Genomic DNA, 863,173 nt, shown 5'->3' with positions numbered 1-863,173 from the left:
CTCGCCGATTTCCACGAGGTCCGAAATCGGATGCTCGGGCGTGAGTTCAATCCCGCGCAAACTCCCACCCCCTGAGGGCTTGGCGCACGAAGTCGCCGTCCACGTCCCGATACAGGTTGTCGCTTCCCTCGTGGTCGCCGAACTCCCAGTCGCGGACGACGGCCACCGGCAGGCCGTCGTCGCCCTCGCCGGTGACGAGGTTCGCCGCGGCCGCGAGTTCGTCCACGACGGCCTCGACCGTGACTTCGAGTTCGTGGCCGTCGCGGTCGGTCTCGCCGCGCCAGTCCCGACTCGCCGGGACGCCCGACCATCCGATGGCGACTCCGCGCTGGCCGTGGCGGAACGGTCGGCCGGAGGTGTCGGTCACGATTACGGCGGGGTCGGATTCGAGGTTCCGGCGAATCCGGTCGGCGCTCTCGGTCGGTCGGTCGGGCAGAAGCAGGAGGTCGCCACCTTCGCCGTCCGCGCCGTCCCTACCGGAACCGACGTTCGAGCGGTCGATGCCCGCGTTGACGCCGACGTGCCCGAACTTGGTGGCGGTGAGAAGGAACGGCGCTTCCATGATAATCTCGGTACTCTCCTCCAAGACGGCCTGCGCGAATCGGGGGTCTTTCTCCTCGCCGGAAATCCCTTCGAGTCGCTCGGCAATCTCTCTCGCTCTGGGTCCGGCCGGGAAGTCGTCGAGGTCGGCGCGCCGACCCTCGGCCTTCGAGACGATTGTGCTGGCGACCAGCAGTACGTCGTCGTCCCGGAGGTCGGCCCGCGAATCGACGAGGGCCGCGAGGTCGTCGCCCTCCGGACCTCGGGCAGTCCCGGCACAGCGAACACGTCCATACCCGAAGATTGACGCGTCGGCGTAAAAACCCGCCCGAAACGGGCAATCGAGACGACAGACCGCGGACGGTGCAGGCGTAGCAGGAGTCGCGCAGAAGATGCAGGCGTAGCTAACCACCCGGCGCGTGCGGGCGCGACCGCGGAGCGTGTCGCGCCCGCCGCGCGAGGTCTTCCGGAGCGACGCGACGGACGGCTCGTCGGAACTCGCTTCCGACGGTGGACGAGGACCGCAGGCCGCAAGGCCGAGGCTTGCGAGACGCTTCGCGTCTCGCTGATTTCGAACGTCGTTCGCAAATCAGCGAGCGACCGGAGGGAGCGAGACGCGCAGTCGGTTGGGGAGGGTGTGGCTGTCGCGGTGCGGTCCGATATGAGTCGGCAGGTAGCAGCTCGCCGACTTCCACCATCGTTCCACGCTTTCGAGTTCCAGAAGTCGCGGAGTCGGAGCGGGCGACGACCTTTTGCCCGGCGCGTCCGTGGATACCCACGGAGGAGTAGTGGGGAATGCTAACACAGGGAAAGAAATCGACAGCGATGCTACTGGTAGTCGCGTTGCTCGCGTCGGGTGTCGCCGGGGGGACCCTCGGCGGAGCGACGGCGACCGAAGAGAAACCAGAGCAGAGCGCACAGGACGGACAGCAGACCGGGCCGACCGGACAGCAGGCCGGGCCGACCGGACAGCAGACCGGGCCGGGCCAATCCGCGACGAGTTGCGCGGCCGCGCCGCCCGAGGACGGAAGCGACCCCGACGCCGACGCGAAAGGGTGGGAGAACGGAATCTGGTACGACGAGTCAATCGACGTGAACCAATCCGACGGGGTGGAGAAGGCCGAAAGCGAATCGTCTCGCGGACGATGGCCCGCGTCGAGGCGGTGCGGTGCATCGAGTTCGACCAGTCGGTGCCCGTGTCGGTCCTCAGCAGAGAGGAGTACCGACGACAACAGGCGAGCGGCGAGACCGACGAAGCACTCCGGAAGTTCGACAACGTGAAGTTCGAAGCCCTGATGCTGGTCAACGAGTCGGCCGACTCCATCGCGGTCCAGAACCGCAACCGCGGGAGCGGCGTTCTCGGTTTCTACAGTCCGCGAAACGACGAAATCGTCGTCATCGCGGAGAGCGCCGAGGACCTGCGAATCGACGAACTCACGCTGGCCCACGAACTGATGCACGCGTGGCAGGACGCCCGGTACGACCTCGCGGGCAGTCCGTTCGACGCGAAACTCCGCGACCAAGTGAACGCGCGGAACGGTCTCGTGGAGGGCGACGCCAGTTACACCGAGGCGCTCTACGAACAGCAGTGCGGCGAAGGGTGGGAGTGTCTCGACGCGAAGCGAGGGGGAGGCGGCGGCGAACTCGCCAACATCGGCGTCTACCTGATGAAGTTCCAACCGTACAGCGACGGCCCGGCGTTCGTCCGGATGGTCCGGCAGGTGGGCGGATGGGACGCGGTGAACGAGATGTACGCGAACCCGCCAGCGAGTACCGAGCAGGTCATCCATCCGCTCAGGTACGAGACCGACCCGCCGACGAACGTGAGTCTGAACGACACGGCGACGGACGGGTGGTCTCGCGTGCGCGCGACCGACCGACCCGGATACGGGCGACTCGGCGAGGCGGCGGTGATGATGACGTTCGTCTATCCGTACTACCACAGTCAGGGCGAGGCCCAAATCGTGCCGCCCGAAGAGTGGTTCGACTACAACGAGTCGGGCGAACTCAGCGACTTCGACCCGCTGAACTACGAGTCGGACTACTCGGCGGGGTGGGACGGCGACCGACTCCACGTCTACGAGAACCCCAGCGGGGAGTTCGGATACGTCTGGCGACTCGCGTGGGACTCGCCCCAGAACGCCGAGCAGTTCGTGGAGGGGTACCGAAACGTCCTCTACTACTGGGGGGCGGAAAAACTCGGGCCGAACGTGTGGCGCATCCCGGACGGCGGGTTCGCCGACGCCTTCTACGTGAGCGTCGATGGCCGGAACGTGACCATCGTGAACGCGCCGACCGTCGAGCAGTTGTCCGAGGTCCGCCCCGACGTGGGACCGATTGCGACGACTGACGCGACCAACGAGACCGACGCGGGCGACGAGACCACGACGGAAGACGAGTCGGTCTCCATCGAGGTGGAGACGAACGCGACCACGACCACGGCCGACGGATAAGTCGCTCGCGCCGGTCCGAACCCGGATTTCAAGCCGTTTCGGGCCGACGGTACGAGTATGGACGAAACCCACGTCGTCACCTGCTTTCTGCGGAATCGCGGCGAAGTGCTGTTGCTCCGGCGCTCGGAGCAAGTCGGGTCCTACCCCGGAAAGTGGGGCGGGGTCGCGGGCCACGCCGAAGGGTCCCCCGACGCCGCGGCCCGCGAGGAAATCGAGGAGGAGACGGGCCTGCTCGACGCCTGCACGCTCGCTCGGAAGGGCGTCACCTTCGAGTTCGAGGACAGCGAGGCGCGGAGCGTCTCGGAAAACCGGGAGTCACCCGGTGACGGGGACCTCGACGCGCGGTGGGTCGTCCACCCCTATCTGTTCGACTGCGAGCGTCGAGACGCCGAGACCGACTGGGAGACCGTCGAGTCGGAGTGGGTACACCCGACCGAAATCCTCCGGCGCGAGACGGTGCCGAAGCTCTGGGCCTCCTACTCCCGAGTCGGTCCGACCGTCCGGCAGGTGGCCGAGGACGCCGACCACGGTTCGGCGTACCTCTCGGTCCGGGCGCTCGAACTCCTGCGCGACCGGGCGGGGAGTTTCGCCGCGCGCGACACCGAGGCGGTCGGGTGGTCGCAACTGACCGCTGTCGCCGAGCAACTCCTCGACGCCCGACCGAGTATGGCCGCGGTCGGCAATCGGGTGAACCGTGCGATGGCCGCCGCCAGCGGCGAGGCCACCGCGGAGGCGGTCGAACGCGCCGCCCGCGAGGGAATCGAGCGCGCGTTTCGGGCGGACGAGCAGGCGGCCGAGAACGCGGCGGCCGAGATTCGAGCGAGAGCGTCCTGACGCTCTCGCGGTCGGGGACCGTGCTGGACGCCCTGCCCGCCGCGAACCGGGTCTTCGTCGCGGAGTCGCGCCCGCGCGGGAGGGCGTCGGCGTCGCCGAGCGACTGGCCGCGAACGCCGACGGGCCGGACGTGGCGCTCCACACCGACGCCGCGACTGCGCACGTACTAGCGACCGAGGACGTGGACGCGGTGGTGGTCGGCGCGGACGCGATTCTGCCCGACGCCCGCGTGGTGAACAAGACCGGAACGCGGGCGGCGGCGAGCGCCGCCGCCCGCGAGGGCCTTCCGGTCTACGTCGTCGCCGCCAGCGACAAAGTGCGGACCGACGACGCGGTGCGTCTGGAGGACGGCGACCCCGAAGCCGTGTACGACGGCGAGACCGACCTCGACGTGCTGAATCCGACCTTCGACGTGACGCCAGCGGATTGGATTTCGGGCGTGATTACCGAGAGCGGGGTGTTGGACGCCGAGGAACTCAGGGACGTAGTTGAGGAACTTCGTGGCTACTCGACGTGGTGACAGTAAGTAGCTGGCCGTTCCACGGCGTGGAGGCGACAGAAGGATGGATGTTAACTCAAACCACGCCTCCACAAGACTAATGAAATAATACTAATTAGTAGTATCCATGAAGGGAGGTGTGACCCGTCGAGACGCACTAGCAAAGATTGGAGGGAGCGTCTTCGGAGCGGGGCTCGGATTCTCGACACTCGGCCAGCAAGTGAGTGCGAGCGGCTTGTTCGAGAGCATCGACCTCCGCGAGGTGAAGGTCGGTGACGATACGCTCTTTCCGGAAGAGGGTGACGAAACCACGTTGACCGTCGAAATCAGGAGTACCTACGACGAGACCAAGTGGGGTCACGTCGTTCCGCATTTGTACCATCAGAACTACATTGACGACCAGCGTGTGTATCTGAATCCGGATACATACGGCGGTAATGCCATCGAAATCCCTCCCAATCAGACGACCGAATACACGTTCGAGTGGGCACCAGGTGTCTTCCTCGAGCCGGGAATCTATCATCTGGAAGTGAACGTAAACGACGAAAACGACGAGGGCGGCTGGAACGACCCGCTATGGGCGAGTTGGTATATCGAAAACGCGGTCGCCGTGGGGTTCGACATCGACCTCGGTTGCTACCAGTCGATACGGAACTACCAGAAGGAGGTTCGGTCTAAAGGCGGCCCATCGGTCAGTTCGGCCGGTAACGGTATCGGCGCGGCGATGTCGCTCATCTCGATAATCTACAGTCAGAATCAGGTTGCGTCGAACTGCGGCGACTAACTAGTACCCCCTGGTCTCTTCTAGCTGGCTCGAACATGCGACCCCTCATTCGAACAGCAGGACACAGGGCAACGTCACGGGATTCTATAACCGAAGCAGGGTGTACGTGACCCCCGAAACGCCGTCGAATTCGGCGTCGTACTCAACTCTGTCCCACTCTATTTTAGTATTTAAATATATTAAAACTGCTATAACTATATTAAAATCTATGACTGAAATATTCTTTTCTCTAAACTTTGGAACAGAGGTGCAGGATAGGCTCCTCTGAGAAGGCCGACTGCGTGACGCTTTTCACCGTGAGCGTCCAACCCCTCGTGGTGGCCGTGACGAGCAGTTACCCCCACCGGCCCCTTGTGACGAGGGATTTACACCGAGCCACCACTTCGGAGACGCTACCCGCCGAGAAATATCTACGAGGTTTTGAACGCGCGCTACGTTGCTTAGAGAACGATTTTTAATGGCGAGAGCAATCTGTAGCGTTCCATAGCGGCCGCGCTCGCCGACCGCCGCCAGTTCTGGCGGCGGTCGGCGACCCGAAGATTCAACCGCCGAGACTCCGGACGTTTCCCCATGCAAGTACGACGCATCGGCGTCCACGAGTCCGTGAGCGCGGTCTTCCCGCCCGAACGACTCCGCGAGGCGCTGTCGGACCTCGGTCCCGCGATTCCGGTGGTCGGCGACGACGAACTCGGCGACTGCGACGCGGTGGTGACGTTCGGCTACTCCGAGACCTTCCTCGACGCCGACCTCAAGTGGGTCCACTCGATTCAGGCCGGGTACGACCGGTTCCCCCTCGACGCCTTCGAGGACGAAGGCGTCGTCCTGACCAACAGCACCGGCATCCACGACGCCAGCGTCGGCGAGTTCGCGGTCGGCCTGATGCTGTCGTTCGCGCGCCGACTCTACGCCTACGTCCGAAGCCAGCAGTCCCACGAGTGGGCTTCCCCCGCGTGGGACGAACCGTTCACGCTCGACGGCGAGCGATTGTGCGTCGTCGGGTTGGGCACCCTCGGGCAGGGCATCGCCGAGCGCGCAGACGCCCTCGGGATGGAAGTCGTCGGCGTCCGACGCTCGGGCGACCCGACCCCGCACACCGAGGAAGTCTTCACGCCCGACGACCTCGGCGAGGCCGTCGCGGACGCCAAGTTCGTCGCGCTGGCGGTCCCGCTGACCGACGAGACCGAAGGGTTGTTCGGTGCCGCGGAGTTCGCGGCGATGCGCGAGGACGCCTACCTCCTCAACGTCGCCCGTGGGTCGGTCGTCGTGCAGGACGAACTCGTCGCCGCGCTCCGCGGCGACGAGATTGCTGGCGCGGGTCTGGACGTATTCGAGGAGGAACCCCTGCCCGAGGACTCGCCGCTGTGGGAGATGGAGGAGGTCATCGTGACTCCTCACCGCGCCGCGGCCGAGCGCGATTACTTCCGACACATCGCGGAGTTAGTCCGGGAGAACGTCGAGCGCGTGGACGCGGGCGAGGAGATGACGAATCGGATTATATAAGGAAGTCTTAAAACCATCCTTAGAGACGTTTTACTTGTCGGAGTCACGGATTATTTCCGCTCTGTATTCAAGAATAATCCAGGTGTATCACTTTTCTAGACGTATTCAAAATGAAATATGTGGTGTGAAAAAGTAGCATCGAAATTAGTGGTGAACCATGGGAGCCTGTCAAAAGCAGATGAATCGGAGAACAGCGTTACGGACATTCGCTGGTGGACTGCTGATACCACGAAATACACTAGTACATAAATTAAAACAGGAGGCAGATACCGAGACCATTGTCATACCAGCTACTCCGGAATACGAGACTGAAATTACTCTTCTCAGTAAATTACCTGGTGTGAGTGTCGAAGAAACGAGAGCCAGATATATCATTACAATTGAGGTATCACAGTTGGAATCGCCACCGACGGAAGAGAAAGAGCAAGCACGGTCGGATATTCGGAAATCTATTCCAAGTGGTGGTATTGTGGCAAAATTTGCCCCACCACAGACGACTACAGAAGAACCACCCAGAGCGCTCACCGACGAGAGGACAGTATTTACCAAAATGAATACAGGAAGCAGTCTATCTCGACGAAGAGGAAATCTACTCGCAACGGGAGGCGCCGATTATGACCAAGAGCGGAACCGCATGACTGCTTCAGTGATAACCGCGATGGGAGCGGGAGACAGAAGCGAGATTTCCCGACTCGGGGTGGATTTTCGAGTAGAAGGTAATGAATCCCGTAGCGCAATCGTCGTAGCGACAGGGGAGTATGAAGGATTATTAACTGCAGTCGGATCAGCGGCGTCAGAACTGTCCCTGAGTTTGAACATCGTAGACCAGTCAACCAACGCGAAACTGAGTACGGAAATCGTCTCTGAGTCGGGGAGCATCAAAGACTGGAAAAAGCGGCAAGGAGATTTCCGAGAGGGAGTACAAACGCTTCTTCGCCCCGACGTTGAGTATACTGCGTACGTCGAGTTAGAGAGTTACGTAGACTGTTACGGGGTCGGAGAGGCCAGTACAGACTTCGGTCCACAAGATAACGATCGGGCTGAACCGCCACACGGCGTTGAATTGGAAAGCATTGAAATCGTTGTCTAAATTCAGAAAAACCCTGATTTCACCCGCAGAACTCGGCCGCCGCCTCCGTCACGATTTCCGCGACTTCGACCACCTCGTCGGTGTAGACGAACTCGCCCGCGCCGTGGATGTTCTCGCCGTCGGGACCGACGATGACCGTCGGCAGGCCCGCCCGGTCGCCCAGATAGTTGAAGTCGCCGACGCTGGCGAAGTAGCCGAGTTCGGGGTCCACGCCCGCGACTTCGCGGGTCGCGTCCTGCAAGGCCCCGACGAGTTCGTGGTCCTCGTCGGTGACGTACGGCCCGTACTTGATGCCGGGGTCGGGGGCCTCGCGGAAGCTGATTTCCACCTCGCTTTCAAGGTCCAACTCCGCGACGACTTCCTCGGCGTCGGCGCGCACGGACTCCGCCGTCTCGCCGACGACGACGTGGCGGTCCACCATCAGGCGGGCGCGCTCGGGCACCGAGAGCGTCTGACTACCGGATTCGAGCATGAGCGGGCAGACCGACCCGTCGCCCAGTTTGTCGTGGCTCCCGACCTCGATTTCGGTCAGGCCCTCCGCGAGTCGTCCGGCGTCCACCAGCGCGCTGACTCCCTTGTGGGGTTGGGAACCGTGGGCGGCCTTCCCCTTGACCGTGATGTCGTAGAGGAATCGCCCGCGCGCGCCGAGCAGGAGCGCCGGGTTGTCGAGGTCCTCTTGGGCGAGGATGGGACCGGGTTCGGTTACGACGGCGGCGTCGCAGTCGTCGGTGAGTCCGTCCCGGATGAGGCGGTCGGTCCCGAGACCGTAGGGACCTTCCTCGTCCACGACGGCGGTCAGAAGCACGTCGCCCCGGAGTTCGCGGTCCGACTCGGCCAGCGCCTCGAACGCCTTCATCACCGCGGCGAGACCGCCCTTCATGTCGCAGGCACCCTGTCCGTAGAGTTTCCCGTCCTCGATGCGGCCCGAGCAGGGGTCTTCCGCCCAGTCCTCAACCAATTTCACCGTGTCCATGTGGGCGTTGAGCAGGAGCGTCGGCGCGTCCGGGTCGCTCCCTCCAGTCGGGCAACCACGTTGTCGCCCTCGTACTCGGTAATCTCGGGTTCGCTGACGTGGTGGTACTCGGGGTCCAAGTCCCGGTCGTCCAACCAGTCGTAGACGAACTCCGCGAGGTCGTGTTCCTCGAAGTACGGACTCGGAATTTTGACCATCTGTTGGAGCAGGTCGATGGTCTCCTCGGGGTCGATAGCGAGACCGGAGGCCGGTCCCGTCTCGGTCTCAGTCATCGCTGGCACCCCCCACGTTTCCGTCGTCCACGCCGCCGACGGTCTCGTCGCTCACGCCGCCGACCTTCGGGTCGTACTCGTCGGAGGCGACCCCCGGAAGCGTGTCGAGGATTGCCTCCACGTCGGTTCCCTTCTGCTCGCCGCGGTACCAGTAGACCGCGAAGACGACGAGTCCGACCGCCAGCCACGGCAGGTAGATGCTCAGCGACCCCTGATACGCCTTCGTCAGCAGGCCGACCGACCCGACCGTAGCGACGACGCCCGTAATCGGGGTGAGCCATCCGAAGTCGAACCCAGCCCGTTTCACGAGGTCCGGGCGCTTCGCTCGGGCGTAGAGCAGGGTTATCGACACCGAGGCGTACGCGATGAGGTAGCTGAACGTGGCGATGGCGAGCGCCTGATTCAGGCCCGCGCTCCAGAAGGTCAGTCCGGCGGCGATGACGTACAGCGTCGCCAGCGACCAGTGGGGCGTGCCGAATCGGTCGCTGACCGCGGAGAACTGCTCGGGGAACACCTCGTCCCACGACCACGAGTAGGGCATCTTGATGCCCGCGGCCATCACCGCGTGGACGCTGGAAGCGGTCGCCAGCAGGCCGCCGAACGAGACGACCGCGATGGCCGAGTCGCCGAGGAACGCTTCTGCGGCGGTCGCAAGCGGCCGGGCCGAGTCCGCGAGGACGGTGTAGTCCGCGACCACGCCGTAGATGACCGCCGAGGTCCAGACGTAGAGAATTACGAGGACGAGCGTCCCGCCAGCCATCGCCAGCGGGAGGTTGCGCTCGGGATTCTTGACTTCGGCCCCCATCTGGCCCGCGACGGCGATGCCGATATAGGCGTAGAACAGCGGCACCGCCGCGCCGACGAACCCGTCGAGACCACCGGTGAAGAACGGTTGGTAGTTCGCGGGGTCGATGTTGAAACTTCCCGGAATCACCAGCACCAGAATCGAGGCCATCAGCACGCCGAAGATGGCGTTCTGCGAGAGGCTGTAGCCTTTCGTGCCGACGAGGTTCACGAGGAACAGGACCGTCAACAGGGCGAAGCCCGCGAGTTTCGGGTCGACCGAGGGGTAGAACACCTGTAGGTAGCTCCCGAACCCGATTGCCAGCACCGCGTCGGCGGCCATGTAGCCGAGCCACTTCGACCACGTGACGACGAATCCGGGCAGTCGGGACCCGAAGGTTCTGGAGACGTAGGCGTAGGACCCGGCGGCCGCCGGGAAGATGGTCGCCATCCAACTGTAGTTGATAGCGATGCTCATCGCCAACAGGCCCGACAGAATCACCACGAGGATGACGCTGGGGCCGGTGGTCGCGCTGGCGGTGCCGAGCGTGACGAACAGACCCGCGCCGAGGGTGCCCGCCACGACGGTACTCATCGCGCCGAGCGGTCCCATGTCCCGCGAGAGGCTTCGGTCGTCCCGTGATTGGGATGTCATAGTATATCATACCAGAACCCGAAGACAAAGCCCCCGTCCCTAGAATGGAAGGGTCCCACGCGAAGTGCAGAGACGTTCCGAAAACGCGACGACGACCGCCGCGACCGTGAATCGGGAAAGCCCACGCGCGCTCTCGGTCGCGCGGGCTATCCGCGGGCGCAGTCCTGCGCCCGCGAGTCCTGCGCCCGCGGATAGCCCATGCGCTCGCGGGTGGCCACGCGAACGCGCCCGGAGTCTGCGCGAGCAATCACACATCCGACGAGCAATCACACCTCCCCGAGGAGTTTCACCTCGGCCTTCCGGAGGTGTTCGAGCAGGGTCGCCTTCGACACGTCCAAGTCCTCGGCGAGTTCGGTCGCCGACACCTCGCGGGGCCACGTGTAGTAGCCCTTCTGACGCGCCAACTCGAACACCTCGCGCTGGCGGGCCGAGAGTTCGTCGGTCCGGAAGATGCCGCTCCCGGCGGCGGGCGCGGTGATGAGTTCGACCACCACGTCGGCGTCCATCTCGTCGCGTATCGCGTCGATGCGGTCGTGGACCGCGGTCCGACTCTCGTTGACGATGACCGTCCAGTACTCCCGGCCGTCGTACATCCGGACCGGTTCGTCCGGGATGAACCCCCGCGAGACCAGCGCATCGTTGATGCTGTTTTCGATGTCGTACCGGACCACGATTCCCCGACTCGCGTTACCCGGAACCTGCGTGTCGGCGTCGGCGTGGGGACTCGCCGTCTCCCACACCGACTCGGTGAGGTCCGAGTCCCGAATCGCCCCGACCAGTTCGTCCACCTCGTCGGTGGCGTCCCCGTAGGCCGTGAACCGACCGTTCGCCATCCCGTCGATGCGGTGGACGCCGTGGCCGAGCAACCCCCCGTCGGTTCGCTCTGTCACGGCAAGGGTCCAACAGTCGGGATGCCAGATGTCGAGCGTTAGCCGTAGTCCACCCGTGGTATCAGTTGCCATGCACCTCGGTCGTACCGATGGAGTCGTCGCCTAAATAGCTGTCTCTCGGTCCCTCTCATGAACGGTGGTAGCGTTTTACGGAGGTCGTTCGTGAGTCATCAGCATGGACCTTCACGGCGCCTTCGACGCGCCGGTCCCCGCCGTCGTCCTCGCGGAGGGCGCGTTCGGGACCACCGAGGGCAAGACCGCGAACGGCGTAGTGATGCACAGCGAACTCTTCGAGGCGAGAGCGGTCGTCGATTCCGCGCGCGCCGGACGGACCGCCGCCGACGTACTCGGACGCGACGACGTTGCCGACGTGCCGGTCGTCGCGTCCGTGGACGCGGCGCTGGAGCGCGCACCCGAGACCGAGGCGCTGGTCATCGGGGTCGCGCCCGCGGGCGGACAACTCCCCGACGCGTGGGTCGAAGACATCGAGCGAGCGATGCGGGCCGGGTGCGACGTGGTGTCGGGGCTGCACACCTTCCTCTCCGAGCGCCCGCGGTGGCAGGAGTTGGCCGCCGAGTCCGGCGTCCGCCTGTTCGACGTGCGCAAACCACCGGCGGGAGACGACCTGCGGGTCGGCGACGGCCGGGTGGACGACGTAGACGCCGACGTGGTGCTGACGATGGGCACCGACTGCGCGGTGGGCAAGCGCACGACCACCTTCGAACTCTACCGGGCCGCGCGGGAGGCCGGTCTGGACGCCGGATGGGTCGCCACCGGTCAGACCGGAATCATGGTCGGGGCGCATCGCGGCGTCGTCGTGGACCGCGTGCCCGCCGACTTCACCGCGGGCGTGGTCGAGGATTTAGTCTGCGCCGTGGCCGAGGACCACGACTTCGTGTTCGTGGAGGGGCAAGCCGCGCTGACCCACCGGGCGTACTCCGGCGTCACCCTCTCGTTGCTCCACGGCGCGAACCCCGACGCCGTGGTGCTGGTGGACGACCCCGACCGGGAGGGGCGCGCGGACTTCGAGCGGTTCTCGGTCGCGGGCGTCGAGCGGGAAGTCGCGGCCATCGAGTCGCTGGCCGGGTCGCCGGACGAGACCGAAACACCGGTCGCGGCACTCTCGACGTGGGGGGACGCCGACGAGCAGTCGGCGGCGTGGGGACTCCCGGCCGGGAACGTCTACGACGACGGCGGACCGGAGCGTCTGCTCGACGCCGTGTTAGACGCGCTCTGAGGCGTCGGCGGTCGAGTGGGGTCAGTCAGCGGTCCGGCGGCGTCATCCCAGCGTGGTCGTCGTCGGCCCGCACGCGCCACATCCGGGCGCGGAGGTCGTCGGGCATCGCGGGCACGCCGAGGTCGTCGAGTCGGTCGAGTTCGTCTGCCGCGACCGGGAACCGCCGCAGGTCCTTGTGGAGCGCGATACCGGCGTACGCGCCGTCACCGACGGCGATGGGCGTCTGGTTCTGGCCGTGGGTCAGGTCGCCGACCGCGTAGGCCCCATCGACGCTGGTCTCGCGGTCGTCGTCCACCGCGACCGACCCGTCGTCGTTGCAGTCGCATCCGAGGTCGGCCGCGAGGTCGTTGTTGAACTCCTTGCCGTGGACCGCGAACCCGCCGCCGTACTCGCGTGCGTGACCGTCGGCGAACTCCAGACCGCCGAGCCATCGCTCGCCGTCGCCGTGGTCGGGGTCCTCGTCGGCGTAGGCGTGGTCCACGCGGTCGGAAACGACTTCGACGGGGTGTTCGCGGACCTGTTCGGACACGTCGTCACTCCACGCCGGTTCCTCGTCGTTCAGCAGGAGGTCAACGTCGTCGGTGAAGTTCAGGAGGGTCATGGCGACGTGGGCCGCGTGGTCGTCGCGGCCGAGGACGAAGACGGGTTCGTCGCCGAGGGTGTAGGCGTCGCAGTGCAGGCAGTAGTGGAGACCGCGGCCGGTGAACTCCCGGAGGTCGCGGACGTTCGGCGGTACGTCGGTGAACCCGGTGGCGAACACCACGCGGTCGGCCCGGAGCGCGACTTTCTCGGCGGTCACGCGGAACTGGGTGCCGTCGCTCTCGTTCTCGAAGTCCGGGGCGTCGTCGGGTCCGACTCGCTCGACTTCCCGCACGTCGTCTTGGTAGTAGTCCGCGCCGTACTCCTCCAACTGGTCGATTGCGAGTGCGGTCACGTCCCGCCCGGAGGTCTCCTCGGAGACGCCGACGAGGTTGTGGACGAACGAGACCGACTCGTAGCGCCCGCCCTCACGGTTGACGACCGCGGTCCGGTGGCCGAGGCGGGTCGCGTAGAGCGCGGTGGTGAGTCCCGCGGGTCCGCCGCCGACGACGACCACCTCGTAGGCCGGAGTCTGAGTCATCACCGACAGTACGAGCGGCGGGGTGTTCGGACTTGGGGCCGCACAAAGAGAGGTATTTAGGTATCTTAGAAGTGACTAAAGAATTGTCTGAGAACTGTATTTCTATCTCCGCGCGCGAAGCTCCGTTCGGCGTTCCACTCCGGCGCGCGCTGGCGCGGCCTCGTGCCGCGCCAGACCGCGCGAGGGCCGAGTAGCGCAACGAAGTGAGCAACGCAGGCGGTTGGGGAGGACGAGGTGCGGGGCGGTGCGGTCTTGATTGGAGTCGGCAATAGCTAGCTCCGTCGAACCAACCGACCGCGAAGCCAATCCCGTCGAACCAACCGACCGCGAAGCCAATCCCGTCGAACCAACCGACCGCGAAGCAAGCCCCGAATCGACCGATTAGGAGAAGAACTTCATCAGGTCGTCGCGCTTGGCCTCGTGGAGATGCTCCTTGACCGCCTCGTTCAGCGCGTCGATGTTCCCGCGCTTGGCGCTAATCGGGGCAATCGTCTCCTGCCACTGCTTCCACGGCGGATGCAGGCCCAGTCGGTCGCACAACTCGTTCAGACGCTCGTCCTCGTCGTCTACCTTGTCCATCTTGTTGACCGCGACGACGACGGGGATGTCCACGTCCCGGAGGAAGTAGAACATCTCCACGTCGTAAGGAATCTCGTCCTCCCCGGAGTGGCGGTCGATGATGTCCACCGCGCTCTTGCCGTCCACGACGAGGACCCCGACCAGAATCTTGTCGGCGTTGTCCTCGACGTAGCGCACGATGTCGGTCTTGATTTGCTCGCGTTGCTCCTCGGGCACGCCCGACATGAACCCGAACCCCGGCAAGTCGGTCAGCACGAAGTCCTCGCTGGCCCAGTCGTAGTGGTTGGGCGAGCGCGTGACGCCGGGTTTGCCCCCGGTTTCGAAGCTGTGGCCCGTAATCTCGCGCATCAGCGTGGACTTACCGACGTTCGACCGGCCGACGAAGATTACCTCGGCGTCTCGGCCCGGACGACTCTCGAACATACCCGGACTTGGGCGCGCGGCGGTTTAACGGGCGTGGTTCTCTGAAACCGGGGTTCCGTGGGTCGCCGGTGTTCGTCGGTCCGAGCGGTGGTACTGGTGATTTGGCGTCGGTCTGACCGGTGGAGGACGACCGGAGCGGCAGCGACAGGCTTGAGCCAATCAGGACCGCACCGCCACCGCACCGCGCCCCCGTTCCTCCCCGCGTGCGACTGCGCTCGCGGGGAACCGCGAGCGCGAGCGCAGTCGCGGCGCGTCCCGTGGTGGGTGAAAATACGCGAGACGACGGCCGGTCGAAATGCGCGAGACGACGGCGGGTGACGACCCGCGGAAGCGTCCCTATCGCGGGTCACGAAACGCGGTCTCGGACCCGCCTTCGTCCCCGTGCCGCGGCTTATTTACACCTCCCGTGCCATTCCCGAACATATGCGGCTCGTGCAGGTTTCGATTCCGGCCGGTAAGCGAGAGATGGTCGCCGACGTACTCGACTCCGAGGGCGTCGATTACATGCTGACCGACGAGACCAGCGGCCGGGAGTACACAGCCATCGCCTACTTTCCGCTTCCGACCGCGGCGGTCCAACCGATTCTGGACAAACTGCAGGACGCGGGACTCGGCGAGGACCCCCACGCGGTCATCATCGACGCCGAGACTGACACCTCCCGCCAGTACGAGGAACTCGAACAGCGCTACGCCGAGGAGAACGGCGACACCGAGACCATCGCCCGCGAGGAGATGCGAACCGAGGCCCGCGAGATGACACCGAAGTTCCCGACGTTCGTGGCGATGACCATCATCAGCGCCGTCGTCGCCACCGCGGGCATGCTGTTGGACTCGCCCGCCGTCGTGGTCGGGTCGATGGTCATCGCGCCGCTCATCGGTCCCGCGATGGGCGCGAGCGTCGGCACCGTTCTCGGCGACCGGCAACTGTTCCGCCGCGGCGTCAAGTACCAGTTCATCGGCGGGTTCGCCGCCATCGCCTCGGCCACCCTGTTCTCACTCGGCGTGCGGTACGGCTTCCTCCTCCCGCCCGGAACCGACGTACTCGGCATCTCGCAGGTCAGCGGCAGACTCACGCCCGACTTCCTCTCGCTGGCGGTCGCACTCGGCGCGGGCACGGCGGGCGCGCTGAGTCTCGCTTCCGGCGTCTCCGTCGCCATCGTCGGCGTGATGATAGCCGCCGCACTCGTACCGCCCGCCGCCGCCGTCGGCATCGCAATCGCGTGGCAACAACCGCTGGCGGCGGTCAGTTCGCTCGTCCTCGTGCTGGTCAACATCTTCTCCATCAACCTCTCGGGACTCGTTGTCTTCTGGTATCTCGACTACGGGCCGAAAAACTGGTTCGAACTCAACCAGACTCGCTCGGTACTGTTCAAGCGCGTCGGCGTTCTCGTGGTCGCTATCGCCCTTCTCTCGCTGTTTCTCGGCGGTGTCACCTACACCACCATCCAGAACGCGACGTTCCAGAATCAGGCCCAACAGGAGGTCAACCGCGTCCTCGACCAGAGCCAGTACGAGGAGGCGACGCTCCTGAACGTCGAGTTCGAACAGAGCGGGACGCTCCCGTTCGACCAGTCCCAGCGCGTCGTCGTCACCGTGGGTCGCCCGCCGGGAGAGGAGTACCCCGACCTCGCAGAGCAGTTGAGCAGACGCGTCAACCGCAACACCGGCCACGACATCGTGGTACAGGTCAGGTATGTCGAAGTCGAGCAGGTCCCGCCGTCAGTTACCCACGACTGAAGTCGTGGGCTTCCTCCTCGATTCTGTGTGAGTCAAATTGGCGTTTCACCCATACGCGCTTTTTTGCCGACCGCCGTCGTATCCGACTCCCGATGCACAGGGGAATACTCGCAACGGTGGGTGTCGCAGTCCTGCTGGCGACGGCCGGATGCGTCGGGAGTCTCGCGCCGACCGACGGTGCCAGCGCACGGACACAGCAACTCGACCGCGAGAGCGGAACTATCGGGGTCTCGGCGACCGGACAGGTCGAGGCCGAACCCGACCAAGCAATCGTGCAGGTCGCGGTCCTCGCGCGCGGCGACGACGCGAACGCGGTCCGGGAGCGAATCGCCGAGAACGCCACGCAGATGCGCGAGGCGCTCCGGCGCGCCGGAATCGGTGACGACCAGATTCGGACCGTCGCGTTCCGCATCGACCAAGAGTACCGCGAGGTCGAGGGCGAGCGCCGACCCGCCGGGTTCGAAGGCGTCCACGCCTTCGAGATTACGCTGTCGAACGTGAGCAGGGCGGGCGCGATACTCGACACCGCAGTTGCGAACGGGGCCGACCGCGTGGACAGCGTGGAACTCACGCTGTCGGACGAACGCAGGCGAGCGGTCCGAAGTGAGGCCCTCCGGGACGCGATGGAGAACGCGCGGGCCGACGCCGACGTTATCGCCGAGAGCGCGAACCTGACGATTTCGGGCGTCCACACCGCCACGACCGGTGACCTGAACTTCAGTCCGGTTCGGGCCGAAGCCCTCAGCGCCGACGCCGGAGGCGGCGGCGGGACGAGTATCGAGTCCGGGCCGGTGACGGTGACGGCGCAGGTGCAGGTGACGTACAACGCCAGCGGATAGCGCCGCCGGGCGCGTCCCCGGGGCCTGAATCCTTTTGCGTCGGTAGGGCGTGACTCTGCTGTGCGCCTGATACACGTCCACGTGCCGGACGAACGGCGCGAGGAGATTCTGCGAACCCTCGACGAGATTGGAATCGACTACGCGGTCCTCGACGCCGACGACCGGGCGGGCGACGGCGCTCTCGTGGAGTTCCCCCTGCCGAGCGACGGCGTTGGCGACGTGATGGCCGCGCTCGAAGACGACGGACTCAGGGCGGACGACTACACGGTCATGGCAACGGCGGAGACGGCTTCGACGCCGAACATGGAGGCGCTGGAGAGTCGCTACTCCGGGGACTTCGACCCGCTGACGAGACAGGAACTCCGGTCGAAGGCCCGCGACATGGCTCACGACCGGACATCGTTCGTCTGGATGATATTCCTGAGCGCCATCATCGCCACGGCGGGTCTGTTGGTCGATTCGCCCGCCGTCGTGGTCGGGTCGATGGTCATCGCGCCGATGGTCGGGCCGGTTCTCACCGCGAGCGTCGGCGCAGTCACCGGCGACGGAGAGATGCTCGTGGACAGCATCAAACTACAGGCGATAGGACTCGGGGTCGCCGTCGTCACGGCGCTGGCGTTCGGCTACCTCCTCAAGGCGTTCTCGTTCGTCCCGCAGTTGCAGATTACCGCGCTCGGCCAGATTAGCTCCCGAGTCGCGCCGAGTCTGCTGACCGTCGCGGTCGGGTTGGCGGCGGGGAGCGCCTCGGCGTTCGGCCTGACGACGAAGGGACCGACTTCCCTCATCGGCGTCATGATTGCCGCGGCGCTGATTCCGGCCGCCGCGACCACCGGCATCGCCACCGTCTGGGGGTTTCCGGTCGTCGCAATCGGGTCGCTGGTCCTCCTGCTGGTCTCGCTCATCTGCATCAACGTCGCGGCGTTCGTCACGCTCTGGTATCTGGACTACCGGCCCGACGGGTTCGACTCGAACCTCTGGCACTTCGATAGCCGCGCCCAAACCGCGGCGATGGGTCTCGCGGCGCTGATAATCGTCCTCGTCGTCGGCGGCGCGACGGTCGCCACCTACCAGCAAATCAGCTACGAGCGAACAATCAACCGACAGGTGAGCGGCGTCCTCGACGACCCCGAGTACGCGAATCTGACCTACGTCGGGACGACGACCCAGTACGGGTTCACGGGCACCTACTTCGAACCGGAGACCATCACCGTCACCATCAGTCGCACGACCGACCGCGAGTACCCGAGTCTGGCGACCCGGCTTCAGCGGCGTCTGAACGACGCGACGGGCCAGAATCCGAAGGTCCGGGTCCGCTTCGTGGACTACCAGACCGCGAACGGGACGGGGCAGTCGTCGGTCGCGGGGACGCCGCTCGTCGGGGAGCGTCAGGGAACGCTCGGGTGAGTTAAAGGACAGGTATAGAAATGTCTAAGAACGCTATAGAAGTGCGTAAGAAACATATCCCTTTTCCACGGACGCGTAGGCCAGTTTCGGCGCGCGCTGGCGTCACCGGCGCGAAACGCCGACTGCTCGGGGGATGCGGGTCGTCCCCGGCGCGGCGCTTGCGCGCAAGCGCCGCGCCGACTCGGGGAAGCCTTCCTGTCGTAGTCAGTTCGACGTACCGGGACGTTACGAACGCTCCCCGTCCTCGAACGGCAGTTCGGGTTCGTACCCCACCGCCTCGACTGCGGCGTCCAGCACGCCCTCGACGTTCTCGCCGCTCTCGACGCTCATGTAGGCGTCGGCGTCCACGTCGGTCGAGAGGTCCGACTTGTTGCAGACGGTCAGCACGTCCACGTCGCCGAATCGGTCGGCGAGGGCGTCCCGGAGTTCGAGTTGCGCGTCGAGGGGTAGCCACAGTAGCCGCTGGCGTCCACGACGAAGACGATTGCGTCAGCGAGGTGCGTCAGCGCCGAGACAGCCTGATTCTCGATGTCGTTTCGCTCGTCCTCCGGGCGGTCGAGCAGGCCGGGCGTGTCCACGATTTGGTAGCGGATGCGCTCGCGCTCGAAGTGGCCGACGCGGACGCCCTTGGTCGTGAATGGGTACTCGGCGATTTCGTTGCGGGCGTTCGTGACCGCGTTGACGAACGACGACTTGCCGACGTTGGGGTAGCCAGCGACGACAATCGTGGGTTCGTCGGGGTCGATGTCGGGGAGTCGCCGGAGGTCCTGATGGGCCTCACCGACCCGCAGGAGGTCGTCTTCGACTTCCTCTACCACGTCCGCGAGGCGGGCGAACCCCTGCTTGCGAATCTTCCGGTCGGCGTCGGCGTCACCCGTGAGTTTGCCCTGATACTCCCGGCCGAGGTTGTGGGTCTTGCGACTCGCCCACTGAATCTCCGAGAGGCTCTGGCGCAACTCGTCCACGTCCACGATGGCGTCCGCCAACTCGTAGTAGAAGGGGTCGATGTCGTCGAAGTCCGGCCATTCCGCGGCGACGTTCTGCAAGTTGTCGCTCAGGATGTTGGAAGCCGTCTGGAGCATCGACTGCTGGGCCTCCGCGCCGCTTTTGGCCCGGCCCGCCCGCGCCGCCCGCGAGAAGGCCTTGTCGATGAGTTCCTCCGACGTTGGGGTCGTCGGCAGGGTCTCGAAAATCATGGACGTAGATAGGGTCTCGCGGCATTAAAAGGGCGTCCATACGAGCGTGAGGAAGTTCGACTACGAAATCCGACTGGCAGTAGTACCGGCTTACTCGGACTGCTTTCTCGGTCTGAGACCACCATCAGGTATTTACGCCGTCTATAACAACGTTACAACCGAGATAAGTGGGTTCTACCAATGGCACTCAAACAAGAAGACGACGAGACGGCCGCTGAGCAACTGAGTCGAGAGACGGGGCGGCCCGTCGAGGAGTTCGAACCGGACTTCGACGAGGAACCCATTCCGGACGCGAGCGAACAGACGTGGGAATCTACCGACGAAGCGTGACCGACCATCGACCGCCGAGGTCGTTGAACTCCTCGTAGCGTTCGAGCAAGAAGTCCAGATTGTCCAAGAGATACTCTTCACACCAGCGCGGCGCTTTCTCCACGGTCACGAACGGGAAGTCGTCCGTAGAGTAGTACTCGTCGTCGCCCCGATATATGTCGAGGTGGAGACCTTCCTCGCGGATGTCGTTGCCGTCCGGCGCGGCGGGATTGTGGTCGAAGCGAGCGACTGGTCGCCAGTCGTCGCACTCACAGGGCCAGTAGAACTCGTCGTCGAGACCGTACTCTAACTCGACGACGAACGCCGCGACTTCGCCTCGTTCGACCTTCACGTACCGGAGAATTCGAGTACATAGATAGTCGGTGTAGACAATATCGGATATTTCAGTCACGGGTTCCTCGTATGCACTGGGTAGAAGTCGATAGTGGAAAATTTCTCGCACGCACGCGAAACACGTCATTTTCCTTATTTCGTGTGCGCCAGTTCCATCCCGCAGCGTACTCGTTTCCCGGAAGCACCGACGCCACCCGACCACCCACCTCTAAGTACCACTTCGTTTTACCACCGAGTAAATGAGCGACGAGAGCCGACCCGTCACCGGCGACACCCGCGTCCCGTCCCCCGTCGAGAAACCCGTGGTGCTGACCGTCGCGGGGAGCGACTCCGGCGGCGGCGCGGGCGTGCAGGCCGACCTCAAGACCATAGAGGCCCACGGCGCTTTCGGGACGAGCGCAGTGACGGCCGTCACCGCACAGCACACCCGCGGCGTCGAATCGACCCACGTCCTGCCCGCCGAAGAGGTCGCGGCCCAAATCGACGCCGTGACAGACGACTTCGACGTGCGGGCCGCCAAGACCGGGATGCTCGCCACCGCCGACATCGTGGAGGCGGTGGCCGACCGCGCCGCGGACGCCGCGTTTCCGGTCGTCGTGGACCCCGTGATGGTGGCCGCCTCTGGCGACCGCTTGCTCGACCCTGCGGCCGAGGACGCCTACGCGAACCTCGTCGCCGAGGCCGCACTGGTGACTCCCAACGCCGACGAAGCGGAAGTGCTGACCGACGTGGCAGTCGCGGACCGCGAGTCCGCAATCGCGGCGGGCGAGCGACTGGTCTCGATGGGTGCCGACGCCGCCCTCCTGAAGGGCGGACACGTCCCCGGCGAGACGGTCCGCGACGTGTTGGTGACGCCCGAGGGGACGCGCACGGCCAGACACTCCCGCATCGACACCGACGCGACTCACGGGTCGGGGTGCGCGCTCTCGGCCGCGGTCGCAAGCAATTTCGCGCGTGGGTACAACCTTAATAATGCAGTCGAGACGAGCGTCGAGTTCGTGACTCGCGCGGTCCGCTACCCCCTCGACGTGGGCGAGGGACCCGGCGCGGTCCACCACGGCGTCGAGCGCCGGAACCGCGCCGCCCGCGAACCCACCGCCGAGGAGGTCCGAGAGGTGGTCAGGGAGTTCGTGGACGCCGACGTGTCCGCGCTCGTCCCCGAAGTCGGTACGAACGTCGTCGGCGCGACCCCCTACGCCGAAGACGCGAGCGAGACTGCCGCCGTGGAGGGCCGGATTACTCGCACGTTCTCGGGAGTCAAGCCGAACCGCGGCGTGCGCTTCGGCGCGTCGAGTCACGTCGCGCGCTTCCTGCTGGCCTGCCGGGAGTTCGACCCCGACCTGCGCTTCGCCGCGAACTGCCGGTTCGACGCCGACGTGGAGGCCGCGCTCGACTCGCTGGACTGGCCGGTCGCGGAGTACGACCGGGGGTCGGAGCCTGAGGGTGTGAAGGAGCGCGAGGAGTCCACGATGCAGTGGGGCGCGCGGCAGGCCTTCGAGTCGGTCGAGGGGACGCCTGTGGCGGTGGTCGATAGGGGCGAGGACGGAAAGGAGGCGATGACGAAGGTGGTAGCGCGCGACGGCGAGAAGTTGGCCGAGCGCGTGCTGGCGTTGTTGGACGCGCTCTAAGGGTCGGTCGGGTCGTCTATCCAGTTGTAGCACCGATACTCGTCGTCGCTCTCCCCAGTCAGCGCCTCGATGGGGACGAACCCCTTCCCGCCGCGCGCGCCGACCTTCTCACCCTCCGGGTCGTCGGCGACGAACATCGCCTTCGCGCGCATCTCGACCGTGACCGCGAACTCGCCGACGCCCGACTCGTCGGGGTCGAACGACATGGACGCTCCCTCGGGCGCGACCCCGAGCGTGACGTAGCCGTCGGGTGATTCGACCGCGATGTCGTGGCTGGCGAGTCCGCCCGCGAGGTCCTCGACCCACGCGCGGAGTTCGTCCCGGTCAAGGTCGGCGTCGAGTTCGAAGCTCCCGTCGTCGGCGATTTCGCCTTCCTCGAAGACGAACTCGGGGTATTGGAGGTCTTCGGGCGGGAGACCGTGGTCTTCGGAGTCGCTCTCGTCGCTCGCGTCGTCTCGCTCGTCGGTCATGTTCCGACGCCCGTACTACGACCGCATTACTGTTACGAGAGCAGAACGAACGCCGAACGTGACCGCCACTGACGACGCAGACCTCCCCTCACTCGTCGCCGACCTCCACGACCACCTCGAAGCCACCGCCGAGTTACCCGTCGAGACGCGGGCGAGCCAGTGGCTCGGAGAAGCGGAGGCCGTCTGCGAGGACGCCACGGGACCGAACGTACCCGAAGCGGTCGTCCAAAAGCGAGTCGAACAGGTCCGGATGCTCCTCTCGAACGTCAAGGAGACCGGGAACGAAGCGGCCGACGAACACGTCGCGGCGGCGCGGGAACTCGTCGCGGAAATCGAGACTCGGCTGTGAACTACCCTACCCTACTCACTCGCCGGTGACACGGCTCGTTCCTTGAGGGTAGGGCGTCCTGCTTCCACGACGCGCTTTGCAGGAACCGTGGTGGTTCCCGTAGGGAGTGCAGTCTCCACAGGCGTTGATTCGGAGCGTCCCGCTCCTACTCGCTTGATACCGCCAGAACGAGTCGTGGTCGATTTGGGTCCGACCCGAGTACCAGTAGCCGACGAGTCCGAACGGGCCGGAGTACAGCACCGTGAACCCCAGACGAACTTCATGAGGCTCTTCAGTTCCGAGTTGTTCTTCCGGCCCCCAGACGAGAACGGCCAGCGAGACGGCGACCAGCGCGCCCCACGCCGCGAGGTACGTCGGATTCGTCAGGACGTTCTGTAGCGCCTGCTGGATTCCCATGCCCGAAGCTACGGTCCGTGGACTTTACGGGATTTTGGCTACGTGCAATTCCGTGCCGACGCCGGAGTCCGGCGTCGGCACGGAATTGCCGCGGCGAAGCCTTAATTTCTTAACCTCGGCTCGTTTCGAGTTCCGAAGCCGAAGGGGAAAGCGCGAAAAGGGACGCGACCCAAGTGTGAGACATGGCAAAGACAATCACCGTCGAAGGGATGAGCTGTGGCGGCTGTGAGGAGAACGTCGAAAACGCGCTTCGGGACGTACCGGGCGTCACCGACGCCGAGGCGGACAACGAGTCCGACAGCGTGACCGTCGAAGGCGACGCCTCGGACGCGGACCTCGTGGCGGCAGTCGAGGACGCGGGTTACACGGCGAAGGCCTAAGCAACAAATAAGCGCGGTAGAGCAACAAAATTAATTTCTTTAGGTGTATTTTAGATTCTTTTAGCAATACATTCACTCGTACCGAAACGCCTGCGCGAGTCGGAGTTTGCCGGTCCGCTCGAAGGGGAACGTCCCGCGTTGGAACGTCGCTCCCGACCGGACGACGACGACGTGGTTGCCGCGCTCGGCGGGTTCGGACGCCGCGACGAGACTTCCGATTTTGAAGTTCTCCGAGTTCCGACTCGGGCGCTTCCACTGCCAGCGCCACTTCGAGGTGTTCGCCGACGAGAGGTTTCGGCGCGTGACGTTCGGTTGGGAGTACGACCACGACGCGCTCGGTCCCGACAGGCCCAGACTCAGACCGACGCTCTGGACCGGGCCGCCGGTGCCGCCGTTGGGTTCGTGTTGGGCGGCCGCGATTATCGGCGCGTACCCGCTTCGCCAGTCGTGGACCGCCTCCGAACTCCGGATTCGCCAACCGGGGTCGCGGTTCGGCACGACGTTGAGGTCCTGCACGACGAGGTGGGACCGGCGTTCGGGCAGAGTGCGGTCGAGTCCGAGTCTCGACCGCGAGACGATTTCACCGGCCTCCGTCCCGACGATGGCGACCCCGAGCGAGACCAGATTCTCGACTTCGACATCCGGTTGGGTCGTCGCGGTCCCGAGCGCCGCCGGACCCGCGGTCATCGCGCGGGCCGCCTCGGTGGTCTCGCCGTCGGTGGTCGCCGCGTCGCCTGCGTCGGCGGCGAGTACGTCCACCGACGCGGCTTCGGAATCGACCGCTCCGCGGTCGCCTGTAAGTTTCTCGTGAGTCGCTCGACGGACTCGATGCGACTCGCAACGTCGGCGTCGGGTTTGGCCGAGGTCGTGGTCTCCTCGGCCGCGGCCGTCGTTTCGAGCGCTTCGGTCGTCGGTTCTCCGGGCGGGCGGTTCAACTCCTCCGGCCCGCCGACCATGAACGAACTCCGGCCCTGCGCGTCGATGGTGAACGCGAACGAGTAGACCGGAAATTCGAGCAGTGGCCCGACCCGGCCGACGCTGATAGCGCGGGCCGAGTCGGTGTGGCGACGGTACGCTCGCAGGACCCTGCGCTGAGCGTCCTCGATGTCGGACGCCGACAGCGGCGGTTCGCTCTCGCGGCGGTATATCTCCGTCTTGCACACGCCGTCGTCGCGGCACACCGGCTCGCGTCCCTGTCCCCCGATACCCCGGACGCCCGAAGCGAGTCCGAACGCGGTCGCTCCGACGCCTTTCAGAAACGTGCGTCGTCGTTCCATAGTTGTTCTCCGTGGGTAGCCCCACCTAACCACATTATTAATCGTCAACTATTCGCGTATTAGCTGTTTCCCTAACGCGCGACCCGTCCGGCGTTTCGCCGACCGCCTCCCGAACCCGCACCGTTTTAGTCGTCGTCGCCCCTCCGACTCGACTATGACTCTGTTCGCTCACTCGTCGCTCGGAGGTGGTCGCCGTGTCCGGACCTGACGGCGAGGTCGGGGGTATCGTCGGCGAGTTCTTCTCGCTCAAGTCCGGGACCGACGCCGACTATCTGGTGATGCAGGTCGGGGACTTCTACGAGTTCTTCGGTGACGACGCCGAGGAAGTCGCCGACCTCCTCGACCTGAAGGTCTCCCAGAAGTCGTCTCACGGGTCGAACTACCCCATGGCCGGGGTCCCAGTGGACAAACTCACTCCGCACCTCAAGCAGTTGGTCGAACGGGGGTACCGGGTCGCGGTGGCCGACCAGCACGAGACCCCCGACGGCCACGCCAGAGAGATTACCCGCGTCGTGACGCCCGGCACCCTGCTCGAAACCTCGGACGCCGACGCCCGGTATCTCGTCGGCGTGGTCCGTGCGGACGCCGACCGCTACGGTCTCGCCTTCGCCGACGTGACCACCGGCCGGTTCCTCGTGACCGAAGTCACCGGCGAGGACGCCGAGACCGCCGCAGACCGCGTGTTCACCGAACTCTACCGATTCGACCCCGCGGAGGTTCTGCCCGGCCCGGAGGTCCGCAACGACGACGCCTTCTTGGAGCGAGTCCGCGAGCGCACGGACGCGACGCTCTCGCTCCACCGCGCGGACGCGTTCGCACCCGGTCGGGCGACCCACGAGACCAAAGAACAGTTCGGACGGGAGACACTCGCTAGCGTCGGTCTCGACGGAGGCAGGGAGGAAAAGCCGCAAGTGCAGGCCGCGGGCGCGCTCCTGTCGTACGTCGAGGAGACCGGCACCGGCGTCAGAGCCTCGATGACGCGCCTCCAGTCGTACGCGGGCGACGACCACGTGTCGCTCGACGCGACGACCCAGCGCAACCTCGAACTCACCGAGACGATGCAGGGCGACCGCGAGGGGTCGCTCTTTTCGACCATCGACCACACCGCGACGAGTCCGGGCAAGCGCCTCCTGAAGGAGTGGCTTCAGCGCCCGCGCAGGGACCTGCCGACGCTCCGGACGCGCGCCGACGGCGTGGCCGCCTTCGCCGACTCCGCGCTGGCCCGCGAGACGGTCCGCGAGACCCTCGGCGAGGCCTACGACCTCGAACGACTGGCGAGCAAGGCGGCCCACGGGAGCGCGGACGCCCGCGACCTCCTGCGCGCCCGCGAGACCCTCGCGCTCCTGCCGGAAGTCGCCGACGCCGTGGCCAGCGACCCGACGCTGGCCGACTCGCCGCTGGCCGAAATCGTCTCGCGGCCCGACCGCGAGGCGGCCGCAGACCTCCGGGAGGAACTCGGCGCAATCGCCGAGGACCCGCCCGGCACCGTCACCGAGGGCGGCCTGTTCCGCCGGGGCCACGACGACGAACTCGACGCACTCATCGACCAACACGAGGAAGCAAAGGAGTGGCTCGCAACGCTGGACGACCGCGAGAAGCGCGAGACCGGCATCACCCACCTCACCGTAGACCGCAACAAGACCGACGGCTACTACATCCAAGTCGGCAACTCGGAGACCGGGAAGGTTCCGGACCGCTACGACCGACTCAAGAGTCTGAAGAACTCCGAGCGCTACACCACCGACGAGTTGGACGAGCGAGAGCGCGAAATCCTCCGCCTCGAAGAGCGCCGCGGCGAACTGGAGTACGAACTCTTCTCGGAGTTGCGCCAGCGGGTCGCAGACCGGGCCGACCTGCTCCAGTCGGTCGGCCGCGCACTCGCGGAACTCGACGCCCTCGCCAGCCTCGCGGTCCACGCCGTCGAGAACGACTGGGTGCGACCCGAGTTGCGTGAGTCGGGCGACATCGACATCAAGGCGGGCCGCCACCCCGTCGTAGAGCGCACCACCGAGTTCGTCCCCAACGACCTCCGGACCGACGACGACCGGCGGTTTCTGGTCGTCACCGGCCCGAACATGTCGGGCAAATCGACCTACATGCGACAGGCCGCGCTCGTGACCCTGCTCGCCCAAATCGGGAGTTTCGTCCCGGCCGACGCCGCCGAGGTCGGTCTCGTTGACGGCATCTACACCCGCGTCGGCGCGCTCGACGAACTCGCGCAGGGTCGCTCTACTTTCATGGTCGAGATGCAGGAACTAAGTAACATCCTCCACTCCGCGACGGAAGACTCGCTGGTGATTCTGGACGAGGTGGGCCGGGGAACCGCGACCTACGACGGGATTTCAATCGCGTGGGCCGCGACGGAGTACCTCGCCAACCGAATCGAGTCCACTACGCTCTTCGCCACCCACTACCACGAACTCACGAGTCTGGCCGACCGACTCTCGGGCGTCCGGAACGTCCACGTCGCCGCGGACGAGTCCGACGGCGACGTGACCTTCCTCCGGACCGTCGAGGACGGGCCGACGAACCGGTCCTACGGCATCCACGTCGCGGAGTTGGCCGGAGTCCCCGAACCCGTGGTAGAGCGGTCGCGCGACGTTCTCCAGCGCCTGCGCGAGGACGAGGCCATCGACGTGCGGGGCGGCGACGGCGGTGACGGGGGCGACGGCGAACCGAAGCAGGTCGTGTTCGACCTCGGGTCGGGACAGTTCCAAGGCGCGGCCGACTCGTCCGACGCGAATGCGTCGGGCGAGTCGGCGGAGGAAGCGGGGACGGCGGGCGAGTCGGCGGCAAAAAAAGAGACCCCGGAGCCGAGAAACCCCGAGACGGAGGCCGTACTGGAGGAACTGGAGAACACCGACCTGAGCGACACCTCGCCAATCGAGTTGATGAATCGCGTGCAGGAGTGGCAAGCGCAGTTGGAGGAGTAACACGACCCGACTCGGGGAGGGCGTCCGGCAAGAGGCGAACGATTTTTCCCTATTTGCGCGAAATTCGAGACGAATGGACGACAGCAGTCCGGACGAAACCGACGGCGGGCACGAGTGGGTGACGCCGCCGGAGTCGTTCGTAGAGCAGGCGAACGTGACGGCGGCCGACCGCGAAGCGTTCCGCGAGGCGGGGTGGCCCGAGTGCTGGCGGCGGCCCGGCGACCTGCTGGACTGGGGCTGCGGGTTCGACGCGGTGCTGGACGAGGACGACGGCGACGAGGGACCGATTCGCTGGTTCCCCGGCGGGCGACTCAACGCCTCGTACAACTGCGTGGACCGCCACGTCGAGGCGGGACGCGGCGACGAGACGGCCCTCGCGTGGGAGGGGAAACTCGGTGAGACCCGGACGTACAGTTACCGAGAACTCGCCGACGAGGTGAACGCGTTCGCGGCGGCCCTGCGGGAGTTGGGCGTCGAAGAGGGCGACGTGGTGACGCTCTACCTGCCGATGATTCCCGAGTTGCCGGTCGCCATGCTCGCGTGCGCTCGCATTGGCGCGCCCCACTCGGTCGTCTTCGCCGGATTCTCCGCGGACGCGCTGGCGACTCGCCTCTCCGGAGCGGACTCGGAGTACCTCGTAACCTGCGACGGCTACTACCGGCGCGGGGCCGCCCTCGACCTGAAGCGGCGGGCCGACAACGCCTGCGTGTCGGTCGGCCACGCGGTCGAACAGGTCGTGGTGAACCGTCTCGACGACGACCGACCGGTGGGCGACCACCGCGCGTACGCCGACCTCGTGGAGACACATGCGGGCGCGGAAGTCGAACCGGTCTCGCGCGCGAGCGACGACCTGCTGTTTCTCATCTACACCTCCGGGACGACCGGCGAACCCACGCTGGTTCGCCACACCACGGGTGGCTACCTGACTCACGTCACGTGGACGAGTCATGCCGTCCTCGACTTGGGTCCCGACGACACCCACTGGTGTTCGGCCGACGTGGGGTGGATTACGGGCCACTCCTACGCGGTGTACGGACCGCTGGCGCTCGGCGCGACCACGGTGTTGTACGAGGGGACGCCCGACCACCCCGAGACCGACCGCCTCTGGGAGATTATCGAGCGCAACGGCGTAGACGTGTTCTACACCGCGCCGACCTCAATCCGGGCGTTCATGAAGTGGGGCGAACAGCACCCCGAGCGCCACGACCTGTCGAGTCTGCGCTTGCTCGGGACCGTCGGCGAACCGATAGACGAGACGGCGTGGCACTGGTACCGCAACCACGTCGGCGACGGCCGGTGTCCGGTGGTGGACACGTGGTGGCAGACCGAGACGGGCGGCATCGTTCTCTCGACGCTCCCCGGCGTAGACCGGATGCGCCCCGGCGCGGTCGGCAAGAGTCTGCCGGGCATCGAGACGGTCGTGGTGGACGAGCGAGGCCACCGCGTCGCCGACGGCGAAGCGGGGCAACTGGTCATCACTCGCCCGTGGCCGGGGATGGCCCGGTCGCTGTGCGAAGGCACCGACTGGGGCGCGCGACGGACTCGGACCGTGGACGGCCAGTGGCAGTACGCCACGGGTGACAACGCGGTCCGCGACGAGGACGGCTATCTCCACCTCCTCGGGCGGGCAGACGACGTGCTGAAGGTCTCGGACAGGCGACTCAGCACGACCGAAATCGAATCGGCCATCGTCGGCGTCGAAGGGGTCGCGGAGGCCGCCGTCGTGGTCGGCGAGGACGACGACGCCGTGCGCCAGTCGGAGATTCACGCCTTCGTCAGTCCCGAGTCGAACGTCGCGGGCGATGACGCCCTCCGCGGGCGCGTTCGGACCGCGGTCGAGGAGGCCATCGGTCCCATCGCGGCACCCGACGCGGTGACGTTCGCGCCCTCGCTCCCGAAAACGCGCTCGGGAAAGGTCGTCCGCCGGTACCTCGCGGCCATCGCCAACGGCGAGGACCTCGGCGACACCAGCGCCCTCCGGAACCCGGAGGTCGTCGGCGAGTTGGAGTCGTTGCTGGACAGGTAGCTGTCCGGGCCGGCGTCATTTCGTGTTTTTCTAAAGAAGAGAAATTTTTCGAGCGGAAGTGTCTCGGTGGCTACTATAAACGTATGGTGGTGTTTAAACAATATATAGAATTCTTAGGACAATTTGAATGTTGCTCCCGCGGGTGGGGACGACGCGAGCGAAGCGAGCGTCGGGGAGAAGGCCGGGACGGGTGAATCTCGGGCGGGACGGACCGCGCGGAGAATCAGGAGGACCCGAAGAGCAGCTACTGTTCAGAATCTATCGGACCGCAACCGCGACGGCGACGGTGAGGAGACCGACTTCAGCCTCGGACCGATGAGGACCGCACAGCATCGCGAACTGCACAGCACCGCCGACGGCAGAAACAACGACAGACGCAGAGTCAACGGAGCTAGTTTCAGGCTCGAACCAATCAGGACCGCACGCCGCAACCGCACCGCGACGACCGGGTGGGGGCTTTCTCCGTCTCGGTTTCCCCGTCGTTTTGGCTGTCGCGGTCCCTGCAGTCGCCGTAACGGTGTGCAGCGACCAACCCGGAGCGGTCTGAACTCCCGACACTCGTTACCGAAGTTTTATTCGGCTTCCTGAGAGAATCCGAAACGAGATGGGTGGCGAGGCACGCGGCGAGTACCTGACGACCGGGGAGTTCGAGCGCCTCCGACGGCGAACCGAGACCTACCGCGAGGACCTCGTGGTGACGTTGGCCGGGCGCGTCGGTCTCCGAGCGTCCGAAATCACGCGGATTCGGCCCGCCGACCTCCGCGAGCGAGAGCGCGCCGGGCGAGTCCACTTCCTGCTCACCGTGCCCGAGGGCGACGGCGACACCCGCGAGGCGTACGTCCCGCCGGAAATCGCACACGACATCCGGAAGTTCGCCACCGTCAACGACGTGGACCGCCACGACCCCGTGGTGGACGTGTCCGCCCGGCGCGTCCAGATGCTGGTCGGCGACGTGGCCGACCGGACCGCCGACCTGCGGGACGTGACCTGCCGTGACCTCCGCCAGCACTTCGCGCGGCGACTCCTCGCCGAGAAAGGGGTCTCCCCGCGGGTCGTGCAGACCGTCGGCGGGTGGTCGAGTCTCCAGAGCCTCGCGCCGTACCTCGACGAACCAACCACCGGCGAGGTCCTCGACGCCTTCGCCGACCGCTCGTCGCCGGACCGATACCGCGCCGACCCGCCGCGAAACGACGCCCGCCCGTCCACCGCGAGAACGTCTCTCTCCGCCGACGCGAGAAGCGATGACCTCTCTCGCGCGGGCGCGTTAGGCGAGGCGCTCGCGGACGCGTCCACGAGCGAGGACGTGGAACGGGCGACCTGCGACTGCCTCGCCGACACGTACCGCGCGGTCTGGATTTGCGACGGCCGCGGCGAGACGCGGGCCAGCGCCGCCCCCGAACGCACCGACGACGTTCCCGGCGAAGTCCTCGCCGCCGCGGACCTGCCCGACGACTTCCACGAGGTGACGGTGGTAAGCGCGCCGACCGGTGGCGCGCTGTCGGGATGTTCGGTCGCAGTCGCGCCGCTTCGGTCGAGCGAGACGGTCCACGGCCTACTCTGCGTGGCCGACGACGCCTTCGGGTCGGCCGACCGGACCCTGCTCGCGGATGCGGGCCGTCGCGTCGGTCGGACGCTCACGGCCATCGCGCGCAAGCAGTTGCTCTTGGCCGACACCGGGGTCGCCCTCTCGCTTCGCACCACCGACCCCGGCGTGTTCCTCGTCGCGGCCTCTTCGGACCTCGGGTGCCAGTTCGAACTCGAAGGCGTCGTCCCGGTCGAAGACCACTCACTGCTCTACTTCGTCACGGCGACCGGGGCCGCGGTCGGCGACGTTCTCGAACGGGTCTCCGGTGCGGACGCCGTGGACGAGGCCCGACTCATTCGCGACTACGGCGACGGCGCGCTCTTGGAGTTCGCCGTCTCGGGCGAGTCCATCGCGCCGATGCTGGTCGAACGCGGCGGCACGGTCCGGGAACTCTCGGTGGAGGGCGGTGTCGCCCACGTCTCGGGCGTCTTCTCACAGCGCGTGGACGTTCGGCAGGTCGTGGAAGCGGTCGAAGACGCGTTCCCCGGACGAACCTACGCTCGAAGCGCGAAGTCGAGGAACCGGTCCGGAGCGCCGCCAGCGTCCAGCAGACGGTCCACGACCGCATCACCGAGCGCCAGCGGGCCGTCCTCCGGGCGGCCTACCTCGCGGGGTACTTCGAGTGGCCCCGCGGGAGTACCGCCGAGGAACTCGCCGCCTCGATGGGCGTCTCGTCGCCGACGCTCCACAACCACCTCCGGAAGGCCCAACAGAAGGTGTTAGACGCCGTGTTCGACGACCCGGACCACCGGGTCGTGAACGACGAACAACACTAACTGTCTAGCGTCGCGGACGAGTTCGAGTCGGTGAACCGTCGCCGAAACGTCGGAAAAATTTACCAATCCGTCCGAGAGCGCCTGAAACCAACTATTTTCCGGGCTTGGGATAGTTAGTTCCCCCACTTATATAGTAGTGATTGGACTGTGAACGTGGCTCATGCAGGAAGAACAAGACGTTGAACTCGAAGCCCGACTCGAAGACCAAGAGCGATTCGAGCCACCCGAATCGTTCGTCGAAGGCGCGAACGTCTCCGACGAGTCCGTCTACGAGACGTTCGAGGAGGAGTGGCCCGAGTGCTGGGAGCAGGCCGCGGACCTGCTCGATTGGAACGAGGAGTACGACACGGTGCTGGACGACTCGAACCCGCCGTTCTACGAGTGGTTCACCGGTGGCGAACTCAACGCCTCGGCGAACTGCCTAGACCGGCATCTGGACGAGCGCGGCGACGAGGCCGCAATCGAGTGGGTCGGCGAGCCGACCGACGAGGAGAACCGGACCTACACCTACGAACAGCTCCACCGCGAGGTCAACGAGTTCGCGGCGGCGCTCCGCGAGATGGGCGTCGGCGAGGACGACGTGGTGACGATGTACATGCCGATGGTACCGGAGCTACCCATCGCCATGCTCGCGTGCGCTCGCATCGGCGCACCTCACTCGGTCGTCTTCGCTGGCTTCTCCGCGGACGCCCTCGCAACCCGGATGAACGCCGCCGACTCGGAGTACCTCGTGACCTGCGACGGCTACTACCGGCGCGGCGACCCCCTCGAACACAAGGCCAAGGCCGACGAGGGTCTGGAAGGCGTCGAACACGAGGTCAGCGACGTGGTTGTCGTGGACCGACTCGGCGAGGCTTACGACCACCCGATGGGCGAGAGCCACCACGGGTACGCCGACCTCGTGGCCGAACAGGAAGGCGCGGAAGTCGAACCGGTGTCGCGTGACGCCGAGGATATGCTGTTCCTGATGTACACGTCGGGGACCACGGGACAACCCAAGGGCGTCAAGCACACGACGGGCGGGTATCTGGCGTGGACTGCGTGGACCTCCCAAGCGGTACTGGACGTGAAACCCGAGGACACGTACTTTTGCTCGGCGGACATCGGGTGGATTACCGGCCACTCCTACATCGTCTACGGTCCCCTCGCCTTGGGGACGACCACGATGATGTACGAGGGCACGCCCGACCACCCCGAGCGCGACCGACTCTGGGAGATTATCGAGGAGTACGAGGCCGACCAACTCTACACCGCGCCGACCGCGATTCGGGCGTTCATGAAGTGGGGGACCGAGTATCCCGACCAGCACGACCTGTCGAGTCTGCGCCTGTTAGGGACGGTCGGCGAACCCATCAACCCGCGGGCGTGGAAGTGGTACTACAAGCACATCGGCGACGAGTCCTGTCCCATCGTGGACACGTGGTGGCAGACCGAGACCGGCGGCATGATGGTCACTACCCTCCCCGGCGTGAAAGACATGAAACCCGGAAGTGCGGGACCGCCCCTGCCGGGCCTCGACGTGCAGGTCATCGACCCGGACGGCGAGGAAGTCGAGGCCGGACGAGCCGGACACCTCACGGTCCAGAAGCCGTGGCCGGGGATGCTCCGGACGCTGTACAACAACGACGAGCGATACATTCAGGAGTACTGGGCGGAGTACTCGGACACCGATTCGGACGACCCCGACGACTGGGTGTACTTCCCCGAAGACGGCGCGAAGATAGACGAGGACGGCTACATCACGGTCCTCGGACGGGTGGACGACGTACTCAACGTCTCGGGCCACCGCCTCGGCACCATGGAAATCGAATCGGCCATCGTCGGCGTCGAAGGCGTGGCAGAGGCCGCAGTCGTCGGCGGCGACCACGACGTGAAAGGCGAGGCGGTCTACGCCTACGTCATCACCGAGGACGGCTACGAGGGCGACGACGAGATGCGCGACCGGATTATCGAGGGCGTCGAGGACGCCATCGGTCCCATCGCTCGGCCCGAGGCGGTCGTGTTCACCCCCGAACTCCCCAAGACTCGCTCGGGCAAAATCATGCGCCGCCTGCTCGAGGACATCGCCAACGACGAGGACCTCGGCGACACCTCCACGCTCCGGAATCCCGACGTGGTTAGCGAGATAGAGGCGAAGGTACGCGACGACTGAGAACTCCCTCGCTTTTCGACGGTCGAAACGAATCCGGACGAGACGCGAACCGAAATACGTGGCAGACAAACACACACGGAAATCTATGTCAGATAATAACTCACGGAAGACAGACAATCCCTCACGAAACCGAGAACCGAATCCGGAGATCGAGACCGACGGCGGGGTAGCGACCGGTCGCCAGACCGCCGACACCGACTACCTCGACGCGCGGGTCAACATCTTCAAGCCCTCGACTCCGTTCATGCGCGACCACCTCCGCATCGTCTGGACGATGTTCGCGGCGTGGGCCGTGTTCGTCTTCGGACCGGTGACGGCGACGTACCTCGCCACCGACTTCATGACGAGTACGACGATGCTGGGCTTTCCACTCCACTACCTCCTGACCGCGATGGGCGCGCCGACGGGCGCGCTCCTCCTCTCGCTGGTCTACGCGCGAAAGCGCGACCAGTTGGACGAGAAGTACGGCATCGACCACTCGTCGGGACGCGCGGAACCGGAGGCCGCCGCGACTGACGGAGGGACCGACAAATGATGTTCACACCACTAGACCTCCTGCCGGACGCGCTCAACGCCTCGTTCAAGCTGATTCCGGCGGTCATGGTCTCCGGAATGCTGTTGCTGTTCCTCGGCATCGGCTACGCCTTCCGCGTGGCCGACACCGAGGACCTGTGGGTCGCTGGTCGGTCCATCGGGAACATCGAGAACGGGATGGCCATCGGTGCCAACTGGATGTCCGCGGCGTCGTACCTCGGCATGGCCGCGCTCATCGCCCTCTCGGGCTACTACGGACTCGCGTTCGTGGTCGGGTGGTCCACGGGCTACTTCATCCTGCTCATCTTCCTCGCGGCCCAGATGCGCCGGTTCGGGAAGTACACCGCGCCCGACTTCGTGGGCGACCGGTTCGACTCCGACACGGCGAGGGCAATCGCCGCGTTGACGACCATCCTCATCGGGTTCGTCTACTCGGTGGGGCAGGCCCGCGGGATGGGTCTGGTCGGCATCTACGTCTTCGGCGGCGACTACGCCACCATGGTCATCCTGTTGATGGCCATCACGGTCGGCTATCTGGCGCTGTCGGGGATGCTCGGGGCGACCAAGAACATGGCGGTCCAGTACGTCATCCTCATCGTGGCGTTCCTCGCGGGCCTCTACGCCGTCGGGTGGACGCAGGGCTACTCCACGTTCCTCCCGCAGGTCGAGTACGGCGCGCTGTTGAGCCAACTCAACACCGAGTTCACCGAACCGTTCTCGACGGGCGGGTTCTACCTCTGGATTGCGACGGCGTTCTCGCTCATCGTCGGCACCTGCGGACTTCCCCACGTGCTGGTGCGGTTCTACACGGTCGAGAGCGAGCGGACCGCCCGGTGGTCCACCGTCTGGGGTCTGTTCTTCATCTGTCTGCTCTACCTGAGCGCCCCGGCGTTCGCCGCGTTCGGCACCGACCTCTACGCGAAGAACGTCGGCGACGTGTACGGCGCGAGCGGAATGAGCGGCGCGGAGGGCGACGTTATCGTCGTGCTGGCCTCGCAACTGGCGAACCTGCCGACGTGGTTCGTCGGACTCGTCGCGGCGGGCGGCATCGCCGCGGCGATTGCGACGACCGCGGGCCTGTTCATCGCGGCGTCCTCGGCGGCGGCACACGACATCTACACGAGCATCATCAACGAGGACGCGACCCAGCGCCAGCAACTCATCATCGGCCGCGCGACCATCATCGTGCTGGGCGCAATCGTGACCGTGACCGCGCTCAACCCGCCCGCGCTGGTCGGCGAGTTGGTCGCGCTGGCGTTCTCGCTGGCGGGTCTCGTGCTGTTCCCGATGTTCTTCCTCGGTCTCTGGTGGGAGAACGCCAACCGACAGGGCGCGCTGGCCGGGATGACGACGGGACTGCTCATCTGGCTCGGCGCGGTGTTCAACGAGCTCATCTTCGCTACCGACGCCGGTCCGGTCGTGCAGGTCTACGCCGACCTGTTCCCGGCGGTCGGTGCCGCACTCCTCGGGACGCCAATCGTCTTCGCCGTCACCATCGGCGTCTCGCTGGTGACCGACGAACCGTCCGAGCGCATCAAGCGCATCGTCCGGCAGTGTCACAGCCCCGAACCGATGGGCCAACAGCAGAGCGCCGAAGACGTGGTTTCGACCGACGGCGGTCTGACGAACGAAGAGAGTCAGACCTCGTCAGACTTCGCGTCTGACGGCAGTCACGTGCAGGGGGACGACTGAGATGTACGAGCGCATCCTCATCCCCACCGACGGGAGCGACACCGCGGCTCAGGCCGTCGGCGAGGCGCTGGAAATCGCCGAGAAGTTCGACGCCGAAGTCCATACGCTCTACGTCGTGGACACCGACGCCGCGGAGTTGAGCCTCGGCACCGAGCAGGTAGAGCGCATCCGACAGGGCCGGTTCGGCGAGATGGACGAACTCGAAGCCCGCGCCCGCGACGCGACCGGAGACGTTGCCGAACGGGGCCGTGAGCGCGGACTCGAAGTCGAGGAACACTTCCGTGGCGGCCGACCCCACAAGGTCATCGCCGACTTCGCCGAGGACCGCGACATGGATTTGGTAGTCATGGGAAGCCACGGCAGGTCCGGCGTCTCTCGGATACTCCTCGGGAGCGTCACCGAGCGCGTCCTGCGTTCGACTCACCGGTCGGTGCTAGTCGTGGACGAACGGGAGGCCGAATCGTGAACGTCGCCGCGGTCCGCGAAGAGGTCCGTAACCACGTCCGCGAACACCGGTCGGGCATGGTCACGGACTTCGTGTTCGCCGTCGTCTGGGTCGCCGTCGTCTCGGTGCTGTTCGACGTGCTACAGGGACCGACGTGGGCCTACCACCTCGCGCTGGCCGGGGGCGTCGTCGCCTACTTCGGCTTCTTCGCGTCGCTGGAGGCGGCCCGCGAAGAAGCGTGACGGCGGCGAGTCGGCCGTAATCGAGCGTGCTTTAGCATCGTTTTCGTTTCCTTCACAATGCTGTAGATTGCCTAAATGCATCTATAGATTACCCTAACGCGGACGCGCCCGTCAGCGCAGTGCGCTGACGGGCGCGTGCAGGCCGTCGGCGGCGCGCCGGTCGGCACAAGCGACGCAGAACGCCCGAAGGCAACGCGGCGTCGTTTCCAACGACGCCGCGTCGTCACTCTACGTCGTCCGGGAGGCGGTCTAACCACGTGAATCGCGTGAGACAGTCGAGCAACGTCGGGAGGGCCAACGGCGCGTAGTCTATCAACTCGACCGAGACGTTGACCCGGCGCTCGTCGGGGTTGACGAACGGGAACCGGTCGGGCCAGTTGTTGTGGTGGTGGCCGTGGAGGACCCACCCGCGCCAGTTGGCCGGGGCGTCGTCGGGGTCGTGGACGCAGTAGAACGGGACGCCCTCGTACTCGAACTGGTAGGTCTCGCGTATCTCTACTCCGTCGAGCGTGGGCATCACCCACTCGTCGTGGTCTCCGAGGACGAACTGAATCGTCCCGTCGAGGCGTTCGACCCACGTCGAGAACGCGCCGAAGTCGTTGGCCATCGTCAGGTCGCCGAGGAAGACCACTTCGTCGTCTTCGCCGACGGCGGCGTTCCAGTTCGCCACCAGCGCCTCGTTCATCTGCTCCACCGAGTCGTAGGGTCGGTCGCAGTAGTCGATGATGTTGCCGTGGTCGAAGTGGGTGTCGGAGACGACGAACTGCATAGCCCCGCTTCCGGCCGGGCGAAGTATAACCTGCCGGTCGGCCGGAGGGTGAGACCGGTCGCGGCGTCGTTGCGAGTCGGCGGCGCGACGGAACCAACAGCAGATTGAAAGGGTCGTGCCGTCTCGTTGGGGGTGATGAGGACTGGCACCGTCGCACTGCGACCGACCGAGACCACCGGCGTCCGACCATGAGCGACCGAATCACCCGTCTCGACGACGCGACCGTCCGCAAAATCGCGGCCGGAGAGGTCGTAGAGCGCCCGGCCTCGGTCGTGAAGGAACTGGTCGAGAACAGCTTAGACGCCGACGCCGACCGCATCGACGTGACCGTCGAGAACGGCGGCACCGAGCGCATCGCGGTCAGCGACGACGGCATCGGCATGAGCGAGGACGACGTGCGCGCCGCGGTCCGGGAACACACCACCAGCAAAATCGAGGACGCCGCGGACCTCCAAGCGGGCGTGACGACGCTGGGCTTTCGCGGCGAGGCGCTCCACACCATCGGCGCGGTGGCCCGGACGACCATCACCACGAAACCCCGCGGCGGCGACAGGGGGACCGAACTCCGGATGGAGGGCGGCGAAGTCGAGTCAGTGGGTCCCGCGGGGTGCCCGGAGGGGACGACGGTCGAAGTCACGGACCTGTTCTACAACACCCCCGCGCGCCGGAAGTACCTCAAGACGACGACCACCGAGTTCTCGCACGTCAACACGGTCGTCACCCGGTACGCGCTGGCAAACCCCGACGTGGCCGTCTCGCTGACTCACGACGGCCGCGAGGTGTTCGCCACGACCGGCCGCGGGGACCTCCAGTCCGCGCTCCTTTCGGTGTACGGCCGGGAAGTCGCCACCGCGATGATTCCAGTCGAAGGCGAGAGTGACGGCGCGGTGTCGGTCTCGGGATACGTCAGCGACCCCGAGACCACCCGAAGCACCCGAGAGTACGTTTCGACCTACGTTAACGGCCGGTACGTGAGTTCGCCTGTCGTCCGGGATGCCGTCCTCTCAGCCTACGGCGGGCAACTCTCGGCGGAACGCTACCCCTTCGCGGTCCTGTTCCTCGACGTGGCCCCCGACGAGGTGGACGTGAACGTCCACCCCCGGAAGATGGAGTGTCGGTGGTCCGACGAGTCCGCGGTGAAAGAGGCAGTCGGGACCGAAGTCGAGGACGCTCTGCTCGACCACGGACTCGTCCGGTCGTCGGCCCCGCGAGGGCGGAGCGCACCCGACGAGACCAGCGTCGAACCCGAGCGCGAGCGGCGAGAAACCCAGTCGAGACTCGTGGACGAGGACGACGGCGACCGAGAGCAGTCCACGCTGGACGCCGCCGAGCGAGGAGACTCGGGTTCGGTGACGCCAGACGATACCGCGACCACCGACGCGGCCCGTGATACCACCGACGAGTCGTCCGCTCGCCCGCGAACGCGTTCGCGGGCGAGCGGCCCCGAGCGCGAGCGTGGGGTCGCGGCCGAGCGCACGTCTGCGAGCGCAGGCGCAGACGAGCGTGGGGACGCAGAACCGCGAGCGGACGAGCGCGGACGGGCGAGCGACCCCGAGCAGACGAGCGAGCGCGAGCGAGCGAACGCGGACGGACGCGCCGCGGACACGAGCGAAGTCGAGACGACCGCCAGCGCGACCACCGACGACGCAAGTGCGACCGACTCCCACGACGAGTCGAGTGCGGAGTCGGCCGCCGGACCGACCGGTCCGGCGGCCGACCGAAAGTTCTCGGCCCCCACCGAGTCCGAGACCTTGGCAGGAGGAACCACCGCCGACCCCGACTTCGAGACCCTTCCCCGGATGCGGATTCTCGGCCAACTGCAGGACACCTACGTCGTGGCCGAGACGCCCGAGGGACTCGTCCTCGTGGACCAGCACGCCGCCGACGAGCGAGTCAACTACGAGCGACTGCGGGCGGAGTTCGAGGACGACGCGACCACGCAGATGCTCGCTCAACCCGTCGAACTCGAACTCACGGCGGGCGAAGCGGCCGTCTTCGAGGAGTACCGCGAGGCACTGGAGCGACTGGGGTTCCGGGCCGAGCGAGCGGAAGGCGGGGACGGCAAACGAGACGACCCGGCGGCCGACCGCCGGGTCGTCGTCCGGACCGCCCCGACCGTACTGGACGAGACGCTCGACCCCGCGCTCCTCCGGGACGCGCTGGGCGAGTTCGTCTCCACCGACCCCGACGACCGGGGAGACACCGTGGAGGCCGTCGCCGACGACCTGCTCGCGGACCTCGCGTGCTACCCCTCCATCACGGGCAACACTTCGCTCCGGGAGGGGTCGGTCGTGGAACTTCTGTCGGCGCTGGACGACTGCGAGAACCCCTACGCCTGCCCGCACGGTCGGCCCGTGATAATCGAGTTCGGCGAGGGCGAAATCGAGGACAGATTCGAGCGCGACTATCCGGGCCACGCGGGACGGCGCGGAGAGTAGGAAAACAGAGTTTTCTGAGGGAAACTATTTTTGCTTTGCCACGTGAAGTACGGGTAAGAGCCACGACGATGACCAACCAGAACCCATCGTCTTCCCCACCGTGGGAAGGCGACGTGAACGAAACCGCAGTTGAAGAGTGGGTCGAGGAGACAACGCCATTCGAGCGCGTCAAAGACATTCTCGACACCACGACCGAACCACAGTTCGCAAAGGAAATCGCCGAGCGCGCACAGGTTAGCGAACCGACCGCACGCAAACACCTCTCGACGTTCGCGGAGGTCGGCCGAGCGGAGGCGGTGCCAGCAGAACAGGGCACGCAGTACAAGCGGTCTGCCCAGAGTGTTGCGATGAGTCGAATCGCCGCGATTCACCGCGAATATTCCAAGCAGGAGCTGACCCATTCCATCCAGCGCCTGCGAGACAAAATCGCCTCGCTTCGAAACGAGTACGGCGCAAACGACCCCGACGACCTCGCCTACGAACTCGAGTCTAGTGACGAGGGATGGCAAGCCGTCGCGCGCTGGCGAACCCTCGAAGAGAACCTCGACGTGGCGAAAGCCGCCCTCTCGCTCTACGACTTCGACCCGGACGACGGGGCGGCCCCGCAAGCGAAGGCGGCACCACACGCAGAAACGGCCGAGTCGAAAGAACGGACGAAAGGCGCATTCGCCGAACGGGGCTCTGGAGTGGACGCATAGATTAAAATACATGCTCCCCAGAGATGATTTAGACGGCGAACTCGGACCACCAGATGTAGTTGCGATGGAGCAAATTTGCGAGGTTTTTCTGAGCCTCGACGGACTAGTGGACGAGTCGAAGACTGGACTGAACGACCTTCTCAATCCACAGGAACTCCACGTTCATCTCGAAGACGGAATCGGAGACGCATCGTGGGCGCGATTCGACGTGACGTGGTATCGGAGTGGTTGCTACAGTTTTCACCACGTCGATTCGGAGACCGTGAACTTTCGCTGGGACTGTCATCCGAAGGAGAGTGCGCCAAAACGTCACTTCCATCCAGCACCGAACGCACCGTCGAAGGACGCCGAAGCGTCCTGTATTCGGGTAGAAGAGCCGAAGACCGTAGCCCGTGCAGTTCACAAACTTTGGCGGCGTGCCTACGACTCGAACACACCGACGAACCTCAACGTCGCCGAAAACCCACCGTAACCGATTAGGCCCGGTCCTGCGCCGCTTCGATAGCCTGCGCCAAGTCGGCGATGATGTCCTCAACGTCTTCGATGCCGACCGACAGGCGCACGAGGTCCGGGGTCGTCCCGCTGGCCAGTTGCTCTTCCTCTGTGAGTTGCTGGTGGGTCGTGCTGGCGGGATGGATGACCAAGGTCTTGGCGTCCCCGACGTTGGCGAGCAGACTGGCGAGTTCGGTCTCCTCGGTGACGGCGCGTCCGGCTTCGTAGCCACCCTCCAAGCCGAAGGTTATCATGCCGCCGTAGCCCCCGTCGAGGTACTTCGTGGCGTTCTCGTGGGTCTCGTGGCTCTCCAATCCGGGGTAGTTGACCCACGCCACGTCGTCGTGGTCTTCGAGGAACTCGGCGACTTCCAGCGCGTTCTCGGCGTGGCGTTCGACCCGGAGGGGCATCGACTCCAGTTTCTGGAGCGTGACCCACGCGTCGAACGGCGACTGCTGGTTGCCCAAGTCGCGGAGACCACGGGCGCGGGCGGCGTAGGCGAACGCGGCGTCACCGAAGGTCTCCCGGAAGTTGATACCGTGGTAGGCCGGGTTCTCGTCGGCGATTTCGGGGTAGTCACCGTCCTCCCACGGGAAAGTTCCGGCGTCTACGAGCGCCCCGCCGATGGTCGAACCGCTCCCGTGGAGCCACTTCGTGGTGGAGTGCCACACGAGGTCCGCGCCGTGGTCGATGGGGTTGCAGAGGTATGGCGTGGCGAAGGTGTTGTCCACGAACAGGGGCACGTCGTGGTCGTGGGCGATGTCGGCGATGCGCTGGATGTCGGGGGTGACGAGCGCGGGGTTGCCGATGGTTTCGAGGTGGACGAACGCGGTGTCGTCGTCTATCGCCTCGTCGTAGGCGTCGTAGTCGAGGGTGTCCACGAACGTCGCTTCGACGCCGCGGCGCGGGGCGGTGTGGGTGAAGTAGGTGTAGGTGCCGCCGTAGAGCGACGACGCCGTGACCACGTTGTCGCCGACCGAAGCCAGCATGAACGTGGCGAGGTCGAGCGCGGCCATGCCGCTCGACGTGGCCAGCGCCGCGACCCCGCCTTCGAGGGTGGCGAGTCGCTCTTCGAGGGTGGCGTTGGTCGGGTTGGTGAGTCTGCTGTAGATGTTGCCCTCCTCTTCGAGGGCGAACAGCGAGGCGGCGTGTTCGGCGTCGTCGAACACGTACGAACTCGTCTGGTAGATTGGCGGTGCGCGCGACCCGGTGGCGGGGTCGGGGTCTTGGCCCGCGTGAACGCTGTCGGTGTGGATGCCGCTGTCGGCGGAGTCGTCGGAGTCGGTCATGCTCGTTTCCGACGATGCGGGCCACGGGCTTAGGGTCGGCGGATAGGTGCAACTTCTGCTCGGCGGCCGCGATTCCGGCAATTTCTACTCGCGGAGGGCGTCCCGGAGCGCCGGAAGCGTCTCGGTCACGTCCGCGCGGAACACGTAGTCCGCCCGCGAGTCCAGCGGCGTCTCGTCCAGATTGACCACGACGAGAGTCGCGCCGCGGTCGGCGGCCTCGGCGGGGAGCGAGGCGGCGGGTTCGACCGTAAGCGACGACCCGGCGACCAGAAACACGTCGCTGTCGGCCGCGAGTCGGCGGGCGCGGGCGAGCGCATCACGGGGGAGTTGCTCGCCGAACAGCACGGCGTCGGGTTTGAGCGCGCCGTCGCAGACATCGCACCGCGGGGGCAGGTCGCCCGACTCGGCGCGTTCTCGGGCGTCGTCGGCGTCAGTCGTCCACCCGCAGTTCCGGCAGACGGCACGGCGGGCGTTACCGTGGAGTTCGATAAGCCCGCCCGAATCGGCGGAGACGCCGCCTCGGGCGGCGTCTCCGCGGGCGTCCTCGCGGTCGGCGAGGGCGGCCGCCTCCTCGTGCAGGCCGTCGATGTTCTGGGTGACGATGGCGTCGAGTCGGCCCGCAGTGGCGAGGTCCGCGAGCGCGCGGTGGGCGGCGTTGGGTTCGAGGTCGGCGTCGAGGAGGTCCGCGCGGAGTTCGAGCCAGTCGGTCCAGAACTCGCCGGGTTCCCGGCGGAAGCGCCACACGTCGAAGGCGTCGGGGTCGTACTCCGACCAGATGCCGTCCTCGCCGCGAAACGGCGGGACGCCGGAGGGCGCGCTGACTCCCGCGCCGGTCAGCGCGAGGGCGGCGTCTGCCTCGCGGAGTTCGCGGGCGGCGGCCTCGATTCGGTCCATGTCCGGAGGGTGGCGTCGGGTGGACAAAAACTACCCGACAGCGCGGGAGATCATCACGGCTTCCCGATAGTTGGCGGCCGCGAGCAGGCCGAGTCCGGCGAGCAGGACGGCCGCTTCGCGCCGCGAGAGGGTCCAGTCGCGCGGCGAGCGCACGCGCTCGAACTCCTCGCGCCACCGGGGACCGGACCGCTGGTGCCACACCATCACGCCGCGGGTGGCGACGGCCACGGCGACGTAGGCGGTGAGTTCGTAGACGCCGCTCCGACCGAGGGCCACGGAGAGCGACGGCGCGAACCGGCCGGTTTCGACGGCGAGCGAACCGGTCGCCCACACCAGCGCGCCCCGCACCCAGTGGACCGCGACGACGAGGTAGCCCAGCGGCGTCCGGACCGACCGGAAGGCGTTGGCGGCGACGACGAGGACGCAGACGCCGAGGTTCCACGCGAAGATGGTCAGGAACTCGGCCCGGACCGACCCGGCGTACTCGGGGAGCGCGCTCGCGGCGCTCGACCCGCGGAGCAGGCCCGCCGGGAGCAGGTAGTAGCCGAGGTACCACGCCGCGACGAAGAGCGCGGCGCAGACCGTCCAGAGCGCCGCGAACCGGACCGCGGGGTCGTCGTGGTTGACCCACGCGCCGAGCGCGCGCCGCCAGCGCGCGCCCGACTCGGCGGAGGTTTCGCTGGACATCGGACCGCTACCGACGGCAAGCAGGGGTAAAAAGGTGGAGGCGGAGGTGACGAAGGCGGCGAGAACGCGCCCGACCGACCGACAGAACGCGCTCGGCCGACCAACCGACAGGACGCGCCCGACCGACCAACCGACGGGAGGGATAAAGGGGCCGCCCGCTCGCGTTCACTTCAGTCGTCTCAGTGACCCCTATCGTCAAGGGAACGCGAGCGAAGCGAGCGTGACCGCCGACGATATGTCACTGAGCGACCGCGAGCGGGCGGGGGCTTTCGAGGAAGAAATCACGGTTCCATCGTCTGCGGTGCTGTCGCGGCGGTGCAGAGACTTCCGAGAAGACGCAACGACTCCGGCGACAGCATCGACCACGGAGACCACAGCAACAACACCGACAACACCGACCACAGCAACAACACCGACAACACCGACCGCAGAAACAGCACGAACGACGAGTCCGAGCGTATCAGCGACCCAAGATTTATCCCGCGAGTCGCGGAAGACCGACCGTGAACGTCCTCGACGGCGCGATGGCGGTCCTCGCCGCGCTCTTGGCGCTCAAGGCGGCCGAAATCCTCGTGGTCTTCGGTCGCCGCCTCGTCCGGTAGACGACGGAATAATGAGTCGAGAGCAACGTTCGTAGCCTTTAGAGAAACAAATTTCGTTGTTTGAGAAAGGTCTGCAGTTCCGAGATTACGAAAGCTATCCGCGACCGAGTAAATTATGCCCCGCGCCCCCGACAGGCGAGGTATGACCGACCTCGTGACCTTCGGCGAGACGATGCTCCGACTCTCGCCGCCCGACGGCGAGCGACTGGAGACCACCGACGACCTCGAATTTCGTGCCGCGGGCGCGGAGAGCAACGTGGCGGTCGCGGCCGCGCGCCTCGGCGCGGACGCGGCGTGGACCTCGAAACTCCCCGACTCGCCGCTCGGACGGCGCGTGGTGTCGGGACTCCGGCGGCACGGCGTCGAGACCGACGTGGTGTGGACCGACGAGGGCCGACAGGGGACCTACTACCTCGAACACGGCGGCAAGCCCCGCGGGTCGAGCGTCATCTACGACCGCGAGGGCGCGGCGGTCACGACCGCCGAGACCGACGAGTTGCCCGTCGCTCGCGTCCGCGAGGCCGAGGCGTTCCACACCTCCGGCATCACGCCCGCGCTCTCCGAAACGCTGGAAGCGACCACCGCGGACCTGCTCGCGGCGGCCAGAAAAGCGGGGACGAAGACCTCCTTCGACGTGAACTACCGGTCGAAGCTCTGGAGTCCCGAGGAGGCCCGCGAGACCCTCGAATCGCTGTTTCCGGACGTTGACCTCCTGTTGGTCGCCGAGCGAGACGCCCGCGACGTACTCGCGCGCGAGGGCGACCCGGAGGACATCGCCGCGGGCCTCGCCGACGAGTTCGACTTCGAGACGGTCGTCGTCACCCGCGGCGAGGAGGGCGCGCTGGCGCTCCACGACGGCGAGACCTACGAGCAACCCGCCATCGAGACCGACACCTTAGACCCCATCGGAACCGGGGACGCCTTCCTCGGGGCGTTCCTCTCGCGGAGACTCGCGGGCGAGGACGTGCCGACCGCGCTCGAATACGGCTCTGCGACCGCCGCGCTCAAGCGCACGATTCCCGGCGACGTGGCGGTAGTGACCCGTGAGGAAGTCGAGTCCGTGCTGGCCGAGGAAGGCGGCGAGATTTCGCGGTGACGGTGAAAGCTATCGCGCGACTTCCACGAAGCCAGAAGACGTATTACCGACTGCTGGCTCACGGCCGACCGTCATGAAGCGATTCGCAATCGCCGTGCTGATACTCGTCGTCACCGCGGGTATCGCCCCCTCTACCGCCGCGGTCGGTGCCAAATCCTCCGCCGCGGTCGGTGCCGACTCCCGCGGAGTCGGCACCGACGCCGCCGTGGTCGGGACGGACTCCGCCGCCGCGAGACAGGCGTCCGGGAAGGCTTACGCCGGAACGTACGTCTCGTTCGACGCCGGGAGTCGCGCCGTGGCCGACTACGCGGTCCGCGGCGAGACGATGCTCGACGCCGTGCGAGTCGAGTCGAAGAAGTCGGTCGAGAGCGGCGGTCTCGTGGACATCGGAACCTCGCTGTCGGCCGTGACCGAAATCGAGGGCGCTGGCCTGACCGTCGGCGCGACGACCGACACCGAGGCCCGCGTCAGCACCGAGACCGGCGCGACCCTCACCGCCCACGACAACGGCCGCGGCGTCCTCGTGGTCGCCGCGGGCGACCAGTCGGAGTACGTCGTCGCGGACCTCGCGGCGGGCGCGAACGCCTCGGCGGAGGCCGACGCGCAGGTGGAAGTCACCACCGGAAACGGCACCGAGGGTACCTTCCTCGTCGTCGGCGAGGGCAACGTCAGCGTCAACGACGAGGGCGACGTGAGCGCCCGACTCGGCGGCGACGGCCGCCTCGTCTTCCGAGCGTACCCCGACGGGAAGGACGACGGCGACGAGAAGCGCGAAGAACTGCTCGCCGACGGCAAAGCGCGGGCGGAAGCCTACGTGATGGTCCAGAGCGGCGAAACCGTCGTGGACGCCGTGAGCTACGGCGAGAACACCACGGTCGAGACCGTACGGACCGCCGCGGGGTCGGTCACGCTCGCGGTGAACCGGACGACTCACGAGGGGACCGTCCTCCTCGCCAGCGTCTCCGGGCGCGCCCTGAACGCGAGCGAGGGCCTCGAAGTCACCGTAGACGGCGAGGCCGCCGCCGAAGCGCGGACTTACACCCAACTCCGGAGCGCGCTCGGGAGCGAAAAGTCCCGCTACGCGGTCGAGAGCGACGGAACCGGGTCGGCAGACGCCAGCGCCGACGTACTGGTCGCGGTCAACCACTTCTCCGAGCGCAGGATTTCGATGCAGTCCGAATCGGCGCGCGAGACGACGACTGCCGAGACGACCGAGGACCGGCGGACGACCGAGGATCGGCGGACGACCGGTGACGAGCAGACGACCGGCGAGCGAACCACCCGCGAGTCGGACGGAGAGACGAGCGCCACGACCGTCGTGGACGACGAGACGGACAACGGCGCGGACATCCCCGGATTTACGCCCGTGACGGCGGTCGTGGCGGTAGTCGCCGCGGGCTTGCTAGCGCGGCGGCGGTAGTCAGAACCGCTCTCTTCTTCCGGCCGTGCGTGCCGCGGGCCGAACCCCTAAACCCTCCGGGCGTCGTCAGTGTGGATATGACAACTCACGTCGTTATCATCGGCGCGTACGGGAGCGCCGGAGTCGCGGTCGCACAGAAGTTAGCCGACGAAAAAGACGTGACGCTCACGCTAATCGACGACGGCGAACCCGGCGGCGGACTCTGCATCTTGAAGGGGTGTATGCCCTCGAAAGAGATTCTGTCGGCCGGAGAACACCGATTTCAGGCGCGACACGACCACCGAATCGAGGGCGTTCCCGACGTGGACCTCGAATCCGTCGTGGCGACCAAAGACGACCACATCGGGAACTTCGCGGAACACCGCCGCGCCGCGGTCCGGGAGTTGGCCGACCGCGAGAACGTCGAGTTCGTCCACCGGACCGCCCGATTCGTGGACGACCACACCGTCGCGGTCGGCGACCGGGAAATCGAGGCCGACTACGTGGTCGTCGCCACCGGGTCGTCGGTCAACGTCCCGGACCTGAACGGGATGGACGAGGTGGACTACACGACCAGCGCGGACGTGTTGGACGCGACCGAATTCCCCGACTCGGGCGTCGTGATGGGGTTTGGCTACGTCGGACTGGAGATGGTCCCCTACCTCTCGGAGGCGGCCGAGATGGACCTCACGGTCATCGAACACGACGACTACCCGCTGGACGAGGCCGACGAGGAGTTTCGGGCGGCGATGCTGGACATCTACCGCGAGGAGTTCGACGTGGACGTGCTGACCGACACCTACGAGCAGTCGGTCGAACCCACCGACGACGGCGGCGTGCGCCTCCACGTCGAACGCGGGGGGAGCGACGGACGGCGCGAGACCGTCGAGGCCGACGAACTCTTCCTGTTCACGGGCCGCAGGCCGACCGTGGACGGTCTCGGACTGGAGAACACCCCGCTGGAACCCGAACACGGATGGGTGGGCGACACGATGCAGGCCCGCGACGACGACCGAATCTTCGTGGCTGGCGACGCCAACGGCCACGAACCCATCCTCCACGTCGCCAAAGAGCAGGGCTTTCTGACGGCCGAGAACGTCCTGCGACACCGCGAGGGCGAGCAGTTGAAGCCCTACCGGAACACCCACCACCACGTCATCTTCTCGGGTCTCGGCGTCTACCCGTTCGCGCGGGTCGGGACCTCCGAGGAGGTGCTGGCGGCCGAGGACCGCGACTACGTGGCGGTCACGCGCGAGGCCAGCGACGACGGCGTGTTCGCGACTAAGGCGGTCCCGCGCGGACTGGCGAAACTCGTCGTGGACGCCGACGACGGGACGGTCCTCGGCTATCAGGGTCTCCACTACCACGCCGACGCGATGGCGAAGACGATGCAGGTAATCGTGGAGACGGGGATGGACGTACGCGAGGTTCCCGACCGGGCGTACCACCCGACGACGCCCGAAATTCTGGACGGTCTGGTTCGAGAGGCGAGCGAGCGACTGGACTAAGCGTACTTTTCGGGGGTCGCCTCGAAGGTGTCGCGGTGTTCCTCGCTACAGAAGACGTACGTCTCGCCCTCGTACTCGACCTGCGCCACCGCGAACTCCTCGTCGCGGTAGTCGGTCTCCTCTAGGCTGTCGGTCTCCACGTCCGCGCCGCAGACAGCGCACTGGGCCATCGACGGCGATACGCGGGCGAGCGCGGAAAGAATTGGGGCCGTAAGCGACTCGCGGGCGAGCGAGAGGAACAGGAAAACAATTGTATGACCGTTATAGAGGCATCTCTAACAAATGTCGAGTTAGTTCCACCGCCTACACTCCCCGGCGCGCGCTGACTCTCACGTTCGACCCGGCGCGTGGGGGCGCGGCCGCGAAGCGTGCCGCGCCTGTCCGCGCGAGGTCGTCGGCGTTGTGCGCCGACTGCTCGGCAGACGCGGGTTGTCTGCCGGTATCTTCCGGAACGAAGTGACCGAAATCCTCGAAGGGGACGAGTGAGGGAGTCGGTTGGGGAGGACGTGGCCGTCGCGGTGCGGGGCGGTGCGGTCCTGATTGGTTTCGGCCTGAAGCTAGCTCTGTCGGTCCTTCGTTTCTGACCCGAAACAGCGATTCCTGTCTCCTCCCTCCGACTGAGATAGCGACTCTCGTCTTTCGCCTCCGACCCCCGTCACGCTAACCGCAAACCGCGTCCGACAAGAAACGAACAACCGACACCGACCCGAGAGAACCGCTAGCTCCGGCGCTTGCGCACCACACCGACGAGACCCACGACGGCGACGGCAAAGCCGAGGATTCCGGCGACTTTGCGCTTCGCGCCGCCGCTCTCGTCGCCGCCGATTTCCGGCTCTGGGCCGTGTTCGTACTCGCCTTCGCCCTCGAACTCGTCGAGGTCGGCTTGTTCGGTGTCGCCGCGGTTCGTGAGTTTCCAGACGAGGAGACCGACCCCGGCCACCACCGCGAGCAAGGCGAGGAGTTTGGCCTTGCCGCCGCTGGAGGGTTCAGTCGCGCCGGAATTCTCGGGGGACTCGCCGCTTTTCGCGGTCGTCTCGCCGGGGTACTGGTACTCTTCGAGGAGTGCTGGTTTTTCGAGATTTATCTCCAGAATTGCCATGTAGGTTACTTCGTCGCTCGAATACGAATAGATTGCGGCTACGCTACTTTTCGGGGTCGCCGTTCTTCGGGAGTCGCTGTTCTTCTGGGGTCGCGGCGACTATCGGCGTCGGAGACGAGAACGACGGACTCGAAGAAACGAACGGGAGGCTGAAACGAACAGGAGAGCTAGCTTCAGGCTTGAACCAATCAGGACCGCACCGCCCCGCACCGCCACCGCGGGCCTCACGCCTCCCCACCCTCGCGGCCGCCTGAACGCGGCCGCTCCCTCGCGCGGGGGCGCGACCCGCAAGCGGTCGCGCGCGCCGGGTCGAACAGTGAGAGTCAGCGCGCGGAAGTCCAAGTGAGAGTCAGCGCGGTGAGAGTCAGCACGAGGAAGTTCAGTTACTCCGCCAATCCGTGGGCAAGAAAGCTTAAATGGTCAGTGTGAGTTAGCCGAACGTACCCGAGTACCATGCCGACGCCGACTGGAGATTACGACCTACGCGAACTGCGTCGTCTCGCGGACCCGAACCGGGAAACTCCCGAGGAGTTCGACGACGGCGAGGCCCTGCCAGCGCCGCCCGACGAGGTGTTGCGCCACACCGAGCGCAACGAACTCGTCCAACTCCAGAGCCAGTTTTCTGCCGCGGGCGCGCTCCCCGAGCGACCGTACCTCGACCGCCTCCCCGACCAGTACAGCACCGAAGTCGTCGTCTTCGAGTGGTTGGACTTCCTCATCAACAAGGCCGGGTTCGAGAACACCGGCAACGCCCTCCAGTACTACGAGGAGGTCGGCTGGATTACCGAACGCGTCCGCGAGGAACTCCGGGAGTACATGCGCGGGTTCTCCGAAGTCGAGAGTTTCGACCCCGACAAGCCCGGCCCGGCGGCCCTCGACGTGGACGACCACGTGCTGAGTCTAGTGTACATCGCGCGCCTCGCGTCGGTGTAGCTACGTCGGCGACCAGTCGAGTCGCGCGTTTCGCTTCCGGAGGTACTCCGGTGACGGGCCGCCGTCGCCGAACCGAATCCGCTCGCCGTCGCTGTCCGCCAGCGTCCGGCGAAGGATGTCGCTTTTCGTCTCGAATGCGGGGTTCACCCGCAACCGATAGTCCGCGTCGAAGGTGAACAGGCCGCGGTCGAACGCGGCGTGGTGGGTCTTGTCGAGCGCCAACACGTTGTCGAACGCCGCACGGAGGTCGGCGAACTCACTCCACGGGAGGACGTGGGCCACGTCGAGCAGTCCGGCACAGTCAACGCCCGAGACGGGACACTGGTCGTCGTACCGTCCGAGGACTGCCTCCCGGAACTCGGGATGAACCCGTCTGCCGGTCGCGGTCGTCTCGTACTCGGTCGCGGTGTAAGTCGGTCCGTCGTCGGTCCGCGAGGCGTCGGGCGCACCGACGCCCGACGGCGACGGGACGAAATCCGTGTCGAGCGAGAGGACGCGGTAGGTCCCCGCCGAGAGGAACGCGATTTCACCCGCGTCGCGAAGTTGCTGTAGCGTCCGACTCAGCGACTGGCCGTGGGTGTTCGACGCCGGAAACTCGGCTTCGAGGCGCTCACGAGACTGGTCTAGCAGGTCCTGCCGTTCGACTACTGCCAGTCCGGTCTGCTCGCGGTAGCGTGCTAGCTCCTCGCGGACGACTTCGCGCCAGCGCGACATCTCGCGTCGGGAGACGAACCGACTGCTAGTAGATCTTTCGCTCGAACGCGACGCGGTAGCCCGGGAACTTCGAGGCGTGGGACTATTTACTCGTGAGCACCTATGACGGACAACAGGTGTCGAACGTAGGGAATGAAGGGCCACAACGAAGAGCCATCGGGAGGCGACCGAGACTCGCCGAGTACTCCCGACTTCGGCGACGACTTCTTCGAGCAGATGGTGGCGGAGGCCGACGACGCGATACTCACGGCCGACGCCGACGGAACTATCGTCTACGCGAACGCCGCCGTCGAGGAGTTGCTCGGCTACGCGCCGTCGGAGGTCCGCGGCCGACAGTTCGGCGAATTCGTCCCGGACCGACTCCGGGACAGGTACGACGGATGGTTCGACCGCTACGCCGACGGTGACGCCGGGACCCCCCTCGACGACGGGAGCTACGAGGTGACGTGGCTGGCCGCCGACGGCGAGGAGATTCGCCTCTCGGTGTCGGGCGTCGTCCACGAGAGCGACGGCCGAGAGTGGTTCACCGGGTTCGTCCGGGAGGTCCGCGGCTCGGACGCGTCGGCCGAGCGACTCCGCGAGGAGGAGGCGCTCATCGAGGAGATGTTCGACACCAGTCCGGTTGCCTTCGCGGTGCGGGACGCCGACGGCGAACTCCTGCGGGCGAACGAGCGTGCGGCCGAACTGGTCGGCGTCGGGTCCGACCAACTCACCTCCGACACCGAAGACGAGTGGACCGTCTACGACACGTCGGGCGAGCGACTGCCGAGAGACGAGTATCCGGTCAGTCAGGTCTTCGAGACGGGTGAACACGTCTACAACGAGGAGGTGGTGGTCGAACAACCGGGCGGCAAGCGCGTCCACCTCTCGGTCAGCGCGGCCCCGATTTGCGACGGCGATGAAGTTGAGAGAGTCGTCAGCGCCGCCGAGGACATCACCGAACTGAAAGAGACCCAGTTCGACCTAGAACGCCGACGCGAGGAACTCGAAACCGAACTCTCGGAGGTGTTCAGCCGAATCGCCGACGCGTTCTTCGCGCTGAACGACGACTGGGAGTTCACCTACGTCAACGACGAAGCCGAAGACCTCTTGCTCCGCAGGGAAGAGGACCTTCTCGGCGAGAACGTCTGGGACGTGTTCACCGAGGCCGAGGGGACGCGGTTCCAGCGCGAGTACGAGCGAGCGATGGAGAGCCAAGAGGCCGTCTCGTTCGTGGAGTACTACCCGCCGCTCTCGACGTGGTTCGAGGTCCGAGCCTACCCCTCCGAGACGGGACTGTCGGTCTACTTCCGGGACGTGACCGAGCGAAAGGAGCGCGAGCAGGAACTCGAACGCTACGAGACCATCGTGGAGACCGTCGAGGACGGCATCTACATCCTCGACGACGACATGAAGTTCTCGATGGTGAACTCGGCGCTGTGCGAGATGACCGGGTTCGACCGCGAGGAACTCCTCGGCGAGTCGGCGTGGGAGTTCGTAGAGAACGACGACGAGGTTCGGGACGTGATAGCCGAGAACACCGACGAGATGGTGGCGGGCGACCGGACCTCCGCGACGGTGGAGATAGACGCCGCGACCGCCGAGGGCGGGACGTTCCCGGCGCAGGTGCTGTTCGTCGTCCGGGACACCGGTGACGGTCTCGAACACGTCGGTATCGTCCGTGACGTGACCGAGCAGAAACACCGCGAGGAGGAACTCCACAATCGCGTCACCCAACAGCAGGTACTCTCGGAGTTCTCCCAGCACGCCCTCGAAGACCGACCGCTCGACGACCTGATGGACGAGGCGGTCGAACTCGTCGCTGAGACGCTCGGGCAGGAGTACAGCAAGGTGTTGAAGCTCCGACCTGACGAGGAAGACCTGTTGCTTCGGGCGGGGTACGGGTGGGACCGAGACGCCGTCGGGTCGGCGACCGTAGACACCGAAACCGGGTCGCAGGCTGGCTACACCCTCATGTCGAAAGAGCCAATCGTCGTCCGGGACTACCGGAACGAAGACCGATTCTCGTACCCCGACCTGTTGGCCTCGCAGAACCTCGTCAGCGGCGTCAGCACCATCATCGGGTCACCCGGAGACCCGTGGGGGATTCTCGAAACCCACACGACCGAGCGGCGGGGGTACGCCGACTACGACGTGCAGTTCGTCCAGAGCATCGCTCACATCCTCTCGACGGCTATCCGGCGTCGGGAACGCGAGCGGGAACTCGAACGCTACGAGACCATCATCGAGACCGTAGACGACGGAGTGTACGCGCTTGACTCCGACGAGCGATTCGTGATGGTCAACGAGGCGTTCTGTCAGATGACGGGCTACGACCGCGAACAACTGCTCGGCGAACCTGCCTCGGTCGTCCACAGCGAGGCGATTAGCGAAACCGCCGCGGAGATGAGCGAGAGTGCGGCCGGGGACAGCGACAGCGCAGTGCTGGAACTCGAACTCCGCACCGCCGACGGCGACACCATCCCGGTCGAGAGTCGGTTCGGCCCGTATCGGTACGGCGAGACGCGATTCGCCCGGACCGGGGTCGTCCGCGACATCACCCAACGCAGGTGGTTCGAACAGACGTTGACCGCCCTCCACGAGTCGAGTCGGGAACTCCTCCAACTCGAAACACAGTCGGCGGTGTGCGAGTCGGTCCTCCGGACCGCGACCGACGTTCTCGGCATCGAGGGCGCGGGAATCTACGTGTGGGACGACGACGAGTCGAACCTCGTCCCGGCCGCCCACACCGAGTACGTCGCTGGCATCTTCGACGACCTGCCGGAGTTCGGTCCCGGCGACACGTCCATCACGTGGCGGGCGTTCGCCGACAGGCGGACTATCGCACTTGACGACGTTCGGGAGACCAATCTCGCGTACAGCGACGACACGCCGCTCCGAAGCGGTATCTGGATTCCGCTCGGCGACCACGGCGTCCTCGCGGTGGTCTCGGAGGAAGTCGGCGGATTCGGGTCCGACGAGAAGCAACTCGCCGACCTGCTGGCCGCCACCGCGGAGGCCGCACTCGACCGGGTGGAGCGCGAGCGAGAACGCCGCCAGCACGAGCGCAGACTACAAGAGCAGAACGAGCGACTCGACGCCTTCGCCAGCATGCTGGCCCACGAACTCCGGAACCCGCTGGAGATAGCCCAAATCTACCTCGACATGGGCATCGAGAACGCGGTCGGCGGCGGCGACGACGGGTCGGCGCTACGGGAGGTCGAGCGCGCCCTAGACCGCATCGAGGAGATGATAGAGACCCTGCTGGTCGTCACCCGGCGCGGCGGGTCGGTGGACACGACCGAACCCGTGGCGCTCGGCGAGGTGGCCCGCAAGTGGTGGGCGGACCTCGACCCCGACGGGACGCTGACGGTCGAGACTCACCGCGAGATTCTGGGCGACCCCTCTCGCCTGCGCCAACTACTTGAGAACCTCTACCGGAACGCCGTGGAACACGGGTCGGCGGATAGCCCGTCGGACGCCGACGATTCGGCCGAACGCGACGGTCCCGGCGTCGCGGTCCGAGTCGGGGACCTCGAAGACGGCTTCTACGTCGAGGACGACGGGCCGGGAATCCCCGAAGGCGAGCGCGAGCAAATCTTCGAACCGGGCTACTCGACCAGCAACGTCGGCATCGGGTTCGGACTCGCAGTGGTCGAGCAGTTGGTGGACGCCCACGGGTGGGACGTGACCGTCACCGAGAGCGAGTCGGGCGGCGCGCGCTTCGAGTTCACGGGCGTCGAGACGCCCGACGAGTGAAGTATCGGTCGCTTTCGGAACGAGCCACGTTTCCTAAACAATTATATTCCTCCTTTAGAGCAATATTTGTAATTGCCCATCCGCGAACGGCGGCGCGAAGTGCGCCGCCGTTCGCGTCCCGCGCCCGACGAGTCACCTCACTCCAGCGACCGCGAGGAGTTGGCGACCACGACCAGACTGCTGGTGCCCATCGCGACCGCGGCGAAGAGGGGATTCAGCAGGCCCAACACCGCCAGCGGGACGGCCACGGCGTTGTAGAGGAACGCCCACCCGAGGTTGTGGCGGATGCGCCGGTTGGTCCCGCGGGCTACGTCGAACACCGACGCCACGGCGTCTAAGCCGCCGTCAACGACCACGGCGTCGGCGGCGTCGCCCGCGAGGTCGGTGCCGCTTCCGAGCGCCACCCCGATGTCCGCGGCGGCCAGCGCGGGGGCGTCGTTGGACCCGTCGCCGACCATCGCCACGGTTCCCCGCGATTGCAGGCGCGTTACGGTCTCGGCCTTGGCCTCGGGCGGCACCCCAGCGAACACCTCCGAAACGTTGGGGTCCGCGCGGAACTGCTCGGCCGCGCGCTCGTCGTCGCCGGTGAGGACCACCACGTCGCGGCCCTCCGCGAGGTCTGCGACCGCCTCCTGCCACCCCGACCGCGGCCTGTCGCCGACGACCACGACGCCCCGCGCCCGGCCGTCCCACCCGACTGCGACCGGGACGTGACCCTCGGCGCGGGCGTCGTCGGCCGCGCGACGGAGGGACGAGGACAGCGAGAGTCCCCGCTGTGCCAGCAGGTCGGGGTGGCCGACCGCGACCGACGCGCCCGCCACCTCGCCGGTCACGCCTCGGTCGTGGGTCTCGACCGACCCGGCGGCGGTCGCGGTTGCGGTCTCTACGGTGCGGTTTGCAGTTTCATCGGTGTCGGCTTCAGTGGCGTTTGCTGTCGTCGCGGTGCGGTCTGCGGTCGCTGTCGCGGCCTCAATGTCGTCGGCTTCAGCGGCGGTATCCGTGGTCTCGGCAGTCGCCGTCACAGTGCGACCCTCGGTCACACCGCCGTCGGCGGTCACAGTTCCGGACGCACCGCCGGAACCACCGGACGCCGCGACGACCGCCTCCGCAATCGGGTGGGCCGAGTAGCGTTCGAGCGCCGCGGCGCGGGCCAACACGTCGTCGGCGTCGGCCGATTCGGGCACCGAATCGGCCGACTCGCCCGCGACTGACTCGTCTCCCACCGACTCGTTCCCGGCCGACTCGTCCACCACAACGTCGCGGACCGCCATCCGGCCGTCGGTCAGCGTCCCGGTCTTGTCGAGGACCACCACGTCGGTCTCCGGCGCGGACTCGAACACGGCGTCGGAAGCAACCACGACGCCGCGGTCGGCCGCCTCTCGGATGCCCGAGGCAACCGCCAGCGGCGTGGCGAGTCCGAGCGCGCAGGGACACGAGACGATGAGGACCGTCAGGCCCGCCAACAGCGCGTCGGCGACGGGCGCGCCCCCGAGGAGGTGCCACCCGGTCGCGCCCGCCGCGAGGACGAGGACCGTCGGCACGAACAGGGTCGCCAGTTTGTCGGCGAGGCGCTGGACGCCCGACCGAGAACTCTGAATCGACCAGAGCAGGTTCACCAGTCTGTCGAGCGTACTCTCGGCGTCCGCACCCACCTCGACCACGAGGGGTTCGTCGGTGACGACGGTCCCCCCGAGAATCGAATCGCCCGGCCGACGGGTCTCGGGGAGCGACTCGCCGGTCACGAGCGATTCGTCCACCGCGGCGGTCCCCTCCGCGACTTCGCCGTCCACGGGCACGCGCTCGCCCGGCCGGACCAGCACGCGCTCGCCCGGCGCGAGGTCCGCGACGGGGACCGACTCGTGGTCTCGCCCGCCGATTCCGCTACTGCCGCCGGTCACGCGGGTCGCCTCGCTGACTCGCGCGCTGGTCAGCTCCGAGAGACCGCTGGCGGCCCGGCGCTTGATTCGGTCCTCGTAGTAGTTGCCCAACGTGACGACCAGCACGATGGCGACGGTCACGTCGAAGTAGACGTGGGTCCGGCCCACGAGGACCGCAACCGAACTGTAGAGGTAGGAGCTCGCCGCCGCGAGCGACACCAGCAGGTCCATGTTGGGTTGGCCCGCCCGGAGGCTGACCACCGCCCCGCGGAGAATCGGGAATCCGGTGTAAAACAACACGATGGAGGACATCAACCAGACGTTACCGAACAGGTAGAGTCCGTCGAAGCCCCCCAAATCGACCAGCGGGTCGTAGCCGAGGTAGGTGGGGTAGAGAAACAGCGCGTACCACACCATCACCATCATGCCGAAGATGCCGCCGCCGAGCAGGAACCGGACGATTTGGGTGTCGGCCCTGTCGTCGTCGGCCCCGCTCTCGCCGGGGTCGGCGACGCCGTAACCGTAGCGGTCGAGTCGCCGCCCGAGGGCGTCGAGTTCGGTCCCTTCGTCGTGGGCGACCCGGAGCATGTCGGTGGCGTAACTCGCCTCCGCGCCGTGGACGCCCTCGGCGTCGGCCGCCGCCGACTCGACGAACGTCTCGCAGGTCGCACAGTGCATCCCCTCGACCGAGAGGTACGTGTGGTCTGCGTCGTCGGGCGCGTCCTCGACGCCAGCGTCGGTCCCGCGCTCGGCCCGCACCTCGTCGGGGTCGGCCGCTTCCGCGTCGTCTAAGGTCCGGGCGATTTCGAGACATCCCCGACAGCAGTACGCGCCGGGGACCTCCTCGGCGGACGCGCCGCCGGAGCCGGCAGACACGCCACCGGAAACGTCCTCGGCCGTCACCGGCGAGTCGCCGGTCGGCAGGCCACAGAGCGTACACTCGTCGCCGTTTCCGTCGTCAGAAAGAGATGCGGTCTCGCTCATCGTAACTACCCCAGTGCCCCGTACTCGGGTGCCGGAAGCGGCAGTTTCACGCGCGGTACCGCGACTCCGAGCAGGTCGAGTCCGTGTGCGACCATCAGGTAGCCCAGCACGACGAACGCGACTCCGAGAACCTGATGGGCGCGCCGGTTGACCGACAGCGACCCGAAGACGGTGCCGTACACCAGCAGAGTCGGGAACGTGCCGACCCCGACCAGCGCGAGCAGGAAGGCCCCGCGCACGGGGTCGGCGAGCGCGAAGGCGTAGACGTACGCCGGGTACGTGATGGGACAGGGGAGCAGGGCGTGAACGACCCCGAGACCCGCGATGCGGGCGTCACCCACGAAGGCGTCCACTCGACGGGTCAGGAACCCGCTGACCCGCCGAAACGCGCCGCCGACCACGGGGAGCGACCCGGACACCGGGAGCGACGGGTGAGACGCCGACCCGCCGACGTACGAGACGCCCGTGACCGCGATGAACGCCCCGGCGAGGAGCGCCGTCGTCGCCTGCACGCCGTTTCCGACCGCGAGAACCGCGTCCAGCGCGCCGACCGTGACCGCGCCGACGAACGCCAGAAGCGCCCCGACCGCGGCGTACCCGGCGGTCCGCCCGAGGTTGAACAGGACGTGCTGGCGAACCTGCCGGAGCGTGAGGGTCTGCTTGCCGTCGGCCTGCCCCTCCTGCATCCGGAGTCGGTCGGCGTAGACGCTCACGAGGGGTCCACACATCCCGATGCAGTGCGCGCTCCCGAGGAACCCGACCGCCAGAAAGACCGCGGCGTCGAGGTTGCCGGTCGGGAGCGGTCCGCCGTGGCCGTGGAGGGGGACGAGCATGTCGAGTTAGACCGCCGACTCGGGGGCGTCGTCGTCGGAGTGCCCGCCCTCCGTCGGCGAGGTGAGCAGGTAGAGGCTTCCGAAGATGAGACCGACGTTGACGAGGGCCACCACCGCGAGGAGGCTTCGGCCGAGTGCGAACAGGGCAACCGGCGCGAGCGCCAGCAGTGCGACGACGGTCAAACTTCGTGGCGAACGGTTCGACAGGGCCTTTTTGAGTCCGGACTGGCTCTGCGATTCCATACAGTCGGGTTGTACTGGCGTACCTAACCCCGTTACGACCGTTTTCAGGGTTTGGGAATCGGCTGTCTCGATTAAATACTCCGTGTTCGTACGACCGCTTATGTCGATGGAACCGGAGACTGAGAGTACGATTCGGGAAGACGTACCCGACCGGCCACGCGGATACGTCGTCGGCTCCGCGCCCGACAGCATCGAGCGCGAACTCGGCCACGACGACTTCGACCCGGTTGGGACGTTGGTACTGATACTCGGCTACTTCGCCATTCTGGTGGTAATGTGGGTGTTCATGTACTTCGTGGAGTTCCTCGGTCGGGGCATGACGGTGATTGGGTAGGAGGTGATTCGAGATGGAGATACACGACTACGAGAAGTTCTGGCTCGGCGCGGCACTGCTACTCATCGTCGGCTTCATCGCCACCGTCTCGTACGGGGCGGTCGGAGCTGGCGTCGAGATGATAGACGACGACGGCGGCACCGTGGACCCCCAAGCGCTCGGCGACCATCCCAAGTTCGGCGACCCCGGCGTCTACCAGTCGGGACCGAACGAGTACGACGTGTACGTCGTCGCCCAGCAGTTCGCGTTCCGGCCGGGCACCGCCGAACCGATTCGGGTCCCGGCCCACAGCACGGTGACGTTCCACGTCACCTCCGCCGACGTGATTCACGGCTTCGAGGTGGTGGGCACCAACGCCAACACGATGGCGATTCCGGGACAGGTCGCTACGTTCACCGTCGAGGTGGACGGCCCGAAGACGTACGGCCTGCTCTGCAACGAGTACTGCGGGTCGGCCCACCACGCGATGGAGGGGTCGATGGAAGTCGTCCCGGAAGACGAGTTCAACGCGACGGGGGGTGCCTGAGATGGCGACGTTCGTAGACCGGTACCCCGAGGAAGCCTCGGTCGTCAAAGCCAGCCTCGTCGTCTCGTTCGTCGCGCTCGGTATCGGGGCCTTGTTCGGTCTGGTGCAGGCGCTCCACCGGACGGGCTACTTCCGGGTCATCGACTCGGTGGACTACTACACCGTCCTGACGGGCCACGGGGTCCTGCTCGCGCTGGTGTTCACCATCTTCTTCCTCGTGGGACTGTTCACGTGGGCGGTCGTCCAGAGTCTGGAACGACCGCTCCCCGACATCAGATTGACGTGGGCGTGGTTCGGCCTGACGACGACCGGCGCGGTGTTCGTGGCGGTCGCAATCCTCGCCGGGTTCGTCCCGAGCATCGACATGAGCGCGGACGTGTTGTACACGTTCTACGCGCCGTTGCAGGCCCACCCACTGTTCTACGTCGGACTGGCGATGTTCATCGTCGGGACGTGGCTGGCGGGGGCCGACTGGTTCCTCGCGTATCGCGACTGGCGCGGTGACAACCCCGACGAGCGCATCCCCCTCCAGACGTTCATGGTGCTGACGACCATGCTGATGTGGTACCTCTCGACCATCGGGGTCGCCGTCTCGACGGTGTTCTTCCTCATCCCGTGGTCGTTCGGCATCGTCGAGACCGTGAATCCGCTTCTCACGCGGACGCTGTTCTGGTTCTTCGGCCACCCCGTGGTGTACTTCTGGCTGATGCCCGCGTACCTGATGTGGTACACCGTGATGCCGAAACTCGCGGGCGGACGCCTGTTCAGCGACCCCCTCGCGCGGGTCGTGTTCGTGCTGTTCCTCCTGCTCTCGACGCCGGTCGGCATCCACCACCAGTATCTGGACCCCGGCATCGCGGAGGGCTTCAAGTTCATCGCCATGACGAACACGATGTTCCTCCTGCTCCCGAGTCTGCTGACCGCGTTCACCGTGGTCGCCAGCGTCGAACACGGCGCGAGACAGCGCGGCGGCGAGGGGTACATCAAGTGGCTCGGCGCGCTCCCGTGGCGCGACCCCGCCTTCACCGGGATGGCGCTCGCAGGCGCGCTGTTCGCGGCTGGCGGGTTCTCCGGCATGATTAACGCCGGGATGAACATCAACTACCTCATCCACAACACGCTGTGGGTGCCCGGACACTTCCACCTGACCGTCGGCACCGCAGTCGCGCTGACGATGATGGCCGGGTCCTACTGGCTGGTCCCGCAGTTGACCGGTAAGCGCCTCTACAGCCGACCTATCGGTCTCCTACAGGTCGTCCTCTGGTTCGTCGGCATGGTGTTCATGTCGAACGCGATGCACCGGGCCGGACTCGTCGGCATCCCGCGCCGGACCGCCGAACCCCAGTACCAGAGCTTCGACTTCTCGGCGGTCATCGGCACGGTCGGGGAACTCCGGGCGCAAATCGCGCTCGGCGGGTTCCTGCTGTTCGTCTCGGTCGTGCTGTTCCTGTTCAACCTCCTGCTGTCGGCGTTCGAGGAACCCATCGAGAACCCGGTTGACGACAGCCTTCCCGCGCCGCTGTCGGGAGCGAGCGGTAGCCCCGTGGTCCTCGACAACCTCCGGCTCTGGACCGCCATCGCAATCGTGCTGGTGATTCTGGCCTACACGCTCCCGCTGGCCAGCATCGTGGGCGACGCCGGACTGTTCGGCAACGTGCCGGGCGTGCCGGTGTGGGTGTCGGCGAACGCCGAAGTCACAATCGAGGCGCTAACGGAGGTGATAGCATGAACATCTCGCGCGCCGGTCTGCTCGTGTTGGTGGCGTTCAGCATCCCGGTCGCCGTCGAACTACGGGTGCTGTTCGGCTTCTTCGGCGTCGATTTGCCGCTGGCGGCGGTCGTCGTCTTCGAGGCCGTCTTCCTGCTCGCCATCGCGGTGGTCTACAACCTCGGCGCGGAACCGAAGTCGGCGACCAAGCACTGAGCGATGTCGGCCAACGCCTCCCCGAAGTCGGACGCGGCGTCGGAGTCCGACGCCGCGCCGGATTCGACCCCCTCGCTCGGCACCGCGGCGCGGGCGGCCCGCGCCTTCGTCGCGCTCACGGTCGGGGAGGCGTTGGTCGTCCTCACCTACCTCGCGGTGGCCGACGCGGGCGTCCTGTCGGTCCGGCACCTCGCGTACCCCTTCGTCTGGACCAACGCCGCGGTTCTCGCGGTGGCCTACGCCCGAATCCCGCGGCCGAGCGACCGATGGACCTACGGCGCGCTCGCGGTCGGCGCGGGCTACTTCGCGGTCCTCTGTGCGGCGGGCGGACTCGCCGCGGCGGGCCACGGCGCGGGTCTCGGGTCGGTGTCGGTCGTCGGGGCGGTCCCCGGGTGGGGACCGCTGGTGGTCGTCTCGGGCGGCGCGGTCCACCTCACGCTCGTCCCGTTCAAACTGGTCGGCTACGCAGGGCTGGCGACCCTCGCGTACGCCGCGCTCGCGCGAGCGAGTCGGGGCCTGCTCGGGGGTGCGCTCGGTCTCGTGACCTGCGTGAGTTGCACCGGGTCGGTGCTGGCCGCCCTCTTCGCTGGCGTCGGCGGGTCGTCGGCCGCGATTTCGGCGGCGACCGCTCGCTCGTACGACCTCTCGACGGCGGTGTTCCTGCTCGCGGTCGGAGCGATGTGGGTCGGTCTCCGGCGGTAGGGCGAGACACCCGATTTTTCGGTTTTCGACGACTCGACTAGCCGCGGGTCGCGCTCGGCCAATCAGCCGACAGGACGCGCTCGACTGACCAACCACCCGCGAACGCTCGACTGACCAAACCACCGTGGGTGGGATAAAGGGGCCGCCCGCTCGCGTTTATCGTGGTCGTCTCTGCGGGCCACTATTCGAGCGAACGAACGGAGTGAGTGAGCGAGAATATCCCGCAGAGCGACCGCGAGCGGGCGGGGGCTTTCGAAGTGTTCTTCGCCGCGACTCCCGCGGTCGCACTCACGTTTCCAACGATACGTAGCGAGCAGGCAGGGGATTTCGAGGAAATTACGACTCCGAACCACCCCACACTAACCACTAAGAAACGCCGACTCACAGTCCGAGTCTCCGCGAGAAAAGCAGTTCAGGCGCTCCGGCGGGGCTTGCGGCGTCCGGTCTGGCGGTTCAGCCACATCGTCAGCACGACGCCGAACGCGACCAAGGAGACGCCCGACAACACCGACACCGCGAGGTCGGTCGAGATGCCCACGGAGACGGACGGGAGCAGGGCGTATCCCGCGACGGCGGTCAGCACGACGCCGAGGACGACGAACAGCCCGATGGCGGCCCGAATCAGGTCGAATCGCTCGGATACTTTGGTGGTCATGGTACACTCTATGCTACGCAGGACGACTTCATCAAGTATGAGCGCGATTCTCAGGTTCTGAAAATCGAGCGGGTCGGCGCGCGGGTCCTCGCCGCGGTGTGACCGGGACGCTACGCGGCGCTCACGAGTTGTCACCGAAAAGTGGGCCCGCTCGGATTCGGAACCGGAGCGAGACGGTCCTGCTCGGTCGCTCGCTCGCGGCTTCGCCGCTCGCAGACCGCTCCCTGCGCGGGCGTGCGGCTCGCAGGGTTCAGATCCTCGAAAGGTCCTTTTCGGTGACGTGGTGGTTCGCACACGCTACGCGGCGCTCACGAGTTGTCACCGAAAAGTGGGCCCGCTCGGATTCGAACCAAGGAATCGCCCGGTGTCCCATGACGCTGGATGTCCCAGTCGCCAGTATGAGCCGGGTGCTTTACCAGACTTAGCTACAGGCCCTCGGATGCAGGTAAAGCGTCGATTCTTTAAATCACTTCGGTTTGTGACGACGACATGGCCGCTCACGGGGACGCTCGCAGACGAGACTGCTCGCGGATTGTGAGCGGCAGAAAAGCGCCGTCGCCAGGACTCGAACCTGGGACCACCACGTTAACAGCGTGGCGCTCTACCAACTGAGCTACGACGGCTTCCTGTTGCATTCATCCCTATGCGAGAGTGATTTGATAGGGCTTTCGTTTTCGCCCGAGGGGAGTGAGTCGTTGACGTGGCGAGACGACACGTTTTCGGCCGGGCGGCGAGAATCGCTACGCGATGACCGGCGAGGACGCGGACGACGAGGACTTCGAGGAGGTGGTCGCCGCGGTGGGCGAGCGAATCGACCCCGGCGAGCGCGAACGCGAGCGGATGCGCGAGGCGGTGGCCGCGCTGACAGAACGAGCCGAGGACGCCATCGCGGACCTACCCGTGGCGGGCGACGTGATTCAGGTCGGGAGTACCGCCCGAGGGACGTGGATAAGCGGCGACCGGGACATCGACCTGTTCGTGCGGTTCCCCGCCGACGTGGACCGCGAGCAGTTGGAATCCTACGGACTCGAAGTCGGCCACGCCGTCCTGCCGGAGGGTCGCGAGGAGTTCGCCGAACACCCCTACGTCACCGGCGAGTTCGACGGCTTCGACGTGGACCTCGTACCGTGCTACCGCCTCGACTCGGCGACCGACATCAAGTCGGCGGTGGACCGGACGCCGTTCCACACCGAGTACCTCGACGCGCGCCTCGACGCGGACCTCGCCGGGGAGGTGCGCCTGTTCAAGCAGTTCCTGAAGGGCATCGGAGCCTACGGCAGTGACCTCCGGACGCGGGGGTTCTCGGGCTACCTGACCGAACTACTCGTGGTCGAGTACGGGAGCTTCCGCGCGGTAGTAGAGGCCGCGGCAGACGACTGGCACCCGCCGGTCCGGTTCGACCCGGAAGACCACGGAACCGTCGAGTTCGACGACCCGCTGGTGGTCATCGACCCGACCGACCCCGAGCGAAACGTCGCCGCCGTCTGCGCCGCCCGGAACGTCGCGCGCCTCCAGCACTACGCCCGCGAGTTGCTCGCCGACCCCCGCGAAGACCTGTTCTTCCCGGACCCGCCCGAACCGCTCGGCGAGGGCGGTGTGCGCGAGCGCGTCGGGTCGCGTGCGACGACCCCCGTCGCGCTCCGGTTCGACGCCCCCGACGTGGTGGAGGACCAACTCTACCCCCAGCTCCGGAAGTCGCTCGCTGGCGTCCGCGACGAGTGCGAGCGCCGCGGGTTCGACGCGCTCCGGACCGCGACGTTCGCCGACGACTCGGCGGTCCTCCTCGTCGAGTTGGAAGTCGCCGAGCGACCGGCCGTCGAGCGCCACGAGGGACCGCCGGTCCACGTCCGCCAGCACGCAGAAGGCTTCTTCGGGAAGTACGCCGACGACCCGTCGGCGTACGGGCCGTTCATCGACGGCGACCGCTATGTCGTGGAGCGCGAACGGGAGTTCGAGACCGCCGCGGCGTTTCTGGAGAGCGACGCGCTGTACGACGTGGCGCTCGGCGTCCACGTCGAGTCGGCGCTACAGGACGGCTACGACGTGCTGGTGGGTTCGGAGGTGGTGCGACTGGCCGACGAGTTCGGTGAGGAACTGGCGACCTACTTCGACCCCGAGCCGTAGACGTGGTTTTCTGTTCGTCTTAGACTCCTTTCTATTTTGTTTGACTATATTCTTATTTGTTAGAGGTGTCTGTAGTTGCGTCCGTCGCGGTGCTGATTGGTCCGACGGTAACCTCCCTGCCGGAATCGTCGTGGAAGTAGCGGCCACGAACGTTCCGGTCTGCACGTTCCGACTCGTCACGGCAACCGCCGGAACCGAGGTTGGGAAGTCCTCGAAAGCCCCCGCCCGCTCGCGGTCGCTCTGCGGGATATTCTCGCGCCTCGCTTCGCTCGGCGCTCGAATAGTGGCCCGCAGAGACGACCACGTAAACGCGAGCGGGCGGCCCCTTTATCCCACCCACCGTGGTTTGGTCGGGCGGGTGTTCGCTGGCGGTTGATTGGCCGAGCGCGTCCTGTCGGCTGGTCAGTCGAGCACGTCCCGTCGGCTGGTCAGTCGAGCGCACCCCGGCGGTTGCTCCCCGGAGCGCCGCGAGACCCAAGACGCCGGAGGTTCTACTTGGTCACGATTCCGATGGCGAGCGAACACGACCACGCGGGCCACGACCACGCCGCCGACGCCAGCCTCCGGGCGCTCGCGCTGGCGCTGGCTATCAACACCGCCTTCCTCGTCGTGGAGTTCGTCGGCGCGCTCTACGCCGACTCGCTGACCCTGCTCGCCGACGCGGTTCACATGCTCACCGACAGCGCCAGCCTCGGACTCGCGCTTCTGGCGGCGTGGGTCGCAACCCGACCCGCCGACGCCAAGCGGACCTACGGCTACCAGCGCGCGGAGGTCCTCGGCGCGTTCCTCAACGGCGTGTTCCTGCTCGCTACCGTCGTCTACATCGTCTACGACGCCGTGCGTCGGTTTCGGGACCCACGCGCGGTCCGACCGCTCGTCGTGGTCGGCGTCGGCCTGCTCGGACTCGGTGCCAACCTCGCGGCGGCGTGGGTCCTCCGGAGGAACCGCGAGATACTCAACGTCGAGGGCGCGTTCGTCCACCTGCTTGCCGACGCCCTCGGCAGTGTCGCGGCCGTCGCCGTCGGAGTCGCGCTGTTCTACACCGACCTGCTGGTGCTGGACCCGCTGTTCGCGGTTCTCGTGGCCGGACTCGTCCTCTACTCCGCGAAGGACCTGCTCGCCGACAGCCTCAACATCCTCCTGCAGGGGACCCCGCGAGAGGTCGAACTCACGGAGGTTCGGCGCTACCTCGAAACCCTCCCCGGCGTGGTCGAAGTCCACGACGTTCACGTCTGGGCGCTGAGTTCGACCGACTACGCGCTCTCGGCCCACGTCGTCGTCGCGGAGGGCACCGACCCGGATTCGGTCCTCGCCCACTGCCGGTCGGAGTTAGGTCGGACGTTCGACATCGACCACGCGACCCTCCAAATCGAGTCGGAGTCGTACTCGCACGTCGCGGACTTCGACTGTTATGAATTCGACGGCAAAGCTTGATACGTAAGAACGTCGTCGTAGCGGTCGATGTGGCGAACACTGTTCGTCGCTGCCCTCCTCGTGCTTGCCGGTTGTGCGACCGACGCGCCCGGCACCGGGGCGGACGCGGACGGTTCGGCAGACCATCGTCACCGGGCGCTCACGTCCGAGGACGCGCCAAACCGCCCGAATCCGTGGGGGGAGAGGGAGCTGACGGTCGCTATCGACAACACTGCGAACGAATCGCGGAACTTCCGGCCGCTGGTCGCCGACGCCCTCGACTTCTGGGCGAACAACAGCACGCGCTTCGCCGGATTTTCCATCGGCTACGAACTCGACCCCGACGCCCCGAACCCCGACGTTGTGGTCGAGTTCGTCGAGGAAATCGAGTCGTGCGCGAACGTCTCGGAACCCGCGGGATGCGCGCCCTACGTCCACGACAGCGGTCAGGTCTCTCGGCCGATTTCCATCGAAGTCGTCGGGTCGTACTCGAACGACTCGACTCGACTCATCCTGAAACACGAACTCGGGCACACCCTCGGTCTGAACCACTCCGCGGGACCCCAGTCGGTCATGGCCCCGTCCTCGCAGTTGAGTACCCTGCCGCGACCGAACGCCACCGACCGGCGACTCCCGTGGGCCGACGCCGACTTCACGGTGTACCTCGCCGGGAACGACACCGAAGACACCCCCGCGGTCCGCGAGCAGGTCCGACGCGGACTCGACTACTACGCCGGGGGTGCCGACGGTACCGTCCCCGAGAACGTCTCGTTCTCGTTCGTGGACAACCGGAGCGAAGCCGAGGTGGTCGTGGTGTTCGGCGACGACCTACCCTGCCGAACCGGTGACACTGGGTCGTGCGGTCGGGTCCGCGGTATCGACCCCGACGGCGACGGCGCGCTCGAACGCTACGACGACCTCCGAATCACGATAAGCGGCATCGACACCCCGGCCGTCGGCTGGCACGTCGGCTACTGGCTCGGCTACGGGTTCGGCTTCGAGGAGGACCCGGAGTGGCCCGCGCCCTTCCGGAACGCGACGTACGAACAGCGCCGGAGCGACTGGTGGACCGAGAGGTAGTTTCCCGGACCGCTGTCGCGGGAGTTACTCTCGGACGACCATCACGTCCACCTCTCCGCCGGGCGCGCTCGCGGCCGCGAGCGCGCCCTCGACCGCGTACAGGCCCCCACGAGCGAGCGCGGCCGCGACCCAAACAGCGCGTCGTAGCGCGCGGCGAATCCCGGCGGGAGCCACGCCGCGCCGGTCGCAAGCAGGAAGTCAAAGCGTAAATCAGTAGAAAAACGTCCCGAAGAGCGTACACTTTTCAGAAACCGACCCGAACGTCGGGGTATGGACGTTCGAGACCAACCGAAACCGGCGCAACTGCTCGGCGCACTCGCCGCCGTGGTCGCGGTCATCGGCTACGTCGCTTTCGGGTGGCGGTTCGGCGGCGACTCGGACCCGGCCGCGGTCGGTCTCGCGCTGGTCGCGGTCGCCGCGGCGGTGTTCTTCACGGTACGAGGGGAGTGACCGCTCGTCGGCGTGATACCGGGTCGGAGATTCGTCCTGCGAGTATCCGCACGAAATGAAATTCAAAATCCGGGAAATTCATCAGCGTCTCGCAGGGCGAGACGCTTCGGCGTTCGCCTACTCCCCGGACCACGGAGATAGATACAAGACGAACGGTTCGTCGTCAAGGCGCTCGTGGCCGTTCTCGACGAGATAAAAGGGCCGACAGCGACCGACTCCGGCAGGTGGTCGCTGACAGCAGACGGCCGAGAGAAAGTCTCGTAGGACGACTCGCTTCCAGCTTTTGAGAGCGAGCGAACGGAGTGAGAGAGCGAGACAAAAGCTGGACCAAAAAGTGAACGCTCACCCCTCGAATCCCTCTTCCCACCGGAAACGGCCGTCCTTCTGGACGACCTCACCGTCGATTTCCATCCGAGAGTTCTCGCTCACGTCGGTTATCATGTCCACGTGGACCGCGCTCTGGTTGCCCTCCTCGCCTTCGGGCAGGCACGACGAGTAGGCCCGACCGACCGCGAGATGAATCGTGTCGCCCATCTTCTCGTCGAAGAGGATGCTGTCGGTGAAGCGGTCGATGCCGCGGTTCATCCCGACGCCGAGTTCGCCGAGTCGCTTCGCGCCCTCGTCGGTCGTCAGGATGTCTTCGAGGGCGTGTTCGCCGACCTCGGCCGACCAGTCCACGACTTCGCCGCCCTCGAAGGTGAGGTGAACGTCCCGGATGCGCGCGCCGTCGTGGGTCATCGGCACGTCGAAGTAGACTTCGCCCTCGGTGGTCTCGGGCGCGGTGAACACCTCGCCGCTCGGGAGGTTGTGGCTGTCGTAAGCGACCGACGCGGCGCTGTTGACCGCGGTTCTGTCCTCGATGGACATCGTGAGGTCGGTCTCGGCTTTGACGAGGCGGACCTCGCTCCCCTCGTCCAGCAGGGCCTTCAAATTCGCCATCTCGTCGGCCAGCGTCTCCCAGTCGCGTAGGATGGCGTCGTACACGAAGTCCTTGTACTCCTCGTAGCCCATGCCCGCGTTCTGGGCGTGTGCGCGCGTGGGGTGCATGGTCGAAACCCAGTCGGTGTCCATCCGTCGGGCCTTGATTGCGGTCCGAGACTTCTTGTACGACGCGCGCTTGTCGCCCGCGACGGCCCCTTTCTCGGCGGTGTTGTTCTTCCCGCGGAGCGACAGCACCGAGTCGGCGCGTTCGAGCATCTCCAACTCGAAGTCGGGGTCTTGGTCGAAGTCGCCGTCGTGCCCCCGGATGAACGCCGCCTCCACCTCGTCGGAGTTGTAGGTGGGCAGGACGTTCGCGCCGCGTTCGCCGAGTTTCTCGGCGACGGCGACCCCGAGTTCGTGTGCGCCCTCGTCTACGCGCATCACCACGTCGTCGCCCGCCTCGATGCGGGCGCTCCAGTCTACGAGTACTTCGGCGTGTTCGTGAATCCGCTGGTCCATGCGTCCGTGGAGGGGTGTCGGCGTGAAAATGGCGACGGTTCTCCGACGGACGGACGAGAGAGCGCGAGTGGGCGCGGCGCGCGAACGCGCCGCGCCCACGAGCCGAACGCTGTCCAATGCTCTTTCCGCCTCTAAGTCACATTTTTGATTCCTTTAAATAGATATTTAATTTCTAAGTAATCGTAGAGTGGTCTCGAAACCCGAGAAGACCTCCAACCGAAGTCGGCGTCGAGAGACGACACAAAACGTCAACGTACTCCGGAACACGCACCGCCGCCCCTCCCACCAGTTCGAAAACGGCGGGGAGTGAGCGGTCAGCGACCGCGAATCCTCAGGGGAAGACCAGCACCGTCGCTCGGTCGGTCTCCAGCACTTCGACCTCCTCGCCGCTCTCGGCGCGGTACTCCTCTTCGATTTCCACGGCGTCACCGTCGATGGTGACTTCCTCGCCGTCCACCGTCAGGGTAATCTCGCCCTCGATTTTCTTCTGGTTCTTGAGTTGGTTGAGGTCCGCCGACTCCAGCGCACCGATGACCTGCCCGGCCTTGTCGCGGAACTGCGGACCTATCTGGCTGTGGTCGGGGTCCACGCCGACCGGGACGAGTTCGACGCTGGGTTGGCCCGCTTCGAGATAGACCGGCGCGTTGACGGCCTCGCTCAGGTCGTAGGTGTCCCACCCGCGACCCTGCTCGGAGTAGACTTCCACGCGGTCGAGGTCGGCGTTGAGCGCCATCCCCTCGTCGGACTTCCACGCGCGAATCTCGCTGGCGACTTCCGCGATGAGGTCGCCCTTCCGTGCGGCGTCGTCGTCCTCGAACTCGACGGCGGGCCACGAGGCGGCGTGGACGCTCCCGTCGGTGCCGGGGAGGTAGTGGTACACCTCGTCGGCGAAGTGCGGCGAGAACGGCGCGAGCATCCGGACCGACGCCGAGACCGCGGTGTAGAGCGCGTGACGGGCGGCATCTCGCTCGCCGGGCCGACCCTCGTAGAGGCGACCCTTCACGAGTTCGAGGTAGTCGTCGGCGAGGTCGTTCCAGACGAACTCCCGGAGCGACCGGAGCGCGGAGTCGAACCGATACGCTTCCATGTCGTCCTCGACGGCTTCGACGGTCCGCGAGAGTCGCGTCAGAATCCACTTGTCGGCGTCGCGGTACGCCGGGGCCTCGATGTCCGGGGTGTCGGCGTCGAAGTGTTCCGAGGAGAACTGGAAGATGTTCCAGAACTTGGTGAGGAACCGGGAGGCCGACTTGACCTCCTTCCACTGGAACTGGATGTCGCTACCGGGTTGGCCCCCGAGGGCGAGGGCTTGGCGAACCGAGTCGGCGCTGTACTCCTCGATGGCCTCCTCGGGACCGACCGCGTTGCCCCGCGACTTGCTCATCTTGTGGCCGTCGTCGCCGAACACCATGCCGTTGACCAGCGACTCCTCCCACGGAATCTCGTCTTCGAGCGCGGTGACTCGCAGGAGGGTGTAGAACGCCCACGTCCGGATGATGTCGTGGCCCTGTTCGCGGAGCGTGGTCGGCGTGAACTCCTCGTCGGGCCAGCCCTGAACGTGCATCGGCGAGATAGACGAGTCCATCCACGTGTCCATCACGTCGGTCTCGCCCTCCCAGTGCGTTTCTCCGGCGGTTTCACCGCCTCCGTCGCGCGGCGTCTCGGACGCCGCGCCCGCACCACACTCGGGACATTCGCCGACCGCGGGGTCGGTGTCGGTGGGGTCCAGCGGCAGTTCCTCGACGCTGGCGATGTGGGCGTGACCGCACTCGCGGCAGAACCACGCCGGGATGGGCGTGGCGAACACGCGCTGACGGGAGATAACCCAGTCCCACTCCATCCCCTCGGTCCAGTCTTCGAGGCGGTCGAACATGTGGTCGGGAATCCACTCGACCTGCTGGGCCTTCTCCAGAATCTCGTCTTGGCGGACCTCCACGAACCACTGTTCTTTCGACAGGATTTCGATGGGGGTGTCACAGCGCCAGCACGCGCCGACCGACTGGTCGGTGGGTTCGGTGTCTTCGAGGTAACCCGCTTCTTCGAGGTCGTCGGCGACGACGCCCTTCGCTTTCTCGATTGTCAGGCCCTCGTACTCGCCCGCGAGTTCTCCGAGGTGGCCGTCTTCGGTGAAGACGGGGCGGAGGTCCAAGTCGTGTTCGGCCCACCAGTCCACGTCCTGCTTGTCGCCGAACGTGCAAATCATGACCGCGCCGGTCCCGAAGTCGCTGTCAACGTCGTCGTCGGCCAGCAGTTCGACCTCCTGACCGAACAGGGGGACCTCGAAGGTGTCGCCGATGCGGTCCTCGTAGCGTTCGTCGCCGGGTTCGACCGCCATGCCGACGCAGGCCGCCAGCAGTTCGGGCCGGGTCGTGGCGATTTGGATGTCGTCGTTGTCCACGCCGGGGAAGGTGACGTAGTGGAGCGTCCCCTCGCGGTCGATATTCTCGACTTCGGCGTCCGCGATGGCGGTCTCACACCGCGGACACCAGTTGACGGGGTGTTCGTCGCGGTAGACGTAGTTGTCTTCTTCCTCCTCGTCGGCCATCTCCACGAACGACCGCTGGGTCTTCTCCCAGTAGTCTTCGTCCATGGTGCGGTACTCGGCCGACCAATCCTGCGAGAACCCGAGCGACTGCATCGTCTCTTTCATCCCGTCGATGCGGTCCTCGGTGTACTCGATACAGAGGTCGCGGAACTCCTCGCGGGGCACGTCGGTCCGGTGGATGTCCTCTTCCTCTTCGACCTTCACCTCGGTCGGGAGTCCGTGACAGTCCCACCCCTGCGGGAACAGCACGTCGTCGCCTAGCAGTCGGTGGAACCGAGCGGCGAAGTCCATGTAACTCCAACCCAGCGCGTGGCCGAGGTGGAGCTGGCCGGTCGGATACGGCGGCGGGGTATCGACCACGTAGTCCGGTTCACCGTCGGGGTTGTAAATCTCGGAGCCTCGCCACTCCTCTTGCCACTTCGGTTCGACTCGCTCGGGGTCGTAGCTGTCGGGGATGTCGGTCATAGTGGAATTATAGCTGACTCTGTCGGTTTGGGGAGAGTCCGCCGAGAAAGACGCGCCGCTGCGCTGGACAGTTCAACGTACTACCGACGCAGTCAGCCTCATACGAAGACGGAATAGACGTGTACTCATAAAGGTTCTCGTCTGCATTCGCGGGTTTCGGGATAATATTTCAGATTAGTTTGGTATCGAATTTTCGATTACGGGACGTGACGTGCATTCTTCCGATATATGGTAATATCAGCCACGGTGCGTTGTAGCACGGAACAGGGGCGACCCGACTGCTCGAACGTCTGTGGCGGTCCGAACCGCAACCCCTACCTGCCACCTTCCCGCACTCTCCCCCATGCAACTGGGCGTCATCGGACTGGGCCGGATGGGTCGCATCGTCGTGGACCGAGTACTCGACGAGGGCCACGACGTGGTGGCCTTCGACTTGGACGAGGAAGCCGTCGCGTCGGCCGCGGACGCGGGCGCGACCCCCGCCGAGTCGGTGGTCGATTTGGCCGAGCGACTGGGCGACGACAAGCGAATCTGGTTGATGGTTCCGGCGGGCGAGGCGGTGGACGCCGCGCTGGACGACCTCGAATCGCACCTGAGCGACGACGACGTGGTGGTAGACGGCGGGAACTCCTACTTCGAGGACTCGACGCGCCGGGCCGACGAGACCCCGGCGGCGTACCTCGACTGCGGGACCTCCGGCGGACCCGCGGGCGCGGAACTCGGCTTCTCGCTGATGGTCGGCGGCCCGGAGTGGGCCTACGAGGAGATGACCCCCGTCTTCGACGCGGTGGCGACCGGACCGGCGGGCCACGACCGGATGGGTCCCGCGGGGTCGGGCCACTACGTCAAGATGGTCCACAACGGCGTCGAGTACGCGCTGATGCAGGCCTACGGCGAGGGCTTCGAGTTGCTCGCGGAGGGCCGGTACGACCTCGACCTCGAAGCGGTCGCCCGGACGTGGAACAACGGCGCGGTCATCCGGTCGTGGCTGTTGGAACTCTGCGAAGAGGCGTTCCGCGAGGAAGGCACGGACCTCGGCGACGTGGACGACTACGTGGCCGGGGGTTCGACGGGGACGTGGACGGTACAGGAGGCCCTCGAACAGGAGGTTCCGGTGCCGCTCATCTATCAGGCGCTCGGCGAGCGATTCGGGTCGCGGGCGCGCGAGGACGGCCGGTTCTCCCGGCGACTGGCGAATCGGCTTCGGTACGGGTTCGGTCGCCACGAAGTCGCTCGGCGCGAGGAGTAGTCACTGCGAGCGGAGCGAGCAGGGCGACGAGCGACCATCGGGAGCGAGGACGCTTTTCATCGACGTTTTGCGAGCGACCGAGCGCAAGCCCACGGCTTGCGCGACCGAGCGTGGCAAAAGGTCGCGGTACGGGTTCGGTCGCCACGAAGTCGCTCGGCGCGAGGAGTAAGCGAAACGGTCGAAACGAAGCTTTCCTTTATTTTCCGGCGCGTGCGGGCGCGGCGCTCGTGAGCGCCGCGCCTCGCACGCGAGGGACGAACGACCGAGCGAAGCGAAGGGAGTGAGGAGGTTGGGGAGGACGAGGTGCGGTGCTGTGCGGTCGCGGTATGATTGGTTCAAGCCTGAAGCTAGTCGCGTTCGGTCCTCAAGATAATCGCGTTCGGTCCTCACAGTAGTCGCGTTCGGTCCTCAAGATAATCGCGTTCGGTCCTCACAGTAGTCGCGTTCAGTCTCCAAAGTAATCACGTTCGCGTTTGCGGTGCTGTGCGGGGCGGTGGAGTGGTGTGCAGTACATGAGACAGGAGAGACAACTCTACCGATTCTAAAAAAATAAAAACATTGCTAAAATCCATCTTCACCAATCCTTAGACAATCGAATCACGTCTCGTACACCTCGCCCCGTCGCTCGTACTCCATCGCCGTCGCCACCTCCTCGGCGACCGACTCCCCGCAGAGCCGACCCACCAGATGCAGGGCCAAGTCCAGCCCCGAAGTAATCCCTCCGGCAGTCACCACGTCGCCGTCGTCCACGACGCGCGCGTCTACGACCTTTGCGTCGGTCTCGCGGAGGTCGCCCAGCGCGCTCGCGTGGGTGACGGCGGGCCGACCGTCCAGAATCCCGGCTTCGGCGAGCAACATCCCGCCGGTACAGACCGCCGCGAGGGTCACGCCTCGCTCGTGGAGGTCGGCGATAGCGTCCGGCAGGTCGCCTCGTTCGGCCTCGGCCCACGCGCTGGCGTCGGCGCGGTCGTTCCACCCGCCGCCGGGGACGACCACGAGGTCCGGGTCCGCGTCGGCGAGTCGGCCGTCCACCGCGACTGTGAGACCGTGGCTCGCGGTAACTCGGTCGGCGGTGTCGAGCGTTCGGACGCTCACGTCGAGGTCGCACCCGCGTTCGCTCGCGTGCGAGAACACTTCGAACGGCCCAACGGCGTCCATCTCGTCGAAACCCTCGTAGATGACGACGGCGATTTCGGTTGCCATGGCGGACGCTCGGACGCCGGGACCAAAAGCGTGGCTTCGCGTCGTCTCCGATTCGATACGGCGGGGAAACCGCTATTTACTCCGAGTCCTTTACTACGGCAATGGCTACAGAGGCCACGTTCCGGGTCGAAGCCGACCAGTTCCCGCTCGGAACGGTGTTCGAGAACCTTCCCGACGTGACCGTCGAGTTGGAGCGGCTGGTGCCCGCGAAAGACGCGGTTATCCCCTACTTCTGGGTTCGCGGGGCGCGAGTAGACGACATCGAGGCGGCCTTCGAGAACCACCCCGGCGTGCGTGACATCGCACTCGTGGACCGCGTAGACGACGAGTATCTCCTGAAAGTCGAGTGGAACCCGGACTACGAGGGGTTTCTCAAGACGCTCGCCGAAGCCGACTCCCTGCTTCTGGGGGCGACCGGAACCGAACGGAGTTGGACGTTCGAGGTCCGGGGCGACGACCGTTCGGACATCGCCCGCTTTCAGGAGGTGTGTCTGGAGCGCGATATTCCGGTGACGCTCACGGCGGTCCACGACCTCACGCCAATGGACAGCGAGACGTACGGACTGACCGACCCACAGCGCGAGGCGCTGGAACTCGCCTACGAACGGGGATACTTCGACTCGCCGCGGAAGGTGACGCTCGCCGAAGTCGCCGCGGAACTCGACATCTCCCAACAGGCGTTCGCGTCTCGCATCCGGCGGGGGACCCACCGACTGCTCGGCGAGACGATAGTCAAGTAGCCGGACGCTACACCCCCGGTGAAAAAAGGGTTGTATAATCAAACGTCACGGTGAATCTCGCAGTCGACGTATCCGAAGTACGCACGATGAGTCGTGGCAACAACCCAACTTCTCAGGCGGCCTCCGAAGAGTCGGCAGTCGGTCCGACCGACCCGGCGACGACCGACGCTTCTCACACTGCACCGACCACTGCACGACCCGAACGAAGCGAGCGCGATTGGAGGGAGTCCCGAAACGATAGCATGGATTCGGAAGACGACGCCTACCGGACGACGTTCGACAGTTCCACGCCGCCGAGTATCGCCGTCGTCGAAGCACTCTCGACGGTCACGGGCGAGGGCCCGACGGAAGTCGGGCCGCTGTACTCGGCTATCGACCCCGACGCTCTCGACGCGCTGTTTCGAGGGGCGGGCGAGACGCCGGGCGACGGGCGGGTCACGTTCGTACTCGACGGGCACGCGGTGACGGTCCGGCGGAGTGGCGTGGTCGAGGTGCGGGACGCCGACGAGTAGCGGGTTCCCGTTTCGGGAGGGCGGCCAGTAATCACAATGCTGTTAAACCACCCTTCCGTAGTCCCGCGCATGGTAGACGCACTGGGTCTGGGACTCGGGCTGACGCTCGTCGTCATCGTGGTGGCGCTCCACTACTCGGAGGGCACCGAGTGGCGAACTCCCGACGACATCTCCCAAGAGGTCCTCGAACGCCGGGCCGAGACCGTGCCGGAAACCGACTTCCCCGAACCGATGAACCGCTCCATCGGCGGCGGTGGCGGTGCGGTCGCGGTCGGCGGTGGTGCCGAAGGCGAACTCGAAGGCGAGGACGAGGAAGAGGCCGGTTTCGACCCCGCCTCCATCTCCGACGACGAGGTGGAGTACTACGAAATCGAGTACGTCAACGAAGGCGAGACCATCGAAGTCGCCAACAACGAGAACCTGTTGGACGCTGGCGAAGACGAGGGATGGGACTTGCCCTACGCCTGTCGGCAGGGGCAGTGTCTCTCCTGCGGTGGGAAGGTCCAAGACGGCAACGCCAACGAATACGTCCAGCACAGCAACAACGAGACGCTCGGCGAAGACGAAGTTGAGAAGGGATACGTCCTGACGTGTACGGCGTACCCGACGGACGACTTCTCGCTCGAAACCAACGAGACACCCTAACAGTTCGCAACCGGGTGAGACTCTTTCACGAGGGACGGACTGCAATTTAAACCCGAAGCATTAAAATCCCAAGCAGTTCTGAGAATGAACAGTGGCATCGACGCAATCCGACGGTATCACTGATGGTGGGTTAGCGCGCCCTCTCTTCCACCTCGCGTGGCCAATCGTCGTCACGCAACTGTTGCAGGTGACGTACAACGTCGCCGATGCGTTCTGGTTGGGCCGGTACTCGGCCCACGCGGTCGGGGCAATTAGCCTCGCGTTCCCGATTATCTTCTTCCTCATCGCGTTCGGCGGCGGGTTTAACGTCGCGGGAAGCACCTTGGTCGCCCAGTACATGGGCGCAGACAGCGACGGGTCGGCGGGGAAAGTAGCGGGCCAGACGCTCGGATTCGTGGTCGCAATCGGCGTCGTCCTGAGCGTGGTCGGTCACTTCGGGTCCGGACCGATGCTCTCGCTGTTCCCCAGCAACGCCGCCACCGCCGCGCAGGTCGTCCCGTTGGCCGAGCAGTACATGGAGATATTCTTCCTCGGCCTGCCGTTCATGTTCGGCTTTCTGGCGTTCTCGGCGCTCCTGCGGGGGTATGGTGACACCCGGACGCCGATGCGCGTGATGGCGCTTTCGGTCGCGCTGAACGTGGTCTTGGACCCCATCCTCGTCTTCGGCGTCGGCCCGTTCGCCGAGATGGGCATCGAGGGTGCGGCCCTCGCAACGCTCATCGCTCGCGCAGTCGGTGGTCTCGTCGGCGTCTACGTGCTGTTTTTCGCGGACGCCGGACCGAACGTCAGACTCGACCACCTCGTCCCCGACCTCGATTACGTCCGGGACATCGTTCGCATCGGGATTCCGGCGGCCGTAGAGCAGTCGGCGGGTGCGCTGGCGATGCTGACGATTACGGTGATGATAGTGACGTTCGACCCGTCGGTCATCGCCGCCTACGGTCTGGGCAACCGCCTCATCTCGCTGGTCTTCCTCCCGGCGGTGGGTTTGGGCAAGGCGACCAACACGATGGTCGGCCAGAACCTCGGCGCGGACAACCCAGACCGGGCCGAGAGTGCGGTCAAACTCGCGGCGAACGTCGGTGCGGGCGTCATGTTCGTGTTGGCCGTCGTCGCCGCGGCGTTCCCCGAACCCATCGTCTCGGTGTTCATGGCGACCGGAACGGCGGAAGCGGCCGAAACCGTCGGACACGCCTCGCAGTACCTCCGGATTCGGACGGTCGAGTTCGCCTTTATCGGGGTCTTCCAAGTGTTAGTCGGGGCCTACCGCGGCGCGGGCAACACCAAGACCGCGATGGCGTTCTCGATGATAACGCTGTGGCTCATCCGCGTGCCGACCGTCTACTTCCTCGCGTTTGAGACGACCCTCGGCCCGACCGGAATCTGGATTGGCGTCGCACTCGGCCACGTCGTCGGGGCTATCGCCGCCGGAGCGTGGTTCACCCGCGGGACGTGGAAGAACGCCGTCATCGACGACGACAAACGGGTGTGCATGCCGACCGACGGCGACTCGACAGTGAGCGAAGACTAAACCTGCGGCTATCACAATCGTTAAGCCCGCGAGCGAAGTACGTCCGTATGAGGGCGGCTAGTTCAGCGGACAGAACGCTTGGTTCCGGACCAAGAGGCCATGGGTTCAAATCCCATGCCGCCCGCGTGAACACTTATATCCGTATTTCTACCGTCTTACGGCCTTATTCTACTGAATTGGCATTTTGTCTCCCTTTCTCTTCGTTCGGGAGTCGAACGGAAGCACCTCTCTCGTGCGGTCAAATCTCTCTGACTTGCCTGAGGATGTCCGACTTCTCGCTCGTTCGATACTCTCACCCCACGGATTTCAGAAACGGAAGGAGGGATCAGCTACGCTCCTTGTTCATGATATTCGCATAAATCGGCGAGCGGACAGTCTGAACACTTCGGGTTCGACGCCGTGCAGACTGCACTCCCGAAATCGATGAGCGCGTGCAGATAATCGCTACATCTCCCCGCCGGAGCGGACCGCTCGGCAAGGTCCCAGTTTTCGGCCGCGCTGGGTTCGTCGGCCGCGTCGAGTCCGAACACCCGCGATAGAACTCGCGCCACGTTCGTATCTACGGCGACGGCGTCTTTCCCGTGGGCGTGAGCGAGTACCGAGGCCGCAGTGTACTCGCCGACGCCGTGCAAGTCGAGTAATTCAGATTGCTCGTCCGGTACATTCCCGCCGTGCTGTTCGATAATGTCGTGCGATGCTTTCCGGAAGTACTTCGTTCGCTTCTGTGAGCCGAGCGGCTCTATCTCCTCGGTAATCTCTTTCTCGGAGACCGCGACTACCGATTCGGGGTCCGGAAACTTCTCGACGAACTCCTCGAATACCTCCTGCACCTGTTCGACGGACGTCTGCTGGAGCATGAGCTCGGCGACGAGTACCTCAAACGGTGACGCATCGTTCTCGCGCCAAGGGAGGTCGTGCCTTCCGTTATCGTCGTACCAAGTGAGTAAATTATCGACAAACGCGTCGTAGTTCTCGTGAGAGAACATGGTCCCCTCTAGTTTCCCCCTCACTTTTGAAATTAAGGGGGCGGCGTATTACCCGCAGAGGCAGTCCTGAGTCCGCGTCAACGCGACGACCTCCTCGTGAAGCGTCTCGGCGAGCGAGAAGACCGTCTCGGCGCGGTACTCGCCAGCGATGCCCGTCCGATAGTACGATTCCGACCGATTCTCGACCCAGAGCTTTTCGAGTCGGTCGGCGACGTCCTGCGTGAACAGTCCTGCACGGACGCCCTCGTCGTAGACCTCGGTGTGTCGCTGACCGGCAACGTCGTATCCCTTTTCCTCGACGTAGAACTGAATCGACCGCTCGATGGCGACGAACGACGCCTCGATGATGACGGTGAAGTGGCCATTACGGTCGAGGAGGAATCCCGCGGCGTCGAGGAGCCGACACGCCTTCCGTAACTGGAGAACCGACGAATCGGAGACGTACTCCAATCCGACCTCCGGATTTTCGGGCCTGCGCTGGAAGGCGTCCTCCGCCTCACCGAGTGCTTCCGCCAGTTCGTTCGAGGTCATTCCTCATCACCCCCGAATACGTCGCGCTTCACTCGGTCGAACGTCTCGGTTTCGTGCAAGGCAATCCCTTCTTTCAGAATCGGTTGGAGGTCATCCCCTCGATTGCGAGCACTTTCCTCCGACTCGACGAACACCTCGAACTCGTATCGCTGGCCGTCGATGGAGTCCGCTTCGAGGTCGCGCTTCACGTCCGAAATCGTCCGGCGCGCGGTCACCAGCTCGTCGTCGTTATCGACCAGCACGAACGCGTCGATGTCGCTCACCCGGTCGGCCTCGCCGCGAGCCACGCTTCCGAAGCAGACAATTCCCGCGACCGACGCCACCTCGTCGGTGACTTGCCCCACGAACGCGCGAAGCGGTTTCCGGAACTCGGCCTGTGGAATCTCCAGAAACGGGTCGTCGGCCTCGCGGAGTCGCGCCTCCTCGATTCGATAGAGGGTCTTCCGGCCGCTGTCGCGGCGGACGATTAGCCCGAGCGTTTCGAGCAGTGAGAGCGCCTTCGAGACGCTCGGTCCGCCGAATCCGGTGAGCTCCTGTAGCTCGCTGTTCGTGAACTCCTCGGTCGGATTCTGCGCCGCTATTTCGAGGATGTCGTCCATCGCCTCGTACCTGAAAATCTGGTCGTCGGGGAGGGGTAGTCGTATCTCGATGCGCATCTTTATTATATCTGATGTAATAGTTTACATCTCATATAATAGTTTACCCTCACTACGAACGGGATGTTGACTGAAAGGCGGTCAGAACTTCGATTGGAATAGGTATTCAGAAGCCCTCTACCACCAGAAATGAACTCGCCGTTCCGGGTCCGAACGAACGTCCATGCCGCCCGTGATTCTGCCGCGAGGGAAACACCGACAACTGACGAGTGGGGCGAAACCGTGGCCGTCGCGGAAGTCGGCGGCGAAAATGTCCTTCGGTAGCACGCCTCGGAAACTGATTTATGCAGGACGTAACTTAAAAGAACGATACGGCACTCGTCGTTTCCGCGAAGTCCACGCCGAATTACCAACCTTCAAAAATACCCGTTTCGTTTCGAAGTACCATGGACTCTACAGCCACCGAGGACACGATAACTCAGGGCGGACTCGTCCGCCCGATGTTCCGGCTCGCGTGGCCCATCGTCGTCATCCAGCTTCTACAGGTGACGTACAACATCGCCGACACGTTCTGGCTCGGACGCCTGTCGGCCGATGCGGTGGGCGCGCTGAGCCTCGCGTTTCCGCTCATCTTCCTCCTGCTCTCCATCGCGGGCGGGTTCACCACCGCGGGGTCCATCCTCGTCGCCCAGTACACCGGTGCAGACAGCGAAGGGTCGGCGGGGACCGTCGCGGGCCAGATTCTGTCGTTCGTCACGATACTAGCGGCGGCGCTCGCACTTCTGGGCTACGTCGTGACCGAACCGATGCTGGCAATACTCCCGAGTCAGAGCGCGACCACCGCCCAAATCATCCCGCTGGCCGAGCAGTACATGGAGGTGTTCTTCCTCGGCCTGCCGTTCCTGTTCGGCTTCTTCGTGTTCTCGGCACTGATGCGTGGCTACGGCGACACCCGGACCCCGATGCGGATAATGCTGGTCTCGGTCGCACTCAACGTCGTCCTCGACCCACTGCTCATCTTCGGCGTCGGCCCGTTCCCGCACCTCGGCATCGAGGGCGCGGCGCTGGCGACCATCTTCTCGCGGGGGGTCGCCAGCGCACTCGGTCTCTACGTCCTGTTCGTGACCCGTGCCGGGCCGAACGTCACCGTCGAGTCGCTGGTGCCCGACCTCGGTTACATCTGGGACATCGTTCGCATCGGCGTCCCCTCCGCGCTCGAACAGTCCACCAGCGCGCTGGCGATGGTGACGCTGACCGCGATGGTGGTCCAGTTCGCGCCGCCGGTCGTCTCGGCCTACGGTCTGGGCAACCGCCTCGTCTCGCTGGTCTTCCTGCCGACGATGGGTCTCGGCCGGGCGACCAACACGATGGTCGGCCAGAATCTCGGCGCGGACAAGGCCGACCGCGCGGAGCGCGCGGTGTGGATAGCCACCAAAGTCGGCGCGGGCGTGATGTTCGGGGTCGCGGTGATTGCCGCGCTCTTCCCGGAACCCATCGTCTCGGTGTTCATGGCAACGGGGACCGACGCCGCCCGCGAGACGGTCCGCCACGGGTCGGAGTACCTCCGGATTCGCTCGGTGGAGTTCACCTTCATGGCGGTCCTACAGGTCATGCTCGGGGCCTACCGCGGCGCGGGCAACACCAAGACCGCGATGGGCTTCTCGATGGTCGCGCTCTGGGTGGGCCGGGTGCCGACGGTCTACTACCTCGCGTTCGTCGCGGGCATGGGCGCGACCGGCATCTGGATAGGGATGGCGCTGGGCAACGTGGTCGGCGGTATCGCCGCCGCGCTCTGGTTCACCCGCGGGACGTGGAAGGAGACGGTCATCGACGAGGGAGAGACCCCCGGAGCGCCGACGCCGGGGGCCGGGTCCGCGGAGTCGGACGCCTCGGCGTCCGACGGGAAGTGACCTACAGCGACACCTCGGTCCCGACTCCCCGCTCTTCTGCCGCCTCGAAGACGTACTCGGCGGTCGCCGCGTCCAACGCCGCGGTCCCGACGCTCTCGACCACCAGAATCTCGTCGTCGGACTCGCGCCCGGACCTCCCCTCGAAGACTTCCGAGAGCGGGACTAACCCTTCCTCCCCGACGCCAGCCCCGCGGAGGTCGCCGATTTCGGCGACCTCCGCGGGCACGTCGGCGAAGACTCTGCTGGCGCGCTCGAACGTCTCGGCGTCCAACTCGCGCATCTCGGCGGTGTAGGCTCCGACCGCGACGACGAGCGTTCCGGGGTCGAGCGCCGCGCCGGGGAAGACCGGTTCGGTCGCCGTCGTCGCCGTGACAACCACGTTCGCGCCCGAGACGGCCTCCTCCGGGGAGTCGGCCGCTTTCGTTGGCACCCCCAACTCCTCGCGGAGGTCGGCGGCGCAGGACTCCTTCGAGTCGCTCGGCGAGTAGACCCGCACGGATTCGAGGTCGGTCGCGGCCGCGATTGCGCGCGCCTGCCAGCGCGCCTGCGTGCCCGCGCCGACGACTGCGAGGATGACGGGCGAGTCGGCCAACTCCGCGGCCGCGAGTCCGCCGATGCATCCGGTGCGCGCGCTGGTGACTCTCGTCCCCGCGAGGAAGGCCGCCGGAAGCCCCGTCTCGGCCTCGGTGAGCGCGATTTGGGCGTTGACGGTCGGCAGGTCCCGGTCGGCGTTGCCCTCGTGGACCCCGACCAACTTCGTCGCGTAGAAGCGCGCGCCGTGGAGGTACGCGGGCATCACGAGTCCGGTTCCGGCGGGGTCGGGTCCGGAGAGACCCGCACCGACCGGGAAGTGCGGCCGGTCGGGACGCTCGACTTCACCGCGGCCCTGCTTCAGGAACGCCTCGCGGACGACCGGAAGGAGGTCGTCGAGGGCGAGGCAGTCGGCGACCTGCGCGTCGGAGAGGATGCGAACCATGCTGGGTGGTTCGCACCCTCTGCGGTTAGGCGTTCCCCTGACGGCAGACCCATTGACAACGAAAGCACCCGACCAACCGCCAGCGAACGCTCGGCCAAACGGCCGACAGTGGCTCGACGGCCAAACAGCCGACAGGGTGGATAAAGGGGCCGCCCGGTCGCACAACGCGTGGTCGTCTCAGCGACCACTATCCGAGACGGTCTGCGGAGCGAAGCGACCCAGACCTCGGCAATCGCACACCCGCGGGGCGAAGCGAGCAGGAACGTCTGCCGATGAGCGAAGCGAGTCGAGGATATGTCGGCCAGCGACCGCGAGCGGGCGGGGGCTTTCTGGACCTTCGTCACTACGATTCTGGCGGTAACAGTGGCGTTGCGTAGCGGGGACTTTCCGAACGTGCTACACCTCTAGAACGACTCGTCCGTGTTCTCACCCTCGTTTCCGGCCCCTCTGTCGGAGTAGCCCCGCCGACCCACGGCCTCGCCGCCGACGCGGTTGAGGACCGTCTGTTTCACCTCGTCGGCGGACTCGAACTCCTCGTCGCCGCCCGTCACCAGCACCTCGCCGAACGACTCCGAGCCGTCCTCGGTGCCGATTTCGCGGTCGCCGTAGCGGTCGAGCAGTTCGTCGGCGGAGATGGGGTAGTCCTCGCTTTCGAGGTCGTCTTCGACGTTGCTGAAGTCGAGACCGAGCGTTCGGTCGTCGTCGCCGGAGTCACTCATGACGGGAGGTACGCCCGGAACCTGAATAAGGCGTGTGGCCCCTCCGTCGCGGACGATAAGCGTCTCGTGAATACTAGCAACAGGCTTGAGCCAATCACGACCGCGACCGCCGCCCCACAGCACCGCCGTCCCACAGCACCGCCGCCCCACAGCACCGCCGTCCCACAGCACCGCCGCCCCACAGCACCGCCGTCCCACAGCACCGCCGCCCCGTGCCTCCCCGCGCCGCGTTCGCGCGGAACCGCGCGAACGCGGCGCACGTCCCGTGGTCGGCGACACTTCACGACTCCGGACGGTCACCGTCTTTCCTTCCGAATCCCCCGGCTACAAGTCCGCGCTCGCCCTCTTTCCCGGCATGGACCTCTTCGACTCGACGTGGACTGACGCCGACGCCGCGGCGACCGACCTCGCGCTCCTGCCGGTCGGAAGCACCGAACAGCACGGCCCGCACGCGCCGCTGGGGACCGACGTGCTGACCGCCGAGGCGGTCGCCGAGGCGGGCGCGGCGGCTTACGACGACGAGGTAGTCGTCGCGCCAGCGATTCCGGTCGGCGTGGCCGAAGAACACCGCCAGTTCACCGGGACGCTGTGGGTCTCCGAATCGACGTTCCGGGACTACGTTCGAGAGACGGTCGCCAGCCTCGCCCACCACGGATGGGACCGAGTGGTTCTCGTGAACGGACACGGCGGCAACGTCGGCGCGCTCCGGGAAGTCGCGGGCACCATCGCGCGCTACGACGCGGCCTACGCCGTCCCGTTCACGTGGTTCGAGGCGGTCGGCGACCACAGCGACGAGATGGGCCACGGCGGACCGCTCGAAACCGCGATGCTCCGGCACGTCGCTCCGGACCTCGTGCGCGAAGAGCGAATCGAACAAGCCCGCGAGGGGGCCAGCGACGGCTGGGGCGAGTGGGTCAGCTACGCGAATCTGGCGTTCGACTCGGCGGAGTTCACGGAGAACGGTGTCGTCGGCGACCCCGCAGAGGGACCGCCCGAACGCGGCGAGGAGTTGCTGTCGTTGGCTGGCGAGGCACTGGTGTCGTTGCTGGAAGCCGTCGCGTCACGGGACGTGACGCTACCACCGCACAAGTAGCGAGCGGCGGTGCGGCGAATCGCGGCGAATCGCGGGTCGGCGGTCGGCCCGAGTCGGCGCGTTACTCCGCGGCCTCGGCTTCCTCGGCGTCGGCCGACTCGTCTTCAGCGTCTTCCTCGGCGTCGTCGGCTTCCGCCTCGTCGGTCTCGGCCCCCTCGTCAGCTTCCTCCGCTTCGGCTTGGATGTCCTCCAGCGCGTTCTTGAGACCGGGAATCGTGCTGGTGAGGTCGCCGACCTGCGCTTTGGCGCTCTCTACGTCCTCGATGGTCTCTTCGACGTGCCGGATTTCGGCTTCGAGGTCGTCGGCATCCTCGAAGGCGTCGGCGCGCTTGCCCATCGTGTACCACTTCTTGGCGTCTCGGAGGGCATCCTCGGCGTCTCCGGTGTCGAGCGCCGACCGAAGCGCGTTGAGCGCACCGAGGGTGTTGTCGGCATCGACGTTCCAGATTTCGTCGGCGTCGGGGAGCGCCGCGGCCGCCTCCCGGAGACTCGCCTCCACGTCCTCGCGGACCTCGCTGGCGGCCTCGCCGAACAGCTCGTCCTCGTCGAGTGTCGATTGGCTCATACGTCCCAGTTTGGCGCGATTCCTTTTAAAACCACGCCCGAAACCGGAAGTGAAACCCGACTACCCGCCGGGGTACCGTCGAGTCGAACCGAAAGCGACGACCCGACTCGTCGGCGGTCCTGTAACGGGGCGAATATTTATCAGCGACCGGAGGAAATGAAACGGTATGGAGGACATTTTTGTCGGACGACTCATGTCGTCTCCGGTCGAGACTGTCACGCCAGACACGCAGGTCCACGTCGCCGCCGAGCGAATGATAGACGAGGGCATCGGGTCGGTCATCGTGACCGACGAGAGCGGCGAGTTGGAAGGTATCCTCACCGCAACCGACTTCGTTCACCTCGCGGCCGAACAGCGAGACATCGACGCGACGGTGGAGAACTACATGACGACCGATGTGACGACGACCGACGCGAACACGGAAGTCCGTGACATCGCCGACCTGATGATAAAGGAGGGATTCCACCACGTCCCCGTCGTGGACGAGACGGAGGGCGTCGTCGGTATCGTCACGACGACGGACATCACCGCCTACATGTCCCACGTCCAGACCCCGAGTCCGTCGTAATCGGACGCGTCGGAGTCGGAACTTCGGACGCTCTGTTTCACCCGAACACCACGCGTACCGCGAATCGCCACCGACCGCGGGCGGTGCCGCGTTCGCGCGGTTCCGCGCGAACGCGGCGCGGTGGCGGTGCGGATGCAGTTGCGGTGCCGTGCGGATGCGGTGCGGTGCAGTGCAGTGCAGATGCGGACTGATTGGTTCAAGACGTAGCTAACCTGTCGTCGTCGTTCCCACCAGTCACCACTGTCACTCTCCCACCGCCGTCGTTTCTACTCCGCCGCCCCCGCCATCGACGTTGCCGACAGTCGGCACGCTCGAACGTCAAGACATATTTTCCGATGTTAAAGAAATAATTCTGATTCCTAAGAAAATATATGGAAGTCCAAGAGGCGGCGCTCTGCCCGACCCGCCAGCAGGTCTAAGGTTTTCGCAGACGAACTACGACGCGTGTCCGACGACAATCCTCACCAGCGAGACCGAGAGATGGCCGAGGAAAAGCGCGCACCCGGCGAGGAGTCCGACGAGGACGAAGCGGAGACCGAGGCCGAGCAAGCCCGCGAGGAGGAACTCGAAGACGAGACGCGCGTCGAAGCGGACGAGGCCCGCGAGGACGCCGCTGGCGAGCAGGAGAACGTAGACAGCCACCGCGACGAAGAACCGTTCGAGAGTTAGACCGCGTTTCCGGTCCGAGAGCGAGACGCGGCCGAAATCGGGACTAAAACACGTCTTCGGCGTCGAGGGTCCCGTCGTGTAACTCGCCGCGCGCCGTCACTTTCTGACCGAGGGTCACGTCGGCGCTCGAATCGACGCTGACCGTCTCTTGGCCGTCGTCCAGAATTATCGGGTCGCCCGCCTGTACGACGGTGCCCGTGAACTCGACGTATTCGCTAGCGTCGTTACTCGCGCCGTCGCTGGCGGACCCGGACGCCGCGGCGTCGGGTCCGCCGTCGTCTCCGTCGCCGCCGAACGCACCGAGACCGGCGCTACTTCCGCCGTCGTCGGCGCTATCGCCGCCGCTGGCGTTCTCGCTACTCCCGGCGTTCACACCGCCTGCGGCGGCGGCCTCGCCGAGGACGGTGACGGTAGACCGCCATCCGGCAGAGCCTTCGATGTCGTCTTGCCACCCGTCCTGAATCTCGATGTCGGCCAGCTGAACTTCGTCGCCGGGCGCGATGTCCTCGTCGGCCTTCTCGCCCCAGAGCGCGACCCGCAGGTCGCCGGTCTCGTCCTGCACCCGGATGTTCCGGACCTGCCCCTCAGAGCCGTCGTCGCGGTCGAACGTACGCTTCTCTTGGGTCTCGCGCACGACGCCGCCAACGTCCACCTCGTCGCCGATTTCGAGGTCCGCGATGTCGGCGGTGTCGGGGACGTACTCCACGTCCTCGTCTATCTCCTCGACCGCGCCGCGGTTGCCGACGTGGAGTTCCAGACTCCCGTCTCGCTCCCGGACGTAGCCGTCCACGACTTCGACGGAGACGCCGGGGGCGAACTCCTCGGCGTGTTCGGTTCGCTCGTCCCAGAGCGTCACCCGGATGCGACCGGTGGAGTCGCCGAGTTTGAGATTGGCGACTTTCCCCTCAGACCCGTCGTCGCGGTCGAACGTGCGCACGTCGTCGGTATCCAGCACCTTCCCGCGGAGGTTCACGTCCGAGAGACCGAGCGAGAGGTCCTCGACGCGGTAGGTGTCCCGAACCTGTACGTCCACGTCGGTCTCGTCGTCGGGTTCGGCCTTGTCCACGTTGACTTCGACGCCGTTGTACCCCTCCTTGGGTCGGCCCGCGACGCGGAGGGTGTCGCCGACTTCGAGTTCGTCGCTCCCGGCGTCGGCCTGCTTGTCCCAGAACGTGATGCGTATCGACCCGGTTTCGTCGGCGACTTCGACGTTGAGAACCCGGCCGTCCTCGCGGTCCTCGTCGTCGCGTTCGAAGGTCCGAACGTCGTCGACGCCGACGACCTTGGCGACGAACTTCACCTCCTCCATGCCCGGTTCGATGTCCGCGACGCTCTCTACCTCGCCACCCTCCTCGTCCATCTCGTGGGCGACGAGCATCGCGGCCGTCTCCTCGTCGGCGAGACCGCCCATCTGCTCGACTTTCTCCTCGACCACCTCGCGGAACTCCTCCAGAGATACGTCGGCGTCGAGGTCGGCGTAAACGTCCTCTATCGCGCCCATAATCGTATTCCACGGAAAGGGTGGCCCGCGCTTAAGCATTGTCTTTGCAGAGCGCGCACGGTCGCCTCGCTCTCGTCGGGCGGGATTCGCGCGCCTCTCGGTCCGGGGTTCGTGGCTGGTCGTCGGTGGGTCACGCCCCGAGTTGGTCGCGTCCCCGGCTATAAACTCTAGGCCGACTCTGCGCTGGCGACGGTCTCGGACTCGCCCATCGCTTCGTGGACGACGTTCACGGTAGCGGGCGGGTCGCCCTCGAACGAGAACGTCGCTTCGTACTCGATTGCCACGATGCACTGGGCGCAGGCGTCCGCGCCTTCCTTCTGCGCGGAGGCGACGGTCACTTCCAGCGTCCCCGTCTCGGGGTCGTAGCTCGCGTCGGCGAGTGTCGCCGTGTAGCACGCGTTCGACCCCGAAACTGTCCCGGTGACGACGGTCGTTCCGTTCCGGAACTCGACGCTCGCCTCGCTCTTCGGTTCGCCGCACCCGGCGCTCGTCACTTCGAAGGCGGTGTCGGTCAGCGTCGATTGGGCGTCCAGCGTGGTCGTGCCTTCGGTAGTGCGCTCGGGGGTAGTGGTCCGTCCGCCGTCGGTCGGTTGCCCGTCGTCGGTGGTCTCCGCTGTGGTCGTCTCACCGCCGTCCCCCGCGATGTCCTCGTACCGACTGAGACAGCCGCCGAGCGAACCGGCACCGAGAACGGCACCGAAACGCGCGAGCATCTCGCGTCGTTCCATACCGAGTACCACGACACGCCCTTTCAAAGACTTCACGGATGGAAAAATAGCGGTTTGAGTTTGGTCAACAGTACCATCCGCGCCGACAGACCGTAACCCCTATTAGTAGAACCGGCCTACGTAGAGATGAGTCCTGATAGGGTAGTGGACTATCCTCTTGGCTTGCGGAGCCAGGGACCGGAGTTCAAATCTCCGTCAGGACGTTTCTGCCGCGACGCAAACCCGCGAGAGTCTTCTCCGTCATCTCGACTCGAATCCCGAAGGAACTTCCCTCGCCGAACTCGAACCTCGAAGGGATGAGAGACCACCTCCGGGCCGGAGTCGCCATCTACAACGACGGCGAGTTTCACGCGGCCCACGACGCGTGGGAGGACCAGTGGCTCGAACTCGACGCCGGGACCGACGACGAGTGTTTCCTCCACGGTCTCATCCAGTTCACGGCCGCGGTCCACCACGCTCACGGCGCGAACTGGCCGGGCGTGAAGGGTCTCGCCGAGAGCGCGGTTCTCTACCTCGCGGACCTGCCCGACGACTACCGCGCGGTCAACGTCGGCGAGGTTCGGGCGTACCTCCGGCGGGTCGCCGCCGACCCCGAACACGTCGAACGCGCCGCGCCGCCCGAACTAACCCACGAGGACGTGGCGCTTCTGCCCGAGGACCTGCGCTTCGAGTCGGCCGCAGTCGCGGCCGACGTGCTGGCCGAGGAGTACGGCTACGACGAGGGCGTGATGGAGTCGGCCATCGCATACGCGCGAGACGACTTGAATAGTGAGCGCGCAACCAGCCAGTTCGTGACGTTCGTGATGGACTTCGCGCGGGACGCGGCGAATCGGGGCATCATCTTCCAGCGACTGGAGGGCGCGGTGGGCAAGCGCCGACACGAGGAAGAGGACGTGGAAGGGTTGTTCGACTGAAAACTTGTCGCTTGGTACTTTCTTTTATCGTCATTTTCCTCGGAGTATTTCTCAAATTCCCCCTGCAAAACCTTGCCGAGAATTAACTTGATCAACAGTTCTACCCCCAAGCAAAAATAAAATGTGATTTAACACGAAACGAAGTTAGGAACTGTAATCATCGTATCTTCCAATAAGGAAGTAAAGATATGCTCCAACTTGATGAATCAGTAGCGTGCAATACGCCCGATCATGGTAGGCGTGTCGCTGTTTTCTGTCGTATCCAACTTTGTTCACCATTTTTTCCAATGAATCAAGGAGGCTACCGAGCTCAGGTGCAGTAATTCCGTTTGCACTATACACATCGTGTTCGTTTAACAAATCGAGATACTTTGCATGACTCATGTCCCGGTCATCGGTCCATCTCTCTAAGTCTACACAAATAGTTTTCAGAACTTCTTCGATACTGTTGTAGAGCTTTTTCGGGATGAGTTCATCAAAGTCTCCAGCAAGGTACCTCTCAAAAGCATCATTGTAACCTTTCAGAGCATCACCCCATGGTTCCTCTTCGGCTAGAGCTTGAACTTTTTTGTCCATGCTTTCCATAGCTTCAGATTCAAGAGGCTGAAAACGAATAGTCCCTCTCCCATTCTCTATTTCCCACAGTAGACCTTCTGTAATCAATACGTCCTCAATTTTATTTCTTATTTCTTTTAAATCGCTTTTACTACAGGGGGAGTGGATACTAGATGTCCGGTTCCACCCTATCCGAAAATAATGTTCAATGTAAGATAAAGCAAGAACGGTGTCGGCATTGAACATGAATTCGTAATGCTCGGCTTTCTCGGAGGCTTCGGCAATAGTAGACATCCCTGCTTCATCAGCTAATTCGCTTAGTGCACTATTTGATAACTTATCTGAGATATTTGTGATGCTAGCTAATCGTTCGCGGCTTCTCTGGGTTAGCTCTGTATGTACCCTTGATTCAAATTCTCGTTCACGGGTGAAGAGAGAACGAAACTGGTCACTCATATCATCTCTGTCTTTTTAGACGGAAGTTAATGTTGTGGTTACTTGGGACATTGTAGGAGAGGTTTAACTCTTCATCAACTAGGGAAACCGAAAACTTCGCTTAGTCGCTCGTTGAACACTCCGCGTTCGGGAACTCCGCGGAGTTGTCCTGCGGGTCGTAGCCCAAGACCTCACGGGCGCGCTCGATGGAGTAGTACTTCCGGTCGTTGTCCGAGATGCCGTAGACGATTTCGAAGTCGTAGTCCGCTCGGATGCATCGGTCGAAGAGGTGGGCGCAGTCCCGGTGAGAGAGCCACATCGCCTGTCCGCGCTCGTAATCCTTCGGCGGGTGGTTCTTCGTCAGGTTGCCGATGCGGACGCAGACGACGCTCAGGTCGTGTTCGTCGTGGTAGTACCGACCCAGAACCTCGCCGGTCGCCTTGCTGACGCCGTAGAGGTTGCCGGGCCGGGGGAACTCGGAGCCGTCGAGTCGATACTCGTCGTGCGGGCGGTAGAGGTCTGGAGTGCGCTCGTCGGTTTCGTACGCGCCGACCGCGTGGTTCGAGGAGGCGAACGCCACCTTCTCGACGCCCTCCTCGACTGCGGCCTCCAAGACGTTGCGCGTGCCGTCGATGTTGTTGGTCAGAACGCTGTTCCACGGCGCTTCGGGACGGGGGTCGCCAGCGAGGTGTACGACCGCGCCGACGCCCTCCATCGCGTCGCGGACGGCCTCCTCGTCGGTGATGTCGGCGACGACGAACTCGTGGTCGGTGTCGCGGGTCGGCGGGTCCCGGTCGAGCAGTCGCCACTCGTACTCCCCCGAGAGGTCCGAGAGGATGGCCTGCCCGACGCGGCCTTCCGCGCCCGTAAGCAGGACTGGTTCGTCCATTCAACTGAACGGAGGGAAGCGGGTGATAAGTAAAGTGCGATTCGTCCGAACCTCACTCGTCGGCCGCGACTCGCGGAAGCAGTTTCTCCCGGCCGAGGTTCACCGCGAACGCCAACGCGACGAGACCCATGACCGCGAACCAACCCGCCAGCAGTCCCTCGCCGCCGAGGAGTCGCTGAAGGCTGTTGTACTCCGCGACGAGACCGAGCAACGACAGTGCGAGCGTTCCGAGCGCGTACGCGACGACGGCGAGGAGTTCGCCACCGAGTTCCGCCAGTAGTTCCTGCATCACGTCGGTAGAGGGATTCAGTATATAAATGCGTTTTGCGAACCGAGAAATTCGGGAACGTTTTTCTCGTCCGACGCAATACCACGAGCGCATGGGACGATACGGAGACCTGAACTACCAGTGGTGGGCCAAGACCGGATTCCTGCTGAGCATCGCGCTGTTCGCAATCGGCGCGGGTGCGGAACTCACCGCCGCGGCGATGCACGTCACGCTTCCCGCGTGGGAGAACGCGCTGTTCGTGGACATGGAGATAGTCGGGACACTCGGCGCGTTGCTCTCGCCGCTGGTGTTCGGCGTCATTCTGCCGCTGACCGAATAGAGAGAGAGTTAGGCCAGTCGCGCGAACGCCAGATTGCCGCTGATGTTCTTGATGTAGACTTGCACCACGTCGCCCTCTTGGGCACCGGGGACGAAGATGGTGTACTTGCCCTTCTCGGCCACGCCGTCACCCTTCCGGCCGGTGCCGGTAATCTTGACCTCGTAGGTGGCGCCCTCTTCGACGGCTTCGCGGTTCTGGTTCTGGGTCGAAGTCGAGCGTTTGGTGACCGGCCGGAACGCACCGCAGGCGTCACATCGGAGCATCAGGTTGCGGTTCTCCCGGACGAGGCGGGTGTCCGGCAGGCCACACTCCGAACAGAGGACGAACTCTTGGACGTAGCTTTCGAGCGCCGCGTCGAAGTCCGACCCGGAGAAGGTCCCGTTGTAGCGTGCGCGGCCGTCTTCGAGTTTCCCGTTGGTCCCGAGTTCGCGCTGGAGCGCGCTATGGATGTGTTCGGGGTCGCGGCTGAGCGCGTCGGCGATGTCGCTCAGGTTCGTGAGTCGCGTGAACGCGCCGTCCTTCTGCGCGGCGGCGTCGGGGTAGCTGAATCGCTCGCTCTGACCCTCGAAGTCGGGTGTGGCGTCCATCGCTCGGTCGAGGTTAGATGCGTAGTCCATAGGCGAATGAGGCGTCGGACACTAAAAGGCGTTCCGTGTTCTCCGGACGCACGACTCCGCGGGCGGACCGTCGGGGGACCGAGTGGACCGGCCCACGGACCGGGCGGCTTTTTTCGTCGGCCCGCGTCGGGTCAGACATGGACGCCAGCGACCCCGACGCCGACGCGACCGAACCCACCGACGGCGAGTTGGCCTGCTTCGAGGCGGGCATCAAGTTCGGCGCGCTCTACCACCAGTTCGCCGGGACGCCCGTCAGTCCCGAGAGCGCGCCGAGTCTCGAAACCGCCATCGAGGAGTCCATCGAGAACCAACCATTCTGCGAGGACGTGAGCGTCGAGATTCTGACCGAGAAGTTGGCCGCGGAAATCGACCACGTTCCCGCGAGCGATAGCGAGGGGGAACTCGGAGGAGGCAGTCTCGCCGAAGGCGAGGAAGCGTCCTCAGGTGGCTACACGGAACTCACGGGCCGGTTCCTCGAAGTCGAAATTCTCGTGGAGTACGAGGGCGTCGAAGTCCTCACCCGGATGGAGATGGAGGACGGCTATCCGCTGATGAAAGTCGAGTCGGTGGACTAATCATATATTTCTTAGAGGCCGAAAAGCCATTCTATAAGACATATTCGTATTGCTCTTCGCGCGTGACCACGGCGACGACGAGACCGACGGGAATCCGACGGCTTCGCGGCGCGGGCGCGGCCCCGAGTGACCGCGCCCGCGCCTGCCCGAACGAAGAGCGGAGAACCGAGCGCATCCGCCGAGACCGGGACCCCATCGAAACCGACGGAGAAGCCCTGACGGGCGCGACGAGCGATAGCCGTGCGACCAAAACGCACGCCGACGAACGCGGGCGTTCGTCGGCGACTTGGACCGGCGCGTCCAAAACGGCCGTAGGTTCCTCGAAAGACGCTTTGGAAAGAACTAAGGGCGCAAGATTCCCGGATTTTGGTATGAGCGTCGAGTTGCCGTTCGCGCCGGTCGATACGATTATCAGACGAAACGCGGGCGAACTCAGGGTCAGCGCGGACGCCGCCGAGGAACTCGCGCGGCGGATTCAGCGCCACGGGGCCGAACTCGCGGTCGACGCCGCCGAACACGCCACCACCGACGGTCGCAAGACCCTGATGAGCGAGGACTTCGGCGTCGGACAGGTCGTGGACAAAGACGACCTCGAACTCCCAGTCGCGCCCGTAGACCGCATCGCGCGACTCGAAATCGACGACAGCTACCGGGTGGCGATGGACGCCCGAATCGCGCTCGCGGACATCTTGGAGGACTACGCGGACAACGTTGCCAAGGCCGCGGCCGTCCTCGCACGCCACGCCGACCGGCGAACTGTTAAGGCCGAGGACATCGATACGTACTTCGAACTCTTCGAATGAACTTCGGCTACAGCGAGGACTGTCTCGCCCACGACACGGGCGAGCGCCACCCCGAAAACCCCGACCGACTTCGCGCCATCAAGGAGCGACTGGCGCGGAAACACGGCGTCAAGTACGTAGACACGAGTCCGGCAACCGACAGTTGCGTGAAGGCGGTTCACGACGCCGACTACGTTGCGGAGTTTCGGGAGTTCTGCGAATCCGGCGGCGGCAACTGGGACCCCGACACCGTGGCGGTCCGAGCGACGTGGGAGGCCGCGCTTCAATCGGCCGGGTTAGCTTGCTGGGCGGCGGAGGCCGCCCTCGACGGCGACGACGGCCGGGACACCCCCCTTCTCGCTCGGCCGACCGCCGGGCCACCACGCGCTCGAAGACGACGCGATGGGCTTCTGTTTCTTCAACAACGTCGCCGTCGCCGCCCGCCACGCCATCGCCGAACGAGACCCCCTCGCGGGTCGCCATCTTCGACTGGGACGTTCACCACGGCAACGGCACGCAGGACATCTTCTACGAGGACGGCGACGTGTTCTACGCCTCGCTCCACGAGGACGGTCTCTACCCCGGCACCGGGGAGAGAGACGAGACCGGCGAGGGCGACGGCGCGGGCACGACGCTCAACTTCCCGCTCCCGGCGGGCGCGGGCGACCCCGAGTACCGCGACGCCTTCGACGAGTTGGTCGCCCCGGCGTTCCGCGAGTTCGACCCGGACCTCCTGCTCGTCAGCGCCGGGTTCGACGCCCACCGACACGACCCCATCTCGCGGATGCGCGTCTCGACGGAGGGCTACGGCATGCTGACCGACCGGGTTCGGGACCTCGCCGCCGAGACGGACGCCGCCCTCGGGTTCGTCCTCGAAGGGGGCTACGGTCTCGACACCCTCTCGGACAGCGTGGCCGAAGTCCACGAGACCTTCGACGGCAAACCGCCGCTGACGCCCGACGAGGACGCTAGCGAGGACGTGACGGAGTTACTCGAAGAGGTTCGGGCGTCGCACCCGGTTTTCGAAGGATAAGTTCGGGGTCGCTCGACCGACGAGAACTACTCCTCCGGGTCCACCCGCGCCAGTCGCATCGCGTTGCCGGTCACGCCGAGGCTCATCCCCATGTCGCCGACGACGATAGCCATCGCCACCGAGACGAGTCCGAGTGGCGCGCCGACCGCAAGCACCGCCTTGACCGCGAGACTCGCCCAGATGTTCTGTCGGATGACGCCGTTGGCTTTCCGCGAGAGTCGGTAGAGATAGGGAACCTTCCGGAGGTCGTCGCCCAGAAGCGCGATGTCGGCCGTCTCGATGGCGGTGTCGGTCCCGGCCGCGCCCATCGCCACGCCGACCGTCGCGGCGGCGAGCGCGGGCGCGTCGTTCACGCCGTCGCCGACCATCGCCACCGAGTCGTGGCGGTCGGTCAGTTCCTCGACGGCTTCGACCTTCTGCTCGGGCAGAAGTTCGGCCCGGAACTCGTCGACGCCGACTTCCTCGGCCACCGCGCGGGCGGTGCCCTCGTTGTCGCCCGTGAGCATGACCGTCTCGATGCCGAACTCCTGCAAGCGCGCGACCGTCTCGCGCGCGGCGGGCCGAACCTCGTCGGCGACGGCGAGGACGCCCTCCAACTCGTCTTCGGTCCCGACCAGCACCACGGTCTTGCCCTCGCGCTGGAACCGGGGCACCACGTCAGCGAGCAGGTCGAGGCAGTCCTCGCGGTCGGCGCACTTGCTGTCGGCCGCCTCCGCGAGTTGTCCACCGTCGGTCGAGAGATGGACGTGTTCGAGGTCGAAGCCCAACTCGGAGAACAGCGCGGGCTTTCCGGCGTAGTGGGTCGTCCCGCCGAGGTCCGCGCGGACGCCCTTGCCGGTCAGACTCTCGAAGTTCTCGATTTCTCGGTCGTGGCCCTCCTCGTCGTGGGGGTCGCCGTGGTCGTGTGCGTATTCCACGATTGCCTCCGCGAGGGGGTGTTCGCTCCGGCGCTCGAGGTCGTGGGCGCACCGAAGCACGTCGGTCTCGTCGTTGCCGTTGAGCGCAACCACGTCGGTCACGGCCAACTCGCCCGCGGTGAGCGTCCCGGTCTTGTCGAACGCGACGGCTTCGACCGACCCCATCGATTCGAGGTGCGGGCCGCCCTTCACGAGGACGCCGTTCCGGGCCGCGCTAGTGACGCCCGAGACGACCGACACCGGCGTCGAGATGACGAACGCACAGGGGCACGCCACCACCAACAGGGTCAGTCCGCGGACGAACCACTCGCGGAAGGCACCGTCGAGCAGGAGCGGCGGCCCGAAGGCGGTCAGCAGGGCCGCGACGACGATTATCGGCGTGTAGTAGGCCGCGAACCGCTCGATGAACTGCTCGCGGTCGGTCCGGTCGCGCTGGGCGTCGCCGACCAACTCGATGACCTGCGAGAGGGTGGTCTCGTCGGCCTCGGCGGTTGCCTCGACTTCGAGGTAGCCCTCCTCGTTGACGGTCCCGGCGTACACCTCCGCGCCGGGCGACTTGTCTACGGGGACGCTCTCGCCCGTGATGGGTGCCTGATTCACCGCGCTGGTGCCCTCAAGCACCTCGCCGTCCACCGGAATCTTCTCGCCGGGCCGGACGACGACAGTCTCGCCGACTGCGACTTCCTCGACGGGGACAGTTTCCTCGGCCGTCCCACCGTCGCCGTCGCTCCGTCTGACCGTCGCGGTGTCGGGCGAGAGGTCCATCAGCTCTCGGACCGAGTTGCGCGCGCGGTCCATCGAGAAGCGTTCGAGCAGTTCCGCGACGCTGTAGAGGACTGCGAGGGTCGCGGCCTCGAAGTAGAGACCGACCGCGACGGCCGCGAGAACGCCGACTCCCATCAGTAAGTCGATGTCGAGGCTCAGATTCTTCGCGGAGTAGTAGCCGTTTCGGAGAATCTCCTGTCCGGCGACTCCCGCCGCCAGCAAGAGCAGGATTGCCGAGACGTGGAATTCGCGGCCCAGCGCCGAGAAGAGAAGGGCGTCGGCACTCACGACGAGGAACTCCAGCACCAGACCAGCGAGCATCAGGACGCCGCCCACCCACGTTTTGACCGCGCGCGGACTCTTCCACACGTCACTCGGTCCCGCCACGTCCGGGCCACCGTCGCCGTCGCTTTCGGAGTCCGCGACTTCGTACCCGGCGCTCTCGACGGACGCGACGACGCTCTCGCGGTCGGCGTCACCGCTCACGAGAACTTCGCCGGTCGCGGGTCGGGTTTCGATGCTCTCGATGCCGTCCACGCCGTCGAGTGACTTCTCGACTTTTCCGGCGCAGGACGGACAGTCCATCTCGGGCACCGAAAGCCGAAGCTCGCCGCCGGTTCCGGTCTCGCCCTCGACCGCGTAGCCTGCGGCTTTCACGCGGTCACGGACCGCCTCCGGGTCGGTCGCCTCGGCGTCGTAGGTGACGGCGAGGGTGCCGGTCGTCGGTGCCGGTTCGATGTCGCGCACGCCGTCGAGTCGCTCGACGCTCGCGGACACCTTCCCAGCGCAGGACGGACAGTCCATCTCGGGTACCGAGAGACGGACGGTCCGTTCGCGCTCGTCGGTGGTCATTACACGACGATAGTCACCGAGGCGTTATTAATTACCCTGTCAGATAGACGGCGTTAGATAGCATTTCTTAATAATCGAGTAGGATTTGATTGTTAAATACGCGAGTAACCTCGGATTCCTTCGGTTTAAGCATAGATTTCCGTCAGCGTGAAACGGTTCACGAGCGTTCATTGCGTTACGAATCGGTCGTAACCGCGAACGATACCGAACCGTGTGTCCGACTTATTGTGAGAGACTCTCAAGTAGAAGTCGATGAGCGCCATCCAGATGGGACTCGAAACGAGCGTCCTGAAGATAGGGGCCGCGGTCACGGTCCTCGCCGTCGAGGTATTCGCCGCACTCGCGCTCTTGGTCGTCGCGTTGGAGTAGGGTACGGAATCGACACACCGGGGGCTGGTCGTGCGAAAACGGCTGAGGGGAGTAAGCCCCCTTCTGTTCGTCCGAGTATTCGGCTGAGCGTCCGCGCGAGCGTCCGGGCTACCGTGCGATGCTGAGCATCGCACAGCGCGGACTTGCACCGGCGAGGATTCACCGTTCCATCCATTCTCTCCCGTCTCCGTGCTGGCGTCGCCAGCACGGAGCGCACGGCGGCAGAGCCGCCGTGCGCGTGGCTTCGCCACGCCCTCGGTGGGTTAACTCCCCGTTCCTTTACTCGGCGTGAGCCTTCGTTCGGTTCGGGTTCGCGCACCTCATGGGTCGGGGAGAGCGGTCTCGTTTCTGTTCCAGAGCCAGCGGTCTCCCGCTCCGGACTTGCGTCCGGTCGCCTGCCCGGACGGTGGGGACTTTCCTCACGCGGGCGCTGGCGTGTGCCAGCGCCCTCGCGGGAACTCGGCTCCCTCTGCCGGTCGAACGTAGCGCCCGGCCGGGTTTAAGGAATTCGGTGCGACCGGTCGATTCGACTGTCGAAAGCGGCTGTTACCCCGACTGAACAGGGTCGTTACCCCGTGACAATCGCTCCCGTGTGAAACGTAGTGGGACGTTTCCGTGTTTAGTATTGAAGGGAAGACTTGAAGGTACTTCCAGCCTAACGAGTTCGTGTATGGCACAGGCTCAGGCAGTGACTCTTTCCTACGAGGATGGTACGCGGGCCGTAGAACTCGCACGCGAATCCGTCGAATCCTACGTCATCAACGGGCAACGCGAACAACCGGGGAGCATGCGCGAGGCGTTCTACGCTCGGACCGGCGTGTTCGTTCGGCTCTCGTCCACGCGAGGACGCGGCCGACTCCGGGGGTGCGACGGTGCCTACGAAGGCACCGACCAACTCGGCCACCTCATCGTGGACTCGGCCATCAGCGCGGCCAGCGACACCTCGTGTGGCTCCGAAGTGGAGGAAGCAGAGCTTCCGAACCTGAAAATCTCGGTGTGCGTCGTCCGGGAGACGGAGTTCACCGAGGACCCCATCGAAGACATCGAACTCGGCACTCACGGCGTCGCAATCGAGGGCCGCGGCGAGCAAGCGTGGATGTACCCGACGCTTCCAATCGAGAACGGGTGGAGCGTTTTCGAGTACCTCGACCGAACCTGCCGGAAAGCCGGACTCCCGAAGGGCGCGTGGGAAGACGACGACGTGATGGTGACGCTGTTCGACGGACAGGTCTTCAGTGAACGCGAACCGGAAGGGACCGTCGAAGAGCTTTAGAAGCGGTACTTTTCCGTAATTTTGACCGATGACCGGCTCCGGTAGCTACGCTTCTTCTCGGAATCCGACCAGCTCGGCGTCCTCGCGGGCGCGCTCGGCCGCCTCGTCCACGTCGAAGTCCCGGACGACTTCGCCGTCTCGAATCAGCGGTTCGAGCAGGGCCTCGCCGCCTTCGGGGTCGGCGCGGTCGGCCAGTCCGACGTGGTGGCCGCCGTCGGGCGTCCGGAACGCCTGCTTCACGCCCGAGAGTTTGCCGCGCTTGGAGACTGGTTCGCCGTCGAGTTCCACGATGTCGAGCGCGAAGTCCAGCGGGTCGGCGTTGCTGACGTAACCGCCGACGCCGAACCCGTCGGCGAGTTCCCGGAGTTCGCGGAGGTTCGCGGGGCCGAGACCGCCGCTGACGAAGATGTCAACGTCTTCGTAGCCCCGAGCGTCGAGTTCCCACCGGACCTCCCGGACGATGTGGCGGAAGTCCCCGCGCCGGGAACTCGTCGTATCGAGGCGCACGCCGTCTAAGGCGTCACCGAGGGTCTCTGCGGCGCGGATGCTCTCGTCTTTCTCGTCGGAGTAGGTGTCGCAGATGGCGATGCGGGGAACCTCGGGCGCGACTGCCTCGTCGAAGGCCTCCCACGCCGTCTCTTGGTCGCCGAAGGCGATGACCAGCGCGTGGGGCATCGTTCCGCTTGCCTCCCGACCGAGAACTTCGCCTGCCGCGACGTGCGAGAAGCCGTCGAGTCCGCCGACCAGCGCCCCGCGTTCGACCATCGGCGCGATTGCGGGGTGGACGTGGCGCGCGCCGAAACTCAGCACCGACGAGTCGGGCGCGGCTCGCCGCGTTTCGAGCGCCGCCGTCGCCACGCCGCTCTGGTGGGAGAGGAACCCGAGCAGGGAGGTCTCGAACCGGGCGAAGTCGAGGTAATCACCCTCGATTCGCATGACTGGACCGCCGTCGAACAGTCGGCCTTCGCGCATGGCGTCCGCGTCGATGGAGAGACCGGAGAGCAGATTGGCGGCGTCTTTCACGCCAGCCAGCAGGTCGAACTCGCCGGTCGGAAACTGGTCTCGGGTCACTTCGGCCACGACGTGCGGGTTGCGGTCGGCCGCCCGAAGGGTCTCTTCGGTCCGCAGGAAGTAGGCGTCGGTCGCCGTCCCGTCGCGGATAGCCGACTCGGATACCACGTCGAACCCGTCGCTCATCGCCACCACCTCGGGTGATGCATGGTCGGACGTACCGCCGCTGGAGCGAAAAAACCCCCGCTTGGCGGCGAACGACGCGCGCCCTCCGGAAATCGGCCGCGAGCGCGCCGACGGCGCGGATTCCCGCGCCGTCGGCGCGCGGTGACGATGGCTCGTGCCGGGTCGGGTGACGCGACTGGTTCGACCATCTATGTATTGCTCTTAGAAATATTTCGGATTCTATAGCAATTATCTGCCAATCTCACCGGTCGGTGCGTGCGGGCGCGGCCCGCAAGTGGCCGCGCCCACCCGCGCGAGGGATGAGCGAACGAGCGGAGCGAGTGAGCGAATCGGTTGGGGAGGCGTGTGGCCCGCGGTGGCGGTGCGGGGCGGTCCTGATTGGTACGAGCCTGAAGCTAGCTCTTCCCGTCTTCTCGTTCTCTCCCATCGCGTCCTCCCGTCGCTCACCTCCATCCCATCGCGTCCTCCCGTCGCTCACCTCCATCCCATCGCGTCCTCCCGTCCCGTTTCCCACGTTCGTCCGACACCTCCGACTCCGACGAGACTCGCGACCGAACACCGGTAGAAGCCAGAAAAACGGAAAAGTCCGAAGAGGTTACTGGACCGGTGCCGCGCCGCGGCGCACGTCCGGCAGGTCCGAGACGGTGGGCGCGTTCACGATGACCACCGTGTCGCCCTGCTTCTGGACGTAGAAGGCGTCGGCGAACCCGTTGCCCTCGATGCGCCACGTGTCGGCGCGGTTATCGACCTGCTTCGCGTCGTTGTACTCCAGCACTTTCCGGTAGCCCTCCACGAACTCCGCGGCGTCTTGGTTGGAGTCCCAGACGGTCTTCCAGACGTAGCCGGTTTCGTTGGTCCGGGCGGCGTCGTTGGTGTAGACGGCCAACTTGTCGCCGTCCCATCCCGTCGAGTAGGTGCTGTTGTAGTTCAGCGGGTCGAAGCTACGGAGTTGGTCGGTCCCCTGTTTCAGGTTGAAGAACTGGCGGGCGGGGACGACCTGCGTCTGACCCTGACTCGGGTAGTAGGGGTACATCAACATGGCGAAGATGCCCGCTTCGCCGACGCTCCCGTAGTTCGGGCGACCCTGCAGTTCGAGGCGCTCCCACCCGTTGGTGGTCCGGTCCTCGATGTCGAACTCGGCGGGGGTGTCCGTGCCGTACTTTTCGGGGTGGATGACCTGCTCGGTACTCGCGGGCGGGTTCTCGTAGAGAGCGTTAACCGCGTCCCATCCGCCGCGCTTCTGGACCCCGCGGACGAACGCCGGGCCGTCGCTGTACGGTTGGAACTTGATGAGGTACGGCCCGATGTTGGCCAGACCGCCGCTCGACCCGGAACCGTCGTCGGGAGTCAGACAGTCGCCGTTCCACTGGTTCTCGCACCGCTTGGAGTAGAGGTGGTCCACGTAGTTGCCGTCGCCCTCGATAACGCCGTCCTTGGCGTTGTGGAGTTCGCGTGTGGACTGGTCGAACTTCGAGAGGTTGAAGTGCTGGTCCTGAAGCGCGTGGAACAGTTCCTGCGAGAGGGTAATCTCGTCGAGTTTCGGCGTCGAGGTGTTCTCCGATACCACGACGATTTCCTCCTTGGACGGACTGTAGTATCCGCCGACCGACGACCCAGAGTTGCGGTTCTGGACCGCGATGGAGTCGGTCGATTCGCCTATCATGAACAGCGACTCGTACTTGGCGTTGTCGAACAGTCGCCGGTCGTCGGGCGTCGAGCGGTTCGACTGGTCCGACCGGAACTCGTCGCGGGTCACGATTTCGACCGGAACCCGTTCCTCGAACTCGAGTTGCCGGACTCGCTCGACGCGGGCCATCGCGCGAGCGACCGTCTGGTCGAGTTCGGTCTCGTTGAGTCCGTCGTCGGGGTTCACGTCGAGCGTCTCGTTGTACCAGTAGCCCGCTTCCCACCCGAGAACGTCCGTCTCGGGGTCGTCGGGTTTGACGACCTGCGACTCGGTGGTCGTCTCGTCGGAGGGGGTCGCCGTGTCCGCCGTCGGAGGTACCGTCGTCTCGTCTGCCGTATCGGTCGTCGTCCCCGCGCCGGGGGCCTGCGAACACCCCGCGACGACGAGCATCAAAGCGACCGCGATTGCGATAGTCGTACGCATTTCCTGTGACCATGACGAAGGTCTACACGGTCAAAAACCTCTTGATAGCGCAGTGAAACAATCGCGGGAGCGAATCCGCGAACGGGGTGCGCCCCGGACCGAATCGTCGGAAAACGTTTTCGACCCCGAGGCACAACTTTCGGACATGCACTTCGACCCAGATTCGACCGCAGTCGTGGTCGTGGACGTGCAGAACGGCTTCTGCCACCCGGACGGGAGTCTCCACGCGCCCGCCAGCGAGGAAGTCGTCGCGGACGTGGCCGATGTCGTGTCGGAGGCCCGCGACGCGGGCGCGTCCGTCGTGTACACCCGCGACGTACACCCTCCCGAGCAGTTCGAGGGCAACCACTACTACGACGAGTTCGACCGATGGGGCGAACACGTCCTCGAAGACTCGTGGGAGGCCCGACTCCACGCCGACCTCGACGTACGCGAGCAAGACCACATCGTGGAGAAACACACCTACGACGCCTTCTACCGGACCGACTTGGAGGGCTACCTCGACGCGCACAAAATCGACGACCTGCTCATCTGTGGAACCTTGGCCAACGTCTGCGTCCTCCACACCGCGGGGAGCGCGGGACTGCGCGACTACCGACCGGCGCTAATCGAGGACGCACTCGGCTACATCGAGGAAGACCACAAGCAGTACGCGGTAGAACACGCTGATTTCCTGTTCGGTGAAGTGACGACGAAAGACGAAATCGAGTTCGAGTAGGGCCGAACCGGTATCGGACGGAGTTGCGGAAGGCGGCGACGGTCGAAACGGTGGCCGCGGACGTGACTACTCGCCGAGGTGGACGTGCTGGAGGGCCTGCCGGACGTGGTAGTCCTTCTCCACGGGGTCTTCGACCGAGAGTGCCTCGGAGAGGTGTCGGGCGACGTTCTCGCTGTCCGCGAGTGCCCCGTCGCTCGGCCCGTCCTCAACACTGTCCAACAGCGAGTCGGCGAACCCTGACCCGACGTACCGGACGGTCTCGCTCCGGGAGTCGTACTCGATGAGACCCGCTTGCGCTAACTTCGGCACGTCTCGGTGGTGTAGCGCGACTGATACCTCCTGAAAGTCGGCGTCGTCCGCCCGGTCGGTCACGTGTTCGGCGAGGTCGGCGACCGTCGCCACGTCGTCCGAGGCGTTCCGAAAGTAGTTCAGGACCGCACGGCGTCGGCCCTCCGACAACGCGGTCAGAATCTGGTCGAGACTGTTTCCGTGGGATTCGTCCGTCGCCGCCCGCTCGTGGTCTTTCCGTTCCCCGCTCATTGTGGAGGTGTGACCGTCGTCTTCCATACTCCAGTAGACGAACAACGGCCGGATGGACCTTCGCCCTCGAAACGTAGGTTACGGGGTTCGATACATCTATTCTCAGTGACGTTTTTATTTCGGGAGACGAACCCTGAAACCGACGGCGAACGTTCAAACTACTTCCCGACGCCGCCGGACAGAGCGTTTTCCGCGTGCTACCACGGAATTCGAGCCCGAGTACGCCGATTTCCGTCAACGGAAATCGGCGGGGTCGCTCCGACCCGGCCGACTACCGAGTGACGCTCACTTCGACTTCCTCGCCCACCTCGAACGACGCGTCCGGACAGACGAGTTTCAGGCCGAGCGCTTCGCGCGCGAAGAAAAAGGAGATGCCGGTAATCGGCGTCTCGTTCGCTACCACCGTCGCGTCGACCCACGCGACGGTTCGGTCCTCGGCGGTGCCGACGCGTTCGCCTGCGAGCGAGACCGGACCTCCCACGCCGCCGACGACGCCGCCGCCGTCGTAGTGGGGGAACCCGCCGTCGAGGACGCCCGAGTCGTCGCGGTCCGGCGCGATTCCCGCGAAGCACTCGCCCGGCGAGGGGTGGTCGGGCGCGTCGAGGACCGCGTAAGTGTCGCCCGCGGCGACGACGGTTCCCCGGCCGTCCCACGGGACGCCAGCGAGTTCGACCTCCGGGGCCAGTTCGAGGGGAAGCGACCCCGAGGCCCGGAAGGGGTCGGCGTCGGGCGAGCGAAAGCCGAGGTGGATGTGGTTGTCCACCCACGGCGCGAAGAACCCCGAGCGAACCATCTCGCCGAGCGAGTCGCCGACGGCCACCTCGTCACCGGGTTCGACCGCGGGCCGGACGTGGAGCATCCGAGCGAGGTGGTCGCCGGTGTCCACCACGATGAGGTGGTCGCGTTCGACGGCGTACTCCTTGGGCGGGGCCGAGACGCTCCGGGTGGCGACGACTTCGCCCGCGACGGGACTCGGCGCGGCGGTTTCGCGCTCGTCGGTCTTCCCGGGTCCGTCGCCGTCGTCACGCCAGTCGCCCTCGTGGGGATAGAGGTCGATGGCACACCCCTCGTCGTGGGCCGTGTACGGCGAGTTGTAGAGAGAAAACCGGGGGAACCGTTCCAGCATCTCCGGGGCGACCGAAATCATCGGTCGCATCTCGGAGACGCGAGGGTTTAGGTACTCCGACTGTGAAGTGTCGGACATGCGCGTACTCCGCGGCCGGGCGGCGGGGCGGAACGCCGACCGCGAAGTCGTCGCCGGGATGCTCGAACGGGCGGCCGAGGACGGCGAGGCGTCGGTCCGGGCGTGGCGACCCCACCGGCAACTCGCGTTCGGGCGGCGCGACTCCCGTGCCGACCACTACGAAGTCGCCAAAAAGGTCGCCGACGCCTGCGACTTCCCGCCCGTCGAGCGGTCCGTCGGCGGCCGAGCAGTCGCCTACACCGGCAACACCGTCGCGTTCGCCAAGGTCGTCCCGTTAGACGACATGCGCGTCGGGATGGACGAACGCTACGAGACGGTGACGCGGGCCATCCAGCGGGCGCTCTGGCGACTCGGCGTCCCGGCGAGTCGCGGCGAACCCGAGGCAAGTTTCTGTCCGGGCGACTACTCGCTCCAGCGAGACGGGAAACTCGTCGGGGTGGCCCAGCGCGTCCGGAAGAACGCGGCGCTAGTCTCGGGAGTCGTCGTGGTGCGCGACCACGAGGAACTCGCGGGCGTCCTCGACCCGGTGTACGCCGCCCTCGACATCCCCTTCGACTCGGACTCGATTGGAAGCATCGACAAGGCGGGCGGCGAGGCCGACCCGGAGACGGTCGCCCGGACCGTCGAGGAGTTGCTCGTCGACGACGAGGAGTCGGAAGTCGAAGCCGTCTCGGACCTCGCCGACCGCGAGACCGACGATTGACGGGGTTCCGCGGACGTTCGCTGGCGACCGCCGCCAGCGAACGCCCGCGCTCAGTGGAACCCTCCACCAGCGAACGCTCAACCCATCAATCCACCAGCGAACGCTCGACCGACCAACCGCCGCGGTTCGGGTGGACGAAAGGGGCCGCCCGGTCGCGTCCACTTCAGTCGTCTGACCGGCCCCTATCCGAAGTGAGCGAAGCGAACGAGGATATGCCGGTCAGCGACCGCGAGCGGGCGGGGGCTTTCTGAGCCTTCACGGTGGCGGTTCCTGGGGCAACGATGCGTAGCGAGCGGGTGGGGGCTTTCTGAGCCTTCACGGTGGCGGTTCCTGGGGCAACGATGCGTAGCGACCGGGCGGGGGCTTTCTGAGGGTTCTTCACCGCGATACCTGCGGGTGGTCTCACCTTCCCGACAAAGTACGGCGAACGAGCCGGGACGCTATCCACGCCGAAAAGGTGAACCGGGACGCTTAGGACGCCCACCCCCGAACTGCCCGACCACGAATGCTCACCATCCGGAACGCGACGCTGGCCGACGGTCGAGAGGTGGACGTGCGAATCGACACGTCCGCGGGCCGCATCACGGGCGTCGGTTCGACGCTCACCGAATCGGGCGACTCCATCGACGCCGCCGGGAAACTCCTCCTGCCGGGGATGATTGACGCCCACGTCCACTTCCGGCAACCCGGATTCGACCACAAGGAGACGTGGGAGACGGGCAGTCGGTCTGCCGCGGCGGGCGGGGTGACGACCGTCGTGGACCAACCGAACACCGACCCGCCGACCGTGGACGGCGAGGCCTTCGACCGGAAGGCCGACGTCGCCGAGGCGTCGTACGTCGATTACGGCATCAACGGCGGCGTGACGCCCGACTGGAACCCAGACGAGTTGTTCGACCGGTCCCTGCTGGCGCTCGGGGAGGTGTTCCTCGCGGACTCGACCGGCGAGATGGGCATCGAGGAAGACCTGTTCCGGGAGGCCGTAGAGCGCGCGACCGACGAGTACCGGGTCGTGACCGTCCACGCCGAGGACGCCGACCTGTTCGCCGAGGAAGCCACGGAGCGCCCCGGCGACGACTACGACGCGTGGAGCGCCTACCGGACCGCCGAAGCGGAGGCCGAAGCGGTCGAGCGCGCGGTCGAAATCGGCGACGAGGCCGACGCGAAGGTCCACGTCGCCCACACCAGCACGCCGGAAGGCGTCGATGCGGCCAAGTCGGGCGGCGCGACCTGCGAGGTCACGCCCCACCACCTGTTCCTCTCGCGCGAGGACTACGACGAGTTGGGCACCTTCGGACGGATGAACCCGCCGCTCCGGAGCGAGGACCGCCGGGAGGCCGTCTTCGAGCGAGTCGCGGACGGCACCGTGGACATCGTGGCGACCGACCACGCCCCCCACACCCGAGAGGAGAAAGACGCCAGCATCTGGGACGCGCCAAGCGGCGTCCCCGGCGTCGAGACGGCCCTGCCGCTCCTGCTCGAAGCGGCCCGGAAGGACGAACTGAGCTACGAGCGCGTCCGGGACCTGACCGCGGCCAACCCCGCCGACGTGTTCGGCCTGACCCGGAAGGGGAAGGTCGAACAGGGCCTGATGGCCGACCTCGTGCTGGTAGACCCCGACGCGAGCCGCGAGATTCGCGGCGAAGACCTCCACTCGAAGTGCGGATGGACGCCGTTCGAGGGCATGCGCGGCGTGTTCCCCGAGTTGACGATGGTCCGCGGAAACGTCGTGTACGACGGACGCGACGGCGAGCCAGAGGATGGCGAGTTCGGCGAAGCGGTCGGCGAGAACGTGCGGGGGTGAGCGTCCACCGGACCGACCCCCGGAAGTAGACGATTCGCAATCGGACGGGCGAGTCGGCGGTTTCGAATTCGCCATACAAAAAAATACAGGCAGTATATCCCGACGTTCGTTTTCTTCTCGCCCTCAGAATGGAAAGAGTTGCCCAAACAGACGCCATTATGTGAAAACCCACCGTAGAGAGTAATGTCGGCGCACACCCGCCGACTGACGCACCGCCACCGAAACTACTCAACCAGAAGGGTACTCGTCCGCCGACGGAACCTAGACGGGACTGCTTGCTCGGCCGTTCCCGTCGTCATTCTCTCAGTCCGAACCGCCGAGTCGTGACCGGCGTGAGACTTACTGTCCCCGACGACGATGACGTAGCCATGCGTGGGGGAGACGTAGAGATACCGACAGATAGCGTGACGCTCGACGGCGAACTGCTCGTTCCCGAGGGCGCACAGGGGGTCGTGGTCTTCGCGCACGGAAGCGGGAGTTCGCGGTTCAGTCCGCGGAACAACTTCGTCGCCGAGCGACTTCGAGAGCGCGGACTCGGGACGCTCCTGTTCGACCTGCTGACCGAGAGCGAGGACCGCGACTACGAGACGCGATTCGACGTTGACCTGCTGGTCGAGCGACTGCTCGCGGCGACCGATTGGCTACGGGAGAGACCCGAGACGGCCGACCTGCGCCTCGGGTACTTCGGGTCCAGCACCGGCGCGGCCGCGGCGCTCCGGGCCGCGGCCGAACGCGACAACGTGGACGCCGTGGTCTCGCGCGGCGGCCGGGTAGACATGGCGTCCGAGGCGAATCCCGAAGTCCGCGCGCCGACGCTGTTCGTCGTCGGCGCGCGAGACGAGGCGGTGCTGTCGCTGAACCGCCGGGAGTGCGACCGACTCCGGTGCGAGAAGGAGTTGGCCGTCGTCGAAGGGGCTTCCCACCTCTTCGAGGAACCCGGAAAACTGGAGGTGGTCGCGGACGCCGCCGCCGACTGGTTCGCCGACCACCTCGGCGACGAGTGACGCCGACGAGTCGGCGTCACTCGTTTCAGGAGCTAGAAGACGTGTCTCCCTACTTCCAAAAGCAATCTTTACCTATACATTAACAACTTCTACAATTCCCATGAAACCCTAAAAGCGTCTCCCGGTCCGGGCGGCCAGCGGCGCATCGACGCGTCGATGCGCCGCTTCGAACCCGCGAGGGAGGTATCGCCGCTCGCTCGCCAGTCACGCCACGCCGTCGCGTATCACCGGCACGAAGGCGTAGGCAAACGCGCTGACCAGCAGAATCGCCGCGAACACGCGGCCAGTCTCTTGGGAGGCCTGCCAGACGACGAACCCGAGTCCGAGGGCGACGGCGACCGCTTGGCGCGTGGTCTCGTTCACCCGCAGGGGTACGACGAGGGTCGGCTAAACTGGAACGGTTGTGTTCACCGCTCGCGCAGAAGCAGAGAACGCCGAGCGGACTCGGCGTCCGCGGCGGTCACGCCACGCTTCCGACGACCAGCGTCGCCAGACTCGCGCCGACCATGCCGCCGACGCCGACGCTCCCGAGGACCGCCATCGCCCGCCGGGAGTCGGCCTCCGACCAGTCCGACCGCCCGCCGATGTGTCGTTGGAAGTTCTCGATGCCCCGGCCCGCGAACACCGACCCCGACCACCCGAGCAACGAGAATCCGAACACGAGCGCACCGACGGCGAAGACCTTCTCGCTGGCGAACTGGACCGACTCGCCCGACGCGACCAGCACCGGGACCGCGAGTCCGGCCAGTACCGCGCCGAACGCGAGCGCCCGACCGAGTTGGCGTGCGCGCTCTCGGCGGGTCGGCGAGTCGTCGCGGATGGTCTCGCCCCGAGTCGAGTCGCCGGAGTCGCCCGAGTCGCCCGAGGACATCGCTAGTCCACGGTCTCGCGCATCCGCGGGTCGAGGGCGTCACGCATCCCGTCGCCGAGGAGGTTGAACCCGAGGACGGTGATGGCGATGAACAGACCGGGGAAGAAAGACCACCACCAGTCGCCGGTCAGCAGGCCCTGATTCACGCCGTTCGACAGCATCAGGCCCCACGAGGGCGTCCCGGCCTCGGCACCGAACCCGAGGAACGAGAGCGCCGCGATGTCGATGATGGCGAGTCCGAAGTTGAGCGTGGACTGGACCGTCATTGGCGCGAGGCAGTTGGGCAGGATGTGGCGGACGATGACCCGCGGGTCTTTGGCCCCGAGCGCCTCCGTCGCCTCGATGTACTCGTCTTCCAGCACCTTCAGCGCGGCACCACGGACGACGCGGGCGAACCGCGGGGTGTAGACCAGCGTCAGCGCGATGACGACCTTCCAGAGACCCGTGCCGAAGATGGAGACAAGCGCCAGCGCCAATAGGAGACTCGGGAACGCCAACAGCACGTCCATCGTCCGCATGATTACGTTGTCCGTGATGTCGCCGTAGTAGGCCGCGAGGATGCCGAGACCGACGCCCAGCACCGTCGAAGCCCCGACCGTGATGGTGCCGTACTTCATCGCAAGCCACGCGCCGTACAGCGTCCGCCGGAAGATGTTCCGCGACTGGATGTCGGTGCCGAACGGGTAGGCCCACGTACCGTACTCGCCGACGATGGCGGTCTTCTTGCTCAACCAACTCGGCGGCGCGAGGTTCGGGTTCGTCCCGATTTGGCTCTGAGTCACCGACCCGATTTCGATGAACAGTCGGGCGTAGAGCGCGATGGCGACCATCGCAAAGATGATGGTGAGTCCGGCGACGGCGAGGCGATTCGACAGGAGTTCGGAGAGGAACGGGGAGGCGCGGAGTCGCTCTACGACGCCGCGCTGACCCACGTCCTCGGTTTGGGTTTCGGTACTCATTGTTCAATCCTCGGGTCGAGATAGGAGTAAGTCACGTCCACGAGCAGGTTCACCAGCGTGAACAGGAACGCGAACATCAGGACGGTACCCTGCACCACCGGGTAGTCGCCGACCTGAATCGCGTCCACCAGTAGGGTGCCGATGCCCGGAATCCCGAAGATGGTTTCGGTCAGAACCGCGCCGCCCAGCAGGGTGCCGAACTGGATACCGATGACCGTCACCACCGGGATGAGCGCGTTCCGGAAGCCGTGTTTCATGACGGTAATCTTCGAGCCTTGGCCCTTGGCGCGGGCGGTCCGCATGTAGTCTTGCCGGATGACCTCCAGCATCGACGACCGCATCATCCGGGAGATGAGCGCCATCGAGTAGATGCCGATGACGACTGCCGGGAGGAACAGGTGCATCGCCGCCGACTGGAACGCCCCGAAGTTGCCCCGGAGGAGCGTGTCGAGCGTGATGATGCCCGTGAGCGGGTTGATGTCGAACTGCGAAGCGATTCGGCCACTCGCCGGGAACCAGCCGAGAACCTGAGCGAACAGCAGGATGACGAGCGGACCGCTCCAGTAAATCGGGACGCTGATACCCGTCAGCGCGCCTATTCGGGTCGCGTGGTCGCTGAACGAGTCCTGCTTGATGGCTCCCAGCAGACCGATTGGGATGCCAAAGAGGATGCCGAGGAACTGGCCGTAGAGGGCCATCTCCAGCGTGACCGGGAGCTTGTAGCGCAGAATCTGCTTGACGGGGGTCCCCTTCTGAATCTGGTAGGAGTTCCCGAAGTCCAACTGGACCGCCTCCAGCAGGAACCGGCCGTACTGTACCCAGATGGGGTCGTTGAGTCCGAGTTCCGTCCGAATCTGTCGGACGAACTCCTCGGACGCTCGCTGACCCGCGATGACCCGCGCGGGGTCGCCCGGCGCGAGGTGCAGGATGGCGAAGACGAACGTCGCCACCCCGAACAGCACCGGGACGAGCAGTAGAAGTCGTTTGATAACGAACCGCTTGGAAATCATTCACTCGCAAAATTGACCGCAGGGGTCAAAAAAGACTCGCTACCGCCCCGCCGTCAGTCGGCGACGGTGGCGAATCGTCGGCGAGACTACTGCTTCAGCGAGACGTGGTTGAGGAACGGGCCGCCGATTGGCGGAACCATGAAGCCTTCCACGCCGCTACTGACGCCGCGGAGGTCCTTCGCGTGGTCCAGCGCGACCCACGGGCACTCCTCGTGGAAGATTTCGCCAGCCTTCTGGTACTTGGGCTTGCGCTCGCTCGTCTTGTAGGAGGCTTGGGCTTCCTCGGTGAGTTTCATGAACTCGGTGTTGGCCCACGCCGCCGCGTCGAGCGTGTTGATGGTGTCCGGGTGGTCGTCCGGGTTGACCCAATTCTGTCCGTCCGGAACGTCGCTCCGGTCCACGCCGGGGTGGAGCAGGGCGTAGTAGAAGTTGTCCGGGTCGCCGTTGTCGGTCATCCATCCGAGGAAACAGGCGTCGTGTTTGTAGTTGTCGGTGTAGTCGAGGAAGGGGTTGAACGGCATCGTCTTGATGTTGACCGTGATGCCGACCTCGTTGAGGTTCGACTTGACGACCTGCGCGGCCTGCTTGGGCGAGGGGTTGTAGGTCCGCGGATTCTTGAACGTCGCCAGCTCGAACTCGAAACCGTCGCTGTATCCGGCCTCTTCGAGGAGCGACTTGGCCTTCTCGAGGTCCTGCGGGTACGGGTCGATGTCCTCGTTGTACCCCATCACGCTCTCGGGGATGGGTTGACTCGCCTGCGACGCGATGCCCTTGAAGATGGTGTCCACGATGTTCTTCGTGTTGATGGCGTAGTTGACGGCTTGCCGAACCTTCTTCTTGCGGAACGGCTCGAACTTCGACATGTTGAACGCCATGTAGCCGACGTTGATGCCGGGTTGTTCGAGGAGGTCGGCCTTGTCGGACTTGTCCACGATTTGGGACGACTGCGCGCCCAGACCGTCGATGATGTCCGCGCCGCCCGAGATGAGCGTCTGGGCGCGGGTCGTGTTCGACCCGATGGCGGTGAACACCACTTCGTCTACCTTGGCCTTGGTCTCGCCCCAGTAGTTCTCGTTTTTGGTGAGGCGGATGCGCTGGTTGCCGGTGTCCCAGTTATCGAACTTGAACGGGCCGGTCCCGACCGGGTTCTTGGCGAGGTCCTTACCGTGTTCCTTGATGGCCTTCAGCGAGTGGACCTTCGAACAGAACATGGCGAGGTTCTTCAGAATCGGCGAGTACGCCTGACCGAGTTTGATGGTGACCTCGTAGGTACCGGCCTTCTCGACCGAATCAATCCAGCGGCCGAGTGCGTAGGGTCCGTACGACGAGGCGTACTCCTGACCGGGGAAGTACTCGTACTCCTTGTCCACGAACCGGCGGTAGGTCGCCACGTAGTCCTCGGCGGTAAACTCGTCGCCGTTGTGGAACTTGACGCCCTCGCGGAGAGTCAGACTGACCGTCTTGCCGTCCACGCTCCAGTCGGTGGCGAGTCCGGCCTTGAGCGAGGTCTTGCCCGGTTCGAACTCGATGAGACCGTCGTAAATCTGGTTCGTGACCTTGGCGTCCTCGCCGCTGGTCGTGTTCTGGAAGTCGAGGGTACCCGAGTCGTTCCCGCGGGCGAACGTGAGCGTCCCGCCCTCGCCCGACGACTCCTCGGTCGTCTCCTCGGTTTCACCGCTCTGGGTCGTCCCGTCGGTCGATTCGGTGGTCTCGGTCGAGTCGCCCTCGCCGTCGCCGCCGGTACACCCGGCGAGCGTCGCCGCCGCCGCCGCACCACCGGCCGCCTTCAAGAAACTACGCCGCTTGACACTGTCATCTGTCGCCATAGGCCACCATGCTCGTACCTCCCATATAAGTATGCCGAACCTGTGAGAAGTTAAAATAAAACAATCACTCGGTATTGAGTTTCCCTTCCGACGGCGGTCGAAAGAGAAGCGACGGCTATCCCGTCAACCGAACCTGCTTGAGGAACGGCCCGCCGATGGGCGCGACGACGAAGTTCTCGACGTTGTTGCCGACGCCGCGGAGTTCCTTGGCGTGGTCCATGAACACCCACGGTGCCTCCTCGTGGGCGATTTGGGCCGCCTGCTTGTACAGGTCGGCGCGCTCCTGTTGGTTGTACGTCTGCTGGGCCTCTTCGGTGACGTTCATGAATTCGGTGTTGGCCCACGCCGCCACGTCGAGCGTGTTGAACCCGTCGGTGTCCCAGCCAACCCAGTCCTGTCCCTGAGGCACTTGGTCCTGCGGGATGCCGGGGTGGAGCAGGGCGTAGTAGAAGTTGTCCGGGTCGGCGTTGTCGGTCATCCACCCGAGGAAACAGGCGTCGTGCTTCCCGGTACTGGTGTAGTTCAGGAAGGGGTTGAACGGTTGCTGGTTGATGTTGACCGTGATGCCGACCTGTTCGAGGTTCGACTTGACCGTCTGGGCCGCCTGAATCGGCGAGGGATTGTACGCCCGCGGGTTCTGGAACGTCGCCAACTCGAAGGTGAAGCCGTCGCCGTACCCGGCGTCGTCGAGCATCTGCTGTGCCCGTTCGGGGTCGTATGGGTACGGGTCGAGTTCCTCGTTGTAGCCGAGGACGTTCGACGGGATGGGTTGACTCGCCTGCACCGCGATGCCCCGGAAGATGGTGTCCACGATGGCCTTCGTGTTGATGGCGTAACTGATGGCCTGCCGGACCTGCTTCTCGCGGAACGCCTCGACGCGAGCCATGTTGAACGCCAGATAGCCGATGTTGATGCCCTGCTTCTCCAGCAGTTGGGCGTTCCGGGAGTTGTCCACGATTTGGGCGGCCTGCGAACCCAAGCCGTCGATGACGTTCGCGCCGCCCGAGACCAGCGTCTGGGCGCGAGTCGTGTTCGACCCGATGGCGGTGAACACCACTTCGTCCACGTTCGGTCCCTCGCCCCAGTAGTCGCCGTAGGCCGACAGGCGGATGCGCTGGTTGCCGGTGTCCCAGTTCTCGAACTGGAAGGGACCGGTCCCCATCGGGTTCCGACTGAGGTCCGTGCCGCGCTCCTGTATCGCCTGTTCGGAGAGGACGCTGGAGGCGAACATGGCGAGGTTCCGGAGGAACGGCGCGTAGCGCTGTTCCAACTGGATGGTCATCTGGTAGTCGCCGTTCTTCTCGATGCCGCTGACCCAGTTACCCAGCGTGAACGGACCGTACGACGAGACGTACTCGTCGCCCGGATAGTACTCGTAGTTCGAGTCGGTGAACCGCCGGTACGTGGCGATGAAGTCGTCTACCGTACACTCGCTACCGTCGTGGAAGGTAGCGCCCTCCCGCATCGTGACCGTCGCCTGCTGGCCTTCGAGGTTCCACTCCGTCGCCAACCCCGCGACCAGCGAGGACTCGCCCGGTTTGAACTCGATGAGTCTGTCGTAAATCTGGTTCGTGACCTTCACGTCCTCGCCGCTGGTCGTGTTCTGCGGGTCGAGCGTACCCGAGTCGTTCCCGCGCGCGTACGTGAGCGTCCCACCGCCCTGTTGCTGTACGTCCTCCGCACTCCCGGTATCGACGTACCCGGCAACCGACGCCGACGCCGCCGCTCCACCGGCCGCCTTCAGCAAGTTCCGTCTTGAAACGGATGTGTCGTTTGAAGTCATCCACTGCTACAAATCAATCATTTTGGATAAAAGCGTACGGGAGGGGATTGGCGGGCGATTCGGTTGGTTCAAATCTCGGTGCAGTGCGGAACCATCGCCGCCGTCGAGTCGCTACTCGGGTTGGTCGTAGAGGTGACAGGCCGCGGGGTGGGCCTCGTCCTGTAGGACCGGTCCCTTCCGCTCGCAGACACTCTCGAAGTTGTCGCGGAGGAGCGACTCGGCGCGCTCCCAGTCGCCGTCGGCGAGGTGGTCGAACGACTCCTCGACGAGGGCGCGGGGTTCGCCCGTCGGTTCCGCGTCGAACAGGCGGTTCCAGAGGACCTGCTTGAACGCCGAGGCGGAGGCACCGGGGCGTCCGCCGTCGGCCGCCGCGGTGGTCTCTGGCCGCGCACCGTCGCCGCCAGCGGCCTTCTCCCACACGGCGTCTAGGTCGATGGCGCGGTCCTCGACGCGTTCGCGGTAGTCCATCACCTCGCGGTAGGCGTCCTGTTCGATGTCGAGACCCTCGGGCGGGATGATTTGGGGACACCGGGTCCGGAAGTGACACCCCGACGGCGGGTCGATGGGCGAGGGCACGTCGCCTTCGAGGATAACCCGGTCGTCGGTGTCGATGCGGGGGTCGGGTTCCGGAATCGCCGAGAGCAACGCCTGCGTGTAGGGGTGTTTGGGGTCGGCGAACAGTTCGTCGGTGTCGGCGACTTCCACGATTTCGCCCAGATACATCACCGCGATGCGGTCGGAGATGTGGCGGACGACGCTCAGGTCGTGAGCGATGAAGAGGTAGGTCAGACCGAACTCCTCCTGCAGGTCCTCCAGTAGGTTGAGAATCTGGGCCTGCACCGACACGTCCAGCGCCGAGACGGGTTCGTCGGCGACGATGAAGTCGGGGTCGACCGCGAGCGCTCGGGCGATGCCGACACGCTGGCGCTGGCCACCGGAGATTTCGTGGGGGTAGCGGTCGTACTGGCCCGGTTCGAGACCCACCGCCTCCATGAGTTCGGCGACCCGATTCCTACGCTGTTGCTTCTTCGACATTCCCTCCGGCGGTGCCTCGTCGGGCAGGGCGTGAATCTTGAGGGGTTCGGCGATAATCTGACCCACCGTCATCCGCGGGTCGAGACTCGACAGCGGGTCTTGGAAAATCATCTGCATGTCCTTGCGCTTGTCGCGCAACTCCTCGCGGTCCAGTTCCGAGAGGTTGGTGTCTTGAAACACGATGCGGCCGTCGGTGGGTTCTTCGAGGTGGAGCAGAGTTCGACCCGCGGTGGACTTCCCGCATCCGGACTCGCCGACGAGTCCGACCGTCTCGCCCTCGTAGATGTCGAAGCTCACGCCGTCTACGGCTTTCACGCTCTCGATTTCGTCGGAGAGCCACTCGTCTAGCAGTCCGTCGGCCCGCGAGAAGTGCTTCTTCATGCCGTCCACTTCGAGGAGTCGGTCGCCGATTTCGTGGTCGCCGGTCGTGATGCTCTCTAGGTCCTCGCCGTACTGACTCGTGTCGAAGTCTTCGAGGACGCACTTGGCGCGGTGGTCCACGTCGTCGGGACCGTGCTGGAGGTTCGGAATCTCGCCCTCGGTACACTCGGGTTGGGCCCACGGACACCGCGGCGCGAAGTGACAGCCCTGAGGCATGTCGATGAGGTCCGGGACGTTGCCCTCGATGGGAGTGAGTCGCTGTTTGTCCTCTTGGGGGATGGACTCCAGTAGCGCGTAGGTGTAGGGGTGACTCGGGTTGTGGAAGATTTCGTCCACGGGACCGAACTCCACGATGTCGCCCGCGTACATCACGGCCACGCGGTCGCAGGTTTCGGCGACGACGCCGAGGTCGTGGGTGATGAACAGGACCGACATGCCGAGTTCGTCCTGCAAGTCGTTGATGAGGTCGAGAATCTGGGCCTGAATCGTCACGTCGAGCGCGGTGGTGGGTTCGTCGGCGACGAGCAGTTTCGGCTGGCAGGCCAGCGCGATGGCGATGAGGACGCGCTGGCGCATCCCGCCGGAGAACTCGTGGGGGTACTCCTCGACTCGCTCGGTGGGTTCGGGGATGCCGACCTCTTCGAGCATGTCGATGGTGTCCTGTAGGACCTCCTCGTCGATGTCCTTCCCGCCGAGACTCGGCGCGATTTCCCGGACCGCGTTCCACCACGAGTCCTTGCGCTGGCCCCCGTACTGGTGGAGGCGGAGGCTCTCGGCGACTTGCTCGCCCACGGTCAGCGCGGGGTTGAGCGAGGTCATCGGGTCTTGGAAAATCATGCTCATCTCGCCGCCGCGAATCTCGCGCATCGCGTTCTCGGGCGCGGCGAGCAGGTCGATGTACCCCTCGTCGGGGAAGACGAACTCGCCAACGCCGGTCGGGTAGCGCTCGGCGAACTCGTCGGTCAACCCTTGGTGGCGGAACGTCGCTTCGCCGCTCACGATTTCGCCGGGGTCCTCGACCAGTTGCATCAGCGACAGGGCGCTGACGCTCTTGCCCGACCCGGACTCGCCCACGAGACCGACCGTCTCACCCTCCCGAATCGACAGGTCGAAGTCGTCTACCGCCTCGACCACACCGCGTTCGGTGTTGAACTGCGTCCGCAGATTCGAGATTGACAGTAAGTCACTCACAATTAGTCGCAAGTGGTAGGCCCGCGGGCAAATACCTTTCCACTTTTCTACCGCCTTCGCCGGTCGAAAGACCTCGTGGACCGCGGTAGTGACCCCAAAAGATACGTCTCGGTGCGTCTCGCAAAATTGGCCACCGCAGTTAGCCTCATGCTGTCGCCGGTTTGTGCGGTGGCTAGAGGGTTCTCCGTTCGAGCGTGCGCTCCGGGGGTTTTCCACGTCGGCGTGCGCTACGTGCTGATTTTCCACGTCGGCGCGTGCGGGCGCGGCCTCTCGTGGCCGCGCCCGTCCGCGCGAGGGACGAGCGAACACAGTGAGCGAGTCGGTTGGGGAGGCGTGTGGCCCGCGGTGGCGGTGCGGTCGCGGTTGCGGTATGATTGGCTCAAGCCTGAAGCTAGCTCCTCTCGTCCTCCACAATTCAAGCCTGAAGCTAGCTCCTCTCATCTTCTACACGGTCTCGTGCGTCGCCCCCGTTTTCCGTACTTCCTCGCGTGTCTCCCCGCCAAACGACGGACGAGAGCAACCCATACAAATGTAAAAGCAATAGAAATAATTCTCAAGCAAATACAAAGAAATGCCAAACCGAAGCAGTCTACCGAACACCTCCCGCGTCCGACACCCGCCGACCCACCGAACTTTAAGAGGCGTCCGACAGTAGCACCTGCCATGATAGATACCGTCGTCATCGCCACGGACGGGTCCGAGAGCGTCACTCGCGCGGTCCGGGTCGCGCTGGACCTCGCCGAGCGGTTCGACGCCGCGGTCCACGCCCTCTACGTCGTGGACACCGGCGAAGTCGATTCCTCGCCCGACGAACTCCGGGACGAACTCCGGGACGCGTTGGAGTCCCAAGGCGAGGACGCGCTCGACGCCGTGCGCGACCACGCCGACCGGGACGTGACGACCGCGGTCCGCGAGGGTCGCCCCGCGGCCGAAATCACCGAGTACGCCCGCGAACGGGACGCCGACATGGTGGCGACCGGGACCCGCGGGCGACACGGCGAGAACCGCTTTCTCATCGGGAGCGTGGCCGAGCGCGTCGTTCGGTCGTGTCCCGTGCCGGTGCTGACGGTTCGCCAGTTGGAGAACGGGGCGTAGCACGGCAAAACTGGTTTTCGACGTTCTCGTGAGTGCAGACCCGTCGGAACCCGTTTCCGACGGCGGACGGGGATTGCGAGACGCGCAGTCGGTCGTGGAGAAGTCGCTGTTTCGCGTCTCGAAACCGGTCCCGAACGTTGGGGCACGTCTTCACCAATCTCCGAACGCGCGGTGCGGAGTTCCCACCACCCGCGGCGCGGATTGAATCCACGTCGCGGCGGCCGAATCCGTCCCGGGAATTGATGCACTCGCTCGCCGTCTCTGCGGGAGAGAATGTCTGGCAAATCGTTCGCGGTACTTCTCGCGGCGCTCGCGGTGGTGGGGTCCGTCGCTGGCGTCGTGGGTGCGGTCGGCGCAGGGATCGGGGGAGAGTCCACGGACGCAACGCAGGCGCGACTCACCGTCGTCTCGTCGTGTACCACCATCACCGAGTCCGGAACCTACATCCTCGGGAGCGACATCGAGAACGCTTCCGACGACGCTTGCATCCGGATTCGGGCGAGCGACGTGGTACTGGACGGCCGCGGCCACGTCGTGGACGGGACGACCGAAGTGGACCCCGAGGAGGCCACAGACCGATTCTTCCGCACCGGGCGACTCCAACCCCGGACGGGCATCGGGGTCTCGGTCGGCGGCGGACTCCCCGTCTCGAACGTCACCGTGCGAGACGTGACCGTGACCGACTGGCGGTGGGGACTGGTCGCCACCGCGGTCCGGGAGAGCGAACTCACCGGCGTTACCGCCGTCGACTCCGCCTTCGGCGTCACGGTACTCCGGTCGCCGACCGTCGAGGTGTCCGACGCCACCGCCTCGGAGAACGCGGTGTTCGGCGTCGGACTCTTGGACGCCAGTCGGAGTCGGGTCGCCGACACCACCGCCGACGGAAACGGCGTCGTGGGCATCTATCTAGCCCGCTCGCAGGCCGCCACCGTCTCGAACGTCACCGCGAGCGACAACGACGTGGCGGGCGTCCTCCTCGACAGGACCCGCGGCGCGTCCGTCCGCGGCGCGTCGGCCGACCGCAACCGGTTCGGCGTCTACCTCTTCGAGACCACCGACAGCGAGGTGACGGGTGCGACCGCAGTACAGAACGACGTGGCGGGCGTCTACGCGGTCAACACCACCGGAACCGCCGTCTCCGAGACCACCGCGACGAACAACAGTCTTGCTGGCGTCCTCTTGCAGGGAGTCGCCGACGGCGCGGTCACGTCCACCAACGCCTCGCGGAGTCGGTACGGCGTCTATCTCTTCCTCTCGGAGAGTACCACCGTCACCGACTCGACTGCGAGCGACGGCGTGATGGGAGTGTACGTCCGGAACACCTCGGGCGGCGCGGTCCTGAACAACACCGTCCTCGGCAACAGTTTCGACGGGGTGTACCTCGAAAACTCGACGGACGTTCGGGTCGCGGACAACCGCGACGGCGCGGTCGTCTTCGAATCGACCGGCAACGAGACCATCGGCGCGGAGGGCGGCTATCGCCACGACGACGCCATCGACGTGAACCAGTCCGACGGTCTCTCGGACGCCGAACTCCGGGCGTACGTCTACCGGGCCATCGCGCGGGCCGAACACCTCCGGCAACTGGAGTATGTCGGGTCGGTGTCGTTCGAGGTGGTGAGCCAAGCGGAACTCGGCCGCCGGAACGAGGCCGAACCCGACCCGACGCGGACCGTCTCGGCGTGGGAGAACCAGCTCTGGGAAGCGACGTTCGTCGTCGGCGAGGGCGAGAACTCGACGCGGGTCGCCCAGAACGAGTCGAGTCGCATCGCGGGGTACTACAACTTCTTCGCCGACAAGATGGTCATCGTCTCGGACGACGACCCGCTGACGGTCAGTAGCACGACACTCGTCCACGAGTTCGTCCACGCGCTACAGGACCAGCACTTCGACCTCAGCGACCGGAGTACCCTCTCGTTGGCCCGGACCGAAGACGGGTCCCGCGCCCGAAGCGGTCTCGTCGAAGGTGACGCCCGGTACGTCGAAGAGCGCTTCGACCGACTCTGCGGCGTCGTCTGGAACTGCGTGCAGGTCGAATCGGAGGAACCCCGCGGCGGCGACATCTCGTCGGCCCGCAACTTCGCCATGCGCCAGATGGTGCTGGCACCCTACTCCGACGGCCCGAACTACGTAGAGACCCTGCGCCAGCAGGGTGACTGGCGGGCTGTCAACGACGACTACGACGACCCGCCCAACACCACCGAGCAGGTTATTCACCCCGAGAAGCGCGACGAACCCCCGGTTCCCATCGACTTCGAGGACGCCGCCCGCGCGGGGTGGCGACCGTTCGACCAGTCGAACCTCTCGTTCAGCGGGAGAAACGGCACCACGACGGTAGGCGAGGTTGGCATCTTCACGATGTTCTGGTATCAGGGCTACGAGTACGGCACCGACATCGTGGACGTGCGCGAACACCTCTACCCGAACGACCCGACCTACGACTGGTTCAACTACACCAGCGTCCCCTCGGAAGGGTGGGGCAACGACGTGCTGGTCCCCTACCGGAAGGCGACCGAGAGCGGGACCGACTTCGGCTACGTCTGGCGGACCGCGTGGGACACCCCGCGGGACGCCCGGCAGTTCCACCGGGCGTATCTGGCGTTGCTCCGCGGACAGGGTGCCGAGCGCGTCGGCCCGAACACGTGGGTCGTGGACTCGGGACCGTTCGCCGACGCCTTCCGCGTCGTCCGAGAGGGCGCGAACGTGACCATCGTGAACGCGCCGACGACCGACGCCCTCGCGGACCTCCGGCCGGGTCTGGCCGAGAGCGAGAACGGGACCGCCGCGAGAGCGGGCTAGTCGGTCCAAGAGTGCCGCGCTCGGCCGAACAGCCGACAAGTCGCACTCGGCCGAACAGCCGACAGGACGTGCCCGGCCGAACAGCCGACAGGGTGGATAAAGGGGCCGCCCGCTCGCGTTCAGTTTAGTCGCCTCAGTGACCCCTATCCGAGACGAGCGAAGCGAGTCGAGGATATGTCACTGAGCGACCGCGAGCGGGCGGGGGCTTTCTGGGCCTTCGTCACTACAGTTCCCGCAGTTGCGGTGCTGAATCGGAGACAGCGGACAGAAGCCGACGACAGCAAAATGACGACGTTCCTCACTTCCCGAACAGACTCGCGTGGACCGGCGCGAACTCCCGTTCGTCGGCGTCACTGACCGCCCGGCCCTCGACGCCCGCCGCGAGGAAGTCCCGGATTGGCGGGCCGACTTCCTCGGGTTCCACGAGGAAGGCGTCGTGGCCGTGGTCGCTCTCCACGACGTGGTTGGCGGTGTCCACGTCCGCCGCCTCGAACGCCGCCGCGAGGCGGTCGGCCTGCTCGACGGTGAAGTGCCAGTCGCCGGTGAAACTCACGACCAGCGCCTCGCCCGAGAACCCCGCGAGGGCGTCGGTGTCAGAGTCGTAGCCCGACGAGAGGTCGTAGTCGTCCATCGCCCGCGTCAGGTAGAGGTAGCTGTTGGCGTCGAATCGCTCGACGAACTTCTCGGCCTGATAGTCGAGGTACGACTCGACTTCGCGGTAGGGGAAGAACTCGCCCGCCGGGTCGTCCGGGGCGAAGGCGTCGGCGAGCATCTCCCGCCCGGCCGACCGGCGGCCGAACTTCCGGTCAATCGACTCCTTCGAGAGGTAGCTGACGTGTCCCAACTGGCGGGCGACCGCCAAGCCCTCGTCCGGTTCTGGGAGGGGGTCCCCGTCGGCGTCGGTTCCGTAGTACCGCCCGCCCTGCCAGTTCTCGTCGGTCGTGATGGCCCGGCGCGCGATGGCTTCGATGGCGAGCATCTGCGGGTCGAGGCGGGCGGCGGTGGCGACCGGGACCACCCTATCGACGCGTTCGGGATACTGCTTGGCCCACTCCAAGACGTTCATGCCGCCGACGCTCCCGCCGACGACGGCGTGGAGCGGACCCACCCCGAGGTGGTCGAGTAGGCGGGCCTGCGCACGGGTCCAGTCGCCGACGGTCACGGCCGGGAAGTCGGTTCCGTAGGGGTCGCCGGTCTCGGGGTCGATGCTCGCGGGGCCTGTCGTCCCGTAGCACGACCCCGGCACGTTCGCGCAGACGACGAAGTACTCGCGGGTGTCGATGGCCTTGCCCGGACCCACCACGTCGCTCCACCACGCCGCGGCCTGTCCGTCGGTCTCGCCTCTGGAGGGGCCGGTGACGTGCGCGCTCCCCGTCAGCGCGTGGCACACCAGAACCGCGTTGTCGCCGTCGTACTCGCCGTAGGTTTCGTAGGCCACGTCGAGGGGAACCGACCGGCCGCACTCGAACTCGAAGCGGCCGAGTTCGGCGGTGTCGCGGGTGCGGTTCATGTGTCGTCCGTCGCCTCCTCGATTGCCTGCTCCACGTCGGCCAGCAGGTCCGCGGGGTCCTCGATGCCGACCGAGACCCGAATCAGGTCGGGCGAGACGCCCGCCGCGCGCTGTTCGTCGGGCGAGAGTTGGGCGTGGGTCGTGCTGGCCGGGTGGATGACCAGCGTCTTGGCGTCCCCGACGTTCGCCAGAAAGCTCGCCAACTCGACGCTCTCGCAGAACGTCTTCCCGGCCTCGAACCCCGATTCGAGACCGAACGCAATCATGCCGCCGTAACCGCCATCGAGGTACTCGCTGGCGTTCTCGTGGGTCTCGTGGCTCTCCAGTCCCGGATACGCCACCCACGCCACCTCGTCGTGGTCGGCGAGGTACTCCGCCAGAATCGCGGCGTTCTCGCAGTGGCGGTCCATCCGGAGCGGGAAGGATTCGAGACCCTGAAGCGTCTGCCACGCGTCGAACGGCGACTGCTGGTTGCCGAGACTTCGGAGCGCCCGCCAGCGCGCAGCGGCCGCCAGCGGCGCGGCGGCGAAGTCCCGCGAGAAGTCGGTGTCGTGGTAGGCCGGGTTGTCGCCAGCGAGTTCGGGATAGCTCTCGGCGTGGGCCTGCCAGTCGAAGCTCCCAGCGTCTACGAGGACGCCGCCGACCGTGGTTCCGCTCCCGTGGAGCCACTTCGTCGTTGACTCCCACACCGCGTCCGCGCCGTGGTCGAGGGGTTTGCAGAGCGCGGGGGTAGCGAAGGTGTTGTCCACGACGAGGGGTGCCCCGATGTCGTGGGCAATATCGGCCACGCGCTCGAAGTCGGGCGTGACCAGCGAGGGGTTTCCGACCGTCTCGACGTGGACGAACGCCGTCGAGTCGTCCACCGCTTGCTCGTACGCCTCGTAGTCCAGCGTGTCCACGAACCGGGGTTCGACCCCGCGCTTGCTCGCGGTGTGGCTGAGGTGGGCGGTGGTCCCGCCGTAGGTGTCGGTCGAACACACCACGTTGTCGCCGTCGCCAGCGAGGACCAGTACCAGCGCGTCGAACGCCGCCATCCCGCTGGCGGTGGCGACTGCGCCCGCGCCGCCCTCCAGCGAGGCGAGTCGCTCTTCGAGCGTGCGGGTCGTCGGGTTGGAGATACGCGAGTAGATGTCGCCCTCGCCGTCGAGGGCGTAGAGGTCCGCGGCGTAGTCGGCGTCCCCGAACTCGTAGGAGGTGGTCTGGTAGATTGGCGGCGCTCGCGCCCCCGTCGCAGGGTCGGCCTCGTGGCCCGCGTGGAGGCTTCGGGTGTCGAAGCGCGGCTGGTCGTCCTCGGAGGTCATGTATCACAAGCATATTTCTACGCGAAGTTATAACCGCCAGTTACGGCAAGGCTTGCGGACGGCGCACCGGGGCGCAGGGGAAGCGTCACCTGCCGAGGTCGTCGCTCGATTAACCGGAGACCGACCGGGCGAGTCCGAGGGCGACGAGCAGGACGAACGCGGCGGCGAGCGCGAGTAGCGCGACCAGACTGAGGTGGACGAGGTTCCCGCCGAAGACGTGGACCACCTGAAGGACGAGCAGAGCGACCAGCAGGTAAGTGATGCGGTCGAGTCGCTTCCCGAGGCGGTCGAGTCCGGTCGGGAGTTCGTCGCTGTCGGCCATGCGCGAGTGCTGGCGGGGTGAGACCCATCAAGGTGTGGGATTCGGTCGCGCACAGTCGTAACCTATAGAAAACGCGACAGCCAATCTCGGGTCATGAGCGAGTTCGTCGTCCCGCCCTCCCTCGAACGCGGGGACGAGGTGGCAATCGTCGCGCCCGGTTCCAACCGAGCGACCGACTACCCGCACGTCTACGACCTCGGACTGGAGCGCCTGCGGGAGGTATTCGACCTCGAACCCGTCGAGTACCCGACCGCGACGAAGGACAGCGACTACCTCTACGACCACCCCGAAGAGCGCGCGCAGGACGTGATGGACGCGTTCGCCGACCCCGACATCTCCGGCGTCGTGACCGTCATCGGGGGCTACGAGCAAGTCCGCATCCTGAAGCATCTCGACCCCGAGGTACTGCGCGAGAACCCGACCAGATTCTACGGTATCAGCGACAACACCAACCTCGCGTGCTACCTCTGGAACCTCGGAATCGTCTCGTTCTACGGCGGGACGGTGATGACCGACCTCGCCATGCAGGGGTCGATGCACGACTACACCGTCGAGTACCTCGAAACGGCGTTCTTCGCCGACGACCTCGACGCGTTCGGCGAGGTTCGCCCGGCCAAGCGGTTCACCGACGATGACTTGGACTGGGACGACCCCGAGAATCTGGACCGCCACCGCGAGATGGAACCCGCGCCGGGGCGGGAGTTTCGCGGGCCGGAGACGACAGTCTCCGGCCGGACGTGGGGCGGGTGTGTGGCCACGCTCGACATGCAGTTGCGGACCGACCGCTACCTCCCGGCCGACGAGGACTTGGACGGGCGAATCCTCCTGCTGGAAACCTCGGAGGAACTCCCCTCGGCGATGGACGTTCGGCAGTTCCTCGTCGGGATGGGCGAACGCGGCCTGCTCGAACGGTTCGCGGGCGTCCTCGTGGGTCGGGCGAAGGCCCGCAACCTCTTCGAGGACCCCGGAACCGAGGGCCGCACCGAGTACCGCGACCGACAGCGAGAGGCGATTGCAGAGGTCGTCGGCGAATACAACCCGGACGCGCCGGTGGTCTTCGACGTGGAGTTCGGTCACACCGCGCCCGCCGTTCCGGTCCCCGTGGGCGGTCGGGTCGAAATTGACCCCGAGCGCGAGCGAATCGCGTTCGAGTAGCTTCTCCGAACTGACGAGCGGTCCGCTCCGGAGCGGTCGGTGACGATTGTATCAATCAAAATACCAGTATATCGTATTTGTGAATTGATGAATAGTTTAATTACTGTCTTCTGTGAATCGTGAGATTCGGTGTCAATCCACAACCAGTTCGACGGTGACGCCGACTCCATCAAGCGAGAGATTCAGACGACCTACGACAGCGGGGGGACCGACACCGAGACCACCGCGGAGATATACTCGATAGTCACGTCGTGCGCCAAACTTTGACATCCTCCGCGCGCTAAAGCGCGAGGATTCCTCCGTTGGGGTTCGGCTACCGACCCACGGAGGCAACTTGCGGGTTTGTGCGCACTTCTTTGGGACTTTCGTGAGGGTGTGATTTCCCCGACCAATCGTGGTCGTCCCACTCGAATCGCACGGGCCGTGCCATCGGCCTGATTTCCGTATCGCTGTTTTCCCGAAGGAACGTCTCTGACGCCGTGAGGTCGGCGTGTCCCTCGAATCCGCATGGACACGTCAGCGTATCTCCGTGGCGAACCGTCTCCTCGTGGTCGCCACACTCGGGACACGTCTGACTCGTCCATGCTTCCGACTCGGCTTCGAGACTGATGCCGTACTCCTCACAGACACACGCGAGACGATGGATGAACTTCTTGAACGCCCAGAAATTGTGCGTCTTCTCGTTCACTCTGACCGACCAGTGCGTTTCCAGTACGTCGGTCAAGTCGCCCACGTACACCGTCGCCACGCCCTCCTCGTACAACCGTTCCTCGAATTTCCCGTAAGGCCCGACCCTCCGTTTTCCGCGCCGCACTCGTTCGGCGACGAAACTTCTTTCACCGATTATAAGACCGAGAGTCCCGCACGTTCGACTGTCCACCGTGACTTCAGTTCGACGCGACCGTTTGGTACTCGCCGCCGTCGTGTTCGCCGTTCTCCTCGCACAGGTGTTGCTCTATCCGGGCGTCACGGACCTCGTGGCCGCCGTCGGCGCGACCACGGCCCTCGACGCGAGCATGTGGTTTCTCGCGGCCGAGTTCGCGGCGTTCGTCGCCTTCGCTGGTCTCTGGGGCGCGCTCAGCGACCGACTCGGCCGACGGGCACCGCTCGTCGTCGCGGGCGCGCTCGGCGGGTCTCTGGGCTACTTCGCGCTCGCGGTTCTGCCCGGCGCGCTCTCGCTGTCGTTCGCGGGCGTGCTGGCGGTTCGGGCGCTTCAGGGCGCGACCACCGTCGGCGCGTTCTCGCTGTCGATGACGATGCTGATGGACTTGGAGGGCGGCCACGGCAAGAACATGGGCGCGGCGGGCATCGCCATCGGTCTCGGAACCGCCGTTGGCGCACCCCTCGGCGGGCGACTCTACGGTCTCGGGCCGTTCGTTCCGCTCTACGCCGCCGGGGGACTGCTGGTCGTCGCCGCGGCGCTGGCCCTCTCGATACCCGACCGCGCGCCCTCCTCGGAGGGCGACCGGGTTCGCCGCGCCGTCGCCACGCTGACCGAGCGTCCGGTCCTCGGACTCCCCTACACCTTCGGGTTCGTGGACCGGTTCACCGCCGGGTTCTTCGCGCTGGTCGGCACCGTCTACTTCCGGGAGGGGTTCGGTCTCGACGCCGCGGCGACCGGCGTGATGCTCGGCCTGTTCTTCGCGCCGTTCGCGCTCCTCCAGTACCCGTTCGGGGTTCTCTCGGACAAAATCGGTCGGACCGCGCCCGTGGTCGCGGGGTCGGCGCTCTACGGGTTCGCCGTCGTCGGCGTCGGACTCTCGCCGACGGTGCCGACGGCGGCGGTGGCGATGGTGGTCGTCGGCGTCGTCGGCGCGGTGATGGCCCCCGCGACGATGGCGCTGGTCTCGGACCTGTCGGCCGACTCGGGCAGAGGGACGGCGATGGCCGGGTTCAACGTCTTCGGGAGCCTCGGGTTTCTGGCGGGCATCGTCGTCGGCGGGACCGTGGCCGACGAGTTCGGCTTTCTCGCGGCGTTCCTGACGGCGGGCGCGCTGGAAATCGCCATCGCGGTGGTGTCGATTCCGACGCTCCTCCGGATGGACCCCGAGGGCGCGAGCGCGTTCGGCGGGTAAGGACGGCGAGTCGGTGGGCCGTCACTCGCTCGTCTCGACCACGTTCGCGCGCTCGACCACGAGGAGTTCGAGCGCGTCGTTCTCGTCGTTCAGTGCGACCGTCGAGTCCGCGGACTCGACGGTCGCACAGTCGTCTATCCACGCCGTCGGGCGCTCTCGTGCGTCGATGCCCCGGTCTCAGCGGAAAGCGACGACCGACCCTCACACGTCGGCGTTGTACAGCGCCGTGACGAACAGGCCGACGACGAGGAACAGGATGAGTCCGGCCGGTCCGAGGCCGAGCAGGTCGGCCGCCTGAAGCACGACGACGCCGACCAACAGGAAGGTGATGCGGTCCAGTCGGGCGGCGAGGTCCTCCGGGTCGGTCATGGCCCGGGGTTCGGAGACCGCGCTGAAAAATGTCCGGACTCGCGCGCCCCGGCGTCGAGCCTTCGGAAAATTGCCGAAGCAACGAAGATTCTGTGTCTAAGACGTATCTACGATTTTCTCGGAACGAGATAGAATCGTCGGACGCCTACCGAAGCACGTCGCGCGCCGCTTCGACGCCCGCCTCGGTGTCTACGTCCTCGCCGGTCTCTTCGAAGGCCTCGCCGATGGTCCGCACGCCGCGGAGAATCTGCTCGGACGAGAGGTTGCCCATGTTGCTCACGCGGAAGATTTCGCCGCCGAGGTGGGCCTGTCCGCCCGAGATGGAGACGCCGCGCGCCTCGATAGCGTCGAAGAAGTCGCCCGGGTTCTCGCGGGTGTGGGCCGGGAGCGACACGCCGGTCAGGGTGTTGGAGTACTCGGTCGCGTCGTTGCGCTCGGCGAACAGTTCCAGTCCCATCGCGGTGAACGCCTCGCGGAACGCCCGCGACTGCTCGCGGTGGCGCTCGATTCGCTCGGGCATGCCCTCCTCGACGATGTTCTCGACGGCGACGGCGAGCGCCCGGAACAGCGGTACGGCGCTCGTGAACGGCGTCTGGTGGGACTCGGCCTTCCGGAGGTGCCAGTCCAAGTCCTCGTAGAACGGCGCGGCGTCGCCGTCGAACGCCTCCTGTGCGGCCTCGGTGGCGTACATCGCCGAGGTGCCCGGCGGCGCGGCCAGACACTTCTGGGCGTCCGTGACCGCCACGTCCACGTTCCAGTCGTCGATTCGGAACTCGTCGCCGCCGATGGAGGTCACGCCGTCCACGACGAAGGTGGCGTCGTGTTCGTCGGCGATTTCGCCGACTTCCTCGACGGGGTTCAGCAGGCCCGTGCTGGTCTCGTTGTGGACCATCGTCACTACGTCGGTGTCGTCGTCCACGGTCTCGGCCACGGCGTCGAGGTCCAGCGACTGGCCCCACGTCGCTTCCACGGAGTCCACCGACGCGTAGCGGTCGGCGATTCGCTTGAATCGCCGACCGAACTTGCCGTTGACGAGGGGGACGACCTTCCCGCCGTCGCCGACGAGATTGGCGACTGCGGCCTCCATCGCCATCGTCGCGGTCCCGTTGAAGACGAGGCTGGTGCCGTCGCTCGCAGTCGTTTCGCCCTCGAGCGTGGACTGGGTGAACACGTAGTCGAGTGCGTCCTGCGCTCGCTCGTAGACGGCCTCGAATTCCGCCGAACGGTGGGAGACCATCGGTTCGTTCATCGCTTGTCGTACGTCACGGGTCACGGGGACCGGTCCGGGGTTCAGGAGGAGAAAGTCCTCGCGCATGGGTACGCTTTGGACCGGATTCGGCTTAAGTACGCGGGGTCTCCGCAATTCCCGCCATCTCCGTCCGGTCGGGCGACCGGCGGCGACTCTCCTGACAGTTCGTGGCCAGAGTACTCATCACGACCATCGGTGTATCACCGTTGCTATGGCACAATTCAGCGAGAGCGACGAGGGCAAACCCGTCGTGATGGGCGACGAGAAGGTCGGGATGGTTTCGGAAGTCGAACACGGGACTGCCTACGTAGACCCGGACCCCGGCATCACCGACAAAATCAAGGCGACGCTCGACTGGGGGGACCGCGGCGAGGACACCTACCCGCTTCAGGAGAACCGGGTCGATGCCATCACCGACGACGAGGTACGACTCCGAAGCGACCTGTAAAAGCGCAGTCGTCGCAACCTCTTTCCCGCGGACAGATTTGTTATATTTTTAACTAAAATTCGTCGTGAGTTATGTCAGCTATCACGTCTGATACTCACATTTAAATATAGGTAAGATATATGTCGCAGCAATGGAGAGTTGTCTTCATGGGTCAATTTGAAGCGTTCGACGAGGGCGTCGAAGTCAACGGACAGACGGTCCGTTCGATGTTAACAGGCGTCGGGGACCTCTCTAGCGTCTTCGAGAAGCGGATGCAGGAGACGCTCGCGGAGAACGGAATCGACGAGCCGGAACCCGACGAGTGGTATCCCCAGCAGGCGTATCTCGACGCGTTCGAGTCGATTGTCGATTCCGTCGGTTCTCGAACCGTCACGAACGTCGGCAAGAAGATTCCCGAGAACGCCGACTGGCCGCCGGGAATCGACTCCGTTGCCGGGGGTCTCGAATCCATCAACGAAGCGTACCAGATGAACCACCGAAACGGCGACATCGGCTACTACGCGTTCGAGAAAGAGGGTGACTCCGAAGGGAAAGTCTTCTGTAAGAATCCGTATCCCTGCGATTTCGACCGAGGCATCGTCACTGCAGTCGTAGAGGAGTTCAGTCCGGAGGACGCACTGGTCGGCGTCGAAGAAGTGAGCGACCAGTGTCGGGCCTCGGGCGGTAACGAGTGTATCTATCAGGTTTCGTGGTAATGAGCCGAAACGACAACTCGCCCGATGCGGGCGACACGACGGAGTTCGAAGGAGAGTTCGTGCCTGCGGAAGTCGAGCGCCCACCGACGCTGGTCTCGGTCTCGGACGACGACGCCGACCGTCTCGAAGCGGTCGATTTCGAGTCCGCGAGCGATGCCGCGGTCGAGGAACTCTACGCGGCCGTGGACGACCCCCAACTGGAAGACGACGACCCTTACACGGTCGCGGAACTCAAGCGGGCACAGAAAGAGCAACTCGCAATGCTCGGTCGCGGCGACACCGACGACGACGAGTTGCTCCGCGACAGAGTTCGCGGCGGCCACCTCGGTCGGATGGCGGACGTGTCGCTAGCCGACCACGTTGGGATGTACGCCTCGCTTCACGAGTCGGCCGCCGACCAACTCGTCTCGCAGGTGGCCGACGAGTTCGGCGGCGACGAGGCGGTCCGGAGCGCCGTCGAAGAGACCGTCACCCGGATGCAGGCGCTGACCCGAGCGACGTTCCGCGACGTGCAACTCGCGGCCGACGCCTACGACGCCGAAGACGCCGACTCGGACGAACCGGACGAGGCCGAAGAGTTGCGGGAAGTCCTCACCGAGGACGTGAAGCCAGCAGTCGACGAGTTGGGCATGGCGACCGCCGACATCTCGGAGAACGCCGACGAGATAAACTCGCTGTCGGCCTCCCAGTCGCGGAACATGCGCGACCTCAACGAGGAAATCGCCGACCTGAGCGCGGCGACCGAGGAAATCGCGGCCAACGCCGAGGAAGTCAACACCGTCAGCGACCGGGCCGAACAACTCGCGGAGGACGGCATCGAACACTCCCGAGAGGCAATCGAGGAGATGCACCGCGTCGAAGACGCCCGTGCGAGCGTCGAGTCGGACTTCGCCGAACTCCGGGACAACGTCGAACGAATCGACGACGTGGTCGCGGTCATCAACGACATCGCCGACCAAACCAACGTGCTAGCACTCAACGCGTCAATCGAAGCGGCGCGCGCCGGTGACGCCGGGTCCGGGTTCGCCGTGGTCGCCGAGGAAGTCAAGGAACTCGCCGAGGAGACCCAGACCCACGCCGACGACATCGAAGAGATGATTGCCGAGATTCAACAGTACACCGACGACACCATCGACAGTCTCGGCACGACGAGCGAACGCGTCGAACTCGGGACCGAACGCGTCGAAGACGCCATGGAGACGCTCCAAGAGGTCGGCGAGGCCATCCAAGAGGTGTCTCACGGCATCGAGGAAGTCGCGGACGCGACCGACCAGCAGGCGGTCAGTTCCGAGGAAGTGGCGACGATGATAGACGAGGCGGCGAGCGACATGGCGGAGGTGTCCAACGGCATGGAGACCATCACGGCCTCGAACGAGGAACTGACGATGCTCATCAGCGGTATCGAGAACGCCGTCAACGCTCAAATCGAGGACTGACCCACTCGGCCGTCAGGCCGTCACTCTTTGTGCGATTCCGTCGAGGTGGTCGAGACCGACGATTGCGACCGTCTCGCCGTCGAGCGACGCGAGGTTGTCGGCCATGCACTCCTCGCGAGTCTCGTCGCGGAGGACCACCGGCTTGGGCGGGTCGAACGCCCGCAGGAGCGACTGGGACCGGCGGGCTTGCGTTCGCTCGTCGCTGGCCTGCACCGCGGGCGGGTCCGACCGGTCGCAGTCGTGTTCCACGGGGTCGTCTACCTCGACGCGGAGCGACGTTCGGTCGGCGACGGCGGCGGCGACCCGGCAGGTCAGCGCGTGGCGCGTCACCGACGCGACGCCGGAGGCGACCCGTCGGAGCGTGGCGACCGACGCGCCGTCGCGCCACCAGTTGCGCGCGAGGCGAGCGAAGAAGTCGCCGGTCGGGGCGTCGATGCCGACGACTTCGGCGTCACAGTCGTCGGCGGCCTGCGCCGCGGCGCTCATCTCGCCGCCGAAGGCGGGCGGGGTCCGGGTGTCGCGGGCGTAGGTCTCGTAGAGGGCACCGCCAGCGGCGGCGCTTCCAGCGCGACGACTTCGGGGTCGCGCTCGCGCACCACCGCGCGAGCGCGGTGGACGCTCGCGGGGTGGTCGTGGACGACGCCGACGAGGGTCACGCCCGCGTCGGGGAGTCGCCGGACGTACTCGTCGTTCATCCGGGGGTCCTCCGGGGAGTCGCCTGCGTGGTCGTCCGGCGATTCGGACTGGTCGTCTGTCGATTCCGGTCGGGAGTGAAGAGGGTCCGAAGGGTCGTTCGAATCCGGGGCGGGCATCGGCTTGGTTGGTGCTTTCACGGACCACTCATAGCCCTTTGGATTCGAAGCCGAGAGCGGAGTCCGGGGACGAAATCCTCGACGGAACACCCACCACGGACGCACTCGGCTAACTTTCTACCACGGACGCGCCCGGCCGACCTTTCACCGCGGGTGGATAAAGGGGCCGCCCGCTCGCGTTTATCGTGGTCGTCTCAGTGACCCCTATTCGAGCGCCGAACGAAGTGAGGCGCGAGAATATGTCACTGAGCGACCGTCTGCGGAGCGAAGCGACGCAGACCTCGGCAGTCGCACGCCCGCGTGGTTCGAGAGCGACGCTCTCGTCATCCCGAAAATCTCCGATTTTCGGCGACAACGCAGTGAGTAGGAACGTCTGCCGGTGGCGAGCGGGCGGGGCTTTCGAGACTGTTGTCTCTCCGACTACGACAACAGAGACCGCAACGACAGCGACGACTACGACAACAGAGACCGCAACGACAGCGATGACAGAGACGACGGAGACCACAGAGACGATAACGACGGAAACGTTGCCAAAAGAAATCTAAAAGTTTCTAAAAGCAATCTATAAAAGTGTTTAACGTAGAAGAAAATACCCGAAAATCACTACGACCGAGAGCCATCACCCGCAAAGACCGGAGTTTTTACGCCGGAACCGACAACTGCCACGCAATGGCTACCGTCAGCGCGGACGAGAACCCCTACGTCGAGGACCCGCCGACCGACTTCGAACCGGTCGAGGAGTTGACCGAGGACGAGGCCGACGAACAGGCCGGTCTGCTCCGGGAGGCGATTCGGTTTCACGACTACCGCTACTACGTCGAGAACGACCCCGTAATCGGCGACCGGACGTACGACGCCCTCTTCACCCGGTTGCAGGACCTCGAAGACGCCTTCGACGTGCGGACCGCCGACAGTCCCACCCGGCGGGTCGGCGGCGAACCGCTGGACGAACTCGGGACGGTCGAACACGTCGCGCCGATGCTCTCCATCGACTCCGGCGGCGAGGCCGAGGACGTGCGGGAGTTCGACGAGCGAATCCGGCGCGAAGTCGGCGAGAGCGTGACCTACGTCTGCGAACCCAAGTTCGACGGTCTGTCGGTCGAAGTCGTCTACGAGGACGGCGAGTACGTCCAAGCCGCGACCCGCGGTGACGGTTACACCGGCGAGGACGTGACCGAGAACGTCCGGACCATCGCCAGCGTGCCCCACCGACTCCGGGGTGACTACCCCGACCGACTGGTTCTCCGGGGCGAGGTCCACATCCCCGAGAGCGCCTTTCAGGACCTCAACCGCGAGCGAGTCGAACGCGGCGAGGACCCCTTCGCCAACCCCCGGAACGCCGCGGCGGGTACCCTCCGCCAACTCGACCCCGCCGTGACCGCCGGGCGACCGCTCGACGTGTTCTTCTTCGACGTGCTGGACTCCACCCACGACTTCGAGACCCACTGGAAGCAACACGAGACTCTACCCGAGTGGGGTCTGAAGGTCAACGACCGGGCCGAGCGCACCGACGACATCGAAGACGCCATCGCGTACCGCAACCGCCTGATGGACGACCGGCCCGACCTCGACTACGAAATCGACGGCGTGGTAATCAAAGTAGACGACTTAGACACCTGCGCCGAACTCGGTACCACCGAGCGACACTATCGGTGGGCGTTCGCCTACAAGTTCCCCGCCCGCTCGGAAGTCACCGAAATCACCGACATCACGGTGCAGGTGGGTCGGACGGGCCGACTCACCCCGGTCGCGCTCCTCGAACCCGTGGATGTGGGCGGCGTCACCGTCTCGCGCGCCAGCCTCCACAACCCCGAGGAAATCGCGGCGATGAACGTCAACGTCGGCGACGAGGTGAGAGTCGAACGCGCGGGCGACGTGATTCCCTACGTCGCCGAGGTGGTCGAGAAACGCGCCGAGGGCCACTACGAGTTCCCCGACCACTGTCCGGTCTGCGACAGTGCGGTCGAGTTCGACGGTCCGATGGCCTACTGTACCGGCGGACTGGCCTGCACCGCCCAACTCCGGCGCGCGGTCGAGTACTACGCCAGCGACGACGGTCTGGACATCGAAGGACTCGGCGGCGAGCGAGTCGACCAACTCATCGACGCCGGACTAATCGAGGAGAGTCTCGCCGACCTCTACCGAATCGAGACGGAGGACCTGACCTCCCTCGAAGGGTGGGGAGAGACCAGCGCCGAGAACCTCCGCCGAGAACTCGACGCCTCCGAAAACCCGCCGCTCCGGGAGTTCCTCTCGGCCATCGGCATCCCGAAGGTCGGCCCGGCGACCGCCGCCGACCTCGCCCGCGAGTTCGGGGACCTCGATAGCATCCGAGACGCCACCCGCGAGCGACTGGAGTCGGTCGAGGGCATCGGCCCGAAGGTCGCCGACCAAATCGCGGAGTTCTTCGGGTCCGACCGGAACGAGGAGGTCATCGACGACTTACTCGACGCAATCGGCCCGCTGGAGACCCCCGACGAGGACGAGACCGGCGACGAACTCGCGGGTCTGACCTTCGTGTTCACGGGGTCGCTTTCCGGCTACACCCGGAGCGAGGCCCAGAAACGGGTCGAGGACCGCGGCGCGAACGCCACGAGTAGCGTCTCCGGGAACACCGATTTCCTCGTCGCGGGCGATAGCCCCGGCCAGACGAAACTCGACGCGGCCGAGGAGAACGACGTGCCGGTGTTGGACGGGCGGGAAGCGTTCGAGAAGAAACTCCGCGAGAAGGGCGTCGAGGTTTAGAGGTCGGCGTCTCGGAACGCCAGATAGCCCAGTGCCACCGGGACGAACAACCACAGCAGGAACTGGGCCAGCACAACCCAGTCCGAGAGATAGAACGGCACGTCACCGATTTGCTGGGTGACGAGTTGCTGTTGCATCCGATTGACGCCGTAGAGTCGCGCGCCCAGAACGCTGTCGGTGTAGAGGCGGGTGACGAGGCTCTCGTAGGCCCGGACCGGGTTGAAGTACTTGACGAACAGGCCGTACTTCACGAGCGTGATGTTCTCCCAGCCGAGACCGAGTTTGTCGTTGACCACGAGCAGACCGCGCCGGACCTGCGTCCAGAGCATCGTGAGGACGACGTAGAGGCTGACCGTGCCGAGCATCGCCCGGCGATTCGTGGACGCCGCCGCCGAGATGCCGACCGCGAGGTTGACGAACACGACGCCCAACAGGAGCGTCAGCGCCACGAACGCCAGATACTTCAGCGGTCCCACGTCGATGCCGTAGATGGCGAGGACCACCGCCGCCAGAAGCATGGCGACGAGTATCGGGAGCGCGAGGACGGTACTCCGTCCGGTGGCTTTCCCGGCCACCACGTCCTGTCGGGAGTGGGGAAGCGAAAGCAGAAGCTTCAGCGACCCCGACTCGCGCTCGCCGATGATGGAACTGTAGGCGACCACGATGGCGACGATGGGGACCACCAGCGCGACGACGCGGTTGCCGAGCGTCGGCACGAACACCTCCGAGGTGAGTGGCTGGTTCCCGCTCGACTGGAGGCCCGACCCGATGAGGTAGGCGCTCCCGACGAACAGGCCGAAGAAGATGGCCGACAGGCCCCAGAGCCACTTCGAGCGCACGGCGTCCCGGAAGTCCTTCCGGGCGATGGCCTGCCACGTCATGCTGTCACCTCCTGTTCGTCGGTGGTGTAGGCCATGAACAGGTCCTCCAGCGAGGCTTCCTCGGTCTCGAAGTCCTGCACGTCGACGCCAGCGTCTTCGAGGGTCGTGAGAACCGTCGTCTTCACGTCGCTCTCGCAGGAGACCGTCAGCGCGTCGCCGGAGCGTTCGACCTCAGACACGCCGTCTATCGCGCGAACGTCGGCAACCGCCTGCTCGGACACGTCGTCGGCCACGATGTCGAGTACCGTGTCCGCGCTGGTCGTCTCGCGCAGGCCCTCGATGGAGTCTTCGGCGACGAGTTGGCCGTCGCGCATGATGCCCACGCGGTCACAGACGGCTTCGACCTGTCCGAGGATGTGGCTGGAGAAGAAGACGGTCGCGCCGCGTTCGGCCTCCTCGCGCACGATGTCACGCATCTGGCGGGCACCCTGCGGGTCCAGACCGGTCGAAGGTTCGTCCAGCACCAACAGGTCGGGGTCGCCGACCAGCGCCATCCCGAGGACGAGGCGCTGGGCCATCCCCTTCGAGTAGCCACCGGCCTTCCGGTCGCCGTCTTCGGCCGAGAGACCGACGCGCTCCAAGATGGCGTCGGGGTCGTCGTCGGCCTCTTTCGACTCGATGGCGAATTCGAGGTGCTGTCTGCCGGTCAGTCGGTCGTACACCGAGAACCCCTCGGGGAGGACGCCGAGGTGGTCCCGGACTGTGACGCTCTCGTCGTGAGTGTCGTGTCCGAGAACTCGGACCGTTCCTTCGGTCGGGCGCACGAAGTCCAACAGCATGTTGATAGTCGTGGACTTGCCCGCACCGTTCGGGCCGAGGAAGCCGAATACCTCGCCTTCCTCGACTTCGAAGGAGAGGTCGCGGACGGCGACTACGTCGCCGTACCGCTTCGTCACTCCGTCTATTTCGATGGCGGCCATAGTCGCGCCTTTTGCGCTCCCCTACGTAAACCCTTGTCTTATCGTGTCGGCCGACGGACCGAAACGATGGCTATCGGACGTGGTTGTATCGTTGTTAAAGCACGAAAATCGTTTTCGAGACGATTGTCCGCCGGTCTCTGTCCGTCACACTGCCTCGTCCGGGTCGTGTTGGTCGGCCATCCGAGTCGCCTCGCTCGCGTATCGCTCGCGGGTCTCGTCGTCGTCCACGGCGTCGAGCGAGTCGGGGTCGGCATCGACGGCCGCGGTCACGTCTACGTGGTTGAGCATGTTCATCGACCGCTGTTTCTGGAGGTATCGCTCGCCGTCGGTCGTCGCGTACACCAGCGAGACGAGTCCCTTGTCCGTGTACGTTCGCTCCACGAGCCAGAGTCGCTCGTCGTCCATGTCGGTGCCTCTCGCGGGAGCGAGTTGAATCCACCGGGTCCGTTCCTCTTCGCTCGCTGATACCGCCAGTAGCGTTAAGACAGAAAACGGCGTAGCAGTCTGTGAATGATGGACCACGGGTGGCAGGACCAGAGGGGACTCCGAGTAGGAGGTATCGGCCGCAACTACCTTCCCTCTCGCCCGGCGACGGCATGACGATGAGTCAGTCCCCGCTGTCTCAGGCGACAGACGACCGCCTCTCCGAGATGCTGTTTCAAGGCGAAGAAGTCGAAGAGGAGTTCACGGTCGAGGGCGCGCGCGTCGCGGTCACGACCCACCGAGTTCTCGTGTTCACCCCCGACGGCGACGGGCGGCGCTTCGACCACGCCGACCGGCCGAACGTCCTCGACGCGAACGTCGAGACCACCGGACAGGGGTCGTACGTCGAGTGGGGCGTCAAAACCGGCGTCTACGGCGCGGTCATGCTCGGTGGTGGCGTCCTCTTGAAGACCAGCGGCATCCTCGACCGACTCGGCACCGTGAACGCGCCCGAGGACGCACCGGGGTCCGGTATCGCCCAACTCGTCTCCCTCCTCCCGAAGGCTCTCGGCACGGTCACGGCCGGTCTCCTCGTCGGCGGCGGCTTGCTGGTGTTCGCCGCCGTCGCGCTGACCGCGCTCTACTTCACCTCCCGCGAGCGCGAACTCGTCATCGAACGCGCCGGACGCGACCCGATGCGGGTTCCGGTCCGCGACGACGACGCCGAAGACGTGGCCCGACGGCTTCGGACCGCGGTAGGAACAAGTTCAAAGCCGCGTAGCGACTAGCCGGGGTCGATGGACGGGGAGGCGGTCCGCGAGCGCGCGGCGGAGCTACCGCGCCAGCCCGGAGTGTACCAGTTTCAGGACGGCGAGACGGTCGTCTACGTCGGCAAGGCCGTGGACCTCCGGGACCGCGTGCGCTCGTACGCCGACCCGCGCGGCGAGCGCATCCGGCGGATGGTCCGGCGGGCCGACCGCATCGACTTCTCGGTCACGGACACCGAGACACAAGCCCTCCTGCTGGAGGCCAATCTCATCAAGCGGTTTCAGCCCCGGTACAACGTCCGCCTGAAGGACGACAAGTCGTATCCACTCGTGCAGTTGACCGACCACGAGTTCCCCCGCATCGAGATTACCCGCGACCCCGACCCGGAGGCCCGCGCCCGGCGCGACGGCGGCAGTTCGATTTCCGGTCCGCGAGTCTTCGGTCCCTTCACGGAGAAGACGAGGGTCGAGACGGTGGTGAAGGCCCTGCGGGAGACCTACGGGGTCCGGGGGTGTTCGGACCACAAGTTCGCCAACCGCGACCGGCCCTGCCTCGACTACGACATCGGTCTCTGCACTGCGCCCTGTACCGCCGAAATCGACCGCGAATCGTACGTCGCCGACGTGGAGTCGGTGGTCCGGTTCTTCGAAGGCGAGACCGGCGTGCTGGCCGACCCGCTCCGACGGGAGATGGAAGACGCCGCCTCGAACAGGGAGTTCGAGCGCGCGGCCAACCTCCGGGACAAACTCGACGCGGTGGAAGGCTTCCACGGCGGCGCGGGCGAGGCAGTCGCTAGTCGGGACGACGAGCGCACGGTAGACGTGCTGGGGGTCGCGCTCGAAGGCGACTCGGCCACCGTCGCGCGCCTCCACAGCGAATCGGGCCAACTCGTCGCCCGCGAGCGCCACGCCGTGACGATTCCCGAGGGAGACACCGAGACCGACCGCGATACGCCCGCGGGAGCGGTCCTCTCGGCGTTCGTCGCCCAGTACTACGCCGAGCGCGACCTGCCCGACGCGCTCCTGTTCTCGGACCGCCCGGACGACGCCGAGGTCCTCGACTGGTTGGAGGCCGAGGGCGTGGCCGCCCGCGTCCCCGGCGCTGGCCGAGAGGCGACGTTGGTGGACCTCGCACTGAAGAACGCCCGGCGCGGCGCGAGCGAACCCGACGCGCTGGCGGCGCTCCGAGACGCCCTCAATCTCGACCGCGTTCCCCGGCGCATCGAGGGTTTCGACGTGAGTCACGCCCAAGGCAAGCACGCCGTCGGAAGCGACGTAGTGTTCGCCGACGGGTCGGCCGACAAGTCGGGCTACCGCCGGAAGAAACTCGCAGACGAGAACGACGACTACGCCAACATGTACGACCTCGCCAACTGGCGGGCTTCTCGCGCGGTCGAAGGCCGGGACGACCGGCCCGACCCCGATTTGCTGCTCATCGACGGCGGCAGGGGCCAACTCGCGGCGGCGCGCGAGGCCCTCGCGGACGCCGGGTGGGACGTTCCCGCCGTCGCCCTCGCTAAGGACGAGGAAATCGTCGTCACGCCCGCCGGAACCTACGACTGGCCGAACGACGCCGACCATCTCCACGTCCTCCAACGCGTCCGCGACGAGGCCCACCGCTTCGCGGTCCAGTACCACCAGACGCTCCGCGACGAGGTTTCGACCGAACTCGACAACGTTCCGGGTGTGGGACCGAAGACCCGAAGGGCGCTCCTCCGGCGGTTCGGAAGCGTCGAGGGGATTCGGTCGGCGTCGGCCGCGGAGTTGCGGGAAGTCGAGGGCGTGGGTGAGAAGACCGCCGAGACTATCGGGACGCGGTTGTAATCGCGGGTTACAGGTGTTTCTAGTCGTAAGATTTCATCTCCGCATTAGGCTTCTCAGCTTCCGCTAATCCCCACCGTCTTCTATACACCCACCACGGAGTTATATGCATTCTCCACAGACAACCACAGATTTATCTACTACGACCACTGTACACATGACGATGTTCGAGCACGGTCAAGACGGGGACGAAAAACAGGCACGTGTCCCTGAGGGCGTCTTAAAGGGCACAGAAGACGTTGCCGAAGGCCGGACTCTGAGCGACGAAGCTCTCGACTTCTAACGTAGTCGTTCCACAGTATTTTAGTCAATCACTCGAATAGCTGTCGGCGAGTACGTGTGCGTACGGTAAGTCTGTCTGACGAAGAGAACTACGCTATCCTTGCCGAGCAATTTGGCGAGGGAATATCGTCGCTGGGGACTACGGACCAGCGACGGGTAGTCAAATGACTCCACACCGTTCTAGATAGTGATAATCCACAGTATTACATCTACGAAACCGTCGAAGGTTGTGACGAACTGGAGGTCATTCGAGAGGGTGATTCACTTCGGATTTACTGTCGGCTCGTGATGGGTATTCCGCAGAACGACAAACGGTACAACGTCCTCTTCGCGTTCTACGTCGATAATCACGACTACGAGTCCGAAACGCTATCTACTCTCGACCAAGCCGCCGAGCAGTGGTTAGAAGAGATTACCGAACTCTCCGCCGTTACGAACGTTGACGCGTATCTCCGGAAGCACGATGCGAAGACGCCGGAGTTTTTCGCCGACCGACTCGACCGATAGCTTCGGCGATGTCGATAGTACCCCTACTCCGCGCTCAGATGCTCGCGCGTCCGCCCCGAGTACCCGACGACTAACGCGACCCCGAGCAGAATCGCCAGTCCGACCACCAGCGCGCCCTGCAACGCCGCGACGACGAGCATCCCGACCGCACCGACGGTTGCGACTTTGTAGCGACCCGCCCAGATTCCGCGCGCGGCGGTCAGCGCGAACGAGAGCGTCAGCAGGTAGACCAGCAGTCCGCTCTCGGAGAAGTCGCCGACGAACAGGAGGACGTACCCCCCGATGACGACGAGGACGGCGACCACCGCCACCGAGAATCCTTTCGCCACCGCGGTTCGCGTGCTTGCCATATCTCCAGTTGTCCGGCCAGCGGCATAAATCTCAAGCGTTAAGCCGCCATAGCATCGTACGACCAACATGAACAACCCCTTCTACGAACTCGGGCGACTCTCCGCCGGTCGCAGTCTCTCGCGGGTGCTGGCGGGCGTCGTCACGGTTCTCGCTCTCCTGTTCGTTCTGCCCTTCTTGGACCCCGTAGCGGTCGCCGGACTGCTCGCGTTCGGTCTCGTCGTCGCGGTTCTCGCCAGCGCCGTCGAAATCGTCGGTCCCTACGAGAAGCGCGCGCTGACGGTGTTCGGCGAGTACCGGAAACTGCTCGGTCCCGGCCTGAACGTCATCCCGCCGCTCGTGAGCGAGACGCACACCTTCGACATGCGGACCCAGACGCTTGACGTGCCCGAACAGGAGGCCATCACCGAGGACAACTCGCCCGTGACCGCCGACGCAGTTATTTACATCCGGGTGATGGACGCCGAGAAAGCGTATCTGGAGGTCGAGAACTACGAGAAGGCGGTTTCGGACCTCGCCCAGACCACGCTCCGGGCGGTGGTGGGCGACATGGAACTCGACGAGACGCTCCGCCAGCAAAAGGAGATAAACTCCCGCATCCACGAGGCACTCGACAGGCCGACCGACGACTGGGGCGTCCGCGTGGAAGCCGTCGAGGTCCAGTCGGTGATGCCCACGCCGACCGTCGTGAGCGCGATGGAACAGCAGACCGCCGCCGAGCGCCGCCGTCGCGCGATGATTTTGGAAGCGCAAGGCGAACGCCGGAGCGCCATCGAGAAGGCCCAAGGCGAGAAGGCGTCGAACGTCATCCGGGCGCAGGGCGAGAAACGGAGCCAGATTCTGGAAGCCCAAGGTGACTCGGTTTCGACCGTCTTGCGCGCCAAATCCGCCGAGTCGATGGGCGAACGCGCGGTCATCGACAAGGGGATGGAGACCCTCGACGCCATCGGACAGGGCGACTCGACCAGTTTCGTCCTGCCCCAAGAACTCACCTCGTTGGTCGGGCGCTACGGCAAGCACCTCACCGGGAGCGACGTGGCCCGAGACGGCGAATCGCTGGAGAGTCTCGACTTCGACGCCGAGACGGAGGAACTGCTCGGACTGGACGACGTAGACGAGATGCTCGCGGAGTTGGACGGGACGGACGCCGAGGAAGTCGGCGAGCGACCGGCGAACGCGCCCGAACCGAACGCCGAGTGAGTTCCGGCGGCCCCGAAGTCGCGGTTCGGGCGTGAGGTCGGGGACGTGTCTCGATAGGTCCGTGAGCGGACGGACTACGCGGGCTAAGCAACGGTTTTTACGTCTTTTAGCAATATTTTTGATTGTTAGAGAATTATAAATCCATCTTCACTCGACGGTAACTCGGTCCGCGTCACGCCCGCGGAACCCTTTTCGGCGCGTACCGCGTATCACGGTACCATGCCGCACAAGAAGCACCACCGATGCAACCGCTGTGGGAAGGACTTCGAGACGGGGCGCGAACTGGAGGAACACGTAGAGCGCAGGCACCCGAAGGAGGACCTCCACTGGTGGGTAGTCGCCGAGGACCCGCGGGACTTGCCGTTCGAAGTCCGGGAGTGACGAAACGTTCGTTGGCGTCGGTTCGTCCTTCAAAATCATCTTTCCATAGATTTATAGTCGTCTGATAGAACAACCTAAATAGGCAATCTCGACTACAGGATGGGTAGTAATAATAAGAAATCTGATGGTGAAAGCAGAGGTTCGGAGCGACATCGTTCGTCCTCTGCACGTCGTGAATGGGCACAAAAAATGCTCAGAACGGTCGCTGAACTCCGGTTGCGTTCGCCTCAGTATCACGCATCGTGGTATAGAAACGGAACGATACGGAAAGAGGCTCATAGAACCGTCGAAGGGCAAATAGAGTGGATACGGGAAATCGACAGTAAGGCGATGAGGACCCTACGATTCAATACGATACTTCTCGGACTCATCGTTCCTGCGTTCTCATTTGCGGTAAAATACGGAGTAGTAGACAGTATCAGCGCGTTTTATACCATACATACAAAAGTCGGAATTATCTCGCTCGTCGCTTCGACCGCGTTTGCTGGCGTTACATACACTTCGTCAAGCATTGAAGCAGGTATTTCGAGTAAAGATATACGAACCGCACATAAAAGAGAGCTAGTCGATAAGGAGGTTCACGACACGGTTATCAATAGCTATAAGAACTGGATTGAGTCAAACCGGGAAACAATCTTTTGGAATACAATCTTAGTAACGATAACTATTTTATTAATGATATACGCACTCGTCTTTCTATCTCTCGGTATTGCTTCTGCATTATCTGGAGACCTCCCCAAGATTATCAAATACGTCGCGTACGGGGGACTACTCTCGTAGTAACGATTTTATCTCAAGCTCTATGATAGGGAATATCGGGTCTATCCGACCACATAACTTAAATACCGAGCGGATGAACTGGCAAACATGAGTTGGAAGCCAGCCGAGTCCGCCGAACGTGTCTCCAAAATGGGAAACTACGTGGACGCTGGTGACGATAACGAAACCCTCGTCTTTGAGGGCGAGACGCTGGCTCACAGTCCGCGACTCGCACGGCGGTTCGCCGGTTGGGTTTCGCGGAAATTCGAGTAACTCTACTTCTCTTATTTTTCGACAAACGACCATCTCAAGTGCCTCCAATCCCTAACTGCGTCCACAATGAGCGACGCCGACAGCGGGCCGCTTTCGCCCGACAGACCCGAGGCCGAGTCCGACTTCCGGGTCGATGCGCCCTTCGACCCGGCGGGCGACCAACCCGAGGCCATCGAGCAGTTGGCCGAGGGGTTCGAATCGGGCATGGACAAACAGACGTTGCTCGGGGTGACGGGTTCCGGGAAAACCAACACCGTCTCGTGGGTGGTCGAGGAAATCGAGCAACCCACGCTGGTCATCGCGCACAACAAGACGCTGGCCGCCCAACTCTACGAGGAGTTTCGGAACCTCTTCCCCGACAACGCCGTCGAGTACTTCGTCTCCTACTACGACTACTACCAACCCGAAGCCTACGTCGAACAGACCGACAAGTACATCGAGAAAGACGCCTCCATCAACGAGGAAATCGACCGACTCAGGCACTCGGCGACTCGCTCGTTGCTCACCCGCGACGACGTAATCGTGGTGGCCTCGGTCTCCGCGATTTACGGTCTGGGCGACCCGCGCAACTACGAGGAGATGAGTCTCCGCCTCGAAGTCGGCGACGAGGTGGGCCGCGACGAACTGCTGGCGCGCCTCGTGGACCTGAACTACGAGCGCAACGACGTGGACTTCACGCAGGGCACCTTCCGGGTCCGGGGCGACACTATCGAAATCTTCCCGATGTACGGTCGGTACGCCGTGCGCGTCGAGTTGTGGGGCGACGAGATAGACCGCATGATGAAGGTGGACCCCTTGGAGGGTGAAGTGGTCTCGCAAGAATCCGCGGTGCTGGTCCACCCCGGCGAACACTACTCCATCCCCGAACGGACGATGGAGGAGGCCATCGCCGAAATCGAGGACGACTTGGACGACCGGATTCGGTACTTCGAGCGCAACGACGACCTCGTGGCCGCCCAGCGAATCGAGGAGCGGACAACCTTCGACTTGGAGATGATGAAGGAGGCCGGATACTGCTCGGGCATCGAGAACTACTCGGTCTACCTCTCGGACCGCGAACCCGGCGACGCCCCCTTCACCCTGCTGGACTACTTCCCCGACGACTTCCTCACGGTCATCGACGAGTCCCACCAGACCGTCCCCCAAATCAAGGGGCAGTTCGCGGGCGACAAGTCCCGAAAGGACTCGCTGGTCGAGAACGGCTTCCGCCTGCCCACGGCCTACGACAACCGGCCGCTCACCTTCGAGGAGTTCGAGGAGAAGACCGACCAGACCCTCTACGTCTCGGCGACGCCCGCCGACTACGAACGCGACGCGAGCGACCAAATCGTGGAGCAAATCGTCCGGCCGACCCACCTCGTGGACCCGAAGGTCGAAGTCGCCGAGGCCGAGGGCCAGATAGACGACCTGATGGACCGCATCGAGAGGCGGACCGAGAACGACGAGCGCGTCCTCGTGACGACGCTGACCAAGCGCATGGCCGAGGACCTGACCGAGTACCTCGAAGAGGCGGGCGTGGCAGTCGAGTACATGCACGACGAGACCGACACCCTCGAACGCCACGAACTCGTCCGGGGCCTGCGCCTCGGCGAGTTCGACGTGCTGGTCGGCATCAACCTCCTGCGCGAGGGTCTCGACATCCCCGAAGTCTCGCTCGTCGCCATCCTCGACGCCGACCAGCAGGGATTCCTGCGCTCGGAGACCTCGCTCGTCCAGACGATGGGTCGCGCCGCCCGGAACGTCAACGGCGAGGTGGTCCTCTACGCCGACGAGACCACCGACGCGATGGAGGCCGCAATCGGCGAGACTCAGCGCCGCCGGGCCATCCAGCAGGAGTTCAACGAGGAACACGGCTTCGAACCGACGACCATCGACAAGGAAGTCTCGGAGGCCAACCTGCCGGGGAGCAAGACCGACACCTCCGGCGTGACCTCGGGCGAACCGGAGACCGACGACGAGGCCGAGCGCCGCATCGAGGAACTCGAAGAGCGCATGCAGGAGGCCGCGAGCAACCTCGAATTCGAACTCGCGGCGGACATCCGCGACCGAATCCGAGAACTCCGCGAGGAGTTCGAGGTTGACGTGGACGTGGAGGGCGGCGTGCCGGAACCGCGCGGCGAGTTCTGACTCCTGCGGACGCCAGTCTCTCGTCTGGTCGTCTCGGCCCCGAGAACGTCATCGTCGCTCAGAACGCTTTCTGGTTCATCAAACCTTTTCCGTGAGCCGTCTTTTAGACCGGGCCACCATGGAACGACAACTTCGATTCGGTCGCCCGTGCCCCGGACACCCGATTCAGCCACCGACAGGGGGATTCGCGTAGATGGCGCTTCCGCTCGGTTTCTCCGCAATCGGTCTCCTGACGTTTCTGCTTCTGACGTTCACCATCGCCACGACGGTCAACACCTTCGCTATGGAGGCGGCGGTGCTGTTCGTCCCCGCGTTCATGTTCGTCTACCCGGAAGTCGTCCCGGCGTTCCCGAGCATCCCGTTGCAGGCCGCTATCGGTCTCGCACTGTTCGTGGAGCTGTTCGGGTACACCAGTAGCGTCTCGGCGTACTACTACCGGGGACACATCGACCTCGACGTTGCGAAAGCCATCCTCGCGGTCAGCATCCCAGTGGCGGTTCTCACGCGGGCGCTCTCGTACTTCGCTCCCTCGACGGTCCTGAAACTGCTGTTCGGCGGGATGCTCGTCCTGCTCTCGGCGGTCCTGTTCAAGGCCCATCAGGGTGGCTCCCACGACGAGAGAGTCGCCGCGGACGGCGGCCAGACTGTCTCTCCGGCCGCGACGTTCGACCGCTACGACCGACTCGTCGCGGGCGTCGGCGGCGCGATGGCCGGGTTCGTCGCCATCGCCATCGGCGAACTCACCCAGACGCTCCTGACGGTTCGCAAGCGCGTGTCCGTCCGCGTCTCCACGGGCACGAGTGCGCTCGTCCTCCACGGGACTATCGTCGGCGCGCTAATCACGAACCTGTTCCTGCTGAAGTTCGCGCCACCCGCGTTCAGCGGCCACGACTTCACCGTGCCGTTCGGGTTCGGTCTCGTCGCCGGACTCGCCTGCGCCTGCGGTGGACAGGCGGGCGCGTTCATCAACAGTCGCGTGCCCGAGGAGATTACCATTCGCGCCATGATGACCGTCTACTCGCTAGTCGGCGCGTTCATGGTCTACCGCGTTCTGTTCCTCTGACGTGCGCCCGAACCGAAACCTACGGTCCTAACACACCGGTTTCGGGTTCACGCCCATCCCTTCGAGCGTCTCGGTGTACTCGTCGTAGGCAGTCCCAATCGCGCCGCTGGCCGCTTCGAGCGCGGCGTCCCAGTCGTCGTCGCCGTCACAGACTTCTGCCAGTAACTCGGTCCCGCGCTCCAGTTGGCCGTCCAAGTCGCCGCCCAAATCGCGGAACAGTTGGGCGGTCTGGGGGTCGGCCTGTCCGACGAAGAAGCCCACCATCTGCTCTTTGGACTTCTCGCTGGCGAGAGTCCGACCGAGGAATCCGCCGACGCGGGCGGCGTCGGCGTCTAACTCCCGAAGGTAGTCGTGGACGGCGGGCACCTCGGTCGGTTCGTGGTCGTCGTCCAACTTGCCGACGACCTGCTCGTAGTGGTCGCTCTCTTGGTCGGCGAAGTCGGCGAACGTCTCGCGGACCGACTCGGCGTCGGCGTCGTCGGCCCACTGCTGGAACGTCTCGCTGGCGGCGTACTCGGCGTCCGCGGCGGCGCGGAACACGGTTTCGGGTTCCATCTCGCCCTCGGTCTCGGCGTACAGCGACTTCGAAGAGCCGAGTCGGGAGAGCGCGGTTTCGTTCTCGTCACGAACGGTGTCGAGGAATTCGTCTGCGTTCATGGCCGGGAGTACGAAAGGAAGGCGCTTGTAAGTAGCGCCTGCGGAAAGTCGGGCCACTACGTCGGCGGCGGGTCGTTGCGCTCGGCCGGTCGAGTCGTCGGAACACCCCGGAACATTTGTCTCGCTCGACTGAAACCCGACTATGACCCCGACTCCCGCCGACCGAACTGTCCTGATAACCGGATGCGGGTCCGGCATCGGTCGCGCGACGGCGCGCGCGTTCGCCGACATTGACGCCTCGCCGGAGTACCGCGACGTGTACGACTTCCACGAGGAGGGACCTTTCCTCAACGGCGGCCCGCTGGCGGTCGAACCCGAGGCGGTCGCCGAGGCGATTCTGTGCGCGGTCTCGTCGTCCAATCCGAAGTCGCGCTATCCCGTCGGCGTGGCTCGATGGCTCGTCTTCCTGCGGTTTCTTCCCGACTCGCTTCAGAACAAGGGTCGCTGGGCGATTGGGAAATTAGGGACGGAGCTTCGACGGTTCGGACTGGTTTAAAAATCGAGGTTCTCTACGACCTGCTCTTCGACTGCTCGTATGCCTCCCCGAGCCAGTCCGGTTGTTCCACCGTCACGTTACCGCCGACCTCGACTCGGTATTCCCGGCGAACTCTCACCGTCTTGTTCCCCTTTGATAAGGTGTATCGGTGGGTGATTCGATGAATGAGTCCTCGCTCGTCGATTACCGCCGTACTGGTGAAGTTCATCGCGTTCACCGGGAACCAAGTGTAGTTATCTTGGCGGAATCGGTACTTAATGAACGTTCGGCCATCCCGGCGGTAGGCTTCTGTTTCCGTGTAGTTCACGGTTCGAAGGAGTTCTATCGCGGAAGTCGGCAAGATGGAGGCGGTGTCGTTAGACCACGTATTTTCCCGGTGCCACTTGCGGTGGCTCGTGTCGTTAAAACCGACTTCCTTCCGAGGTTTGACGATGTACAACGGAGATATCCCGCCCATGTCTCGTTTCCGGACCACGGTCGTTTCGTTGGCAAAGAGGGCGGGTGCGGTCCCATCTCCTCGTTCCATGCGAACTCTGAGCCGTCTCCTATCGAGATTGCTCTCTGTGACCGAACGAATACGGGTAATGTTTCCGCCTCGGTCCCTTCGAATCTCGAACGTCGCTTCGTAGTTCTTGTCAGCGATAAATTCATCGTGAGCGTTGACGAGTGCTTGAGGGTCCGTGACTCCAGACTCGTTCGTCCCGTTTGGGAACGATACCTCTTCGAGAGGGACCGACGTACCGGTGTCCGTCGTTCCGCTCAGTCCTCCGGTACATCCCGACAGGACGAGAGCGGCGAACAGACAAACTGCTAGTGTCGTTTTTCGCATCGTGTCACAAACGAATCAATCGGACTCACAAATATGTGTATATTCCCACACGACGGCCACCGGGTAAAGAAGTAAAGTCGCTACGAAAACGTCCCGACTTACTCGCCGCTACCCGTCTCGATGGGCGCGTCCACGAGGTTGCCCCACTCGGTCCACGACCCGTCGTAGTTGACGGTATCGTCGTAGCCGAGCAGTTCGTGGAGCGCGAACCACGCGACGGAGGAGCGCTCACCGATGCGGCAGTACGCGACGGTCGTACCGTCGCCGTCGATGCCCTCGTCGGCGTAGAGTTCTTCGAGTTCGTCGCGGGTCTTGAAGGTGCCGTCGGCGTTGGTGACGGCGGCCCACGAGATGTTTCGCGCGCCGGGGATGTGGCCGCCGCGCTGGGCGGTCTCTTGGAGTCCCGGCGGGGCCAGCACTTCGCCGCTGTACTCCTCGGGCGAGCGCACGTCCACCAGCGGAACGCCGCGGTCGATGGCCTTCTCCACGTCGTCGCGGTACGCGCGGATGGACTCGCGCGGGCCGCCAGCGTCGTAGGTCTGTTCGGAGAACTCCGGCACCTCGTCGGTGGTCGAGTAGTCGTTTTCGAGCCAGTAGTCTCGGCCGCCGTCGAGCAGTCGCACGTCGTCGTGGCCGTAGTACTTGAACTGCCAGTAGGCGTAGGCGGCGAACCAGTTGGAGTTGTCGCCGTAGAGGACCACGGTGGAGTCCTCGGTGATACCGTGAGAGCCGAGGAGGTCCTCGAAGTCGGCCTTTTCGAGGATGTCGCGCTGAGTCTGGTCCTGCAGTTGGGTCTCCCAGTTGAAGCCGATTGCGCCCGGCGCGTGGGACTCTTCGTATGCTTCGGTGTCTACGTCGACCTCTACCAGTCGGTACTCGGGGTCGTCGCTTTGGAACTCGTCTAGGTGATTCTCCACCCAGTCGGCGGAGACGAGAACGTCGTTGGCGTACTCGGTGTCGCTCATGAGCGTCTAGTGGTTCACGTTCTCTCGTTATATCCCCTTTACTTACGGTAGGTAACGCCTTGTGTCCCCTCTACCGGAAACGATTGCCGGATTCGAACCCCGGCGATATAAGTATACTCGAAGTGACAGTGACCGTGAGTCGGAAATCGGCAATTCTCGCTGATAGCTGTGAGACGTTGCGAGAGACTGCTCGGAACCGGAGGCATTTACCCCCGGCGCGCCTACGCTCGTCCGATGAACGAGAACGTCGTAGTCAGTGCCGAGTGGGTCGCCGACCACCTCGGCGAAGTCGCGGTCGTAGACGTGCGCGAGGCGTGGGAGTACGACGGCATCGGCCACCTCCCCGGCGCGGTCAGCGTCCCGTTCGACGAGTTCCGGAGCGAGGACGGCGACGAAGGCATGTTGCCGGGTGCCGAGGCGTGGGCCGACCTGATGGCCGAAGCGGGCGTCTCGGACGACGACACGCTGGTCGCGTACGACGACACCCACGGCGTGTTCGCCGCGCGATTCCTCGTGACCGCCGAGTGCTACGGCCACGAGGACCTCCGCCTGCTCGACGGCGACTTCAGCGCGTGGATGCAGGAGTTCGAGACGAGTAGCGCCGCGCCGGACACCGAACGCGCGGAGTACGAAGTCGGCGACCCCGACGACTCGCCGCTGGTGGGCCACGAAGAAGTCGAAGAAGCCATCGAGGACCCCGAAACCGTCGTCGTGGACACCCGCGACGACTGGGAGTACGAGGAGGGCCACGTCCCCGGCGCGGTCAACCTCGACTGGCGCGAACTGGTGGACGACGAGACCCGCGGACTGAAACCCCGCGAGGAGTTAGACGAGATTCTGGAGGCTCACGGCGTCACGCCCGACAAGCGCGTGGTTCTCTACTGCAACACCGCCCGGCGAATCAGCCACACCTACGTCGTCCTCTCGTCGCTCGGGTACGACGACTTGGCGTTCTACGAGGGCAGTCTGACCGAGTGGGAGGCGGTCGGCGGTCCCATCGAGACGGGTTCGTGAGCGTCTGATTTCTCGGTTTTTCTCGTTCGAGTCGTCTTCGTCGTGGGTCGGCCGTCTTGGTCGCAGGTTAGTCGTCGGGGTGTTCGTCGTGTTCTGGTTCGTCGGAGTCCTTCGGTCGAGGTAGTTGCCGTGAGAAGCGCGCCGACAGACATATAACTATTCCTTTTGGAATGAAATAGAATTGTATAGCAAATAAAAGCCATTCTTAGAATCGGTCTACCCACCGCCGTCGCCGTTCACCTCGGCCGCGAGCAACTCCGCCGCCTCCACGAGCAACGCGACGACCAGCGGTCCGGCGATGAACCCTATCGGCCCGACGCTGAGCAGGCCGCCGGTAAAGCCCACGAAGTAGAGGCTTCCCGGCAGGTGGGCCGTCTCGCGGGCCAACCGCGTCCGGATAACCGCGTCCGGGAGCCATCCGACGACCACTCCGCCGACCGTGAGGACCAGTAGCGCCGCGACCACCTCGTCGGCCGCCAGTCGGGAGACCGCCAGCAGAGCGACCAGAAACGACGGGCCAACGATGGGGAGGAACTGGAGGAAACCGGCCACGAGCGCGAGCGTGAGGTAGAACTGGTAGTCCAACAGATAGAACACCGGGAGCGCGACGAGGAACGTCGCCGCCGCCGTCGCCGCTTGCAGGACGTAGATGGCGAAGAGAGTCTCTCGCGTGCGCTCGTGGAACGCCGCGGCCACGTCCCGGTAGGCGTGGGGCACCGGCGCGAGCAGAGCGCGGCGGGTCTCGCCCCGCCGAATCAACAGCGCGAACACCAACAGCACGAACAGCGTGCCCTTGAGCGCGAGGACCGGCGCGAGGCGGGCCATAGCTAGCGCGACGACGCCGAGGTACTCGCGCGTGACCTCGGTCACGACTCCGGCATCGACGGTGAACGCCGTCCCGAAGAGTTCGACGGTCACGCTCTCGGGCAGGTCGAGGAGGAACCCCACCAACTCGCTCCGCCGCCGGTAGACCAGAAACCCGAACGACGCGAAGAACAACAGCACGCTGACGAACGCCACCGTCGTCGCGGCGGCGCTGGCCCACCACGACGGAACTCCGCGCCGGACGAACCGCTCGTGAAGCGGCACGAGGACGTACGCCACCGTAACCGCGAAGAAGACGGTGCCGAGTACGTCGAACAGCACCGCGGCCGCGAGCAGACCGAGCAGTGCCAGCACCCCCACCAGCACCCGCTGTCGCGCCGCGGACATACCGTGTCAATCGAACCCGCGGAGCAAAACGTTTCGGTCCACTTAGGCTCTGGGTCGCTACGCGTCGTCACCGTGACCGGAAGAGCGGCGACCGCAGGAACTGCTGTGAAGTGGGTTCAGAACGCCCCCGCCCGCTCGTGGGACCGCGAGCGGGCGGTCTCTTCTTCCGTCGGTTGGTCCGCCGAGCGCGTCCGTGTCGGTTGGTCCGCCGAGCGCGTCCGTGTCGGTTGGTCCGCCGAGCGTTTGCCGGTCCGGTCGGCCTGCTTTCGCATTTCCGAGCGGTCTCGCATCGAGACGCGCGCTCGCACCTCGAATCCCCGGGTCCAGATGACGCAAACTAAGTATCACTGGATGTAACCACCAAGTAATGAGACGACGAACCGTTCTGAAGCACGGCGCGACGGCCACGCTCGTCGGCCTCGCCGGTTGTACCGGCGGCGAGGGCGGGCAGGAGACGACCACCGACGAGACGACGACCGATACCGGAATGCGCACGACCACCGAAGAGACCACCGCCGAAACCACGACCGAAGAAAGCCTCAGCGGGACGCTGAAGGTCGCTACCTACAGTTCGTTCGTGGACGCGCCGAGTTCCTCGCCGGGCGCGTGGCTCAAAAACGAGTTCGAGAAGCGCCACCCCGACGTGACAGTCGAGTGGAAGACGCCCGAGAACGAACTCAACTACTACGTCCAGCGCGCCACGCAGGGCGTGGACGTGGACGCCGACGTGTACGTCGGACTCAACGTGGACCACCTCATCCGAATCGACGAGAAACTCGGCGAGAAGCGCCTGTTCGCGCCGATGGCCGACCAACTCTCGAACTACGGCCACGTCAAAGAGGGTCTCAAGTTCGACCCGAAACGGCGCGCGATTCCCTACGACACGGGCTACATCAGTCTCGTCTACGACGAGAACGAAATCCAGCAGGCCCCCGAGACCTTCCAAGACCTGCTGAAAGACCGCTACGAGGGCAAACTCATCGTCCAGAACGCCAAGACCGCCGCCACCGGCCGGGCGTTCCTTCTGTGGACCGTCAACACCCTCGGCGAGGACCAGTACCTCGACTACTGGACGAAGTTGGAGCAGAACGGCATCAAGATTCTGGGGTCGTGGAGCGACGCCTACACCGCCTACGAGAACGGCGAGGCCCCGATGGTGGTCTCGTACTCCACCGACCAAGTGTATGCCAACCGGCAGGACAAGGACCTCTCGAAGCATCAGGTCGGCTTCCTCAACGACCAAGGCTACGCCAACCCCGAGGGGATGGCGAAGTTCGCCGACACCGACAATCCCGAACTCGCCGCGGCGTTCATGGACTTCCTGCTCAGCAAACAGGCCCAGCAGAAGATAGCCCAACTCAACGTCCAGTTCCCCGCCACCGACTGGGCACCCCTCAGCGCCGAGTTCCAGAAGTACGCCAAGACGCCCGAGAACCCAGTCACGTTCACCTACGAGGAGTTGCAGGGCAACGTGGACGACTGGGTGGACGCGTGGGCGCGCCAGATAGCGGGCGGCAAGTAGACGCGTGGCTCGGCCCGGTGACGACCCGGCCCGAGCGGTGGGCCGATGGCTCGAACGCCACGCAGTCTCGACCCTCGGCGTAGCGACTGCGCTCGTCCTCGCCGTCGTCTTCTACTACCCCGTCCTCACGGTGTTCGCCGACGCGATTCGGGTCGGCGGCGCGTGGACGCTCGAAGTCGTCCGCGAGGTCCTGACCGACCCGTTCTACTTCGGCGTCCTCGCCCCGCTCTTCGGCGGCGACTTCGGCGCAGTCGCCGAAGTCGCCGCGGAGTCGCCGCTGGGCCTGTTCGGGTTCACCGCGTACCAAGCGTTCCTCTCGACCGTCGCCAGCGTCTTGCTCGGCCTGCCGGGGGCCTACGTCCTCTCGCGCTACGAGTTCCCCGGCAGGCGGACCGTGCGCTCGCTGACCATCCTCCCGTTCGTGATGCCGTCCATCATGGTCGCCATCGGCTTCGTCGCCTTCTTCGGGACGAACGGCCCGCTGAACGACCTGCTGGCCGTCTTCGGTCTCGGTCCCGTCAACTTGCTGTTCACGCTCGAAGCCATCGTGGTCGCCCACGCCTTCTACAACGCGCCGCTGGTCGCCCGCGTCACGACGGCGGCGTGGGAGAGCGTGGACGCCCGGATGGTCGAGACCGCTCGGTCGCTCGGCGCGAACCCGTGGCGGGCGTTCCGGGACGTGCTTGCTCCCCAACTCCTCCCGGCGGTGCTGACGGGCGCGCTCCTCACCTTCGTCTTCACCTTCATGTCGTTCCCCATCGTCCTCGCGCTGGGCGGCTTTCAGTTGGCCACCGTCGAGGTGTGGGTCTACTCGCTGGTTCAGGAACTGGAGTACGCCGAGGCCGCGACCCTCGCGGTGGCAGAGACCGCCGTCTCGCTCGCGCTGACCTACGCCTACCTCCGGTACGAGGCCCGCCAGTCCGACGCGGGGCGGGCCGCGAACCCGCCGCCGCGCAAGCGCCTCCTGCCCGAGAGCTTCTCGCCGGTCGCCGCGCTCGAACGCGCGGGCGTGGTCGCCTACGCGCTCGTGGTCGTCGTGGTCTTCGTCGGTCCCGTCGTCAGCATGGTCGCCGAGAGCGTGACCGGACCCAACGGTCTCACCCTCCGGTACTACCAGTTCCTCGTCCAGCGACAGGCCGAGGGAGCTTCCTTCCAGACGAAACCGGGGGTCGCGGTCCGCAACTCGCTGGTCTTCGGCGCGGCGACTCTCCTCGTGGCGCTCCCGATGGGGGTGACGATTTCGGTCCTCACGACCCGCGGGGGCCGGGGTCGCCGACTCGCCGACGCGCTGGCGATGGCTCCGCTCGCGGTCAGCGGCGTCGTCGTCGGTCTCGGGATGCTCCGGGGTCTCGTCTTCGGCGTCGAACTCCTCGGTCACCGCGTGCAGGTGACCGGTCCGGTCGCCATCGCCCTCGCCCACGCCGTCGCGGCCTACCCCTTCGTGGTCCGGAACGTCGCGCCACTGCTCGGCGGCGTGGACCGCTCGGTCGTGGAGTCGGCGCGTGCGCTCGGCGCGACTCGGGTCAGGGCACTCCTCGACGTGGAACTCCCGCTGGTCGCCTCGGGGGTCGCGGCCGGAGCCGCGTTCGCGTTCGCCATCAGCATCGGCGAGTTCGATTCGACGGTGATTTTGGCGACCGGGAGCAGTAGCTACACGATGCCAGTCGCCGTCGAGCGATACATCGGCAACCGCACGCTCGGCCCGGCCACCGCGATGGGGACGGTCCTGCTGGCCGTCACCAGCGTCAGTTTCGTCGTGGTGGACAGACTCGGCGGGAGGTGGGAAGCGTGAGTCGCGCGCGGAACCGCGCGCGACTCGCGCCGCCGTGGAGGTGGGAGGCGTGACCGACCTCTCGCTTCGGGGAATCTCGAAGTCCTTCGAGGGCGTGACCGCCCTAAGCGACGTGACCCTCGACGTGGAAGACGGCGAGTTCTTCACGCTCGTCGGTCCCTCGGGATGCGGGAAGACCACCACGCTCAGGGCCATCGCCGGGTTCGAGTCGCCCGACTCCGGGTCGGTCAGGTTCGGCGACCGGGAGATGGCCGGGGTCGCCCCCGAGGACCGCGACGTGGGCATCGTCTTCCAGAACTACGCACTGTTTCCCCACATGACGGTCGGCGAGAACGTCGCCTACGGTCTCCGGTTCCGCGGGACGCCCGGCGGCCGGTCGAAGGAGGGGCGCGTGGCCGACCTGCTGGACCTCGTTGACCTCTCGGGGTTCGAGGAACGCAGTCCCGACGAACTCTCGGGCGGTCAGCGCCAGCGCGTCGCGCTGGCGCGGGCGCTCGCGCCCGGCCCGGACGTACTCCTGCTAGACGAACCCATGAGCGCCCTCGACGCTCGCCTCCGCCAGAACCTCCGGACGCAGGTCAAGCGGATTCAGTCGGAACTCGGGATTACCACGGTCTACGTCACCCACGACCAAGAGGAAGCCCTCGCGGTCAGCGACCGGGTGGCCGTCATAAACGACGGCCGGGTCGAACAGGTCGGCAAGCCAGAGGACGTGTACCGGCGGCCCGAGACCCGGTTCGTCGCGGAATTCCTCGGCGAGAACAACGTCTTCGAGGGCGAAGTCGATGGCGGGGAGGTCCGCGTCGGCGCGACTTCCTTCAGACTCGCGGGTCTCGACGCGCCCGAGGGGAGCGAAGTCGTCTTCTGTGTCCGCCCGGAGTATCTGGTCCGAGACGGGGGCGAGAACGCCTTCGAAGCGAGCGTCGAGGCAGTCGAGTTTCTCGGCGAGTCGTTCCGCGTGCATCTGGACTGGGACGGCCGGGGCGTGACTCTCCGGGTGCCGGAGCGTCCGGACGCCGAGCGACTGCTGGTCGGGTTCGACCCCGCGGACGCACACGTCGTCGCCACTGGCGGCGAGGGCGGGAAGTAGTTCGTCGCTGACTCGTCGGACCGGTCTATTGCTCGTGCGGTGGCCCGGCACGCTTCGGAAAATAAATAAATTACCATTTTTGGCCGAGGGAATAGGGGAGATTATGTGAAAATTTCGATAACCCATGTATTTTTCAAAGAGCAGTAAACATGTTCAAATATGGATGAATCGGGGGAAGCGTTCGAAAACGGAGTAGAACGCTCCGATAGCGGTGACGAAGCGGAACGAGACGACATCGAATACGCGGGAGAAGTCGAACTGGAGACGGAAGTCGAAGAGATAGAACAGGACATAGACGACGACGCCGACTACGACCGCGAGGCCGCCAGCGAGATACAGACCTCGCTCGCGGAACTACAGGAGTCCTCGGAAGGCATCGCCGACCAAGTTCACGAAATCACCGCGCTCGCACGCGAACAGTCCGACGGGATGTCGCAGGTGTCCGAGGAGGTTTCGGACCTGAGCGCCGCAGTCGAGGAAATCGCCTCGTCGTCGGAAGAAGTCGCGTCGGCCAGCGAGAAAGCCCGCCAAGAGGCCGAACGAGGGCAGGACGCCGCCGAAGAAGCCCAAGAGACGATGACCGAGATACAGGACGCGGCCGATAGCGTCGCCAGCGACGTGCAGACGATTCGTGAGAGCGTTCAGGACATCGACAACATCGTCGGCGTCATCAACGACATCGCCGAACAGACCAACCTGCTCGCGCTCAACGCCAACATCGAGGCCGCACGCGCCAGCGAAGGCGGCGACGGCTTCGCGGTGGTCGCCGACGAAATCAAGACTCTGGCCGAAGAGTCCCAGACGCAGGCGAGCGAAATCGAACAGAAAGTCAGTCGCATCCAAGCCGACACCGAGAACGCCGTCGAGAGTCTCGAAGAGAGCAATTCGCGGATAGACGAGGGGATAAAGACGGTAGACACGGCGGTCGGGAGTTTAGACGACATCGCCGAGTCGGTCCACGAGGTCAATCAGGGCATCGAAGAGGTGGCGTCGGCGACCGACCAACAGGCCGCGAGTACCGAAGAGGTCGCCGCGATGATAGACCAGACGACCGAGAACGCCGACGAAATCGCCGAGCGAACCGACGAAATCTCCGTGGAACTGGACGACCAGACCGACCAGATAACCGACGTGAACCGGGAACTCGACGAGTTAGTTGAGGGCAACGGGACGTAGACCGACTACTCCGTCCCGCGCCAGAATCGCTCTACTCCGAGCGACAGCATGTCCGGACTCACCGGCTGGAACTCCTCGCGTTCGGTCTCGGGGAAGTACTCGCGCACGCTGTCCCACGAGTCGCGGGCGTACCGCGAGTCCACCAGCACGCGGACTCCGACCTCCTCGGGACCGCGAATCACGCGGCCGAGGGCTTGGCGCGCCTTCCGGACCGCGGGGACCGTCAGCGCGTACTCGAAGCCGTCGCCGAACGCTCGCTCGTAGGCGGTCCTGACGGCTTTGGTCCGGGGACTCGCGGTGTTGATGATGGGGACGCCACAGACCACCGCGGCGCTGAGTCGGTCACCCTCGTAATCGACGCCCTCGGTGAGGGTGCCCCGGAGACTGGTCACGAGGACCTTCGAGTCGCCGCCGAAGAACTCGGCTTTCAGGTCCTCGGTCACGTCGTCGGCGCTACTCTCGTCCAGCAGGACCGACTTCCCGACTTTGGGGTTCTCCCGCAGGGTCTCGGCCGCCCACTCCGCCTCGGCGTAGTTGGGCATCCCCACGAGGACGTTGCCGGGCGTCTCGGTCGCAACGTCGCGGAGCGCGTCGGCGTACATCTGCCGTGCTTGGGTCTGCTCGCCCGGCGCACCCCGGTTGTCGTAGGTGAACTTTGGGGCGTCCACGGCGAAGCTCTCGCGGCGCTCCTCGGGGAAGTTCAGGCCGTAGGTCCGTTCCTCGACCGGACGGCCCTGCTCCTCGGCGAGGTGGTTCAGGCCCGTCACCTCCTCGAACACGTCCAACGGTTCGAGAGTCGCGCTCATCAGGACGCCGCCGCCGAACTCCGCGAGTCGCTCGCCGATGGCGTCGCTGGGCACGCAGTTCTGCATGGCGAGGCGGGCGTTGTACGCGCGCCGCCACGAAGTGTCGGGTTCCTTCTCGTTCCACGTCCGTTCGAGTTCTATCTCCCGGAAGTAGTGTTCGTGGTCGTTGCGGTACCACTCGCCGAGGACCCGGCCCGCGGCCGGGGCCGCCCGCTCTTTCTCGTCGTCCTCGGCCTCGTTCAGGATGCGGGCAACGACTGCGCCGACCGCCTCGGACTTGACCCAGATGCCGTCGTGGTAGCCCTCCGACTCGGCCCACTCCGAGATTTCGTCGGGTTGGGGATGGGTCGGGTCCCGCAGGGGAATCTCGTCGTCGGGCAGGTCGTGGAGGTTCGACTTCCATCCGCGGTGTTCGCGTTCGAGGTGGGCCGTGACCCGGCGGTCCAGTTCCTCTCGCAAATCGCGGAAGAAGTCGCGGGTCGCTTCCACGTCCGAGAGGGTCACGTCGCTGTCTTCGAGTTCGCCGCGCACGAGGTCGGCGTCCGCGGTGGTATGGGTCTCCTTGTCGCCGTCGAACTTCAGGGGTTGGACGACGCGGGTGAGTTCCGACTCGGCGTCGCGCAGGGTCTTGTCGCCCACCGCGTCGCTCACGAGGTCACGGACGCGGGGTTCGAGCATGTGTGCCTCGTCGCAGACGACGAAGGTCGAGTCGTCCAGTAGCGCGCCGGTGAACCCGCCGGTCGTCACGGGGTCGAAGGCGTGGTAGTAGTTGCCGACGACGACTTCGGCGTGGGCCAAGATTGCGCCCATCATCGAGTGCGGGCAGGTGCCGTGCTGGACCGACAGCGAGACCAACTCTTCGGGGTCGATGAGACCCATGCTATCGAAGTCGAACGGGACCGCCTCCACGGGGTCGCCGTCCTCCGGTAGTTCCTCCAAGAACTGCGCGTAGAACGGACAGTACTCCACGTCGTCGTACTCGGGCATCTCCGGCGGGTAGGGCGTCGGTTCGTCGGCGGTTTCGAGATAACTCGCGGCGGCCCGGCCTTGGGACCCCGAGTCGGCCAGTCCGGTCTGCTGGCTTCGCGCGCGCGAGACGAGATTTCGACCGGTCGTCGCTCCGGCCTCGCCGGTGATGGCGCGAGTGTCCTCGCGGAGCGACTCGCATCGCTCGTAGACGTTCGAGTCGTCGATGCCACCGGCGTTCTCGCGGTTGTACGGGCACACGTCGGCCTTCCCGACGAGGGTGAGCGCCGTCACGGGGTCCCAGTCGTCGGGGAGATTCGAATTGACGGTCCGGAGGTCTTCTTCGAACTGGCGGAGTTGCTGTTTGACGCTGGTGAGGACGACCACCCGCTCGTAGTGGCTGTCGGGGTCGCGGACGAGGTGGATGCCCGCCGTCAGCGCTAGCATGGTCTTGCCGGTCCCGCAGGCACCCTCGACCACCGCGAATCCGCCGTCTTCGGCGGTGTCGATGGCGGTTTCGATGCCGTCCACCTGCTCGTCGTACGGGTCGGCGTGGCCGAACACCTCGCGCCACGAATCGCTTGCGGTCACTGGGCCGGGGTTGGTCGGCTTCGGGTTTGAACGTTTGGAATCGGGGTATCCGGCGCGAACGCGGCCACCGGCCGTCGCGCCGTCGGACGCCGACGAGGTGCGTGTTCGAACTGGTAAAGATATGCGAAGGAAAGAAAAACAATTCTTAGAGTTAGGATTTTATTTCCCTCTGTCGGCGCGTGCGGGCGCGGCGTCGTCGGGAGCGGTGCGCGCCGCAACGCGGCGCGACTGAGAGCGGTACAACCGCGAACGAGCGACCGACGGCTCGGGGGATGCGGGTTGTCCCCCGGCGCTCGTGCGCCGCGCCCATCCGCGCGAGGGAGGAGTGAGCGACCGCAGGGAGCGAACGACGAGGCTGGGGAGGCGTGAGGCCGTCGCGGTGCTGTGCGGGGCGGTGCGGTGACTCCTCGGAGTCGGCGATAGATTGCCGTCGCGGGACTCCGTTGCTTGACCCTGACGCTACCGGCTCGCCTTCTTCGGAGTGGTTCCTGCTGGCGTCACGACCCCCTCTACTCCCGACAAGAACAACACAGTCACGCCCCCACTCGAAGCGAGGATTTTTGCCCGATGCCCGTCCACGTACGCACATGACCGCGCCGCCGCTCGAAGTTGATACCGTCCTCGTTCCGGTCGATGGGAGCGACGAGTCGGTCGAAGCCGTCGAGTACGCCGTCGCCGTCGCCGAACAGTACGGCGCGTCGGTCCATGCGATGTACGTCCTCGGTGAGGAACTCGTCCGGGGCATCGAACGCGGGGCCGTCGCCAAGGAGGACGTTCTCTCGGACACCGAGACGTTCATCGAGGAGGTGCGCGAACTCGCGTCCGACTACGGCGTGACCGTCTCTACCTCGAACGCCTTCGGCTTCTCGACCACCAGAAAGACCCAACATCCCGGAAGCGCGGTTCTCGACACCGCCGAGGACATCGACGCCGACTTCCTCGTGATTCCGCGCGAACCGCTCAGCGGGGAACCCGGCGAAGTGCTGGAGAAGGCCGCCGAGTACGTCCTTCTGTACGCCAGCCAACCCGTGCTGTCGGTGTGAAGTCGCCTACGCGCTTTTTTCGCCGTCACCCCCCTCGTCCGCGTCGTCGTACCCGTTTCGCCGGAGGAACGACTTCGTGAGCAGTGTCGGACCTTCGTGACTGCGCTGGCCGTTTTCCGCGGGCGTTCGGGACTTTGTTCCCGTCGGCGTCCGCTTCGACCCGATTCAGAGCCTGAGGACCATCTCTATCTCGAAGCTCTCGGTGCCGTGGGTCTCGAACCCGACGGACTCGTAGAGATTCACCGCGGCGTGGTTCCAGCGTTCGACCGTCAGCCACACCTTCTCGACGCCGTTGGCCTGCCCGTGGCCGAGCAACGCCCGGATGAGGTTCGACCCGATGCCCGCGCGCTGGTACTCCTGATGGACGAAGATGGCGAGTTCGTAGGCGTCCTCGTCGGGGACCAGCGTGGCGTGACCGACCGCCCGGTCGTCGTGCCACGCGACCACGTTGAGACCGTCCAGCAGGTTCTCGAACCAATCGCGGACCCGCGACTCGGTGGCCGGAGGGATGCCCTGCGCGCGGTCGGCGGGTTCGAAATCGGCGTACATCTCCACGACGGCTTCGAACTCGTCGTCCTCGTAGGGCCGAATCTCCAGTTCCCGACCTTCCTTGTCGGCGAACGACAGCGGCGGCTTCGGGAACGACCCCGCCGCTTCGTCCGGATAGCTACGCTCGCTTCGACTCATCGTACCAGTTTGACGCTGACCGGGGAGTTGAGGAGGACGAACTCCGCGATGTGGCCGAGTTTGATTTTCCCCATCGGACTGCGCTGGCCGCCGCCGAGAACGATTTGGTCGAACTCTTCGCGTTCGGCGAGGTCCACGAGTCGGCTTCCGGGGTCGCCCGAGAGGTGTCTGACACCGGCCGCGAACTCCGCCGTTTCGAGCGCCTCGAACACCCGCGTCTCGATGTCGCGGGTCTCGCGTTCGCTCTCGGGGTTTTCGAGTATAGCTACCGTGAGGTCGTCGCCTGCGGCCTGCGCGCGTTCGATGGTCTCTTCGAGCGCGCGGAGCGAGTCGTCGCTTCCGCCGATTCCGAGCAGGACGTTCATACCTCACCCAACCGCCGCCTCCGACAAAACAATTGTGTAGCCCGCCACCCTTACCACCAGACGATACGCTTTTCCACCTTCCACCGCTACCCGGATTCATGGCAGACGACCCACCGCGTCCGCCCGAGAACGACAAGCAGGACGCCGAACGGTCCGCCGACGACGCCGACGAACGCGACGAGCGAGCGGTCGAAAGCGAAGAGCAAGCCACCCAAACCGAAGACGTTCCGGCGGACGTGCGGAAGTACGAACGCTTCAAGAAGATGGACGGCGCGCAGTACGAGCGGGTCAACGAGTTTCTGCGCGACCGGACCTACATCACGGCCCGCGAGTGGGCCATCGCGCGGCTCTGTGCCGACTTCCGGACCGAGACCGGGGTCGAGATGACAAAAATCGGCGAGAACCTCCCCGGCCTCGTGCCGTTCATGACCGACACCTACACCCCGCAGGCGGTCAATCAGGCCCGCTCGTCGTTCGAGGATAAGGTCCGACAGTCCGGTGCGACGTTCCTCTACGGCGCGATGTCCGGCTTCTTCACCGCCGAGGAGTTGGACGACATGATGTACGAAGTGACCGAGGTGGCGAAGTTCCTGCTCGAAGTCGAGGGCGTGGACTTGTCGGTCGAAGAGGAGTTGGAGGCCGAAGACCGCATCTCGGGCGTGATGCGCGAGGTCCGGTCGGCCAGCGAGCAGTTGCGCCACGACGAACTGGAGTGTCCGAACTGCGGCCACGAGATGGAGACCGGGGACGCCGCCGAGACCGACGACTGACGGCCGAGGCGGATGTAGTCCGAAATCAGACCGGCGCGGCGGTATCGCCCGCGTCGTGCGCGAACGGACTAATAAAGAGGTCGTCGTACGGAAACACGGGTCGCTTCGACTGACCGTCTTTCTCGAAGCGGATGATTCCGAGAGCTTCCAGTTTCGTCAGTTCTCGATGGACGTTTTTCACGTCCCGTCCGACGAGCCGTGCCGTCTCTCGGATACTGTCGGGAGAGTTCTCTCGAACGACCCGAAGAAGCGCGTAAGTGCGCTCGTCGAAGACGCTTCCGAGTTGTTTCTCGTTCGCAAACGTCACTGTCGTCGGTTTTTCAACCGACTCGCCACGGTCGAGTCGTCGAATCGCTTTCAGTCCCTCTTCGTACGTCTCCTCACCGCGGCCGACTGTAACTAAGAGTATGTTCTTAGGTTCGGTCATGTGTATCACTTATTGTGGTCAGATGGTCCGAATCGCGTTATCGGTATTTCGTCCCAAAACCGTTCGTAGAGTTCCGCCATTCCGGGGAAGTCGACGTGTTCTGGTTCTGGGTCGGGTGCGACGTGTCGTTCGTGACCTTTCGTATCCTCGTGTGCGTTGTCGTACCGCCTGATTGTCCCGTCTTCGAGTGTTTTCGAGTCGGGTGTGAGTGCGCCATAGTGGAGCGTATACCGCCATCCCGAGGGATACGAACCGTCCTCGGTCCGACGAACCGAAATGCGAACCAGCGTCCCGTCGTCGTACACCTTCGTCCGTTCGTATCCGTCGAAATCGTCGTCCGTCACGACCATCCATCGTTCGTTGGTTCTATAGCCAACGCTATAAAACCGTTGGTCGGATAACCAACGCAGGGACTACTCTTCTTCGTGCTGTTCGCTCCCGGCGACGAACGGACCGATGAACAGCGTCGATTGGGAGACGGTCGCCAGCCGCGAGATGTACGAAATGAGCGTGACGAACGGCACCAGCGAGACGGTGGCCGCGCCGCTGACGAACCAGAGGCGGTTCTCGACGCCGAGCGTCTGGCCGGGGAACACGCCGGGGTCGTACGTCTGTGCGGCCCAGAACGCCAGCAGGAGCGACGGGAGACCGACGTAGAGGAGCGCCCGCGAGAAGTTGATGAACTCCGTGCGGATGTAGGTCGTCTTCAGATAGCTTCGGGCGATGACGAACAACTCCAAGGCGTTGACCGTCTCGACCAGCGCCTCGCGCTCGTCGTCGTCCAACTGGTCGGCGTACTCCTTGCGAATCCGGCGCAGGTGGCGTATCTTCCCGGAGGTGTCGAAGTCCATCACGGCCGCGACCGCCTCGAAGTCGCCGAACTTGGCGTCGGCGAGTTCCTCGTTCACGCTCTCGGCGTCGGCCGCGAGGTTCTCGGCGAAGTCGTCCACTTCGCTCTCCAACTCGGGACCGCCCGTCACGTCCGCCCGGAGGTCGGTCGCTCGGTCGCGGAGCGCCGACACGAGGTCGTCGAGATACTGGCCCGGCGAGAGCGGACTCACGGTGTCGTCGAGCAGGCCCTCGCTCCGGCGGCGGAGTTCCATCGTGTCTTCTAACCGACCGCGCTGGTCGCTGACGGGACCGAGTTCCGGCGACAGGACGAGTTGATTGATGGAGAGAACGATGGTGACGACCGAGACGATGGTCTTGAGCAGTTCCACCAGCGTCGTGCCGGGTGAGACGCCTTCCGAGAGGAATCGCTGGACCGACACCGGCCCGAACGTCCCGACGACGACGGTCAGGACGAACGTCGCTCCGGCGAGCAGGCCGACGACGAACCAGCGGTTGGCGTCTATCAGGAACCATCGCTTGAAGTCGAACAGCGCGCGTCGAAGTGCGCCCCGGTCGGGTTGCTCGATGGTGTCGGTGATTTCTGTCGGCGAGTCGATGTCCGCTCCGGTCATCCGACGAGGAGTTCGGCGTCCGCCCGTATCGGTCCGTCGGCCGACCTCGGTCGGTCGCAGTCCGGCGCTACGCTCGGCGACTCACTCGCCGTCGGCTTACTCGCCCTCGTCGCCCTCGCTAGACGGCGGGCCGAAGTTCTCGGGTTCGTCGTGGGTGAACTCGATTTGTTCTTCGGTCAGCGTCCGGACGTAGGTCCGCATCTCCCCGGCGCTCTCGGCGGCCGTGAGCATCGCTTGGGCGTTCTGGGCGTCGTAGTAGGCGGGGTAGAGGACCGCAATCTCCCGGTCGCGGTCCTCCATGGCGACCACGAACAGCACCAGACCGTCGGCCATCGCGCGGAACACCTCGTAGGCGTCGAAGGAGGCGTCACCTTCCAGCAGGCCTTGGAGTTCCTCGAACTCGTCGTCGGGTGCCAGCACGTCGAGACCGAACCGGTCGTCGTGTTCGTCGGGGACGAGCGCGGTCACGTCGCCGGGGTGGAGTTGGAGGGTGTCCCACCCGTCGGTCTCGTACTCCTCGGCGGTCGCCTCCATGTCGGCGAGGATGTCGTCCCAGAACTCCGCGGCCCGGAGGTGCGTGCCGGGAATCTCCCCGACGTGTTCGAAGGCGGCGGCCGGGTCCTCCTCGGCCATCTCTTCGAGTTCCGCTTCGTCCACGTCCTCGGGAATCGTCTCGTCGTCCACCAACTCGTCGCGCTCGGCGTCGTCGCTCATGGTTTCGAACGCGACTTTCCGGGGTAAAAGTCTTGGTACTCGGCCACGGGGTGCGCTCGGCGACACCGACCACGGGATGCGCTCGCCCGACCGACCGCCAGCGAACGCTCGGCCGACTGGACCACGGTCCGGGTGTCCGGGCGAGCGATGCGCGGCGCGGGAGGAAACGAGAGACCGACGAAAATGACGGTGAAAGAGAGACCGACGAAAATGACGGTGAAAGAGAGACCGACGAAAATGACGGTGAAAGAGAGACCGACGAAACGGACGACGAGACGCCAGCGACAGGCGTGAGCCAATCATACCGCGACCGCACGGCACCGCCCTCGTCCCCCCCAACCTCCTCACTCCCGTCGCTTCGCTCGGTCGGTGTCGTCCCTCGCGTGCGAGCCGCGGCGCTCGCGAGCGCCGGGGGACAACCCGCGTCCCCCGAGCCGTCGGTCGCTCCGCTCCCGACGACGCCGTGCCCGCACGCGCCGAGGAGAAACAAAAGACTTTCTCTAACGGATGAAATTATTGCTCAAAGACAGCTATACGATTCTAAACGCCGTCGAGAACTATTCGTCCAGTTGCTCCGCAATGCTCGCCAGACTGTCGTCGGGCGATTCGGTGGCCTCGTAGAAGACGCGCTGGCCGGGTTCGCGCAGGCCGTACTTGAATCCCGCCTCGATTACGTCCACGAGGACCGACTGGCCGAACTCGACGGTGGTGTCGGCCAGCCACGACGAGAGGTGGTTTTCGCCGTCGCCGGGGTTGCGCGCGGCCGAGGGCGTCTCGTAGAGACCCCGAATCTCGCGGCCGTCGCCGGTCAGCGGCGACTCGATGCGGGCGCGGTACTCGTGGTCCCCGGCGACGACGCGCACGACCTCGCCGTCGGGGAATCGGTCGGACTCGTCGGCGGGAATCTCGACTTTCGGGCGGTCGAGACCCCCGCTTCGGGCGAGCGTCGAGCGGACGGTCGTCAGCGAGGAGTGGTCGCTTGAGATGCGGTCGGCCATAGCGGGTGCTGGCCGCCAGTAGGGACGTGAGAGAGAAAACCTCTGTGGTCGCGGCGCTACTCGTCGTCTTCGCCGCCGCCGAGGAGGTCCTCGACGGACTCGTCGCCGCGTTCGCTGATTTTGACGTTGAGTTGGGCGGTGGCCTCGCTGACCTCGCCGCCGCGGACGGTCACGCGCTTGCGCTCGCCGTCGCGGGAGGGCTTGTAGCCCGTGCCGCCGTCGAGGAGGACTTCCTTGAGGTTCGGGCCTGCCACGTCGCCGCGCATCGGGCGACCGGCGTCGTCGGAACCGCCGGTAATCTCGACCGTGTAGCCGTCGAGACCGACCGCACCGCCGTCTGCTTCCTCGCCGATGGATTTGCCGAGGAATCGGTTCGCGTCCTGTCCGTCTACGTCGCGCTGGTGGGTCGCCCCGGATTCGGGGTCCGCGACGACGACCTGAAAGTCTGCCATACGGGTGAGAAAGAGGACGTTCCCTAAAAATACGTCGAAGTACCTCTTACCGGTGCGAGTTCGACGCCGCGTCCCCCGGCGTCTCCGTTCGGTCACACGCTGGCCCGGCGTAGATTTACGCGCCGGTCCCGCTGAATCCGTCGCGCGAACTTTTCACGTCGCCCGGCGTACCCGACCTATGCGCACTCGAACCAAGGCACTACTCGCCGGGGTGGGCGGACTCCTCGCGGCGTGGGTCGGGTGGGGAACCTACGTGGACCGAACGACCGAGACAGTCCCCTACGAGACCGTAGAGACCTTCGACGGCGTGGAACTCCGGCGCTACACCCGGACCGTCCTCGTGGAGACCACCGCAGACGACCAGCGAACCGCCTTCGGCCGCCTCTTCCGGTACATCTCCGGCGAGAACGCCGCCGACGAGGAACTCTCGATGACCGCACCCGTGGCGACCGACGCCGGGGGAACCGAGGTTTCGATGACGACGCCGGTCCGGACCGCGTGGACCGACGGCGAGAGCGTCCCGATGACCGCGCCGGTCCGCACCACGGCCAAGTCCGCCACGCGGGACGGCGGCGTCACCATGGCGTTCTACCTGCCCGAGGAGTACACGCCCGGCACCGCGCCGACGCCGACCGACCCGAGAGTCAGACTCGTGGTCGAACCCCCGCGGACGCTCGCCGTCCAGCGGTTCTCGTGGTACGCGACCGACGACCGAATCGAGCGAAACCTCCGGGACCTGCGAGACGAACTCGAAACGCGGGACCTCGAACCGCTCGGCCGTCCGGTCGTCCTCCAGTACGACGACCCGTGGACGCCGCCGTTCATGCGCCGCAACGAGGTCGCGGTCGAAGTCGAGACCGACGGCCCGAACCGCTCCGACTAGTCCGACCGCGAACGAGGTCACCTCCCGAGTAGCCCTTCGCCGATGTCGCCGTAGGAGACGACTTCGCCGCCGTACTCGTCGGCGAACGACTGGGCGTCGCCCTGCGTCGAGAACGGAACGAAGTCCGGTCCCATCGCGCCTTCTACTTCGCTGTCCACGACGTACTGAACGTCCTTCGCCCGCGCGAACGACTCCGGAGCGGTGTGCGAGGAGATAGTCGTCGTCCCGCCCTGCGTCGAAACGTCGTAGTCCACCGACGAGTAGTCGGTGACGTAGGCCGCGTCGAGGTTCCACCCCATCTGCTCGTGTTCGAGTTTGTACGGGAAGAAACACTGCTTCAGCGAGTCGAATCGCGCGGGGTTGTCGTGGCCCTCGGGACTGTCGCCCTCGTAGAAGAGTTGGCCGTTGGGACCCGGATGCTTCTCGACGACCATCCCGCACGCGTCGCAGTCGAGACCCCCCGCGACCGAAATCGCGGCCGGGACCTCGCCGCCGTCGCCGGTCAAGCCACCGAGACACCCCGCGAGAGACGCCCCAATCCCGAGCGCACCCGCCCGGAGAACCGAGCGCCTGCGCCCGTCGGTCGGGTCACGGCGTCTCCCGGTCGCGTCGCCGCGGTGGTCGCGCGTGCAACGGTGGTGTGAGTCGTGGGACGGGGAACGTTGCTCTCGGTCCGGCGAACACATGATACCTACTCTAGACCGGGAGGATCTATACCTCCTCGTCCGTTTCTCGGAAAGTGAAAACCGGGGAAAGGGGGTAAACGTGAGCGTCGCTTACGATTCCGGCAGTACCCTCCCCGCGGAGGTCCCCGACGAGATGAATCCGAAACACGTCCTCGCGGTCCTGTTCGCCTTCCTGCTGGTGAGTAGCGCCGCGTTCGCGGTGGACGTGGGCGCGCGCCGCCCCGAACCGGTCCCCTTCGAGGACACCATCGACATGGGGATGACCGCCGCCACCACCGTCGAGGCCCGCGAGCGCGGCGTCGAGATTCCGCGCGCCGAAGTGTTCTACTCCCAGTATCGCTACGTCGTGGGCTACCACGGCGTCACCTCGCTGGTTGACGAACTCGCGCGCGAGGGCCACGCCCGACAGTTCGGCGTCCCGCTGACGGTGTACGTCAGCGACTACGCCGACGCCCGGTTGGAAGTCGGCGACGACGGCTACCTCCGGAAACCCGACACCCCATCGGCGTACGTCGGGTGGGTCGCGGCCGAGGACGCCTACTTCGTCGTCGGGAGCAGAGCGCGAACCCCGGCGGGCGAAGCGGTCGTCCCCTTCTCTACCCGGTCGGCCGCCGCGGAGTTCGCCGCCGAGTACGGCGGCGAACTCCGCCGGTGGGAGGCGGTTCGAGCGACCGACTTCGGAACCGGGGCCGCGACCCGCGAGTCGTTCCGGACCGCGGTCCGCGAGCGACATCAGTGGGCCGACCAGCGAGTCGCCGACGCCGACCGACTTCTCGACCGGCCGGTCTCGGTGGTCGTCGGCGAGGACGCGCCGACCCTCGCGGCGGCGGTCGATGCGGCCCCGCCGAACACCGCGGTTCGGGTCCCGCCCGGCACCTACGACGCCGACCGCACGACCGACGACCCCCTCACCATCGACAAGCCCCTGACGCTCCGCGGTGCCGGGAACGCGACCCACCTCCGAGGCGACGGAACCGGGACCGTCGTGACCGCGACAGCGCCGCGCGTGGCAGTCGCGGACCTCCGAATCTCGGGCGTCGGCGGCACGCTCTCGGCCGAGAACGTCTCGACCGACCGGGCCGACCAGTGGGACTACCGGGTCCAACTCGGCTACGGATACGGTGACGCTGGCGTCACACTCGACTCGGCCAACGGGTCGCTGGTCCGGAACGTCTCCGTCGATACCCCCGCGAACGGCGTCGTCGTGCGCTGGAGCCAAAACGCCGTCGTGGAGAACGTCACCGTCGTCGGAAGCGAGGAGTGGACCGACGGCTTCATGGGCGTGATGGTGATGCGCTCGCGGGTCGTCGTGCAGGACTCGACGTTCGTCGGGGGCCGCGACGGGGTGTACACCCACCTCGCGGACGGACTCGTCGTCAGGGACAACCGGATGGTCGGCCGCGACGGGATGCGCTTTGGCGTCCACGAGATGTACACCTCCGGCGCGCTGGTCGCCAACAACACCGCGACGGGAACCGACATGGGCGTGGTCGTGATGACTCGGCCGACCGGTAACCTAATCGTCGGAAACGAGGTCCGCGATAGCTACTCGGGCGTCAACGTCGGCGGTCGGGCGTCCTACGTCGCCGAGAACGTGGTCGTTGACAACCACTACGGTCTCGAAGCGCCCTCGCGGACCTCCCTCTACGAGCGCAACGTCGTGGTCGGCAACGACGTGGGATTCCGCGCGTCGTCGCTCATCTCGACCAACCGGGTCGTGGCGAACGACTTCGTGGACAACGACCGGTACGTCTCGGCGTCGCTCGGTCCGCTCCGGGTCTGGACCGGCGACGGCCGGGGCAACTACTGGGCCGACGCGCCCGGCGCGGACACCGACGACGACGGCGTGCTGGAACGACCCTTCCACCCGAGCGGTCCGGTCGATAGCCGGGTGGACGACGTGGACGGAGCGACGACGCTGGCCGAGTCGCCCGCGCTGGCGTCGCTCCGGGCGCTTCAGGGTCTCGTCCCCGGCCTGCGACCCACGGGCGTCGTGGACGAGGCACCGCTGCCGAGCCAGTTCGACCCGACCGCCTCTGTGAGGCGGTCGAGTCGAACCGGACGGGAGGTATCCCATGACGGACAGAACTCACTCCGAACGACCGAGCGACCGAGAGACCGACGAGTCGGACGACAGAGAGACTGCCGAATCGAGCGAGCGGACGACGGTCCTCGACGTGGCGGGTCTCGGCCACTCGTTCGGCGAGGTAGACGTGTTCTCGGACCTGACGTTCTCGGTCGAGTCGGGCACCGTCACCGCGCTGGTCGGCCCGAACGGGTCTGGGAAGACGACGCTCCTACGGGCCGTTCTCGGCCTGTTGGAACCCGACGAGGGGTCGGTGTCGCTCGCGGCCCCGGCCGCGAGCGACGACGGGACGGGTGGGAAGACGAACGAGACGACCGGCGAGAAGCCGACCGCCGAGACTGGGGGGAAGACGAACGAGACGACCGGCCGCGAGGTCGGCTACCTCCCGCAGAGTCCGACGTTCCGCCCGGCGTTCACCGTCGCCGAGACCCTCCGGTTCTACGCCGACCTGCTGGACCGCGAGGTAGACGTGTCGGCCGTCGTGGAGCGCGTCGGCCTGTCGGAGGCGAGCGACCGCCGGGTAGAAACCCTCTCGGGCGGGATGACGCGGCTTCTCGGAGTCGGACAGGCGATTCTGGGCGACCCGCCGATAGTCGTCTTGGACGAACCCACCGGCGACTTGGACCCCCGGATGACCGAGTACATCTTCGACCTCGTGGCCGACCTCGCAGACGACGGAATGGCGGTCCTGCTTGCGACTCACAACCTCTCGGGGGCCGAGGAAGCAGACACCGTTCTCCTGCTCGACCACGGCGACGTGGTGGCCGACGGGTCGCCCGACGACTTCGTGGCCCGGACCGACGCCGACACCTTTCGGGGGGCGTTCCTCGAACTCACGGGCGGCACGCGCCCCGACGCGGCCGACGAGACGACCGCGCCGACCGTCAGCGTCCGGACGCAGGGTGACGAATGAGCCGCCAGTCGGTCAACCGACTCTTCGCGGTCGTGGGCCGGGAGTTGACGACGGTCGTCCGGACCCGGGCGTTCCTCGCGCTCGCCGGAGGATTCGCCGCAGTCGTGGCGGTGCTGGCGTGGACCGCTGGCGCTGTCGGCTACGTTCCGCTGGTCCTCGACCTGCTCACGCCCGTCGAGGTGCTGGTGCCCGCGCTGGCGCTGGCGTTCGGCTATCGGTCGGTCCTCGGCGACGACGAGCGCGGCGAACTCGACGTGATTCGGACCTACCCCGTCTCGCGGGCGACATTCGTCCTCGGGGTCTACCTCGGGCGCGCGGCGGCGTTGCTGGTCGCACTCGTCGTCCCGCTTCTGGGGGTCGCCCTGCTAGTACCCGCCTTCGGCGGCGTCGGGACGACGGTCATCGCCTCCCACGCCGCGATGGACTCGCCACTGCTCTACCTCCGGTTCGTCGTCCTCACGGCCGCGTTCGCACTGGTTCTGATGGGCGCGGCACTGGCGATTTCCACGACTGCGGGGACGACCCGCGCGGGCATCGTGGTCGCGGTCGCGCTCGGGGTGGCGCTCGTGGTCGGGTTCGACGCGGGCATCGTCGCCGGACTCGCTGGCGGCGTCGTCCCCGAGGGTGCGCTCGAGCTGGTCCTCGCGCTGAGTCCGAACAGCGCCTTCCGGGGTCTCGTGCTGGAGACTGTCGTCGGCGGTGTCGAATCGGGCGCTCCCGCCGCCTCACCCGTGGCGAGCGTCCTCGGCCTCCTGCTGTGGTTGGTCGGGACGCTCGCCGTCGCGGTGGTGACGGTGTGGCCGGAGTCGCGGCGGTAGGTGTTTCTCACTGCAAAAAGACGCCGATTCAACCGTAGTCTGCCATCAGCGTTGTTTCTCGATAGCGAGATGACTCTGCATGAACTGTTCCATCATTCTGACCATCTCGTCGCTTTCGAGCGAACGCATCCCGAAGTCACGTTGGTACAGCGCGTCCCGGCGGCGCTTCCAGTCGGCGACGAACTGCTCGACGATTCCCGACGCCTCGACGCGACCAATCACCCGTTCGGGACTCATCTCTCCAGTTTCGAGTTGTTCGAGCTCTGCCCCGTCGATAATTCCCCGATTGAGTGCTTCCACGATGATACCCGTACTGTAGTCGCCTTCGTATATTTCTAGCTCCCACGTCGTGACCCAGTTGCCGAGTCGCCACATGTGCTGGAGTTCGTAGACGATTTGGCGGAACTCCCGGAAGTCGTCCATCTCGAACGATGGCGAGTACATCAAATCGATAGTCCAGAACAGGAACGACCCGATACCCTGCGTGTCGAAGTACCACATCTCTTCGGAGTTCATAAACGCGGAGTACTCGTCCGACATCTGCGTGTACTCCATGGCTTGGACCGTCTCGCGCAGGTTGAACGTGAACGGGTCCTCGAACTCTTCGAACCGCGGCGCGGATTCGAGATGGTCGATGAGCTCGGTCCACACTCGGCGGATGCTGTCGGCGTAGTTCGAATCGATGTCTTCGCGCTCCCAGTCCGGTTCGGACTCGGGATAGGCCGTCTTAGCGAGTTCCCAGAAGGTCGCCTCGTCGCCCAGTTTCTCGGCAATGTCGTCCATCAACGTCGTGTACAGAGCCATCAGCGTCTTCGCCTCGGCGGCGTCCTGTCTGTGTTTGTCACCGACGCAATCCAACGTCAGCATATCGCCGCAGACGTACCACATCCACTTCCACGTGAACAGCTTTCGGTCCCCGAGAACGCCATCGTCTTGCACAATGTCGTTTATTTTGGGCGGTAACGTCGCCGATTCGACCTCGCCGAGAATCCGCTGTTCGACTTCCTCGTCGTACTCGAGACTGAGGTCGTCTACCGTCGTCGTATCGTTAACGGGTGACATCGTTGGGACGGTGATTCTCCCGGTGTTCCGGCCATGGTTCGCTATCGGCTTGTTGAACTGTGTGTGGGTTTCACCGCTCTTTATCGGCCTAGATGCGTTCTCCGTCATCGTGTCAAATAATTTTGTATATGTTTAATCAATCATTTGGTATCCTATGTTATAATTAGGATATAATTTAAACAATTCAAAATTATGTAATATCCGATTTACGACGGTGGTAAGAGTAATTTACGAATGCTTGAAGGGTGGAGATAGACTTCTGTCTGAATCGGACACGCCCCACTTGCGAGAAGCGTCTCAAAAGTCCCGTAGCGATGCGTTGACTCGATACACCTGCTGGTCGTCGTCTCTCTCCTCGACCCCGAGCTTGGTCGTTTCACCGCCGTTCGCGTCACCGCTGTCCGGTTCGACGGTCCGAACCCACGCCGTGTATCTGTCGGGCAAGTCGTCCAACTCGACGCGAATCTTGAGGACGGACGCTTCGCGTGCTTTCGCCCGCATCGCTTCGCGTTGACTCCGCTCGAACGACCCGTCGCCGGTTTTGACCTCGCACCAGTACTCGGTGAGAACCGGCCGGTCGGGACCCAACCGGACGACTGCACGGCAGTCAGGTTCCCACCGTCTGTCGGACCCGACGACGACCGGGGCCGGGTCGGTGTCGAGTTCGACGCGGAGTTCGTCTCGCTCGCGGTCCGAGAAGTCAACGTCGGGAAGGTCGGCGTCTACCCGCGCGAAGTGGGTCAACAGCGGCGGATTCACCTCTGGCGTGAAGGCGACTGCTTCCCCGAGCGCACCGTACTGGTTGGCCTCGGTGTCGAACGTCAGTCCCTCGGTGGGCGACCCCTCGGGGTTCTGCGTCCGGCGCTCGGGCCACGCCACGAGATAGCCGTCCACGTCGTCGGGGTCCTGCGGTGCCGCTCGCTGGACCTTCACCGGAGTCTCGCCGCCCTCGGAGAGTTCTCTGGCGCGCCGGTGAGCGGCCGTCTCGGAGTCGAACTCGAGACGGTCGCCCTCGGTGATTGCCACCCGTCGCGCCGCCTCGTTGACCTCGCGCGCGCTGTCTTTGACCGCGACGGTGAACGACTCGGCGTCGAAGTTCATTACGGACGACTGGTCGCGCGCGGTATTTCAATCTGAAGATGCAAGCGTATCGGTCTGGAGGGAGTTTCGAAACGGCCCTGACAGCGTCGGGAGAAGGACTTCGTCCGTCGAGCGGTGTAGTTATTTTTATACTTAAGACCAAACTCCGGAGATGTTTCGAAATACTACCCAAAATATAAAACAGTTTATATATTTCAGAATATTTATAACTCATCAGTTGCTTGCAGATAGTATGGCAAAGTACGACGAAAACGCCGAGGTAACTGGTAGATACATTCACGCGTTCATCAACTCTACGGGAGAGATTTCGAGTATCTTCGAAAAGAAGACCCGCGAGATGTTTCAGGAGGTCATTGGCGACGTTGACCCGGAAGGATGGTACAAAACGGGCGAGGTTGCCGAGGTGTTCCAGCGTATCCTAGACGACGTGGGTGCTCAGACGATGAAGGTGGGTGGAGAAGCGTCTGGGAAGGAAGTGCCAATTCCGGACGACGCGACCCTCGAAGAAGCGTACGGGGCAATACTCGGAGCCCACAAAGAGGTGTTCAAAGGTTCGGACATGGAGTACCCCGGTGGTAAGTACCTGTACGAACTCGACGGACGTTCGGCGCGACTCGGAGCAGACGAGGCGTTTCTACTTCCGAAACCGTTCGCAAAGGGCGTCCACACTGCGATGATTGAGGAGTACGGGCCGGAAGACGCCATCCCCGAGTTCGAGGAAGTGGAACCGAAAGACCGCGAGCAGTTCGCGTGGGAAGTGACTTGGTAAGTCGCTTCGAGACGGACTCTACGGAGGAGACGCGCTCCGAACGTTCTCACGTTTAGCGTATCCGTGAGAGCAGTCTGAAGACGCCCTCTTTTATATTACCTATTATATAAAGGTTTTATAATGGCAGAGATAAATTGAGAGGCATGAATTCAAAAAATAAACGGCCTCCCATTGTCGGGACGCTCGCCGAGTACCAGCAAGCCCCATTCGAAACCCGTACCGAATGGGCAAAAGAGGGTGACGTAGTTCGGATTACCGGCCCCGAAAAAGACCATTACATGGTTTCTCACCCGGATTTCGTGGAGGGAGTGTTGATTAAAAACAATGAAGACTACTACAAGTTCGACCCCTACAAACAGATTTTCGGCGGCGGTGTGGTCGCGGTGGAAGGAGAACAGTGGCGAGCGCAACGCGGCGAACTACAACCGTTCTTCCGAGCGTCACAAGTACGTTCGTACTGTGACTCGATTAGCGAAATCGTAACCGAAATCGCAGATGGTTTGACGGACGGCGAGACGTTCGACGCCCACGAGGTGATGACGGACGTAACCCTTCGGGTGATGCTTCGGGCACTGTTCGGCGAGATGGAAGAAGACAGAGCAATCACCGAAGCTACCGATACGATTACCCACTGGTTCAGGGAGTCGGCAAGTGCAGGGGAGATACCGGAAAACGTCGAAAAAGAGTACGAGAGCGGGAGAAAGCAGTTAGTCAATCGGGTCGAGGAGATGATAGAAGACAGAAAACAGAACGGGAGTGGCGACGATTTGTTGTCGACGCTGGTTACGGTTGGGTCAGACAGCGAAGCGGACTACACCGACGAACGAGTTCGTGACGAGATGATAACGTTCCTGTTCGGCGGCCACGAGACGAGCGCAATTCTACTGACGTACGTTCTCTACTTCGTCGCAAACAAACCGAAAGTGGAGGAACGTCTCGTGGCCGAAATCGACGAGGTGCTCAACGGTGACGACCCGCGCGCACGACATTTGGACGACTTGACGTACACAGAGCAGGTGATAGACGAAACGATGCGATACTGTCCACCTGCTCACGCTATCTTCCGAGAAACGGCCACCGACACGACTCTCGGAGATTACTTGATTCCGGAGGGCAACGTGGTCCAACTCCCCGAGTGGGTGATTCACCGAGACGAACGCTGGTGGGACGCACCCGACGAGTTCCGGCCGAGTCGATTTGCAGGAAGCTCCGACCGTCACTCGTTCGCGTATTTCCCGTTCGGAAGCGGACCGCGACAGTGCATCGGCGAGCAGTTCACTAGAACGGAAGTTAAAATGGCGCTCGCCGCGTTTTTCGACCGGTTCACGTTCGACCGCGAAACGGAGCAGTTCGACATGTATCCCAGTCTCACTGCCGCCCCCGACCGACCAATCAATCTGACAGCGTACGCGCGTGAGTGACGCCATTTTAGCCTATCTTATATTTATCTACCGGATTATCTTTCATGATAACGGGTTCAAAATTTCTACTCAAAATGAGATTTTTCCGAGATATATCTGGCCCACACCGCCGATATTCTTTTATATTTGTACCATTTACCTTCTAGAATATATCGGCGATATTTCTACTATCGATTTAAAACAAAGGTATCTTCCCCAATATTTATAGCATGATAGAATTTCTTATCTAATATGTCCCGTTACGACGAAGATGCACTGGCGGACGGACAGTACATTAATGCCGTAATCGAAACCATGGGAGAAGTTTCCCCTATCTTCGAGAAAAAGACGCGCGAGATGTTCAAAGAGGTCCTCGGTGACATCGACGCCGACGAATGGTACCGGCTAGGGGATGTCGCCGAAGCGTACAGCAGACTCACTGACGAAGTAGGTGTCCAGACGATGAAGCAAGGTGGCGAAGCATCGGCACAAACGCTTCCCTACTCCGACGACATCAGTCTCGAAGAAGCATACGATAAACTGGACAAGACGGTTCAGGAGGTCTACCAAGATTCCGACATGAAGTACCCCGGTGGCCGCTACACGTACGACTTAGACACCGCCGCACGTGAGGCCCGACTCGGAGCAGACAAAAACTGGGCGCTTCCGAAGCCATTCGTGAAGGGAGTCCACACTCGGATGATAAACCGCTTTGGACCGACCGATGCGAACCCGCATCTCGAAGAGTCGGAACCGGAGGGAGACGAGAAGTTCGTGTGGGAAGTGACTTGGTAGGTTACTTCGCTATCGCGGACGCTCCTACCGGTACTTCCCGAGGACTACCGCCGAAGCTACTTTTCCGAGAACTACCGTTCCAGAACCGTTTCGTAACTTCCGGTCCCCAGACAGAACAGTCAACCTCACTTGCGTCGCCACTGCAGTGCGAGACGCTCTTTCATGGACCCTCCGGGTCAGAGAACTCTATCACACCGCTTCTAGGATACTGACGGTCATCGGTACTCGCTAGTTGCGAGATGGTTGCGCATCATCCGCTCCATCATCACGACCATCTGGTCGGCGTCGAGCGACTGCATCTCGAAGTCCCGCTCGTGCAACCGGTCACGTCGGCGTTTCCAATCGGCGATGAACTGCTCGACGATTCCCGACGCCTTGATGCGGCCGATGAGTCGCTCGGGGTTCGTCTCCCCGGATTCGAGGCGTTCGATGTCCGTCTCGTCGATAACGCCGTTGTTGAGGGCTTCCACGAAGACTCCGGCCGAGAAGTCCTGTTCGTAGACCTCTTCTTCCCACGTGGTAATCCAGTTGCCGAGTCTCCACATGTGCTGGAGTTCGTGGACGAGTTGGCGGAACTCCCGGAAGTCGTCCATCTCGAACGACGGCGAGTACATCAGGTCCACGGTCCAGTAGAGGAACGACCCGATTCCCTGCGTGTCGAAATGCCACATCTCCTCGGGGTTCATGAACGCGGAGTACTCGTCCGACATCTGTGTGTACTCCATGGCTTGGACCGTCTCGCGCAGGTTGAACATGAACGGGTCTTCGAACTCGTCGAACCGCGGCGCGGACTCGAGTCGGTCCATGAGTTCAGTCCACACTCGGCGGATGCTGTGAGCGTAGTCCGAGTTGATGTCTTCGCGTTCCCAGTCTGGTTCGGCCTCGGGGTATGCGGTCTTGGCCAGTTCCCAGAACGTCGCCTTGTCGTTGAGTTGCTCGCCGATGTCGTCTACCAGCGTAACGTAAATCGCCATCAACGCCTTCGCCTCGTACGCTTCTTGCCGATACTCGTCGCCGACACAATCGAGAGTCAGCAGTTCGGTACAGACGTGCCACACCCACTTCCAGGATAGTTCTTCTCGGTCACCAAGCACGCCGTCGTCGAGAATGATGTCTTCGATGTCCTCGGGAAGTTCCGTCGTTTTGATTTCGTTTAGCACTCGTTTCTCGACCCGGTCGTCGAACAGAATTCCGAGGTCGTCCACAGTCGCCATCTCTTCGACCGTTGACATGGTTGGAACGTTGACTGTACTGGCACTCTGGCTACCGCCAATCTCCGGCGTGCCGGGTTGCGAGCGCGTCTTCTTCATCTGCTCCACTTCGCCTGCGAACTTGTTTGCCATATCTCGCGATATATATCTATCTTTATTTAAGCGTTTTGCTGAATTAAAGGTTAGTTCGATAGAAAGCACGATTGTAACGGAATTATCCCCCCATTCAGTTAATTTATTTAGAATACAGTATAAAAAGGGTAGCTCACAGGGAAATATCGGTTCAATTCGAGGAGGAGTGCTAAATATACAGTACTTCGCGCGAAAATCTGACCGCCGACCGCGACCATCTCGCGCGCGCCGACGCGCGCCGCCCAGAATTGGGTCGGTCGAGAGCGCGCGAGCGACGGTCGCTCGAACTCGGATTCGAGTTCACCACCGGTCGCTCCGCGAGACCACCGGTGGTCCGGTCTGGCGCGGGGTCGTCCCGCACCAGTGAGTCGAACCTCGTAGCGACCGACCGAAAGTAAACATTTTCCATCTTCTAGCAATTATTTATCTGTCTTAGAGCAACATTTCCCGTCTTTGAGGCGTCGAGCGTCGGCCGAAAGCGGGTGCCTCGCGCGCCCGCTTTCGATTATCGCGGTCGCTCGCGTCCGTCTCGTCCCGATTCCGGGTCCAACCCGTCCCGGTTTGCGGGCGCACGCGCGCGCGTTACGCGCGTGACTAACACTTGAGAAAATTAAATAGGAGACTGAAAGAAAGATGGAGACGGAACGGCAACGCGAGCGGTTAGCGAACGCAGTCGCCGCTGGCGACTGCGTTCGCAACGAAAAGAGTACTCGCGGCGGTTAGAAGGGGTACTCGCGCTTCTCGGTCTGGGTCGAAATCCACTTGGTCTGGGTGAACTCGTTCAGAATCTCGTCGCCGTCGTACCGGCCCATGCCCGACTGCTTCATCCCGCCGAACGGAATCGCCGGTTCCTCGTTGACCGGTTGGTCGTTGAGGTGGACCATACCCGCCTCGATTCGGTCGGCGAGGTCCCGCGCGTAATCGAGGTCGCCCGCGTGAATCGCCGCCGCGAGACCGTACTCGGTGTCGTTGGCGAGTTCGACCGCTTCCTCGTCGTCGGCGAACGGAATCACGGGCGCGACCGGGCCGAAGTGTTCGTTGCAGGCCGCGGCCATGTCGTTCGTGGCGTCCGAGAGGACCGTCGGTTCGACGTAGAGGTCGTCGTGGTCGCCGCCGGTTTCGAGGGTCGCACCGGCCTCTACGGTCTGTTCGACGTACTCCAGAATCTGGTCTCGTTGGCCCTCGTCGATGACGGGACCGACGACGTTCTCGCGTTCGCGCGGGTCGCCGATTGGCAGACTCTCTGCGCGGTCGGCCAACTGCTCTACGTACTCGTCGTACACCGATTCGTGGACCAGATGGCGGTTGATGGAGATGCAAATCTGGCCCTGATGGAGGAACGAGCCGAACACCGCGCTATCGACGGCGGCGTCAACGTCGGCGTCCTCGGTCACGACGAACGGGTTGTTGCCGCCGAGTTCCATCGCCGGGAGCGCGAGGTTTTCGGCGGCCGTCGCCGCGACGTGCTTGCCGACCTCGGTCGAACCCGTGAACGCCATCACGTCGAGTTCCGGGTGGGAGGCCATCCGGTCGCCCACGTCGGACCCGCGTCCCGTCACGACGTTCAGGACGCCCTCGGGCAGGCCCGCCTCCTCGAAGAGTCGCGCGATGAGCAGACCGCCCGTGATGGGGGTCGCCGAGGCGGGTTTGAGGACGACGCTGTTCCCGAGCGCGATTGCGGGCGCGACCGCCCGCATCGAGAGGTTGAACGGGAAGTTCCACGGCGAGATGACTCCCACGACGCCCTCGGGCACGCGCTCTACCTCGTTCTCCTTGCCGGGAATCATCGAGTCCGAAGTCTCGCTCCCCAACTTCCCCGCGAGACCGGTCGCGTGGTGACACATCCCTTGGGCGGTCTGCCACTCGGCGAACGCCTTCGCGTTCGCGCTCCCCGATTCGACCGCCAGCGACTCCAGAATCTCGTCGCGGTGGTCGTCTAACAGGTCGATGGCGTTCCCGACGATTTCGGCACGCTCGTCGGCCGACCGGTCGCTCCACGACGCTTGGGCCGCGGCCGCCGCTTCGTAGGCCCGGTCTACGTCCGACTCGGTTGCGGCCGGAACTTCGGCGACCTGCTCGCGCGTCGCCGGGTTCTCGACTCCGATTGTCTCGTCGCCGCTCGCTTCGACCCACTCGCCATCTACGTACAGTGCATTCCACTCGCCGTCGGTGGTGAAGCCTCGGTCAGTCACGACTCGACCTTGGAGTTCGAGCGTGAAAACAGGGTCGGATGACGACGGGACGCCCGCCTCAGCGCCCGACAACCGCTCGAAGCTGGAGTATTGTGATTGCTCGGCCGACCGGCGACGATTGACGAAAATTTATAACCGACGGCGATAAAGCTTCGTTTTAAATGAGCAAGGTAGAACTAAGAAACGAACGCGGCGACGGCCCGCCCGACGACAGTCTGGCGCGATTTCAGTCGAAACTCCGGCAACTCAAGAGCGAGGGCTGTAACCTGCTCGTCGTCGGCGACGCACCGCGAGAGGTGTTCACGCGCGCCAGCGCGAGCATGCTCGGCGACCCCGACGCGCGCCGCTGGCGGGTGTTCGCGCTGACCGACGCGAGTCCCGAGAGCGTCTACGACCGTCTCCCGGCGGCGTCGGCCGCACCGCGCCCCCTCTCGGAGACGACGAAAATCGTCAACCACGCCCTGCCCCCGAGACCGATAGCCGACCTCGCGGACACGCCCGCGTCGTCGGTCCCCGAGGTGTCGGTCGGAGACGCGAACCTCACCGGACTCCGGACCGAACTCGGCGAGGCGATGCGGGAGTTCTGTTCGCAGAGCTACCGACCCGCGGAGGTCCGCGTGACGGTCGATTCGCTCGCGCCGTTGCTAGACCACTACGAGTTCGATGTCGTACGGCGATTCCTCCGGGCGGTCGGCGAACGCGTCTACGACTGCGACGCCATGGCACACTACGTCCTGCCGCGGTCCTACGACAGCGAGTGGTGTCGTCGCCTCCGTCCGGAGTTCGACGCCGTGGTCGAGCTCCGGACCGCACCCGAGGACCCCGCGCCCGAAGAATCGTCTCACGACGAGACCGACCAGTCGAACACCGGAACGCGGTCACACTACGCCGAAGAGCGCTGGCACCTCCCGCAGTCCGATACCACGATGCCGTGGATTCCGCTTTGAGACGCGGCGTTATAGTGCCACAGGTGTTTTGTAGTGTGACCGTTACGCTTCGATAGCAGTCGTACTCGCGGAGGTCGCAGATGGTGCCGAGGTTCGACACGCTCGACGAGACACCCGGATTCGAGGTGGTAGACCCCATCGAGACCCGCAGGTTTCCCCTCTCGACGCCGAGTGCGGTCGAACCGACCCCCGCCGACCCCGACTCGTTTCGGTTCCCGGTCACGTCCGCCTGCACCATCGAGACCAGCGCGCTCACCCTCCCGTACACCGTGCTGGCGTACGTCTGGGACGCCGACGGTGAAGTTCTCTCGGAACTCGCACACGACGAGTCGGCCGAGTTCCCCCGCGACGAGTACCTCATCGAACTCAACGTCCCAATCAAACTCTACCTCCGCGTCGAGTCGGGTGTCCGCATCGAGTCCGACACCGACTCGATGCGCCTCGTGTTCGAATCCGAGACCCCGGTGACGGTCGGCGCGCGGTCGTTCTCCGAGGACCCGACGGGGACGGTCACGACCACCGACGACCCGGTAGACGTGATGGCGGCCGTCTCGACGCTCGGGTCGGCACTGGAGACGACGACCTGCGAGCGGTCGTGGCCCACCCTGCGCGAACATCCGCCGCGAGTCGAACGCGGCGACGAACTGTCGGTTCCCGACGGCATCGAGGTCCCCGACACCGGCGTCACCGTCGAGGTGCCTCCGAACTACGACGCCATCTACTCGGTCGCACCGCTGGCCTACTACTTCGGCGCGGAAGTCGTGTCCGGTGACACCCCGCGACTGACAGTGGGGGAATTCGAACGCCGGTTCGACGGCGCGGAGGGATTCGAAGACGAGGTGGTTCGGACGCTCGAACAGGCGTTCTTCCTCGACTGCGTGACTCGTACCGAGGGCCACTATCAGGTCGAGTTAGCCGACCGAAATCACGTCGAGTCGGTGGTGGACCTCGACTTCGCCGACCTGTATGACGCGCCACTCGACGAGCAACTGTCGGCGTACTTCTCGGTTCCCTACTCGACGCTGGCCGACACGATGCCGACGTGGCACCGGGTCGCCTACGTCCGCCCCGACCCGGAGAACGTCGAGACGCTCCCGTATCTGGTCAACGACCTCACGGTCCTGCGGACGCCGCCCCAACCGTCTTACGAGGAAACCGAAAAGATGCGCGAGACCCGGAGCGCCATCGACGACTTCAAGCGCACCGCTCCCTCGACGGTCAGGTCCTCCCGTCGGCCCGACGAGGCCGACGGGTCCGACTGGACGGACGAGTCCGACTGGGCGGTCGAAAACGGGCGACGGCGGGGCGTGCCGCCCATCGAAGAGTACGTCCACATGCCCGACGCGGACGCACTCGAACTCGCGTGGGTCGGCGACGGGACGCCGATACGCGGGACCAAAGTCCTGCCACAGGCGTTCCGAAACAGCAAGTCCGACACGAGCGAGGACATCATCGACATCACGGTGGTCTGCAACGACGACGAGATGCGCGAGGAGTGGGACGCGGTGGCGGAGGTGTACGCCAACCGCGAGACGGTCAACTTCGACGTGGACGTTCACTTCGACGCGTCGATGGCCGAACTCCAGCGTCTGTTGCAGACGCCGACCGACCTGTTCCACTACATCGGCCACATCGACGGACGCGGGTTCGAGTGTCCCGACGGAATCTTCGACGCCGAGGCGCTGGACGGCGTGGAAATCGAGGCGTTCGTTCTCAACGCCTGTCGGTCCCACGACCAAGGCATCGCGCTGATAGACGCCGGAAGTCGGGCCGGTATCGTGAGTCTCGAAAACGTCGGCAACCGCATCGCAGTGGAGTTCGGCGAGACGCTGGCGAAACTCGTTCACAACGGGTTCAGCGTCGGGAGCGCACTGGAAATCGCTCGGAAGTACACCGCCATCGGGACCCACTACATCTCGCTGGGCGACCCCGGTCTGACCCTCGCCCAGAGCGACGACGTGATTCCGCTCACCTACGTCGTGGACGACGAGAGCGCCAACCAGATGGCGCTGACCATCCACGGCTATCCGACGCGGGAACACTCGATAGGGAGCGTCTCCAAGTCGTATCTCGAAGACGGTCCGCAGTTCCTCTCGACCGGTCCCCACAACGTGCTAACCGAGCGCGAACAGATGCGCGAGATTCTCGCGGACATGCCTCACACGCCGCTCATAATCGACGGAAATCTCGTGTTGGGCCGCGAGTGGACGAACTGTTCGTAGTCCGCTACGGTCCGCTCGACCCACCGTCGGCGACGACGCTCCCGACTTCGATGAGGAGAAGCGTGAGCAACCACGCGGCCTTCATCAGTTTCGGTCTCTCGGCTATCGACTCCGCCGCTTCGTTCCAGAACCCGGACATTCTACGACCTACTTTACTACGTCCCTGTTTCACTTTTTCGATATAATATCGAATATCAATTCGTTCTCCAACTTACTTCCTAAATATAAAAGAAAATATACCTGTTTCGCCTCGCCGTTCGTCGGCGGAGGCACGCGCCCAAAGATGCAGTACGTCCGGATGTGTGGTGTCGGTCGGAACCACGAAAAAAGTTCTCGCAAGCGTCGGTATCGGTAACGCCAGCGTCGATACCGTCCTCTCCTCTACGCGCGTAACGCCCGGTGAGTAGCGGGGCGTCCGCTTGCGGGTCGGTCGCGCGCCCGCGAGTCGGCGGGTGATTGGTACCTGCCGGACACGTCAGGTCTGACCGCTTTACGAACCTCTTTATCGTCGCTCGCGCGTAGCCACTGGCATGTCTCGCTCCGGGTCGTCGCGTCTCTCGTCGGATTCTCGCGCGGCGTTCCGGTCGGGCGTCCGCGACGTACTGCCCGCACTCCCGGCCAACGTCCCGTTCGGCGTCATCGCGGGAGTCGCCACGGTGGGCGCGGGGTTCGACCCGGTGCAGGCCACCGCGTTCGCCGGGATGCTGTTCGCCGGGGCCGCGCAGGTGGCCGCGGTCGAACTGCTCGGCCAGAACGCGCCGATTGCCGTGGTCGTCCTGACCGCGCTCGTCGTCAACTTGCGGTATCTGATGTACAGCGCGTCGCTCGGCGCGCACTTCCGTGACCTCTCGGCGCGGTGGAAGGTGGTGGTCGCGTTCTTCCTGCTGGACGTGACCTACGCGCTCTCGGTGGCCCAGTTCGAGGGCCGCGACCGACTCGACCCCGCGGGCGACGGCCGGTGGTACTACCTCGGGACGGCGATTCCGCTGTGGGCGGCGTGGGTCGGGTCGAGCGTCGTGGGCATCGTCTTCGGCGCGCGCGTCCCCGAGGGATGGCACCTCGATTTCGCCATCCCGCTTCTGTTCATGGGTCTGCTCTTCCCGGCGTTGGACGGTCGGCCGTCGTACCTCGCGGCGGGTGCCGCGGCCGTCCTCGCAGTCGCGGGGTTCGGCCTGCCGTTCAACGTCGGAATTCTGGTGGCCGCGCTCGGGGGTATCGTCGCGGGCGTCCTCGCGGAGGGCGTCGGCGCGCGCCGCGAGGGGGCGGCCGAGCGATGAGCGCCCAGTCGCTGGCCGACACCTCGATTTGGCTGGTCGTCCTCGCGGCGAGCGTCGGCACCTTCGCCATCCGCCTCTCGTTCGTCGCCCTGTTCGGGCGACTCGAAGAGGTGCCGCCGGGTCTGGAGCGCGCGCTGAAGTTCGTGCCCGCGGCGGTGCTGACCGCGCTGGTCGCGCCGCGACTGGTCTACCTCGACGGGACGCTCGCGCTCGGAGTCGGCAACGACCGACTGCTCGCGGGCGCGCTCGCGGCGGTGGTCGCGTGGCGGACCGAGAGCATGCTCTGGACCATCGTGGCGGGGATGGCGGCGCTCTGGACGCTGAAGTGGCTCGCGCTCGGTCTCTGAACCGCCGGGTGCGCTTTTCTCCACGGACTGCGGAACGCGCTTTCCGTCACAGACCACGGGACGCGCCGCGTTCGCGCGGAAGCGCGCGAACGCGGCGGGGAGGCACGGGGCGCGGTGCGGTAGCGGTCTTCATCGGCGTCGGCGACAGTGCGGTCGGCGGTGGCGGTGCTGTGCGGTCTGATTGGCTCAAGCCTGAAGCTACCGTCTCGCCGTCGCAGTCGTCTCGTCCGCCGTCGCAGTCGTCTCGTCCGCCGTCGCAGTCGTCTCCACTGCTGTCGCGGACGAGACGACCCGGACAAACACAGAACTACCTTTATTAAACAAAAACAATGCTCAAACATCACTTATTACGGCCGAAGTCTTACTTCCGCGCGCCGACAACTCCCCGGCATGAAGCAGTACCCGCCCGTCCCGCGTGCCGCGGACGCTCCGCCCGGTCTCTTCGACTCCGGACACCTCTGGATACAGGAGAAGGTGGACGGGTCGCACTTCCGGTTTCGACTCCGCGAGTCGGGCATGCTCCAGTTCGGCGACCGGATGCGGACCTACGACGCCGACCGACTCCCGTCGCCGAACGGTCGTCGGGAGTCCGGCGACGCCGACGCGATTCCCGTCCCGTACCACCACGCGGTCCGGCACGTCCGCGAGCGATTCGACCGCGAGGCGCTTCGGAACTCGGTCGGAGACGTGTCGTCGGTCGTCTTCTTCGGCGTGGCGACCCACCGTCGCGCCATCGACTACGACTGGGACCGACTCCCCCCGTTTCTCGGGTTCGACGTGTGGAACGCCGACGAAAAGGGATTCCTGCCGCCCGACGCCGTGGAGCAGATTTACGACCGCCTCGGACTCCGGTCGGTCAACACCCTCCGGAAGGAGGTCCGCGCCGCCGACTTCGACCCCGAGAGCTACGAGGTGCCCGACTCGGCGTGGTACGACGGTCCCGCCGCGGGCGTCGTCGTCCGGAACAAGACCGGCCAGCGCGCGACGATTCTCCACCCCGACTTCCGGGCGGAAGACGACGCCGCGCCGGTCGAAGCGTCCGCCGACGAACTCGCACGGCGCTACACCACCCGCCAGCGCGTCGAAAATATCGCCCGCGAACTCGAAGACCGTGGACGCCCAGTCACGTTCGACGCGGTGTACGACCGCACGGTCGAAACCCTCGCCCGCGAGGAACACCACCGACTGTTCGACGGCGACCGGTCCATCGACGTGAGCGCGTTCCGGTCGGCGGTCGCGGCGCGGACGCAGGAACTGCTCGAAAACTAAAGCCCCAGCGTTCGCCGAATCCGGTCTACCAACCCGCCGCCCGACCCCGGCAGTTCGCGGGCGAGGGCGTCGAGTTCCTCGTCGTCGAATCGGTCGTCGTGACGGGCCTCCCGCAACCACTGTTCCCACTCCTCGGCCGCCAGCGTCCCGCGGGACTGAGACCCCCACTGCTCGGCCAGCGTCTCCCGGTCGCGGAACGGGATGTCCATCTCGCCGCCGCCCCAGTAGAGCGGCGAGAGCCAGAACTCGTACTCGGCGTCGTCTGGGGTCCCGTCGCTCGCGGACGCTTCGTCGCCCGCCGAAGCCTCCTCGTCCGGGAACACGACGCGGTAGGGGTAGTTGTTGTAGAGAAACACGTCGTCTGGCGTGACGGTTTCGCCGTTGGGGAGTTCGAGAGTCCGGGCCATTCGGTCGGGTCGAACTACGGCGCGTGACCTTTTGAGGGTTCGGTCAGCAAGTGTCACGCCCGCAGAGTGCGGCGGTCGCACGTGTCGGGTTTAGCTTCGGACCTCACGCGCCCGAACCGCTCCCCGAGACTGGCGTCTCGGGGAGCGAGGTTCCGGACGCTCGTCGTCGCCGGAACCGCCGGACGAGCGCAGACGGGACCAGTCCGACCGCGAGGTTCCGCGCCCGAGCGCCGAGCGACGACTCTATCGTGCCGACGGTCCCGAGCCTACGGGACTCGTCCCGGATTCTGTCGGCTCTGGGCTTCCGGTCGGTCTCGTACGCACGGAAGGCCGACGACGAGTCGCCGTGAGTGTCGATGGCGTGGGCCAACGCGAGGGCGTCCTCGACGCCCTGCGCCGCGCCTTGCCCGCCGAACGGGAGCATCGCGTGGGCCGCGTCGCCCGCGAGGACGACCGACCCGCGGTGCCACCGTTCGAGTTCCGGCACGTCGTCCAAGCCGGTGACGAAAACCGCGTCGGGGTCCAGCGCCTCCGCGACGGACGGAATCGGGTCGGGAAAGTCGCCGAACCGCTGGCGGAGCGTCGCGGCGGGTTCCCGCGGGTCCGACGGGTCGTTCTCCAGTCGGTCGGGTGCCGTCCCGAACCAGTAGAACCGGTCGGGACCGAGAGGTGCCCCGCCGGTGTAGGTTCCCTCGCCCCACACCTCGACTCCCCGCGTGCGGTACTGCTCGGGGAGTTCTACGTCGGCGATGGCCCGATAGACGATGGCGTCCATCGCACGCGGTTCGACACTCGGCGCGACGAGATTTCGAACCGTGGAGTCGATGCCGTCCGCGCCGACGAGAACGTCCGGGTGAACCCGCGTGCCGTCCTCGAACCGGACGGTCGGCGTCTCGGCGTCCCTCACCTCGACGCACCGCTTTCCGGTCCGGACTTCGGCGTCGAGTTCGTCCAGCAGTATCCGGAGGAGGTCCGCGCGGTGTATCGAGACGAACCCGTAGCCGAATGCCTCGCGCTCGAAGCTCAGGTCGAGGCGCTTCAGGACTCTCCCGGACGGGGCGTGAATCGCGCTCCCGCCGAGCGCGACCCCCGCCTCCCGGAGTCGGTTTGCGACCCCAAGTCGGTCGAAGACGAGCAGTGCGTTCGTCTGGAGCAGGATTCCGGCACCGACGGGTCGGTACTCCGACGCCGCCTCGAAGACGGTGGGTTCGAAGCCTCGCTGTTCGAGCGCGAGCGCCGTCGTCAGGCCGCAGATTCCGCCGCCGACCACTGCGATGTCGGGCGTCTCTCGTGTGTCTCTCATATCCGTTCGTTCGGATGCGACGACGAATCGTCGTTCGCCGGTCATCCACGCCCTTTGAAGTCCCCTCGGATTTCCATCACGGGTATGAGGTATCTCACGGTTCTCGCGCGTCCGGGCGAGGGCGGTGCGTTCCATCCGCTTGGCAAGCGACTCTCGGCGGAACCGTCGATTACGCGGGAAGCCATTCACCGCGTCGAACTCCTCGCCGACGGGACGGTGCTGTCGTTCGCCGAGGCGAGCGGCGACAGGCACCGCTACGAAGAGATTATGGAGGAGTCGCCGTCGGTCGTCGATTACCTCGTCTCGGGGGGGGACCGCTGGATGGCCGTCAGCCAGTTCGAACCGACGGACACGACCCGGCGGGTACTCGAACGCGCCCGCGAGTCCGACGTGGTGGTAGAGACGCCGATTCGCGTCGAGGGCGACGGGTCGCTTCGCGTGACATACTTGGGGAGCGAGTCGGACCTCCGGAACCTGTTTCGGGACGTGGCCGACGAAACCGCCCTCGCGTTCGAGGTGGTCGAAACCGGCGACTACGACCCCGACGAGAGCGCGTTCGCGCGACTGCTGACCATCCGCCAGCAGGAAGTCCTCGAAGCGGCAGTCGAGGAAGGCTACTACAGCGCGCCGCGGCGAGCGACCCACGAGGACGTGGCCCGAGCCGTCGGCATCGCGCCGACGACGGCGGGCGAACACCTCCGAAAAATCGAGGAACGGGTGTTCGGCGCGCTGGTTCGGTGAGTGCGGACGACTCGGCGGGGTCGGCGGGTCGCGTCGGAGTTCGACGCGACCCGCCGACCTATCGCCGACCCCGACTACTGAATCGACGGACGAAAAGGGCCGAACCGTCTACGGTGAGCTAATGAACGTCGAATTTCTCGGCGGTGCCCGCGAAATCGGGCGGAGCGCCCTTCTCGTGGACGACTCCCTGTTGCTCGACTACGGGATGGCGACGGGCAACCCGCCGTCGTTCCCGGTCGGCGACCCCGACCCCGACGCCGTGGTCGTCAGCCACGGCCACTTAGACCACGTGGGGGCGGTCCCCTCCCTGCTGTCGGGCGACGCCCGGCCGCCCATCCACTGGACGCCCCCGACCCGCGACCTGACCCGCGTGCTGGCCGAGGACACGCTCAAACTCCACGGCGGGAGCTACGACTGCCCCTTCACCCACACCGAGGTCAAACGTATGAGTCAGGTCTCCGAAGCCCACGGCTACGCTGAGACCTTCACCGCGGCAGGCTACGAAGTCACCTTCTACGACGCGGGACACATTCCGGGGAGCGCCCACGTGCTGGTGGACGACGGCGAGACCAAACTGCTCTACACCGGCGACTTCCACACCGAGGACACGCAACTGCTGTCGGGCACCACGGCGCGACCCGAGGCGGACGTGGTGATTACCGAATCGACCTACTCCGACGTGGACCACGACCCCCGCGAGCAGGTCGAGGAGCGATTCGCCGAGAGTGTCCGGACCACCATTTGGGAGGGCGGGACTGTGGTGGTCCCCGCCTTCGCCATCGGTCGAACGCAGGAGATGCTGATGGTCTGTGAGGCCCACGACATCGACTGCTACGTGGACGGAATGGGCCAGAAAGTAACGCAGATTGCGCGCCAGTATCCCGAGTTCGTTCGGGATGCGGACGCGCTCCAGCGAGCGAAGTCCAACGCGCGATTCGTGACCGGACGCGACGGCCAGCGCAGGCGCATCGCCGAGAAGAACACGGTCGTCGTGACGACCTCGGGGATGCTGAGTGGCGGGCCGGTGATGTCGTATATTCCAGAGATTCGGATGAACCCGACGAACAAGATTACGATGACGGGGTATCAGGTGGAGGGGACGCCCGGCAGAGAGTTACTGGATAGAGGCCGTGCTGAGATTGACGGTCGTATCGTGCCTGTGAGCGCGCGAGTAGAGTCGTACGATTTCTCGGCTCACGCTGACCGCGACGGTCTGTTCGAGTTTCTCGATTCGTACCGGGACGCCGAGGTTCTGGTGAACCACGGCGACCGATGTAGAGACTTCGCTGAAGAGTTGCGGGACGAGGGCTTCGATGCAAGTGCCCCCAAACTCGGGGAGCGCGTTACTGCCTGATACTTCGTAGAGCGACTATCCGGGTCCGAAGGCCGCAATATCGGCTCCAACTGTCGCTAGCGCGTCGGCGGGGTTCGGGTCGCTGTCGGCCAGATGCGTATAGCGGTGGTCCGGGATGCTCGACAGTGCCGCCGTGACGCCCTCGCTGTACGTTTCGACGCCCGGCTCGGTGGGGTCGTCGCCACCCCAAACGTCTCGGATGACGGTCATCGAATCGATGCGGACTTCTAGTCCGCGTGGCTCGTAGCGAGCCACCAGTTCTGAAAGTCCGAGTTGGAGAGCGACGTACTCGGCGGTGTTGTTCCCCGTCCGGGAGCCGACGGGTCGGCCGAGACGCGCGAGTTCGTTCTCTTCGGCGTCCATGATGACAGCCCCCGCACCTGCGGGACCGGGATTGCCGCGCGAACTGCCATCGACGTAGAGGACGAACGTGTCGCCCGTCGGCTCGGTGAGGGGTGGCCGAGTGAGTCCCGACGCCAGCAGATTTTCGAGCGCGCGACGCAACTCCTCCGAGGAGGTTGCGGGGTCGAACAGACCGCCGTAGCCGGGGACGGCCTCGTTGATGGCGTCGGTGGCGGCCGCCATCTCGTAGCCGACGCCCGCGAGAACCTCGTCGACGAGCGTGGCGAGCGGCGTGAGGTGTTCTGCCGGGAGAGGGTCGTCGGTCACGCTACTTCCCCCTTCGGGCTTCGATTCCGAGCCCTCACACCCTCGCTCTCGGAGGAACTCGTTGGCTTGTCGCACCACTGCATATAGGTTCTCGGTGGTCGAGCGGGATAACCTCTTCAGGTGACACTGGTGGCGGGCCGTTGTGAATCAGTCGGCAACGGTCGGGGGTGACGAAGTAAAAGAACAAACTTCACTCGACAGCGGTAACACTCACACATATGGATTACGAGTACACCGGTGACGCCCACAGAGAACTCGTAGAGTCGTATCGAGCGGACGAATCGCCGTTCCCGACGGACACCTCACGGGTCTACCCTCGCCGCGATTCACTGCGTGACGAACCGCCCCTCCTCAAACGACTGCTGTTCCCTCGGTGCTGGAACGCGACGGAACTGTTAGACGACCCCGACGAAACTCGGGCACGCCTGACCGAACTCGGCGTCTGTATGCAGAAGGGCATCACGTCCTATTCAGATAGTGACACGGATAATCCGACCGCAATCGTCGACGAGACGCTCGACCGGTTGCCAGCGATTCGACGCGCGCTCAAGAAGGATGTCGAGGCCGCGTACAAGGGCGACCCTGCCGCGAAGAGCTACTGTGAGATTATCCGGTCGTATCCCGGATTTCACGCCATCACGATTCACCGGGTAGCACACATCCTCTACGAGGAGGACTGCTTCGAGTACGCCCGCGAACTCGCCGAGTACTCGAAGGCTGAGACGGGTATCGACATCCATCCCGGTGCAGAGATTGGCGAGTATTTTTTCATCGACCACGGCACCGGAGTCGTCGTCGGCGAGACCTCGACAATCGGCGACTGGGTTCGGGTCTACCAGAACGTCACGCTGGGCGCGCTCCACTTCGAGGAGGAAGAAGGCGAAGACCACATGCTTGCGAAGGAGTACAAGCGCCATCCGGACATCGGCGATAACGTCGTCATCGGCGCTGGAAGCAACGTACTCGGGACGGTCGAAATCGGCGACCACGTAAGCATCGGTGCGAACTCGTGGGTGACCGACGACGTTCCGGACGACACGAGCGTATTCATCAGTGACCACCCCGACCAAGAGCGGAAATCGAACAGATAGGACCTAGACAGCGATTTCGTGGAGGTAGTGGTCGATAGTTTCGCTCGCGACGAACCACGTCCTAGCGGAGTTGTTGGGCGAGCGTGACCGTCGAACTCGCTCCTCGGTGCGGTCCAACGCGGTCGGTCCCGCTCGTACTCGGGTCAGTCGTGGCCGCGATAGAGGTCGTCCCCGTGAGTCGGCGGTTCAGGCGACGTTCCGCTCGACCAACTCGTCGCCCGCCTCGTCGAATCGGCCGCTCGACAGCGCGCTCACGTCCACGAGAGACGCCTCGCCGTCGAGACACAGCTCTGCGACGATTTCCCCGGTCGCCGGGGCGTGCTGGAAGCCGTGGCCCGAGAAGCCCGCCGCGGTGACGAACCCCGGCGCGGTCTCCTCGATGATAGGGTGGTGGTCGGGCGTCACGGCGTAGAGTCCGGCCCATCCGCGCTTGATGCGCGAGTCGGCGTCGAAGTAGGTCGCGCAGTCGGCCGCGCGTTCGACGGCGGTGGCCGCCCACGCCAAGTCCATCGACTCCGAGTAGGCGTCGGGGTCCACGTCGGGGTCCGCCTCGTCGAACTTCCCGCCGACGAGCGCCGCGCCGTCGCGCTCGGGTCGGAAGTACGACCCAGTGTCGAGGTCGATTGTGAGGGGCACGTCCTCGGGGACCGGCGTCGTCGGTTCGACCGTCGCAATCTGGCGTCGACGGGGGTGTATCGGCAGGTCGAGACCCCCCATCTCGGCGACCCGGCCCGCCCACGCTCCGGCGGCGTTCACCACGAAGTCGGCGTCGAGGCGTTCGTCGTCTGTCTCGACGCCAGTGACGGCGAGGTCGGCGCTCTCGTCCGCCGAGTCCGCGGTCTCCGCGGACTCGGCGGTCAGCACGTCCCGTACGGCCGTCTTCGTCCGAATATCGACTCCCGCTTCGCGGGCGCTCTCGGCGTAGCCCTGCACCGCGAGGTTCGGGTCGGCGAAGCCGTCTTCGGCGTTGTACTGGGCGGCGACGAACTGCTCGTCTCGGAGTCCGGGGCAGTGGTCGCGCGCCTCCTCGGGCGAGAGGAACTCGCTTCCGACCCCGAGGTCGTTCTGCATCGCCACGTCCGCCCGGAATCGGTCGGCCGTCTCGTCGCTCCGCGCGAGAAAGAGGTAGCCCGGTCGCCGATGTTCGATGTCCACGCCGAACTCGTCGGCGAAGTCGTCCCAGACTTCCACGCTCGCCAGCGAAAGCCTGACGTTGACTTCCGTCGAGAACTGCATCCTGATGCCGCCCGCCGACCGCGCGGTGCTTCCCATCCCGAGCGACCCCTTCTCGACCAGCGTGACGTTCGCACCAGCTGTTGCGAGCGAGTACGCCGAGGAGAGTCCGACGATTCCGCCGCCGACCACGACAACGTCCATATGAACACACACTCGACGCTACGGCTAAATAAGTGTACTGTTACCACGAAACGAGAAGAGATACGCAGGCAGACGCCGACGGTCGGTTCGAACTCGTCAGCCGCCGAGGAACTGCCTGCGGACTTCCTCGTCGCCCAGTAGTTCGTCGCCCGACCCCTCGTAGCGGTTCTCGCCTTGGGCCAGCACGTAGCCGCGGTCACACCGCCGCAGGGCCTCCTTCGCGTTCTGTTCGACCATCAGGACGGCCGTGCCCGAGTCGTTAACCGCGTCCACGCGGTCGAACATCTCGGTCACGAGGTCGGGCGCGAGTCCGGCCGACGGTTCGTCCAGCAACAGCAAGTCCGGGTCGAGCATCAGCGCCGCGCCCATCGCCAGCATCTGTTGCTGGCCGCCCGAGAGCGTCCCGGCGTTCGCGTCGAGTCGCTCTTCGAGGACCGGGAATCGCTCGAAGACGGCCCGTCGGCGCTCGTCGGGCGTCTCGTCGAGGATGTACGCGCCGAGTCGCAGGTTCTCCGCGACCGTCAGCGACGGGAAAACGTTGTCCACCTGCGGGACGTAGCTCAGTCCCTCGTGGATGACCTCCTCGGGGGGTAAGTCGCCGATGTCGCTCCCGTCGAAGGTGATAGAGCCGCCCAGTCGGTCTGCGATGCCGAACACGGCCTTCATCGCCGTGGACTTGCCAGCCCCGTTCGGGCCGACGATGGTGACGTACTCGCCCGCTTCGACGTGGAGGTCCACGTCCGAGAGGACCTGTAACTCGCCGTAGCCCGCGTCGAGGGCCGACACGTCGAGGAGGCTCACGCGACCACCTCCGTCGGTCGGTCGGCGGTCTCCGGCGACTCGTCGCCGGAGACCGCCAGTCGCTCGCGGGCCGTCTCGTCTCCGTCCAACTGCTCGTAGCTGTGTCCTTGGTCCATGGTCACTCTCCGAGGTACGCCTCGATGACGCGCTCGTCCGCCAGTACCTCCTCTGGGTCGCCCTCCACGAGGAGGCTCCCCTGCTGGAGGACGACGAGGCGGTCCACGAGTTCGGTCAGCGTCTCCAACTCGTGTTCGATGATGACGACCGTCATCCCGTCGTCGTTCAACTCGCGGATGCGCGCGGCGATGTCGCGGGTCAGCGAGGGGTTGACCCCCGCGAACGGTTCGTCCAGCATCAGTAGGTCCGGTTCGAGCATCAGCACCCGCGCGAGTTCCAACAGTTTGCGCTGGCCGCCCGAGAGGTTACTGCTGTACTCGTCTTCGAGGTGGTCCAACTCGAACGCCTCGATGAGTTCGTCCGCGCGCTCGCGGACCTCGCGCTCGGTGGTCTGCATCCCGTCCGTGCGCAGGAGCGCGGGCAGGGTGCGCTCGCCGGGCTGGTCGGGCGCGGCGAGTCTCACGTTGTCCCGGACCGTCATCGTCTCCAGCTCGCGGGTCCGCTGGAACGTCCGGACCAGTCCCGTCCGGGCTAACTCCTCGGGGGAGTCGCCGGTCACGTCGCGGCCGTCGAACCGGACCTGCCCGTCGTCGGGCGTCAGCACGCCGCTGACGCAGTTGAAGAACGTGGACTTACCCGCGCCGTTGGGACCCATCACGCCGACGAGTTCGCCCTTCTCGACCGACATCGAGAGCCTGTCGATGGCCCGGAGACCGCCGAACTCCTTGACGATGCCGTCCACGTCGAGGAGGCTCACGAGTCCACCCCCAGTTCCTTCTCGTCGCCCCAGATTCCCGCCGGTCGGTACCGGATGACGCCGACGAGGACCAGACCGACGAAGATGAGTCGGATGGACGCGAACGCGTCGGCCGAGACCGGTGCGACCCCGAGCGCGAACCGAGACAGGAGTCGCAGGCCCATGATGACCGCGAGACCCGCCAGCACCGCGCGGTGGTTCGACGCGCCGCCGAGCAACATGCCTATCCAGACCGTCACCGTCACCTGAATCGTGAAGTAGCCCGGCGCGACCGCACCGTTGTACAGCGCGAACAGACCGCCAGCGAGTCCGGCGAGCGCCGCGCCGTAGACGAACGCCTGCATCTTGTAGGTGAACGTGGACTTGCCGACCGACCGCGTGACGAGTTCGTCGGCCCGAATCGCCCGCAGGACGCGGCCGTACGGCGAGTCGGTCAGGCGCGTCACGACGGCGAAGGTGATAGCGCAGGCACCGCCGAACAGCAACAGAGTCGCCAGTAGCGTGGTGTCGGTGTCGCCCGCGAGAGCCTTCACCGGCTGTGGCACCCCGAGGATGCCGGTGTTCCCGCCGAAGACGCCGCGGAAGTTGACGAACAGCGAGTGGAAGATTTCGGCGGTCGCCAGCGTAGCGATGGCCAGAAAGTCGTCCCGGAGGCGGAGCGAAGTCGCGCCGACGACCGCACCGAGGACTCCGGCGACGACGATTCCGGCCACGAGCGCCAGCGGCCACGGCAGGCCGAGACCGATACCCGCGAAGGGGTCTTCTGCCGACAGCATCGCCACGGTGTAGCCACCGACGGCGAAGAAGACGACGTGGCCGAAGTTGACCAGCCCGGTGTGGCCGTACTGGAGGTCCAACCCCAACACGAGGATGCCGTAGACGGCGAACAGGATGGCGACTTCGAGGAAGACGTAGAGCGCGCCGGGGAGCGTCGCACTGATGGGAGTCAGCACAAACAGCGCCGCCAGCACGACTAGCACGCCGCCGAGGGCGAGCGCCGAGTCGCCGCTCCGGTCGGGGAGGCGGTCGCCGATGCTCTCCGGGAGGCGGTCGCCGACGCTCACGCCTCACGCACCTCCTGTCCGGCGATACCGCTCGGCTTGACCAGCAGGACGACGACGAGGATGAAAAAGGCCACCGCCGTCGAGATGCCCGTCATCCCCGCGGGGAGGAACGCCGTCGAGAGCGCCAGCACGAGACCGATGACGTAGGCTCCCGCGATGGCCCCGTACGGACTCCCGGCCCCGCCGAGGATGGCGGCGGCGAGAATCTGTAGGATGTGGCTGAAGCCGGTGCTGGAACTGACGTTCGTCTGGATGCCGATGAGGACGCCCGCGAGTCCCGCCAACACGCCAGCCACCACCCAAACGCTGTCGCGGATGAACTGCGTGTCGATGCCCCGGACGCGGGCCAGACTCTCGTCGTCGCCCATCGCGCGCATGGCGATGCCCACGTCGGTCCGGGTCAGCATCGCGTGCAGGACGACGAAGACCGCGACCGCGCTCCCGACGACGACGAGTTGCTCGGAGGTGACGAACAGGTCGCCAAGCAGGTCCACCGGACCGACCGCGAGGTCCGGCAGGCCGTCGAATCGGTAGGTCGCTGTCTCGGTGTCGAAGTAGCGCGCGCTCCGCCCGCCGGTGAGTCGGATGAGGTTCCGGAGTGCTAACCCGAGACCGATGGACGTGAGGAGCATCGGCACGGGACCGGTGTCGTTGATGGGCGTGAAGAACGCCCGCGCGAGGACGAGACTGGCGACGCCGCCCCCGGCCATCGCCACGAGCGCCGCGACCGGCAGAGGCAACGGGAGCATCCCGGCCGAGAGGACGCCGACGAACGCGCCGATGGTGAGATACTCGCCGTACGCGAAGTTTATCATGTTCACGATGCCGTAGATGAGCGTGAACCCGATGGCGGCGATAGCGATGTACGAACCCGTGACGAGACCGAAGACGACGTTCTGAGCCAACCCCATATCTCAGTACTCGTCTTCGCTGACGAACTGGCGCAGTTCCTCGGCCGGGATGGTCTCGATGGTCGAGAACGACCCGCCGTTCGCCTCGTTGATGGTCACGGAACCGAAGACGTTGCCGAAGTTCGTGAACGTCGCCGCCGTCGCCGCGCCTCGGTAGACGATTTCGTCGCCGTCGGCCAGCGCCTCCTTGCCCTCCTCGAACGAGGCGACTTCCGTGCCCTCGCCTCGCGTGACCGGCCCGAGATTCTTCTCGACGGCCTCTCTGCTCGCTTCTCCGGCGCGCTCGATTGCGAGAGCGGCCACCTGCGTCGCGTCCCACGCCGGGGCGGTCCAGCCGTTTATCTCGGCGTCCCCGTCCACGCTGTTGTACTCGCTCTCGAAGGTGTCGTAGCTCGGTCCGGCGTCGCCGGGGCTGGCGGCCCACGCGCCGTCGAGGGCGCTCCCGACCTGCTTGGGGAGTTCGTCCTGCGCGAGGGGGTCAGAGAGGATGGGCTGGCGGCCGTAGCCGCCGTCGGCCCAGTCGCCCAACAGGGTGATGGCGTCTTCGAGCGGGATGCTCACCGCGAACGCGTCGAAGTCTGCCTCGAAGAGGCGGCTGAGCGCCGACTGGTAGCTCGAACTGCCCTGACTGACTTCGACCTGTTCGGCGACGGTGCCGCCGCCCTCCTCGTAGGCGTTGACGAAGCCGTCGGCCCAACTGCGCGCGCCTTCGGTGTTGCCGTTGATGACGCCGACCCTACTGTGGCCTTGGTCGAGCGCGCGCTTGGCCGCGCCCGCGGTGTGAACCGTGTCGCTGATGACGGTCCGCCAGACCCACTCGTCGTCGTCGAGGTTCTCGGGCGTCCCGTGGTCGCCGCCGCGGGTGTCGAGGAAGTTCGACCCCGGCCACGGCGTTACGACGGGCGTCTTCTGTTCCTGCAGGAAGTCGAAGAGGGGGTTGATTTCGCTGGAGAACAGACCCAACAGCGCCAGCGCGTCGTCGTTCTCCACGAGTTGCGTGACGACCGACCGGGCCTCCTGTGGCTTGACGGCGGTGTCGCGTCGGACGACTTCGAAGTCCGCGTCGAGCGGTCCGCCAGCGTCGTTGATGTGCTTGACCGCGGCGTCGGTCGCCTGCGAGACGCCCGGTTGGAGGAAGTCCCACTGGCCGGTCTGGGCCGCTGGCTGGCCGAACACTATCTTGTCGGGACCGTCACCGCCGCCACCGCTACCACCGAGTCCGAGACAGCCAGCAGTTGCCGCCAGTCCACCCGCGCCCGCGAACTTGAGAAACGTCCGCCGATTCGCCTGCTCCTTGCCATCGTGTCGCATTATACTGGGTAGGAGTAACTACCGGCATATAACGTTACTTGTCTATCGCCGCCGAATATCGACCATTATTTGTCTTTTAGCACTATAGAGTAGTTAAAATTAGTCTAATTGCGATATTAATTGACAGAAGTGGAAATTTTAGAGTGCGGGCGACGGTCGCCGCCCGCCCCCGGCGACTCACTCCGGCGCGACCGGCAGGTCGTACTCTCGCGCGCGGCGGCGAATCTCGTCGGCGTCGGCCGTCTGCAACTCGCCGTCCTCGTAGACGACTCGGCCATCGACCATCGTGAAGTCCACGTCGTCGCCGTGCGCGGAGAACACGAGGTGAGAGAACACGTCGTGGAGGGGGACCGCACGGGTCACGTCGGTCGTCAGGCCCACGATGTCGGCCTTCCATCCCGGTCGGAGTCGCCCGACGTTCTCGAACCCCGCGGCCTTCGCGCCGTTCTCGGTCGCCATCTCGAAGACGAGTCGGGCGGGTGTCGTCGTCGGGTCCAAGTGTTCGACCTTCTGGAGGAGACTGGCTTGGCGCATCTCGGTGAAGGGGTCGAGGGTGTTGTTGCACGGCGGGCCGTCGTTGCCGAGTGCGACGTTGATGCCCCGGTCCACGTAGTCCACGATTGGGGCGATACCCGAGGCGAGTTTCATGTTCGAGGAGGGGCAGTAGGTGACGTGCGTGCCGGTCTCTTCGAGGACTTCGCGCTCGTCCTCGTCGGTCCAGATGCAGTGAGCCAGCACCACGTCCTCGCCGGTCAGACCCACCTCGTCCAACCAGTGGATGTTGCGCTGGCCGGTCCGTTCCTCGACGGTGGCCACCTCGTCGCGGTTCTCGCTCGCGTGGGTGTGGATGCGCACGCCCTCGTAGGCGTCCGCGAGTTCGCGCGCACCGCGGAGACACTCCTCGGTGCAACTCACGGCGAATCGGGGCGTCACGGCGTACCGGATGCGCCCGCCGTGAGTGTCGTGGTACTTTTCAATCAGGCGCTCGGTCTCGTCCAAGCCCTCTCGGGTGTCCTCCAGCAAGCCGTCGGGGGATTCGGTGTCCATCAGGACCTTGCCCATCCGGGCGCGGACGCCCAGCTCGCCCGCGGCCTCGAACGCCTCGTCCGCGTGGCGGACCGACAGGTGGTCGATGGCGGTGGTGACGCCGGATTCGAGCAGTTCGAGGTAGCCCAGTTCCGCGGCGATGGCCATCCCTTCGGGGTCGAGCGACGACTCCATCGGCAACACGTAGTCGAACAACCAGTCCAGCAGGGCCGTGTCGTCGGCGATGCCCCGGCCGAGCGACTGGACGGAGTGGACGTGCCCGCCGACCACGCCCGGCGTGAGCAGGTCGTACTCTTTGCGCTCGTGGTCGGGGTAGGACTCGACCAGTTCGGTGCGGTCGCCGACGGCGGCGATTTCCTCGCCCTCCACGACGACCGCGCCGTCTTCGATGACCGTCTCGGAGTCGGCGACGACCGTTCCCTGAAGTAACATCCCGGAGCCTCTAAGTCCGGAGTCGGAAAAATACCTGTTGATTTCCCGACGGTCGCCGTCGTGACGCCGAATCGGGGACCGGTCGCCCGGTGAGACGCGGAGGGGACGCACTCGGCGGAACAGGCCACCGCGAACGCTCGGCCGACCGAACCACCGCGAACGCTCGGCCGACCAATCGCCGGATGGGAGAAAGCCCCCGCCCGCTCTCGGTCCTGCGAGCGGGCGGGGGCTTTCGAGACGCCCGTCGGAGCGACTCCGGTGGTCACCGTCACGGTGCGGAGCGAGCGACGAAGCTTTATCCCGCGTCACGAACCAACGCAGAGTAGATGACCGACGCGAGCGACTACGAACCGGTCGAGTGCCCCGTGAGCGACTGCACCTACCGGGACGCGATTCGCCCGGTCGCCGCCCACGTCGGCCGGTCGGACGACGACGGCCACTCGTGGGACCGACTCGGGTACGGCGGGGCGCGCGACTTCGTGGAGACCGAGAAGCGCCGCCAGCAACAGGCCGACGACGGCGGGCAGTCCGGCAGTTCGACTGTCTCCGACGGCGCGAACCCGACCACTGACACCTCTCCGACCACCCGCGCGAGCGACGACGCGGGCGAGTTCACCCGGCAGTCGGGCGAGTTCGAGGGAAGCGAGGGAGAGACCGACTTCGAACTCGGGTTCGAGCGAGACGCGCTGGTCCTCCTGCGCATCGCCAGCCAGTACGACCTGTCGTCGCTGGAGGACCTCGGCGTCGGCCAGTTGGCCGACCTCTACTCGCTTCTGGCCGACCTGAAGAACTCCGCCGAGGACGCCCGCAAGGAAGTCCGGGACGCGCTCTTGGACGAACTCCAGCGGGACACGACCGTCTCTGCCGACTTGGGGAGCGTCAGCCGTCGAACCTACGAGTACCGACAGTTGCGCGACGAGACGACCGTCGAGCGTGCGCTCGCCGCCGCGGGCGTGGACCCCGAGTCTGTTCGGAGTTTCGACAAGTCGAAACTCCGGGAAGCAGTCGAGGAGACCCACCTCGACGAGGACGCGGTGTTCGACGTGGACGAACGCGCCCAGATACGCATCTCCGACTCGAACGACCAGCGGCGGCGCGAGCAGTTCGAGCGGTTGGACGACGCGATTCGGTCGCTCGCGGAAGACGAGAGATGAACCGGTTATAGACACATTCGAGTTTATCTAAGCAATATAATTATTGCTTCGAGCAATTTTTAGTTGACTCTATTTCGGTGACACTGCTCGCTACGCATCGTGACATCGGCGCTCGTTCGGTCGCGCTCCACGCGCCGGAAATCGGAGGTGTCGCCGGGCGCGTCCCTGCGGTCCGACGGCCCGCCGCGGCGTCCCCATCGCCCCGTCGCACAACCGAGGATTCTTCCCCGACCCACCCCGAGGGAAGGGTATGAAAGATTGGGTCATCGACGACGACAACCTCTCCGTCGAGCGAAAGTCCATCCTCCCCGGAGAGGGATTCTTCGTCCCCGACTCCGTAGAGGAAGCGAAAGAAGAGGCCGAGGCCGAAGCGGAACTGACGGGCGCGGACGTTGCGGTCGTCGCTGACCCCGACGCCGACGGACTCGCCTGCACCGCGCTGGTCCGGGAAGTCTACGGCGAGGCCGCCCTCATCGACGCCGGTCCCCACGACCTCGAAGACGCGCTGGAGCGAGTCGCCGACTACAGCGAACCCGGCGCGACCGTCTTCGTCTGCGACCTCTGTCCCGACACCTACGACGAAGTGGGCGAAGCGCTGGAAGTGCTGGCCGACCAAGCGGGCGACTTCCACTGGTTCGACCACCACCAGTGGACCGACCCCGTGGCCGAGGCGGTCCGGGACGCCGGGGTGAACCTCGTCGTCGGCGACAGCGACGAGGAGTGTACCGCCGACGTTGCGGTCCGGGCCATCGACTACGACTTCCCCGACTACCTCGCGGAACTCGCGGCCGTCACCCGCGACCACGACCTCTGGATACGCGACGACCCGCGGAGCGACGACCTCGCGGACTTCTCCTACTGGGCCGAACCCGAGGAGTACATCGAGGCCGTCGCCGAACACGGCGCGGACCTCCCCGAGGACGTACAGGAGTTCCTCGCCGAGATGCGCGTCGAGAAGGAGGCACTCATCGAGAAGGCGGTCGCCCGCGCCGACATCGAGGAAGTCGGGCCGTGGACCGTCGGCGTGACCTACGGCCGGTGTTCCCAGAACGAGGTCGCCGAAGAACTCCGCCAGCAGGGGACCGACGCCGCAGTCGTCGTCAAGCCCTCCGGAAGCGCGTCCATCCGCGGCACCGACAACTTCGAACGCGCCCACGAGGTCGCCCGGCAGGTCAACGGCGGCGGCCACCCGAAGGCCGCGGGGTGCAAGCCCTGCATCTACGACGACATGCTCGACTACGCCCACCACTGGACGACCCGCGGCGCGACGGCCAAGCAGGTGATTATCGAGGCGTTCTACAATCTGGACTGGGACGAGGAGGCGGGAGAAGACGACGGCGAGACCGAAGACGAGAACTGACTACCGGTCTTCGGACTCTTTCCCTTCTTCCCTCTGCTGGCGGTCGTACTGGGCCGACGTGATTCCGATTTTGGCGAACAGTTTGCGTGCGAGCGGCGTTCCTTTTTGAATGCGTGACGGTTCGAGTTCGTTTCCCGTTTTCCGTGATTTGCCCATGTACCGGTTTTAGTCATTATTACCTAAATAGATTCGGGCGGCAAACACGATGACGAGGGAACCGACGAAAGTACCTAACGGTCGAATTCCGTATGCCCGATGTACTACTATCATCCCTGCAGAAACGAGGAGAGAGACAACTCCAATCGAAAGCAAGAGCTGTACGACTTCGAGATACCGGAGGTTCTTTGCTGTCTCTTCAGCGAGTTCCTCCGACCACTCGTCGTACTCGTCTATCATGTTGACGAACCATTCGTCGTGGCTGTACGCGCCGGTAATCACGTCGTTTCGATGAGTTTCCCCGATTCCCGTCGGATACTGCGTGGCAGAGTACGCACCGACTCCGAAGAGTATCGAGACGACGAGCGAGACGACGCCGAGTGCGCCGAGGACAACCGGAAGTAACGAAAACCCACTAATGGCACCCGGACCACCGACGCTGACCCCCGACACGACCAACCCGACCAGAATCACCGCGGTCCGGACGCTTCGCATCGCCTTGTCGTCGATTTCCTCCATCGTTTCGACCCTCTTGTCGTACTCCCGGCGGGACTCCTCGACCGCGTTCTCCAGCGCCTCGGTCGCCGACGCGTCCGGCGGGAGTGCGTCCGACGTATTCGGACCACCGTTCACGGACCGGGCGTTCTGCCTCATCACGTTTGAATCTCCGCACGACTCGACCATCCCAGCACGAACGAACCGCTTAACCGCCGACCGGCCCATCTCCAACCATGAACGCTATCGACGCCGAGAAACCCGTCGTCGGCATGGTTCACCTCCCGGCCCTGCCCGGCGCGCCGAAGTTCTCGGGTGACCTCGAAGAGGTCCGAGAGACCGCCCTCCGAGACGCCCGGCGACTCGAGGCGGGCGGCGTGGACGCGCTGATGGTCGAAAACTTCGGGGACGCGCCGTTCTACCCCGACGACGTGCCCAAGCACGTCGTCGCGTCGATGACCCGCGTCGTCGCCGAAATCGAGGACGAAGTGGACCTCCCGATAGGCGTCAACGTCCTTCGGAACGACGCCGCGGCCGCGCTCTCGGTCGCGGCCGCGACCGAGAGCGCGTTCGTACGCGTGAACGTTCACGTAGGCGCGCGCGTGACCGACCAAGGAGTCGTGGAGGGGCAGGCCCACGAGACGGTCCGCCTGCGCGACCGTCTCGACTCCGACGCCGCCATCCTCGCGGATTTGGACGTGAAACACTCGGCCGCGCTCGCGGACCGACCGCTCGACGCCGAAGCGGTCGCCGAACCGGTCGAGCGCGGACTGGCCGAGGGCGTCGTCGTCTCCGGCGCGGGAACCGGCCACGAGGTCGGCGGCGACCACCTCCGGGCGGTCGCCTCGGCCCGCGACGAGGCGGGACTCGACGCGCCGATTTTCGTCGGAAGCGGCACGACGCCCGAGAACATCGGCGACCTGCTCGGGGTCGCCGACGGCGTTATCGTGGGGACCGCGCTCAAGGAGGGCGGCGAGACGACGAACCCCGTCTCTGTGGAACGAGTCGAGCGACTGGTTGCGGCCGCCGACGAAGTGCGATGAAGAGATGCCTTTATTATTGATAAGTAAAGATAGTCGATTGTGACAAAGAACCCACTTAGCTCGTTCAATATTTACGACATATTCGCTAATATTGTACCGGGGGTTGTATTTCTAATCGGCTTCACGTTTCCTTTTAAACTACAGAATATACTCGGTGGAAATACAGTCTCAATAACAAATATTCTCCTTTTTATTCTCTTCTCATTCGTTCTGGGCCAGACTCTACAAGCAATAGGAGGATGGGCAGATGGAGATCATGGATTTCCACGCTTCATAAAAGACATTCTGAACGAAGAATCGAAATCAAGGTTTGAAGTATCAAGTATTGATGAGACATTTCTGCTACTCTGCAGTACAACCTTCAGACTTCCGTCAAATTTCAACGACTATTATCGGCTTTTTAAGTTGCTTCTGGCGTATCTTGAATATTCGGGACGCTCACGAGCCCTTCGAATGCAGGCATTATATCTGTTCTCGCGTGGAATATGGGTAAGCTCGTGGCTACTCTTTCTTTGGTTCCTTGTCCTAACGGTCTCTATCCGGTTTGAGTACATTTCTCCACAATCACTTGAGCTTGTTAATCTAAATATGGACGATTTAAGGAGTGAAATAGTAATTTTAGCTTCCGATATTGTTGTTCTGTCTTCCGGATTAATCTTTACAAAGATAAGAAGTGAGATAGAAGAAGATTGGATAACGTATGTAGTCCTTGAGTTTTATTTAGATAGAGTCACAGCGCAACAGGGAGAGCAATTTCGGCAAAACATACAGATATAAATGCTGGCCTTAAGTACAAGACGTTTGAGGTACGATATGCCACTAGGAGGGATATGCACATGAAAAACGCTCTCTTTCGGTTTGTTAGTGCTGTTCGTACTAACACAATAATCGGAGCGTTGTTTGCCCTTCCCGGAATCGGACTAGCCTTCTATTTCTCTCCAAATGATGTCGGGTATCTGTTGATATCCACGGTAGCAATGGTACTATACGTTTCTGCACAGCGTGTGAACCAAGAGGAAGAAGTTGGCTCCGAGATTGAAGAAATACCAGAGAACAAGAGGGGCTTTTTCGTTTCGTTACTGATTCTTTCCACCTTCATAATGGTGACTGCACAACTGAGTACAGTTCTTATATTGGCTCAATTTTTGACGGGTGGCTCTGCACTTTTGGTTATTCCGATAGCTGTGTTTTTCCCGTTAATAGACCGACGGATAGCAGAACATCATCTACTTTTCTCCATCGGAGGAATAACAGCCATGGTTATAGTTCGATTATTTGTATTCGTATCGAATTATATCACGTCTCCATCTAGAGACTCATATATATCAGAAGAAATTAGAGAAGTAGGAACATTATATTGAGTTTGTTTGAAATCCTTATTTTTGTTCGAGGAATCTCTGGACTTTGCTCACGGTCGGCAGACCCCCGCGGGCGTTCTCGGCGGTGCAGTTGAGCGCCGCCGTCGCCGCGGCGAAGCGTCCGGCCTCCTCGGGGGAGCGATTGCCGAGGAGCCACCCGTGGACCAGTCCGGCGGTGAAGGCGTCGCCCGCGCCGGTGGTGTCGGCCGTCTCGACCTCGAACGCCGGAATGTCGAGGATTTCGTCGTCCTCGGTGAGCAGGAGCGCGCCGTCTGTTCCGCGGGTGAGCGCGGCTCTGGTGACGCCTCGCTCGCGGAGTTGTGCGACCGCCTCGCGGGGGTCCGCGCCGAGGTACGACCGGGCCGACACCTCGTTGGCGACGAAGCAGTCGCAGACCGGCAGGAGGGCGTCGATGGTCTCGGGGCGGGTGGCCCGGTCTTCGAGTTCCGAGAGGGGTCCGGCGAGGTCGAACACCAGCGGCGGGAAGTCGCCGGGGTCGCTCGCGGCCGCCACGAGGTCCGAGACCACCGGGTCGGGCGCGTACGCGCTGGTGAACGCGAGGTCCGCCCGCCGGAGGTAGTCGCGGTCGGCGTCGGTCAGTCGGAGGTTCGGGACGCTCTCGCCGCCAGCGACAATCATGCGCTTGCCGTCGGGGTCGCGCAGAATCAGCGAGTAGGAGGTCTGTTCGTCAGGATTTCCGCGTCGGACGCGCCGGGCGTCGATGCCCCGATTTCGGAGGTCGGTCAGAATCCGGTCGGCCGCGTCGTCGTCGCCGACGCGGGAGACGACCCCGGTTTCGCGCCCGAGTCTGGCGAGTGCCGCGGCGACGTTCGCGGCGACCCCGCCGATTGCGGTCGATTCGTCCCGGACGAACGCGCCCCCGTCGGGTTCGGGGAGGTTGGTCAGGCCGTACACGCGGTCCACGACGGCGCTTCCGACCGCGATTGCGTCGAGACGAGTCGGCGCTGGTTCGTCGGCGTCGGTCATCGCCGAGGTGGAGGGACTGCGGGAGGAAACACCTTACGACGGCGTTCGGAACTCGTAAGAGAGGTCGCCACCCTCGACGCGGATGGCACCGGCGTCGTGGTCGAAGTAGAGGGCTTCGACGCCGCCATCCTCGAAGTCGTGGAGGGGCATCCCGGCCGAGACCCGGCCGTCTTTCGTGACGAGGAAGGTCGCGCTCCCGACCGTGATTTCGATGCCCTCGCCGCTCTCGGACACCTCGCCGTCGGCGGCGATTTCCCGGAGGTGGTCCGCGACGGCGTTCCAGTCCTCGACGGGGACGCGCTCGTAGTCTTCCATGACGGCCGTGCAATCGTCACCGGCAAAACGGCTTGGGCCAGCGAACCCCGACGACGACGCGACCCCGGCGGCCGACGGCCGCCGGGACGCGCTCGGTGGAACTTCCACCGGGATGCGCCCGGTGAATCAACCGCCGGAACGCCACGGCCGACCAAACCACCAGTCTGGGTGGATGAAAGGGGCCGCCCGCTCGCGTTTACCGTGGTCGTCTGGCCGACCTCTATCCGGAGTGAGCGAAGCGAACGACGGATATGTCGGCCAGCGACCGCGAGCGGGTGGGGGCTTTCTGAGCGTTCGTCAAAGCAGTTTCTACGTCGCTATCACGAGACGAAGTGAACAAACGAGGTGTTTCCGAGCCTTAGTCGATTCACTCTCCAACGACCCGAAGACCGCCACGCGCGTCAGAAGAACCGTCTACGCCGACCCGTCGGCGACCCATTTCTCGGAGTACGCCGTGCCGCAGTCGCAGTAGGCGTAGGCGTGGATGACTTCGCCCTCGGCGTAGAGACCGCCGACCTCCTCGTTCTGTTCCTCGGCGAACGCGAAGACGAACTCGACGTTGCCACCGTCGCAGTCGGGGCAGTCGCCGCCCGCGAGGTCCCGCGCAATCTCGCCGTCGGTACCCATCGCCTGCTTCGCGAACCCCATCGCGTCCATGCCGGTCGCGGTCTTGAACACGCTCCGGCCTTGGTCGCCCTCGACTACCAACACCACGCCGCCGTCTACTGCTTCGCCGTGCTTGGCCAGTCCGTCGCCCTCGCCCTCGACGAACGAGTCGGCGAGAAACAGCGTCACGTCCTCGGGTCGCTCGCCCGCGAGGAACTGCTCGCGTTTGTCCATATCGCCGGTAGGGACGGCGACGGGAAAAGACCCGCGTTCTCGACGGCACGCGAGCAGACCGGACGAGTGAGAGGGTTGAACAGTCACCCCGGCGCGTGCTGGCGCGTCGCCATGGCGACGCGCCAACCGCGCGGGGTCTGCGCGAACGGACGTGAGCGCAGGCTCGTCAGAGCGTGCCTCTGACGGTGGATGAGTAGCGCAACGGAGTGAGCAACGCAATCGGTTGGGGAGGCGTGAGGCCCTCGCGGTGCCGTGCGGGTGCGGTCTGATAGGCGTCGGCAGTCGTCATCTGCGTTCCGCGTCCCGTCTCGTTCCGCGCTCCTTCCGACGAATTCAGAGAGTGATAAGAAGCGTTACCCGGCGCGAACGAGTACGACCGACCATGACCGACGCCGACGACTTCGACGCCGCGCAGTGGCGCGAGCAACTCCAGTCCCACCGCGCAGAGAAGGACGACTTCTTCGGGGACCACCCCCAGTCGCCGATTCCGCCCGAGGAGCGCGACGACTTCGCGGGTCTCGACTACTTCGACCCCGACGCCGACTACCGCGTGACTGCGACCGTCGAGGTCCACGACCGGCCCGACCCCGTGGAGATGGACGTGAGCGCCGGACGACCACAGCGCTACCTCCGGGTCGCCACGCTCCACTTCGAACTCGACGGCGAGGCGTACGAACTCGCGGGCTACCGCCAGCAGGCCGACGACGACGGCCTGTTCGTCCCGTTCCGCGACAAGACGACCGGACAGCAGAGCTACGAGAACGGCCGGTACATGGAGTTCGAGACCGAGGGCGAACTGGAAGACGGCGACGAGATAACGCTGGACTTCAACCTCGCGTACTCGCCGTTCTGCGCCTACAGCGAGACGTTCGCCTGCCCGCTCCCGCCCGAGGAGAACTGGCTGGAGACCGAGATTCTCGCCGGGGAGAAGGCGTAGGAGCGACTCGTTGGGCGACTCGCGCGCCCTCGGGCCGCGCGAGTCGCCTACCACGCAGTGAGAACTAACTGGCGACCCCGCGTCAGTGCCGACCGTCATGTCCGACGACCCCGAAACCGACGACGACCGGACGAGTGGCGACCGGACCGGCGACCCGCCGATGACGAACTTCCCGGTCCCTGACATCGAGGACCTGCCGGAAGACCTCCGCGAGCGAATCGAAGAAGAGACCGAGCGCGCGGGGTTCACGCCCAACGTCTTCCGCGCGTTCGGCTACAAGCCGAGTCACTTCCGGCCCTTTTTCCAGTACCACGACGCCCTCGTGGAGGACACGCCGCTCGACCGCGAGGAGGTCGAGATGATAGTCGTGACCGTCAGCGGCGTCAACGACTGCCTCTACTGCGTCGTCGCCCACGGCGCGCTCTGTCGGTTCTACAGCGAGCGCCCGAAACTCGCCGACCAACTCGCCACGAACCACCGCGCCGCCGACCTCTCGGAGCGACGCCGGGCGATGCTCGACTTCGCCGTGAAACTGACCGAGAAGCCGGGGCGCGTGACCGACGACGACTTGGCGGCGTTGCGTGACGCCGGTCTCTCCGACGAGGAAATCTGGGACGTGGGGAGCGTGACGGCCTTCTTCAACCTGAGCAACCGGATGGCCTCGATGGCGGACATGCGCCCGAACGACGAGTTTTACGACTTCGCTCGGGAGATGGAGTGAGAAATCAGGCCGGGAGCAGGGTGTTAGGGTGCGACGCCCACCGTCAGTAAGGTGCCGAACTCCCGGTAGCGTTCGACCATCGCCTCCCGCGAGTCCCAACTCTCGGTCGGGAACTCGCTTTCGTCGGGAATCTCGGTCTCTCGGTCGGGCACGTTGTCCTGTTCGGCGACGTAGAGACCGGCGTCCCGGAAGGCCTCGCGGTACTCCGCGGCCGACCACCGAGTCATCTCCACGTCGATGTTGTCCTGCCACGAGTGCGAGTGGACGTTCTCCTCGTAGTAGTTGACCGCGCAGAAGAAGGTGCCGCCGGGCCGCAGGACGCGGGCGACTTCGCGCAGGGTCTCGTGAGGGTCGTTGGCGTAGTAGAACGCCTCCATCGTGAACACGTGGTCCACGCTGTCGTCGGCGAACGGCAGGTGGTCGAAGTCCCCCACGAGGAAGCCAACGTCGCCGTCGCCCGCGCCGTCGTCGGTGTACTCCGTGGCGTTGCGCGCCATCTCCGGCGACCCGTCGAGTCCGTAGGCCCGGCCCGCGTCCTTGGTGTCCCGGAGCGCGCGAGCGGCGTACCCGCTCCCGGTGCCGAGGTCCAGCACGGTGTCGCCCGCCTCGACCGGCATCCGGGCCAGCACGTACTTGGCGGTGTGCCAGTGGCGGTCTTCCATCCCCTTGTCGCGGCCGTCGGCCGCCCAGTCGTCGAACTCCTCGCGTACGCTCATGCGCGGAGGGAGTCGTGCCACGGACAAAACCGATTCGGAACGCCGTCCGACTCCGGGTGGCGTCGCCGGGTGGCGTCTCCGGGCAGGTCCGCGGGCACGGGGCTTTTACCCTCGCGGTGTGTCACGTCGCCTATGGTCGGACCGAAGAAGCGCTTCGCGCTCGCTGACACCGCCCAGCAGGTGGTCGGCGGGTTCCTGCTCGCGGGACCGTTCGTCGTCACCGAGGAGGTGTGGGTGCTGGCGAGTCACATGGAACTCTTTCAGGGGGTGTTGACGGTTCTCATCGTCTTCCTCATCGGTTACGGGGCGCTCTACAAGGCTGACGACGACCGGGACCCCGACCGCGAGTCGGAGGTGGCCGGAGTCCCCTCGCGGTTCATCTCGCTGATGGTGGTCTCGTTCGGGTCCGTGGCGATTCTGGCGCTGGTGTTCGACGCACCGGAGACGTTCCTCGCGGAGACGACGTACGTCGGCGGCGAACCCACGATGGAGACCGTCGCCATCACGCTCCGGGCCATCAGCGTCGGGGCCATCTTCAGCGTGGTCGGGGCGGCCACCGCCGACAGCGTGTTCTGAGTCAGGGGTTCCGCGACGGGTGTGTTTCTCACACGCGTCTGACCCGCATTCTTAAGTCGTCGCCACGTATTACCAGTGGATATGGATTATCGACTTGCCATCGAAAACGCCCCCGAGACGGTACCCGGTGGCACGGGTATCCTGCTGCTGCATCCGAGTACCGGTGAGACAGACCGAATCGACACCGACTTTCTGAAGACCGACACCGACCACTTCCTCGTCATCTCGACCCGAACCACCGCGCGAGAAGTCAAACAGAAACTCAGCCACTACGACGTAGACGAGAGCAAGGCCGAGATTCTGGACACCCTGAGCATCGAACGCGGCTACTCGCGCCGAAGCACCGAGAACGTCCACTACGTCTCCTCGCCCGACGACTTGGAGGGCATTCTGGACGTGACGCGGAACTTCCTCGAAGATACCGACGGCAAGCGCCGAATCAGTCTCGACTCCATCACCGAGATGGCCTACTACGCCGACGAGTCCCGCGTTCGGGACGTGGTGCGCCAGATTCTGGGCCTCCTGCGTGAACACGACGCGGTTGGCCTGTTCCACCTCTCGAAGGGCGTCCACGACGAGGAACACGTCGAGAAGTTCATGGGCCTGTTCGACGCCATCGTCGATTTGGACCGCGACGGCGACGTGAACACCGACTTCGAGAGCGTCTGAGGCGCCCTCCTTCCCGACTCTTCTCCTGAAACCGAGGTGAGAGCCACCTCTTTCGACGGAACAGCGCGCCAGTCTCGACTTTCGACCCGGCGCGCGCGAGCAACGCGCGCGAGGGACGAAGTAGAGCGACCGCAGGGAGCGAACGAGGAGGGTGGGGAGGACGAGGGCCGTGCAGTTGCGGTCCTGATTGGCGTCGGGAGTAGCTAGCTTCGTTGTTCCTTTTCGTCGGCGCAGTAGTGTCCCGAATGGTTCAACTCGTAACTGACGGACTAGAAAACACAGACTCGTCTATCGAGTCGTCGCTTCGCTCCTCACCTTCGTTCGTCGCAGAAGCGGGCTGGAAGGGATTTGAACCGGAGCAAGACGTTCCTGCTCACTTCGTTGTCGCCGAAAATCGGAGATTTTCGGGATGACGAGAGCGTTGCTCTCGAACCACGCGGGCGTGCGACTTGCAGGGTTCGAATCCTTTTAGCATCGTACTTTGCGACTCGCGGAGTGGCGAGCGCACGAGGCGCTCGCCGTGTTGCTCGTCGCAAAAGATAGCGGGCTGGAAGGGATTTGAACCCCTGGCCGTCTGGTGTCTTCCACGACCATCCGGAATCTCCGGGTGTGTCGTGCTAAAAGCCAGACGCTCTGCCTAACTGAGCTACCAGCCCTCGATTCACAGATAGCACCGGGCGTAGTTAAACGTTTACTATTTCTCGGACGGCGTCCCGTCGTTGTGTTCCCGTCGTCGAGGAACAACTCGGTCCGTGTAGAAGAGCTAATACAAATAAAATACCTTGTCTAGAACAATAGAACACTATTTAGGCAAATAATAAGACACGTTTAGAACATCTAATTATGTCTCGACACCACAGCCTACCCCTCGACGAGTGACGCAAGTTTTACCGTCGCGTCCTCAGTCGAAACGGTCATGAACGACTTCGCCAGCGAACGCGACGCCGACCTCCGGGAGTTCGCGGAGGGTCTCCTGCGATTCGACACCACCGAAGAGAACGAAGCGCCCGCCCAAGCCTTCGTCCGGGAGCGATTGGACGAACTCGGCTTCGAGACCTACGAGTGGGTCGCCGACGCCGAGGAGTTGGCCGACCACCCCTCGTTTCCCGACGACCCCGGCGAGATTCCGGTCGAAGACCGGCCGAGCGTCGGCGGCGTCCTCGAATTCGGCGACCCGGACGCCGGGCCGACGCTCGTGTTGAACGGCCACGTAGACGTGGTGCCGGTCGCCCGCGAGTCGTGGTCGAGCGACCCCTTCGACCCGACGTGGCGCGACGAGGGCGACGAGGAGACCCTCACGGCCCGCGGCGCGGCCGACATGAAGTCCGGACTCGCGGCCTGCGTCTTCGCGGCGAAGCACCTCCACGAGAGCGCGGCCGACGGTTCGGTTCCGGAGGTCCGGGGACTCGACGGGCGGGTCGTGGTCGAGAGCGTCGTCGGCGAGGAGGCGGGCGGCGTCGGCGCGGCCGCCGCCGCCCGCTCGAACCCCTACCCGTTCGAGCGAGACGCCGCGATAATCGCCGAACCCACCGAACTCCGGCCAATCACGGCCTCCGAGGGGAGTCTGATGAAGCGCCTGCGACTCACGGGGCGGTCGGCCCACGCCGCCACGCGGTGGCGCGGCGTGGACGTACTCCCCTCCTTCGAGCAGATTCGCCGGGCGTTCAGGGACCTCGAAACCGAGCGCGGCGAGTCGGTGACTCACCCCCTCTACGACCGGTTTCCGGTGCCGTGGCCCGTGGTCGTCGGGCGCGTCGAGGCGGGCGACTGGGCGTCGTCGGTCCCCGCGGAGTTGACCGCGGAGCTTCGAATCGGGGTCGCGCCGGGCGAGACGGTCGCGGAAGTCGAGGAAGTCTTCGACCGGCGACTCGCCCAGCTCGTCGCCGACGACGAGTGGTTGGCCGACCACCCGCCGGAGTTCGAGCGGTTCTCGGTCCAGTTCGAGCCGTCGGAAATCGACGCCGACGAACCGGTCGTGACGGCGGTCCAGCGCGCGATGGAGGCCAACGGACTCGCCGAGACCGACCCCCGCGGCGCGACCTACGGCGCAGACGCCCGCCACTACATCGACGCCGGAGTCCCGACGGTGATGTTCGGGCCGGGGAGCATCGAACAGGCCCACTTCCCGGACGAGACGATTGTGTGGTCGGAGGTGCTGACCGCTGGCGAGGTGCTTTCGGACGCCGCGAGGGAGTTTTTGGCGTAGCGAGCGCGCAGTCGCTCAGGAGAACTGCTCGTCCAGCGCCTCGGTGACGACCTGTTCGGGCGGTTTGCCCTCCATCGCCGCGGTGCGCCGGAGTTCCCGGTACACGTCGGTCGGGAGCGACAGGGTGAGTTCGCCCGGCGTCACGCCGTGGTCGGCCAGCGCCTCCTCGACGGGCGTGCCGCCGTTGACCGTGCTGGCGACCGACCGGACTTCCCGGACCGTCAGGTCGCCGTCCAGCACGGCCCACGCGAGTTGGAACCTGTCCTCCCCGCTGACCCGGGCGATGTGCTTGGCGGCGGTCGGTGCGACGTGACCCATGGCGACGTACCGCCGGATGGACTGGGGCAGGTCGTGGACCCGCGCCCACTTCCGGATGAACGCCACCGTCACGTTCCCTCCCGCACGCTCGGCGGCGGCCTTGTACGAGCCTTCGCCGCGCACGAGCGCCGCGCACGCGGCCGCGCCTCGGAGCATGAACACGTTGTCCTCGCCGCCCGCGGTGTTGTCGGCGAACCGCGCGACGACATCGGCGGCCTCCGCGACGCTCTCGGGGTCGTTCGGGTCGAACGCCTTGGCTTGCTGGGCGTCCTGCCCGGTGACGGTCGCATCGCCGCGAACGACTGGTTGGCCGACCGGCGACTCGCGGTCGGTCGGCGGTGCCTCGTCCCCTCGCTCTTCGCTCATCGGTCGAACGGTGGGTCTCGGTGGTCAAAAAGCCGCGGGTCCGATTTCGGGCGAGTGAGCCGCCGAGAACTCGGCGCTCCGTTCGGGCGAAATCGCCAGACGGCGAATAGGTCAGACCTCGGCGATAACTGCTTTCCACGTCGCCAGCGTCGTGACTCCAGTGAGAATCTTCAGCCGACTCGTCGAGCGGCGCCGAGAGAACGACGGGAAAAAGTACGTCTGCACGCTCTGTGGCGCGACGTTCGACGAGCGTGCGGTGGTCGTGTGTCCGAAGTGCCGCGGGTTCGTCGTGACACAGGACGACTAGACCCGGAACCGCGAGCGGCATTGCGACCGGCGATGGCTTTCAGTGTCTCGCGTGCGAAGGAAGCCCCATGGCTCGAACCCGGACCGGCGAGTGGTCGGCGACGGCGATGCCCGAGATGGACGACCGAACCGTCGTCGTCACGGGCGCGAACAGCGGTCTCGGCTACGAGGCGACCCGCGCGTTCGCCCGGAAAGGCGCGCACGTCGTCATGGCCTGCCGGAGCGACGAGCGCGGCGAGGACGCCAAACGACGAATCCGCAACGAGGAGACTCGCGGGGGCCACCGCGGGTCGCTCGAAGTGGCCGAACTCGACCTCGCTGACCTCGATTCGGTCCGGTCGTTCGCCGACGAGTTCCGAGAGACCCACGACGAACTTCACGTCCTCTGTAACAACGCTGGCGTGATGGCGATTCCCCGGCGCGAGACCGCAGACGGCTTCGAGATGCAGTTCGGCGTCAACCACCTCGGCCACTTCGCGCTGACGGGCCTGCTCCTCGAACCCCTGCGCGAGACGCCGGGCGAGACGCGGGTCGTGACCCAGAGCAGTGGCGTCCACGAGCGAGGAGACATCGACTTCGCGGACCTCCAGCACGAACAGTCCTACGACGAGTGGGAGGCCTACGCCCAGAGCAAACTGGCGAACGTGCTGTTCGCCTACGAACTCCAGCGCCGCCTCGACGCCGCGAGCGCGGACGCCGGGGTTGCGAGCGTGGCGTGTCACCCCGGCTACGCCGCCACGAACCTCCAGCGCCGGGGTCCCGAAATGCGGGGTTCGACCGTCCGGCTCTGGGCGATGAAGGCCGCGAACGCGCTACTCGCTCAGTCGGCCGAGGACGGCGCGCTCCCGATGCTGTACGCCGCGACCGCACCGGAAATCGAGGGCGGGGAGTACGTCGGTCCCGGCGGTCTGTTGAACATGCGTGGGTCTCCGGCGGTCCAGCAGTCGAGCGACTCGTCCTACGACCGGGCGCGCGCCGAGCGACTCTGGTCGGTCTCCGAGGAGTCGACGGGCGTGAGCTACGGCCTCGAAGCGAAGACGACCGCGGAGTGAAGCGCACCGAGTCAGAAGTCCAGAATCTCCTCGCCGCGTTCGCGCTTCTCGGCGTCGGTCATCCCCTCGGCGTCGAACGACCCCTGCGGGACCCACCCGTCGAGTTCGTACAGCAGGACGTGAGCGGTGCCGTCGGTCTGGAGCATCCACGCGTTCACCATGTTGCGCCGCTCCTTCTTGCCGGTTCGGAGGGCGTGGACCCACTCGACGGACTCGCTGTCGCCGAGGTCCTCCATCTCCGACCGCTTCATCGCTCGGTCCGGTAGCGACTCCAAGACGCTCGATTCGGACATGGGAGGCGGTTGACGGGCCGTCACAAAAAGGGTCGCTATTCGGAGCGAGTCGCACCGACAGGCCCCCACTTTCTTGGCCGTTCCGCCCGTTTCGGTGTTCGATGCGCCGACAGACACGCTTGCTCGTGGGAGTGTTGGTACTCGCACTCCTCGGAACGGGACCGGTGGGGGCGGTCCAAGCGGGGCCGACGAAACCGGTCGAAAGCGGAGAACCAAGCGCCGAGACGCCCGCGGCGATGCAGGACGCCTGCGACTACGAGTCGCTGTACGACGAGACGATACGGTCGGTCGTCACGGTGCAGGTGCTGACCGCGAACGGGCAAGGACTCGGGTCGGGGTTCGTCTACGACGACGAGGGCCACGTCGTCACGAACCAACACGTCGTCGCCAACGCCTCGACCGTCGAAATCCAGTTCAACCGCGGCGAGTGGCGCACGGCCGAAGTCGTCGGCCGGGACGCCTACAGTGACCTCGCGGTGCTGGACGTGAACGACACGCCCGACTACGCCGACCCGTTGAACCTCGAACCGGTGGTTCCCGACCCCGGTCAACCGGTCGCGGCGTTCGGGAGTCCGCTGGGCCTGTCTGGGACCATCACGAACGGCATCGTCAGCGGGACGAACCGGTCGCTCCCGGCGGGCGGCCCGCAGGGACCCCAGTTCGCCATCCCGAACTCCATCCAGACGACCGCGGCCATCAATCCGGGCAATAGCGGCGGACCGCTGGTCGATTGCGAGGGACGGGTCGTCGCGGTCAACACCGCGACTCTCTCGGGGAGCGAGAACACCGGGTTCGCGGTCCCGGCGAGTCAGGTCGAGCGCGTGGTCCCGTCGCTGATAGCAAACGGGTCGTTCGCACACTCGTTCCTCGGCATCACGTCGGTCGACGTGTCGCCCATCGTCGCGGACGCCAACGGCCTGAACGTCACCCGCGGCGTCCTCGTCCGGCAGGTCGTCCCGGATTCGCCCGCCGACGGGGTGCTCCGCGGCGACCGGGGGACCGAGCGCGTCCGCGGAATCGAGGTTCCGGTCGGCGGCGACGTGATTCTGGCTATCGACGGCGAGAACGTCAGTTCGGGCGAGGACCTCTCTAGCTACCTCACCCGGACCCGACCCGGCGAGACGGTGACGCTGACGGTTCTCCGGAACGGCGAGCGCAGACGCGTCGAAGTCGAACTCGACGAGCGACCGCCGCCGGGCGAGGAGTTGTAATCCGAGAACCCGTTCTTTTCGGCCGCCGACAGTTATGGTCGCTCGGTCCGAAATAGTGGAAAATGCGCGTGTTGGTAACTGGTGCGACCGGGTTCGTCGGCGGCCACCTCGTCCCGGCACTGGTGGAAGCGGGCCACGAAGTGGTCGCGCTCGTCAGGGACGCGAGCCGGTACGACGCCCCCGACGGCGTGTCCGTCGTGGAGGCCGACCTGTTGGACCGCGAGAGTATGGAGGGAGTCTTCGAGGGCGTGGACGCGGCGTACTACCTCGTCCACTCGATGCAGACCGACGGGGACTTCGCGCAACGCGACCGACTCGCGGCCCGGAACTTCGTGGCGGCGGCACGCGGGTCCGACCTCGGGCGGGTGGTCTACCTCGGCGGACTCGGCGAGACCGGCGACGTGCTGTCCGAACACCTCCAGTCCCGGCGGGAAGTCGAGACGATTCTGACGGAGGGTGCGGAGTTCGAGTTGACGACGCTCCGGGCCGCAATCGTCGTCGGCGACGGGAGTGCGAGTTTCCGGATGGTACGCGAGTTAGTGTCGAAACTCCCCGTGATGGTCGCGCCGCGGTGGGTTGACAACGAGTGCCAGCCAATCGCCATCGCCGACGTGGTTGGCTACCTCGTCGGCGTCCTCGACGTTCCGGAGACGGCGGGCGAGACCTACGAAATCGGCGGTCCCGAGGTGCTGACCTACGCCGAGATGATGCGCCGGACCGGTCGGGTGATGGGGAGCGAGCCGACTATCCTCTCGGTTCCGGTCCTGACGCCGAATCTCTCGGCGTACTGGGTGGATTTGGTGACCGACGTTCCCAAGTCAATCGCGCATCCGCTCATCGCGGGCCTGAAGAATCCCGTCGTCGCCGACGACGAGCGCATCCGCGAGTTAGTGGCGGTCGAGTTGACGCCGTTCGACGTGGCCGTAGAGCGCGCGCTGGCGGGTGAGGAATGACCGGCGGCGACGTGAACCGAGGTGGCTCGCCTCCGGGCGACTCGAAGTACGGCGAGACGTGGGTCTACGAGAGCATCGTCGGCGCGATTCCCGGCCTGTCGCTTTCCCAACCGGTCGCGGTCGGCGTCCAGTTCGCGCTGTTCGAAGGGTTGATTCTGGCGTTCGCGGTGGTGTACGACCTCTGGAGCGCGGTGCCCGCCGGGACCGCCGCGGTGGGGGTCGCGGCCGCCGGAAGCTATCTGATGCTGGCGCTTGGCGAGGAGATTCGACGGCTTCGGACCCCTCGGGCGTACCGGCGACTGCTCTTCTCGTCGAGCATCGAGGTGGTCCTTGGGGTGCTGTCGTTCGTCGCGTTGTTGACCTACCTGTTCGCGGTCGATACCCGGAGCGGCCGGGTGGCACTGCTCGCGCTTCTGCTCGGCGAGTCGCCGCCAGCGCCCGCGGTCTACCTCACCCTGCTGGTGCTGTGGGACCTCTGCTACCGCATCGGCACGGGGTGGTGGGCGAGTCTGACGGGACTCTGGCGGACCCTCCGGTACGGCGACCGGTTCGACGCGCAGGCCCGGGCGCGACTGCTCCGCATCGACCTGCTGACCGTCGGGTTCGCGGTGGTCCAACTCGTGTTGGTGCCGTTCGTCTGGGGTCGGACGCTGTTGGTCGCGGCCATCGTCGGCCACGTCGCGGCGGTGACGCTGGTCTCGGGGGCGTCGATGCTCCTGCTCCGACGGTCCTGAGCCTCAGAGCGCGTCGGCGACTCGCTCGCCGGTCTCTAGCCCCGACCGAAGCGCGGCGTGAATCCGGCCCTCGCCGACCACCCAGTCGCCCGCGAAGAAGAGGTCGGCCTCGGTACCCCTGCGTAGGGTCTCGCGGTCGGCCCCGGCGTCCGGGAGCGCGTCCCGCCAGCGAATCACGTCGGCCCAGTCGAACTGGTAGCGGTCCGGGTCGTCCAGCAGTTCGGCGGCGCGGTCGGCGGCCGCGACTGCGATTTCGTCGTTTCCCTCCTCGTAGCGTTCTCGTGACCAGTCGGGCGAGGGTTGGACGACGAGTAGACTCTCGCCGTCGGGGACGTGGCCGGGCTTGCACTCCTCGCGGGAGACCCACCCGATGTCGTGGTCCTTGTCGGCGTTCACGAGGGCGTAGTAGGGCGGGTCCGCGCGGTAGGGGTAGTGGAGCGCGACCGACAGCAGGGTCCGGTAGGGCACGCTGGCCGCGGCGTCCACGAGGTCCCCGCAGAGCGGGTCGTCCCAGTCGCTCCCGTCGAGGAGGTAGGCCGTCGTCGGCGCGGGCGGCGTCAGGACGAGGGCGTCCGCGTGGAAGTCGTCGGAAGCGGTCCCGACGCGCCACCGAGCGTCTCGGGACTCGGTGGCGCTCTCGCGGGCGAGGGTCTCGACTTCGGCATCGGTCCTGACGGACGCGCCGCTGGCCTCGCGGAGTCGCTGGCCGAGGGTCGCCAGTCCCTCGCGGTAGGTCCATTTGCGCGCGTCGTCGCCTTTGCCCTCCGAAATCTCGCCGTCGGCGTCGAAGGTCCAGACCGGACCCTCGGTGTCTACGAGTCCGTCGGCGAGTTCCTCGCCGACGAGAGCGGCGACTCGCGGGTCGTCGTCCTTGAGGTAGTTCGCGCCCGCGTCGTAGACGCACCCGTCGTGTCGGCGGGTCGCGGCCCGGCCGCCGACCGACTCGCGGCGCTCGAAGACGGTGACTTCGGCGTCTGCCTCGCGGAGCGCGTACGCAGTCCCGAGTCCGGCCACGCCCGCGCCCACGACGGCGATTCGGGTCATGGTGGAACCGTGGGAGTCCGACGGGAAAAGGGTACTTGCCTCGGGACGGCGAGCTTCGCTCCCGGACGCCCGGAAAATCCGCCGGGCGGTGGCGCAGTCGACCGGTCGGCGCGTAGCGAAGTCCTCACAGTCCACGGGACGCGCCGGGGGCGCGCGGAATCGCGCGCCCCCGGCGGGGAGGTTCGGGGCGCGGTGGCGGTGCGGTGGTGGTGGTCGTTGCGGGTGCGGTGGTCGTTGCGGGTACAGTGGTCGTTGTGGGTCCGGTGGTGGTAGTTGCGGGTGCGGTGGTCGTTGCGGGTGCGGTGGTGGTAGTTGTGGGGGCAGTCGGCGAGTTCGGTGGCGGTTACGGGTGCGGTGGCGGCACAGTGGCGCTCCCGTCTCCCGTGACGTAAGCAGTATATAGATGCCCTAAGAATAGAAATACAATTCATAGAAAAATAAAAAGATTGCTTTAGGGCAGGAAATCAGTGTTCTCGGCTACCCGCCGAGCGGAACGCCGCCGAACGCGACCAGCGCGACCACCCAGTAGACGACGTAGCACCCGGCGAGCAGGACGCCGTGCCACCGCTTTAGTCGGCCGCCGTGGAGGAAGTACGCCGCGAGCGCGGTCAGGGCGACCACCGCCGGGAGGTGAAACGCGAGGACCGACCGGGAGATTCGGAGGTCGCTCAGGAACACGATGACCCCGACGTTGCCCGTCAGCGAGAAGAGGACGCTCCCGACGACGTTGCCGACGCCGATTTCGGGGACGCCGCGCCGGACCGGTTCGAGGGTCAACAGCACGTCCTCGAAGGTGAGAATCGCGGTCAGCACCGTCGCGCCGAAGACGGTTCCCCCGATGCCGAACTCCCCGACGGCGACTTCCGCGCCCGCCTCCAGTAACATCGACGCGACGACGACACCGGCCAGCGCGAGGACCGCGAGCGCGACCCAAATCCACCCCGCCGCGCGGCGACCCGCGACGAAGCGGTCCTCGGGGATTTCGCCGACCGTCGCGGGAACGTCGAGGCCGCCGTCCGAGCGCACCGTCGCGCCGAGGTCGGTGTTCCGGAAGACGGGCGTGTCGCGCTGGGATTCGCGGACGAGGAGGTAGCCGAACGAGAGGGCGAACACCCCGACCAGCGCGAGACCGTGGACGAACGTCAGCGTCCCGACGAGGACGAACGGGACCAGCGCGACCGGTGCGAGCGCGAACAACACAACGTAGTCGGTCGGCAAATCGACCGCGAACGGTCGGACGATTGCGGCGAGAGCGAGCGTGACGCCGACGATTGCCAGACTCGTCCCGAGCGCGGTCCCGAGTGCCGCTCCTTCGAGGTCCCCCGCCGAGAGGACCAGCGCGAGAACGGTATCGTCGAACTCGACGCCCGTGAAGAGAATGGCGAGCGCGAACAGCGAGAGGCGGAGACCGAGCGCCGCCCGCGTGAGGTAGCCGACGAGTCGCTCGACGCAAGCCGTCAACAGGAGTCCGCCAGCGACGAGGAGCAGTATCGCGCCGACCATCCCGTGACCCTCTGCGAACCCCGTAATCAGCCCCTCTACACCGCCCTCGCTCGCTTCCTCGCCGCCGTCATCTCCGGCGTGACCGTTCACTACTCCGCGATTCTCGTCGGTCCCCTGCGCAACGACCGGCGCGACGGGTATCGCCGCGACGACCAGCACGACCAACAGGAGACCGACACCGACCCGACGACGTGACACGCGTCTCTCACACGACGCGAAGCCTCATGTACCCTCGAATCCGCGTAGCCGAGTTCGTTGAAGAGTTCTACACGGGAGACGAGAGCAGACGAGGAAGCGACGAGGGACGACCGAGGCGGAACGACCCCCGACCGCTTTTGCCCGTGCCGGTCCTCGCGTCGGACATGCCTGCGGACCTCCGACTGCGCCGGTACGAACCCGGCGACGATGACAGAATACTGACGCTGGAGCGCGAAGCACTCGAAGCAGTGGACGCCCGACCCGACGACGAGGACTGGACCGACGACCTACGCGCCATCGAAACGACGTATCTCGACGCGGGCGGCGAGTTCCTCGTCGGCGAACTCGACGGCGAAATCGTCGCCACGGGCGGCCTGAAGCGCATCGACGCCGACACCGCGGAAATCACCCGGATGCGGGTGGACCCCGACCACCACCGCCGGGGGTTCGGGCAAGCCGTGCTGGTCGAACTCGAAGCGGCCGCCAAGACGCTCGACTACGACGAACTCGCGCTCGAAACCACCGCCCGCCAGCAGGCCGCGCAGGGACTCTACGAGAAACACGGCTACGAGCGCACCGACGCCCGCGAGCGCGGCCGGTTCGAGGTGCTGACCTACCGGAAGTCGCTCGGCGAGTAGCTACTTCAGTTCGAGTTTCCGCACGAAGTCGAGGTTCTTGAGTTCGTTCAGCACGTCGCCGGGCACGTCGTCGTCGGTGACGAGATACAGTCGCGGTTCGTCGGTGAACTCCGGGTCCTCGCTGACGGTCTGGCGAATCGAGATGTCGTTCTCCGCGAGCAGTCCCGTCACCGTCGCCACGATGCCGGGTTGGTCGGCGTCGCTCACGTCGATGGTCAGGACGTTCAAATCGAGGACGGGCGCGAGGTCCATCAGACTCGGAATCGAGGAGATGTTCTGGAAGATGCGCCGGAGGTCCTCGTCGGCGAGGATGGCGTCGGTGGTCGAGTCCACGACCCGGCGGTCAACGTCGATTTCCCGAGCGATTTGGGTGTTCGGAATCTCGATGCCCCCGGAGACGACCCGCCCCTCGTCGCTGACCGAGAAGCCCCGTTCGAGCAGGAGTCTGATGACGGCCTGCTGGGAGGGACTCCCCTCGAACTTCTGCATAATCTCGTCGAACATCTATTGGCTCGGTATGGGACGGCGAAGGGTTTAGTGGTGTTGTTGTTCGGCGTTTGGCCGACGTTACGTGCGTAACAGCTCTCCTCCACCTCGACGTACGCCACAGGAACGGCTCAAGTCTGTCGCCGGTCATAAATGACCCCTCCCTCGGAGCGGTCAACCCGCACCGCACATCACCGCGAACCATCCCCTCCCCAACCGATTGCGCTTCTCGGCCTCCGCTTCGCTCCGGTCTGTGATGCTCATCCCTCGCACGAGGATGGCGCGAGATGAACTCGCGCCAGCGCGCGCCGACTGCGAAGGTAGAGCCTTGCGTTCGCCGGACGAACGTTTAAATCGGATAACGAAGGAACCGACGACCACGAGGAGCGAACGAATGGACCGAGACCCCTCGAACGACGCCCGGCGAGACAGTCCGGAGTGGAACCGGAACCAGTTCCCGGCGTGAGCGTGAGCGAGGAGTACGTGGCGGAGTTCCAACGAGCGTCGTGGACCGAGCGCGAGTGGAACGAATGGATGTTGCGTGAGTACAGCAATTGGCTTTCGGAGGCAAACGAGATGGTCCGCGGTGAAACACGGGTTCTGTTTTACGCGAAAGCTCTGCTCGGAGCGGGACTGGTCCTGCTCATGTTGGGCGTCGCATCGGGAATCGTCGGCTTTACTGACCCTATCACCGCTTTCGGAGTGGCGACACCGACGTAGCGAACGCACTTACGCTTAAGTGAGATAGCGAATCTAGATTAGATATGGGAAAGTCGCCGAAAACGGGTCGGGAGTTGGAACCGCAACGAGGCCGGAAAGGACCGAAAATATTCGCTCGCATCGTTCGTTACTTCGGAAAAGACGACGACTGACCTCGCTATCGCACCGTCAGCCTATAACTGCCCCTTCGTACTCGCAACGTCGCTCCGCCGCTCGTCAATCCGAGTAGCATCATCTAGCGCCCGCGCCAGCGACTTGAACATCGCCTCGATTTCGTGGTGAGCGTTCTCGCCGGAAACCTCGACGTGAAGGGTCAGGCCCGCGTTCGTCGCCAGCGAGCGCATGAAGTGCTTGGCCATGTGGCTGGTCATGTCGCCGACGGTGGCTTGGGAAAACTCGCCGTCGAACTCGAAGAGGGGCCGCCCGCTCACGTCCACGACGACGCCCGCGACTGCCTCGTCCAGCGGAACTTTCCGGTCGGCGAAGCGCACGATGCCCCGCTTGTCGCCCAGCGCCTCTTCGAGGGCCTCGCCGAGGGTGATGGCCACGTCCTCTACGGTGTGGTGGTCGTCGATTTCGAGGTCCCCGTCGCACCGGACCGTCAGGTCGAACAGGCCGTGTTTGGCGAAGCTTTCGAGCATGTGGTCGAAGAATCCCACGCCCGTCTCGACGGTGGCGTCGCCGTCGCCGTCCACGTCGAGGGTCACGTCGATGTCCGTCTCCGCGGTTTCGCGCGTCACCGCGGCGGTTCGGTCGCTCATGTCCGAGGATTGGCCCGGAGATACAAGGCCGTTGTCCTCCCCGAGCGCGGCGTCGGCGGACATCCGACAGTCGTCTGATGAAGTTATATCACCGACTTCGTTGTATCCGAAGTCGGGAGTCATGTCGAAGAAGGACGTTTTGGGTGCGCTCGCCGCACTTACGGGAGGACTGCTGTCGGTCGGTAAGGGAGCGATACTCGGCGTGGCGCTGGTCGCCGTCGGCGCGTACGTGTTCGCGGCGACGAGAACGAGACCGACTCGGGATAATCTGACCGCAGTGGTCGGAAACCTCGCCAACTAAATCGACTTCGCTTCTTCGAGCGTGAACTCGCCTTCGTAGAGCGCGGTGCCGACGACCACCGCCGCGGCCCCCGCCTCGCGGAGCGCGCGCACGTCCGCGAGCGTGGCGACGCCGCCCGACGCCACGACCGGAATATCGACGGCCTTGACCACCTCGCGCACGCGGTCAGTTTGAACGCCCGCGAGTTGGCCCTCCACGTCAACGTCGGTGAACAGAATCGCGCCAGCGCCCAACTCCTCGTAGCGCGCGGCGGCCTCCGCCGGGTCGAGTCCCGTGCCTTCGGTCCATCCCGAGACGACGACTTCGCCGTCCTTGGCGTCGAGACTGACCGTCACGGAACCGGGGTACTCCGCCGAAATCTCTTCGACGATTTCGGGATTCTCGACCGCCGCGGTCCCGAGAATCACGCGGTCCACGCCGCGGTCGAGCAGGTCCGTCGCGTCCGCGACGGTCCGGATGCCTCCCCCTAACTGCACGTCCACGTCCACCGCGTCGAGGATGGCGTCCACGGCCTCGGCGTTGGCGCGTTCGCCCTCGAACGCGCCGTCCAAGTCCACGAGATGGAGAGTCTCGGCGCCCTGTTCGACCCACTGCTCGGCCGCCGCCACGGGGTCGCCGTAGGTCTTCTCGGTGCCGCGTTCGCCCGCGACCAACTGGACGACTTCGCCGTCCTGCATGTCCACCGCGGGGACGACTTCGAACTCGGGGAAGTGTGTCATCGGACGGTCGTAGGACGAGTAGCGTTAAAGGCCCACTCTTTTAGTGCCTTTCCGGCGAACGAACCGACGTGAAACAGTCCCGCTTCCGGTACCTCGGCGCGTTCGACTTGCTCCTCGTCGCGGCGTTCGTCGCCGTCTTCGGCGTCCGTGCGCTCACGGCGAGCGTCGTCGTCCCAGCGATGGCGCTCGCTGGCGTCTCCGCAATCGTCGCGGGAAGCGTCGCTGAAGTGTCGGTCGGTCCGCTGGCGCTCTCGTGGCGTCACTTCGTCGGCGCGACGTACGCGCTCTTCGGCCTGCTCCTGCCCGGTAGCTACCTGTCGAGCGTGGTTTCGGGCACCGCGAGTCGGGCGGAACTCGCGCTGTTCGCCGTCGCGTCGGTCGGTGCGCTCTCGTTACTGTTCTACGGGTACGACGTGGTTCGGGGCGGCGAACACTTCGAGGTCGAACCGGACGTAGAGACCGTCGTAGGTCGGTAGGAATCGTCCGCCCAGTTAGTGGTCGCGGTAGTTCTCTACGTCGAGACCATCGACCTTCTCGAAGTCACCGTCGGCGGTGACGAGCGGTACGTCGAACGCTCTCGCAGTCCCCGCGATGTAGGTGTCGGTCGCGTTGATTTTCTCTCCGCGCGCGCTGAGCGTGGCGCGAATCTCGGCGGTTTCGACCGCGGCCTCGTCGGTGAACGGGACCGCACGGACCCATCCGTACTTCGCTTTCGCTTCTTCGCGGGTCAGGTCCGTCGTCCGAAACAGTCCAGTGTACATCTCCGAGAGAACGACAGTCGGTGCGCCGAAAATCGTGTCATCGTTTCGACCGAGGTAGTCCGCGGCGGCTCGTTCTCCCTGCGCATAGCCGACGAGAACCGAGGCGTCGAGCAGTTTCATCCGTCGGCGTCCCCGTCGAAAGCGTCGAAGATTTCGCGCTGGCGTGCTGTCGCGTCGGCGTCGAACCGCTCGCGTTCGGCTTCGACGGCCTCGGCGAACTCCTCGCCGACTTCGCCGTCGAGGAATCCGAAGTTCGTCCGCCAGTCGCCCTCGGCGTCTTCGAGGAGTCGCTCGATAGTGTCCGAGAAGCTCTCGTCGCCCTGCTTGTGGGCTTTGAGGTGTTTGTAGACCTCTTCTCGGATGCCGATGTTCTTCGTCGCCATTTCGTTTGTGTTTGTGTTTGCGTACGAGATAAGCGTTGTCCCGTCTCGCGCTCGCCCGCACTTGCGCTCTCGCCCGCACTTGCGCTCTCGCTCGCACTCGCTCCCGCAACACCCGCATCTATCGGTCGTTTCAAGCCCCCGGCATCCGAATCCCCTGCCATGACGCTGGTAGCGTTCGACTTCGACGGGACGCTCTCGGACTCGGAGATGACGGTTCTGCTCGGCGAGCGACGGGGAGTCGCCGACGAGATGGCCGACATCACCGAGCGAGCGATGAACGACGAGATTAGCTACGCCAAGAGCCTCCGGGACCGGGCCGCTCTGCTGGAAGGTCTGCCGGACGCGAAGGCCGAGGAAGCCTTCGACGACGTGTACCTCCGACCCGACGCCGCGACGGTGATTCGGGAACTCAACGAGGCGGGCGTGACCACGGCGGTCCTGACCGGCGGGTTCGAGCGCGGCGTCGAGGTGGCGCTGGAACGCGAGGGCGTCTCGGTGGACACCATCGTCGCCAACCGCCTCCCGGTCGAGGACGGCGAACTCACCGGCGAAGTCGAGGGTCCGCTCATCGAGGGGACGAAAGACGACGCGCTCGAACGACTCGCCGGGGAGCGCGAAATCGCCATGAGCGACACCATCGCGGTCGGCGACGGCGCGAACGACCTCCCGATGCTGGAAGTCGCGGGTCTCGCGGTCGGTTTCCTCCCGAAGTCCGCGGTCCGGCCCGCCTGCGACACGGTAGTCGCCACGATGGAGAAACTCCGCGACCTGTTCGAGGAAGAGGGACTGCTGGACTGACGCCGCGCCCGACCCACCAACCGACAGGACGCGCCCGACCCACCAACCGACAGGACGCGCTCGGCCCACCAACCGACAGGGGTGGATAAAGGGGCCGCCCGCTCGCGGCCGCAGGCCTGTGGTCGTCTCAGCGACCCCTATCCGAGACGAGCGAAGCGAGTCGAGGATATGTCGCTGAGCGACCGCGAGCGGGTGGGGGCTTTCGAGAAAGTCATCGTAGTTCTCGTTCCTGCGGTGCGTAGCGAGCGGGCGGGGGCTTTCGAGGAAGTCACCGTAGTTCTAGTTCCTGTGGAGGCTATTCGAAGCGAGCGACCACAGAATCCATCTTCCAAAACGCCCGATTTCGGCCGCGTGATAGCACGTATCCTACTATCTTTATCTCTTCACCGAGCCTATAGGAAGATGGTGAAGTAGAATGGCTCGATACGACCCCTTCGAAGAGATGGACCGAATGTTCGAACAACTCCGCACCCGCGTATGGGCCCCCGAACGGTCGCTCGGCACTGACCGGTCGCTCGGCACTGACCGGTCGCTCAACGCTGGTCGGTCGCTCGGCGGCGAACTCGGGACGCCCGCCCGCGAGCGCGGGGGCGTCAGCATGGACCTCAAGAAGCACGGCGAGAAGTTCGTCTTCGTCGCCGACCTGCCGGGATTCGAACGCGAAGACATCGACCTCACGTTCGAGGAAGGCGTGTTGACCCTCGACGCCGCCAGCGAGATGCGCGAGGAGACCAGCGACGAGGAAGGCGACATCGCCCTCCGCGGCGAAATCGCCCGCTCGCGCCGGGTCGCAGAGCGCGTGACGATTCCCGAGGCAATCGTCGAGGACGAGATTACGGCCTCGTACCGCAACGGCGTGCTGGAGGTCCACCTGCCGCGTGTCGAACCCGAGGCGGACGCCGACGGCGGGAAGAAAATCGACATCGGCAAGTAAGCGTTCTTTTTCGACGCGCGCGTCGTGGACGGACACCCTTGTACGTCTCTCAGACTCTTCTACAATCTTTAAAGACAGTTTTTCGATTGTTTTACGAATGTATTTCGTTGTCACCGACGGATAGCTGTCGCGGTCACCGGTGACAGAACACCGCGACGACCCCGACAGCGAGAAGCGAACGGCAGGCTTGAACCGACGAAGACCGCACTGCACAGCACCGCACGACACCGCGCCCCGTTCCTCCCCGCCGCGTTCGCGCGGTTCCGCGCGAACGCGGCGCGTCCCATGGTCTGTGACGCCGAGCGGAGTCCGTGGACCGAGACCCCCTGCGCGCAACCTCGTGGTCAGTGTCACCGAACGCAATCGACTCTCGTCCGCGACTCGTGACCGACTCGCTCCGGCCCTCACCGCGTCGCGCTTCGGAATAACTTTTGCCCGCGGGTACTGACTCGGGGACATGAAAGTGTTCGGGTCGAGTGGCACTCGCGGGGTCGCCAACGAGGAGTTGACCCCCGAGTTCGCACTCAAAGTCGCCGAGGCCGCGGGGACGGTGTGGCGGGCCGACCGAGTAGCGGTCGCCCGGGACACCCGCGCGACCGGAAAGATGCTCGCCGACGCCGCCGCCAGCGGACTCGCCAGCGTCGGCGCGGACGTGGACCGACTCGGAATCGTCCCCACGCCGGGCGCGCAGGCGTACGCCGAGCGAGAGGGCACCCCGGTCGTGATGATTACCGCCTCGCACAACCCGCCGGAGTACAACGGCGTCAAGCTAATCGGCGACGACGGGGTGGAACTCGCCGTCGAGCAACTGGAGCGCATCGAACAGAAGTTCCTCGCCGAGAAGTTCGAGTCGGTACGCTGGAGCGAGACCGGAGAGACCCGCCGCGTCGAGGGCGCGCGCCGGGCGTACGTCGAGGGACTGCTCGACGCCGTGGACCGCGAGACTATCTCGGACGCCGACCTCACCGTCGCGCTGGACCCCGGCCACGGCGCGGGGTCGCTCACCAGCCCCGAGTTCTTCCGAAAACTCGGCTGTCGCGTCGTCACCGCCAACAGCCAACCCGACGGCCACTTCCCCGGACGGAACCCCGAACCCGTCCCGCAGAACCTCGGCGACTTGGGCCGACTCGTAGAGGCCAGCGACGCCGACGTTGGCATCGCCCACGACGGCGACGCCGACCGAGCCATCTTCTACGACGAGAACGGCGAGTACGTCGAGGGAGACGCCACGCTCGCGGCGCTGGCGGCCGCCCAACTCGAACCCGGCGACTCGGTGGTCTCGGCGGTCAACGTCTCCCAGCGACTCGTGGACGTGGCCGACGACCGGGACGCCTACCTCGAACTCACGCCCATCGGTTCGACCAACATCATCACCCGCATCCGGGAGCTACAGGCCCAAGACAAGTCCGTGCCGGTCGCGGGCGAGGGCAACGGCGGCATCTTCTTCCCCGACTACCGCCTCTCGCGCGACGGCGCGTACACCGCCGCGAAGTTCCTCGAACTGCTCGCGGACCGCCCGGCCAGCGAAGTCGTCGCGCCCTACGACGGCTACCACAACGTCCGCATCAACATCGAGTACGACGACGACGCCGAGCGCGAGGCCCTGTTAGCCGCCGCAGAGCGCGAGGCCGACGAGTCGTCTGCCGACACCACGACCCTCGACGGCTATCGCATCGACTACGGCGATGCGTGGGTGCTGGCCCGACCGAGCGGCACCGAACCGATGGTCCGAATCTACGCCGAGGCCCGCGAGGAGGCCCGCGCCGAGGAGTTGGCCGAGGAGATGGAAGGCCAACTGCGGGCGGCGAAGGCGGAAGTGTAGTCAGATAGCGTTCGAAATAGACGTAACCTTTTAGACGTTTAGTCCGCAATTCACACGTGAGGAAGCGGAACAGACCCTTGCAAACCGCGGGGTGTGTTCCGGTGAGGGGCGCGAGGTAATGGCTCACGCCCCGATGACTTCCGTTCTACCTACGCGAGTTCGGTTAGATACTGCTTTAGCGTTTCAGATTCGAGTCGGGTTTCGACGACCCTCTCGAACCGTCTACCGGACGAAAACCCACTCTTTGGTGGTCGCCGCCCTTCTATCCACGCTATCACCCGTGACTGTTCGGTAGCCGTTTGCTTGGCCCCCGACGTTCGAAGCCAGTACAGCGGTGCTGGTTGAACGTCCTCGCACGTCCAGTCGGAACTCACCCAAATGACTTGTTTCGGTAGCTGTCGAATGCCTATCTCGCCGTCGGCGAGCGTCTTCCGGACGTACCCCGCGATGTAATCTGCGGTAGTCACTTCTGGATACGTCAAGTCCGCGTCTGGAAGTGACGAGACGTAGACCGAACAGATGGCAGACTGAAACGACGCGTTGAACTGGGCACTCGCTTTTTTACGGAGATAGAACTGGTTATCACCGTACGTTTCCGCGTTTCCGTCGTGGAGAAGCACCGCGTCACCCTCGAAGTCGGGCATCCGGTCGTCGTGGGGTGTCGTCAATGCCTTGCTACTCACGGTGCAGGCAATCGCCGCACGCTTGGGGACATTGTAGGCTTCCCAACCGACGGCGGCACACCACGTTACTGGAGTCGAATCGAGCGAAGCGACGAGACGTTTCACGCGCCTGTCCTGAGTCGCTTTGGCCCTATCGGCGACGGACAACGAGTTGGACTTGTTCCTCCACGGGTTCAGACCCGCGTCGATTAGATGCTCGGCGAGTTGCTCTCCGTAACTTCGCGGACACTGAACCGCACAGATAACGAACGGTCCTCCGTTTCCGTCGGGATTTCCGGACTCGTCCACGCCGACTACGTGGTCAAGCCGTTTTCGTTCCCCGGAGTCGTCCCTTACCTGAACAGACCGTAACCCCATTTAAAATGCAATAGCTAATATACGTATTTAAGACCGTCTCTTTCGTCGGTCGTTTATTCGAGGTCTGACTACCGCTCGGGATACTCTTCTCGCACGTCTTCCAACCGCTCTTTCTGCTCGCGCAGGTCGGCCAACTCCGCGGCCACCTCGCCGCTGGCCACTCGCTCTCGCTCGGCGTCGGACAACTCCGCCTTCGCTTCGGCGGCGGTCCGCAGTCGCTCGAACCGCTCGGCGTCCCGGACGACCGCTTGCACGTCCCTCAGGTCGGCGACCACCGCTTCGGGGGCGAACCGCGCGACGACCGAGACCAACTCCTCGACGCGCCACCGCAACTCCGCGGCGGGTTCCGGCGGCCACGCCAGTTGCAGGGGGTCGGCGTCGAGTCGTTCGAGGTAGGTCTCGTTGGTCGCCACCGCGCGCTTCAGGGCGGCGGGGTCCTCGACGTAGTGGTCGAGTTTCGAGTTCGAGTAGCGGGCGTACTCCAGCAGGTCGCCAATCGTCTCGGTCCCGGCCTCGCGGGTCTCGACGTACTCCCGGAGGGTCTCGGGCGGGTCGCGGAACCCGACCAGCGAGTAGTCGTGGGTCGCGGCCACGAACGAAAGCACCTCGCGGGCGCCGGTCTCGGCCTTGAACTCGGCGAACGCCTCGCTCACGGCGTCGTTGTAGGTCTCGATGGGGTCCCGAATCTTCTCGATTGGCGCGTCGAGGTCTGCCTCCCCGAGTTCCACCAGTCGCTCGGCGTCGGCGATGTCCTCGCGGAGGTCCGCGATTGCGTGGCCGACTTCGCGCCGGACTTCCCGGTAGCGTTCGAGCGCGGCTCGTCGCTCGGCGAGCAGTCCGGCGACTTCGCCCGCGGGTTCGAGGTCGGCGCGGGCGCGCTCGAAGTCGTCCTCGCTGAGTCGGCGCTTGTCGAACCGGTCGTTGGCGGCCTCGAACGCGTCTCGCCCGGGCATCTCGTCGGGGAGGTCCTCGACCAGCGAGGCGAAGGCGTCCTGAAACTGGATGAAGTTCTTGAAGTTCTCGCGGCCGGTTCCGGTCGCCTGCCCCTCGTAGCGGTCGAGCAGGTCGGTCGCTCGGTCGTAGGCGTCGGCGACGGTTTCGACCGTCGCCTCGCCGTAGTCGGCGATGTCGGCGTCCACGTCGCGGTAGGCGGCGTCCGCGTCGGCGAGCGACGCTGACAGGTCCGACCGGGCCGCCGCAGTCTGTTGGTCGCTCATCTTACTCGTACACGTCGTCGGGGTCGAAGGCTTTCTCGCCGACGACTTCACCGTCGAGCGTCCGGTAGAAGCACGACTCGTACCCGGTGTGACACGCGCCGCCCTCCTGTTCGACGAGGTAGAGCAGGGAGTCGCCGTCGCAGTCGGCCCGGACCTCCCGGACGCGCTGGACGTGCCCGCTGGTCGCGCCCTTCTGCCAGAGTTCGTCTCTGCTCCGGGAGTAGTAGTGGGCCAGTCCCGTCTCGCGGGTCTGTTCGACGGCCTCGGGGGTGACGTACGCGAGCATCAACACGTCGTCGGTGTCGGCGTCCTGTGCAATCGCGGGGATGCGACCGCTCTCGCCGAAGTCGAGTTCGACGGCGAAGTCGGCGACTTCGCCGTCGGCACCCGCATCGGCGTCGGTCTCGGCGCTGTGGGCGTCGCTCATTGGAGGCAGTTCGGCGTTCCCGGCGATATGTTTTGTGTGTCGCGGGACGGCGGTGTTTCCCGACGAGGACCGACCCCGGTCCCGGCCGAACCTCCAGTCGAACCCAGTTATTTTCCGTTCGGCGTCTATGCAATCGGTATGCAACCGACTTCCAGCAGACGGCGCTTCCTCTCGGTCGCGGCCGTCGGCGCGGCGGCGGGTCTCGCCGGGTGTTCCGAGTCCGCCGACGAACCGGGCGGGCAGGCGACGACCGACTCGTCCGGAACCGAGACGGCAACTACGGGCGACCTCCCCGAATCGGTCGGACTCGAAACGCTGGCGACCGGGTTCGACGTTCCGCTGGACGTGGCGTTCGCGCCCGAGACCGACCGTCGCTACGTCGCCGACCAGCAGGGCCGGGTCTTCGTCCACGAGTCGGGTGGCCTGCGCGAGGAGCCGTTTCTGGACCTGCGCGATACCGTCACCGTCGGGAGCGAGACCGGACTGCTCGGCATCGCGCTCCATCCCGACTTCGCCGAGAATCGCCGGGCGTTCGTCCGGTACAGCGCCCCGCCGCGAGACGGAACGCCCGGCGGCTACAGCCACACCTTCGTCCTCGCGGAGTTCGAGGTCGGCGACGACGGCAGGCGGGCAAAGCGCGACTCCGAGCGGACGATTCTGGAAATCCCCGAACCGCAGGGCAACCACAACGCCGGGTCCGTCGTCTTCGGTCCCGACGGCTACCTCTACGTCGGCGTCGGCGACGGCGGGTCCGGCGGCGACCGAGGCGCGGGCCACGTCGAGGACTGGTACGACGCGGTTGGCGGGGGCAACGGACAGGACGTGACCGAGAACTTGCTCGGGAGCGTCCTCCGCATCGACGTGGACGGCGAGTCGTCGGGCGACCGCAACTACGCGATTCCCGACGACAATCCCTTCGCGGGCGACGGCGCGGGCCTGCCCGAACACTTCGCGTGGGGCTTTCGGAACCCGTGGCGGATGGCGTTCGACCGGGGGCGACTCCTCGTCGCCGACGTGGGCCAGAGCGGGTACGAGGAAGTGAGTCTGGTCGAGAGGGGCGGCAACTACGGATGGAACGTCAGGGAAGGCACCCACTGCTACTCGGCCGACGACTGCCCCGACCGAACCCCCGACGACGTTCGTGGCGGCGAGCGACTCCGCGACCCGGTAATCGAGTACCCACACTCCGGCGAGGGCGTCACCGGCGTCTCGGTCATCGGCGGGCAGGTCTACCGCGGGTCCGCGCTCCCGGACCTCTCGGGAACCTACCTCTTCGCGGACCTCGCGGCCCGCGGGCGACTGTTCGCCGCGATGCCTTCCGGCGGCGACGGCGGCGGTGACGGGGGTCTCTGGACGACCCGCGTCGTGGACGCGGCCGACGACGACGCCGGGAAGGTCGGGCGGGTCTACTCGTTCGGCCGGGACGCCGACGGCGAAATCTACGTCCTCGCCAGCGGCGACGACGGCGGCGGACTCCACCGGGTCGTCCCCGCGGAGTGAGGTCCGGCGCGCGGGTCGGTCCGCGGGTCGTCCAAAGGCCGACCCGCGGACCGACGGAAGGAAGGCCGAGGGGGACGAATCCGGCGACGAGACGAATGGGCGAGGACACCTTCCGAACGGTCGGCGGTCGGGGCCGGGCCGCCTTCGAGGTCCGTGGCTCGGAGTTCGTCGGCCACGCCGCGCCCGCGGCCGACCGCGAAGACGCCGAGGCGTTCGTGGCCGAGATTCGCGCGGAGTACGACGACGCGACCCACAACGTGCCCGCCTACCGGGTCCGGGAGTCGGGCGGCACGGGGTCGGGCGGCGGGATGCTCCGGGAGTACGGCGACGACGACGGCGAACCCTCCGGGTCGGCGGGCAAACCGGCGCTCAACGTCCTCCAGCAGGAGGGCGTCGAGAACGTCGTGGCGGTCGTGACCCGGTACTACGGCGGGACCAACCTCGGGGTCGGCGGACTCGCGCGGTCGTACTCCCGCGGGGTCAAGGAGGCAATCGAGGACGCCGGAGTCGTGGAAGAACGCCCCCACGAACGGTTCTCGGTCGCGGTCGAGTACGACGACTCGGGGACGGTACGCGGGATTTTAGAGAGCGCGAGCGCGGAGTTCGAGGCCGCCTACGAGGAGAACGTCGCCTTCGAGGTCCGGGTGCCGGTCGAGGACGCCGAGGGACTCAGGGACCGCATCCGAAGCGCGACCAGCGGCCGGGCCGACATCGACGGCGAGGCGTGAGGACGCCCGAGAAACCCGACGCGGACCGCGGTTTCGGGGATTGGCACGACCCGCGGGACTGCGCACTCCGCAACTGGCACGGGGTGCGCTCGGCGTCACTGACCACGGGGTGCGCTCGGTGTCACAGACCACGGGACGCGCCGCGTTCGCGCGGTTCCGCGCGAACGCGGCGGGGAGGAACGGGGCGCGGTGCGGTGTGGTCGCGGTGCGGTGCAGTGGCGGTGCTGTGCGGTCTTCATCGGTTCAAGCCTGTAGCTAGCTATCGCTTCTCCTCCCCCTGCAAATCGGAACGTCGAACCTCACTCACTCCGATGACCGTCGAACCCCACTATTCCGAACGTCCCAATCCGAACGTTTTCACTCCCCGGCGACCCTCGTTGAGACATGGGCATCAGCATCGACGAGAAGCGGGTCTACGACGCCAGCGAGGGACCGACGCCGGTGTACGTCGTCGGCGAGTTCGGCGTGGCCCGCGTGGACACCTCAGACGACCTCGTGGGCGAGTTCGGACTGGCCCGCCAGTGTTCGGCCCGCGACGCCGCGGGAGCGGACGGCCGCCTCGTGGTGGCGACCGACGAGGACGTGCTGGTCGGGGTCTTCGGCGGCCAGAGCAACCCAAACGATTCTAAGACAAACGGAAACAATTCCGAAGGAAAGGAAAACGTTTCCGAAGCGGGCGAAGACCCCGCCTTCGAAGCACTCGGCGTCGGCCCGTCCGTGGCGGTCGGATTCGCCCGTTCCGGGCGAATCCTCGCGGCGCGCGAGGACGGGACGGTCGTCAGAGGGGCGGACGGCGACTGGACCGAACTCGGCGAGATTGACGACGTGCGGGCCATCGACGGCGACTTCCTCGTCGCGGCATCGGGCGTCTACCGGGCCACGGCCGACGGTCTCCGGCACGTCGGCCTCGAAGACGCCCGCGACGTGTCGGCGGCGGGGGTTCCGCTGGCGGCGACCGGCGACGGACTCTACCGACTCGCCAACGGGTGGGTAGACGAACTCGACGGCGACTTCGGCGCAGTCAGCGCCGAAGTCGCCAACTCCGGAACGCTCGGCCGGGCGCACGCCGCGAGCGACGAGGGCCTGTTCGCACGCGAAGGCGAGGCGTGGACCGAAGTCGCGTTACCCGTCGAAGAGCGGGTGGTCGCGCTGGACGACGGCGAGGGAACCTACGCCGTCACCGAGAACGGGACCTTCCTGCTGTCGGTCGGCGACGGGTGGAATCACCAGATTCTCGGACTGCGCGGCGTGCGAGCGGTCGCCGCGCCGTAGCAGGTGAAAGCAGTCGAGCGAGAGAGCAGTCGGGCGAGATTCGGGGGCGGTCAGTGCCGAGCGATTGGCAACTGAATCCGGAAGGCCGACCAGTAGAACTCGGCGACGAACTAGACGAGCGCAGTCGCCACCGACCCAGCCAGCGCCGCGAGTTCCACGAATCCGACCCAACTCGGCAGGACGTAGATGAGTCCGTTGACGACGATACCCGGAATCAGGTTCTTGACGGTGAGAATCGCCGAGGCGACGAACGACCCGTTCTTGCCACCGAACTCGGCGCTGGCGGCCGCCGGGCCGCCCTCCGAGGCCGGGATGTAGTCGGGGTTGTGATGTTCGTAGAGGACGCTGTGGTCGTCGTCCGCGCCGAGCGTCCAGTTTTCGAGCATCCCCTTCCGGCGGTCGAGAAACACCACTTGGTCCTGATTCCGGGGACCGACCATGAATCGGCCGTCGGGAAGAGCTTCCACGTCGTTGACGTGCGTCCAGTCTTTGGGCCACGCGCCGCCGCTCGACAGGTCGAACTCCTGTTTCGCCCGCCACGCCCACTCGACGCGACCGTTGGAAACGTTCAGGACGAACACGCGGTCAAGGTAGATGTCGGCGACGACAAAGTGCGTCTCGTTGATGCGGTCAACGGCGTGCCAGCGACTCGACGAGACGCGAGGCGTCACCGTCCGGTAGAACGTCTCGGTGTGTCCCGTCGTGAGATTCGAACGCTGGAGGGCGATTTCCGTACACTTGCGCGTCTGATAGCAGTCCTCGCTCGGAAGTTCCTTGTGCGCGACGTACGTGACCGTCGATTCCCCGCGCGGACTCGGGTCCACGTCGAGATACCCCTCGTACGTGTCGTTGTAGTGGAGTACGGTCCCGTTCGGCGCGAACGCGATGAGTTCCGCTTGCGCGCGCACCGCTCTGGCCCCATCCGTCCGACCCGACGACAGTGACGTTATCTCGGGGGGCCACCACCTGCGGCTTGTCACCGGGGGCGTCCCGACTGGCCGCCTCGTAGCGCGTCGTCTGGTCTCGGACTTCGGACGTGACGAGTCCGCTCGAAACGACCGCCAACTGAACCACCAGAAAGAGTATCAGTATCGCACGAACCGTTCGTCGTCCGCGGATATTCATACGGTATTTAATATATAGTTTGAGTAATTTGTGAATGTGTGTAGCTGTAGTAACGAATCCACCCCAGAACAGGAGTCGGCGTCTCCGAGTCCGAGACGACCCGCGACGACCGAACACCGACCGCGGATTGAAAACCGATTTACCCGCCGACGTACACCCCTCGCACATGATTATCAGCGGGTCAGCCTCGCAGGTTCTGGCGGCCGAACTCGCGGCCGAGATAGACGAACCACTCGCAAGCGTCGAGTACGAGCGATTCCCCGACGGTGAACTGCTGGCGGCCGCGCCCGGATTCGCCGAGACCGACGACGACCGGGCCGTCGTCGTCGCTTCGACCGTCTCGTCGGACGCCCACGTCGAACTCCTCCAGTTGCAGGACGCCGCCCGCGAGTGGGGTGCCCGAGAAGTCGTGACCGTCCTGCCGTATATGGGCTACGCCCGACAGGACGAGGCGTTCGACGCGGGCCACCCCGTCTCGGCCCGCGCAGTCGCCCGCGCAATCTCGTCGGGCACCGACCGCGTGCTGACGGTCAACCCCCACGAAACGGCCGTCTGCGACTTCTTCGAGGTCCCCGCCGAACCCGTAGACGCCGCGGGCCGACTCGCCGACCCGCTCCCCGCCGACCTCCAGAATCCCGTCTTCCTCTCGCCCGACGAGGGCGCGCTGGACATCGCCGCGACGGTCCGGGACGCCTACGGGTCGGGCGAGACCGACTACTTCGAGAAGAAGCGACTCTCGGGCACCGAAGTCGAACTCACCCCGAGCGACACCGACGTTTCGGGCCGCGACGTGATTGTGACCGACGACATCATCGCCACCGGGTCCACGATGTCGGGCGCGGTCGAGATTCTGAACGAGAAGGGCGCGAGTCGCGTGTTCGTGACCTGCGTCCACCCGATGCTGGCCGCCGACGCCGTGACGAAACTCTCGCAGGCGGGCGTCGAGGCGATTTACGGGACCGACACCATCGAGCGTCCGATGAGCGAGGTGTCGGTCGCGTCGGTGATTGCAGACAAGTTGTAATTCTTTTTCAATCTTCTCTCCGCTTCCCTCTACCTATAGATTGAAATAGGCGAGACTGAGACCTTAGGATATTCTACATTCAAGCCAAACTCTGAACCTAAATCATTAGCAACGTGTAGTAACTCACCGAACTCGAAATCATCATTTTCCTGATTTATTTCTTCAGCAGTAGGGTCTTCGTTAGGTTCAGTGGTAATACTCTCAACTCGTGCAAGCATCGTACAGTTGGGGACTTCTTGTGATTGGTGTTTAGAAATCAACTCCACGGGACTAGTTTCCAATTTATCCCGTTTTATTGTGGCCCAGAACCCGAAATCATTGCCTGTATTTGCGAGATCAAGTTCCGTAATTATCATGTCACGGTACTCATCAGGGAGAACAGCCTCAAGTGTCTCAAAAAGGGGTTTTAATGACCTGAATTCAGTAAATTCCAACTGGCTTATTTCGCTCATATCTATATCCTCCGCACTCATACCAGAGAGTTGATTACGGATGGTCTCCGTTTGGAACTCCTCAAGTAGATCAATTGCGTCGAAAAAGCCGTCCATCAAATCAACACTTGTCTGAAAGTCCATGAGGTTGACATCCCCAGATACTCGAATAATATCGCCTTCATTTACCGTATTCCGGAACCGGCTAGGTAAAGCAGATGCACCTCCAACTTCGCTAGACATAGAATCCACATCATGGAACCAATCTCCTTCTGCTTGTTCTAACCAATCTTCGAGGAGATTATAATAATAGTGATGTAGTGCCTTTGTTTCTTGCGAGCGAGAGCCCTGTGCAAAACTACCACTCACTTCAGCACCAGTCTCCGCACTTGGCCCAATTGAACCGAAAATATGTGCTTTGATACTTCCATAAATAGATGCGGCAACTTCCTCACTTTCCTCTTTTTCTTCAACTTGCTCCTTTATATACCCTTGATCGATGCGGGAGGATATCGATTTTACTCGATTCATATCCAAATAAACGAAACCGGGTACTCGTTTCTCTATTTCGGTGGAATTGCTCACATCAACAACAATTAACCGAACGGATATAAAATGAACGGTGGGGCTAAGGCCCTACGCCTCTACTTCCGCCAGCGGAACGACCGCAATCTCCATCGTGACGCCTTCGACTTCCCACTCCTTACGGTGGCCGTCCTCGACTTCACCAACCTCGTCTGCGCGGACTTCCTCTTTCACGAGGTCCATGCGCTCGGACACGAGGTCTGCCACTCGGTCGTCGGCCACGTCGAGTTCGAGGCGGACGCGCTCCTCGATGTCTAAGTCCATCTCCTTGCGCATCTCTTGGACCCGGCGGATGACCTCTCGGGCGTAGCCCTCGCTCTCGATGTCCGCGGTGAGTTCGGTGTCCACGTAGACGACCCCGCGCTGGTCGCCGTCGGTGTCGAACCCGACGCCCGTGACGCCCTCGGGCGTCTGGGTGACGAACTCGACCATCTCGTCGGTGAGGTCCACGTCCATGCCGGTCGATTCCTCGACGGCGGTTTCGAGCGCCGCGAGCGTGGGTTTCTCGACGCGAGCGTCGTTGAGCGCCTGCATGACTCGCCCGGCGTCGTCGCCGAACTCGGGACCGAGGACGCTCATGTCGGCCTCGGCGGAGTAGTGGAGTTCGCCCCAGTCCTCGCCGGGAGCGACGAGTTCGATTTCGCGGGCGTTTAGTCGGTCGGCCAGCAGGTCGCGGTGGCGCTCGACCGCTTCGACCGTTCGCTCGCCGTCGGCAGTGACCACGATGCGCGTGACCGGCCAGCGGAGTTTGCGCTCGGCCTGCTGGCGGGCGTTCGACCCCGCTTCCTCGATGGCGCGCAGGAGCGTCACGTCGGTTTCGAGTTGGGCGTCCTGCCAGTACTCGTCGACCTCGGGCCAGTCGAGCATGTGAACCGTGTCGTAGCCCTCGTCGCCGGTGAGCGTGCCGTAGATGGTCTCGGTGACGAAGGGCGCGTAGGGCGCGAGCAGGGCGACCACCGTGGTCAGCACCTCGTAGAAGGTGGCGTAGGCCGCCAACTTCGAGGCGCTGTCTTCCTCTTCCCACATGCGCTCGCGGACGACCTGAATGTAGAACCGCGACACGTCCTCGACCACGAAGTCGAGGAGCGCGTGGAGCGCCTTGTCCTGCCGGTAGTCCTCCCAGTGGTCGGACATCTCGCCGACGACCGACTGGAGGCACGCGAGGACCCACTCGTCCACGAGTTCGAGGTCCTCGTCCACGTCGTCCAGTGTCGTCTCGTCGGGGTCGAAACCGTCGAGACGCATGTACGGGAGCGGGAACCGGAACACGTTCCAGAGGATGTTGAGGTCCCGTTGCATCTCGGCGGTCTCGTCCCACGAGAAGCGCATGTCCTCGCCCTGCGGGTTGACCGACAGGAGGAACATCCGCATCGGGTCGGTGCCGTGCTTCTCGATGACTTCGTGGGGGTCCACGAAGATGCCCTTCGATTTGGACATGCCGCGGCCGTCGGGCATGTTGGCGTAGCCGTGCATCAGGACCTCTTCGTAGGGAATCTCGCCGACCGCGGCGGTCCCCATGCCGAGTTGCGACCAGAACCAACCGCGGGTCTGGTCGTGGGCCTCCATGATGAGGTCGGCGGGCCACAGTTCCTCGAAGTCGTCTCCCTTCTCGGGGTAGTCGAGGGTGCCCCACGAGGCGACCGAGGAGTCGAGCCACACGTCGAACACGTCGGGGACGCGGGTGTAGGTGGTGCCGTCCTCGGTGATGGTGAGGTCGTCCACCGTGCCCTTGTGGAGGTCAACTTCCTCGGGGTCCACGTCTTGGTCCACCTTCTCGGCGAGTTCCTCGCGGGTGCCGACGACGATGGCGTCGTCCATGTCGCCGGACCAGTCTTCCGGAGTCCAGATGGGGATGGGGATGCCCCAGTAGCGCTGGCGCGAGACGTTCCAGTCGGGCGCTTCCTCCACGAAGTCCCGGAAGCGGTTGTCCCGCGCCCAGTCGGGGTGCCACTCGCTGTCCTCGATGTTGTCGAGGAGGTCGTCTTTCACGTCGGTGATGGTGATGAACCACTGGTCGGTGACGATTTGGATGATGCCGGTGTCACACCGCCAGCAGTGGCCGTAACTGTGGGAAGTGGTGCCCGACGAGAGCATCAGGCCAGCGTCTTCGAGGTCCGCGATGATGTCGTCGTCGGCGTCCTTGACGTACTGTCCGGCGTATTTCCCGGCCGAGTCGTCGTACACGCCGTCGCCGCCGACCGGACAGAAGATGTCGAGACCGAGTTCGCGGCCGCGCTCGAAGTCCTCCTCACCGTGGCCGGGCGCGGAGTGGACGAGTCCGGTGCGGTCCACTTCCACGTAGTCGGCGGTGTAGACCTGTAGCGCGTCGTCGGCGCTGGCGTGGTCGGGGACCTCCTCGTGGAGGGGATGGTCGTACTCCCACCCGACCATCTCCTCGCCGGTGAACTCGCCTTCGACTTCGTAGTCGGAGTACCGGCCCTTCTTCAGGACTTCCTCGATGCATCCGTCGGCGAGGTAGAGGACTTCGCCGTCCTCCGGGCCGTCGTCTCGGTACGCTCGGACCTGCTTGTAGGTCACGTCGCCGTCCACCGCGACGAAGGTGTTGGCCGGGATGGTCCACGGGGTCGTGGTCCAGATGACGAGATAGCCTTCCCGGTCGCGCAGGGGGAACTTGACGTAGATGGAGGGGTCCTCCACGTCCTCGTACTCGACTTCGTTGTTGGCGATGGCGGTCTCACACCGCGGACACTGGGAGATGGACCGCTGGCCCTGCTCGACCAGTCCCTTCTGGTGGGCTTGCTCGAAGCCCCACCACGCCGCCTCCATGTACTCGGGGTTGACCGTCTTGTAGGGGTCGTCCCAGTCCATCCAGACGCCGAACGACTGAAAGTCCTCCTGAAGCCCCTCTAACTGCTCTTCGGCGTACTCCTTGCACTCCTCGATGAAGTTCTCCTCGCCGAACTCCTCGATGTCCTTCTTGTTCTCGAAGCCCAGACGCTCCTCGACGCGAGTCTCGATGGGCAGGCCGTGCATGTCGTAGCCCGGCCGGTCGGTCACGTCGTAGCCCTGCATCCGCAGATAGCGGACGTAGGCGTCCTTCAGCGTCTTGTTCCACGTCGTTCCCATGTGGGCCGCGCCGGAGGTGTACGGTGGGCCGTCCACGAAGAAGAACGTCTCCTCGTCGGCGCGATGCTCCTTGGTCTTTCGGTAGGCGTCAACGTCGTCCCAGTACGAGAACACCCGGTCTTCGACCGCTTCGGGTTCGTACTGGTCGTCTACCTCGTCGAACCTGCTCATATCTGTTCTGTTCTCCTACTGAGTTAAATTGGGTTCGGTTATGCAGTCGGGACTGTACGCGAGGACGCTCGACTGGCGCGCGCGAGCAACGCGCGCGAGGGACGAGGACCGCAACGAAGTGAGGACCGCAGGAGGTTGGGGAGGCGTGAGGTCAGTCGCGGTGCGGTTGCGGTTCGGTCCTGATTGGCGTCGGCAATCGACTGCAGTTCGGTGGCAGTTGTGGTGCAGTGGCGGTGCCGTGCAGTGGTGGTGCCGTACAATGGCGGTGCGGGACGGTCCGCAGTGCGGTGGCAGTCTGATTCGTTCGCGCCTCTCGCTCGCTCCATCTCTTTCCTACACTATCGTAGCAACTTCTACAATTTTCTTAGCAATCTTTTGCTTCTCTAAATAGCTATAGCTATTTCCAAGAACCATCTAAAAACACCTCTACATTCGTCGGTCCCGGTCACCGCCCGCCCGAAGAACGCTCCAGCGACGCCCGAAGCCTCAAACTTGATACGCCGCGCGGTCAAACACACCCATCACAGCCATGAGTCACGACGACTGCATCTTCTGTCAAATCGTGGATGGCGACATCCCGAGTCGGAAGGTCTTCGAGGACGACACCGCGATGGCGTTCCTCGACGCGAACCCCCTCGCGCCGGGCCACACGCTCGTCATCCCGAAAGACCACTACGAGACGCTCGAAGAGACCCCGGAGGACGTTGCGGCCCACGTCTTCGGCGCGCTCCACCGCCTCAACACCGCGGTCGAACACGCCGTAGACGCCGACGGAACCAACGTCGCGTTCAACAACGGCGAGGCCGCCGGACAGGAGGTGCCCCACGTCCACGGCCACATCATTCCGCGCTTCGACGGCGACGGCGGGAATCCCATCCACGCCGTGGCGGGCCAGCGCCCGGACCTGACCGACGAGGAACTGGACGACATCGCCGAGGAGATTCACACGCAACGCGACTGAGCGCGAACGCAGTGAGTGCGACCGCAGGAACCGCCGAAATGAACGTTTCAAAAGCCCCCGCCCGCTCGCGTGACCGCGAGCGGGCGGCCCCTTTATCCCACCCACGACGGTTGGTCGGCCGGGCGCTTTCCCGTGGTCGGTTCCGCCGGGCGACCAAGCGTACCCTTTTATATCAGGCCGGAGCAACCCCGGAGTAATGACCCACTCGACTGCCGCGCTGGTCGGCGCGACCGGCGGCGCGGGCACGACCCGACTCGCGGTCGAAGTCGGCACGACACTCGCCCGCGACGGCCGCGAAGTCGCCGTCCTCGATGCCGCCTTCGCTACCGAGGGACTGGCGCGTCACGTCTCCGGGCGCGTCGAACCAGACCTGACGAGCGTGCTGACCGAGAACCGACCGCTCGCCGACGGCCTGCGCGAGCATTCCGCGACCACGGACCTCGCGGGGCGACTCGAACTCTGCCCGGCGCGCGCGCCCTTCGAGCGGATGGCCCGCGCCAAGACCGCCGACGCCGCCCAGCGGTTCGAGACTCTGCTCGCGGAGGCAGGTGAGTCGTTCGACCACGTACTGGTTGACGCGCCGCCGGTCGCCGCGAACCAAGTCGTCGCGGCCGTGACCGCGGCCGAGCGAGTCGCGGTCGTCGCGCCCGCGAGCGAACGCGGCGTAGACGCGCTCCAGCGCACCCGCGGGCGGGTCGCGGACGTGGGCGCGAGCGCGGACGCCGTGGTCGCCAACCGCGCGAGCGAGGACCAACCGCTCCGGAGCGCCGACGCCGCAGTCCCGGAGAGCGAGGCCACGGGCGTCGAGAACGTGCCCGCGAGCGTCGGCGACGGGAACACGGACCCCGAGTCCGGATTCGCGCCCGCCGTCGCACACGCCGCGGAAGTCGTCTTCGACGCGGAGTTGGAACTGGAGTTCGAGGAATCGGGACTGCTCGAGTTCGACGCCGAGAAGTACCTGCCCGACGCGCTCTCCTGAGTTTCGGTTACAGCAGTTCGCCTCTCCCGCTCATCGTCTCGGCCAGCACCTCGCGCTTCCGGACGGCGGCGTCGCCGTCGGGCGCGAGCGCGCCTTCTACCAGTTCGGTCGCGCCAGCAAGCGGGTCGTGGGTCTCGACGAACGTCGCCAGCGCGAACTCGGTCTCGTTCGCACCCGCGAGTTCGCGGGCCTCGGTCCGCGAGAGGTCGGCCGAGAGCCAGTCGCGCAGAATCTCGTGAGCGCGCGGAGTCAGCGGCGAGACGCCCTCGCACCCGAGCAAGTGGAGCGTCTTGGCCGCGGTCATCGGCGCGACTCCGGCGTCGTGGGCGGTGTCGCCGACCGACTGACCCGAGGCGTGGCCCTCGACTATCGTCGCCGCGGAGGTGGCGTCGCAGGGCAGGTCGTCGGCGAAGTCGGCGAGTCGCTCCCGGAGGTCGGTCTCGTCGTCCGCCGTCGCGTCCACCGACGCAATTCCGCGGTCCCGTTGCTCGGTAGTGACTTCGAGTCCGTCGGCGATGTCCGAGAGCGTCACACGTCGAGGTTGTCGCGTCATCGACTTAAACTTCCTCGACAGGTATCGAATCTGATAATCGCGCGGCGGCAAGAGCCTACCGTTTACCGGTACCTTCCTCGGCGCGCTCTCGGGCGTTTCCCCGCGCCACGGCCTTCCTTTAAATACGATTTCGGGCGAAGTTTCGACTGTGATGAGCAAAGCACACGCTCCCGAACGGACGTGCCCGGAGTGCGACGGACGACTGACTCCCGACGACGCCGAGACGGTCTGTGACGACTGCGGACTCGTCGTCTCCGAAGACAGAATCGACCGCGGTCCCGAGTGGCGGGCGTTCGCGGACGACGAAAACGAGAAGGAACGGACCGGCGCACCCCTCACTCGGTCGCGCCACGACCGGGGCCTGACGACCGAAATCGGCCACGACAGCGACCTGCGACTGACCGGGCGCAAGCGTCGGCGGGTGGCCCGGATGCGGAAACACCACGAGCGCGCCCGCATCAAGTCGAAGACCGAGCGCAATCAGGTGTACGCCTTCACCGAGATTCGGCGGTTGGTGAGCGCGCTCGACCTCTCGAAGAACGTCCGGGACCGGGCGTGCGTGCTGTTCGAGTCGGCCCAGTCCGAGGACCTGCTTCGCGGCCGGTCACTGGAGGGATTCACGGCCGCCGCGGTGTACGCGACCTGTCGGACCGCCTCGGTCTCGCGCACGCTGGACGAGATTCTGGACGTGGCCCGGGCGACCCGGAGCGAACTCAAGACGGCCTACGACGTGATGAACCGCGAACTCGGCCTTCCGACCGGACCCATCGACCCCCGCGAGTACCTGCCGCGGTTCGCCAGCAGACTCGACCTGCCGACCGAAATCGAGCGCGAGGCGGCCCAGTTGGTCGAGCGCGGTCACGACCGAAACCTCGTCGCGGGCCGAAATCCCGGCGGGTTCGCCGCGGCGTGCCTGTACGCCGCGGCGCGCGAGACCCGCCACCGGATGACCCAGAAGGAAGCCGCCGGAGTCGCCGACGTGACCGCGGTGACGCTCCGGTCGGCGTATCAGGACCTACGGGACTGACCTACCGACTTCTTCCGCGAGTACTGCGAATCGGTCGGCCGGTCGGGTCTCCGGCGCGATTGTTGCCACCGGAGCGCCGTGGCGGTGCGCTCGCCGGACCCGCTCGTCGTCGGGAATCGCCACGACCGGGGCACCGAGCGCCCGTCGGACCTCCTCTATCGGTGGATTCTCTCCGGTCCGATTCAGCGTCGCGGCGGCGAGTCCCGCGTCGAGTTCGCGGGCGAGTTCGCGCGTCCGGAGGGCGTCGGCTAGCGCGAACTCGCGGGGCGTCGTGACGAGAACCGAGGCGTCGGCCGCGAGTAGAGGCATCCCGGCGTCGGCGGCCATCCCCGCGGGGCAGTCGATGACGACCGATTCGTAGGCGTCTTCGACCGCTTCGACTGCCGAGACGAGGCGGGTCACGTCGCCAGCGCGCGCTCCGGCGAGCGTGCGCCCACACGGGAGCAAGCGCACGGGTCCGTCCTCGCAGACCGCTTCGAGGGGGTCGGCGCGGTCGGCCAGCACGTCGTGGAGGTCCGGGCCGCGCCGGGCCGAGAGGTCGGCCATCGAGAGGTCGGCGTCCACGACCACGGCGTCGAGCGCCGCGCCGAGTTCGAGCGCGACGGTGGACTTGCCGACGCCGCCCTTCCCGCCCGCGACGGCCAGAATCACCGTGACCTCCGCGAGTCGCGCGGCCCGCGCGACTCGCTCGACGGACGTGGGCGCGACCCCTCGCCTCGGAGTCGCCGGATTCGACGCGCGAGCGAAGCGAGCGCGGGGCGGTCCTCGGGTGCCGCGAGAGGCGACTCGCTCCGCTCGGCCCGGTTCTCGACGTTCGAGAACCACGACTCGACGGATTCCGGAAGCGAGACATCGGAGTCCGAGACGGAGTGCATCGCGTCTGAGGAGGGCACCGCATCGGCGGGCGGCCGGGGGTCGCCGAGCGCACGCACGACGCCCTCCGGGGTCGCGTCACCGGCGAGCGCGTCCGAATCGCGGGTCGCTCCGCGTTCGGACTCGCCCGCGCGCTCGGTCCAGACGAGTTCGGCCGGAGGTTCGGCGGGCGAGGCGGGACTGGCGTACCCGAGCGCGCGCCGACCCCCGGTCCGACGACGCCCTCGAATCCGCCGTCGTCCCACCCGGCGGCGGGGACGCCCTCCCGACGCGGCGGCCGGACCGGACCGTCGAGGCGGTTTCCGACCCTGAACCGGCGGGCGGTGGCGGTCGGGTTACGGACGACGAGTTCCACGAGCGAGACTCCGGCGCGGGATTCGACGTGCCAGTCGAGTTCGACCATGGCCCGGATTCGTCCCGTCTTCGGTGATAAAGTTGGGCGCGGGCGCGTCGTCGCGGCGCTCGCTCCGCTCGCGCCGCGACGTGACGACCGAGAGACTAGAGCCATCTATGCACGTGTTAGAGAAACCTATACAATGCTAAAAGAAATAGATAGTAACTCAGACGCTAATTACGGGTGTGTCCAACCACCGGGCCGCCGCCTCCGCACTCTCGAAGCAATCGACGCCGGAGACCAGCACGACCGGGGCGTCCAGTTCGGCCACGCGCGCGACGGCGAGCGCCGTCCGGACCGACTCGCGGACGGCGTTCGAGGGCGCTCGGGACCGAGCGCCCTCGAACGCCTCGCGCACCTCGTCGGCGAGCGTCTCGCGGACCCGTCTCCGGAGGTTGCTCTCGCGGTCGGCCAACCGGAGTCGCTCCCGGCGGCGCGCGCGGTTCGCGCGCGCCCGGTCGCGGGCGCGAGACAAGGCTTGTTCGGCCGCGATGCGCTCGGTTTCGACCTCCGAGAGGCGACGAGTCGCGTCTTCGAGGTCGGACTCGGCCGCGTCGAGGTCCTCGCCCGCGGGCGTCCCGCGGAGCGCCTGCACCCGGCCCTGTAGCGTGGCGACTCGCTCGCGCAACTCGTCGGCGACATCGCTCGCCTCGGCGACCCGGCGGCGGGCGCGCCGGAGGTCGATTTCCGGCACGTCGAGGGCGTCGAGGCGGTCCCTGACCGCGGCAAGTTCCTCGGCCTGCGGAGCAGTGTGGCCCCGCGAGCGTGCGGCGGCCGCGAGCGCGACCCGGAGAGACACGTCCATTTCGGCGCGAATCACGCCGACGTGAGCGTGGGCAGGGCCGGGGTCCGGGCAGTCGATAACGACGGCGGAACTTTCTCCGGGTCCGGCACGAATCGCGTCGGCGACTGCGCTCGCATCGACGCCAACGCCCTCGAAATCGACGCCCCGGAGGTCGATGGCCCGGCCGGTTCGGGTCGCCTCGCCGACGCGAACCCTCATAGTTCGACGCCGCGCATCGCGTCGAGGTCCGGGTGGTCGGTGCCGACAGCGAACTTCGCGTAGGGGGTACTCGGATGCTCGCGGTCCTCGTAGGCCGCCGCCGCGTCCCGAACCGCCTCGGGAGCGTCCTCGAACTCGTTGAACGGCGCGGTCCGCTCTACTTGCACGTCGCCAGCGTGTTTCGCGCGGAGGCGAAGCGCGAGGAACGCCCCGAGTTCGGTCGCCTCCAGCAGTGCCGCCCGGCCGAATCGCTGGACGACGGTCTCGTCGTGTCCGTTACAGACGTTCCGGAGCGTCTGGCGCGCGGCCTGCGAGTACGTGACGACCAGTAACACGGCAGTAGGTTGCTCCGTCGCCGGATTTAAAAGTACGCTATCTGCTCCGGACCGTCCACTCGCCGTTGTCGAGTTCGATGACGGTATCGAAAAGCGACGTGAGCGTGCTGACGGTCTGCTGGTCGCAGGCGTCGGGGTCGAGGTGGAAGTGAGCGGTCACGTCCGCCGCGTCGAACCGCCCCGTCAGGACGTGGAGGAACTTGTAGACGGTCTGTAAGTCGGCGTACTGAAGCAGGGCGGTCAGCGAGTCGAAGCACGCGACGGTCTGGCCGCCGTCGCCGCTCCACTGCTTGAGAACTTCGCTGAGTTTGATACCGAGACCCGTCAGGTCGCCGGGGTTCGAGAGCGTGTCTACCACGTCGTCGCCCGGCGCGGGCACGTCGTCACCGCTCGCGTTCGCCGACGCCGAACGCGTCGTCTCGCCGACGCTGACGACCCGCATGTTTCGGGATTTCGTCCCCGCACGCGTCAACCAGTCGCGGACACAGGTGTCCGGCGAGCGCGTGTACGTGACCCAGAGAACGTTCTCGTCGGTGGGGTCGTCGAACGTGAGGAGGTCGAGACACGCGTCCTCGGTGGTCGCGTGAATCGACGGCGCGAGTAGCAAGACGCAGGCCCCTCGCTCGACTTCGTTCGTAAGCGACTCGCTTTCGTCGTGACCCTTGGATTGCATCGATAGTGTCGTTCCGTTTCGTCCCGTTTCGACCCCAGATTGGTGATACGTCCGAACGGGTCCTTCTAAGGGAACCTAGCTTATTTATTTTCCCCTCTGAATTACCCAGTCCGTGACTTGTCAACCCATCCGTTCGACCTCGAACTCCAGTTCGTCGGCGTCGAGGAGGTCCGTCACGCGGTCTCTGGCCGCCGATTGGGACTCGGCAACGACGACGATCCCCTCAGCACGCTCTCCGCCGGTCGCTCGATAGGTCGTGAGGTCGCCGTCCTCGAACTCGGTGGCGTAGGTCCGTAGCACGTTCAGGACGCGGCGTTCGGTCGCTTCGAGGTCCGTCTCGCCGGACTCGAAGTCGGCCAGCGCGTCCTCGACGTTCCGGAGGGCGGAGATGCGGTCCATCCTACGTCGTCCTCAGGTGGTCGGTCGAGGGTTCGTACACCTCTCCCTTCTGTTTGAGTTTGTCTATCTCGTGTTCGGCCTTCGACTGCTCCATCCCGATTTCGTCGGCGCGGGCCATCACTTCGTCTACGGGCGCGCCCTCCTCGTAGTCCTCCTCGATGTCGCTGATGAGTTGCTTGAGGTTCTTGATGCGGTCGCGCTGGGACTTCGATTGCCCAGTTTCAACCACGTCGGCGTCGAACTGCCCGGTTTCGGGGTCCACGCCGATGTCTTGGAGACACGAGCGCGTGATTTCGACCGCGCGCTCGGCGTCCTCGGTCTCAACCTCGTCCGAGAGGCGAACGCGGGCGCTGGCCTCCGAGAGACGGACCAGCGCCTCCAGTTTCCGGGCCGTGACGGGCACCGGCGCGTCCTCGTCGGCACCTTTCGTCCGGAGGTCCACGTAGAAGTCTTCGATGGTCCGCTTGGCCTCCTCGGTCATCGTCGGGAAGCAGTTGCGCTTCGAGTAGGCGATGTACTTGCGCAGGAGGTCGGCGTCGATTGCGGGCGCGACTTCCTCGGTCTGGCTACGGACCTCCTCCTCGGAGATGTTCGGCGCGCTCATCTCCGTGCGCTGGGTGTTCAGTTGGCCCGCGTAGTTGGTCTGGATGATGTGTTCGGCCAGTCGCTTGTCGTGTTCCTCGTCGGGTTGGTCGGTGACGGTGAAGATGAGGTCGAACCGGGAGATGAGTGCGGGTTCGAGGTCGATTTGCTCGCCGATGGGTTCGTACTGGTCGAACCGGCCGTACTTGGGGTTTGCCGCGCCGAGCAACGAGCAACGCGACTTGAGGGTGGCGTTGATGCCCGCCTTCGAGACCGAAATCTTCTGCTGTTCGAGACCCTCGTGCATCGCCGAGCGGTCGTCGGGTGCCATCTTGTCCAACTCGTCCACCGCCGCGACGCCCTTGTCGGCGAGGACGAGCGCACCCGCTTCGAGGGTCCACTGCTGGCCGTCGCCGAAGTCGTCTCTAACAGCTGCAGCGGTAAGTCCCGCGCTCGAACTGCCCTTCCCGGAGGTGTAGACCGACCGCGGCGCGATGTTCTGTACGTAGGAGAGCATTTGAGAATTGTGGGAGACGACGTTGTTCGTGAGATAGTTGTGCGTATCCGCGACTTCGAGGTCGTACACCCAGTCGTAGTCCGGTTCGACGGACTCGATGGATTCGATTTGGTCCCACGTAACGTCACTATCAGCAAGTGACCGTAGTGACTGTACGTCGTTCTCGACGCGAAGTGCTTCGTCTATCCGGTCTAGAACTACGCCTTTTGCGTCAGTCACACGGCCACCGTCAGGAGCAACGTCACCCTGTTCGTAGAGGCTGACCGACCGCTGACAGACACCGATACCGTCGGCCAACTCCTGCTGGGAAAGATGCAGTTCTCGGCGCGCCGTTTCGACGGCTTCCCAGTCACCCTCTTCGACCTTCTGACTGAGTTCGCGGAGTCGTTCGAGGCGGTTCTCGAACGCCGTCACGAGAGTTTTTAGGCTCTTCCGACTCGGGTTTCGGTCGCCGCGTTCGTAGTGTTGGTACGTAGAACGGGCGAGTCCACACTCGGACTGGGAAAGCGCGAGCGACTCTCTAAGACGCCGAAGTTCGTCGGACAGGGCAGGGATTACGTCAGCGTTGGTGTTTTTCGTTCCCTCATCTACTGCTTCGGCACTGGCGGACTTACGATTAGATTCGAGACGGACGGCGTTGTGGGACTTCGACCGTCTGTAGTCTACGTTGAGTGTGTCGTCTTCCTCAATCGGGAGCGTTCGGGGTGTTGCGACGAAATCATCTTCCCGAAGGTCTTCTGCCCGAACAGCATCGAAGGTACCGCCAGACTGCACGAACAGCGGATGAGACGGCGTAACTTCGAGTTCAGTTCCGCTCGTCGTCCGAATGAGATACATCTTGTCGGGCGCTTCCCGCTTCCAGACTTTCGTCGCACGCTTCTGGACGAGCGTTCCGTCGTCGTCCATCGACGGGAGCGGAATATCGACCTCTTGGTACACGCCGTCGTCTATCGGTTCGGGGTCGGTGAGGTTCGACTCGACGACTTCGCCGATAGGTCTCTCGGTGCCATCCGCGAGCGTGACTTTCGTGTCACCACGAACGCACTTACCCGTGCCGGGGTCGCCTATCAACAGCATGTGGAGGTCCCCGCGGATTCGGGACTCGTCGGGCAAGTGCTTGGTCACGCCCGAGAACAACTGGAGAATCATCGCCAACTTCTCCTGTTCGTAGCCGTAGATGGCCGGAGCCATCGAATCGACCATCTGCTCGTAGATGTCGTCTTCTTGGGAGAGTTCGACGATTTCCTTCTTGTCCTCGTCGGTGATGTCCATGTCCTCGAACTCCTCGTCCTCTATGGTCACGGACATCCCGTCCATGTACACGTCGAAGACGGCGGACTTGTCCTGTCCGCTTCCCTGCTGTTCAAGGTGGAGAACGCCCGTGACCCGAACGTGGTCGCCGGGCGTCACCTCGCCGGTTATGTCGTCTTCGATGTGAACGTCGATGCTCTGGGGCGTCTCGCCGCCGCGGAGTCCTTCGGGACTCTCCTGAACGCGGATTTTCTGGGAGTCCACGAACTCCGACTGGTCGAAGTTTATCTGGAACGGTCCCTGACGCTCACAGCCCTGACACTCGTGGGGTTCCTGAAAGTCGCCGCCGCTCTGGGGGATGTAGGTCAGCGTGCCACATCGCTGGCACTCGAAGGCGGCCTCCTGAATCTTGGGCCGGACGTTGGTCGCCTTCCGGACGATGCCCTGCACGCTGACGAGGTTGTTGACGTGTCGGGCGCGGATGTCCCGGATGTCGGTCTGCTGGCCCAAGTTCTCGATGCGGACGTGGGCCTGCCCGAGACTCACGTCCACCGGGAGGTCGTAGAGTCGGAGTGCTTCCTCGGCGTACTCCTGTAGCTGTTCGGGTTGGGAGATGAAGTCGTCCGCGAGGTCCGCGTCGTACCGATAGAGGTCGGTCCAATCGACGTAGAGTGACCGCTGTTCGTTCGGGTAGTTCTGGGCGAGTTCCCCGATTTCGTCGCTGTAGTACCGCCGGTAGAACTGCTCGAAATCGTCAATCAGCTCCGTATTCTCCGCGCGAGCCATTCACCCAATTCGTAGTTCCTCCTCCGGTAAGAACCTTCGTAAAGCGTACCGGAAGTAGAGCCGCCGACGAGGGGCTTATAAAGCGGTTTGCGACGAGCGGACGCCTCGCACGCGAGGCGCTCGCGGTGCTGTTTCGAGCGAGCGTCAGCGAGCGATGCGGCTTTTCCCCACGTTTTTGCAAGGGAGGCGCGACGCGCCGACCGCAGGAAAAAGTGGTATGGGACCGCCCGGATTCGAACCGGGGTTATCGGCACCCAAGGCCGAAAGGATACCAAGCTACCCCACGGTCCCGCATCTGTTCATAGCGCGGCAGTGCCTGTAAAGAGTTTCGTTTGTGCCGACCGCCAGCGAGAGAGAAATAGAAATAATTCCTAAAGACGTATTTTTGTTCCTAAAAAGAATCTATACGTATCTGAAGGAATGGGAAATCTACGTCACACCCCAGAACGCCGCGATGCCGAGCGTCGTGACGACGGCAAAGACGATTTGGAGCGGCGTGCCGACTCGCACGTAGTCGGTGAACTTGTAGCCGCCCGGCCCGTAGACGAAGAGGTTCGTCTGGTAGCCCACCGGCGTCATGAACGCCGTCGATGCCGCGAACGTCACCGCCAGCACGAACGCGAAGGGGTTGGCGTCGAGTTGCGCGGCCGCTTCGACGGCGACCGGAATCATCAGCACGACGCTCGCGTTGTTGCTGACGATGTTGGTCAGCACCGCGGTCACGACGTAGAAGGTGCCGAGGACCGCGATTGCGGGCAGGAAGGCCGCGGACATCACCAGCAGGTCGGCGATGAGGTCGGCCGCGCCGGTCTTCTGCATGGCGATGCCGAGCGGAATCACGCCCGCGAGCAGGAAGATAACGTCCCACTCCACCGCGTCGTACACCTCCGGCGGTTCGAGGACGCCCGTCACGACCATCACCAGCGCACCGGCGAGCGCCGAGACCATGATTGGAAGCACGTCGAGTGCGGCCACCGCGACCACTGCCGCGACGATACCCACCGCGAGCGGAATCTTCGACTCCCGGTAGTCCGGACGCTCGATTTCCTGTGCCACGATGAAGTCGCGGTTGACGTTCAACCGCGAGATGCTGTCGGGGGTCGCGTAGACGAGCAGGGTGTCGCCGACCTGCAACCCGGCGTGGTCCATGCGCTTGCGGATGAACTCCGGGCCGCGCCGGAGCGCCAGCACCGTCGCGTCGTAGCGCTCCCGGAAACTCGCCGTCGCCAAGGTCTTGCCGACCAGCGACGACCGGGGAGCGACGACGACCTCCACGAGGTTACGCTCTTGGTCGGCGGTTTCGAGTTCCTCCTCGGTCACGTCCACGTTCGGAACCAGCGCGAGACCCTCGGCGTCGATGAGGTTCAAGAGCGTGTCGCGGTCGGTCCGGACCGCGAAGATGTCGTCGACCTGAATCTGCTTCGGGCCGAGCGGTTCGGCGAACGACTTTTCTCCGCGGATGAGTTGAACGATGTCCACGTCGAAGTCCGTGTCGGCGAGCGCGTCCCTGACGGTCTGGCCGACCAGCGGCGAGTCCTCGCGGACGACCACCTCGGTCAGGTACTCCTCGAGTTCGAACTCCTCGGTGAGGTCGTCCTCCGGCGGGATGCGCGCGGGGGTGAGCCACCTGCCGAGAGTCATCAGGTAGACGGTGCCGACGATAGCGACCACGACGCCGAGTTGGGTGAACTCGAACATCGAGAACGGCGCGCCCGCCACCCCGAGGTCGGCGGCGACCGAACTCGCCAGAATGTTGGTCGAAGTGCCGATGAGTGTGAGCGTGCCGCCGAACATCGAGGCGTACGAGAGAGGAAGCAGCAGTTTCGAGGGGGAGGTGTTGCCCTCGTGAGCGAGGTCCGTCACCATCGGCATGAGGATGGCGACTGCGGCGGTATTGTTGATGAACCCCGAGATAGAGCCGACGACGCCGATGGTCGCACCGAGTTGGCGAGTCTCGTCGTCTCCCGTGAACGCCCCAATCTTCCGGCCGAGAATCTGGACCGCGCCGGTCCGCTGGACGCCGTAGCTGAGGATGAACATCGCCAGCACGGTGATGGTCGCGGAACTGGCGAACCCGGAGACGCCCTCCGCGGCCGAGACCTGCGTCCACGGTTCCAGAATCATCAGCGCCACCATGATGCCGATGGCGGTGATGTCGATGGGGACGGGTTCGGTAGCGAACAGCACCAGCGCAATCAGGATGACGGCGAAGACGACGACGATGCCCGGCGTCAGCGAGAGTGCCACGTTCGGCTACAATTCGCGGCGAACTCAAAAAAGATGCGCTACGACACGGCGTCGTGGCTATCGAGTCTCACACACGGTGACACGGCCGTCGCCCGTGACCGTGACCAGAAACTCGTCGATAGCGAACTCGAAGCGCCAGTGGTCGTCCGCGGACCGCCGGTCGAACAGTGTGTCGAGTGCTTCGAGGTCCACCGCCTCGTACAGACCGAGGTCGCAACTCGTGGGGTCAACGTCCTCGGCCGTTGCGACAGCGTCGATAATCGTCTCGCTGAGCGACGCTTCCCCGCCGGTCTCGTGACGCGTCTCGTAGGCGGGGTCTCGTTCCGTCCGCGACCGATTGCCGTCTGCTGTCGCCATCGATACCGGGAGTTTACCACTATCCCACATTAAAACCCGGCAGACGAGCGTCAGACGCCGGAATTGTAGCTTTTCTCACTCCTCTTCGCCGTGGAGTTCGAGTTCGGCCGCGATGTCGAAGGGATGTTTGTCCTTGCGAACCCCGTCGAGAATCTTGAACGCCTCGTCCGGCGCGAGGAAGTGGGTAGTGACGACCCGGCCGAGGTCGGTGGGTTCGAGTCCGTCGATGAAACCGTACTCCAGCAGTTTGCCGAGGGCGTGCTTGGTCGGAATCTCGCCAATCATCCGGTCGCCGAGGCGCTTGGCCTGCTTGCCCGCGACGGTGATGTTGGCAAGCGTCTCCTCGACGGCGGCGCTCTCGTCGTAGAGCGTCCGGACGTTCTCCATCTCGCCTTTCAGGAGTTTGAAGGCCACTTCGTCCTCGGACATCTCCATGCTGTTGTGGTAGGCGGCGTCGGGTTCCACGAGAACGTACACCTTCCCCCGGTCGTGGTAGTCCGGCCGCCCCGCCCGTCCGAGCATCTGGTGGAACTCCTGAACCGAGAGCCACTCGATACCCATCGCCAAGTTGTCGAAGATGACCTGCGAGGCGGGGAAGTCCACCCCGGCCGCGAGCGCGGCGGTCGTGACGACCGCCGCGAGGTCCTGATTCCCGAACATGCGTTCGACCTTCTTCCGGCGGCCGTAGTCGAGCCCCGCGTGGTAGGGCGCGGAACTGTACTCCAACTGGCGGGAAATCTCGTGACATCGCCGCCGGGAGTTGGTGAAGATGATGGTCTGGCCGCGATAGCCCTGCGAGGACTTGGTGTCGAACTCGCGCTTGACGAGTTTGTTCTCGATGTCGGGTTTCTCCTTGCCGTCGGCGAAGGTGACGTGACGTTCGAGCGGTACCGGCCGCTCCTCGAACTCCACGAGGTTGGCCTCCAGCGACTCGGCGAGACTGGCGGGGTTGCCGACCGTCGCCGAGAGGTAGACCCACTGCGCGCCGCCGTACTCCTCGCGCCTGCTCGCGCGAGTCTCGCAGTAGTGCTTGAGGCGCGCGATGAGTCCGTCGAGGCGGTGGCCTCGCTCCTGTTCTTTGAGGGTGTGAACCTCGTCGATGACGACGGTCCCGATGTCGCCCAAGTCCCGGCCAGTCCGGAGCGCGTGGTCGATGCCCTCGTAGGTGCCGACGATAACGTCGGCGTTCGGGTCGAAGGCGTGGCCGTCGTCCCGAACTCGGCTCGCGCCGACGCGGATGGTCACGTCCACGAGGTCACCGTACTCGTCCTCGAAGTCCTCGTGCTTCTGGTTGGCGAGCGCGACGAGGGGGACCAGAAACAGCATCTTGCCCTGCCCGTTCAGCACGCGGTCGATGCCGGTCATCTCGCCGACGAGGGTCTTGCCGGTCGCGGTGGCGCTCACGACGAGTTGGTCATCGCCGTCGAGCAGACCGTTCTGGACCGCGAGGCTCTGGACCGGGAGCAGTTCCTCGAAGCGCGGTTCGAGCAGGTTCTGGATGCCCGGATGGAGATTGAGCGAATCGACCCGGATGTTGTCCACGTCCTCGACGTTCGCGCTTATCTCGTCGAACTTGGTGAGGTCGGGGTCGAGTTGACCCTTCAGCAGGTTCGTGATGCGCTCCAAGTCCTGCACGTCGAGCAGAAGTTCCTCCAGTCGGTCCTGCGCTTCGCGCGTGAGGTCCCCCCGGAACGAGAGTTCGCGCTCCAACTCCTCTTTCGCGCAGTCGGGGCAGATGTACTCGTCGCCCGCGTCGACGGCCGTCTCGCTCGTGATGGGCGAGTAGTGGCCGCCCGACGCGCAGTAGCGACAGGTCCGGACCGCCTTCGCGTCGAGTTGGTAGGCGTCGAGCATCTCCTGCAGTTCCTCGCGGCCCGCCGCGGAGGTCTGTTGGGAGATGCGGATGCGGTCGGCTCTGCGCGCGATTTCCACGAACTGGTCGGGGCTTCGCGGTTCCTCGCTCGTCCCGCGCTTGACGCGGAACTTGCCGGGCCGCGGCCCGGCGCTGGTCTCCTGTAGTTCGAGTTTGGCGCGGAAGACGCGCTCGCCGTCGCGGTTCACGACCGCGGTGTAGTGACCGGACGACTCGTGGAGGAACAGCGCGTCCACCTGCGGGACCTGCTTCGACACGTTCGCGGGTAATAGCTCGCGGTATTTGAGCGGTTCGGAAAAGAGAACGCGACAGTTCGCGCTCTAACAGCAACCGGACGGGATGCCGTAACAGAAGTTGATGACTCCGGGGGCACCCACGCAACTAGTGTCACTGCAGATGCATCCGACTTGCTGGGGGTCGACGCTACCCTCGGAATCGTACGTTTCGATGCCGTCCGGAGTCGAGAGGACGCCGAGCGACTCGCCGGTTTCGGCCTTGACGAGTACGGTGAGTTTGCCGCGGTCGGTCGTCTCCCGAGCGACGTAAACTTCCTTGCCTTCGTCGTTGTAGGCCCGCGCGACGCCCACGTCGGCGGCGTTTCGTGCGTTAGGCGCGGTCGGCAGTGCGTCGGCGGAGGCGTCCGCCAGCACTCCCTCGTCCGAAAGCGTTCCGAGGAGTTCGCTCGCGTCGGACTCGAACACCTGACGCGCGCGTTCGTCCGCGAGCGGTTCCGTCTTGGCCACTGCGCCGCCCGAGGAACCGAAGAGACCGATGCCGGTCAGGGACGCGGCCGCGGCCCCGCGGAGGACGTTACGTCGATTGATGCTACTCGATTCGGACCGTCCATCGCCATTACTAGTCATGCGTTTTTATTTACCGCCTCCAAGTGTATAAATTTTGGTAATGGCACATATTATATATCCCGCGGCGGTCGTCACGGCAGAGAGAGACGCCGTGTGGGGGACGGCGGGACGAGAAACGGGTCAATACGGGACGGTAAGCTCAGAATAACGGCCGCTACAGGGTGTTATTCCGGCAATACCGCCCGGAAACCGGCAAATAACAAAGGCCGCTTCGTGGTAAGCGCCGAGTGCGCATAGAACGACCAAATATGAGGGGGAGAAACAACACGCGGTTACCCGAGCGGTTCGACGAACAAGTGACGCTTGAGATAGAAGACGACGCGGACGGAACGCCGACAATTCGGATGCAGGACCAGTCGGCCACCGACGCGTGGATTTCCGCTGACATTCAGGCCCTCGTCTCGCTTCCGGAGTACGAGTAGTTCGCGGGTTCTGTTTGCTCTGTTTTCCGTCGCCGTCCTGTCTTTCCGATGTTCGCTACTCTGCGAGTTCTATCTCGTCGTCGCCGTTGGGCACGGCGCAGATGAACGCGCCGGGTTCGTCGCCGTCGTTTCGGTACCAGTGGACGACGCCCGCGGGAATGAGTAGCGAGTCGCCCTCGCTGACGGTGTACTCCTCGTCCTCGATGCCGACGGTGTACTCGCCCGCGAGGACGTACTGTTCGTGTTCGACTTCGTTGGTGTGTTCGGGCACCGACGCGCCGGGGTCGAGTTCGAACCGGCGGATGGCGAAGTTGGGCGCGCCGCGACTCTCGTCTATCAGGACGCCCTTGCGCATCCCGTCTGCCGCGCCCACGTCCTCGTACTCTACGTCGTCGCTTCGGCGAATCAGTGGCTTGGGTTGCTGACTCATGTGCGAAGATAGACCGCCGGAGCAGTAAAAGGTTGAGTCGGGCGCGCGAGCGGAGCGACGAGCGACGAAGGAACGAGATACTGAGTATAAAGAAACATTTTTCTTCTTTTTAGAAATAATCTAATATTCCTAAGAATTGTGTGTATTCCCGTTGCGGTCGGCGCGCGCTGGCGCGGTCCTCGTGACCGCGCCAACCGCGCGAGGGATGACCGAACGAGTACCCGAAGGGTACGAGTGAGGGAGTCGGTTGGGGAGGTGTGTGGTCTGCGGTCGCGGTACGGTTGCGGTGCTGTGCGGTCCTCATTGGTTCAAGCCTGTAGCTAGCTCTCCCCGTTCAAACCAGTAGCCCCTCCGGAACGTTCCAGCACTCTCAAGACAAATCCGTAGACGAGTTCCACTTCGCGTCTCACCGACAGTCCCAAGACGAAACTCCGACGCCTCTAATCCGACCGCGGCGCTTCCGAAAGCTCCGCGTAGGGCATGAATCCGTCGTCGGGCGTCACCAGCCCCGACCGGAGCGCGCACGCCGACGCGCCCAGTCCGCGCGACGACAGGGGACCCCGCCGGACGCACCGGAACGCGATGTTCTTGGCGGCGTTGTAGTCGTCGTGGGCCGACGCCTCGCACTTCAGGCACTCGAAGTGGTTCTCGTCGAGGTTCCGGTTCTGCGGGTGAGTGAACCCACACTCCATGCATCGCTGGCTGGTGTACTCGGGGTTGACCTCCACGACGGCGATGCCTCGCTCGGCGGCGCGGTACTGCACGAACGAGAGCAGTCGGTCGAACAGCCACTCGTGGAGCGGTCCCGCCTCGGGGAGCAAGTCGTGGACCTCGCTCAGTTCGCCGAACGCGATAAGTTCGCAGTCGTACTGCTCGGCCTCCGCGACGATGCCGTTGGCTACCTCGTGGAGGCGCTGGCGGACGAACCGGTCGAGTCGGTTGCCCGTCTGTCTGAGCGTCCGCGCCGCGCTTCTGGTGCCGGTGGCTTCGAGCGACGCCTGCACGCGCTCGAACTCCTCGCGCCGGTGGTTGAGTTCCCCCGCGTCGAAAAAGCGGGCGGTGCTGGTGACCGCGAGGTTCTCGACGCCCAAATCGACGCCGAGGACCGTCGCGCCTTCGGTCGGCGGGTCGATGGCGGGCTTGGGCGTCCGAAAGCCGAGGTGGAAGGTGAACTCGCCGTCGCGGTAGTGGAGGGTACTCTTGGCGGGTTCCCACTTGCCGTCGTCGAGGTACTGGTCCTGATACCCGCCGTCGGCGGCGAGTTCGAGGTCACACCGGACGCGCTCGCCCGTGGTGGTGAGACTCACCGTCCGGTCGTCGAACACGGTCATCGTCCGGGTGTCGAACGCGACGGTAGGACTCGTGAACTCGGGTTTCTCGCCCTCGCGCTGACGGGCGCGCTTGATGGCCTCGGCCGCCCGGTGGGTCGCCAGCACTGCGTGCTGGCTTCCGAGCGCGGTTTCCTCGCGCAGGCGGTCGTACGCTAACTGCTGGACTTCGCTTCTCGTGTGACAGACACCCCACGCCTCGTTGACCGCGAGTTGGCACCCGCGTTTCCACTCCTCGACCAACTCACGAAGCCGTGTGGCGTCCGTCGGAGACACGGAGAGTCCGGTAACTGCCGTCCGTCTGCAATATTCGGTGTCTGCCACGTTGTACGTCTGTGTCTCAGGGGGCCTCTTGAATACTTTGGCTTGGCCGCAAGTGCTAAGTTAATCGCTTTGACTACTTGGGGAATCGACCGACTTTTTTCGGCCGACACGACCGGCGAGAACCCGGCGCGACACCGTACCGGAACCCGGCGTGGCACCCCACTGTTAATAGTCTGCCACGGCTACCCCAAGGTATGAGAAGCTTCACCGTCGGGCGGGCGTTCGGCATTCCCATCAAACTCGACCTGACGTTTCTGCTCATCCTGCCGGTGTTCGCGTGGCTCATCGGCTCACAGGTCGGTCTCTGGGTGGACAACCTCAACCTGCTCTGGGGGGCGGACTTGGACCGCGCGGCGCTCACGGCCGGAAATCTGGAGTGGATACTCGGGGCCGTCGCCGCCGTGGGCCTGTTCGTCGGCGTCGTCCTCCACGAACTCGGCCACTCGCTGGTCGCCATGCGCTTTGGTTTCCCCATCGAGTCAATCACGCTCTGGATTTTCGGCGGCATCGCCCGCCTGACCGAGCAACCGGAGGACTGGAAACAGGAGTTCTCCATCGCCATCGCGGGTCCCGCGGTCAGTATCGCGCTCGGCGTCGTCTCGTATCTCGGACTCCTCGTAGTTCCCGACGGGCTACCGACCGTCAAGTTCCTCTTGGGCTACCTCGCGCTGATGAACCTCACCCTCGCGGCGTTCAACCTCCTGCCGGGGTTCCCGATGGACGGCGGCCGGGTTCTGCGGGCGCTGTTGGCGCGAAACCGACCGTTCTCCGACGCGACTCAGACCGCCGCGGAGGTGGGAAAACTGTTCGCTATCCTGCTCGGTTTGTTCGGCCTGTTCGGAGGCAACCTCATCCTCATCGGTATCGCCTTCTTCATTTACATCGGCGCGACCAGCGAGGCCCAACAGACCGTGATGAACGCGGCGTTTCAGGACGTTCGGGTCCGCGACGTGATGACGGCCGCGGACGACCTCAAGACCGTCGAACCGGACACCTCCGTCGCCGACCTGATGGAGACGATGTTCCGTCAGCGTCACACCGGCTATCCGGTGGTCGAGAACGGCCAACTCGTCGGGATGGTGACGTTAGACGACGCCCGGCAGGTCTCGGAAGTCGAACGTGACGCCTACACCGTCGGTGACGTGATGTCGAGCGACCTGAAGACGATACCCGCCTCCGACGACGCGATGGCGGCGTTCGAGAAACTCCAGCAACACGGTATCGGTCGCCTGTTGGTCATCGACGCCGACGGCGAACTCGCGGGGCTACTCTCCCGGTCCGACCTGATGACGGCCTTCGACATCATCCAGAAGAGCGGCCGGGCCGACCGCATCACCCCCGCCGAACAGCCAGTGACCGAACGCGAACAGGCGTCGAGATAACCATGTGCGGCAGAACCTCCCTCGTCGCTCCGGCGGAACTCGTCGCCGAGCGATTCGACGCCGAACCGGTCCGACCGCTCGAACCGCGGTACAACGTCGCGCCGGGGCAGGAACACCCCGTGGTCCGCAACGACGCCCCCGACGAAATCCGATTCCCGACGTGGGGGTTGGTTCCCCGGTGGACTGACGGGTCGCCCTCGTCGGGCCACATCAACGCCCGCGCCGAGACGCTGGCCGAGAAGCCGAGTTTCCGCGAGGCGTTCGCAGAACGCCGGTGTCTCGTTCTCGCCGACGGCTTCTACGACTGGAAGGAGACGCCCACGGGCAAACAGCCCTACCGCATCGAGCGCGAGGACCGCTCGCCCGTCGCGTTCGCGGGCCTGTGGGAACCGGGACAGAACGGAGCAGGCGCGACGTTCACTATCGTCACCACCGAACCGAACGCCGTGGTCGAGGAAGTCCACCACCGGATGCCGGTCATCTTGGACCGCGGCGAGGAAGCGGCGTGGCTTCGTGAAACCGAGACCGACGAACTCGCCGACCTGCTCGACCCCTACCCCGCCTCGGAGATGCACGCCTATCCCGTCTCGTCGGCGGTCAACGACCCGAAGAACGACTCGCCGGAACTACTCGAAGAAGTCGCCGCCGAGGAGGACGTACAGACGGGTCTCGACGAGTTCTGAAGCTGGTCGAAAGGATAGAAACGGGGACCGTCACGCGGAATCGAAAGGAGATAGCGAGACTGTACGGCGTCCCGGAACGAGAACTTTCGCGGGAGGGTTGGTGACACGACAGCGGGAGGCCAGCCCACCACCAGAGCCTCCGGCATCGCCGGGTCCGGCCGTATACTTGCACGCTCTGCGCCCAAGCCGCCGGGCGCATCTACTGCTAACGGCCGGTTCGGACTTTGTTATGGGCCGTGTTCCCGGCCGCAGGGAGTGGTTGTGCGGTCGTCAGAAGGAGTTTGAAGTGTTTCGGGGAGATTGAAATAGCGTCGAGTCGTCTCAGAGAGCGGCCGACGACGCCGTGCGTGCGGAGTCGATGCGTTCCCTGAGTTCCGATTTCGGTATCTTCCCGAAGTCCGCTTTTCGGTGGCAACCGATGCAGAGCGACACGACGTTGCCGAGAAAGTGGGCGTCCGTCTTGTCGCGGTTCGAGGACTCAACGAAACTTCGGACGGGAACGATGTGATGAATGTCGGGGTTTCGCCCGATTTCGTCCCTTGACTTCGAACAGACGACGCACTCGTAGCCGTCGCGCTCCAAGGCTTTTCGTCGGACCGCGTTCCAACCCTTTCCGTAGGAGCCGTTCCCGCCACCTTTCCAGTTGGGGTGGCCGGACTCGGCGAACGCCTCGGAGAGCCATTCTGTCCGGCACTCCTCGCTACAGACCGTCGTCTCACCGGTGACGTTGCTCGGATAGCGTTCGACCGTCGAATCGCAAACCGCACACTCCAGTTCGATTTTGCCGCCGTTCCACCGGGGATTCTTCGAGCCTTGGATGTCACGAATCGGTCTCCACGACTTCTGTTCGACACAATCAGAACAGTACAAACCCACCTTCGAGGACTCGTAATATTCGAACTCGGTACCACAGAGTGAACACTCGGCGACTTCTTTCTTGTCCTGAAAATTCGGGTTCGATTCCCCTTCGTACGAGACGGCCTCGCCGTGACAGGTTTCAGAACAGTACTTCTTCTCGTACTCGCAGTAGAACTCGTCGCCGCAGTTCGCACACTCCCGGTTCGAGAGTCGCTCGTCGTGGACGTGACTGTGGTGGACCCCGAGTCCCCGCCTCGTGTCGAACTCCTCGTCGCAAGTCGGACAGGTGTGCCGCATACGGGAAATAGTCACAATAGTCATAGAGGTTAGTTTCGAAATACGAATCTTCAGCGTAACCACTGAACCAGCGAAGAATGTAAGTTAATTTATAGGTCCGGGTGCGAGAATCGAACCCGCATCTCAGCCTCCACAAGGCTGAAGGATAGCCACTACCCCAACCCGGACACGCAAGTAGACATAGTTTCCTACGATTAAAATACGTTACGACTCCAAACGATACTGCCAGACTGTCACAGACTCCAGTCGAAACCGGGGTGTCCGCGCGGGCGGCGACATCCTTTTGAGCGCCAGCGCCCAACCAACGCCCAAGCGTGGCCGTCACCGACAAAATCTACGTCAAGAACCACCGCCAAATCGGGTCGCAACTGGAGACTAACATCCCGAAGGGCGCGTTCAAGGGCGCGACCCTCGACATGCTGTTTCAGGGCGACAACCTCGCGCAGTTGGACGACGCGACCCAAGAGCGCGTGCTGGACTTCGCGGAGGACTTTCTGGACTGCGACTGCCAGAGCAACCCCTACTGCGGGTGCGCCGAGCGCAAGTTCATGCGCTACCTGCTCGGCCTGCGCGAGCAGGGGATGGGTCCCGAGGCCATCGTGGACGTGATGACCGACGACTACATGGTGTACGCCTACCCCGGCGACATCCTCTCGTTTCTCGACAACTCGGTCCGGACGCTCGAAGCGGTCGAAGAACTCGCCGACGTGGAGGGCGACGACGAGATGGAGTCGAAGGCTCGACGGAAGAAAGAGCGTCTCTCCGGGTAGTTCGACCGTCGTTTCCCGTCGAATCGGCGACTCGCAGAGTCGCCGATTCGACTCGATTGGGACTCACCCGAGTCGGTACGTCTCGTCGGCGTCGAGTTCGTCGTCGAGTTCCTCCAAGTGGACCACTTCGTCGGCGTCGTCGCTGTCTTTTATCTCCTGTTGGAGTCTGTTGACGTACTGTTTGTACTCCTGCAACTGCTCGCGGAGGTGTTCGGCCTCCAGTTCGAGGCGTTCGTGTTCCCGGACGAAACTCTTCGGGACCTCCACTTTCGGCGGGAACTCGTCGTCCTCGACTTCCTCGCCGAGTTCGCTCTCGGGGACGACTTCCACCCTGCCGTCGTGGGCGACCAGCAGGTCCACGTAGTCGCGGAACACCGCGGACAGAGAGAGGTCGCGTTCCTCGGCTATCTCCCGGAGCGTCTCGAACGAATCTTCGTTGACCCGGAAGGAGATAGTCTTGTTCTTGTTCCCCATCTGGGTGATACGTCCCACGCGTTACCACTTAAGGGTTAGTCAGACGCGCGAGCGACGGGAACCGAAGCCCCGTCCCAAACAGCTCTCTAGGGACTCGACGTACTTGGGTTGCACCCCGATTCCGTTCGGCCGAGAACGGGGTATCCCTTCTTCAACGTTCGGACCGTAGGGAGAGACCATGACCCGAGAGAGACGTGTCGGCCGATTGGACTGGCGCGGCGACTTCCGGCGACGGGGGGTGGGACGGTGGTAGACCCGGCGACTGCGAGTCGCCTCCAGTTCGCGGTGACGACTATCGTTCACATCATCTTCCCCGTGATGAGCATGGGTCTCGCGCCCTTCCTCGTCTACTTTACGTGGAAAGAGATTCGGACCGGTTCGGCTCTCTACGAGCGACTGCGCCGGTTCTGGACCAAGATATTCGCGGTAAGCTTCGCGGTGGGGACGGTGACGGGGTTGGTGCTGGAGTTCGAGTTCGGAACCAACTTCGCGGCGTTCTCGGCCGCGGCCGGAGAGTTGTTCGGGGGTCCGCTCGCGGTAGAGGGGATGATGGCGTTCTTCCTCGAAGCCACCTTCCTCGGCGTGTTCGTCTTCGGGCGCGAGCGAGTGGGCGACCGACTCTACTTCGTGTCGGCGCTGATGGTGGGTCTCGGAACGTGGCTGTCGGCGGTGTGGATTCTGGTCGCCAACTCGTGGATGCAGACGCCGCGGGGGTTCGAAGTCGCCCGCGAGAGCGGCCAGTTGACTATCCTGCTGACCGACCCCATCGCGGCGTACGCCAACCCGCGGTTCCCGTGGATGTTCGTCCACATGCAGAACGCGGCGGTCCTGTCGGTCGCGCTGTTCATGGCCGGGGTCGCGGCCTACCACGTCTACCGTCGCCACCACCTCGGCGTGGTGGACGAGGGGAATCTGGACGCCGAGTTCTGGGAGGCGACCCTGAAAATCGCGCTGGTCGTCCTCGTCGTCACCGCGCCGTTGCAGGTCCTCCACGGTGACGCCTACGGCCGCCACGTCGCCGAGACTCAGCCACAGAAGTTCGCCGCGATGGAGGCGGTGTGGGAGACCGACAGCTACGTCCCCGAGTACATCGTCGCGTTCCCGACCAGCGTGGACGACCTGCTGAACCCGCGGGCGAAAGACATCTTCGGCATCGGGATACCCGGCGGGGCGTCGTGGCTGGCCTCGGGCGGGGACGCACAGGCCGAGATTACCGGCCTGAACGAGTTCGAAGGCTCGCCGCCGGTCGCCATCGTGTTCTGGTCGTTCCGTGCGATGGTCGCCATGGGGTTCTGGTTCATGCTACTGGCGTTCTGGGCGGGGTATCGGTGGTGGACCGGGGAACTGTTCGAGGACCGACTGCTCCAGAAGGCGCTGATGGCGTCGTCGGTACTCGGATTCCTCGGCGTCGAACTCGGGTGGATAGTGACCGAGGTGGGTCGCCAACCGTGGGTGATTCAGGGCGTGATGAAGACCACCGAGGGCGTCTCGCCCGGTCTCACGGCGACGGAGGCGACCCTGACGCTCGCGGGATTCGTCGGGGGCTACCTCGTCCTGCTGTCGCTGTACACCTACGTCGTCGGGCGACTAGTCCGGCGAGGACCGGAAGGCGGGGACGACGAACTGCCCGACGCCGACCGGCCGACCACGCCGACTGCGGCGGGGGCGAGCGAGGATGACTGAACTGCTCGCGCTGGAGGTGGTGTGGTTCGGCGTCGCGCTCTCGGACCTCTGGTTCGTGGTGGTGTTCGGGTTCCTCGCAGTCTTCCTGTTCCTCGACGGGTGGGACTTCGGCGTCGGGGCAATCTTCGCGCTCCGGGAGGACCACCACGAGCGAGAGCAGTGTCTCGCGGCCATCGGGCCGTTCTGGGACGGCAACGAAGTCTGGCTGGTGGTGTTCGGCGGGGGCCTGTTCGCGGCCTTCCCGTCGGTGTACGCCGCGCTGTTCAGTCGCCACTACCTCCTGCTTTTCGGCGTCCTCGCCACGCTCATCCTGCGCGGGATGGCCCCGGAGTTCTTCGAACAGCGCGAGAGCGAGGGATGGCAGAGGTGGTGGGGCCGGGCGTTCGTCGTCGGGAGCGTCGGCGCGCCGTTCCTGCTCGGGGTCTTCACCGGGAACTGGTTGCTCGGCGTCGAAGGAGTCGCGCCCGCCTCGCTGGTGGTCGGTCTCGCGGTGGTCGCGCTCAACGTCGCCGCGGGCGCGGCGTTCCTCCGGTTGAAGACGACCGGGGCGCTCGCCGACGAGATGCCGGGCTACGGCGTCCGCGCGACGGCCGTCTACCTCGCGCTGGTCGTGGTCGCGCTGGTCCTGCTGGCGCTCCGACCCGGCCTGCGGGAGGCGCTCTTATCGCCGGTGGCCATCGCGCTGGTCGTCGGGTCGGTCCTGCTCGGGGTTGTGTACGTCGTCGCCGCCCGCGCCGGGCGGCCCTACCTCGCGCTCGGTGCCTCGGGCGGGATGACGGGCGCGCTCGTGGCGCTGGTCGCGGTGCTGATGTACCCCGTCGTGGAACCGATGACCGGTCTGACCGTCGAGGAGGCCATCATCGGCGCGCCCGCCGTCGAGTTGCTGACAATCGGGGCCGCTATCCTGATTCCGCTGGTGCTGACCTACTTCGGCGTCCTCTACTCGGCGTTCAGCGGTCCCATCGACGTGGAAGAGTCCTACTGAACCGCGACGCCCGGCCAGATTTTATACCGATTCGCGTCGTCGGTCCCGCAGTGACGAGGCAAGCGGTGCAATTCGTTCTACAGGGGGACGACATCTCGGACCTCCCGGTCGGCGATTATCTCGACCTCCTCCGGGACTTCGCGGTGGCTATCGCCGTGTTCGTGGTGGTGTATGCAGTCGGACGGAGAATCCTCCTCCCGGCGGTCGAGCGCGCGCTCTCCACCCAGCGAGTCCAAGAGGCAGTCGCTAGCGCGGTGGTAAAGACCGTCCACGTCGCTGTGTTGCTCGCCGCCTTCCGGCTCGCGATCGACGTGACCGACTACGGCTATCTGCTCTCTATCCCGCCGACAGTGGTCGCCGCGCTCACCGTCGCCGTCGGGTTCGCCAGTCGGGACATCGCGTCGAATCTCGTCGGCGGCGTCTTCATCGTGACGGACCCGAAGTTCAACATCGGCGACTGGATTCGCTGGCAGGACAAGGAGGGCGTCATCGAGGACATCAGCTTTCGGGTGACGCGGGTCCGAACCTTCGACAACGAACTGCTGACCGTGCCCAACTCCCAACTCGCCACCAGCGCCGTGGTCAACGCCGTCGCCAAGTCGCCGCGCCGCATCTCCCACACGTTCCACGTCGGCGACGACACCGACCTCGGCGCGGTGGCGACCATCCTCGTAGAGGAGGCCCAAGCGAGCGGGAACGTCCTCGACCGACCGACCCCGACCGTCCGCGTGGTCGAACTCGACGAGGGACGGGCGGGCGTGCAGGCCCGCTACTGGATAGACCAACCGTCGCGCGAGGCGTTCGTCACCATCCGGTCGGAGTACCTCCAGCGCGTGAACCGGCGGTTCAACGAGGCGGGCATCGAACTCCCGGAGAGCTGGTAGCACCTGTCTGAAAGAACGATATAGGATGCTTTAGAAAATATATACATTTTCGTGAGCAATTTCTACAATGTCTCGGCGAACGACCGCAGGAGTTTGTTCTCGGCGCGTCGGAGGTGTTCCTCGAACGTCCGGCGTTCGACGCCCATCGCCGACGCGAGTTCGGCCGTGGTCGCCTCGCGGGGAATCCGGTAGTAACCCATCTCGGTCGCGGTCAGCAGTGCCTCGCGCTGGCGCACCGAGAGGTCCGGCAGGGCCGAATCGAGCGTGAGCAGTGGTCGGTCGGCCCGGACCGACCGGACCTCGCGCTTGGACTCCACGACCACCGAGAACTCGGCGGCCACGTCGCGGTAGAACGCGGTCAGGTTCGCGGGGTCCAGCGCCAGCACGCGACACCACTTCCTGCCCTCGGCGTACCGAAGCGGCGGCACGAGCAGGCAGTCGTGGGCGGCGAGGGTCGCCTCGATGGGGTCGTCGTCGCGCTCCTTCAGGCAGTCGTCGGTGATGAGCAGTCGCTCGTCGGCGTCCGCGATTCGCTCGCGGACGCCGACCGCTCGCTCGACGTGGGCGACGACCGCCTCGCCGCCCGCGCCGCCGACATGCAGGAGGTCACAGTGGTCGTTGCACCAGAGTTCGACCGTCGTGTCGGTGCCCGCGGTGGCGGCGGCGTACGCGCCGGGGTGTTCGATTCCGAGAACCGCTTCGTGCATCCGAGTCGGGATTTCGAGGCGACAGTATTGAACGCCGCGTTCGAGTTGTGAGATTCGGCGTGGCACAGACCGTAAAGTGACGGAGGGATAACTCGGTGTGCCGACGACGAGACGGCAGAGCCAGCTACTGCTTGAGCCAACGAGGACCGCACAGCACCGCGACCGCACCGCCACCGCGCCCCGGACCTCCCCGACCGTTCGCGCCTGTCGGCGCTCACGGTCGCGTCCCGTGAGTTTCACTCCGAGCGCGTCCCGTGAGTTTCGCTCCGAGCGCGTCCCGTGAGTTTCGCTCCGAGCGCGTCCGAGGACGTGACGGCACACGAGACGCGAGCGACTGCGGAACCGAACGAGATACTTAAAACACCCTCCCTAAGGCGGTATTCAGGTATTTGGCTCTCGCGCCCGAACGTCGTAGTATGAGCGAAGGGCAACCGGAACAGACAGACGAGAACCGAGACGCCGGACACGGCGTCGGCGAACCGAGCGAGCAGTGGAAGGAGTACCGAGGTTCGCCCACCGGCACCGAAATCGAGTGCGAAGGGTGGCGACAGGAGGCCGCCCTCCGGATGTTGAACAACAACTTAGACCCCGAGGTGGCCGAGAAACCCGAGGAACTGGTGGTCTACGGCGGCACCGGGCGGGCCGCCCGGTCGTGGGACGCCTACGACGCGATTCTGGCCGAGTTGCGCGAGTTGGACGACGACGAGACCCTGCTGGTCCAGTCGGGCAAACCCGTCGGGCGCTTCCGGACCCACGAGAAGGCCCCCAGAGTCCTCATCGCCAACTCCAACCTCGTCGGCAAGTGGGACGACTGGGACCACTTCCACGAGTTGGAAGCGAAGGGTCTCATCATGTACGGCCAGATGACCGCGGGGTCGTGGGCGTACATCGGCACGCAGGGCATCATCCAAGGTACCTACGAGACGCTGGCCGAACTCGCCGACCAACACTACCCCGACGACGACGGACTCCGCGGGAAAATCGTCGTCACGGGCGGACTCGGCGGCATGGGCGGTGCCCAACCGCTCGCGGTGACGATGAACCACGGCGTCTGCATCGCCGCGGAGGTGGACGAAGACCGCATCGACCGCCGCATCGAGACGGGATACTGTCAGGAGAAGACCGACGACTTAGACGAGGCAATCGAGAAGGCGAAGGAGGCCGCCGAGAACGGCGAACCCTACTCGGTCGGCGTCCACCTCAACGCCGCCGACATGCTCGAAGGGATGCTCGAACGCGGGTTCGTCCCCGACGTAATCACCGACCAGACCAGCGCACACGACGAACTCGAAGGCTACTACCCCTCTGGCTACACCGTCGCGGAGGCCGACGAACTCCGCGAGGATGACCCCGAAAAGTACGTCGCGGAGAGCCTCGACACGATGGAGCGCCACGTACAGGGCATCCTCGACATGCAGGACGAGGGCGCGATAGCCTTCGAGTACGGCAACAACATCCGCGGGCAGGTGAAAGAACACCGCGGGATGGACGACGCCTTCGACTACCCCGGATTCGTCCCGGCGTACATCCGGCCGCTGTTCTGCCGCGGGAAGGGACCGTTCCGGTGGGCCGCGCTCTCGGGCGACCCCGAGGACATCCACCGGACCGACGAGGCGGTCAAGGAGTTGTTCCCCGAGAAGGACCACCTCCACCGCTGGATAGACCTCGCGCAGGAACAGGTCGAGTTTCAGGGTCTCCCCTCCAGAGTGTGCTGGTTGGGCTATTCGGCCGGGGACGACGCCGACGACGGAGACGGCGACGGTCTCACCGAGCGCGCTCGGTTCGCGCTCCGAATCAACGAACTCGTCGCCGCGGGCGAAATCTCCGCGCCGGTGGTCGTCACCCGCGACCACTTGGACGCCGGGAGCGTGGCGAGTCCGAACCGCGAGACCGAGGCGATGCGCGACGGGTCGGACGCGATTGCGGACTGGCCGATTCTGAACGCCCTGCTCAACTGCGCGGCCGGGGCCGACATCGTGAGCGTCCACGACGGCGGCGGCGTCGGCATCGGGAACGCCCTCCACGCTAACAACCACGTGGTACTCGACGGGTCGGACCTCGCCGCGGAGAAGGCCCGACGGGTCTTCACCACCGACCCCGGAATGGGCGTGATTCGCCACGCCGACGCGGGATACGACGAGGCAGTCGCGGAGGCCGAGGAGTCGAACGTCGCGGTACCGATGCGGGACCGAGAATGACCGACTGCAGACCAACTTTCGACTGGATGGGACCCTCAAACGATTCGAACGACGAACAGTTCGGCCACGTGGTCGAGCTGGCGAGTATAGACGACGCCGACCGCTTCGACGCCGTACTGGTTGGCGAACCCTTCGACCGGGCGGTCATCGGTCGGAAGGGCGCGAGCGAAGGCCCGGCCGCGCTCCGCCAGCACCTCGCGGGCACCAAGACCCACCACTTCGACGCCGGGCCGGTGGGTTCGGTCGCAGACCTCGGCGACGTGACACTCGGGGATAGCGAGGCGCAACGCGCCTCGGACAGTCGAGTAGCGAGGGACGAAGGTCCCTCGGACCATGCGAGCGGCCAAGGCCGCGAGCAGACGGCGGAGCCGCGAGACGGCGAAGACGGTTCGGGGTCGGTCGCCGACCTCCAAGAGCGCGTCCGGACCATCACCGAGAAAGTCCACGACGCCGACGCCTTCCCCGTTTTCCTCGGGGGCGACAATTCGATGACCTTCCCGAACGCCGCGCCCCTGCTGGAGGAGGGGACGCTGGGCGTCGTCAACTTCGACGCCCACCTCGACGTGCGGGAGGTCGGCGACGACGCGACCAGCGGGACGCCCTACCGTCAACTCTACGAGGCGGGTCTCGACGCCTACGCCTGCGTCGGCGCACGCCACTTCGAGACCTCTACGGCCTACGCCGAGTACGTCCGCGAGCAGGGCGGCGAAGTCGTCACGGCCGAAGAGGTCGGCGACGACGAGGTGAAGGCAATCGACCGCGCGCGAGACGCCCTCGGCGACGTGGACCGCCTCTACGTCAGCGTGGACTTGGACGTGCTGGACGCCGCGTTCGCGCCGGGCGTGAGCGCGCCCACGCCCGGCGGCGTCTCGACTCGCGAGTTGTTCCGGATGCTCCGCCTGCTGGGGGCCGAAAATCGCCTCGCCGGGTTCGAGGTCGTGGAGTGTGCGCCCTCGCTGGAGTCCGGGAGCGCGAATCTGACCGCGAAGGCCGGGGCGCGGGCCGTCGCCCACCTGTTGAGCGCCCGGCCGAAGAGCGAGCGAGACGAGAGCGGCGGGACCGCCGGTCCCGCCGCGGGAGGTCGGCGATGACGCTCACGGCAGTCGTCCACGACGCGGCCGAAATCGTCACGCTCGAATCGGGCGAGGACGCCGGAGACGCCGGGGACGAGACCGAACTCGGTATCTACACCGACGCCGCCGTCGCGGTGGAGGACGGTGAAGTCGCGCGGGTCGGACCGACCGGTCCCGTCACCCGCGAGTTCCCGCCCGAGAACGCCGCCCACGCGGTGGACGCCAGCGGGAAGAGCGTGATTCCGGGGTTCGTGGACCCCCACACCCACGCGCTGTTCGCGGGCGACCGCTCCGACGAGTTCGAGGCCAAACTACAGGGCAAGACGTATCAGGAGATTCTGGAGGGAGGCGGCGGCATCCTCCGGACGGTCAGGGCGACCCGCGAGGCGGGCGACGAGCAGTTGCTCGACAACCTGCTGGGCCACCTCGACACGATGCTGGCCCACGGGACGACGACGGTCGAAGTCAAATCGGGGTACGGACTCGACGCCGAGACGGAACTCCGGATGTTGGAGGTCATCGACCGCGCCGACGACCGTCACCCGGTAGACGTGGTTCCGACGTTCATGGGTGCCCACGCCGTGCCAGAAGGCCGAGACGCCGACGAGTACGTCGAGGAAGTCGTCCAAGACCAGATTCCCGAGGTCGAGTCACAGGGCATCGCCGAGTTCTGCGACGTGTTCTGCGAGGAGGGCGTCTTCGACGTGGACCAGTCCCGCCGAGTCTTGGAGGCCGGAAAGGACGCGGGCATGACGCCGAAGGTCCACGCCGAGGAATTGGCCCACATCGGCGGGACCCAGTTGGCCGCGGAAATCGGGGCCGCGAGCGCCGACCACCTGCTCCACTCGACCGAGGAGGACATCGCGGCTCTCGTGGAGGCCGACGTGGTACCGGTCTTGCTCCCCGGGACGGCGTTCGGTCTCGGCGCGGCGTACGCCGACGCCCGCGCGTTCCTCGACGCCGGTGGGGACGTGGCGATTGCGACCGACTTCAACCCCAACTGCTACAGTCAGAGCATGGGCTTCGCGGCCTCGCTCTCGTGCGTCGAGATGGGGATGACGCCCGCCGAAGCGCTCGTCGCTTCGACCACGAACGCCGCGGCCGCCCTCGACCTGCCGGAGAACGTCGGAACGCTACGGGAAGGTGCGCCCGGCGACGTGGCGATTCTGGACGCGCCGACCCACGTCCACGTCCCGTACAACTTCGGCGTGAACGCCGTCGGGACCGTGCTGAAAGACGGGGAGGTGGTCTACCGTGGCTGAGTCGGGACCGGACTCGGAACCGGTTCGGGCCGACGGCGAGACCCTCGCGCCGGAGGACGTTGCGCGGGTCGCGCGAGAGGACGCGCGCGTGGTCGTGCCCGAGGACGCACGCGAGAAGGTTCGGACCGCCCGCGAGCGAGTCGAAGAGGTGGTCGAGAGCGGCGAAGCCGTCTACGGCGTCAACACCGGGTTCGGCGAACTCGTGGACGAGCGCATCCCCCGCGAGGACGTAGAACAGTTGCAGTTGAATCTGGTCCGGAGCCACGCCGCCGGTGCGGGCCGGGAGTTGGACCGCGAGGAGGTTCGGGCGCTCCTGCTCGGGCGACTCAACGCGCTCGTGAAGGGCTACTCCGGCGTCCGAGAGGTCGTCGTGGACCATCTCGTGACGATGCTCGACGCGGGCGTCCACCCAGTGGTGAAGTCCCGCGGGAGTCTGGGCGCGAGCGGCGACCTCGCGCCGCTCGCGCACCTCGCGCTGGTGCTGGTCGGCGAGGGCGAGGCTGAGGTCGAGACTGGCGAGGGGACCGAGCGACTGCCCGGCGACGAGGCGCTCGCTACCGCCGACCTCGAACCGCTGACGCTCCGGGCGAAGGAGGGCATCGCGCTCATCAACGGGACCCAGTTGACCGTCGGTCTGGCGGCGCTCGCCGTCGTGGACGCCGAGCGCGCGGTCCGGGCCGCCGACGTTGCGGGGTCGCTCACGACCGAGGTGACGATGGGGACTACCGCGGCGGCCGACGACTCCATCGCGGGAGTCCGGCCGCATCCCGGCCACGCCGAGAGCGCCCGGAACGTCAAGCGCCTCACGGCCGACTCCAAAATCGTGGAGTCCCATCGCAACTGCGACCGGGTGCAGGACGCCTACTCGATTCGGTGCCTGCCGCAAGTCCACGGCGCGGTCCGAGACGCAATCGACCACCTCCGGGAGGCGGTCGAAGTCGAGTTGAACAGCGCGACGGACAACCCGCTCATCTTCGACGCCGACGAGACCGACGGCCGAGCCTCCGGCACCGAGAACGCCGCGGTCCTCTCGGGCGGGAACTTCCACGGCGACCCGCTGGCGCTTCCGCTTGACTACCTGACGAACGCGATTACCGAGTTGGCGGCCATCTGCGAGCGCCGGGTGGACCGAATGTTGAACCCGAACGTGCAGGAACCGCACCTCCCGCCGTTCCTGACGGAGGGGAGCGGCCTGCGCTCGGGGTACATGATAGCCCAGTACACCGCGGCGGCGCTCGTCAACGAGAACCGCGCGACCGGGCGGCCCTCGATGGACAACACGCCGGTCAGCGGGAATCAGGAGGACCACGTGAGCATGAGCGCCCAGAGCGCCTTCGACGCGCGGTCGGCCGTCGAGAACGCGATTACCGTGGTCGGAATCGAACTGCTCTGTGGCGCGCAGGCCGCCGAATTTTTGGACGACAGTCTGGCCCACGGCGTCGGCACCGGCGCGGCCTACGAAGCGGTCCGGGAAGTCGTCCCGGCGCTGGTCGAGGACCGGCCGATTCACCACGACATCGAGAGCGCCGACGCGCTGGTGTGGTCGGGACTGCTGGAGCAACGAGTCGAGGACGCGCTCGGAGAATCACTCGCCTGAGTCCCCGGTGAGCGGGTCCGACGGGGCGAGTCCCGTCAGCCCATCAGGTACCGGAGCCATCGGTTGTTCTTCACGAACGCCGCGTCTTCGAGGAACTCGTCGAGGCCGAGGATGCGGCCCGCGCCGAACGCCCCGAGACCGAACAACAGCATCGCGTAGACCACGTGGTCGTCGATGACGAGACCGTTTTCGAGCGGGAGGCTCGCCGCCCAGTAGAACAGCATCATCACCGCTCCCCAGAACGCGCTCCACCGGACGAACGCGCCAGCGAGCAGTGCGAGGCCGACCAGCGTCAGACCCCACTGGTTGAGCGGGTCGATGAGCCACAGCCACTCGTTCGCCATCGTCGCCCAGACGCCGCCGAAGGGGTTGCCCTCCGGAATCGCGTGGAGCAGGAAGCCCTCGGCGGACCACTTCGGGTCGAGAACCTTCGTGATACCGGCGTAGAACAGCGTCCAGCCCATCACGACCCGGAGACCGAACAGCGCGTAGCCGACCCACGTCTCGGAGTACTGGAAGTTGGTGCGCCGTCCGAACAGTTCCGCTTCGAGTTCACGAGTGGACATCGGTCTTCACCTCACACGTGATACTGGGACGGCCAATCCCTTCAAACGGGACAGCGAATCTCAGAACCTGAAAACCGGGCGGAGACGACCCGAAAAACGTTACGGTCGTTTTTGGCGCGCGGGAGTCGAAGTGGTGACTTATCGGGCGGAGAGACGTATCCGGAGACATGTACCAGATACTCGCCGCAATCGGCACCGACGAGGACCGCGCGCTCGAACAGGCACAAGCCATCGCCGACCTACCGCGGAACGGGGACGTGTCGGTGACGCTGTTCCACGACTTCGCCGACGGCAACCCCGAGGGCGCGTCGGTCCATCAGGTCGCGGCGGTCCGCCGGGCCGTCGAGTACCTCGAAGACGAGGGCATCGAGGTCGGATACTCCGAGTCGAGCGGGGACGCCGCGCAAGCCATCCTCGACACCGCCGACGAGTTGGACGCAGACCTGCTCTGTCTCGCGCCGCGCGAGCGAACGCCCGCAGGGAAGGCGCTGTTCGGGAGCGTCACTCAGCAGGTCATCTTGGAGGGGTCGCGGCCGACGCTCGTGGTCGGCGCTGGAGAGGCGGGCGAGTAGTCTCCGGAACGGATTTTATTTCTCTTAGATAGCCATGTGATTTTCAAGCAATTCTATTTACACGTTAGACGAAGGGATTTCGTTCTTGCGTCGTGCGCGCCGCGGCGCGCACGACGCTCACGCGCGCCCGGCAGACCCTCGCGTTCGACGCTCTCTGTCGTCGTCCTCTTCTGCGTTCGACCCGCCGCCCTCCTCTGCGTTCGACCTGCCGCCCTCCTCGGCGTCCGACCTGCCGCTCTCGCCACCGTCTCGCTCGCTCCCTCCGGCGCGAGAAGCGTCGCTTCTCGCGCCGGACGCACGGAACACGCCGTGGTCCGGACACTCGTACACGTCCCGGAGAACGTTCCTGCACGTCCGACCGCAGTCGGGACAGGGCCGGGTAGCGTCCTCGGCGTTCGTGGCGGCTTCCATCTCGCGGTACACCTCGCGCCATCCGGCGCTCGGCGACTCGCGTTCGTCAGGCATCCGACCCTCCGGCGTCCGGCGACCGACCGGCGGCGGCCGTTCGGCCGCCGCCGACCGCTCCCCCGCCGCACCGGAAACACCCCTCGCGGAGGCGCGAGTCGGTGGTTTCGAGACCGCACCGCTCGCACCGCCAGTAGCGGTGGTCGAGTTCGCCGTCGCTGTCCCTACCGTCGTGCGGTCCGGTGACGGACCCGGTACTTTCTTGTAAACGTGGCGTATCCGTAGCCATTGGGCTACTCGAACTGTGGGTACGCCCAGCGTTCGGGTGCTGGTCCCACCCGACGCGTTTCGAAGCGTGGTCGCTGGGCTACTCGTACTCCGATTCTCGCGCGTATTCGGTCGTTCCCCGTCCCCCAATCACCCCCGAAAGTCGGTCGCGTGTCGATTCGCCCGCGCGTCGTCGCCGCCTACGCCTGCGGTTCGGGTTCCGCTTCGGCGTCGGCGTCGTCGCCGCCGTCGGTATCGCTCCCCTCGTCTTGGAGGCTTTCGAGCGCCGAGACGACCAGCGTGTGGTAGCGGTCCAGCGGCAGGTCGTACTGCTCTTGGGCCATCCGGGCGTACTCGTTGACTCCGGCGGCGGTGCCGCCTTCGTGAGATGTCTCCGACATCTCTCCACCGTCGAACGCCTCGATTCGGTCGAGCGTCCGCTCTGCCGTCTCGACCACCCACCGGTCGCGGGTGTCGGGACCGACCTTCGTGATTGACTCGGGGCGCACCGAGACGTTGGTCGTGCCGTCGTCGGTCTCGTAGGTCCGGGGCTTGCCGGTGATGGCGACGTACTCGGGCGGTTCGAGTTCCCGGAGCATGCTCGCGGCCTCGGGTTGGTACTGACCGGCGTAGACGAAGAACGGGTCGCCGTTCGGGTCCACGACCCGGCCCTGCCAGTACTCGCTGTCCTCGCCCACGTCTTCGGTCTCGGTCAGCGTACCGACGATGAAGACGCGGTTCGCGCGCTCGCCGGTCGGGAGCAGGACGTACACCGGCGCTCGTTCCTCGTCCGATTCTTTGAACGTGTGGGTCGCGTCGTTGAACTCGCCAGCGAACACGCGGCGGGCGACCTCTCGGGTAGGTGTCTCGCTCATCTCACATCGACCTCGCTTTGATAAGCACGTCCTCGGTGTTCGTCGGCCCGTCGAGTTCCTCCATCTCGTCCACGAGGAGGTACCGGCCCATCGTCGGTCCGGCGACGCGGTAGTACAGACCGAGGGTCTCCTCGCGCATCTCTTCGGCGACGACGGTAGTGTCCAGCGCGTCCATCGCCATGTCCTGTGCTTCCTGCAGGCCGATGCCGGTCAGTTCCTCGGTCGCTTCCTTGTCGAAGATGACTTGATGGACTTCGGTCCCGTCGTCCACGACGCCCTTGATTCGGAGATCGAACTCGCCTTCGACCTCGCCGTGTTCGGAACACCGGCCGTTCTGGAGGACGCGGGTGCAGTCCTCCTCCGGACAGCGTTTGATGAGACCCGACCCGCTCTGGATGTCCACCAGCGCGCCTTCGACCTCGGCGGTGTCGTCGCCGACTTCGATGTCCTCGTCGGACTCCTCGATGGTGGTCGTGCGGTTGAGTTTCACCGAGTAGTCGCCCTGATACTCGTCGGAGACGAGGTTTCCGAGGTGGTAGACCTTCCCTTCCTCCAACTCTTGGAGGTCGGAGTCGGCCCACTTGGTGAACTTGATGGTGCCCGTCTCGTCGCCGAGCAGACCGACCTGACCCACGGCGTCGCTCCGGGGGTCCCAGAGGTCCACGACTTTGGCGGTGAGGCTAAGCCACTGCTCGTCTTCGTTCACGTCTTCGACGTTCACTTGCTCGGAGCCACCGCCGCCGCTCCGGATGTCGTCGCGTTCGAGTCCCGCTTCGTCGAGGTAGTGGCTGACGACGCTCCGGCGGGCCTCTTCGAGGGGAACCCGGTACTCGTTGACGAGGTTGTCGAGGCGGTCCTCGATTTCCTCGGCTGTCAGGTCCAAGTGTTCGGAGAACTGTTCGCGTATCTCTTCGGCGTGCTGGCGCACATCGCTCATGGTGTATCAGTCTCCGCGTCGTTTTCTCCGGGAGACATGCGACGGGTTAGTGCGCTACCCTATAAAAAGCTACGCAACCAGAGTGAAAGTGAAAGAGCGGTCGAAAGCGACTCTCCCGCCCGTTCGCGCTCAGCGAGATTCGAGCGCCAGCGCCGCGCCGAGACCCACCAGAACCGACCCCGAGACCCACCGCAGACCGTCGGCGAGGCGCGGGCGAGTTCGGAACGCGGTCCGGACGCCGCCCGAGAGCAGGCCGACCGTCCCGAGATAGCACGCGGTCAGCACGGCGTAGGTCCCGCCGAGCGCCAGCATCTCCGCGGTCGGCGTGCCAGCACCGCCGCCAGCGCCCGCGCCGACGAACTGCGGCAGGAACGCGAGGAAGAACAGCGCGACCTTCGGGTTGAGGACGTTGACGGTCACGCCCCGGAGGTAACTGCTCCGGAGGTCCGAGTCGGGTGCCGCGACACTGCCAGTGCCGTCCGAGAGTTCGAAGTCATCGCCGCGCCAGAGCGTCTTCGCGCCGAGGTAGAGCAGGTAGGCCGCCCCCGCATACTTGACCGTCGCGTACGCGAGCGCGGACGCGCGCAAGAGCGCGGCGAGTCCGAGCGCGGCCGCGCTCGTGTGGACGAGGACGCCCGTGCTGACCCCGAACGCGGAGGCGAGACCACCGCGTTTGCCCGCCGAAACGCCCTGCGTGAGGACGAACACGGTGTCCGGGCCGGGCGTCAGGACCAGCGCCATCGCCGCCGTGACGAACAGGAGATAGGTGTGGAGGTCGATACTCGAGAGCATGCGATTGACGGAGCGTCGGCCCTGTCGGTGTTAAGTGTGCCGTTTGGCGCAGTTTGCACCCCCGGCCACACGACTGTTGTCGCCGCCCGCGGTAGTGTAGACGATGTTCGGTCCGCTGTCGCCCGAGGACGAGGAGGCCGACCGGGACCTCCGGACGGGTCTCCGGAGCGGCGCGCCCGAGACGTTGCGGGCGTTCGTCCTCCTCGCGGTGTCGGTGCAGGTCGGCCTGTTCGCCCTCGCGCTCGGCGTCATGCTCGTCGCGTTCCGCGGCCAGCGGACCCTCGGCGGCGCGCTGGCAGTCGCCGGACTCCTCGTCCTCGGACTCTCGGCCCTCGCCTACCGGAAGTACCGACCGTAGCCCACGAACAAACCTATCTTCCCCGGACTCCAACACCCGGTCAAATGGACGACCGCCTCGAAAGCTTCCTCCGCTCGAAGATTCGGTCCGCCGGGCGGCAGTACGCCGACGCGAAGCGGGCCTACGCCAGCGCGCGCCGGTCCGCCTTGGCCGACCTGCCCCAAGACGACGAGGGGAAGGCCAAAATCGTCTGTCGCCGGTACGCCGAGCGCCGGGCCGTCGAACTCGACAGGGAGGCCCGGCCCGCCTGCTTCGACCCCGACCACCCCGACTGCGAGGGATGCGTCCGAGACGTGCGCGACGGCCGCATCGAGACGTGGTAAGATGGCAGGGGTATTCGACCGACAGCTCGTCGCCCTCGTGATGGCCGGTGGGACCGGAACCCGACTCTACCCGGCCAGCAGGTCCGACCGACCGAAACAGTTCCTCTCGCTCGGCGGCGGGGACTCGTTGCTCGCTCGGACGGTCTCGCGCGTCGGATTCGCCGACGAAATCTACGTCTCGACTGCGGCGGCCCACGCCGACCGAGTACGCGAACAGACTCCGGAAGCGGGCGTCCTCGTGGAACCCGCGGCCAAGGACACCGGTCCGGCGCTGGTGTACGCCGCCCACCGCGTGCGCGAACAGGTCGGCGAGTGCGTCCTGCTCTGCCTGCCGAGCGACCACCTCGTCGCGGGCGGGTTCGAGTCGGCCGCGAGGACCGCGGCCCGCGCCGCAGTCGAAACGGGGGGGCTGGTCGCGTTCGGCGTCGAACCGACTCGACCGGCGACTGGCTACGGCTACGTCGAACCCGGCGATTCGGACGACGAGTGGGCCGAAATCGAGCAGTTCCGAGAGAAGCCCGACGCCGAGACCGCCGAGCAGTTCGTGGCGGACGGTTTCTACTGGAACGCCGGACTGTTCGCGTGGACGCCCGAGGCGTTGCTCCGAGAGGCCCGCGACTCGCCGCTCGGGTCACTCGTCGCGGCGCTGGACGAAGGGCGTCCCGAGCGCGGATTCCGAGAGGTAGAGTCGGTCAGCATCGACTACGCGGTGATGGAGCGCACCGACGACGCCTACGTCGTGCCCGCCGACTTCGAGTGGGACGACGTGGGCGCGTGGGACGCCGTGGAGCGCGTGGTCGAACCCGACGAGAACGGGAACGCGACTCTCGGGGACGCTCTCACTATCGACGCCGAGAACAACGTCGTGGCGAGCGACGGCGAGACCCACGTCAGCGCCGTCGGCGTCGATGGACTGGTCGTCGCGGCCTACGACGACCGAGTGTTGGTCGCGCCGAAAGACGAGGCCCAGCGCGTGCGGGAAGTCGTCGCGGAACTGCGCGAGCGAGGACGGTTCTGACGGCCGGTCGAACTTTTGCGGTGGGCGACGTACGCCCGCCGCCATGTCCGAGACGCCCGAGGGCGAAATCGTGGAAGAGACCGACGACTACGTTCACGTCCGGTTCCGCGACCCGGACGACTTCGACACCATCCGGACGCCGGACTGGGCCGAGAACGCCGCCAGCGACGTTGCGGAGGGTGCCGAAGTCCGGACCGGAAAGCTGAAAGACAGCGACGACTGGCGAGTCGAGAGCGTGCTGATTCCCGCCGGGACAGACGACGAGGAAGCCAGAGACGAGGCCGAGCGGATAGTCGAGAAGATGGAGTCCTGAAGTCGGTCACTCTGCCGCGAGCAGGTCGCGGTAGTGAATCGTCGCGTCGCCGTGGCCGACTTCCTTCGTGACTCGCTCGCCGAGTTCGACCGGGACCGGCCGGTCGAAAATCGGGCCGTCGTGGACGAAGGTGTGGAACTCCCCGTTCTCGCCGCAGGGGTCCACGTTCTCCGGGCGGTCCGCGAGGAAATCGGCGTCGAACCGGCGACCGGCGAACGAGGCGTCGAGCGCGTCGTCGTCCACTGCGACCACGGTGGCCGCGAACGCGTCGGCGAACTCTCGGGCGACCGTTTCGGTGTCTCGACCCCAGACGGGCCAGTGGCCCTCGATTTCGGCGTCCGCGAGGCGACTCTCGCGGTAGGCCCGCACGTCTTCGAGGTAGAGGTCGGCGAAGGCGACTCGCTCGACGCCGCGGCGCGCGTAGTCGGCCATCGCGTCGGCCATGACTGCCTCGTACTCGTCGTTCGAGGCGTCTCCGGGGAGTTCCACGAACCGAATCGGGAGACCGATTGCGTCGGCCTGTCGCTCGTAGAGACCCCGGCGGACGCCGTGCATGCTGGCGCGGTCGGTGTCGGCCGAGACGGTCGTGAGGAGTTCGCGGACGGAACTGTCTGACTCGCGCATCTTCCAGAGCGCGTACGCGGCGTCCTTGCCGCCGCTCCACGAGAGAACCGTCCCCATCAGCTTCGGAGTCGGCCGCCGTCCACGGGCACGGCCGCGCCGTTGACGAAACTCGCGCGCTCGCTGGAGAGGAACGCCACGGCGTCGCCGAGTTCGCGGGGGTCGCCCACCCGATTCAGCGGGATGTCGTCGGCCCACGCCGCCAGTCCCTCGTCGTAGGTGTCGTACTCGCCGCGTTCGACCGCGGCCTCCACGAGTTCCTGAATCCGAGGCGTCTCGTGCGCGCCCGGAAGGACCGCGTTGACTCGGACTTCGGGAGCGAACTCGCGGGCTTGGGTCTTCATCAGACCGACGACGCCGCGCCGGACCGCGTTCGAGAGGACGAGTCCGTCGATGGCCTCCCGGACGCTGGTGGACGTGACGTTGACGACGGTGCCAGCGTCACTCTCCGCGAGGTGGGGGTGGGCGGCCTTCGTCAACCAGACCGCGCTCATCACGAGAAGGTCGTAGGCCTCGTACCAGTCGCGTTCGGTGGTGTCGAGGAACGGACCGCCCGGCGGGCCGCCAGCGGAGGTGACGAGGTGGTCGAGTCCCCCGAACTCGGAGACGGTGGCGTCCACCAGCGCCTCGATTTCGTCGGGGTCGGTGATGTCGGTCGGCACGGCCACCACGTCGCCGTCGCCCGCCGCGTCGATTTCCTCCTCGGCGTCGGCCAGTTGCTCCTCGCCGCGGGCGCAGATGGCGACGTTCGCGCCTTCCGCCGCGAGCGCCTTCGCAGAGGCGCGGCCCAGACCGCTCGAACTCGCCGTTACCAGTGCGGAGTTACCCGTTAATCCGAGGTCCATGACTCGTGGTTCGGAGGCCGAGGTGAAAGCTCTCGGGGTGGCGGCTATCCGTTCGGTAGCGGAGTGCGGCCGTCGGACTGGCGACGTTACGCGTCGATGCGACCGGTCGTCTCGCCGCGCGGACGGCCGTAGCGCGCCGCGAGTTCGTCCAGTTCGTCGGCGTACCGGGCGTCGAGTCGTTCGACCTCCCGGCGACCCTCGTCGGTGAGTATCCAGTCGGTGACGCGGGCGTCGTCGGACGTGCGGGCGTAGGCCGCGGGGTCGTCGGGGTCGCCGTCGGCGGCGAGCGGTCCCAAGTCGAACCGCTCGGCGCGCAGGTCCGACGCGGCGAGTTCCTCGACGCGCCGGACGAGACCCTTCTCGTGGAGTTGCGTGAACGTCCGACGGACCGCGGACTTCCGGACGGTCGCACCCGCGGCACCCTCCGGGCCGACGTTGGCGTAGTCGCCGCGTTCGACGACCGCCGTGATGTCGTCTAACACGTTGCTGACGGTGGTGGGCGCGTACCGGTCGTAGTCGCCGCCCGCCATGTGGTGGAGTATCGTACGCTCGATGTGACCGCTCGTCCGTAACTGGTCGTCCAGTTCTCCCGGCCCGGCGTTTTCCGTATCTTCCGCCATACCAGACGTTACGTAATTGCGTTGCATTAAACCTAAGGGACGTTACGCACTTCGGGGCGGGCGAGGCGGTCTTTCTGCGGGACCGCCGCCGACGCGAGTCTTCACGGCCGACGCACGCGCCCGCGAGTGCCGTCGGCGCTCGCGGGCCAGTGGCACTCGGGGTATCGGCGGTTTCGGTTCCCCAAGCGACACCGTACGCCGAGTAGCCACTTTAGCACGTTTCAGACACATCTATAGATATTCTAGGAAATCAAAATTAATGCTAAAAGAAACGAGGAATCACGTCTCTCGGCTCACTTCCCGAGACTTGCGGACCGTCACCTCGCCGTCGGTGGTTACGCCGATGAGCAGGTCCTCGTTCACTTCCCGGCCCTCCACGGCGTCTCCGGCCTCGTCGCTCACGCGCTTCATCAGTTCCGGCGCGGCGTGGTTGACCTTCACCCCGGCCTCGTCGCAGGCGTCGTAGACCCGGGAGGGAACGTCGTAGAGGTCGGTCCCTCCGGTCACGACCACCCGGACCGGCGCGCGCAACGCCTCGGCGAAGGCCACCGTCTCGCGGGCCTTCCGGACGTTCTCGCGGGCACTGGACTCGACGCTGGAGACGTTCGCGCGCGAGGTGCCGAGCGACTCGGCGATGGTCGCTTGCGCGACTCCTCGCTCGCGCAGGGCCAGCACCTCGGCCTGTCGGCGGGTCAGGACGCTGGTCTCGGCGTCGAACCCCGCGCGGTCCAAGATGTCGTCTACGTCGTACTCGTCGCTCACGGCCGACCCTCCGCTTCGGTCGTCGCGGGCGTCTCCGACGCCCGCGACCCCTCGTGGCGTGCGCTCATGCACGCCGCTACGCACTCGTCGGAAAAAAACCCGCGGCGGGAGAACCGCGCTCGCGGTGAAACGCCCGGTTCGCGGCGAAGAACGCTGTTGGGACTGTCCACCCCGCCGTGACCGGCTAGTCGTCCGGCGTTAGCTACCCCAGAAGTTGTCGCGGCTTCCGAGTTGCGGCCGCGACGGGCCGTCGTCGTCCGACTCGTCCGCGTCGTCGTCGGCGGCGGGGTCACCGCTTCGCTCGTCGGCGGGGTCGGTCTCGGTCGCGTCTTCGTCGTCGGGCAGGCGTTCGACTTCCTCGCCCTGCGCGTGGTTGCTGTGGACGTTGGTAATCTTGACCTTCGCGCGAGCGTCGGGCAGGACGCCGTCCACGAGGACGATGAATCCGTCGTCGGTTCGACCGACACCGGCACCGCTCTCGTGGATGTCCTCGACATCTACGATTACTTCCTCACCCGGTTGGACGGGAGCGGTCTTGAGGTCCGAAATCGGCTGGTTGTAGTGCTGGCACCACTCCGCGCCGCCGCGGTCGCCGTAGTGTTGGCAACCCATTCCCTCGATGCGCTCCTGAAAACTCGGGCAGTCGTCGGCGAGTGGACAGTCCGACATGGCTGTGGATACTTGCCGGTCGGCCTAAACCTTTACCTTCCACCTTTTGCCGCGGGCGGCGCACGAGCGCGCCGCCCTCGCAAAAGCTGGACCAAAGCCGTCGTCACCCCCACGAGCGCCTTCGGCGCTCGTTCGAGGGTTCCTCGGCCCGCTCGCTCACTCGCTTCGCTCGTTCGCTCGCGGTGGAGTTGCGGGGTGGAGTTATCGGGTAGAGTTGCAGGTGGACCGTCCGCCGAACCGCCGTCCGCAGAGACCGCCGTCCTCAGATGTAGTAGGCCGCGACGTAGGTCAGGACCGCCAGCAGGATTAGCGGGACGAGGTGGAGACCGAGCGCAATCGCCGTCACGAACAGCGACGACGGCCACGGCGAGGTGAGCAGAAGCACCGCGATGAAGAACGCGAGGATGAACAGCGGGACGATGTTCACCGAGATGTCCAGAAGCGTCTCGCGGTTGAACACTGGGTGTGGCATGGGACTTCGAACGGTCCCGTCCGGTTTAACGGCGTCGGCCACCTACCCGTACAGCAGTTGCTCGGCCTGCGTCCGCCGCCGGGAGAGGTCGAACGCGGGTTCGACTCCGGGGTCGGTCGTCAGTCGGTCCAACACCAGCAGTGGGTCGGTGCCCCCGCGCTCGACCCGTTCGAGCAGGGCCGAAATCTCGGACCGGTAGAGCGCCAGCGAGTCGAGCAGTCCGACCGCGAGCGCCATCGCCGCGCCCGTCTCGCCGTCGGGGAACGAGTCGGAAATCGCCGCGAAGTCGGGCGTCTCGTCGGCCGACGAGACGCCCGCGGACGACTCCGACGGGTCGAGTCGGAGACAGCGGGTGCAAATCGCGGCGTAGTCGGTGTCCTCTGGCAGGTACTCGCGCAGGTCGTCCGGAACCCGGAACGCCACCCGCTCGTTACCGCAGTCGGGACAGGTCATACTGGCGAGTCGGTCCGAACGGTGAAAAGCGTCGGTGGAGCGAATCGCAGAGAGAGCGCCTCGGTCAGTCTGCGGTGACGACTTCCTCGCCTTCCGCGGCGGCGGCTTCCGCGGCCTCGCGCTCTTCTTTGGCTTCCTGCTCTTTCTTGGCCTTGATTTTCTTCAGGCGGAAGATTTCCTCGCGCTCCTGCTCTTCGAGTTTCTGCTCGATGTACTCCTGATTCTCCTTGAGTTCGGGCAGAAGCTTGAACTCCAGCGCGTTGACGCGGCGCTTGGTGGTCTCGATTTCGGTCAGCATCTTCTTCATCGCGGTTTCGACTTCCGCGGCGAGGATGATGCTCTCTAGAAGTTCCTCGTAGGCTTCCGCGGCCTCGTCGATTCGCGCGCTGGTTCCGAGGACGCCGTACCCGCGCTCGTCCAGCCCTTTCCGTACCTTGCTGGACTCGATTTGGGGGACGACGACGCCCATGATGTTCTTGGACTCGGTGGTGATTTCGGGGTGTTCTTTCAACGCGGCCGCCGCACCGCGGACCGCCACGTCGCCCTCCATCGCGCGAGCCATGTTTATCTTCTGCTGGGCAGTCTCGTAGTTCTCCTCGAGACCCGAGCGTACGTCTTGGGCTTGGTCGAGGATGTCCATGAACTCCATGATGAGACCGTCACGCTTCTTCTCCAGCGTGTCGTGGCCCCGCTCGGAGAGTTCGATGCGGTCCTCGATTTGCATCAAGTTCTTCCGAGTGGGCTTAACGTCCTTGGCCATCTTAGGGGAAGTTTGTGGCTCAAGGGGGTTAACCTTTTACTGTTCAGCCGAAGTCCCCGCGTTGGGACCGGCGAACCGTTCCGACACCGGAAAAACGAGAGACGCGCCGGGGGCGCTCAGTCGGTACGGTTTATCGCCACGCGGTCGATGGCCATCGACTCGTCGTGGTCGTCTTGTTCGAGACCGTTCGTGAATCGAATCTCGTACAGCGTGCCATCGATGTCGCTAATCGTACCCGAGTACGTCCGCTCGGGCGGGGATTCCCATCTGGAACAATCGACGTTCGGCCACCTGTCGCCGTCCGTGCCGAGGTGCTGGTAGTTATCGGATTCGACGGTGTGCCAACCACTGTCGTCCCGGTACTGGAACCTGAATCTCTCGCCGTCCCAACTGTCGAGCGGAACGACCGTGACGCTGTACGTGAAGCCGTTCACGTCGGCGTCGAGCGTCTTGCTCACGCGGTTCGTCTGTGCCCAATCGCTACAACTCGGCGCGAGAACGTCGATGCCGTCGCCCGACCGCGTTTGGAGGTTGCCGGTCTCGCTGGTGAACCCCGCGGTACCGGACTCGAAGTCGGTGTCCACGAGGGCCGCCGTCGGCGCGTCGTTCGCGTCCGCTCGGTGGATGTCGCCCTCACTGCCGAACACCCAGTAGCCGACCTGCTCGGTGGTGTGGCCAGTTTCCGAGTTCGTGCTCTGTTCTTCGTCAACGAGGACTTGGACCGACCCGGAGCCGAACGACCGATACCGGAGTCCGGCGGTGTCGGGCCCGTCGAAGGTCTGCATGTCCGCGACGAACGTTCGGTCGGAACTGTACGAGTCGGCGAAGTCGATGCGGTGCCAGTGGTGGTCCACAGTGTTGGGCGTGCGACCGACCTCGAACTCGGTCGCGTCGGTCGCCCCCTCGCCGGGTTCGACCGCGACGTAGCCGACGGTCTCGTGGGCGTGGTCGCCGCGCGCCTCGGATTCCTGCAGGAAGGTCTCGAACCCGTCGGCGCTCACGTCCCGGTTGCGAGTCACCACGGGGTCGCCTCCGTTACGGGTTTGGGGTTCCGTGAACACGACCGGCGTCGAGTCGAACGACTGGGCGAACGAGACGCTGGCGGAGTGCTCGTCGGTGGTGACGTGACCGACTTCGACCGTCGTCCCGTCGTCGAGTTCGTACGTGCCCGACTCCAGCACGAGGTAGTGGACCGTCTCGGTCACGTGGCCGCCGTTGAGATACTCCCACTCGTCTATCTGGATTTCCATACTGTCGCCGGTGACGTTCCGAACGCGGGCGTGGGCCGGGTCCGGTCCGGCGTGGCTGAGCGGTTTCGCAATCACGACCGGGTTCTGATACGTGTTGTCGAACTCGACGGTCTGCCACGTCCCTTTGTCGGCAGTGAGCGAGAGTTCGCCCGTCTCGCCCACGACCCCGCTGAGACTACCGCGACCCGGCACCTCGACGGTTTCGCGCGCCCGATTCCCGTCGTCGTCCAACACGACCAGCGACACCTCCACGGGGTCCGAGTCCAGCGGGACCGTCACCGTCGATTCGTACGAATCGACGGTGCCGTCGCCGTCTACGTCCCACGCGTAGCCCGAGACGTTGCCGTCGGGGTCCACCGACTCGCTGGCGTCCAGTCGCACGTGGGTCGCGTTCGGCCGGGTCTCGTCAACGTCCGGAATCGGGGGCTGGTCGGTCGTGGCGTTCTCGGCGACGGTCACCGCGAGCGTGTCGCGGGCGATGCCGCCGTCCGGTCCGGTCGCCGTCACCGTCACCGTGTAGGTGCCCGTCTCGGCGAAGGTATGGGCGACCTGCGTTCCGGTCGCGGTCGCGCCGTCGCCGAACCGCCATTCGACGCTCACCGCTTCTGCCGACTCGTTCTGAATCGTCGCCGCGAACGCCGTGGACGCGTTCACGCTCGCGTTGAAGCTACTCCCGGCGTCAACCGTGAACGAAGCGTTCACCGGTTGGGAGGTCGCCGCCGACTCCAGATACGCCTCCTCGCCCGTGAGCGCGTAGTCCAACACCGCGTTCTCGAACGCGGGCGTGCCCGGTTCGAGTCCGGCGTCGATGGCGGCTTGCTCGGCCGCCGACCGCTCGTCGTCCGGCAGGTCGTCAACCGTCACCAACTCGCTCGGATAGTTCGGGTCGTAGAAGCTCTCGGGCGACTCGCCGTCCTCGTAGTGGAAGTGCGACTCGCTACGGTTCTTCACCCGCCAGTCGTCGCGGAACTCGCCGTACAGCGCGTCGTAGTCCGACGGCGACACCGCCGTCCCGTCCGCCAGTGCGATGTCCGGCGCGTCCTCGGCGGGCGTGCCGAGAATGCCTTCGACCGCGTGCTGGCGGTCGTCGTCCAGCGTCAGCGACACGTCGAGGAACCGCCCGCGGTGTTCGACCGTGAGGCGTTCGTCGCCGTCGTCGACCTCGCCGTCCTCGCCGGGGTAGACCACGACGTAGTTCGACCCGCGCCGGAAGATGGTGCCGTTGCCGACTTCGAGATGGTCGGTCGCGTCGAGCGCGTGACGGGTGCCGTCAACCACCAGCGGGGTGTCGTCGGACGAGTCGATGGTGACGTTGTGGCCGTCGAGCGACGTGGCGGCCGCTTCGATGACGCTCACCGGCCCGTTGGGGTAGGGGTCGAGGCGACCTTGGACCGACAGCGACCCGTTGGGTGCGCGCGCCAGCACGTACTCGCCCGCCGCCTGATAGTCGTAGTTGCGCCCGTCGAACGTCGTCAGGTGGGGGTCGCCCACTCCGTTCCCGCCGTCGGGATTATCCGGTGGGTCCGGTAGACCCGGCTTCGACGGGTCGTCGCCCACCTCCGTCGGCAGGACCGTAATCGTCTCCGTGGCCGTGTCGGTCGCCCCGTCGTCGTCGGTCACCGTCAGCGTGACCGTGTACGTTCCGTCGGCATCGTAGGCATGTTCGGCCGTCGGCCCGGTCGCGTCGGTGGTACCGTCGCCGTCCACGTCCCACGCGTACTCAGAGATGTTGCCGTCGGGGTCGCTCGACTCGCTCGCGTCGAACGCGACCGACTCGCCCGCGCGAATCGTCGTGTTCGAGGCGTCGATGCGCGCGGTCGGCGGCGTGTTCACCCGCACCCGAATCGTATCGGTGTCGGTCAGGTTGCCGCCGTCGGTCACGCGCAGGGTGACGTTGCGCGCGCCCGACGTGTCGTAGACCTGCGAGACGGTCGCGCCCGTCTTCTCGAATGCGCCGTCGCCGTCTACGTCCCAGTCGTAGCGCACGATGTTGCCTTCGGGGTCGGACGACGCCGTGCCGTTCAGCGTGAGCGGTTCACCGACGCTGGCGCGTCGGTCGGACTCGCTGGCGTCGGCGGTCGGCGGCGCGTTGACGTGAACCGTCGTGGTGGTGGTGTTTTCGACGCCGTAGGCGTCGGCGACGGTCAGCGCGACGGTGTGGTCGCCGGGCGTCTCGAAGGCGTGGGTGACGTTCGCGCCGGTGGCGTCGGTGGTGCCGTCGCCGTCGAAGTCCCACTGGTAGGCGCCGATACCGCCGAGGTCGTCGCCGGAGGCGGTGGCGTCGAACGCGACCGTTTCGTTGGGGTTCGGGCGGGTCGGCGCGTACTCGAATAGCGCGTCGGGCCGGTCGTTGACGAACAGTGTCACGCTATCGGTGTCGGTGTTGCCGCCGTCGTCGGTCGCGGTCAGTTCGACCGTCTGGTTGCCCAACTCGGTGAACTGGACGGTCGGGGTCGGACCGGTGGCGTCGGCGGTGCCGTCGCCGTCGGTGTCCCAGTCGTAGCTTTCGACGGTGCCGTCGCGGTCGTACGACTCCGTGCCGTCGAGTTCGGTGTCCTCGCCCGCAATCACCATCCGGCAGTCGCCCGCGTTGGCAACCGGCGGGCTATCGGTCTCCGCGCCGCCGCCTTTCCCGCGCACCAGCACCTCTACCGTGTCGGTCAACGTTCGGCCGTCCGCGAGCGTCACGGTCAACGTAATCGTGTGTTCGCCCGCTTTCAGCGTCGTCTCGAACGACTTCTCGGTGGACAGGAGGTCCCCCGACTGGCCGCCGCCGTTACCGTTCCCGTTGCCCTTCTTGCCGCGGTTGCCCGAACTGTCGCGCCACTCGTAGGACGCGACGGTTACGTCGGCGTCGTCGGGGTCCAAGTCCGCGACGAACCGGACCGTCTCGTCTTTGCTCGTCTCGAAGTCCGCGCCCGCGCTCACCGACAGGTTCTCACCGCTATCGGGGGTCGCGCAGGCAAGGATTGGTTGAGACGTGGTTGTCGTCCGGGGTGCGTGCGTCGCGCCGCCCTCCCCCGGTACGTCGAGGGCGGCTAAACCGGGCGTCGACCCGATTATCAGCATCACTACTGACAAACAGACGAGGGATTTCCTCGGCATATCCGACCGCACAAATGGCTGTAAAATAAAATTAATTATTTTCCATACTTTTATCCTCTAGAAAAGGTCGTGGGGCGGGCGCTAGCGACGAATCTGGTCGCCGGACAGACGCGTCGGTCCGGAAAGCGCTACGAACGAGTGCGCATTCGTCGAGCGCCTGCGTCTGCTCTGCGCGAGAGAGTGAAAAATCGTCGTCCGAAAGCCGAAGTTGGCGAGTCAGTCCGCCGCGACTTCTTCGGCTTCTTCTTCGGGGTAGTACTGCTCGATGAGTTCCTCGTCGATTCGGTTGAGTTCCTCCTTGGGGAGCATCCCGAGGAGGTCCCACCCGATGTCGAGGGTCTCGTCGATGTCGCGGTTCGTGTCGAAGCCTTGGTCTACGAACTCGGACTCGAACCGGTCGGCGAAGTCGAGGTACTTGTTGTCACGCTCGGAGAGGGCCTCACGGCCGACGATGTTCACGAGGTCACGCAGGTCTTCACCCTCCGCGTACGCGGCGTACATCTGGTCGGACACGTCGCCGTGGTCCTCGCGGGTGAGTCCCTCGCCGATACCGTCGTCCATCAGGCGCGAGAGACTCGGCAGGACGTTGATAGGCGGTACGACGCCCTGCGAGTTGAGGTTCCGGTCGATGTAAATCTGACCCTCGGTGATGTACCCGGTCAGGTCCGGAATCGGGTGGGTGTCGTCGTCGCCGGGCATCGTGAGGATGGGAATCTGGGTGACCGAACCCTCTCGACCCTCGATACGACCTGCGCGCTCGTAGAGTTGCGCGAGGTCGGTGTACATGTATCCGGGGTAGCCACGGCGACCCGGCACCTCTTCGCGGGCCGCACCGATTTCGCGCAGGGCCTCACAGTAGTTGGTCATGTCCGTCAGGATGACCAGCACGTGGTAGCCCTTGTCGAACGCGAGGTACTCCGCGGTGGTCAGCGCGAGGCGCGGCGTGACCGTCCGCTCGACTGCGGGGTCGTCCGCGAGGTTCATGAAGACCACGGAGCGTTCGAGTGCGCCCGTGCGCTCGAAGTCCTCCATGAATTCGTTGGCTTCCTCCGCGGTGATGCCCATCGCGCCGAACACCACTGCGAACTCGGAGCCTTCGTCGTCCGCGCTCGCTTCGTCTTCTTCCGGCACGGTCGCCTGTCGCGCAATCTGAAGCGCGAGTTCGTTGTGCGGAAGTCCGGACCCGGAGAAGATGGGAAGCTTCTGACCGCGGACCAGCGTGTTCATGCCGTCGATGGCGGACACGCCGGTCTGGATGAACTCCTCGGGGTACTCGCGGGCGGTCGGGTTGATGGCCGCACCCACGATGTCGTCACGACGGTCCGGGACGATTTCCGGCCCGCCGTCGATGGGGTTGCCGGAACCGTCGAGGACGCGACCGAGGAGGTCCTCGGTCACGGGCATCTTCATCGTCTCGCCGAGGAACCGAACCGAACTCTTGGTGTCGATACCCTCGGTCCCCTCGAACACCTGAATCGAGACGAGTCCATCGCTCGATTCGAGGACCTGTCCGCGCTTGGTGTCGCCGTTGGGCGTCTCGATTTCGACGATTTCGTCGTACCCGATGGGTTCGTCAACCTCTGCGAACACCAGCGGACCGCTGATTTCCGTGATTGTTTGGTACTCTTTCATGGTTTAGTAGAGGTCTCGAAGCTGTTCTTTCATCTCGTCTTCGAGGTCGGCGACGAACTCGTCGGCCTCGTCGTCGGGAGTCGTCGCAATGCGGTTCAGTCGCGGTGCGGCGTCGATGTCCGTGATTTCGTCCACCGGGACGCCAGCGTCGAGGGCGTCGAAGGCCTCGTCGTTGAACGTCCGAATCGCACCCATGATGAGGTAGGACTTCTCGGGCGGACAGTTGGTGTCCACGTCGTGGAGCGCGTTCTGCTGGAGGAACGCCTCGCGGATGTAGCGGGCGACTTCCAGCGTCAACTGCTGGTCCTCCGGCAGGGCGTCCTTACCGACGAGTTGGACGATTTCTTGGAGTTCGTCTTCCTCGTCCAGCACGTCAACCGCCCACTGGCGCTGTTCGGGCCAGTCCTCGGCCACGTTCTCCACGAACCACGGGTCGAGTTGCTCCTTGTAGAGCGAGTACGACTCGTTCCAGTTGATAGACGGGAAGTGGCGACGCTCGGCGAGGTCCGCGTCTAGCGCCCAGAAGGTCTTGACGATGCGCAGGGTGTTCTGGGTGACGGGTTCCGAGAAGTCACCGCCGGGCGGCGAGACTGCGCCGACCACAGTCACCGACCCCTCGGTGTCGTTGATGTTGTCGAAGTAGCCAGCGCGCTCGTAGAACTCCGAGAGGCGCGCGGCGAGGTACGCGGGGTACCCCTCTTCGCCGGGCATCTCTTCGAGACGCGACGAGATTTCGCGCATGGCCTCGGCCCACCGCGAGGTGGAGTCGGCCATCAGCGCCACGTCGTACCCCATGTCGCGGTAGAATTCCGCGATGGTGATACCCGTATACACGCAGGATTCGCGCGCCGCGACCGGCATGTTCGACGTGTTGGCGATGAGGCACGTCCGGGACATCAGCGGCTTCCCGGTGATGGGGTCTTCGAGTTCCGGGAAGTCGTCGATGACCTCGGTCATCTCGTTGCCGCGCTCGCCGCAACCGATGTAGACCACGATGTCGGCGTCGGCCCACTTCGCCAGTTGTTGCTGGGTGACGGTCTTACCGGACCCGAACGGGCCGGGAATCGCGGCGGTACCGCCCTTCGCCAGCGGGAACAGGCCGTCCTGCACGCGCTGACCCGTCACGAGCGGCGTTCGCGGCGTCTTCTTGTCGGCGGCGGGTCGGGCCTCGCGGACCGGCCACTCCTGGCGCATCGAAATCTCTTCGCCGTTGTCGAGTTCCACGACCGTCTGCTCGACGGTGTAGTTGCCGCTCTCGACGGAGACGACTTCGCCGCCCTCGGAGTCGGGCGGAACCATCACTTTGTGGTCGATGCTCTCGGTCTCGGGCACGATGCCGAGGATGTCGCCGGGTTCCACTTCGTCGCCCTCGCTGACCTCGGGGTTGAACTCCCACGTCTTTTCGAGGTCGATACCGGGGGCGTCAACACCCCGGTCGAGGAACGCGCCCATCTTGTCTTCGAGGACCGTCAGGGGACGCTGAACGCCGTCGTAGATGGAGTCTAACATACCGGGACCCAAGTCCACGGACAGGGGTTCGCCGGTGTTCTCGACCGGTTCACCCGGCGCGACGTTCGACGTTTCCTCGTACACCTGAATCGTCGTCAGGTTACCTTCGATTTCGATGACCTCTCCCATCAGCCCTTCTTCGCCGACGTACACCACGTCGTTCATCCGGGCGTCGAGGTCAGTGGCGGTCACGACCGGTCCACTTACGCTCTCGATGACGCCGTCCTCTCGAACGGTGTCGGATTCAGTTGCTTGGCTCATTCGTTGTCACCTTGTTCGTCTTCTTCCATAAGGTCGATACCGATTGCACGCTTGATTTTGTCGCGCAGTCCGCCGCTTCCCGCGCCACCGCCGATGGAGACCATCGTCGGTTCGACGCTCGTCTCGACTTCCTGTCGGACCTGCCGGGACAGGTGGTCTAAGTCCTCGTCGTGCATCACGACGATGCCGACACCGTCGTCTTCGAGAACGCGGGTCACTGCGTCGTCGAGTTCCGTCTCCTTCTCGTCGTCGGGGACGTTCTCGAACTTCCGGACGCCAGCGAGTCGGAACCCGGTAGTGAACTCCGGACTGCCGACGACTGCGATTTCCTGGCTCATAGTATCACCAGTTCGCTCTCGATTTCGCTCTCGCTCAGTCCGGCCTCACGGCCGCGAGCGATGGCACGGATGTTATCGACTTCGCGCTCCTTCGCCAGCACGTAGGCCAGCACCGGACACACCGACAGCGGGAAGACGTGCGAGAGGTGGTCGGAGTACTTCAACAGTGCGGCGTCCAGCGCGTGTTCGAAGCCGATGAGACTCTCCGCACGCTCCAGTTCGTCCAACGCCTCCGAGAGGTCGTCGCCGTACGTGCTGTCGCGGATGAAGGTTGCGAGTTCGTCGACACTCGTGGACAACTGGGACAGTTCCGACGCGCGGAACAACTGTCCGCCCTCGATGAAGTAGTCGGCCGGGTCCAAGTCCGCGCCGGTCCGCGCGATTCGCAGGGCGTTTCGCGCGTTCCGGAAGTCGATTTCGGCCTGCAAGAACTCGACGTACAACTGGGTCGCTCGGTCGTCCGTCTCGGTGACGCCCGACATGAGACCTTCGTAGTACGTGCGGTCTACCGCGTTCTCCAGCGGAATCAGCACGCCCGACTCCTCGTAATCTTCGTACGCCGCGGCGAGCGCATCGCCGTAGCGCGTACGGTCGAGCATCTCGACAACGTCCTCGATGGAACTGGACTCGACCAGTCGGTCGAGGAACTGCCGGTCTAGCTCGCCAGCGTAGATGAGGTCCTCCTCGATGGCCTCACTCTCGGAGTCGGAGTAGATACCCCGGATGACCGTCTTGACGTTCCACGCGTCGAACTTCCGGAGGTATCGAGCGATGAACTCGTACAACTGGCCGTCTGCCCACCGGAGCAGGTCGTTGAAGTGCTTGGCGAGATTGCGGTTCAGGGCGTGTTCGATGAGGTCCACGCCGTCGTAGCGGGAGCCGAGTGCGTTGACTTCCGACTCGTACTCGGTCTCCTCCATGTATCGGGCAATCTCGCTGGGACCCATTCGGACGAGCTTTCGGTAGTCCTCGTCGGAGAACAGCGCCGCTCGCCGGGCCTGAACCCGCGCGGTGACGTACTCGTAGTTCGAGGTTCCGTCCGTCTCTTTCACGCTCATTGCTCGAAGAGGCGTTTGCTAACGTCCTGAAGGTTGTCCTCCCAGACATCCTCCAGCACCGAGTCGAACGTGTTGTTCACGCGCAGTCGGGACTGCTCGCTCTCGACGACGACGCCGCCGAGACAGTCGTACTCGCCCGCGTACTCGTAGCCGTCGTAATCGGCCACGACATCGGTGAGGAGTTCGTCGTCCTCGGGCTTACCGTAGACGTGAACGGTGTCGCCGTCTTCGAACTCCTCGCTGGCGGCGTCGAGCAGTTCGCGCGTCAGTTCCTCGCGCCGGTCGCCTTCGAGGTCGGCGATGCGTTCTTCGACCGAAGCGCGAACGTCCTGCAACACGTCTCGTCGCGCTTCGAGGCGTTTCTGCTTGGCTTCCAGCTTGGCGCTGGAGAGCTTCTGTTCGCGCTCTTGGGCGATTGTCTGCTCGGTCTCCCGTTCTTGCTCCGCGAGAATCTCGTCGGCGTCGCTCTCTGCCTCGGAGATAATTTCCTCTGCGCGCTCGTCGCCCTCCGAACGAATTTCCTTCGCGCGCTCGCGGGCCTCGTTTCGAATATCCTCAACTACTGTGTCCAAACTCATTGATAAGAGGGGGAAAGGGGGTCTATTGCGGGACGAGGAACACAGCGACCAGCGCCAAGATGACGAGCGTCTCGGGCAGGACCGTCAGGATGAGGCCCGTACCGAAGAGGCTCTCGTCTTCCGCGATGGCACCGACCGCGGCGCTACCGATACCGCGCTCCGCGTAGCCAGCACCGAGGGCCGCGAGACCGACTGCGAGTGCGGCGGCGGCCTTGTTCGGGATGGCGGGAGCGGCGGCGGCGCCTTCTTGTGCGAGCAATGCGGCAGCGTCGACGAATGCAGGTGCAAGTTCGAGCATGGTTTTCGTATCTCTCTCGTAACCGGACAGTCGTAATTCCCGCTACAGTGGTCATAAAGCTTCTCAAAAGAGTCGGACAGCGGGCCGTCTCACACCCTACGAACCGGGATTTGTGCTACAGGTTCCCAAACGAAACCGAGTAGAAAGACGGTGCTATCGACGCGTCGAACCGCGAAAGACGAGGGGGTTCAGTCCTGCGTGGTGTACGACCGGTCGTAGCCGAACGGTTCGTACTCCTCGCCGCCGCCCTCGTAGAACTTGCCGAAGAACTCGACGTACTCGAGACGGACCGCCTGCAGACCGGCGCTGGTGATACCGAGCGCCAGCACGAGCAGGTGGCCGATGACGAGTACGAGGAGACCGACGAGCAGTCCGGCGATACCGGAGTGAACCAGTCCGCCGAACATGTGGCTCGTCACCTCGTGGCCGTGGTACATCGTGCCGACTTCGGGCATGTGACCGATGCCGAAGTGCCACTCGGCGTGGGAACCCTCCCCGGTGACGTAGACACCGAAGAACAGGAGGTTGACCGCGAAGGCCATCCCCGCTTTCGCCAGTAGCACGGCCGCAATCCGGGTGTACGACAGGGCGTCCGAGAGGACGCTCAGACTCTCCAGCGCGCCGATGACGACGCCCGGACCGCCGAAGTGCTTGACCTCACCGGCGAGGTAGAGCAGGAACCCGACGCCGCCGATGGCGAGACCGATGGTCCCGACGGCGGGCGAGAAGCCTCCGAAGCCGAACGCGAACGGGTCGCCGTTGAACACGCTGAACAGGAAGTCGGGCTTCGTGCCTTGGGCCTGCGTGCTGAATATCCACGTCCAGATACCGGCGAACAGCAGGACCCACGAACCGCTCTCGAGGACTGCATCGACCGGGTTGTGGCCGACCTCTTCGATGAAGCCGAAGATGTACCCGACGGTCATGTGGAGTAGGCCCGCCAGCACCGAGATGGTCATCCACGACAGCGCGAAGCTAGAGTTGACCGGCTGGAGACCCTTCTTGATTGGCGGGTGGCCGCCCCAGACGACTTCGCCGAGTTGGTGCAAGCCGAAGATTTCGCCGTACAGCACGCCGAACAGCGCGGTGAATCCGCCCGCCCACAGCGCGATGCCGCCGAGACTCTTGAACGCCGGATTGTCGAAGGAACTGTAGAGCCAGTAGCCGACTCCCAAGTAGAGGAGTCCGTACCCGAGGTCCCCAATCATGAACCCGAAGAACGCCGGGAACGTCAGGAACAGGACGACCGTCGGGTCGAACTCGAAGTACTTCGGCCGGTTGATGGTCTCGACCAGCAACTCGAAGGGCTTGACCGCGCCGGGGTTGTCCTGCACGACCGGCGGTTGCTCGTCGTCCATCGTGGTGCCGCCGTCGGCGGCGACCTCACCCGAACCGTGTTCGTCCTGCGAAGCGGGTTCCTCGTGACCGTGGACACCGTGAGCGTCGTACGACGCGCGTTCGAGTTCGTCCACTTCCACTCTGTCGCCGACCGCATCGCCGAGCGCACTGGCGAGTTCGGTGTATCGGTCGGTCGGAATCCAGCCCTCGGCGACGAACGCGTTCTCGGTCGTGGCGAAGTTGAGCGGCGCTTCGGCCTTCTGCACGTCGATGCTCAGCTTCTCCTCGGCCGCCAGCAGGAAGCCCGCGGTGTCGAGTTTGACGTTTTCGAGGTCGTTCTCGACGCTATCGAGTTTGGATTCGAGCTTCTGTCGCTCGTGTTCGAGTCCCTCGACGTACTCCTCGGGACTCCCCTCCGCGTCGGGAACGTCCAGCGAGGCGAAATCGACGCCGACCAGCACTTCGTCCAGCGCGTCGTCGGCGGCGTCCTCGGCGGGGTACGCGAAGACGGCGACGGTGCCGTCGCCCGAGAAGGTGCCGAACTCGCTGATGGAGCGAGCGTCCGAGAGCGCCTGCCGAACGTCTTCTTCCTCGGCCTCGCCGACCGCGACCTGTAGGGTGTCGTAGCCCGAGAGCAGGTCGAGGTCGATGCCGAGGTCCGCGAACGGCTTGACCGAACCGAGTCGCTCCTCCACGTCGCGGAGTTCGTTCTCGAGTTCGTTCCGCCGGTCGTCGAGTTCGTTGACCTCCGTGCGGACGGACTCGAGTTCGTCTTCGAGCGCCTCGTCGGTGACGATGCGGTTCGGTCCGGCGTCCTCCTCGTCCACGTCGAGGATGCTCTCGATGGAGCGGACGGTGACGAGTTTCTCGGACGCGTCGTCGGCACCTTCGACCGGGTCGCCCGGTTCGAAGCCGTCCCACGAGCCGTCGTAATCGGAAAGGTGAACCAGATTCAACTCGTGGACGGTCTCGATAACGTCGTCCATGACGGCGCGCGAACCCGTCACGGACACCTTACTCATTCGTTCAGGTCTGAGCATGCACCGCCTCCTCGAACAGGTCAACCACGTAGTCGGTTACTTCCTCCTCGTTCCCTCGCGCCCGCGATTCGAGTTCCTCACGCTCTTGCTCGCCCTCGGCGAGAATTTCGTCGCGCTCGGTCTCGATTTCCTCGCGGGCCTCGGCGAGACGTTCGTCGTGAAGTTCGGACGCCTCGTCCTCGGCTTCACGGCGGATGTCCTCCGCCTCTTTCCGAGCGTCGGAGATGCGCTGTTCGCGCTCCTCCTCGGCCTCGGCGACGATGTCGTCGGCCTCTTGCTCGGCCTCCTTGATTCGTTCGAGAACCTCTGGCCTCGGCATACTAATCGTCCGAAAGTTGCAGAACCGCGTATATACTACTTGCGAACTTTTCCCCGGTTTTCGGCGTCGTGGTACGTGTTTTCGAGGACCAAGATTGAGCCGCGAACGACCTGCAGACCGAATAGCAGGATTATTTGGCTGGCGGTCCTAACCGTCGGCCAATGGGTATCCTCGAAGACAAGAGTCGCGCTCGACTCTTCTACAAGTACCTCTCGAAGGTGTACGATACCGTCAACCCGTTCATCTGGAACGAGCGGATGCGCGACGACGCGCTGGCGATGCTCGACATTCAGGAGGGCGACCGGGTGCTAGACGTGGGGTGTGGCACTGGCTTCGCAACCGAGGGCATCCTCCAGCACACCGAGAACGTCCACGGACTCGACCAGAGCGTCCACCAACTCCAGAAGGCGTGGGCGAAACTCGGCAAGCACGACCCGGTGAGCTTCTACCGCGGGGACGCCGAGCGCCTGCCGTTCGAGGACGACAGCTTCGACGTGGTGTGGTCGTCGGGGTCAATCGAGTACTGGCCGAACCCGGTCGCTACGCTCCGAGAAATGCGCCGCGTGGTCAAACCCGGCGGGCAGGTGCTTGTGGTCGGGCCGAACAACCCCAAATCGACGGTCATGCAGAAGGTCGCCGACGCAATCATGCTGTTCTACGACGCCGAAGAAGCCGACCGGATGTTCCGCGAGGCGGGGTACACGGACATCCACCACTACGAGATGGGACCGAAGTACGACCCGGACGTGGCGCTCACGACCATCGGGCGCGACCCCGAAGACGAGTAGATAGGAAAAACGGACGAGATTGGAGACGGGCGATTTTCGGTCACGTAGGCTCCGAACCACGCGACGCACGTCCTGCGAAGTCTCACCGTTCGTGTCTTTATACGTGTCATCAGTCGTATCTTTATTGTTTTTTGTTTCCCGCGTCGGCGCGCGTGAGCAACGCGCGCGAGGGACGAGCGAACGGAGTGAGCGAGGAGGTTGGGGAGGTGAGAGGTTCGCGGTCGCGGTGCGGGGCGGTGCCGTGCGGTCTTCATCGGTTCAAGCCTGTAGCTAGCTCCCACGAACACCATCCTGTTCGGACGCGCCGGAACAGATAGCCACGAACCCGAACGGCCGACTCACTCGTTCCCCGGTTCTCACCCGGTCCCCGAAACCTCCGCGACGACCGACTCGCCGACCGAAATCACCACCACGACCTCCGAACCCGGCGAAATCGTCGGCGAGTTCGTCCCCGCGAGTTCGAAGCTCGCCGTCTCGCCCGCCGACCACTCCGGGTCCGTCGCGCTGTTGAACGGCCCGGTGGGACCGGGCCGGAACCCCGTCGCCGAGAAGAAGGGGACCGGCGGCGGCGCGTCGAGCGCGGTGCCGTCGATGCGAACCCGGAGCGTCAGGTCGCGCGCGTCCAGAACGTCGCCGCCGCGGTGGACGAACGTCAGGCGATTCGCGTCGGCATCGACCCGCAGGTCGATGGCGGCGCGGGGCGACTCGGCGGGCGTCGTGGTTCCGAACGCGATGCTGGCGACGGTCCCCGCGAGCGCCGCGGTGACGGCGAGCAAGAGGACGATACCGAGAACCGGGGAGGTGGCGCGGTCCGACACGGGCAGGGTTCGTCCCGGCATCGGACTTGAACCTTCGGACGGAGGTCGAGGGGTGGCTACTAGTTCTCCATCGTCCGCAATTGGAGAAACCGGAACGGAGAAAGCCTGAATAGTAGCGCAACAACAGGAGTAGCCGAAACGAAGTCCTCGAAAGCCCCCGTCCGCTCGCGGTCGCTCCGCGGGATATTCTCGCTCGTTCACTGCGCTCACTCGCTCGAATACTGGCCCGCGGAGGCGACTACAGTGAACGCGAGCGGGCGGCCCCTTTATCCCACCCACGGCGGGTGGTCCCCCGAGCGCACTCCTGTCAGTTGGTCGGCTGTCGCGTTTCAGTGATGTGTGGATTGCTAATGCAATTGTGTATGATGCTCTAGAAATTGTAAAATGAGGTAAGAGAAAGCGTGAGCGTGGTTAGGGTCGTGTCGATTCTACCGGGGTCGTCGTCACGTTGACCGTCGTGAAGTCGTAGGTGGCGCTCACGCGGAACTGGTTTACGGGCGAGAGAGCCCAGAGAACGCCGTCAGCGTTCGTCCGACCCACGGAGTCACCGGCGACCATCACGTCGCCCTGCACCGGGTCGCCCGTCGCGTTCGTGAGTTTCACGCGGAGCGGTCCGCCGGGGTAGGTGCGGTTGACCGCCAGCGTGACGTTCTCGGAGGTGTTTCCGACCGCCGGTCCCGTCGGGAGCGGAGTCTGGCCGTTCAACTGCTTGTACTGGATTTCCTTGAACACCGACCGAGTGCCGCCGTCGTAGTAGGCGACGAGTTCGCCCTGTTCGTGTTCGAGGTTCACCTGATAGATGTGGGTACTGCCGTAGCGGGCGTCCACGCCCGAGAACTTGCTGTGGTTGAACGCCCACGGGTACTGGTTGATGACCGTCTCGCGCGCGGCAATCTTCGATGATTTGGTGGAGGCGGCGGGGTTCCGTCTGTCGGTACGGACGATTTCGCGGACGTACTCGCCGTTCACGATGGCCGAGAGGACGACGCCGTTCTCGCCAGTCGCCACGTAGACGCGCGTCGGCGATTGCTCGCCGCGTATCGTCGCCGCGATTCGGTCACGAATCGGGCCTTCGACGGTGACGAGCTTCCCCTTCAGCGTGTTCGCTTCCGTCTCCATGCCGAACCGCGGGACCGAGTTCGCCCGCGTCCGCATCGTGGAGATGAGTCGCCGGATGTCGGCGACTTCCGCGTCGATGCTCCCGAGCGTGCGGACGTACTCGCTGTTCGAGATAGTGCCGTTCGAGAACGCTTGAGTGGCCTGTTGCTCTTTGGCCTTCAGCGAGATGATTCGGTTCTCGATTCGGTAGCGATACCGGGTCAGAATCTGTTTCTTCTGCTCTGGGCTGTTGGCGGTCTCTAACTGTTGTTCGAGCGACTTCGCGGTGAGTTCCGCGCGGAACTCGCCGTGGCCCATCGTGAGCGCGTTCCCGAGGGCGAGCGACGGTGAGTCGAACGCGACGCGCTTCGGGTCGGTCCCGAGCGTCATGACGTTGGTCGTGTTTCCGTCGTCGAGAGCGCGGACGGCATCGGTCTGGGAGGGGACCGTCTGGCCGTGAGCGGTCGGTGTCGGGGCCGACGCTTGCACCGCGACTGCTCCGGGAGAGAGGGCGAGCAGTAATGCCAGCATAACGGGGGTGAGTCGCATTACGTCCCGTAGTCGGGCATCCACCATTAAAATATTCCCGGAAGTATGAAACGGGTGACGAACAACCGAGAACGGACGAGACGTTTTACGGAGCGCTCTCACGTTTTATCTTCGGATGGAAAGTATTTTCTTGTCGGCGCATTCACGCGATTGTATGCGGTTATCTGTCGCCCTCCTCGTCGTCCTCCTCGCCGTCAGCCCCCTCGTGGGAGCAGGGGCAGGCCACCCGGCCGACGGCCGAGCGCACGCCACGGACACCGCGCGTGCCGTCTCGGGCGTGCCGACGGCCACCGACGCGGCCAACGTTACGGCCGCGAACGCGACGGTCAGCGACGGCACCGAGATGTACGTCTCCCTCCACGAAGACGGAAGCGCTCGGTGGACCGTCACCACGCAGTTCGCCCTCCGTGACGCGAACGAAACCGAGGCGTTTCGACAGTTAGCGACCGACTACGAGAGCGGAGGTGCCGACACCGGACTCAGGAAAGCGACGTTCGAGCGCGTAGTAAAGAGTGCGTCCGAGGACGCCGACCGACCGATGGAACTCCGGGGCGTCAACCGGTCGGCGCGCACGTTCGACAACGCGACTGTCGGGTCCCTCTCGCTGTCGTTCACGTGGACGAACTTCACGCGAGTCGAAGAGAGTCGAATCATCCTCGGCGACGTGTTCAGCACGCAGACGGGGACGTGGCTCCCGACGCTGGCCGACGACCAGACGCTCGTCATCGAGGCCCCGCCGGGGTACGTGGTCTGGAACTCGCCGCAGGGCGTCGTCAACGGGACCATGTTGCGCTACGAAGGCCCGCGGACGTTGGACGCCGACGACCTGTCGGCGACGTACAAGCCCCGCGTACAGGCACCGTCGACCACGAACGAGACTTCGACCGGATTCCCGAACGTCTCGGGGACGTGGGGTCTCGTCGTCGTCTTCCTCCTGTTCGGCGGGTTCGGCGCGTACGCGCTGGCACAGCGCCGCGGTGCCGACCCGGAGGCAGTCGGGGAGTCCGACGACCGACGCCCCGAGTCGTCGCCCGGCGTCTCGGCCACGGCGGACCCCGAGAACGAAGCGCCGCCCGAGACCGACGAGGACGGAGGCGACGAACCCGACACGGAACTGCTGAGCGACGAGGAGCGCGTCCTGCGACTGCTCCGGGACAACGAGGGGCGGATGAAGCAGGGACAAATCGTCAAGGAGACCAACTGGTCGAACGCGAAGGTGTCCCAACTGCTCTCGAAGATGGACGACAACGACGACGTGGACAAACTCCGCATCGGCCGGGAGAACCTCATCACGCTCCCCGACGAGGACGTGACGGACGTGGAGTGAGCGAGTCGAAAACCCGCGACCCGATGTCGCGCGTTTCGTAAACGTTTACCCCGAAGGCGGCAATTCTTCGCGCATGAAGGTCTTGGTGACTGTGAAGGAGGTCGCCGAAGTCGCGGACGACTTCGAGATAGAGGGGACCGAGGTAGGCGAACGCTACCTCGAGTACGACCTGAACGAGTGGGACGACTACGCCGTCGAGGAGGCCGTCCAATTGAAAGAGGACGGCCCGGCCGAAGAGGTCGTGACTGTCACTATCGGTCCCGAACGGTCCGAAGAGACCATTCGGATGGCACTGGCGAAGGGTGCCGACCGCGCGGTTCGAGTGTGGGACGACGCGCTCGAAGAACCCGACCTGCTCGACGTAGAGACCAAGACGAACCTGCTCCAAGCCGTGGTCGAGGAAGAAGACCCCGACCTCGTGCTGACCGGCGTGCAGGCGGGCGACGACGCTTTCGGCGCGACCGGCGTCTCGCTGGCCGACGAACTCGGCTTCCAGTGGGGCGCGGTCGTCAACGCGCTGGACTACGACGCCGACGAGAACGTCGCGCACGTCCACCGCGAACTGGAGGGCGGCGTCGAGGAACTGACCGACATCGAACTGCCCGCGGTTCTCACCATCCAGACGGGTATCAACGAACCCCGGTACGCCAGCCTCCGGGGTATCCGACAGGCCCAGAGTAAGGAAATCTCACCCAAGAGCCTCGGCGACATCGGTCTGGACGCCGATGCGGTCGAGAGCGACCTGACGCTGACTTCGATGTACGAACCCGAAAGCGAGAGCGACGTGGAAATCTTCGACGGTGACGCGAGCGAGACGGCCGGGAAACTTGCGGAAGTCCTCCGAGAGAAGGGGGTGGCAGAATGAGTACCGTCGCACAAACCGCGTGCGACGACCTCATGAGTCTCACCGGAGGTGAGAACGAATGAGTGACGTGCTGGCCGTCGCGGAACACCGCCGCGGCGAACTCCGCGACGTGAGCTTCGAACTCCTCTCGGCCGGGCGCATGCTCGCCGACCAGACCGGCGGCGACCTGCACGTCGCCGTCGTCGGCGGCGACACCGACGGGTTCGCCGACGAACTCGACCGCGAGGGCGTGGACGCCATCCACACCGTCTCGGAGGGCGAGGAGTTCAACCACGACATCTACGCGCAGGCCGTCGAAGCCCTGCACGCGGACCTCGACCCGCAGGTCCTGTTGATGCCCAACAGCGTCAACGGACTCGACTACGCGCCCGCGGTCGCCAACCGACTCGACCTGCCGCTGGCGACCGACGCCGTGGACTTCGAGTACGACGACGGCCTGACCGTCACCCGCGAGATGTACGGGTCGAAGGTCGAGACCACCGTCGAAGTCGGCGGCGACCAGTACGCCGTCACCATCCGCGGCGCGGAGTGGCCCGCCGCGGAGAGCGTCGGCGACGCCGAGATTTCGGAGTTCGACGCCGACATCGACACCGACACCGGGTCGGTCGTCACCGGTTTCGAAGAGGTCGGCGGCGGCGACGTTGACATCAGCGAGGCCGACTTCATCGTCTCCATCGGCCGAGGTATCGAGGAGGAGGACAACCTCCCGCTCATCGAGGACCTCGTGGAAGCGACGGACGCGACCCTCGCGTCCTCGCGGCCCATCGTGGACAACGGATGGCTACCCAAGAACCGGCAGGTCGGCCAGTCCGGGAAAGTCGTCACCCCGACGGTCTACCTCGCAATCGGCATCTCCGGAGCGGTCCAGCACGTCGCTGGCATGAAGGGTGCCGACAACATCATCGCGGTCAACACCGACCCGAACGCGCCCATCTTCGACATCGCCGACTACGGTATCGTCGGCGACCTGTTCGACGTGGTGCCGGAACTCATCGAAGAGTTCGAGTAACTCCGCGGTTCGCAGTTTTGTGGTTTTTTGGTCCAGCTTTTTGCGCGAGCGAACGCAGTGAGCGAGCGGAAACGGGTTGAAACCGCTAAAATACGCGCAATATTTATAAATAATATATACGTTTAGAAGTACGAACACCGATGTCGAGCGATACCTTCGGTGGGTTCGACAAGCCCACCATCACGTGGCGGACGGCAGTCCCGACGGTGGCCCGATGGCTTCGCAACATGCCGCGAGCGATACGCGCCGCGCGGCGCGACGAACTCGACGAGACGCTTCTCGAAAAGGTCGCGCTCGCGGTCACGGCGGTCAACGAGTGCGAGTCCTGCACCCGGTACCACACCGAGCAAGCGCAGGAAGCGGGCATCTCCGAGGAGACGGTCAGACAGATACTCGAACACGACGTGCAGGCCGCCGTCGAGGACGACGAACTTCCCGCACTGAAGTTCGCACAGCGGTTCGCCGAGGCGGACGCGAACCCGGACCCCGAGGTGATTGCGAATCTCCGGGAGGCCTACGACCCGGAGACGGCCAACGACGTGCTGGCGGCCGCCCACGAGATGCACTTTGCGAACCTGATGGGCAACACCACCGACCTGCTGAAACTCCGCGCAGAGGCTCGCGCTCGCCAACTCCGGAACCTGCCGCGGAACGCGCGCGAGGCGATTGGGAACGCGCTCTAATCAGTCGAAACCGTTTCGCACGATTTCGTTCGCGTCGGGTCCGGGAGACGACGGTCCGACTCTCGAATCGTAGTTCCTCGGACTAGTTCGGCCTTCGGAAGTTCCGCGAGTCGTCTCCGACCGGTCGGGAAAACGCCACACTATCGTCACGTACTTGTTTTGGCGGTCCTGAGTCCCGGCCAATGGATTATCCCGAGTCCCGAAGGGCGCTGGTCGAGGAGCGCCTCGAAGTCGTCCTCGACCGCGTCGAACCGACGGAACTCGCCGAGGAGGTCCGCCACGTCGCGCTGTCGGGGGGCAAGCGCGTCCGGCCGACCGTCACGGTGTTGTCGTGCGAGGCCGCAGGTGGCGAGACCGAGGAGGCGGTGGACTTCGCGGTCGGGGTCGAACTCGTTCACGACGCGTCGCTGGTCGTAGACGACATCATCGACCAGTCGGACACCCGCCGCGGGAGCGCGAGCGCGTGGGCCGAATACGGCTACTCACCGGCCATCGTCGCCAGCGACGGTCTCATCGGGGAGGCGTTCGAACTCTTCTCGCCGGACCCCCGAGCGATGGAGGCGGTCGCCGACGCGATGGTCGAACTCGGCGAGGGCGAAGCGACCGAACTCGTCGCCCGACCCACGAACCGGACCGAGTACATGGAACTGGCCCGCCGGAAGACCGGGGCGCTGTTCCGGGCCGCGGCCGAGTTGGGCGCAATCGCGGCCGACGCCGACCCCGCGACCGTAGAAGCGTTCGGCGAGTACGCCGAGAAGGTCGGGGTCGCGTTCCAGATTCGGGACGACGTACTCGACGCGACGGCCGACGCCGCCGAACTCGGCAAGCCCACGGGCCACGACGCCGAGATGGGTCGGCCCTCCATCGTCCGCGTGACCGACTTGGACGCCGAGGAAGCCGATGCGCTCGCTCACGAGAAGTCCGACGCGGCGCTGGCGGCCCTCGACCGGGCCGAGACGCCCGACCTGACGGCGACCGACTACCTGCGTGACCTCGCGGCGTTTGTGGTGACGCGCGAACACTGAGCTAACTCGGGTCGGCCCGCCGCGACTGGCGGGACTCCGCGATGGCGAACGCGAGCGTACTCGTGAGTCCGAGTAGCGTCCCGGCGGTCAGCATCACCGCGAGGTAGGTCAGGGGCACCTCGTCGAGGAAGAAGGCGCTGACCGCGTGCAGAACGACGGCGATGGCGAGGACGTAGAACGGCGCGTTGAGGTAGCGCCACCGGAAGCGGTCGGCCAGATACTCGTCGGTAATCTGTCCGAGACTCGTCGTGACCCCCGCGGCGGTGAACCACGTCACGGCCCCGTTGACCAGCGCCGCCAGCACTTTGAGCGGTCCCATCGGCCCGGCAGTCGTGGTCTCGACCGCGTTCAGGGTTTCGGCACCCCGGACGCCGCCGATGACCAACAGCGCCGCCGCGACGACGTACGTGATGAGCGTGACCCGACCGGCGTAGAGGCTGTTTCTGGCCTTCTCCGCGGCTCTATCGAGGAGTCGCTCGACGCCGAGTCCGCGCCCGAGGACGTAGAGACCGAGCAAACCGGAGGTGACGCCGAACACCGCCGCGCCGGGGAGTCCGAGCAGGTCCGAGACGATGGAAAGCGGGTAGATGAGCAGGAGGATGCCCAGCGGAACGAGGATGGTCCCGCGAGTCTCGGGGTCGTCCAACACCTGCTTGATGGTGTAGTACATCGATTCGAGGTCTTGGGCCTGCCGGACGACGACCCGGCGCACGCCGTCGATGGGCACCCGCGAGCGGATGACCGGGATGACGCTCTCGTCTTGGGCACCGTCGGTGACGATGACCGCTTGGACTTCCTCGCGGGTCGAGAGGCTGGCGAGTACCTCGTCCACCTCGTCGCCGACCGCCCGGTTCGCGGCGATGTCGCCGCCCTCTGTACCCGTGACGACTGCGACCTCGACGGTCTCGTCCTCGATTCGGTCCGCGAGGTGGACGCCCTCGAACATGACGTTCACGTCGCTGTCCTCGGGGTCAGCCGTCGCTAACGACACCGCGGCGGCTTCGACGTTGTTGCGGCCGATGACGGGGGTGTCGAAGTCGGTCTTGCGACCGAGGTCGTCGTCGAGGTCCACACAGAGGACCAACAGCATTACTCGGGGCTATGCGTCCGGGGTTTAACTCTTTTCGGGGATTAGAATACGGTTCGCGCAACTCCTTTGTATTATCGACTATTGTACCAAACTAGATGATAGGTGGAACGGTAACCCATCGAAGAAATATGACCGCAGATGTAGATGGAAGCGGCCCGCCTGAAGAAGGCGAAGAGATGATACTCATCTCCGCAGGCCGTTCAGAAGAGGAAAAGCGTGACGCCTATTCCGTCGAATGGCGCGAACCTGCCAATGCACCGAGCCTCGCCGACCGCATTCGAAGTCTCTTTTGAGATTCCGACGGACGTTATACTTTCCCCGTTCGTCACAGAACGGGTAATTCGCACGCTTTTTCAGCGTCGGACGAATAAACCACCACTAACGAATGATTTCGAAGGGTTGCGAACAGTGCGCCAAGGGAGGCAAGATGGTCCTCTTCGTCTACGGCTACTGCGACCAGCGGGACTGTTTCTACTGCCCCCTCGGTGAAAACCGCAAGAACGTGACCGACGTGTACGCCAACGAGCGGAAGGTCGAGTCCGACGAGGACGTGATTACGGAGGCCAAGCGCATGGACGCGCTGGGCACCTCCATCACCGGCGGGGAACCGCAGGAGGCGATGGCCAAGACCTGTCGGTACCTCTCGTTGTTGAAAGACGAGTTCGGCGAGGACCACCACACGCACCTCTACACCGGCATCACGGGCGGCCGGGAGAACATGCGTCGCCTCTCGGAAGCGGGCTTGGACGAGATTCGGTTCCACCCGCCGCTGGACCTCTGGGGCGACATGCACGGCACCGAGTGGGAAGAGATTCTGTACATCGCCCGCGAGGAGGGACTGACTCCCGCGTTCGAGATTCCGGGTATCCGCGCCGAAGAGGAGTTCATCGAGTTCTTGGACGAGGGCGCGGCCGAGTTCTGCAACATCAACGAGTTCGAGATGAGCCAAGGCAACTTCCGCCGGATGCAGGAGAAAGGCTACGAGTTGCAGGACGGCCACATGAGCGCCGTCGAGGGGTCCAAAGAGATTCTCGACCAAATGGGCGACCACGAGCGAGTCTACTTCTGCACCTCGGTCTTCAAGGACGCCGCCCAGCACCGCAACCGACTGAAGCGGATGGCCGAGAACATCCGCCGGGAGTTCGACGACGTGACCGACGACGGCACGCTGGTCTACGGCAAGACGTGGGCCGACGAACAGCGTCTGAAGGAGTTGGGCGTCCCCGAGGAGTTCTACACGGTCAAGTCCGACCACGTGGAAGTCGCGTGGTGGCTACTCGAAGAGATGATAGCGGAGGGCGACGTGGAGCGCGGCGAAATCGTGGAGCAGTACCCGACGGTGGACGGTCAGGTCGTGGAACGGACGCCGTTAGCCTGAGTGTCTGCGAGCGAACGGAGTGAGCGAGCAGATTTTTGGTCCAGCTTTTGCCAGCGAGGGAGCGAACGGAGTGAGCGACCGAGCGCGGGAAAAGGTGGTCGAGCGGACGTAGCGCAGAAGGGTATCGAGTCCTAAAGCCACCTACGCTAACGTTTTAGCCATGTATTTCTTTTATTCACATATATTTTTGTTTTCTTTGGACAGGTATAGCGTGTCTACGAGCCGAATAAGGACGAAAAAGTAACGAGAAGAAAAGAACGGAGTAAAGTGAGTCGATATAGTCGATATAGTTTCTGGAGGTTGGTGGTCCATTGGCATCGGCTCACCGGAAGAACCTCCAGCGATACGGTAGTGAGAAAATGCCATCCAAACACGACCGAACCAACTCCGAGTCGAAGCCGACTACTAAAACAAGTCGGTATCTGCGAACTATAAACCTCGTAGTTCGGTTCGTAACAAACGTGGTCAAGCTTCTGGTCATGCTAGCCTCGTTGCTGGCTAACTGACCCGGCTTGTAACACGAGCAACTACCGGAGAGGACTAATACTCCTCTATGAAGGTTTGCGTCGTGGGATACACTTCGTCAATTCGAGGACGGTAATGAGAAAATGCCATCCACCACGGAGAGCGGCGTGAGTCAATCCGATTTCCTCGGACGAAGCCATACGGACTGTTCAGAGGCTTTTCTCCTATGGGTGGACCGTTGGCACCATTATCGACTATATCGCCGAGATAAGTAAAACTATCGGTCAGCGAACCGGACGACACGGAAACGAAAGAGAGACTCTACACGCCCGTCGAGTACCGCAGAATCCCGGCGACGCCGCCGAACGCGGACTTCAACTGCTCGCCCTTCTCGAAGTCGGTGGAGATGAACTTCGTCTCGGTGCCGCGCTGTTCGGCGATGTTCATCAGGAACTCGATGGCGTCCTCGCGCTTCTGCATCTCGGCCTCTGCGCCGTCCTCGCAGGTGTGGTCCGGGGTGTTCGCTCGCTGGTCGATGAACTCGTACTCCTCTTTGTCGCCGCACTCGTAGACCACCACGTCCTTGCGGAGGTCCTCCGACAGGAGGAGACGGTCAACCGACCCCATCATGAGGTTCTGGCGGGTGGGTTCGAAGCCGTAAGTGGCCTTGTTACCGTCGTGGAGTTGCTCGAAGAACTCCTCCATCTCCTTCTTGTCCTTCATCACCTCGGCGTCGGCAAGCGCGTCCTCGGCGCTGTCCACGAGGTCGTAGAGACCCGACTCGTCGGTGTAGGCAACGTCGAACTTGCCGAGGACCTGCTGTTGAATCTCGTGGTGGAGGTAGTCGCCGTCGAGGAACTCGTCTTTCGTCGGCGAGGGACCACCGACGAGAACGCCGTCCAAGTCACCACGTTCGGGGACGAACAGGTCGTTCGCCATCTCCGCGACTTCCTGATAGAAGTTGTCGATGGCTTCGAGGCGGAGGCGGGCGAAACGCTGGGCGGACTGACCACCTTTGCGCTGTTTGCCCGGCACCAGCGACGACGCGGACTTGACGGGTTCGATGCGTTTGCCCTTCAGCCACCCGACGTTGGCCTCGCGCCGGTCTAAGACGATGAGACCGTAGAGACCCTTGTCGGCCAGCATGTGTTCGAGCGGTTCGGTGAGGAACGCCGAGTCACAGTGGTAGCGGAACGACTGGACGGGTTCGGGCGGGTTCTCCAGAACCTTCGTCACCATGTCGGTCTGGCCGCCGCCGGTGTCGATTGCGCCGCTGAAGAGGACGACGCCGTTGTCCGGCGGGTAGGTGTCGAAGTAGCGCAGGCGGTCCTTGATGGACGTGAGCGCGTCTTGGACGTTCGTCCGGGTCTGTTTGGACTTGATGTTGCTCGCTTCGCTGTGTTCTTGGGTGACGTGGGCAACCACGTCGCTGATTTGCTTGTCCGGCGGAATGTAGATGGTAACGAGCTGAGTCCCGGAACCTTCGTAGTCCCGCAGGTCTTCGATGACCTTCTGGAACTCGTACTTCTTCCGGTCGGACTGCTCGCCTTCCTGCTCGCTCATTAGTTCCTTCTAGACCCGCCAGAGGGTAAGTAATCTTTGACCTCGGCGTTGCTAGCCGAGACCCACCGGGGCCAGTCGCCGAGTCGAACGTCTCTCCATCCTCGTCTTGCGTCGGAGACGGTCGATTTCGTCGGCCACCCGTCGATTGGGGCGGGAAGTGTCGCTTCTAACGGACTAATTTTATATGCGTGTCATGGTTCGGTTGGGACAACGAGTATCATGTCCGACACGGTATACGCGATAGCGAGCGGCAAAGGAGGTGTCGGGAAGACGACGACTGCCATCAACCTCGGAGCGATGCTGGCCGACCGGGGTCACTCGGTCGTCGTCGTGGACACCGACCTCGGGATGGCGAACCTCGCGGACTTCCTCGATTTCGAAATCGAGACGCCGACCCTCCACGAGGTGCTGGCGGGCGAAGCCGAGTTCGACGACGCCATCTACCGAGCGCCGGGCGACATCGACGTTCTGCCGAGCGCCACCGACATCGAGGCGTTCGTCAAGTCCGACCCCGCGAACCTGCAAACGGTCGTCGAGGACCTCCGCGAGGAGTACGATTACGTCCTGTTGGACACCGGCGCGGGCGTCAGTTACGACACGCTGGTTCCGCTGGCGCTCGCGGACGGCGTTCTACTGGTCGCCACGCCCGACGTTGCCTCGGTCCGGGACACCGCCAAGACCGGCGAACTCGCCGAGCGCGTCGAAAGCGAGGTCACGGGCGCGGTTCTGACCCAGCGCAGTAGCGACATTCTCAACGCCGACGACGTGGAGGCGACCCTCGGCACCGACGTACTCGCGGTCATCCCGCAGGACGAGGCGGTCCCGATGGGCATCGACGCCGGGAGACCCCTCGCGTCGTTCGCGCCGAACGCGCCCGCAGGCCGGGCCTACCGGGACCTCGCCGCGGTGCTGACCGGCGAAGCCGACCCCGACCCCGAACTCGAAGCGGTCGCCGACGCCGAGACCGAAGCCCCAGACCCGAGGGCAGTCGAGACCGAGACACCCGACACCGAGACTCCCCGCGACGAGACGCCCGACGCCGAGACACTCGAGACCGAAAGGCCCGACGCCAACGCATCCGACGCCGAGGCGAGCGAGTCGGAAGCATCCGACGGGGCGGCAGTCGAAGACGAAACCCCTGCCGGGGCCGACGACGAAGCGAACGACGGGGAGATTCCCGGCACCGGGATGCCCGATTCGGAAGGCACCGACGACCCGCTCAGCGCGGACGCGGCCCAGAACGTCCGTGACGCAATCAGCGGCGACTCCGACGGGGAGACCGACGCCCTCTTCGGCGGCGGGAACGCCGCGGAGTCGTCCGAGTCCGGCGCGGACTCGGACGACTCCGCGGCGAGTCCGTCGGACACGTCGAGGTCGAGCGAATCGGCCGACGGGACGGCGGACGACTCGGCCGCGACGAGTAAACTGGGAGGTTCGAGCGAGGCCCGGAGCGTGGACGACCTCATCAACGAACACATCAGCGACGAGCGTCTCGGCGAGACGGGCGGGTCGGCCGACGACGGCGACGACGACCCGCTAGCCCAGATGGGCGGGACCGACGATTCGACCGACGACCTCTTCGCCGACAGAGAGGACGACCCGCTGGCCGCGGGTTCGTTCGACGCGGACGACCGAGCGACGGACGACAGCGCCACGAGCGACCGTACCCCGGACGACAACGCCGCCAGCGACCACACCGCGGACGGGTCGGAGCGGAACGAAGCGAGCGACGACGAAGACGGCGGCGTGAGCGGCGTCCCGTTCGAGGACGACGGCCACTCGTTCGGCAACTCCGGGCCGGACGCCTCGCACGACGAGAACCAGACTGGACCCCACGACCCCGACTCGGACGAATCAGACGCGAGCGACCCGAATGTCAGCGACTCGCCGGACGAATCCGGCGAGTCCGACCGGTCCCTTTCGGAGTCCGATAGTTCGGCGGACGACGAGTCGGACGAAGAGGGCGGCGTTCTGGGTCGTCTCGGCTCGATATTCAAGTAATATCGCCAACTTCTAAAGAGTTCAGTGTTGCATCTATCGCCATGGCAGACGATAGTTCGGTTTCGCTCTGGTGGGTGCTGTTGTTCGTGTTGCTGACGCTCGCCGTCGCCGCGGGTGCGATTCTGTTCATCGGCGGGAATCTCGTCGTCCCGCCGGGATTCGTGCTTCCGGTGTGATTACATCGACCGCGGCGCGGCCACGCCCAGCACTTGGAGGGCGTTACCGACCGCGTGTTTCGACGCCGCGACCAGCGCGAGTCGGGCGTCCCGCAGGTCGTCGTCCACGTCGTCGCCGAGGACGGGACACTCCCGGTAGAAGGTGTTGAACGTCTCGGCGATGTCGCGGGTGTAGGTCGCCACGACGTGGGGTTCGAGGTCCTCGGCGGCCTCCTCGATGACGGCGGGGAAGCGCGCGACGACTTCCAGCAGTTCCCGCTCGGCCTCGGTTTCGAGTAGAGAGGCGTCGAAGTCCGACGCCACCGAGTCGGTGCTGGCCGAGTCGATTCCGGCCTCTTCGAGAATCCCGCAACAGCGAGCGTGGACGTACTGGACGTAGGGCGCGCTCTGGGCCTCGAAGTCGAGCGCGCGGTCCCACTCGAAGGTGATGGCCTTCGTCGGTTGCTTCGACACGATGTCGTAGCGGACCGCGCCGATGCCGACCTGTTCGGCGATGCGCGCTACGTCTTCCTCGGTCAGGTCGTCGTCGCGGATGCGGTCGTCCAGTCGGGTCTCGACCTCCTCGCGGGCGCGGTCGATGGCCTCGTCCAGCAGGTCGTCCAAGTCGATGCCCGTGCCCGCGCGCGTGGACATCTTCCCCTCAGGGAGGTTGACGTAGGAGTAGATGACCTGTCGGAGTTGGTCGGTATCGTTACCGAGCAAGTCGAGCGTGGCGTTCATCTGCCGGGCCTGTAGCTTGTGGTCCTCGCCGAGAACCGTGACGGCCCGGTCGTAGTTGTCGAACTTCCACTCGTGGTGGGCGAGGTCCCGAGTCGCGTAGAGGGTCGTCCCGTCAGAGCGCAGGAACACGAAGTTCTTCTCGATGTCGAACTCCTCCAAGTCGAGTTGCCACGCCTCCTCCTCGTAGACCGCCTCGTCCAGTTCTTTCAGCCGAGTTACCACGTCGTCGGCCGACCCGTCGCGGAGAAAGCGGGTCTCCTTGACGAACTCGTCGAACTCGGCGGGCAGGCGGTCGAGACTCTCGCGCATCCCGCCGAGGACGGTATCGACCACTTCTTGGACGCGCTCGTAGGTCTCCTCGCCGCCCTCTTCGAGACCCTGCATGATAGCCTGAATCTCGGTCTCGGCCTCCTCTACCTCCTCGGGGTCGCCGTTTTCGAGGAAGTCGTTGCCCTTCCGGTAGTAGCGCACGAGGTCGTAGTCGGCCTTGTCGCGTTCGGGGTCCGAATCGAGGTCCGCCTCCTCGAAGGTCTCGTAGGCCCACGTGAAGACGGCCATCTGGCGGCCCGCGTCGTTGACGTAGTAGTGGCGGTCAACGTCGTGGCCAGCGAACGAGAGGACTCGCGCCACGGCGTCGCCAACGATGGGGTTGCGCGCCCGCCCGACGTGGACCGGGCCGGTCGGGTTCGCGGAGGTGTGTTCGACCACGACTTCCTCGCCGGTGGGTTCGAGATGGCCGAAGTCCGCGCGTTGGGCCTCCTCGACGGTTCCCTCGTAGTAGGCGTCGCTCGGCACGAAGTTGACGTAGGGTCCCTGCGCGGTGGCGGCGGCGATGAGGTCGTAGTCGTCGGCGTCGATTTCGCCCGCAATCTGCCCGGCGACCTGTGGCGGGGGTGCGCCGACCTCGCCAGCGAGTCGGAACGCCGCGCTGGAGGCGAGTACGGCGTTTACCCCCTCGGGAGGGTCCTCGACACCGAGGTCGTCGGTCGGGAGGTCGAGCGCTTCGAGTGCGGAGACGAGCGCGTCCTCCACGTCGTCCCGGAACTGGAGATACATGTTACCCGTTGGTTTTCGACCGGCGGGTAAATGGGTTTCTGAAGCGTGTTACTCGTTCCGAGCGAGAGAAGCAACGAGTCCGCACGAATCGGTCACACCTTCCGGTAGCCACTCCTCTATTCGGTGCTCAGTGCCTCTCTGACCGGGCGAGGGAGGTCCGGGCGCGGTGCGTTCTGATGGCGCTCGACTTTCTCGGACTTCCGAGTGTTTTCGTACAGCGCTCGCGCGGCGGGAACTCCTCTGAGATAGTTGTACTCGTAAAGAACCTCCACGCCGTACTCCGTCGGTCCGTAGAACTTCGACGGGTAATCCCGTTTATCCTCGCTCGGTTCGTGACGGTACAGGTCGAGAATTCCGGCCTGAACGAGGTTGTCGAGTTGGTCGCTAATCGCCGCCTTGCTCTTTGGAATCATGTAACTCAGTTCGGCGAGCGACGTGAGATGTTTCGGATGGCCGAGGACGTACTGAACGATGAGATGGCGCGTCTCCTGCGAGAGGAGTTCGAAGATTCGCCGTTGCTCCTCGAACGGCCCGGACGTACCGGCCAGCGCGCTGTCGCTCATACAACGACCTTCGAAGGTGCGACGAATAATACTTCGGGTCAACCAATCTGGTTTTCGAGAGAATAGCCGGATTAGTTGGGAAGACATAAGCGAGTCGAGTAGGTAATCGTGACTAATGGCGGACCCAGCGATACCACCGAACGCGGACGAAATCGAGGCGGCCGTAAACGAAGCCCTCCACGGTCTCGAATTGGAACCGCACGAAACCGCCTCGATTCTCGGGTTCGCAAACGAAGAACTACCACACCTCCAGACGCCCGAGACCACCTACTACGTCCTCGGAAGCTATCGAGACCCCTACGTTCGCCGCTTGCGTCGAGTAGAGAACGAACTGAACAAGCGACTGAGCGCCTACGCCTTCGTCATGGGCGACCTTCGGGAAATCGGTCTCGACAGACTCCCGGAGTTCCGAATCCGGTTCCAGCTCTTGGCGGCGTACGCCGACTACATCGTCGGCGTGTACGAACAGGACGCTGGCGGCGAAGTGACCGAATTGGGAAAAATCAGTGAGACGCCGTACTTCGAGAAGTCGTACGTCCTCCCTCGGGATTACTGCTGGATGACCGGCGAAAACTTCGACGGGAAGGCGGATGTCGTCGCGGCCGCGATGGAGATTTGGCACAGCGAGGACCTGACCGACGAGCAGACGGCGGACGAACTCGAATCGCTGGTCGCAGAGGCCCAAGAGAGCGGAATCGGCGTTTCGAAGGGAGAACTCACCGACGCGGTAGCAGAGCGCGAACACGACAACACCGCGTCGTACAGTTGGGTTCACCTCAACGAGTTCCGACTCTTCGAGTTACACGGTCGGTGTCGGCCGTGGGTCGAAGAGTCCGAACTCCGCGATTCGGTGGATTTCGTGCCGACGCCCGGCCGACATCCCGATTGGGAAGAGTAGGTCGAGTCTATCTCATTTCCCTCCCTTTCCGCCGCGACCGCCCTTCCCGCGACCCTTCCCGCCACCCACGACGCGAACCGAATCGCTCCCCTCGAAGGTCACGTCGCCGACTTCGCCCGAGACGGTGATTTCGGCTTTCCCGCCCGAGTCGAGGGTCGCGGCGACCGCACTCCGCGGGAACTTCACCGCGAGTTCGGGGAAGCCGTCGCCGTCGCGGTCCTCGATTGGCGGGTTCTTCACGAACCCGTACTTCCGGTCGGTGACTGCCGGGACGCCGTTCATCGTCACGGTGTCGAGTGCGATGTCGGAGACTTCGACGCCGAGACTGTTGTCGCCGAGTTCGACGTAGGCAGTGACCCACTTCCCCTTCGCTCTCGGGTTGATGGCGTCGGGGTCGATGTCGATGGAGGCGGGAATCTTCCGGATGGTGAACCCATCGGAACTGCCGCCGTCGCCGCTTCCGCCCGAGGAGCGTTCGAGTTCGAGTTGTTGGCTCTCGCCCTCGGTGACTTCCAGCGTAAGTTCGGTCTCGGTCTCGACTTCCAACTCGCCGTCGTCGCTCTCGGAGACCTGCGCGAGGACGGTGGTGTACTCGCCGTCGTCGGTACCCTCGTAGTCGAGGGTGAGCGACCCCGACTCGGCCCCGTCGGGGACGAAGAGGCTCTCGCGGAGGTCGTAGACGCTCTCGGGGTCGGCGGCGTCGGTGAACCCGGTCGAACCCTTCGGGACGTGGACCGACCCCGGAATGTCGGTCTCGGGGTCGGTCTCGCTCACCTCGGTTCCGGGTCCGTCCGAGAGGGTGGCGTCGATGCCTCGGCCGTCGGCGTCGGTGGCGTCCATCTCGACCGGCGAGTAGTTGGCGACGAGGAGTCCGGACCGGCGCACCGAACTGTTGAAGTCCCACTGGGAGGGCGTCCGGGGGTCGCCCTCGTAGTCGATGCCGAAGTCGTGACCCCAGCGAGTCGTCCCGTCGGGCATCGTGGTCTCTTGGACCCGGTAGTTGGTCTCCCAGAGCTTGTACCCGGTGTAGCCGTCGAGGTAGCGACTGGGGTCGCGCGCGCCCTCCCCGAAAATGTAGAGGTCGTAGAAGTTCCACCGGCCCTCGTAGAACACCTGCGCGGCCGACTCCTGATACCACGAGGTGTAACTGTCGTAACCGTAGGCCCCGCCGGGCGCGGCGAGGGCGGCGGTCATCTCGCGGGTCGGCAGGCCGAGCGTCCGGGTGAACGACGAGAAGAGGTAGGTGTGTTCGATGCAGATGTGGCCGTTCTGGTAGGAGTAGACCGACAGCGGGAGGTACGACCGGTCGGGTCCGAGGAACTTCTTGTCTATCCAGCGCGCGAGGTTGATGTCGCGAGTGAACTCGTCGGGTTCGCCGTCGGGCGACAGCGACATCTTGACGAAGCGCCACGCCCGGTTCGCGGCGATTTCGGGGTCCTCGGGGAGCGGCAGGTCGCTGGCGCGACTGGTGTCGCCGCCGTTCGCGGCGGCGCGGAGCGCCCACTCCCGGACGAGGAGCGACTGGTGGTTGTGGTAGTAGTCGTCGCCGTCGAGGTAGAAGCGGTCCCGACCGCCGAGCGGAATCCCGGTCTGACGGCTGAAGTCGGGGTACTCGACGTAGTTCGGCCCTTCGAGGTTGTTGAGCGTGAGGTCGAACGTGTCGAGTTCGCTCCCCGAACTGTCGTAGGCCGTCACCGTGACCGAGAGGGGACCGTCGGTAGGGAGTCGGCCCGCGCCCTCGGGGTCGATGATGTCACCCCGAATCTTGTCGTGGTCTGGTCCGGCGATGTCGAGGCGGTTGGTGACCGTCTCGGCGTCGGGACTCACGGTCTTCGAGTCGTGGAGTAGGTCGGCGTAGGAACTCGAATTCCGGAATTCGAGGGTCACGTCGTCGCTGACACCGGAGATGGAGACGGAGAACTCGAGCGGGAGTTGGTCGAGGGGTCGAATCTGGAAGCGGTCCACGGTCGGGTCGCCGAGTTCGACGCCTTGGGTCGCGGTGCCGTTTCCGATGAGGTCCGCGAGGGCGCTCCGAGTCTCGGCCGCGCCGAACGTGAGGGTGTAACTGGTGGTGTCGCCGGGTGCGAGCGACCCGAGCGACCACTGGGCGGCGACCACCGCGTCGTCGCCACCGCTGTCGGGCGCGGCGGTGGCGTCGTTGAGCGACCCGTTCAGCACCGCGTCGTAGGCGAATGCCGGGCGCTGGAGCGGGTTGTAGTAGACGCTGACGTGGTGGTGGTCGGGGGCCGACTCGCCGGTGAATCCGGTGTAGAGGTCCAGACCGTCGCCGGTGTCCCGGACGTAGGGCATCTCGGCCGAGGAGTGGTAGCGCGCTTGGTCGGTCATCGAGTACGCCACGTCGTAGTCGCAGTACTGGTAGAGGCGGAGGTCCCCGACCGACGCCGACCCGACGTTGGTGACTTCGTAGGTGACGGTGAATTTGGTCTGGTCGGGCGCGAGGGTCACCTTCCGGACGACTTCGAGCGTGGTGGACCCGACGGCGTACCGGATGGTCGCCGAGTAGGTCGTGCCGGGGTCGCCGCCGGAGGGGAACGAGTCCACGACGGTCTTCGGATTGTACGACGGGACGACGCTCCCGGTCCCGTCCTGAAGCGCGAAGAACTCGTGGTAGAGCGTGCGCTTCTCGCCGACGAACCAGTCGCGGGTGCCGGTCTCGGTCTCGCCGAGTTCGATGCGGTAGGTGCCGTTGTCGATGCCGACGTTGGCGACCGAGAGACCCTCGTCCACGCCGGACCCCGGCGGGAGCGTCTTCCCGTCGCCGCGGGCGCTCGCCTCGCCGAGCGCCGCCGCGCCGGTAATCGCGCCGGTGCCCGCGTACTTCAGGAACCGACGCCGCCCCGAGTCGATTCCGGTGTCGTCCGATTCGTTCTCTTTTTCATTCATATTTTCATAGATATATTACAACGGGTTAACTGTTTGCCAGCGCGCGACCCGACCGGTTCGGCGTCGAACCCGGCGTGAAAGCCGAAACAGTCGGAACTCGTTCGTCGCCGTCGAGTCGCCGACTCGACGGCGACGAGACAGAAATAGATACGTCTTAGATAGGTATAGTTGTGTTAAAGAAAGGTTTTCGTTCGTTGGAGCGGTTCCGTTTTCGGAAGTCGGCGGCTAACTGCTACAGGTCGCAGTTGTAGTCGCCACAGCACGAGTAGTCGATAGTGTAGCAACCGTCGCAACTGGGGTCCGTGCAGGACGTGTGAATGCCGTACTTCACACAACCACAACTGTACGGACCACAGGTAGTGCTACACACTGTACGGTCGTACACCTCGCCACACGCATCACTACAGTTCTGAATCGTCATTCCGCCGTTCCCGTCCGCCGTGGCCGTGTAGTAGACATCCGTCTGCTTCGAGTCGGTTCCCGTGGAGTCGGTCAGCGTGACTTCGGGTTCGGGTTCCCGGAAAATCGCCTGACTCCGTTCCGCCGTCGGGTTGACGACGAGGAGGAACTCGCGCCCGTCGGCGAGTTGGCGTTTCACTTGGATTTTCACGCGTACTCCGTCCTCGGTAGCACTCGCGTCGATGATGACGCCTTCGTCGGCGTGAGTGTACGACTCGACGGAATGGTGTATCTTCTCTATCGGAAGTGCCGAAACCGCGGGTCGGTCGATGTGGCCCTCGCTGGCGACGTGACGGAGGAGGTCGGTGGCGTACGACTGGACGACACCACGAATCGCCTCGGTGGAGTTGTACTCCTTGGCCGCCGCCTTCGCCGCACGTTTCTCTTGGGGCGTCATCGCCGAGGTCCGAGTCGAGAATCCGAACGCGGCACCGACGCTACCGACGAAGGCACCGAGCGCGTTTCTGAGGAAGCCGCGGCGCTTCTGGCTTTCCGGCGAATCGCTAACGGACTGGAGGACAGTTCGTCGCTTTGGCTCGTCGCTCGTGGTCGAATCACGTCTCATAAGTATAAATTAGCTATAACTAACTTATTATATTTTATATTTACTCTCGGCACTGCTTCGCGACCGCATCACTCTATAGGTTGGCGAGTCGCCACTGTTTCCTCGACACTGGTAGCGTAAAACGGAAAACGGGACCGCCCTCAGTCCGCGTCCGACCCGAAGACCCGCGGCATCGTGACCGTGGTGTGTTCCGAGAGTACGTACGCGGCGACGGCGAGGACGACGACGCCCACCGCGAGGAGCGGAGGCGGCGAGACGCCGTATCCGCTGGCGAGGAACAGGCCCGTCGCCACCACTCCACAGAGCAGGGCGTACGGAATCTGGGTGTTCACGTGGTCCACGTGGTCCGCTCCGGCGAACATCGAGGACAGGACCGTCGTGTCGCTGATGGGCGAACAGTGGTCGCCGAACAGCGACCCGGTGAGAATCGCGCCGATAGCGCCCGGAAGCGGTGCCCCGAGGTTGAACGCGAGGGGCACCGCGACGGGGAACATGATGCCCATCGTCCCCCACGAGGTACCGATGCTGAACGAGATGATGGCCGCCGCGAGGAAGACGACGGCGGGCAGGAGTTCCGCGGTGATGACCCCCTCCGCGACGGAGACGACGTAGGGACCGACGCCCAACGCCTCGCTGACCGAGCCGATGGTCCACGCAAGCGAGAGGATGGCGACGGGGAACATCACCATCTTGAACCCCTCGAAGATGGAGTCGCTGATGGCTTCCAACTCGACGCGGGCGTGGCCGACGAGGATGGCGAGCAACAGACCGCAGGCCGAGAAGACGCCCCAGAGGATGGCGTCGGCAGTCGCCGCACCCTTCAGCGCCTCGACCGGTGCCTTGCTCGGCCACCCGCCGGAGGTGAGCAGTCCGAGACCCGTGACGGCCACGAGGACGACGATGGGTGCCGCGAAGTACCACCAGCGCGAGTCCACGTGGTCGGGGGTCACGATGTCCTCCTCGCGGGTCTCCAGCAGGGGGTCGGCGTCGTCGCGGAGGACCTTGCCCGTCTCCTTGGCGCGCTTCTCGGCGCGCTTCATCGGGCCGAAGTTCCACCCGGTAGTGACGGTGACGAAGACCAGCACCACCGCGAGCAGACTGTAGAACCGGAACGGGATGCTCTGGAGGAACACCACGAACGCGCTCTGGTCGATGCCGAGCGCGGTGAACTGCTCTTTGATGAGACCCACCTCGAACCCGACCCACGTCGAGACGACGGCGACGCTGACGACCGGAGATGTGGTGGAGTCTAGCAGGTACGCGAGTTTCTCCCGACTGATGTCGAACTGGTCGGTGATGGGTCGCATGACCGACCCCGTAATCATCGTACTCGCGTACGAGTCCACGAAGATGAGCATCCCGAGGACGCTCGTTCCGAGTTCGGCCTGCCGTCGCGTCCGAATCCGAGAGATGATTCGCTTGGCGAGGGCGTTCATGCCGCCCGAGAGGAATATCATCCCGAGCATCGCCCCGGAGAGGAACGTGAACAACAGGAGTTTGCTGTTGAACGATGCGGTGATGTTGTCGATGACCAACTGGAGGGAGTGTGCCGCCCCGACGACTGGGTTCCAGTCCATCAGGATGGTCGCCCCAATCCAGATGCCCGCGAACAGTGAGAGTAACACCTGCCTGCTCAGTAGCGTCAGCACGATTGCGAACAGTGCTGGAAGCAGACTGATGATACCGTACGTTTCGGATGCCATTACGCGATGGCATTCCTTAGCAAGGGTGTTAAAACTTGTTCAATTATCCCAGCTAAAGTTGGGTAGTTAGCTATAATTAGCTGAGATAGTGGAAGTTATTCTCGTTCGAGTTGTCTTTCTCGGAGAAGCGCGAGCAAAAGCGCCGGACCCCCGACGCAGTTACCCCGGTTCGAGGGGACTCCCCCAGTAGAGCAGTGTGAACTTCGGGGTGCGGAAGAAAGAATGTTTTAGCCTCGGACCCCATCCACCCTACAATGAGCGACTCGTCCGGCCCGAAACAGGTGGACTCACCCGACTACCACCACGAGAACCACACCGCCACCCAGACCTGCGGGTGGACGGCTAACGCCCTTCGAGGAGAAGGAAAATGTTACAAAAATATATTTTACGGCATCGAATCCCACCGATGCATCCAGATGACGCCCGTCGTCAAGTGCAACGAGCGCTGTGTCTTCTGCTGGCGTGACCACGCCGGACACGCATACGAACTCGGCGACGTGGAGTGGGACGACCCCGAGGCCGTCGTGGACGCGAGCATCGAACTCCAGAAGAAGCTCCTGTCGGGGTTCGGCGGGAACGACGAGGTGCCCCGCGAGGTGTTCGAGGAGTCGATGGAACCGCGCCACGTCGCCATCAGTCTCGACGGCGAACCGACGCTCTACCCCTATCTGCCGGAACTCATCGACGCCTTCCACGACCGGGACATCACGACGTTCCTCGTGAGCAACGGAACCCGACCCGACGTACTCCGCGAGTGCGACCCGACCCAACTCTACGTCAGCGTGGACGCCGCCGAGCGCCACACCTTCGACGAGGTGGTGAAGGCGATGGAAGACGACGCGTGGGAGAATCTGGTCGAGACGATGGACGTACTCGCCCAGAAGGACGAGACCCGGACCGTGGTTCGGACCACGCTGGTCGGCGGCGAGAACGTCCACCACCCCGACTGGTACGCGGGGTTCTACCGGCGGGCGGACCCCGACTTCGTGGAACTCAAGTCCTACATGCACGTCGGCGAATCGAGGGACAGGGTTGCGCGTTCCTCAATGCTGGACCACGACGAGGTGATGGCGTTCGCCGAGGACGTGCAAGAACACATGCCCGACCACGAGTACCTGAAGGAGGTTCCCGTCTCGCGGGTCGCGCTCCTGTCGAAGACCGACGACACGTGGGTCCCGAAACTGAAGAAGGACAGCGAGTTTTGGGCGCGCGACCCCGTGACCGGGGACTGAGTGGGTCTCGGAGCTATCGGTGGGACGCGAGAGAGCGAAATCCGAAGGACCGAGCTATCCGTCTAACTGTCTGCCGCCGAGTAAATTTCCCTCTAGCAATATAATATATTAAATAATAATAGCGAAATTGATTTGTGTATAGGTATTCATTTTTTACGACGGAAACATGGGCGGACTAGACACGACCCGAAAAACGTCTGTTAGTCCCGAGGGTCTCCGGGAAGCCGTGGCGAAGCGACACGACGTTCTCGCGGTGCTTCTCGAAGAACCGATGACGAAACCGGAGTTAGTTGACCGACTCACTGCCTCGCGTTCGACCATCGACCGTGCGATACGGGAGCTGGAAGAGGTCGAGACCGTCGAGCGAATCGGTAGCACGTACCACCCCACGACGAGCGGGAAAATCGCGTTCTCCGAGTTTCAAAACTACGTCAAGACCACCGAGACGCTCACGGACGGTATCCCGCTCCTCGAAGTGTGGCCCGACGACTCCCCAATATCGCCCGCCGTCATCCGGGACGCCGAGGTTCACGTCGCGGACTCTCACACGCCGGAGAACGCCCTCACGCCGATTGTGAACGTCCTGAAGTCCGCCTCGAAAGTGCGAGTTCTGATGCCGGTGGTGTTGACCACGTATCTCGACATCCTCGAAACGTTCGTGGAGGAGAACTGCCTCGAAGTCGAACTCGTCGTGGAAGACGAGATTCTCGGGGCGTTCGACGACCCGTACTGGTCGGCGAATCGTGGTCTCGAAACCGCTAGCGAGGTCCGGGTTCACACCTCGGAGGCCGAACTGCCGTTCACCCTGTGGTTGATAGACACCGACGACGAGCGATACGCTGGCGTCACCGTTCACGAACGGGGGGGAATCCGCGGCGTCATCCTGAACGAATCGCCGGACGCCGTGGAGTGGGCGACCGACCACTACGAGACGTATCGAGACGAGGCGCGTCGGGACGAGACCCAGTGCGACGGTACGTGAACGCGTTCGAAGTGAGACGGGGGGTTCGGAACGTGAGCGATTTGCCGGAGGGTGGGGATTCGGCCGGGTATTGCGAATTTCACAGCAGAGAGCTTTAGTGATTTAGTTGGAATTCGAAGGTATGGTCCCTCGAGACGAGCGCAGTCGAAGTTCCTCCCAATCCTCCCACGAGTATCGCTCGACGCGACGAAACTACTTGCGGCGGGCCGCCCAACTCGGTGCGACTGGTTCGTTGGTCGCAACCGCAGGGTGTCTCGACGCCCTCGAATCGTCGTCGGTGGGTCACGCCACCACGCCGATTCAGGAAGGAACGTCCGGACTCGCCGCCGAGGAGTTCGACGAGTACGTCGGGCGGATGCAGGAACGCTACGGCGATAGCGGTCCGTACGGGACGGCAGGGCGAAAAATCGGCCAGACGCTCGACTTCCGACGGGCGTGGACGAAGCAACTCCACGTCACCGAGAACGGACAACCGTACGGCGGCGAGAAGGACAACCTCCTCGTGGCCGCGGACAACGCACTCGTCCTCTACGAGATTCCGGACAAAGTAGACGAGAACGGCAACCAACACTTCCTGATACTGCTCTGGAGCGCTGGCCGGGTCCCCGAGTGGAAGCGAGGCGGGAACGTACTCGACGGCACGCCGGTGTTCCGACGACTACAGACCGGGGTCGAACTCGACGTTCACACCGAGGACTTGCTCCTGTACTCGCCGAGCAGTCGCCACGACAGCAGTTCGGTTCCGTTCTCCTCGCCCTCGCCGAACACGCCCGAGTTCGAGTCGTCGTATCCGCTCCGCGGCGGGAGCGTCGAACCGGTCGCTTCGGAGACGCGCGTCGGCGAGGAAGGGCAGTACGCGATTCGGTGGTCGGGAGAGGTCAGTGAGACCCAAGCCGTCATCGGCGTCTGCGAGGCGCGGTGGCGTCCCGACGAGACGTTCAGTTTCGTCTGGGACGCGGAAATCGAGGGCGGCAAGTCTCGCCTGTCGTAGGTCTCGCGGTGCGGGGGATTAGCCGGAGGGTGGGAAATTTTTCGGAACCCGAGAACCGTTCATCCGCTGAGTAATTTCATCATGAAGTAGCATTAATAATATGGAGCATTCAGCGAATTAATGTGGAAAAGATGCCACGAGAAAATCAACAGTCGAACCAGAAGCGACGTACTTTCCTGAAACGTGCCGGTATCGCCTCCACCAGCCTCGCGCTGGGTTCGGGCGTCGCTAGCGCGCAGGGGAAGAAGAAAGGCAAGCCCGAGGAGACGGCCTCGGCGAGTTCGTCCATCAGCGTCGGTCCCGACACGCCGGGTCTCTCGAAGTCCGAACACGATGACTACGTGGCCCGCATGCGAGAGAAGTACGGCGACCAAGGCGTTTGGGGCAGTCAGGACGACGGCGACCTGTCCACGGAGGCCTCGACGCCCGGCCACATGGACAACCTGACCTACGTCAACGCGTGGACCGAACACCTCGAAGCCACCGACGACGGCGGCACGGTCATCGCCGAGTCCGACAATCAGGTCGCGCTCTACAAGTCCGACGTAAAGGACGAGTACGACCGCGAACACTACTTCTACTGGCACTGGACCTCGGGACAGTCCCGCGACTACTGGGACTTCACGGGGAACCTCTGGAACATGTGGAACCGCGTCAGTCTCGGTAGCGGCTACGACATGCTCGCCTACGACCCGGACCAAGACCTGACCCGAAACGGCAAGACCTACACCGTCGGTCTCTCGGCCGCCTACCGCGGCGTCGGCGTCAGCATCGAGGGCGACTTCACGCTCGGACAGGACAAAGTTCGACCCCACCCCGAGTACACCACGGTCGGTAGCGACGGCATGTACGCCGTCCAGTGGATTGGCGACTACGAGGGCACCCAAGCGTTCAACGGCACCTGCGAGGAGCGCCGCCCCGAGTACGCTGGCCGCGACTTCAGTTGGAAGGTCTACCTGAAGGCTGGCAAGTACGCGAAGGTCTGAGAACGGAACCGCCGTCTCGTCCCGAATCGAACCGTCATTTTTCGCGCGTCGAATCCGACGCCGGATAGCCGAGGCCGCGCGCACCGACCAGAGGCAAACAATTCTGTTACGAGTACCGAATCCGGTATGCTTAAACGAGTTCCGGCTAGAGTTTCGAGTATGTCAGCGACACGGCCGCGCGCAGTCGGGTACGACGAACTCGCGGCGCTCAAACTGCTCGCCCTCGACGGCGGGTTAGACGGCGAGATAAAGGTCTCGTGTTCCGGTCTCGCCGAGCGACTCGACGCCTCGAACCAGACCGCCTCCCGGCGACTCCAAGGACTGGACGACGCGGGTCTCGTGGAGCGCGAGATGGTCAGCGACGGGCAGTGGATTACCATCACCGAAGACGGCGAGTGGGCGCTCAAGCGCGAGTACGAGGACTACCGGCGCATCTTCGAGACGCCCGCCGGAGTTGACCTGACGGGCACCGTCACCAGCGGCATGGGCGAGGGCCGCCACTACATCTCGCTTCCGGGTTACATGGAACAGTTCGAGGACCGACTGGGCTACGAACCGTTCCTCGGGACGCTGAACGTCGAGTTGACCGACGAGAGCATCCGCGCTCGGTCGGCGATGGAGGCGCTGGACCCCGTACCCATCGACGGGTGGGAGGACGACGACCGAACCTACGGCCCGGCGGTGTGCTACCCCGCCGTGGTCGAGACCCAGAGCGGCGAGGTGTACGAACAGGCCCACACCATCGCGCCCGAGCGAACCCACCACGACGAAGACCAGTTGGAGGTCATCGCTCCCGAGAAACTCCGGGAGACGCTCGGACTCGAAGACGGCGACCACGTTACCGTCCACGTCGAGGAGCGAGCATGAGTCAGGCCGCCGCAGGCGTCGAGGCCGCAGTCGAGGCGTTCGGCGAGGGGTCGCCCGTCCTCGTCCACGACGCCGCCGACCGTGAGGGCGAGACCGACCTGATTTACCCCGCGGGCGCGGTCACGCCCGAGGACGTGTCGCGCCTGCGCAACGACGCCGGAGGGCTAGTCTGCATCGCACTCGCCGACGAGGTGGCCGAGGCGTTCGACCTGCCGTTCCTCGGCGAGGCGCTGGACCACCCCGCGAGCGCGGACCACGAGTTGGGCTACGACGAGCGGTCGTCGTTCTCGCTCCCGGTGAACCACCGCGACACCTACACCGGCATCACCGACGAGGACCGCGCGACGACCATCACCGAACTCGCGGCCGCCGCGGAGAATCCGAGCGGGACCGACTTCGCCGACGAGTTCCGCGCGCCGGGCCACGTCCACCTCCTGCGGGCCGCTCCGGACCTGTTGGCCGACCGCGAGGGCCACACCGAACTCGGCATCGCGCTGGCCGCCGCCGCCGACCGGGAACCGGCCGTCGTCGTCTGCGAGATGCTCGACGGCGAGACCGGCGGGGCGCTCTCGCCCGACGACGCGAAGGCCTACGCCGACCGCCACGGCCTGCCGTACCTCGAAGGCTCGGAAATCATCGACCGACTCGGCTAGCAAGCAATCTCCATCGTTCTTTGAGACCCTATTTCGTTTCTTTCAGCCATATCTTCAATCGTTAGAGAACGGTATCGGTTTCCTCGCGGCGTCTGCGATTGCGGCGCTCGAAGCGCCGCAATCGCGGCCCGAACCTCGCGCCATTTCCGCCGACGCTCGCGGTGGCCCTCGCAGTTCGTCACCGTCGGCGGGTTCGTTTCCGTGCGATGCGCCGTCGTCGTTTTCCTGACGGGTGATAATGTTTACAGTCGCACGGTCCCCGCAGATAAACGGCAGACAGATGGTGGACGTGAACCTCGACGAGACCGACTTCGAACTGCTCCGCCGACTCGACCGGGAGGGCGACATCGATGTCGAGGCGACCAGCGAGGAACTCGACGTGAGTCCCTCGACGGTGTACTACCGACTCGAAAACTACCGAGAGATGGGGATACTGAACGGCACGGTGGCCGACCTCGACGCGCGGAAACTGGGACTCGAACTCACCGCTATCACCGAAATCGAGAGTTCCTACGGGCCGGAGTACGAGGAGATAGCCGACGAGTTGACCGACCTCTCGGGCGTCCAGAACGTCTACTTCATGCTGGGCGAGATGTCGTTCTACGTCATCTCGAAGGTGAAAGACCACGACCACCTCCAGCAACTCGTGGACAACATCATCAGCATCGACGGCGTGGAGAACTCGGTGACGAACGTCGTCCTGCGGAGTTTCAAGGACGAACCGCGACTGCTGGTCAACTACGACGACGAGGACCTGACGGAGTTGTTCGGCTAGCGCCGCGAGAGGTCCGCCAACACCGCGTCGGCGTCGTCCAGATACGCCGCGAGGTGGTCGTCGGTGTGGGCCAGCGAGAGGTGGTGGCGCTTGTAGGGGTTCGGCGTGAAGAAGTGACCGCGCTCGCGCATCCCCGCGGCGAACTCGCGGAACCGCTCTTCGTCGAGTTCGGCCACGTCCTCGTAGGTCAGCGGTCGCTCGCTCGCGCCGAACTGGAGACCGAAGATGCTCCGGTAGCCGACGACCCGGCCCTCGACGCCGTGGTCGTCCAACAGGTCGGCGAGACCCGCCCGGTATCGGTCGCCGAGGTCGGTGACGTAGGCGGGAACGTCTTCGGACGCCACGAGGTCGAGCGTCTCTTTCGCGGCCGCGAGACCCACCGGACTGCCCGAGTAGGTACCGCTGATGACGACGCCCGACTTGTTGTCGCCGCCCGCCTGCGAGAGCAGGTCTTCCCGGCCGCCGACCGCCGCGACCGGATAGCCGTTGCCCATCGCCTTCGCCACGCAGGTCAAGTCGGGGGAGACGCCCAACTCCGCCTGCATGCCGTCGGCCGAGTGGCGGAACGCCGTAATCACCTCGTCGAACACGAGGGGCACGTCCCGGTCGTCGGTCTCCGATTCGAGCGCGTCGAGGAACGCCTCGGTGGGTTCGAGACACCCGACCGAGTGAGGCACGGGTTCGAGGATGACGCCCGCGAGTTCGTCGCCGTGGGTCGCCATCGCCTCGCGGAACGCCTCGGGGTCGTTGAACGGCACGACGACGGTGTTGTCCAACGCCGCCGAGAGCATCCCGTCGGACTCGGGGTACGGGTCGATTTCCGGCCCGTCGTCCCGGCCCGCGAGTTCTTCCTCCGGCGGGTAGACGCTCATATCTACGTAGTCGTGCCAGCCGTGGTAACACCCCTCGAACTTCAGCACCTTCTCGTTGCCGGTGTAGGCTCTGGCGAGTCGAATCGCGTGGTAGGTGGCCTCGCTACCGCTGTTGCAGAAGTTGACCATCTCGACGCTCGGCAGGAGGTCCACCAGTCGCTCGGCCACCTCGACTTCGAGTTCGGTCGTCGCGGCCCCGTAGAGGACGCCCGCGTCGATTGCGCGCTTGGCCGCGGCGTCCACCTCCTCGCGGCCGTGCCCGAGGATTATCGGCCCGAACGCCATGTGGTAGTCGGTCAACTCCTCGCCCTCGACGGTCGTGAGGGTCGCGCCCTCGGCGGCCTCGAACGCGATGTCTTCCGGGTAGTACGCCTGTTCTCTGAGTCCCGTCTGCGCGCCGCCGGGAACGACTTCGCGGGCGCGCGAGACTAGTCGGTTCGTCCGGTCTCCTGTCACGAATCTCCCTCCGTCCCGGCCACGTACTCGGTGACGTTGCCGACGTTCATCGCCACCGCGAGGACGACGGCGATGACGAAGACGATGAACGACGAGATGGCGTTCATCTTCGGGGCGGTGCCGTACTTAATCATCGAGAACATCGAGGTGGTCAGCACGTCCATCGTCCCGCGGACGAAAAAGGCCCGGATGAAGTCCTCGAACGACCGAATCCACGCGAACAGGAATCCGGCACCCACCGCTGGCAACACGACGGGAAGCGTTACGTCCCGGAACACGGTAAGTGGGTCGGCCCCCAAGTCGCGGGCCGCCTCCTCCAGCGACTCGTCGAAGGTGTACAACCGCGAGGTCACGATGAGCAACACGAACGGGAATCCGTACACGCTGTGGGTCAGCACCACCGTCACGAATCCGGGCGTCACGCCGAGGAGCGTCCGGAAGTAGATGAGTAGGGCGATGCCCAACACGACGCCCGGAATCACCATCGGCAGGATACCGAAGGTGCGGTACACTTCCTTGTAGGGGAAGTCGTAGCGCGCCAGCGCGAAGCTAGCGAGGACGCCGAGTATCGTGGCGATGGTCGCCGAAATCGTCGCAATCTGGACGCTGTTCCAGAGTGCGGACATCAACGCCTCGTCCGCGAACGTCGCGGTGTAGTGGGCCAGCGTGAACCCGCGGAACGGGAAGAACGTGCTGGCGTTGACCGCGAACGAGAGGACGACCATCACGACCAGCGGTATCCAGAGGAACACCAGCAGTGCGCCCGCGATGGCGTACAGACTGTACTTCAGAATCTTCTCCTTCTGCTCGTCGCCGAAGATAGCGCCGAGCGTCCCGGTATCGACCGCTCCGTCGGTTTCGGTCGCCATCTCAGACACCTCCGAGGTCTTCGATGCTGACGTACCTGAACGCCACCGCGAACGCCAGCGCGATGGAGACGACGATGAACATCGACGCCGCGCTCCCGTAGTCGATGGCGTACAGCGAGTTGATTCGCTCCTCGATGAGTTGTCCAATCATCAGGACGCGGCCCTGACCGAGGAACCGCGGCGTGATGAACGCGCCAAGACTCGGCACGAACACGAACAGACTCCCGCTGATGATGCCCGGCATCACCAGCGGCAGGATAACGTCTTTCAGCGTCTCGGCCCGACTCGCGCCGAGGTCGCGGGCCGCCTCGACCAGCGAGAAGTCGAGTCCGTCGAGGCTGGCGTACAGCGACAGCAACATGTACGGGAAGTAGGCGTGGGTCAACCCGACGATGATGGCGGTCTTCCCGAAGTTGAACGCCGCGACGGGTTCGCTCACCAGTCCGAGTTTTATGAGCGTGCTGTTGATGGCTCCGCTCGGCCCGAACATCAGGAACCACGAGTAGGCCCGCACGAGGTACATCGTGAAGAACGGCAACAACACGAGGAAGATGACGACTTTGAACGTCGTGCCGCCGCGTCGCGCCAGCAGGTACGCGAGCGGGAACGCCAGCACGAGGCTGAGTATCGTCGTCACGAGCGCAATCTCGTAGGACAGCAACAGCGACTGGAAGAACGACGTTTCCCAGAACGGGCCGTCACCCGCGAACAACTGGCCGTAGTTGTCCAGCGTCGGTTCCCAGATGATTTGGTAGGCGTCGTTGACGTTCATGAAACTCATCGTCACCATGAACGTCAGCGGCGCGAGCAAGAGCAGGAGAAGCCAGACGATGCTCGGGGAGAGAGTGAGACCGAGCTTTCGGGACTGTACGCTAAACGTGCGCAACAGTCGTTGGCGAATCGTGAGACCGGTTTCGCTTGACATTGGTGAGAGGGAAACGAGTAGTTACGCCGTCTTGACCTCTTCCCACGCCGAGACCCACGCGTCCTCGTTCTCGACTGCCTTGAACGGGATGAACCCGTCGAGTCGCTCGGGGTCGACAGAGCCGTAGAGTTCGTTCTCGGCGTCGCTGAGGTGTTCCTGCGTGTTGGGGTTGCAACTCGGCGAGTAGCCCACCTTGGCGAGGTCCGCGCCGATTTCCGGCGAGATGTACTCGTTGATGACCTTCCACGCCAGTTCCTTGTTGTCGGACTTCTTCGAGACCGCCGCGCCCTCGAACCACGCCAGCGACCCCTCGTCGGGGACGTAGTAGTCCACCCAGTCGTCGCCGTTGTCCCACATCTCCACGATTTCGTTGCGACCCGACAGGCCGATGGTGTGGTTGCCCTGTCGGAGCGACTTGATGTAGGTCGGGTCCGCGGCGATGTACCCCTGAAGCAGAGACTTCTGTTCAATGAGTTTCTGCTTGACCTTCTCGATTTGGTCCTCCGAGAGCGACACCTTGCTCCCCTCGAAAGCGTCGGTGTACCCGAGCAGGAGGGCCGCCGCGCTCATCGACTTGAAGTGGTTGTCGTACATCACGACGCCGCCCTTGTTCTTCTCGTTCCAGAGTTCGGAGTAACTGGTCTCGGGGTCCGAAATCTCGCGGGTGTCGTAGGAGACGCCGTACCACCCGAACCGAATCGGCACGCCGTAGATGTCGCCGTCTTTGGAGAACTGGGAGTTGGCGAACTCGTCGAACTTCCCGTATATGTCGCCGAAGTTCGACACCACGTCCTCGGGCATCGGCGCAACGAGGTCGGCCTGAACCAGTTTCGGGATGTAGTTGTTGTTGGGAACCACGATGTCGTACTGCTCGTCCTGCCCGGAGTTGAACGCCGAGAACATCTTGGCCGACGACGTGCCCTTCGTAATCTTGAGTTCCACGTCGAGTCGGCTCTCGATTTCGTCCTTGAAGTCGGCGTACTCCTCCCACGTGTAGACGTTGATGGTCGGCGTTCCGCCGCCACCGCCGCCACCGAGACAACCCGCAGAGGCCGCGAGTCCAGCGGCACCGGTCGCTTTCAGAAACGTCCGTCTGTTCGGTCGCCCGCTCTCTTCGTTCGACCCGGATTTGCCATTGCCTGACATAGCCACGTTACTTACCCCCAACCGGCGCGTATTAAATCTTCTCCAAAAAGAGAGTTGACTATTAGTAATTTATCGTGTAAAATCAGAAAAGTTTCGGGCAAATCACAAATTACACCAGTACCTTTATAATGTGAACTTGGGAAAATAACCCATGATGGAAGGTACCAAGGAGCTAATCGAACTCCGAGACGTTCGCAAGGAGTTCGGCGACGTGACGGCCGTGGACGGCATCGACCTGACGGTACGGAGCGGGGAGTTCTTCTCGCTGGTCGGGCCGTCGGGGTGTGGCAAGACCACCACGCTCCGGATGATAAGCGGGTTCGAGACTCCGACTTCGGGGACGGTCAGGCTAGCCGGGTACGACGTGGCGGGCGTCCCGCCGGAGGAACGGGACACCAACCTCGTCTTCCAGCACCTCTCGCTGTTCCCGCACATGTCGGTCGGCGAGAACGTCGGCTACGGTCTCAAGAAGTCAGGAGTCGGCAAGGCCGAGCGGAAGCAGAAGGCGTCGGAGTACCTCGAACTCGTGGACCTCGGCGGGTACGAGGACCGGAACCCGACCGAACTGTCGGGCGGCCAGCAACAGCGGGTCGCGCTCGCTCGCGCACTCGTGAACGAACCCAGCGTGGTGCTACTGGACGAACCGCTATCGAGTCTCGACCGGAAGTTGCGAAAGCAGATGCAGGTCGAGTTGCGGAAAATCCACGAGAAGACCCAAGGCGCGTTCTTCTACGTCACTCACGACCAAGAGGTCGCCATGACCCTCAGCGACCGGATGGCGGTGATGAACGAGGGGCAAATCGAGCAGGTCGGAACGCCCGAGGAGATTTATCGAAATCCCGCGACTCCCTTCGTCGCCGATTTCATCGGCGACACCAACCTGTTCGACGGCCGGGCGCACCGGGAGAACGGCCACGCAGTCGTGGAAGTCGGCGAGACCGGAAGCATCTCGTTCACCACCGACGACGAGGTGGACGACGGCACGGTCACGGTTTCGGTCCGACCCGAGGAGTTCTACCTCGCCGACGGCGCGGACGGCCACTTCGAGGGCGAGGTGGTCGAACGCTACTTCCAAGGCGACCAGACGAACTACGTGGTCGAACCCGACGGCGAGGGCGTCGAAGAAGTGACAGTCGTCGTGCAGGGCCGGGACGCGCCGGTCGAGCGCGGCGAACACGCCCGGTTCGGCATCGAGGAAGACGCGCCGGTCGTGTTCAGTTAACCGACAGAGCGTTTGCCCGTTCTCGACCCGGGTAATCGTCCGTGACGAACCGCGAAGACTCTTAAAGGAGGCCTCCAATTGTTCGGACGTATGAGCTTCGACGAGATGGACGTGGACACGATTTGGATGGACGGCGAGTTCGTCGATTGGGACGAAGCCCAAATCCACGTTCTCACACACGGCCTGCACTACGGAAGCGGCGTCTTCGAGGGCGTGCGCTGTTACGACACCGAGAACGGACCGGCCATCTTCCGCTGGGAAGAGCATCTGGACCGACTGTACGACTCGTGCAAGCCCTACGACCTCGAAATCGACCACGAACCCGAGGAACTCACCGAGGCGACCAAGCGACTCATCCGCGAACAGGACTTGGCGTCGTGTTACGTCCGACCCATCGCGTTCTACGGCTACGAGAGTCTCGGCGTGAGTCCCGGCGACTGCCCGACGAAGACGGCTATCGCGGCGTGGCCGTGGGGCGCGTACCTCGGCGACGAGGCGCTCGAAAACGGCGTCGAAGTGATGGTGTCGTCGTGGCGCAAGCACGCCTCCAGCCAGATTCCGACCAACGCCAAGACCACCGGCCTGTACGTCAACAGCATGCTCGCGGGCGAGGAGGCGCGTCGGAACGGCTACGCCGAGGCCATCGTCCTGAACAAGGAGGGCAACGTCGCGGAAGGTCCCGGCGAGAACCTCTTCATGGTCAAGGACGGCGAAATCTTCACGCCCGGTCTCTCCGAGAGCATCCTCGACGGAATCACCCGCAACTCGGTCATCACCCTCGCCGAGGAGATGGGCTACGAGGTCCACGACAACGTGAGCATCTCGCGGGGCGAACTCAACACCGCCGACGAGTTGTTCTTCACCGGGTCGGCCGCCGAGGTCACGCCCATCCGGAAGGTGGACAACGTGGAAATCGGAAACGGCGGTCGCGGTCCCGTCACCGAGGAGATTCAGTCGCGGTTCTTCGACGTGGTGAACCGCCGGACCGACGAGTACGAAGAGTGGTTCGAATACGTCGGAGAGTAGTCCGAATGCGTCGGAGAGTAGTCCGAATGCGTCGGAGAGTAGTCCGAATGCGTCGGAGAGTAGTCCGAATGCGTCGAAGAGCAGTCGAGTAGCGCGTCGAGGAGTCGGCCGCCGGTCAGCGGGACCCGATTTCGGTTCCGGCTACTGCGGCGGCGGCGACTGTTTCTCCTTCTCGTCCTGCACGTCGATTGGAATCCCGGCCTCGCTGGTCTCGCCGAATCCGGCGCTGAGGATGCGCGTCAGGGCGTCCTCGACGCTCTCGTCGGTCTCCTCGAAGTCGGTGGGTTCGACCTCGACGACGAACCCGGTGGTGATGTTCGGCGCGGTCGGCAGGAAGAGGAGTTCGCGGCCGTCGTCGGTGGTCTTGCCCGTCTTGAACGCGGTCATCCGCATCCCGGACCACACCTGAACTTTGACGGGGGCTTGGAGGTCGGTCGAGTCCGAGAGGGCGGTTTCGGCCGCCATCTTCGAGGCGTTGTAGACGACCCGGAGACCGGGGAGGCGGTTCATCATGCCGTCGATTGCGCCCTCCACGAGCGACCCGACCGCGGTCCGCATCATGTAGCCGACGCTGAGGACGAGCATGGTGAACACGACGATGGTCAGGGCGACTCGGTACACCGGGTCCGCCACGCCGGGAATCGGAATCCTAGCTATCTGCTTGAACAGCCAGTGGACGATGTAGAGCGTGACGAGTATCGGGAGGAGGACGATGAGGCCGCTGGCCGCATCCCGTTTCCACGAGGACATTTGTCGGGAGTATCCGACCGCAGGTCCATAAACTAGGTGTTATCCGACGAGCGCCGCCGCATCCGCGGCGGCGCTCGTCCGAAATCGTCGCGTCCGGTGGTCTCACCGACCGAGAACCGCGCGGGCCGCGAACAGCAGGTTCTCCTTTCGCTCCATCGCGCGCCGGTAGAAGTACGAGAGCCACTTGTCTCCGTAGGGGACGTACTGCCACACCTCGTACTCGTCGGCGAGGTCGTACTGGGCGTCCTCGCGGACGCCCATCAGCATCTGAATCTCGAAGTCGGTGCCGTACTCCTCGTGGAGGTCCTTCGCGTAGGCAATCATCTCGGGGTCGTGGCTCCCGACCGCGATACCCTCCTCGAAGTGCTGGAACATGTATTCGAGTTGGCGCTCGTAGGCGGCGTTGACCGCCGATTTCTCCTTCAGCGCGACTTCGGCGGGCGGGTCGTACGCGCCCTTCACGAGTCGGACCTTGCCGGGGAGGTCCGCGAGGCGTTCGAGGTCGTCGTCGGTGCGCTTGAGGTTCGCCTGCACGCAGACGCCGACGCCGCCCTCGTGTTTCCGGGCGAGTTTCTCGTAGATGTCGAGGGTCGCGTCGGTGGTGTCGTGGTCCTCCATGTCTATCCAGACGAACACGTCGCGGTCGGCGGCGTAGTCGGCGATGCGTTCGACGTTCTCGTGGAACACCTCGGTTCCCACGTCGAGACCCACCTGCGAGGGCTTGACCGAGATGCAGGCGTCGGCGTCCGCGCTCTCGATGTCCTCGACCATGCGGAGGTACGCCTCGGCGTCCTCGTCGGCGGGTGCGCGTTCGTGGTAGTGTTCGCCGAGCAGGTTCAGGATGGCCTTCACGTTCCGGTCGTTCAACTGCCGGGTGTGGTCGATTGCCTCGGCAGATGACTCCCCGGCGACGAATTTGCTGGCGATGGGTGGTATCATTAGCCGTGGCTTTTGAGCGATGCGTCTTTAACTTAGCCCCTTCGGACGCCAGCGAGAGGGCGTAGCGTGACAGCTGACCGGAATTTCCACCCACCGCGGACGCGCTCGTGAGACAGGTGACCGGCGGGGATTTCGAAATTTCGGTCTCTCCGACTCCGACGACTACACCAGGGGCGACAACCACGACGACGACGGTCGCAACAACAACCGCGACGACCGAGACGACGACGGAAAAGACGCCGCTCCGGAGAACCACCCGCGTTAAGACCCCGGCGTCCGCGTGTTGAAATATGGGTGTCTTCGAGACAGTCGCAGTCGCGCTGTGGGCGATGTTGCCCGCGTACGTCCCGAACAACGCCGCGGTGTTGGCCGGGGGAGGCCGACCCATCGACGCCGGGCGGACGTGGAACGGTCGGCGACTGCTCGGCGACGGCAAGACGTGGCGGGGCACCGCGGTCGGAACCCTCGCGGGCGCGGCGCTGGCGCTGGTCCTGAATGCGGTCGAACCGACGGCTTCGGACCTGCTCGGGGTCGGCCTGCCGACGTTCCCGGCCGGGGTCGCCCTCGCGCTCCCGGCGGGCGCGATGCTCGGCGACATCGCGGCGTCGTTCCTGAAGCGACGGACCGGCCGCCAGCGCGGGGCGGCGTTCCCCGGCGTGGACCAACTCGACTTCGTGGTGTTCGCGCTCCTACTCGCGTTTCTGGCCGACCCCGCGTGGTTCGGCGACGTGTTCACCGTGCAGGTGCTGGTGGTCGTCGTCGTGGTGACGCCGTTGTTGCACCTCGTGACGAACGCCATCGCGTACGCGTTGGGACTGAAAGACGAGCCGTGGTAGACGACCTTTTTATTGCGAGCGCAGTCGCCAGCGGCGACTGCGCTCGATAAAAGCTCGACCAAAAAGCCGTCGGCGTCGTCGGCGCGCCGACGATGCCGACGGTAAAATCGGAGTGTGCGACGGCGACCGCACCGTCTCCGCGACAGCACCGCTTCCGCTACCGCTACTGTACGACACCACCACCGAATTGCTTGAGCAATCTCGATGCGTCTTTAGTGAATATTTCTACTCTTCAAAGCAATCTATGTCTGTCCAAAGCGTGAGATGCGCACCGCTCAGAGACCCACGGCGAACGGCCACGACCCGCCGCTGACCGCCAGTAGAACCAGCGCGCCGCCGATTAGCGCGACGTTCTTCAGGAAGTCCGTCATCTCCTGCTGGCGCTGTTGGGGGTCCTCGACCGACCAGAAGTCGTGAAACATCGGCGTGGCAACGACGAGGAACCCGACGAGGGCCGCCGCGCCGACTAACGGAAACGCACCGAGGACGATAGACGCGCCGCCGAGGACGAGCAAGACACCCGAACCGTACACCGACAGCGTGGGCGCTGGCGCGCCCTTCGCCTCGGCGTAGCCAGCCATCTGGTCGGCCTGTAGAAAGTGATTGACGCCCGTGAACGCGAGGACGCCGCCGAACAGCACCCGACCGACGAGGAACGCGACCGAACTGACCGTTTCGACCGCCATCAGGCCGACGCCCCCGCGGTGAGGGTAGTCGTCGCGCGGGACTGTACTGGAGTTTCGACAGTAGATTTCATTACGTAACCTACTTCGTATCGGAACCTATTTGTACGTTTGGCGACAACCGGGTCGGTAGCTATCACCGATGTCGTCCATCCATTCTGAACCTGACACTATCGAGGAACGGAACTCCGGCGTCTGTCCGGTAGTCGAGGCCATCGAGCAAATCGGGTCCCAGTGGCGACTCGTCGTCCTCCACGACCTACACGGCGACGACGAGAAGCGATTCAACGAACTCGAACGTTCGACGGGCGCGAGTTCCCGGACGCTCTCGCGCGTCCTCGACGACTTGGAGGAGGCCGAACTCGTCAACCGGCGCGTCGAGGACAAACCCATCGCCACCTACTACAGTCTGACCGACAAGAGCAGGGAACTCTGCCCCGTCTTCGAGGAACTCGAATCGTGGGCCGACTCGTGGTTGGACATGGCGGCCGACGACTGACCGGCGCGTTCGGCCGCGACACCGGCGGCGACTGACGACCCCGGTCCGCGTCAAACGAAACTGCTTTTCATACCCGCCACCCGATTCTCCACAATGACGAACGACGAACTCATCGCGGCGCTTCGGGACGCGGAGGCGGTCCAGTACGGCGAATTCGAACTCTCTCACGGCGGTACCAGCGACTACTACGTGGACAAGTACCTCTTCGAGACCGACCCCCACTGTCTCGAACTAATCGCGGAAGCGTTCGCACAACGAGTCGGTGACACGAAACTCGCGGGCGTGGCACTCGGCGGCGTCCCCCTCGTGGCCGTCACCAGCGTCGAAACCGGCAACCCCTACGTCATCGCGCGCAAGCAGAAGAAAGACTACGGTACGGCCAACCTCGTGGAGGGCCGACTGGACGACGGCGAGGAAGTCGTCGTCCTCGAAGACATCGCCACGACCGGCCAGAGCGCCGCCGACGCTGTAGAGGCTCTGCGTGACGCTGGCGCGACCGTAAACCGCGTCCTCGTCGTGGTGGACCGCGAGGAGGGTGCGGCCGAGAACCTCGCGGAGTACGACGTGGAACTCGAATCGCTTCTGACCGCGACCGAACTCCTCGACGCCGAGTAGTCGGGACCGCCCGCGGTCGGACCACGATGTCGCGGGCAGTCCACTCTCGGTCGGGTCGCACCGCGTCCGACCGCGAGTGTCCACGATTGCACAACGAAGCACAACCACGATTGCGCACTTCTGCCGAAATCCGTCCGTCCGGCTATCGAGGTATTCAAGTTCGTGGAATACCTCGGGAAGGGATATGAACCGTGCAGAGAAGGCGACCCTGCAACTCCAGTCGGTCGCCGTCCTTCGGATGCTGAAGGAGACCCGGACGTACGACGAACTCGCCGAGGTGACTGGACTCCCGGCGGGCGACCTGAACCGCTACGTCAACGGGCACGTCCTGCCGAGCGTCGAACGAGCGAGAGACATCGTGGGCGGCGTCGGCCGCGACGAACTCGCCGACGAACTGGAGGCCCGGATTCGGGTGGACGACGAGGGGTACGTGGACAACTCCGGCGTCGTCTTCGACCAGTCGTTCCTCGACCTCGTGGCACCCGTCGCGGCCGAAGCCTTCGACTTCGACCGACCCGACGTGGTGCTGACTGCGGCCACCGACGGCATCACCCTCGGTGCGGCGATGGCGGGGTACTTCGACGCTCGGGTCGCCTACGCCAAGAAGTCCAAGGAGACCGCAGTCGAGGAGTTCATCGAGTCGCGCCAGCGCCTCCAGTCGGGCATCGAACTCACCTACTACCTACCCGCCTCGGCCATCGACGCCGGAGAGACCGTACTGGTCGTGGACGACCTCATCCGGTCGGGCGAGACTCAAGAGCTACTGCTCGACATCGTGGACCGCGCGGAGGGCGTCGTCGGCGGCGTGTTCGCGCTCATCGCCGCCGGAGACGAGGGTCTGGACCGAGCGAAGGGCCGGACCGACGCCCCGGTCGGCGCGCTGACGACGTTCGAGGAGTGATGCCGGTCGCGGAGAGTTGCGCACGTCTATGCAAAGTTTTCGGCTTTCTACCCATTTCACCGAGGAATTAATGCATACTTGTGCATCAGTGGTGGGTTTCGATGAGAATACTTAAGTACGTTTTCGAGACTATGCCCAGTCGTGCAACATGGGGATTGAAGAAACAAGCGACTCCCGCTCCGACTCGGGCGAGACCGGCGCGCTCGCGGAGTACTTCGGCTTCGAAGAACACGGAACCGACCTCCGGACCGAGATAGTCGCGGGCATCACGACGTTCCTGACGATGAGTTACATCGTCGTGGTCAACCCGGCTATCCTCTCGAACGCCGTCCAACCGGCGGGCGTCGGGCCGGGCCGGACGTTCCAGATGCTCGCCGTCGTGACGCTCATCTCGGCGGCAGTCGCCACGCTAGTCATGGCGCTGTACGCCAAGCGGCCGTTCGCGCAGGCACCCGGTCTCGGACTCAACGCTTTCTTCGCGTTCACCGTCGTCGGCGCGCTCGGGGTCAGTTGGCAGACCGCGCTCGCCGCGGTGTTCGTCGAGGGTATCGTCTTCATCGCGCTCACCGCAGTCGGTGCGCGCGAGTACATCATCCGTCTGTTTCCCGAACCGGTCAAACTCGCCGTCGGTGCCGGTATCGGTCTCTTCCTCGCCATCATCGGATTGGAGGAGATGCGAGTCGTCGCGGGAGACACTGCGACGTTCCTCACGTTCAATCCGGTGTTCGCGTCCGACCCCGTCGCCGTCATCTCGGTCGTCGGTCTCTTCCTGACGCTCGCGCTCTACGCCCGCGGCGTCACCGGGTCCATCATCGTGGGCATCGTCCTGACGACGGTGATGGGCTACGCCGCGAGCGCGATGGGCTACTCGGCGTTCCCCGCGGACAAGGCCCCGCCGGGCATCACGCTCAAGGGTCCGATGTCGCTCACCTCAACTGCGCCCATCACCTACGACGCCGCGAGTTACAACATCGCACCGCTGGCCGGGGCGTTCGTGACCGGTCTCCAGAACGTCGAGGGTTTCTCGTTCGCGCTCGTCGTCTTCACGTTCTTCTTCGTGGACTTCTTCGACACCGCCGGGACGCTGACCGGCGTCTCGCAGGTCGCCGGATTCTTGGACGAGGACGGCAACCTGCCCGACATCGACAAGCCGCTGATGGCCGACGCCATCGGTACCACCGTCGGCGGTGCGCTCGGCACCTCGACGGTCACGACGTACATCGAATCGGCCACCGGCGTCGAAGAGGGCGGTCGGACCGGAATGACCGCGCTCGTGGTCGGACTCCTGTTTCTGGCCTCGCTCGCGGTGGTTCCGCTGGCCGTCGCCGTGCCGACCTACGCCTCGCACCTCGTGTTGGTCGTCATCGGCGTCGTGATGCTCCGGAACGTCGTGGAAATCGCGTGGGACGACCTGACCTACGCGGTGCCCGCCGGGATGACCATCCTCGTCATGCCGTTCACGTTCTCCATCGCGTACGGCATCGCGGCCGGTATCGTCTCCTACCCCATCGTGAAACTCGCGGTGGGCGAAGTCGAGGACACCCGACCCGGCCACTGGGTACTCGCGGCCATGTTCGTCCTCTACTTCTTCGTCCGGACGAGCGGCCTGCTCCAAGGCAACGTCTGAGTCTCGCTCGGACACCCGCTTTCCGTCGTTCTCCCTGCGAGTCGTTCTCTCGCCTCGGAAACATTTATATCGTTAGCTGACGATTTTATCTTTCGACAATGAACGAATCCGACGCGACGGGACCGGAAGACGAACCGATAGCGAACATCTACTACGCCGACGAGGAAGCGACGAAAGTCGATGCGGCCTTCGTCATCGAGGACTGGGACTGGGTGGTCGGGTTCGACCAAGTGGCGACCGACGAGTACGATTACGTCTCGATTCCGGTGTCGAAGGTCATCGGCGTCATGTCGCCGGAGTACACCACGTTCACGCGAAACGGGCGGCGGGTGACGGGGTACGGCGTCGGCGCGGAGGGCGTCGAATCGTTCGCGGACCGACTGCCGGTCTGACCAGCCGATTCCCCGGTCCGACCAGCCAGTTTTAATCCGCTCGGATTCGTGGCCGGTGACATGAGACTTCCCTCCCGCCCGATTCCCCGCCGGTGGACGGTCCGGGGAGCGACAGCGTTGCTGGTCCTCGCGCTGGTCGCGCCCGCGGGCATCTCGGGCGCGACGTACTTCGCCACGACCGAGGACCCCACGAACCTCCGGGCGTCGGTGGACGAACCCGCGAACGGTACGACGATTATCTCGATTCAGGGCTTTCACTTTCAGGGGATGGCCAACGCCAACAAGCCCGCGCGCCTCGTCGCGGTGGGTCCCCGCGGCGAGGTCCAGTGGGTCCACAACGGGTCCGGGTTCGACGCGCGGTGGTTCTACGACGTGGACCCCCTTGACAACCGGAACCTGCTCGTGACCGCCACGACGCCCAACGCCACGCTGGTCTACGAGTTGGACCCCGAAACGCAGGAGCGCGTCTGGACCGAGCGACTGCCCATCCACGACACCCACGACGTGGACCTCGTCAACGGCGACCAACTGCTGGTCGCCAACATGCGCGCACCCGACCGCAACGACCGCATCTTCGTCTACGACATGGGGACCGACGAGACGGTGTGGGAGTGGCGCTTCGAGAACCACGGCTACGAGGCGTCGGGCGGCGGCGGCGAGGCCGACTGGACCCACGTCAACGACGTGGACAAAATCGGCGAGGGCGAGTATCTGGTCTCGCCGCGGAACTTCGACCAAGTAATCGTGGTGAACCGCTCGACCGGGAACGTCTCGATGCGCCTCGGGAGCGACGACGACCACGACACCCTCTACGAACAGCACAATCCGCAGTACCTCGACGGAGAGGGCGGGACGCCGACGATGCTGGTCGCCGACAGCGAGAACGACCGCCTCGTGGAGTACGCCCGGAACGACTCGGGCGGGTGGAACCGGACGTGGAGCGTCGGCACGCGCGGACTCAACTGGCCGCGGGACGCCGACCGACTGCCCAACGGCAACACGCTGGTCGTGGACACGATGCACCATCGCGTCTTCGAGACGACGCCGACCGGCGAAGTCGTCTGGGAGTTCCACGCGCCGTGGGCACCCTACGACGTGGAGCGCGTCACCTACGGCGACGAACCCGACGGCCCGACGATGCGCGAGGTGGGCGCGACGGGCGACTACAACCTCACCGGGAGCGGACTCAAGGTCTCGGGCGAGGACACCAAGACGGTCTCGTTCTGGCTAGTCGAGGCGTTCGAGGGGACGCCGGTCGCGGCGCAGGCCAGCGACTTCGCCCGAGTGTGGGCGCACGTCACGCCGTGGATTCGCCCGATTTGGATGACGAGTTGGGAGTTCCTCGGCGCGGTGCTGGCGGGCGGTCTCCTGCTCGCGTGGGGTCTCGGCGAGGCGGTGTACCAGCGCGGGCGGATTCGGCGCGGACTCTCGGGGGTCGTAGACCGGGTTCGGCGGCCGGTGGAGTGAGAGAGGGAAGTCGGTGGATTTGCGACGAGTCTGGCGCGCGCTCGCCCGCACTCACACAGGTCGGCGCGCGCGGGTGCGACCGCGCGAGCGTGTCGCACCCGACCGCGCGAGGGACGAGCGAGTGACCGCAGGGAACGAGCGAGTCGGTTGGGGAGGCGTGTGGCCCGCGGTTGCGATGCGGTGCGGTCGCGGTCTGATTGGTTCAAGCCTGAAGTTAGCCGTCCCGCGTCGCCGTCGAGGTAGGCAATCAGGACGAATCGCTAGACAACGAAGTACATTTCTCAAGCCCGTAGAAACACGTCTCAAAGAAACGTTCTGAATGCCGTCGGAGGTCCCGTCACGCGCTTCCGACACCACCACGTTCATACCCGCGAAGTCACTACGACCGGGCATGGCGAACCTCGAACTGTACGACCTGCCGGGTTGTCCGTTCTGCGCGAAAGTCAGAGACAAACTCGACGAACTCGGACTCGACTACGAGCGCCACGAAGTACCGTCGTCGCACGCCGAGCGTACCGAAGTCGAGGCGGTCAGCGGTCAGACCGGCGTGCCGGTGCTGGTGGACGAGGACCACGGCGTCGAAGGTATGCCCGAGAGCGACGACATCGTGGCGTACCTCGAAGAGACGTACGGCGGCGGCGCGGCGTAGACCGGACTTTCAGCCGATTTAGAAGAGACACTGTAACGGAACTATTCTTTGTGTTCTCGGAGTAAGTCGATTAACTCCGCGATTTTATCTTTTTTCTCGGAGTCGAGGTTAGCCCCTTCCAGCCACGAATCGAGTTCTTCGAGGTTCCCAGTCATTGTAAATTCCTGCTCGCAAATATTTCGGTACTCGTTTTCTTCCTCGGCGGTGTCTTCGCCGAGGACGGTTCTGGCAATGAGGTGGAGGAGTGTGCTTGTTGCAGAGTCCATGGTAGACTCGCTCAGTTTTTTCGCTTGGGACGCATCTTGACGTGCTTGCTTAAACTCCCCATTCTCTATTTTTATCTCTGCGCGGTTTTGATATACCCGCGCGTTGTCGGGGTCAAGTTCGATTGCCGTGTCGTAATCTTCAATTGCCGCCTCGTATTCGCCCACCTCCTGCTTCGCAGCTCCTCGACCGTGGTATGCTCTCGCGTTATCGGGGTCAAGTTCGATTGCCGTGTCGTAATCCTCAATTGCCGCCTCGTATTCGCCCGACTGTTGTTTTACAATTCCTCGGTTATAGTATGCTGCTGCGTTACCGGATTTAAGTTCGATTGCCGTATCGTAATCCGCAATCGCCGTCTCGTACTCACCCAACTCCTGTTTCGCAAGTCCTCGGTTGACGTATACCCTCACGTTGTCGGGGTCAAGTTCGATTGCCGTATCGTAATCCGCAATCGCCGCCTCGTACTCACCCAACTCCTGTTTCGCAAGTCCTCGGTAGTGGTATGCCATCGTATAGTCAGGTTCCAGTTCGATGGCCTTGTCGTAATCCACAATCGCTGCCTCGTACTCGTCCAAATCAGCCTTGGCAAACCCACGGTAGCAGTATCCCTGAGCGTAGTCAGGGTCTTCTTCGATAGCCTCAGTAAAGAGTTCAATTGCCTTCTCGAAGTTACCTTCCTCAGCAAAATCCACACCCTTCCACATTTTTTCAGTCTTATCGACGTACTCTTCCTCCTCGTCGCCAGTTGCCGCCTCCTTGCTTTCTTTCAAGGCTCCTTTTAGCATGTCGGCCCGTTCTTCAGCCCTTTCGACAACTTCGTCCGGTTGCGGTGGTTCAAGACCGTCGATTCGATTGCCAAACTTTCGCATCAGACTCCCGAATCCTTCGATTTCTACCAAATACGTATTCGGCTTCTCTAGCAACTCCTCGGCCTTCTTTTCGTCTGAGAACGAATCTACGTCGCGCGTACACCAGTAGATACCGTACTCCGAAATATCAGATTCGATGAGCGGGTCCATAATCGATTCATCTCCACCGCTATAGCCCACAACGATTAGCCCGTACTCTTCTACGGTCTGTTGGAGCGCGTCCCTCATCCCTTCGTCTAATGCTTTCGACCCCGTTTCGGAAGCGGTGTTTCGAAGATTGTCGTAGAGATAGTCCCCGTGAAGTTTCACGATTGCCGACTCGCTGTGTGTGAGTCTAAATTCGGGAGCGACTGCCCGGTGGTCAATTACCTGCGGTTTGTCTTCCAGATATAGGTAGAATGCGTCGAACAGTAAATCGTCGAAATTCGGTGTTAATACGTGCGGAACATAGCCCTCGTCCATCAACGACGCAAGTAGGACATGTCCGAAGGTCGGCGTTGCGTTTTCTACGAGTTCCTGAATGCGCTCACGTCGTTCACCACGAGTAGGATGGCGCTGTTCGAACCAGAACCCGTACTCGTTGTCGCCATCCATCTTTTTCTCTTTGGTCCCAACCCACGTCTCGAAATCCTCATCAGGGTTCTCGTGGTCGTAACACTCCGTTTTCCACATCTCGATAAGTTCGCCGCCTGTCGGAATTTCGGCCGGGGCCGGTCTTGACGAACCAGCACCAACGAGAAATGAGTAGTTTTCACATTCGTCTACGGCCCGAATAAGTTGGGTAACAGACGCTTCCCGGATGTCGCCTTCTGCCATTATGCACTTCTCCGTGCAGTTGATATTTAAAATGTCTGCTAGCTTCTGGCCGAGGAAAATGGCTGTAACAGAATTACGCCGGTTTCTCGCCGCGCTCCCGAATCAGGTCCCGCAACTCGTCGGGGTCGTCGATGTCCTCCAACTCCTCGCGTTCGACCAGTCCGGTCCCGTCCACGCTCTCGCGCTTGGCCTTGTCAACGAAGTAGACCGAACGCGTCTGGGCGACTTCGCCGATGGACGACATGATGCGGGCGCGCTTCTCGGCGGCCTTGGTGAACGCCGAGTGGCCCGTCAGGACGTTCTCCTCGCTGGAGTTATCCTCGCTGACCGTCTTGAACGGGGCGCGGACCGTCGGGTGGACCTCGAACCCGGCGCGGGTCAGCACCGTGACGATGCGTTCGTCGTCGCTCTCGGGTTCGGGGTCCTCTGGCGTCGGGTCGCCCTCGCGGACCTCCTCGGCCCCGTCGAGTACGTCCACGGGACTCGTGAGGTCGCCGTCGAACATCTCTTCGAGTTCGAGCGCAACCTCGACGCTGGCGTTCATGCCGTCCTCGTACTTCGAGACGGTGCGCCGCGAGACGCCCAACTCGGAGGCGAGGCGGCCGAGACTCCAGTCGCGGTCCTCGCGCTCGTCGCGGAGTACGTCGCCGTCGATGTTGACGTAGAGACCGCCCGGCGCGGCGTAGACCAGCGGCGACATCCCCTCTACGAACAGTTCCATCGCGGTGTCGGGACTCAGGACCGGAACGCCGTGGCGGAAGTAGACGACGCCGGGTTCCAAGTCCTCGTCGCGGGTCCGAAGGCCGACGACGACCGGCGTGGCGTTGAGGTAGTCGCCGAGTCGCCGCATCTCCAGTCCGGTCGCGTCGTCGAACGCGTCCACGTTGGCGAGAATCTTCAGTAAGAGCAGGTCGCGGCCGCGTCTCGCCGCCACGTCGAAGCTCTTGGGTCGAATCGCGCACCGGTCGCTAACGGCGAACCCCGCGTCCTCTAACATCGCGGTTACGTTCCCGACCAGTGCAGACCGGGACATATCCGCATGTAAGTGATTCCCCTATATATACATTGTGCTGACTACACCCCGACTACTGCTTGCGATTGGCCGGGTGACGAGCGATAGCTTGATAATGGAAGATGGAGGCGCTCCGAAAGTCGTTAATCCGACACGGCCCAAGCGACGGCAGTGACAGTACTCGGCGTCGACGACACCGATTCCCGCGAGCGCGGGATGTGTACGACTTACCTCGCGGCCGAACTCGCCGACCGACTCCGAGAGCGAGCGAGCGTCGAGCGACTGCTTCTGGTCAGACTCAACCCCGCAGTCGAACACAAGACCCGCGGGAACGCGGCGCTCGCGGTTCACACCGACGCAGACCCCGAGACGGCCTTCGAAATCGCCCGCGAGGAGATTGCCCGAGTCGCCGAGACCGACGACCCGCGGACGAACCCCGGACTCGTCGTCGCGCCGGGCGACCCCGAGGAGGTTCCGGAGACAGTCGCGGACTTCGCCCGTCGAGCGGTCCGGGACCACCTCGCGGTCGAAGACGCCGAGCGAGCAATCGAGACCGCGGGCTACCGGAGCGCCGGGTGGAAGATGGGCCGGGGAAGAATCGGCGCGCTGGCGGCGGTCGGCGCGTGGTCGGCGTTCGGTGGGCAGTCGGCGGTCGGCGGCGATTCCGACGGAATCGCCGCCGATTGGACCTACGAGTGCATCTCCTACCGGGACCCCGAGCGAGTCGGCACGCCCCGCGAGGTGGACGCCGAGTCGGTCTTCGACGCGGCGAACGCGGCCTACCCCGCGGCGTGGGACACCGTGGACCGCGAGACGGGCGAACTCGTCTGCGTCCCGCACACGCCCGGCCCGATTCTCCACGGCATCCGCGGCGACGACCCCGAAACGGTCCGGGAAGTCGCCGAGACCATCGAGAGCGAACCGGTCACCCGGCGCGCGCTCTTCGTGACTAATCAGGGCACCGACGCTCACCTCCGGGACGCCGACCTCGCGGACGCCGAAGACGGCCGGGCCTACCGCGTCGAAGGCACGGTCGCCGAGACCCCCGAAACCCGACGCGGCGGCCACGTCTTCTTCTCGCTCCGCGACGGCGAGGAGACCTTGCGGTGCGCCGCCTTCGAGCCTACCAAGCGATTCCGGGACCGAGTGCGGAACCTCCGGCCCGGCGACCGAATCACGGCCTGCGGCGAGGTGTCGGAAGGTACCTTGAAACTCGAAAAGTTCGCGGTGCGGGAGTTGGACCGGACCGAACTCGTCACGCCCGACTGCCCCGACTGCGGCCGGTCGATGAAGAGCGCCGGGGCCGGGCAGGGCTACCGATGCCGGGACTGCAAGACGACCGCCGACGGGAAGGTCGAGCGCGAGGTGGACCGAGCGTTAGAACTCGGCTGGTACGAGGTACCCCCGGAGGCGCGCAGGCACGTCGCCAAACCGCTGGTTCGCGGCGGGTTCGACGCGCCGACGCACCCCGAGAAGTAGACGACAAAGATGGACCAGCTAAAACGATAGCGTTCGAATTATAGTCGAAATCGCCGATTTAATACGTCGGGTGTTCGGACTCAAGTGTGTCGAATGCACGCGTATGGAGACGAGTCTGGACATCTTCGTAGTTTGCTAAACGAGGATAGCGATGTCTTCGTCTTAGCAGTCGTCGCAGGGGAGAAATACAAGTGCAGTAGCTGTCCAAAACGAGCGGTGCGACGGGCGAGCGACCTACGAGAAGCGAAGTGGAACGACATGTCCGAACAGGAAAAGCGGAGGGTAATCGACTGTTTTAGCGATGAGGCTAGAGATTTACACTTCGTGTGTATCGTTCTCGAATCGAGCAACTTGCGAGCCTTGTCGAACTTGTATCTTCTCTATCAAGACCGGACGTTCGAGATTTCGTGGGATTTGGCCGTTATAGCACTTGGTTACTCACTGGTACTCTCTCCAATCGTCGAAAGCGCGAACACGAATCTCTCATTTACCTTCGACAGACTGTTCGGAACGAAGCAGTCAAATCAAATTGTTCAGCGACTCGGCGACGAACATCCCGAAATAGAAGTTCAGCACGCCACGTCTCACGGAACGACAGGGATTCAAGCCGCAGACTGCATCGCAGGTGCAGTGGCGGATTCGTACCGGAACGGCCGAAATTGGTTCGAGGGAACGAACGTAGACGTGAATTTTCAGACGAGGGAACTGCTGACGCGAATGGACCAGTTGCTACGAGACGAGAACAAAACCGGCCCGTGATTGGCCTTCCACCCACTCGCCCGAAGGCTAGGTGCTTTTAACACCGATGCAGGGGCATCGACCGCTCACGGCGTTATCGGTCCGAGTGCATCTACTATCGGCAAGCTTGAAAGAGTAACGATTTCGTGAATTTCGACTACAGCTCACGACTTCAGTCCGCTCCCCGTCAGCGGCACCACCACCTCGTCTTCGGCGTCGAGAACGCCGCGCTCGCGGAACTCCGCGAGCGCGGCGGGCGCGACTGCGGAGGTGGGTTCGACGTAGAACCCGCCGCGGCGGAGTCGGTCCAGCGCGTCAGCGACCGGTTCGGCGTCGAGCGCGATGGCGTCCCCGCCGGTCTTCTCGATGGCGTCGAGAATTTGGCCCTTCCTCGCGGGGTCGAGAATTTGGATGCCGTCCGCCACGTCGTTGGTTCGGCCGTCCTCGCTCCCGTGGAGTTCCGCCGCAATCGGCGCGTAGCCCGCGGCCTGCGCGCCGAGCAGTCGGGGAATCCGGTCGGTCCACCCCGCCTCCTTCAGCGCGCGGAAGCCCCGGTAGGCCCCGAGAAAGAGCGTGCCGTGACCGAGCGGCGTGACCACGGCGTCGGGGACCGCCCAGTCGCGCTGTGCCGCGACTTCGAAGGCGAAGGTGGCCGTGCCCGCGAAGAACGCCGGGTTCCACGCGTGACTGGCGTACCAGCCTGCTCGCTCGTCCGATTCGACTGCTTCCACGCAGGCGTCGGTCACGTCCTGTCGGGACCCCTCGACTCGGACCGGAGTCGCGCCGACGCGCTCGATTGCCGCAATCTTCGACTGCTTGGCGTCGGCCGGGACGTAGATGTCGGCGTCGATTCCGGCGCGGGCGGCGTACTGGGCGATGGCCGCGCCCGCGTTGCCCGACGAGTCTTCGACTATCTTCTCGACGCCCAACTCGGCGGCGCGCGAGAGGGTCGCAGTCGCGCCTCGGTCCTTGAAACTCCCCGAGGGGAAGACGTACTCCAGTTTGAACTGGACGTTCCGGCCCCAGTCGTCGGCGTCGGGAGTCTGAAGCGGCGTGAATCCCTCGCCGAGCGTCACGCGAGGCGAGACCGGCAGAAAGTCCTCGAAGGCCCACAGGCCAGCGCGGGCGTCCAGTTCGCCGAAGTCGGGCGCTGGACCGTCGGGAGTCGGAGAGTCGGCGAAGTCGAGAGGGTGGCCGCACGCACAGCGCCACGGTTCGTCCGGTCCGGCGTCGTAGGTCCGGCCGCAGTCGGGACAGGTGAGGTCAGATGGGGAAGAGGAAGATTCCGGCATCGCTCAGAACTCGTCTATACCGGTGCCGACCGAACAGACGTACTCGCCGGTCGCCACCTGCGGGAGGCGGCGCGAGCGCCAGAAGATGCCGCCGTCGTCGGCCGTCACCTCGGCCTTCAACTGGCCGAAGGGGTCGGTGACTTCGAAGAGTACCTCGCCAGCATCGACCACTTCGCCGAGGTCCTTCCGGAACCGGACGAGTCCGCCCGCGGGCGACCCGTAGCGGTCGAACCCGGTGGCGCGAATCTGCGAGTCGAGGGTCACGTCGCCGTCGAGGAAGCCGTAGTACTCCAAGACGTTGAACACGCCTTTGACGCCGTAGCGAATGGACTCTTCGTCCCATCCGACGCATCCGCCGAGTTCGGGGTCGATGGTCGGGATGCCCTCGTCGGGACCCGCGCGAGCGAGTTGGCCGTCCGGTCCCTTCTGGTCCAAGACGTGGCCGCAACCGAACACCTTGGCGAGTTCGAGACAGTCGTCGTGGAGTCGGTGGCGCTTGCCACACCGGACCCGGACCTCGTTGAGCATCCGACTCGTGGACCCCTGATGCAGGTCCAAGATGAGGTCCGCGCGGGACGCCGCCCCGAAAGTGGCCGCCGCGATTCGCTCGCTGGAGGTCCCCGACTCGTCGCCGGGGTAGGTGCGATTCATCTTGGTGTCGTCGATTGGGTTGCGGTGTTCGGCCACCTGAAACGCGTGGTAGTTGACGATACCGACCACGAGAATCGTCCCCGAGAGGTCCTCGGGCGGAATCTGCGGGACGACCCGCTGGAGGACGCCGAGTCCGTTCAGTTCGTCGCCGTCGCTGACCGCCTGCACGTACAGCGTCGGCCCGTCTTCTACGCCGTTGATGACCGCGACCGGCAGACCGAACTCGCCGCCGTCGCGCGTTTCGCCGACCTGCAACCGCCCGGTGTCCATCTCGCCGGGGGCCGCACTCGCCGTTCCGAGCGTCTTCATTACCCATAACGGACGCCTACACGCCCTTTAGCGGTTCGGTCTAGACGGACTGTACGAGCGGTGGAACCGCGGCGAACGAGTTCGACGCCCGTAAAAGTAGGAAATTTTTAGTAAATTATTCCAACGTACTCTCGGAACGGAGACGTATGGTCACCGATTGGCTCTCCCGACAGTTGAAGCAACGACCGACAGTGGCCCAAAGCGTGTTCGTACTCGGACTGTACCTCTCGACTATCGTCACGTCGGGATGCGTCAACTGTTCGACCACCGGACCGTAGCCACCTCGAAGCGTTTTAGAGCAACCTTCGTATCGGTCTAAGAAATTTATAGAAGTCTTTGGGACGTGTTTATATTTCTCTAGAGACCGCTCCGTCGAGTCAGACGGTGAGAGCTACTGTCGTCACCGCATCGCTACCGATTCGACTATGGGCGTCTATAGATGCCCGACCCCGGAAGTTTTGACGACCGACTCCGACCACTCCCACATGGCGACCGACCGAGAGCGAGCGGACCCCTTCGCGGCGTTTCGGCAGTTTCTCGCGCTGGAACGCGACGTACTCGTCCTCTCGCTGGCGATGTTCGCGTTCAGCCTCGGCTTTCAGATGACCGGCCGGTACATGGGTCGGTACTTCGAGGTTCTCGGTGCCGGGAGCGTCGTCATCGGTCTCTACGGGAGTCTCGGCAACCTCGTCGGCGCGGTGTACCCCTATCCCGGCGGAGCCATCTCGGACCGAATCGGCTCCCGGTCCGCGCTGACCGCGTTCGGTCTCGCCTCGACGCTCGGGTTCCTGCTGTGGTTTCTCGCGCCGACGCTCTCCGGCTTCCCGGTTCCGGGTTGGACGTGGCTCTTCGTCGGTCTCCCGCTGGCCCAAGCGTGGAAGTCGTTCGGACTCGGCGCGACGTTCGCCATCGTCAAGCAGAGCGTCCCGCCCGAGGAGTTGGCGACGGGGTTCGCCAGCACCGAGACGTTCCGCCGGACCGCGTTCCTGCTCGGTCCCCTGCTCGCGGCGGGCGTTCTCGCGGTCTACGAGTTCGAAGTCGGCTTCCGGTACGTGCTGGCGGTCGCGGCCGGGTTCGGTCTGTTTGCGACCGTCGCTCAGCACGTCCTCTACGACGCGAGCGAGGACTCCTTGGGCAAGTCCTTCGAGGGCGTCAAGCAGATTCTCGCCGACCTCCGGGGAACGCCCGCGGTCCTGCGTCCCCTGCTGGTCGGCGACACGCTGGTCCGATTTGCGAACGGGATGGTGTACGTCTTCGTCGTCCTCGTGGTGACGAACGTGTTGGAGGTGAGCGCGAGGCTTCCGGTCGTCGGGTTCCTCGGACCCGACGCCTTCTTCGGGGTCCTGCTCGCCGTCGAGATGGCCGTCGCGCTGGTCGTGATGATTCCCGTCTCGAAGGCGGCCCGGCGGTTCGGTCTCAAACCGGTCGTCGCGCTCGGGTTCGTCGTCTACGCGGTGTTCCCGGCCCTGCTGGTCAACGCGCCCGACGGCGGCCTGACCGTGGCGGGCGTATCGCTGTCGGAGACTGCGCTAGTCACGCTCCTGTTCGGTCTCTCGGGTCTCCGGTTCGCTGGCCTGCCCGCGCACAAGGCGCTCATCGTCGGCCCGGCCGAGGAGAACGCCGCTGGCCGGGTCGTGGGGTCGTACTACCTCGCGCGGAACGCGGTGGTGATTCCGAGCGCGGCCGTCGGCGGGTGGCTCTACGGCGTCTCGCCGGAGTTGGCGTTCGGGTCGGCGACCGCGGTCGGACTGGTCGGAACTGGGTACTTCCTCGCGTTCGGGAAGGAGTTGCCCGCGTATCGGTGAGTGCTGTCGGTCGAACGTCTAGTCAGTCGGGACCAGAGAAGGAAGTATGTTCCCTGACTCGGACTCCCCACTGGCGTAGCCAGTGAGTTGCCCCTGCCAGATGTGGCGACGTGTGAGTGTAACATTCGGCTCATTATAATAGTAACGGTTAGATGGAGGAATTCCGGAGATATTTTTATTATAGGATATATAGTCATATACGCCGGGGTGGTAGCCTCTGCCAGATAGTGGCGAAGCCCCGGTCGAGGAAGTATGTTCTCGAACGACGAAGACGACACGGCAGTACCCGAATGGCTTCCCAAGTGGATACGCGTATTGGCGTACGCTCTCATGGCGGCCTACTACGGAGGACGACTCGTCCTTCTCGAAGCCGAATAGGGGAACCCACCCCGGACCCTCTCGTTTCGAAGATTCCGACATACGAAATGAGAGGGGTCTCGAATGGTCTTTCGCACGCGCTCCCCCGAATCGACGCGCCTTTCATCCGACCGGCCCAACCGTCGAGCGTGTCCGGAAACGTCCCCGAGCGCCCGCGGGCGAACTTCGTCGCGGCGCTGAACGTCCGGCGGAACGCCGTCCGCGGGTTCGCGTTTAGCCTGCTGTTCACCGTGGCGGTCCTCGCGGTGTTCGTCTTCCTGCCGGGGACTCGTCGGCCGACGCCGTACTATCTGGCGCTCGCGTTCGTCCTCGTCACGTCGCTGGGGGCGCTTGCGACGACGGTGCTGACGCTGATTTCGGCGTATCGGTTGGCCCGCGAGACGGACCCCGACTGAACCCCGCGGCAGAGCCTCCTTCGGAACGGAGTCGGCGAGAACGAAAGTGGAATATTGATAACCGCACTCGGAGTCGAATCGACACATGCGAGAGTACCTCTATTTGGGCGCTGCCATCGTCGCCGAAGTCACCGGAACGACCGCACTCAAGTTCTCGGACGGGTTCGAGAATCTGCTTCCGACGCTCGTCGTCGTCGTCGGCTACGTCGGGTCGTTCTACCTCCTGAGCCTCACCCTGCAAGACCTTCCGATCGGACTCGTGTACGCAACGTGGTCCGCGGTCGGTATCGTGGCGGCCGCAGTCGTCGGCGTCGTGCTGTTCGACGAGTCGGTTGACGTGGCCGGGATGGTCGGCATGGCGCTCATCGTCGGCGGCGTTCTCGTGTTGAACCTCCTGTCGGAAACGTACGCGCCCAACCACTAAGCGCATTCCGCCGCCGCCACACCGACTCTTCGGCCTATCCCGAAAGCGAGTCCCCAGTCGGTCTCACTCCGCCGAGTACGCCGCGCCCGTGAGTTCCGCGAGTCGCTCCGCACCGGAACGGGTCCCCTTGGCGATGAACACGTCGCCAGCGCGCAGTTCCGTCTCCGGTCCGGGTTGAATCACCCAGTCGCGTTCGCCGTCGGCCGAGCGCCGGACTGCGATGACGCGCATCCCCGTCTCGGTCTTGACCTCTCGGTCGCCCAGCGTCACGCGGTCGAACTCGCTGTTCGGGGCGACCGTGAGGCGGACGATTACCTCGTCGCTCTCCTCGACCGCCTGCTCCACGACCGGGTGGGTTCCGAGTCCGCGGAGGACGCCCTCGCTGATTTCGACCGCGGCGTCGCTGACGACTTCGGTGGCGTTGGCGAGGTGGACCAGTCCCCGGAGCGACACGGGGTCGTCCACGCGTGCGGCCGCGCGAAGCGTCCACGCCTCGAAGCGCGACTGGAGGGCGTCCACCTCGGCCTCGAGTTCGACCACCTCCTCGGCGACTTCCGCGCTGTCGAAGAGGACGCTCCCGTAAGCCAAGTCCACCGCGAGTTCGCTGATGTTCTTCATCAGGACGATGGAGTCAACGGCGCGTTCGAGGTCCTCTATGGTGGGTTCGGGGGATTCGGGCGGTCGGTAGTCCTCGCCGGTCGTGCGCCGGTACACGTCGGCGATGCCCTCGTCGGGGCCGCGCAGGAGCAACGAGTCGCCCGCGCGGAGTGCGGTGTCGCGGTCGGGATTCGGTATCCAGTCGTCGGCGCGGTGGATGGCGATGACGCGCACACCGGTCTCCGTCTCGACGTTGAGGTCGCCCAACGTCCGGCCCGTGAGGTCGGAGTCGTCGGCGACTTCGGCGCGGACGAGAGTCTCGACTGCTTCGGGGAGGGCGGCCCGCATCGCGTCGGGCAGGCCGATGTCCTCCAAGACGACTTTGGCGATGTCGCCCGCGGCGTCGCTTATCTTCTCGGCCGCGCCGACGACGCCGAGGACGGGCGCGAGTTGTTCGGCGTCTTCGGGGCTTCTGGCAGCCATCAGGAGGCTCATCCGGGCCTGCATCTGGAGTACGTCCATCCGGGCTTCGAGGTCCAGCACCTCGGCGGCGATGTCGTCGCTCCCGTTGAGGACCGCCGAAAACGAGAGGTCGATGAGCAACTCGGCGGTGTCTTTCATCTCCGCCAGCACCGCTTTGACGCTGACGGGTTCGTACTCCACGTCGCCGCCGGGCGGGTCCATACCTCGGTGTTGTGCGCCATCCGGTAAAAACGTTCGTCGGGTCGCTTCGGGATGGGGTTCGCGCGTCGAGAACGTTTAGGTCTGTCTCGCGCGGGCGCGGCGCACGAGCGCCGCGCCCGTCCACGGGAGGGCGTCGAACGACAGTCGGTACTGCGAGAATAACAACCGCTTCCTATGCTTTCCAAACATAAATACGGCGTAAGCATCAATACACGATGCCCGTCGGGGCGTCCGGCTACGGGTTTCAGTCGCCGCGAAACGGTCGGCGACGCGAACGCCCGTTCGATGGGAACGTCGCAAAAGAGAAACGAAAGATAATGCTTTTCCGGGCTTGCCGAGAAGTATCAGGGTATGTCAGAAGAGGTCAAGAAAGGGCTGGAGGGCGTCGTCGTCGCAGAATCAGGACTCAGCTTTATCAATGGCGACGAGGGTCGCCTGATTTATCGCGGGTACGAAATCGAGGACCTCGCCCGGAACGCGAGTTACGAAGAGGTTCTCTATCTGCTCTGGCACGGCGAACTCCCCACACAGGACGAACTCACTGACTTCACCGAGTCGATGGCCGCCGAGCGACAACTCGACGAGGACGTTCTCGATACGGTGCGCAAACTCGCCGAAGTGGACGAGGAACCGATGGCCGCGCTCCGGACCGCCACGTCGATGCTCTCGGCCAACGACCCCGACGACTCCGAGGCCGACCCCACCGACCGCGAGGTCAACCTCCGGAAGGGCCGTCGCATCACGGCCAAGATTCCGACGGTCGTCGCCGCGTTCAAGCGCATCCGGAACGGCAACGACCCGGTCGAACCCCGCGAGGACCTCGGCCACGCCGAGAACTTCCTCTACATGCTCAACGACGAGGAACCCGACGAGGTGCTGGCCGAGACGTTCGACATGGCGCTGGTCCTCCACGCCGACCACGGCCTGAACGCCTCGACGTTCTCCTCGATGGTGACCTCCTCGACGCTCTCGGACCTCCACAGCGCGGTCACGAGCGCGGTCGGCACGCTCGCCGGACCGCTCCACGGCGGCGCGAACGCCAACGTGATGAAGATGCTCAAGGAGATAGACGAGAGCGGCAAGGACGCCAAGACGTGGGTGGACGACGCCCTCGAACGCGGCGACCGCATCATGGGCTTCGGTCACCGCGTCTACAACGTCAAGGACCCCCGCGCGAAGATTCTCGGCGAGAAGAGCGAGGAACTCGGCGAGGCGGCGGGCGACACCAAGTGGTACGAGATGTCGGTCGAAATCGAGGAGTACATGCAGGAAGAGAAGGGTCTCGCGCCCAACGTGGACTTCTACTCGGCTTCGACCTACTACCAGATGGGCATCCCCATCGACCTCTACACCCCCATCTTCGCCATGTCGCGGGTCGGTGGCTGGATTGGCCACGTCCTCGAACAGTACGACGACAACCGCCTGATTCGGCCCCGCGCCAAGTACACCGGCGCGAAGCAGGCCGACTGGGTACCCATCGACGAGCGGTAAGACCGCGAGCGAACTTATTTCCGAAAGCGGTCGCTTGAACGCGACTCTCGAAAGCTTCGTTCCGCGTGACAGTCGGTTTACGCGGAGTCGTCGTCGGGTTCGCTGTTTGCTACGAAGTGGATTTCGTACCCCTCGTCCGAATCGTCTTCTTCGTCAGTCATGTTTTTAGTTTACTCGTCAGCATACAAGTACCTTCCGCAGATTAGAGCTATTGCGACGACTATGACGACGAGGTAATCACCGTAGTCGGGATAGTCCTGAATTAGCGCCCGAGGAACGAGGGCTGAAAAGAGAAGAATTGCGGCCGAGGAGGACCAGAGTGCGTCCCGAAAATACCGGACTCCATCATCGTAAGATTCTTTGCAATATTTAACCATTTTCTTGAAAGAAATCATGAGATTACGATAGTGTTCTGCCATATCACCGCCATTATCCACTAAATCCCCAATTTGCTCGTCGGCACCCCGGACCAATACCGTTCGTGAACTCACGGGGACGGTAGACTTGGAGGCAGTGCCAAAGAGAAAGCAGTAGGGCCCCCAAGCCAGCGATAATCAATGGAATGCCACGTATCTGTTGGGAGAGACTCGTTCCAGAAACGACGATACTGACCGCGAGAATATCGATTTTCGCTAAATCTATCGCACGTTGGTTGAGTTCGTGATGGTCCGCAAGCTGGTTTTCGACCGTATTCTGAAGTTCCTCGTATCCGGACTTATAAATTTCCGCCTCCTTGTCACTGTTCATGGGTTATCACGGGTTATATTGTGTCCATGGTAGAATTCCGACGACTGTTTCCAAAACCGACTTCTCGGAATTTGACACGTTGGATGAGACTTAGGAAGCACAGTAGTTAAAATTGACTAAGTAGCTACCAGATTTTGTGACAACTGACTGTCCAACGTTCCCGAAACGGTAAGGGAAATGAATATATTCAGTACCGCGTCATATGATTTTACGACGGAATCGGATTGACTACGACCTCCGAACACCCATCAATTTATTTACACTACCGCGCGCGAGATTTTACCCCGGTAAGAGCGCGGATTAATGTGGTCGAGTTTATAAATAGTTCGTCAGATGAAGAAAAACGGCCATTAGCTTTACGTGCCGAAAATCGTGTGCCGTCCGTCAGACAACCGTCTTATCCCGCCGCCTTCTTGCGATTTTACTTTCACCCCGTGGACCGGGGCTTTAAGTATCTGCGTTCATTGGGTCTAACTGCGCGTCACACGCTTCGCGCCCACTTCCCCCTTTCCCCCCTGTTCCACCCACCGAGAGTCGTGACTGTCGAGTCGGACGGTCCGACGGCAGTTGAAAAAGGGTTAAACAGATACCGGGACTACTTCGTGCCATGGTAGCTCTCTCGGACGTTCTCGACGCTCGGGTGCGAGTCGAAGAGACGGCCCGGCGGACGCCGCTGGACTACAGTCACACCTTCTCGGACATGACCGGCGCGGAGGTCCACCTGAAACTGGAGACGCTCCAGCGCACGGGGTCGTTCAAGATTCGGGGCGCGACCAACCGCATCAAGACGCTTACGGACGACGAAAAATCTGCGGGCGTCGTGACCGCGAGCGCGGGCAACCACGCGCAGGGGGTCGCGCTCGCGGCGACGAAAAGCGGCGTGGACTCGAAAATCGTGATGCCCGAGAACGCGCCCATCTCGAAAATCAAGGCGACCCGCGACTACGGCGCGACGGTGGTCCTCCACGGCGACGACTACAACGACGCCCAAGCGAAGGCCCACGAACTCGAAGACGCGGAGGGCCGGACCTACGTCCACGCGTTCGACGACGAGATGGTGATGGCGGGACAGGGAACCATCGGTCTCGAAATCGTCGAGGACCTGCCGGACCTCGACACGGTGGTCGTCCCCATCGGCGGCGGCGGTCTCATCTCGGGCGTCGCCACCGCCGTCAAGGAGCAGAAACCCGAAGCGCGGGTCGTCGGCGTGCAGGCCGACGGCGCGTCGAGCGTCGCCACGTCGCTCGACAAGGGCGAGATTCACGCGCTCGACTCGGTGGACACCATCGCGGACGGCATCGCCACGCGAAGCGTGGGCCAGCGACCCTTCGACGTTATCGAGGAGTACGTGGACGAAGTGGTGACGGTCTCGGACTCGGAAATCGCCGTGGCGGTCACGCACCTGCTCGAACGCGCCAAGACGCTCGTGGAGGGCGCTGGCGCGGTGCCACTGGCGGCACTTCTCGGTGGGGCCATCGACTACGACGACGACGAAATTATCGTCCCGGTTCTCTCGGGTGGTAACATCGACATGAACACGCTCACGACGGTCATCATGCGCGGACTGGTCGAGACCGGCCGGTACGTCAAGATTCGCACGGTCCTCAAGGACCGACCCGGCGCGCTGGGCGACCTACTGGAAATCATCTCGGACATGCGGGCGAACATCTACGGCATCCAGCACGACCGGACCTCGCGGGACATCGCCATGAACGCCACGGAAGTCGAGTTAGACCTCGAAACCCGCGGGCAGGACCACGTGGACGAACTGCTCTCGGCGCTCCGCGAGGAAGGATTCGACGTGGAGATGCTGGCGTAGGACGCTCTTGCCCAAGTTTAAGTTGCAGGGCGAGAAGTGTTCGGTATGAAGCGCATCATCAGCACGCAGGACGCGCCCGAGGCGGTCGGCGCGTACAGTCAGGCGACGACCAACGGCGACATGGTGTTCACCGCGGGCCAGATTCCGATGACGCCGGACGGGGACCTGCTGGACGACGAGGAAATCGCGGTCCAGACCCGCCAGAGTCTGGAGAACGTGAAAGCCATCCTCGAAGAGGAGGGTCTGACGATGCAGGACGTGCTGAAGGTCACGGTGTTCTTGGACGACATCGAGGACTTCGACGAGATGAACGAGGCCTACAAGGAGTACTTCCAAGACAACCCGCCCGCCCGGAGCGCGGTCGAAGCGGGCAACCTCCCGAAGGGCGTCGGCGTCGAAATCGAGGCCATCGCCACCAGCGAGTGACGTGACGCTGGAGTCGGGTCCGATTCGCCCCCGCGTGAAGGCCAGCGTCCTCTGGGGACTCGTCGGCGTCCTCGCCTTTCTGGTCGCCCTGCAGGGGTACGAACTGGCGACGGGGTATCGCTACTCGCTCGCGGTCAAGTTCGGCGCGGCGCTCGCCGTCGGCGTCGGCGCGACGGGCCTGTCGTATCTGGCCGAGGGACGCCTGTTCGGGTGAGAGGGCCGTCCGAACCTACGTCTCGTTCTTCTTTTCCGTTCTTTGAGCAATCTTTTCCATTGGGAAAGAAATCTTTCGGTTGGTTTGGACGACGGTCGCGCCGCACGACGGCCGCGGGCGGGGCCGATGGCCCCGCCCGCCGCTCTGAAGGGAAGGGTTTAAGCGCAGGACGGAACTACCATCGTCCGGGCCGGGATGGCCGAATGGCAAAGCGCACGCCTGGAAAGCGTGTCCCCTTACGGGGTTCTGGGTTCAAATCCCAGTCCCGGCGTATTCTCCTGCGAACCACACGGCGAGCGCCTCGTGCGCTCGCCTCTCCGTGAGCAGGAAATCGGTATCGAACTGGGATTTTAACCCCTGCGAGTCGCACGCCCGGAACGGCCGCAGGCCGCACGCCCGGACCGTCTCGCTCCGGGTTCAAATCCCAGTCCCGGCGTATTTTCCTGCGAACCACACGGCGAGCGCACGAGGCGCTCGCATCGGCGTGAGCGGACCGAGGGCCCGCTCTCGACGGTTCAGTAACTACGGTCCCCGAGGGACCGACCGAAGTCGTGGAAGTCTGTCGGCCGAGACGACTACTCGTTGCCGGTCGGCGTCTCTTCGTTTGCATCCTGCTCATCGAATCGAGGTGTGAAAATCATCCGAGGGACGACGCCGCTGTAGGAATTCGATAGCAGGTCCCCAATCGGCGTGATGACGTGTTGGAGGATGCCCGACTCTAAATGATAGATAAACTCCTCGTCGAGTGCTTCGTAGCCGTTCGCGTCCCACGTCTCGATGTACTCCTCGAAGCGGGAGTACGGTCCGGAGACGAACACGATAGTTTCCATACTCGCCTCGCCGAACTGCTCCGTTTCGTCCTCGCCTTCGACCTGCCACGGGGCGTTCCCCTCGGTGAACAGTTGCATGTCGAGTGACGCTTGACAACGGAATCCGCCCGCGTACTCGTTGTACTCGGGGTCGGACATCTCGAAGTCCATCGCTACCTGACCGGGGATAGTTTCCCCTTCTTTCGGTTCGATGTCGATGTCTACCCCTTCGACGTAGTAGTCCGGGACGGGAAGGTCCTGAATATTTCTTGATTCGAGGGGCAGATATTCGTTTGGATTCCCGGCTGGGAGCCAGTTGTTCGAGGTCGTTCCCTCCAACGTGGTGCGGACAGTTGGAAGCGATACTCAGAGAGTCAAGTTCACTTGACCAACTGTGTTAAAGGTATCGTCCGACTGGGGGGAGACGATAGTCGAGCGATTCCCCGACGGTTTCGACGGTGCAGTAGACCGAGTAAACGACTTTTCGGACAAAGCACTCTACCCGTATCTACACGTTCACATCTTTGGCCCTTACGTCGGCGACAGTCACGCTTACTTGACCGAGCTCAAGTTACGACTTCAGAGTCACGGGTTCGAGTCTGCCAAGCTCTGTACCGACCGGAACGACGAGTGTCCGGACGGATACGACGAGCAAGAGCGGCGCGAGTTCTGGTGGCAAGTGAGTAGAGACTTCCTCGAACACGCAGATGTAGCCGTATTCTTGTTCTTAGACGACGTTCCCCGGCGTTCGGAGTTACCGGAACTGGCGTTCGGCGAGCGCGGGCAATCGGACCGCGACCGACTGCCCCAAGACATCAACATCTCCGTCGATTCGGAGTTGGACTACTGGCTGGACGAAATCGACCGAGAGCGAGAGCGAACGCTCGTACTCTTCGAGGAGTCGTGTTACGAGGAGATGGGAGGTCTCACGTCCGCGAAAGTGAGTACGGAAGGAGTCGATTGGGGAGTCGTACCCTCCGAAGACGTGGAAGAAGCGACACTGGAATCCGTGGGTCGGTGTCAAAACTGGGCGATGAACCAGTGTAAACCGCGGCTACAGGACCGATACTTCGCCGACCGTTCCTGACTTACTCCTCGCGCAGGCCCATCTTGAGCGCCCGCTCCGCGATTCTGCCGCCGTGGTCGGCCGTGCGGTCGAGCGCGTCGAAGAGCAACGCGGCGTAGTAGGAGTCGATTTCGTCGGCGTCGTAGGACGGTCGTTCCAACAGGTCGAAGTCCTCGGCGAGGGTCTCACACCGGTCGAGCGCGTCGTAGGCAGTCTCTGGCTCGCGTCCGTTGATGGTCGCCTCCACCGCGCGTTCGACCACGGTCCGAGAGCGCCGGGCGTAGTCGGCTAACTCCGATTCGGCGGTGCCGGTCGGCGGGTCGTCGAGTTCCAGCGCGACGGCCGCGATTCGCTCGGCGCACGACGCCACGCCTTCGAGTTCGCGGGCGATGGCGTAGTAGTCGAGCGCGGTCCGGCGGTCCACGTTCGGGCGGTTCGGGCCGCGCGGGAGACCGATTCGGCGTTCGACGCACCGACTGACCAGCGCGAACTGGCGGTCCACGTCCTCGGGTTGCTGGAGGACTTCGCGGGCGCGGTCCGAGTCGGCGTCGAAGAGGGCGTTCGTGGCGCTCCGGTGCATCGAGAGCGCGACGTACCGGAGGTTGAGGACCGTCTGGCCGACCGAGAGTCGTTCGGAGCGCCGCATGCTCCGGAACGTCACCGCGTCGGTCGATTCGTCGTCGACTTCCAAGCCCACGAGGTCGTTGCCCGCCGTGGTAATCGCCCGGCGCTCTGCCGACGTGAACCGGTCGGTCGTCCGGAGCGTAAACCGGTCCTCGCCCGCGACGTAGAGGGCGTAGACCACCCACGGGAGGCGGTCTTCGGACAGGTCGTCCACCGAGAGGTCGGGAGCGGTGGTGCCGTCACTCCGTTCGCAGGTCCGGAGTATCAGCGTCCCGTCCTCGTGGGGGTAGAGGAACACCTCGTTGCCCGCTTCGAGACCGTGGTCGGTCGCCCACTCCTTGGGGAGCGACACCGTGAACGACGACCCGCCGACCGACTGGACCTTCCGAGAGATTTCGGTCTCGGTTGTCGAACTGCTCATCGGTATCACCCGAACTTCCCGGTGATGTAGTCTTCGACGCGCTGACTGTTGGGGTTCTCGAAGATTTGGTCGGTGTCGCCGTACTCGACCAGTTCCCCGCCGGTGAGGAAGACGGCGGTCTGGTCGGAGATACGGGCGGCCTGTTGCATGTTGTGGGTCACGATGACGACCGTGTACTCCTCGGCGAGGTCGTGGATGAGGTCCTCGATTTTGGCGGTGGCGATGGGGTCGAGCGCGGAGGCGGGTTCGTCCATCAGGATGACTTCAGGGTCCACCGCGAGACACCGGCCGATGCACAGGCGCTGTTGCTGACCACCGGACAGGCCGAGGGCGTTGTCGTCGAGTCGGTCGCTGACCTCCTTCCAGAGCGCCGCCTGCTTCAGCGAGCGTTCGACCAGTTCGTCCTCCTTCTCGGTGTCTGCTCGGCCGAGCAACCTATCGAGGAGTCCGTCGTCGATGTCGCCGTGCTTACGCGGGCCGTAGGCGATGTTGTCCCGGATGGATTTGGGGAACGGGTTCGGGGCTTGAAACACCATGCCGACGCGCTTGCGCAGTTCCACGAGGTTTACGCCGTCCTGATACACCTCGTCGCCGTCGAGTTCGACCGACCCCTCGACGGTGGCCGAAGTGATGCGGTCGTTCATCCGGTTGAGACACCGCAGGAACGTCGATTTCCCGCATCCCGATGGTCCGACGAGCGCCGTGACGCTCTCTTCGGGGATGTCCATCGAGACGCCTTTGAGCGCGTGGTCGTCGCCGTAGTACACGTCGAGGTCCTCGACGCAGAGTTTGGGCGCGCCGTCGAACTCGTAGTCGGTCCACTCGTCGCGCACCTGCTCTTCGGACTCGCCCGTCGTGGTCGAAGGCGACGTGTCGGTACTGCTGTCGGTTCGGGATTGAATCGTACTCTCTGTCATTGGTGTAGCTTTCTTCGGAAGTAGTACCTCGTGACGATACCGACCGCGTAGAACGACAGCACGACTGCGAGAAGTACCAGCACTAGACCCCACGCGAAGTTGTCGGGGCTATCGAGCGACGGCCCCTGCACGCCCGCCGTGATGAGAGCGTACACCTGATACGGGAGCGCGCTGGTCGCTTGCAGGAGTTCCGGGTTCGAGACGAACGGCGGGGACGCGGTGAACTCGAAGCCGCCGATTACGTCCACCGTCTGGTTTCCGGGGACGAAGGTGCCACCGGCCATCGTCAACAGGATGGGTGCAGTCTCGCCCGCGATGCGGCCGACGCCCAAGATGACGCCCGTGACGACGCCCGGAAGCGCCGCCGGGAGGACGACGCTCCGGATGGTCTGCCACTTCGTGACCCCGAGGGCGGCGCTCGCGTCCCGGTACTCGTCGGGCACCGAGAGCATCGCCTCTCTGGACGTGATGACGACCAGCGGGAGCAACATGAACCCGAGCGTCAGCATGCCCGAGAGGAGCGACTTCTGGCCGCCGAATCGCGGGATGAGGAAGGCGTACCCGAACAGGCCGAAGACGATGCTCGGCGTACTCCACAGGCCGTTAGTCGCGATTTCGATGATTTCGGTGAACCGGCCTTCGTCGGCGTACTCGCTCAGGAATATCGCCGCGCCGACCCCGAGCGGAACCGCGAACAGCACGGACCCGACGACCAACCACACCGTGCCGACGATGGCGGGCAGAACCCCGTCCACCTCGGCCAGCAGTGAAACGCCGTTCATGAGGAACGGCCACGAGACGGGCCAGACGACGGTGTAACTGAAACCGAAGAGACCGATCGTCGTCTCCGGTCCGGCACCCGAGCCAATCGTGATGCCCTCGAAGACGCCCGGAGCGCCCTTCACCGTCACGAACGCCACGAGTCCGACGAGGACGGCGATGATGGCCGAGGCGTTGAGGTAGATGAGGACGTGCGCGCCGACGTGACGCCCGCGAGCCCCGAACCCGCCGTAGGCTTTCGCGGCCGACCACCCAGTCACCAGCGCGCAGAACAGGACCACGGCCGGGACGACGAACCGCGGGAAGAACGTGGCTCGAAGCCCGTTCGGTGCCCACGTCCAGTCCGGGCCGATGGTGCCAGTGAGGAAGACGAGACCCGCGAACACCGCCAGCGCGCCCGCCGGAAGCGTCGAACCGATGTCCTCGCGCGGGACGACAGTCGCCGCGAACGCGACTCCCGCGCCGAGAAGCGCGACGGCGAACCAGCCGACCGACCCGAGACCGAGCGTCTGGGACCCGACCAGTCCGCCGACGACGAACCAGATTCCGGCGAAGGCCGTCGCCGCGACCAGTCCGGCGTCGGCCTGTGGTTCCGTCGAGACGACTCCGAACCGGGAGCCGACGCCAAAGCCGACGACGGCGAGTCCGATGAGCGCGAGAAGCGCCCCGAGTATCGTCGTCATCTGGACGCCCGCGAGCGAGTCGGTGATGGTGAGTATCTCGAACTGGGCCGCCAAGCCGAGCGCGAACAGCAGGGCCGAGAGTCCGACCGTCGCGGCCGCAGTCGCCTCTACCGTCGAGGTCCCCTCTCGAACGAGGTTGCCTCTTTCGTCGTCAGTGATGCTACTCATTACTCGTTGCCCCCGAGTTTCTCGTTCATTCGTTTCTCGATGAGTTGCGAACCCACGCTGAGAAACAGGACCGTGACGAACAGCACGACCCCGGCCGCGAACAGCGCGTTGAACTGGAGTCCGTGAGCGTTACCGTACCGGGCCGCGATGAGCGACGTGAGCGTCTCGTAGCCGTAGAAGACGTTGTAAATCGGGTCGGGGAGCGCCGGACTGTTCCGGAGCATCACCGTCGCGGCCATCGTCTCGCCGATGGCGCGCCCGACGCCCAGCAGGACCGCGGCCGAGACGCCCGAGAACGCCGCCGGGAGCGTTATCGAGGACATCGTTTGCCAGTCGGTCGTCCCGAGCGCGAGCGACCCGCTCTTCATCGACTCAGGCACGCTGTTGAGGGCGTCCTCGGCGACCGAGACGACCGTCGGGAGCGACATCAAGCCGACGACGATGCCGACGAAGACGTAGGTTCCCTGTCCCACGAGGTCGAACTGGTCGCTCGCCCACGGACTCAGGATGGTGAATCCGATGAACCCGTAGACGATGGAGGGGATACCGGCCAGAATCTCGACGCCCGGTTTGACGAGTTCGCGCACCGTCGGCGGCGCGATTTCACTGATGAAGAGGGCGGCCGCGACCCCGAGCGGTCCGGCGACTAACGTCGCAATTATCGTCACGACGACCGTCCCGTGAATCATCGGAACCAGCGAGAAGCGTTTCTGGTTCACGGGGTCCCAGAGCGTCTCCGTGAACAGTCGGAGACCGGGGACTCCCACGCCGAACACTTCGGCGGTGGCGTACTCGAAGGCGGGCCACGCTTCGAGGAAGATGAACACCGTGATGAGTCCCAGAATCAGGATGGTCGAGACGGTCATCGTCAGCGTCAGCGCGTGTGCAGTCAGTTCTTGGTGACGGAACCAGCCGTAGCCGACTGCCACCAGAAACGCGGAGAAGGCGACGACCGTCAGAGGGGACACCACGAGAAATCCGACGAAGGTGCCCAACAGCGCGAGCGAGGCGACCCCACCGGCCGCGAGTGCGCTTTCCTCGGTGTCCTCGACGAATTCACGCGCCTCCGTCAGCTTTCGCTGGAACGCCCCACGTAGTCCAGTCGAGTCAGCTTCAGTCACAGATGCCATTTTGTGTACTAGTATCGAGGTAGTTCGAAAACGGAACGACGAAGTTCACACCGGCGCGCTACCTTACGCTTGGTCGGGTAGCTTGCCCTTCTCCTTCTCGATGTCCTTGTCCGGGAGCGGGATGTAGTTGTTCGCTTCCACGAACACCTTCTGACCGAACGTGGTCAGGAACATGTTGATGAACGCGGCTTCGCGCTTGTCGACACCGTTGGGGTGTTCGTCGGTCTTTTTCGTGTACATGTGGAGGTCCCGGTTGAGCGGGTACGAGCTGTCGAAGATGGTGTTGCTCGCGCTCTTGTCGGGCTTGTAGGTCGTGCCGTCGAACTCGATGGCGATGGGTTTGACTTGCTTGCCCGTGAACGCCAGCGCCATGTACGCGATGGCACCCTCGTTCTGCTGGACGACGGTCTTGACCTGCTGGTTCTGACCCTTCCGGGTGTCGACGCCCGGCATCGGGGCCTCGGCGTCACCGAGCATGTTGAGGCGGAACGCGGTGTCGGTACCCGACCCCTCGGCGCGGCCGATGCAGTAGATTTCCTTGTCGGGACCGCCGACTTCCTTCCAGTTGGTAATCTCGTCCTGATAGATTTTCTTGACTTGCTTGCCGGTGAGCTTCTGGACGCCAGCGTCCCAGATGTCCTTGCTCACGACGACGGGCTGACCGTCGCGGCCGACGACGTGGTCGACGTAGTTCTCGTCGCGCTTCTTTTCGCTGATGCCGAGTTCGGCCGTGATGGGACCCGAGGAGTTACCGATGTCCACGAGACCGTCTCGGACGGACTTACAGCCAGTTCCGGAGTGGCTCAGGCCGACCGTCGTCGGGAACGGCGGGTTGGCCTGCTTACCGGTTGGCTCGAAACCGTAGAGACCGGCGAAGTAGTCGGCGAGACGCTGGTCGGTCTCGATTTCGCTCCATCCCGGAACGGTACTCTCGCTGTTCGACCCCCAGTACTCGCCGTCGCTCGGCGGCGCGTTCGAGTTCCAGTAGGAACTCCCCTTGTTGGAGATGGGGTACACCGTCGAGGACCCCTCGGCGCTGAGCATCGACGTGTCCATGCCGCCGGAGTTCTCCTGAGTCTCCTCGTTTCCGGAGTCGTCCCCAGCGGTCGTGTCTTCGCTGGAGTCGTCCGAGCCACCGGTACAACCGGCGAGCGCGGTCGTCACACCTGCCCCAGACGCGAGTAGGAACATCCGGCGCGATACGTCGTCCGACTGCCGTCCTTTATCGAACGTCATCAGGTAATGAGAACCCGAACTAGATTAAGTACCCTTATAATTCCAGCATATAACGGGCTGATTCGGTAATATCTGGTCTGAGCAGAAGGATGCAAAGGATACCCATGGAGATTCTATATAGAAGGCGACACGTAATCGCGGTTCCGAGCCAGACGGAAATCACGGGAACGTCGTCGTACTTTTTCGTCGTTCTATCTCCGCATCAACCGATTACGGACTCGAAATTAATACTTTCGGCCAGATAATGACATATAAACCCCCGAGCGATTATCGGAGGGTTCGGCGGCGGTTCCGTGTCAACGTTTCCCAGAGAAATGACCGGTACCGAGTTTCTTCGCGTCGATTTCCGGTGTGTCCGTGTAACGTTTCGGCACGTTACCAAGTGTCGTAGAAGAAAAGGTTTATATAGAATCACAATCATATCTTCGGATGTACTATGAGTCAGCGAGGACAGCGAATGCAAGGCCAGCCGATGATAGTAATGTCCGAAGAGTCCCAGCGCGTCAAGGACAAGGACGCTCAGGAACACAACATCACCGCCGCCCGCGCGGTCGCGGACGCGGTGCGTTCGACTCTCGGACCCAAAGGGATGGACAAGATGCTCGTCGACTCGATGGGCGACGTGACCATCACCAACGACGGCGTGACCATCCTCAAGGAGATGGACATCGACAACCCGACGGCCGAGATGATTATCGAGGTCGCCGAGACCCAAGAGGACGAGGCCGGAGACGGCACCACCACGGCCGTCGCCGTCACGGGCGAACTCCTCAAGAACGCCGAGGACCTCCTCGAACAGGACATCCACCCGACGGCCATCATCAAAGGCTTCCACCTCGCCAGCGAGAAGGCCCGCGAGGAAATCGACAACGTTGCCGAGGACGTTGACACCGACGACGAGGAACTCCTCCGCAAGGTCGCCGAGACCTCGATGACCGGCAAGGGCGCGGAACTCAACAAGGAGGCGCTCTCCGAAATCATCGTCAACGCGGTCCAGCAGGTCACCGTCGACAGCACGGTGGACCTCGAATACGTCAAGACCGAGACCCAGACCGGTCGCTCGGCGGGCGAGTCCGAACTCCTCAAGGGCGCGGTCATCAGCAAGGACCCGGTTCACGACAACATGCCCAAGAGCGCGGTCGACGCCGACATCCTCCTGCTCAACGAGGCCGTCGAAATCGAGGAGACCGACGTTGACACCAGCGTCAACATCGAGGACCCCGACCAACTCCAGAGCTTCCTCGACCAAGAGGAAGAACAGCTCAAGGAGAAGGTCGAGAAAATCAAGGCGACCGGTGCCGACGTGGTCTTCTGTCAGAAGGGCATCGACGACATGGCCCAGCACTACCTCGCCAAGGAAGGCATCCTCGCGGTCCGCCGCGTCAAGAAGTCCGACATCGGCTTCCTCAAGGAAGTCCTCGGCGCGAACGTCGTCTCGGACCTCGACAGCGCCTCGGCCGACGACCTCGGCAAGGGCGACGTGAGCCGCGACGACGACGACGAACTCTTCTACGTCGAAGGCGAGGACAGTCACGGCGTCACCCTCCTCCTGCGCGGTTCGACCGACCACGTGGTGGACGAACTCGAACGCGGCGTCACCGACGCCCTCGACGTTGTGGCCCAGACCGTCTCGGACGGCCGCGTCGTCTCCGGCGGCGGTGCCATCGAAGTCGAAGTCGCGGGCCGTCTCCGCGACTACGCCGACTCCGTTTCGGGCCGCGAACAGCTCGCGGTCGAAGCGTTCGCCGACTCGCTCGAACTCGTCCCGCGCGTCCTCGCCGAGAACGCGGGTCTGGACTCCATCGACACGCTCGTCGACCTGCGCTCGGCCCACGAGTCCGACGAGAAGCGCGCGGGCCTGAACGTCCACAGCGGCGACATCGAGGACACCCTCGACGCTGGCGTCGTGGAACCGGCCCACGCCAAGGAGCAGGCCGTCTCCAGTGCTACCGAGGCCGCGAACCTCGTCCTCAAAATCGACGACATCATCTCCGCTGGCGACCTCTCGACCGACAAGGGCGACGACGAGGCTGGCGGACCCGGCGGTGCTGGCGGTATGGGCGGCATGGGCGGCATGGGCGGCGCGATGTAAGCTAGGCCCCGAGTCTAGCTCCGCCGTTTCCGAGCCATCTACTGCACCGACCGACCGCCGCGTCGAATCGAACGCTGTCACCGACACTCCGCGTTTTCTTTCGAGTTCCTGCTTCTTCCGAGTCGAACGTCAGGCGAGTGTTCAGTTCAGTCGGCGAAGGTTGCGCGATTCGCCGGGTTTAGATAGTTTATAGTGGCCACGGAGTCCATCAGCAACGTATGGACACGCTGTTGCTGAATCAGGAAGCCGTAGACGAGAATACCCAGATGCCCGACGTGATTCGGGCAGTCGAAGACGCCTTCGCCGCGTACGCCCGCGGGGACGCCCAGATGCCCGCCAAATCCTACATCGACCTGCCCCAGTACAACGGCGACTTCCGGTCGATGCCCGCCTACCTCGAAGCAGACGACTGGGACGCCGCCGGAATCAAGTGGGTCAACGTCCACCCCGACAACCCCGAGGAGTTCGACCTGCCGACGGTGATGGGGACGATGGTCTACTCGAACCCCGAGAACGCCTTCCCGCTGGCAATCATGGACGGCACCGAACTCACGATGAAGCGGACCGGTGCGGCCGCCGCCGTCGCCACCGACTACCTCGCCGTCGAGGACGCGACGACGATGGGCATCGTCGGCGCGGGCGTCCAGTCGTACACCCAACTCGAAGCAATCTCGGAGATTCGACCAATCGAGGAAGTCGTCGTCAGCGACTTGGACGAACAGCGAGTCGCCGACTTCATCGACTACTTCGAAGGCGAGTTCGAGGTCCGGGCCGGGTCCATCGCGGAGGCCGCCCAGTGCGACGTTCTCTCGACGGTGACGCCCGTCGAGGACCCCATCGTGACGCGCGAGGACATCGGCGAACACACCCACGTCAACGCGATGGGCGCGGACGCCGAAGGCAAGCACGAACTCGCCGACGAGATTCTGCTGGACGCCAAACTGGTCATCGACGACCACGCCCAGACCACCCACTCGGGCGAAATCAACGTTCCCTACCACGAGGGCGTTCTCTCGGACGACGACATCTACGGCGAAGTCGGCGACATCGTGGTCGGCGACTTGGAGGGCCGGACCGACGACGACGGCATCACCGTCTTCGACAGCACCGGTCTCGCCATCCAAGACGTGGCCGCGGCCCACGTCGTCTACGAACACGCCGACGAGAACGACAACGGCTACCCCTTCGACCTCATCGGCACCGGCACGCAGTAGTCCGTTCGCCAAGACTCGACCGTTCTACAGGTCCTCCGTCGGCGCTTTCCGGGCGAAGTAGCCCGTCACCTTCGAGATAACCCAGACGATGGCGATGAACGGCAACATCGGAATCAACAGGACGACTAGCCCGAGGAAGTACACGATTCCGATGGTCGTCATCTCGGTGTCGGGCCGTCCGCGGTAGGGCGGCGTGACCGTCCGCGCGACCTTTTTGACCGGCGCTGGTATCGCGTCGTCGTCTGCTTCGTCGGAACCTCCGGCACTCATGAAGAGACGTATCGACGGCGGGAGAAATAAGCGTTTGTGGCCGGAACGCGGGCGTTCACTAAACGTAGCGGTCGGCGAATCAGGCCGCTTGCGCGTCTTTCACGCGAACTTCCGGCGTCATCTCGTGGGACCGTGACATGAGGTTGAACACCGGGGAGCGAGCCACGCCGTTCCGAAGCGTCTCGGCGTCCGCGTCCGTGAGGTCCGGCCCGGCGACTTCCACGTCGATGGCGAAGTCGTCGTACACGTCGCCAGCGTCGTCTGCGTCCCGGATGCCGAAGAAGGCACGCGGGTCGAGGGTCACGCTGACCTCGGTTTCGAGGTTCTCGAACTCGATTTCGTTCTCCATGGCGACCACGTCGAGGGTGGCGTTGATGCACCCTGTGAGCGCCGCCAGCGCGACTTCGACCGGTTCCGGCCGGTCGTCGGGGTCCACGAACCCCGCGTCCCTCTCGACTTCCTTGAACGCGCCGAGTTGGAAGGTGTACTCCCGAGTCGCCCGGCGTATCTCGTCGCCGCCGTAGCTGTATCCGTCGATTTTCGCCAGCGTGTGCATCGGCCGCCCCTCGTCGATACCCGTCGCGCCGAGTCCGAGCATCACGTCGTCGGGGTTCTCGGTGCCGTGTTCGAGGAACGCCGCGAACTGTTCTAGGTCTACTCCGTGCTTGATGGTCTCTGAGGCCATACGAGAGAGTACGCCGAGCCAGTTCTTAATTATTTTTCATTATGTTCTAGAGGGTCCGCGCGTAACGGTCCCGCGTCTGCACCGCGAACGATTACACGACGGCAAGTAGACGCTTTCGGGCGGGTGGTTGGCAACCGACAGGTCGAGGAGAAGTCCCGACACCGGTAGGTCCGGCCAGTCGAAACGTTGAGGTGCCGCCCGCGAGTCGGACCAGCTCGTGGGCGAGTTCGCCGACGCGGTTCGAGACCGACTCCGAGACGCCCTCGCGGAGCGACGGCCGTCGCTTGACTGGGAGACCGAGTATCGGGTCCGGCGGACTCCCGTGGACGTGGTGGGCACGAGCCCAGACCGGTTCGTCACGGTCGAAGTCGAGTGGCGACGGGCAGACCCCGTGAACAACACCGCGAAGCTATTCTACTACGCCGACGAGGGCGAGGTGGACGAGTACGACGAGGTGGTCGTCTGCCAACTATTTTCGGGTTACTACGACCTCGCGTCGGGCGGCGTGTCCTCGAAGCGCGAAGTCGCGGAGTTCGTCGGCGAGACGGCCGCCGAGTCGGTCGAACACGTCTCGTTTCACCCCCTGCGGATTCCAATCGACCCGCCGAAGCGCGGCGGTGACTGGCCGCAGGGATGGCGCGTGCGGACCAACGAAACGGCCGCCGAAGTCGGGTCGCTTCTCTGATTCACTCGCGGGCGTCCGGTCGCTCCGGGCCGAGGAAGAACCGGAATCCGAGACCGTAGACCAGTCCGTACGAGAGCGCGAGCGTCAGCGCGTAGGCCACGCCGACCCCGAACAGCGGGAGCGTCCGGCCGACGCCGAGGCGGTCGAACAGCGGTGGCACGCCGAACGGGAGCAGGAAGCCGAGAACGAGCATCGTGAGGACCACCTCGACCCGCCGGTCGTGCGCGCCCGCGGCGGGCGCGCACGACCCGACCCACAGGTACCCGGCGAGGAAACTCGCAACGACGACGGCGACGAACGCGGGCGAGAGGTCGAGGGCGACGGCGGTCCGGGTGGCCCGAAGGTACCACGCGACCGCGAGAAATCCGAACAGGAAGACGTACGCGCCGGTAATCGCCCACTGAAGACCGCCGACGAGTCTGGCTCGGCGCGAGGACACGTCCGCGGTTCGGCGCGGCCGGGAAAAACGGTATCGGCGATTTGAGTACCCGCGACCGGGCTACCGGCGGGTCACTCCAGCGCGACCAACTCGTCGTCGAGCATATCGCTCAGGACCGCTCGGGCGTGGCCGTCGGGGTCCACGCCCTCGTAGACGGCCTTCACCTCGCCGTCTGCGAGGACGAAGGTGGTACGCGGGGTCGCGCCCCGCGAGGTGTCCACGTCGAAGGCGTCGGCGATGTCGCCCTCGGGGTCGGCCAGCAGGTCGAAGCGGAGTTCGTACTTCTCGGCGAACTCCTCGTGGCTCTCGGCGTCGTCGGTCGAGACGCCGAACACCGAGACGCCAGCGTCGTGATAGCTCTCCAGTTCGGCGTCGAACTGCTCGGCCTCGACGGTGCAACCGGGCGTGTCGTCGCGCGGATAGAAGTACAGCACCGTCGGTTCCGAGAAGTCGGGCGCGATGGTCTCGCCGCGCTGGTTCTCCGCCTCCACGGTCGGCGCGTCGTCGCCTGTGTCGAGCGTCATGCCCGAGGGTTGCGCGCGGGACCGGAAGGCGTTTGCGCTTAGCTGATGTCGATGTGGTGGGAGTCGCCTTCCTCGGCGCTCATCTTCGGGAGCGTCACGGTCAGCACACCGTTTCGGTACTGGGCCGAGATGCCTTCCTCGTCTACGTCCTCGGGGAACGTCACCGAGCGATTCACCGCGCGGTGGCGGCGCTCCTTCCGGATGTACTGGCCGTCGTCTTCGTCGGTCTCCTCGGACTCCTGTTCGCTCTCGGCACGAATCTGGAGGTGGTCGCCACGGAGCGTCACGTCGATGTCGGACTTCTGGTAGCCCGGCAAGTCCGCGGTGACGACGAACTCGTCGCCGTGGTCGGCCACGTCCACCGACGCGCCGCCGTCGCCGAGGTCCCCCATCTCCATCCCGCCCATCGACTTCTCGAACTGGCGGCTCATGCGTTCTATCATCTGTTCCAAGTCCTCGAACGGATTCTTGCGTCCTGCCATAGTTCCCCCGACTGGAGTCCAACGCCATCGGTCTTAAAAATTCAGTCGCCGCGAGCGTCGGCCTCCGGCCGACGCGGACGCTCGGTGAGAAAACCGCCGGAACGCCCCCGACTGACCAACCGCCGGAACGCCCCCGACTGACCAACCGCCGGAACGCCCCCGACTGACCAACCGCCGGAACGCGCCCGGGCAACTAACCGCTGTGGGTGGGATAAAGGTGCCGCCCGCTCGCGGGCCGAAGGCCCGTGGTCGTCTCAGCGACCCCTCTCGGAGGTGAGCGAAGCGAGCTGGAGAGATGTCGCTGAACGACCGCGAGCGGGCGGGCAGAGACCTTCCCTGCCTCCAGAAAGTACCGAGTCACCGAGTAGCCAAAACCGGCCGAAGCGAGTCAGTACAGGACGTGTTTCGTGTCGTAGGACCCGAGACGCCGGACCCACCCGTTCTCGGCGATGTCCTCCAACTCCGCGATGGCCTCCTGCGCGCGGCCCTCGTAGAGTCCCACCGAGAAGTCGAGGTGGAACACGTAGTCGCCGAGGCGTTCTCCGCTCGGTCGGGACTCGACGCGGGTGAGGTTGATGTCCCGGTCGGCGAACGGTTCGAGCAGTTCGAGCAGGAGACCGGGGTAGTTGGCGTTGGGGTAGACCACCAGCGAGGACTTGCCGCCCGCCTGCGACCGCTCGTCGGTGGGCGCGATAACGAAGAAACGCGTGGCGTTGGAAGTCCGGTCCTGAATCCCCTCGGCGACGACCCGCAGGTCGTCGTCGCCCTCGGCGTTGGCCGGGTGGCCGATGCCCGCCACGTCGGGGTTCTCGCGAGCGTGTTCGACGCCGCGGGCGGTGCTGGCGACCGCTTCGAGGTCGGCGTCGGGGTACTCGGTTTCGAGATACGACCGGCACTGCGCAAGCGCTTGGGAGTGGCTGGCGACGACCGAGAACTCCTCGCGCCGGGCGAGCAGGGCGTGACGGATTGGGGTGACGATTTCCTGCACGGCGGCGACCTCGCGGTCGCTCAGGGCGTCCAGCGTCTCGGTGACGCTCCCCTCGATGCTGTTCTCTATCGGGACGACCCCGCGGTCGTACTCGCCGTCCGCGACGGCCTCCACGATGGCGGTCACGGACTCGCGGAACGCCACGTCGTCGGCGACTGCGCTGGCGGCCCGGTGGGAGTAGGTTCCCTCGGGTCCGAGCGTGACTGCTTGCATGTGCCCGGTTGTTTCGCGGTGGACGCTAAAAGGCCGTCGGGTGTGACAGATTTTCGGCCGAAGAACAAAAGCAAGTTATCATTATCTTATCCATAGAATTTCCGTTGTCTAGCATCGATAATTCGTTCTAAGAGGCAAGCAGTGCTTCGCCTCACGTCTCGTTCTCTAACTCCGTCTCGCTCAGTGGAATCGCGGTGTGAGTTGGCCCGTCCACGTCGATGTTCTCGACGACTTCCCAGCCGTGTTCGTTCTCCGACGACTCCCCGGAGTCCGACGGTTGCATGTCTCGGAGAGACCGCTACCGCCGTATAAATCGGTCCAGACGCGGACGGAGCGCGGACCGTCCGGTCGTCGGGCCGCGAACGACGCCGCGGCGGGCGTCACTCCCCGCCGAGGCGGAACGTCCGTCGCCGGACGTGGCCGCAACTCGGACAGAGGTGGCGGTACTGAATCCGGCCGCCCGTGGTCTCGACGAGCCATCGGCCGTCGGCGTCGTCGTACCCGCACTTGGGACATTCGAGGTCGTCGCGGTCGAAGCGCGTCCGGAGTCGCTCGAAGGGGGAGTGGCCGCCGGTTCTGGAACGAGACATGCCACGGTATTCGTTACCAAGTAACATAATAGTTGGCTAGGGTACGGTGCCAGTGAGTCGTTAGTTCCACCGAGTGTATCGGTACGTTGCCCGACTGGGCGTCCGCCGGTAAAAACGAGAAAGCCGAGACGCGAACTCCGTTACCGATTCAGCGTGTGAATCGCGTGTCCGAGGGCGTTCTCGGCGGCCTCCATCACGGCCTCGCTGAGGGTCGGGTGGGTGTGAATCGTCGCGGCCACGTCCTCCAGCGTCGCGCCCATCTCGATGGCGAAGCCGAGTTCGGCGATGAGTTCGGAGGCCTCCGGGCCGACGATTTGCGCGCCAAGCAGGAACCCGCTCGGTTCGTCCGCGACGACGCGGACGAACCCGTCGGCGTGGCCCGTCGTGAGCGCCCGGCCCGAGGCGTTGAACGGGAACTTACCCACGACAGGTTCGAAGCCCTGCTCTTGGGCCTCCTGTTCGGTCATGCCGACCGTGCCGATTTCGGGGTCGGTGAAGACGGCGGCGGGGACGGCCTGATAGTCCAGCGCCGAGGGTTCGCCCGCGATGACCTCCGCGGCGACCTGCCCCTCCTTGCTGGCCTTGTGCGCGAGCATCGGTTCGCCCGCCACGTCGCCGATGGCGTAGATGTGGTCCACGTTCGTCCGGGCGCGGTCGTCGGTCTGGACGAAGCCGTTCTCGTCGGTCTCGACGCCCGCGTTCTCCAGTTCGAGCGTGTCGGTGACGGGTTCGCGCCCGACGGCGACCAGCACCTTCTCCGCGCCGAACTCCGAGACGGTGCCCTCCTCGTCTTCGGTCCGGACGGTGATGCCGTCGCCCGACTCCTCCCACCCGCTGGCGGCCTCGCCGAAGTGGAAGTCGATGTCCAACTCCTCGGCGCGCTTCTTGACGGGGCGCGCGAGGTCGTCCTCGTAGCCCGGAAGCACGGAGTCCAGCATCTCCACGACGGTCACGTCGGTCCCCAACTTGGCGAAGACCCCCGCGAGTTCCATCCCGATGTAGCCCGCGCCGACGATGACGAGGCTCTCGGGCACCTCCTCCAGCGCAAGCGCCTGCCGGGAGTCGAGTACCGGGTCGTCGCCGAAGTCGAAGCCCGGCACCTCGATGGGCCGACTTCCAGTCGAAACGATGGCGTGTTCGAACTCGACGGTCTCGGAACCCTGTCCCTCGCCGCCGTGGACGATGCGGGCCTTGTCCTCGCTGGCGAACTCCGCGCGACCTTCCATCAGTTCGACGCCGTTGGCCTTGCAGAGCTTTTCGACGCCGCCGGTCAACTGGTCAACCACGCCGTCTTTCCAACCGACCATCTCGCCCATCTCCACCTCGGGGTCGGCGTAGATGCCCATCTCCTCGGCGTGGCCCGCCTCGTGAGCGAGGTCCGAGGCCGTAATCATCGCCTTCGAGGGGATGCATCCGTAGTTGAGGCAGGTCCCACCGTAGGCGTCTTTCTCCACCAGCGTCACGTCCAAGTCCAACTGGCCCGCGCGAATGGCGGCGACGTATCCGCCCGGTCCCGCGCCGATTACTAACACGTCCGTTCCCGTCGAGATGTCTCCGACGACCATATGTTTGGAAACTCGTCCTTCTGGGTAAAAAATCAGGTGGATTTTGCGGCGAGGCCGTCGTGTTAGCAATTCACGGATGTTCGGCGGGAGGAGTACGTCGGTTCTTCTGTGAATCTTCGGCGCGTGCCAGCGCGACCACTTGCGGGTCGCAGTCGTGAGACCAAAGACCGGAACCGACACAGCGCAAAAAACGAGCGAAAGACGCTACCTTACTCCAGAAGCAGGAGTTCGGGGTTCTCGACGTACTCGATGAACGTGTTGGCGAACGCCGCGGCGTCGGCACCGTCCACGATGCGGTGGTCGATGGACAGCGAGATGGGGAGGGTGTGTTTGGCAACGACTTCGCCGTCCTCCACGACGGGGCGCTGTTTCAGTTCGCCGATGCCGAGGATGGCCGCTTCGGGGTAGTTGAGGATGGGCGTGGCGTACTCGCCGCCGATAGCGCCGAAGTTGGTGACGCTGAAGGTCGAACCCTGCAGTTCGTCGCGCGAGATGGAGCGGTCGCGGGCCTTCTGGACGACTTCGTTGACCTCGCTGGAAATCTGAAGCAGGCCCTTCTGGTCTACGTCGTCGACCACGGGCACCATGAGTCCGGCGTCGGTCGCCGTCGCCACACCGACGTTGTAGAACTTCTTGCGCAGGATTTCGCCAGCCTCCTCGTCGAGTTCGGCGTTGAGTTTCGGATGCTGTTTGAGCGCGGCGACCACGGCCTTCATGACGAACGGCATGTAGGTCAGGCGGATGCCCTGCTCTTCGGCCTTGGGCTTGAGTCGCTCGCGGGTGTCCACGAGATTCTCCACGACTGCGGTGTCGTGGTGGGTGACGTGGGGCGAGGTGTACTTCGACCGAGACATCGCGTCGCCGATGGTCTTGCGGACGCCCTTGTACTGGATGCGCTCGACCTGTTCGCCCGCCGGGGTCGCGGCGGCAGTCTCGGCCTGTTCCTGCTGGGCCTGCTGTTGGGCCTCGGCGTACTGCATCACGGCCTCGCTGGTGACGAACGCCTCGCCGTCTCGCTGTTCGGTCGCCGGGACCGCGTTCAGGTTCACGCCCTGTTCCTCGGCGATACGTCGGGTCGCGGGCGCGGCCAGCGTCCGGTCGCGGTCGGCCGACTCCGGTGCGGGTCCGCTCGTGGCACCGCCGGTCGATTCCGGACTCGGGCCGCCGGTCGAACCCGAGGAGTCCATCGGCGATGGGCCTTCCGTGCTTCCGGAGGTGTCCTGCACGTCGGGCGACTCGGCGGCCTGTCGCACGTCCTGTTCGGTCACGCGACCGCTCGGACCGGTTCCTTCGACCGTGGCGATGTTCACGCCGAGTTCGCGGGCGAGTCGGCGTGCGCTCGGCGCGGCGAACACGCGGCCCTCGCCGGTCGAGACTTCCTCGTCGGCGGAGACTTCGGGTTCTTCTGCGGTCTCGGTCTGGGACTCGGTGGACTGCTCGCTCGTCGCGCTCTCGGTCGTCTCGTCCGCGGGTTCGGCTTCCTCTCCCTCCACGTCGAAGGTGATGATGACCGACCCGACTTCCACGACTTCGCCCTCTTCGGGGATGATTTCCCGGACCGTGCCGTCGACTGGCGAGGGCACCTCAACGATTGCCTTGTCTGTCTCGACTTCGGCGACCGCTTGGTCTTCGGTAACGGGGTCGCCCTCTTCGACCAGCCAACTGACGATTTCGCCCTCGGCGACGCCTTCGCCAACGTCGGGCAGTTTGAATTCTCGTACCATGATTCAGAAACTCACGGCGTCCCGGATGCCTTCCTTGATGCGGGCCGGTTCGGGTAGGTAGTAGTCTTCGAGCGCGTACAGCGGGAACGGCGTGTCGAATCCGGTGATGCGCTCGACGGGGGCCTCCTGATACAGCAGGGCCTCCTCTTGGATGATGGAGGAGATTTCCGCGCCGAGTCCGCCGGTCTTCGGCGCTTCGTGGACGACCGCCGCCCGGCCCGTCTTCTTGAACGACTCCACGATGGTCTCCTCGTCGAGCGGCGAGACGGTCCGTAGGTCGACGACTTCTACGTCGATTTCGCCCTCCAACTGCTCGGCGGCCTCGACGGTCGGTCGAGTCATCGCACCCCACGTGAACACGGAGATGTCGGTCCCTTCTGTCCGGACGGCGGCCTCGCCGATGGGCACCTCGTAGGATTCGGTCGGCACGTCGCCGCGGAACGCCCGGTAGATGAGTTTCGGTTCGAGGAACATCACGGGGTCGGGGTCGCGGATGGCCGACGTGAGCAGACCTTTCGTGTCGTAGGGCGTGCTGGGGATGACCACCTTCAGACCCGGCTGGTGGGCGAAGAACGCCTCGGTCGATTCGGAGTGGTGTTCCGGCGCGCGGATGCCGCCGCCGTAGGGCGCGCGGATGACCATCGGGCAGGTGAACCGGCCACGGCTACGGGTCCGCATGCGCGCGGCGTGGCTCACGATTTGATCGAAACCGGGGTAGATGAACCCCATGAACTGGATTTCCGGAATCGGTTTCAGGCCGTAGGCCGCCATCCCGATTGCGGTCCCGATGATGCCCGACTCCGCCAGCGGCGTGTCGATGACGCGGTTCTCGCCGAACTCGTCGTAGAGTCCTTCGGTCGCGCGGAACACGCCGCCGTTCTTCCCAACGTCCTCGCCCATGACGAGTACGTCGTCGTCCTGTTGCATCTCGGTGTACAGTCCGTCTCGAACCGACTGAACCAGCGTCAGGTTCTCGGTCTCTTGCTCTTGTTCTGCTTGGCTCATTGTTTAGTCCTCCAGAAGTGCCTCGTCGCCGTACTCGTCTCGAATCCGACCGAACCAGTCGAGTTGTTCCTGTAGCTTCTTCGGCATGTCGGCGTAGACGTGCGCAAAGATTTCCGCGGGGTCGGGACGCTCGACCGCTTCGGCGGCGTCGATGGCGTCCGCGACTTCCTCTTTGACCTCCTGTTCGATGGCTTCGACCTTCTCGTCGTCGAGAACGCCGCGGTCACGCAGGAACGACTCCAGTCGCGGGATGGGGTCTTTCTGCTTCCACTTCTCCACCTCGTCGTCGTCGCGGTAGACCGACGGGTCGTCGGCCGTGGTGTGTGCGCCGTAACGGTACTGGACTGCCTCGATGAGGGTCGGACGCAGGTCGTCTTCGCCGGGGTTCTTGGCCTTCTCGATGGCGTCCTTCGTCGCCTTGTAGACCGCGAGGGGGTCCATGCCGTCCACCTGCACGCCCTCGAAACCGTAGGCTTGGGCCTTCTGCGCGATGGTGGCGGAGGCGGTCTGGCGCTCGCGCGGGACGGAGATAGCCCACTGGTTGTTGTTACAGAAGAACACCGTGGGGGTGTCGAAGACGCCCGCGAAGTTCAGACCCTCGTGGAAGTCGCCTTCGCTGGTCGCGCCGTCGCCGAAGTAACAGAGAAACGCCTTGTCCTCGCCCTTGAGTTTCGAGGCCCACGACGCGCCCGTCGCGTGGGGAATCTGGGTAGCAATGGGCACCGCGACGGTGAAGATGTTGGCGTCGTCTGGGATGGCGTTACCCTGCTCGTGGCCCATCCAGTACAGCAGGGTCTGTTTCAGCGACAGGCCGCGGACGAGCGCCGCGCCGTGTTCGCGGTAACTCGGGAACAACCAGTCGTCGTCGGCCAGCGCGTGGGCGCTTCCGATTTGGGCACCCTCCTGTCCGGAGAGCGGCGGGTACGTTCCCATCCGCCCCTGTCGGTTGAGCGAGACCGCTCGCTCGTCGAAGTGACGGGTGAGCTTCATCTCGCGGTACATGGCCACCATCTCCTCGTCGGAGATGTCGGGCACGTCCGCGCCCTCTACCACGTTGCCGTCCTCGTCGAGGACCTGTACGCGGTCCTGGGGGTCTTGGTGTACAATACTCACGGTCGAACCCATCCTGACATATCGAATAGGTCACGGCCACGCATTATAGGGTTTTCGTAACTAACTTTCCATAGGTACGATTCTTGCGGGAGTTTCCAGTGGAAATCCTCACTTCTCTCGGCCGTAATCCCTTTTTTCTAAATTTTTTCCCGAAGCAGTAGACGTTTGTCGTCCATCGTCGCAATTTAGGGGGGTCTGGGTGAACGAACGGCAAGTATTGCGTGAATCGCGGCGCAAATTCGTTTTTGGCGACACGACGGTCGAAACGGTCGGAAACGGAAGTCGAACCGCAATCGGCGAGAGTGAATCAGTCGGAGGCGGTGACGCTGTTGCGGGCCTCGCGGCGGGCCTGTTCGACCGACTTGCCGTCCCGAATCACGGCGTCCACGAACAGTTCGCCCGCCTTGTACGACGACCGGACCATTGGACCGCTGGCGCAGTAGAGGAAGTCGAGTTCGTCCTCGGCGACCCGCCGCCACGTCTCGAACTTCGAGGGATGGACGTAACTCGACACGTCGAGGTGGTCGCGGGAGGGTCGGAGGTACTGACCGAGAGTCACCACGTCCACGTCCGCCTCACGGAGGTCGCTGAGCGTCTGGTAGACCTCGTGGTCGTACTCGCCGACGCCGAGCATGATGGAAGTCTTGGTGTAGATGTCGGACTCGCGTTCGACCTGTTCTAAGACCGCGAGGCTCTGTTCGTAGCCAGCGCGTGGGTCCCGGACCGGTTGTTGAAGACGCTCGACGGTCTCGACGTTGTGCGCGATTACGTCGGGTTCGGCGTCGATAATCTTCCGAATCAGGTCCGCCTCGCCGCGGAAGTCCGGGATGAGGACTTCCACGAGGATGGAGGGGTCGCGCTCCTTGATTTCCCGAATCGTCTGGGCGAAGTGGGCCGCGCCCTGCCCCTCCAAGTCGTCGCGGTCAACGGAGGTCAGGACCACGTAGTCGAGACCGATTTCGGCGACGGCGCTCGCCACGTTCGCGGGTTCGTCGGGGTCTAGCGGTTGCCCGCCGCCGGTGTCCACGTCGCAGAATCCGCAGTTGCGAGTACACTGGTCGCCCATCAGCATGAACGTCGCAGTGCCTCCCGACTCGGAGTTCTTTCCGCTCCAGCACTCGCCGAGGTTCGGACAGTTGGCCTCCTCGCAGACGGTGTTGAGGTCGTGGTCGCGCAGGGTCTGCTTGATGCCCGTGAACTCCCGGCCCGAGGGCGGTCGCATCTTCAGCCAATCGGGTTTCCGGCGGCGACTCATTGGGCGTGTGTTGGGCGCGGGTGGTGAAAAGGATAGGGTATTCCGGTCGTAGGTGGGCGTTTGGTCGATTTTGGTGCGGCGGGGTGGATTTTTTACGAGTGTGTTCGCAGTTGACGCGATGGTGTGGTCGGGAGGAAGTACCGGTCGCGGGCGCGCTCCTCGTCGCGCTGTTCGTGTTTGTCCTCGGCCGCCGCGTCGCGTGCAAGCAACTTTTTTATTTCCTGAAGCATTGTTTTTCATCTCTTTAAATATCTATGCCTATCTTTCCGGGTCGGCGCGGAGCTAGTCTTTCGCCGCTCTCGTCTCTCACCGACGAGTCGCGGACCGACTCGAAGAGACGCAACCGAAACCGCCTAGTCGGAGTCCCGCGGAACGATTCGAAACCGAAGTACGGCACTGTTCCGTCGCGCTAAGGCCCGAATAACAAAGCCCGTCAAAACCGTACCCCCGAACATGAAGACCAACGGTCTCGACTGGCTCGCCATCCTGCTCACCGCCGTCGGTGCCATCACGTGGGGCATCCTCGGCGTCACCGGACTCACGGGCGAGGCAGTCAACGTCGTCGCGCTGGTGCTGGAACCCATCTTCAGGCCCGGTCCGGCACAAACGGTCGAGTACCTCGTCTACGTCCTCGTCGGCGTGGCGGGCGTCTACCTGCTGTACACCGGCTATAAGATGGGTCGGGCGAGTCGGCGGGCCGCGCGCGAGCGCCGCCAGCGCGACGCGACGACTCGGACCGACGCGACCACACGCACCGACACGGACACCGAGAACACGAACACCGAGTCCTGAGCGTACCGGGCGGACCTTCAGCAAGTATCCTCTTGCTGGACGTAACTTCCTCGACAACAATCGGTCTCACAGCAATCGTGAGCCTCACACCTCCCCAGCCTCCTCACTCCCGCGCAGAGCGCGGTCGTTCAGTCCCTCGCGCGGAGCTGGAGCGACACGAGAGTCGCTCCAGCACGCGCCGGAGACTGAACATGGGGTTCGAGGGCACGAATCATGGGAGTCGAGGGCACGAATTGCGACAGGTTCAATCTTCGTCCTGCCCGTAGCCCTCGAACTTTTCGGCCACGTCTCCCATCTCCTCGGCGCTCAACTGTTCCGGTTCGCCGAACGCCTTCGCCTGACAGTAGATGCGGGCCGTGTACTCCACGTTGACCGCGGTTTCGAGCGCGGCGTCGGCGTCCTCGCCCGTCACCAGCAAGCCGTGGTTGGCGAGCAAGCACGCCTCGGCGTCGGCCGCGTCCATCGCCGACACCGCGTTTTCGGCGAGTTCGGCCGTGCCGTAAGTCGCGTAGTCGGCGACCGGAACCGTCGTTCCGGCGAGCGCGAGCATGTAGTGGACCGGCGGAATCGGCTCCCGCAGAATCGCCAGCGTCGAGGCCCACGGCGAGTGCGTGTGGACGATAGCCCCCGCGTCGAACTCGCGGTAGACCGCGGCGTGCATCGGCGTCTCGCTCGACGGGGCAGTCCCGCCGCCGACCTGTTCGCCCTCCAGAGAGACCACGGGCACGTCTTCGGCGTCGATTCGGTCGTAGGCGACGCCCGTCGGCGTGACCGCGAATCGGTCGTCCCGACGGACGCTCAGGTTTCCGGTGCGGCCGGGCGTGAGGCCCGCGAGGTCTGGCGCGCGGGTGGCGACCGCGCGGCGTTCCGCTCCAAGCATGGTACGTTTCGACCGAAGAGAGGTAACTATATATTCTCCCCGACCAGAAATCGGATTAACAGTTAGATGGGTGTCATGGAACGGCGTATCGAATCACACAGACACATCGGAAAATTTATCATCAGTAGCGGCATTCTATCATTGTCGAAGAAGGGGAAAAATGGTAGGCGTATCGCGGGAGGAAATCACCGATGGTTCGCTCGTTCGTTCCCTGCTGTTTCTCGCAGCACCGCTAGTCGTCCAAAATCTCGTACAAGTAGCCCAGCAGATAGTAGACACGTTCTGGGTCGGACGACTCGGCGAGAACGCAGTCGCCGCCGTCGGCGTGAACTTTCCCGTGATAGCGCTCATCTACAGTGCCGCCATCGTCGTGTCCACTGGGACGCAGGTCATCGTCTCCCAACGCGTCGGGGCCGACAACACCGAGGAGGGATGCCGAACAGCGTTTCACGGACTGACGTTAGGGTTTCTGAGCGGGAGCGTCGTCGCGGTACTCGTCATCTTCAGTGCCGAGAACATCATCGAACTCCTAATGTCCGGAAGCGAGGTGACGACGCTCGCAGTCACCTACCTCGGGACGTACATGCTCGGCTTCCCCTCGTCGGTGATGAGCGACGCGCTCGAAGGGGGATTCGTCGGATGGGGCGACTCACGGGCCGCGATGTACGTCAACGTCATCGCCGTCGTCGTCAACATCGGACTCGACCCGTTCCTCATCCTCGGATGGGGACCGTTCGAGTCGATGGGGGTCCGCGGCGCGGCGCTGGCGACGGCAATCGGTTACACCGTCGGGTTCCTGTTCGCACTCGGCCTGTTCCTGAAAGGCCGGAGCGGGTTCGTACTCCGCCGAGAGGCTGTCGGCTTCGACTTGGACGTGTACCGGGAAATCCTCGAAATCGGGGTTCCGACCGGTGCCCAGCGAAGCCTCAGCCAGTTGGTCCGCGTCCTCATCATCGCGCTCGTCTCGGCGGTTGGCGGGGCGGCCGCAGTCGCGGCTTACACGGTCGGGGCGCGAATCTCCAGCGTGGCGTTCATCCCGGCGCAGGGACTCTCGGGCGCGGCCCAGAGCATAGTCGGCCAGAACCTCGGCGCGGACAAGCCCGACCGGGCGTGCCGGACGACGTGGGTCGGTGCGGCCATCGCCGCGGTCGGTCTCACGCTCGCGGGCGTCGTCCAGTGGGTCGCGCCCGAGATGCTGGTCAACGTGTTCGTGCCCGACATGACCCCCGACGGATTCCGCCTGACCGTCGATTACCTCAAGATTCTGGTTCTCGGCTACTGGGCGCTCGGCGCGTCGTACATGTTCAACGCCGGATTCAACGGCGCGCGCCGGACGAAAGTCAGCATGGTCATCGGACTCCTGAAGTACTGGGCAATCAGGCTCCCAATCGCGGCGGTCGGGGCGCTCTGGCTCGATTTCGGCGTCCACGCGGTGTTCTGGGCGGTCACGCTCTCGAACGTCATCGGTGCGACCGGCGCGGGTATCTACTACTACTACACGACCAACAGAGGGATGTTGAAGCGCGCCGCGGAGAAAGCGAGCGCGAGCGCCGACTGACCTGATTAGCGAACCCGAACCGTCCGCGAGTCGGTCGCCGGAAGGACGGGCAACTCGGGAAACGCGACTTCGACGACGTACTCCATCTCGTCGGCGGTCCCACCGAAGACGCCCACCGGAACGGTCGTCTCGCCGTCGAGGTACGTGGTCGTCTCTGTCATCTCGACGCCGTTGACGGTCACACGGATTCCGGCCTGCGCGCCGTCGCCCGCGTTCCGCACCGTGACCTCTCGCATGTCGTTTTCGCCCTGCGGAACCGAGTCGGGGAACGAACCCCACTCGACTTCGACGCGAGGCAGGTCGCTGGCGCTTTCGAGGACCGCCTCGGCGACTCCGGCCGAGAGACCCGCATCCACGAGTCCGTCTTCGCCCGCCTCGCGCACGTCCGCGGGCGTGGCGATGCCCTCTTTCGCCAGCTTACTCGCCCGACCCGAACCCACGCCGTCGATTGCGGTCAGACCCACCGCGTCGGAACTCACGCCGTGTTCGATGCGGGCCTCGACCCGGCGCGCGAGGTTCGCGGCGCGAGGTCGGTCGAAGCGTTCTAAAAAGGCGCGAAGCGCCGCGAGCAGTCGGAGCGCGTTCTGGGTGATGACCCACGCGTCGCTCCGGAGTTCGCCGGGCGTCGTGCCCGTCATGGTGGAGCGCAGGATTGCGAGAATCTTGCGCGCGCCGGGGTCCAAGTCGCCCGCGTTCTGGCCCACCAGCACCGACTCGACCGCTTCGCGTTCGGACTGGCGGGCGCTCACGCTGTCGAACTCCGCGGCGTCCGCGACGGTCCGGAGTACCTCGGCGGTCCCGATGTCGTCGCGCTCGGCGAGGTCACGGAACTCCCCGGCGGTGTCGAGTCGAAGGTAGAACTTCGAGGCGAGTCGGCCGAGCGCCGTGGCCGACACGTCGAGACCCTCGCCGGTCTCCACGAAGCCCCGTTCCACGAGACGTTCGAGGGTGTCCCGAACCCGGTCGCGGAGGTTCTCGAAGCCGTACTCGTCGGGTTCGGTCCGCGCTCGGACGTAGTAGAACGTGGTTTCGAGCCACTCCATCACGTCTTCGAGACCCCGGATGGTCCCCATGGCGATTTCGGCGTTGAGGTGGGCGTCCAAGTCCGCTTCGAGGCGCGACTCGATTTCCTTCCCCTCGCGCAGGAGGCGTCGGTACTTGTCGGCCTCGGCGTGGTCGCAGACGACCCATCCGTAGCCCACGTCGTCGTACTCGGGGCGTCCGGCACGGCCGAGCATCTGGAGGATGTCGAGCGGACTCATGTCCACCTCGCCTTCGAGGGGGTCGTGAAGCTTCGTGTCCCGCAGGACGACGCATCTGGCGGGGAGGTTGACGCCCCACGCGAGCGTGGAGGTCGAGAACAGGAGCTGAACCTTACCCTGCTTGAACCACTCTTCCACCCGGTCCTTGTCGCCCTTCGAGAGACCCGCGTGGTGGAAGGCCACGCCGTCCAGCACCGACTTCCGGAGCGTGTCGTTCTGGAGGTCGTCGGCCTCGTTGTGAAAGTCGTAGTCGCCGCGCGCGCCCATCGGAACGTCTCGTTCGCCGATTTCGTCGCGGGCCTTCTTCGCGGCCTGTACGGTGTCCTGCCGGGAGGAGACGAACACGAGCGCCTGCCCGTCGTCGCGGATGTGCGGTTCCGCGAGGTCCAGCGCCCGGTAGAGTCGGCGGTACTTGTCGGCGAAGGAGTTGTCGCCGTGGGTGTAGGTCTTGACCCCCGAGTTGAGGTCTACCGGCCGGTAGTCGTCGCCGAACTGGAAGGTGTTTTCCGGGGGTGCGTCGAGCCAATCGGCCACGTCGGAGACGTTGGGCATCGTCGCCGAGAGCGCGACCACGCGGGGGTCCGAGAGTCGCCGCAGGCGCGAGACGGTGACTTCGAGGACGCTCCCGCGCTTCTCCGAATCGAGCAGGTGAACCTCGTCGATGACGCAACAGTCCACCTCGCGGATGAAGGCGTACCGGCGCGAATCGTGCTTGCGGGTCGCCGAGTCGGTCTTCTCGGGGGTCATCACGAGGATGTCGGCGCGCTCGGCCCGTCGGGGGTTCAGGTCGCGTTCGCCCGTGACGACGTAGACGGAGTAGCCCAACTCCTCGAACCGCTCCCACTCGCTCTCCTTCTCGTTGGTCAGCGCGCGCATCGGCGCGACGAACAGCGCGGTGCCGCCCGCTTCGAGGGTCCGACAGATGGCGAGTTCCGCCAGCGCCGTCTTGCCGCTGGCAGTCGGCGCACTCGCTACCACGTTCTCGTCGGTTTCGAGGAGCGCGTCTACGACCTCGCGTTGCATGTCGTTGAACTCCTCGAACGGGAACACCTCGGCGAACTCGGGGTCGGGGACTGCCTCGGCGACTTCCATCGTTCGTCTCACGGGGTCGGGGGAGGAAAGGCGTTTCTCTCTCGGAACGGCGGGGTCGGAATCAGGGACGGATTCGCCAGCGGAAGTTCGCGCGTCGAGGGACCTCGTGAGAGTTGTCTGTGCGGATTAGAAATCTCTACGTTTGTTTTAGCTAAATATAGCTATGCTTTAGCACTGTCTAGGTTGTTCTGACCGTCCGCGCGGTCCGTTTCACCCGGCGTTCCGGTGCGGACGGGCGCGGCGCGTGCGCGCCGCACCCGTCCGCGCGAGGCCTATCAGGAGCGCCTGCCGGTGTCGTCGGGAGCAACGCTCCCGGGGGACTCACTCGCCGAGCAGAATCGACCGCAACTCCTCGGGCGACTCCGCCACCGCGTCGGCGGCCGACAGGTCCAACCGCTCGTCGGACTGGTTGCGGTAGCCCACGACCCGCATCCCGGCGCGCTCGGCCGACTCGACGCCGTTCTCCGAGTCCTCGACGGCGATGCACGCCTCGGGCGCGACGCCGACCTGTTCGGCGGCGTACTCGTACACGTCGGGTTCGGGCTTGCTCTTGGCGTCGATTTCCTCGGCGCTAATCACCCGGTCGAACGACTCCCGGAGGTCGAAACGGTCCAACATCCGAGAAATCCAGTCGTGGGGCGACGACGAGACCAGCGCGACGGTCCGGCCCTCCGCGCGGAGGTCGGCCACGAGGTCCCGAAAGTTCGCCTGCAAATCGACCTTCTCGCCGTAGATGTCGCGGGCGGCCTCCTCGTAGCGCGCGACGAACTCGTCTTTACTCGCGGTCATCTCGTGGCGCGCTTCGAGGTAGTCGTAGATTTCCCGGAAGTTCATCCCGGTCGTCTCGGAGGTGTCGGCCGACCCGGAGACGGCCGAGGGCAGGATGTCGGTCTGCTCGGTCTCGACCCAGTAGCGTTCGGAGTTGACGATAACGCCGTCCATGTCGAACAGCACAGCCTTCGATTGCACGAGTGAGACGACGGGACGGACGGAGAAAGGCGTTCCCTCCGACCGGACGGAAAGCCGGAGTTTCCAGCGGAGATACGTCGTTACCCGGTCGCAATGGTCGTTGCCGCGTCGAACGGTCGACTTTCGGGCGTGAACGACGGAACCGGTTTATCCGCTCGGTTGGCGTTCTCCCGACGAAACATGACGAACGACTCGATACCGACGACTCGGCGGACAGTTCTGACGGGCGTCGCGAGCGCGTTGACGGCCGTCGGCGTCGCGGGCGCGCAGGAGACGACCACCGAAGCAGGAACGACGACCGCACGCGGGGAGACCACGGCGTTTCAGGTCCGCATCGTCAACGCCTCCGGACCGGACGCACTGCAACCCGAAGGCGGCGAACCGGGACCGGTCGTCCTCTCGCCGGGGGTGTACGCGGCCCACTCGCCGAGCGTGCAACTGTTCGCGTCCGACGAGTCGGCACCCGAAGGACTGGAGGCACTCGCGGAGGACGGCGACCCCTCGCAACTGGCGAGCGCAATCGAGGGCGCTGACGGCATCGTCGCCAGCGGCACGTTCGACACGCCCGTCGCGGGTGGCGAACCCGGTCCCATCGGTCCCGGCGACGCCTACGGCTTTCAGGTGGAGGCCGCGCCGGGCGACCGACTCTCGTTCGCCACGATGTTCGTGCCGTCGAACGACCTCTTCTTCGCGCCGGGACCGAACGGCATCGAGTTCTTCCGCGACGGCGACCCCGTCTCGGGGGACGTGACCGGACAGGTCGCGCTCTGGGACGCGGGGACCGAGCGAAACGAGGCACCCGGTGCCGGGCCGAATCAGGCCCCGCGTCAGTCCGGGCCGAACACCGGACCCGAGGAAGACGCGCCGGTCCGACGCATCGAGGACGTGGACGACGGTTACGAGTACCCGGACGTGTCCGACTCGATTCAGGTCCTCGTCGTCCCGGAGGACGCTGGCGGCGTCACTACCGACGACGGCGAGACGACCGAGGAAGCCGAAACCACGGCGACGGAGTAACCGCGTCGGTCGGGCGAAGGTTTACATCCGAGAACGGGACGAACCCTTCCCGTGACCGAAACCGTCCACGTCTACGCCGGAGAGTGTACGACGACCCATCGGAGCAGTGACGACTCCTGCCACCAGCGAGGCCGAGTCGTAGTCGTCCACAAGCCGGACGGAACCGTCCTCGTCCACGACGCCGAGGGGTACCAACCGGTCGCGTGGCTTACCCGCGCGGAGGCAGTCCACCGCGAAACCGACGGCGACGGGGGCTTTGCCATCGTCGCCGTCAAGGACCGCGAGCGCCTCCGCGTCGAGAGCCACGGCGACCCCGACCACGCGCGCCACGACGCGACTCCGGCGGGAACGCGGGTCGGCACCTGCCGGAAGTGTGACGGCACGCTAGTCCGCGCTCGCGGGGCAGTCACCTGCCTCGACTGCCCGGCCGAGTACGGCCTGCCGCGTGACGCCGCGATGCTCGATTCGACCTGCGACTGCGGCCTGCCCCGGATGGCAGTCGAACGCGGCGCGCGGTTCGAACTCTGCGTGGACCGCGACTGCGAGGACTTGGACGGCGCGGTCCGCGAGCGATTCGACCGCGAGTGGTCGTGTCCCGACTGCGACGGAGACCTTCGGGTCCTGCGCGAGCGCACCCTCTATCTCGGGTGTGAGAACTCCCCCGACTGCGAAGAGACGTTCACGCTCCCCGACCGGTCGGTAGTCGGGACCTGCGACTGCGGTCTCCCCCGCGTCCCGAGCGACTCGGGACGCGGCGACGACCCGACGTGCCGAGGCGACTCGCGGTGTCTCGACGCCGACTGCGACGAGACACCGGAAACCGTTTGACGCCGCGAACCGGAACGACGCCTATGGACGGACGCCTGCGTGACGACGAAGTGGTGGTCGGCGGTGACGCCCGCCAGCGCTACTACGACTCCAGCGGGTACGGCCGACCGCTCGGCGGGCAGGAAGTCGCACTCTCGCGGGTCGAGGCCGCCTACCTGTTGTTCAAGGGCGACATCGACAGCGTGGAGAAGATGGGCTTCCGAGAGTTCCTCGCCGACGCGGGCGAGGAGATAACGACCCGGTTTCTGGTGTACGCCGACCTGCGGGACCGAGGGTTCTACCTCTCGCCTGCCCGCGACGGGTGGGTCGATGCCCCGCGGTCGAACTCCGACTTCGTGGTCTACCCCCGCGGGAAGGGACCGTGGGACGACGCGGTTCTCTACCAAATCCGGGTCGCCAGCGAGCGCGCAGACGTGCCCGCCGAGGAGTTGGGCGACGTGGTACTCGCGGTGGTGGACGAAGAGAGCGAGATTACTTACCTCGAAACCGACCGGGCCGACCTCCGGGGGAGTTCGGGCACCGACCTCCCGCGGGGCGTTCCGGGCAACGTGGTAGACGACCGCGTGCTGGTGTGGGACCCACCCGAGACGCTCCACGAGCGAGGCTTCTACGGCCAACCGCTCGACGGCAGGGACCCGAACCGGGACGTGCCGAGCGCGCTCCAGTTGTCGCTCGTGGAGGCGGCCTATCTCGCCAGCGAGGGCGTCCTCTCGCTCGACGCGGACGCCGAGACGGTCCGCGAGCGCGGCCGGGAGGTCGAAGGCGCGCGATTCGACCGACGGCTTCGGGTGTACCGGGCGCTCCGGGAGCGCGGTGTCGTCCCCAAGACCGGATTCAAGTTCGGGGCGGACTTCCGGACCTACGCCGACGTGGAGTCGGTCGATGATTTGGGCCACTCGGAGTGTCTAATTCGCGTGCTTCCGGCCGACCACGTGTTCTCGCCGCGGGACCTCGCGCTCGACGTGCGTCTCGCTCACGGGGTCAGGAAGCGGATGATTTTTGCGCTCGTAGGACCGAACGAAGAGATAACCGACTGGATTTCCGTAGGCCGACTGACGCCATGACACGAGTGAGACTATGACACGAGACACCGACAGCCAACGCGAGGACGAGACAGCAAAAGAACCGCTTCCCGACGGTGGGACCGCCGCAGAAGAGGGCGGAGACGACGTTGCGCTCGACCCGTGGGGGTCGGCGACCGTCTCGGACTACCGGAAACTGTTCGAGGAGTTCGGAATCGAAGAGTTCGACGAGGTGCTTCCCGAAGTTCCGGACCCCCACTACCTGATGCGCCGCGGGGTCATCTTCGGCCACCGGGACTACCGCCGGGTCGCCGACGCGATGCGCGACGACGAACCCTTCGCCGCGCTCTCGGGGTTCATGCCGACCGGCGACCCCCACATCGGCCACAAGTTGGTCTTCGACGAGATAATCTGGCACCAACAGCAGGGCGGGGACGCCTACGCGCTCATCGCCGACCTCGAAGCCCACAGCGCCCGCGGGATGACGTGGGCCGAAATCGACCAGCACGCCCGCGACTATCTCCTGTCGCTTCTGGCACTCGGATTCGACCCGGAAGAGGGGACCCTCTACCGGCAGTCGGGCGACCGGGACGTGCAGGACCTCGCGTTCGAGTTGGGGTCGGAGGCCAACTTCTCGGAGTTGGAGAACATCTACGGCTTCTCGGGCGAGACCAGCGTCTCGCACATGCAGAGCGTCGTGACCCAGATGGCCGACATCCTCTATCCGCAACTGGACGAACCCAAGCCGACGGTCATCCCGGTCGGCCCGGACCAAGACCCCCACGTCCGCCTCGCGCGTGACCTCGCGGCCCGGATGGGCTACTTCGGCGTGACGAAGGCCTACGCGAGTTTCGAGGCCGACGCCGAGGAGCGCGAACTGCTCGCGGCGGCGTACGCGGCGCTCTCGGAGGAGGCCGAGGGGAGCGGCGACGGACCGGTTCGGTGCGAGGACGCCGCCGACTGGATAACAGACGAGATGGCTCCCGACGACGCCCGCGAGAGCGCGACCAAGAAGCTACGCGAGGCGGGAAAGGAACCTCTCCGGCCCCGCGTGCGGTTCCTCGACCGGAACGCGACCGACGAGGCGTTCGAGGCGCTCATCGACGCCGTGGAGGGCGAAAAGCGCGTCTTCGACGAACACGTCGATTCGTTCGACCTGTCTCGGGAAGAAGCCGAAGAGTTGGCCCGCGAGGTCGAACTCGACCACGGCGGCTACGGGTTCGTCGCGCCCTCCTCGATTTACCACCGGTTCATGACCGGACTGACCGGCGGGAAGATGTCGTCGTCGGTCCCGGCGAGTCACATCAGCCTGCTTGACGACCCCGAAGACGGCTACGACAAGGTGAAGGCCGCGACCACCGGCGGCCGGGAGACGGCCGAGAAACAGCGCGAACTCGGCGGGAAGGCAGACGAGTGTCCGGTGTACGAACTCTACGCCTACCTGCTGGCGGGCGACGACGACGAGTTCGCCAAGGAGGTCTACGACGAGTGTGTCGGCGGCGAGCGACTCTGTGGCGACTGCAAGGAGCAGGCCGCCCAGTTGATGCGCGAGTTCCTCGAAGACCACCAAGAGAAGCGCGAGGAGGTCCAAGACCTGCTGGAGCAGGCCGACATCCAGTTGGACAGCGACCGCAAGCGAGACTGACGGCGTTCCCTTCCGGGACGGTCGTCGGTCGTTTCAACAACAGTTAACCCCTCGCGCCCGGAGGGACGACACATGGCGACCGCGAACGCGGACAGACTCGAACCGCTCGGTATCGGCTTCGGCGTACTGCTCGTTCTCATCGGACTTGCGACCATCGTCGGCACGCCGTGGGCGTACAAGTCCGGCGGGATTCTCGTGCTGGTCGGGCAGGCCCTCGGCGCGGTGGCGGCCATCGCCGTCGGCGCTGGACTGGCGTGGGTCGCCCGGAACTGAACCGGGGACTCGAACGCGGCCGAACTGTTCAGTCTCGAGGCGATTCTCGTGCTGGTCGGGCAGGGGTCTCGCGGCGGTTCGACGGACCGCCGCGAGACCGGACCGCGCGGGGAGAAATAAAAATATTCCTCTCACAATGAAACTGGTTCGTTAGACACAGATATAGTGTTCCGGACCGGGGCACGAGCGGCGACGAGCGAACCGCTGAACCGACGGCATCGTCGCTGACAATCGGGCGCGACGAACCGAAGTCGCGGAGAAACCGAGCGCGGCGGTTACTTGTTCGGCAGGAACGCGAGACCGAACAGCAGGATGACTGTGAGGACGCTCAGGATGGCGATACCCCACAGACCCGCGATGCGCTCGTCGAAGTTGTCGATGTCGCTGACTTCCGACTGGTAGGCGGCGGGGTCGGAACCGAGTTGAACGACGCCCTCCTCACCTTCGGGGAAGTGCGCGACGAACGTCTCGTTGTCGTTCTCGGGGCCGAGCGTGAGGTTCGTGCCCTCGCTCAGCGAGTTCTCCGTCGCTCGCGGCGCGGTCCACGCCACCGACGCGGCGTCGGCGGTGACGTTCGTCACCGTGGTCCGGTTGCCCTCGTACTGGAAGTCGTCGCCTTCGGCGTACTCGCGGGTCTCGGGTTCGCCGAACTGCTGGTTCTTGTACTCCTCGACGGGAACGAGCGACTTGTTCTGGCCGTCGTCGACCACGACGTACTCGGTTTCGTTCTGCGTGACCGTGGTGACGTTCTCGCTCAGGTTGAACTCCTGACGGAGCGTGAACTGACTGGGGTCGGACTCGTTCGGGATGAAGACCCGGTACGTGGAGTTGTCCAACTGGGTCGTGGAGTTGTTCGCCAACTCCGCGGTGTAGCGCGCCGACTCGTTGACGCGGGTGAGCGTTCCCTCTCCGTCGCCGAGCGACGTGACCGTGTACTCGTAGCCGTTGACGGTCAGCGTGTCGTTCTGGGCGTACGTCTCCCCTTGCACGTCTATCCCCGGCTCTTGGGCCACTCCGATGAGCGAGTAGGACCCGGCGGCGATTACGAGAAAGAGGACGGCGTACACCGTCGCGGCTCGTCGTTGCATGTTCGAACCGTTTCGACGCGGGCGGTTTAATGATTACTTTTCGGCGATGAGAACGGGCCGCCGGAATCGGGGGCGAATAGGACGGGAGCGAACCGAGAGATGCTTTCCGAGACGGGATTCGGAGATGGGACCCGCCACTGCGGACCTCGTGCCGGAGATTATTCGTCCGGCACGACGAGCGCCGGACCGCCCGCGTCTCGAACTGTGACTTTTTCTGCCGGGCGCGCGAGGTGTCGGACATGAACTTCGGCGTCATCAGCACTGCCAACATCGGGCGCGCGGCGGTCGTCCCCGCGATTCGAGCCACTGACCACGATGTCCTCGCGGTCGCTTCGCGCGACCCGGAGTCGGCCGATGCGTTCGCCGACGCGTTCGGCGTCCCGCGTGCGTACGGTTCCTACGACGAACTGCTCGCGGACGACGACGTGGACGCGGTGTACAACCCCCTGCCGAACGCACTCCACGCCGAGTGGACCAAGAAGGCCGCCGACGCGGGACTCCACGTCCTCTGCGAGAAACCCCTCGCGGTCAGCGCCGACCAAGCCCGCGAAGTCGGCGACTACTGCGCCGAGCGAGGCGTGACCCTGATGGAGGCGTTCATGTACCGCTACCACCCCCGAACCGAGCGCGCGGTCGAAATCGTCCGCGAGGAACTGGGCGACGTTCGCTCGGTGAAGGCCGCCTTCCAGTTCCCGATGGACGACCCCGAGAACGTCCGCCTCGACTCGGACCTCGCGGGCGGGAGTCTGATGGACGTGGGGTGTTACGCGGTCAGCGCGGCCAGACGCTTCCTCGGGGAACCCGACCGAGCGTACGCGACGACCCACGACGCGGGCGACTACGGCGTAGACACGAAACTCGCGGGCGTGTTGGAGTACGGAGAGGGGAAAACGGCGGAGGTGTCCTGCGGGTTCGAGACTGCCGACGCCCAGTGGTACCGCGTCGAGGCAGAGAACGGGTGGCTCGAAGCGCGCGAGGCGTTCGTCCCGCGCGGCGAGGGCGGCGTCGAACTGGAGTACGAGGTGGGCGGCCGCCACGCAGTCGAGACGTTCGACCCGACCGACCAGTACCGACTGGAGGTCGAACACTTCGCGGCGTGCGTCGAGGCGGGTCGGACTCCGCACACCGACGCCGACGAAGCGGTCCGGAACATGGAGACTATCGACGCGCTGTACGAGAGCGCCGAACGCGGCGAGTCCGTCGAGGTGGAGGGTCGATAGATGGACAAACAGGCCCTCCGCGAGAGAATCTGGGACCACCTCGAAACCGAGGGCATCGCGCGGTTTCCCTTCCCGCCCCACGACCGCATCCCGAACTTCGAGGGGGCCGGGAACGCCGCCGACCGACTCGCAGAGACCGACGAGTGGCAGTCTGCCGACGCCCTCAAAGCCAACCCCGACGCGCCTCAACTGCCCGTCCGTCGGCGCGCGCTCCGGGAGGAAAAGACCGTCTACATGGCCGTGCCGAGACTCCGTGACGAGAAGCCCTTCTACGAACTCGACCCCGCGGAGATTCCGCCCGAGGAGTACGACAGCGCGCCGACCATCTCGCACGTCGAATCGCACGCCCGGCAGGTGGGTCCCGACGAAGTGCCGGAAATCGACCTCGTGGTCTCGGGGAGCGTCGCCGTCACCGCGGCGGGCGCGCGAGTCGGCAAGGGCGAGGGGTACAGTGACCTCGAATACGCGGTCCTCCGGGAGTTGGAACTCGTCGGTCCGGAGACGCCAGTCGCCACGACGGTCCACGACTCGCAGGTGGTCGAAGAAGACGTGCCGGTCGAAGACCACGACGTGCCGATGGACCTCGTGGTGACACCGACGCGAACGATTCGGACCGAAACCGAGTTCGAGCGACCGACGGGCGTGTTTCGAGAGGAACTGACAGACGAGCGAATCGCGGAGATTCCGGTGCTTCGAGAACGTTAGACTGCCTCCCGGTGAGTTCGGATTCCCGAATCGCTCGGTCGAAGCCGGGGTACGAGGGCGTCTCAGAGCTGCGTCGTCGTGACGGACCCGTTGTTGTCCACGGTAATCTCGTACTCGGCAGTGCCGTCCGGTGTCGTCACGACGAAGCCTTCCCCGGCCGGGTTCGGCCGGTTCGCCATCGTTCGGACTCCCGTCGCGGACCCCAGCGACCACGCACTCCCGTCCGCGGGAGCCATGTTTCCGACCCAGAGATTTCCGCTTCCGGCGTCGGAGAACGAGGCGCTCCCGCCGCGGGTCGCTACGTGGTTCCCGAAGGCGAGTACGTTCTGAGTTTGGACATCCAGTTCCGGGACGCCGTTACTGCCTTGGTTGTTCGCGTCGAGCGAGTTGCCGTAGACGGTGACGCCGCGGTCACTGGCGGTGCCGCCCTGATTGACGACGATTCCCTGTTCCTGACAGAAACGAATCTGGTTCTGAGCGACCGTCGCAGGAGCCATCTGGTTCACCATTTTGACACCGACGGTTCCGGCGTTCCGAACTATGTTTCCGGTAACCTTGTGATTCGAGTATCCCGAAGTGACGATTCCCTCGCCACCGACGCCCGCGATGAGGTTGTTCGAGACGTTGACGTTGTGACCCTTCGTGACCCTGACGCCGCCGTAGTTGTAGCCGAGCAGAATATTGTTACTGATGTTCACCCACGAGTCCTCGCTTCTGACCGCGCTTCGGATGCCGAAGTGGTCGGCGTTCCGCCCGTCACCGACGTTCCCGATAGCCGACACCGCCTTCACGTTGACCGCGTTTCGCCCGAACTGGATGAGTTTGCGATGTTGGCCCGCTCCCACGTTCCCGACGACGGCGAAGTAACCCCGCTCGCTCCTCGGGGTCGTGTTCCGCGAAGCCGACTTCCCGAACGCGACGATGCTACCCTTCGCGTTGTCGCGTCCGAAGTTGTTGACGACGCTCGCGTTCTTGGCGATGTACGAGTCGTCGTCGGGTTCCGTGACGTTGAGCGAGATACTGTCACCGTAGCCGTTCGTGAGGACGTTGCCGCGGACGAGGAGGTTCGTACCAGCGGCTTGGATGCCCCGGTCACCGATGTCATCGACGCGATTTCCGACGAGTTCGACGTTCGCCGCGTTCTTCCGAACGGTGAACCCGCTCCCACCGGAGTTGAGTTCGTGATACGGGTGGGTCTGGGTCGCGTAGTTGTCGCGGAACGTGACGTGGGAGGCGTTCTGGTCGGCGACGAACGCGTGGAGACGCTTCGCCGTTCCGGACATGTTCCCACTGTTCCCGTGGAAGCCGAGTCCCTCGACGCGGACGTGTTTCGTCGCGGAGTCGTGCCCGACCCGAACTCCACCGACGTTGCTCCCGTCTGCGGGCTTGATTAGCGGCTGACCGTCCCGCGCGAACTGGCTTTCGGCGAGGACGGTGACGTAGTTGGCGTCGATGTCGAGCCACTGACCCGGTCGGTACGGCGTGTCGGGTTGCGCGATACGGAGCGTTTCGCCAGCAGAGAGGTTAGCGAACGCAGATTCGAGTTCCGAAGTCGAAGTGACGAACGTGTCGGCTACGCCCGAAATCGAGTCGTAACTCGCGGAGGGTCGGCGGTTCACCGCCGACGAGGTTTTGGCGGCCGCGTCGAGTTTCTGAATCAACAGCGAGGGACTGCCCGGAGCAGAGCCATCGGCGTTGACTTCGATTGTCACGTCGTTCCGGTTGCTGGGGTCTACGACCAAGAAGACGTAGTTCGTCCCCGATGAGTCGGCCAGTGAGAGACCACTCCGGGGGTCGGCGAAGACATCGTACGCTTTCACGTTCTTCTTGAGGACGGCGTGTCCGGCACTGACATCGAACTTGCCGTTCGCCCAGTCGGGCGTAACCGCGAGTCCGCGCTCAACGTAGTCTGTGCTGTTGTCGCGCGCACGGCGAGCGGCGAGATTGGTTTCGCTTAGTGCGTCGTCGGTCTGAAAGAGAACTTTGTCAGCCATAAATTTCGTTTTTAGTTGACATCCGTATCGTTACCGACGTAGATGTCCGAACCCACGTCAGAACCCGTTTCGGTCGTAGCAGGCGGCCGAGAACCACCGTTGCCTTGGTTCGGTGAATCGTCGGTGGTCGTCTCCGTCGTGGCCGTCGTCGGCACCGTCGGCGACGAGGTGCCGGTCGTCTCGGTGTCGTCGCCGGTCGTCCCACCGACGGTTGCGGCACCGACGGTGGTCGTCGTCGTCCGAACCGATGTCGTCGTCCCTACTGTCGTCGTCTCCGGCGTCTGCTGGGTGTCGGTCGTCTGGTCAGAGCCGAAGTCGAGGCTACCGCCACATCCCGCAAGACTGGTAAGACCAGTGACAGAGAGACCCTGAAGTAGTGACCGTCGGTCAAGCATGGTTTTCTCTTGCTACGGATATATCTTAAATCATACGCCACTCAGACCGAGCGACGAGCCGGAAAACAACGTGCAATTGACACCCGCTCGGAAATACTCGTCAGTCACCGAACGATACTCGTCGACGGACCTCGGGAACCGCGTAATACTCGCGTATCTGAACGACGTGAGAAACTACGAGCGGATTCGAACCGGCGGAAGACGAAGCGTTAGCGAGTTTTCCGGAGTTCGAACAGATATGGCCATCGCTCCTTCTCTTTGTTTCGCGTAGAAAAGCCAAGGGCCGGATTTGAACCGGCGGTAGGCGGCTCTGCAGGCCGCTGCGTTCGGCCGGACTCTGCCACCTTGGCGCTACTTTCTGCTAATCGCTCGGCGCGCTTAAATATAGCGGTCTTCGGCGGAGGTTGCCGCTGTTACGCGGGCGTGGTTCAGAATGAACAAACCCCGCGACGGCGGGATGCCGTCGCGGGGTCTGATATGAATGGGAGGCGGCGAATCGGGGTTTCCAGAGGCTCGCGCACTCCAGTACTTGCCGAAACGCAGGCGGGCTTAACTTCCGTGTTCGGGATGGGTACGGGTGTCGCCCCGCCGCTCTGGCCGCCTTAACGCCGACTCGCGGAATCGAACCGCGAACCATGTGTCCAACGTCGGTAGTTCGATGGTGTAACCGTATGTACGTGCAATCCAGATAGCGCCTGGACCCGACTTCTCGGGTGCAGTGCGGCAATATGAGTGTGTGGCGTTGACCTGTTAGTGCTCGCGGACTGAACGTCTCGTTGCCTCGACGCGTACATCCCGAGTCTATCGAACTCGTCTTCTACGAGTGGTCTCGGTTGGTATCTCTTTTCCAGGTGGGTTTCGAGCTTAGATGCGTTCAGCTCTTACCCCGTGTCACGTGGCTGCCCGGCACGCGCTCTCTCGAACGACCGGTAAACCAGTGGTGACCAATCGGAGTTCCTCTCGTACTATACGATCGTTCCCGTCAGATACCGTAACACCCCCAATAGATAGCAGCCGACCTGTCTCACGACGGTCTAAACCCAGCTCACGACCTCCTTTAATAGGCGAACAACCTCACCCTTGCCCGCTTCTGCACGGGCAGGATGGAGGGAACCGACATCGAGGTAGCAAGCCACTCGGTCGATATGTGCTCTTGCGAGTGACGACTCTGTTATCCCTAAGGTAGCTTTTCTGTCATCTATCGCCCGCATCAAGCAGGCTGATAGGTTCGCTAGACCACGCTTTCGCGTCAGCGTCCCTTGTTGTGCAGGACACTGTCAGACTTCCTTTTGCTCTTGCGCTCTGTTCCGCGTTTCCGACGCGGATGAGGAAATCTTGGGGCACGCTCGATATCTTTTCGAGCGTGTACCGCCCCAGTCAAACTGCCCGGCTACCGGTGTCCTCCTCCCGGAGTGAGAGTCACAGTCACTAACGGGTAGTATTTCAATGTTGCCTCGGTGGCCCGCTGGCGCGGGTACCTGTGTACTGGCTCCTACCTATGCTGCACATTAGCGACCGTGTCTCAGCGACAGCCTGCAGTAAAGCTCTATAGGGTCTTCGCTTCCCCTTGGGGGTCTCCAGACTCCGCACTGGAACGTACAGTTCACCGGGCCCAACGTTGGGACAGTGACGCTCTCGTTGATCCATTCATGCAAGCCGCTACTGAAGCGGCAAGGTACTACGCTACCTTAAGAGGGTCATAGTTACCCCCGCCGTTAACGGGTCCTTCGCCCCATTGTACTGGGTGTTCAGATACCCGCACTGGGCAGGATTCAGTGACCGTACGAGTCCTTGCGGATTTGCGGTCACCTATGTTGTTACTAGACAGTCGGAGCGTCCGAGTCACTGCGACCTGCCTCTATGCGAGGCAGGCATCCCTTATCGCGAACTTACGGGACTAACTTGCCGAATTCCCTAACGTCGGTTGTTCCCGACAGACCTTGGCTTTCGCCGCCAGAGTACCTGTGTCGGATCTCGGTACGGACGCTATGCTCCCTTTTCACGGGCCCTAGGTAGCATCAACTTGCGCTATTTCCGGATTCGTTCGCTTCGTGCCGTTACGGCTTCCACGAAGTTCTCGGATTTGACCGGGCGAAAGCCCGGCTTGATGGTTCCCAAGGCGTTGGTTTTGTTGCATAGCGGCACAGGAATATTAACCTGTTTCCCTGTTGTCTCAGTCGAGTTGCGGTGAGACTTAGGACCGGCTAACCCTCGGCTGTTCAGCATTGCCGAGGAACCCTTACTCGTAAGGTCGTCGGGGTTCTAACCCGACTAACGCTGCTACTATGACCAGGATTTTCGTCCCTATTCGGTCCACACGAACTCTCGTCCGCGCTTCCGTCCGAACAGAGTGCCAACCTACTCGATCACCGTGTTACGGGTGCGGCTAGGTCTCGGTGGTAGACTTGAGCCCCGATCATTTTGGGCGCCTCAAACCTCGGCCGGTAAGCTGTTACGCTTTTCTTAGAGGGTAGCTGCTTCTAAGCTCACCTCCCGGCTGTCTAGGGCTTGAGACCACCTTCAGATTGCACTTAGTCTACACTTTGGGACCTTAACCCAGCTCTGGGTTGTTCCCCTCCTGGTGCACAGGCTTACCCCGCACACCGGATTCCCCGCGTCGACGGCGTTCGTAAGTTTGGAGTTTGACAAGGGGGCCGACTTCTCTCGAAGTCGGCGCCCCTAATCGGTCGCTCTACCTCACGAACTACCTCGGCGGAGGTCATGCTTCGACATGTTTCGGTTGGAACCAGCTGTTGCCAGATTCGATGGGCCTTTCACCCCTACACGTAGGTCACGGGAGGGTATTGTAGGACACCATCCCTAACAGGCCTCCACGTGGCTTTCGCCACGCTTCACCTTGCCCACGCGTAGATCATCTGGTTTCGGGTCGCATCCGAATGACTCCCCGCCCTTGAAGACGGCGGCCCTCGCCTGTGAAGGCTGCGGCCATGTTGGTTTCCCTGTGCCTGCCCGGATACACCGGTTAGGCTCGCCAGTCAGATGCACTCCCTGGTTCGTTTTTCAAAACGTACGACAGAACACCGGCTTCCTACGATTCTTACTGTGGGTTTGCACCCGTGTCATTTTTCGCAGGACCTTGTGTGCCCTGTCGCTCCATCGCCAACTGATTTCAGGCTCTGTTGCACCTCCCGTTGTGGGGTGCTTTTCAGCGTTCGCTCACGCTACTTGTTCGCTATCGGTCTCGAGACGTGTTTAGTCTTCGCGGTCGATGCCCGCGATATTCACGAGGAATTTCCAATCCCCGCTACTCTGGAGCTGACGCACGCCGTACTGAGTCTCGTTACGGGGCTTTCACCCTGTATCGCGCTCCGTTTCAGGAGACTTCACGAGACTGGTCGAGCGATGAGTGTCAGTCCGAACACCACATTGCCCGTGAGGGCTTCGGTTTGGACTGGGTCGTTTTCACGCGCGGTTACTCACGACATCTCTTGCGGTTTCTTTTCCTGCCGGTACTGAGATGTTTCAGTTTCCGGCGTTCCCCATTGCGCGAAGCAATTGCGGTGGGGATTCCCATTCGGAAATCCTAGGTTCTTTGCCTCCGTGCGGCTCCTCTAGGCTTATCGCAGCTTGGCACGTCCGTCGTCGGCGCTCGAGCCGAGCCATCCACCAGCTGGCACAGTAGCCACGCTGTTGGAATTGTTGGTCGCACTGTGACCCGGTCGGTCGGATCCAGTGGACGCCTGGATTGCACGTACATACGGTCGTCATTGCCACGTCCTATAGGTGGTATAGGAGCGTGCATCGAACCCTTCCCACCCGCGCTTTCACGGGGTGGTGCATCGGTCTTCCGGACCTGAACGTTACGCCGTCTCCCACTTAAGGGACACGGTTTCACTCCAGTCCGGGGTATGGACCCACTGGGATTTGAACCCAGGGCATCCTCCTTGCAAAGGAGGCACTCTACCACTGAGCTATGGGCCCGTTCCCCTCGCCGGGGAAGGTGTGCGTCAGCCTTGGCAGTTCTAAGGTGCCCGACCATCGAGGTGGTCGAGGTCGTCGAGGAACCCTCGTGTGTCCGTCGTAGTGACGGACGGGTGGTGGGCCAAGCGTGTCGCTTGGTCCCGTGCGTTAGGAGGTGATCCAGCCGCAGATTCCCCTACGGCTACCTTGTTACGACTTAAGCCCCCTTGCGAAGCCCAGATTCGACCACCGTGGGTGGCCTCATCCGGACCTCACTCGGGTGCTTTGACGGGCGGTGTGTGCAAGGAGCAGGGACGTATTCACCGCGCTCTTCTGAAGCGCGATTACTACCGAATCCAGCTTCATGAGGGTGAGTTTCAACCCTCAATCCGAACTACGACCGAGTTTAAGAGATTACCGTCCCCTTTCGGGGTGGGAACCCGTTGTCTCGGCCATTGTAGCCCGCGTGTAGCCCAGCTCATTCGGGGCATGCTGACCTACCGTTGCCCGTTCCTTCCTCCACGTTAGCCGTGGCGGTCTCCCTAATGTACCCAGCTACCACGAGGGTACTGCTGGCAATTAGAGATGCGGGTCTCGCTCGTTGCCTGACTTAACAGGATGCCTCACGGTACGAGCTGACGGCGGCCATGCACCTCCTCTCAGTAGGTCTAGTAAGCTCATCACACTGACTGTCACTCCTACTGTCGGAGCTGGTGAGATGTCCGGCGTTGAGTCCAATTAAACCGCAGGCTCCTCCGGTTGTAGTGCTCCCCCGCCAATTCCTTTAAGTTTCATCCTTGCGGACGTACTTCCCAGGCGGCTCGCTTCTCGGCTTCCCTACGGCACAGCGCTGGCTCGTAGCCAACGCCACACCTAGCGAGCATCGTTTACAGCTAGGACTACCCGGGTATCTAATCCGGTTCGTGACCCTAGCTTTCGTCCCTCACCGTCGGGTCCGTCTTCTTGAGGCGCTTTCGCCACCGGCGGTCCGTCCAGGATTACGGGATTTCACTCCTACCCCGGACGTACCCCTCAAGTCTTCCGGCCCCAAGCCAGCTGGTTTCCGCCGGACGCCCACTCGTTGAGCGAGTGGATTTCCCGACGGACCTGTCTGGCTGGCTACGGACGCTTTAGGCCCAATAATAGCGGCCATCACTTGGACTGCCGGTATTACCGCGGCGGCTGGCACCGGTCTTGCCCAGTCCTTATTCCTACACCGCCCTACGGTGTAGAAAAGCGAGGACTATATGCCCTCGCACTCGGAGTCCCCTTATCGCACTGTCGTGCAGTGTAAAGTTTTCGCGCCTGCTGCGCCCCGTAGGGCCCGGAATCTTGTCTCAGATTCCGTCTCCGGGCTCTTGCTCTCACAACCCGTACCGATTATCGGCACGGTGGGCCGTTACCCCACCGTCTACCTAATCGGCCGCAGCCACATCCTATAGCGCCGGAGCGTTTCTGAGTTCCGTCATTCCAGAGTGGAACTCGTATCCAGCATTAGCCTCAGTTTCCCGAGGTTATGGTGGTCTATAGGGTAGTTTGGCCACGTGTTACTGAGCTATCTGCCACGGGTCTAAACCCGTGCGACTAGCATGGCTAAATCGGACTCCGATAGCAATGGCCTCCGGCAGGATCAACCGGAATGGTTGCCGAGCACAGAGGCTCGGTGGGTTTCTGGCGGAGACACATGTATCGTGTCTATCTTCTATGGTCCGTCAGTTCGACGACCCCAAACCGCGTCGTTGGTCGGGTGTCACCGAACTGCCAAGGCTAACATCAGATTCCATCGTGTACGGCGGACCGCAGGGGTGGAATCCTCATTTCCTTCGGACCCGAACGTTGGCTTCGATTGGTCTTAAACCCATCGAAACCTCGTCGGTTCCGAGAACGCGGGACGAATCGAACGTCCCGCGAATCACGTCGAATCTTTCTCTGCATTCAAGTTCAAGGAACCCTTCATACTTAAGGGCACCGAACTTGGTTCGTCCTTCGGTGGGTAGACCCCCGAAGGCTCGTTCACACTCAATCCAAATACCCTGTTACACTTAAGGGCATCGGATTGGGCGTCTTGTCGTCGTCCGAAATCGCAGGACGACGGCGACATCCAATCCGAGTGCCCCTATACACTTAAGGGCAACGGATTGAGGGCGTGTTTCGAGAGACCGCCGAGACGCCTTAAAAAGGCGTCGATTTTTGGCGTCTCCCGGAGGCCCAAACCACCGGACCTCGTTCGCATTCTAACGAAGGCCGGGGTTACACTTAAGACCGTCGAACCGAACCGACATCGGGGTGAGATAACGTGCCAATCACTTCTGGCGACTCGGGGAGAACCGAGAGTTCGCGTCGAGGAATCACGCGTCGGAGAAGTGTGTGGCGCAGGTAGAGGACAACCGGTCATCCTCCGCGTCGTACAGTCGTCCCGGTGAGTGTCGCCCTCGTAGGCAGGTCTACGGACAGCGCGGTCCCACTATTTCTCACGCGCACGCAAAGAAGATATAGCTAGTCGAAGACGGTGAAAACGGTTGGAAAAGTCGTTCCCGACCGCTCTACTCATCGAGGTGTTCGATACCCTGTTTCGAGACGTTGGCCTCGGTAATCTCGTCCGGCATCCAGTCGGGTTTGTCGTCGGGAGCAGATTCGTGCCACGCCCAGCCGTCGTAGATGTGAACCTTGTCCGTTCCCTTCTCCCGAAGTCGCAGTTCGGTTCGGTCGGCGGCGTCCTCCGACGCCGCCGGGTCGAGGCGACGGGCCGCTTTCAGTGCGGCCTGTCGGGGAGTGTTTCCTGAAAAGACACTACTCTCGTCGCCGTCCGATTCTCGAAGCGCGAAATTCCGTTTACCGTCTTCACGTACCATGGTTTTTTCCTCCATGACAATCCAGCACAGGACTCGTTATAAATATATCGCCGATATGAGCCATTCTAGCCAGAAGCCTTATATACCGAAATTGCGCCGTCGTGCGGTTCTTCCCCCGGTTTTTCGAGTCGAGACAACGGCGTCGTAGCGGTGGCGGGACGGGAGACGAGCGAGGGGAGAACGACAACGGGTAGGGCGGTAGAAAACACTTAAGTATAATCTGGGGCGAACGTATGCGTACAATACCGCGATGGTACGGAAAAAGAAGCTCAGCCCCAGTGGCGCGAAAGGCGAGGACGGCGAGTATCACAACGTCCACATCAACCTGCACGAGGACGAACTCGCCGTCGCTGGCATGGACATCGGCGACGAGGTGTTCGTGCGCGTCAGGGAAGACAAAATCATCATCCAGAAGGCTGACAAAGACGAGGTCGAACACGAATTCTGACCCGGAACGAGGGCTTTTTGCCACCGGAATCAGGGTAAACGTACGATGAACGTCTACCAGTTGGTGAAACCACTGCTCTTCGGACTTCCCGCGGAGACGGCACACGACGCCGTACACGCGGGGATGCGCGTCGCGCAGGGAACGCCGATAGCGGACGCGCTCCGAAAGCGATACACCATCGCCGACGACCGTCTCCGCGTCGAAGCCTTCGGCAACGAGTTTCCGAATCCGGTCGGCGTGGCCGCAGGATTCGACAAGAACGCACAGGTACCCTCCCTGCTGGCCAGTCTCGGGTTCGGCCACGTCGAAGTCGGCGGCGTCACCGCCGACCCCCAGTCGGGGAACGCTCGCCCGCGGATGTTCCGCCTGCGCGAGGACGAGGGCATCGTCAACCGGATGGGGTTGAACAACCACGGCGCGGACGTGGTAGGCAAGCGCCTCGCCGCCGCGGACGTGGACGTGCCGGTCGGCGTCAACCTCGCCAAGACCGAACACGTCGCTATCGACGACGCGCCCGAAGACTACCGCTACACCTATCAACGAGTCGCCGACGGTGGTCCCGCGAGCGAGTCGAGTGGGACCTCGCCGGACGGACGGTCGTCCGGCGGCGGGGACTTCTTCGTCGTCAACGTCTCGTGCCCCAACTCGGAGGGGTTCCGCGACTTGCAGAACCGCGATTCGATGGAAGCCATCCTCACGACGCTACAGGACGCGGGCGCGAGTCCGCTTCTCGTCAAACTCTCGCCCGACCTGCCGGACTCGGCAGTCGAGGACGCCCTCGACCTCGTGAACGAACTCGGTCTCGATGGCGTCATCGCCACGAACACGACGACCGACCGCCCCGCGACGCTCCGAAGCCACAACCGCGCCGAGGAGGGCGGACTCTCCGGCAAGCCAATCGAACCGCGCGCGACCCGGATGGTCAGATTCGTCGCCGAGCGCGTAGACGTTCCGGTCGTCGGCGTCGGCGGCGTCTTCACCGCCGAGGACGCCTACAGGAAGCTTCGTGCGGGCGCGCACGTGGTCCAACTCTACACCGGACTGGTCTACCGCGGTCCCTCTATCGCCCGCGACATCAACCGGGGTCTGCTCGACCTGCTAGACCGCGACGGCTTCGACTCGGTGGAAGACGCAATCGGCGCGGACTTGGAGTGAAACTCCGCTCGGCCGTCGATTCCGTGCGGTCGGCGCGCGGGAGCGACGGCCGAGCGGACCGAAGGAGCGGCTCGTGCGAGGGACGAACGACCGCGCGAAGCGCGGGAGTGAGGAGGGTGGGAAGGACGAGGTGCGGTATGATTTGCTCAAGTCTGAAGTTAGCTCTCTCGGCAAACCGCAGTACGGGAAAAGAAACCGCGGCACACGGCCGAAAAGAGTACCCGGAGCTATTCCAGCGCGTCGAGTCGGAACTCGAACGCCGCCACCGGCAACTCCAAGTCGTGTTCGACCAGCACCTCGGGGTGAACCTCGCCGACGACGCCGACCGACTCGCCGTCGATGACGACCGATGCCGCGCGGCCGTCGATGAACGTCGGGTGGTCGGTCGCGGGCGTTTCGAGTTCCGCGTCGAAGTTGCGCGCGATGGCCTGTAGTCGGGCCTTCGCGTCCTCGTAGGAGGCGTCGTGGCGCGCGAGGACGCCAGCGACCGTCCGGCGCTCGGCGAGTCCGGTGTTCTGGCCGTCGTCCACGCGGGCCGAGAATCCGACTTCCGCGAGGTCCTGCGGGTAGGCCCGGTGGGTGTTGTTCTCCAGCACCATCAGCAACGAGGGGAGCGCCCACGTCCGGAGCATGGTGTAGTCCTCGCTGTAGGGTTCGAGGATAGTCGCGGGTTCGTCCGCGCCGAAGGCGTCGTCGTCCGGAGCGACGCTCATCCGGTCGAAGTTCTCTTCCTCGCTAATCATGTGGAAGTTGAGCAGGTCCTCGAAGCCGAGACCCACCAGCACCTCACGGGCGGCGTCCTCCAACTTCGACCGAGCGTGTCGGCCGCCGACCGTCCCCACGTCGGGGTAGCGCGGTTCGAGGTCGTTGAAGCCGTAGGCCCGACCCACGTCGTCCACGATGTCGAGGGGGTGAAGCACGTCCACCCGGTAGGGCGGCACTTCGACTTCGTAGGCGAGTTCGTCGTCGCCGACTTCCTCGACTTCGGCGTCGAGACCCGAGCGTTCGAGCAGGTCCAGCACGCGCTCTGCGCTCAGGTCGATGCCGAGCATGCTCTCTACGTCCTCGTGGGTCACCGTCTTCTCGCGGACCTCGAAGTCGGGACGGACGAGCGTCCGGTCGGGATAGCGGACTTCGACCTCCTCGACCTTCGCGCCGCGGGCGTCCAGCGCGTAGCAGATGATGTTGCACATGTGGTCGATGGTCCACTGGTCGGTGCCGGTCAGTTCCACGAACAGGTCCCGCGAGTCGGTCGAAACCTCGGTCCGGCGGCCGTTGATGACCGGCGGGAACGAGAACAGACCGATGTCGTCGTAGATGGCGGGGTAGCGGTCGTACTCCGACACGAGGTCGGCGTAAGTCTCGCCGGTCGGATGCGAGCGAAGGACTTCCTCGGGCGTCATCTCGGCGTCCGCGTCGAGGGGGACGAACCGGTCGCCGTCGGGGTCGATTCCCCGGTAGGTGATGGACTTGCCCACTTCCGACTCCTCTTCGGTGAGCGCCTCGCCTTTCAGCATCGTCAGGTCGTGGATGCCGATTGCGCCCTTCGCGCGCTTGCGGCCCATCGTCGCGTGGAGTTTCTCCTGCAACTGGATGAGCGAGTTCAACGCCTCGTCGTCGAGGCTCACGTCCCGAATCACCGCGCCCGTGACGTAGGGTCGCTCGTCGGGGACCGACTCATCGACTTCGATGGTCCAGTCGGCGTCGTTGGTGCCGGGGACGTAGATTCCCCGGTCGTCGCCGTACTGGTAGCGAAGCGAGCGCGCGACCCCTTCGACCGAGAGTCGGTCGAGTCGGTCGGGCGCGAACTCCAACTGGAGGTCGTCGTCCTCCGTTCGACCCTCGAATTCGAGACCGAGCGCGAACAGGTCGTCTACGAGTTCGTCGTCGGACTTCTCGTCGTGGCCGGTCAACTCGCGGAGTTCGTCGGGGTTTATGTCTACGACAGGCATCAGTGCAGCACCTCCGTCTCGCGGAGCAGTTCGAGGTCACACAGCGTCCCGTGGATGTCCCGGATGTCCTCGAAACCGTACATCAGCATCAGCAGGCGTTCGAGCGAGAGTCCCCACGCCATCACGTCGCAATCGACGCCGAGCGGTCGGAGGACTTCCTCGCGGAACATCCCGCTGTTGCCCACTTCGACCAACTCGCCCGTGGTGGGGTGTTCGCCGAACAGCTCGAAACTCGGCTCCGTGTAGGGGTTGTAGTGGGGCTTGTACCGCAGGTCAGTGATGCCGAACTGCTCGTAGAACTCCTCGAAGGTCCCCATCAGGTCCCGGACCGACAGGTCCTCGGCCATCACCCACCCCTCGATTTGGAAGAACTCCAGCAGGTGGGTCGGGTCGAGCGTGTCGTTCCGATACACTTTCTCGACGCTGAAGAACCGCTGTGGCGGCTCCAAGTCGCCGATTTCGTGGCCCGAGAGGTAGCGCATCGACAGCGAGGTGGTGTGGCCCCGGAGCGCGATGGCCCGCGCGAAGTCCTCGGACCACGGCGAGTGGTAGCCCTCGCCGTCTTCGCCGACGCCCTCGTGGTGGGCGTTCTCGACTCGCTCTACGAGGTCTTCGGGCAGGTCGCCGATTTCGGTCGGGTTCGAGAGGGCGAACCGGTCCCAGTGGGTCCGCGCCGGGTGGTCTTGGGGCATGAACAGCGCGTCGTTTATCCAGAAGTCCGCGTCGGCGTGCGGGCCTTCCATCTCCTCGAAGCCCATGCCGACCAGCGTGTCTTTGACGCGGTTGGCGGTCTGGCGCAGGATGTGGGTCTTGCCGCCCGTGACCTCCTCGGCGTCGGCCTCGACGTTGTACTCGGCGAACTCCACGTCGCGCCACTGGCCGGAGGTCAGCATCTCGGGAGTGAGTTGACCGACAGTCTCGGCCGTCTCGACGCCCTCCATCAGCGCGGTCACGCCCTCGTCGGTCAGCGTCACCGAGCGCACCGTGGACTCGGCAATCGACACGAGACCCCTGCTCTCCAACTGGTCGAGGACCGACTCGTCTTCGACCGGCTCGCCCCCGTCGAGCGCCGCGAGTGCGCTCGCCTCGGCGTCGCTCTCGGGGTCGGCGTCCGGGTCGGCGGTAATCTCGCCGCTCTCTATGGTGCCGTAGCCCTTCCGGGCGTAGTTCGACAGGGCGATGTCCACCTGCGGGCCTTCGAGACCGGACTGGCCGATGACGCGGCCCATCTGGGCGGGTTCCTCGTCGGCACCCGCTTCGAGTGCGGTCTCGTAGAGTCGGACCTCGGGCAGGGCGTCTTCGACGTACTCGCGGCCCTCGTCGGTGAGTTCGACCGTCTCGTCGGTGGACTCTTCGACTGCGACCAGACCCGCCGACTCCAACTCGAAGGCCGCGCCCGTCACCGTCTCGGGCTTCTGGTCGGTTTCGTCTGCCAGTCGTTCGATACTCCGTGCGTCGTTCGCGCTCGCGGCTTGCAGTACCGCGACCTGTGATTCGGGTAGTTTCATCGTGCGTCAGGCTCTCTTTGCTGATACCGTGCCCGTGCGTCCGTTTATCGTTTCTGAAGCGCGGACGACTCCGACTCGTCGGAGTCGTCCGCGCGAGAGCGGTTTCGTCCCCGCCGAGGTCCTCGCTCGGCCGGGAGTCCGCCGCCCGGTCAGGACGCGAAGAAGAAGCCGAACCCCGCGGAGTGGTGCCGTGGCTGGCGAACGCTACCACCGCTGAGGGGTTCGGATGGCATACCCGGAAGTTGTCCGTAATCCGTGAAAAGCGTTCCGGGGCGAGCGACCGCGGGTGAGAACGACGCCGACCCCGAGGCTCAGAGCGAACGACCGGAGGGAGTGAGCGAGCGGCCTTTTTGGTCTCTTCGTGAGCAAAGCGAACGAAGGCTCGTCAGAGCTTGTCTCTGACGGTGCAGCTTTTTCGAGGAGTGGTGGCCGCAGGCCCTCGGCCTGCGGCCACCCGACGAAGAAAAAAGGTGGTGGGCTAGAGTTGGTTCTGGATAATCTCCAGCGTCGCTTCGCGGTCCGACCAGTCCACGAACACCGCGACACTCGTCGCGCTGGTGATGAGGTCGTGGATGTTGATGTGTTCCTCCGCAATCGGATTGACGAGGTTCCGGATGACGCCCGGTTGGTTCGGGAGTTTCCCGCCCATCACGCGGATGGCGGCCACGTCGTCCTCGACGGTGACGCTCGACAGCGAATCGACTTCGATGACCTCGCGGTGGAGGATGTTCTCGGCGCGTTCGGCCACCGTCTCGTCCACGTAGAAGGTAATCGAGTCCATCCCGCTTGCGACCGCATCGACGTTGATGTCGCTGTCGCCGAGCGCGGTCGAGAGTTCTTGGAGGATTCCCGGTCGGTTTCGGATGGCCCGCCCCGCGACGGTGAGGCAGGCCAGCGGTTCCTCGCGCATGTCGATGAGGTTCTCGAACTCGCCGACGACATCGGTACCGCCCGCCAACAGGTCGCCGTGCTGGTAGTGGACCACGCGGACGCTGAGGTTTTCGTCCTTGTACGAGAGTGCGCTGGGAGCGACGACCTCCGCGCCGCGAAACGAGAGGTTGCGGAGTTCGTCCACCGAGATTTCGCCGACGTTGCGCGCGCCTTCCACGACGCTGGGGTCGCCGGTCATCACGCCCTCCACGTCGGTCACGATGACCACCTCGTCGGCGGCCATGTAGTTACCGAGCATGACCGCAGTGGTGTCGGACCCGCCGCGTCCGAGCGTCGTCACGTTGCCCTCGGGGTCTTCCGCGAGGAATCCGGTGATGACCGGGACCACGCCGTCGAGTTCCGCGGCGAGTTCCGCGGCGGCCTCTTTGGTCCTCTCGGCGTCGAGTTCGCCGTGTTCGTCGGTGAAGACCGGCCAGCGGTCGCTTCCCGGTTCCACGAAGACCGCTTCGACCCCGCGGGCGGCTAAGGCGGCTTTCAGCATCCGGACGCTGGTCCGCTCGCCCATGCTGACGATTTCGGCTCGGTCGGCCTCGTCGGTCTCGAACTCGATGTCGTCCAAGAGTTCGTCGGTGGTGTTGCCCATCGCGCTGGCGACCACCGCGATTTCGTGGCCTTCGGCGACTGCACCGGCCACCGAGTCCGCGGCCCGGTTGATTCGGTCGCCGCTTCCGAGACTCGTTCCGCCGAACTTCGCTACTACTCGCATACTATCACCTGCAGATTCGGGGAATCCAGTATGGGACACAGATGCATGCGAGAGGCTAACTCTGGAACGCAGATAACTGCTTCCATGTCTGAGAAGCTTGCCACCACACCGCTTTGCTACCGGCGACCAGTCTCCACGAACTCCGGGTCCTCCGGGTTAGAGTTGTCTCGGGGTCGGTCGAGTCTGTTTCGTCTGTGTTCGTCGCCGCCGTCGCGTTCGTCGCCGTCCTCGTACGTCTCGTCTATCTCGGCCATCGGGTCGAAGGTGACGAGTCCGTCGCCCCCGGTAAACTCGTAGGCCACCCACTCGGGAATCGCCAACACGCCGTTCATCTTCCGGATGCGGATGCGCTTGATGAGCGTGTCCTCCACGATAGAGCCGTTGACCTGCATGTCCACGATGCCGTCTACGGCGTAGCCGAGGTCGTGGGGAAAGGTGTCCTCCTCGCTCGTGAACGTCGCGCCCGCGAAGACCGGGACGAACCGGCCCTTACACACGTCGGCGCGAACGTCTTTGACGAAGTTGTACGCCTGCACGGGTTGGACGAGCGTGCCGAACTCGGTCAGCGAGTCGATGACGACCACCCCGCAGTCGCTCATCTCCAGTCCCTCGAGGCAGTTGTCGAGTTTGTTGTGGAGTTCGATAACGTCGGTCGGGTCCCGAACGGTCCGGGTCACTCGCTCGGTGATGCCGTAGATGTGGCGGTTCCACTCGTCCATCCGCTCGAACATGCGCTCGCGGTCCCGGTCGTCCATCCGGTAGGTGAAACAGTCCACGATGTGGAGTTGGCCCGACTCCAGATACGGCAGGACGTTCCAGTCGAGCGAGAGGAACCCCTCGACGACCGAGATGGCGGGTTCGGTGAAGGTGACGACTGCGGCGGGTTCGTCGCGTTCGAGCGCCCGCCAGACGAGTTCGGCCCGGAGCGCGTCGTCGCGCGACCCCTCGTCGTTCGCCAGCAGGACGAACGAGTTTCGAGGGAACCCCTGCGGGAGGAACTTGTCCAAGCCAGAGACGCCGGTTCGAATGCGGCGAAAGCCGTGGTACTCTGTGAACACCCGGTCGCTCTCGACCATCGCGTCCCGGCACGCCTCGGTACAGAACTCGTAGACCGACGACTCGCGTTCGAGCGTCACCGGGTCGGTCGGGCACGGGAGGCGACAGAAGTCACAGCGGTTCGATTCGTCCGACACCGACGCGCCCAAACTGGGCGCGTCGGTGTCGGACGAATCGGTGTCGGTCCGAGCGTCGGGGTCGTCCGGTTCCGCGCCGTCCGTGTCAGTCATACCCACGAGATAGGTTCCCGAGAGAAAAAGCCCTGTTCGTGTATATCCTATCCAACACGTCGGCGAATCAACCACGAGTTCCCCGCGGGCTTTAACTTAGTCGGCGGTCGATACGTGAACAATGCGCGTGCGAGATGCAGTCGAAGAGGACGGGGACGTACTCGGCGAACTCGCCGACGCTCCCGCCGAGGTGATGCGCAACGTAATCCACGACCGGACGGTCAGAGTGGCCGAGCGCGGAGAGGAGTCCGACGATGCCACCGAGGGAGGCGACGGAGACGCCGCCGACAGCGACGACGGCGTGGACGAAGACGCCGACGGGCCGAACGGCGGGCGACCCGAAGTCGCCGGTTTCGTGGGGTTCGATGCGATGCCCGGAACCGTCCGCGTGACCTACCTCCGAGGTTCGCGGGCCGCGCGCGAGCGATTGCTGGAGGAACCCGTTCGATTCGCTCGAAAGGAAGGCATGGCCGTCGAAGCACTGGTTCCCGAAGACGAAGCGGAGACGAGAACGGTGGTCGAAGACGCCGGGTTCCGGCGCGTCGGAACCGGCCCGCGGTTCGAGGGGGGCCGGACCGTCAAGTATCGCCTCGACACGACGACCCCGTAGCCTGCTCACCCCTCCGTTTCAAGTGGAACAAAGAACACGAACCCGCCGAGGACCGGCCCGAAGTTAGCTGAACTGCCGGACGGTCATGTCGAGAGTGTCGAGGTCTAAGATGGGCGCGAACCCGGCGTCGGGGTCGATGTTCACCGACTTCTGGAAGGCGGTCTGTTCCTGCCAGCACCCGGAGTTGACCGCCAGAACGTTGTGGTACTTGCCCCACCCGAGTTTGTGGACGTGGCCAGTGTGGAACACGTCCGGCACGTCGTCCATCACGAGGTAATCTTTCTCCTCGGGCGCGAGTCGGGTCTTGCCGCCGAACTGCGGCGCGACGTGGCGCTTCTTCAGGAGTTGATACATCGCCTTGTGGGGTTCGTCGTAGTTGGCCTTCTCGTCGGGGAGTTCCGCGATAACCTCGTCCAACGAGACCCCGTGGTACATCAACACGTCCACGCCCTCGACGGTGACCGTCGAGGGGTTGCCCGAGATGCGGGCGTCGTGGACCGACATGATGTCGCGCAACTCCTCGTCGAATCCCGGTTGGGGTTCGGCGAGGCGCACCGCATCGTGGTTGCCCGGAATCATGATGATTTCGAGGTCGCCGGGCACTTCCTTCAGATACTCCGAGAACTGCTCGTACTGGTCGTAGATGTCCACGATGTCGAGTTCCTCGTCTTGGTCGGGGTAGACGCCGACGCCCTCCACCATGTCGCCCGCGACGAGGAGGTACTCGACGCGTTCGGCCTCCTCGGTGTAAAGCCAGTCGGCGAACCGCGACCACGCGTCGGCCATGAACTCCTGACTACCGACGTGAACGTCGCTGATGAGGGCGGCCTGCACGTGCCGGTCGGCCGTCGAGGGCTTGTAGGTCCGGGGCACGTCCGGGAAGTAAAGCGAGTCCACGAACAGGATGCCGTCGCCGTCGCCGTTGTCGTCCGAGAGGGTGCCCTCCACGGCGATTACCTCGTCGAAGAGGAGTTCGTCCACGAGGTCCGCGAACTCGCGGTCTTTCATCACGAGGCAGGGGTAGGTTCCGCTCGTGTCTTCCAACTCGATGAGCCAGTGCCCGCTGGCGGTCGAGCGAATGTCGCTTATCATCCCGACGATGGCGGTTTCGCCGCCACCGGGCATCGCCTGCACCGCGGAGGTCGGGCGGGCATTGACCCGCGAGCGCAACTGCTTGGAGAGGCGTTCGAACCGGTCCCGAAACACGGAGACGAAATCCTCGTACTCGCCGGTTCCGGTACTCTCGCCGGTGATGTCGCCCGACACGTCGAGCGACCGGGCGTCGAAATTCGGGTCCCGGACCGACTCGTCGGGACGGGACACGTCGATAACGTCCTCGCCGACGCCTTCCGAATCCTCGTCTCTCTCGTCGCCTACTCCCCCGTCGCCCACTCCCTCGTCGTTCGTCCCCTCGACACTCATCCCCTCCGTTTCGGTTGGAGGCCTCGCTTTCACCTGCGGGTTATTTCCGCTTTCGCTTCCAGTCGAAACTGAGGTGTCGCCGTCGGCCGAACGCTCCGTGAGGACGCGCTCGACGTGGTCCGCCGAGAGTTTCAGCGCGTCGTCGGGCGCGCGTTCGACGGCCACGTCGAGGGCGGCGCGCGGGTCGTCGGCCCCCGCGAGGAGCGTCACCGCTTCCCGGTCTGCGTTGTAGCCCCGACTGGTGAGTTCGCTAACTATACGAGCGGGGGTCTCCAGCGGCACGTTCGTTCAATTCCGGGGGTTCGTCAAAAGGATAGCGGACCGCGGTAGGCCACGGGGGAGGCTACCGAACCACGACGAACCACGACCAGCGGTCCCGTCGTGGGGACTAATCTAGCGGTTCCGTCGTGGTGACTCACAGAGAAGTCTCGCCGTGGTGACTAACGTCGCCGTGGCGACTAGTGGTGACTAGCGACGACGACGCGCAGATGCGCGGACACGCATTTGCGTGTCCGCGCGAACGCGTGCCCTCGACGAGCGAAGGATAGCGGTCGGAAACCTTCTGCCGTCCGAAAGCAATTATATTATGTCTTAAAGACATATTTTTATATTCTAAGAGGTTCTAGAACAGGCTCAGTCGTCTGGTCCGCCGTTCGTCCCTCGGAGAACCCCGTGGTTTCGCGTGGAGTACTCCTTGTCGCTTCTCACAGGTATCCCGGCGTTTCCTGTGGAGTCGTCTCGTCACGTCTCACGGGTATCCTCGTCGTTTCCGTCGGGTGGCCCGCTTTCCGTCGGGAAATCCGACGCTTCTCGTGCAGAACCCCACCGTTTCGTGTGGAACGTTCCCAACGTCCGCGTACCGCACCCGGAAAATTGACAACCTCGGAACGGTAAGGTGTGTCCGATGAATTCTTCCCGAGACGGTCCCCCGTCGGACGAGGACCGGACCACTAGTCCGGTCGCTCCGTCCGACGGGCAGTCTGACGACGCGGCCGCGGACGGGTCTGTGCGCTCCGGGAGCGAGCGCGCGACCCGCCGGACGCGACCCGACGGCGGCGAACGCGAGGAGGGAACGGGTCCCCGCGCACTCGTCCGCCGGTTCCGCAACAGCGACAACGGGGCGGTCGTGTTCGTCCGCGAGATGTTGAGCAGTGCGGGTATCGTCATCGCTATCGGTCTCCTTCTGTTCGCCGTCAGCGGCGTCTGGCCCCCGATGGTCGCCATCGAGAGCGGGAGCATGGAACCCCACATGCAGAAAGGCGACCTCGTGTTCATCATGGAGGAAGGTCGTCTCGCGCCCGCGGCCGCTCACGCGAACACCGGAGTCGTCACGTATCGGGGCGGCGAGGAGAAAGGGTACAAGTCCTTCAACAACTACGGCGACGTAATCATCTACCAACCCGACGGGAGAGAATACGAGACACCCATCATCCACCGCGCCAGATTCTGGGTCGAGGAGGGCGAGAACTGGTACGACGAGGCCGACAAGCAGTACATCTCCGCCGACAGTTGCGAGGAGTTGACGAACTGCCCGGCCCCGAACTCCGGGTTCATCACGAAAGGTGACGCAAACAGCTTCTACGACCAAGCGTCGTGGGGCGGCGGCGCGCTCAGCGACCCCGTGAGGCCGAGTTGGGTCCGGGGCACCGCCGAGGTCCGCGTCCCGTGGCTCGGGTGGGTTCGCCTCCAGTTCTCCGGCGCGGCGTAGCTACGTTCTCGGTCGCCGAACTACGTCTTCAGTTGTCGAATCGCGCCTGAACGAACGGTTGGACGCTCTCTATGTCGCCGAGTCGGGAGTCGGACATCAGGACCGCCTCCGTCTCGTCTATCGGCACCGAGAGGCTGATTTCCTTCGTCCGGCCGTAGCGACCCTTGCTGACGACCACCGCGTTGACGATGCCGAGCATGTCGAGTTCGCTGATGAGGTCGGTCACGCGGCGCTGGGTGAGTACGTCGGCGTCTATCTCCTCGCAGAGGCGCTTGTAGATGTTGTACACCTCGCCGGTGTTGACGTTGTGGACGCCGTTCTTCTCCAGCGAGATGATGGAGAAGAGAACGAGTTTCGACTGGGTGGGGAGGGTGCGGACGACTTCGACCACGCGGTCGAGTTCTATCTTCTCTTGGGCCTTCCGGACGTGCTTCTCGTTGACGCCCTCGGCTTGGTCGCGTTCGGCGAGTTCGCCCGCGGTCCGAAGCAGGTCTAGCGCGCGCCGGGCGTCGCCGTGTTCTTGGGCGGCGAACGCGGCGCAGAGCGGAATCACATCGTCGCTGAGCGCGTCGGCCTTGAACGCGACTTCCGCGCGGTGCTGGAGGATGTCCCGCAACTGGTTGGCGTCGTACGGCGGGAAGACGATTTCCTCTTCCCCGAGCGAGGACTTCACGCGCGGGTCGAGGAAGTCGGTGAACTTCAGGTCGTTGCTGATGCCGATGATGGAGACCCGCGAGTTCTCCAACTCGGAGTTCATCCGCGAGAGGTTGTAGAGGGTGTCGTCGCCCGACTTCTCGACCAGTTTGTCGATTTCGTCCAGCATGATGACGACCACCCGCTCCTCGTAGTCTACGGCCTCGAAGAACGTGTTGTACACGCGGTCGGTCGGCCACCCCGTCATGGGGACCGACTCCATCTCTTCGCGGTCGTCCTGCAAGTCCTCGATGCGCGCATCGACAGCATCCGGGGAGTCGAACCCGGTGTCTCCGAGTCTGGCAGGGTCGGCGGTCGCTTCCTCGCGGAGCGTCTGGAGTTCCGCGATGCGGTCCTCGACGAACGCTTGGTTGTTCTCGATGAACTTGTTGGCGAGTTGCGCGAGGACGCGGTACTGCGTGTCGGTGACCTCGCAGTTGATGTACTCAACGTTGCAGGGAACGTCGTACTTCTGGGACGTGCTTTCGAGTTCTTTGCTGACGAACTTCGCGCTGGCAGTCTTGCCAGTCCCGGTCTTGCCGTAGATGAGGATGTTCGAGGGCGTCTCGCCCCGAAGCGCGGCGACCAGAATCGTCGCCATGTTGTTGATTTGGTCCTTCCGGTGTGGGAGTTCGTGTGGCGTGTACGACGGCCGCAGGACCTCCTTGTTCTCGAATATCGGTTCGCCGGACAGCAGGTCGTCGAATAGCCCTTGGTCGTCGCCCTCGTCGTCGAAGACCACGTCGTCCAAATCGACGTTGTCGAAGCTACGGTCGGGGCTGACATCGACCGCGTCGTCCGTCGGTTGGGTGTTTTCGTCTGTCATGCGTTCGTTCCGACCCCTCCGTTTCAGGTGGAAGACGCGCGACGCGCGAGCAGATTTCGGCAGAACCGACCGAAAGCGACGGGATGCCGAATCCGAGAAGCGACGGGCGCGTCCAGTTGATGCAGAAGAACCAAAGGTCCAGCAGGGTATTAAACTCTTTCTTCTTTCGGTCGATTTGGGCAAAATACCGAGAGGTTTTGAAAGGCCAGAAACGGGGAGTAGAAGCCGAATAGTGTCGGAATACTCTAAATCGGCAATCTCCAGTTCGGCGATTTCCGAGTTCTTTGTGATACCTCGTCACCTGCATCGTCTGTCGTTCTACTCGCTTTGTCGTTCTGTATCATCGGTTCCCTCGTCGTTTCACGTGGAACGAGTCTTTCGAGACGAGAGACGGCGGCATTTCGTGTCGAGTCGCCGAGTATGGTGTGGTGTGAGGCCGTTCGAAAGCCGGTCGAAATCGTACGAAGTTATCCGGAGTTTGAATCGAACATCCCGCGTTGATTGTTCACGACGGGCACAAGTCAAATTGTGACACGAGTAGGACGGAGTGAAGTGAGCCGGAGGTCGGACGAGGGGTGGTAGGATGAAGGGATGGAACGGAAGGGGACCTCCCCCACCCCTTCGTTTCGGGTGGAGCGTGAGAAGGTGGTGGGGTGGGTGGGGGGTGCCTAGATACTGGAAAGATTTATTACGGCAGAGAAGAAACGGTATCCGCAAACTAGCCAAATACAGTATATTTGGTTATTGAGCGGTTATTTTCCCGCGGAAACAACCTCCGCCACCCACCGGGGGGTCCTTCTCCACATTCTCCACCCGAAACGAAGGGGTGGGGGAGGGGGAACGAGCAACTGACACGTCTACTGTCGTCTACGAGTCCCCATCGTCTACGATTCTACTATCCTCTCGCTCACTGTTCGACTCTACCTTCCGACCCTACCTTCCGACTCTACTTTCCGACATCTGTTTTCGACTCGTCCTTCCTTTCCAGATTTCGACCGTCTCGGTACCGTCTTCGTCCAGTCGTCGGCCAGTTCCTATCCGCCTTCGAGAGAATACACCCCCCTGTTTCAACTGGAATCAGTCCCGTTACTCGTCCGATACGTCTCTACTACCCCTCACTTTTGATTCTTCCCTTTGCTCCGGTTCGACTCGAAACGCTCCGTCCACGGTCCTCTTTGCTCTCTACGACCACGACCAGCCTGACCCTGCACAATCGTCTGACGCCGCCTCAATCGCTCAACACCGCACCTATTTCATTATTCCTACAATTACGCCCGTTCTCTAATCGGTCGCTATCTTCTCGCTCCGGCCGAAAGTCGAGAATCCAAGCGAACTCGTGTCGTGAAATGATTTTGTTTCATAAAAGAAAATAAGTCATTTTTCCCGAGTCGTGTCTGACATAGGTTTAAGTAGGTAGGATATAGTTATTCGCGCAACAGCCCCCGTGACGGTTTCACTCGCCGATAGTGGGGTCTGGGAGGAAAGGATGGGATTGTTTACGGACCTGAAAGACAGCATTTCCCGCGTTACGGACAAGCTCTTCTCCGCGCAGGAGCCGAAGCGTATCGGTATCTACGGCCCGCCAAATGCCGGAAAGACGACTCTCGCTAATCGTATCGCCCGCGACTGGACCGGCGACGCAGTCGGCCCGGAGAGTCACATTCCACACGAAACCCGTCGGGCACGTCGAAAAGAGAACGTCGAAATCGAGCGCGACGGCAAGACGGTGTCAATCGACATCGTGGACACGCCGGGCGTCACGACCAAAGTCGATTACGAGGAGTTCATCGACCACGACATGGACAAAGAGGACGCCGTGCGGCGCTCCCGCGAAGCGACCGAAGGCGTCGCGGAGGCGATGCACTGGCTCCGGGAGGACGTAGACGGCGTAATCTACGTTCTCGACAGCACGACTGACCCGTTCACGCAGGTCAACACGATGCTCATCGGTATCATCGAGAGCCAAGACCTCCCCGTCCTCATCCTCGCCAACAAGACCGACCTCGAAGATTCGAGCGTCCAGCGCATCCGAAACGCCTTCCCACAGCACGAGACCATCCCGCTCTCGGCACTCGAAGGCGAGAACATGGACGAAGTGTACGACAAAATCGCGGAGTACTTCGGGTGATACCATGCCGGAAGTGACAGGGGATGGCCCGAACGACGGCGTCCAAATCGACCTCATCGGTGCCGACCGCATGGCGGAGATGGCGTCGATGGAGAAGATTCGGATGATTCTCGACGGGGTTCGCGACGGCAATATCGTCATCCTCGAAACCGGTCTCTCGCCGGACGAGGAGAGCAAACTCATCGAGGTGACGATGACCGAAATCAGTCCCGACGAGTTCAACGGTATCGAGATAGAGACTTACCCCCGGTCCGAAACTGCAGACCAGAGCTTCCTCGACCGGTTGATGGGCAAGGAGTCCACGCACAAGCTTACGGTCATCGGCCCGGCGAACCAAATCGAGACGCTCCACAAGGACGAGAACCTCATCAGCGCCCTCGTCTCACGTAAATAATGCCCCACCAGTGTACCACCTGCGGCCGGTCGTTCGAGGACGGTTCCAAGGAGATGCTCTCGGGCTGTCCCGACTGTGGCGGGAACAAGTTCCAGTTCGACCCCGCGGGAGCCGCAGATGGGAACGCTGGTGAAACCGGCGGGAGAGCGTCTGCCGCGACCGCACGGAAGAAGACGCCCGAGAATACCGGGTCCACTGTCGGCGACGCATCCGAAATCGCCACCGCACCCGAAACGGGGGGCGACGACGGCGGCAGTGCAGTGAACAGAGCGGCGGCGACGGTCCGTGACTGGGTGAGTACGCGCGACGACGCCGACGCGAGTCCTGCCTCGGCCACCGACGACTCCGCTCCGGCTACCGACGGCCAAGACTCTTCTCCGGTCACCGACGATTCTGCTCCGGTCGCCGAGGACTCTGCGCAGGCGAACGCTCGGCGCAACGTAGTCGACGAGTCGGAACTTCCGGACGAACCGCCGGAGGAAGTGGCCGGACCCACCGCCGACTCGGATTCGGAAGCCGAAGTCGTAGAGTCGCCCGACGACGAGAACCCCGGTCTGAAGGAACTCCGCGAGGAACTCAACAGCCAGTTCGAGAGCATCAGAATCGTCGAACCCGGCCAGTACGAACTCAACCTGATGGAACTGTACGAGCGCGAGGAGTACATCATCTCGCTGAAGGAGGACGGCAAGTACGTCATCGAGGTTCCCGACGCGTGGGACTCGACCGAGCGCTGACCTCGGCCACACTCCTCCACCTCGAAGCCCCGGAAATCCACGCGGTCTTGACAAAACTGTTTACCCCCGGCCTCACAAATTCCCGTATCCGATGCTCGACGACGCCAAGCGCCGAGCGCAGAGTGTCGCGTTTCTCTTTCCGGTGGCGTTGGCTCGCCTCGGCCTGTTGGACCGCGAGAAGGGCGAAGAGGCGTTCGACCTCGCGGTCCCGGTGATGGTCACTGGCGGGATGCGGACGCTCCTTCGCGTGGCCGACTTCTTCATGGTCGGGCGGGCGCTCGGCGACGAGGCGGTCGCGGCGCTCGAACTCGGCTTTCAGTACTTCTTCATCCCGTTCGGTCTCTCGCTGGCGCTAACGAGCGGCACCATCAGCGTCGTCTCGCGGTTCGAGGGCGCGGGCGAGCGAGCGAAGGCCAACTTCGCCATCAAGCAGTCGCTCTGGTTGGCGCTCCTGCTCGCGGTTCCCATGACCGCGGCGACGTGGGCGTACGCGGAACCGATGATAGACGTGCTGACCGACGACGCTCGGACCATCGAACTCGGTGCAATCTACCTCCGCATCATCATGCTCTCGGTGTCGTTCCGGTTCTGGAGCATGATTGCGGCCCGTGCGCTCGCGGGCGTCGGCGATACCCGGACTCCGATGTACGTCCGCCTGCTCACGCTCCCGACCAACATCTTCCTGAACGCGGTCCTCATCTTCGGCGTCGGGCCGTTCCCCGAGTTGGGGGTCGCGGGCGCGGCGTGGGGAACCGCCATCGCCAACGTCCTCGCGGCGGTCATCTTCACGGTGGCGCTTCTCTCGGGTCGCTACTCGGTTCGACTTCGACTCGGAGGCAAGCAGTGGGACTGGTCGATTGCGGGCGAAATCGTCCGGGTCGGTGCGCCGCTGGCGGGGACCCGCCTCTCGCGGACGCTCGGGCGGTTCCCCTTCCTGCTGGTCCTGACGACGCTGGGAACACCGGTCGTCGCGGCCTACGCCATCGGTCGGCGGGTCATGTTGCTCGCGCTGATGCCCGCGTGGGGCTACTCGACGGCTTCCTCGACGCTGGTCGGCCAGTCAATCGGTGCGGGCGAAGACGACGAAGCCACCGAGTACGGGTGGCAGACGCTCCGCATCGCGCTCGTGACCCAACTGCTCATCGGCGCGGCGCTGGTCGCGGCGGCCCGGCCCGTCGCGGTGTCGTTCGGGACCGAACACGTCGAGATGACCGTCACCTTCGTCCGCGTGTTCGGTCTGGGTGTCGCGGCGTTCAGCGTCTCGCGGACGATGCGCGGAGGACTTCGGGGTGCTGGCGACACGCGATGGCCCTTCTACGGTGCGTTCGCCGGGACGTACCTCTTCAAACTCCCGGTGTCACTCCTCGCCGTCGCGCCCGGCGTCGTCCTCTTCTCGGTCGCCGACTGGCAGTTCGCGCCGGGACTCGGGTGGGGACTGGCCGCAATCTACGTCTCCATCCTCGGCGACATGTACCTCCGGGCGGGGGTCAACGTCTTCAGGTTCTGGACCGGCGAGTGGAAACGAATCGCCCGCGAGTCCGACATCGGGGCCGGGACCGAGGCGGACTGACCCGGCGGACGACGCCCGACCGCCCTCTGTCCGGCCGTCCTCTGCCCGACCGACCTCCATCCCGAGCGTCGTCCGAGACGGACGACGCTCGGACCGAATCCGCCGACCCAAACCTGACAGTTTTAAACGCTCGCGCCCGAACGACCGAACATGAGCAAGGCAACCAAAATCGTCGTCGCAACGGTCGGTATCGTCACGGTTCTGTCGGTCGCACTGCTGGCGAACCTCTGGCTCGCCGCCTGATGTTCGAAGAACGGTCGCCGTCCGAAGAGGTCGCGGCGGTCCGCGAGTCTCACGCTCCCGAGGCGCTGGTCCTCGACTCGGGGTCGGACTTCGAGACGCTGGCACCCGAGCGAGCGGAGGACCTCGGCTTGCTCGTGGACGCCCTCGACCCCCTCACCTACCCCGAAGAGTGGCTACCCGAGGACGCGCCGGAACTCCTCCGGCGGTTCGCCTCGACGGACTTCACCGTTGGGATGCCCGGCGACGGGAGCGTGGCGTGGACGCGCCAGACCGACCCGCCGGTCGCGTTCGTGAAGGCCCGCGTGCAGGGGTCGCCCGACGACTTCGTGGACTTCCTGATAGCCGAGGCGCTGGTCGAAATCGGCACCGGACTCCCCGAACACTTCCTCGGATTCTTCGAGGACCAGTACCTCGCGCTAGACGCCGCGCTCCCGTTCGACGGCGGGAGCGTCTATCAAATCGCGGCGGCGCTCTACGACGCTTACCTCGGACTCCACACCCGCGAGGTGTTCGCCGGGTGGGACGACGACCACCCGCGCCTGTTCGCGGCGTGGCAGGACGCTGGCGAGCGCATCGAACCGCGTCTGGAGGGGCTTCCGGCGTCGATGGCGCGCGACGAGACCGACTTCGCGGACGCCGCGGAGTTCGCCTGCGCCGCGGTGAAACACGGTCTGAAACTCCCCGCGCCGTTCGCGGCGCTCGACACCGAAGCCTACCGGAGCCACGGCCCGGAGTACGCGGTGAAGTGGGCCGAGAAGACGTTTGCGTGAATGTCTCACACGATGATTTTGCGGTCTGCGAAACGATTTTAGGCCTCTACGGCGAACGAACTGGTGTTGTCAAATGAACTGGGGGACATACACAGAACCCGGCTGGGAGGAACAGCTATATCCCGACGCTGACGACGGCGAGAGCGTCGAGGAGTCTACGACCGAGTAACACCACCGCAGTTCGATTCGCGGACTTTCCTTCGGCCCGCACGACCGTTTTTGTACCCGATTCCGTCCCGCGACCACCGCTTTCGCTCCCGCGAACCCCTCCGTTTCGTCTGGAACTACTGATACGCTCTGGCGTCGCTGAGCGACGCCAGAGCGAACTCAGGGGACGAGTTGCTCGCCGTCGTCGTCGTAGACCCTGATGGCGTCCACCGGGCAGACCCGCGCGGCCATCTTCGCGTCGAACTCGGCGTCCTCGGGCACCTCGCGCACGAACACGTCGTCGTCTTCCTCCTCGGCGTCCACGAGGTCGGCCTTGCCGTCGTCGCGGTTCTCCTCGAAGGCGTCCCACTCGGCGGTACACTGGAACATCCCGGTGCAGGTGTCGCGGTCGAACTCGATTCGCATGGTTCGGGCTTTGGCGGGCGACCTCAAAGCAGTGACGGAGTTCCGGGTCGCGCCTTTTTCGGGGTCCCGACGGTTCCGAACTACTATACCTGCATCTGAGACAACAAAATATTGCTTTTAGAAATGTTTTTGTTTCTTTCTGCCCTCGACTTCACTTCCCGTCTTCGAGTCGCGCCCCGATTCTGGTCGGGAGTCCGACCGCCTCGACTTCCGATTGGACGGCGTTGATGTCGTACGCCACGCGGCGCTCTTCGACCGTCAGGTCGTCCACGTCGAGAACCGCGTAGGCCGCCTGCGGGTCGCCGTCGCGGGGTTGGCCCACGCTTCCGGGGTTCATCACGACGCCCTCGGCGTACCGTTCGGTGTGCTGGACGTGCGTGTGGCCCATCACTAACACGTCCTCGTCGCCGAGCAACCTCGGGGAGAACTCGCTGGGCATCGTGTAGTGGTCGGGGTCGTCGGGGTGGCCGTGGACGACTTTCACCCGGCCGTCGAACAACCGACGTTCGTTCGGCAGACCGTCTAGCCAGTCCAACTGGTCGTCGGTCAGGCGTTCGCGGGCGTGTTCGACGCCCGCTTTCGCCATCGCGTTGAACCGGAACGCCGTGCCCGAGGCTACCGCCCGGTCGTGGTTGCCCATCACCGTCGGAATCTCGCGTTCGCGGACCATCTCGACGCACTCGGCGGGCCACGGGTTGTACCCTACCACGTCGCCCGCGCAGACGAGTTCGTCCACGTCCGGCATGTCGTCCAAGACCGCCTCGAACGCGACCCGGTTCGAGTGAATATCGGAGAGAACGCCGACTTTCATACCCCGTACTTGGGACGCCCCGGACTTAATTCCGGTTCTCGACGGCGAACTCGAACCCGTCGTCGGTCCGCGCGACCCCGGCGGCGCAGACCGGATGCTCGAAGTCGAGTTCGTAGGCGTCGGCCGCGGCCTCGTCTGCGGTTTCGGCCGCGAAGTCGAACGCTTCGGGGGCGTCTCGCCCGTAGGTCGCCACCAGCGTCGGTTCCGACACCTCGCGGACCAGCAGGGCGTCCTTGCGCACGATGCCGACGTAGGCCCCGTCGTCGCCGACGGTCCCGGCGATTCGCGGCGTGTCGTAATCGTCCTTCTCGTAGTCGAGTGCCAGCAGACTCTCCGCGAGGGCGTCGCGCGCGGGATAGCCGAGTTCGAGTTTCTCGGTGATGGGGTCTACGTGCGACCCGTTGCCGACGACCGCCGCGGCGTCGGCGGTCCGGACGCAGTTGTACGAGATGTAGGGGTTGTCCGTCTCGGGGGCGTCTTCGGTCGGCGCGACGGTCAGCGCCGAATCGCGCTCGATAATCTTCCGGTTCGGGAACGACCGCGAGGAGACGCGGTACGCCGCGATTTCGGGTCCGACGACGACGAATCGTCCGATGTACATACAAGAACGTGCGTACTTCGGGAGCAAATAGGTGTTGGTTTATGCACTTCCGGCGAACTCCCCGCGAGAGGGTGTGAAAAGTTGCCACGCGAGAGCCAACGCGCAACGCTTACATTCCCCCGGCGAGTATCGGAGAGTGCAGAGTCCCATGGGGTAGTGGCCAATCCTGAAGCCTTCTGGGGGCTTCGACCCAGGTTCGAATCCTGGTGGGACTACTCCCGAATCGTTTTTCGCTCCGTCGTGCTTCGCTCGTTATCGACCCGTGTTGCCTATAGCGCGGCAGATGTTTAAAAATAGAAAAATTTTATAACTGTGTGTGGCCATAAGTGCACTATAGATGACCCAAACCACCGAACTCCCGGACACAAAACCGGAAGTGTACGATGCCCTCCGTGCGGGCGATATTACCGAAGAGGAGGCCCGTAGATTCTTCGGGAGCGAGTGGGACGACGTTCGTCAACTCTCGAACGTTGAGGACGTACTTCGTTCTCAACCCGAACCCGAGGTTGAGTCCGACGAACTGTACCGTTGACGGTGGTTCTGCGTCAGGTCTCTTCTAAGTAGTCAGGTACTTGTAACTGCCTTTATTACTGCTTGGCGATGAGTTGCCGTGAGGTAAAGCCGCTTTTAGTAGATACAAGTAGTCTCGTCGCGTACTGCAAGACGAACTACGCGTCAGTCGTCTTCCAGACGCTTCAGATGGAAACGTCGAACGTGTGTAACGAAGAAGTCAAGCGTCAAAAGAGCAGTTGCGACGATTTCTTCCAGAAAAGAGCGTGCGAGAAGTATCTGCAATTACTTCGGGAAAATCGGAATCCGGACGTTCGCTTCGTCGAACCGTACGAATCGGGGGTAGAGAATCAAGGGGAACGAAGCCTAGAGACCATCTTCAGAAATCATCCCGAGGACGTGAAATTCGTCCTCCTGTTCGACTTCGACGCTATCGAGCGTTTTCAGCGTTTAAAAGAGGATGTAGGTGGGGCGGCACTCGACACGCGTATCGACCTCCCGAACTACGCGTTCGAACGCTTACGCAGAGACGAGATACTGACGGACGAAGAATATTGTAAAGCGACGTATCAGATGGGCGTCGAAGAAGGCTGGATGAAACGTCACGCCCTCAAATTAGATTCCGTCAGTCGAATCGACTGTCCCCAGTTCCCCTAGCAAAACGTCTCGGTCCCACTCCTGTTTCATAAAAGAAATACGTGGTGAGTAGTGTCGTTTCGCGGCAAGTCAGTCCTCGGAATCATGGGCTAAGACCTCGTATTCGGAGGAACCGCATTCGGGGCACACGTCCCGGACGGGTCGAATCCCCTCGTCGGTTTCCCTGCCGACGCGCAACTCTTCGCACGCTACGCATTCCAACTGGTAGACCACCACGCCTCTGCGGAGACGTTCGACCCGTTAAATCCCCGGACACCGTTGCAACCGTTTCATAAGCTCGACAAATCGCGGACTAAAGTTCGCGCTCACGCGTACCCGAGGTCTTCGAGGCGGTTCCGAACGTCCTCGGCGACCATAACGTCCTCGCTATCGACTTCCCGCCGGTCGATGGACGCGACCAGTTCGGCCAGTCGTCGTTCCGGTCCGAAGGCGACTCCGGAGTCGCCTTCGGACTCGTCGCTGGCCGATTGGCGCTCGTCGCCGACCGACCGAAATCCGTCCGGGGTCTCGTACCGTAGAAGCCGTCGGGCGCGACGAACCCGTCGAGCGGTCGGTCCCACCGGTCGCGTTCCGCCCGAGGCACGCCTCGGCGCTCGAACTGCCGGTCGCGGAACGGGACGAGTCCGTGGTACTCTACGAGTCGAGCGACTGGGGCGGGCGATTCGAGCAGGTTCCGACCGCGGGATTCGATTTCGACGCCCGCGAGGTCCGCGACGGTTCGATGCACGTCCAGCAGACTCGCTACCTCGTCGCAGACGCCCGGTTCCACGTCGTCGCCGGAGACGACCAGCGGAACCCGCACGAGTTCCGGGTCGAGACCCAGCGAGTGGTTCCACATCCCTCGCTCGCCGAGGAGTTCGCCGTGGTCCGAGAGCGTCACCACGTAGTCGAACGATTTGCGGAGGTCGGCGTACACCTCACGGTAGAGGTCCGAGAGATGCTCTACTCCCGCCCGGTACGCCCGCCGAACACGGTCGGGATTTTCGACGGACCCCGTGAGCGCGTCGGCGGCCAGCACCACCACGGGGTCGCCGCTGTCAGGCGGGTAGTACGGCGTGTGAGCGGTCATGAGGTTGGCGAGCAGAAAATCGTCGTCGCCGAAGTCGGTCCGCCGGACTCGCCTGCGGAGTCCGTCGCCGCCGCCGTAGACCCGCGACCGGGTGAACAGTCGGTACCCCTCCCGAAGCGAGGGGAGTGTCGCGCAGTCGCCCGACAGGACGCGCAAAAGCGCATCGAGGTAGAGCAACGGCCCCTCGCGGTCGGTGTCGTACCCGAACGATGCCCAGTCGAAGGCGTCGTCGGAGAGTCCGAGGCTCGCCTGCCCGACGCGCTGGTCGAATCCCCGTTCCCACCCGTCGTACCGGTAAATTTCGGGATTACCGGTGAACATCCGAGTCCGGTAGCCAGCGTCTCGAAGTCGCTCGGTCAGGACCGGTCGGTCGCAGTCGAGCGACGGGGATTTCCCGTGGACGCCGACTTCGCTGGCGTAGCGCCCGGTCAACAGCGAGGCGTGGGCCGGAATCGTCCGGTGGGAAGTAGAGTACGCCGCGGTGAACCACCGGCCGTCCAACCAGTCGAACGCGTCCCGGAAGGCGTCGTACCGGAGGGTGTCCAACACGACGATTGCGATACTCGTCATTCACTCCGAGATGGGAGTCTGGCGGTTTTGTTATGCGCTCGTTTTTCGACCACTTGGACGAAGTAAACTGCCGCGTCCCCGCCGAACGGTCGCTATCGACGCTGACCCGAAAGAATGAAGTTCCCTACGCTAAAACGAGAGAGAACGCGGCCAAATCGAACCCCCGTGTTTTAAAGGCCTTCCTCGGGACCGCCGCCGTCTTCGCATTTAACCCCTTCGTTTCAACTGGAACGTCTCGCCGTGAGGAGCGTCGGCCCTTCAGTTAGCGTCGTCGGTCGTCTCGTCGTCCAGTTTGCCGACCGCGCGCTGGTCGTTGTACTCCTCGGGACCGCCCGCTTCGCCGGTCAACTCGTTGTAGACCGCTTCGCGCGCTTCGTCGGCCGACTCGAATCGCTCGTCCACGAGTCGGTCGAAGACGCTTCCGAGCGATTCGGTCTCGTTCTGCAAGTCGAGGGGTTGGTCGGCGTACTCGGCGGCCAGTTCCTCGCCGGTCACGGGGTACTTGTGTTCGCCGAGCATCTGCCCCGCCTCGCCGAACATGTCCTCGACGCGCTCGGTCCGCTCGTGCTGGCGCTCGCGGGCGTGTCGCTGTTCGCGCTCGGGGTCCGGGTCGTCGGCCATGTCCTTCGATAGGGTCGTGAAGTCCGTAACCCTGCTGGCTGGTTTAAGTTATTTCACTCCCGACTCGGGAGAATAAAGCCTATTAGTAGCCGAACAGTATACTTCAGTGGATAGGACGTGGCATCGTTGTGTCACCGCACACAACTGATGCATTTTTGGCAGTAAGCTTCGAAGAGACATTTCTCCGATAGAGAGTAGGAACCTCAAGTAGAGACAACTAACTTAGTCTAAATAGTCGCACTTTTACTTTAGTGTTATATTCAGTCGAACGTCACCGCTTCCGGCGGTGGCATCACGATAACCACGTCCTATCCAGCCGTGGTCTTAGTCGAAGCGATGACCGCCCTACAGACGACGAAAGCTGTCGTCGAGTTGGTAACAGCGTGTATCGGGCTGTACGTCGCGTATCGGCGAATGACCCGCACGGAGTCACAGTAGGGTAGGCCTGCTCCCTGACTCCTCGGGGAAGTCGCGGCTGGAACGGCGACACGTCGGCGACCTTTCTTTCGGCTTACTTCTCCACGTCCAGCAGGGCCACGCGCTCGCATACGAGGTCCGCGAGGCTGGCGTCGGTCGCCGCCAGTTCGGTCTCGCTCACGTCGAAGAACTCCCGGACTCCCTCGCGGTCGATGCGGTCGGGCGAGAGCGCGCCCGCGGGCGCGCTCTCGCCCGCTCCTCGTCTGCGCCCGCCTCTGCGGGCGCAGGCGCGAGCAGGTCGCTCACGGCTTCGGCGGCCGCGCGTTCGCTCTCGGCGTCGCCCGTCGGCGAGTGGACGACGACCACCACGTCGGACTCGCCTTCGCCGACGCCCATCCGGAGCGCGCGGTCGATTTGCCGTCGGCCCGCGGCGTACAGCAGGATTTCGACCGCCCGCTCGCGGGCGACGTTCTCGCCGCGGTCGAACGCGCGGTCCGCGCGTTCGACCGCCGTCCGGAGGTGAGACTCCCCGACCACGTAGTCGGCGTCGAACGCCTGTATCGCGCAGTCGAACTCGTCGGCGATTTCTCCGATGTCTTCGAGGAAGGCGTCGAGGTCGGCGATGTCGGCGCGGCCTTCGACGAGTCTCACGCGGAATCCCTCCGACTCATTCGAAGTCACCGAGGCTCTGCTGGCCGCTTTCGTCGTCCGCGCTCGTGGGTTCGGCGCTGGCCTCGCCGTCCGCTTCGACGCCGGTCAGGTCGGGGTCCTTCCGGCCGACATTTTCGAGGATGCTCTCGGCGGTCTTGCGTCGGCCACGGAGCGCACCGAGAACGACCGACTTGTCGGCCTCGCGGAGGTCCGCCCGGTTCTCGATGCCCGCCTCGTAGAGTCGCCGGGCGCGCTTGCGGCCGACGTTCCTGACTCCGGCGAGGTCGAGCAGTTCCTCTGCGACGCCGTACTCGACGCGCTTTTTCGCCTCGCGGATTGCCGGGCCGGAGTCGAGACCGAGTTCGCCCGCGAGTCGTTCGGCCGCGTTGAGCAACCACTCGGCGGTTTCGACCTTCCCGCGGATGTCGCCCGGACCGACGCCGTAGCGGTCGGTAATCTCGTCTTCGTCCAACTCCGAGGCCCAGTCTTCAAGCAGGCGGGCGGTCTTGAGCGCCGAGAGCCAGTCCTCGAAGGCGTGGTCCTCGAACTCCGAGGGTATCGACCCGAGGAACTCGGTTTCGCGCTCGTAGGCGAGTTCGGTGTACTCCTCTCGGTCGCCCGACCGCAGGTAGAGTTCGTACATGTCGGGGGTGCGCGAGACGAGGTGGTACAGCCCCAGCGCGGTCGGTCGGTCGTCGGCGTCCCGGATACCGTCGATAATCTCGGCGGCGCTCATCGGGTCCACGTAGAGTTGCGAGACGCGGTGGCCGAGTCCGGTGGCGCGCAGGCCGCCGTCCTCGCGTTCGAGGAACTCGTTTCGCTCCAGATAGTCGAGGACGTTCTGGGTCACGGTTTCGAGGCGGCCCGTCTCGTCGGTCTGAGTCGCGTACAGGGTGCGTTCGAGAAAGGAGACGAGTTCGTCCTCGCTGTCGGCGAACCCGGAGGCGACGGTGGCGAGGATGTGGGTCCGGAGTGCGGGTTCGGCCGCGAGTTTCGACCGGACGGGTTCGGGGTCGGCCCAGACGTAGCGGTCGAACAGTTCGTTCAACTCGTCGTGACTGTTGGCGATGAGAACCGCCTCGCCGTAGGGGTCGAGTCCGGGGCGTCCCGCCCGGCCGAACATCTGGTGGACCTCCAGCACGTCGAGGGGTTGCATCCCGCCCACGTCGCCGTCGTAGCGCCGCCAGTCGCGGACGATGACCCGGCGGGAAGGCGTGTTGACTCCGGCCGCGAGCGTCGGGGTCGCCGAGATAACTTTCACGAGTCGGTCGCGGAAGGCGTCCTCCACGAGTTCGCGGCTTTCGCCGGAGAGACCCGCGTGGTGGAACGCCGCACCCTTCGCCACGGCGTCGGCGAGGTCGTCGCTCGTCTGGGTGTCGCTGGCGTCCCGGATGTCGGCGGCGATGTCGCGCAACTCGGCCTGTTCCTCGCGCGTGAGGTAGTCGCGGGTCACGTCCCCGAGGCGTCTGGCGGCGGCCTCGGCGTTCCGCCGGGAGTTGACGAACACGAGCGACGACCCCTCGTCGGCCAGGGTGTCTTCGACCAGCGCGGCGGTGGCCTTCTCGTTGCCCCGCGAAATCTGTTTCTTCGACCCGTCGTCCAAGTGGAGGGCTTGGCCGTACAACACCCCCTTCTGGAGGTCGATTGGTCGCCACGTCGAGTCCACGAGGGTCGCGTCTAGCCAGTCGGCTATCTCGTCGGCGTTGCCGACCGTCGCTGAGAGCGCGACGGTCTGGAGGTTCTCGTTCAGCTTTCGGAGTTTGGCGAGGGTGACTTCGAGCGTCGGGCCGCGGTTCTTCGAGTCCACGAGGTGAACTTCGTCGGCCACGACGCAGGTCAACTCGTCCACCCACTTCGCGCCGTTCCGGACGAGCGAGTCCACCTTCTCGCTGGTGGCGACGATGATGTCCTTCTGGCCCAACCAGTCGCCGTCGCTGTCGTAGTTGCCGGTCGAGACGCCCACGTCGATGCCGTACTGCTCGAACTCCTCGAACTCCGCCTTTTTCTCGCTGGCGAGCGCTCGCAGGGGGACGATGTAGAGTGCCTTCCCGCCGCGGGCGACGCTCGTCAACATCGCCAACTCCGCGACGAGCGTCTTCCCGCTAGCGGTCGGGACGCTGGCGACCACGGACTCGCCGTCGGCGACTCCGGCCTCGACCGCCTCGCCTTGGGGCGGGTACAACTCTTCGATGCCCTGCTCGCGGAAGTGTTCGGGGACGCCCTCCGGCAGGTCGGGAATGTCGGAGGTTTCGACGGTCACGCCGACCACCTCCGGAGGGAGACGAACGTAGTCATTAGTCCGCCTTTGGCGCGTCTTCTGGTTTAAACTGTCGGGTCGCTACGTCGGGTCGGAGTCGGTGACGACCGGTCGTTTTCGGCGGTCGTCTGCGGGATACGTCCGCTCGCTCGACCCGTGGCTCGTCCGGTTCCGGCGGTCGTCACAGCGAGCGCACGCCTCAGTGGACTGGTCCGCCTGTCGCCGCTGAAACTGACTACATATTGCTAAAAGCAACAAAAATAAGGCACAAGAAACGCGGTAGTTGTCCCTCTTGTTCGATAGCCGATGTGTAAAAAATCGGGGGTCGGGTACTCGGCGCGGCTACGCGATTTCGTCGTACTGCTCGGACAGTTTGTCCGCGGCCTCACCGAGTTGTTCGCGCTCGAACTCGGTCAGGTCCCACTCCACGACCTCTTGGACGCCGCCCTCGCCGAGTTTCAGCGGGACGCCGAGCGCAACGTCGTCGTGGCCGTACTCGCCTTCGAGTTTGATGGACCCCGGCAGGACCTCGCCGGTGTCTCGGACCACAGCTTCGACCATGTGGCCGACGCCGGTGGCGGGACCCCACTCGGTCGCGCCCTTCTTCTCGATGACGTTCATCGCGCTGGTCTGGAGTTCTTCGAGAATCTCCTCTTTCTCGTCGTCGCTGAACTCGGGGTCCTTGCCGTTCGCGCGGACCTTCGAGAAGACCGGCACCTGCGCGTCGCCGTGTTCGCCGAGAATCGTCGCTTCGACGTTTTGGACGGGTTCGTCGAATCGCTGGCTCAGCACGTAGCGGAAGCGCGCGGAGTCGAGTCGGCCGCCGAAGCCGACCACTTTCTCGCGCGCTCGGTCGCCCGTCTCGTAGAGGTGGCGGTTCAGCAGGTCCACCGGGTTCGAGGTGGTGACGGTCACGAAGTCGTCGTTGTACTCCGCGATGGACGACCCGATGTCCTCCATGATGGGCGCGTTGTCGCCCGCGAGGTCGATGCGGGTCTGACCGGGTTGTCGCGGAATTCCGGCCGTGATGACCACCACGTCGGAGCCTTCGGTCGCCTCGTAGCCGCCCTGTCGAACCGTGGTGTTCGAGTCGTAGGCGGCCCCGTGGTTCACGTCGGCGGCCTGCCCGACGGTATCCTCCTCCTTGTCCGGGATGTCTACGAGTACCAGTTCGTCCGCGATGTCCCGAAGCGCGATGTTGTACGCCGCCGCGGCCCCGACGGTTCCGGCCGCGCCGACCACGCTGATTTTCGTCATACCACGTAAAACGCCGCCCGGAACTCCGTTAAGTGCTTCGGAACCGCCGAAAAACTACGTCTGAAGTCGTCAGGCGACGTTTTCGGCTTCGACTATCGTCGTACTTCTCCCGAGACAAGAGCTTTTTCGGGCAGGAACGCCTTCTAACGCACATGAGTAGCGACGATTCGGGATTCGACAAGGAGGCCGAGCGCGAGAAACTTCGAGAGAAGTACGAGCGCGACGAGAAGGACCGCGAGAACACCCGCCGGATGAGCGAACTCCTACTTCAGGGCGCGACGATGACGGGCAAGCACTGCAACGAGTGTGGCGACCCCATCTTTCGATACGACGGACAGGAGTTCTGTCCGACCTGCCAGCACGGGACCGACGCGAGCGCGCAGGAACAGGCGCAGGCGGACTCCGACGGACAGGCCCCGCGGGACGCTTCCGCGGCCGATTCCGCGGACTCGTCCGCGGAATCGGCCGACTCGGTGGAGCAATCGGCCGACCGGTCCGCGGAACCGGCCGACCGAGCCACCGACGACGAACCCCGCGTCGAAATCGACGGGGTTCGAGTCGCCGACAGACACGTAGACCGGTCGAACGTGCGCCGACCCCCTTCCGAGCAGAGCGACCAGCGCGCGTCCGGGAATCGCCACACCTCCGGAGACCGGCGCGCGTCCGCCGACGCCGGACGCGCGCACGAACACGACCACGCCGGGCGCGAACGAGCGCACGCTCACGCGCCTGCGAACGGGCGTGACCCCGAACGCGCCCGCGAACCCGCGCGCACTGCGGGCGACGACGCGGCCAATCTCGCTACCGCCCGCGAGTCGCTGGTCCGAAAACTGACCGCCCTCGCGCGCGAGGCCGAGGGGACCGACGACGTGGCCCGCTCGCGCGACCTGCTGGCGGCCACCCGCGAGGCCGCGGAAGCCCTCGCCGCGCTCGACCGGGCGAACCGTTAACTCGTCGCGTCCCGTTCTCGTGAGCGCATGGAAATTCTCGTCCCCGTCGATGGCTCGGAGTGCAGTTTCCGCGCGCTGGACTTCGCTATCGAGTTCGCCCGGCGATTCGAGGGGTCGCTCCACGTCGTCCACGTCACCGACACCGAGACCGACGCGACCGACGACATCCTCCGGCGCGCCAGAGAACGCCTCGAAGCGGCCGGTATCGCCGACGAACCCGAAGTCTCGACCGACGTGAACCTCGAATTCCGACCGGGCGAGCGTGTCGGCAAGGACGTACTCGAACTCGTCGAGGAACGCGGCTACGACCACGTTGTCATGGGTCACCACGGGAGCGGCGCTATCAGTCGGGCTATCCTCGGAAGCGCGGCCCACACCGTGGTCGAAGAAGAAGTAGTGCCGGTGACTATCGTTCCGTAGTGTTCGCCGTCTGCGACTCCAAACGCGGTGGTAGCACGGTCGGGCCGGTGACGGACTCGGCGCGCATCCGCGCAAACAGGAGGTCCACGTCCGGGAGTTCGCGGCGCTCGTCCTGACTCTCGTGTTGGGGTTCGCCGTACAGCGTCTGCTCGTTGCGGTCCGACTCGACCTCGTGACACGGCTCGCCGTACAGCGTCCGCTCGTCGCGGCTTCCCTCGGCTTCGTGGTTCGACTCGCCGTAGAGCGAACTCGCACTTCCCGTCGTGTCCTCGGTGGAAGGCCGTTCGTATTTCATTTACTCGGTAGCTACTCAAAGATTCTTGGGAGCCTTAAGTCGTCACGGCCGTTTTACCGAGTTTCGACCGAAAACAGGATATTACACTCTTCCTACCCGCGAGTAAGCCACGGTTTCGCACGCAGGGACCCCGAACTCGGACGCGGTAACGACCGGTTCCCCCGAATCGTTCACCACTGTTCACAACCGAGTGGTATCGCTACCGGTCGTACTCGCTTCCGACGACTTCTCGGATTCGCTCGGCGGTGACTTCACCGACGCCTTGAGCCTCCAGCAAATCGTCCTCTCGGGCCGTCATCACCGCTTCGACCGTCTTGAACTCCTCCAAGAGCGACCGGGCGGTCACGGGACCGATGTCGGCGATGGACGAGACGACGTACTCCTGCTGTTCGGCCAGCGTCTTGCTCGCCTTCTCGCCGTGAACGGACACCTCTCGGCCGTCTCGCTCCTGTTCGCGGGTGGCGACGACTTCCAACAGGTCGGCGGTGTCGTCCTCGTCGGTCGTCCTCAGAACGCTCGCGCCGAAATCGACCGCCAGCGACGCCAGCGCACCCCGAACCGCGTTGGGGTGGACGTTTCGCTTCTCGTAGAGGTCCCCGCCCTCCAGAATCAGGACGGGCCGGGCGTAATGTCGGGTCGCGTCACCGACCTGCTCGAACATCGACCGGTCGCCGCCGGTCAGGGTGTCGAGGAAGTCCGAGACCGACTTGCGCTCGACTACCACTCGGTCGCTCAGCACGTAGTCACCGACGGAGAGCGTTTCGAGGCGGGTCTCGATTCCGTCGCGGGTCGAGAGGTCCCGCGCGATAGTCGAGTCGAGTTCGCGCTGGTCGGCCACGATTTCGACCGTCTCGCCGTCTGGTTCGGCGGTGGCGACGACGCCCCCGTCGTCAGCGGCCGATTCCTCGCTCTCTGCTTCGGTCTTTTCGCCGCCCGCGTCGAACTTCCGAAGGCCGGGTTCGACTTCGGTCTTCGACCCGTCTCCGTCCGCCTCGCCGGGCGGACCGAAGTCGCCTAACTGTCGCTGAGAGTCGTCCAGTTCCTCTTCCACCTCGTCGGCGACTCCCTTCAGCTTCCGCAACTCGTCTTCCATCTCGTTCTCGCGGCGCTTGGAAATCCAGAAGTAGGCCTCGTCGCGGGTGTCTTCGGCGAGCAGGACCGCGACCCGACCCTTGGCCTGTCGGCCGGTCCGACCCTTGCGCTGGATGGACCGGATGGCCGTGGGGACCGGTTCGTAGAACAGCACGAGGTCCACCTCGGGCACGTCCAGACCCTCCTCGGCGACCGAAGTCGAGACCAGTACCTCGAACTCGTTGGCCTTGAAGCGGTTCAGCACGTCCTGCTGTTCGTTCTGGGTCATCCCGTCGCTTCCGTCCTTGTCGCCCTGTCCGACGAACCGCTGGGCGTCGAAGTGCTGGCCCAAAAAGTCGGTCAGGGCCTCGGCGGTGTCGCGCGACTCGGTGAACACGATGACTCGCTCGCCGTTCTCGATGCCGAGCGTCTCGGCGATTCGCATCCGGGCACGGGAGTACTTCGGGTGGAGTCCGTCGTACTCCTCGGCTCTGCGCATCGCTTCCTTGACTTTGGGTTCGGAGACGAACCGCTGGCTGGCCTTCGACGCGCCCGACGACCGGGCGGCGTTGCGCTGGCGTTCGAAGTACCGCCGGAGGGCTTCGACGCTCTGGGTCTCGACGTAGGTGACGGCTGTCCGGAGCTTTCGAATCTCGGCGAGCGCCGACATCCCCTTGAACCCCTCGGACTGGTCGTTGTCGATGAGTTGCTGGAGTTCCGCGCGCATCTTCTTGATGTCGGTCTCCGAGAGGTCGGCGCTGGTCTTGCGGGTGACGCCGAGTTCCTTCAACTTCGCCAGTCGGTCCTCGACCACCTCGTTGAGGGCGTCCCGAATCTCTAGCACCTCGTCGGGCAACTCGACGCGTTCCCACTCGACATCGGTGTCGTGGGTGTACTCGTCTACGTCGGAGTCCTCCTCGGTCATCACCTCCACGTTGTCGATGCCGAGGTTCTCGCACACCTCCAGAATCTCCTCCTCGTCGCCACCGGGCGAGGCGCTCATTCCCGTGACGAGGGGTTTCTTGGCGTCTTGGTGGTATCGCTCGGCGATGTAGTTGTAGGCGTAGTCGCCCGTCGCGCGGTGGCACTCGTCGAAGGTGACGTGCGAGACGGGCCCGAGGTCGATTCGGCTTCCCACGAGGTCGTTCTCCACGACCTGCGGCGTCGCGATGACGACTGTCGCGCTCTGCCAGAGTTCCGTGCGCTCGTCGGGCGACACCTCGCCGGTGAACACCACGATGTCGTCGTCGGGAATTCGGAGGGCCTCCCGGTAGAAGTCGGCGTGTTGCTGGACGAGGGGCTTCGTGGGCGCGAGCAACAGGCTCTTACCGCCCACGTTCGACAGTCGCTCGGCCGTGACCAGCAGACTCACGGTGGTCTTGCCGAGTCCGGTCGGCAGGCAGACCAAGGTGTGGCGGCTCTTCGCCGACCCCGCGAGTTGCAACTGGTACATCCGGCGCTCGATGAACTCCGGGACGAGGAGTTCGTGGTCCACGTACTGCTGGTCCCCGGTCGTCGCCATTCGTGGGCAGGTTGGTCGTCAAGTGATTAAAGGATTCGCCTATCGGGGTGAAAGTGGAACGCGCCCGGTGGAACGTTCCACCGGGACGCGCCCGGCCAATCAAACCACGAAAACGCGCCCGGCCGACCACCTGCCGAGATGCGCTCGGCGTTACCTCCCACGGGGACGCGCTCGGCCGACCAACCCACCGGTTTGGGTGGATGAAAGGGGCCGCCCGCTCGCGTTTACCGTGGTCGTCTCAGTGACCCCTATTCGAGCGCCGAACGAAGTGAGGCGCGAGAATATGTCACTGAGCGACCGCGAGCGGGCGGGGGCTTTCTGAGACTTCTTTGCCGTCGTAGTTCCCGCGGTTGCGGTGCTGTTGCGGAGAGAGCGAGGGCTTTCTAGAACTTCCTCACTACGTCCGCGACGAGAACCGACAACAACATCCACCGTTCTCTGACAAAACAGAACATTTCTAAAAGAAACAAAAATATTGCTTAAAGCGAAACCGTCGGCAGGTAGCGCAACGCCAGATACATCGCCACCGCAGACCCGACCGGAATCGTGAGGTTGTCGTCGATGACGTAGCCCGCGACGATGGGCTTCATCCCGTCGGCGAGTGTCGCGGCCAGCGCACCGAGAACGGCGGCGACGAGCGGAAGCCCCGACAGACTGGTGATGAGCAGACACACCCCGAACGTGAGCAGGAGGGTGTGAGTCGCCTTCACGCCCAACTCGCCCGACCCCGCGAGTCCGCTAATCGGGTCGGCGATGGTGAGCATCAGCATCGCGGGGATGGCTATCCGCGGTTCGAAGGCGAGGGCCGCCGCGGTCATGCCGAACATGTACAGCGCGTAGCCAGCGAGGTTGTCCTGCTCGTACTCGCGGGTGAGTTCCTCGAAGATGCGCCAGTCGAGACCCACGAACAACCGAATCGTCTCCAGCACGATTGCGGCGACCGAACTCGCCACGAGCAGGAGTCGTAACTGGTCGTAGTTCACGAGGCCGAGCAGATACAGCGCCGGATACCCCGTCCCGGAGACGTGGACCATCCGGCGCTTGACCTCGCTGGGCAGGGACACGGTTACTGTTCTGCGGCGGGCGCGTCGAGGTCCGCGAAGGTGGTCTCGCCCTCGCGGAGGTCCGTGAGCAGGTCCGGCAGGTCCTCGATGGCGACTCGGACCTGTTCGGTCGAGTCGCGCTCCCGGAGGGTCACGGTGTCGGCAGTCTCGTCGTCCACCGTGACGCAGAACGGCGTGCCCACCTCGTCCTGTCGGCGGTAGCGTCGGCCGATGCTACCAGAGTCGTCGTAGGTCACGTCGAGACCCTCCGCGCGCAGGTCGTCGGCGATTTCGCGCGCTCGGTCGTCCATGCCCTCCTTGTTGACCAGCGGGAAGACGCCGACGAACGTGGGCGCGACTTCGGGTTCGAGTGCGAGATAGCTCCGTTCCTCGCCCTCGATAACGTCGTCCTCGTAGGCGTGGTCGAGGACCGTGTAGAGAACTCGGTCGATGCCGATGGAGGGTTCCACGACGTGGGGCATGACGTGTTCGCCCGTCTCCTTGACCTCCTCGACGCCGAACCCGGTCTTCTCGGTGGGAATCGCGTGTTCCTCGCCGTCAACTTCGACCGTCACCTCGTCGCCGTCGAAGGCGGTCCGGTCGCGTTCGGCCAGCGTTTCGAGGGCGTCGGCCACCTCGCCCGCCTGTCCGCCGAACTCCGGACCGAGGTAGCTCATGTCCGGGTCCACGGTGGCGCGTTCGACCACCTTCGGTTCGTCGTACTGCTTGAAGACGGTGAAGTCGTCGTCGGAGTACTCGTCGTGTTTGCTCAGGTCGTAGTCGCTCCGGTAGGCGTAGCCCGTAATCTCTATCCAGTCGCCGCCGACCTCGGCCTCGGCGTCCCAGCAGTCCGCGGCGTAGTGGGCGAGTTCGCCCGAGAGGTGCTGGCGGAACCGGAAGCGGTCCATGTCCACACCGATGGACTCGTACCACTGCTTGCCGACGCCCAGATAGTAGGCGACCCACTCGTGGACCAGCCCCTCTTCGACGGCTTCTCGGACGGTCTTGTAGACGTACTCGCCGTCGTCTTTCTCCTGTTCGTCGGCGGGGTAGAGTTTGAGTTCCACGTCCGCCACTCGCTCCAACTCGGGTTCGTCTTCGGTCGGGTCGATGAAGTGTTCCAACTCGGCCTGCGTGAATTCCCGGACGCGGACGATGGACTTGCGCGGGGAAATCTCGTTCCGGTAGGCCTTGCCGATTTGGGTGATGCCGAAGGGCAACTGGTTGCGGGCGTACTCGGCGAGTTGCGGGAACTCCACGAAGATGCCCTGTGCGGTCTCCGGTCGGAGATACCCCGGCGAGGAACTGCCCGGACCGATGTTGGTCTCGAACATCAGGTTGAAGTCCTCGACCGGAACGCCGCCGAGTTCGGTGCCGCAACTCGGACACTGTAAGTCGTGTTCGGCGATGAGGTCTTCGACTTCCGAGATGGGGATGCTCTCGGCTTCCTCGATGTCGGTGTTGTCCTCGATGAGGTGGTCCGCCCGATGGCTCTCGCCGCACTCGGGACACTCCACGAGCATATCGTCGAAGGTGTCGAGGTGGCCCGACGCCTCGAAGACGGGTTCGGGCATCACGGTCGGGGCGTCGATTTCGCGGTGGCCCTCCCGAATCTGGAACCGCTCGCGCCACGAGTTCTCGACGTTCTGCTTGAGGGTCGCGCCCTGCGGACCGTAGGTGTAGAAGCCCGAGACGCCGCCGTACGCGCCCGCGGACTGGAAGAAGTAGCCCCGCCGCTTGGCGAGTTCCACGAGGTCGGCGTTGCTCATCGAATCGCCTCCAGCAGGTTGGTGTCCCGAACGATGCCCGTGAGTCGGTCGCCGTTCACCAGCGGAATCTGCTCTACGTCGTGGCGGAGCATCATCTGGGCCGCTTGCTTGGCGGTCTTCTCACTGGAGACGGTCACTACGTCGTCGGTCATGAACTCGCGGACCGGCGCGGCCGGAATCTCGACGTTCCGAGTCGGCAGGTAGCGTTTCCCGACGGCCTTGATGGACTCCCACTTCCAGTCGTCGTCCTCGTCGGCGATGGAGTTGCCGGTGTCGGCCTCGCCTTCGACCACGCGGGCGACTTCGATGATGTCCACCTCGGTCAGTACGCCGTCCATGTCGCCTTCCTCGTCGAGAACGACCGCGTAGGGGAGGTTGGCGTAGTAGAGTTCGCGCTCGGCGACGGTCAGGGGCACTTCGACGTAGGTGGTGTTCACGTCGCGCGAAGCGATGTCGCCGACCGGCGAGTCACCGTCGGCGTCCTCGTCGGCGATGGCCCGCACTACGTCGGTGACGGTGACGATGCCTTCGAGTTCGCCGTCCACGACCGGCACGCGGCGCGCGCCCTCTTCGACCATCAGGGCCGCCACTTCTTCGATGGTGGTGTCCTGCGTGGTGGTCGGAACCTCGCGCATCAGCATGGCGAGTTGGTCCTCGTCGGGGTTCTCGATGAGGTCGTCTCGGGAGATGAGTCCGCGGAACTCCTCGGTCCCGCCGCTGTTCTTGACCACGGGAACGGACGAGAACGACCGCTCCTGTAGATACTCCAGTACGTCGTCGCGGGTGCCCGGAAGTTCTACGGTCACGACCTCCGAGCGTGGCGTCATGGCTTCGCCGACGTTCATGTTGCCGCGTTACGGGTTGGGACTTCTTGTAGTCTACGAACCGGACATTTGCGTCCGTTCGCTCGAATTCGGAGTTCGCAAAAAAAGACGACTTACTCCGACTCCGCCTCTTCGTCCAGCACGTCGCCGAACTCCACTTGATAGCCCGCGTACTTGTGCGGTTCGGGGAAGAACTTCTCCACGTCGTCGTGGCGGAACGACCCGAGGTGGGTCTTGTCGAGTTTCTGGACGTGGGTGTACATCTCGTCTTCCTCCAGTGCGGTCTTGACCAGTCCGGGCGCGTGGCGCATCTCGAAGTTCCCCGCGATGAGGATGACCGTCTCCGAGTCGGGGTCTAGCAGTTGGGTCAGCATGAAGATGCGACCCTCCATCTCGTTGCGGAACACCCGGTATTGGGGGAACTTACCGGTCTCGACCGCTTGCTCGAACGGTTCGGCCTTGTTGTCGGGGATGACGTGGACGAACCCCCAGCGGTCGGTCTCGCCCACGTCGGGGTTCGTCGGCGCGGTGTGGCCCGCCCCGATTGTCACTACGTCCCAGCCTTCCGCTTCGAGTTCTTCTTCCATCGCCTGCATGTCCTCTAAGGTGCGTTGCCACGCGCCCTTGTGGACTTCCGAACTCGCGGCAATCTGCTCGGCGTAATCGGGTTCGTCGTCCCCGTCCCCAGTCTTTGGCATGTGTACGCCTGACGGCCTACGTATGGTAAAATCTGTTGTTTGGGTGCCAACGGACCGGGGACGGCCGTTCGGAGGGTGGACCGCCGGGACCGACTGCCACCCCGCGACGGTTTGCTAAGCTTCTCAATCGGATTCCTGCGGCCGGTTCGGGAGTCCCGACACCGTTAAAATACTTATATCAGGGGGAGAAAGAAACCCGCGTGTCCCGAGATAGTACGCCGGTATGCTTGCTGTTGGGGTTCGACTATCTCGAAGAGTGGTTCGTAGACGCGCTATCGGAGATGGTCGATTCGACGGCGGCGACGCTGGAACTCGTCGTTCTCGTGGACGTTCCGCACAAAATCTCGCCCGAGGAGCTAGAACGGAGCGACCCCGGAATCGCCGAGCGAATCGGCAGGTTCGTCCAGAAGCGAGTCGTCGGTGACCTCAAACGCTGGCGTCCCATCGACGAGTTAGCGCTGTTCGACGGCGTGGACGTACACACGACCGAAGGCGTGATGGACGGCCTGCAAGTCGGTCTGAACGACGAAACCCTCGAAACCATCGAATCGTCGTGCGACGTTTGCCTCCACCACAGCGTCGGCATACTCACCGGTGACATCCTCTCGACCACCGAACACGGCGTCGTTGGGTTCCACCACGGCAACCTCCGGGAGTACCGCGGCGGACCGCCCGGTTTCTGGGAGTTCCTCCACGGCCGCTCGGAGACCGGGGTGACGGTCCAGAAGTTCACCGAGACCTTAGACGGCGGGGAAATCGTCGCGGAGCGAACGATAGACATCACCGACTTTCACTCGTGGGAGCGGATACGGGAGGCCCAACACTCCGAGGCCCAAGACCTGCTCGCGGAAGCCATCTCGCGGATTCGGGACCCGGAGTTCGACCCGGTCCGACTCGACGACTCCGAACTCGGGACTCTGTACACTCGGTCGGACAGGACGAAGTCGGTGAAACTCAGATACCTGTTGAAAGAACTCACGTCGAGCGTGAGACGCGCGCTTCCCTGAGACTCACACGCCGACGCCGAACACCGTCTCCATCACGAACGACCACGCCAACGTCGCCAGACTCGCGACGAACATCTTTCCCCCGACGGGGAGGCGCTCGTTCGGCGGAAGCGACCAGTGGGAAAGCGGCGGAATCCGCTGGACGGCCGCCTGAAACTTGGTCTCGTCCCGGCCGCCGACGACTGACCCTTTCGGTTCGTTCTTGGTCACTCTGACCTTGCCGTCTTCGGTCTGTTCGGTGTCCCACGGTGGGTCCGGACGCAGTTGAAACGTCGCGTACCCGAACAGCAGGAGACCCACGACGAACATGACGTACTTCGCGGTCACGAAGACGCCGCCGACTGCAAGTCCGACCGCTACGCCGAGGACGAACACCACCGCGGCGACCGCTAGCCCGTAGATCACGGCGTCTAGGAGTTGGCGCGCACGAAACGAGAGACCGGAGGAACCGGACATCTCGGGACCCGTGGACGACATCTACCGTTCGGTGTACGGGACGAACTCGTCCGGTTCGGTGTACTCGGACTTGTGGCGGTGACAGTGGCTTACCCGTCCGCTATCGCTGACGACGTGGTTGTCGGGAGTCTCGGAATCACAGATGCTCCCGAACTCCTCGCGTAGCACCGCGCGGGCTTGGGCCTCGTCGTTGTTCTCGACGTGCTTGGCCGCCCGGTCGATGTACTCCTCGACTTCGCGCGAGAGGTCGAGGTGGCCGAACAGTTCCCGCCGGATTTCGCCGATGTCGGAGAATCGCGTCTCCATCCCGAGCATCTCCTTCGCCTGCTCGGTCAGCGACTTGTCGGCGCGCGCCCGTTCCCGAAGCACCTCGCGGAACACCTCGATGGCGACCCATACGTCGGGGTCCATGTCCTGATACTTGTCGGGCCGAATCTTCATCGGACATCGCGTGGTGAACGGACATCCCTTCGGCGGGTCGCGCGGACTCGGCGGCGTCCCGCGCAGGGTGATTCGGTCCTTGTTGGCCGTCGGGTCGGGTTCCGGAATCGCCGACAGCAGGGCGTGCGTGTAGGGGTTCTTCGGGTTCTCGAACAACTCTTCGGTCTCGCCTAACTCCATCACGTTGCCCAGATACATCACGGCCACGCGGTCGCAGATGTGCCGAACCACCGAGAGGTCGTGGGCGATGAAGAGGTAGGTCAGGCCGAACTCGTCCTGTAAGTCCTCCAGCAGGTTGAGAATCTGGGCCTGCACCGACACGTCCAGCGCCGACACCGGTTCGTCCAGCACGACGAACTCGGGTTCGAGCGCCAGCGCGCGGGCGATGCCGATGCGCTGGCGCTGACCGCCCGAGAACTGGTGGGGGTAGCGGTAGTAGTGTTCGGGCTGAAGTCCCACCACGTCGAGGAGTTCGCGGACTCGCTCGCGGCGCTCTTTGGGGGTCTTCCAGTCGTGAACGTCGAGCGGTTCCCGGACGATTTCGCCGATGGTCATCCGGTCGTTGAGGCTGGACTCGGGGTCCTGAAACACCATCTGGCTGTTGCGCCGCCAGTTTTTCAGGTCCTGCCCGGAGAGTTCGGTCACGTCGGTCCCGTCGAACAGCACTTCGCCGGACGTGGCGTCTTCGAGTTGGATGAGCGTCCGGCCGAGCGTCGTCTTCCCGCACCCGGACTCGCCGACGAGACCCAGCGTCTCGCCGCGCTTGATTTCGAAGTTGACGCCGTCGACTGCTTTGACCGGGTTCGAATCGACGATTCCCCCCTCGTCGTAGTAGGTCTTGAGGTCGTTGACCTCCACGAGCGTCTCGCCCGTGGCCACACTGACGGACTCCTGTTGGACTTGTTCGCTCATCGTTTGCTCACCTCTCGCTCGCTCTCACGCTGTTCGTGTAACTCGACGGCCTCCTGTCGGGACGCGTCTTCGGGGTAGAGCAGACAGGCCGCGGTGTGGTCGTCCGTGTCGCTATCGACTTCGACCGACGCCGGGTGGACGCGCGTGCAGTCCTCGAAGGCTTTCGGACACCGAGGCTCGAACCGGCAGTAGCCAGCGGGTTCGTTCGGGGTCGGCACGTCGCCTTCGATGGTCTGGAGTCGGTCGGCGTCGGGTTGGTTGCCGGGAATCGACTGGAGAAGCCCCTGCGTGTAGGGGTGACGGGGGTTCTCGAACAGCTCTTCGACCGGCGCGCTCTCGACGATTTCGCCCGCGTACATCACGTTCACGCGGTCGGAAATCTCCGCGATGACGCCCATGTCGTGGGTGATGAACATGATGGCGAGGTCTCGCTCCTCCTGCAGTTCGTGGAGGAGTTCGAGAATCTGGGCCTGAATCGTCACGTCGAGCGCCGTGGTGGGTTCGTCGCAGATGAGCAGTTCGGGGTCGCAGGCGAGCGCCATGGCGATGACCGCGCGCTGGCGCATCCCGCCCGAGAACTCGTGGGGGTACTCCGTGACCCGCCGCGAGGCGTCGGGAATTCCGACCGCTTCGAGCAGGTCGATGGCCTCGTCGGTCGCGGCCGACCCGCGCATGTCCTGATGCAGGCGGAGCGCCTCCTTGATTTGGTTCCCGACGGTGTACACCGGGTTGAGCGAGGTCAGCGGGTCTTGGAAGACCATCGCAATGTCGCTCCCTCGGAGGTTCCGGTACTGTTTCTCGGACTTCTCGGTCAGTTCCTCGCCGTCGAACCGGATGCTACTGCCTTCCAGCACCCGGCCGGGCGAGTCCACGAGTCCCATGATGGACCGGGCGGTGACGCTCTTGCCCGACCCGGACTCGCCGACGATGCCGACGGTTTCGCCCCGCCGGATGTCGAAGTTCACGCCGTCCACGGCGCGAATCGTCTCCTTGTCCGTGAAGAAAGCGGTCTGGAGGTTGTCCACCGACAGCAGTGGTTCCTCCTCGCTTCGGACCGCGGAGGTCTCGCGTTGTGCCATCAGGCACCACCTCCACCGGCCGCGGCGACTTCAGCGCCGTCGCCTTCGCCACCTTCACTCTGCGGGTCGATAGCGTCGCGGATACCGTCGCCGAGCGCGTTGAACGCGGTCACGACCAGCACGATGAGGACGCCGGGGATGAACGAGATGTGCCACGACGACGTGGTGACGTACGACTGGCCGATGTTGACCGCTCGGCCCCACTCGGGCGTCGGCGGGTTGATGCCGAGTCCGAGGAACGACAGGCCCGCGACGGCGATGATGATACCTCCGAGGCTCATGGAGGCGTACACCAGCAGGTAGCCGAGGATGTACGGTGCCATGTGCTTTTGCATCGTGATTCGGGGTCGCTGTCCGAAGCTCTTCGCGGCGTCTATCCACTCCTGCTCTGCCACCTGCATCGCGGGACCACGGACCGACCGCCAGAGGAACGGCCACCCGGTCCCGGCGAAGATGAGCGCCAGCAGGAACCCGCCGCTGTAGATGTCGGCTATCCACGTCCCGCTCAACACCACCGACAGCAACATGACGAACAGCAGTCTGGGTAACGACATTATCGAGTCACCCACGATGACTACCGCGAGGTCTACCAGCCCCTTGTAGTAGGCCGTCAACAGCGCGAACGCCGCCGCGATGAAGCCGCTCACGCCGATGGAGACGAGACCGATGAACAGCGATATTCTCGCCCCCGCCGCCATGAATGTGAACATGTCTTTCCCTGTCGGTAACGTCCCGAAGGGGTGCCACCGCCCGTAGTCGTCGTACTGCATCGGACCGACGTTCCGCTCGGGCGTCCCCTGCGAACGCGATTCGAGGTTGGCGGACCCGACCGTGACGTTCTCGAGTTGGCCGTCGTCGTTGTAGTACTCGATGTAATGGGAGTACGGGTTCGAGATGGTCCGCTCTACGGTCGTCGGACCGAGCGCCGGGGCGAACATCGCCATCACGACGAACGCGAAGACGATGACCGCGCCGAACTGACCCCAGCGGTGACCGCGGAGTCGGTCCACCATGTCGTCGCGCGGCGTCCAATCGGCGTACCGGTAATGCTCTCGGAAGACGAGGTAGCCCCGCCAGAGCCAGAGCATCCAGACGAAGGCGTAGGCGTAAATCAGCACGACGCGAATCGCCCACGCGTAGGCGGGTGCCAGATTCAGGAACGTCTCCTTCCACGCTCCGGCGGGCGTCTGGTAGCCGTTGTTCGGGATGAGTTCCCGCGTGAGGAGCGTCGGCAGTTCGACGGGCGTCCCGAAGAGTCCGGTCAGGAAGTGGACGACTGCGCCCGCTTCCAGCACGAACAACAGCAGTGCGCCCGCGAGCCATCCCATCGCGGGACCGGGGTTGTCCTTGATTCGTTGCGTGATAGAGGCGTCTCGGTCTTCGTCTACGCTCATGTTAGGCACCTCCGTCGTAACCGACTCGTGGGTCGATTATCGTGTACAGGAAGTCCTGCAGGATGTTGATGAGGACGACGAGCAGGATGAAGATGAACATCAGCGACCCGACCAGCGGCATGTCGCCGTTCTTGACCGCTTGGAAGAACAGGTAGCCGATGCCACTGATGTCGAACACCGTCTCGACCAGCACCGACCCGCCGATGAGCAGGAACGCCTCGCCCGTGATGATTGGCACCAGCGGGATGAGCGCGTTCCGGAAGATGTGCTTCCAGACGAGCGACCGGGGCGGGACGCCCTTGGCCTTCGCCGTCTCGATGAAGTTGGAGTTGACCGTCTCCAGCACCGCGGTTCGGCCGATGCGCATCTCGTTGCCCATCGACGCCGAACCGAGGACGATTGCGGCCGGGGCGATTTTCTTCAGCGCCTTCGTGAACCCGTCCACCGAGGTCAGGTCGCCGAGCGGTGGCGGTCCCGTCACGTTCGTCGCGTAGAGGAAGTTCTGCCAGTCGAATCCGAAGAAGAACTTCTCGGACTGGGAGAGGACGCTCATCAGGATGACCGCCAGCCAGAAGTTCGGCATCGCGCGCCAGACGATACCACCGAACGACGCCACGTAGTCACTGAACGTGTTCGGGTTCAGTCCCGCGTAGAAACCGAGCGGGATGCCGATGAAGATGGCGATGAGGACCGACCAGAACCCGAGCCAGATGGTCCGCGGCGCGTAACTCAACACCAGCGAGTAGACGCTGGTGTCGGGTTGAAGCACCCACGACTCGCCCAAGTTGAGGGTGAACATGTTGACCATGTAGTCGATATACTGTTGCCAGAGGGGTTGATTCAGGCCGAGTTGTCGTTTGATGGTGTTGTACGCCTGAGGGTCTCCCTGTGGCCCCAGAATTGCAGATACCGGGTCAAGCGGTCCGGCGCGAATCACGAGGAACGTGATGGATGCTCCGAACAGTAACACCGGAACCGAAAGCAGTACCCGCTTTGCGAAGTATTGCCACCTGCTCACGGCGAACCACCGCCGCGGCTGCGGCTACTCCGGTCGAATTGTACGTACCCAAACTGGACCGCGTACATGCATGATAAATTGTGGGTCCTCTCATTATGTCTTGCGCTTTCCGGTATCGACGTGGGAATCTGCACTACAGACGTTCTCGATGGGTCACACACGGGTTCCGGTATCGCTATCAGCGCGTCAATTTCGAAATCAGGACGTTACGCCCGGAAAAAGAATACGACAGTTACGACGGTTGGCGTCGTTGTTTACGACGACTCGCGTCGTTACTTCCGGTCGCCGATTTCGACCTTGTTGTACATCTGGCGACTGGCACCGGCACCGCCGAAGCGCGGGCAATCGACCCAGCTGTACTTGAAGCGCTCGTCCATGCGGTGGTAGGTCGGCAGGAAGCCAACGTCCTCCCAGTTGGCCTCTTCCATCGTGACGTAGGCCTCGTCGCGGGCTTTCTGGGCCTCGTCGGTCGGCGCGGCGTTACTCTCGATGGTCTTCCACGCTTCCTTCGCGCTCTTGGACGCCTCGGTTCCCGACCAGTTGATGTAGGAGGTCGGTGCCGCCTTCGAGGTGTCAGTCTGCGGCGGGTTGAGCAGTTGCAGGAAGTTGTCCGGTGCGGGCCAGTCCATGACCCACCCGAGCGAGTAGGCTTCGAGGTTGCCGTTCCGACCGCGCTTGAGCAGGGTCGAGAACGGTGCCTTCTCGACGCTCATATCGACGTACGCGCTCGAAAGCTTGTCGCGCAGGAGTTTGCCGAGTTCCGACCACGTATCCGAGGACTCGTAGACGGTGAAGGTGAACTTGGCCTTGTTGTCCTTGCCGTAGCCAGCTTCCTTCATGACTTCGCGGGCCTTGTCGAGTTTGGCCTCGTTGTAGCCGTAGGGGTAGTTGTTCTCGGCGTGCTTCTGGTACTCGGGCGCTCCGCCGGGGTAGATGGACGGCGGCGTGAAGTGGTAGGAGGCTTCACCGCGACCCTTGAACACTTTGTTGACGGCCTGCTCCTGATTCAGGGCGTACGCGGCGGCCTGACGGACCGGCTTCTCGACGGCATCGGTGTTGAAGCCGATGTAGAACGCGTTGATGGTGGCGAACCCGGTGTAGTCCATCGTCATGTCGCTCTTGGTGGGACCGTAGGTACCTACCTTCCGACCAAGTTTGTCGGTCTTCTCGACGCTGACCTTCTTGGGGTCGTACTTGGGGGTCGGAAGCTGTTCGCCCGTCACCATGTCGGCGTTCTGGTTGACGACGCCGTAGTTGTAGATGGCGTCCGAACTGGACGAAATGTTCCAGTGGATACCGTCCACGTTCGCGGCGCTACCGTGGTAGTCCTCGTACTTCGAGACCTTGGCCTCGGTGTTGCTCTCCCACTTGTCGAACGTGAAGGGACCGGCACCGACGGGGTTCTCGGTCGAGAACTTCTTGTGGCTCATCTCGCCGTCGTAGCCGTCGATGTCGCCGATGATGCCTTCCGGAATCGCGGCGAACGACGTGTACGCCAGCATCTCGAGCGTGGCGTGGAACGGCTCCGAGAGCTGCATCTCGACGGTGTAGTCGTCCGTGGCCTCGACAGCCATCGAACCGGGCTTGTACTGCTCGGTCTCTTCGCCGTCCTTCGTAACCGTCTCGGTCTCGTGTTCGACGCCGATGGACGAGAGGATGAAGTACGCACGGCGGGAGTTGTCCGACGCCGCGAGTCGTTCCCACGAGTAAACGAAGTCTTGGGCCGTAACTTCGTCGCCGTTGTGGAACTTCGCGCCTTCCTTGAGCTTGAGCGTGTACGTCTTGAAGTCGTCGGAGACTTCGTGACCTTTGGCGAGTTGGGGTTCGACTTCGATGGTCCCGTTCGGGTAGTTCATCATCGCGTCGAACACTTGCTGGATGACGGTCCCGGAGGCGGTGTCGGTCGCCTTCACGGGGTCCAGCGTACTCATCGTGGAGTTGATGAGACGAAGAACGTTAGCGTCGTCGTTCGGCTTGTCCGCTTGGTCGCCTCCGTCGGTCGAGTTGCCTTCGGTCGTCTGGTCGCTGTCGTCCTCGTTCCCACCGGTACAGCCAGCGAGGGCCACAGCCGATGCCGCACCGCCGGTCGCCTGCAGGAAGCGACGGCGGCTCAGGTTGTCAGTATCTGTCATCCAAGCACTCATTGTAAAGCGGACCGGATAAACTTACCGTTTGTTACTTAGAGAAAGGACAGCTTAACGCCCGAATTACTTTGTCTCTAGACGTATTCCGTCGGTTCTTTTCCTTTTTTACGGCTGTCTCCGACGAGATGTGGAGATTTTCGGGTTCGGGCGCATCTGGTTTTCGTGACAGTATGATGGCAGTAACGTGGTGTGGTACCAATTATCATCACTTGAAGGCTTCGATTTCGACCACCCGTTTGCTGTTCCGGAGCGTTTATTACCCCATGATACCATGTGTCACATATGGCCCCGAACACGGCCACCCCGGAATCGGTCGCACAGCGCGAGGTTATGGCCTCGCTAGACGATGATGGTCGCACGGAGCGACTCATCATCGCAGACACGACGGCCGACGACGCGTGGCTTTCGGTTCCCGTATCCGGCAGTGTCGCCCTCCAAGACTGGCAGTAGCGGTCTCTCGTCGCTCTCGGTTCTTCGACGCGGTTCGTCGCCTCTCCCGGTAACGAGCCAATACTGAACCTTTTTCCCGACGGTCCTCTTTCCACGCAACATGAACTACCGGGAGGTCTCAGGGGACCGCGAGTTCGTAGCACGACTCGGCCACGGCGAGGACTGGCGTGCCGAAATCGAGCGTCTCGCCGCCGACGAGGACGTTGACGCGGCGTGGTTCGTCGCCATGGGCGCGGTGCAGAACGCCACCGTCTGGTACTACGACCAGTCGGAACTGGAGTACCGCGAAGTCGAGTTCGACGAACCCCTCGAAGTCGCCGCCTGCGTCGGCAACGTCTCGTGGCTAGACGGCGACCGGTTCGCACACACCCACGCCGTCCTCTCGCGCAAGAGCGGCCAGACGCTCGCGGGCCACCTCGACTCGGCCACCGTGTTCGCCGGGGAACTGTACATGCGGACCTTCGAAGAGGAACTGGAGCGCGAACCCGACGAACTCACCGACCTCGACCTCTGGCTCTAACATGCGGGCGGAGGACGAGGACTACTTCGAGGACCTCGAAGACGACTTGGACGACGCCTTCGACGTGGCGCGCGAGGCCCGCGCGAACAGCGGCGACCCCAAACCCGAGGTCGAGATTCCGGTCGCCAAGGACATGGCCGACCGGGTGGAGAACATCCTCGGCATCGAGGGCGTCGCCGAGCGCGTCCGGGAGTTGGAGGGCGAGATGTCCCGCGAGGAAGCGGCACTCGAACTCGCCGAGGACTTCGCGGAGGGTCGGGTCGGCGACTACGAGAGCAAGGCCGGAAAGGTCGAGGGCGCGGTCCGGACCGCCGTCGCTCTCCTGACCGAGGGCGTGGTCGCCGCGCCCATCGAGGGCATCGACATGGTGGAGGTCCTCGAAAACGACGACGGGAGCGAGTTCGTCAACGTCTACTACGCCGGGCCGATTCGGTCGGCAGGCGGGACCGCCCAAGCACTGTCGGTCCTCGTGGCCGACTACACCCGAGCGCTGGTCGGGATGTCGGAGTACGACGCCCGCGAGGAGGAGATAGAGCGCTACGCCGAGGAGATAACTCTCTACGACAAAGAGACCGGCTTACAATACTCTCCCAAGGATAAAGAAACAAAATTCATTGCGAAACATATGCCAATCATGCTCGACGGGGAATCGACCGGCGACGAAGAGGTCTCGGGGTTCCGGGACCTCGAACGGGTCGATACCAACAACGCCCGCGGCGGCATGTGTCTCGTCCTCGCGGAGGGTATCGCGCTCAAGGCCCCGAAGATTCAGCGCTACACCCGGAATCTGGACGAAATCGACTGGCCGTGGTTGCAGGACCTCATCGACGGCACCATCGGCGAGGACGACGCCGACGAAGAAGACGCGAGCGACGACGAGGAAGACGAGGCGGACGCGGCCGAGGACGACGCCGACGAAGACGCCCCGGAAGTCTCGGGTCCGCCGCGCGTGGACCCCGCCAAGAAGTTCCTCCGGGACCTCATCGCCGGACGCCCGGTCTTCGGCCACCCGAGCGAGTCGGGTGGCTTCCGCCTGCGCTACGGCCGGGCACGCAACCACGGGTTCGCCACGGCGGGCGTCCACCCCGCGACGATGCACCTCGTGGACGACTTCCTCGCTACCGGGACCCAAATCAAGACCGAGCGACCCGGCAAGGCCGCGGGGGTCGTCCCCGTAGACTCCATCGAGGGACCGACGGTCCGACTCGCCAACGGCGACGTTCGGCGCATCGACGACCCCGAGGAGGCGCTGGAACTGCGCAACGGTGTCGAGAAGATTCTGGACCTCGGCGAGTATCTGGTCAACTACGGCGAGTTCGTGGAGAACAACCACCCGCTCGCGCCCGCCTCCTACACCGTCGAGTGGTGGGAACAGGACTTCGAACACGCGGGCGCTGACGTGCAAGCACTCCGGGACTCCCCGAGCGTGGACCTCTCGGACCCGAGTCCAGACGAAGCCCTGACGTGGGCCACCGAGCACGACTGTCCGCTCCACCCGAAGTACACCTACCTCTGGCACGACCTCACCGTCGCACAGTTCGAGGCGCTGGCCGAGACGGTCGCCGACGGCGAAGTCGTCGGCGGCGAGGGCGGCGACGGAACGCTCGTCGTCGCGTTCACCGAGACGGTCCGGACCGCGCTCGAATGCATCCTCGTCCCCCACGAGCAGGCCGACGACGAGATTCGAATCCCCGAGTGGCGTCCGCTCGCTCGCTCGCTCGGCGTCTCCGACGACCTCGAAAAGACGTGGGCCGACCTCTCGTCCGAGGCCCGAAACTGGGGCGAAGCGGAGGACGGGGACAACGCGGTCCGGGCGGTCAACGAAGTCGCGCCCTTCGAGGTCCGCGAGCGAGCGCCGACCCGCATCGGCAACCGGATGGGCCGCCCCGAGAAGTCCGAGGAGCGCGAACTCTCGCCCGCGGTCCACACCCTCTTTCCCATCGGCGAGGCGGGCGGCAGTCAGCGCGACGTGGCCGCCGCCGCCAAGCACGCCCCCGACATGGAGAGTACGCCCGGACTGGTCGATGCGCAGGTCGGCCGCCGGGAGTGCGAGGACTGCGGCGAACACACCTTCGAGTGCGAGTGTCCGGAGTGCGGCGGTAACACTTTCGCCCACTTCAAGTGCCCCGACTGCGGTTCGGTCGTTGAGTTGGACGAGTCGGGTCGCGCGGTGTGCGACAACTGCGAGGTGGAGGCCACGTCCGTCGAGTACCGAACCATCGACGTGAACGACGAGTTCCGGTCGGCGCTCGAATCCGTCGGCGAGCGTGAGAACGCCTTCGACACGCTGAAAGGCGTCAAAGGGCTGTCGTCGTCGTACAAGACGCCCGAACCCATCGAGAAGGGCATCCTCCGGGCGAAACACGACGTGTCGGCGTTCAAGGACGGCACGGTCCGCTACGACATGACGGACCTGCCCGTGACCGCGGTCCGACCCTCGGAACTCGACGTGAGCGCCGACCACCTCCGGTCGCTCGGATACGAGGAAGATGTTCACGGCGACTCGCTTCGCCACGACGACCAACTGGTCGAACTTAAAGTCCAAGACATCGTTCTCTCGGACGGTGCGGCCGAACATCTCCTCCAGACCGCCGACTTCGTGGACGACCTGCTGGAACAGTACTACGGACTCGACCGGTTCTACGAGATGGACGAACGCGAGGAACTCGTCGGCGAACTCGTCTTCGGGATGGCACCCCACACCTCCGCGGCGGTCGTGGGCCGAATCGTCGGGTTCACCTCGGCGGCCGTGGGTTACGCACATCCGTATTTCCACGCCGCAAAGCGTCGGAACTGCTTCCACCCCGAGACGAAAGTCTGGTACGAAGACGAGTCCGGCGAGTGGCACCACGACGAGATTCGAACGTTGGTCGAGAAGCGACTCGACGACCCGCGAGAAGACGACTTCGGCGCGCTAATCGAAGAACTGGACGGCGACGTGTGGGTCCCGTCGGTGGACGACGACGGTGAAGTCGTTCAGAAGCCAGTCAAGGCAGTCTCGAAGCATCCCGCGCCGGACCATCTCGTGGAAATCGAGACGCGAAGCGGGCGAGAGATTACGGTCACGCCGGACCACTCGATGCGTCGCTGGACTCCCGATGGCATTCAGGACGTTGAGGCTCGGGAATTAGATGCTGGTGACGAAATTCCCTCCCCGAAGGAAGTCGAGTTCGAGGGTGGGTACACATCAATTGACCTCCTCGAAGAGTTTCTTCACCTCGATTCTATTCCGAACGAGGAACTAATGATTCGAGGACTCGGTGGGAAGAGAATAAAGGACATGTTCAACTCTGGCACCGAGGGGAAGGGGTACCTCAAACCAGTTGCAGAGAATCTTGGCAAGAGCGATTCGTCCGTCTACAACTGGGTCAATCGGGATAGCGTCCCGGCCTCAGTGTTCATCACGCTGTTTGGAAAAGAGGGGACTCTCGAAAGACTTCCGGACGACCTCAAACTCGGCGTTCGGCGTGATACTGCCTCGGTAAGCCGGGTTCTAACTATCGGACAAGACATAGCGAAGGTTCTCGGGTACTATACTGCTGAAGGTTTCACCCGCTCTGAAGAAGGCGAGTTCTATCAGATGACTATCTGTACGCCGGACGAGGAACCGCGAGAGCACATCATCGAAACTCTCGAAGACGAACTTTCGGTGACGCCATACGAAGAAAACGAGTGGAAGATTACGACTTCAAGTCGTCTCGTGGCTTCTCTCTTCACGGAGGTCATCGACGCTGGTAGCTCTGCTGAAGAGAAGCGAGTCCCGGAGTGCATCGTGAACTCTCCAAAACCAATTGTCAAAGAATTTCTTCGTTCTTACTTTAGCGGGGATGGAAGTGTGGCGAGAGAGAGGATTGATATTCGGGCATACACCGTTAGCGATGAATTGAAAGACGACCTTGTGGCAATGCTGAAGCGATTTGGCGTTGCCAGTAAGGTCTACACCGAGATTCGTCGCCCTTCGACGGGCGAAATCGCCGAGTTCTACGATGAGGAGCCGGTACCCGAGTTCGAATCTTGGGTTCTTAAAATAACTTCGGAGAATGCGGTCCTCTTCGGCGACAAAATTGGATTTGACCTCGACAGGAAGGCCGAAACATTAGAGAACACGGTTGATTCTACTCCCATTCGCTCTCAGCGTATCTTCAGTGATGGTGGAGAACTTTGGCTAGACGAGGTAGAGTCCGTTAAAATCGCCAGTTCCGAAGTTGACCAGACGTACTCCCTTACAGTTGAAGACACTCACACACTCGTTGCAAACGACCTCTTTACTGGCCAATGCGACGGCGACGAGGACTGCGTGATGCTCCTGATGGACGGTCTGCTCAACTTCAGTAAAGAATTTTTACCCGACAAACGCGGCGGGCGGATGGACGCGCCTCTCGTCATGTCCTCGCGCATCGACCCCTCGGAAATCGACGACGAGGCCCACAACATGGACATCGTGCGGGAGTACCCTCGCGAGTTCTACGAGGCGACCCGCGAGATGGCCGACCCCGGCGAAGTCGAGGACGTGATGACGATTGCCGAGGAGACGCTGGGCACCGACCGCGAGTACACCGACTTCCACCACAGCCACGACACTTCCAACATCGCGCTCGGCCCGGACCTCTCGGCGTACAAGACCCTCGGGTCGATGATGGACAAGATGGACGCCCAGTTGGAACTCGCGCGCAAACTCCGGTCGGTGGACGAGACCGACGTGGCAGAGCGCGTCATCGAGTACCACTTCCTGCCGGACCTCATCGGGAACCTCCGGGCCTTTTCGCGCCAAGAGACCCGGTGTCTCGACTGCGGCGAGAAGTATCGCCGGATGCCCCTGACCAAGGAGTGTCGCAACTGCGGCGGGCAGGTCAACCTCACGGTCCACCAAGGGTCGGTGAACAAGTACATGGAGACGGCGATTCAGGTGGCCGAAAAGTACGACTGCCGGGAGTACACCAAACAGCGCCTCGAAATCATGGACCGACGACTGGAGTCCATCTTCGAGAACGACAAGAACAAGCAGGGGAGCATCGCGGACTTCATGTAGAACCTTTTGCCGCGCTCGGAAATTCGCCAGAGGCGAATTTCCGAGCGCGGCAAAACGTTCACGAAAAACGCGGCGTCACCGCCTCAGCCCCGCGCCCACGGCGCGGGGCTTCGACGGTTCCTTGGTCCGCTCGGTCGGTCGCTTCGCTCCCTCGCTCGCGGTGGAGTTACCTACTCACTGCACCGCCACTGCATCGAACCGCCGGTACTCACTGCACCCTCCTCGCCCGAATCGGCGACGGGCTTTATCACTCACGACGCCGTATACTTGGGCATGAGTGGACATGGGGAGCAACCGGTGGAAGACGACGGCGACGTGGAAGCGGCAGAGAAGACGCTGGAAGTCGATTTCGGCCAAACCGTCTACGACGAGGACGGCGAGGAACTCGGCCGGATTCGGGGACTCGACAAAGGGGGCTTTTTCGTCTCGACCCGGCAAGGCGTCGAGAGCATGAGCGTCGAACACTCCCGCGCGGGCCACGAGTTCGGCGAGGGCGAACTGATGTGGCGGTGTACCAACTGCGGCGAGATGGGCGAGATAGACGAGGGCATCCCCGACGAGTGCCCCAACTGCGGCGAACCCAAGGAAGCCCTGATGTACTGGACCGAGGACTGACTGCGCTCCCGGCGCGGACGGCCGACGACCGACCGCGCCGAGGACCGAACCGACGACCGACCGGCTATTTTCCGAACTCGTCGCGTCCGCCAGTCGTGACGAGCGTCGTAACACTACAATTATGTGGTAGTGATTTCAGAACAAAATCGAAGCTCGAATGAAACCACTCAAGCGTCATCTTCCTTACCTCGCTCCCGCCGTCGTCGCGTCGTTGCTCGTCTCCGGCGGGCACCTCCTCGCCTACGAGTACCCGACGCTGACTGCCGGTCTCTTCAACGAGATGGCGAACCAACTCGCCGCGAACGGGTACGTGATTCCGCGGACCATTCACGGATACACGGCGGACGGTCTGCCGTTCGCCTATCCGCCGCTGATGTTCTATCTGCTGGCGTTCGTCCGCGAGACGCTCGGGATGGGACCGCTGGCGGCGAGTCGGATTCTGCCGCAGGTGTACGCCACGGCGTACGTCGTCCCGTTCTATCTGCTGGCGTACGAACTACTCGACTCCCGACGCCAAGCGGCGGTTGCGGCCGTCATCGGTGCCACCTCGCCCGAGGTGTTCAAGTGGCACGTCTCGTCGGGCGGCGTCGTCAGGGCGGGCGCGTACGCCTTCGCGCTCGCCGGACTCTACGTCGGCGTCCGCCTCTTCCGGGAGCGCCGACGCCGGTACGCGCTCGCGGGTGCCCTCCTGTTCGGACTCACCCTGCTGAGTCACGTCCGGTACGCCCTCTTTTTCGGCGCGAGTTACGTCGCCTTCTGGGCGGGGTTGGACCGAACCCGGCGCGGGTTCCTGCTCGCGGCGTCCGTCGCTGGCGGCGGGTTCCTCGTCGCCGCGCCGTGGCTAGCCACCGTCGTCTCTCGGTTCGGAATTACGCCGTTCCTCAACGCCTCGGGGACTCACGGCGGTCTGGCCTCGCTGTCGGCGGGCGCGGCGCGACTCCTGATGGTGGTCCCGCCGCGGACGGAACTGCTCCCGCTCTGGCACGTCCTGTTCATCTTCGGAGCGGTCCTGCTGGTCGCCCGCCGGGAGTGGTTCCTCCCGGCGTGGTACGGGTCGCTGGCGCTCGTGACCCACAAGTCCCAGTTCCTGTTCGTGGTCGTGGCGCTTGTCTGCGCGCGGGTCCTCGTCGCCGACTTGGTTCCGCTCGTTCGCCGGAATCTCGAACTCGAACTCCGAGTTCCCGACCGGGCAGTCTCGTTCGCGGTCGTCGCGCTACTGCTCTCCTACAGCGTCGGCGCGGGCGCGATGTTCGCCACGAACTACCCGGTCAGTCAGTACCAGACCGTCTTCGGCGCGGACAACCGGATGCCGAGTCACCTCGGCGACGGGGACATCGAGGCGACGGAGTGGATTCGCTCGGAGACCCGTCCGGACGCGACGTTCGTCTCGGTGGGCGAGCGAACCGCCGAGTGGCTTCCGCTCCTCTCGGACCGCACGCTCCTGATAGGCTACTGGGGCGTCGAGTGGGTGGGCGCGGACGAGTGGAAACGACAGAAGGCGCGGTACTTCTCGCTCAACGTCTGCGAGAACGCGACCTGTCTCTCCGAGCAGATGGACGAGGCGAACGTCACGCCCGACTACCTCTATCTTCACACCGACGGCCAACCGCCCGCGAAGGTCCGGTCGGTCAGAGCGTCCGCAGAGTTCGAAGTCGTGTTCGACAACGACGACGTACTCGTCGCGGAGTACCGACCCGAGGGCTGAGTGGTGAGAGTACGCGGGGTTGACATCGTGGTGTAGTACGTCGAAATGGAACGACGGCAACCGCCAAGGGGAGCGGCGTGAGGTAGACTGACTTCGCAGTTTAACGCTCGTGGTCTCGTCAGAGGCTTTTCCCCTTGGAGGTGGTTCGCTGGTACCGATCCCTACTATTTTCCTCTCGTATTTAAAGCCGTTCGTGAGACGCCCCGACTTTTCTACCCCCGGTTCCAAGGGACCGACATGGAAGTCGTCGTGTTCGGCGCGGGGAGTCTCGGGAGTCTCGCGGGCGGTCTGCTCGCGCGCGACCACGCGGTCACGCTGGTCGGGCGCGACCCGCACGTCGCGGCCGTGCGCGAGTCCGGTCTCCGGGTCGGCGGCGAGTTCGACTTCTCGGTCCGCCCCGACGCGACGACCGACGGGTCCGACCTTTCGGCCGACCTCGCCGTGGTGACGGTCAAGGCGTTCGACACCGACGAGGCGGCCCGGACGCTCGCTACCGGCCGGTTCGACGCCGCGCTCTCGCTCCAGAACGGGATGGGAAACGAGGACGCTCTGGCCGACCACCTCGACTGTCCCGTCCTCGCGGGGACCGCGACCTACGGCGCGGTCCGCCCCGAACCGGGCGCAGTCGCGTGTACCGGCGTGGGCGAGGTTGTCCTCGGCCCGCGGGCGGGCGGCACCTCCGAGACTGCCGACGCGGTAGGCCGGGCCTTCCGCACGGCCGGAATCGAGACCACCGTCGCCGACGACATGCCACGCCGCCTCTGGGAGAAGTTGGCGGTCAACGCGGGAATCAACGCGACGACGGCGCTCGCCCGCGTCGAGAACGGCGCGTTGCTGGACGGTCCCGCCCGCGAAGTCGCCGCCGACGCCGCCCGCGAGACGGCACGGGTCGCCCGCGCCGAGGGTGTCGAACTCGCCGACGACGCGGCGGTCGGAGCCGTCGAGCGAGTCGCCGACGCCACGGCCGCGAACACCTCTTCGATGCGACAGGACGTGCTGGACGGGAGGCGCACCGAAGTAGAAGCCATCAACGGCTATCTTTGCTCGCGCGCACGCGAACGTAACGTTACTGCACCGGTCAACCGGACCTTAACGAATTTGCTCCGGGCTTGGGAAATCGACCGTCCGCAGGATTGAACTGCTCTGACGACGCTGATAGACGCCAAGACATGCCCACGCGCCGACCGTCTCACCCGTGCGTATCGACTGGAGATTCCGACATACTGATTAGTGCAGAAAGCAAGCAAAGCCTATGAACGGCGCGCAGTTGCGAACTACAGTTCTGGGGTTTCTCGGGACGTTTGCGATTCTGGGCGTCCTCCTGTATCTGGTCGGCGTCGAGGGGTTCGTAGAACAACTCCGGAAGGCCGACGGCGAGATAGTCGCGCTCGTCGTGGTGATTACGCTCGGGTGGCTCGCCGCGTGGGGGTTCGGTCTCCGGACCGTCCTCGACGTACTCGGCGTGGACGTGTCGTTCGCCAAGTCCTTTTTCATCCTGAACGGCGCGATGTTCTCGAACAACGTCACGCCCTTCGGACAGGCGGGCGGCGAACCCGTGACGGCACTGCTCATCTCGAAGGTGGCCGACACCGAGTACGAACGCGGACTGGCGGCTATCGCCAGCGTCGATTCGCTCAACTTCGTCCCGTCCATCGTGTTGGCGCTCGGCGGGGCGGGATTCTACGCGACCCAGACCTCGTTCGGTCGTCGCCTCCGACTCGCTACCGCGGCCATCGTCGTCCTCTCGGTGGCCGTTCCGTTCGCCGGGTTCTTCGGGTGGCGAAACCGGAAGGCGCTCCGGAGCGCCATCGCTCGTGCGCTCGCGCCGATACTCCGACTCGTGACCCGAGTCGCGCCCGTGGACGTGGCGCTCAGCCGTGAGACCCTCGAATCGCGGGTCGCCGAGTTCTTCGACTCGATAGAGCGCGTGGCGACCAACCGGCGCGGCCTGACCCTCGCGCTCGCCGCCTCGACTGCGGGGTGGATATGCCAGATGGTCGCGCTGTGGCTCGCGTTCGTGGCTATCGGCTCTCCGGTCCCGTTCGCCGTCCTCCTTTTCGTCGTCCCGGTCGGCGCTATCGCTGGCGTCACGCCGCTTCCCGGCGGCGCGGGCGGTATCGAAGCGGTGCTGGTCGGACTCCTCTCCAGTCTCCCCGGCGCGGGCGTCGGATGGGAGACTGCCTTCGCCGCCGTGGTCATCTTCCGGGGCGCTATCTACTGGGTTCCGGTCGCAATCGGCGGCGGCGTCGTGAGCGTGGTCGGCGTCGATTCCGTCTAAAAGAGCGAAGCGTCGTTCCGACGCGGCGACTCGTCACGAGTCGCCGCGTCAATCGATGTAGCCGAGGTCCTGCAAGCGGTCTTTCGCGTCGTCGCTCATGTCGTCTAACACGTCGTCGTCCTCGACTTCCTTCCACTCGCCGCCGACGCTCGCTTCGAACTCCGAGAGCGCGCCTTCGAGTTCGACTTCCTCGTCGCTCGCCTCGCCGTATGCGTCGTCGGTCTCTCCGGGGTCCGAGTCGAGGTGGTAGAACTCGTCGGTGATACGCTCGTTGCGGACGTACTTGGCGTCGGGTCGGCGCGCCGCCCGCATCCGCGAGTAGAACCGCGAGTTCGTGTCGAGTTCGATACCGGCGTCACTGGCCTTCTGCTCTAACTGCTTCAACTCCACGACCGGCCGGTAGTACTCCACGAAGGCGTAGTCGCCGTCGCCCGGATGGCTACCGGGCGACTTCGAGGCGCTCGACGCCTCGCTCTCGGCGAAGTCTCGGTAGTCGGCGTCCAGAAGCGAGCGCTTTCGGTCCAAGGGTACCGTCGAACGCTCGGCGGAGACGCCGGTGTGGTCCAGCACGGTGTGGTAGAGGTCCACGAGTTCGACCTGCTGGTCCTCGCGCGTGCCCGACTCCATCTCGGGGTGTTTGACCATCAGCGGGACGTTCACGAGGGGGTCGTAGATGCAGAACTCGTGGCCGTACAGGTCGTGTTCGCCGTGGAGTTCGCCGTGGTCGGCGCAGACGACGACCATGGTGTCTTCCCACTCGTCGTTCTCCTGCATCCACGAAAAGAGGCGCTGGAGTTCGGCGTCGATGTGGCGAATTTCGGCGTCGTAGAGGCCTTCGATGTCCTCCCACTCGTCGTCGGAGATGTCGCGCGCCCCGCAGTTGTACTCCTTGGAGTTCTGGCACACCTCGGTCGAATCGACGCCGGGCGCGAACTCCCGTTTGTACTCCTCAGGCGGGTGGTAGGGCAGGTGAGCGTCCATCAGGTTGATGAACGCGAAGTAGTCGTCGTCGGCGTCCTCGATGAACTCCATCGTCCGGTCGATGACCTGCGGCGTTTTCGAGTCGGCACCCTCGCCCGAGGCCGTGTACTCGTGAATCTTGTTGCCGACCGACACCAACCAGTCGGCGACCTTCCGGAGCGACTCGTTGTCGTTCATCGCCTTCCACGCCTTCGCCAGCGGTCCCGACAGCAGGTCGCCGGGCATCACCTCGAAGAAGTTGTCTTGGTCGTCGAAACCGTCGGTGAGGTGGGTGTAGGGCGTAATCCACGCGTTCGAGGAGTAACACGCCGTCTCGTAGCCTTCCTCCGAGAGCGACTCGGCGAGCGTCGTCGCGCCTTCCAGATACGGATTCTCCTGACTCGCGCCGTGTTCGCTCGGGTACATCCCGGTGAACAGCGAGGCGTGAACTGGGAGCGTCCACGGTGCGGGGGAGACTGCCTGTTCGAAGACGGCCGCCTCCTCAGCGAACCGCTCCAGACCCGGCGTCGTCGGCCGGTCGTAGCCATAGACGGATAGGTGGCTCTTGCGAACCGTGTCCATGACCACAAAGACGACGTTCCCCGCATCGGCGTCGTTGGTCATACCAGTACCGTCCAATCCCCGACGGGATAAATATCCTGATGTTAGCCGCGTTCTATGGGAAGAATTGCGTCGTTTCGAGACGAGAAATCCGGACTTAGAACGGGGCCTGCGGACCCTCGTCGTCTTCGCCGCCGTCGTCGCTCGTCTCGCCGGGGAACGAGGGACTCATGCCGCCGCCGTGACCGCCACCGCCGTCCATTCCGGTGTCGGCGTGGACCGTCTCGATTTCGGGGATTTCCTTGACCATTCGGCTCTTGATGGCCTGAATCGTCATCGGCGAGATGCCACAACCACTGCACGCCCCGCCCAACTGGATGTGTACCTCTCCGGTCTCGCGGTCGATGTTCTGGATGGCCGCGCTCCCGCCGTGCATCTGAATCTGGGGGAAGTTGCGCCGCAGGAAGTTGCTGACGCGCTCCTCTAGGTCGTCCCCGTCGTCCTGAGTCTCGGTACTCATACGCCGAGATTGGGTTCGGGAAGTCTTAGGCCTTTGGTTCAACAGGTCACTACCGCCTAACTCGCGGACCGAACCGGATTCTATATAGCGAAATAGAATTTACTACTACTCTCGGCCGGAGCGTCTCCACTCGGCGGAGACGCTCCCTACCAAGCGAGTTTCTCGCCGGTCCGCGCGAGGAACTCCCCGGTTTCTCCGGGCGAGAGGTCTTCTATCAACTCGTAGAGTTCGTCCGCGGCGTCGTCGGGGTCGTCGGGCGCGGTCGGACCGCCGATGTCGGTCCGCAGGTGTCCGGGGTCCACCGCGGTCACGACGATTCTGTCGCTCCGCAACTCGTTCGCCAGCGCCCGCGTTATCATGTTCAGCGCCGCTTTGCTCGCGGCGTAACTGTAGTTGCCGGGCGTCTCCTTCCGGGTAATCGACCCGCTGTCCGACGAGACGTTGACGACGCGCGGGTAGTCCGACCGAACCAGCAACTCCCGGAACGTCTGGACGACGAGCAACGGCGCAATCGAGTTGACGCGGAACATCTCGGCCATCTCGTCGCCGTCTAGGGACCCGAGCGAAACGTGGGCTTGGGGGTTCCCCGACGTTCCGGCGTTGATTCCGGCGTTGTTGAGGAGTACGTCGAGCGAGTCAGTCTCGTGTTCCACGAGTTGGCGCGCCCGGTATCGGTCGTGGTCGCTCGTCACGTCGAACCGAATCGGGACGACCAACTTCGGCCGTTGCTCGCGCAGGGCCTGTAGTCTGTCCCGGTCCGACGCGTTCCTCGCACACGCGAAGACGCGCCATCCCGCTTCCGAGAAAGTGCGGGCGAGCGCCAACCCCAACCCGCGTGCGGCACCGGTAATCAGTACGTCGTTCATAGCCAATTTAGAGCCAATTCGTCTTTTTTAATTTATCGGTATCGGAGAATCGAACGCGCCCCGTCTCTGCTTTGGAATTTACGGCGTCACGCTTGCTTCGTCGAGGGTCCGGAATTCCTCAGTTTTTAGAACCGAATACTCTAAAAGGATTTAAGTCCGCGGGATAGAAGAAAACTCGGTATGGCCGTACAAGTTGCAGTCGTCGGTTTGGGACGGATGGGTCAGCAACACGCTATCGGATACAGCAAGATGGACGGCGTTTCGCTCGTCGCTGGCGTGGACGTGGACGCCTCCGCGCGCGAACAGTTCGAGAGCGAGTTCCGAGCGCCCGCCTACGAATCGGTGGAGGAGGTCGTAGACGACCTGCCCATCGACGCGGTGTCTATCGTCACTCCCCACACCGCTCACTTCGAACAGGCGTTGACCACGCTCGAAGCGGGCGTGGCGACGTTCGTGGAGAAACCCCTGACCGTGGACCCCGACAAGGCGGAGAAACTGGTCGAAGCCGCTAACGAACAGGAGTGTCCGCTCGGCGTCGGCTATCAGCGTCGGTACGTCTCGCCGGTTCAAGAGACCAAGCGTCGTCTCATGTCGGGCGACATCGGCGTCCCGCGGATGGTGAGTTGCCACCTCGCGCAGAATTGGCTCGCAACCAGCGCCGAGTCGTGGCGGACCGACCCCGAGCTGTCCGGCGGCGGACTCGTCTTCGACACCGGGTCGCACATGCTCGAAAAGCTCCTGTGGTTGCTTGAAGGCACGCCGACGCAGGTGGCGGTCACTGCCGACGACCGGGGGGAGTCGATAGACGTGAACACCGCGCTCTCGATGCAAATCGAGACGGGCGACCAAATCGTGACGGTGAGCGCCGGAGTCTGCGGCGAGAGTACCGACCTCTCGTCGGACGAACATCTCTCCATCTGGGGCAGTCGCGGACGCCTCCAGTACGAGTCCGACCGGCGCGCCGAGTCCGTCTCGTCGCTTCGCATCGTCCGCGACGGACGCCCGACGTACGAAACGTCCTTCGAGGGCGTCTCCTCGGACAACCCCACCATGTCGAAACTCCGTGACTTCGTGGAAGCGACGGTTTCGGGGACGCAACCGACGATTTCCGGCGAAGTCGGCGTGGTCCTCGCGGAACTCCGCGCCGCGATTCGGGAGTCGTGGGAGGAGGGGACTACCGTAGACGTGGCCTCGCGACTCGACGACCGCGAACACGTCACGAACCCCTTCGAGGAGTAGCCTCGTCCCGGCGGTTCCCGCGTCTCAGTCGTCGGTCGTGGCCTCGCCGAGCGACGACAGCGCGTCGAGATTGCCGACCTGCACGTTCCAGAGGGTCGCGTAGGTCCCGTCGCGTTCGACCAGTCGCTCGTGAGTCCCTCGCTCGGCGATACTGCCGTCTTCGAGGACCAGAATCTCGTCGGCACCCCGGACCGTCGAGAGTCTGTGGGCGATGATGAACGTCGTCCGGTCTTCGGTGAGTTCGTCGAGTTTCTCCTGAAGCACTAACTCCGTCTCGTTGTCCACGTGACTGGTTGCCTCGTCGAAGACGAGGATTGGCGGGTCGTCAACGATTGCGCGAGCGATGGCGAGACGCTGGCGCTGGCCGCCCGACAGCGAGGTTCCTCGGTCCCCGACCTGCGTCTCGTACCCGTCGGGCAGTTCCGTGACGAACCTGTGGGCTCCGGCGGTCTTTGCGGCCGCTTCGATTCGCTCGTCGGGCACGTCCGAGGTGTCCGAGGCGTCGGACGCGCCGTACGCGATGTTGTCCCGAATCGTCCCGTCGAAGAGGTAGGCGTCCTGATTCACGTACCCGATGGCGTCTCGGAGGTCCTCCAGCGAGACGTTCCGAACGTCCTGTCCGTCGATAGTGATTCGACCGTCGTCCACCTCGTGGAACCGCAACAGGCACTTGACCAGCGTCGATTTGCCCGCGCCCGTCGACCCGACGAGACCGATAGTCTCCTCGGACTCGGCGGCGAAACTGATGCCGTCGAAGACTCGCTGTTCGGTCCCCGGATAGCCGAACTCGACGTTCTCGAACTCGACCCGGCCGCCGTCGATTACCAACTCGTCGCCCGAGTCGCCTTCGAGTCGCCCGTCGATGCTCGTGAGACCGTCTATTCGCTTCGCGGACGCTTTCGCCGACTTGTAGCCGTCGATGACCCCGCTCAGGTTCTTCAGCGGGAGGGTCAACCGCTCCATGTAGAACAGAAACGGCACGAGTTGCCCGGCGGTCAGCGTCCCGGAAAAGAAAAGCGGTGGTTCCACGACAATCCAGTAGATGCCGAGCGAGAGCGTCGCCACCAACCAGACGCCCATGATGAGGCGGTTGGCCGGACTCTGTTGGACCGCCCGCCGCCGACTCCCGAGGCGCGCGTCGAAGTAGTCGAGCGACGCGTCTTCGACGCGCTTGCGCTCGTGTTCCTCCGCCGTGAACGACTTGATAACGTCGATGCCGCTCAGGTTCGTTTCGAGGCGGGCGTTCAGCGCCCCGCGCTCGGTCCGAACCTCGTCTTTGAGCGGTTCGAGTCGGCGCGAGAACCAGTAGTTGACGCCAGCGACGACCGGCGCGGAAGCGAGGACGAGTAGCGCGAGTTGCCAGTTTAACGCCGACATGTAGACGAACGCGCTGACGACCGTCATCGAAATCCAGATTGCGGCGCTCAGAACCGTATTGAGGAACCCGTCGAGTTCGTTCACGTCGTCGTTCAGGACGCTGATGATGTTGCCCGTCCGATTCTCCTCGAAGAAACCGAGTTCGAGTCGCTGGGCGGTGTCGAACTTGGCGACCCGAATCTGGTGGAGTATCCGCTGTGTGAAGACGCCGAACCCGTACTGGGCGACGAACAGCGTGAGGTTCGTGAGGACGTTCAGGCCGAACATCAGTCCGGTGATGAACGCCAGCAACGGGAGGGGTTCGGACGGGACCCACGCCGAGGGCAACAGCGGAATCGCGAACTCCCGGCCGTTGAACAGCGCGTCGATTCCGAGACCGATGAGGAACACGTCCGCGAAACTCAGGAACGTAGAGACTGTTCGGGCGAGGACGGCGGCCACCAAGTGGTGAATCTCGGACGCGCCGAACTCGCGCACCAACCCGACGAGCGGGTACTCGCGGTCGGACATCCCGCCGAGCGTCTCGTCGGTCATCGGTTCACCTCCCGCGGGTCGCCCATCCGGGTCGCCGCAATCTCGCCGGTCTGGATGCGCCAGAGTTTCGCGTAAGTCCCGTCGCGTTCGACCAGCCGCTCGTGGGTTCCCTCCTCCACGAGTCGGCCGTCGTCCATCACCAAGATGCGGTCGGCGCTCCGGACCGTCGAGAGGCGGTGGGCGATGGCGAACACCGTTCGGTCCTCGGACATCGATAGCAGACTCCGCTGAATCTCGACTTCCGTCTCGTTGTCCACGTGACTGGTCGCCTCGTCGAAGACGAGGATTGGCGGGTCGTCAACGATTGCGCGAGCGATGGCGAGACGCTGGCGCTGACCGCCCGAGAGGGTCGCGCCGCGTTCGCCTATCTGGGTGTCGTAGCCGTCGTCCAACTGCTGGACGAACTCGTGGGCACCGGCGCGCTTGGCGGCCGTGACAACCTCCTCGTGGGACACGGACGGGGTGGCGTACGCGACGTTCTCCCGGACCGTGCCGTGGAAGAGGAAGGGGTCTTGGCTGACGTAGCCGATTCGGTCTCTGAGGCTCGCGGCGTCCACGTCGGTCACGTCCGTTCCGTCGATGCTGACGGTGCCCGAGTCGGCGTCGTAGAACCGGAACAGAAGCTTCATCAGCGTCGATTTTCCCGCGCCGGTCGAACCGACGATGCCGACGAACTCCCCGTCGTCGGTGGCGAACGACACGTCTTCGAGCGTCCGGTCTTCGGCTCCGGGGTACGAAAAGCAAACCTCGTCGTACTTGACGCGCCCACGGGTCACGGTCAACGCTTCGGCGTCGCCGTCACCTTCTTCGAGTCGGTCGGTGTTTCGCAGAATCTCCACGACGCGCTTGCTCGACGCTCGCGCGCTCTCGTACTTGTTTATCACTTCGACGGCGAGACGCCGCGTCGGGTCCAGAAACGAGAAGGTGTACATGATGAACGTCAGCAACGTCCCGGGCGACAGGCTCTCGGTGAAGAACGCGGGCGGTCCCGACAGAATCCAGTGGCCGCCGACGTAGAACAGGCCCCAGATGCCGACGGCGGCGACGAACCACGAGACGCGATTGTAGACGATTCGAAGCCGGATGGCCGACCACTTCGCGGACTTGTACCCCTCCGAGACGTTCGAGACGCGGGCGCGCTCTTTGGGTTCGCGCGTGAACGCCTTGACCGTACTCAGTCCCTCGATAGCGTCCCGGAAGCGGCCTTTCATCGTGCCGATTGTCTCCCGAATCGCGTCGTGGTGGGGTTCCAACAGCGAAGCGTACACCCGGCCGAGCGCCGCGATGACGAACGGCAAGACGGCGATGACGAGCGCCAGATTCCAGTTCAACAGGAGCATGGCGGCGAACGCGCTGACGATGCCGCCGCCGTAGAGAACGCCATCGCGCACTCCCGCGAACAGGTCGCTGAGGTTGTCCACGTCGTCGGCTAAGACGCTCAGCACGTCGCCTTTCTCTCGCTCGTCGTAGAAACTCATCGAGAGTCCGGTCGCGGTGGCGTAGGTCGTCGTCCGAATCTCGTGGAGCGTTTCGAGCGTCGATTTCTCGTAGACGAGTTGCCCGTACCACTTCAGCGCGCTCTCGGCGACGATAGCGATTCCGAGCGTTCCGACGGTCAGGAGTGCCTGCTCCTCGGTGGACGACGGAACCCACGACGAGGGGACCAGCGGAAGCGCGTAGGTCCCTCTGTCGAGGAGGAGGGAGTCGAGCGCGACCCCGATAATCAGCGCGGGAACGCGCTGGAAGAAAAGCGCGAGTACGAGGAGGCCGATTCCGACCCCGAACTGCTTCCATCGCGTCTCGACGAACCTGTTCAACAGATAAGCGATAGGTCTCTCGTGGGCGCTCATGACTCGAATCGACTCGGACGACACCGGCGGGTTCGGCCTGCGACTCGACGGCTCGGCGTCCGAACCCCGAACGGTAACACGATAACAAGGCAATTCTATTCGCACTTCTAACTTACGAATCGTAGGCGTTATGTGGCTTGGTTAAAATCCGGAGATACATGGATAGAGCAGTCGTAATTCTCGGTTCGGAACCCAGTTCGTCCCTCGAAGACCGACTCGGGGTGTCTCGGGCCGACGAACTCTATCGTCGGATGCTATCGGGTCTCGTGGACGAACACGGCGACGAACCGTACGACCTGTTCGTCCACTTCGCCGACGAGGGGTCGGCGCTTGACGCCGCCGAGTACGACGACGCGGCGGTCCTCGAATCGGCCCGCGAGGTACTCGATGTCGCGGAGGATGTCGTCTTGATTTCCGGTCGGTCGCTGGTCGATAGCCGGAAAGTCCAGCAGGTCTTCGAGCAACTCGACCGAGTGACCGCAATCTCGAGTTTCTCGCCGCGGGACGCGCCCGCTCTTCTCGGCGTCCGGGGAACCCCGGACGCCTCTCGTCGGAGGAAGTCGTCGCTCGATTCGCCGACGGCGACCCGATACGGCCGCCCGTTGAGGACGTGACGACCATCCCGTCGGAACCGTTGGCCGACGACGTGCGCGACCTGCCCGCGATTTACACGTGGAGTTTCCACTCCGAGGCGTTCGCCGACGTTCGGTCGATGGTCGCCGAGTACGAGCGACCGGTCTCGCTGTCCGTGGTGAACTCGACGTACAAGCGCCCCGACCAGACCGCCGAGATGGTCGATTCCATTCGGGAGTCGGTCGAACGGTTCTATCGGCGGTATCCCGAGGACCACATCGAGTTCGAATGTCTCGTCTGCTGTCCGGCCGACGACCGCGAGACGGTGCGGCGACTCCGGTCGATGGACTGGGACCCACTGCGCGTCCTCACGACGGACGCGGTGACGATAACCGGGAAACGGGACGCGGGCATCGAGGCGGCGGAAAACGAGTACATCGTCAGTATCGACTCCGACTGCGTTGCCGAGGACAACTGGGTCGAATCCATACATCGGTCCATCAAGAAACACTGGTTTCCGGGCGCGATACAGGGTGCCTACTACTTGGACTACCCGCCCGACAGGAACTGGTACACCAGATACGAGAGCAATCGGGACAAGTCCCGATTTCGGGCGGGGCAGGCCGACAGTCGGAATCTCGTCTACCGGAAGGACGTGTACGAGAGCATCGGCGGTTTCAACACCGAATCGCGCTACGCGGACGTGGCCGAAGACAACCTGTTGCGCAAGCGAATCACCGACCTCGGTGCCGGTTTCGTGATGGACCGCACCATCCGGGTCCGCCATCGCTATCCGGTGACGCTCGCGGACAATCTGAAGCGATTCCAGTACTTCGGGACGGGCGACCACTACGTCAAGGAGTACTCGGAGGAGGCGTATCGGAACCACTACACTCCGTGGGTGAAGTGGCGGCAACTGCTCTCGAAGCGGCCGACGCTCGGGGAACTGAACTCGTCTGAAGGAGTGTCGTTGCGCCGGTGGGCGTTCCGGTTCCTGCAACTGTGTGCGTACACGCTGGGGTACCTCCAAGGTCTCTACATCTACAACAAAGAGAAAATCAGCGCGTAAACCCGTCTCCGACGGGAAGTCTAGCACTCGAATCGACCGGACTGCGAGTTCTTCGATGCCCGAACCTGCGACCCTGACGGCACTGCTCGTGCAGCGGTGAGAAATTACGAACGCCCGCTAGAGCGCGGGCCTTCGCTTTCTACGCTTCGGAATCTGCCGCTCCGACCCGCGTCTCTAGGCGTCGTCGGCCTTCGACCAGTCGGCGGTCGCGGCGCGCACGGTCTCGGGTTCGTCGTCGGTCTTCGACCAGTCGGCGGTCGCGGCGCGAACCGTCTCAGGGTCGTCGTCGGCCTTCGACCAGTCGGCGGTCGCGGCGCGAACCGTCTCAGGGTCGTCGGCCTTCGACCAGTCGGCGGTCGCGGCGCGAACCGTCTCAGGGTCGTCGTCGGTCTTCGACCAGTCGGCGGTCGCGGCGCGCACGGTCTTCTCGTCGTCCGAACCCGTCTTCGCCCAGTCGGTGGCGGCGCGGGTCGTGTCCGGGTCGTCGGACTTCAGGGAGGTGTTCGAGAACGGCGAATCGTTCAGGGTGGTCTCTTCTTCGGATTCCAGAGACGTGTTCGAGAAATCCGCATTGCTCATCGTCTTGTCTTCAAGCTCGTCGTTCGTGAAGTCGAACTTCCAGTCCGGGCTTTCTTTCGAACTCATTGCGAAAGATAGTAATTCACATGCATATAAAAAAGTTTTCCTTGCTATATTTATATTATAGCACTAGAAATCAATAATAGGCCTACCAGCGCCGCTACTCGTCACTCTCCCAGATGCAGAAACCGGGGAGCGCGTCGGCCCTCGATTGACGGCCTCGCTCTCGTTGGCCCATGAGTTGGTCACGGCTTCCGACGAAGAGGTCGAGGTATCTCACTTCCCGGTTCTCGAACTCCTCGTGGTTTCTGAAGAACCCCTTCTGTGCGCTCTTCCGTATCGTCTCTCTGGCGCACTCGGGCAACTGCTCCCACGCTTCCGTGACGCTACAGTTCCACCGCTTCGGACCTGCCAACCTGTCGTCCCACTTCTCGGGACCGTGTTCGGTGGGCACGCCTTTGGGCGTCGGTTCGCTCGGTTCGGCGATGAGCATGTTCGTCGCGGCCTGCGAGAACTCCCAATCCGAGACGGCCACGTACACGTCGAGGTCGCTCCACTCGAACTTGTTCGTGTCGATTTCCTTACCCGGATTCGTGAAACTCCCGATTAGCCAGATACTTTCGGTCCTAGAGAGGAGTTCGTCGGTCACGACTTCCGAGACTATCATCTCCGTGAACTCGTCCAAATCGACGAGTGGTGCCCGCTCCCGAAACACCGCTCTTGCAACGTCGCTCATAGTTCGTCGTAGTAGTCACATCTTTCTTAGCTCGAATAAATACTTAACGGTGGCTAGAACTAAAATTAGAAATGACTGACTCGGGACCAACCGGCGAAACTCACCGAACGTCGGCGAATCGGCTTGGAGACTTAACTACGGCCGCGCCGATTCACTCACAGTAGAGACTTCCGATTCATATATTATAGGGGAAAAACATTAATGCCGGACTCGGCAGAGAGACGCACGATGAACCCCAACGTCCTTCTGGTCGTTCTCGACAGCACCAGAGCCGAGAACGTGAGTTTGTACGGACACGACAACGAGACGACCCCGTTTCTCGAAACGTTCGCCGAGGACGCGACGACGTACACGCAGGCGCGTTCGCCGAGCATCCACAGCATCACGAGCCACGTCAGTCTGTTCACGGGAGAGACCATCGAGGAACATCAGGCGCTCGAAATCGACGCGAACATCGACGTAGACCGGACGGTGTGGAAGACCCTACAGGGAGACGGCTACTCGACCGGTCTGTTCACGCCGAACCTCATCGTCTCCAAGTCCTCGAACCTCTCGGCGTGTTTCGAGACGGTCGAGAGACCCGACGACGACGAGGGTCCGCGACAACCCGCACAGCGATACGCCAGAGCGTTCCTCGACTGGCAGGCAGACCGGGACGGTCCGTGGGCCGCTTGTCTGAACCTGATGGACTCCCACTGGCCGTACACGCCCGAAGACGAGTACGACCGGTGGACGACGCCGACGATGCTCCACGTCGCAAACGAAGTCTACGGCGACCCAATCGCTCCGCAGTACGCCGGGGGACGCGCGTGGGGCGAACTCGACACGCTCGAAGCGTTCTACGACGGCGGCATACGCCAGAGCGACCACGCGGTCCGGGAGATAGTCGAGACGCTGAAACGCCGAAACGCGCTGGACGACACGCTGGTCGTCGTCACGAGCGACCACGGCGAAGGGTTCGGCGAGCGGAGTCGAGTCGAACCCGCGGTTCGACTCGCCGACCACAACTGGGGCATCCACGAGTGTCTGACCCACGTTCCCCTCGTCGTTCGCTATCCGGGCCAGACCGAATCGGAAGTCGTAGAGCGAGTCGTCTCGCTGACCGACTTCCCCCGCGTCGTCGCGGAGACCGTAGACGGCACCGCCGACAGCAGTTCCTTCGTCACGGACGGCCCGGTGTTCAGTTCGACGTATCGGTTGCGCGAGGAGGACAGAGACCAGTTCGACGCGGACGTGAGCGACTACATCGGCCCGTGGCGCGCAATCTACACGGACGGCGAGCGAGGGGTCGAAAAACGAGTCGCGTCGAGAAACCGGGGCGCTCTCGTCACGGTTCGTGACGCCCAGAACGCGTGGACGGAGAAGCGACTCGACCCGGCCGAGATTCACGCCCGATTCGAAGGGAGAGAGAAGACTTCCCGACCCGACGGGAGAGACGTTGACGGCGCAGTCGCCGAACGACTCCGAGAACTCGGCTACTTCCCCGAGTAGTGTCGCCTCACCGACACGCAGTGGTTTTTAATGTACCCACTTGTTTACGCCGAGTATGGGATTTGAACGTTTCGTGGCGTCGGACGAAGCCGAGTACAGTTTCGAGGTCGGTGGGGAGTCCGTCACGTATCACATCTCTTCGCTGGACGAACTCCGGATTATCGGCTACATGCACAGCACCGAGGCCCCAGTTCTGGAGGACATCGTGTCTCACGTCTCCGCGGACGATTCGTTTCTCGATGTCGGAGCGAACGTGGGTATCTACGCCGCCGTCGCCGGAACCGTCGGCGCGAGCGCCGTGGCCGTCGAACCGATACAACAGAACGTCGTGAAGGCCCGGAAGAACCTCGAACTGAACTGCGACGACTGGGAGACGCTCCCGTTTGCGATGGGCGACGGCGAGCGAGTGACCCAGATGGACGCCGACACGCTAGACGGAATCGACGACATGGCGTCGCTCGGCGAGGGGGAGGTCACGGTGCCGATGCTCGACGGCGACGAGATGATTTCGAGGTACCTCGACGGGACGCCGAGCGTACTCAAAATCGACGTTGAGGGCGCGGAGGGGTACGTAATCGAGGGTCTCGAAGCGACCCTCCGCGACGACGAGTGTCGCCGCGTCTATCTGGAACTCCACGAGGGGAAGATTTTCGGCGACGAAACCGCCGACAGCATCTGCGAGACGCTCTCGGAGTGCGGTTTCGAGGTATCGACGCTTCACCGACGCCGGAACGAGATGGGGTCCGAGCAGTCAGACGAGAAGTTCGTCGTCGCCGCGAAGTGACTCACTTCCACGGCGCGTAATGCGGGTCGATGACCCGCGCTCTCGCCTCGATGCCGTCCAGTCGCTGGCGCGCGCTCGGCGGCAACTCGACATCGAGGGACGCGAAGTTCTCTTCGAGGTGGTCGCGTCCGGTCGATTTCGGAATCGGGACGACTCCTTCTCGGCCGTGAAGCCACGCCAGACACACCTGCGCTGGCGTCAGGTCGCGTTCGGCCGCAATCGACTCGACGGCCGGGTGGTCGAAAATCATCGTCTGGGCGAGCGGAGCGTACGCGACGAGCGCGTGGTCGTACTTCCGGGAGAACGCGTAGAGGCGGTCTTGGGGCAGGAGCGGGTGGCACTCGACTTGGTGGGCGACGACCGGCGCGTCGAGTCGGTCCAACGCCTCCCGGAGCAACGGAGCGGTGAAGTTGCAGAGACCGACCCCGCCAATCGCGCCCTCCTCGAACAACTCGTCGAACGCCCGGAGCGTCTCCTCGGGGTGGTAGGCACCCGCGGGCCAGTGGACGTACAACACGTCGATGGTATCGACGCCGAGGCGGTCCGCGCTCTCGGCCGCCGAGCGGTGAACCGCCTCGTACCCCAGATTTTCGGGGTGGACTTTGGTCGCGACGGACACCTCCGACCGGGGGACATCTGCGGCGTCGAGTCCGTCGCCGACCGCCGCCTCGTTGTCGTACATCTGCGCCGTATCGACGTGTCGGTACCCCGCTTCGAGACCCATCCGAACCGTCTCTGCACACTGCTCGTGGCCGACGTTTCCGGCAGTCCCGAGTCCGATTGGTGGGAGGTCGTTCCGAGTCACACTTGCTCGTCTACGACCCGTATCATAAGTAGTTTCGGTACGAACGACCGGGAAAAATACGGTTCGCTCGCCCCCGAACGCCGGAACTCGTGACCGGCGGTCGGAACTGGATTCGAGACGAGCGACCGGAACGCGACCCGCCTACGGACTAATCTTCTCTCCGAAACGACAGCTATCCGAGTTGGAAATTATACAATTCTCCGAAAGAGTTAAAATTGTCCTGCTATCTATTGCATCAATATGACGGAAACGGAGGCCAATCGTAAACATTCGGACTTACCTGTCGTTCTTCTCTGCGGGGGGAGAGGGCGAAGGCTTCGGCCGTTGACCGACGAGACGCCGAAACCTCTCTTGGAAATCGACGGGAACCCAATCGTCCATCACATCATGGAGAACTTCTCCCGGCACGGGTTCGACGACTTCGTGCTCTGTCTGGGCTACAAGAGCGAGGCGTTCGAGCAGTACTTCGGCGGACTGGCGGGGGAGTACACCGACGGCGGGAGCGTCGAACTGTCCTCGGCGTCTACGTTCCGCGGCGTCGGTTCGAACGACTGGGACGTGACGCTCGTGGACACCGGTCTCGAAACCAGCAAGTCCGAACGACTGCTCCAAGTCCGAGACCACATCGACGCCGACCGATTCCTGCTGACCTACGGCGACGGACTGGCCGACGTGAACGTCGAGCAGTTGGTCGAACACCACGAGGAGAACGGGACTGTCGGAACCGTCACGGGCGTCAAAGCCCCGAGTTCGTTCGGCGTCCTCGAAACCGACGGCGACAGCGTTTCGGCGGTGCAGGAGAAACCGCTCACCTCCAAGCGCATCAACGTGGGATTCTTCGTCTTCGAGACGACTGTGTTCGACTCCCTGTCGGCCGACCGGGAACTCGAACAGGACACGCTCAACGAACTCGCGGACCGAGGCGAACTCGGCATCTACCGCCACGACGGATTCTTCAAGGGTGTCGATACCCGGAAGGGGTTGGATAAAGTCCGGAAAATTTCGACCGAAAAAGACGACCTTCCGTGGCTCGGAGGTGAACCATGAGCTTTTGGCGAGACGAGACGGTGCTGGTCACGGGGGCCGCCGGGTTCGTCGGAGCGCATCTGGCGTCGGACCTCGAATCCCGCGGTGCGACCGTGGTCGCTACCGACATCGACACCGTGCCCGCCGAACGCGACTTGAACACCGAGAGCGACCGCCTCGACTTCGAGATTCTCGACGTTCGAGACCGCGAGAGCATCGAATCGCTGTTCGCAGACTACGATTTCGACCTCGTTTACCACCTCGCCGCGGAGTCGCTGGTGGGCGACGCGAAGGCCGACCCGACCCGAGCGTTCTCCACGAACGTCGAGGGGACGTGGAACGTCCTCGACGTGGTTCGGGAGTCCGAGGGCGTCTCCGACGGCGTGGTCGTCGCCTCCAGCGACAAGGCGTACGGGCCGATGGAGAACCCGCCCTACACCGAGGACACGGCGCTCACCCCGGACGCGCCCTACTCCGTCTCGAAGATGGCCGCCGACCGCATCGCCCGGACCTACCACACGAGTTACGACGTTCCGGTCACGGTCACGCGATGCTCCAACATCTACGGTCCCGGCGACCTGAACTTCAGTCGAATCGTCCCCGGCACGATACGGAAGTATCTGGACGACGAAGCGCCCGTGATTCGGTCCGACGGGTCGCCGACGCGCGACTATCTCTACATCGACGACGCCGTGAGCGCGTACCGGACGCTCGGACGGCAGAACCGGTCGGTCGCTGGCGAGGCGTTCAACTTCGGGACGGGAACCGGGACGAGCGTCCTCGAACTCGTCTCGCTCGTCGGCGACGTGATGGGGAAAGACGACCTCGAACCGGTGGTGAAAGGGACCGCCGAGGGCCACATCACCCACCAGCGAGTGGACGCCGAGAAAGCCGAGCAGTCGCTCGACTGGCGACCGGAGACGAGTCTCGAAGACGGTCTCGGACGGACCGCCCAGTGGTACGAAGACCGCCTCGAATGAGCGTCGGCGACGAACTCTCGTCGCGGACGGTCCTCGTCACCGGAGCGGGCGGATTTTTCGGCGGACACGTCGCCAGTCGTCTGTCTAGCGTCGGCGCGGAAGTCCACTCGATTCACCACAGCGAACCGTCCCAATCGCTCCCGGAGTCGCCCCACCGCCGGTACGTCGGCGACGTTACCGACGAGCAGTTCCTCGACACCTGCTTTCGGGAGGCCCGACCGGAGTACGTCTATCACCTCGCGGCCAAGACGACTTCCCGAGGCGAGAGCGCCGGGGTGGTCGAGACGAACGTCACGGGCACGAAGAACGTCTTCGAGAAGGCAGTCGAACACGACGCCGAAGGCGTCGTGTTCACGAGTTCCGCCTACCGATACGCCGACACGCGAACCGCGAAAACGGAGTCACACCCGGTCGCCGCCTCGTCTCTCTACGACGCCTCGAAACGCTCCGGGGAACGTCTCGCTCGGTCGTACTCGGAGAATGAGGGCCTGTCCGTGGCAGTCGCGGTCCCGTTTCTCGTCTACGGCCCGCGACAGACGCCCGCGGGCGGCTTGATACCGTCGGCCATCGCGTCGGCACTCGAAGACGAGTCGTTTCGCGTCCGATGTACGGACCACGTACGGGACCCGGTATTCGTCGGGGACGCCGTTGATGCCCTGCTGAACGCGACCATCCGACTCGCGGACGACGACTGGATGCTGTTCAACGTCTGTGGCGGAACCGGGATGACCGCCGGGGAGATGGTCGGCGACATCTACGAACTCGTCGGCGCGGACGCTCGGCCGACGTACGACCACGCCGCCGAGTGCGAGCAAACCGCGTCCCATCTCGTTGGCGACCCGTCGCACGCCGCCGAGCTACTCGACTGGAAACCGACTACCTCGTGGCGCGACGGACTCCGACGAACCGTCGAAGCGGCCCGACGCGAGTCCGACTCGTGATAGGCGCTACTGCGTGACTCGGTGCTTGAAGTCGTCTTTCGCCTGTAGCGCGTACCCCCACGTCCGCGCGAGGATTTCGATATAGGAGACGAGCCAAATCAGCACCTTCTCGTAGGTCTGTAACTCGTCCCAGTCGTCGCAGATGTCGCTCAGATACTCGAACGACCGGGGAGTGTACGCCTTCGCGGTCAGTAGCCGAGATTCGGTCTCGAACACGTCCACCGGGAGATGGGCGTACATCTGGTAGGCACCTCGCCCGGTCTTCTCCCCGACGCCCACGATGTCCTCGAACGTGTTCCGCGTCGGGTGTTTCACCACCGCGTCGTCACAGAAGCCGAACTCGTAGTTCTTGTAGGCGGCTAGCTTCCCGAACACCATGTCCTCGCCCGAGAGTATCCACGGTTCGAACTGGATGTCTTCCACGAGTTCGTCCCGGACGGCCAGACAGAGCGTCGGGCAGAACAGCGCGTAGTTCATGTAGAACTCCACCGGGAATCGGACGTGCTTGTCGTACCAGTTGAACAGGTTCTTCTCGCCGTCTTGGACCTCTAAATCGACCGAGAACCCCAGATAATCGACCGACGAGTACTCGAAGAGGTACGCGACTTTCCACGGGAACAGCGGGCCGATTGTCACGTCCGAGTCGGCGAAGACGACGACATCGCCAGTCGCTTCCTCGATGCCGCGGTTGCGGTTCCCGCCGGGCGTCCGATACTCCTCTTGGGTGTAGACTTCCAACAGGTCGGTCTCCTCCTGTAAGTCTTCGAGAAGAGCCATCGTCTCCCCAGTGGTCGGCGTGATTGCGACGATTATCTCGCAGTTATCGTACCCGGCGTCCAGAATCGACCGCACCGTCTGTTCGACCTGCGGGTCGCTGTTGACCGGAATCACGAAAGAGAGGGTCGGATACGACTGCTTTTCCTCCGTATCCCTGTATTCTTCGGCGAAAGAATCGCTAATTTCGTAATTCGTTACCATGATTCGTTCACTCTACTCGGTCCCAATAAAGCTGAACGTGTCTCCCGATACCGGCGTCGGCGCGACGTAGCGGACTTCGAGTACCTACCGGAGTTCCGATTCCGTCGGCCGCCCCCGCGGTCTCACTCTTCGAAGCCGAACACGCGCCGGAGTTCCGTCTCGATTTCCGCGACGTAGATGTCGAGCATCTCTTCGAGTTTCTCGTCGGCGACGACGATTCCCTGCACGCGCTCGGTGGGGTTCTCGGGGAGTTCGACGCGGAACTCGCCGTCGCCCTCGTAGAAGGGTTCGGACTCGTTCAGAATCTGCTGGTCGATGGCGTGGATGAGTTCCGAGTCGTACTTCTCGTTGAGGTGGTTGAAGGCGTCCTTGTACGCCTTCTGGAGTTCGTTGAAGTAGTGGGCGTACTTGTCCTCGAACTTCTCGGGGTCGAAGTCGCTCATGTGCCGGAGTTGGGCGAGCGCGAATAAAAGTCGGCCGGTCGTCCGGCGAGTTCCGGCGACGACGCCGGAACTCGCCCCACGGCGGACCCCGATGTAAACTAGATAACGATATACGAAATTGCTTCTTCGCCGCTCGTCGGTAGATTCGGTCAGTATCGCGTCGGCGCTCGGTCCGCCGACGGCCGTGACCACAATAGAGTCGATGTCGGGGTTCGTCGCTCCCCGCCTCGTCGCTGAACGTGGCCGTCGCTCGGCGAAGCGGTCGAACGCCCTCCACGGATTTCGAGAACCTCGTTACTCACTCCGACAGTTGCTCGGCGACGAGTTCGTCGGCGTACTCGACGAACTCGTCTTCGGTCCCCTTCGGTACCGTCGCGCCCGCGGCGACGTTGTGGCCGCCGCCGTCGCCGCCGACCGCCTGTGACGCCTCGCGCATCACGACCGAGAGGTCCAGACCTCGGTCCGTGAGCGAAGGTGTAGCGCGAGCGGAGACTTTCACTTCGGTCGGTTCGCCGTCGCCGTCGGTCTTCTCGGCGAACGCGACGATGGGGTTCCCCCGTTCGACGCCCTCGGCACCGACTGCCATCCCCGCGACGATGCCGACGATGGTCTCGCGGATTTCGTCCCCGGCGTGGAACCACTGGAGGTGTCGCTCTTCGGTGACGCCCTCGCTCTTGACGAACTGGAGACCCTTCGAGAGGTTCGTGCGGTGGTTCCGGAGTAGTTCCTCGGCGCGTTCGAGCGCACCCTCGCGGTTGCCGAGACAGACTGCGAGACCCACGTCGGCGCGCTCGTAGCGCGCCGTCGCGTTCAGTAGGGTCGAGAACTCGCTCACGTCCCGGAGTTCCGTACCCTCGTCCTCGTCGGTGAGGACGTATGCCGTGCCGAACAGGTCGTTGATTCGCCCGGCGCTGACGCCTCGGTCGCTGGCTCTCTCGACCAGTCCCTTCACGACGGTCTGGCGTTCGCCCTGAGTCAGGTCCACCCAACACCGCCAGTCGCCCTCGTCGTCTTTTAGCGTCAGGTCGAGACCGTCCAGAAATCTGAGGGCACCGTTCTCGTCGTTGGTGACGCCGGGGATGTATGTGTCGCTTGCGTACTCCAGCATCTTGGGGAGCGGTCGGGTCTGCTTGCCGTACATCGTGAGGTCGGTGGTCGTCTCCACGACGCCCGCCGCCTCGCCCTCGGCGACGATGGACTGGTTCGCGCCGACGAGTTCGCCGTCTACGGTCTGCATGTCGCCGACCGCGCCGACGACTGCGAGCGCCGCCAAGTCGCGGTTGTCGGTCCCTTCGGGTTCCAACGCGCGCGCGAGGACGTACGCCGCGCCAGCTCCCGAGAGTTCCGACGACCCGTCCACATCGAACAGGAGCGGATTCAAATGAAATGTGGTGTCCGCGTCCGCCGGTTGGTGGTGGTCGGCGACGACGGGCGTGAAGTCGCCCGCCGCTTCGTGGTCGGCGATGATGTCTAACTGGCCGCTCCCGAAGTCGGTGAAAAGCACCGTCTCGTAGTCAGTCGCCGCGATTGACGCGATTTCCTCGGCGTCCAACTGCTTGCTGAAGACTGTCTCGAACGGGATGCCCGCGCGTTCGAGCGCCCGCGATGCGATTGCGGCGCTCGTGAGTCCGTCGGCGTCGATGTGGGAGGCGAGCAACACCTCGTCGGCGTCCCGCAATCGGTCGGCGCACGCGGCGGCGCGGTCTGCGAGGGCGGGAACGGGACCAGCGGAAGCCATTCAGCGTGAGGTAAGTCGCTATTACTTATAAAGTTCCGCGTCTCGGTCTCTTCGATTGGGAATGATATGCAATTTTAAAAGCAATATTTATAATTGTAAAGGAAACGTATGGTTAGCTTAGAACGTCCAGATACTCCGGCGGCACCTCGTCGGCGGTGTGGGTCTCCGCGCCGCGCTTCGAGATTCGCAGGCCGTCCGCGACCATCGCGGCGGCGTCGATTGCGAGGACCACCGGGTCCGCGGCGTGGCGACTGCCGACTTCGCGGGCCGTCGCGCGACTCCCCGAGAGGTGGACTTCACGGCGGCCCATCGGTTTCAGACCTTCGGCGAGAATCGCGTCCAGATTCTCGGGGTCGGTGCCGTGGTAGAGTCGGTCCGGCACGTCGCCGCCTCCCTCGCTCTCCGCTTCCAGCGTCACGTCCACCGAGTGGCCGTAGGCGGCGCGAATCTTCCCGTTTCCGTCCGCTTCGCTCCGCTCGAACCGACCTTTCGGGTCCGTGGCGACCACGGCCGCGAGGTCCTCGGCGTCGGCCCAGTCGTACTTCCGGCCGACCGCCGCTTCGAGGGCGTCGTAGTCGGCCCACCCGCGTCGGTCTAGTTCCAGACCGGCGTCGTCGGGGAAGTGCCGGAGCGCGCCGCTGACGAACTTCGAGAGGCGGCGTCTCCGCTCGCCCGAGAGGACTCGCTCGGCGTCGGCCCCGCAGTCGGGACACCTCGGGTCGGCGCTGTCGGCGACGGTGACGTACCCGTGGGTCGGACAGCGGACGATGGCGTCGGTCACGGTTTCGGCGTCGAGTTGGCGCTCGCGTCGGAAAGGTCGCTCGCCGAGAAACGGTGGGTGTAGCGACTGCGACCGGCGGCGGTGTCGGGACGCTACTTCGGGTCGAACCCCCGAACAACCGCTTCTAGAGGGAACGAACCGGAAGCCGAGGCGCTAGCTTCGGGCTTGAACCAATGAAGACCGCGACCGCACCGCGACCGCGCGCCGAGGTTGAAGTACACAGATACGCCGCGACCGTAACACGGATACGCCGCGACCGTAGCGACCTCGGCCGCTTTCGTCCGACTACTCGTGGTACGTCGGCGCGGCCGCTTCCACGGCCGCACACGCCAGTTTCTCGAAGTCGGCCACCTCGGGCACCACGTCAACCTCGATGCCCTCGGACTCGGCCGTCTCGCGGGTCGGGTCGCCAATCGCGCCGACCACGGCGTCGTTCAGGCCCGAAATCGCTTCCGCCCGGACTCCGCGCTCGTCGGCGGCCTCCAAGAAGTGGACCACCGTCAGCGACGAGGTGAAGACCGCCGCGTCGAGACCGCCCTCCGCCGCGAGAGTCGCCGAGTCGCCCGACCCCTCCGGACGGACCAATTGATATAGCACAGTCTCATTTACGTCCGCTCCCGCGTCCGCCAGACCGTCGGTCAGGACCGCGCTCCCGTGGTCGCTCCGGGCGACTTCGACTCGCTGGCCCGCCACCTCGTCGCCGAGGGCTTCGACCAGTCCGGCCGAGGTGTACTCCTCGGGCACGAGGTCCACCTCGTACCCCGCCTCTCGGAGCGCGTCGGCCGTACTCTCGCCGATGGCGCAGACGGTGGCGTCTCCCGGTTCCCATCCGGCCTCGGACGCGAGTTCGACGCCGGTCTTGCTCGTCAACACCACGTAGTCGCCCTCGCGGGGTTCCTCGCCGGTCGGCCGGACTTCGAGCATCGGGTCCGCGACGATTTCGGCACCGAGCGAGTCCAGCAGTCGCTCGGCCTCGGCGAGTCGCTCGTCGTCCGGCCGGAAGACGGCGACTCTAACGTCTCGGTTCGTCGCGTCTCGTCCGCTCTCCCCGTCGCCGGTCATTCCTCGCTCGTCTCCCCTTCGCGCTTGGCCTCGCGCGGTTCGTCGGTGTCGGCTTTCGCGGCCTCGATGAGGTCTGCGGCCCCCTTCTCGGCGAGGTCGGCGGCGACCTCTTTCGCGGCCGAGACGTGATTCTCGACGGGCACGTCCCGACTGGCTTCGATGACCTCTTGGCCGTCTTGGGAGAACACTTGCACGTCCACGTGGACGCTCTCGCCCTGAATCAGGCCGTGGACGCCGATGGGCGCGACGCACCCGCCGCCCAACTCCGCAAGAATCGTCCGCTCGACGGTGGTCTCGACCCGCGTCCGCGGGTGGTCCAGCACCGTGTTGATGTCGCCCGCGAGTTCGCCGTCGAGCGCAGTCACCGCGAGCGCACCCTGACCGGGCGCGGGGACGAACTCGCTACTCGGGAGTTCGACGTATTCGAGGTGGTGGGCGAGTCCGCTCCGTTCGAGTCCGGCCTGCGCGAGGACGATGGCGTCGTAGTCGGTTTCGACCTCCCGCTCCAGCGCCCGGCGCTCGATTTCCGCGAGGTCGTTGAACCACTCCTCGACGGTCCGGTCGAACTCGGCGTCGTAATCGACCGTGTGGCCCTTCTGCTCTCTGGCCTTGTTCGACTGCTTTTCCTTCTCGGCCTCGGTCCGGGCCTCGTGTTCCTGCTGAAGCGCGGGCGCGAGCAACTTCTCGGCGCGGGTGTCCACGTTCCCCCGGAGGGGTTCGACGTTCAGGTCGTCGCGGTAGTTCAGCAACTGGGCCTTTCGCCGGAGACTCGACGTGCCGACCGTCGCTCCCTCGGGGAGTTCGTCCAACTCCTTGCCGTCGGGCGTGACCAGCACGTCGTTGGCGCTGGCGCGTTCGGGGATGCCCGCGACCACCAAGTTCTCGGGGTTGTCGGTGGGCATGTCCTTCATCGAGTGAATCGCGCCGTCCAACTCGCCGTCCAGCACCTTCTCGTCCAGACTCCGGACGAACGCGCCGGTCTTGCCGAGGCGGTGGATGAGTTCGTCCTGAATCTCGTCGCCGGTCGTCTCTACCTCGACGAGTTCGACCGCGAGTCGCCGGTCCTCCAAGGCGGCCTTGACCTCGGCCGCCTGCCGTAGCGCGAGGTCCGAACCCCGCGTCGCGAGGCGTATCTCCGTCCCGTGTTTGCTCATGTGAGAGAGTCGGCGACGGAGGTTGAAACACTTGTTCGTTTTCGAGACTGGCACGAAACCTTGACGTGGTAGGTACTGCCTCTGTAATCTGAATGTCCCCGGAAAACTGGGCCAGTAAGAATTAAGGATAGCTGAGTGCGCCTCTCAGGGTCGAGAGTCGCTCACCACCTACTAGGCGGTTCGAAGCCGTTATCAGTGAGGTAGTTCTCACCGTCTTGCTTCGACGTGAGTTGGACTGTTCCTCGCCCCTTTTGACGGAGAGGAACGTCTCGGTCGGAGACCATTTCGCCGATGATCTCCTTCACGTTGCCGCGTTCGTGAGTGGCGAACCATCCCGCTATCGTCTGGGGTTGTTTGTGATGACTTCCCCATACACCCTTACTGAGGAGACGCTTGACGATTCGGGCCGCTGTTTCTCGTTCGTCAGTCGGCAAACTCATGCGGCCACTTGAGGGTATTCGCGGGCTATTTAATAGTGTTACGTTAGAGTAACAATACCAGTTCGAAGATGAACAGTAGTGTACTTTACCACAAACACTATGTGTGTGTGGGTGAGAACATAACATGTGCTCTTGCCTGTTTAGGTAAGAGACCGATAATCCAGATGCAAGCCACAATCACGAATAGCCAGATGGAAATCTCGTCTGTGGATAAACTAGACGGACTCGCGTGAACATGAGTGCCAACAGTAATTGTAAACCATCCGAAGAAGAGGAACCCTACGCCGATGGAGCGGCGTTAACCGAGTTGCTCGGTGACGGTCCGAAAGTGAAAATCTTGACCGCTTTCTTGGCCGACCCCGAGTGGGACCACAATATCACCGAAATCGCAGAGATGGCTGGCGTCAGTCGGAATACAGTGTATCGTCACATCGAAGACTTAACCGACCTCGGTGTCGTGAAGCAGACGCGAGAGCGTGGCGGTAGCAAGCAGTACAAAATCAACAAAAACAATGCCGCGGCCAAGAAATTGGCCGAGTTGGAGTGGGAGTTAATCGACATCGCCTTCGATAACTAAATTCCGTTTTCCAACACGTCACGCGGTGATTGTCGTTTTAACCACACGAAACGTCCCTACCTCCAACACGCACACGTCGCGGTCGAACCGATTTACTGACTGTTCTCTCAGGGCGTCCCGACCTTCTCGTGGCGCTGGTAGATGTAGTACGACGCGAAGGGGACGCTGACGACGAACCCGGCGACGACGGGCCACGACGGGGGGAAGTCGAACACCAGCGCGCCGATTCCGACGACGGCGAGGACGGCGAGTCCGAGTCCGGCCTTCAGCGCCTGCGTTCTCGGGTCGGGTGCCCACTTCCCGCTGGTCCGGTTCACGTAGTCGGCGTCCCGGTAGACCGCCAGCGGGAAGTAGGCCGTCAGGAAGACGAACGGAACCCCGAGCGCGACCAGCGAGAGTTCGACCGTACTCCCGCCGAACCCGAACGCCTCCCACGAGGCGGCCAGCGCTAGCCACGCGAGACTCGCCACCCAGAGGAGGAACGCGGCGGGGATGGCGGCCACCCAGTACCAGTGGTGCGAGCGGCGTCGTCGGACGCGTCCGCTGTTCGCCCGTTCACTGCTCATGGTCGCAGTTCGGGGCGCAGACCCTAAACCGGTGTCGCATGCGGTCGCGCGAGTCGGCGGGCAGATGCCCACCGACTCGCGCCAGTCGGTTCCGGGACCATCCTTATTGAAACGGCGGTCCCACTACGAGGGGGATGGCGCGAATCACCTACGACGACCCCGAGGGGGTCGAAACGGTCGAAGTCGAGACCGAGAAGATTTCGGACTCGGGGAAGGTCCACGGGGTCCGCGTCCAACTCGAAGACGGCGGGTATCTCCACCTCCCGTACGCGCGACTCTACTCGATAGAGACCAGCGAGGAGGAGGGGAAAGTGGACTACTCCGGGCCGTAGACCCGAGACCTGCGGTCTCGGGTCGCGCTACAGCACTTCTTTGTAGGCTTCCAGCGTCTTCTCCACGTCCTCGTCGGTGTGGGCGTAGCTGAGGAACTGCGATTCGTACTGGTTGGCGGTCAGGAAGACGCCCTGTTCTTTCATCGCGGGCCAGAACAGTCGTTCCCACCGCTCGGTCTCGGCGGCGCTCACGTCGGCCTTGCTCTTCGGGCAGTAGTCGAACCGCGGACAGTCGGGGTCCTGTCGGCACCCGGCCTCACACTGGCCCGACAGGTCCCGTGGGCCGTCGCGGGTGAACACGACTTTGAACATGCTGTCGTAGCCCGTGACGGTGTACTCCGGCGCTTCGTCTTCGAGGATGTCGGCCAGCCCCGAGCGCAACTGGTCGCCGAGGTCGGCGAGGTGGTCGTACACGTCGTTCTCGGCGGCGTACCGGAGCATCTCCAGTCCGGCGGTCAGCGACAGCGGGTGACCCGAGTAGGTCCCGGCTTGGAACACGTCGCCCGTGGGCGTGAACGACTCCATGATTTCGGCCGGACCGCCGATAGCGCCGACCGGGAAGCCGCCGCCGATGACCTTGGCGAAGGTGGTCAAATCGGGCGTGACGCCGAACTTGCCTTGGGCGCACTGGAGGCCGCCGACGCGGAACCCCGTCATCACCTCGTCGAAGACGAGGAGCGCGCCGTGGTCGTCGGTCACTTCTCGCAGGGTGTCGAGGTAGCCTTCGACCGGACCCACCGACGCGCAGTTGCCCAGAATCGGTTCCGCGAGGACTGCCGCGATTTCGTCGCCGCGTTCCTCGAACACCTCGCGGACCGCCCGCTCGTCGTTGAACGGCACGGTGATGGTCTCCTCGGCGAAAGCGTCGGGAATCCCGGACGAACTCGGCGACCCGGTGCCGCCGGTCTTACCCTCCACGAGCGTCGATTCCTGTGCGCCGTGGTAGCCGCCCTGCATGACGACGATTTTGTCCCGGCCGGTGTAGCCCCGGGCGAGTCGGACCGCGGAGGTGGTCGCCTCGGTGCCACTGTTGACGAACCGAACCATCTCGACGCTCTGGACGTGCCGGGCGATGAACTCGGCGAGTTCGACTTCGACTTCGGTCGGCGCGCCGTACATCGGCCCGTCCGAGAGTTGGGACTGAATCCTCGACTCGACTTCCTGTGGCAGGCCGTGACCCAGAAGCAGGGGACCGTAGCCCATCACGTAGTCGATGTACTTGTTGCCGTCGGCGTCTACGACGTGCGCGCCGTCGCCGCGTTCCACGAAGAAGGGGTACGGTCGGACGGCCCGGACCGGGGAGTTCACGCCGCCGGGCAGGACCGAGAGCGCCCGGTCGTACAACTCGCGGGAACGTTCGTCGTGCATGGTTCGGGGTTCGGACTCCTGCGTGAAGTCCATTTCTGTCTCGCCGACCGCTCCGCGCCACCGCCAGTTTCAACAACTGTTATACTCCGACCCCGTTTCAGTTCGTCCAACGACATGGTGGACGCCCCACAGGAACCACAGGAGAACTTGGACGAGGAACTCGACGAGATTTCCGACGACTTGGAGGACGTGAACGCCGACATCCGGGGTCTCATCGACCAACTCCGAGACCAGACGAACGCCCCGCTTCGCCTCGCGGTCCGGTTCAGCGGCGACGAGTCGGACGTGCTGTTCATCCGCGAGGACGTGCGCGAGCAGTACACCGACCCCGAACTCGAAGACCGCATCGAGACCATCGTGATGAAGGGTCTCGGCGACCCGCCGCGCGAGCGACCGCTGTTCGACTTCGGGACGCTGGACGCCACGATTCGGTGGTACGAGAACGTGCAGGTCGCCCACTTCCCGTACCGCGAGTGGTCGGGGCTGGCGTTCGTCTTCGACCGGCGCGAGTCGCCAATCGTGGACTTGGCGAAACAGCATCTTCAAGACGAGTAGGCTCAGAACTCGGTCCACGTCCGCGGGCCGAAGTCGCCCCCCCGGACACGCAACTCCGTGGCGTCCTCGGTCTCTCGAACCTCCACCAGCGCGTCGAACACCTGCATCAGTCGCTGGGTGATTTCTCGCTCGCCGCCGACCGTATCGAGCGTGAAGACGCCCGTAAAGCCCGAACTGGCGATTCGACCCGTGATGACGTGGAGGAACTGGTAGACCCGACGCACGTCGGCGTACATCAGGACCGGCGACAGCGAGTCGAAGCCGAGTCGGGCGCGTTCGACCGCCTCGTCGTGGTAGAAGTCCTGCATGAACCCCGAGAGTTCGATGCCGATACCCGTGAGGTCGCCGGGGTCGGCCACGTACCGGACCGTCTCGGTCTCCTGTACGGCTTCGACCGACCTGCTCTTACTCACGCAGTCCACGAACCGGAGTTTCCACGCCTCGGCGTCGTGGTGCCGGTCGAACGCCTGCTGTAACTGCGCGGCGCTCCGTTTTGTCGTGGCGAGGATGGCCGCGCGGTCCGGCGTCTCCATCAGGTCCAGCATCACCGCGCGCTTTCTGGTCAGCGGTTCCCCGGCGACGAGGACGTTCGCGCCGCTGTCGAGCGACTCGGGCGACAGCGGCAGTTCCCTCCCGGCGTCGGCGTCGGGCACTCTTACCGGAAGGATGTCGGCACGCGACCTTAAAAGTAGCACGTCCGGACCGGCCGTCGTCCGAGTCGCTCTACAGTTCCTTCCGGAGGTACGCGCCGAGCGCCCCGCCGAGCGCCCCGGCACCGACGAGGTAGACCGCGACGACGACGAAGAGAAAGATGGCGAAGATACTGCTGAGCGCGAGCAGGGGTTCGCCGCCGAGCAGGAGGAATCCGGCGACTGCCCACGCGAACAGGAACGCCGGAATCGTCGCTATCGCGCCGGAGATTGCGCCGACCTTCGCGCCCTCGCCGAGGTCCCCCTTCTGGAGGTAGCCCGCGACCCCGCCGCCAGCGATGGCCGCGAACGGCAGGAGAGGCGCGGTCACGACGGTCACGACGGCACCGACGACGGCGTTCATCAGCGTGTTCGGGTCGTCGTCGCGCGGACGCTCGTCTGTCGGCGAACGGTTCGCGGACCGGACGGTGGTGCGTTCCTCTTCCATATCGGGACTTTCGTCCGCGATAGGATATACTTTCGCCGGGGTCTCGTTTGAGTCCGCTCTAGTTGGCCAAAAATCTATTTTATCTAACCAAACGTCTTTGTCCCGAGTAGGTGTACTCCGCGTCATGCATTCGAGACTCGCCATACTCGGTTTCGGGTTGCTGTTGGTGACTGCGGGGTGTCTCTCCAGTGCGCCAGCTAGCGACCAGAATCGGGAGACAACGAATGCTTCGACGCCAGTACAGACGCCGCCCCCCGACTCGTCCAACGATACTCGTCTGACCGAGAGGTCTCTCCCGGAGCGACCTGAGAATCTGACGCGAGAGAACGTCGTCGGGTTCGTTGAAGACTACGAACAGGCGTACATGTGGAACGAAGAACTCACGAACGACACCACCGAGTTGGCGATGACCCCGGCCCGAACGAAAATTCTCAACGTTACCGCGACGGGGTTCGTCGTCCACCTTGAAGTGGGATTCTCGAAGACCCTCCGGCGAGACGGCAGTGAGATGTCCGGCGGCGGATTCTACACGGTGAATTACTTCGTCAACGAGACGGTGATATTACGCGCTCAGACGGCCGGTCAGGTCCGTCCCGGCCCGAATCCGCGAAACGGGACTGTCGTTGAGGCCTAACTCCGTTCGACCCTGTTTTCCGTCTCGCTCCTCCACACTATCTCGGAGCCACTTTCTCGTTATTTGGTGGAAAACAGTCCTCAATTAAACACAAAATAAATATAAATAATACAAAATCGACATGATATAGGGATTTATTAATATAATTAATCATATCTAAATACGGTAGAAAGGGATAAGTGTTAATCTTCCAACTAGATTGTTGTGGTGCAGATAACATGAATGAGTCCCCCAACGAAACGAGAGAACGACGCGAGACGCCAACGCGACGTAGCATCTTGAAAAGCGCCGGTGGTCTCGGAGTCCTCACGCTCGGTCTCGGTACCAGTACCGACCTCGCCGCCGCCGACCCGAGCAAGTTCGAGCGCGGAACCGTCCAGTTCGTCGAGGTCAAAGAGGAGTTCCCGAACGCCCCGACGGGACCGAAGTCTGCGCGACACGGTACCGCCGGATACGTCGTCGAACCTTCCAAGAAACGACTCACGCTCACGAATGCGCCCGTCGATACGTTCACGGGCGACTCCGGCGTGGTCGCCGCCGACGGCGAGTTCTACGAGAGTGGCACCTCGTTCCCGATTACGAAATCGAGGTATCAAATCCCGGTCGAGACCGACTACCGAGGACTGACAAACGAATACGTCGGTCTCGGTCGGAAACGGTCGGTTCCGAAAGCGTCGCTGGTCGAAGCAAACGGTGCGGTTCGTCTCGCCACCGGCGGCGACGAGATGCGTGTCCCCGAAGGGCAGGAAGCCGAGTTCGAGGACCGGACCGTTTCGGTCACGCCCGCGAACGGCGAGCGACCGGTTTCGGCTCGCCAGCGCATTACGGTTCGAAACCACGGGCAAGTGACGCTCTACGCTCACGAGGACTACATGGTGTTCCCGCTCGCGTCGAACGACCCGTACGCGCGCGCTCGCGTCCAGTCTCTACTGGCGTTGGCGCAAGACCAACTCTCGAAAATCGACGAGGCCGACCTGCTCGCGGTCCCCAAGGACGTTCAGGTCGAGACGAACGCTAACGGAGGTGCGTAACGATGCAGACGAAAACCCGACCAAAAGACTTCGACCCCGAGGAGGCTAAGACGATAGCGGTCCAAATCGTCGGTACCGACCCGTTCTGGAACAACTACTCCAACCAGTCGGCCAGCAACAAGATGGACGACATCTTGAGCTGGATTTCCGACAAGTGGAGTACGAACATCGAGGACGGAAGCAACGAGTACGACGCGGGCGTCACCGCACAGTACACCGGCGGCGTGACCATCCCCGCGTCCGCGCTCCCGGACAACAACGCCCTCAACGACCGGTTGTACGCCGCCGACGACTGGCTGAAGAACAACGAGGGCAACCTCTACAGCGGCGCTGAATCCATCGTCGTCGTGGACTACTACGGAGACGACTCCGGTACCTACGGCTGGGGATATATCGGCTCTGCTGGCGACGACGACGACATCTGCGGTCTCGTGGACACTCACCACGAAGACAACGGCAACCTCCCCACGGAACTCTCGAACGTTGAGTCCGAGGGCGTCGGTTTCCACGAGCTACTCCACACCTTCAACGCCGAACACCCCTCGGACGTGAGTACGTACTCGAACCGCAACTACTACGACTACATCTCCATCATGTACAGCTGGGACGGCGTTTCGTGTACCGACGGCGGGAACACGGAGATAATCACCGACTTCACCAGTAGCTGTGCGACCAACTCCGTGCGCAACTACATCGACAACAACAACCTGTCGTAACCCGACTGTCGGTCATTTTTTCGAGAACGGAAGAGAAGACGAACCCACCAGCGACTGCTCTTTACACCGCTTCGGTCCCGCGGACACCGGTCCGAACCTGACAGGCGTCCTCGACGGGCATCACGAAGATTTTGCCGTCGCCGGGTTCGCCGGTGTCGGCGGCGTCACGAATCGCTTCGACCACCTCGTCGGCGGGCACGTCCGCGACGACGCACTCGACTTTCACCTTCTGGTGGAGGTCCACGGTGTACTCCTCGCCGCGCCACTGGCCGGTCTTGGCGGGTTGGCTCCCGCGACCCGAGACGTTCGTCACCGTGAGACTCGGCGCGCCGACCTGCGCGAGGGCGGTCTTGACGTTGCTGAGGCGGTCCGGGCGGACGACTGCCGTGACCATCTTGATTTGCCCCGCGTTGGGCAGGTCGCCCGCACCGTCGGCCCGCAGGCCGCCCGCGCCGTCCGTCCGGACGGCGCTCCCTTCCACGTCGGGACCGCCGAACTCGGGGTAGGTGTCCACGCCGTGTTCGGCGATGTCGAGACCCTCGCGCTCGTGTTCGAGGCTGACGCGGGCCTGTCCGAGCAGTTTGAGGACGCCGAAGACGAGTCCGGTCGCGCTTATCGTCCAGAGGGCGATGACGCCGACGCCGATGGCCTGCGCGAGGAAGCTCACTTCGTAGCCGGGAATGGCGAAGAACGGGAACAGGAGCGCCCCGAGGACGCCCGCGGAGCCGTGAACCGGGAAGACGGCGCACACGTCGTCTATCTTGAGCTTCTTCTCCACGAACTCGAAGACGACCGGGAGTTGGCCGCCAGCGAGCAGGCCGACGACCAGCGCGCCGGTCCACGTAATCGCGTTCGTGTTGCTGGTGATGCCGACGAGTCCGGCGAGCATCCCGTTGGCGACGAAGAGGGTGTCCACCTTCTCGGTCTTGACCAGCGAGACGGTCCCGGCACCGATTGCGCCCGCGGCCATGCCGAGGGTGGTGGTCAGCGCCACGCGACCCACCGTGTCGGCGAACGCGCCGAGCGCGAGGCTACCGCTCTCGACCACGAAGACGCTCGCGGCGGTCCCGACGTTGAAGCCGTACCAGCCGAAACAGAGGATGAGCGTCCCGAGGACCGCGAAGGTCACGGAGTGACCGGGGATGACGTTGACCGACCCGTCGTCGTTGTAGCGGTCCATCCGCGGGCCGAGAATCCACGCCGCGGTCAGGCCCGCGATGCCGCCCATCCCGTGGACGATGACGCCGCCCGCGAAGTCCTGAAAGCCCGGCCCGATGTCGGTCAGGAAGCCGCCAGCCCACGTGAAGCCGACGACGACGGGGTAGATGACCGCCGACAGCAGGACGGTGTAGGTGACGTAGGCCCGGAGCTTCGCGCGGCCCGCAATCGCCCCGGAGACGATGGTCGCCGCGGTCATGGCGAACACCGCGCCGAACAGCCAGCCTATCCACGAGTCCGACCCTCCGTTGACGTAGGCGAAGGGGTCGGCGGCCCCGCCGACCACCGACGAGATGCCCGCGCCGACGAGGAAGTAGACCACGACGCCCACGCTCCACGTCAGCATGTTCTTGGTCAACTGGTTGGCGACGTTCTTCGACCGGACCTGCCCCGCCTCCAGCATGGCGAATCCGGCGTGCATGAAGAAGATGAGGAAGGTCACTGTCAGGACCCAGACGTTGTTGACCCCGCTGGCTATCGAACCGGGGTCCACCTGCAACGGCGCGCCTATCATTCCGACTCCTCCGTCGGGAGTACCACCAAATCGTCTGGACGACTGTTCAGGAAAACCTCGAATTCCTCTTGGTTCGTGTGTTCGCTCACGATATAGTGTGACGGCAAAGCAGTACATAAGGTTGTGCGTTGATATTTTACAAAATAATGGGTCTACGGTAGACGGTCGTCCGGTTTAAAATCGGATAATAGCGATATAAGGTTGTATTCCGTCCAGAAATTCGTCGTTCGTCAGGTCGGTTTCCGGACGTTCGTAGTGTCGGCGTCGCGGGTGGTACGCGGCGGCGCGAACCGGCGGTGCGCGCGAAAATCGGGGGGTCTCGGGCGGTCGAACGCCGTCAGTCGCGTCGTCGGTCCTCGAACGCGAGTCCGCGTCGTCGCTCCACGAACCGAAGGACCAGTTCGGTCATCCGGAACGGATACTTCGGAAAGTCGTCTCTGTCTACCGCCTGCTCGCCGTCCGGCGGTTCGTGGAAGTGGTCTCGGGCGTTGTGGTCGTTCGCGTGACGGTCCCACCGACACCGATAATCGTCGGCTTTCCGCTCCCAAACCTCGCGGTACGTGACGAAGAAGTCGCCGCCTACCAGTACCTCGAACTCTACCGATACCTGTCGAACTTCACTGGGGTAGTAATTCGCTTCGAGTTCGACGACTACCTTGTTCGATTTGTTTCGCGGTCTGACGCGGATACTCGTTACCCAATTTAAGCCTCGCCACTCGTCGGCGATGTCGCGCAACACTCGGTCGTCTACTGAGGTTCGGCCCACGGCGCTCGGTTCGACTATATCGACTACAGAGTTTAAAGATACTTATTCCGAAATCCGCAGGCGCTCCCCGGAAGCGTCCTCGCGTGGAACCGTCGAATCGAGGTCGAGTTTGTTCCGGAGAGCGGCCACCACGTCGTCCATTCGGTCGCGGACGCTCTGCCACCGGCGGACTTTCTCGGCGGACTCGGCCGCGTTTTCGTAGCCTTCTCCGAGCATATCGACGCTCGCGGGCGACTCCCCGTCGAGTTCCTCGGCGAGTCGCTCGTCCTCGGCCGCGAGTTCGCTCAGCGTCTCCTGTAGTTCCTCGACCGACTGCTCTCGCTTGAGCGCGTCGATTCTTAGCCAGTCGAAGTACGACTCGTTTCGGACGAACGTCTCCGGGTTGGTCCCAGTCCGAACCAGCACGTGCCAGTTCTCGAAGTGGTTCAGATGCTTCCGTGCGGTCTCTCTCGACACGTCGGCGTCGTCTGCGACCTCCGCTACCGTGGTCTCCTCGGTCAGATTCGGGACGAGCATCGACACGCGCTCTAAGGCGCTCCGATTTTCCGTCTTCGTTCGGTAGTCGGCCAGCGGCGACGGAGCGGACGGACTCCCCGAGTCTTCAGCCATCACAGAATTATTTGAGCTACTACTGATTATATTTTGTGCTAGTCGATACGCCCCTCTCTCGCCGAACAAAAGCAACCAAATTATGGCTAAAGAAAACAAAAATCAGCCTCTAAGAAATCTATAGTTGGTCGGCAACGTCCTCCGCGAAGTACGTCAGAATCAGGTCCGCTCCGGCGCGCTTCATCGACACCAGCGACTCCAGCGCGACTTCCTCGAGATTTAGCCACCCCTTCTCGCTGGCGGCGTGGAGCATCGCGTACTCGCCGCTGACGTTGTAGGCCGCGACGGGGTGGTCGAACTCCTCGCGGATGTCGCGCACGATGTCGAGGTACGGGAGCGCGGGCTTGACCATCAACACGTCCGCGCCCTGTTCTACGTCGAGGCGGACCTCGCGCATCGCCTCGCGGCGGTTCGCGGGGTCCATCTGGTAGTGTCGCCGGTCGCCGAACGCGGGCGCGCCGTCGGCGGCGTCTCGGAACGGGCCGTAGAAGGCCGACTCGTACTTGGCGGCGTAACTCATGATTGGCACGTCCGAGAAGCCCGCGGCGTCCAGCGACTCTCGAATCGCCCCGACCATCCCGTCCATCATCCCCGAGGGTGCAACCATGTCCGCGCCCGCTTCAGCGTGCGAGACGGCGATTTTCCCGAGGAGGTCCAGCGTCTCGTCGTTCCTGACGGTGAGTCGCGCCGCCGATTCCGCGCCGTCCTCCAGCACTCCGCAGTGGCCGTGGTCGGTGTACTCGCAGAGGCACACGTCGGTAATCACGTAGGCGTCGGTCTCCGCCGTGACGCGCCGTGTCGCCTCTTGGACCACGCCGTCGTCGGCCCACGCGCGGGTGCCTCGTTCGTCTTTCGACTCGGGGATGCCGAACAGCATGACCGCCTCGACGCCGGTTTCGAGCACTTCCTCCACGCGCGCGACGGCCTCGGAGACCGGTACGCGCTCGTGGCCGGGCATCGACTCGATGGGGCGTCGCACGTCGGTCGTCGCGTCCACGAACACGGGCGCGATGAGGTCGCTGGCGTCCACGTCGGTCTCGCTGACCATCCCGCGGATTCCGTCCCGCCGGAGACGGCGGGGCCGGTCGCTGAGGTCCATGTCCGGGATTTGCGCCGCGGGCGTCAAAACCGCGTCGCTCCCGCCGCAGTTCTGTCACGCCGCAAAAACCAGTGAACGCTCGGTACGACTTTCCACCGGCGAACGCCCGGCGAATCGACCGAGGGTGGGATGAAGGGGCCGGTCGCTCGCGGTCCGAAGGGCCGTGGTCGTTTCAGCGACCTCTATCTGACGCAACTACGTCCGGCAGATATGTCGCTGAACGACCGCGAGCGACCGGGGGCTTCAAGAGGACAACACTACCGAAATCGTGCCGTTTGCGCTCACAGCTACACTAAGATAGAGTATCCGGGCGGGGCTTCAGTAGACGTTTCTCTTCTCGTTATCTTCGACTCTCTTACGATGCTCTCAGAACACGTCTCTCGAACGGGGTCATAACGCATTTAGTACACCCAGTCGATACGACAGTCACGAATGCTTTCCCCGCTCGCTCTCGTCGCTTCCGACGCGCCTGTCGCGCTCGGAGCCGCGGTACTCCTCGTAGGCGTGTTACTCTCGAACGCGACCGAACCCGGCCGCGTCCGGCAGTTCTTCGCGGACAACGGTCTCGTCTTGCTGACGGTCGGCATCGTCCTCGCGGCGGTGGTCGGCGTCGGCCTGTTCTTCGTCGGGAACAAGGAACTCGCCAAGGCGTGGCTCAACCAGTACGGCCTGCTCGCGCTCTTCCTCATCCTGATTCTGGAGGGCGCGATGCTGCTCTACTTCGCGCCGAGCGAGAGCCTCGTTCCCCTCGGCGTCACCCTGCTCGCGGAGTCGGCCAGCGACTACGCCACTATCGGCGCAGTCATCGGCGTCGCCGTCGTCGGCGCGACTATCGGCCAGTACGCGCTCTTCTTGCTCGCAAAGCGCGGCGGCCGGGAGTACCTGCTCGAAAAGCGGTGGTTCCGAATCGACGCGGACCAACTCGACCGCTTCGACGGGTGGTTCCAGCGGTGGGGCCGGGTCGTCGTCCCGGTCAGCAACGCTCTGCTTTTCACCCGCGGGATGCTCACGGTGCCCGCCGGATTCGCGGAGATGAACGACACGGAGTTCGTCGTCCTCTCGGCGCTCGGCACTCTCGTCTTCCAGACGTGGCTCGCGGCCGCGGCGCTCTACGCCGTCGAACTCGGCTTCCTCGGCTTCCTCTGACCCGGCGGGCTACCCGTCCGCACTTCTCTGCGAACCGAGAGGCGTCACACCTAACAAGCCAGAGTACTTACGTCGGCTTGCGCTCGCGTGCCGACTTCATCGCGTGCCATGCTTTGAAATCCACGCGAGCGCATTTCTGCCGCGATGGGTGCGGCAGTCGCCGTTTTTCGACCCGAGGTTCGAGTGCCGAAACGGACACGTGTTTGATACCACTCGCCCTCCCGTAGAGGTCTACGGGTCTCCCATCGCACTCGTCGGGGTACGGGACTCCGACGCAGTACTCGCGTTCGACGGGATAGTTCCTCGCCTCGACCCAGAAGAAATTGCGTAGTCAGTCCGCCGCGACTTCCACGCGCTCTTTCTGTCCAATCGCTTCGACCAGCAACTCCGACACGTCCACGATTTCGATGTCGTCCTCGTAGCCGCCGGTCTTGCGGCCGTCCTCGTACATCGTCATGCACATCGGGCACGCGACGACGAACTTCTCGACGCGGCTTCCCGAATCGGTGTCGTTCAGGGCTTCTCGGAGGCGTTCCTCGCTCGGCTTGGGGTCTTCCTCGAAGTCCATCCAGAGGCCGCCACCGCCGCCGCCGCAACAGAACGAGTCGTCGCGGTTGCGCGGCATCTCGTCCAACTCACACCCGGTCGCTCTCACGATTTCGCGGGGTGCCTCGTACTCGTCGTTGTACCGCCCGAGGTGACACGGGTCGTGGTAGGTGACGGTGTAGTCGAGTTCGGACCCGGAGAGTCCCAACTCGCGGAACAGGTTTTCGACCACCTGTGTGTAGTGGAACACGTCGTCCTCGCTCCACTCACACTCCTCGAACTCCGGATACTCGTTCTTGAAGGTGTTGTAGCTGTGGGGGTCCGTGCAGACGATTTTGTCGTAGTCGCAGTCGCCGATTGCCGCGGCGTTGTCCTCCACGAGCATCTCGTAGAGTCCTTCCTCGCCGACCCGACGCACGTCGTTGCCGTCGGCCTGTTCGTCGTCGTAGAGGATGCCGTACTCGACGCCGGACTCTTCGAGGATGGTCGCCAACGAGCGAGCGACCTTCCGGTTGCGCTCGTCGAAACTCGGGTAGTCGCCGACGTACCAGAGGTACTCGACGGACTGCTCGCGGGCGTCGGGAATCTCGAAGTCGAGTTCGTCGGCCCAGTCGGGGCGCTTGCGCTGGGGTTCGCCGAACGTGTTGCCGTTCTGGAACACGTTCATCATCGTGTCTTGGACGTTGGGGTCCATCTGGCCCGACTCGGTGAGTCGGCGGTTCATCTGCGTGAACTGCTCGACGTGTTCGATTTCGACCGGACAGGCGTCCATACAGGCCATGCAGGACATGCACGACTCCATCGTCTCGCTGTTGATGACCGAGGCACCGCCGTCGGCGATGATGTCCTTCTCCTCGGTCCGCCCGGCGTCCAAGTCCTCGCGGTACTGTTTCAGGTCGAGAATCACGTCGCGTGGGTCGAGGGGTCGGCCCGACGCTTTCGCGGGACAGACCGACGAACACCGGCCGCACTTGGTACAGGCGTCGTGGTCGAGTAGTTCCTTCCACGAGAAGTCCTCGATGGACCCGTGTCCGATTTCCTCGGGACTGGCGTCGTCGGGCACGCCGGGAAGTCGCTTGCCCGCCTTCTCGTCGCGGGTGACGACGTTGGCGAAACTCGAAATCATGTGGAACGGCTTGGCGTACGGAACCGCGGCGACGAACGCGAGCGCCAAGATTGCGTGGGACCACCAGATGGCGGGGTAGGCCGCGGCCGCCATCTCGGGGGTCACGCCCGCGAGTTCCATCACGTCGTAGACGAACCACCCGACGAAACTCACCGTCTCGAACGACACGTCGCGGGTCGCGCTCGTCCCGAGGATTCGGACGCCCTCGGTGACGTAGCCGCCGACGCCCAACAGGAAGAGCGCCCAGATGAACAGGTCGTCCTCGGTGGAGGTGTGTTTGCCCCAGAGCCGACCCTCCCGGACCCAGTAGCGCCGGTAGATGGCCATACCGACGCCGACCACGAACAGCAGACCCATCGCGTCCATCACCAGCGAGTACGAGAGGTAGAACGCGCCGACGAAAAAGGAGTCCTGCCCGAGGGCCTTCGTCCAGATGTCCATGTCTATCATCAGGATGGTCGTCCCGATGAACAGGGTCAGAAAGCCCCAGAAGATGAACGCGTGCATCAGGCCCGCGTAGAGGTCCCGGTCGAACTGCTTCTGGTTCGAGAAGACGATTTTGGTCGCCGAGACGATTCGTCCCGTCAGGTCGTCGAGGCGGTCGAACCACGACTCGGTTCCGTCCGCGTAGGTAGAGAACCGTTCGTAGACGCCGACGGCGAAAATGGCTATCGCCACCGCCGCGAGGTAGTAGAAGATGGCCTCTCCGAAGTGGCCTATCTTCCACAACGTCGGGCGGGTCACGTCGGACCCCGCCTGCGCCAGCACAAATCTTGCCATGTTTTACACGGGGGACAGGATTCGCATAAGTTTTACCGACTCAGGCGGCTTCCCCGTCCAAAAACGGACTCGGAGTTTATAATTTAGACTATCGCCCACGCCAGCAGTCCGAGACTCACCACCGCCACCGGTACGTCGGTCCGCGAGAGCGAGAGGTGGGGAAGCGTCGGGTTCCACGCGAAACACCGGGCGCGGAGCGCCAACGCGAACCTGTCGGACCGCGAGAGCGCCCGCGCCAGTCCCGAGACGCCGACGAGTCGCATCCGCTCGACCAGTCCGCGCTGGTCGCCGAGTCGGGCGGCCGACGCGTCCCGAATCCGGCGCAGGTCGGCCTGCAAGACGGGAAGGAACCGGAAGACGAACCCGACGCCGGTGCCGAGAAGTCGGCCCGTCTTTCCGGGCACGAGGTGCTGAATCGCCGCCCGCGAGTCCCTGACGGGGGTCGTCCGGAGGTAGGCCGCGCTTGCGAACAACACGAGGACGACCCGATAGCTGGCGAGCAGACTCTCGAACCCCTGTTCCACCCGAAGCCACGGGGGACCGAGCGTCAGCGCCGAAAGCAGGGGACCCGCCAGCAGGAACGGGAAGACGAAGCGGTACCCGACCAGCGTCTCGCGCGCGCCGAGACCGGACGCTCGGAGGACGACGAACGCGACTGCCGTCAGCGCGAGCAGACCGCGAGGCGTCGTGTGCGCGAACGCCGCGGCCGCGAACGCGACCTGAAAGGCCAGTTTCGTCCGGGGGTCGAGTCGGTGGGCCAGCGAGTCGCCCGGCAGATAGCTCAGCGTCACGGGACTCGGACGCCGATGTCGGGGAGTCGTTCGCGCGCGTCCGCGGGCGCGGCGTCCACGGCCACGCGTCCGTCCGCCAGTGCGACCACTCGGTCGGCGAGTTCGAAGGCGTCCCGCAGGTCGTGAGTCACGAGGACGACGCCGGTGCCAGACTCCTTTAGACGCCGCAACTGCTCGACCACCGACTCGCGCGCCGGGGCGTCGAGTCCCGTGAACGGTTCGTCTAACACGAGGTGGTCGGGGTCCATCGCTAGCGCCCCCGCGATGGCGACTCGCTCTCGCTCGCCGCCCGAGAGTTCGTCGATTCGCTCGTCGCGGCGTCCCGCCATGTTCACGGCGGCGAGGCTTTCCTCGACTCGGCGGTCGATTTCCTCGCGTGGGAGACCGAGGTTCTCCGGGCCGAATGCCACGTCCGCGCCGACCGTCGCCGAGACGAACCCGTCGCGGGGTTGCTGGAACACCATCCCGACGCGGGTCCGGGCGGCCACGAGGTCCTCGGAGACCGACGTGCCGTCAACCAGCACCTCGCCCTCGTCGGGTTCGAGCAGGCCGTTGAAGTGGCGGACCAGCGTGGTCTTGCCCGACCCGTTCGCGCCCGCCAGCAGGACGAACTCGCCGTCCGGAATCGACAGCGAGACGCCATCGACCGCCGCCGGTGGGTCCCCGTCCGACGCACCACTCGCGCCGTACCGGTGGACCAGTTCGCGGGTCTCTATCATGCGCTACTCTGCGGTGATTTGGTCGCTCCGGACGACGCCGACTGCGGCGGCCATCTTGAACGCCTCGGCGGGAATGAACGCCAGCGCCCCCGCGACGAACGCTTTCTGGAGCGTCATGCCGAGGACGAGCGCCATACCGACCACGCCGAAGGCGTAGATGACCGCGGTTCCGGCGACCATCCCGGCGACGAGGCGGCCGAGACCACACTCGTCGGGGTCGCCGAGTCGCAGGCCGCCGTGGACGATTGCGCCGACCGCGAACGCCGCGACGGGGTACGACCAGAGGTAGCCCCCGGTCGGACCGAGGAGCGCGCCGACGCCCGCCGACCCGCCCGCGAAGACGGGCGCGCCGACCGCTCCGGCGACGAGGTACAGCGCCATCGAGACGCCGCCCCACGCCGGACCGAGCAGGATTCCGGCAAGGAAGACGCCAAGCACTTGGAGGCTGACGGGCGCTGGCGAGAAGGGGTTCGGGAACGAGACGTAGGCGAACGCGCCGGTGAGCGCGGCCAGTAACGCCGCGCGAGCGACGTTCTCGACCGTCTGTTCGCCGACGAGTTCGACCGAAGCCGTGTCGGTACTCATGTCCGGTCGTGGTTCGTCAACCCGAAAGAACGCTTCGGTTGACGACGCTCGTCTCGTCGCGTGCCGTTGCCGACAAATTTTTATATCACCATCACGACCCACCCACATCAGTAATGGACGAGAAGACAGAGGAACTCCGTGACATCTTCATGGATGTCACCGACGAATCCACCGTCACCGAACAACAGGAGGAGACCCACGGGTCCCTGAGTTCGGAGACGGCGGTCGAGGAACGCCTCGAAGAAGTCGTCGGCCGGATGCGCGAGCGCTACGACTTCGGAACGACGTTCTCGGACGAGGAACTCGTGACGGTCGTCCGGGGCTTCTACGCGGGCGACTCCGACGCCGAAATCGCCCGAAGTCTCGGCGACGCTTCGCTCGGCAAGACCGTCGCGCGCGCCCGCATCGACCTCCACCTCCTGCGCGAGGACGACTCGGACGCGCCGTTCGACGTGGACGACCTGCGCGAGTTGCTCGACGCGGGCGCTTCGGCGGCCGAGTGCGCCGACGAACTCGACGTGAGCGAATCGACCGTTCGACGCTATCGCCGGGTCGTCGAGACCCAACAGGAGCGCCGGACCGTCAACGACCAGTTCCGCAACGAGTTCGAGAACGTCCTGCAGGACCGGGAACTCTCCGACCGGATGACCGAGGGCGTCCAAGAGGACGGACTGGACGACGCCACCGAGGGGATGGAGACCAACGTTTCCTTCTGAGACCACCTTTTTCTTCGTCGGGTGGCCGCAGGCCGTCGGCCTGCGGCCACCGCTCCTCGAAAAATCTGGACCAAAAAGGCCGCTCGCTCCGCTCGCGCGGACGCTAGACGGTGGATTTTGTCGGGCCGAGCGTCTTCGATGTTTGTTGGGCCGAGCGTCCGCTCCCTCGTTCCACTCGGTCGCTCGCCGGTCGTCGGCGGCCGGACACATAATTTCATTGCTTAAACAATTGCAGAATTAGCCGAACTTTATGCCCGAGGACGGGACGAACCAATCGCGTGTCGAAGATTCCGTTCAGCGAACTCGAAACCGCGGCGTACTGCCCGCGGAAGTTGTACTACCGGCGGCGCGACGACATCGAAGTCCCCGACGAGGTGGCCGAGCGCCGGGACGTGGCGTTCCGGTACGGCGACCTGCTGGCCGGTCCGGACGAGCGACTCGCCGACCTGCCGCTGTCGGTGAGTCCGGCCGAGTTCCGTTCGCACCTCGACTACGCCCGCGGGCGGTTCGACGCCGCGTGGTCCGAGATTCGGGACCCGAGCGAGCGCGAGCGTCTGGTCGAGGGCAAGGACTGTCGCGGCGTCGTCCACAAGGTCCTCTCGCTCGACGCGCCCACGCCCGCGATGGTGTTCACCGGCGACCCGCCCGAACAGGGCGTCTGGGAACCCCAGACGGTCCGGGCCGTCGCCGCGGCGAAGGCGCTGTCGTGGGAGTCGGGCCAACCGGTCGAACGCGCGTTCGTGGAGTACCCGACTCACGGCGCGATTCGGGAAATCAGCATCGGCACGCGCCGGAAGGCGGCCTACCGGCGTTCCGTCAATGCGGTCCGGTCGCTCGACGGCCCGCCGCCGCGCCTCACGAACGACGCCAAGTGCGAGGCCTGCGACTACCGCGCGGAGTGCGGCGTGAAAACCCGGTCGCTGAAGTCGCTTCTCGGACTCTGAGTCCCGAAGCGGGTCCCCGGATACCGACGACCGCTCGCGGTCACTCGCGTAGCCACGCCGCCACCGCGTCGGCGTTCGCACCCCGGCGGTGAATCTCGCCGGACGCGACGTTCACCACGGTACTCCCGGTGCCCCCGGTCTCGCCGCCGTCGAGGACGACGGCGGCGTCTCGAATCTCGTCGTCCACGTCGTCGGCGCGGGTCGCGCTCGGCCGACCGCTCACGTTCGCGCTCGTACTCGTGACGGGTGCGACCGCGCCCAAGAGCGCCAGCGCGACCTCGTGGTCGGGCACGCGCACCCCCACGCGCGAGCGCCCGGCAGTCAAAATATCGGGCACCGCCTCGCGCTTCTCGCAGAGGACGGTGACGGGACCGGGAAGGAACTCGCGCATGAACCGCTCCTCGCGGTCGGTCGCGCGGACGTACTCCAGCGCGGACGCCACGTCGGGCACGGCCAGCGAGACGGGCTTGTCGCGTGCCCGGCCCTTCGCCTCGAAGACGCGCTCGATTGCGTCCTCGCTCAGCGCGTCCGCGCCCAACCCGTAGACCGTCTCGGTCGGGTAGACGACGAGTTCGCCGTCCCGAATCGCGGCCGCCGCGCGTTCGATGTCCTCGTCCATGCCTCTCTCTGGGTAATCTGTCGAAAAAAGGGTAGCGCCTGCGGCCGCTCAGAAGAACACGCGCGGGACGCCGGTGCCCTGCACCGCCTCGTCGTACTTGTCGTAGTACGACCGGCGCTTGTTCCAGTCGGGGTCCCACACTTGGAAGTCGAGGTGCGGGCCGGTGCCCGCGCCCGTGTCGCCCTCGTAGGCGACCACGTCGCCGCGCGAGACGGTCGCGCCGTCGGCGACATTGAACGACTGGAGGTGGCCGTAGCCGGTCTTCCACCCGTTGCCGTGGTAGATGATGAGCCAGTTGCCGTATCCGCCGTCGTCGTAGCGTTGCTCGGCGGTGCCGCCCGCCGCCGCGTGGATGGGCGTGCCGCCGCCGTCGGCGAAGTCCACCGCGCGGTGGTATCGGGTGCCGCCGTCGCGGGTGTCCCAGTACGTCGAGGTGACGGTGCCCGTCATCGGACACGCGAAGTTGGCGCTCGACAGCCAGTCTTCGGCGACCCAGCCGGTCACCGACCCGTTGTCCCCGTCTCCGGAGAACTGGACCTTCCACCAGTTGTAGCCGTCGCTCGATTCGGGACCCTGAAACACGCGCCCGCCGGTCCGCTTGGCGGCGGTGGCGACGATACCTGCGCTCGTCGTCGCGTCCTCTCGGACGTTGAGGTCCGAGGTGGTGAACACGGGGGTCAGGTACTCGTAGTCTTTCGCCGCGGCCGCGGTACCGGTGAGGGCCGCCGTGCCTGCGACTGCCGCGCCGCTCGCCTTCAGGAAACTGCGTCTGCTGGTTTCGTCGTTTACCATTTGACTTCCTCGAATCGGAGGGCGTACTAGATATTAAAATTAACTACAAAAGAAAACAATTTAAGAATATCTAAAGCCTGAATAAGGTCCGTCAGAGGTAGCTCTTCGGGATACCGGACCCGGCGATGAGGTCCTGACCGTCGAAACCGGGGATGTCCTGATTCGCGCCGTTGTACCGGATTGCGAAGTGGACGTGCGGTCCGGTCGAGTTGCCGGTCGAACCCATCTCGCCGATTTGTTGGCCTTCCGAGACGGTCTGGCCGTCCGAGACGTACCGCTCCTGCATGTGGCAGTAGATGCTCGTCCAACCGCCGCCGTGGTCGATGGAGACGTAGTAGCCACATCGGTCGCCGTACCCGGTGTAAGCCGTCCCGTCGCGTGCGGCGACTAGCGGCGTCCCGTAGTCGTTACCGATGTCGATGGCACCGCCGTCCTCGGCGGAGGTCTGGGTGATGAAGCCCCAGCAGGGGTACGAGAAGTCCGTCGGACCGTCGAGCCACGCGTCACCTTCGGCGACCCAGCCGGTGATGCGGCCGTTGTCGCTGTCTTGGTTGAACGAGACTTTCCACCACGTGTAGCCGTCGGCGCTCGTCGGGCCGTCTACGATGTGGCCGCCGGTCCACTGGTCGGCGGTGGCCTTGACACTCGCGCTGGTACTCGGCTGTTCACGGATGTTGAGGTCGGTCGTCGTGATGGCGGGGTCGCTGACCGACAGGTGACCCGCCGCGGCGGTCCCGCTCAGCGCCATACCGCCCACGATTGCCGAACTACTCGCCTTCAGGAAGCTTCGTCTGTCGAAGTCCATGCAATTTACAATTGTTGTTGTAGTAACTAAAAGCTATTCTAGAAAAAATGAATCTTTAGTTCGTCAAATTTTTACAGGGCAGTCAGGACGAGTGCGACCGCACTCTCCGACGGTACAATTTCACGAAAAGTCGGTCGTTCGCATTTCTCGCCGCATCCGAGGCTTTCCAGTTACAGGCCGTCGATGGCGTCCTCGATTTCGTCGTAGTCGGGGAAGTCGGGCCACTCCTCGGCGACCCACGCGTACTCGACGGTCCGGTCCCCGTTCAACAGGAAGACCGCGGGCCGGGGTTCGCTCACGCCCGCCATCCCGTCTAAGTCGTTAGCGATGCCGTACTCCTCGGCGACGCCGTTCTGCGGGTCGCTGAACAGTCGGTAGTCCATCCCGCGCTCCTCGATGAGGCGCTTGTGGGCGTAGGGGTCCGAGATGGAGAGACCGACGATGGTCACGTTCCGACCGTCGTCCCAGTTTCTATCCCGCAACTCGTTCCACACGTACGTCGCGGGGAACGCGCCGTCCATCGTGAAGAAGACCAACAGAACCGGCCCCTCGTCGGTCAACTCCGACAGCGAGGCGTCTTCCCAATACTCGTCGTTGACCAGCGGTCGGGTGAAGTCGGGCGCGGTGTCACCCTCTTCTACGTGGTCTGCGTCGGGCAACGAGACGACTTCGAAGTCCACCATCACTCGCCACCTCCCGAACCGTAGGTGTTTTCGAGGTATTCCACGATGTTGGCGCTCTCGCTCATCGTGACGCCGGTGTTCTCGTCCACGATTGCCGGGACGGTCCGCTTGCCGGAGAGTCGCTTGACGACGTTGCGGTCGCTGTGCATCGGCTCCACGAACCGCGACCGATAGTCGAGGTCGTACTCCTGTAGCTTTCGGACCACGCGCTCGCAGAACGGACACGCCTGCAAGCGATACAGCGTAATCGCCGGACTGCCGGTAGCTGGCTGGCTCATAGGCGCGTATTGGCGCGAAAGAGTCGTAAGGTCTTCGCTCGCGGCAGTCTCGCGCGGTCCCGAACCCGACGGTAGTGTGTCACGTCCGAGGAAAAGAATAAAGAGTTAATCCCGCCGACTCTCAAGTTACGTTGTTGAATGGTTTCACTCCCGATACTCGCGGCCGCGTCTGTCAATGTGGTCCCTATGGCAGAGGTGTTCGGTGTCGCCCTCTCTGATTGGCAAATAACGTGGCTCGGAGTCGTAGCCATCGTCGTTCTCATCGCCCTCTCGGGCTTCTTCTCCTCCTCGGAAATTGCGATGTTCTCGCTCGCAAAGCATCGCGTCGATGCGCTCATGGAGGACAAGGTGCCCGGTGCGGAGGCCGTCGCCGAACTCAAGTCCGACCCCCACCGCCTGCTGGTGACGATTCTCGTCGGCAACAACATCGTCAACATCGCCATGTCGTCCATCGCCACGGGCGTCTTGGCGCTCCACCTCTCGCAGGGTCAAGCGGTGGCCGTCGCTACCTTCGGCATCACGGCGCTCGTCTTGCTATTCGGCGAGAGCGCGCCGAAGTCCTACGCCGTCGAGAACACCGAGTCGTGGGCGCTTCGCATCGCTAAACCGTTGAAGTACTCCGAGTACACGCTCCTCCCGCTGGTCGTCACGTTCGACTACCTGACCCGCCTCGTCAACAAGGTCACGGGCGGTCGGTCGGCCATCGAAACCTCGTACGTCACGCGCGACGAGATTCAGAACATGATTGAGACCGGCGAGCGCGAGGGCGTCATCGAAGAAGACGAGCGAGAGATGCTCCAGCGCATCTTCCGGTTCAACAACACCATCGCCAAGGAGGTTATGACCCCTCGCCTCGACATGACCGCCGTCGCCAAAACCGACGGCATCGAGGAAGCCATCGAGACGCTGGTCCAGAGCGGCCACGAGCGCGTCCCCGTCTACGAAGGTAGCCTCGACAACGTTATCGGCGTCATCCACATCCGGGACTTGGTGCGCGAACACACCTACGGCGAACACGACGAACTCGAACTGGAGGACGTGATTCAGCCTACCCTTCACGTCCCCGAGAGCAAGAACGTGGACGAACTCCTGACGGAGATGCGCGAGAACCGCATGCAGATGGTCATCGTCATCGACGAGTTCGGCACCACCGAGGGTCTCATCACCATGGAAGACATGGTGGAGGAAATCGTCGGCGACATCCTCGAAGGCGAGGAAGAAGAACCAATCGAGTTCGTGGACGACGACACCATCATCGTGCAGGGCGAACTCAACATCGACGAGGTGAACGAGGCGCTGGGCATCGAACTCCCCGAAGGCGAGGAGTTCGAGACCATCGCCGGGTTCATCTTCAACCGGGCCGGGAGACTGGTCGAGGAAGGCGAGGACATCACCTACGACGGCGTTCGCCTCCACGTCGAACAGGTCGAGAACACCCGCATCATGAAGGCCCGCGTGACGAAACTCGACGCGGCCGAACGCGCCGAGAGTGGAGGCGAGCCGGGTGCGGAGTTGGAAGAGGGCGTCGAGACGGAAGGGTAGTCTGTTCTTTCTGCGACACGCCGCCTTATCCGACCATCTCTATCGCGGTGAACGCACCGTACCCGACGCCAATCGCTAACACCAGCGACGCAAGCCACGCCAGCACGGTGTAGCCCATCTTCTCCTTGCTCACGCCGCTTCCCTCCGCGGCGTAACCGCTTCCGACGATGGCGCTCACGATGATTTCGTTGAACGAGACCGGGATGCCGAAGAACACCGCGGTCTGGGCGATGGCGAACGAGGGGATGAGCGCCGCGATAGAGCGGCGGGGACCGAGCGCCGAGTAGTCCTGCGCGAGCGCCTTTATCATCCGGGGCGCGCCGGTCCACGACCCCGCGAGCAGACCGATGCCGCCGCCGACCAGCACCGGCACGAGCGGAATCTCGAAGGGGTCGAGCAGGGGAACCAGCGGCCCGATGGCGAGTCCGACCTGCGACCCGCCAGCGGAGAAGGCGACGAGGCTTCCGAGCGCCAGCAGGAAGTGGCGCTGTCCGGCGTCCAAGTCCCGGCGCACGTCCCACGCGAGCAGTCCGGCGACCACGCCCGCGACGGCGAGCGAGACGACGATTCGGCCCGTCTCGACGCCAGCGACCGGCGGGAGCGCCAGCGAGTCGGCCGCGGTTTCGGCGACGGACTGGCTCACGTCGGGCGGGCCGAGGACGACGAACTTGACGTTGGCGACGATGAGGCCCACGAGACCGGCGAGCAACGGGATGACGACCTGTTCGGCGGTGCGCTCCGAGCGCAGGAGCTTCGCGGTGCTGTACGCGATGGAACTCCCGACGAAGGGCGTGAGGACCCACAGCGCCGAAATTTGGCGGTACTTCGCCCACGCCGGGTCGCCGCCCATCGCCAGTCCGACGCCGACGATGGCCCCCGTGACGGTGAACGCGGTGGCGATGGGGTAGCCCGTGAACACGCCGACGGCGACGAGTACGGCCGCGACCAGCAGACCGGTCGTCGCGGCGATGGCGGTCAACTGGACGCCGCCGATGAGTTCCGTGCCGACGGCTTCCGAGACGTTCGCGCCCTGCATCACCGCTCCGAGGAAGCCGAGCAGTCCGACGAAGAATCCGGCCCGCATCACGGAGATGGCGTTCGCGCCGACCGCGGGCGCGAACGGGGTGGACCCCGACGACCCCGCGCCGATGGCCCACGCCATGAAGAGGCTAGCGATGCCTGCGATTACCAACGTCACGACGCCGCTCCCGACCATGGTGCGAACCTATCGCCGACGATAGAATAGTGTACCGGCTTCCTGCTTCGAGTCGCTCGATTTCCGCCGTCTCGGTCGTCGGGGCGTCAGGTCGTCTTCGAGTGCGGTTGCTCGGGTTCCTCGGGCGCTTCGACGCCCTCGGCGGCCTCCGCGGTGTCGGTGCGCTTCTCGGTGGCGACGTGCCACCGGTTCACCTCGTCCTCGTAGTCGGCCAGTCGCTCGCTGACCGTCTCCTTCAGGTCGTCGTCGTTGATGTTGACCTCGAAGACGAACTCCTCTTGGTCGTCGCCGCGGCCGACCTGCTGGACGTTGGCGCTGATGAGGTCGTTGTCGAAGTAGTAGGGTGCGAGCCGGGTCATGACCTTCTGGTAGACGGTGTCCTCGACTTTCCGGAGGGCCTTCCGACTCGCGGAGTCGGCGGCGCGCGCGACGTAACTCACCGAGTCCTGCCAGCTATCGACCGCCTCGTCGGTCTTCTCCTCTTCGAGTTTCTCGTAGGACTCGCTTATCTTCTCGCCCGCGGTCTTGAGGTCGTCGTCGGGCGCTTTGCCCTCCTTCTCGCCCTTGCCCTCGCCGACAGAGGCTTGCTCGGCGGTCTTCTCCGATACGTCCTCGCCGAGTCGTTCGTGGTGCTTGGGTCGCCACTCGTCCCACTCTTCGTAGGCGTCACCGGACACGTCTGCCTCGCGGAGTGCCTCGGTGATGCGCTCGCCGTGTTCGACGATGTCGCCCCACGTTCCGCGGAGCTTGAAGCCAGAAACGCTCTCTTCCATTGGAGTTTCCCTAGTTCGGCTCTGATATACGCTTGTCGGGCGATGCTCGTCGTGTCATTGGCGACCGTACGTCAGGCGGGTCGCCATCTCGTCCAAGCGGCGCTTGAGTCGGCCTAGCCACACCTGATGTCGGTTGGCGGCCTGCATCTCGGTCTCGGACACCTCGATGCGGTCGCCGTCGAAGGGGTTTCGCCCGGCGCGTTCGCCGCCCTCGCCGTCGGTCGTCATCGAGACGACGGTGGTCATCGAACACCGGCCGCACGCTTCGGTTCGTTTGTCGTCCATGCGTTGGTCTTGCACGGTGGTTGGGTGTCCGGATTATTAAGGTTTCGGCGGTCGCGTGGCGGAATGAGCGCGAGTGACTCGCGCTCATTCCGCCGCGCGGACCGGACTGCCGCGTTCGCTACGACTCCGCCGCGTTCGCCACGAACTTCTTCACCGCGCGCGACGAAGGCGTGATATGCGACTCAAAACCGCCCTGAAAGGAGTCGGTGCGGCCGCGGTCGGTCTCGCCGCCGTCACCGCCGTCGGGCGCGTTCGCTTCGAACGCGAGAACACCGACCTCGTAGACCACCTGTTCGTAGACGCCGAGACCCGCCCGGAGCGAGCGGTCGCTGGCGACCGCCAAATCGTCACCGACACCGATTCCACGGTCACGGACGACGACCTGACCGGACTGCCGACTCCCGTCCGGGACTACCTCGACAACGTGATTCGAGACGGTCGGTCGTACGTCCGGACCGTGCGTGCCGAACAACGGGGGGAGTTCCGACTCGGCGGTACGGACTCGGCGTGGAAGTCCCTCGAAGCGACCCAGCGGTTCACCGTCCGCCCGCCGGGGTTCGTCTGGGACGCGACCATCGAGATGGCTCCGTTCGTCCCCGTCCGGGCCGTGGACGCCTACGTCGGCGGTAGGGGGTCGCTCCGCGCGGCGCTCCTGTCGGCCGTCACCGTCGCCGAGGCCGACCCCGGTCAGGAACTCGACGAGGGCGAACTCGTGCGCTATCTGGCCGAGACGGTGTGGTTCCCGACTGCGCTCGTCCCCGGCGAGGGCGTCGAGTGGGAGGGGATAGACGACTCCTCGGCGCGCGCGACCATCGAACACGGCGGTACGACCGCCTCGGCGGTGTTCCACTTCGACGACCGCGACGAGGTGGAGCGAATCGTGGCCCAGCGCCCCCGCGAGACCGACGACGGCGGCTTCGAGCGCGCGACGTGGACGTGCCACCTCCAAGAGTACCGCGAGCGAAACGGTCTGCGCGTCCCGATGGAGGGCGGCGTCGAGTGGAACCTGCCGGACGGCGACCTGTCGTACTGGCGGGCCAGAATCACCGACATCGAACACTGGCCTGCCGAGTAGTTCTGAGGAAGGTATCTGATTCTCTAAGCAATGGAAATAATTCTTTAGGAAACGTATACAGTTCTTTCGAGGCTCTCGGCCGACGGCACCGCCACCGCGACGGCATCGCACCGCCACCGCACCGCTACCGCGACGGCATCGCACCGCCACCGCACCGCTACCGCGACGGCATCGCACCGCCACCGCACCGCTACCGCAGGAACACGGAGAACTAGCTTCAGGCTTGAGCCAATCAGACCGCGACCGCACAGCACCGCACCGCTACCGCGAGAGAACGGTCCACCGAGCGCCGACCGGCCGACTGGTCCACGCGAACGCTCGGCCGACCAACCGCCGACGCAGATGACCGGCCGACCAACCGTCGCGGGTGGGATAAAGGGGCCGCCCGCTCGCGGTCACGCGAGCGAAGCGAGTGTGACCTCGGGAGACGCGGTTTGTCTCCCGGCGTTCAACGTGGTCGTCTCAGCGACCCCTATCCGAGACGAATCGAGCGAAGCGAAGATGAGTCGAGGATATGTCGCTGAACGACCGCGAGCGGGCGGGGGCTTTCCGGGCGTTCTTCCCGACGATTGTCGCGGTGACTCTCCCACAGGAAACAACCCAGAGACCAAACACCTAACCCGATTCCGCCGCTCGCTGTCCACATGAACGCCGACGACTTCGAACTCGGGGCGGAGTTCGCCGCGGCGCGCGACGAGACCGACCCCCTCGCGCACCTCGCCGACCGGTTCTACGACCCCGACGACGAGTGGTACGTAGACGGCAACTCGCTCGGCCTGCTCTCCGAGGAAGCCGAGGACGCGCTCGACCGGGCCGTCTCGGAGTGGAAGGACCTCGCCATCCGCGGGTGGACCGACGCCGACCCACCGTGGTTCCACTACGGCGAGCGGTTGGGCGACCGACTCGCGCCGCTGGTCGGCGCGGAACCGGAGGAAGTCGTCGTCGCCAACTCCACGACGGTCAACATCCACACGCTAATCGGCACCTTCTACGACCGCGCGGAGGGGTCGAAAATCGTTGTGGACGAACTCGACTTCCCGACCGACCACTACGCCATCCGCGCGCAACTCCGCCAGCGCGGGGTGGACCCCGACGAGGCCCTGACCGTGGTCGAGAGTCGGGACGGGCGGACCATCGAAACCGAGGACGTGATTGGGGCGCTGGACGACGACACCGCAATCGCGTTCCTCCCCTCGGTCCTCTACCGGAGCGGCCAGTTGCTCGACATCGAAGCAATCACCGAGGCGGCCCACGACCGGGGCGTCCTCGCCGGATTCGACCTCGCCCACTCGGTCGGCGTCGTCCCCCACGACCTCTCGGCGGTCGGCGTGGACTTCGCGGTGTGGTGTAGCTACAAGTACCTCAACGCCGGGCCGGGAGCCATCGCGGGTCTCTACGTCAACGAGAACCACTTCGACGCCAGACCCGCCCTCGCTGGCTGGTGGGGCCACGACAAGGAAACCCAGTTCGAGATGAACCCGACCTACACGCCCGCCGACGACGCCGGAGCCTACCAAATCGGCACGATTCCGATTCTCTCGGCCGCGCCGCTGGCGGGGTCGCTCCAGATTTTCGAGGAAACGTCAATCGAGGCAGTCCGCGAGAAGTCGCTCCGACTCACCGACTACCTCATCTTCCTCGTGGACGAGCGCCTGCCCGACTGCGAGGTGGGCACGCCGCGCGAACCCGACCGCCGCGGCGGTCACGTCGCCGTCGAGCATCCCGAGGCCTACCGAGTCAGCGAGGCGCTGAAAGAGCGCGGCGTGGTCGTGGACTTCCGGCCGCCGAACGTCGTCCGGGTCTGTCCCGCGCCGCTGTACACGAGTTACGAGGACGTGTGGGAAGTGGTCGAGCAGTTGCGGCAGGTCGTGGACAATCGAGAGTACGAGCAGTTCGAGCCGCGCGGCGGCGGGGTGACCTGACAGCAACGAGTAGGTTTCTCTCTTCGGAACCGGCCGCGTGACCGTCGCTCGTCACGAGGGACGGGCACTCCCTACTGTAGACCGGAACAGTACGTTGCCGCTTCTACAAGTGGGACAACATTTAACGGTTAGTTAAACGACCACTCTCTATGGAAAATCGAGGACTCGTTCCGGTGATGATGGCTGTTACCGGGTGTGCGGCCGTCGTCGTCGGCGTGTATCAGGGATTGGTCCACGTTGCGCCCGGATACGAGGGAACCATCGTGTCCGGTTGGGGCGGAGACCTCAGTCACCAAGAAGTGTTGCTCGCACAGTTGGGTGTCGTCGGTGTCGGCGGTGCGGTTGCCGCCCTTCGGTGGAAACGTCTGGCGAGCGTCCCGTTCGCAATGGGCGGTATCGTCCTGTTCTACGCGCTCCGAGCGGTCTTCGACTTGTTCCGGTCACCGGGGAGGCCGCTCTATCGAGAGTTCTCGCCTCAGGCCCCCGGTTTCGAAGGAGAGACCGTCGTGTTCGTCCTCGGTGCGGAACCGTTCCTGCTGGCCGGTGGCGCGCTTCTGCTCATCGGCTCCGGTATCGCGGGGTCGAAACTGCGAACTCCCGCCGAGGGAGGCGACGAGGTGACACCCCCGTCGTCGCAAGCGTAGGGCGACCCGACGTTTATCGTCAGATTGCGGATTAGATGACGGTCGTTCGTTGCTCCCATCCGCTGTATTCGGACCGCGGGCATTGAGTCGCCCCGTCTGCGACGAGAATCGCACGATACGCTCGCCCGGTCATCGAGTACAATCACCGAGTCAGCTACGCGCTATCGTCTGAAAGCGGGAACCCCGCTCTCGACCGCCGCTAGACCAACACCTGCACGACCAGAAACAGCACCACGACGCCCAACACGTCACAGGCGTTCGTCACGACCGGAATCACCACGTCGTCGGGGTCTAACTCGAACCGATACGCCGCGTAGGTCGCCACCAGCGTCACCGCGATTGCGACCACCGCGAGCGCCGCGCCGCTGGCGAGCGCCACCGCCACGACGGTCAGTAGGGGGAGTCGCGCGCTCCCGAGCGCGAGCGAGAGCGTCCACGCGCCCGCGCCCACGACCGGGAAAATCGTCAGCGCGAGCGCCACCGTCGCCACTGCGTTACCCGCGAGTTGGTCGTCGCCGGGGTCGAACGAGAGCGTCCCGAGGTGGAACGCCGTCGAGAGGCGCGCGGCCAGCACGCTCCCGAGGTTCCCGGCGGTCCCGATGGTCACGGGCACGAGCGTCAGCAGGGAGGGGTAGGTCAGCAGGGTCGGCTCGAACGACCCTAAAACGAGACCGCTCCCGATTTCGACCACCGTGAGCGCGAGCAGGACCGGCAGGGTCGCCCGCGTGATGGCCCGGACGCTCCACTCCGTCTGCACTTACATCCCTCCCAGTGCCAAGACGAATCTGACCGAAAGCAGGAGGAAGGAGATGCCGAACACGTCGCCGGTCGTCGTCACCAGCGGCCCGACCAGCGTGTCCGGGTTGTACCCCCGGCGGAACCCCACAAAGACGACCGAGACCACCGCGACGGTCAGCGCGACTCCCGACAGCAGGCCCGCGACCAGCGCGATTGCGAGCAGGGTTGGAAGGGGTGCGACTGGTTCGGCGAGGACCCGGAGGACCAGAAACGCCACCGTCGCCGCGAAGAGACTCGCCAGAATTCCGTTTGCGAGCGCCGCGGCCACTGCCGCCGTCACCCGGTCGTCGAGTTCCAGCGCGGGTTCGACCAACCCCTGATGGAGTCCGGTCGAGAGGCGCGCACCGAGCGACCCGTAGACGTTCCCGCGGGTCGCCAGCAGTGCGGGTACGAGGACGAGCAGACCCGGTACGTCCCGGAGTTCCGCGCGCATCCCGCCGAGGACGACACCGGCGAACAGGCCGCCGACCACGCTCGCGGCCAGCGCAGGGAGGGCCTCCCGGTAGGCCTGCACAGCGACTTCGCGGACGGACATCTACTCGCACTCACGTCGCCCGGACAAAAAAGCGGTGCGTCGGTCGGTCATCCGATGGCATCGCAGGAGGTACGCGCCGCCCCCGAATATCGACGTGAACAGCGCGGCGATGGCTATCTCGGCGAGACGAATTCAGTCGCCGAACGGACCCAACCCGCCCATTCCGCCGCCGCCTCCGCCGCCGCCACCGCCCTGCATCTTCTTCATCATGCGCTCCATGTTGCCTTGGCCCATGCCTTGGAACTGCTTGAGCGTCTGGGACATCATCTTGTGCTGTTCGAGGAGTTCGCGCACGCGCTCCTCGTCTTTCCCCGCTTCCGCGGGCGATGCGTTCGACCTGACTCGCGCCGATGGCGCGGGGGGTTCTCGAGTTCCATCTCGGTCATCGAGTCCATGATGACCTCGAAGCTACGCATCCGGTCTTGGGTCACGTCCATCGCGTCGTCCGGGAGTTCGTCCATCAGGCCGCCGCCCATGCCCGGAATCATGTCCATCACTTGGTCGAGCGGACCCATGTTGTTCATCGCCTGCATCTGGTGGCGCATGTCCTTCAGGGTGAACTCGCCTTTCAGCATATCCTCGGGGTCCCAGTCTTCCTCCTCCTCTTGGGTCTCGGCCATCGCGCGCTCGACGCGTTCGGTGAGTTGCTTCAGGTCACCCATCCCGAGCAGACGCGAGATGAATCCCGAAGGCTCGAACCGCTCGATGTCCCGAACTTCCTCGCCGGAACCGAGGAACGCGATGGACGAGTTCGTCTCGTTGACCGCGGTCAGCGCGCCGCCACCTTTCGCGGTCCCGTCGAGTTTCGTGACGATGACGCCCTCGATGCCGATGGAGTCGTCGAACTGCCGGGCTTGGTCTTTCGCGCCTTGCCCGATTGCGGCGTCCAAGACCAGCAGGTTCCGGTCGGGATTGACCTCGCGCTCTATCTCCTCGATTTCGTCGATGAGGTCGTCTTCGAGGGCGTGGCGACCCGCGGTGTCCACGATGTGAACGTCGGCGTCGCTCGTGGCTTTGAGACCGTCGCGGGCGATTTTCACGGGGTTCTCCTCGTCGGGGTCGCCGTAGAAGTCCACTTCCGCGCGACCGGCCATCTCCTTGGCTTGGTCGTACGCGCCGGGTCGGAAGGTGTCGGTCTGGACGATTGCGGGCCGAAGCCCTTTCTTCGAGAACCACCACGCCATCTTCGCCGCGGTGGTCGTCTTCCCGGACCCCTGTAGACCGGCGAGCAGGATGGTCTGCCCTTCGAGGGGGATGTCGGTGCTGTCGCCCACGAGGTCCACCATCTCCTCGTAGACGATTCGGAGAACGTGGTCGCGCGCCGAGGTTCCGGCGGGCGACTCCTCTTCGAGCGCACGCTCTTTGATGGAGTCCGAGAGGTCCATCACGAGGCTGACTTCAACGTCGGCCTGCAGGAGCGACCGCTGAATCTCCTTGACGATTTCTTCCACGTCTTCCTCGGTCACGCGGGTCTGCCCGCTGAGTTTACCGAGGGAGTCGCGGAGGGAGTTTCCCAAGTCGTCGAGTACCATCGTTACCGTAGGGTAGACCGCGTGGCCGTTAAAGGCTTTTTCTAGCCTCCCTACTCGAACGGGGAACAGTCGGCACGCTTCGGGGGTACCACTCGGGTCAGAGTCCGACGAGGCGGAGACCCCTCGCCCTACTCGGGGTTGTCGGGGTCGCTGTCCGCCGACACACCCCACGGCCTGACCTTCAAGTCTGCGCTGTCCCAACGCTTCGGCACGAGCCGAAGGCCGAGCAGACCAACTACGACCATCGCTACCAGAGAAAGAGCTATCCACAACATTTCACCAAAAATCCTATAAGTCGAGACGCGAAACGATATAACGTAGCCGAAGGCTGAGGTAGACTCGGCTGACGCAACCAGAGACTATTCACGACGGAGGTGCGCGGTGTCCTAGCACCGTGCTTCGTCTCGAAACAGGAATTATCGAGGAGTCGTCTCTTTGTGTTTTCCAGTTTAGCGCTCGCTCTCGTCGTGACGCATCGAACACGTCCTATCGGCCGATACGCTTATCACGTCCCGTCAGAAATTCTCGCCCGCATATCTTCAATGCATGGCACGCGATTTAAACAAGGCACGCGATAGCTCGGTCGGAACGAACGGCGACCACCCCGACGTGACCGGGGAACCTCGCACGCAGACGACGACGGACTTGGCGGGCGAACTGGCGGCCGACGCGTACAACATCGTCGTGGCGCTGGCTATCCTCTCGGCGTCGTACTGGGTGCTGTTCCGCAACCTCCCGGTAGAACTGTTCACGCTCGGCCTGATAGCGACGTGTCTCGTCGCCGTGAACGTCGTCGTGGCGGTGCGGCGCTGGTACGCTTGAGAAAACGGGACGGTCGGACTACTCCTCGTCGCCGAGGAGTCGCTCGACCAGATTCTCCGGGTCGAACTTCTCGATGTGGTCGTACCCCTGCCCGGTGCCGAGGAAGAGAATCGGCTTGCCGGTGACGTGCGCGATGGAGATGGCCGCCCCGCCCTGCGAGTCGGCGTCGGCCTTCGTCAGAATCGCGCCGTCGATTTCGGCGGCGTCGTTGAACTGCTTTGCGCGCTGAACCGCGTCCTGTCCGGCCACCGCCTCGTCCACGAAGAGGGTCATGTCCGGACCCACCACGCGGCCGATTTTCTCCAACTGGTCCATCAACCCCTCGTCGGTGTGGAGGCGACCCGCAGTGTCGCCCAGCACTACGTCGATGTCGTGGGAATCGGCGTACTCCACGGCGTCGTAGATGACTGCCGCGGGGTCGCCGCCCTGTTCGTGGGTGATGAGTTTCTTGCCGAGGTTGTCGGCGTGTTCCTGAATCTGCTCGTTGGCCCCGGCGCGGTAGGTGTCGCCGTTGGCCATCACTGCCGACAGACCCCGGTCTTCGAGGTACTTCGAGAGTTTGGCGATGGTGGTCGTCTTGCCGACGCCGTTGACGCCCGTGAAGATGATGGTGACGGGCTTGTCGGCCTCCGCGATTCGCTGGTCGAAGTCGAACTGACCGACCGAGATGACCTTCAACAGCGAGTCGTGGAGCGCCTGTTCCACCACGTCTGCGGTCTCGCTACTGAACGAGCGAGTCGCGCCGATGAGGTCCTCCCGGATGTTGTCCAGAATCTCTTGGGCGACGCTCATCTCCACGTCGCTCTCCAGCAGGGCCATCTCCAACTCCCAGAGCGGGTCTTCGAGGTCCTGTTCTTCGATGACGATTTCGCCCTTGGCGAACGACTTGGCCTTCGCCGCGAACCCGCCGCCGGACGAGGAACTCTCGTCGGACCCCGAGTCGGGTTCGGCGTCCGGCGACTCCTCCGGACTGGCGTCGGCCTCGGCTTCCGCCTCGGCCTCCGCTTCCTCGGCCTTCTCCTCGGTCGTCTCCTCAACGTCCTTGCGGAAACTCCCGAGTTTGTCCTTCAGGCTATCGAACATCGCCGGTTACTCGTCCTCGTCGTTCTGCTGGCCCTGCATCTGCTGCATCTGCTGTTGCATCTGCTGTTGCTGGAGTTGCTGGGCCTTCTGCTCCAGTTCGGCGCTCTCCTCTTCGACTTGGTTAACCTCGTCTTCGAGGTCCGAGATGCGCTCGTCGAGGGTGTCCTGCTTGTTTTCGAGGGTCTGGACCGCGTTCTCCTCGTCTCGCTCGGCCGCGTAGCCACCGCCGAGTTCCACGACGATTTCGTCGAGGTCTTGGACTTCCGCGCGGACGTGTGCGCCGCCGCCGAGGGGCACCTGCACCGTCGAACCGGTTTCGAGCGCGCCGATGGTCTCGATGGCTTCGCTGATGTCTCCCTTCTCGTCGCGGAGGTCTTCGATTTCGCCTTCGAGTTCCTCCTGCTGTTCTTCGAGTTCCTGAAGCTGTTGGGAGAGTTCCTGCAGTTCGGGGTTGCCGCCACCCATCATTAGGCTTCGACCTCCTCGACTTCGATTTCGGTGCGTTTTACGCCGTGGTAACTGCCGAAGTTCGTGTAGGTGCGCTCCTCGGCTACGTTCTCGTTTTCGGCGTCGATAGTCGTCTCGAACTCCTGCCAGCCGTCTCGAGACTGGAACTTGCCGCGAACAGTAAACTCACTCATGGGGGAATCTGGGACGCGCGGAGGGAAGAATCTTCCTACTCGGGAACGGCCGGTCCGGACTACGCGTTCCGGTTTCCACTTTCCGGCGAGCGTCCGTCGGGTCGCGGCGCTCGTTCTATCGCTCGTCCGCTCGCTCGCGGTCCAACTCCGCGAACAACTCGCCGACCCGCCGCTCGATTTCGTCTCGAATCTCCCGCACGGCGTCGAGGTCCTGCCCGTCGGGGTCGTCGAGTCCCCAGTCGCGGTTCTCACCGGACCACGTGGCCGGACACACGTCTTTTGCGGAACAGCCCATCGTAATCACGTAGTCGCAGTCCTGTAACTCCTCGTGGGTCACTTCACGGGGCGTCCGGTCCGAGAGGTCGAAGTCGCGTTCGGCCATCACCGCCACCACCTCGTCGTGGACGTGGTCGGCCGGGTCGGTGCCGCCGGTGACGATTTCGACGGACTCGGAGGCCCGCGCCGACGCTTCGCGTCGGCCGCGGGCCGCACGCTCGGCGAACGCGGCGGCCATCTGGCTCCGACCGGCGTTCTGGACGCAGACGAAGGCGATGCGGGTCATCGGTCGAACGATTGGGGAGTGCTTAGATAAGCGTTGTGCGTCCGCGCGGCGAGAGCTATAGCAAGCTATAGAAATTCTAAGAAATGGAATACGATGCTGAAGAAAACAAAAATACGGCTAATAGCCATCCAGACCGTAGTTCAGACTACCGAGCCACAGGGAGCTACGGCTCGAACGCGCGGAGCGCGTCGAGACGCGCCTCCGCGCTCCCGTCGGCGAGGGCGTCTCGCGCCCGCTCGACGCCCTCGCCGACCGAATCGGCGTCGCCGCCCGCGTAGATTCGGAATCCGGCGTTGAGCGCAACCGCGTCGGCGACCGGGCCGTCTCCCTCGCCGGACAGCACGCGCTCGGTGACGGCGGCGGAGTCGGCCGGGAGGTCCTCGACGCGGAGGTCCTCGCGCTCGAACTCGACGCCGAGTTCGGGCGTCTCGACTTCGCCGTCCTCGATGTCGCCGCCGGACCACTCGGCGACTCGCGTCGTGCCGGGCCGAACGTCGTCGTACCCCTCGATGCCTTGAGCCATCACGACGCGCTCTACGGGGAGTTCGGCGCTCTCGCGCACGGTGCCCGCGATGCGCTCGGCGTACGAGAGGTGGTAGAAGCTCCCGAAGTGGACGCTCGCGTTCGCGGGGTTCGCCAGCGTCTCGACCGTGTTGATGGAGGTCCGGACGCCGACCGACTTCCGGGCGGGCCGACGCTCGTGGACCAGCGGGTTGAACTTCGACTGGGCGTAGAAGCCAAAGCCCACCTCGTCGGTCATGGCCGCGCTCTCGGCGGGTTCGAGGTCGGTCGGCACGCCGATTTCGGCGAGTACGTCGCCGTAGGTCGTGCCGTACTTCGCCGGGAGACCCGGACCGCTGTGGGCGACGACGGGCGTCCCCGCGGCGGCGGCGACCAGTCCCGAGGCGACTCCGAGAACTGCCGTCTTCTGCTTGCCGTCGTAGTTGCCGCCGCAGTCCACGGGGTCAACCTCGGGCGCGGCGGTCCGGACCGACAGGTCCCGCATCGCGTCGGTGAACCCGGCCAACTCCTCGGGCGTACTCTCCTTCCAGCGGTTCGCCAGCAGGAACGCCCCGAGCGTCTCCGGGTCGGGGTTCCCGGCGAGGACGCGGGCGAACGCCTCGCGCGACTGCTCGTAGGTCATGTCGTCTGCGGTCTTCGGGCCGGACCCGACGCCGCCTTCGGTCAGGAGTCGGCGGAGGGGCCAGTCGCCCTCCACGGTCACGCCGTCGGCTACTGCGCCGTCCGCGGCGAGTTCCGAAATCTGCTCGCCGCTCACTGCTGGTTCACCCCGATTTCGTCCTCGACGCGACCGACCCCGACTGCCGGGGCCACCTCGCCCGCGGACCCGCCGAGACAGGAGACCACCGTCTCCCGGACGTTCACCACGTCGCCGACGACGGTGACGGCGGGCGGTTCGATGTCGGCGTTTCGGGCGCGCTCCACGATGTCGTCGAGCGTTCCGGTGACGGTCCGCTCGGACGGGAGCGTCGCGCGCTCGACCATTGCGACCGGCGTCTTCGGGCCGACGCCGTGGTCTTCGAGGGCCGCGACGTTGTCGGGAAGCCGACCCACGCCCATCAGGATGACGAGCGTCCCTCCGGCGGTCACGAGACGGGAGAGCGCCTCCCAGTCGATTGCGCTGTCGGGCTTGGTCGGGTCCTCGTGGCCGGTGACGACCGCGAGACTGGAGGCGTGGTCGCGGTGAGTCGGCGGCACGCCCGCGGCGCTCGGGGCCGCGATTGCGCTGGTCACGCCCGGCACGAACTCGAAGGGGACGCCGTGGCGCGCGAGGTACTCGGCTTCCTCGCCGCCGCGTCCGAAGAGGGTCGGGTCGCCGCCCTTGAGTCGCACCACGTCGCGTCCGGCGCGCGCCTCGCCGACGAGTCGGTCGTTGATTTCGGCTTGGGGCGTCCGCTCGCCGCCGGGACGCTTGCCGACGTTCTCGACGGTGGTTCGGTCTGGAATCGATGCCACGAGGTCGTCGCCCACGAGGTTGTCGTGGAGGACGACATCTGCCTCGTCGAGCAGTCGCCGGGCTTTCACGGTCAGCAGTTCGGGGTCGCCCGGTCCGGCACCGACGAGGTACGCGGTTCCGGTGGTCGTGTTTCGGTTCGGATGGCTCATGGTTGTGGTCTGGTGTGGGTGGCGTCTCGCGCCCGCCGGTAGCGGACCCGGTAGACGTTCGCTGGGTCGGTCAGGTCGCCTCGCGGGACGGACGCGTCGCTCTCTGTGGGTCGGTCGTCTGTCGATTCGTTCTCGTGCTGGTGGAACTCGCGGGCCGCCGCGACGAGGAACGAACACGGCTCTCGGCAGGGTATCACCTCGTCGCCGTCGGCCGTCTCGCCGTCGGACTCCGCGTTCTGCTCGCCGTCCCACGCCCGCCGCTTCGTGCAGTTGTCACAGCACGCCTCGATTGCTCCGGCGACTTCGGCCCGCGAGCAGTCGCCGACGCACTCGTAGATGCCGGTCTGTCGGTCGGCGACCGCCGGGAACGGAACCGGGTCGAGGTCGCCCGACCGTTCGGCCGCCCAGTGTTCGACCGCGGCGGGGTAGACGGTCGAAACCGCCCGCAGAAGCCCCTCGCGGTCGAGGTCTGTGAGGACCCACCCGGCCGGAAGCGTCGATTCCCCGGCGAACGGGCGGTACCGGCCGTCGTCGGCGTACCGAACGAGTTCGCGCAGGTCGCCGACCGACCGCGAGTCGAGGTCGGCGACCGACGACTCCCGGTCGCTCCGGTGGCGCAGGTCGTAGCCCTCGCCGGTCGCGCTGACGGCGAGTTCGCCCCAGATTCGGGTCTCTCCGCCCTCGACCCACGAGACGAAGGCGTCGCCCGCCTCCCCGCGGACCGGACGCGGCGAGTCCGCGGCCGCGGACTCGCCGCGGTTCTCGTCTGACCCGCCGATATTCGCGCCCGCTTCGGCGGCGCGCTCTAGCACCACGTCCACGACGAGGGGGTCGGTGCCGACCGCGGAGGCGTACCAGACGCGCCGGTCTTCGACGGTTCCCGGCACGGGATAGCCAGTCGTCGGGTCGTCGGTCAGGCCGAGCAACTCGGGAATCTCGTCCTGCGTGTGGAACCCGTCGGCGACGAACAGCGGAACGACCGCGATTTCCTCGGCCTCGAACTCGTCGAGAACGTCTTCGACGTAGGGCGCTTCGTCCATGAACAGCGCGCCGACCTCCGCGAAGTCGCTCTCCTCGCGGAGCGCCGCTACGTGGTCGTAGATGGCGTCGGCGCTGTTGGGGTTGCGCTCGGTGCCGTGGCCGATTACCGCGAGCGCGGTGTCCTCGGGTGCGACCGCTTCGCCGTCCTCGCCGTCGAGCATCCGGCGGGCGCGGGCCGCGATTACGTCGGTCATCGCCGGGTGGGTTCCAATCGGGTCGGCGTACCGGAAGGTCGGCCCGTCGTCGCCCCGGTCGCGTTCGCCGAGACCGAACTCGCGGGGCAGGACCTGCTCCACGAAGTAGCCCTCGCTGACGAACAGCGGAACCACGACGGCTTCGTCGGCGTCGATGGTGTGACAGACGTTTCGGAACGAGGGGGCCTCCTTCCAGAACGCCGGGCGGGCCTCCGCGAAGTCGCCCCGGTCGCGGGCGGCCTCGACCGCGCGGTGGGTCGGCGCCGCGGAGTCGGGATTCCGGTGGGAGCCGTGACCCGCGACGACGAGTGCTTGCTCAGTCATCGCTGGTTCCGGTGGCGTCGGACTCGTCGGCGCTCTCGTCTGCCTGTGCGCGTTCGACCTTCTCGGCGTACGATTCGAGGTCCGCGGCGAGCGAGCGGGCCTGTTCGGGCGAGAGGTCCGCGCGGTCGGCGTGGGCCGGGAGCGCGTCGAGTTCCGTGTTGTCGAGTTCGAACTGGAGTTCCACGCGGTCGGGGTCGTTTCGCGGCGCGGTCACGTTCAGCGTGGCGTACGCCGACTCCTCGAAGTCGTGGCCCTCGGCGCGGGCGTCCACGAGGTCCAGCGTCGTGTACGCGTTGACTTTCAGTACGCGGTCGGCCATGGTCAGTCGTCGCTCGTGATGGGGTTGCCCTGTCCGTCGGTCGGTGCGGGCGAGGCGTCCATGTCGTCGTCGTCGGCGTAGGGGTACCACGTCATCTTCGTGTTGTGCATGTAGGGGTCCTCGTAGTCGGTCTCCTCGGGGTCTGCGAGGTCCTGCACTTCGTCCTCGTCGCGCTCTCGGATGAAGTCCCGGAAGCTCTGGCCCTCCTCGCGTTCGTCCTCGTAGACTTCGAGCAGGTTCCGGACGTAGCCGGGAATCTCGTCGGCGGGGACGCGCATCTCGACCCAATCGGCGAACTCCGGATTCTCGCCGAGACCGCCGCCGAGTCCCACGTCGAAGGCTTCGACGGGTTCGCCGTCCTTGCGGGCCTTCATCCCGCGGAGCGAGATGTCGGCAATTTGGGGTTGGGCACACGAGGCGGTGCAACCGGAGAGGTGGATGTGGAAGTCCTCGACGCCCTCGGGTACCGGGACGTTCTCCTTCAGCCAGCGGGCGTACCGGACCATCCGGTTTTTGGTCTCCACGATGGACAGCGAGCAGTACTCGGTGCCGGTACACGCGATGGACCCCCGGAGGAACGGGTGGGGGTCGGGCGAGTACTCCTCGAGCAGTGGCTCGCCGAGGAAGTCGTCGAGGTCCTCGGACGCGATGTCGCCGACGATGAGGTTCTGGCGTTGGGTCACGCCAATCATCTCGGAACCGTACTCCTCGGCGAGGTCCGCGAGTTCGAGGACTTCCTCGGCGCTCATCCGGCCGACCAGCACCGAGAGACCGACGAAGTGGTCGCCGTCGTTCTGTTCGTGGACGCCCACGTAGTCGCCGGGTGCGTCGGTCTTCCCGGCGTTGTAGTCGTACTGGTCGCGCAGGTTCTCGCCCGCGGTCGGGAGTTCGTAATCGACGTACTCGTCCTGCAGGACCCGGCGGACCTTCTCGGGACCCCACTCGTCCACGAGGAACTTGATGCGGGCGTTGAAGCGGTCCTCTCGGTCGCCGTAGTCGCGGAACAGCCCCGAGAGACCCGCGGCCACGTCGCTGGCGTTCTCCGGGCGGCAGAACACGTCGATGTCGCGGGCGAGCCGGGGTTCCTTCCGGGCGAGACCCCCGCCGACCCGGACGTTGAACCCGTCTACCTCTTCGCCGTCGATGGTCTTGGTCGCCGGTTCGAAGGCGAGGTCGTTGATGTCGCCCTGTCCCGCGCCGCGGGTGTCGCCGGTGACTGCGACCTTCCACTTGCGGGGGAGGTTGTCGTAGAGGTCGTTACCCTTGAAGGTGTCGTGGAGTTCCTGCACGACGGGCCACACGTCGATGTGTTCGTCGGCGTCCCGGCCAGCGACCGGGGAACCGACGATGTTGCGCCACGAGTCACCGCACGCCTGAATAGTAGAGAGACCGACGGATTCCAGTTTCTCGAAGATGTCCGGGATGTCCTCGACCTTAATCCAGTGGAGTTGGATGGACTGACGCGTCGTGAAGTCGGCGTACGCATCGCCGAACTCGGGGTTCTCGACCGGCCCGGTCGCGTACTCGCGGGCGACTTCGCCGACGACCCGCAACTGTTCGGGCGTGAGTCGGCCCATCGGGACGCCGACGCGCATCATGAAGTACGACTCTTGGCCCTTCCGCTGGTGGTAGAGACCCCACCACTTGAACCGCTCGAACCACTGGTCGTGTTCGTCCTCCGGGATGGCGTCCCAGCCCTCCTCGGCGAACCGCTCTAGGTGGTCTCGTATCTCTACGCCGTAGATTTCGTCTTTCCAGCTCTCGACTTTGCTCGGCATGGACATGCCAACGGAGTCCACCAATAAAGCGGCGGGTTCCCCGTCAATCTTCCCCGAAGCTCCGGACAATCGGCGGGAATTGCGGGTTTTTCGGACGCGGGGTCCGGCTACTCCGGGGTCGCCAGTCGCGTCCGACGCTCGGGGACGTGGACGCTCGACGGGACCACCGACCTGAAATCGCCGTTCTCGCGGTTCACCCGCCCTACCGTCAGCCAGTCGGTGACGCTACTGGCCCCGCACTTCACGCACTGTCCGGCGATTCGTGCCTCGATGTCGGGCCAATCGACGCCGACCTCTACGAATCCTTCCGCGAGGAAGTCGGCGAGTTCGCACCCGCAGAAGCCGTGGCGCGCGAGCAACCAGAGTTGGCTCACTGGGACCTCCCGCGAGTCGTTGACGCTGAGCCACGCGCCGTCGTCGAGTTGGTGGACGGAAACGACCATGCCTTCCGAAAGTACCACGCGGGCGGTAAGCGTGTCGCCGCCCGCGACGTTTGCCGACTGTCACGCGATTCGTTGACGCCGCCGTAGCGTCGAAACCGACGACTCCGTTCTCTCACCCGCCGCTGGGACCGTCTCCGCCGACCGAGCGCCGTCGCGGGTACCGGAGAGAACGGCCCCTGATTCCGAGCATCGGTAGCGATTACGGACGAGCGCGGCCTTATCTACGTTGTCTCCGTACGAGGTATCAATGACTGCCGAGGAAACGCTCGACGAGCCGCCCACCGAGGAATCGACGGACGAGACGACCGACCGCGACCAGAGCCACTTGACCGACGTAGAGGACGGCGCGGGATGCACCGAAATCTGGGAACACCTGAGCGACCGGCGCGAGAACGACGCCGACGAGGAGTAGCGCGATGGCGGCCGTCGCGTGTGCGCCAGCGGTGTCTCGAAGTGTGCGACGATGGTGTGCCGAAACACGGACTTAGATACTTCTAGGACTGGTACATAATCGTTAGGAACAGAAGATTATTGCTCTTAGATAGAATTACGTTCCTCGTAGTCGAAGGCGAGCGTCTCGACTCCGTGACGACAGCGTCGTCACGGAGTCGGCGCGACACGGAAGTCGAGCGGAGATGGAGCATCGGGAAGAGACGCGGCGGCGTTCCGAACGACTCGCAGAGTCGTTCGGAAGGGAAAATCGGCGAGTCGTTCCGCCACGACTACTCGATGTAGCCGAGTGCTTGGTCGATGCGGCCGAGTTCCGGCCCGGTCGTCTCCTGTCCGACGACGTAGCCGTGTTCGTTCGCCAGCAGGCCCGACCCGACCAGCGGCGCGCCGTAGTTGATGGTGCCGATGTCGGCGGGCACGCCCAACACCTCTTCGAGTCGGTCGAGTTGGGCGTCGGTCGTCTTCGGGTGACAGAGGACGCCCTCGTTCGTGGCGACGGCGGCAGTGCCGACGGTCCGCACGTCGGCGAGTTCGCCGCGTTCTACGTCCACTTCCAGCGCGTCCTCGACGGCCTGCATCGCCTCGCGCGGGAGGTCCGGGTGGACGTAGGCCCCGTTGTCGTTGGCGAGGACGACGTTCCCCGCGGCGTTGATTTTGCCGGGGAGTTCGCTCACCGACGCGTCCGCGGCCTCTTCGATTCGGTCGCGTTCCCGGTCGGAGACGCGACTGCTGACCAACAGGCCGTTCTCGTTGCCGACCGCCAGCGCACCGACGGTCGAAGACCCGCCGACCGTGGTCTCGATGGCGTCCACTTCGAGTTCGTCGCTCACGTCGGCGACCACTTCGTCGTCCAAGTCCGGACGGACCAGCAGATACTCGTCAGTCGCGCGAGCGAAGACACCGACGTACGACGACCCGACGAAAGCGGCGCGGAGCAAAGCTCTACTCGGCGTGTTCCGCTTCGACGACGGTCTCGCCCTCTTCCTCGAAGCGGGCCGCGCGGACGCGAAGCTTGCTCGGGGGCTTCTTGCGGCCGCGAGACCAGACGGCCTCGTTGATGGAGGGGTCCAGACGGACCTCGTCGTCGTCTACCTTGAAGTGCTGTGCGAGGTGGTCGCGGACGAGCGTCATGGCCTTGTCCGCTCGCTCGTGCTTGGCCGCGGCCTTCGCGTCTCGGAGCGGTACGGTGATGACGCGCTCCTCGAAGTCGTTCGCGCTCATTATTCGTCGGTGTCCTGCCGCCGCCAGTTACGGCGCTTGGGGTTTCGCATCGTCTCGCGGTCGGTCTTCATGATGACCCACGCCGGGACGCGACTGTTCTGTCGGTCAAGCTTAGACAGGCGCTTTTTCTTCGCCTTCGACTTCTTACTCATGGTACCACGTTCTTCCCCGCGGTGGCTTAAAATCTTGTTCCTTTGGCGTCGCTCGCCGAGTCAGGGTTCGACTGCCGGTTCGTCCGCCGGTAGCGCGGCGTCGAGGGCCGCGGTACTCACTCCAGCGAGAACGACTCGACCGTCGAGTACTCCGGACCTTCGTCGGTCAGGACGCTCTCGGTCAGGCGAATCTCCGTCACCTCGGTCGTTCCCACGGTCGGGTCCAACTCCTCGACGTTCTCCTGTACCGACTCCTTCCCGCCAGCGTGTTCCATCCGCGCGAGGGTGACGTGGGGCGTGAACTCGTGGTCCTCGGGGTCGAACCCGAGTCGCGTCACCTCGCGCTCGATTGCCTCGTGGAGGCTGGTCATCTCCTCGCCGCCAGCGCCGACTCCGAGCCAGAGAACCTGAATGTAGCTGATGTCGGGGAAGACGCCGAGTCCCTCGTAGGTCGCCTCGAAGGGTCCGACCCCGGCGTCGGAGACGGACCGCCGGACGGCGTTTTTGACCCGCGGGAGTTCGCCCCGACTCACGTCGCCGAGGAACTTCAGGGTGACGTGGGTCTGCTCGGGGTCCGTGAAACTCAGCCCCGAGGCGTCCGCGAACTCGTCTTGGACTCGCTCGACTTCCGCGGCGAAGTCGTCGGGGAGGTCGATGCTCACGAAGAGTCGCATGTGCGGGGTTTGGTCGGACGCGGGCTTGAAGGTGGGGGTCGTGGAGGGAGCCGTCGGACGAGACTCACTGTTCGGGCAATCGGGTCTCGACGTTCGAGAGGTACTCGGACTCCTCTTTCGGCGATGTCGATTCCTCTGACGTAGCGCGAAGCGATGCGCCACTGTCCGATTTTGATTTGTCGGACGCGTCTCGGTAACGCCGCGGTGTTCTTCCCGAATCGCTCTCCTTCGCGGCCGAGATTTCCATGGCGCAGTTCTTAACACCGCTGGACGCCAAAGCCCGAGACATGACTGACCCTGAGGACCACAACTTCTCGGAGGGCGACCGATTCGACGACCCCTACGAGGAGTTCGACATCGACCCGCCCGAGTTGGACGTGGACCCCGACAAGGTGGACCCGGTTGACTCCCGTGTCGTCACCGACATGCTCGACGACCAGAACGTCCCCGACGACGAAGTGGACGCCGAGGCGCTTCTGGACGTAGGTCTGAACTACATGACCATCAACCGGTTCGAACAGGCCGCCGACACCTTCGAGCGCGTGGCCCAGTTCGCTCCCGACGACAGCAGACTCGAACAGGAGGCGTGGACGAACAAGGGTGCCGCCCACGCCGAACTCGAAGAGTGGGACGCCGCAATCGGCGACTACCGTGAGGCCATCCGAATCGACGAGGACAGCGAACACGCCGCCACCGCCGAGACGAATCTGGCGTATGCCCTCTGGGAGTCGGGTCAGAGTGAGCAAGCGCTCGAACACGCCGAGCGCGCGGTCGAAATAGACGAGCGGTTCGCCGAAGCGTGGTTCAACCGCGGGTTCTTCCTGCTCGAACGCGGTCTGGCCGAGGACGCGCTCAACAGCCTCGAAAACGCCATCCGACTCGGCTTCCGGAACTCGCAGGTCCTCGAAGAGAAGTCCCGCGCCCTCGAAGAACTCGGCCAGTACGACGAGGCCGAGAAGATAGCCGAGGAAGCCGAAGAGATGCGCGAGCAGGCCGAACAGGAACTCATCGAGGAGCGCCAGCAGAGAGAACAGCAATGATTCTCAACGAGCGAGAGACCGACGAGGGGTTGCTCGTCGCCGTCTGCGACGACGACGTTCTCGGCGAGACGTTCGAGGACGACGGTATCTCGCTGACGGTCACGGAGGAGTTCTACGGCGGCGACGAGGCCGACGAGCAGGCCGTCGTGGAGAGTCTCGCCCGCGCGTCGGTCGCAAATCTGGTCGGGGACGAGGCGGTCGAACTGGCGATTCGGGAGGGATTCGTGGACGAAGCCAACGTCCTCGACGTGGAATCGACGCGCCACGCGCAGTTCTTGCGGATGTAGTTACTCGTCCCCGGACCCGTCACCCTCGCCCAGCGCCGGGAGGTTGACGGCCATCAGCGACAGCACCGAGACGCCCGCCAGTCCCGCGCCGACGGAGGCCAGACCCGTGTCGAACGCGATGGCGGCGACGGCGTGGAACGCGCCGACGAACGCCAGCCCCAACAGGAGCAGACTCGCACCGAGTCGTCGTTTCGAGACCATACGTTGTCGTCGGGTCGCAGGCTCTTAACACCTCTCCGACACGCCCGGACGAAACCGATTCCGGTTACAGACGGTCGTTCGGACCGAAGGAATGTTCTTGCTCGAAACCCTAGACGCGCCCAATGGGACTCCAGAAATCGGACGCGCTCGACGTAGAGCGCATACGGGAGGACTTCCCGATTCTACAGCGGGAGTTCGACGGCGAGCAGGTCGTCTACCTCGACAACGGCGCGACGAGTCAGACGCCCAATCGGGTCATCGACGCCATCGCCGACTACTACCGCAACTACAACGCCAACGTCCACCGCGGCATCCACCAGTTGAGCCAAGAGGCCTCCATCGCCTACGAGGAGGCCCACGACACGGTGGCCGAGTTCGTCGGCGCGGAGGGCCGCGAGGAGATGGTGTTCACGAAAAACACCACCGAAGCCGAGAACCTCGTGGCCTACGCGTGGGGCCTGAACGAACTCGGGCCGGGCGACGAAATCGTCCTGACCGAGATGGAACACCACGCCTCGCTGGTGACGTGGCAACAAATCGGCAAGCGCACCGGCGCTGACGTGAAGTACATCCCCGTCACCGACGAGGGCTACCTCGACATGGACGCCGCCGCGGACCTCATCACCGACGACACCGAGATGGTCAGCGTCGTCCACGTCTCGAACACGCTCGGGACGGTCAATCCCGTCTCCGAACTCGCAGACCTCGCCCACGACCACGATTCGTACGTCTTCGTGGACGGTGCGCAGGCGGTGCCCAACCGACCGGTGGACGTGAAAGACATCGACGCCGACTTCTACGCCTTCTCCGCCCACAAGATGACCGGACCCACCGGCATCGGCGGACTCTACGGCAAGAAAGCGATTCTCGAAGAGATGGAGCCGTTCCAGTACGGCGGCGGCATGATTCGGAAAGTCGAGTTCGAGGATTCGACGTGGCACGACGTGCCGTGGAAGTTCGAACCCGGAACGCCGCTCATCGCGCAGGGCGTCGGATTCGCCGAGGCCGTCGAGTACTTGGTCGACATCGGCATGCCCGAGATTCAGCGCCACGAGGAGACGCTGGCCGAGTACGCCTTAGACCGGATGGCCGAGTTCGACGACATCGAAATCTACGGCCCGATGGACCCGACCGACCGGAGCGGACTGGTCTCGTTCAACCTCGATTCGGTCCACGCTCACGACCTCGCCTCCATCATGAACGACCACGCGGTGGCAATCCGGGCGGGCGACCACTGCACCCAACCACTCCACGACAAACTCGGCGTGGCCGCCTCCGCGCGGGCGTCGTTCTACTTCTACAACACGACCGAGGAAATCGACGCGCTGATGGACGCCATCGACAGCGCACGGCAGTTGTTCGCGTAGTCGTCTCTCTCGGTTCTTACGAGTCGGCGCTCTCGGCGATACGTTGCCACGCCGACTTGCACTCTTCGTCGCAGAACGTGTGAATTTCGAGACTGTCACACTCCCCGTCCTCCGTGGCCGTCGGATACCGCACGTTCGTCTCGAACGGCGTCCCGCAGTGGTCGCACTGCCTCGGAAACGTCGTCTGTCCGTCGCTCATTCGTCCGGCCGAACGACGATTTCGCCGGTACTCGTGAGCGTGACTGAACATCCCTCGTAGGAGAACGAGAGACGAACGAAACCGCCCTGCGGAGACGCCAGAATCGTTTCGAGCGCATCCGGGTCGAGGATGGAGTACAGCGGTTCCATCGCGTCGGGTTCCTTCCCGGCGACTGCCGAGACGGTCTCGACTACGGTGAGAGAAACGTGGTCGGAACGCTCCCAATCGGACTGACCGCGGTACCCCTCGGTCGCGGGGTCGTAGGTAACGCGGTCGGTTCCGGCATTCAGATTCGTGTTCGAGTTCATTGTCCGAGAAGACGGGCGGCGGCGGCCTAAGGAGGGTGGCTGACTAGTCAGCGTGCGGCCTTCCCCGACGCCTCGAACAACTGTTCGAACACCGTTCGCTCCGCCTTACGGAGGTGCTGGTTGAACGTCTGGCGGGTGATGCCCAGTCTCGCCGCCAACTCGTCGCCGTCGCTGGTTCGCGGCGTGTCGAAGTACCCGCCGTAGTACGCGATTTGCAGGGCCGCGAACTGCTTGTCCGTGAGTACGTCCGCAACGATGTCGTACAGGAGATGCGGGGAGTAGCGTAGCTCTTGGGATACCAGCTCGATGTCGGGATGGACGCGCCGGGCGGCCTGCACCGCAGTTCGGGGGTCTACGTCGCCGGGCAGTTCCCCGGTGAGGACGGGCGTGTCGTCGGACCGAACCCGGAGGAGCGACAGCACTTGCCCGCCGAGTTCGTCGAACACCAGCGGTACGGTCGGAGTCTCTACGTGGACTTCGAGTCGATTCTGTCCCTCGGTCGAACGCAGTAACCGCACGTCGCGTACCGAGTGCTGTCGCTCGAACGCTTCTCCAACCGCTTTCGCGGAGATACCGGTCGTCGTGACGTACTGCAACGTCGTCCCGTCGGGGAGCGTCACGATTTCGTCCACGTCGATTCGGACCTCGCCGTCCGCGGCGTCGAGAAACGGGTCGAAGAGTCGTTCCGAGTAGAGTTCGAGCAACCGCGTCTTCTCGCTCGTCAGTTTGTCCTCGCGTTCCTTCAGCGGTGTCGCGTCCTCGAACCCGACGACGACGTACTCGATTTCCCCCTCGTCGTTGACGACCGGTGCGGAGTTGCTCGAAAGCCACCGCTCGGTTCCGTCCGGAAGCAGTATCCAGTGTTCGAACCCGAAGTCCGGTTCGCCCGTCTCCAACACGCGAGTCACGGGGTGTTCGTCCGTGCTGACCGGCGTCCCGTCTCCGTGATAGATGTCCCACTCTGGTTGACTGTACGTCCGACTCGTAATCTCGTCGCGTTCGAGACCGAGTATCTCTTCGGCGCGGTCGTTGGCGAACGATATTTCCCCCGAGGGTTCGACCACGACGATACTGATTGGGCTAGCTCCGAGGATTCGCTCGATGAGCGTGCGGTCTCCCGCGCTCTTCGGCGTCGTCTCGTCGGCGTCGTCCGACCGCTCGTCGGGAGCGGTGGCCGACTGGGGTCGCCACCACGCCCGCGCCCGCGCACCGATTCGCTTCGAGTCGAGCAGTCCACGCTCGGCGAGTGCTTCCAACTCGTCGTAGGCGACCCGGTGCGTGCATCCCGCGGCGTCGGCAACCTCGCTGGTAGCGAGCGGTTCGGCAGGGTCGTCCAAGGTCTCGAACACGCGGAGAACGTCCCTCTCGGAGGTTCCCATCGTGACTTCTAGTCGCACTCGGCCCACAGGGGTTTTTCGGCCCGAGACCCGAACGCGAGGCGACCGGGCGGTCCGTCCGCGTGCGCTCGAACCGGCCGCTTTTTGGCGGTTCCGTTCACATCCTCCGGATATGGTAGACTGGACGATTGCGGCGGTGATGGCGATTCACGTACTGATGGCCGTCCTCTGGACGGGCGGTTACCTCGTGACCGGGATGCTCGTTCTCCCGGCGGCGAAGCGAAACGGCTCGCCAGAGTTCGCGCTGGACGTGTTGGACTCGCTGAAGTGGTTCGCGTTCGGCGGCATCGTCGTGATGGGCGCGTCGGGCGGCGGGGCGCTCTGGTTCCTCTACGAGAACGACCTGCCGGGGGGCACCCGCGGCACCGCGCTGATTGCGATGATGACCCTCTACGGCGTCTTCGCACTGACGAGCGTCTGGGCGTGGTACGAGACCAAGAGCGCCCGCGAGTCGAACGTCGCCGAACTCCCGACCCGACTCAAGATGGCGTTCCGGACCAACTCGCTGGTCGCCACGCTCCTCGTCATCGACGCCGCGCTCATCGGCTACGCGGTCTGAAGTCGAGAACGACGCGCTCTGAGACGCCGGAATCGCGCCTGCGGAATCCTTTTACGCCGGACTCCCCTACTTCGCAGTAACAATGGGTATGGGCTCGGACATGTACCGCCAGCAGATTCTCGACCACTACAAGAACCCACGCAACTACGGGGAACTGGACGAGAAGACCTACACGCACGCTGGCGAGAACCCGATGTGCGGCGACGAGATAGCTATCGACGTAAAACTGGACGACGACGAGGAGACCATAGAGCGGGTGGCCTTCCGCGGCGACGGATGCGCCATCAGTCAGGCCAGCGCGAGCATGCTCAGCAAGGAGTTACGGGGCATGAGCGTAGAGGAGATGCAGGAGATGGACCGCGACGACGTTATCGACATGCTCGGCGTGGACATCAGTCCGATGCGCGTCAAGTGCGCCGTCCTCGCCGAGAAGGTGGTCCAAGATGGCGCGGACATCTACGAGGGCGAGAAAGAACTGGACAAGACGACGACGGAAGACGACGAGTAGCGCGAGCGAACGGAGTGAGCGAGCGGGTTTTTGGTCCAGCGTTTGCCAGCGATGGAGCGAACGGAGTGAGCGAGCGGGTTTTGCGGTAGTATCTATTCTGGCTTGCCGAGAGATAACTTTGTAATTCTTTAGCGTGTATTTTCATTTCTTAAGACACTATTTTTCTTTGCTAAGAACAGGCGTGATTATCTCTCGGCCGTCGGAACCGAGACGACGAAGAGGTCTGACACCCCCGCCCGGTCGCGGTCCCGCGACCGGGCGGGGGCGTTCTTCTACCCGTGGCGGTTGATTGACCGAGCGCGTCCCGGCGGTCGTCCGCCGACCCGTCCAACTTTCCCGCCCGCCTCCCTACGCCCGAGCATGACCGAACCCCTGCGAACCGAACTGGACCCGGAAGTCGCGCGAGTCGTCGCGGACATCGAGGCCGCGGGCGTCCCCGAGTGGTCGGCGCTGTCGGTCGAGTCCGCCCGCCGAGTCGAAGACGAGGTGTTCTCGGGCGGCGACCCGCCGGAAGTCGGATTCGTCCGCGACCTCTCGATTCCCGGGCCGGGCGGGTCGAGTCCCGGACCGGGCGGGTCGCCCGGCGACCCCGAACGGGAGATTCCCGTCCGCGTCTACCGCCATCCGGACCTGAACGCCGACGCCGACCCCGCGCCCGTGCTGGTCTACTACCACGGCGGCGGGTGGGTCCTCGGGACGCTGGACTCCATCGACGGCGTGTGCCGCAGACTCGCCCGGCGCGGGGAGTGCGTCGTCGTCTCGGTGGACTACCGACTCGCACCCGAACACCCCTTCCCCGCGGCGGTCGAGGACGCTACGGCCGCGCTCCGGTGGACCGCCGAGAATGCCGACGCCTTCGGCGGTAACTCCGAGAGACTCGCGGTCGGCGGCACCAGCGCGGGCGGGAACCTCGCGGCGGTGACGGCCCTCCGCGCTCGTGAGAGCGAGTCGGTCCCCGACCTCGCGCGCCAGTTCCTCTTCTACCCCATCACCGACTACGCCTTCGACACCGACTCCTACGCCGAGAACGGCGACGGTCCGCTCCTGACCGAGACCGACATGCGCTGGTTCTGGGACCACTACCTCCGGAGCGAGGTGGACGGCGCGAACCCCTACGCCTCGCCGCTCCGCGCGCCGGACCTCGCAAACCTCCCGCCCGCGACGGTCGTCACCTGCGGGTTCGACCCCCTCCGCGACGAGGGCGTGGCCTACGCCGACCGACTCGCGGCGGCGGGCGTCGAGGTCCGCCACGACCACCACCCCGACCAGCCACACGGCTTCCTGAGTACCTCGGCGTCGGTCTCGGCGGCCGACGACGCGCTGGACGAGATTGGCTCGGAACTCCGGGCGCTCTGAACGGTCTCCGAGTTTCGGGGGTGTCGTGGGAGTTCGGCGTGGAGTCGTTTTTGCGCTTTTTGACCGGGCGAGAGTGTAACGGAGGAAGCGGAGGGGAATGTGACGGAGGACGCGGCGAGAAGCTAAGCTTCAGGCTCGAACGCGACGAGTAGCACGGTAAGCGTAAGAGACGCCACGGAGGAAGCGGAGAGGAGCTAGCTTCAGGCTCGAACCAATGAGGACCGCACAGCACCGCCACCGCGGGCCACACACCTCCCCAACCGACTCCTTCGCTCCCGTCGGTCGCTCAGTCGTCCCTCGCGCGGTCTGGCGCGACACAGGGTCGCGCCAGCGCGCGCCGGTGGTGAGAGTGAAACCGAGCGCGGCCGCGAGAAAGAGAAATCGAGCGCGAGCGTCTACCTACCGGAGTCGCCGCCGAGCGGCCACGAGCGCCGCCAGAAGCGCGACCAGCGCGGTCGAGACGCCGAATCCGGGGATGCCGCCACTGCCGCCGTCGTCGGTAGTCGCGGCGGTCGTCTCGTCGGTGTCGTCGCCCTCGGAAGTCGTCGTCTCGGCCGCGACCGAGACCGACCCGGCCGACGCGCCGTTGACCGAGATGTCGTGTGCGCCCGGTGAGTCCAGCGTCACTTCGACCGTGACCGTCTCGGACTCGCCAGCGCCGAGTTCGACCTGTTTCTCGGCGACGACTTCGCCGTCCACCGAGATTCGCGCCGTCGTCGCGCCGGTGCCGTCGCCGGTGTTCTCGACGGTCGCGGTGACTTCGACGGCGGTGCCGGGTGCGACGCTCTCCGCGCCGACCGAGGCGTCGGTCACCGACAGCGCGCCGCTTCGGACGCCGACCGCGAAGACGCCGGTGGCGGAGCCTTTCGCCCGCACGACGTACTGCCCGCCGGTCTCGCCGACGACCTTGGTCTCGACCCGTTGCCACGACCCACCGGAGAGACGGAACACCGCGACGTTCTCGGGCGCGGCGACCGAACTCTTCGGCACCGCGAAGTCGGCCTTGACCTCGCCGAGCGCCGACGACGAGATGTGGGTCGCACTCACGTTCAGATAGCCCAGCGTCGTCCCGTCGGGTGCGCTCGCGCCGACCGGAGCGGACGACGAGACGCTCGCCGCCGCGAGGAACCGCGGGACGGGTTCGGAACTCTTCGGCGCGAGCGAGACTTTCCGGACCGTCAGGTCGCCCGCCGAGATGCCGCCCTCGGGCGACACGTCGCCCGAGGAGTCCGACCGGGCGCTGACGACTTCGGCCCGGACGCTACTCGCGGTCACGTCGGTCACCGTCACCTGCGCGGGCGGGTCGGGGACGTTCGCGCCGCCGCCTCCGCCGCCGGAGCTACCGCCGCCGCCACTGCCGCCCGACGACTCGTTGACCACCGAGAACGTCACCGTCTCGGGGGCTGAAAGCGAGTTGCCCGCGTTGTCGGTCACGAACAGCGTGGCGTTGTAGGTGCCAGCCGTGAGGTTCCGGGTGAATCTGAGGTCGGAGTCGTTGACCGACGCCGCGCCGGTCACGTCCGCGCCCTCGAAGTGGAGCGTGACGTTCTCGGCATCGACGCCCGCGTAGCCGTCACTGTACGACGCCGTGAGCGTCACGTCGCCCGCGGTCGGCGACCGGGTAGCCACGCCGAGCGAGGCGTTCGGCGCTCCCGACTCCTTCTGGCCCGTGACGGCGTACGTCGAGAAGTGCGGGGCCTCGATTTCGTAGGTGTAGGTGCCGTCGCCGTCGTCGGTGTCGATGCGGGTCGCGTTGACCTTCCGCCATCCGGACGACGTGTTCTCTTCCTCGACCCAGAACTTGACCGTCCCGTCCTTGATGTACTTCTGGTGGATGCGCGACTGGGCCACCGTGACCGTCACCGTCGCGTCCGTGATGTTGGCGTTCGAGACGGTGGTGTTGATTTGCGGGAAGTACAGCGAAGTCCCGTCGGGGTCGGTCTTCTCCGGGTTCTTCTTCGCGGTTCCGACCGTCACGCTGGCGCTGGTGGCCGTCTCGTTCGTCTCGATGGCGACTTTGCCGACGTTCGTGTCGTTGGTCTCGGCCGAGAAGGTGTCGTTGCGCCTCTCCATCGAGACCTGTTGGCCGACGCTGTACTCGCCGGTCGTGACGACGCGCTCGTTGCCAGCCACGTCCCGGACGACCACCTCGAAGGTGTGGTTGCCGAGCGCGGACGCGGCCGGGACCGCCCAGTCGTCGCCGACTGGGTGGCCGTCCACGAACACGCCAGCGACGCCGTTGTCGTCCGTGGCGTTCACGACGACCGCAATCGCGTGTTCGGGCAGGATTTCGCGGGTTCGGTTCAGACCGGGCGTTCCGTTGACCGTGGGTTTCTGCGTGTCGATTCTGACGGTCCGGTTGTGCCGGACTTCCTCGTTGCCCGCCGCGTCCACGCTGTAGAACTCGACGGTGTAGTTCCCGTCGGCGGTGAACGTGATGTTTCCGGCGTAGGGCGTCCAGTTGCCGCCGTCAACGCGGTACTCGGTCCGGACGACCCCGCTCGCGGAGTCGGTGGCGTCGAGCGTGACGTTCACGTCGGAGTCGTACCACCCGTTCTCGTTCGCGGTCGCGTTCGTCGTGAAGTTCGTCACCGGCGCGTCGGCGTCGATGTCGAACGAGACCGACTCGCTCGCTTCGACGTTGCCGCCCTCGTCCACGCTCCGGTAGGTGACGGTGTGCGCGCCGTTCGCGGCGACCGTGACGTTGCCGTCGTAGGCCGTCCAGTTGCCGCCGTCAACGCGGTACTCGGTCTGGACGACCCCGCTCGTCCCGTCGCTCGCCGTGAGGTTCACCGTGACCGCGGAGGTGTACCATCCGGCGTCGCCCGTGGTACCGTTCAGCCTGTGGGTCGTGTTCGGCGCTCGGGTGTCGAGCAGGAACTGCTGGGCGATTCCGCCCTCCTCGTTGCCTTTCGCGTCCACGGCGGTCACGGAGAGGGAGGCGATACCGTCGGACAGGTCCGCGGCGTCCACCGTGAAGTTGCCTCGGTAGATGCCGTCGCCGTCCGAGTCGTTCAGCGCAATCGTCCCGGCACCGAACTCCGACGCGTCGGCGGTGACGGTTTCGACGCCACTGAGTCCGTCGGACGCCTCGATTGCGACCGAGACCCGTTCGCCGTCCGCGACGACCTCGTTGTCGTCGGCGTCGGACACGTCGTGGACCGAGACGTTCGGCGCGCGGGTGTCAACGACCACCGAGACGGTCCGGTTGTCGGCACCGTCGTTGCCGTAGGCGTCGGCCGCCTTGACCAGCGAGGCGGAGTGTTCGCCGTCCTCGTCGGCCTCCAGCGTGCGCCGGTACTCGTAGCCCTCGGCGGTCCGAGTCGAGGACATGTTCGTCACGCGCAGGCCCTCGTAGGTCATCCCTATCGACGCGAGCGACTCGTTGGACTCGAACGTCACGACGACGGTTCGGCCGTTCGCGCTCGCCGAGAGGTTCGAGATTTCGGGCGCGTTCGTGTCCACGGTCATCGCGGCGTTCGCGGAGACTTCGCCAGCGTTGCCGTGCCCGTCGGCGACGTAGTTGAGTTGCGCCGAGAACGTCCCGTCCCGGCCGTCGGACACGTCTGCGGTGTAGGTGTAGGTGCCGTTCTCGCTCGTCTCGTCGAACGCGGGTCTTAGGAGCGAACTCCCCTCGTCACCGGTGAGGTTCACCCGAATCTCGGAGAGTCGCTCGTCGCTGGCGAGCGAGAGGTCAACGTCTCGGGCCTCCTTCGAGAGCGAGAAGTTCTGAACCGTCGGCATCGTCGTGTCCACGGCGATGGAGGCGTTCTGGCCCGTCGCGCCGTCGTTGCCGTAGCCGTCGGCGGCGCGTTCGAGCGTTACGGTGAACTCGCCGTCGGTACTCGCGTTGAGCGCCGAGAAGTACGTCCCACCCTGCTCGCTGAAGTGGCTCTCGGTCATGGTCAAGTTCGCGGCACCCGAGACGTTGACCGCGATGTCCGTCACCGACTCGTCGGCGTCGAACCGGACGTTCAGGGTCTGTCCCGAGGGGTTGGTCAGCGAGACGTTCGTAACCGTCGGTGCGGCGGTGTCAACGAACGCCGCGACGGTCTCGCCGTTCGCGCCGTCGTTGCCCGACGTATCGACCGCCGACTTCAGTTCCGCGGTGTAGTTCTCCTCGATGCCGGACCCGACACCCCACGCCGCCTCGTAGGTCTCGTTCCCGAGCGCGGTGACGTTCTGCTCAGCGACGAACGTTCCGTCGTCGGCGTAGAACTGGACTATCGTCTCGTCGGCGTCCAGTCGCTCGTCGGCGGTGAGCGTCGCCGTCACCTCGTCGCCCGCAAACGCCGCCTCGAACGAGGTGACGGTCGGAGCGGCCGTGTCCACGAACAGCGAGACGTTCTGACCGGACGCGCCGTCCAGACCGTGGTGGTCCTCGGCCCGCGTCAGCGTAATCGTCCAGTTCTCCTCGACGCCCGCGGGAGCCGTGAACTGGGTCCAGTACACGGTTCCGGTGTCCGACCCGTTCTGGAACGAGTCGAGCGTAGCGACCGTCGCGCCAGACTCGTTGGTGACTTCCGCGACGACTGCGGAGGTGTTGAGTCGCTCGTCGGCGTCGAACGAGACCGTCACGTCACCGCCGTACTCCGACGCCGTGAGGTTCCATACCGTCGGAGCGGTCGTATCGACCGAGGTGTTGTCCGTCGCCGACCCGGTGAAGGAGTTGTCCGCGGCGTCGCTTGCGTTGACGAGAGTGGCGCGGTACTCGCCGTCGGTTTCGACTGCATAAGTGGTCTGGTACTGGTGAACGCCTCCGTACTGCGTTCTGCTTAAGTCCGTGAATGTTTTGACTACTGTTCCGTTGCTGTTAGTGATGTTTAATTGGAGTTCGGTGAGTCTCTCGCTGGAGTCGAGTGTGACCTCCAGAATGGACTCGTCTGAGAGTGACGATATGTCGAAATAGCTGATTTCCGGTTTCACGTTGTCCACCACTATCGACTCGGTGGTGACGTTCTGGTTGCCGGAGTCGTCGGTTGCGACCACCGTAATCGGCTGAGTTCCGTTGTCCGCGTCGGTCACGGTGACAGCCGTCGCGTAGGTGTCGTTGCTCTCGTGGGCGAGCGTGACGAATCCGACGCCGAGACCGGTCGCGTTGGCGGTCACGTTCGCCACGCTGGTCGCGTCCTCGGACACTGTGGCCTCGATTCGCACCTCGTCGCCGTCGCGCACGACGCCGTTACCGTCTGCGGCGTCGATGACCGTCGCGTTCAGCGACGGCGCGGTGGTGTCCACGGTCACGGAGTCCGACTCTCCCGACGACCCGTCGTGGCCGAACTCGTCGGTCGCGGCCCGGAGGGTCGCGTCGAAGGTTCCGTCGCGGGCCTCCGAGAGGTTCGCGCGGTAGACGTAGGTCCCCGAGTCGTTCGTCAGCGAGAAGTCCGAACGGGTGAGCGTTCCCGAGGTGTCGCCGCCGAGTTCGACCTCGATGGCGGCGAGTCGCTCGCTTGCGGCGAGTCGCACGTCAACGTCCTGTCCGTTCGCCACCACGTCGAAGGCGGTGACGGCGGGTGCGGACCCGTCGAGCGTCACGCCGACTTCGGTGTCGCTCGTGACGGTGAGGTTCCGGACGTGGGTCTGGTTCGGGTAGCGCGTGCTGTTTTCTGGCGGGCGGACCTCGACGGTGACGTTGCCCACCACTTCGACTCCGGGCGGGGTCGCCGAGGGAGTCAAGTCCATCCGACCCTGCGCGTCGGTCGAAACGTTCCCGAGACCGGTAGTCGCCTCCCCGTCGAAGTGGGTAACGCTGACCGACGCGTTCTCGACCGCCGCGCCGGTCTCGTTCGTGACCGTGACGTTCAGAACGCTGGCGTTCGGAAGCGCGACGGTGCCGAGGTCGGTCGGCGTCGTCGCATCGACCGCGGCGACCGAGTAGAGGTCGGGCGACCCGTCTCGGGGCATGTACGTCCCATCCTTGTCTGTGAAGTTGCCCTGATAGTACTGCACGTCGTAGGTGCCGGTTCCCTCGGGGACGGCCGCCGAGAAGTTTCCGGCGGCGTCCGTGTACGTGACGGCCTGTCCTTGCACGCCCTCGGCGGGCACGAACACGAAGTCGTCCACCGCGGGGTCGCCGTCGGCCTCGGTGATGGACCCCGAGACGCTGACGGACTTGCGGAGGGCCACCGTGATTCCGGTGTCGTTCTCGACCGTCAGCGACGTGGAGTTGGGTCGGTAGCTCGAACCCTCCGGCGGTTCGACGACGACATCCACGTCACCGGTGACTTCGAAGCCCGGCCCGTCGCTCGTCGGCGGTTCCATCATCCCGTCGGCGTTGGTCGGCACGCCGTGCATCGCGATGGCGTCGCCAGCGCCGTGGTGCCGGAGGTTGACCGTCGCGTTCGGGATGGGCGTGCCGGAGAGCGTCTCGACGGTGACGTTGAGGTCCGAGGCGTTCGGCAGTTGCTGGTCGATGTTCCGGACGTTCGCGGTGTCGTAGATGCCCAACGCGTAGAGGTCGGGCGACCCGTCGTCGGGGAACGCGAGGTCCGAGTCGTTGCGCAGGTCGTCCTGATAGTACTCCAGTTGGTAGCGGGTGTCGCCGCCGAGTTCGACCGTGAATCCGCCGGTCGAGTTGGTGTAGCCCCGCGGACCGGGCGTCGAGGGGAGTTCCTTGAACCCGACCGTATCGCCGACAGCGGAGGTGCCGTCGGACTCGGCTATCCGCGCGGTGAAGTTGACCCGGTTCGGGTCGAGCGTGACCGTGACGGTCGTATCGTTGGTCACGTCGAGGTTCCGAGTGTAGAGTCGCTCGGCGAACCGGGTGCTGTTCTCCGGCGGCGTCACGTCCACCGTGACGTTGCCCGAGAGTTCCATGCCGCGCCGACCGAACTGCGAGAAGTAGCCGTTCGCGTTCGTGTCGTTGCGCCATCCGGAAGACACGCCGAACCGGTTGTGTCCGAGCGTGACGTTCGCGTTCTCCACGGGGTCGCCGTTCGCGTCTACGACCCGAACGTCCACGACGTGGCCCTCGCCGAGTCGGTAGTCGCCGAAGTCGGTACTCGCGCTGAGGTTCACCCGGTCGATGATGAACAGGTCCGCGGTTCCGTCTCGGGGGAACGGCGAGTCCGTGTCGAGTTCCTGCGCCGCCGCGAGGGTGTAGTCCTCCTGCGCTTCGAGACCCTCGACTCTGAACCGACCCTTGTCGTCGGTTCGCTCGGCGAAGAACGACCGGTCCGGACCGGTCGTGTTACTGCTCGCATAAATCGTGCTGTTCGCGGAGACGTTCCCGTCGAAGTCCTCGAGCGTGCCTTCGACGCTGACGAGTTCCTGCATCTCGACGGTGACGTTGGTGTCGCCGGTCACCGTGAGATTCCGGGTGTAGGTCGCGTCCACGAACCGGGTGGCGTTCTCCGGGGGTTCGACTCCGACCGACACGTCGCCCGTCAGTTCCATGCCGCGCGTCCCGCCGGGAGCGACGTACCCCTGCGAGTCCATCGTGAGGTTGACGAGCGTCGCGGACGCGCCGAGGCGACGGTGAGTCATCGAGACGGTGGCACCCGGAACGGGGTCGCCGCTCTCGTCCACGACGCGCACGTCGAGGACGGGGGCGCTCGGCACGTCGTAGTTGCCGAGGTTCACGTCGCCGGAGACGTTCACTCGGTCCATCACGTAGAGGTCTGCGGTGCCGTCCTGCGGGAAGGGCGTCTGAGCGTCGAAGTTCTGGTAGTAGCGGACCGCGTAGTCGCTACCGCTCTCGATGCCCGAGACGCTGAAGTTCCCGGCCGAGTCAGTGTAGCCGACTTCGAAGTCGCGGGTCGCGTCGCTTTCGAGGACCACCGCGTCGTCCGACGAGGGGTCGCCGTCGGCGTCGTCGACCTGTCCGCTGACGGTGTTACCCGACCCGTCCAGCGTGAGGGTGAGGTCGGTGTCGCTCTGCACGTCGATGAGGTCAGTGTAGTTCGGTCCTCCGAACCCACTGCTCCCGTCCGGCGGGGAAACGCGGACGCGCACCTCGCCGACGACTTCGATGCCCGCGGTGCCGCCCGCCGCGAGCGTCCCGTCGTTCCGCGCGGTAGTGGTGTACCCCGCGTAGGCCTTCGTTCCGTTCTCGGACACGAAGTCCATGACCTCGACTTCGGCGTCGGGAACGGGGTTGCCGTTCTGGTCCACGACGGTCACGTTCAGGACGTGCGCGCCGGGGAGCGACCCCTCGCCGACGTACTCGGAACTCGTCCCGTTCACGATGTCGAAGGCGTGGAGGTCCGGCGACCCGTCGCGGGCCATGAACTCGGACCCCTTCCGGTCGAGGTCTCCTTGGAAGTAGCCGAGGACGTACTCGCCGTCGGTGCCGCTTGCTCTGACCTCGAACTGACCGTTCGCGCTCGTGACGTTCTCGTAACTCTTCGAGGAGTCGAGCGCGTAGGCGTTGACCTCGTGGCCCGCCGCGGCGGTGCCGTCGGTCTCGTCGAATCGACCCGAGTAGGTCACGATGTCGGGGTACGGTTCCGCGACCGACGAGACTGCGCCGTCCGCGTCAACCAGTCCGTAGCCGGTCCGGTTGTTCGGTTCGGTGCCCCGGAGCGGAACCGCCGTCGAGGTGAGGCGACCTTTGACTCCGGCGGGCGTCAGACTCCGGTTGGCGTCGAGCATCAGCGCCGCGACACCGGCGGTGTACGGCGTCGAGGCCGAGGTGCCGTAGAAACTGTCGTAGACGGAGGTGGTCACGCCGTCGGGTGCAACCACGTCGGGTTTGACCCGGCCGTCGATTGTCGGTCCGCGCGAGGAGAACGATTCGAGTTCGTTGTCGCTGTAGTGGGCCGCGCCGACCGTGACGATGTTTCGGCCCGTGCCGGGCACGGTAACGCTCCGTCCCTTCGTCCAGTACTCGGGGTTAGAACTCCCGCGGAAGAAGATGTCGAAGGTGGACGACTCGTTCGCGTTCCAGTTCTCGATGGAGAGGTAGACGGGTTGGGAAACGTCGGCGTAGATGTACTCGGTCGGCGACTGGGTGCCGTTCTGGACGTTGGTAGAGTAGTCCACGACCGCGCCCGTCTCGTTGACGAGTTTCAGGTCGTAGTCCTCGTTGCGCTCGTTCCAGTCGTTCCAACTGAGCGCGATGCTCACCTGCCCGGAACCGCCAGCGGGCGTGACGTTCATCAGTTCGTCGGACCCCTCGAAACTCATCACGTCGTCGCCGTCCGGGTCGGACCACTGGCCGTGCCAGTGGTCGCCGTCGCCGTCGTTGCCCGCGGAAGTGAACCACGTCGTGCCGCTCTGGATAGACTGGTCGATTCGCTGGTTCATGTACGCAGTGCCGTCGAGCGGTCCGACGTTGTACCAACTCAGCGACATCGTCGCCACGTCGGTCGAGGTGTTCTGCTCCAACCAGTCGATGGCCTCGTAGAGTTGGACCGTGCTACTGACTTTCACCGCGATGATGGAGGCGTTGGGCGCGGTGTCCGCGACGAGTTCGGCCGTCGCGGTGCCGTGTTCGCCGGTCGCGTTGCTCATCTGACGGGGGTCCGTCGCGTCGAAGTTCCGCCAGTCCACGAGTTGGTCGGCGATTTCGGGGTTCGAGACGTTGAACCCGGCGTCGATGACCGCCACCGTGACGTTCTCGCCGGTGACACCCGCATCGTGGACGGTGCCAACGTCCATGTTCGAGAGACCCTCGCTGGTGATTTCGTTGGTCTCCGGTCGGTGAGGTTGCCGGACGAACTCGACGGCGGCGGAGTCGGCGAGCGCGGTGACGGCGCTCGCGGGCACGCGCGCCTGCACGAGATTCTCGTAGCGGGCCTGCACGTCGCCGCCGTTGGTGCCGACCAGTCCGACGGCCTCGTCGCCGCTACCGGGAGTTGCCCGGACGACGACTTCCACGAAGTCGGTGCCCGACGCGGTGTCGGTACTCGGACCGCTCCGGGCCGACTCGACGCTATCGAGGACCGACGACGAGACCTTGGGGTTCGACTTCCGCGCGGCCGGTTCCGACTCCTTCGTGGCGTCTCTCGTCGCGGTAGAAGTCGTCGTAGTCGTGGTCTCGTTGACCGCGGTGGTCGTGGTCGTCTCGGTGGTCGTCGTCTCGGCGACTGTCGTCCCGTCGTCGGCCGTCGTTGCTGTCGTCCCGTCGTCGGCCGTCGTTGCTGTCGTCTCGGTGGCCGTCGTCGTTGTCGTCTCGGCGACTGTGGTGGCCGTCGTCTCGTTGACCGTGGCCGTCGCCGTCTCGGTCAGCGTCGTCGTCGCGTCGTTTCCGGTGGTATCTTCGGCCAAGTCACCCGTGACCGCCGGTGGGCCGTTCGGCGCGAACGCCGAGGCCGGGACCGCGGCGGTCGCCGCCGAGACGACCAGTAGAATCGAGAGTGCGACCGCGGAGAAGCGTCCGCGACTCATGGCGACACTCCCGACGCGGACGCGCCGGTCGCTCCGCTGACTGCCGTCGGCGCTCGCTTATCTGTATAACGAACTACATGTGAAACGCTATTCATTGTCAATGAGTTATACTAGATACTGATAAGAATTTTGCAATTCCCGGGTATAGTCGAAATAGACTCGACGGTCGAACCGACAGAACGGGAGTTTCGCCGACGTTAAGTCCGAAACTGGTACGAGGAGGTTCGACCCGTCGTACGCGACAGGAAAAAACAGATACTCTAGACGAACGCGAATACGTCGGCTCTACTCGAAGTCATCCTGAGTGATAGGTTCGCCTTCCTCGGTCGGCGGGGCAACGTGGTCCACGAACTCCTCGACGCTCGGTTGCTCGACGCGAACCCGGACGTGGATGTCTCCGAGTTCGTCGGGATTGCCGACGGCGAAGTTGACGACGCCCTCGAAGGCGGCTTGCTTTTTCAGGTCGAACGAGAAGGTGTCTCCGCGGCGATTCTTGAAGAACTCCCCGCGAGCGGTGTCGAGTATCTCTCGGCGGTGGAGCAGTTCCGAGAAGTGGTCGAGGGAGTGGGCCTCCGCGACGACTTCGCCGTGTCGCTCGTCGGTCTCCGCACCGGGGAAGACGTTCGTGATGGCGGTAGCGACTCTATCCGCGATTTCGGTGTCCGCGACGGGTGCAGTCACCTGCACGTCGATGCTGTATATCATGCTTCTCGGGCGGTCTGTTCGCGTTCGAGTCCTGCGACGCCCTCCTCGAACAGGGCGCGAATCTTCTCGTGAAACGCCTCCAGCGTTGCGGTGTTGTCGATGCGAACGTCGGCGCGCGCGATGGCTTCGCCCATCCCGAACCCGCGTTCGCGCTCGTCTCGCTCGCGGAGTGACTCGCCGTCGTCGGTGGCGTCTCGACCCCGCGCCTCGACGCGTTCGGCCCGAACCTCGAACGGCGCTTCGATGCTGACCAGCGTGAACGACTCGCCGAACGCCTCTTCGAATCGCTCGACTTCGACGCCCGCGCGGATGCCGTCCACGAGGACGGTATCGCTCGCTTCCAGCGCCCCCTCGATGACGGGGAGCGACCGCTGAGCGATGGCGTCGGGACCGTTCTCCTCCCGAAGCGCGGCGGCAATCTCTCCGTGGTGTTCGGCCGGGTCGAGACCCCGGTCACGACACTCCCGGCGAATCACGTCACCCATCGTCACGACAGGAATACCGAGTTCCTCGGCGACGGCGGCGGCCTCGCCCTTTCCGCTCCCCGGCAAGCCCACGGTTCCGATGACTCTCATTGGCGAAAAGTAGTGGTGAGTCGTGCATAAACGCTGTGTTCCGGGTGTGCGAGGCGCGCGCTTCCGGCGCGCGCCGACGCCGCCGGTCGGAGATTCACGGGCGCTCGCCGGAGGATTCTACGGGAGAGACAGCTTTCTATTTCCTTTACAATTGATAAACACTCTTTAGGAATTGTGAATATTTCTCCCGTCGAGGTTGCCCGAACGAGCATACGCGGCGTGACGGGCGACACCGAATCCTAACTTCTTTTGCCACCGGGCGGTATACGAACGGACGAGGGCACGTAGCTCAGTCTGGAAAGAGCGTCGGACTTCTATCCCGGTCGGTCTCGGCCGATTGGGGAAGACATCCGACGGTCGTGGGTTCAAATCCCATCGTGCCCGTACAGCGACGAACGGAGTGAGGAGCGAACCGGCGCGAAAGGGGATTTGAACCCTGCGAGTCGCACGCCCGGAACGGCCGGAGGCCGCACGCCCGGACCGTCTCGGTCCGGTTCAAATCCCATCGTGCCCGCTGATTCTGCCGCGACCGGCGAACTCGTCCGTCCAAGCGATTCCGGTTCGAGTCCACGGCCGTCTCACGCCCCGCTACCGAGTCGTCGGCAATCGGCCGCCGTCGTCACCAAGAATAGAGAGACCGACCACTACTCAGAAGAGGTCGCCGACATCGTTGATGTCGGACCGGCAGAACGGACAGCGATAGTTCGTCTGGAAGTCGTTGCGCTGGGCAACGGTTCGTGTTTCGAGTTCGTGCATTGCGATACTGCGACCACAGTCGGGACACGGTACTTTGGTCACGGAAGATAGATGAATGGCCCAAACACTTAAATTGCAATGTAAGGTAAATAGAGAAATCTTGTGGCCCCAGTGGACGAAAACGCCGGGGTGCCGAGCGCGGCGGCCAAATGAAATTAGAACCGACGGCGAATCCATCGCCGACTTCGCTCGCTCGGCTCGCTCGTCGCCTCGCAAAAAGCTGGACCAAAAAGGACGCTATCCCTCGAAGCCGTCCTGCGACCACCTTTTTCCATCGCCGACTTCGCTCGCTCGGCTCGCTCGTCGCCTCGCAAAAAGCTGGACCAAAAAGGACGCTATCCCTCGAAGCCGTCCTGCGACCACCTTTTTCCATCGCCGACTTCGCTCGCTCGGCTCGCTCGTCGCCTCGCAAAAAGCTGGACCAAAAAGGACGCTATCCCTCGAAGCCGTCCTCGAACTTGAACGTGCCGTTGCGCTGGACGATTTCGCCATCCACTTCGATGAACGAGTCTTCGGCCATGTCCACAATCATGTCTACGTGGACCGCGCTCTGGTTGCCTTCCTCGCCCTCGGGCAGGCACTCCTCGTAGGCCCGACCCACCGCGAGGTGGACCGTATCGCCCATCTTCTCGTCGAAGAGCATGTTGTAGGTGAACTGGTCGATGTCGCGGTTCATCCCGATGCCGAGTTCACCGAGTCGGCGGGCACCCTCGTCGGTGTTGAGGACTTCGCCGAGTACGTCCTCGTTCTTGCTGGCGCTGTACTCGACCACTTCGCCGCCTTCGAATCGGAGGTAGCCGTCGTTGACCTCGTGGCCCTCGTGGATGAGCGGTTTGTCGAAGAGAACTTCGCCCTCGACCGAATCGGCGACCGGCGCGGTGAACACCTCGCCGCCGGGGAGGTTGTTCTTCGCGTGGTCGTTGATGGTGGTCATTCCCTCGATGCTCATCGTGAGGTCGGTGGTGTCGCCCGAGACGATGTGGACTTCCTCGCCCGCGTCGAGGATTTCGACCATCTGCTCTTGGTGTTCTCGCTGGGCCTCCCAGTCTTTCCCGATGGCCGACCAGACGAACTCCTCGTACTCGTCGGTCCCCATCTCGGCGTTCTGGGCGTCGGCGGGGGAGGGGTACTGGGTGAGGACCCACCGCGTGTCGAGAATCTCCTCCCGGACGGGAAGTTGGGCCTTCCGGAACGCCGACATCGTTTCGCTGGAAATCGCGCTCAGTTCGGCAACGTTGTCGTGGGCGCGGACGTGAATCCACACGTCGGCCGCCTCCGCCAGCGCGAGTTCGTGGTCGGGGGCGTCCATGTCGTCTGCGGCGACTGCCCGCAGGAACTTCGTCCGAGTCTCGTCCTTGCGCCCGGCGACGTGGAGGGGATACGCGCCGCGCTCTCCGATGACCTCGCAGAGCGCGAGCGTCAGGTCTTCGCCCGCGGGCGGGGCGCTGACGACGACGTTATCGCCGGGTTCGATTTCGGTGGAGTGGTCTACGACGATTTCCGCGTGGTCCCTGACTCTGGAATCCATACGCGCAAGTGTTGCCGAAGAGGGGAAACGCCTTTCGGTATTCCGAGGGGTCCCGACGTTCGGCGGGCGTCACGGCGGTTCGCCGCCACCGCGGAGTATATCACGGGCGGCACACAACCAACGGGCATGATAGACCTCCGGAGCGACACCGTGACGAAACCCGACGACGCGATGCGCGAGGCCGCCCGCGACGCCGAAGTGGGCGACGACGTGTACGGCGAGGACCCGACCGTCAACCAGTTGGAGGCCGAGGCCGCCGACCTCGTGGGTATGGAGGACGCTCTCTACGTGCCGACCGGCACGATGGGCAATCAGGTCGCGGTTCGGACCCACACCGACCGCGGTCAGGAAGTCCTCGTGGAGCGCGAGAGCCACGTCTTCAAGTGGGAACTCGGTGGTCTCGCCCAGTTGTCGAGCCTTCAGGTTCGGACGCTCGACGGCGGCGAGCGCGGAATCCCGACGCCCGAACAGGTCCGAGAGGGCTACGTCGAGGAAGACGCCCACCGGCCCGGGACCGGTCTCCTCACCCTCGAAAACAGTCACAACAGCAAGGGCGGGGTCGCCGTCGCGCCCGAGAAAATCGACGCCGCGGCCGAGGCCGCCCGCGAACTCGGGGTTCCGGTCCACTTAGACGGCGCGCGGGTGTTCAACGCCGCCGTCGCGCAGGACGTGTCCGCCGACCGAATGACCGAGAGTGTCGATTCGGTCATGTTCTGCCTCTCGAAGGGTCTGGGTGCGCCGGTCGGTTCGATGTTGGCCGGGAGCGAGGAGTTCGTCGCCCGCGCTCGGCGCAACCGGAAACTGTTCGGCGGCGGGATGCGCCAAGCCGGGATGATTGCCGGGCCGGGCCGACTCGCGCTCGAAAACGTCGAACGACTCGCCGACGACCACGAGAACGCCCGCGTGCTGGCCGAGCGACTCGCGGACGTGGACGGACTCGACGTGCAGGACCCCGAGACCAACATCGTTCTCGTGAACACCGAGGGCGCGGACCTGCTCGCCGACGAGTTCCTAGACGCCTGCGAGGACGTTGGCGTCCGCGGTACCCAGTTCGACACGCACGTCGCGCGGTTCTGCACGCACTGGGACGTGGACCGCGACGACGTGGAGACGGCCGCCGAGCGAGTCGCCGACGCTCTCGACGAGTAGCGGACGCCGACTACTGTCGGCCGTTTTGAACGCCCTCGCGGAACCCGGTGATTGTTCGCCGGATGAACAGATACATGAAGAGAACGAACCCGAGCAGGACGGCCAGAAAGCCGAGGACGAGCGGGTCGTTGAACACTGATGCCATGTATCGCCATTGCCGTTCACCCAACAAATTCGTTTCGACGCCCGCCGGAAATGGTGGTAAAGTTCATGGGAGCAGGGTCGCAATGCGAACTTATGGCTGACCTCCTGCCCTCCACGTCGGACGCGACGGCCCCGCAGTCGGCCGAACCGCGGGTCGTCGGCGTCGATAGCGACGACGCCGACGACCTTCTCGGGGCACTCTCCTCGGAGACGGCCCGAGAGTTGCTGGCGGCCCTCCACGACGACCCCGCGACCCCCTCCGACCTCGCCGAGACCATCGACACCTCGCTCCAGAACGCCCAGTACCACCTCGGCAACCTCGAAGACGCCGACGTGATACAGGTCGTGGACACCGTGTACTCCGAGAAGGGCCGCGAGATGAAGGTGTACGCGCCCGCCGACCGACCGCTGGTCGTGTTCGCCGGGAACGAGGAGAAGACGACCGGACTCAAGGCCGCGCTCTCCCGGTTGCTCGGCGCGTTCGGCGCGCTCGGTCTCCTGAGTCTCGCAGTCCAGCAGGTCTTCGGCGACGGACTCGCGACGCTGTTCGGCGGCGGCGAGAGCGCCGAGACCCGCGGCGACGGCGGCGGGATGTCGGTGCAGTCCACGGATGCGGTCCAGCAGACCACGGACGCCGCGGCCAACGCGATTCCGCCGGGCGTCCTCTTCTTCGCGGGCGGTGCACTCGTCCTCGCGCTCGGATTCGCGTGGTGGTACTACGCGAATCGGAGTGCGTGAGCGACTGACGGGGCGGAACCGACGATTCGTCGGCGGTAACTAAAACGAGTTTTTGAGCTTACGGGAACTATTTGAGATAGTCGAACGTAGGCAGTAGTGTACCGCCCCGCTTCGGCCCTCCACCACCGTCGTACTCCGTTCTCGCCTCGGGGCGAGACCGCAGTTCTGTTTCTTCGGACGCTCGTCACGCGACTTCGAACGTTTCGAGGACCGACCCGTCGCGGTGGCGAATCTCGCCCGCGAGCGTCGGCCCGTCACCTTCGACCGGCCGGAGTTCCGCGTGGGTCGGGACGCCGCCGCGAGGCTGAGCGTGACTGCCGGGATTGAGCAGGAGAACGTCGTCGCCCGCGCTGGCCGCGTGGCGGTGGGAGTGGCCGAACACCACCACGTCGGCGGCCTGCTGGCGACCCAGAAGCGAGAGACCGGTCGCGCTCCGGTCGTCGCCGTGGGTCAGGACGAACCGGACGCCTTCGACTTCGAAGGTTCGCTCGGGCGGGAGTCGGTCGCGGACTCCGGGAGTCGCGTTGTTGCCGTAGACGCCTTCGAGTCGGTCAGCGACCGACTCGAAGGCGTCGAGGACCGTCTCGTTGGTGAAGTCCCCGGCGTGGACGACGACTTCGGCCTCCTTGACGGCTTCTCTCGCTCGCCCCGTCAGTTCGTGGCCCGACCGACTGTGCGTGTCCGAGAGGACGGTTATCATCGCTTCGGCGTAGGGACGCCGGGTTCGTGAGCGTTCCGCTTGCAAGCACTTTCTTATCCGGTGGCCGAGAAGGGTAGGTCAATGGCGGAAAGCAAATCGGTCGTTATCGCCGCGCTCATCGCTAATGGCGCAATCGCGGTGCTGAAGTTCGTCGGATTCCTGCTGACCGGGAGCGCGGCGATGCTCTCGGAGACGTATCACTCCGTGTCCGACACCGGCAATCAGGTGTTCCTGCTCATCGGTCTCCGGTACAGCGGCCGGGACGCGAGCCGCGGCCACCCATTCGGCTACGGGAAAGCCGAGTTCTTCTACAGCTTTCTGGTCAGCGTCCTGCTGTTCGGCATCGCGGGGTGGGAGAGCGCCAAGCACGGCTACAACGCAATCATGCACCCTCATCCGGTCGAACAGGGGTCTGCGACCCTCCTCGGAGCCACCTTCCCGGCGGTCTGGGTCAACTACGGCGTCCTCCTCGGTGCAATTGCCTTCGAGAGCTACGCGCTGAAGAAGGCCTACGCCGGGATGAAAAAGGACATCGAAGAACACGAGTGGACCGGACTGGTCGAGGCGTTCAAGAAGACAAGCAACGTGACGACGCTGACCGCGTTCACCGAGGACACCATCGCCATGGCCGGGGCGGGGTTAGCGCTCTTCGGCGTCTTCGTGTCGCGGTTCACCGGCAACCCCATCTACGACGCGGTGTCGGCCCTGCTAATCGGTCTCATGCTGATGGGCTTCGCCGTCGCGCTGGCGTGGGAGAACAAGCGCCTGCTCATCGGCGAGAGTCTCCCGAAGTCCGAGGAGCAGGAACTCCGGCGCATCATCGAGGAGTGGGACGGCGTGGTCCGAATCGTGGACTTCCGGACGGTCATCTTCGGCCCGGAGAACGTGCTGGTGACTGCGGATGTCGCCTTCGAGAAGGGTATTCCGACGGCCGAGATGGACCGGAAGATTACCGAGTTGGAGGACGCGCTGATAGAAGCCAACGAGAGCGTGTTCAAGGTGTACATCGAACCCGAGAAGGGGCGGCAGAGTCGGCGGGGCGAGGCGGCGGGGTAGCTACTCGTCGTCCATCTCGAAGAGTCGGGAAAGGGTGACGCCCTCCAATCGGACGAGTTCTTCCGCAATCTCGCTATCCTCGTTTAGTTGGTACATCGGACTTCCGCCAACGTCGCGGGTGTGTTCGATGACGCCGAGGTCCTGCAAGTCGCCGAGATGGTCGTAGACCGTACTTCTGGCGATTCCTGCAAGTTCGGCGACGTAACTCACGTTCAGGTCGCGGCCGCGTTCGCTCACGAACGCGGCCAGAATCTTGGTCCGGGCCGGTTGGCCGAAGAGGTGGACGAAGGGACTGTCGTCGGCGTAGGAATCGGTTTCACCACCATCGGTGTGTGCGAGCGCAGTCATAGGTATTGGTTCAACCCATACCCTACATAAGCGTTTTCCTAAAAATACTTCTTCGTAGCTTCAAAACAACACAACTAAATATCGGTGATGAGTCGATTGTGACGATATGCGAAAATGACAGACAAGCATATCCAGAATCGTATCGTGGAAAAACTCCTCCGCAACAGGGTCATCGGAAGTCACAAAATTCGAGTTGACACCGCAGTCAATCGGTATCTCCCGAGTCACGAACAGGGCCGAGGAAAGGAACTCGTTCGGGAGATGATTCGTGAGCCTGAAAGCCCAATCGAGGGCTACGGCGGCAGTCGAGACAACATTCGACTGACGAGTAAGGAGGACGCAGTGGAGTTCCTGAAGTCGAACGACGGCAACGTTCCGTTCGGATTCGGTTAATCCTCCCTTGACACTTCCACTCGCAAGCGAGAGTTTAAACGTCAAGCCGAGCAAACCCCTGCCGTGGCAGAGACGAACGGGTACATGCGGTTCTTTCCCTACGAAGCGCCGTACGACAACCAGCAGGAGGCGATGGACCGCATCTACAACGCCTTCGCCCGCGGGCAGGACGTGCTGTTCGAGGGGGCCTGCGGGACGGGCAAGACCCTCTCGTCGCTCGTGCCCGCGCTGGAGTACGCCCGCGAGGAGGACAAGACGGTGGTCATCACGACCAACGTCCACCAGCAGATGCGCCAATTCGTGGCGGACGCGCGGGCCATAACGAAAGAAGAGCCGATTCGCGCCGTGGTCTTCCGGGGGAAGGGGTCGATGTGTCACATCGACGTGGGCTTCGAGGAGTGTCAGGTTCTGCGGGACAACACCTACGAAGTCGTGGACGCCGAGAGCGACCTCGAAGAGTTGGAGGACCGCCAAGAGGAACTGCTCGAAGCGAGTCAGGAGGGCGACGAGCGCGCCGCCGACGCCCGGAGCGCCGTCATGGACGAACTCCAGTCGGTCCAAGAGCGCGTCGAGAGTCTGGAGGAGCAGAACACCTGCGAGTACTACTACAACAATCTCGTCGGCGACAACGACGAGTTCTACTCGTGGCTCTACGACGACGTGCGCACGCCCGACGACATCTACGAGTTCGCCGAACAGCAGAAACTCTGTGGCTACGAACTCCTGAAAGACGGGATGGAAGGCGTGGACTTGGTGGTGTGCAACTACCATCACCTGCTCGACCCGATGATACGCGAGCAGTTCTTCCGGTGGCTAGACCGGGACCCAGAGGACGTAATCGCCATCTTCGACGAGGCCCACAACATCGAAGACACCGCCCGCGAACACGCGACTCGGACGCTGACCGAAAACACCCTCGACTCCGCGCTCGACGAGTTGCAGGACTCCGACGACGCGCGGGCCGAACCCGCTTACAACGTCGTCTCGGCGTTCCGGGCGGCGCTCGAAGAGACCTACGAGGACGCCTTCGGGTTCGGCGACCGGGAACAGGTCGGCGACAACTGGGAGGACGTGGCTATCTCGAACGACGACAAGCGCGACGACCTGACGCTCAACTTCCTCCAGCAGTACACCGGCAAGGGCATCGACACCGAGTTGGAACTCGCGGTCCACCTCGGCCGGGACTTGGACGAGGAGTACGAGGAGGCCTACAAGAACGGCGAGTCCACGACGCGCCAAGAGTGCCAGACCCTGCAAGCGGCGACGTTCATCCAGTCGTTCATGGACGAGAGCGCGGAGTTAGGTCAGTACCCCGTGGTGTCGGTCCGTCGCGACGAGGCGACCGAGGAGGTGTACGGCCGGGCGGAACTCTACACCTGCATCCCGCGGGAGGTCACGGAAGACCTCTTCGGCGAGGTGTACGCCACGGTGCTGATGAGCGCGACCCTCCGGCCGTTCGACGTGATTTCGGACGTGTTGGGGCTGGACGACCCGGTGGAAATCGCCTACGGTCTCCAGTTCCCCGAGGAGAACCGCCGGACGTTCGCGGTGGAGACGCCCGCGCTGTTTTCCAGCGAGCGCAACGACCCCGATACCCAAGAAGCCATCGCGGGCGTCCTCCGGGACGCTGTAGAGTTCACGGCGGGCAACGCCCTCCTGTTCTTCCCGAGTTACGCCGAGGCCGAACGCTACTACGACCGCCTCTCGCGGGAGTTCGGGGACGGTAGTGCGGGAACGACGCTCCTGATGGACGAACCCGGTACCTCCGTCGAGGACCTCCGCCAGCGATTCGTCGCGGACGACGACGCCGCGCTGTTCACCTCGCTGTGGGGGACGCTGGCGGAGGGCGTCAGTTTCGACGGCGACGAGGCCCGGACCGTCGTCGTGGTCGGCGTCCCCTACCCGCACCTCGACGACCGGATGGAGGCCGTTCAAGAGGCCTACGACCGGACCTTCGCCGACCGCTCGGGCCGCGACTCCGGATGGGAGTACGCCGTCGAGATTCCGACGATTCGCAAGACGAGACAGGCGCTCGGCCGAGTGATTCGGTCGCCCGACGACTTCGGCGTCCGCGTGCTGGTGGACAAACGCTACACCGAGGCGGGTCGTCGGGAGATGGGCAAGTACAGCGTCCGCGAGACGTTTCCGCCCGAGGAGCGCACCGAGATGCTGGACGTGCAGGCCGAGAAACTGAAGTTTGCGATGCTGAACTTCTACGGCGACAAGGACGCGTGGGACGGCGCGCCGCCGACGCCGTGAGGCGTTCGTAGTTGTCGTCTGTTCGTGCTGGAAGCGAGAAGCGGACGAGCTGAAGGTCCGGAGTAGGGAGAACGGGAAGAACCGGAGAGCTAGCTTCAGGCTTGAACCAATCATACCGCAAACCGCACAGCACCGCAACCGCGGGCCACGTCCTCCCCAACCGACTGCGCGTCTCGCTCACTCTGTTCGCTCGATGTTTGCGAACGACGCTCGCAAATCAGCGAGACGCGAAGCGTCTCGCAAGCCTCGTCCCTCGCGCGGGTTGGCGCGGCGCACGAGCGCCGCGCCAGCGCGCGCCGACTGGAAGGACGAGGTATAGAAGTATGGAAACGTTCGCGCGTCCTTAACACCATAAAATCTTTCTCTAAGAAAGAAAAATGTTTCTCTAACGAAGTCAAATACGTCTTGCGCCGCCAACCTTTACGCCGGGAGCGAGAACGACGCGACTTCCTCCTCGTAGGTCGCGTCCCAGAGCGCGAGTCGGTTCACGGTCCACGTCACCGACTCGATGTCGCGCTCGATGAACTGACGGGCCGTCTCCACGTCGCCGCCGCGGGCCAGCGTGACGTGGGGCACGTAGTCGTCGCCCTCGAACGACTCGACGGCCGAGAAATCGCCGACGAGTCGGTCGTGAACCCGCCGGAGACCCGGACTCTCGACGGCGAGGTAGACCACCGGTCCCGCGCCGACCGGTGGTCGCTCGAACGAACCGAGACCCGAGACGCGGACCTCGAAGGCCGGTGCGCCCGCGAGCGCCGTGCGGACCTGCTCGCGGAGGCGCGCGGTTCCGCCCGCGGGCGCGTCCCCGAGGCGCTTGCAGAGGAGGGTGTGGCGCTCCCGAATCGTCTCGAAGCCGAGGAGCGCGGGCCGCAGGTCCTCGGCGAGTCGAGCGACTTCACCGGGAACCGGGACGTTGAGGCTGTACACTGCCGGAGAGTCGGTCGGCGCGACACAAGAGGATGACGGTCGGGCGAGACCGGCGTCGGGCGACTGCTACACTTATTTGATTGCGGACCGAGATAGAGAAGGAATGGAGACATCCGGGGAAGCAGTCCGTGTACTGTACGTCGGCGACAGACCCGGAACCGCCGACTTCGCCGAGTACGTCGGCGGCGAAGACGCGCTCACCGTGGCGCGCGTAGACGACGCCGCGAGCGCACTCGACCGCTTGGACTCGGCGACGTTCGACTGCGTGGTCGGCGACGTGGCCGACGGACTCGGACTTCTCGACGCGGTTCGAGAGCGCTGGACCGACCTCCCCTACGTGTTCGTCGCCGGTGAGGGCGACGACGACGCCAGCGAAGCGCTGGCACGCGGTGCGACCGACTACCTCGAACGCCGGGCCGACCGCGACCAGCGCGCCCTCCTCGTCACGCGCGTCGAGAGCGCCGTCGTGCGCCGGACCGCCGACGGACTGGTCGGCACCCTCGTCACCCGAGAGGGCGGCGACGACGACTACGCGCGCATCGCCACCGAACTCCGAGAGAACGAGACGTATCTGCGGAAACTCTACCGAACCGCGTCGAACACCGAACTCTCCTACGAGCAGAAGCGCCGCCGACTTCTCGAACTCGGCCGGGAGCGTCTCGACGTGGACGTGGGATTCGTCTCACACATCGAAGGCGACACCTTCGAAATCGTGGACGCGGTCGGGTCCCACGAACTGCTCCAACCCGGCCAGACCGCGCCGCTGGTGAATACCTACTGCCGGAAGACTATCGAGGACGAGGGACTGCTGAGCGTCGAGGACGCCGAGTCGGAGGGGTGGATAGACGACCCGGCCTACGAGACGTACGGTCTCGGGTGTTACGTCGGCGCGAAGATATTCGTGAACGACGCGCTCTACGGCACGCTCTGTTTCGCCGACCGGGACCCCAGAAGTCGGGCATTCTCCGAGAACGAGAAGATATACGTCGAACTCATCTCCCAGTGGTTGCGCTACGAGTACGAGCAACGCGCCGACGAGCGTGCGCTCCGCGAGCAGAACCGCCGCCTCGAGGAGTTCGCCAGCGTGGTCAGCCACGACCTGCGAAATCCCCTGAACGTCGCCAGAATCTACCTGAGCATGGCCGAGGACACCGGCGACGAAGAGGACTTCGAGCAGGTCCGGTGCGCCCACGACCGGATGGAGCAGTTGATTCAGAACCTATTGATGTTGGCCCGGCAAGGAGACGCACTGGACCGCGTGACCCGCAACGACCTGTCGGCAGTCGTCGCCGAGGCGTGGGAGAACGTCGAAGCGGACGACGGCACTTGCCGGATGGACGGCGACCTGACGGTGAGAGCCGACCGCGAACGCCTCAAGCAGTTGCTGGAGAACCTCTTTCGCAACGCGGTCGAACACGGCGGCGAGGCGGTGACGATTCGGGTCGGACCACTCGACGGCGGCGAGGGCTTCTACGTCGCGGACGACGGGCCGGGCGTCCCCGAGGACCGGCGCGAGACGGTCTTCGAACACGGCTACTCGACGGCCGACGACGGGACCGGATTGGGTCTCGCAATCGTCCGGCGAATCGCCGACGCCCACGACTGGACCGTCTCGGTCGGCGAGAGCGGCGACGACGGCGCGCGCTTCGAGGTCCGATTCGGGTCGAAGTAAGTCGGCTGGCCGGGTCGCGCGGCTACTTATTTTCGGGACAGAGTTGTTCCGCCTTTGACTGCAAACGTTGCCACCCCGAAAGAGTTTAAAACCCTCGCCGTTCAAGGAGTAGTCGATGACACGGACTCGCGGTCAGGGGTCGCTCGCCGCCCCCGAGAGCCGTGAGTCCACCCTCGTTCTCGCCCGACGACGACGACCGGGGTCTCCTTAGACCCCACCCTATCCTACTTCCACGATTTCACCGATTTCGTCGCTGACGACGCCAGTCGTATCGCCTGCGAACCACCCCCAGACACACTACATCCACAATGACAGACAACAAGACCGTCGCGCTCGCCTTCTCGGGCGGACTCGACACCACAGTATGCGTACCGCTACTCGAAGAGGAGTACGACTGCGACGAGGTAATCGGCGTCACGGTAGACGTTGGTCAACCCGCCGAAGAGTTCGACGAGGCCGAAGAGACCGCACAAGCACTCGACTTAGACCACTACGTCGTGGACGCGAAAGACGCGTTCGCCGACCAGTGCCTCGACGCGGTGAAGGCCAACGCGACGTATCAGGGCTACCCGCTCGGAACGGCACTCGCACGTCCGGTCATCGCCGAGGCAATCCTCGAAGTCGCCGAGGAGAACGACTGCGCGGCAATCGCCCACGGTTGCACCGGGAAGGGTAACGACCAACTGCGCTTCGAGGCGGTCTGGCGCGACTCGGAGTTGGAGGTCATCGCGCCGGTCCGCGAACTCGGTCTGACCCGCGAGTGGGAGATGGAGTACGCCGACGAGAAGGACCTGCCCGTCGAGGGCGGTAACGAGGGAGACTGGTCCATCGACACCAACCTCTGGAGTCGCTCGGTCGAAGGTGCGAACCTCGAAGACCCCGGCTACGTCCCGCCCGAAGACATCTACGAGTGGACCGAGACGCCCGGCGAGAAGGAAATCGAGACCGTCGAAATCACCTTCGAGGACGGTAAGCCGGTCGCAATCGACGGCGAAGAGATGCCCTCGGTCCAACTCGTCGAGTATCTTAACGACCTCGCGGGGAGTCACGGCGTCGGGCGTACCGACATGATGGAAGACCGCATGCTCGGCCTGAAGGTCCGCGAGAACTACGAGCATCCCGCCGCGACGACCCTCCTGAACGCCCACGAAGCACTCGAAGGTCTCGTCCTGACCGAGGAAGAACGCGCGTTCAAGAAGCAGGTCGACCAGCAGTGGGCCGAGAAAGCCTACGAGGGTCTCCTGTCCGCGCCGCTCGTGGACGCCCTCGACGGGTTCGTGGACACCACACAGGAGAAAGTCACGGGCACCGTCACCGTCAAGTTCGAGGGCGGGCAGGCCCGTCCGGTCGGCCGCGAGAGCGAGTACGCGGTCTACTCCGAGTCGGCCGCCTCGTTCAACACCGAGTCCGTTGACGGCATCGCTCAGTCCGACGCGACCGGCGTGGCGAAGTACCACGGCTTCCAGTCGAGACTCGCCAACGCCGTCGCCGCGGACGCCGAAGCGAAGAAGGCAGAACTGCTGGCCGACGGAAGCGGCGAGGAGACGGAGGACGAGTAGATGACTGAGGAGAGTAATCCCGCGAGCGACGTGGTTCGCCGGGACCGCTTCAGCGGCGGCCCCGCCCGCGGGTTCCTCTCCTCGATGGACGACGACGAGCGCATCTTCGAAGCCGACCTCGCGGTGGACCGCGCCCACGTCGTGATGCTGGCCGAGCAGGGAATCGTGGACGGCGACGAGGCCGCCGCGATTCTCTCGGCGCTGGACGAGGTGGAGGCCGCGGGCTTCTCGGCCCTGCCCGACGGCGAGGACGTACACGCCGCAATCGAGACCGCCGTCGTCGGTCACGCGGGCGACGTGGGCGGGAAGATGCACACCGCCCGGTCGCGCAACGACGAGGTGGCGACCTGCATCCGGTACCGCCTGCGCGAGGACGTGCTGGACGCGATAGAGGCGACCCTCGGTCTCCGCCAATCGCTCGCGGAGGTCGCCGACGACCACGCCGAGACCGTGATGCCCGGATACACCCACCTCCAACCCGCGCAACCGACCACCGTGGGCCACTACCTGCTGTCCTACGAGCGGGCGGTCGCCCGCGACACGGCCCGGTTGTTCGACGCCTACGCGCGGGTGAATCGTTCGCCGCTCGGGTCGGCGGCGTTCGCGGGCACGCCCTTCGACGTGAATCGGGAGCGCACCGCGGAACTGCTCGGGTTCGACGGTCTCGTGGCGAACTCGATGGATGCGGTTTCGACCCGCGACTTCCTCGTGGAGGTGGTCGCCGCGCTCGCAAATCTGGCGACCACGGTCTCGGGCCTCGCCGAGGACCTCGTGGTGTTCTCGAACAAGGGGCTGGTGGAACTGTCCGACGACTACTCGTCCACGTCGTCCATCATGCCCCAGAAGAAGAACCCCGACACGCTCGAACTCGTTCGCGCGACCGCCGGGGACGCCGCGTCGGGGCTGAACGGCCTGCTCACCACGCTGAAGGGCCTGCCCCGCGCGTACAACCGCGACCTCCAGAACGCCACGCCCCACGCGTGGGAGACCGTCGATGCCGTCTCCGAGGCGGTCGCGGTCGCCGCGGGTGCCGCGGCGACCGCGACGTGGGACGACGAGGCGCTGGCGAACGCCGCCGGAGAAGGCTTCTCGACCGCGACCGGGGTCGCCGACCTGCTGGCGATGGCGGGCGTCCCCTTCCGGAAGGCCCACGAGATGGTCGCCGAAAGCAGTGAAAAAGTTGCTGAAGCAAACGAAAGTATTGCTCAAAGCAACGTGAAAGAGGCTTATCTGGACGCGCTCGACGCGGCGGCCGAGGAGATTCTGGGCGACGCGCTCGACGCCTACGTCGAGCGCGAAGCGGTCGCGGCCGCGCTCGACCCCGAAGAGAGCGTAGCGTCGCGCGACTCGCCCGGCGGTCCCGCGCCCGACGCGGTGGCCGCGGGACTGGTGAGCGCCGAGTCGTCCGTCGCGGACGACGAGGCGGCGCTGGCCGACGCCCGCGAGTCGCTGGCCGACGCCGACGCGAAACTCCGGCGGGAGGTGAGTCGGCATGCCTGACCGACCGCCGGTCCCTCTCGGGACTGCATTTATATACTCTCGAAGGTTGGTAACGACTTCGACTTGACGCGGTATTTGCCTTCTCAGACTCTTAGAGGCAACTTTGCGCAATGAAAAATAGTTGTCACGTTCGATGGTTTTAAGTAGTATACCGGTGTACGAAGAACTGCTATGACCGAATGCGTCGAGTGCGGGGCGGACGTAACCCTGCACGACAATGCGGAAGTAGGAGAAATCGTCGATTGCACGACCTGCGGCGCGGAACTGGAAGTCGTCGAGCGAAACCCGCCAGTCCTCGACCGAGCCCCGGAGCTCGAAGAGGACTGGGGGGGAGTAAGTTGCAGGTTGGACTACTCTACTCCCGGATTCGGAAAGACGAGAAGCTTCTGCTCTCGGAACTCCGCGAGCGCGGCCACGACGTGGTGAAGATAGACGTTCGGAACCTCCAGTTCGGACTGGACGAGGCCCCCGAACTCTTCGCGGACCTCGACATCGTGGTGGACCGGTGTCTCGCCACGAGTCGGAGCCTCTACGCCACGAAGTTCTGCGACGCCTACGGCGTCCCCGTGGTCAACTCCGCGGAGACCGCCCGGACCTGCGCCGACAAGGTGCAAAACAGCCTCGCGCTCGCGCAGGCTGGCGTGCCCACGCCCGCGACCGACGTGGCGTTCACCAAGGAGTCGGCGATGGAGAGCATCGAGCAGTTCGGCTACCCCTGCGTCCTCAAGCCCGTGGTCGGGTCGTGGGGCCGCCTGATGGCCAAAATCGACTCCGAGAGCGCGGCCGAGGCGATTCTCGAACACAAGGCCACGCTCGGCCACTACGAACACAAGGTGTTCTACGTTCAGGAGTTCGTGGACAAACCCGGCCGCGACGTGCGCGTCCTCGCCACCGACGGCGAACCCGTCGCCGCGATGGTGCGCTCGTCGGACCACTGGCTCACGAACGCCGCGAAGGGCGCGGAGACCGAGGCGTTCGAACTCGACGCCGAAGCCGAGAAGCTAGTCCAGCAGGCCAGCGATGCGGTTGGCGGCGGCTTGCTCGGCGTGGACCTGATGGAGACGGGCGATTCGTACACCGTCCACGAGGTCAACCACACCGTCGAGTTCAAGTCGCTGAACGAGGCCGTCGAGACCGACGTGCCCGCCGCGGTGGTCGATTGGCTCGAAGCCAAGGCCGCCGAGGGCGCGAAGCAGGAGGTGCTGGCCTGATGGCCGTCGGAGACGCGGACGCGGCCGACGCCGCGGCGTCGGCCGCGGGCGAAACCCTCACTGCCACCGTCGTCGGCGCGAGCGGGTTCGCGGGCGGCGAACTCCTCCGCATTCTCGCGGGCCACCCGAACTTCGACCTCGCGGGCGCGACCAGCCGCGAGTACGCGGGCAAGTCCGTCGGGTCGGTCCACCCCAACCTCCGGGGTAGCGACCTGCGCTTCTCGGACCCCGCGGACCTCGACTCGGTGGACGTGGTGTTCGCCGCGACGCCCCACGGCGTCTCGATGGCCCAAATCGACCAGTTCTACGAGTCGGCCGACACCGTGGTAGACCTGAGCGCCGACTTCCGGTTGAACACCGAAGCCCAGTACGACCAGTGGTACGACGGCCACGACGCCCCCGAGTATCTGGACGAAGCCGTCTACGCCCTGCCGGAACTCCACCGCGAGGAGTTGCCCGGCGCGGACCTGATTGCCGCGGGCGGGTGCAACGCCACCGCGACGATTCTGGGTCTCTACCCCCTGTTCGACGGCGGAGTTCTCTCCGGCGGCGAGCGAATCGTCGCTGACGTGAAGGTCGGGTCCTCGGAGGGCGGCGCGGGCGGCGGGAAGGCCTCCAGCCACCCCGAGCGCTCGGGCGTCGTCCGGCCCTACGCGCCGACCGGCCACCGCCACGAGGCCGAAATCGAACAGGAACTCGGTGCCTCGGTCTCGTTCACCGCCCACGCGGTGGACATGGTTCGGGGCGCGGCCGCGACCTGTCACGTCTTCCCGGACGGACCCGTCTCGAAGGGCGACCTCTGGTCGGCCTTCCGCGGGACCTACGACGACGAACACTTCGTCCGCCTCCAGTCGGGCGGGTCGGGCGTCTATCGCTACCCCGAACCCAAGGCGGTCGCGGGGACCAACTACGCCGAAGTCGGCTTCGAGTTGGACCCCGGAAACGAGCGCCTCGTCGTCTTCAGCGCCATCGACAATCTGGTGAAAGGCACGGCCGGGCAAGCGGTCCACGCCGCGAACCTCGCGCTCGGTCTCGAAGAGACCGCGGGACTCGACTTTCAGGGACTCCACCCGGTGGGAAGCCCATGACACAGTACACCAAATCGGAACTCGAAGAAGCCCACGAGCAACTCGTGGACAACGACCTCAGCGACGACGGACTCCGGACCGACGGGGGAGTCACCGGCGAGGACCAGCACGCACCCGTCGTCGTCAAAATCGGCGGCGCGCGCGCCGTCGAACCCGAGGGCGCGCTGGCCGACATCGCGCACCTCGTCGCCAACGGCGAGGACGTGGTGGTCGTCCACGGCGGTTCGACCGCCGTGGACGACACCCTCGAACGCCTCGGCGAGGACCCCGAGTACGTCGAGACGCCGGGCGGCGTCGTCGGCCGGTTCACCGACGAGACCACGATGGAGGTGTTCGAGATGGTCCTGCCGGGCAAACTCAACACCGACCTCGTGGCGGGTCTCCATAATCAGGGCGTCAACGCGGTCGGTCTCTCGGGCACCGACGGAAAACTGCTGACCGGCCCGCGCAAGTCGGCGGTCAAAGTCCTCGAGGACGGCCGCAAGAAGATAAAGCGCGGCGACCACTCCGGCAAAATCGAGGCGGTCAACGACGACCTGCTCTCGACCCTGCTCGCCGGAAGCTACGTCCCGGTCGTCACGGTGCCGATGCTGGCCGAAGAGAACGAGGGCGGCGCGAACGCGAGCGACTGGACGCCGGTCAACGCCGACGCCGACCGCGCGGCCGCCGCAATCGCGGGCGCACTCGGCGGCGAGTTGGTCGTGCTGACCGACGTGGCGGGCGTCTACGAGGACCCCGACGACGCCGACTCGCTCATCGAGTCGGTCGGGACGCCCGCGGAGTTGGAAGACGCGGAGGACGCCGCGGAGGGTTTCATGACCAAGAAGGTCATGGCCGCGGTCGAAGCGCTGGAGGGCGGCGCGGCCTCCGTGACTATCGCGGACGCGAACAACCGCGACCCCATCACCGCGGCCCGGACCGGCCACGGGACCGAGTTCCAACCGGGGGCAGTCAGATGACCGGCGGATTCGTCTACTCCGAGAAGCCCATCCAAATCGAGTCGGGCGAGGGCGTCCACCTCTACGACGACGCCGGAAACGAGTATCTGGACTTCGGCGCGAGTTACGCCGTCGCCACGGTCGGTCACTGTCACCCCGAAGTCGTCTCGGCGGTCCAGTCGCAGGTCGAGAAACTGACGTTCGTGCAGGCCAGCTATCCCAACTCGGCCCGCGACGGTCTCTACGACAAACTCGCCGCGGTCGCGCCCGGCGACTTGGAGAACGTCTGGCTCTGCAACTCCGGCACCGAGGCGAACGAGGCGGCCGTCAAGTTCGCCCGGAGTGCGACCCAGAACTCCAAAATCGTCGCGGCCCAGCGCGGGTTCCACGGCCGGACGCTCGGGTCGCTGGCCGCGACGTGGAAACCCAAGTACAAGAAGCCCTTCGAACCCCTCGCCGGGGACTTCGAGTTCGTGCCCTACGGCGACGAGCAAGCTCTCGCGGAGGCCGTGGACGACGACACCGCCGCGGTCCTGCTCGAACCGATTCAGGGCGAGGGCGGCGTGAACCCCGCGCCCGAGGGCTACCTGCAAACCGCCCGCGACGTGACCGAAGAAACCGGGTCGGCCCTGATTCTGGACGAGATTCAGACCGGACTGGGGCGGACCGGCGCGCTCTGGGCCTGCGAGAAGCGCGGGGTCGTGCCGGACGTGCTGACCTCGGCGAAGGGACTCGGCGGCGGACTCCCGGTGGGTGCGACCCTCTGTGCCGACTGGATTGCCGAGAACGCCGGACCTCACGGTTCGACGTTCTCGGGCGGCCCGGTCGTGAGCGCCGCCGCGGAAGCCACGCTGTCGGTCATCGCCGACGAGAACCTCCCGGAGAACGCCGCAACGGTCGGGAACCATCTCCAGTCGAAACTGGGGGGTAGCGAGCTACCGATTCGCACGGTCCGCGGCGAGGGACTGCTTCTCGGCGTCGAAGTCAAGCGCGGCGCGAACCGGATGCTGAAGCATCTGGCGATGGACCACGGGATTCTGGCGCTTCCCGCGGGCCGGACCGTGGTCCGCCTGCTCCCGCCGCTGACCGTCTCGGAGGCCCACGCCGACGAGGTGGTCGCGGCCTTAGAGAGCGTCCTCGCGGAGGTGTCGGCGTGAGCGCGAGCGCCGACCAGACCGTCGGCGACGAGGCGGCCCGTCGCCTCGTCGCGGACCTCGTGGAAATTCCCTCGCCGACGGGCGACGAACGGGAGTGCGCCGAGCGTCTGGTCGCCTTCTTCGAGGAGCACGGCCGCGAAGCGTGGCTAGACGAGGTGGGCAACGTCCGCGCGCCCGGCGACGATTCGGTGCTGTTGACCTCCCACATCGACACCGTGCCGGGAGACGTTCCCGTCCGGGTGGAAGACGGGGAACTCTGGGGTCGCGGGAGCGTAGACGCCAAAGGACCCCTCGCGGCGATGGCGGCGGCGGCAGTCGAGACGGGCGTCAGTTTCGTCGGCGTCGTCGGCGAGGAGACAGACTCCCGCGGCGCGCGCCACCTCGTCGAAGACCGCGCGGAACCCGACGCGGTGGTCAACGGCGAACCCTCCGGGTCGGACGGTGTGACCCTCGGCTACCGGGGATTTCTGGCCGGTGGGTACGCCGCCAGCACCGACTCGGTTCACACCTCCCGGCCCGACTCGAACGCGGTGCAGGAGGCGATGGCGTGGTGGTCGCGCGTCGAATCGGCGCTCGCCGATTCGACCGCCGCGGGCGCGGAAGGGGACGGCGACGACGCCGAAACCCCCGTCTTCGAGCGGGTGACGGCCAAGCCAGTCGAGTTCTCCGGTGGAACCGCCCCAGACGGTCTCTCGGTGGAGGCGAGCGTAGAGGTGCAGTTCCGGATTCCGCCCGGCGAGACCGCCGACGGGATTCGGGAGACGGTCGAGACCGAACTCGAATCGGGGTCGGTCGCGTGGAAGGAACCGATTCCGCCCGTGATGGAGACGCCGCGGTCCGAGGTGGCGCGAGCGTTCCGGGCCGCGATTCGACGAGTCGGGGGCGACCCCCGACTCCTCCGCAAGACCGGAACCAGCGACATGAACCTCTACGCCGGAGCGTGGGACTGCCCGATGGCGACCTACGGTCCCGGCGACTCCGAGTTGGACCACGCGCCGAACGAACACCTCGACCTCGGAGAGTTCGACCGCGCCGTCGCGGTCCTGAAACGCGTCTCCGAGACCCTACAAGAATGAGCAAACACGCCACCACGTCCGCGACGAACCCGACCGCCGAATCGACAGTCAGCCACTTCCTCGACGTAGACGACCTCACGGACGACGAACTCGCCGAAGTGTTCTCGACCGCGGGAGAACTGAAGGTGGCCCACCGAGCGGGCAAGTCTCACCCGGTCTTGGCGAACCAGACGCTCGCCATGCTGTTCGAGAAGCCCAGTACCCGGACGCGGGTCTCCTTCGAGACGGGGATGACCCAACTCGGCGGGCACGCGATTTACCTCGGTCCGGACACGACTCACTTGGACCACGGCGAACCGGTCGCAGACACCGCCCGCGCCCTCTCTCGGTACGTGGACGCGGTGATGGCCCGCGTGTTCGACCACGACGCCCTCGAAGCGATGGCGTCCCACGCGTCGGTGCCGGTGATAAACGGTCTCTCGGACGACGCCCACCCGTGCCAGACCCTCGCGGACCTGTTCACCATCTACGAGCAGTTCGACGGGTTCGAGGACGTGTCGGTCGCGTGGGTCGGCGACGGCAACAACGTCGCCCAGTCGTTCGCCGTCGGCGCGGCGATGGCCGGACTCGACCTGACGATGGCGACGCCCGAGGGGTACGAACCCGCAGAGGGCGTCCTCGCGCGCGCCGACGCCCGCGGCCAAGCCCCCGAAGTCGTCAACGACCCGGAGGCGGCCGTCGAAGGTGCAGACGTAGTGTACACCGACGTTTGGGTCAGCATGGGCGAAGAAGACGAACGCGAGGAGAAACTCGGCGACTTCGACGGTTTTCAGGTGAGCGACGACCTGTTGGCGAACGCGCCCGAGGCGGCCGTGATGCACTGTCTGCCCGCCCACCGCGGCGAGGAGATTACCGGCGACGTGCTGGAGAGCGAGCAGGCAATCGTCTGGGAGCAGGCCGAAAACCGGATGCACACCCAGAAGGCGCTGATTGCCCATCTGCTCGGGGAGTGAGAGGCACCGTCCGACTCACCGGCGGACCGCGGCGAAGACGACGCCGAGGACCACGCCGTAGAGGAGGTGGCCGACCAGACTGCCGAGGTTCAGGCCCGGTATCGGGAGTACCCAGACGGTGTTCGCCACGGCCCAGAACGCCATCACGACGAGAGTAGCGACCCCCCAGAGGACGACGCCGTAGCCAGCGCCGACGATTGCGCCGGTTCCGGCGCGGTCTGCGTAGCGCGCGAGGCGCGGCCACCCGACGAGTTCGGCGTAGACGACGGCGAACACGAGACTGTGGAACAGGTGGACGGCCCAGTCGAGCGCCAGCGACCCCACGCCGTCGGCGGTGGCCCGCGGCGGCAGGACGCCGACCACGAACTGGAGGTAGAGACCGAAGACGAGTCCGCCCGCGAGTCCGGCAATCGCGGCGTCTACCCATCGGCTTCGCTCACGCCGGTCGCGTCGAACCGCGGTTTCGGTCTCGGCCATGTTCCGAGATGGGGCATCGTCGCTCAAAAACCGGTACGTTCGTTCGCACAGTTCACGCCGCCGACGGCGAGTCACGACCGATTATCGCCCGAAATCACCGATTACCTATGACCTTTCGCACCGTCGTCGGAAAAAAGTCGCATCAGCGCCGCCGCGCGACGGCGAACACCGCGCCGAGGACCGCGCCGTAGAGGACGTGGCCGACGAGACTGTTCGCGTCGAGGTTCGGAATCGCGGGGGCGTCCATCCCGAGTGCGCCCATCCAGAGGGGCATCACGACGGCCGCCGCGACGAACCAGAGGGCGACGCCGTACCCCGCTCCGAGCGCCGTAATCGGCCCGAGTCCGGCGTCGCGGTAGTCCGTCCGGACCACCGCGGCCGCGAAGACGAGGGCGAACACGACGCTGTGGAACAGGTGGGCCATCCACCCGGCGAGGGCACTCTCCATCCCGTAGAGCGACGCGATGACCGGCATCGTGCCGAGGGTCTGGAGCAGGACGCCGAAGACGAGTCCGCCCGCGAGTCCGCCGAGGGCCGCGCCCGTCCACGTCCGTTCTACGACTATCTCCTGTTCTGCGGTCTCTTCGCCGACGATTGGTTCGGTTTGGGTTCTCGAAGCCATGAGGGTCTAGAGGCCGGGAGACGAGATATACGTATCCGACGAAAACAGACAGGAAAGACCCCGAGAGTCCGTTTTACCGGCGAGAACCGAGCGACGAGGGGGACGCACCGGAGTGTGGCAGTGAGTATCTGCCAGTCGCCGGATGCGGCCCGCCGACGGCAACCGTCGGCGGGCCGCGGGCAGGGTGACGCCCGGTTCGAGTCGAGCAGTCGCGCCGGTCGGTGTCGGTTCGAGCGACCGCCCGCGAGCGCGACCCCGGAACGTCTACTCACTACTCCATCGTATAAGAACTGTTTAGATATACGAAAGCAATCAAAATATTTCTCTTGCGGGTCGGAGTTCGACGATTCCACACCGACGGGATACTTTTGCCGGTGGGTCTCCAAACGAAACGGAGGGGTGAAAACGGATGCCACGGCTCGGATTCACGGGGGACGTGATGCTCGGCCGGAAGGTAGACGAGCGCCAGCGTCACGTCCGGCGACCCGCGACTGCCGTCTGGGGGAATCTCGCCGAGCGCCTGCGCGCGCTAGACGCTCTCTTCGTCAACTTGGAGTGTTGTCTCTCGACGCGCGGCGAGCGGTGGACCCGGACCTACCGCCCGTTCCACTTCCGGGCCGACCCGGACTGGGCGGTGCCCGCCCTCGAAGCGGTCGGGGTCCGGTGGGCGAGTCTCGCCAACAACCACCTGATGGACTACGGCGAACGCGCACTGCTGGACACGCTAAACCACCTCGACGCGGCGGGAATCGCCCGGTCGGGTGCCGGAACGGACCGCGAGGCGGCGCGCGAACCCGCGACGGTCGAAGTGGGCGGAACGGACGCACGGGACGCCGACGAGTCGGCGTCCCGTGCGTCGGTGTCCGACCAATCGGCGTCCGACTCGTCGGACGCCGACGCCCTCCGAATCGCGTTCGTCTCGGCGACGGACAACACGCCCGAGTTCGCCGCCGGACCGGACAGACCCGGTACGGCGCACATCGGCCTCTCGGACGAATCCGAGGCCCGCGAGACGACGGCCGAGATGCTGGCCCGCGCCCGCGAGACCGACTCCGACCTGCTGGTTGCGTCGCTTCACTGGGGACCCAACATGGTCGAGGAACCGCCCGAGTACTTCCGGCGGTTCGGTCGCTGGTTGGCCGACCGGGGCGTGGACCTGATTCACGGCCACAGCGCCCACGTCTTTCAGGGCGTCGAGATTCACGACGGGACGCCGATTCTGTACGACTGCGGCGACTTCGTGGACGACTACGCCGTGGACCCGGACCGCCGAAACGACCGGAGTTTCCTCTTCGAGGTCGGCGTCGAGGACGGCGAGATAACCGAACTCCGACTGCTTTCGACCGAAATCCACGACTTCGCGGTCCACGAGGCGAGTCCGCGCGCCGCGGCGTGGAGCAGGTCGCGGATGCGGGAGTTGTCGGCACCCTTCGGGACCGAGTTCGAGGACGACGACGGGGAGTTGGTGGTGGACGTGTAGCGGTCGTCCTCGAAACGACCACTTCTATTCACCGATTCGACGGATTTTATTATCTACTGACACCTATCCGAAGCTGGTATGTTCGACGTAGCAGTCGTCGGCGGCGGACCCGCCGGACTGAGTGCCGCACTGTTCACCGAGAAGAACGGACTCGACACCGTGGTCTTCGACACCGACGAGACGTGGATGCACCACGCTCACCTGTTCAACTACCTCGGCGTCCGCTCAATCAGCGGTAGCGAGTTCATGGAAGTCGCCCGCGGACAGGTCGACGACCGCGGCGTCACGCGCAAGCAGGGCGAGGAAGTCACGAGCGTCGAGCAGGACGGCGATGGATTCGTCGTCTCGACCGAGGACGACGACTACGAGACCGACTACGTGGTCCTCGCCACCGGCGACGACAGCGACCTCGCCGAGGAGTTGGGATGCGAGTTCAAGGACGACGAGACGGTGGCCGTGGACGTGACGATGGAGACCAGCGTCGAGGACGCCTACGCCACGGGCGCGATGGTCCGCAACGGCGAGTACGAGGCGGTCATCTCGGCGGGCGACGGCGGCGCGGCGGGACTCAACATCCTCTCGAAGGAGAAGGGCGAACACTTCCACGACTTCGACACGCCCGACGACGTGCCGACGCTGGCCGACGAGACCGTCGAGGACGAGGACTGACCGCGACTCCGCGACCGGCGCTTTTTTCGAGCGGACGAACGACGCCGACCGACGACCGGCTACCTACAGGTCTCGAAGGGACGGGAACGCGACCCCGAGGACGAGACCGTAGACGACGTGTCCGACGAGGCTCTCGGGGTCGAAGTTCGGGAGCGGCGGGTTCGCGGGCGACCCGACCGCACTCAACCAAATCGGCATGACGACCGCCGCGAGGACGACCCAGAGGACGACGCCGTATCCGACGCCGAACGCGGCGGCCCGACCGGTGGACTCGCCGACGCCGACCGCAGTTGCGAGTCCGGCGAACGCGACCCCGAGGACGACCGAGTGGAAGAGGTGGGCGACCCACCCGGCCGCGAGACCCTCCAGTCCGTACATCGAGGGGATGGCGACCCGGATGACCGGTCCCATCTGAGTCGTGAGCATCGCGCCCATGACGATTCCGGCGAGGAGACCGGCTAGCGCGCCGCCCTTCCACGCGAACTGTTCGGTTGGCCGCTCGACCGCGGTGGTGGTTTCCGAAGCCATGGCGCTCGGTACGACCGTCACTGAAATACCGGTTCGGCGGGTGTGCGGTCGGTCTGCACACGCGAACGAGGGAGGAGACGACGGACGGGCATCCGCGCGCGAGCGTCTGTGGACGAGCGACCGGAGCCGACGCCACTCCGACGGGACCGATTCCGCGGCGCGCGGAATCGGCCCACCTTCGAGAACCGCGACCTGAATCCGCGCGCGAGCTTCGAGATTGCTCTGAGCGGCCGTTTCGAGGGTAGATAACCCCCGAATCTCGTTTTCAGCCGAGGTACCGTTTATCATACCCTGATTACAACTTGTTTTGTCTGTATTCTATTTTCAGCCGAAGTACCCTTTATGCATGGAAGCCGTCTTAGAGTCTCTGGAGCTAATTTTTCCACGTTTTATCTTATGAAACTATATCGTAACATTTATTTATCATATGGCATTGCTACAGAATATGTCAGAGGCCAACGCCGACATCGAAGAGATAGTTTCCGAAGTTCCCCCGCTTCACACCCTGTCGCTCGAACAGGCACGTCAGGGATACGCCGACTTCCTTGCCATCGAACGCGACCTCACGTCGCTGGCCGACGTGCAGGACAGCGTGGTTCCGGGCCCGGACGGTAACAACGTCCCCATCCGCGTCTACACACCGGAAGGCGAGGGTCCGTTCCCGGTCCTCGTCTGGATGCACGGCGGCGGGTTCATGCTCGGCGACATCGAATCCTACGACCCGGTTTGCCGGGTTCTCGCTGAAGAACTCGGCTGTATCGTCGTCTCGCCCGACTACCGACTCGCGCCCGAACACAAGTTCCCCGCGGGACTTCGGGACTGCTACGCCGTCGTCGAGTGGGCCGCCTCCCGCACGGAGATTCTCGGCGGCGACTCCGACAAAATCATCGTCGGCGGCGACAGCGCGGGCGGTAACCTCGCGGCGGCCGTCTCGCTCATGGCGCGCGACAAGGGCGGACCGGAAATCGACTATCAGGTGTTGGTCTACCCGACGACGACGTTCTCCTACGAGTTCGCCGACGAACCGCAAGGCGGCGCGAACTACTTCATCACCGAACCCGACCTCGAATGGTCGTGGGACAACTACCTCGAGAACCAAATCGACGGCATGAGTCCGTACGCCTCGCCGTTGCAGGCGAACGACCTGAGCGACCTCCCGCCCGCGACGGTCCTCACGGCCGAGTTGGACCCCCTGCAGGACGAAGGCGTCGCGTACGCCGAGCGACTGGCCGACGCTGGCGTCCCCGTCAAGCACTCGAACTACGACGACATGGTTCACTCGTTCTTCACGAATCTGTCCGAACCCCGCGTCCAAGAGGCGTGGGACGCCGTGGCCGAAATCGACGCCCACCTCGAAGACGCCTTCGGCGAAGAGGAAGAAAGAGAACTCGTGGTTGCCTGAACGCCCCCGAAGAAGACGAATCGCCCGAGTCGGCACTGCCCCGGTTGCACTCCCTTCTGACCCGACGCTCGTCCGGTAGTTCCTACTCCGACGGGAGCGTCGAAACCGTCCGAGAGGCGAAGTTCCACCGTCGGCCGGTCGCCGTGGACAAATCTGCCACCGCCCGGCCCTTTTTGCCCCTCCGTCGCCTTCCAACGACCAGATGACCGAACTACCGCTTTCTGCCGTCGGAACCGAGTCACCCCCAGACTCGGCCGACGACGGCGTTTGGCTATCCTGCATCGACTGCGAGTGGACCGGCGCGCCCTTCGAGGAGGTTCGCTACCGATGTCCCGACTGCGACGGCCTGCTGGAGGTCCGGTACGCCGACCACCCGACCTTCGAGGACTTCGAAGGGGAGGGACGCGGCGTCTGGCGGTACGCCGACGCTCTGCCGTTCGACGCGGGCGTGAGCATCGACGAGGGCGACACGCCGCTGTACTCGGTCCCGACCATCGAGGAAGAAGTCGGTGTCGCCGACTTGCGGGTCAAACACGAGGGGATGAACCCGACCGGGAGTTTCAAGGACCGCGGGATGACCGTCGGTGTCCGGGTCGCCGAGCGACTGGGTGTCGGTCGCCTCGCATGCGCGTCCACGGGCAACACGAGCGCCGCGCTCGCGTGCTACGGAGCGCGCGCGGGCACAGAGGTTCTAGTACTACTCCCCGCAGGGAAGGTCGCCGCGGGGAAAGTCGCACAGGCCAGTCTCCACGGCGCGCGGATTCTGGAGGTAGACGGCAACTTCGACGCCTGCCTCGACATCGTTTCGGACCTCGCGGACCGGGGGGAGGCCTACCTGCTGAACTCGCTCAACCCTTTCCGACTGGAGGGCCAGAAGACCATCGGTCTCGAAATCTTGGAACAGTTCCGCGAGGGGACGGGCGACCTTCCCGACCGCATCGTCCTGCCGGTCGGCAACGCGGGCAACACCAGCGCGCTCTACAAGGCGTTCCGCGAGTTGGTCGCCGCCGGTGCGCTCGAACCCGACGAGGTGCCGACCCTGACCGGCGTGCAGGCCGAGGGCGCGGCCCCGATGGTCGAAGCCGTAGAGGAGGGCAACGACGAGGTGCGCCGGTGGGGGAGCGTCGAGACTCGTGCGACCGCAATCCGCATCGGCAACCCGGTCAACGCGCCGAAGGCCCTGCCCGGCATCCGGGAGACGGGCGGCACCGCAGTCGCGGTGTCCGACGAGGAGATAACCGACGCCCAGCGAGCCCTCGCCCGCGACGGCGTGGGCGTCGAACCCGCGAGCGCGGCGTCCGTCGCCGGACTCCGCAAGTTGCGCGAGTCGGGCGAAATCGGGAGCGACGAGCAGGTCGTCTGCCTGACGACGGGCCACCTGCTGAAGGACCCCGACGCCGCGGCGTCGGCGGGTGCCGAACCCGAACCGGTCCCGGCCGACACCGAGGGCGTGCTGGAACACCTCGGACAGTAGTCGCCAGTCGAAATAACCTCCAGTCGAAACGCCGTCGTTCGCGCGTCAGACGCGTCATCGACGTGTGAAGTCGATTGGATTCGTTCACTCCCAACATTTCCGGAAGTTCCGAAGTCGGTAACGATAGAGAATCCAGTGAGCAATAGTCCAATAATGATAAAATTGAATCGGAGGATTCGCATCGACTTTCTATCAATCGCTCGAATCCAACGCACTTGCTGGTCAAGCGTTCGCTGTGCCTGATTCTGAATAGTATTCAACCTGTTGACGCGCGTGTCGCGCTCTACCGTATCGTTTTCTTTTCGGTGGGAGAGATGACGGTAAGGACGACCTTGCGAAGATGCTGTTCCCGGAGACTGCCCGTCTTCATTTGACGGCCCATCAGCACCCATAATCCGATAGGATATATTGACGATAAAAATATCCTTCTATTCCCGTAGAGGTGCGACCGATTCAGCCGCTCCGCGCCAGTCCGACGACGATTGCCGCGCTCACGAGCAGACCGACCAACAGGCCAGCGAACGCCGCGGCGTAGGAGACCCGGCCCGCGACGAACCCGACGTAACTCGGTCCGAGACTCCCGAGACCGAGGTAGACCGTTCGGGTCGCGCCGAGGTCCCCGCCCATGCTCCCGTCCGGGAACGTGTCCATCAGAAGCGCCTGCATCACCGGCGGGTAGGCCATGAGTCCGGCCGCGAAGACGACGACGGCGGCACCGACCGCGAGCGTTCCGGAGGCGGCGAGCAGACCGGCGAGCGCCAGCGCCGCGACGACCAGCGCGCCCGCGGCGACCCCGGCCCGCGGGAATCGGTCGCCGAGCGACCCCGCGACGGGTTTGACCGCCGCGCCGACCACGAACAGGGCGGCGAATCCGCCGCTGGCGAGACCCGCGGGAAACCCCTTCGACGCCCGGAGGAACGTCGGCAGGAACCCGGTCGCGCTCTGCCACGTGAAGGCGTACAGCGCGTAGGCCAACAGGAGCCACCGCATCCGGGGATTCTTCCAGAGCCGACCTGCGGTCGCTCTGGCGTCGGCGAGTCCGGCGGCGAGCGTCTCGCGGTTCGTTTCGGGCCGGACGTACCGCTCTCGACTCCAGACGTGGAGCGCGAGCGCCACCCCGCGAGGACGGCGACGACCGGCGCGTAGGCCGACCGCCACCCGGCGAGCGCGAGCGCCGCGAGCGCGAGACCCGCCGCGACTGCACCGCCCACGTCGCCCGACGCGGTGTGGAGACCGAACGCCTGCCCGCGCCGGGCCACGAACAGGTCCGAGACCAGCGCCCGCGCCGGGGTCGGGTACAGGCCCGCGCCGGTGCCGACGACGGCCGCGCCGACCAGAAACAGCGGGTAGTTCGGGGCGCTGGCGAGGGCGACGAACCCGGCGACGACCAGCGAGAGACCGGCGACGAGAAGCGTCTTGCGGGTCAGGTTGTCCGAGAGTCGGCCGCTCGGGTACTGGCCGAGCGCGTACAACCCCCACAGCGTCGTGAACGCCATTCCCGCCTGAAACTCGGTGATAGCGAGGTCGTCCATCACGGTCGGCAAAAGCGGCGAGAGGACGAGACGGCCGGTCTGGATGGCGGCCCACCCGAGCGAGACGGCGAGTAGGAGGCGACCGGAGTAACCGGTCAGCAGGCGCTCGCTCGACTCGTCGGCGTCGGTCTCGGCGCGGCCGTGGGACACACCGGAGCGAGGGCGTGAAGGTATTTGAGTCCGGCTTTTGCGGCAGGGGCGTCGGCATACTGGTCCTATAGATTGTACATGCGTGACAGCCGTGTTCATGTGTACAAGTGGTACGAGGAATGTCATTTTTGGCTTCGACGCCTACGAGATGATGGAAGCGCGATACGGCGAAGCGGACTTCGAGTCGGCGATGGAGAATGCGGTTGACCCGCGCGAGATGCGAGACGAGTAAAAACGATGGCAATCGGAGATTCGCCGTTTCAGCGAGGAGACGTAGTCTGGCACAAAGCACCGTTCAAGGATGACAAGAAGCGCCTGTTCGTCGTCGTCAGCGACTCTTCGAGACCGTTTCAGATGGACGACCAATCTCACGCATCACCGTAGTTCGCGTTCACGAGAAAACACGATAGAATCGCCGCGCCGCAGGGGAGTTTGACGACGGACGCGACCGACCGCATCGCAAAAGCGGCCGCTCGGAACTTCGGCCTCAACCTATGAGTTACTCCAATCTCCCTGCCAGCGACCCAGGAACAATTAAATAATTCCTTAGGAATTAATTTCAATTCTTAAACACACAATATTATTTCTTTCTGGGCACAGGGGGTGGAAATGGGGAAATCACGTTCTTCGCAGTTATCACATACTCGCGGGGAACGATTAGCCAACAGCGCGTTCTGAAGCCTTCCTATCAGAACAGACCCACACTGAAGTACAGACCCACAGCGACGAGCGCGACTCCGACGACCCGCACCAGTCGCCGCCACCGACCCGCGACCGACTCCGTTCCGTACTCGCCGCCGCGACCGGTCGGCCGCCTACCCGCGGTGTGCATCCGGACGACCGCCTCGGGGTACGCGAGGCAGAACAGACCGAGACCGATGCCGAGAACGGCCGCGAGGAGGGTTCTGAGGTCCATCAGCTATCTCTCAGTTACGCAGGCGCTCGATTCGCTTCTCGACCGGCGGGTGACTGGCGAACAGTCGCGCGAGACCGGTCCCCTCGCCGAAGATGCACAGTGCGCTCGTCTCGGCGTCGATTTTGGACTCGCGGGCGCGTTCGCTCCCGCGGCTAATCTTTTCGAGTGCGCGGGCCAGCGGTTCGCCACTGCCGATTTCCGCGGCGGCGTCGCGGTCGGCGACGTATTCGCGGTAACGCGAGATGGCGAAGACGAACACCATCACGAGCATCTGGGTAATCTGGCCCACGACGATGGCGAGGAAGAAGTCGGCGAGGTCGTTGTCGCCGGTCAGCAGGACCACCCACTGAGCGACGATGGCGACGATGGAGGCCACGCCCTGCCCGAGGACCATCATCACCACGTCGCGGTTCCGGATGTGGGCGAGTTCGTGCGCGAGGACGCCCTCGACCTCGCGACTGTCGAGCATCTGAAGTAACTCCTCGGAGACGACGACGGTCCCCGCGCCCTTCCGACCGACCGCGAAGGCGTTGGGCACGCCCATCCGGGCCACCATCAGGCGGGGCTTGTCGATGCCCATGTCCTTCGACAGCGACTCGACCTGTCGGTGGATTTCGGGGAAGCGGTCTTCTGGCATCTCCTCCGCGCCGACGCTCCGGAGCGCGGCCCACTTGCCGATTTTGTACTGGACGCCGACGAAGGCGACGCTCCCGAGCGCGACGAGGACCGGCGGGAAGCCGAAGATTCCCATCGCCGCGACGGCGGCCACCGCGTAGAACGCGAACAGCATCGACCCGACGACCGCCATTCGAGCCTTGAGTCCGAGATTTCTCATGTCCGGGCTTGGACAGTGACGCCACTAATAAGCGGTGGTTGTGCAGAAGGCTCGTCGGTGCGTGGATAGCGCCAGAAACCGACCGGGCGGAAGTGCCGAGACTCCTACGAGGAGTCGTCGGGCGTGTCTTCCGCCGACAGGCGCAGGCCCGAAAGCCCGACCTTCAGGTCAACTCGGTCCCAACGTTTCGGCACGAACCGAAGGCTGAGGACTCCGATAACTATCAGCAGCGTCGAGAGTGTCGATATTTCCCAAAGCACATTTCATCACACGCGGCGTTGCAGCGCCGCGCAAATCGAAGTTCGACAGTGGTGGGTTTAAATGACTATATATCCACTTGCGTCACAATCGTCAGAGTTATTTAACTGCCGACTGCTAGAGTTGAGCGAAGGCTGGGATACTCCAGTCAGCAGTGCGGAGAGATTTCCCAGAGCATCGGTAGCGCGGCGTTGCAGCGCCGTGCCGGATTTCTATCCGACGTACTTCCGTAGTCGAGCGTGTTCTATCGGCTGACTACCCGAAGTAACCCAAGAAGTCACTACTGACCCATTCCGAAACGACTTCAAAAATTCTGTATATCTGCGCTACTCCGCGCCGTTCAACTCGATGTAGCGCGCTTCGATGATGCGGTCGTCGTTCTCCACCGCCTGCTTGGCCTCGTCGGGGACCTGCGCGTCGAGGGTGTACACCGTCAGCGCCTCGCCGCCGATGGCCTCGCGGGCGTTGAACATCCCCGCGATGTTGACGCCGTGGTCGCCGAGCGTGGTCCCGATGAACCCGATGACGCCCGGCGCGTCCTCGTTGCGGGCGACCAGCATGTGGCCGTGGGGGATGGCGTCGATGCGGTAGTCGTCCACGCGGACGATGCGCGGGTCGTCGCCCGCGAACAGCGTTCCTTCGACGCTGATGGACTCGTCGTCGCCCGAGACGGTCACGCGCACGAGGCTCTGGAAGTCCTCGGTCTGGCGGGTCTTCGACTCGGTGACTTCGACGCCGCGGTCCTCGGCGATTTGGGGCGCGTTGACCGCGTTGACCTGCCACTCCAGCGGTTGGAACACGCCCTTCTGGGCGCTCGCAGTCACGAGTTCCACGTCCTCGTCGGCGATGTCGCCCTCGTAGTGGACCTCGATGGACGAGATGCGCTCGTCCAGCAGTTGCGTGGCGATTTTGCCCGCGGTCTCGGCGAGTCCGATGTACGGTTCCACGCGGGGGAAGGCGCTCTCGTCGATGGACGGGGCGTTGAGCGCGTTGACGACGGGTTCCTCTTCGAACGCCGCGACCACTTGGTCGGCGGTGCTGGTGGCGACGTTCTCCTGTGCGGCCTCGGTACTCGCGCCGAGGTGGGGCGTGACCACCACGTCGTCAACCGAGAGAAGCGGGTTGTCCGGCGAGACGGGTTCGTCGGCGAACACGTCCACCGCGGCACCGGCGAGAACGCCGTCCTCGACTGCCGCCGCGAGTGCGTCCTCGTCCACGACGCCGCCGCGGGCGCAGTTGACCAGATAGCCGCCCTCCATCTGGGCGAGTTCCTCGTCGCTGATGAGACCTTCCGTCTCGGGAGTCAGCGGCGTGTGGACCGTCAGGAAGTCCGCGCGGTCGAGACACTCGTCCAAGTCCACCAGTTCCGCGCCGAGTTGCTTGGCGCGGTCCTCGCTGATGTAGGGGTCGTAGGCGACGAGTTCCATGCCCAGCGAGTCGAGTTTCTTGGCGACTTCCTGACCCACGCGGCCGAGTCCGACGACGCCGAGGGTCTTGGCGTTGACTTCCGTCCCGAGGTAGTCGCCCTTCGCCCACTCGCCGTCCTTCAGGCGGACGTGGGCCTGCGGAATCGACCGCGCGGCGGCGAACGCCATGGCGACGGTGTGTTCGGCCGCGGCACGGACGTTGCCCTCCGGCGCGTTGGCGACGATGACGCCGTGTTCGGTCGCCGATTCGATGTCGATGTTGTCCACGCCGATACCCGCCCGGCCCACGATTACGAGGTCCGTCGCGGCCTCGAAGACTTCCTCGGACACGTCGGTTCCCGACCGGACGATGAGACCGTTCGCGTCCGAGACGGCCGAGAGGAGCGCGTCACCCTCTACGTCGTAGGCGGTTTCGACTTCGTGGCCCGCGTCCCGAAGTCGGTCTAACCCTGCGTCGGCGATGGGGTCCGTTACGAGGACTTTCATGGATACGAAAACTCGTGCCGGGGGGATAACCCTTTCTCCGTCAGTACCATTTGCCGGGCTTCGATTCGAAACTGGATATGCACACCTTTGCTAAAACTGACAAAAATAATAGGTAGAATATGGCCGAGACAGAAGACGTTCCCGCCGAAGTTCAGCGTCGCGAGATGCTCGCCGACGCGCTGACCAGCGCAGGCCACCGGGAACGTCTCGCGCGATTTGCAGACGCTCGCGGACCACGGCATCGTGAACCTGACCGCCGAGGGTCGCGCGAAGGTCCCCGAACTCGTCGTGGTCGAGCCGCTTTACTAATCGACATTATTTAAATGGGCGTCCGCCGAAGAACGTAGCGTGAGCAGTCTCCTCCTCCTCGTCGGTGTCGCCGTCGCCGTCTTCGTCGGCTTCAACATCGGCGGGTCGAACACGGGCGTCGCGTTCGGTCCGGCAGTCGGAAGTGGAACCGTCTCGAAACTCGGCGCGGCCGGACTGATGGCCGTCTTTTTCCTCGTCGGCGGATGGACCCTCGGCCGCCGCGTCGTGGACACCCTCGGGAAGGGACTCGTCGCGGGCGACCCTTTCACCATGGAGGTGAGCATCGCCGTCCTCCTGTTCATCGGACTGGCGCTGTTCGCCGGGAACGTGTTCGGCGTCCCCGCCTCCACGTCGATGACCGCCGTGGGCGCAATCGTCGGGTTGGGCTTGGCTATCGGCCGGTTGAAGGTCGATGCCGTCCTCGAAATCGTCGGCTGGTGGCTGGTCGCGCCCATCGTCGGCTTCTGGGTCAGCGCCGTCGTGGGGCGCTACTGGTACGACCGACTCGCCGAGCGCATCGCCATCGACAGGAGCGACGGTCCGCTGGTCACCATCGACAGGTCCGGTACCCTCCCCGGCTTCGAACTCGGGCCGGGAACTACCCAGCGTGAGTTCGGCGGGACGCTTCTGGTCGTTGGCATCGGCTGTTACATGGCGTTCTCGGCGGGCGCGAGCAACGTCGCCAACGCCGTCGCGCCGCTGGTCGGCAACGGCGCGATTACGATGAATCAGGGCATCCTGCTGGCGGGCGGAGCGACGGCGCTCGGCGCGTTCACCATCGCGCGCCGGACCCTCGACACGGTGGGCAACGACCTCACCGACCTCCCGCTGGTCGCCGCGCTCGTGGTCGCTACCGTCAGCGCGTCCATCGTGACCGTCCTGTCGGCGCTCGGCATCCCCGCGAGTTTCGTCGTCATCGCCACGATGAGCGTGGTGGGTCTCGGATGGGGTCGCGCGACGGTGGCCGACCCGGTGCCCGACGAACCGCAGGTCCCCGCGTCGAGCGTCGGCGTCCCCGCCGAGAGCGCCGACGCGCCGATAACCCCCGACGACTCGCCCGCCGCGTCGGAACTCTACCAGCCAGCGACCACCGCGAGAGTCGTCCTGCTTCAGAACCTCGTGCCCGCCGTGGCGACCGTCGTCGCCTACGTCGTCTTCCAGTACGCACCGATATTTTGACAGTTCGTCGTCCTGTCGTACTCACTGGTTGGCTATCCGAAAACAACGGGAAGGAGAGGCGGCGACGGAACTTCACTGAAACCGATATTATTTAAGTTTCCGTGGTTCGATGTACGAACCGTGATTAGCGTACTTCTACTCGTCGGTGTCGCGGTTGCCGTCTTCGTCGGGTTCAACATCGGTGGGTCCTCGACCGGAGTCGCGTTCGGTCCGGCGGTCGGGAGCGGCGTCCTCTCGAAACTCGGCGCGGCCGTGCTGATGGCGAGTTTCGCGCTCCTCGGCGGGTGGACCGTCGGCCGAAACGTGGTGGCGACGATGGGCGGCAAAATCGTCCCGTCGGCACTGTTCACGCTCCCCGCGAGCGTCGGCGTCCTCTTCTTCGTCGGACTCGCGTTGCTCGTCTCGAACCTGTTCGGCGTCCCCGCCTCCACGTCGATGACCGCGGTCGGCGCGATTGCCGGACTCGGGGTCGCGGCGGGCGACATCGACTGGGGCGTGATGGGCCAAATCGTCTCGTGGTGGCTGGTCGCGCCTATCGTCGCGTTCTGGGTGTGTGCGGTCATCGGTCGCTACCTCTACCCGTATCTGGACGTGTGGTTCCGCATCGACCAGTCGGAAGGGCCGCTGTTCGAGTACGACCGCGTGGCGTCGATTCCCTACCCGGTTCCGGCGGCGAACACGAACCGCAGGGAGTTGGTGAGTAGCGTCCTCGTGGTCGTCATCGGCTGTTACATGGCGTTCTCGGCGGGCGCGAGCAACGTCGCCAACGCCGTCGCACCGCTGGTCGGCAGTGGCGAGTTGCAAATCAATCAGGGCATCTTGCTGGCGGCGGGTGCCATCGCGCTCGGGGCGTTCACCATCGCGCGCCGGACCCTCGACACGGTGGGCAACGACCTCACCGACCTTCCGCTGTTGGCGGCGCTCATCGTGGAAGTCGTCTCGGCGTCGCTCATCACGTTCCTGTCGTACCTCGGGATTCCGGCCAGTCTCGCGGTCAGCGCGACGATGTGTATCATCGGTCTCGGATGGGGGCGGGCGACTCGGGCCGTCAGGGTTCGGGACGCGGCGGCCGCCGCGGTCCGGGGCGACGGCGAGAAGACGAAAAAAGCCGACGGCGAGTCGAAGATGTCGGTGGACGCCCTCACCGCCGAACCCGAAGACGAGGTGCAGAAAATCGGCGAGGAGGACCCCGACGAACTCCAGACGAAGGACCTGTTCGACCCGTCTTCGACCGGTCGCGTCATCATGCTCTGGATTCTGACCCCGAGCATCTCGGCGGTAGCGTCGTTCCTCCTGTTCGAGTTCTTCCCGATTTATCAGTAGCTTCGGCGCGTCTCGGGTGAAAACAATAACTACTAACCATGTCGCGGCCGAACCTTCGGCTGATGCCAACCGTAGAATACCTCAACTACGAAGTGCTGGACGACCAAGGCTGGGACATGGACGACGACGACCTCTTCGAGAAGGCCGAAGACGCCGGACTCGGTGACGAGGACTACGGCAGCCTCGACGTTGCCGAAGGCGAGTACATCCTCGAAGCCGCGGAAGCGCAGGGCTACGACTGGCCCTTCTCGTGCCGCGCCGGTGCGTGTGCGAACTGCGCCGCCATCGTCAAAGAGGGCGAAATCGACATGGACATGCAACAGATTCTCTCCGACGAAGAGGTCGAAGAGAAGAACGTTCGCCTGACCTGCATCGGCAGTCCGGACGCCGACGAAGTTAAAATCGTCTACAACGCGAAGCACCTCGACTACCTCCAGAACCGCGTCATATAGACCGTCTTCGCAGTTCATTTTTTTTGCGCTACCGCGTTCGAGTAGCCTCGGCGTTAGCTGGCGGTGTCTTTTACGGTGAGCGCTGGCGTTTCACCGGAGGATGCCGGACCGACCAGACAACTCGACGCGAACGATGCGCGATAACTTCCTCGTCTGGAACTTCGACGCCGTAGAGCGCGAGGTAACCCTCCGTAGTTCGGACGACGAGTACGTCGCGGTTCCCCTTCCGGACGACGGCGCGGACCTGTTCGAGCGACTGGCGAACTCGTCGGGGACCATCGACGCGACGCTGGTGGAAACTAGCGGCGGCGGAGCGTCGTGGCGAGTGAAGACGATTCACACCGTCCGCGAAGGGACGTGAACAGAACGTACTTCAGTTTCGCAACGATAACGAATAGTCTTATAAAACTATACCGACTACGTGATGGTGATGGAAAGTGGGGCGGAAAAGCGAAAGCGAAGGCCCGGATACGACGACAGCGATACGGGCGTCGGAGAGAACTGGAGTTGCAAACGAGTAGAAATCTCCTACGAAGAAGCGCGCTCGGTATTGGAGTCCCAGTAGACGATACTCGTCGACGAAATAAAGTACAACAGTTTTCTGTTACGGATAACGCAGGGGCTCCTCTTTTTCGGGATGGTTTTTACCGCCTTAGCGTTAGCACTATAGCGACGTGAGCGGGGTTAGGACACTAAATTTTTATATCTCGAAATCGAAGCCGGGAATATGAAAGAAAGTCGGCCCATCCATCCCGCGGAGAAGGGCCAGCGGAGCAACAAGGGGTCCGCTCTCTTCACTCGCCTCTCCCGATACCTCCGAAGAGACGACGATTCGCAGTAACGATACTTTTCTCCCGGCCGTTTCCGGGTAGACGGTCCTCTTACATTTATATAGGAAGGCGAAACAAACCTCGCGTACGGAGAACTACTCGCCGTGGCACAACTCGACGCCTCGATACCCGACCTCCTCAGACTGCTCGTCGTCCCCGTCTTCGGGTGGGCCGCGTGGCGCGACGTGAAGACCCGCCGCGTGCCCAACCGGACGTGGTACCCGCTGGCCGCCCTCGCAGTCGTCCTGCTGGCGGTGGACGGCTGGCAGGCGTGGACCGGAACCGCGTACGAGACCCGAGCGTTCGCCGTCCGAACGGCGGTTAGCCTCGGCTTCGTCGGACCGCTCGTAATCGCGTTCTGGTGGTTCCGGGCGTTCGGCGGCGCGGACGCGAAGGCGTTCCTCGTCGTCGCGGCGCTCTTCCCGACGTATCCGACCTACGAGGTGGTCGGTTGGGTGCTTCCCCACCAGCAGACTGCCGTCGGCGTATTCTCGCTGACCATCCTCACGAACACGGTCCTGCTCGGGGCGCTCTATCCGCTCGCCGTCTTGCTTCGGAACGCCGCCGCCGGGCGGTTCTCGTCGGTGATGTTCGTCGGCAAGCCCGTGGACTGGGACGACGTGCCCGAGGAACACGGCCGACTGCTGGAGACGCCCGAGGGCGTGACCCGAAACGGCGCGGACTTGGACGCGGTGCGGATGTACCTCCGGTGGCGCGGCCTGACGCTGGCGGACCTGCGCGAGAGCGCTGGCCGACTCCGGGACCCGGCCACCCTGCCCGCGGAACCGAACCGACCGGGCGACGGTTCGACCGGCGAGGTGCAGGCGGACGGCGGTACCGCCGCGGAGACCGATTCGGCGGCCGTGGCCGCCGAATCGGTCGCTGGGGGGGACGGAACCGAACGAACGGAGTCCGGAATGGACGCGCCCGACGACGACCCGTGGGGTGCGGCGGCGTTCCTCGACGACATCGACCACGGCGCGTACGGCACGACGCCCGAAGGCTTGCGCGACGGACTGGACGTACTGGTCAGTGAGGAGACGGTGTGGGTCTCTCCCGGCATCCCGTTCGTCGTTCCGCTGTTCGTCGGAACCGCCGTGGCGCTGACCTACGGTGACCTGCTGTTCGGCGCGATGGGACTACTCGGACTGTCGTAAGCCATATTTTTATTTTCTTAGAAAACAAAAACCCGTCCCTTCCACCGGGTCGAACACAGCCCGGTCTGTTTCAGGCCGCTTCCGTCGTCTCCTCGCCGCGCTCGGTCGCCGGTTCGGTGTCGGCTCGGCGGCGGTTCTTCAGCGCGAGGAGGCCGAACAGCACGCCGCCAGCGGCCCGAAGCACGAGGTCGAACAGACCGGGTTCGATACCACCCCCGACGCCGAACAGTCCCAGTAGCGAGGTTCCGGTGTTGAACAGCAACAGCGGAGCCATCAACAGGAGTGCCGCCAGCGCATAGAGTCCGCGGTCGATTCGACTGACGTCGGTGTAGAGGTAGCCGATGACCGTCGCACCGAGTGCGACGACGCCGAGGAACACGCCGACGACCGGAATCACGACCTCTGGCACGAAATAGCCGAGGTCGGCAACGTCCGAGAGACCGACGACTCGGACCTCCTCGCCGGTTCCGGTTCCCCGTAATAGGAGGATTCCCGGCGTTAGGACGAACGCGAACGGGACGATAGCCTTGTTCAGCGAGAGCGAGAAGGCAGTCACGCCTGTATCGAACTGGTCGGACTTGGCGATTCCCGAGGCCGCGTAGGCCGCCACCGCGACCGGCGGCGTGATGTCCGCGATGACGCCGAAGTAGAGGATGAACAGGTGAGCCGCCAGAATCGGGATGCCACCGATCTCGCTGATGGCCGGGCCGAGCATCGAGACGAGGATGATGTAGGTCACGGTCGTCGGCATCCCCATCCCGAGGATGATAGAGGAGATGGCGGTCAGCACGAGCAGGACGACGATGGACCCGCCAGCCACTGACCGGATGAGCGCGGTCAGATTCGGCCCGAGACCGCTGACGCTGATGACGCCGGGAATGATGCCCGCGGCCGCCACGGCGACGACGACGGTAGTCGCGGTTCGCGCTCCGGCGTCCATCGACTTCAGGACGAACCCGACGTACTGGAAGGGCTTGGCGTCCGCGAGTCGAGGACGCCGGAACACGCTCGCCGCCGAGGCGACCGCGCTATCGACCTGCGCGTCGAAGTCGAGCAACGGGGCGTCGCCGCTCGGTCGGGCCAGCATCGTGACGAGGCTGACCGCGAGGGTCAGCCACCCGAGTTTACCGCCCGCCGCGAGTGCGGCCTCGACGGGACTTCTCGCCGCGGTCCCGGCACCGCCCGCGCCGACGACCGCCTCGACCAGTCCGACGCCGGTCGTCAGGAACGCCGCGAACTCCAGCAGGAAGAGTCCGGTGATGGTTCCGAGGAGGGGCCACCGGGTCTCCTCGTTGTAGGCCGCCACCAGCGCGATGAGCGCGGCGATGGCGACCAGCGTGAACCACGCCGACCGGGCGACCGAGAGTCGCACCACGATGAGGTAGTACAGCAGGAGAACGAGCGGGACGAGGTAGAACCAGCCCCGGAGCATGTGGGACCGCCACGCGACCAGTTCGTCCGGGGAGAGACCGCCGATGTTCCGCTTCGAGGCTTCGAGATGGACCATCACCCAGACGCCGAAAAAGAACACGACCGCCGGAATCGCGGCCGCCGTGATGACGTCCCGGAACGGCGTCAGGGTGTACTCCACGATGAGGAACGCCGCCGCGCCCATCACTGGCGGGAGAATTTGACCCCCAGACGACGCGGAGGCCTCGACCGCCCCGGAGAACTCGGGGCTGTAGCCCGACCGCTTCATCAGCGGAATCGTGAACGCGCCGGTCGTGACGGTGTTGGCGATGGACGACCCGCTGATAGTGCCCATGAAGCCGCTGGCGATGATGCTGGCCTTCGCGGGACCGCCCCGACGCTCGCCGGTCGCCGAGTAGGCGAGGTCGATGAACCACTTGCCCGCGCCGCTCATCTCCAAGAACGCGCCGAACAGGATGAAGATGTAGATGAACCGGACGCTGACCGTCACTGGGATGCCGAAGACGCCGTTCTCGGTGTTGTACCAGAGGTTCTGGACGATGGCGTCCCACCCCAGCGGCGTGATGGAGAGGACGCCGACGTAGGGTGCGTCTATCGGGATGAGGTAGCCCCACCGGGCGTAGACGATGAACGACGTGACGATGAGCATCAGGTAGAGACCGAGTGCCCGCCGGGTGGCCTCCAGCACGAGCAAAACGCCGATAGCACCGAGGACGAAGGCGTAGGAGGTCTCGTTCAGCGGGATGCCGACGGCCGTGAAGGCGTCGGTCACGGGGTCCAAGAAAGGATAGAACTCGTCGATGGTCCGCCCGGCCTGAAGACCGAGGGCGCGCATCCGGCGAATCTCGGTGAAGTCGGTTATCATGTAGGCCGCCGAGAGGAACGCGAAGAAGGCGAGTACGGCGTCAACGGGCGTCACTCTGCGCCGCTCGGGGTCCATGAAGAGCCAGCGGACGCCGCCGCGAGCGGTCTCGGCGGTTCGTGTCACCGGACTCTCGTCGCCGAACCGCCCGCGGGTCGCCGGGACGACTCTGGCGAGGCGACCCGAGAGGAACCCGTCGCCGGTTGTCGGCGGGAAGAGGAGGAAGGTGAGGACCAGCGCGAAGGCGACGTGGACCGCGTTTATCTGGAGGAGTTGGAGCGCGGCGAGTTCGAAGTTGCCGACGAACGGGAGCGTCACTTCGAGGACGAACCCCCGCGCCGCCAGCCACATCTGGAACGCCGAGAACACGATAGCCACGAGGCTGACGAACGCGGCCATCGGTCCGCGGAGTGCCCGCTTGTGTTCGAGTTCCTGAATCAGCTTCTGCTGTTCTTCTTCCGGAATTGGCTCGTCTCCTGTTCCGTCGCGTGCTGTCATGGGTCGGTAGTTGGTTCGGTGTCGATGGTCGCCGGGTCCTCGGTGGGAGTCGAGTTAGCGACCGTGACGAAGAGCTTCACGGACCGACCGTCCGAGAGGTCCACGAGGTCGTAGGCCCGGTCGCCGACGACGAGTCGATGGTCGGCGACGGGACCGGGCGAGACGAAGATGCGGTCGTAGCTACCCTCCGGGTCGAAGACGAACGTGCCGTTGTCGGTGACGTTCACCTCGGCCTGCGCGGGGAGTCCGGCCCCGTAGGACGAGAACTCCATCCGGACCATCTCCAACTCGGTCCCGTTCACTTCGTACACGTCGAGGACGGGCGTCTTCTCGACGCTGTGGGTGTAGTTGAGCGCGACCGTGGTCCCCTCGGAGACCGGAACCGAGAGCAGTCGCTCGCCGGTCTCGGCGTCCTCGGCGACGAACAGCTTCCGGTCGCTATAATTATTCTCTTGTCGCAAAGTATCCTCGTTGTATCCTAAAGACAACTCCATCTGGTCGTCCGCTCCGAGAGGGGCGACGCTAATCGACCCGCCGACGCCGACGACCAACGCGACCATCACGAGCGTTCCGACCAGTATCGGGAGTCGTCTCACTGGTCGCTACTGGGTCGTCTCGTTGCCCATCGTCTCGTTGCCCATCGTCTCGTTGCCCGGTGCGGGCGTCTGGACCGTCACCGCGCCGAAGATACGCTCGGCTCCGGGGTGGAGCGGGATGGACATCCCGTCGAGCGCGGTGTCGGAGCTGATGAAGTCGGCTTTGATGGTGAGTTCGCCCGCGTTGTCGAAGATGGCGTTGGTGACCGCCTCGACCGTATCCGCCGAGAGGTCCTCGCGGGTCGCTATCATCGCCTGCACTGAGACGGTCGGCACGTCCTCATCGACGCCGTTGTAGGTGCCCGCCGGAATCCGGTCGGTGGCGAACCACGGCGAGGCGTTCAGTATCCCCTCTCGGGTGTCGCCAGCAATCTCGACGATGCGGATGTCGTTGGTCGTCGCCAGTTCCTCGATGGCACCGAGCGGCCACCCGCCGACGACGAACGCCGCGTCCACGTCGCCGTCCCGGAGTTGGTCGGCGGCCTGCGCGAAGCTGGCGTTCTGTTCTTCGAAGTCGTCGGTCGTGATGCCGACGGTCTCCAGAATCTGGAGCGCGTTGACCTGCGTCCCGCTCCCGAGGTCGCCGGTGTTGACCGTCGCGCCTTCGAGGTCCGAGAGACTCTCGATGCCGGAATCGGCCAGCGTCACGACATGGATGGTCTCGGGGTAGAGCGTGGCGACGCCCCGGAGGCTCGACACCGCGTTCCCCTCGAAGGCGTCGATGCCCGTCCCGTTGAACGCGAAGAAGGCCACGTCGTTCTGGATGAGCGCGAAGTCGGCGTCCCCCTGAGCGAGGCTCCCGACGTTCTCGACGCTCGCGCCGGTCGATTGGACCTGAATCGTGAAGTCCGTGGCATCCTCAATGATGGTCTTGAGCTCGTTGGACAGCGGGAAGTACGTCCCACCTGTGCCGCCAGCGTGCCACGAGAGACGTTGGTCCTGTGCGAGACCGAGGTCGCTGAAGCCGAGAAGTCCCGCGAGTCCCGCGGCACCGGTCGCTTTCAATACGTCGCGTCTATTGGTATCTCGAACCATGCACCGAACATGACCGCCAGACACAATATATCCCGGCGACGCTTCGCAGTGGAAACGGGGAATTTCCAGCCCTCGAAGCTGTATAAGCCTGTTCAGGTGACGTAGCTGAGACGAGGAAACGCCGCGTTGGTGACGATGTGGCGAGAGAAATCGCGTGATATGGTCGGTCGTCGTCCCGATGCCGTCGGCGATACGCCGCGTTACCGTCGCCACCACGAACGGCTACGGGCCGTTACCACCAACCTTACATTTCGAATAGAAATTCTATTGTCGGTCGGTTCGTACTCGGTGAATATGGATACGATTCGTGCGAGCGATTATCACGACATCGTACAGGTCGAGGACCCGCGGGTCTCCCCCGACGGCGAGCGCGTGGCCTTCGTCCGAAAGGTCCCGAGCGGTGACGACGAGTACGAGGCGACGGTGTACGTCGTCCCGGTCGGCGGCGACGAACCGCGGCAGTTCACCGTCGCCGAGGGCGTCGACAGTCACCCCCGATGGAGTCCGAGCGGCGACCGACTCGCGTTCGTCAGCACCCGCGGCGCGGACGACGACCGGTCTCAACTCTGGGTGATGCCGACCGACGGCGGCGAGGCCCGGCGAGTGACCGACGTGGCGGGTGGCGTCTCCGAAGTCGCGTGGTCGCCCGACGGCCGCCGAATCGCGTTCGTCCAGCAGGCGACGGCGGAGGACCGCGAGGAAGGCCGGGACCTCGGACTCGGCGGCGAGGAGTTCGACCCCGAGGACCCCGACCCGAGGGTCATCGACCGACTCGTCTACCGGGCGGGAGAGCGATACTTCGACGGGAGGCGCTCGCACGTCTACGTCGCGGACCTCGGAGACGACGAGGTGACGCGACTCACCGACGGCGACTACGACCACGAGCAACCCGAGTGGGCAGACGAGACGACGCTCTACTACGGCGCACACCGGACGGGCGACCCCGACGACAACGCCGTCATCGACGTGGCGGAGTACGACCTCGAAGTCGGCGAGGAGACCGAAACCGTCACCCAGACCACCGGGTGGTCGCTCACGCTCGCGGCCGCGGGCGACGGGCGTCTCGCGTACACCTACACGCCCGAGGAGAACGCGACGCTCCGTCAGACCGAAATCGAAGTGTTGGACCCCGAGACGGGCGAAGTGACGACGCCCACCGAGTCGCTGGACCGCACCCTCTCGATGTCGATGCCCGTCCAGTGGGGTCCGAACGACGAGAACATTTATTTCCTGACGCCCGACGAGGGCGAGTTCGCCGTCTGGCGCGCGCCGGGCGACGCCAGTTCCGACCCCGAGCGAGTGGTCGGCGACGGCGAAGTCGGGTCGGCCACGGTCGGCGAGGACAAAATCGCGTTCGTCCGGTCGGAGTGGGACCACCCCGGCGACGTGTTCGTCTCGACGCTCGGCGGCGCGGAGACTCGGCGACTCACCCGCATCAACAGCGAGTATCTGGACGACCGGGCGGTGTGCCAACCCGAGGAAGTCCGGTTCGAGGGCGGCGATGGCGACGAGGTTCAGGGTTGGGTACTGACGCCGCCGGACTTTGAGGAAGGCGGGGAGTATCCCCTCGCGGTCGAAATCCACGGCGGGCCACACTCGATGTGGACCACCAGCGGGACGATGTGGCACGAGTTCCAACTGCTCGCGGCCCGCGGGTACGTCGTCTTCTGGTCGAACCCCCGCGGTTCGACCGGATACGGCGAGCAGTTCATGGCCGAAATCGGCGAGGGTCAGTGGGGACCGCCCGCCTACGAGGACGTGATGGCGGGCGTGGACGAAGTTGCGAGTCGGGACTACGTGGACGAAGGCGACATGTTCGTGACCGGCGGAAGCTACGGCGGGTACATGACGACGTGGGTCGTCGGCCACACCGACCGCTTCTCGGGCGCGGTCAGTCAGCGCGGGGTCTACGACCTCAACAGTTTCTACGGTTCGACGGACGCGTTCAAACTCATCGAGTGGGACTTCGACACCACGCCCTCGGACGACGCCCCGTTCCTCTGGGAGCAGTCGCCGACGGCATACGCCGACGAGGTGGATACGCCGACGCTCCTGATTCACAGCGACGACGACTACCGCGTCCCGGTGAACAACGCCGAGATGCTCTACCTGCTCTACAACAAGAACGGCGTCGAGACCCGACTGGTGCGCTACCCCCGCGAGGGTCACGAACTCTCGCGGAGCGGCGAACCCGCACACGTCGTGGACCGCCTCGAACGAATCGTGCGCTGGTTCGACGGCTACTCGGACCACCACGACGCGCCGACGGCGCTGGAACGGGGCGACGACGGCCTGTCGGTGGGGAACGATGAAGATGGCCGAGAACATGGTGGAGATGTCTGAAAAAACGGTGGATATTTCTAAGGGAACGATATAGTTTACCGAAACGCCGACGAGCGAGGTTCCGAAAGCGAGGTATCGACCGTTCACCCGGCGCGCGAGCAACGTGCGCGAGGGACGACCGGAGGGAGTGAGAGAGTCGGTTGGGGTGGCGTGTGGTTCGCGGTGGCGGTGCGGTTGCGGTACGATTGGTTCAAGCCCGAAGCTAGCTCTTTATCTCTCGTCGCCTCTCAATCGTTCCCCGACCCTCCGAGGAAACAGAGCGACCCCGACCGTTACCTTGGTCACTTTTCGCACACGGGGGTCGGCTTCGTGAGAGGCTCCCACGCCGAGATTCCCGCCGCAGTCGGGCGATTTTACACCCGAAACGAAGGGGTTCGAAGACTGTCGGTACGGAGTGACACGAACCGCTCCGGAACGCTATATTCGCTCTCGGGGGTGGCTTTCGTTCGGAGATTCGTCGGCGAAAAATCGGTCCCGTCCGGCGATTCTCCAGTCGATACGGAGGGGTTCGGTGGGCCGGGGTCGGATAGGCGATAGGGTCGGTTCGCTGGACGGCGCGACCCGTCGGACGCGGTGGGTCCGACGGGCCACGAGAGCGCTCGACGCCGAGCGACCGACGGAGACGACTCCGTAAACAGACGCGTGACTGACGCGAACGTTTTTGCTCGCGGGCGGTGTCGTCCCGGTGATGGACACCGACGAGGCGGCCGACCGCTACCGGATAGCCGTCGCGGTCAGCAACCCCGACCACGCCGAGCAGTTGGTCCGGACCGCGGTGGACGTGGCCCGCGTCCGCGACGGCGAGGTGTTCGTCGTCGGGGTCATCTCCACCCCGCGGGAGTCACCCTTCGCGCTGTTCACCGACGAGGTTATCACCCGCGAGTTCGGCGGCGAGCGACGGGCCGTCCTCGACCGGGCGATGGGAGTCGCCTCCGGCACGGGGGTCCCCGTTTCGGGCGAACTCTTCGTCGCTTCGTCGGTAGCGAGAGGCGTCCTCACGGCGGTCGAGGAACGCGACTGCGACAGCCTACTCATCGGGTGGCGCGAGCGAACCCGCGAGGACGCGGTTCTCGGGACCAACGTGGACCGCATCGTGCGCCGGGCCGACTGCGACGTGTTGGTCGAGAAAATCGGCGCGCTCGCCGGGACGGTCGATGCCGTCCTCCTCCCGGTCGCCGAGAGTCGCCACGCGGGACTCGCCGCTTCCGTCGCGCGGGCAATCGCGGTCGCAAACGACGCCAGCGTGACCCTCCTCCGAGTGGTCGGGTCGTCCCGCGACGAACCCGCGGCCCGCGAACTGCTCGCGGGGAAGGCCGACTTGCTCGCGGGCGTCGAAGTCGAAACGCTCGTCCGGGAGGGCGGCGTGCCCGACGTAATCGTCGCGGAGTCCGAGCGCCACGACGTGACGGTCCTCGGCGCGACCCGGACCGGCGCGATTCGGCGGCGAATCGTCGGTTCGACGCCGCGGGAGGTCGGTCGCCGCGCCGAGGGGACGGTCATCATGGCGCGAAAAGGAGGCGGGTCGCTGGTGTCGCGGGTGTTCCGGTTGTAGTCGTTACTCGAAGATTTTCTCCCTCTCGCGCGAGCGCGACCGGGAAGACGAACCACCGGACCCGCCGACGAGTTTCGAGACGAGGAGGTACGCCAGATAGAGCAGTCCGGCGGCCACGAGCAACGAGACGAGCGTACTCGCGACCCACGAGACGATGCCGACGACGACGGTTACGACTTCCAGCACGACCCAAAGAACGACGAGTCCGAGCGCAATCCAACCGCCGAGACGAATCCACTTGTTCATGTCCGATAGAGTAGATTCGGGGTGAAGAGTGTTTGCCCGCTGGTTCGCCGACGCGAGGTGATAGCTCGGCGTTTCGGGGTTGTGACCGACCGATTACGTCGTCCGGAACGCTCGGTCGCCAGCGTCGCCGAGTCCGGGCACGATGAAGCCCTCGTCGTTGAGGTGGTCGTCGATGGCGACGGTCAGCAGGTCGGCCTCGTCGAACTCGTCGCCGACTCGGAGCAGGCCCTCGGGCGCGCTGACCGCCGAGAGGACGAACAGGTCTTCGGGGTCGGGTTGCTCGTTCAGCACTTCGTCGAGAACCGCGCACATGGTCGACCCCGTCGCCAGCATCGGGTCGGCGACGATAACGGTGTCCTCCTCGCGGATTTCGGGGAGTTTCACGTAGTCGATGGTGATGGGGAAGGTGCCGTCCTCGTCGCGTCCGGCCTCCTCGTCGCGGCCCGCGCTGATGACGCCCTGCTTGGCGCGCGGGAACGCCTTCAGCAGTCCCTCCACGAAGGGGGTCGCGGCCCGGAGGACGTTGATGATGACCACGTCGTCCAGTCCTTTGACGGTCTCGCCGGTCGTCTCGGTCAGCGGCGTCTCGATTTCGACGTACTCGGTCTCCATCGCGCCGTCGATAATCTCGTAGCCACAGATGCGGCCGAGTTTGACGAGACCTTTTCGGAAGCCGACCTGTTCGGTCTCTACGTCCCGGAGTTTCGACAGCGTGTCCTGCGCTAGCGCGTGCGTGAGGAGTTTGGCGTCCCCGCGGTCTTCGATGGTCATGTTCGTCCGAACGACGGGCGCGCGGGGGCTTATCTCTTAATATAGGCGGCGAGACCGAGCGCCGACCCGTCGGGTCGGCGCGCCAAACCGGTCGCTCGGAGGAACGAATCAACGTCCAGACACCCTCGCGGCTTCAATTCACGCGAATACGTTCGGGTGATACGGCCGTCCGGAGGGGTCAGTTCCGGAGCGCCTCGACCGGTCGCTCGTTGGCCGCCTTCCACGCGGGGTAGAGACCGCTGACGACGCTCGTGACGATTGCGAACCCGAACGCGACGACGAGGTAGACGAGGTTGCCCGGCCGAAGCGCGGCCAGTGCGCTCCCGGCGGTGAAGTGGTTGATGGCTAATCCGGCCCCGACGCTCAGGACGACGCCGACGATGCCGCCAGCGATGCCCAGCAACAGGGCTTCGGCGAGCATCACTTTCAACACGTCGCGCTTTCGGAACCCGACAGCGCGCAGGACGCCGATTTCCTGCCTGCGCTCGACCGTACTCATCAACATCACGTTGAGGATGCTCACGCCCGCGACGACCAGCGAGATGGAGCCGATGCCGATGAGGAACGCGTTGAGCATGTCGAAGAACGAGCTAATCTGGTCGGTAATCTGGGCGAGTTCCATCACGTCGACTCGCTTCTCGCGGTCGTTGACCGACTCGCGGATGGCTATCGCGCTTCGGTTCGCAGTCTCGCCGGTCTTGGCCGAGACGACGACTTGGCTGTAGCCGTCCCGGTCGAAGTCCCCTCGGGGGACGACGACCGCTTGGTTCGGATTCAGCGGCGAGAACCCGCTCTGGCGTTCGAGGACGGCGGTGACGCGGTACGTCTCGCCGTCCACAGTGATGGAGTTTCCGGGCCGCAGGTCGAGTTTGTCCGCGAGGTCAGCGCCGACGAGCGCGCCGCTCCGGAGTCTGTCTGGGAGTCTGCCCTCTTTGGCGTCGAACGCGTTTGAGGGGTCCCGGACGCCGTAAATCGTGGTAATCTGCTCGTTCGAGGCGTACGTCACCATCGACTGGCGGGATTTGACCGGCGTGACCGCGGGTTCGTCGACGACTCGCTCGATTCGTCGCACGTCCCGCTGAGTCAGTTCCTCGACGCCCGACTCGAACGACGGCGAGACGATGACATCGCTCCCGATGTCGCCCAGCGAGTCGGTCGCAGAGTGTCGCAACGACGCCCCGAACATGCCCAGCGAGGCGATTGCGACCACGCCGATGATGATTCCCAGCGCCGCTAGCGCCGAGCGCAACGTCGTCCGCGAGAGGTTGCGACGGGCCATCAGTAGTGCCGGGAACCGTCGGTAGAGGCGGTCTAACTTCATTTCTTCAGGTCACCGTCGACGAGTTCGACAGTTCGGTCTACGTACTCTTCGACCAGTGGGTCGTGGGTTACCGTGATGACCGCGACCCCGCGGTCACAGACGTTGGTGAACTCGTCCAGAATCTGCTTGCCCGTGTCCCGGTCGAGATTCCCGGTGGGTTCGTCGGCCAACAGCACTCGCGGGCGGTTGATGAGCGACCGGGCGATGGCGACGCGCTGTTTCTGGCCGCCCGAGAGTTCGTTGGGGTTGTGGTCGAGTCGGTCGCCGAGTCCGACGCGTTCGAGGAGGTCCACCGCTCGCTCGCTGGTCTCGGGGTCGTCGTCGAACAGGCGCGGCACCTCGACGTTCTCTTGGGCGGTCAGCGTCGGGATGAGGAAGAAGTCCTGAAAGACGAATCCGATGGTCCGCTTTCGGGCGCGGGTGCGCTCGCGGTCCGAGAGGTCCGTCACCTCGTCGCCGTCGAGTCGCACGCTCCCTTCAGTCGGTACGTCGAGCAGGCCGAGGACGTTGAGGAAGGTGGTCTTACCGCTCCCGCTGGGACCGACGACGGAGACGAACTCGCCGGGTTCGACCGAGAAGTCGATGCCCTTTAGCGCGGTGACGGTCTCGCCGCCGGTCTCGTACCGCTTGACCGCGTTCTCGACTTCAAGTACCGTCACGGCTGTTCCTCCACGCGACGACGATAATCGCACCGACGACGAGTACGACGACGCCACCGACTGCCGCCGGGAGGAGGAGTCCCGAACTACTCTGGTTCGCGGTGGCCGCGGCGTCGTCGTCCACCTCGTACTCGACGTTCACGGTGTAGGTCCGGCGTTCCCCGTCCACGAGGAAACTCACCTTCAGCGGGACCGTCGAGACGCTATCGTCCACGTCGGCGAACACGTCGAACGAGACGAAATCGCTCGACGGGACCGTCCCGACGAAGTACTCCTTGTTGGGGTGTGCCGGTTCGACTCCCTCGGTGGGGACGACGCTGACGATGACGCTGTTGGCGTCGGTCAGGCCGACGTTGCTGGCGCTTCCCGAGAAGTGGACCTTTCCGTCTTCGCGCTCCATTTCGAGACCGGTGAGCCGTATCGCGCCGGGGTTCGAGGCGATAGTGACCGCGGTGTTCGCCGCGCCCGTCGCGTCACCCGCCTCGTAGGTGGCCGAGACGTTCACGGGGATGTCGCCGTCGGTTTCGAATCGAGTGATGTTCAGCGCGACCGTCTTGGACTCGCCCGCGTCGATTTCGTCTATCGGTACGTCGGCGAGCGTCGCGTTGGGCGACTCGCCGCTCACTACGACGTTCGTGACCGGGACGTTGCCGAAGTTCGTCAGGGTCACGTCCACTGCCGACCCCTCGGCGGCGGACTTGGCGTCGAGAGTCACCCGCTTCGAGAGCGCAGAGAAGTTGACCATCGCGTGCTGGGTGACCGTCCGCTGTTCCCCGTCGCCGCTCGCGTACCGGAGGTGAGCGGTCACGCGGTGGGTTCCCGGACTGTTCGCTCGGACCGTGAAGTCGAACGTCTCGTCGCTACCGCTGACGAGAAGCGACCGAACGCGCCGGGGGTTCTCGACGGCGATGTCCGACCCTTCGACCGTCACGCGGACGTTGCGGGCGTCCGACGGTAGTCCGTTGGCGACGGTGACGTTGACCGTCGAGTCGGCGGTCGCCACCGGGTCGGCGGCGTCGATGGAGAGCTGGGGACGCTCGGCACCCACCTGCACCTCGACGGTGCGCTGGACGTGGATGCGCTCGCCCGCCTCGTTGGTCCCGGTGACGTGGAGTCGGAGCGAGTAGGTACCGGGGTCGTCGATGGTCGCGGTGAGTCGGACGTACTTGCGCTCGCCGGGGCGCACGAATCCCGGAACGGACGTTTCGTCGTGGACCGTGAGGTTTTGGCCGGGACCGCCGCGGAGTTCGGCGTGCTGGACGTTGTAGTTCGAACTGCTGTTGGGGAGGTTGCGGATGGCCGCGAAGACGGTGAACTCCTCGCCGGGCGTCGGCGGCGTCGGCGAGACGGTCACTTTGTCGATGGAGACGTAGGAGTCGGACGACGCCGCGGTCGCGGTCGTTCCGACCGGTACGGCCGACAGACAGAGCGAACAGACGAGCAACAGGACGAAGAGTCGTTTCACTGCCCGTCACCTCCGGCGAGCGAATCCCGCTGGTCGAACTGGGCCGGGAAACAGCTCTCCCGAGATGGTACTTTCATAGTAAAGGGATTAAAAGAAAAGGTTTTAATTCCTTTGTTTTGACACTGAACCGGGGCCGAGACTACCACACGACGAGATACGTCAATAACATGACTATGCCGGTCGCAACTGCGACGGTCGGCCACGCGAACGTCAGTAGGTCCAGATACGACAGGCCCCACACCACGAGGGAGGCGAACGCGCTCGACAGCACGAGGTTCATGAGAAACAGGACTCGCGGGTCGCCTTTCGAGTTCGACATCGACCGACTGTCGTTCGCACACCGACTTATCTCTTCCCGACAGCGCCCGCAGGCCGGGCCAGCAGAGCGAAGACGCCGGAGTGTCAAGAAGGGGTATGCGATGGGGGAACCGATTCGGCACGCCGGTAGACCCGGTGCCGTTTCTGGTCGTCGCGGCGCTCGGATTCCTGCTGTGTTACACGTTCGGCCCGAGTTACCTGATGGCGTTCGGCGCGGAGTTGGCGGGGGGTCTGGGCTACTCCACGATGGCGTTTCTGGCGGTGACGGGGTTCGCCTACTACCGTCTGGTGTGGACCGCCCGTCCGGACCTGCGGCGCGAGGTTCCGGCGCAATTTCGTATCCGGCGAATCGTCCTCGCGGGATTGGCAGTCGGCGGGGTGTTCGCGCTCCTCTCGCTCCCGCTTTTGCACGCGGTGGTGTGATTTTTCGTACCGAGGACGGGACGAGAAGGGTCCGAGGTAGAGCGCGACGGTGGCGCGACGAGGTGGAACATCCTCCGAGCGACGACGGCCCGCCAACCGCCAGCGAACGCTCGGCCCGCCAACCGACACGGGCGGATAAAGGGGCCGCCCGCTCGCGTTCTACTTGGTCGTCTCAGTGACCCCTATTCGAGCGCCGAACGAAGTGCGGCGCGAGAATATGTCACTGAGCGACCGCGAGCTGGCGGGGGCTTTTGAAACGTTCATACTCGCAGTTTCTGCGGTTGCGGTGCTGTTGCAGTTCCCGCGGTACCAATGCTATCTCCGACGATTCCGTCCCGAAACGGACCAGACCCCTCCGAACCACCGCGAGAACGACCGTAACACTTTGGTCCCGACCTGCGTAGGGCCGACGATGCGCGAAGTCGAAGTCTCGGCGTTCGTGCCCGCGCCGCCCGCGTCCGTAGAGCGCGCGCTCACGCCGGAGACAGTGGTCGAGTACGAGGGGAGTTTCGAGGTCCGAGCGGTCGAATCGACCGACGACGGACGGACCGTGACCGCCAGCGCGCGGGGATTGACGATGCACCTCGACTTCGAGGAGCGCGAGAACGGTCTGGTCTACCGCCAGCGCGGGGACGCCGGACCCTTCGAGTCGATGGAGACCGAGGTCACGGTCGAACCCGAGAACGAGGGCAGTCGAGTGACGATGCGGTCGTCGGTCAGTCTCGACCTGCCGGTGACGGCGGTTTCGGACCGCATCGCCGCGTGGAAGCGGAAGGGGGAACTCCGGCGGGCGCTCGACCGGTTGGCCGAGGACGTGTGAGGTCGCGTCGCGCCTCGCGCGCGACGCGACCGTCCGTCGCCCGCGGGTCCGCCCGTCGCTCGCGGGTCCGCGTGCAAGCGGGATGCTCGTGCGGACGCGGCGCACGACCGGCGAGCTTTTAAGCAGCCGTCAGGACAGGTTCACGCCATAGGGATATTAGGCACAGCCAAGGAGTTGTTGCAGGCGTCCACGGAGTCGCCGAACCGCGGTTCGGCGACGGCCACCGAGTCGAAGGGCGCGTACTGGTGTCACGACTGTAGCGAGCGCATCCGCGACGTGAAAGTTGAGGGCGACGGCGCGCCGGACTGCCCGACGTGCGGCGACGAGATGGAGTTCGAGCGCTCGCCGGACTCGACGGGGTGTGCGTGCTAGGTTGGATATAGTTATTCCGGTGCTTAAAGAATATTTTTAATTGCTAGAGCAATATTTTTATTTCCTAGAGAAATAAAATAGTTTCTCTGTGGACCGCATTACGACCGCGGCGGCGAGCGGCGAAAACGCAGAGAGGAGTACTCAGCGAAAACAAGAAGTGCTAGTTTCAGGTTGGAACCAATCAGACCGCAACTGCCACCGCTACCGCACCGCAACTGCCACCGCCACCGCTACTGCGGACCACATGCCTCCCCCGACCGATTGCGCGTCTCGCTCCCGACGACGCCCACGCGCCGACGTGGAGCGAATCAAATCAGCTCTCGCTTCGAAAAACCAATCTCGCGGCCGCACGAACCCGAAAAACGACGCTCAGCGGGCGGCGTGGCGGCAACCTTTTATCGGCGGAACGACTGTGTGGTAAACAATGACACTTGCCGACCGGATAGCGGTGTACCGCGAGCGAGTGGAGGAGTGGCTTCACGGTCTCTATCACGGGATGATAGAGCATCCCGCCTTCGAACTCGTCGAGAAGGAGGCCGAGGACACCGAGGACACCTTCATGTTCGCGTGCTTCGCCGACGCGTTCGGCATCCCGAGTCCAGTCTCCTACTACACCGCCGAACTCCTGCCGTACCTCGGCGAGGAGTTTCAGCAGTTCGAGCGCCGGATGTGGGACCGCGAATCGCTCATCGAACGCAAGGGTCAGCAGTATCACTTCTAACATGAACAAGTTCGTCTTCTTCGGCGGCAAGGGCGGCGTCGGCAAGACCACCGTCTCGTGCGCGTACGGTCTCACGTGCGCCCGCGAGGGCCTGCGAACGCTGGTGGTCTCTACCGACCCGGCCCACAGCACCTCCGACGTGTTCGACCAGCAGTTCGGCGACGACCCCCAGCGAGTCGAGGGCCACGAGAACCTCTGGGCGATGGAATTGGACCCCGACGAGGAGGTACAGCGTCACATGCGGGAGATAAAGCGGACGATGAGCGACCAAGTGAGTCCCTCCATCGTCAACGAAATCGACCGCCAAATCGAGTTGGCCCACCGGACTCCCGGCGCGTACGAGGCGGCGCTGTTCGACCGCTTCATCGACGTAATGCGCGACTCCGAGGAGTACGACCGGGTGGTCTTCGACACCTCGCCGACCGGCGGCACCCTCCGACTGCTCGCGCTTCCGGACTTCCTAGAGAGTTGGATAGCGCGACTGCTGTCCAAGCGCGAGAAGAGCATCGACCTCTACGAGAAGGCGGCCATCGGCGAACGCGAGGCGCGCAAGAAGGCCGCCGAGGACCCCATCATCGCCCGCCTCACCGAGCGAAAGGAGATGTTCGAGTTCGCGGGCCGAACCCTCCGCGAGGACGCTACCTTCTTCCTCGTGTTGAACCCCGACGAACTCTCGATTCGGGAGACTCGCCGGGCAATCGAAGACCTCTCGGAGTACGACTTGGGCGTCGAGGGACTGGTGGTCAACAAAATCGCGCCCGAACCCGACGCGGGCGAGGAGGGGACCGGCGCGCAGTACCTCCGCCAGCGTCACGCCACCGAACGCGAGCGCATCCGGCAAATCGACGCGGAGTTCCCCGAACCGGTCGTGGCCCGCATCCGCCAGCGAGTCGAGGAGGTCAAAGGAGACCTGTTGGACGACGTGGCGGCCGAACTCGACATCGAAGTCGCGCCGGGGGCGAGCGTCTAACCGCGGGCCGGTAGCGACCAGAAAGTTTTCAAGCGAAAGTTGCCGTCAAATCCCGGACCAGTCCGACTGGGAGACGGGGCTTGCGGGCGGCGAGAGACCTCCTAACGGCTATCGTAGCTATCAAATTCGAGAAAAAATCGAGAACAACCTTTAAGTTCTTCTTTTCCGTGTCTCGGGACGAGGTGGCATACCATGGTGCAAGTAATCTGGATGGTGCTGTCGGTTCTCGCGCTCTTCAGCGTCGGGTATCTGGGCTACTCCCGGTACCTCGCGCAGTTCGTCGAACTCGACGACGAGCGTGAGACGCCAGCACACAAATACGAAGACGGGCAGGAGTACGTACCGGCGAAAAAGCCGGTGCTACTGGGGCATCACTATTCGAGTATCGCGGGCGGGGCACCCATCGTCGGGCCGATTACGGCGGGCGTGGTGTGGGGTTGGGTACCCGCGCTCCTGTGGATTGCCATCGGGAACCCCCTGATGGGGTCGGTCCACGACTTCGTTTCGTTGTCGAGTAGCCTGCGACACGAGGGCAAGTCTATCGGCTACATCATCGGCGAGTACGTCGGCGAGCGCGGCAAGAACATGTTGCTGTGGTTCGCGTTCCTGACCATCATCCTCGTCGTGGCGGTGTTCGCGCTGGTGGTCGCCATCGTGTTCAACGCCTTCCCGCAGGCGGCGACGGCGAGTTTCGTGTACATCGCGCTCGCGTTCGTCTTCGGCGTCTATCTCTACCAACTCAACCTTCCGTTCCTGCTCGGAACGGTCGTGTTCGTGACTGGCGTATTCGGCGGGGTCTTCGCGGGCATCGAGTACCCCCTCGCGCTGTTCCCGGCCGGTGCGGACGCGGCCTACCCCGCCGGAACTATCGTGCTGTTCAGCGGCGGGGAGTGGATACCCGCGGCGGGAAGCCTCGGCGTCAACACCGCGGCGTGGGTGCCGATAATCATCCTCTACGGCGGACTGGCGAGCGCACTCCCCGTCTGGATGTTGCTTCAACCGCGCGACTACCTGTCGTCGTTCCTGCTGTACACCGGCGTCGGCGGCGCGCTGTTGGCTATCATCGTTGGCACCGTGTTCGGCACGGCGAACCAACCCCTCGAAATCCAACTCGCGTCGTACAAGGGGTTCATGGGAGCGACCGGGACGCCGCTGTTCCCGCTCCTGTTCATCACCATCGCGTGCGGGACGATTAGCGGGTTCCACTCGCTGGTCTCGTCGGGGACCACCGCCAAGCAGTTGAACAAGGAGTCCGACGCGCGGACCATCGGTTACGGCGGCATGCTCGGCGAGGGCCTGCTGGCGACGGTGGCGCTGGCGACTGTCGCCATCGTCGCGCCCGACGTGGGCGGGGGCATCGGTCTCGCGCTCCCGACGTTCGCAACCGGCGGCGGCATCATCCTCACATCGTTCGGCATCCCGACTTCGTTCGGCGGGCCGTTCATGGCGCTGGTGCTGGTCAGTTTCCTGTTGACTTCGACCGACACCGCGGTTCGCCTCGGTCGGTACATGGTCGAGGAAATCGTCGGCACGAACGCCTCCAGCGCGGGTGAAGTCGCCAAGAACCGCTACGCCAACGCCGCGATACAGGGCATCCCGGCGTACGTTCTCATCACCAGCGGGTCGTGGCTCACCCTCTGGCAGTTGTTCGGCGGCGCGAACCAGTTGCTCGCGGCGCTGGCGCTCCTGACTGCGACGGTGTGGCTAGCCAACTGGGACGACTCGAAGCAACTCGTCTCGACCGGCGTCCCGATGGCGCTGATGGGAACCATGACCATCCTCGGACTCGGGTGGTTGGCGTTCCACGACAACCTCTACGTCAAGTTCATCGAGAACAGTCCGGCACAGATGACGCTGGCCGAGACGCTATCGGCCATCACGCAAATCGTACTCGCGTTGGTTCTCATCGGACTGGCGCTGTCGCTGGTTCGGATGGGCTACAGGAACATCCAGCAGGTCCGTGGCGGGCGCGGAACGCCGGTCGCGGACGGCGGCGAACCCGACGGCGACTGACTAACCGACGCTCTCGTTTTTTCGCACTCGACCCGGAAGCGTCAGCTTCGAATCGCGGCGACGAGCCGGGCCAACAGTCCCGGCGACTGTTCGGGCACGTCCGACCACGTTCGGAACGCCGCGGCAACGTCGGCGTTCTCGCTCTCGACTACTTGCTCGTCGTCCGGCGCGACTACGAGAAGATTCACCTCGTAGTGGCCGTAGTAGCCGAACTTGAGCAGGGTCCGGTCGCGGAACCCGGCGACTCGTTCGCGCACGGCGTCGGGAATCTCTGGGACGACCACGGCGAAGGTGAACTCGGTACCGTAGTGTTCCTCGTCGGGGTCAATCCGCTCGTCGGCGAGGGCGTGGCCGAGTTCGACCAACTCGTCGATGTCCGCCGCGGAAATCGACTCGGCGCGCCGGACGAACAGATGTTCGCGGGCCTCGTAGTTGGCGTAGTTGACCGACGGGTGGAGGAAATGCTTCTGGGACTCCATCCGGAGTTCGCCGTACATCGTGAACGGCCGACCCCGAACGCGGTAGTCCTTTTCGAGGTCGTAGTTGAACATCAGGCGGTCGCTCACCCGGTCTACGTACTCGTCGTCCCAGTCGGGCACGTCGTCGGGGGTGTCCGCGTCGGCGCTCTCCTCGCTCATGCGTCGGATTCCACGACGAAGACGTGGCCCTCGGGGACGACCCGTTCGCCGTCGGGCGTCTCGACGCGACGGTCCTCGGGTTCGACCTCGTAGCGGTCGGTTGTGACGTTCGCCGACTTCGCGGCGTCCCTGAGCGAACGCTGGACGTACGGTCGGTCGGGGGCTGGTTCGACCGTCTCGGAGTTGATGACGTGGTATCCCATGTGAGACCACAGTTCACAGTGAGTTAAATACTCTCGGACGGCGCGAGCGGACTCACCCGAGGTCGTAGTACTCGGTGAACACCTCGATGGTCGCCTTGAACAGCGCGAGGATGATGGGACCGACGAAGATGCCGATAGCGCCGAGGAAGTACGCCGCGCCGAACACCCCCATCAGGACGACGCCCGAGTGGAGCGACGACTCCTTGTCGATGACCAGCGCACGGAGGTAGTCGTCGGTGATGGCGACGACGGTCATGCCGTAGACGAACAACAGCGCGCCTTCGAGAAATCGCCCGTTCACCGCGAGGTAGATGACTCCGCCGCCCAGCACGGGCGCGACGCCGACGATGGGGACCATCGCCAGAAACATCATCACGACGGTCCAGAACGCGGCGTCGGGTATCCCGAGCGCGAACAGGCCCAGTCCCGACACGAACCCCTGTACGGTGGCGACGAAGACGTGGCCCTTCAGCACCGCCCACGTCGCATCTTCGGCCTCGGCGTAGAGTTCGTCCTGCACGGCCCGCGGAAGCGGCGTGACGCTCTTGGTCCACCGAACCAGCGTGTCGCCGTCCTCCAGTAAGTAGTACAGCAGAAACAGCAACAGGAGGACGCCGAGAAAGGCGTGGACGCTCGCGGACGCGATTCCGGAACTCTGCTGGGCGACTATCCCGGTCACGCCCTCCACGAGTCGGTCGAACTGGCCCGACAACTGCACGCCGAGGGTTCGCTCGGCGACGCGTTCGACCGACTCGAACGTCGGGAGTTCGCTCGCGGAGGTCGGAAGGTCGTTCAGGCTTTCGAGCGCGACCCGCAAGAGGAGTCCAATCGGCCCGACGAACAGCAGTACCGTCAGGCCGACGAGCGCGAACGCCGATACCTTCGACCCGATTTCTGGCGCGAGTCGTCGCTGGGCGGGCGTGAGGACGAACGCCAGAAGCATCGCCGCCAGTAGGTAGTCGAGGAAGGGTCTGACGACGAGGAGAGACAGTACCGCGAGAACGCCGACCAGAATGGCCGCAAACGCCGTCCGCGCTTTCATGTCTCGAACAGAGTCTTTCCGGGTGTAAAGGGAAACTGGCCGACTCAGCGGGTCGAACCCCGGCCAAGCGCGCGGACGGAGCGCAGTCTGCGCTCCGTCCGCGCCGACTCGCCACGTCGGGTCGCGCGCTCGTCCCGAAACGTCGGTCATCGAGAGCAATATATTCCATTATTAGAGAACTCTCTCGATGTTTCTGAACATAGCTAAAGATGGTCGCTCGTGGCGCTCGTACGCGAGCGCCGCGAGCGAACGACGAGGGTGAGAGAGACGGAAGGGCGAACGACGGAAGACCGGAGACGAGAGACGACCGAGACGGTTTACTCGGGCTTCAGACCGCCGTCCTCGACGCGCATGACTGCCTCGCCGTCGGCGAGGTTCGGCGCGTCCACGAGGCGGACGATGCGCTTGTCGCCCTTCGACTTGCGGAGGTAGATGCGGAACGTGGACTTGTGGCCGAGGATGTTGCCGCCGATGGGTTGGGTCGGGTCGCCGAAGAACGAGTCGGGGTTCGACGCGACCTGATTCGTCACGACGACCGCGGTGTTGTGGAGGTTGCCCACCTTGTCCAAGTCGTGGAGGTGCTTGTTGAGCTTCTGCTGGCGCTCGGCGAGTTCGCCGCGGCCGACGTACTCGGCGCGGAAGTGGGCCGTCAGCGAGTCCACGCAGAGCAGGCGGACGGGATAGTCGTCGTCTTGGGTCTCGTTGGCGAGTTCTTCGGCCTTCTCCGCCAGTAGCATCTGGTGGTTGGAGTTGAACGCCTTGGCGACGTGAATCTTGTCGAGGAAGTCCTCGACGAGTTCCTCCATCGCCTCGTCGTCGTCGGGCGTGCCCTCGATTTCGCGCTCGTCCATCGCGGCCTGAATCGCCTCGTCTGGCAGTCCCTTCACCATGTCGTCGATTCGTTCGGGACGGAACGTGTCCTCGCTGTCCACGAACATGGCGCTCCCGCCGAGACCCCCGTGTTCGCGGGGCAGTTGGACGTTGACCGCGAGTTGGTGAGTGACCTGTGACTTCCCGGCACCGAACTCGCCGTAGACTTCCGTAATCGACTGAGTTTCGACGCCGCCGCCGAGCAGGTCGTCAACCTCGTCTATCTTCCACTTGAGCTTTCCAATCTTCTCGCGGCGCTCCAGCACGCTCTTGCCGGTCTCGAATCCGCCCACGTCGGCGGCTTCACGGGCCGCCTGAACGATGTCGGAGGCGGTCGAGTCGCCCACGTCGGCGGTGTTCGAGAGTTCGCTGGGGCTGGCTACTGCGAGACCCTCGTAGGAGTCGAAACCTGCGTCTCGGAGCTTTTCGGCGGTCGCCGGGCCGACGCCCGGCAGTTCTTCGAGGTCTACGTCTGCTGCCATCGTATGCTTCGCTTGTGCGGCCCATCATATAAACCCCCGTTAACACCAAAGTGAAAGTGAAAATGACGGCAAGCGTCGGGGTAACGATGTACGTCTGACGGGGTTTAAAATGAGAAGAGTCGGAGCATCGTTCGTCGGTGGTCGGGTTCGTTCTCGGTCGGAGTCAGTCCCACGGATGTTTGCCGGGCGAGTCGGGCAAGAGCGCGTACCAGTACTCCTTGTTCTCTTCGAGGTCTAGTTCGCCATCGAGGTTGCTCTCGAGTTTGAACTCGGCGCTGGAATCCCGGTCGTCGGTCCCCTTCGGCACGAGGGGGTAGTACGCTCCGCGCCGGAACGAGTAGACCCAGTAGGCCTTCTGGCCGTCGCGTTCGAAGGCGAAGAGCGCCGCGAGCAGTCTGGACCCGTAGCCCCGTTCCATCAAGGTGTCGGCGGCGAAGTTGAGGCTGGTCACGAGGTCCTCGAAGTCCGAATCCCGCAGAATCACCCACGAGTAGCCGTAGTCGTCGGTGTGGGCCTCGGTCTCGGTACCGGTCTCCTCCGCGCCGACTTCCAGAATCTCGTGGACTTCTTCCACAGCGTCGGAGAAGTCGGCGCTGTCCACTTCCGAGAAGCAGAGCGCGGCCTCGCCGACCGCGGCGTAGCCCAGTTCGGCCTCCATCGTGACGTAGGCGGTACTCATGCCGAACAGGTCCTCGGGGTCGGCCTTCCGGGTCGCGTCGGCCTCGGCGCGGATGCCCAGTACCTCTCGCAGTCCGTCGAACAGTCCCATAGTCGGCCCTATGCGGCCGGAGATAAAAAGGGATAGCTACGCTACGCGACGACTCTGCGACTGCGCTCGGCTATCCGCGGTACCACGCCAGCGCCATCTCTCGGGCGCTGTCGTCGCTGTCCTCCCAGTTTGCCTTCTGAACCTCGAAGGTGTAGGTGCCGGTGTAGGAGGGGTCGAAGCTGACGTGTTCCCACCCGGAGTCGTAGGAGGTCGAGTAATCGACGCGGGTGCCGTAGGGGTCGTAGACGTAGAGGTCTAGGTCCACGTCGGGGTGGGCGGAGGCGTTGTCCACGAGGTTGTTCGTCTGCGGGTTGGTCAGCCACGCCAGCGCCACGCGGACCTCGCTGTCGGCGCTGTCGAGCGAGGCGTCGTAGCTCTGGATGCTGTTGCTCTGGGCGAACGTGTCGGTCACGTACTGACCGTTCTTGACGATGCTCTCGGCGTCGGGTGCCTGAATCGTGCCGACGCCCTCCTTGTCGAACGTGCTGGCGTCGTGGCCCGCGGCGGCGAGCGTGACCGCCTTGGCGTACTCTGGGTAGCCGTTCGGCGTCGGGTCGCCGGTCCCCGCGAACTTCGAGAGGAGGGTGACGAGACCCGAGACGTGGGGCGCGGCGAAACTCGTCCCGTACCAACCCGAGTACCCGCCCGCGGTGTCGATGTTCTCGCCGACCGCCGACACTTCGGGCTTGTAGAGGTCGCCGTTCTTCGAAGTCGGGTCCTCGTAACAGGAGTTCGTCCAGATGTCGTCGTCGGTCAGGTCCGACCCGGTGTCCTTGTCGTTGATGGCACCGACCGTGATGGTGTTGAACCCGCGACCCGGCGTCGCCACGTCGTAGGTCTCGTAGTCGGTCGTCCGGTAGTTGCCCGAGATGGTGACGACCGGGAGGTAGTGGTCGTAGATGAACTGACCGATGGTCACGTCCTCGCTGTTGATGTAGCTGTCAGAGTCGTACCAGTAGAAGCTACAGTTGACCGCCGAGACGCCTTGGTCGGCGAACCAGCCGAGTTTTGTGTCGAAGCTGTTGTACGGCTCTGCAGCGGTGTAGACGCTGGCTTCCGACGCCATGCCGGGCATGCTGTCGGAAGTCGAAGCCGCGCAGTTGGCCGTGACGTTGCCGTGGTCGGTCGTGGAGGGACTGCCGTACACCTTCGCGCGGTTGATGTTGTTGGTGTCGGGGATACCGCTCCACTCGAAGACGCCGACCTTCTCGCCGGTCGCGTCGTAGTCGCCGTTGCGCTGACTGTAGGAACCGTGCGTCTCGCTGGCGGAACCGAGACCGTCGCCGCCGTTTCGGGGGTCGCGCTCGAAGACGCCCCAGACGCCGCTGACGTTCTCGATGCGCTGGACTGCGGCGGGGGTCGCCTTCGCGCCGACCCGCGGGACGTACTCGCCGACCTCGGTGACTTCGACGCCCTGCATGCCGTCGAGGGCGGATTCGAGGCGGGCGGCTTGGTCGGCCGACCGTCGCTTTCGTTCGTCCGAGAGGAGAGAGCGCCGTTCGTCCTCACTGGCGTAGCCCTGCGATTCGACGGCTTGCTCGGCGGCGGCGCGGTCGATAGTGACCCACACCGCCACGTCGATTTTCTCGTCGGCGTCGGCGGTCCGAACCGTCTCGTGGAGTTCGGGGGTCAGCTTTCCGTACTTCTGCCGATAGGTTTCGCGGTCACGCTCGGCGGCGGCCGCGAGGTCGATTGCGTCGCCGTTCGCGTCGAGGGCGGCGCGGTGACTCTCGTTGTTCGCGGTGTCGAACAGTTTCGCGTCGTAGTAGGTCTCGCCGCTTGCACCGAAGGTGACGACCGATTCGTTGTCGATAACGAGGTCGTCTACCTCGGCGTCGGTTTCCGAGGCGACGTGGGATTTCGCTTGCGCTTGCAACTCGCTCGGCTTAGCAGACGCAGTTCCGGCACCCGCGGTTAGGGCGATAGCTCCGGCACCAGTCAGTTCGAGGAACTGTCGTCTGCTAACGTTATCTTCAGACATCGCATTTCCAACACGATTCCACCCTAAATTTAAACTTTCTAAACAAAAAGTAAATAAATCAATTTTTATAAAAAATTTAAGAGTATCTGTCTAGACACGACAAACAGTCCTCTCAGAGCTACTACCTCGAAAAAGACGGAGAATCGCCTCGGCTACATCTCGCGTTCGAGTTCGCGGAGTCGCTCGACGCGCTTCTCCGTACTCGGGTGGGTGCTGAACACTTTCCCGATGAAGTCGCCCTTGATGGGGATGATGAAGAAGGCGTTCATCTCGGACTGCTCGCGGATGTCTTTCTTGGGCACCTTGCTCATGTCCCCGTCGATGGTCATCAACGCGGAGGCGAGCGCCGAGGGTTTGCCGGTGATGGTCGCGCCGCCGCGGTCGGCCGCGAACTCGCGGTAGCGGCTAAGCGCCCGGATGAGCAGAAAGCTGACTATCCAGACCACCAGCGAGGCGACGATGGCGACCCAGACTTGCGGACTGTCGTCGTCGCCGCCGCCGAACCACCAACCCCACCGGACCACGAGGAACGCGATGGTAGAGAGGAACGACGCGATGGTCATCACCATCATGTCGCGGTTCTTGACGTGGGCGAGTTCGTGAGCGAGGACGCCCTCCAACTCGTCTTTGTCGAGGGTCCGCATCAGACCGGTCGTCACCGCGACGGCGGCGTTTTTCTGGGAGCGCCCGGTTGCGAACGCGTTCGGAACCTTGCTATCCATGACTGCGACCTTCGGTTTCGGCAGGTCAGCCTGCTGTGAGAGGCGACCGAGCGTCCTGTGGAGTTCGGGATACTCGTCTTCGCTGACCTCTTTGGCTCCCATGCTCCAGAGGGTCAGTTTGTCGCTGAAGAAGAACTGACCCAGCGAGAACGACCCCATCACCAACACCAACACGAGCAGATTCGTGAACTGCGAGAGAACGCCGATGAAGACGATGTACAGCGCGAACAGCAGGAACATCGTCAAGGCCATCCGGCCGCGAAGTCCCCAGTCTGCTTTCCACTTCATGTTCGTCCATAGGGTTTCACCCCGTTTAAGCGTTCTTTGACTTTCGTCCGCCCGCGCGGACCGACCACCGGCGGGCGATTCGACGCCCGCCAAACCTACTTGGTCTCTCCCGTTGTCACGCGCTCGTGATGTCTCACCAGTCCGCGAGTCCGGCGCGGCGCGTCGGGGTCGCCACCGGACTCACCGTCCTCGGCGTCGTTCTCAGCGTCCTGCTGTCGATTCCTGCGCTCGCGGTGTCGCTGAACACGCTCGCGCAGTTCACGGTCGCGCTCGTCCTCTCGGAACTGGGGTTCGTCGCGGCCGCAGTCGTCTTCCTGCGGACGACCGACCGCGGACTCGACTACCTCCGCGTCCGCGTCCCGGACCTCCGCGCTCTCGGGTTCGTCGTCGCCGGGACCGTCGCACTGTTCGTCTACCGCCTCGTCGCCATTCTCGGCGCGCAGGCCGTCGGCCTTCCGCTGGCGGGTAACTCGGTCACGCAACTCGCCGAGCAGGGCGTGCTGGACACCCTGCTCTTGCTGGTTCCGCTCTCCATCCTCGTGGTCGGTCCTGCCGAGGAGTTGCTCTTCCGCGGCGTCATCCAGTCGTACCTCGACGGCGCGTTCTCGCGCGCGCCCGCCGTCGTCCTCACGAGCGTCCTGTTCGCGCTGGTTCACCTGCCGACGACGTGGGTCGCCACGCCCGACCCACTCGCGGTCGGCGTGACGCTGGCGATTCTGTTCGGTCTCTCGATTCTGCTCGGCTACCTCTACGTCTGGACCGACAATCTGGTCGTCCCGATTCTGGTCCACGGTCTCTACGACGCTCTCCTGTTCGGACTCGCGTATCTGGTGCTGTCGTCGGACGCGGTTCCGGAGGGTGCCTCGATGGTGGCGTGAGCGACGGGAAGAACGCCGTTCTATCACCAGACTTACAGAGTTTTGATGCTCTCTCGCGTGGCAGATTCCTAACGAGTCGGGGGCCGGACCCCGGCCGAGAACGTATGAACCGAATCAGGGCGTCGGCCGTGATTTGCTTGCTTCTCGTACTGACTGGTAGTTCGGTTTCGCTCGCACTGTCTGATGGCTATCAGCACGCGGTAGACGCGTCGAAGCAAATTACGGCCCCGACCGAGCAGACCGGGTCGGTAGTGGTGGAGATTATGCCAGCGGAGCATCGCATTTTGAGAGACCAGTCCACGACGTTCGCCGTTCGGATAGTCTCCGACGGTCGAAACGGAGTTTTGCTCGGCTTCAGAGCCTCTCCGGACGTGGCGGCGTCCTTCGAGTTCCACAATCCGGACGTGAAAGCGGTATCTTCGCCCCTTTTCTATCCAAATTTCGACGCTGTAGCATATCTTCCCGCGGAACAGGTCGATAGCGACGAGTACGTCCCGGTGACGGTCTCGTCAACGGATAAGTTCCCACTCGGCGAGTCCACTATCAGTGCTATTCGAATTTCGGAGAAGCCGAGGTTGACGGACAAGGCCGAGTTCACGTTCGGAATCCGGTGTCCTGTGGAGTGTCGCGTCGAACTGCTGGCGACGTGGGTCGTCCGGAACATCGAACTCGTCGTCGGAATCCTCAGTCTCCTCGTCGCCTTCTTCGGTCGGAAGAAAATCTGGAACGTTCTCCGATTACCTCCCGAAAGCGGAACGGGCGGCGGCGAACAGGTAGATGCCACTGCCGACCAACCACCAGACGAGTAAGCTCGTCTCGTCGTCCGACTTCTTGCGGACTCGCCGTATAGAACAATACAAAAAATGCTAAAGAAAATATTTTCAACTAGAAAACACTCCTATGCAATTCTGTAACCGATAGCTTCCGGTTTTTCACCGCGCCGACCCCAACCGTTTAGCGCCGATTCGTCGTATCCCGAACTGATGTCACAGCAAGTCGTCGTCACCGGCGGACTCGGACGCTCCGGTCGTTGGATAGCCGACCACCTCGCCGACGAGGGGTGGCGAGTCGTCTGCGTGGACCAGACCCACCCCGGTTGGGAAATCGACGCCCGCGCGGGCGTCGATTTCCGCGCCGCGGACCTGACGAACCGCGGGGAGGCGCTGGACCTCTTGGCCGACCTGAACCCCGACGCCGTGGTCCACTGGGCCGCCCTGCCGTCGCCGACGCGCCACGCCGGGGGCCGGGTCTTCGAGACGAACGTGATGGCGGCGTACAACGTCCTCGTGGGCGCGGGACGAGCGGACGCGCGCGTCGCGTGGGCCTCCAGCGAGAGCGCATACGGTTTTCCGTTCGCCGAGGAGAAGCGCCTGCCCGACCGACTGCCGATTCGGGAGGCGACCGCGCTCGAACCCGAGGACCCCTACGGCACGTCGAAAGTCGTCGGCGAGGAAGTCGCCAAGATGGTTACCCGGCGGTACGAGGTACCCGTCGCCTCGATTCGGCCCTCGTGGATTCAGTACCCCGGCGAGTACGAGTGCGTCGAGGCCCGAGAGGACCTCGCCAACGGAGCGGGCAACTTCTGGTCCTACGTGGATGTGCGCGACGTGGCGTCCCTCGTCGCCGCCGCTCTCGAAGCCGACTTCTCGGGCCACGAGGCGTTCCACGCCGCCGCCGCGGACAACTATCTGGCGGAACCCATCGAGGACGCTCTCCGGGAGTTCTTCGGCGAACTCCCCGACGACTGCAACGTCTCGGGCGACGACTCGGCGCTCTCGGTTGGGAAGGCCGACGAGGTGCTGGACTGGGAACCAGACCACTCGTGGCGGGAGGCCAGAGACGAGGAAGTCGAAGGGCCGGAGTTAGTGAGAAGTTGAGTGTTCGCCTCCGGAGTACCGGGGTGGGTTCCCTTACTACGCTTCCAGAAGGACGAGTCGTCCTCCGTAGTAGGCCGCCATGAGGGCGTATGCCAATACGCGGACCCAGCGCGGAAGCCGTTCGGGTACTGCCGTGTCGTCGTTGTCGGAACGCATGCTTTCGACTCCAACTGGGGCTTCGCCGCTAACCGGAACTGGCAGGGGCTACCACCCCGGTGGCGTGGTATCCGAACCACTGAGTCAAAATAGTCTCGATTGTTGTTCTAGACCATTACTCTTTTAATCGGTAACTACGTATCTAGTCATGTCGTCGGAACTGGCAGGGGCAACTCACTGCATCGCAGTGGGGAGTCCGAGTCAGGACGCATGCTTTTCCGGAACTATCCTTCGGAGAGCGACTGCGCTATCGACGATACGAAGCTCGGCCCCGGGGCCTTTCGGTCTCTCTTCCCAAACGTCTCGCATGGTTCGAACTGATGGAGAGAGAACTGTCTTGCTCGGAAGCGCCACGGCCGGGTTCGGACTCGGCGCGTTCCTCGACGTGGTGGTCTTCCACCTGATTCTCCAGTAGCACCACCTACTCTCGGGCCGCATCCCCACGGCGACCCGCGAGGGCCTGCGGGCGAACGTCTACTGGGACGGCGTGTTCTCGCTGACCATGATTTTCGTCATGCTCGTCGGCGCGGGGATAGTCTGGCGGGCGCTGAATCGGTCGTCGGAGTCCCACTCCGCGATGCGGGCGTTCGGCGGTCTGCTCGTCGGTGCCGGACTCTTCAACGTCTTCGACGGCGTGGTGGACCACTACGTGCTTGGGGTTCACGGGACCCAAGCGTTCAACCCTCACTGGGTCGGCGCGAGTCTACAGGTTCTCGGGGCGGGGATTCTCCTGATTTCGCGGTAGTTTCTAACTGCTTTCGGCAGAACCCCGGTACGCTCTAGTCACTTACAAAAAGTTAATATTCTATAATGAATAATTTCTAGTCGCCGAAAACCAGCGTCCCGATAGTATGAGCCGTCTTAAACAAGTAGTCGTACTCTGGTTGCTCGTCTTGATACTCGTCAGTAGCAGTTCGACCGGACAGAGCCGAACCCAAGCCGACTCGATACCGCCGTTGGTTCTCGACATCGAACCTGCCGACCACGTAGTGAGCGAGAACCATCCTGCCGCATTTGCAGTGGTGATTCGAAATCCCTCGCAAACGGAAGCGAGACAAGTGTTTCTGACAGTCGGCGCGAACACGATGGACGAGACGTTCTCGATGGACGTTGCGGATAGCGAGCCGTGGTTCGAAAGCGAAAATAAAACGCTTTGGGCTAAAAACTTGCATCTCGCGCCCGGTGAACACGAATTTATCGGAATAGTCGTGTACTCCGATTCTCCCGCCGGAACGCACGAAATCAACGCGACTGCGGCTTTTCTCCACGACGGAAATTACACGCGCGAGTCGAGTGTCTCGAACGTGACCATCCCCGACTTCTCTTCAACGACCGAACCGACTACTTCACCTCTTCCCTCGCCATGGGTCCCACTCGCGGCTATCGTTGACTGGCTGGAAGACAACTGGGTGTGGCTCATCCCGTTCTTCTCTCTCGTCGTGGCCGTTCTCTCGTTCTTTGGCTACGAGCGAGTTAGAGGCGTACTGGCCGACGAACGCAAGGCGGACGAACGTGGCGAGTGAACTGCTCTCCGCCCTTCTTCAGACTTAAACCCCCGAGACCCCTACCCCGTACCATGACTACCGAAGCCCGCGAGTTCTGTCCGAACTGCGGGGACGCACTCGAAGTGGACCCCGCCGAGCGCACGCCCCTCCCCGACACCGCGGAGCAAGGCTCCGCGAGCAATCGGCCTGCGGCCGATGACGCCGCAGGAAAGCGCGGCAAGGAGCAGAAGCTCTGCGATTCGTGTTACTTCGACCGATTCGACCTCGTGGACGCGCCCGACCGCATCGAGGTGCTGGTGTGTGCGCGGTGCGGGGCGGTCCACCGCGGCAATCGCTGGGTGGACGTGGACGCCCGCGACTACACCGACATCGCCATCGAGGAGGTCAGCCAGTCGCTCGGCGTCCACCTCGACGCCTACGACGTGTCGTGGCAGGTGGACCCCGAGCAGGTCGACCAGAACACCATCCGGATGCACTGTCACTTCTCGGGCATCGTGCGCGAGACGTTCGTCGAGGAAGAGGTCGTGGTGCCGGTCAAAATCTCGCGCCAGACCTGCCAGCGATGCGGACGCATCGCCGGGGACTACTACGCCAGCACGGTGCAGGTCCGGGCTCGGGACCGCGACCCGACCGGCGAGGAGGTCGAACGCGCCGAGGCCATCGCACACGAAATCGTCGCCGAGATGGAGGAGACCGGCGACCGGGACGCCTTCGTGACCGAGGTGAGCGAGACCGACGAGGGCGTGAACATCAAGGTCTCGACCACCAACATCGGCAAGAAGATAGCCGCCAAGGTGGTCGAGGAGTTCGGCGGGAGTTACTCCGACTCCGAGACGCTCGTGACCGAGGACGAGGACGGCGAGGAGGTCTATCGCGTGACCTACGCCGTGCGCCTGCCGCCGTACGCGCCCGGCGAGATTATCGACCCCGAGGACGACGACGGCCCGGTGCTGGTCCGAAGCGTCCGCGGCAACCTGAAGGGGACGCGACTCACGACTGGCGAGGACTACGAGGCCCGATTCGAGGAGGGTGACGCGCCCGAGGCCCGGCGACTCGGGAGTCTCGAAGACGCCGAGGAGACGACGCTGGTGGCGGTCGAAGACGAACGAGCGGTCCAAGTGCTGGACCCCGAGACCTACCGGACGAAGACCATCGCGCGCCCCGACTACATGGACCCCGACGCCGAGTCGGTGCCGGTGCTGAAGAGTCGCGCGGGTCTCCACGTCGTGCCGGAGCAAGATGGCGAGTAGCGACGACCCCCACCTCGCGGCGGTCGTTCGCAAGTCCGAGAGCGAGGCGACCATCGCGGCGTTGCGCGACGAGGGGGTCTACGACGCGACCCGGAAGGTCCGGGAGTACGACGAGACGACCGTCTCGCTTCCCGTCACTGACCCGCCCCAAGAGACGCCGGTGCTGAAGGTGGTCGAGCAGGTGAGTCCCGAGCGCAGACTGCGGGATCTCGAATCGCACCTCCGCGAGCGCGGGTGGTCCGACGAGGAAATCGAGCGTGCGCCGGGTTCGTGGGCCGTCGTCGGGAGCGTCGTCCTCGTCACCTTCGGCGACGAGGACGACCCCGAGGAAGGAGGCATCGACCGCGAGGAAGTCGGCGAGGCCCTGCTCTCGCTCCACGGCGAGGCAGACACCGTGCTGGCCCACGAGGGCGTCTCGGGCGACCACCGCGAACCCTCGGTGTCGGTCGTCGCGGGCGCGGGCGACACCGAGACGGTCCACACCGAACACGGCACGCGCTACGCGCTCGACCTCGCGGAAGTCATGTTCTCGCCGGGCAACAAGGCCGAGCGCGCTCGGATGGGCGAGGTTGTCGAACCCGGCGAGCGTGTCTTCGACATGTTCGCCGGAATCGGCTACTTCACCCTGCCGATGGCACGCGCCGGGGCCGACGTGACCGCGGCCGAGCGCAACCCCGCGGCGTTTCGCTTCCTCGTCGAGAACGCGATGCTCAACGACGTGTCCGACCGGGTGTCGGCGTTCCGCGCCGACTGCCGGGACGTGGAAGTCTCGCCCGAGGTGGACCGCGTGGTGATGGGATACTACGAGGCCTCCGAACCGCGTTCGGAGGACAGTCGGACTTCGCCCGACGCTTCCTACGACTACCTTGAGGCGGCGCTCGCGGTGCTGACCTCGGGTGGCGTCGTTCATATGCACGAGGCGACGCCCGAGAAGTTGCTCTGGGAGCGGCCGGTCTCGCGCCTGCGCGAGGCGGCCGCGGACGCCGGGCGCGACGTGGAGATTCTCGACCGACGAAAAGTCAAGAGCCACAGCGAGGGCGTCTGGCACGTCGTCGTGGACGCCGAAGTCGAGTAGCCGGGGTTGCTGTTGCGGTGCCGTGCGGTGGCGGTGCTGATTGGCTCAACCAGTAGCTAGTGACTCTCCGTCTCTTTCGACCGGCTTTCGTCGGTCGATAGCGACCCATCGTCCGGCGCTGTCCTCGAACTCGACTCCCACCGACCTACTTTTAAGTCTCGTCCGTCCGAGGTTCGGGGTATGCCGACGTGTCCGTCCTGCCGGGCCGACGCCGACGACCCGAACTACCGCCAACAGTTAGTCGAACCCAAGTCGAACCGCGACGGCGTGACCGTGACCGCGGCCACCGGCCAGCGATACTGGATGGTGCTGTGTCCGAGTTGTGACGCCGTTCTCGGGACGATTGCCCACGACAAGTGATACCGGGGAGCGCCGGGAAGTATCCCCAATCCGGTAATTTCAAGTTCGATTGGCGGAGTGTCTGATAGAAGATGGTCGCGTGGCCGCGACAGATACTGTCCGTTCTCGAAGGCGTCTCGCAGACCGAGATGCAACTGGTCGCCAGCGCCCTGCTCGTCACCGCGGGCGTCGCGGCGACCCGACTACTCGCGCCGTTGGCGGTCCGCTTGGTCCACGAGACGCTGACCGAGGCGGTCGTGCGCGGGCAGGTCGAACGCGCCGTCGAACTCGTCGCCGAGAACGTCCCGTGGCGGGTTCCGGCGTGGCTGTTCGTCCGGGCGTTGCAGGCCGTCGTTCTCGGGTTCACGGGACTAGCGTTGCTCGCCGTCTGGGGACAGTTCGGACTTCTGTTGACGCTCTTCGGACTGTTTCAGGAGTCCATTCCGGTGTTGGTGCAGATAGGACTCACCGCGGTACTCGTCCTCGGCGCGTACGTCGGCACCGACGTTCTCGAAAACTGGCTCGTCCGGTTCACCGAGCAGTCCGACCGCCTGACCAAACACCAAGAGGAGATTTCGATTCGCGTCCTCCAGTTGGTTATTTTCACGGCGGTCGGACTCGTCGTGTTGTCCATCTGGAACGTGGACCTCAGCGGTCTGCTGGTCGGGGCCGGGTTCCTCGGCATCGTCGTCGGTATGGCGGCCCGCCAGACGCTCGGGTCGCTCATCGCCGGATTCGTGTTGATGTTCTCCCGGCCCTTCGAAATCGGCGACTGGGTGGAAATCGACGACTACGAGGGTATCGTCACCGACATCACGATAACCAACACCCGCGTCGAGAACTTCGACGGCGAGTTCGTCATCATCCCGAACGACAAGGTGGGCGACAGCACGGTCATCAACCGGACGAAGAAGGGGCGCATCCGACTCCGCCTCGACGTGGGTATCGACTACGACGCCGATGTCGAGACGGCAATCGACATCGCCGAGGACGCCATGAACGATGTCGAGTCGGTGATGGTCGTCCCGACGCCCGACGCCTACCCCAAGCGGTTCGGCGACTCGGCCGTCGTCCTCGAACTCCGGTTCTGGATAGACAAACCGAGCGCCAGACGCAAGACGAAGGCCATCGCCGCCGTCGTCCGGGAGGTCAAAGCGGCCTACGACCGCGAGGGAATCAAGATTCCCTACCCCCAGCGCGAACTCGCGGGCCGCGAGGAGACGCAGGGTTTCCGCGTCCACCGCGACCGAACGCCCGACGAGCGGCGAGAACCGGCCGAAACTCGCTCGCGCGTCAATCCCGAGTAGTGCCGCGAACGTCGTTCGAGTTCCCGGTCGAACTGTGAAAGACAGATAAAAATTTCTATAGCAATTGTATCTATTGCTCTTCCAATGCTAGAAGTTCCTCTCGACATGGACGGTGCGGGCGACGCGTTCGCGTCGCCCGCGTCGGCGCGCTCGTGTCTACTCGCACGCTCCCGAACCAAAATATTATTTCACTCGAATTACTTGCCGTCGGTATGGACGACAGCACGCGCCAGAAACTCATCTCGGTGTTCTTCGTACTGCTGATGCTCAGTTCCGGCGTCGCGTGGACCGTCTCGGTTCTGTAGTCGGCGGTCTCGCGCCGGGGGGAGTCGTCGGGACCGTGAGGCCAGAGTGCAGTTCTCGGAAGCGTCTCTCCGCTCGCTACGGACTGTGACCGCTACCGCAGGAACTGCCGTGGTGACGCTCAGGAAGCCCCCGCTCGCTCTGTAACAGCATAGCAACCGCAGAAGTCGTAGCGTCGAACGCCCAGAAAGCCCCCGCCCGCTCGCGGTCGTTCAGCGACATATCCTCGACTCATCTTCGCTTCGCTCGATTCGTCTCGGATAGGGGTCGCTGAGACGACCACGGCCTTCGGCCGCGAGCGGGCGGCCCCTTTCAGTCCGCCCAGACCGTGGTTTGGTCGGCCGAGCGCGTTTCGGTGGTTGGTCGGCCGGGCGAGTCCCGGTCGTCAGGTCACACGCTGTCGTCCCACACGTCGGCCATCGGACTCTTTCGCCCGGTCGAAGAACTCCCGGAGTTCCTGCCGGACGAGTTGTCGCCGGAGGACCGTCCGCTCGCGGATTGCCCGCTCGCGGACTGGCCGCCCGACGAGCGTCCGCCCGACGCCGACCCCGAGCGAGACCCGTCGCCGGTCCCCGACCGGCGACTCCGCCCCGGTTCTGACGGCCTGCGCTCGCGCCCGCCGCCGACTCGCTCGCGCTCCGGGGGTCGAACGCCGGAAGGTCCGGGCGACTCGTTCGCTCGACCTGTTCGCGGAACCAGTCAGGGGTGTCGCTCTCGGCCCGGTCGAACACCTGCAGGAGACTCGAATCCGCGAGGTAGGTCGCGCCGTAGTCGTCGGGCGACCGGACGACCCGGCCGCAGGCCTGAATCACGGTTCGGAGCGCCGCCCGGTAGTACCACGCCCACTGGCCCTCTTCGAGGCGGTGGGCGACCCGCGAGTCGCCGGTGTTGAGAAACGGGGCCTTGCAGAGGACCTGCCACCGCGCTAACTCGCCCTTCAGGTCGAGGGCCTCCTCCATCTTGACCGAGAGAAACACCTCTTCGCCGTCAGTGGCCTTCCACGCGTCGAGTTGGGCGTCCCGGTCGTCCTTGTCGTGGGTCCGGATGCGGTCGCCGACGCCGAACTCCGCGAGTCTGTCGGCGAGTCGCTCCTGAATCGCGTAAGAATGGGCGTGGATAATCCCCTTCTCGCCGCGGTGTTCCTGCATGACCCGGACCACCGTGCGGGCGATTTTCGGCAGGGTGTCGTCGCGGTACTCGTAGGTCATCTTCCCTTGGGTCACGTCGTAGAGCGGCCGGTTCTCCACCGGGAAGGTGTGGCCCACGTCCACCAGCGCGACGTTCGCGGGGTCCAAGCCCACCTGCCGACAGAACGCCTGCTTGTTCAGAATCGTCGCCGACAGCAGGGCGAACTTGTTCCCGCGCTCCCAGACGGTGTGAGACAGGTACCGCTCGGGGTTCATCGGCTTGATGGTCATCCCGCTTCCCCCGCCGCCCTGCTGGTCCACGACCCACGTCGTCGCGCTCTCGGTGTCGCGGTAGTCCTCCACGAACCAGTCCAACTCGCCGATTAGTTCCTGCAACCGGTCGCGCTCGGTGGCCTCTTCGGGCGTCAACTCCTGTTTGGCGACGAGTTCGTCTTTCCGGCGCTCGCAGGCGTTCTGGAGTCGGTCGGCGTACCGCACTGCGCGGTCCACGCCGGTAATCTCGGGCACCTCCAAGTCGTCCCAGATGGGGACCGTCCGGGGATTCAGGTCGATGGCGGCGTACATCTCGGCCCACTCCGCGAGTCCGTGGGCCTCGTCTATCACCACCACGTCGCGCTTGCGGAACACCTCCGACCCCGCGGTCCGCATGAAGTACGCCAGCGTCATCGCCGCTATCTCCCGGTTGCTTGCGATGGCCCGGTCCGAGAAGTAGGGGCACCGATGTTTCACCGAGCAGTCGTAGCCCTTCTCCCGAGCGCAGGGTGCCCTATCGACCGGCGTGTCGGTTTCGCCCGGCAGGATGCAGTCGTAGTTGCGCTTGCCTCGGATGATTTTGAGGTCGTCCAGCAGGTCGTCGGCGGCCACGTCGTCGAGTTGGGAGACCTGCGGCGTGGTGTAGTACGCCCCGGTCGCATCGCTCGGCGCGGCGTCGTCGGGCGTCCGGGCGCACCCCGCAATCGACCGCGCGAGGAGGGACTTACCGCTCCCGGTCGGCGCGCGAACCAGCACTACGTCGTTGCCCTCGGCGAAGGCGTCTTTGATGTCCGAGAGGGCCTCGCGCTGGTTGCCGCGGTAGGAGGGCGCGGGGAACTCGTCGAAAATCCGGTCGGCGTTCACTGTTCGAAGTCACGGCGGTATCTGGAATAAAGCCTGTTGGTTCGGCCGATTCGAATATCGGTCGGGAGACGAAGCCCCCGAGGGCGACCCTACGACTCCGACAGGGCCTCGACATCCGTCGCGCTCGGGTCGTCGGGGAGACGTTCCATGCACTCGAAACAGAGGAAGTGTTCGGTGCCGTCGCTGTCGAACTCCAGCGTCATCCCGCCGGTCGAATCGCTTTCGAGCGTCCAGAGGTTGGCGATGCCGCCCGCGATTGTCACCTGCTCGCCACACCCGTCGCAGGTGTCTTTGGCCATGACCGACACCAGCCTCTCCAGCGACAAAGCCTTGCCGCCGGGTCGCTGGCGAGTCGTCCCCGCGTTTCGGACCGATACCGAATCGTATTTATCGGAGTTCCTCGTGAGAGTGTGTATCAAAGTCGGCCCGTCCGACGTGGGAGAGAACCAATGCAAGAACCAGAATCGCTCGTAGCGACCGCAGTCGAACTCGGGAACTACTCGCCGAACGTCTCGCAGGCGTTCTACGATGCAGAAGGCAACCAGACGCTCGTCCAAACCATTCTGGAGGCACTGGAAGACGCTTCGGAGTGCCCGAGCGACGAACTGACCGTCCGACTCTACGACGCCGTAGACCCCGACGCGCTCGAAGCCATCTTCCGACCGACGCGTAGCGGACCGCCGCGAGACGCTGGTCGGGTCTCGTTCTCCGTCGGGAGGTTCGTGGTAGACGTTCACGCCACCGGACACGTCTTCGTCCGGCGGACGAACTGACCTCGGCTTTCCGACAGACGACCGACTTCCGTCGGAATTTAATACGGTGGTGGGGCAGGTAGGTGATAGATGAGCCGTTTCGATTTTGGAAGGAACTGGGACACCTTCTTAGCGCATCTCGACGAGGAACGAATCGAACGGGCCACGCGGGAACTCCGGTCGCGGTTCGGGACGGAAACGCTCGACGGCGAGACGTTTCTCGACTTCGGATGCGGTAGCGGTCTCTTCTCGCTCGCGGCCCACCGCCTCGGCGCGGACCGCATCGTCAGTCTGGATTACGACGCCGATTCCGTCGATTGCTGTAGACGACTGCGGGCGAACGTGGACGCCGACGACTGGGACGTGAGGCGCGCGGACCTCCTCGACACCGACGAGATACGGGCGTTGGACGAGTTCGATTACGTCTACTGTTGGGGCGTCGCCCACCACACCGGCGACATGTGGCGCGCCATCGACAATCTCACCCGACTCGTCGCCGACGGCGGAACGCTCTGTCTCGGTCTCTACCAGCGACGGGATTCCGGTCTGTGGAACTCTCACCGGGCACGTCGGCTCAAACGCTTCTACAATGACGCTCCCGCTCCCGTTCGGACGCTTCTCGTCTTGGGGTGGGGAAGTGCCGTCCTCGCGTATCGGACCGTGAGACTCGGGGAGAACCCGGTCCGACACGTCCGGGAGTACGAGGAGAATCGAGGGATGAGTTTCTGGACGGATGTCAGAGATTGGGTGGGCGGCTACCCATTCGAGTTCGCGTCTCCCGAGGAAGTTCGGCGATATTTCGACCGCGAACACGGCGCGTTCGAGTTGCTTCGGGAGGACGTTCCGTCCGACTCGCCGTCGGCGGTCTGTACCTACGTGTTTCGGAAATCCGGTCGTCCGTGACCGTCGGACGAATCGAGCGCGGGACGCCGCGAAACGCGGCGTCCCGCGTCGGTTTCGCTACACCCGGTCGTCGGGGTCGTACTCGTCGGCCAGTCGGGTCGCTTCCGTCGCGTATCGCTCGCGGGTCTCGGGGTCGTTCACGACACCGAGGTTGTCGGTGGACGCGTCGAGGGCGGCGGTCGTCGGCCGGTCGTCGCCGAAACTCGTCAGGGCACGCTCCTTCCTGAGATAGCGCGTCCCGTCCGGGGTCGCGTAGACGAGGATGACGATGTTCTGCTCGTCGTCCGAGTAGGTGCGCTCGACTAACCAGACCCGGACCGACTCGTCTGTCCGGTCGTCCGCGGTGGTTTCGGTCTCCATAGCCGTCACTACTCGCTCGCGGGAGATAACGGTGTGGCCGACTCCCGGCCGCCGGGAATCGGACCGTCGGACGAGTGAACTGCCGGACGATTTACCTCGGTTCGCGTCGTAGAGCGTGGGGTCATGGAGGTGAACTGCGAGGGGTGTGCGGGGTGTTGCATCGACTGGCGGGCGCTCGCGCCCGACCCGAGCGACCACGAGCGCAGGGGGCCGCGCGAACCCTTGGACGACGCCTACAACTTCGTTCCGCTGACTCGGGGGGACGCCCGCGACTTCCTCGACGCGGGACTGGCCGACGCGCTGACGCCGCGACTCTGGCGCGACGAGTCCGGCGTCGAAACCGACGGCGTGTCGCTCGCGGCTATCGACGGCAGGCCCGCGTTCTTCGTCGGACTCCGAAAACCGCCGAAACCGGTGGGTCCGTTCGACGCCGACCCGACGTGGCTTCCGACCTGCGCCTTTCTCGACCCGACGACGCTCCAGTGTCGGATTCACGACGAGGAGACCTACCCCGACGAGTGCGCCGACTACCCGGGCCACAACCTCGTCCTCGGGCAGGAGACCGAGTGCGAGCGCGTGGAAGCCGTGTTCGGCGACGACCGACTCCCCGACGGCGACCCGCCCGAGGACCTCGACGGGTTCCTGCTCGGCCCGCAGGCCCTCGGCGAAAAGGTATTCGTCTTCCCGGACCCCGAGCGACTGACGGGCGTCGTCGCCCGCGCCGCGGCCGACGAACTCACCGACGAGGACCGCGCGCTGTTCGTCGCCGCCGCAGTCGCGTCCGCGCCCGGCACGACGACGGTGAACCGCGACCGGTTCGAGTCCGCGCTCTCGGAGGCGCGCGCGGCCGACTCGTGGGTCGGCCGGGCCATCGCGGAGTGGGAAGAACGCGCGGCCGAGGTGGGTTCCCCGGCCCCGGACCCGGCGGTTGCTCGGCGGGTCGAAGACGAACGCGGCGCTCCCGAGACTCCCGGTTGGGACGCGTGAGTCGGCCGTCGGCGGGCACGAGACACCGGTGGCTACTCGGCGTGAGCGTCGAGCAGAATCAGAAGTTCGCTATTTGCCGGACTTTATCTCCTCGAACTGGTCGAGGAGTTCCTCCGTGGAGTCGCCCGAGTCGTACTCTACCGAGCCGTGGTACGTCGTGCGCTCGTCGTCGTCGCTGACATCGACCGTGTTGTTCTTGCGTTCGCGGCGCTCGTGTTCGTCTTCGTCATAGGCACCCATTGACATGACAACCACACTCATGGGTTAGTCTCGCCCGGTAATGAATGTAACGGATAATAACATTCTTTTCGTTCCCCGAAAACAGGTCAAAATCTACGCCACCGAACCCGGACACCTCGGTCTCCTCCCGCGGCGAATCGATTTCGACCGTCCAGTAAAGCCGGATTTTCCCGTGCCTGACCTTTCGTTTTATCCGAGACGACCGTTCAGTCATCGTTTCCGTCGAGTTCGACGTAGTGGACGGGGGCGTTCGTCCAGCGAACGCGGCCGCGAAACCCCGGCGAGAGCGACACAAGAGGTAAATTCCTCGCGTGACAAGACTCCACCGTGGCAAGTCCGCTCCGCTTTCGCCGCTCTACGGAGCGGTGGACTGACGAGAAGGTCGAACGCGACCTGTACGACCCCTTAGACGAGAAGTTCGGTGCGCAGCTCTCGACGCCGCACTACGTCGAACCGTCCGGATTCGAGGCGAGACGCATCGAGATGGGGAACGGTGACCTCGCGCTGTTCCTCTGGAAGTCCGACGACGGCGACGCCTACTGGCTCGGAAACACCGAGACGCCCTCCGCGCTCTGGCGTACCGAGAAGTACACCTTCGAGGAGGTGCCCTACTCGGTCGCTCGGTGGGCACAGCGCGAACTGCTCGCCGACCTCCGGACCGAGGCCCCGTGGCTGGCCGACTACGACCACCTCGCGTGGTTCTTCCTGCCGGTGCTGTTCTCGAAGGACGGCAGACACTCTTCGCGGACGTTCTTCCGGGAACACGCCGCGGGGTTTCCGGACGCCTCCCGAGACGAGGCGCTGACGTTCTACGACGAGTTCCTCCGGTCGGGCGCGCTGGACGACCATCGCTACGAGATGGCGTCGAAACTCGGCACGAGTCCGCAGGTGGACCCCGTGCGGATGGCCTCGGCGATGAGCGAGTTCACCGCCGCGAAGATTCTCACCGACGCCGGGTACGACGTGACCCCCGAAATCGAGGTGACGACGGGCCACTCGCTGGACTTCCGAGCGGACTCGTCTGGTACCGACTCGCCGCTGGTGGAAGTCACTCGGCCCCGACCACCGACGAGACGACACGCAGACACTCCCGTCGCCGCGGTGCGCGAGACGGCCGAGACCAAGACCTCGGGCCAACTCCAGAAACACGGCGGCGGCGCGGTGCTGTTCGTGGACTGCTCGGGGTTCCGCGACGACGAGTGGGCCGCGGTCCGCGGCGAGCAACCCGCGGTTCGCCACCGACCCGCGGTCGTCTTCCGGGCGCGTCCTTCCGGACAGGTCGAGGCCTACCGGAAGGGGTCGCTTCCGCTGGAGTTCGACGGGACCGTCGAGTGGGTGTGAGGTGAGGACGCGGCGTGAGTCGAGCGGACGTGAAAAACGAGTTCTCGCGGTCGGCTAGAAGCTGACCTGATTCGGACCGAGCGTCCCGAGCGTCGTCGGGTCGCGGTCGCTGTACCCTTTCCGGCCGATAGCCGCGCTACCGACTGCCGAGTAGAGCATCTCCTCGGCTTCCGTGGGAGTTCCGAAGGTCTCGGACCCGACACGCCGGAGTACCTCGCCGAGCGTCTCGGACCCGTTCGGGTGTTCGAGTCGGTAGTCGCCGTAGGAGTCGGCGAGTTGGTTCGTCGTCGCAGGGTAGTCGTGTTCGCGGAGTAGCTCCGTCGCCTGCTTCAGTGACATCGACAGCACCTACATCAAAGTTAATTATAAATCTTCCTGCGGTAGGCCATTGCAGAATTTAAGGTATCTAAGGAAGGCTAGCCGACGGGGGCGTGACGGCGGGCCTACCAACTGACGGCGGGCGCTCGGTGCCACAAACTACGGAACGCGCCCGGCCGACCACCCGACAGGGAGGAAAGCCCCGCCCGCTCGCGGTCCCGCGAGCGTGCGGGAGCTTTCCGAGTCTCTCACTTTTGCTTCCCCGGTCACTGCGACGAGTCGAACGAAGCGTTTTCGGCGACTCACCTCTTTCTGAAGGTATGAGCGTCTTCGCGGACCTACACGTCCACACGACCAACTCCGACGGCGAGATGGAACTGTCGGAGGTACCCGCGGCCGCCCGTGACGCGGGCGTCTCGGTCGTAGCCGTCACCGACCACGACCGACTCCACCCGGAACTCCCGACGCCGGTGACGGCGTTCGAGGGCGTGACGGTGGTCCACGGCATCGAGTTGCGAGTCGAACCCGAGGACGGCGAGCGAGTGGACCTACTGGGCTACGGCGTGACCCCGACGCCGGACCTCGTGGACGAACTCGACCGGATTCAGGCCGACCGCAAGGACCGCGGGCGGCGAATCATCGAGAACGTCGAAGACCGTCTCGGCATCGACCTCGGCATCGAAGCGCGCGAGGGTCTCGGCAGGCCTCACGTCGCCCGCGCCGTCGTCGAACATCCCGACAGCGGGTACGACGAGGTGCCCGCGGTGTTCGACGACCTCATCGGCAACGACGGTCCCTGCTTCGTCGCGCGCGACGTGACATCGTTCGAACGCGGCGTCGAACTCCTCGAAGACGCCTGCGGTCTCGTCGGACTGGCCCACCCGTACCGCTACGACGACCCGGAGGCCGCGCTGGAGTTGACCAGTCGCCTCGATGCCGTCGAGCGGTATTACCCCTACGGCGAGGAGTTCGATTCCCGTCCCGTCGAGCGCGCCATCGCCGACCACGACCTGATTCCGACCGGCGGGAGCGACGCCCACGACGACGAACTCGGCAAGGCGGGTCTCTCGAAACCCGAGTACCGGCACTTCCGGTCGTCGGTGAATCTTTAGCTGTCTTTAGACCATATTTAAATTTCTTTGAGAAATATTTATATTTCTTAAACGCGCTTATTTCTTCTCCCGACGACGAGAGAAGCGCCGGAGCGGACGACTGCTTGAGCCAATCACGACCACCACCGCACCGCTACTGATACCGACACCAGTGAGACCGCCACCGCACCGCGCCCCGTTCCTCCCCGCACCGCGAGCGCCGACGGCGCTCGCGGTGCGCGTCCCGTAGTCGGTAACAATCCGCGAACCCGTGTTAGGGACCGGTTCGCGGCCGACGACGACGTTCGACGCTCGCCGACCGGACGGGTTCGGCCGCCCGAACGCAGGGGTTAAATTCCGTGACCGAGTATCCCGTGATATGCGGTGTCACTACTGCGACCGCGACGCGTCGTTCGCCCCCGAACTGAACGGCGTGCGTGTCGGTCTCTGCGAGACCCACTTCCGCGAGCAGTTCGAGTACCTCGCGGAGACGGACGCGCTGGCGTACCTCCGCCAAGAGTTAGACGTGGACCGACCGGAGTAGTCGCTTCGCTCGTCGCTCGCGCTTTCGGTTTCGCTTCGAGAGAAAGAGTGCGTAGTCAGGCCCGACCTGCATCTACGTCGATGGCGTCCACGGGACACACGTCCACGCAGAGCATGCAGTCGATGCACTGGGCCTCGTTCGCGGGGTCGGCCTTCTTCTCGCTCTCGGGGTGGTCGGGGGTGTCTACCCACTCGAACACGTCCACGGGGCAGTCCTCCAGACACGCGCCGTCGGCGATGCAGAGGTCGAAGTCCACCGCGACGTGGGTGCCGTGGATACCCAGTTTCTCGGGTTCGTCCACCGGACCCCACACGTCGTGGCCCTCGTGGTCGTCTACTTTCTCGCGGTTTTCGTGAAATTGCGGGTCAATTGCCATGGTAGTTCACCTACACCTGCTTCGGCGACGGAGTACTTAAAACACGGTCCTTCATTTAAAACTACCGACGAGACATCGGGGTTTAGGTCGGGCTAAAATCGCGTGACGGGCCGGATTTGGGGCTTTCGGCCGCGAGTGCGGTCGGAAGGTTTTAAATAGGGTTGGCCGAGCGCGGTCGGCGACCGAAAGCTCCGCGTCGGACCCGACTCCACTGGGATTTTGTCGCGGGCCTACGTCGGGACGCTCATGGAGAAGGTCAACGTCGAACACGTCGAATCTCGAACCGGCCCCGCGGACGTGAAACGACCCCTCACCCGCGCGCTCGGCGCGACGGACCTCGCGCTGAACTACTTCGAACTCGCGCCGGGCGACAGTTTCGCGTTCGGTTACCACGCCCACGCCGAGCAGGAAGAGGTCTTCTACGTCCAGTCGGGCACCGTCACCTTCGAGACCGACGACGGCGACGTGCAAGCCGCCGCGGGCGAAGCCGTCCGGTTCGCGCCCGGCGAGTACCAGCGGGGAACCAACCGCGGCGACGAGCGAGTCGTCGCGCTCGCACTCGGCGCACCGCAGGACGGCGGCGAACTCGACCTGCGCCGGGAGTGTCCCGACTGCGGCGACCGAACCTCGAACGCCATCGGACGCGCCGACGATGGGGGTCTCGTGACGACTTGCGAGGACTGCGGCGCGGAGACCGGCCGGTTCGACTAGTCGCACTCGCACTTCGGGTCCGGACCGAACGCGCTCCACGCCAGTCCCAAAACCCCGACCGTCAGCACCGTCACCAGCACCTGCACGACGCCCGCGCCCAGTCCGCCAGCGACCGCACCGCTCGCCAGCGCCGCCCCGCCGACGGCCGAAGTGCCGACGCAACAGAGGCTCGCCACGCCGCCGATGCCGAGGACTCGCCACGGAGCGCCGTCTCGGGTCATACGCTATCGTCTCGGCGCGCGCCCTTCGCTCTTTGGTTCGCTCGCGTCCGTCTCCCCGAGCGTCCGACGGGTTGCCGACGCGCGTAGCTTTTTCCTCCCGGCCGAACACCCACCGACCATGACGACCATTCCGAGTCCGGGTCTCGGCACGTCCGGCAACGACGACCCCGACCAGTGCGCCGAGACGGTCCGCGAGGCGCTCGAAATCGGCTATCGACACATCGATACTGCCCAGATGTACGACAACGAGAAAGCGGTCGGCGAGGGCATCGCCGAGAGCGAGGTCCCCCGAGAAGACGTGTTCCTCGCCACGAAGGTCCACCCCTCGAACCTCGCGCCCGAGGACGCCCGTGAGACGACCGCAGAGAGCCTCGACCGACTCGGCGTTGAGTCCGTGGACCTGCTGTACGTCCACTGGCCGATGAAGGCTTACGACGCCGAGGCGACCCTGCCGGTGTTCGACGAGTTGCGCGAGGAGGGGAAGACCGAACGTGTCGCGGTCAGTAACTTCACGACCGACCTGCTGGACGAGGCCCGCGAGATTTTGGACGCATCCGTCGCGGCGAATCAGGTCGAGATGCACCCACTGCTCCCCCAAGACGACCTGCTGGAGTACTGCCGCGACCACGACATCGCCGTCGTCGCCTACTCGCCGCTGATGCAGGGCGAGGCGGGCGACGTGGACGTGCTGGCCGAGATTGCGGAGTCGCACGACACCACCCCGGAGACCGTGAGTCTCGCGTGGCTCTGCCAGCGCGACGGCGTAGTCCCCATCCCGAAGGCCACGGGCGAGGACCACCTCCGGGCCAACTTCGAGGTCCCTGACCTCTCGGACGACGAGGTGGCCCGCATCGACGCCATCGAAGAACGCGAGCGACTGGTGGACCCCGACGACGCGGCGTGGAACTGACTCCATGGAAGCATTTTGATAACCTTTTTATACGAAGAAGTCTAAGTATCGTACACGACGCGTCCCTCTCCGGGACGCGTATTCTCGCGGTTCCCTCCCCGGAACCGCATTAATAAGCTTCTCACAGACGCATCTCTATTCGTCCGTATCGGATAGACGATTTCCGAAAAAAGCCATCGCCTCGCTTCTGTTCATTACCGTCACGGATTTCCTGTCGTTCAATTCCTCATAGTCCGCGAGAGAGCTAATTTGAGAGTCTAACGTTATGAGGTAGTCCTCATTCGTTACGAAGTCCCGGTCGTGGTTTTCGTTGAAGAACTTCACGCAACCATCGTTTTCTTGCGCGAATTTGCAGGCGTGTTCGAAGATGTCAAGCGACTTCGCCTTTTTTGCGTTCATTGAGTTTCCTGTTTCGATGTGAACTACTGGACTCGGGTAATGGAGAATCGTCCGGATGCTCTCGGTCGTGTGCGGGACTAGTTTTTCTAAATCCGACCCGTGGTCAATAGCTTTTGAATCCACGTAGGCAGATTCTTCCGGAGTGATTTCCTTCAAGAACTCGTATATCTCTTGTTCGTCCCATTCTTCTACCTGCTGTTTCACCATGTCCATCGTCAAATCAGCCAGCGAGAGTAAGGGGTAGGTCTTGTCTCCTTGGGGTATTACGCGAATATCGTCGGCTATCTTACCTACATCTAGCCATGCTTCCGAAATCTGTCCTCCGAAGTCATCTGTAAGGACGTTTTTATGAATCGGCCAGTCTTCATACGGTAGATGCTGGGGGCGAGTCTTCTTTTTTCGAAGATACTCCCAAATAGCAACTACGTTGTAGTATTTTTCTAAAAAGTCGTTCATGAACTTCTGAGATTCCATCCTCTTTTTATCGTCTTCATTTTCGTCGAACAGAGTGACCCACTGAGGGTCAAGTGAGGTCTCGACGAATTGAACCTCCCGAATCGTATCTATCGAGAGTAGTTCCGTAACGATATCTTGTCTTGCATCTTCCCTCTCCCAGTCCGTCACCCACCGAGTGATGTCTTCATCTTTAATTATCGGATGCTCTGTTTTGATACCGTACTCCTCGGACTTTTTCTTTACTATCTCAAAATAGCAATCGTTGAAGGACTTGATATCATCTACCGCGACAGCAACAGCCGCCAAACTTATCCAGTTCGGTCTTTGGTCGTGAAACTTGTACTTCGTCGCATCAGATGCGACCCAACCATTATCACTCATACTCTCATATCTACCACACATTATCAATAAACTTTGGAATAAATAATAGACTAAACAACTAGTCGAGGGGCATGAAAATCTAGTGTTCCTATCTCCCTGCTCACCACGTGATTTAATCGGCTTCGCGCCCACTAGCGTCCCGTGACTGTTCGGGACCACGTGTCTCACCCCGAGGCGGCCGAGGAGTTACCGATGATTACCGAACGGGCGGAAGTCGTGCTGGCCGAACCGATGGACCGCGACAGGTCGGACGAAATCGCCGAGGAGGTGCGCCAGACCCTCCGGAACGTGGACGAATAGCAACTACTCGACGAGGCGGGGAGCGACGGCAGTCTCGAGTGAGAACGACTCCGCGAGGCGTGGGACGGCTACGACCTCTCGGACGCGCTCACCGCCAAGATTTCGGCGCTCCGACAGCGCGCCCAACGGACGTTTCCGTCGCTGATGCAGGTCTGGTTTCACGAGTCCGAGACCGACATCGAGTTCGTGCCGGGCCAGTACGTCACGCTCCGGGGACCGAACGGCGACTTCACGGTGCGACAACCCTCCGAGCGGGACGTGGTGTTTCGCTGTACTGGCACGGGGGTCGCCCCATTCCGGAACACGATAGCGTACACCTTTGAGGAGGGCCGCGACGTGTACGAGGGCACCGAGCGGGACTTCTGGCTCTTCCTCGGGACCGGGTGGGAAGACGACGTCGCCTACCGCGAGAAGTTCGAGCGACTGGCCGACGGACGCGACAACTTCCACTTCGTGCCGACCCTCTCCCGGGAGGAGTACCTCACTGACTGGGACGGCGAGACCCGGTACGTCCAGCAGACGCTGTTGAAATACGTCGAGAGCGAGGGGTAACGGGTAATTACACCGCGTCCGCGAATCCGACGGTGAGCGCGGCGTCCTCGCCGACGCGGACGCCGATGCTGTCGAACCCCTCGCCGGTCGTCGTGGATTCGGTCGTCGGCGTCCCGCCGTCGAGGGCGGCGGTCACCTCGTAGGTCCGCTTCCCGACGTACCCCGGTCCGGGGAAGGTCTCGTCGATTGTCACCTGTCCGGGTACGGTCGCGTCGTCTCTCTCGGTCACGCTCGGCACGTCTACCGTCCGGGAGACGCGCCGCTCGCCGTCCACCGACACCGCGACCGAGACGATGTGCGGTTCGGCGTGCCAGTTCGAGACGTGGACGCTCTCGACGTTCTCGGGCGACTCGTCGGTGCATCCCGCCAGTCCGACCGCGAGCGTTGTCGCGGCCGACCCGACGACCGACCGGCGCGAGCGCGGAGCGTTCATGCGTTCGCTCGTCAGGTCGGGACCAAAGTTCTTGGGTCGCCTACAGCGGTTCGAGTTCGTCGCCGACCTCGACACTGCCCGACTCCACGATGTCGGCTTCGAGACCCCCGCGGTGGACGAGCGCCGACACCGCGCCCTCGTCGGTCAGCGATTCGAGGTGTCCGCAGGGTTCGCAGAGTTCGACCCCCTCGCAGACGACTCCGCCGACGCGGAATCGCTCGCCGACGAGGTGGTTCAGCGCGGCGTCCCGCGTGGTGAGGTTGCGCCGGTGGTCGCCGTCGTCGAGCGAGATGCCGTCTCCCTCGGCGGCGGATTCGAGGGCCTCGGCCTCGATGAGGGTCAGGTCCGCGCCGTCGCCGTCGAAGTGCCGGTCGTCGCGCAGGCCCCGTCCGGCGAGTGCTTCGACCGATTCGACCGACTCGGTGTCCGCGCCCGACTCGGGCGCGAGGTGAATCGCCTCGACAGTTCCGGTTCCGTTCATGGTCGGGTCTCGAAGCCGAACTACTTAATTCGCTCCGGTCGCGCGGCGGGTCTCCCGAGAGCGAGCGCCTGCGGCGGTCTCACGGGAAGCCGTTTCGCGCGGCGTCGAGTCGGTTGGGGAGGGCGTGGCCCGCGGTGGCGGTGCGGTGGCGGTCTGATTGGTTCACGCCTGAAGCTAGCTACTTCTCGTCTTCGTCGCTCCCGGACCACAGACGACCCACGACCAGACAATCAACCCCAACACCGAACCGAATCGGAGCGAATCAGACGAGTTTTGTACTCGGAAAGACACACTCCGAGTCGTGCCGCGGTTCGACTACCCATGTCCCGACTGCCGGACGACGAGTAGCCTCCACGGTCCCGACTGCGGGTTCGAGGGCGAGTCGTGGTCCGACATCGAGAAGGCCTACACCGACATCGTGGCGGTGCTGTCGGGCGACTCGCTTCCCGACGACGCGCTCCGGAACGCGGTCCACGGGCGGTGGAGCAACCTCCATCAGGCCGCCTTAGACCGCCTCCAGCGCGAACAGCGCGTGATGGAGGACGAGCAGGGGGACCTCGAACTGCTGACCGCCGAGGAGTACAAGGAACACGTCACCGACCCGAACGTCGAACCCATCAAGACCGTCGCCCGGAAGGGTTCGGTGCCGGGTGCCCACGACAACGCCGTCTTCGCCATGATTGCGTGGTACGAGATGGTGGGTCTCTCGTGGGACGAGACCCGCGAGCGCGTCGTCGATTGGCTTCGAGACACGGGGACGTGGACCCGCGGCGGGTTCGAGGAGTCCTCGCCCGAGGAACTCGTGAACAAGAAGCGCCACGTCTACGAGTCGGGCTACGGATGGAAGGAGAAGGCCGAGGCCGCGAAAGCGGTCATCGACCGGAGCCTGTAGCCTTCCGTCGGCGACGGACCGGGCCGTTCGTGGTCCCCGCTGTTCGTTTCGAGAGTCGAAGGAGAAGCTGAGCGTTCCGCGAGCGGGCGGTTAGTCGCTCTGGATGCGCGGCGCGAGCATGAACGTGACGTTGCCCTTGCCTTCTGCGATGTCGAAGTGGAGTTTGACGGGGAACTCCTCGCCGAGTTCGACGCGGACCTCGGCGTCGCTCGGGATGGCCTTGTTCATGTCCTTGAGGTAGTCGAGGCTAAAGAGCGAGCGGGCGGGACCGGCTTGCAGGTGAACGAGGTCCTCCTTGTCGAGTTCGAGGCGCACGTCGTCGGTGTCGCCTTCGGCCTCCACGACGAAGGTCTCGGCGTCGTCGTCAACCGCCAGCGCGATGTGGTCGGACACCATGTCGGCGGCCGTGACCGAGCGGTCGATGTCCTTACCTTCCACGACGATTTCGGCGGGGAGGTCGAGGTCCGGAATGTCGGGTTCCTGTCGGATGGAGTCGGGGTCGATGAGCGCGAGGGTGTATTCGAGACCGTCGATTTGGATGTGGAGTTTGCGGGTCTCCTCGTCGAGTTCGAGATGGATGGGTTGGTCGCCGCTGGCCATCCCCGCGATGTCTTCGAGTCGGTCGAGGTTGACGCCGATGATGCCGCCGTCGGCCTCGTAGGACTCGAAGGCGGTCGCGTCGAGTTCGAGGTCCACCATCCCCACGTTGGCGGGGTCTACTGCGCGAATAGCCAGACCGTCCTCTTCGAGGTGGATTTTACACTCGTCCACCAGCACGCCCACGGAGTCGATAGTATCCTTGAGCGTGTCGGCGCTCACGATAGCCTTAAACATCTTGGAAAGTGGTACGAACCCCCGGCATAAAAAGTCACTCGTTCGGGCGCGTGCGCGTGTGAACGCGGCCCGAACGCGGAGTCGTCGCTCTCGGTTTGGGTCTCGAAGCGCCCCGTCTTACCGACTGGCGACTTGCCTCGCCCACGCGTCACGCCACTCGTCTACGTGTTCGGCCAGCACGTCGTAGCTGAACTGGACCGGTTCGTCGGGGACGTGGGCGTACCGCCGGAACTCCTCGGGGAGCGAAGCGTTCTCCACCGTGGGGACGCCGACGTTCTGGACGGCGGTCTCGCGCTGGACTTCGGGGTCCAGTAGGAACTCCGCGAACGTCCGGACCAGTTCGTCGCGGTCTGTCGTCGCAAACTTCCCTACCCCGTCGACGTAGGCGTACCCTCGGTCGTTCGGGAACCCGATTTGGTGGCGACGCATATCCTTGCCCTCGTTGGCGGCGTACACTTGGTCAGTGGAGTACGAGACCACCATCGGGGCCTCGCCGTTCGAGTAGGCGGCGTACGCGTCGCTCCACGACCCGAGGACCCGCACCTCGTTGTCCATCAATCGCTTCCAGTAGTCGAGATACGAGTCCCGCCCCTGCTGTTTTACGGTCCAGAGCAGGAACAGCAGGCCGGTGGTCGTGTTCTGCGGGTTCGCCAGCAACAGCGAGTCCCGGTAGGAGTCGCCGGTCAACGCCTCGAGGGTCGGCGGGGCCGACACCGCCTGCTCGTCGTAGACCGGACAGACGTACGACGCGCCGGTGGGCAGGATTCGCCGTTCGGGGTCGAAGTGATAGGCGTCGGCGACGTTCTCGGCGTTCTCGACAGCCCCGGTGTCGAACGGCGCGAACAGCGACTTCTCGAGCGCGTCGTTCGCCTGCACGAGGTCCTCGGGCGTGATACCGACGTAGGCGTCGGCACCGAGGTCCACGCCCTCTTTGCGGCGCTGGACGAAACTCGTGAGTTCGTTCTCGTGGACGACCCACTCCAGCGTGGCGTCGTGGCGCTTCTCGAACTCCTCTTTTATCCACGCCCCGGCGCTCGTACTCGGCGCGTCCACGAACGAGCCGTACGTGCCGACGCGGAGCGTGTCCGGCGAGGACCGAAGCGCGCCGCCGAGACATCCGCTCGTGCCGACGGCGGCGAACGCGGCCGCAGTCCCGCCGAGGAAGTTCCGGCGAGTCACCGCCCGTCGCTCGCTCATCGGTCGCTCCGCGCGTCTCGTCCGAGGTGGGTCTCGACTCGTTCGACTTTCTCCTCGGCCGTGAGGTCATCCTCGCGGAAGTGGTCTATCTTCAGGTTCGTGAGCGTTCGGGAGGCGTCGATGGCCTCCGTCGCCGCCTGCGCCGCGTCGAACACTTCGCCGAGTTCGTCGGCCTCTATGGTCGTCTCCATCGGGTGGGTCTCGTAGCGCACGTCGAACTCGTCCAGCGCGTCGATTGCCGCCGCGATTTCCGCGTCGAGGTCGGCGTCGTCCAACGGTGCGACGGTCAGCATCGCGGTCACGGTCATGGCGGGAGATGCGGATTTGATGGTGATATAACCAAGTGGTTGAACCCGAGACTGACAGGCGGCCGATAGGACGTGAGGGGAACCGAAGCGGGTCGTATTCGCCATGCTTACGAGTTGTCGCCCCCTACTACCGTCAACGACCGAGTTACGCATCTATGAGCCACAAAGACCACTACTACAACAAGTCCAAACAGGAGGGCTACCGCTCTCGGGCCGCCTACAAACTCAAGCAACTCGACCGCGAGGAGAACCTGCTCCACGAGGGCAAGACCGTCGTGGACCTCGGGGCCGCCCCCGGCGGATGGCTACAGGTCGCCGCCGAGGAAGTCGGCGAGACGGGCACCGTCATCGGCGTGGACCTCCAGCGAATCGACCCCGTGGATGGCGTCGAGACCGTCCGCGGCGACATGACCGACGAGTCCACGAGAGAGGAAGTCCGGACGATTGCGGGCGACGCCGTGGACGTTGTTGTCTCCGACATGGCACCGAACATGACCGGCGAGTACAGCGTGGACCACGCCCGGTCGGTCCACCTCGCCCGCCAAGCGTTCGAGACGGCGCTCGACGTGTTGGACACCGGCGGCGACTTCGCGGTGAAGGTGTTCGAGGGTCAAGACTTGGACGACTTCCGGGAGGACATCGAACCCGAGTTCCAGTACGTCCGGACGCTCCGGCCCGACGCCTCGCGAGACTCCTCGTCGGAGGTCTACCTCGTCGCTAAGGGCCGGATGACCGCGCCCGTCGAGGCGGGCGACGTGATGGAAGTCGAAATCGTGGACGAGGGGTCGGAGGGCGACGGGGTGGCGAAAGTCGAGGACTACACGCTGTTCGTCCCCGGCGCTGACGAGGGCGAGACGGTCGAAATCGAGGTCACGGAGGTCAAACCGCGGTTCGGGTTCGGGGAACTGAAATAAATCACTCCTCACGCTTTTTGTCAAATAACTTTCCGAGTGCGATACCGCCAAGAACGCTTATCGAGAGTATTTGTAAAACGTGATCCGTGGTGAGGGGCTGAGAGGTGTAAGAAGTATACAAGACTAGTGACCCTCCGACGACTGCTCCGATCAAACCTATCGGCAAAATCAAATGCTTTTGTTCCTGTAGAATCACGATATTTTCTTGTGCGATACTATATCCGTGAATAACTCCCTTACCGAGATAGTAGTTTGCAACCACGCCAAAGAGCATTCCTTGTACGACAAGAGTTTGTGGTTCACCGATAGCATCACCGAATATAAAACCAAATAATTTCTCGTAGTCGAGAAGGAAAAATGCGATTATCGTTCCAGTGAAGTAGTTAGCAAATACGGACGATGAAGTCGATAAATTCCCAAGCTTACTCTCGATATATTTTTTGTCATTCTTCGGATAAACGACTTCCAATTTTGCGGATTTAGTCTCGACCAAATCATTATCGTCTAACTCCCCTACGATTTGCTCGATTGACTCCCGATCATATGTTTCATCCGTAAATTTCTCGACCACGGTCTCCATCTCCAGCGGGAGTAAATTGTCTTCCTCTACATTCTTCTCAATAAAATCCAATATCTCTCGCTTCTTTTCCTCTTTCAGTTTAGCCATGTGATGACATTTCTATTACAAAATTATAAACGCTTTCTAATTAGGATTAATTCAAAACTTAAACTCTCTTCATCGCGAAATCCAACAGTACGTCTGAATCCCCCCGAACAGGAGCGCGAGAACGCCATTCTCTATCAGCAGAAACAGTTGGGCCTGCCCCGGTTCTATCTGTCTGACCACCAACAGTAGAACCGCGAACACCGTCGCCAGCACGAGGTTGTACTTCGCCAGCGCCGACCAGCACGACTGGTCGAGTTCGATGAGACCGTCGCTTCCCATGCCGGGAAGTCGGGTCGCAAGCGGAAAAACCGGACGGGCGGAACGGATGTCTCGCCGGTCAGATTCGCGCGCCGACGCCCGCCCACCGCACGACGCCTCTGAAGAAGATGACGACGCCGACCAGAAACGCCGTCAGTGCCGCGAGCATCGAAGTCGATTCGAGCGACGGACCGCCGAGGAACGGGCCGCGAACGAGCATCCAACCGCCGAACAGGGACACGCCGAGACCGAAGGAGGCAGTCAACCCACCGAGTAGCTTTCGCATATTCGTCCGTCCCACTTCACTAGACTCAAGAAACGTTTTTGGCCGAAAAGAGACTAATCAGCTACTAGTCTGGTTTCTAGCGGCGTCGAGCCACGACGGTTCTTCGACGCTAGTGGTCTCCACGTCGGAAATATTCATCGTGACCGAGATTCGCGTCGAGGTGTCGTCGCGTTCGGTCCCGACAGACGCTTCGAACCGGTGGACGACGCCCTGTTCGTCCACGAGGATGGTCGCGTCGTAGTCCGCGACGTTCGCTCTCTCGGGTGCGGAGACGTTGCTCCCGTCCGCTCGGAGGACGACGACTTTCGTGCCGTCGAGTTGTCTGACGCCGGTCGGGGTGAAGTTCGCTCCGGCCCGGACGCCGAACTGGTCGAGGTACGTCGCGCCGGAGTACGACGACGGGACGAAACTCGTCCCGTCGGACGTGCGCCGCGTCGTCCGGTACGTCACGTCGCCGCCCGTGGCGACTCGGAGGTATCGCCGCTCGCCGGTCGTGTACAGTTCCATCGACTGACCGTCGGCCGAGACGTTCACCCGCACGTTGTCGCGGTCCGGACCGACGGCCGCGCGCACGGCGTTCGACCCCGCACCGCGCTGGGTCACGTCGAGTTCGAGCGTGAAACTGCTCCCGTTCAGCGCCTCGACGTGAGCGTCCGCGAGCGTCGATACGTCCGTTCCGTTCTCCGAGACGCCCGCCGGGTACGACACGTCTCCGAGCGTTTGTTCGCCTGCGCCACCGCCGCCGGAGAGCGCGCCCGAGCAACCTGCGAGGGCGACGAGGCAACTGACGACGAGTAACTGGAGGGCTTTGGTTCGCATGCGACTCCACGGTGCGTGACGGGAGACAAAGAGATGTCGGTCCGGCCGTTCGTCAGTCGGCGCTTCGCGGCGCGGGCGCGGCCGACCCCCGCGAACGGAGGTAGCCGACCACGGCGTAGACGAACGGCGTGTCCGCCAGCGCGATGAGAAGTTTCAGGACGTACTGGCCGACGACGAGTCCGAGCAGAGCGTTCAGCGCCTGCGGGTCGCCGCCCCGGAGCGCGGGCATGATGGCGAACCCGACGGTGACGAAGATGAGGGTGTCGAGCAGTTGGCTGGTCGCCGTCGAACCGACGTTCCGGACCCAGAGGTGGTCGCCGCCGGTCCGCTCGCGGATGGCGTGGAAGACGCGCACGTCCCAGTGTTGGCTCACGAGGTACGCCAGCAGACTCGCCACCACGATGTTGAGACTCGCGCCGAGGACGCTCTCGAACGTCGCGGGGTCCACCGCACTGAACGGCGCGGCGGGCGCGGCGATGGTCGAGTAGACCAGCGCCAGCAGGACGAAGTTCATGGCGAACCCGACGTTGACCACCTTGTGGGCCTCGTCGGGACCATAGAGTTCCGAGTAGCAGTCCGAGGCGAAGAACGTCACCGCGTAGGCCAGCGCCGCGCCGGGCATCACGAGCATCCGGCCGGTGAACGGGAGCGAGACGGGGATGGAGAACCCCAGTAGCTTCGACGCCGTGAGTTGGGCCGTCACCAGCGCGGTGACGAACAGCGCCACCAGCGCGACGCGGCCGGTGGGGAGCGGCGTGGTGTCTCGGTAGTCGGTCATCGTCAGTCGTCTTCGAGTCGGCCGTGGCGCTCGTCGATTTCGTCCAGTACGTCCAGCATCTTCCGGACCGAGGCGCGGATGGCCTCGCTCCGGTTGACGAACTTGCCGTCCTCGCCGACGTGGGCGTCGAGGTCGTCTAGCAGTTCGTCGGGCACTTCGACGCTTATCTTGGTCATACTGCGATATTATCGCTCGGTGTGTTAAATCGTTCGAGAGTTCGGTGGAGCGATACGTCGCGGCGTCTTCGGAAACCATTTCCGTGCTTTTAGAACGAATCGTATTTTCCTGAGCCGTATCGAGTTGGCTGAGCGTTCGCGGGGCGCGGCACACGCCGCGCCCCCGCGAACGCCTCGCACGCGCTCCCCGAGACCCGACCTACCGCCGTCGAAGCGCGACGAGCGACGCGAGGAGCGCGAGAACCGCGGCCGCCGAGTCGAATCCGGGGACCCTCGTGGTGGAAGCCGTGGTGTCCCCGTCCGTCGTCTCCGTGGCGCTGGTCGGCGTCTCCGCGGTTCGGGTCGGCGCTTCCGGGGTTTCGGTCGCCGCCGCGGTCCGTCGCTCGGGCATCCCCAGCGTCGTGGTCGTCCGCGTCGTCGGCACCTCCGGCGGCGACCCCTCGATGGTGACGTTCGCGATTCCGCGCACGACCGACCCGTTCGCGCGGTACGGTTCGTCGGCCGGGTCGAACGTCCGATTCCCGTTCGAGTCGCGGTAGAGGGTCACGCTGGCGTTCTGGTCGCTCCGAATCGGGGGTCGGAGGTCGGGTTTCGGGAAGCGCCTGCCGGGTCCGAAGAACTCGCTGACGCCGACGATTCCGCCCGAGGCGTTCCGGACCACGACGAACCCGCCGTCCGTCGTCGCCGCGCTCACGTCGTCGATGCGGAGACCCTCGCTCTCGGGCGTCCCGACGAAGAGCGTCCCGCCGGTCGCGTTCCCGACGGCGACGAGCGTCGTCCGGCGGTAGTCCTCGTCGCGTTCGGCCTCGACCATCCGGGCGGCGTAGAGCGCGTCGTCACCGACTCCCGAGAGGTCGAATCGGGCCGCGAACCCGCGCGAACGGTTCACCGTCGCCGTCGCGTTCAGGACGCCGGTCGGGGCTTCGACCGGCCGGAGTCGGACCCGAATCTCGGTGCCCGGCGCGACGGTCGCACGGCCCCGAATCGTCGCGTTCGCGCCGGGTGACAGGCGGACGAGACCCTCGGTCTCGGCCGCGAACTGCGCCCGCGTCTCGCCGACATCGTAGTGGGCCTCCGCGGTGACGTTCTCCGCGACGAGACCGCTGGATTTCCGAAGGCCGAGGCGGACCGCGTGATGTCCGTAGTCCCACCGGTCGTCGGGCGCGAGTTCGGTGTCGCTCCCCAGCGCGTAGTAGGCCGCCCGGCCCACGTCCACGACCAGAAAGAGCGCGCCGTCCCTCCGGTCGGGGACGACCCGGAGCGCGCCGCGTTCGACCGTCTCGTTCAGCGCCAGTCGCGGCGGGCACGCGGTCGGACCCGAGTACTCGAACTCGACGCCCGCCTCGCGGACGAGCGCCCGGAAGTTCGCGGTCGGCGACCCCCGGTCCTGCGCGCCGAGGCGGTCGAGCAGACCGACCGCGCTCCCGTTCAGGTCGATTCGGTGGACCGCGAGGTCGATTGGTGCGACGGTCGCATCGCCGTCAAGCGGCGTCACCCGACCGGCCGAAGTCGCGTCCGCAATCGCGCTCGCGTCCGTCAACTCGTCGTCGGCCGACCCCGGCGCGACCCACGTCGAGACGGAGACGTTCCGGTCTGGGTCTTCGGCGGTTGCGAGTCCCGACCCGACTCCGACCGCGCAGGTCAGCGACTGCGGGCCGTTCTGCGGGTGCGAGGTGACCGACGCCGGAGTCGGGGCGACCGACTGCGGAGTCGCGCCGACTGACAGCGCGGGGACGACGGCCGACGCTACGAGGAGGGCGACGAGGGCCGCGGCGGGAGGAGCGGAGCGCGACATGTCGTAGACGCAACTGTTCGGCGAGTCGGAATAAGTCTTCAGGAACGGTGCCAGAGCGAGCGAAAACGGTCGCGTCTACCGCCGCCCGCCGAGCGTGATGACCCACAGGCCGCCCAATCCGACGAGGTACGAGAGGGAAATCGGGATGGCGATGAGGAACATCGTGTAGAGGCTGTCGGGCGTGAACAGTCCGGCGACGGCGAAGACGGCGATGACCACCTCGCGCCAGCGGTCTTTCATCGCGTCGAACGAGACGAGTCCGCTCCGCTCGAACAGCCACATCGAGAGGGGCACGTCGGCCAGCAGTCCGATTCCGGCCGTGGTGAAAAACACCAGCCAGAAGAAGTTGTTGACCCGGTAGGAGATTATCATCTCGGCCCGAACCGCGTCGCCGACCAGCCACGAGATGATTGTCGGCGCGACGATAGCGTAGCCGAGCGCGCTCCCGGCGACGAGACCGACTGCGATGGTTCCCGACCAGAGACCGAACACGCGGCGGTCCCCGGCGGCGAGTCCGCGCTCTTTCATCGCGGGCCACGCGTAGTACAGGATTAGCGGCAGGACCGCGACGGCCCCGAGCAGGGTCGCAATCTTGACCTCGAACACCAGCGCCTCGACGGGGTGGAGCGTCACGATGTTCAGCACCGTCTCGCCCGACTCCATCTCGGGGCGGACCTCGGCCGGAAGCCGCGAAAGGAAGTCCTCGCGGATGAGTCCGATACCGCCACGGTAGAGGAACATGAACACGCCCGCGAGAACCGCCATGAACACCGCCACGATGCGGAACATCTTGGACGTGAGGCTCTCGAAGATGAAACGGAGGTCGTAGAACCACCCGCCGATGTCCTCCTCGGTAGTCTCGTCTTCGGTGAACGCGTCGGCCATGCCCGCCGCAGTACTCTCGAAGACGTTGCCCGAAGACTCGGACGGCCGGTCGGGTTCGCGGGGGAACGTCGCTTCGTTCAGGTCCTCGCCGTCGTCGCCACCGGCGGCCTCCGCGCCCGCTCCGGCCGCCGCCTCCGCCGCGTCTGCTTCGGCCTCGCCGTCCTCGTCGTCCGGATGAAGTTCGTCGTACCGGTCGAGGATGGCCTGTGCTTTCTCGGCGTCGTCGTTCTCCATCGCCTCGCCAGCGTAGCCGACGGCCTCGTCTTCGCTCATGTCCGCGAAGACTTCGGGCGGGCCGCCCGGACGCCACCGGCGTCGAGGTTTTCGAGGTCGATGTCGCCCGGCGCGCCCGCCGCGGGCGCGCTGACGCCCGCGGCTTGCGCGGCGCTCGCGGCCGCGTCGAGCGCCTTCGTGAGGTAGTAGAGGAACGCGACGACGAACGTGACTAGCGCGACGGCACCCGAGACGACGAGGATGGCCTCGGTTCGCGGAAGCCCGAACGCCTCACCGATTGTCGGGAGCGCGTACTTCGAGGGGAGTTCGGCGTTCACCGACGCCACGCCGACGCGGGTGAAGAACGTCCGAACGAGCAGGAACGCCAGCGCGGGGACGCCCAGAATCCGAATCCAGTCGTCCCGGACCACGCCAGCGAAACTGAGTCGCTCGCTCCCGCGCTTGAGCGTCACGACGATTTTCGTCAGATAGAGGCTGAACGCGTACAGCAGGATGAGCGGGGTCGCCCACATAATCTGAGTGAACGGGTCCGGCGGGGAGGCGACCGCGCCGAACACGAAGATGCCCATGATGGCGTAGCGCCACTTGTCCCGGAACGTCTCGTAGGGGACGATGCCGGTGTAGCCGAGTCCGCTCATCGCCAGCGGGAGTTCCGCGGCCAGACCGAACGACAGCGAGAGGAACGCGATGAACTCCGTCCACTTGACGATGGAGTAGCGCGTCTCGAACCCGGCGGTGATGGCGTTGTTGGCGAGGAACTTGAACATCAGCGGGAAGAACACGCCGTAACCGTACAGCATGCCGCCGACGAACAGTCCGAGTGCGAGCAGGACGAGCAGTGCGATTTTCCACCGCGCAATCGGCGCGCCCGGATACCACGACCGCTTGCGCAGGGAGTCTCGGGAGTAGTAGAGCAACACCGGAAGCGCGATGACGCCGCCCGCGATGGCCCCGATTTTCGCCTGCAAGAGGATAACGTCGAACGGCGTCACGGCGATAATATCGACCGAATCGGCCAGCGACGGCGGCATCTGGGCTTTCGTGACGCTCTTGAGGAACGGCCACCCTGCAGAGCGAAGCGCGTAGAAAGAGGCGACGAAGCCGACGAGGAAGACGATGAACACCTTCTGGAGATGCTCCTGCGCCGTCGAGAGCATCGCTCCGATAGTCTCGCGGCCGCTGTTGACGGCGCGGGCGGTATCCTCGTCCACGACGCTACTTCCAGTCCCAGACATTCTTTGGGAAGGGTAGCCGTGTCTTAGTTATCAATCTTCTCGTCCTTCCAAGAGAAGAAAGCCTATAATGACAGAACCGCTTAGACCGACTGAATGGCTGACGAATCGGAGGCGACGGCCAGCAATCTCACGCCCGCGGAGGACACCGGCGGGTCACGAGAGACGGAAACGCTGAGCAATCCGGCCCCGACGCCGGACGAGCCGCTGGAAGACGAGGAGATGCCGCTGGCCGACCACATAGAGGAGATGGTGAAGCGACTGGCAGTCGTCATCGCCGTCGCGGGCCTCGTCACGGCCGTCGCCCTGCCGTTCTCCGAGCGCGTCATCAACTTCCTCTGGTACAACATCATCCCGTTCGACCAACTCGGAGACCAAGCGCGGCCGCGACTCTACCACCCGCTGGCGCTGGTGCTGACCGAACTCAAGGTCGCCAGCCTCGCGGGGGTCATCGTCGCGCTTCCGGTGTTCGTCTACGAGACGTATCTCTTCATGCGTCCGGGTCTCTACCCCCACGAGCGTCGGTACTACCTCGCGGCGGTGCCGACCAGCCTCGTGCTGGCAGTCGTCGGCGTGGCGTTCGCGTTCTTCCTCGTCCTCCCGGCGGTGTTCACCTACTTCATCTCCTACACCGAGGGGGCCGCACAGTTGGCGTTCGGCCTGACGAAGACGTTCAACCTCATCCTGATGCTGATGGGCTATCTCGCGGTCGTGTTCCAGATTCCGCTGTTCATCATGCTCGCCATCATGATGGGGCTGACGACTCGCCGATGGCTCGCCGACCGTCGCCTGCTGTTCTGGGGCGGGTTCCTCGGCGTCTCGTTCCTGTTCACGCCGGACCCGACCGGGATGGCACCGATTCTGGTCACGCTGACGATGATTACCCTGTTCGAGTCCACCCTGTTCCTCCTGAAGTGGACCGGGAACTGACCCCCGTCCGCGTTCGTCGTCGGGGACAATGTGTCGTTTCCCTCGGCGTAATCGGCATATAACTAAGGGCCAAGGCTACCAACATCAGGTAGCGTTCGCGCCTGCCACATAGCTCGCGTGCCAGCAGCTACGATACCGCAGTTCGCGTGCCAGCAAACTGCCACCCTGGGTGCGAACGCCCATGCCACTTTCTACGCGCCGACTGACGAGCAGTAAGTCGCTACTCCGCGGTCGGGTACTCGGAGTCGAAGACGTTCTCGACTACGGGTTCGTCCGTCTCTTCGGCTTGTTCGTCGTCCCCTTCGGGACTCACGCTTCCGGTCCGATAGCCGTGGAGGTCCAGCGTTACGTGGTCGAAGCCGAGTTCGGTCAGTCGCTCGCGGGCCGCCGCCGCGAAGTCGGGGTTCAGCGCCGCGTCGAGTTCGTCCGAACCGACTTCGATGCGGGCGAGTCCGTCGTGGTCGCGGACCCGAAACTGGGAGAATCCCCACTGGCGGACCAGCGCCTCGGCCCGTTCGACCCGCGAGAGTTTCGACTCGGTGACTTCGAGTCCGGTGGGAATCCGCGACGAGAGACAGGCCATCGAGGGCTTGTCGGCGACCGAGAGGTCGTAGGCGTCGGCCAGCTCCCGGACCTCCTCCTTGTCGATGTCGTGGGCCAGAAGTGGCGAGTAGGCGTCTAACTCCTCGACTGCTCGGAGACCCGGCCGGTGGCCGCCGTCGGCGTCACTGGCGTTGGTCCCGTCGCAGACCACCGGGATGCCGAGTTCTTCGGCGGTCTCGAACATCTTGCCGAGGCGCATCGTCCGGCAGTGGTAGCACCGGTCGTCGTCGTTGACCACGAAGTCGGTGTCGTCCAACTCCGAGAACTCTACGACCTCGTGGCGGACGCCGATTTCGTCGGCGACCCGTCTGGAGTCGTCCAGTTCGGCCTCCGGCAGGGTCTCGCTCTTGGCGGTACAGGCCACGGCGTCGTCCCCGAGTGCGTCGTGGGCCAGCGCCGCGACGACCGACGAGTCCACGCCGCCCGAGAACGCGACCAGCACCCCCTCGCGGTCCGCGAGGTCCTCGCGGACCGCCCGCGCTTTCTCCTCGATAGTAGCCATGTCCCGATGGTTGGAGTCTGCGGGAGAAAAGCGCGTTGAACGCGGCGACGTGGGCGACGACTCGTCACTCCTCGGGGATGCAGTCCAACAGGTCCCACTCCAACTGCGCGAGGTCCTCGGCCGCGGGGTTGTCGCGGTCGATTCGGTACATCTGGCTGTTGCCGACGGTGCGGGTCTTCTCGACGAGTCCGTACGCCACGAGGTCGTCGATGTGGTCGTAGAACGTGCTTCGGTCGATGCCCGCGAGTCGAGAGATGTCCGTGGGGTCGAGGTCACGGTCGTTTTCGCTCAGGAGAGCGACGAGGATGCTAACCTTGGCGTGCGGGCCGAGAACGTCCGTGAGGACGGTGTTCTCCGCTAGCGGCTCGGAAGACGCTTTCTCAGTCCGTGGCGTACTCATGTTAGTACAGGATTTTCGGACGACATCTAGATGTGACGATTTCGTCTCTTCAGCGGAAGATAGCTACCTTCGACGGTGTTGGTGAATAAACGGACGAGTCGGAGCTACCGCGTGGCCAGTAGTCCCGGCGTGCGCGGACGCCTACGGGCGTCCGCGCCGACTCCCGCCATTTGTTTCAACTAGCCAACTAGATTTATATCCGACCGGATGTACGTACGCTCCGTATGTCCTCCGACAGAGGCGACACGACTCGGCGACGACTGTTGAAGAGCATCGGCGCGACCGGCCTCGCGTTCGGCGCGACCGGCGTCTCCAGCGCCCGAGAAGTCCCGACGCGGGAACTGGAGCGGGCGAGCGCGGCGTACGACTCGCCGACTCGCGCGCGGTGGGCCGCCGCTCGCCACGCCGATTCCGTGCTGGCCGAGCTCGCCGACCGCGGCGTCCTCGACCGAGGCGACGCCACCGAACTCGACTTCGAGGACGCGAGCGCCGACCCGTTCTACGCCGACGGTGAGACCGTCGCTCACGTGACGACCGAGACGGCGCTCGACGGGGCGACGGTCGAACTCGCCGTGCGCCCGCAGACCGGCCGTGCCTACGCCACCGTGCGGACCGGCGACGAGGTGTACACTGTCGAGTCTCCCGCCGGAAGCGACGACGTGAGCGTGCAGAACTGCTACTACGAACACGACTGCACGAGTTACGCCTGCGACGGTAGCGGGTGCGTCTACCTCGAACGCCAGTGTTGCAACTACGGGGACGGCTACCGCTGTGACGACTGGTCCCAAGACGGCTGTTGCAGTTGCTGACCAGTCCCGCCACGTCTGGACCGCGAGATAGCAGTTCGTACTGGAGTGCCGACGGTCTCGACCGACCTCGCTGGACCGAATCGCGGCGTCCCAGCGACTTCACAGTCGCGCAGGTGTCGCGGCGGCACCGTCGCCGACGGGACTCGTCCCGCGAATATTTTTAAGCGAGGCGTCGGTACTCCACCCCGAATGGAGTTAGAGGCGATACCCGGCGTCGGGTCGAAGACCGCGGCGGCGCTCTCGGAGTTGGACGACCCCGAGCGCGCGCTCCGGACGGGCGACGTGGCCGAACTCGCCAGCGCGCCCGGCATCACCGAGGGCCGGGCGGCGGCCATCGCGCGCGGGGCAATCCGGGAGCGCCACGACGACCCCGGCGGCTTTCTGGCGACCGACCGCGCCGAGGAACTCTACCGGGACGCGCTCGACCTGCTGAAAGACCGGACGGTCACGAGTTACGGCGAGAAGCGCCTCGAAACCCTCTATCCCAGCGGAGTCGCCTCCCGCGTCGAGGAAGTTCGGGAGTTCGCCGAGCGAGCGACGGACCGCGACCCCGGACACGAGGTGCTGGAGGCGCTGGCCGACGTGGAACCGCTGGCCGACCCGCGGGACGTGTCGGTCCGAGACCGGTGTCTGGCGACCACCGACGCCGAGCGCTACACTGAGGCACAGCAGGCGATTCCCGAGTTGAGCGTCGAGGTGGTCGAAGACACTCGTGACCTCGCGGACCTCGCTCGGGGCTACTCGACCGTCGTCGCGCTGGACGAGGAGTTCGCTGGCGTGGCGGTAGACGGCGACGTGCGGGTCGAACCCGACGCGCTGGAGCGTCCCGCCGAAATCGTCCCCGAGCGGGTGCTGGCGTTCTACGCCGCGAACCGCGACTGCCTGCGCGCCGCCGCCGAAGTCCACCGCACCGCGGGCATCGACCCGCCGCTCGACTTGGACGCGCTCGAATCGACGCTCGAACGCGTGGACTCGGACGGGACCGTGGTCGGCGACGACGAGTTGGACCGCCTCGCGCGGGCCATCGACGACCTCGACGCCGCCGTCTCGACGGCCGAGAGCGTCGCCAACGACGAACTCCGGAGCGCCATCGAGGAGCGCGACGTGACCGTCGAGGGGTCGGACCTGCTCTCGCTGGTCGAACAGGGCGCTGGCGTCGATTCCCTGCTGTCGCGGGAGTTGAGCGACGAGTACGCCACTGCGGTCGAACAGGCCCGCGAGGAACTCGTCGATTCGCTGGACCTCGACTCGGGCGAGGCGTCGGTCGCTCGCCGGGCGTTCCCAGAGGAACCGGCGTTCCCCGTCGAGCGCGACGAAGAAGTCGTCAACCGACTGCGCGAGGACTTGCAGGCCGCGAAGGACCGCCGGGCGACCCGCCGGAAGCGCGAACTCGCCGCGGACCTCGCGGACAGGCGGGCCGACGCCGAGCAGTTGGTCCGGACCGCGCTGGAGTTGGACGTGGAGTTGGCCGTCGCGCGATTCGCCGAGGACTTCGACTGCGTGATGCCGGAGTTCGGGAGTGACGGCGCGGAAGCGTCGGGGTTCGAAATCGAGGGCGGGCGCTCGCCACTCCTCGACGTTGACTTCGCGGACGTGGAACCGGTCGATTACGACGTGTCGGGCGTGGCGCTCCTCTCGGGCGTCAACAGCGGCGGGAAGACCTCGACGCTGGATTTGGTCGCGCTCGTGACTATTCTGGCCCACATGGGCCTGCCGGTGCCCGCCGAGGACGCCAGCGTCGAACGCTTCGGCGAACTCCACTACCACGCCAAGACGCAGGGGACGCTGGACGCGGGAGCCTTCGAGTCCACGCTACGGGAGTTCGCGGGACTGGCGACGGGCGGCGAGCGGACGGCGAGCCACACGGACGGTTCGGGCGGCGGTGCGGACCGCCTCGTCCTCGTGGACGAACTGGAGAGCATCACCGAACCCGGTGCGAGCGCCAAGATTATCGCGGGCATCCTCGAAGAGTTGCGCGGCCGGGACGTGACCGGCGTGTTCGTCTCGCACCTCGCCGCCGAGATTCGGGAGATGGCCGACTACGACGTGCCGGTGGACGGCATCGAGGCGAAAGGTCTGGAGGACGGCGAACTCGTCGTGAACCGCTCGCCGGTGAAGAACCACCTCGCGCGCTCGACGCCGGAACTCATCGTGGAGAAACTGGCGGGCGACTCGGACGGGCAGTTCTACGACAGGTTGCTGGAGAAGTTCTGAGCGAGGGTGTTTTCTATTCGGTAAAAACTTGTATGGGTTGCTTACAGATAGGGTATTGTTTGTTAGAGGTGGATTTTTATTGCTCTGCTGGCGGTCTCTTCTCGGTCGCGGACGGCCCCACTGCGACCGCATCGTGACTACTCCGCACGGCACCGCGACTGTCGAGGATGAACGGGACGAAGAGCCGACTTCGGGCTTGAACCGATGAGAACCGCAACCGCACCCTCCCCAACCGACTCGCTCGCTCCCTGCGGTCGTTCGCCCACCGGCAGAGCAAGCTCTGCCGAGCCGTCCGTCGCTTCGCTTCGGACGACCTCGCGCGGTTGGCGCGCGCGGTTCTGCGCGCGCCAGCACGCGCCGGGCCGACCGGTCCACCGAGCGCCGACGGGCCGACCGCGGACCCTCCCGTCGTCCGAGAAGTCCCCCGGTTGACACCCCTCCGGCCGAAGTCACGGCGGGCGCGCCGAGAGGCCCCGAATCCCCTTCGTAGACCCCTCTCTGCTTTAGTATTTTCGTCCGCCGAAAGGTTAAGTAGCTGGGACAGCGAGGTGAAAGTGATGGCAGACGACCCCGAAGAGGGGATGCTCTCGTGGGACGAATCCGTGTTCCGGAACGAACACGTATTCGAAATCGACTACGTTCCGGAGACGTTCGCCCACCGCGAGAGCGAGATGCGGAGCCTCAAGTACGCGCTCCGCCCCGCCGCCCGCGGTTCCCGCCCGCTGAACGTCATCGCCCGCGGTCCGCCCGGCACCGGCAAGACCACCGCCGTCCAGAAGGTGTTCGGCGAGTTGGGTGCCCAAACCGACGTGCGGACCGTCCGCGTCAACTGTCAGGTCGATTCGACGCGCTACTCGGTGTTCTCCCGCATCTTCGAGGGTATCTTCGAGTACGAACCCCCGTCGTCGGGCATCTCGTTCAAGAAGCTCTTCCGCCAGATTACCGAGAAACTGGTCGAAGAGGACGAAGTACTCGTGGTCGCGCTCGACGACGTGAACTACCTCTTCTACGAGGGCGAGGCCTCCGACACCCTCTACTCGCTCCTCCGGGCGCACGAGGCCCATTCGGGCGCGAAAATCGGCGTTATCGTCGTCTCCTCGGACCTGAACCTCGATGTCATCGAGGACTTGGACGGCCGCGTCCAGAGCGTCTTCCGCCCCGAAGAGGTGTACTTCCCGGTGTACGACCGCGAGGAAATCGCCGACATCCTCCGCGAACGTGTCGAGCGCGGTTTCCACGAGGGCGTCGTCTCGACCGAAGTCCTAGACGAGGTGGCCGAACTCACCGCCGAGAGCGGGGATTTGCGGGTCGGCATCGACCTGCTCCGGCGCGCGGGTCTCAACGCCGAGATGCGCGCGAGTCGGACCGTCAGCCTCCAAGACGTGGAGGAAGCCTACGAGAAGTCGAAGTACGTCCACCTCAGCCACAGCCTTCAGGCCCTCTCGGACAGCGAAATCGAACTGCTCGAAGTCATCGCCCAACACGACGGCGAACGCGCGGGCGACGTGTACGACGCCTTCCACGACCAGACCGGACTGGGCTACACTCGCTACTCGGAGATTATTAACAAACTCGACCAACTCGACATCATCGACGCGACGTACACCAACGTCGAGGGTCGCGGGCGTTCGCGGCAACTCTCGCTTCGCTACGAACCCGACGCGGTGCTGAACCGTCTCGAAGGGAGCTAAGCCGCGAGTTCGGGCCGACCGAAAGAAGAGCGTCGTCCAGACCTTCGTCCGCTCAGACTCGCTGGCCGAGGACCGTCATCAACTCCGCGAGCGTTCCGCTGGTCTCGAAGTTCGAGACGACGGTCCGGCCGCCCTCCGAGACGTTGGCGAACGACAGGTCGAACCGGGCGTTCCGGACCGCCTCGGTCGTGTTGGCGACCGTGACTCCCGAATCCTCGGCGGCCGACTGCACCGACGACAGACTCAACGACCCTTCGTCGGCCAACTCGCGGAGTCGGGAAGCGAACTCGACGTGGGCCGCGGGTATCGTCTCGGGCGGCGCGACGGTCATCGCCATCTCCTCGAAGTCGAATGTTCGGCCCGAGAGGGTCGCGCTCCCGCCGGACGAACTGAGTGCTAGCGCCGTGCCGTCGCGTTGCATCACTACGTCGTTGGCGGCCAGTTCGGTGTCGCCGAGTTGGATGGTCAGTCTGCTCCACTCCGACGCGCCGAGGGCAGTGACCTCCGACAGCGACGCGCCGTCTTGCAACAACTCGCCGCTTCCCGAGGGAACGACGCTTCCCACGGTTCCGGTGGCCGCTATCTCGTCGGCGACGAGTTGGCCGCCGGTCTCGACCGACCCGAGGAACGTCCGAACGCCAGCGTCCTCGCTGACGTTCGCGTCCGCGAGCGCCGAGACCAGCGACGATGCCGAGCGACTCTCGAACGCTTCGACCATCGCCGCCCGAACCGTCGCAAACGTCTCGGCGTCCGCGCCGTCCACGGCGACGCGCGCTTCACCTATCGACATCGGTTCTCCAGCGACCTCCGTCGACCAGTCGGTCGCTCGGAGGAGCATCGTGCCCTCGTCGAAGGCGAAGGTAGCGCGGCCGATAGAGGCGGTGATGCCGCCGAGACTGACGGATACGTCTGCTATCTGTAGCGGGTCGGTTTCCTGTGCGGATGCGTCGGCCGCCGCGCTCCCGACCCCACCGAGCGAGAACGTCGCGGCTGCGAGCATCGCGCCGAACTGACGCCGTTTCATGTTTCTCACGCCGGAGTGCTATTCCGGTTACTGAAATAAATCAACGATACTGTTTGAACTGTTCGGCGGAATAAGCCCCTTTTTCTACTCGGCAACTCGCGTAACTCTGGGTCGTATCGGAGTCTCGGCGGCGCTCGGACGGACTGGCGTACTCGGTCGATAACCGGCTGTTACAGTAAGCGGCCTGTCGTTAGGCAGGTCGTGAGTCGGTCCGAAATGCGCCCGCCGACGGAGATGCCTCCCCGTCTCAGTCGTCGGTCCCCGGTTCGACTTCCACCGGGTCGTCGCCGCGTTCGCCGGTCTGGAGGACGAAGGTGCGCTCTGGCGGCGGCGCGGCCCGGAGTTCGACGGTCTTGGCGAGGTAGTAGTACTTCCGGTTGCCTCGCTCGTAGTGGGCGACGAGACCGGCCTCCTCCATCTTCGAGAGGTGGTGAACCGCTGTCTTACCGTCCATGCCGACCGTCTCGGCGAGTTGGGTGACGTACTGGGGTTCGCGCGAGAGTTCCCGGATAATCCCGATTCGCGCTTTGCTCCCGAGGAGGTCGATGAGCGACACGATAGGACGGGTACGGTCTCCCGCACAAAAAGCGAATCGGCGGAATCGGTCCGGGTTCGGTTCGCGCCGAGACTACCTCGAACCGGGGCCGGACGCTATTAGACGCGCCGCCTCGTACCCGACGACATGGGGGACCGGGTTAACTTGCCCGACGACAGGGACCGACAGCGAACCACCGTGACCGACGGCTTCTTCGAGCGGGAAATTCACCTCTCGCGGCAGGCAACCGCCACGTTCCTCCGGGACTTGGCCGACCAAATCGAGAACGACACCAGCCTCACGCTCGCCTCCCAAGAGTGGGAGATACCCTTCGAGTACCGCGAACCGGTCGAAGTAGAAGTCGAGTTCGCGGGCGGCCGGGAGGCCGAGTTAGAAGTCGAGTTCGAGTTCACGGAACCCCGCGGCGGCGACGAACTCAGCGTGGAGTGAGAGGTCCGGGTCGGGAGCCGTGACTTCTCCGCTCGGTCATTCGTACCGGAGCGCGTCGATGGGGTCGGTCTTCGCGGCGCTCCACGCCGGGTACAGTCCCGCGACGACGCCGACCAAGACTCCCACCGCGACGGCGATGGCGAACCACTCGAAGGGGAGGACGAGGCTCAGGCCGATGTACTGGCCCGCGAGGTAGGCCCCGCCGACGCCGACCGGGATGCCCAGAATCGACCCGAACGTCCCGAGCAGGACCGCCTCCAGCAGGAACAACTGGAGTACGTCGCGGTTCTGCGCGCCGACGGCTTTCATGATGCCGATTTCCTTGGTGCGCTCGGTGACCGAGACGAGCATGATGTTGGCGATGCCGATGGACCCGACGACCAGCGAGATGACCGCGATGCCCGTCACGAAGTTGGTGAGCGTGGTCAGCAACTCCCTTAGTTGGTCCACGAGGTCTTGGTCGGTCTCGACCGAGAAGGCGTAGCTCTCGGGGACGAGTCGGGCCGCGTCCGAGTCGTTGGTCAGGTACGCCCGCACCTCGTCTTTGGCGTCGGGCACCGCGGCGAAGTCCTCGGCGACGACGGTCAGCGTCGGGTAGACGCGCTGGTTCTGGCCGGTCGCGGGACTCTCGATGGTCGTCCGGTAGAAGGGGTCGGTCGGCGTGAACACGAGGGGCTGGGACCCGCCGCCGAGTCCCTCGAAGGCCCCGCCTGCGGCCGAGGCGTTGAGCAGGCCGACGACCTCGGCATCGACCGACTCGCCGGAGGCGAGTCGGAGCGTGACGTTCGACCCGACCGAAAGCGTCGGGTCGAACAACTCGGCGGCCTGTCGGTTCACGACGATTTCGCGCTGGCCCTCGCGGAACGACCGACCCGCCGAGAAGTCGTCGGGGTCGAAGTTCGACGGCGAGGTGGCGATTACCTGTCGCTGAGCGACCGTCTCGCCGCCCGCCGAGATAGCCGCGGTGGGTACCACCCCCCGCGGGACGACCGACCCGACGCCCGAGAGGTTCCGGAGGCGGTCCATGTCGTGGGCGGTGAAGACCGGCTGTGCGCCTGCTCCCGGCCCGCCGTTCTGTCCCTCCGGCCCGGCCCAGACGTAGACGTTCGGCGTACGGTCGGCCCCGACCTGTCCGAGTACGTCGGCCCGGAGGCTGGTTCCGAGCGTGACGAAGGTGATGACTGCCGCGACGCCGATGACGACGCCGAGCGTCGTCAGCGTCGAGCGAAGCTTGTGGCTTCGGATTGCGCGCCAACTGAGGCGTAGGCTCTCTGCGAACTCCATCAGGGGAGGTCGGGTTCGACGCGCCGAGGAGAGTCGATTTCCTCGATTTTCTCGACGGTGCCGTCCAACACGTGAATCACGCGCTGGGCGTGTTCCGCGATGGGTCGCTCGTGAGTCACCATCAGAATCGTGTTGCCCTCGTCGTGGAGTCGCTGGAACAGGCCCATAATCTGTTTGCCCGTCTCTTGGTCCAAGTTCCCGGTGGGTTCGTCGGCGAGGATGATTGCCGGGTCCGCCGCCAGCGCGCGGGCGATGGCGACTCGCTGGCGCTGGCCGCCCGAGAGTTCGTTCGGCCGGTGGTCGCCTCGATTCCCGAGTCCGACCTGCGAGAGCAGGTCTTTCGCCCGGTCGATGCGCTCGCTCTTGCCGACGCCCTGAAAGACGAGAGGGAGAGCGACGTTCTCGGCGGCGGTGAGTTTCGGCATGAGGTTGAACGTCTGGAAGACGAAGCCGATTTCCTCGCCGCGGGCCGTGGTTCGCTTCCGCTGGGAGATAGCCGACACCTCCCGGCCGTTGACCCACACCTCGCCCTCGGTGGGGGTGTCGAGACATCCGATGAGGTTCAGGAGCGTACTCTTGCCCGACCCGCTCGGTCCCATGACCGCGGTGTAGGACCCTCGCGGAATCGACAGGTCAACGCCGTCCAAGGCGTGGACTGGCTCGCCGAGGAAGTACGTCTTGCGCACGTCCCGGAGCGAGACGGCCTCCTCCCGTGGTTGCCCCTCCGAATCCCCCTGCTCGGTCCCCGCGTCGGACTCGGCGTCCGAGTCGCTGGCAGGCATTGTTCTGAGACTTACGGGAGGAATCGCCAAAACACTAGCGCCCGTTGCGCACCGAAACGTCCCGTTGGGTTCGGTCAGTCGGCGTCGTCCAGTGGGACCCGTCGCGTTCGTCGGGCCGAATCTCCTCGCGCCCGTTCGACCAGACTTTTCACCGCTCGCCGCGGAGGTAGCGATATGAAGACGACCGGCGGAAGCGACGCGGAAAAACGGGCGGCGGGCGAGAGCGCGGCCGAGGCGGTCGAAGACGGCACGGTGGTCGGTCTCGGCACGGGTTCGACCGCGGCCCACGCGATTCGGGCCATCGGCCGGAAGGTGGACAGCGGTCTCGACGTGCGCGGAATCCCGACCTCCTTCCAGTCGCGGGAACTGGCGAAGGAGGCCGCGATTCCGCTCACGAGTCTGGACGAGGCGAACGCGGTCCACCTCGCCATCGACGGGGCCGACCAGTTCTCGGGTCCGCATCTGGTGAAGGGCGGCGGCGCGGCCCACGCCCGCGAGAAAATCGTGGACGCGGCCGCCAACCGCCTGCTCGTGGTGGCCGACCCGAGCAAGGCCGCGGGCCAACTCGACCACCCGATTCCGGTTGAGGTCCTGCCCGACGCCAGAACGACCGTGGTCGACGACGTGCGGGCGCTCGGGGGGTCGCCCTCCCTCCGGACCGCCGAGCGAAAGGACGGCCCGGTCGTGACCGACAACGGCAACCTCGTGCTGGACTGCGACTTCGGGGAAATCGCCAACCCCGCGGAACTCGCAGACGACCTCTCGGGACTTCCGGGCGCGGTCGAACACGGCCTGTTCGTCGGGATGGCCGACGAGGTTCACGTCGGCACGGACGACGGCGTGGACGTGAAACGCTTCTGAGGTCGGATTTCGGGCGCGCAGGACTGCGCGCCCGAAATATCCCGCTGAGCGGCCACGAGCGGGCGGGGGCTTTCCGGGTCTTCGTCGCCACGATTCTGCCGGTCACGATAGTACTGCATAGCGAGCCGACAGCGACCAGAACCGGAGAACAACAAAATTATTGCCGAGAGAAATACGAAGATTGCTCGAAGAAAACTAAATAATCGCTTAAAGCGTACAGAACCAAGCCTCCGGCTACGTCGGAGAGTGCGCGATAAAAGAAACTGAGTAGCTCCCGGATTTAAAGGTCGCGGGGCTGGACAGTCTTTCGGTCGTTGGCCTCGGCGCGGCGGGCAGCCTCGTCGAGGAGTTCGTCGACGCGCTCGTCGAGGGCGTCGTAGAAGTCCGACGCCACGTTCTTGTCGTCCAGTGCGTCCTTGACAGCGGCTTTGACGATGAGGTCTGCCATACGACCTTTTCTTTCCTGCCACCCCTAATAAAGCTTCTCAAATTCTCGTGCGAACGGCCCCGTGTCGGTCACTTCCCGGTCATCTATCAAGAAGGCCAAAAAGTATAAATATAAGGCGGTTGTGTGGCCGCGGTTCGGCCGGGTCGGTGGATAGGAGTACGTAGAGCGCCCAGAGTCGGACATGCGCGAACTACTCGAAGCAGTCGCGGCGGGTGAGGTGAGTCCGGCCGACGCCGAGGCCCGACTCGCGGGGTACGCCACGGACGACGCCGGACGGTTCGACGCGGCGCGAGAGACTCGGAGGGGCGTCCCGGAGGCGATTCTGGGCGACGGCAAGACGCCCGAGGAAGTGGCGTCGCTGGCCGACACCGCCGTCGAGACCACCGGTCGGGCCGTCGTCACGCGGACCGACGACGACCAGCGCCGGGCGATACGCCAGCGACTCGCCGACGACCACCCCGACGCCGAGGTGACGGTCCACGACCGTGCGCGCGTCGTCGTCGTCCACGCCGACGACTACGGCCCGCCGGACCTCGACGCGACGGTGGGCGTCGTCACGGCGGGGACCAGCGACGCGATTCCGGCGGGCGAGGCCGCGGTCCTCGCCGACGAGATGGGCGCGAGCGTCGAGCGAATCGAGGACGTGGGGGTCGCGGCGCTGACCCGCATCGTGGACCAACTCGACCGACTCCGCGAGGCCGACGTGCTGGTCGTCGCCGCCGGACGGGAAGGCGCGCTTCCGACCGTGGTCGCGGGACTGGTGAACACCCCCGTCGTCGGCCTGCCGGTCTCGACCGGATACGGTTACGGCGGGGAGGGAGAGGCCGCACTGTCCGGGATGCTTCAGTCCTGTTCAGTGCTGTCGGTCGTGAACGTGGACGCGGGATTCGTCGCGGGCGCGCAGGCCGGACTCGTCGCCAGAGCCATCGACGGCGAGGGTAGCGACGGCGACACTGACGGCGACGACGGGAAACCGCCCGAGTAGCGATACTCCACCCGCCGTTACTCGCGGACAACGGGCGGTTTCTCTCGGCGGAGTTCGGCGGGAGGAACGAGTCGGTGGTCCAATTATCGAAAACGTTCTTTGGGTTTCGGAAAAAGAGACTCACAACTGGGAAGCATTTTTGGTGTTGCGTGACAAAGATTTGGACGCTGGCAGTTACCCTGCCAGATGAAACCCAATGCCAAAGTGTGACCACTGCGGCGCGCACGTCTCCGACCGATTCGCACGGGTATTCGCCGACGAGAACGGCCGCGTCCGCGCATGCGTGTCGTGTTCGGCGAACGCCGGAATCGCGGAAGTCGCGCGCCAACGCGCCAGAGAGGCACGAGCATAGCCCGCACAACGGGCGGGAATCGAAACGCTAAGAACCACCACGCGAAGCCTGTAAGGCGTGTCGGTCCACTGGGTCTACATTATCGAGTGCGACGACGGCAGTTTTTACACCGGTTACACCACCGACGTAGAGCGCCGCGTCCGCGAACACGACCGCGGCGAGGGCGCGAAGTACACCCGCGGCCGAACCCCGGTCGAACTCGCCCACCGCGAGCGGTTCGACTCGAAGTCGGCGGCGATGTCCCGCGAGTACGAAATCAAGCAGATGTCTCGGGCCGAGAAAGAGCGGTTGGTCGAGGACGAGGGGTGACTACTCACGCTAACGGGTCGTCCTCGGGCACCGACGCCGGGAGGCCGACCAACTCCGCGCTCCGTTCCCACAGTCGCTCGCGCAACCCCGCGTCGGCGGCGGCCGACGCGGGGGTCGCTCGCTCGCGCCGGTCGAAGTACGCGCCGGACGCGTCGGCCACCTCCTCGCTGGTTACGAGGTAGGCCAGCGCGTCGGCGGCCCCTTCGACGCTCTCGAAGGGACCGACGGGCGCGATGCTGGCGACCAGTGACGCGGCGGTCGTGAACGCCCGCGAGAACCCCGTCGCGTTCCGAACGAGATTGGTGTTCGGAATCCATCCGGGATGGACGCAGTTTGCGGTCACGCCGGACTCGGCGAGTCGCTCGGCCAACTCGACGGTAAACAGGACGTTCGCCAGTTTCGAGTCGGCGTAGGCGTCGAGTCCGTCGAAGTCCTCGCCCCGGACGACCGATTCGAGGTCGGCCAGCGACCCGTCCTCGTGGAGTGCGCTACTCGTAGTGACGACTCGTGCGGGCGCGCTCTCGCGCAAGCGCGAGGCGAGCAGGTTCGTGAGCAGGAACGGCGCGAGGTGGTTGACTGCGAAGGTGAGTTCGACGCCCTCGTCGGTCGTCCGGCGTTCGCTATGGGAGGTCCCAGCGTTGTTCACCAGTACGTCGAGGCGGTCGTAGTCGGCCCGGACCTCGCGGGCCAACTCCCGAACCGCGTCGAAGTCCGCGAAGTCGGCCCGGTAGAACTCGCCCGCGCTCTCGGGATGAGCGCGCCGGACTTCCGACAGGACTTCTCGTCCGGCCTCGCGGTCCCGTCCAGTGAAGAGAACCGTCGCGCCTCCCTCGGCGAGTCGCAGGGCCGCCTCTCGGCCGATACCGCTCGTCCCGCCGGTGAGGAGGACGACTCGGGCCACGTTCAGTCGTCCGCGTCGGCCTCGGCCTGTTGGCCCTCCGGGTCTGCGGTCTCCTCGTCCACCCCGGCGTCGGGCGCGGTCACGTCCGGGTGGATGAAGGCGTACTCGACGGCCTGCTCGCCGAGTTTCCGGACGCGCTCTTCGATTGACTCGTCCACGATTTCGCCGTCCTCGATTTTGTCCCGCGCGTTCCGGATGCCGACCTGATGGGGCAGGACCCACGCGTGGACGCCGCGTGCGGTCACGCGCATGTGGTCGAGCGTGCTGGCGAACGACCCGCCGCCAGCGACCGTGAGCAGGCCGACGGTGGTGTCCTCGTACTCGTCGAAGCTACAGTAGTCGTGGACGTTCCGGAACGCCGACGAGTACGACCCGTGGTAGACCGGACTGCCCCAGATGACCGAATCCGCGTCCCGAATCTTGCGCTTGAGTTCGGTCGCTTCCGGCGGTTCGTCCTCGTCGGGGTCGAAGACGGGCAGGTCGTACTCGCGCACGTCGAGCAGTTCGGTCTCGGCACCGCGTTGCTCGGCGGCGTCGAGGACGTGTCTCAGGGCCGCGCGGGTGTAACTTCCGTCCCGCATACTTCCGGCGAGAGCGACGACGACAGGGGTCTGTTTCATCTTGGACGAGAGTAGGGGTCTAGAGGGGAAAACAGTTTCCGGAACCACATTTTTGTAAAAATTTAGACTTTTCTGGCGCGCTCAGTCCGCGGCGTCCTCGACGCTCCGGGTCGGCGCGTCGAGCGGCGACCCGACGCCGAGGACCGCCAGCGACCCGACCACCAGAATCGCGCCGAACAGACCGATGGTCGGGACGATTCCGAGCGCGTCGGCGAGTCGGCCCGCCCCGAGTTCGAAGGGGACGGTGACGAGGTTGTAGACCATCCCCGCGGTACTCAGCACCGTCGCGCGCCCGACCGACTCCACTCGGTCGTTGATGTACTGGTTCGCCAGCGGCATCATCACGCTCCGAGAGCCTCGCATCACGAGAAAGACCGGAATCGCCGCGGCCGGGAGGAGCGCGATGACGACGAACAGCGCGCCGAGCAACGGCGGCGCGACGGAGAACCACCGTCGGATGCCGACGACCCTTCGAATCCAGTCGGTCCGGTAGCTGACCGCGGCGGCGACGGCCGTGAACCCGCCGTAGAGCCACCCGAGAGCGCTGACCGACAGGCCGAGCGTCTCGACGCCGAACGGTTGGACGAAGAAGTTGACGCCCCAGTAGACCCCGAAGAAGAGACCGAGGTAGAGAACGAACGACCGGAGCGGCGGTTTCGAGAACCGCTCGCGGACGATTGGAAGCGCGTCCAAGACAGTGAATCGCTCGGCGTCGGCGTCGTCTCCCTTTCCGGGCGTCGATTCGGGAAACGACAGCAGGACCGGGACGCTCGTCGCGGTCACGGCCGCCGACGCGAGGTAGGCCGCGGGCATCCACGCCTCGGCGATGTACCCTCCGAGAACGCCGGTTGCACCCATCACGACGTACATGACGGCGTTGCCCCGCCCGCGGACGCGAGCGAAGTCGTCCTCGTCCATCCGGGCCTTCAGCGTGTCGTAGAGCCACGCGTCGGCGGTTCCCGACCGGAACGTCGAGGCGAACGCCCAGAACGCGAACACCACCGCGAAGTGGACGAATTTGTGAGAGACTGCCATCGCCACCTGCGCGACGGTGATGGCGACGCTGGCGACGAGCAGACTGTTCCGGCGGCCGATTCGGTCGCCGACGACGCCGGTCGGAATCTCGAACAGGACCAGACCGGCCCACCAGATGGCGTCCACGACGCCGACCAGCGCGTAGGACTCGACGTTGACCTTCACGTAGTAGTACCAGATGGGCGTGGCGAACCCGGCGGCCATCGCCGCTCGATAGAGGTAGTACTTGGCGACGTGGCCCGTCGGTCGAGTCGCGTCCGGTCTCACGTCCGGCGCTACAGGTCCGGGCTACAAAACTGTCGGCGGAAGCGAGTTTCTGTAGAAGAGCTTGCAGGTTCGTGTGAGAGAGCCACGCGGTGGTTTTTTCGGCGGGGGTAGCGACGGTTGGAGTATGGAGACGCCGATTTCGTTCGGGACCGACGGTTGGCGAGCGACGCTGGACGAGTTCACCGCGCCTCGGGTCCGCATGGTCGGACAGGCGGTCGCAGACTACCTCCGGGAGGTGGAGGGCCGCGAAGGGGGAACCGTCGCAGTCGGCTACGACGCCCGCGAGACTTCGCGCGGGTTCGCCGAGGAACTCTGCCGGGTGCTGGCGGCCAACGGCTTCGACGCCCTGATTCCGCCGCGAGACTGTCCGACGCCGCTGGCGGTGTGGACCATCGCCGACCGCGAGTTGGCCGGTGCGCTGGTCGTCTCGGCGAGTCACAACCCGCCGAACTACAACGGCGTGAAGTTCTTCCCCCACGACGCCGCGCCCGCCCTGCCGGAAGTCACCGACGAAATCATGGCCCGAATCGGGGAACCCCGCGCGCTCCCCGAGGAGGAACACGGGAGCGTCCGCGAGGAGGACCTGCTGGAGGCCTACGCCGACCACGCCTTCGAACTCGTCGGCGTCGGTCCCGACGCCGACGCGGACTTGGCGGGCCTCGAAGTCGTCTACGACGCGATGCACGGGTCGGGCCGCGGGTTCACCGACGAACTGCTCGAACGCGCCGGTGCGACCGTCCACCGGCGGCGGTGCGAGCAGGACCCCGACTTCGGCGGCACGAACCCCGAACCCAGCGCCGAGAACCTGCAGGGTCTCGCGGAGGAAGTCCGCGAGCGAGACGCCGACCTCGGCATCGCCAACGACGGCGATTCGGACCGAATCGCCGTCGTGACGCCCGAGCGAGGTTTTCTGGACGAGAATCTCTTCTTCGCGGCCACCTACGACTACCTGCTCGAAGACGACTCGGGTCCTGCGGTCCGGACCGTCTCGACCACGTTCCTCGTGGACCGCGTGGCCGAGGCCCACGGCGAGGACGTGGTGGAGACCGCAGTCGGCTACAAGTGGGTCGCCGAGGCGATGAAAGACGCCGACGCGCTCGTCGGCGGCGAGGAGTCGGGCGGATTCTCCATCCGGGGCCACGTCCGGGAGAAAGACGGCGTGCTGATGGCGCTACTCGCCGGAGCGGTCGAGAGCGAGCGGTCCTACGACGACCGAGTGGACGCCCTGCTCTCCGAGTTCGGCGAGATTCACCAGCACAAGGTCAGCGTGGACTGCCCCGACGACCGGAAGCAGGACGTGCTGTCCGCTCTCGAAGCCGAACTCCCCGACGAGGTGGCGGGCGAGCGCGTCGAGAGAGTCAACGACACCGACGGGTTCAAGATTCTGCTCGAAGACGGGTCGTGGTTGCTGGTCCGGCCGAGCGGTACCGAACCCAAGATGCGCATCTACGCCGAGGCCGACAGCGAGGCCCGCGTCGAGGAACTACTGGACGAGGGCCGGGAGTTGGTCGAACCGCTGGTGTGAGACCAATCGGTTCGCCGGAAGGCCGAGATTATCGGTCGAACGCACGCGCTAACAGGGCAGACCAGTCGGGACGATTCGTCAGGACGCGGCCCTCTGAGTTTTTGACCTCCTCTCGGTGGCGTTCGGCTTCGGTCATGTCGGTAGCTGAGCAGTTGTCGTCGGTCACGGATTGCCCGATGATAGTCCGGATTCGTAAAATCTCGCATTTTAGTCTACTTTCTTACTCCGCCTCCCCGAAGTCGAGCAGTCCGCCGGGATTCGCGTAGTAGACGTACGCCAGTCCGAGTCCCAACGCCACGGCCAACACGCCGAGCAGGTCGCTCGCTCCGACCGAGAATCCGTCGGAAATCGTCACGTAGGCCATCACGAGGGCGAACGCGGTCCAGATGACGGCGACTCGTCGGCGTCGTTGTTCGTCCATGCGCGATAGGGGGCGTTCGGGGAAGTTGGTTCTGTTGGGACGGTCTCCGCGTTCGTCCGCGGCCGTATTCGGACGTGGCTCAGCAGTGTACGTATTTGTTTAAGAAACTATAGTCGTTGCTTAGTGGTTATAGAGAATTGTCTCTCGGTATCTATGGCCGACCCCTGCGTTTCGCGTGGAGCGACGGCACTGCTGGCGTTCGGACCCGCGGGCGAGTTCGAGACGGGGGACTGCTCCGTACAGCACCCTCCGCACCGCGACGGCAGACGATTCGGGACGGCTAGCTTCAGACTTGAACCAATCGGACCGCAACCGCACAGCACCGCAACCGCCCCGCCACCGCGGGCCACGCCCTCCCCAACCGACTCCCTCACTCCCTCCGGTCGTTCGGTCCTCCCTCGCGCGGGTTGGCGCGGACGTTTACGACCGCGCCAGCGCGCGCCGACGCCGTAGCGTCCGAACTGCCGACCCCGGTCAGTCCGCCCCGTCGTAGCGACCCCGGAGTCGGTCCCCGTCGCCCTCGACCGGCGTAATCTCGAAGCCCAGCGACTCGTAGAACGGTCGGACGCTCGGGTCGAACTCGGCGGTGAGTCGGCCGCGGCGTTCCGCCGCGGCGCGGACCAGCGCGGACCCGACGCCCTGCCCGCGCCGGGCGCGCCGGACCGCCACGGCGTCGACGTGCGCGCCGTCGTCCGGTGCTAGGAGAACCAGCGCGCCCAGAACCGGCGCGTCGTCGCCCTCGCTGGCTACCAGCACGTCCCCGGCGTCGGTTCGCTCGCCGAGGTTCGCGCGAACCTCCAGCATCGCGGCGTCGAGGACCCGGCGCACCCCGAGTCGGTCGTCGCGGGTCGCTTCGCGGACTGTGACCGACATCTCGCGTCCCGTCAGTCGCTCTCCCATTCGAGCGCCCGGTCCACCATCGCCAGCACGTCGTCCACCGAGGGGTGGTCTGACGGACTGTCGCCGCGGTGGACGGCGTGGAGTCGCAGGTCGCCGCCGCGGGCGTCCAGCACCGCCGTCTCGGGCATCCGGCCCACGAGGTCGATGCGCGCGCCGAGTCCGCCCAAGCGCGTCGGTTGGCCGTACTGCTCGCTCGCGGTCTTCTCCGCGTCGGCCACCAGCGCGTACGGCAGGTGAAACTTCTTCTGGAACTTCCGGGCCTTCCCCTTCGACTCGGGCAGGACCGACACCACCGCGGCGCTCCGGTCGCGGAATTCCCGGTAGCGGTCGGCGACCGCTTTCACCTGCTGGCGACACGCCCGCGAGTGATAATCGCGCTGGAACAGCACCACGAGCGCGTCGTTCTTCGGGTCGGCCGCGAGGTCCGCGAGTCGCAGGGGGTCCGGCCCGACCCCGGCGTTGGGCAACTCGAAGTCGAGGTCCGAGACGCCGAGGCGGTCCGGGACGCCGGGGTCGCCGGTTCGTCGCTCGGCGTCGGCTTCTTCGCTCCCGCCCTTGATGAGCCGCAGGACCTTCACGTGGTCGGTCTCGACGGGTTGGTCCTCGGGAACCGGGCGGCCGTCCACCATCACCGACACCTCGTGAGGGCTGAGGTCCACCTCGGCCAGCAGGTCGGCGTAGGTCGCGTCCTCGACTTCGAAGTCGTGGCTCCCTTCGCCGACGACTTCGACAGTGACGTTCATGCAGTAGGGTTTTCGCGGCGCAAGTGGTAAGCGTGTCGGGAATCGCGGCCGTGGGTTCGCTTTGGTCGTCTTCGGAGTCGGTTCGGTCGGTCTTCGTCAAGGGGAACAGGTCGGGGAAGCTAGCGACAGGCTTGAACCAATCAGACCGCACAGCACCGCACCCGCGCCGCCACCACGGACCACACGCCTCCCCAACCGATTGCGCGTCTCGCTCCCTCCGGTCACTCGATGTTTGCGAACGACGTTCACAAATCAGCGAGACGCGAAGCGTCTCGCAAGCCTCATCCCTCGCACGAGTTGGCGCGAGATGAACTCACGCCGGGGGACAACCCGCGTCCCCCGAGCAGTCGGCGCGGAGCGCCGACGACGCCAGCGCGCGCCGGAGTCGTCCGTCAATTCATTTGAAATCCGGTGTCTATTCATTCGAAATCCGGGGGCGGTCCCCCGAGCGCCATCGAGCGACTCACATCGTCGTCTCCGCATCGGAGTCCGAGCGCCGTTCCCGGCGTCGCTGATACCGACCCCACAGGCCGAGCGCGAACGCGCCGAGTCCGAACAGGAGGACGAAGAACTGCACGAGACCGCCGAGAATCGGGACGAATCCGACCACCGAGACGGCGAGCAGACCCACCACCAGCGCCGCCCACCGGTTGTCCGAGTCCGCGAGACCGAGCGCCCACCTTCCGAGCGCGAACGCGCCGTAGACGTACCCGAACCACAGCGCGAGCGGATAGAGCAGGATGACGAGCAGTCCGAGCGGAATCCCGACCAGCGAGACGAAAAACAGGGCCGCCAGTATCGGAATCCCGACGAACAGCGCGAGTCCGACGCCGCCCGCCCGCAGGGGACTCCCGGTCGCTCGCTCCGCCACGGTCTCGGAGAACCGCGGCAGGAGCAGCAGGACGACTGCCCCGAGGACGAGATTCACCAGAAAGCCGTACACCCACCCGACCCAGTTGGGGACCAGCGGTCCGTCGAACCCGACGTTCACGCCGAGGTCCGAGTCCTGCCGGACTTCGCCGTCGATTCGGGAACCCTCGGCCCGGTCTAAGTTCCCGTCGTACACGAAGTCGCCGCCGACGACCGCACTCGACCCGAGGGTGACGCTCTCCGCGCCGACCCGAACGTCCTCGCCGACTTCGCCGTTCAGGACGACGTTGCCCGCTCCGGTCTCCAATTGGCCGCCGACCCGCGCGCCCTGCGCGAGGAGGACGTTGCCGCCGACGGCGCTGGCGTCGCCGGTCACGGTCCCGTTGATTCGGACGTTGCCAGCGACGGCGTTCAGGTCGCCGTTCACCCGGCCGTTCACGAAGACGTTGCCACCGAAGGCGTCGAGGTTGCCGTTCACCGTCCCGCGGACGATTACCGTGCCGCCGAACGCCGACAGGTCGTCGTCGACGGTCTCTCCCTCTTCGACGACGACGGTGCCGCCGGTCCGGGTCTCGTCGGCCGCGACCGGCGCGGGCACCGCGGCGACGACCAGCAGAACCGCGACGGCGAGTGCGAATCGCTTGTCCATGGGAGACCTATCTGTCGCCCGGAAGATAGTAATTACGTGATTGACCACCGACTCCGGGGTTAAGCCCTCCTACGCGAGTCTGCGGTCGGCCCGCGCCCGCGGGCCGACCGCGAGTAATCCCCAGTTCGGCCTGCGGGAACCTCGTGGTGTTTAAGACCGGCAAGCACCTCGTTTTCCACATGAGCGAGGTCGAAAACGAGGCCGACGACGCGGCCGAATCAGCGGACGCGGCCGAATCAGCGGACGCGGCCGAATCAGCGGACGCGGCCGAATCAGCGGACGCGGCCGAATCAGCGGACGCGGCCGAATCAGCGGACGCGGCCGAGTCCGACGAGGTGGCCGACGCCGGGCGGGACGAGATTTGGATAGAGAAGTACCGACCCGAGACGTTGGACGAGGTGGCGGGCCACGACGACATCACGGCCCGACTGAAACGCTACGTGGAGCGCGACGACCTTCCGAACCTCCTGTTCTCGGGACCGGCGGGCGTCGGGAAGACGACCAGTGCGGTCGCCATCGCCAAGCAACTCTACGGCGACGACTGGGAGCAGAACTTCCTCGAACTCAACGCCTCCGACCAGCGCGGCATCGACGTGGTTCGGGACCGCATCAAGAACTTCGCGCGGTCGTCGTTCGGCGGGTACAACCACCGCATCATCTTCTTGGACGAGGCCGACTCACTCACCTCTGACGCACAGTCGGCGCTCCGCCGGACGATGGAGCAGTTCTCGTCTAACACCCGGTTCATCCTCTCGTGTAACTACTCCTCGAAGATTATCGACCCCATCCAGTCGCGGTGCGCGACGTTTCGGTTCGGCCCGATTTCCGAGGAGGGGGTCGCCGAGCAGATTCGGGAGGTCGCGGCCGAGGAGGACATCGAAACGACCGAGGACGGCGTGGACGCGCTGGTCTACGCCGCCGACGGCGACATGCGCAAGGCCATCAACGCGCTTCAGGCCGCGGCCGTGATGGGCGAAGTCGTGGACGAGGACGCGGTGTTCACCATCACCAGCACGGCCCGTCCCGAGGAGATAGAGAAGATGGTCACGCACGCTATCGAGGGCGACTTCACGAAGGCGCGAAAGGTCCTCGACGACCTGCTCACGAACAAGGGGATGGCGGGCGGCGACATCATCGACCAACTCCACCGGTCGGTGTGGGAGTTCGACTTGGACGACGAGGCCACCGTGCGCCTGATGGACCGCGTGGGCGAAGTGGACTACCGAATCACCGAGGGCGCGAACGAGCGAGTCCAGTTGGAGTCACTGCTGGCGTCGCTGTCGCTCGAAGACCGTTAGCCTCGGACTGGGCCGAAACAATCGCTCGTTTCGTCGGCGGTGGCGTTCGAGAAAACAGCTGTCGCCGAGAAAGCCCGCGTTGCTCCGGAAAACGGTCCGCAACGGCCGACTCGCTTTTACTCCGAAGGCCCGTATCCTGCGAGGAGTACATCATGGGACGGTATCCACGCAAGGCACGGGGCGCGCAGGTGAAGTGTATCGAGTGTAACGCGCCCGTGGTCAAGACGATAGACGGTCGTTTCGCCTGCGTCAGTTGCGGGTCCGAACCGCTCAGCGAGCGGTCGGACCCCACGGTGTCGGTCTCGGAGGACACCGCGTCCCCTGCGGACGACTGAACGTCTCTCGCTCGCCCGAATCAGACTTTTGTCGCTGGTCGTCCAATTGCTGGTCATGAGTCACGGCGCTCTCGCTCCGACGACCGACAGTCCCGACGCCGCGCTATCATGACCCCGGACGCGCCCATCCGCACCGAGTCGCTGACCAAGCGGTACGGCGACGACGCCGCGGTCCGGGACCTCACCTTCTCGGTCGAGCGCGGGGAGGTGTTCGGCTTTCTCGGGCCGAACGGCGCGGGCAAGACTACGACGATGCAGATGCTGACGACGCTGACTCGGCCCACCTCCGGCGAGGCGTGGGTCGCCGGGGAATCGGTGCGCGACCGGGACGCGGTGGTCGGTCACCTCGGGTACCTGCCCGAGGAACCGCCGATTCACGACGAACTCACCGGCCGCGAGCAACTGGAGTACGTCGCGGGACTCCGGGACCTGCCCGAGACCGAAGCGAGCGAGCGCATCCGCGAGTTGCTCGCGCGATTCGACCTCGCGGGCGACGCCGACGACCGCATCTCGACCTACTCGAAGGGGATGAAACAGAAGACCGCGCTGATTCAGGCGCTGGTCCACGACCCCGACGTGCTGTTTCTGGACGAACCCACCTCGGGACTCGACCCGCGGGCGGCCCGGACCGTCCGGAATCTGGTCTCGGAGGTGCGCGCGGAGGGGATGACCGTCTTCCTCTCGACGCACATCCTGCCGGTCGTGGAAGAACTGGCCGACCGCGTGGGCGTCCTCCACGAGGGCCGACTCGTGGCCGAGGGGTCGCCCGAGTCGCTGACCCACCGGGCGGAGTCGGGCGAGGAGTCCACCCTCGAAGAGGTGTTCCTCGAAGTCACCAGCGAGCGTCCGGAGGACGCCGCGAGTTCGGAAGACGAACCGTCGGAGTTCGCGCGATGAGGTCGCCGAACGCCTCGCACGCGGTCCGAATCGCCCGCGTCGAGGTGCGCCGGAGCGTCCGGGCGGTCCGGTCGAGCAACACCCGGACCGCCGCGTTCGGGATTGCGCTCCTGTTCTGGGTCGCCCTGCCGACGGTCGGCGGGGGGTACGTGGCCTACCGACTCGGGCGGGCGCTCCCCGAGGTGCCCGCGGCGGTTCCGGTCCTCGACTTCGTTCGCGGCGCGAGCGCGGTCGGGTGGGTTGGTCTCGCCGCACTTGCGGCGGCCCGGACCGCGGGCAAGAAGGGCGAACTCGACTCGCCCGAGGGGATTCTGACGACCGTTCCGGCGCGGGACGCCGCGCTCGGCCTCCTGCTGGCGGAGTACGCCCGGATGGCGCTGGTCGCGGCGATTCCGGTCCTGACGGTTGCCACCGCGCTCGCGGTCGGCGCGGGTGCGGTCGCTCCGCTGGCGGCGATTCCGGCGACGGCGGCGCTCGTCCTCGCGGTGGCGCTCTCGCTCGGCTTTCCGGTCGGCATCGGCGTCAAGTGGGCCACGCTCAGGTCGCCGTGGTTGGCCCGCCACAAGACCGCCCTGTTGGTCGTGGCGTTCGGTCTCTACTTCCTCGCCGTGACCTCCCGAGCGCTCGACGACGTGGTTTCGTTCCTCCAGCGCGCGCTCGGGGACACGCCGATGGCGTGGTTCGGCGACGCCGCCCTGCTCGGCCTGCCGGGTATCGAGGCGGTGCCGACCCACGCGCTCGGCGCGGCGGCGCTGGCGGCGGTCCTCGTTCCGGCGCTGGCGGCGGCCGGGATTCGGTCGGCGACGGCGCTGTGGTACGCCGACCGCGCGCGACCCGACTCTACCGAAGATGACCGCGCCTCGCTCGCGCGCGGCGCGGGCGAGGCGCGTGAGACGCGCGAGCGCGGAACTACGGGAACGGACGCGGGCGCGCTTGCAGGTACGGACTCGCATGGTCCGTCCGCGCCCGCGACGGCCCGCGAGACGCGCGCGAGCGTCGGCGAGCGCGCGCTCGCCCCGTTTTCGCCGCTCCTCGCCCGGCCGACCCGAACCGTAACGCTGGCGGTGTGGCGGCGGACCCGGCGCGCGCCGATTCGCATCCTCTACGTCGCCTACCCGCTGTTCTTCCTCTACGCGCCGCTTCGGACCGCCTTCGAGTCGGGCGTGCCGACCACTCTGCCGGTGCTGGTCGCGCTCTACGGCACGTGGGCGGTGGGCGCGCTGGCGTTGAACCCCCTCGGCGACGAGGGGTCGGTCCTGCCGACGACCCTGCTGTCGGGCATCGACGGCCGCCAGTTCGTCGCCGGGCACGTCCTGTCGGCGGCGCTGGTCGGCGTCCCCGTCGTCACGATGGCGACCGGCGCGGCGGCCGCGCTGAGTCCGCTCGCGCCGACCGACGCGCTGGCGCTGACCGCGGCCAGCGCGCTCCTCGTGGTGGCCGGGACGGTGCTGGCGGTGGGCGTCGGCGTCCTCTTCCCGCGGTTCGGCACGGTCGAGGTGTTCCGGAGCAGGGAGGTCACGATGCCGAGCAAGGGCGCGTTCGCGGCCTACTCGCTGGCGCTTCTCGGCGGCGGCGTCGGCGCGATGGTCGCGGCGGTGGAACCGGTCGCCGGGTTGGTCGGCGCGCTAGTCGGCGTCTCGCAGGTCGTCGTGCGAGTAGTGGGTGGCGCGATGGCGGTCCTCGTCGGCGCGGTGGGACCGGTGGTGGCGTACCGGTGGGCGGTGCGGAAGTTCGAGGGGTATGCGCTGGATTGACACGGCGTCGCAGGGACGGGGTCCCGTTGCGGGAATCATATGGGTATTTTTAAGATAGGTAAATATTGCTAAAGCAAATGTATATAATTGCAGTCATCCACGCCGCCGACGCCGGGAGCGGGTCACAACCTCCGTTGCGGAACTGTTTTACCCGTTCGTTGGCGAAATACGCATAATAATGAGTGAACTCGAAGAGGAGTACCGCCTCGACTATTTCGAGGAGGAGGGCTTCGTCAGGAAGGAGTGTACCGACTGCGGTGACTTCTTCTGGACGCGCGACACCGAGCGAGAGACCTGCGGCGAACCGCCCTGCGAGAACTACCAGTTCATCGACGACCCCGGCTTTCCGGAGGCTCACACGCTCGAAGAGATGCGGGAGGCGTTCCTCTCGTTCTTCGAGGACAACGACCACGAGCGCATCGACCCCTACCCGGTCGCCGCGAACCGCTGGCGCGACGACGTACTGCTGACCCAAGCGTCCATCTACGACTTCCAACCGCTCGTCACCTCGGGCGAGACGCCGCCGCCCGCCAACCCCCTCACCATTAGCCAACCCTGCATCCGGATGCAGGACATCGACAACGTGGGCAAGACCGGCCGCCACACGATGGCGTTCGAGATGATGGCCCACCACGCGTTCAACGCCCGCGAGGACATCGAGGACCCCGACCAGTACGCCTATCAGGGCGAAGTCTACTGGAAGGACGAGACGGTCCAGTACTGCGACGAGTTCTTCGAGTCGATGGGCGCGGACCTCGAAGACATCACCTACATCGAGGACCCGTGGGTCGGCGGCGGCAACGCCGGACCCGCTATCGAAGTCATCTACAAGGGCGCGGAACTCGCCACGCTGGTCTTCATGTCGATGGAACAGGACCCCGACGGCGAGTACGAGATGAAAGACGGCAACCGGTACTCCAAGATGGACACCTACATCGTGGACACCGGGTACGGTCTCGAACGCTGGACGTGGGTCTCGCAAGGCACCCCGACCGTCTACGAGGCGGTCTACCCCGAGATGATAGGGTTCCTGAAGAACAACGCGGAAATCGAACACACCGACGAGGAAGAGACGTTGGTCCACCGCGCCTCGAAACTCGCGGGTCACATGGACATCGACGAGGCCGAGGACATGGAGGCCGCCCGCGACAACATCGCCCGCGAGTTGGACGTGTCCACCTCGGAACTCGAAGCCCTGCTCGAACCCCTCGAAGACATCTACGCCATCGCCGACCACTGTCGGACGCTGGCGTACATGCTCGGCGACGGCATCGTCCCCTCGAACGTCGGCACGGGGTATCTCGCCCGGATGGTCCTCCGGCGGACCAAGCGCCTGTGTGACAACGTGGGCGTGGACGCCCCGTTGGACGAACTCGTGGACATGCAGGCCGAGCGACTGGGTTACGAGAACCGCGACACGGTTCGGGACATCGTTCGCACGGAGGTCGAGAAGTACCGCGAGACCCTCGAACAGGGCGGCCGCCGGGTCGAACGCCTCGCCAAGGAGTACGCCGAGAAGGGCCAACCCATCCCGACCGACGAACTGGTCGAACTCTACGATTCGCACGGCATCCAACCCGACATGGTCGAGGAAATCGCGGCGGACTTTGGCACGAAGGTCGAGGTGCCCGACGACTTCTACAGCGTCGTCGCCTCCCGCCACGACTCCGGGCAGGCCTTCGAGGAGGAAGAGGACGAAGACGACAGACTCGCCGACCTGCCCAAGACCGAACGCCAGTTCTACGAGGACCAGTACGGCACCGACTTCGAGGCGGTCGTCCTCGACGTGTTCGAACGCGACGGCGAGACCGTGGACGGCGAACCTGTCTACGACGTGGTTCTCGACCAGACGATGTTCTACCCCGAGGGAGGGGGCCAGCCTTCGGACCGCGGGACGCTGACCACCGACGAGAAGAGCGTGCAGGTCAGCGACGTGCAGGTCGAAGACGGCGTCGTCCTCCACCGGACCGACGACGAGGTAAGCAAGGGCGACATCGTTCGCGGGAAGATAGACCGGGAGCGTCGGCGTCGGTTGATGCGCCACCACACCGCGACCCACATCGTCGTCCACGCCGCCCGCGAGGTACTCGGCGACCACATCCGGCAGGCGGGTGCCCAGAAGGGTATCGACAGTTCCCGTATCGACGTGCGCCACTACGAGCGCATCGACCGCGAGACCAAAGAGGAAATCGAGATGGTCGCCAACGAACTCGTGATGGAGAACACGTCGGTCCAACAGGAGTGGCCCAACCGCCACGAGGCCGAAGAGGAGTACGGATTCGACCTGTACCAAGGCGGCATCCCGGCGGGCCAGAACATCCGTCTCATCCACGTCGCCGAAGACGTGCAGGCCTGCGGTGGGACCCACGTCCGGCGGACCGGCGACGTTGGGACCATCAAGATTCTGAACACCGAACGCGTCCAAGACGGCGTGGAACGCCTCACCTTCGCCGCGGGTGAGGCCGCTATCGAGGCGACCCAGCGCACCGAGACTGCGCTCGCGGAGGCCGCCGACGTTCTCGACGTGGCCCCCGAGGAAGTGCCCGAGACCGCTCAGCGGTTCTTCGACGAGTGGAAGGACCGCGGCAAGCAAATCGAAGACCTCAAAGAGCAACTCGCCGAGGCCCGAGCCTCGGGCGGCGGCGGTGGCCAAGAGGTCGAAGTCGGCGACACCGTGGCCGTCGTCCAGCGACTCGACGGCGATATGGACGAACTCCGGGCGACCGCCAACGCTCTCGTGGAGGAGGGCAAAATCGCAGTTCTCGGAAGCGGCGCGGACGGCGCGACGTTCGTGGTCGCGGTCCCCGAGGGCGTCGCCGTCAACGCTGGCGAAGTCGTCGGCGAACTCGCCCGGAAGGTCGGCGGCGGCGGCGGCGGTCCCGCGGACTTCGCACAGGGCGGCGGTCCCGACGCCGAGAAGTTAGACGACGCACTGGACGAGGCCCCCGACGTGCTGAAGCAGGTCCAGAACGCCTGATACATCGACGTTCGAACAACCGACGAAGGCGGTCGAGAACCGCACATCCGTTCTCTTTCGGCCGCTCACTCCGCGATTATCAACGATTATACTTTGATGGATATTTATATAATCGCCATTCGTTATCGGACCTAAATGGCACGCGAAAGGGTGGTTGTGAACGCGCGGCGGTGTCCGAGGAACGTCCGAACGACCGACCAGTGGGGGACCCACCCGTGAGCGACGATAGCCGACTCGCGGGCGTACTCCGGCGCGTCCTCCCCGACGCGGTGCGCGAACGCTACTTGGCGAAGTTCGCGCTCGCGCTCGTCGTCCTCGCGCTCCTGACGGGCGCGCTCGGCCTGTACACGTACGACCGGACGAGCGCGCAACTCCACGAGCAGGTGGACGACGAGTTGCTCACCGTCGCGGAGTTGGAGGCCCATCAACTCAGTTCGTGGTACGCCGAACGAAAGCAGACGGCCCGGATGCTCTCGAACGACGCCGTGATGCGGACCGACGACTACGAGCGTCTCGACATCCTTCTCAACGCCAAACTCCGGAGCCTTCCCGAGGAGGTGCGCGCGATTCACGTCGTGGACACCGAGTCGGCCGAAGTCGTCCAGAGTACCGAGTCGGAGATGCAGGACTCCAGACTTCAGACGCCGTGGCGCGACCGGATGTCGTCGATAGAGACCGCGGCGACCGTCTTCGTCTCCGCGCCGTACCGAAGCGACGGCGAGGCGACTATCGCGTTCGTCAGTCCAGTCCTGAACCAGCAAAACAGGACGGTAGTGCTGGAAGTGGACGCCGGAATCGTATCCAACCACCTTCGAAGCCCCTACAACGACAGTTACGCGCAGGTCGTCAACGGCAACGGGACCGTCGTCCTCGCCCAGCGCGAGGGGCGCATCCTCGACACGTACACCGACGACTCGCAAGCCCTCGAACGGGGTCGAAAGGCGCTCTCGGGGACCGTGAAGGCCGACGCGAGTGAAGGGCTACTGAACGAGCGACACGTCGTCGCGTACAAACCGGTCGAGAACACCGACTGGGTCGTCCTCGTACACGCGCCTAACCGGGTCGCCTACAGCGTCGTCACCGACGTTCGGACGAGCATCGTCGTCCTCGTCGGCGCGGTGATACTCGGCTTAGGTCTCATCGGCGCGACCCTCGGGCGCAACACGGTCAACGCGCTCCAGTCGGTGTCCGCCGACGCCGCGTCCATCGCGGAGGGTCGACTCGACGTGGACCCCGAGCGGTCGCACCGGACCGACGAAATCGGTACGCTACAGGACTCGTTCGTGGCGATGCAGTCGTACCTGAACACGGTCGCGGCGCAGGCAGAGGCGCTCGCGGCCCAAGACTTCGACGCCGACGTTCTCGACGAGGAGGTTCCCGGCGAGTTCGGCGAGACCCTCGCCGAGATGCAGTCGGACTTACAGCGACTCATCACCGAGACCGAACGGGCGAAGGCCGAGGCCGAGAGCGCCAAGGACGACGCCGAGCGAGCGAGACGCGAGGCCGAGGCGCTCAACGAGTCGCTCGAACGCAAGGCCGCGGAGTTCGGCGAGGTGATGGAGGCGGCGGCGTCGGGCGACCTGACCCGCCGGATGGACACCGACAGCGAGAGCGAGGCGATGGCCCGCATCGCCGAGGAGTTCAACGCCATGATGCTCTCGCTCGAAGAGACGCTGGTTCGGATTCAGGAGTTCGCCGACTCGGTTGACGAGTCGAGCGAGCGCGTGGTCGAGAACGCCGAGTCGGTCGAGAACGCCAGTCGGGAGGTCAGCGAGTCGATGCAGGACATCTCGAAGGGTGCCACCGAGCAGACCGACAATCTGGACCAAGTGGCCAGCGAGATGGACGACCTCTCGGTCACGGTCGAGGAGATTGCGGCGTCGTCCGACGAGGTGGCCACGACCTCCCAGCAGGCCGCCGAAGTCACCGAGTCGGGGAGCGACCACGCCGCCGACGCCCTCGGAGAGATGGACGAAATCGAGCGCACGGCCGACGAAACGGTCGAGGAAGTCGAGCGCCTCGACCGGGAGATGGAGGAAATCGGCGACATCGTGGGGGTAATCGACGACATCGCCGAACAGACCAACCTGCTCGCGCTCAACGCCAACATCGAGGCCGCTCGCGCTGGCGAGGCCGGTGAGGGCTTCGCGGTGGTCGCCGACGAAATCAAGAGCCTCGCCGAGGAGACGGCGACGGCGACCCAGAACATCGAGGCGCTCATCGACGAGGTGCAGACCGCGACCGACCGAGCGGTCGCCGACATGCGCGAGATGGGCGACCGCATCTCGGACGGGACCGAGACGGTCGAGTCGGCCCTGACCGCGCTGGACGAGGTGGGCGAGTACGTCGAGGACGCGAACGCGGGCATCCAGTCCATCAACGACGCCACGGACGAACAGGCCGCCTCGACGGAGGAGGCCGTGGCGATGGTGGACGAGGTGGCCTCCACCAGCGAGCAAGCGGCGTCCGAGGCCGAGTCGGTGGCGGCGGCGGCCGAACAGCAGACGGCCGCGGTGACGGAAATCACCGAGAGCGCCCAGCGACTCTCGGCGCGTTCGGACGAACTCAGCGAGATTCTCGCCGGGTTCGACCTCGAAGTCGAGTCGTCGGCCGAATCGGAGACCGGTCCGACCGCCGAGACGTTGGCCGACGGCGGACCCACCGACGACTGGGAGTTCGGCGACCGAGACGGCGACTCGGCCGACGAGTAGGTCGGGTCTGGGTCGGACGCCGACGCCTCCGCTCGCACCGACCGGTCGGTGACTCGTCTCACGATTGGTTACCCTTCTCATGTGTCCGATTCTACAACACGCTCAAGTGGGAGGAGTCGCAACACTTCCAACGGAGTCTAACAGTGACGACCGACGAGTCCTCGTTACGCGAATCCGGTAGCACGCCGTCCGACGACACCGACCAACTCCGCTCGTCGCCCGCGGACGACGCGGACGAGGTTCGTTCGGCGGGTGGCGGTGGTTTGCGTGCGATACCAGACGACGAATCCATCGACGTACCCGACGACCCCGTTCGAATACCAGACACGGAGTACGACGCGTCCGACCGCGACCTCAAACGGGCGCTCGACGATTTCTACGCGGACTGACGCGGGCCTATCGGTCGAACAGCCAGCGTTTGGCCTGCGCCACGACAGACCGGCGGCGACGGGCCAACCGCCGAGTGAGCGCGTCGTTCACTCGGCGGAGCCGTGCGTTCTGGGTCTCCAGACGCTGAACCTCCTCGCGGAGTCGCCGACGGTCGGCGTCGAGTTCGTCGTAGACCCGCGCGAGTTCCCCGTCGGAGCGCGCGCGTTCGACCGATTCGGCGACGACGGGTCCGCCCGTGGCGCTGGCCCGTCCGACTTCGCCGTCCGGCCGGTCGGACGCGCTAGCGGCCCTGTGGCCGCGCTCCGACGACGCCTCGTCGGGTCCGGCCCGCCGCACGGCGTCTTCGAGTGCGGCGTCTCCCAGCGCGTGTTCGTCGCCGGTCTGTCTCGCGAGAACGGCGTTGACGACGCCGCCGAACAGGAGGACCAGACTGCTGAAGTAGAGCCATATCAACAGGAGGAACGCGCTCCCGAGCGTCCCGTACACCGCTTCGTACCGCGCGGCGTAGGTCACGTACCCCTGAAACCCCGCCTCCAACGCGGCCCATCCGACCGCCGCCACCAGCGTACCGGGCAGGACCTGCCGCGGGGTCACGTCCACGTCGGGGAAGACGTAGTAGATGGGGAAGAACGCGACTGCGAGACCGACGACCAGAAAGAGCGAGTTGAGCGCGGGCGGATACGGCAGGTCGGGGACGAGCGCGGCCACCACGCCGACGGCGACGAAGGCGACGATGGCGACGGTGAGCGCGGTGAAGACGACCACCGCGTTCTCGAACTGGCGCAACAGCGTCTTGTTCGACTCGGTGCCGTAAATCTTGGAGAAGGCAACGTCGAGACCCCGGAAAATCTTGGAGATTCCCCACAGGAGCGTGAGGACCCCGACCACCGACACGCCGGTCTGGGCGGTGGCAATGTCGAGCGATTCGACCACCAGACCGCGGGCGTAGGGCGTCAGAAACGGTTCGGTGGTCTCGGCGAGCGACGCGGTGAACGTCTCGTTGCCGACCACCGAGAGGACGACGAGCGCGAACAGCAACAGCGGGAGCATCGAGACGAACGCGTAGTAGGCGATGCTCCCAGCCATGAACGTGACGTTCTCCTCGCGCGTCTCCCGCCACGACTCGCGGACGATTCTCTCCACCTCACTTCGAACCCCCATGATAGCGTTTCACGGGTGCGCGCGCCAAAACGCCGTCGCCCGATAGGGAAACGTCGATAGTGCTTAGAACAATCTATTTATTTGCTAAAGACACAAAAATATTTCTACATTCGCACCGAGCGTACGTTCTCCCGCCGGGATGTGCCCGACTGACCACGGGCGAACGCTCGGCCGACCAACCGACAGGGTGGGATAAAGGGGCCGCCCGGTCGCGGGTCACGCGAGCGGTCCGCGGCGCGGAGTGCCGCGACTGCGAACAGTGCAACCGTGAGCAAGCGAGTGTGACCTCGGCGGACGCGGTTTGTCCGCCGGTGGCCGATAGGCCCGTGGTCGTCTGACCGACCACTACCCGAGCGAGTGAACGGAGTGAACGAGACCTCGGAAGTCGCACGCTCGCGCAACGCAGTGAGCAGGACCGTCTTCCGGCGGCGACCGGCTGGGGCTTTCGAGGTGTTCACCGTCGCGGTTCTAGCTGTCGCGGTGCGTAGCGAGCAGACGGAGGATTTCGAAACTCTTCGACTCTGACTCCGACGACAGAGACAGCGACCACAAAAACAGCAGAGACGACGACAGAAACAACAACTCCAACACCGGCGACCCTGCCCGAACTTTCTTGTCGGAAGTCACCGTCTTCGGCGTGGGGGAGAACTCGTGAATACGCAACCGACACCGACCGACCAGTCACAGCAACGCCAATCGGGACCGTCTCAACAGGGCCAGCGACGACCGCGGACGTTCCGGACCGCGGTGGGACTCCCCGACCAGACGCGGCAAGCCGTCGTCGGGATGCTCAACCAGAGCCTCGCCGACACGACGGACCTGATGACCCAGTGCAAGTTCGCCCACTGGAACGTCAAGGGGATGAACTTCTACCAGTTGCACCTGCTGTTCGACGAGATTGCCGAGGTCTTCGAGGACCACGCCGACATCATCGCCGAGCGAACGACGGCGCTCGGCGGCGAGGCAACCGGTACCGTCCGAACCGCGGCGGCCACCAGCCGAATCCCGGAGATTCCGCCGGACGCGACCACCGGACCGGAGTACGTCGCGGCGCTGGTCGAACGCGTGGGCATCCACGCCAACAACCTCCGGTCCGAAATCGAGGCGGCGGTCCAGCACGACGACGAGGACACCGCCGACATGTACACCGAACTCTCGCGGGAGGTGGACAAGCAACTCTACTTCCTCGAAGCTCACTTGCAGGCAGTGAACCCCGACGCGATTCCGGACAGTCCGGGGGCGTCGATGCGACGGGGTGGTGGCTCGCAGGGCGGTCGGCCGTCGCAGTACCGCCAGCAGTCTCAGCAGGGAGCGCAGTCTCAGCGAGGCGTCAACCGGATGCAGGGTCAGCAGACCGGCCAGCAGGGTTACGGCGGACGAACGCGGTACTGACGGCTCAGACCTCGACTTCCACGCCCAGCACTCGCTCGGCGGCTACGCCGACCTTCAGTAACGTTTTTCGGAGGGAGAGACTCTCGATACCGAAAGTGAGGACGGACACCAGTTTCAGGGTACCGCCTGTTCAGTCGTCGGAAAAGACTAATATACTCACGTCAAGTAGTGAAACACGAACAGATGAGCGAGAAGCTTGCGGACGCGCTCGGTGCTTCGACCTCCGAGACGGTCAGAGAACGGTACGAAGCTCTCAAACACACGACCGGGGACGCCGAAATCGACTGGTCCGCGGCGCTGTCGGAGTACCGGAGTGAACTTCCGGAGCGGTCGTCGGATTTCGAACGAACTCTCGCTATGATGCAGTGGACTTCGATTCCCGAATCACTAGTCTCCCCAACCGATTTCCACCAGTACGGATTCTCCTCCGAGCGACGAAGCGAACATTGAGGTCTTTTTCGGATGTTCTTGGATGTAATCGACACGAACGTCTGGGTGCAAGCTATCAATTGGCAAACTGATTGGGCGGAGAAATTATACGACGAAGTAGTCGCTGACCAACGCTTCGTTTATCTCAGTCGGTATATCGTCTCTGAAATCTACGAAGTTTCGCTACGTGAACGGGGTAAAGAGGGAGCAGAAGATGCACAGTTACATCTCAGTACACTCTGGAACCTCGATTCGACCGTTATGCCGCATCCGCAGGAAGTCATCACACCGCCGGATACGACTGACCTCTACGGGGGTCCGGTGAACCGACGCCGGACGAGTCCCTTGCAGATAACGCACTTACGTCACAACCCGTTTAGCCTTCTTCTTGAAGGGGTGTTCGATAGTTTAGAACGTGGTGACGCTCCGATTCTCGCCGACGCCTACAAGATGGCTCTTCTCTCCGAGCAAGGTATCGGAACGCACCGAAAACAGATAGCAAATCCTGTTCTCGTCCGCCGACCGGAAGAGATGCGCTTTTTCAACCGACTACGGGACAACGGCGTCAGTAACCTTACGTCCCGTATCATCACGAACGATGGTGCGTTTTCGGACGTGAATCCGTCTTCCGTAGGAATCGACAACGTGGTGGTCGAAGAGTATCCGAAACTTTAGCACTCGAACGGGGTTCCGCCCTCTTACTCGACTTCCACGCCCAGCACTCGCTCGGCCGCCGCGCCGACCTCGGGAATCTTTTCTTCGGGCGCGTAGACGCCCAGTCGCCACTGGGCGCGCCCGGCGGCCCGTAGCCCTTCGACCAGCGGCGACTCGTCGGCGAGTCGCCGCACCTCGCCGTCCACGACCACGCGGGTCGAAGTCTCGGGCATGCTCGGTTCGCCGGGCGTATCGACCAGCACGTCGTCGTGCGACACGTCGGCGACTTCGGCGATGTCGCGCTCGAACCGCCGGACGCGCTCGCGCTCGGCGGTGACGACTTCTTCGGGTACCGCGTCGAGTTTGGCCCACGCCGCCCGCTTGTGGAGGTCCCGGTGTTCGAGACGCCGGGCGGCGTCGGCCGTCGCCTCGCAGTCCCGGAGCGCCGCGAGCAGTCGGTCGTCGGTCATCCGGGCGAACTGGGTCGCGTCGAGGTCCGTCGAGTCGAGCAGGCGCTCGCCCGCGCGTTCGAGCATCGCGCCCGCGATGCGCGAGACGTGGTGGCGGTAGACCGTCGCGTTCATCAGCGCGCGAGCGACCAGCGTCCCCTCGGCGGTCTGGACGTTGCCCTCCGAGAGGACGAGGCGGTCGTCGCGGAACTGGAGAGCCGCCAGAAGACGGGAGTGGTCGATGGTGCCGTAGGGGACGCCGGTGTGGTGGGCGTCCCGGACGAGGTAGTCCATCCGGTCCACGTCGAGTTCCCCGGCGACGAGTTGGCCGAGTTTCCCCTCGCCCGCGACGAGACCCGCCACCTCCTCGGGGTCGAGTCCGTGCGACTCCAGCACGTCGGCGAGTCGGCCCTCCCCGAGCAAGTCGTCTACCTCGTCGTGGTGTTTCCCGAGTCGGCGCTCGATGATGCCCTCGGTCTGGTGGCCGTAGGGACCGTGGCCCACGTCGTGGAGGAGCGCCGCCGCCCGGACCGCCTTCGCTCGCTGGCCCTCCACGTCGAGCAGGGAGCAGGCCTCCCGCGCGAGGTAGTAGACGCCGAGGCTGTGTTCGAACCGGGTGTGGTTCGCCGAGGGGTAGACGAGTCGGACCGTGCTGAGTTGCTTGATGTGGCGCAGTCGCTGGAGTTCGGGCGTTTCGAGCAGGTCGGCCGCGAGTTCGCAGATAGGGATGTGGTCGTGAACGCTGTCCTTGATGGCCTTCATGCCCTGCGGGTTGACCCACTGCCGACAAAATTCTGGCGTAGTCGCTCGGCCCGGTCGCGCTCGCGCCCGCTCTCACGGGCGCGAGCGCGACGACCCTCACCGACCGAGAGCGAACGACTCAAGCCCCGGTCCCTCGAACTTCCGGCCATGCCCTACGCGGACAGCGACGGCGTTTCTATCCACTACGAAGTCGGCGACGGCGACGGAACCGCGGCGGCCGAGACTCCCGTCGTTCTCCTCGCGGACGCGGGGTACGGCCCGTGGCAGTGGAGTTGGCAGTTTCCCGCGCTGGCGGGTCCTCACGACGTAATCGTCCCGAGCGCACGCGGAACCGGCGATTCGGAAACTCCCGACCCGGACGCCGCCGACGCCTACAGCATCGCGGCGATGGCCGCGGACCTCGAAGCGGTCCTCGCCGACTACGGCGCGCGAAAGGCCCACCTCGTCGGCGCGGGGATGGGCGGGATGGTCGCGCTCCGGTACGCGCTCGACTTCTCTCGCGCTCGGACGCTCGCCTTGCTCGGGACCTCGCCCGGCGGTCCGCGAGCGTCGGCGATTCCCGACGGCGTTCGGGAGCGCCTGATGGCGAGTCCCGCCGACGCCGACTCGCTCCGCCGGTCGCTCGAACCGGTCGCAAGCGGGGAACTGCTGGAGACCGACGACCTCGTGGAGCGAATCGCGGCGTGGCGACGCGCCGAGGACGCCGACCCCGCGGCCCAACGCGGCCACTTCGAGGCGATGGCCGACTTCGACGCCAGCGACCGCCTCTACGAGATTACGATTCCGGCGCTGGTCGCCCACGGCGCGGACGACCGGGTGGTTCCGGTCGAGGACGGCCGTCTGCTCGCAGACGGCCTGCCGAAGGGCGAGTTCCGGGAGTTCCCCGGCGAACACCTCTTCTTCGTGGAGCGCTCGAAGGCGGTCAACGACGCGCTGGTCGGGTTTCTGGACGACCACGACGCGGAGTAACTGGACTTGGACCTCGGTAGTCGCGAACTGTGGGTAATAGTGGGTAAAACTTATTCGTCGCCGAATGCTTTGGAGAGATATGCCCAAAGTAGACGCTGACGAGCTTCAAACCAACGAGACGGACGATAGAGGTAGGATGTATCTCGGAACCGAATACGCGAACAAGCGTGTGACCGTCGCCGTGGTCGAAGTCGAGTCGGACCGACCCGACGAGGACGAACTAGCCGCCGCGTACCGTGACGCTTCCGAAAGCGGGGAAACCCTCGCGGAGGAGTGGGCGGAAACGTCGAGTGAGGCGTGGAACGAACTGGATAGATGACTGACGAGGTGACGGTTGGTCGTGGCGATGTCGTCGTCGTTCGACTCGACCCTGCCGAAGGAAGTGAGATGAAGAAGACTCGGCCTGCCGTCGTCGTCCAGAACGACGTTGGAAACCGAAACGCCAACACGACGATAGTCGCTCCGGCGACGGGAACTCACCGGGGATACCCGTTCGAGGTATTGGTCGAAGCAGACAGTTCACCGCTCGAGAAGGACTCGTCGGTCCGTCTCGACCAAGTTCGAGTCGTCTCTGTCGAAACGCGAATTCACTCGGTCGCCGGACGACTCGACGACCAGACGATGGCCGAGATAGACGAGGCCCTGAAGTTGAGTCTCGGACTCGACTGACGTGGGTCACTGCGCCTGCAACAACGCCTACGGTCGCAGACGCCGAACCACTCGCCATGACGCTCTCGCTCGAACGCCGGGCCGCGCTCTGGGGGGACCGAACCGCGATAGTGGACGCGAGCGCCGACCGGCGGGTCAGCTACGCCGACCTCGAATCGGAGGCCGACGCGATGGCGCGCAGGCTTTCGGCGCTCGGTGTCGGGTCGGGTGACCCGGTGGCGGTCGTCTCGCGCAACCGGGTCGAGACGCTGGCGCTGTTGTTCGCGGTCCGGCGACTCGGGGCGGTGTTCGCGCCGATTTCCCACCGACTCACGCCCGCGACCGTCGAGGGACCGCTGGAGACCATCGACCCCGCGGCGGTGGTCCACGAGACGGCACAGCGCGACTTGGTTCGGGAACTCCCGAGCGACCGGACCCACGCCTTCGAGGACCTCGGCCGCCACGAGGGGGCGGACTACGAACGCGCCGACCCGGACCCCGACGAGTCGCTTTGCTACCTCCACACCGACGGGGGAGAGCGCGTGGTGGACCTTCCGGCGCGGGCGGTCGAGTGGAACTGCATCACTGCGGTCGCGGCGTGGGGTCTCGGCCGCGGCGACTGCGCGCCCGCCCTGTTGCCGTTCTCGGACGCCGACGGTCTCCTCTGCCTCGTCGCGCCGCTACTCTACGTCGGGGGCCGGGTGGTCGTCCTCCGGGCGTTCGACCCCGAGGACGCCATGCGCGCCGTGGACGCCGAGGGCGCGACCGCACTGCTCGCCGGACCGACCGAGTACCGCGAGGTGGTCGAGAGCGAGGCGTTCGAGACGACCGACTTCGGGAGTGTCGAGTGGGTCGGCACGCGGTCGGCGCTCCCCGCGGACGCCCGCGAGGAACTGGCCCGGTGCGCACCCGTGGTCCGGACCTACGGTCGGGTCGAGACCGGGCCGAACAACCTCTATCGCCCGCCGCAGTCGGCGTCCGGCGAGTCGCCGGACGCCGACTGCGTGGGCCGACCCTTCCCGGACTGCGAGGTCCGAGTCGCCGACGAGGACGGGAACCCGGTCGCCGAGGGTACGGTCGGCGAACTCCGGTTCCGCGGGCCGGTGACGGCCCGCGGTTATCTGGCGAGCGACGGAAGAGACGGAGAGGGCGGTGACGGAAGAGACGGCGAGACGTTCCCGGACTGGGTGCCGACCGGGGACCTCGCCCACCGCGAGGGCGGCGACTACTACCTCCTCGGGTCGGCGGACGAAGAGCGCCTCGACGGGAAGTGACCTGACGAGGAGAGACCGACAGTTACGCCGCGTCGGGCCCGGAACCGGACTCCGGGGACTCCTCACCGAGGTGGAGACCGGCGACGAGGCGGTTCGTGACGACCCGCGCGACGATGCCGACGAGTTCCGCGTCGGTCCCGCTGGCGGTCAGGTCGGCGAAGACCCCGAGCGGAATCTGGCCGCCCGCCATCTCGCGGTGGCCGCCCGCACTGCCAACGTCCTCGAAGATGTCGTGGAGGGCGTTGCCGATGTGGACCCGCGAGTCGGTCGAGCGCGCGCTGAGTTCTATCTCGTCGCCCACGATACCGAAGACGATGGCCGTCTCGACGCCCTCCAGCGTGGCGAGGTAGTCGGCGGCCTGCGGGAGAGCGTCTCGCTCGTTCGTCCGGCCGACGTGAGAGATGAGGACCGACCCCCGGACGATTCGGTTGTCCACCGCGTCGGCGATGGCGTCCACCGTCGCGCCGCTGACCGCCGGGGTCGAGAGTCGCCGGAGCATGTCCCCGTCGGCGTAGTCGTGCAACGTCTGGGCGGCCCCGTACTCGTGGGGGGTCACGCCGCGGAGGAACCCCAGCGTCTCCCGACGGATGGCGAACAGCAGTCCGGTCGCCAGTATCTCGTCGAACTCCACGTCTAACTCCCGGACGTACTCGGTGAGGATGGTCGCAGTCGCGCCGACCGACTCGCGGTGGTCCACGAACCGGGCGTCTATGTCCTCGGCAGGGTGGTGGTCCATCACGATGTCTATCGGAACGTCCTCGGGAACCTCGTTGTTCACGCCGGGCACGGAGTGGTCCACGAACGCGACGAGGGTCCCCTCCGGCCGGTCGCGCACGCTCTCGGGGTCGAACTGCTTGAGGTCCATCTCCAGCAGGTTGACGAACGCCCGGTTCTGCTGGTGGGAGATGTCGCCGCTGTAGAGGATTCGTCGCTCGTCGATTCCCGCGTCGGCGGCGATGCGGCCCAGCGCCAGCGCACTCGCCAGACAGTCCGGGTCGGGATTGTTGTGACAGACGATGCTGAGTTCTCCGCCGCCCGAGAGCAGGTCGTAGAGGGTCGTCGCGTTGCTCATTCTGTTCGACGTTCTCGTTACAGAGCCAAGAGGTTATGCATGATATTATCTCTCAACCGCTCTCTGGCCGTCCTGACGCGGTACCGGCAGGTTTCCCGGTAACGAAACCCCTTTTGACCGAGCGACGCTTGTTGTTCGACAATGAGCCGATTGCGAATCGCGTTCGTGAACGCCGCCCACGACGGCACCGACACCCGGCGGAACTTCCGGCGGGAGTTGGACGCCGACCTCGTGGAGTTCGACGCGACGGGCGGCGAGTTGCCCGAGACCTTCGACTTCGACGGAGTTGTGGTCTCCGGGTCTCGCTCGTCGGTCTACTGGGACGAAGAGTGGATAGAACCCACGAAAGCGTGGGTCGGAAACGCCATCGACGCCGGACTCCCGTGTCTCGGCGTCTGTTGGGGCCACCAACTTCTCGCCGACGTTCTCGGCGGCGAGGTAGACGACATGGGCGAGTACGAAATCGGCTACCGGGAAGTCGAACACACCGGCGACTCGCGCCTGTTCGACGGCATCGACCGGCGCTTCACCGTCTTCACCACCCACTCGGACGCGGTGGTCGAACTCCCGCCGGGCGCGGAGGAACTCGCGACCAACGACTACTCGAACCACGGCTTCCGGAAGGGCCGGGTGTTCGGCGTGCAGTTCCACCCCGAGTACGACACCGAGACGGCGGCGTCGGTCACGAAGGGCAAGGACCTACCCGACGAACGCATCGAGTCGGTCTTGGCGGGCATCAACGACGAGAACTACCACGCGGCCTGCGAAGCCAAACTGGTCTTCGAGAACTTCTGCGAGTTCGCCCGCGAGGTGCGGGAAGTAGACGCGCCGGGCGAGAGCGGTACGGTCTCGGCGTAACAGGCAATCGGAATGCTGTAGGCGGCCTTCGGCCATCTTCAGAGTTGTTATAGAATTATATACCGTTGTCTACGGTGGATTCTAATTGCTTTCTACCTAGTCGAAGACGACTGGCTGGCACGGGTCGGCTTCGACTATCGCCGCCCCGAGACGAACAGCACCGCGTCGCACTGCCACCGCGCCGTGAGAAGACCGAAGACGCGATGAGCTAGCTTCAGGCGGGAACCAATCAAGACCGCACCGCAACCGCCCCGCACAGCAACCGCGGACCACACCCTCCCCAACCGATTCGCTCACTCACGCCTTCGGCGCTCGTTCGCTCATCCCTCGCGCGGATGGGCGCGACCCGCAAGTGGTCGCGCCCGCACGCGCCGGGTCGAAAAATCCACCTCGCGCGAAATCCCCGCCACGCTCCCGCTTTTCGACCATCGCCGGACAGGTCATCCCCGAAACCCTTTATCCGAAAACGTCGAACCGCGGGCCATGCGCCGCTCGGCCGTCCTGACAGTCTGGCTCCTCCTCGTCCTCACCGGGTGCAACGCCGTCCCCGGCGGCGGTGGCACGCCAGCGAAACGACCGGCTAACTCGTCCGGTCGGACGAGTTAGCCGTCGGTCCGCTTCGGTCCACTTCGGTCCGCACGGGCGCGATGTCCGCCGCGAGGAGCGCCCGGTGGGTCGCCAGCAGGAGGGCGATGGAGGTCCCGACCAGCAGGGCGTCGGCGACCGACGAGAGCAACCCGAGCGAGACGATGAGCGTCGTCGCGCAGGCGGGCGCGTGCCGGAGGTCCGCGGCGACCATCCCGGCGGTCGTCAGCACCACCGAGACGACGCCGCTGGCCGCGAGCGCCGCGCTCGCGCCCGTGAGCGCGGGCGGGGGAGCCGTGACCGCGAGGCCCGACGCGACGGCGTGGTATGTCACGAGTCCGGCGAGGACGCCCACCGCGTGACCGCCCGCGACTCGTCGGGGGACGCTGGTCGGCGCTGACGGCCGAGTCGCCAGCAAGAACGCCGACGGGCCGAGACTCGGGAAGAGGAACGTCCGACCCGTCAGCACCGCGAGCGTCGCGACGACGACCAACAGTACCCCCGCCGTCGCGCTCTCGCGTAACGCCTCGCGCATGGCTACTCGTCGGCGGGCGAGTCGGAAAAGTCCTGTCGAACGCCTCGTTCGACAACCCCGACGAGAGACATCGACGTACTCGGTCGATTCTGCCGAGTCGAGTATTTAAAAACCATTACTAGTGAACCAGCAAAGCCACCCCTTCTCGCCGACTACTATAGGAAAATGAAAGACGATTTAGCCGACGGTAACGGACGTTCGGCGTCACCTGCTCCGTCCCCGCGGGAACCGGACTTCGACGTTCCGCCGCTGTCTCAGGACAACGTTTTCGACGCGCTGTCCTCGAAGCGGAGCCGGTACGTCTTGGTCGCTCTGCGGGAGGCAGAGGGCACCCTCGACCTCCGCGAGTTAGTGGATACCGTCGCGGCGTGGGAGACGAACAAGCCCATCGACCTCGTGTCCGAAGAACACTGCAAGCGCGTGTTCACCTCGCTCCGACACTCTCAACTGCCGAAATTGGCGATGATGGGTCTCATCGAGTACGAGGAGACCGACGGCGTGGTCGAACGCGGTCCCTACGCCGAACAAGCCGACGCTTACCTCGACATCGCGGCGAGTCGGGACGAGAACGTCGGAGTGTGACGGTCTGACGACACGTCTCGGCGCAGGACGCTACAAAAATTGCGTCCGAGTAGGAGCGTTTTTCACGGTTCCCGACTCAACTCCCGTCATGCTCGATTACGTCTCACTAGAAGACGACCTCGGCGAGGAAGAGCGGATGATTCGAGATACTGCCCGTCGGTTCGTCGAGGAGCAGGTCAACCCCGACATCGCCGACCACTTCGAGGCCGGGACCTTCCCGACCGAACTCATCACCGAGATGGGCGAACTCGGCTTCTACGCGCCGAATCTGGACGGCTACGGTCTCCCGAACGTGAGCGAGAAAGCCTACGGCCTGCTGATGCAGGAGTTGGAAGCGGGCGACTCCGGTATCCGGTCGATGGCGAGCGTGCAGGGCGCGCTCGTGATGTACCCAATCTACGCCTACGGGTCCGAAGAGCAGAAAGAGCGCTGGCTTCCGGGTCTCGGCACGGGCGAACTCGTCGGTTGTTTCGGCCTGACCGAACCCGAACACGGGTCGAACCCCTCGGGGATGGAGACCTACGCGGAAAAAGACGACGGCGAGTACGTCCTCAACGGGTCGAAGACGTGGATTACCAACTCTCCCATCTCGGACGTGGCGGTCGTCTGGGCGCGGGACCGCTCGGCCGAGGACGAACCGGTCCGCGGGTTCCTCGTGGAAACCGACAAAGACGGCGTGTCCACCAACAAGATAGACGAGAAGCTCTCGATGCGCGCCTCCGTGACGGGCGAAATCGGTCTGAACGACGTGTACGTCCCCGAGGACGCGGTGCTTCCGGGCGTCGAAGGGATGAAGGGACCGCTCTCGTGTCTCACGCAGGCCCGGTACGGCATCGCGTGGGGCGCAATCGGCGCGGCCCGCGACTCCTTCGAGACGGCCCGCGAGTACGCCACCGAGCGCGACCAGTTCGGCGGTCCCATCGGTCGGTTCCAGATTCAACAGCAGAAACTCGCGGAGATGGCGACCCAGATTACCACGAGTCAACTGCTGGCCCACCGCCTCGCCGACCTGAAAGAGCGCGGCGACCTGCGACCCCAGCACGTCTCGATGGCCAAGCGCAACAACGTCCGGATGGCCCGCGACCAGTCCCGAGTCGCCCGCGAGATGCTCGGCGGCAACGGCATCACGACCGACTACTCGCCGATGCGCCACATGGCGAACATGGAGACGGTCTACACCTACGAGGGTACCCACGACATCCACACCCTGATTCTGGGCGAGGACCTGACGGGTATCGCGGCCTACGAGTAGCGCCGATAGACACACCTATATCGTTCTTTGAGGTGTACTCTAGTTTCTTTCGGCCACCTATAGCCGTCCTTGGACGCTCGGTAGACGACGCCCGGAAGTTACAGGGAGCTAGCTACTACCGACTCCGAGGAGTCTCCGCGACCCCACCGTCCCGCGCCTCACACCTCCCCACCTTCGGCGGCCGCGTCCGCGGCCGCCCCTCGCACGAGTGGGCGCGGCCACTTGCGGGCCGCGCCCGCGCGCCGGGCCGAGGGGTCCACCGGGTGCTGGCGCTCCGAGCAACTTTTGAACCGCTCTCGCCAACGTCTATCCGGTGAACCTTCACGTCCGCTACGAGGGCGACGACGACCCCGACAAGTGTACGGCCCGGAAACTCGCGCGGTTCGACCTCGCCGAACTCCACCGGAGCGCCGGGGCGACCCCCTACGGAATCGTGCTGAACCCCCACGCTGAGCAGGCGCTGTCCCCGGCCGACCGCGCCGAGACCGACCGACTCGTCGCGCTCGACTGCTCGTGGGAGACCGCCGGAAAAGCCCTGTTCGAGATGCCGGGCGTCCACCGCGCGCTCCCGTTTCTCGTGGCCGCCAACCCCGTCAACTACGGCAAGCCCTTCCAGTTGAACACCGTCGAGGCGTTCGCGGGGGCGTTGGCGATTCTCGGCGAACGCGACCACGCCGAGGAAATCCTCTCGAAGTTCACGTGGGGCGAGACGTTCCTCGACCTCAACGCCGAACCCCTCCGTCGGTACGCCGACTGCGAGGACTCCTCGGAAGTCGTCGCGGTCCAGCAGGAGTATCTGGACGCCGGAGAGCAGTAGCCTCCGTCCCGTTTTCGGCTTCGGCCAATCCCTCGCCGACGAGGGCGACGACCGTCCCGTTCCGCGTCAGGTTCCCGAACTCGGCCGTCGCGGTGTCGGCGGCGGCGTCCACCGTCGTCGGGACGCGCCGCCAGCCCTCGCCCGCGTCGAATCGCCAGAGCGACAGCGACTCCTCGGTCGTCCGAGCGCGTTCGACCGCGGCGGCGTCGTAGCCCACTGACAGCGACAGGCGGGCGTCCGCACCGGTCGGGACCGCCAAAGCGGGTCGCCGACGACCTGTCGGTCGGTCGGGAGCGGCGGCGCGTCGGCCGCCGAGTCGAGCGCCGCGTCCCGGACCTCGAACGAGCGACCCGCCTCGCCGATTCGGACGCGCTGGCCGACCGCCGTCGAGTTCCGGACCGCGTAGACCGCCCACCCCGGCGCGTCGGCCACCGAGACGCCGAGGAGTCGGGCGTCCGACGAGTGCGCGAGGGCGACTTCGGCGAAGCCGTCGTCCCGGAGCGTCGAGTTCGCGAGGGTCGCGTTCGCCGACCGGAAGAGACCGACGCCGAACTGCGAGTGGTCGGCGACCGAGAGGTTCCGGAGCGTCGCGTCGTCGGACTGACGGACCGAGACGCCCGCGAGGTTCCCCGTGACGGTCAGGTCCGCGAGGCGCGCGCCGGGCGCGTTCCGGACGAACAGGCCGGTGTTACTCCCGGAAATCGTCCCGCCGCGGACTTCGAGACCGGGCGACCGCTCCGCGAAGAAGCCGTCGCCGAGGTTGTCCACGGCCGAAACGTTCCGGAACGTCGCGCCGGAGACGCCCAACGCGGCGACTCCGCCACCCCATCGCGTCGTCGTGAGATTCCGGACCGTGACGTTCGACCGGGGTTCCCGTCCGCCGACCAGCACGCCGACGACGCCCGGTTGCCCGCCACTCCCACCCGCGGCGACGGCGTGGCCGTCGCCGCGGAGGGTCACGTCGTCGGCCCGGACCGCGATGCAGGTCCCGAGACCGGTCCGGGGCGCGTTCGGGGTCGCGTTCGTCACGTCGCGGGTGAGGACGTACTCGCCGGGTTCCGCGATGGTGGTACACCCCGAAATTTGGGTCGGGGTCGCCGCGCCCGCGCCCGCGTTCGCGGACGCAGGTGCGGCGACACCGAGACCGAACGCTGGCGCGAGAAGTCCGAACGCCGGTGCGAGAGCCACTACCAGCGCGAGAACCGCGGTCGTGGGTCTGTCTGTCACGGCCCAGAAGTCACCGGACGGGAAGTTATGGCTTGTCGCCGACGAGCGTGATTCCGGGCGCGTTCGGACACTCCTCGGGGATGTACCCCGACGCGACGACCGAGCGTCCGACGAGGACACCCACCTCGAAGAACACGATTTCCGCGTCGAACGGTTCTTCGACGGTCCCCTCGAACGGACCGACGAGCGTGCGGCCGTACTCGCCGGTCTCGGGGACGTAGTAGTGGACGACCAGCGAGTAGGTCGTCCCCTCGGGGACCGACACCCGGACGTTCTCGCAGGTGAACCGAATTTCGACGCCCGCCTGCCGGGTCACGCTGACCGGGGCGGAGTCGGTTCGGTCGTCGGTGTCGGCGGACGAGGCGCTTCGCTCGCCCAACACCGCGAACACGGAGAAGTCGGTGACGGTCGCGCACACCAGATTTCGGTCGGGGTCGGCGCGGTCGGCGACGGGGGTCCACGTCACTCGGTCGTAGCGCCAGAGACCGAGCGTCGATTCGGCGAGGTCCGCGGCCGCGAGGTCGGCGTCGTCGTACTCGACCGCGAGCGAGAGCGTGGCGTTCGCGGCGGTCGCTTCGGCGCGCACGGCCTCGCTGAGAGCCGAGCGGTTCGCTGGCGGCGGCGGCGCATCGGCCGACGAAACGACGACGCCCGACCCGGAGAACGAGAACCGCTCGGTTCCGTCGGCCAGCGAAATGTCGGCGTCGGCCGTCTCGGGACCGAGCGACACCGACCAGTCGGGTCCGGTCGTGAGGTTCGAGACGCGACTGTCGCGGGTTCGGGTCAGTGCGAGGTCGCTGGCGGCCACGGCCTCGAAGCCGCGGGACGTGCGGACGAACGCCTCCGCCGCGTTGTCCCGGACCGTGAGGTTCGAGACGCGAGTCGCCGCCGCCGAGACGAGTTCGACGCCAATCATGCGGTTCGAGACGGCCGTCGCGTCCCGAATCTCGACGCCCTCCGTCCGGAAGAGTCCGATGCCCTCCTCGTTTTGCGCGGCGGCGACGTTCGAGAGCGAGACGTTCGTCGCCGCGGCGACCGAGACGCCGTAGATAGCGTTCCAGCGCGCGTCGGTGTCCCGAATCTCGACGCTCGACGAGTCGCTGACGGACACGCCGACGACGTTGTTCTCGGCCGTCGCCGACCGGACCACGACGCCCGACGAGTCGGCGACGTGGATGCCGTCGGCGTCGAACCGCGCGGTCACGTCCGCAATCTCGCCGCCCGCGACCCCCTCGTAGCGCACGCCGAACGCCCACCGCGAGACGGTCAGGTTCCGGACCGTGACGTTGGCCGACCCCGGCGCGACCGACACGCCAGCGGTGGCCTGTCCGACCGACTCGCCGTCTACGGCGTGACCCGCGCCGTCTACGGTCACGTCGTCGGCCCGGATTTCGATGCAGGTCTCGGTCCCGCCGTCGGTCACGTTCCCGGTGAGGACGTACTCGCCGGGTTCCGTGACGGTGGTGCAGTCGCCGATGGGTGTCGCGCTCCCCCGGTCTAACGCGGCGGTCGGCCCCGCACTCGCGGGGCCGACCGCCGCGACCACTGCGAGAGCGAACGCGAGACCGACCGCGAGTGGGAGTTCGGCCGCGTCGGGCGAAGGGTCGGCCATGGCGGACCCACATCGGAGTCGCGGGTATAGCTTTTCGACGCCGCCTGAGAGGTCACGAAGTCCGCACGACGCGACTCACCGACTGCGCGGGTCTCGCTCGCGGTGTTCTCCGCGAGCGAGGCGTCTCCGCAGTCGGTCGCGTCCGGTCGTCGCGTAGTAAGCAATGTAATAGGTGCTATTAATATTATCTGGATTTCTTTCAAAATTACAAATATTGTCGAGGCAACGATTCGGCGGTGTTTCGTCGGCGGCGGGCCCTCGGGCGTCGGGGAGCGGACGCGGCCGCGCTACTCTGCAAGACTTAAATGCGATGACGGCCAACGCGTCGGTATGGCTAGTTTCGAGAAAGCGGAAGCGCGAATCCTCGACAAGATGATTTGCATGCGGTGCAACGCTCGCAACCCCCACGAAGCCGAGAACTGCCGAAAGTGCGGCTACGGCAAACTCCGACCCAAGAGCAAAGAACCGCGTAACGCCTAACCCGGCGTCCCAAAGCGGTGCCGTTCGTCTCACGGGACGGCTCTGTCTCGGATAGTTACTTCTCTCTTCGACGCTCGTATCCCGCGACCCTCCGTCGGGAGCGCCCGCTTCGCGCTCGACGCCGAAGCCTGATTTCCGGCTACTCCCCGGAACCGGGGTCGCCGGTCGCCTCGATTCGGGCCTCGTACTTCGCCAGCGCCTCGTCTACGGCGTCGTCGGCGTCCACGTCGAGTGACTCGGCGGCGGCGAGCAGAGCGAACAGCGCGTCCCCGAGTTCGTCGCTGTTCACGGCCACGTCCTCCGGCGCGGCCCCGTAGTCGGTGGACTCGTTCACGTCCTTCGCCAGTTCGCCGACCTCCGACGCGAGGTCCAAGATTCGGTAGGCGGGGTCGGCGTCCATCTCGTGTTCCGCCAGAAACTCCGCGACCTTTCGTTGGGCGTCCATCTTCGGACTCGAAGCGGAAGCCGAACGGTAAAACGAGTGTCGATTGGTCGCTACTCGTCGGGGTACTTCGGTTCGCGGCGCTCGGCCCGTTCGAGCGCGCGCGCTATCACCTCGCGCACGTCGCCGTGGAACTCCTCGCCGTGCCCGGCGTACATCTCTCCGACCCCCTCGGGCAGTCGGGACAGAATCTCGCGGATGCTCTCGATTTCGCGCTCGCGGGACTGCCCGGCCATGTCGGTCCGGCCGAAACTCCCGTCGTCGAACGCGCCGTCGCTGTACACCACCACGTCGCCGCTGAAGATGGTCGTCTCCGAGACGAACGCCAGATGGTCGTCGGCGTGGCCCGGCGAGTAGACGGTCTCGAACTCCTCGTCGCCGATTCGGAGGGTGTCGCCGTCTTCGAGTCTCCGGGTCCGGCGGGGGTGGTCGCCGTAACAGAACAGGTCCGGGTCGTAGGCGTCCAACACGCTGTCCAGTTCCGCAACGTGGTCGCCGTGTTGGTGAGTCAACACTACTGCGTCCACGTCGTCGGTGTGGTCGGCGATAGCGTCCACCACGCCCGGCATGCTCCCGGCGTCTACCAGCACGGTCCTGTCGCCCTCGGCGAGATAGGCGTTACAGGTGAACGTCTCCGCCTCCGCGGTGACGTTGTGAACTCGCATGCCGGGGTATTCGACCGCACCCCTCAAAATACTGACGGGCGGCAGGGGACTTTAGTGGGCGAAGGACCTAGGTACAAACACACATGGGATTTGGGAGCTACGACGAGTCCGAACAAGAAAACCAAGAGTACGACGCCGACCTCGACGACGACAGCGGCGTCAACACCGAAGAAAACTCCCACGAAGGCAGTGTAGACTTCGAAATCGGAGCCTCGAACGACGAACTCATCGACCGTCTCAAAGACATCAAAGACGACGGCCAGAGCGAGACCTGAGCCGTGAAGTCCGGCGTCCGGGCGCTCGGTGTCGCCGAATCCTACCGGGAACGTCGTAGCACGCTCGCGGGCGTCGTCACCCGCGCGAGTCGCGTCACCGACGGGTTCGCCTACGAGACCTGCACCGTCGGCGGGACGGACGCGACCGACGCCATCGCCGACCTGTTCTCCGCGCTCGACCGCGAAGACGTGAGATACGTCTTCGTCGCGGGCATCGCGCTGGCGTGGTACAACGTCGTGGACCTCCATCGGGTCCACGACGAAATCGACCGCCCCGTCGTCTCGGTCACGTTCGAGGAGAGTCCGGGACTCCGCGCGGCGCTACGGGCCGAGTTCGACGGCGAGGCGCTCGCAACCCGCGAGGAACTCTTCGAGCGCCAGCCCCCCCGCGAGCGACTCTCGGTCAACGACCAGACCGTCTTCGTGCGCTCGGTCGGCGTCGATGCCGGGAAAGCGCGGGACGCGGTTCGAGCCTTCACGCCGGAGGGCGGTCGGCCCGAACCCCTCCGAGTGGCGAGACTGGCGGCGCGGGCGGGCGACGAACTCCGGCGCGAGGCCGCCGATTCTTAATACTCGACCCCCGAAGCCACCCGCATGGGAGAAATGGACGGTCTCGACGTGACCGACTGCACGCGCTGTCCCGCACTCGTGGACAGTCGGAGCCGAATCGTCAACGGCACCGGTCCCGCGGACGCCGACCTCATGTTCGTCGGCGAGGGACCCGGCGAACAGGAGGACCAGCAGGGCGAACCGTTCGTCGGCCGAAGCGGGACGATTTTAGACGACAAGTTGCGCGACAGGGGTCTCGCCCGCGAGGACGTGCGCATCACCAACTGCGTGCGATGTCGCCCGCCCGAGAACCGCGACCCCACGAGCGAGGAGTTGGAGAACTGCTGGCCCTACCTCGAATCCGAAATCGAGCAGGTGGACCCCGCGGTCGTCGTCACCCTCGGGAAGGTCCCGAGCGAACACCTGCTGGACCGCGACGTGGCCGTCACGAGCGAGGCCGCGAGCGTCGAACAGGCCGACCTCGGCGGTTCGGTCCGCGACGTGCTGATTTGCGTCCACCCCGCCGCGACCCTCTACGACAACAGCCAAGAGGAGAGCTTAGACGCCGCCCTCGACAAGGCCGCGGCGATGGCGGGCGACGACGCGGGCGGCCAGTCGCAACTCGGCGACTTCTGAGCGGACCGACGCGCTTCATCGCCGCGGGTCCCGCGTTCGCTACCGGTCTATCGCGGCCCACCGAAACTCGTCGTCGAACGCCAGCACCGAGTCGTAGCGGTCGGTCGGGTCGGCCGCGAGCGCACGCGCCAGCACGTCGTCCACCTCGGCCGGGAGCGCGGCGTTCCGGGAACTCGCAGGTTCGGGGTCCGGTCCCGGAATCGCGCCGGTGAGCAGGTGGTACGCCGACGCGCCGACGCGGTACGCGTCGGCGCGGATAGCGGGGTCGTCGGCGGCGCTCCCCGCGCCGCGGACTTCCTCCGGGGGAGCGTAGGGGTCGGTCGCGTCCCGGACTCCCGCAAGCGCGTCCGCGAGAAACCACTCTCCGACCAGCACGCCGTCGCCCGTGACGCGGGGGTGTCGCCCCTCGTTCGAGACGCCGCGGAAGACGTGTCGGGGTGCGAGTCGGCCGCGAGCGACCCCCTCGCGGTGGGCGGCGTGGAGCGTCCGGGCGACCCCGGAGGCGACTTCCACGCGTTCGCGGACGCCGACGGGCCACGAGTCGGCCAGCGACCCGCCCGCGACGAAGGGCGTCTCGAACCACGGCGGGTCGTCGTCCGGGCCGACGCCGTACTCCCGGACCGGCAGGAGTCCGTCGAAGTCGAGGTCGGCCCACCGTTCGACCGCGCCGGCGAACTCACGTTCGGTCTCGGCGTCGGCGTCTCCGCGCAGGCGGGTCTCGGCGACCAGTCGCGGACCGTCGGGCGTCCGGACGCGCTTACGGTAGGTTTCGGTGACCGGGCCGCGGCCGAGCCGGTCGAGGCGGCCGAATTCGAGGTCGGGACCGCGCTCGCGGGCGCGGCGCTTCGCCCGGCGATAGCCGACGCCGAGCAGTCCCGCGCCCAGCAGTCCGGCCAGTCCGAGACCGGCGGGCGAGGTGGCGAAGCGCTCGGCCGTCTTCACTGGCGCGGTGGCGAGCGGCGAGGGCCGGTCGATAGCGTACAGCGTCCCGCGGCGGGTGGCGACCAGCGCGAGGTCCCCCGTCGCGTCGGCCCAGAGACCCCGGTCGTCCTCGAAGTCGAGCGTCCACTCCGCGCGTCCCGAGGCGGTGTCGAGTGCGGCGGCCCCGTTGTCGCCGATGGCGTAGACGAGTCCGTCGAGGACGTTGCCCCAGTAGCCGTGCCCGTCTCCGGCGTCGGCGCGCCAGCGTTCGCGGCCCGAGTCGGCGTCGAGGGCGACGAACTCCTCGCCCAAGGGGAAGTAGACGCCGCCGCCGCGGGCGAGGGGACTGTATCCGCGGCCACCGTCGGACTCGAAGGTCCAGCGCTCGTCGCCGGTCCGGAGGTCGATTGCCGCGAGCGACTGGCCCCAGACGTAGGCGGTGTCGGCGGTGACGGTGCCCATCTGGGCGAACGGACGCAGGTCCGCGTGTTCGGTGCGCCAGCGTCGGGTCCCGTCGGAGACTCGGAGTCCGTAGACCGCTTGCTCGGACCACCCGACCAGCAGGCCGTCGCGCACTCCGGCGACCCACGTTCGCTCGTCGGGGGGCGTCTGGGTGAACCACTGTTCGCGTCCGGTCTCGCGGTCCAGCGCGTAGAATCCGCGGCCGCTCCCGAGGTAGACGCGCCCGCCATCGACCAGCGGACCCCTGACTCGGGTGTCGCGGGTCACTTCGGCCGTCCAGTCCTCGTCGCCCGTCTCGGCGTCTACGGCGAGTACTCGCGCGCCGTTGGTGAAGTAGACCGACTCGTCGCCGACCGCGAACTTCCGGAAGTCGATGTCGCGTCGAGTGAACCGCCAGCGCTCGCTCCCGTCGGCGGCGTCGAGCGCGAGCAAGCGGTCGCCCTCCGGGACGTACACCGTTCCGTCCTCGACTTCGGGGAAGGTGGAATTTCCGCTCAACTCGTGTCGCCAGCGCGTCTCGCCGGTCTTCGCGTCGAAGGCGTGGACGGTGTAGGGAGCGCCGTCGCTGTCTTCCGACCGGACCAGCGTGACGACGGCCCCCTGCGTCCGCTCGGCGGGGTAGACTGTCGATTCGCCGTCGGTCTCGAACGTCCAGCGAATCCGGTGGCCGGTGTCGATACCGGGGACGCCGACTGCCGACTGCCCGGTCGCGCCGACTCGGGACTCGGTATCGGCGGTGCGGGCGGTACCGACGCCGCCCGCGCCGAGGAGGAACGCTCGCCGACTCGTCTCTCGGGGAACCATATCGGGACGGGACGCTCGGCGATATTCAGCGTTTGGGTCGCTTCGGCTCGGTGGGGGCTTCGTGAGAGTCACGGCGACGACGGTCTCGAAAGCCCCCGGTCGCTCGCTCCGTACAGTTACCGCGACCGCAGGGACCGCGACTGCAAGAATCGCAGACGCAGTGAGTGCGAGCGACCGGCCCCTTTGTCCCGTCCGGTGGAGTGGTCGGCCGGGCGGCGCTCGGTGGACCGTTCGACCTGCAGCGCCCGGTGGACCGTTCGGCCCGGCGCGCGCGGGCGCGGCCCGTAAGTGGCCGCGCCCACCCGCGCGAGGAGGCGGCCGCGGATGCGGCCGCCGAGGGTGGGGAGGACGAGGCGCGGGGCGGTGGGGTCCTGATTGGCTCAAGCCCGAAGCTAACGTCTTTCGTCTTTTCACGGTCGCTGTCGATGCGTCCGGTCGCGGTGTAGTTGCGGTGCCGTGCGGTGTTTTCCGCCGCCGTCGCGTCGCAGTCGCGGTCCCTATGAACACACGTATAGAACTATCTAAAACACGAACACAATCGTAAAAGAAAGAAAAATATTGCTAAAGGACAGCGTTACCGACTCGAAGTCGCGGAAACGGCGAGAAAGAGCGCGTTACTTGTTCGTCCCGGTGCCGAGCCACTTGTTGCCGTTTGCGAGGTCTTTGATGGCGTCCACGATGGACTTGCTCTCGTGTTCGTCGGGGCGGAGTCGCGCGCGGATACGCGAGGAGAGCAGTTCCACCGAGATGACGATGACGAACACCATGATGATGCCCGCCGCGGCCTTCTGGTACTTGAACAGGTCCTGTCGCAGGCGGATGTACCGCCCGATACCGCCCGCGCCAACGACGCCGAGGCTGATGGCGATTCGCGTGTTGATTTCGAGGATGTAGAGCGTCCACGCGACGTAGGAAGTCGAGACCTGACTCAACATCCCGAAGCCGATGACCTGCGGCCGGGAGGCACCCGTCGATTGGATGGCCTCGATGGGTCCGTCCTCGATTTCCTCCAACTCGTCGGTGAACAGTCGGCCGAGGTTCCCGATGGTGTCGGTGGCGATTGCCAGCACCGCGCTGACCTCGTTGATGCCCGCCAGCGGCACGTAGATGAGAATCCACACCAGCGCGGGGATGGCCCGAATCGCGCTCATCGCGCCGCGGAAGATGAAGTTGAACGGGAACGGCGTGACCTGCTCGGACCCGAGGACGCCGAAGAACAGCGCCAGCGGGAAGCCGAGTACCGTGCCGGTGAACCCGAGGATTATCGTCACCATGCTGAGGCGGACGAGCGACGCGCTGTCGCTGGTCACGCTCTCGATGATGGGTTGGCCGAAGTTCCGGAAACTGGCCGGAATCGCCTTCAGACCGGTGATGTTGTTCTTCTCGGTGTAGATGGTGAAGTCCACGAAGTTCGGCGGCACGAAGCCTTTGACGAACTCCACCTCTTGGGGTATCTGCTTGGCGAGTTCGTTCGGGTCGAAGCCGATGAAGTTGAGTCCGAAGTACGTCACTACGAGGACGATTCCCAGAAGTCCGACGCCGAACAACTGCCGGATTCGACGCCGACGCTCCAGCGTCTGAAGCGTCCGGTCGATGCGGGAGCTACTCATCGCCCTCACCTCGTTCGGGTGCCGTGGTAGCGAGGTTCTCGCCCTCCTCGTTGCCGTCTTCGCCGTAGTAAATCTGGTCTACCACGTCCATCGTGAGGTCTTCGCGGTCACCGTCGAAGATGAGTTCGCCGTCGCGGACGCCGAGGAACCGGTCGCCGAACTCGCGGGCGATGTTGACCTGATGGAGGCTTGCGATGGTCGTCAGGTTGCGCTCCTTTGCGGCCTCCTTCATGTAGCGCATCACGTCTTTGGCGGCCTTCGGGTCGAGACTCGACACCGGTTCGTCGGCCAGCAACAGGTCGGGTTGCTGGACGAGCGCGCGGGCGATGCCGACGCGCTGTTTCTGACCGCCGCTCATCGACCCCGCGCGCTGACCGGCCTCGTCCAAGAGACCAACCGTGTCGAGCGCGTCCAACGCCGCACGCTTGTCCTCGTCGGGGTACATGGTGAGCGCACTTCGGGCGAAACTCGACCGGGAGAGCGAACCAGTGAGCGCGTTTCGGAACGCGCTCATGCTCTCGATGAGGTAGTGCATCTGGAAGACCATCCCGACTTCGCTTCGCTCGCCGCCGACTGGCTTTTGATTGATGAGGACCTCTCCCTCGGTCGGTTGCGTCAACCCGTTGAGTACCCGGAGCATGGTCGATTTCCCCGCTCCGGACGGGCCGAGGAGAACCACGAATTCGCCCTCGGGAATCTCGAAACTCACGTCCCGCAGGGCGACCGTGTCTCCCCCGTATATCTTGGTAACGTTATCGAGTGAGACTGCTGGCATCGATTAAAAAAACGAATGTTCCGGTTTATTTATCTACTTATTCTCTGACGCTACTTGAAGTAGTCAGTGCCGACGCCGAGTTCGTTCGCGGCGTCGATGACGGGTTGGTACTTGTCCACGCTGACCTTCCGAACGTCGTCGAACCAGAGGTCGTCGTCGCCGCCTTCCTCGCCGTTCTCGCCGAGGTAAATCTTGTCGGGCGCGTTGATGAACGCCTCGGTGAGCGCGGTCTGTTCTTCGTCGGTCAGTTCGGGACTGACCACGATGGGCGCACGCGGCAGGCCCTTGTGTTCGTTGATGATGGTCGCGTTCTCCTCGAAGTCGTCTTGCAGGCCGGGGACGAAGCCGCCCATCCCGGCGAAGTCGGCCTGACCGTTCTTGAGCGTCTCGTACGCGCCGGTGTGACTCGAGAAGTTCGGCGTGAACGCGGCGTTGCCGCCGCCGCCCTCGGGCAGGTCGCCGATTTCGATGCCCGCCTTCTTGAGGTCGTACAGCGGGAACAGACAGCCACTCGCCGAGAGTCGGTCGGCGAACGCGATGGTGGCGTCGTTGTTCTCGATGTACGTCTTCATCTCGTCGAGGTTGCTCACGTCCACTTCGTCGGCCGCGACGATGATGCTCTTGTACTCCCAGCTACCGTACCCTTTCCGCTGGAGAGCGATGTTGGCCTTGTCCGCCTTGACGCCGAGTGCGGCCGCGAACGGACCAGTTTCGGCCATGTCGGACGTGCCAGCGCCGAGCGCCTGAATGACGGCGCTGTAGTTGTTCGCCAGCTTGAGCTTCGCGGGAACGCCGAACTCGTTGGAGAGATGCTCCTTGATGGGCTGATACTGCGCCTGAAGCTTCTCTTGGGCGACGGACGGCGAGACGTTGAAGTTTATCTCGCCGTTCTGGAAGTCCATCTTCTCTTCGGTCGTCTCCGTCGCCTCGGTGGAGTCGCCGCCGCTCTCCTCGGTCGTGTCCGAGGAAGTCGTGGTCTCTTCGTCGTCGGAGCTACCGCCGCCCATGCAACCTGCGAGTCCGACCGTCCCGATTACGCCAGTAGTCTTGAGGAATTTCCGTCGGTTTGCCATGACCGAATCATCTTATTCCTCAGACACGCGTCGGTTAAGTCTTCCTATTTTTTCTATGTACTGTTCATTCGTTCGGTTCGTACAGCCCCGAATAGCCCCGAAAACGTGAGAATCACTCTCATTCGATGCGGGAATAATCACATCTATCGGTCGGCGCAAAAAAGATTGGAATCGCGGAACGGCGGTCGAACCTCGTTAGCTGTACTTGCCGAACAGCGGGAACGAGGTGTCGAAGTTCGTCGTGTAGGGGATGGTGTCGTCGTTGTTGACGTTGTTCGAGGAGTCGGTCACTTGGTCGTCGTTGAGTCGGAGGTCGGTGCCCAGCGCGTTGGCGAGGTCGTTGGTCGTCTGGTGGGCGGCGTCCGAGGCGCTCGAACTACCCAGCAGGACGACTGCGCCGCCGTTGGCGATGAAGTCGTTGATGTTGCTGACTTCGGTCGAAGTGAAACACCCGGTCGGCGCGGTGATAATCAGTGCGCGACCACGCGAGAGGTTCGAGGAACTCAGGGTGTTGACCTGCTCGAAGGCGATGTCCTGTCCTTCGAGGTAGCGCTGGTAGTAGGCGGCGTCCTCGCTCGACAGCGCGAAGTCGGCACCGAACTGGCCGTGGCCGCCGTCGATGAGTATCTCTCCGGTGGTGTCGCTGAGGTAATCCACGAGGTTCGTCACGAACACGAAGTTCTCGTAGTCCGACGTATCGACGCCGAACCCTTCCGAGGACTCGTAGCTCTCGTCGATGAGCGGCGAACCGACGACGCCGACGTTGGCGTCCTCGTCCACGCCAGCCAGCGGAATCTGGCTGTAACTCACGCTACCGCCGCTCTGGGAAGCGGTCGATTCGGCGTACACCGGCACGCGCGAGTCGGCGATGGCTCCCGAGGAAGTTCGGACGCTCGTGGTGTTCGGGAAGAAGATGTCGGTGACGTTGCGGTCCCGAATCTCGCTGGAGTTGTTCGGGTCGCTCTGGCCCCAGACGCGGGTGCCGTTCGCCTGCGCGGTTGCCTCGGCGTCCCAGAAGGAGTCGTGCTTGGTCAGACTCGACCCGTAGACGCGAGCGTAGCCCTCCTTGATGATTTCGAGGTTGTAGAGGTCGTCGCGGGACCCGTCGCCGTCCTTGTCGTAGTAGACGTAGCCGAGGAGACGACCGAACGGGTCGTAGGCTCCTTCCTCCTCGTCGATTTCGACCGTGACGGTCGCGCCCTCGACCTCTTGGGTGGCGTAATCGGTCGCGCTCTTGGCCCAGTCAGCGAGGTAGTTGAGGTCCTCGATGCCCTCCCACTCATGGATGAGCTCGGCGTCCTGATTGCGCTTCTTCTCGGGCGTGTCGATGCCCAGCACGCGGATGTCCTCGGTCGTCCCGTCGTCGAAGTCCACGGTGAACGTGTCGCCGTCCGAAACCGACGAGACGGTGCCGGTCTTGGGACCGTCGAAACCGCCGCTTCCGCCGCCGCTTCCGAGACCCGAGCGGTTCTGGAAGTAGTTGAAGTTGGCCGTGTTGAAGTTCCCGGTGAGGACGGCGTAGTCGCTCCCCGAGTTGTTCGTGGAGTCGAGAACTTCGTCGTCGTTGAATCGGAACGCGCGCTGGAGGTAGCCAGCGATGTCGTTGAGGTTCTCGGTCTCGTCGTAGTTGTTGTAGTCGGCCTGTCCGTGGAGGAACAGGACGCCGCCGTTGTTCACGTAGTCGAACAGGTCGTTGAGTTCGCTCGTGGAGAAGTTGTAGCTCGGCGAGGTGATGACCGCCGCGTCCGCGCCCGAGAGGTCGCTGATGAGCGAGGAGGTCGGCGTGACGGTGTAGCCGTTGTTCTCGGCGTAAGACTCGAACTCCGAGAACTGCGAGAGGTCGTAGTACTGGCCGTGGCCCTCGTCCCAGAGGACGGTCCCCGAGCCACCGAGTTTCTCGTCCCAGACGTTGAGGACGAACTCCTCGTTGCCGTACTTCCAGTTGGCGTCCCCGTCGTCCACGAGCATCGCGCCGAAGCCGACGACGTTGCCGTCCACGGCCGCAACCGGGATGTCCGTGGAGTCGCTGTAGTAGTACGCGTCTCCGTCGTTGTCGGCGTCTGTGTTGTAGGCCGAGCTTTCGGCCCACACCGCGACGACCGACTCGTCGGTCAGTGCCTCGTAGTTCGAGTCGAGGAGACTCGACCCCGACTCGAACTCGACATCCGCGATAGTGCTGGAGCCACCACAGTTCGCGCCGACCGCCGCGCGCGCGGTGCCGACGAACTCGGTGCCCGTGCCTTCGACTGCCGCCGTACCCGCACTGGCGGCCGCTACGAGTTTGAGGAAGTTCCGTCGTTGCATTCCAATTCGATTCTCTCACTGCTTATTATTAAACTTGAATATTTGGAAGTAACCTTCGAGACTATGAATCAAATGAACACGCTTGGTATATATTCCCAAAATATGCTGGCGAAAACTATCTGCGAGCCGTCACGTCTGTCGGTTTAGCTGTAGGCGCTCCAGAGCGAGAAGTTCGTCGTATCGACGTTCGAGGTCTGGAAGTTGCTGTCGCCCGACCCGTCGAACACTTGGTCGTCGTTGAGTCGGAGGTCCGACCCGAGTGCGGCCGCCACGTCGTTAAGGTTCGACCGGGAGGTGGCCGACGACTTCGCGCTTCCCATCAACACGACTGCCCCGCCGTTGCCGACGAAGGTGTCGAGTGCGGTCTTCTCCGAGGACGTGAACGCCTCGTAGGGACTGGTGACGACGATTGCTCGCGCAGTCGAAAGCGCGTTGTCGCCCGCGCCGTCGAGGGTGTTGACCTGTTCGAAGGCGATGCCCTGCCCTTCGAGGTAGCGCTGGTAGTGAACCGCGTCCTCGCTCGACAGCGCGTAGTCGGCGTTGAACTGGTGGTGGCCGCCGTCGATGAGGACCTGCCCGGACTTGCTGGAGAGGGCGTCGATGAGGTTCGTCAGGAAGACGAAGTGCTGGCCCGCCGCCCCTTCGTGTTCCTCGTTGACGAACAGTCCGCCGACCATCGCGGTGTTCGCGTCGCTGTCCACGCCGACCAGCGGGATGTCCCCGCCGTAGTCGTAGCCACCGCTGAGGCTCTGGGTCGCGTTCGTCGGCGCGTAGACCGGCGCGCGCGAGTCGACCAGACCGCCGGTGTCGGTGCGGACGCTGGAGACGTTCGGGAAGAAGACTTCCGTCACCGAGTCGTCGCCCGTCTCGGTGGTGTTCGCGGGGTCGCTCCGGCCCCAGACGCCGACGCCCGCCGCCTGCGCGTCGTCTTCGGCGTTCCAGAAGTCGTCGTGCTTGGTCAGACTCGACCCGTAGACGCGGGCGTAGCCCTGTTCGATGAGGTCACGATTGTAGAGGGTGTCCATCGACCCGTCGCCGTTCTTGTCGTACTTGATGTACGCGAGGAGGCGACCGAACGGGTCTTTCTCGTCTTCCTCGGAATCGACCGCGATTTTCACCGAGGTTCCGTCCGGCAACTGGTTGCTGGCGTAGTCTTTGGCGTTCTCGCCCCACGTGGACAGGTACTTGTCGTCCTCGATACCTTCCCACTCCGGGACGCTCTCGTACCGGCCGTTACGCCGGGTCTCGGGCGTGTCGATGCCGAGGACGCGAATCTCGTACTCCGTCCCGTCGCTGTCGAGGGTCACGTCGATTGTGTCGCCGTCGGTAACGTCGGTGACAGTCGCGTCGTACCACGTATTCGGTTCGAGTTGCGTGTCGGCCGCGATAGCCGTCTGAGCCGTTGCCAGACCGCCTGCCGCCGCCGTCATCATTCCGAGGAACTTTCGCCGGTTCATTTGCAGTTCTATTCTATATCTTTAACATATTAAATTTAAATATTTGGTCTCTAATCCCCAACCGACAAAACAAATAAGCGTCGGAGTGATATATTCACAAAATACTCTCTCGAAAATGTCGGGAAGTAGTCGTCTTCCCCGCGGGCCGACCGACCCGTCGGCGACTGGAGTCCGATTTTCGCCACGAGGGAAAGCGACTTGGCCGTGCCCCCGCAAACCTCTCCTATGAGTGCTATCGGTAGCAACGAACGCGAAGCGACTGCGGCGTCGGTGGTCGTCGTCGATTACGGACTCGGGAACCTCCGTAGCGTCACGCGCGGACTGGAGCGTGCGGGCGCGAACGTCGAAATCAGCGACGACCCCGAGGCGTTCGGGTCGGCCGACGGCGTGGTCCTTCCCGGTGTGGGGGCGTTCCGCGAGGGCGTCGAGAACGCCGGGCCGTACCGCGAGGCCCTCCTCGACGCCGCCGAGAGCGGAACGCCCGTTTTCGGCATCTGTCTCGGGATGCAGATGCTGCTCACGACGAGCGAGGAGGCCGAACGCGCCGGAGAAGGCGAAGTCAAGGGACTCGACCTGATTCCCGGCACCAACGTCCGGTTCGCCGAGGGCCAGAAAGTCCCTCACATGGGGTGGAACGAACTCAACGTAAAGCGCGACCATCCGCTCGTGGAGGGCGTAGACGGACGATACGCTTACTTCGTCCACTCCTACTACGCCGTCCCCGACGACGAGAACGCCGTCGTCGCCACGACCGACTACGAACGGGAGTTCCCGGCTATCGTCGCCGACCAGTCGGGCACCGTCTTCGGCACGCAGTTCCACCCGGAGAAGAGCGGCGAGACGGGTCTCCGAATCCTGCGGAATTTCGTGGACATCTGCCGGGAATAAGTACCCCGTTTCGGTACGCCACGCGCGACTTCTCCCCGCACCGATTTTACCATCTCAATTTAGAGGAAATAAAAGAATAGCGATAAGGAAGTTACTGATTTAGTATATGTTAAGATTAAGTTCAGTTTTCTGAGGGCGAATCCGCCAGATTCGAAATCCCGTTCAACACGGTAGTTCGGGCCTCTACCGTCCGATGGCTGTTTCATCTTCACTCTTCGAGTAGTGAAAGCAATAATATAAATTATAATTGGCTCTCTACCAAAATATTTATAGAAATACCATCGTTGCTTAGAAAAGTTTTAGAATAAAGAATGGAAACTGAGATACGCAGTTACGTTGTGATTGCTATGAATACGCGAACACTCGGAATCCTGCTCGGATTCGTCGTGGTTGGTACTGCTTTCACCGGCGGTGCGGCCGCCGCACCGATTACCCAGTCGCCGATTACGGCGGACGCTCCGATTACGCAGGACGTTCCGATTACCCAGTCGCCGATAACGGGTCCGATTACCCAAGACGTACCGATTACTCAATCGCCAATCACGGGACCGATTACCCAAGACGTGCCGATTACCCAATCGCCGATTACGGGTCCGATTACCCAGTCGCCGATTACGGCGTAATCTCGGTTCCGACACCCGACGGTATTTTTTAGAGAAAGTCCCGCACGTCGGAGTACCACATGTCGTGGTCGTCTACCTCGCCGACCCGACGCGCGATAGCGACGGCGATGACGTGCCAACAGAGGTCGGTCGGGTCCTCCGGGTCGAGGTTGTACTCGCTGTCCCGACATCCGCATCCGTGGCCCTCCACGACGTACTCGTCGTCGTGACCCACGACGACGGTGAAGTCCCGGTACTCTTTGACTCGGCCCTCCGAGACCGCTTCGATGGCCTGCGCGCCCCTGTCGTCGTGTACCGACAGGATTCGGTTCGTCACCTCGGGGGTGAGTCGGCCCGCCGCTTCGAGGTCAGTCTGCCACTGCTCGACTCGGTTCACGCGCATCGCCTCCGGTGGGAAACAGTCGAACGGTGGCGCTCGGTGGCGTCGGCCGGGAACACGACCGCAGGGTTCGGACGGCGGGCCTAAACCGATTCCGGTGTCGCGTTCGGCGTCGGGACGACGCGGGCGCGGCGGCGTCTCCGACGCCGCCGCAGGAAATCTCTGTAATTGTTTACCAAATAAAAATATTTCTTAAAGAAAGAGTATCACTTCTTCTGCCGGTCGCGGACCGGCGCAGTCGTCCCGAGAGTTTATCACCGAGAACGGGACGAACTCGGCGCGGACGCCTCGCGCGGTTCCGGGCGCGGGCGGCGCGCGGGCATCGCCCGCGCGCCGCGGGACCGCCAGTCCGACTACCCCGAGAGGGCTGAGCCAGCACGACCATCGGGCGAACCGATAGCGGTACCGCGAGCGACCGGCGGGAGCGAGCGGGAACACCCGACGAGAAAAAAGGTGGTCGTCTATCGGTTCGCTTTTCGCCGGTGAGTGACGACTACGGGTATGCACGTCCGCGAAGGCGGAATCGAGGTCGAGGTCCCCGAACAGGACGACGAGGGTATCGGCGACGAGGTGTTTTTCAACCCGGTGCAGGAGTTGAACCGCGACCTGACGGTGGCGACACTCCGGGCCTACCGGGACCGCGAGCCGCGCGCGGAGTACTACCTCGACGCGATGGCCGCCAGCGGCATCCGGGGCGTCCGGGCCGCCGCCGAGGGGTGGAACACCACGCTCGCGGACATCGACGAGGAGGCCATCGACCTCTGCGAGCGAAATCTGGAGCGAAACGACCTCGACGCCGAGGTTGTCCATCGGAACGCCAATTCGCTCATGCACGAGGAGGTGTTCGACGTGGTGGACATCGACCCCTTCGGGACGCCAATCCCCTTCGCGGACGCGGCGTTCGCCAACACCCGCGACTTGGTGTGCGTCACCGCCACCGACACCGCGCCGCTCTGTGGTGCGCACTTCCACAGCGGCGTCCGGAAGTACGGCGCGGTCCCGCGCAACACCGACTACCACGCCGAGATGGGCGTCCGTGTCCTCCTGTCGGCGATGGCCCGGACCGCGGCGCGCTACGACGCGGGCGTGACGCCAATCCTGACCCACGCGACCAGCCACTACGTCCGGACCTACCTCGAACTCGACCACAGCGCCACCGACGCCAACGCCGCAATCGACGAGTTGGGCCACGTCTACCACTGCGAGGACTGCCTCTACCGCGACCACGAGTACGGTCTCGTCGCCGACCCCCTCGACACCTGCCCGGAGTGCGACGGCGAACGAATGCTGACGGCCGGACCACTGTGGCTGGGTCCCGCCCACGACGCCGACTTCGTGGCGGCGGTCCGCGAGGAACTCGACCCCGAGATGGGCACCGCGAGCAAGGCCGAGCGACTGCTCGACACCCTCGAAGGCGAACTCCACCGGCCGACCCACTACGACCAGCACCGCCTCTGTAAGGAGTGGGGCCGGGCGGCACCGGGCATGGACGAGTTCCTCGGCGAACTCGAAGACGCGGGCTTCGAGTCCTCGCGCACCCACTACGGCGGAACCACGTTCAAGACGCCCGCGACGGTCGAACAGATACGTGAGGCGACACGAAACTCGTGACTTCGGGTCTCGCGACCGGATACGCGACGTATTGCCAGTGAATATTTGTATCTCGTTGGCGAAATGAGTCGCGTGCCCAGTCTCGGAAGCGTCGTGAACGTCGGTCGCTCGGTCGTAGAGGAGGCACGAGAACAGGAGATAACCTTCCTCGCGGCGAGTACCGCCTACTACGCGTTCGTCTCGCTCATCCCCCTGCTCTTGCTGGCGTTCACCGTCGTCTCGTTCGTCGCTAGCGACCAACTCGCGCGCGACGTGGTGAGTCAGGCGTCGGGCCTGTTGACGGCGACGGGTCAGGAGCAACTGATAGATTTCATCACGAACCCGCAGGGGCGCGGCGGGACGACCGTAATCGGACTCGTGGTGCTGGCGTGGAGCGCAATCAAGGTGTTCCGAGGCTTCGACGAGGCCTTCTCGACCATCTACGCGACCGACGGTGAGACTGGCATCGCCGACCAAGTGAAAGACGCACTCCTCGTGTTGACCGCCATCGGCGCGGGCGTCGTCGTTCTCGTGTTGACGGGAGCGGCGACTGCACTGTTCCCCCAGTTCCCGCTCGTCGGCGCTCTCAGCACGCTGGTCCAACTGGTAGCACTCGTCCCGGTGTTCCTCCCCCTCTACGTCGTCTTCCCCGACGTGGACGTGTCGATTCGGGAGGCGCTCCCCGGAGCAGTGCTGGTCACGGTGGGTTGGACCGTCCTACAGGTGTTGTTCCGCATCTACGCCGGGGTCTCTTCGACCAGTCCGTCCCAGTTTCTCGGCACCGCGCTGTTGCTGGTGACGTGGCTCTACTTCGCCAGCGTTCTGGTGTTGCTCGGCGGCGTCGTGAACGTCGTCCTCGCCGACCGCGGCAGTTACGCGGAGCGAACGAGAGAACCCGACGAAACGCGCATCGAACGAAAGCAGGAACTACTCTCCCGATACATGACTGACGACGAATCCGCTCCCGACATCGTGGAACTCCGCGACGAGTTGCGGGAGTTGCGAGCAGACGTAGAATCGTTCGAAGAGGACATCGAGACACGGACGGTCGAGAAACCGGAAGTCGAGTCGGAGCTGAAACAGTACGTCCGCAAGCGAATGCGCCGGGGCCACGCCCGCGGTTGGGGTCCGTACCTCGTGTTGCTGTACGGAACCGTGATGACCCTCGGGGCGTTCTTCTGGCTTCGGGGCGCGTGGGCCATCTTCGCCATGGCAATCGTCTGGCTCTCGACGCTCGGTCTCTACACCCTGATGGTGATGTTCGGGTTCGGCATCGGCGTGCTGAGTCTCCCCGGTCGCATCACCGACCGAATCGGCAACTTCCGGTCGTAGCGTATAACCCCCTCGCAGACTTACGTCCGGTCGATGCCCGGACGAGGTTTCGGCGTCGTAGAGACCTTGAAGAAACTACTCCCGGACGTGGTTCGGGAGGTGTTCGCCGTGTTGACCCAGTTGGGAGACGCGTGGTTCATCTTCGCGGCCGTCGCGCTCCTGTACTGGTTCGGCGAACGCGACGAAGGCGCGTTCGCGCTCGCCACGGTACTCGGCGCGATAGCGCTGACTGTCGCGCTCAAGGGACTGTTCCAACTCCCGCGCCCGCCCGCGGCGATTCGCGCCGGGCACGCAAGCGGCTACGGGTTCCCCAGTGGTCACGCTATCGGTGCGACAGTCCTCTGGGGCCTCCTCGTCGAAGCCCTCGAACACGGCGAACGCCGGTGGCGCGCGGTCGGTGCGGCCGCGGCTATCGCTATCGTCACCACCTCTCGGGTCGTCATCGGCGTCCACTACGTGGTGGACGTGTTGGTCGGCGTGGTCGTCGGACTCGCCTACCTCGCTGGACTCCTCCGCTGGGCGAAGTGGCGACCCAATCGGGCGTTCGTGGTCGCGGCCGTCTCCGCGCTGGCGGCCGTCGTCACCGCCGGTCTCACGCCCGACTCGGTTGCGACTGTCGCCGGAGTCGTCGGCGCGGGCCTGACGTGGGCGGCGTTCGACGCGCCGCCGGAGTCTCCGGTCGAAGCGCCCGCCGCGTTCGCTGGACTGGCCGCTCTCGGCGTCGTCGGATACGCTGGCAACGAATTAGGACTGTCACTGGCGACGACGTTCGGATTGAACCTCGTGGTCCCGGCGGGAATCCTTCTGCTCCCGGTCGTCGTGGAGCGCGCGAAAAGAGAGCGGTCGGCGTCCCCGACCTAACGGCGTTCAGAACTTTTCGAGGTACTTCTCTTTCTCCCACGCGGAGACGTGGGTCTTGTAGTCGGCGTAGTCGGCGCGCTTGGCTTCGAGGAACTTCTCGGTGACGTGTTCGCCGAGCGCTTCCCGGACGACTTCGTCGTCTTCGAGTTCGTCGAGGGCACTGTCGAGACTGCCGGGGAGCGTGGTGATGCCGTACTCGTCGAGTTTCTCGCTGTCGAACTCGTAGATGTCCTCACGGACCGCATCACCGGGGTCGGCGTCGTTCTCGATTCCTTCGAGTCCGGCCTTGATGACGACTGCCAGCGCGAGGTAGGGGTTACACGACGGGTCGGGACTCCGAATCTCGAACCGGGAACTCGCGCCCGCGGCGTCGGGGACGCGGATGAGCGCCGAGCGGTTCACGTCGGACCACGCGACGTAGACGGGTGCCTCGTATCCGGGGACGAGGCGCTTGTAGGAGTTGACCGTCGGGTTCGTGACCGCGGTGAACGCCTCGGCGTGGTTCAGGACGCCGCCCATGAACTTGTAGGCGGTCTCGCTCAGGTTGAACTCGTCGTCCTCGTCGGCGAAGGCGTTGCCGTCGTCGTCGAAGAGGCTGATGTGGGAGTGCATGCCCGACCCGTTGATGGCGCTGATGGGCTTGGGCATGAACGTGGCGTGGATGTCGTTCTGTTCGGCGACGGCGCGAACGACCGCCCGGAAGGTGGCGATGTTGTCGGCGGCCGAGAGCGCGTCGTCGTACTTGAAGTTGATTTCGTGCTGGCCGTCGGCGACTTCGTGGTGACTAGCCTCGACTTCGAAGCCCATCTGCTCCAGCGTGAAGATAATCTCGCGGCGCACGTCGCTGGCGAGGTCCTTGGGCGCGAGGTCGAAGTAACCGCCCGAGTCGTGGGGCTTGGTGGTCGCCCGACCCTCGTCGTCTTTCTCGAACAGGAAGAACTCGGGTTCCGGGCCGATGCTGACCGAGTACCCCATCTCCTCGGCCTCTTCGAGGACGCTCTTGAGTACCTGACGGGGACCGCCCTCGAACGGCGTTCCGTCGGTGTTCACCACGTCGCAGATGAGGCGCGCGCTGGCCGTGTCGCCGTCCGAGCGCCACGGTAGGACCGCGAACGTCTCGGGGTCCGGTTCGAGTCGCATGTCGCTCTCCTGTATCCGGACGAACCCCTCGATAGAAGAACCGTCGAACCAGATACCTTCCTCGAAGGCCTTCTCGACCTGCGAGGCCGGAACACTGACGTTCTTGACCGTTCCCGTGATGTCCGTGAACTGGAGGCGAACGAAGTCAACGTTCTCCGCTTCGATGCGTTCGAGTACGTCCTGCTCGGCTTCCGTCAACCCCGACTCCTTGCTCGCTGAGATTTGTCCATCCGTCATTTTTGTTGGCATTCTACACCACGACGTGTACTACTAAAACCTTACCGATTGGCTCAATTCTGGCTTTCCGAGCTATAATTGGATATTCGTAAAATTCTAAAGGGCGGCTACCGTCGTTGAACGTAATGACGTACGAAAATCTCGACGCGAAGTTGGTGAATGCACTGTTGGGCGACGGCCGGGCCAGTCTCCGGAGTCTCGCGGAGGACCTCGACGTGTCGGTCACCACCGTCTCGAACCACCTCAAGGACCTCGAAGACCAAGGCATCATCGACGGTTACACGCCGAAGGTGGACTACGACGCCCTCGGGTACGACGTGACCGCCATCGTCCAACTCAAAGTCGAGGGCAACGCCCTCCCCAGCGTCACCGAAAACCTCCGGAACCACGACCAGATGATAAGCGTCTACGAGGTCACGGGCGACTACGACATCATCGCGGTCGGCAAGTTCACCGACACCGACGGCATGAACCGCGGCATCAAGACCCTGCTCAACGACCCCGACATCAAGGAGTCCAACACCAGCGTCGTCTTGAACGCGGCCAGCGAACACGAGCAGTTCGAACTCGCCATCGAAGACGAGTAATTTCGATTCCGTCGGGGCAAATTTGATTCAGTACCGATAAGCTTTCAAGCAATCGACCGTAGTTGCTCCGTAATGAGTCTCATCGCCGAGTTCGCCCTTCGGTCGTCGGACCTCGTGCTGGCGTCTGCTCTCGATGCGGCCCCGGACACGACCGTCGAACTCGAACAGCAGATGGCGACCGAGTTCGGCGCGCCCGTACTCATCTTCTGGGCGTTCGGCGGCGGGTTCGAGCAGTTGGAGGCGGGACTCGAACGCGACGAGACGGTCCGCGAGAGCAACGTCATCGAAGAGATGGGTAACCGGAAACTCTACCGCGTGCGACTCGACACGGAGAACGTCTGCGCCATCTACCCCGTCTACCAGAAACTCGGGGCGTCGCCGATGGCCGCCACGGGGTCTGCCGACGGGTGGCAACGCCGAGTCCGGTTCCCCGACCGGGACTCGGTGGTTGAGATGCGCCGCATCTGCACCGACAAGGACGTGCAGTTTCGCCTCCAGCGACTCTACACGCCGGGCGACTCGGAACTCGAAGACGAGTTCGGCCTGAGTTCCGAGCAACGGGACGCGCTGACGGCGGCCGAGCGCATGGGGTACTTCGATGTTCCGCGCGAGGCCGCACTCGAAGAGTTGGGCGAGGAACTCGACATCAGCGGTCAGTCGGCCTCCGAGCGACTCCGCAGGGGCGTCTCGAAACTCGTCTCGAACACGCTGTTGAGCGACTTCTGAAGCGAGACCGAACGCGGCGACGTTCTACGTCGCCGCGTTCGCCGGACGCTTCTGCCTATCGTAAAGAACGAAAAATATTGCTTAGAGACGCCTAGATTGTTCTCATGCATAGCTCGACACTCGTCATCCAGTTCTCGCGTGCGGTGGCGACGAAGTGCCGCGAACCGCAAAAAAGCGGAAAAACGACAATGGGTTTCGAGGCGTGATGTCAGACGACAGCACGCGGGCCGAGATGGTCGGCCTGTGTGGTCGGCGGTGTAGTTGCGCACTCGGTCACTCGCCGCGAGCGAAGCGAGCGGACCGAGGAACCCTCGAAGTCACGCGCCGGAGGCGCGTGACTGAGGGTGACGCAGGATTTTGGTCGAGCTTTTGCCAGCGAGGAAATCCGCCAGCGGCGGATTTCCGAGCGCGGCAAAAGGTCGTGTTACATCGCGCCGCCCATACCGCCCATGCCGCCCATGCCGCCCATGCCGCCGCCCATGCCGCCAGCGCCGCCGGGCGCGCCGCCGTCGCCGCCGTCGTCGCCGTCGACCTGACCGCCTTTCAGGTCGCCAGCGGCGATAACGTCGTCGATGCGCAGGAGCATGACGGCCGCTTCGGTAGCGGACTCGATGGCTTGGGTCTTGACTCGGAGCGGTTCGACCACGCCGTCCTCTTCCATGTTGACGACTTCGCCGGTGTAGGCGTCGAGACCCGACTCGAACTCGCCGCCGTCGTGCTTCGAGCGGAGGTCGACGAGCGAGTCGATGGGGTCGAGACCCGCGTTCTCCGCGAGGGTGCGCGGGATGACTTCGAGGGTGTCGGCGAACGCCTCGACTGCGAGCTGTTCGCGGCCACCCACGGAGTCGGCGTAGTCGCGGAGTTCGAGCGCCAGCTCGGTCTCGGGTGCGCCGCCGCCGGGGACGACCTTGCCGTCTTCGAGGGTGACGCGCACGACGCCGAGGCTGTCCTCGATGGCGCGCTCAACTTCGTCCACGACGTGTTCGGTGCCTCCTCGCAGGATGAGGCTCACGGACTTGGCCTCTTCGACATCCTCCACGAAGATGCGCTGGTCGCCGCCGATGTCCTTCTGGGCGACGGAGCCAGCGAAGCCGAGGTCGTCTTCCTCTATGTCGTCGACGTTGCTGATGACGTTCGCGCCGGTCGAACGGGCGAGCTTGCTCAGGTCGTCGGACTTGGCGCGGCGGACCGCGATGATGCCCGCTTCCGCGAGGAAGTGCTGGGCCATGTCGTCGATGCCGCCGTCCACGAACACAACGTCAGCGCCGACTGCTTCGAGCGTATCGACCATCTCGCGGAGCTGTTCCTCTTCTTGGTCGAGGAACTGCTGAAGCTGGTCGGGGTCGGTGACGTTGACTTCGGCGTCGATTTCGGTCTCCTGAATCTCGAGGGCGTCGTCGAGCAGGGCGACGTTGGCGTCCTCGGCGAAGTAGGGCATGTTCTCGTGGACGCGCTCTTTGTCCACGATGACGCCCTCGACGAGTTCGGACTGGTCGATGGAACCGCCGACGACCGTCTCGATTTTGATGTTGTCGGTGTCGATGTTGTCGTCGTCGGCCACGCTCTGGACGGCGCGAACGACGAGTTCCGAGAGGAGGTCTTTGGCGTTCTCCGCGCCCTTGCCGGTCATCGCGGTGGACGCAATCTTTTCGAGGGTCTCGGTGTCGTCGGCGTCCACGTCGATGGCCTTCTCTTCGAGGAGTTCCTTGGCCTTCTCGGAGGCCTGACGGTACCCCTGCGCGAGCGTGGTCGCGTGGATGTCCTGTTCGAGGAGTTCCTCGGCCTTCTCGAGGAGTTCACCGGCCACGACGACCGCGGTGGTCGTACCGTCGCCGACTTCGTTCTCCTGCGTTTCGGAGACTTCCACGACCATGTTGGCCGCGGGGTGTTCGATGTCCATCTCCTTGAGGATGGTCACGCCGTCGTTCGTGACGACGACTTCGCCCGTGGAGTCCACGAGCATCTTGTCCATCCCTTTCGGGCCGAGCGTCGTCCGGACGGCTTCGGCGACGGCGGTCCCGGCGGTGATGTTCATCGACTGCGCGTCCTTTCCGGAGGTTCGCTGGCTGTCCTCGGAAAGTACAATCATCGGCTGGTTACCCATTCGTTGTGCCATGTGTACCTGATAGATTGATTGGCATTCTATATAAACCTTTCCCCACAGAACGTGAGAAACAGCCTCACAGACTCGGAAAGATGATATGAGAACACTTCACACGGTATATTTATAAGGGGTTGGTCGGTGGAACGTTCGACACTGCAACTCGGCAATTTTCGACTCTTAATCGAAGAATATTATTGGGGGCGCTCCGCCGACGCGTTCACCCGCCAGCGTACAGTCTCCGAAGGCTTCTCTGATACCCGAGTACGCATTCTGGAGGACTGTCGAAGGCGGACGGTTCTCCGGTTTAACCGGGGAACTGGTGGAACTCCATTCCCTGACGCTTCATCTCGTTGCGCTTGCGTTCGAGGAACGAGTACACCGACCCGTGGGGCGCACCGTCGAGAATCATCTCGGCGGCGCTCCGAACTACGTCCACCCGCTTGGGGGTACCAATGACGCCGAGGGTGGTGCCGTAGATGACGACGTTCGCGCCGGTCAACTCCTCCATGAGTTCGCGGGTTCGGCCGTTCTCGCCGATGAGTCGCCCTTTCTGTCGTTCGAGGTCGTTCTTGTTCCGGGCGGCGGCGTCGATGTCGATAACGTCGAACATCATCATGTCGTCGTCCAGTAGCGTGAGGGCGTCTTCGGGGGCGAACCCGCGGCCGATGGCCTTCACGATTTCCGGTCCCTTCAGGCCGCGGATGGGGTCGCCGGTCTTCTCGACTTCGACCTTGCCGTTCTCGGAGTCGATGTCGAGTCGCACCTCCGCGCGACTCTCGATTTCGCGCATCGTCTCACCTCCCTCGCCGATGAGAACACCGATTCGGTCCTGCGGAATCTTCACGTGTTGCATAGGAATACGTACTCGCTCGGGGTGTTTTAAGCCTTCGTCCCGTGTGAGTGTTTCACTTCTCGGGGTCGGCGTGCTCCCGAATCCACGCCTCCAACTCGTCGCCGCGAACGTCCATCCCCTGTCGCTGGAAGAACGAGGCGACGTTCGCGCAGTCTCGCGTCAGGAACTCGCCGCTGTTGGGATGGTGAATCGTGACGGCCTGTCCGAGGTCGATGATGCAGAGTTCGCCGTCGTGGACGATGATGTTGTACTCGCTCAGGTCGCCGTGGACGAGTCCCACGTCGTAGAGTCGCCGCATGTATTCGCGGACCACCTCGAAGGCCGTCTCGGGGTTTTCGAGGTGGGCGTCGTCCAGCGTCGGCGCTCGCTCGCCGTCGGTCCCCAGAAACTCCATCACGAGGACGTTGCGCTGGACTGCGATGGGGTCGGGGACGCGCACCCCGGCCTTCTGCGCCCGTTTGAGGTTGGCGAACTCCTTGCGAACCCACGCGAGGACCACCCGCTTTTTGTTGCCGCCGAGTTCCTCGAAACGGGGGTCGCCCACGAGGTAGTCGCGCATGTCCCGGAAGTCCGAGGCGTTGATGCGGTAGACTTTGACCGCGACTTCGCCTCGCTCCTCGTCGCCGAGTGCCGAGTAGACCGTCGCTTCTTTCCCCGAGGAGATGGGTCCGCCGAACGCCCGGACGTAGCCGTCCTGAACCAGTTTGTAGAGCGCCGCGAGCGTGGCGTCGTCGAACACCGACTGCTCGACTTTGAACTGCTCGGTGTTCTTCAGGCGCTCGCGAAACTCGTTGAACTCCCGGTCGCGCTGGCGCTGAACCTTGTCGGCCTCGGTGTCGGACACGTCGATTTCTTCCCACTCGTCGCCGACGCCTTCTACGTTGTCGGGTTCGAGCAGGCTGTACTCCTCGGACATCTACCGGCCCTAGCGTATCCAGCGATAAAAGGGTGGGTTTTCCGAAGACGAGGCTTCGTCTCAGTAGCTCTCTCGGTGGAGAATTTCGTCCACGTCGCGCCGCGGCAGTCGGTCGGGTTCCTCGCCGCCGCTCGGTCCGACCGCAATCAGCATCACCGGAACCTTGTCGTCGGGGAGTTCGAGGAACTCGGAGAGTCCCGCCGCGTCGAAGCCTATCATCGGCGTGGCGGTCAGGCCTCGCGCGTGCGCGGAGAGAAGTAAATTCTGCGCCGCGAGGCTGGCGTTCCGGACGCCGTAGTCCCGGCCCATCCGGTCGTCGTCGTACATCTCGACGGTCTGGGCCTTCGTCTGCTCGGCGGCCTCCTCGTCCATCCGACCCGCCTCTTCCCACTGGTCGAACACGCGGTCGGCAGTCTCGGCCTCGGTGTGGCCGACGACGAGAACCGCGGTCCCGGCCTCGCGGACGTGTTCCTGTCCGTAGGCCAGTTCGACCACTTCCTCCAGTCGGTCGTCGTCCTGCACGGCGACGAACTCCCACGGTTGGAGGTTGTACGACGAAGGCGCGAGCGCGGCGTCCCGAATCAGGGCTTCGAGCGTCTCGTCGTCCAGTTCGGTGTCGGCGTCGAAGTTGTGGCCCGACCGCCGCGTCCGAATCGCGCGGATAGCTTCGGGAATCTCCTCGTCGTGCGCTATCGTGGACTCGTCGAGTCCAGTTTGCTGGAGAGTCACGCCAGACTGTAGACGGCGGGAAGATAAACGGAAATCGCAAGCCCGCGTTCTTGCCGATTGGGGGTCGCTGTCGATAGCGCGACGGTGAGTAGGTGACGCCGGTGTCACCGCGTCGAATACCTCCCTGCGAGAGCTAATCACCTCACGGTAGACGACCAGCTACTCTACCGCGAACGAACGAGCGAAGCGAGTGAGTGAGCGGACCGAGGAACCCTCGAAGGAGGCCGCCGACGGCGGCCTCTTGAGGGTGACGCCGTGTCGCCGGGAGCGTCGCGACCGACTGCTCGGAAGGCGCGGTTTGCCTTCCGGTGTTTTTCGTGAACGTTTTACCAGCGAGGAGACTCGTCTCCGGCGAATCTCCGAGTGCAGTAAAAGGTTCTATTGGATGTGGCCTTCGTCCCGGAGCTGGTCGGCTTCCTGCTTGTCGTAGCGCCACTTGATGTCGGCTTTCTCGTCTTGCCAGTCCCACGGTTCGACCAGCACCACGTCGTCCTCCCGAATCCAGATGCGCTTTTGCATCTTGCCGGGGATGCGAGCGGTGCGCTCCGTCCCGTCGGCACATCGTACTTTCACGCGATTCGCACCGAGCATGTTGGTGACGGTGGCGAAAACCTCGTCGTCGTCGGGCATGCGGAGGTTCTTCCGCCGTCCGCCGTCGTTGTCGCTCATATTTTGCGTTTGGTGGCGGGGACCTTTAAATATACTGTCGTTCGAACTTCGTACCCGGAGCAAGGGTATTTAAGTCGCCACCGGACACACCCGGTCGTATGTTGGACAAACTCGGAGCGAAAGGCATCGTCGGGGTGCTTCTCCTGCTCGGGGGCATCGCGGTCATCGCACTCCAGAACCTGATTATCGCGGCCGGTATCGGACTGGTCGTCCTCGGATTCGTCCTGACGGCGTGGGGTCTGGTCTCGGGTCTCATGGCGAGTTTCGGTCTCGGCGGGATGATGGGCGGCGGCGGTGGCGGCTTCCAATAGACTCGAAGCCGGAATCGAACGGAGACGTTCTTCTTGCGCTCTTCGTAATCGTGGAAAACCACCTTCGACGGACGAAGTTTTAATATATCCATCACGTTTTCGGCGGTAACTATTTGTGGGATGGTCTCATGGACCAACACGCATCGCTATGAAACCGTGCCAACGCTGTCAGGCGGTCATCGACGAGTACATCTTGGACAAACAACTCGAACCCCTGCGTGACCTCACAGTAGACGACTTCAACGTCTGTGCAGACTGTGTGACCATCGTTGCGGATGCGTGCGTGAAGTGCGACGGCGCGGTGTACGTCCCCGAAACCGACTCCGACGTTCCCGACTACTGCCCGGCGTGTCGAGCCGACATCATCGAGCGCACCGGCCACGACCCCGGTTGGCATCGGGATACAGTGTCTCCCTGACGGTCAGAGAGCTGACCTGCCGGTTCTCTGACCGACCAGTTCGCCCGGTACCGGCGGACCGGCACGTCCGAAGTGGCGGCTCCGACCGGGCGCGGACGACTTTTTCACGACGACCGACACCTATTCCGCTAATTCCCGCAACTTCTCGCGGCCCGGCGCGACCAGTTCGTCGAGGTACGTCGCCAGCGCGCCCTTCGCGTCTGCCGGATGAAGCTCTCCGCTCTCTAAGTCGTCGGCCAGCGTCTCGTAGTCGTCGTACTCCAGATTGCCGCCGTACTCGTCGGGTCGCTCCACGACGACCGTCTCGAACCGCGGGAAGACGTGGTACTGGAAGATTTCCAGCACCGGGTTTTCGAGGTCGCCCTCGGGTTCGCGGGTCGGCGGGCAGTACGCCGAGTTGACCTTCTCTTCGATGTCTTCGGTCGAGTCCTCCATCGAGATGGTGACGCCCGAACTGCTCGACATCTTGCCCTCGCCCGTGCCGAGGTCGGCGAGGATGGGCGTGTGGAGACACGGCCGGGCGTCGTAGCCGAGTTCGGGCAGTTCCTCTCGCATCAGCATGTGGACCTTCCGCTGGTCGAGTCCGCCGACCGCCAAATCGAGGTCGAGGTACTCGATGTCGAGCGCCTGCATCAGGGGGTAGACGACGTGGCTGACCTTCGCGGTCTCGTCGCCCTGAATCTCGGCCATCGCTCGCTGGGCGCGGTTGAGCGTCGTGTCGAGTTCCAGTTTGTGGAGGTCGAGCGCGTAGTCGTCGTCCAACTGGTAGTCCGACCCGTAGACGAACTCGGTGTTCTCGTCGTCCAGACCGTACGCGAGGAACTGCTTGCGCATCTTCTCTGCGGTCTCCTCTATCTCCTCGAAGGTGCCCTTCCCGTTGAGGTAGGCGTGTACGTCCGCCAGCAGGATGACGACTTCCATTCCGGCCTCTTGGAGGTCGATGAGTTTGTTGGCGGTGAGCATGTGCCCGATGTGGAGGACTCCCGATGGCTCGTAGCCGACGTACACGCGCTTTCCGTCGGGGTTCTCGGCGAGTTCCTCGACCTCCTCTTCGGTCACTACCTCCTCGGCGTTCCGGGTAATCAACTCGTAGGCGTCCATACGCGAGACGTGTCCCGCGCGGGGCTTTAGCGTTCCGGGACCGTGCTATCTGTCCGCATCAAAATGCTTCACGTCGGTCAGATATCATCGAGATAATCGAGAGCATCTTGTGTCATCTCGTCAGTGAAGCCCTCGGTGAGTCGTCCCTGCCTGAATCGGATTTGCCCGGATTTGATAGTCGCAAGAAGCCACGGTGAGCAGTACGCCCCTTCGTCAGGTGGTAATCCCCCTTTGACCCAGTGTTCGTCCTGCACTTCGTAATTCGCGGGATACTCGGAATGAGTCAACGCCGCACATAGAAATTCCCCGGGAAATGGCATCGGGTCTGCCGAGAGAATCAACCACGGTCGCGGGTTGTCACTCGGTTTGAACGGGTCCGGTGCGAAAACGACATCTCCGCGCTCATTTCTCACTCGTTCTCACCGCTATATTCAGGCGGGTCGACAGCGTATTCTGCCCATTTTTCCACGTCGAATTCCTCTTCGTCGTACTGACTGGCGGTTTCCGAGGTAAGCGCGACACTGCTTCGAGTGACCAATTCTTCTTCGCTCACGCGCCAGTAGTTCGCTTTGTGTTCGACTGCGCTACGGTCTTTCAATCGCTTGAGCGTTGGTCCGACGCTTCCTCGCTTCACACCTGTTTCTTCTGCGATTTCGCTCTGCGTGTATGCCTTATCCTCGTTGCGAACGAGAAATTCCAGAATTTGCTCTGCATTGCTCTCCGGTCGGATTCCCTCGTCGTCTATGCGCTGGAATTTGTCTTTGGTAATTGGCATCGTAGTAGCTACTGTCCTGACTCAGTAGTACGACTCTTGATGTATTAAAATGTATCGTGGATATGGCTGTCTCGGTTGTATCAGCTATATTTGTATACCTTGAATCGTCCTGAACGGATTATCGTCGAACAAAAGTTATTTCATGGACTCTGCCCGCTCGCTTCCGAAGACCCGTACTCGCGCTCGGCCCGGTGTTCGCTGATGAGTTGGTCCAACTGCTCGGCCTTCCGTTCTTTCCGGCGCTCTTCCGCCCGGTCCTCCCAGTCTTCGATGACGGCTTCGACTTCGCGCTCGCGGGTCACGGCCAGTTCGTCCACCTCCTGAATCGTCACGTCGTCGGCCGGACCGACCGGAATCTCGTTCTCGAAGAGAACTCGGTCGGCGGCGTCCGACAGACCCCCGTCGCCCGTCAGCACGACTTTCGGGTCCACCTCCGCGAGTCGTTCGGCGGTCGAACGCCCCGCGCCCGAGGCGTCCCGGAGGTACACCACGTCGTCGGTGGCGAGACCGAAACTCTCGTGGGCCTGTGCGATGGCGTCCTTGGTGAACTTCGAGACGGGCTTGACCGGCGTGAGTCCGGCCTTCTTCTCGGACACGTCGGCGAAGTTCGAGTGGTCGAGTTTCCAGAGTTCCTTGAGGCGCGCGAGTTTGCCCTCCAACTCCTCGATGCGTTCGTCTCGCTGGTCGAGTTCGCGCTCCAGTCTGCTGTTCTCGCGTTCGAGGCGGGAGACCTCTCGGCGCTCGCGGACCTCCTTTCGCTCCTCGCTTCTGGCGGCTTCGAGGTCGCCTTTCAGTTGCCCGATGCGGCCCTCCTTGCTCTCGATGGTGTCTTCGAGGTCCTCGACGTGTTCTTCGAGGCGTTCGACCTGCGATTCGAGTTGCTTGATGCGCTTCTCCTCGGCGGTGAGTTCCCGCGGGGTGTGTTCGGTCTCCTCCTCGTCGCCCTCGTCGTCGTCCGAGAGGGCGGCGAGTGCGGTTTCCACCGAGTCCTCGCCCGCGACCACGCGCGCGGTGACTTCCCCACGGTCCATCCGCGGAGGCACCTTCTCGGCGATGCGCTTGAACTGGTCTTCGTGGTCGTCGTAGGCGCAGAGCGCGGCCGCCATCGCGTCCCGTTGGTGGTCGTTGTCGTAGTCGTGGTCGCGGGTCCGGTGGAGTTTGTCGTCCACCGGCAGGTCCGAGTTCGGAATCCACCCCTCGGCGTCGAAGCTCCGGCGAATCTTCTCGACCGTCTCGGGCATCGGTTCCACGTCGGCGGCGACGACGACCGGCCGCCCGCGCTCGATTATCCACTCGATGACCTCGGCGGTGTCGGCCGTGCGCGTACTCAGCACGTCCAGCACGTTGCCGTCCAAGTCCGCGACGGCGACGGCGGTGGTCGTGCCGGGGTCGATGCCCACCAGCACGTGGTCGCGGCGCTTGGCGAGCGGTTCGAACTCGATGCCGTCGCGTCGAACGCGCTCTACTTCGACGCGAACGTCGCCCGACCGCTCGTTCGAGACCGGGATGTCCTCGGGTCTGCCCTCCACCTCGAAGACGGCGTTCGAGAACCCGCCGTACTTCTCGGTGGCGTCTCGCTCGTAGTCGAGACCCGCGCCGTCGAGTTCGCTCTCGATTTCGCGGGTCTTGGTCTTGACCGACCCGTGGATGCGCCGGGTGTAGCGGTCCTCGGACCACCCGCCCTTGCCGGTCGAGCGACCCCGCGAGACCTTGACCTCGGTGGTGTCGGTGAACGCCGACACCTCGTAACCGACGTTCCCGGCCGCGAGTCGCGCGGCGGCCTCGGCCTCCTTCATCGGGTCCTTGCCGTAGGGGACGCCGTGGCGCGAGGCGACTCTGGAGAGGGGTTCGGGACGCTCGGCCCCCGTCACCTGTACGAGTCGGGTCCCGTCGGGCAACTCGCGCAGGAAGTGGACCAGCGCGTCCTTGTCGGCGGCCAACTCGTACATGTTGTCGGTCGCCACGAAGTTTGGTTCCTCGCGCTCTACGAGGCGGCGGAGCTTGCGGTGTGACACCACGTCGCGGTCGATGTTCTCGCCATCGAACGCGACGAGTGCGTAGGAAGGTGCGTCGCCGCGAACATCCCCGCTCTGGATGTCCACGCCGAAAACGAGCGTGTCGAGGGCACTCGTGCGGGCGTTCACGGACGAGAGTAGGGAGTCGGCGGATATAAATCCGACGCGGGCGACGGATTCGGCGCTCGCTTCCGAGTCTCGCTCGCGCCAAAAAGAGGAAACTCCCGGACCGGCCGGGAGGAAGTCGGCGAATCAGTCGCGTCGGTACGCGAGGAGTGCGGCGGCCACGAGCGCGACGACTGCCGTGACGGGGGTGAAGCCGGGGGTGTCACCCGACGTGCCGTCTTCGGTCGTCGTCTCGGTGGCGTCGTCGATTGCCTCCTCGGTGGTGTCGGTCCGCGTCGTCTCGGTCTGGGTCGTCGTCTCGGTTTGGGTCGTTTCGGCACCGAAGTCGCTAGCGGCGAGTTCGGCGTTCAGCACCGAGTTGGGGAAGTAGACGCGCTGGTAGGCCGAGGCGTTGTAGCCGCCGTACATCTGGACGGTATCGCCGCCCGACAGTTTGCGGAGTTCGGCGAGGTCGAACGCCACCGTCACCGTGTCGTTCGACGCCGAGACCGACTCGGCCGCGAGTCGGTCGCCCGCGTCGCCGGTGGTCGCGTAGAAGTCGGTGACGTTCCGGGCACCGGTGGGCGCGGCGAGTTCGACCGTCGCGGTCCCCTCGCTCACGCTCACGGATTTCGTCTCGACTTCGGCATCGACTCGCCGGATGCGATTCTCGTCGGTCGGCGCGACCGGACTGTTCTGCTGGACGTACTCCAGCAGGGCCGTGCCGTAGAGCATGTGGGATTCGCTCGTCATCGTCGCGTTCTGGAACACCGAGTCGTCCCAGCCAGCCATGTAGGAGTTGACGGTGACGTTGTAGGTCGCGTCCTCGTCGAGGGGTTCGCCGCCGACCCACACGTCACGAATCTGCTCGTCGGTGTTGTTGTGGCCCACCCACTCGTAGGTGACACCACTGACCTGTAGTTTCGCCTCCGCGCCGTACTGCTGGCCCTCCTCGCTTTCGAGGGTCACGACCTGACTGGCGAGGAGTTGGCGCAACTGCGCACCCGTGAGTTCGAAGGTGACGAGGGTGTTTCGGAAGGGCAACACGTTGTACACGTCGCCGACGGTCACGTTACCCGGCCCGTAGACGCTGTTCGACCGGATGCCGCCAGCGTTCGTGATGGCGACTTCCGCGCCGGTCTGGGCGCGGAAGGAGTCGCCGATGAGGTTGCCGAGCGCCGTCTCATCGTGGTAGTTCGAGGCGAATCGGGAGTCGAGTTCGACCTCGGTTCGGCCCGCCACGTCGTTGAGTTTGTCCGTTCGGGCCTCGGTGACGATAGTATCGACCGTCTCGTTCTTCGAGACGTTCTCGGTCACGTCGAGAAGACGACCGTTCCACTTCGTCACGTCGCCGTTCTCGACGGTGAGGTTGAGTTCCGCGACGTGTTCCGCGCGACCCTCAGCCTCCATAATGACCGCACCGCCGGTCTCCTTCGGCGGGTACTCGATTTCGTCGTCGCCGACCACGATGGCGTCTACGTTCTCGGTCGTGTTAGCCAGCGTCTTCGCCACGGGGACGCCGAGGTGTGCCGAGACGACCACCACGTCCACGTTCTGCTCCTCTTTGAGCGTCGTGGCGTACTCGCTTGCCACCGTCGAGTAGTTCTTCAACTCGTAGCCCTGCTCGTCGAAGTCCACCGCGGTCTTGGACTTGATTTTCTCGTCGGCCACGCCGACGATGCCGACCTTCACGCCCTGTCGTTCGACCACGGTGTAGGGCTTCGCACCGGGAATCGGGTCGCCGGTCTCCTCGTCAACGATGTTGGCCATCAACCACGGGAACTCCGAGGCGTCGCTGAAGTTCCGGACCGCGCCGAATCCGTAGTCGAGGTCGTGGTTCCCGATGACCTCGGCGGCGGGGTCGGCGACGTTCAGGGCCTCCACCGGAACCCGCCACTGACTCAGCGGCGACAGCGAGTGCGGACTCACCTCGTCACCGCCTCCAACGACGACCGTCGGATTGTCGTGGGCGGCACGTCGCTGGTTCAGGAGCGTGACCATCCGCGGCAGGGTGCCGTTCTCGGCGGCCGCCGTCTGCACGTCGTTGTACGACAGGATAGTCACCGTCGTCGAGTTGTTCGTCGGGGTCTGGGCCGCCGTCGGAGCGGATACGGCGGTCCCCGTCGCGCTGTGCGCGTCTGACACGCTCGCCGCGGCGGGGGGTACCGCCCCCGCGACGACGAGACAGAGGACTAACAATAGTGATGCTGACTGGCGCATGCGTCCGTTTAATCGAAGGAACTGCGAATAAAACCAGCTATTTCCTACTCAGTAGTCAAGTAATATCACGGTACGTAGCTCGCTCGCCGACCCGAGTCGCTCTCTCTTTCTCTCGGCGCGACCGAAACCTACTCGTCGGGGTACGGCACGTCGTGGGTCTCGCCGTCGTCCGGGACGAACGCCTCGCCGTCGAACACCTCGCGGGCCTCTTCGAGGTGGTCGGACACGTCCCCGGCGTAGCGCGAGGAGATGTGGGTCAGCGCGAGTCGCTCGGCGTCGGCGCGACTGGCGATTTCGGCGGCCTGTCGCGCGGTCGAATGGCCGGTGTCACCGGCGCGTTCGGCCCTGTCGTCGGCGAAGGTGGCGTCGTGAACCAACAGGTCGGCGTCCGCGGCGACTTCCGCGACGCGGGCGCTCGGTCGGGTGTCGCCGGTGTAGACGAACCGGCGGCCGGGCCGGGCCTCCCCGACGACTTGCTCGGGTTCGACAGTCGTGCCGTCGTCCAGTTCCACGGGGTCGCCCTCGTGGAGTTGCGAGAACTTCGGGCCGACCGGGACGCCCAACTCCTCGGCTTTCTCGCGGTCGAACCGGCCTTTCCGGTCGTCCTCGATTAGCGCGTACCCCAGCGAGTTGGTGTCGTGGTCGGTCCGGAACGTCCGGATTTCGTAGTCGTCACGCCGGACCGCGGCCTCGTCGGGACCGACGCCGTAGACGTGGACCGGGAAGGAGGGCCGATTGTCGGCGGCGTGGACGAGTGCGTCTACGTCTTCCTCGGTTCCGGCGGGGGTGTAGATGGAGAGCGCTTGCTCGCGGTCGTTGAAGTCGAACGTCTGAATCAGGCCGGGGAGTCCGAGAACGTGGTCGCCGTGGAGGTGCGTGACGAAAATATCGGAGATAGTGAACCCGGTCCCGAAGCGCATCATCTGGCGCTGGGTTCCCTCGCCCGCGTCGAACAGCAACCGGTCTCCCTCCCGGTTGACCAGCACCGAACTCGGGTTTCGCTCTGTAGTCGGCACTGCCCCGCCGGTTCCGAGAAAGGTAACGCGCATCGACATCCTCAGCGATAGTCGGGTGGCCCGCGGGAAAGCGCCTTCGAAATCCCGAGCGCGGTACGCTAAATTTCGTCCGAGAAACAGCGTGTTACGGACGCGAACGTCGTCCGAAAATCGGGGGATAGTCCCGGCCTAAAGCGGCGTATCTGTCTGTTACGACCGTGAACAGTCGCGTCTGTTTATTCGCGGTCTTGCCGTCGCATACTCTGCGGATTGGGGGTTACAAATGACACGTGATAGAAGGACATTTAGCGCCGTCTTCATGGCGGTGCTGTTGATTCTAGCGAGTGGTACAGCAGTATCGCTCGCAGTAACTGAGGATTCGACTAGAGACGCAGGGACGAACGCAGTGGCGATGCAGGAGACGACGACTGCCGCGGACGACGCGGAGACGACCACTGCGGCCGACGACGAAGAGACGACTGCCGCAGACGGTGAACAGACCACTGCGGCCGAGGGTGAGACGGCAAGCGTGACGTTCGACGATCAAGAGTCCGACGGCGAACGGGTCGTCATCGAGTCGGTGACGATGCCCGAAGGCGGGTTCATCGCCATCCACGACTCGTCGGTCGCCGAAGCGCCGATTTCGAGCGTCCTCGGGAACTCGGTGTACCTCGAAGCCGGGACCCACGAGGACGTTCCCATCACGCTCGCCCGACCCATCGCCGAGGGCCAGACGCTGATTGCGATGCCGCACTTCGACACCAACGACAATCAGGTGTACGACTTCGTTCTCTCGACCGGCGAACTCGACGGCCCGTACACGGCCAACAACGAAGTCGTCATCGACCCGGCGAACGTGACGCTCGAACAGGAGACGACCACGACGACCGAGGAAGAGGTGGAGACGACGACTGAAGCGGTCGAGACCACCGAGGAGATGGAGACGACCGAGGAAGTCGAGACGACGACTGAAGCGGTCGAGACCACCGAGGAGATGGAGACGACCGAAGAGGAAGACGGCGCCGAAGAGACCACGACGGCCGCGGAACCGCCCGCGGAGATGGAGCAGTTCGTCTTCAAAATCGAGCAGATGAACATCGACGAGTGGTCGTTCGTCGTGGGTGACGAGGAGGAACCCGACCGGACGGAGGTCATCAGCAACGTCAACGTTCAGGACCGCCGCGTCGAAATCAACCTGAGCCAGATTCTCCGCCAGAGCGCCGCTCAGCAGGCCCAAGGGCAGATGACGACCGTGAGTCCCGAAGCGGCCGAGGAGATGCTCCAAGAGAACCTCTCGCAGGACATTCAGACCGTCCGGTTCGTCGTCCGGAACGTCAACGTCGAGAACGTCACGTTCGTCGTCACGGCCCCGGAAGACATCGAACTTCCGCAACCGCCGATGACGACGGGCGAACCGGGTGGGCCGGGCGAAGAGACCACCACGACCGAGGAAGTCGAAACGACCACCGAGGAAGTCGAGACGACGACCGAGGAGATGGAGACGACCGAGGAGATGGAGACGACGACCGAGGAGATGGAAACGACCACCGAAGAAGTCGAGACGACGACCGAGGAGATGGAGACAACCACCGAGGAAGTCGAGACGACGACCGAGGAGATGGAGACGACCACCGAGGAAGTCGAGACGACGACCGAGGAGATGGAAACGACGACTGAAGTCGAGGAGACGACGACCGAGGAAGTCGAGGAGACCACGGTGCCGGAAGAGGAAACCACGACCGAGACGACGACCGCGGAGGACGAACTCGACTCCTTCAGCGTCTTGGAGTTGGACGCACCCGAGAGCGCGACGACTGGTGACACCATCGAGGTGAGCGCCACCGTCTCGAACCCCAACGACCAGCAGGCAACCCAAGACGTGGCGTTCCGACTCCAAGGGACCGTCATCGACCGCCAGTCGGTCACGCTCGACGCGGGCGAACAGACGACGGTGACGTTCGAGGTCAGTACCGAAGGCGTGCCCGCGGGTCAGTACATCCACGGGGTTTACACGCGCAACTTCGGTGAACTCGCCATCATCGTCATCGAGGAACCGGGCGCGGAGACGACGACTGCGGCCGAGGGAACCGAGACGCCCGCTGGCGAGACGACCACGGCCCAAGCGACGACCGAAGCGTAGGTTCGGCCGCCGAAAGCCGAACGTCAGAACGAATACGATTCGCACTATTTTTACCGTTCACGACCGTTAAATCCCGGGAGGGCGTCGGGGTCGAAACCGACGCGAACGAGGGTGGATATTTATAAATCGGCGCTGAGTCCCGACGAGACCACCTCCACCAGACCATCGAGCAGTTCAACACCGCTGTCAATTACAGCATCGAGAACGGTCGCAACGACGACGGCTACCTCATTACCGCGAAGACCAACATCCACGATAAGGTCTACCACGACCTCCGTGACGTGACTGACCTTCCCGCGAACCTCTGTGTTCGCGCCTACTCGAAGGCAGTCGAGATGATGAAATCCACGGTCGCCGACTGGAAGGAGGGCAACAGTCGCTCCGTCCCAACGTTCGACCAACCCACCGTTGTCTACGACAAACGCACTTTGACCATCAACGACAGGAGTGCAACCCTCTCGACCGTCGAGTCTCGCGTCGAGGTCGGCTTCGACATTGGCGAATATCAAGCCGACTACTCGATGACAACGACTACGAAAAACGAATGGGGACACTCCACTACGACGAACAAGAGGATGACTTCTATCTTCACATCGTTATCCAGAAGGAAGTCGAAGAGCGTGAGGGCGACCGCGTTCTCGGAGTTGACCTGAATCTCAAGAACGTCGCTGTGACCAGCACGGGGTCGTTCTACGACGGCGGTGAATTGCTGTGGGGGCAGAACCACTACTTCCGCGTGCGTCGAAGCCTCCAAGACAAAGGTACTCGCTCCGCGAAGCAGGCGTTAGCGCGACTGTCGGGCCGAGAAAACCGCTTCGTCTTGGACTGCCTGCACACCATTTCTCGACGTATCGTGGAAGAAGCCCGCAGGTACGACTGTTCGCATATCGCCGTCGAAGACTTGACACATATCCGCAAGCGAATGGATGCCTATGACGACCAATTGAAACGCCAGATGCACCAGTGGGCATTCCGTGAATTGCAGGAGATGATTCGGTGGAAAGCCATCGCGTACGGGATTCGTGTCGAAGATGTAAATCCCGCGTTCTCATCGCAGACCTGCTCGAAGTGCGGACACCAATCCAGCACAAACCGCAGTTCGGATGGATGGTTCGAGTGCAACGAATGCGGATACGAGGTAGACGGCAACTACAACGCTTCCAAAACCATCGGGAAGCGATTACTCTCTTTACCCGAGGGCAAACGTCCCTCGGGGTTGGGCGACGGTCATCTCGCCCTCAAGAGCGGGACGTTGACCCTGAACGGCGATTACACCGCCTACGACACCGTGTCGGCAGAAGGTGAGTCCCACGCTCAAGCCCACGGCTAAAGCCGTGGGTAGATGACGAGTCGTTCTCCGTCGGCCCGAACCAGTCGGTCGATTACGTCTTCGACATCTCCGTGTTCGAGGCGGGCAAGAGCGGCAAGTACATCCTCAGACCCGTCGTCAGCGAATCGGGCACCGACGAGGAAATCGAAGTGGTCGGCGAGAAGAAAGGCGACGAGGACGAGAAGGAAGACGGCGAGAAAGACGACGAGAAAGCGCGCGAGGACGCCGACGCCCTGAACGCGACGTTCGTCGGCAACGTCACCCGCGGCGAGAACGTCACCGTCTCGGCGACCCGAAACGGGAGCGCCGTGGCGAACGCTACGGTGTCGGTGAACGGCGAGAACGTCGGCGAGACGGCCGTTGACGGGACGCCGACGGTCGCGGTCCCCGACCGGCCGGAACTCGGAGTCGAAGTAGACACCGACGACGGGTCGGCGGAACTGGAACGGAAGTTCGGGACCGGCGACGACGAGACGGAGAATAAGGGCAACGGCAACTGAGGCGACGACGGAGCGAGACCGGTCGGCGAACGACGCGACGGATGGGAGTGCGGACGGCCGTTCGACGGTTTCACACACGCGCTGGTGAGGGTCCACGCGCCCGCAGGCGGGCACCGGTGCCCGCCTGCGGGCGTCCGCGACGGCGGTTCGCCTCCGTTCGAGAGAATGAATTTTAATTCTTTTAGAACTAAATAATAAAGTTAGAAGATGAAATAGAATGCTAAAAACTCATTACTTATTGCCCGCGCTCGACCCACGACCGCCCGCTCGCGGTCACGCGAGCGGTGCGGGACTTTTCGGTCGTTCGTCGTCCCGATTTCGTCGCCGTCGCTCCCCCGACGACTGTGCGGATTGGTAGCGAACGCCGCCGAAGAAGCGTTCTCACCGACCACTCCCCCGGAAACGGACCGACCGATTCTTACCCGCCGACCCCCTACCGACCGGTAATGGACGCGCCGCTGTGGACCGAACGGTACGCGCCCGACCTCGCCGACCTCCCCCAAGCGGAGGTCCGCGAGTACCTCCGAAAGGCCGTAGACGACCCAATCAACCTCGTTCTCCACGGCCCGCCCGGAGCGGGCAAGACCGCGGCAGTGCGGGCGCTGGCCCGCGAAGCACACGACGACCCCGACAACGACTTGACCATCCTCAACGTCTCGGACTTCTTCGACCGGACGAAAACCGAGATTCGAAACGACCCGCGCTTCGAGCGGTTTCTACAGGGCGAGATACCGTGGGTCAAGCAGGTCTCGACCGACCGAAAACAAGACCTGAGCAAACGATACAAGAGCGACTGGTCGAAGGCGGAGATGATAGCCTACGTCTTCAAACAGTACAGTAGCATGGCCCCGTCTACCGGGTCGTACAAGACCGTCGTCCTCGACAACGCCGAGGACATCCGCGAGGACTTCCAGCAGTCGCTCCGCCGGACGATGGAGCAGTTCCACGAGACGACCCAGTTCGTCGTCACGACCCGCCAACCGACGAAACTCATCCCGCCAATCAAGTCCCGATGCTTCCCCGTCGCGGTCCGAGCGCCGACGACCGAAGAAATCACGGACGTACTGGAGACGATTGCGGAGGCCGAGGGCGTCGAGTACGACGAGATGGGTCTGCGCATCGTGGCCGGATACGCCGAGGGCAACCTCCGGGAGGCCATCCTGAGCGCCCAGACGCTCCACGAGAAGGAGGGCGAAATCACGCGCGACACGGTGCAATCGGTCCGGGAAATCGGCATCCGGGGCCAAATCGAAGAGATGCTCGACGCCGCGGAAGCGGGCGAGTTCTCCGACGCCCGCAAGACGCTGGACGACCTGCTCGTGGACGAGGGATACAACGGTCAAGAAGTCCTTCGGAAGGTTTTGACGGTCGCGCGCAACTCGAATCGGTACACCGGCCGGGAGGAAGAACTCGCGGAACTGACTCGACTCGCGGGCGAAATCGACGTGGGTCTCGCCGAGGGGTCGAGCGACCGGGTTCACCTCGGCCACCTCCTCGCGGAACTCGGCGCGAAGGGCGAGGCGTAGCGAGCGCGGCGCTCCGAATCCGTTATAAATCCAACGACTGGTAATCGAACCAAACAGTTACGTTAGTTTAAACCAAGTCGTATCTGGATGGTAGAACACACAGTTCTCTGCGTCGATACCGACGATGGTGTCCCAGACCTCGCCGCCGCTTTCGAAGACGACCCCGACCTCTCCCCCCTGACCTGCACGTCGGTCGCCGACGCCGTGGAGGTACTGGAGACCGATTCCGTGGCTTGCGTCGTGACCGAGTACGACCTGCCCGACGGCACGGGACTCGACGTAGTGGATGCGCTCCGCGAACACGCCTCTCAGACGCCCTGCGTTCTCTACACCGACGCGAATCCCGGCGACATCGACACGAGTTCGTTCGAGAACGTCATCGTGGAGTATCTGAACCGGGACCTGCCCGACGCCGCCGACCGCCTCGGTTTCGTCACCGAGGACGTTATCGCCCACAGCGCGCAGGTCGGCTTTCTGGTCCCCGACGACGAGGACTCCCGACTGGAGGCGCTGGACGCCTACGACGTGGACGAACTCCCCATCGAGGAGAGTTTCGACCGACTCACCGACCTCATCACGAGTCACTTCGACGCCGCAGTCGCGTTCATCGGACTCATCGAGGAAGACGAGGAGAACTTCCTCGCCTGCACGGGCGCGGACTGGGACTCGCTCACGCGCGAGGACACGATTTGCACGCACAGCATGCTCCAAGAAGAGGTGATGGTTGTCGAAGACATCACCGAGGACAAGCGATTCGCCGAGAACCAACAGCTACGGGACCTCGGAATAGTCTCCTACGCCGGTGCGAACATGACGACGCCGGAGGGACACACCATCGGACAGGTGTGTCTCATCGACCACGAACCGCGCTCCTACTCGCCCGAGGAACAGGCCGAACTCCAGCAGTTCGCCGAGACCGCGATGGAGATTCTCGAACTCCGCCAGTCGCTTCTGAACGCCGTCGGAACGGGGGCAAAGGCATGAGCGTGTCCGAGACGGCCGCGTTCGAGATTTCGGACCTCCCGCTCGACCCGATAGAGGACGGAACGAGCATCCTGTTGACCGGTGACGACGCCGACGCGCTCGAAACGGTTTTCTACCGGTTCGTGAGCGCCCGAGACGACGAACGCTCGCTCGTCCTCGCCACCGACGCGAACGGCTCTGCGGTGAACCGGGCACTGGATGACGCCGCGGACGGCGCGAGCGAGCGCTCGACGGTGTTGACCTGCGAGGGTCCCGATGCCGGGTCGAACGTCACGACGGTCGGAGACATCACCGACCTGACCGGTCTCGGCATGCAGTTCTCGTCGCTCGTCGCCGAATCCGAGTCGCAGGCACCGCGGTTTCGGGCCGGTATCCTGCTGTGTTCGAGCATCTGCCGGGAAATCGAGGACACGCGGTCGGTGTTCCGCTTCCTCAACTCGAACCTGCTGAGTCCGCTCCGCCGGAACGAGGCCGTCGGCGTCTGCGCCCTCGATACCAGCGTGGAGGTGGGAACCGACACCGGAAGCCTCGTCGCCGGGATGAAGACTTCCTTCGCCGCGAGCGTCGAAGTCGAACGGACGGGTCCGGACAGCGCCACCCTCCACGTCTCGGGACTGGGTGACGACCGGAGCATCGACGTGTCGCTCTGAGTCCGTTTTCACCCGACACTCTTGGTCCTCGCGTGCGAACCCCTCCCCATGCCGACGCTCTCCGATACCCACCTCGAAAACCGCTTCCGAGTCCAACCGAACGACGCCAACAACGTCGGGACGCTTCACGGCGGCAACCTGATGAAGTGGATGGACGAACTCGGCGCGATGTCCGCGATGCGCTTCTCCGGCGAGACGTGCGTCACCGCGGGCGTAGACGACCTCTCCTTTCACCGGCCGATTCCGGTCGGCGACACCGCGCTCGTGGACACCTACGTCTACGGCGCGGGCGAAACCAGCGTCAAGGTCCGCCTCCGGGCGTGGCGCGAGGACCCCCGAACCGGCGACACCGAGCGCACCACGGGGTCCTGTTTCACCTTCGTCGCCGTGGACGAGGACGGGGCACTACTCGAAGTGCCGGAGCTACGGGTCGAAACCGACGAGGAAGAGCGACTCCGGCAGGAGGCGCTCGACGCCGAGTCGTGATTAGGACTCGGCGGAGAGGACGACGACGTGGCGCACCAGCGACCGGTGGACCCGGCGCTCGAAGGAGTCTTCGACCGACCACCCGACTTCGCGGGCCTCGCTCGCCCACGACCGGTCGCCGACGACCACGGAGCGGTCGGCGACCCGGCGGGCCTCCGCGAGCGCACCCGACACGAGGTCGTCCAAGTCGAGGTTGGCGATTTTCGACTGCCTGCCGTAGGGCGCGTCGAAGACCACGGCGTCGATGGAATCGTCCGGGAACGGGAGGTGGGTCGCGTCGCCCTGCAAGGTGGTCCAGTCCGAATCGGGGAGGTACCGCGAGAGGTTCTCGACCGCACCGCGGGCCATCTTGCGCTGGGCGTCCGCGCCGAGGACTGTCGCGCCGACGAGTCCGGCCTCGATGAGGACGCCGCCGGTGCCACACATCGGGTCCAACAGGGTCGCGCCGGGTCGGGCACCCGCGAGGTTCACCAGCGCGCGGGCCAGCAAGGGGTCCATCCCGCCCGGTTGGAAGAAGGGGCGGTCGGTGGGTTTCCGGGTGCCGTAGTCTCGGACGCTCTCGACTTCGAGCCATCCGAGCAGACAGGTGTCGTCGGCGAACAGCGCTCGGAGTTCGTGGTCTGGGTCGTCCAAGTCCACCGCGAAGCCCCGGTCTACGAGGACCTGACCGAGTGCGCGCTCGGCGCGTTGGGTGTCGATTCCGGCGGTCTCGCGCACGTCGCGGGCGCGGACCGCCACGGTCCCCCGCGGTCGATTCCGGCGGCGTCGAGCAGGACTCGGGCCGATTCGACGCTGGCGTCGGCTTCGCCGACCACCTCGCTGGCGCGGCGGGTGTAGGCCAGATTCCGAACGCGGTCGGTGACGGCGTTCGCGGTGGCGAGTCCGGGCGCGACGACTTCGACGCCGACCGCGGCGTTCCCTGCTTCTGCGGCGGCGAATCGGTCGTCCTCTCCCCCGAGTTCGAGCGCGTACACGGTGTACCGAACTCGGCGGTGACTCTTGGGGGTTTCGTCTGCGGCGCGGGTTCTCGGCGCGCTCCCGCTTTAGCGTGCCGTCCGTGGCAAGCGAACGTACCAATAAAAACCCGTTCTCCACTTGTCAGTAGAGAGTACCAACCTTTATAAACCTTAAATACGACATTTAAGTCGCGCATGACTGACCCAAAGGAGACCATCAACATTGAAAACGTGGTCGCCTCCACCGGCATCGGGCAGGAACTCGACCTGCAAAGTGTGGCGATGGACCTCGAGGGGGCCGACTACGACCCGGAGCAGTTCCCCGGTCTCGTCTACCGAACCCAGAACCCCAAGTCCGCCGCACTCATCTTCCGGTCTGGCAAAATCGTTTGTACCGGCGCGAAGAGTACGGCCGACGTACACGAGAGTCTCGAAATCGTCTTCGACAAACTCCGCGAACTCCAAATCGACGTGAACGAGGACCCCGAAATCGTCGTTCAGAACATCGTCACCTCCGCGGACCTCGGGCGGAATCTCAACCTCAACGCCATCGCCATCGGTCTCGGACTCGAAAACATCGAGTACGAACCCGAGCAGTTCCCCGGTCTCGTCTACCGACTCGACGAACCCGAAGTCGTCGCTCTGCTGTTCGGTTCCGGGAAACTCGTCATCACCGGCGGCAAGAAACCCGAAGACGCCGAGCAGGCGGTCGATAAAATCGTCTCCCGACTCGAAGAACTCGGTCTGCTGGAATAGCGCGGGCGAGCGAGCGGACAGTAAGACCCCCACGGTTTTTTAGATACCTGATAGGAAGTGAGTGCGACAACAGCTTTATGCCACCCGGCATACAAAGTCTCCGTAAGAGGGTAATCTATGAGTCTCGAAGAAGCACTTGACGAAATCGACGAGAAGTACAATCTCGGAACTTGCGAAGAGGCCCGTGAAATCGGCCGGTCCGTAGCCCACCTTCGAGACTAGATTTTCTGCCGGATATACTCTGCGAACTCCGACTTCGTTAGTCCCGTTTCCTCAATCAAGGGGCCATTGTTCGTTCGTCTCAGAAGTTTTTTTACAAACGTCACGGTTCGCTGTTCATGTCGAATAGCATATTTGGAGAGGGCCTCGTGTGTCTGCAGCTCTAAATCATATTCGTCAAGAGAGATATCAATTCCACCCTTTCGACGGACAGTTGTACAACCGAACTTCGAGATATATCGAAACCGGCCGACGTTTCGCCGTACCGTTAACAGCCGTTTGGAATCAACGATGAAATCATCGACCCACTTCTGCCACTCGTAATCGTCGGTTATCAACGAAGGTAACTCGAATGTTGAGCCTGCTGTTGCCTTCACGTATCCTTCGAACATGCTAAAAGAGGTCCTGTGATTGGCGTTTGGTAATGCATGGCAGAGTAGAAGGTTCGACGCTAGTTGTCCTCCAACCTCGGGAATTGGTCCGGTCCAATTTACCTGTTTGAGTGCATCCGGAATTCGCTCAACGTCAACACTTTTGTACGCGTCGAGAGAAATAGACTCTTCATCACGCTTTTTCTCTTTAATGCTATCAAATGCATCTAAGAGGTACCGAATGATGACTCGTGTATCTGGACACATATTGTCAAATGCAGCATCGAATTTATATTGAATTGCTTCTGCCGCTGTTACCTCATTCTTTTTTGTATAGACCACGTGCACTTCTTCATCCAAATCGTAGGAGCGTACACGAGTCTCTACCCAGTCTTCATATTTGTCGAGTCTCTCGGTGACCTTCTCACGGTTGGGGTTCACGAAGTCTAGCGAGAACTGGTCGTCGTCCGGATGATGGTAGTGGATAAGGCAGTTGGTCATTGGTTGCTCTAAATTTACGCCCTCTCTTTCAAAAGGTTCAGCATAATAGACTAAATAGACTCGATCCTACGCTCCCGCAAACCGCTACTTCCTTGACGCGCGCCTCCCGAGAACCGACCATGGCGGTCCCCATCGTCGCGCTGGTCGGCACGTTCCTGCTCGCGGTGCTGTTCTACGGCGTCACGGCCCACATCGCCGCGCGGTACGTCCTCGGCGACGTGCCGATAACGCGGGCGTTCGCCGTCGGCGTCGTCCCGGCGATTATCTCGTTCGCGCTCCAAGCGTACGGCCCGACAATCGTCATCCTCGTGAGCGCCAGCGCGGACTTCTTCACCATCCGCGCGGTGTACCGACTCAAGTACAAGACGGCGGCCGTGGTCGCGCTCGTTCACTACACCGTGAGCGCGCTCCTCGGCATCACCATCTTCAATCTGGTCCGACTGCTCGGCACCGCGCCGACGTAGCGAACGCGCCCGCGTCGTCTCCCCGGGATTGAAATTCTTGCTTTGAACAACGAAATTCGTTTTAAAGAAAAGAATTTCGTTTCCAAAAGGTATCTCAAACTACGTCGCCGGGGTCGTGGGACTCCCGCATCCGGTCGGCCTCCGTCGCGTACCGCTCGCGGGTCTCGTCGTCCTCGACGGGCGAGAGTCTGTCTGGCGACACCTCCATCGCGGCCGTCACCTCCGGGACGGCCGCGCGACTGAAACTCGGGACCGCACGCTCCTTCTGGAGGTAGGCCGACCCGTCGTCGGTCGCGTACCGGATAATCAGGATGTGCGGCGAGTCCTGCGAGAACGTCCGGTCCACCATCCACACCTGCACCGACGACGCCGCGTCCGCGGCGTCGTCGCTGGTTTCCAAGGCACCGTCGATTTCGGGGGTCATACGTGACACTTCGCGCTCTCCGGACAAAAGGAGCGCAGGCGATTCTCGGGGGGTGAAAACCGGCCGGAGCGTTGTCTTATTCGACCAACCGCTCGATTTCGGTGACGAGAATCCCGGTCGCGCCCACCGACTTCAACTCGTTTATCGTCTCGAACACGTCGCGTTCGTCCACGACGGCGTGGACCGCGACCATCCCGTCCTCCTCGTTTTCGCCGCTCTCGACGTTCATCACGGTCGGACCGCCGAGTCCGGGAATCACGTCCCGGACCTCCGCGAGGCGGTCCTCGGGAGCGTTCATCATCAGGTAGCGCTTGCCGTCGGCCGACAGCACCGACTGGAGCGCCATCACGACCTGCTGGACCTTCTCGTCGTCCGCTACGTCGTCGCGGGCGAACAGGCGGACCGAACTCGACAGCACCTCGTCCACGATAGCGAGGCGGTTGACCTTGAGCGTGGTCCCCGTGGACGTGATGTCGATGATGGCGTCGGCCATCTCGACGTGGGGCGTGAGTTCGGTCGCGCCGCTGACTTCCACCACGTCCACCTCCACGTCTCGGTCCTCGAAGTACTGCTCGGCGACGTTGGGAAACTCGGTGGCGACGGTCTTTCCGGCCACGTCCGCCACCGACTCGATGTCGCCGTCCTCGGGTGCCGCGAGGACGAGTCGGCACTGGCCGAACTCCAAGTCCAGCAGGTCCGAGACGTTGCCGGGGTCGGCCTCCCGTACTTGGTCGAGACCCGTGATGCCAACGTCTGCCGCGCCGTCGCTGACGTACTCGGGGATGTCGGCCGCGCGAGCGAACAGCAGGGTCACGTCGGGGTCCACCGTGTCGGCGTACAGTTTGCGGTCGGCACCGTCTACGGCGTGGAGACCGGCGTGTTCGAGCAGTTCCATCGCCGGGTCGTGGAGTCGGCCCTTGTTCGGGACGGCGATTCTCATGTTGTCGGGGTTCGCGTTCGTCGGGCAACTACCTTTCGTCATCGCGCAAGAGTCGCCGATACTCGTTCCGCGCCGTCACGAGTCGGTAGCGTTACCGCGGAAGTTGTCGGGCAGAACGCCCAGAAAGCCCCCGCCCGCTCGCGGTCGTCTCAGTGACCCCTATTCGAGCGCCGAACGAAGTGAGGCGCGAGAATATGTCACTGAGACGACCACGGTGAACGCGACCGGGCGGCCCCTTTCGGTCCACCCGGCCGCACCGCGACCGCGGGCCTCGAACCCCCCAACCGACTCCTTCGCTTCTGACAGTCGCTCAGTCGTCCACCGTCGGAAACGAGTTCCGACGAGCTGTTGGGAATCACTGATTCGCTACATCCCGAAAATCTTCGATGTTCGAGGACTTCGGTCGCTACGCTCCCGAAGACCTCGCGCGGATGGGCGCGGCCACTTGCGGGCCGTGCCCGCACGCGCCGGGCGTGAGACGGTCAACCACCGCGTTCCGGCCGGTTCGACCAGCCACCGGGTTTCGCCCGACTCGACGCTCACCTCCTCGGCCGATAAAGGGCGAGCGCGCGAGGGCTTTTTCAGAATCGAGTCGGCGATTCTCCGAATCGCCGACTAAACCCGGTGGATTGACACGCCGGGCGCGAGAAGGTCTCCCCATGACGAAACTCCGAATCGCGGGCGGGCAGGTCCTCCGTCCCGACGCGAGCGTCGAACGCGCCGACGTACTGGTAGACTCCGAGTCCGGCGACATCGCCGCGGTCGGCGACCCCGACGAGGTGCCGGAAGGCGACGAGACCCTCGACGCCGAGGACGGACTGGTGATGCCGGGACTGGTCAACGCTCACACCCACGCCGCGATGACGCTCCTGCGTGGCTACGCCGACGACAAGGAACTCGACGCGTGGTTGCAGGAGGACATTTGGCCTGTCGAAGCCGAGTTCACGCCCGAGGACGTGCGCGCGGGGACCGAACTCGGCCTGCTGGAGATGATTCGGTCGGGCACCACCGCGTTCGCGGACATGTACTTCCACGAGGAAGAGGTCGTGGAGGCCGTCGAGGACGCCGGTCTGCGCGCCCGTCTCGGCTACGGCATCGTCACTGTCGGGAAAGACGAGGAGGGTGCGCGCGAGGACTGCGAGCAGAGCCTCGAAGTCGCCCGCGAGTTCGACGGCGCGGCGGACGGCCGAGTGAAGACCGCGTTCATGCCCCACAGCCTCACGACCGTCGGCGAGGAGTACCTCCGGGAGTTCGTTCCCGAGGCCCGCGAAGACGGAATTGCGCTCCACTACCACGCCAACGAGACCACCGACGAGGTGGACCCCATCGTCGAGGAGGAGGGCCAGCGACCACTCGACTACGCCCGCGAGTTGGACATGACCGACGAGTCGGACTTCGTGGCCCACGGCGTCCACCTCGATTCGACCGAAATCGACCTGCTGGCCGAGACCGGCACGAGCGTCGTCCACTGTCCGGCGTCGAACATGAAACTCGCCAGCGGGATGGCCCCGGTCCAGAAACTGCTCGACGCGGGCGTGACGGTGGGTCTCGGTACCGACGGCACGGCCTCGAACAACGACCTCGACGTGTTCGACGAGATGCGCGACGCCGCGATGGTCGGCAAACTGGCGGAGAACGACGCCAGCGCGGTCCCCGCCGAAAGCGTCGTCCGGATGGCGACCGAAGGGAGTGCGTCGGCGCTCGGGTTCGACAGCGGTCGCATCGAGGAGGGCGCGAACGCGGACCTCGCCGTCGTGGACCTCGACGCGGCTCACCTGACGCCCCACCACGACCTCGTGAGCCACCTCGTCTACGCGGCGCGCGGGTCGGACGTGCGTCACACGCTCTGTGACGGCGCGGTCCTGATGCGCGACCGGGAGGTGCTGACGCTGGACGCCGAGGCGGTCCGCGAACGGGCGGAGCGACGTGCCGCGGCCGCCGTCGAGCGCGCGGAGTAGCACGCCGTCTTCTCGCTTTCGAGAGACGAAACGCGACGTTGAAATCCAGTTTGAACGATTAGAACTGTCTTTAAACGGTTTAACTCTATCTTAGAGTTTCATTCTCCTCGCATGAACCACGAAAACGATATGTACGGCAGATGGGGTTTAATCCCTCGTTTCCCGTAGGACCGAGTGCAATGACCTCGAAGAAGCGAACCCTTTCGGTCGTCCTCGCGGGACTTCTGGTCCTGTCGAGTGTCGCGGCCGCAGGCGTAGGTAGTGCAGCAAGCGACGTGACCGCGAACGACTCGCTCGCGGTCACGGTCGGACAAGCCGACGACGACAGCGCGACTGTCACGGTCACGCACAACGGGTCGGCGGTCGAGAACGCCTCCGTCACCGTCGGCGTCACCGACGATAACGCCACGTACGCGGGCGCTGGCAACTACACCACCGATGCCAACGGCACGGTCGAACTCCCGGCCCCCGAACAGAACGTGACCGTCTCGGTCACGGTCGAGAAGAACAACGCCACCGGCACGGCGACCACGACGCTCGTCGCCGACGCGCAGGACGACTCGTCGCCGGAACCCCTCGGCGTCACCGTCGCGGAGACCGACACCGGTGCCACGGTAACGGTGACCCGGAACGACACGGCGGTCGAAGGCGCGTCCGTCACCGTCGCGGTCACTGACGACAACACCACGTACGCGGGCGCTGGCAACTACACCACCGACGCCAACGGCACGGTCGAACTCCCGGCCCCCGAACAGAACGTGACCGTCTCGGTCACTGCCGAGAAGGACAACGCGACCGGCACGGCGACTGCCACGCTCACCGCGGGCGCGGGCGAAGAGGATGACAAGAAGACGTTCGGCGACCTCGTGTCGTCGTTCGTCCACGAGATGCTGAACGCGGGCGACGATAGCGGTCCCATCGGACAGGTCATCTCGGACTTCGTGACGGAGAACAATCCGGGCAAGGCCGACGAGAAGCGCCCCGACCACGCTGGCAAACCCGAGGACGCGGGCAAGTCCGGTAACGCCACCGCCGAGAACGGCACCGACGAAGGCGGTTCGCAAGGTCCGCCCGAACACGCCGGTAACGGCGACGACAAAGACGACGAGAAGGGTAACGACGAGAAAGGCAACAACGGCAACGGTAACGGCAAGGGCAAAGGAAAGGGTCGCTGAACCGGTCAACTCCGCTGACGCTCCTCCACAGAGTTCCTGCTTTCACTCTCCACCGAACTTCCTGCTTCACTTTTCGGTGGAGGCTTTCGCTGATTTTTGACGTATGAATAGAGGTGCTAGAGTCATCTATAGTTAGCCAAAACATGCTTATTAATTGCTTTAGGATTCCTATTTCTTTCTTACCCTGACGAAGAGAACGACACGGCGACAGCGACGGGAGGCCGGTGACGGGACGAGACGGCGACAGGACGACGGTGACGGGACGCTAGCTTCAGGCTTGAACCAATCAGACCGCGACCGCACAGCACCGCGACCGCACAGCACCGCCAGCGCCTCACGCCTCCCCGACCGACTCCTTCGCTCCCTCCGGTCGCTCAGTCATCCACCGTCGGAAACGAGTTCCGACGAGCTGTTCTGAATCACTGATTCGCTACATCCCGAAAATCTTCGATGTTCGAGGACTTCGGTCGCTACGTTCCCGAAGACCTCGCGCGGATGGGCGCGGCCACTTGCGGGCCGCGCCCGCACGCGCCGGACGGAGACCGGACCGAAAAGTCCACCCTACTGTCTCCCTCGCCGTCCGCTGGCCCGTCGCGTCGGCCTTCGGTAGCGTTTTGGGCGCGGTGGCCGTTCTGTCACGCATGGCAGACTATCCGACGATAAGCGAGCAGGTAGAGGACGTAGACGCCGCTCGCACCGAGGGCCATCGCAAGATGGACTGGGCGCGCGAACACATGCCGATTCTGACCGCGATGCAGGCCGACTTCGAGGAAAACCAGCCCTTCGCGGGCCAGCGAATCGGGATGGCGATGCACGTCGAAGCCAAGACCGCCGTGCTGGTCGAGACCCTCGCCGAGGGCGGCGCGGAAGTCGCCATCACCGGATGTAACCCGCTCTCGACCCACGACGACGTGAGCGCCGCCTTGGACGAACACCCCAACATCACCTCCTACGCCAAGCGCGAGGTGGACGACGACGAGTACTACGCCGCCATCGAAGCCGTCATCTCCCACGAACCCACCATCACCGTGGACGACGGCATGGACCTTGTGGCGGCCATCCACGAGGACTATCCCGAACTCATCGACTCCATCGTCGGCGGGGCCGAGGAGACCACGACCGGCGTCCACCGTCTCCGAGCGATGGACGAGGACGGCGCGCTCGACTACCCCGTCTTCGCGGTGAACGACACGCCGATGAAGCGCCTGTTCGACAACGTCCACGGCACGGGCGAGTCCTCGCTGGCTAACATCGCCATGACCACGAACCTCTCGTGGGCGGGCAAGAACGTCGTCGTCGCGGGCTACGGCGACTGTGGCCGCGGCGTCGCAAAGAAGGCCTCGGGCCAGAACGCCAACGTCATCGTGACCGAAGTCGAACCCCGCCGCGCGCTGGAGGCCCACATGGAGGGCTACGACGTGATGCCGATGGCCGAGGCCGCCGAAGTCGGCGACGTGTTCCTCACTACGACCGGGAACAAGAACGTCGTCACCAGAGAACACTTCGAGAAGATGGACGACGGCGTTCTGCTCGCCAACGCGGGCCACTTCGACGTGGAGGTCAACTTAGACCAACTCTCGGACCTCGCCGTCAGCGAGCGAGAGGCCCGCGACGGCGTTCGAGAGTACGAGATGGAAGACGGTCGCCGCCTCAACGTCCTCGCGGAGGGCCGCCTCGTCAACCTCGCTTCGCCCATCGCGCTGGGCCACCCGGTCGAAGTCATGGACCAGAGCTTCGGCGTGCAGGCCGCCTGCGTCCGCGAACTGGTCGAGAACGGCGAGAGCTACGACGCCGGCGTCCACGACGTGCCCGACGAACTCGACGTGGAGATTGCCGAAATCAAACTCGACGCCGAGGGCGTCGAGTACGACGACCTGACCGACGAGCAGGCCGAATACATGGGTAGCTGGCAACACGGGACGTAGGTCCCGAGGTTATTTATGCCAGTATTACCCCTGCAGTTTGCCCCACAGGGGTAATCCTATACAAAACACTTATGCAGGAACATACACAATCTGTATGTGTACGGCGGCAAGGAAGACGATGATCCCTCAGTGAAGGGGTATGAGACTTCCAGCGCCGCCTGCTCGACGGCACGGTGGACGATGATCCCTCAGTGAAGGGGTATGAGACCATCAACGCCGTCGAGTGACGTTCTACAGACTCACATCGGATACGAAGTTAGCGGCATCTTCGCAATCGCAATCCTTGACGTAGTTTCGCCTCGAATACGCCATCAAATCAGCAACTTGGATTCCGGGGGTTTGACTACTATCTCGCGTCTCCATTTCGATAGCCGGGCCGTCGTTGTCCTCCAATAGTTCACAAACCTCGTCTGCTGGAGTTTCCCAAACGTGTGCGTCCGGAACGAGGTGTATCTCGCTGACGGTCTCTAAGTCGATAGTATCCGCGTCGGTAAGCGGACTCAAGATTCTAGCGAGAGCCAATCGTTGGAGTGCTCCCGGAGCGTCCACTTCGGGCATGTACTTCGATAATATCTGCTTTCCCAACTCCGGATTGCAATCGTGGTACGAACAACGAAGCGGTCTCGAGTCTTGCCACGGATACGGTGGGTCGGCGACTGTTCCGTCGTCGTAGATGAACCGTTCGAACGTTTCAAGAAAAGAGCCGATTTTGTCTTTCGGCAGTTGAGTTCCTTTGAGTTCTCCGACCTCGCCAAACCCGTCTGTGTTCGAGATGTACCGTGTTAATTCCCTCCGTGCGTTGTTGAGGACGTTCTGTGGGGAGTTCTTCGAGAGACACCAGCAACTGGCGACCGTGTAATGCTCTCCCCGTGAGTGGTGTCCACTCTCGTCTACGAAAATATAGAGCTTTTCCGCCATTCTCGACCGATACTTCGGGATAGATGGTAAGTTCAAATATATATTCCGTCTTCTGACTCGCACCCCGTTCCCAACAAGCATTTATCACTTCGATTCGACCCTCTACCTCGTGCAACGCCGCCAAGTCCTCCAGACCAGCGTAGCGACACTCGGCGCGGCCGTCGGTCTCGCCGGGTGCCTCTCGGGTTCGAGCGACGACCCGCAGACGAGACGACCCGACGACCGGAGCGAACCAGCAGACGACTCCGAATCGGCGGAGAACGTTCCCGAAGACCACGACGCCGACGACGCGGCCGAGACGCCGACCGATTTGACGGCCCCGCCGCGCGAGTCGGCGGTGTTCGCGGCCGTCGAAGCGTCCGGGACGCGACTGCTCGTCACCTTCGAGTCGAACCCGGTCGTGGAGTCCCGCGCAGACCTCGCCGGAACCACGACCCCGGCCGGGAGCGAGACGGCGACGAACGCGACGGCGAACGCCACAGCGACGAACGCCACCGCGACGACCGAAAACGCGACCGCGACCGCCACGACCGCGACTACCACGACGAACGCCACAGCGACCGCAACCCGAACCGAAACCTCGTCGTCCGCGCTCGGACTCCTCGGCGACTCGCTCGCCGGACTCGTTCCCGTCGGGACGGCGGCGGGTCGGAGTCCCGGACGAGGCGGCGGGGGTCGAAGCGGCGGCGGACGGAGCGGAAGCGGCCGGAGCGGACGCAGTGGCGGGTCTAAGAGCGGAAGCGGCCGGAGCGGACGCAGTGGCGGGTCCAAGAGCGGAAGCGGCGGAAGCCGCAAGCCCGACCCCGGCAAGCGAGGAAGCGGGGCGAGTCCGTCCCGCGGTCGAAACGGCCGGTACAAGTGGCGCGGCGGCGCGTACGCCGCGTGGCACGACCGGCACGCCCACGAGGTCCGGGAGTACGCCGCAGTCGTGGCCGACTGCGGCGTCGGCTACCTCGGCGACGTGGACGCGACCGAGGACGCCCTCCCCGGAGCGCGAGCGGTCGAGTGGGACCGGCGGTGCGACGGCGACCACGCCGAGATGACCTTCGAACCCTCCGGACCCGGTTGGTACCGGGTCGGCGCGCGACTCCGGTCCGGGGCGGGCGACCACGACTTCGGGTGGGAGGCCGTGGACGTGCGACTCCGCGACGGCGACGACGGGTTGGTCGTCGATAGCCAGTGGAAGGTCTCGCCGCGACTCTGAGACGCTCCGACCGTGCCCGTCGGCAGTCGCTAATGCTTTTCCGCCGGGCTACGTAGGTGGTCCCGTGACCCTCCAGTACGACCACGAACCGAGTGCGGAGGCCCGCCGGTACCTCGACGCGCTTGCGGCGGCGTGCGGCCACTACGAAGTAGACGCCGAGTCGAAGTACGTCACACTGCCCGACCCCGCGGGGCGCGTCCACTACCTGACCGCGGGCGAGGGACCGCCTCTGCTCGCGCTCCACGGTCTCGGTGCGACCGCGACCTGCTGGCTTCCCATGTTCGACGCGCTGACCGACCACTTCACCGTCTACGCACCCGACCGGCCGGGCCGGGGACTCTCGACTGCGGTGGACTACCGCGAGACGGGGTTCCGGGAGTTCGGCGTCGAGTACGTCACCGACTTCCTCGATTCGGTCGGCGTCGGAGAAACCGCGGTACTCGGCAACTCGCTCGGCGGGTTCCAGTCGCTCGCGCTGACGATTGACTACCCCGAGCGCGTGGACCGGCTCTGTGCCATCGGCGCGCCCGCCGGACTCTCGCAGGACGTTCCGGTCTTCTTTCGACTGTTCGACCTGCCGGTGGTCGGCCGGTGGCTGTTCGACTACTTCGAGTCCGAGACTGTCTCCGATGCCCGCGAGGAGTTCCGACGCATCAACGTCGAAGACGACTCGGCGGTCCCGGACGCCTACCTCCGGCCGGGACTCGTCGGCGAGGACCTGCCCGGCCAGCGCGAGAGTCTCTGGTCGCTGATGAAGTCACTCGGGTCGGTCCGGGGGACGCGACCCCAGTTCGACCTGCGCGAGGGGGTTCGAGCAATCGAGACGCCCACTCGGTTCGTCTGGGGAACCGAGGACTACTTCTGGCCGCCGTCGGTTGGTCGGCCGGTCGTCAGCGCGATGGCGAACGCCGACTTCGTGACCCTCCACGACCACGGCCACATGCCGTGGCTCGAACCCGGCGACGAAGCGACCGAGGCGGCCGTGGACTTCCTCGCGGGCGAGGTCGGACCGCCGTAGTCAGGGTTCCTCCCCGCCGCGGACGACGTGACCGTACTTCAACAGGGCGACGAAGACGGTGCCGCCGATGGCGTTTCCGACCGTAGCGAGTGCGAGAAAGCTCGCGTACTCCGCGAGGGTGATGGACGGCGAGACCAGCGTCCCGGCCAGCACTTCGACGTTCCCCGCGATGGAGTGGGGGAGGTGTGCGAGACCGATACCGGTCGTGACTAGCCACACGACCGCGATACGCGAGATGCTCTCTTTGGCGGCCGTGAGAAGCCACGAGAGCAGGCCCATCAGCCATCCGGCGACGACACCGCCCGCCAACAGGAGCCACGGACCGTGAGCCGTGAGGTTCGTGGCGATTTCGCCGAACGCCGAGGCGTCCACGATGCCGTAGGCCGGAGCGAAGTACACCATCGAGACGGCGAAGACGCCGCCGCCGAGGACGTTTCCGGCGTAGACGAGCGTCCAGAGTCGAGCCAACTGTCCGACGCTCGCTCGGCCGTCGAGAACCGGGAGGGTGGCGCGCGTGGTGTGTTCGGTGAACAGTTCCGACCGACCGCCGATGACGAAGATGAACCCGACTGCGTAGGCGTTGGCGACGACGATTCGCGTCAGCGGCTCGCCCCACGCCCCGCCGACCAGCGTCAGTAACACCGCCATGAACAGCGGACCGAACCCGATGTCGAGACCGGCCGAGATGCCCGAGAGAAACAGTCCGTCGGCCGAGCGTTCGAGTTCCTCCAACCCCTCCTGAATCTCCTGAGCGAGTATCTCCTGTTTGGACTTCTGACCTTCCCCCGGAGGTTCGGTCTCGATGCGCTCGTCGAGTTCCTCCTTCGCCACGGTAGGGATACTCGGAACAAACGTAGAAAAGCAGTCCGGCCGGGGAGGACTCTCGCGCCGCCGGTCGGACCGCCGGTTTCACTTCCGCCGCGCTTGCGAGGGACTTAACACGCCGAAGGCGGAGAGAGTAGCGTATGTCTAACTCCAAGGGCGACCGCCGGGAGCGCGAACTCGTCAACCGACTTGACGAGGCCGGGTTCGCGGTCATGCGCGCGCCCGCCAGCGGAAGCGCGACCGAGCGCGAGCTTCCGGACGTACTCGCGGGCGACGGCGACGCCTTCTACGCTATCGAGGCCAAGTCGAGTTCGGGCGACCCCATCTACCTCACGGGCGAGGAAGTCGAGGCCCTCGTCTACTTCGGCCAGAACTTCGGCGCGAAACCCAAAATCGGCGTGCGGTTCGACCGCGAAGACTGGTACTTCTTCCACCCCGCGGACGTTCACGAGACCGACGGCGGCAACTACCGCGTAAAGAAGGAGACTGCGCTCGAAGACGGCGACCCACTCGACTCGCTGAGGGGTGACGACGGGGACGGCGACGACGACCACGACATCAGGGACGTGCTACGAGCCGTCGAACAGGGCGTCCTGTCGCCCGACGAGGCGGCGGCGATGTTCGAGTAGGGCGACATCTCCCGTCGGACTGGTCTCGTTCGGTTTGCCTTTCCTCCGCGGTCGTTAGTTGATATGGAAAGATACTTTTACTGCCGTGACTATTTAGTCAATGTCGGTGACACGGACGAGGAACGACCCGGTTGTCGCGTCACTCACGGCCACGTCACCGACGCACAGCAATCCGACGATTCGTTCCGGCACTCGGACGGGATTCCGAGCAACTCCATCGCGGCGGTGGCCTACTGTGGGACACGACCGACGGAGGGCCGGGCTACCGCCGCTTTTCCTATCACCTCCGGCGTGCGCTACTGGTTCGCTCGTCGGCTACGTCGTCTCGAACTACGCCGCCCTCTCGAAGTCGGCGAGTTCCGACTGGTCGTCGCGGCTCCGGACCCCGCCCCTGCGCGCGAGTCGTCCCCGCGGGAACGAGTAGCGCCGCAGGTGGTGCGGTTTCAGGTCGTCGGTGCCGAGTCCCGCCGGGACGGGGTACATCGCTTCGACCACCACGTCGTCGGGCCGGTAGCTCTCGTTGTTGGGATAGGCCGCGACCGTACAGTCCCGGTCGGTAATCTCCACCTCGTCGGCCCGGCGGCCGGTCGTCCGGACGACGACGAGTAGGTCGCCCGTCTCGCGGTCGATGACGCTCTCGCCGGGGTCGAGTCCGCACTCCCTGCAGAAGTACGGTCCGTCGGCGTTCTCGTCCACGAAAATCTCGTCGCCGCAGTTGCGACACGCCACGGCCCGCTGGCCGGGCGGCGGGACGAGTCCCTCGTTGACCTCCATGGCGACCCGCCGGACGTGCTTGCACCGGACGCCGCGGAAGTTGTGGTCCGGGCAGGTACACCGCCCGCCGGGGAGGTCCACCGAGTAGGCGTTTCCGCTCTGGCTCTCGACTTCGTAGACCCCGCCGCCGAGCGGCGTGACCGCCATGCGCTCGAAGCGAGCGCGTCGGGACCGGGCGTCGGTCACGCCCTCTGCGGCCGGGAGCGATGCGCGCGTTCGTTCGGAAGCTGTTGTGTTTGCCATAGGCTTCCCACCTCGTGCGGCGACCGAAAGCCGAAGAACCAGCGTCACCCCCCAATCGTCGCTCTCCCGGTCGATTCCGCGTACAGAGTGGTAGGGGCCGGACGCTCCTAAGTCTTGCACCTATCAGGAACGCTAGAGCCGCGTATCCCGGCGGTAATGCCCCGATAACGGGTAAATTCGGCGTCGAAGTGCGCGGATAATTCCGGCGTCCGCGGACGGCCGACCCCCGTTTCGGCGGGGCGACCGACTCCCGTTTCCCGCGAACTTTCGACTCGCACGCCAGCGACTGCACGCGAGCGAGGAGCGCCGAAGGCGCGACGAGCGAGCGGACCGAGGAACCCTCGGAGGGCCGTGCCCCGGCACGGCCCGGAGAGGGTGACGACGCGTTTTTGGTCGAGCTTTTGCAAGGGCGCGGCTCTCGGGCCGCGCCCGCAGGAAAAGGTCGTTCCGAAGCCCTTTTGCCGGTACCCTCGGAAGGCCCCGGCATGGAAATCGACCAGGAGACGCGCCGCGAGATTCTCGTCGGCGTGGTGTCTGTCGGCGTGTTCATCGCGCTACTGATGTGGGTGGGCGCGACGTACGGCGACGGCAGTCTCACGCAGACGGGTGCGATAGCGGCCGTGGGCGTCATCGTCGTCTTCGTGCTGTTGATGGCTGGCGTCGGCTACTGGATGGCACAGCAGTACTGAAACCGGGTTCTCGGGGGGTAGTCTGACCGTTGGTTCCCAGAGGCGTCTCTCTCTTTCTCGGGCGTTTGGCTCGTTTTGGACGACGAACGGTGACTGTGGACGGCAGAAGATGTCCGAGGACTGGTTACAGGTTCGACTTGACGGAGACGGACCGTGACTGTGAACGACAGCAGGTGACAGGGACCTAGCTTCAGGCTTGAACCAATCAGAACCGCACAGCACCGCCACTGAGGACGACGGTCCGTGACTGTGAACGACAGCAGGTGGCAGGGACCTAGCTTCAGACTCGAACCAATCAGAACCGCACCGCAACCGCGAACCACACCCTCCCCAACCGATTCTGTCGCTTCCTCCGGTCGCTCAGTCATCCCTCGCACGAGATGGCGCGCCACGGAGGCGCGCCAGCGCGCGCCGACGTGGATAGATATGTCTTAGAGCAACAAAAACATTGCTCAAAGAATTCGAAACGTTTCTAATCCCCTCGTCAGCCGACGTTTCCGGCATCGGACAGCGCCTCTTCGTAGTAGGCCAGCGGGTGGGAAATCCCGTCACACCGGGCGTCTACCGTCGGGTCCTCGTCGTCGGCGACCGGGCACTCGCCGTAGGCCTGCATCGTCTCGCAGGAGGGCGGGGCGTACTGCGCGCCCGACTCGTCGCCGACGCGGTTCGCCCGGTAGCGGACCGACCGCGCTCGGGTGTCGCTGTCCACGCCGCAGAGCGCCAGCAGTTCGTCGGTGTCGGCGTTGGCGCTGGTCAGGAACGCGACTAGCGCGAACTCCGCGTGGTCCGGAAGGCTCTCGCCCGCCTGCGCTCGCTCCATCAGCGACCCGACGCACGGCGGGAAGCAGTCGGGTTCGAGGACAGGGATGTTCCGCGAGATGTCGATTTCCGAGAACGTCTCTTCGAGTTCGGCCACCTCGTCGGTCAGTCCCGCCCGAATCTCGTCGGGGACGCGGGTCGGCAGGCCCGCGGCGACTCGCTTCCGGACCGCCTCCCGGAGCAGGTCGTACAGGTCCGACTCCGAGACTTTGACCGTCCCGTCCGCGAGTTGCCGGGTGGCGAGCGTCCACGACTCGCCGCCGAGGTTCGACGACAGCGCGAGGTAGCGCCCGACCGCGACTCGGTAGCCGTCGCCGTCGGCCGTCTCCCGAACGTCGCCCGAGAGGTCGAACTCCGCGAGGAGCGCGTCGAGCGAAATCGACTTGTCGGCCGTGGACTTCAGGCCGTCGTCCGGGTTTCGGAAGTCGTCCGTGAACCGCTCGTAGGCGGTGTCGGCCTCCGCGCTGGCGTACTTTTCGACCGCACCGGGCGCGTCCACGAGCGACACCAGCACCCGAGCGACCGGGTACGAGAGCAGTTCCGCCCGCGGGTTCCACCGCTGTTCGGCCTCGGGGTCGGGCCTGACGGTCCCGTCGATGAGTGCGCGGCGCACCCGCTCTACGCCGCGTTCGACGGCCGGATGGCGCTCGTCGCCCGTGACGATGGTAGCGAGACCGATGTCGGCCTCGCGGACGCTCTCGCGGGCCGCCGCGAGAAACGGATACCGGGCGTGAAGCGGGTCCATACTCGCTCCGTGTCGGCCGACCCCGATAAACGCGACGAATCCGATGGAAGCCGAGACGAGCGAGACGAATCCGATGGGGTTGATACGGCCGACGGCCCACGGTCCGGACGTGACCGACGCGACTCACCTCGTCCGCGCCTACTACGACGCCATCGACGCGGGCGACTACGACCGATTCGCCGACCTGCTCGCGCCCGGCGTCGTCCACGAGCGACCCGACCGGACCATCGAAGGCCGCGAGACGCTGGTCGGGTTCATGCGCGACGACCGGCCGCGGAAAGACACCTCTCACGAGGTCCGAACGGTCTTCGGACCGACCGACGGCGAAACCAACGCCGCGGTGGTCGAGGGCCGACTGCTCGCGGCCGACGGCACCGAGTTGTTCGCGTTCGCCGACGCCTTCGACATCGAAGACGGGCGAATCGCCCGAATCCGGACGTACACCCGATAACCCCCGACTTACTCCAGTTTTCCGGACAGCACCTTCGCCGCGGTCAGCACGGGGTCCCACGTCGGACTGAACGGCGGCGCGTACGACAGGTCGAGGTTCTGAACCTCCTCGACGGTCATCCCGGCGTGGAGCGCGGTCGCAACCGTGTCGATGCGCTTGGCGACGCCTTCCTCGCCGACCATCGCCGCGCCGAGCAACCGACCCGACTCCCGGTCGCCCACCATCTCGACGGTGATTGGCTTGCCGCCGGGGTAGTAGTGAGCGCGCGACTCGGCGGTAATAACCTTCGACACCGGGTCGAACCCGGCTTCTTCGGCCACCTCGGGGTCCGTGATGCCCGCCCGAGCGACTTCGAGGTCGAACACCTTCACCGCCGCCGTGCCGACGATGCCGCCGGTCTCGGTCCGGTCGCCCGCCACCGTCGCCCCGATTGCTCGCCCGGCCCGGTTCGCGGTTAGCGCCAGCGGAACCCAGTCGGGCGCGTCGGTCACGACGTTTCGGGCCTCGGCGCAGTCGCCCGCGGCGTAGACGTGTTCGTCGTTGGTCCGACCGTACTCGTCGGTCGCAATCGCGCCGGTCTCGCCGACTTCGATGCCCGCGCGCTCGGCGAGTTCGGCGTTCGGCGCGACTCCGGTGGCGACCAGCACCGCGTCCACCGCGTGGTGCCCGGCGTCGGTTTCGACGCCCGCGACCCGGCCGCCCTCGCCGGAAATCGCCTCGACCATCGTGTCGAGGTGGAGCGAGACGCCCTGCTCGCGGAGGTGGTCCTCGACCTCCTCCGCGATGGCGTCGCCGAAGGGGTCGAGGACGTGCGGGAGCATCTCGAACACCGACACGTCGAGACCCCGAGCGTCGAACGCTTCGGCCATCTCCAGACCGATGTACCCGCCGCCGATGATGCCGACCGACTCGGGCGAGTCGAGCGAATCAGGCGAGTCGAGCGAATCAGGCGAGTCGGGCGAATCAGGCGAGTCGGGCGAATCGACCGATTCGCCCGACTCGCCCGCAACCGAGTCCCGGACCGCTCGGGCGCTCTCCATCGAGTGGAACGTGAAGACGCCATCGAGGTCCATCCCGTCTATCGGCGGCCGAATCGCCCGCGCGCCGGTCGCCACGAGCAAGTCGTCGTACGACTGTTCGTAGGTCCCCTCGTCGTTCTCCACGGTCACGGAATCGGCCTCGCGGTCGATTCCGACCACCTCGCTGTGAGTCCGGAGGTCGATGTCGCGCTCCTCGCGGAACCGCTCGGGCGTGATGGCCACGAGGTCCTCCAACTCGCCGATGTCGCCCTTCACATAGTAGGGCATCCCGCACGCGCCGTACGAGACCCACTCGCCCTTCTCGAAGACGATTACCTCGAGGTCCGGGTCCTCGCGCTTGGCCTTGCTCGCCGCGCTCATCCCCGCCGCGTCTCCGCCGACGACTACGAACGTTTCTCCCATGGAAGGGTGTACGCGCTCGATACTTAAAATAGAATTGTGCGATTCTCGCAAGATGGGTTCCGGCAATCGGCCCCACTCGGCCATCAAGACTTATGCCTCCATTTCGCCTCTCTAGGACGATGGGCCTCTTCAGAGACCTCGGGCAGAAAGTCGAGGAGTTCAAGCAAGCCTCCCAGACCGTGGCCGACGAGGAAGCGACCCACGAGTGCCGGGACTGCGGCGAGCGATTCTTCGCCGACCGCGAGACGTGTTCGGAGTGCGGCGGCTCCGACGTGACTTCGCTGGAAGGGTGAGCGAATCCGCCCCGCCGACAGTGACGCGGATTATTCCTTCTCGCCCGCGCCGAGGGCGCTCTCGCCGACTGGTTCGTGACCTTCGATGACCTCCTTGCCGCCCATGTAGGGCCGGAGGGCTTCGGGAACCGTCACGGTGCCGTCGTCGTTCTGGTAGTACTCGAGGACGGCGACCATCACGCGCGGCAGGGCCAGTCCCGAGGCGTTGAGCGTGTGGAGGTACTCGGTCGATTCGTGGCGCTCGGGCCGATAGCGCAGACCTGCGCGCCGTGCCTGAAAGTCCTCGAAGTTCGATGCCGTCGAGACTTCCAGCCATCGGCCGCCCTCTTCGGGACCGTCGTCCATGTCGTCGCCGGGTGCCCAGACTTCGAGGTCGATTTGCTTTGCGGCCTTGAAGCCGAGGTCCCCGGTGCAGAGTTCGAGGACGCGGTAGGGCAGGTCGAGGCGTCGGAGGACTTCCTCGGCCTCGTCGAGCAGTTCGTGGAGTCGGTCGTAGCTACCCTCCGGTTCCACGAAGTTGACCATCTCGACCTTGTTGAACTGGTGGACCCGGACAATGCCGCGGGTCTCGGTGCCGTGTTCGCCCGCCTCGCGCCGGAAGTTCGGCGTGTAGGCCTGATGTTTCAGCGGCAGGTCGTCTTTCAACAGGATGTCGTCGCGGTACATGTTCGTGACCGGCACCTCCGCGGTGGGACAGAGCCAGAGGTCCTCGTCTTCGAGTTTGTAGGCGTCGTCCGCGAACTTCGGCAACTGGCCCGTCCCGGTCATCGACTCGCTGTCGATGGGGATTGGCGGGAACACGTCCTGATACCCCTGCTCGCGGTGTACGTCCATCATGAACTGCATCAGGGCGTGTTCGAGTTGACAGCCCTCGCCTTTCAGGAAGTAGTAGCCGCTTCCGGTGGTCTTGGCCGCGCGGGCCTCGTCGATGATGTCCAACTCCTCGCCGAGTTCGTAGTGGGGCGTCACCTCGTCGGGCAACTCGCGCAGGTCCTCGAACCCTTCCCGGCGGGTCTCGACGTTCTCGTCCTCGTCGTCGCCCTCGGGGACGCTCTCGTGGGGGACTTGCGGGACGCGCAGGAGGGCGTCTTCGAGTTCGTCCTCCAACTCGTCGGCGCGCTCCTCGACTTCCTCGATTTCGGCCTTGAGTTCCTGCGAGCGCTCGATGGCCTCGTCGGCCTCGTCGTGCTTTCCGGCCTGCTTCAACTCGCCGATTTCGTCGCTGACTTGGTTGCGCTCGTGGCGCAGGTCGTCGCCGCGCGCCTTCAGGTCGCGCCACTCCTCGTCTTTCTCCAGTACCGCGTCGAGGTCCACGTCGGCCCCGCGCTTGCGGAGTCCCTCGCGGACCGCCTCCGGATTGTCGCGGATGTAGTTCCGGTCTAGCATTCCTACTCTCTCAATTTTGCTCCCGGCAAAAAACCGTATCGTTCGTGGGGCAAGGGTTGGCAGGGGGTGGCAGTCGGGATTCGGCGTTTTAGGGCAGTCGGGATTCGGCGTTTTAGGGCAGTCGGGATTCGGCGTTTTAGTTTGGATTTCTCCGGCGCGCGCTGGCGCGGCGCTCGTGCGCCGCGCCAACCCGCGCGAGGGACGGCGGCCGCGGATGCGGCCGCCGAGGTTGGGGAGGCGTGAGGCCGTCGCGGTGTAGTCGCGGTGCTGTGCGGTGCGGTCTTCACTGGTTCACGCCTGAAGCGAGCGTTCTCTCGACCTGCGGTTCCGACCGCCGACTCACCCGGCCACTCGCCTTCCTGTCTCCCCGTCGAGAATCCCTTTGCCGTCTCTTCGTCCACCCCCTAATTTTCCGCGGACGAACCGATTTTACCCCGGCGTGACCATCGACGACCATGGCCAGAGGTGACCTCCGGGAGACTACGACCGACGACTGTTCGGGCCTCTACTACGTTGAATCTCCAGCGCAGAGTCACGATAGTAACTTCGCGGTTACTCACGCAAACATTGATACACATTAGAACCAAACGTGTACACATGAGTCAGAAGCACGTTACCACTCGCGTCTCCGAAGACCTCTACGAGAAAATAGAGCGAATCCAACAGGAAGAGCAGACGGACCGTTCGACTGCCGTCAAGCGCCTACTTGAACGCGGTGTTGGCGATTGGCAAATCGAAACCGCAGTTAGACGTTACCGCGAAGGTACCATCTCGCTAGGTCGTGCGGCAGAACTCGCAGATGTTTCCGTTTGGCGCTTCCTCGACACTCTTGACGAGCGTGGCGTCGAAATGAACTACGACGAAAGCGACCTCGAAGCCGATATTGCGGCAGTGCGCGAAAATGAGTGAGGTCGTTATCACTGACGCGACGGTACTAATCTACCTCGCCAAACTAGACGACATCGACTATTTAAATAGATTGTTCGAAGAAGTGTATGTTCCCGAAACGGTCTACGAAGAAGTCGTTACGCACGGACTTGAAGAGCAGTACGCCGACGCACTGTCGGTCGAAGAAGCCACTGAAAGTTTTATCGACGTTCGGAAGCTCACCGACGAGACGGAGGGCCGGGCCGACGAGATTCAGGAGTCTTCCGGGCTTGAACGCGGTGAGTGTACCGCAATTGCACTGGCTGAAGACGAGAGAGCACGTTGTCTCACCGACGACCATGCCGCACGAAAGACCGCGGAGTCGCTGAATGTCGATGTAGGTGGAACGATTTACGTGTTACTCGAAGCACTTGACCGGGGGCAACTCTCTTTCGAGGGGTACGTTGAGAAGTTAGACGACCTCACGGACAACGGATTCCGGATGAGTGCGAGCCTGTATCGAAAAGCAGTCGATGCAGGTGAAGACCTCACCCCCTAATTTTCCGCGGACGAACCGCTTTTACCCCGGCGTGACCCATCAACGACCATGACGAGAGGCGACCTCCGGGAGGTCACGGTAGGCGACTGCTCGGACCTCTACTACCTCGACACCGGGATGTACGACACCGACGAGTACGGCGCGGTATACATCTACGACTCTGCGCGGCCCGCAATCGTGGACACGGGCATCGGCACCCACCACGAACTCGTCTTGGACGCGCTGGACGAGTTGGACATCGCCCGCGAGGACGTGGCGGTCATCGCGCCGACGCACGTCCACCTCGACCACGCGGGCGGCGCTGGCTACCTTGCCGAGGCGTGTCCCAACGCCGAGGTGATGATTCACGAAATCGGCGCGCGCCACCTCGTGGACCCCTCCCGACTCGTCGCCGGGACGAAGGCCGCCGTCGGCGACCAGTGGGAGTTCTACGTCGAACCGAAACCCGTCCCCGAGGAGCGCGTGGTCGAACTCAACGCCGGAGACACCATCGAACTCGGCGACCACCGACTCGACGTGTACCACGCGCCGGGCCACGCGCCCCACCAGTGCATCTTCCACGACCGGGACGACGACGCGGTGTTCACCGCCGACGCCGCGGGCCTGTGGGTCCCCTCGAAGGGCATCATCCACGAGACTTCCCCCCCGTCGAACTTCGACCTCGAACAGTGTCTCGCGGACCTCGAAACCATCCGCGACCTGAACCCCGAGGTACTGCTCTACCCCCACTTCGGCCCGCGCGAGTACGAGCAGGGCGCGATGGACGAGTACGCCGAGGTCCTGCGCGAGTGGGTCGCCGAAGTCGAAGCGAAGTACGACGAGTTGGGCGACCCGGAGGCCGTCGAGGACTACTTTGCCGAACAGACCGACATGGCCGACGTGTGGGGAGAACGGAAGGCCAGCGAGGAAGCGCGCCTGAACGTCCGCGGCGTCGTAACCTATCTAGACGAACGTTAGGAATAGGTATCTGATTTCTTGAGAATTGTTTTTATTTTTCAAAGGAACAAATAGATTTGTCTTGTGGTGTCGGGGTTTTCCGGGTATCTCTGGCTACAGACTTGAGTTGCATCGGTGGACAGAGCGAAGCTAACAGGCTTGAGCCAATCAGACCGCACAGCACCGCACCGCCACCGCGGGCCACACCCTCCCCAACCGACTCGCTCACTGCGTTCGCTCGTCCACCGGCAGACAATCCGGTCTGCCGAGCAGTCGGCGCACAGCGCCGACGACCTCGCGCGGTTGGGCGCGGCCATCCGCGGGTCGCGCCCGCACGCACCGGGTCGAGGGTTCTACCGAGCGACGACCGGTTGACCGTTCCACCATCGCAGACGCTCGGCCGACCAACCGCCGTGGGTGAGGTAAAGGGGCCGCCCGCTCGCGGGCCGCAGGCCCGTGGTCGGCTCTGCGGGCACTATTCGAGCGAGCAAAGCGAGCGAGAATATCCCGCAGAGCGACCGCGAGCGGGCGGGGGCTTTCGAGGACTTCTTCGTCGCAGTTCCAGTGGTTGCGGTGCTGACACGTAGCGAGCGGGCAGGTCGTTCGAGAAGTTCCCGGCCAGCACGTCCCCCACAACCACTTTCGTTTCCGGTACCACCAGCGGTTTACCGCGGGCTACCGTCGCACTTGCTGATTCTTCGATGGGAGCGCAACTCACCGAACCGGTCAGAATCGGTATCGTCGGCGCGGGCAACCGCGGCCGGAACCACGCGGCGCGCTACGACCTGATTCCCGGCGCGGAAATCGTCGCCGTCGCCGACGTAGACGAGGCGAAGGCCCGCGCGCTCGCCGACGAGTGCGGTGCCGAGAGTTACGCCAGTCACCGCGAGATGCTCGACGGGGCGGACCTCGACGCCGCGAACGTCTGCGTCCACGCCACCCTCCACGCCGACATCGCGGTGGACGCCCTCGAAGGCGGGACGCACGTCTTCTGCGAGAAGCCGATGGCGGGCGATTACGCCGACGCGCGCCGGATGGCCGACGCCGCCGACCGGACCGGCAACCGCCTCGCGGTCCAGAACCAACTGCTCTACACGAAAGAGACCCGCGCGGCCAAAGCCCTCGCGGAGGCGGGCGAACTCGGCGACGTGTACCACGGCATCGCCGCCCGGTCGCCGGGGTTCTCGTTCGCTGGGGAGGGCGACCCCGAGACGACCCGACTCGGCGCGCGCCGCCGCGGGACGCCCTACGTGGACGGCTACGGCTCTCCGCCCTTCGTTCGCCAAGAGTCGGCGGGCGGCGGCGTCGTCCTCGACTTGGGGAGTTACACCGTCGGCCAACTGCTGTACCTGATGGGGTCGCCCGACGTGCCCACGGTCGAGCGAGTCCGCGGCGAGACGTTCCGGACCGTCCCCGAGCGATTCGACGCCGGGGGCGCGACCGGTGACGACGGCGAGGCGAGCGAGTACGCCAGACGCATCGAGGAGAGCGGCTACGACGTGGAGGACGTGAGTGCCGCGTTCGTCACCTTCGAGGACGGGTCGGTCCTCTCTGTCCGGACGAGTTGGTCGCGCTACCTCGACGACGAGTCGAGCGCCGTCGTCGGCACGAAGGGCGGCGTCCGCCTCGACCCCTTCGAGTACTTCTCGACGGTCGCCGACGTGGAGATGCGCGCCAGCGCCGACCTCGAAGAGTATCTCTTCCGCCAGCAGTTCCTCGACGGCGAGCGCGGTCGAGTCGCCTACGAGTCGGGTCTCTGGGCCGACCCGCTCTACCACTGGGTCGGGTCGCTCCTCGGCGAGGACGACGCCCTGCCGACCGACTCCCCGCCGACCGCCGACCTCGCGCTGGAGTCGATGGTGGTCGCAGACGGTATCTACCGCTCGGCGGAACTCGGCCGGGAGGTCACGCGCGAGGAAATCGTCGAATCCGCTCGAGGGTCCGACACTCCCGAGTAAACGCGGATGAACGGCCGGGAAGTTCGGGAGTAGCTTAATGTCGCGCGGTTCTGATACGATGGTATGGAGTGGCGTGACGCGGAACGGGACTACGAGGACGAGGTTGTCGGGGAGTCCACGCTGTCCCGGTTGTTCGAGGAGAGCGCGGCCCGGCACGAGAACCGTCCGGCACAGCAGTACAAAGGAGGCATCTACGACCGGTCGCTCGCGGGGAGCGCGATTCCCGCGGCGGCCGACGGGGAGTTTCGACCCCTCTCGTACGCCGAGATGCGCGACATCGTACGGTCGCTCGCGGCGGGCTTCCGGGACCTCGGCGTCGAAGCCGACGACCGGGTAGGTATCTTCGCCGACACCCGGATGGAGTGGGCGCAGGCCGACTTCGGTCTGCTCGCGGCGGGCGCGGTCGTGACCACCGTCTACCGCGGGTCCTCGCCCGACCAAGTGGAGTACCTGCTCGGCGACCCCGACGCCGACGGCGTGGTCGTGGAGAACGCCGAACTGCTGGAGCGCGTGGTGTCGGTACAGGACTCGCTCGACCTCGACTTCGCCGTCGTGATGGACCGCGAGGTTCCCCGGACCTCGAACGCGAGCGGGGAGCGAAGCGACTCGCAAGACGGACTCGGCGCGGACGGCGAATCGCTCGCCGACCGCGCCGACTTCGACGTGCTGACGCTCGGCGACCTCTACGAGCGCGGGAGCGAGGCGTTCGACCTCGACGAGTACGAGTCGTGGCTCGACGCCCGCGACCCGGAGGACCTCGCCACCCTCATCTACACCTCCGGCACGACCGGCCAACCGAAGGGTGTCAGGTTGTCCCACTGGAACTTCCGGTCGAACGTCAACCAGTGCTACAAGCGGTTCGGTCCGCGACCCGACAAGGGCGACCTGCCGACCATCAGCGAGGAGTCCCGGACGGTCTCGTTCCTCCCGCTAGCCCACGTCTTCGAGCGACTGGCGGGGCACTTCCTGATGTTCGCCAGCGGCGCGACCGTCGCCTACGCCGAGGACCCCGAGACCCTCCAAGAGGACTTCCAGCAGGTCGAACCGACTACCGGCACCAGCGTCCCGCGGGTGTACGAGCGCATGTACGACGCCATCCGCGAACAGGCCGAGTCCTCGGCGGTCTCCGAGCGACTGTTCGGGTGGGCCACCGAGGTCGGCCGCGAGTACTTCGAGGCGGAGAACCCCGGTCCGGCGCTCCGCGCCAAGCGCGCCGTCGCCGACAAACTCGTCTTCCGGAAGGTCCGGAACGGACTCGGGGGTAACATCGACTTCCTCATCTCCGGCGGTGGCAGTCTCTCGGCCGACCTCTGTGCGCTCTACCACGGGATGGGACTGCCGATTCTGGAGGGGTACGGCCTGACCGAGACTTCGCCGGTCATCTCGGTGAACCCGCCAGAGGACCCGAAGGTCGGCACCATCGGACTCCCGGTCGTGGACGCGGAGGTGAAGGTAGACGGTTCGACCGTCTCTCAGGCCATCTTCGCGGACGCCGACGGCGAGGTCGGCGAACTCCTCGTGAAGGGACCTCAAGTGACCGACGGCTACTGGGAGATGCCCGACGCGACCGACCGCGCGTTCACGGACGACGGGTGGTTTCGGACCGGCGACATCGTGGAGTTGCGGCCCGACGGCTACGTCGCGTTCGAGGAACGAGCGAAGGAACTGCTGGTCCTCTCGACCGGCAAGAACGTCGCGCCGGGACCCATCGAGGACGCCTTCGCCGCGAGCGACGTGATAGAACAGGTCATGGTGGTCGGCGACGGCCACAAGTTCGTCTCGGCGCTCGTGGTTCCGAACTTCGAGGAGGTCCGCCGCCGGGCCGAACGGAAGGGAATCGACCTTCCCGACGATGACCGAGAACTCCGGCGACACGACCGCGTGCGCGAGTGGATGGACGAGGAAGTCGAGCGAATCAACCAGCAGTTCGAGTCCCACGAGCAGATAAAGCAGTTCCGCGTGGTCGGCGAGGAGTTCACCGAGGACAACGACTTGCTGACCCCGACGATGAAGAAGAAGCGCCGGAACATCTTGGACCGGTTCGCCGACGAAATCGACGCAATCTACGAGCGCGAGTACGAGACGGCCTGACTGCGCTCGCGCCCGCCGACCTCTTTTGCCGCCCGTCGGGTACATCGGTCGCTGATTCGACTCTCCACTGACTCGCGCTCTGTCGGTTCGACCGTCGTTGTTCTCCTCTCCTTCTATAGCATAAAATTTTAAACATATTAAGAATAAATGCAAAGTTTTATTTAATTAAAGTTTTATTGAGTGGTCGTATGTCTGATAATGGACCTAGTAGACGAAGCGTGCTGAAAGGTATGGGAAGTGCTGGCGTCGCCGGTGTCGCGGGAATGTTCTCGGTCTCTGTCGCGGCGGCCGAAGGCCCCGAAGACGAACCCATCACGATGCTGGAGAAGGGTCGGAAGATGGCCCTCGCCAGAAAGCTCTCCCGGACCGAGCAGTTCGACGCCCTCCTCGAAGTCGCCAACGAGAAGGGCTACGAGTTCTCGTGGGACCTCGAAAAGCTCGACGCCGCGCGAGTCGAAGCCGGTGACTTCCGACGCGAACTCGTCGCGTACAACTTCGAGACCGACGAGAACCGCCGCGCGGCCATCGTCATCGGCCGGGACCTCGACACCGAGGCGGTCGAACTCGCACAACTCGACTTCGAGACCTACGGCGACGACGGCGTGTTTCAGAAGACCGAACGCTACGAGGCGGCGACCGAAGTCGAGGCGACCCAACTCGGCAAGCCGACGACCGACAGTGGCGTCTCGCACACGACCATCGAACCCGACCCCGAGTCCGTCACCGCCCTCGCACAGCAGGATGTCGGCACCACCGATTGGACGGACTTCCCCGACTACCTGAACATCAGTTACTGTAGCGGCTGTTACTGGGCGACCAACAAGACCTGCCGACTGCTCTGTAGCACGGTCGGTGCCTTCGCCTGCGGTGCGCTCGGCGTCACTGTCGTCGGTGCCGTCTCCTGCGTCACCTTCGTCAAGGCGGTCTGCTACGTCGCCAACTACGTGAGCGGCTGCGGCGACGACCTCGGTGCGACCATCTGTAAGCACCCGCTCATCGACGTTTGTCCCGACGACGCCTCCGGAAACATCATCGACGTGGACATCCCCTACTTCTAACCGACGATTCGTCGGTTTTCCGTCGCAACCGCGAGACTCGGCTACGCGACTGCGAGCAATCCCCCTCCGACTACACAGGCCGCGACCGCCGCGACCAGCGGAAACGCCGACGCTCGGAGGCGACGCCGGGCGACCGTCCGCGGCGACTCGTCGGCTATCACGGCTGGGTCGGCGAGGACGACGCGACCGTCTCGACGCTCGGGTCGACCCGCGACGACGTGGACCTCTCCCGGGTCGATTCGGCGCTCGGTATACCGCCGCGTCCCGATACCGAGCGGAGCGAGGAGACCGCCCGCAGTGGGCGACAGGTCGCCGCGGGCCGCGACGAACGACCGGATGCGCTCCGGTGGGTCGTCGCCCGCCGGTACGGTGACGGTCTCGCTCTCGGTGTCGAGTCTGAACCGTCTCGGGTCGGGGTCGACTCGGACCCGACCGCGGTCGTCGCGCAACTCGAAAGGCACCGTCGCCACGCCGTCGTCGAGTCGAGTCCACGTAAACGGAATCTCGGACGGCGTGAGTTCGCGCTCGCTAATCTCGTATTCGAGGCCGAGACACTTCTCGCCGGTGAACGGTGCAGTCAGCGAATCGCCGACCGACTGGGCACGCCCGCGACAGACTACGAACTCGTCGGCGGCACTCACTGACGCCGGACCGACGGTTTCGGCTCTCACGAGTCGCGCCACGACCGCGAGTGGTCGGAGACCGTACCAACCGAACGCGACGCCCGCGAGGAGGAAGACGCTCCCGAGTACGGTAATCATCTTGTGGGCGGGCGTTCGTCCCCTTGTGTCAAGTATGTTCGGCTGGAAAAAACCGGCATCGGTCTCCTGCGCGCCGCGGCGACGGGACGCTTTTCACGGCTCGCCCACGAACTGGTCCGCGACGAGGCGGTCGATTTCGGCCTGTACAGCCTCCAATTCGGGTATCGACTTTCTGTTGTAGGCGCGCTTGGACGTGTCGGTGTGTTCGGGCACGATGTCGTGTGCCTGCATCGAGAGGTCGGCCAGTCGGCGCTGAGTCTCGGTGCCATCCCACTCCGGAAGGTTCAGCTTCGAGACCACCGTCTTCGAGAGACTGGCTTTTCCCTCGGAGGCGACGGTCCGGAGCGACCGCTGGTAGACCGCCGAGTTGAGCAGGCCACAGAGGAAGTGGGCTTCCCGCTCACTGTCGGTCGAAACGAACATGAAGTGGTCGCCGGGGACGACCTGTTTCTCGCCCAAATCGTCGTCCTCGACTGTCGAGACGACCGCGAAGTGGGGCTTGAACCCGAGTCGGCACCACGCGACCTTGTACTCGCTCCACGTGTACTCGCCGAGTCCGAAGACGTTGTAGAACGGTCCCTTCTCCAGCCACGACGACGAGCGGCGTTCGAGCGCGTCCCGGTTGCTCCGGAGGTAGTCGTAGGTCTTCGGGTACTGCTCGCGCAGTTGCGCCTCGTTGTCCTCGTTGGCTTTCCGGAGCGGAACCAGTCGGAGTTCGTGTCCGAACAGGCCGTACTTGACGACGTGTCTCGACTTGAGGTAGGGGTAGACCAACTCGGGTTCGAGGTCGGCCAACTCCTCGCGGTCGATTGAGAAGACGGCCTGTGCGTCGTCTTTCACGCCGTGGCGGATGTCGTGGTCGCAGTCGCCGAGTGCCCCGCGTTCGGCCCCCTCCCGAATCCACGCCGAGGTGGTGTCGTCGTCCACCGGGACGATGCCCGTGGATTCGGCGTCGAGGGTCGCTCGAATCGTCTCGGCCGTGGCGAAGTCGGGCGCGGCGTCGCCCGCGGTCCACGAGGTGGCGTCGATGGGAAAGGAGTGGTCGGCGTCGGCCCGGAGCGCGTAGACTGCGGCGTTCGCGCCGACCTGCTCGCCGAAGGGTCGGAGTCGATTGAAGTCGTGAACGTGGTCGAGCGCGAGCGGTCGGTCGCCGACGGTCAGCGTCCGGAGGAGTCGCCCGGCGGGTCCCTTCATCACGTCGCGCTTCAGGACGAAACTCGCGGCCCCGCCCTCGGTCAGATAGCGATGGACGCAGACCCAGACGAAGGGGAGCGACACGTCGTCGTTGGCGTGGCCGAGTCTGGCGTCGGTCCCGCCGTGGGGGAGCAAGTCGAGTTCGTCGGCGTAGGTCCCGCGCCAGCGGGCTTTCACGTCCTCCGAGAGGCGACTCCACGGAATCCACGGCGGATTGCCGACGAGGTAGTCGGCGCTCGGGTCGAACGCCTCGCCAGCGAGCGAGAGGTCGTCGTCTCTGCTCAGGCCGAGCGCGTCGGTCAGGAACACCGGGAGTTCGACCGACTCCGCGTCGGCGTCTTCGAGGACGGGCGACAGCGACAGCAGGTAGTTCAGTTTCGTACTCTTGACCGCGACGGGGTTCAGGTCGATGCCGACCACCGACGACGCGACGTTCTCCACGATTTCTTCGGGCGGAGCGCCGGCCATCGCCGACATTTTTCGGTCGATGCAGACCGCGGCGAACACGCCCGACCCGCATCCGGGGTCGAGGAACGTGGCGCTCGCCAAATCGTCCACGTCGAGGGCTTCGACGGCGAGTTCGGCGACCCCGCGCGGGGTGTAGTACTCGCCGAGCGCCAGTCGAATCTCGCGGGGGACGACGCCCTCGTAGAGGGTCCGGAGGAAGCCGGTGTCGGCGCTCCGAAGGTCGTCGGCCGTCAGGTCGGCCGCCGGGTCGGGAACGTCGGCCGCCTCGGTGACGCGCCGATGTAACTCCCGAAAGCTGAACGACAGGGCGTCGGTGTTCGCACGGGGTTCGGGGTTGGCGAGGCGGAAGTCGAACTCGCGTTCGGCGAACGCGATGCACCGGTCCACGACGAAATCGTAGTAGAGTGCGGAGACGAACAGGTCGTCTCTCGGGCGCGCTACGTCGGCGTCGGCGAACACGTCGCCGTGACTGGTCGTGAAGAACGTCTCCCACTCCGCGCGCGCCGCCCGAAACCGGTCGTCGGTCTCCAGCAGGTCGCGGGCGGCGCTCTCGAACTCCCTGTACGACACGCTCTCGCGGCCCCAACGCTCGGCGATTCCTCGGTCACTCATGCCTCGTCGTGGTTGCCCGGTCGGGCGATTGGGTTAACTACCTACTGTTTCGTCTCCGGGCTCGGGGCGACCGGCTTGTTCTCCTCCCGACGATTCCCCCACTCGCTTCTCCGCCGTGCTACATAAATATGCGTGACTCCCGGTGGTCGCTATCTGGCCGCTACCGACCGGTTTAAACCCCCTTCGACGCTTTACACCGATAGGAGGTCTCAAAAGAGTGGCAGCCGGAAGTGGCGCGAACCTGTTACCGATTGTCGTGGCAATTATCGGTCTCGGCGTCGGCGCACAGGTGCTGGCGGACCGATTTCAAGTGCCCAGCGTGCTGTTTCTAATCTTAGCGGGAATCTTAGTCGGTCCCGAAGGCCTGAAAATCGTCACGCCAGAGGCGTTCGGCGGCGCGCTCTCGACCATCGTGGGGCTTTCGGTCGCCATCATAGTCTTCGAGGGGGCGTTCCACCTCACGGTGGAGAAACTCCGTGAAGCGCCCTCGGCGACGATTCGCCTCGTGACCCTCGGCGCTATCGTCGCGCTGGTCGGCACCGCCGTCGCCGTCAGATTCGCGCTCGAACAGCCGTGGGACGTGGCGTTGCTCGTCGGGTCGCTACTGGTCGCCACCGGACCGACGGTCATCACGCCCATCCTCGAAGTGGTGCCCGCCCGCGACCGGGTGGAGGTCGCGCTCGAAACCGAGGGCGTCGTCAACGACGTGACCGCGGCGATTCTGGCGGTCGTCGCCTTCGAGGTCGTGCGGGAGCCGTCGCCGACGCTCGGGTTCGTCGTCTCGGACTTCGCGCGGCGACTCGGCATCGGTCTACTGGTCGGCGTCGTCGTCGCCGGAATCGTCTGGTACCTGCTCCGTCACGTCGACCTCTCACCGGCCAACGCACCCCAGAACGCGCGACTCATCACGCTGGCTGGTGCGCTCATCGCTTTCGGTGCCGCCAACTCGTTGGCGGCCGAGGCCGGAATCGCGGCGGTCGCCACCGCGGGCATCCTGCTCGGGAACGCCGACCTCCCCTACAAGGACGAAATCGAGGCGTTCAAAGGCGACATCACCCTGCTGGTCCTGTCGTTCGTGTTCATCGCGCTGGCGGCCTTGCTCGAATTCCGGAATCTGGTGGCGCTCGGACTCGGCGGTCTCGTCGTCGTGTTCGTCGTGGCACTGGTCATCCGGCCGCTGGCCGTCCTCGCCTCGACCACCGGAGACCGCTACACCTTCAACGAGCGCATCTTCATGAGCGTGGTCGGACCGCGTGGCATCATCCCCGCGTCGGTCGCCACCCTGTTCGCGGTCCAACTCCAGAACGAGGGGATGGTCGCCGAGGCCAACGTCCTCGTCGGGACCGTCTTCCTCGTCATCTTGGCGACGGTCGTGTTCGAGGGCGGATTCGCTCGACACATCGCGGAGTACTTGGACGTGATACCTATGCGTGTAATCATCATCGGAGGCGGGAAGGTGGGCCGTTCGCTCGCCGAACGCCTCGACGACCGTGGCGAGAACGTGGTCATCATCGAGAAAGACCAAGAGATGGTACAGTTAGCCCGTAGCGAGGACTTCACGGTCCACCACGGAGACGGTACGGACACCGAAGTCCTCCGGAACGCGGGTGCGGACAACGCGAAAATCGTCGTCGCCGCTACCGGCGACGACGACGCCAACCTGCTGGTGGCCCAACTCGCGGACTCGAAGTTCGACGCCGAAACCGTCATCGCGCGGGCCAACAATCCCGACAACGTGGACGCCTTCGAGGACCTCGGCGTGCGGACCATCGACGCGTCGTCGGCGACGGCGTGGGCCATCGACAACGTTATCGAACGCCCGGCGCTGTCGAACTGGATGACGGAACTCGGTCGGTCGGGCGACGTGCAGGAGATAGAGATTACGGCGGAGGACCTCGTGGGCAAGACCATCTCGGAACTCGACGACGAACTCCCGAAGGGCGTCCTCATCGCGCTGGTCGGCCGCGACGGAGACACCGAGGTCCCCAACGAGAACTTCACGCTCCAGCACGGCGACCACATCACCCTGCTCGGCCGCAAGGAGTCGGTTCACGAGGCCATCGAACGCTGTCACCCGACGGCGTGAGACGGCCAGGCGACGAGTCGCCCGGCCGTCGAGCGGTTGCTTAGACGACTATGTAAATTTCCCAAGAACGTCTAAAGTTAGCTCTTAGCAACAATATTCTTTCCACGCGGCGATTCCGAGCGCGGCGCGCTCGGAATCGCCGCCGGGCGCTACCTCGGCGTCCACCGCTCGAACCTCACCGTTTTATTGTCATCGTACGCCAATTAGCGCCCATGAAACACGCCGAAGGCCCGCTCCTGACAATCGACGTGGGAGAGCGTGAGGCCCGAACCGAGGACGTGGACGACGTACTCGAATCGTTCGTCGGCGGCCGCGGCGTCGGGACGAAACTCGCACACGACCGCGTTCCGTTCGACGCCGACCCGCTCGGCCCGGAGAACAGCCTCTTTTTGACCACCGGCCCGCTCCAGCACTCGCAGATGAGTTTCACCGGCCGGACGAGTTGCACCGGTCTCTCGCCGCTGACCGGCGGTCTGCTCTCCTCGAACGCGGGTGGGTTCCTCTCGCGGAACGTCACCGCGGCGGGGTACGGCGCGGTCGAGATTACCGGTGCGAGCGACGGGTTGCTGGCGGTTCACGTCACCGACGGTGGCGTCGAGTTCGAGGAAGTCCCCGAACTCGAAGGCGCGACCGTCTCTGAGACGGGCGAGGCGATGGCCGACCGCCACGGGTTGGGCGACGACCAACTCGTCGTCGCGGGTCCGGCGGGCGAGAACCGGGTCCGGTTCGCTTCTATCATGACCACCGAGAGTCGCGCGTTCGGCCGCGGCGGGCTCGGCGCGGTCCTCGGCGCGAAGGGCGTCAAGTGCGTCTCGTTCGACGGCGACGCCGAGCGGGAAGTCGAAATCGACCCGGTGTCGGTGGAGGTTCACCGCGAGGCCGCGACCGACCACGACAACCCGATGAAGGAGGCCGGAACCACCAGCGTCACCGAGTACGCCAACCACGTCGGGGCGCTCCCGACGCGCTACTTCTCGGAACTGGAGTTCGAGGGCGCGGCCGACATCGGCGGCGACGCCGTGGCCGACAAGAAGTACCAGAAGGGAACTTGCTCGCAGTGTGCGTTCGCGTGCAAACTCCCGACCAGAGACGAGGAGACCGGTCTCGAAACCGAGGGACCGGAGTACGAGACCGTGATGGCGTTCGGGTCGAACGCGGGCGTGGACGACGTGGTGTCGGTGATGAAGTCCAACGACCTCTGTGACGAACTCGGGATGGACACGATTTCGTGCGGCGACGTGGTGTCTGCGTACCTCGCGGCCAACGACGAGTTCGGCAACTCCGAGTTGATTCACGACCTCGTGGAGAAAATCGCCCACCGCGAGGGCGTCGGCGACCTGCTGGCGGAGGGCGTCGCCCGCGCCCACGACGAGTTGGGCGTCGAGGACTGGACCGTGAAGGGTCTCGAATTCGCGGCCCACGACGGCCGACACCTCAACGGCCAAGGATTGGCGTTCGCCACCTCGAACCGCGGCGCGGACCACATGTACGCCGAGTTCTACTCGAAGGAGTACCCCCTCGTTGGCAAGGACGAGGCCGTGGACCCCGACGGACTCGACGGCAAACCCCTGCTCGTGGCGAGAAAGGAGAACCACAACGCCGTCCTCGACTCGGGCATCGTCTGCAAGTTCTCGCGGGACTTCGTGACCGACGAGCGACTGGCGAAACTCCTCGACGCCGACTACGAGACGCTACAGGAGGTCGGTGCCCGCGTCGTGGAACTCGAACGCCACTTCAACAACCAACGCGGGTTCGACCGGGCCGACGACACCTTGCCCTACGACCTGCCGGACTTCGAGTCCGCGCTCTCGGAGTACTACGAGGTCCGAGGGTGGAACGACGACGGGACGGTTCCCGAGGTCCGGATTTCGGGCGGCGAGGGCGCGGCGAGCGCGGACGACTGAAACGCCGACCGTTCCCCGCGCTCGGGCGCTCCTGCGTTCGCTCGCGGCTTCGCCGCTCGCCGTCCGCGGCATTCGCGCCGTGCTACTTCACTTGCAAAACGTCGATAAAAAGACCGCGAGTGCCTATCGCTCGAACGTAATCGCCGCACCCTGCCCGAATCCGACACAGAGGGTCGCCAAGCCCTTCTCGGCGTCGCGCTTGTTCATCTCGTGGACCAGCGTCACGGGCAGGCGCGCGCCCGAGGCCCCGAGCGGGTGGCCGATGGCGATTGCGCCGCCGTTGACGTTGAACTTCTCGTCCGGGACGCCCAGTTCGTTCTTGGCGTAGACGGTCTGGCTTGCGAACGCCTCGTTGAGTTCCACGAGGTCGAAGTCCTCGATGGACTCGCCGGTGCGTTCGAGCAGGCCCTTCGTCGCCGGGACCGGGCCGATACCCATCACGCTCGGGTCCACGCCCACGACGTTGTTGTCGCCGACTTCGGCCATGATTTCGAGACCGTGGTCCTCGGCGAACGCCTTGCTCGTGACGAGAGTAGCGGACGCGCCGTCCGCGATTTGGCTGGAGTTACCGGCCGTGACCGTGCCGTCGCCGACGAACACCGAGGGGAGTCCCGAGAGGGTCTCTACGTCGGTGTCCGGGCGGATGCCCTCGTCTTCCTCTACGAGACCCTCGTCGGTCTCGATGGGGACGATTTCGTCGTCGAACCGGCCGGTCTCGGTGGCTTCCGCGGCGCGCTGGTGGCTCCGGGCGGCGTACTCGTCTTGGGCTTCCCTGCTGACCTCGTACTCTTCGGCGACCTTCTCGGCGGTCATGCCCATCTGGAGACCCGGCAGGTTGTACTCCTCGGACATTCGCGGGTGGATGGACCGGCCCTGATAGCCCCCACCCATCGGGACCCGAGACATGTTCTCGACGCCGCCAGCGATAATCACGTCGCGCTGGCCCGCGCGGATGGCGTCGCTCGCGCTGATGACCGCCTGCATCGAGGACGCGCACCACCGGTTGATGGACGCGGCGGGGACCGACTCGCCGAGGTCCGACAGGAGCGCGATGACCCGCGCGACGTTGTTGTCCTGTTCGTCGCGTTGCTGGGCGACGCCCCACATCAGGTCGTCTACGTGGTCGCTCGTGAGTCCGGTCTCGTCCAAGATGGTGTCTACGAGCGGAATCGAGAGGTCTTCGCTCCGGGTGTCGGCGAACACGCCGTCTTGTTTGCCCTGCGGCGTCCGGATTGCCTTAGCGATGACTGGAGTGGTGTCGTCTCCCATACTCCCCTATCGTGCCTCTACGTTCTTAAATGGAAGTAGAACTCCGGTCCCGTCGCTCGGAGTTTCCGGAGGGGGTCTGCGGCCGGGTCGTCCCGTCTCGTGTCCACCGTCTTCTCTCGCTCGCTGTTTCTGCGTCCCGGTGTCGTGTCGGTTTCGAGGTCAGGCGCGCGCTGGCGCGGCGCTCGTGCGCCGCGCCCATGTCGCGCGAGGGACGACTGAACGAGTACCCGAAGGGTACGAGTGAAGGAGTCGGTTGGGGAGGGTGTGGTTCGCGGTGGCGGTGCTGTGCGGGTGCGGTCTGATTGGCTCAAGCCTGTAGCTAGCTTCCTCTCACCGTCTCGGTGGTGTCGGATAGACTTGCTCTCACCGTCTCGGTGGTGTCGGATAGACTCACGCTACTCCCCTCCCGGTTCTCTGTCACTTCCCCCTCGTCTCCGACGAACTCCCCGCCACTCGAAAACACCACTCCCGACCTGCCAGAGACGCGTTAGTCCAGAAACTATTTGTCCGAACACGCGGCTATAACTGTTCAATGAGTTCTGGTGTCGCCCGCAGACCGACCCTCCTCCTCGACTCGCCGACACATGGCATCGAAAACTGAAACCTCACACTCGGCCGCGAACGCCCGCAAGACGCTGACTGGCTACGCCTCCCGGACCCAATTGGCAGTCGTCGGGGTGACGCTGGTGGCCCTGCTCGCGCGGTTCGTGAGCCTCGGGACCCGAGTCGCCCACCAAGACGAGGCGCGGGTCGCGTACTGGGCGTATCGCTTCATGGAGACCGGCGTCTACGAGTACCGGCCCATCGTCCACGGGCCGTTTTTGACCATCGTGGACGGCCACCTGTTCGGTCTGTTCGGCGCGTCGGACTTCACGATGCGCCTCGTCGTGGCGCTCATCGGCGGCCTGTTCCCGCTGTCGGCGCTCCTGTTCCGCGAGCGACTCCGCGACTCCGAGACCGTAGCGATGGCGCTGTTGCTCGCGTTCAACCCCGTCCTGCTCTACTACTCGCGGTTCTACCGCAACGACGTGTTGCTCGCGGGGTTCATGCTGGTCGCGTTCGGCTTCTTCGTCCGGGCCTACGACCACCGACGCCCGGCGTTCCTCTACGCCGGGACCGCCGCGTTCGCGCTGGCGTTCACCACCAAAGAGAACGCGCTGGTCTACCCCGTCTGCTGGATGGGGGCCGCGGTCCTGCTCTGGGACCACCGGCTCTTCGTCGAGCGCGCGGGCGAGCGCGGCCTGCTGTCGGTCGCTTGGGAGCGAATCAAAGGGACCGCGCTCGGCGTCTGGCAGTGGTGGCCCCACTTCGCGCTGGCGGTGTTCGAGTTCTTCGCCATCTTCGTGTTCTTCTACGCGCCGCGCAACACCGACCGACTCTCGGGGACCGACGTGCCGGGTCTCTACGAGGCGCTCGGAAACCCGGCTCTGCTCCCCGCAGTCGTTGACGAAGCCGTCTTGGGGTCGTGGGACAAGTTCGTCGGTCAGTGGGGCGGCGGAAACGAGGAGTCGTACCTCTCGACGGCGAAGGCGCTCTGGCCCGTGATGGAAGAGGGCGCAATCGTCCTGCTCGCGCTGGCCATCCTCGGGTTCGTCGTGGACCGCTACGTTGGCGAGCGACCCAGCGACGCCGTGTCGTTCGCCGCCTACTGGGGGTTCGCCAGCGTCCTCGGCTATCCCGTCATCGTGGACAACCCCTTCCCGTGGGAGACGATTCACGTCATCGTCCCGCTGGTGGTCCCGGCCGCCGTGGGACTCGCGCTGATTGCCCGCCTCGGGTTCGAGAGCGTCACCGAAGGTGACGCGCTCTCGGCGACTGCGGCCGCGCTGGTCCTGCTGGTGGTCGTCGGGCAAGTCGGGGCGACGGCGGTCGGCACCTCTTACCTCGACCCTCAGAGCGAGGACAACGAACTCGTCCAGTACGCCCAGTCGTCCAGCGAGATGAAACCGGTTCTCCACGAGGTCCGCGACGTTGCCGAGTCCAACGACGGCATCGACGTGATGTACTACGGCGACGACCCGAGTTTCGACGGCGACAACCTCCACGCGCCCAACCCGTCTTCGCACGCGGTGCCACCCGCGGGTGACGGCTGGTTCGCCCGCCTGCCGTTCGCGTGGTACATGGAAATCTACGGTGCGGAGACCGACAGCGTGAAACAGGCCGAACTGCTGAAAGGGGACGACAAGCCGCCGGTCGTCATCGCGCTCGGAGACGCAAACTCGTGTTCGAAAGAGTACGACGACGCCGAGGACATCGACAAGTACATGGACGGCTACGAGCGCCACGAAGTCCAGCGATACCTCCACGACAGCGGCTGTGTCATCAGCACGACGGTCGTCTACGTGGACCGGAACGCGACCGACGCCTAATCGCTCGGCGGCGGATTTTCCCCACTTCGGCAGGTCACACCGGCGAGTCGGGCGACCGGTCTCGGCGCGGCGACCCTTCGACGCGCTTAAGCACCTTTGGCGTCAAAACTCCCGGGAATGAGCGACGCGGCATTGGATGTCGTCGAGTTCCTGCTCACCGCGAGCCTCTACAACGACAACCGAACGCTAGACGAGAACGACCTTCCGCCGCGCTATCGGCAGGTGTTCTGGCCCGACGGCACGACCGAATCGACCGACCGTGACAGACCCGGAAGCGACGACTCGCCGCTCGGCATCGAGCGTCCGATTCGACCCACTATCGAGACCGCGCGCCGAGCGACCGGCGTCGAGAACCCGTGGAGCGCGATTTCGGGACTGATGTTCAGCGACCGCGACGAGTTCTCCGGGTCGCTCGAACTCACCCAAGCGGACATGGCCCAAGAGTGGTTCCTCGAACGCGGCGAGGACCGCGTTCTCCACAACCCCGTGCTGGCCTACGCCTTCGAAGACGCGGTAGACGGCGCGGACTACGAGGCCGCACGCGACGCCAACCGGCCGGTACAGGCCGACCGCGCGTGGATAGACGGTCTGCTCTCGGAGTACTTCGCCGACGAGGAAGAAGAGGAGATGTTGGACCTCGTGGACATCCGCGCGCCCGAGGAGATAGAGACCACGCTGGACGACCTCGTGTTGACCGAGGACCAAGAGGCCGAGATTCACAAAATCGTCAAGGCCATCGAACACCGCGAGTATCTGGCCCAAATCGGCCTGCGGGAAATCGGCAAACTCCTGTTCGTCGGGCCGCCGGGGACCGGCAAGACTTCGACGGCGCGGGCGCTGGCCTACGACTTGGACCTGCCGTTCGTGGAGGTGAAACTCTCGATGATTACCAGCCAGTACCTCGGCGAGACGGCCAAGAACGTCGAGAAGGTCTTCGAGGTGGCGAAACGGCTCTCGCCGTGCATCCTCTTCATGGACGAGTTCGACTTCGTGGCCAAGACCCGCGCGAGCGACGAACACGCCGCCATCAAGCGCGCGGTCAACACCCTCCTGAAGTCCATCGACAACATCAGCCTGATTCAGGACGACGTACTCCTCATCGGCGCGACCAACCACCCCGACCAACTCGACGCCGCGGCGTGGCGGCGCTTCGACGAAATCGTCAATTTCCCGAAACCAGACGAGGGGATGCGCTCGGACATCCTGCGACTCATCACCCGACCGATGGACATCGTGGATTTCGACCCCGACGAGTTGGCCGAGGAAACCGAGGGCCTGACCGGGAGCGACCTCCGGATGGTCCTGCGCGAGGCGGTGCTGGACGCCCTGACCGAGGAGCGGACCGCACTCACCCAAGAGGACTTCGTGGAGGCCATCGAGGACTTCGAGGAGCGCGACCACCTCAAGGACATGGACATGATAGAGGGCGACCACGACGCGCTGGTCGCGGGCGGCGACATCTCCGGCAGTGCGAGCGCCGACGGCGGGCACAGTCACGACCACTGAGCAGTTTCGTCTCTTTTGGGAACGTCGCGGCCGTTGGAGGCATGATTCTCGAAGCGGTGACTGACTCACTACATCTGCGTTAGAGGGCACTGTCTAGTTACGCACCTCCTGAATCGGAGTGCGTCCATCAAGAGCTTGATGCGGTCGCTGTGTGTTATAATAATGAGAAAACTGTACAAGCCATTCGTAGGCGCTTTGCCGACTGCCCACCCACGACGTATGGAACCGGTCGATGCGCATTTTGAGCGTCTGAAACCATTTTTCGATTTGGTTTCGGTCGGTGTAGTTAAGTTGACCGGCAAGTGCTAATCGAGAGAGGGCAGTCCGATAGCCGAAGTCATCAGTTAGAAACACAGTTTGTGAACAGTCGTGTTTCTGGGTAAGCGCATCAAGAAACTGGACTGCTGGGTCGGTGCCACGTCGTTCGAAGAGGTCGATGTGCAACAGCAGTTTTGAGTTGAGGTCGATTGCAGTATACAGCCACAACCACTCGCCGTTTACTTTGACAACGGTCTCGTCAACAGCGACCCGCCGCGGCGACGCCGCGGGCGGGTCGTCAACGCTGTCGGCTACACGATGCGTCCATTGCCAAACCGCTCCATGAGACCGTGAAACGCCGAGTAGCTCCAAGACTGCTGTTGTCTCGCGGAGTGATAATCCGGCAGCGTGGAGCCGGACGGCGAACGCCCTGACGGGCGTCGCCGTCCGCTCCCGCTGCCAACATTCAAGAGTTGCCGTCTCTAACGTCCCTTTGAGCAGGTTTGCGGCTTGCATAGGACACAACCGCTACAACCTGCTCACTTCTTAAACCACGCTAACTAGACAGTGCCCGTTAGAGCAATCTTTTTCTTTCTAACGAAATTTTTTGTGTGTCTTAAACGCGTGTAGATTGTTCTTTGGTGTGGCTCGTTCGGTAGCGTCCCTCTGACGAGTCGTCAAAAACGTAGACGACTCCACCTAAGCCCGTTGTAGTCGTAGAACACTAGCGTAATTAGTCTATCGATACTTTATGAACTACTAAGGCTAAATAGGCACTTTAATTTACTCGGGTGATGTACGACTACCTAGATTCGTTCGATGAATCCGCGTGAATTCACTCCTTCGTCCGACAGAGCGAAGAAATCGCTCAGAATCGTGCCGAGAGTCGCGCACGCTACGCCCCCACAACGTTATACTCTCGTCTCACGTACGTTGGGGACGATGGATACCGACGCCGAACCCACGATTACGCTCACGAGAGAGGACGATTGGTGGGTAGCGAAGGACACCGAAACCGGCGTCGCATCGCAGGGACCGACCCGCCGAGAGGCGTTGGAAAACCTCGACGAGGCAGTCGCACTCCACGCGGACGAAGACGCGGACGCTATCGACTCGTGGGACGAGGAGCGCGACGTTCTCGAAGAGTTAGGAATCGACCCCGACGAAGTTGCGGACTCGCGTGAGGAGTCGGCCGAACTACCAGACTGTATGCAGTAGGTGGGTGGATGCCACCCACCGATTTTTCCGGCCGAGATGTCGTCAAGGCTCTCACGAAAAATCGGTTCTGCGTCGTGGACCGAACCGGGAGTCACGTGAAACTTCGCTACGAGCATCCGACGAATCCGGACGACGTGCGCGTCGTAAGCGTCCCGATGCACGATAGAGTGAGAGTCGGGACGTTACGGAGTATCGCCCGACAGTGCGGTGCGAATGGCTTCGAGGAGTGGTGCCGATGGATTGACCGAAACCGATGACACCGGCGACCGACGGGAACGGACGAATCGCCGCCCGTCCCGGAAACCTTTCTACCCCACGCTCCTACCCTTTCAGCAAATGCAGGTCACGCTCCTCGGCACCGGCGACACCACGGGGACCCCGACGCCGGACTGCGACTGTGACACCTGTCGGGAGGCCCGAGAGCGCGGCGTCGAGCGCTCGCGGTTCTCGGTCCACGTCCGGAACGACCGCACCGGCGAGGCCCTCCTGATAGACGCCAGTCCCGACTTCCGCCACCAGTTTCTCACCCACGAGGTCGGTCTGCCCGACGAGGCGGTCGTCACCCACGTCCACTTCGACCACCTCGACGGACTCGGCAACGCCTACCGCCTGTTCGACGACCTGCCGGTCCACGCCGCCGACGAGGTAGACCCCCTGACCGACGAGAGCGTCGCCGGGACCATCCGGAGCAAGTACGACTACCTCGACCGGGTGACGGTCCACGACCACGCACCGCTGGAACCGTTCGAGACCTGCGGGTTCGAGGTGACGCTGGTGCCGGTGGTCCACCCGCCGATGGTGTGCTACGGCGTCGTCGTCTCGGACCCCGAGACGGGCGCGAAGCTCTCGCTGACCGGCGACACCAACTACGACGTACCCGCGGAGAGTCGCGCGGTGCTGTCCGACGCCGACCTCCTGCTGGCGGAGGCGCTTGTACCCGCGCACCTCGCCGAACACCACCCGCTCGGCGGCGACCACCACGACGACGAGGGCGTCCCCCGGACGTTCGGCACCAAGCACATGACCCGCGAGGGGGCGCTGGCGCTCGCCGACGAACTCGACGCCGCGGAGACCCGACTCGTCCACGTCTCGCACTTCTACCCGGCCGAGGAAGCCTTCGAGGAACCACTGGCGCTCGACGGCGAGCAGTTTCGGCTCTGAGAAGGAGGGTCGGCGCGCTCGTCCTCGCGCTACCGACGCCGCGTCAGGCCGAGTCCGACGAACAGCACTGCGAGGGCCGCGAGCGCCGCGAGCGGTCCGAAGCCGGGAACCCCAGTCGAGTCGGCCGGTTCGCCGCTCTCGTCGGCGTTCTCGCTCGCGCCGTCGTCGCTCGTGTCGGCGTCGTCGGTCCCATCGTCCATCGCGCCCTCCGAGGTTCCGTCGCCGTTCTGGTCGGCGGGGCGCTGACCCTCGGCCCACCCGCTGACGTTCCGGAGAACGTCGTGGCACGCGTTCAGTCGCGTCTGATTCCGGTGGAGGTCGCTATCGCCGCTGAGTTCGTAGGTGCCGGTGGCGTTCAGGTCGGTCGCGGTCGGGCCGCCGTGTTCGCCCGCCGGGATTCGGGCCGCGTCGTAGACTAGCCACGGCGCGTAGAACTCCCAGACGACCTCGCCCTCGGGAGTCACTTCCAGAACGCGGTGGTTGCTGGAGTCGGTGACGAGGGTGTTTCCGCTCGGGAGTCGGTCGGCGTCGCGGGGCCAGTCGAGGTCCCCGTTCAGCGTCCACGTCCGGTTCCAGCCGTCGCCGTCGGTCAGGTCCCCGTCCGGATTGGCGTACTCCACGATGCGGTCGTTCTCGCTGTCGCCCACGAGCAGGGTGGGCGTCCCGTTCTCGCTTTCGAGGTAGTCGGGGTTGTGCTGTTCGTTGAGAATGTCTTTCTGTCCGTCCGCGCCGAGTTTCATGGCGATTTCGTTCGTGGAGCGGTTCACGACGATGGCTTGGTCGAAGTTCCGCGGGGACGCGAGGTAGAGACCCTCGCCGATTTTGTCCACGTCGTTGACGTGAGTCCAGTCGTCGGTGTAGTTCTCTTCGAGGTCCTCGGGGTCGTAGTGGTCGTCGAAGCGCCACTCCCACTCGATTCGCTCGGTGGTGCGGTTGTAGACGAAGATGCGGTCGTCGTTGCGCTCGGACGACTCGTCGTAGTTGCGCATGTTCGCCAGCAGAATCTCCTCGCCGTCGTTGATGAGGTCGGCGTCGTGGGTGTCGCCGAGGTCGAACGTCTTCGACCAGACGCGCTCTTGGGTCTCGGGGTCAAGTTCGTAGACGAGGGTTTTGTGGCCCTGCACGGTAGCGGTGACGAAGAGGTTCCCGTTGTCCATCGGGTCCACGTCGTAGCCCCACACCACGTCGTACTTCTGGGCGCTCTGGTGGACCCACTTCACGTCTCCGCTCGGCCCGACGGCGACGAGCTTGGCCGGGCGCTTGCCACCGTTCTTCCCGAACTTGAACCCTTGGACGCTGATGACAGTGGTTCCGTTCGTCGGGGTGTCGATAGTCCCGGCACAGGGGTTCTGCGGTCCGTCGGTCGCGCTCTGGGCGACACCTTTCGGGGCGGTCCCGTCCGGGGTGGCGACCACGGGAGTCACCATCGAGAGACAACACAACACTGCTAACGCGACGGCGAGTGGCCGCCGGGAGGTCGCTTGCATGGATGCTGGTATCGTCGTTCGGCGGTTTTTACCTACTGGTTAGGGCGCGATTACTCGGTCGCAGTTGTCGGTGGTTCGACGTGAATACTTTGTGTTCTCCTGCGGCACCTAATAGATGTAAGAGAATTTAATAGAATTCGCAGATGCATTCCTGTATGGACAGTTCAGGTCCATCCAGACGACAGTTTCTCACGATAAGTGGTTCGGCCCTGTCGTTCGCACTTGCGGGGTGTTCTAGTGGTGGCGAGACCACTGACGATACCACTAGTGAGAGGACGACAGATGACGGTAAGACCACTATAGATAGTGGTGGAACTACAACTGAGGGGAATGACCCAACGACCAACGAGACCAACACGACCACGAATACGTCGTCCAGTTCGTTTATCGTCAAAGTCATTTACGACGGTAAGTGGAGTGGGTCGATTTCGACGATAGACAAAAGTCGGTCGATTCAGGGGGGCGGCACGAAGACGATTGAAGTTTCGGGGGACTCTAGCGTCGTCTCGGCGAACGCCCAGAAGAGAGACGGCGGCGCGAACAAGAAGCTAACCATCAAGATTATTCAAGGTGGGGAAGTTCTGAAAAAGAGTTCCACAACCGCTGAGTACGGTCTAGCACAGGTCTCTTCCTCGGAGTTCGACTCCGGGCCATCCGGAAGTTCTCCCGGCGGGTCGAATCTCTCCGTTAAGGTAATCTACGACGGTGAGTGGCAGGGTTCGGTTTCGGCCGACGGAAAGATACGCTCGGTTCAAGGGGCAGGAACGAAGAGCATCGATGTCAAGGGAAGCCCCTCGGTTGTCTCGGCGAACGCCCAGAAGAGAGACGGCGGCGCGAATAAGAGATTGACTATCAAGATTATCCAAAATGATGAAGTTCTGAAAAAGAGTTCTACGACTGCTGAGTATGGTATGGTGCAGGTTACCGCTACTATGTAGCGCCCTCGAACAGTCTATTTTCGATTAGTTCGCTGTGACTCGCCTCGATAGGCATAGCTTCTTGATTTCGAACGTTGTCGGTTGGTCACATGCCAACTTCCTTCCGGCGACGACTCGCCGACGCCGATTTCTGGGAGCGCCACGCCAACCCCGCCAGCGGGTGGTCGCGCGTGCCGACCGGACCCCTGCTGGTGTACGCCGTCTACACCCGCAACTGGAGACTGCTGGCCGCGACAGTTGCGTTCGTCGCTGTCAACCCCGTCCTCTTCGCCGAACCCGACTCGGTGGCCGACGAGAGTTGGATGACGAAGGGAGTCCGTGGCGAGCAGTTGTGGGTGCAGGGCGCGGACGCTGGCCGGGCGAACCTCCTGAACGTCCTCAACGTGCCGGTGTTCTGCTACGCGCTCTACTCGGCCGTCCGGCGGCGGCCCGCCCGGACCGCCGCCCTCACCGCGCTGGCGATGATTCTGAAACTCGCGTTCGTCGGCCGGATGGTGAAACTGTACGAGCGAGAGACCGGCCGGGAGACTGGGGGAGAGCGAGGATGAACCTGCCCGAAGCCCTCGACGCCGAGTCGGACCTGACCTGCGTCGTCGGCGCGGGCGGGAAGAAGACGACGCTCTACGCGCTGGCCGACCGACTCGGCGGGGAGGGGAGGACCAGCGGGAGGGACGGAACTGGCAGGGCGGCCGGAACCGCCGGGGGTCGGCCGGTCGTCACCGCGACGGTGCGCATCCCCATCTTCGACGCGCACGTCGCCGAGGTGGTCGTGACCGACGACCCCGTGGCGGCGCTCCGGAGCGCCGACCGCTTCCCGCTCGGACTCGTTCCCGAACGCGAGCGCGAGGACCGCTACCGGGGCTACGACGCCGAAACGGTCGGGACCATCGCCGCGGCCCACGACGGTCCGGTCCTCGTGAAGGCCGACGGCGCGCGCACCCGGTGGCTGAAGGCTCCCGACGAGCGCGAACCGCAGGTCCCCGCGACGGCCGACACGGTGGTCCCCATCGCCAGCGCGCGGGTCGTCGGCGAGTCGCTGGCCGAGGGGCACGTCCACCGCCCCGAGCGCGTGGCCGCGCTCGCGGGCCGGGAAGTGGGCGACGGGATTCGGCCCGCGGACGTGGCGGCGGTCCTCGCCAGCGACGACGGCGGTCTGAAGGGGGTTGCGGAGGGCGCGACCGCGATTCCGGTCGTCAACATGGTCGATTCGCCGGAACTGGAGGACGTGGCGCGCGAAATCGCCGACGAGGTGTTGGCCCGCGCCGACGTGCCGCGGGTCGCGCTGACCCGGATGGTCGCCGACGACCCCGTGGTCGCGGTGGTGGAGTGAGTCGGGGTGAGCGCGGCCCGTGGTGGCGGAGCGGTTGCGGTGCTGTGCGGTCTTCAGTGGCTCAAGCCTGTAGCTAGCGTTCCGTCGTCGTTTCCCGCGGTCCGGGGTCCCGGCGACTCCGGTCGTCCGCCTTCCGTCGGACTCACGCCGCCGTTCGCCCGCCGACTCACACGGTCACTCCCGCAGGCGCTCCGCGGCGGCCTCGAACTCCGCGCGGGTGTTGACGTTCTCGAAACTCGCCTCGTCGAACGCGTCCAACTCCTCGCCCTCGACGACCACGTAGTCCAGCTCGAACAGCGGTTCGATAATCTTGGTCTCGCCCGACGCCAGCGCGTCGTCACAGGCGTCGGCCATCGTTTTCGCCCGGTAGACGGCGTGAGTCGTCTCGAACCACTCGGTCGGCCGAGGGACCGCGGCGTCGTGGGACGCCGCGCGCTCGAAGAGGTGAGCCACGAGGTCGGCGTCGAGAAACGGCAGGTCGCAGGCCGCGACGAAGGCGTACGCCGCGTCGGTGGCTTCGACTTCGCGCAGGCCGGTCCGGATGCCCGCCATCGGTCCCTCGTCGGGGTCGGGGTCGATGGCGAACCGGACCGGCCGGTCGTAGCCCTTCAGCGCCGCCGCGACGGACGCGCGCTGGTCGGCCCGGCAGTTGACCACGAGAACGTCCACGACGGGCGCGAGACGGTCGGCGACCCGGCGAATCATCGGCACTCCGGCGAGGTCGGCGACCGCTTTGTCGCCCTCGCCGAACCGCGTCGAGCGACCACCGGCGACGACGACTCCGGCGGGCATGCCGCGAGGTTCGACGGCCAGTGGGAAATACCCCGCGGCGGTCTCGGCGACGAGTCTGAGCATCATATAGGTTTCCGAAAGAAATGTATAATCACGTTTAGAAGTTAGATTTAATTCCCTACAAAACAATTCTCCGTGCCTCCACGTTCGCGGCCGGTCGCCGCGGTCGCGGCGACCGGCCGCCAGCGAACGCTCGGCCCGTCAACCGACAGCGGACGCTCGGCCCGTCAACCGACAGGGGGATAAAGAGGCCACCCGCTCGCGTTCACCGTGGTCGCCTCAGTGACCCCTATCCGAGGTGAGCGCTGGCGAACCGAGGATACGTCACCGAGCGACTGCGAGCGGGCGGGGGCTTTCGGGGACTTCTTCGACACGATACCTGCGTTTGCTGTACCATTCCGTAGCGAGCGGGGCCACGGAAGTCGAACCCGGCCCGCACACGCCCTCACCCGTGTGGAAACCCCGAGAGCGGCGGCTTCAGGTCGAGAATCGGCGTCCCGTCGAGCATGTCCACGCCCCGTACCGTCACGCGAGCGCCGTCCACCTCCGCCACCGTGCAGGGCGTCAGACCGAGCGGAACCGGTCGGTCGGGCGAACGCGAGGCGAACACCCCGCGGTGGCCGCCGCGTTCGACTTCCAGCACCGACCGGTCCGCTTCGTCGGCGTACCAGACGACCAGCAACTCCTCGCCCGGTTCGATTCCCGCCAGTCCGACCGCGTAGGCGTCGTCGAGGACGAGTTCGCCCACCGCGTCCGCTTCGACGCCCTGCCGCGGCGCGTCCCCGCGGGTCTCGAACGGCGTCCGGGCCATCCCGATGGGCGAACACGAGATGTCCCTCGTTCCGTCCGTCTCGCCCATCGTCTCACTCGCTCCGAATCTGGGCCACCCGCGATTCGCCCGAGGCGGCGTCGATGTGGACGTTGAAGGTGTCTCCGTCGGCGGTGACGGTCCGGACCAGCCACGTATTGCTCTCGCGGTACGGCGCTTCGGGCACCTCGGCCACCTCGTGACCCTCCTCGCGGAGGACCGCCTTCGCGCGCTCGACGGCCGTCTCGTCGTCCCGGACCGCCCGGCGCTGGCGGGCGAGGTTCACGGTCAACACCGGGGCCTCGCTCTTGCGGACGACCTGCTCGGTGACGCTCCCGAGGACGTAGCGGTCCACCCCCGACCGGCCGTGGGTGCCCATCACAATCATCTCCACGTTCTCGTCGTCGGCGTAGGCGACGATTGCCTCCGAGGGCGTCCCCTCCTCGATGGCGGTGACGGTCTCGAGACCCCGGTCTTCGGCCGCCTCCACGATGTTGGCGACTGCCTCCTCGCCCTCTGACTTTCGGGCCTCGCGGGTCTCCTCGCGCCCGGCCTCGGATGGCTGGTACTCCAGCGCCTTCTCGTCCACGACGTAGAGGGCGTGGACCGTCGCGTCGCAGAGTTCGGCCACGTTCAGCGCGTGCGAGACGACTGCGGACTGTTCGCTCCCGTCGGTCGGCACCAGAATTCGGTCGTACATGTTCGACGCTTCGACGCTGAGACTCATATATCTCCTCGCCCGTTCTATCCGACTGGGAATCGCCGATACGGGGTTGGGGTGACGCGGTAGGGGAGGGGCCGCGACGACGGACGCTCAGAAAGCCCCGCACGCGCGGGTCGAAGAGGTTCCACCGTGCGTCCCGACAGCCGTCCGAATCCCCTCCCGCGCCCGAAGTGTTACCACGGGCCACGGCGTACCTCTGTCGAGATGGGCGTGGGATACGAACCGCCGGACCGACTCCTCCGGGTGGACCTGACCACCGGGCGCGTCGAGACCGAACCAGTCCCCGAGCAGTGGCGACGCCGGTTTCTCGGCGGAAAGGGACTCGCGGCCCGGTACCTCTACGACGAACTCGGCCCCGGCATCCGCGCGCTCGGCCCGGAGAACGTTCTGCTGTTCTCGCTCGGCCCGCTCTCCGGTGTGACCCCCGGCGAACCGCGATACGCCGCCGTCACGAAGTCGCCGCTGACCGGCACCTTCCTCGACTCCTACGCCGGAGGGCGGTTCCCCGCCGCACTCGCTGGCGCGCTCGGCGACTGCATCGCAGTCCTCGTGACGGGCGCGGCCGACGAACCCACCGTCCTGCGAATCGGAGACGGGAGCGCGACGCTCGAACCCGCGGGCAACCTGTGGGGGACCGACGCCGCGACGACTTGCGAGGCCTTCGACGCGCCCGTCGCCTGCGTCGGTCCCGCGGGCGAGCGCGGAGTCCGGTACGCCACCATCGCCTCCGACGGCGGCGACCATCAGGCGGGCCGTGGCGGTGCCGGGGCCGTCATGGGGTCGAAGAAGCTGAAAGCGGTCGTGGCCGACGGCGCGCCGCCCGAACCGCCCGAGGCGCTGGCCGACCTCCGGGACGACTACGAGACCCGCTTCGCCGCCGACGACACCGGGCGCTGGCAGGCCGCGAGCGAGACCGTCGAGACCGTGGACTTCGCCGACGAGGTGGGCGTTCTCCCGACCAGAGGTTGGCAGGACGGGTCGTTCGAGGGCGCGGGCGCGGTCGGCATCGAAGCGGTCCGCCGGGCCGCGGTCGCCCGCGAGCGCGAGGGTCCGACCCCCGGCGGGTTTCGGGTGGAGAGCGGCGACGACAACGACAACGGCGAAGTCGTCCCGCGCGGCGCGACCGCAATCTCGCTCGGGTCGGGTCTCGGCATCGCCGACTTCGACGCGGTAGCGACCCTCGGCGAGACCTGCGACCGCCTCGGCATCGACGTAATCAGCGCGGGCAACGCCGTCGCGTGGGCGGTTCGGGCGAGCGAATCGACGCGGGGGAGTTCGAGGACCTGCTCTCTTCGTACTACGAACTTCGGGGCTGGGCGAGACGGGTCGGCCGACGCGGGAGTCGTTGGCCGAGTTGGACCTGCTGGACGCGGTGGACGACGGGACGCCGGTGTGGTGACGGCTACCCGAACCTGTCGAGTCCCGACTGCCGCCTCGCTTTTCGCTCGGCGTCGGCGACCCACGGCGTCCGGCCGTCGCGGGCCGCGTCGGTGTCCACCTCCGGCGGGTCCGCGGGGTCGTGGCCCGGACAGTCCGGGCCGCAGTGGGCCGGGTTGACGACCCGCCCCTTCCAGTTGCAGAACGGCAGGCCCGCGCTCCCCTCGCGGGTCGCGTTCTCGGTCTCGGCGCAGGCCGGGAACGCCTCGGGTCGCCAGCCTTTGCCGTAGGCGCGTTCGGCCACCCGCCTGCGCTGGCGGGCCTTCGCTTCCGGTGGAACCGCGGCCACGTCGGTCCTGATGGGGTGTTCTTCGAGGAGTTCGAGGCCCCAGTCGTCGGCGTCGAGCGGGGTCGGTTCGCGGACGACTTCCCGGTCGCCGGACTCGTGGTCGAAGCGCCAGACGCCGACTTCCTCGGGGATGCGGTTGAGGTGCGCGCCGGTGACGTAGCTCTCGGTGGCGAGGACAACTTCGTCGGCCAGCGCGAGACTCGCGTCCTTCCGGAGTTGCGCCCGCAACTCTCCGGGGTCGCCGAGGTCGGGTTTGTTCTCGATTGCGACGAGTCGGCCGAACCAGTCGTCGGGGTAGCGCGCGACCCGTCGGACCCCGCCGCCGACCGCTCGCTCGAAGAAGCCGACTTCGACCGCTCGCTCGGCGATTCGGCGGGCGCGGTCGGGTCGGGCGTCGATGGCCGCCGCGGGGTCGCGCGCCCGCCCGACGCCCACGTCGCTCTCGATGGCGGCGTCGGGAATCGTCTCGGGCGTCAGGTTCGCTCGCGCCTCGAACGCCGGGCCGGGTTCGACCGCCACCACGTCGAGGACGCGGTTGGCGGGCGCGCGGACGCCGCCGCCGAGTTGCCGGGCGACGACGGCCTCCTCGTGGGCTTCGAGGTGCGCGCACAGCGCCAACTCGAAGGGGTACTCGCGCACGCTCCCGACTCGGGACGGAGTGGAGAAAAAGCCTCGCTCGTCGCTCGCTACGATGTCGTCGAGACGCCGCTCCCGGTACTCGGCTTCTGCCAGTAGTAGAGACCGACGTTGACCGCGATACCCGCGACGAGCAGGCCCCAGTTGAACCACGGATTGTTATACCACACTACGTCGATGCCGAGCGACTGCTGGTAAATCGGCCAGAACGGTTCGACCGCCTCCGCGATGTCCGGGGCCGAGAGCATGTCGGCGAAGACGTGGGCAGTCCCGGCGACGAACACCATCACGAACCCGAACGCGAGCGCGCTTCGTTCGGCGGCCTCCGAGAACCACTCCGAGCCGCCCAGCGTCTTCTTCAGCACCAACCCGACCAGCGGACCGATGACGGCCGCCATCACGGTGACCGCCAGCAGGGTATGGAAGATGCCGTGGTGTTTGACCGTCGGTAAGATGCCCTTCAGCACGAGGTCAACGTCGGGTAACATCCCGAACCAGAAGCCCGCGGCGACGAACGTCGTGGCGGTCTTCCGGTGTTCGATGACGAGCCATGCCGGTGCGAGCCAGAGGAGTGCCATCCCGAGGTGTCCGACTACGTCGACCATACCTATTGTTCAATGTGTTCGCCTAAACTCTTGATGGCAGGGCGGATTCGGTCCCCGGTCGCTCGCGGGTCGGTTGGTCCGCGAGCGACCGGCCGCTTCGTTCCGCCCGGCACGCGGACGGGTCGTCCCGTCGGGACGACCCGCCGCCGACTCAGAAGGGGAGCGACGAGTCGTCGCGACCCGTTTCAGCCTCGTCTTCCGGTTTCTGAGACATATTTTACGTTCTTTTAGAACGAGCTATATTGCTTTCACCGTCGCGAAGTTGGTCTTCCATCCGTCGCAGTCGCTCGTTGATGTCCGTACTCCGGTGGTGAATCGGCGCGACGGCGACCGACACCCGGTCGTAGCCGTGGCGGTCGGTCAGGCCGTTCCACGCCCGGAACGCTCCGACCGTGAGGCTGTCGCTCTGCGGGCAGAACTCGGTCGTCGGCGTGAACTCCGCGAGCAGAACGTCGGCGTCGTCGCCGTCGGACGTTTCGCCGGGCACGCGGGCGTAGCGCCACCCCGCGTCGGGGTGTCGGCTATCGAGGTTCAGGCGCGCGAGGTTGTAGCCGAAGGCGGCGTCGTAGACGCCGCGCGCTTCGAAGATGTCGCGCGTGCGTCGGTGAAACGCGCAGTGGTCGTCGTCGGTCAACAGGTCGGCCCCCTCCAAGAACCGGCCGGGTTCGGGCAAGTGGTCCGGACGGAACTCGTCGTACCCGTCGAACGTCTCGTCGTCGGTGGCGAAGAGTCGCGGGACGTGCATACCCGTCGGTAGCGCCGGACGGCGGGTAGCAGTGTCTCCGAACACGTTCGCCGACCGTTTTCACTGCGTGGGAATCAAGAGTAGTCCCATTTATGTCGGCTTCAAACTCGGAGACGAGATGAATCGAGATACCCTCGACCGACGAACGATGTTGAAGACGATGGCCGTCGGTGCGGCGAGCGCGGCACTCGCCGGTTGTTCCAGCAGTGGCGGCGACGACGAAGACGGCGGCGACTCGGATACCAGCGGTGACTCGGGCGGCGACTCCGGAAGCAACTCGGTGAGTTTCGACGGGTGGTTCGACGGCGTGTCGAACTACGACGGCGTGGTAGACGAAACCGGCGAGTCCGAGGTAACGGTGAAAGTCGGCACGAAGGGCAACGGCGGCAACTTCGCGTTCGGTCCCGCGGCGGTCAAAGTCTCGAAGGGGACGAAAGTCGTCTGGGAGTGGACCGGGAAGGGAAGCTTCCACAACGTCGTCGCCGACGGCGGCGACTTCGAGAGCGAGCAAAAGAGTGGGGAAGGCTACACCTTCTCGCACGAGTTCGACGGCACTGGAAAGTACAAGTACTACTGCACGCCCCACAAGGCGATGGGGATGAAGGGCGCAATCGTCGTCGAATAAGCCCACGGCCGACCGGCGAATGGTCAAGCCGGGACGACGCCCGACCGAATCGCTCGGCGGCCGCCGAAGGATAAATAGTGGAATATGCGGTGCGTCGATACTCGCCTTCCGTGCTACCACTTATGCTTCTTTTTGTGTTTGTAGTTCACACACTTCTTCTTCAGAATCTTGTCGCCGTGGTTGTACTTGTGTTTTAGCGCGGCGTTCTTGCTCCCGACCCAGATGTACTGGGCGTTGTGCGGGTTCCCCGGCGGTTTGTGCTTGATTTTGTACTTGTACTTCGCGCACTTCTTGTGGCCGTCGCCACCCGCCATCGCCATGCCCGTGCCCGCGGTGAGAGCGAAGGCGACGGCGAGGGCGATAGCGATTGGCAGTAGTTCTCGTTTCATATTTGACCTCGGTTCGCGGCCCCCGACTCCCTCGTTCTCCGGCGGTCGTTCGGCGTTCTCCGACGAGAGGCCGAAAACGACTGCTATCCGTGCGTCGATAGGTATTTTCCGGTTTCGCCAGTAGCGATTCACGTCTGTATTCTTGGGAACTCTTCCCAATCGCGGCCAGAAGACGTTTGCTCTGGATTACGAACGTCTATTCGAGGGGGAGTCGCTGCGACGGCGGACCCAGTCCGCCGAGCGAAACCCGCGCCAGAGCGGTCGTAACGACCGTTGTAGCCTCGTTACCGCGGGTTGAACCGTTCGCGTTCGCACATGTCGTCCGAGTTCGTGGAGCGTCCGGCTTACGTCCCTTCGCGGGTTTCTGGACTCCGTGGCGGGGTGAAGTCCGTCTAGCGACACGGTTTCGATAGCGACCACGCGTCTTTCTGCCGCTTCTTCCGTCTCATCCCGAGCAGTACTCCTTGACGATTTTCTCCTCCACGCGGTGAAGCGTCTCGCTCGCGGTCGATTTCGCCACGTCCGCTTGCTCGGCCAACTCGGTCAGCGAACACTCTCGCGGGGTGTCGTAGTAGCCTTCCTCGACGGCGGCGTTGAGCAGTTCCCGCTGGCGGTCGGTCAGCAGACTCTCGGAGTTGCGCATCTCGCGGACGTACTCCACCTCGAAGGACATCCCGAACGCCTCCAGTTGCGCGGTGAACGCCGAGAGTCGGTCGCGCGAGGCGGTGATTTCGACCTCGGCCACGCCGTCCTCGATGGCGAACGGGAGTTCGAGCGGGAGGCCCGACTCCTGTACCGAGAACAACAACAGCGGCGAGTCCGTCTCGAACTCCACGAGGGCCGACTCCTCGGAGGCTTGCTGGAGGTCGAGGCGCACGATGTCCTCTCGGTCGTCCATTGCGCCGACCACGGTCGGCAGGTCCGGTGAGGTGATTTCGAGCAGTCCGACGCCGGTCTCCTCGGCCGGAAACGCCGCCAGCACCCGGAACTCGGCGTCCGGAAACTCCGAGGACACCTCGGAAATCCACACGTCGTCGGGGAGCGTGATGTGTAGTTTCGCGGTTGGCATCTCTACCGTAACCGTCTCGCCGCACGCACGGATAAGTATTCTCGAACATGTTCGGTTCGGCGCGGCGGCCGAGCCGCCGCGCCGAACCGATTCGTCGGTCCGACTCCCGACCGGTCCGGCGACGCCGAACGCGTTCGGGGCAAGCGTCGTAATCGGAGACTGCGTAGCGGCGACTATGCAGACGGACTTCGCCGAGCGAGCGGTCGAACGCACCGACGCCCCGCCGGACCAGTCGCGCGAGGTTCTCGACGTTCGGGAACTCGGACCGCCCGAACCGTTGACTCGGACGCTCGAAACGCTGGCGGCCCTCCCCGACGGGACGGTCCTCGTGCAGGCCAACGACCGGGCACCGCAACACCTCTACCCGAAACTCGCCGATAGAGGTTACGAGTTCGAGACCGTCACCGACGAGAGCGTCACGCTGACGGCGATTTGGTCCGAGAAGTAAGTCCGTCGGTTCGTGCGCGACGCGTCCGAGTCGCCGCCCGGCGTCTCGTCGGTTCGGGGCGTCTCGGGGTCAGCGCATCTCTTCGAGGGAGACGAACGACCCTTCTTCGGCGGTAATCCACTCGGTTACGAGTGCTTCGTCCGACGCGCCCGTCGGATAGAGGGTACACTGGTCCGACTCGGAGTCGCGTTCTACCACGACTGCGGTCAGTTCGTCGGGTCCGTCGGCGGGTGCGTCGTCGGTCGGCGGCGTTTCGTCGTCGGCGTTCGTCGGGGCAGTGTTCGTCATGATTAGAGGTCGGAGGGCGACAGGGGGCAATCAGTTCTCGGAGTTGGCGTCTAAGGCGGCCTCGACGACCGGCGAGGTACCGTCGTCGTCGGCGTCCGTAATATCGACGGTCAGCACGGGTACCGTCGAGAGCGTGACGACTTTTTGGGAGACGCTCCCGAGCATGTTTCGGGTCGGGTCGGCACCGTGGGTGCCCATGACCACGAGGTCGGCGTCTCGTTCGTCGGCGACGGCCAGAATCTCGTCGGACGGGTTACCCTGCCGAATCTCGGTCGTCACCGAGACGTTCTCGTCGTCGAAGGCGGTCGCAGTCTCGTCGGTCGCGCGCTCGCCTTCCTCGCGGAGGCGGTCCGTCACTTCGGGAACGCGGTCGTCGTCGAGCGTCAGGAACGCTCGGTCGTCCACGACGTAGAGAACGTGAACGTCGGCCCCGCGCCGACCGGCCACGTCTCGGGCGTGTTCGACCACAGTCTCCATAGCTTGGCTTCCGTCGGTCGGAAGCAACACCGTGTCGTACATTACGTTCGATACTCCGGACCGGGCGCGTATATAAGTGCTGAGTCGTTCTCACGCGATGAAAAACGGACGCGACCCCGCCGACGAACCCGTATCTTGTTCAATATCCAACTAAAAGTAGCTCTTCTCGCGGTCTGGGAAAAGAATGTATGGAATATATGCCCGTACTCCCACTATTCACACATGACAATCGTAGTTCCGTTCGACGGCTCCGAACTCTCGGAGGCCGCTCTCGTGCGCGCGACCGCGCTCGGCGAGGCCTTCGAGGAGAACGTTCTCGCACTCACCATCGTCCCGGATGGAGACGCCGAGTACGCCCGCGAACGCGACTGGCTCGGGCCGGGCGAAGAGTTCGACTTGCAGACGGTCGTCGGCCGACTCCACGAGCGAGTGACCGACGTAGCGCCCCACGCCGACTTCCGCCACGAGACGGTCGGCCGGTACGCCTCGGCGGGCACCATCGCCAGCGAGTTGCGCCGCGCCGCGAAAGCCACCGACGCCTCGCTGGTCGCCATCGGGAGCGACAACGCCGGGCACATGGTCACGTCGATACACAGCGTCGGCAGTACGGTCGCCTCGGACGAGGCCTTCGACGTTCTCATCGTCCGCCGCCCGGTCCCGACGGAGGCGGACGCCGACAGCATGACCGGGTGGTGAACCGACGGCGTAGCGGGACGAGAAACCGACGCCGGTCGGTGGGACGCCATCGCACGCCGATTTTCAGGCTCTGGGAATCGGTGTCCCCTTATACCCTGTTGGTCGCCCTACGTTTACCCGTAGGAGTGATTCGCTATGGCCACCGACACGTCCAAGTTCAGAACCGAGGCGAACGTCTTCGAGAGTGATGTCGCTGGCGTCACCGTCCGAGGGAAGGCTCACAGCCTGAGCGCGTGGTTCGTCGTCGCGCTGAGACTCATGATGGGCTACGCCTTTCTCCACGCCGGATGGACCAAGATTACCGCCGCAGAGCCGTTCGACGCCGCGGGCTACCTGACCAACGTCACGGCCGCTAGCCCGCTCTCGGGCCTGTTCCACTGGATGGGCCAGACCGGGTGGTTCGTGGAGTTCGTCAACCTTGCGGTCCCGTGGGGAGAGTTCCTCATCGGGATGGGCCTGCTGGTTGGCGCGCTGACCCGCCTCGCGGCGTTCTTCGGCGCGTTCATGATGCTGCTGTTCTACTTCGGCAACTGGGAGGTCTCCCACGGACTCGTCAACGGCGACCTCGCGTACATGATGGTGTTCCTCGCAGTCGCCGCGTTCGGCGCGGGCCGACTCCTCGGACTCGACGCTCTCGTGGAGAAGTACGAGACGGGCGGCGAGATGTTGGTCGAACGCTACCCGAAACTCCGGTACGTCCTCGGGTGAGCCGCTTTTTTCACCCGATAGCTCGAACGAGCGTCCATGACCGAACCGACGAGTTCGGAAAGCGCAGACGCATCGGTCGAGTTGGCCGAACGGACGTGGCCGGAGGTCGAGGCGGCCCTCGAAGGCGGAACCCGAACCGCAGTCGTCGCGGTCGGGTCCGTCGAGCAACACGGGCCGCATCTTCCCCTCGTCATGGACACGTTGGCTGGCGACGAACTCGCCGGACGCATCGCCGAGAAGCTCGGTGACGCGCTGGCCGCGCCGACGATTCGGCCGGGGTGTTCGGGCCACCACATGGAGTTTCCCGGCACGGTCACGGTTCCGCCCGAGACGCTGATGGACCTGATTCGGTCCTACTGCCGGTCGCTCGCGGGCCACGGCTTCGAACACCTCGTCCTCGTGCCGACCCACGGCGGGAACTTCGCGCCGGTCAACACCGTCGCGCCCGAAATCGCCCGCGAACTCGACGCGAACGTGATTGCGCTGGCGGACCTCGACGAACTCATGGCGTTACAGAACGAGGGGCTTCGGGACGCTGGCGTCGAGTACGAACAGTCGGTGGTCCACGCGGGGGCCGTCGAAACTGCCATCGTGCTGGCAGTCGCGGAGGGACTCGTCCGGACCGACGAACTCGAAGCGGGTCACGAAGGCGAGATTTCGACTTCGAGACTGCTCGGCGAGGGCTTCGAGGCCATCACGGAGAACGGAGTTCTCGGCGACCCGCGGGAGGCGACGGCCGAGGCGGGAGAGGCGATTCTGGAGCGGATAGCCGACGCGTACGTCGAGCGAATAGAGACCGAGCGCGAAGCAGTCTGAGACGACCGCACCGCCGGGACTCACAGAAGTGCAAGGAGGAAGCCCACGGCTTCAGCCGTGGGAAGAATCCGACAACGACGATTCAACTACTAACGGTAGGAGGCCGACTCCCGAGCGTTTAAGTAACCGTCTTGAGTAATGTGAACTCTCGTGGAGTACCGTCGTACTGCCGTCAGCAAACTCGACACCCCTTCGGATGCTGATTCAGCACTCCGCGAGACGGTCGACCAGTTCAAACACTGCGCTAACACCGCAAGCAAGTGGTGCTGGCACGGCGACGACGGATACCACGTCACCTCAAAGGCTCAAGCCGAACGCGCCCTCTACGACCGTCTCCGCGACGAAACCGACTTGACTGCGAACCCCCTTCAAAAAGGGGGATTCGACGGGCCGTTGAAGCCGTCAAAAGCGGAGTTTCCCGTCTAAAACGTGGTGAGAATACGTCCCGACCCTCCTTTTCCGCCGAGAGCGCAGTCTACGACGAACGGAGTGCGACGTTCCACCGTGACTACGTATCGCTGTCCACCGTAGACGGGCGTATCAAGTGCGACTACATTCTACCCGACGACTCGGAGACCGCCGACCAAGTACGTCTCCGACGAGGATTTCGAGTTTCGGATGGCCCACCTCCAGTATCGTGACGGTGACTGGTATCTCCACGCTTCAATGCGGGAAGTCGAAGCCGACGACTCCGAATCCAATTCCAAGCACAGAACAGTCCTTGGTGTGGATTTGGGTGTCAACAATCTCGCGGTCGCTTCGACGGGAGTGTTCTGGTCGGCGAACGAGTTCAACCACTGGCGTCGGGAATACGAGAACCGCCGTGGGTCGCTTCAACAGTGCGGTTCGAGACACGCCCACGAGAACATCGAATCGGTCGGTCGCAAAGAAACGGGGCGATTCGAGAGACACTTGCACACGGTAGCGAACGAACTCATCGAGGAAGCCGTCTCGAACGACTGTTCGCAAATCGTGTTCGAGGAGTTGACCCATATCCGCGAAAACGTTCCGGAGGCGACGTGGCAACACGTCTGGGCGTTCCGACGCTTCTACGAGTACGTCGAGTACAAGGCCGACGAATACGGCCTCGAAGTCGTACAGGTAGACCCGCGCAACACATCGAAGCGGTGTTCAACGTGCGGGTTTACCCACGCCGACAACCGCCACCAAGAGTCGTTCGAGTGTCAAAAGTGTGGGTACACGAACCATGCCGACTACAACGCCTCGAAGAACATCGGTTTGCAGTATCTCCGTCGTCGGCAAAACGCAGACGATGGAGGCGCACCCGTAGGTGTGCGCTTGAATCGCGGGGCGCTGAACGTGAGTGGCGAGTATTCGCCCACCAGTAATGGTCAGAACGGGAGTCCACGCGAAAGCCCACGACTTCAGGCGTGGGTTACTTACTCGGCGTACAGCGAGTAGAGGATGATTGCGAACCCGACCGCGGTCAGCGCGCTCTCCACGACGAGCGCCGACGTTCCGGCGGTGTCGAGCAGGCGGTCCACGACGCCCGCGAGAAGCGACCCGAGCGTGACGGTGCCGAACCCGAGCGCCAGCGCCCTGAGCGCGGCGGCGTCGGTCCGGCGGTACGCCTTGAACGCGAAGTAGGTGATGAGACCGCCCAGTACCAGCGTTATCGTCTTGAGCGCGACGACGGTAGAGGTGACGTGAACCATCTCAGGTCTCCTTGCGGACCTCGGCCCAGAGACCCGCGAGTTGTTCTTCGGCAGACTGGGTGGGCCGGGAAATCGTCACCTCGAACTGGCGCTTCTCGTCCAAGAACACCTTGACCTCCTCGAACGCGAGGGTGTACTCCGAGGTGTGGTGGCCGTCGGTCCGGATGGCGGTCTTCTCGGTCAGAATCGAGGCGTCGGTGAGTCGCTCTAGCTTCCGATACGTAGTCGATGTCGGGATGTCACACTGGGTGGAAATTTCACTCGCTGTCATGGGTTCGTCGAGTTGGCGGACGATTCGCCTGCAATCGGGGTCGTCCAAGGCGTCGAGGACGGACTGGAGTTCGGGTGAGTCCTCGGTCCCGAGCGGGTCGCGGACCATCGAATGGAATTCATCCTGATACGAACATAAGACGTTCGACTTCAGTCCCGAAAAGCGGCCGAGGCGAGCGGAACGAACTGCAACAGTGTGCAACGAACCGTACCATGGTTATAGATTGGTCTCTCATAGAGGGGTGAGGACACGTGGTGCCTATCGAAATCCCTATGAGCAAACCACCGACCGTACTGATTGTAGACGACAATCGCCCGCTTGCGGACGGTTTCGCTCGTGCGCTCCCCGAAGAGTACGAGGTGCTGACGGCCTACACCGGCGAAGAGGCCCGAGAGTCGTTCCACGACGACGTGGACGCGATACTGCTCGACCGCCGCCTGCCCGACGCTTCCGGCGACGAACTTCTCGCGGAGATTCGAGACGGGGAGTACGACTGTCCGGTCGCCATCGTCTCGGCCGACGAACCGTCCGGCAACCTCGACTGTGACACCTACCTCACCAAACCGCTCGCCGGGGTCGAAGTCGTCCGCGAGACGGTGGCCGACCTACTCGACGGAGCCGTCTCGAACTGACCTGTCGCAATCTCCGACCGATTCGACGCGAACCCTTTTGTCCCTTCTCGGAGTACGTAGGTGCATGAGGTTTGTTATCGTTGGTGCAGGCAGAGTCGGCCTGCGCACCGCCCGCATCCTGCAGGAGGAAGGCCACGAGGTGACGCTCGTAGAGGACGACACCGACAAGGCCGAACACGGCCGAAAGGAGGGGTTCGTAGTCATCGAAGGCGACGGGGCCAGCGAGGAGATACTCGAACAGACCGACCTCGAAACCGCCGATGCCGTCGGGGGGTTGACCGGCGACCTGAACGTCAACTTCGCCGCGTGCATGATTGGCAAACACTACGGGTGTCGGACCGTCCTGCGAATCGACGAGGACTACCGCGAGGACATCTACCACAAGTTCGCCGACGACGTGGACGAGGTGGTCTACCCCGAGCGTCTCGGCGCGGCGGGTGCCAAGACCGCACTGCTCGGCGGAAACTTCAACGTCATCGCGGACCTGACCGCGGAACTCCAGTTGACCACGGTGGTCGTTCCCGACGGGTCGCCGGTCGTCGGCCAGCAGGTCAGCGCGGTCGAACTGCCGGAGGACGCGCGCATCTACGCCCACGGCCGGGCGCGTGAGCGCATGACGATTCCGCTCCCGAACACGACTATCGAGGGCGGCGACCAACTCGCGGTCATCGCCGACCAGATGGCCGTGACGGACGTGCGCCAGCGTCTCCAAGGCGAGGCGGCGGAGACGGCCGAGTAAGCAATCGTCGCTCGAACCTCGTCACTCGACACTCGGCGCTGTGGGGTACAAGCTCCCGAAAAATCGGCTGGAGGGCAGTGGATAGCGCGGGGTCAGTGGTTGGCACCCCGAGACGAGAACTTTCGTGGGAGGATTGGTGACACTGTGGCGAGAAGCCAACTCGCCGCCAGAGCCTCCGGCGTCGTCGGGATGCCGACCGGGAGACTGCTGCACGCTTCGCGCCCGAGCCGTCGGGCGCATTCTCTTCTTTGGCGGGTTCGGACTTTGTTATGTGCCGTCTGTCGGGCGCGTAGGTGGGCGCTTCGTCCACCTACACCCGGTCAAACGCCGCTTATACCCGCGTAGCACGCGGTTACTCGTCGACGACCTATCGAGGAAGCATCGAAAGGGGAGTGGGAGAGGGTGTGGTGGTGTGCCGGGCGCGCGGTGTGGGAGGATGGGGGAAGAGAGGCCGTCGATGCGCGCCCAGTCGGGGGTGTGAACGGGACCTACTTAAAAGTACGTCAGACGATGCCGACCGTCGCGCCGCCGGACTGCGGTATCGTCCTGCGATTTCGGGGCGATAGTCGGTCGAAGTCGTGGCGGCCGCCGGACCGTGATGACCGACCTCGAAGTTGCCGAGTCGCCCACCTTCAAGGTCGGGCGGAGCGAGACGGGAGGTATGTACGGAACCGGCGTGCCGCTGATTACGCCCTTCGACGAGGACGGAGAACTCGACGCCGAACGACTCGGCGAACTCGTCAACTGGGTCGAAGACGGCGGCGTGGACTTCATCGTTCCCTGCGGGTCGAACAGCGAGGCCGAACTGATGGGCGTCGAGGAGCGCGCTCGCGTGGTCGAAGTGGTCGCCGACGAGACCGACCTGCCAATCGTCGCGGGCACCGGCCACCCCGGACTGAGAGAGACGCTCCGTCAGACCGACCTCGCGGACGAGGCGGGCGCGGACGCCGCGCTGGTGGTGACGCCGTTCTACTACCACCACGACGGCGAGGCGCTGGAGGACTACTACCGCGAGGTGGCTGACAGGAGTCCGATTCCGGTCTACCTCTACAGCGTCCCGGCGTACACCGGCGTCCAACTGTCGCCGGAGGTGGCCGGCCGACTCGCCGACCACGACAACGTGGCCGGGATGAAGGATTCGAGCGGCGACGTGGAGACGCTCCAGCGCGAGCGCAGACTGACCGAGGACGCGGAGTTCGACCTCTTCGTCGGGAGCGGGAGCGTCTACGCCCACGCGCTCGAATCGGGTGCCGACGGCGGGATTCTCGGACTGGCGAACGTCGCGCCCGAGCGCGCCAGCGAGATTTTCAAACTCCATCAGGCGGGCGAGGACGCCGCGGCCCGGCGACTCAACGCCGAACTGGTTGAACTCAACCGGGCCGTCACCTCGAAGCACGGCGTGCCGGGCGCGAAGGCGGCGATGGCCGAGCGAGGCGTCTCGGCGGGGTATCCGCGCAGTCCCCACCGGGAGGTCGGCGACGACGTGCGCGCGGAAATCGCCGAACTGGTCGAAGACGCCACGCCGTAGGCCGAAGCGGATTTTCGAGGTGAGCAGAGAGCGGCGGGACCGAACGGTCACGGCGGACGCTCGGCCGACCGAACCACGGGACTGCGCTCGGTGCAACGAACCGCCAGCGAACGCTCGGGGAACCAGACCACCGCGAACGCCCGGCGGACCAGACCACCGCGAACGCCCGGCGGCCCAACCGCCAGTCTGGGTGGACGAAAGGGGCCGCCCGCTCGCGTTTACCGTGGTCGTCTCTGCGGGCCACTATTCGACGCGCCGAGCGGAGCGAGGCGCGAGAATATCCCGCAGAGCGACCGCGAGCGGGCGGGGGCTTTCTGGGCGTTCTCTCCGACTCCGACTCCGACTCCGACTCCGACTCCGACTCCGACTCCGACTCCGACGACAGAGACCGCAACGACAAAAACAGCAACCACGACGACAGAGACCGCAGGAACCGCGGAAACAGCAACTTCAACACCGACGACTCCGACCACCACGGCAACTGCGAGAGACGAAACACTCCGAGAAGCCGCCTCACTCGCTCTTCGAGAGCGTCTGGACCACGCCACTCACGAACGGCCGGGGGTCGTCCAACCGCAGGAAGTCGAAGCGGGGTTGCCGGACGACCGACTCGCCGATTTCCCAAGCGGTCTTCCCGAGGGTCGGTCGCTCTACGAACGGCGATTCGTCCCGGAGGACGCTCACGAGGTAGCCGAATTCGCCGTAGAGCAGGTGACTCCCGACGCCGAGTTCGAAGTCGGGGTCGATGTCGTCCCGTCGTCCCTGCGACTGCAACCAGTAGTAGTGCGGGAAGTCCGCGCCCGCCTGCACCGTCGAGGGGAGCGACTGCCACATCCGGGGGTTGATTTCGGTCAGGAAGAACTCGCCCGTCTCGGCGTGTTCCATGTACTCGATGCAGGCCAGTCCGTGCCAGTCGAGTTCGCCGAGCAGGTCGCGGGCCGCCTTTTCGAGGTCCGGGTCGTAGGTCGATTCCCGGTAGACTCCGCCGCCCCCGGTGTAGGAGTTGCCCCGAATCTGGCGGTGCTGGAACGTGGCGACCGGTTCGCCGCTGTCGTACAGCGCCGCGAACATGTACTCGTCGCTGGTGGGGACGAACTCCTGCACGATGGGGTCGTGTCTCATCTCGGCCAGCATCGTCTCGCGGTCGGGTTCCTCGCCCGGTCGGACGTGGGTGACGTTGTTGACCTCCTCGGCCTCGCTCGGTCCGTGAGTGTCCACGTACTCGTCGGCGAGCAGGTTGTACCGGGACTTGACGATGCGCTCGCCGGTCCAGTCGTCCACCGCGTCGAAGGGACGGGTCTCGGGCACCGGCACGCCCGCGGACTCGGCGGTCTCGGCGAGTTTCACCCGGTCGTGGACCCGTTCTAACGTCTCGATTGGCGGGACTTCGACCGAGACGTGGGCGGCGAACTCGTCGCGGTACTTCGAGAGCAGGTAGGCGTCGTACTCCCGGACGGGAATCACGGTCCGCACGTCCTCGCGCGCGGCGAGGTCCACGAGCGCGTCCTTGTAGGCCAGCAGGTCGTCGTCCGGCGACGGGAGCGAGGCGGTTTCGTCGCAGAACCGCGACCCGAACACGGCAACGTGGTCGTGTTCGGACGCCGCGACGGTGTGGACGCCCCGGCGACCCAGCGACCGCAGACAGGGGTAACTGTACGGCGCGACACCCGTCGGCACGAGGACCGACGGCGGGTCGTCGTTAGTCAGCGACATGTCACCGATTTACCCCCGAGTTAGCTTCAGTATGTGGCGACAAACCCCGTCCACGCCGACAGTAGGGTGCGCTTGCGGCATCGATGGGTTACTGTACCGACCGCCGTGTCTGCCCTGCGATGGACGCTCGGCTCGACGGACATGTTTATATTTCTCTTCACCTTCTTTGGCTTGCTTTAAGAATTGTATATATTTCCGGATTCCGTACGCGTGCGGTTGGTTCGGACGGCGCGCTCCGCCCCGACACACCGACCGTCGCGTTCCCTCGCGATGACAACTGTTTAATAGCAAAAACTTAATATTTAATACCATGGATGCCGCGCTGATGTGCGACGACGAGGTTAACTCGTTTCTCCGCGACTGTAACTCCGGAACCCTCTCGCTGACCGACGGGAGAGAAACCTACGCGTTCCCCGAATCGTTCGGCTACGACGGCGACGACCTGTACTTCCAGTTCGTCCACGCCGACGCCAGCGACAAGATGTCGTTCGTCGAGACCACCGACGTAGCCACGTTCACCACGTTCACGGACGACAACCCGGCGTTCAGCGTTATCGCTCGCGGCCGACTCGTTCCCGTCCCCGACGAGGAGACCAGTCGGGCGTCCAGCGTGTTCGCCGAAAACTGCGACGTTCCCATGCTCAACGTCTCCGTCGAGAAGTCGGTAGACGAACTCTCGTTCGACTTCTACCGGCTACGACCCGACGAGATTTCCGGGCGCAAGTTCGGCGACTTAGTTAGTTGACTCCCCGGCGGGACCGATGCGTCTGCGGACGAGTCCGCAGACGCATCACCGGACTACCCGTTGGCGACACGTCACTGCGCCGGTCGCCGGTCACACTTCCGCGCCGGTCGCCGGTCACACATCGCGCGGACTCGCCCGTGTCGCGGTCGCCTTGAACGACGCGACGACCGGCGACCCCTCGCCCAATCCCAGTTTCTCGACGCTCGACATCGTGACCAGCGCCGCCAGCGGCGCGTCCGCGCCCACGTTCACGAGGACGCGCGCGACCTGCTCCCCGGCGTCGATGGCCGCGACTTCGCCGTCGAAGCGATTCCGGGCGCTGGTGGCCTCCGCGGGCGGCGCGTCGTCGGGCGCGTTGAGCGTCACCGCGTCGGCCCGGAGTGCGACCTGCACCTCCTCGGCGTCGGCGGCGGGAGCGAGCGCACGCACCCGCCCGGCGTCGGTTTCGACCGTCGCCAGTTCCCCCTCGCGGGCCACGACTTCGCCCGACAGGACCGTCTCCTCGACCTCCGCGGTACCGGTGAACTCCGCGCGGAGGCGCTCGAACCGGGCCAACAGGTCGCGGGCCTCGTCGGTGAGTTCGGACCCGCCGCCGCCCGACCCGCCGCGCTGACGGACCACCAGCGGACCCAAGGCGTCTTCGAGCGCCGTGAGTCGCTGGTGAGCGCGGGAGTACGACCGCCCGAGAGCGTCTGCGGCCCGGTTGAGCGACCCCGCCTCGTCCACCGCCCGGAGGAGTTCGGCGTCGTCGGCGTCGAACTCCGTCCCGTCGGCCCGGAGGTGGGCCTCGAATCCGGCGTCCATACCGACGGAGACGGGCGCGGGGAGCAAAACCGTTATGTCTCGCGCGGTAGAACGAGGGTTGTATCTATGAGGGAACAACGCTCTCGACGGCAGTTCCTCCGCGTTACTGGTGCGCTCGGAATCGCGGGACTGGCTGGCTGTACCGGCGGCCAATCGTCCGACGAGACGACGACCGAAGGTGGAGCGACGACCGACGACGGGACCACGACCGACGGGGAGACGGCCACCGAGGAGGCCGACGACACCCCGACGGCCGCCGCCGACTCGATGACCATCTTCCACGCCGGAAGCCTCGCGCCGCCGTTCGGTGCGGCCGAACCGAAGTTCGAGGAGAAGTACGGCGTGTCGGTCGAACGGGAGGCCAAGGGGTCGGTCGCCTCCACCAAGAAAATCACGACGCAGGGCCGGAAAGCCGACGTGCTGGGCGTCTCGGACTTCCGACTCATCCGTGACCGCGTGGTTCCGGAGTACGGCAGTTGGTACGCCATCTTCGCCACCAACGCGATGTCGCTCCAGTACCGCGAGGACTCGCCCGGCGCGGACGAAATCGGTCCCGACAACTGGTGGGAAGTCCTCTCCCGAGACGACGTGACCGTCGGCCACAGCGACCCCGCAATCGACCCCGGCGGCTACCGGGCGGTCATGGCGATGCAGTTGGGCAAAGAGCAGTTCGAGGGCGAGCGACTCTACGACGAATCGACGTTCCAGAAGATTCGGGACAACATGACGATTCCGACCGGCACCGAGACCAAACTGGAGGGCCAACTCAAGTCGGGCAAACTCGACTACGCGCTCTACTACCGCTCTATCGCCTCCCAGTCGGGCCTGCCCTACGTGGACCTTCAACCCCACGTGGACCTCTCGAAACTCACCACGAAGTACGCCAAACACTACGCCAAGGCGAAAGTCGAGACGAGCGCCGGAACGTTCACGGGTGCGCCAATCGCCTACGGCGTCACGGTCCCGAGCGTGGCCGAGGCCCCTGTCCGGGGCGCGCAGTGGGTCGAGTACATGACTACCGACCCCGGCAGACAGGTTCTGAAGGACAAGGGTCTCATCCCGAAGAACCCCGCAGTCGTCACGGAGGGCGGCGACGTGCCCGAACGCGTCGCCGAGCACGCGGAGGCAAAGACTTCAGTGGGTCCGCTCGAACTGTAGAGCCGTGAGTACCGACGCCGAGACCCGGAGCGGCGACGCGCCCGCCCCGACGCGAACGACCGATTCGGCCGACGAGCGACTCGTCGGCCGAATCGGGACCGGAACCGCGATTCTGGCGGTCTGCTCGGTCCAACTCGTCGCGTTCGCCGCGGCGCTCGCGGTCGGCTACCCCGGCGCGTACGCCGGGTTCGCGGTCGTCTCTGCGGGCGCTATCGCGGCCTACCGGAACCGGGGCGCTTTCGGCGTCCTCGCGGCCACGCTCGGCACCGTCCTGTTGGTCGCACTCGGTCTCCCCCTGCTGATGCTGGTCGCCCGGCAGGACCCCGCGCTGGTCGCGGAGATGGCCGCCGACCCCGCGGTCCGACAGGCGCTCTATCTCTCGGTGTACGCGCCGCTTCTGGCCGCCATCGCCAGCGTCGCGCTCGGAGTCCCGCTGGCGCTCGTCCTCGCCCGCGGCTTTCCGGGCCAAGAGCTGGTCGAGAGTCTGGTGGACCTGCCCCTCGTGGTCCCCCACAGCGTGGCGGGACTCGCCATCCTCTTCGGGTTCGGGAAGGGCGGCGCGTTCGGCGGCGTCAGTTTCACCGTCCCGGTCATCGACTTCACCTTCGAGTTCGCGGTCCTCCAGACCATGCTCGGGATGGTGCTGGCGATGACGTTCGTCTCGGCACCCTTCGCGGTCAACGCCGCCCGCGAAGCCTTCGAGTCGGTGCCGACCCGCGTCGAGTGGGCCGCCCGGACGCTCGGCGCGAACCGCTTCGAGACGTTCCGGCGCGTGACCGCGCCGCTGGCGTGGCGCGGCGTCCTGACCGGCGGGGTGCTGGCGTGGGCGCGGGCCGTCTCGGAGTTCGGCGCGGTCGCAATCGTCGCCTACAGCGTCGAGTTCTTTTACCTCCCGAAGGGCGAGAGCCTCACCGCCCAGCACGCGCCGGTGTTCATCTACAACACCTACCTCTCGGCCGGACTCGACGAGTCGGGCGCGGTCGCAACCATCCTGCTGGCGCTCTCGGCGGCCATCTTCCTGCTGGTCCGGACCGTGGCGTACGACGACGGAGGGTGGCCGTGAGCCTCGACGTGTCGGTCTCGGCGGCCTTCACCGCCGAGGGCGCGGACCGCTTCGAGGTGGCCGCCGACCTCTCGGTCGCCGACGGCGAGACGCTGGTCGTCCTCGGGCCGAGCGGGTCGGGCAAGAGCCTCCTGCTCGAAACCGTCGCCGGGTTCCACGACCACGAGGGTCAGGTCGCGGTCTCCGGGCGCGACCTGACCGACGCCTCGCCGGAGGAGCGCGGACTCGGCTTCGTCTTTCAGGACTACGCGCTGTTCCCCCACATGACGGTCCGGGAGAACGTCGCCTTCGGAGGCAAGTACCACGAGACCCGCGACCCCGACGACTTGCTCGCGGAGTTCGGCGTTTCTGACCTCGCCGAGCGCTACCCGCCGACGCTCTCGGGCGGCGAGTCCCAGCGAGTCGCCCTCGCCCGCGCGCTTGCGGTCCGGCCCGACGCCTTCCTGCTGGACGAACCCCTCTCGGCGCTCGACGTGCCGACCCGCCAGACGCTCCGTGAGGTGCTGGCGGACGTGCTGGCCGACGAGACGGCGATGTACGTCACACACAACCGGACCACCGCGCGGGCCATCGCCGACCGGGTGGCGGTCATCCGGGACGGCGAAATCGTCCAAGTCGGCACCCCGGAAGCGGTCTTCGAGCGCCCCGACTCGCCCTTCGCCGCCCGGTTCACGGGCGCGAACTGCCTCGAACTCGCCGACGGCGCGCTGGCGGTCCCCGGCGGCAGGTTGGACTTCGGCGACGGAGGGAACGGGACCCACCTCGCGGTCCGTCCCGAACACGTCGCAATCGACTCGACCGACGCCGACTTCTCGGCGTCGGTCGAGCGCGTGGTCCGCGAGGACGGCCGGTACCGACTCGCGCTCGACGTGTCGGGCCAGCGACTCGACGCTTACGCCCCCGAACCACCCGAAGACGGCGAGGTCGCGGTCGCGCTCCCGCGCGACCGCGTGACCGTGCTGTCGGCCTGACTCCCGAGCATTCCGGCCCGACTTCCGGGCGTTCACCCCCGGCCGCGCCGGTATTCGACCGGTAGTCGGCGAGAAAATTACTTACGGGAGCGTTCGGAATCCCTTCTCATGGCACGTGAACAGCGAAGCGGGGTGGCACGGTGAGTCTCGTCGGGGGAACGCTCGGCAAGGTCGCCGCGGTCCTCGCGGCCGGACTGGTCGTCTCGGCCGCGGGTCTCGGCGCGGCGGTCTCCGCGGGCGTCGTGAGCCTCCAACCGCCATCGGTCGAATCGGTCGAGAACCAGTGGGGCGAAGTCTCCCAAGAGCGCACGGGCATCCAGACTAAAATCGTCGTGAACAACCCGAACGAGGTCGGAGTCCCCGGCGTGGCAGGGGTCTCCTACGACGTGGCGATGAACGACGTGACGGTCGCGGAGGGGTCCAGCGGCGGCGTCTCGCTGTCGCCCGGCCGAAACGAAGTGACGCTCCGGACCGACATCGACAACGAGAAGATACCGGCGTGGTGGGCCAGCCACATCAACAACGGCGAGAAGACGACGGTCTCCGTCCGGCCGTCGGTCGAGGCGTCGGTCCTCTCGAAGGGCTTGCCCGACCGCGACCGGACCTTCGAGACCGACATGCTCTCGTCGTTCGACAGCGACACCGCGCAGTCGGTCCAGTTCGGCAACGAGACGCTCATGACCGTCGAGGAGACCGAGGCCTCGTGGGGCCAAGCGACCGCCGAACGGACGCCGCTCCGGTTCGCCGGGACGGTCAGCAATCCCAACGGCGCGCCCATCACGTTCTCGAAAGTCGGCTACGAGGTGTCGATGAACGACGTGACGGTCGCGGAGGGCACCACCGAGGACGGTATCGAGATTGCGGGCGAGTCCACCGAGACCATCCGCATCAACTCGACGCTCGACAACCGGAAACTCGACGACTGGTGGGTCAGCCACCTCCGGAACGACGAGCAGACGACTCTCGACGTGTCGGTGTTCGCGGTGGCCGAGACAGACGAGGGCACTCGTCGCGTCCCGCTTCCGTTCATGAGCCAACAGGTGGTCTTCGAGACCGACATCCTCGCTGGCGGGCAGGCGACGACCCGAGCGGTCGCACCGAGCGACGGATTCGGGTTCGAACCGCCAGCGGTCGAGTCGGTCGAGCGCGAGTGGTCCGAGACCGACTCGGGCACCCGGTTCGCCACGAACGTCGTGATTGACAACCCCAACGGCGCGAACTCGACGCTCGCTGGCACGACGCTCGACGCCCAGTACCGACTCTCGCTCAACGACGTGCAACTCGTGGACGACGGCACGGAGACGACGCTCGAACCCGGCCGCAACGAACTGGGCTTCTCGGGCGAGGTCAGCGACCGGACCACCAAGCAGTGGTGGATTAGCCACGTCGAGAACGGCGAGAAGACCGCGCTGACGACCGAGGGCCGCGCCGTCGCGGACCTCGGGTTCGCCAGCCTGCCGGTTCCGCTCCCCGAGCAGAACCGGACGTTCGAGACCGACATGCTCGGCGGGTTCGCACAGACCGACCAACCGGTCTCGGTTCGCGGGCAGACGGTCGCCAGCCTCCACGACATGAAGGCCGGGTGGGGCGACCCGACGATGGACCGGACGCCGATGGAGATTTCGGGCGACATCACCAACGAGCGGTCCCGACCGCTGACGGTCGTGAAGTTCGGCTACGAGGTCCGGGCCAACGACGTTGTGCTGGCCGACAACGAGTCGCACGTCGGCACGACGATTCCGGGTCGGACGACCCGGAGCATCGAGACCACGGGCTATCTCGACAACGACAAGATACCTTCGTGGTGGGTCAGCCACCTCGAACGCGGCGAGCAGACCGAGTTGGACGTGTCCTACTACGCCGTGGTCGAGTACCGCGGCCAGCAGTTCCGAGTCGAACTCGACTCGATGAGCTACACCGACACCATCGAGACGAACGCCTTCGGCGCGGCGTAGGTCACTGGCTCCCACACCACCGACAGCGATTTTTGCCGGGCGCGAGAGGATTCGGTCGATGACGACGGTCCGCGACCTCGCGCCGGACGACGCGCCGGAACTGACCGCGCTCTACGAGGAGTACGACTGGTGGGAGGACCGCGAGGTGGCGAGGGTCCGCGATGCGCTGGCCGGGACGGAAGTCGCGGTCGGTATCGAAGACGAGGGGAACCTCGTCGCCGCGGCGCGGGTCCTGACCGACTACAACTACTACGCCACCGTCTTCGACGTTATCGTGGCCGCCGACCGGCGGGGCGACGGTCTCGGCGAGACACTGATGGAGGCGCTCACCGACCACCCCGACCTCCAGTCGGTGCCGGGTCTCTCGCTCCTGTGCCGGGAGGGTCTGGTCCCCTTCTACGAGTCGGTCGGTTTCGAGGTGTTCGGTCCCGAGTACGAGATTCCGGAGGGCGGCACCGAGGAACTCGTCCGGATGACCTACGCCCACGACGACTCGTGACCCTGCGGACGCTCGATTGAGCGACTGTCGGGCGCGCGCTCGGCCGACCAACCGACAAAACGCGCTCGGCGATACCGACCACCGCAGACGCCCGCCCGACCAACCGATAGGGTGGGATAAAGGGGCCGCCCGCTCGCGGGCCGAAGGCCCGTGGTCGTCTCAGCGACCCCTATCTGAGACGAACCGAAGGTGAGTCGAAGATATGTCGCTGAGCGACCGCGAGCGGGCGGGGGCTTTCTAAACCTCGGTCTCTCCGACTCCGACTCCGACTCCGACTCCGACTCCGACTCCGACTCCGACTCCGACTCCGACTCCGACTCCGACTCCGACTCCGACTCCGACTCCGACTCCGACGACAGAGACCGCAACGACAGCGACGACTCCGACGACAGAGACAGCAACGACAGCGACGACTCCGACGACAGAGACCGCAACGACAGCGACGACTCCGACGACAGAGACCGCAAACACAACACCGACGACGACCGAGACCCCAGAAACAACAGTTTTCACCGCGCACGCACCATCTCCGGGCATGGACTGGGCCGACCTCTTCGAGCGCGCGGACGACTACGCGACCGACGTGGCGACGATACGCGAGACGCTCGCATCTCGGCGGGACGACGCGACGGGGAGCGAAGATGCCTGAGACGCCCGAGACGAACCCGGCCCGCATCGTCGCGGACGCCGACGTGCTGGTCGCGGACCTGCTCGTCGGCGGGGCGGCGCGCGAGGCGATGGACGCGATTCGGGGCCACTCGTGGGTCGAACTCGTCGCCAGCGACCACCTGCTCGACGACGCCGAGGCCGTGATTCGGGACCTCGCGGACGCCGACCTCGCGGCGGCGTGGCGCGAGCGAATCGAGGACCTGCACGTGGGGGTCGAACACCCCGCGGGCGACCACCCGGCGCTGGCGAGCGCGTATCGGGGACAGGCCGCGCACGTCCTGAGCTACGACGAGGGGCTTCGCGGTCCCGAGACCAGCGCGACGTTCGGGTCGCGGTTGAACCTGAGCGTCAAGACGCCCGAGGGGTTCGCGGCGCTGTTCGACGCCGAGTCGCTGTACGAGGCCGTCGAGGGCGGGGAGTATCCGGGACCGGACCGGAACCCGCGGGTCTGAGACTGGCGAACTCGCGGAATAGACAACCGAATTACAGAAACCGATTCCGGTAACGCCGACTACAGAAATATAGTTCAGATTACACTTTTGGGGTCGTGGCTCCTACCTCCACTCGAGGAACGACCCATGAAACTGAACACGCAACTCCGACGGGCCGGACCCGCGGCCCGGACCCGGCGCGGGCGCATCGCCTCGAAACTCACCCGCTTCACGCTCCCCGTCGCCACCCTGCTGGCGCTGGTGGCGTCGGCGCTGTTGACCGGCGCGGCGTTCGCCACCGTCGCCGACCTCGTGCCGACGACGATTCCGACCCTGCTCGCGGGGTGGGTCGCCGCGGTGGGCGTGACGTTCGCGCTCCCGCTACTCGCCGTCCGGAGCGTGGTCGCACTGCTCGAACGCGTCGAACAATAGCGTTTTTTCGGACCGTCGCGGTCCACCGAATCGCCGCGGCGTCGGTGCCGACCGACCCGGCCGTTCGAGTCCGCCTGTGCCGGAATCGCACCCGGACGAACATGGTCGGGACAACCGATAGGCGACGACCGGCGGTAACTACACGTATGACCACGCGCGCCCCTCCCAACGACTCCACAGGTCACGACGACGCGGACGACCGGCCCGCGCGAGACGGCCGACCCGCGCGCGAACTCGACGCGCGGGAAATCGACGGTCCGCCGTTCGGGACCATCGCGTCGGCGCTGTCGGACCTCGGCGACGGCGAGACGCTGGTCCTCTACAACGGCTTCGACCCCGAACCGCTCTACGCGGTCCTCGACCGGCGCGGCTTCGACCACGAGACCGAACGGGTCGGACCCGACGAGTGGCGGGTGGAGATAACGCGGCGATGAGCGTCCCCGCCGGTATCGACGCCGACAGCGGCCCGCCGACGGCGATTCCCCTCGCGCACTTCCTCGCGGGGTTCGCCTTCCTGCTGGCGGGCGCGGCACTGGGCGTCCTCGGAGCGGGTCTCGCGCCCGGACCCTCCGGACTGGCGCACGTCCACCTCCTGCTCGTCGGGTGGGTGTGTCTCACGATTCTGGGCGCGATGACCCAGTTCGTCCCGGTGTGGTCGGGCGTCGAACTCCACTCGCGGCGACTCGCGCTCGCACAGCTCGCGCTCGTCGGCGGCGGGATTGCGGGCTTTGCGGGTCTGCTTCTGGCGGGGCGACTCGACCTGCTCGCGGTCGCTGGCGCGGCGATGCTCGCGGGATTCTGGACGTTCGTCTACAACGTCGGTCGGACGCTGTGGCGCGCGGCGTCGGGTGAATTCGGGGACCGGACCGCTCCCGCGCTCGACGTGACCGAACGCCACTTCGTGGCGGCGCTCGCTCACGTCCTGCTCGTGACGGCGCTCGGGTTCGCCCTCGCGGTGGACTTCGCCCGGCCGACGCTCGCGCCCGCGGGACTCGCTCGTCCGCGGGTCGTCGCGGCCCACGCCACGCTCGCGGTGTTCGGCGTCGTCCTCACGACTGTCGTGGGTGCGCTCTACCAACTCGCCACGATGTTCACGCAGACGGAACTTCGCCGCGCGGACGCGACCCTCCGGCGGGTCGAGGAGTGGACCTACGCGCCCGGCGTCCTCGCGCTTGCTGGCGGGCGGTTAGTCGGCCACGAGTGGCTTGGTCGTGCGGGCGGTCTGCTCGTGGTCACGGGACTGCTCGCGTTCGCGGCGGTCCTCGCGCGAAAGCTCCGGGAGACGAGCGTCGAGCGGACGCCGATGCTCTCCAGATACGCGGTAGTCGCGCTCGCGCTCCCGGCGTGGGCGCTCGCGGCGCTTCCGACGTGGCTCGCGGACCCGACCGATTCCGCGGCCACCTTCGGCCACCCCGAGGCGGGCCACCTCCTCGCGGCCGTCGTCGGATTCGTCCTGCTCGGGACGCTCTACCACGTCGTGCCGTTCGTGGTCTGGGTCCGCCGGTACAGCGACCGGGTGGGGTTGGAACCGGTGCCGATGATTGACGACCTCTACGACGCCCGCCTCGCCGCCGCGGACTTCTGGCTCACGCTCGGGGGTCTCGCGCTGGTCGTCGTCGGCGGGTCCGTCGAGACGGTCCGACTCGTCGGCGGCGTCGCGGCGACGCTCGGCTTCGCCGTCTTCGCCGCGAATCTGGTCGGCGTCGTGGTCCGCCACGGTCCCGACCCGCTCCGAATCGACGCGCTCGGCGCGTCCCCGACCGACTCGGACCCCGACGAGCGAGCTCCGTGAGTGCGACTGGGGAGCGACGAGCGGCGGACTCTACCGAACCCGTTCGGCGAAGCCCACGGCCGCCGCGAATAGAGCATGGTATATATTTCCTAAAAAAAGACATAGATTTCTTAAAATGTTCTATATATGGTGATAAGAATCACGAAGGAGTCTCCACTCGCTCGTCGCCGGTCGATAGAGGTACGCCCGGTCGTAGAGCGCCCGCGATACTTTCCGCGCGAGGCGGTGGGTCCCGTCTTCGCTCCGTATCTCGACTGCGCGCCGGAGAAGTCGCGCGATTCCCGTACGGCGCACAAGTGGGATAACAGTTATCAACGGTATCAGATAGCACACTTCCGGAATTTGCTCGCTCCGACGCTGAACCCGACCGACGCCGACTCGCTCGAACATGTTCGGGGAAATCCCGAAGGGCCGCGTTCGTCTCGTTGGACGTGTATGCCGAGAGTAGACGTGCGCGAGATGCCGCCGCCGGAGCGCCACACCGAGATACACGACGCGTTCGCCGAGATGGACGGCGGCGAGGTCCTCGAAGTGGTCAACGACCACGAACCCAAGCCACTGTTCTACGAGATGCGGGCCGAAGTCGAGTCGTTCGACCCCGACGGCTACGAAGTCGAACGCGAGGGCGAACGGACGTTCGTCGCGCAGTTCCCCAAGCAGTAGCGACCCCACCGGAGATGCCATGACCGAGATAGTCTCACTCGACGACCTGACCGAACGCCCGCGCGAAGTGGCGTTCCCCGGTACAGAGCCGAAAACAGTCCGCCTGACGCTCGACGCGGGCGAGGAGGTCCCGGCCCACCGCCACCCCGAGCGACAAATCGTCATCTACCTCGTCTCGGGCCGCCTTGACGTGGAAATCGACGGCGAGTCGAACGTCCTCGAACCCGGCGACCTCCTGCGGTTCGACGGCCGACGGGAGGTGGCACCGACGGCCGAGAACGACAGCACCGCGCTGTTGGTGTTGGCTCCGCGGGCCGACGACGAGTGACGAGTCGCCGCGGTCGCACAGATTCGAACGGACTGAACACTTCGGCACCCGTCTTCCCGCTCTTCTTCGGGATTCGCACTTCCGAAGGGATGGTCGTGCTTCTCGAAGAGATAAGAGAGATGCTAGGGTCAGACTCGGAAGGGTAGCTGAAGAGAGGCGCTAACTTCAGGCTGGAACCAGTCAGGACCGCGACCGCACAGCACCGCGACCGCACCGCGCCCCCGTACCTCCCCGCGTGGGTCGCGCACGAGGCGCGACCCACGCGCGTCCCGTGGTCGGTGGGGTCGGGCGCGGTCGGTGGTCGGTGGAGTCGTTCTCGGGCGTGAGTTCCCGGCGTCCCGAAACGGGTGTCGTCCCCGTCCCGAACACGTTCGCCCGACTTCCCGAACTGCAGGAACCGCGTCCCAGTTAAATGCCCCACGAGGGGCAACCTATCCTGTATGAGAGTGAAACGTCGCACACTCGCCAAGATACTCGCGGTCGTGTTCGTCTTGAATCTGGCCGTGATGGGCGTCGGCGCGTGGTACTCCTACCAGCAGGCCCCGCCCATCCCGAAGGAGGTTCAGGGACCGGACGGACGGACCATCGTGACCGCCGAGCAAGTGCGAGACGGCAAGACGACTTTCCAGTCGAACGGCATGATGAACCACGGGTCGATACTGGGCAACGGCGCGTACTACGGCGAAGACTACACCGCCGACGCGCTGGACCTGAAGGTCGAGTTCATGCGCCGGTACTACGCCCGCGAACAGCACGGCACCGACGACTACGGTAGCCTCTCGGCGAGCGAGCAGGCAACCGTTGACGTGGCGGTGAAGTCGGACCTGACCGACGGGAGTCCCGGCGAGCGCATCGAGTACTCCGCGGCCGAGGCGTACGCCCACAAGCAGGTCCAGCAGGTGTACGTCGAGCGCTACCACGAGGGGAGTCACGAGCGCGGCGTCCCCGAAGGGATGATAGCGAGCGAGGAGGAGGCCGAGCGGTTCGCCGACTTCGCGCTCTGGACCGCGTGGATTTCCCACACCGACCGGCCGAACGCCGACCACAGTTACACCAACGAGTGGCCCTACCAACCCGCGGCCGGTAACGACGCCACCGGCGCGGCCATGACGTGGAGCGTCGTCGCCATGGTCCTGCTGGTCGCCGGTGCCGGAATCGGCGTCTGGCTCTACAAGTCCATCGAACTCCCCGAACCCGAAACCGAGGGCGTCACGGTGCCCCGACCCGACGAGGTTGACCTGTTCCCCGGACAGGCCGCCGCGCTCCGGTTCGCAGTCGTCGGCGCGGGCCTGTTCCTCGCGCAGGTTCTGCTCGGGGGTCTGCTCGCCCACTACTACATCGAGCGCGCGGACTTCTTCGGACTCGGCGAGATGCTGGGCGTCAGCGTCCTCCAACTCCTGCCGTTCTCCATCGCCAAGACGTGGCACATCGACCTCGGCGTCCTCTGGATTGCGACCCTGTGGCTCGGCGCGGGCCTGTTCCTCCCGCCTCTGTTGACGGGGCGGGAACCCCGCAAACAGGGCGCGTGGATTAACCGCCTGCTCGGTGTCCTCGTCGTGGTCGTCGTCGGTGCCATGGCGGGCATCTGGCTCGGGTCGAAGGGCTACTTCGACGGCGCACTCTGGTGGATTCTGGGCAACGAGGGGCTGGAGTACCTCGAAGTCGGTCGGCTCTGGCAGGTCGGCATCCTCGTCGGCTTCCTTGCGTGGGCCGTCCTCGTGGCGCGGGGACTCAAGCCCCTGCTCGACCGGGAACCCAGATGGGGTCTCGCACACATGATTCTGTACGCGGGCGGGTCCATCGCCCTGCTGTTCTGCGCGGGCTTCCTCTACACGCCCCAGACCAACATCGTCGTCACCGAGTTTTGGCGCTGGTGGGTCGTCCACATGTGGGTCGAGGGGGCCTTCGAGTTCTTCATCGTCGCGCTGGTCGGGGTCACGCTGGTCAGCATGAACCTCCTCTCGAAGCGGTCGGCCGAGAAAGCCGTGATGGTCCAAGCCCTGCTGGTGATGGGTACCGGTGTCATCGGCGTCTCGCACCACTACTGGTGGGTCGGCCAACCCGACGTGTGGGTGCCCATCGGGAGCGCGTTCTCGACGCTCGAACTCATCCCCCTCGTGTTCATCCTCTACGAGGCCATCGGCCAGTACCGCGCGATGGCCACGAGCGGCGAGTCGTTCCCCTACACGCTCCCGTTCATGTTCATCGTCGCGTCGGGCGTCTGGAACTTCGTGGGCGCGGGCGTCCTCGGGTTCTTCATCAACCTGCCGTTCATCAACTACTTCGAACACGGCACCTATCTCACGGTGGCCCACGCCCACGCCGCGATGTTCGGCGCGTTCGGATTCCTCGCGCTCGGCATGGTGACGTACATGCTCCGCATCGCGGTGCCCGAGGCGAAGTGGTCCGAGACCAACCTCCGGCGCGCGTTCTGGGCGTGGAACGTCGGACTCGCGCTGATGGTCGGTCTCAGCCTGCTCCCCGTCGGCTTCCTCCAGTTGGAAGTCGCGTTCACCCGAAGCTACGACGCCGCCCGAAGCCTCGCCTTCTACGAGGGCGAACTGGTCCAACTGCTGTTCTGGCTCCGGATGCCGGGCGACACGCTGGTCATCCTCGGCACCGCCGTCTTCGGCTACGACGTGGTGAAGAAGGTGCTAGCCCGCGGCGAGACCACGCCGACCGACGAACCCGCCGACTCACCGGTCGCGGCCGGACCTGCGGCCGAGACCGACGACTGAGCGGTCCCCTTCTGCCGCCGCTTTTCCGACACTTCCCGGAGATGTTCGCGGAATCGCTACTTCGATTCCCGTACCCCGAGAACCGAGCGAACACGTTCGTGAGCCTTCCTGACGACCGAGAATCGGGTTCTCGATTGAAGATACGTCGCCGACTATCTGTAACTGTAAGGTGACTCCCAATGCCCGCAACCAATCGTCGCACGGTCCTGCAAGGTATCGGTCTCGGTGGCGCGGCCACCCTCGCCGGGTGTTCCACCCGCTCCGCCCCGAAAACGACTCAGACTCAGCAGGCCATGAACAAACAGAAACGGAAGACCGTCAAGCGAGTCGCGGCGGACCCGACCGACATCCCGAACCCGATTAGCCGGAGCGAACCGAGAGCGGTGGACGTGACCCTGCGTCCCGAGGAGGTCACGGCCGAAGTCGAGGACGGCGTTACGTTCAACTACATGACCTACAACGGGCAGGTCCCCGGCCCGATGATTCGGGTCCGGAAGGGCGACACCGTGAATCTCACCTTCGAGAACCCCGCGGAGAACGACATGCCCCACAACGTGGACTTCCACGCGGTCGCGGGACCGGGCGGCGGGGCCGAGGCCACGATGACCGCGCCGGGAGAGACCACCCGCCTCAAGTTCAAGGCGACCTACCCCGGCGCGTACATCTACCACTGCGCCGTGCCGAACCTCGACATGCACATCTCCGCGGGCATGTTCGGCATCATCCTCGTCGAACCCGAGGAGGGTCTCCCGGAGGTGGACCACGAGTTCTACGTCGGCCAGCACGAGATTTACACCGACAAGCGCCCCGGCGAGAAGGGCCAGCACAACTTCGACGTGGCGGCGATGGCCCGCGAGGAACCCACCTACGTCGTGATGAACGGCGAGAAGTACGCCTGCACGCCCGACAAGTACGGCGCGGGCGAAGTCGAGACGGGCGACACCGCGCGGGTGTTCTTCGTCACCGGCGGCCCGAACCTCACCAGTAGCTTCCACCCCATCGGCAACGTCTTCGAGAAGCTCTGGCCCGAAGGGTCGCTGACCACCCGACCGCAGACCCACATCCAGACCAAACAGGTCGCGCCCGGTAGCACCGCGGTTGCGACGATGGACTTCCCGGTCCCCGGCGCGTTCAAACTGGTGGACCACTCGCTGAGTCGCGTGGCGCGGAAAGGGTGCATGGCCGTCGTGGCCGCCGAGGGCGAGGAGAACCCCGAAATCTTCGACCCCGAACCGAAGAAGTGAGGCCCGACTCGTGAGTCGGCGCGGTTCCGGTTTTCGACCGGCGCTTTCTTCTCAGTTCCGGCGACTCGTGAGGAGTTCTTTGGCGGTGTCGCCGAGCCGTCGCATGTCCTCGGCGGTCAGGTGAAACTTCGGTTCCCACTCGGAGAGACCGAGGTAGTCGCTCACGACGAACATCGCACCGGCTTCCACGCCGCGGTAGTCGGCCACCGCGAACACCGCCGATGCCTCCATCTCGACGGTGAGGACGCCCTCGTCGGCGTATCGCTCGACCTCTTTTTCGGTCTCCCGGTAGATGGCGTCGGTCGTCCACGAGGTACCGACGTGGAACGGTTCGTCTCGCTCGCGGAGCAACCGTTTGGTGTCGGCGACCAGCGACTCGCTCGCGTGGGCGTACTTTTCGGACTCGACGTAGTGGTGAGAGGTCCCCTCGTCGCGGATGGCTTTCTCGGGGACGACGAACTCGCCCATCTCGATGGAGTCGTCGAGACACCCCGCGAACCCGATGGAGAGGAACGTTTCGACGCCGTTGGCCACGAGTTCGTCCATCAGCATCGCGGTCGTCGGCGCACCGATGCCGAAGTTTCCGAGGACGCCGACGCTGTAGTCGGCGTCCGCGAAGGCGTAGAGGTCCCCGTAGTAGTGGTCCACGGTTCGGCCGTCGTACTCCTCGGTGAAGTAGTCCATCAGCCCCCGACTGTAACAGAGGACGACTGCTTCGGGCGACGCCGCGGCGTCGCCCTCGGACTGCGCTTTCCGGTAGTCGGTGTGTCGCTCGGGCGTGACCAGCGGTTCGGCCCCGTACTTGTCCGGGTAGTTGGGAAACGTCATCGCGGCGAAGGTACAGAGAACGCGGGGAAGTCCCTTTCGCAAGGTCGAGGCGCGATAACAGGTCTCACGAACCGGCCGGGCCGCTCGAAAATCGAACGCCGCGGAGATTCGTCTCCGCGGCGTGACGTTCGGAAGAAGAGCCTAGGCCGGGATTTGAACCCGGGCTCTCGTCCTTACCAAGGACGCGCTTTACCTCTAAGCTACCCAGGCGCACTGCGGCGCTTCGTCGCATTTCATCGTATGCCCGGAAACCTCTTTAGGCGTTTCGATTCACGATAGGGAACGGGGTCACGGGTCGGTGGCCGACGGCCGCGGGTCGTCGGCCGGGCCGAACTGCCGGGGGTCCGGCGCGTCGGCAACGGCCTGTTCGACCGCTTCGGCGACTGGTTCGGGCGGTTCCGGGCGTTCGCCGTCGAGCGATTCGGCCAGTTCTCCGGCGTAAGACAGCAGGGCGTCGGAGGGTTCGGACCCGAAGGTGGTCGTGCCCGCGACGACGGCGAGTTCGAACACGTCGGTCTCCAGCGCGTGCGGGGCGGTCGGACGACCCTGCTGGCCGTCGGTCTCGTCGCGGCCGAACGACTGGACCGTCTCGACGGCTTTGTCGGCGGCCTCGGTCCGCGCGAGCAGGGAGAACCCGCGGGCGACCATCACGTCCGCCGCGAGGATGTCGATGTTGCTGTCGGTGTGTGGCGGGTCGAGGTTCCACGGCGGTTCGTCGGCGAGAGCGCGGGTGAGGCGCAACCCCTCGTAGATGAGTTGGACGCCCGCGGCGCGCTCTTGGACCCCGACGGGACCGGTTCCGCCTCGCTCGTCGGCGTCGTGCGCTCTCCCCGTCACCTTCGCGCCTCCGGTCGCGCTCGCACCCTCGACGGCGTTCGCGGACGTGAGCGCCAGCACTCCCGGCACCATCGCCGACTCGTCGAGGAGGGCGTGGATACGTTCGCGGAGTCGGTCGGGCGCAACGTCTCGCACCGCCTGTCGTCCCGCTTTTCGTGCCCGGACGGCCGCTTCCATTGCCCGACCCTTACGACGGAATCGCCAAAGACCTTTGGAAAGCGACTCCGAGATGCGAACGTGATTCGAACACAGGACGACGACGGTGTTCGGGTCGTGACGCTCGACCGACCCGACCGACGAAACGCGCTCACGCCCGACGGACTCGACGCCCTCGAAGCGGCCGTGACCGACGCCAGCCAACCGGTGGTCTACCTCCGCGGGGCGGGACCGGCGTTCTGCGCTGGCGCGGACCTCGACGTGGTGGCGGGACTCGACCGCGAGGGGGCCGAGGCGTTCGCAGAGCGCGGCCAGCGAGTCGCCGACGCCATCGCGGACGCCGACAGCGCGGTCGTCGCGGGCATCGACGGGGCGGCGCGCGGCGGCGGCGTCGAGTTGGCGCTCGCCGCGGACCTCCGAGTCGCCACGCCGGAGGCGACCTTCGCGGAACCCGGCGTGAAACTCGGCCTGTTCGGCGCGTGGGGCGGGACGGTGCGCCTGCCCCGCGTCGTGGGCGAGGGCGAGGCGCTGGACCTCGCGCTCTCGGGGCGGACCGTGGACGCCGAGTCCGCCCGCCGGATGGGACTGGTCTCGCGCGTGACCGACGACCCCCGCGCGGTGGCCGACGAACTCGCCGCCAACGACCCCCGGACCCTCCGCGCGGTCAAGGCGCGGATGCGCGACGACGCGCCGCCGGAGACCCAACAGCGCCGCGAGGCGGAGGTCTTCGGCGAACTCGTCGCGCGCCACGCCGACGCCATCGCCGACCGGCGCGAGTCGTGAGCCATCCTCAATATTTGTTGAGTCCGGCGCGCGCGGGCGCGACCGCGAAAGCGTGTCGCGCCCGTCCGCGCGAGGGACGGCGGCCGCGAATGCGGCCGCCGAGGTTGGGGAGGTGAGAGGCCCGCGGTCGCGGTGCGGGGCGGTCTTCATCGGTCCAAGCCTGTCGGTAGCTTCTCGCGTCCGTTCGTGTTTTTACTCGCGTCTATCGTCGTTCCGTTCGTTCCTCGTAGTCGTCTACTGGGAATTCGAGTAGTCACGTCCATCTGACGCTACGCACACGCCACACGCGAACTCAAATCACCATTCCCGACTGCAACACCGCAATCAGGCCCGTCAGCGTCACCACGCTCGCCACCGTACTCGCGAAGATGGCGGTGCTGACGTACTCCGGTCCCGACAACCCCTCGCCCTCGCCCGAGTCGTACTCGATGGACAGAATCAGCGGCGTGACCGCGGCGGGCATCCCACACTCCAGCACGAACACCCGCGCGACTTCCGGGTTCGCGCCGAGACCGAGCAACAGGGCTACGCCGACGCCGACCAGCGGCGCGACCACCAGTTTCAGGCCGTTCGAGACGCCGACGCGCGAGATGGCCGCGCCGTGTTTGGTGTTGGCGAGTTGGATGCCGAGCATCAACAGCATCACCGGGATGGAGGCGTCGCCGACGAGTTTCAGCGTCTCCATCGCGGCGCTTCCGGAGGCCGGGACGACCCCGAGCAATCGCGCGACCCACGCCGCGACGACGGCGTAGACCAGCGGCAGGCGAAACACCTCGGTCGCGGCCGAGCGCAGGTCGCTCTCGTCGCCGCGGGAGGCCAGATACACCCCGACGGTGTACATCAGCACCGACTGGCCCGCGATGTAGAGAACCGCCGTCGAGCGTCCGACCGCGCCGAACGCGAACGCCGACAGCGGGATGCCGTAGTTGCCCGCGTTGGGGAACGACGACGAGAGGACCAGCGCACTCAGCGCGGGTTCGGTCTCGCCGAGCAGACGGCCGACGCCCTCCGCGAGTCCCACCATCGCCAGCGTGAAGACCACGACGCCGCCGATTAGCTTCGCGGCTAGCCCGCCCGAGATGTCGGAGGTGGCGAGGCTGTGGAAGATGAGCGCGGGCGTCAGCACGTAGATGGTGACGGTTCCGAGCGCATCCACGTTCACGTCGCGGGTCTTCCCGAGCAGGAAGCCCACCGCCGCGACGGAGAGGACCGGGAGGATGGCCGTCCCGAGCGCAGAGACGAGTGACACGTCTCGGAGGGTGGCGACTCGGCGTTACAAAGGTGTCGGAGGCGGCCAGACGCGGCGGGGAAACGCTTTTTCCCTTCTGTACGTAATACGTACGTATGTCTCATACAGATACAAACGGGGCGAACGACCCGGAGAAAACGAACATCAATATCCGTTTGACCGAATCGTTCCTCGCAGACATCGACGCGACGTGGCAGGACGAAGGCTACAACAGTCGAAGCGAGTTCGTCCGAGAGGCACTCCGTGATGCAGTCCGTCATCCGGACCTCACCCGCGAGAGTTGGAAGGAAATCGCCGCCGTCGAACACGCGCGTCGGACGGGCGAGAGCGAGACGTTCTCCCGCGAGGACGTTCTGACCGGAGACGAGTAACGAGGGACGACGCACGAGTGACGACGAATGGACGTGGCAGTTTCGCGCGCCTGCGAAACGGACGTACGACGACTTGGATACCCACGGACAGAACCGTATCACCGACAAACTCGACGAAATCGTAAACGACCAGTGGCGGAACCCGGACGACTACTTGGAGCCGTTGACTGGCGTTCCCCACTCGAAACTCCGCATCGGTCAGTTCCGTCTCGGTGCCGAATGTGACTATGCTGACAAGAAGTTAGACGTGTACACCATCGAACGCCGCGGCAGTGCGTACAAACCCGGCGACGACTGAGTTCCCACCGGGCCGTCCCGCCGTGTTCTCGCACGAAACAATCCTAAACATTGGTCTATAAAACAAGAATATTTCTTTAACACTCGTAAATATTCCCCCACCGCCCACGGCGGGCGCGGCGCTCGTGCGCCGCGCCCGCCGCCTCGAAGTCGCCGCTTCGCGGCGACCGTTCGGCGAAACGGTCCGTCCGGCGGCGGAAGCGAAGCCGCTGGCACGCGAACTAACCGGGCCGTCAGGACCCTTCACCGACGAACCGCACGGTTCACCGACGAAACTCGGACAGAAAAACCAGCAACCTTCGACTCCCGATTCAGGACCGGCGGACCCGAGGCCGACGCGCTCACCGCTCGCCCGGCGGGTTCAGGTCGCGCTGGAACTCGTCGTAGACTTCCAAATCGTCGGGCAACTCGTAGTCGATGCGCCGGGACTCCTTGTCGGTCTCCACGTCGGCGTCGAGCGGTCGGGCCACGTCCTCCCATCCGGGCTTGATTTTCACGCTCTTGGCGGGTTGGCCCACCGCGACGTGGTGGGCGGGAACGTCTCGCTGGACGATGGACTTCGCGCCGACGATGGCGTTCTCCCCGACGCGGACGCCCGCCTTGACCATCGAGTCGTAGGTGACGCGGGCGTCGTCCTCGATGACGGTGTGATAGTTCTCGACCTCGGTCTGGTCCACCACGTCGTGGTCGTGGGTGTAGACGTGCGCCGAGTCCGAGATGGAGACCCGATTGCCGATGGTCAACTTCCCGCGGTCGTCCAGATGCACGTCGTCGTGGACGACGGTGTTGTCCCCGACGGAGATGTTGTGGCCGTAGGTGAACGTGATGCCCTTGAAGAACCGGCAGTCGTCCCCGCACTCCTCGAAGAGATGGTCGGCGAGCATGCGCCGGAACCGGAGCGCGAACTCCACGTTGTCGGCCATCGGCGTGGCGTCGAACTGCCGCCAGAGCCACTGGAGGTGTTTGGAGTGTTTGAACTGCTCCTCGTCCTTCTCGGCGTAGTACTCGCTTTCGAGCGTGGCGTTACACGGGTCGTAGCTCTGGAGTCGCGCGCGCTCGGCGGGCGAGACATCCTCGCCGCTCTGCCACCGGTCGTAGGCGTCTCTGTCGCCGTGGAGGTCCACCAGCACCTCCTCTACCACGCCGCAGGTGTTCTCGTCACTCGCCAGTCGCTCGTCTACCTCCGCGATGAACTCCGCCAGTGAATCCTCCATCTCGTCGGAGAGGGATACGTGTCGTTTGGTCATACAGGGTCCTCCGTCGTTTATCTCTCGATTCCTACTCGTTCTGACTTGATGGGGGTTTTGGTTCCGGCGGTACGGGACGGTACCCCACACCGAACCGTCGGGTTATCTTCGGTCGTCGTCGCCGTCCTCACCGCTTCCACCTTCGCCGTCACCACCGTCGCCGACGCGGTACCACTTCCGGAGGACGCTCGGCACCAGTTGTGGTCCCACGGCGACGTACAGCGGCAGGAACACCGCGGCGTAGCGTTGGTTGTACCAGTCGGTGGCGTCGAGCGCGAACGGTCCCCTGAGGTAGTAGACCCACACCACGAACGCGCCGACGGCGAGCGCGATTTGGGCCGACTGGACGCTTCGCAGGTACGAGAGGGAGGTTCCGAGACGGTCGGCTCTGTCGGCGGTGGGCGTCTCGATGTCGGCCCACATGTGGAGGGCGGTAGCGACGGCGAAGAGACCGAACAGCGCCCAGTACACCGTCGCCGACGGGTCCTCGGACCCGATAGCCAGCACCGCGTCGATAGTCGCCCACGCGGTCACGACTTCGACCGGAATCGCGTCCGTGACGTTGTCTACCCACGACGGTTCGATTTCGACGGTCTTCTCGTCGTCCGACGCGGCACGGCGCCGTGCCGCGTCGGACACGCCCGGAACCCCCTCAACTGCCGGGCGTTCCCGAGGCACCCCGAGTAGTTCTCGCCCCATGCCGAACTGTTCAATCTACCGACGGATAAACCTGCGTCGGGGTCGAGCGCCCCCTCAGGCCAAGAAGACGTGTCGCGGTCGGTCGGCCAGCACGTCCCGGCCCCAATCGACCGTATCCGAGAAGGCGTCGCTCCGGAAGAACGCCATGGCGTCCTCGCGGGACTCCCACTGACTGGCGATGAACATATCGTTCTCGTCCTCGCGGTTGACCAGCAGGTTCGACTCGAAGTGGCCGTCCATGTCTTCGAGGAGTTCGCCCACCGTCTCGAACTTCTCCACGAAGTCCCCGCGGTGTTCGGGCTTGGTGGTGTAGAACATCCCCATCGTGCCGAATCCGCTCTCCTCTCCGGCGCGAGCGACGATGCCCGGCAGGTCAGCGAGGAACCCGCCCGCGGTGTCGGCCGCGCTCTGGGTCTCCCAGATGCTCACGACCGCCGACCGACCGCCTTCGACTCCCTCGCGGGTCTCGTACACCGCGGTCTTGACGTGGGTGTCGTAGTGGTCGAAGTTCTTCCGGAGGCCGTCTACCTCCTCGAAGAGTTCGTCGGGGTCGGCCTCCGAGTAGAGTACCATCGCGTACACGTCCTCGCCGTGGGGTTGGCCCGCGTAGATGTCGAGGTCTTCGAGTTCGCCGCGGATGTCGCGGTCTTCGAGTTCGCCGCGGATGTCGCCGCCCTCGTCGTCTCCGCCGTCGCCGCCGTGGTGTCCACCCTCGCCGTGGTGTCCACCCTCGCCGTGGTGTCCACCCTCGCCGTGATGCCCGCCTTCTCCGTGGGGGTGGCCCGACTCGTCACTCTCGCCGTCGGCGGGGACCGCTCGCCCGGCCATGAACGCCGGGAGGTCCTCGGGTTGGAACTGCCGACCGAAGTAGAACGGGCCGAACTCGGCGTACTTGGAACTGCTCTCGTCGAACCGGAGTTCGTAGAGCAGGTCCTTGATGTTGGTCGGGTCGTTGCTGAACAGGTCCACGCCCCACTCGTAGTCGTCGAAGCCGATGGACCCGGTGATGACCTGCGAGACCTGTCCCGCGTAGGTCTTGCCGATTTCGCCGTGGGTGTCCATCATGTCGGCGCGCTCGTCGAAGGGCAGGTCGTACCAGTTCTCCCCCGGCGCGCGGCGCTTGTCCATCGGGTAGAAGCAGATGAACTCGCTGTCGGGAATCTCGGGGTAGAGTTTGCTCTCGGCGTAGCGCGCGAGTCCGGTGTCCTCTATCTCCGAGGGTTCTTTCGTCATCTCCTCGGAGGTGTAGCCGCCGACTTCCGTCACCGAGACGTAGGAGTTCGACTGGTCGGTGTACTCGGCGAACGCGGTGTCCTCGAACGCTCGCTCGGCGGTGTCCAAGTCGGCCATCGTCGGCCGGAAGTGGACCACCAGCAGGTCGGCCTTGTGGCCCAGAACCGAGAACACCGCCGACGACCCTTCCTCGGCGTCGGTCACGTCAACTCGATTTCGGAGGAACGAGACGCCGCTCTCTAAAGCGGTCTCGCGCTCGCGCTCGGGGGCGTCCCGCCACGCGTCCCAATCGACGGTTCGGAAGTCGTGTAGCGCGTACCAACCCTCGTTCGTCGCCGGGGGTTCTCTCGTCATGTCTGACTCTCGGTTCCGTGGCGGTAATAGGTTTTTGAGTCGTCCCGAGACCGACGCCGAAATCGGCCGTCTCCCCCCGACCGAAAGCCTTTCAAAAATACGCTCTGAATCATCCGCCAATGCGGAAAAGCGGCCCGCCGAAAGGCCTCATCGCGTATCTCGTGTTGGAACTTCTGGACGAGAAACCGCGGTACGGGTACGAGATACTCAAGGAGATTCGTTCTATCAGCGGCGGTCACTGGGAACCGTCCTACGGGTCGGTCTACCCCATCCTCTACAAGTTCGAGGAGAAAGGCTGGGCCGAGCGCATCGAACGCGCGGACGAACCCGACCGAAAGTACTTCGAACTCACCGACGCGGGTCGCGAGGAGTTGCAGGACAAACGCGAGGAGACCGGCGGCAAGGCCAAGGACTTCGCGGACGTAATCTTGGGCTTCTACCACGTGTTCGCGGCGTTCGCCACCGACGACCGATTCGAGGTCGGGAGTCCGCCCGGCGAGTGGCGCTTCGACGAGGCGTTCAACGCGTGGGTCATCGAACAACTGGTCCGCCACTACGAACGCGACTTCGGCGACTTCGAGCGCATCCCCGACACCCCCGAGGAGTTCGCCGAGCGAATGGGACTGGCGGACGACGGGAAGTAAGTCGGTGGTCGCGCCGCCATCGGCGCGCAACGTCGGTTTCTCGCCCGCGAAAGGCGGTCGTCTCCGTAGACGCGGCGATGTAACCGCGGACGAGAGGATTTTCGTCGGTATCGGGCTACTCGCTCCGAGATACTCGATATAGATAATGCGCTCGCTCCATTTATAAATAAGAACACTTTTATATTTATAATATATAGTAAAATTAGAGTAAGATGACTAAAAAAGAGGAATTAACGGATAGTTTTTCTAACGTCTCTCGGCGAGACGCGTTGAAGAAGTTGGGGGCCGCGGGTGCCGCCCTGACCGTTTCGTCTAGCGTCGCGGCCGCCGACTCCGGTCGAGGACGGACACTTCGACCTTCGACGAGCGGTATCGAGGCGCTGAGCGAAGCCGCAGTGACCGTGACCGAAGACGCCAACGTCCGCGTCGAGATGTCCGGGACGAAGCGCGCTGGCGTCAGTGCGGCGAAGGGCTACCGCGTCGAACTGAACGACGCTCAGACCGAGAGCGGACGGCCGACTCCACAGCAGGCGAAAGCGACGGTGGTTCCGCTCCCCGAGTCGGAGCTTCCGGCACAGAAGAGCGACCGACAGACCGAGCTTTCGAGTTCGAAGACGCGCACCGACACCGCCACCGAAGACGACGGTATCGGAACGCTGAGCCACGGCGGTGGCGATAGCGAAAGCGACTACGAAGGCGGTGTTTGGGCACGTACTGAGGACCCCATCGACATCACGGTCACGAAGACGAACCACCGAATCGAGTGGACCACCAGCGGCGGCGAGACCGACTGGGTGGGCCGCAAGTACGACGCGAACGCGTACCGAGTGGAGTCGCCTCCGGCACCACCGAGTCCCGGCAAGAACGCGTCCATCTGGCACGTCGACGACTCGGGCTTCTACTCTCCCGACTGGTCGGGCTACGATGTCGATAGCGAGGTGTACGCCGACTACTACAACTGGACGTGGAGTTACGACACCAACAAGACGACATCCCACCACCGCGTCACGGCCGTCGGTAATCCCGATGGCTCTCTCGACTGGAGTACGAGTCACTGGCACACCGGAGAAGACGCGACGGCGCTCCGCGTCGACGCCGGAATCTACGGTAACTACTGACCGATTCGCTTTTCGACGGCGACGACGACCGGTCGGAAACCCACTCTCGTTCCGAACCGACCTCGCTCGTGAACGCCGCTATCTCGACATGAGGGAGTTACGACGCGGTGTCGCGCTCACGAAACGTCCCCGATTGAGCCGGTCACGTAGCCCTCTATCCCCCAAATGCTTATACAAATTAAAGGGGTAGTCGGACGTATGAACTGGCCCGTCAGAAAGGATGCTTCGACGGCCGCCGCCATACGAGTCGGAATCAGCGTCGGCGTCGGCGTGTTGGCCCTCTATCTCGTCACCGGTTTCGTCGTCGCACGGTGGGACCTCGCGGACTTCTCTACGCGCCTCACTCTCGAAATGGTCGGGGCGTTTCTGCTTCTGGGGGCGCTTACGGTCGCTACGTTTGCGATACCGATTACCGCCTACGTCCGATTTCACGTCGTCGCACCGGTCGTGATTCTCGGCGTCGTCCTCCTCGGTTGGGTCGGATACGCCGTCGTGACCGGTATTCTCGCGTCCGAAGCCGTGTTCGGACTCGGACTGTACGCCATCGGTCTCTCGCCGCTCTACGTCGTCTGCTACGCGGTCGCCGGTGGTCTCGAATACTACGTTCGAAAGCGAGTCGCGTCGTGAAACGCCCTCGGGTTCTGCCTATCCCGACAGCAGTTGCGGGCCAAACACCATCAACAGCAGACTCACGAGCATCACGAGACCGATTGTCGTCGTGACCATCGTGGTCAGTTGGCGGCCCTGACTCGTCGGCAACCGCGAAACCACCGCCTCGGTACTCGTCCGGAGGATGTGGCCGCCGTCGAGGGGGAACGCCGGGATGCAGTTGAAAAAGCCGAGGTTGAGGTTCACCCATCCGGTCCAGAACAGCACGTTCGCCAGCACGAACAGGCCCCAGTCGCCGAGGAACGACAGCGGACCGCCCGCGGCGGTGTAAAAGCCGCCGTTCCACGCGACGAACCCGGCAAAGTTGTAGGTCGCGCCGAGCGAGACGCTGGCGAACGGGAGCAACAGTACCCCGAGGACGCCCGAGAGGAACGAGACGACCGGGCCGCCGATGCCGCCCACGAAGTCGCCGAACTTGCCGCCCAACAGGTCCAAGTACTGACCTGCGGGGTAGAGTTGGACGCCGAACCCGTTGACCGAGACGCCGCTGGTCCCCTGCATGACGTAGATGCCGAGCATGGCGTCCCCGTCGTTCCCGCCGAGTCGCACGTCGTAACTCTCGACGCTCCCGTTGACGTAGGCTTCGACGGTCACGCGCTGGTCGGGGTCGTACCGGTCCAGCGTGGTGCCGAGTTCCGAGGAGTTGCGGACGCGGGTGCCCTCGATGGACGTGATGACGACCGACCCCTCGGTCGGCATCTCGGCGTTCGCGGCCGCTCGGTCGGGTCGAACCGTCGCAAGCGCACCGATAGGTCCGGTCGCAGTCGTCCCGTCGCCGGTTTCGACGGTCGCTACCGTGCGGTTGGCGACCGCTCGGTGGAACTCGCCTTCGGTGTGGACCGTCGTGCCGTTGACCGCGGCGATGGTCGCGCCCTCGCCGATGCTCCCGGCGAACGGCGAGTTGGTGTAGATGCCGGTGACGAGGAGCGACCGCTCGATGGTCGTGGTTTCGCCGCTGGCTAAGGTCACTTCGACCGAGCGGTCCTCGGCCTTCGAGAGCGTGGCGTCGAGTTCGTCGTTGTTCCCGACTGCGGTGTCGCCGACCGAGACGATGCGGTCGCCCGCCGACAGACCGGCGTCGTCGGCGGCCGACCCCGGCATGACGCCGCCGACTGCCGCGCCGGGCGCGACGGCGATGGACCCGACGACCGGGCCGAACAGCAGGACGAACGCGACCAGCGTCACCGCGAAGTTGTTGGTGACGCCCGCGGCGAACATTCGACTCTGGCCGCCCCGGTCGGCGTTCGCCCGACTCTCCTCGTCGGGTTCCACGAACGCGCCGACCGGCAGAAGCGCGAGGGCCGCAATCCCCATCGACTCGATTTCGATGTCCTCGACTCGACACATCAGGCCGTGGCCGCCCTCGTGGACGACCAGACCGACTAGCAGGCCGAACAGGATTTCGGGCGCGACCGACAGCGGGAGGAACTGGTTGACGCCCGGAATCACGAGGACGTTCTGCGGTTGGGTCGCCGCGGTCGCGGGCGGCGGATTCCGAACGACTGCGACGGCCTGCACGACGAGGAGGAGGAACGTGCCGACCATCACGACCAGCGCGATTCCGAGTCCGAAGTTCCCCCACGCGCGCCACAACCGCTTGGGTCGGGCGAGTCTGTCGAGGAACTGCTTGCCGCGCTGGGTGTGAACGGTCAGAATCGGCCCCTGCGTGCCGACGTACGACGGCAGGAGGCCCTGCGAGTCGAGGACCAATACCCCGAGCCAGTAGACCGCAATTCCGACGAGAACCCACACGAGCGTATTCATCGAGCGAAAGAAGGGACGCGCCAGTCAAAGGCGTTTGGGAACGTCACGAAAAGACCGTCGGCGGAGACCGCCTCACTCGGCGGTCTGCCAGTCCTCTTCGAGTTCCTGTTCTTGGGACTTCGACTTGCGACGCTGGCGGAACTTCCGAGCGGTCAGGATACCCACCGCGGCACCGCCGACGATGAGGAGTCGCCGCGCGTACTTCCCGACGCGACTCTTCGAACCCTCGTCGGTCTCGTCCTCGATTTCGACCGCCGTCTCTTCGTCCATCATCTCGGCCGCCTCCTCGGGGTTGACTTCGGCCTCGATTTCTTTCTCCTCGACTCGCTTCTCTTCGCCCGACTCGACTCGCTTCAACGCTGGTTTCTCGAGATTGAGTTCGATTATCGCCATAGTAGTCTCCTTGGGTCGGAGCGACCGTAACCGCGTCGTCCGACTTTCCGTCGGAAGTAACGAGAGCTACCCACTTTGTTATGCTGGCCCTGAACCGGACTATCGGGGTGCTAATCGACAGCGGGCGGGGAGCGGTTCACCCCTCGCGCCGGAGTCGAGTCAGCACGAACTCTCGGTCGAGTTTGGCGAGGAACGGGCCGAGTTTCGGACCCTGCTCGTCGTCGAAAAAGAGGCGGTAGCCCACCGAGAAGAAGTCGCCGATGTCGATGTCGTGGCGCTTTGCGGTCTCGTAGATTTCGCCCTGAATCTCGTCGGGGTCGTCGTGGTCCGCCACGAAGTCGGCGAGTTCGTCCAGCGCCGCCTCGGTGTCGGCGTCTACGTCCACGTCGGGCATCTCGGCGCGCTTGAGTTCGTAGTCAAACTCGTTGCCCGTTCGCCGCGCCCACTCGCGCGCTCGCTCGACCCGCGAGAGCGCAAACTCCGTGACCCACTCGGGGGCGTCGTCGGGGACGTGGCCCTCGCGCCGGGCGATGCTCTCGCGGAGGTCCGGGTCGTCGGTCATGCCGAGGACCGCCGCGAAAGTGTAGGGCAGGCGGACGCGCCCACTGAACTCGTCGTCCGCGAGTTCGTCCAGTTGCGCGCGCCGGTCGTCGGTGACGGGCACGCTCTTGTCTTCGGGGTCGAGAATCGGCGCGCCGTCGGCGTCGAACCGGGCCGCGAGCGTCGGCCGAATCGTCGGCGGGTAGGCCGCAGACGCGATTTCGGCGGCCTTCTCGTCGGCGTCGGAGTCGTCGCGGTCGTCCTCGCCGTAGTAGGTGCGCTCGAAGGCGTCGAAGTCGTCCACGAGGTGGTCGAAGTGTTCGACGCTGAAGTCCCGCGCCTTGCTCGGGTCCTTCGTGAAGAAGTACCGCAGGACCTCGGGTTCTATCATCTCCAGCACGTCTTGGACCATCACGACGTGGCCCGACGACGACGAGAACGCCTCGCCATCGAGGGTGAACCACTCGTAGGCCATCGGAACCGGCGGTTCGATTTCGAAGACGTTGCGGGCCACGTCGGAACCGCTGGGCCACGACCCTTCGGCGTGGTCCTTGCCGAACGGTTCGTGGTCCACGCCCAGCACCTCCCACTGGGCGGGCCACTCGAAGCGCCACGGGAGTTTGCCCTCCCGGAAGGTGGCGGTGCCCTCGTGTCCACAGCCTTCGATGGTCTGGTCGCCAGCCTCCATGTCCGTACAGCGGTACTCGACGGTACCCTCGTCGGTGTTGACCGCGGTCACGGTCTCGGTAATCTTGCCGCACTCGTCGCAGATGGGGTTGAACGGGACGTACTCCTCGTCCACCTTGTCCTGATAGTGGCCGAGAACTTCGCGGGCCTTCTCGCGGTGTTCGAGGACGTAGCGGGTCGCGTCCTCGAACTCGCCCGACTCGTAGAGTTCGGTGTTCGAGACCATCTCGACGGGGATGCCCAGCAGTCGGGCGCTCCGCTCGATGAGATTCGAGAAGTGTTCGCCGTAGGAGTCACAGCACCCGAAGGGGTCGGGAATCTCGGTGTAGGGCTTGCCGAGGTTCCGGCCGAGCGCACCCGCGTTCACGTCGCCTAACTCCACGATGTTGCCGTCCAAGTCGGCCAGCTTTCGGGGGAGTTTGCGCAGTGGGTCGCGGTCGTCGGCGGTGAACACCTGCCGGACCTCACGGCCGCGTTTTCTGAGGGCTTCGGCGACGAAGTAGCCCCGGACGATTTCGTTCATGTTTCCGAGGTGCGGGACGCCGGACGGCGAGATACCGCCCTTGATGACGATTGGGTCGTCGGGGTTCCGGTCCAGAATCCTCTCGGCGACCGACTCGGCCCAGAACGCGTGGGGTTGCGGGCCTTGGAGGACGTAGGGGTCGTCGTCGTCGTGCATCTGGCGGGCGTCGGTGGGTTCGGTCGCGTCGTCGCTCATTCTTGCTCGTCTCGGACCCAGTAGGTCATCTGGTCGTCCGCGCCCTCGGGCACGATGTCGGTGCCGTCGTGGTCGCCGTACCGCACCGCGTCGGCGATGCGCTCGGGTTCGGTGCCGTCCAAGACGATGGTGCGCACGCCCGACCGCTCGATGAGCTTCGCGGCGAGCAGGTCCACCGGCGCGGAACTCCCGGCGTTCATCTCCAGACCCGCAATCACGTCCACGAGTTCCCCGGCGTTGAGTTCGTCGTACTTCTTCGCGTCGGGGTCCTCGTTGGGGTCGTCGCTGAACACGCCGGGCACGCTGGTCGCGTAGACCAGCAGGTCGGCGTTGGTGTACTCCGCGAGCGCGGCGCTCACGGCGTCGGTGGTCTGGCCGGGGGTCACGCCGCCCATGACGGCGATGTCGCCCCGATGCATCGCCGCACCCGCCGACTCGTAGTCCTCGGGCGGACTCGGGGCGGCCTGTTCGGACAGCGCCGCGATGAGCAGGCGGGCGTTGAGTCGCGTCACGTCGATGCCGATGTCGTCGAGTTCTATCTCGTTGGCTCCCAACTCGCGGGCACTGGCGATGTACTCGCGTGCGACGCCACCGCCCCCGACGACGGTTCCGACGGTACAGCCTTCGGCGGCGAGGTCCTCTATTACGTCGGCGTGGTCGCGTACGCGTTCGGAACCGAGGTCCGGAGCGAGTACGCTCCCGCCGATAGAGACGACTACTTTCATTCTGTGGCGGAGTAGCCCGGACGCGGCCTTAAGGATTGCCAACTGCCGGGAGCGTCGTCCCGATTTCCGTCACTCGCGCGGCGTTCGCGGTTGGTTCTCGTTCACGTCGCCCCCGGTATTCGTTCACGTCACACACGCCGGGAGAGCGGCCGGGCAGGTTCGGTGTCAGCGTCTGGCGGTGACGTTGAAGTACCGGTCCTAAAGACATCTAAAAATTGCTAAGAAGAATACAAAAGATGCTAAAGGATATATTCAGATATATTATACTCGACTATCCCGCGCGCTGGCGTGACCGCGTGAACGTATCGCGCCCACGGCGCGTGAGGGGCGAGAAGCTGGCGAGACGCTTTGCGTCTCGCCGGTCGTCACGAAGGCGCTCGCAGTCCCCAACACTCCCGTCGCTCTAGCGCCACCGAAGGCTACAAGCGCGCCCCCGCCCTTCCTCCAGACATGCACGTACTGAGCGTCGTCGGTCCCGACGCGGCGGCGCAAGCGGTCGCCGACCGACTGGCGGGTCGCTTCGGCGAAGACGGCCGCGTCGCGGAGATTCACCGGACCGGGACGAACGTCGAACCGCACGACGGCCCCGCGGCCGCGAGGTACGAGTTCACCGAGGATGGCTGGTCGGGTTCGGGCCGCGACCGGTCGCTGTCGGACCTGCTCGCGGACCTCGCGCCCGACCACGACTACGCGCTTCTCGTCGGCTTTCCCGACGCCGACGCGCCGCGGGTAGTCGTCGGCGACGGTGGACCCGCGTCCGTCTCCGCCACCGAATCCGTTTCCACCGGGGAAGTGCTGGTTCGCGCCGACGACGCCGCGGGCGTGGACCCCGCCGAAGTCCGGTCGGCGCTCGCCGAGACCGACCCCTACGAGACGCTCGAATCGCTGGTCGCCGAGGCCAAGCGGTCCGAGGACGCGCCCTACTCCGGCGCTATCGCCACGTTCACCGGCCGGGTTCGCGCCAAGGAGAACGACGACGACGACCCGACCGAGTTCCTCGAATTCGAGAAGTACGAGGGAGTCGCAGACGAGCGAATGGCGGCCATCAGCGCCGAACTGGAGGAGCGCGATGGCGTCTTCGAGGTGGTGATGCACCACCGAACCGGCGTCATCGAGTACGGCGAGGACATCGTGTTCGTCGTCGTGTTGGCGGGCCACCGCGACGAGGCGTTTCGGACGGTCCGCGACGGTATCGACCGCCTCAAGGACGAAGTGCCGTTGTTCAAGAAAGAGGTCACGACCGACGAGCAGTTCTGGGTCCACGAGCGCCCGTAGTCCGATTTCCCCGATTTCTGCCGACCGAGCCCTCGAAACCGTTACTGGCGGACGATTCGACCCTGCCGAGAAACGTTTTATTCGCGCCGACGACAGTTTCGGCGGCGCTGTGGCCCGTTCTGACCGCGGCGACGACCGGCCGAATTTGTCCGCTCACCCCTCGATGTCGGTCGTTCGTATGACGTTTGTAGTCTACCTCTAGAAAGCCGAAACAAAGACTTAGATTCCGTTTTGAACGATAAAAGAGTCGTAGAAAAAGTCGTAAAAAGTCAATTTCACCCCATTTTCTCGGTTCGTGTAGTTCTCGTGACCCAAATCAGCGGAAAACGACCCTAACCGTCTGCCCTTTATATCATCCCCCGTCTCCTACGTGGAAACGACGATGAGCGCAACTACCCAGCCCTCCGACGCCCCCGAACCACAATCCAAGGAACAGCGCCTCAAGCAGTTCCTCCGGAGCAAGGCCGACGACGGGGAGATGTACTTCAAGAGCAAGTTCATCGCGGACGAAGTTGGTCTCTCCGCCAAGGAGATTGGCGCGCTGATGGTGAAACTCAAGGACTCGGCCACCGACCTCGAAATCGAGAAGTGGTCGTACACGTCCGCGACGACGTGGCGCGTCTGCTCGGCGTAAGTTCGCCGCGGTCCGCTCGTAGCCGAATCGTCGCGTGCGCCGTCCGTCTGGTCCCCTTTCGGACGGCGGTTCTCCCTTCTTGCCGTGCCACCTCCTTCGCACGGCGCACCCTTTCGTTCGGAGCCACTACTCCCCGAAACCACGCTATTTTTCTCCCGCCGTCACATTGCTGTACGCATGGAGCGGCGCGCCTACCTTCGGTCGCTGACGGCGACGGTGGGAGCGGTCGGAGTCGCGGGATGCCTGCGGACCGCCGGAGACGAACCGACCACGACCACCGACCAACCCACGTTCCGCACCGAGACGGTGACGATGGAACTGGAGGTGCCGTGGGGCGCGGCGTTCGCGCCGGGCGGCGACCTCTATCTCACCGAGCGTCCCGGCCGAGTCCAGCGCGTCGCCCACGAGAACGGCCGCAAGGAACAGGTCGCGGACCTCACCGACGACGTTGCCGCACGCGGCGAGGGCGGCCTGCTCGGGTTGGAACTCGACCCCGACGACCCCGACATCGCGTACACCTACCAGACCTACGAGAGCGCCGAGGGACTCGCCAATCGGGTCGTGCGCCACCGCGTCTCCGAGGGATTCGCCCGCGAGTCCGTCGTCTTCGACGACATCCCGGCCGCGTCAATCCACGACGGCGGCCGCCTCGCGTTCGGTCCGGAGGGTGCGCTCTACGTCACGACCGGTGACGCGAGCAGGGGGAGTCTCGCGCGGGACCGCGACTCGCTCGCGGGGAAGGTTCTCAGACTGACTCCCGACGGCGAACCGCACCCGGACAACCCCTTCGGGAACGCCGTGTTCACCTACGGCCACCGGAACCCGCAGGGACTCGCGTGGCGCGAGGGCACCCTCTTCGGCACGGAACACGGTCCCTCGACCGACGACGAAATCAACGTCCTCCGGGCCGGGGAAAACTACGGGTGGCCCGAGACGATGGGACCGACTGACGGCGACCGGTTCACCGACCCCATCGCGGCCTACACGCCGACCATCGCGCCCGGAAGCGCCGCGTTCTATCGCGGGCCAATCGACGACTGGGACGGCGACTTCTTCTTCGGGACGCTCGCCGGGACTCACCTCCACCGGGTTCGGATAGACGACGAGAACCGAGTCGTGGCCCAACAGCGACTGCTCGACGGGCGGTACGGCCGACTTCGGACCGTCTTCACCGGTCCGGACGACCACCTCTACGTCACGACCAGCAACCGGGACGGCAGGGGAACGCCCGCGCCCCAAGACGACCGAGTACTTCGGATTCAGCCCGCGTGAGAGGTCTCCGACGACTTACTGGCCGCGAGCGACTGCGACCGCCCCTTCCAGCAGGAACCACACTGTACCCAGAACCATCCCCGCGAGCGTCAGGAGTTCGGGGAGTTCGACCCACGACGGAAAGACGAACGCGGCGTAGGCTTCGGCCTGTTCGAGCGCGCTCCGTACCGAGTCGGTCTCGACGTAGCGACTCTCCAGTTCGGTGCCGGGGACCGTCTCGTGGTCTTCCTCGGACACCGAGAGGCGGTCTGCGGTGTAGGGCATCTGGACGCCGGAGTACGACCACACCACGTCACCGTTCCGGTCTATCTCCACCACGCGGTTGTTGAAGGTATCGACGATTAGGGTGTTGCCGTTGGGTAGTCGGTCGGCGTCCCGCGGCCAGTGGAGCAGTCCCCGGCCGCCGTACTGCCAGACGATTTCGTCCGTCGTGGCGTTCAGTTCGACCACTCGGTCGTTCTCGCTGTCGGCGACCAGCACCGTCCCGTTCCGGAGTCGGTAGGGGTTGTGCTGGTGGTCGAGTACCTCGTGGTTGCCGGGTTCGCCGACGACGTTCACGATGTCTTTCGTCTCGCGGTCCACTTCGATTACCACGTCGAAGTTCCGGACCGAGAGCTGGAAGTTCCCGTTCTCCAACTTGTCGATGTCGTTCATGTGGGTCCAGTCGGTTTCGCCGCCGGGGTCGGCCGGACCGCCGTACTTCTCGTGGAACTCGGTGCCCTGCGCGAGGTGGTTCTCGGCTTGCCACTCCCACGTAATCGCGCCCGACTCGTTCACGACGAACGCCCGGTCGTTGCCCATGTCCACGATTGCGGTGTTGCCGTTTTCGAGGCGGTCCACGTCGTGGACCTCGTGGTGAGTGATGTACTCGTCGTACCACGAATACTCCCAGACGACCTCCTTCGTCTCGTAGTCAAGTTCGACCACGCGGGCCTCGATACACTGGTCCGAGGCGACGACCAACTGGTCGTCGGGGCACTTCTCGGGCGAAAGCTTGGTCGTCACCGCCACGAGGAAGTTTCCGTTCTCCAACTGTTCGGCGTCGAACACCCGCGATTTCGGCGGGTCGAACTTCCAGACGACTTCGTTGTCCTCGTTCAGTTCGAGCAGTTTCCCGTCCAAGCCGTAGCTCTGGACGCTGACGAGGGTGTGGCCCTCGTAGGGACCTCCGGCGTCCGAGGTGGCCGTGACGCCCTCGTTCGCGGCCAGTCCCTGCGCGCCGAACGCCAGCGCCAACAGCAACACTCCCCACCCGAGATACCGCATCCGCCGTCGTCGCTCCATGTTCGTGCCTGTCGCCTCGCCGAATTAAGGGTTGCTGGTCTGGGTCCGACAGCCACCCCGTATCTGTCGGGGCCGTCAGAAGAGCAAAGTACCATGACATTGTATACCATGACATGGGCGTTTGGGGATGGATAGTGCTGTACGTCCTCCTGTTTTCCCTGCTCCAGTTACTCATCTACCGATACCTCCGGAGCGACGAGGACGCACCGCTGTTCCGCTCGACACCGCCGAACCGGGAACCCGCTCCCGTCGAGGAGATTCGGGACTTCGACGACCGGTCGCAGAGCGACGACCCGTCGGTGGTGGTGTGCCCGCGGTGCGGCGCGGAGAACGACACCGGGTACACCTACTGTCGCAACTGCGTGAGTCCGATGGCGGCGCGGTAGCGAGGTACGGACAATTCCACTAGCGACAGTCAGAGGCTGTACTTTAGCTCGTCTACCGGCTTCTCTATCACTTTGAAGACTTCCTTCGCCCGAAACACTCGGTTTCGATTTGGGCCGTCAGGGTCGTCCTGTCCTGCTTCGTACTCGTAAACGTCCGATAGTGTTACTCGTGTCCCCTCGATTTCCGAAGAAATGACCGCCTCTTTGTAGATGAACGGACTGATAAGCATACTCGGATTTTCGACCCGGCTGCCAATACCACTCAATTGTCCTACGTTGGTCGTTGCTTCTGTAAAAACGTCGAGTAACTCTCCTTCAATTTCGATTGTCGGAGGAAGCGGAGCGGGTTTGAATGCCATCCTCCCATCCGAATTTACCAGCTCGCCGGGGGTCGTAGCAGACTGAAACTGTTCGATATTCATATATCTGTCATCATCCGCCTTCATATTGAACTGTTATGCGTATAGCTTGAATAACACGGGCTACGGCTCAGCCTTATTCAACCGAATAACAAATAGCTTCAATAAGAGCGTGTAGGCGCGCCAGTATTGAAGCAAATAGAAGTTCAGTTCAACAAGAGTAACGACACGCCTTTCTCGATAGCACCCGATTCGACATCTGAATGCCCCGTGCCGTCGCCATCAACGTCGGAGCCAACACCAACGCGCCCGGCGTCCGCGGACCCGTCTACCCCGACGGGTCCTTCGAGTACGTGCCGATTCCAGAGGAGGAACCGACCAGCGAGTCGGTTCCGACCTACGCCGACTTGGACCTCGACACCGACCTGCCCGCCGGGAGCGCCGACGCGCCGGTTCATCTGGACCCCGAGTTCGCCGAGTACCCCGAGTGCGAAGCCTACACCTACGGCGACCCCCACGGCGTGAAGGCCCGGCCACTGCTCGACCTGCGCGAGGGCGACTACGCGCTGTTCTACGCCACGCTCACGACCCGCGGCGACCCCGAGCGAGGGTGGATTGCGCCGGACTGGGGCGCGTACCTCGTCGGACATTTCCGCCTCGCGCGCGACCCCGTGGCGCGCGAGGAGTACACGGACCTCCCCGAGAGCGAGCGCGCGACCTTTCGGAACAACGCCCACGTCAAGCGCGAGGAGTTCGACGCCGCGGTTCTGCTGGCGGGCGACGACGAGGAGTCGGGTCTCTACGAGACGGCGGTTCCGCTGAGCGCCTCCGAGAAGGGTGCCGACGCGAACCGCGTCGTGACCGACCTGTCGAGCGACTCCGGGAAGGGACCGTGGTGGCGACGGCCGATGCGGTTCGGCGAGCGCGAAACCGCCGAGGTGCTGGCACTGGTCGAAGACGGCTTCCGGTGACTCGCCGCGCGTCCGCCGTCCCCGGTCGTTCACCGCTTCTAAGACATATCTATCGTTCCTAAAGAATTGTAGAAACATGTTTTAGCAATCTAAAGATTTCTCTGCGCCGGGAGACTTATCGACGCACCGGCGACGGCCGAGGGGACGCGCGCCGGGAATCCCGGCGCGCGTCCCGTCTAGCGGGGCACTCACTCCACAAGGCACTTGCCGGAACTACCCGTACGAAGTGTAGATGTCGAAGCGGATAGCAGCCGTTGCACTCGTCGCCTGCGTTCTCGTCGCCGGGTGCAGTGGGCCGTTCGCAGAGGGTGAGGGTACCGACGAGACGACCGAGGTGACTGCGAACTCCGAGCGAGTGATAGCCGCGCCGCCGTCGAACCAGACCACCACCGGAAGCAGTACGGTTTCGACCGCCGGAAGCGCACCGACACCGACCACCGGAGACGCGACTGCGCTGACGAACGCCACCGCGACGAACGGGACGAACGTCACCACGTCGGGGGCGAACACCGCGACGTACAACCGAGACGTGGGCTACGAGATGCGAGTCTCGAACGCTGGCGCGACGGCCCGGAACGTCACGGTCCGCATCGTCGCCGCCAACGACTCGGCCGTGGCGTTCGACGAGTCGGTTCGACTCGCACCGAACGAGTCCCGCGAGTTTGACTTCGTTTTCCCGCACGCTGGCGCGTACGAGGCGACGGTCCGAGTCGGTGACGCGACGGCGACCGAACGGTGGGACACCGAGGTGCGCGACCCCGACCACGCGCTCTCGGTCCACGTCTCCGAGTCGGGCGAGGTGTATCTCGGGTTCGTGGTGATTTGAGCGGTCAGACGAGCGTCGTTTGGTAGGATTTTCCCCACTCCTCGGGAACGGGGAGGTCCGTCAGCATCTTCGATTGAAGTCGATAGAAGTCGTTGTGTGCCTTTTGTGCGTGGGACTCAATCCACGCTCGCGCTGGTTCACTGTTCAGATAGTCTAACATTTCCTTTAGGTCTACGTGGTCGGCTGGAACGAGATAATACACGCTATGACGGGGAACGACACTGCCTTCTCGGTCTGCCCAGAATGCTGGTTCGTCAGCTACGTCTTTGCAGACTATTTTCGGCTGGAGAATGTCCTGTAGCGGTGGGTTCTCGTGCCATCCGTACCAGACTTGCTTTCCTTTTTCGACACACGACCTGTCTTCGAGTCGGTCTCGGTGCATCTCTGCCCAATCGCCGAACGCACCGAGTTCGTCTTCGGGTGGTAATCGACCATCTTCATTATACGGGCAAATAAACACTTGATTCGAGTACGGCCCGTCGTTGATGCGGAGTTGTCGGCCGCTCGTGGTCGGATACGTCCAGTCGTCCAGTTGCGGCGGTACCTCGCTTTCGTCCGTGACGAACACGCTATCCGCTCCTGTCGCAACGCCGCACGAAATCCGTTCGGTCACTTCGCCGAGAGTCACGTCGCTCTCCAGCGTCTCGCTTCTTGTCTCTCGAAGCGTGCTTGCCCAACTCCCTCCGTCGGTCGGCAGAACTACAGTGTCTTCCGTACCGTCGCGCCGAACGATTCGAGTTTCGTCGCCGCTCCGGTTCTGAATCGTCGTGACCGTCGGAAACGTGATGTGCCCGTCAAACGCATCCTCCTGCAAGTGTTCTATCTCTTCGACGTGGTACTCCGTCATCAATCGACGGAGCGGAGTCGTCGCTTCCGTGTACTCGAACTTTTCCGGAGTCACGAAGACGAGTCGGCCATCATCGGCAAGTACACCGAGTGCCTGTTCGAAGAACAACGCGAAGAGGTCGAAACGGCCGTTTGCAACATCGAACTGCGCTCTGTATCGTTCCTTTTCCTCTTCGTCGAGACCTTCGATTGGAACGTAAGGTGGATTACCGACGACATACCGGAATTCACCGAGATTTGAGAGTTCCCGGAGAAACTCCCGCCTCTCTATCTCGACGTTCGCGTCCTGCAAGCGGTCACGTGCCGTTTCGATACGGTCAGGGTCGAGTTCGATTCCGACGCCTGCCGGTTCAGGTACGTCGTGTTCGTTGCAGAACTGACTGACGGCGAGAGCGAACGGACCAGTACCGATTCCGGGGTAGAGTATTCTATCGCCGTCTCGCGGCAGTCGCTTCTCAAAGAGTTTCGCTACCATCCGGTCGGCGAGTTCGGCGTGCGTCGGAACGTGGCCCTTCATCTACAACGACGTACTTAGACGATACTATTTAAAGATATATAAAACTCGAGGGGGAGGAGGAATCTACAGTTCCGTTTGTTTAGTCGGTGTTGACCGAGAGATGCCCCATTCTTCGAGTAATTCGTAGAGTCGGTCGAACTCATCCGGAAAGATTACCGCGTCGATGTCGTCCGGATTCAGGTCAAGTACCATGTCCCGCAGTTCGCGCCTATTATTATCTATTTGATGTTTCGGGAACTTTGCCACGACGACGAACTTCGCGTCGGGAAAGTTCTCCTTTGCGCGCCGCGCTTCGCTATCGAAGTTCTTGTTACGTTTTCGGAAGTCTTTCCGATGCATGTCCCGGACTTCTCCAAGTGCTTTGAAGGGCTTGTCAGGTGGGAGAACTATATCTGGTTTCCCGGCCAAATCCTCACCTTTCCGGTTTGGAAACCCGGCGTCCTCGAGTCGTTCTCGAACGACCTGTTCGTATTTTGCTCGCTGATGGCGACGCTGGTCGTTCTCCCAGAGCAGGTAAAACGTGTATAAACACGTTTCAAGGTATAAACGGTCCGGAAGAACTTGCGTAAGGGCTTCCGCAAACACCTCGCCTTTTTGGGACTCTCGTAGGTCCTTTTGAGTCCACGTTTTTATTGCATCGACACTTTTTACCCCGTAAACTCGTTCAAATTCCCGACTCGGTAATCCGCTTATTTTCATGAAAAACGGGACCATGATTTCGGGGGCTTCGTGCATCGCTTCGAGAAAATCGTCTTTCGTCGCTTCTCCAAAGACTACTACTCGAGCGTTCCCCTTGTTCTCTATCCAGAACTGCTTCCGGAGGACGGATTCTGCGGTCTCGTTCGCTTCGTCTAGTCGCTCATAGAGGTCCGGGAGTAAGTCTTCGCTGGCCTTCGGAAATTCCATACTTCGACACCAATCGTAGAGGTATGTAGTTTGACCGATTCAGTGGCGTAAATTGTCTATGGTGTTGTCCTCGGTGGGGATGTGTCGGTTACTAGTGTTCTTCTGGCAAAACCGTCGATAGAAGCCTTGAGAAGTGCGCCGACCGGGAATTGAACCCGGGCTATGAGCTTGGGAAGCTCATGTCCTACCACTAGACCACCGGCGCGTTGCGCTCACTTCGTTCGCTTACGCGCCGAGCCTTGCCTCACTTCGTTCGGCAAGACACCGGCGCACTGCGTTCGTTGCACTCACTCGTACGCCGAGGCTCGAAAACGCGGCGCGTTTTCTTACCACCGGCGCACGTCGCAACTCCGTCCGCCTTTTCTTCCCGCCAGCACTTCAACGTAGCGCTTCACCCCTGCCCTTCGACGGCCGTAGACCTGCCCATTCGTCCAGAAATTCCGGCCTGTCGCACGTCTTTTAGTCGTCGCGGACCCTACCGTCGGACATGATAGACCTGCGACTCTCCGAGTCGGAACTCGAAGCTCACCGGGAACACCTCGTCCAGTTCATCCGCGACACCGCCGCGGACGCCGGGACCGAACAGGCGGTCCTCGGACTCTCGGGAGGTATCGACAGCACGCTCACGGCCTACCTCGCGGTCGAAGCCCTCGGCGAGGAGAACCTCCACGGTCTGGTGATGCCGGGCGCGGTAAGCCGCGAGGAGAACATGACCGACGCCGAGTGGGTCGCACAGGAGCTGGAAATCCCCTACGACGTGTTCGAGATAAACCCCATCGTGGACAAACTCCTCGACGCCTACTCGGAGGCCGAGGACGACCAACTCGCGGTCGGCAACGCTCGCGCTCGCACGCGGGCGGTCCTCAACTACCTCGTCGCCAACCACGAGGGCGCGCTGGTCCTCGGGACCGGCAACCGGAGCGAGGCGTTGGTCGGTTACTTCACCAAGTACGGCGACGGCGCGGTCGATTGCCACCCCGTCGGCAACCTCTACAAACAGCAGGTCCGGCAGTTGGCCGCCCACCTCGGCGTCCCCGACGAACTGGTCGAGAAGCAACCCACCGCCGGACTCTGGGCGGGCCAGACCGACGAGGAGGAGATGGGCATCGACTACGACACCTTAGACGCTATCCTCGCGCTTCACATCGACGGTCCGCTCTCCGTCTCGGCGACCGCTCGGCAGGTCGATGGTGTGACCGAGGAGGAAGTCCGTCGGGTCAGCGAGATGCACGCGCGGAGCGAACACAAGCGTCGGGTCCCGCCGTCGCCCGACCCGCTCGACTGATTGCACCGCTATCCCGAGGCGTTCGCCGCGATGCGAACGTGGTCGCCCTTCCGAAGCACGTACTCCGAGGGGTTCACCGGGTCGCCGTTGACCCGCACGACGGCCGTTTCGTTCGGGTCGTCGCCGTAGGTCGTCCCGTCGTAGGCGACGGTTTCGTTCGTCACGTCGATGCCGAGGGTCCCCATCGCGTAGGCCAGCGTCACCTCCTCGGCGTGGACGTGCCACCGCTGGCCGTCGCCGTTCTCGAAGTGGAAGGCGTCGGCTTGGAGTTGGAACCGCTGGCGACCGAAGTCGAGCGGTTGGCCGCCGACGGTCGCGTCGATGGTTCCGTGGTAGTGGACCGACCCCACCGCCGAGGGACCGTCTCCGCTACCCGAACTACTGCCGTCGGTGCCGCCGATTCCGGGCGCGCCGCCCGAGAAGAGTATCAGGTACGCCAGCAGGCCTCCGAGCGCCAGCGCACCTAGCGCACCCCCGTAGGTCGCGGCGTTGGAACCGCCGTCGTCGGACTCCAACGCGGCCACGCGGCGCTGTTCTATCCGGCCGAGTTCATTTCCGTGTTCGTCCCCGAGGTGTTCGAGGTACGCCGTCTCGCCGTCGAACGACGCACCGCAGTAGTCACACTCCTCCATTCGTTTCCCCCGGTTTCCACTGCATCGCGGTGTCACTCGCCCCCATGCTCGTCACACTGGTACGTTCCCGACCCATTCAACCTTTGCGCCGGTCGGGGAAACGTAAATCGTCGTTTCGACTATCTCTACAATCGTCAAAGAATGCTACTTACGTCTCTCTCGCAACGAGCGCGCCAGCGGGCGTCGGATTCTCCGACGCCCGCGTTGAACGGTCGAAACTCTCCTCGGAAGGCGTCGAACGGCCGAAACCCGCCGTCGAGCGTCCGCCGCGGCGTCGGTACTAGATTTCCGCCGTTCCGTCCGGGGGTTTATCACGATTCGCGCCATAACCGAAGGTGAATGGGTTCGACCGACCCGCCTGCCGACGGTCCATCGCTGGAGCGTTTGAGTGCCGTGTTCCGCGTGTACGAGGCCCGCCGCGACGGCGACCGGTTGGTGTACTACGGCGAACCGCTGGTTCCCCGCGAGCGACTGCTCGACGCCGCGTGGCCGGTGTTCCGCGAACACGGCTACGAGGTCCAACTCACCACCGAGACCGGCGAGTACGTCCTCGTGGCCGAACCCGCCGACACCGGCATCGACGGGATTCCGTGGACGAACGTCGTCCTCTTCTTCCTGACGGTCGTCTCGACGCTGTACGCGGGAACCGCGTGGTACCACATCGACGCTATGGAGAGTCCGCTGGCCGCCCTCGAAGCGTGGCCGTTCACCGCCGCGGTCCTCGGGGTCTTACTCACCCACGAACTGGGACACTACGTCATGACCCGATACCACGGCGTGGACGCCTCGTTACCGTACTTCATCCCCATGCCGTCGCTCATCGGGACGATGGGCGCGGTCATCCGGATGAAGGGCCAGATGCCCGACCGGAAGGCGCTGTTCGACATCGGCGTCGCGGGACCGCTCGCGGGACTCGTGGCGACCATCGCGGTGACGGCAATCGGTCTCTCGCTCCCGCCCGAACAGGTCCCGGCGAGTCTGATGAACAACCCCGACACCATCCAAATCGAGTTCGGCTACCCGCCGCTTCTGGAACTCATCGCGTGGGTCCTCGGCGAACCGACGAACTACGGGCCGGGACAGGCCGTCAACCCCGTCGTCATCGGCGGGTGGGTCGGGATGTTCATCACCTTCCTCAACCTCATCCCGGTGGGCCAACTCGACGGCGGCCACATCGTCCGGGCGATTCTGGGCAAAGAGCAGGAGCGAGTCGCCGCGCTGGTCCCCGTCGCGCTGTTCGGACTCGCGGCCTACGTCTTCTACGTCGAGGACGTGAGCAACGCCTCGGTGCTGTGGGTGTTCTGGGGCCTGTTGGCGACGTACGTCGCCTACGTCGGCCCGGCCAACCCAATCGACGACGAGGGACTCGACCTGAGTCGGAAAGCGATTGGGATTCTGACGTTCGTGCTGGGGGTGCTGTGTTTCACACCGGTCCCCATCGAGATTATCACGTGAGAACGCCCGATTTCGGGATTTGCGGGTTTTCTGCTCTTAGAGATGTATCTCTCCCGAAGGTTTATGTTGTAAGCGTTGTAAGGATGGTATAGAGTTACAGCGTCGAGTGTTACCGTGGAATATCCATTCCACGATAGACCAACGCTGAGTAGAGAGGTAGTAGCCGAGTACAAGCTAAAACCGCGCACCACGACCACACAGCAAGTGGTGCGGAGGCAAAGAATGTCAGCAAATAAAAGAATACCTGCCACCGAAGAAACATGGAAAGAGTTGCACGAATTGAAGGAACCCGGACAGACGTTCGACGAACTCCTGACGGAACTCATTCAGGAGCATCAAGAGCGTCGGCTCGCCGAGCGAGCGCGCGAGGTCCGCGAAATGGACGAAGAGGAGCTGACGCCTCACGATGAGCTACGAAATCTTCTGGAGTGAAAGCGCACGAGACTTCTTCGCTTCACTGGACGAGAAGAGTCAGCGAATCTGCTTCGAGACGTTGGACGACCTCGAAGAAAACCCGTATCCGGGTCGTGGACAGGGTGACAAGAAGAAGTTGAAGGCTCAAGACGAGGAAATCTACCGGATACACGTCGGTCGGTCGTACACCGCCTTCTACCTCATTTTAGAGGACGAAAAGAAGGTTCGCGTGACCGACCTGATGGACATCGACAAAGCGCACAAAGAATACGGCCGGTAAAACGGTCTTTCTGACGATTTTCAGGCTATCACTCTCGGCCGAGATAGCAACAGGTCCGACTACCCCTCACCGTGCGTGTACCCCCGGTCGGGCAGTTTCTCGCCGTCCATCTCGACACCCGAACCAGTCACCTCGCCAATCACGGAAATCGGCGTCGGCGATTCGTCCCGAATCGCCGACAGGTCGCGCTCGGGCACCGTGAACACGAGTTCGAAGTCCTCGCCGAAGAACGCCGATAGCTCCCGAATCTCGTCCTCGTCGTCGGCGACTTCGCGGACCGACTCGTCCACCGGCACGCTGTCCCACGCGACCGAGAATCCGCAGTCGCTGGCTTCCGCGAGTTGGTGGAGCGACCGGGCGAGTCCGTCGCTGGAGTCCATCATCGCGGTGGCGTGCGAGGCGAGTTTGCGGCCCGCCGCGACTCGCGGTTCAAACCGGAACAGGTCGTTCGCTCGCTCGAAGTCTCCCTGCTCGAAGCGCCGGAGCGCCGCGCCCGTGCGCCCGAGCGTGCCCGTCACGCACACCCGCTCGCCCGGACTCGCGCCCGTCCTGCGCACGGGGTCGTCGGTCCGGCCGAGCGCGGTGGTCGCGGTGGTGAACTCCCCGCTCTCGTCCAAGTCGCCGCCGACGTACTCCGCGCCGACCGCCTCGCACACGTCGCTCGCGCCCGCGACGAACGATTCGAGTCCGTCGGCGTCGAACTCGGGCGCGGCGTAGACAGCGACGGCGGCGACTGCCTCGCCGCCCATCGCGGCCACGTCCGACAGCGAAGCGCCGACCGACCGCCAACCGGCGGTGTAGCGCGTGGTTCCGTCGGGGAAGTCGGTCGTCTCGTGGAGCATGTCGGTCGTCAACACGTTCCCGTCTACGACCGCCGCGTCGTCGCCCGCGTGCGGGAGTCGGTCGGCGAGAAGCGACAGTGCGGCCCGCTCGTCCATGCCTCGTGGTTGCCGGTCCGGAGTGAAAGGTCTGCGGTATCGGACTCGTGGACTGGCGCGTCTCCGATTCGAGACCGACGGACAGTCGCGGAATCTTCGATTGATGGCGGGCGACCCGTATCCGTCGAGGTGACGGGCAACTGCATCGGAACGTCTCTCGGTAACATTTCTCACGTCCGAACTTTCGTCTTCGGTGGCTTCAAGCCCCGACCGGCCGTCGGTGGGAGTCGATGGACGTAGACTTCGGGGACGCGCGCTCGATACTCGTCGGGTTCGGCGCTGGCGGCGTCGTTCTGCTGGCGCTCTACTCGATAGTCGGACTGGAGGACGTGCTGTCGGCGCTGTCGCAGGCCGACCCGTTGCTGTTCGCGGCGGTGTGCGTCGCGGCAATCTGTTGGCTGTTCGCGTGGGGTCTCGCGCTCCGGACCGTCCTCTCGGTTATCGCAGTCGACGTGTCGATGTGGCAGTCGTTTCTGTTGCTCGCTGGCGCGACGTTCGCCAACAACGTCACGCCGTTCGGACAGGCGGGCGGCGAACCGTTCAGCGCCCTGCTGGTCTCGCGGACGACGGGGACCGAGTACGAGAACGGACTGGCGGCAGTCGCCAGCGTGGATACCCTCAACTTCGTCCCCTCCATCTCGTTCGCGCTCGTCGGCGTCGGCTACTACGCGACCCGGTTCACCGTGGGCAACCGGGTGGAACTCGCGGCGGTGGCGCTGGTCGCCCTCGCGCTCGCGGTCCCGGTCGCCGCGTACCTCGGTTGGCGGAGTCGCCACCACCTCTCGGACCTCGTGGTCCGCGCCGCGGTTCCCGTGGGTCGGACACTCGGGCGCGCCCTCCCCAAACTCGAACCGCCGGAGGAGCCACAGGTCCGCGACCGCATCGAGGGCTTTTTCGGCGCGCTGGAACGGGTCGGCGGCGACCACCACCAGTTGGCGCTCGCGGTGTCGTTCTCTGCGCTCGGGTGGTTCCTGCTGTCGGTCTCGCTGTGGCTCTCGCTGGGTGCGCTCGGCCACTGGGTCCCGTTCGCGGCCGCGTTGTTCATCGTCCCACTCGGAAGCGTTGCGGGTGTCACGCCGCTACCGGGCGGTCTCGGCGGGGTGGAGGCCGCGCTCGTTCTCCTCATCGTCCCCATCACGGGAGTCGATGCACAGACCGCGGCGGCCGCGGCGGTCCTCCATCGCGGCGCGACCTACCTGCTCCCGGTTCTTTTGGGCGGGAGCGCGACCGCCATGCTGGAGGCGGACAACGCTCACGGGTCCGCGAGCGACTGAGACGGCCGAATCGGAGGTCGATGTCGGCCACGTTCCGTAACGATGCCTTTAAACGCCGCGGAACGGAATTCGTGGGTATGACGACGCTCTACGACGTTCCCGCGGACGACCTCATCGACGCGGTCGCCGCCAAACTGGAGGACCGACTCGAAGCACCCGACTGGGCCGAGTACGCCAAAACCGGCGAGAGCCGCGAACTCCCGCCCGAACAGGAGAACTTCTGGGCGCGACGTGCGGCCAGTCTGCTCCGGAAGGTCGCCACCGACGGACCGGTCGGCGTCGAGCGACTCTCGACGGAGTACGGCGACAAGAAGGGCGGGTCGAACCGCTATCAGGTCGCCCCCGAACACCGCACGGACGGGAGCCGGAACGTCATCCGGACCATCCTCCAGCAACTCGAAGACGAGGACCTCGTGGGTACCGAGGGCAACGCTGGCCGCATCGTGACCGGCGAGGGCCGTAGCCTCCTCGACGACACCGCGGGCGAGGTCATGGAGGACCTCGACCGGCCGGAACTCGAACGCTACGCGTAGACGACCGACGGCGATGCGTTTCTACGACTGCCAGAACACCATCGTCGCTCCGTAATCATTTTTGGCCGCGGGCGTTAACTACGAGATAACTCATGAGCGAACAGCCCGACGACGAGCGACTCGAAGAACTCCGCAAACAGAAGATGCAGGAGATGCAGGACCAAGCCGACCAGAGCGAGGCCCAAGAGCAGGCCCAACAGCAGGCCGACGCCCAGAAGCAGGCGTTGCTCCGCAAGCATCTGACCGACGGCGCGCGCAAACGACTCAACTCAGTCCGGATGAGCAAACCCGACTTCGCCGACCAAGTGGAACGACAGGTCCTCGCGCTGGCCCAGAGCGGTCGGGTGAGCGGCAAAATCGACGAGGAGAAGATGAAAGAGCTTCTCCGCGAACTCAAGCCCGACTCCAAGAGCTTCAACATCCGGCGTCGGTGAGATGGACCTCGGGCTACTCTACAGCGGTGGGAAGGACTCGACGCTCGCCGCCCTCCTGCTCGAAGACTTCTACGACGTGACCCTCGTCACCGCGACGTTCGGTGTCGCCGAGGCGTGGGACCACGCCCGTCGGACCGCCGAGGGCGTCGGCTTCGACTTCGAGACGGTCGAGTTGGACGACGACGTGGCCGACCAAGCCGTCGAGCAGATGGTCGAGGACGGCTACCCCCGCAACGGCATCCAGCAGGTCCACCTCCACGCGCTTGAGATGGTCGCGGAGATGGACTTCGACGCAGTGGCCGACGGCACCCGACGCGACGACCGAGTGCCGTCGGTGTCGCGCGCGCAGGCCCAGAGCCTCGAAGACCGCCACGGCATCGACTACATCGTCCCGCTGGCGGGATTCGGGCGCGGCGCGGTCGATTCGCTCGTCGACGAGACGCTGGACGTGACTGTCGGCCCGAGCGAGCAGATTCCGAAGGCCGACTACGAGGCCGAACTCCGGGAACTGTTGGCGCGCGAACACGGCGAGGACGCCGTGGCCGAGGTGTTTCCCGACCACACCCAGACCTACGTGAACGGCTTGAGTTGAACCACCGATACTTTTCGCCCGCCGGTTCGACACTCGGCGCATGAGTCGCACCGCAATCGCGCTCGCCGCGCTTCTCGTTCTCGCCGGATGCTCCGCGCCGACGGCGCAGGGACCGACCGCCGAGGGGTCCGCGCTCGAAACGCGGACGCCGACGACGGGACCGAGCGCCCTCCCGGTGAACGAGAGCCGAATCTTCGGCCGAGTGGCGGACCTCGCCGAGAGTAACGTCTCTCAGCCGTCACTGCGCACCGCCGACGCGGGCGAGGGCGGCGTGAGCTATCTCGGCGGACTCGGGCCGTTCTACCGGCTGATGCTCGGCGTCGAGGGCGACGGAAGCGCCTCGGCCGCGGCCTACTACGCCCGCGACCCCCACCGCGTCACCGTCCTCCTGCACGACGGGGTGCCCGCCGCCGAGACGGACGAGGCCGGGTTAGCGGTCGTCCTCGCTCACGAGTACGCTCACGCCGTCCAGTTCGGCGACCCGCGCTTCCGGTCGAGTCTCGGCGGTCCGGCCGACGCCTCCATGGACAGTCGCCGGGTCTACCGGGCGCTCGTGGAGGGCGGCGCGGTGTTCGTCGCCGACGAGTACGCCGACCGCTACCGGCCGAGCGAGGACCCGACCGGCGAGATGGCCCGTGACTACCGGAACGAGTCCGCTCCGGGGCGGTTCGTTCGCGGTCCCTACCTGTTCGGCGGGCGGTACCTCGACGGTCGCCTCGACTCGCCCGCGAACCTGACGCGAGCGTACCGAAACCCGCCGAACACGACCGAGCAGGTGATTCACGGCTACGCGCCCGAGCGCGAACCGCCCGCGGACCTGCGCGTGACAGTCGCAGAGACCGACGACGTGAGCGCCGGGAACGCGGACACGGCCGGTGAGTTGTTCGTCCGCGACCTGCTCGGCGGGAAACTTCCCGAATCGCGGTCGGCCACTGCCGCCTCCGGGTGGGGTAACGACCGACTCCTCATGCTCTGGAACTACGGTGCGAACGAGTCCAGTCGGCGTAACTTCGTCTGGACGCTCCGGTGGGACGACGAACGAAACGCCACCGAGTTCTCGGGCGCGTTCGCCGACTACATGGACGCCCGCGGCGAGCGCCGAGGCGCTCGCCGCTGGCAAGCGAGCGGGACGCAGTTCGGTCTCGAACGCGCGAGCGACCGGACCGTGGTCGTGGCCGTCGGCAGTCCCGAGACGGTCCGAAACGTCCGTGCCACCGCGGACGACGGTAACGTCTCGGTGACAGTCGCGGCGTGAGCGCCCGCGTCCCGCGTTTCGGTCGGCAAGATTCTGCGTCCGGCAAGACGCACGCGAAGTAAAAGTTTCAAGCGCGCGCTCGTCCAACGCTTCCCCATGTACGACCACATCAAGGGTTTCCGGGACTTCTACCCCGGAGAGATGGGCGCGCGCCGTGAGATGTTCGACGCGCTCGAATCGACCGCGCGCCGGTACGGGTTCCGAGAGGTCGGCACGCCCGCCTTGGAACGCACCCAGATGTACGTGGACAAAAGCGGCGAGGAAATCGTCGAAGAGCTGTACAGCTTCGAGGACCAAGGCGGCCGGGACGTAGCGATGACGCCCGAACTCACCCCGACGGTCGCCCGGATGGTCGTGGCGAAACAGCAGGAACTCTCCAAGCCCATCAAGTGGTTCTCGACCCGTCCGTTCTGGCGCTACGAGGAACCCCAGAGCGGCCGCCGTCGGGAGTTCTACCAGACCAACGTGGACATCTTCGGGTCGTCGGCACCCGAGTCGGACGCCGAACTGCTGGCGTGCGCGGCGGACGCGCTCACGGACCTCGGACTCACCAGCGAGGACTTCGAGTTCCGAGTCAGCCACCGCGACATCCTCGGCGGCCTGCTGGAAGCCTTCGACGCCGACGTGGACACCGAGGCCGCGATTCGCGCGGTGGACAAGAACCAGAAGGTCGGCGAAGACGAGTTCTACGGTCTGCTCAACGACGCCGGACTCTCCTACGACCAAGCCCGAGAGTTCGACGACCTGCTCGACACGCCCGAAGAGAACCTCGACGACCTCGTGGCGTTCGCCGGGACCGAGCGCGTCGAGAACGCGGTCTCGAACCTGACCGACGTGCTGGACGCCGCCGCGGACTTCGGCGCGCGCGAGTTCTGCACGCTCTCGCTCGACACCGCCCGCGGACTCGACTACTACACCGGCGTCGTCTTCGAGTGTTTCGACTCGACGGGCGACGTGAACCGCTCCATCTTCGGCGGCGGGCGCTACGACGACCTCATTGAGGGCTTCGGGGGTCAGCCCACGCCCGCGGTCGGGTTCGCGGTCGGCGACGCGACGCTGACGCTGTTGCTCCAGCGCGCGGGCGTCTGGCCGGACGAGGAACTCGCCACCGACTACTACGTCCTCCAAGTCGGCGACACCCGCGACGTGGCGGCCGAGATTACCCGCGAACTCCGCGGCGAGGGCCACGTCGTGGAGACCGACGTGTCCGGCCGGAGCTTCGGCGCGCAACTCGACTACGCCGACTCCATCGGCGCACAGACGGTGGTCATCGTCGGCGAACAGGACCTCGCCGACGGCAACGTGACGGTCAAGGACATGGACTCGGGCGACCAGACGCAGGTGCCGGTTGAGGATTTCCCGCCTGAAGACGAAGCGCGGCCGACCTACGAGGACTTCGAGTAGTTCCGTAGTCGAACCTTTTTACCGGCGTCTTCCGTACCCCCGGACATGCGCGAGCGTTCCGCACAGTTCGAGAAGAAGACCCTGCTCGCGGTGCTGTCGGTGTTGACCTTCGGACTGACGGCGTTCTTCGCCGTCGTAGGGTTGGACTTTCTGGTCCCGACCGTCTTCGTCCTCGGCTTTTTCATCGTCGTCCCGCTGGTCGCGCTACTGGGCGACTCGTTGCCGATGGTCGCGAGCGACGACGACGCGGACGCCGCTGGCGTCCGCGTCGGTCAGGGGACGACCGCGGACGACCCGATAACCGAACTCCGAGCGCGCTACGCCCGCGGCGAACTCACGGACGCGGAGTTCGAGCGCCGACTCGAACGACTGCTGGAGACCGAAGACGTGGGTGCGACCGGGTCCAGAGAGCGAGTCTTCGACCGGGAGTGACTTCGGTCGGGGGTGAGCGGTCGGCGACCGGTCGCCGACCGCGGTCGCTGGCGGGTCGGTCGCTGGCGGGTCGGTCGCTGGCGAGTCGGCCGGGAGCGTACCAGTCACTAGCGCGAGTAGCGAACAGGCGGCACGGACGGCCCGCGGAGAGGAGTGCCGCGCTATCGCTGGCCTCCCCGCGGCGATTCTCAGGTCACGGGACGGGTTGGTCCCGTTCCGGTATTTAAAATCTCGCGTGGTCGTCGGGTGAACTCCGGTCGCTTTGAGCAATCGAAACATTTGCTAAATATAGAAAAATAATTTCTTACCGACTGCTTTTCTTGCCGATAGCTGTGAAATCTCTGCCTCGAAAGTCCCTCTCGCGCTACGTCGCCGAAAACGGTGGAGAAACCGTGGGAATCGCTGTAACGATAGTTCAGAAAGCCCCCGTCCGGTCGCGGGTCACACTCGCTTTCACGGTTGCACCGCTCGCGTGACCCGCGAATGGGCGGCCCCTCTATCTCGCCCCGTCGGTTGGTCGGCCGGACGTTTGCCGTGGTTTGTGGCACCGAGCGCGTTCTGTCCGTTGGTCGGGCGAGCGTTCGCCGGTGGTTGGTCGCGCCGAGTGCCGTCGCTGGCCGTGCGAAGCGTGTCCGAAACCGAGAGAAAAAGCCCCGAAGCCCGAAACCCCGTCTCAGTACGCGTAGCTCGGAAGCGACCCCTTCGTGACGATGCCGGACTCGTCGTCGTCGGCTTCCAGTTTGTCGAGGGCGTCCGCGAAGTCGTCCTGTCGGACCTCCGTCCGGCCGTCGCGGATGGCGAACATGCCCGCTTCGGTCGTCAGACTCTCGATGTCCGCGCCGCTCTTGCCTTCCGTCCGGTCGGCGAGGTCCTCGAAGTCCACGTCGTCGGCTATCTTCATGTCGCGGGTGTGGATGTCCAGAATCTTGCGCCGGGCCTCCTCGTCGGGGTTGGGAACCTCGATGAGGCGGTCGAACCGGCCCGGCCGGAGGATGGCGCGGTCCAGCATGTCGAAGCGGTTGGTCGCGGCCATGATGCGAATCTCGCCGCGCTCTTCGAAGCCGTCCATCTCCGAGAGAAGTTGCATCATCGTGCGCTGGACTTCGGCGTCACCGGAAGTCTTCGAGTCGGTGCGCTTGGAGGCCACGGCGTCTATCTCGTCGATGAAGACGATAGCTGGCTCGCGTTGACTCGCCAACTCGAAGAGGTCGCGGACGAGTTTCGCACCCTCCCCGATGAACTTCTGGACGAGTTCCGACCCGGCCATCTTGATGAAGGTGGCGTCGGTGTGGTTGGCGACGGCCTTCGCCAGCATCGTCTTGCCGGTCCCCGGCGGGCCGTGAAGCAGGACGCCGCTCGGGGGTTCGATACCCACCGTCTCGAACTGCTCGGGGTTTTCGAGCGGCTCCTCGACCGCTTCGCGGACCTCGCGGGTCTGTTCGTGGAGACCGCCGATTTCGTCGTAGGTCACTTCGGGCGATTCGTCCACTTCCATCGCCTGCGCGCGAGCGTCCTTCTCGGTCTCCAGCACCGTCTGGACCGTAAAGGAGTCGTTGACTGCCACGCGGTCGCCCGACTCGATTTCGTCGCGGAGTTGGGGCGAGACTTCGGTCAGCACCTCTTGGTTGTTGCCGTGCTGTTTGATGACGATTCCGTCCTCGGTCAGTTCCTCGGCCGTGGCGACGTACAGCGACGTGGTTTTCAGGGTCTCGTTCTCGCGTTCGAGTTGGTCTACTTCCTCTCGCAGGTTCGTGCGGCGTTCGCGGGCGTCGCCGAGGCGCTCTTCGAGGGTGGCGTTCACGTCCACGATTTCGGCGAAGTGTTCCCGGAGCGCCGCAAGCCGCTCCCTGTCTGTCATTTCGGGGTCGAGTTCCAGTGTCGGTTGGTCGGGGAGGGGTGGGCTACGCGACATCGTTGTTACTGATTCTTAGAGGACCAGCTTAAAAGTGCCTTTGGGTCTCGGACGTTTTCCCGCAAAAAAATCTTTCGCCGCCGTCAGTCCGCGCTGGCCGAGTGGCGAACCGGTTCGGTCGCCGACCCCTCGTCGGGAAGGCGGAACTCGCCGAGTAGCGCGTCGAGTTCGTCGGCTTGCGACGCCAACGACGCCAACTGCTCGGAGACGCCCGACAGCGACGTGGCCTGTTGGTCGGTCGCCGCGGCCACCGTCTCGGACTCGGCGGTGGTCTCCTCGCTGATGGCCGCCACCTCCTCGACCACCGACACCACGTCGTCGGCCGACATCGCCTGCTGGTCGGTCGCGTCGCTAATCTCCCGGACGCTCTCGTCCACTTCGCCCACCACGTCGGCGATGTCCTCGAAGTCGCCGAGCGCGTCTTCGACGGTTTCGACGCTCCGGGAGACCTGCTCGCGGGTCTCGCGCACGTCGGCCAGCGTCCGCTCGGAGTTGTCCTGTATGGTCTCGATGCGCTCGGTGATGTCGTCGGCGGCCTCCCCGGTGTCTTCCGCGAGGTTCTTCACCTCGTCGGCGACCACGCCGAACCCGTCGCCGCGTTCGCCCGCGCGGGCCGCCTCGACCGAGGCGTTCAGCGCCAGCAGGTTGGTCTCGGTCGCAACCTCGTCGATGAACGAGACCACCTCGTCGATTTCGGCGATGTCGGCCACCAACTCCTCGACCGCCTCGGCGGTCCGGTCGATGCCGTCCTCCACCCGGTCGAGTTCCTCGGCGGCCTCCCGCGCGGCGTCCCGACCCGAGCGCGCGCGGTCGGTCGCGGTCCCGGCGGTGTCGGCCACCTCGTCGGCCGACGCCGCGATTTCCTCGATGGTCGCAGACAGGGTGTTCATCTCGGCCACCGCCTCGTTGAGTCGTTCGGTCTGGCGGGCCGCGCCCTCCGAAATCTCGGCGACCGCTCCGGCCACCTCGTCGCTGGCCTCGCTGACCTCCCGGAGGTCGGTGTCGGCCCGTTCGCTCGCGGTCGCCACCTCGTCGGCGAAGTCGGCGAGTTCGCCCACGGCGTCCGCGAGCGTCGAGAGCAGGGCGTTGTAGTTGTCCACGACTTCCTCGTGGAGGTTCTCGTCGGCGACCTCCGGGTCGATAGTCGCGGTCAGGTCGCCGCTCTCGGCGCGTTCGGTCGCCTCGCCGAACGCCTCCACGAGTCGGCCCAAGTTCTCCGACCGGCGTTCTAAGTCCGCGGTCGTCGCTTCGAGTTGTTCGGTCGTGGCTTCGAGGTCGGCGGTGTACTGGCGCAAGCTATCGGCCATCCGGTCGAGCGACGCGCCGAACTCGCCGGGCACGTTCTCGTCCAGTACGGGGTCTTCGAACTCCTGTCGGGAGAGGGCGGCGGCTTGCTCGGCGACCACCCGAAGGTAGGCCCGCATATCGGAGAACGAAGCCACGAGATGCCCGATTTCGTCGTCTTGGTCGGTCTCGGGGACCGGCGCGTCTAAGTCCCCGCCCGCGATGGCGGCGGCCGCCCGGTCTAAAGCCGCGATGGGTTCGGTGATGTCCCGGCGGGCGACCAAGACGGTGTTAGCGAACGCGACGGCCGCCGCGGTCAGCAGTCCGACCGTGAGAGCGACCCGTGCGGTACCCGAGACCAGAAACGGCAGGACGGCCTGCGAGACGGAGATGGCGAACTGGATGACGACGGCCGCCAGTACCTTGCGTTCGACCGACTCGGTGACGCCGAGGCGGTCCATCGACCACCACAGCGCGTCTTCGTACGCGGCGAGGGGGTTGCGTTCCATACGACCGCGTACACAATCCCGTCGGATAAACCGAACCCCGCGTTCTCAGAGAGTGAAAACGAATCGTCAGATTCGGGCGGGGTCTCAGACGAGTTCTTCCATCTCGTCGAGGTGGTCGTCGTACACGTCGAGCGCACGCTGAATCGGGTCGGGCGAGGACATATCGACTCCGGCGGTTTCGAGGAGTTCGAGCGGGTACTCCCGCGAACCGCTTCGGAGGAATTCGAGGTAGTCGTCGGCGACTTCGCCGTCGGATTCGAGAATCTCGTCGGCGAGCGCGACGGCGGCGCTGATGCCGGTGCTGTACTGGTAGACGTAGTAGGTGTAGTTGAAGAAGTGCGGAATCCGTGCCCACTCGCGAGCGATGTGGTCGTCCATCACCGCGGGTTCGTAGAACTCCGACTTGAGGTCGCCGTAGATTTCGTCGGCCGCTTCGGGAGTGAGCGCCTCGCCCTCTTCGACCAGTTCGTGGGTCTGGTGTTCGAAGTCGGCGAACAGGGTCTGGCGGTAGAGCGTCGAGCGGAACCGCTCCAGATACTCGTTGAGGACGTGGCGTCGGAACTCGGGGTCCTCTACGGTGTCGAGCAGGTGGCGGGTCAAAAGCGCCTCGTTGACCGTGCTGGCGACTTCGGCCACGAAAATCTCGTAGTTGCTGTAGACGTACGGTTGGGTCTCGTCGGCGAGTTGGGAGTGTAGCGAGTGGCCGAGTTCGTGGGCCAGCGTGAACATCGAGGAGATGTCGTCTTGCCAGTTCATCAAGATGAACGGCTGGGTGTCGTAGGTGCCGCTGCTGTACGCGCCCGACCGCTTGTTCTCGGTCTCGTACACGTCCACCCACCGGGAGTCGAGTCCCTCCTGCACGCGGTTCTGGTAGTCGTCGCCGAGGGCACCGAGCGCCTCCACGACGTACTCGCGGGCCTGTTCGTACTCCACGTCGGGTGTCTCGGTCTCGGTCATGGGCATGTAGAGGTCCCACATCCGGAGTTCCTCGACGCCGAGGCTCTTTCGCTTGAGTTCGGCGTGGCGGTGGAGTTTGTCGAGGTTGTCCCGGACCGTCCCCACGAGGTTGTCGTACACCTCGGCCGGGACGTTAGGACCGTCGAGTGCGGCCTCCCGCGCGGTGTCGTAGTCGTGTATCCGGGCGAGTTTCACGTCGGACTTC

General features: G+C 64.7%; 829 protein-coding genes, 14 tRNA genes, 3 rRNA genes, 1 other RNA gene and 24 pseudogenes (1 of these 871 only partly in view). 432 read left to right on the top strand and 439 right to left on the bottom strand.

Translation table 11 applies throughout. From position 1 onward, the window contains the following. Positions 1–46 precede the first annotated feature (46 nt). A pseudogene (locus P2T60_RS17580) lies at positions 47–834 on the bottom strand (coenzyme F420-0:L-glutamate ligase). Between the two features lie 501 nt (positions 835–1,335). On the opposite strand from P2T60_RS17580, the gene P2T60_RS17575 reads away from it, so the two are divergent. The 6 genes and pseudogenes from P2T60_RS17575 (at position 1,336) to P2T60_RS17550 (ending at position 7,700) form a co-directional block, all read left to right on the top strand. Next, positions 1,336–1,821, top strand: a complete 486-nt coding sequence (locus P2T60_RS17575) for a hypothetical protein (protein WP_276280527.1) — start codon at positions 1,336–1,338, stop codon at positions 1,819–1,821. After that, entirely contained in the window at positions 1,704–2,993 is a 1,290-nt protein-coding gene (locus P2T60_RS17570) for an Hvo_1808 family surface protein (protein WP_276282231.1), read from the top strand. The genes P2T60_RS17575 and P2T60_RS17570 overlap by 118 nt, the downstream gene beginning before the upstream one ends. Before the next feature lie 57 nt (positions 2,994–3,050). After that, positions 3,051–4,347: pseudogene (locus tag P2T60_RS21915) on the top strand (eIF2B alpha/beta/delta subunit family protein). A gap of 106 nt (positions 4,348–4,453) precedes the next feature. Then, positions 4,454–5,110: a hypothetical protein gene (locus P2T60_RS17560; protein WP_276280526.1), complete on the top strand. Its 657-nt coding sequence runs from the start codon at positions 4,454–4,456 to the stop codon at positions 5,108–5,110. A 570-nt stretch (positions 5,111–5,680) separates the two neighbouring features. Further along, a complete protein-coding gene (gene ddh / locus P2T60_RS17555; RefSeq protein WP_276280525.1) occupies positions 5,681–6,610 on the top strand; it encodes a D-2-hydroxyacid dehydrogenase in 930 nt (309 codons plus the stop codon). A gap of 340 nt (positions 6,611–6,950) precedes the next feature. Further along, positions 6,951–7,700: a hypothetical protein gene (locus P2T60_RS17550; RefSeq protein WP_276280524.1), complete on the top strand. Its 750-nt coding sequence runs from the start codon at positions 6,951–6,953 to the stop codon at positions 7,698–7,700. Between the two features lie 19 nt (positions 7,701–7,719). On the opposite strand, the pseudogene P2T60_RS17545 reads toward P2T60_RS17550, so the two are convergent. The 3 genes and pseudogenes from P2T60_RS17545 to P2T60_RS17530 form a co-directional block, all read right to left on the bottom strand. After that, positions 7,720–8,945: pseudogene (locus tag P2T60_RS17545) on the bottom strand (M20 family metallopeptidase). After that, a complete protein-coding gene (locus P2T60_RS17535) occupies positions 8,938–10,383 on the bottom strand; it encodes an APC family permease (protein ID WP_276280521.1) in 1,446 nt (481 codons plus the stop codon). The pseudogene P2T60_RS17545 and the gene P2T60_RS17535 overlap by 8 nt, the downstream one beginning before the upstream one ends. A gap of 266 nt (positions 10,384–10,649) precedes the next feature. Beyond that, entirely contained in the window at positions 10,650–11,345 is a 696-nt protein-coding gene (locus tag P2T60_RS17530) for a helix-turn-helix domain-containing protein (protein ID WP_276280520.1), read from the bottom strand. A 103-nt stretch (positions 11,346–11,448) separates the two neighbouring features. Here P2T60_RS17530 and P2T60_RS17525 point away from each other — a divergent pair, with 103 nt between their 5' ends. Next, entirely contained in the window at positions 11,449–12,510 is a 1,062-nt protein-coding gene (locus P2T60_RS17525) for an N-acetyltransferase DgcN family protein (protein ID WP_276280519.1), read from the top strand. 25 nt (positions 12,511–12,535) lie between these two features. Here P2T60_RS17525 and P2T60_RS17520 read toward each other — a convergent pair whose 3' ends face one another. Both P2T60_RS17520 and engB read right to left on the bottom strand, forming a co-directional pair. After that, positions 12,536–13,630 carry an NAD(P)/FAD-dependent oxidoreductase gene (locus tag P2T60_RS17520; protein WP_276280518.1) on the bottom strand — a complete coding sequence of 365 codons (1,095 nt, stop codon included), beginning with the start codon at positions 13,628–13,630 and terminating at the stop codon, positions 12,536–12,538. Positions 13,631–14,011: 381 nt separating this feature from the next. Then, the gene (gene engB, locus P2T60_RS17515) at positions 14,012–14,632 is read right to left on the bottom strand and encodes a GTP-binding protein EngB (protein WP_276280517.1); all 621 of its coding nucleotides are present in this window, start codon (positions 14,630–14,632) and stop codon (positions 14,012–14,014) included. 423 nt (positions 14,633–15,055) lie between these two features. On the opposite strand from engB, the gene P2T60_RS17510 reads away from it, so the two are divergent. The 3 genes from P2T60_RS17510 to P2T60_RS17500 all read left to right on the top strand — a co-directional run bounded on the left by P2T60_RS17510 (position 15,056) and on the right by P2T60_RS17500 (position 18,612). Then, on the top strand, positions 15,056–16,369 hold the full coding sequence (locus tag P2T60_RS17510) for a TIGR00341 family protein (RefSeq protein ID WP_276280516.1): 1,314 nt from the start codon (positions 15,056–15,058) through the stop codon (positions 16,367–16,369). A 92-nt stretch (positions 16,370–16,461) separates the two neighbouring features. Beyond that, a complete protein-coding gene (locus P2T60_RS17505; protein WP_276280515.1) occupies positions 16,462–17,208 on the top strand; it encodes an SIMPL domain-containing protein in 747 nt (248 codons plus the stop codon). Between the two features lie 60 nt (positions 17,209–17,268). Further along, positions 17,269–18,612: a TIGR00341 family protein gene (locus P2T60_RS17500; RefSeq protein WP_276280514.1), complete on the top strand. Its 1,344-nt coding sequence runs from the start codon at positions 17,269–17,271 to the stop codon at positions 18,610–18,612. 225 nt (positions 18,613–18,837) lie between these two features. Here P2T60_RS17500 and P2T60_RS17495 read toward each other — a convergent pair. Continuing rightward, positions 18,838–19,808: pseudogene (locus P2T60_RS17495) on the bottom strand (NOG1 family protein). Between the two features lie 180 nt (positions 19,809–19,988). Between P2T60_RS17495 and P2T60_RS17490 the strand changes: the two are divergent. Beyond that, the gene (locus P2T60_RS17490; RefSeq protein WP_276280513.1) at positions 19,989–20,138 is read left to right on the top strand and encodes a hypothetical protein; all 150 of its coding nucleotides are present in this window, start codon (positions 19,989–19,991) and stop codon (positions 20,136–20,138) included. Here P2T60_RS17490 and P2T60_RS17485 read toward each other — a convergent pair. Beyond that, entirely contained in the window at positions 20,122–20,529 is a 408-nt protein-coding gene (locus P2T60_RS17485; RefSeq protein WP_276280512.1) for a DUF7718 family protein, read from the bottom strand. The two genes, P2T60_RS17490 and P2T60_RS17485, sit on opposite strands and share 17 nt — an antisense overlap. Positions 20,530–20,710: 181 nt before the next feature. Between P2T60_RS17485 and thiD the strand changes: the two genes are divergently transcribed. Further along, positions 20,711–22,099 (top strand): bifunctional hydroxymethylpyrimidine kinase/phosphomethylpyrimidine kinase, encoded by a 1,389-nt coding sequence (gene thiD / locus P2T60_RS17480; RefSeq protein ID WP_276280511.1) that lies wholly within the window; start codon positions 20,711–20,713, stop codon positions 22,097–22,099. Here the strand turns inward: thiD and P2T60_RS17475 are convergent. Further along, entirely contained in the window at positions 22,096–22,569 is a 474-nt protein-coding gene (locus P2T60_RS17475; protein WP_276280510.1) for a hypothetical protein, read from the bottom strand. The two genes, thiD and P2T60_RS17475, sit on opposite strands and share 4 nt — an antisense overlap. 58 nt (positions 22,570–22,627) lie before the next feature. Between P2T60_RS17475 and P2T60_RS17470 the strand changes: the two genes are divergently transcribed. After that, positions 22,628–22,918: a DUF8152 family protein gene (locus P2T60_RS17470; protein ID WP_276280509.1), complete on the top strand. Its 291-nt coding sequence runs from the start codon at positions 22,628–22,630 to the stop codon at positions 22,916–22,918. Positions 22,919–22,929: 11 nt separating this feature from the next. On the opposite strand, the pseudogene P2T60_RS17465 reads toward P2T60_RS17470, so the two are convergent. After that, positions 22,930–23,085, bottom strand: a pseudogene (locus tag P2T60_RS17465) (RNA-guided endonuclease TnpB family protein); the annotation flags it as partial. 411 nt (positions 23,086–23,496) lie between these two features. On the opposite strand from P2T60_RS17465, the gene P2T60_RS17460 reads away from it, so the two are divergent. Next, entirely contained in the window at positions 23,497–23,694 is a 198-nt protein-coding gene (locus P2T60_RS17460; RefSeq protein WP_276280508.1) for a heavy-metal-associated domain-containing protein, read from the top strand. Positions 23,695–23,766: 72 nt separating this feature from the next. On the opposite strand, the gene P2T60_RS17455 is transcribed toward P2T60_RS17460, so the two are convergent. Together P2T60_RS17455 and P2T60_RS17450 are read right to left on the bottom strand one after the other, a co-directional pair. After that, complete coding sequence (locus P2T60_RS17455; protein WP_276280507.1) at positions 23,767–24,453, bottom strand: hypothetical protein; 687 nt, start codon at positions 24,451–24,453, stop codon at positions 23,767–23,769. After that, positions 24,378–24,971 carry a hypothetical protein gene (locus P2T60_RS17450; protein ID WP_276280506.1) on the bottom strand — a complete coding sequence of 198 codons (594 nt, stop codon included), beginning with the start codon at positions 24,969–24,971 and terminating at the stop codon, positions 24,378–24,380. Before P2T60_RS17450 ends, P2T60_RS17455 begins: the two co-directional genes overlap by 76 nt. A gap of 194 nt (positions 24,972–25,165) precedes the next feature. Here P2T60_RS17450 and mutS point away from each other — a divergent pair, with 194 nt between their 5' ends. From mutS to P2T60_RS17405, 9 genes and pseudogenes are all read left to right on the top strand, one after another. After that, a complete protein-coding gene (gene mutS / locus P2T60_RS17445) occupies positions 25,166–27,904 on the top strand; it encodes a DNA mismatch repair protein MutS (RefSeq protein WP_276280505.1) in 2,739 nt (912 codons plus the stop codon). A gap of 73 nt (positions 27,905–27,977) precedes the next feature. Then, on the top strand, positions 27,978–29,930 hold the full coding sequence (acs, locus tag P2T60_RS17440) for an acetate--CoA ligase (RefSeq protein ID WP_276280504.1): 1,953 nt from the start codon (positions 27,978–27,980) through the stop codon (positions 29,928–29,930). A 604-nt stretch (positions 29,931–30,534) separates the two neighbouring features. Then, positions 30,535–31,959, top strand: a pseudogene (locus P2T60_RS17435) (bacterio-opsin activator domain-containing protein); the annotation flags it as partial. 122 nt (positions 31,960–32,081) lie between these two features. Next, positions 32,082–32,291 carry a helix-turn-helix domain-containing protein gene (locus tag P2T60_RS17430; protein WP_276282230.1) on the top strand — a complete coding sequence of 70 codons (210 nt, stop codon included), beginning with the start codon at positions 32,082–32,084 and terminating at the stop codon, positions 32,289–32,291. A 160-nt stretch (positions 32,292–32,451) separates the two neighbouring features. Continuing rightward, the gene (gene acs / locus P2T60_RS17425) at positions 32,452–34,443 is read left to right on the top strand and encodes an acetate--CoA ligase (protein WP_276280503.1); all 1,992 of its coding nucleotides are present in this window, start codon (positions 32,452–32,454) and stop codon (positions 34,441–34,443) included. An 85-nt stretch (positions 34,444–34,528) separates the two neighbouring features. Then, a complete protein-coding gene (locus P2T60_RS17420; protein ID WP_276280502.1) occupies positions 34,529–34,978 on the top strand; it encodes a DUF4212 domain-containing protein in 450 nt (149 codons plus the stop codon). Further along, entirely contained in the window at positions 34,975–36,669 is a 1,695-nt protein-coding gene (locus P2T60_RS17415) for a VC_2705 family sodium/solute symporter (RefSeq protein ID WP_420028688.1), read from the top strand. Before P2T60_RS17420 ends, P2T60_RS17415 begins: the two co-directional genes overlap by 4 nt. Before the next feature lies 1 nt (position 36,670). Then, the gene (locus tag P2T60_RS17410; RefSeq protein WP_276280501.1) at positions 36,671–37,135 is read left to right on the top strand and encodes a universal stress protein; all 465 of its coding nucleotides are present in this window, start codon (positions 36,671–36,673) and stop codon (positions 37,133–37,135) included. Next, entirely contained in the window at positions 37,132–37,356 is a 225-nt protein-coding gene (locus P2T60_RS17405; protein ID WP_276282246.1) for a DUF8119 family protein, read from the top strand. Before P2T60_RS17410 ends, P2T60_RS17405 begins: the two co-directional genes overlap by 4 nt. Before the next feature lie 223 nt (positions 37,357–37,579). Here P2T60_RS17405 and P2T60_RS17400 read toward each other — a convergent pair whose 3' ends face one another. Then, positions 37,580–38,125 carry a metallophosphoesterase gene (locus P2T60_RS17400; RefSeq protein ID WP_276280500.1) on the bottom strand — a complete coding sequence of 182 codons (546 nt, stop codon included), beginning with the start codon at positions 38,123–38,125 and terminating at the stop codon, positions 37,580–37,582. Positions 38,126–38,313: 188 nt separating this feature from the next. Here P2T60_RS17400 and mutL point away from each other — a divergent pair, with 188 nt between their 5' ends. The 3 genes from mutL (at position 38,314) to P2T60_RS21985 (ending at position 41,733) form a co-directional block, all read left to right on the top strand. Continuing rightward, positions 38,314–40,563: a DNA mismatch repair endonuclease MutL gene (mutL, locus tag P2T60_RS17395; protein ID WP_276280499.1), complete on the top strand. Its 2,250-nt coding sequence runs from the start codon at positions 38,314–38,316 to the stop codon at positions 40,561–40,563. 68 nt (positions 40,564–40,631) lie between these two features. Then, complete coding sequence (locus tag P2T60_RS17390) at positions 40,632–41,261, top strand: DUF7342 family protein (protein ID WP_276280498.1); 630 nt, start codon at positions 40,632–40,634, stop codon at positions 41,259–41,261. Between the two features lie 10 nt (positions 41,262–41,271). Then, entirely contained in the window at positions 41,272–41,733 is a 462-nt protein-coding gene (locus P2T60_RS21985; protein WP_474201129.1) for a toxin-antitoxin system TumE family protein, read from the top strand. Between the two features lie 4 nt (positions 41,734–41,737). On the opposite strand, the gene P2T60_RS17385 is transcribed toward P2T60_RS21985, so the two are convergent. From P2T60_RS17385 to P2T60_RS17375, 3 genes are all read right to left on the bottom strand, one after another. Continuing rightward, the gene (locus tag P2T60_RS17385; RefSeq protein WP_276280497.1) at positions 41,738–43,042 is read right to left on the bottom strand and encodes an O-acetylhomoserine aminocarboxypropyltransferase/cysteine synthase family protein; all 1,305 of its coding nucleotides are present in this window, start codon (positions 43,040–43,042) and stop codon (positions 41,738–41,740) included. 84 nt (positions 43,043–43,126) lie between these two features. Further along, complete coding sequence (locus P2T60_RS17380; protein WP_276280496.1) at positions 43,127–43,936, bottom strand: SIR2 family NAD-dependent protein deacylase; 810 nt, start codon at positions 43,934–43,936, stop codon at positions 43,127–43,129. Positions 43,937–43,966: 30 nt separating this feature from the next. Further along, a complete protein-coding gene (locus P2T60_RS17375) occupies positions 43,967–44,623 on the bottom strand; it encodes a hypothetical protein (RefSeq protein WP_276280495.1) in 657 nt (218 codons plus the stop codon). Between the two features lie 315 nt (positions 44,624–44,938). On the opposite strand from P2T60_RS17375, the gene P2T60_RS17370 reads away from it, so the two are divergent. From P2T60_RS17370 to P2T60_RS17355, 4 genes are all read left to right on the top strand, one after another. Further along, positions 44,939–45,130 carry a hypothetical protein gene (locus tag P2T60_RS17370; RefSeq protein WP_276280494.1) on the top strand — a complete coding sequence of 64 codons (192 nt, stop codon included), beginning with the start codon at positions 44,939–44,941 and terminating at the stop codon, positions 45,128–45,130. A gap of 237 nt (positions 45,131–45,367) precedes the next feature. Continuing rightward, positions 45,368–46,321: a bifunctional 2-dehydro-3-deoxygluconokinase/2-dehydro-3-deoxygalactonokinase gene (kdgK1, locus tag P2T60_RS17365; RefSeq protein ID WP_276280493.1), complete on the top strand. Its 954-nt coding sequence runs from the start codon at positions 45,368–45,370 to the stop codon at positions 46,319–46,321. 73 nt (positions 46,322–46,394) lie between these two features. Next, positions 46,395–47,741, top strand: coding sequence for a PGF-CTERM sorting domain-containing protein (locus P2T60_RS17360; RefSeq protein WP_276280492.1), 1,347 nt, complete (start codon positions 46,395–46,397; stop codon positions 47,739–47,741). 77 nt (positions 47,742–47,818) lie between these two features. Next, positions 47,819–49,228: a dihydrolipoyl dehydrogenase family protein gene (locus P2T60_RS17355; RefSeq protein WP_276280491.1), complete on the top strand. Its 1,410-nt coding sequence runs from the start codon at positions 47,819–47,821 to the stop codon at positions 49,226–49,228. Here the strand turns inward: P2T60_RS17355 and P2T60_RS17350 are convergent. Further along, positions 49,225–49,398, bottom strand: coding sequence for a YHS domain-containing protein (locus P2T60_RS17350; RefSeq protein ID WP_276280490.1), 174 nt, complete (start codon positions 49,396–49,398; stop codon positions 49,225–49,227). The two genes, P2T60_RS17355 and P2T60_RS17350, sit on opposite strands and share 4 nt — an antisense overlap. Before the next feature lie 548 nt (positions 49,399–49,946). Further along, entirely contained in the window at positions 49,947–50,327 is a 381-nt protein-coding gene (locus P2T60_RS17345) for a hypothetical protein (RefSeq protein WP_276280489.1), read from the bottom strand. A 453-nt stretch (positions 50,328–50,780) separates the two neighbouring features. Here P2T60_RS17345 and P2T60_RS17340 point away from each other — a divergent pair, with 453 nt between their 5' ends. Continuing rightward, positions 50,781–51,260, top strand: coding sequence for a FlaD/FlaE family flagellar protein (locus tag P2T60_RS17340; protein ID WP_276280488.1), 480 nt, complete (start codon positions 50,781–50,783; stop codon positions 51,258–51,260). Here P2T60_RS17340 and P2T60_RS17335 read toward each other — a convergent pair whose 3' ends face one another. Beyond that, positions 51,261–51,974: an HNH endonuclease gene (locus P2T60_RS17335; RefSeq protein WP_276280487.1), complete on the bottom strand. Its 714-nt coding sequence runs from the start codon at positions 51,972–51,974 to the stop codon at positions 51,261–51,263. A gap of 132 nt (positions 51,975–52,106) precedes the next feature. On the opposite strand from P2T60_RS17335, the gene P2T60_RS17330 reads away from it, so the two are divergent. Continuing rightward, entirely contained in the window at positions 52,107–55,712 is a 3,606-nt protein-coding gene (locus P2T60_RS17330; protein ID WP_276280486.1) for a PAS domain S-box protein, read from the top strand. A gap of 137 nt (positions 55,713–55,849) precedes the next feature. On the opposite strand, the gene P2T60_RS17325 is transcribed toward P2T60_RS17330, so the two are convergent. Genes P2T60_RS17325 through P2T60_RS17315 form a run of 3 tightly spaced genes read right to left on the bottom strand, consistent with a single transcriptional unit; the run spans position 55,850 to position 59,649 of the window. Further along, positions 55,850–58,573 carry a heavy metal translocating P-type ATPase gene (locus P2T60_RS17325; protein WP_276280485.1) on the bottom strand — a complete coding sequence of 908 codons (2,724 nt, stop codon included), beginning with the start codon at positions 58,571–58,573 and terminating at the stop codon, positions 55,850–55,852. Positions 58,574–58,578: 5 nt separating this feature from the next. Further along, a complete protein-coding gene (locus tag P2T60_RS17320; protein WP_276280484.1) occupies positions 58,579–59,406 on the bottom strand; it encodes a sulfite exporter TauE/SafE family protein in 828 nt (275 codons plus the stop codon). A 6-nt stretch (positions 59,407–59,412) separates the two neighbouring features. After that, complete coding sequence (locus P2T60_RS17315; RefSeq protein WP_276280483.1) at positions 59,413–59,649, bottom strand: DUF8131 family protein; 237 nt, start codon at positions 59,647–59,649, stop codon at positions 59,413–59,415. 100 nt (positions 59,650–59,749) lie between these two features. On the opposite strand from P2T60_RS17315, the gene P2T60_RS17310 reads away from it, so the two are divergent. Genes P2T60_RS17310 through P2T60_RS17290 form a run of 5 tightly spaced genes read left to right on the top strand, consistent with a single transcriptional unit; the run spans position 59,750 to position 63,134 of the window. Then, positions 59,750–59,983, top strand: coding sequence for a hypothetical protein (locus P2T60_RS17310; RefSeq protein WP_382210093.1), 234 nt, complete (start codon positions 59,750–59,752; stop codon positions 59,981–59,983). A gap of 13 nt (positions 59,984–59,996) precedes the next feature. Continuing rightward, a complete protein-coding gene (locus P2T60_RS17305) occupies positions 59,997–60,509 on the top strand; it encodes a cytochrome c oxidase subunit II (RefSeq protein ID WP_276280481.1) in 513 nt (170 codons plus the stop codon). Position 60,510: 1 nt separating this feature from the next. Next, on the top strand, positions 60,511–62,238 hold the full coding sequence (locus P2T60_RS17300) for a b(o/a)3-type cytochrome-c oxidase subunit 1 (RefSeq protein WP_276280480.1): 1,728 nt from the start codon (positions 60,511–60,513) through the stop codon (positions 62,236–62,238). Then, positions 62,235–62,432 carry a CbaC protein gene (locus P2T60_RS17295; protein WP_276280479.1) on the top strand — a complete coding sequence of 66 codons (198 nt, stop codon included), beginning with the start codon at positions 62,235–62,237 and terminating at the stop codon, positions 62,430–62,432. The genes P2T60_RS17300 and P2T60_RS17295 overlap by 4 nt, the downstream gene beginning before the upstream one ends. A gap of 3 nt (positions 62,433–62,435) precedes the next feature. After that, a complete protein-coding gene (locus P2T60_RS17290; RefSeq protein WP_276280478.1) occupies positions 62,436–63,134 on the top strand; it encodes a DUF7546 family protein in 699 nt (232 codons plus the stop codon). A 412-nt stretch (positions 63,135–63,546) separates the two neighbouring features. Here P2T60_RS17290 and P2T60_RS17285 read toward each other — a convergent pair whose 3' ends face one another. The 3 genes from P2T60_RS17285 to P2T60_RS17275 form a co-directional block, all read right to left on the bottom strand. Beyond that, positions 63,547–63,789, bottom strand: a complete 243-nt coding sequence (locus P2T60_RS17285) for a hypothetical protein (RefSeq protein ID WP_276280477.1) — start codon at positions 63,787–63,789, stop codon at positions 63,547–63,549. Between the two features lie 329 nt (positions 63,790–64,118). Continuing rightward, a tRNA-Ile gene (locus P2T60_RS17280) sits at positions 64,119–64,224 on the bottom strand. Positions 64,225–64,339: 115 nt separating this feature from the next. Then, positions 64,340–64,412, bottom strand: a tRNA-Asn gene (locus P2T60_RS17275). A 124-nt stretch (positions 64,413–64,536) separates the two neighbouring features. On the opposite strand from P2T60_RS17275, the gene cca reads away from it, so the two are divergent. The 3 genes from cca to P2T60_RS17260 all read left to right on the top strand — a co-directional run bounded on the left by cca (position 64,537) and on the right by P2T60_RS17260 (position 68,406). Next, on the top strand, positions 64,537–65,913 hold the full coding sequence (cca, locus tag P2T60_RS17270; RefSeq protein WP_276280476.1) for a CCA tRNA nucleotidyltransferase: 1,377 nt from the start codon (positions 64,537–64,539) through the stop codon (positions 65,911–65,913). Positions 65,914–66,408: 495 nt separating this feature from the next. Continuing rightward, positions 66,409–67,347, top strand: a complete 939-nt coding sequence (locus tag P2T60_RS17265; RefSeq protein ID WP_276280475.1) for a cation diffusion facilitator family transporter — start codon at positions 66,409–66,411, stop codon at positions 67,345–67,347. A gap of 27 nt (positions 67,348–67,374) precedes the next feature. Beyond that, positions 67,375–68,406, top strand: a complete 1,032-nt coding sequence (locus P2T60_RS17260) for a matrixin family metalloprotease (protein WP_276280474.1) — start codon at positions 67,375–67,377, stop codon at positions 68,404–68,406. A gap of 24 nt (positions 68,407–68,430) precedes the next feature. On the opposite strand, the gene P2T60_RS17255 is transcribed toward P2T60_RS17260, so the two are convergent. Beyond that, on the bottom strand, positions 68,431–68,580 hold the full coding sequence (locus P2T60_RS17255) for a hypothetical protein (protein WP_276280473.1): 150 nt from the start codon (positions 68,578–68,580) through the stop codon (positions 68,431–68,433). A gap of 96 nt (positions 68,581–68,676) precedes the next feature. Between P2T60_RS17255 and P2T60_RS17250 the strand changes: the two genes are divergently transcribed. Beyond that, positions 68,677–68,856 (top strand): hypothetical protein, encoded by a 180-nt coding sequence (locus tag P2T60_RS17250; RefSeq protein WP_276280472.1) that lies wholly within the window; start codon positions 68,677–68,679, stop codon positions 68,854–68,856. 342 nt (positions 68,857–69,198) lie between these two features. Here P2T60_RS17250 and P2T60_RS17245 read toward each other — a convergent pair whose 3' ends face one another. After that, complete coding sequence (locus tag P2T60_RS17245; RefSeq protein ID WP_276280471.1) at positions 69,199–70,296, bottom strand: aminopeptidase; 1,098 nt, start codon at positions 70,294–70,296, stop codon at positions 69,199–69,201. A 331-nt stretch (positions 70,297–70,627) separates the two neighbouring features. Beyond that, positions 70,628–73,303, bottom strand: a complete 2,676-nt coding sequence (locus P2T60_RS17240; protein WP_276280470.1) for a valine--tRNA ligase — start codon at positions 73,301–73,303, stop codon at positions 70,628–70,630. A 343-nt stretch (positions 73,304–73,646) separates the two neighbouring features. Here P2T60_RS17240 and gnd point away from each other — a divergent pair, with 343 nt between their 5' ends. Next, on the top strand, positions 73,647–74,552 hold the full coding sequence (gene gnd / locus P2T60_RS17235; protein ID WP_276280469.1) for a phosphogluconate dehydrogenase (NAD(+)-dependent, decarboxylating): 906 nt from the start codon (positions 73,647–73,649) through the stop codon (positions 74,550–74,552). Positions 74,553–75,149: 597 nt separating this feature from the next. On the opposite strand, the gene P2T60_RS17230 is transcribed toward gnd, so the two are convergent. Further along, on the bottom strand, positions 75,150–75,755 hold the full coding sequence (locus P2T60_RS17230; RefSeq protein WP_276280468.1) for a DJ-1/PfpI family protein: 606 nt from the start codon (positions 75,753–75,755) through the stop codon (positions 75,150–75,152). Between the two features lie 101 nt (positions 75,756–75,856). Between P2T60_RS17230 and P2T60_RS17225 the strand changes: the two genes are divergently transcribed. The 5 genes from P2T60_RS17225 to P2T60_RS17205 all read left to right on the top strand — a co-directional run bounded on the left by P2T60_RS17225 (position 75,857) and on the right by P2T60_RS17205 (position 79,307). Beyond that, on the top strand, positions 75,857–76,495 hold the full coding sequence (locus tag P2T60_RS17225) for a helix-turn-helix domain-containing protein (protein ID WP_276280467.1): 639 nt from the start codon (positions 75,857–75,859) through the stop codon (positions 76,493–76,495). 242 nt (positions 76,496–76,737) lie between these two features. Beyond that, positions 76,738–77,007, top strand: coding sequence for a HalOD1 output domain-containing protein (locus P2T60_RS17220; RefSeq protein WP_276280466.1), 270 nt, complete (start codon positions 76,738–76,740; stop codon positions 77,005–77,007). A 69-nt stretch (positions 77,008–77,076) separates the two neighbouring features. Then, entirely contained in the window at positions 77,077–77,652 is a 576-nt protein-coding gene (locus P2T60_RS17215; RefSeq protein WP_276280464.1) for a 2Fe-2S iron-sulfur cluster-binding protein, read from the top strand. Between the two features lie 91 nt (positions 77,653–77,743). Beyond that, the gene (locus tag P2T60_RS17210; protein ID WP_276280463.1) at positions 77,744–79,183 is read left to right on the top strand and encodes an MATE family efflux transporter; all 1,440 of its coding nucleotides are present in this window, start codon (positions 77,744–77,746) and stop codon (positions 79,181–79,183) included. 51 nt (positions 79,184–79,234) lie between these two features. Further along, a tRNA-Arg gene (locus P2T60_RS17205) sits at positions 79,235–79,307 on the top strand. Between the two features lie 205 nt (positions 79,308–79,512). On the opposite strand, the gene P2T60_RS17200 is transcribed toward P2T60_RS17205, so the two are convergent. Genes P2T60_RS17200 through P2T60_RS17190 form a run of 3 tightly spaced genes read right to left on the bottom strand, consistent with a single transcriptional unit; the run spans position 79,513 to position 81,356 of the window. Then, positions 79,513–80,169, bottom strand: a complete 657-nt coding sequence (locus P2T60_RS17200; protein WP_276280462.1) for an HhH-GPD family protein — start codon at positions 80,167–80,169, stop codon at positions 79,513–79,515. 48 nt (positions 80,170–80,217) lie between these two features. Continuing rightward, on the bottom strand, positions 80,218–80,700 hold the full coding sequence (locus P2T60_RS17195) for a DUF8154 family protein (RefSeq protein WP_276280460.1): 483 nt from the start codon (positions 80,698–80,700) through the stop codon (positions 80,218–80,220). After that, positions 80,697–81,356, bottom strand: coding sequence for a nucleotidyltransferase domain-containing protein (locus P2T60_RS17190; protein ID WP_276280459.1), 660 nt, complete (start codon positions 81,354–81,356; stop codon positions 80,697–80,699). Before P2T60_RS17190 ends, P2T60_RS17195 begins: the two co-directional genes overlap by 4 nt. A 386-nt stretch (positions 81,357–81,742) precedes the next feature. Here P2T60_RS17190 and P2T60_RS17185 point away from each other — a divergent pair, with 386 nt between their 5' ends. Then, entirely contained in the window at positions 81,743–83,206 is a 1,464-nt protein-coding gene (locus P2T60_RS17185; RefSeq protein ID WP_303657562.1) for an MATE family efflux transporter, read from the top strand. Position 83,207: 1 nt separating this feature from the next. On the opposite strand, the gene P2T60_RS17180 is transcribed toward P2T60_RS17185, so the two are convergent. Both P2T60_RS17180 and P2T60_RS17175 read right to left on the bottom strand, forming a co-directional pair. Further along, on the bottom strand, positions 83,208–84,182 hold the full coding sequence (locus tag P2T60_RS17180; RefSeq protein ID WP_276280458.1) for an ornithine cyclodeaminase family protein: 975 nt from the start codon (positions 84,180–84,182) through the stop codon (positions 83,208–83,210). A 404-nt stretch (positions 84,183–84,586) separates the two neighbouring features. Further along, positions 84,587–84,901 carry a DUF5789 family protein gene (locus P2T60_RS17175; protein WP_276280457.1) on the bottom strand — a complete coding sequence of 105 codons (315 nt, stop codon included), beginning with the start codon at positions 84,899–84,901 and terminating at the stop codon, positions 84,587–84,589. Positions 84,902–85,256: 355 nt separating this feature from the next. Between P2T60_RS17175 and P2T60_RS17170 the strand changes: the two genes are divergently transcribed. After that, positions 85,257–85,994 carry a creatininase family protein gene (locus P2T60_RS17170; RefSeq protein ID WP_276282227.1) on the top strand — a complete coding sequence of 246 codons (738 nt, stop codon included), beginning with the start codon at positions 85,257–85,259 and terminating at the stop codon, positions 85,992–85,994. A 61-nt stretch (positions 85,995–86,055) separates the two neighbouring features. Here the strand turns inward: P2T60_RS17170 and P2T60_RS17165 are convergent, their stop codons facing one another. Then, the gene (locus tag P2T60_RS17165; RefSeq protein WP_276280456.1) at positions 86,056–86,559 is read right to left on the bottom strand and encodes a DUF5790 family protein; all 504 of its coding nucleotides are present in this window, start codon (positions 86,557–86,559) and stop codon (positions 86,056–86,058) included. Between the two features lie 166 nt (positions 86,560–86,725). Here P2T60_RS17165 and P2T60_RS17160 point away from each other — a divergent pair, with 166 nt between their 5' ends. Both P2T60_RS17160 and P2T60_RS17155 read left to right on the top strand, forming a co-directional pair. Then, on the top strand, positions 86,726–87,127 hold the full coding sequence (locus tag P2T60_RS17160) for a CBS domain-containing protein (RefSeq protein WP_276280455.1): 402 nt from the start codon (positions 86,726–86,728) through the stop codon (positions 87,125–87,127). A 444-nt stretch (positions 87,128–87,571) separates the two neighbouring features. Continuing rightward, positions 87,572–87,796: a hypothetical protein gene (locus tag P2T60_RS17155; RefSeq protein ID WP_276280454.1), complete on the top strand. Its 225-nt coding sequence runs from the start codon at positions 87,572–87,574 to the stop codon at positions 87,794–87,796. A 43-nt stretch (positions 87,797–87,839) separates the two neighbouring features. On the opposite strand, the gene P2T60_RS17150 is transcribed toward P2T60_RS17155, so the two are convergent. Both P2T60_RS17150 and P2T60_RS17145 read right to left on the bottom strand, forming a co-directional pair. Continuing rightward, the gene (locus P2T60_RS17150; RefSeq protein WP_276280453.1) at positions 87,840–89,297 is read right to left on the bottom strand and encodes a single-stranded DNA binding protein; all 1,458 of its coding nucleotides are present in this window, start codon (positions 89,295–89,297) and stop codon (positions 87,840–87,842) included. A gap of 167 nt (positions 89,298–89,464) precedes the next feature. Further along, complete coding sequence (locus P2T60_RS17145; RefSeq protein ID WP_276280452.1) at positions 89,465–90,025, bottom strand: hypothetical protein; 561 nt, start codon at positions 90,023–90,025, stop codon at positions 89,465–89,467. Positions 90,026–90,155: 130 nt separating this feature from the next. Between P2T60_RS17145 and P2T60_RS17140 the strand changes: the two genes are divergently transcribed. Then, positions 90,156–90,228, top strand: a tRNA-Arg gene (locus P2T60_RS17140). A 93-nt stretch (positions 90,229–90,321) separates the two neighbouring features. Continuing rightward, the gene (locus tag P2T60_RS17135; protein ID WP_276280451.1) at positions 90,322–90,939 is read left to right on the top strand and encodes a DUF309 domain-containing protein; all 618 of its coding nucleotides are present in this window, start codon (positions 90,322–90,324) and stop codon (positions 90,937–90,939) included. Between the two features lie 144 nt (positions 90,940–91,083). Here P2T60_RS17135 and P2T60_RS17130 read toward each other — a convergent pair whose 3' ends face one another. The 3 genes from P2T60_RS17130 to P2T60_RS17120 all read right to left on the bottom strand — a co-directional run bounded on the left by P2T60_RS17130 (position 91,084) and on the right by P2T60_RS17120 (position 93,107). Then, positions 91,084–91,950: a hypothetical protein gene (locus P2T60_RS17130; protein ID WP_276280450.1), complete on the bottom strand. Its 867-nt coding sequence runs from the start codon at positions 91,948–91,950 to the stop codon at positions 91,084–91,086. Between the two features lie 100 nt (positions 91,951–92,050). Further along, positions 92,051–92,818, bottom strand: coding sequence for an NAD-dependent glucose-6-phosphate dehydrogenase Azf (azf, locus tag P2T60_RS17125; protein WP_276280449.1), 768 nt, complete (start codon positions 92,816–92,818; stop codon positions 92,051–92,053). Positions 92,819–92,870: 52 nt separating this feature from the next. After that, positions 92,871–93,107 carry a DUF8151 family protein gene (locus P2T60_RS17120; protein ID WP_276280448.1) on the bottom strand — a complete coding sequence of 79 codons (237 nt, stop codon included), beginning with the start codon at positions 93,105–93,107 and terminating at the stop codon, positions 92,871–92,873. 91 nt (positions 93,108–93,198) lie between these two features. On the opposite strand from P2T60_RS17120, the gene P2T60_RS17115 reads away from it, so the two are divergent. After that, positions 93,199–93,426 (top strand): DUF7860 family protein, encoded by a 228-nt coding sequence (locus tag P2T60_RS17115; protein WP_276280447.1) that lies wholly within the window; start codon positions 93,199–93,201, stop codon positions 93,424–93,426. A gap of 8 nt (positions 93,427–93,434) precedes the next feature. On the opposite strand, the gene P2T60_RS17110 is transcribed toward P2T60_RS17115, so the two are convergent. Beyond that, positions 93,435–94,043 carry a translation initiation factor IF-2 subunit beta gene (locus tag P2T60_RS17110; RefSeq protein WP_276280446.1) on the bottom strand — a complete coding sequence of 203 codons (609 nt, stop codon included), beginning with the start codon at positions 94,041–94,043 and terminating at the stop codon, positions 93,435–93,437. Positions 94,044–94,180: 137 nt separating this feature from the next. Between P2T60_RS17110 and P2T60_RS17105 the strand changes: the two genes are divergently transcribed. The 3 genes and pseudogenes from P2T60_RS17105 (at position 94,181) to P2T60_RS17095 (ending at position 96,433) form a co-directional block, all read left to right on the top strand. Further along, the gene (locus P2T60_RS17105; RefSeq protein WP_276280445.1) at positions 94,181–94,618 is read left to right on the top strand and encodes a dihydroneopterin aldolase family protein; all 438 of its coding nucleotides are present in this window, start codon (positions 94,181–94,183) and stop codon (positions 94,616–94,618) included. Positions 94,619–94,989: 371 nt separating this feature from the next. Beyond that, positions 94,990–95,421 carry a histone family protein gene (locus P2T60_RS17100; RefSeq protein WP_276280444.1) on the top strand — a complete coding sequence of 144 codons (432 nt, stop codon included), beginning with the start codon at positions 94,990–94,992 and terminating at the stop codon, positions 95,419–95,421. Further along, positions 95,418–96,433, top strand: a pseudogene (locus tag P2T60_RS17095) (histone deacetylase family protein). The gene P2T60_RS17100 and the pseudogene P2T60_RS17095 overlap by 4 nt, the downstream one beginning before the upstream one ends. Before the next feature lie 26 nt (positions 96,434–96,459). Here P2T60_RS17095 and P2T60_RS17090 read toward each other — a convergent pair. Next, entirely contained in the window at positions 96,460–98,967 is a 2,508-nt protein-coding gene (locus P2T60_RS17090; protein WP_276280443.1) for a heavy metal translocating P-type ATPase, read from the bottom strand. 409 nt (positions 98,968–99,376) lie between these two features. Further along, positions 99,377–99,810: RNase P RNA component (rnpB, locus tag P2T60_RS17085), an RNA gene on the bottom strand. 196 nt (positions 99,811–100,006) lie between these two features. Between rnpB and P2T60_RS17080 the strand changes: the two genes are divergently transcribed. Then, positions 100,007–100,609, top strand: coding sequence for a TIGR00296 family protein (locus tag P2T60_RS17080; RefSeq protein WP_276280442.1), 603 nt, complete (start codon positions 100,007–100,009; stop codon positions 100,607–100,609). A 45-nt stretch (positions 100,610–100,654) separates the two neighbouring features. Here P2T60_RS17080 and P2T60_RS17075 read toward each other — a convergent pair whose 3' ends face one another. Together P2T60_RS17075 and P2T60_RS17070 are read right to left on the bottom strand one after the other, a co-directional pair. Continuing rightward, a complete protein-coding gene (locus P2T60_RS17075; RefSeq protein WP_276280441.1) occupies positions 100,655–101,806 on the bottom strand; it encodes a nicotinate phosphoribosyltransferase in 1,152 nt (383 codons plus the stop codon). A 595-nt stretch (positions 101,807–102,401) separates the two neighbouring features. Beyond that, positions 102,402–103,916: an Hvo_1808 family surface protein gene (locus tag P2T60_RS17070; RefSeq protein ID WP_276280440.1), complete on the bottom strand. Its 1,515-nt coding sequence runs from the start codon at positions 103,914–103,916 to the stop codon at positions 102,402–102,404. Positions 103,917–104,061: 145 nt separating this feature from the next. On the opposite strand from P2T60_RS17070, the gene P2T60_RS17065 reads away from it, so the two are divergent. Next, on the top strand, positions 104,062–104,634 hold the full coding sequence (locus tag P2T60_RS17065; RefSeq protein WP_276280439.1) for a cysteine hydrolase family protein: 573 nt from the start codon (positions 104,062–104,064) through the stop codon (positions 104,632–104,634). A 66-nt stretch (positions 104,635–104,700) separates the two neighbouring features. Here the strand turns inward: P2T60_RS17065 and P2T60_RS17060 are convergent, their stop codons facing one another. Then, positions 104,701–105,201 (bottom strand): DUF7344 domain-containing protein, encoded by a 501-nt coding sequence (locus P2T60_RS17060; protein WP_276280438.1) that lies wholly within the window; start codon positions 105,199–105,201, stop codon positions 104,701–104,703. 244 nt (positions 105,202–105,445) lie between these two features. Further along, a complete protein-coding gene (locus P2T60_RS17055; protein ID WP_276280437.1) occupies positions 105,446–106,378 on the bottom strand; it encodes a DUF8155 domain-containing protein in 933 nt (310 codons plus the stop codon). Here P2T60_RS17055 and P2T60_RS17050 point away from each other — a divergent pair. The 3 genes from P2T60_RS17050 to P2T60_RS17040 all read left to right on the top strand — a co-directional run bounded on the left by P2T60_RS17050 (position 106,377) and on the right by P2T60_RS17040 (position 109,889). Further along, positions 106,377–107,081, top strand: coding sequence for a lipoate--protein ligase family protein (locus P2T60_RS17050; protein ID WP_276280436.1), 705 nt, complete (start codon positions 106,377–106,379; stop codon positions 107,079–107,081). The genes P2T60_RS17055 and P2T60_RS17050 overlap by 2 nt on opposite strands. A 505-nt stretch (positions 107,082–107,586) precedes the next feature. After that, positions 107,587–108,885 carry a dihydroorotase gene (locus P2T60_RS17045; RefSeq protein ID WP_276280435.1) on the top strand — a complete coding sequence of 433 codons (1,299 nt, stop codon included), beginning with the start codon at positions 107,587–107,589 and terminating at the stop codon, positions 108,883–108,885. A 368-nt stretch (positions 108,886–109,253) separates the two neighbouring features. Further along, positions 109,254–109,889, top strand: coding sequence for a dienelactone hydrolase family protein (locus P2T60_RS17040; protein WP_276280434.1), 636 nt, complete (start codon positions 109,254–109,256; stop codon positions 109,887–109,889). Between the two features lie 204 nt (positions 109,890–110,093). Here P2T60_RS17040 and P2T60_RS17035 read toward each other — a convergent pair whose 3' ends face one another. The 7 genes from P2T60_RS17035 to P2T60_RS17005 form a co-directional block, all read right to left on the bottom strand. Continuing rightward, a complete protein-coding gene (locus P2T60_RS17035) occupies positions 110,094–110,252 on the bottom strand; it encodes a hypothetical protein (protein ID WP_276280433.1) in 159 nt (52 codons plus the stop codon). A 97-nt stretch (positions 110,253–110,349) separates the two neighbouring features. Further along, positions 110,350–110,760, bottom strand: a complete 411-nt coding sequence (locus P2T60_RS17030; RefSeq protein ID WP_276280432.1) for a DUF7268 family protein — start codon at positions 110,758–110,760, stop codon at positions 110,350–110,352. 2 nt (positions 110,761–110,762) lie between these two features. Beyond that, a complete protein-coding gene (locus tag P2T60_RS17025) occupies positions 110,763–111,719 on the bottom strand; it encodes an ABC transporter permease (protein ID WP_276280431.1) in 957 nt (318 codons plus the stop codon). Continuing rightward, positions 111,716–112,729, bottom strand: coding sequence for an ABC transporter permease (locus tag P2T60_RS17020; RefSeq protein ID WP_276280430.1), 1,014 nt, complete (start codon positions 112,727–112,729; stop codon positions 111,716–111,718). Before P2T60_RS17020 ends, P2T60_RS17025 begins: the two co-directional genes overlap by 4 nt. Before the next feature lie 86 nt (positions 112,730–112,815). After that, a complete protein-coding gene (locus tag P2T60_RS17015; RefSeq protein ID WP_276280429.1) occupies positions 112,816–114,555 on the bottom strand; it encodes an ABC transporter substrate-binding protein in 1,740 nt (579 codons plus the stop codon). A 115-nt stretch (positions 114,556–114,670) separates the two neighbouring features. Further along, positions 114,671–116,338 (bottom strand): ABC transporter substrate-binding protein, encoded by a 1,668-nt coding sequence (locus P2T60_RS17010; RefSeq protein ID WP_276280428.1) that lies wholly within the window; start codon positions 116,336–116,338, stop codon positions 114,671–114,673. Positions 116,339–116,449: 111 nt separating this feature from the next. Further along, positions 116,450–118,945 carry an ABC transporter ATP-binding protein gene (locus P2T60_RS17005; protein ID WP_276280427.1) on the bottom strand — a complete coding sequence of 832 codons (2,496 nt, stop codon included), beginning with the start codon at positions 118,943–118,945 and terminating at the stop codon, positions 116,450–116,452. A 663-nt stretch (positions 118,946–119,608) separates the two neighbouring features. Here P2T60_RS17005 and P2T60_RS17000 point away from each other — a divergent pair. Both P2T60_RS17000 and P2T60_RS16995 read left to right on the top strand, forming a co-directional pair. Further along, complete coding sequence (locus tag P2T60_RS17000; RefSeq protein WP_276280426.1) at positions 119,609–120,040, top strand: universal stress protein; 432 nt, start codon at positions 119,609–119,611, stop codon at positions 120,038–120,040. A 273-nt stretch (positions 120,041–120,313) separates the two neighbouring features. Further along, positions 120,314–122,839 carry an Hvo_1808 family surface protein gene (locus tag P2T60_RS16995; RefSeq protein ID WP_276280425.1) on the top strand — a complete coding sequence of 842 codons (2,526 nt, stop codon included), beginning with the start codon at positions 120,314–120,316 and terminating at the stop codon, positions 122,837–122,839. A 298-nt stretch (positions 122,840–123,137) separates the two neighbouring features. Here P2T60_RS16995 and metX read toward each other — a convergent pair whose 3' ends face one another. The 3 genes from metX to P2T60_RS16980 all read right to left on the bottom strand — a co-directional run bounded on the left by metX (position 123,138) and on the right by P2T60_RS16980 (position 125,972). Next, a complete protein-coding gene (metX, locus tag P2T60_RS16990; RefSeq protein WP_276280424.1) occupies positions 123,138–124,349 on the bottom strand; it encodes a homoserine O-acetyltransferase MetX in 1,212 nt (403 codons plus the stop codon). Next, positions 124,346–125,650 carry an O-acetylhomoserine aminocarboxypropyltransferase/cysteine synthase family protein gene (locus tag P2T60_RS16985; protein ID WP_276280423.1) on the bottom strand — a complete coding sequence of 435 codons (1,305 nt, stop codon included), beginning with the start codon at positions 125,648–125,650 and terminating at the stop codon, positions 124,346–124,348. Before P2T60_RS16985 ends, metX begins: the two co-directional genes overlap by 4 nt. A 109-nt stretch (positions 125,651–125,759) precedes the next feature. Beyond that, the gene (locus P2T60_RS16980; RefSeq protein ID WP_276280422.1) at positions 125,760–125,972 is read right to left on the bottom strand and encodes a hypothetical protein; all 213 of its coding nucleotides are present in this window, start codon (positions 125,970–125,972) and stop codon (positions 125,760–125,762) included. A 93-nt stretch (positions 125,973–126,065) separates the two neighbouring features. Here P2T60_RS16980 and P2T60_RS16975 point away from each other — a divergent pair, with 93 nt between their 5' ends. Together P2T60_RS16975 and P2T60_RS16970 are read left to right on the top strand one after the other, a co-directional pair. Then, a complete protein-coding gene (locus tag P2T60_RS16975; protein WP_276280421.1) occupies positions 126,066–127,127 on the top strand; it encodes a S66 family peptidase in 1,062 nt (353 codons plus the stop codon). Positions 127,128–127,256: 129 nt separating this feature from the next. Then, positions 127,257–127,394 carry a hypothetical protein gene (locus tag P2T60_RS16970; protein ID WP_276280420.1) on the top strand — a complete coding sequence of 46 codons (138 nt, stop codon included), beginning with the start codon at positions 127,257–127,259 and terminating at the stop codon, positions 127,392–127,394. Positions 127,395–127,440: 46 nt separating this feature from the next. Here P2T60_RS16970 and P2T60_RS16965 read toward each other — a convergent pair. After that, positions 127,441–127,896: pseudogene (locus P2T60_RS16965) on the bottom strand (zinc ribbon domain-containing protein); the annotation flags it as partial. Between the two features lie 136 nt (positions 127,897–128,032). On the opposite strand from P2T60_RS16965, the gene P2T60_RS16960 reads away from it, so the two are divergent. After that, positions 128,033–129,202 (top strand): MFS transporter, encoded by a 1,170-nt coding sequence (locus tag P2T60_RS16960; protein ID WP_276280419.1) that lies wholly within the window; start codon positions 128,033–128,035, stop codon positions 129,200–129,202. Between the two features lie 201 nt (positions 129,203–129,403). Here the strand turns inward: P2T60_RS16960 and P2T60_RS16955 are convergent, their stop codons facing one another. Both P2T60_RS16955 and P2T60_RS16950 read right to left on the bottom strand, forming a co-directional pair. Continuing rightward, positions 129,404–129,571: a hypothetical protein gene (locus tag P2T60_RS16955; RefSeq protein ID WP_276280418.1), complete on the bottom strand. Its 168-nt coding sequence runs from the start codon at positions 129,569–129,571 to the stop codon at positions 129,404–129,406. Between the two features lie 145 nt (positions 129,572–129,716). Beyond that, positions 129,717–130,886: a pyridoxal-phosphate-dependent aminotransferase family protein gene (locus tag P2T60_RS16950; RefSeq protein ID WP_276280417.1), complete on the bottom strand. Its 1,170-nt coding sequence runs from the start codon at positions 130,884–130,886 to the stop codon at positions 129,717–129,719. Positions 130,887–131,031: 145 nt separating this feature from the next. Here P2T60_RS16950 and P2T60_RS16945 point away from each other — a divergent pair, with 145 nt between their 5' ends. The 3 genes from P2T60_RS16945 (at position 131,032) to P2T60_RS16935 (ending at position 133,399) form a co-directional block, all read left to right on the top strand. After that, entirely contained in the window at positions 131,032–131,268 is a 237-nt protein-coding gene (locus P2T60_RS16945) for a PRC-barrel domain containing protein (RefSeq protein WP_276280416.1), read from the top strand. A gap of 146 nt (positions 131,269–131,414) precedes the next feature. Further along, positions 131,415–131,963 (top strand): hypothetical protein, encoded by a 549-nt coding sequence (locus tag P2T60_RS16940; protein ID WP_276280415.1) that lies wholly within the window; start codon positions 131,415–131,417, stop codon positions 131,961–131,963. Then, entirely contained in the window at positions 131,963–133,399 is a 1,437-nt protein-coding gene (locus P2T60_RS16935; RefSeq protein WP_276280414.1) for a methyl-accepting chemotaxis protein, read from the top strand. The genes P2T60_RS16940 and P2T60_RS16935 overlap by 1 nt, the downstream gene beginning before the upstream one ends. A gap of 12 nt (positions 133,400–133,411) precedes the next feature. Here the strand turns inward: P2T60_RS16935 and P2T60_RS16930 are convergent, their stop codons facing one another. Both P2T60_RS16930 and P2T60_RS16925 read right to left on the bottom strand, forming a co-directional pair. Then, on the bottom strand, positions 133,412–133,885 hold the full coding sequence (locus P2T60_RS16930) for a hypothetical protein (RefSeq protein ID WP_276280413.1): 474 nt from the start codon (positions 133,883–133,885) through the stop codon (positions 133,412–133,414). After that, entirely contained in the window at positions 133,882–134,211 is a 330-nt protein-coding gene (locus P2T60_RS16925) for a hypothetical protein (protein WP_276280412.1), read from the bottom strand. The genes P2T60_RS16930 and P2T60_RS16925 overlap by 4 nt, the downstream gene beginning before the upstream one ends. Positions 134,212–134,880: 669 nt before the next feature. Between P2T60_RS16925 and ligA the strand changes: the two genes are divergently transcribed. Further along, complete coding sequence (gene ligA, locus P2T60_RS16920; protein WP_276280411.1) at positions 134,881–136,956, top strand: NAD-dependent DNA ligase LigA; 2,076 nt, start codon at positions 134,881–134,883, stop codon at positions 136,954–136,956. On the opposite strand, the gene P2T60_RS16915 is transcribed toward ligA, so the two are convergent. The 3 genes from P2T60_RS16915 to P2T60_RS16905 all read right to left on the bottom strand — a co-directional run bounded on the left by P2T60_RS16915 (position 136,953) and on the right by P2T60_RS16905 (position 139,162). Next, positions 136,953–137,837 (bottom strand): ABC transporter permease subunit, encoded by an 885-nt coding sequence (locus P2T60_RS16915; protein WP_276280410.1) that lies wholly within the window; start codon positions 137,835–137,837, stop codon positions 136,953–136,955. The genes ligA and P2T60_RS16915 overlap by 4 nt on opposite strands. Further along, the gene (locus P2T60_RS16910) at positions 137,834–138,757 is read right to left on the bottom strand and encodes an ABC transporter ATP-binding protein (RefSeq protein ID WP_276280409.1); all 924 of its coding nucleotides are present in this window, start codon (positions 138,755–138,757) and stop codon (positions 137,834–137,836) included. Before P2T60_RS16910 ends, P2T60_RS16915 begins: the two co-directional genes overlap by 4 nt. A gap of 144 nt (positions 138,758–138,901) precedes the next feature. Beyond that, the gene (locus tag P2T60_RS16905; RefSeq protein ID WP_276280408.1) at positions 138,902–139,162 is read right to left on the bottom strand and encodes a DUF7967 family protein; all 261 of its coding nucleotides are present in this window, start codon (positions 139,160–139,162) and stop codon (positions 138,902–138,904) included. A 197-nt stretch (positions 139,163–139,359) separates the two neighbouring features. Here P2T60_RS16905 and P2T60_RS16900 point away from each other — a divergent pair, with 197 nt between their 5' ends. From P2T60_RS16900 to P2T60_RS16890, 3 genes are all read left to right on the top strand, one after another. Continuing rightward, entirely contained in the window at positions 139,360–139,968 is a 609-nt protein-coding gene (locus P2T60_RS16900; RefSeq protein WP_276280407.1) for a hypothetical protein, read from the top strand. Positions 139,969–139,977: 9 nt separating this feature from the next. Then, the gene (locus tag P2T60_RS16895; RefSeq protein WP_276280406.1) at positions 139,978–141,771 is read left to right on the top strand and encodes an excinuclease ABC subunit C; all 1,794 of its coding nucleotides are present in this window, start codon (positions 139,978–139,980) and stop codon (positions 141,769–141,771) included. Between the two features lie 567 nt (positions 141,772–142,338). After that, positions 142,339–142,557, top strand: coding sequence for a hypothetical protein (locus P2T60_RS16890; RefSeq protein ID WP_276280405.1), 219 nt, complete (start codon positions 142,339–142,341; stop codon positions 142,555–142,557). Positions 142,558–142,580: 23 nt separating this feature from the next. Here the strand turns inward: P2T60_RS16890 and P2T60_RS16885 are convergent, their stop codons facing one another. Continuing rightward, on the bottom strand, positions 142,581–142,907 hold the full coding sequence (locus tag P2T60_RS16885) for a hypothetical protein (RefSeq protein WP_276280404.1): 327 nt from the start codon (positions 142,905–142,907) through the stop codon (positions 142,581–142,583). Between the two features lie 67 nt (positions 142,908–142,974). Here P2T60_RS16885 and P2T60_RS16880 point away from each other — a divergent pair, with 67 nt between their 5' ends. The 4 genes from P2T60_RS16880 to P2T60_RS16865 all read left to right on the top strand — a co-directional run bounded on the left by P2T60_RS16880 (position 142,975) and on the right by P2T60_RS16865 (position 148,708). After that, the gene (locus P2T60_RS16880) at positions 142,975–144,105 is read left to right on the top strand and encodes an SPFH domain-containing protein (RefSeq protein WP_276280403.1); all 1,131 of its coding nucleotides are present in this window, start codon (positions 142,975–142,977) and stop codon (positions 144,103–144,105) included. Between the two features lie 219 nt (positions 144,106–144,324). Next, positions 144,325–144,486: a hypothetical protein gene (locus P2T60_RS16875; protein WP_276280402.1), complete on the top strand. Its 162-nt coding sequence runs from the start codon at positions 144,325–144,327 to the stop codon at positions 144,484–144,486. Between the two features lie 1,098 nt (positions 144,487–145,584). Then, positions 145,585–147,645 carry an excinuclease ABC subunit UvrB gene (uvrB, locus tag P2T60_RS16870; RefSeq protein ID WP_276280401.1) on the top strand — a complete coding sequence of 687 codons (2,061 nt, stop codon included), beginning with the start codon at positions 145,585–145,587 and terminating at the stop codon, positions 147,643–147,645. Between the two features lie 193 nt (positions 147,646–147,838). Further along, positions 147,839–148,708: a sulfite exporter TauE/SafE family protein gene (locus P2T60_RS16865; RefSeq protein WP_276280400.1), complete on the top strand. Its 870-nt coding sequence runs from the start codon at positions 147,839–147,841 to the stop codon at positions 148,706–148,708. Positions 148,709–148,735: 27 nt separating this feature from the next. Here P2T60_RS16865 and P2T60_RS16860 read toward each other — a convergent pair whose 3' ends face one another. After that, positions 148,736–149,365 carry a rubrerythrin family protein gene (locus P2T60_RS16860; protein ID WP_276280399.1) on the bottom strand — a complete coding sequence of 210 codons (630 nt, stop codon included), beginning with the start codon at positions 149,363–149,365 and terminating at the stop codon, positions 148,736–148,738. Positions 149,366–149,507: 142 nt separating this feature from the next. Here P2T60_RS16860 and P2T60_RS16855 point away from each other — a divergent pair, with 142 nt between their 5' ends. Next, entirely contained in the window at positions 149,508–149,861 is a 354-nt protein-coding gene (locus P2T60_RS16855; protein ID WP_276280398.1) for a hypothetical protein, read from the top strand. Between the two features lie 13 nt (positions 149,862–149,874). Here the strand turns inward: P2T60_RS16855 and P2T60_RS16850 are convergent, their stop codons facing one another. Both P2T60_RS16850 and P2T60_RS16845 read right to left on the bottom strand, forming a co-directional pair. Then, on the bottom strand, positions 149,875–150,690 hold the full coding sequence (locus tag P2T60_RS16850; protein ID WP_276280397.1) for a hypothetical protein: 816 nt from the start codon (positions 150,688–150,690) through the stop codon (positions 149,875–149,877). A 98-nt stretch (positions 150,691–150,788) separates the two neighbouring features. Further along, on the bottom strand, positions 150,789–151,655 hold the full coding sequence (locus P2T60_RS16845) for a sulfurtransferase (protein ID WP_276280396.1): 867 nt from the start codon (positions 151,653–151,655) through the stop codon (positions 150,789–150,791). Between the two features lie 234 nt (positions 151,656–151,889). Here P2T60_RS16845 and P2T60_RS16840 point away from each other — a divergent pair, with 234 nt between their 5' ends. Next, the gene (locus P2T60_RS16840) at positions 151,890–152,669 is read left to right on the top strand and encodes a sulfurtransferase (RefSeq protein WP_276280395.1); all 780 of its coding nucleotides are present in this window, start codon (positions 151,890–151,892) and stop codon (positions 152,667–152,669) included. 216 nt (positions 152,670–152,885) lie between these two features. On the opposite strand, the gene P2T60_RS16835 is transcribed toward P2T60_RS16840, so the two are convergent. Beyond that, positions 152,886–153,881 (bottom strand): AI-2E family transporter, encoded by a 996-nt coding sequence (locus P2T60_RS16835; protein ID WP_276280394.1) that lies wholly within the window; start codon positions 153,879–153,881, stop codon positions 152,886–152,888. 367 nt (positions 153,882–154,248) lie between these two features. Between P2T60_RS16835 and P2T60_RS16830 the strand changes: the two genes are divergently transcribed. The 4 genes from P2T60_RS16830 to P2T60_RS16815 all read left to right on the top strand — a co-directional run bounded on the left by P2T60_RS16830 (position 154,249) and on the right by P2T60_RS16815 (position 159,461). Then, the gene (locus P2T60_RS16830) at positions 154,249–155,403 is read left to right on the top strand and encodes a thiamine ABC transporter substrate-binding protein (RefSeq protein ID WP_276280393.1); all 1,155 of its coding nucleotides are present in this window, start codon (positions 154,249–154,251) and stop codon (positions 155,401–155,403) included. A 4-nt stretch (positions 155,404–155,407) separates the two neighbouring features. After that, a complete protein-coding gene (locus P2T60_RS16825; RefSeq protein WP_276280392.1) occupies positions 155,408–157,195 on the top strand; it encodes an ABC transporter permease in 1,788 nt (595 codons plus the stop codon). 49 nt (positions 157,196–157,244) lie between these two features. Next, positions 157,245–158,285, top strand: coding sequence for an ABC transporter ATP-binding protein (locus P2T60_RS16820; protein WP_276280391.1), 1,041 nt, complete (start codon positions 157,245–157,247; stop codon positions 158,283–158,285). A 159-nt stretch (positions 158,286–158,444) separates the two neighbouring features. Continuing rightward, positions 158,445–159,461 carry a methyl-accepting chemotaxis protein gene (locus P2T60_RS16815; RefSeq protein ID WP_276280390.1) on the top strand — a complete coding sequence of 339 codons (1,017 nt, stop codon included), beginning with the start codon at positions 158,445–158,447 and terminating at the stop codon, positions 159,459–159,461. Positions 159,462–159,466: 5 nt separating this feature from the next. Here the strand turns inward: P2T60_RS16815 and P2T60_RS16810 are convergent, their stop codons facing one another. Continuing rightward, complete coding sequence (locus P2T60_RS16810; protein ID WP_276280389.1) at positions 159,467–161,824, bottom strand: ATP-dependent DNA helicase; 2,358 nt, start codon at positions 161,822–161,824, stop codon at positions 159,467–159,469. Between the two features lie 587 nt (positions 161,825–162,411). Here P2T60_RS16810 and P2T60_RS16805 point away from each other — a divergent pair. Beyond that, positions 162,412–162,867, top strand: coding sequence for a universal stress protein (locus P2T60_RS16805; RefSeq protein ID WP_276280388.1), 456 nt, complete (start codon positions 162,412–162,414; stop codon positions 162,865–162,867). Between the two features lie 165 nt (positions 162,868–163,032). Here the strand turns inward: P2T60_RS16805 and P2T60_RS16800 are convergent, their stop codons facing one another. Further along, positions 163,033–163,554, bottom strand: coding sequence for a GNAT family N-acetyltransferase (locus P2T60_RS16800; protein ID WP_276280387.1), 522 nt, complete (start codon positions 163,552–163,554; stop codon positions 163,033–163,035). After that, positions 163,551–163,919: a universal stress protein gene (locus P2T60_RS16795; RefSeq protein WP_276280386.1), complete on the bottom strand. Its 369-nt coding sequence runs from the start codon at positions 163,917–163,919 to the stop codon at positions 163,551–163,553. The genes P2T60_RS16800 and P2T60_RS16795 overlap by 4 nt, the downstream gene beginning before the upstream one ends. A gap of 98 nt (positions 163,920–164,017) precedes the next feature. Here P2T60_RS16795 and P2T60_RS16790 point away from each other — a divergent pair, with 98 nt between their 5' ends. After that, entirely contained in the window at positions 164,018–164,689 is a 672-nt protein-coding gene (locus P2T60_RS16790) for a DUF5806 family protein (protein ID WP_276280385.1), read from the top strand. 25 nt (positions 164,690–164,714) lie between these two features. On the opposite strand, the gene P2T60_RS16785 is transcribed toward P2T60_RS16790, so the two are convergent. The 6 genes from P2T60_RS16785 to P2T60_RS16760 all read right to left on the bottom strand — a co-directional run bounded on the left by P2T60_RS16785 (position 164,715) and on the right by P2T60_RS16760 (position 168,743). Continuing rightward, positions 164,715–165,116, bottom strand: coding sequence for an HVO_A0114 family putative DNA-binding protein (locus tag P2T60_RS16785; RefSeq protein WP_465261670.1), 402 nt, complete (start codon positions 165,114–165,116; stop codon positions 164,715–164,717). A 5-nt stretch (positions 165,117–165,121) separates the two neighbouring features. Continuing rightward, complete coding sequence (locus tag P2T60_RS16780; RefSeq protein WP_276280383.1) at positions 165,122–165,466, bottom strand: toxin-antitoxin system TumE family protein; 345 nt, start codon at positions 165,464–165,466, stop codon at positions 165,122–165,124. A gap of 63 nt (positions 165,467–165,529) precedes the next feature. Beyond that, positions 165,530–166,579 carry a DUF7972 family membrane protein gene (locus P2T60_RS16775; RefSeq protein WP_276280382.1) on the bottom strand — a complete coding sequence of 350 codons (1,050 nt, stop codon included), beginning with the start codon at positions 166,577–166,579 and terminating at the stop codon, positions 165,530–165,532. 96 nt (positions 166,580–166,675) lie between these two features. Next, positions 166,676–167,293 carry a DUF7529 family protein gene (locus tag P2T60_RS16770; RefSeq protein ID WP_276280381.1) on the bottom strand — a complete coding sequence of 206 codons (618 nt, stop codon included), beginning with the start codon at positions 167,291–167,293 and terminating at the stop codon, positions 166,676–166,678. A gap of 557 nt (positions 167,294–167,850) precedes the next feature. Next, entirely contained in the window at positions 167,851–168,291 is a 441-nt protein-coding gene (locus P2T60_RS16765) for a DUF7112 family protein (RefSeq protein ID WP_276280380.1), read from the bottom strand. A gap of 56 nt (positions 168,292–168,347) precedes the next feature. After that, complete coding sequence (locus P2T60_RS16760) at positions 168,348–168,743, bottom strand: 30S ribosomal protein S6e (protein WP_276280379.1); 396 nt, start codon at positions 168,741–168,743, stop codon at positions 168,348–168,350. A 178-nt stretch (positions 168,744–168,921) separates the two neighbouring features. On the opposite strand from P2T60_RS16760, the gene P2T60_RS16755 reads away from it, so the two are divergent. After that, positions 168,922–169,626 carry an SOUL family heme-binding protein gene (locus P2T60_RS16755; protein ID WP_276280378.1) on the top strand — a complete coding sequence of 235 codons (705 nt, stop codon included), beginning with the start codon at positions 168,922–168,924 and terminating at the stop codon, positions 169,624–169,626. A 17-nt stretch (positions 169,627–169,643) separates the two neighbouring features. Here P2T60_RS16755 and P2T60_RS16750 read toward each other — a convergent pair whose 3' ends face one another. Next, complete coding sequence (locus P2T60_RS16750) at positions 169,644–170,312, bottom strand: nitrous oxide reductase accessory protein NosL (RefSeq protein WP_276280377.1); 669 nt, start codon at positions 170,310–170,312, stop codon at positions 169,644–169,646. Between P2T60_RS16750 and P2T60_RS16745 the strand changes: the two are divergent. The 3 genes and pseudogenes from P2T60_RS16745 to P2T60_RS16735 all read left to right on the top strand — a co-directional run. Further along, positions 170,311–172,071 (top strand): annotated as a pseudogene (locus P2T60_RS16745) (NosD domain-containing protein); the annotation flags it as partial. The gene P2T60_RS16750 and the pseudogene P2T60_RS16745 overlap by 2 nt on opposite strands. Before the next feature lie 316 nt (positions 172,072–172,387). Further along, the gene (locus P2T60_RS16740) at positions 172,388–173,311 is read left to right on the top strand and encodes an ABC transporter ATP-binding protein (RefSeq protein WP_276280376.1); all 924 of its coding nucleotides are present in this window, start codon (positions 172,388–172,390) and stop codon (positions 173,309–173,311) included. Beyond that, a complete protein-coding gene (locus P2T60_RS16735) occupies positions 173,308–174,129 on the top strand; it encodes an ABC transporter permease (protein ID WP_276280375.1) in 822 nt (273 codons plus the stop codon). Before P2T60_RS16740 ends, P2T60_RS16735 begins: the two co-directional genes overlap by 4 nt. Positions 174,130–174,174: 45 nt before the next feature. Here the strand turns inward: P2T60_RS16735 and P2T60_RS16730 are convergent, their stop codons facing one another. Then, the gene (locus P2T60_RS16730) at positions 174,175–175,191 is read right to left on the bottom strand and encodes a hypothetical protein (RefSeq protein WP_276280374.1); all 1,017 of its coding nucleotides are present in this window, start codon (positions 175,189–175,191) and stop codon (positions 174,175–174,177) included. Positions 175,192–175,488: 297 nt separating this feature from the next. Continuing rightward, the gene (locus P2T60_RS16725) at positions 175,489–176,292 is read right to left on the bottom strand and encodes a DUF8081 domain-containing protein (protein WP_276280373.1); all 804 of its coding nucleotides are present in this window, start codon (positions 176,290–176,292) and stop codon (positions 175,489–175,491) included. A 232-nt stretch (positions 176,293–176,524) separates the two neighbouring features. On the opposite strand from P2T60_RS16725, the gene P2T60_RS16720 reads away from it, so the two are divergent. From P2T60_RS16720 to P2T60_RS16710, 3 genes are all read left to right on the top strand, one after another. Beyond that, positions 176,525–177,061 carry a hypothetical protein gene (locus P2T60_RS16720; protein ID WP_276280372.1) on the top strand — a complete coding sequence of 179 codons (537 nt, stop codon included), beginning with the start codon at positions 176,525–176,527 and terminating at the stop codon, positions 177,059–177,061. Between the two features lie 143 nt (positions 177,062–177,204). Continuing rightward, a complete protein-coding gene (locus tag P2T60_RS16715; RefSeq protein WP_276280371.1) occupies positions 177,205–178,482 on the top strand; it encodes a cytochrome P450 in 1,278 nt (425 codons plus the stop codon). A gap of 231 nt (positions 178,483–178,713) precedes the next feature. After that, on the top strand, positions 178,714–179,256 hold the full coding sequence (locus tag P2T60_RS16710; RefSeq protein ID WP_276280370.1) for a hypothetical protein: 543 nt from the start codon (positions 178,714–178,716) through the stop codon (positions 179,254–179,256). 215 nt (positions 179,257–179,471) lie between these two features. On the opposite strand, the gene P2T60_RS16705 is transcribed toward P2T60_RS16710, so the two are convergent. After that, a complete protein-coding gene (locus tag P2T60_RS16705) occupies positions 179,472–180,599 on the bottom strand; it encodes a hypothetical protein (protein ID WP_276280369.1) in 1,128 nt (375 codons plus the stop codon). A gap of 719 nt (positions 180,600–181,318) precedes the next feature. Continuing rightward, entirely contained in the window at positions 181,319–182,791 is a 1,473-nt protein-coding gene (locus tag P2T60_RS16700; RefSeq protein ID WP_276280368.1) for an aldehyde dehydrogenase family protein, read from the bottom strand. 161 nt (positions 182,792–182,952) lie between these two features. Here P2T60_RS16700 and P2T60_RS16695 point away from each other — a divergent pair, with 161 nt between their 5' ends. Both P2T60_RS16695 and P2T60_RS16690 read left to right on the top strand, forming a co-directional pair. Beyond that, the gene (locus tag P2T60_RS16695; protein ID WP_276280367.1) at positions 182,953–183,738 is read left to right on the top strand and encodes a DUF7504 family protein; all 786 of its coding nucleotides are present in this window, start codon (positions 182,953–182,955) and stop codon (positions 183,736–183,738) included. A gap of 80 nt (positions 183,739–183,818) precedes the next feature. Continuing rightward, on the top strand, positions 183,819–185,960 hold the full coding sequence (locus P2T60_RS16690) for a CHAT domain-containing protein (protein WP_276280366.1): 2,142 nt from the start codon (positions 183,819–183,821) through the stop codon (positions 185,958–185,960). Between the two features lie 4 nt (positions 185,961–185,964). Here P2T60_RS16690 and P2T60_RS16685 read toward each other — a convergent pair whose 3' ends face one another. Continuing rightward, positions 185,965–186,099 (bottom strand): hypothetical protein, encoded by a 135-nt coding sequence (locus P2T60_RS16685; protein ID WP_276280365.1) that lies wholly within the window; start codon positions 186,097–186,099, stop codon positions 185,965–185,967. A 166-nt stretch (positions 186,100–186,265) separates the two neighbouring features. Between P2T60_RS16685 and P2T60_RS21910 the strand changes: the two are divergent. From P2T60_RS21910 to P2T60_RS16670, 4 genes and pseudogenes are all read left to right on the top strand, one after another. Then, a pseudogene (locus P2T60_RS21910) lies at positions 186,266–186,364 on the top strand (sporulation protein); the annotation flags it as partial. A 126-nt stretch (positions 186,365–186,490) separates the two neighbouring features. After that, positions 186,491–187,237: an AzlC family ABC transporter permease gene (locus P2T60_RS16680; protein ID WP_276280364.1), complete on the top strand. Its 747-nt coding sequence runs from the start codon at positions 186,491–186,493 to the stop codon at positions 187,235–187,237. Beyond that, positions 187,234–187,584: an AzlD domain-containing protein gene (locus P2T60_RS16675; RefSeq protein ID WP_276280363.1), complete on the top strand. Its 351-nt coding sequence runs from the start codon at positions 187,234–187,236 to the stop codon at positions 187,582–187,584. Before P2T60_RS16680 ends, P2T60_RS16675 begins: the two co-directional genes overlap by 4 nt. A gap of 390 nt (positions 187,585–187,974) precedes the next feature. Continuing rightward, positions 187,975–188,853: an RNA ligase family protein gene (locus P2T60_RS16670; RefSeq protein WP_276280362.1), complete on the top strand. Its 879-nt coding sequence runs from the start codon at positions 187,975–187,977 to the stop codon at positions 188,851–188,853. Here P2T60_RS16670 and P2T60_RS16665 read toward each other — a convergent pair. After that, positions 188,850–189,260, bottom strand: coding sequence for a hypothetical protein (locus P2T60_RS16665; protein ID WP_276280361.1), 411 nt, complete (start codon positions 189,258–189,260; stop codon positions 188,850–188,852). The two genes, P2T60_RS16670 and P2T60_RS16665, sit on opposite strands and share 4 nt — an antisense overlap. A 103-nt stretch (positions 189,261–189,363) precedes the next feature. Next, a complete protein-coding gene (locus P2T60_RS16660; RefSeq protein ID WP_276280360.1) occupies positions 189,364–190,563 on the bottom strand; it encodes an FAD-dependent oxidoreductase in 1,200 nt (399 codons plus the stop codon). An 84-nt stretch (positions 190,564–190,647) separates the two neighbouring features. On the opposite strand from P2T60_RS16660, the gene P2T60_RS16655 reads away from it, so the two are divergent. Then, entirely contained in the window at positions 190,648–191,304 is a 657-nt protein-coding gene (locus P2T60_RS16655; protein WP_276280359.1) for a helix-turn-helix domain-containing protein, read from the top strand. Between the two features lie 121 nt (positions 191,305–191,425). Next, positions 191,426–192,658: an MBL fold metallo-hydrolase gene (locus P2T60_RS16650; protein ID WP_276280358.1), complete on the top strand. Its 1,233-nt coding sequence runs from the start codon at positions 191,426–191,428 to the stop codon at positions 192,656–192,658. Between the two features lie 15 nt (positions 192,659–192,673). Here P2T60_RS16650 and P2T60_RS16645 read toward each other — a convergent pair whose 3' ends face one another. Then, positions 192,674–193,327, bottom strand: a complete 654-nt coding sequence (locus P2T60_RS16645; RefSeq protein ID WP_276280357.1) for a ribonuclease HI family protein — start codon at positions 193,325–193,327, stop codon at positions 192,674–192,676. A 218-nt stretch (positions 193,328–193,545) separates the two neighbouring features. On the opposite strand from P2T60_RS16645, the gene epsC reads away from it, so the two are divergent. Then, entirely contained in the window at positions 193,546–194,418 is an 873-nt protein-coding gene (gene epsC, locus P2T60_RS16640; RefSeq protein ID WP_276280356.1) for a serine O-acetyltransferase EpsC, read from the top strand. 186 nt (positions 194,419–194,604) lie between these two features. Here the strand turns inward: epsC and P2T60_RS16635 are convergent, their stop codons facing one another. The 7 genes from P2T60_RS16635 to P2T60_RS16605 all read right to left on the bottom strand — a co-directional run bounded on the left by P2T60_RS16635 (position 194,605) and on the right by P2T60_RS16605 (position 202,235). Beyond that, positions 194,605–195,795 (bottom strand): NAD(P)/FAD-dependent oxidoreductase, encoded by a 1,191-nt coding sequence (locus P2T60_RS16635; protein WP_276280355.1) that lies wholly within the window; start codon positions 195,793–195,795, stop codon positions 194,605–194,607. Between the two features lie 96 nt (positions 195,796–195,891). Further along, on the bottom strand, positions 195,892–196,596 hold the full coding sequence (locus tag P2T60_RS16630; RefSeq protein WP_276280354.1) for an ABC transporter ATP-binding protein: 705 nt from the start codon (positions 196,594–196,596) through the stop codon (positions 195,892–195,894). Positions 196,597–196,714: 118 nt separating this feature from the next. Next, a complete protein-coding gene (locus tag P2T60_RS16625; RefSeq protein WP_276280353.1) occupies positions 196,715–197,470 on the bottom strand; it encodes an ABC transporter ATP-binding protein in 756 nt (251 codons plus the stop codon). Beyond that, on the bottom strand, positions 197,467–198,534 hold the full coding sequence (locus P2T60_RS16620) for a branched-chain amino acid ABC transporter permease (RefSeq protein WP_276280352.1): 1,068 nt from the start codon (positions 198,532–198,534) through the stop codon (positions 197,467–197,469). Before P2T60_RS16620 ends, P2T60_RS16625 begins: the two co-directional genes overlap by 4 nt. After that, positions 198,531–199,445 (bottom strand): branched-chain amino acid ABC transporter permease, encoded by a 915-nt coding sequence (locus P2T60_RS16615; RefSeq protein WP_276280351.1) that lies wholly within the window; start codon positions 199,443–199,445, stop codon positions 198,531–198,533. The genes P2T60_RS16620 and P2T60_RS16615 overlap by 4 nt, the downstream gene beginning before the upstream one ends. A gap of 3 nt (positions 199,446–199,448) precedes the next feature. After that, positions 199,449–200,756 carry an ABC transporter substrate-binding protein gene (locus P2T60_RS16610; RefSeq protein WP_276280350.1) on the bottom strand — a complete coding sequence of 436 codons (1,308 nt, stop codon included), beginning with the start codon at positions 200,754–200,756 and terminating at the stop codon, positions 199,449–199,451. 177 nt (positions 200,757–200,933) lie between these two features. Continuing rightward, positions 200,934–202,235 (bottom strand): 5'-deoxyadenosine deaminase, encoded by a 1,302-nt coding sequence (locus P2T60_RS16605; protein ID WP_276280349.1) that lies wholly within the window; start codon positions 202,233–202,235, stop codon positions 200,934–200,936. A 326-nt stretch (positions 202,236–202,561) separates the two neighbouring features. Here P2T60_RS16605 and P2T60_RS16600 point away from each other — a divergent pair, with 326 nt between their 5' ends. Together P2T60_RS16600 and P2T60_RS16595 are read left to right on the top strand one after the other, a co-directional pair. Then, positions 202,562–203,389, top strand: a complete 828-nt coding sequence (locus P2T60_RS16600; protein ID WP_276280348.1) for a DUF7983 family protein — start codon at positions 202,562–202,564, stop codon at positions 203,387–203,389. Between the two features lie 250 nt (positions 203,390–203,639). Next, a complete protein-coding gene (locus P2T60_RS16595; protein WP_276280347.1) occupies positions 203,640–204,749 on the top strand; it encodes a DHH family phosphoesterase in 1,110 nt (369 codons plus the stop codon). 165 nt (positions 204,750–204,914) lie between these two features. Here P2T60_RS16595 and P2T60_RS16590 read toward each other — a convergent pair whose 3' ends face one another. Then, on the bottom strand, positions 204,915–205,628 hold the full coding sequence (locus P2T60_RS16590; protein ID WP_276280346.1) for a hypothetical protein: 714 nt from the start codon (positions 205,626–205,628) through the stop codon (positions 204,915–204,917). Positions 205,629–205,636: 8 nt separating this feature from the next. Between P2T60_RS16590 and P2T60_RS16585 the strand changes: the two genes are divergently transcribed. From P2T60_RS16585 to P2T60_RS16575, 3 genes are read left to right on the top strand one after another with little or no spacing between them, the layout of a single operon-like run. Next, on the top strand, positions 205,637–206,443 hold the full coding sequence (locus P2T60_RS16585; RefSeq protein ID WP_276280345.1) for a BtpA family protein: 807 nt from the start codon (positions 205,637–205,639) through the stop codon (positions 206,441–206,443). A 39-nt stretch (positions 206,444–206,482) separates the two neighbouring features. Further along, on the top strand, positions 206,483–207,220 hold the full coding sequence (locus P2T60_RS16580; protein ID WP_276280344.1) for a hypothetical protein: 738 nt from the start codon (positions 206,483–206,485) through the stop codon (positions 207,218–207,220). Positions 207,221–207,273: 53 nt separating this feature from the next. Next, complete coding sequence (locus tag P2T60_RS16575; RefSeq protein ID WP_276280343.1) at positions 207,274–207,804, top strand: hypothetical protein; 531 nt, start codon at positions 207,274–207,276, stop codon at positions 207,802–207,804. A 15-nt stretch (positions 207,805–207,819) separates the two neighbouring features. Here the strand turns inward: P2T60_RS16575 and P2T60_RS16570 are convergent, their stop codons facing one another. The 3 genes from P2T60_RS16570 to P2T60_RS16560 form a co-directional block, all read right to left on the bottom strand. Next, a complete protein-coding gene (locus P2T60_RS16570) occupies positions 207,820–208,788 on the bottom strand; it encodes a carbohydrate kinase family protein (RefSeq protein ID WP_276280342.1) in 969 nt (322 codons plus the stop codon). A 33-nt stretch (positions 208,789–208,821) separates the two neighbouring features. Next, positions 208,822–209,103 (bottom strand): hypothetical protein, encoded by a 282-nt coding sequence (locus tag P2T60_RS16565; RefSeq protein WP_276280341.1) that lies wholly within the window; start codon positions 209,101–209,103, stop codon positions 208,822–208,824. Positions 209,104–209,517: 414 nt separating this feature from the next. After that, positions 209,518–209,943 (bottom strand): DUF5807 family protein, encoded by a 426-nt coding sequence (locus P2T60_RS16560; protein ID WP_276280340.1) that lies wholly within the window; start codon positions 209,941–209,943, stop codon positions 209,518–209,520. A 382-nt stretch (positions 209,944–210,325) separates the two neighbouring features. On the opposite strand from P2T60_RS16560, the gene P2T60_RS16555 reads away from it, so the two are divergent. Both P2T60_RS16555 and P2T60_RS16550 read left to right on the top strand, forming a co-directional pair. Further along, positions 210,326–210,880 (top strand): DUF1684 domain-containing protein, encoded by a 555-nt coding sequence (locus P2T60_RS16555; RefSeq protein WP_276280339.1) that lies wholly within the window; start codon positions 210,326–210,328, stop codon positions 210,878–210,880. Positions 210,881–210,977: 97 nt separating this feature from the next. Continuing rightward, a complete protein-coding gene (locus P2T60_RS16550; RefSeq protein WP_382210136.1) occupies positions 210,978–211,601 on the top strand; it encodes a peroxidase-related enzyme in 624 nt (207 codons plus the stop codon). A 23-nt stretch (positions 211,602–211,624) separates the two neighbouring features. Here the strand turns inward: P2T60_RS16550 and P2T60_RS16545 are convergent, their stop codons facing one another. Next, a complete protein-coding gene (locus tag P2T60_RS16545) occupies positions 211,625–212,317 on the bottom strand; it encodes a class I SAM-dependent methyltransferase (RefSeq protein ID WP_276280338.1) in 693 nt (230 codons plus the stop codon). A gap of 132 nt (positions 212,318–212,449) precedes the next feature. Here P2T60_RS16545 and P2T60_RS16540 point away from each other — a divergent pair, with 132 nt between their 5' ends. Together P2T60_RS16540 and P2T60_RS16535 are read left to right on the top strand one after the other, a co-directional pair. Continuing rightward, positions 212,450–212,893: a DUF2391 family protein gene (locus P2T60_RS16540; protein ID WP_276280337.1), complete on the top strand. Its 444-nt coding sequence runs from the start codon at positions 212,450–212,452 to the stop codon at positions 212,891–212,893. A gap of 81 nt (positions 212,894–212,974) precedes the next feature. Beyond that, on the top strand, positions 212,975–213,562 hold the full coding sequence (locus tag P2T60_RS16535) for a DUF7090 family protein (protein ID WP_276280336.1): 588 nt from the start codon (positions 212,975–212,977) through the stop codon (positions 213,560–213,562). A gap of 543 nt (positions 213,563–214,105) precedes the next feature. Here P2T60_RS16535 and P2T60_RS16530 read toward each other — a convergent pair. Continuing rightward, positions 214,106–214,218: transfer RNA gene (locus tag P2T60_RS16530), tRNA-Lys, on the bottom strand. 260 nt (positions 214,219–214,478) lie between these two features. Between P2T60_RS16530 and P2T60_RS16525 the strand changes: the two genes are divergently transcribed. Then, positions 214,479–215,768, top strand: a complete 1,290-nt coding sequence (locus P2T60_RS16525; protein ID WP_276280335.1) for a M20/M25/M40 family metallo-hydrolase — start codon at positions 214,479–214,481, stop codon at positions 215,766–215,768. Between the two features lie 15 nt (positions 215,769–215,783). Here the strand turns inward: P2T60_RS16525 and P2T60_RS16520 are convergent, their stop codons facing one another. Then, positions 215,784–216,452, bottom strand: a complete 669-nt coding sequence (locus tag P2T60_RS16520) for a DUF7119 family protein (protein ID WP_276280334.1) — start codon at positions 216,450–216,452, stop codon at positions 215,784–215,786. Between the two features lie 160 nt (positions 216,453–216,612). Here P2T60_RS16520 and P2T60_RS16515 point away from each other — a divergent pair, with 160 nt between their 5' ends. Together P2T60_RS16515 and P2T60_RS16510 are read left to right on the top strand one after the other, a co-directional pair. After that, positions 216,613–216,759 (top strand): hypothetical protein, encoded by a 147-nt coding sequence (locus P2T60_RS16515; RefSeq protein ID WP_276280333.1) that lies wholly within the window; start codon positions 216,613–216,615, stop codon positions 216,757–216,759. Between the two features lie 67 nt (positions 216,760–216,826). Continuing rightward, the gene (locus tag P2T60_RS16510) at positions 216,827–217,810 is read left to right on the top strand and encodes an oxidoreductase (protein ID WP_276280332.1); all 984 of its coding nucleotides are present in this window, start codon (positions 216,827–216,829) and stop codon (positions 217,808–217,810) included. 11 nt (positions 217,811–217,821) lie between these two features. Here the strand turns inward: P2T60_RS16510 and P2T60_RS16505 are convergent, their stop codons facing one another. Then, the gene (locus tag P2T60_RS16505) at positions 217,822–218,103 is read right to left on the bottom strand and encodes a DUF7964 domain-containing protein (protein ID WP_276280331.1); all 282 of its coding nucleotides are present in this window, start codon (positions 218,101–218,103) and stop codon (positions 217,822–217,824) included. Positions 218,104–218,204: 101 nt separating this feature from the next. Here P2T60_RS16505 and P2T60_RS16500 point away from each other — a divergent pair, with 101 nt between their 5' ends. The 3 genes from P2T60_RS16500 (at position 218,205) to P2T60_RS16490 (ending at position 221,001) form a co-directional block, all read left to right on the top strand. After that, positions 218,205–219,314 (top strand): S1C family serine protease, encoded by a 1,110-nt coding sequence (locus P2T60_RS16500; RefSeq protein ID WP_276280330.1) that lies wholly within the window; start codon positions 218,205–218,207, stop codon positions 219,312–219,314. 62 nt (positions 219,315–219,376) lie between these two features. Then, positions 219,377–220,267 carry an NAD(P)H-binding protein gene (locus tag P2T60_RS16495; protein WP_276280329.1) on the top strand — a complete coding sequence of 297 codons (891 nt, stop codon included), beginning with the start codon at positions 219,377–219,379 and terminating at the stop codon, positions 220,265–220,267. Beyond that, complete coding sequence (locus P2T60_RS16490; protein WP_276280328.1) at positions 220,264–221,001, top strand: DUF7530 family protein; 738 nt, start codon at positions 220,264–220,266, stop codon at positions 220,999–221,001. The genes P2T60_RS16495 and P2T60_RS16490 overlap by 4 nt, the downstream gene beginning before the upstream one ends. 3 nt (positions 221,002–221,004) lie before the next feature. Here the strand turns inward: P2T60_RS16490 and P2T60_RS16485 are convergent, their stop codons facing one another. Next, entirely contained in the window at positions 221,005–222,045 is a 1,041-nt protein-coding gene (locus P2T60_RS16485) for an NAD(P)/FAD-dependent oxidoreductase (protein ID WP_276280327.1), read from the bottom strand. A gap of 477 nt (positions 222,046–222,522) precedes the next feature. Then, on the bottom strand, positions 222,523–223,746 hold the full coding sequence (locus tag P2T60_RS16480; protein ID WP_276280326.1) for a sodium:calcium antiporter: 1,224 nt from the start codon (positions 223,744–223,746) through the stop codon (positions 222,523–222,525). Between the two features lie 26 nt (positions 223,747–223,772). Here P2T60_RS16480 and P2T60_RS16475 point away from each other — a divergent pair, with 26 nt between their 5' ends. Beyond that, positions 223,773–224,384: a GNAT family N-acetyltransferase gene (locus P2T60_RS16475; RefSeq protein WP_276280325.1), complete on the top strand. Its 612-nt coding sequence runs from the start codon at positions 223,773–223,775 to the stop codon at positions 224,382–224,384. On the opposite strand, the gene P2T60_RS16470 is transcribed toward P2T60_RS16475, so the two are convergent. Beyond that, the gene (locus tag P2T60_RS16470; protein ID WP_276280324.1) at positions 224,385–224,888 is read right to left on the bottom strand and encodes a TrpY family transcription regulator; all 504 of its coding nucleotides are present in this window, start codon (positions 224,886–224,888) and stop codon (positions 224,385–224,387) included. Positions 224,889–225,308: 420 nt separating this feature from the next. Between P2T60_RS16470 and P2T60_RS16465 the strand changes: the two genes are divergently transcribed. Next, positions 225,309–225,590: a hypothetical protein gene (locus tag P2T60_RS16465; protein ID WP_276280323.1), complete on the top strand. Its 282-nt coding sequence runs from the start codon at positions 225,309–225,311 to the stop codon at positions 225,588–225,590. Positions 225,591–225,763: 173 nt separating this feature from the next. Here the strand turns inward: P2T60_RS16465 and hisB are convergent, their stop codons facing one another. Next, entirely contained in the window at positions 225,764–226,351 is a 588-nt protein-coding gene (gene hisB / locus P2T60_RS16460) for an imidazoleglycerol-phosphate dehydratase HisB (protein WP_276282225.1), read from the bottom strand. A gap of 121 nt (positions 226,352–226,472) precedes the next feature. Between hisB and P2T60_RS16455 the strand changes: the two genes are divergently transcribed. After that, a complete protein-coding gene (locus P2T60_RS16455) occupies positions 226,473–226,652 on the top strand; it encodes a hypothetical protein (RefSeq protein WP_276280322.1) in 180 nt (59 codons plus the stop codon). On the opposite strand, the gene hisA is transcribed toward P2T60_RS16455, so the two are convergent. After that, positions 226,649–227,371: a 1-(5-phosphoribosyl)-5-[(5-phosphoribosylamino)methylideneamino]imidazole-4-carboxamide isomerase gene (gene hisA / locus P2T60_RS16450; RefSeq protein WP_276280321.1), complete on the bottom strand. Its 723-nt coding sequence runs from the start codon at positions 227,369–227,371 to the stop codon at positions 226,649–226,651. The two genes, P2T60_RS16455 and hisA, sit on opposite strands and share 4 nt — an antisense overlap. 68 nt (positions 227,372–227,439) lie before the next feature. Between hisA and P2T60_RS16445 the strand changes: the two genes are divergently transcribed. Further along, positions 227,440–227,847, top strand: coding sequence for a DUF7994 family protein (locus P2T60_RS16445; RefSeq protein ID WP_276280320.1), 408 nt, complete (start codon positions 227,440–227,442; stop codon positions 227,845–227,847). 15 nt (positions 227,848–227,862) lie between these two features. On the opposite strand, the gene P2T60_RS16440 is transcribed toward P2T60_RS16445, so the two are convergent. Both P2T60_RS16440 and P2T60_RS16435 read right to left on the bottom strand, forming a co-directional pair. Further along, on the bottom strand, positions 227,863–228,252 hold the full coding sequence (locus P2T60_RS16440) for a PIN domain-containing protein (RefSeq protein WP_276280319.1): 390 nt from the start codon (positions 228,250–228,252) through the stop codon (positions 227,863–227,865). Then, positions 228,249–228,515, bottom strand: coding sequence for an antitoxin VapB family protein (locus P2T60_RS16435; RefSeq protein ID WP_276280318.1), 267 nt, complete (start codon positions 228,513–228,515; stop codon positions 228,249–228,251). The genes P2T60_RS16440 and P2T60_RS16435 overlap by 4 nt, the downstream gene beginning before the upstream one ends. A gap of 159 nt (positions 228,516–228,674) precedes the next feature. On the opposite strand from P2T60_RS16435, the gene serB reads away from it, so the two are divergent. The 4 genes from serB to glmM all read left to right on the top strand — a co-directional run bounded on the left by serB (position 228,675) and on the right by glmM (position 232,069). Continuing rightward, positions 228,675–229,313 carry a phosphoserine phosphatase SerB gene (gene serB / locus P2T60_RS16430; protein ID WP_276280317.1) on the top strand — a complete coding sequence of 213 codons (639 nt, stop codon included), beginning with the start codon at positions 228,675–228,677 and terminating at the stop codon, positions 229,311–229,313. Between the two features lie 168 nt (positions 229,314–229,481). Then, a complete protein-coding gene (locus P2T60_RS16425) occupies positions 229,482–229,727 on the top strand; it encodes a hypothetical protein (RefSeq protein ID WP_276280316.1) in 246 nt (81 codons plus the stop codon). A gap of 1 nt (position 229,728) precedes the next feature. Further along, positions 229,729–230,247 carry an Hsp20/alpha crystallin family protein gene (locus P2T60_RS16420; RefSeq protein ID WP_276280315.1) on the top strand — a complete coding sequence of 173 codons (519 nt, stop codon included), beginning with the start codon at positions 229,729–229,731 and terminating at the stop codon, positions 230,245–230,247. Between the two features lie 457 nt (positions 230,248–230,704). Further along, a complete protein-coding gene (gene glmM, locus P2T60_RS16415; protein WP_276280314.1) occupies positions 230,705–232,069 on the top strand; it encodes a phosphoglucosamine mutase in 1,365 nt (454 codons plus the stop codon). A gap of 149 nt (positions 232,070–232,218) precedes the next feature. Here the strand turns inward: glmM and P2T60_RS16410 are convergent, their stop codons facing one another. From P2T60_RS16410 to hisI, 3 genes are all read right to left on the bottom strand, one after another. Further along, positions 232,219–233,040 carry a hypothetical protein gene (locus P2T60_RS16410; protein ID WP_276280313.1) on the bottom strand — a complete coding sequence of 274 codons (822 nt, stop codon included), beginning with the start codon at positions 233,038–233,040 and terminating at the stop codon, positions 232,219–232,221. A 137-nt stretch (positions 233,041–233,177) separates the two neighbouring features. Then, the gene (locus P2T60_RS16405; protein WP_276280312.1) at positions 233,178–234,326 is read right to left on the bottom strand and encodes a DUF7118 family protein; all 1,149 of its coding nucleotides are present in this window, start codon (positions 234,324–234,326) and stop codon (positions 233,178–233,180) included. 1 nt (position 234,327) lies between these two features. Further along, positions 234,328–234,753, bottom strand: a complete 426-nt coding sequence (hisI, locus tag P2T60_RS16400) for a phosphoribosyl-AMP cyclohydrolase (protein ID WP_276280311.1) — start codon at positions 234,751–234,753, stop codon at positions 234,328–234,330. Positions 234,754–234,891: 138 nt separating this feature from the next. Here hisI and P2T60_RS16395 point away from each other — a divergent pair, with 138 nt between their 5' ends. From P2T60_RS16395 to P2T60_RS16385, 3 genes are all read left to right on the top strand, one after another. Continuing rightward, a complete protein-coding gene (locus P2T60_RS16395) occupies positions 234,892–236,253 on the top strand; it encodes a PQQ-dependent sugar dehydrogenase (protein WP_276280310.1) in 1,362 nt (453 codons plus the stop codon). 95 nt (positions 236,254–236,348) lie between these two features. Then, complete coding sequence (locus P2T60_RS16390; RefSeq protein ID WP_276280309.1) at positions 236,349–236,981, top strand: IMPACT family protein; 633 nt, start codon at positions 236,349–236,351, stop codon at positions 236,979–236,981. A gap of 384 nt (positions 236,982–237,365) precedes the next feature. Further along, a complete protein-coding gene (locus tag P2T60_RS16385) occupies positions 237,366–238,253 on the top strand; it encodes an HVO_0234 family beta-propeller protein (protein ID WP_276280308.1) in 888 nt (295 codons plus the stop codon). 110 nt (positions 238,254–238,363) lie between these two features. On the opposite strand, the gene P2T60_RS16380 is transcribed toward P2T60_RS16385, so the two are convergent. Continuing rightward, a complete protein-coding gene (locus tag P2T60_RS16380; protein ID WP_276280307.1) occupies positions 238,364–239,161 on the bottom strand; it encodes an aryl-sulfate sulfotransferase in 798 nt (265 codons plus the stop codon). Between the two features lie 383 nt (positions 239,162–239,544). Here P2T60_RS16380 and P2T60_RS16375 point away from each other — a divergent pair, with 383 nt between their 5' ends. Continuing rightward, positions 239,545–240,402 carry a ribose-phosphate diphosphokinase gene (locus tag P2T60_RS16375; protein ID WP_276280306.1) on the top strand — a complete coding sequence of 286 codons (858 nt, stop codon included), beginning with the start codon at positions 239,545–239,547 and terminating at the stop codon, positions 240,400–240,402. A gap of 29 nt (positions 240,403–240,431) precedes the next feature. Here P2T60_RS16375 and P2T60_RS16370 read toward each other — a convergent pair whose 3' ends face one another. Together P2T60_RS16370 and ileS are read right to left on the bottom strand one after the other, a co-directional pair. Then, positions 240,432–241,418, bottom strand: a complete 987-nt coding sequence (locus tag P2T60_RS16370) for a DUF6414 family protein (protein ID WP_276280305.1) — start codon at positions 241,416–241,418, stop codon at positions 240,432–240,434. Between the two features lie 51 nt (positions 241,419–241,469). Then, positions 241,470–244,676: an isoleucine--tRNA ligase gene (gene ileS / locus P2T60_RS16365; RefSeq protein ID WP_276280304.1), complete on the bottom strand. Its 3,207-nt coding sequence runs from the start codon at positions 244,674–244,676 to the stop codon at positions 241,470–241,472. A 529-nt stretch (positions 244,677–245,205) separates the two neighbouring features. Here ileS and P2T60_RS16360 point away from each other — a divergent pair. Next, positions 245,206–245,637, top strand: a complete 432-nt coding sequence (locus tag P2T60_RS16360) for an HIT family protein (RefSeq protein WP_276280303.1) — start codon at positions 245,206–245,208, stop codon at positions 245,635–245,637. Positions 245,638–245,833: 196 nt separating this feature from the next. After that, positions 245,834–246,616, top strand: a complete 783-nt coding sequence (locus P2T60_RS16355) for a MinD/ParA family ATP-binding protein (protein WP_276280302.1) — start codon at positions 245,834–245,836, stop codon at positions 246,614–246,616. A gap of 7 nt (positions 246,617–246,623) precedes the next feature. On the opposite strand, the gene P2T60_RS16350 is transcribed toward P2T60_RS16355, so the two are convergent. After that, positions 246,624–247,148 (bottom strand): DUF7858 family protein, encoded by a 525-nt coding sequence (locus P2T60_RS16350; protein WP_276280301.1) that lies wholly within the window; start codon positions 247,146–247,148, stop codon positions 246,624–246,626. A 172-nt stretch (positions 247,149–247,320) separates the two neighbouring features. Between P2T60_RS16350 and P2T60_RS16345 the strand changes: the two genes are divergently transcribed. Further along, complete coding sequence (locus P2T60_RS16345) at positions 247,321–248,196, top strand: transcription initiation factor IIB (RefSeq protein WP_276280300.1); 876 nt, start codon at positions 247,321–247,323, stop codon at positions 248,194–248,196. On the opposite strand, the gene P2T60_RS16340 is transcribed toward P2T60_RS16345, so the two are convergent. From P2T60_RS16340 to P2T60_RS16285, 13 genes and pseudogenes are all read right to left on the bottom strand, one after another. Further along, a complete protein-coding gene (locus tag P2T60_RS16340; protein ID WP_276280299.1) occupies positions 248,185–248,847 on the bottom strand; it encodes a nucleotide-binding protein in 663 nt (220 codons plus the stop codon). The two genes, P2T60_RS16345 and P2T60_RS16340, sit on opposite strands and share 12 nt — an antisense overlap. Beyond that, positions 248,844–249,314: a DUF7857 domain-containing protein gene (locus P2T60_RS16335; RefSeq protein WP_276280298.1), complete on the bottom strand. Its 471-nt coding sequence runs from the start codon at positions 249,312–249,314 to the stop codon at positions 248,844–248,846. The genes P2T60_RS16340 and P2T60_RS16335 overlap by 4 nt, the downstream gene beginning before the upstream one ends. Positions 249,315–249,343: 29 nt before the next feature. Beyond that, a pseudogene (locus tag P2T60_RS21980) lies at positions 249,344–249,472 on the bottom strand (DUF7857 domain-containing protein); the annotation flags it as partial. 157 nt (positions 249,473–249,629) lie between these two features. Further along, positions 249,630–250,466, bottom strand: coding sequence for a DUF7856 family protein (locus P2T60_RS16330; RefSeq protein WP_276280297.1), 837 nt, complete (start codon positions 250,464–250,466; stop codon positions 249,630–249,632). Beyond that, positions 250,463–250,801 (bottom strand): DUF7855 family protein, encoded by a 339-nt coding sequence (locus P2T60_RS16325; RefSeq protein WP_276280296.1) that lies wholly within the window; start codon positions 250,799–250,801, stop codon positions 250,463–250,465. The genes P2T60_RS16330 and P2T60_RS16325 overlap by 4 nt, the downstream gene beginning before the upstream one ends. Positions 250,802–250,838: 37 nt before the next feature. Then, positions 250,839–251,474 (bottom strand): DUF7504 family protein, encoded by a 636-nt coding sequence (locus P2T60_RS16320; protein ID WP_276280295.1) that lies wholly within the window; start codon positions 251,472–251,474, stop codon positions 250,839–250,841. A gap of 120 nt (positions 251,475–251,594) precedes the next feature. Next, a complete protein-coding gene (locus P2T60_RS16315) occupies positions 251,595–251,873 on the bottom strand; it encodes a DUF7854 family protein (RefSeq protein WP_276280294.1) in 279 nt (92 codons plus the stop codon). A gap of 1 nt (position 251,874) precedes the next feature. Beyond that, positions 251,875–255,009, bottom strand: coding sequence for a helix-turn-helix domain-containing protein (locus P2T60_RS16310; protein WP_276280293.1), 3,135 nt, complete (start codon positions 255,007–255,009; stop codon positions 251,875–251,877). Positions 255,010–255,227: 218 nt separating this feature from the next. After that, positions 255,228–255,300 (bottom strand) — tRNA-Pro (locus P2T60_RS16305). Between the two features lie 138 nt (positions 255,301–255,438). Beyond that, complete coding sequence (locus P2T60_RS16300; protein ID WP_382210145.1) at positions 255,439–257,256, bottom strand: SLC13 family permease; 1,818 nt, start codon at positions 257,254–257,256, stop codon at positions 255,439–255,441. Positions 257,257–257,313: 57 nt separating this feature from the next. Then, entirely contained in the window at positions 257,314–257,613 is a 300-nt protein-coding gene (locus P2T60_RS16295) for a HalOD1 output domain-containing protein (protein WP_276280292.1), read from the bottom strand. Positions 257,614–257,688: 75 nt separating this feature from the next. Next, a complete protein-coding gene (locus tag P2T60_RS16290; protein WP_276280291.1) occupies positions 257,689–259,743 on the bottom strand; it encodes a DEAD/DEAH box helicase in 2,055 nt (684 codons plus the stop codon). 63 nt (positions 259,744–259,806) lie between these two features. Continuing rightward, positions 259,807–260,349: a hypothetical protein gene (locus P2T60_RS16285; protein ID WP_276280290.1), complete on the bottom strand. Its 543-nt coding sequence runs from the start codon at positions 260,347–260,349 to the stop codon at positions 259,807–259,809. 248 nt (positions 260,350–260,597) lie between these two features. Between P2T60_RS16285 and P2T60_RS16280 the strand changes: the two genes are divergently transcribed. Beyond that, positions 260,598–260,771 carry a hypothetical protein gene (locus P2T60_RS16280; protein ID WP_276280289.1) on the top strand — a complete coding sequence of 58 codons (174 nt, stop codon included), beginning with the start codon at positions 260,598–260,600 and terminating at the stop codon, positions 260,769–260,771. 55 nt (positions 260,772–260,826) lie between these two features. Here the strand turns inward: P2T60_RS16280 and P2T60_RS16275 are convergent, their stop codons facing one another. Both P2T60_RS16275 and P2T60_RS16270 read right to left on the bottom strand, forming a co-directional pair. Then, complete coding sequence (locus P2T60_RS16275) at positions 260,827–261,201, bottom strand: cupin domain-containing protein (protein WP_276280288.1); 375 nt, start codon at positions 261,199–261,201, stop codon at positions 260,827–260,829. 440 nt (positions 261,202–261,641) lie between these two features. Then, a complete protein-coding gene (locus P2T60_RS16270; protein ID WP_382210147.1) occupies positions 261,642–262,853 on the bottom strand; it encodes an RNA-guided endonuclease InsQ/TnpB family protein in 1,212 nt (403 codons plus the stop codon). Positions 262,854–263,047: 194 nt separating this feature from the next. Here P2T60_RS16270 and P2T60_RS16265 point away from each other — a divergent pair, with 194 nt between their 5' ends. Next, positions 263,048–264,235, top strand: a complete 1,188-nt coding sequence (locus P2T60_RS16265; RefSeq protein WP_276280286.1) for a CBS domain-containing protein — start codon at positions 263,048–263,050, stop codon at positions 264,233–264,235. A gap of 2 nt (positions 264,236–264,237) precedes the next feature. Beyond that, on the top strand, positions 264,238–264,918 hold the full coding sequence (locus P2T60_RS16260; RefSeq protein WP_276280285.1) for an SOS response-associated peptidase: 681 nt from the start codon (positions 264,238–264,240) through the stop codon (positions 264,916–264,918). Positions 264,919–265,239: 321 nt separating this feature from the next. Here the strand turns inward: P2T60_RS16260 and P2T60_RS16255 are convergent, their stop codons facing one another. Both P2T60_RS16255 and P2T60_RS16250 read right to left on the bottom strand, forming a co-directional pair. After that, positions 265,240–266,073, bottom strand: coding sequence for an HNH endonuclease (locus P2T60_RS16255; protein WP_276280284.1), 834 nt, complete (start codon positions 266,071–266,073; stop codon positions 265,240–265,242). A gap of 95 nt (positions 266,074–266,168) precedes the next feature. Next, positions 266,169–266,240 (bottom strand) — tRNA-His (locus P2T60_RS16250). A 147-nt stretch (positions 266,241–266,387) separates the two neighbouring features. On the opposite strand from P2T60_RS16250, the gene P2T60_RS16245 reads away from it, so the two are divergent. Next, positions 266,388–266,843: a DUF5814 domain-containing protein gene (locus P2T60_RS16245; protein WP_276280283.1), complete on the top strand. Its 456-nt coding sequence runs from the start codon at positions 266,388–266,390 to the stop codon at positions 266,841–266,843. Between the two features lie 63 nt (positions 266,844–266,906). Here the strand turns inward: P2T60_RS16245 and P2T60_RS16240 are convergent, their stop codons facing one another. Then, positions 266,907–267,317, bottom strand: a complete 411-nt coding sequence (locus P2T60_RS16240) for a DUF8146 domain-containing protein (RefSeq protein WP_276280282.1) — start codon at positions 267,315–267,317, stop codon at positions 266,907–266,909. Positions 267,318–267,563: 246 nt separating this feature from the next. On the opposite strand from P2T60_RS16240, the gene P2T60_RS16235 reads away from it, so the two are divergent. From P2T60_RS16235 to P2T60_RS16225, 3 genes are read left to right on the top strand one after another with little or no spacing between them, the layout of a single operon-like run. After that, positions 267,564–269,000 carry a cytochrome ubiquinol oxidase subunit I gene (locus P2T60_RS16235; protein ID WP_276280281.1) on the top strand — a complete coding sequence of 479 codons (1,437 nt, stop codon included), beginning with the start codon at positions 267,564–267,566 and terminating at the stop codon, positions 268,998–269,000. Continuing rightward, entirely contained in the window at positions 268,993–269,985 is a 993-nt protein-coding gene (locus P2T60_RS16230; RefSeq protein WP_276280280.1) for a cytochrome d ubiquinol oxidase subunit II, read from the top strand. Before P2T60_RS16235 ends, P2T60_RS16230 begins: the two co-directional genes overlap by 8 nt. Before the next feature lie 50 nt (positions 269,986–270,035). After that, on the top strand, positions 270,036–270,869 hold the full coding sequence (locus tag P2T60_RS16225) for a mechanosensitive ion channel family protein (protein ID WP_276280279.1): 834 nt from the start codon (positions 270,036–270,038) through the stop codon (positions 270,867–270,869). A gap of 62 nt (positions 270,870–270,931) precedes the next feature. Here the strand turns inward: P2T60_RS16225 and P2T60_RS16220 are convergent, their stop codons facing one another. Next, positions 270,932–271,576 (bottom strand): helix-turn-helix domain-containing protein, encoded by a 645-nt coding sequence (locus P2T60_RS16220; protein ID WP_276282223.1) that lies wholly within the window; start codon positions 271,574–271,576, stop codon positions 270,932–270,934. Between the two features lie 416 nt (positions 271,577–271,992). Between P2T60_RS16220 and hutU the strand changes: the two genes are divergently transcribed. Genes hutU through hutH form a run of 4 tightly spaced genes read left to right on the top strand, consistent with a single transcriptional unit; the run spans position 271,993 to position 277,706 of the window. Further along, on the top strand, positions 271,993–273,774 hold the full coding sequence (gene hutU / locus P2T60_RS16215) for a urocanate hydratase (RefSeq protein ID WP_276280278.1): 1,782 nt from the start codon (positions 271,993–271,995) through the stop codon (positions 273,772–273,774). After that, positions 273,771–274,865: an agmatinase family protein gene (locus P2T60_RS16210; protein WP_420028687.1), complete on the top strand. Its 1,095-nt coding sequence runs from the start codon at positions 273,771–273,773 to the stop codon at positions 274,863–274,865. Before hutU ends, P2T60_RS16210 begins: the two co-directional genes overlap by 4 nt. Beyond that, entirely contained in the window at positions 274,862–276,109 is a 1,248-nt protein-coding gene (gene hutI, locus P2T60_RS16205) for an imidazolonepropionase (RefSeq protein WP_276280276.1), read from the top strand. The genes P2T60_RS16210 and hutI overlap by 4 nt, the downstream gene beginning before the upstream one ends. Next, positions 276,102–277,706, top strand: a complete 1,605-nt coding sequence (gene hutH / locus P2T60_RS16200) for a histidine ammonia-lyase (RefSeq protein ID WP_276280275.1) — start codon at positions 276,102–276,104, stop codon at positions 277,704–277,706. The genes hutI and hutH overlap by 8 nt, the downstream gene beginning before the upstream one ends. A 35-nt stretch (positions 277,707–277,741) precedes the next feature. Here the strand turns inward: hutH and P2T60_RS16195 are convergent, their stop codons facing one another. Next, the gene (locus P2T60_RS16195) at positions 277,742–278,272 is read right to left on the bottom strand and encodes a DoxX family protein (RefSeq protein WP_276280274.1); all 531 of its coding nucleotides are present in this window, start codon (positions 278,270–278,272) and stop codon (positions 277,742–277,744) included. A gap of 167 nt (positions 278,273–278,439) precedes the next feature. On the opposite strand from P2T60_RS16195, the gene P2T60_RS16190 reads away from it, so the two are divergent. Then, positions 278,440–278,844 carry a universal stress protein gene (locus tag P2T60_RS16190; protein WP_276280273.1) on the top strand — a complete coding sequence of 135 codons (405 nt, stop codon included), beginning with the start codon at positions 278,440–278,442 and terminating at the stop codon, positions 278,842–278,844. A 117-nt stretch (positions 278,845–278,961) separates the two neighbouring features. On the opposite strand, the gene P2T60_RS16185 is transcribed toward P2T60_RS16190, so the two are convergent. The 5 genes from P2T60_RS16185 to P2T60_RS16165 form a co-directional block, all read right to left on the bottom strand. Next, positions 278,962–279,309, bottom strand: a complete 348-nt coding sequence (locus tag P2T60_RS16185; protein WP_276280272.1) for a hypothetical protein — start codon at positions 279,307–279,309, stop codon at positions 278,962–278,964. Then, positions 279,302–279,538, bottom strand: a complete 237-nt coding sequence (locus P2T60_RS16180; protein WP_276280271.1) for a DUF8118 domain-containing protein — start codon at positions 279,536–279,538, stop codon at positions 279,302–279,304. Before P2T60_RS16180 ends, P2T60_RS16185 begins: the two co-directional genes overlap by 8 nt. 178 nt (positions 279,539–279,716) lie before the next feature. Continuing rightward, the gene (locus tag P2T60_RS16175; RefSeq protein ID WP_276280270.1) at positions 279,717–280,391 is read right to left on the bottom strand and encodes an RPA family protein; all 675 of its coding nucleotides are present in this window, start codon (positions 280,389–280,391) and stop codon (positions 279,717–279,719) included. Position 280,392: 1 nt separating this feature from the next. Next, entirely contained in the window at positions 280,393–281,328 is a 936-nt protein-coding gene (locus P2T60_RS16170) for a replication factor A (protein ID WP_276280269.1), read from the bottom strand. A gap of 129 nt (positions 281,329–281,457) precedes the next feature. Further along, complete coding sequence (locus P2T60_RS16165; protein ID WP_276280268.1) at positions 281,458–282,120, bottom strand: LysE family translocator; 663 nt, start codon at positions 282,118–282,120, stop codon at positions 281,458–281,460. Between the two features lie 103 nt (positions 282,121–282,223). Here P2T60_RS16165 and P2T60_RS16160 point away from each other — a divergent pair, with 103 nt between their 5' ends. From P2T60_RS16160 to P2T60_RS16145, 4 genes are read left to right on the top strand one after another with little or no spacing between them, the layout of a single operon-like run. Beyond that, positions 282,224–282,478: a DUF7322 domain-containing protein gene (locus tag P2T60_RS16160; protein WP_276280267.1), complete on the top strand. Its 255-nt coding sequence runs from the start codon at positions 282,224–282,226 to the stop codon at positions 282,476–282,478. A gap of 44 nt (positions 282,479–282,522) precedes the next feature. Further along, a complete protein-coding gene (locus P2T60_RS16155) occupies positions 282,523–282,801 on the top strand; it encodes a DUF7091 family protein (protein WP_276280266.1) in 279 nt (92 codons plus the stop codon). 1 nt (position 282,802) lies between these two features. Continuing rightward, positions 282,803–283,819: a mannose-1-phosphate guanylyltransferase gene (locus P2T60_RS16150; protein ID WP_276280265.1), complete on the top strand. Its 1,017-nt coding sequence runs from the start codon at positions 282,803–282,805 to the stop codon at positions 283,817–283,819. Between the two features lie 43 nt (positions 283,820–283,862). Then, complete coding sequence (locus tag P2T60_RS16145) at positions 283,863–284,132, top strand: hypothetical protein (RefSeq protein WP_276280264.1); 270 nt, start codon at positions 283,863–283,865, stop codon at positions 284,130–284,132. A gap of 6 nt (positions 284,133–284,138) precedes the next feature. On the opposite strand, the gene P2T60_RS16140 is transcribed toward P2T60_RS16145, so the two are convergent. The 17 genes from P2T60_RS16140 to ahaH form a co-directional block, all read right to left on the bottom strand. Next, the gene (locus tag P2T60_RS16140) at positions 284,139–284,813 is read right to left on the bottom strand and encodes an adenine nucleotide alpha hydrolase (RefSeq protein WP_276280263.1); all 675 of its coding nucleotides are present in this window, start codon (positions 284,811–284,813) and stop codon (positions 284,139–284,141) included. Continuing rightward, positions 284,813–285,598 (bottom strand): SDR family oxidoreductase, encoded by a 786-nt coding sequence (locus P2T60_RS16135; protein ID WP_276280262.1) that lies wholly within the window; start codon positions 285,596–285,598, stop codon positions 284,813–284,815. The genes P2T60_RS16140 and P2T60_RS16135 overlap by 1 nt, the downstream gene beginning before the upstream one ends. An 86-nt stretch (positions 285,599–285,684) precedes the next feature. After that, a complete protein-coding gene (locus P2T60_RS16130) occupies positions 285,685–286,218 on the bottom strand; it encodes a hypothetical protein (protein ID WP_276280261.1) in 534 nt (177 codons plus the stop codon). Positions 286,219–286,497: 279 nt separating this feature from the next. Beyond that, complete coding sequence (locus tag P2T60_RS16125; protein WP_276282222.1) at positions 286,498–286,980, bottom strand: Tfx family DNA-binding protein; 483 nt, start codon at positions 286,978–286,980, stop codon at positions 286,498–286,500. Positions 286,981–287,178: 198 nt separating this feature from the next. Next, positions 287,179–287,649, bottom strand: coding sequence for a TRAM domain-containing protein (locus P2T60_RS16120; protein ID WP_276280260.1), 471 nt, complete (start codon positions 287,647–287,649; stop codon positions 287,179–287,181). A 262-nt stretch (positions 287,650–287,911) separates the two neighbouring features. Continuing rightward, positions 287,912–288,121, bottom strand: coding sequence for a DUF6684 family protein (locus tag P2T60_RS16115; RefSeq protein ID WP_276280259.1), 210 nt, complete (start codon positions 288,119–288,121; stop codon positions 287,912–287,914). A 42-nt stretch (positions 288,122–288,163) separates the two neighbouring features. After that, on the bottom strand, positions 288,164–288,574 hold the full coding sequence (locus tag P2T60_RS16110; protein ID WP_276280258.1) for a DUF6276 family protein: 411 nt from the start codon (positions 288,572–288,574) through the stop codon (positions 288,164–288,166). Between the two features lie 64 nt (positions 288,575–288,638). Beyond that, entirely contained in the window at positions 288,639–289,334 is a 696-nt protein-coding gene (locus P2T60_RS16105; protein WP_276280257.1) for a V-type ATP synthase subunit D, read from the bottom strand. A 116-nt stretch (positions 289,335–289,450) separates the two neighbouring features. Then, positions 289,451–293,689 carry a PKD domain-containing protein gene (locus P2T60_RS16100; protein WP_276280256.1) on the bottom strand — a complete coding sequence of 1,413 codons (4,239 nt, stop codon included), beginning with the start codon at positions 293,687–293,689 and terminating at the stop codon, positions 289,451–289,453. A gap of 216 nt (positions 293,690–293,905) precedes the next feature. Beyond that, positions 293,906–295,321, bottom strand: coding sequence for an ATP synthase subunit B (locus P2T60_RS16095; RefSeq protein ID WP_276280255.1), 1,416 nt, complete (start codon positions 295,319–295,321; stop codon positions 293,906–293,908). 3 nt (positions 295,322–295,324) lie between these two features. Continuing rightward, positions 295,325–297,091, bottom strand: coding sequence for an ATP synthase subunit A (locus P2T60_RS16090; RefSeq protein WP_276280254.1), 1,767 nt, complete (start codon positions 297,089–297,091; stop codon positions 295,325–295,327). Beyond that, entirely contained in the window at positions 297,088–297,429 is a 342-nt protein-coding gene (locus P2T60_RS16085; RefSeq protein WP_276280253.1) for a V-type ATP synthase subunit F, read from the bottom strand. Before P2T60_RS16085 ends, P2T60_RS16090 begins: the two co-directional genes overlap by 4 nt. Next, positions 297,426–298,487 carry a V-type ATP synthase subunit C gene (locus P2T60_RS16080; RefSeq protein WP_276280252.1) on the bottom strand — a complete coding sequence of 354 codons (1,062 nt, stop codon included), beginning with the start codon at positions 298,485–298,487 and terminating at the stop codon, positions 297,426–297,428. Before P2T60_RS16080 ends, P2T60_RS16085 begins: the two co-directional genes overlap by 4 nt. Next, a complete protein-coding gene (locus P2T60_RS16075; RefSeq protein ID WP_276280251.1) occupies positions 298,484–299,065 on the bottom strand; it encodes a V-type ATP synthase subunit E in 582 nt (193 codons plus the stop codon). Before P2T60_RS16075 ends, P2T60_RS16080 begins: the two co-directional genes overlap by 4 nt. Positions 299,066–299,087: 22 nt before the next feature. Further along, positions 299,088–299,363: a F0F1 ATP synthase subunit C gene (locus P2T60_RS16070; RefSeq protein WP_276280250.1), complete on the bottom strand. Its 276-nt coding sequence runs from the start codon at positions 299,361–299,363 to the stop codon at positions 299,088–299,090. Positions 299,364–299,551: 188 nt separating this feature from the next. Beyond that, positions 299,552–301,741 (bottom strand): V-type ATP synthase subunit I, encoded by a 2,190-nt coding sequence (locus P2T60_RS16065; protein WP_276280249.1) that lies wholly within the window; start codon positions 301,739–301,741, stop codon positions 299,552–299,554. Next, positions 301,728–302,060 carry an ATP synthase archaeal subunit H gene (gene ahaH, locus P2T60_RS16060; protein ID WP_276280248.1) on the bottom strand — a complete coding sequence of 111 codons (333 nt, stop codon included), beginning with the start codon at positions 302,058–302,060 and terminating at the stop codon, positions 301,728–301,730. The genes P2T60_RS16065 and ahaH overlap by 14 nt, the downstream gene beginning before the upstream one ends. A 161-nt stretch (positions 302,061–302,221) precedes the next feature. On the opposite strand from ahaH, the gene P2T60_RS16055 reads away from it, so the two are divergent. Beyond that, entirely contained in the window at positions 302,222–302,848 is a 627-nt protein-coding gene (locus P2T60_RS16055) for a methyltransferase domain-containing protein (RefSeq protein WP_276280247.1), read from the top strand. Between the two features lie 356 nt (positions 302,849–303,204). Here the strand turns inward: P2T60_RS16055 and P2T60_RS16050 are convergent, their stop codons facing one another. Next, positions 303,205–303,666 (bottom strand): type IV pilin N-terminal domain-containing protein, encoded by a 462-nt coding sequence (locus tag P2T60_RS16050; RefSeq protein WP_276280246.1) that lies wholly within the window; start codon positions 303,664–303,666, stop codon positions 303,205–303,207. Positions 303,667–304,077: 411 nt separating this feature from the next. Further along, positions 304,078–305,313, bottom strand: coding sequence for a DUF7094 domain-containing protein (locus P2T60_RS16045; protein WP_276280245.1), 1,236 nt, complete (start codon positions 305,311–305,313; stop codon positions 304,078–304,080). A gap of 154 nt (positions 305,314–305,467) precedes the next feature. On the opposite strand from P2T60_RS16045, the gene P2T60_RS16040 reads away from it, so the two are divergent. The 5 genes from P2T60_RS16040 to P2T60_RS16020 all read left to right on the top strand — a co-directional run bounded on the left by P2T60_RS16040 (position 305,468) and on the right by P2T60_RS16020 (position 310,222). Beyond that, a complete protein-coding gene (locus P2T60_RS16040) occupies positions 305,468–306,640 on the top strand; it encodes a helix-turn-helix transcriptional regulator (RefSeq protein WP_276280244.1) in 1,173 nt (390 codons plus the stop codon). A 73-nt stretch (positions 306,641–306,713) separates the two neighbouring features. Beyond that, positions 306,714–307,505, top strand: a complete 792-nt coding sequence (locus P2T60_RS16035) for an electron transfer flavoprotein subunit beta/FixA family protein (RefSeq protein WP_276280243.1) — start codon at positions 306,714–306,716, stop codon at positions 307,503–307,505. A gap of 58 nt (positions 307,506–307,563) precedes the next feature. Next, positions 307,564–308,514, top strand: a complete 951-nt coding sequence (locus tag P2T60_RS16030; RefSeq protein WP_276280242.1) for an electron transfer flavoprotein subunit alpha/FixB family protein — start codon at positions 307,564–307,566, stop codon at positions 308,512–308,514. Positions 308,515–308,654: 140 nt separating this feature from the next. After that, the gene (locus tag P2T60_RS16025) at positions 308,655–309,197 is read left to right on the top strand and encodes a carboxymuconolactone decarboxylase family protein (protein ID WP_276280241.1); all 543 of its coding nucleotides are present in this window, start codon (positions 308,655–308,657) and stop codon (positions 309,195–309,197) included. Positions 309,198–309,379: 182 nt separating this feature from the next. Continuing rightward, on the top strand, positions 309,380–310,222 hold the full coding sequence (locus tag P2T60_RS16020; protein WP_276280240.1) for a polyprenyl synthetase family protein: 843 nt from the start codon (positions 309,380–309,382) through the stop codon (positions 310,220–310,222). A gap of 1 nt (position 310,223) precedes the next feature. Here P2T60_RS16020 and P2T60_RS16015 read toward each other — a convergent pair whose 3' ends face one another. After that, positions 310,224–311,312 carry a DUF373 family protein gene (locus P2T60_RS16015; RefSeq protein WP_276280239.1) on the bottom strand — a complete coding sequence of 363 codons (1,089 nt, stop codon included), beginning with the start codon at positions 311,310–311,312 and terminating at the stop codon, positions 310,224–310,226. 128 nt (positions 311,313–311,440) lie between these two features. On the opposite strand from P2T60_RS16015, the gene P2T60_RS16010 reads away from it, so the two are divergent. Both P2T60_RS16010 and P2T60_RS16005 read left to right on the top strand, forming a co-directional pair. Continuing rightward, complete coding sequence (locus P2T60_RS16010) at positions 311,441–311,605, top strand: hypothetical protein (RefSeq protein WP_276280238.1); 165 nt, start codon at positions 311,441–311,443, stop codon at positions 311,603–311,605. Between the two features lie 92 nt (positions 311,606–311,697). Next, a complete protein-coding gene (locus P2T60_RS16005; protein WP_276280237.1) occupies positions 311,698–312,690 on the top strand; it encodes a radical SAM protein in 993 nt (330 codons plus the stop codon). 786 nt (positions 312,691–313,476) lie between these two features. Here the strand turns inward: P2T60_RS16005 and prf1 are convergent. Further along, the gene (gene prf1 / locus P2T60_RS16000; protein ID WP_276280236.1) at positions 313,477–314,718 is read right to left on the bottom strand and encodes a peptide chain release factor aRF-1; all 1,242 of its coding nucleotides are present in this window, start codon (positions 314,716–314,718) and stop codon (positions 313,477–313,479) included. A 219-nt stretch (positions 314,719–314,937) separates the two neighbouring features. Here prf1 and minD point away from each other — a divergent pair, with 219 nt between their 5' ends. Next, the gene (minD, locus tag P2T60_RS15995) at positions 314,938–316,719 is read left to right on the top strand and encodes a cell division ATPase MinD (RefSeq protein WP_276280235.1); all 1,782 of its coding nucleotides are present in this window, start codon (positions 314,938–314,940) and stop codon (positions 316,717–316,719) included. A gap of 41 nt (positions 316,720–316,760) precedes the next feature. Next, complete coding sequence (locus P2T60_RS15990; protein ID WP_276280234.1) at positions 316,761–316,895, top strand: hypothetical protein; 135 nt, start codon at positions 316,761–316,763, stop codon at positions 316,893–316,895. On the opposite strand, the gene argS is transcribed toward P2T60_RS15990, so the two are convergent. Further along, positions 316,896–318,671, bottom strand: a complete 1,776-nt coding sequence (gene argS / locus P2T60_RS15985; protein ID WP_276280233.1) for an arginine--tRNA ligase — start codon at positions 318,669–318,671, stop codon at positions 316,896–316,898. Positions 318,672–318,787: 116 nt separating this feature from the next. Continuing rightward, on the bottom strand, positions 318,788–319,234 hold the full coding sequence (locus tag P2T60_RS15980) for a helix-turn-helix domain-containing protein (RefSeq protein ID WP_276280232.1): 447 nt from the start codon (positions 319,232–319,234) through the stop codon (positions 318,788–318,790). 115 nt (positions 319,235–319,349) lie between these two features. Here P2T60_RS15980 and P2T60_RS15975 point away from each other — a divergent pair, with 115 nt between their 5' ends. Next, positions 319,350–320,132, top strand: a complete 783-nt coding sequence (locus P2T60_RS15975; RefSeq protein ID WP_276280231.1) for a DUF8170 family protein — start codon at positions 319,350–319,352, stop codon at positions 320,130–320,132. A 12-nt stretch (positions 320,133–320,144) separates the two neighbouring features. On the opposite strand, the gene P2T60_RS15970 is transcribed toward P2T60_RS15975, so the two are convergent. From P2T60_RS15970 to P2T60_RS15960, 3 genes are all read right to left on the bottom strand, one after another. After that, positions 320,145–323,036, bottom strand: a complete 2,892-nt coding sequence (locus P2T60_RS15970) for a transglutaminase-like domain-containing protein (protein ID WP_276280230.1) — start codon at positions 323,034–323,036, stop codon at positions 320,145–320,147. A 232-nt stretch (positions 323,037–323,268) separates the two neighbouring features. After that, positions 323,269–324,060: a hypothetical protein gene (locus P2T60_RS15965; RefSeq protein ID WP_276280229.1), complete on the bottom strand. Its 792-nt coding sequence runs from the start codon at positions 324,058–324,060 to the stop codon at positions 323,269–323,271. Positions 324,061–324,200: 140 nt separating this feature from the next. Then, positions 324,201–325,763 carry a Na+/H+ antiporter NhaC family protein gene (locus P2T60_RS15960; RefSeq protein WP_276280228.1) on the bottom strand — a complete coding sequence of 521 codons (1,563 nt, stop codon included), beginning with the start codon at positions 325,761–325,763 and terminating at the stop codon, positions 324,201–324,203. A gap of 254 nt (positions 325,764–326,017) precedes the next feature. Here P2T60_RS15960 and twy1 point away from each other — a divergent pair, with 254 nt between their 5' ends. The 7 genes from twy1 to P2T60_RS15925 all read left to right on the top strand — a co-directional run bounded on the left by twy1 (position 326,018) and on the right by P2T60_RS15925 (position 332,249). After that, entirely contained in the window at positions 326,018–326,995 is a 978-nt protein-coding gene (gene twy1 / locus P2T60_RS15955) for a 4-demethylwyosine synthase TYW1 (RefSeq protein ID WP_276280227.1), read from the top strand. Positions 326,996–327,221: 226 nt separating this feature from the next. After that, a complete protein-coding gene (locus P2T60_RS15950; RefSeq protein ID WP_276280226.1) occupies positions 327,222–327,977 on the top strand; it encodes a helix-turn-helix transcriptional regulator in 756 nt (251 codons plus the stop codon). Between the two features lie 121 nt (positions 327,978–328,098). Continuing rightward, positions 328,099–328,968: a hypothetical protein gene (locus P2T60_RS15945; protein WP_276280225.1), complete on the top strand. Its 870-nt coding sequence runs from the start codon at positions 328,099–328,101 to the stop codon at positions 328,966–328,968. Positions 328,969–329,099: 131 nt separating this feature from the next. After that, positions 329,100–329,954 carry a hypothetical protein gene (locus P2T60_RS15940; RefSeq protein ID WP_276280224.1) on the top strand — a complete coding sequence of 285 codons (855 nt, stop codon included), beginning with the start codon at positions 329,100–329,102 and terminating at the stop codon, positions 329,952–329,954. 159 nt (positions 329,955–330,113) lie between these two features. Further along, positions 330,114–330,821 (top strand): CTP-dependent riboflavin kinase, encoded by a 708-nt coding sequence (locus P2T60_RS15935; RefSeq protein WP_276280223.1) that lies wholly within the window; start codon positions 330,114–330,116, stop codon positions 330,819–330,821. Beyond that, positions 330,818–331,474 (top strand): 3,4-dihydroxy-2-butanone-4-phosphate synthase, encoded by a 657-nt coding sequence (ribB, locus tag P2T60_RS15930; RefSeq protein WP_276280222.1) that lies wholly within the window; start codon positions 330,818–330,820, stop codon positions 331,472–331,474. Before P2T60_RS15935 ends, ribB begins: the two co-directional genes overlap by 4 nt. A 280-nt stretch (positions 331,475–331,754) precedes the next feature. Next, entirely contained in the window at positions 331,755–332,249 is a 495-nt protein-coding gene (locus P2T60_RS15925; RefSeq protein WP_420028716.1) for an Lrp/AsnC family transcriptional regulator, read from the top strand. On the opposite strand, the gene P2T60_RS15920 is transcribed toward P2T60_RS15925, so the two are convergent. From P2T60_RS15920 to P2T60_RS15905, 4 genes are read right to left on the bottom strand one after another with little or no spacing between them, the layout of a single operon-like run. Continuing rightward, entirely contained in the window at positions 332,246–333,577 is a 1,332-nt protein-coding gene (locus tag P2T60_RS15920; protein WP_276280220.1) for an aspartate aminotransferase family protein, read from the bottom strand. The two genes, P2T60_RS15925 and P2T60_RS15920, sit on opposite strands and share 4 nt — an antisense overlap. Continuing rightward, positions 333,574–334,446 (bottom strand): ABC transporter permease, encoded by an 873-nt coding sequence (locus P2T60_RS15915; protein ID WP_276280219.1) that lies wholly within the window; start codon positions 334,444–334,446, stop codon positions 333,574–333,576. The genes P2T60_RS15920 and P2T60_RS15915 overlap by 4 nt, the downstream gene beginning before the upstream one ends. 1 nt (position 334,447) lies before the next feature. Further along, positions 334,448–335,371, bottom strand: a complete 924-nt coding sequence (locus P2T60_RS15910) for an ABC transporter permease (RefSeq protein ID WP_276280218.1) — start codon at positions 335,369–335,371, stop codon at positions 334,448–334,450. Positions 335,372–335,392: 21 nt separating this feature from the next. Further along, entirely contained in the window at positions 335,393–336,517 is a 1,125-nt protein-coding gene (locus P2T60_RS15905) for an ABC transporter substrate-binding protein (RefSeq protein WP_276280217.1), read from the bottom strand. A 151-nt stretch (positions 336,518–336,668) separates the two neighbouring features. On the opposite strand from P2T60_RS15905, the gene P2T60_RS15900 reads away from it, so the two are divergent. Both P2T60_RS15900 and P2T60_RS15895 read left to right on the top strand, forming a co-directional pair. Then, entirely contained in the window at positions 336,669–337,739 is a 1,071-nt protein-coding gene (locus tag P2T60_RS15900; RefSeq protein WP_276280216.1) for an ABC transporter ATP-binding protein, read from the top strand. Between the two features lie 90 nt (positions 337,740–337,829). Next, complete coding sequence (locus P2T60_RS15895; RefSeq protein WP_276280215.1) at positions 337,830–338,765, top strand: branched-chain amino acid transaminase; 936 nt, start codon at positions 337,830–337,832, stop codon at positions 338,763–338,765. 141 nt (positions 338,766–338,906) lie between these two features. Here the strand turns inward: P2T60_RS15895 and P2T60_RS15890 are convergent, their stop codons facing one another. Together P2T60_RS15890 and P2T60_RS15885 are read right to left on the bottom strand one after the other, a co-directional pair. Then, positions 338,907–339,515 carry a DUF502 domain-containing protein gene (locus P2T60_RS15890; protein WP_276280214.1) on the bottom strand — a complete coding sequence of 203 codons (609 nt, stop codon included), beginning with the start codon at positions 339,513–339,515 and terminating at the stop codon, positions 338,907–338,909. Positions 339,516–339,617: 102 nt separating this feature from the next. Then, entirely contained in the window at positions 339,618–340,454 is an 837-nt protein-coding gene (locus P2T60_RS15885) for a proline dehydrogenase family protein (protein ID WP_276280213.1), read from the bottom strand. A 290-nt stretch (positions 340,455–340,744) separates the two neighbouring features. On the opposite strand from P2T60_RS15885, the gene P2T60_RS15880 reads away from it, so the two are divergent. Further along, a complete protein-coding gene (locus P2T60_RS15880; RefSeq protein ID WP_276280212.1) occupies positions 340,745–341,290 on the top strand; it encodes a CDP-2,3-bis-(O-geranylgeranyl)-sn-glycerol synthase in 546 nt (181 codons plus the stop codon). A gap of 275 nt (positions 341,291–341,565) precedes the next feature. On the opposite strand, the gene P2T60_RS15875 is transcribed toward P2T60_RS15880, so the two are convergent. Beyond that, on the bottom strand, positions 341,566–341,976 hold the full coding sequence (locus P2T60_RS15875) for a DoxX family protein (RefSeq protein WP_276280211.1): 411 nt from the start codon (positions 341,974–341,976) through the stop codon (positions 341,566–341,568). 139 nt (positions 341,977–342,115) lie between these two features. Between P2T60_RS15875 and P2T60_RS15870 the strand changes: the two genes are divergently transcribed. The 7 genes from P2T60_RS15870 (at position 342,116) to P2T60_RS15840 (ending at position 348,123) form a co-directional block, all read left to right on the top strand. Further along, the gene (locus tag P2T60_RS15870) at positions 342,116–342,472 is read left to right on the top strand and encodes a winged helix-turn-helix transcriptional regulator (RefSeq protein ID WP_276280210.1); all 357 of its coding nucleotides are present in this window, start codon (positions 342,116–342,118) and stop codon (positions 342,470–342,472) included. Between the two features lie 93 nt (positions 342,473–342,565). Next, positions 342,566–343,087 carry an orotate phosphoribosyltransferase gene (gene pyrE / locus P2T60_RS15865; protein WP_276280209.1) on the top strand — a complete coding sequence of 174 codons (522 nt, stop codon included), beginning with the start codon at positions 342,566–342,568 and terminating at the stop codon, positions 343,085–343,087. Positions 343,088–343,271: 184 nt separating this feature from the next. Then, positions 343,272–343,988, top strand: a complete 717-nt coding sequence (locus tag P2T60_RS15860; protein WP_276280208.1) for a phosphoribosyltransferase family protein — start codon at positions 343,272–343,274, stop codon at positions 343,986–343,988. Positions 343,989–344,136: 148 nt separating this feature from the next. Next, complete coding sequence (locus tag P2T60_RS15855) at positions 344,137–345,615, top strand: NCS2 family permease (RefSeq protein ID WP_276280207.1); 1,479 nt, start codon at positions 344,137–344,139, stop codon at positions 345,613–345,615. 98 nt (positions 345,616–345,713) lie between these two features. Then, positions 345,714–346,007, top strand: a complete 294-nt coding sequence (locus P2T60_RS15850) for a hypothetical protein (RefSeq protein ID WP_276280206.1) — start codon at positions 345,714–345,716, stop codon at positions 346,005–346,007. 60 nt (positions 346,008–346,067) lie between these two features. Continuing rightward, positions 346,068–347,474 (top strand): aryl-sulfate sulfotransferase, encoded by a 1,407-nt coding sequence (locus P2T60_RS15845; RefSeq protein ID WP_276280205.1) that lies wholly within the window; start codon positions 346,068–346,070, stop codon positions 347,472–347,474. 391 nt (positions 347,475–347,865) lie between these two features. Beyond that, on the top strand, positions 347,866–348,123 hold the full coding sequence (locus P2T60_RS15840) for a glutathione S-transferase N-terminal domain-containing protein (protein ID WP_276280204.1): 258 nt from the start codon (positions 347,866–347,868) through the stop codon (positions 348,121–348,123). Positions 348,124–348,164: 41 nt separating this feature from the next. Here the strand turns inward: P2T60_RS15840 and P2T60_RS15835 are convergent, their stop codons facing one another. Both P2T60_RS15835 and P2T60_RS15830 read right to left on the bottom strand, forming a co-directional pair. Then, a complete protein-coding gene (locus tag P2T60_RS15835; protein WP_276280203.1) occupies positions 348,165–350,072 on the bottom strand; it encodes a tetratricopeptide repeat protein in 1,908 nt (635 codons plus the stop codon). 73 nt (positions 350,073–350,145) lie between these two features. After that, complete coding sequence (locus P2T60_RS15830; RefSeq protein WP_276280202.1) at positions 350,146–351,105, bottom strand: transcriptional regulator; 960 nt, start codon at positions 351,103–351,105, stop codon at positions 350,146–350,148. 150 nt (positions 351,106–351,255) lie between these two features. Between P2T60_RS15830 and P2T60_RS15825 the strand changes: the two genes are divergently transcribed. After that, positions 351,256–352,563 (top strand): tRNA(Ile)(2)-agmatinylcytidine synthase, encoded by a 1,308-nt coding sequence (locus tag P2T60_RS15825; RefSeq protein WP_276280201.1) that lies wholly within the window; start codon positions 351,256–351,258, stop codon positions 352,561–352,563. A 93-nt stretch (positions 352,564–352,656) separates the two neighbouring features. Next, a complete protein-coding gene (locus P2T60_RS15820) occupies positions 352,657–353,322 on the top strand; it encodes a DUF3800 domain-containing protein (RefSeq protein WP_276280200.1) in 666 nt (221 codons plus the stop codon). 143 nt (positions 353,323–353,465) lie between these two features. Here P2T60_RS15820 and P2T60_RS15815 read toward each other — a convergent pair whose 3' ends face one another. Continuing rightward, a complete protein-coding gene (locus P2T60_RS15815) occupies positions 353,466–354,593 on the bottom strand; it encodes a threonine synthase (protein ID WP_276280199.1) in 1,128 nt (375 codons plus the stop codon). 3 nt (positions 354,594–354,596) lie between these two features. Beyond that, positions 354,597–355,553, bottom strand: a complete 957-nt coding sequence (locus P2T60_RS15810) for a succinylglutamate desuccinylase/aspartoacylase family protein (protein WP_276280198.1) — start codon at positions 355,551–355,553, stop codon at positions 354,597–354,599. Positions 355,554–355,699: 146 nt separating this feature from the next. Between P2T60_RS15810 and P2T60_RS15805 the strand changes: the two genes are divergently transcribed. The 5 genes from P2T60_RS15805 to P2T60_RS15785 all read left to right on the top strand — a co-directional run bounded on the left by P2T60_RS15805 (position 355,700) and on the right by P2T60_RS15785 (position 358,555). Beyond that, on the top strand, positions 355,700–355,831 hold the full coding sequence (locus tag P2T60_RS15805; RefSeq protein WP_276280197.1) for a hypothetical protein: 132 nt from the start codon (positions 355,700–355,702) through the stop codon (positions 355,829–355,831). Positions 355,832–356,038: 207 nt separating this feature from the next. Next, entirely contained in the window at positions 356,039–357,358 is a 1,320-nt protein-coding gene (locus P2T60_RS15800; protein WP_276280196.1) for an MFS transporter, read from the top strand. Positions 357,359–357,610: 252 nt separating this feature from the next. Then, positions 357,611–357,736: a hypothetical protein gene (locus P2T60_RS15795; protein ID WP_276280195.1), complete on the top strand. Its 126-nt coding sequence runs from the start codon at positions 357,611–357,613 to the stop codon at positions 357,734–357,736. Positions 357,737–357,864: 128 nt separating this feature from the next. Continuing rightward, positions 357,865–358,131, top strand: coding sequence for a DUF7536 family protein (locus P2T60_RS15790; protein WP_276280194.1), 267 nt, complete (start codon positions 357,865–357,867; stop codon positions 358,129–358,131). Positions 358,132–358,216: 85 nt separating this feature from the next. After that, positions 358,217–358,555 carry a DMT family transporter gene (locus P2T60_RS15785; RefSeq protein WP_276280193.1) on the top strand — a complete coding sequence of 113 codons (339 nt, stop codon included), beginning with the start codon at positions 358,217–358,219 and terminating at the stop codon, positions 358,553–358,555. Between the two features lie 63 nt (positions 358,556–358,618). Here P2T60_RS15785 and P2T60_RS15780 read toward each other — a convergent pair whose 3' ends face one another. Further along, positions 358,619–359,836 (bottom strand): potassium channel family protein, encoded by a 1,218-nt coding sequence (locus tag P2T60_RS15780; protein ID WP_276280192.1) that lies wholly within the window; start codon positions 359,834–359,836, stop codon positions 358,619–358,621. A gap of 351 nt (positions 359,837–360,187) precedes the next feature. Here P2T60_RS15780 and citZ point away from each other — a divergent pair, with 351 nt between their 5' ends. The 5 genes from citZ (at position 360,188) to P2T60_RS15755 (ending at position 364,804) form a co-directional block, all read left to right on the top strand. Then, positions 360,188–361,327 (top strand): citrate synthase, encoded by a 1,140-nt coding sequence (gene citZ, locus P2T60_RS15775; RefSeq protein WP_276280191.1) that lies wholly within the window; start codon positions 360,188–360,190, stop codon positions 361,325–361,327. Positions 361,328–362,681: 1,354 nt separating this feature from the next. Beyond that, positions 362,682–363,893 (top strand): threonine ammonia-lyase, encoded by a 1,212-nt coding sequence (gene ilvA, locus P2T60_RS15770; RefSeq protein WP_276280190.1) that lies wholly within the window; start codon positions 362,682–362,684, stop codon positions 363,891–363,893. Positions 363,894–363,938: 45 nt separating this feature from the next. After that, positions 363,939–364,319, top strand: coding sequence for a Rid family detoxifying hydrolase (locus P2T60_RS15765; protein ID WP_276280189.1), 381 nt, complete (start codon positions 363,939–363,941; stop codon positions 364,317–364,319). A 1-nt stretch (position 364,320) separates the two neighbouring features. Further along, the gene (locus P2T60_RS15760) at positions 364,321–364,533 is read left to right on the top strand and encodes a DUF7981 family protein (protein ID WP_276280188.1); all 213 of its coding nucleotides are present in this window, start codon (positions 364,321–364,323) and stop codon (positions 364,531–364,533) included. A gap of 189 nt (positions 364,534–364,722) precedes the next feature. After that, positions 364,723–364,804 (top strand) — tRNA-Ser (locus P2T60_RS15755). Between the two features lie 304 nt (positions 364,805–365,108). Here P2T60_RS15755 and P2T60_RS15750 read toward each other — a convergent pair. Next, the gene (locus tag P2T60_RS15750) at positions 365,109–365,681 is read right to left on the bottom strand and encodes a hypothetical protein (protein WP_276280187.1); all 573 of its coding nucleotides are present in this window, start codon (positions 365,679–365,681) and stop codon (positions 365,109–365,111) included. 217 nt (positions 365,682–365,898) lie between these two features. On the opposite strand from P2T60_RS15750, the gene P2T60_RS15745 reads away from it, so the two are divergent. Continuing rightward, a complete protein-coding gene (locus P2T60_RS15745) occupies positions 365,899–366,429 on the top strand; it encodes a hypothetical protein (protein ID WP_276280186.1) in 531 nt (176 codons plus the stop codon). Between the two features lies 1 nt (position 366,430). Here the strand turns inward: P2T60_RS15745 and P2T60_RS15740 are convergent, their stop codons facing one another. The 5 genes from P2T60_RS15740 to P2T60_RS15720 all read right to left on the bottom strand — a co-directional run bounded on the left by P2T60_RS15740 (position 366,431) and on the right by P2T60_RS15720 (position 372,367). After that, on the bottom strand, positions 366,431–367,453 hold the full coding sequence (locus tag P2T60_RS15740) for a phosphate signaling complex PhoU family protein (protein WP_276280185.1): 1,023 nt from the start codon (positions 367,451–367,453) through the stop codon (positions 366,431–366,433). Between the two features lie 5 nt (positions 367,454–367,458). Then, positions 367,459–368,370 carry a phosphate ABC transporter ATP-binding protein PstB gene (gene pstB, locus P2T60_RS15735; protein ID WP_276280184.1) on the bottom strand — a complete coding sequence of 304 codons (912 nt, stop codon included), beginning with the start codon at positions 368,368–368,370 and terminating at the stop codon, positions 367,459–367,461. Then, positions 368,367–370,001: a phosphate ABC transporter permease PstA gene (gene pstA, locus P2T60_RS15730; RefSeq protein ID WP_276280183.1), complete on the bottom strand. Its 1,635-nt coding sequence runs from the start codon at positions 369,999–370,001 to the stop codon at positions 368,367–368,369. Before pstA ends, pstB begins: the two co-directional genes overlap by 4 nt. Continuing rightward, the gene (gene pstC, locus P2T60_RS15725; protein ID WP_276280182.1) at positions 370,001–371,131 is read right to left on the bottom strand and encodes a phosphate ABC transporter permease subunit PstC; all 1,131 of its coding nucleotides are present in this window, start codon (positions 371,129–371,131) and stop codon (positions 370,001–370,003) included. Before pstC ends, pstA begins: the two co-directional genes overlap by 1 nt. A 63-nt stretch (positions 371,132–371,194) precedes the next feature. Beyond that, entirely contained in the window at positions 371,195–372,367 is a 1,173-nt protein-coding gene (locus P2T60_RS15720; RefSeq protein WP_276280181.1) for a phosphate ABC transporter substrate-binding protein, read from the bottom strand. A gap of 436 nt (positions 372,368–372,803) precedes the next feature. Here P2T60_RS15720 and thsB point away from each other — a divergent pair, with 436 nt between their 5' ends. After that, complete coding sequence (thsB, locus tag P2T60_RS15715) at positions 372,804–374,459, top strand: thermosome subunit beta (RefSeq protein ID WP_382210178.1); 1,656 nt, start codon at positions 372,804–372,806, stop codon at positions 374,457–374,459. Between the two features lie 218 nt (positions 374,460–374,677). After that, a complete protein-coding gene (locus tag P2T60_RS15710; protein WP_276280179.1) occupies positions 374,678–375,673 on the top strand; it encodes an ornithine cyclodeaminase family protein in 996 nt (331 codons plus the stop codon). Positions 375,674–375,697: 24 nt separating this feature from the next. On the opposite strand, the gene P2T60_RS15705 is transcribed toward P2T60_RS15710, so the two are convergent. After that, positions 375,698–375,943: a DUF7535 family protein gene (locus P2T60_RS15705; protein WP_276280178.1), complete on the bottom strand. Its 246-nt coding sequence runs from the start codon at positions 375,941–375,943 to the stop codon at positions 375,698–375,700. 79 nt (positions 375,944–376,022) lie between these two features. Further along, positions 376,023–376,628: an OsmC family protein gene (locus tag P2T60_RS15700; RefSeq protein WP_276280177.1), complete on the bottom strand. Its 606-nt coding sequence runs from the start codon at positions 376,626–376,628 to the stop codon at positions 376,023–376,025. A gap of 217 nt (positions 376,629–376,845) precedes the next feature. On the opposite strand from P2T60_RS15700, the gene P2T60_RS15695 reads away from it, so the two are divergent. Beyond that, the gene (locus tag P2T60_RS15695; protein WP_276280176.1) at positions 376,846–377,313 is read left to right on the top strand and encodes a hypothetical protein; all 468 of its coding nucleotides are present in this window, start codon (positions 376,846–376,848) and stop codon (positions 377,311–377,313) included. Between the two features lies 1 nt (position 377,314). On the opposite strand, the gene P2T60_RS15690 is transcribed toward P2T60_RS15695, so the two are convergent. The 12 genes from P2T60_RS15690 to P2T60_RS15635 form a co-directional block, all read right to left on the bottom strand. Further along, on the bottom strand, positions 377,315–377,752 hold the full coding sequence (locus tag P2T60_RS15690) for a hypothetical protein (protein ID WP_276280175.1): 438 nt from the start codon (positions 377,750–377,752) through the stop codon (positions 377,315–377,317). Between the two features lie 71 nt (positions 377,753–377,823). Beyond that, positions 377,824–378,276: a peroxiredoxin gene (locus tag P2T60_RS15685; RefSeq protein ID WP_276280174.1), complete on the bottom strand. Its 453-nt coding sequence runs from the start codon at positions 378,274–378,276 to the stop codon at positions 377,824–377,826. Positions 378,277–378,314: 38 nt separating this feature from the next. After that, positions 378,315–378,758 carry an Hsp20/alpha crystallin family protein gene (locus tag P2T60_RS15680; RefSeq protein WP_276280173.1) on the bottom strand — a complete coding sequence of 148 codons (444 nt, stop codon included), beginning with the start codon at positions 378,756–378,758 and terminating at the stop codon, positions 378,315–378,317. A gap of 388 nt (positions 378,759–379,146) precedes the next feature. After that, positions 379,147–379,959 carry a prephenate dehydratase gene (gene pheA, locus P2T60_RS15675; RefSeq protein WP_276280172.1) on the bottom strand — a complete coding sequence of 271 codons (813 nt, stop codon included), beginning with the start codon at positions 379,957–379,959 and terminating at the stop codon, positions 379,147–379,149. 151 nt (positions 379,960–380,110) lie between these two features. Next, positions 380,111–380,242, bottom strand: a complete 132-nt coding sequence (locus tag P2T60_RS15670) for a hypothetical protein (RefSeq protein WP_276280171.1) — start codon at positions 380,240–380,242, stop codon at positions 380,111–380,113. Between the two features lie 97 nt (positions 380,243–380,339). Continuing rightward, positions 380,340–380,549: an HVO_0649 family zinc finger protein gene (locus P2T60_RS15665; RefSeq protein WP_276280170.1), complete on the bottom strand. Its 210-nt coding sequence runs from the start codon at positions 380,547–380,549 to the stop codon at positions 380,340–380,342. A 140-nt stretch (positions 380,550–380,689) separates the two neighbouring features. Then, positions 380,690–382,114, bottom strand: a complete 1,425-nt coding sequence (gene lpdA, locus P2T60_RS15660) for a dihydrolipoyl dehydrogenase (RefSeq protein WP_276280169.1) — start codon at positions 382,112–382,114, stop codon at positions 380,690–380,692. A gap of 209 nt (positions 382,115–382,323) precedes the next feature. Next, on the bottom strand, positions 382,324–383,838 hold the full coding sequence (locus P2T60_RS15655; RefSeq protein WP_276280168.1) for a dihydrolipoamide acetyltransferase family protein: 1,515 nt from the start codon (positions 383,836–383,838) through the stop codon (positions 382,324–382,326). Positions 383,839–383,841: 3 nt separating this feature from the next. Beyond that, complete coding sequence (locus P2T60_RS15650; protein WP_276280167.1) at positions 383,842–384,843, bottom strand: alpha-ketoacid dehydrogenase subunit beta; 1,002 nt, start codon at positions 384,841–384,843, stop codon at positions 383,842–383,844. Between the two features lie 3 nt (positions 384,844–384,846). Beyond that, entirely contained in the window at positions 384,847–385,968 is a 1,122-nt protein-coding gene (gene pdhA, locus P2T60_RS15645) for a pyruvate dehydrogenase (acetyl-transferring) E1 component subunit alpha (protein WP_382210183.1), read from the bottom strand. A 295-nt stretch (positions 385,969–386,263) separates the two neighbouring features. Next, positions 386,264–387,211: a lipoyl synthase gene (gene lipA, locus P2T60_RS15640; RefSeq protein ID WP_276280165.1), complete on the bottom strand. Its 948-nt coding sequence runs from the start codon at positions 387,209–387,211 to the stop codon at positions 386,264–386,266. 92 nt (positions 387,212–387,303) lie between these two features. Beyond that, entirely contained in the window at positions 387,304–387,441 is a 138-nt protein-coding gene (locus P2T60_RS15635) for a hypothetical protein (RefSeq protein WP_276280164.1), read from the bottom strand. A 223-nt stretch (positions 387,442–387,664) separates the two neighbouring features. On the opposite strand from P2T60_RS15635, the gene P2T60_RS15630 reads away from it, so the two are divergent. Further along, entirely contained in the window at positions 387,665–388,003 is a 339-nt protein-coding gene (locus tag P2T60_RS15630) for a DUF378 domain-containing protein (RefSeq protein WP_276280163.1), read from the top strand. Between the two features lie 244 nt (positions 388,004–388,247). Here the strand turns inward: P2T60_RS15630 and P2T60_RS15625 are convergent, their stop codons facing one another. After that, positions 388,248–388,883, bottom strand: a complete 636-nt coding sequence (locus P2T60_RS15625; RefSeq protein ID WP_276280162.1) for a class II aldolase/adducin family protein — start codon at positions 388,881–388,883, stop codon at positions 388,248–388,250. A gap of 160 nt (positions 388,884–389,043) precedes the next feature. Here P2T60_RS15625 and P2T60_RS15620 point away from each other — a divergent pair, with 160 nt between their 5' ends. Further along, complete coding sequence (locus P2T60_RS15620; protein ID WP_276280161.1) at positions 389,044–390,441, top strand: MATE family efflux transporter; 1,398 nt, start codon at positions 389,044–389,046, stop codon at positions 390,439–390,441. 5 nt (positions 390,442–390,446) lie between these two features. Here P2T60_RS15620 and P2T60_RS15615 read toward each other — a convergent pair whose 3' ends face one another. Then, a complete protein-coding gene (locus P2T60_RS15615; RefSeq protein WP_276280160.1) occupies positions 390,447–392,795 on the bottom strand; it encodes a DEAD/DEAH box helicase in 2,349 nt (782 codons plus the stop codon). A 321-nt stretch (positions 392,796–393,116) separates the two neighbouring features. Then, the gene (locus P2T60_RS15610; protein WP_276280159.1) at positions 393,117–393,764 is read right to left on the bottom strand and encodes an HAD family hydrolase; all 648 of its coding nucleotides are present in this window, start codon (positions 393,762–393,764) and stop codon (positions 393,117–393,119) included. A 180-nt stretch (positions 393,765–393,944) separates the two neighbouring features. On the opposite strand from P2T60_RS15610, the gene P2T60_RS15605 reads away from it, so the two are divergent. From P2T60_RS15605 to P2T60_RS15585, 5 genes are all read left to right on the top strand, one after another. Beyond that, positions 393,945–394,781, top strand: coding sequence for a spondin domain-containing protein (locus tag P2T60_RS15605; RefSeq protein ID WP_276280158.1), 837 nt, complete (start codon positions 393,945–393,947; stop codon positions 394,779–394,781). 51 nt (positions 394,782–394,832) lie between these two features. Then, complete coding sequence (locus P2T60_RS15600; RefSeq protein ID WP_276280157.1) at positions 394,833–395,609, top strand: endonuclease NucS domain-containing protein; 777 nt, start codon at positions 394,833–394,835, stop codon at positions 395,607–395,609. 23 nt (positions 395,610–395,632) lie between these two features. Beyond that, the gene (endA, locus tag P2T60_RS15595) at positions 395,633–396,673 is read left to right on the top strand and encodes a tRNA-intron lyase (protein ID WP_276280156.1); all 1,041 of its coding nucleotides are present in this window, start codon (positions 395,633–395,635) and stop codon (positions 396,671–396,673) included. A 13-nt stretch (positions 396,674–396,686) separates the two neighbouring features. After that, complete coding sequence (locus tag P2T60_RS15590) at positions 396,687–398,276, top strand: tryptophan--tRNA ligase (protein ID WP_276280155.1); 1,590 nt, start codon at positions 396,687–396,689, stop codon at positions 398,274–398,276. A gap of 72 nt (positions 398,277–398,348) precedes the next feature. Continuing rightward, on the top strand, positions 398,349–398,549 hold the full coding sequence (locus P2T60_RS15585; RefSeq protein ID WP_276280154.1) for a DUF8123 family protein: 201 nt from the start codon (positions 398,349–398,351) through the stop codon (positions 398,547–398,549). A 275-nt stretch (positions 398,550–398,824) separates the two neighbouring features. Here P2T60_RS15585 and P2T60_RS15580 read toward each other — a convergent pair whose 3' ends face one another. Further along, positions 398,825–399,637: a hypothetical protein gene (locus P2T60_RS15580; protein WP_276280153.1), complete on the bottom strand. Its 813-nt coding sequence runs from the start codon at positions 399,635–399,637 to the stop codon at positions 398,825–398,827. A 239-nt stretch (positions 399,638–399,876) separates the two neighbouring features. Here P2T60_RS15580 and P2T60_RS15575 point away from each other — a divergent pair, with 239 nt between their 5' ends. Both P2T60_RS15575 and P2T60_RS15570 read left to right on the top strand, forming a co-directional pair. Next, entirely contained in the window at positions 399,877–400,857 is a 981-nt protein-coding gene (locus P2T60_RS15575) for a Gfo/Idh/MocA family protein (RefSeq protein ID WP_276280152.1), read from the top strand. Continuing rightward, a complete protein-coding gene (locus P2T60_RS15570; RefSeq protein WP_276280151.1) occupies positions 400,858–401,562 on the top strand; it encodes a 5-formyltetrahydrofolate cyclo-ligase in 705 nt (234 codons plus the stop codon). A 62-nt stretch (positions 401,563–401,624) separates the two neighbouring features. On the opposite strand, the gene P2T60_RS15565 is transcribed toward P2T60_RS15570, so the two are convergent. The 8 genes from P2T60_RS15565 to P2T60_RS15530 form a co-directional block, all read right to left on the bottom strand. Further along, positions 401,625–403,556: a right-handed parallel beta-helix repeat-containing protein gene (locus P2T60_RS15565; protein ID WP_276280150.1), complete on the bottom strand. Its 1,932-nt coding sequence runs from the start codon at positions 403,554–403,556 to the stop codon at positions 401,625–401,627. A gap of 11 nt (positions 403,557–403,567) precedes the next feature. Continuing rightward, on the bottom strand, positions 403,568–403,951 hold the full coding sequence (locus P2T60_RS15560) for a hypothetical protein (RefSeq protein WP_276280149.1): 384 nt from the start codon (positions 403,949–403,951) through the stop codon (positions 403,568–403,570). Positions 403,952–404,225: 274 nt separating this feature from the next. Continuing rightward, positions 404,226–404,301, bottom strand: a tRNA-Cys gene (locus P2T60_RS15555). A 133-nt stretch (positions 404,302–404,434) separates the two neighbouring features. Further along, positions 404,435–404,556 (bottom strand): 5S ribosomal RNA (gene rrf / locus P2T60_RS15550). A gap of 126 nt (positions 404,557–404,682) precedes the next feature. Next, a 23S ribosomal RNA gene (locus P2T60_RS15545) occupies positions 404,683–407,603 on the bottom strand. A 218-nt stretch (positions 407,604–407,821) separates the two neighbouring features. Continuing rightward, a tRNA-Ala gene (locus P2T60_RS15540) sits at positions 407,822–407,893 on the bottom strand. A 149-nt stretch (positions 407,894–408,042) separates the two neighbouring features. Further along, positions 408,043–409,513 (bottom strand): 16S ribosomal RNA (locus P2T60_RS15535). The 16S, 23S and 5S rRNA genes sit together here with 2 tRNA genes alongside, the layout of an rRNA operon. Before the next feature lie 902 nt (positions 409,514–410,415). Further along, complete coding sequence (locus tag P2T60_RS15530) at positions 410,416–410,724, bottom strand: non-histone chromosomal MC1 family protein (protein WP_276280148.1); 309 nt, start codon at positions 410,722–410,724, stop codon at positions 410,416–410,418. A 250-nt stretch (positions 410,725–410,974) separates the two neighbouring features. Here P2T60_RS15530 and P2T60_RS15525 point away from each other — a divergent pair, with 250 nt between their 5' ends. Both P2T60_RS15525 and P2T60_RS15520 read left to right on the top strand, forming a co-directional pair. Then, entirely contained in the window at positions 410,975–411,172 is a 198-nt protein-coding gene (locus P2T60_RS15525; protein WP_115798291.1) for a hypothetical protein, read from the top strand. A 45-nt stretch (positions 411,173–411,217) separates the two neighbouring features. Next, on the top strand, positions 411,218–412,327 hold the full coding sequence (locus P2T60_RS15520; RefSeq protein WP_276280147.1) for a quinone-dependent dihydroorotate dehydrogenase: 1,110 nt from the start codon (positions 411,218–411,220) through the stop codon (positions 412,325–412,327). A 227-nt stretch (positions 412,328–412,554) separates the two neighbouring features. Here the strand turns inward: P2T60_RS15520 and pheT are convergent, their stop codons facing one another. The 4 genes from pheT to P2T60_RS15500 form a co-directional block, all read right to left on the bottom strand. Next, positions 412,555–414,279 (bottom strand): phenylalanine--tRNA ligase subunit beta, encoded by a 1,725-nt coding sequence (gene pheT / locus P2T60_RS15515; protein WP_276280146.1) that lies wholly within the window; start codon positions 414,277–414,279, stop codon positions 412,555–412,557. Beyond that, complete coding sequence (gene pheS / locus P2T60_RS15510) at positions 414,279–415,787, bottom strand: phenylalanine--tRNA ligase subunit alpha (RefSeq protein ID WP_276280145.1); 1,509 nt, start codon at positions 415,785–415,787, stop codon at positions 414,279–414,281. The genes pheT and pheS overlap by 1 nt, the downstream gene beginning before the upstream one ends. A gap of 478 nt (positions 415,788–416,265) precedes the next feature. Beyond that, complete coding sequence (locus P2T60_RS15505) at positions 416,266–417,444, bottom strand: aspartate kinase (RefSeq protein WP_276280144.1); 1,179 nt, start codon at positions 417,442–417,444, stop codon at positions 416,266–416,268. Positions 417,445–417,560: 116 nt separating this feature from the next. Further along, on the bottom strand, positions 417,561–418,730 hold the full coding sequence (locus tag P2T60_RS15500) for an ATPase domain-containing protein (RefSeq protein ID WP_276280143.1): 1,170 nt from the start codon (positions 418,728–418,730) through the stop codon (positions 417,561–417,563). Positions 418,731–418,851: 121 nt separating this feature from the next. On the opposite strand from P2T60_RS15500, the gene P2T60_RS15495 reads away from it, so the two are divergent. After that, on the top strand, positions 418,852–419,340 hold the full coding sequence (locus tag P2T60_RS15495; protein WP_276280142.1) for a hypothetical protein: 489 nt from the start codon (positions 418,852–418,854) through the stop codon (positions 419,338–419,340). Positions 419,341–419,403: 63 nt separating this feature from the next. Here the strand turns inward: P2T60_RS15495 and P2T60_RS15490 are convergent, their stop codons facing one another. Next, positions 419,404–421,044 (bottom strand): DNA-directed DNA polymerase II small subunit, encoded by a 1,641-nt coding sequence (locus P2T60_RS15490; protein ID WP_276280141.1) that lies wholly within the window; start codon positions 421,042–421,044, stop codon positions 419,404–419,406. A 622-nt stretch (positions 421,045–421,666) separates the two neighbouring features. Here P2T60_RS15490 and P2T60_RS15485 point away from each other — a divergent pair. Then, positions 421,667–422,470, top strand: coding sequence for a S26 family signal peptidase (locus P2T60_RS15485; protein ID WP_276280140.1), 804 nt, complete (start codon positions 421,667–421,669; stop codon positions 422,468–422,470). 28 nt (positions 422,471–422,498) lie between these two features. On the opposite strand, the gene P2T60_RS15480 is transcribed toward P2T60_RS15485, so the two are convergent. Further along, positions 422,499–423,989, bottom strand: a complete 1,491-nt coding sequence (locus P2T60_RS15480; RefSeq protein WP_276280139.1) for a Cdc6/Cdc18 family protein — start codon at positions 423,987–423,989, stop codon at positions 422,499–422,501. 1,486 nt (positions 423,990–425,475) lie between these two features. Between P2T60_RS15480 and P2T60_RS15475 the strand changes: the two genes are divergently transcribed. The 5 genes from P2T60_RS15475 (at position 425,476) to P2T60_RS15455 (ending at position 429,828) form a co-directional block, all read left to right on the top strand. Next, positions 425,476–426,117, top strand: a complete 642-nt coding sequence (locus P2T60_RS15475) for an Era-like GTP-binding protein (protein ID WP_276280138.1) — start codon at positions 425,476–425,478, stop codon at positions 426,115–426,117. A gap of 4 nt (positions 426,118–426,121) precedes the next feature. Then, the gene (locus tag P2T60_RS15470; protein WP_276280137.1) at positions 426,122–426,511 is read left to right on the top strand and encodes a DUF2073 domain-containing protein; all 390 of its coding nucleotides are present in this window, start codon (positions 426,122–426,124) and stop codon (positions 426,509–426,511) included. Beyond that, a complete protein-coding gene (locus tag P2T60_RS15465; protein ID WP_276280136.1) occupies positions 426,511–427,245 on the top strand; it encodes a Zn-ribbon domain-containing protein in 735 nt (244 codons plus the stop codon). The genes P2T60_RS15470 and P2T60_RS15465 overlap by 1 nt, the downstream gene beginning before the upstream one ends. Positions 427,246–427,336: 91 nt before the next feature. Next, positions 427,337–428,815 (top strand): MATE family efflux transporter, encoded by a 1,479-nt coding sequence (locus P2T60_RS15460; RefSeq protein ID WP_276280135.1) that lies wholly within the window; start codon positions 427,337–427,339, stop codon positions 428,813–428,815. Positions 428,816–429,057: 242 nt separating this feature from the next. After that, positions 429,058–429,828, top strand: a complete 771-nt coding sequence (locus P2T60_RS15455; protein WP_276280134.1) for a DUF7089 family protein — start codon at positions 429,058–429,060, stop codon at positions 429,826–429,828. A gap of 327 nt (positions 429,829–430,155) precedes the next feature. Here P2T60_RS15455 and P2T60_RS15450 read toward each other — a convergent pair whose 3' ends face one another. The 3 genes from P2T60_RS15450 to P2T60_RS15440 all read right to left on the bottom strand — a co-directional run bounded on the left by P2T60_RS15450 (position 430,156) and on the right by P2T60_RS15440 (position 431,813). Beyond that, complete coding sequence (locus P2T60_RS15450; protein ID WP_276280133.1) at positions 430,156–430,401, bottom strand: ferredoxin; 246 nt, start codon at positions 430,399–430,401, stop codon at positions 430,156–430,158. Between the two features lie 151 nt (positions 430,402–430,552). Then, a complete protein-coding gene (locus P2T60_RS15445) occupies positions 430,553–431,212 on the bottom strand; it encodes a metallophosphoesterase family protein (RefSeq protein WP_276280132.1) in 660 nt (219 codons plus the stop codon). 25 nt (positions 431,213–431,237) lie between these two features. Further along, positions 431,238–431,813: an IMP cyclohydrolase gene (locus P2T60_RS15440; protein WP_276280131.1), complete on the bottom strand. Its 576-nt coding sequence runs from the start codon at positions 431,811–431,813 to the stop codon at positions 431,238–431,240. Positions 431,814–431,955: 142 nt separating this feature from the next. Here P2T60_RS15440 and P2T60_RS15435 point away from each other — a divergent pair. The 3 genes from P2T60_RS15435 to P2T60_RS15425 all read left to right on the top strand — a co-directional run bounded on the left by P2T60_RS15435 (position 431,956) and on the right by P2T60_RS15425 (position 432,980). Next, positions 431,956–432,028: transfer RNA gene (locus tag P2T60_RS15435), tRNA-Gln, on the top strand. 122 nt (positions 432,029–432,150) lie between these two features. After that, entirely contained in the window at positions 432,151–432,345 is a 195-nt protein-coding gene (locus P2T60_RS15430; RefSeq protein WP_276280130.1) for a hypothetical protein, read from the top strand. A 68-nt stretch (positions 432,346–432,413) separates the two neighbouring features. Then, positions 432,414–432,980 carry a hypothetical protein gene (locus P2T60_RS15425; protein ID WP_474201128.1) on the top strand — a complete coding sequence of 189 codons (567 nt, stop codon included), beginning with the start codon at positions 432,414–432,416 and terminating at the stop codon, positions 432,978–432,980. A gap of 292 nt (positions 432,981–433,272) precedes the next feature. On the opposite strand, the gene P2T60_RS15420 is transcribed toward P2T60_RS15425, so the two are convergent. The 5 genes and pseudogenes from P2T60_RS15420 to mdh all read right to left on the bottom strand — a co-directional run bounded on the left by P2T60_RS15420 (position 433,273) and on the right by mdh (position 439,822). Then, positions 433,273–434,619: a sulfatase-like hydrolase/transferase gene (locus P2T60_RS15420; protein ID WP_276280128.1), complete on the bottom strand. Its 1,347-nt coding sequence runs from the start codon at positions 434,617–434,619 to the stop codon at positions 433,273–433,275. Positions 434,620–434,877: 258 nt separating this feature from the next. Then, on the bottom strand, positions 434,878–435,240 hold the full coding sequence (locus tag P2T60_RS15415) for a DUF5789 family protein (protein WP_276280127.1): 363 nt from the start codon (positions 435,238–435,240) through the stop codon (positions 434,878–434,880). Between the two features lie 511 nt (positions 435,241–435,751). Then, a pseudogene (cgi121, locus tag P2T60_RS15410) lies at positions 435,752–436,308 on the bottom strand (KEOPS complex subunit Cgi121). Positions 436,309–436,324: 16 nt separating this feature from the next. Continuing rightward, positions 436,325–438,568, bottom strand: coding sequence for an ATP-dependent DNA helicase (locus P2T60_RS15405; RefSeq protein WP_276280126.1), 2,244 nt, complete (start codon positions 438,566–438,568; stop codon positions 436,325–436,327). 339 nt (positions 438,569–438,907) lie between these two features. Beyond that, on the bottom strand, positions 438,908–439,822 hold the full coding sequence (mdh, locus tag P2T60_RS15400) for a malate dehydrogenase (RefSeq protein WP_276280125.1): 915 nt from the start codon (positions 439,820–439,822) through the stop codon (positions 438,908–438,910). A gap of 152 nt (positions 439,823–439,974) precedes the next feature. On the opposite strand from mdh, the gene P2T60_RS15395 reads away from it, so the two are divergent. Together P2T60_RS15395 and P2T60_RS15390 are read left to right on the top strand one after the other, a co-directional pair. Then, positions 439,975–440,772 carry an Sjogren's syndrome/scleroderma autoantigen 1 family protein gene (locus P2T60_RS15395; protein ID WP_276280124.1) on the top strand — a complete coding sequence of 266 codons (798 nt, stop codon included), beginning with the start codon at positions 439,975–439,977 and terminating at the stop codon, positions 440,770–440,772. Between the two features lie 27 nt (positions 440,773–440,799). Then, positions 440,800–441,192 (top strand): universal stress protein, encoded by a 393-nt coding sequence (locus P2T60_RS15390; protein ID WP_276280123.1) that lies wholly within the window; start codon positions 440,800–440,802, stop codon positions 441,190–441,192. Here the strand turns inward: P2T60_RS15390 and P2T60_RS15385 are convergent. From P2T60_RS15385 to P2T60_RS15360, 6 genes are all read right to left on the bottom strand, one after another. Beyond that, on the bottom strand, positions 441,179–441,487 hold the full coding sequence (locus tag P2T60_RS15385; protein ID WP_276280122.1) for a hypothetical protein: 309 nt from the start codon (positions 441,485–441,487) through the stop codon (positions 441,179–441,181). The genes P2T60_RS15390 and P2T60_RS15385 overlap by 14 nt on opposite strands. A 199-nt stretch (positions 441,488–441,686) precedes the next feature. After that, a complete protein-coding gene (locus P2T60_RS15380) occupies positions 441,687–444,080 on the bottom strand; it encodes a DEAD/DEAH box helicase (RefSeq protein WP_276280121.1) in 2,394 nt (797 codons plus the stop codon). A gap of 479 nt (positions 444,081–444,559) precedes the next feature. After that, on the bottom strand, positions 444,560–445,138 hold the full coding sequence (locus tag P2T60_RS15375; protein WP_276282221.1) for a diacylglycerol/polyprenol kinase family protein: 579 nt from the start codon (positions 445,136–445,138) through the stop codon (positions 444,560–444,562). A gap of 8 nt (positions 445,139–445,146) precedes the next feature. Beyond that, positions 445,147–446,892, bottom strand: a complete 1,746-nt coding sequence (gene glyS / locus P2T60_RS15370) for a glycine--tRNA ligase (protein WP_276280120.1) — start codon at positions 446,890–446,892, stop codon at positions 445,147–445,149. Next, positions 446,889–447,737: a CBS domain-containing protein gene (locus P2T60_RS15365; protein WP_276280119.1), complete on the bottom strand. Its 849-nt coding sequence runs from the start codon at positions 447,735–447,737 to the stop codon at positions 446,889–446,891. Before P2T60_RS15365 ends, glyS begins: the two co-directional genes overlap by 4 nt. A 92-nt stretch (positions 447,738–447,829) precedes the next feature. After that, a complete protein-coding gene (locus P2T60_RS15360; protein ID WP_276280118.1) occupies positions 447,830–448,414 on the bottom strand; it encodes a DUF7529 family protein in 585 nt (194 codons plus the stop codon). Between the two features lie 233 nt (positions 448,415–448,647). Between P2T60_RS15360 and P2T60_RS15355 the strand changes: the two genes are divergently transcribed. Continuing rightward, positions 448,648–449,421, top strand: coding sequence for a formyltransferase family protein (locus P2T60_RS15355; RefSeq protein ID WP_276280117.1), 774 nt, complete (start codon positions 448,648–448,650; stop codon positions 449,419–449,421). A 3-nt stretch (positions 449,422–449,424) separates the two neighbouring features. On the opposite strand, the gene P2T60_RS15350 is transcribed toward P2T60_RS15355, so the two are convergent. The 6 genes from P2T60_RS15350 to P2T60_RS15325 all read right to left on the bottom strand — a co-directional run bounded on the left by P2T60_RS15350 (position 449,425) and on the right by P2T60_RS15325 (position 456,853). Then, the gene (locus P2T60_RS15350; RefSeq protein ID WP_276280116.1) at positions 449,425–449,877 is read right to left on the bottom strand and encodes a DUF7555 family protein; all 453 of its coding nucleotides are present in this window, start codon (positions 449,875–449,877) and stop codon (positions 449,425–449,427) included. Positions 449,878–449,898: 21 nt separating this feature from the next. Continuing rightward, positions 449,899–451,230 carry an ABC transporter ATP-binding protein gene (locus P2T60_RS15345; protein ID WP_276280115.1) on the bottom strand — a complete coding sequence of 444 codons (1,332 nt, stop codon included), beginning with the start codon at positions 451,228–451,230 and terminating at the stop codon, positions 449,899–449,901. Continuing rightward, complete coding sequence (locus P2T60_RS15340) at positions 451,227–452,309, bottom strand: ABC transporter ATP-binding protein (RefSeq protein ID WP_276280114.1); 1,083 nt, start codon at positions 452,307–452,309, stop codon at positions 451,227–451,229. Before P2T60_RS15340 ends, P2T60_RS15345 begins: the two co-directional genes overlap by 4 nt. Further along, on the bottom strand, positions 452,309–453,703 hold the full coding sequence (locus P2T60_RS15335; RefSeq protein ID WP_276280113.1) for an ABC transporter permease: 1,395 nt from the start codon (positions 453,701–453,703) through the stop codon (positions 452,309–452,311). Before P2T60_RS15335 ends, P2T60_RS15340 begins: the two co-directional genes overlap by 1 nt. Position 453,704: 1 nt before the next feature. Then, positions 453,705–454,721 (bottom strand): ABC transporter permease, encoded by a 1,017-nt coding sequence (locus P2T60_RS15330; RefSeq protein WP_276280112.1) that lies wholly within the window; start codon positions 454,719–454,721, stop codon positions 453,705–453,707. A gap of 272 nt (positions 454,722–454,993) precedes the next feature. Further along, entirely contained in the window at positions 454,994–456,853 is a 1,860-nt protein-coding gene (locus P2T60_RS15325) for an ABC transporter substrate-binding protein (protein ID WP_276280111.1), read from the bottom strand. 294 nt (positions 456,854–457,147) lie between these two features. Here P2T60_RS15325 and P2T60_RS15320 point away from each other — a divergent pair, with 294 nt between their 5' ends. From P2T60_RS15320 to P2T60_RS15290, 7 genes are all read left to right on the top strand, one after another. Continuing rightward, positions 457,148–457,315, top strand: coding sequence for a DUF7556 family protein (locus tag P2T60_RS15320; protein ID WP_276280110.1), 168 nt, complete (start codon positions 457,148–457,150; stop codon positions 457,313–457,315). A gap of 100 nt (positions 457,316–457,415) precedes the next feature. Next, positions 457,416–457,835, top strand: coding sequence for a PPC domain-containing DNA-binding protein (locus P2T60_RS15315; RefSeq protein WP_276280109.1), 420 nt, complete (start codon positions 457,416–457,418; stop codon positions 457,833–457,835). A 1-nt stretch (position 457,836) separates the two neighbouring features. Further along, positions 457,837–462,864: a DNA polymerase II large subunit gene (locus P2T60_RS15310; protein WP_276280108.1), complete on the top strand. Its 5,028-nt coding sequence runs from the start codon at positions 457,837–457,839 to the stop codon at positions 462,862–462,864. Between the two features lie 273 nt (positions 462,865–463,137). Further along, entirely contained in the window at positions 463,138–463,479 is a 342-nt protein-coding gene (locus P2T60_RS15305) for a DUF7130 family rubredoxin-like protein (protein WP_276280107.1), read from the top strand. Positions 463,480–463,636: 157 nt separating this feature from the next. Then, on the top strand, positions 463,637–465,184 hold the full coding sequence (locus P2T60_RS15300) for an ArnT family glycosyltransferase (RefSeq protein WP_276280106.1): 1,548 nt from the start codon (positions 463,637–463,639) through the stop codon (positions 465,182–465,184). A 237-nt stretch (positions 465,185–465,421) separates the two neighbouring features. Then, the gene (locus tag P2T60_RS15295) at positions 465,422–466,321 is read left to right on the top strand and encodes a ketopantoate reductase family protein (RefSeq protein ID WP_276280105.1); all 900 of its coding nucleotides are present in this window, start codon (positions 465,422–465,424) and stop codon (positions 466,319–466,321) included. Positions 466,322–466,436: 115 nt separating this feature from the next. Continuing rightward, the gene (locus tag P2T60_RS15290) at positions 466,437–467,462 is read left to right on the top strand and encodes a lysylphosphatidylglycerol synthase transmembrane domain-containing protein (protein WP_276280104.1); all 1,026 of its coding nucleotides are present in this window, start codon (positions 466,437–466,439) and stop codon (positions 467,460–467,462) included. A 48-nt stretch (positions 467,463–467,510) separates the two neighbouring features. Here P2T60_RS15290 and P2T60_RS15285 read toward each other — a convergent pair whose 3' ends face one another. The 3 genes from P2T60_RS15285 to P2T60_RS15275 form a co-directional block, all read right to left on the bottom strand. Beyond that, positions 467,511–469,046 (bottom strand): sulfatase, encoded by a 1,536-nt coding sequence (locus P2T60_RS15285; protein ID WP_276280103.1) that lies wholly within the window; start codon positions 469,044–469,046, stop codon positions 467,511–467,513. 94 nt (positions 469,047–469,140) lie between these two features. Beyond that, positions 469,141–469,503: a NifU family protein gene (locus P2T60_RS15280; protein ID WP_276280102.1), complete on the bottom strand. Its 363-nt coding sequence runs from the start codon at positions 469,501–469,503 to the stop codon at positions 469,141–469,143. A gap of 146 nt (positions 469,504–469,649) precedes the next feature. Then, complete coding sequence (locus tag P2T60_RS15275) at positions 469,650–470,369, bottom strand: SDR family NAD(P)-dependent oxidoreductase (protein WP_276280101.1); 720 nt, start codon at positions 470,367–470,369, stop codon at positions 469,650–469,652. Between the two features lie 180 nt (positions 470,370–470,549). On the opposite strand from P2T60_RS15275, the gene P2T60_RS15270 reads away from it, so the two are divergent. Then, entirely contained in the window at positions 470,550–471,608 is a 1,059-nt protein-coding gene (locus tag P2T60_RS15270) for a Gfo/Idh/MocA family protein (RefSeq protein WP_276280100.1), read from the top strand. A 24-nt stretch (positions 471,609–471,632) separates the two neighbouring features. Here the strand turns inward: P2T60_RS15270 and P2T60_RS15265 are convergent, their stop codons facing one another. Together P2T60_RS15265 and P2T60_RS15260 are read right to left on the bottom strand one after the other, a co-directional pair. Beyond that, entirely contained in the window at positions 471,633–473,519 is a 1,887-nt protein-coding gene (locus tag P2T60_RS15265) for an ABC transporter ATP-binding protein (protein ID WP_276280099.1), read from the bottom strand. Next, positions 473,516–475,369 carry an ABC transporter ATP-binding protein gene (locus P2T60_RS15260; protein ID WP_276280098.1) on the bottom strand — a complete coding sequence of 618 codons (1,854 nt, stop codon included), beginning with the start codon at positions 475,367–475,369 and terminating at the stop codon, positions 473,516–473,518. Before P2T60_RS15260 ends, P2T60_RS15265 begins: the two co-directional genes overlap by 4 nt. Positions 475,370–475,527: 158 nt before the next feature. Between P2T60_RS15260 and P2T60_RS15255 the strand changes: the two genes are divergently transcribed. Next, a complete protein-coding gene (locus tag P2T60_RS15255) occupies positions 475,528–475,983 on the top strand; it encodes a hypothetical protein (protein WP_276280097.1) in 456 nt (151 codons plus the stop codon). Next, a complete protein-coding gene (locus P2T60_RS15250; RefSeq protein WP_276280096.1) occupies positions 475,980–477,011 on the top strand; it encodes a glycosyltransferase in 1,032 nt (343 codons plus the stop codon). The genes P2T60_RS15255 and P2T60_RS15250 overlap by 4 nt, the downstream gene beginning before the upstream one ends. Positions 477,012–477,185: 174 nt before the next feature. On the opposite strand, the gene P2T60_RS15245 is transcribed toward P2T60_RS15250, so the two are convergent. Then, positions 477,186–477,656, bottom strand: a complete 471-nt coding sequence (locus P2T60_RS15245) for a hypothetical protein (protein ID WP_276280095.1) — start codon at positions 477,654–477,656, stop codon at positions 477,186–477,188. Positions 477,657–477,750: 94 nt separating this feature from the next. Beyond that, complete coding sequence (locus P2T60_RS15240; RefSeq protein WP_276280094.1) at positions 477,751–478,326, bottom strand: hypothetical protein; 576 nt, start codon at positions 478,324–478,326, stop codon at positions 477,751–477,753. A 228-nt stretch (positions 478,327–478,554) separates the two neighbouring features. Between P2T60_RS15240 and P2T60_RS15235 the strand changes: the two genes are divergently transcribed. Together P2T60_RS15235 and P2T60_RS15230 are read left to right on the top strand one after the other, a co-directional pair. Next, positions 478,555–479,817: a sulfatase gene (locus P2T60_RS15235; RefSeq protein ID WP_276280093.1), complete on the top strand. Its 1,263-nt coding sequence runs from the start codon at positions 478,555–478,557 to the stop codon at positions 479,815–479,817. A 55-nt stretch (positions 479,818–479,872) separates the two neighbouring features. Further along, entirely contained in the window at positions 479,873–480,601 is a 729-nt protein-coding gene (locus P2T60_RS15230) for an FkbM family methyltransferase (protein WP_276280092.1), read from the top strand. 1 nt (position 480,602) lies between these two features. Here the strand turns inward: P2T60_RS15230 and P2T60_RS15225 are convergent, their stop codons facing one another. Then, the gene (locus P2T60_RS15225) at positions 480,603–481,406 is read right to left on the bottom strand and encodes an aldo/keto reductase (protein WP_276280091.1); all 804 of its coding nucleotides are present in this window, start codon (positions 481,404–481,406) and stop codon (positions 480,603–480,605) included. A gap of 240 nt (positions 481,407–481,646) precedes the next feature. Between P2T60_RS15225 and P2T60_RS15220 the strand changes: the two genes are divergently transcribed. From P2T60_RS15220 to P2T60_RS15210, 3 genes are read left to right on the top strand one after another with little or no spacing between them, the layout of a single operon-like run. Then, positions 481,647–482,453 (top strand): sugar phosphate nucleotidyltransferase, encoded by an 807-nt coding sequence (locus P2T60_RS15220; RefSeq protein WP_420028686.1) that lies wholly within the window; start codon positions 481,647–481,649, stop codon positions 482,451–482,453. Then, positions 482,450–483,412 carry an NAD-dependent epimerase/dehydratase family protein gene (locus tag P2T60_RS15215; protein WP_276280089.1) on the top strand — a complete coding sequence of 321 codons (963 nt, stop codon included), beginning with the start codon at positions 482,450–482,452 and terminating at the stop codon, positions 483,410–483,412. Before P2T60_RS15220 ends, P2T60_RS15215 begins: the two co-directional genes overlap by 4 nt. Next, on the top strand, positions 483,409–484,353 hold the full coding sequence (locus P2T60_RS15210) for an NAD-dependent epimerase/dehydratase family protein (protein WP_276280088.1): 945 nt from the start codon (positions 483,409–483,411) through the stop codon (positions 484,351–484,353). Before P2T60_RS15215 ends, P2T60_RS15210 begins: the two co-directional genes overlap by 4 nt. Positions 484,354–484,359: 6 nt before the next feature. Here P2T60_RS15210 and P2T60_RS15205 read toward each other — a convergent pair whose 3' ends face one another. The 6 genes from P2T60_RS15205 to hemC all read right to left on the bottom strand — a co-directional run bounded on the left by P2T60_RS15205 (position 484,360) and on the right by hemC (position 490,509). Then, the gene (locus tag P2T60_RS15205; protein ID WP_276280087.1) at positions 484,360–485,331 is read right to left on the bottom strand and encodes a glycosyltransferase family 2 protein; all 972 of its coding nucleotides are present in this window, start codon (positions 485,329–485,331) and stop codon (positions 484,360–484,362) included. A 122-nt stretch (positions 485,332–485,453) separates the two neighbouring features. Next, positions 485,454–485,774: a DUF5783 family protein gene (locus P2T60_RS15200; protein WP_276280086.1), complete on the bottom strand. Its 321-nt coding sequence runs from the start codon at positions 485,772–485,774 to the stop codon at positions 485,454–485,456. 298 nt (positions 485,775–486,072) lie between these two features. Further along, positions 486,073–487,512, bottom strand: a complete 1,440-nt coding sequence (locus P2T60_RS15195) for a RecJ family nuclease (protein WP_276280085.1) — start codon at positions 487,510–487,512, stop codon at positions 486,073–486,075. 112 nt (positions 487,513–487,624) lie between these two features. Continuing rightward, the gene (locus P2T60_RS15190) at positions 487,625–488,293 is read right to left on the bottom strand and encodes an RNA 2'-phosphotransferase (protein ID WP_276280084.1); all 669 of its coding nucleotides are present in this window, start codon (positions 488,291–488,293) and stop codon (positions 487,625–487,627) included. Positions 488,294–488,578: 285 nt separating this feature from the next. Beyond that, positions 488,579–489,355, bottom strand: coding sequence for a uroporphyrinogen-III synthase (locus P2T60_RS15185; protein ID WP_382210208.1), 777 nt, complete (start codon positions 489,353–489,355; stop codon positions 488,579–488,581). Beyond that, positions 489,352–490,509 carry a hydroxymethylbilane synthase gene (hemC, locus tag P2T60_RS15180; RefSeq protein WP_276280083.1) on the bottom strand — a complete coding sequence of 386 codons (1,158 nt, stop codon included), beginning with the start codon at positions 490,507–490,509 and terminating at the stop codon, positions 489,352–489,354. The genes P2T60_RS15185 and hemC overlap by 4 nt, the downstream gene beginning before the upstream one ends. A gap of 675 nt (positions 490,510–491,184) precedes the next feature. Here hemC and P2T60_RS15175 point away from each other — a divergent pair. After that, entirely contained in the window at positions 491,185–491,526 is a 342-nt protein-coding gene (locus P2T60_RS15175) for a winged helix-turn-helix domain-containing protein (protein WP_276280082.1), read from the top strand. Positions 491,527–491,633: 107 nt separating this feature from the next. On the opposite strand, the gene P2T60_RS15170 is transcribed toward P2T60_RS15175, so the two are convergent. After that, positions 491,634–492,092 (bottom strand): hypothetical protein, encoded by a 459-nt coding sequence (locus P2T60_RS15170; protein ID WP_276280081.1) that lies wholly within the window; start codon positions 492,090–492,092, stop codon positions 491,634–491,636. Positions 492,093–492,226: 134 nt separating this feature from the next. Between P2T60_RS15170 and P2T60_RS15165 the strand changes: the two genes are divergently transcribed. Continuing rightward, positions 492,227–492,424, top strand: a complete 198-nt coding sequence (locus P2T60_RS15165; protein ID WP_276280080.1) for a hypothetical protein — start codon at positions 492,227–492,229, stop codon at positions 492,422–492,424. Between the two features lie 27 nt (positions 492,425–492,451). Here P2T60_RS15165 and hemL read toward each other — a convergent pair whose 3' ends face one another. Continuing rightward, positions 492,452–493,792 carry a glutamate-1-semialdehyde 2,1-aminomutase gene (gene hemL / locus P2T60_RS15160; protein ID WP_276280079.1) on the bottom strand — a complete coding sequence of 447 codons (1,341 nt, stop codon included), beginning with the start codon at positions 493,790–493,792 and terminating at the stop codon, positions 492,452–492,454. 114 nt (positions 493,793–493,906) lie between these two features. Here hemL and P2T60_RS15155 point away from each other — a divergent pair, with 114 nt between their 5' ends. Continuing rightward, positions 493,907–494,347: a DUF7522 family protein gene (locus tag P2T60_RS15155; RefSeq protein WP_276280078.1), complete on the top strand. Its 441-nt coding sequence runs from the start codon at positions 493,907–493,909 to the stop codon at positions 494,345–494,347. A 2-nt stretch (positions 494,348–494,349) separates the two neighbouring features. Here the strand turns inward: P2T60_RS15155 and P2T60_RS15150 are convergent, their stop codons facing one another. Both P2T60_RS15150 and P2T60_RS15145 read right to left on the bottom strand, forming a co-directional pair. Further along, positions 494,350–495,000: a DUF7504 family protein gene (locus P2T60_RS15150; RefSeq protein ID WP_276280077.1), complete on the bottom strand. Its 651-nt coding sequence runs from the start codon at positions 494,998–495,000 to the stop codon at positions 494,350–494,352. A gap of 70 nt (positions 495,001–495,070) precedes the next feature. Then, entirely contained in the window at positions 495,071–495,484 is a 414-nt protein-coding gene (locus P2T60_RS15145) for a DUF5518 domain-containing protein (RefSeq protein WP_276280076.1), read from the bottom strand. A gap of 124 nt (positions 495,485–495,608) precedes the next feature. On the opposite strand from P2T60_RS15145, the gene P2T60_RS15140 reads away from it, so the two are divergent. The 3 genes from P2T60_RS15140 to P2T60_RS15130 all read left to right on the top strand — a co-directional run bounded on the left by P2T60_RS15140 (position 495,609) and on the right by P2T60_RS15130 (position 497,865). Beyond that, entirely contained in the window at positions 495,609–496,118 is a 510-nt protein-coding gene (locus P2T60_RS15140; protein WP_276280075.1) for a hypothetical protein, read from the top strand. 278 nt (positions 496,119–496,396) lie between these two features. Beyond that, the gene (locus tag P2T60_RS15135; RefSeq protein WP_276280074.1) at positions 496,397–497,149 is read left to right on the top strand and encodes a hypothetical protein; all 753 of its coding nucleotides are present in this window, start codon (positions 496,397–496,399) and stop codon (positions 497,147–497,149) included. A gap of 2 nt (positions 497,150–497,151) precedes the next feature. Then, the gene (locus P2T60_RS15130; RefSeq protein ID WP_276280073.1) at positions 497,152–497,865 is read left to right on the top strand and encodes a hypothetical protein; all 714 of its coding nucleotides are present in this window, start codon (positions 497,152–497,154) and stop codon (positions 497,863–497,865) included. 61 nt (positions 497,866–497,926) lie between these two features. Here P2T60_RS15130 and P2T60_RS15125 read toward each other — a convergent pair whose 3' ends face one another. The 4 genes from P2T60_RS15125 to hemB all read right to left on the bottom strand — a co-directional run bounded on the left by P2T60_RS15125 (position 497,927) and on the right by hemB (position 502,071). Then, positions 497,927–499,597: an ammonium transporter gene (locus tag P2T60_RS15125; RefSeq protein WP_276280072.1), complete on the bottom strand. Its 1,671-nt coding sequence runs from the start codon at positions 499,595–499,597 to the stop codon at positions 497,927–497,929. Positions 499,598–499,934: 337 nt separating this feature from the next. Further along, positions 499,935–500,363: a toxin-antitoxin system TumE family protein gene (locus P2T60_RS15120; protein ID WP_276280071.1), complete on the bottom strand. Its 429-nt coding sequence runs from the start codon at positions 500,361–500,363 to the stop codon at positions 499,935–499,937. A gap of 42 nt (positions 500,364–500,405) precedes the next feature. Then, complete coding sequence (locus P2T60_RS15115) at positions 500,406–500,972, bottom strand: DUF7342 family protein (RefSeq protein ID WP_276280070.1); 567 nt, start codon at positions 500,970–500,972, stop codon at positions 500,406–500,408. Positions 500,973–501,090: 118 nt separating this feature from the next. After that, positions 501,091–502,071 carry a porphobilinogen synthase gene (gene hemB, locus P2T60_RS15110; protein WP_276280069.1) on the bottom strand — a complete coding sequence of 327 codons (981 nt, stop codon included), beginning with the start codon at positions 502,069–502,071 and terminating at the stop codon, positions 501,091–501,093. Positions 502,072–502,671: 600 nt separating this feature from the next. On the opposite strand from hemB, the gene P2T60_RS15105 reads away from it, so the two are divergent. Then, positions 502,672–503,217: a DedA family protein gene (locus tag P2T60_RS15105; protein WP_276282220.1), complete on the top strand. Its 546-nt coding sequence runs from the start codon at positions 502,672–502,674 to the stop codon at positions 503,215–503,217. 331 nt (positions 503,218–503,548) lie between these two features. Here the strand turns inward: P2T60_RS15105 and P2T60_RS15100 are convergent, their stop codons facing one another. The 4 genes from P2T60_RS15100 to P2T60_RS15085 form a co-directional block, all read right to left on the bottom strand. Beyond that, the gene (locus P2T60_RS15100; RefSeq protein WP_276280068.1) at positions 503,549–505,669 is read right to left on the bottom strand and encodes a heterodisulfide reductase-related iron-sulfur binding cluster; all 2,121 of its coding nucleotides are present in this window, start codon (positions 505,667–505,669) and stop codon (positions 503,549–503,551) included. Positions 505,670–505,752: 83 nt separating this feature from the next. Beyond that, on the bottom strand, positions 505,753–506,460 hold the full coding sequence (locus tag P2T60_RS15095; RefSeq protein ID WP_276280067.1) for an energy-coupling factor transporter transmembrane component T family protein: 708 nt from the start codon (positions 506,458–506,460) through the stop codon (positions 505,753–505,755). After that, positions 506,457–507,179, bottom strand: a complete 723-nt coding sequence (locus P2T60_RS15090) for an energy-coupling factor ABC transporter ATP-binding protein (protein WP_276280066.1) — start codon at positions 507,177–507,179, stop codon at positions 506,457–506,459. The genes P2T60_RS15095 and P2T60_RS15090 overlap by 4 nt, the downstream gene beginning before the upstream one ends. Positions 507,180–507,182: 3 nt before the next feature. Continuing rightward, a complete protein-coding gene (locus tag P2T60_RS15085; RefSeq protein WP_276280065.1) occupies positions 507,183–507,764 on the bottom strand; it encodes a biotin transporter BioY in 582 nt (193 codons plus the stop codon). A gap of 113 nt (positions 507,765–507,877) precedes the next feature. Between P2T60_RS15085 and P2T60_RS15080 the strand changes: the two genes are divergently transcribed. After that, positions 507,878–508,480 carry a conditioned medium-induced protein 4 gene (locus P2T60_RS15080; protein ID WP_276280064.1) on the top strand — a complete coding sequence of 201 codons (603 nt, stop codon included), beginning with the start codon at positions 507,878–507,880 and terminating at the stop codon, positions 508,478–508,480. A gap of 278 nt (positions 508,481–508,758) precedes the next feature. Continuing rightward, a complete protein-coding gene (locus P2T60_RS15075; RefSeq protein ID WP_276280063.1) occupies positions 508,759–509,424 on the top strand; it encodes a CRISPR-associated protein Cas4 in 666 nt (221 codons plus the stop codon). Positions 509,425–509,464: 40 nt separating this feature from the next. Here the strand turns inward: P2T60_RS15075 and P2T60_RS15070 are convergent, their stop codons facing one another. The 5 genes from P2T60_RS15070 to P2T60_RS15050 all read right to left on the bottom strand — a co-directional run bounded on the left by P2T60_RS15070 (position 509,465) and on the right by P2T60_RS15050 (position 512,601). Next, a complete protein-coding gene (locus tag P2T60_RS15070) occupies positions 509,465–510,043 on the bottom strand; it encodes an L-threonylcarbamoyladenylate synthase (protein ID WP_276280062.1) in 579 nt (192 codons plus the stop codon). Positions 510,044–510,091: 48 nt separating this feature from the next. Further along, positions 510,092–510,835 (bottom strand): M23 family metallopeptidase, encoded by a 744-nt coding sequence (locus P2T60_RS15065; RefSeq protein WP_276280061.1) that lies wholly within the window; start codon positions 510,833–510,835, stop codon positions 510,092–510,094. 91 nt (positions 510,836–510,926) lie between these two features. After that, positions 510,927–511,640 carry a M23 family metallopeptidase gene (locus P2T60_RS15060; RefSeq protein WP_276280060.1) on the bottom strand — a complete coding sequence of 238 codons (714 nt, stop codon included), beginning with the start codon at positions 511,638–511,640 and terminating at the stop codon, positions 510,927–510,929. A 170-nt stretch (positions 511,641–511,810) separates the two neighbouring features. Further along, positions 511,811–512,323 carry a redoxin domain-containing protein gene (locus P2T60_RS15055; protein ID WP_276280059.1) on the bottom strand — a complete coding sequence of 171 codons (513 nt, stop codon included), beginning with the start codon at positions 512,321–512,323 and terminating at the stop codon, positions 511,811–511,813. Next, the gene (locus P2T60_RS15050) at positions 512,323–512,601 is read right to left on the bottom strand and encodes a glutathione S-transferase N-terminal domain-containing protein (protein ID WP_276280058.1); all 279 of its coding nucleotides are present in this window, start codon (positions 512,599–512,601) and stop codon (positions 512,323–512,325) included. The genes P2T60_RS15055 and P2T60_RS15050 overlap by 1 nt, the downstream gene beginning before the upstream one ends. A gap of 186 nt (positions 512,602–512,787) precedes the next feature. On the opposite strand from P2T60_RS15050, the gene P2T60_RS15045 reads away from it, so the two are divergent. Next, positions 512,788–514,143, top strand: a complete 1,356-nt coding sequence (locus tag P2T60_RS15045) for a hemolysin family protein (RefSeq protein ID WP_276280057.1) — start codon at positions 512,788–512,790, stop codon at positions 514,141–514,143. A 25-nt stretch (positions 514,144–514,168) separates the two neighbouring features. Here the strand turns inward: P2T60_RS15045 and P2T60_RS15040 are convergent, their stop codons facing one another. From P2T60_RS15040 to P2T60_RS15030, 3 genes are all read right to left on the bottom strand, one after another. Continuing rightward, on the bottom strand, positions 514,169–515,359 hold the full coding sequence (locus tag P2T60_RS15040) for an inorganic phosphate transporter (protein ID WP_276280056.1): 1,191 nt from the start codon (positions 515,357–515,359) through the stop codon (positions 514,169–514,171). Positions 515,360–515,445: 86 nt separating this feature from the next. Next, entirely contained in the window at positions 515,446–516,132 is a 687-nt protein-coding gene (locus P2T60_RS15035) for a DUF5828 family protein (RefSeq protein WP_276280055.1), read from the bottom strand. A 54-nt stretch (positions 516,133–516,186) separates the two neighbouring features. Next, positions 516,187–516,417 (bottom strand): DUF8007 family protein, encoded by a 231-nt coding sequence (locus P2T60_RS15030; protein WP_276280054.1) that lies wholly within the window; start codon positions 516,415–516,417, stop codon positions 516,187–516,189. 175 nt (positions 516,418–516,592) lie between these two features. Here P2T60_RS15030 and P2T60_RS15025 point away from each other — a divergent pair, with 175 nt between their 5' ends. The 3 genes from P2T60_RS15025 to P2T60_RS15015 all read left to right on the top strand — a co-directional run bounded on the left by P2T60_RS15025 (position 516,593) and on the right by P2T60_RS15015 (position 520,058). Beyond that, entirely contained in the window at positions 516,593–517,492 is a 900-nt protein-coding gene (locus P2T60_RS15025; protein WP_276280053.1) for a DUF6920 family protein, read from the top strand. A 644-nt stretch (positions 517,493–518,136) separates the two neighbouring features. Further along, positions 518,137–519,414: a kynureninase gene (kynU, locus tag P2T60_RS15020; RefSeq protein WP_276280052.1), complete on the top strand. Its 1,278-nt coding sequence runs from the start codon at positions 518,137–518,139 to the stop codon at positions 519,412–519,414. Positions 519,415–519,563: 149 nt separating this feature from the next. Continuing rightward, positions 519,564–520,058 (top strand): hypothetical protein, encoded by a 495-nt coding sequence (locus P2T60_RS15015; protein ID WP_276280051.1) that lies wholly within the window; start codon positions 519,564–519,566, stop codon positions 520,056–520,058. 199 nt (positions 520,059–520,257) lie between these two features. Here the strand turns inward: P2T60_RS15015 and P2T60_RS15010 are convergent, their stop codons facing one another. The 3 genes and pseudogenes from P2T60_RS15010 to P2T60_RS15000 all read right to left on the bottom strand — a co-directional run bounded on the left by P2T60_RS15010 (position 520,258) and on the right by P2T60_RS15000 (position 522,923). Continuing rightward, positions 520,258–520,815, bottom strand: coding sequence for a magnesium transporter (locus P2T60_RS15010; RefSeq protein ID WP_276280050.1), 558 nt, complete (start codon positions 520,813–520,815; stop codon positions 520,258–520,260). Then, positions 520,816–521,391 carry a magnesium transporter gene (locus P2T60_RS15005; protein ID WP_276280049.1) on the bottom strand — a complete coding sequence of 192 codons (576 nt, stop codon included), beginning with the start codon at positions 521,389–521,391 and terminating at the stop codon, positions 520,816–520,818. It abuts the gene before it with no gap. A gap of 132 nt (positions 521,392–521,523) precedes the next feature. Continuing rightward, positions 521,524–522,923, bottom strand: a pseudogene (locus P2T60_RS15000) (signal recognition particle protein Srp54). A gap of 546 nt (positions 522,924–523,469) precedes the next feature. On the opposite strand from P2T60_RS15000, the gene P2T60_RS14995 reads away from it, so the two are divergent. Beyond that, positions 523,470–523,745: a hypothetical protein gene (locus tag P2T60_RS14995; protein WP_276280048.1), complete on the top strand. Its 276-nt coding sequence runs from the start codon at positions 523,470–523,472 to the stop codon at positions 523,743–523,745. A gap of 18 nt (positions 523,746–523,763) precedes the next feature. Here P2T60_RS14995 and ftsY read toward each other — a convergent pair whose 3' ends face one another. The 11 genes and pseudogenes from ftsY to P2T60_RS14945 form a co-directional block, all read right to left on the bottom strand. Further along, positions 523,764–524,828, bottom strand: a complete 1,065-nt coding sequence (gene ftsY, locus P2T60_RS14990) for a signal recognition particle-docking protein FtsY (RefSeq protein WP_276280047.1) — start codon at positions 524,826–524,828, stop codon at positions 523,764–523,766. Between the two features lie 6 nt (positions 524,829–524,834). Further along, positions 524,835–525,296 (bottom strand): prefoldin subunit alpha, encoded by a 462-nt coding sequence (gene pfdA, locus P2T60_RS14985; RefSeq protein WP_382210216.1) that lies wholly within the window; start codon positions 525,294–525,296, stop codon positions 524,835–524,837. Next, positions 525,296–525,469 carry a 50S ribosomal protein L18Ae gene (gene rpl18a / locus P2T60_RS14980; RefSeq protein ID WP_276280046.1) on the bottom strand — a complete coding sequence of 58 codons (174 nt, stop codon included), beginning with the start codon at positions 525,467–525,469 and terminating at the stop codon, positions 525,296–525,298. Before rpl18a ends, pfdA begins: the two co-directional genes overlap by 1 nt. A 115-nt stretch (positions 525,470–525,584) precedes the next feature. Next, positions 525,585–526,031 (bottom strand): arsenate-mycothiol transferase ArsC, encoded by a 447-nt coding sequence (locus P2T60_RS14975; RefSeq protein WP_276280045.1) that lies wholly within the window; start codon positions 526,029–526,031, stop codon positions 525,585–525,587. Between the two features lie 163 nt (positions 526,032–526,194). Further along, positions 526,195–527,256 (bottom strand): anthranilate phosphoribosyltransferase, encoded by a 1,062-nt coding sequence (locus P2T60_RS14970; RefSeq protein ID WP_276282218.1) that lies wholly within the window; start codon positions 527,254–527,256, stop codon positions 526,195–526,197. 50 nt (positions 527,257–527,306) lie between these two features. Next, on the bottom strand, positions 527,307–528,158 hold the full coding sequence (gene cobA / locus P2T60_RS14965; RefSeq protein ID WP_276280044.1) for a uroporphyrinogen-III C-methyltransferase: 852 nt from the start codon (positions 528,156–528,158) through the stop codon (positions 527,307–527,309). After that, a pseudogene (locus P2T60_RS21770) lies at positions 528,155–528,844 on the bottom strand (DR2241 family protein); the annotation flags it as partial. The gene cobA and the pseudogene P2T60_RS21770, both read right to left, overlap by 4 nt. Positions 528,845–528,895: 51 nt before the next feature. Then, positions 528,896–529,717, bottom strand: a pseudogene (locus P2T60_RS21765) (CbiX/SirB N-terminal domain-containing protein); the annotation flags it as partial. Then, positions 529,710–530,036, bottom strand: a complete 327-nt coding sequence (locus tag P2T60_RS14955; RefSeq protein WP_276280042.1) for a DUF6360 family protein — start codon at positions 530,034–530,036, stop codon at positions 529,710–529,712. The pseudogene P2T60_RS21765 and the gene P2T60_RS14955, both read right to left, overlap by 8 nt. 2 nt (positions 530,037–530,038) lie before the next feature. Continuing rightward, positions 530,039–531,814 carry a nitrite/sulfite reductase gene (locus P2T60_RS14950; protein WP_276280041.1) on the bottom strand — a complete coding sequence of 592 codons (1,776 nt, stop codon included), beginning with the start codon at positions 531,812–531,814 and terminating at the stop codon, positions 530,039–530,041. Between the two features lie 107 nt (positions 531,815–531,921). Continuing rightward, positions 531,922–532,257 (bottom strand): DUF8134 family protein, encoded by a 336-nt coding sequence (locus P2T60_RS14945; protein WP_276280040.1) that lies wholly within the window; start codon positions 532,255–532,257, stop codon positions 531,922–531,924. Positions 532,258–532,504: 247 nt separating this feature from the next. On the opposite strand from P2T60_RS14945, the gene P2T60_RS14940 reads away from it, so the two are divergent. Continuing rightward, positions 532,505–532,669: a hypothetical protein gene (locus P2T60_RS14940; RefSeq protein WP_276280039.1), complete on the top strand. Its 165-nt coding sequence runs from the start codon at positions 532,505–532,507 to the stop codon at positions 532,667–532,669. A 310-nt stretch (positions 532,670–532,979) separates the two neighbouring features. Here P2T60_RS14940 and P2T60_RS14935 read toward each other — a convergent pair whose 3' ends face one another. The 4 genes from P2T60_RS14935 to thpR all read right to left on the bottom strand — a co-directional run bounded on the left by P2T60_RS14935 (position 532,980) and on the right by thpR (position 534,754). Further along, positions 532,980–533,645 carry a translation initiation factor IF-6 gene (locus P2T60_RS14935; RefSeq protein ID WP_276280038.1) on the bottom strand — a complete coding sequence of 222 codons (666 nt, stop codon included), beginning with the start codon at positions 533,643–533,645 and terminating at the stop codon, positions 532,980–532,982. A gap of 4 nt (positions 533,646–533,649) precedes the next feature. Then, positions 533,650–533,928 carry a 50S ribosomal protein L31e gene (locus P2T60_RS14930; RefSeq protein WP_135853401.1) on the bottom strand — a complete coding sequence of 93 codons (279 nt, stop codon included), beginning with the start codon at positions 533,926–533,928 and terminating at the stop codon, positions 533,650–533,652. After that, the gene (locus P2T60_RS14925) at positions 533,928–534,080 is read right to left on the bottom strand and encodes a 50S ribosomal protein L39e (RefSeq protein ID WP_276280037.1); all 153 of its coding nucleotides are present in this window, start codon (positions 534,078–534,080) and stop codon (positions 533,928–533,930) included. Before P2T60_RS14925 ends, P2T60_RS14930 begins: the two co-directional genes overlap by 1 nt. A gap of 116 nt (positions 534,081–534,196) precedes the next feature. After that, on the bottom strand, positions 534,197–534,754 hold the full coding sequence (thpR, locus tag P2T60_RS14920) for an RNA 2',3'-cyclic phosphodiesterase (RefSeq protein ID WP_276280036.1): 558 nt from the start codon (positions 534,752–534,754) through the stop codon (positions 534,197–534,199). A 287-nt stretch (positions 534,755–535,041) separates the two neighbouring features. Between thpR and P2T60_RS14915 the strand changes: the two genes are divergently transcribed. Next, complete coding sequence (locus P2T60_RS14915; RefSeq protein WP_276280035.1) at positions 535,042–535,794, top strand: tetratricopeptide repeat protein; 753 nt, start codon at positions 535,042–535,044, stop codon at positions 535,792–535,794. Continuing rightward, positions 535,791–536,081, top strand: a complete 291-nt coding sequence (locus P2T60_RS14910) for a DUF424 domain-containing protein (RefSeq protein ID WP_276280034.1) — start codon at positions 535,791–535,793, stop codon at positions 536,079–536,081. The genes P2T60_RS14915 and P2T60_RS14910 overlap by 4 nt, the downstream gene beginning before the upstream one ends. On the opposite strand, the gene P2T60_RS14905 is transcribed toward P2T60_RS14910, so the two are convergent. Beyond that, positions 536,082–536,282 (bottom strand): hypothetical protein, encoded by a 201-nt coding sequence (locus tag P2T60_RS14905; protein WP_276280033.1) that lies wholly within the window; start codon positions 536,280–536,282, stop codon positions 536,082–536,084. A gap of 122 nt (positions 536,283–536,404) precedes the next feature. On the opposite strand from P2T60_RS14905, the gene P2T60_RS14900 reads away from it, so the two are divergent. After that, entirely contained in the window at positions 536,405–537,649 is a 1,245-nt protein-coding gene (locus P2T60_RS14900; protein ID WP_276280032.1) for an aminotransferase class V-fold PLP-dependent enzyme, read from the top strand. Positions 537,650–537,665: 16 nt separating this feature from the next. Here the strand turns inward: P2T60_RS14900 and P2T60_RS14895 are convergent, their stop codons facing one another. The 3 genes from P2T60_RS14895 to P2T60_RS14885 are packed head-to-tail and all read right to left on the bottom strand — an operon-like array spanning position 537,666 to position 539,535. Beyond that, a complete protein-coding gene (locus P2T60_RS14895) occupies positions 537,666–537,848 on the bottom strand; it encodes a DUF7576 family protein (RefSeq protein WP_276280031.1) in 183 nt (60 codons plus the stop codon). Next, the gene (locus P2T60_RS14890) at positions 537,845–538,156 is read right to left on the bottom strand and encodes a HalOD1 output domain-containing protein (protein ID WP_276280030.1); all 312 of its coding nucleotides are present in this window, start codon (positions 538,154–538,156) and stop codon (positions 537,845–537,847) included. The genes P2T60_RS14895 and P2T60_RS14890 overlap by 4 nt, the downstream gene beginning before the upstream one ends. Before the next feature lie 47 nt (positions 538,157–538,203). Beyond that, a complete protein-coding gene (locus P2T60_RS14885) occupies positions 538,204–539,535 on the bottom strand; it encodes a bacterio-opsin activator domain-containing protein (RefSeq protein ID WP_276280029.1) in 1,332 nt (443 codons plus the stop codon). Between the two features lie 130 nt (positions 539,536–539,665). Here P2T60_RS14885 and P2T60_RS14880 point away from each other — a divergent pair, with 130 nt between their 5' ends. The 3 genes from P2T60_RS14880 (at position 539,666) to P2T60_RS14870 (ending at position 541,976) form a co-directional block, all read left to right on the top strand. Next, positions 539,666–540,112: a hypothetical protein gene (locus P2T60_RS14880; RefSeq protein WP_276280028.1), complete on the top strand. Its 447-nt coding sequence runs from the start codon at positions 539,666–539,668 to the stop codon at positions 540,110–540,112. 82 nt (positions 540,113–540,194) lie between these two features. Further along, positions 540,195–540,620: a Fe-S cluster assembly sulfur transfer protein SufU gene (gene sufU / locus P2T60_RS14875; protein ID WP_276280027.1), complete on the top strand. Its 426-nt coding sequence runs from the start codon at positions 540,195–540,197 to the stop codon at positions 540,618–540,620. Between the two features lie 360 nt (positions 540,621–540,980). After that, a complete protein-coding gene (locus tag P2T60_RS14870) occupies positions 540,981–541,976 on the top strand; it encodes an alpha/beta hydrolase (protein ID WP_276280026.1) in 996 nt (331 codons plus the stop codon). Between the two features lie 399 nt (positions 541,977–542,375). Here the strand turns inward: P2T60_RS14870 and P2T60_RS14865 are convergent, their stop codons facing one another. From P2T60_RS14865 to P2T60_RS14855, 3 genes are all read right to left on the bottom strand, one after another. Next, a complete protein-coding gene (locus tag P2T60_RS14865; protein ID WP_276280025.1) occupies positions 542,376–552,305 on the bottom strand; it encodes an OmpL47-type beta-barrel domain-containing protein in 9,930 nt (3,309 codons plus the stop codon). Positions 552,306–552,590: 285 nt separating this feature from the next. Next, complete coding sequence (locus P2T60_RS14860) at positions 552,591–553,010, bottom strand: RNA-binding domain-containing protein (protein ID WP_276280024.1); 420 nt, start codon at positions 553,008–553,010, stop codon at positions 552,591–552,593. After that, positions 553,007–553,585, bottom strand: a complete 579-nt coding sequence (locus tag P2T60_RS14855) for an AAA family ATPase (RefSeq protein ID WP_276280023.1) — start codon at positions 553,583–553,585, stop codon at positions 553,007–553,009. Before P2T60_RS14855 ends, P2T60_RS14860 begins: the two co-directional genes overlap by 4 nt. Positions 553,586–553,863: 278 nt before the next feature. On the opposite strand from P2T60_RS14855, the gene P2T60_RS14850 reads away from it, so the two are divergent. Then, positions 553,864–553,969, top strand: a tRNA-Arg gene (locus P2T60_RS14850). Positions 553,970–554,774: 805 nt separating this feature from the next. Here P2T60_RS14850 and P2T60_RS14845 read toward each other — a convergent pair. After that, complete coding sequence (locus tag P2T60_RS14845; protein WP_276280022.1) at positions 554,775–555,869, bottom strand: aminopeptidase; 1,095 nt, start codon at positions 555,867–555,869, stop codon at positions 554,775–554,777. Between the two features lie 126 nt (positions 555,870–555,995). Between P2T60_RS14845 and P2T60_RS14840 the strand changes: the two genes are divergently transcribed. Further along, positions 555,996–557,018 (top strand): threonine aldolase family protein, encoded by a 1,023-nt coding sequence (locus P2T60_RS14840; RefSeq protein WP_276280021.1) that lies wholly within the window; start codon positions 555,996–555,998, stop codon positions 557,016–557,018. A gap of 10 nt (positions 557,019–557,028) precedes the next feature. On the opposite strand, the gene P2T60_RS14835 is transcribed toward P2T60_RS14840, so the two are convergent. Beyond that, complete coding sequence (locus tag P2T60_RS14835; RefSeq protein ID WP_276280020.1) at positions 557,029–557,163, bottom strand: DUF7859 family protein; 135 nt, start codon at positions 557,161–557,163, stop codon at positions 557,029–557,031. Positions 557,164–557,255: 92 nt separating this feature from the next. Between P2T60_RS14835 and P2T60_RS14830 the strand changes: the two genes are divergently transcribed. Then, a complete protein-coding gene (locus P2T60_RS14830) occupies positions 557,256–557,900 on the top strand; it encodes an ArsR/SmtB family transcription factor (protein ID WP_276280019.1) in 645 nt (214 codons plus the stop codon). Between the two features lie 184 nt (positions 557,901–558,084). Here P2T60_RS14830 and P2T60_RS14825 read toward each other — a convergent pair whose 3' ends face one another. After that, positions 558,085–558,600, bottom strand: coding sequence for a metallophosphoesterase (locus tag P2T60_RS14825; protein ID WP_276282217.1), 516 nt, complete (start codon positions 558,598–558,600; stop codon positions 558,085–558,087). A gap of 81 nt (positions 558,601–558,681) precedes the next feature. Between P2T60_RS14825 and P2T60_RS14820 the strand changes: the two genes are divergently transcribed. Further along, complete coding sequence (locus P2T60_RS14820; protein WP_276280018.1) at positions 558,682–559,656, top strand: cation diffusion facilitator family transporter; 975 nt, start codon at positions 558,682–558,684, stop codon at positions 559,654–559,656. Here P2T60_RS14820 and P2T60_RS14815 read toward each other — a convergent pair whose 3' ends face one another. After that, a complete protein-coding gene (locus tag P2T60_RS14815; RefSeq protein WP_276280017.1) occupies positions 559,657–560,004 on the bottom strand; it encodes a winged helix-turn-helix domain-containing protein in 348 nt (115 codons plus the stop codon). Between the two features lie 114 nt (positions 560,005–560,118). On the opposite strand from P2T60_RS14815, the gene P2T60_RS14810 reads away from it, so the two are divergent. Together P2T60_RS14810 and P2T60_RS14805 are read left to right on the top strand one after the other, a co-directional pair. Beyond that, complete coding sequence (locus P2T60_RS14810) at positions 560,119–560,397, top strand: hypothetical protein (protein ID WP_276280016.1); 279 nt, start codon at positions 560,119–560,121, stop codon at positions 560,395–560,397. Between the two features lie 63 nt (positions 560,398–560,460). Beyond that, positions 560,461–562,656, top strand: a complete 2,196-nt coding sequence (locus P2T60_RS14805; RefSeq protein WP_276280015.1) for an ATP-dependent DNA helicase — start codon at positions 560,461–560,463, stop codon at positions 562,654–562,656. Positions 562,657–563,076: 420 nt separating this feature from the next. On the opposite strand, the gene P2T60_RS14800 is transcribed toward P2T60_RS14805, so the two are convergent. Beyond that, positions 563,077–563,583 carry a 2'-5' RNA ligase family protein gene (locus P2T60_RS14800; RefSeq protein WP_276280014.1) on the bottom strand — a complete coding sequence of 169 codons (507 nt, stop codon included), beginning with the start codon at positions 563,581–563,583 and terminating at the stop codon, positions 563,077–563,079. 103 nt (positions 563,584–563,686) lie between these two features. Here P2T60_RS14800 and P2T60_RS14795 point away from each other — a divergent pair, with 103 nt between their 5' ends. From P2T60_RS14795 to argF, 10 genes and pseudogenes are all read left to right on the top strand, one after another. After that, positions 563,687–565,255: a sensor histidine kinase gene (locus P2T60_RS14795; RefSeq protein ID WP_276280013.1), complete on the top strand. Its 1,569-nt coding sequence runs from the start codon at positions 563,687–563,689 to the stop codon at positions 565,253–565,255. Positions 565,256–565,563: 308 nt separating this feature from the next. Continuing rightward, positions 565,564–566,814 carry an argininosuccinate synthase gene (locus tag P2T60_RS14790; RefSeq protein ID WP_276280012.1) on the top strand — a complete coding sequence of 417 codons (1,251 nt, stop codon included), beginning with the start codon at positions 565,564–565,566 and terminating at the stop codon, positions 566,812–566,814. Continuing rightward, complete coding sequence (gene argH, locus P2T60_RS14785; protein ID WP_276280011.1) at positions 566,815–568,314, top strand: argininosuccinate lyase; 1,500 nt, start codon at positions 566,815–566,817, stop codon at positions 568,312–568,314. Between the two features lie 171 nt (positions 568,315–568,485). Continuing rightward, positions 568,486–568,644 (top strand): annotated as a pseudogene (gene lysW / locus P2T60_RS14780) (lysine biosynthesis protein LysW); the annotation flags it as partial. Between the two features lie 8 nt (positions 568,645–568,652). Next, positions 568,653–569,525: a lysine biosynthesis protein LysX gene (gene lysX / locus P2T60_RS14775; RefSeq protein ID WP_276280010.1), complete on the top strand. Its 873-nt coding sequence runs from the start codon at positions 568,653–568,655 to the stop codon at positions 569,523–569,525. Further along, a complete protein-coding gene (gene argC / locus P2T60_RS14770; RefSeq protein WP_276280009.1) occupies positions 569,525–570,613 on the top strand; it encodes an N-acetyl-gamma-glutamyl-phosphate reductase in 1,089 nt (362 codons plus the stop codon). Before lysX ends, argC begins: the two co-directional genes overlap by 1 nt. Next, on the top strand, positions 570,610–571,572 hold the full coding sequence (locus P2T60_RS14765; protein ID WP_276280008.1) for an acetylglutamate/acetylaminoadipate kinase: 963 nt from the start codon (positions 570,610–570,612) through the stop codon (positions 571,570–571,572). The genes argC and P2T60_RS14765 overlap by 4 nt, the downstream gene beginning before the upstream one ends. Further along, the gene (locus P2T60_RS14760) at positions 571,569–572,708 is read left to right on the top strand and encodes an aspartate aminotransferase family protein (RefSeq protein WP_276280007.1); all 1,140 of its coding nucleotides are present in this window, start codon (positions 571,569–571,571) and stop codon (positions 572,706–572,708) included. The genes P2T60_RS14765 and P2T60_RS14760 overlap by 4 nt, the downstream gene beginning before the upstream one ends. After that, the gene (locus tag P2T60_RS14755; protein ID WP_276280006.1) at positions 572,705–573,784 is read left to right on the top strand and encodes a [LysW]-lysine hydrolase; all 1,080 of its coding nucleotides are present in this window, start codon (positions 572,705–572,707) and stop codon (positions 573,782–573,784) included. The genes P2T60_RS14760 and P2T60_RS14755 overlap by 4 nt, the downstream gene beginning before the upstream one ends. Beyond that, positions 573,781–574,737, top strand: coding sequence for an ornithine carbamoyltransferase (gene argF, locus P2T60_RS14750; protein WP_276280005.1), 957 nt, complete (start codon positions 573,781–573,783; stop codon positions 574,735–574,737). Before P2T60_RS14755 ends, argF begins: the two co-directional genes overlap by 4 nt. Positions 574,738–574,752: 15 nt before the next feature. Here the strand turns inward: argF and P2T60_RS14745 are convergent, their stop codons facing one another. Together P2T60_RS14745 and P2T60_RS14740 are read right to left on the bottom strand one after the other, a co-directional pair. Continuing rightward, a complete protein-coding gene (locus P2T60_RS14745; protein WP_276280004.1) occupies positions 574,753–575,214 on the bottom strand; it encodes a hypothetical protein in 462 nt (153 codons plus the stop codon). A 142-nt stretch (positions 575,215–575,356) separates the two neighbouring features. After that, on the bottom strand, positions 575,357–575,836 hold the full coding sequence (locus tag P2T60_RS14740) for a hypothetical protein (protein WP_276280003.1): 480 nt from the start codon (positions 575,834–575,836) through the stop codon (positions 575,357–575,359). Positions 575,837–576,245: 409 nt separating this feature from the next. On the opposite strand from P2T60_RS14740, the gene P2T60_RS14735 reads away from it, so the two are divergent. Together P2T60_RS14735 and P2T60_RS14730 are read left to right on the top strand one after the other, a co-directional pair. Further along, positions 576,246–577,316, top strand: a complete 1,071-nt coding sequence (locus P2T60_RS14735; RefSeq protein WP_276280002.1) for a CapA family protein — start codon at positions 576,246–576,248, stop codon at positions 577,314–577,316. Positions 577,317–577,394: 78 nt separating this feature from the next. Beyond that, positions 577,395–577,985 (top strand): NAD(P)/FAD-dependent oxidoreductase, encoded by a 591-nt coding sequence (locus tag P2T60_RS14730; RefSeq protein ID WP_276280001.1) that lies wholly within the window; start codon positions 577,395–577,397, stop codon positions 577,983–577,985. A gap of 63 nt (positions 577,986–578,048) precedes the next feature. On the opposite strand, the gene P2T60_RS14725 is transcribed toward P2T60_RS14730, so the two are convergent. Continuing rightward, complete coding sequence (locus P2T60_RS14725) at positions 578,049–578,513, bottom strand: DUF6789 family protein (RefSeq protein WP_276280000.1); 465 nt, start codon at positions 578,511–578,513, stop codon at positions 578,049–578,051. 445 nt (positions 578,514–578,958) lie between these two features. Here P2T60_RS14725 and P2T60_RS14720 point away from each other — a divergent pair, with 445 nt between their 5' ends. Next, positions 578,959–579,915: an alpha/beta hydrolase gene (locus P2T60_RS14720; RefSeq protein ID WP_276279999.1), complete on the top strand. Its 957-nt coding sequence runs from the start codon at positions 578,959–578,961 to the stop codon at positions 579,913–579,915. A gap of 202 nt (positions 579,916–580,117) precedes the next feature. Next, positions 580,118–581,389 carry a threonine synthase gene (thrC, locus tag P2T60_RS14715; protein ID WP_276279998.1) on the top strand — a complete coding sequence of 424 codons (1,272 nt, stop codon included), beginning with the start codon at positions 580,118–580,120 and terminating at the stop codon, positions 581,387–581,389. A gap of 453 nt (positions 581,390–581,842) precedes the next feature. On the opposite strand, the gene P2T60_RS14710 is transcribed toward thrC, so the two are convergent. Both P2T60_RS14710 and P2T60_RS14705 read right to left on the bottom strand, forming a co-directional pair. Then, entirely contained in the window at positions 581,843–582,505 is a 663-nt protein-coding gene (locus P2T60_RS14710; protein WP_276279997.1) for an MFS transporter, read from the bottom strand. A gap of 62 nt (positions 582,506–582,567) precedes the next feature. Then, positions 582,568–582,921 (bottom strand): annotated as a pseudogene (locus P2T60_RS14705) (MFS transporter); the annotation flags it as partial. A 247-nt stretch (positions 582,922–583,168) separates the two neighbouring features. On the opposite strand from P2T60_RS14705, the gene P2T60_RS14700 reads away from it, so the two are divergent. Both P2T60_RS14700 and P2T60_RS14695 read left to right on the top strand, forming a co-directional pair. Further along, a complete protein-coding gene (locus tag P2T60_RS14700; RefSeq protein ID WP_276279996.1) occupies positions 583,169–583,303 on the top strand; it encodes a hypothetical protein in 135 nt (44 codons plus the stop codon). A 5-nt stretch (positions 583,304–583,308) separates the two neighbouring features. After that, positions 583,309–583,455 carry a hypothetical protein gene (locus P2T60_RS14695; RefSeq protein ID WP_276279995.1) on the top strand — a complete coding sequence of 49 codons (147 nt, stop codon included), beginning with the start codon at positions 583,309–583,311 and terminating at the stop codon, positions 583,453–583,455. Between the two features lie 304 nt (positions 583,456–583,759). Here P2T60_RS14695 and P2T60_RS14690 read toward each other — a convergent pair whose 3' ends face one another. The 3 genes from P2T60_RS14690 to serA all read right to left on the bottom strand — a co-directional run bounded on the left by P2T60_RS14690 (position 583,760) and on the right by serA (position 586,993). Then, positions 583,760–583,987, bottom strand: coding sequence for a DUF6199 family natural product biosynthesis protein (locus P2T60_RS14690; RefSeq protein ID WP_276279994.1), 228 nt, complete (start codon positions 583,985–583,987; stop codon positions 583,760–583,762). Between the two features lie 10 nt (positions 583,988–583,997). Beyond that, positions 583,998–584,822, bottom strand: coding sequence for a M48 family metallopeptidase (locus P2T60_RS14685; RefSeq protein WP_276279993.1), 825 nt, complete (start codon positions 584,820–584,822; stop codon positions 583,998–584,000). 584 nt (positions 584,823–585,406) lie between these two features. After that, entirely contained in the window at positions 585,407–586,993 is a 1,587-nt protein-coding gene (gene serA / locus P2T60_RS14680; RefSeq protein ID WP_276279992.1) for a phosphoglycerate dehydrogenase, read from the bottom strand. A gap of 207 nt (positions 586,994–587,200) precedes the next feature. Between serA and P2T60_RS21975 the strand changes: the two are divergent. From P2T60_RS21975 to P2T60_RS14655, 6 genes and pseudogenes are all read left to right on the top strand, one after another. Then, positions 587,201–587,302 (top strand): annotated as a pseudogene (locus tag P2T60_RS21975) (hypothetical protein); the annotation flags it as partial. Positions 587,303–587,341: 39 nt separating this feature from the next. Beyond that, the gene (locus P2T60_RS14675) at positions 587,342–588,481 is read left to right on the top strand and encodes an inorganic phosphate transporter (RefSeq protein WP_276279991.1); all 1,140 of its coding nucleotides are present in this window, start codon (positions 587,342–587,344) and stop codon (positions 588,479–588,481) included. 120 nt (positions 588,482–588,601) lie between these two features. After that, positions 588,602–589,804, top strand: a complete 1,203-nt coding sequence (locus tag P2T60_RS14670; RefSeq protein WP_276279990.1) for an inorganic phosphate transporter — start codon at positions 588,602–588,604, stop codon at positions 589,802–589,804. Between the two features lie 62 nt (positions 589,805–589,866). Next, positions 589,867–590,256: a ferredoxin Fer gene (gene fer, locus P2T60_RS14665; protein ID WP_276279989.1), complete on the top strand. Its 390-nt coding sequence runs from the start codon at positions 589,867–589,869 to the stop codon at positions 590,254–590,256. 133 nt (positions 590,257–590,389) lie between these two features. Further along, positions 590,390–590,617, top strand: coding sequence for a hypothetical protein (locus tag P2T60_RS14660; protein ID WP_276279988.1), 228 nt, complete (start codon positions 590,390–590,392; stop codon positions 590,615–590,617). A 573-nt stretch (positions 590,618–591,190) separates the two neighbouring features. After that, a complete protein-coding gene (locus P2T60_RS14655; protein ID WP_276279987.1) occupies positions 591,191–592,243 on the top strand; it encodes an A24 family peptidase in 1,053 nt (350 codons plus the stop codon). Positions 592,244–592,313: 70 nt separating this feature from the next. Here P2T60_RS14655 and P2T60_RS14650 read toward each other — a convergent pair whose 3' ends face one another. The 3 genes from P2T60_RS14650 to P2T60_RS14640 are packed head-to-tail and all read right to left on the bottom strand — an operon-like array spanning position 592,314 to position 596,665. After that, positions 592,314–595,034, bottom strand: coding sequence for a TRAP transporter permease (locus tag P2T60_RS14650; protein ID WP_276279986.1), 2,721 nt, complete (start codon positions 595,032–595,034; stop codon positions 592,314–592,316). Then, on the bottom strand, positions 595,031–595,594 hold the full coding sequence (locus P2T60_RS14645; RefSeq protein WP_382210436.1) for a DUF1850 domain-containing protein: 564 nt from the start codon (positions 595,592–595,594) through the stop codon (positions 595,031–595,033). The genes P2T60_RS14650 and P2T60_RS14645 overlap by 4 nt, the downstream gene beginning before the upstream one ends. Positions 595,595–595,636: 42 nt before the next feature. Further along, positions 595,637–596,665, bottom strand: coding sequence for a TAXI family TRAP transporter solute-binding subunit (locus P2T60_RS14640; protein WP_276279984.1), 1,029 nt, complete (start codon positions 596,663–596,665; stop codon positions 595,637–595,639). A gap of 294 nt (positions 596,666–596,959) precedes the next feature. Between P2T60_RS14640 and P2T60_RS14635 the strand changes: the two genes are divergently transcribed. Beyond that, positions 596,960–599,008: a S9 family peptidase gene (locus P2T60_RS14635; protein WP_276279983.1), complete on the top strand. Its 2,049-nt coding sequence runs from the start codon at positions 596,960–596,962 to the stop codon at positions 599,006–599,008. Positions 599,009–599,696: 688 nt separating this feature from the next. After that, entirely contained in the window at positions 599,697–600,560 is an 864-nt protein-coding gene (locus P2T60_RS14630; RefSeq protein WP_276279982.1) for a universal stress protein, read from the top strand. A 3-nt stretch (positions 600,561–600,563) separates the two neighbouring features. On the opposite strand, the gene P2T60_RS14625 is transcribed toward P2T60_RS14630, so the two are convergent. The 6 genes from P2T60_RS14625 to P2T60_RS14600 all read right to left on the bottom strand — a co-directional run bounded on the left by P2T60_RS14625 (position 600,564) and on the right by P2T60_RS14600 (position 605,341). After that, entirely contained in the window at positions 600,564–600,806 is a 243-nt protein-coding gene (locus tag P2T60_RS14625) for a hypothetical protein (protein WP_276279981.1), read from the bottom strand. 93 nt (positions 600,807–600,899) lie between these two features. Continuing rightward, complete coding sequence (gene upp, locus P2T60_RS14620; protein ID WP_276279980.1) at positions 600,900–601,577, bottom strand: uracil phosphoribosyltransferase; 678 nt, start codon at positions 601,575–601,577, stop codon at positions 600,900–600,902. Positions 601,578–601,755: 178 nt separating this feature from the next. Continuing rightward, positions 601,756–602,898, bottom strand: a complete 1,143-nt coding sequence (locus tag P2T60_RS14615; protein ID WP_276279979.1) for an ABC transporter permease — start codon at positions 602,896–602,898, stop codon at positions 601,756–601,758. Then, complete coding sequence (locus P2T60_RS14610; RefSeq protein WP_276279978.1) at positions 602,895–603,557, bottom strand: ABC transporter ATP-binding protein; 663 nt, start codon at positions 603,555–603,557, stop codon at positions 602,895–602,897. Before P2T60_RS14610 ends, P2T60_RS14615 begins: the two co-directional genes overlap by 4 nt. Further along, the gene (locus tag P2T60_RS14605) at positions 603,544–605,022 is read right to left on the bottom strand and encodes a COG1361 family protein (RefSeq protein ID WP_276279977.1); all 1,479 of its coding nucleotides are present in this window, start codon (positions 605,020–605,022) and stop codon (positions 603,544–603,546) included. The genes P2T60_RS14610 and P2T60_RS14605 overlap by 14 nt, the downstream gene beginning before the upstream one ends. Positions 605,023–605,161: 139 nt before the next feature. Next, on the bottom strand, positions 605,162–605,341 hold the full coding sequence (locus P2T60_RS14600) for a DUF8107 family protein (RefSeq protein WP_276279976.1): 180 nt from the start codon (positions 605,339–605,341) through the stop codon (positions 605,162–605,164). 95 nt (positions 605,342–605,436) lie between these two features. Between P2T60_RS14600 and P2T60_RS14595 the strand changes: the two genes are divergently transcribed. The 6 genes from P2T60_RS14595 to P2T60_RS14570 all read left to right on the top strand — a co-directional run bounded on the left by P2T60_RS14595 (position 605,437) and on the right by P2T60_RS14570 (position 610,659). Then, a complete protein-coding gene (locus P2T60_RS14595) occupies positions 605,437–605,763 on the top strand; it encodes a hypothetical protein (RefSeq protein ID WP_276279975.1) in 327 nt (108 codons plus the stop codon). 412 nt (positions 605,764–606,175) lie between these two features. After that, positions 606,176–606,583, top strand: coding sequence for an SRPBCC family protein (locus P2T60_RS14590; RefSeq protein ID WP_276279974.1), 408 nt, complete (start codon positions 606,176–606,178; stop codon positions 606,581–606,583). Between the two features lie 177 nt (positions 606,584–606,760). Then, entirely contained in the window at positions 606,761–606,955 is a 195-nt protein-coding gene (locus P2T60_RS14585; RefSeq protein ID WP_276279973.1) for a hypothetical protein, read from the top strand. A 424-nt stretch (positions 606,956–607,379) separates the two neighbouring features. Beyond that, entirely contained in the window at positions 607,380–607,676 is a 297-nt protein-coding gene (locus P2T60_RS14580; RefSeq protein ID WP_276279972.1) for a DUF7990 family protein, read from the top strand. Between the two features lies 1 nt (position 607,677). After that, on the top strand, positions 607,678–608,646 hold the full coding sequence (locus P2T60_RS14575) for an ArsA family ATPase (RefSeq protein ID WP_276279971.1): 969 nt from the start codon (positions 607,678–607,680) through the stop codon (positions 608,644–608,646). Positions 608,647–608,838: 192 nt separating this feature from the next. Continuing rightward, on the top strand, positions 608,839–610,659 hold the full coding sequence (locus tag P2T60_RS14570) for a carbon starvation CstA family protein (RefSeq protein ID WP_276279970.1): 1,821 nt from the start codon (positions 608,839–608,841) through the stop codon (positions 610,657–610,659). A 41-nt stretch (positions 610,660–610,700) separates the two neighbouring features. Here P2T60_RS14570 and P2T60_RS14565 read toward each other — a convergent pair whose 3' ends face one another. The 7 genes from P2T60_RS14565 to htpX form a co-directional block, all read right to left on the bottom strand. Then, on the bottom strand, positions 610,701–611,297 hold the full coding sequence (locus P2T60_RS14565; protein ID WP_276279969.1) for a DUF8052 family protein: 597 nt from the start codon (positions 611,295–611,297) through the stop codon (positions 610,701–610,703). Continuing rightward, the gene (locus P2T60_RS14560; RefSeq protein WP_276279968.1) at positions 611,294–611,500 is read right to left on the bottom strand and encodes a hypothetical protein; all 207 of its coding nucleotides are present in this window, start codon (positions 611,498–611,500) and stop codon (positions 611,294–611,296) included. Before P2T60_RS14560 ends, P2T60_RS14565 begins: the two co-directional genes overlap by 4 nt. A 52-nt stretch (positions 611,501–611,552) precedes the next feature. Then, positions 611,553–612,542, bottom strand: a complete 990-nt coding sequence (locus tag P2T60_RS14555; protein WP_276279967.1) for an AI-2E family transporter — start codon at positions 612,540–612,542, stop codon at positions 611,553–611,555. A gap of 317 nt (positions 612,543–612,859) precedes the next feature. After that, positions 612,860–613,894, bottom strand: coding sequence for a DNA repair and recombination protein RadA (gene radA / locus P2T60_RS14550; protein ID WP_276279966.1), 1,035 nt, complete (start codon positions 613,892–613,894; stop codon positions 612,860–612,862). 163 nt (positions 613,895–614,057) lie between these two features. After that, complete coding sequence (gene pspAB, locus P2T60_RS14545; protein WP_276279965.1) at positions 614,058–614,663, bottom strand: PspA-associated protein PspAB; 606 nt, start codon at positions 614,661–614,663, stop codon at positions 614,058–614,060. 70 nt (positions 614,664–614,733) lie between these two features. Then, the gene (locus P2T60_RS14540) at positions 614,734–616,644 is read right to left on the bottom strand and encodes a S8 family serine peptidase (RefSeq protein WP_276279964.1); all 1,911 of its coding nucleotides are present in this window, start codon (positions 616,642–616,644) and stop codon (positions 614,734–614,736) included. Between the two features lie 152 nt (positions 616,645–616,796). Further along, on the bottom strand, positions 616,797–617,654 hold the full coding sequence (htpX, locus tag P2T60_RS14535) for a zinc metalloprotease HtpX (protein WP_276279963.1): 858 nt from the start codon (positions 617,652–617,654) through the stop codon (positions 616,797–616,799). Positions 617,655–617,782: 128 nt separating this feature from the next. On the opposite strand from htpX, the gene P2T60_RS14530 reads away from it, so the two are divergent. From P2T60_RS14530 to P2T60_RS14490, 9 genes and pseudogenes are all read left to right on the top strand, one after another. Next, a complete protein-coding gene (locus P2T60_RS14530; protein ID WP_276279962.1) occupies positions 617,783–618,532 on the top strand; it encodes a CPBP family intramembrane glutamic endopeptidase in 750 nt (249 codons plus the stop codon). A 104-nt stretch (positions 618,533–618,636) separates the two neighbouring features. After that, complete coding sequence (locus tag P2T60_RS14525) at positions 618,637–619,341, top strand: hypothetical protein (RefSeq protein ID WP_276279961.1); 705 nt, start codon at positions 618,637–618,639, stop codon at positions 619,339–619,341. 174 nt (positions 619,342–619,515) lie between these two features. After that, positions 619,516–620,409 (top strand): NAD-dependent epimerase/dehydratase family protein, encoded by an 894-nt coding sequence (locus tag P2T60_RS14520; protein WP_276279960.1) that lies wholly within the window; start codon positions 619,516–619,518, stop codon positions 620,407–620,409. A 583-nt stretch (positions 620,410–620,992) separates the two neighbouring features. Then, positions 620,993–621,310 (top strand): annotated as a pseudogene (locus tag P2T60_RS14515) (DUF2243 domain-containing protein); the annotation flags it as partial. 106 nt (positions 621,311–621,416) lie between these two features. Then, a complete protein-coding gene (locus P2T60_RS14510; RefSeq protein WP_276279959.1) occupies positions 621,417–622,088 on the top strand; it encodes a hypothetical protein in 672 nt (223 codons plus the stop codon). A gap of 53 nt (positions 622,089–622,141) precedes the next feature. Beyond that, positions 622,142–623,320 (top strand): 60S ribosomal export protein NMD3, encoded by a 1,179-nt coding sequence (locus P2T60_RS14505; RefSeq protein ID WP_276279958.1) that lies wholly within the window; start codon positions 622,142–622,144, stop codon positions 623,318–623,320. Continuing rightward, on the top strand, positions 623,310–624,395 hold the full coding sequence (locus P2T60_RS14500) for a class I SAM-dependent methyltransferase (RefSeq protein WP_276279957.1): 1,086 nt from the start codon (positions 623,310–623,312) through the stop codon (positions 624,393–624,395). The genes P2T60_RS14505 and P2T60_RS14500 overlap by 11 nt, the downstream gene beginning before the upstream one ends. Positions 624,396–624,575: 180 nt before the next feature. Continuing rightward, positions 624,576–624,755 (top strand): hypothetical protein, encoded by a 180-nt coding sequence (locus P2T60_RS14495; RefSeq protein ID WP_276279956.1) that lies wholly within the window; start codon positions 624,576–624,578, stop codon positions 624,753–624,755. Positions 624,756–624,826: 71 nt separating this feature from the next. Then, positions 624,827–626,041 carry a mechanosensitive ion channel family protein gene (locus P2T60_RS14490; RefSeq protein WP_276279955.1) on the top strand — a complete coding sequence of 405 codons (1,215 nt, stop codon included), beginning with the start codon at positions 624,827–624,829 and terminating at the stop codon, positions 626,039–626,041. Between the two features lie 693 nt (positions 626,042–626,734). Here P2T60_RS14490 and P2T60_RS14485 read toward each other — a convergent pair. Both P2T60_RS14485 and P2T60_RS14480 read right to left on the bottom strand, forming a co-directional pair. Further along, a pseudogene (locus P2T60_RS14485) lies at positions 626,735–628,608 on the bottom strand (helicase C-terminal domain-containing protein). An 89-nt stretch (positions 628,609–628,697) separates the two neighbouring features. Then, complete coding sequence (locus P2T60_RS14480) at positions 628,698–628,907, bottom strand: DUF7561 family protein (RefSeq protein WP_276279954.1); 210 nt, start codon at positions 628,905–628,907, stop codon at positions 628,698–628,700. 150 nt (positions 628,908–629,057) lie between these two features. Here P2T60_RS14480 and P2T60_RS14475 point away from each other — a divergent pair, with 150 nt between their 5' ends. After that, on the top strand, positions 629,058–629,381 hold the full coding sequence (locus tag P2T60_RS14475; RefSeq protein WP_276279953.1) for a HalOD1 output domain-containing protein: 324 nt from the start codon (positions 629,058–629,060) through the stop codon (positions 629,379–629,381). A gap of 69 nt (positions 629,382–629,450) precedes the next feature. Beyond that, positions 629,451–630,263, top strand: a complete 813-nt coding sequence (locus P2T60_RS14470) for a class I SAM-dependent methyltransferase (protein WP_276279952.1) — start codon at positions 629,451–629,453, stop codon at positions 630,261–630,263. A 57-nt stretch (positions 630,264–630,320) separates the two neighbouring features. Here P2T60_RS14470 and P2T60_RS14465 read toward each other — a convergent pair whose 3' ends face one another. After that, positions 630,321–630,623 (bottom strand): DUF7967 family protein, encoded by a 303-nt coding sequence (locus P2T60_RS14465; RefSeq protein ID WP_276279951.1) that lies wholly within the window; start codon positions 630,621–630,623, stop codon positions 630,321–630,323. Between the two features lie 123 nt (positions 630,624–630,746). Here P2T60_RS14465 and P2T60_RS14460 point away from each other — a divergent pair, with 123 nt between their 5' ends. Further along, positions 630,747–631,610 (top strand): YkgJ family cysteine cluster protein, encoded by an 864-nt coding sequence (locus P2T60_RS14460; RefSeq protein WP_276279950.1) that lies wholly within the window; start codon positions 630,747–630,749, stop codon positions 631,608–631,610. 69 nt (positions 631,611–631,679) lie between these two features. Here P2T60_RS14460 and P2T60_RS14455 read toward each other — a convergent pair whose 3' ends face one another. Beyond that, the gene (locus P2T60_RS14455) at positions 631,680–631,856 is read right to left on the bottom strand and encodes a DUF5786 family protein (RefSeq protein WP_276282215.1); all 177 of its coding nucleotides are present in this window, start codon (positions 631,854–631,856) and stop codon (positions 631,680–631,682) included. Between the two features lie 321 nt (positions 631,857–632,177). On the opposite strand from P2T60_RS14455, the gene P2T60_RS14450 reads away from it, so the two are divergent. Beyond that, complete coding sequence (locus P2T60_RS14450) at positions 632,178–633,191, top strand: DUF5784 family protein (RefSeq protein WP_276279949.1); 1,014 nt, start codon at positions 632,178–632,180, stop codon at positions 633,189–633,191. 54 nt (positions 633,192–633,245) lie between these two features. Here P2T60_RS14450 and P2T60_RS14445 read toward each other — a convergent pair whose 3' ends face one another. Next, positions 633,246–633,530, bottom strand: a complete 285-nt coding sequence (locus P2T60_RS14445; RefSeq protein WP_276279948.1) for a DUF5789 family protein — start codon at positions 633,528–633,530, stop codon at positions 633,246–633,248. Between the two features lie 299 nt (positions 633,531–633,829). On the opposite strand from P2T60_RS14445, the gene P2T60_RS14440 reads away from it, so the two are divergent. After that, entirely contained in the window at positions 633,830–634,621 is a 792-nt protein-coding gene (locus tag P2T60_RS14440) for a PHP domain-containing protein (RefSeq protein ID WP_276279947.1), read from the top strand. Between the two features lie 358 nt (positions 634,622–634,979). Then, positions 634,980–635,144, top strand: a complete 165-nt coding sequence (locus P2T60_RS14435; protein WP_276279946.1) for a DUF6757 family protein — start codon at positions 634,980–634,982, stop codon at positions 635,142–635,144. Between the two features lie 55 nt (positions 635,145–635,199). Here P2T60_RS14435 and P2T60_RS14430 read toward each other — a convergent pair whose 3' ends face one another. Beyond that, a complete protein-coding gene (locus P2T60_RS14430) occupies positions 635,200–635,520 on the bottom strand; it encodes a 4Fe-4S dicluster domain-containing protein (RefSeq protein WP_135853481.1) in 321 nt (106 codons plus the stop codon). A 246-nt stretch (positions 635,521–635,766) separates the two neighbouring features. Here P2T60_RS14430 and P2T60_RS14425 point away from each other — a divergent pair, with 246 nt between their 5' ends. After that, entirely contained in the window at positions 635,767–636,231 is a 465-nt protein-coding gene (locus P2T60_RS14425; protein WP_276279945.1) for a cupin domain-containing protein, read from the top strand. On the opposite strand, the gene P2T60_RS14420 is transcribed toward P2T60_RS14425, so the two are convergent. Then, complete coding sequence (locus P2T60_RS14420) at positions 636,228–636,452, bottom strand: hypothetical protein (protein WP_276279944.1); 225 nt, start codon at positions 636,450–636,452, stop codon at positions 636,228–636,230. The two genes, P2T60_RS14425 and P2T60_RS14420, sit on opposite strands and share 4 nt — an antisense overlap. A gap of 118 nt (positions 636,453–636,570) precedes the next feature. Between P2T60_RS14420 and P2T60_RS14415 the strand changes: the two genes are divergently transcribed. Continuing rightward, a complete protein-coding gene (locus P2T60_RS14415) occupies positions 636,571–637,362 on the top strand; it encodes an aldo/keto reductase (RefSeq protein ID WP_276279943.1) in 792 nt (263 codons plus the stop codon). Between the two features lie 135 nt (positions 637,363–637,497). Here P2T60_RS14415 and P2T60_RS14410 read toward each other — a convergent pair whose 3' ends face one another. Then, a complete protein-coding gene (locus P2T60_RS14410) occupies positions 637,498–638,598 on the bottom strand; it encodes a DUF8203 domain-containing protein (protein WP_276279942.1) in 1,101 nt (366 codons plus the stop codon). Between the two features lie 141 nt (positions 638,599–638,739). Here P2T60_RS14410 and P2T60_RS14405 point away from each other — a divergent pair, with 141 nt between their 5' ends. Together P2T60_RS14405 and P2T60_RS14400 are read left to right on the top strand one after the other, a co-directional pair. Next, positions 638,740–638,898, top strand: coding sequence for a hypothetical protein (locus P2T60_RS14405; protein WP_276279941.1), 159 nt, complete (start codon positions 638,740–638,742; stop codon positions 638,896–638,898). Between the two features lie 144 nt (positions 638,899–639,042). Continuing rightward, the gene (locus tag P2T60_RS14400) at positions 639,043–639,450 is read left to right on the top strand and encodes a ferredoxin reductase domain-containing protein (RefSeq protein WP_276279940.1); all 408 of its coding nucleotides are present in this window, start codon (positions 639,043–639,045) and stop codon (positions 639,448–639,450) included. Between the two features lie 7 nt (positions 639,451–639,457). On the opposite strand, the gene P2T60_RS14395 is transcribed toward P2T60_RS14400, so the two are convergent. Both P2T60_RS14395 and P2T60_RS14390 read right to left on the bottom strand, forming a co-directional pair. Beyond that, a complete protein-coding gene (locus P2T60_RS14395; RefSeq protein ID WP_276279939.1) occupies positions 639,458–639,883 on the bottom strand; it encodes a hypothetical protein in 426 nt (141 codons plus the stop codon). 40 nt (positions 639,884–639,923) lie between these two features. Next, positions 639,924–640,364, bottom strand: coding sequence for an MOSC domain-containing protein (locus tag P2T60_RS14390; RefSeq protein ID WP_276279938.1), 441 nt, complete (start codon positions 640,362–640,364; stop codon positions 639,924–639,926). A gap of 301 nt (positions 640,365–640,665) precedes the next feature. Here P2T60_RS14390 and P2T60_RS14385 point away from each other — a divergent pair, with 301 nt between their 5' ends. Further along, positions 640,666–641,256, top strand: coding sequence for a DUF7474 family protein (locus P2T60_RS14385; RefSeq protein ID WP_276279937.1), 591 nt, complete (start codon positions 640,666–640,668; stop codon positions 641,254–641,256). Between the two features lie 90 nt (positions 641,257–641,346). Here P2T60_RS14385 and P2T60_RS14380 read toward each other — a convergent pair whose 3' ends face one another. The 3 genes from P2T60_RS14380 to P2T60_RS14370 all read right to left on the bottom strand — a co-directional run bounded on the left by P2T60_RS14380 (position 641,347) and on the right by P2T60_RS14370 (position 643,595). Then, positions 641,347–642,090, bottom strand: coding sequence for a DNA polymerase sliding clamp (locus P2T60_RS14380; RefSeq protein ID WP_276279936.1), 744 nt, complete (start codon positions 642,088–642,090; stop codon positions 641,347–641,349). Positions 642,091–642,207: 117 nt separating this feature from the next. Then, positions 642,208–643,287 (bottom strand): thiamine ABC transporter substrate-binding protein, encoded by a 1,080-nt coding sequence (locus P2T60_RS14375; protein ID WP_276279935.1) that lies wholly within the window; start codon positions 643,285–643,287, stop codon positions 642,208–642,210. Next, entirely contained in the window at positions 643,284–643,595 is a 312-nt protein-coding gene (locus P2T60_RS14370; protein WP_276279934.1) for a thiamine-binding protein, read from the bottom strand. The genes P2T60_RS14375 and P2T60_RS14370 overlap by 4 nt, the downstream gene beginning before the upstream one ends. A gap of 155 nt (positions 643,596–643,750) precedes the next feature. Between P2T60_RS14370 and P2T60_RS14365 the strand changes: the two genes are divergently transcribed. After that, complete coding sequence (locus tag P2T60_RS14365) at positions 643,751–644,509, top strand: 23S rRNA (uridine(2552)-2'-O)-methyltransferase (RefSeq protein ID WP_276279933.1); 759 nt, start codon at positions 643,751–643,753, stop codon at positions 644,507–644,509. A 1-nt stretch (position 644,510) separates the two neighbouring features. Here the strand turns inward: P2T60_RS14365 and P2T60_RS14360 are convergent, their stop codons facing one another. The 9 genes from P2T60_RS14360 to tatC (P2T60_RS21755) all read right to left on the bottom strand — a co-directional run bounded on the left by P2T60_RS14360 (position 644,511) and on the right by tatC (P2T60_RS21755) (position 651,642). Then, the gene (locus P2T60_RS14360; protein WP_276279932.1) at positions 644,511–645,176 is read right to left on the bottom strand and encodes a hypothetical protein; all 666 of its coding nucleotides are present in this window, start codon (positions 645,174–645,176) and stop codon (positions 644,511–644,513) included. A 69-nt stretch (positions 645,177–645,245) separates the two neighbouring features. Then, positions 645,246–645,455 (bottom strand): hypothetical protein, encoded by a 210-nt coding sequence (locus P2T60_RS14355; RefSeq protein WP_276279931.1) that lies wholly within the window; start codon positions 645,453–645,455, stop codon positions 645,246–645,248. Positions 645,456–645,513: 58 nt separating this feature from the next. Then, positions 645,514–645,720 carry a DUF8132 family protein gene (locus P2T60_RS14350; protein ID WP_276279930.1) on the bottom strand — a complete coding sequence of 69 codons (207 nt, stop codon included), beginning with the start codon at positions 645,718–645,720 and terminating at the stop codon, positions 645,514–645,516. A 57-nt stretch (positions 645,721–645,777) separates the two neighbouring features. Then, positions 645,778–646,539 carry a DUF7537 family lipoprotein gene (locus P2T60_RS14345; RefSeq protein WP_276279929.1) on the bottom strand — a complete coding sequence of 254 codons (762 nt, stop codon included), beginning with the start codon at positions 646,537–646,539 and terminating at the stop codon, positions 645,778–645,780. 52 nt (positions 646,540–646,591) lie between these two features. Then, positions 646,592–647,317 (bottom strand): queuosine precursor transporter, encoded by a 726-nt coding sequence (locus P2T60_RS14340; RefSeq protein ID WP_276279928.1) that lies wholly within the window; start codon positions 647,315–647,317, stop codon positions 646,592–646,594. 2 nt (positions 647,318–647,319) lie between these two features. Next, positions 647,320–647,493, bottom strand: a complete 174-nt coding sequence (locus tag P2T60_RS14335; RefSeq protein ID WP_276279927.1) for a ribbon-helix-helix domain-containing protein — start codon at positions 647,491–647,493, stop codon at positions 647,320–647,322. A 199-nt stretch (positions 647,494–647,692) separates the two neighbouring features. After that, positions 647,693–649,288, bottom strand: a complete 1,596-nt coding sequence (locus P2T60_RS14330) for a DUF7282 domain-containing protein (protein ID WP_276279926.1) — start codon at positions 649,286–649,288, stop codon at positions 647,693–647,695. Positions 649,289–649,363: 75 nt separating this feature from the next. Next, positions 649,364–650,446, bottom strand: a complete 1,083-nt coding sequence (gene tatC / locus P2T60_RS21760; RefSeq protein ID WP_337250827.1) for a twin-arginine translocase subunit TatC — start codon at positions 650,444–650,446, stop codon at positions 649,364–649,366. Next, complete coding sequence (gene tatC, locus P2T60_RS21755) at positions 650,443–651,642, bottom strand: twin-arginine translocase subunit TatC (protein ID WP_337250826.1); 1,200 nt, start codon at positions 651,640–651,642, stop codon at positions 650,443–650,445. The genes tatC (P2T60_RS21760) and tatC (P2T60_RS21755) overlap by 4 nt, the downstream gene beginning before the upstream one ends. A gap of 93 nt (positions 651,643–651,735) precedes the next feature. Here tatC (P2T60_RS21755) and tatC (P2T60_RS14320) point away from each other — a divergent pair, with 93 nt between their 5' ends. Continuing rightward, complete coding sequence (tatC, locus tag P2T60_RS14320; RefSeq protein WP_276279925.1) at positions 651,736–652,569, top strand: twin-arginine translocase subunit TatC; 834 nt, start codon at positions 651,736–651,738, stop codon at positions 652,567–652,569. A 220-nt stretch (positions 652,570–652,789) separates the two neighbouring features. Here the strand turns inward: tatC (P2T60_RS14320) and larE are convergent, their stop codons facing one another. Together larE and P2T60_RS14310 are read right to left on the bottom strand one after the other, a co-directional pair. Further along, positions 652,790–653,674, bottom strand: coding sequence for an ATP-dependent sacrificial sulfur transferase LarE (gene larE, locus P2T60_RS14315; RefSeq protein WP_276279924.1), 885 nt, complete (start codon positions 653,672–653,674; stop codon positions 652,790–652,792). 64 nt (positions 653,675–653,738) lie between these two features. Next, entirely contained in the window at positions 653,739–654,074 is a 336-nt protein-coding gene (locus P2T60_RS14310) for a winged helix-turn-helix domain-containing protein (protein WP_276279923.1), read from the bottom strand. Positions 654,075–654,298: 224 nt separating this feature from the next. Here P2T60_RS14310 and P2T60_RS14305 point away from each other — a divergent pair, with 224 nt between their 5' ends. From P2T60_RS14305 to P2T60_RS14295, 3 genes are all read left to right on the top strand, one after another. After that, entirely contained in the window at positions 654,299–654,883 is a 585-nt protein-coding gene (locus P2T60_RS14305) for a hypothetical protein (protein WP_276279922.1), read from the top strand. A gap of 189 nt (positions 654,884–655,072) precedes the next feature. After that, entirely contained in the window at positions 655,073–657,097 is a 2,025-nt protein-coding gene (locus P2T60_RS14300) for a MutS2 family protein (protein WP_276279921.1), read from the top strand. A 557-nt stretch (positions 657,098–657,654) separates the two neighbouring features. Next, complete coding sequence (locus P2T60_RS14295; protein ID WP_276279920.1) at positions 657,655–658,788, top strand: ORC1-type DNA replication protein; 1,134 nt, start codon at positions 657,655–657,657, stop codon at positions 658,786–658,788. A gap of 52 nt (positions 658,789–658,840) precedes the next feature. On the opposite strand, the gene P2T60_RS14290 is transcribed toward P2T60_RS14295, so the two are convergent. Together P2T60_RS14290 and P2T60_RS14285 are read right to left on the bottom strand one after the other, a co-directional pair. Then, positions 658,841–659,812, bottom strand: a complete 972-nt coding sequence (locus tag P2T60_RS14290) for a hypothetical protein (protein ID WP_276279919.1) — start codon at positions 659,810–659,812, stop codon at positions 658,841–658,843. Positions 659,813–660,059: 247 nt separating this feature from the next. Beyond that, complete coding sequence (locus P2T60_RS14285; RefSeq protein WP_276279918.1) at positions 660,060–660,368, bottom strand: ArsR/SmtB family transcription factor; 309 nt, start codon at positions 660,366–660,368, stop codon at positions 660,060–660,062. 126 nt (positions 660,369–660,494) lie between these two features. Here P2T60_RS14285 and P2T60_RS14280 point away from each other — a divergent pair, with 126 nt between their 5' ends. After that, positions 660,495–660,797, top strand: a complete 303-nt coding sequence (locus tag P2T60_RS14280; RefSeq protein WP_276279917.1) for an amphi-Trp domain-containing protein — start codon at positions 660,495–660,497, stop codon at positions 660,795–660,797. 36 nt (positions 660,798–660,833) lie between these two features. On the opposite strand, the gene P2T60_RS14275 is transcribed toward P2T60_RS14280, so the two are convergent. Together P2T60_RS14275 and P2T60_RS14270 are read right to left on the bottom strand one after the other, a co-directional pair. Continuing rightward, positions 660,834–662,081 (bottom strand): ABC transporter permease, encoded by a 1,248-nt coding sequence (locus P2T60_RS14275; RefSeq protein ID WP_276279916.1) that lies wholly within the window; start codon positions 662,079–662,081, stop codon positions 660,834–660,836. Then, positions 662,081–662,863, bottom strand: a complete 783-nt coding sequence (locus P2T60_RS14270; protein ID WP_276279915.1) for an ABC transporter ATP-binding protein — start codon at positions 662,861–662,863, stop codon at positions 662,081–662,083. The genes P2T60_RS14275 and P2T60_RS14270 overlap by 1 nt, the downstream gene beginning before the upstream one ends. Positions 662,864–663,037: 174 nt before the next feature. Between P2T60_RS14270 and rpiA the strand changes: the two genes are divergently transcribed. After that, positions 663,038–663,724, top strand: coding sequence for a ribose-5-phosphate isomerase RpiA (gene rpiA, locus P2T60_RS14265; RefSeq protein WP_276279914.1), 687 nt, complete (start codon positions 663,038–663,040; stop codon positions 663,722–663,724). A gap of 280 nt (positions 663,725–664,004) precedes the next feature. On the opposite strand, the gene P2T60_RS14260 is transcribed toward rpiA, so the two are convergent. Further along, positions 664,005–664,172: a DUF1931 family protein gene (locus P2T60_RS14260; protein ID WP_135823380.1), complete on the bottom strand. Its 168-nt coding sequence runs from the start codon at positions 664,170–664,172 to the stop codon at positions 664,005–664,007. Between the two features lie 181 nt (positions 664,173–664,353). Between P2T60_RS14260 and larB the strand changes: the two genes are divergently transcribed. The 3 genes from larB to P2T60_RS14250 all read left to right on the top strand — a co-directional run bounded on the left by larB (position 664,354) and on the right by P2T60_RS14250 (position 665,818). After that, the gene (gene larB / locus P2T60_RS14255) at positions 664,354–665,157 is read left to right on the top strand and encodes a nickel pincer cofactor biosynthesis protein LarB (RefSeq protein ID WP_276279913.1); all 804 of its coding nucleotides are present in this window, start codon (positions 664,354–664,356) and stop codon (positions 665,155–665,157) included. Positions 665,158–665,353: 196 nt separating this feature from the next. Continuing rightward, on the top strand, positions 665,354–665,509 hold the full coding sequence (locus P2T60_RS21905; protein ID WP_420028685.1) for a DUF7563 family protein: 156 nt from the start codon (positions 665,354–665,356) through the stop codon (positions 665,507–665,509). A gap of 57 nt (positions 665,510–665,566) precedes the next feature. Next, positions 665,567–665,818 (top strand): GIY-YIG nuclease family protein, encoded by a 252-nt coding sequence (locus P2T60_RS14250; protein ID WP_276279912.1) that lies wholly within the window; start codon positions 665,567–665,569, stop codon positions 665,816–665,818. Between the two features lie 4 nt (positions 665,819–665,822). On the opposite strand, the gene P2T60_RS14245 is transcribed toward P2T60_RS14250, so the two are convergent. The 3 genes from P2T60_RS14245 to P2T60_RS14235 all read right to left on the bottom strand — a co-directional run bounded on the left by P2T60_RS14245 (position 665,823) and on the right by P2T60_RS14235 (position 668,641). After that, entirely contained in the window at positions 665,823–666,719 is an 897-nt protein-coding gene (locus P2T60_RS14245; protein ID WP_276279911.1) for an SDR family oxidoreductase, read from the bottom strand. Between the two features lie 2 nt (positions 666,720–666,721). Beyond that, positions 666,722–667,339, bottom strand: a complete 618-nt coding sequence (locus P2T60_RS14240) for an NADPH-dependent FMN reductase (RefSeq protein ID WP_276279910.1) — start codon at positions 667,337–667,339, stop codon at positions 666,722–666,724. Positions 667,340–667,420: 81 nt separating this feature from the next. Further along, the gene (locus P2T60_RS14235; RefSeq protein WP_276279909.1) at positions 667,421–668,641 is read right to left on the bottom strand and encodes an MFS transporter; all 1,221 of its coding nucleotides are present in this window, start codon (positions 668,639–668,641) and stop codon (positions 667,421–667,423) included. Between the two features lie 124 nt (positions 668,642–668,765). On the opposite strand from P2T60_RS14235, the gene P2T60_RS14230 reads away from it, so the two are divergent. Then, positions 668,766–670,166: a phosphoglucomutase/phosphomannomutase family protein gene (locus tag P2T60_RS14230; RefSeq protein WP_276279908.1), complete on the top strand. Its 1,401-nt coding sequence runs from the start codon at positions 668,766–668,768 to the stop codon at positions 670,164–670,166. A gap of 220 nt (positions 670,167–670,386) precedes the next feature. Here the strand turns inward: P2T60_RS14230 and P2T60_RS14225 are convergent, their stop codons facing one another. The 5 genes and pseudogenes from P2T60_RS14225 to P2T60_RS14205 all read right to left on the bottom strand — a co-directional run bounded on the left by P2T60_RS14225 (position 670,387) and on the right by P2T60_RS14205 (position 673,749). Beyond that, a complete protein-coding gene (locus tag P2T60_RS14225; RefSeq protein ID WP_276279907.1) occupies positions 670,387–670,587 on the bottom strand; it encodes a hypothetical protein in 201 nt (66 codons plus the stop codon). 474 nt (positions 670,588–671,061) lie between these two features. Continuing rightward, the gene (locus tag P2T60_RS14220; RefSeq protein ID WP_276279906.1) at positions 671,062–671,460 is read right to left on the bottom strand and encodes a GNAT family N-acetyltransferase; all 399 of its coding nucleotides are present in this window, start codon (positions 671,458–671,460) and stop codon (positions 671,062–671,064) included. Between the two features lie 11 nt (positions 671,461–671,471). Further along, positions 671,472–672,047, bottom strand: a complete 576-nt coding sequence (locus P2T60_RS14215; protein ID WP_337250850.1) for a peroxiredoxin family protein — start codon at positions 672,045–672,047, stop codon at positions 671,472–671,474. Further along, a pseudogene (samp2, locus tag P2T60_RS14210) lies at positions 672,036–672,230 on the bottom strand (ubiquitin-like small modifier protein SAMP2); the annotation flags it as partial. The gene P2T60_RS14215 and the pseudogene samp2, both read right to left, overlap by 12 nt. Positions 672,231–672,693: 463 nt before the next feature. Next, on the bottom strand, positions 672,694–673,749 hold the full coding sequence (locus P2T60_RS14205) for a bactofilin family protein (protein WP_276279905.1): 1,056 nt from the start codon (positions 673,747–673,749) through the stop codon (positions 672,694–672,696). Positions 673,750–673,928: 179 nt separating this feature from the next. On the opposite strand from P2T60_RS14205, the gene P2T60_RS14200 reads away from it, so the two are divergent. The 7 genes from P2T60_RS14200 to P2T60_RS14170 all read left to right on the top strand — a co-directional run bounded on the left by P2T60_RS14200 (position 673,929) and on the right by P2T60_RS14170 (position 684,110). Beyond that, positions 673,929–675,047, top strand: coding sequence for a replication factor C small subunit (locus P2T60_RS14200; protein ID WP_382210260.1), 1,119 nt, complete (start codon positions 673,929–673,931; stop codon positions 675,045–675,047). Between the two features lie 152 nt (positions 675,048–675,199). Then, a complete protein-coding gene (locus P2T60_RS14195; protein WP_276279904.1) occupies positions 675,200–675,382 on the top strand; it encodes a hypothetical protein in 183 nt (60 codons plus the stop codon). A 108-nt stretch (positions 675,383–675,490) separates the two neighbouring features. Then, the gene (locus tag P2T60_RS14190; RefSeq protein ID WP_276279903.1) at positions 675,491–676,279 is read left to right on the top strand and encodes an ABC transporter ATP-binding protein; all 789 of its coding nucleotides are present in this window, start codon (positions 675,491–675,493) and stop codon (positions 676,277–676,279) included. Beyond that, positions 676,276–678,033 (top strand): hypothetical protein, encoded by a 1,758-nt coding sequence (locus P2T60_RS14185; protein WP_276279902.1) that lies wholly within the window; start codon positions 676,276–676,278, stop codon positions 678,031–678,033. The genes P2T60_RS14190 and P2T60_RS14185 overlap by 4 nt, the downstream gene beginning before the upstream one ends. A gap of 178 nt (positions 678,034–678,211) precedes the next feature. Next, positions 678,212–681,010 (top strand): alanine--tRNA ligase, encoded by a 2,799-nt coding sequence (gene alaS, locus P2T60_RS14180; RefSeq protein ID WP_276279901.1) that lies wholly within the window; start codon positions 678,212–678,214, stop codon positions 681,008–681,010. Between the two features lie 215 nt (positions 681,011–681,225). After that, complete coding sequence (locus P2T60_RS14175; RefSeq protein WP_276279900.1) at positions 681,226–683,721, top strand: methyl-accepting chemotaxis protein; 2,496 nt, start codon at positions 681,226–681,228, stop codon at positions 683,719–683,721. A gap of 143 nt (positions 683,722–683,864) precedes the next feature. After that, entirely contained in the window at positions 683,865–684,110 is a 246-nt protein-coding gene (locus tag P2T60_RS14170; RefSeq protein ID WP_276279899.1) for a hypothetical protein, read from the top strand. A gap of 7 nt (positions 684,111–684,117) precedes the next feature. Here the strand turns inward: P2T60_RS14170 and P2T60_RS14165 are convergent, their stop codons facing one another. Next, positions 684,118–685,272 (bottom strand): YihY/virulence factor BrkB family protein, encoded by a 1,155-nt coding sequence (locus tag P2T60_RS14165; RefSeq protein ID WP_276279898.1) that lies wholly within the window; start codon positions 685,270–685,272, stop codon positions 684,118–684,120. Positions 685,273–685,923: 651 nt separating this feature from the next. Between P2T60_RS14165 and dps the strand changes: the two genes are divergently transcribed. The 3 genes from dps to P2T60_RS14150 all read left to right on the top strand — a co-directional run bounded on the left by dps (position 685,924) and on the right by P2T60_RS14150 (position 687,768). After that, positions 685,924–686,664, top strand: a complete 741-nt coding sequence (gene dps / locus P2T60_RS14160) for a DNA starvation/stationary phase protection protein Dps (protein ID WP_276279897.1) — start codon at positions 685,924–685,926, stop codon at positions 686,662–686,664. Positions 686,665–686,847: 183 nt separating this feature from the next. Next, positions 686,848–687,114 carry a hypothetical protein gene (locus P2T60_RS14155; protein WP_276279896.1) on the top strand — a complete coding sequence of 89 codons (267 nt, stop codon included), beginning with the start codon at positions 686,848–686,850 and terminating at the stop codon, positions 687,112–687,114. Positions 687,115–687,126: 12 nt separating this feature from the next. Next, the gene (locus tag P2T60_RS14150; RefSeq protein WP_276279895.1) at positions 687,127–687,768 is read left to right on the top strand and encodes a hypothetical protein; all 642 of its coding nucleotides are present in this window, start codon (positions 687,127–687,129) and stop codon (positions 687,766–687,768) included. 23 nt (positions 687,769–687,791) lie between these two features. Here P2T60_RS14150 and P2T60_RS14145 read toward each other — a convergent pair whose 3' ends face one another. Beyond that, on the bottom strand, positions 687,792–688,958 hold the full coding sequence (locus P2T60_RS14145; protein ID WP_276279894.1) for an HD domain-containing protein: 1,167 nt from the start codon (positions 688,956–688,958) through the stop codon (positions 687,792–687,794). A gap of 147 nt (positions 688,959–689,105) precedes the next feature. On the opposite strand from P2T60_RS14145, the gene P2T60_RS14140 reads away from it, so the two are divergent. From P2T60_RS14140 to P2T60_RS14125, 4 genes are all read left to right on the top strand, one after another. Further along, complete coding sequence (locus P2T60_RS14140) at positions 689,106–689,927, top strand: alpha/beta fold hydrolase (protein WP_276279893.1); 822 nt, start codon at positions 689,106–689,108, stop codon at positions 689,925–689,927. A gap of 79 nt (positions 689,928–690,006) precedes the next feature. Continuing rightward, positions 690,007–690,246: a hypothetical protein gene (locus tag P2T60_RS14135; protein ID WP_276279892.1), complete on the top strand. Its 240-nt coding sequence runs from the start codon at positions 690,007–690,009 to the stop codon at positions 690,244–690,246. Further along, on the top strand, positions 690,243–690,596 hold the full coding sequence (locus tag P2T60_RS14130; protein WP_276279891.1) for a type II toxin-antitoxin system PemK/MazF family toxin: 354 nt from the start codon (positions 690,243–690,245) through the stop codon (positions 690,594–690,596). Before P2T60_RS14135 ends, P2T60_RS14130 begins: the two co-directional genes overlap by 4 nt. Before the next feature lie 56 nt (positions 690,597–690,652). Continuing rightward, complete coding sequence (locus P2T60_RS14125) at positions 690,653–691,849, top strand: class I adenylate-forming enzyme family protein (protein WP_276279890.1); 1,197 nt, start codon at positions 690,653–690,655, stop codon at positions 691,847–691,849. Positions 691,850–691,871: 22 nt separating this feature from the next. Here P2T60_RS14125 and P2T60_RS14120 read toward each other — a convergent pair whose 3' ends face one another. Then, complete coding sequence (locus tag P2T60_RS14120; RefSeq protein ID WP_276279889.1) at positions 691,872–692,921, bottom strand: DHH family phosphoesterase; 1,050 nt, start codon at positions 692,919–692,921, stop codon at positions 691,872–691,874. Positions 692,922–693,062: 141 nt separating this feature from the next. Here P2T60_RS14120 and P2T60_RS14115 point away from each other — a divergent pair, with 141 nt between their 5' ends. After that, complete coding sequence (locus P2T60_RS14115) at positions 693,063–693,779, top strand: type 1 glutamine amidotransferase (RefSeq protein WP_276279888.1); 717 nt, start codon at positions 693,063–693,065, stop codon at positions 693,777–693,779. Positions 693,780–694,359: 580 nt separating this feature from the next. On the opposite strand, the gene P2T60_RS14110 is transcribed toward P2T60_RS14115, so the two are convergent. Next, entirely contained in the window at positions 694,360–694,899 is a 540-nt protein-coding gene (locus tag P2T60_RS14110; protein WP_276279887.1) for an HPP family protein, read from the bottom strand. Between the two features lie 165 nt (positions 694,900–695,064). On the opposite strand from P2T60_RS14110, the gene P2T60_RS14105 reads away from it, so the two are divergent. The 3 genes from P2T60_RS14105 (at position 695,065) to P2T60_RS14095 (ending at position 697,550) form a co-directional block, all read left to right on the top strand. Beyond that, on the top strand, positions 695,065–695,481 hold the full coding sequence (locus P2T60_RS14105) for a DUF7344 domain-containing protein (protein ID WP_276279886.1): 417 nt from the start codon (positions 695,065–695,067) through the stop codon (positions 695,479–695,481). 88 nt (positions 695,482–695,569) lie between these two features. After that, positions 695,570–696,733: an acyl-CoA dehydrogenase family protein gene (locus tag P2T60_RS14100; protein ID WP_276279885.1), complete on the top strand. Its 1,164-nt coding sequence runs from the start codon at positions 695,570–695,572 to the stop codon at positions 696,731–696,733. Positions 696,734–697,046: 313 nt separating this feature from the next. Then, positions 697,047–697,550 carry a DUF367 family protein gene (locus tag P2T60_RS14095; RefSeq protein WP_276279884.1) on the top strand — a complete coding sequence of 168 codons (504 nt, stop codon included), beginning with the start codon at positions 697,047–697,049 and terminating at the stop codon, positions 697,548–697,550. Positions 697,551–697,616: 66 nt separating this feature from the next. Here P2T60_RS14095 and P2T60_RS14090 read toward each other — a convergent pair whose 3' ends face one another. Further along, positions 697,617–698,777: a right-handed parallel beta-helix repeat-containing protein gene (locus P2T60_RS14090; RefSeq protein WP_276279883.1), complete on the bottom strand. Its 1,161-nt coding sequence runs from the start codon at positions 698,775–698,777 to the stop codon at positions 697,617–697,619. A 25-nt stretch (positions 698,778–698,802) separates the two neighbouring features. Further along, positions 698,803–700,389, bottom strand: coding sequence for a right-handed parallel beta-helix repeat-containing protein (locus P2T60_RS14085; RefSeq protein ID WP_276279882.1), 1,587 nt, complete (start codon positions 700,387–700,389; stop codon positions 698,803–698,805). A 330-nt stretch (positions 700,390–700,719) separates the two neighbouring features. Between P2T60_RS14085 and P2T60_RS14080 the strand changes: the two genes are divergently transcribed. Continuing rightward, positions 700,720–700,869, top strand: a complete 150-nt coding sequence (locus P2T60_RS14080) for a 50S ribosomal protein L40e (protein WP_276279881.1) — start codon at positions 700,720–700,722, stop codon at positions 700,867–700,869. A 139-nt stretch (positions 700,870–701,008) separates the two neighbouring features. Here the strand turns inward: P2T60_RS14080 and P2T60_RS14075 are convergent, their stop codons facing one another. Together P2T60_RS14075 and P2T60_RS14070 are read right to left on the bottom strand one after the other, a co-directional pair. Then, positions 701,009–701,314: a MazG-like family protein gene (locus P2T60_RS14075; protein ID WP_276279880.1), complete on the bottom strand. Its 306-nt coding sequence runs from the start codon at positions 701,312–701,314 to the stop codon at positions 701,009–701,011. Between the two features lie 50 nt (positions 701,315–701,364). Continuing rightward, positions 701,365–701,976: an MBL fold metallo-hydrolase gene (locus tag P2T60_RS14070; protein ID WP_276279879.1), complete on the bottom strand. Its 612-nt coding sequence runs from the start codon at positions 701,974–701,976 to the stop codon at positions 701,365–701,367. Between the two features lie 83 nt (positions 701,977–702,059). Here P2T60_RS14070 and P2T60_RS14065 point away from each other — a divergent pair, with 83 nt between their 5' ends. From P2T60_RS14065 to P2T60_RS14055, 3 genes are read left to right on the top strand one after another with little or no spacing between them, the layout of a single operon-like run. After that, entirely contained in the window at positions 702,060–702,251 is a 192-nt protein-coding gene (locus P2T60_RS14065; RefSeq protein ID WP_276279878.1) for a DUF5786 family protein, read from the top strand. A gap of 3 nt (positions 702,252–702,254) precedes the next feature. Beyond that, positions 702,255–702,821 (top strand): endonuclease dU, encoded by a 567-nt coding sequence (locus P2T60_RS14060; protein ID WP_276279877.1) that lies wholly within the window; start codon positions 702,255–702,257, stop codon positions 702,819–702,821. 24 nt (positions 702,822–702,845) lie between these two features. After that, on the top strand, positions 702,846–703,436 hold the full coding sequence (locus P2T60_RS14055) for a uracil-DNA glycosylase (RefSeq protein WP_276279876.1): 591 nt from the start codon (positions 702,846–702,848) through the stop codon (positions 703,434–703,436). A gap of 39 nt (positions 703,437–703,475) precedes the next feature. Here the strand turns inward: P2T60_RS14055 and P2T60_RS14050 are convergent, their stop codons facing one another. From P2T60_RS14050 to P2T60_RS14025, 6 genes are all read right to left on the bottom strand, one after another. Further along, positions 703,476–705,623, bottom strand: coding sequence for an outer membrane protein assembly factor BamB family protein (locus tag P2T60_RS14050; protein ID WP_276279875.1), 2,148 nt, complete (start codon positions 705,621–705,623; stop codon positions 703,476–703,478). A 614-nt stretch (positions 705,624–706,237) separates the two neighbouring features. Then, positions 706,238–707,233, bottom strand: a complete 996-nt coding sequence (phnE, locus tag P2T60_RS14045; RefSeq protein ID WP_276279874.1) for a phosphonate ABC transporter, permease protein PhnE — start codon at positions 707,231–707,233, stop codon at positions 706,238–706,240. Beyond that, entirely contained in the window at positions 707,226–708,008 is a 783-nt protein-coding gene (phnC, locus tag P2T60_RS14040; RefSeq protein WP_276279873.1) for a phosphonate ABC transporter ATP-binding protein, read from the bottom strand. Before phnC ends, phnE begins: the two co-directional genes overlap by 8 nt. A 50-nt stretch (positions 708,009–708,058) precedes the next feature. Further along, entirely contained in the window at positions 708,059–709,081 is a 1,023-nt protein-coding gene (locus P2T60_RS14035) for a PhnD/SsuA/transferrin family substrate-binding protein (RefSeq protein WP_276279872.1), read from the bottom strand. Between the two features lie 195 nt (positions 709,082–709,276). Next, entirely contained in the window at positions 709,277–711,385 is a 2,109-nt protein-coding gene (locus P2T60_RS14030; RefSeq protein WP_276279871.1) for a thermonuclease family protein, read from the bottom strand. A 143-nt stretch (positions 711,386–711,528) separates the two neighbouring features. Then, on the bottom strand, positions 711,529–712,842 hold the full coding sequence (locus P2T60_RS14025) for a thermonuclease family protein (protein WP_276279870.1): 1,314 nt from the start codon (positions 712,840–712,842) through the stop codon (positions 711,529–711,531). A gap of 225 nt (positions 712,843–713,067) precedes the next feature. On the opposite strand from P2T60_RS14025, the gene hisH reads away from it, so the two are divergent. Both hisH and P2T60_RS14015 read left to right on the top strand, forming a co-directional pair. Beyond that, positions 713,068–713,730: an imidazole glycerol phosphate synthase subunit HisH gene (hisH, locus tag P2T60_RS14020; protein WP_276279869.1), complete on the top strand. Its 663-nt coding sequence runs from the start codon at positions 713,068–713,070 to the stop codon at positions 713,728–713,730. A gap of 347 nt (positions 713,731–714,077) precedes the next feature. Then, on the top strand, positions 714,078–714,353 hold the full coding sequence (locus P2T60_RS14015; protein ID WP_276279868.1) for a hypothetical protein: 276 nt from the start codon (positions 714,078–714,080) through the stop codon (positions 714,351–714,353). Between the two features lie 28 nt (positions 714,354–714,381). On the opposite strand, the gene P2T60_RS14010 is transcribed toward P2T60_RS14015, so the two are convergent. Continuing rightward, complete coding sequence (locus P2T60_RS14010) at positions 714,382–714,735, bottom strand: hypothetical protein (RefSeq protein ID WP_276279867.1); 354 nt, start codon at positions 714,733–714,735, stop codon at positions 714,382–714,384. 498 nt (positions 714,736–715,233) lie between these two features. Between P2T60_RS14010 and P2T60_RS14005 the strand changes: the two genes are divergently transcribed. The 3 genes from P2T60_RS14005 (at position 715,234) to P2T60_RS13995 (ending at position 718,515) form a co-directional block, all read left to right on the top strand. Then, a complete protein-coding gene (locus P2T60_RS14005) occupies positions 715,234–716,343 on the top strand; it encodes a tRNA (guanine(26)-N(2))-dimethyltransferase (protein WP_276279866.1) in 1,110 nt (369 codons plus the stop codon). A gap of 72 nt (positions 716,344–716,415) precedes the next feature. After that, positions 716,416–717,654, top strand: a complete 1,239-nt coding sequence (locus tag P2T60_RS14000) for a YhjD/YihY/BrkB family envelope integrity protein (protein WP_276279865.1) — start codon at positions 716,416–716,418, stop codon at positions 717,652–717,654. A 33-nt stretch (positions 717,655–717,687) separates the two neighbouring features. Next, the gene (locus P2T60_RS13995; RefSeq protein WP_276279864.1) at positions 717,688–718,515 is read left to right on the top strand and encodes a phosphatase PAP2 family protein; all 828 of its coding nucleotides are present in this window, start codon (positions 717,688–717,690) and stop codon (positions 718,513–718,515) included. Positions 718,516–718,521: 6 nt separating this feature from the next. On the opposite strand, the gene glnA is transcribed toward P2T60_RS13995, so the two are convergent. Next, complete coding sequence (gene glnA, locus P2T60_RS13990) at positions 718,522–719,892, bottom strand: type I glutamate--ammonia ligase (protein WP_276279863.1); 1,371 nt, start codon at positions 719,890–719,892, stop codon at positions 718,522–718,524. A 125-nt stretch (positions 719,893–720,017) separates the two neighbouring features. Between glnA and lrp the strand changes: the two genes are divergently transcribed. Next, entirely contained in the window at positions 720,018–720,479 is a 462-nt protein-coding gene (lrp, locus tag P2T60_RS13985) for an HTH-type transcriptional regulator Lrp (protein ID WP_276279862.1), read from the top strand. 72 nt (positions 720,480–720,551) lie between these two features. After that, on the top strand, positions 720,552–721,205 hold the full coding sequence (locus tag P2T60_RS13980; RefSeq protein WP_276279861.1) for a helix-turn-helix domain-containing protein: 654 nt from the start codon (positions 720,552–720,554) through the stop codon (positions 721,203–721,205). A 424-nt stretch (positions 721,206–721,629) separates the two neighbouring features. Here P2T60_RS13980 and thsA read toward each other — a convergent pair whose 3' ends face one another. The 5 genes from thsA to eif1A form a co-directional block, all read right to left on the bottom strand. Continuing rightward, positions 721,630–723,309 (bottom strand): thermosome subunit alpha, encoded by a 1,680-nt coding sequence (gene thsA / locus P2T60_RS13975; RefSeq protein ID WP_276282212.1) that lies wholly within the window; start codon positions 723,307–723,309, stop codon positions 721,630–721,632. Positions 723,310–723,613: 304 nt separating this feature from the next. Further along, a complete protein-coding gene (locus tag P2T60_RS13970) occupies positions 723,614–724,162 on the bottom strand; it encodes a KH domain-containing protein (RefSeq protein WP_276279860.1) in 549 nt (182 codons plus the stop codon). 52 nt (positions 724,163–724,214) lie between these two features. After that, positions 724,215–725,078 carry a serine/threonine-protein kinase Rio1 gene (gene rio1 / locus P2T60_RS13965; protein WP_276279859.1) on the bottom strand — a complete coding sequence of 288 codons (864 nt, stop codon included), beginning with the start codon at positions 725,076–725,078 and terminating at the stop codon, positions 724,215–724,217. 60 nt (positions 725,079–725,138) lie between these two features. Continuing rightward, positions 725,139–725,807, bottom strand: coding sequence for a nitroreductase family protein (locus P2T60_RS13960; RefSeq protein ID WP_276279858.1), 669 nt, complete (start codon positions 725,805–725,807; stop codon positions 725,139–725,141). Positions 725,808–726,185: 378 nt separating this feature from the next. After that, positions 726,186–726,476, bottom strand: a complete 291-nt coding sequence (eif1A, locus tag P2T60_RS13955; RefSeq protein WP_128477100.1) for a translation initiation factor eIF-1A — start codon at positions 726,474–726,476, stop codon at positions 726,186–726,188. Between the two features lie 98 nt (positions 726,477–726,574). Between eif1A and P2T60_RS13950 the strand changes: the two genes are divergently transcribed. Both P2T60_RS13950 and P2T60_RS13945 read left to right on the top strand, forming a co-directional pair. After that, positions 726,575–726,787, top strand: coding sequence for a DUF7470 family protein (locus P2T60_RS13950; RefSeq protein WP_276279857.1), 213 nt, complete (start codon positions 726,575–726,577; stop codon positions 726,785–726,787). Between the two features lie 148 nt (positions 726,788–726,935). Next, on the top strand, positions 726,936–727,205 hold the full coding sequence (locus P2T60_RS13945; protein WP_276279856.1) for a DUF7571 family protein: 270 nt from the start codon (positions 726,936–726,938) through the stop codon (positions 727,203–727,205). A gap of 120 nt (positions 727,206–727,325) precedes the next feature. Here P2T60_RS13945 and P2T60_RS13940 read toward each other — a convergent pair whose 3' ends face one another. The 5 genes from P2T60_RS13940 to rnz form a co-directional block, all read right to left on the bottom strand. Further along, positions 727,326–728,306, bottom strand: coding sequence for a tyrosine--tRNA ligase (locus tag P2T60_RS13940; RefSeq protein ID WP_276279855.1), 981 nt, complete (start codon positions 728,304–728,306; stop codon positions 727,326–727,328). A gap of 409 nt (positions 728,307–728,715) precedes the next feature. Then, entirely contained in the window at positions 728,716–729,081 is a 366-nt protein-coding gene (locus P2T60_RS13935) for a MarR family transcriptional regulator (RefSeq protein WP_276279854.1), read from the bottom strand. Between the two features lie 140 nt (positions 729,082–729,221). Beyond that, complete coding sequence (locus P2T60_RS13930; protein ID WP_276279853.1) at positions 729,222–731,225, bottom strand: DUF460 domain-containing protein; 2,004 nt, start codon at positions 731,223–731,225, stop codon at positions 729,222–729,224. 123 nt (positions 731,226–731,348) lie between these two features. Next, positions 731,349–733,346: a bifunctional metallophosphatase/5'-nucleotidase gene (locus tag P2T60_RS13925; protein WP_276279852.1), complete on the bottom strand. Its 1,998-nt coding sequence runs from the start codon at positions 733,344–733,346 to the stop codon at positions 731,349–731,351. Positions 733,347–733,549: 203 nt separating this feature from the next. Next, on the bottom strand, positions 733,550–734,476 hold the full coding sequence (gene rnz, locus P2T60_RS13920) for a ribonuclease Z (RefSeq protein WP_276279851.1): 927 nt from the start codon (positions 734,474–734,476) through the stop codon (positions 733,550–733,552). A 223-nt stretch (positions 734,477–734,699) separates the two neighbouring features. On the opposite strand from rnz, the gene P2T60_RS13915 reads away from it, so the two are divergent. From P2T60_RS13915 to P2T60_RS13885, 7 genes are all read left to right on the top strand, one after another. Next, positions 734,700–736,556, top strand: coding sequence for a DUF7282 domain-containing protein (locus P2T60_RS13915; protein ID WP_276279850.1), 1,857 nt, complete (start codon positions 734,700–734,702; stop codon positions 736,554–736,556). Positions 736,557–736,860: 304 nt separating this feature from the next. Beyond that, positions 736,861–737,886 carry an RNA-guided endonuclease InsQ/TnpB family protein gene (locus tag P2T60_RS13910; protein ID WP_337250849.1) on the top strand — a complete coding sequence of 342 codons (1,026 nt, stop codon included), beginning with the start codon at positions 736,861–736,863 and terminating at the stop codon, positions 737,884–737,886. A gap of 71 nt (positions 737,887–737,957) precedes the next feature. Beyond that, positions 737,958–738,386: a hypothetical protein gene (locus P2T60_RS13905; protein WP_276279849.1), complete on the top strand. Its 429-nt coding sequence runs from the start codon at positions 737,958–737,960 to the stop codon at positions 738,384–738,386. Positions 738,387–738,832: 446 nt separating this feature from the next. Next, the gene (locus tag P2T60_RS13900; RefSeq protein WP_276279848.1) at positions 738,833–739,912 is read left to right on the top strand and encodes an AAA family ATPase; all 1,080 of its coding nucleotides are present in this window, start codon (positions 738,833–738,835) and stop codon (positions 739,910–739,912) included. 87 nt (positions 739,913–739,999) lie between these two features. Next, complete coding sequence (locus P2T60_RS13895) at positions 740,000–740,896, top strand: GAF domain-containing protein (RefSeq protein WP_276279847.1); 897 nt, start codon at positions 740,000–740,002, stop codon at positions 740,894–740,896. Then, entirely contained in the window at positions 740,893–741,546 is a 654-nt protein-coding gene (locus P2T60_RS13890; RefSeq protein WP_276279846.1) for a DUF7504 family protein, read from the top strand. The genes P2T60_RS13895 and P2T60_RS13890 overlap by 4 nt, the downstream gene beginning before the upstream one ends. Positions 741,547–741,594: 48 nt before the next feature. Beyond that, positions 741,595–742,032: an acyl-CoA thioesterase gene (locus P2T60_RS13885; RefSeq protein WP_276279845.1), complete on the top strand. Its 438-nt coding sequence runs from the start codon at positions 741,595–741,597 to the stop codon at positions 742,030–742,032. Here the strand turns inward: P2T60_RS13885 and P2T60_RS13880 are convergent. Next, positions 742,033–743,006: pseudogene (locus P2T60_RS13880) on the bottom strand (TIGR01177 family methyltransferase). A gap of 177 nt (positions 743,007–743,183) precedes the next feature. Between P2T60_RS13880 and P2T60_RS13875 the strand changes: the two are divergent. Next, complete coding sequence (locus P2T60_RS13875; RefSeq protein WP_115797963.1) at positions 743,184–743,744, top strand: TATA-box-binding protein; 561 nt, start codon at positions 743,184–743,186, stop codon at positions 743,742–743,744. A gap of 218 nt (positions 743,745–743,962) precedes the next feature. Here the strand turns inward: P2T60_RS13875 and P2T60_RS13870 are convergent, their stop codons facing one another. Further along, positions 743,963–744,835, bottom strand: coding sequence for a DUF8172 family protein (locus P2T60_RS13870; RefSeq protein WP_276279844.1), 873 nt, complete (start codon positions 744,833–744,835; stop codon positions 743,963–743,965). Between the two features lie 119 nt (positions 744,836–744,954). Between P2T60_RS13870 and P2T60_RS13865 the strand changes: the two genes are divergently transcribed. Beyond that, positions 744,955–745,299 carry a DUF7473 family protein gene (locus P2T60_RS13865; RefSeq protein WP_276279843.1) on the top strand — a complete coding sequence of 115 codons (345 nt, stop codon included), beginning with the start codon at positions 744,955–744,957 and terminating at the stop codon, positions 745,297–745,299. 94 nt (positions 745,300–745,393) lie between these two features. Here P2T60_RS13865 and P2T60_RS13860 read toward each other — a convergent pair whose 3' ends face one another. Together P2T60_RS13860 and hisG are read right to left on the bottom strand one after the other, a co-directional pair. Continuing rightward, positions 745,394–745,723 (bottom strand): DUF7967 family protein, encoded by a 330-nt coding sequence (locus P2T60_RS13860; protein WP_276279842.1) that lies wholly within the window; start codon positions 745,721–745,723, stop codon positions 745,394–745,396. A gap of 76 nt (positions 745,724–745,799) precedes the next feature. Further along, a complete protein-coding gene (gene hisG / locus P2T60_RS13855) occupies positions 745,800–746,663 on the bottom strand; it encodes an ATP phosphoribosyltransferase (protein WP_276279841.1) in 864 nt (287 codons plus the stop codon). 454 nt (positions 746,664–747,117) lie between these two features. On the opposite strand from hisG, the gene P2T60_RS13850 reads away from it, so the two are divergent. The 4 genes from P2T60_RS13850 to P2T60_RS13835 all read left to right on the top strand — a co-directional run bounded on the left by P2T60_RS13850 (position 747,118) and on the right by P2T60_RS13835 (position 751,721). Then, a complete protein-coding gene (locus P2T60_RS13850; protein ID WP_276279840.1) occupies positions 747,118–747,282 on the top strand; it encodes a hypothetical protein in 165 nt (54 codons plus the stop codon). Positions 747,283–747,322: 40 nt separating this feature from the next. Continuing rightward, positions 747,323–748,621: an amidohydrolase gene (locus P2T60_RS13845; RefSeq protein WP_276279839.1), complete on the top strand. Its 1,299-nt coding sequence runs from the start codon at positions 747,323–747,325 to the stop codon at positions 748,619–748,621. 179 nt (positions 748,622–748,800) lie between these two features. Next, positions 748,801–749,796 carry a hypothetical protein gene (locus P2T60_RS13840; protein ID WP_276279838.1) on the top strand — a complete coding sequence of 332 codons (996 nt, stop codon included), beginning with the start codon at positions 748,801–748,803 and terminating at the stop codon, positions 749,794–749,796. A gap of 641 nt (positions 749,797–750,437) precedes the next feature. Beyond that, positions 750,438–751,721: an adenosylhomocysteinase gene (locus tag P2T60_RS13835; protein WP_276279837.1), complete on the top strand. Its 1,284-nt coding sequence runs from the start codon at positions 750,438–750,440 to the stop codon at positions 751,719–751,721. Between the two features lie 231 nt (positions 751,722–751,952). On the opposite strand, the gene P2T60_RS13830 is transcribed toward P2T60_RS13835, so the two are convergent. After that, on the bottom strand, positions 751,953–752,639 hold the full coding sequence (locus tag P2T60_RS13830) for a DUF3800 domain-containing protein (RefSeq protein WP_276279836.1): 687 nt from the start codon (positions 752,637–752,639) through the stop codon (positions 751,953–751,955). A 109-nt stretch (positions 752,640–752,748) separates the two neighbouring features. Here P2T60_RS13830 and P2T60_RS13825 point away from each other — a divergent pair, with 109 nt between their 5' ends. Next, positions 752,749–753,843: a hypothetical protein gene (locus P2T60_RS13825; RefSeq protein ID WP_276279835.1), complete on the top strand. Its 1,095-nt coding sequence runs from the start codon at positions 752,749–752,751 to the stop codon at positions 753,841–753,843. A gap of 64 nt (positions 753,844–753,907) precedes the next feature. Next, the gene (locus P2T60_RS13820) at positions 753,908–754,861 is read left to right on the top strand and encodes an alpha/beta fold hydrolase (RefSeq protein WP_276279834.1); all 954 of its coding nucleotides are present in this window, start codon (positions 753,908–753,910) and stop codon (positions 754,859–754,861) included. On the opposite strand, the gene P2T60_RS13815 is transcribed toward P2T60_RS13820, so the two are convergent. Next, entirely contained in the window at positions 754,862–755,692 is an 831-nt protein-coding gene (locus P2T60_RS13815; protein WP_276279833.1) for a formate/nitrite transporter family protein, read from the bottom strand. It abuts the gene before it with no gap. 134 nt (positions 755,693–755,826) lie between these two features. Here P2T60_RS13815 and hjc point away from each other — a divergent pair, with 134 nt between their 5' ends. Beyond that, positions 755,827–756,315, top strand: coding sequence for a Holliday junction resolvase Hjc (hjc, locus tag P2T60_RS13810; RefSeq protein WP_276279832.1), 489 nt, complete (start codon positions 755,827–755,829; stop codon positions 756,313–756,315). Positions 756,316–756,645: 330 nt separating this feature from the next. On the opposite strand, the gene P2T60_RS13805 is transcribed toward hjc, so the two are convergent. Then, complete coding sequence (locus tag P2T60_RS13805; RefSeq protein ID WP_276279831.1) at positions 756,646–757,332, bottom strand: SWIM zinc finger family protein; 687 nt, start codon at positions 757,330–757,332, stop codon at positions 756,646–756,648. Positions 757,333–757,817: 485 nt separating this feature from the next. Between P2T60_RS13805 and P2T60_RS13800 the strand changes: the two genes are divergently transcribed. Beyond that, positions 757,818–758,021, top strand: coding sequence for a DUF7472 family protein (locus P2T60_RS13800; protein ID WP_276279830.1), 204 nt, complete (start codon positions 757,818–757,820; stop codon positions 758,019–758,021). A 484-nt stretch (positions 758,022–758,505) separates the two neighbouring features. On the opposite strand, the gene P2T60_RS13795 is transcribed toward P2T60_RS13800, so the two are convergent. Next, entirely contained in the window at positions 758,506–759,585 is a 1,080-nt protein-coding gene (locus P2T60_RS13795; RefSeq protein ID WP_276279829.1) for a DNA primase large subunit PriL, read from the bottom strand. A 43-nt stretch (positions 759,586–759,628) separates the two neighbouring features. Between P2T60_RS13795 and P2T60_RS13790 the strand changes: the two genes are divergently transcribed. Beyond that, positions 759,629–760,036, top strand: a complete 408-nt coding sequence (locus P2T60_RS13790) for a nuclear transport factor 2 family protein (RefSeq protein WP_382210280.1) — start codon at positions 759,629–759,631, stop codon at positions 760,034–760,036. Positions 760,037–760,044: 8 nt separating this feature from the next. On the opposite strand, the gene P2T60_RS13785 is transcribed toward P2T60_RS13790, so the two are convergent. Beyond that, positions 760,045–761,478, bottom strand: a complete 1,434-nt coding sequence (locus tag P2T60_RS13785; RefSeq protein ID WP_276279828.1) for an FAD-dependent oxidoreductase — start codon at positions 761,476–761,478, stop codon at positions 760,045–760,047. 119 nt (positions 761,479–761,597) lie between these two features. Here P2T60_RS13785 and P2T60_RS13780 point away from each other — a divergent pair, with 119 nt between their 5' ends. Next, positions 761,598–761,771 carry a PhlB family protein gene (locus P2T60_RS13780; RefSeq protein WP_276279827.1) on the top strand — a complete coding sequence of 58 codons (174 nt, stop codon included), beginning with the start codon at positions 761,598–761,600 and terminating at the stop codon, positions 761,769–761,771. Between the two features lie 30 nt (positions 761,772–761,801). Here P2T60_RS13780 and serS read toward each other — a convergent pair whose 3' ends face one another. Further along, positions 761,802–763,157 (bottom strand): serine--tRNA ligase, encoded by a 1,356-nt coding sequence (serS, locus tag P2T60_RS13775; RefSeq protein ID WP_276279826.1) that lies wholly within the window; start codon positions 763,155–763,157, stop codon positions 761,802–761,804. Between the two features lie 597 nt (positions 763,158–763,754). On the opposite strand from serS, the gene P2T60_RS13770 reads away from it, so the two are divergent. From P2T60_RS13770 to P2T60_RS13745, 6 genes are all read left to right on the top strand, one after another. After that, positions 763,755–764,066 (top strand): UPF0175 family protein, encoded by a 312-nt coding sequence (locus tag P2T60_RS13770; RefSeq protein WP_276279825.1) that lies wholly within the window; start codon positions 763,755–763,757, stop codon positions 764,064–764,066. Continuing rightward, entirely contained in the window at positions 764,059–764,583 is a 525-nt protein-coding gene (locus P2T60_RS13765) for a PIN domain-containing protein (protein ID WP_276279824.1), read from the top strand. Before P2T60_RS13770 ends, P2T60_RS13765 begins: the two co-directional genes overlap by 8 nt. A 48-nt stretch (positions 764,584–764,631) precedes the next feature. Then, positions 764,632–765,540: an MBL fold metallo-hydrolase gene (locus P2T60_RS13760; RefSeq protein ID WP_276279823.1), complete on the top strand. Its 909-nt coding sequence runs from the start codon at positions 764,632–764,634 to the stop codon at positions 765,538–765,540. 680 nt (positions 765,541–766,220) lie between these two features. Then, on the top strand, positions 766,221–767,477 hold the full coding sequence (locus tag P2T60_RS13755) for a Gfo/Idh/MocA family protein (protein ID WP_276279822.1): 1,257 nt from the start codon (positions 766,221–766,223) through the stop codon (positions 767,475–767,477). A gap of 63 nt (positions 767,478–767,540) precedes the next feature. Then, positions 767,541–769,568 (top strand): AMP-dependent synthetase/ligase, encoded by a 2,028-nt coding sequence (locus P2T60_RS13750; RefSeq protein WP_276279821.1) that lies wholly within the window; start codon positions 767,541–767,543, stop codon positions 769,566–769,568. A gap of 230 nt (positions 769,569–769,798) precedes the next feature. After that, positions 769,799–770,626 carry a halocin C8-like domain-containing protein gene (locus tag P2T60_RS13745; RefSeq protein ID WP_276279820.1) on the top strand — a complete coding sequence of 276 codons (828 nt, stop codon included), beginning with the start codon at positions 769,799–769,801 and terminating at the stop codon, positions 770,624–770,626. A 41-nt stretch (positions 770,627–770,667) separates the two neighbouring features. On the opposite strand, the gene P2T60_RS13740 is transcribed toward P2T60_RS13745, so the two are convergent. Both P2T60_RS13740 and P2T60_RS13735 read right to left on the bottom strand, forming a co-directional pair. Next, complete coding sequence (locus P2T60_RS13740; protein ID WP_276279819.1) at positions 770,668–771,387, bottom strand: GIDE domain-containing protein; 720 nt, start codon at positions 771,385–771,387, stop codon at positions 770,668–770,670. A gap of 93 nt (positions 771,388–771,480) precedes the next feature. After that, positions 771,481–773,661: an N-6 DNA methylase gene (locus P2T60_RS13735; protein WP_276279818.1), complete on the bottom strand. Its 2,181-nt coding sequence runs from the start codon at positions 773,659–773,661 to the stop codon at positions 771,481–771,483. 217 nt (positions 773,662–773,878) lie between these two features. Here P2T60_RS13735 and P2T60_RS13730 point away from each other — a divergent pair, with 217 nt between their 5' ends. Then, complete coding sequence (locus P2T60_RS13730) at positions 773,879–775,747, top strand: cation:proton antiporter domain-containing protein (protein ID WP_276279817.1); 1,869 nt, start codon at positions 773,879–773,881, stop codon at positions 775,745–775,747. 212 nt (positions 775,748–775,959) lie between these two features. After that, on the top strand, positions 775,960–777,651 hold the full coding sequence (locus tag P2T60_RS13725; RefSeq protein ID WP_276279816.1) for an aldehyde ferredoxin oxidoreductase family protein: 1,692 nt from the start codon (positions 775,960–775,962) through the stop codon (positions 777,649–777,651). A 123-nt stretch (positions 777,652–777,774) separates the two neighbouring features. On the opposite strand, the gene P2T60_RS13720 is transcribed toward P2T60_RS13725, so the two are convergent. After that, positions 777,775–778,920, bottom strand: coding sequence for a thiolase family protein (locus P2T60_RS13720; RefSeq protein ID WP_276279815.1), 1,146 nt, complete (start codon positions 778,918–778,920; stop codon positions 777,775–777,777). A gap of 584 nt (positions 778,921–779,504) precedes the next feature. Between P2T60_RS13720 and P2T60_RS13715 the strand changes: the two genes are divergently transcribed. Both P2T60_RS13715 and P2T60_RS13710 read left to right on the top strand, forming a co-directional pair. Next, positions 779,505–781,289, top strand: a complete 1,785-nt coding sequence (locus P2T60_RS13715) for a flippase activity-associated protein Agl23 (protein WP_276279814.1) — start codon at positions 779,505–779,507, stop codon at positions 781,287–781,289. Between the two features lie 117 nt (positions 781,290–781,406). After that, positions 781,407–782,795 (top strand): ATP-binding protein, encoded by a 1,389-nt coding sequence (locus P2T60_RS13710; protein WP_276279813.1) that lies wholly within the window; start codon positions 781,407–781,409, stop codon positions 782,793–782,795. A gap of 93 nt (positions 782,796–782,888) precedes the next feature. On the opposite strand, the gene P2T60_RS13705 is transcribed toward P2T60_RS13710, so the two are convergent. Next, positions 782,889–783,569 (bottom strand): IS6 family transposase, encoded by a 681-nt coding sequence (locus tag P2T60_RS13705; RefSeq protein ID WP_276279812.1) that lies wholly within the window; start codon positions 783,567–783,569, stop codon positions 782,889–782,891. 426 nt (positions 783,570–783,995) lie between these two features. Here P2T60_RS13705 and P2T60_RS13700 point away from each other — a divergent pair, with 426 nt between their 5' ends. From P2T60_RS13700 to P2T60_RS13690, 3 genes are all read left to right on the top strand, one after another. Further along, positions 783,996–784,271, top strand: coding sequence for a type II toxin-antitoxin system HicB family antitoxin (locus P2T60_RS13700; RefSeq protein WP_276279811.1), 276 nt, complete (start codon positions 783,996–783,998; stop codon positions 784,269–784,271). An 8-nt stretch (positions 784,272–784,279) separates the two neighbouring features. After that, positions 784,280–784,528 carry a type II toxin-antitoxin system HicA family toxin gene (locus tag P2T60_RS13695; protein WP_276279810.1) on the top strand — a complete coding sequence of 83 codons (249 nt, stop codon included), beginning with the start codon at positions 784,280–784,282 and terminating at the stop codon, positions 784,526–784,528. A gap of 79 nt (positions 784,529–784,607) precedes the next feature. Then, positions 784,608–785,432 (top strand): MBL fold metallo-hydrolase, encoded by an 825-nt coding sequence (locus P2T60_RS13690; protein WP_276279809.1) that lies wholly within the window; start codon positions 784,608–784,610, stop codon positions 785,430–785,432. A gap of 29 nt (positions 785,433–785,461) precedes the next feature. Here the strand turns inward: P2T60_RS13690 and P2T60_RS13685 are convergent, their stop codons facing one another. Continuing rightward, positions 785,462–786,919, bottom strand: coding sequence for an arylsulfotransferase family protein (locus P2T60_RS13685; protein ID WP_276279808.1), 1,458 nt, complete (start codon positions 786,917–786,919; stop codon positions 785,462–785,464). 155 nt (positions 786,920–787,074) lie between these two features. On the opposite strand from P2T60_RS13685, the gene P2T60_RS13680 reads away from it, so the two are divergent. From P2T60_RS13680 to yqeC, 3 genes are all read left to right on the top strand, one after another. Continuing rightward, the gene (locus P2T60_RS13680; protein WP_276279807.1) at positions 787,075–787,857 is read left to right on the top strand and encodes a hypothetical protein; all 783 of its coding nucleotides are present in this window, start codon (positions 787,075–787,077) and stop codon (positions 787,855–787,857) included. Positions 787,858–787,946: 89 nt separating this feature from the next. Further along, positions 787,947–788,405, top strand: coding sequence for a DUF6653 family protein (locus tag P2T60_RS13675; RefSeq protein WP_276279806.1), 459 nt, complete (start codon positions 787,947–787,949; stop codon positions 788,403–788,405). After that, positions 788,402–789,187 (top strand): selenium cofactor biosynthesis protein YqeC, encoded by a 786-nt coding sequence (gene yqeC, locus P2T60_RS13670; RefSeq protein WP_276279805.1) that lies wholly within the window; start codon positions 788,402–788,404, stop codon positions 789,185–789,187. Before P2T60_RS13675 ends, yqeC begins: the two co-directional genes overlap by 4 nt. Before the next feature lie 174 nt (positions 789,188–789,361). Here the strand turns inward: yqeC and P2T60_RS13665 are convergent, their stop codons facing one another. The 3 genes from P2T60_RS13665 to P2T60_RS13655 form a co-directional block, all read right to left on the bottom strand. Beyond that, complete coding sequence (locus P2T60_RS13665) at positions 789,362–789,979, bottom strand: molybdenum cofactor guanylyltransferase (protein WP_276282209.1); 618 nt, start codon at positions 789,977–789,979, stop codon at positions 789,362–789,364. Between the two features lie 445 nt (positions 789,980–790,424). After that, positions 790,425–790,838, bottom strand: coding sequence for an SAM-dependent methyltransferase (locus P2T60_RS13660; protein WP_276279804.1), 414 nt, complete (start codon positions 790,836–790,838; stop codon positions 790,425–790,427). Between the two features lie 4 nt (positions 790,839–790,842). Further along, entirely contained in the window at positions 790,843–791,514 is a 672-nt protein-coding gene (locus P2T60_RS13655; protein ID WP_276279803.1) for a universal stress protein, read from the bottom strand. Between the two features lie 201 nt (positions 791,515–791,715). Here P2T60_RS13655 and P2T60_RS13650 point away from each other — a divergent pair. Continuing rightward, a pseudogene (locus tag P2T60_RS13650) lies at positions 791,716–792,771 on the top strand (aldehyde ferredoxin oxidoreductase N-terminal domain-containing protein); the annotation flags it as partial. 142 nt (positions 792,772–792,913) lie between these two features. Here the strand turns inward: P2T60_RS13650 and P2T60_RS13645 are convergent. The 3 genes from P2T60_RS13645 to P2T60_RS13635 all read right to left on the bottom strand — a co-directional run bounded on the left by P2T60_RS13645 (position 792,914) and on the right by P2T60_RS13635 (position 795,223). After that, entirely contained in the window at positions 792,914–793,876 is a 963-nt protein-coding gene (locus P2T60_RS13645; RefSeq protein ID WP_276279802.1) for a DUF5787 family protein, read from the bottom strand. 47 nt (positions 793,877–793,923) lie between these two features. Then, positions 793,924–794,478 carry a metal-dependent hydrolase gene (locus P2T60_RS13640; RefSeq protein ID WP_276279801.1) on the bottom strand — a complete coding sequence of 185 codons (555 nt, stop codon included), beginning with the start codon at positions 794,476–794,478 and terminating at the stop codon, positions 793,924–793,926. 217 nt (positions 794,479–794,695) lie between these two features. Further along, positions 794,696–795,223 carry a DUF7998 family protein gene (locus P2T60_RS13635; RefSeq protein ID WP_276279800.1) on the bottom strand — a complete coding sequence of 176 codons (528 nt, stop codon included), beginning with the start codon at positions 795,221–795,223 and terminating at the stop codon, positions 794,696–794,698. A gap of 118 nt (positions 795,224–795,341) precedes the next feature. Here P2T60_RS13635 and P2T60_RS13630 point away from each other — a divergent pair, with 118 nt between their 5' ends. Continuing rightward, a complete protein-coding gene (locus P2T60_RS13630) occupies positions 795,342–795,848 on the top strand; it encodes a halocyanin domain-containing protein (RefSeq protein WP_276279799.1) in 507 nt (168 codons plus the stop codon). Between the two features lie 113 nt (positions 795,849–795,961). Here the strand turns inward: P2T60_RS13630 and P2T60_RS13625 are convergent, their stop codons facing one another. Then, positions 795,962–796,237: a hypothetical protein gene (locus tag P2T60_RS13625; RefSeq protein WP_276279798.1), complete on the bottom strand. Its 276-nt coding sequence runs from the start codon at positions 796,235–796,237 to the stop codon at positions 795,962–795,964. 445 nt (positions 796,238–796,682) lie between these two features. Then, entirely contained in the window at positions 796,683–797,306 is a 624-nt protein-coding gene (locus P2T60_RS13620) for a helix-turn-helix domain-containing protein (RefSeq protein WP_276279797.1), read from the bottom strand. A gap of 175 nt (positions 797,307–797,481) precedes the next feature. Here P2T60_RS13620 and P2T60_RS13615 point away from each other — a divergent pair, with 175 nt between their 5' ends. Beyond that, positions 797,482–797,754, top strand: a complete 273-nt coding sequence (locus P2T60_RS13615; protein WP_276279796.1) for a DUF2249 domain-containing protein — start codon at positions 797,482–797,484, stop codon at positions 797,752–797,754. A 69-nt stretch (positions 797,755–797,823) separates the two neighbouring features. Here the strand turns inward: P2T60_RS13615 and P2T60_RS13610 are convergent, their stop codons facing one another. Beyond that, positions 797,824–798,042 (bottom strand): DUF7511 domain-containing protein, encoded by a 219-nt coding sequence (locus P2T60_RS13610; protein WP_276279795.1) that lies wholly within the window; start codon positions 798,040–798,042, stop codon positions 797,824–797,826. A 30-nt stretch (positions 798,043–798,072) separates the two neighbouring features. Beyond that, positions 798,073–798,561, bottom strand: coding sequence for a universal stress protein (locus tag P2T60_RS13605; RefSeq protein ID WP_276279794.1), 489 nt, complete (start codon positions 798,559–798,561; stop codon positions 798,073–798,075). Between the two features lie 180 nt (positions 798,562–798,741). Between P2T60_RS13605 and P2T60_RS13600 the strand changes: the two genes are divergently transcribed. From P2T60_RS13600 to P2T60_RS13585, 4 genes and pseudogenes are all read left to right on the top strand, one after another. Further along, entirely contained in the window at positions 798,742–799,215 is a 474-nt protein-coding gene (locus tag P2T60_RS13600) for a universal stress protein (protein ID WP_276279793.1), read from the top strand. Between the two features lie 135 nt (positions 799,216–799,350). After that, positions 799,351–799,923, top strand: coding sequence for a DoxX family protein (locus P2T60_RS13595; protein ID WP_276279792.1), 573 nt, complete (start codon positions 799,351–799,353; stop codon positions 799,921–799,923). Positions 799,924–799,959: 36 nt separating this feature from the next. Further along, positions 799,960–800,739, top strand: a complete 780-nt coding sequence (locus P2T60_RS13590; protein ID WP_276279791.1) for a creatininase family protein — start codon at positions 799,960–799,962, stop codon at positions 800,737–800,739. Positions 800,740–800,889: 150 nt separating this feature from the next. Further along, positions 800,890–802,161: pseudogene (locus tag P2T60_RS13585) on the top strand (RNA-guided endonuclease InsQ/TnpB family protein). Here P2T60_RS13585 and P2T60_RS13580 read toward each other — a convergent pair. Together P2T60_RS13580 and P2T60_RS13575 are read right to left on the bottom strand one after the other, a co-directional pair. Beyond that, complete coding sequence (locus P2T60_RS13580) at positions 802,140–802,415, bottom strand: DUF7521 family protein (RefSeq protein ID WP_276279790.1); 276 nt, start codon at positions 802,413–802,415, stop codon at positions 802,140–802,142. The pseudogene P2T60_RS13585 and the gene P2T60_RS13580 sit on opposite strands and share 22 nt — an antisense overlap. 1 nt (position 802,416) lies before the next feature. After that, positions 802,417–802,794 carry a winged helix-turn-helix domain-containing protein gene (locus P2T60_RS13575; RefSeq protein ID WP_276279789.1) on the bottom strand — a complete coding sequence of 126 codons (378 nt, stop codon included), beginning with the start codon at positions 802,792–802,794 and terminating at the stop codon, positions 802,417–802,419. Positions 802,795–802,958: 164 nt separating this feature from the next. On the opposite strand from P2T60_RS13575, the gene P2T60_RS13570 reads away from it, so the two are divergent. From P2T60_RS13570 to P2T60_RS13560, 3 genes are all read left to right on the top strand, one after another. Further along, the gene (locus P2T60_RS13570) at positions 802,959–803,318 is read left to right on the top strand and encodes a response regulator transcription factor (RefSeq protein WP_276279788.1); all 360 of its coding nucleotides are present in this window, start codon (positions 802,959–802,961) and stop codon (positions 803,316–803,318) included. Positions 803,319–803,382: 64 nt separating this feature from the next. Then, positions 803,383–804,057, top strand: a complete 675-nt coding sequence (locus tag P2T60_RS13565; RefSeq protein WP_276279787.1) for a potassium channel family protein — start codon at positions 803,383–803,385, stop codon at positions 804,055–804,057. Positions 804,058–804,718: 661 nt separating this feature from the next. After that, positions 804,719–805,585: a dihydrodipicolinate synthase family protein gene (locus P2T60_RS13560; protein WP_382210439.1), complete on the top strand. Its 867-nt coding sequence runs from the start codon at positions 804,719–804,721 to the stop codon at positions 805,583–805,585. Between the two features lie 513 nt (positions 805,586–806,098). Here the strand turns inward: P2T60_RS13560 and P2T60_RS13555 are convergent. After that, positions 806,099–807,298: a carboxylate--amine ligase gene (locus P2T60_RS13555; protein WP_276279785.1), complete on the bottom strand. Its 1,200-nt coding sequence runs from the start codon at positions 807,296–807,298 to the stop codon at positions 806,099–806,101. A gap of 310 nt (positions 807,299–807,608) precedes the next feature. Here P2T60_RS13555 and P2T60_RS13550 point away from each other — a divergent pair, with 310 nt between their 5' ends. Next, positions 807,609–808,043: a pyridoxamine 5'-phosphate oxidase family protein gene (locus P2T60_RS13550; RefSeq protein WP_276279784.1), complete on the top strand. Its 435-nt coding sequence runs from the start codon at positions 807,609–807,611 to the stop codon at positions 808,041–808,043. 114 nt (positions 808,044–808,157) lie between these two features. Here the strand turns inward: P2T60_RS13550 and P2T60_RS13545 are convergent, their stop codons facing one another. Continuing rightward, positions 808,158–808,847: a TOBE domain-containing protein gene (locus P2T60_RS13545; protein WP_276279783.1), complete on the bottom strand. Its 690-nt coding sequence runs from the start codon at positions 808,845–808,847 to the stop codon at positions 808,158–808,160. Positions 808,848–808,913: 66 nt separating this feature from the next. Between P2T60_RS13545 and P2T60_RS13540 the strand changes: the two genes are divergently transcribed. From P2T60_RS13540 to nirK, 13 genes are all read left to right on the top strand, one after another. Further along, a complete protein-coding gene (locus P2T60_RS13540) occupies positions 808,914–810,005 on the top strand; it encodes an extracellular solute-binding protein (RefSeq protein ID WP_276279782.1) in 1,092 nt (363 codons plus the stop codon). 4 nt (positions 810,006–810,009) lie between these two features. Then, a complete protein-coding gene (locus P2T60_RS13535) occupies positions 810,010–811,068 on the top strand; it encodes an ABC transporter permease (protein ID WP_276279781.1) in 1,059 nt (352 codons plus the stop codon). Next, on the top strand, positions 811,065–812,039 hold the full coding sequence (locus P2T60_RS13530) for an ABC transporter ATP-binding protein (RefSeq protein WP_276279780.1): 975 nt from the start codon (positions 811,065–811,067) through the stop codon (positions 812,037–812,039). The genes P2T60_RS13535 and P2T60_RS13530 overlap by 4 nt, the downstream gene beginning before the upstream one ends. Before the next feature lie 140 nt (positions 812,040–812,179). Further along, a complete protein-coding gene (locus tag P2T60_RS13525) occupies positions 812,180–813,994 on the top strand; it encodes an LEA/WHy family protein (RefSeq protein ID WP_276279779.1) in 1,815 nt (604 codons plus the stop codon). Between the two features lie 58 nt (positions 813,995–814,052). After that, entirely contained in the window at positions 814,053–814,493 is a 441-nt protein-coding gene (locus P2T60_RS13520; RefSeq protein WP_276279778.1) for a GNAT family N-acetyltransferase, read from the top strand. A 641-nt stretch (positions 814,494–815,134) separates the two neighbouring features. Further along, entirely contained in the window at positions 815,135–815,614 is a 480-nt protein-coding gene (locus P2T60_RS13515) for a DUF7384 family protein (protein WP_276279777.1), read from the top strand. A 126-nt stretch (positions 815,615–815,740) separates the two neighbouring features. Beyond that, the gene (locus P2T60_RS13510) at positions 815,741–816,025 is read left to right on the top strand and encodes a hypothetical protein (RefSeq protein ID WP_276279776.1); all 285 of its coding nucleotides are present in this window, start codon (positions 815,741–815,743) and stop codon (positions 816,023–816,025) included. Between the two features lie 146 nt (positions 816,026–816,171). Next, a complete protein-coding gene (locus P2T60_RS13505; RefSeq protein ID WP_276279775.1) occupies positions 816,172–816,459 on the top strand; it encodes a DUF2249 domain-containing protein in 288 nt (95 codons plus the stop codon). Next, on the top strand, positions 816,456–817,817 hold the full coding sequence (locus P2T60_RS13500; RefSeq protein WP_276279774.1) for a hypothetical protein: 1,362 nt from the start codon (positions 816,456–816,458) through the stop codon (positions 817,815–817,817). Before P2T60_RS13505 ends, P2T60_RS13500 begins: the two co-directional genes overlap by 4 nt. A 435-nt stretch (positions 817,818–818,252) precedes the next feature. Next, the gene (locus P2T60_RS13495) at positions 818,253–818,480 is read left to right on the top strand and encodes a DUF2249 domain-containing protein (protein ID WP_276279773.1); all 228 of its coding nucleotides are present in this window, start codon (positions 818,253–818,255) and stop codon (positions 818,478–818,480) included. 19 nt (positions 818,481–818,499) lie between these two features. Continuing rightward, positions 818,500–818,808, top strand: a complete 309-nt coding sequence (locus P2T60_RS13490; RefSeq protein ID WP_276279772.1) for a cupin domain-containing protein — start codon at positions 818,500–818,502, stop codon at positions 818,806–818,808. 440 nt (positions 818,809–819,248) lie between these two features. Further along, a complete protein-coding gene (locus P2T60_RS13485; RefSeq protein ID WP_276279771.1) occupies positions 819,249–821,546 on the top strand; it encodes a nitric-oxide reductase large subunit in 2,298 nt (765 codons plus the stop codon). 179 nt (positions 821,547–821,725) lie between these two features. Then, a complete protein-coding gene (gene nirK / locus P2T60_RS13480; RefSeq protein WP_276279770.1) occupies positions 821,726–822,790 on the top strand; it encodes a copper-containing nitrite reductase in 1,065 nt (354 codons plus the stop codon). Between the two features lie 51 nt (positions 822,791–822,841). Here nirK and P2T60_RS13475 read toward each other — a convergent pair whose 3' ends face one another. The 3 genes from P2T60_RS13475 to P2T60_RS13465 form a co-directional block, all read right to left on the bottom strand. After that, positions 822,842–823,618 (bottom strand): nucleoside phosphorylase, encoded by a 777-nt coding sequence (locus tag P2T60_RS13475; RefSeq protein ID WP_276279769.1) that lies wholly within the window; start codon positions 823,616–823,618, stop codon positions 822,842–822,844. Positions 823,619–823,756: 138 nt separating this feature from the next. Further along, positions 823,757–823,828, bottom strand: a tRNA-Thr gene (locus tag P2T60_RS13470). A 78-nt stretch (positions 823,829–823,906) separates the two neighbouring features. Then, the gene (locus tag P2T60_RS13465; protein ID WP_276279768.1) at positions 823,907–824,632 is read right to left on the bottom strand and encodes a DUF7114 family protein; all 726 of its coding nucleotides are present in this window, start codon (positions 824,630–824,632) and stop codon (positions 823,907–823,909) included. A gap of 60 nt (positions 824,633–824,692) precedes the next feature. Between P2T60_RS13465 and P2T60_RS13460 the strand changes: the two genes are divergently transcribed. Further along, positions 824,693–825,394 carry an enoyl-CoA hydratase/isomerase family protein gene (locus tag P2T60_RS13460; RefSeq protein ID WP_276279767.1) on the top strand — a complete coding sequence of 234 codons (702 nt, stop codon included), beginning with the start codon at positions 824,693–824,695 and terminating at the stop codon, positions 825,392–825,394. A 292-nt stretch (positions 825,395–825,686) separates the two neighbouring features. Here P2T60_RS13460 and P2T60_RS13455 read toward each other — a convergent pair whose 3' ends face one another. Beyond that, positions 825,687–826,643 carry an AEC family transporter gene (locus P2T60_RS13455; RefSeq protein WP_276279766.1) on the bottom strand — a complete coding sequence of 319 codons (957 nt, stop codon included), beginning with the start codon at positions 826,641–826,643 and terminating at the stop codon, positions 825,687–825,689. A 95-nt stretch (positions 826,644–826,738) separates the two neighbouring features. Between P2T60_RS13455 and P2T60_RS13450 the strand changes: the two genes are divergently transcribed. Beyond that, positions 826,739–827,014: a ribbon-helix-helix domain-containing protein gene (locus P2T60_RS13450; RefSeq protein ID WP_276279765.1), complete on the top strand. Its 276-nt coding sequence runs from the start codon at positions 826,739–826,741 to the stop codon at positions 827,012–827,014. A gap of 73 nt (positions 827,015–827,087) precedes the next feature. Further along, positions 827,088–827,312, top strand: a complete 225-nt coding sequence (locus P2T60_RS13445) for a type II toxin-antitoxin system RelE family toxin (protein WP_276279764.1) — start codon at positions 827,088–827,090, stop codon at positions 827,310–827,312. 340 nt (positions 827,313–827,652) lie between these two features. On the opposite strand, the gene P2T60_RS13440 is transcribed toward P2T60_RS13445, so the two are convergent. The 3 genes from P2T60_RS13440 to P2T60_RS13430 all read right to left on the bottom strand — a co-directional run bounded on the left by P2T60_RS13440 (position 827,653) and on the right by P2T60_RS13430 (position 830,844). After that, complete coding sequence (locus tag P2T60_RS13440) at positions 827,653–828,558, bottom strand: acyltransferase (RefSeq protein WP_276279763.1); 906 nt, start codon at positions 828,556–828,558, stop codon at positions 827,653–827,655. A gap of 102 nt (positions 828,559–828,660) precedes the next feature. Next, positions 828,661–829,257, bottom strand: a complete 597-nt coding sequence (locus P2T60_RS13435) for a hypothetical protein (RefSeq protein WP_276279762.1) — start codon at positions 829,255–829,257, stop codon at positions 828,661–828,663. Positions 829,258–829,311: 54 nt separating this feature from the next. Beyond that, on the bottom strand, positions 829,312–830,844 hold the full coding sequence (locus P2T60_RS13430; protein WP_276279761.1) for a heme-binding protein: 1,533 nt from the start codon (positions 830,842–830,844) through the stop codon (positions 829,312–829,314). Between the two features lie 119 nt (positions 830,845–830,963). On the opposite strand from P2T60_RS13430, the gene P2T60_RS13425 reads away from it, so the two are divergent. The 3 genes from P2T60_RS13425 (at position 830,964) to P2T60_RS13415 (ending at position 833,233) form a co-directional block, all read left to right on the top strand. Beyond that, entirely contained in the window at positions 830,964–831,488 is a 525-nt protein-coding gene (locus tag P2T60_RS13425) for a helix-turn-helix transcriptional regulator (protein WP_276279760.1), read from the top strand. A 212-nt stretch (positions 831,489–831,700) separates the two neighbouring features. Then, positions 831,701–832,606, top strand: a complete 906-nt coding sequence (locus tag P2T60_RS13420; RefSeq protein ID WP_382210293.1) for a twin-arginine translocation signal domain-containing protein — start codon at positions 831,701–831,703, stop codon at positions 832,604–832,606. Positions 832,607–832,804: 198 nt separating this feature from the next. Then, a complete protein-coding gene (locus tag P2T60_RS13415) occupies positions 832,805–833,233 on the top strand; it encodes a hypothetical protein (RefSeq protein ID WP_276279758.1) in 429 nt (142 codons plus the stop codon). Between the two features lie 18 nt (positions 833,234–833,251). On the opposite strand, the gene P2T60_RS13410 is transcribed toward P2T60_RS13415, so the two are convergent. From P2T60_RS13410 to pyrH, 4 genes are all read right to left on the bottom strand, one after another. Next, positions 833,252–835,039: a site-2 protease family protein gene (locus P2T60_RS13410; RefSeq protein ID WP_276279757.1), complete on the bottom strand. Its 1,788-nt coding sequence runs from the start codon at positions 835,037–835,039 to the stop codon at positions 833,252–833,254. Between the two features lie 72 nt (positions 835,040–835,111). Next, entirely contained in the window at positions 835,112–835,432 is a 321-nt protein-coding gene (locus P2T60_RS13405; RefSeq protein WP_276279756.1) for a hypothetical protein, read from the bottom strand. A gap of 136 nt (positions 835,433–835,568) precedes the next feature. After that, complete coding sequence (gene lysS / locus P2T60_RS13400) at positions 835,569–837,377, bottom strand: lysine--tRNA ligase (protein WP_420028684.1); 1,809 nt, start codon at positions 837,375–837,377, stop codon at positions 835,569–835,571. Continuing rightward, on the bottom strand, positions 837,374–838,102 hold the full coding sequence (gene pyrH, locus P2T60_RS13395; RefSeq protein WP_276279755.1) for a UMP kinase: 729 nt from the start codon (positions 838,100–838,102) through the stop codon (positions 837,374–837,376). The genes lysS and pyrH overlap by 4 nt, the downstream gene beginning before the upstream one ends. A gap of 450 nt (positions 838,103–838,552) precedes the next feature. On the opposite strand from pyrH, the gene P2T60_RS13390 reads away from it, so the two are divergent. The 3 genes from P2T60_RS13390 to P2T60_RS13380 all read left to right on the top strand — a co-directional run bounded on the left by P2T60_RS13390 (position 838,553) and on the right by P2T60_RS13380 (position 841,283). Next, positions 838,553–839,377: a molybdopterin synthase gene (locus tag P2T60_RS13390; protein WP_276279754.1), complete on the top strand. Its 825-nt coding sequence runs from the start codon at positions 838,553–838,555 to the stop codon at positions 839,375–839,377. 382 nt (positions 839,378–839,759) lie between these two features. After that, positions 839,760–840,011, top strand: coding sequence for a DUF7123 family protein (locus P2T60_RS13385; protein WP_135853640.1), 252 nt, complete (start codon positions 839,760–839,762; stop codon positions 840,009–840,011). A 177-nt stretch (positions 840,012–840,188) separates the two neighbouring features. Continuing rightward, positions 840,189–841,283, top strand: coding sequence for a PQQ-dependent sugar dehydrogenase (locus P2T60_RS13380; RefSeq protein WP_276279753.1), 1,095 nt, complete (start codon positions 840,189–840,191; stop codon positions 841,281–841,283). A gap of 15 nt (positions 841,284–841,298) precedes the next feature. Here P2T60_RS13380 and P2T60_RS13375 read toward each other — a convergent pair whose 3' ends face one another. After that, positions 841,299–842,567 (bottom strand): aryl-sulfate sulfotransferase, encoded by a 1,269-nt coding sequence (locus tag P2T60_RS13375; protein WP_276279752.1) that lies wholly within the window; start codon positions 842,565–842,567, stop codon positions 841,299–841,301. Between the two features lie 113 nt (positions 842,568–842,680). Between P2T60_RS13375 and P2T60_RS13370 the strand changes: the two genes are divergently transcribed. Further along, positions 842,681–842,953 carry a DUF7577 domain-containing protein gene (locus P2T60_RS13370; RefSeq protein ID WP_276279751.1) on the top strand — a complete coding sequence of 91 codons (273 nt, stop codon included), beginning with the start codon at positions 842,681–842,683 and terminating at the stop codon, positions 842,951–842,953. A gap of 29 nt (positions 842,954–842,982) precedes the next feature. Here P2T60_RS13370 and P2T60_RS13365 read toward each other — a convergent pair whose 3' ends face one another. Continuing rightward, complete coding sequence (locus tag P2T60_RS13365) at positions 842,983–843,399, bottom strand: Fic/DOC family N-terminal domain-containing protein (RefSeq protein ID WP_276279750.1); 417 nt, start codon at positions 843,397–843,399, stop codon at positions 842,983–842,985. A gap of 176 nt (positions 843,400–843,575) precedes the next feature. Here P2T60_RS13365 and P2T60_RS13360 point away from each other — a divergent pair, with 176 nt between their 5' ends. Both P2T60_RS13360 and P2T60_RS13355 read left to right on the top strand, forming a co-directional pair. Then, a complete protein-coding gene (locus tag P2T60_RS13360; protein ID WP_276279749.1) occupies positions 843,576–844,283 on the top strand; it encodes an Nmad3 family putative nucleotide modification protein in 708 nt (235 codons plus the stop codon). Positions 844,284–844,515: 232 nt separating this feature from the next. Continuing rightward, positions 844,516–845,109, top strand: a complete 594-nt coding sequence (locus P2T60_RS13355; protein WP_276279748.1) for an Ig-like domain-containing protein — start codon at positions 844,516–844,518, stop codon at positions 845,107–845,109. Between the two features lie 4 nt (positions 845,110–845,113). Here the strand turns inward: P2T60_RS13355 and P2T60_RS13350 are convergent, their stop codons facing one another. The 3 genes from P2T60_RS13350 to P2T60_RS13340 form a co-directional block, all read right to left on the bottom strand. Beyond that, on the bottom strand, positions 845,114–846,472 hold the full coding sequence (locus P2T60_RS13350; protein ID WP_276279747.1) for an Eco57I restriction-modification methylase domain-containing protein: 1,359 nt from the start codon (positions 846,470–846,472) through the stop codon (positions 845,114–845,116). Positions 846,473–846,535: 63 nt separating this feature from the next. Next, positions 846,536–847,378: a hypothetical protein gene (locus P2T60_RS13345; protein ID WP_276279746.1), complete on the bottom strand. Its 843-nt coding sequence runs from the start codon at positions 847,376–847,378 to the stop codon at positions 846,536–846,538. A 134-nt stretch (positions 847,379–847,512) separates the two neighbouring features. Next, a tRNA-Gly gene (locus P2T60_RS13340) sits at positions 847,513–847,583 on the bottom strand. A 282-nt stretch (positions 847,584–847,865) separates the two neighbouring features. Here P2T60_RS13340 and P2T60_RS13335 point away from each other — a divergent pair. Continuing rightward, entirely contained in the window at positions 847,866–848,663 is a 798-nt protein-coding gene (locus P2T60_RS13335; protein WP_276279745.1) for an NAD+ synthase, read from the top strand. An 8-nt stretch (positions 848,664–848,671) separates the two neighbouring features. On the opposite strand, the gene P2T60_RS13330 is transcribed toward P2T60_RS13335, so the two are convergent. Beyond that, positions 848,672–849,295 carry a hypothetical protein gene (locus P2T60_RS13330; protein ID WP_276279744.1) on the bottom strand — a complete coding sequence of 208 codons (624 nt, stop codon included), beginning with the start codon at positions 849,293–849,295 and terminating at the stop codon, positions 848,672–848,674. A 339-nt stretch (positions 849,296–849,634) separates the two neighbouring features. Here P2T60_RS13330 and P2T60_RS13325 point away from each other — a divergent pair, with 339 nt between their 5' ends. The 3 genes from P2T60_RS13325 to P2T60_RS13315 all read left to right on the top strand — a co-directional run bounded on the left by P2T60_RS13325 (position 849,635) and on the right by P2T60_RS13315 (position 851,444). Continuing rightward, on the top strand, positions 849,635–850,750 hold the full coding sequence (locus tag P2T60_RS13325; protein WP_276279743.1) for a site-2 protease family protein: 1,116 nt from the start codon (positions 849,635–849,637) through the stop codon (positions 850,748–850,750). Positions 850,751–850,972: 222 nt separating this feature from the next. After that, positions 850,973–851,182, top strand: a complete 210-nt coding sequence (locus P2T60_RS13320; protein ID WP_382210440.1) for a hypothetical protein — start codon at positions 850,973–850,975, stop codon at positions 851,180–851,182. Next, on the top strand, positions 851,157–851,444 hold the full coding sequence (locus P2T60_RS13315) for a type II toxin-antitoxin system RelE family toxin (RefSeq protein ID WP_276279741.1): 288 nt from the start codon (positions 851,157–851,159) through the stop codon (positions 851,442–851,444). The genes P2T60_RS13320 and P2T60_RS13315 overlap by 26 nt, the downstream gene beginning before the upstream one ends. Before the next feature lie 59 nt (positions 851,445–851,503). Here P2T60_RS13315 and thiL read toward each other — a convergent pair whose 3' ends face one another. After that, positions 851,504–852,382, bottom strand: a complete 879-nt coding sequence (gene thiL / locus P2T60_RS13310) for a thiamine-phosphate kinase (protein ID WP_276279740.1) — start codon at positions 852,380–852,382, stop codon at positions 851,504–851,506. A gap of 230 nt (positions 852,383–852,612) precedes the next feature. Between thiL and P2T60_RS13305 the strand changes: the two genes are divergently transcribed. From P2T60_RS13305 to P2T60_RS13275, 7 genes are all read left to right on the top strand, one after another. Continuing rightward, the gene (locus P2T60_RS13305; RefSeq protein ID WP_276279739.1) at positions 852,613–853,656 is read left to right on the top strand and encodes a lysylphosphatidylglycerol synthase transmembrane domain-containing protein; all 1,044 of its coding nucleotides are present in this window, start codon (positions 852,613–852,615) and stop codon (positions 853,654–853,656) included. Positions 853,657–853,733: 77 nt separating this feature from the next. Continuing rightward, positions 853,734–854,189 carry a 30S ribosomal protein S19e gene (locus P2T60_RS13300; RefSeq protein WP_276279738.1) on the top strand — a complete coding sequence of 152 codons (456 nt, stop codon included), beginning with the start codon at positions 853,734–853,736 and terminating at the stop codon, positions 854,187–854,189. Between the two features lie 92 nt (positions 854,190–854,281). Beyond that, a complete protein-coding gene (locus tag P2T60_RS13295) occupies positions 854,282–854,623 on the top strand; it encodes a DNA-binding protein (protein ID WP_276279737.1) in 342 nt (113 codons plus the stop codon). Position 854,624: 1 nt separating this feature from the next. Further along, the gene (locus P2T60_RS13290) at positions 854,625–855,215 is read left to right on the top strand and encodes a DUF7411 family protein (RefSeq protein ID WP_276279736.1); all 591 of its coding nucleotides are present in this window, start codon (positions 854,625–854,627) and stop codon (positions 855,213–855,215) included. 40 nt (positions 855,216–855,255) lie between these two features. Further along, positions 855,256–856,470 (top strand): hypothetical protein, encoded by a 1,215-nt coding sequence (locus P2T60_RS13285; RefSeq protein WP_276279735.1) that lies wholly within the window; start codon positions 855,256–855,258, stop codon positions 856,468–856,470. A 96-nt stretch (positions 856,471–856,566) separates the two neighbouring features. Continuing rightward, entirely contained in the window at positions 856,567–857,874 is a 1,308-nt protein-coding gene (gene hisS / locus P2T60_RS13280; RefSeq protein ID WP_276279734.1) for a histidine--tRNA ligase, read from the top strand. Positions 857,875–857,919: 45 nt separating this feature from the next. Then, positions 857,920–858,306, top strand: coding sequence for an SHOCT domain-containing protein (locus tag P2T60_RS13275; RefSeq protein ID WP_276279733.1), 387 nt, complete (start codon positions 857,920–857,922; stop codon positions 858,304–858,306). Positions 858,307–858,979: 673 nt separating this feature from the next. Here P2T60_RS13275 and pan2 read toward each other — a convergent pair. The 3 genes from pan2 to pepF form a co-directional block, all read right to left on the bottom strand. Continuing rightward, positions 858,980–860,218 carry a proteasome-activating nucleotidase Pan2 gene (gene pan2, locus P2T60_RS13270; RefSeq protein WP_276279732.1) on the bottom strand — a complete coding sequence of 413 codons (1,239 nt, stop codon included), beginning with the start codon at positions 860,216–860,218 and terminating at the stop codon, positions 858,980–858,982. An 83-nt stretch (positions 860,219–860,301) separates the two neighbouring features. Continuing rightward, on the bottom strand, positions 860,302–862,011 hold the full coding sequence (locus tag P2T60_RS13265) for a methyl-accepting chemotaxis protein (RefSeq protein WP_276279731.1): 1,710 nt from the start codon (positions 862,009–862,011) through the stop codon (positions 860,302–860,304). Positions 862,012–862,095: 84 nt separating this feature from the next. Further along, on the bottom strand, positions 862,096–863,173 hold the 3' portion of the coding sequence (pepF, locus tag P2T60_RS13260; RefSeq protein ID WP_276279730.1) for an oligoendopeptidase F. It continues 716 nt past the right edge of the window; the window shows 1,078 of its 1,794 coding nt (coding positions 717–1,794); its start codon lies beyond the right edge, outside the window — the gene reads right to left on this strand; its stop codon occupies positions 862,096–862,098.

The sequence above is a fragment of the Halorussus caseinilyticus genome (assembly GCF_029338395.1).
GTDB lineage: Archaea > Halobacteriota > Halobacteria > Halobacteriales > Haladaptataceae > Halorussus > Halorussus caseinilyticus.
This window is presented reverse-complemented; position numbering and strand designations above follow the sequence as displayed.

Bases quoted from the DNA above. Each gene is read 5' to 3' on its own strand.
- P2T60_RS16800 (WP_276280387.1), bottom strand. From the start codon at position 163,554: ATGAGTCGAAGCGAGCGTAGCTATCCGGACGAAGCGGCGGGGTCGTTC.
- rio1 (WP_276279859.1), bottom strand. From the start codon at position 725,078: ATGTCCGAGGAGTACAGCCTGCTCGAACCCGACAACGTAGAAGGCGTC.
- P2T60_RS15140 (WP_276280075.1), top strand. From the start codon at position 495,609: ATGCATTCGAGACTCGCCATACTCGGTTTCGGGTTGCTGTTGGTGACT.
- P2T60_RS16715 (WP_276280371.1), top strand. From the start codon at position 177,205: ATGAATTCAAAAAATAAACGGCCTCCCATTGTCGGGACGCTCGCCGAG.
- P2T60_RS13380 (WP_276279753.1), top strand. From the start codon at position 840,189: ATGGAGCGGCGCGCCTACCTTCGGTCGCTGACGGCGACGGTGGGAGCG.
- P2T60_RS14510 (WP_276279959.1), top strand. From the start codon at position 621,417: ATGAGCCGTCTTAAACAAGTAGTCGTACTCTGGTTGCTCGTCTTGATA.
- P2T60_RS14745 (WP_276280004.1), bottom strand. From the start codon at position 575,214: ATGGCCGAGACCGAAACCGCGGTTCGACGCGACCGGCGTGAGCGAAGC.
- hisI (WP_276280311.1), bottom strand. From the start codon at position 234,753: ATGAGCGACGCCCACAGCGCCGAGACCGACGCCGATGCGGGTGCCGAC.
- P2T60_RS13285 (WP_276279735.1), top strand. From the start codon at position 855,256: ATGAGTCGCACCGCAATCGCGCTCGCCGCGCTTCTCGTTCTCGCCGGA.
- P2T60_RS16975 (WP_276280421.1), top strand. From the start codon at position 126,066: ATGAGCGAGTTCGTCGTCCCGCCCTCCCTCGAACGCGGGGACGAGGTG.
- P2T60_RS15855 (WP_276280207.1), top strand. From the start codon at position 344,137: ATGGGGATTGAAGAAACAAGCGACTCCCGCTCCGACTCGGGCGAGACC.
- P2T60_RS13605 (WP_276279794.1), bottom strand. From the start codon at position 798,561: ATGTACGACACGGTGTTGCTTCCGACCGACGGAAGCCAAGCTATGGAG.
- P2T60_RS17060 (WP_276280438.1), bottom strand. From the start codon at position 105,201: ATGGAAGACGACGGTCACACCTCCACAATGAGCGGGGAACGGAAAGAC.
- P2T60_RS14105 (WP_276279886.1), top strand. From the start codon at position 695,065: ATGAAAGACGATTTAGCCGACGGTAACGGACGTTCGGCGTCACCTGCT.
- P2T60_RS16045 (WP_276280245.1), bottom strand. From the start codon at position 305,313: ATGCGACTCACCCCCGTTATGCTGGCATTACTGCTCGCCCTCTCTCCC.
- pheS (WP_276280145.1), bottom strand. From the start codon at position 415,787: ATGAAACTACCCGAATCACAGGTCGCGGTACTGCAAGCCGCGAGCGCG.
- P2T60_RS16295 (WP_276280292.1), bottom strand. From the start codon at position 257,613: ATGGCGACAGCAGACGGCAATCGGTCGCGGACGGAACGAGACCCCGCC.
- P2T60_RS14905 (WP_276280033.1), bottom strand. From the start codon at position 536,282: ATGGTCTCGAAACGACGACTCGGTGCGAGTCTGCTCCTGTTGGGGCTG.
- P2T60_RS17200 (WP_276280462.1), bottom strand. From the start codon at position 80,169: ATGTTCTCTCACGAGAACTACGACGCGTTTGTCGATAATTTACTCACT.
- P2T60_RS14350 (WP_276279930.1), bottom strand. From the start codon at position 645,720: ATGCGAAAGCTACTCGGTGGGTTGACTGCCTCCTTCGGTCTCGGCGTG.
- P2T60_RS16500 (WP_276280330.1), top strand. From the start codon at position 218,205: ATGCGCCGACAGACACGCTTGCTCGTGGGAGTGTTGGTACTCGCACTC.
- P2T60_RS15245 (WP_276280095.1), bottom strand. From the start codon at position 477,656: ATGAGTTCGAAAGAAAGCCCGGACTGGAAGTTCGACTTCACGAACGAC.
- P2T60_RS16495 (WP_276280329.1), top strand. From the start codon at position 219,377: ATGCGCGTGTTGGTAACTGGTGCGACCGGGTTCGTCGGCGGCCACCTC.
- P2T60_RS15740 (WP_276280185.1), bottom strand. From the start codon at position 367,453: ATGAGCAGTTCGACAACCGAGACCGAAATCTCTCGGAAGGTCCAGTCG.
- P2T60_RS14355 (WP_276279931.1), bottom strand. From the start codon at position 645,455: ATGGGAAGCGACGGTCTCATCGAACTCGACCAGTCGTGCTGGTCGGCG.
- thiL (WP_276279740.1), bottom strand. From the start codon at position 852,382: ATGGACGAGCGGGCCGCACTGTCGCTTCTCGCCGACCGACTCCCGCAC.
- P2T60_RS16520 (WP_276280334.1), bottom strand. From the start codon at position 216,452: ATGAGCGAAGAGCGAGGGGACGAGGCACCGCCGACCGACCGCGAGTCG.
- minD (WP_276280235.1), top strand. From the start codon at position 314,938: ATGTCCGACACGGTATACGCGATAGCGAGCGGCAAAGGAGGTGTCGGG.
- P2T60_RS13300 (WP_276279738.1), top strand. From the start codon at position 853,734: ATGACGACGCTCTACGACGTTCCCGCGGACGACCTCATCGACGCGGTC.
- P2T60_RS16375 (WP_276280306.1), top strand. From the start codon at position 239,545: ATGATTATCAGCGGGTCAGCCTCGCAGGTTCTGGCGGCCGAACTCGCG.
- P2T60_RS15795 (WP_276280195.1), top strand. From the start codon at position 357,611: ATGTTCTCGAACGACGAAGACGACACGGCAGTACCCGAATGGCTTCCC.
- P2T60_RS17460 (WP_276280508.1), top strand. From the start codon at position 23,497: ATGGCAAAGACAATCACCGTCGAAGGGATGAGCTGTGGCGGCTGTGAG.
- P2T60_RS14085 (WP_276279882.1), bottom strand. From the start codon at position 700,389: ATGGCCGACCCTTCGCCCGACGCGGCCGAACTCCCACTCGCGGTCGGT.
- P2T60_RS15310 (WP_276280108.1), top strand. From the start codon at position 457,837: ATGCGGGCGGAGGACGAGGACTACTTCGAGGACCTCGAAGACGACTTG.
- P2T60_RS17000 (WP_276280426.1), top strand. From the start codon at position 119,609: ATGATAGATACCGTCGTCATCGCCACGGACGGGTCCGAGAGCGTCACT.
- tatC (WP_337250826.1), bottom strand. From the start codon at position 651,642: ATGTCTGGGACTGGAAGTAGCGTCGTGGACGAGGATACCGCCCGCGCC.
- serS (WP_276279826.1), bottom strand. From the start codon at position 763,157: ATGCTAGACCGGAACTACATCCGCGACAATCCGGAGGCGGTCCGCGAG.
- P2T60_RS13510 (WP_276279776.1), top strand. From the start codon at position 815,741: ATGAAACTGAACACGCAACTCCGACGGGCCGGACCCGCGGCCCGGACC.
- P2T60_RS13860 (WP_276279842.1), bottom strand. From the start codon at position 745,723: ATGACCCCCGAAATCGACGGTGCCTTGGAAACCAGCGACGACGCCGCG.
- P2T60_RS13840 (WP_276279838.1), top strand. From the start codon at position 748,801: ATGACCTCGAAGAAGCGAACCCTTTCGGTCGTCCTCGCGGGACTTCTG.
- P2T60_RS16675 (WP_276280363.1), top strand. From the start codon at position 187,234: ATGAGCGCCCAGTCGCTGGCCGACACCTCGATTTGGCTGGTCGTCCTC.
- P2T60_RS16510 (WP_276280332.1), top strand. From the start codon at position 216,827: ATGGCTCGAACCCGGACCGGCGAGTGGTCGGCGACGGCGATGCCCGAG.
- P2T60_RS15260 (WP_276280098.1), bottom strand. From the start codon at position 475,369: ATGAGCGCCCACGAGAGACCTATCGCTTATCTGTTGAACAGGTTCGTC.
- P2T60_RS15290 (WP_276280104.1), top strand. From the start codon at position 466,437: ATGAACGGCGCGCAGTTGCGAACTACAGTTCTGGGGTTTCTCGGGACG.
- argF (WP_276280005.1), top strand. From the start codon at position 573,781: ATGAGCAAACACGCCACCACGTCCGCGACGAACCCGACCGCCGAATCG.
- P2T60_RS13760 (WP_276279823.1), top strand. From the start codon at position 764,632: ATGACGAGAGGCGACCTCCGGGAGGTCACGGTAGGCGACTGCTCGGAC.
- lysS (WP_420028684.1), bottom strand. From the start codon at position 837,377: ATGAGCGACGACGCGACCGAACCCACCGACGCCCGCCAGATGCACGAC.
- P2T60_RS13935 (WP_276279854.1), bottom strand. From the start codon at position 729,081: ATGCCAATTACCAAAGACAAATTCCAGCGCATAGACGACGAGGGAATC.
- P2T60_RS16095 (WP_276280255.1), bottom strand. From the start codon at position 295,321: ATGAAAGAGTACCAAACAATCACGGAAATCAGCGGTCCGCTGGTGTTC.
- P2T60_RS13490 (WP_276279772.1), top strand. From the start codon at position 818,500: ATGACCGAGATAGTCTCACTCGACGACCTGACCGAACGCCCGCGCGAA.
- P2T60_RS16440 (WP_276280319.1), bottom strand. From the start codon at position 228,252: ATGAAACTGCTCGACGCCTCGGTTCTCGTCGGCTATGCGCAGGGAGAA.
- P2T60_RS15145 (WP_276280076.1), bottom strand. From the start codon at position 495,484: ATGGAAGAGGAACGCACCACCGTCCGGTCCGCGAACCGTTCGCCGACA.
- P2T60_RS15005 (WP_276280049.1), bottom strand. From the start codon at position 521,391: ATGTCCGTCCGCGAAGTCGCTGTGCAGGCCTACCGGGAGGCCCTCCCT.
- P2T60_RS15450 (WP_276280133.1), bottom strand. From the start codon at position 430,401: ATGCGAATCGAGTTCGACCGCGACACCTGCACCGGGATGTTCCAGTGT.
- P2T60_RS13770 (WP_276279825.1), top strand. From the start codon at position 763,755: ATGAGTCAGAAGCACGTTACCACTCGCGTCTCCGAAGACCTCTACGAG.
- P2T60_RS14950 (WP_276280041.1), bottom strand. From the start codon at position 531,814: ATGCCGAGCAAAGTCGAGAGCTGGAAAGACGAAATCTACGGCGTAGAG.
- P2T60_RS14165 (WP_276279898.1), bottom strand. From the start codon at position 685,272: ATGGGGGTTCGAAGTGAGGTGGAGAGAATCGTCCGCGAGTCGTGGCGG.
- P2T60_RS14945 (WP_276280040.1), bottom strand. From the start codon at position 532,257: ATGGTCGTTTCCGTCCACCAACTCGACGACGGCGCGTGGCTCAGCGTC.
- P2T60_RS14425 (WP_276279945.1), top strand. From the start codon at position 635,767: ATGGAGAAGGTCAACGTCGAACACGTCGAATCTCGAACCGGCCCCGCG.
- P2T60_RS15255 (WP_276280097.1), top strand. From the start codon at position 475,528: ATGGATAGAGCAGTCGTAATTCTCGGTTCGGAACCCAGTTCGTCCCTC.
- P2T60_RS17575 (WP_276280527.1), top strand. From the start codon at position 1,336: ATGCTAACACAGGGAAAGAAATCGACAGCGATGCTACTGGTAGTCGCG.
- serA (WP_276279992.1), bottom strand. From the start codon at position 586,993: ATGAAAGTCCTCGTAACGGACCCCATCGCCGACGCAGGGTTAGACCGA.
- mutL (WP_276280499.1), top strand. From the start codon at position 38,314: ATGAGCGACCGAATCACCCGTCTCGACGACGCGACCGTCCGCAAAATC.
- P2T60_RS13330 (WP_276279744.1), bottom strand. From the start codon at position 849,295: ATGGAGGAGTGTGACTACTGCGGTGCGTCGTTCGACGGCGAGACGGCG.
- P2T60_RS17360 (WP_276280492.1), top strand. From the start codon at position 46,395: ATGAAGCGATTCGCAATCGCCGTGCTGATACTCGTCGTCACCGCGGGT.
- P2T60_RS21905 (WP_420028685.1), top strand. From the start codon at position 665,354: ATGCCAAAGTGTGACCACTGCGGCGCGCACGTCTCCGACCGATTCGCA.
- P2T60_RS14840 (WP_276280021.1), top strand. From the start codon at position 555,996: ATGATAGACCTCCGGAGCGACACCGTGACGAAACCCGACGACGCGATG.
- P2T60_RS16535 (WP_276280336.1), top strand. From the start codon at position 212,975: ATGGATTATCGACTTGCCATCGAAAACGCCCCCGAGACGGTACCCGGT.
- P2T60_RS16140 (WP_276280263.1), bottom strand. From the start codon at position 284,813: ATGGGGACGGTTCTCTCGTGGAGCGGCGGCAAGGACGCCGCGTACGCG.
- P2T60_RS16150 (WP_276280265.1), top strand. From the start codon at position 282,803: ATGGCAGGGGTATTCGACCGACAGCTCGTCGCCCTCGTGATGGCCGGT.
- cobA (WP_276280044.1), bottom strand. From the start codon at position 528,158: ATGAGCCATCCGAACCGAAACACGACCACCGGAACCGCGTACCTCGTC.
- P2T60_RS15880 (WP_276280212.1), top strand. From the start codon at position 340,745: ATGGGTGTCTTCGAGACAGTCGCAGTCGCGCTGTGGGCGATGTTGCCC.
- P2T60_RS17050 (WP_276280436.1), top strand. From the start codon at position 106,377: ATGCGCGTACTCCGCGGCCGGGCGGCGGGGCGGAACGCCGACCGCGAA.
- P2T60_RS14900 (WP_276280032.1), top strand. From the start codon at position 536,405: ATGGGACTCCAGAAATCGGACGCGCTCGACGTAGAGCGCATACGGGAG.
- P2T60_RS14565 (WP_276279969.1), bottom strand. From the start codon at position 611,297: ATGAGCGAGGAGAGCGCCGACGCGGACACCCCCGACGACGTGCCCGAC.
- P2T60_RS14345 (WP_276279929.1), bottom strand. From the start codon at position 646,539: ATGCGAACCAAAGCCCTCCAGTTACTCGTCGTCAGTTGCCTCGTCGCC.
- P2T60_RS16565 (WP_276280341.1), bottom strand. From the start codon at position 209,103: ATGGAAGACTACGAGCGCGTCCCCGTCGAGGACTGGAACGCCGTCGCG.
- hemC (WP_276280083.1), bottom strand. From the start codon at position 490,509: ATGAGCAAACACGGGACGGAGATACGCCTCGCGACGCGGGGTTCGGAC.
- P2T60_RS13540 (WP_276279782.1), top strand. From the start codon at position 808,914: ATGAGGGAACAACGCTCTCGACGGCAGTTCCTCCGCGTTACTGGTGCG.
- P2T60_RS14145 (WP_276279894.1), bottom strand. From the start codon at position 688,958: ATGAAGGCCATCAAGGACAGCGTTCACGACCACATCCCTATCTGCGAA.
- P2T60_RS16310 (WP_276280293.1), bottom strand. From the start codon at position 255,009: ATGGCTCGCGCGGAGAATACGGAGCTGATTGACGATTTCGAGCAGTTC.
- P2T60_RS15625 (WP_276280162.1), bottom strand. From the start codon at position 388,883: ATGCTTGGAGCGGAACGCCGCGCGGTCGCCACCCGCGCGCCAGACCTC.
- P2T60_RS14115 (WP_276279888.1), top strand. From the start codon at position 693,063: ATGAGCCGATTGCGAATCGCGTTCGTGAACGCCGCCCACGACGGCACC.
- P2T60_RS16065 (WP_276280249.1), bottom strand. From the start codon at position 301,741: ATGCTCAGACCTGAACGAATGAGTAAGGTGTCCGTGACGGGTTCGCGC.
- P2T60_RS16760 (WP_276280379.1), bottom strand. From the start codon at position 168,743: ATGGCAGACTTTCAGGTCGTCGTCGCGGACCCCGAATCCGGGGCGACC.
- P2T60_RS17350 (WP_276280490.1), bottom strand. From the start codon at position 49,398: ATGGCCCAGTGCGCTGTCTGCGGCGCGGACGTGGAGACCGACAGCCTA.
- fer (WP_276279989.1), top strand. From the start codon at position 589,867: ATGCCAACCGTAGAATACCTCAACTACGAAGTGCTGGACGACCAAGGC.
- P2T60_RS17180 (WP_276280458.1), bottom strand. From the start codon at position 84,182: ATGGTTCGCATCCTCTCCGACGCGCAGGTCGCCGACTGCCTCGCCCTC.
- P2T60_RS14525 (WP_276279961.1), top strand. From the start codon at position 618,637: ATGAACCGAATCAGGGCGTCGGCCGTGATTTGCTTGCTTCTCGTACTG.
- P2T60_RS14365 (WP_276279933.1), top strand. From the start codon at position 643,751: ATGAGCCACAAAGACCACTACTACAACAAGTCCAAACAGGAGGGCTAC.
- P2T60_RS16855 (WP_276280398.1), top strand. From the start codon at position 149,508: ATGACCCCGACTCCCGCCGACCGAACTGTCCTGATAACCGGATGCGGG.
- P2T60_RS15295 (WP_276280105.1), top strand. From the start codon at position 465,422: ATGGAAGTCGTCGTGTTCGGCGCGGGGAGTCTCGGGAGTCTCGCGGGC.
- pspAB (WP_276279965.1), bottom strand. From the start codon at position 614,663: ATGGGACTGTTCGACGGACTGCGAGAGGTACTGGGCATCCGCGCCGAG.
- htpX (WP_276279963.1), bottom strand. From the start codon at position 617,654: ATGAAGTGGAAAGCAGACTGGGGACTTCGCGGCCGGATGGCCTTGACG.
- P2T60_RS15265 (WP_276280099.1), bottom strand. From the start codon at position 473,519: ATGACCGACGAGACGCTCGGCGGGATGTCCGACCGCGAGTACCCGCTC.
- P2T60_RS17300 (WP_276280480.1), top strand. From the start codon at position 60,511: ATGGCGACGTTCGTAGACCGGTACCCCGAGGAAGCCTCGGTCGTCAAA.
- P2T60_RS15820 (WP_276280200.1), top strand. From the start codon at position 352,657: ATGCACGCGTATGGAGACGAGTCTGGACATCTTCGTAGTTTGCTAAAC.
- P2T60_RS14685 (WP_276279993.1), bottom strand. From the start codon at position 584,822: ATGAGAAATCTCGGACTCAAGGCTCGAATGGCGGTCGTCGGGTCGATG.
- P2T60_RS16020 (WP_276280240.1), top strand. From the start codon at position 309,380: ATGGATTATCCCGAGTCCCGAAGGGCGCTGGTCGAGGAGCGCCTCGAA.
- P2T60_RS15365 (WP_276280119.1), bottom strand. From the start codon at position 447,737: ATGAACGTCGGCGAAGCCATGACGCCACGCTCGGAGGTCGTGACCGTA.
- P2T60_RS13435 (WP_276279762.1), bottom strand. From the start codon at position 829,257: ATGGGGCGAGAACTACTCGGGGTGCCTCGGGAACGCCCGGCAGTTGAG.
- P2T60_RS13520 (WP_276279778.1), top strand. From the start codon at position 814,053: ATGACGACGGTCCGCGACCTCGCGCCGGACGACGCGCCGGAACTGACC.
- P2T60_RS15835 (WP_276280203.1), bottom strand. From the start codon at position 350,072: ATGGCAGAAGGCGACATCCGGGAAGCGTCTGTTACCCAACTTATTCGG.
- P2T60_RS16710 (WP_276280370.1), top strand. From the start codon at position 178,714: ATGTCCCGTTACGACGAAGATGCACTGGCGGACGGACAGTACATTAAT.
- P2T60_RS14135 (WP_276279892.1), top strand. From the start codon at position 690,007: ATGCCCAAAGTAGACGCTGACGAGCTTCAAACCAACGAGACGGACGAT.
- P2T60_RS14015 (WP_276279868.1), top strand. From the start codon at position 714,078: ATGAATACGCGAACACTCGGAATCCTGCTCGGATTCGTCGTGGTTGGT.
- P2T60_RS13610 (WP_276279795.1), bottom strand. From the start codon at position 798,042: ATGACGAACACTGCCCCGACGAACGCCGACGACGAAACGCCGCCGACC.
- tatC (WP_337250827.1), bottom strand. From the start codon at position 650,446: ATGAGCGAAGACGAGGCCGTCGGCTACGCTGGCGAGGCGATGGAGAAC.
- P2T60_RS14575 (WP_276279971.1), top strand. From the start codon at position 607,678: ATGAACAAGTTCGTCTTCTTCGGCGGCAAGGGCGGCGTCGGCAAGACC.
- P2T60_RS15275 (WP_276280101.1), bottom strand. From the start codon at position 470,369: ATGAACGACGTACTGATTACCGGTGCCGCACGCGGGTTGGGGTTGGCG.
- P2T60_RS13355 (WP_276279748.1), top strand. From the start codon at position 844,516: ATGTCGAAGCGGATAGCAGCCGTTGCACTCGTCGCCTGCGTTCTCGTC.
- radA (WP_276279966.1), bottom strand. From the start codon at position 613,894: ATGGCAGCAGACGTAGACCTCGAAGAACTGCCGGGCGTCGGCCCGGCG.
- ilvA (WP_276280190.1), top strand. From the start codon at position 362,682: ATGGTAGCTCTCTCGGACGTTCTCGACGCTCGGGTGCGAGTCGAAGAG.
- rpiA (WP_276279914.1), top strand. From the start codon at position 663,038: ATGAAGACGACCGGCGGAAGCGACGCGGAAAAACGGGCGGCGGGCGAG.
- P2T60_RS17415 (WP_420028688.1), top strand. From the start codon at position 34,975: ATGATGTTCACACCACTAGACCTCCTGCCGGACGCGCTCAACGCCTCG.
- P2T60_RS14290 (WP_276279919.1), bottom strand. From the start codon at position 659,812: ATGAAACGGCGTCAGTTCGGCGCGATGCTCGCAGCCGCGACGTTCTCG.
- P2T60_RS15360 (WP_276280118.1), bottom strand. From the start codon at position 448,414: ATGCCAAAGACTGGGGACGGGGACGACGAACCCGATTACGCCGAGCAG.
- P2T60_RS14375 (WP_276279935.1), bottom strand. From the start codon at position 643,287: ATGAGCGAGCGACGGGCGGTGACTCGCCGGAACTTCCTCGGCGGGACT.
- ligA (WP_276280411.1), top strand. From the start codon at position 134,881: ATGGCTACCGTCAGCGCGGACGAGAACCCCTACGTCGAGGACCCGCCG.
- P2T60_RS16930 (WP_276280413.1), bottom strand. From the start codon at position 133,885: ATGAGCGCCGCGGCGCAGGCCGCCGACGACTGTGACGCCGAAGTCGTC.
- prf1 (WP_276280236.1), bottom strand. From the start codon at position 314,718: ATGAGCGAGCAGGAAGGCGAGCAGTCCGACCGGAAGAAGTACGAGTTC.
- P2T60_RS14270 (WP_276279915.1), bottom strand. From the start codon at position 662,863: ATGCCTGCCAGCGACTCGGACGCCGAGTCCGACGCGGGGACCGAGCAG.
- gnd (WP_276280469.1), top strand. From the start codon at position 73,647: ATGCAACTGGGCGTCATCGGACTGGGCCGGATGGGTCGCATCGTCGTG.
- P2T60_RS13890 (WP_276279846.1), top strand. From the start codon at position 740,893: ATGAGCGTGTCCGAGACGGCCGCGTTCGAGATTTCGGACCTCCCGCTC.
- P2T60_RS15345 (WP_276280115.1), bottom strand. From the start codon at position 451,230: ATGAGCGAACAAGTCCAACAGGAGTCCGTCAGTGTGGCCACGGGCGAG.
- P2T60_RS13780 (WP_276279827.1), top strand. From the start codon at position 761,598: ATGGGCCTCTTCAGAGACCTCGGGCAGAAAGTCGAGGAGTTCAAGCAA.
- P2T60_RS17315 (WP_276280483.1), bottom strand. From the start codon at position 59,649: ATGGAATCGCAGAGCCAGTCCGGACTCAAAAAGGCCCTGTCGAACCGT.
- thsB (WP_382210178.1), top strand. From the start codon at position 372,804: ATGAGTCAGCGAGGACAGCGAATGCAAGGCCAGCCGATGATAGTAATG.
- P2T60_RS17295 (WP_276280479.1), top strand. From the start codon at position 62,235: ATGAACATCTCGCGCGCCGGTCTGCTCGTGTTGGTGGCGTTCAGCATC.
- P2T60_RS14560 (WP_276279968.1), bottom strand. From the start codon at position 611,500: ATGGGATACCACGTCATCAACTCCGAGACGGTCGAACCAGCCCCCGAC.
- P2T60_RS15070 (WP_276280062.1), bottom strand. From the start codon at position 510,043: ATGGACGAGGACATCGAACGCGCGGCGGCCGCGATTCGGGACGGCGAA.
- P2T60_RS15130 (WP_276280073.1), top strand. From the start codon at position 497,152: ATGCAGACGAAAACCCGACCAAAAGACTTCGACCCCGAGGAGGCTAAG.
- P2T60_RS14760 (WP_276280007.1), top strand. From the start codon at position 571,569: ATGACCGGCGGATTCGTCTACTCCGAGAAGCCCATCCAAATCGAGTCG.
- P2T60_RS13765 (WP_276279824.1), top strand. From the start codon at position 764,059: ATGAGTGAGGTCGTTATCACTGACGCGACGGTACTAATCTACCTCGCC.
- P2T60_RS16275 (WP_276280288.1), bottom strand. From the start codon at position 261,201: ATGAGTCAGCAACCCAAGCCACTGATTCGCCGAAGCGACGACGTAGAG.
- P2T60_RS15240 (WP_276280094.1), bottom strand. From the start codon at position 478,326: ATGAGCGACGTTGCAAGAGCGGTGTTTCGGGAGCGGGCACCACTCGTC.
- P2T60_RS16595 (WP_276280347.1), top strand. From the start codon at position 203,640: ATGAAAGATTGGGTCATCGACGACGACAACCTCTCCGTCGAGCGAAAG.
- eif1A (WP_128477100.1), bottom strand. From the start codon at position 726,476: ATGAGCGACAACGACGGCGGACGGCGGAAGAACCTCCGCATGCCCGAC.
- P2T60_RS14690 (WP_276279994.1), bottom strand. From the start codon at position 583,987: ATGGACCTCAGAACCCTCCTCGCGGCCGTTCTCGGCATCGGTCTCGGT.
- P2T60_RS16835 (WP_276280394.1), bottom strand. From the start codon at position 153,881: ATGTCCGCGGCGCGACAGCGGGTGCTGGTGGGGGTGCTGGCACTGCTC.
- P2T60_RS16190 (WP_276280273.1), top strand. From the start codon at position 278,440: ATGTACCAGATACTCGCCGCAATCGGCACCGACGAGGACCGCGCGCTC.
- P2T60_RS13425 (WP_276279760.1), top strand. From the start codon at position 830,964: ATGCGGAAAAGCGGCCCGCCGAAAGGCCTCATCGCGTATCTCGTGTTG.
- P2T60_RS13325 (WP_276279743.1), top strand. From the start codon at position 849,635: ATGGGTTCGACCGACCCGCCTGCCGACGGTCCATCGCTGGAGCGTTTG.
- P2T60_RS15615 (WP_276280160.1), bottom strand. From the start codon at position 392,795: ATGGAAGTCGCCGAGGCAGTCCCCGACCCCGAGTTCGCCGAGGTGTTC.
- thrC (WP_276279998.1), top strand. From the start codon at position 580,118: ATGACCGAACTACCGCTTTCTGCCGTCGGAACCGAGTCACCCCCAGAC.
- P2T60_RS15780 (WP_276280192.1), bottom strand. From the start codon at position 359,836: ATGGACCCGCCCGGCGGCGACGTGGAGTACGAACCCGTCAGCGTCAAA.
- P2T60_RS15195 (WP_276280085.1), bottom strand. From the start codon at position 487,512: ATGGCTTCCGCTGGTCCCGTTCCCGCCCTCGCAGACCGCGCCGCCGCG.
- P2T60_RS14730 (WP_276280001.1), top strand. From the start codon at position 577,395: ATGTTCGACGTAGCAGTCGTCGGCGGCGGACCCGCCGGACTGAGTGCC.
- pstB (WP_276280184.1), bottom strand. From the start codon at position 368,370: ATGACAGAGAGTACGATTCAATCCCGAACCGACAGCAGTACCGACACG.
- P2T60_RS13945 (WP_276279856.1), top strand. From the start codon at position 726,936: ATGAAACCGTGCCAACGCTGTCAGGCGGTCATCGACGAGTACATCTTG.
- P2T60_RS15565 (WP_276280150.1), bottom strand. From the start codon at position 403,556: ATGGCTGACAAAGTTCTCTTTCAGACCGACGACGCACTAAGCGAAACC.
- P2T60_RS16030 (WP_276280242.1), top strand. From the start codon at position 307,564: ATGAGTGACGTGCTGGCCGTCGCGGAACACCGCCGCGGCGAACTCCGC.
- P2T60_RS14765 (WP_276280008.1), top strand. From the start codon at position 570,610: ATGACACAGTACACCAAATCGGAACTCGAAGAAGCCCACGAGCAACTC.
- argS (WP_276280233.1), bottom strand. From the start codon at position 318,671: ATGTATCTCCAGTTCCGGGACGACGTGGAGGACGCGCTCGTCTCCGCA.
- P2T60_RS17530 (WP_276280520.1), bottom strand. From the start codon at position 11,345: ATGGCAACTGATACCACGGGTGGACTACGGCTAACGCTCGACATCTGG.
- P2T60_RS16935 (WP_276280414.1), top strand. From the start codon at position 131,963: ATGAGCCGAAACGACAACTCGCCCGATGCGGGCGACACGACGGAGTTC.
- P2T60_RS16785 (WP_465261670.1), bottom strand. From the start codon at position 165,116: ATGACCGAACCTAAGAACATACTCTTAGTTACAGTCGGCCGCGGTGAG.
- P2T60_RS16840 (WP_276280395.1), top strand. From the start codon at position 151,890: ATGAACGAGAACGTCGTAGTCAGTGCCGAGTGGGTCGCCGACCACCTC.
- P2T60_RS14055 (WP_276279876.1), top strand. From the start codon at position 702,846: ATGGGAGAAATGGACGGTCTCGACGTGACCGACTGCACGCGCTGTCCC.
- P2T60_RS14790 (WP_276280012.1), top strand. From the start codon at position 565,564: ATGACAGACAACAAGACCGTCGCGCTCGCCTTCTCGGGCGGACTCGAC.
- P2T60_RS16160 (WP_276280267.1), top strand. From the start codon at position 282,224: ATGTTCGGTCCGCTGTCGCCCGAGGACGAGGAGGCCGACCGGGACCTC.
- rpl18a (WP_276280046.1), bottom strand. From the start codon at position 525,469: ATGAGTGAGTTTACTGTTCGCGGCAAGTTCCAGTCTCGAGACGGCTGG.
- P2T60_RS15840 (WP_276280204.1), top strand. From the start codon at position 347,866: ATGGCGAACCTCGAACTGTACGACCTGCCGGGTTGTCCGTTCTGCGCG.
- P2T60_RS17030 (WP_276280432.1), bottom strand. From the start codon at position 110,760: ATGTCCTCGGGCGACTCGGGCGACTCCGGCGACTCGACTCGGGGCGAG.
- P2T60_RS17525 (WP_276280519.1), top strand. From the start codon at position 11,449: ATGGACCTTCACGGCGCCTTCGACGCGCCGGTCCCCGCCGTCGTCCTC.
- P2T60_RS14615 (WP_276279979.1), bottom strand. From the start codon at position 602,898: ATGAAGTTAGACCGCCTCTACCGACGGTTCCCGGCACTACTGATGGCC.
- P2T60_RS16560 (WP_276280340.1), bottom strand. From the start codon at position 209,943: ATGGACAAACGCGAGCAGTTCCTCGCGGGCGAGCGACCCGAGGACGTG.
- P2T60_RS14070 (WP_276279879.1), bottom strand. From the start codon at position 701,976: ATGCGAGTTCACAACGTCACCGCGGAGGCGGAGACGTTCACCTGTAAC.
- P2T60_RS16770 (WP_276280381.1), bottom strand. From the start codon at position 167,293: ATGAGCGACGACGCCGAGCGCGACGAGTTGGTGGACGACGAGACGATT.
- P2T60_RS15030 (WP_276280054.1), bottom strand. From the start codon at position 516,417: ATGGACGACAAACGAACCGAAGCGTGCGGCCGGTGTTCGATGACCACC.
- P2T60_RS13415 (WP_276279758.1), top strand. From the start codon at position 832,805: ATGAACTGGCCCGTCAGAAAGGATGCTTCGACGGCCGCCGCCATACGA.
- P2T60_RS16490 (WP_276280328.1), top strand. From the start codon at position 220,264: ATGACCGGCGGCGACGTGAACCGAGGTGGCTCGCCTCCGGGCGACTCG.
- P2T60_RS15530 (WP_276280148.1), bottom strand. From the start codon at position 410,724: ATGGTACGTGAAGACGGTAAACGGAATTTCGCGCTTCGAGAATCGGAC.
- P2T60_RS13370 (WP_276279751.1), top strand. From the start codon at position 842,681: ATGGGCGTTTGGGGATGGATAGTGCTGTACGTCCTCCTGTTTTCCCTG.
- P2T60_RS15125 (WP_276280072.1), bottom strand. From the start codon at position 499,597: ATGATAGGCGCGCCGTTGCAGGTGGACCCCGGTTCGATAGCCAGCGGG.
- P2T60_RS17070 (WP_276280440.1), bottom strand. From the start codon at position 103,916: ATGCGTACGACTATCGCAATCGCGGTCGCTTTGATGCTCGTCGTCGCG.
- phnE (WP_276279874.1), bottom strand. From the start codon at position 707,233: ATGAGTAGCTCCCGCATCGACCGGACGCTTCAGACGCTGGAGCGTCGG.
- P2T60_RS13695 (WP_276279810.1), top strand. From the start codon at position 784,280: ATGCCACCCACCGATTTTTCCGGCCGAGATGTCGTCAAGGCTCTCACG.
- phnC (WP_276279873.1), bottom strand. From the start codon at position 708,008: ATGCCAGCAGTCTCACTCGATAACGTTACCAAGATATACGGGGGAGAC.
- ftsY (WP_276280047.1), bottom strand. From the start codon at position 524,828: ATGTTCGATAGCCTGAAGGACAAACTCGGGAGTTTCCGCAAGGACGTT.
- P2T60_RS13900 (WP_276279848.1), top strand. From the start codon at position 738,833: ATGGACGCGCCGCTGTGGACCGAACGGTACGCGCCCGACCTCGCCGAC.
- P2T60_RS15230 (WP_276280092.1), top strand. From the start codon at position 479,873: ATGGGATTTGAACGTTTCGTGGCGTCGGACGAAGCCGAGTACAGTTTC.
- P2T60_RS14825 (WP_276282217.1), bottom strand. From the start codon at position 558,600: ATGATAACCGTCCTCTCGGACACGCACAGTCGGTCGGGCCACGAACTG.
- P2T60_RS13615 (WP_276279796.1), top strand. From the start codon at position 797,482: ATGCAGACGGACTTCGCCGAGCGAGCGGTCGAACGCACCGACGCCCCG.
- P2T60_RS17190 (WP_276280459.1), bottom strand. From the start codon at position 81,356: ATGCGCATCGAGATACGACTACCCCTCCCCGACGACCAGATTTTCAGG.
- P2T60_RS14110 (WP_276279887.1), bottom strand. From the start codon at position 694,899: ATGCGCGAGGCGTTACGCGAGAGCGCGACGGCGGGGGTACTGTTGGTC.
- P2T60_RS15270 (WP_276280100.1), top strand. From the start codon at position 470,550: ATGGCCGTACAAGTTGCAGTCGTCGGTTTGGGACGGATGGGTCAGCAA.
- P2T60_RS15870 (WP_276280210.1), top strand. From the start codon at position 342,116: ATGTCGTCCATCCATTCTGAACCTGACACTATCGAGGAACGGAACTCC.
- P2T60_RS13745 (WP_276279820.1), top strand. From the start codon at position 769,799: ATGGGAAGTGCTGGCGTCGCCGGTGTCGCGGGAATGTTCTCGGTCTCT.
- alaS (WP_276279901.1), top strand. From the start codon at position 678,212: ATGAGTGAACTCGAAGAGGAGTACCGCCTCGACTATTTCGAGGAGGAG.
- P2T60_RS16915 (WP_276280410.1), bottom strand. From the start codon at position 137,837: ATGACGTGGCAGGCCATCGCCCGGAAGGACTTCCGGGACGCCGTGCGC.
- P2T60_RS17390 (WP_276280498.1), top strand. From the start codon at position 40,632: ATGACCAACCAGAACCCATCGTCTTCCCCACCGTGGGAAGGCGACGTG.
- P2T60_RS14140 (WP_276279893.1), top strand. From the start codon at position 689,106: ATGCCCTACGCGGACAGCGACGGCGTTTCTATCCACTACGAAGTCGGC.
- P2T60_RS15080 (WP_276280064.1), top strand. From the start codon at position 507,878: ATGGACGAGAAGACAGAGGAACTCCGTGACATCTTCATGGATGTCACC.
- P2T60_RS15065 (WP_276280061.1), bottom strand. From the start codon at position 510,835: ATGGTAAACGACGAAACCAGCAGACGCAGTTTCCTGAAGGCGAGCGGC.
- P2T60_RS16035 (WP_276280243.1), top strand. From the start codon at position 306,714: ATGAAGGTCTTGGTGACTGTGAAGGAGGTCGCCGAAGTCGCGGACGAC.
- P2T60_RS16725 (WP_276280373.1), bottom strand. From the start codon at position 176,292: ATGAACTTCGACGCCGAGTCGTTCACCGTCGCGGTCAAAGACAGCGCG.
- P2T60_RS15460 (WP_276280135.1), top strand. From the start codon at position 427,337: ATGCTCGACGACGCCAAGCGCCGAGCGCAGAGTGTCGCGTTTCTCTTT.
- P2T60_RS15525 (WP_115798291.1), top strand. From the start codon at position 410,975: ATGGTACGGAAAAAGAAGCTCAGCCCCAGTGGCGCGAAAGGCGAGGAC.
- P2T60_RS14580 (WP_276279972.1), top strand. From the start codon at position 607,380: ATGACACTTGCCGACCGGATAGCGGTGTACCGCGAGCGAGTGGAGGAG.
- P2T60_RS14830 (WP_276280019.1), top strand. From the start codon at position 557,256: ATGGCTGACCTCCTGCCCTCCACGTCGGACGCGACGGCCCCGCAGTCG.
- P2T60_RS17325 (WP_276280485.1), bottom strand. From the start codon at position 58,573: ATGAGCGAGACCGCATCTCTTTCTGACGACGGAAACGGCGACGAGTGT.
- P2T60_RS15905 (WP_276280217.1), bottom strand. From the start codon at position 336,517: ATGTCAGGCAATGGCAAATCCGGGTCGAACGAAGAGAGCGGGCGACCG.
- P2T60_RS16075 (WP_276280251.1), bottom strand. From the start codon at position 299,065: ATGAGTTTGGACACAGTAGTTGAGGATATTCGAAACGAGGCCCGCGAG.
- P2T60_RS15185 (WP_382210208.1), bottom strand. From the start codon at position 489,355: ATGACCGGCGACGGGGAGAGCGGACGAGACGCGACGAACCGAGACGTT.
- P2T60_RS16605 (WP_276280349.1), bottom strand. From the start codon at position 202,235: ATGTTACTTCAGGGAACGGTCGTCGCCGACTCCGAGACGGTCATCGAA.
- P2T60_RS17375 (WP_276280495.1), bottom strand. From the start codon at position 44,623: ATGTCCAGCGAAACCTCCGCCGAGTCGGGCGCGCGCTGGCGGCGCGCG.
- P2T60_RS15085 (WP_276280065.1), bottom strand. From the start codon at position 507,764: ATGAGTACCGACACGGCTTCGGTCGAACTCGTCGGCGAACAGACGGTC.
- P2T60_RS16395 (WP_276280310.1), top strand. From the start codon at position 234,892: ATGCAACCGACTTCCAGCAGACGGCGCTTCCTCTCGGTCGCGGCCGTC.
- P2T60_RS15315 (WP_276280109.1), top strand. From the start codon at position 457,416: ATGAACTACCGGGAGGTCTCAGGGGACCGCGAGTTCGTAGCACGACTC.
- P2T60_RS16650 (WP_276280358.1), top strand. From the start codon at position 191,426: ATGAACGTCGAATTTCTCGGCGGTGCCCGCGAAATCGGGCGGAGCGCC.
- P2T60_RS15945 (WP_276280225.1), top strand. From the start codon at position 328,099: ATGGTCCCTCGAGACGAGCGCAGTCGAAGTTCCTCCCAATCCTCCCAC.
- P2T60_RS14810 (WP_276280016.1), top strand. From the start codon at position 560,119: ATGACAGACAAGCATATCCAGAATCGTATCGTGGAAAAACTCCTCCGC.
- P2T60_RS13640 (WP_276279801.1), bottom strand. From the start codon at position 794,478: ATGGTCGACGTAGTCGGACACCTCGGGATGGCACTCCTCTGGCTCGCA.
- P2T60_RS13560 (WP_382210439.1), top strand. From the start codon at position 804,719: ATGTACGGAACCGGCGTGCCGCTGATTACGCCCTTCGACGAGGACGGA.
- P2T60_RS13440 (WP_276279763.1), bottom strand. From the start codon at position 828,558: ATGACCAAACGACACGTATCCCTCTCCGACGAGATGGAGGATTCACTG.
- P2T60_RS17130 (WP_276280450.1), bottom strand. From the start codon at position 91,950: ATGAGTGACCAGTTTCGTTCTCTCTTCACCCGTGAACGAGAATTTGAA.
- P2T60_RS16670 (WP_276280362.1), top strand. From the start codon at position 187,975: ATGAAGCAGTACCCGCCCGTCCCGCGTGCCGCGGACGCTCCGCCCGGT.
- P2T60_RS15910 (WP_276280218.1), bottom strand. From the start codon at position 335,371: ATGTCAAGCGAAACCGGTCTCACGATTCGCCAACGACTGTTGCGCACG.
- P2T60_RS14835 (WP_276280020.1), bottom strand. From the start codon at position 557,163: ATGGCATCAGTGTTCAACGACCCGCTCGTCCTCGGCTTTCTGGCCGTC.
- P2T60_RS21985 (WP_474201129.1), top strand. From the start codon at position 41,272: ATGCTCCCCAGAGATGATTTAGACGGCGAACTCGGACCACCAGATGTA.
- P2T60_RS13715 (WP_276279814.1), top strand. From the start codon at position 779,505: ATGGCATCGAAAACTGAAACCTCACACTCGGCCGCGAACGCCCGCAAG.
- P2T60_RS15200 (WP_276280086.1), bottom strand. From the start codon at position 485,774: ATGAGCGACTTCGACCCCGAGAAGTTCGAGGACAAGTACGCCCACTAC.
- P2T60_RS13740 (WP_276279819.1), bottom strand. From the start codon at position 771,387: ATGATTACCGTACTCGGGAGCGTCTTCCTCCTCGCGGGCGTCGCGTTC.
- P2T60_RS15325 (WP_276280111.1), bottom strand. From the start codon at position 456,853: ATGACAGATACTGACAACCTGAGCCGCCGTCGCTTCCTGCAGGCGACC.
- P2T60_RS15235 (WP_276280093.1), top strand. From the start codon at position 478,555: ATGAACCCCAACGTCCTTCTGGTCGTTCTCGACAGCACCAGAGCCGAG.
- P2T60_RS15685 (WP_276280174.1), bottom strand. From the start codon at position 378,276: ATGACGCTCGACACAGGCGACGACGCGCCGACCGTGGAGGCGGAGAAC.
- P2T60_RS14220 (WP_276279906.1), bottom strand. From the start codon at position 671,460: ATGTCGGTCACAGTCCGCGAAGCGACCCGCGACGACCGACTCGGGGTG.
- P2T60_RS17505 (WP_276280515.1), top strand. From the start codon at position 16,462: ATGCACAGGGGAATACTCGCAACGGTGGGTGTCGCAGTCCTGCTGGCG.
- P2T60_RS16575 (WP_276280343.1), top strand. From the start codon at position 207,274: ATGCACATGAAAAACGCTCTCTTTCGGTTTGTTAGTGCTGTTCGTACT.
- P2T60_RS14030 (WP_276279871.1), bottom strand. From the start codon at position 711,385: ATGCAACGACGGAACTTCCTCAAACTCGTAGCGGCCGCCAGTGCGGGT.
- P2T60_RS14650 (WP_276279986.1), bottom strand. From the start codon at position 595,034: ATGACAGCACGCGACGGAACAGGAGACGAGCCAATTCCGGAAGAAGAA.
- P2T60_RS13630 (WP_276279799.1), top strand. From the start codon at position 795,342: ATGAATCGAGATACCCTCGACCGACGAACGATGTTGAAGACGATGGCC.
- P2T60_RS13690 (WP_276279809.1), top strand. From the start codon at position 784,608: ATGCAGGTCACGCTCCTCGGCACCGGCGACACCACGGGGACCCCGACG.
- hemL (WP_276280079.1), bottom strand. From the start codon at position 493,792: ATGCACGACGAACGTTCCCGCGAGTTGTACGACCGGGCGCTCTCGGTC.
- P2T60_RS14540 (WP_276279964.1), bottom strand. From the start codon at position 616,644: ATGTCTGAAGATAACGTTAGCAGACGACAGTTCCTCGAACTGACTGGT.
- P2T60_RS13915 (WP_276279850.1), top strand. From the start codon at position 734,700: ATGACACGTGATAGAAGGACATTTAGCGCCGTCTTCATGGCGGTGCTG.
- P2T60_RS13675 (WP_276279806.1), top strand. From the start codon at position 787,947: ATGCCAACTTCCTTCCGGCGACGACTCGCCGACGCCGATTTCTGGGAG.
- P2T60_RS15635 (WP_276280164.1), bottom strand. From the start codon at position 387,441: ATGCTTCAGGAAATAAAAAAGTTGCTTGCACGCGACGCGGCGGCCGAG.
- P2T60_RS15630 (WP_276280163.1), top strand. From the start codon at position 387,665: ATGAAGACCAACGGTCTCGACTGGCTCGCCATCCTGCTCACCGCCGTC.
- P2T60_RS15575 (WP_276280152.1), top strand. From the start codon at position 399,877: ATGAACTTCGGCGTCATCAGCACTGCCAACATCGGGCGCGCGGCGGTC.
- P2T60_RS15705 (WP_276280178.1), bottom strand. From the start codon at position 375,943: ATGAGTGCCGGAGGTTCCGACGAAGCAGACGACGACGCGATACCAGCG.
- P2T60_RS17285 (WP_276280477.1), bottom strand. From the start codon at position 63,789: ATGACCACCAAAGTATCCGAGCGATTCGACCTGATTCGGGCCGCCATC.
- P2T60_RS14725 (WP_276280000.1), bottom strand. From the start codon at position 578,513: ATGGCTTCGGAAACCACCACCGCGGTCGAGCGGCCAACCGAACAGTTC.
- thsA (WP_276282212.1), bottom strand. From the start codon at position 723,309: ATGGGTAACCAGCCGATGATTGTACTTTCCGAGGACAGCCAGCGAACC.
- tatC (WP_276279925.1), top strand. From the start codon at position 651,736: ATGGCTGACGAATCGGAGGCGACGGCCAGCAATCTCACGCCCGCGGAG.
- P2T60_RS16230 (WP_276280280.1), top strand. From the start codon at position 268,993: ATGACTGAACTGCTCGCGCTGGAGGTGGTGTGGTTCGGCGTCGCGCTC.
- P2T60_RS16980 (WP_276280422.1), bottom strand. From the start codon at position 125,972: ATGGCCGACAGCGACGAACTCCCGACCGGACTCGACCGCCTCGGGAAG.
- P2T60_RS14480 (WP_276279954.1), bottom strand. From the start codon at position 628,907: ATGGCCAAAGACACCTGCGACGGGTGTGGCGAGCAGGTGACAATCGCG.
- P2T60_RS17025 (WP_276280431.1), bottom strand. From the start codon at position 111,719: ATGAGTACCGAAACCCAAACCGAGGACGTGGGTCAGCGCGGCGTCGTA.
- P2T60_RS14295 (WP_276279920.1), top strand. From the start codon at position 657,655: ATGGCAGACGACCCCGAAGAGGGGATGCTCTCGTGGGACGAATCCGTG.
- P2T60_RS13660 (WP_276279804.1), bottom strand. From the start codon at position 790,838: ATGGGCGAGACGGACGGAACGAGGGACATCTCGTGTTCGCCCATCGGG.
- P2T60_RS16470 (WP_276280324.1), bottom strand. From the start codon at position 224,888: ATGTTCGACGAGATTATGCAGAAGTTCGAGGGGAGTCCCTCCCAGCAG.
- P2T60_RS16900 (WP_276280407.1), top strand. From the start codon at position 139,360: ATGAGTCAGTCCCCGCTGTCTCAGGCGACAGACGACCGCCTCTCCGAG.
- P2T60_RS16985 (WP_276280423.1), bottom strand. From the start codon at position 125,650: ATGACCTCCGAGGACGACCAGCCGCGCTTCGACACCCGAAGCCTCCAC.
- P2T60_RS13320 (WP_382210440.1), top strand. From the start codon at position 850,973: ATGTCAGCAAATAAAAGAATACCTGCCACCGAAGAAACATGGAAAGAG.
- P2T60_RS14845 (WP_276280022.1), bottom strand. From the start codon at position 555,869: ATGGATTCCAGAGTCAGGGACCACGCGGAAATCGTCGTAGACCACTCC.
- P2T60_RS13275 (WP_276279733.1), top strand. From the start codon at position 857,920: ATGCGCGAGCGTTCCGCACAGTTCGAGAAGAAGACCCTGCTCGCGGTG.
- P2T60_RS14910 (WP_276280034.1), top strand. From the start codon at position 535,791: ATGATTCTCAACGAGCGAGAGACCGACGAGGGGTTGCTCGTCGCCGTC.
- P2T60_RS16315 (WP_276280294.1), bottom strand. From the start codon at position 251,873: ATGGACCGCATCTCCGCCCTCCGGAACGTCGAGGACGCGCTGGCCGAC.
- P2T60_RS14860 (WP_276280024.1), bottom strand. From the start codon at position 553,010: ATGATATACAGCATCGACGTGCAGGTGACTGCACCCGTCGCGGACACC.
- P2T60_RS14310 (WP_276279923.1), bottom strand. From the start codon at position 654,074: ATGAGTACGCCACGGACTGAGAAAGCGTCTTCCGAGCCGCTAGCGGAG.
- P2T60_RS13625 (WP_276279798.1), bottom strand. From the start codon at position 796,237: ATGAAACGAGAACTACTGCCAATCGCTATCGCCCTCGCCGTCGCCTTC.
- P2T60_RS15960 (WP_276280228.1), bottom strand. From the start codon at position 325,763: ATGGCATCCGAAACGTACGGTATCATCAGTCTGCTTCCAGCACTGTTC.
- pheA (WP_276280172.1), bottom strand. From the start codon at position 379,959: ATGCAAGCAGTCACGCTCGGACCCGAGGGAACCTACTCCCACCGGGCC.
- P2T60_RS13870 (WP_276279844.1), bottom strand. From the start codon at position 744,835: ATGACCAACTGCCTTATCCACTACCATCATCCGGACGACGACCAGTTC.
- P2T60_RS14500 (WP_276279957.1), top strand. From the start codon at position 623,310: ATGGCGAGTAGCGACGACCCCCACCTCGCGGCGGTCGTTCGCAAGTCC.
- P2T60_RS14455 (WP_276282215.1), bottom strand. From the start codon at position 631,856: ATGTCAATGGGTGCCTATGACGAAGACGAACACGAGCGCCGCGAACGC.
- P2T60_RS17380 (WP_276280496.1), bottom strand. From the start codon at position 43,936: ATGGACCGAATCGAGGCCGCCGCCCGCGAACTCCGCGAGGCAGACGCC.
- P2T60_RS14260 (WP_135823380.1), bottom strand. From the start codon at position 664,172: ATGGCAGACCTCATCGTCAAAGCCGCTGTCAAGGACGCACTGGACGAC.
- P2T60_RS16590 (WP_276280346.1), bottom strand. From the start codon at position 205,628: ATGGGCCGGTCGGCGGTTAAGCGGTTCGTTCGTGCTGGGATGGTCGAG.
- P2T60_RS16955 (WP_276280418.1), bottom strand. From the start codon at position 129,571: ATGACCGACCCGGAGGACCTCGCCGCCCGACTGGACCGCATCACCTTC.
- P2T60_RS16720 (WP_276280372.1), top strand. From the start codon at position 176,525: ATGGCAAAGTACGACGAAAACGCCGAGGTAACTGGTAGATACATTCAC.
- P2T60_RS14595 (WP_276279975.1), top strand. From the start codon at position 605,437: ATGCGATGGGGGAACCGATTCGGCACGCCGGTAGACCCGGTGCCGTTT.
- P2T60_RS17045 (WP_276280435.1), top strand. From the start codon at position 107,587: ATGCTCACCATCCGGAACGCGACGCTGGCCGACGGTCGAGAGGTGGAC.
- P2T60_RS14995 (WP_276280048.1), top strand. From the start codon at position 523,470: ATGGCACGCGATTTAAACAAGGCACGCGATAGCTCGGTCGGAACGAAC.
- P2T60_RS14340 (WP_276279928.1), bottom strand. From the start codon at position 647,317: ATGACCGACTACCGAGACACCACGCCGCTCCCCACCGGCCGCGTCGCG.
- P2T60_RS14360 (WP_276279932.1), bottom strand. From the start codon at position 645,176: ATGGCTAAACTGAAAGAGGAAAAGAAGCGAGAGATATTGGATTTTATT.
- P2T60_RS15210 (WP_276280088.1), top strand. From the start codon at position 483,409: ATGAGCGTCGGCGACGAACTCTCGTCGCGGACGGTCCTCGTCACCGGA.
- P2T60_RS16615 (WP_276280351.1), bottom strand. From the start codon at position 199,445: ATGGGGTTGGCTCAGAACGTCGTCTTCGGTCTCGTCACGGGTTCGTAC.
- P2T60_RS13800 (WP_276279830.1), top strand. From the start codon at position 757,818: ATGGAAATCGACCAGGAGACGCGCCGCGAGATTCTCGTCGGCGTGGTG.
- P2T60_RS15455 (WP_276280134.1), top strand. From the start codon at position 429,058: ATGTTCGAAGAACGGTCGCCGTCCGAAGAGGTCGCGGCGGTCCGCGAG.
- P2T60_RS14955 (WP_276280042.1), bottom strand. From the start codon at position 530,036: ATGGCCGACCGCGTACTGAAAGTCAACGCGTACACGACGCTGGACCTC.
- P2T60_RS15015 (WP_276280051.1), top strand. From the start codon at position 519,564: ATGGAAAATCGAGGACTCGTTCCGGTGATGATGGCTGTTACCGGGTGT.
- P2T60_RS14625 (WP_276279981.1), bottom strand. From the start codon at position 600,806: ATGAACAAGTGGATTCGTCTCGGCGGTTGGATTGCGCTCGGACTCGTC.
- P2T60_RS16260 (WP_276280285.1), top strand. From the start codon at position 264,238: ATGTGCGGCAGAACCTCCCTCGTCGCTCCGGCGGAACTCGTCGCCGAG.
- pheT (WP_276280146.1), bottom strand. From the start codon at position 414,279: ATGCCTGTCGTAGACATAAACCCCGACGAACTCCGCGAGTTGACCGGC.
- P2T60_RS17305 (WP_276280481.1), top strand. From the start codon at position 59,997: ATGGAGATACACGACTACGAGAAGTTCTGGCTCGGCGCGGCACTGCTA.
- P2T60_RS15570 (WP_276280151.1), top strand. From the start codon at position 400,858: ATGGACAAACAGGCCCTCCGCGAGAGAATCTGGGACCACCTCGAAACC.
- P2T60_RS13575 (WP_276279789.1), bottom strand. From the start codon at position 802,794: ATGGTCCGCGACCCGCTCGGGACCGAGGACTCACCCGAACTCCAGTCC.
- P2T60_RS16775 (WP_276280382.1), bottom strand. From the start codon at position 166,579: ATGACCGGAGCGGACATCGACTCGCCGACAGAAATCACCGACACCATC.
- lrp (WP_276279862.1), top strand. From the start codon at position 720,018: ATGACGTACGAAAATCTCGACGCGAAGTTGGTGAATGCACTGTTGGGC.
- P2T60_RS14395 (WP_276279939.1), bottom strand. From the start codon at position 639,883: ATGAACGCTCCGCGCTCGCGCCGGTCGGTCGTCGGGTCGGCCGCGACA.
- P2T60_RS16455 (WP_276280322.1), top strand. From the start codon at position 226,473: ATGTCGAAGAAGGACGTTTTGGGTGCGCTCGCCGCACTTACGGGAGGA.
- P2T60_RS13420 (WP_382210293.1), top strand. From the start codon at position 831,701: ATGACTAAAAAAGAGGAATTAACGGATAGTTTTTCTAACGTCTCTCGG.
- P2T60_RS16910 (WP_276280409.1), bottom strand. From the start codon at position 138,757: ATGGCCGCCATCGAAATAGACGGAGTGACGAAGCGGTACGGCGACGTA.
- P2T60_RS16420 (WP_276280315.1), top strand. From the start codon at position 229,729: ATGGCTCGATACGACCCCTTCGAAGAGATGGACCGAATGTTCGAACAA.
- P2T60_RS16055 (WP_276280247.1), top strand. From the start codon at position 302,222: ATGGGTATCCTCGAAGACAAGAGTCGCGCTCGACTCTTCTACAAGTAC.
- P2T60_RS16545 (WP_276280338.1), bottom strand. From the start codon at position 212,317: ATGAGCGTACGCGAGGAGTTCGACGACTGGGCGGCCGACGGCCGCGAC.
- yqeC (WP_276279805.1), top strand. From the start codon at position 788,402: ATGAACCTGCCCGAAGCCCTCGACGCCGAGTCGGACCTGACCTGCGTC.
- lipA (WP_276280165.1), bottom strand. From the start codon at position 387,211: ATGAGTCGCCGCCGGAAACCCGATTGGCTGAAGATGCGACCGCCCTCG.
- P2T60_RS16280 (WP_276280289.1), top strand. From the start codon at position 260,598: ATGAGGGGGAGAAACAACACGCGGTTACCCGAGCGGTTCGACGAACAA.
- thiD (WP_276280511.1), top strand. From the start codon at position 20,711: ATGAGCGACGAGAGCCGACCCGTCACCGGCGACACCCGCGTCCCGTCC.
- P2T60_RS16555 (WP_276280339.1), top strand. From the start codon at position 210,326: ATGACCGACGCCGACGACTTCGACGCCGCGCAGTGGCGCGAGCAACTC.
- P2T60_RS15885 (WP_276280213.1), bottom strand. From the start codon at position 340,454: ATGATACCACCCATCGCCAGCAAATTCGTCGCCGGGGAGTCATCTGCC.
- P2T60_RS17185 (WP_303657562.1), top strand. From the start codon at position 81,743: ATGGACTCTACAGCCACCGAGGACACGATAACTCAGGGCGGACTCGTC.
- P2T60_RS16285 (WP_276280290.1), bottom strand. From the start codon at position 260,349: ATGACTAGTAATGGCGATGGACGGTCCGAATCGAGTAGCATCAATCGA.
- P2T60_RS17345 (WP_276280489.1), bottom strand. From the start codon at position 50,327: ATGGCAATTCTGGAGATAAATCTCGAAAAACCAGCACTCCTCGAAGAG.
- P2T60_RS15300 (WP_276280106.1), top strand. From the start codon at position 463,637: ATGAAACCACTCAAGCGTCATCTTCCTTACCTCGCTCCCGCCGTCGTC.
- P2T60_RS15485 (WP_276280140.1), top strand. From the start codon at position 421,667: ATGAATTCTTCCCGAGACGGTCCCCCGTCGGACGAGGACCGGACCACT.
- P2T60_RS17310 (WP_382210093.1), top strand. From the start codon at position 59,750: ATGTCGATGGAACCGGAGACTGAGAGTACGATTCGGGAAGACGTACCC.
- P2T60_RS13295 (WP_276279737.1), top strand. From the start codon at position 854,282: ATGAGCGAACAGCCCGACGACGAGCGACTCGAAGAACTCCGCAAACAG.
- P2T60_RS13515 (WP_276279777.1), top strand. From the start codon at position 815,135: ATGCCTGAGACGCCCGAGACGAACCCGGCCCGCATCGTCGCGGACGCC.
- P2T60_RS17230 (WP_276280468.1), bottom strand. From the start codon at position 75,755: ATGGCAACCGAAATCGCCGTCGTCATCTACGAGGGTTTCGACGAGATG.
- P2T60_RS16780 (WP_276280383.1), bottom strand. From the start codon at position 165,466: ATGGTCGTGACGGACGACGATTTCGACGGATACGAACGGACGAAGGTG.
- P2T60_RS14795 (WP_276280013.1), top strand. From the start codon at position 563,687: ATGGAGACATCCGGGGAAGCAGTCCGTGTACTGTACGTCGGCGACAGA.
- P2T60_RS17135 (WP_276280451.1), top strand. From the start codon at position 90,322: ATGAGAGACCACCTCCGGGCCGGAGTCGCCATCTACAACGACGGCGAG.
- P2T60_RS15155 (WP_276280078.1), top strand. From the start codon at position 493,907: ATGGTGGACGCCCCACAGGAACCACAGGAGAACTTGGACGAGGAACTC.
- P2T60_RS17040 (WP_276280434.1), top strand. From the start codon at position 109,254: ATGCGTGGGGGAGACGTAGAGATACCGACAGATAGCGTGACGCTCGAC.
- P2T60_RS14475 (WP_276279953.1), top strand. From the start codon at position 629,058: ATGCAAGAACCAGAATCGCTCGTAGCGACCGCAGTCGAACTCGGGAAC.
- P2T60_RS15815 (WP_276280199.1), bottom strand. From the start codon at position 354,593: ATGCCGGAATCTTCCTCTTCCCCATCTGACCTCACCTGTCCCGACTGC.
- P2T60_RS15205 (WP_276280087.1), bottom strand. From the start codon at position 485,331: ATGGTAACGAATTACGAAATTAGCGATTCTTTCGCCGAAGAATACAGG.
- P2T60_RS17400 (WP_276280500.1), bottom strand. From the start codon at position 38,125: ATGCAGTTCGTCGTCTCCGACACCCACTTCGACCACGGCAACATCATC.
- P2T60_RS14435 (WP_276279946.1), top strand. From the start codon at position 634,980: ATGCGGTGTCACTACTGCGACCGCGACGCGTCGTTCGCCCCCGAACTG.
- hisA (WP_276280321.1), bottom strand. From the start codon at position 227,371: ATGACACACTTCCCCGAGTTCGAAGTCGTCCCCGCGGTGGACATGCAG.
- P2T60_RS15165 (WP_276280080.1), top strand. From the start codon at position 492,227: ATGGCGCGAATCACCTACGACGACCCCGAGGGGGTCGAAACGGTCGAA.
- P2T60_RS13410 (WP_276279757.1), bottom strand. From the start codon at position 835,039: ATGAATACGCTCGTGTGGGTTCTCGTCGGAATTGCGGTCTACTGGCTC.
- P2T60_RS14740 (WP_276280003.1), bottom strand. From the start codon at position 575,836: ATGGCTTCGAGAACCCAAACCGAACCAATCGTCGGCGAAGAGACCGCA.
- P2T60_RS14190 (WP_276279903.1), top strand. From the start codon at position 675,491: ATGACCCCGGACGCGCCCATCCGCACCGAGTCGCTGACCAAGCGGTAC.
- P2T60_RS17355 (WP_276280491.1), top strand. From the start codon at position 47,819: ATGACAACTCACGTCGTTATCATCGGCGCGTACGGGAGCGCCGGAGTC.
- P2T60_RS13360 (WP_276279749.1), top strand. From the start codon at position 843,576: ATGCCCCGTGCCGTCGCCATCAACGTCGGAGCCAACACCAACGCGCCC.
- P2T60_RS15440 (WP_276280131.1), bottom strand. From the start codon at position 431,813: ATGTACATCGGACGATTCGTCGTCGTCGGACCCGAAATCGCGGCGTAC.
- P2T60_RS16850 (WP_276280397.1), bottom strand. From the start codon at position 150,690: ATGCGAAAAACGACACTAGCAGTTTGTCTGTTCGCCGCTCTCGTCCTG.
- P2T60_RS13655 (WP_276279803.1), bottom strand. From the start codon at position 791,514: ATGAGTCTCAGCGTCGAAGCGTCGAACATGTACGACCGAATTCTGGTG.
- P2T60_RS17020 (WP_276280430.1), bottom strand. From the start codon at position 112,729: ATGATTTCCAAGCGGTTCGTTATCAAACGACTTCTACTGCTCGTCCCG.
- P2T60_RS16685 (WP_276280365.1), bottom strand. From the start codon at position 186,099: ATGTCCGGGTTCTGGAACGAAGCGGCGGAGTCGATAGCCGAGAGACCG.
- P2T60_RS14065 (WP_276279878.1), top strand. From the start codon at position 702,060: ATGGGATTTGGGAGCTACGACGAGTCCGAACAAGAAAACCAAGAGTAC.
- P2T60_RS13375 (WP_276279752.1), bottom strand. From the start codon at position 842,567: ATGGAGCGACGACGGCGGATGCGGTATCTCGGGTGGGGAGTGTTGCTG.
- P2T60_RS16830 (WP_276280393.1), top strand. From the start codon at position 154,249: ATGAGACGACGAACCGTTCTGAAGCACGGCGCGACGGCCACGCTCGTC.
- P2T60_RS15965 (WP_276280229.1), bottom strand. From the start codon at position 324,060: ATGAGACGTGATTCGACCACGAGCGACGAGCCAAAGCGACGAACTGTC.
- P2T60_RS15280 (WP_276280102.1), bottom strand. From the start codon at position 469,503: ATGAGTACCGAGACTCAGGACGACGGGGACGACCTAGAGGAGCGCGTC.
- P2T60_RS15505 (WP_276280144.1), bottom strand. From the start codon at position 417,444: ATGCGAGTAGTAGCGAAGTTCGGCGGAACGAGTCTCGGAAGCGGCGAC.
- P2T60_RS14050 (WP_276279875.1), bottom strand. From the start codon at position 705,623: ATGGTTCCCCGAGAGACGAGTCGGCGAGCGTTCCTCCTCGGCGCGGGC.
- P2T60_RS15845 (WP_276280205.1), top strand. From the start codon at position 346,068: ATGAGACTTCCCTCCCGCCCGATTCCCCGCCGGTGGACGGTCCGGGGA.
- P2T60_RS15720 (WP_276280181.1), bottom strand. From the start codon at position 372,367: ATGACGTTCGATAAAGGACGGCAGTCGGACGACGTATCGCGCCGGATG.
- P2T60_RS16600 (WP_276280348.1), top strand. From the start codon at position 202,562: ATGACCGACGCGAGCGACTACGAACCGGTCGAGTGCCCCGTGAGCGAC.
- P2T60_RS16210 (WP_420028687.1), top strand. From the start codon at position 273,771: ATGACCGACTGCAGACCAACTTTCGACTGGATGGGACCCTCAAACGAT.
- hutI (WP_276280276.1), top strand. From the start codon at position 274,862: ATGACGCTCACGGCAGTCGTCCACGACGCGGCCGAAATCGTCACGCTC.
- P2T60_RS17055 (WP_276280437.1), bottom strand. From the start codon at position 106,378: ATGTCCGACACTTCACAGTCGGAGTACCTAAACCCTCGCGTCTCCGAG.
- kynU (WP_276280052.1), top strand. From the start codon at position 518,137: ATGAACGCCGACGACTTCGAACTCGGGGCGGAGTTCGCCGCGGCGCGC.
- P2T60_RS17335 (WP_276280487.1), bottom strand. From the start codon at position 51,974: ATGTCGCGCTGGCGCGAAGTCGTCCGCGAGGAGCTAGCACGCTACCGC.
- P2T60_RS13750 (WP_276279821.1), top strand. From the start codon at position 767,541: ATGGAGTGGCGTGACGCGGAACGGGACTACGAGGACGAGGTTGTCGGG.
- P2T60_RS13970 (WP_276279860.1), bottom strand. From the start codon at position 724,162: ATGCAACACGTGAAGATTCCGCAGGACCGAATCGGTGTTCTCATCGGC.
- P2T60_RS15215 (WP_276280089.1), top strand. From the start codon at position 482,450: ATGAGCTTTTGGCGAGACGAGACGGTGCTGGTCACGGGGGCCGCCGGG.
- P2T60_RS14120 (WP_276279889.1), bottom strand. From the start codon at position 692,921: ATGAGCAACGCGACGACCCTCTACGACCTGCTCTCGGGCGGCGGAGAA.
- P2T60_RS17165 (WP_276280456.1), bottom strand. From the start codon at position 86,559: ATGAGCCAATCGACACTCGACGAGGACGAGCTGTTCGGCGAGGCCGCC.
- P2T60_RS16740 (WP_276280376.1), top strand. From the start codon at position 172,388: ATGACGGACAGAACTCACTCCGAACGACCGAGCGACCGAGAGACCGAC.
- P2T60_RS13315 (WP_276279741.1), top strand. From the start codon at position 851,157: ATGAGCTACGAAATCTTCTGGAGTGAAAGCGCACGAGACTTCTTCGCT.
- P2T60_RS14130 (WP_276279891.1), top strand. From the start codon at position 690,243: ATGACTGACGAGGTGACGGTTGGTCGTGGCGATGTCGTCGTCGTTCGA.
- P2T60_RS15350 (WP_276280116.1), bottom strand. From the start codon at position 449,877: ATGTCCGGTTCCTCCGGTCTCTCGTTTCGTGCGCGCCAACTCCTAGAC.
- P2T60_RS14240 (WP_276279910.1), bottom strand. From the start codon at position 667,339: ATGAAACAGACCCCTGTCGTCGTCGCTCTCGCCGGAAGTATGCGGGAC.
- P2T60_RS13620 (WP_276279797.1), bottom strand. From the start codon at position 797,306: ATGCCAACCGCGAAACTACACATCACGCTCCCCGACGACGTGTGGATT.
- P2T60_RS14125 (WP_276279890.1), top strand. From the start codon at position 690,653: ATGACGCTCTCGCTCGAACGCCGGGCCGCGCTCTGGGGGGACCGAACC.
- P2T60_RS14390 (WP_276279938.1), bottom strand. From the start codon at position 640,364: ATGAACGGAACCGGAACTGTCGAGGCGATTCACCTCGCGCCCGAGTCG.
- P2T60_RS15090 (WP_276280066.1), bottom strand. From the start codon at position 507,179: ATGATAGAGACCCGCGAACTGGTCCACCGGTACGGCGCGAGTGGTGCG.
- P2T60_RS14035 (WP_276279872.1), bottom strand. From the start codon at position 709,081: ATGGCAAACCGACGGAAATTCCTCAAGACTACTGGCGTAATCGGGACG.
- P2T60_RS15175 (WP_276280082.1), top strand. From the start codon at position 491,185: ATGAGTGCCAACAGTAATTGTAAACCATCCGAAGAAGAGGAACCCTAC.
- P2T60_RS15340 (WP_276280114.1), bottom strand. From the start codon at position 452,309: ATGGCACAACGCGAGACCTCCGCGGTCCGAAGCGAGGAGGAACCACTG.
- P2T60_RS16610 (WP_276280350.1), bottom strand. From the start codon at position 200,756: ATGCGACACGATGGCAAGGAGCAGGCGAATCGGCGGACGTTTCTCAAG.
- P2T60_RS14410 (WP_276279942.1), bottom strand. From the start codon at position 638,598: ATGAGTGATAATGGTTGGGTCGCATCTGATGCGACGAAGTACAAGTTT.
- P2T60_RS14505 (WP_276279958.1), top strand. From the start codon at position 622,142: ATGACTACCGAAGCCCGCGAGTTCTGTCCGAACTGCGGGGACGCACTC.
- P2T60_RS16735 (WP_276280375.1), top strand. From the start codon at position 173,308: ATGAGCCGCCAGTCGGTCAACCGACTCTTCGCGGTCGTGGGCCGGGAG.
- P2T60_RS17490 (WP_276280513.1), top strand. From the start codon at position 19,989: ATGGCACTCAAACAAGAAGACGACGAGACGGCCGCTGAGCAACTGAGT.
- P2T60_RS14470 (WP_276279952.1), top strand. From the start codon at position 629,451: ATGAGCCGTTTCGATTTTGGAAGGAACTGGGACACCTTCTTAGCGCAT.
- P2T60_RS16405 (WP_276280312.1), bottom strand. From the start codon at position 234,326: ATGAGCGACCAACAGACTGCGGCGGCCCGGTCGGACCTGTCAGCGTCG.
- nirK (WP_276279770.1), top strand. From the start codon at position 821,726: ATGCCCGCAACCAATCGTCGCACGGTCCTGCAAGGTATCGGTCTCGGT.
- P2T60_RS16145 (WP_276280264.1), top strand. From the start codon at position 283,863: ATGTCCGAGACGCCCGAGGGCGAAATCGTGGAAGAGACCGACGACTAC.
- P2T60_RS17240 (WP_276280470.1), bottom strand. From the start codon at position 73,303: ATGACCGACATCCCCGACAGCTACGACCCCGAGCGAGTCGAACCGAAG.
- P2T60_RS13545 (WP_276279783.1), bottom strand. From the start codon at position 808,847: ATGGACGCCGGATTCGAGGCCCACCTCCGGGCCGACGGGACGGAGTTC.
- P2T60_RS17535 (WP_276280521.1), bottom strand. From the start codon at position 10,383: ATGACATCCCAATCACGGGACGACCGAAGCCTCTCGCGGGACATGGGA.
- upp (WP_276279980.1), bottom strand. From the start codon at position 601,577: ATGACCATCGAAGACCGCGGGGACGCCAAACTCCTCACGCACGCGCTA.
- P2T60_RS16070 (WP_276280250.1), bottom strand. From the start codon at position 299,363: ATGCTCGAACTTGCACCTGCATTCGTCGACGCTGCCGCATTGCTCGCA.
- P2T60_RS14865 (WP_276280025.1), bottom strand. From the start codon at position 552,305: ATGAGTCGCGGACGCTTCTCCGCGGTCGCACTCTCGATTCTACTGGTC.
- P2T60_RS15975 (WP_276280231.1), top strand. From the start codon at position 319,350: ATGGCGGACCCAGCGATACCACCGAACGCGGACGAAATCGAGGCGGCC.
- P2T60_RS15940 (WP_276280224.1), top strand. From the start codon at position 329,100: ATGCCACGAGAAAATCAACAGTCGAACCAGAAGCGACGTACTTTCCTG.
- P2T60_RS17220 (WP_276280466.1), top strand. From the start codon at position 76,738: ATGGATTCGGAAGACGACGCCTACCGGACGACGTTCGACAGTTCCACG.
- P2T60_RS14300 (WP_276279921.1), top strand. From the start codon at position 655,073: ATGGAGTTAGAGGCGATACCCGGCGTCGGGTCGAAGACCGCGGCGGCG.
- P2T60_RS16505 (WP_276280331.1), bottom strand. From the start codon at position 218,103: ATGTCCGAATCGAGCGTCTTGGAGTCGCTACCGGACCGAGCGATGAAG.
- P2T60_RS15670 (WP_276280171.1), bottom strand. From the start codon at position 380,242: ATGCAACCGTCGGACTCCGGGGAGTCGTCGGAGAACGAACACGGCTGG.
- P2T60_RS17110 (WP_276280446.1), bottom strand. From the start codon at position 94,043: ATGGACTACGCATCTAACCTCGACCGAGCGATGGACGCCACACCCGAC.
- P2T60_RS16845 (WP_276280396.1), bottom strand. From the start codon at position 151,655: ATGAGCGACACCGAGTACGCCAACGACGTTCTCGTCTCCGCCGACTGG.
- hisB (WP_276282225.1), bottom strand. From the start codon at position 226,351: ATGAGCGACCGAACCGCCGCGGTGACGCGCGAAACCGCGGAGACGGAC.
- P2T60_RS14870 (WP_276280026.1), top strand. From the start codon at position 540,981: ATGACCGAACCCCTGCGAACCGAACTGGACCCGGAAGTCGCGCGAGTC.
- P2T60_RS17520 (WP_276280518.1), bottom strand. From the start codon at position 13,630: ATGACTCAGACTCCGGCCTACGAGGTGGTCGTCGTCGGCGGCGGACCC.
- P2T60_RS16425 (WP_276280316.1), top strand. From the start codon at position 229,482: ATGTCGCTGAGCGACCGCGAGCGGGTGGGGGCTTTCGAGAAAGTCATC.
- P2T60_RS14370 (WP_276279934.1), bottom strand. From the start codon at position 643,595: ATGACCGTGACCGCGATGCTGACCGTCGCACCGTTGGACGACGCCGAC.
- P2T60_RS16180 (WP_276280271.1), bottom strand. From the start codon at position 279,538: ATGGCTACGGATACGCCACGTTTACAAGAAAGTACCGGGTCCGTCACC.
- P2T60_RS16105 (WP_276280257.1), bottom strand. From the start codon at position 289,334: ATGGCCAAGGACGTTAAGCCCACTCGGAAGAACTTGATGCAAATCGAG.
- P2T60_RS13680 (WP_276279807.1), top strand. From the start codon at position 787,075: ATGGACAGTTCAGGTCCATCCAGACGACAGTTTCTCACGATAAGTGGT.
- P2T60_RS14645 (WP_382210436.1), bottom strand. From the start codon at position 595,594: ATGGTCGCGTTGGTCGTCGGCGTCGGCGGGTCGATTAGCGTCGCCCCT.
- P2T60_RS16695 (WP_276280367.1), top strand. From the start codon at position 182,953: ATGAGCAAGGTAGAACTAAGAAACGAACGCGGCGACGGCCCGCCCGAC.
- P2T60_RS13790 (WP_382210280.1), top strand. From the start codon at position 759,629: ATGGAAGCCGAGACGAGCGAGACGAATCCGATGGGGTTGATACGGCCG.
- citZ (WP_276280191.1), top strand. From the start codon at position 360,188: ATGTCAGAAGAGGTCAAGAAAGGGCTGGAGGGCGTCGTCGTCGCAGAA.
- P2T60_RS15335 (WP_276280113.1), bottom strand. From the start codon at position 453,703: ATGAGCGTAGACGAAGACCGAGACGCCTCTATCACGCAACGAATCAAG.
- hjc (WP_276279832.1), top strand. From the start codon at position 755,827: ATGTCTAACTCCAAGGGCGACCGCCGGGAGCGCGAACTCGTCAACCGA.
- P2T60_RS13705 (WP_276279812.1), bottom strand. From the start codon at position 783,569: ATGCAAGCCGCAAACCTGCTCAAAGGGACGTTAGAGACGGCAACTCTT.
- P2T60_RS15050 (WP_276280058.1), bottom strand. From the start codon at position 512,601: ATGAGCCAGCCAGCTACCGGCAGTCCGGCGATTACGCTGTATCGCTTG.
- P2T60_RS14495 (WP_276279956.1), top strand. From the start codon at position 624,576: ATGCCGACGTGTCCGTCCTGCCGGGCCGACGCCGACGACCCGAACTAC.
- P2T60_RS17340 (WP_276280488.1), top strand. From the start codon at position 50,781: ATGCCGACGCCGACTGGAGATTACGACCTACGCGAACTGCGTCGTCTC.
- P2T60_RS16730 (WP_276280374.1), bottom strand. From the start codon at position 175,191: ATGTCACCCGTTAACGATACGACGACGGTAGACGACCTCAGTCTCGAG.
- ileS (WP_276280304.1), bottom strand. From the start codon at position 244,676: ATGAGCAGGTTCGACGAGGTAGACGACCAGTACGAACCCGAAGCGGTC.
- P2T60_RS16790 (WP_276280385.1), top strand. From the start codon at position 164,018: ATGGCAGACGACCCACCGCGTCCGCCCGAGAACGACAAGCAGGACGCC.
- P2T60_RS16330 (WP_276280297.1), bottom strand. From the start codon at position 250,466: ATGAGGGTTCGCGTCGGCGAGGCGACCCGAACCGGCCGGGCCATCGAC.
- P2T60_RS16115 (WP_276280259.1), bottom strand. From the start codon at position 288,121: ATGCCACACCCAGTGTTCAACCGCGAGACGCTTCTGGACATCTCGGTG.
- ahaH (WP_276280248.1), bottom strand. From the start codon at position 302,060: ATGCCGAGGCCAGAGGTTCTCGAACGAATCAAGGAGGCCGAGCAAGAG.
- P2T60_RS14150 (WP_276279895.1), top strand. From the start codon at position 687,127: ATGTTCTTGGATGTAATCGACACGAACGTCTGGGTGCAAGCTATCAAT.
- P2T60_RS16195 (WP_276280274.1), bottom strand. From the start codon at position 278,272: ATGTCCACTCGTGAACTCGAAGCGGAACTGTTCGGACGGCGCACCAAC.
- P2T60_RS16950 (WP_276280417.1), bottom strand. From the start codon at position 130,886: ATGCGCGAGGACTTTCTCCTCCTGAACCCCGGACCGGTCCCCGTGACC.
- P2T60_RS13755 (WP_276279822.1), top strand. From the start codon at position 766,221: ATGGGAGCGCAACTCACCGAACCGGTCAGAATCGGTATCGTCGGCGCG.
- P2T60_RS15590 (WP_276280155.1), top strand. From the start codon at position 396,687: ATGACACGAGACACCGACAGCCAACGCGAGGACGAGACAGCAAAAGAA.
- P2T60_RS14195 (WP_276279904.1), top strand. From the start codon at position 675,200: ATGGGACGGTATCCACGCAAGGCACGGGGCGCGCAGGTGAAGTGTATC.
- hutU (WP_276280278.1), top strand. From the start codon at position 271,993: ATGAGCGAAGGGCAACCGGAACAGACAGACGAGAACCGAGACGCCGGA.
- P2T60_RS14635 (WP_276279983.1), top strand. From the start codon at position 596,960: ATGGATACGATTCGTGCGAGCGATTATCACGACATCGTACAGGTCGAG.
- P2T60_RS16345 (WP_276280300.1), top strand. From the start codon at position 247,321: ATGAGCAAAGCACACGCTCCCGAACGGACGTGCCCGGAGTGCGACGGA.
- P2T60_RS14185 (WP_276279902.1), top strand. From the start codon at position 676,276: ATGAGGTCGCCGAACGCCTCGCACGCGGTCCGAATCGCCCGCGTCGAG.
- P2T60_RS13805 (WP_276279831.1), bottom strand. From the start codon at position 757,332: ATGGCAAACACAACAGCTTCCGAACGAACGCGCGCATCGCTCCCGGCC.
- P2T60_RS15830 (WP_276280202.1), bottom strand. From the start codon at position 351,105: ATGTCCCGGTCTGCACTGGTCGGGAACGTAACCGCGATGTTAGAGGAC.
- P2T60_RS13875 (WP_115797963.1), top strand. From the start codon at position 743,184: ATGACTGACCCAAAGGAGACCATCAACATTGAAAACGTGGTCGCCTCC.
- P2T60_RS15420 (WP_276280128.1), bottom strand. From the start codon at position 434,619: ATGACGAGTATCGCAATCGTCGTGTTGGACACCCTCCGGTACGACGCC.
- P2T60_RS15900 (WP_276280216.1), top strand. From the start codon at position 336,669: ATGATGGAAGGTACCAAGGAGCTAATCGAACTCCGAGACGTTCGCAAG.
- P2T60_RS15385 (WP_276280122.1), bottom strand. From the start codon at position 441,487: ATGAAATACGAACGGCCTTCCACCGAGGACACGACGGGAAGTGCGAGT.
- P2T60_RS13595 (WP_276279792.1), top strand. From the start codon at position 799,351: ATGGCCACCGACACGTCCAAGTTCAGAACCGAGGCGAACGTCTTCGAG.
- ribB (WP_276280222.1), top strand. From the start codon at position 330,818: ATGAGTCAGGCCGCCGCAGGCGTCGAGGCCGCAGTCGAGGCGTTCGGC.
- P2T60_RS16485 (WP_276280327.1), bottom strand. From the start codon at position 222,045: ATGACCCGAATCGCCGTCGTGGGCGCGGGCGTGGCCGGACTCGGGACT.
- P2T60_RS15785 (WP_276280193.1), top strand. From the start codon at position 358,217: ATGCGAGAGTACCTCTATTTGGGCGCTGCCATCGTCGCCGAAGTCACC.
- hisG (WP_276279841.1), bottom strand. From the start codon at position 746,663: ATGAGAATCGCCGTCCCGAACAAGGGCCGACTCCACGACCCGGCGATG.
- P2T60_RS13405 (WP_276279756.1), bottom strand. From the start codon at position 835,432: ATGGCGATAATCGAACTCAATCTCGAGAAACCAGCGTTGAAGCGAGTC.
- P2T60_RS17195 (WP_276280460.1), bottom strand. From the start codon at position 80,700: ATGACCTCGAACGAACTGGCGGAAGCACTCGGTGAGGCGGAGGACGCC.
- P2T60_RS14225 (WP_276279907.1), bottom strand. From the start codon at position 670,587: ATGGACGAACAACGACGCCGACGAGTCGCCGTCATCTGGACCGCGTTC.
- P2T60_RS15380 (WP_276280121.1), bottom strand. From the start codon at position 444,080: ATGGCGACGACCGGGGACCAGCAGTACGTGGACCACGAACTCCTCGTC.
- P2T60_RS16705 (WP_276280369.1), bottom strand. From the start codon at position 180,599: ATGGCAAACAAGTTCGCAGGCGAAGTGGAGCAGATGAAGAAGACGCGC.
- P2T60_RS13995 (WP_276279864.1), top strand. From the start codon at position 717,688: ATGCCCGGACGAGGTTTCGGCGTCGTAGAGACCTTGAAGAAACTACTC.
- P2T60_RS16435 (WP_276280318.1), bottom strand. From the start codon at position 228,515: ATGGCGACGAAGAACATCGGCATCCGAGAAGAGGTCTACAAACACCTC.
- P2T60_RS15925 (WP_420028716.1), top strand. From the start codon at position 331,755: ATGGTGGACGTGAACCTCGACGAGACCGACTTCGAACTGCTCCGCCGA.
- P2T60_RS17120 (WP_276280448.1), bottom strand. From the start codon at position 93,107: ATGCAGGAACTACTGGCGGAACTCGGTGGCGAACTCCTCGCCGTCGTC.
- P2T60_RS17160 (WP_276280455.1), top strand. From the start codon at position 86,726: ATGGAGGACATTTTTGTCGGACGACTCATGTCGTCTCCGGTCGAGACT.
- P2T60_RS15035 (WP_276280055.1), bottom strand. From the start codon at position 516,132: ATGGAAGAGAGCGTTTCTGGCTTCAAGCTCCGCGGAACGTGGGGCGAC.
- P2T60_RS15425 (WP_474201128.1), top strand. From the start codon at position 432,414: ATGAGTTGCCGTGAGGTAAAGCCGCTTTTAGTAGATACAAGTAGTCTC.
- P2T60_RS15895 (WP_276280215.1), top strand. From the start codon at position 337,830: ATGAGCTTCGACGAGATGGACGTGGACACGATTTGGATGGACGGCGAG.
- P2T60_RS13700 (WP_276279811.1), top strand. From the start codon at position 783,996: ATGGATACCGACGCCGAACCCACGATTACGCTCACGAGAGAGGACGAT.
- hisH (WP_276279869.1), top strand. From the start codon at position 713,068: ATGAGTGCTATCGGTAGCAACGAACGCGAAGCGACTGCGGCGTCGGTG.
- P2T60_RS15650 (WP_276280167.1), bottom strand. From the start codon at position 384,843: ATGAGCCAAGCAGAACAAGAGCAAGAGACCGAGAACCTGACGCTGGTT.
- P2T60_RS16905 (WP_276280408.1), bottom strand. From the start codon at position 139,162: ATGGACGACGAGCGACTCTGGCTCGTGGAGCGAACGTACACGGACAAG.
- P2T60_RS13465 (WP_276279768.1), bottom strand. From the start codon at position 824,632: ATGGAAGCGGCCGTCCGGGCACGAAAAGCGGGACGACAGGCGGTGCGA.
- endA (WP_276280156.1), top strand. From the start codon at position 395,633: ATGGACGGACGCCTGCGTGACGACGAAGTGGTGGTCGGCGGTGACGCC.
- P2T60_RS13345 (WP_276279746.1), bottom strand. From the start codon at position 847,378: ATGGAATTTCCGAAGGCCAGCGAAGACTTACTCCCGGACCTCTATGAG.
- P2T60_RS16220 (WP_276282223.1), bottom strand. From the start codon at position 271,576: ATGCACGAAGCGGTTCTCGGAATCGAACACCCCGGCGCGTACGCCGCC.
- P2T60_RS14895 (WP_276280031.1), bottom strand. From the start codon at position 537,848: ATGAGCGACGGACAGACGACGTTTCCGAGGCAGTGCGACCACTGCGGG.
- P2T60_RS13830 (WP_276279836.1), bottom strand. From the start codon at position 752,639: ATGGCGGAAAAGCTCTATATTTTCGTAGACGAGAGTGGACACCACTCA.
- P2T60_RS14155 (WP_276279896.1), top strand. From the start codon at position 686,848: ATGAGCGAGAAGCTTGCGGACGCGCTCGGTGCTTCGACCTCCGAGACG.
- P2T60_RS13335 (WP_276279745.1), top strand. From the start codon at position 847,866: ATGATAGACCTGCGACTCTCCGAGTCGGAACTCGAAGCTCACCGGGAA.
- P2T60_RS13635 (WP_276279800.1), bottom strand. From the start codon at position 795,223: ATGCACGTCCCGCGACTCTTCGCCACCGACGACGAGACGTTCGACGGG.
- P2T60_RS15470 (WP_276280137.1), top strand. From the start codon at position 426,122: ATGCCGGAAGTGACAGGGGATGGCCCGAACGACGGCGTCCAAATCGAC.
- P2T60_RS14230 (WP_276279908.1), top strand. From the start codon at position 668,766: ATGGAGACGCCGATTTCGTTCGGGACCGACGGTTGGCGAGCGACGCTG.
- P2T60_RS14330 (WP_276279926.1), bottom strand. From the start codon at position 649,288: ATGTCGCGCTCCGCTCCTCCCGCCGCGGCCCTCGTCGCCCTCCTCGTA.
- P2T60_RS14600 (WP_276279976.1), bottom strand. From the start codon at position 605,341: ATGTCGAACTCGAAAGGCGACCCGCGAGTCCTGTTTCTCATGAACCTC.
- P2T60_RS16690 (WP_276280366.1), top strand. From the start codon at position 183,819: ATGGTGCCGAGGTTCGACACGCTCGACGAGACACCCGGATTCGAGGTG.
- P2T60_RS13350 (WP_276279747.1), bottom strand. From the start codon at position 846,472: ATGAAGGGCCACGTTCCGACGCACGCCGAACTCGCCGACCGGATGGTA.
- larE (WP_276279924.1), bottom strand. From the start codon at position 653,674: ATGGCTACTATCGAGGAGAAAGCGCGGGCGGTCCGCGAGGACCTCGCG.
- glnA (WP_276279863.1), bottom strand. From the start codon at position 719,892: ATGACGGATGGACAAATCTCAGCGAGCAAGGAGTCGGGGTTGACGGAA.
- P2T60_RS15915 (WP_276280219.1), bottom strand. From the start codon at position 334,446: ATGGCGACCGAAACCGACGGAGCGGTCGATACCGGGACGCTCGGCGCT.
- P2T60_RS16130 (WP_276280261.1), bottom strand. From the start codon at position 286,218: ATGGCGGAAGATACGGAAAACGCCGGGCCGGGAGAACTGGACGACCAG.
- P2T60_RS14815 (WP_276280017.1), bottom strand. From the start codon at position 560,004: ATGACTGCGCTCGCACACACCGATGGTGGTGAAACCGATTCCTACGCC.
- P2T60_RS16945 (WP_276280416.1), top strand. From the start codon at position 131,032: ATGGCACAATTCAGCGAGAGCGACGAGGGCAAACCCGTCGTGATGGGC.
- P2T60_RS15890 (WP_276280214.1), bottom strand. From the start codon at position 339,515: ATGTCCTCGTGGAAACGGGATGCGGCCAGCGGCCTCATCGTCCTCCTC.
- P2T60_RS15710 (WP_276280179.1), top strand. From the start codon at position 374,678: ATGGACACGCTGTTGCTGAATCAGGAAGCCGTAGACGAGAATACCCAG.
- P2T60_RS15480 (WP_276280139.1), bottom strand. From the start codon at position 423,989: ATGACAGACGAAAACACCCAACCGACGGACGACGCGGTCGATGTCAGC.
- P2T60_RS17150 (WP_276280453.1), bottom strand. From the start codon at position 89,297: ATGGGCGCGATAGAGGACGTTTACGCCGACCTCGACGCCGACGTATCT.
- P2T60_RS14640 (WP_276279984.1), bottom strand. From the start codon at position 596,665: ATGGTTCGAGATACCAATAGACGCGACGTATTGAAAGCGACCGGTGCC.
- P2T60_RS16255 (WP_276280284.1), bottom strand. From the start codon at position 266,073: ATGCGGCACACCTGTCCGACTTGCGACGAGGAGTTCGACACGAGGCGG.
- P2T60_RS15620 (WP_276280161.1), top strand. From the start codon at position 389,044: ATGGTAGGCGTATCGCGGGAGGAAATCACCGATGGTTCGCTCGTTCGT.
- P2T60_RS16170 (WP_276280269.1), bottom strand. From the start codon at position 281,328: ATGAGCGATGTGCGCCAGCACGCCGAAGAGATACGCGAACAGTTCTCC.
- twy1 (WP_276280227.1), top strand. From the start codon at position 326,018: ATGAGCGACTCGTCCGGCCCGAAACAGGTGGACTCACCCGACTACCAC.
- P2T60_RS16385 (WP_276280308.1), top strand. From the start codon at position 237,366: ATGGGCATCAGCATCGACGAGAAGCGGGTCTACGACGCCAGCGAGGGA.
- P2T60_RS16120 (WP_276280260.1), bottom strand. From the start codon at position 287,649: ATGTCGGACTGTCCACTCGCCGACGACTGCCCGAGTTTTCAGGAGCGC.
- kdgK1 (WP_276280493.1), top strand. From the start codon at position 45,368: ATGACCGACCTCGTGACCTTCGGCGAGACGATGCTCCGACTCTCGCCG.
- P2T60_RS15430 (WP_276280130.1), top strand. From the start codon at position 432,151: ATGACCCAAACCACCGAACTCCCGGACACAAAACCGGAAGTGTACGAT.
- P2T60_RS13665 (WP_276282209.1), bottom strand. From the start codon at position 789,979: ATGCCCGCCGGAGTCGTCGTCGCCGGTGGTCGCTCGACGCGGTTCGGC.
- P2T60_RS17330 (WP_276280486.1), top strand. From the start codon at position 52,107: ATGAAGGGCCACAACGAAGAGCCATCGGGAGGCGACCGAGACTCGCCG.
- P2T60_RS16805 (WP_276280388.1), top strand. From the start codon at position 162,412: ATGACCGCGCCGCCGCTCGAAGTTGATACCGTCCTCGTTCCGGTCGAT.
- P2T60_RS13835 (WP_276279837.1), top strand. From the start codon at position 750,438: ATGGCAGACTATCCGACGATAAGCGAGCAGGTAGAGGACGTAGACGCC.
- P2T60_RS15980 (WP_276280232.1), bottom strand. From the start codon at position 319,234: ATGAGCGACAGCGCGCTGGCCGGTACGTCCGGGCCGTTCGAGGAGCAA.
- P2T60_RS13305 (WP_276279739.1), top strand. From the start codon at position 852,613: ATGGACGTAGACTTCGGGGACGCGCGCTCGATACTCGTCGGGTTCGGC.
- P2T60_RS13550 (WP_276279784.1), top strand. From the start codon at position 807,609: ATGGATGCCGCGCTGATGTGCGACGACGAGGTTAACTCGTTTCTCCGC.
- P2T60_RS15805 (WP_276280197.1), top strand. From the start codon at position 355,700: ATGGTCACCGATTGGCTCTCCCGACAGTTGAAGCAACGACCGACAGTG.
- P2T60_RS16765 (WP_276280380.1), bottom strand. From the start codon at position 168,291: ATGGCCGACCGCATCTCAAGCGACCACTCCTCGCTGACGACCGTCCGC.
- P2T60_RS16880 (WP_276280403.1), top strand. From the start codon at position 142,975: ATGAACAACCCCTTCTACGAACTCGGGCGACTCTCCGCCGGTCGCAGT.
- cca (WP_276280476.1), top strand. From the start codon at position 64,537: ATGACCGGCGAGGACGCGGACGACGAGGACTTCGAGGAGGTGGTCGCC.
- serB (WP_276280317.1), top strand. From the start codon at position 228,675: ATGACGCTGGTAGCGTTCGACTTCGACGGGACGCTCTCGGACTCGGAG.
- P2T60_RS15465 (WP_276280136.1), top strand. From the start codon at position 426,511: ATGCCCCACCAGTGTACCACCTGCGGCCGGTCGTTCGAGGACGGTTCC.
- P2T60_RS17100 (WP_276280444.1), top strand. From the start codon at position 94,990: ATGAGCGTCGAGTTGCCGTTCGCGCCGGTCGATACGATTATCAGACGA.
- P2T60_RS16585 (WP_276280345.1), top strand. From the start codon at position 205,637: ATGAACGCTATCGACGCCGAGAAACCCGTCGTCGGCATGGTTCACCTC.
- P2T60_RS17245 (WP_276280471.1), bottom strand. From the start codon at position 70,296: ATGGACCAGCGGATTCACGAACACGCCGAAGTACTCGTAGACTGGAGC.
- P2T60_RS13365 (WP_276279750.1), bottom strand. From the start codon at position 843,399: ATGAAGGCGGATGATGACAGATATATGAATATCGAACAGTTTCAGTCT.
- P2T60_RS15115 (WP_276280070.1), bottom strand. From the start codon at position 500,972: ATGGCTGAAGACTCGGGGAGTCCGTCCGCTCCGTCGCCGCTGGCCGAC.
- argC (WP_276280009.1), top strand. From the start codon at position 569,525: ATGGCCGTCGGAGACGCGGACGCGGCCGACGCCGCGGCGTCGGCCGCG.
- P2T60_RS17115 (WP_276280447.1), top strand. From the start codon at position 93,199: ATGGGACGATACGGAGACCTGAACTACCAGTGGTGGGCCAAGACCGGA.
- P2T60_RS17010 (WP_276280428.1), bottom strand. From the start codon at position 116,338: ATGACTTCAAACGACACATCCGTTTCAAGACGGAACTTGCTGAAGGCG.
- P2T60_RS14925 (WP_276280037.1), bottom strand. From the start codon at position 534,080: ATGAGTAAGAAGTCGAAGGCGAAGAAAAAGCGCCTGTCTAAGCTTGAC.
- P2T60_RS16085 (WP_276280253.1), bottom strand. From the start codon at position 297,429: ATGAGCCAGGAAATCGCAGTCGTCGGCAGTCCGGAGTTCACTACCGGG.
- hisS (WP_276279734.1), top strand. From the start codon at position 856,567: ATGTACGACCACATCAAGGGTTTCCGGGACTTCTACCCCGGAGAGATG.
- P2T60_RS13950 (WP_276279857.1), top strand. From the start codon at position 726,575: ATGTTGGACAAACTCGGAGCGAAAGGCATCGTCGGGGTGCTTCTCCTG.
- P2T60_RS14855 (WP_276280023.1), bottom strand. From the start codon at position 553,585: ATGAGAGTCATCGGAACCGTGGGCTTGCCGGGGAGCGGAAAGGGCGAG.
- P2T60_RS17290 (WP_276280478.1), top strand. From the start codon at position 62,436: ATGTCGGCCAACGCCTCCCCGAAGTCGGACGCGGCGTCGGAGTCCGAC.
- P2T60_RS15875 (WP_276280211.1), bottom strand. From the start codon at position 341,976: ATGGCGGTCGAAACGGTCAGTTCGGTCGCGTTCCTCGTCGGTCGGGTG.
- P2T60_RS13845 (WP_276279839.1), top strand. From the start codon at position 747,323: ATGACGAAACTCCGAATCGCGGGCGGGCAGGTCCTCCGTCCCGACGCG.
- P2T60_RS15320 (WP_276280110.1), top strand. From the start codon at position 457,148: ATGGCCCCGAACACGGCCACCCCGGAATCGGTCGCACAGCGCGAGGTT.
- pstA (WP_276280183.1), bottom strand. From the start codon at position 370,001: ATGAGTAGCATCACTGACGACGAAAGAGGCAACCTCGTTCGAGAGGGG.
- P2T60_RS13290 (WP_276279736.1), top strand. From the start codon at position 854,625: ATGGACCTCGGGCTACTCTACAGCGGTGGGAAGGACTCGACGCTCGCC.
- P2T60_RS17320 (WP_276280484.1), bottom strand. From the start codon at position 59,406: ATGCTCGTCCCCCTCCACGGCCACGGCGGACCGCTCCCGACCGGCAAC.
- P2T60_RS17510 (WP_276280516.1), top strand. From the start codon at position 15,056: ATGCGGCTCGTGCAGGTTTCGATTCCGGCCGGTAAGCGAGAGATGGTC.
- P2T60_RS13475 (WP_276279769.1), bottom strand. From the start codon at position 823,618: ATGACGTTTCCCAACTACCCGGACAAGTACGGGGCCGAACCGCTGGTC.
- P2T60_RS14520 (WP_276279960.1), top strand. From the start codon at position 619,516: ATGTCACAGCAAGTCGTCGTCACCGGCGGACTCGGACGCTCCGGTCGT.
- P2T60_RS15860 (WP_276280208.1), top strand. From the start codon at position 343,272: ATGAACCGTGCAGAGAAGGCGACCCTGCAACTCCAGTCGGTCGCCGTC.
- P2T60_RS17175 (WP_276280457.1), bottom strand. From the start codon at position 84,901: ATGAGTGACTCCGGCGACGACGACCGAACGCTCGGTCTCGACTTCAGC.
- P2T60_RS16665 (WP_276280361.1), bottom strand. From the start codon at position 189,260: ATGGCCCGGACTCTCGAACTCCCCAACGGCGAAACCGTCACGCCAGAC.
- P2T60_RS13265 (WP_276279731.1), bottom strand. From the start codon at position 862,011: ATGGAACGCAACCCCCTCGCCGCGTACGAAGACGCGCTGTGGTGGTCG.
- P2T60_RS16875 (WP_276280402.1), top strand. From the start codon at position 144,325: ATGCCGCACAAGAAGCACCACCGATGCAACCGCTGTGGGAAGGACTTC.
- P2T60_RS16525 (WP_276280335.1), top strand. From the start codon at position 214,479: ATGAACGACTTCGCCAGCGAACGCGACGCCGACCTCCGGGAGTTCGCG.
- P2T60_RS13500 (WP_276279774.1), top strand. From the start codon at position 816,456: ATGAGCGTCCCCGCCGGTATCGACGCCGACAGCGGCCCGCCGACGGCG.
- P2T60_RS14490 (WP_276279955.1), top strand. From the start codon at position 624,827: ATGGTCGCGTGGCCGCGACAGATACTGTCCGTTCTCGAAGGCGTCTCG.
- P2T60_RS16925 (WP_276280412.1), bottom strand. From the start codon at position 134,211: ATGCCCGCCCCGGATTCGAACGACCCTTCGGACCCTCTTCACTCCCGA.
- P2T60_RS14885 (WP_276280029.1), bottom strand. From the start codon at position 539,535: ATGGGAACCTCCGAGAGGGACGTTCTCCGCGTGTTCGAGACCTTGGAC.
- P2T60_RS13685 (WP_276279808.1), bottom strand. From the start codon at position 786,919: ATGCAAGCGACCTCCCGGCGGCCACTCGCCGTCGCGTTAGCAGTGTTG.
- P2T60_RS17260 (WP_276280474.1), top strand. From the start codon at position 67,375: ATGTGGCGAACACTGTTCGTCGCTGCCCTCCTCGTGCTTGCCGGTTGT.
- P2T60_RS13785 (WP_276279828.1), bottom strand. From the start codon at position 761,478: ATGGGAGAAACGTTCGTAGTCGTCGGCGGAGACGCGGCGGGGATGAGC.
- P2T60_RS15560 (WP_276280149.1), bottom strand. From the start codon at position 403,951: ATGCTTGACCGACGGTCACTACTTCAGGGTCTCTCTGTCACTGGTCTT.
- P2T60_RS14280 (WP_276279917.1), top strand. From the start codon at position 660,495: ATGGGGGACCGGGTTAACTTGCCCGACGACAGGGACCGACAGCGAACC.
- argH (WP_276280011.1), top strand. From the start codon at position 566,815: ATGACTGAGGAGAGTAATCCCGCGAGCGACGTGGTTCGCCGGGACCGC.
- P2T60_RS15850 (WP_276280206.1), top strand. From the start codon at position 345,714: ATGAACGAATCCGACGCGACGGGACCGGAAGACGAACCGATAGCGAAC.
- P2T60_RS14700 (WP_276279996.1), top strand. From the start codon at position 583,169: ATGTGTACAAGTGGTACGAGGAATGTCATTTTTGGCTTCGACGCCTAC.
- P2T60_RS15495 (WP_276280142.1), top strand. From the start codon at position 418,852: ATGCGCGTGCGAGATGCAGTCGAAGAGGACGGGGACGTACTCGGCGAA.
- P2T60_RS16360 (WP_276280303.1), top strand. From the start codon at position 245,206: ATGAGTCACGACGACTGCATCTTCTGTCAAATCGTGGATGGCGACATC.
- P2T60_RS17065 (WP_276280439.1), top strand. From the start codon at position 104,062: ATGCACTTCGACCCAGATTCGACCGCAGTCGTGGTCGTGGACGTGCAG.
- P2T60_RS15500 (WP_276280143.1), bottom strand. From the start codon at position 418,730: ATGACTGACACGGACGGCGCGGAACCGGACGACCCCGACGCTCGGACC.
- P2T60_RS14880 (WP_276280028.1), top strand. From the start codon at position 539,666: ATGGTAGACTGGACGATTGCGGCGGTGATGGCGATTCACGTACTGATG.
- P2T60_RS14930 (WP_135853401.1), bottom strand. From the start codon at position 533,928: ATGAGCGCGAACGACTTCGAGGAGCGCGTCATCACCGTACCGCTCCGA.
- P2T60_RS15445 (WP_276280132.1), bottom strand. From the start codon at position 431,212: ATGAAAGTCGGCGTTCTCTCCGATATTCACTCGAACCGGGTCGCGTTC.
- P2T60_RS16550 (WP_382210136.1), top strand. From the start codon at position 210,978: ATGTCCGACGACCCCGAAACCGACGACGACCGGACGAGTGGCGACCGG.
- P2T60_RS16155 (WP_276280266.1), top strand. From the start codon at position 282,523: ATGGACGACCGCCTCGAAAGCTTCCTCCGCTCGAAGATTCGGTCCGCC.
- P2T60_RS16995 (WP_276280425.1), top strand. From the start codon at position 120,314: ATGTCTGGCAAATCGTTCGCGGTACTTCTCGCGGCGCTCGCGGTGGTG.
- P2T60_RS15100 (WP_276280068.1), bottom strand. From the start codon at position 505,669: ATGGCAAGATTTGTGCTGGCGCAGGCGGGGTCCGACGTGACCCGCCCG.
- P2T60_RS14460 (WP_276279950.1), top strand. From the start codon at position 630,747: ATGGAGGTGAACTGCGAGGGGTGTGCGGGGTGTTGCATCGACTGGCGG.
- P2T60_RS17080 (WP_276280442.1), top strand. From the start codon at position 100,007: ATGGCACAGGCTCAGGCAGTGACTCTTTCCTACGAGGATGGTACGCGG.
- P2T60_RS16660 (WP_276280360.1), bottom strand. From the start codon at position 190,563: ATGAGAGACACACGAGAGACGCCCGACATCGCAGTGGTCGGCGGCGGA.
- thpR (WP_276280036.1), bottom strand. From the start codon at position 534,754: ATGCGACTCTTCGTGAGCATCGACCTCCCCGACGACTTCGCCGCGGAA.
- epsC (WP_276280356.1), top strand. From the start codon at position 193,546: ATGGATTACGAGTACACCGGTGACGCCCACAGAGAACTCGTAGAGTCG.
- P2T60_RS14820 (WP_276280018.1), top strand. From the start codon at position 558,682: ATGGCGGAAAGCAAATCGGTCGTTATCGCCGCGCTCATCGCTAATGGC.
- P2T60_RS14720 (WP_276279999.1), top strand. From the start codon at position 578,959: ATGTCAGAGGCCAACGCCGACATCGAAGAGATAGTTTCCGAAGTTCCC.
- P2T60_RS14200 (WP_382210260.1), top strand. From the start codon at position 673,929: ATGAGCGAGGTCGAAAACGAGGCCGACGACGCGGCCGAATCAGCGGAC.
- P2T60_RS16185 (WP_276280272.1), bottom strand. From the start codon at position 279,309: ATGCCTGACGAACGCGAGTCGCCGAGCGCCGGATGGCGCGAGGTGTAC.
- P2T60_RS13580 (WP_276279790.1), bottom strand. From the start codon at position 802,415: ATGGTTCACGTCACCTCTACCGTCGTCGCGCTCAAGACGATAACGCTG.
- P2T60_RS15045 (WP_276280057.1), top strand. From the start codon at position 512,788: ATGGCAGAGGTGTTCGGTGTCGCCCTCTCTGATTGGCAAATAACGTGG.
- acs (WP_276280504.1), top strand. From the start codon at position 27,978: ATGGACGACAGCAGTCCGGACGAAACCGACGGCGGGCACGAGTGGGTG.
- P2T60_RS16865 (WP_276280400.1), top strand. From the start codon at position 147,839: ATGGCGCTTCCGCTCGGTTTCTCCGCAATCGGTCTCCTGACGTTTCTG.
- P2T60_RS13980 (WP_276279861.1), top strand. From the start codon at position 720,552: ATGAGTCTCATCGCCGAGTTCGCCCTTCGGTCGTCGGACCTCGTGCTG.
- P2T60_RS16090 (WP_276280254.1), bottom strand. From the start codon at position 297,091: ATGAGCCAAGCAACTGAATCCGACACCGTTCGAGAGGACGGCGTCATC.
- P2T60_RS16885 (WP_276280404.1), bottom strand. From the start codon at position 142,907: ATGGCAAGCACGCGAACCGCGGTGGCGAAAGGATTCTCGGTGGCGGTG.
- P2T60_RS16540 (WP_276280337.1), top strand. From the start codon at position 212,450: ATGGTCGGACCGAAGAAGCGCTTCGCGCTCGCTGACACCGCCCAGCAG.
- P2T60_RS16015 (WP_276280239.1), bottom strand. From the start codon at position 311,312: ATGCTGTTGGTCCTCTGTGTGGACCTCGACGACGACCTCGGTCGCAAG.
- P2T60_RS16390 (WP_276280309.1), top strand. From the start codon at position 236,349: ATGGGCGAGGACACCTTCCGAACGGTCGGCGGTCGGGGCCGGGCCGCC.
- P2T60_RS13570 (WP_276279788.1), top strand. From the start codon at position 802,959: ATGAGCAAACCACCGACCGTACTGATTGTAGACGACAATCGCCCGCTT.
- P2T60_RS15305 (WP_276280107.1), top strand. From the start codon at position 463,138: ATGAGTGGACATGGGGAGCAACCGGTGGAAGACGACGGCGACGTGGAA.
- P2T60_RS14305 (WP_276279922.1), top strand. From the start codon at position 654,299: ATGTCCTCCGACAGAGGCGACACGACTCGGCGACGACTGTTGAAGAGC.
- P2T60_RS17420 (WP_276280502.1), top strand. From the start codon at position 34,529: ATGTCAGATAATAACTCACGGAAGACAGACAATCCCTCACGAAACCGA.
- P2T60_RS16815 (WP_276280390.1), top strand. From the start codon at position 158,445: ATGGATGAATCGGGGGAAGCGTTCGAAAACGGAGTAGAACGCTCCGAT.
- P2T60_RS15390 (WP_276280123.1), top strand. From the start codon at position 440,800: ATGGAAATTCTCGTCCCCGTCGATGGCTCGGAGTGCAGTTTCCGCGCG.
- P2T60_RS14975 (WP_276280045.1), bottom strand. From the start codon at position 526,031: ATGACCCGCATCGCCTTCGTCTGCGTCCAGAACGCCGGTCGGAGCCAG.
- P2T60_RS16110 (WP_276280258.1), bottom strand. From the start codon at position 288,574: ATGACCTGTCCCGACTGCGGTAACGAGCGGGTGGCGTTCCGGGTTCCG.
- P2T60_RS14010 (WP_276279867.1), bottom strand. From the start codon at position 714,735: ATGCGCGTGAACCGAGTCGAGCAGTGGCAGACTGACCTCGAAGCGGCG.
- P2T60_RS14590 (WP_276279974.1), top strand. From the start codon at position 606,176: ATGCGCGAAGTCGAAGTCTCGGCGTTCGTGCCCGCGCCGCCCGCGTCC.
- P2T60_RS16680 (WP_276280364.1), top strand. From the start codon at position 186,491: ATGTCTCGCTCCGGGTCGTCGCGTCTCTCGTCGGATTCTCGCGCGGCG.
- P2T60_RS14430 (WP_135853481.1), bottom strand. From the start codon at position 635,520: ATGGCAATTGACCCGCAATTTCACGAAAACCGCGAGAAAGTAGACGAC.
- P2T60_RS16025 (WP_276280241.1), top strand. From the start codon at position 308,655: ATGTCGAGCGATACCTTCGGTGGGTTCGACAAGCCCACCATCACGTGG.
- P2T60_RS16750 (WP_276280377.1), bottom strand. From the start codon at position 170,312: ATGTGTTCGCCGGACCGAGAGCAACGTTCCCCGTCCCACGACTCACAC.
- P2T60_RS17225 (WP_276280467.1), top strand. From the start codon at position 75,857: ATGGCTACAGAGGCCACGTTCCGGGTCGAAGCCGACCAGTTCCCGCTC.
- P2T60_RS16860 (WP_276280399.1), bottom strand. From the start codon at position 149,365: ATGAACGCAGACGAATTCCTCGACACCGTTCGTGACGAGAACGAAACC.
- P2T60_RS15520 (WP_276280147.1), top strand. From the start codon at position 411,218: ATGAACGTCTACCAGTTGGTGAAACCACTGCTCTTCGGACTTCCCGCG.
- P2T60_RS14005 (WP_276279866.1), top strand. From the start codon at position 715,234: ATGCACGTCCGCGAAGGCGGAATCGAGGTCGAGGTCCCCGAACAGGAC.
- P2T60_RS15765 (WP_276280189.1), top strand. From the start codon at position 363,939: ATGAAGCGCATCATCAGCACGCAGGACGCGCCCGAGGCGGTCGGCGCG.
- P2T60_RS16010 (WP_276280238.1), top strand. From the start codon at position 311,441: ATGACCGCAGATGTAGATGGAAGCGGCCCGCCTGAAGAAGGCGAAGAG.
- P2T60_RS13885 (WP_276279845.1), top strand. From the start codon at position 741,595: ATGCCGACGCTCTCCGATACCCACCTCGAAAACCGCTTCCGAGTCCAA.
- pyrH (WP_276279755.1), bottom strand. From the start codon at position 838,102: ATGAAAGTAGTCGTCTCTATCGGCGGGAGCGTACTCGCTCCGGACCTC.
- sufU (WP_276280027.1), top strand. From the start codon at position 540,195: ATGGGTATGGGCTCGGACATGTACCGCCAGCAGATTCTCGACCACTAC.
- P2T60_RS15990 (WP_276280234.1), top strand. From the start codon at position 316,761: ATGGCAGACGATAGTTCGGTTTCGCTCTGGTGGGTGCTGTTGTTCGTG.
- P2T60_RS16795 (WP_276280386.1), bottom strand. From the start codon at position 163,919: ATGAACGTCCTGCTCGGAATCGGCGGAAGCGACGACTCGCTCCGCGCG.
- P2T60_RS13600 (WP_276279793.1), top strand. From the start codon at position 798,742: ATGACAATCGTAGTTCCGTTCGACGGCTCCGAACTCTCGGAGGCCGCT.
- pan2 (WP_276279732.1), bottom strand. From the start codon at position 860,218: ATGTCGCGTAGCCCACCCCTCCCCGACCAACCGACACTGGAACTCGAC.
- engB (WP_276280517.1), bottom strand. From the start codon at position 14,632: ATGTTCGAGAGTCGTCCGGGCCGAGACGCCGAGGTAATCTTCGTCGGC.
- P2T60_RS15055 (WP_276280059.1), bottom strand. From the start codon at position 512,323: ATGGTGGACTTCGAAGTCGTCTCGTTGCCCGACGCAGACCACGTAGAA.
- P2T60_RS15475 (WP_276280138.1), top strand. From the start codon at position 425,476: ATGGGATTGTTTACGGACCTGAAAGACAGCATTTCCCGCGTTACGGAC.
- P2T60_RS15935 (WP_276280223.1), top strand. From the start codon at position 330,114: ATGTCAGCGACACGGCCGCGCGCAGTCGGGTACGACGAACTCGCGGCG.
- acs (WP_276280503.1), top strand. From the start codon at position 32,452: ATGCAGGAAGAACAAGACGTTGAACTCGAAGCCCGACTCGAAGACCAA.
- uvrB (WP_276280401.1), top strand. From the start codon at position 145,585: ATGAGCGACGCCGACAGCGGGCCGCTTTCGCCCGACAGACCCGAGGCC.
- P2T60_RS16940 (WP_276280415.1), top strand. From the start codon at position 131,415: ATGGGTCAATTTGAAGCGTTCGACGAGGGCGTCGAAGTCAACGGACAG.
- P2T60_RS17250 (WP_276280472.1), top strand. From the start codon at position 68,677: ATGGACGTTCGAGACCAACCGAAACCGGCGCAACTGCTCGGCGCACTC.
- P2T60_RS13865 (WP_276279843.1), top strand. From the start codon at position 744,955: ATGGCGGTCCCCATCGTCGCGCTGGTCGGCACGTTCCTGCTCGCGGTG.
- P2T60_RS16135 (WP_276280262.1), bottom strand. From the start codon at position 285,598: ATGGACCTCGGATTAACGGGTAACTCCGCACTGGTAACGGCGAGTTCG.
- P2T60_RS16635 (WP_276280355.1), bottom strand. From the start codon at position 195,795: ATGGACGTTGTCGTGGTCGGCGGCGGAATCGTCGGACTCTCCTCGGCG.
- glmM (WP_276280314.1), top strand. From the start codon at position 230,705: ATGAAAGTGTTCGGGTCGAGTGGCACTCGCGGGGTCGCCAACGAGGAG.
- P2T60_RS13725 (WP_276279816.1), top strand. From the start codon at position 775,960: ATGAAACACGCCGAAGGCCCGCTCCTGACAATCGACGTGGGAGAGCGT.
- P2T60_RS14080 (WP_276279881.1), top strand. From the start codon at position 700,720: ATGGCTAGTTTCGAGAAAGCGGAAGCGCGAATCCTCGACAAGATGATT.
- P2T60_RS13495 (WP_276279773.1), top strand. From the start codon at position 818,253: ATGCCGAGAGTAGACGTGCGCGAGATGCCGCCGCCGGAGCGCCACACC.
- P2T60_RS13590 (WP_276279791.1), top strand. From the start codon at position 799,960: ATGACCGAACCGACGAGTTCGGAAAGCGCAGACGCATCGGTCGAGTTG.
- larB (WP_276279913.1), top strand. From the start codon at position 664,354: ATGCGCGAACTACTCGAAGCAGTCGCGGCGGGTGAGGTGAGTCCGGCC.
- P2T60_RS16320 (WP_276280295.1), bottom strand. From the start codon at position 251,474: ATGCAATCCAAGGGTCACGACGAAAGCGAGTCGCTTACGAACGAAGTC.
- P2T60_RS15415 (WP_276280127.1), bottom strand. From the start codon at position 435,240: ATGGCCGACGACCCGGACCCCGAGCGCGAACAGCGACACGCCCGCGAG.
- P2T60_RS13555 (WP_276279785.1), bottom strand. From the start codon at position 807,298: ATGTCGCTGACTAACGACGACCCGCCGTCGGTCCTCGTGCCGACGGGT.
- P2T60_RS17015 (WP_276280429.1), bottom strand. From the start codon at position 114,555: ATGGCGACAGATGACAGTGTCAAGCGGCGTAGTTTCTTGAAGGCGGCC.
- P2T60_RS15580 (WP_276280153.1), bottom strand. From the start codon at position 399,637: ATGCAACGACGAGCCGCGACGGTGTACGCCGTCCTCTTTCTCGTAATC.
- P2T60_RS14660 (WP_276279988.1), top strand. From the start codon at position 590,390: ATGCGCGATAACTTCCTCGTCTGGAACTTCGACGCCGTAGAGCGCGAG.
- P2T60_RS16005 (WP_276280237.1), top strand. From the start codon at position 311,698: ATGATTTCGAAGGGTTGCGAACAGTGCGCCAAGGGAGGCAAGATGGTC.
- mdh (WP_276280125.1), bottom strand. From the start codon at position 439,822: ATGACGAAAATCAGCGTGGTCGGCGCGGCCGGAACCGTCGGGGCCGCG.
- P2T60_RS15655 (WP_276280168.1), bottom strand. From the start codon at position 383,838: ATGGTACGAGAATTCAAACTGCCCGACGTTGGCGAAGGCGTCGCCGAG.
- P2T60_RS17145 (WP_276280452.1), bottom strand. From the start codon at position 90,025: ATGGAACGACGCGAGATGCTCGCGCGTTTCGGTGCCGTTCTCGGTGCC.
- P2T60_RS14075 (WP_276279880.1), bottom strand. From the start codon at position 701,314: ATGGACGCCCAACGAAAGGTCGCGGAGTTTCTGGCGGAACACGAGATG.
- hemB (WP_276280069.1), bottom strand. From the start codon at position 502,071: ATGGACCTCAGCGACCGGCCCCGCCGTCTCCGGCGGGACGGAATCCGC.
- P2T60_RS15040 (WP_276280056.1), bottom strand. From the start codon at position 515,359: ATGGTCGGGAGCGGCGTCGTGACGTTGGTAATCGCAGGCATCGCTAGC.
- P2T60_RS14440 (WP_276279947.1), top strand. From the start codon at position 633,830: ATGAGCGTCTTCGCGGACCTACACGTCCACACGACCAACTCCGACGGC.
- P2T60_RS14695 (WP_276279995.1), top strand. From the start codon at position 583,309: ATGGCAATCGGAGATTCGCCGTTTCAGCGAGGAGACGTAGTCTGGCAC.
- metX (WP_276280424.1), bottom strand. From the start codon at position 124,349: ATGAACCGCACCCGCGACACCGCCGAACTCGGCCGCTTCGAGTTCGAG.
- P2T60_RS15605 (WP_276280158.1), top strand. From the start codon at position 393,945: ATGACGAACGACTCGATACCGACGACTCGGCGGACAGTTCTGACGGGC.
- P2T60_RS15810 (WP_276280198.1), bottom strand. From the start codon at position 355,553: ATGAAGACGCTCGGAACGGCGAGTGCGGCCCCCGGCGAGATGGACACC.
- P2T60_RS14890 (WP_276280030.1), bottom strand. From the start codon at position 538,156: ATGAACTCGAACACGAATCTGAATGCCGGAACCGACCGCGTTACCTAC.
- P2T60_RS14100 (WP_276279885.1), top strand. From the start codon at position 695,570: ATGCTCGATTACGTCTCACTAGAAGACGACCTCGGCGAGGAAGAGCGG.
- P2T60_RS13795 (WP_276279829.1), bottom strand. From the start codon at position 759,585: ATGGACCCGCTTCACGCCCGGTATCCGTTTCTCGCGGCGGCCCGCGAG.
- P2T60_RS15680 (WP_276280173.1), bottom strand. From the start codon at position 378,758: ATGGCAGGACGCAAGAATCCGTTCGAGGACTTGGAACAGATGATAGAA.
- P2T60_RS15585 (WP_276280154.1), top strand. From the start codon at position 398,349: ATGGCGACCGCGAACGCGGACAGACTCGAACCGCTCGGTATCGGCTTC.
- P2T60_RS16475 (WP_276280325.1), top strand. From the start codon at position 223,773: ATGTACCCTCGAATCCGCGTAGCCGAGTTCGTTGAAGAGTTCTACACG.
- glyS (WP_276280120.1), bottom strand. From the start codon at position 446,892: ATGAGCAACGCCGACCTCGTGGAACTCGCCAAGCGGCGGGGCTACTTC.
- P2T60_RS13710 (WP_276279813.1), top strand. From the start codon at position 781,407: ATGAGCGACGCGGCATTGGATGTCGTCGAGTTCCTGCTCACCGCGAGC.
- azf (WP_276280449.1), bottom strand. From the start codon at position 92,818: ATGGACGAACCAGTCCTGCTTACGGGCGCGGAAGGCCGCGTCGGGCAG.
- P2T60_RS13720 (WP_276279815.1), bottom strand. From the start codon at position 778,920: ATGGGAGACGACACCACTCCAGTCATCGCTAAGGCAATCCGGACGCCG.
- P2T60_RS14380 (WP_276279936.1), bottom strand. From the start codon at position 642,090: ATGTTTAAGGCTATCGTGAGCGCCGACACGCTCAAGGATACTATCGAC.
- P2T60_RS17450 (WP_276280506.1), bottom strand. From the start codon at position 24,971: ATGGAACGACGACGCACGTTTCTGAAAGGCGTCGGAGCGACCGCGTTC.
- P2T60_RS15970 (WP_276280230.1), bottom strand. From the start codon at position 323,036: ATGAATGAAAAAGAGAACGAATCGGACGACACCGGAATCGACTCGGGG.
- P2T60_RS17090 (WP_276280443.1), bottom strand. From the start codon at position 98,967: ATGACCACCGACGAGCGCGAACGGACCGTCCGTCTCTCGGTACCCGAG.
- P2T60_RS16175 (WP_276280270.1), bottom strand. From the start codon at position 280,391: ATGAGCGAGACACCTACCCGAGAGGTCGCCCGCCGCGTGTTCGCTGGC.
- ddh (WP_276280525.1), top strand. From the start codon at position 5,681: ATGCAAGTACGACGCATCGGCGTCCACGAGTCCGTGAGCGCGGTCTTC.
- P2T60_RS16890 (WP_276280405.1), top strand. From the start codon at position 142,339: ATGGGTATTCCGCAGAACGACAAACGGTACAACGTCCTCTTCGCGTTC.
- P2T60_RS14205 (WP_276279905.1), bottom strand. From the start codon at position 673,749: ATGGACAAGCGATTCGCACTCGCCGTCGCGGTTCTGCTGGTCGTCGCC.
- P2T60_RS15220 (WP_420028686.1), top strand. From the start codon at position 481,647: ATGACGGAAACGGAGGCCAATCGTAAACATTCGGACTTACCTGTCGTT.
- P2T60_RS15285 (WP_276280103.1), bottom strand. From the start codon at position 469,046: ATGACCAACGACGCCGATGCGGGGAACGTCGTCTTTGTGGTCATGGAC.
- P2T60_RS13735 (WP_276279818.1), bottom strand. From the start codon at position 773,661: ATGAGTGACCGAGGAATCGCCGAGCGTTGGGGCCGCGAGAGCGTGTCG.
- P2T60_RS14940 (WP_276280039.1), top strand. From the start codon at position 532,505: ATGACTGCCGAGGAAACGCTCGACGAGCCGCCCACCGAGGAATCGACG.
- P2T60_RS17170 (WP_276282227.1), top strand. From the start codon at position 85,257: ATGGACCTCTTCGACTCGACGTGGACTGACGCCGACGCCGCGGCGACC.
- P2T60_RS17075 (WP_276280441.1), bottom strand. From the start codon at position 101,806: ATGAGCGACGGGTTCGACGTGGTATCCGAGTCGGCTATCCGCGACGGG.
- P2T60_RS14275 (WP_276279916.1), bottom strand. From the start codon at position 662,081: ATGGAGTTCGCAGAGAGCCTACGCCTCAGTTGGCGCGCAATCCGAAGC.
- P2T60_RS15665 (WP_276280170.1), bottom strand. From the start codon at position 380,549: ATGTCTCGTTCCAGAACCGGCGGCCACTCCCCCTTCGAGCGACTCCGG.
- P2T60_RS17215 (WP_276280464.1), top strand. From the start codon at position 77,077: ATGGTAGACGCACTGGGTCTGGGACTCGGGCTGACGCTCGTCGTCATC.
- P2T60_RS17105 (WP_276280445.1), top strand. From the start codon at position 94,181: ATGGACGCCAGCGACCCCGACGCCGACGCGACCGAACCCACCGACGGC.
- P2T60_RS14335 (WP_276279927.1), bottom strand. From the start codon at position 647,493: ATGACCAAGATAAGCGTCGAAGTGCCCGACGAACTGCTAGACGACCTC.
- P2T60_RS16080 (WP_276280252.1), bottom strand. From the start codon at position 298,487: ATGAGCGTGAAAGAGACGGACGGAACCTCGAACTACGAGTACGTCACC.
- P2T60_RS15395 (WP_276280124.1), top strand. From the start codon at position 439,975: ATGAGTAGCGACGATTCGGGATTCGACAAGGAGGCCGAGCGCGAGAAA.
- P2T60_RS13940 (WP_276279855.1), bottom strand. From the start codon at position 728,306: ATGGACGCCTACGAGTTGATTACCCGGAACGCCGAGGAGGTAGTGACC.
- P2T60_RS14570 (WP_276279970.1), top strand. From the start codon at position 608,839: ATGGTGCAAGTAATCTGGATGGTGCTGTCGGTTCTCGCGCTCTTCAGC.
- P2T60_RS14735 (WP_276280002.1), top strand. From the start codon at position 576,246: ATGCCACGGCTCGGATTCACGGGGGACGTGATGCTCGGCCGGAAGGTA.
- lpdA (WP_276280169.1), bottom strand. From the start codon at position 382,114: ATGGTCGTCGGAGACATCTCGACGGGAACGGACGTGTTAGTAATCGGC.
- P2T60_RS13430 (WP_276279761.1), bottom strand. From the start codon at position 830,844: ATGACGAGAGAACCCCCGGCGACGAACGAGGGTTGGTACGCGCTACAC.
- P2T60_RS17410 (WP_276280501.1), top strand. From the start codon at position 36,671: ATGTACGAGCGCATCCTCATCCCCACCGACGGGAGCGACACCGCGGCT.
- P2T60_RS16165 (WP_276280268.1), bottom strand. From the start codon at position 282,120: ATGCTCTCGAGTATCGACCTCCACACCTATCTCCTGTTCGTCACGGCG.
- P2T60_RS16040 (WP_276280244.1), top strand. From the start codon at position 305,468: ATGCGGTTATCTGTCGCCCTCCTCGTCGTCCTCCTCGCCGTCAGCCCC.
- rnz (WP_276279851.1), bottom strand. From the start codon at position 734,476: ATGTCGATGCGCGTTACCTTTCTCGGAACCGGCGGGGCAGTGCCGACT.
- P2T60_RS14445 (WP_276279948.1), bottom strand. From the start codon at position 633,530: ATGTCACTGAAGCAGGCGACGGAGCTACTCCGCGAACACGACTACCCT.
- P2T60_RS14915 (WP_276280035.1), top strand. From the start codon at position 535,042: ATGACTGACCCTGAGGACCACAACTTCTCGGAGGGCGACCGATTCGAC.
- P2T60_RS15060 (WP_276280060.1), bottom strand. From the start codon at position 511,640: ATGGACTTCGACAGACGAAGCTTCCTGAAGGCGAGTAGTTCGGCAATC.
- P2T60_RS14630 (WP_276279982.1), top strand. From the start codon at position 599,697: ATGGACACCGACGAGGCGGCCGACCGCTACCGGATAGCCGTCGCGGTC.
- P2T60_RS14025 (WP_276279870.1), bottom strand. From the start codon at position 712,842: ATGAACCGGCGAAAGTTCCTCGGAATGATGACGGCGGCGGCAGGCGGT.
- P2T60_RS13450 (WP_276279765.1), top strand. From the start codon at position 826,739: ATGTCTCATACAGATACAAACGGGGCGAACGACCCGGAGAAAACGAAC.
- P2T60_RS14415 (WP_276279943.1), top strand. From the start codon at position 636,571: ATGACGACCATTCCGAGTCCGGGTCTCGGCACGTCCGGCAACGACGAC.
- P2T60_RS16755 (WP_276280378.1), top strand. From the start codon at position 168,922: ATGCGCACTCGAACCAAGGCACTACTCGCCGGGGTGGGCGGACTCCTC.
- P2T60_RS15025 (WP_276280053.1), top strand. From the start codon at position 516,593: ATGCGACTCAAAACCGCCCTGAAAGGAGTCGGTGCGGCCGCGGTCGGT.
- P2T60_RS16570 (WP_276280342.1), bottom strand. From the start codon at position 208,788: ATGACCGACGCCGACGAACCAGCGCCGACTCGTCTCGACGCAATCGCG.
- P2T60_RS15170 (WP_276280081.1), bottom strand. From the start codon at position 492,092: ATGAGCAGTGAACGGGCGAACAGCGGACGCGTCCGACGACGCCGCTCG.
- P2T60_RS17560 (WP_276280526.1), top strand. From the start codon at position 4,454: ATGAAGGGAGGTGTGACCCGTCGAGACGCACTAGCAAAGATTGGAGGG.
- pdhA (WP_382210183.1), bottom strand. From the start codon at position 385,968: ATGGGTTCGACCGTGAGTATTGTACACCAAGACCCCCAGGACCGCGTA.
- P2T60_RS14400 (WP_276279940.1), top strand. From the start codon at position 639,043: ATGCAGGTCTGGTTTCACGAGTCCGAGACCGACATCGAGTTCGTGCCG.
- P2T60_RS16100 (WP_276280256.1), bottom strand. From the start codon at position 293,689: ATGCCGAGGAAATCCCTCGTCTGTTTGTCAGTAGTGATGCTGATAATC.
- P2T60_RS13390 (WP_276279754.1), top strand. From the start codon at position 838,553: ATGCACGTACTGAGCGTCGTCGGTCCCGACGCGGCGGCGCAAGCGGTC.
- P2T60_RS13485 (WP_276279771.1), top strand. From the start codon at position 819,249: ATGAGAGTGAAACGTCGCACACTCGCCAAGATACTCGCGGTCGTGTTC.
- pyrE (WP_276280209.1), top strand. From the start codon at position 342,566: ATGACGAACGACGAACTCATCGCGGCGCTTCGGGACGCGGAGGCGGTC.
- P2T60_RS13385 (WP_135853640.1), top strand. From the start codon at position 839,760: ATGAGCGCAACTACCCAGCCCTCCGACGCCCCCGAACCACAATCCAAG.
- P2T60_RS16355 (WP_276280302.1), top strand. From the start codon at position 245,834: ATGACCCACTCGACTGCCGCGCTGGTCGGCGCGACCGGCGGCGCGGGC.
- P2T60_RS15800 (WP_276280196.1), top strand. From the start codon at position 356,039: ATGGCGACCGACCGAGAGCGAGCGGACCCCTTCGCGGCGTTTCGGCAG.
- P2T60_RS13565 (WP_276279787.1), top strand. From the start codon at position 803,383: ATGAGGTTTGTTATCGTTGGTGCAGGCAGAGTCGGCCTGCGCACCGCC.
- P2T60_RS16265 (WP_276280286.1), top strand. From the start codon at position 263,048: ATGAGAAGCTTCACCGTCGGGCGGGCGTTCGGCATTCCCATCAAACTC.
- P2T60_RS16240 (WP_276280282.1), bottom strand. From the start codon at position 267,317: ATGGGGAACAAGAACAAGACTATCTCCTTCCGGGTCAACGAAGATTCG.
- P2T60_RS17475 (WP_276280510.1), bottom strand. From the start codon at position 22,569: ATGACCGACGAGCGAGACGACGCGAGCGACGAGAGCGACTCCGAAGAC.
- P2T60_RS16895 (WP_276280406.1), top strand. From the start codon at position 139,978: ATGGACGGGGAGGCGGTCCGCGAGCGCGCGGCGGAGCTACCGCGCCAG.
- P2T60_RS16655 (WP_276280359.1), top strand. From the start codon at position 190,648: ATGAGGTATCTCACGGTTCTCGCGCGTCCGGGCGAGGGCGGTGCGTTC.
- pstC (WP_276280182.1), bottom strand. From the start codon at position 371,131: ATGGCATCTGTGACTGAAGCTGACTCGACTGGACTACGTGGGGCGTTC.
- P2T60_RS13505 (WP_276279775.1), top strand. From the start codon at position 816,172: ATGACCACGCGCGCCCCTCCCAACGACTCCACAGGTCACGACGACGCG.
- P2T60_RS14420 (WP_276279944.1), bottom strand. From the start codon at position 636,452: ATGACCCGAGACGGCGCTCCGTGGCGAGTCCTCGGCATCGGCGGCGTG.
- P2T60_RS14530 (WP_276279962.1), top strand. From the start codon at position 617,783: ATGTCTCACCAGTCCGCGAGTCCGGCGCGGCGCGTCGGGGTCGCCACC.
- P2T60_RS14465 (WP_276279951.1), bottom strand. From the start codon at position 630,623: ATGGAGACCGAAACCACCGCGGACGACCGGACAGACGAGTCGGTCCGG.
- P2T60_RS15700 (WP_276280177.1), bottom strand. From the start codon at position 376,628: ATGGCCTCAGAGACCATCAAGCACGGAGTAGACCTAGAACAGTTCGCG.
- P2T60_RS17385 (WP_276280497.1), bottom strand. From the start codon at position 43,042: ATGACCGACTCCGACGACTCCGCCGACAGCGGCATCCACACCGACAGC.
- pfdA (WP_382210216.1), bottom strand. From the start codon at position 525,296: ATGATGGGTGGCGGCAACCCCGAACTGCAGGAACTCTCCCAACAGCTT.
- P2T60_RS14555 (WP_276279967.1), bottom strand. From the start codon at position 612,542: ATGAAAGCGCGGACGGCGTTTGCGGCCATTCTGGTCGGCGTTCTCGCG.
- P2T60_RS13895 (WP_276279847.1), top strand. From the start codon at position 740,000: ATGGTAGAACACACAGTTCTCTGCGTCGATACCGACGATGGTGTCCCA.